At 40.1% G+C, this 922,746-nt stretch carries 787 protein-coding genes, 21 tRNA genes, 6 rRNA genes, 1 other RNA gene, 3 pseudogenes and 2 riboswitches (2 of these 820 cut by a window edge); of the genes and pseudogenes, 443 read left to right on the top strand and 375 right to left on the bottom strand.

Annotation, left to right across the window (positions count from 1 at the left end):
- From AAH582_RS21985 to AAH582_RS21945, 9 genes are all read right to left on the bottom strand, one after another.
- Window positions 1-1,877, bottom strand: partial view of an NADH-quinone oxidoreductase subunit 5 family protein gene (locus AAH582_RS21985; protein ID WP_343320606.1) — the 5' portion only. It extends 178 nt beyond the left edge of the window; 1,877 of the gene's 2,055 nt are visible here — the first part of the coding sequence; it begins with the start codon at window positions 1,875-1,877; its stop codon lies beyond the left edge, outside the window.
- A gap of 3 nt (window positions 1,878-1,880) precedes the next feature.
- Window positions 1,881-2,189: an NADH-quinone oxidoreductase subunit NuoK gene (nuoK, locus tag AAH582_RS21980; protein ID WP_343320604.1), complete on the bottom strand. Its 309-nt coding sequence runs from the start codon at window positions 2,187-2,189 to the stop codon at window positions 1,881-1,883.
- Window positions 2,186-2,731: an NADH-quinone oxidoreductase subunit J family protein gene (locus tag AAH582_RS21975; RefSeq protein ID WP_046672766.1), complete on the bottom strand. Its 546-nt coding sequence runs from the start codon at window positions 2,729-2,731 to the stop codon at window positions 2,186-2,188. The genes nuoK and AAH582_RS21975 overlap by 4 nt, the downstream gene beginning before the upstream one ends.
- Window positions 2,732-2,734: 3 nt before the next feature.
- Window positions 2,735-3,298, bottom strand: a complete 564-nt coding sequence (locus tag AAH582_RS21970; RefSeq protein WP_046672765.1) for a NuoI/complex I 23 kDa subunit family protein — start codon at window positions 3,296-3,298, stop codon at window positions 2,735-2,737.
- 3 nt (window positions 3,299-3,301) lie between these two features.
- Window positions 3,302-4,375, bottom strand: coding sequence for an NADH-quinone oxidoreductase subunit NuoH (gene nuoH, locus AAH582_RS21965; protein WP_343320601.1), 1,074 nt, complete (start codon window positions 4,373-4,375; stop codon window positions 3,302-3,304).
- Window positions 4,376-4,626: 251 nt separating this feature from the next.
- Window positions 4,627-5,913 carry a citrate synthase gene (locus AAH582_RS21960; protein ID WP_046672763.1) on the bottom strand — a complete coding sequence of 429 codons (1,287 nt, stop codon included), beginning with the start codon at window positions 5,911-5,913 and terminating at the stop codon, window positions 4,627-4,629.
- Between the two features lie 190 nt (window positions 5,914-6,103).
- Window positions 6,104-6,349, bottom strand: coding sequence for a hypothetical protein (locus tag AAH582_RS21955; RefSeq protein WP_046672762.1), 246 nt, complete (start codon window positions 6,347-6,349; stop codon window positions 6,104-6,106).
- A gap of 126 nt (window positions 6,350-6,475) precedes the next feature.
- Complete coding sequence (locus tag AAH582_RS21950; RefSeq protein WP_046672761.1) at window positions 6,476-7,483, bottom strand: SPFH domain-containing protein; 1,008 nt, start codon at window positions 7,481-7,483, stop codon at window positions 6,476-6,478.
- Window positions 7,484-7,488: 5 nt separating this feature from the next.
- Window positions 7,489-8,859: a hypothetical protein gene (locus AAH582_RS21945; RefSeq protein WP_343320597.1), complete on the bottom strand. Its 1,371-nt coding sequence runs from the start codon at window positions 8,857-8,859 to the stop codon at window positions 7,489-7,491.
- Between the two features lie 335 nt (window positions 8,860-9,194).
- On the opposite strand from AAH582_RS21945, the gene AAH582_RS21940 reads away from it, so the two are divergent.
- From AAH582_RS21940 to AAH582_RS21930, 3 genes are all read left to right on the top strand, one after another.
- Window positions 9,195-9,557, top strand: a complete 363-nt coding sequence (locus AAH582_RS21940) for a BlaI/MecI/CopY family transcriptional regulator (RefSeq protein ID WP_046672759.1) — start codon at window positions 9,195-9,197, stop codon at window positions 9,555-9,557.
- A gap of 4 nt (window positions 9,558-9,561) precedes the next feature.
- Window positions 9,562-11,772, top strand: a complete 2,211-nt coding sequence (locus AAH582_RS21935; RefSeq protein ID WP_343320594.1) for a M56 family metallopeptidase — start codon at window positions 9,562-9,564, stop codon at window positions 11,770-11,772.
- A gap of 102 nt (window positions 11,773-11,874) precedes the next feature.
- The gene (locus AAH582_RS21930; RefSeq protein WP_343320592.1) at window positions 11,875-12,069 is read left to right on the top strand and encodes a hypothetical protein; all 195 of its coding nucleotides are present in this window, start codon (window positions 11,875-11,877) and stop codon (window positions 12,067-12,069) included.
- 110 nt (window positions 12,070-12,179) lie between these two features.
- Here AAH582_RS21930 and pth read toward each other — a convergent pair whose 3' ends face one another.
- The 3 genes from pth to AAH582_RS21915 form a co-directional block, all read right to left on the bottom strand.
- A complete protein-coding gene (gene pth, locus AAH582_RS21925) occupies window positions 12,180-12,743 on the bottom strand; it encodes an aminoacyl-tRNA hydrolase (protein WP_075994222.1) in 564 nt (187 codons plus the stop codon).
- An 80-nt stretch (window positions 12,744-12,823) separates the two neighbouring features.
- On the bottom strand, window positions 12,824-13,420 hold the full coding sequence (locus AAH582_RS21920) for a 50S ribosomal protein L25/general stress protein Ctc (RefSeq protein ID WP_343320588.1): 597 nt from the start codon (window positions 13,418-13,420) through the stop codon (window positions 12,824-12,826).
- A 520-nt stretch (window positions 13,421-13,940) separates the two neighbouring features.
- Window positions 13,941-14,897: a ribose-phosphate pyrophosphokinase gene (locus AAH582_RS21915; RefSeq protein WP_046672755.1), complete on the bottom strand. Its 957-nt coding sequence runs from the start codon at window positions 14,895-14,897 to the stop codon at window positions 13,941-13,943.
- A gap of 811 nt (window positions 14,898-15,708) precedes the next feature.
- On the opposite strand from AAH582_RS21915, the gene AAH582_RS21910 reads away from it, so the two are divergent.
- The 11 genes from AAH582_RS21910 (at window position 15,709) to AAH582_RS21860 (ending at window position 32,127) form a co-directional block, all read left to right on the top strand.
- Entirely contained in the window at window positions 15,709-18,723 is a 3,015-nt protein-coding gene (locus tag AAH582_RS21910; RefSeq protein ID WP_046672754.1) for a glycosyltransferase family 117 protein, read from the top strand.
- Between the two features lie 149 nt (window positions 18,724-18,872).
- Window positions 18,873-20,273, top strand: a complete 1,401-nt coding sequence (locus AAH582_RS21905) for an APC family permease (protein WP_343320584.1) — start codon at window positions 18,873-18,875, stop codon at window positions 20,271-20,273.
- Between the two features lie 246 nt (window positions 20,274-20,519).
- Window positions 20,520-21,086, top strand: coding sequence for a bifunctional pyr operon transcriptional regulator/uracil phosphoribosyltransferase PyrR (pyrR, locus tag AAH582_RS21900; protein ID WP_046672753.1), 567 nt, complete (start codon window positions 20,520-20,522; stop codon window positions 21,084-21,086).
- Between the two features lie 96 nt (window positions 21,087-21,182).
- Entirely contained in the window at window positions 21,183-22,121 is a 939-nt protein-coding gene (locus tag AAH582_RS21895) for an aspartate carbamoyltransferase catalytic subunit (RefSeq protein WP_046672752.1), read from the top strand.
- 381 nt (window positions 22,122-22,502) lie between these two features.
- Window positions 22,503-25,541: a tetratricopeptide repeat protein gene (locus AAH582_RS21890; protein ID WP_343320581.1), complete on the top strand. Its 3,039-nt coding sequence runs from the start codon at window positions 22,503-22,505 to the stop codon at window positions 25,539-25,541.
- 6 nt (window positions 25,542-25,547) lie between these two features.
- Window positions 25,548-27,290: a TonB-dependent receptor gene (locus AAH582_RS21885; protein ID WP_046672750.1), complete on the top strand. Its 1,743-nt coding sequence runs from the start codon at window positions 25,548-25,550 to the stop codon at window positions 27,288-27,290.
- Window positions 27,291-27,330: 40 nt separating this feature from the next.
- Window positions 27,331-28,776, top strand: coding sequence for a hypothetical protein (locus AAH582_RS21880; protein WP_343320577.1), 1,446 nt, complete (start codon window positions 27,331-27,333; stop codon window positions 28,774-28,776).
- 31 nt (window positions 28,777-28,807) lie between these two features.
- On the top strand, window positions 28,808-29,515 hold the full coding sequence (locus AAH582_RS21875) for a MotA/TolQ/ExbB proton channel family protein (protein WP_046672749.1): 708 nt from the start codon (window positions 28,808-28,810) through the stop codon (window positions 29,513-29,515).
- Entirely contained in the window at window positions 29,515-29,925 is a 411-nt protein-coding gene (locus AAH582_RS21870; protein WP_046672748.1) for an ExbD/TolR family protein, read from the top strand. Before AAH582_RS21875 ends, AAH582_RS21870 begins: the two co-directional genes overlap by 1 nt.
- 58 nt (window positions 29,926-29,983) lie before the next feature.
- Window positions 29,984-30,811, top strand: a complete 828-nt coding sequence (locus AAH582_RS21865) for an energy transducer TonB (RefSeq protein WP_046672747.1) — start codon at window positions 29,984-29,986, stop codon at window positions 30,809-30,811.
- A gap of 11 nt (window positions 30,812-30,822) precedes the next feature.
- Window positions 30,823-32,127, top strand: coding sequence for a bifunctional folylpolyglutamate synthase/dihydrofolate synthase (locus tag AAH582_RS21860; protein WP_343320573.1), 1,305 nt, complete (start codon window positions 30,823-30,825; stop codon window positions 32,125-32,127).
- A 113-nt stretch (window positions 32,128-32,240) separates the two neighbouring features.
- On the opposite strand, the gene AAH582_RS21855 is transcribed toward AAH582_RS21860, so the two are convergent.
- Both AAH582_RS21855 and AAH582_RS21850 read right to left on the bottom strand, forming a co-directional pair.
- A complete protein-coding gene (locus tag AAH582_RS21855) occupies window positions 32,241-33,260 on the bottom strand; it encodes an asparaginase (RefSeq protein WP_046672745.1) in 1,020 nt (339 codons plus the stop codon).
- Window positions 33,261-33,272: 12 nt separating this feature from the next.
- Complete coding sequence (locus tag AAH582_RS21850) at window positions 33,273-34,040, bottom strand: TatD family hydrolase (protein WP_312742619.1); 768 nt, start codon at window positions 34,038-34,040, stop codon at window positions 33,273-33,275.
- A 363-nt stretch (window positions 34,041-34,403) separates the two neighbouring features.
- On the opposite strand from AAH582_RS21850, the gene AAH582_RS21845 reads away from it, so the two are divergent.
- From AAH582_RS21845 to AAH582_RS21835, 3 genes are read left to right on the top strand one after another with little or no spacing between them, the layout of a single operon-like run.
- Window positions 34,404-35,798, top strand: coding sequence for a TolC family protein (locus AAH582_RS21845; protein WP_231585215.1), 1,395 nt, complete (start codon window positions 34,404-34,406; stop codon window positions 35,796-35,798).
- Window position 35,799: 1 nt separating this feature from the next.
- A complete protein-coding gene (locus AAH582_RS21840) occupies window positions 35,800-36,756 on the top strand; it encodes an HlyD family secretion protein (protein WP_046672743.1) in 957 nt (318 codons plus the stop codon).
- A gap of 11 nt (window positions 36,757-36,767) precedes the next feature.
- Complete coding sequence (locus AAH582_RS21835; RefSeq protein WP_343320569.1) at window positions 36,768-37,940, top strand: ABC transporter permease; 1,173 nt, start codon at window positions 36,768-36,770, stop codon at window positions 37,938-37,940.
- Window positions 37,941-38,019: 79 nt separating this feature from the next.
- Here AAH582_RS21835 and AAH582_RS21830 read toward each other — a convergent pair whose 3' ends face one another.
- The 3 genes from AAH582_RS21830 to AAH582_RS21820 form a co-directional block, all read right to left on the bottom strand.
- Window positions 38,020-39,042 carry an FKBP-type peptidyl-prolyl cis-trans isomerase gene (locus tag AAH582_RS21830; protein ID WP_046672741.1) on the bottom strand — a complete coding sequence of 341 codons (1,023 nt, stop codon included), beginning with the start codon at window positions 39,040-39,042 and terminating at the stop codon, window positions 38,020-38,022.
- Window positions 39,043-39,065: 23 nt separating this feature from the next.
- On the bottom strand, window positions 39,066-40,076 hold the full coding sequence (locus tag AAH582_RS21825) for a DHH family phosphoesterase (RefSeq protein ID WP_046672740.1): 1,011 nt from the start codon (window positions 40,074-40,076) through the stop codon (window positions 39,066-39,068).
- A 118-nt stretch (window positions 40,077-40,194) separates the two neighbouring features.
- Window positions 40,195-42,834: a hypothetical protein gene (locus tag AAH582_RS21820; protein WP_343320566.1), complete on the bottom strand. Its 2,640-nt coding sequence runs from the start codon at window positions 42,832-42,834 to the stop codon at window positions 40,195-40,197.
- Between the two features lie 411 nt (window positions 42,835-43,245).
- On the opposite strand from AAH582_RS21820, the gene AAH582_RS21815 reads away from it, so the two are divergent.
- The 5 genes from AAH582_RS21815 to AAH582_RS21795 all read left to right on the top strand — a co-directional run bounded on the left by AAH582_RS21815 (window position 43,246) and on the right by AAH582_RS21795 (window position 49,676).
- Window positions 43,246-43,635: a DUF423 domain-containing protein gene (locus AAH582_RS21815; RefSeq protein ID WP_046672738.1), complete on the top strand. Its 390-nt coding sequence runs from the start codon at window positions 43,246-43,248 to the stop codon at window positions 43,633-43,635.
- Window positions 43,636-43,875: 240 nt separating this feature from the next.
- Window positions 43,876-46,359 (top strand): replication restart helicase PriA, encoded by a 2,484-nt coding sequence (gene priA / locus AAH582_RS21810; protein WP_343320563.1) that lies wholly within the window; start codon window positions 43,876-43,878, stop codon window positions 46,357-46,359.
- Between the two features lie 235 nt (window positions 46,360-46,594).
- Entirely contained in the window at window positions 46,595-47,251 is a 657-nt protein-coding gene (locus AAH582_RS21805; protein WP_046672736.1) for a protein-L-isoaspartate(D-aspartate) O-methyltransferase, read from the top strand.
- A gap of 131 nt (window positions 47,252-47,382) precedes the next feature.
- Window positions 47,383-49,206, top strand: a complete 1,824-nt coding sequence (locus AAH582_RS21800; protein ID WP_343320560.1) for a MutS-related protein — start codon at window positions 47,383-47,385, stop codon at window positions 49,204-49,206.
- A 68-nt stretch (window positions 49,207-49,274) separates the two neighbouring features.
- A complete protein-coding gene (locus tag AAH582_RS21795; RefSeq protein WP_046672735.1) occupies window positions 49,275-49,676 on the top strand; it encodes an acyl-CoA thioesterase in 402 nt (133 codons plus the stop codon).
- Window positions 49,677-49,761: 85 nt separating this feature from the next.
- Here AAH582_RS21795 and AAH582_RS21790 read toward each other — a convergent pair whose 3' ends face one another.
- A complete protein-coding gene (locus AAH582_RS21790; RefSeq protein ID WP_046672734.1) occupies window positions 49,762-50,136 on the bottom strand; it encodes a DUF779 domain-containing protein in 375 nt (124 codons plus the stop codon).
- A gap of 121 nt (window positions 50,137-50,257) precedes the next feature.
- Complete coding sequence (locus AAH582_RS21785; protein ID WP_046672733.1) at window positions 50,258-51,760, bottom strand: aldehyde dehydrogenase family protein; 1,503 nt, start codon at window positions 51,758-51,760, stop codon at window positions 50,258-50,260.
- A 175-nt stretch (window positions 51,761-51,935) separates the two neighbouring features.
- Between AAH582_RS21785 and AAH582_RS21780 the strand changes: the two genes are divergently transcribed.
- Complete coding sequence (locus tag AAH582_RS21780; RefSeq protein ID WP_046672732.1) at window positions 51,936-52,838, top strand: AraC family transcriptional regulator; 903 nt, start codon at window positions 51,936-51,938, stop codon at window positions 52,836-52,838.
- A 1-nt stretch (window position 52,839) separates the two neighbouring features.
- Here the strand turns inward: AAH582_RS21780 and smpB are convergent, their stop codons facing one another.
- On the bottom strand, window positions 52,840-53,295 hold the full coding sequence (smpB, locus tag AAH582_RS21775; protein WP_046672731.1) for an SsrA-binding protein SmpB: 456 nt from the start codon (window positions 53,293-53,295) through the stop codon (window positions 52,840-52,842).
- 410 nt (window positions 53,296-53,705) lie between these two features.
- Between smpB and spt the strand changes: the two genes are divergently transcribed.
- The 12 genes from spt (at window position 53,706) to AAH582_RS21715 (ending at window position 65,793) form a co-directional block, all read left to right on the top strand.
- The gene (spt, locus tag AAH582_RS21770; protein WP_046672730.1) at window positions 53,706-54,905 is read left to right on the top strand and encodes a serine palmitoyltransferase; all 1,200 of its coding nucleotides are present in this window, start codon (window positions 53,706-53,708) and stop codon (window positions 54,903-54,905) included.
- An 11-nt stretch (window positions 54,906-54,916) separates the two neighbouring features.
- The gene (locus AAH582_RS21765) at window positions 54,917-56,038 is read left to right on the top strand and encodes a hypothetical protein (protein WP_046672729.1); all 1,122 of its coding nucleotides are present in this window, start codon (window positions 54,917-54,919) and stop codon (window positions 56,036-56,038) included.
- Entirely contained in the window at window positions 56,035-57,027 is a 993-nt protein-coding gene (locus AAH582_RS21760; protein ID WP_343320551.1) for an NAD-dependent epimerase/dehydratase family protein, read from the top strand. The genes AAH582_RS21765 and AAH582_RS21760 overlap by 4 nt, the downstream gene beginning before the upstream one ends.
- 9 nt (window positions 57,028-57,036) lie before the next feature.
- Window positions 57,037-57,729, top strand: a complete 693-nt coding sequence (locus AAH582_RS21755) for a CDP-alcohol phosphatidyltransferase family protein (RefSeq protein ID WP_046672727.1) — start codon at window positions 57,037-57,039, stop codon at window positions 57,727-57,729.
- 2 nt (window positions 57,730-57,731) lie between these two features.
- On the top strand, window positions 57,732-58,130 hold the full coding sequence (locus AAH582_RS21750) for a GtrA family protein (RefSeq protein ID WP_046672726.1): 399 nt from the start codon (window positions 57,732-57,734) through the stop codon (window positions 58,128-58,130).
- A 947-nt stretch (window positions 58,131-59,077) separates the two neighbouring features.
- The gene (locus tag AAH582_RS21745; protein ID WP_343320548.1) at window positions 59,078-59,254 is read left to right on the top strand and encodes a hypothetical protein; all 177 of its coding nucleotides are present in this window, start codon (window positions 59,078-59,080) and stop codon (window positions 59,252-59,254) included.
- A gap of 214 nt (window positions 59,255-59,468) precedes the next feature.
- Window positions 59,469-60,998 (top strand): 16S ribosomal RNA (locus tag AAH582_RS21740).
- Window positions 60,999-61,120: 122 nt separating this feature from the next.
- Window positions 61,121-61,194, top strand: a tRNA-Ile gene (locus tag AAH582_RS21735).
- An 11-nt stretch (window positions 61,195-61,205) separates the two neighbouring features.
- Window positions 61,206-61,279, top strand: a tRNA-Ala gene (locus AAH582_RS21730).
- A gap of 231 nt (window positions 61,280-61,510) precedes the next feature.
- Window positions 61,511-64,389, top strand: a 23S ribosomal RNA gene (locus tag AAH582_RS21725).
- Between the two features lie 156 nt (window positions 64,390-64,545).
- Window positions 64,546-64,657: ribosomal RNA gene (rrf, locus tag AAH582_RS21720) — 5S ribosomal RNA — on the top strand.
- The 16S, 23S and 5S rRNA genes sit together here with 2 tRNA genes alongside, the layout of an rRNA operon.
- A 194-nt stretch (window positions 64,658-64,851) precedes the next feature.
- On the top strand, window positions 64,852-65,793 hold the full coding sequence (locus AAH582_RS21715) for a TIGR01212 family radical SAM protein (protein ID WP_046671592.1): 942 nt from the start codon (window positions 64,852-64,854) through the stop codon (window positions 65,791-65,793).
- Between the two features lie 149 nt (window positions 65,794-65,942).
- Here AAH582_RS21715 and AAH582_RS21710 read toward each other — a convergent pair whose 3' ends face one another.
- A complete protein-coding gene (locus AAH582_RS21710; protein WP_046671593.1) occupies window positions 65,943-66,410 on the bottom strand; it encodes a nucleoside triphosphate pyrophosphohydrolase family protein in 468 nt (155 codons plus the stop codon).
- A 94-nt stretch (window positions 66,411-66,504) separates the two neighbouring features.
- Window positions 66,505-67,998, bottom strand: a complete 1,494-nt coding sequence (locus tag AAH582_RS21705; protein ID WP_343320544.1) for a pseudouridine synthase — start codon at window positions 67,996-67,998, stop codon at window positions 66,505-66,507.
- Window positions 67,999-68,241: 243 nt separating this feature from the next.
- Here AAH582_RS21705 and AAH582_RS21700 point away from each other — a divergent pair, with 243 nt between their 5' ends.
- On the top strand, window positions 68,242-69,054 hold the full coding sequence (locus tag AAH582_RS21700) for a lytic transglycosylase domain-containing protein (RefSeq protein ID WP_343320542.1): 813 nt from the start codon (window positions 68,242-68,244) through the stop codon (window positions 69,052-69,054).
- A 93-nt stretch (window positions 69,055-69,147) separates the two neighbouring features.
- Here AAH582_RS21700 and AAH582_RS21695 read toward each other — a convergent pair whose 3' ends face one another.
- Both AAH582_RS21695 and AAH582_RS21690 read right to left on the bottom strand, forming a co-directional pair.
- Window positions 69,148-69,801, bottom strand: coding sequence for a LolA family protein (locus AAH582_RS21695; RefSeq protein ID WP_046671596.1), 654 nt, complete (start codon window positions 69,799-69,801; stop codon window positions 69,148-69,150).
- A gap of 1 nt (window position 69,802) precedes the next feature.
- The gene (locus tag AAH582_RS21690) at window positions 69,803-72,538 is read right to left on the bottom strand and encodes an FtsK/SpoIIIE family DNA translocase (RefSeq protein ID WP_343320539.1); all 2,736 of its coding nucleotides are present in this window, start codon (window positions 72,536-72,538) and stop codon (window positions 69,803-69,805) included.
- A 275-nt stretch (window positions 72,539-72,813) separates the two neighbouring features.
- Here AAH582_RS21690 and AAH582_RS21685 point away from each other — a divergent pair, with 275 nt between their 5' ends.
- Window positions 72,814-73,323 (top strand): GNAT family N-acetyltransferase, encoded by a 510-nt coding sequence (locus tag AAH582_RS21685; protein ID WP_343320537.1) that lies wholly within the window; start codon window positions 72,814-72,816, stop codon window positions 73,321-73,323.
- 123 nt (window positions 73,324-73,446) lie between these two features.
- Here AAH582_RS21685 and tyrS read toward each other — a convergent pair whose 3' ends face one another.
- The gene (gene tyrS, locus AAH582_RS21680) at window positions 73,447-74,730 is read right to left on the bottom strand and encodes a tyrosine--tRNA ligase (RefSeq protein WP_046671943.1); all 1,284 of its coding nucleotides are present in this window, start codon (window positions 74,728-74,730) and stop codon (window positions 73,447-73,449) included.
- 103 nt (window positions 74,731-74,833) lie between these two features.
- Between tyrS and AAH582_RS21675 the strand changes: the two genes are divergently transcribed.
- Window positions 74,834-75,517 (top strand): ACP phosphodiesterase, encoded by a 684-nt coding sequence (locus AAH582_RS21675; RefSeq protein ID WP_046671944.1) that lies wholly within the window; start codon window positions 74,834-74,836, stop codon window positions 75,515-75,517.
- An 80-nt stretch (window positions 75,518-75,597) separates the two neighbouring features.
- Complete coding sequence (locus AAH582_RS21670) at window positions 75,598-77,292, top strand: amino acid permease (RefSeq protein WP_046671945.1); 1,695 nt, start codon at window positions 75,598-75,600, stop codon at window positions 77,290-77,292.
- Window positions 77,293-77,378: 86 nt separating this feature from the next.
- On the opposite strand, the gene rlmF is transcribed toward AAH582_RS21670, so the two are convergent.
- Together rlmF and AAH582_RS21660 are read right to left on the bottom strand one after the other, a co-directional pair.
- Entirely contained in the window at window positions 77,379-78,290 is a 912-nt protein-coding gene (gene rlmF, locus AAH582_RS21665) for a 23S rRNA (adenine(1618)-N(6))-methyltransferase RlmF (RefSeq protein ID WP_046671946.1), read from the bottom strand.
- Between the two features lie 77 nt (window positions 78,291-78,367).
- Entirely contained in the window at window positions 78,368-80,314 is a 1,947-nt protein-coding gene (locus AAH582_RS21660) for a KUP/HAK/KT family potassium transporter (RefSeq protein ID WP_046671947.1), read from the bottom strand.
- 259 nt (window positions 80,315-80,573) lie between these two features.
- On the opposite strand from AAH582_RS21660, the gene AAH582_RS21655 reads away from it, so the two are divergent.
- Window positions 80,574-81,008, top strand: a complete 435-nt coding sequence (locus tag AAH582_RS21655; RefSeq protein ID WP_343320532.1) for a T9SS type A sorting domain-containing protein — start codon at window positions 80,574-80,576, stop codon at window positions 81,006-81,008.
- A 120-nt stretch (window positions 81,009-81,128) separates the two neighbouring features.
- Here AAH582_RS21655 and ispG read toward each other — a convergent pair whose 3' ends face one another.
- Both ispG and AAH582_RS21645 read right to left on the bottom strand, forming a co-directional pair.
- A complete protein-coding gene (ispG, locus tag AAH582_RS21650) occupies window positions 81,129-83,144 on the bottom strand; it encodes a (E)-4-hydroxy-3-methylbut-2-enyl-diphosphate synthase (RefSeq protein WP_343320530.1) in 2,016 nt (671 codons plus the stop codon).
- Window positions 83,145-83,189: 45 nt separating this feature from the next.
- Complete coding sequence (locus AAH582_RS21645) at window positions 83,190-84,137, bottom strand: LiaI-LiaF-like domain-containing protein (RefSeq protein ID WP_343320528.1); 948 nt, start codon at window positions 84,135-84,137, stop codon at window positions 83,190-83,192.
- A gap of 246 nt (window positions 84,138-84,383) precedes the next feature.
- Between AAH582_RS21645 and AAH582_RS21640 the strand changes: the two genes are divergently transcribed.
- From AAH582_RS21640 to AAH582_RS21630, 3 genes are all read left to right on the top strand, one after another.
- On the top strand, window positions 84,384-85,118 hold the full coding sequence (locus AAH582_RS21640; protein WP_046671950.1) for an MlaE family ABC transporter permease: 735 nt from the start codon (window positions 84,384-84,386) through the stop codon (window positions 85,116-85,118).
- 9 nt (window positions 85,119-85,127) lie between these two features.
- The gene (locus tag AAH582_RS21635; protein ID WP_343320525.1) at window positions 85,128-85,886 is read left to right on the top strand and encodes an ABC transporter ATP-binding protein; all 759 of its coding nucleotides are present in this window, start codon (window positions 85,128-85,130) and stop codon (window positions 85,884-85,886) included.
- Window positions 85,887-85,993: 107 nt separating this feature from the next.
- On the top strand, window positions 85,994-86,899 hold the full coding sequence (locus AAH582_RS21630; RefSeq protein ID WP_343320523.1) for a class I SAM-dependent methyltransferase: 906 nt from the start codon (window positions 85,994-85,996) through the stop codon (window positions 86,897-86,899).
- A gap of 78 nt (window positions 86,900-86,977) precedes the next feature.
- Here the strand turns inward: AAH582_RS21630 and AAH582_RS21625 are convergent, their stop codons facing one another.
- The 3 genes from AAH582_RS21625 to AAH582_RS21615 form a co-directional block, all read right to left on the bottom strand.
- Window positions 86,978-88,756: a hypothetical protein gene (locus AAH582_RS21625; protein WP_343320521.1), complete on the bottom strand. Its 1,779-nt coding sequence runs from the start codon at window positions 88,754-88,756 to the stop codon at window positions 86,978-86,980.
- Between the two features lie 83 nt (window positions 88,757-88,839).
- Window positions 88,840-89,682: a formyltetrahydrofolate deformylase gene (purU, locus tag AAH582_RS21620; RefSeq protein ID WP_046671954.1), complete on the bottom strand. Its 843-nt coding sequence runs from the start codon at window positions 89,680-89,682 to the stop codon at window positions 88,840-88,842.
- A gap of 37 nt (window positions 89,683-89,719) precedes the next feature.
- A complete protein-coding gene (locus tag AAH582_RS21615) occupies window positions 89,720-91,573 on the bottom strand; it encodes a DNA topoisomerase IV subunit B (protein ID WP_046671955.1) in 1,854 nt (617 codons plus the stop codon).
- Window positions 91,574-91,740: 167 nt separating this feature from the next.
- Here AAH582_RS21615 and AAH582_RS21610 point away from each other — a divergent pair, with 167 nt between their 5' ends.
- Together AAH582_RS21610 and AAH582_RS21605 are read left to right on the top strand one after the other, a co-directional pair.
- Window positions 91,741-92,895, top strand: coding sequence for an SPFH domain-containing protein (locus AAH582_RS21610; protein WP_343320518.1), 1,155 nt, complete (start codon window positions 91,741-91,743; stop codon window positions 92,893-92,895).
- Between the two features lie 23 nt (window positions 92,896-92,918).
- Window positions 92,919-94,028: a zinc finger domain-containing protein gene (locus AAH582_RS21605; protein ID WP_343320516.1), complete on the top strand. Its 1,110-nt coding sequence runs from the start codon at window positions 92,919-92,921 to the stop codon at window positions 94,026-94,028.
- A gap of 69 nt (window positions 94,029-94,097) precedes the next feature.
- Here AAH582_RS21605 and AAH582_RS21600 read toward each other — a convergent pair whose 3' ends face one another.
- The 4 genes from AAH582_RS21600 to AAH582_RS21585 all read right to left on the bottom strand — a co-directional run bounded on the left by AAH582_RS21600 (window position 94,098) and on the right by AAH582_RS21585 (window position 97,726).
- Complete coding sequence (locus AAH582_RS21600; RefSeq protein WP_343320514.1) at window positions 94,098-95,093, bottom strand: hypothetical protein; 996 nt, start codon at window positions 95,091-95,093, stop codon at window positions 94,098-94,100.
- Window positions 95,094-95,127: 34 nt separating this feature from the next.
- Window positions 95,128-96,237 (bottom strand): hypothetical protein, encoded by a 1,110-nt coding sequence (locus AAH582_RS21595; RefSeq protein ID WP_046671959.1) that lies wholly within the window; start codon window positions 96,235-96,237, stop codon window positions 95,128-95,130.
- 10 nt (window positions 96,238-96,247) lie between these two features.
- Window positions 96,248-96,994 (bottom strand): hypothetical protein, encoded by a 747-nt coding sequence (locus tag AAH582_RS21590; protein WP_343320511.1) that lies wholly within the window; start codon window positions 96,992-96,994, stop codon window positions 96,248-96,250.
- 234 nt (window positions 96,995-97,228) lie between these two features.
- A complete protein-coding gene (locus AAH582_RS21585; protein ID WP_046671961.1) occupies window positions 97,229-97,726 on the bottom strand; it encodes a cupin domain-containing protein in 498 nt (165 codons plus the stop codon).
- Window positions 97,727-97,922: 196 nt separating this feature from the next.
- Between AAH582_RS21585 and AAH582_RS21580 the strand changes: the two genes are divergently transcribed.
- From AAH582_RS21580 to atpG, 8 genes are all read left to right on the top strand, one after another.
- Window positions 97,923-100,148 (top strand): helix-turn-helix domain-containing protein, encoded by a 2,226-nt coding sequence (locus tag AAH582_RS21580; RefSeq protein WP_343320507.1) that lies wholly within the window; start codon window positions 97,923-97,925, stop codon window positions 100,146-100,148.
- Between the two features lie 83 nt (window positions 100,149-100,231).
- Window positions 100,232-100,447: an AtpZ/AtpI family protein gene (locus AAH582_RS24900; RefSeq protein ID WP_070563162.1), complete on the top strand. Its 216-nt coding sequence runs from the start codon at window positions 100,232-100,234 to the stop codon at window positions 100,445-100,447.
- 488 nt (window positions 100,448-100,935) lie between these two features.
- Window positions 100,936-102,132: a F0F1 ATP synthase subunit A gene (atpB, locus tag AAH582_RS21575; protein WP_343320505.1), complete on the top strand. Its 1,197-nt coding sequence runs from the start codon at window positions 100,936-100,938 to the stop codon at window positions 102,130-102,132.
- A gap of 34 nt (window positions 102,133-102,166) precedes the next feature.
- Window positions 102,167-102,355: an ATP synthase F0 subunit C gene (gene atpE, locus AAH582_RS21570; RefSeq protein ID WP_021188666.1), complete on the top strand. Its 189-nt coding sequence runs from the start codon at window positions 102,167-102,169 to the stop codon at window positions 102,353-102,355.
- 96 nt (window positions 102,356-102,451) lie between these two features.
- Window positions 102,452-102,952, top strand: coding sequence for a F0F1 ATP synthase subunit B (locus tag AAH582_RS21565; RefSeq protein WP_046671966.1), 501 nt, complete (start codon window positions 102,452-102,454; stop codon window positions 102,950-102,952).
- A gap of 29 nt (window positions 102,953-102,981) precedes the next feature.
- Entirely contained in the window at window positions 102,982-103,524 is a 543-nt protein-coding gene (gene atpH, locus AAH582_RS21560; RefSeq protein WP_046671967.1) for an ATP synthase F1 subunit delta, read from the top strand.
- Window positions 103,525-103,578: 54 nt separating this feature from the next.
- On the top strand, window positions 103,579-105,153 hold the full coding sequence (atpA, locus tag AAH582_RS21555) for a F0F1 ATP synthase subunit alpha (protein WP_046671968.1): 1,575 nt from the start codon (window positions 103,579-103,581) through the stop codon (window positions 105,151-105,153).
- A gap of 77 nt (window positions 105,154-105,230) precedes the next feature.
- Window positions 105,231-106,130 carry an ATP synthase F1 subunit gamma gene (gene atpG / locus AAH582_RS21550; RefSeq protein WP_046671969.1) on the top strand — a complete coding sequence of 300 codons (900 nt, stop codon included), beginning with the start codon at window positions 105,231-105,233 and terminating at the stop codon, window positions 106,128-106,130.
- A gap of 69 nt (window positions 106,131-106,199) precedes the next feature.
- Here the strand turns inward: atpG and AAH582_RS21545 are convergent, their stop codons facing one another.
- Window positions 106,200-107,246, bottom strand: coding sequence for a 3-oxoacyl-ACP synthase III family protein (locus tag AAH582_RS21545; protein WP_343320498.1), 1,047 nt, complete (start codon window positions 107,244-107,246; stop codon window positions 106,200-106,202).
- Window positions 107,247-107,324: 78 nt separating this feature from the next.
- Between AAH582_RS21545 and AAH582_RS21540 the strand changes: the two genes are divergently transcribed.
- The 3 genes from AAH582_RS21540 (at window position 107,325) to AAH582_RS21530 (ending at window position 111,023) form a co-directional block, all read left to right on the top strand.
- The gene (locus AAH582_RS21540; RefSeq protein WP_046671971.1) at window positions 107,325-107,606 is read left to right on the top strand and encodes an ATP-dependent Clp protease adaptor ClpS; all 282 of its coding nucleotides are present in this window, start codon (window positions 107,325-107,327) and stop codon (window positions 107,604-107,606) included.
- 98 nt (window positions 107,607-107,704) lie between these two features.
- Entirely contained in the window at window positions 107,705-110,146 is a 2,442-nt protein-coding gene (locus AAH582_RS21535; protein ID WP_343320497.1) for a TonB-dependent receptor domain-containing protein, read from the top strand.
- 67 nt (window positions 110,147-110,213) lie between these two features.
- Window positions 110,214-111,023, top strand: coding sequence for a 3-keto-disaccharide hydrolase (locus tag AAH582_RS21530; protein ID WP_084823045.1), 810 nt, complete (start codon window positions 110,214-110,216; stop codon window positions 111,021-111,023).
- A gap of 32 nt (window positions 111,024-111,055) precedes the next feature.
- Here AAH582_RS21530 and AAH582_RS21525 read toward each other — a convergent pair whose 3' ends face one another.
- The gene (locus tag AAH582_RS21525) at window positions 111,056-111,760 is read right to left on the bottom strand and encodes a YjjG family noncanonical pyrimidine nucleotidase (protein ID WP_046671973.1); all 705 of its coding nucleotides are present in this window, start codon (window positions 111,758-111,760) and stop codon (window positions 111,056-111,058) included.
- A 211-nt stretch (window positions 111,761-111,971) separates the two neighbouring features.
- Between AAH582_RS21525 and AAH582_RS21520 the strand changes: the two genes are divergently transcribed.
- From AAH582_RS21520 to AAH582_RS21495, 6 genes are all read left to right on the top strand, one after another.
- The gene (locus AAH582_RS21520) at window positions 111,972-112,847 is read left to right on the top strand and encodes a sensor histidine kinase (protein WP_088162930.1); all 876 of its coding nucleotides are present in this window, start codon (window positions 111,972-111,974) and stop codon (window positions 112,845-112,847) included.
- Complete coding sequence (locus tag AAH582_RS21515; protein ID WP_070563139.1) at window positions 112,837-113,544, top strand: response regulator transcription factor; 708 nt, start codon at window positions 112,837-112,839, stop codon at window positions 113,542-113,544. The genes AAH582_RS21520 and AAH582_RS21515 overlap by 11 nt, the downstream gene beginning before the upstream one ends.
- Before the next feature lie 12 nt (window positions 113,545-113,556).
- A complete protein-coding gene (locus AAH582_RS21510) occupies window positions 113,557-114,075 on the top strand; it encodes a hypothetical protein (protein WP_231585185.1) in 519 nt (172 codons plus the stop codon).
- Complete coding sequence (gene hemE, locus AAH582_RS21505; protein ID WP_046671977.1) at window positions 114,075-115,112, top strand: uroporphyrinogen decarboxylase; 1,038 nt, start codon at window positions 114,075-114,077, stop codon at window positions 115,110-115,112. Before AAH582_RS21510 ends, hemE begins: the two co-directional genes overlap by 1 nt.
- Window positions 115,113-115,282: 170 nt before the next feature.
- On the top strand, window positions 115,283-115,822 hold the full coding sequence (gene hemJ, locus AAH582_RS21500) for a protoporphyrinogen oxidase HemJ (RefSeq protein WP_343320496.1): 540 nt from the start codon (window positions 115,283-115,285) through the stop codon (window positions 115,820-115,822).
- Between the two features lie 75 nt (window positions 115,823-115,897).
- Window positions 115,898-116,779, top strand: coding sequence for a DUF4476 domain-containing protein (locus AAH582_RS21495; RefSeq protein ID WP_343320495.1), 882 nt, complete (start codon window positions 115,898-115,900; stop codon window positions 116,777-116,779).
- Between the two features lie 22 nt (window positions 116,780-116,801).
- Here AAH582_RS21495 and AAH582_RS21490 read toward each other — a convergent pair whose 3' ends face one another.
- The 5 genes from AAH582_RS21490 to AAH582_RS21470 all read right to left on the bottom strand — a co-directional run bounded on the left by AAH582_RS21490 (window position 116,802) and on the right by AAH582_RS21470 (window position 122,105).
- Window positions 116,802-118,235 carry an NAD-dependent succinate-semialdehyde dehydrogenase gene (locus tag AAH582_RS21490; RefSeq protein WP_343320494.1) on the bottom strand — a complete coding sequence of 478 codons (1,434 nt, stop codon included), beginning with the start codon at window positions 118,233-118,235 and terminating at the stop codon, window positions 116,802-116,804.
- Window positions 118,236-118,312: 77 nt separating this feature from the next.
- Complete coding sequence (locus AAH582_RS21485; RefSeq protein ID WP_343320493.1) at window positions 118,313-118,708, bottom strand: thiol-disulfide oxidoreductase DCC family protein; 396 nt, start codon at window positions 118,706-118,708, stop codon at window positions 118,313-118,315.
- Window positions 118,709-118,855: 147 nt separating this feature from the next.
- A complete protein-coding gene (locus AAH582_RS21480; protein ID WP_343320492.1) occupies window positions 118,856-120,070 on the bottom strand; it encodes a bifunctional 3,4-dihydroxy-2-butanone-4-phosphate synthase/GTP cyclohydrolase II in 1,215 nt (404 codons plus the stop codon).
- A gap of 70 nt (window positions 120,071-120,140) precedes the next feature.
- Entirely contained in the window at window positions 120,141-121,625 is a 1,485-nt protein-coding gene (locus AAH582_RS21475) for an LptF/LptG family permease (protein ID WP_343320491.1), read from the bottom strand.
- A 102-nt stretch (window positions 121,626-121,727) separates the two neighbouring features.
- Window positions 121,728-122,105 carry an START-like domain-containing protein gene (locus tag AAH582_RS21470; RefSeq protein WP_070563117.1) on the bottom strand — a complete coding sequence of 126 codons (378 nt, stop codon included), beginning with the start codon at window positions 122,103-122,105 and terminating at the stop codon, window positions 121,728-121,730.
- Between the two features lie 66 nt (window positions 122,106-122,171).
- Between AAH582_RS21470 and AAH582_RS21465 the strand changes: the two genes are divergently transcribed.
- The 3 genes from AAH582_RS21465 to AAH582_RS21455 all read left to right on the top strand — a co-directional run bounded on the left by AAH582_RS21465 (window position 122,172) and on the right by AAH582_RS21455 (window position 124,664).
- Window positions 122,172-122,245: transfer RNA gene (locus AAH582_RS21465), tRNA-Met, on the top strand.
- A 293-nt stretch (window positions 122,246-122,538) separates the two neighbouring features.
- Window positions 122,539-122,612 (top strand) — tRNA-Met (locus AAH582_RS21460).
- A 135-nt stretch (window positions 122,613-122,747) separates the two neighbouring features.
- The gene (locus AAH582_RS21455; protein WP_070563114.1) at window positions 122,748-124,664 is read left to right on the top strand and encodes a peptide-N-glycosidase F-related protein; all 1,917 of its coding nucleotides are present in this window, start codon (window positions 122,748-122,750) and stop codon (window positions 124,662-124,664) included.
- A 94-nt stretch (window positions 124,665-124,758) separates the two neighbouring features.
- Here the strand turns inward: AAH582_RS21455 and AAH582_RS21450 are convergent, their stop codons facing one another.
- From AAH582_RS21450 to AAH582_RS21440, 3 genes are all read right to left on the bottom strand, one after another.
- The gene (locus tag AAH582_RS21450) at window positions 124,759-126,438 is read right to left on the bottom strand and encodes a hypothetical protein (RefSeq protein WP_343320490.1); all 1,680 of its coding nucleotides are present in this window, start codon (window positions 126,436-126,438) and stop codon (window positions 124,759-124,761) included.
- A 1-nt stretch (window position 126,439) separates the two neighbouring features.
- Window positions 126,440-127,216: an ABC transporter ATP-binding protein gene (locus AAH582_RS21445; RefSeq protein ID WP_070563110.1), complete on the bottom strand. Its 777-nt coding sequence runs from the start codon at window positions 127,214-127,216 to the stop codon at window positions 126,440-126,442.
- Between the two features lie 158 nt (window positions 127,217-127,374).
- The gene (locus AAH582_RS21440; RefSeq protein ID WP_070563107.1) at window positions 127,375-127,758 is read right to left on the bottom strand and encodes a hypothetical protein; all 384 of its coding nucleotides are present in this window, start codon (window positions 127,756-127,758) and stop codon (window positions 127,375-127,377) included.
- Between the two features lie 195 nt (window positions 127,759-127,953).
- Between AAH582_RS21440 and AAH582_RS21435 the strand changes: the two genes are divergently transcribed.
- A complete protein-coding gene (locus tag AAH582_RS21435; protein ID WP_286753106.1) occupies window positions 127,954-128,214 on the top strand; it encodes a hypothetical protein in 261 nt (86 codons plus the stop codon).
- On the opposite strand, the gene AAH582_RS21430 is transcribed toward AAH582_RS21435, so the two are convergent.
- From AAH582_RS21430 to rplM, 6 genes are all read right to left on the bottom strand, one after another.
- Entirely contained in the window at window positions 128,211-129,032 is an 822-nt protein-coding gene (locus AAH582_RS21430) for a helix-turn-helix domain-containing protein (RefSeq protein ID WP_343320489.1), read from the bottom strand. The genes AAH582_RS21435 and AAH582_RS21430 overlap by 4 nt on opposite strands.
- Window positions 129,033-129,171: 139 nt before the next feature.
- On the bottom strand, window positions 129,172-130,035 hold the full coding sequence (locus tag AAH582_RS21425; RefSeq protein WP_115049397.1) for an SDR family oxidoreductase: 864 nt from the start codon (window positions 130,033-130,035) through the stop codon (window positions 129,172-129,174).
- 188 nt (window positions 130,036-130,223) lie between these two features.
- Window positions 130,224-131,060 (bottom strand): translation elongation factor Ts, encoded by an 837-nt coding sequence (gene tsf, locus AAH582_RS21420; protein ID WP_070563096.1) that lies wholly within the window; start codon window positions 131,058-131,060, stop codon window positions 130,224-130,226.
- 195 nt (window positions 131,061-131,255) lie between these two features.
- Entirely contained in the window at window positions 131,256-132,053 is a 798-nt protein-coding gene (gene rpsB, locus AAH582_RS21415) for a 30S ribosomal protein S2 (RefSeq protein WP_070563093.1), read from the bottom strand.
- A gap of 18 nt (window positions 132,054-132,071) precedes the next feature.
- A complete protein-coding gene (gene rpsI, locus AAH582_RS21410) occupies window positions 132,072-132,458 on the bottom strand; it encodes a 30S ribosomal protein S9 (RefSeq protein WP_070563091.1) in 387 nt (128 codons plus the stop codon).
- 11 nt (window positions 132,459-132,469) lie between these two features.
- Window positions 132,470-132,913: a 50S ribosomal protein L13 gene (rplM, locus tag AAH582_RS21405; protein ID WP_046671993.1), complete on the bottom strand. Its 444-nt coding sequence runs from the start codon at window positions 132,911-132,913 to the stop codon at window positions 132,470-132,472.
- 235 nt (window positions 132,914-133,148) lie between these two features.
- Between rplM and AAH582_RS21400 the strand changes: the two genes are divergently transcribed.
- From AAH582_RS21400 to AAH582_RS21380, 5 genes are all read left to right on the top strand, one after another.
- Window positions 133,149-134,870, top strand: a complete 1,722-nt coding sequence (locus AAH582_RS21400) for a tetratricopeptide repeat protein (protein ID WP_286753107.1) — start codon at window positions 133,149-133,151, stop codon at window positions 134,868-134,870.
- On the top strand, window positions 134,860-135,663 hold the full coding sequence (locus AAH582_RS21395; protein ID WP_070563085.1) for a DUF4292 domain-containing protein: 804 nt from the start codon (window positions 134,860-134,862) through the stop codon (window positions 135,661-135,663). Before AAH582_RS21400 ends, AAH582_RS21395 begins: the two co-directional genes overlap by 11 nt.
- Before the next feature lie 108 nt (window positions 135,664-135,771).
- A complete protein-coding gene (locus AAH582_RS21390) occupies window positions 135,772-137,076 on the top strand; it encodes a murein hydrolase activator EnvC family protein (RefSeq protein ID WP_286770024.1) in 1,305 nt (434 codons plus the stop codon).
- A 93-nt stretch (window positions 137,077-137,169) separates the two neighbouring features.
- Window positions 137,170-137,367: a twin-arginine translocase TatA/TatE family subunit gene (gene tatA / locus AAH582_RS21385; RefSeq protein WP_046671996.1), complete on the top strand. Its 198-nt coding sequence runs from the start codon at window positions 137,170-137,172 to the stop codon at window positions 137,365-137,367.
- A 183-nt stretch (window positions 137,368-137,550) separates the two neighbouring features.
- The gene (locus AAH582_RS21380) at window positions 137,551-139,017 is read left to right on the top strand and encodes a LysM peptidoglycan-binding domain-containing protein (protein ID WP_343320483.1); all 1,467 of its coding nucleotides are present in this window, start codon (window positions 137,551-137,553) and stop codon (window positions 139,015-139,017) included.
- A 9-nt stretch (window positions 139,018-139,026) separates the two neighbouring features.
- Here the strand turns inward: AAH582_RS21380 and AAH582_RS21375 are convergent, their stop codons facing one another.
- Window positions 139,027-139,539: a phosphoribosyltransferase family protein gene (locus AAH582_RS21375; protein WP_046671998.1), complete on the bottom strand. Its 513-nt coding sequence runs from the start codon at window positions 139,537-139,539 to the stop codon at window positions 139,027-139,029.
- Window positions 139,540-139,644: 105 nt separating this feature from the next.
- Window positions 139,645-140,226 (bottom strand): C40 family peptidase, encoded by a 582-nt coding sequence (locus AAH582_RS21370; RefSeq protein WP_343320481.1) that lies wholly within the window; start codon window positions 140,224-140,226, stop codon window positions 139,645-139,647.
- Window positions 140,227-140,762: 536 nt separating this feature from the next.
- Here AAH582_RS21370 and thrA point away from each other — a divergent pair.
- The 5 genes from thrA to AAH582_RS21345 all read left to right on the top strand — a co-directional run bounded on the left by thrA (window position 140,763) and on the right by AAH582_RS21345 (window position 148,349).
- Window positions 140,763-143,210: a bifunctional aspartate kinase/homoserine dehydrogenase I gene (gene thrA, locus AAH582_RS21365; protein ID WP_343320479.1), complete on the top strand. Its 2,448-nt coding sequence runs from the start codon at window positions 140,763-140,765 to the stop codon at window positions 143,208-143,210.
- Between the two features lie 87 nt (window positions 143,211-143,297).
- Window positions 143,298-144,236 (top strand): homoserine kinase, encoded by a 939-nt coding sequence (locus AAH582_RS21360; protein ID WP_046672011.1) that lies wholly within the window; start codon window positions 143,298-143,300, stop codon window positions 144,234-144,236.
- Window positions 144,237-144,388: 152 nt separating this feature from the next.
- Window positions 144,389-145,696 carry a threonine synthase gene (gene thrC, locus AAH582_RS21355; protein ID WP_046672001.1) on the top strand — a complete coding sequence of 436 codons (1,308 nt, stop codon included), beginning with the start codon at window positions 144,389-144,391 and terminating at the stop codon, window positions 145,694-145,696.
- A gap of 203 nt (window positions 145,697-145,899) precedes the next feature.
- Window positions 145,900-147,087 carry a class I SAM-dependent rRNA methyltransferase gene (locus AAH582_RS21350; protein ID WP_046672002.1) on the top strand — a complete coding sequence of 396 codons (1,188 nt, stop codon included), beginning with the start codon at window positions 145,900-145,902 and terminating at the stop codon, window positions 147,085-147,087.
- 65 nt (window positions 147,088-147,152) lie between these two features.
- Window positions 147,153-148,349, top strand: a complete 1,197-nt coding sequence (locus AAH582_RS21345) for an MFS transporter (protein WP_343320476.1) — start codon at window positions 147,153-147,155, stop codon at window positions 148,347-148,349.
- A 66-nt stretch (window positions 148,350-148,415) separates the two neighbouring features.
- On the opposite strand, the gene AAH582_RS21340 is transcribed toward AAH582_RS21345, so the two are convergent.
- The 7 genes from AAH582_RS21340 to AAH582_RS21310 all read right to left on the bottom strand — a co-directional run bounded on the left by AAH582_RS21340 (window position 148,416) and on the right by AAH582_RS21310 (window position 154,240).
- Complete coding sequence (locus AAH582_RS21340; RefSeq protein WP_046672004.1) at window positions 148,416-149,177, bottom strand: SGNH/GDSL hydrolase family protein; 762 nt, start codon at window positions 149,175-149,177, stop codon at window positions 148,416-148,418.
- Window positions 149,178-149,211: 34 nt separating this feature from the next.
- Complete coding sequence (locus AAH582_RS21335) at window positions 149,212-150,399, bottom strand: aspartate aminotransferase family protein (protein WP_343320473.1); 1,188 nt, start codon at window positions 150,397-150,399, stop codon at window positions 149,212-149,214.
- 61 nt (window positions 150,400-150,460) lie between these two features.
- A complete protein-coding gene (locus AAH582_RS21330) occupies window positions 150,461-150,880 on the bottom strand; it encodes a hypothetical protein (RefSeq protein WP_231585177.1) in 420 nt (139 codons plus the stop codon).
- Window positions 150,880-151,836 (bottom strand): hypothetical protein, encoded by a 957-nt coding sequence (locus AAH582_RS21325; protein ID WP_343320470.1) that lies wholly within the window; start codon window positions 151,834-151,836, stop codon window positions 150,880-150,882. The genes AAH582_RS21330 and AAH582_RS21325 overlap by 1 nt, the downstream gene beginning before the upstream one ends.
- Before the next feature lie 33 nt (window positions 151,837-151,869).
- Window positions 151,870-152,415, bottom strand: a complete 546-nt coding sequence (locus tag AAH582_RS21320) for an RNA polymerase sigma factor (RefSeq protein ID WP_046671841.1) — start codon at window positions 152,413-152,415, stop codon at window positions 151,870-151,872.
- A gap of 21 nt (window positions 152,416-152,436) precedes the next feature.
- Complete coding sequence (locus AAH582_RS21315) at window positions 152,437-153,390, bottom strand: transketolase family protein (protein WP_046671842.1); 954 nt, start codon at window positions 153,388-153,390, stop codon at window positions 152,437-152,439.
- A gap of 1 nt (window position 153,391) precedes the next feature.
- Entirely contained in the window at window positions 153,392-154,240 is an 849-nt protein-coding gene (locus tag AAH582_RS21310; protein WP_046671843.1) for a transketolase, read from the bottom strand.
- Between the two features lie 170 nt (window positions 154,241-154,410).
- Between AAH582_RS21310 and AAH582_RS21305 the strand changes: the two genes are divergently transcribed.
- Complete coding sequence (locus AAH582_RS21305; protein ID WP_343320467.1) at window positions 154,411-156,828, top strand: glycoside hydrolase family 3 N-terminal domain-containing protein; 2,418 nt, start codon at window positions 154,411-154,413, stop codon at window positions 156,826-156,828.
- A 122-nt stretch (window positions 156,829-156,950) separates the two neighbouring features.
- Here the strand turns inward: AAH582_RS21305 and AAH582_RS21300 are convergent, their stop codons facing one another.
- The 4 genes from AAH582_RS21300 to AAH582_RS21285 form a co-directional block, all read right to left on the bottom strand.
- Complete coding sequence (locus tag AAH582_RS21300; RefSeq protein ID WP_070563046.1) at window positions 156,951-157,505, bottom strand: NifU family protein; 555 nt, start codon at window positions 157,503-157,505, stop codon at window positions 156,951-156,953.
- Window positions 157,506-157,577: 72 nt separating this feature from the next.
- The gene (purB, locus tag AAH582_RS21295) at window positions 157,578-158,927 is read right to left on the bottom strand and encodes an adenylosuccinate lyase (RefSeq protein ID WP_343320465.1); all 1,350 of its coding nucleotides are present in this window, start codon (window positions 158,925-158,927) and stop codon (window positions 157,578-157,580) included.
- A gap of 125 nt (window positions 158,928-159,052) precedes the next feature.
- Window positions 159,053-159,277 (bottom strand): hypothetical protein, encoded by a 225-nt coding sequence (locus AAH582_RS21290; protein WP_046671847.1) that lies wholly within the window; start codon window positions 159,275-159,277, stop codon window positions 159,053-159,055.
- Window positions 159,278-159,424: 147 nt separating this feature from the next.
- Entirely contained in the window at window positions 159,425-159,649 is a 225-nt protein-coding gene (locus AAH582_RS21285; RefSeq protein ID WP_046671848.1) for a PG1828 family lipoprotein, read from the bottom strand.
- Window positions 159,650-159,977: 328 nt separating this feature from the next.
- Here AAH582_RS21285 and AAH582_RS21280 point away from each other — a divergent pair, with 328 nt between their 5' ends.
- Window positions 159,978-161,327 carry an acyl-CoA dehydrogenase family protein gene (locus AAH582_RS21280; RefSeq protein WP_197083955.1) on the top strand — a complete coding sequence of 450 codons (1,350 nt, stop codon included), beginning with the start codon at window positions 159,978-159,980 and terminating at the stop codon, window positions 161,325-161,327.
- A 115-nt stretch (window positions 161,328-161,442) separates the two neighbouring features.
- On the opposite strand, the gene AAH582_RS21275 is transcribed toward AAH582_RS21280, so the two are convergent.
- From AAH582_RS21275 to rplS, 5 genes are all read right to left on the bottom strand, one after another.
- Window positions 161,443-162,228, bottom strand: a complete 786-nt coding sequence (locus tag AAH582_RS21275; protein ID WP_046671850.1) for an META domain-containing protein — start codon at window positions 162,226-162,228, stop codon at window positions 161,443-161,445.
- Window positions 162,229-162,346: 118 nt separating this feature from the next.
- Complete coding sequence (gene yidC, locus AAH582_RS21270) at window positions 162,347-164,173, bottom strand: membrane protein insertase YidC (protein WP_343320460.1); 1,827 nt, start codon at window positions 164,171-164,173, stop codon at window positions 162,347-162,349.
- A gap of 39 nt (window positions 164,174-164,212) precedes the next feature.
- Window positions 164,213-165,823: a CTP synthase gene (locus tag AAH582_RS21265; RefSeq protein ID WP_046671852.1), complete on the bottom strand. Its 1,611-nt coding sequence runs from the start codon at window positions 165,821-165,823 to the stop codon at window positions 164,213-164,215.
- 123 nt (window positions 165,824-165,946) lie between these two features.
- Window positions 165,947-167,032: a carbohydrate-binding family 9-like protein gene (locus AAH582_RS21260; protein ID WP_343320456.1), complete on the bottom strand. Its 1,086-nt coding sequence runs from the start codon at window positions 167,030-167,032 to the stop codon at window positions 165,947-165,949.
- 294 nt (window positions 167,033-167,326) lie between these two features.
- Window positions 167,327-167,674: a 50S ribosomal protein L19 gene (rplS, locus tag AAH582_RS21255; protein WP_046671854.1), complete on the bottom strand. Its 348-nt coding sequence runs from the start codon at window positions 167,672-167,674 to the stop codon at window positions 167,327-167,329.
- Between the two features lie 342 nt (window positions 167,675-168,016).
- Here rplS and AAH582_RS21250 point away from each other — a divergent pair.
- A tRNA-Pro gene (locus AAH582_RS21250) sits at window positions 168,017-168,090 on the top strand.
- A gap of 45 nt (window positions 168,091-168,135) precedes the next feature.
- Here AAH582_RS21250 and AAH582_RS21245 read toward each other — a convergent pair.
- Window positions 168,136-170,511 (bottom strand): ABC transporter permease, encoded by a 2,376-nt coding sequence (locus AAH582_RS21245; protein ID WP_343320453.1) that lies wholly within the window; start codon window positions 170,509-170,511, stop codon window positions 168,136-168,138.
- Window positions 170,512-170,950: 439 nt separating this feature from the next.
- On the opposite strand from AAH582_RS21245, the gene AAH582_RS21240 reads away from it, so the two are divergent.
- From AAH582_RS21240 to AAH582_RS21230, 3 genes are all read left to right on the top strand, one after another.
- Window positions 170,951-171,024 (top strand) — tRNA-Pro (locus AAH582_RS21240).
- 332 nt (window positions 171,025-171,356) lie between these two features.
- Window positions 171,357-171,430: transfer RNA gene (locus AAH582_RS21235), tRNA-Pro, on the top strand.
- A 167-nt stretch (window positions 171,431-171,597) separates the two neighbouring features.
- Window positions 171,598-172,578, top strand: a complete 981-nt coding sequence (locus AAH582_RS21230) for a 3-keto-disaccharide hydrolase (protein WP_046671856.1) — start codon at window positions 171,598-171,600, stop codon at window positions 172,576-172,578.
- Between the two features lie 40 nt (window positions 172,579-172,618).
- On the opposite strand, the gene AAH582_RS21225 is transcribed toward AAH582_RS21230, so the two are convergent.
- Both AAH582_RS21225 and AAH582_RS21220 read right to left on the bottom strand, forming a co-directional pair.
- Window positions 172,619-172,912, bottom strand: a complete 294-nt coding sequence (locus AAH582_RS21225; RefSeq protein ID WP_046671857.1) for a Smr/MutS family protein — start codon at window positions 172,910-172,912, stop codon at window positions 172,619-172,621.
- Between the two features lie 45 nt (window positions 172,913-172,957).
- The gene (locus AAH582_RS21220; RefSeq protein ID WP_046671858.1) at window positions 172,958-173,377 is read right to left on the bottom strand and encodes a hypothetical protein; all 420 of its coding nucleotides are present in this window, start codon (window positions 173,375-173,377) and stop codon (window positions 172,958-172,960) included.
- Between the two features lie 228 nt (window positions 173,378-173,605).
- On the opposite strand from AAH582_RS21220, the gene AAH582_RS21215 reads away from it, so the two are divergent.
- Window positions 173,606-174,352, top strand: coding sequence for a copper homeostasis protein CutC (locus tag AAH582_RS21215; protein WP_046671859.1), 747 nt, complete (start codon window positions 173,606-173,608; stop codon window positions 174,350-174,352).
- Window positions 174,353-174,385: 33 nt separating this feature from the next.
- Here AAH582_RS21215 and AAH582_RS21210 read toward each other — a convergent pair whose 3' ends face one another.
- Together AAH582_RS21210 and AAH582_RS21205 are read right to left on the bottom strand one after the other, a co-directional pair.
- Window positions 174,386-174,565 (bottom strand): hypothetical protein, encoded by a 180-nt coding sequence (locus AAH582_RS21210; protein ID WP_046671880.1) that lies wholly within the window; start codon window positions 174,563-174,565, stop codon window positions 174,386-174,388.
- Between the two features lie 33 nt (window positions 174,566-174,598).
- A tRNA-Cys gene (locus tag AAH582_RS21205) sits at window positions 174,599-174,669 on the bottom strand.
- A 449-nt stretch (window positions 174,670-175,118) separates the two neighbouring features.
- Here AAH582_RS21205 and AAH582_RS21200 point away from each other — a divergent pair.
- The 3 genes from AAH582_RS21200 to AAH582_RS21190 all read left to right on the top strand — a co-directional run bounded on the left by AAH582_RS21200 (window position 175,119) and on the right by AAH582_RS21190 (window position 177,756).
- Window positions 175,119-175,748 carry a porin family protein gene (locus AAH582_RS21200; RefSeq protein WP_343320451.1) on the top strand — a complete coding sequence of 210 codons (630 nt, stop codon included), beginning with the start codon at window positions 175,119-175,121 and terminating at the stop codon, window positions 175,746-175,748.
- Window positions 175,749-175,864: 116 nt separating this feature from the next.
- Window positions 175,865-177,001, top strand: a complete 1,137-nt coding sequence (locus AAH582_RS21195; protein ID WP_343320449.1) for an AI-2E family transporter — start codon at window positions 175,865-175,867, stop codon at window positions 176,999-177,001.
- Between the two features lie 263 nt (window positions 177,002-177,264).
- Window positions 177,265-177,756, top strand: a complete 492-nt coding sequence (locus AAH582_RS21190; protein ID WP_343322370.1) for an outer membrane beta-barrel protein — start codon at window positions 177,265-177,267, stop codon at window positions 177,754-177,756.
- 10 nt (window positions 177,757-177,766) lie between these two features.
- Here AAH582_RS21190 and rpsJ read toward each other — a convergent pair whose 3' ends face one another.
- The 4 genes from rpsJ to rpsL all read right to left on the bottom strand — a co-directional run bounded on the left by rpsJ (window position 177,767) and on the right by rpsL (window position 181,309).
- Window positions 177,767-178,072 carry a 30S ribosomal protein S10 gene (gene rpsJ, locus AAH582_RS21185; protein ID WP_028070501.1) on the bottom strand — a complete coding sequence of 102 codons (306 nt, stop codon included), beginning with the start codon at window positions 178,070-178,072 and terminating at the stop codon, window positions 177,767-177,769.
- Between the two features lie 78 nt (window positions 178,073-178,150).
- Window positions 178,151-180,274 (bottom strand): elongation factor G, encoded by a 2,124-nt coding sequence (fusA, locus tag AAH582_RS21180; RefSeq protein WP_313418732.1) that lies wholly within the window; start codon window positions 180,272-180,274, stop codon window positions 178,151-178,153.
- Between the two features lie 134 nt (window positions 180,275-180,408).
- The gene (gene rpsG / locus AAH582_RS21175; protein WP_343320443.1) at window positions 180,409-180,876 is read right to left on the bottom strand and encodes a 30S ribosomal protein S7; all 468 of its coding nucleotides are present in this window, start codon (window positions 180,874-180,876) and stop codon (window positions 180,409-180,411) included.
- Between the two features lie 19 nt (window positions 180,877-180,895).
- Window positions 180,896-181,309: a 30S ribosomal protein S12 gene (rpsL, locus tag AAH582_RS21170; protein WP_002993550.1), complete on the bottom strand. Its 414-nt coding sequence runs from the start codon at window positions 181,307-181,309 to the stop codon at window positions 180,896-180,898.
- A gap of 586 nt (window positions 181,310-181,895) precedes the next feature.
- Between rpsL and AAH582_RS21165 the strand changes: the two genes are divergently transcribed.
- Entirely contained in the window at window positions 181,896-182,312 is a 417-nt protein-coding gene (locus tag AAH582_RS21165; protein WP_231585178.1) for a GntP family permease, read from the top strand.
- A gap of 121 nt (window positions 182,313-182,433) precedes the next feature.
- Here the strand turns inward: AAH582_RS21165 and rnr are convergent, their stop codons facing one another.
- The 3 genes from rnr to fsa form a co-directional block, all read right to left on the bottom strand.
- Entirely contained in the window at window positions 182,434-184,566 is a 2,133-nt protein-coding gene (gene rnr / locus AAH582_RS21160) for a ribonuclease R (protein WP_286753130.1), read from the bottom strand.
- A gap of 257 nt (window positions 184,567-184,823) precedes the next feature.
- On the bottom strand, window positions 184,824-185,252 hold the full coding sequence (locus AAH582_RS21155) for a Fur family transcriptional regulator (RefSeq protein ID WP_343320419.1): 429 nt from the start codon (window positions 185,250-185,252) through the stop codon (window positions 184,824-184,826).
- A 266-nt stretch (window positions 185,253-185,518) separates the two neighbouring features.
- A complete protein-coding gene (gene fsa / locus AAH582_RS21150) occupies window positions 185,519-186,178 on the bottom strand; it encodes a fructose-6-phosphate aldolase (protein WP_046671866.1) in 660 nt (219 codons plus the stop codon).
- A 181-nt stretch (window positions 186,179-186,359) separates the two neighbouring features.
- On the opposite strand from fsa, the gene AAH582_RS21145 reads away from it, so the two are divergent.
- On the top strand, window positions 186,360-187,580 hold the full coding sequence (locus AAH582_RS21145) for an MFS transporter (protein ID WP_343320417.1): 1,221 nt from the start codon (window positions 186,360-186,362) through the stop codon (window positions 187,578-187,580).
- Here AAH582_RS21145 and AAH582_RS21140 read toward each other — a convergent pair.
- The 7 genes from AAH582_RS21140 to AAH582_RS21110 form a co-directional block, all read right to left on the bottom strand.
- Complete coding sequence (locus AAH582_RS21140; protein ID WP_343320415.1) at window positions 187,566-188,009, bottom strand: retropepsin-like aspartic protease; 444 nt, start codon at window positions 188,007-188,009, stop codon at window positions 187,566-187,568. The genes AAH582_RS21145 and AAH582_RS21140 overlap by 15 nt on opposite strands.
- 325 nt (window positions 188,010-188,334) lie before the next feature.
- On the bottom strand, window positions 188,335-189,273 hold the full coding sequence (locus AAH582_RS21135; RefSeq protein WP_343320413.1) for a malate dehydrogenase: 939 nt from the start codon (window positions 189,271-189,273) through the stop codon (window positions 188,335-188,337).
- Between the two features lie 373 nt (window positions 189,274-189,646).
- Entirely contained in the window at window positions 189,647-191,971 is a 2,325-nt protein-coding gene (locus tag AAH582_RS21130; RefSeq protein WP_236585988.1) for a BamA/TamA family outer membrane protein, read from the bottom strand.
- A complete protein-coding gene (locus tag AAH582_RS21125; RefSeq protein ID WP_343320410.1) occupies window positions 191,943-197,228 on the bottom strand; it encodes a translocation/assembly module TamB domain-containing protein in 5,286 nt (1,761 codons plus the stop codon). The genes AAH582_RS21130 and AAH582_RS21125 overlap by 29 nt, the downstream gene beginning before the upstream one ends.
- Before the next feature lie 377 nt (window positions 197,229-197,605).
- Complete coding sequence (locus AAH582_RS21120) at window positions 197,606-197,980, bottom strand: DoxX family protein (protein ID WP_046671871.1); 375 nt, start codon at window positions 197,978-197,980, stop codon at window positions 197,606-197,608.
- A 19-nt stretch (window positions 197,981-197,999) separates the two neighbouring features.
- Window positions 198,000-198,302 (bottom strand): DUF4342 domain-containing protein, encoded by a 303-nt coding sequence (locus tag AAH582_RS21115; protein WP_343320408.1) that lies wholly within the window; start codon window positions 198,300-198,302, stop codon window positions 198,000-198,002.
- A 486-nt stretch (window positions 198,303-198,788) separates the two neighbouring features.
- Window positions 198,789-201,425, bottom strand: a complete 2,637-nt coding sequence (locus tag AAH582_RS21110; protein ID WP_343320406.1) for a valine--tRNA ligase — start codon at window positions 201,423-201,425, stop codon at window positions 198,789-198,791.
- Between the two features lie 287 nt (window positions 201,426-201,712).
- Between AAH582_RS21110 and AAH582_RS21105 the strand changes: the two genes are divergently transcribed.
- Entirely contained in the window at window positions 201,713-203,593 is a 1,881-nt protein-coding gene (locus tag AAH582_RS21105) for an LTA synthase family protein (protein WP_046671874.1), read from the top strand.
- Between the two features lie 4 nt (window positions 203,594-203,597).
- Window positions 203,598-205,523 carry an LTA synthase family protein gene (locus AAH582_RS21100; protein ID WP_046671875.1) on the top strand — a complete coding sequence of 642 codons (1,926 nt, stop codon included), beginning with the start codon at window positions 203,598-203,600 and terminating at the stop codon, window positions 205,521-205,523.
- Window positions 205,524-205,534: 11 nt separating this feature from the next.
- Here AAH582_RS21100 and AAH582_RS21095 read toward each other — a convergent pair whose 3' ends face one another.
- The 4 genes from AAH582_RS21095 to AAH582_RS21080 all read right to left on the bottom strand — a co-directional run bounded on the left by AAH582_RS21095 (window position 205,535) and on the right by AAH582_RS21080 (window position 212,452).
- A complete protein-coding gene (locus tag AAH582_RS21095) occupies window positions 205,535-206,605 on the bottom strand; it encodes a hypothetical protein (RefSeq protein WP_343320402.1) in 1,071 nt (356 codons plus the stop codon).
- A 344-nt stretch (window positions 206,606-206,949) separates the two neighbouring features.
- The gene (gene odhB, locus AAH582_RS21090; RefSeq protein ID WP_343320400.1) at window positions 206,950-208,191 is read right to left on the bottom strand and encodes a 2-oxoglutarate dehydrogenase complex dihydrolipoyllysine-residue succinyltransferase; all 1,242 of its coding nucleotides are present in this window, start codon (window positions 208,189-208,191) and stop codon (window positions 206,950-206,952) included.
- Between the two features lie 63 nt (window positions 208,192-208,254).
- Window positions 208,255-210,996: a 2-oxoglutarate dehydrogenase E1 component gene (locus AAH582_RS21085; RefSeq protein ID WP_343320398.1), complete on the bottom strand. Its 2,742-nt coding sequence runs from the start codon at window positions 210,994-210,996 to the stop codon at window positions 208,255-208,257.
- A gap of 181 nt (window positions 210,997-211,177) precedes the next feature.
- A complete protein-coding gene (locus AAH582_RS21080; RefSeq protein WP_046672438.1) occupies window positions 211,178-212,452 on the bottom strand; it encodes a deoxyribodipyrimidine photo-lyase in 1,275 nt (424 codons plus the stop codon).
- 464 nt (window positions 212,453-212,916) lie between these two features.
- On the opposite strand from AAH582_RS21080, the gene AAH582_RS21075 reads away from it, so the two are divergent.
- The 3 genes from AAH582_RS21075 to AAH582_RS21065 all read left to right on the top strand — a co-directional run bounded on the left by AAH582_RS21075 (window position 212,917) and on the right by AAH582_RS21065 (window position 216,170).
- Entirely contained in the window at window positions 212,917-213,786 is an 870-nt protein-coding gene (locus tag AAH582_RS21075) for a hypothetical protein (protein WP_046672437.1), read from the top strand.
- Window positions 213,787-213,918: 132 nt separating this feature from the next.
- Complete coding sequence (locus tag AAH582_RS21070) at window positions 213,919-215,757, top strand: UbiD family decarboxylase (protein WP_343320395.1); 1,839 nt, start codon at window positions 213,919-213,921, stop codon at window positions 215,755-215,757.
- Window positions 215,758-215,834: 77 nt separating this feature from the next.
- Complete coding sequence (locus tag AAH582_RS21065; protein WP_343320393.1) at window positions 215,835-216,170, top strand: HopJ type III effector protein; 336 nt, start codon at window positions 215,835-215,837, stop codon at window positions 216,168-216,170.
- Window positions 216,171-216,373: 203 nt separating this feature from the next.
- Here the strand turns inward: AAH582_RS21065 and AAH582_RS21060 are convergent, their stop codons facing one another.
- Window positions 216,374-216,835, bottom strand: coding sequence for a VOC family protein (locus tag AAH582_RS21060; RefSeq protein ID WP_046672434.1), 462 nt, complete (start codon window positions 216,833-216,835; stop codon window positions 216,374-216,376).
- Window positions 216,836-217,011: 176 nt separating this feature from the next.
- On the bottom strand, window positions 217,012-217,587 hold the full coding sequence (locus AAH582_RS21055; protein WP_046672433.1) for a Crp/Fnr family transcriptional regulator: 576 nt from the start codon (window positions 217,585-217,587) through the stop codon (window positions 217,012-217,014).
- 235 nt (window positions 217,588-217,822) lie between these two features.
- Between AAH582_RS21055 and asnB the strand changes: the two genes are divergently transcribed.
- The 3 genes from asnB (at window position 217,823) to AAH582_RS21040 (ending at window position 222,363) form a co-directional block, all read left to right on the top strand.
- The gene (gene asnB, locus AAH582_RS21050; RefSeq protein WP_046672432.1) at window positions 217,823-219,511 is read left to right on the top strand and encodes an asparagine synthase B; all 1,689 of its coding nucleotides are present in this window, start codon (window positions 217,823-217,825) and stop codon (window positions 219,509-219,511) included.
- Between the two features lie 312 nt (window positions 219,512-219,823).
- Window positions 219,824-221,392 carry a M20/M25/M40 family metallo-hydrolase gene (locus AAH582_RS21045; RefSeq protein ID WP_343320390.1) on the top strand — a complete coding sequence of 523 codons (1,569 nt, stop codon included), beginning with the start codon at window positions 219,824-219,826 and terminating at the stop codon, window positions 221,390-221,392.
- Window positions 221,392-222,363 carry a polysaccharide deacetylase family protein gene (locus AAH582_RS21040; RefSeq protein ID WP_343320388.1) on the top strand — a complete coding sequence of 324 codons (972 nt, stop codon included), beginning with the start codon at window positions 221,392-221,394 and terminating at the stop codon, window positions 222,361-222,363. Before AAH582_RS21045 ends, AAH582_RS21040 begins: the two co-directional genes overlap by 1 nt.
- Here AAH582_RS21040 and AAH582_RS21035 read toward each other — a convergent pair.
- From AAH582_RS21035 to AAH582_RS21025, 3 genes are all read right to left on the bottom strand, one after another.
- Complete coding sequence (locus AAH582_RS21035; RefSeq protein ID WP_343320387.1) at window positions 222,360-222,965, bottom strand: CDP-alcohol phosphatidyltransferase family protein; 606 nt, start codon at window positions 222,963-222,965, stop codon at window positions 222,360-222,362. The two genes, AAH582_RS21040 and AAH582_RS21035, sit on opposite strands and share 4 nt — an antisense overlap.
- A 118-nt stretch (window positions 222,966-223,083) precedes the next feature.
- Window positions 223,084-225,267, bottom strand: a complete 2,184-nt coding sequence (locus tag AAH582_RS21030) for a S9 family peptidase (RefSeq protein WP_343320385.1) — start codon at window positions 225,265-225,267, stop codon at window positions 223,084-223,086.
- Between the two features lie 269 nt (window positions 225,268-225,536).
- The gene (locus AAH582_RS21025) at window positions 225,537-226,265 is read right to left on the bottom strand and encodes a 3-keto-disaccharide hydrolase (RefSeq protein WP_343320383.1); all 729 of its coding nucleotides are present in this window, start codon (window positions 226,263-226,265) and stop codon (window positions 225,537-225,539) included.
- A gap of 72 nt (window positions 226,266-226,337) precedes the next feature.
- On the opposite strand from AAH582_RS21025, the gene AAH582_RS21020 reads away from it, so the two are divergent.
- From AAH582_RS21020 to AAH582_RS21010, 3 genes are all read left to right on the top strand, one after another.
- On the top strand, window positions 226,338-226,706 hold the full coding sequence (locus AAH582_RS21020) for a dihydroneopterin aldolase (RefSeq protein WP_046672427.1): 369 nt from the start codon (window positions 226,338-226,340) through the stop codon (window positions 226,704-226,706).
- Between the two features lie 78 nt (window positions 226,707-226,784).
- Window positions 226,785-227,495 carry an AAA family ATPase gene (locus tag AAH582_RS21015; RefSeq protein ID WP_343320380.1) on the top strand — a complete coding sequence of 237 codons (711 nt, stop codon included), beginning with the start codon at window positions 226,785-226,787 and terminating at the stop codon, window positions 227,493-227,495.
- A 380-nt stretch (window positions 227,496-227,875) separates the two neighbouring features.
- On the top strand, window positions 227,876-228,319 hold the full coding sequence (locus AAH582_RS21010) for an Hsp20/alpha crystallin family protein (RefSeq protein WP_046672425.1): 444 nt from the start codon (window positions 227,876-227,878) through the stop codon (window positions 228,317-228,319).
- Between the two features lie 157 nt (window positions 228,320-228,476).
- Here the strand turns inward: AAH582_RS21010 and AAH582_RS21005 are convergent, their stop codons facing one another.
- Window positions 228,477-228,914 (bottom strand): acyl-CoA thioesterase, encoded by a 438-nt coding sequence (locus AAH582_RS21005; RefSeq protein ID WP_046672424.1) that lies wholly within the window; start codon window positions 228,912-228,914, stop codon window positions 228,477-228,479.
- Window positions 228,915-229,031: 117 nt separating this feature from the next.
- On the opposite strand from AAH582_RS21005, the gene AAH582_RS21000 reads away from it, so the two are divergent.
- From AAH582_RS21000 to AAH582_RS20985, 4 genes are all read left to right on the top strand, one after another.
- Entirely contained in the window at window positions 229,032-229,535 is a 504-nt protein-coding gene (locus tag AAH582_RS21000) for an RNA polymerase sigma factor (RefSeq protein ID WP_046672423.1), read from the top strand.
- On the top strand, window positions 229,525-230,166 hold the full coding sequence (locus tag AAH582_RS20995; protein WP_343320376.1) for a hypothetical protein: 642 nt from the start codon (window positions 229,525-229,527) through the stop codon (window positions 230,164-230,166). Before AAH582_RS21000 ends, AAH582_RS20995 begins: the two co-directional genes overlap by 11 nt.
- Window positions 230,167-230,371: 205 nt before the next feature.
- Entirely contained in the window at window positions 230,372-232,024 is a 1,653-nt protein-coding gene (locus tag AAH582_RS20990; RefSeq protein ID WP_053003524.1) for an ABC1 kinase family protein, read from the top strand.
- A gap of 77 nt (window positions 232,025-232,101) precedes the next feature.
- Window positions 232,102-232,887: an SDR family oxidoreductase gene (locus AAH582_RS20985; RefSeq protein WP_046672421.1), complete on the top strand. Its 786-nt coding sequence runs from the start codon at window positions 232,102-232,104 to the stop codon at window positions 232,885-232,887.
- Window positions 232,888-233,041: 154 nt separating this feature from the next.
- On the opposite strand, the gene AAH582_RS20980 is transcribed toward AAH582_RS20985, so the two are convergent.
- On the bottom strand, window positions 233,042-233,635 hold the full coding sequence (locus AAH582_RS20980) for a YceI family protein (protein ID WP_343320373.1): 594 nt from the start codon (window positions 233,633-233,635) through the stop codon (window positions 233,042-233,044).
- 104 nt (window positions 233,636-233,739) lie between these two features.
- On the bottom strand, window positions 233,740-234,327 hold the full coding sequence (locus AAH582_RS20975) for a Crp/Fnr family transcriptional regulator (protein WP_046672419.1): 588 nt from the start codon (window positions 234,325-234,327) through the stop codon (window positions 233,740-233,742).
- Window positions 234,328-234,573: 246 nt separating this feature from the next.
- Here AAH582_RS20975 and AAH582_RS20970 point away from each other — a divergent pair, with 246 nt between their 5' ends.
- Complete coding sequence (locus AAH582_RS20970; protein ID WP_343320370.1) at window positions 234,574-235,113, top strand: GNAT family N-acetyltransferase; 540 nt, start codon at window positions 234,574-234,576, stop codon at window positions 235,111-235,113.
- Between the two features lie 7 nt (window positions 235,114-235,120).
- Here the strand turns inward: AAH582_RS20970 and AAH582_RS20965 are convergent, their stop codons facing one another.
- The 7 genes from AAH582_RS20965 to AAH582_RS20935 all read right to left on the bottom strand — a co-directional run bounded on the left by AAH582_RS20965 (window position 235,121) and on the right by AAH582_RS20935 (window position 244,506).
- Window positions 235,121-235,522, bottom strand: a complete 402-nt coding sequence (locus tag AAH582_RS20965) for a DUF1634 domain-containing protein (RefSeq protein WP_046672417.1) — start codon at window positions 235,520-235,522, stop codon at window positions 235,121-235,123.
- A 78-nt stretch (window positions 235,523-235,600) separates the two neighbouring features.
- A complete protein-coding gene (locus AAH582_RS20960; RefSeq protein WP_046672416.1) occupies window positions 235,601-236,434 on the bottom strand; it encodes a sulfite exporter TauE/SafE family protein in 834 nt (277 codons plus the stop codon).
- Between the two features lie 229 nt (window positions 236,435-236,663).
- Entirely contained in the window at window positions 236,664-239,771 is a 3,108-nt protein-coding gene (locus AAH582_RS20955; protein ID WP_201638576.1) for an efflux RND transporter permease subunit, read from the bottom strand.
- Between the two features lie 21 nt (window positions 239,772-239,792).
- Window positions 239,793-240,854, bottom strand: coding sequence for an efflux RND transporter periplasmic adaptor subunit (locus tag AAH582_RS20950; RefSeq protein ID WP_343320365.1), 1,062 nt, complete (start codon window positions 240,852-240,854; stop codon window positions 239,793-239,795).
- A 19-nt stretch (window positions 240,855-240,873) separates the two neighbouring features.
- Complete coding sequence (locus AAH582_RS20945) at window positions 240,874-242,208, bottom strand: TolC family protein (protein WP_343320363.1); 1,335 nt, start codon at window positions 242,206-242,208, stop codon at window positions 240,874-240,876.
- A 175-nt stretch (window positions 242,209-242,383) separates the two neighbouring features.
- Window positions 242,384-243,763: a HAMP domain-containing sensor histidine kinase gene (locus tag AAH582_RS20940; RefSeq protein WP_343320361.1), complete on the bottom strand. Its 1,380-nt coding sequence runs from the start codon at window positions 243,761-243,763 to the stop codon at window positions 242,384-242,386.
- The gene (locus AAH582_RS20935) at window positions 243,760-244,506 is read right to left on the bottom strand and encodes a response regulator transcription factor (protein ID WP_343320359.1); all 747 of its coding nucleotides are present in this window, start codon (window positions 244,504-244,506) and stop codon (window positions 243,760-243,762) included. Before AAH582_RS20935 ends, AAH582_RS20940 begins: the two co-directional genes overlap by 4 nt.
- A 100-nt stretch (window positions 244,507-244,606) precedes the next feature.
- Between AAH582_RS20935 and AAH582_RS20930 the strand changes: the two genes are divergently transcribed.
- Window positions 244,607-247,120, top strand: coding sequence for a phosphocholine-specific phospholipase C (locus tag AAH582_RS20930; RefSeq protein ID WP_343320357.1), 2,514 nt, complete (start codon window positions 244,607-244,609; stop codon window positions 247,118-247,120).
- Window positions 247,121-247,217: 97 nt separating this feature from the next.
- Here AAH582_RS20930 and bioD read toward each other — a convergent pair whose 3' ends face one another.
- Genes bioD through bioB form a run of 6 tightly spaced genes read right to left on the bottom strand, consistent with a single transcriptional unit; the run spans window position 247,218 to window position 252,917 of the window.
- Window positions 247,218-247,850 (bottom strand): dethiobiotin synthase, encoded by a 633-nt coding sequence (gene bioD, locus AAH582_RS20925; RefSeq protein WP_343320355.1) that lies wholly within the window; start codon window positions 247,848-247,850, stop codon window positions 247,218-247,220.
- Window positions 247,843-248,655, bottom strand: coding sequence for a malonyl-ACP O-methyltransferase BioC (bioC, locus tag AAH582_RS20920; RefSeq protein WP_197083970.1), 813 nt, complete (start codon window positions 248,653-248,655; stop codon window positions 247,843-247,845). Before bioC ends, bioD begins: the two co-directional genes overlap by 8 nt.
- A gap of 5 nt (window positions 248,656-248,660) precedes the next feature.
- Complete coding sequence (locus AAH582_RS20915) at window positions 248,661-249,359, bottom strand: DUF452 family protein (protein ID WP_343320352.1); 699 nt, start codon at window positions 249,357-249,359, stop codon at window positions 248,661-248,663.
- Complete coding sequence (locus AAH582_RS20910; protein WP_343320350.1) at window positions 249,356-250,516, bottom strand: 8-amino-7-oxononanoate synthase; 1,161 nt, start codon at window positions 250,514-250,516, stop codon at window positions 249,356-249,358. Before AAH582_RS20910 ends, AAH582_RS20915 begins: the two co-directional genes overlap by 4 nt.
- Complete coding sequence (bioA, locus tag AAH582_RS20905) at window positions 250,513-251,829, bottom strand: adenosylmethionine--8-amino-7-oxononanoate transaminase (protein WP_343320349.1); 1,317 nt, start codon at window positions 251,827-251,829, stop codon at window positions 250,513-250,515. The genes AAH582_RS20910 and bioA overlap by 4 nt, the downstream gene beginning before the upstream one ends.
- Before the next feature lie 8 nt (window positions 251,830-251,837).
- Window positions 251,838-252,917 (bottom strand): biotin synthase BioB, encoded by a 1,080-nt coding sequence (bioB, locus tag AAH582_RS20900; protein WP_343320347.1) that lies wholly within the window; start codon window positions 252,915-252,917, stop codon window positions 251,838-251,840.
- Between the two features lie 142 nt (window positions 252,918-253,059).
- Between bioB and AAH582_RS20895 the strand changes: the two genes are divergently transcribed.
- Window positions 253,060-254,544, top strand: a complete 1,485-nt coding sequence (locus AAH582_RS20895) for a PLP-dependent aminotransferase family protein (RefSeq protein ID WP_343320345.1) — start codon at window positions 253,060-253,062, stop codon at window positions 254,542-254,544.
- Between the two features lie 520 nt (window positions 254,545-255,064).
- Here AAH582_RS20895 and AAH582_RS20890 read toward each other — a convergent pair.
- The 3 genes from AAH582_RS20890 to AAH582_RS20880 all read right to left on the bottom strand — a co-directional run bounded on the left by AAH582_RS20890 (window position 255,065) and on the right by AAH582_RS20880 (window position 259,052).
- Entirely contained in the window at window positions 255,065-257,035 is a 1,971-nt protein-coding gene (locus AAH582_RS20890; RefSeq protein ID WP_343320342.1) for a hypothetical protein, read from the bottom strand.
- 180 nt (window positions 257,036-257,215) lie between these two features.
- A complete protein-coding gene (locus AAH582_RS20885) occupies window positions 257,216-258,487 on the bottom strand; it encodes an energy transducer TonB (protein WP_343320339.1) in 1,272 nt (423 codons plus the stop codon).
- Entirely contained in the window at window positions 258,474-259,052 is a 579-nt protein-coding gene (locus AAH582_RS20880) for an RNA polymerase sigma factor (RefSeq protein WP_046672406.1), read from the bottom strand. Before AAH582_RS20880 ends, AAH582_RS20885 begins: the two co-directional genes overlap by 14 nt.
- 80 nt (window positions 259,053-259,132) lie before the next feature.
- Between AAH582_RS20880 and AAH582_RS20875 the strand changes: the two genes are divergently transcribed.
- Genes AAH582_RS20875 through AAH582_RS20865 form a run of 3 tightly spaced genes read left to right on the top strand, consistent with a single transcriptional unit; the run spans window position 259,133 to window position 261,640 of the window.
- Window positions 259,133-260,995: a vWA domain-containing protein gene (locus AAH582_RS20875; protein WP_343320336.1), complete on the top strand. Its 1,863-nt coding sequence runs from the start codon at window positions 259,133-259,135 to the stop codon at window positions 260,993-260,995.
- Between the two features lie 16 nt (window positions 260,996-261,011).
- Window positions 261,012-261,173, top strand: a complete 162-nt coding sequence (locus AAH582_RS20870; protein WP_156167535.1) for a hypothetical protein — start codon at window positions 261,012-261,014, stop codon at window positions 261,171-261,173.
- A gap of 56 nt (window positions 261,174-261,229) precedes the next feature.
- Window positions 261,230-261,640 carry a hypothetical protein gene (locus AAH582_RS20865; RefSeq protein ID WP_343320332.1) on the top strand — a complete coding sequence of 137 codons (411 nt, stop codon included), beginning with the start codon at window positions 261,230-261,232 and terminating at the stop codon, window positions 261,638-261,640.
- 739 nt (window positions 261,641-262,379) lie between these two features.
- On the opposite strand, the gene AAH582_RS20860 is transcribed toward AAH582_RS20865, so the two are convergent.
- On the bottom strand, window positions 262,380-262,874 hold the full coding sequence (locus tag AAH582_RS20860) for a hypothetical protein (RefSeq protein WP_046672404.1): 495 nt from the start codon (window positions 262,872-262,874) through the stop codon (window positions 262,380-262,382).
- A gap of 174 nt (window positions 262,875-263,048) precedes the next feature.
- On the opposite strand from AAH582_RS20860, the gene AAH582_RS20855 reads away from it, so the two are divergent.
- Window positions 263,049-264,104 carry a fatty acid desaturase gene (locus AAH582_RS20855; protein WP_343320329.1) on the top strand — a complete coding sequence of 352 codons (1,056 nt, stop codon included), beginning with the start codon at window positions 263,049-263,051 and terminating at the stop codon, window positions 264,102-264,104.
- Between the two features lie 10 nt (window positions 264,105-264,114).
- On the opposite strand, the gene AAH582_RS20850 is transcribed toward AAH582_RS20855, so the two are convergent.
- Both AAH582_RS20850 and AAH582_RS20845 read right to left on the bottom strand, forming a co-directional pair.
- The gene (locus AAH582_RS20850; RefSeq protein WP_046672402.1) at window positions 264,115-264,588 is read right to left on the bottom strand and encodes a helix-turn-helix domain-containing protein; all 474 of its coding nucleotides are present in this window, start codon (window positions 264,586-264,588) and stop codon (window positions 264,115-264,117) included.
- Window positions 264,589-265,031: 443 nt separating this feature from the next.
- A complete protein-coding gene (locus tag AAH582_RS20845) occupies window positions 265,032-265,214 on the bottom strand; it encodes a hypothetical protein (RefSeq protein ID WP_046672401.1) in 183 nt (60 codons plus the stop codon).
- A 263-nt stretch (window positions 265,215-265,477) separates the two neighbouring features.
- Here AAH582_RS20845 and AAH582_RS20840 point away from each other — a divergent pair, with 263 nt between their 5' ends.
- Window positions 265,478-266,365 carry a sugar phosphate isomerase/epimerase family protein gene (locus AAH582_RS20840; protein WP_286769967.1) on the top strand — a complete coding sequence of 296 codons (888 nt, stop codon included), beginning with the start codon at window positions 265,478-265,480 and terminating at the stop codon, window positions 266,363-266,365.
- A gap of 117 nt (window positions 266,366-266,482) precedes the next feature.
- Window positions 266,483-267,301, top strand: coding sequence for a universal stress protein (locus tag AAH582_RS20835; RefSeq protein ID WP_070565812.1), 819 nt, complete (start codon window positions 266,483-266,485; stop codon window positions 267,299-267,301).
- A 60-nt stretch (window positions 267,302-267,361) separates the two neighbouring features.
- On the opposite strand, the gene AAH582_RS20830 is transcribed toward AAH582_RS20835, so the two are convergent.
- Complete coding sequence (locus tag AAH582_RS20830) at window positions 267,362-267,805, bottom strand: hypothetical protein (protein WP_343320320.1); 444 nt, start codon at window positions 267,803-267,805, stop codon at window positions 267,362-267,364.
- Window positions 267,806-267,889: 84 nt separating this feature from the next.
- Window positions 267,890-268,393: a GNAT family N-acetyltransferase gene (locus tag AAH582_RS20825; RefSeq protein WP_343320318.1), complete on the bottom strand. Its 504-nt coding sequence runs from the start codon at window positions 268,391-268,393 to the stop codon at window positions 267,890-267,892.
- 562 nt (window positions 268,394-268,955) lie between these two features.
- Here AAH582_RS20825 and AAH582_RS20820 point away from each other — a divergent pair.
- Together AAH582_RS20820 and AAH582_RS20815 are read left to right on the top strand one after the other, a co-directional pair.
- Window positions 268,956-270,149 carry a DUF5009 domain-containing protein gene (locus AAH582_RS20820; RefSeq protein WP_343320316.1) on the top strand — a complete coding sequence of 398 codons (1,194 nt, stop codon included), beginning with the start codon at window positions 268,956-268,958 and terminating at the stop codon, window positions 270,147-270,149.
- Between the two features lie 86 nt (window positions 270,150-270,235).
- Complete coding sequence (locus tag AAH582_RS20815) at window positions 270,236-271,267, top strand: glycoside hydrolase family 18 protein (RefSeq protein WP_343320314.1); 1,032 nt, start codon at window positions 270,236-270,238, stop codon at window positions 271,265-271,267.
- Window positions 271,268-271,420: 153 nt separating this feature from the next.
- Here the strand turns inward: AAH582_RS20815 and AAH582_RS20810 are convergent, their stop codons facing one another.
- The 5 genes from AAH582_RS20810 to AAH582_RS20790 are packed head-to-tail and all read right to left on the bottom strand — an operon-like array spanning window position 271,421 to window position 274,288.
- Complete coding sequence (locus AAH582_RS20810; RefSeq protein WP_343320313.1) at window positions 271,421-271,816, bottom strand: hypothetical protein; 396 nt, start codon at window positions 271,814-271,816, stop codon at window positions 271,421-271,423.
- A gap of 2 nt (window positions 271,817-271,818) precedes the next feature.
- Window positions 271,819-272,592, bottom strand: a complete 774-nt coding sequence (locus tag AAH582_RS20805) for a helix-turn-helix domain-containing protein (RefSeq protein ID WP_343320311.1) — start codon at window positions 272,590-272,592, stop codon at window positions 271,819-271,821.
- A 23-nt stretch (window positions 272,593-272,615) separates the two neighbouring features.
- Complete coding sequence (locus tag AAH582_RS20800; RefSeq protein ID WP_343320309.1) at window positions 272,616-273,044, bottom strand: hypothetical protein; 429 nt, start codon at window positions 273,042-273,044, stop codon at window positions 272,616-272,618.
- Window positions 273,031-273,609, bottom strand: a complete 579-nt coding sequence (locus tag AAH582_RS20795) for a DUF4468 domain-containing protein (RefSeq protein WP_343320308.1) — start codon at window positions 273,607-273,609, stop codon at window positions 273,031-273,033. Before AAH582_RS20795 ends, AAH582_RS20800 begins: the two co-directional genes overlap by 14 nt.
- 4 nt (window positions 273,610-273,613) lie before the next feature.
- Window positions 273,614-274,288, bottom strand: coding sequence for a LexA family transcriptional regulator (locus AAH582_RS20790; protein ID WP_343320306.1), 675 nt, complete (start codon window positions 274,286-274,288; stop codon window positions 273,614-273,616).
- 181 nt (window positions 274,289-274,469) lie between these two features.
- Between AAH582_RS20790 and AAH582_RS20785 the strand changes: the two genes are divergently transcribed.
- The 21 genes from AAH582_RS20785 to AAH582_RS20685 all read left to right on the top strand — a co-directional run bounded on the left by AAH582_RS20785 (window position 274,470) and on the right by AAH582_RS20685 (window position 287,030).
- Complete coding sequence (locus AAH582_RS20785; RefSeq protein WP_343320305.1) at window positions 274,470-275,033, top strand: response regulator transcription factor; 564 nt, start codon at window positions 274,470-274,472, stop codon at window positions 275,031-275,033.
- 5 nt (window positions 275,034-275,038) lie between these two features.
- Entirely contained in the window at window positions 275,039-275,281 is a 243-nt protein-coding gene (locus tag AAH582_RS20780; RefSeq protein WP_343320304.1) for a hypothetical protein, read from the top strand.
- Between the two features lies 1 nt (window position 275,282).
- Window positions 275,283-275,582: a hypothetical protein gene (locus AAH582_RS20775; protein WP_343320302.1), complete on the top strand. Its 300-nt coding sequence runs from the start codon at window positions 275,283-275,285 to the stop codon at window positions 275,580-275,582.
- 82 nt (window positions 275,583-275,664) lie between these two features.
- The gene (locus AAH582_RS20770) at window positions 275,665-275,949 is read left to right on the top strand and encodes a hypothetical protein (RefSeq protein ID WP_343320299.1); all 285 of its coding nucleotides are present in this window, start codon (window positions 275,665-275,667) and stop codon (window positions 275,947-275,949) included.
- Between the two features lie 5 nt (window positions 275,950-275,954).
- Complete coding sequence (locus AAH582_RS20765) at window positions 275,955-277,952, top strand: AAA family ATPase (protein ID WP_343320296.1); 1,998 nt, start codon at window positions 275,955-275,957, stop codon at window positions 277,950-277,952.
- Entirely contained in the window at window positions 277,952-278,176 is a 225-nt protein-coding gene (locus AAH582_RS20760) for a hypothetical protein (protein ID WP_343320293.1), read from the top strand. The genes AAH582_RS20765 and AAH582_RS20760 overlap by 1 nt, the downstream gene beginning before the upstream one ends.
- A gap of 19 nt (window positions 278,177-278,195) precedes the next feature.
- Window positions 278,196-279,113, top strand: a complete 918-nt coding sequence (locus AAH582_RS20755) for a recombinase RecT (RefSeq protein ID WP_343320292.1) — start codon at window positions 278,196-278,198, stop codon at window positions 279,111-279,113.
- Window positions 279,113-279,835: an MBL fold metallo-hydrolase gene (locus tag AAH582_RS20750; RefSeq protein WP_343320289.1), complete on the top strand. Its 723-nt coding sequence runs from the start codon at window positions 279,113-279,115 to the stop codon at window positions 279,833-279,835. Before AAH582_RS20755 ends, AAH582_RS20750 begins: the two co-directional genes overlap by 1 nt.
- A 2-nt stretch (window positions 279,836-279,837) precedes the next feature.
- Complete coding sequence (locus AAH582_RS20745) at window positions 279,838-280,053, top strand: hypothetical protein (RefSeq protein WP_343320286.1); 216 nt, start codon at window positions 279,838-279,840, stop codon at window positions 280,051-280,053.
- A gap of 6 nt (window positions 280,054-280,059) precedes the next feature.
- Window positions 280,060-280,452 carry a hypothetical protein gene (locus AAH582_RS20740; protein WP_343320283.1) on the top strand — a complete coding sequence of 131 codons (393 nt, stop codon included), beginning with the start codon at window positions 280,060-280,062 and terminating at the stop codon, window positions 280,450-280,452.
- 34 nt (window positions 280,453-280,486) lie between these two features.
- Window positions 280,487-280,795 (top strand): hypothetical protein, encoded by a 309-nt coding sequence (locus AAH582_RS20735; RefSeq protein ID WP_343320280.1) that lies wholly within the window; start codon window positions 280,487-280,489, stop codon window positions 280,793-280,795.
- A 109-nt stretch (window positions 280,796-280,904) separates the two neighbouring features.
- Window positions 280,905-281,651, top strand: a complete 747-nt coding sequence (locus AAH582_RS20730) for a hypothetical protein (protein WP_343320277.1) — start codon at window positions 280,905-280,907, stop codon at window positions 281,649-281,651.
- On the top strand, window positions 281,620-282,567 hold the full coding sequence (locus AAH582_RS20725; RefSeq protein WP_343320274.1) for a hypothetical protein: 948 nt from the start codon (window positions 281,620-281,622) through the stop codon (window positions 282,565-282,567). Before AAH582_RS20730 ends, AAH582_RS20725 begins: the two co-directional genes overlap by 32 nt.
- Before the next feature lie 2 nt (window positions 282,568-282,569).
- Entirely contained in the window at window positions 282,570-282,869 is a 300-nt protein-coding gene (locus AAH582_RS20720; RefSeq protein ID WP_343320271.1) for a hypothetical protein, read from the top strand.
- A gap of 3 nt (window positions 282,870-282,872) precedes the next feature.
- Window positions 282,873-283,076: a hypothetical protein gene (locus AAH582_RS20715; protein WP_343320268.1), complete on the top strand. Its 204-nt coding sequence runs from the start codon at window positions 282,873-282,875 to the stop codon at window positions 283,074-283,076.
- Complete coding sequence (locus AAH582_RS20710) at window positions 283,069-283,266, top strand: hypothetical protein (RefSeq protein ID WP_343320265.1); 198 nt, start codon at window positions 283,069-283,071, stop codon at window positions 283,264-283,266. Before AAH582_RS20715 ends, AAH582_RS20710 begins: the two co-directional genes overlap by 8 nt.
- 11 nt (window positions 283,267-283,277) lie before the next feature.
- Window positions 283,278-283,619, top strand: a complete 342-nt coding sequence (locus tag AAH582_RS20705; RefSeq protein ID WP_343320261.1) for a hypothetical protein — start codon at window positions 283,278-283,280, stop codon at window positions 283,617-283,619.
- Window positions 283,620-283,650: 31 nt separating this feature from the next.
- Window positions 283,651-284,739 carry a DNA polymerase III subunit beta gene (gene dnaN, locus AAH582_RS20700; protein WP_343320259.1) on the top strand — a complete coding sequence of 363 codons (1,089 nt, stop codon included), beginning with the start codon at window positions 283,651-283,653 and terminating at the stop codon, window positions 284,737-284,739.
- Window positions 284,740-284,749: 10 nt separating this feature from the next.
- On the top strand, window positions 284,750-285,301 hold the full coding sequence (locus AAH582_RS20695) for a hypothetical protein (protein WP_343320256.1): 552 nt from the start codon (window positions 284,750-284,752) through the stop codon (window positions 285,299-285,301).
- A gap of 79 nt (window positions 285,302-285,380) precedes the next feature.
- The gene (locus AAH582_RS20690; RefSeq protein WP_343320253.1) at window positions 285,381-285,740 is read left to right on the top strand and encodes a PcfK-like family protein; all 360 of its coding nucleotides are present in this window, start codon (window positions 285,381-285,383) and stop codon (window positions 285,738-285,740) included.
- 3 nt (window positions 285,741-285,743) lie between these two features.
- A complete protein-coding gene (locus tag AAH582_RS20685) occupies window positions 285,744-287,030 on the top strand; it encodes a PcfJ domain-containing protein (RefSeq protein ID WP_343320250.1) in 1,287 nt (428 codons plus the stop codon).
- 34 nt (window positions 287,031-287,064) lie between these two features.
- Here the strand turns inward: AAH582_RS20685 and AAH582_RS20680 are convergent, their stop codons facing one another.
- Entirely contained in the window at window positions 287,065-287,682 is a 618-nt protein-coding gene (locus AAH582_RS20680; RefSeq protein ID WP_343320247.1) for a hypothetical protein, read from the bottom strand.
- A 129-nt stretch (window positions 287,683-287,811) separates the two neighbouring features.
- On the opposite strand from AAH582_RS20680, the gene AAH582_RS20675 reads away from it, so the two are divergent.
- The 4 genes from AAH582_RS20675 (at window position 287,812) to AAH582_RS20660 (ending at window position 290,252) form a co-directional block, all read left to right on the top strand.
- Window positions 287,812-288,261 (top strand): hypothetical protein, encoded by a 450-nt coding sequence (locus AAH582_RS20675; RefSeq protein WP_343320245.1) that lies wholly within the window; start codon window positions 287,812-287,814, stop codon window positions 288,259-288,261.
- Window positions 288,262-288,494: 233 nt separating this feature from the next.
- Window positions 288,495-288,586, top strand: a tRNA-OTHER gene (locus AAH582_RS20670).
- Window positions 288,587-288,868: 282 nt separating this feature from the next.
- A tRNA-Phe gene (locus tag AAH582_RS20665) sits at window positions 288,869-288,940 on the top strand.
- Between the two features lie 253 nt (window positions 288,941-289,193).
- Window positions 289,194-290,252 carry a nucleoid-associated protein gene (locus AAH582_RS20660; protein ID WP_343320243.1) on the top strand — a complete coding sequence of 353 codons (1,059 nt, stop codon included), beginning with the start codon at window positions 289,194-289,196 and terminating at the stop codon, window positions 290,250-290,252.
- Between the two features lie 18 nt (window positions 290,253-290,270).
- On the opposite strand, the gene AAH582_RS20655 is transcribed toward AAH582_RS20660, so the two are convergent.
- Window positions 290,271-290,540 (bottom strand): hypothetical protein, encoded by a 270-nt coding sequence (locus tag AAH582_RS20655; protein ID WP_343320241.1) that lies wholly within the window; start codon window positions 290,538-290,540, stop codon window positions 290,271-290,273.
- A gap of 28 nt (window positions 290,541-290,568) precedes the next feature.
- Window positions 290,569-290,763 (bottom strand): hypothetical protein, encoded by a 195-nt coding sequence (locus AAH582_RS20650; RefSeq protein ID WP_343320239.1) that lies wholly within the window; start codon window positions 290,761-290,763, stop codon window positions 290,569-290,571.
- Window positions 290,764-291,211: 448 nt separating this feature from the next.
- Between AAH582_RS20650 and AAH582_RS20645 the strand changes: the two genes are divergently transcribed.
- Window positions 291,212-291,397 carry a hypothetical protein gene (locus AAH582_RS20645; protein WP_343320237.1) on the top strand — a complete coding sequence of 62 codons (186 nt, stop codon included), beginning with the start codon at window positions 291,212-291,214 and terminating at the stop codon, window positions 291,395-291,397.
- Between the two features lie 98 nt (window positions 291,398-291,495).
- Here AAH582_RS20645 and AAH582_RS20640 read toward each other — a convergent pair whose 3' ends face one another.
- The gene (locus tag AAH582_RS20640) at window positions 291,496-291,750 is read right to left on the bottom strand and encodes a hypothetical protein (RefSeq protein ID WP_343320235.1); all 255 of its coding nucleotides are present in this window, start codon (window positions 291,748-291,750) and stop codon (window positions 291,496-291,498) included.
- Window positions 291,751-292,006: 256 nt separating this feature from the next.
- Between AAH582_RS20640 and AAH582_RS20635 the strand changes: the two genes are divergently transcribed.
- From AAH582_RS20635 to AAH582_RS20530, 22 genes are all read left to right on the top strand, one after another.
- Window positions 292,007-292,810, top strand: a complete 804-nt coding sequence (locus tag AAH582_RS20635) for a terminase small subunit (protein ID WP_343320232.1) — start codon at window positions 292,007-292,009, stop codon at window positions 292,808-292,810.
- 76 nt (window positions 292,811-292,886) lie between these two features.
- Complete coding sequence (locus tag AAH582_RS20630) at window positions 292,887-294,287, top strand: hypothetical protein (protein ID WP_343320229.1); 1,401 nt, start codon at window positions 292,887-292,889, stop codon at window positions 294,285-294,287.
- 53 nt (window positions 294,288-294,340) lie between these two features.
- The gene (locus AAH582_RS20625; RefSeq protein ID WP_343320226.1) at window positions 294,341-296,134 is read left to right on the top strand and encodes a hypothetical protein; all 1,794 of its coding nucleotides are present in this window, start codon (window positions 294,341-294,343) and stop codon (window positions 296,132-296,134) included.
- Entirely contained in the window at window positions 296,124-297,494 is a 1,371-nt protein-coding gene (locus tag AAH582_RS20620) for a hypothetical protein (RefSeq protein WP_343320223.1), read from the top strand. Before AAH582_RS20625 ends, AAH582_RS20620 begins: the two co-directional genes overlap by 11 nt.
- Window positions 297,495-297,659: 165 nt before the next feature.
- The gene (locus AAH582_RS20615; RefSeq protein WP_343320220.1) at window positions 297,660-298,136 is read left to right on the top strand and encodes a hypothetical protein; all 477 of its coding nucleotides are present in this window, start codon (window positions 297,660-297,662) and stop codon (window positions 298,134-298,136) included.
- A complete protein-coding gene (locus AAH582_RS20610; protein ID WP_343320216.1) occupies window positions 298,136-298,306 on the top strand; it encodes a hypothetical protein in 171 nt (56 codons plus the stop codon). The genes AAH582_RS20615 and AAH582_RS20610 overlap by 1 nt, the downstream gene beginning before the upstream one ends.
- A 9-nt stretch (window positions 298,307-298,315) precedes the next feature.
- A complete protein-coding gene (locus AAH582_RS20605; protein WP_343320213.1) occupies window positions 298,316-299,200 on the top strand; it encodes a hypothetical protein in 885 nt (294 codons plus the stop codon).
- Window positions 299,201-299,225: 25 nt separating this feature from the next.
- Window positions 299,226-300,251 carry a hypothetical protein gene (locus tag AAH582_RS20600; RefSeq protein ID WP_343320209.1) on the top strand — a complete coding sequence of 342 codons (1,026 nt, stop codon included), beginning with the start codon at window positions 299,226-299,228 and terminating at the stop codon, window positions 300,249-300,251.
- A gap of 80 nt (window positions 300,252-300,331) precedes the next feature.
- On the top strand, window positions 300,332-301,393 hold the full coding sequence (locus AAH582_RS20595; RefSeq protein ID WP_343320207.1) for a hypothetical protein: 1,062 nt from the start codon (window positions 300,332-300,334) through the stop codon (window positions 301,391-301,393).
- Window positions 301,390-301,974 carry a hypothetical protein gene (locus AAH582_RS20590; RefSeq protein ID WP_343320204.1) on the top strand — a complete coding sequence of 195 codons (585 nt, stop codon included), beginning with the start codon at window positions 301,390-301,392 and terminating at the stop codon, window positions 301,972-301,974. The genes AAH582_RS20595 and AAH582_RS20590 overlap by 4 nt, the downstream gene beginning before the upstream one ends.
- Window positions 301,971-302,540: a hypothetical protein gene (locus tag AAH582_RS20585; RefSeq protein ID WP_343320201.1), complete on the top strand. Its 570-nt coding sequence runs from the start codon at window positions 301,971-301,973 to the stop codon at window positions 302,538-302,540. The genes AAH582_RS20590 and AAH582_RS20585 overlap by 4 nt, the downstream gene beginning before the upstream one ends.
- Window positions 302,541-302,874: 334 nt before the next feature.
- A complete protein-coding gene (locus AAH582_RS20580; RefSeq protein ID WP_343320198.1) occupies window positions 302,875-303,399 on the top strand; it encodes a hypothetical protein in 525 nt (174 codons plus the stop codon).
- A 164-nt stretch (window positions 303,400-303,563) separates the two neighbouring features.
- Window positions 303,564-307,346, top strand: a complete 3,783-nt coding sequence (locus AAH582_RS20575) for a hypothetical protein (RefSeq protein ID WP_343320194.1) — start codon at window positions 303,564-303,566, stop codon at window positions 307,344-307,346.
- The gene (locus AAH582_RS20570) at window positions 307,346-310,027 is read left to right on the top strand and encodes an Ig-like domain-containing protein (RefSeq protein WP_343320191.1); all 2,682 of its coding nucleotides are present in this window, start codon (window positions 307,346-307,348) and stop codon (window positions 310,025-310,027) included. The genes AAH582_RS20575 and AAH582_RS20570 overlap by 1 nt, the downstream gene beginning before the upstream one ends.
- A 4-nt stretch (window positions 310,028-310,031) precedes the next feature.
- Window positions 310,032-310,940 carry a hypothetical protein gene (locus AAH582_RS20565; RefSeq protein WP_343320187.1) on the top strand — a complete coding sequence of 303 codons (909 nt, stop codon included), beginning with the start codon at window positions 310,032-310,034 and terminating at the stop codon, window positions 310,938-310,940.
- Window positions 310,941-310,946: 6 nt separating this feature from the next.
- Complete coding sequence (locus AAH582_RS20560; RefSeq protein WP_343320184.1) at window positions 310,947-318,014, top strand: hypothetical protein; 7,068 nt, start codon at window positions 310,947-310,949, stop codon at window positions 318,012-318,014.
- A 1-nt stretch (window position 318,015) separates the two neighbouring features.
- Window positions 318,016-318,501 (top strand): hypothetical protein, encoded by a 486-nt coding sequence (locus AAH582_RS20555; protein ID WP_343320181.1) that lies wholly within the window; start codon window positions 318,016-318,018, stop codon window positions 318,499-318,501.
- Between the two features lie 56 nt (window positions 318,502-318,557).
- On the top strand, window positions 318,558-319,109 hold the full coding sequence (locus AAH582_RS20550) for a hypothetical protein (protein ID WP_343320177.1): 552 nt from the start codon (window positions 318,558-318,560) through the stop codon (window positions 319,107-319,109).
- A gap of 75 nt (window positions 319,110-319,184) precedes the next feature.
- Window positions 319,185-319,736 carry an N-acetylmuramoyl-L-alanine amidase gene (locus tag AAH582_RS20545; RefSeq protein ID WP_343320173.1) on the top strand — a complete coding sequence of 184 codons (552 nt, stop codon included), beginning with the start codon at window positions 319,185-319,187 and terminating at the stop codon, window positions 319,734-319,736.
- The gene (locus AAH582_RS20540; protein ID WP_343320171.1) at window positions 319,726-320,274 is read left to right on the top strand and encodes a hypothetical protein; all 549 of its coding nucleotides are present in this window, start codon (window positions 319,726-319,728) and stop codon (window positions 320,272-320,274) included. Before AAH582_RS20545 ends, AAH582_RS20540 begins: the two co-directional genes overlap by 11 nt.
- Window positions 320,231-320,755 carry a hypothetical protein gene (locus tag AAH582_RS20535; RefSeq protein WP_343320168.1) on the top strand — a complete coding sequence of 175 codons (525 nt, stop codon included), beginning with the start codon at window positions 320,231-320,233 and terminating at the stop codon, window positions 320,753-320,755. Before AAH582_RS20540 ends, AAH582_RS20535 begins: the two co-directional genes overlap by 44 nt.
- Before the next feature lie 30 nt (window positions 320,756-320,785).
- A complete protein-coding gene (locus AAH582_RS20530; protein WP_343320167.1) occupies window positions 320,786-321,337 on the top strand; it encodes a hypothetical protein in 552 nt (183 codons plus the stop codon).
- A gap of 64 nt (window positions 321,338-321,401) precedes the next feature.
- Here the strand turns inward: AAH582_RS20530 and AAH582_RS20525 are convergent, their stop codons facing one another.
- The 5 genes from AAH582_RS20525 to AAH582_RS20505 all read right to left on the bottom strand — a co-directional run bounded on the left by AAH582_RS20525 (window position 321,402) and on the right by AAH582_RS20505 (window position 327,310).
- Window positions 321,402-321,863, bottom strand: a complete 462-nt coding sequence (locus AAH582_RS20525) for a hypothetical protein (RefSeq protein WP_343320165.1) — start codon at window positions 321,861-321,863, stop codon at window positions 321,402-321,404.
- A 48-nt stretch (window positions 321,864-321,911) separates the two neighbouring features.
- A complete protein-coding gene (locus AAH582_RS20520) occupies window positions 321,912-323,105 on the bottom strand; it encodes a tyrosine-type recombinase/integrase (RefSeq protein WP_343320162.1) in 1,194 nt (397 codons plus the stop codon).
- Between the two features lie 104 nt (window positions 323,106-323,209).
- Window positions 323,210-323,577, bottom strand: a transfer-messenger RNA (tmRNA) gene (gene ssrA / locus AAH582_RS20515).
- Between the two features lie 325 nt (window positions 323,578-323,902).
- The gene (locus AAH582_RS20510; RefSeq protein WP_046672395.1) at window positions 323,903-325,933 is read right to left on the bottom strand and encodes a M3 family metallopeptidase; all 2,031 of its coding nucleotides are present in this window, start codon (window positions 325,931-325,933) and stop codon (window positions 323,903-323,905) included.
- Between the two features lie 171 nt (window positions 325,934-326,104).
- A complete protein-coding gene (locus AAH582_RS20505; protein ID WP_236560274.1) occupies window positions 326,105-327,310 on the bottom strand; it encodes a pyridoxal phosphate-dependent aminotransferase in 1,206 nt (401 codons plus the stop codon).
- 267 nt (window positions 327,311-327,577) lie between these two features.
- On the opposite strand from AAH582_RS20505, the gene AAH582_RS20500 reads away from it, so the two are divergent.
- The 4 genes from AAH582_RS20500 to AAH582_RS20485 all read left to right on the top strand — a co-directional run bounded on the left by AAH582_RS20500 (window position 327,578) and on the right by AAH582_RS20485 (window position 332,085).
- Window positions 327,578-328,567: a cation diffusion facilitator family transporter gene (locus AAH582_RS20500; RefSeq protein WP_046672393.1), complete on the top strand. Its 990-nt coding sequence runs from the start codon at window positions 327,578-327,580 to the stop codon at window positions 328,565-328,567.
- A gap of 146 nt (window positions 328,568-328,713) precedes the next feature.
- Window positions 328,714-330,504, top strand: coding sequence for a translation elongation factor 4 (gene lepA / locus AAH582_RS20495; RefSeq protein WP_046672392.1), 1,791 nt, complete (start codon window positions 328,714-328,716; stop codon window positions 330,502-330,504).
- A 64-nt stretch (window positions 330,505-330,568) separates the two neighbouring features.
- Window positions 330,569-331,456: a bifunctional 5,10-methylenetetrahydrofolate dehydrogenase/5,10-methenyltetrahydrofolate cyclohydrolase gene (locus AAH582_RS20490; protein WP_046672391.1), complete on the top strand. Its 888-nt coding sequence runs from the start codon at window positions 330,569-330,571 to the stop codon at window positions 331,454-331,456.
- Window positions 331,457-331,542: 86 nt separating this feature from the next.
- Window positions 331,543-332,085, top strand: coding sequence for a hypothetical protein (locus AAH582_RS20485; RefSeq protein ID WP_309366023.1), 543 nt, complete (start codon window positions 331,543-331,545; stop codon window positions 332,083-332,085).
- A 95-nt stretch (window positions 332,086-332,180) separates the two neighbouring features.
- On the opposite strand, the gene AAH582_RS20480 is transcribed toward AAH582_RS20485, so the two are convergent.
- Window positions 332,181-333,050, bottom strand: a complete 870-nt coding sequence (locus AAH582_RS20480; protein ID WP_046672389.1) for a serine hydrolase — start codon at window positions 333,048-333,050, stop codon at window positions 332,181-332,183.
- 156 nt (window positions 333,051-333,206) lie between these two features.
- Between AAH582_RS20480 and AAH582_RS20475 the strand changes: the two genes are divergently transcribed.
- Complete coding sequence (locus AAH582_RS20475) at window positions 333,207-333,749, top strand: DUF1543 domain-containing protein (RefSeq protein WP_046672388.1); 543 nt, start codon at window positions 333,207-333,209, stop codon at window positions 333,747-333,749.
- Window positions 333,750-333,824: 75 nt separating this feature from the next.
- On the opposite strand, the gene AAH582_RS20470 is transcribed toward AAH582_RS20475, so the two are convergent.
- The 6 genes from AAH582_RS20470 to AAH582_RS20445 all read right to left on the bottom strand — a co-directional run bounded on the left by AAH582_RS20470 (window position 333,825) and on the right by AAH582_RS20445 (window position 339,888).
- A complete protein-coding gene (locus AAH582_RS20470) occupies window positions 333,825-335,300 on the bottom strand; it encodes an amino acid permease (protein ID WP_046672387.1) in 1,476 nt (491 codons plus the stop codon).
- 132 nt (window positions 335,301-335,432) lie between these two features.
- A complete protein-coding gene (locus AAH582_RS20465) occupies window positions 335,433-336,080 on the bottom strand; it encodes an NAD(P)-dependent oxidoreductase (RefSeq protein WP_313156623.1) in 648 nt (215 codons plus the stop codon).
- Window positions 336,081-336,087: 7 nt separating this feature from the next.
- Window positions 336,088-336,501, bottom strand: coding sequence for an RrF2 family transcriptional regulator (locus AAH582_RS20460; protein WP_112375580.1), 414 nt, complete (start codon window positions 336,499-336,501; stop codon window positions 336,088-336,090).
- A gap of 115 nt (window positions 336,502-336,616) precedes the next feature.
- Window positions 336,617-337,303, bottom strand: a complete 687-nt coding sequence (locus tag AAH582_RS20455) for a hypothetical protein (RefSeq protein ID WP_053003519.1) — start codon at window positions 337,301-337,303, stop codon at window positions 336,617-336,619.
- A gap of 121 nt (window positions 337,304-337,424) precedes the next feature.
- A complete protein-coding gene (locus AAH582_RS20450; RefSeq protein WP_343320131.1) occupies window positions 337,425-339,371 on the bottom strand; it encodes a M1 family metallopeptidase in 1,947 nt (648 codons plus the stop codon).
- Window positions 339,372-339,540: 169 nt separating this feature from the next.
- A complete protein-coding gene (locus tag AAH582_RS20445) occupies window positions 339,541-339,888 on the bottom strand; it encodes an ArsC family reductase (RefSeq protein ID WP_070566141.1) in 348 nt (115 codons plus the stop codon).
- Window positions 339,889-340,216: 328 nt separating this feature from the next.
- Between AAH582_RS20445 and fbaA the strand changes: the two genes are divergently transcribed.
- The 3 genes from fbaA to AAH582_RS20430 all read left to right on the top strand — a co-directional run bounded on the left by fbaA (window position 340,217) and on the right by AAH582_RS20430 (window position 343,032).
- On the top strand, window positions 340,217-341,296 hold the full coding sequence (gene fbaA / locus AAH582_RS20440) for a class II fructose-bisphosphate aldolase (protein WP_343320125.1): 1,080 nt from the start codon (window positions 340,217-340,219) through the stop codon (window positions 341,294-341,296).
- A 158-nt stretch (window positions 341,297-341,454) separates the two neighbouring features.
- On the top strand, window positions 341,455-342,129 hold the full coding sequence (locus tag AAH582_RS20435) for a head GIN domain-containing protein (RefSeq protein WP_343320122.1): 675 nt from the start codon (window positions 341,455-341,457) through the stop codon (window positions 342,127-342,129).
- A 234-nt stretch (window positions 342,130-342,363) separates the two neighbouring features.
- Window positions 342,364-343,032 carry a sterol desaturase family protein gene (locus AAH582_RS20430; RefSeq protein ID WP_343320120.1) on the top strand — a complete coding sequence of 223 codons (669 nt, stop codon included), beginning with the start codon at window positions 342,364-342,366 and terminating at the stop codon, window positions 343,030-343,032.
- A gap of 72 nt (window positions 343,033-343,104) precedes the next feature.
- On the opposite strand, the gene AAH582_RS20425 is transcribed toward AAH582_RS20430, so the two are convergent.
- A complete protein-coding gene (locus AAH582_RS20425; protein ID WP_343320118.1) occupies window positions 343,105-343,518 on the bottom strand; it encodes a group III truncated hemoglobin in 414 nt (137 codons plus the stop codon).
- Window positions 343,519-343,685: 167 nt separating this feature from the next.
- Between AAH582_RS20425 and AAH582_RS20420 the strand changes: the two genes are divergently transcribed.
- Window positions 343,686-344,252, top strand: coding sequence for a hypothetical protein (locus AAH582_RS20420; protein WP_343320114.1), 567 nt, complete (start codon window positions 343,686-343,688; stop codon window positions 344,250-344,252).
- A 191-nt stretch (window positions 344,253-344,443) separates the two neighbouring features.
- On the opposite strand, the gene AAH582_RS20415 is transcribed toward AAH582_RS20420, so the two are convergent.
- Both AAH582_RS20415 and AAH582_RS20410 read right to left on the bottom strand, forming a co-directional pair.
- Window positions 344,444-344,980: an ExbD/TolR family protein gene (locus AAH582_RS20415; protein ID WP_046672443.1), complete on the bottom strand. Its 537-nt coding sequence runs from the start codon at window positions 344,978-344,980 to the stop codon at window positions 344,444-344,446.
- 386 nt (window positions 344,981-345,366) lie between these two features.
- Complete coding sequence (locus AAH582_RS20410) at window positions 345,367-345,909, bottom strand: hypothetical protein (RefSeq protein WP_343320108.1); 543 nt, start codon at window positions 345,907-345,909, stop codon at window positions 345,367-345,369.
- A 173-nt stretch (window positions 345,910-346,082) separates the two neighbouring features.
- On the opposite strand from AAH582_RS20410, the gene AAH582_RS20405 reads away from it, so the two are divergent.
- On the top strand, window positions 346,083-346,973 hold the full coding sequence (locus AAH582_RS20405; protein ID WP_343320107.1) for a winged helix-turn-helix domain-containing protein: 891 nt from the start codon (window positions 346,083-346,085) through the stop codon (window positions 346,971-346,973).
- Between the two features lie 63 nt (window positions 346,974-347,036).
- Here AAH582_RS20405 and AAH582_RS20400 read toward each other — a convergent pair.
- The 6 genes from AAH582_RS20400 to AAH582_RS20375 all read right to left on the bottom strand — a co-directional run bounded on the left by AAH582_RS20400 (window position 347,037) and on the right by AAH582_RS20375 (window position 350,229).
- Window positions 347,037-347,121, bottom strand: a tRNA-Ser gene (locus tag AAH582_RS20400).
- A gap of 274 nt (window positions 347,122-347,395) precedes the next feature.
- Window positions 347,396-347,992 (bottom strand): hypothetical protein, encoded by a 597-nt coding sequence (locus tag AAH582_RS20395; protein WP_343320105.1) that lies wholly within the window; start codon window positions 347,990-347,992, stop codon window positions 347,396-347,398.
- On the bottom strand, window positions 347,979-348,473 hold the full coding sequence (locus AAH582_RS20390) for an RNA polymerase sigma factor (protein ID WP_046672375.1): 495 nt from the start codon (window positions 348,471-348,473) through the stop codon (window positions 347,979-347,981). Before AAH582_RS20390 ends, AAH582_RS20395 begins: the two co-directional genes overlap by 14 nt.
- A 4-nt stretch (window positions 348,474-348,477) precedes the next feature.
- Entirely contained in the window at window positions 348,478-348,855 is a 378-nt protein-coding gene (locus AAH582_RS20385; protein WP_343320102.1) for a hypothetical protein, read from the bottom strand.
- Window positions 348,856-349,164: 309 nt separating this feature from the next.
- Window positions 349,165-349,249 (bottom strand) — tRNA-Ser (locus AAH582_RS20380).
- A 95-nt stretch (window positions 349,250-349,344) separates the two neighbouring features.
- The gene (locus AAH582_RS20375; protein ID WP_343320100.1) at window positions 349,345-350,229 is read right to left on the bottom strand and encodes a bestrophin family protein; all 885 of its coding nucleotides are present in this window, start codon (window positions 350,227-350,229) and stop codon (window positions 349,345-349,347) included.
- A 67-nt stretch (window positions 350,230-350,296) separates the two neighbouring features.
- On the opposite strand from AAH582_RS20375, the gene AAH582_RS20370 reads away from it, so the two are divergent.
- From AAH582_RS20370 to trxA (AAH582_RS20360), 3 genes are read left to right on the top strand one after another with little or no spacing between them, the layout of a single operon-like run.
- Window positions 350,297-351,145, top strand: coding sequence for a glycoside hydrolase family 25 protein (locus tag AAH582_RS20370; RefSeq protein ID WP_312746083.1), 849 nt, complete (start codon window positions 350,297-350,299; stop codon window positions 351,143-351,145).
- An 8-nt stretch (window positions 351,146-351,153) separates the two neighbouring features.
- A complete protein-coding gene (locus AAH582_RS20365) occupies window positions 351,154-351,882 on the top strand; it encodes a rhodanese-like domain-containing protein (RefSeq protein ID WP_343320096.1) in 729 nt (242 codons plus the stop codon).
- Window positions 351,882-352,178: a thioredoxin gene (gene trxA / locus AAH582_RS20360; RefSeq protein WP_046672371.1), complete on the top strand. Its 297-nt coding sequence runs from the start codon at window positions 351,882-351,884 to the stop codon at window positions 352,176-352,178. The genes AAH582_RS20365 and trxA (AAH582_RS20360) overlap by 1 nt, the downstream gene beginning before the upstream one ends.
- Before the next feature lie 90 nt (window positions 352,179-352,268).
- Here the strand turns inward: trxA (AAH582_RS20360) and AAH582_RS20355 are convergent, their stop codons facing one another.
- The 3 genes from AAH582_RS20355 to mqnC form a co-directional block, all read right to left on the bottom strand.
- Complete coding sequence (locus AAH582_RS20355) at window positions 352,269-352,430, bottom strand: hypothetical protein (RefSeq protein WP_167450446.1); 162 nt, start codon at window positions 352,428-352,430, stop codon at window positions 352,269-352,271.
- Between the two features lie 153 nt (window positions 352,431-352,583).
- A complete protein-coding gene (gene scpB / locus AAH582_RS20350; RefSeq protein WP_046672370.1) occupies window positions 352,584-353,144 on the bottom strand; it encodes an SMC-Scp complex subunit ScpB in 561 nt (186 codons plus the stop codon).
- A 9-nt stretch (window positions 353,145-353,153) separates the two neighbouring features.
- The gene (gene mqnC / locus AAH582_RS20345; RefSeq protein WP_343320090.1) at window positions 353,154-354,278 is read right to left on the bottom strand and encodes a cyclic dehypoxanthinyl futalosine synthase; all 1,125 of its coding nucleotides are present in this window, start codon (window positions 354,276-354,278) and stop codon (window positions 353,154-353,156) included.
- Window positions 354,279-354,781: 503 nt separating this feature from the next.
- On the opposite strand from mqnC, the gene AAH582_RS20340 reads away from it, so the two are divergent.
- From AAH582_RS20340 to AAH582_RS20305, 8 genes are all read left to right on the top strand, one after another.
- On the top strand, window positions 354,782-358,012 hold the full coding sequence (locus tag AAH582_RS20340; protein ID WP_084823073.1) for a SusC/RagA family TonB-linked outer membrane protein: 3,231 nt from the start codon (window positions 354,782-354,784) through the stop codon (window positions 358,010-358,012).
- Between the two features lie 32 nt (window positions 358,013-358,044).
- Window positions 358,045-359,760, top strand: coding sequence for a RagB/SusD family nutrient uptake outer membrane protein (locus AAH582_RS20335; RefSeq protein ID WP_070566116.1), 1,716 nt, complete (start codon window positions 358,045-358,047; stop codon window positions 359,758-359,760).
- 144 nt (window positions 359,761-359,904) lie between these two features.
- Window positions 359,905-361,224 (top strand): D-alanyl-D-alanine carboxypeptidase, encoded by a 1,320-nt coding sequence (locus tag AAH582_RS20330; protein WP_343320078.1) that lies wholly within the window; start codon window positions 359,905-359,907, stop codon window positions 361,222-361,224.
- A 10-nt stretch (window positions 361,225-361,234) separates the two neighbouring features.
- Entirely contained in the window at window positions 361,235-362,533 is a 1,299-nt protein-coding gene (locus tag AAH582_RS20325; protein ID WP_046672366.1) for an MFS transporter, read from the top strand.
- Window positions 362,534-362,553: 20 nt separating this feature from the next.
- A complete protein-coding gene (locus AAH582_RS20320; protein ID WP_070566110.1) occupies window positions 362,554-363,282 on the top strand; it encodes a (Fe-S)-binding protein in 729 nt (242 codons plus the stop codon).
- A 22-nt stretch (window positions 363,283-363,304) separates the two neighbouring features.
- Window positions 363,305-364,195, top strand: coding sequence for a TIM barrel protein (locus AAH582_RS20315; RefSeq protein WP_046672364.1), 891 nt, complete (start codon window positions 363,305-363,307; stop codon window positions 364,193-364,195).
- A 270-nt stretch (window positions 364,196-364,465) separates the two neighbouring features.
- Entirely contained in the window at window positions 364,466-366,040 is a 1,575-nt protein-coding gene (locus AAH582_RS20310; RefSeq protein WP_343320070.1) for a peptide MFS transporter, read from the top strand.
- Window positions 366,041-366,123: 83 nt separating this feature from the next.
- Entirely contained in the window at window positions 366,124-367,713 is a 1,590-nt protein-coding gene (locus AAH582_RS20305; protein WP_046671780.1) for a peptide MFS transporter, read from the top strand.
- Window positions 367,714-367,789: 76 nt separating this feature from the next.
- On the opposite strand, the gene AAH582_RS20300 is transcribed toward AAH582_RS20305, so the two are convergent.
- Both AAH582_RS20300 and AAH582_RS20295 read right to left on the bottom strand, forming a co-directional pair.
- Window positions 367,790-369,082 carry a hemolysin family protein gene (locus AAH582_RS20300; RefSeq protein WP_343320068.1) on the bottom strand — a complete coding sequence of 431 codons (1,293 nt, stop codon included), beginning with the start codon at window positions 369,080-369,082 and terminating at the stop codon, window positions 367,790-367,792.
- Between the two features lie 145 nt (window positions 369,083-369,227).
- Entirely contained in the window at window positions 369,228-370,574 is a 1,347-nt protein-coding gene (locus tag AAH582_RS20295) for a Gfo/Idh/MocA family protein (RefSeq protein WP_046671778.1), read from the bottom strand.
- Between the two features lie 230 nt (window positions 370,575-370,804).
- Between AAH582_RS20295 and AAH582_RS20290 the strand changes: the two genes are divergently transcribed.
- Both AAH582_RS20290 and AAH582_RS20285 read left to right on the top strand, forming a co-directional pair.
- The gene (locus AAH582_RS20290) at window positions 370,805-371,911 is read left to right on the top strand and encodes a phosphotransferase enzyme family protein (RefSeq protein WP_343320064.1); all 1,107 of its coding nucleotides are present in this window, start codon (window positions 370,805-370,807) and stop codon (window positions 371,909-371,911) included.
- A gap of 80 nt (window positions 371,912-371,991) precedes the next feature.
- Entirely contained in the window at window positions 371,992-372,636 is a 645-nt protein-coding gene (locus AAH582_RS20285) for a carbohydrate-binding family 9-like protein (protein WP_343320060.1), read from the top strand.
- A 24-nt stretch (window positions 372,637-372,660) separates the two neighbouring features.
- On the opposite strand, the gene AAH582_RS20280 is transcribed toward AAH582_RS20285, so the two are convergent.
- On the bottom strand, window positions 372,661-372,999 hold the full coding sequence (locus tag AAH582_RS20280) for a DUF2853 family protein (RefSeq protein WP_046671775.1): 339 nt from the start codon (window positions 372,997-372,999) through the stop codon (window positions 372,661-372,663).
- Between the two features lie 225 nt (window positions 373,000-373,224).
- On the opposite strand from AAH582_RS20280, the gene AAH582_RS20275 reads away from it, so the two are divergent.
- The 8 genes from AAH582_RS20275 (at window position 373,225) to AAH582_RS20240 (ending at window position 381,615) form a co-directional block, all read left to right on the top strand.
- Complete coding sequence (locus AAH582_RS20275) at window positions 373,225-373,473, top strand: type B 50S ribosomal protein L31 (RefSeq protein ID WP_046671774.1); 249 nt, start codon at window positions 373,225-373,227, stop codon at window positions 373,471-373,473.
- Between the two features lie 78 nt (window positions 373,474-373,551).
- Complete coding sequence (locus AAH582_RS20270) at window positions 373,552-374,718, top strand: putative sugar nucleotidyl transferase (RefSeq protein WP_343320049.1); 1,167 nt, start codon at window positions 373,552-373,554, stop codon at window positions 374,716-374,718.
- Between the two features lie 11 nt (window positions 374,719-374,729).
- Window positions 374,730-375,497: a triose-phosphate isomerase gene (tpiA, locus tag AAH582_RS20265; RefSeq protein WP_046671773.1), complete on the top strand. Its 768-nt coding sequence runs from the start codon at window positions 374,730-374,732 to the stop codon at window positions 375,495-375,497.
- A gap of 9 nt (window positions 375,498-375,506) precedes the next feature.
- Window positions 375,507-376,346 (top strand): 50S ribosomal protein L11 methyltransferase, encoded by an 840-nt coding sequence (gene prmA / locus AAH582_RS20260; RefSeq protein ID WP_046671772.1) that lies wholly within the window; start codon window positions 375,507-375,509, stop codon window positions 376,344-376,346.
- 7 nt (window positions 376,347-376,353) lie between these two features.
- Window positions 376,354-377,724 carry a Mur ligase domain-containing protein gene (locus tag AAH582_RS20255; protein WP_046671771.1) on the top strand — a complete coding sequence of 457 codons (1,371 nt, stop codon included), beginning with the start codon at window positions 376,354-376,356 and terminating at the stop codon, window positions 377,722-377,724.
- A gap of 66 nt (window positions 377,725-377,790) precedes the next feature.
- The gene (locus AAH582_RS20250; RefSeq protein WP_046671770.1) at window positions 377,791-378,120 is read left to right on the top strand and encodes a helix-turn-helix domain-containing protein; all 330 of its coding nucleotides are present in this window, start codon (window positions 377,791-377,793) and stop codon (window positions 378,118-378,120) included.
- Window positions 378,121-378,258: 138 nt separating this feature from the next.
- Complete coding sequence (locus AAH582_RS20245) at window positions 378,259-380,031, top strand: peptide MFS transporter (RefSeq protein WP_343320038.1); 1,773 nt, start codon at window positions 378,259-378,261, stop codon at window positions 380,029-380,031.
- 54 nt (window positions 380,032-380,085) lie between these two features.
- Window positions 380,086-381,615 (top strand): peptide MFS transporter, encoded by a 1,530-nt coding sequence (locus AAH582_RS20240; protein WP_046671769.1) that lies wholly within the window; start codon window positions 380,086-380,088, stop codon window positions 381,613-381,615.
- A gap of 78 nt (window positions 381,616-381,693) precedes the next feature.
- Here AAH582_RS20240 and AAH582_RS20235 read toward each other — a convergent pair whose 3' ends face one another.
- Window positions 381,694-382,686 (bottom strand): acyl-ACP desaturase, encoded by a 993-nt coding sequence (locus tag AAH582_RS20235; protein WP_046671768.1) that lies wholly within the window; start codon window positions 382,684-382,686, stop codon window positions 381,694-381,696.
- Between the two features lie 189 nt (window positions 382,687-382,875).
- Here AAH582_RS20235 and AAH582_RS20230 point away from each other — a divergent pair, with 189 nt between their 5' ends.
- Window positions 382,876-384,099, top strand: coding sequence for a cysteine desulfurase (locus AAH582_RS20230; protein WP_343320030.1), 1,224 nt, complete (start codon window positions 382,876-382,878; stop codon window positions 384,097-384,099).
- 12 nt (window positions 384,100-384,111) lie between these two features.
- On the top strand, window positions 384,112-384,531 hold the full coding sequence (locus AAH582_RS20225; RefSeq protein WP_046671766.1) for a SufE family protein: 420 nt from the start codon (window positions 384,112-384,114) through the stop codon (window positions 384,529-384,531).
- Window positions 384,532-384,608: 77 nt separating this feature from the next.
- Here AAH582_RS20225 and AAH582_RS20220 read toward each other — a convergent pair whose 3' ends face one another.
- The 4 genes from AAH582_RS20220 to AAH582_RS20205 all read right to left on the bottom strand — a co-directional run bounded on the left by AAH582_RS20220 (window position 384,609) and on the right by AAH582_RS20205 (window position 387,365).
- Window positions 384,609-385,430 (bottom strand): VOC family protein, encoded by an 822-nt coding sequence (locus AAH582_RS20220; protein ID WP_343320023.1) that lies wholly within the window; start codon window positions 385,428-385,430, stop codon window positions 384,609-384,611.
- Between the two features lie 23 nt (window positions 385,431-385,453).
- Complete coding sequence (locus tag AAH582_RS20215) at window positions 385,454-386,383, bottom strand: DUF1801 domain-containing protein (protein WP_343320019.1); 930 nt, start codon at window positions 386,381-386,383, stop codon at window positions 385,454-385,456.
- Window positions 386,384-386,391: 8 nt separating this feature from the next.
- Window positions 386,392-386,820: a DUF1801 domain-containing protein gene (locus AAH582_RS20210; protein ID WP_343320016.1), complete on the bottom strand. Its 429-nt coding sequence runs from the start codon at window positions 386,818-386,820 to the stop codon at window positions 386,392-386,394.
- A gap of 92 nt (window positions 386,821-386,912) precedes the next feature.
- The gene (locus AAH582_RS20205; protein WP_046671763.1) at window positions 386,913-387,365 is read right to left on the bottom strand and encodes an SRPBCC domain-containing protein; all 453 of its coding nucleotides are present in this window, start codon (window positions 387,363-387,365) and stop codon (window positions 386,913-386,915) included.
- Window positions 387,366-387,748: 383 nt separating this feature from the next.
- Here AAH582_RS20205 and AAH582_RS20200 point away from each other — a divergent pair, with 383 nt between their 5' ends.
- A complete protein-coding gene (locus tag AAH582_RS20200; protein WP_343320011.1) occupies window positions 387,749-389,851 on the top strand; it encodes an alpha-L-fucosidase in 2,103 nt (700 codons plus the stop codon).
- A gap of 736 nt (window positions 389,852-390,587) precedes the next feature.
- On the opposite strand, the gene AAH582_RS20195 is transcribed toward AAH582_RS20200, so the two are convergent.
- Window positions 390,588-390,660, bottom strand: a tRNA-Lys gene (locus AAH582_RS20195).
- Window positions 390,661-390,926: 266 nt separating this feature from the next.
- Window positions 390,927-391,880: an acetyl-CoA carboxylase carboxyltransferase subunit alpha gene (locus AAH582_RS20190; protein WP_046671762.1), complete on the bottom strand. Its 954-nt coding sequence runs from the start codon at window positions 391,878-391,880 to the stop codon at window positions 390,927-390,929.
- Window positions 391,881-392,040: 160 nt separating this feature from the next.
- On the opposite strand from AAH582_RS20190, the gene AAH582_RS20185 reads away from it, so the two are divergent.
- From AAH582_RS20185 to AAH582_RS20170, 4 genes and pseudogenes are all read left to right on the top strand, one after another.
- Window positions 392,041-394,227, top strand: a complete 2,187-nt coding sequence (locus tag AAH582_RS20185) for a glucoamylase family protein (RefSeq protein ID WP_343320005.1) — start codon at window positions 392,041-392,043, stop codon at window positions 394,225-394,227.
- 97 nt (window positions 394,228-394,324) lie between these two features.
- A complete protein-coding gene (locus AAH582_RS20180; protein ID WP_046671760.1) occupies window positions 394,325-394,846 on the top strand; it encodes an OmpA family protein in 522 nt (173 codons plus the stop codon).
- A gap of 201 nt (window positions 394,847-395,047) precedes the next feature.
- Window positions 395,048-396,376: a chromate efflux transporter gene (chrA, locus tag AAH582_RS20175; protein ID WP_343320002.1), complete on the top strand. Its 1,329-nt coding sequence runs from the start codon at window positions 395,048-395,050 to the stop codon at window positions 396,374-396,376.
- A gap of 341 nt (window positions 396,377-396,717) precedes the next feature.
- A pseudogene (locus AAH582_RS20170) lies at window positions 396,718-396,972 on the top strand (IS66 family transposase); the annotation flags it as partial.
- Between the two features lie 80 nt (window positions 396,973-397,052).
- Here AAH582_RS20170 and AAH582_RS20165 read toward each other — a convergent pair.
- The 7 genes from AAH582_RS20165 to AAH582_RS20135 all read right to left on the bottom strand — a co-directional run bounded on the left by AAH582_RS20165 (window position 397,053) and on the right by AAH582_RS20135 (window position 404,458).
- Window positions 397,053-397,385 carry a DNA-directed RNA polymerase subunit alpha C-terminal domain-containing protein gene (locus AAH582_RS20165; protein WP_343319999.1) on the bottom strand — a complete coding sequence of 111 codons (333 nt, stop codon included), beginning with the start codon at window positions 397,383-397,385 and terminating at the stop codon, window positions 397,053-397,055.
- A gap of 265 nt (window positions 397,386-397,650) precedes the next feature.
- Entirely contained in the window at window positions 397,651-399,414 is a 1,764-nt protein-coding gene (locus tag AAH582_RS20160) for a hypothetical protein (RefSeq protein WP_343319995.1), read from the bottom strand.
- A gap of 251 nt (window positions 399,415-399,665) precedes the next feature.
- Window positions 399,666-400,343, bottom strand: a complete 678-nt coding sequence (locus AAH582_RS20155; protein WP_343319992.1) for an ABC transporter ATP-binding protein — start codon at window positions 400,341-400,343, stop codon at window positions 399,666-399,668.
- A 370-nt stretch (window positions 400,344-400,713) separates the two neighbouring features.
- Window positions 400,714-401,964, bottom strand: coding sequence for an O-antigen ligase family protein (locus AAH582_RS20150; RefSeq protein ID WP_343322369.1), 1,251 nt, complete (start codon window positions 401,962-401,964; stop codon window positions 400,714-400,716).
- Between the two features lie 636 nt (window positions 401,965-402,600).
- Window positions 402,601-403,014: a DUF1573 domain-containing protein gene (locus tag AAH582_RS20145; RefSeq protein ID WP_343319990.1), complete on the bottom strand. Its 414-nt coding sequence runs from the start codon at window positions 403,012-403,014 to the stop codon at window positions 402,601-402,603.
- Window positions 403,015-403,063: 49 nt separating this feature from the next.
- Window positions 403,064-403,672, bottom strand: a complete 609-nt coding sequence (locus AAH582_RS20140; RefSeq protein WP_343319988.1) for a bacteriocin fulvocin C-related protein — start codon at window positions 403,670-403,672, stop codon at window positions 403,064-403,066.
- 291 nt (window positions 403,673-403,963) lie between these two features.
- Window positions 403,964-404,458 carry a hypothetical protein gene (locus AAH582_RS20135; RefSeq protein WP_343319985.1) on the bottom strand — a complete coding sequence of 165 codons (495 nt, stop codon included), beginning with the start codon at window positions 404,456-404,458 and terminating at the stop codon, window positions 403,964-403,966.
- Window positions 404,459-404,907: 449 nt separating this feature from the next.
- On the opposite strand from AAH582_RS20135, the gene AAH582_RS20130 reads away from it, so the two are divergent.
- The 3 genes from AAH582_RS20130 (at window position 404,908) to AAH582_RS20120 (ending at window position 406,059) form a co-directional block, all read left to right on the top strand.
- Window positions 404,908-405,039, top strand: a complete 132-nt coding sequence (locus tag AAH582_RS20130) for a hypothetical protein (protein WP_343319983.1) — start codon at window positions 404,908-404,910, stop codon at window positions 405,037-405,039.
- Window positions 405,040-405,092: 53 nt separating this feature from the next.
- Window positions 405,093-405,314, top strand: a complete 222-nt coding sequence (locus AAH582_RS20125; RefSeq protein WP_343319981.1) for a hypothetical protein — start codon at window positions 405,093-405,095, stop codon at window positions 405,312-405,314.
- A gap of 151 nt (window positions 405,315-405,465) precedes the next feature.
- Window positions 405,466-406,059, top strand: coding sequence for a hypothetical protein (locus AAH582_RS20120; RefSeq protein WP_343319979.1), 594 nt, complete (start codon window positions 405,466-405,468; stop codon window positions 406,057-406,059).
- Here the strand turns inward: AAH582_RS20120 and AAH582_RS20115 are convergent.
- From AAH582_RS20115 to AAH582_RS20095, 5 genes are all read right to left on the bottom strand, one after another.
- Window positions 405,989-406,972 carry an ISAon1 family transposase gene (locus AAH582_RS20115; RefSeq protein ID WP_343319977.1) on the bottom strand — a complete coding sequence of 328 codons (984 nt, stop codon included), beginning with the start codon at window positions 406,970-406,972 and terminating at the stop codon, window positions 405,989-405,991. The genes AAH582_RS20120 and AAH582_RS20115 overlap by 71 nt on opposite strands.
- Window positions 406,965-407,318, bottom strand: coding sequence for an ISAon1 family transposase N-terminal region protein (locus AAH582_RS20110; RefSeq protein ID WP_070569066.1), 354 nt, complete (start codon window positions 407,316-407,318; stop codon window positions 406,965-406,967). The genes AAH582_RS20115 and AAH582_RS20110 overlap by 8 nt, the downstream gene beginning before the upstream one ends.
- Before the next feature lie 193 nt (window positions 407,319-407,511).
- Window positions 407,512-407,596, bottom strand: a tRNA-Leu gene (locus AAH582_RS20105).
- Between the two features lie 5 nt (window positions 407,597-407,601).
- A tRNA-Gly gene (locus AAH582_RS20100) sits at window positions 407,602-407,674 on the bottom strand.
- Window positions 407,675-407,786: 112 nt separating this feature from the next.
- Complete coding sequence (locus AAH582_RS20095; RefSeq protein ID WP_286753194.1) at window positions 407,787-408,275, bottom strand: regulatory protein RecX; 489 nt, start codon at window positions 408,273-408,275, stop codon at window positions 407,787-407,789.
- 77 nt (window positions 408,276-408,352) lie between these two features.
- Between AAH582_RS20095 and AAH582_RS20090 the strand changes: the two genes are divergently transcribed.
- A complete protein-coding gene (locus AAH582_RS20090) occupies window positions 408,353-410,794 on the top strand; it encodes a bifunctional UDP-N-acetylmuramoyl-tripeptide:D-alanyl-D-alanine ligase/alanine racemase (RefSeq protein ID WP_343319970.1) in 2,442 nt (813 codons plus the stop codon).
- Between the two features lie 44 nt (window positions 410,795-410,838).
- Window positions 410,839-411,438 carry a DUF502 domain-containing protein gene (locus AAH582_RS20085; protein ID WP_046671757.1) on the top strand — a complete coding sequence of 200 codons (600 nt, stop codon included), beginning with the start codon at window positions 410,839-410,841 and terminating at the stop codon, window positions 411,436-411,438.
- 163 nt (window positions 411,439-411,601) lie between these two features.
- Here AAH582_RS20085 and AAH582_RS20080 read toward each other — a convergent pair whose 3' ends face one another.
- Entirely contained in the window at window positions 411,602-412,501 is a 900-nt protein-coding gene (locus tag AAH582_RS20080; protein ID WP_046671756.1) for a pirin family protein, read from the bottom strand.
- Window positions 412,502-412,546: 45 nt separating this feature from the next.
- Here AAH582_RS20080 and AAH582_RS20075 point away from each other — a divergent pair, with 45 nt between their 5' ends.
- Complete coding sequence (locus tag AAH582_RS20075; protein WP_343319967.1) at window positions 412,547-413,146, top strand: hypothetical protein; 600 nt, start codon at window positions 412,547-412,549, stop codon at window positions 413,144-413,146.
- On the opposite strand, the gene AAH582_RS20070 is transcribed toward AAH582_RS20075, so the two are convergent.
- Window positions 413,143-413,925 carry a Cof-type HAD-IIB family hydrolase gene (locus tag AAH582_RS20070; RefSeq protein WP_046671754.1) on the bottom strand — a complete coding sequence of 261 codons (783 nt, stop codon included), beginning with the start codon at window positions 413,923-413,925 and terminating at the stop codon, window positions 413,143-413,145. The two genes, AAH582_RS20075 and AAH582_RS20070, sit on opposite strands and share 4 nt — an antisense overlap.
- 730 nt (window positions 413,926-414,655) lie before the next feature.
- Here AAH582_RS20070 and dnaE point away from each other — a divergent pair.
- On the top strand, window positions 414,656-419,074 hold the full coding sequence (dnaE, locus tag AAH582_RS20065) for a DNA polymerase III subunit alpha (protein WP_343319964.1): 4,419 nt from the start codon (window positions 414,656-414,658) through the stop codon (window positions 419,072-419,074).
- A gap of 124 nt (window positions 419,075-419,198) precedes the next feature.
- Complete coding sequence (gene trxA / locus AAH582_RS20060; RefSeq protein WP_046671752.1) at window positions 419,199-419,519, top strand: thioredoxin; 321 nt, start codon at window positions 419,199-419,201, stop codon at window positions 419,517-419,519.
- 578 nt (window positions 419,520-420,097) lie between these two features.
- On the opposite strand, the gene rplI is transcribed toward trxA (AAH582_RS20060), so the two are convergent.
- The 7 genes from rplI to AAH582_RS20025 all read right to left on the bottom strand — a co-directional run bounded on the left by rplI (window position 420,098) and on the right by AAH582_RS20025 (window position 426,291).
- Window positions 420,098-420,541: a 50S ribosomal protein L9 gene (rplI, locus tag AAH582_RS20055; RefSeq protein WP_046671751.1), complete on the bottom strand. Its 444-nt coding sequence runs from the start codon at window positions 420,539-420,541 to the stop codon at window positions 420,098-420,100.
- Window positions 420,542-420,556: 15 nt separating this feature from the next.
- Window positions 420,557-420,820 carry a 30S ribosomal protein S18 gene (gene rpsR, locus AAH582_RS20050; protein ID WP_028071347.1) on the bottom strand — a complete coding sequence of 88 codons (264 nt, stop codon included), beginning with the start codon at window positions 420,818-420,820 and terminating at the stop codon, window positions 420,557-420,559.
- Complete coding sequence (rpsF, locus tag AAH582_RS20045; protein WP_046671750.1) at window positions 420,820-421,188, bottom strand: 30S ribosomal protein S6; 369 nt, start codon at window positions 421,186-421,188, stop codon at window positions 420,820-420,822. Before rpsF ends, rpsR begins: the two co-directional genes overlap by 1 nt.
- A gap of 148 nt (window positions 421,189-421,336) precedes the next feature.
- Window positions 421,337-422,215 carry a 4-hydroxy-tetrahydrodipicolinate synthase gene (gene dapA / locus AAH582_RS20040; protein WP_046671749.1) on the bottom strand — a complete coding sequence of 293 codons (879 nt, stop codon included), beginning with the start codon at window positions 422,213-422,215 and terminating at the stop codon, window positions 421,337-421,339.
- A gap of 37 nt (window positions 422,216-422,252) precedes the next feature.
- Entirely contained in the window at window positions 422,253-424,277 is a 2,025-nt protein-coding gene (gene ligA / locus AAH582_RS20035) for an NAD-dependent DNA ligase LigA (RefSeq protein ID WP_046671748.1), read from the bottom strand.
- Window positions 424,278-424,396: 119 nt separating this feature from the next.
- Window positions 424,397-425,428 (bottom strand): glycosyltransferase family 2 protein, encoded by a 1,032-nt coding sequence (locus AAH582_RS20030; RefSeq protein ID WP_046671747.1) that lies wholly within the window; start codon window positions 425,426-425,428, stop codon window positions 424,397-424,399.
- Window positions 425,425-426,291 carry a lysophospholipid acyltransferase family protein gene (locus tag AAH582_RS20025; RefSeq protein WP_046671746.1) on the bottom strand — a complete coding sequence of 289 codons (867 nt, stop codon included), beginning with the start codon at window positions 426,289-426,291 and terminating at the stop codon, window positions 425,425-425,427. The genes AAH582_RS20030 and AAH582_RS20025 overlap by 4 nt, the downstream gene beginning before the upstream one ends.
- Window positions 426,292-426,378: 87 nt before the next feature.
- On the opposite strand from AAH582_RS20025, the gene AAH582_RS20020 reads away from it, so the two are divergent.
- Both AAH582_RS20020 and AAH582_RS20015 read left to right on the top strand, forming a co-directional pair.
- Entirely contained in the window at window positions 426,379-426,990 is a 612-nt protein-coding gene (locus AAH582_RS20020; protein WP_070566052.1) for a WbqC family protein, read from the top strand.
- A 63-nt stretch (window positions 426,991-427,053) separates the two neighbouring features.
- On the top strand, window positions 427,054-427,740 hold the full coding sequence (locus AAH582_RS20015; RefSeq protein WP_343319952.1) for a hypothetical protein: 687 nt from the start codon (window positions 427,054-427,056) through the stop codon (window positions 427,738-427,740).
- Window positions 427,741-427,742: 2 nt separating this feature from the next.
- On the opposite strand, the gene AAH582_RS20010 is transcribed toward AAH582_RS20015, so the two are convergent.
- Together AAH582_RS20010 and AAH582_RS20005 are read right to left on the bottom strand one after the other, a co-directional pair.
- Entirely contained in the window at window positions 427,743-428,747 is a 1,005-nt protein-coding gene (locus AAH582_RS20010; RefSeq protein ID WP_343319949.1) for a YihY/virulence factor BrkB family protein, read from the bottom strand.
- A gap of 36 nt (window positions 428,748-428,783) precedes the next feature.
- Window positions 428,784-430,550: an AMP-dependent synthetase/ligase gene (locus tag AAH582_RS20005; protein ID WP_343319948.1), complete on the bottom strand. Its 1,767-nt coding sequence runs from the start codon at window positions 430,548-430,550 to the stop codon at window positions 428,784-428,786.
- Window positions 430,551-430,811: 261 nt separating this feature from the next.
- Here AAH582_RS20005 and AAH582_RS20000 point away from each other — a divergent pair, with 261 nt between their 5' ends.
- Window positions 430,812-431,312, top strand: a complete 501-nt coding sequence (locus AAH582_RS20000) for a hypothetical protein (protein WP_046671741.1) — start codon at window positions 430,812-430,814, stop codon at window positions 431,310-431,312.
- Window positions 431,313-431,363: 51 nt separating this feature from the next.
- On the opposite strand, the gene AAH582_RS19995 is transcribed toward AAH582_RS20000, so the two are convergent.
- Complete coding sequence (locus tag AAH582_RS19995; RefSeq protein ID WP_343319946.1) at window positions 431,364-433,109, bottom strand: M61 family metallopeptidase; 1,746 nt, start codon at window positions 433,107-433,109, stop codon at window positions 431,364-431,366.
- Window positions 433,110-433,445: 336 nt separating this feature from the next.
- On the opposite strand from AAH582_RS19995, the gene AAH582_RS19990 reads away from it, so the two are divergent.
- Both AAH582_RS19990 and AAH582_RS19985 read left to right on the top strand, forming a co-directional pair.
- On the top strand, window positions 433,446-434,312 hold the full coding sequence (locus tag AAH582_RS19990; RefSeq protein ID WP_046671579.1) for an N-acetylglucosamine kinase: 867 nt from the start codon (window positions 433,446-433,448) through the stop codon (window positions 434,310-434,312).
- 11 nt (window positions 434,313-434,323) lie between these two features.
- Complete coding sequence (locus AAH582_RS19985; protein WP_046671580.1) at window positions 434,324-434,848, top strand: glutathione peroxidase; 525 nt, start codon at window positions 434,324-434,326, stop codon at window positions 434,846-434,848.
- Between the two features lie 172 nt (window positions 434,849-435,020).
- Here the strand turns inward: AAH582_RS19985 and AAH582_RS19980 are convergent, their stop codons facing one another.
- A complete protein-coding gene (locus tag AAH582_RS19980) occupies window positions 435,021-436,157 on the bottom strand; it encodes a serine hydrolase domain-containing protein (protein WP_046671838.1) in 1,137 nt (378 codons plus the stop codon).
- Between the two features lie 225 nt (window positions 436,158-436,382).
- Between AAH582_RS19980 and AAH582_RS19975 the strand changes: the two genes are divergently transcribed.
- Window positions 436,383-438,899: a TonB-dependent receptor gene (locus AAH582_RS19975; RefSeq protein WP_343319942.1), complete on the top strand. Its 2,517-nt coding sequence runs from the start codon at window positions 436,383-436,385 to the stop codon at window positions 438,897-438,899.
- Window positions 438,900-438,980: 81 nt separating this feature from the next.
- On the opposite strand, the gene AAH582_RS19970 is transcribed toward AAH582_RS19975, so the two are convergent.
- Window positions 438,981-439,892 carry a LysR family transcriptional regulator gene (locus AAH582_RS19970; protein ID WP_343319940.1) on the bottom strand — a complete coding sequence of 304 codons (912 nt, stop codon included), beginning with the start codon at window positions 439,890-439,892 and terminating at the stop codon, window positions 438,981-438,983.
- Window positions 439,893-440,032: 140 nt separating this feature from the next.
- On the opposite strand from AAH582_RS19970, the gene AAH582_RS19965 reads away from it, so the two are divergent.
- On the top strand, window positions 440,033-440,746 hold the full coding sequence (locus tag AAH582_RS19965) for a class I SAM-dependent methyltransferase (protein ID WP_343319938.1): 714 nt from the start codon (window positions 440,033-440,035) through the stop codon (window positions 440,744-440,746).
- Between the two features lie 296 nt (window positions 440,747-441,042).
- On the opposite strand, the gene AAH582_RS19960 is transcribed toward AAH582_RS19965, so the two are convergent.
- Genes AAH582_RS19960 through AAH582_RS19950 form a run of 3 tightly spaced genes read right to left on the bottom strand, consistent with a single transcriptional unit; the run spans window position 441,043 to window position 443,526 of the window.
- A complete protein-coding gene (locus AAH582_RS19960) occupies window positions 441,043-441,498 on the bottom strand; it encodes an NUDIX domain-containing protein (RefSeq protein WP_046671830.1) in 456 nt (151 codons plus the stop codon).
- A 38-nt stretch (window positions 441,499-441,536) separates the two neighbouring features.
- Complete coding sequence (locus AAH582_RS19955; RefSeq protein WP_046671829.1) at window positions 441,537-442,283, bottom strand: hypothetical protein; 747 nt, start codon at window positions 442,281-442,283, stop codon at window positions 441,537-441,539.
- A gap of 52 nt (window positions 442,284-442,335) precedes the next feature.
- Window positions 442,336-443,526, bottom strand: a complete 1,191-nt coding sequence (locus AAH582_RS19950) for a DEAD/DEAH box helicase (protein ID WP_343319932.1) — start codon at window positions 443,524-443,526, stop codon at window positions 442,336-442,338.
- 227 nt (window positions 443,527-443,753) lie between these two features.
- Between AAH582_RS19950 and AAH582_RS19945 the strand changes: the two genes are divergently transcribed.
- Entirely contained in the window at window positions 443,754-446,168 is a 2,415-nt protein-coding gene (locus AAH582_RS19945) for an alpha-ketoacid dehydrogenase subunit alpha/beta (protein WP_343319930.1), read from the top strand.
- Between the two features lie 57 nt (window positions 446,169-446,225).
- On the opposite strand, the gene AAH582_RS19940 is transcribed toward AAH582_RS19945, so the two are convergent.
- From AAH582_RS19940 to AAH582_RS19920, 5 genes are all read right to left on the bottom strand, one after another.
- Window positions 446,226-447,080 carry an ROK family protein gene (locus AAH582_RS19940; protein WP_046671827.1) on the bottom strand — a complete coding sequence of 285 codons (855 nt, stop codon included), beginning with the start codon at window positions 447,078-447,080 and terminating at the stop codon, window positions 446,226-446,228.
- Window positions 447,067-448,173 carry a chorismate synthase gene (aroC, locus tag AAH582_RS19935; protein WP_046671826.1) on the bottom strand — a complete coding sequence of 369 codons (1,107 nt, stop codon included), beginning with the start codon at window positions 448,171-448,173 and terminating at the stop codon, window positions 447,067-447,069. Before aroC ends, AAH582_RS19940 begins: the two co-directional genes overlap by 14 nt.
- 203 nt (window positions 448,174-448,376) lie before the next feature.
- Window positions 448,377-449,627: a 3-phosphoshikimate 1-carboxyvinyltransferase gene (gene aroA / locus AAH582_RS19930; protein WP_343319928.1), complete on the bottom strand. Its 1,251-nt coding sequence runs from the start codon at window positions 449,625-449,627 to the stop codon at window positions 448,377-448,379.
- Window positions 449,627-450,739, bottom strand: a complete 1,113-nt coding sequence (locus tag AAH582_RS19925) for a chorismate mutase (protein ID WP_343319926.1) — start codon at window positions 450,737-450,739, stop codon at window positions 449,627-449,629. The genes aroA and AAH582_RS19925 overlap by 1 nt, the downstream gene beginning before the upstream one ends.
- 46 nt (window positions 450,740-450,785) lie before the next feature.
- Entirely contained in the window at window positions 450,786-451,610 is an 825-nt protein-coding gene (locus AAH582_RS19920; RefSeq protein ID WP_046671823.1) for a prephenate dehydratase, read from the bottom strand.
- Window positions 451,611-452,168: 558 nt separating this feature from the next.
- Here AAH582_RS19920 and AAH582_RS19915 point away from each other — a divergent pair.
- Genes AAH582_RS19915 through AAH582_RS19900 form a run of 4 tightly spaced genes read left to right on the top strand, consistent with a single transcriptional unit; the run spans window position 452,169 to window position 454,991 of the window.
- Entirely contained in the window at window positions 452,169-452,645 is a 477-nt protein-coding gene (locus AAH582_RS19915) for a thermonuclease family protein (RefSeq protein WP_343319924.1), read from the top strand.
- 14 nt (window positions 452,646-452,659) lie between these two features.
- Complete coding sequence (locus tag AAH582_RS19910) at window positions 452,660-453,526, top strand: EamA family transporter (protein WP_343319922.1); 867 nt, start codon at window positions 452,660-452,662, stop codon at window positions 453,524-453,526.
- Window positions 453,523-454,140, top strand: a complete 618-nt coding sequence (locus AAH582_RS19905) for an IMPACT family protein (protein WP_343319920.1) — start codon at window positions 453,523-453,525, stop codon at window positions 454,138-454,140. The genes AAH582_RS19910 and AAH582_RS19905 overlap by 4 nt, the downstream gene beginning before the upstream one ends.
- On the top strand, window positions 454,137-454,991 hold the full coding sequence (locus AAH582_RS19900; protein WP_343319918.1) for a nucleoside phosphorylase: 855 nt from the start codon (window positions 454,137-454,139) through the stop codon (window positions 454,989-454,991). Before AAH582_RS19905 ends, AAH582_RS19900 begins: the two co-directional genes overlap by 4 nt.
- Window positions 454,992-455,094: 103 nt before the next feature.
- On the opposite strand, the gene rodA is transcribed toward AAH582_RS19900, so the two are convergent.
- The 11 genes from rodA to AAH582_RS19845 form a co-directional block, all read right to left on the bottom strand.
- Complete coding sequence (rodA, locus tag AAH582_RS19895; RefSeq protein WP_046671819.1) at window positions 455,095-456,360, bottom strand: rod shape-determining protein RodA; 1,266 nt, start codon at window positions 456,358-456,360, stop codon at window positions 455,095-455,097.
- Window positions 456,353-458,335 carry a penicillin-binding protein 2 gene (gene mrdA, locus AAH582_RS19890; RefSeq protein ID WP_046671818.1) on the bottom strand — a complete coding sequence of 661 codons (1,983 nt, stop codon included), beginning with the start codon at window positions 458,333-458,335 and terminating at the stop codon, window positions 456,353-456,355. Before mrdA ends, rodA begins: the two co-directional genes overlap by 8 nt.
- 27 nt (window positions 458,336-458,362) lie before the next feature.
- Entirely contained in the window at window positions 458,363-458,881 is a 519-nt protein-coding gene (locus AAH582_RS19885; RefSeq protein WP_046671817.1) for a hypothetical protein, read from the bottom strand.
- Window positions 458,874-459,716 (bottom strand): rod shape-determining protein MreC, encoded by an 843-nt coding sequence (gene mreC / locus AAH582_RS19880; RefSeq protein WP_075993981.1) that lies wholly within the window; start codon window positions 459,714-459,716, stop codon window positions 458,874-458,876. Before mreC ends, AAH582_RS19885 begins: the two co-directional genes overlap by 8 nt.
- A gap of 91 nt (window positions 459,717-459,807) precedes the next feature.
- The gene (locus AAH582_RS19875) at window positions 459,808-460,833 is read right to left on the bottom strand and encodes a rod shape-determining protein (protein ID WP_046671815.1); all 1,026 of its coding nucleotides are present in this window, start codon (window positions 460,831-460,833) and stop codon (window positions 459,808-459,810) included.
- A 465-nt stretch (window positions 460,834-461,298) separates the two neighbouring features.
- The gene (locus AAH582_RS19870; protein WP_046671814.1) at window positions 461,299-462,609 is read right to left on the bottom strand and encodes an NAD(P)/FAD-dependent oxidoreductase; all 1,311 of its coding nucleotides are present in this window, start codon (window positions 462,607-462,609) and stop codon (window positions 461,299-461,301) included.
- A 253-nt stretch (window positions 462,610-462,862) separates the two neighbouring features.
- Window positions 462,863-463,195, bottom strand: a complete 333-nt coding sequence (locus AAH582_RS19865; protein ID WP_343319908.1) for a 2Fe-2S iron-sulfur cluster-binding protein — start codon at window positions 463,193-463,195, stop codon at window positions 462,863-462,865.
- Between the two features lie 2 nt (window positions 463,196-463,197).
- Window positions 463,198-464,202 carry an NAD(P)/FAD-dependent oxidoreductase gene (locus tag AAH582_RS19860; protein WP_343319905.1) on the bottom strand — a complete coding sequence of 335 codons (1,005 nt, stop codon included), beginning with the start codon at window positions 464,200-464,202 and terminating at the stop codon, window positions 463,198-463,200.
- Between the two features lie 2 nt (window positions 464,203-464,204).
- Window positions 464,205-464,642, bottom strand: a complete 438-nt coding sequence (locus AAH582_RS19855) for a MarR family winged helix-turn-helix transcriptional regulator (protein WP_046671811.1) — start codon at window positions 464,640-464,642, stop codon at window positions 464,205-464,207.
- A 115-nt stretch (window positions 464,643-464,757) separates the two neighbouring features.
- Window positions 464,758-467,739 carry a protein translocase subunit SecDF gene (secDF, locus tag AAH582_RS19850; protein WP_046671810.1) on the bottom strand — a complete coding sequence of 994 codons (2,982 nt, stop codon included), beginning with the start codon at window positions 467,737-467,739 and terminating at the stop codon, window positions 464,758-464,760.
- A gap of 259 nt (window positions 467,740-467,998) precedes the next feature.
- Entirely contained in the window at window positions 467,999-468,472 is a 474-nt protein-coding gene (locus AAH582_RS19845) for a hypothetical protein (RefSeq protein ID WP_046671809.1), read from the bottom strand.
- Between the two features lie 225 nt (window positions 468,473-468,697).
- Between AAH582_RS19845 and guaB the strand changes: the two genes are divergently transcribed.
- From guaB to AAH582_RS19820, 5 genes are all read left to right on the top strand, one after another.
- On the top strand, window positions 468,698-470,173 hold the full coding sequence (gene guaB / locus AAH582_RS19840; RefSeq protein ID WP_046671808.1) for an IMP dehydrogenase: 1,476 nt from the start codon (window positions 468,698-468,700) through the stop codon (window positions 470,171-470,173).
- A gap of 143 nt (window positions 470,174-470,316) precedes the next feature.
- Window positions 470,317-472,596, top strand: coding sequence for an ATP-dependent helicase (locus tag AAH582_RS19835; protein WP_046671807.1), 2,280 nt, complete (start codon window positions 470,317-470,319; stop codon window positions 472,594-472,596).
- A gap of 53 nt (window positions 472,597-472,649) precedes the next feature.
- On the top strand, window positions 472,650-473,477 hold the full coding sequence (locus tag AAH582_RS19830; RefSeq protein WP_046671806.1) for a DUF4290 domain-containing protein: 828 nt from the start codon (window positions 472,650-472,652) through the stop codon (window positions 473,475-473,477).
- A 211-nt stretch (window positions 473,478-473,688) separates the two neighbouring features.
- Entirely contained in the window at window positions 473,689-475,014 is a 1,326-nt protein-coding gene (murA, locus tag AAH582_RS19825) for a UDP-N-acetylglucosamine 1-carboxyvinyltransferase (protein WP_046671805.1), read from the top strand.
- 127 nt (window positions 475,015-475,141) lie between these two features.
- Window positions 475,142-476,074, top strand: a complete 933-nt coding sequence (locus AAH582_RS19820; RefSeq protein WP_046671804.1) for a hypothetical protein — start codon at window positions 475,142-475,144, stop codon at window positions 476,072-476,074.
- 82 nt (window positions 476,075-476,156) lie between these two features.
- On the opposite strand, the gene AAH582_RS19815 is transcribed toward AAH582_RS19820, so the two are convergent.
- Window positions 476,157-476,561 (bottom strand): DUF5606 family protein, encoded by a 405-nt coding sequence (locus AAH582_RS19815; RefSeq protein ID WP_046671803.1) that lies wholly within the window; start codon window positions 476,559-476,561, stop codon window positions 476,157-476,159.
- Between the two features lie 26 nt (window positions 476,562-476,587).
- Window positions 476,588-477,046, bottom strand: a complete 459-nt coding sequence (locus AAH582_RS19810; RefSeq protein ID WP_046671802.1) for a peptidylprolyl isomerase — start codon at window positions 477,044-477,046, stop codon at window positions 476,588-476,590.
- 164 nt (window positions 477,047-477,210) lie between these two features.
- On the opposite strand from AAH582_RS19810, the gene radC reads away from it, so the two are divergent.
- Window positions 477,211-477,909 (top strand): RadC family protein, encoded by a 699-nt coding sequence (radC, locus tag AAH582_RS19805; protein WP_046671801.1) that lies wholly within the window; start codon window positions 477,211-477,213, stop codon window positions 477,907-477,909.
- 17 nt (window positions 477,910-477,926) lie between these two features.
- Window positions 477,927-478,676, top strand: coding sequence for a class I SAM-dependent methyltransferase (locus AAH582_RS19800; RefSeq protein ID WP_343319895.1), 750 nt, complete (start codon window positions 477,927-477,929; stop codon window positions 478,674-478,676).
- Here AAH582_RS19800 and AAH582_RS19795 read toward each other — a convergent pair whose 3' ends face one another.
- From AAH582_RS19795 to AAH582_RS19785, 3 genes are read right to left on the bottom strand one after another with little or no spacing between them, the layout of a single operon-like run.
- On the bottom strand, window positions 478,677-480,221 hold the full coding sequence (locus AAH582_RS19795; RefSeq protein ID WP_343319893.1) for an MFS transporter: 1,545 nt from the start codon (window positions 480,219-480,221) through the stop codon (window positions 478,677-478,679). It lies immediately after the preceding gene.
- 2 nt (window positions 480,222-480,223) lie between these two features.
- Window positions 480,224-481,285, bottom strand: a complete 1,062-nt coding sequence (locus AAH582_RS19790) for an HlyD family secretion protein (protein WP_343319891.1) — start codon at window positions 481,283-481,285, stop codon at window positions 480,224-480,226.
- Window positions 481,286-481,331: 46 nt separating this feature from the next.
- Window positions 481,332-481,778: a MarR family winged helix-turn-helix transcriptional regulator gene (locus tag AAH582_RS19785; RefSeq protein WP_343319889.1), complete on the bottom strand. Its 447-nt coding sequence runs from the start codon at window positions 481,776-481,778 to the stop codon at window positions 481,332-481,334.
- A 129-nt stretch (window positions 481,779-481,907) separates the two neighbouring features.
- Here AAH582_RS19785 and AAH582_RS19780 point away from each other — a divergent pair, with 129 nt between their 5' ends.
- Window positions 481,908-482,393: a hypothetical protein gene (locus AAH582_RS19780; RefSeq protein ID WP_343319887.1), complete on the top strand. Its 486-nt coding sequence runs from the start codon at window positions 481,908-481,910 to the stop codon at window positions 482,391-482,393.
- 111 nt (window positions 482,394-482,504) lie between these two features.
- Entirely contained in the window at window positions 482,505-483,014 is a 510-nt protein-coding gene (locus AAH582_RS19775) for a hypothetical protein (protein WP_343319885.1), read from the top strand.
- Window positions 483,015-483,085: 71 nt separating this feature from the next.
- Here AAH582_RS19775 and AAH582_RS19770 read toward each other — a convergent pair whose 3' ends face one another.
- From AAH582_RS19770 to AAH582_RS19755, 4 genes are all read right to left on the bottom strand, one after another.
- Window positions 483,086-486,400 (bottom strand): DEAD/DEAH box helicase, encoded by a 3,315-nt coding sequence (locus AAH582_RS19770; RefSeq protein ID WP_343319884.1) that lies wholly within the window; start codon window positions 486,398-486,400, stop codon window positions 483,086-483,088.
- 9 nt (window positions 486,401-486,409) lie between these two features.
- Window positions 486,410-488,479, bottom strand: coding sequence for a TonB-dependent receptor (locus AAH582_RS19765; RefSeq protein ID WP_343319882.1), 2,070 nt, complete (start codon window positions 488,477-488,479; stop codon window positions 486,410-486,412).
- A gap of 18 nt (window positions 488,480-488,497) precedes the next feature.
- Window positions 488,498-489,295: a hypothetical protein gene (locus tag AAH582_RS19760; protein WP_343319880.1), complete on the bottom strand. Its 798-nt coding sequence runs from the start codon at window positions 489,293-489,295 to the stop codon at window positions 488,498-488,500.
- 107 nt (window positions 489,296-489,402) lie between these two features.
- Window positions 489,403-490,713 (bottom strand): BamA/TamA family outer membrane protein, encoded by a 1,311-nt coding sequence (locus AAH582_RS19755; protein ID WP_053003481.1) that lies wholly within the window; start codon window positions 490,711-490,713, stop codon window positions 489,403-489,405.
- 196 nt (window positions 490,714-490,909) lie between these two features.
- Between AAH582_RS19755 and AAH582_RS19750 the strand changes: the two genes are divergently transcribed.
- Complete coding sequence (locus AAH582_RS19750) at window positions 490,910-492,790, top strand: M1 family metallopeptidase (protein WP_343319877.1); 1,881 nt, start codon at window positions 490,910-490,912, stop codon at window positions 492,788-492,790.
- 121 nt (window positions 492,791-492,911) lie between these two features.
- On the opposite strand, the gene AAH582_RS19745 is transcribed toward AAH582_RS19750, so the two are convergent.
- From AAH582_RS19745 to AAH582_RS19725, 5 genes are all read right to left on the bottom strand, one after another.
- Window positions 492,912-493,523 carry an alpha-ketoglutarate-dependent dioxygenase AlkB family protein gene (locus AAH582_RS19745; RefSeq protein ID WP_046671790.1) on the bottom strand — a complete coding sequence of 204 codons (612 nt, stop codon included), beginning with the start codon at window positions 493,521-493,523 and terminating at the stop codon, window positions 492,912-492,914.
- 22 nt (window positions 493,524-493,545) lie between these two features.
- Complete coding sequence (locus AAH582_RS19740; RefSeq protein ID WP_343319874.1) at window positions 493,546-494,382, bottom strand: bifunctional transcriptional activator/DNA repair enzyme AdaA; 837 nt, start codon at window positions 494,380-494,382, stop codon at window positions 493,546-493,548.
- Between the two features lie 67 nt (window positions 494,383-494,449).
- Complete coding sequence (locus AAH582_RS19735; RefSeq protein WP_112375641.1) at window positions 494,450-494,749, bottom strand: SelT/SelW/SelH family protein; 300 nt, start codon at window positions 494,747-494,749, stop codon at window positions 494,450-494,452.
- A gap of 224 nt (window positions 494,750-494,973) precedes the next feature.
- Window positions 494,974-495,831 carry a 4,5-DOPA dioxygenase extradiol gene (gene ygiD, locus AAH582_RS19730; RefSeq protein WP_197083953.1) on the bottom strand — a complete coding sequence of 286 codons (858 nt, stop codon included), beginning with the start codon at window positions 495,829-495,831 and terminating at the stop codon, window positions 494,974-494,976.
- 137 nt (window positions 495,832-495,968) lie between these two features.
- A complete protein-coding gene (locus AAH582_RS19725; RefSeq protein ID WP_046671787.1) occupies window positions 495,969-496,802 on the bottom strand; it encodes a helix-turn-helix transcriptional regulator in 834 nt (277 codons plus the stop codon).
- Between the two features lie 946 nt (window positions 496,803-497,748).
- Between AAH582_RS19725 and AAH582_RS19720 the strand changes: the two genes are divergently transcribed.
- From AAH582_RS19720 to AAH582_RS19695, 6 genes are all read left to right on the top strand, one after another.
- Window positions 497,749-499,277 (top strand): 16S ribosomal RNA (locus AAH582_RS19720).
- 121 nt (window positions 499,278-499,398) lie between these two features.
- Window positions 499,399-499,472: transfer RNA gene (locus AAH582_RS19715), tRNA-Ile, on the top strand.
- Between the two features lie 11 nt (window positions 499,473-499,483).
- Window positions 499,484-499,557, top strand: a tRNA-Ala gene (locus AAH582_RS19710).
- Between the two features lie 230 nt (window positions 499,558-499,787).
- Window positions 499,788-502,668, top strand: a 23S ribosomal RNA gene (locus tag AAH582_RS19705).
- 118 nt (window positions 502,669-502,786) lie between these two features.
- Window positions 502,787-502,898, top strand: a 5S ribosomal RNA gene (gene rrf / locus AAH582_RS19700).
- A gap of 352 nt (window positions 502,899-503,250) precedes the next feature.
- Window positions 503,251-507,117, top strand: coding sequence for a TIM-barrel domain-containing protein (locus AAH582_RS19695; RefSeq protein WP_343319868.1), 3,867 nt, complete (start codon window positions 503,251-503,253; stop codon window positions 507,115-507,117).
- Between the two features lie 77 nt (window positions 507,118-507,194).
- Here the strand turns inward: AAH582_RS19695 and AAH582_RS19690 are convergent, their stop codons facing one another.
- The 3 genes from AAH582_RS19690 to AAH582_RS19680 form a co-directional block, all read right to left on the bottom strand.
- On the bottom strand, window positions 507,195-508,073 hold the full coding sequence (locus AAH582_RS19690; protein ID WP_046672112.1) for a pirin family protein: 879 nt from the start codon (window positions 508,071-508,073) through the stop codon (window positions 507,195-507,197).
- A 130-nt stretch (window positions 508,074-508,203) separates the two neighbouring features.
- A complete protein-coding gene (locus tag AAH582_RS19685; protein ID WP_286768392.1) occupies window positions 508,204-508,518 on the bottom strand; it encodes a hypothetical protein in 315 nt (104 codons plus the stop codon).
- A gap of 118 nt (window positions 508,519-508,636) precedes the next feature.
- Window positions 508,637-509,059 (bottom strand): OsmC family protein, encoded by a 423-nt coding sequence (locus AAH582_RS19680; protein WP_197083963.1) that lies wholly within the window; start codon window positions 509,057-509,059, stop codon window positions 508,637-508,639.
- Window positions 509,060-509,320: 261 nt separating this feature from the next.
- Here AAH582_RS19680 and AAH582_RS19675 point away from each other — a divergent pair, with 261 nt between their 5' ends.
- Together AAH582_RS19675 and AAH582_RS19670 are read left to right on the top strand one after the other, a co-directional pair.
- Complete coding sequence (locus tag AAH582_RS19675) at window positions 509,321-510,040, top strand: outer membrane beta-barrel protein (RefSeq protein ID WP_146753117.1); 720 nt, start codon at window positions 509,321-509,323, stop codon at window positions 510,038-510,040.
- Window positions 510,033-510,611 carry a TMEM175 family protein gene (locus AAH582_RS19670; protein WP_046672115.1) on the top strand — a complete coding sequence of 193 codons (579 nt, stop codon included), beginning with the start codon at window positions 510,033-510,035 and terminating at the stop codon, window positions 510,609-510,611. Before AAH582_RS19675 ends, AAH582_RS19670 begins: the two co-directional genes overlap by 8 nt.
- On the opposite strand, the gene AAH582_RS19665 is transcribed toward AAH582_RS19670, so the two are convergent.
- The 3 genes from AAH582_RS19665 to AAH582_RS19655 all read right to left on the bottom strand — a co-directional run bounded on the left by AAH582_RS19665 (window position 510,605) and on the right by AAH582_RS19655 (window position 513,370).
- Window positions 510,605-511,165: an AAA family ATPase gene (locus tag AAH582_RS19665; protein WP_046672116.1), complete on the bottom strand. Its 561-nt coding sequence runs from the start codon at window positions 511,163-511,165 to the stop codon at window positions 510,605-510,607. The two genes, AAH582_RS19670 and AAH582_RS19665, sit on opposite strands and share 7 nt — an antisense overlap.
- A 97-nt stretch (window positions 511,166-511,262) precedes the next feature.
- The gene (locus tag AAH582_RS19660; protein ID WP_343319862.1) at window positions 511,263-512,351 is read right to left on the bottom strand and encodes a DUF6688 domain-containing protein; all 1,089 of its coding nucleotides are present in this window, start codon (window positions 512,349-512,351) and stop codon (window positions 511,263-511,265) included.
- 200 nt (window positions 512,352-512,551) lie between these two features.
- Window positions 512,552-513,370, bottom strand: a complete 819-nt coding sequence (locus AAH582_RS19655) for a hypothetical protein (protein ID WP_046672118.1) — start codon at window positions 513,368-513,370, stop codon at window positions 512,552-512,554.
- A gap of 200 nt (window positions 513,371-513,570) precedes the next feature.
- On the opposite strand from AAH582_RS19655, the gene AAH582_RS19650 reads away from it, so the two are divergent.
- Entirely contained in the window at window positions 513,571-514,104 is a 534-nt protein-coding gene (locus AAH582_RS19650; RefSeq protein WP_156167523.1) for a hypothetical protein, read from the top strand.
- A 4-nt stretch (window positions 514,105-514,108) separates the two neighbouring features.
- Window positions 514,109-514,642, top strand: a complete 534-nt coding sequence (locus AAH582_RS19645; protein ID WP_343319860.1) for an STM3941 family protein — start codon at window positions 514,109-514,111, stop codon at window positions 514,640-514,642.
- 8 nt (window positions 514,643-514,650) lie between these two features.
- On the opposite strand, the gene AAH582_RS19640 is transcribed toward AAH582_RS19645, so the two are convergent.
- Genes AAH582_RS19640 through AAH582_RS19630 form a run of 3 tightly spaced genes read right to left on the bottom strand, consistent with a single transcriptional unit; the run spans window position 514,651 to window position 516,800 of the window.
- Window positions 514,651-515,892: an RNA polymerase sigma factor gene (locus AAH582_RS19640; RefSeq protein WP_343319858.1), complete on the bottom strand. Its 1,242-nt coding sequence runs from the start codon at window positions 515,890-515,892 to the stop codon at window positions 514,651-514,653.
- Window positions 515,893-515,943: 51 nt separating this feature from the next.
- Window positions 515,944-516,282: a YciI family protein gene (locus tag AAH582_RS19635; protein ID WP_046672122.1), complete on the bottom strand. Its 339-nt coding sequence runs from the start codon at window positions 516,280-516,282 to the stop codon at window positions 515,944-515,946.
- 41 nt (window positions 516,283-516,323) lie between these two features.
- Entirely contained in the window at window positions 516,324-516,800 is a 477-nt protein-coding gene (locus tag AAH582_RS19630; protein WP_046672123.1) for a carboxymuconolactone decarboxylase family protein, read from the bottom strand.
- 224 nt (window positions 516,801-517,024) lie between these two features.
- Here AAH582_RS19630 and AAH582_RS19625 point away from each other — a divergent pair, with 224 nt between their 5' ends.
- From AAH582_RS19625 to AAH582_RS19615, 3 genes are all read left to right on the top strand, one after another.
- Window positions 517,025-517,729 (top strand): MgtC/SapB family protein, encoded by a 705-nt coding sequence (locus AAH582_RS19625; RefSeq protein WP_343319855.1) that lies wholly within the window; start codon window positions 517,025-517,027, stop codon window positions 517,727-517,729.
- 73 nt (window positions 517,730-517,802) lie between these two features.
- Complete coding sequence (gene mgtA / locus AAH582_RS19620; protein ID WP_343319853.1) at window positions 517,803-520,502, top strand: magnesium-translocating P-type ATPase; 2,700 nt, start codon at window positions 517,803-517,805, stop codon at window positions 520,500-520,502.
- A gap of 68 nt (window positions 520,503-520,570) precedes the next feature.
- Window positions 520,571-522,325: a DUF885 domain-containing protein gene (locus AAH582_RS19615; protein WP_343319851.1), complete on the top strand. Its 1,755-nt coding sequence runs from the start codon at window positions 520,571-520,573 to the stop codon at window positions 522,323-522,325.
- Window positions 522,326-522,387: 62 nt separating this feature from the next.
- Here the strand turns inward: AAH582_RS19615 and AAH582_RS19610 are convergent, their stop codons facing one another.
- Complete coding sequence (locus AAH582_RS19610) at window positions 522,388-523,377, bottom strand: GlxA family transcriptional regulator (RefSeq protein WP_046672125.1); 990 nt, start codon at window positions 523,375-523,377, stop codon at window positions 522,388-522,390.
- Between the two features lie 135 nt (window positions 523,378-523,512).
- On the opposite strand from AAH582_RS19610, the gene AAH582_RS19605 reads away from it, so the two are divergent.
- The 6 genes from AAH582_RS19605 (at window position 523,513) to AAH582_RS19580 (ending at window position 530,365) form a co-directional block, all read left to right on the top strand.
- Entirely contained in the window at window positions 523,513-523,935 is a 423-nt protein-coding gene (locus AAH582_RS19605) for an SRPBCC family protein (RefSeq protein WP_343319848.1), read from the top strand.
- A gap of 62 nt (window positions 523,936-523,997) precedes the next feature.
- Complete coding sequence (locus AAH582_RS19600) at window positions 523,998-524,420, top strand: DoxX family protein (RefSeq protein WP_286753250.1); 423 nt, start codon at window positions 523,998-524,000, stop codon at window positions 524,418-524,420.
- 94 nt (window positions 524,421-524,514) lie between these two features.
- The gene (locus AAH582_RS19595) at window positions 524,515-524,964 is read left to right on the top strand and encodes an SRPBCC family protein (RefSeq protein ID WP_046672128.1); all 450 of its coding nucleotides are present in this window, start codon (window positions 524,515-524,517) and stop codon (window positions 524,962-524,964) included.
- A gap of 12 nt (window positions 524,965-524,976) precedes the next feature.
- On the top strand, window positions 524,977-525,375 hold the full coding sequence (locus AAH582_RS19590; protein WP_112375658.1) for a glyoxalase: 399 nt from the start codon (window positions 524,977-524,979) through the stop codon (window positions 525,373-525,375).
- Between the two features lie 468 nt (window positions 525,376-525,843).
- A complete protein-coding gene (locus tag AAH582_RS19585) occupies window positions 525,844-526,728 on the top strand; it encodes an ABC transporter ATP-binding protein (RefSeq protein WP_343319843.1) in 885 nt (294 codons plus the stop codon).
- Window positions 526,721-530,365 carry a M1 family aminopeptidase gene (locus AAH582_RS19580; protein ID WP_343319841.1) on the top strand — a complete coding sequence of 1,215 codons (3,645 nt, stop codon included), beginning with the start codon at window positions 526,721-526,723 and terminating at the stop codon, window positions 530,363-530,365. Before AAH582_RS19585 ends, AAH582_RS19580 begins: the two co-directional genes overlap by 8 nt.
- Window positions 530,366-530,415: 50 nt before the next feature.
- Here the strand turns inward: AAH582_RS19580 and AAH582_RS19575 are convergent.
- Window positions 530,416-530,489, bottom strand: a tRNA-Ile gene (locus AAH582_RS19575).
- 89 nt (window positions 530,490-530,578) lie between these two features.
- Here AAH582_RS19575 and AAH582_RS19570 point away from each other — a divergent pair.
- The 8 genes from AAH582_RS19570 to AAH582_RS19535 all read left to right on the top strand — a co-directional run bounded on the left by AAH582_RS19570 (window position 530,579) and on the right by AAH582_RS19535 (window position 538,245).
- Window positions 530,579-531,211, top strand: coding sequence for an HAD family hydrolase (locus AAH582_RS19570; RefSeq protein ID WP_343319839.1), 633 nt, complete (start codon window positions 530,579-530,581; stop codon window positions 531,209-531,211).
- Between the two features lie 92 nt (window positions 531,212-531,303).
- Window positions 531,304-531,498, top strand: coding sequence for a 30S ribosomal protein S21 (rpsU, locus tag AAH582_RS19565; RefSeq protein WP_046672133.1), 195 nt, complete (start codon window positions 531,304-531,306; stop codon window positions 531,496-531,498).
- 101 nt (window positions 531,499-531,599) lie between these two features.
- Window positions 531,600-532,481: a tyrosine-type recombinase/integrase gene (locus tag AAH582_RS19560; RefSeq protein WP_046672134.1), complete on the top strand. Its 882-nt coding sequence runs from the start codon at window positions 531,600-531,602 to the stop codon at window positions 532,479-532,481.
- A gap of 14 nt (window positions 532,482-532,495) precedes the next feature.
- Window positions 532,496-532,858 carry a ribosome hibernation-promoting factor, HPF/YfiA family gene (hpf, locus tag AAH582_RS19555; RefSeq protein WP_046672135.1) on the top strand — a complete coding sequence of 121 codons (363 nt, stop codon included), beginning with the start codon at window positions 532,496-532,498 and terminating at the stop codon, window positions 532,856-532,858.
- 244 nt (window positions 532,859-533,102) lie between these two features.
- On the top strand, window positions 533,103-533,477 hold the full coding sequence (locus AAH582_RS19550; protein ID WP_046672136.1) for a DUF6686 family protein: 375 nt from the start codon (window positions 533,103-533,105) through the stop codon (window positions 533,475-533,477).
- Window positions 533,478-533,850: 373 nt separating this feature from the next.
- Complete coding sequence (locus AAH582_RS19545) at window positions 533,851-534,378, top strand: ferritin (protein ID WP_046672137.1); 528 nt, start codon at window positions 533,851-533,853, stop codon at window positions 534,376-534,378.
- Between the two features lie 220 nt (window positions 534,379-534,598).
- The gene (locus AAH582_RS19540) at window positions 534,599-537,277 is read left to right on the top strand and encodes a TonB-dependent receptor (RefSeq protein WP_231585191.1); all 2,679 of its coding nucleotides are present in this window, start codon (window positions 534,599-534,601) and stop codon (window positions 537,275-537,277) included.
- Window positions 537,274-538,245, top strand: coding sequence for an NAD(P)H-quinone oxidoreductase (locus AAH582_RS19535; RefSeq protein ID WP_343319831.1), 972 nt, complete (start codon window positions 537,274-537,276; stop codon window positions 538,243-538,245). Before AAH582_RS19540 ends, AAH582_RS19535 begins: the two co-directional genes overlap by 4 nt.
- Here the strand turns inward: AAH582_RS19535 and AAH582_RS19530 are convergent.
- Window positions 538,234-539,097, bottom strand: coding sequence for an AraC family transcriptional regulator (locus AAH582_RS19530; RefSeq protein WP_343319829.1), 864 nt, complete (start codon window positions 539,095-539,097; stop codon window positions 538,234-538,236). The genes AAH582_RS19535 and AAH582_RS19530 overlap by 12 nt on opposite strands.
- Window positions 539,098-539,241: 144 nt before the next feature.
- Here AAH582_RS19530 and fucP point away from each other — a divergent pair, with 144 nt between their 5' ends.
- From fucP to AAH582_RS19490, 8 genes are all read left to right on the top strand, one after another.
- Window positions 539,242-540,507, top strand: a complete 1,266-nt coding sequence (fucP, locus tag AAH582_RS19525) for an L-fucose:H+ symporter permease (RefSeq protein WP_343319827.1) — start codon at window positions 539,242-539,244, stop codon at window positions 540,505-540,507.
- Between the two features lie 10 nt (window positions 540,508-540,517).
- Window positions 540,518-540,850 carry an L-rhamnose mutarotase gene (locus AAH582_RS19520; protein ID WP_343319825.1) on the top strand — a complete coding sequence of 111 codons (333 nt, stop codon included), beginning with the start codon at window positions 540,518-540,520 and terminating at the stop codon, window positions 540,848-540,850.
- Window positions 540,851-540,852: 2 nt separating this feature from the next.
- Window positions 540,853-542,511 carry a UxaA family hydrolase gene (locus AAH582_RS19515; RefSeq protein ID WP_046672142.1) on the top strand — a complete coding sequence of 553 codons (1,659 nt, stop codon included), beginning with the start codon at window positions 540,853-540,855 and terminating at the stop codon, window positions 542,509-542,511.
- A gap of 49 nt (window positions 542,512-542,560) precedes the next feature.
- Entirely contained in the window at window positions 542,561-543,874 is a 1,314-nt protein-coding gene (locus AAH582_RS19510) for an alpha-L-fucosidase (protein WP_343319823.1), read from the top strand.
- A 2-nt stretch (window positions 543,875-543,876) separates the two neighbouring features.
- Window positions 543,877-544,641: an SDR family NAD(P)-dependent oxidoreductase gene (locus AAH582_RS19505; protein WP_046672143.1), complete on the top strand. Its 765-nt coding sequence runs from the start codon at window positions 543,877-543,879 to the stop codon at window positions 544,639-544,641.
- A gap of 41 nt (window positions 544,642-544,682) precedes the next feature.
- Complete coding sequence (locus tag AAH582_RS19500) at window positions 544,683-545,540, top strand: fumarylacetoacetate hydrolase family protein (RefSeq protein WP_046672144.1); 858 nt, start codon at window positions 544,683-544,685, stop codon at window positions 545,538-545,540.
- Window positions 545,541-545,565: 25 nt separating this feature from the next.
- Complete coding sequence (locus AAH582_RS19495; protein WP_343319819.1) at window positions 545,566-546,393, top strand: amidohydrolase family protein; 828 nt, start codon at window positions 545,566-545,568, stop codon at window positions 546,391-546,393.
- Window positions 546,394-546,575: 182 nt separating this feature from the next.
- The gene (locus AAH582_RS19490) at window positions 546,576-547,367 is read left to right on the top strand and encodes an SDR family oxidoreductase (RefSeq protein ID WP_120336224.1); all 792 of its coding nucleotides are present in this window, start codon (window positions 546,576-546,578) and stop codon (window positions 547,365-547,367) included.
- A 241-nt stretch (window positions 547,368-547,608) separates the two neighbouring features.
- Here AAH582_RS19490 and AAH582_RS19485 read toward each other — a convergent pair.
- Together AAH582_RS19485 and AAH582_RS19480 are read right to left on the bottom strand one after the other, a co-directional pair.
- Window positions 547,609-547,681, bottom strand: a tRNA-Phe gene (locus AAH582_RS19485).
- 42 nt (window positions 547,682-547,723) lie between these two features.
- Window positions 547,724-547,796, bottom strand: a tRNA-Phe gene (locus AAH582_RS19480).
- A 188-nt stretch (window positions 547,797-547,984) separates the two neighbouring features.
- Here AAH582_RS19480 and mnmA point away from each other — a divergent pair.
- The 3 genes from mnmA to AAH582_RS19465 all read left to right on the top strand — a co-directional run bounded on the left by mnmA (window position 547,985) and on the right by AAH582_RS19465 (window position 550,914).
- Window positions 547,985-549,076: a tRNA 2-thiouridine(34) synthase MnmA gene (gene mnmA, locus AAH582_RS19475; protein ID WP_046672147.1), complete on the top strand. Its 1,092-nt coding sequence runs from the start codon at window positions 547,985-547,987 to the stop codon at window positions 549,074-549,076.
- 184 nt (window positions 549,077-549,260) lie between these two features.
- Window positions 549,261-550,325, top strand: a complete 1,065-nt coding sequence (locus tag AAH582_RS19470; protein WP_343319811.1) for a PA0069 family radical SAM protein — start codon at window positions 549,261-549,263, stop codon at window positions 550,323-550,325.
- Between the two features lie 46 nt (window positions 550,326-550,371).
- Window positions 550,372-550,914 carry a GNAT family N-acetyltransferase gene (locus tag AAH582_RS19465; protein WP_343319809.1) on the top strand — a complete coding sequence of 181 codons (543 nt, stop codon included), beginning with the start codon at window positions 550,372-550,374 and terminating at the stop codon, window positions 550,912-550,914.
- Window positions 550,915-550,984: 70 nt separating this feature from the next.
- On the opposite strand, the gene AAH582_RS19460 is transcribed toward AAH582_RS19465, so the two are convergent.
- The 4 genes from AAH582_RS19460 to AAH582_RS19450 all read right to left on the bottom strand — a co-directional run bounded on the left by AAH582_RS19460 (window position 550,985) and on the right by AAH582_RS19450 (window position 555,300).
- Window positions 550,985-552,403, bottom strand: coding sequence for an amino acid permease (locus AAH582_RS19460; protein WP_046672150.1), 1,419 nt, complete (start codon window positions 552,401-552,403; stop codon window positions 550,985-550,987).
- Window positions 552,404-552,790: 387 nt separating this feature from the next.
- Complete coding sequence (locus AAH582_RS24895; protein WP_376779944.1) at window positions 552,791-552,916, bottom strand: hypothetical protein; 126 nt, start codon at window positions 552,914-552,916, stop codon at window positions 552,791-552,793.
- A gap of 42 nt (window positions 552,917-552,958) precedes the next feature.
- Entirely contained in the window at window positions 552,959-555,061 is a 2,103-nt protein-coding gene (feoB, locus tag AAH582_RS19455; RefSeq protein WP_343319806.1) for a ferrous iron transport protein B, read from the bottom strand.
- The gene (locus tag AAH582_RS19450) at window positions 555,061-555,300 is read right to left on the bottom strand and encodes a FeoA family protein (protein WP_046672175.1); all 240 of its coding nucleotides are present in this window, start codon (window positions 555,298-555,300) and stop codon (window positions 555,061-555,063) included. The genes feoB and AAH582_RS19450 overlap by 1 nt, the downstream gene beginning before the upstream one ends.
- Window positions 555,301-555,428: 128 nt before the next feature.
- On the opposite strand from AAH582_RS19450, the gene AAH582_RS19445 reads away from it, so the two are divergent.
- Window positions 555,429-555,878 (top strand): MarR family winged helix-turn-helix transcriptional regulator, encoded by a 450-nt coding sequence (locus AAH582_RS19445; RefSeq protein ID WP_046672152.1) that lies wholly within the window; start codon window positions 555,429-555,431, stop codon window positions 555,876-555,878.
- A gap of 5 nt (window positions 555,879-555,883) precedes the next feature.
- Here AAH582_RS19445 and AAH582_RS19440 read toward each other — a convergent pair whose 3' ends face one another.
- Both AAH582_RS19440 and AAH582_RS19435 read right to left on the bottom strand, forming a co-directional pair.
- On the bottom strand, window positions 555,884-556,693 hold the full coding sequence (locus tag AAH582_RS19440) for a ZIP family metal transporter (RefSeq protein WP_046672153.1): 810 nt from the start codon (window positions 556,691-556,693) through the stop codon (window positions 555,884-555,886).
- Complete coding sequence (locus tag AAH582_RS19435) at window positions 556,693-557,274, bottom strand: phosphatase PAP2 family protein (protein ID WP_343319799.1); 582 nt, start codon at window positions 557,272-557,274, stop codon at window positions 556,693-556,695. The genes AAH582_RS19440 and AAH582_RS19435 overlap by 1 nt, the downstream gene beginning before the upstream one ends.
- Before the next feature lie 200 nt (window positions 557,275-557,474).
- Here AAH582_RS19435 and glmM point away from each other — a divergent pair, with 200 nt between their 5' ends.
- Window positions 557,475-558,857, top strand: coding sequence for a phosphoglucosamine mutase (glmM, locus tag AAH582_RS19430; protein ID WP_046672155.1), 1,383 nt, complete (start codon window positions 557,475-557,477; stop codon window positions 558,855-558,857).
- A gap of 88 nt (window positions 558,858-558,945) precedes the next feature.
- Window positions 558,946-561,021 carry a Na+/H+ antiporter gene (locus tag AAH582_RS19425; RefSeq protein ID WP_343319798.1) on the top strand — a complete coding sequence of 692 codons (2,076 nt, stop codon included), beginning with the start codon at window positions 558,946-558,948 and terminating at the stop codon, window positions 561,019-561,021.
- Between the two features lie 100 nt (window positions 561,022-561,121).
- On the opposite strand, the gene AAH582_RS19420 is transcribed toward AAH582_RS19425, so the two are convergent.
- The 4 genes from AAH582_RS19420 to AAH582_RS19405 form a co-directional block, all read right to left on the bottom strand.
- On the bottom strand, window positions 561,122-562,144 hold the full coding sequence (locus AAH582_RS19420) for a WD40/YVTN/BNR-like repeat-containing protein (RefSeq protein ID WP_343319796.1): 1,023 nt from the start codon (window positions 562,142-562,144) through the stop codon (window positions 561,122-561,124).
- A 13-nt stretch (window positions 562,145-562,157) separates the two neighbouring features.
- The gene (locus AAH582_RS19415; RefSeq protein WP_070563707.1) at window positions 562,158-562,631 is read right to left on the bottom strand and encodes a hypothetical protein; all 474 of its coding nucleotides are present in this window, start codon (window positions 562,629-562,631) and stop codon (window positions 562,158-562,160) included.
- Between the two features lies 1 nt (window position 562,632).
- Entirely contained in the window at window positions 562,633-563,121 is a 489-nt protein-coding gene (locus AAH582_RS19410) for a hypothetical protein (protein WP_343319792.1), read from the bottom strand.
- Window positions 563,122-563,217: 96 nt separating this feature from the next.
- Window positions 563,218-564,240, bottom strand: coding sequence for a LacI family DNA-binding transcriptional regulator (locus AAH582_RS19405; protein WP_343319790.1), 1,023 nt, complete (start codon window positions 564,238-564,240; stop codon window positions 563,218-563,220).
- Window positions 564,241-564,363: 123 nt separating this feature from the next.
- On the opposite strand from AAH582_RS19405, the gene AAH582_RS19400 reads away from it, so the two are divergent.
- The 8 genes from AAH582_RS19400 (at window position 564,364) to dctA (ending at window position 577,061) form a co-directional block, all read left to right on the top strand.
- Window positions 564,364-565,848 (top strand): xylulokinase, encoded by a 1,485-nt coding sequence (locus AAH582_RS19400; RefSeq protein ID WP_046672159.1) that lies wholly within the window; start codon window positions 564,364-564,366, stop codon window positions 565,846-565,848.
- A gap of 1 nt (window position 565,849) precedes the next feature.
- Complete coding sequence (gene xylA / locus AAH582_RS19395) at window positions 565,850-567,178, top strand: xylose isomerase (RefSeq protein WP_343319788.1); 1,329 nt, start codon at window positions 565,850-565,852, stop codon at window positions 567,176-567,178.
- A 51-nt stretch (window positions 567,179-567,229) separates the two neighbouring features.
- Entirely contained in the window at window positions 567,230-568,906 is a 1,677-nt protein-coding gene (locus tag AAH582_RS19390; RefSeq protein WP_046672161.1) for a sodium/sugar symporter, read from the top strand.
- A 121-nt stretch (window positions 568,907-569,027) separates the two neighbouring features.
- A complete protein-coding gene (locus AAH582_RS19385; protein ID WP_343319785.1) occupies window positions 569,028-570,983 on the top strand; it encodes a gamma-glutamyltransferase family protein in 1,956 nt (651 codons plus the stop codon).
- Between the two features lie 87 nt (window positions 570,984-571,070).
- Complete coding sequence (locus AAH582_RS19380; RefSeq protein WP_046672163.1) at window positions 571,071-571,673, top strand: 2'-5' RNA ligase family protein; 603 nt, start codon at window positions 571,071-571,073, stop codon at window positions 571,671-571,673.
- 84 nt (window positions 571,674-571,757) lie between these two features.
- Window positions 571,758-573,635, top strand: coding sequence for an Nramp family divalent metal transporter (locus AAH582_RS19375; protein WP_343319784.1), 1,878 nt, complete (start codon window positions 571,758-571,760; stop codon window positions 573,633-573,635).
- A 120-nt stretch (window positions 573,636-573,755) separates the two neighbouring features.
- A complete protein-coding gene (locus AAH582_RS19370; protein WP_343319782.1) occupies window positions 573,756-575,666 on the top strand; it encodes an amidophosphoribosyltransferase in 1,911 nt (636 codons plus the stop codon).
- A 132-nt stretch (window positions 575,667-575,798) separates the two neighbouring features.
- Window positions 575,799-577,061, top strand: a complete 1,263-nt coding sequence (dctA, locus tag AAH582_RS19365) for a C4-dicarboxylate transporter DctA (RefSeq protein WP_046672166.1) — start codon at window positions 575,799-575,801, stop codon at window positions 577,059-577,061.
- A 206-nt stretch (window positions 577,062-577,267) separates the two neighbouring features.
- Here dctA and lon read toward each other — a convergent pair whose 3' ends face one another.
- Window positions 577,268-579,745: an endopeptidase La gene (lon, locus tag AAH582_RS19360; RefSeq protein ID WP_343319780.1), complete on the bottom strand. Its 2,478-nt coding sequence runs from the start codon at window positions 579,743-579,745 to the stop codon at window positions 577,268-577,270.
- A gap of 343 nt (window positions 579,746-580,088) precedes the next feature.
- On the opposite strand from lon, the gene AAH582_RS19355 reads away from it, so the two are divergent.
- Together AAH582_RS19355 and AAH582_RS19350 are read left to right on the top strand one after the other, a co-directional pair.
- On the top strand, window positions 580,089-580,754 hold the full coding sequence (locus AAH582_RS19355) for a tetratricopeptide repeat protein (RefSeq protein WP_343319778.1): 666 nt from the start codon (window positions 580,089-580,091) through the stop codon (window positions 580,752-580,754).
- Window positions 580,755-580,944: 190 nt separating this feature from the next.
- A complete protein-coding gene (locus tag AAH582_RS19350; RefSeq protein WP_046672169.1) occupies window positions 580,945-581,499 on the top strand; it encodes a ferritin in 555 nt (184 codons plus the stop codon).
- A 92-nt stretch (window positions 581,500-581,591) separates the two neighbouring features.
- Here the strand turns inward: AAH582_RS19350 and AAH582_RS19345 are convergent, their stop codons facing one another.
- From AAH582_RS19345 to gpmI, 4 genes are all read right to left on the bottom strand, one after another.
- Entirely contained in the window at window positions 581,592-583,886 is a 2,295-nt protein-coding gene (locus AAH582_RS19345) for a TonB-dependent receptor (RefSeq protein ID WP_343319775.1), read from the bottom strand.
- A 161-nt stretch (window positions 583,887-584,047) separates the two neighbouring features.
- Window positions 584,048-584,362 carry a hypothetical protein gene (locus AAH582_RS19340; RefSeq protein WP_343319773.1) on the bottom strand — a complete coding sequence of 105 codons (315 nt, stop codon included), beginning with the start codon at window positions 584,360-584,362 and terminating at the stop codon, window positions 584,048-584,050.
- Window positions 584,363-584,573: 211 nt separating this feature from the next.
- Entirely contained in the window at window positions 584,574-585,161 is a 588-nt protein-coding gene (locus AAH582_RS19335; protein ID WP_343319772.1) for a hypothetical protein, read from the bottom strand.
- Window positions 585,142-586,674 (bottom strand): 2,3-bisphosphoglycerate-independent phosphoglycerate mutase, encoded by a 1,533-nt coding sequence (gene gpmI, locus AAH582_RS19330; protein ID WP_343319770.1) that lies wholly within the window; start codon window positions 586,672-586,674, stop codon window positions 585,142-585,144. The genes AAH582_RS19335 and gpmI overlap by 20 nt, the downstream gene beginning before the upstream one ends.
- Window positions 586,675-586,846: 172 nt before the next feature.
- Here gpmI and AAH582_RS19325 point away from each other — a divergent pair, with 172 nt between their 5' ends.
- From AAH582_RS19325 to AAH582_RS19310, 4 genes are all read left to right on the top strand, one after another.
- Complete coding sequence (locus tag AAH582_RS19325; RefSeq protein ID WP_197084082.1) at window positions 586,847-587,305, top strand: DUF4783 domain-containing protein; 459 nt, start codon at window positions 586,847-586,849, stop codon at window positions 587,303-587,305.
- Window positions 587,306-587,381: 76 nt separating this feature from the next.
- Window positions 587,382-588,239, top strand: a complete 858-nt coding sequence (gene nadC / locus AAH582_RS19320) for a carboxylating nicotinate-nucleotide diphosphorylase (RefSeq protein ID WP_343319767.1) — start codon at window positions 587,382-587,384, stop codon at window positions 588,237-588,239.
- Window positions 588,240-588,254: 15 nt separating this feature from the next.
- Window positions 588,255-588,905 (top strand): glycerol-3-phosphate 1-O-acyltransferase PlsY, encoded by a 651-nt coding sequence (gene plsY / locus AAH582_RS19315; protein ID WP_046674998.1) that lies wholly within the window; start codon window positions 588,255-588,257, stop codon window positions 588,903-588,905.
- Window positions 588,906-589,031: 126 nt separating this feature from the next.
- Window positions 589,032-589,844, top strand: coding sequence for a M48 family metallopeptidase (locus AAH582_RS19310; protein WP_046674999.1), 813 nt, complete (start codon window positions 589,032-589,034; stop codon window positions 589,842-589,844).
- A 79-nt stretch (window positions 589,845-589,923) separates the two neighbouring features.
- On the opposite strand, the gene AAH582_RS19305 is transcribed toward AAH582_RS19310, so the two are convergent.
- Complete coding sequence (locus AAH582_RS19305; RefSeq protein WP_343319765.1) at window positions 589,924-590,400, bottom strand: hypothetical protein; 477 nt, start codon at window positions 590,398-590,400, stop codon at window positions 589,924-589,926.
- A 465-nt stretch (window positions 590,401-590,865) separates the two neighbouring features.
- On the opposite strand from AAH582_RS19305, the gene AAH582_RS19300 reads away from it, so the two are divergent.
- The 7 genes from AAH582_RS19300 to AAH582_RS19270 all read left to right on the top strand — a co-directional run bounded on the left by AAH582_RS19300 (window position 590,866) and on the right by AAH582_RS19270 (window position 604,982).
- Complete coding sequence (locus AAH582_RS19300; protein WP_343319763.1) at window positions 590,866-594,084, top strand: TonB-dependent receptor; 3,219 nt, start codon at window positions 590,866-590,868, stop codon at window positions 594,082-594,084.
- A 408-nt stretch (window positions 594,085-594,492) separates the two neighbouring features.
- The gene (locus tag AAH582_RS19295; protein ID WP_343319761.1) at window positions 594,493-595,632 is read left to right on the top strand and encodes a glycoside hydrolase family 88/105 protein; all 1,140 of its coding nucleotides are present in this window, start codon (window positions 594,493-594,495) and stop codon (window positions 595,630-595,632) included.
- A 6-nt stretch (window positions 595,633-595,638) separates the two neighbouring features.
- Window positions 595,639-597,774: a TIM-barrel domain-containing protein gene (locus AAH582_RS19290; protein WP_343319759.1), complete on the top strand. Its 2,136-nt coding sequence runs from the start codon at window positions 595,639-595,641 to the stop codon at window positions 597,772-597,774.
- A gap of 204 nt (window positions 597,775-597,978) precedes the next feature.
- A complete protein-coding gene (locus AAH582_RS19285) occupies window positions 597,979-601,077 on the top strand; it encodes a SusC/RagA family TonB-linked outer membrane protein (RefSeq protein ID WP_343319757.1) in 3,099 nt (1,032 codons plus the stop codon).
- Window positions 601,078-601,135: 58 nt separating this feature from the next.
- On the top strand, window positions 601,136-602,698 hold the full coding sequence (locus tag AAH582_RS19280) for a RagB/SusD family nutrient uptake outer membrane protein (RefSeq protein WP_343319755.1): 1,563 nt from the start codon (window positions 601,136-601,138) through the stop codon (window positions 602,696-602,698).
- 24 nt (window positions 602,699-602,722) lie between these two features.
- Window positions 602,723-603,490: a hypothetical protein gene (locus AAH582_RS19275; protein WP_343319753.1), complete on the top strand. Its 768-nt coding sequence runs from the start codon at window positions 602,723-602,725 to the stop codon at window positions 603,488-603,490.
- A 28-nt stretch (window positions 603,491-603,518) separates the two neighbouring features.
- On the top strand, window positions 603,519-604,982 hold the full coding sequence (locus tag AAH582_RS19270) for a polysaccharide lyase 6 family protein (RefSeq protein ID WP_343319751.1): 1,464 nt from the start codon (window positions 603,519-603,521) through the stop codon (window positions 604,980-604,982).
- A 422-nt stretch (window positions 604,983-605,404) separates the two neighbouring features.
- Here the strand turns inward: AAH582_RS19270 and AAH582_RS19265 are convergent, their stop codons facing one another.
- On the bottom strand, window positions 605,405-606,283 hold the full coding sequence (locus tag AAH582_RS19265; RefSeq protein ID WP_343319749.1) for a DKNYY domain-containing protein: 879 nt from the start codon (window positions 606,281-606,283) through the stop codon (window positions 605,405-605,407).
- A gap of 196 nt (window positions 606,284-606,479) precedes the next feature.
- On the opposite strand from AAH582_RS19265, the gene AAH582_RS19260 reads away from it, so the two are divergent.
- From AAH582_RS19260 to AAH582_RS19200, 13 genes are all read left to right on the top strand, one after another.
- Window positions 606,480-606,785, top strand: a complete 306-nt coding sequence (locus AAH582_RS19260; RefSeq protein WP_046675008.1) for a hypothetical protein — start codon at window positions 606,480-606,482, stop codon at window positions 606,783-606,785.
- A gap of 276 nt (window positions 606,786-607,061) precedes the next feature.
- Entirely contained in the window at window positions 607,062-610,253 is a 3,192-nt protein-coding gene (locus AAH582_RS19255; RefSeq protein WP_343319747.1) for a SusC/RagA family TonB-linked outer membrane protein, read from the top strand.
- A 13-nt stretch (window positions 610,254-610,266) separates the two neighbouring features.
- Entirely contained in the window at window positions 610,267-612,165 is a 1,899-nt protein-coding gene (locus AAH582_RS19250) for a RagB/SusD family nutrient uptake outer membrane protein (protein WP_343319745.1), read from the top strand.
- 25 nt (window positions 612,166-612,190) lie between these two features.
- On the top strand, window positions 612,191-613,378 hold the full coding sequence (locus AAH582_RS19245) for a DUF5000 domain-containing lipoprotein (RefSeq protein ID WP_046675010.1): 1,188 nt from the start codon (window positions 612,191-612,193) through the stop codon (window positions 613,376-613,378).
- A gap of 21 nt (window positions 613,379-613,399) precedes the next feature.
- Window positions 613,400-614,578 (top strand): DUF4998 domain-containing protein, encoded by a 1,179-nt coding sequence (locus tag AAH582_RS19240; RefSeq protein WP_343319743.1) that lies wholly within the window; start codon window positions 613,400-613,402, stop codon window positions 614,576-614,578.
- An 11-nt stretch (window positions 614,579-614,589) separates the two neighbouring features.
- Complete coding sequence (locus AAH582_RS19235) at window positions 614,590-616,611, top strand: alpha-galactosidase (RefSeq protein ID WP_343319741.1); 2,022 nt, start codon at window positions 614,590-614,592, stop codon at window positions 616,609-616,611.
- A 13-nt stretch (window positions 616,612-616,624) separates the two neighbouring features.
- Complete coding sequence (locus AAH582_RS19230) at window positions 616,625-617,665, top strand: GntR family transcriptional regulator (protein ID WP_046675013.1); 1,041 nt, start codon at window positions 616,625-616,627, stop codon at window positions 617,663-617,665.
- 16 nt (window positions 617,666-617,681) lie between these two features.
- Window positions 617,682-619,277: a solute:sodium symporter family transporter gene (locus tag AAH582_RS19225; RefSeq protein WP_343319738.1), complete on the top strand. Its 1,596-nt coding sequence runs from the start codon at window positions 617,682-617,684 to the stop codon at window positions 619,275-619,277.
- A gap of 34 nt (window positions 619,278-619,311) precedes the next feature.
- On the top strand, window positions 619,312-621,540 hold the full coding sequence (locus AAH582_RS19220) for a glycoside hydrolase family 95 protein (protein ID WP_343319737.1): 2,229 nt from the start codon (window positions 619,312-619,314) through the stop codon (window positions 621,538-621,540).
- Between the two features lie 12 nt (window positions 621,541-621,552).
- Window positions 621,553-623,751, top strand: a complete 2,199-nt coding sequence (locus AAH582_RS19215) for an alpha-galactosidase (protein WP_343319735.1) — start codon at window positions 621,553-621,555, stop codon at window positions 623,749-623,751.
- Window positions 623,752-623,849: 98 nt separating this feature from the next.
- Window positions 623,850-625,832 carry a sialate O-acetylesterase gene (locus tag AAH582_RS19210; RefSeq protein ID WP_343319733.1) on the top strand — a complete coding sequence of 661 codons (1,983 nt, stop codon included), beginning with the start codon at window positions 623,850-623,852 and terminating at the stop codon, window positions 625,830-625,832.
- Window positions 625,833-626,010: 178 nt separating this feature from the next.
- Window positions 626,011-629,181, top strand: a complete 3,171-nt coding sequence (locus tag AAH582_RS19205; protein WP_343319731.1) for a SusC/RagA family TonB-linked outer membrane protein — start codon at window positions 626,011-626,013, stop codon at window positions 629,179-629,181.
- 5 nt (window positions 629,182-629,186) lie between these two features.
- Complete coding sequence (locus tag AAH582_RS19200; protein ID WP_343319729.1) at window positions 629,187-630,704, top strand: RagB/SusD family nutrient uptake outer membrane protein; 1,518 nt, start codon at window positions 629,187-629,189, stop codon at window positions 630,702-630,704.
- A 100-nt stretch (window positions 630,705-630,804) separates the two neighbouring features.
- On the opposite strand, the gene AAH582_RS19195 is transcribed toward AAH582_RS19200, so the two are convergent.
- Window positions 630,805-631,068, bottom strand: coding sequence for a hypothetical protein (locus tag AAH582_RS19195; protein ID WP_046675016.1), 264 nt, complete (start codon window positions 631,066-631,068; stop codon window positions 630,805-630,807).
- A gap of 66 nt (window positions 631,069-631,134) precedes the next feature.
- Window positions 631,135-631,228, bottom strand: a riboswitch (SAM-I-IV-variant riboswitch).
- A gap of 210 nt (window positions 631,229-631,438) precedes the next feature.
- Here AAH582_RS19195 and AAH582_RS19190 point away from each other — a divergent pair.
- The 4 genes from AAH582_RS19190 to AAH582_RS19175 all read left to right on the top strand — a co-directional run bounded on the left by AAH582_RS19190 (window position 631,439) and on the right by AAH582_RS19175 (window position 636,388).
- A complete protein-coding gene (locus tag AAH582_RS19190; protein ID WP_046675017.1) occupies window positions 631,439-632,209 on the top strand; it encodes a DUF3050 domain-containing protein in 771 nt (256 codons plus the stop codon).
- Window positions 632,210-632,472: 263 nt separating this feature from the next.
- Window positions 632,473-633,750, top strand: a complete 1,278-nt coding sequence (locus AAH582_RS19185; RefSeq protein WP_343319726.1) for a TolC family protein — start codon at window positions 632,473-632,475, stop codon at window positions 633,748-633,750.
- Window positions 633,750-634,811 (top strand): HlyD family secretion protein, encoded by a 1,062-nt coding sequence (locus AAH582_RS19180; RefSeq protein ID WP_343319724.1) that lies wholly within the window; start codon window positions 633,750-633,752, stop codon window positions 634,809-634,811. Before AAH582_RS19185 ends, AAH582_RS19180 begins: the two co-directional genes overlap by 1 nt.
- Complete coding sequence (locus tag AAH582_RS19175) at window positions 634,811-636,388, top strand: hypothetical protein (RefSeq protein WP_343319722.1); 1,578 nt, start codon at window positions 634,811-634,813, stop codon at window positions 636,386-636,388. The genes AAH582_RS19180 and AAH582_RS19175 overlap by 1 nt, the downstream gene beginning before the upstream one ends.
- On the opposite strand, the gene AAH582_RS19170 is transcribed toward AAH582_RS19175, so the two are convergent.
- From AAH582_RS19170 to AAH582_RS19140, 7 genes are all read right to left on the bottom strand, one after another.
- Entirely contained in the window at window positions 636,385-637,701 is a 1,317-nt protein-coding gene (locus AAH582_RS19170; protein ID WP_343319720.1) for a TolC family protein, read from the bottom strand. The genes AAH582_RS19175 and AAH582_RS19170 overlap by 4 nt on opposite strands.
- 251 nt (window positions 637,702-637,952) lie before the next feature.
- Entirely contained in the window at window positions 637,953-641,051 is a 3,099-nt protein-coding gene (locus tag AAH582_RS19165; protein ID WP_343319718.1) for an efflux RND transporter permease subunit, read from the bottom strand.
- 35 nt (window positions 641,052-641,086) lie between these two features.
- The gene (locus tag AAH582_RS19160) at window positions 641,087-642,187 is read right to left on the bottom strand and encodes an efflux RND transporter periplasmic adaptor subunit (protein ID WP_343319716.1); all 1,101 of its coding nucleotides are present in this window, start codon (window positions 642,185-642,187) and stop codon (window positions 641,087-641,089) included.
- 113 nt (window positions 642,188-642,300) lie between these two features.
- Window positions 642,301-643,677 carry a HAMP domain-containing sensor histidine kinase gene (locus tag AAH582_RS19155; RefSeq protein WP_343319715.1) on the bottom strand — a complete coding sequence of 459 codons (1,377 nt, stop codon included), beginning with the start codon at window positions 643,675-643,677 and terminating at the stop codon, window positions 642,301-642,303.
- Entirely contained in the window at window positions 643,677-644,357 is a 681-nt protein-coding gene (locus AAH582_RS19150; RefSeq protein ID WP_286842251.1) for a response regulator transcription factor, read from the bottom strand. Before AAH582_RS19150 ends, AAH582_RS19155 begins: the two co-directional genes overlap by 1 nt.
- Before the next feature lie 152 nt (window positions 644,358-644,509).
- Window positions 644,510-645,796 (bottom strand): sensor histidine kinase, encoded by a 1,287-nt coding sequence (locus AAH582_RS19145; protein ID WP_343319712.1) that lies wholly within the window; start codon window positions 645,794-645,796, stop codon window positions 644,510-644,512.
- A gap of 9 nt (window positions 645,797-645,805) precedes the next feature.
- Window positions 645,806-646,480, bottom strand: a complete 675-nt coding sequence (locus AAH582_RS19140; protein WP_046675026.1) for a response regulator transcription factor — start codon at window positions 646,478-646,480, stop codon at window positions 645,806-645,808.
- A gap of 162 nt (window positions 646,481-646,642) precedes the next feature.
- On the opposite strand from AAH582_RS19140, the gene AAH582_RS19135 reads away from it, so the two are divergent.
- Window positions 646,643-647,167: a DinB family protein gene (locus AAH582_RS19135; RefSeq protein ID WP_046675027.1), complete on the top strand. Its 525-nt coding sequence runs from the start codon at window positions 646,643-646,645 to the stop codon at window positions 647,165-647,167.
- Window positions 647,168-647,289: 122 nt separating this feature from the next.
- Here AAH582_RS19135 and AAH582_RS19130 read toward each other — a convergent pair whose 3' ends face one another.
- Window positions 647,290-648,039, bottom strand: a complete 750-nt coding sequence (locus tag AAH582_RS19130) for a hypothetical protein (protein WP_343319709.1) — start codon at window positions 648,037-648,039, stop codon at window positions 647,290-647,292.
- A gap of 231 nt (window positions 648,040-648,270) precedes the next feature.
- On the opposite strand from AAH582_RS19130, the gene AAH582_RS19125 reads away from it, so the two are divergent.
- Complete coding sequence (locus AAH582_RS19125) at window positions 648,271-649,392, top strand: serine hydrolase domain-containing protein (protein WP_343319707.1); 1,122 nt, start codon at window positions 648,271-648,273, stop codon at window positions 649,390-649,392.
- Between the two features lie 106 nt (window positions 649,393-649,498).
- On the opposite strand, the gene AAH582_RS19120 is transcribed toward AAH582_RS19125, so the two are convergent.
- The 4 genes from AAH582_RS19120 to AAH582_RS19105 all read right to left on the bottom strand — a co-directional run bounded on the left by AAH582_RS19120 (window position 649,499) and on the right by AAH582_RS19105 (window position 653,958).
- The gene (locus tag AAH582_RS19120; protein ID WP_046675029.1) at window positions 649,499-650,395 is read right to left on the bottom strand and encodes a 3-hydroxyacyl-CoA dehydrogenase; all 897 of its coding nucleotides are present in this window, start codon (window positions 650,393-650,395) and stop codon (window positions 649,499-649,501) included.
- 64 nt (window positions 650,396-650,459) lie between these two features.
- On the bottom strand, window positions 650,460-652,400 hold the full coding sequence (locus tag AAH582_RS19115) for an oleate hydratase (RefSeq protein ID WP_343319704.1): 1,941 nt from the start codon (window positions 652,398-652,400) through the stop codon (window positions 650,460-650,462).
- A 96-nt stretch (window positions 652,401-652,496) separates the two neighbouring features.
- On the bottom strand, window positions 652,497-653,393 hold the full coding sequence (locus AAH582_RS19110; protein ID WP_343319702.1) for a helix-turn-helix domain-containing protein: 897 nt from the start codon (window positions 653,391-653,393) through the stop codon (window positions 652,497-652,499).
- Window positions 653,394-653,457: 64 nt separating this feature from the next.
- The gene (locus tag AAH582_RS19105) at window positions 653,458-653,958 is read right to left on the bottom strand and encodes a GNAT family N-acetyltransferase (RefSeq protein WP_343319700.1); all 501 of its coding nucleotides are present in this window, start codon (window positions 653,956-653,958) and stop codon (window positions 653,458-653,460) included.
- A gap of 216 nt (window positions 653,959-654,174) precedes the next feature.
- Here AAH582_RS19105 and AAH582_RS19100 point away from each other — a divergent pair, with 216 nt between their 5' ends.
- Window positions 654,175-654,627, top strand: coding sequence for an acetyltransferase (locus AAH582_RS19100; protein ID WP_343319698.1), 453 nt, complete (start codon window positions 654,175-654,177; stop codon window positions 654,625-654,627).
- A gap of 22 nt (window positions 654,628-654,649) precedes the next feature.
- The gene (locus tag AAH582_RS19095; protein WP_046675033.1) at window positions 654,650-655,102 is read left to right on the top strand and encodes a VOC family protein; all 453 of its coding nucleotides are present in this window, start codon (window positions 654,650-654,652) and stop codon (window positions 655,100-655,102) included.
- Between the two features lie 16 nt (window positions 655,103-655,118).
- Here the strand turns inward: AAH582_RS19095 and AAH582_RS19090 are convergent, their stop codons facing one another.
- The 5 genes from AAH582_RS19090 to AAH582_RS19070 form a co-directional block, all read right to left on the bottom strand.
- Window positions 655,119-655,658: a GNAT family N-acetyltransferase gene (locus AAH582_RS19090; RefSeq protein WP_343319694.1), complete on the bottom strand. Its 540-nt coding sequence runs from the start codon at window positions 655,656-655,658 to the stop codon at window positions 655,119-655,121.
- Between the two features lie 3 nt (window positions 655,659-655,661).
- The gene (locus AAH582_RS19085) at window positions 655,662-656,024 is read right to left on the bottom strand and encodes a DUF4180 domain-containing protein (protein ID WP_046675035.1); all 363 of its coding nucleotides are present in this window, start codon (window positions 656,022-656,024) and stop codon (window positions 655,662-655,664) included.
- A gap of 113 nt (window positions 656,025-656,137) precedes the next feature.
- On the bottom strand, window positions 656,138-657,061 hold the full coding sequence (locus AAH582_RS19080; RefSeq protein WP_343319693.1) for a Dyp-type peroxidase: 924 nt from the start codon (window positions 657,059-657,061) through the stop codon (window positions 656,138-656,140).
- A 73-nt stretch (window positions 657,062-657,134) separates the two neighbouring features.
- A complete protein-coding gene (locus AAH582_RS19075) occupies window positions 657,135-657,956 on the bottom strand; it encodes an alpha/beta fold hydrolase (protein ID WP_343319690.1) in 822 nt (273 codons plus the stop codon).
- Window positions 657,937-658,722, bottom strand: a complete 786-nt coding sequence (locus AAH582_RS19070; protein ID WP_343319687.1) for a methyltransferase domain-containing protein — start codon at window positions 658,720-658,722, stop codon at window positions 657,937-657,939. Before AAH582_RS19070 ends, AAH582_RS19075 begins: the two co-directional genes overlap by 20 nt.
- Before the next feature lie 497 nt (window positions 658,723-659,219).
- Between AAH582_RS19070 and AAH582_RS19065 the strand changes: the two genes are divergently transcribed.
- Window positions 659,220-660,053, top strand: coding sequence for a hypothetical protein (locus tag AAH582_RS19065; RefSeq protein WP_343319685.1), 834 nt, complete (start codon window positions 659,220-659,222; stop codon window positions 660,051-660,053).
- A 174-nt stretch (window positions 660,054-660,227) separates the two neighbouring features.
- Window positions 660,228-661,268, top strand: a complete 1,041-nt coding sequence (locus AAH582_RS19060; protein WP_286753330.1) for a linear amide C-N hydrolase — start codon at window positions 660,228-660,230, stop codon at window positions 661,266-661,268.
- An 84-nt stretch (window positions 661,269-661,352) separates the two neighbouring features.
- Here the strand turns inward: AAH582_RS19060 and AAH582_RS19055 are convergent, their stop codons facing one another.
- Genes AAH582_RS19055 through AAH582_RS19045 form a run of 3 tightly spaced genes read right to left on the bottom strand, consistent with a single transcriptional unit; the run spans window position 661,353 to window position 667,161 of the window.
- Entirely contained in the window at window positions 661,353-662,450 is a 1,098-nt protein-coding gene (locus AAH582_RS19055; protein WP_286842222.1) for an efflux RND transporter periplasmic adaptor subunit, read from the bottom strand.
- A gap of 21 nt (window positions 662,451-662,471) precedes the next feature.
- Window positions 662,472-665,762 (bottom strand): efflux RND transporter permease subunit, encoded by a 3,291-nt coding sequence (locus AAH582_RS19050; RefSeq protein ID WP_343319683.1) that lies wholly within the window; start codon window positions 665,760-665,762, stop codon window positions 662,472-662,474.
- Between the two features lie 10 nt (window positions 665,763-665,772).
- Window positions 665,773-667,161 carry a TolC family protein gene (locus AAH582_RS19045; RefSeq protein ID WP_343319681.1) on the bottom strand — a complete coding sequence of 463 codons (1,389 nt, stop codon included), beginning with the start codon at window positions 667,159-667,161 and terminating at the stop codon, window positions 665,773-665,775.
- Between the two features lie 171 nt (window positions 667,162-667,332).
- Between AAH582_RS19045 and AAH582_RS19040 the strand changes: the two genes are divergently transcribed.
- Both AAH582_RS19040 and AAH582_RS19035 read left to right on the top strand, forming a co-directional pair.
- On the top strand, window positions 667,333-668,343 hold the full coding sequence (locus tag AAH582_RS19040; RefSeq protein ID WP_046675044.1) for a sensor histidine kinase: 1,011 nt from the start codon (window positions 667,333-667,335) through the stop codon (window positions 668,341-668,343).
- A gap of 3 nt (window positions 668,344-668,346) precedes the next feature.
- Window positions 668,347-669,042, top strand: a complete 696-nt coding sequence (locus tag AAH582_RS19035; RefSeq protein WP_046675045.1) for a LytR/AlgR family response regulator transcription factor — start codon at window positions 668,347-668,349, stop codon at window positions 669,040-669,042.
- Between the two features lie 83 nt (window positions 669,043-669,125).
- Here AAH582_RS19035 and AAH582_RS19030 read toward each other — a convergent pair whose 3' ends face one another.
- Complete coding sequence (locus AAH582_RS19030; protein ID WP_286753334.1) at window positions 669,126-669,602, bottom strand: OsmC family protein; 477 nt, start codon at window positions 669,600-669,602, stop codon at window positions 669,126-669,128.
- Window positions 669,603-669,984: 382 nt separating this feature from the next.
- Between AAH582_RS19030 and lpdA the strand changes: the two genes are divergently transcribed.
- Window positions 669,985-671,388 (top strand): dihydrolipoyl dehydrogenase, encoded by a 1,404-nt coding sequence (lpdA, locus tag AAH582_RS19025; protein WP_343319677.1) that lies wholly within the window; start codon window positions 669,985-669,987, stop codon window positions 671,386-671,388.
- A gap of 173 nt (window positions 671,389-671,561) precedes the next feature.
- Entirely contained in the window at window positions 671,562-672,131 is a 570-nt protein-coding gene (locus AAH582_RS19020; protein WP_286753336.1) for a Crp/Fnr family transcriptional regulator, read from the top strand.
- A gap of 37 nt (window positions 672,132-672,168) precedes the next feature.
- Here the strand turns inward: AAH582_RS19020 and AAH582_RS19015 are convergent, their stop codons facing one another.
- On the bottom strand, window positions 672,169-673,065 hold the full coding sequence (locus tag AAH582_RS19015; protein ID WP_046675049.1) for a LysR family transcriptional regulator: 897 nt from the start codon (window positions 673,063-673,065) through the stop codon (window positions 672,169-672,171).
- Between the two features lie 97 nt (window positions 673,066-673,162).
- Here AAH582_RS19015 and AAH582_RS19010 point away from each other — a divergent pair, with 97 nt between their 5' ends.
- Window positions 673,163-673,774, top strand: a complete 612-nt coding sequence (locus AAH582_RS19010; protein WP_286753337.1) for an NAD(P)H-dependent oxidoreductase — start codon at window positions 673,163-673,165, stop codon at window positions 673,772-673,774.
- A gap of 80 nt (window positions 673,775-673,854) precedes the next feature.
- Window positions 673,855-674,145 (top strand): putative quinol monooxygenase, encoded by a 291-nt coding sequence (locus tag AAH582_RS19005; protein WP_046675493.1) that lies wholly within the window; start codon window positions 673,855-673,857, stop codon window positions 674,143-674,145.
- Between the two features lie 143 nt (window positions 674,146-674,288).
- Here the strand turns inward: AAH582_RS19005 and AAH582_RS19000 are convergent, their stop codons facing one another.
- The 5 genes from AAH582_RS19000 to AAH582_RS18980 all read right to left on the bottom strand — a co-directional run bounded on the left by AAH582_RS19000 (window position 674,289) and on the right by AAH582_RS18980 (window position 677,343).
- Window positions 674,289-674,612: a hypothetical protein gene (locus tag AAH582_RS19000; RefSeq protein ID WP_343319671.1), complete on the bottom strand. Its 324-nt coding sequence runs from the start codon at window positions 674,610-674,612 to the stop codon at window positions 674,289-674,291.
- A gap of 95 nt (window positions 674,613-674,707) precedes the next feature.
- On the bottom strand, window positions 674,708-675,439 hold the full coding sequence (locus AAH582_RS18995; protein ID WP_343319670.1) for a type 1 glutamine amidotransferase: 732 nt from the start codon (window positions 675,437-675,439) through the stop codon (window positions 674,708-674,710).
- An 11-nt stretch (window positions 675,440-675,450) separates the two neighbouring features.
- Entirely contained in the window at window positions 675,451-676,182 is a 732-nt protein-coding gene (locus AAH582_RS18990) for a YggS family pyridoxal phosphate-dependent enzyme (protein ID WP_343319669.1), read from the bottom strand.
- A 1-nt stretch (window position 676,183) separates the two neighbouring features.
- On the bottom strand, window positions 676,184-676,720 hold the full coding sequence (locus AAH582_RS18985) for a GNAT family N-acetyltransferase (RefSeq protein ID WP_343319668.1): 537 nt from the start codon (window positions 676,718-676,720) through the stop codon (window positions 676,184-676,186).
- Complete coding sequence (locus AAH582_RS18980; RefSeq protein ID WP_046675055.1) at window positions 676,717-677,343, bottom strand: FMN-binding negative transcriptional regulator; 627 nt, start codon at window positions 677,341-677,343, stop codon at window positions 676,717-676,719. The genes AAH582_RS18985 and AAH582_RS18980 overlap by 4 nt, the downstream gene beginning before the upstream one ends.
- Window positions 677,344-677,495: 152 nt before the next feature.
- Here AAH582_RS18980 and AAH582_RS18975 point away from each other — a divergent pair, with 152 nt between their 5' ends.
- Entirely contained in the window at window positions 677,496-677,990 is a 495-nt protein-coding gene (locus tag AAH582_RS18975) for a GNAT family N-acetyltransferase (protein ID WP_201638847.1), read from the top strand.
- A 102-nt stretch (window positions 677,991-678,092) separates the two neighbouring features.
- Here the strand turns inward: AAH582_RS18975 and AAH582_RS18970 are convergent, their stop codons facing one another.
- A complete protein-coding gene (locus AAH582_RS18970; RefSeq protein ID WP_112375832.1) occupies window positions 678,093-679,913 on the bottom strand; it encodes a mechanosensitive ion channel family protein in 1,821 nt (606 codons plus the stop codon).
- 272 nt (window positions 679,914-680,185) lie between these two features.
- Between AAH582_RS18970 and AAH582_RS18965 the strand changes: the two genes are divergently transcribed.
- Entirely contained in the window at window positions 680,186-682,654 is a 2,469-nt protein-coding gene (locus tag AAH582_RS18965) for a glutaminase domain-containing protein (RefSeq protein WP_430459048.1), read from the top strand.
- 276 nt (window positions 682,655-682,930) lie between these two features.
- Here the strand turns inward: AAH582_RS18965 and AAH582_RS18960 are convergent, their stop codons facing one another.
- Both AAH582_RS18960 and AAH582_RS18955 read right to left on the bottom strand, forming a co-directional pair.
- Entirely contained in the window at window positions 682,931-684,850 is a 1,920-nt protein-coding gene (locus AAH582_RS18960; RefSeq protein ID WP_343319651.1) for a sensor histidine kinase, read from the bottom strand.
- Entirely contained in the window at window positions 684,847-685,590 is a 744-nt protein-coding gene (locus AAH582_RS18955; RefSeq protein ID WP_343319648.1) for a LytR/AlgR family response regulator transcription factor, read from the bottom strand. The genes AAH582_RS18960 and AAH582_RS18955 overlap by 4 nt, the downstream gene beginning before the upstream one ends.
- Window positions 685,591-685,777: 187 nt before the next feature.
- Here AAH582_RS18955 and AAH582_RS18950 point away from each other — a divergent pair, with 187 nt between their 5' ends.
- The 4 genes from AAH582_RS18950 (at window position 685,778) to AAH582_RS18935 (ending at window position 688,079) form a co-directional block, all read left to right on the top strand.
- Complete coding sequence (locus tag AAH582_RS18950) at window positions 685,778-686,431, top strand: Pr6Pr family membrane protein (RefSeq protein ID WP_343319645.1); 654 nt, start codon at window positions 685,778-685,780, stop codon at window positions 686,429-686,431.
- Between the two features lie 71 nt (window positions 686,432-686,502).
- The gene (locus AAH582_RS18945) at window positions 686,503-687,024 is read left to right on the top strand and encodes a hypothetical protein (RefSeq protein ID WP_046675058.1); all 522 of its coding nucleotides are present in this window, start codon (window positions 686,503-686,505) and stop codon (window positions 687,022-687,024) included.
- Window positions 687,025-687,152: 128 nt separating this feature from the next.
- Window positions 687,153-687,560, top strand: a complete 408-nt coding sequence (locus AAH582_RS18940) for a VOC family protein (RefSeq protein WP_343319642.1) — start codon at window positions 687,153-687,155, stop codon at window positions 687,558-687,560.
- Window positions 687,561-687,815: 255 nt separating this feature from the next.
- Window positions 687,816-688,079, top strand: a complete 264-nt coding sequence (locus AAH582_RS18935) for a hypothetical protein (protein WP_046675060.1) — start codon at window positions 687,816-687,818, stop codon at window positions 688,077-688,079.
- Between the two features lie 81 nt (window positions 688,080-688,160).
- Here AAH582_RS18935 and AAH582_RS18930 read toward each other — a convergent pair whose 3' ends face one another.
- Window positions 688,161-688,784: an HPP family protein gene (locus AAH582_RS18930; protein ID WP_343319637.1), complete on the bottom strand. Its 624-nt coding sequence runs from the start codon at window positions 688,782-688,784 to the stop codon at window positions 688,161-688,163.
- A gap of 382 nt (window positions 688,785-689,166) precedes the next feature.
- Here AAH582_RS18930 and AAH582_RS18925 point away from each other — a divergent pair, with 382 nt between their 5' ends.
- Complete coding sequence (locus AAH582_RS18925) at window positions 689,167-689,625, top strand: VOC family protein (RefSeq protein WP_201638853.1); 459 nt, start codon at window positions 689,167-689,169, stop codon at window positions 689,623-689,625.
- Window positions 689,626-689,627: 2 nt separating this feature from the next.
- Here the strand turns inward: AAH582_RS18925 and AAH582_RS18920 are convergent, their stop codons facing one another.
- The 4 genes from AAH582_RS18920 to AAH582_RS18905 all read right to left on the bottom strand — a co-directional run bounded on the left by AAH582_RS18920 (window position 689,628) and on the right by AAH582_RS18905 (window position 692,530).
- Window positions 689,628-689,960, bottom strand: coding sequence for a winged helix-turn-helix transcriptional regulator (locus AAH582_RS18920; protein ID WP_343319631.1), 333 nt, complete (start codon window positions 689,958-689,960; stop codon window positions 689,628-689,630).
- A gap of 93 nt (window positions 689,961-690,053) precedes the next feature.
- Window positions 690,054-691,217, bottom strand: coding sequence for a PepSY-associated TM helix domain-containing protein (locus AAH582_RS18915; protein ID WP_343319628.1), 1,164 nt, complete (start codon window positions 691,215-691,217; stop codon window positions 690,054-690,056).
- Window positions 691,218-691,302: 85 nt separating this feature from the next.
- A complete protein-coding gene (locus AAH582_RS18910) occupies window positions 691,303-691,782 on the bottom strand; it encodes a hypothetical protein (protein WP_046675066.1) in 480 nt (159 codons plus the stop codon).
- 172 nt (window positions 691,783-691,954) lie between these two features.
- Window positions 691,955-692,530: a GNAT family N-acetyltransferase gene (locus AAH582_RS18905; protein WP_197084085.1), complete on the bottom strand. Its 576-nt coding sequence runs from the start codon at window positions 692,528-692,530 to the stop codon at window positions 691,955-691,957.
- Between the two features lie 366 nt (window positions 692,531-692,896).
- On the opposite strand from AAH582_RS18905, the gene AAH582_RS18900 reads away from it, so the two are divergent.
- Window positions 692,897-694,426, top strand: coding sequence for a DUF2931 family protein (locus AAH582_RS18900; RefSeq protein WP_343319623.1), 1,530 nt, complete (start codon window positions 692,897-692,899; stop codon window positions 694,424-694,426).
- 15 nt (window positions 694,427-694,441) lie between these two features.
- On the opposite strand, the gene AAH582_RS18895 is transcribed toward AAH582_RS18900, so the two are convergent.
- The gene (locus AAH582_RS18895; protein WP_343319620.1) at window positions 694,442-694,933 is read right to left on the bottom strand and encodes a GNAT family N-acetyltransferase; all 492 of its coding nucleotides are present in this window, start codon (window positions 694,931-694,933) and stop codon (window positions 694,442-694,444) included.
- A 278-nt stretch (window positions 694,934-695,211) separates the two neighbouring features.
- On the opposite strand from AAH582_RS18895, the gene AAH582_RS18890 reads away from it, so the two are divergent.
- Entirely contained in the window at window positions 695,212-696,939 is a 1,728-nt protein-coding gene (locus tag AAH582_RS18890) for a tetratricopeptide repeat protein (RefSeq protein WP_343319617.1), read from the top strand.
- Window positions 696,940-697,073: 134 nt separating this feature from the next.
- On the opposite strand, the gene AAH582_RS18885 is transcribed toward AAH582_RS18890, so the two are convergent.
- Window positions 697,074-697,757 carry a YceI family protein gene (locus AAH582_RS18885; protein ID WP_046675071.1) on the bottom strand — a complete coding sequence of 228 codons (684 nt, stop codon included), beginning with the start codon at window positions 697,755-697,757 and terminating at the stop codon, window positions 697,074-697,076.
- A gap of 313 nt (window positions 697,758-698,070) precedes the next feature.
- Here AAH582_RS18885 and AAH582_RS18880 point away from each other — a divergent pair, with 313 nt between their 5' ends.
- From AAH582_RS18880 to AAH582_RS18870, 3 genes are all read left to right on the top strand, one after another.
- A complete protein-coding gene (locus AAH582_RS18880) occupies window positions 698,071-698,454 on the top strand; it encodes a winged helix-turn-helix transcriptional regulator (RefSeq protein ID WP_046675072.1) in 384 nt (127 codons plus the stop codon).
- A 158-nt stretch (window positions 698,455-698,612) separates the two neighbouring features.
- Window positions 698,613-699,959 carry an acid phosphatase gene (gene acpA, locus AAH582_RS18875; RefSeq protein ID WP_343319614.1) on the top strand — a complete coding sequence of 449 codons (1,347 nt, stop codon included), beginning with the start codon at window positions 698,613-698,615 and terminating at the stop codon, window positions 699,957-699,959.
- A gap of 34 nt (window positions 699,960-699,993) precedes the next feature.
- On the top strand, window positions 699,994-701,826 hold the full coding sequence (locus AAH582_RS18870) for a cytochrome-c peroxidase (RefSeq protein WP_343319612.1): 1,833 nt from the start codon (window positions 699,994-699,996) through the stop codon (window positions 701,824-701,826).
- A gap of 98 nt (window positions 701,827-701,924) precedes the next feature.
- Here the strand turns inward: AAH582_RS18870 and AAH582_RS18865 are convergent, their stop codons facing one another.
- Window positions 701,925-702,431 carry a GNAT family N-acetyltransferase gene (locus AAH582_RS18865; RefSeq protein ID WP_343319609.1) on the bottom strand — a complete coding sequence of 169 codons (507 nt, stop codon included), beginning with the start codon at window positions 702,429-702,431 and terminating at the stop codon, window positions 701,925-701,927.
- Between the two features lie 304 nt (window positions 702,432-702,735).
- A complete protein-coding gene (locus AAH582_RS18860) occupies window positions 702,736-703,095 on the bottom strand; it encodes a response regulator (RefSeq protein ID WP_046675074.1) in 360 nt (119 codons plus the stop codon).
- Window positions 703,096-703,305: 210 nt separating this feature from the next.
- Between AAH582_RS18860 and AAH582_RS18855 the strand changes: the two genes are divergently transcribed.
- On the top strand, window positions 703,306-704,097 hold the full coding sequence (locus AAH582_RS18855; protein ID WP_343319605.1) for an NIPSNAP family protein: 792 nt from the start codon (window positions 703,306-703,308) through the stop codon (window positions 704,095-704,097).
- A gap of 13 nt (window positions 704,098-704,110) precedes the next feature.
- Here the strand turns inward: AAH582_RS18855 and AAH582_RS18850 are convergent, their stop codons facing one another.
- The 4 genes from AAH582_RS18850 to AAH582_RS18835 form a co-directional block, all read right to left on the bottom strand.
- On the bottom strand, window positions 704,111-704,512 hold the full coding sequence (locus tag AAH582_RS18850; RefSeq protein WP_112375845.1) for a hypothetical protein: 402 nt from the start codon (window positions 704,510-704,512) through the stop codon (window positions 704,111-704,113).
- A 190-nt stretch (window positions 704,513-704,702) separates the two neighbouring features.
- Window positions 704,703-705,497: a helix-turn-helix domain-containing protein gene (locus AAH582_RS18845; protein ID WP_343319602.1), complete on the bottom strand. Its 795-nt coding sequence runs from the start codon at window positions 705,495-705,497 to the stop codon at window positions 704,703-704,705.
- An 80-nt stretch (window positions 705,498-705,577) separates the two neighbouring features.
- Complete coding sequence (locus tag AAH582_RS18840) at window positions 705,578-706,135, bottom strand: hypothetical protein (RefSeq protein ID WP_046675076.1); 558 nt, start codon at window positions 706,133-706,135, stop codon at window positions 705,578-705,580.
- 167 nt (window positions 706,136-706,302) lie between these two features.
- The gene (locus AAH582_RS18835) at window positions 706,303-707,841 is read right to left on the bottom strand and encodes an ArnT family glycosyltransferase (protein ID WP_343319599.1); all 1,539 of its coding nucleotides are present in this window, start codon (window positions 707,839-707,841) and stop codon (window positions 706,303-706,305) included.
- A gap of 232 nt (window positions 707,842-708,073) precedes the next feature.
- On the opposite strand from AAH582_RS18835, the gene AAH582_RS18830 reads away from it, so the two are divergent.
- The 3 genes from AAH582_RS18830 to AAH582_RS18820 all read left to right on the top strand — a co-directional run bounded on the left by AAH582_RS18830 (window position 708,074) and on the right by AAH582_RS18820 (window position 711,930).
- Window positions 708,074-709,000, top strand: coding sequence for a 2-hydroxyacid dehydrogenase (locus AAH582_RS18830; RefSeq protein WP_343319597.1), 927 nt, complete (start codon window positions 708,074-708,076; stop codon window positions 708,998-709,000).
- A gap of 151 nt (window positions 709,001-709,151) precedes the next feature.
- Complete coding sequence (locus AAH582_RS18825) at window positions 709,152-711,221, top strand: M48 family metallopeptidase (RefSeq protein WP_343319595.1); 2,070 nt, start codon at window positions 709,152-709,154, stop codon at window positions 711,219-711,221.
- A gap of 118 nt (window positions 711,222-711,339) precedes the next feature.
- Window positions 711,340-711,930, top strand: coding sequence for a dihydrofolate reductase family protein (locus AAH582_RS18820; protein ID WP_343319593.1), 591 nt, complete (start codon window positions 711,340-711,342; stop codon window positions 711,928-711,930).
- A gap of 51 nt (window positions 711,931-711,981) precedes the next feature.
- Here the strand turns inward: AAH582_RS18820 and AAH582_RS18815 are convergent, their stop codons facing one another.
- Complete coding sequence (locus AAH582_RS18815) at window positions 711,982-712,479, bottom strand: DinB family protein (protein ID WP_046675081.1); 498 nt, start codon at window positions 712,477-712,479, stop codon at window positions 711,982-711,984.
- A 364-nt stretch (window positions 712,480-712,843) separates the two neighbouring features.
- Here AAH582_RS18815 and AAH582_RS18810 point away from each other — a divergent pair, with 364 nt between their 5' ends.
- Window positions 712,844-713,416 (top strand): hypothetical protein, encoded by a 573-nt coding sequence (locus AAH582_RS18810; RefSeq protein WP_343319590.1) that lies wholly within the window; start codon window positions 712,844-712,846, stop codon window positions 713,414-713,416.
- 136 nt (window positions 713,417-713,552) lie between these two features.
- A complete protein-coding gene (locus tag AAH582_RS18805; protein WP_343319588.1) occupies window positions 713,553-719,552 on the top strand; it encodes an alpha-2-macroglobulin family protein in 6,000 nt (1,999 codons plus the stop codon).
- 77 nt (window positions 719,553-719,629) lie between these two features.
- Here AAH582_RS18805 and AAH582_RS18800 read toward each other — a convergent pair whose 3' ends face one another.
- The 5 genes from AAH582_RS18800 to AAH582_RS18780 all read right to left on the bottom strand — a co-directional run bounded on the left by AAH582_RS18800 (window position 719,630) and on the right by AAH582_RS18780 (window position 726,284).
- Entirely contained in the window at window positions 719,630-721,066 is a 1,437-nt protein-coding gene (locus tag AAH582_RS18800; protein ID WP_070566915.1) for a TolC family protein, read from the bottom strand.
- The gene (locus tag AAH582_RS18795) at window positions 721,059-724,220 is read right to left on the bottom strand and encodes an efflux RND transporter permease subunit (protein ID WP_343319586.1); all 3,162 of its coding nucleotides are present in this window, start codon (window positions 724,218-724,220) and stop codon (window positions 721,059-721,061) included. Before AAH582_RS18795 ends, AAH582_RS18800 begins: the two co-directional genes overlap by 8 nt.
- A 16-nt stretch (window positions 724,221-724,236) precedes the next feature.
- Window positions 724,237-725,322, bottom strand: coding sequence for an efflux RND transporter periplasmic adaptor subunit (locus AAH582_RS18790; protein WP_046675087.1), 1,086 nt, complete (start codon window positions 725,320-725,322; stop codon window positions 724,237-724,239).
- 105 nt (window positions 725,323-725,427) lie between these two features.
- Window positions 725,428-725,850, bottom strand: a complete 423-nt coding sequence (locus AAH582_RS18785) for a hypothetical protein (RefSeq protein ID WP_046675088.1) — start codon at window positions 725,848-725,850, stop codon at window positions 725,428-725,430.
- Window positions 725,851-726,059: 209 nt separating this feature from the next.
- Window positions 726,060-726,284, bottom strand: a complete 225-nt coding sequence (locus AAH582_RS18780) for a YdeI/OmpD-associated family protein (RefSeq protein WP_053003798.1) — start codon at window positions 726,282-726,284, stop codon at window positions 726,060-726,062.
- A gap of 218 nt (window positions 726,285-726,502) precedes the next feature.
- Between AAH582_RS18780 and AAH582_RS18775 the strand changes: the two genes are divergently transcribed.
- The 7 genes from AAH582_RS18775 (at window position 726,503) to AAH582_RS18745 (ending at window position 732,528) form a co-directional block, all read left to right on the top strand.
- Window positions 726,503-727,528 (top strand): NAD(P)-dependent alcohol dehydrogenase, encoded by a 1,026-nt coding sequence (locus AAH582_RS18775; RefSeq protein ID WP_070566904.1) that lies wholly within the window; start codon window positions 726,503-726,505, stop codon window positions 727,526-727,528.
- A 227-nt stretch (window positions 727,529-727,755) separates the two neighbouring features.
- Complete coding sequence (locus AAH582_RS18770) at window positions 727,756-728,607, top strand: universal stress protein (protein WP_343319582.1); 852 nt, start codon at window positions 727,756-727,758, stop codon at window positions 728,605-728,607.
- Between the two features lie 197 nt (window positions 728,608-728,804).
- Entirely contained in the window at window positions 728,805-729,617 is an 813-nt protein-coding gene (locus AAH582_RS18765) for a glycoside hydrolase family 16 protein (RefSeq protein WP_343319580.1), read from the top strand.
- A 48-nt stretch (window positions 729,618-729,665) separates the two neighbouring features.
- Window positions 729,666-730,400 (top strand): YoaK family protein, encoded by a 735-nt coding sequence (locus tag AAH582_RS18760; protein WP_046675092.1) that lies wholly within the window; start codon window positions 729,666-729,668, stop codon window positions 730,398-730,400.
- A gap of 32 nt (window positions 730,401-730,432) precedes the next feature.
- Window positions 730,433-731,272: a helix-turn-helix domain-containing protein gene (locus AAH582_RS18755; RefSeq protein ID WP_343319577.1), complete on the top strand. Its 840-nt coding sequence runs from the start codon at window positions 730,433-730,435 to the stop codon at window positions 731,270-731,272.
- Between the two features lie 67 nt (window positions 731,273-731,339).
- Entirely contained in the window at window positions 731,340-731,954 is a 615-nt protein-coding gene (locus AAH582_RS18750) for a DUF417 family protein (RefSeq protein ID WP_046675093.1), read from the top strand.
- A 166-nt stretch (window positions 731,955-732,120) separates the two neighbouring features.
- Window positions 732,121-732,528: a hypothetical protein gene (locus AAH582_RS18745; RefSeq protein ID WP_139145018.1), complete on the top strand. Its 408-nt coding sequence runs from the start codon at window positions 732,121-732,123 to the stop codon at window positions 732,526-732,528.
- Between the two features lie 58 nt (window positions 732,529-732,586).
- On the opposite strand, the gene AAH582_RS18740 is transcribed toward AAH582_RS18745, so the two are convergent.
- The 3 genes from AAH582_RS18740 to AAH582_RS18730 form a co-directional block, all read right to left on the bottom strand.
- A complete protein-coding gene (locus AAH582_RS18740) occupies window positions 732,587-732,763 on the bottom strand; it encodes a DUF6496 domain-containing protein (RefSeq protein WP_167450483.1) in 177 nt (58 codons plus the stop codon).
- A 110-nt stretch (window positions 732,764-732,873) separates the two neighbouring features.
- Window positions 732,874-733,134 (bottom strand): hypothetical protein, encoded by a 261-nt coding sequence (locus AAH582_RS18735; protein ID WP_343319571.1) that lies wholly within the window; start codon window positions 733,132-733,134, stop codon window positions 732,874-732,876.
- A 172-nt stretch (window positions 733,135-733,306) separates the two neighbouring features.
- Window positions 733,307-734,680, bottom strand: coding sequence for a glycoside hydrolase family 2 protein (locus AAH582_RS18730; RefSeq protein ID WP_343319569.1), 1,374 nt, complete (start codon window positions 734,678-734,680; stop codon window positions 733,307-733,309).
- A gap of 53 nt (window positions 734,681-734,733) precedes the next feature.
- Between AAH582_RS18730 and AAH582_RS18725 the strand changes: the two genes are divergently transcribed.
- A complete protein-coding gene (locus tag AAH582_RS18725) occupies window positions 734,734-734,967 on the top strand; it encodes a hypothetical protein (RefSeq protein ID WP_343319567.1) in 234 nt (77 codons plus the stop codon).
- 6 nt (window positions 734,968-734,973) lie between these two features.
- Here AAH582_RS18725 and AAH582_RS18720 read toward each other — a convergent pair whose 3' ends face one another.
- The 3 genes from AAH582_RS18720 to folE all read right to left on the bottom strand — a co-directional run bounded on the left by AAH582_RS18720 (window position 734,974) and on the right by folE (window position 739,247).
- Complete coding sequence (locus tag AAH582_RS18720; RefSeq protein WP_343319565.1) at window positions 734,974-737,013, bottom strand: M13 family metallopeptidase; 2,040 nt, start codon at window positions 737,011-737,013, stop codon at window positions 734,974-734,976.
- A 488-nt stretch (window positions 737,014-737,501) separates the two neighbouring features.
- Entirely contained in the window at window positions 737,502-738,509 is a 1,008-nt protein-coding gene (locus AAH582_RS18715) for a CobW family GTP-binding protein (RefSeq protein WP_343319563.1), read from the bottom strand.
- 66 nt (window positions 738,510-738,575) lie between these two features.
- Complete coding sequence (folE, locus tag AAH582_RS18710) at window positions 738,576-739,247, bottom strand: GTP cyclohydrolase I FolE (protein WP_046675096.1); 672 nt, start codon at window positions 739,245-739,247, stop codon at window positions 738,576-738,578.
- A gap of 161 nt (window positions 739,248-739,408) precedes the next feature.
- On the opposite strand from folE, the gene AAH582_RS18705 reads away from it, so the two are divergent.
- Window positions 739,409-739,897: a hypothetical protein gene (locus tag AAH582_RS18705; protein ID WP_343319560.1), complete on the top strand. Its 489-nt coding sequence runs from the start codon at window positions 739,409-739,411 to the stop codon at window positions 739,895-739,897.
- Window positions 739,898-739,904: 7 nt separating this feature from the next.
- Here AAH582_RS18705 and AAH582_RS18700 read toward each other — a convergent pair whose 3' ends face one another.
- Window positions 739,905-740,342 carry a helix-turn-helix domain-containing protein gene (locus AAH582_RS18700; protein WP_343319558.1) on the bottom strand — a complete coding sequence of 146 codons (438 nt, stop codon included), beginning with the start codon at window positions 740,340-740,342 and terminating at the stop codon, window positions 739,905-739,907.
- Between the two features lie 75 nt (window positions 740,343-740,417).
- On the opposite strand from AAH582_RS18700, the gene AAH582_RS18695 reads away from it, so the two are divergent.
- The gene (locus tag AAH582_RS18695) at window positions 740,418-741,110 is read left to right on the top strand and encodes a CPBP family intramembrane glutamic endopeptidase (RefSeq protein ID WP_286895257.1); all 693 of its coding nucleotides are present in this window, start codon (window positions 740,418-740,420) and stop codon (window positions 741,108-741,110) included.
- Window positions 741,111-741,181: 71 nt separating this feature from the next.
- On the opposite strand, the gene AAH582_RS18690 is transcribed toward AAH582_RS18695, so the two are convergent.
- A complete protein-coding gene (locus tag AAH582_RS18690; protein WP_343319555.1) occupies window positions 741,182-742,474 on the bottom strand; it encodes a TIGR00341 family protein in 1,293 nt (430 codons plus the stop codon).
- Between the two features lie 396 nt (window positions 742,475-742,870).
- Here AAH582_RS18690 and AAH582_RS18685 point away from each other — a divergent pair, with 396 nt between their 5' ends.
- Both AAH582_RS18685 and AAH582_RS18680 read left to right on the top strand, forming a co-directional pair.
- A complete protein-coding gene (locus tag AAH582_RS18685) occupies window positions 742,871-743,839 on the top strand; it encodes an ROK family protein (protein WP_046675099.1) in 969 nt (322 codons plus the stop codon).
- Window positions 743,840-744,078: 239 nt separating this feature from the next.
- A complete protein-coding gene (locus AAH582_RS18680) occupies window positions 744,079-744,462 on the top strand; it encodes a hypothetical protein (protein WP_046675100.1) in 384 nt (127 codons plus the stop codon).
- 133 nt (window positions 744,463-744,595) lie between these two features.
- Here AAH582_RS18680 and AAH582_RS18675 read toward each other — a convergent pair.
- From AAH582_RS18675 to AAH582_RS18660, 4 genes are all read right to left on the bottom strand, one after another.
- Window positions 744,596-744,677: transfer RNA gene (locus AAH582_RS18675), tRNA-Leu, on the bottom strand.
- 194 nt (window positions 744,678-744,871) lie between these two features.
- Window positions 744,872-745,930 (bottom strand): hypothetical protein, encoded by a 1,059-nt coding sequence (locus AAH582_RS18670; protein ID WP_343319552.1) that lies wholly within the window; start codon window positions 745,928-745,930, stop codon window positions 744,872-744,874.
- 179 nt (window positions 745,931-746,109) lie between these two features.
- Window positions 746,110-746,553 carry a hypothetical protein gene (locus tag AAH582_RS18665; protein ID WP_343319551.1) on the bottom strand — a complete coding sequence of 148 codons (444 nt, stop codon included), beginning with the start codon at window positions 746,551-746,553 and terminating at the stop codon, window positions 746,110-746,112.
- A gap of 124 nt (window positions 746,554-746,677) precedes the next feature.
- A complete protein-coding gene (locus AAH582_RS18660) occupies window positions 746,678-747,688 on the bottom strand; it encodes a preprotein translocase subunit SecD (protein WP_343319549.1) in 1,011 nt (336 codons plus the stop codon).
- Between the two features lie 439 nt (window positions 747,689-748,127).
- On the opposite strand from AAH582_RS18660, the gene AAH582_RS18655 reads away from it, so the two are divergent.
- From AAH582_RS18655 to AAH582_RS18645, 3 genes are all read left to right on the top strand, one after another.
- A complete protein-coding gene (locus AAH582_RS18655; RefSeq protein ID WP_156167694.1) occupies window positions 748,128-748,439 on the top strand; it encodes a hypothetical protein in 312 nt (103 codons plus the stop codon).
- 295 nt (window positions 748,440-748,734) lie between these two features.
- Window positions 748,735-749,301, top strand: a complete 567-nt coding sequence (locus tag AAH582_RS18650; protein WP_112375870.1) for an RNA polymerase sigma factor — start codon at window positions 748,735-748,737, stop codon at window positions 749,299-749,301.
- 2 nt (window positions 749,302-749,303) lie between these two features.
- On the top strand, window positions 749,304-750,140 hold the full coding sequence (locus AAH582_RS18645) for an anti-sigma factor (protein WP_343319546.1): 837 nt from the start codon (window positions 749,304-749,306) through the stop codon (window positions 750,138-750,140).
- A gap of 65 nt (window positions 750,141-750,205) precedes the next feature.
- On the opposite strand, the gene AAH582_RS18640 is transcribed toward AAH582_RS18645, so the two are convergent.
- Both AAH582_RS18640 and AAH582_RS18635 read right to left on the bottom strand, forming a co-directional pair.
- On the bottom strand, window positions 750,206-751,039 hold the full coding sequence (locus tag AAH582_RS18640) for a ferritin-like domain-containing protein (protein ID WP_046675104.1): 834 nt from the start codon (window positions 751,037-751,039) through the stop codon (window positions 750,206-750,208).
- 21 nt (window positions 751,040-751,060) lie between these two features.
- Window positions 751,061-751,783: a ferritin-like domain-containing protein gene (locus AAH582_RS18635; RefSeq protein WP_046675105.1), complete on the bottom strand. Its 723-nt coding sequence runs from the start codon at window positions 751,781-751,783 to the stop codon at window positions 751,061-751,063.
- 442 nt (window positions 751,784-752,225) lie between these two features.
- Here AAH582_RS18635 and AAH582_RS18630 point away from each other — a divergent pair, with 442 nt between their 5' ends.
- Window positions 752,226-755,039 carry a PAS domain S-box protein gene (locus AAH582_RS18630; RefSeq protein ID WP_343319543.1) on the top strand — a complete coding sequence of 938 codons (2,814 nt, stop codon included), beginning with the start codon at window positions 752,226-752,228 and terminating at the stop codon, window positions 755,037-755,039.
- 227 nt (window positions 755,040-755,266) lie between these two features.
- On the top strand, window positions 755,267-756,001 hold the full coding sequence (locus AAH582_RS18625; protein WP_343319541.1) for an SDR family NAD(P)-dependent oxidoreductase: 735 nt from the start codon (window positions 755,267-755,269) through the stop codon (window positions 755,999-756,001).
- 175 nt (window positions 756,002-756,176) lie between these two features.
- On the opposite strand, the gene AAH582_RS18620 is transcribed toward AAH582_RS18625, so the two are convergent.
- Together AAH582_RS18620 and AAH582_RS18615 are read right to left on the bottom strand one after the other, a co-directional pair.
- Window positions 756,177-757,256 carry a fatty acid desaturase gene (locus AAH582_RS18620; protein ID WP_236560257.1) on the bottom strand — a complete coding sequence of 360 codons (1,080 nt, stop codon included), beginning with the start codon at window positions 757,254-757,256 and terminating at the stop codon, window positions 756,177-756,179.
- A 266-nt stretch (window positions 757,257-757,522) separates the two neighbouring features.
- Window positions 757,523-758,929 (bottom strand): hypothetical protein, encoded by a 1,407-nt coding sequence (locus tag AAH582_RS18615; RefSeq protein WP_343319538.1) that lies wholly within the window; start codon window positions 758,927-758,929, stop codon window positions 757,523-757,525.
- Window positions 758,930-759,054: 125 nt separating this feature from the next.
- Here AAH582_RS18615 and AAH582_RS18610 point away from each other — a divergent pair, with 125 nt between their 5' ends.
- Complete coding sequence (locus AAH582_RS18610; RefSeq protein WP_070566861.1) at window positions 759,055-760,353, top strand: hypothetical protein; 1,299 nt, start codon at window positions 759,055-759,057, stop codon at window positions 760,351-760,353.
- 20 nt (window positions 760,354-760,373) lie between these two features.
- Window positions 760,374-761,471: a TlpA disulfide reductase family protein gene (locus AAH582_RS18605; protein ID WP_172462472.1), complete on the top strand. Its 1,098-nt coding sequence runs from the start codon at window positions 760,374-760,376 to the stop codon at window positions 761,469-761,471.
- A gap of 89 nt (window positions 761,472-761,560) precedes the next feature.
- Here AAH582_RS18605 and AAH582_RS18600 read toward each other — a convergent pair whose 3' ends face one another.
- The 4 genes from AAH582_RS18600 to AAH582_RS18585 all read right to left on the bottom strand — a co-directional run bounded on the left by AAH582_RS18600 (window position 761,561) and on the right by AAH582_RS18585 (window position 768,596).
- Entirely contained in the window at window positions 761,561-762,709 is a 1,149-nt protein-coding gene (locus AAH582_RS18600) for an efflux RND transporter periplasmic adaptor subunit (RefSeq protein WP_343319533.1), read from the bottom strand.
- 2 nt (window positions 762,710-762,711) lie between these two features.
- A complete protein-coding gene (locus AAH582_RS18595) occupies window positions 762,712-767,055 on the bottom strand; it encodes a CusA/CzcA family heavy metal efflux RND transporter (protein WP_343319531.1) in 4,344 nt (1,447 codons plus the stop codon).
- Window positions 767,056-767,227: 172 nt separating this feature from the next.
- Window positions 767,228-767,623: a hypothetical protein gene (locus AAH582_RS18590; protein WP_343319529.1), complete on the bottom strand. Its 396-nt coding sequence runs from the start codon at window positions 767,621-767,623 to the stop codon at window positions 767,228-767,230.
- A gap of 124 nt (window positions 767,624-767,747) precedes the next feature.
- The gene (locus tag AAH582_RS18585) at window positions 767,748-768,596 is read right to left on the bottom strand and encodes an NAD-dependent epimerase/dehydratase family protein (protein ID WP_343319527.1); all 849 of its coding nucleotides are present in this window, start codon (window positions 768,594-768,596) and stop codon (window positions 767,748-767,750) included.
- Between the two features lie 268 nt (window positions 768,597-768,864).
- Between AAH582_RS18585 and AAH582_RS18580 the strand changes: the two genes are divergently transcribed.
- The gene (locus AAH582_RS18580) at window positions 768,865-769,245 is read left to right on the top strand and encodes a YidH family protein (protein ID WP_343319525.1); all 381 of its coding nucleotides are present in this window, start codon (window positions 768,865-768,867) and stop codon (window positions 769,243-769,245) included.
- A gap of 100 nt (window positions 769,246-769,345) precedes the next feature.
- On the opposite strand, the gene AAH582_RS18575 is transcribed toward AAH582_RS18580, so the two are convergent.
- The 4 genes from AAH582_RS18575 to AAH582_RS18560 all read right to left on the bottom strand — a co-directional run bounded on the left by AAH582_RS18575 (window position 769,346) and on the right by AAH582_RS18560 (window position 772,232).
- Window positions 769,346-769,897 carry an MFS transporter gene (locus AAH582_RS18575; protein ID WP_343322368.1) on the bottom strand — a complete coding sequence of 184 codons (552 nt, stop codon included), beginning with the start codon at window positions 769,895-769,897 and terminating at the stop codon, window positions 769,346-769,348.
- Entirely contained in the window at window positions 769,869-770,528 is a 660-nt protein-coding gene (locus AAH582_RS18570) for an MFS transporter (protein ID WP_343319523.1), read from the bottom strand. The genes AAH582_RS18575 and AAH582_RS18570 overlap by 29 nt, the downstream gene beginning before the upstream one ends.
- Window positions 770,529-770,746: 218 nt before the next feature.
- The gene (locus AAH582_RS18565; protein WP_343319521.1) at window positions 770,747-771,823 is read right to left on the bottom strand and encodes a DKNYY domain-containing protein; all 1,077 of its coding nucleotides are present in this window, start codon (window positions 771,821-771,823) and stop codon (window positions 770,747-770,749) included.
- 31 nt (window positions 771,824-771,854) lie between these two features.
- Window positions 771,855-772,232 (bottom strand): nuclear transport factor 2 family protein, encoded by a 378-nt coding sequence (locus AAH582_RS18560; protein WP_343319519.1) that lies wholly within the window; start codon window positions 772,230-772,232, stop codon window positions 771,855-771,857.
- Between the two features lie 863 nt (window positions 772,233-773,095).
- On the opposite strand from AAH582_RS18560, the gene AAH582_RS18555 reads away from it, so the two are divergent.
- The 7 genes from AAH582_RS18555 to AAH582_RS18525 all read left to right on the top strand — a co-directional run bounded on the left by AAH582_RS18555 (window position 773,096) and on the right by AAH582_RS18525 (window position 782,158).
- A complete protein-coding gene (locus tag AAH582_RS18555; protein WP_156167695.1) occupies window positions 773,096-773,938 on the top strand; it encodes a helix-turn-helix transcriptional regulator in 843 nt (280 codons plus the stop codon).
- Window positions 773,939-774,376: 438 nt separating this feature from the next.
- Window positions 774,377-774,502, top strand: coding sequence for a hypothetical protein (locus tag AAH582_RS18550; protein WP_262506884.1), 126 nt, complete (start codon window positions 774,377-774,379; stop codon window positions 774,500-774,502).
- A 32-nt stretch (window positions 774,503-774,534) separates the two neighbouring features.
- Window positions 774,535-776,199 carry a hypothetical protein gene (locus tag AAH582_RS18545; protein ID WP_046675118.1) on the top strand — a complete coding sequence of 555 codons (1,665 nt, stop codon included), beginning with the start codon at window positions 774,535-774,537 and terminating at the stop codon, window positions 776,197-776,199.
- Between the two features lie 199 nt (window positions 776,200-776,398).
- A complete protein-coding gene (locus tag AAH582_RS18540) occupies window positions 776,399-776,581 on the top strand; it encodes a hypothetical protein (protein ID WP_046675119.1) in 183 nt (60 codons plus the stop codon).
- A gap of 103 nt (window positions 776,582-776,684) precedes the next feature.
- Window positions 776,685-777,857: a helix-turn-helix domain-containing protein gene (locus AAH582_RS18535; protein ID WP_343319514.1), complete on the top strand. Its 1,173-nt coding sequence runs from the start codon at window positions 776,685-776,687 to the stop codon at window positions 777,855-777,857.
- Window positions 777,858-778,104: 247 nt separating this feature from the next.
- Window positions 778,105-780,909: a TonB-dependent receptor gene (locus tag AAH582_RS18530; RefSeq protein WP_343319511.1), complete on the top strand. Its 2,805-nt coding sequence runs from the start codon at window positions 778,105-778,107 to the stop codon at window positions 780,907-780,909.
- A gap of 10 nt (window positions 780,910-780,919) precedes the next feature.
- Window positions 780,920-782,158, top strand: coding sequence for a Ca2+-dependent phosphoinositide-specific phospholipase C (locus AAH582_RS18525; protein WP_343319509.1), 1,239 nt, complete (start codon window positions 780,920-780,922; stop codon window positions 782,156-782,158).
- Between the two features lie 177 nt (window positions 782,159-782,335).
- Here AAH582_RS18525 and AAH582_RS18520 read toward each other — a convergent pair whose 3' ends face one another.
- The 4 genes from AAH582_RS18520 to AAH582_RS18505 all read right to left on the bottom strand — a co-directional run bounded on the left by AAH582_RS18520 (window position 782,336) and on the right by AAH582_RS18505 (window position 784,666).
- Window positions 782,336-783,136 carry a 3-keto-disaccharide hydrolase gene (locus AAH582_RS18520; protein ID WP_343319507.1) on the bottom strand — a complete coding sequence of 267 codons (801 nt, stop codon included), beginning with the start codon at window positions 783,134-783,136 and terminating at the stop codon, window positions 782,336-782,338.
- Between the two features lie 153 nt (window positions 783,137-783,289).
- Window positions 783,290-783,961 (bottom strand): hypothetical protein, encoded by a 672-nt coding sequence (locus AAH582_RS18515; RefSeq protein ID WP_343319505.1) that lies wholly within the window; start codon window positions 783,959-783,961, stop codon window positions 783,290-783,292.
- A gap of 133 nt (window positions 783,962-784,094) precedes the next feature.
- Entirely contained in the window at window positions 784,095-784,457 is a 363-nt protein-coding gene (locus AAH582_RS18510; protein WP_343319503.1) for a VOC family protein, read from the bottom strand.
- A gap of 5 nt (window positions 784,458-784,462) precedes the next feature.
- Window positions 784,463-784,666, bottom strand: a complete 204-nt coding sequence (locus AAH582_RS18505; protein ID WP_046675125.1) for a hypothetical protein — start codon at window positions 784,664-784,666, stop codon at window positions 784,463-784,465.
- A 194-nt stretch (window positions 784,667-784,860) separates the two neighbouring features.
- Between AAH582_RS18505 and AAH582_RS18500 the strand changes: the two genes are divergently transcribed.
- Together AAH582_RS18500 and AAH582_RS18495 are read left to right on the top strand one after the other, a co-directional pair.
- Window positions 784,861-785,166: a hypothetical protein gene (locus AAH582_RS18500; RefSeq protein ID WP_343319500.1), complete on the top strand. Its 306-nt coding sequence runs from the start codon at window positions 784,861-784,863 to the stop codon at window positions 785,164-785,166.
- Between the two features lie 23 nt (window positions 785,167-785,189).
- On the top strand, window positions 785,190-786,878 hold the full coding sequence (locus AAH582_RS18495; protein ID WP_343319498.1) for a hypothetical protein: 1,689 nt from the start codon (window positions 785,190-785,192) through the stop codon (window positions 786,876-786,878).
- A 92-nt stretch (window positions 786,879-786,970) separates the two neighbouring features.
- Here the strand turns inward: AAH582_RS18495 and AAH582_RS18490 are convergent, their stop codons facing one another.
- Window positions 786,971-787,237: a hypothetical protein gene (locus AAH582_RS18490; protein ID WP_139145015.1), complete on the bottom strand. Its 267-nt coding sequence runs from the start codon at window positions 787,235-787,237 to the stop codon at window positions 786,971-786,973.
- A gap of 61 nt (window positions 787,238-787,298) precedes the next feature.
- Window positions 787,299-788,207, bottom strand: a complete 909-nt coding sequence (locus AAH582_RS18485) for a diacylglycerol/lipid kinase family protein (RefSeq protein ID WP_343319495.1) — start codon at window positions 788,205-788,207, stop codon at window positions 787,299-787,301.
- Window positions 788,208-788,258: 51 nt separating this feature from the next.
- On the opposite strand from AAH582_RS18485, the gene surE reads away from it, so the two are divergent.
- Window positions 788,259-788,987 carry a 5'/3'-nucleotidase SurE gene (gene surE / locus AAH582_RS18480; protein WP_343319493.1) on the top strand — a complete coding sequence of 243 codons (729 nt, stop codon included), beginning with the start codon at window positions 788,259-788,261 and terminating at the stop codon, window positions 788,985-788,987.
- Between the two features lie 182 nt (window positions 788,988-789,169).
- Here the strand turns inward: surE and AAH582_RS18475 are convergent, their stop codons facing one another.
- Together AAH582_RS18475 and AAH582_RS18470 are read right to left on the bottom strand one after the other, a co-directional pair.
- Entirely contained in the window at window positions 789,170-790,339 is a 1,170-nt protein-coding gene (locus AAH582_RS18475) for a GAF domain-containing sensor histidine kinase (RefSeq protein WP_343319491.1), read from the bottom strand.
- Between the two features lie 35 nt (window positions 790,340-790,374).
- On the bottom strand, window positions 790,375-790,554 hold the full coding sequence (locus AAH582_RS18470) for a lmo0937 family membrane protein (protein ID WP_046675131.1): 180 nt from the start codon (window positions 790,552-790,554) through the stop codon (window positions 790,375-790,377).
- 238 nt (window positions 790,555-790,792) lie between these two features.
- Here AAH582_RS18470 and AAH582_RS18465 point away from each other — a divergent pair, with 238 nt between their 5' ends.
- Complete coding sequence (locus AAH582_RS18465) at window positions 790,793-791,134, top strand: DUF4377 domain-containing protein (RefSeq protein ID WP_084823232.1); 342 nt, start codon at window positions 790,793-790,795, stop codon at window positions 791,132-791,134.
- A gap of 210 nt (window positions 791,135-791,344) precedes the next feature.
- On the opposite strand, the gene AAH582_RS18460 is transcribed toward AAH582_RS18465, so the two are convergent.
- Window positions 791,345-791,983 (bottom strand): isochorismatase family protein, encoded by a 639-nt coding sequence (locus AAH582_RS18460; RefSeq protein ID WP_112375887.1) that lies wholly within the window; start codon window positions 791,981-791,983, stop codon window positions 791,345-791,347.
- A gap of 514 nt (window positions 791,984-792,497) precedes the next feature.
- On the opposite strand from AAH582_RS18460, the gene AAH582_RS18455 reads away from it, so the two are divergent.
- The 6 genes from AAH582_RS18455 (at window position 792,498) to AAH582_RS18430 (ending at window position 805,311) form a co-directional block, all read left to right on the top strand.
- Window positions 792,498-794,744: a TonB-dependent receptor gene (locus tag AAH582_RS18455; protein ID WP_343319487.1), complete on the top strand. Its 2,247-nt coding sequence runs from the start codon at window positions 792,498-792,500 to the stop codon at window positions 794,742-794,744.
- A gap of 210 nt (window positions 794,745-794,954) precedes the next feature.
- The gene (locus tag AAH582_RS18450; protein ID WP_343319485.1) at window positions 794,955-797,525 is read left to right on the top strand and encodes a Kelch repeat-containing protein; all 2,571 of its coding nucleotides are present in this window, start codon (window positions 794,955-794,957) and stop codon (window positions 797,523-797,525) included.
- Between the two features lie 150 nt (window positions 797,526-797,675).
- Entirely contained in the window at window positions 797,676-798,737 is a 1,062-nt protein-coding gene (locus AAH582_RS18445; RefSeq protein ID WP_156167697.1) for a LamG domain-containing protein, read from the top strand.
- Between the two features lie 36 nt (window positions 798,738-798,773).
- Entirely contained in the window at window positions 798,774-801,746 is a 2,973-nt protein-coding gene (locus AAH582_RS18440; protein WP_343319482.1) for a SusC/RagA family TonB-linked outer membrane protein, read from the top strand.
- Window positions 801,747-801,756: 10 nt separating this feature from the next.
- A complete protein-coding gene (locus AAH582_RS18435) occupies window positions 801,757-803,409 on the top strand; it encodes a RagB/SusD family nutrient uptake outer membrane protein (RefSeq protein ID WP_343319480.1) in 1,653 nt (550 codons plus the stop codon).
- Between the two features lie 12 nt (window positions 803,410-803,421).
- Window positions 803,422-805,311: a hypothetical protein gene (locus AAH582_RS18430; RefSeq protein WP_343319478.1), complete on the top strand. Its 1,890-nt coding sequence runs from the start codon at window positions 803,422-803,424 to the stop codon at window positions 805,309-805,311.
- 211 nt (window positions 805,312-805,522) lie between these two features.
- Here the strand turns inward: AAH582_RS18430 and AAH582_RS18425 are convergent, their stop codons facing one another.
- The 4 genes from AAH582_RS18425 to AAH582_RS18410 form a co-directional block, all read right to left on the bottom strand.
- Complete coding sequence (locus AAH582_RS18425; RefSeq protein ID WP_046675136.1) at window positions 805,523-806,335, bottom strand: helix-turn-helix domain-containing protein; 813 nt, start codon at window positions 806,333-806,335, stop codon at window positions 805,523-805,525.
- A gap of 92 nt (window positions 806,336-806,427) precedes the next feature.
- The gene (locus AAH582_RS18420; RefSeq protein ID WP_343319476.1) at window positions 806,428-807,447 is read right to left on the bottom strand and encodes an SDR family NAD(P)-dependent oxidoreductase; all 1,020 of its coding nucleotides are present in this window, start codon (window positions 807,445-807,447) and stop codon (window positions 806,428-806,430) included.
- A gap of 178 nt (window positions 807,448-807,625) precedes the next feature.
- Window positions 807,626-808,132, bottom strand: a complete 507-nt coding sequence (locus tag AAH582_RS18415) for an STM3941 family protein (RefSeq protein WP_336829322.1) — start codon at window positions 808,130-808,132, stop codon at window positions 807,626-807,628.
- A 201-nt stretch (window positions 808,133-808,333) separates the two neighbouring features.
- Window positions 808,334-810,796: an outer membrane beta-barrel protein gene (locus tag AAH582_RS18410; RefSeq protein WP_343319472.1), complete on the bottom strand. Its 2,463-nt coding sequence runs from the start codon at window positions 810,794-810,796 to the stop codon at window positions 808,334-808,336.
- A 275-nt stretch (window positions 810,797-811,071) separates the two neighbouring features.
- Between AAH582_RS18410 and AAH582_RS18405 the strand changes: the two genes are divergently transcribed.
- The 5 genes from AAH582_RS18405 (at window position 811,072) to AAH582_RS18385 (ending at window position 815,311) form a co-directional block, all read left to right on the top strand.
- The gene (locus AAH582_RS18405) at window positions 811,072-811,713 is read left to right on the top strand and encodes a MarR family winged helix-turn-helix transcriptional regulator (RefSeq protein WP_286832193.1); all 642 of its coding nucleotides are present in this window, start codon (window positions 811,072-811,074) and stop codon (window positions 811,711-811,713) included.
- A gap of 112 nt (window positions 811,714-811,825) precedes the next feature.
- Window positions 811,826-813,304 carry a phytoene desaturase family protein gene (locus AAH582_RS18400; protein WP_343319470.1) on the top strand — a complete coding sequence of 493 codons (1,479 nt, stop codon included), beginning with the start codon at window positions 811,826-811,828 and terminating at the stop codon, window positions 813,302-813,304.
- 4 nt (window positions 813,305-813,308) lie between these two features.
- Window positions 813,309-814,145 carry a phytoene/squalene synthase family protein gene (locus AAH582_RS18395; protein WP_312745091.1) on the top strand — a complete coding sequence of 279 codons (837 nt, stop codon included), beginning with the start codon at window positions 813,309-813,311 and terminating at the stop codon, window positions 814,143-814,145.
- Between the two features lie 9 nt (window positions 814,146-814,154).
- Window positions 814,155-814,613, top strand: coding sequence for a beta-carotene hydroxylase (locus tag AAH582_RS18390; RefSeq protein ID WP_343319467.1), 459 nt, complete (start codon window positions 814,155-814,157; stop codon window positions 814,611-814,613).
- Window positions 814,610-815,311, top strand: a complete 702-nt coding sequence (locus tag AAH582_RS18385) for a lycopene cyclase domain-containing protein (RefSeq protein WP_343319466.1) — start codon at window positions 814,610-814,612, stop codon at window positions 815,309-815,311. The genes AAH582_RS18390 and AAH582_RS18385 overlap by 4 nt, the downstream gene beginning before the upstream one ends.
- Before the next feature lie 68 nt (window positions 815,312-815,379).
- Here AAH582_RS18385 and AAH582_RS18380 read toward each other — a convergent pair whose 3' ends face one another.
- The 3 genes from AAH582_RS18380 to AAH582_RS18370 all read right to left on the bottom strand — a co-directional run bounded on the left by AAH582_RS18380 (window position 815,380) and on the right by AAH582_RS18370 (window position 817,338).
- On the bottom strand, window positions 815,380-816,318 hold the full coding sequence (locus tag AAH582_RS18380) for a proline dehydrogenase family protein (RefSeq protein WP_343319464.1): 939 nt from the start codon (window positions 816,316-816,318) through the stop codon (window positions 815,380-815,382).
- 50 nt (window positions 816,319-816,368) lie between these two features.
- Window positions 816,369-816,701, bottom strand: a complete 333-nt coding sequence (locus AAH582_RS18375) for a hypothetical protein (RefSeq protein ID WP_343319462.1) — start codon at window positions 816,699-816,701, stop codon at window positions 816,369-816,371.
- Between the two features lie 76 nt (window positions 816,702-816,777).
- On the bottom strand, window positions 816,778-817,338 hold the full coding sequence (locus AAH582_RS18370; protein ID WP_343319460.1) for a Crp/Fnr family transcriptional regulator: 561 nt from the start codon (window positions 817,336-817,338) through the stop codon (window positions 816,778-816,780).
- 101 nt (window positions 817,339-817,439) lie between these two features.
- Between AAH582_RS18370 and AAH582_RS24890 the strand changes: the two are divergent.
- Together AAH582_RS24890 and AAH582_RS18365 are read left to right on the top strand one after the other, a co-directional pair.
- A pseudogene (locus AAH582_RS24890) lies at window positions 817,440-817,669 on the top strand (DUF6984 family protein).
- A 69-nt stretch (window positions 817,670-817,738) separates the two neighbouring features.
- Window positions 817,739-818,206: an SMI1/KNR4 family protein gene (locus AAH582_RS18365; RefSeq protein WP_343319458.1), complete on the top strand. Its 468-nt coding sequence runs from the start codon at window positions 817,739-817,741 to the stop codon at window positions 818,204-818,206.
- 77 nt (window positions 818,207-818,283) lie between these two features.
- On the opposite strand, the gene AAH582_RS18360 is transcribed toward AAH582_RS18365, so the two are convergent.
- The gene (locus AAH582_RS18360) at window positions 818,284-819,378 is read right to left on the bottom strand and encodes a hypothetical protein (protein WP_343319456.1); all 1,095 of its coding nucleotides are present in this window, start codon (window positions 819,376-819,378) and stop codon (window positions 818,284-818,286) included.
- Window positions 819,379-819,926: 548 nt separating this feature from the next.
- Between AAH582_RS18360 and AAH582_RS18355 the strand changes: the two genes are divergently transcribed.
- From AAH582_RS18355 to AAH582_RS18340, 4 genes are all read left to right on the top strand, one after another.
- A complete protein-coding gene (locus AAH582_RS18355; protein ID WP_343319454.1) occupies window positions 819,927-820,958 on the top strand; it encodes a hypothetical protein in 1,032 nt (343 codons plus the stop codon).
- 168 nt (window positions 820,959-821,126) lie between these two features.
- Window positions 821,127-822,200: an ATP-binding protein gene (locus AAH582_RS18350; protein ID WP_343319452.1), complete on the top strand. Its 1,074-nt coding sequence runs from the start codon at window positions 821,127-821,129 to the stop codon at window positions 822,198-822,200.
- Window positions 822,201-822,215: 15 nt separating this feature from the next.
- On the top strand, window positions 822,216-823,145 hold the full coding sequence (locus tag AAH582_RS18345; protein ID WP_343319450.1) for a helix-turn-helix domain-containing protein: 930 nt from the start codon (window positions 822,216-822,218) through the stop codon (window positions 823,143-823,145).
- 76 nt (window positions 823,146-823,221) lie between these two features.
- Complete coding sequence (locus AAH582_RS18340) at window positions 823,222-823,803, top strand: NAD(P)H-dependent oxidoreductase (RefSeq protein ID WP_046675161.1); 582 nt, start codon at window positions 823,222-823,224, stop codon at window positions 823,801-823,803.
- Window positions 823,804-823,897: 94 nt separating this feature from the next.
- Here the strand turns inward: AAH582_RS18340 and AAH582_RS18335 are convergent, their stop codons facing one another.
- Both AAH582_RS18335 and AAH582_RS18330 read right to left on the bottom strand, forming a co-directional pair.
- Complete coding sequence (locus AAH582_RS18335; RefSeq protein WP_343319447.1) at window positions 823,898-826,096, bottom strand: hypothetical protein; 2,199 nt, start codon at window positions 826,094-826,096, stop codon at window positions 823,898-823,900.
- Window positions 826,097-826,359: 263 nt separating this feature from the next.
- On the bottom strand, window positions 826,360-826,878 hold the full coding sequence (locus AAH582_RS18330) for a ferritin-like domain-containing protein (RefSeq protein ID WP_112375903.1): 519 nt from the start codon (window positions 826,876-826,878) through the stop codon (window positions 826,360-826,362).
- 305 nt (window positions 826,879-827,183) lie between these two features.
- Between AAH582_RS18330 and AAH582_RS18325 the strand changes: the two genes are divergently transcribed.
- From AAH582_RS18325 to epsC, 19 genes are all read left to right on the top strand, one after another.
- Window positions 827,184-829,682 (top strand): Kelch repeat-containing protein, encoded by a 2,499-nt coding sequence (locus AAH582_RS18325; protein ID WP_343319442.1) that lies wholly within the window; start codon window positions 827,184-827,186, stop codon window positions 829,680-829,682.
- A gap of 248 nt (window positions 829,683-829,930) precedes the next feature.
- Window positions 829,931-833,044, top strand: coding sequence for a SusC/RagA family TonB-linked outer membrane protein (locus tag AAH582_RS18320; RefSeq protein WP_343319440.1), 3,114 nt, complete (start codon window positions 829,931-829,933; stop codon window positions 833,042-833,044).
- 11 nt (window positions 833,045-833,055) lie between these two features.
- Window positions 833,056-834,726, top strand: coding sequence for a RagB/SusD family nutrient uptake outer membrane protein (locus AAH582_RS18315; protein WP_343319438.1), 1,671 nt, complete (start codon window positions 833,056-833,058; stop codon window positions 834,724-834,726).
- A gap of 16 nt (window positions 834,727-834,742) precedes the next feature.
- Window positions 834,743-835,687, top strand: a complete 945-nt coding sequence (locus AAH582_RS18310) for a BT_3987 domain-containing protein (RefSeq protein WP_343319437.1) — start codon at window positions 834,743-834,745, stop codon at window positions 835,685-835,687.
- Window positions 835,688-835,705: 18 nt separating this feature from the next.
- Window positions 835,706-837,154 (top strand): alpha-L-fucosidase, encoded by a 1,449-nt coding sequence (locus tag AAH582_RS18305; protein WP_343319436.1) that lies wholly within the window; start codon window positions 835,706-835,708, stop codon window positions 837,152-837,154.
- 86 nt (window positions 837,155-837,240) lie between these two features.
- Window positions 837,241-840,822: a glycoside hydrolase family 2 TIM barrel-domain containing protein gene (locus AAH582_RS18300; protein WP_343319434.1), complete on the top strand. Its 3,582-nt coding sequence runs from the start codon at window positions 837,241-837,243 to the stop codon at window positions 840,820-840,822.
- 446 nt (window positions 840,823-841,268) lie between these two features.
- Window positions 841,269-841,820 (top strand): putative glycolipid-binding domain-containing protein, encoded by a 552-nt coding sequence (locus tag AAH582_RS18295; RefSeq protein WP_343319432.1) that lies wholly within the window; start codon window positions 841,269-841,271, stop codon window positions 841,818-841,820.
- Between the two features lie 142 nt (window positions 841,821-841,962).
- Window positions 841,963-842,301, top strand: coding sequence for a hypothetical protein (locus tag AAH582_RS18290; protein WP_343319429.1), 339 nt, complete (start codon window positions 841,963-841,965; stop codon window positions 842,299-842,301).
- Window positions 842,302-842,777: 476 nt separating this feature from the next.
- Window positions 842,778-845,807: a SusC/RagA family TonB-linked outer membrane protein gene (locus AAH582_RS18285; RefSeq protein WP_343319427.1), complete on the top strand. Its 3,030-nt coding sequence runs from the start codon at window positions 842,778-842,780 to the stop codon at window positions 845,805-845,807.
- A 5-nt stretch (window positions 845,808-845,812) separates the two neighbouring features.
- The gene (locus tag AAH582_RS18280) at window positions 845,813-847,150 is read left to right on the top strand and encodes a RagB/SusD family nutrient uptake outer membrane protein (RefSeq protein ID WP_343319425.1); all 1,338 of its coding nucleotides are present in this window, start codon (window positions 845,813-845,815) and stop codon (window positions 847,148-847,150) included.
- Between the two features lie 13 nt (window positions 847,151-847,163).
- Window positions 847,164-848,501 carry a hypothetical protein gene (locus tag AAH582_RS18275; protein WP_343319423.1) on the top strand — a complete coding sequence of 446 codons (1,338 nt, stop codon included), beginning with the start codon at window positions 847,164-847,166 and terminating at the stop codon, window positions 848,499-848,501.
- 20 nt (window positions 848,502-848,521) lie between these two features.
- Window positions 848,522-850,129, top strand: a complete 1,608-nt coding sequence (locus AAH582_RS18270) for a hypothetical protein (RefSeq protein ID WP_343319422.1) — start codon at window positions 848,522-848,524, stop codon at window positions 850,127-850,129.
- On the top strand, window positions 850,122-850,733 hold the full coding sequence (locus tag AAH582_RS18265; RefSeq protein WP_343319420.1) for a c-type cytochrome: 612 nt from the start codon (window positions 850,122-850,124) through the stop codon (window positions 850,731-850,733). Before AAH582_RS18270 ends, AAH582_RS18265 begins: the two co-directional genes overlap by 8 nt.
- 6 nt (window positions 850,734-850,739) lie before the next feature.
- A complete protein-coding gene (soxC, locus tag AAH582_RS18260; protein WP_343319418.1) occupies window positions 850,740-851,996 on the top strand; it encodes a sulfite dehydrogenase in 1,257 nt (418 codons plus the stop codon).
- Between the two features lie 45 nt (window positions 851,997-852,041).
- Window positions 852,042-852,950: an epimerase gene (locus AAH582_RS18255; protein ID WP_343319416.1), complete on the top strand. Its 909-nt coding sequence runs from the start codon at window positions 852,042-852,044 to the stop codon at window positions 852,948-852,950.
- Between the two features lie 155 nt (window positions 852,951-853,105).
- A riboswitch (SAM-I-IV-variant riboswitch) is annotated at window positions 853,106-853,199 on the top strand.
- Window positions 853,200-853,233: 34 nt separating this feature from the next.
- Complete coding sequence (locus tag AAH582_RS18250) at window positions 853,234-853,497, top strand: hypothetical protein (protein ID WP_046675169.1); 264 nt, start codon at window positions 853,234-853,236, stop codon at window positions 853,495-853,497.
- A 186-nt stretch (window positions 853,498-853,683) separates the two neighbouring features.
- Window positions 853,684-854,607 (top strand): family 2A encapsulin nanocompartment shell protein, encoded by a 924-nt coding sequence (locus AAH582_RS18245; protein WP_046675170.1) that lies wholly within the window; start codon window positions 853,684-853,686, stop codon window positions 854,605-854,607.
- A gap of 23 nt (window positions 854,608-854,630) precedes the next feature.
- Entirely contained in the window at window positions 854,631-856,349 is a 1,719-nt protein-coding gene (locus AAH582_RS18240; protein ID WP_343319412.1) for a family 2A encapsulin nanocompartment cargo protein cysteine desulfurase, read from the top strand.
- Between the two features lie 79 nt (window positions 856,350-856,428).
- Entirely contained in the window at window positions 856,429-857,238 is an 810-nt protein-coding gene (gene epsC / locus AAH582_RS18235) for a serine O-acetyltransferase EpsC (RefSeq protein WP_343319410.1), read from the top strand.
- Between the two features lie 262 nt (window positions 857,239-857,500).
- Here epsC and AAH582_RS18230 read toward each other — a convergent pair whose 3' ends face one another.
- On the bottom strand, window positions 857,501-857,962 hold the full coding sequence (locus AAH582_RS18230; RefSeq protein WP_343319407.1) for a VOC family protein: 462 nt from the start codon (window positions 857,960-857,962) through the stop codon (window positions 857,501-857,503).
- Window positions 857,963-858,509: 547 nt separating this feature from the next.
- On the opposite strand from AAH582_RS18230, the gene AAH582_RS18225 reads away from it, so the two are divergent.
- The 3 genes from AAH582_RS18225 (at window position 858,510) to AAH582_RS18215 (ending at window position 860,784) form a co-directional block, all read left to right on the top strand.
- Window positions 858,510-859,703 carry an RHS repeat domain-containing protein gene (locus tag AAH582_RS18225; RefSeq protein WP_343319405.1) on the top strand — a complete coding sequence of 398 codons (1,194 nt, stop codon included), beginning with the start codon at window positions 858,510-858,512 and terminating at the stop codon, window positions 859,701-859,703.
- Window positions 859,700-860,173, top strand: a complete 474-nt coding sequence (locus AAH582_RS18220; protein ID WP_343319404.1) for a hypothetical protein — start codon at window positions 859,700-859,702, stop codon at window positions 860,171-860,173. The genes AAH582_RS18225 and AAH582_RS18220 overlap by 4 nt, the downstream gene beginning before the upstream one ends.
- A 182-nt stretch (window positions 860,174-860,355) precedes the next feature.
- The gene (locus AAH582_RS18215; protein WP_343319402.1) at window positions 860,356-860,784 is read left to right on the top strand and encodes a hypothetical protein; all 429 of its coding nucleotides are present in this window, start codon (window positions 860,356-860,358) and stop codon (window positions 860,782-860,784) included.
- Window positions 860,785-860,847: 63 nt separating this feature from the next.
- Here AAH582_RS18215 and AAH582_RS18210 read toward each other — a convergent pair.
- A pseudogene (locus AAH582_RS18210) lies at window positions 860,848-861,132 on the bottom strand (helix-turn-helix domain-containing protein); the annotation flags it as partial.
- 33 nt (window positions 861,133-861,165) lie between these two features.
- On the opposite strand from AAH582_RS18210, the gene AAH582_RS18205 reads away from it, so the two are divergent.
- Complete coding sequence (locus AAH582_RS18205) at window positions 861,166-861,615, top strand: right-handed parallel beta-helix repeat-containing protein (protein ID WP_430459047.1); 450 nt, start codon at window positions 861,166-861,168, stop codon at window positions 861,613-861,615.
- A 75-nt stretch (window positions 861,616-861,690) separates the two neighbouring features.
- Here AAH582_RS18205 and AAH582_RS18200 read toward each other — a convergent pair whose 3' ends face one another.
- Window positions 861,691-862,587, bottom strand: a complete 897-nt coding sequence (locus tag AAH582_RS18200) for a helix-turn-helix domain-containing protein (RefSeq protein ID WP_343319398.1) — start codon at window positions 862,585-862,587, stop codon at window positions 861,691-861,693.
- Between the two features lie 194 nt (window positions 862,588-862,781).
- Between AAH582_RS18200 and AAH582_RS18195 the strand changes: the two genes are divergently transcribed.
- The 5 genes from AAH582_RS18195 (at window position 862,782) to AAH582_RS18175 (ending at window position 866,210) form a co-directional block, all read left to right on the top strand.
- Complete coding sequence (locus AAH582_RS18195) at window positions 862,782-863,348, top strand: sugar O-acetyltransferase (protein WP_343319396.1); 567 nt, start codon at window positions 862,782-862,784, stop codon at window positions 863,346-863,348.
- A 5-nt stretch (window positions 863,349-863,353) separates the two neighbouring features.
- Window positions 863,354-864,406 carry an alpha/beta hydrolase gene (locus AAH582_RS18190; RefSeq protein WP_343319395.1) on the top strand — a complete coding sequence of 351 codons (1,053 nt, stop codon included), beginning with the start codon at window positions 863,354-863,356 and terminating at the stop codon, window positions 864,404-864,406.
- Between the two features lie 187 nt (window positions 864,407-864,593).
- A complete protein-coding gene (locus tag AAH582_RS18185; protein WP_343319393.1) occupies window positions 864,594-865,010 on the top strand; it encodes a cupin domain-containing protein in 417 nt (138 codons plus the stop codon).
- An 84-nt stretch (window positions 865,011-865,094) separates the two neighbouring features.
- Window positions 865,095-865,748 carry a carboxymuconolactone decarboxylase family protein gene (locus AAH582_RS18180; protein WP_343319391.1) on the top strand — a complete coding sequence of 218 codons (654 nt, stop codon included), beginning with the start codon at window positions 865,095-865,097 and terminating at the stop codon, window positions 865,746-865,748.
- A gap of 21 nt (window positions 865,749-865,769) precedes the next feature.
- Entirely contained in the window at window positions 865,770-866,210 is a 441-nt protein-coding gene (locus AAH582_RS18175) for a putative quinol monooxygenase (RefSeq protein ID WP_343319389.1), read from the top strand.
- Window positions 866,211-866,312: 102 nt separating this feature from the next.
- On the opposite strand, the gene AAH582_RS18170 is transcribed toward AAH582_RS18175, so the two are convergent.
- Window positions 866,313-867,110 (bottom strand): hypothetical protein, encoded by a 798-nt coding sequence (locus tag AAH582_RS18170; protein WP_343319387.1) that lies wholly within the window; start codon window positions 867,108-867,110, stop codon window positions 866,313-866,315.
- A 109-nt stretch (window positions 867,111-867,219) separates the two neighbouring features.
- Between AAH582_RS18170 and AAH582_RS18165 the strand changes: the two genes are divergently transcribed.
- Window positions 867,220-867,549: a hypothetical protein gene (locus tag AAH582_RS18165; protein WP_343319385.1), complete on the top strand. Its 330-nt coding sequence runs from the start codon at window positions 867,220-867,222 to the stop codon at window positions 867,547-867,549.
- A gap of 277 nt (window positions 867,550-867,826) precedes the next feature.
- Window positions 867,827-869,248 carry a serine hydrolase gene (locus AAH582_RS18160; protein ID WP_343319383.1) on the top strand — a complete coding sequence of 474 codons (1,422 nt, stop codon included), beginning with the start codon at window positions 867,827-867,829 and terminating at the stop codon, window positions 869,246-869,248.
- A 45-nt stretch (window positions 869,249-869,293) separates the two neighbouring features.
- On the opposite strand, the gene AAH582_RS18155 is transcribed toward AAH582_RS18160, so the two are convergent.
- The gene (locus AAH582_RS18155; protein ID WP_343319381.1) at window positions 869,294-869,755 is read right to left on the bottom strand and encodes a VOC family protein; all 462 of its coding nucleotides are present in this window, start codon (window positions 869,753-869,755) and stop codon (window positions 869,294-869,296) included.
- A 236-nt stretch (window positions 869,756-869,991) separates the two neighbouring features.
- A complete protein-coding gene (locus tag AAH582_RS18150) occupies window positions 869,992-870,759 on the bottom strand; it encodes a KilA-N domain-containing protein (protein ID WP_343322367.1) in 768 nt (255 codons plus the stop codon).
- Between the two features lie 356 nt (window positions 870,760-871,115).
- Between AAH582_RS18150 and AAH582_RS18145 the strand changes: the two genes are divergently transcribed.
- Together AAH582_RS18145 and AAH582_RS18140 are read left to right on the top strand one after the other, a co-directional pair.
- Window positions 871,116-871,658, top strand: coding sequence for a cysteine hydrolase family protein (locus tag AAH582_RS18145; RefSeq protein WP_343319379.1), 543 nt, complete (start codon window positions 871,116-871,118; stop codon window positions 871,656-871,658).
- Between the two features lie 13 nt (window positions 871,659-871,671).
- Window positions 871,672-872,316: a hypothetical protein gene (locus tag AAH582_RS18140; RefSeq protein WP_343319377.1), complete on the top strand. Its 645-nt coding sequence runs from the start codon at window positions 871,672-871,674 to the stop codon at window positions 872,314-872,316.
- 275 nt (window positions 872,317-872,591) lie between these two features.
- On the opposite strand, the gene AAH582_RS18135 is transcribed toward AAH582_RS18140, so the two are convergent.
- Complete coding sequence (locus AAH582_RS18135) at window positions 872,592-872,837, bottom strand: hypothetical protein (RefSeq protein WP_343319375.1); 246 nt, start codon at window positions 872,835-872,837, stop codon at window positions 872,592-872,594.
- Window positions 872,838-872,979: 142 nt separating this feature from the next.
- The gene (locus AAH582_RS18130) at window positions 872,980-873,582 is read right to left on the bottom strand and encodes a hypothetical protein (RefSeq protein ID WP_343319373.1); all 603 of its coding nucleotides are present in this window, start codon (window positions 873,580-873,582) and stop codon (window positions 872,980-872,982) included.
- Between the two features lie 90 nt (window positions 873,583-873,672).
- Between AAH582_RS18130 and AAH582_RS18125 the strand changes: the two genes are divergently transcribed.
- Both AAH582_RS18125 and AAH582_RS18120 read left to right on the top strand, forming a co-directional pair.
- The gene (locus tag AAH582_RS18125; RefSeq protein ID WP_343319371.1) at window positions 873,673-874,038 is read left to right on the top strand and encodes a hypothetical protein; all 366 of its coding nucleotides are present in this window, start codon (window positions 873,673-873,675) and stop codon (window positions 874,036-874,038) included.
- 247 nt (window positions 874,039-874,285) lie between these two features.
- A complete protein-coding gene (locus tag AAH582_RS18120; RefSeq protein WP_343319369.1) occupies window positions 874,286-874,795 on the top strand; it encodes a hypothetical protein in 510 nt (169 codons plus the stop codon).
- A gap of 168 nt (window positions 874,796-874,963) precedes the next feature.
- Here the strand turns inward: AAH582_RS18120 and AAH582_RS18115 are convergent, their stop codons facing one another.
- On the bottom strand, window positions 874,964-875,512 hold the full coding sequence (locus AAH582_RS18115; RefSeq protein WP_343319368.1) for a hypothetical protein: 549 nt from the start codon (window positions 875,510-875,512) through the stop codon (window positions 874,964-874,966).
- A 399-nt stretch (window positions 875,513-875,911) separates the two neighbouring features.
- On the opposite strand from AAH582_RS18115, the gene AAH582_RS18110 reads away from it, so the two are divergent.
- Complete coding sequence (locus AAH582_RS18110; protein WP_343319366.1) at window positions 875,912-876,211, top strand: hypothetical protein; 300 nt, start codon at window positions 875,912-875,914, stop codon at window positions 876,209-876,211.
- A 7-nt stretch (window positions 876,212-876,218) separates the two neighbouring features.
- On the opposite strand, the gene AAH582_RS18105 is transcribed toward AAH582_RS18110, so the two are convergent.
- From AAH582_RS18105 to AAH582_RS18090, 4 genes are read right to left on the bottom strand one after another with little or no spacing between them, the layout of a single operon-like run.
- On the bottom strand, window positions 876,219-877,226 hold the full coding sequence (locus AAH582_RS18105) for an AlbA family DNA-binding domain-containing protein (protein WP_343319363.1): 1,008 nt from the start codon (window positions 877,224-877,226) through the stop codon (window positions 876,219-876,221).
- A gap of 15 nt (window positions 877,227-877,241) precedes the next feature.
- The gene (locus AAH582_RS18100; protein ID WP_343319362.1) at window positions 877,242-877,907 is read right to left on the bottom strand and encodes an HNH endonuclease; all 666 of its coding nucleotides are present in this window, start codon (window positions 877,905-877,907) and stop codon (window positions 877,242-877,244) included.
- A gap of 1 nt (window position 877,908) precedes the next feature.
- Window positions 877,909-878,991: an HNH endonuclease gene (locus AAH582_RS18095; RefSeq protein WP_343319360.1), complete on the bottom strand. Its 1,083-nt coding sequence runs from the start codon at window positions 878,989-878,991 to the stop codon at window positions 877,909-877,911.
- A 4-nt stretch (window positions 878,992-878,995) separates the two neighbouring features.
- A complete protein-coding gene (locus AAH582_RS18090) occupies window positions 878,996-880,138 on the bottom strand; it encodes a DUF3800 domain-containing protein (protein ID WP_343319358.1) in 1,143 nt (380 codons plus the stop codon).
- A gap of 578 nt (window positions 880,139-880,716) precedes the next feature.
- Here AAH582_RS18090 and AAH582_RS18085 point away from each other — a divergent pair.
- From AAH582_RS18085 to AAH582_RS18075, 3 genes are read left to right on the top strand one after another with little or no spacing between them, the layout of a single operon-like run.
- Window positions 880,717-881,715, top strand: a complete 999-nt coding sequence (locus tag AAH582_RS18085; RefSeq protein WP_343319356.1) for a pentapeptide repeat-containing protein — start codon at window positions 880,717-880,719, stop codon at window positions 881,713-881,715.
- A gap of 3 nt (window positions 881,716-881,718) precedes the next feature.
- On the top strand, window positions 881,719-882,345 hold the full coding sequence (locus AAH582_RS18080; RefSeq protein WP_343319354.1) for a nucleotidyltransferase domain-containing protein: 627 nt from the start codon (window positions 881,719-881,721) through the stop codon (window positions 882,343-882,345).
- Complete coding sequence (locus AAH582_RS18075) at window positions 882,329-882,619, top strand: hypothetical protein (RefSeq protein WP_343319352.1); 291 nt, start codon at window positions 882,329-882,331, stop codon at window positions 882,617-882,619. Before AAH582_RS18080 ends, AAH582_RS18075 begins: the two co-directional genes overlap by 17 nt.
- Window positions 882,620-882,667: 48 nt before the next feature.
- Here AAH582_RS18075 and AAH582_RS18070 read toward each other — a convergent pair whose 3' ends face one another.
- The 5 genes from AAH582_RS18070 to AAH582_RS18050 all read right to left on the bottom strand — a co-directional run bounded on the left by AAH582_RS18070 (window position 882,668) and on the right by AAH582_RS18050 (window position 885,962).
- A complete protein-coding gene (locus tag AAH582_RS18070) occupies window positions 882,668-883,096 on the bottom strand; it encodes a hypothetical protein (protein ID WP_343319350.1) in 429 nt (142 codons plus the stop codon).
- A 73-nt stretch (window positions 883,097-883,169) separates the two neighbouring features.
- The gene (locus AAH582_RS18065; RefSeq protein WP_343319348.1) at window positions 883,170-884,102 is read right to left on the bottom strand and encodes a hypothetical protein; all 933 of its coding nucleotides are present in this window, start codon (window positions 884,100-884,102) and stop codon (window positions 883,170-883,172) included.
- A 6-nt stretch (window positions 884,103-884,108) separates the two neighbouring features.
- Window positions 884,109-884,771, bottom strand: a complete 663-nt coding sequence (locus AAH582_RS18060; RefSeq protein ID WP_343319346.1) for a hypothetical protein — start codon at window positions 884,769-884,771, stop codon at window positions 884,109-884,111.
- A 94-nt stretch (window positions 884,772-884,865) separates the two neighbouring features.
- On the bottom strand, window positions 884,866-885,540 hold the full coding sequence (locus AAH582_RS18055; RefSeq protein ID WP_343319345.1) for a hypothetical protein: 675 nt from the start codon (window positions 885,538-885,540) through the stop codon (window positions 884,866-884,868).
- A 59-nt stretch (window positions 885,541-885,599) separates the two neighbouring features.
- A complete protein-coding gene (locus tag AAH582_RS18050; protein WP_343319343.1) occupies window positions 885,600-885,962 on the bottom strand; it encodes a hypothetical protein in 363 nt (120 codons plus the stop codon).
- Window positions 885,963-886,559: 597 nt separating this feature from the next.
- On the opposite strand from AAH582_RS18050, the gene AAH582_RS18045 reads away from it, so the two are divergent.
- From AAH582_RS18045 to AAH582_RS18030, 4 genes are all read left to right on the top strand, one after another.
- A complete protein-coding gene (locus tag AAH582_RS18045) occupies window positions 886,560-886,928 on the top strand; it encodes a hypothetical protein (protein ID WP_343319341.1) in 369 nt (122 codons plus the stop codon).
- Window positions 886,929-887,103: 175 nt separating this feature from the next.
- Window positions 887,104-888,474 (top strand): TlpA family protein disulfide reductase, encoded by a 1,371-nt coding sequence (locus AAH582_RS18040; protein WP_343319339.1) that lies wholly within the window; start codon window positions 887,104-887,106, stop codon window positions 888,472-888,474.
- Between the two features lie 12 nt (window positions 888,475-888,486).
- On the top strand, window positions 888,487-891,663 hold the full coding sequence (locus AAH582_RS18035; RefSeq protein ID WP_343319337.1) for a SusC/RagA family TonB-linked outer membrane protein: 3,177 nt from the start codon (window positions 888,487-888,489) through the stop codon (window positions 891,661-891,663).
- A gap of 3 nt (window positions 891,664-891,666) precedes the next feature.
- Window positions 891,667-893,025 carry a RagB/SusD family nutrient uptake outer membrane protein gene (locus AAH582_RS18030; RefSeq protein WP_343319335.1) on the top strand — a complete coding sequence of 453 codons (1,359 nt, stop codon included), beginning with the start codon at window positions 891,667-891,669 and terminating at the stop codon, window positions 893,023-893,025.
- 68 nt (window positions 893,026-893,093) lie between these two features.
- On the opposite strand, the gene AAH582_RS18025 is transcribed toward AAH582_RS18030, so the two are convergent.
- From AAH582_RS18025 to AAH582_RS18015, 3 genes are all read right to left on the bottom strand, one after another.
- Window positions 893,094-893,435 carry a hypothetical protein gene (locus AAH582_RS18025; protein WP_343319333.1) on the bottom strand — a complete coding sequence of 114 codons (342 nt, stop codon included), beginning with the start codon at window positions 893,433-893,435 and terminating at the stop codon, window positions 893,094-893,096.
- Between the two features lie 160 nt (window positions 893,436-893,595).
- Entirely contained in the window at window positions 893,596-894,168 is a 573-nt protein-coding gene (locus AAH582_RS18020) for a MauE/DoxX family redox-associated membrane protein (RefSeq protein ID WP_343319331.1), read from the bottom strand.
- Window positions 894,169-894,276: 108 nt separating this feature from the next.
- Window positions 894,277-895,299, bottom strand: coding sequence for a helix-turn-helix domain-containing protein (locus tag AAH582_RS18015; protein ID WP_343319329.1), 1,023 nt, complete (start codon window positions 895,297-895,299; stop codon window positions 894,277-894,279).
- Between the two features lie 528 nt (window positions 895,300-895,827).
- Between AAH582_RS18015 and AAH582_RS18010 the strand changes: the two genes are divergently transcribed.
- The 3 genes from AAH582_RS18010 (at window position 895,828) to AAH582_RS18000 (ending at window position 898,777) form a co-directional block, all read left to right on the top strand.
- Window positions 895,828-896,808, top strand: coding sequence for a hypothetical protein (locus tag AAH582_RS18010; protein WP_343319327.1), 981 nt, complete (start codon window positions 895,828-895,830; stop codon window positions 896,806-896,808).
- Between the two features lie 113 nt (window positions 896,809-896,921).
- A complete protein-coding gene (locus AAH582_RS18005) occupies window positions 896,922-897,953 on the top strand; it encodes a hypothetical protein (protein WP_343319324.1) in 1,032 nt (343 codons plus the stop codon).
- A gap of 2 nt (window positions 897,954-897,955) precedes the next feature.
- Window positions 897,956-898,777, top strand: coding sequence for a LytR/AlgR family response regulator transcription factor (locus tag AAH582_RS18000; RefSeq protein ID WP_046675213.1), 822 nt, complete (start codon window positions 897,956-897,958; stop codon window positions 898,775-898,777).
- A 277-nt stretch (window positions 898,778-899,054) separates the two neighbouring features.
- Here the strand turns inward: AAH582_RS18000 and AAH582_RS17995 are convergent, their stop codons facing one another.
- The gene (locus tag AAH582_RS17995; protein ID WP_343319322.1) at window positions 899,055-899,516 is read right to left on the bottom strand and encodes a PA2169 family four-helix-bundle protein; all 462 of its coding nucleotides are present in this window, start codon (window positions 899,514-899,516) and stop codon (window positions 899,055-899,057) included.
- A gap of 306 nt (window positions 899,517-899,822) precedes the next feature.
- Between AAH582_RS17995 and AAH582_RS17990 the strand changes: the two genes are divergently transcribed.
- A complete protein-coding gene (locus tag AAH582_RS17990) occupies window positions 899,823-900,806 on the top strand; it encodes a YihY/virulence factor BrkB family protein (protein ID WP_046675548.1) in 984 nt (327 codons plus the stop codon).
- Between the two features lie 96 nt (window positions 900,807-900,902).
- Window positions 900,903-901,088, top strand: coding sequence for a CsbD family protein (locus AAH582_RS17985; protein ID WP_046675215.1), 186 nt, complete (start codon window positions 900,903-900,905; stop codon window positions 901,086-901,088).
- 165 nt (window positions 901,089-901,253) lie between these two features.
- On the opposite strand, the gene AAH582_RS17980 is transcribed toward AAH582_RS17985, so the two are convergent.
- The 3 genes from AAH582_RS17980 to AAH582_RS17970 all read right to left on the bottom strand — a co-directional run bounded on the left by AAH582_RS17980 (window position 901,254) and on the right by AAH582_RS17970 (window position 902,769).
- The gene (locus AAH582_RS17980; RefSeq protein WP_156167705.1) at window positions 901,254-901,412 is read right to left on the bottom strand and encodes a hypothetical protein; all 159 of its coding nucleotides are present in this window, start codon (window positions 901,410-901,412) and stop codon (window positions 901,254-901,256) included.
- A 400-nt stretch (window positions 901,413-901,812) separates the two neighbouring features.
- The gene (locus tag AAH582_RS17975; RefSeq protein ID WP_046675219.1) at window positions 901,813-902,541 is read right to left on the bottom strand and encodes a PRC-barrel domain-containing protein; all 729 of its coding nucleotides are present in this window, start codon (window positions 902,539-902,541) and stop codon (window positions 901,813-901,815) included.
- 45 nt (window positions 902,542-902,586) lie between these two features.
- The gene (locus AAH582_RS17970) at window positions 902,587-902,769 is read right to left on the bottom strand and encodes a hypothetical protein (RefSeq protein WP_046675220.1); all 183 of its coding nucleotides are present in this window, start codon (window positions 902,767-902,769) and stop codon (window positions 902,587-902,589) included.
- Between the two features lie 595 nt (window positions 902,770-903,364).
- On the opposite strand from AAH582_RS17970, the gene AAH582_RS17965 reads away from it, so the two are divergent.
- Entirely contained in the window at window positions 903,365-904,846 is a 1,482-nt protein-coding gene (locus AAH582_RS17965) for a TlpA family protein disulfide reductase (RefSeq protein WP_343319310.1), read from the top strand.
- Between the two features lie 337 nt (window positions 904,847-905,183).
- Window positions 905,184-907,433, top strand: a complete 2,250-nt coding sequence (locus tag AAH582_RS17960) for an alpha-L-fucosidase (protein ID WP_343319308.1) — start codon at window positions 905,184-905,186, stop codon at window positions 907,431-907,433.
- A gap of 185 nt (window positions 907,434-907,618) precedes the next feature.
- Here the strand turns inward: AAH582_RS17960 and AAH582_RS17955 are convergent, their stop codons facing one another.
- Window positions 907,619-907,969 (bottom strand): lipocalin-like domain-containing protein, encoded by a 351-nt coding sequence (locus AAH582_RS17955; RefSeq protein WP_046675222.1) that lies wholly within the window; start codon window positions 907,967-907,969, stop codon window positions 907,619-907,621.
- Between the two features lie 393 nt (window positions 907,970-908,362).
- On the opposite strand from AAH582_RS17955, the gene AAH582_RS17950 reads away from it, so the two are divergent.
- From AAH582_RS17950 to AAH582_RS17940, 3 genes are read left to right on the top strand one after another with little or no spacing between them, the layout of a single operon-like run.
- Window positions 908,363-911,539 (top strand): SusC/RagA family TonB-linked outer membrane protein, encoded by a 3,177-nt coding sequence (locus AAH582_RS17950; protein ID WP_343319305.1) that lies wholly within the window; start codon window positions 908,363-908,365, stop codon window positions 911,537-911,539.
- Between the two features lie 16 nt (window positions 911,540-911,555).
- Window positions 911,556-913,424, top strand: a complete 1,869-nt coding sequence (locus tag AAH582_RS17945; protein WP_343319302.1) for a RagB/SusD family nutrient uptake outer membrane protein — start codon at window positions 911,556-911,558, stop codon at window positions 913,422-913,424.
- A 31-nt stretch (window positions 913,425-913,455) separates the two neighbouring features.
- Window positions 913,456-914,007, top strand: coding sequence for a DUF5018-related domain-containing protein (locus AAH582_RS17940; protein WP_343319300.1), 552 nt, complete (start codon window positions 913,456-913,458; stop codon window positions 914,005-914,007).
- Between the two features lie 70 nt (window positions 914,008-914,077).
- Here the strand turns inward: AAH582_RS17940 and AAH582_RS17935 are convergent, their stop codons facing one another.
- A complete protein-coding gene (locus AAH582_RS17935) occupies window positions 914,078-914,956 on the bottom strand; it encodes an AraC family transcriptional regulator (RefSeq protein ID WP_343319297.1) in 879 nt (292 codons plus the stop codon).
- Between the two features lie 216 nt (window positions 914,957-915,172).
- On the opposite strand from AAH582_RS17935, the gene AAH582_RS17930 reads away from it, so the two are divergent.
- The 4 genes from AAH582_RS17930 to AAH582_RS17915 all read left to right on the top strand — a co-directional run.
- Window positions 915,173-918,142 (top strand): glycoside hydrolase family 2 protein, encoded by a 2,970-nt coding sequence (locus AAH582_RS17930; protein ID WP_343319294.1) that lies wholly within the window; start codon window positions 915,173-915,175, stop codon window positions 918,140-918,142.
- A 100-nt stretch (window positions 918,143-918,242) separates the two neighbouring features.
- On the top strand, window positions 918,243-918,950 hold the full coding sequence (locus AAH582_RS17925; RefSeq protein ID WP_343319291.1) for an RraA family protein: 708 nt from the start codon (window positions 918,243-918,245) through the stop codon (window positions 918,948-918,950).
- On the top strand, window positions 918,937-921,843 hold the full coding sequence (locus tag AAH582_RS17920) for a glycoside hydrolase family 2 TIM barrel-domain containing protein (protein WP_343319287.1): 2,907 nt from the start codon (window positions 918,937-918,939) through the stop codon (window positions 921,841-921,843). The genes AAH582_RS17925 and AAH582_RS17920 overlap by 14 nt, the downstream gene beginning before the upstream one ends.
- A 13-nt stretch (window positions 921,844-921,856) precedes the next feature.
- Window positions 921,857-922,746: the 5' portion of a mandelate racemase/muconate lactonizing enzyme family protein gene (locus AAH582_RS17915; protein ID WP_046675228.1), read on the top strand. The gene runs 277 nt beyond the window's last position; only the first 890 of its 1,167 coding nucleotides appear in the window; the start codon lies at window positions 921,857-921,859; the stop codon falls past the right edge of the window.

The following is a 922,746-nucleotide window of genomic DNA, read 5'->3' as shown; positions in this document are numbered from 1 at the left end:
GAGAGGGATAAGACGATAAACTGAATGAAAGAAACGAAAGCGTCAACGATATGACGGTCAAACCAATAACAGAACTGCGCTAATTTTAATGTGCCATTTACAAAGACTGCTTGGTAAAATTCATTGATATAACCCTGGTTGAAAGCGGCTTTTAATGCCTGGCTAGCGGGGTTTAACGGGTATTTATTTTGTACATACCATTTCCAGCCGATGATCCAGCCAATAACCGAACCAAGGAGCAGTATTGCCGGGATAATAAGGTGTGCACTATGGCTTGGTGCAAAAGCATATTCATCCAATAAAAGGCCGTCCATCAACCAGGAATCATGATAAGAAAACGGATTGAATGAGAATACCGGGAATAGACAGAATAGTCCCAAAACAAACATGGGGATCAACATGGTCTTTGGGGCTTCATGTAGTGGATGATCCAGTAGTTTGCCCTGAAGCTGTTTCAACAGTCTGAACTCTCCAAAAAAGGCTTTAAAGAGCAAACGACCGATGTAGAAAGCCGTTAAAATACTTACTAGAATTAAAATCGCAGGAATGATAAGGTATAAGTTACCTTTTGAAAGAGCCCATTCAAACGAAGAGATAACAATACTATCTTTGGATAAATAACCTGAAGTCAATGGGAAGCCTGCAAGTGCTAGCGAAGCTATACACATCAGCACGAAGGTTTTTGGCATATAGTGACGTAGTCCTCCCATATTCCGTAAATCCTGCGGATCAAAGTCCAATTGGCTATGTGCTTTGAGATGGGCCATTTCATGAATGACAGCTCCTGCCGAAAGAAATAATAGACACTTAAAGAAGGCATGCGTAGTCAGATGAAATAAAGCAGCATCCCATGTTCCAATGCCAATGCCAACCATCATAAAACCAAGCTGCGATATGGTCGAAAAAGCAAGAATACGTTTGATGTCGTATTGGCCAAGCGCGAAGTATGCGGCCGAAGCAGCGGTTATTGTACCAATGATGGCAATAAATAATAAGGCAGATTCATTAAATAATGGAAATACAGTTGCCAGCAGGAATACACCGGCAGCAACCATGGTCGCAGCGTGAATCAACGAGGATACCGATGTAGGACCTTCCATGGCGTCAGGAAGCCATACATGTAATGGAAATTGTGCAGATTTAGCCATAGCTGCCAAGAAGAAGGCTAAGCCTGCAATCGTAAGCCAAATCTGAGGTAAGCTATTGACTGGAGATATCCATAATCCTTGGGCGATTGTGGATTGATAAATTAAGCCATTGTCCCCAAAGAGATCGATTAAATTGAGGGTTTTGAACTGTGTAAATAGGATCGCAAGCCCAATTAAAAACCCGAGGTCGCCGATACGATTGACCAAAAATGCTTTTTTATTGGCTTGTACAGCTGTTTCACGTGTGAACCAGAAACCGATGAGGAGATACGATGCGAAACCGACCAATTCCCAAAAAACATACATCAATAAGAGGCTATCCATAATAACCAATCCCAACATCGCAAAACAGAATAAGCTGAGATACATCCAATAACGGTGAATACCTGAATCGCCATGCATATAGGCTCTGGAGTATATATGTACGGGTAGGGCAATGGTCGGTACCAAAAAAAGCATCAACGTGCTCAAATTGTTCAGCAGGATACCAACTTTAAATGCTGTTTCACCAACGGTGAACCAGCTTACTTGAATTGATACTGCCGGATTATTCCATATAGAGAACCAGGTCAATCCACCAGCGATAAAGCTGAGGATGATAGCTGCGAGGGAAACTAGACCCGACTGGTCGCGTTTACCTGCTATTGCTTGATATAGGAATGCCACAAATGGCGCTGCCAAGGTAAGCAGTGCGGTCAGAAGGGGCGATATGTGAACAAATTGATCCAATGCTTACTTGTCTTTTAATTGGTTGATCTCATCCGGATTAATGGTTTTGTAATGTCTGTAGCCATTTAATACAATAGCCAATCCAACGGCAACTGCAGCCGCTGCGAGAACGATGGCAAACAGGGCAAAAATTTGCCCACCATAACTGACCTTGTCGTATTTTCCAAAAGCAACAAAGTTCAGAATGGCGGCGTTGATCATCAACTCAATACCGACCAAAATCATAATTGCATTTTTCTTGGAAAGAACGGTATAGAGGCCAATGCAAAAGATGCAGGCACTGACAACTAAAAAATGCGTCAGCGTAATCATATTGTACGCTCCTTTCTCGATAGATGTGAGGCTCCGATTAAGGCCATCATCAAAAACACGGATATAATTTCAAATGGTAAAACGTAAAAGGTCATAAAACGTAACCCAATCTGATGAATGTTATTATCTGATGCGATAATCATGGTCCTATTTTCCTGGGCTTTTAAGATCCACCATGTTGGAGGAGCCTGTTGCCATTCAACAATGCCGTATAGCATAAGCAATAGGAAGCCAAGCACGATGGGAATCGTCTGCCACTTAGGCATGGTTAAGAATGTACCGCTGCTATCCTGAAGGTCTTTCAGGAGTTCTTTGTTGGAGAGCATAAAGGCAAATAACATCAATATGAGCACGCCTCCAACATACACCATAATTTGTGTGATAGCTACAAAATCGGCTAAAGCAAATAAGTAGAGTCCTGCCATAGCAAATAACACAATAAAAAACAGGAACAATGCACGCGCAATATTTTTAAGATTGACCAGTAAAAGTGCTGAACCGATTGCTAGGGTAGCAAAGGCGTAGAATAAAATAGTTTCCATCTTTTATTTTTGCTTTGCTGCCTCCTTTTCAGCTTGAAACTTGGTCCACTCTGCTTTGCGCTGTGCGACCTCACTATCGGTCATATCTGAAAAACCATAGATAAGATCGGTCAGTTTTTGAGAACTGCGGTCATATTCATTGGTCATGGTAATACATTCCGTCGGACATACCACAGTACAAAGTCCACAGTACATACATTTGGCCATATCAATATTGAATTTGGCCGGATATAGTCTTTTTACACTTCCATCGGAAGTTTTTCCAATCGCTTCCGGTGATTTGATGGCTTCGATTTCGATGCAGTCGACAGGACAAGCCTTTGCGCATAGATCACATACAATACAGTCCTCGATATCGACTTGCAATTGATAGCGGGCAACTTCGGGGATTGGCATTTTTTCACGCGGGTATTGTACGGTGACAATACCTTCTTGTTGATCAAAGTAATTGTCTTTCTTGATATTCAATTCTGTTCGCGAACGTCGGGCACCAAACAAGTGCTTAACAGTCAAAGATAAACCCTTGATTGCCGTACGAAATGCATGCGAAGCTGTTTTAAATATCATATCCTATGCTATAACTAAAATTCGCCAAATTGCAGAGATGGCCATACAAAGAAAAGCCAGCGGTGTCAATACTTTCCAACATAAACTCATCAGCTGGTCTGCACGTAACCGTGGTAATGTCCATCGAATCCACATTTGGATACCAACAATAAATAATGATTTGGCTAATGTCCAAAATATTCCCCACACTAAACCCGTGGTCCAATCGGCCAAACGTATTGCACCTATGTTTGGTAATGGTGTATTCCAAGCGCCTAAGAAGAGAACAACTCCCAACATCGATACCAAAAACATCATGGCATACTCTGCCAAAAAGATAAAGGCAAATTGTATGCCCCCATATTCTGTATGGAAACCGCCAACTAACTCAGATTCGGCTTCCGGGATATCAAAGGGTGCACGATTACACTCGGCAAGGGTAGCAATAAAGAATATGATGTAGGTAATAATCAAATGTGGGGCCTGAAAGATGTTCCAGGCGAAAAGGCCTCCGATCTCATTGACTTCCCAAAAACCAAAGAATTTAATGCTTCCATGAGTTAGAATTCCTTGTCCAATGGCGATTTCATTCAAATTTAGGGTTTGGGTTAGCATCACTACAGCAATCAGCGAAAGGCCTACCGGTATTTCATAGGACACCATCTGTGCAATGGCACGCATGGAACCCAATAAAGAATATTTGTTGTTAGATCCCCAACCTGCCATTAAAATGCCCAAAGCATCAATGGAGATGATGGCCATAATAAAGAACAAGTCTGTATGTGTATCCGCCGGGATAAAATCTTTGGCCCAGGGAATAACGGCAAAACCTGTAAATACAGCAACGAAAATAACGATAGGAGCAACTCTAAAGAGTATTTTATCGGCCGATGAGGGGGTGATTAATTCTTTTTGTAATAATTTGAGAATGTCGGCAATCGTTTGGAGACTGCCATACTTTCCTGTTTCCATCGGTCCTAGACGATCTTGTACAAATCCCGCGATCTTACGCTCGGCATATACTGCAAATAAGGTAAAGGCTGCTATAAAAGTGAAAATAGCAATGGGAACCAAGATATGTAGTATTGTTTCTAACAAGTCTTATTTATAATGATTTTTAATAAGAGACCAATGAATACGCAAACTTAACGAAAAACAGGGAATTTAGATAAGGAAAAATTAAAATATACTTAACAAGTAGATTATCGTGACAATAACGTAACGACGAGGCATCCTATAGTGTTCGGGCGGATGGTTTCGGACAGCTGTAAAGTCCTCCATGTTAGTTCGGATAAAAATATAAAAGCATCCCCGAGGGATGCTTTTTAAGGATATAAATCGAAATCGGATTAACGATTTGAAAATTCAACGTAGTCGCGTTCTGTGTGGCCAACGTATACTTGTCTAGGACGACCGATAGGCTCTTTGTTTTCACGCATTTCTTTCCATTGTGCAATCCATCCTGGTAGACGGCCTAAAGCAAATAATACGGTAAACATATCTGCTTTGAAACCTAATGCACGGTAGATGATACCTGAATAAAAGTCAACATTCGGATAAAGTTTTCTGTCGATGAAGTATTGGTCATTCAATGCTGCTTCTTCGAGTCTTTTAGCGATATCCAATACCGGATCTTGAACGCCTAATTTTTCCAAGATGTCGTCACATGCTTTTTTGATGATCTTAGCGCGAGGGTCGAAGTTTTTGTAAACGCGGTGACCGAATCCCATCAGACGGAAAGGGTCGTTTTTGTCTTTTGCTTTAGCAAGATATTTTTCAGCATCACCACCATCATTTTTAATGGCTTCTAACATCTCGATTACAGCTTGGTTTGCACCACCATGTAATGGTCCCCATAATGCATTGATACCCGATGCAACAGATGCATAAAGGTTTGCATTGGATGAACCAACGATGCGAACAGTAGATGTCGAACAGTTTTGCTCATGATCAGCATGTAAAATCAACAATTTGTGCATGGCATCAATCACCACAGGATCGAATGTTTTTTCATCATTCACTTCTCCAAACAGCATGTTTAAGAAGTTGTCAATGTAACCAAGGTTGTTTTTTGGATAAACGACAGGATGACCCAACGATTTCTTTTGAATCCAGGAAACGATCGTAGGCATTTTTGCCAAAAGATTGATGATCGTTTGATCCTCTTCTTCGTCAGTTAAGTTTGGATTTAAAGATTCTGGGTAAAATGCCGATAATGCGCCTACTAAACACGAAAGCTGGCCCATTGGGTGAGATTTGGATGGGAATCCAGCGAAGAAGTTTTTCATGTCTTCGTGAATCATCATTTGCTTTTTGATGTCAGCTCTGAATTTCTCCAATACCTCTTTTTTAGGAAGTTCTCCATAAATCAACAAATAAGCAACTTCCAAGAAAGTCGATTTCTCCGCCAATTGTTCAATTGGATATCCTCTATATCTCAATATGCCTTTTTCACCGTCAAGGAAAGTAATCGCACTTTTCGTTGCACCTGTATTTTTGTATCCTGGGTCTAACGTAATAAATCCGCTTAGATCTCTTAATTTGGAAATATCAACTGCTTTTTCATTTTCAGTACCGACAATGACCGGAAGGTCATACGAAGTGCCGTCTAAATTTATAGATGCTTTATCTGACATGTTTATATATTATCTTATATCTGATTTGTTATGCTAATCTCACAAATTTAACTATTTGATATTTAAAATTGAAAGTTCTTTTGGAATTAAAATGACATGACTGCGTCATTTTGGATAATATTCACGAATTATTTACTTAAATAAGCAAATAATTTATTCAAATTTAACATTATCTTATTCTGCAAAAATATCAATCTATTTTTCGTTGCGCAACCTTTCCTTTGTCTTCGTAGTTGCCGTGTTTGCCCGATCCGAAAAAAGGTAGTATGACAAAACAAACCAGAATAATGGACGTTAGTGTCAAAATTCCTGTAGTCCACAATATTTTGCTGAAGTTTTCCGCCTCCAATAGCTTAATGCCCCAAAGTCCCAAAAGGAAATAGGTGGCAACGAAAAGGATCACCAGTGTGAATAATATGCCGAATATATATTTCATAGCTGAATTAATTTATGGGTTGTGAATGGATTGACCTCAGTATATTGAGCTGAATCGTACCGATTTACATTTTAAAAGGTCTCATGGGATAGCTATCACTTTTAAGGTTGAATCTCCCGTAATACACTAGATTTTATTGAGAATCTGTTTTTTTAATGTGTCGAATTCTTCTTGGGTAATGATATTCTCACGAAGCAGCAGCTGCAGCTTTTGGAGTTTCTCGACAAAGTCACCCTCTTGCTGAATATGATCTTTGATCTCCTCTTTTTGAAGGTCGAATTGCTTTCCGAGTTCCATACCGACTCCCAGTTGTGCACCTACACCTGCAATTCCGCCTTCATTTTTAGCTGCGTCGCGTAGTGCCCGTAATTTTTCTAATTCAACATAGCTCAGACCTGCCTGTAGTGCTGCTTGATTTTGTGTGCTTAAATCGGCGATTTCTCCAATTCTTCGTTGTGTATTGGCATCAAATTGAGTTCCTAGGATTTTGAAATCCGTAATGTCGAGGCCAAGATCATTAAAGTCTTGTGTAACCGCGGTCTTGATGTCGTTGGAAAGTAATCCCAGTTGACTGTCAATCTCATTGTAACCCAGTTTCTTTTGTGCAATCTGCGCAATAATTTGTTGGGGGATCCGATTATTGATGATGTCTTGAATATCAGCTGTGCTAACCGTATTTTGATTAGCCACAATGTTTTTATAGAAATGTACCGGTTCCTTGATGAGGTAAGAGAACGTACCATTCAAGCCAATTTCTATCGGTAAATTGTAATGGGGGTCGATATATTTAATAGGTGTTCCCGTTCCCCAAGATTGATTGACAATAGCGGCTGTACGGAAAAAGTAAATGTAGAGCTTATGTTCTGATTCAAAGTTTTGCCGCAAACGTGCTAAAGTAGTAAAGAATGGATGGTTGTCCGTTTTCAGATTGTATGTACCTGCCTCGGTCAGCAAGTTTTCACCTTTTCCTTCGTAGACGAGGATGCAGCCCTGCCCTGGAGCAAGGATCAGTTTACTGGAATTTTTGATCTCATTCCTTTCAGATGGAAATTTATACCATAATAAGCGGGGATCCTGGTTTTTCCACTCAATGACCTCAGAAAGCTGGTTGTTAAAAAGATTAAATAGTCCCATAGTGTTTAATTTAGTGTGTCGAATTTGGGGTTATACCCTTCAAACTTGTTGATTTGTTTGCCATTATTATCAAAATAATAATAGTTGCTCGCGTCTTTTACAATAAAACCATCCTTTAACAGGCATCCATTTCCATAAATGGACTTCAGGTCTGTGCTGATCGTTTTTTGTATGGCCCCCGTTGCTATATCCAGCAACTGGATCTGTATGGGATCGTCCTCAGCAGGTGTTGGTTTATACGCAATGAGAAGTGTTTTGTCATTTTGAGCAACCACTACGGGCTGGAAGTAAAGTCTGCCCGGTGTAAAGTCTTTGAAACTGATCAGACGGGCTCCTTTAAATTGCCATGGATTTATCAAGACCTTTTTGTATGGATCGCGGTCGGTAAAAATACCTGATCCGCCGTAATCCTTATCCCAGGAAAAGCGGGGGCTATCTTTTGGAAACCCATATTGATATTGGTAACTGTACTGGATCAACTGGATTTTTTCTTCTGGATAATAACTGGATTTGCTTGAAAAGGTAAAATCCGTTTTTGTTGTTGGGTTGGGCAGCTTTTTCCTTCTTTCATCGTACAGCTGTTTATCGGGAATAGATTTGTTAATTAAGGGGTAATAAGCTAGGTTTTGTCCTTCATTGTTGACAATTTGATAGGCAGAGCCATAGTCTTCGTATTTAAATTCAACTTTAGCGATGCCCGTGCTTAAAGATGGAGCATCTTTTACATAGTTCTCTAGGACACTTTTATAAGTGAGCGTATTTCTGTCTAGCTGATAAATGTATTTGGATTTGACGATGATATAAAGATGCTGATCTTCAAATACCTGAAGTTTGACGTCGCTGCTCGACAGTTCGACGGGAGTTTCCATCAAAGTCTTAACCCATTCTTTCTTACCTGTTTTTGGATCGAAGAGCCCAATATACACCTTATTGTCCTTGCCTTCGTCCATTCGACCCCTGAAGGTTCCGACATTACCGACGACGACGATATGTGGCGTATTATCTTTATCCAAAAATAGCGTGTTGCTTGCGTAATTCCATTCCAGCGGTTGGGCTTCTTCTTTTTTCTCTGCTGTATTGGAAGTGCTGTAAGTTGAATAATTAGGCGCTGGCTTTTTGGAAAATAGAGCACTTAGGGCTCCAATGACAAACATCAGCGCAATAAAGCCCACAACAGCAAATAATACAATCCGTATGGCTTTATATTGATCTTGGTTGTTGCGTGGGTAGTTATAGTTGTGGTTGATATTGATATCATCACTATCCAGAAAAAATTCAGTTCCACAGCTGTCGCATTTGTAATAATCGGGGCGTAATGTGGTAATTTTTATACTGCCACAATGCGGACATTTGATCGCTTTGATATTTTTAGCCATTTATCTTTCTTGTATTTGTGTTAAACCATCTCCTTTTGGAGTGAACGGTGCGACTGATTGCTATCAATTTTACACAGTGAATATCCTGTTCTTTCCATTGATGAAGCGATTTATGAATGAATTTAGAATTAAAATAAACGTATAACAAATTTTTTGCCAGCTAACTTATATTCGTCGGATTTGAGTTTAAATGCGCAGGAAATGAGCTATTTCTTTTTTTTAAGGGGTTACAAAATCCCTATTTGCGTGAAGATCACAAAGGGGATAAAAAATGTTTTTGGTATTTACGAATTATTCGTAGATTAGTGGTAGATTAGAAAAAGGAAGATAAAGATATGGAAAAATTAACAGCACAGGAAGAGCAGGCAATGCAATCGATTTGGAGCCTCAATGGAGGTTTTATAAAAGAGATCTTGGATAATGTAAAAGGTGAGAAGATGCCTTATACGACTTTGGCTTCGACAGTAAAGAATCTGGAGCGCAAGGCTTTTGTGAAGGCAGTACGCTATGCCAATGCCAAACGCTATGAGCCGATGGTGAGTGAGGAAGATTATAAGGCTAAGTTTATGAATTCCTTTGTGGGCGATTATTTCAAAAATTCCTATAAGGAAATGGTTTCCTTTTTTGTACAGGAAGAAAAACTGACCGCCGATGAGTTAAAGGAGATTATGGACATGATTAAGCATAATAAATCTTAATAGCATGGAAAGTCTACTAACCTATATTATACAAGTCAATCTGTTGTTGGGTATTATCTATCTGGGATATATTGGACTATTGAAAGGCTTGACATTCTATTTTTTAAATAGAGCCTACTTTTTAGTGGGAGGGCTATTTGCTTTTCTGTATCCATTTTTGGATTTAAAGTCTTTGTTTGTACAGCGTGGATTGAATATAGGGGTGGTAGGCGAGCAGATTTCGCTTTATATGATGGAACCGGAGGTTCAACGTCAGCTGACGTTAGGAAGGTTGGTGGAAATCGTTTTTGTGGCCGGTGCCGTTTTATTGTTCTTAAAATTTGTATTCCAATTAGTGAGTTTATTACGGATCCATCTGAATTCGACGTCCGATCAATGGCGGACGTACCTATTCCGGAATGTCCTGATTCCTATTGTTCCATTTTCGTTTTTGAATAAAATCTATGTTAACAAAGACCAGCATCTGGATGCTGAGCTAAAAGATATTTTTAAGCATGAGGATATTCATGTGAAAGGCCTTCACAGCTTGGATATTTTATTGTTTGAAATGATATTGGTGTGTTGTTGGTACAATCCTTTCGTCTGGCTCATGCGCAGGGCCATTCGCCAAAATTTGGAGTTCTTGACTGATCAACAGGTTCTCGATAAAGGAATTGACAAGCAGACGTACCAATACAGCCTATTGAATGTGTCCAAAAAGGGCACTTCAGTAGGATTGAGCAATCAATTTAATTTTAAACTTTTAAAACGTCGTATTATGATGATGAACAAGAAGCGATCATCGAAAATAGAGCTTAGTAAATACGCCTTTCTTTTACCCATATTTTTGTTGACGGGAGCAGCATTTACAGTGAGTAAAGCGGAGGGTAGTATTGAGGGGGTAGTTGAGAAGGCAAATGAAACTGTACTGCCTATTCCGTTGCCAACAGTTGATTTAAGATCTCAGACAGATCAATCAAATATGAAGGCTGCTTCGTTAACGGATACTTTGGCTAAAGCAAATCAAGTGGAGACAAAAGATTTTAAGGAAATCAAGAGATCCGCTATTGATTTCTCTAAAGATCAAAAGTATTTTGTGGATAATAAATTGGTCTCTAAAGCGGAGTTTTTGGCTATTCCTGAAGGAAAACTGGCAAAGTACTGGTTTTCGAATGATAGTGATCTGATCAAGTATCGGACGAAGTCTTCAATCGATATTGCTGGCGGAGCAATTTTGGCCAATACTGTCGAGATGCAACAACATTCGGATATAGCGCAAAAGAAATTACGCTGTGTTATGAATGGTATTGTGCAGGAAAAAACTTTTACTGTAGATGATATCGATCCAAATGCTATAGCGTCAGTCTCGGTATTACAAGGTAAGGCTGCTATTGATAAGTATGGTGAGGATGTTGGAAAAGATGGCATCCTTGAAGTGAAATTGAAAGAAGGAGCTCATATTGGTAAAGACGCGACTAGATTGAAAGGAAATACTATTGGGATAGAGGTTCGTGCCAATGCAGACCCTAGAAGTGAACCGCTTTATATTGTGGAAGGAAAGGAAGTTAATTCAACCATTATGTCTGCCATTCCGGGGACGGAAATCCAATCGATTGATGTGATTAAAAATAATGCTGCATCAATATATGGTGAAAAAGGGAAGAACGGAGTTATTCTTGTTAAGTTGAAGAAAAACGGTTCACCAAAGATCACAAATCAGACCCTTACTTTTACTTATGATAAAAAAGAAGATGCAGGTAACGTTGACAAGATGAAGGTGAATGGAAACCTCTCGGAAGTTGTTGTAATGGGTTATAAAAAAGAAGATGCGAACGAACCCGAGCTCAAGGGCCGAGCGCAGGGAATCCCTGGAAATATCATCGGATTGACAGATGATGGATCTGGAAAAGTCGCTGCCCGTAATATTAAATTTCGCGGAGTTCATGGAGCTAAGGGCAATCCACTATTTGTTGTCGACGGAGAAATTGCCGCAGACAAAAAAATCAAAGATTTGGATCCGAATACAATTGATAACATTACGATCTTAAAAGATCAAAATGCTACTGCACTATATGGTGATCAGGCGGATAATGGCGTCATCATTGTGAACACCAAGTCTTATGTAAAGGAACACCCTGAAATATCTTCTGATGTAAAGGACCGTCTATCGGGAAAAGTGAGAAAAGTAATTAAGACTGAGTTGGGGAAGGAACAAGGTGAAGCGATTAAGAAATAGACAAGGTCGATACAATAAAAGTACAAGACTTACACAAGAAAAAGCCGATATATTCGGCTTTTTCTGTTTATGGAGTTGTTTTTTTGTAAAAACGAAAGGGGTATGACAACATTATCATTTCAAATAGAATCTCCTGAAGTAAAAAAGATTAAAGCGGTACTAAAAGCACTAGGTGGTACGAAAATAAAAATTGAGTCTGACGATGAATTTTCAAAATTAAATGATCGCGTGAAAGAAGCTAGGGCTGAGAAGGAAAGAGGCGAAAGCAATCAGGTATTTAAAATATTTTGGCGGTGAAATTTGGAGTAGGGCGATCAATGAGAAAGACCGCCTTATTTATGAAATTTTTGAAGAAGAGATTTCTGTCGTTGTGATCTAGGCACTGGGACATTATAACGACAAGTAGCTTATTTTGTATTCAGATTTGTCATCGTCAGCTCGATGCCGATATTGACAAAACTCTGGATCATTTTTACAGAATGGTCAATTAAAGCCGGTAGTTCAGCTTGTTCCTCTTTGTCAAAAGGACCTAGTACATAATCTACTTGTCTACCTTTTGGGTAATTATCGCCAATACCGAAACGTAAGCGCGGATAAACCTGTCCGCCACAAAGCTGTTCTATGGATTTAAGTCCGTTATGACCGGCGCTGCTTCCTTTGGGTTTCATGCGTAGCGAGCCAAATGGAATGGCCAGATCATCTACAATCACCAATACATTCTGAATTGGAACTTTGCATTGTTGCATGTAGTAGTTGACGGCCTTGCCACTTAAGTTCATGTAAGTTGTAGGTTTAATCACAGTAACATTGTGCCCCCGTTGCTTAAATTCGCTATAGTAGGCCAACTTGAGCAAGGAGAAACTGGCGCCAGCCTGTTTAACCAGCTCGTCGGCAACCATAAAACCAATATTATGTCGTGTATCGGCATATTCACTGCCAATGTTGCCTAATCCAACGATAAGATAATTCATGCTGCAAAAATAGAAATTTAATAAACAAAAAAAGCACCGAATTTCGGTGCTTTCTGTAGTATTTTAAAATCTTGCTCAGATTATTTTTTACCACCTTTAGATGCTTTAGCAGCTTCTTGTTCAGCTTGACGCAATGCACGAGACATGATTACTGATACGATTGTATCATCAGCATTGTTCAATACTTTTGCGTTTTCCAATTGAATTTGACCTACACGAACTGATTTACCAACTTCTAAAGATTCCATTGGTACGGCAATTTCTTGTGGCAAGTTTGCAGGTAATGCTTTTACGCGTAAATTACGTAATTTTTGAACTAATTTACCCCCCATTTTAACACCTGGAGAAGTTCCAGTTAATTTGATAGGGATATTTAATGATACTTCTTTATCATCAAATAATTCTAAAAAGTCAACGTGTGTAACTAAATCAGTTAATGGGTGGAATTGTGCGTCTTGAACGATAGCTCTTCTAGTTTGACCGTCAATGTTTAATTCAACAATGATTACGTCTGCAGTGTAAAGAACTGGTTTCAAATCAGCTGCGGATACAGAAAGAGCTGTTTGCTCTGTACCACCGTAAAGTACTGCTGGTACTAAACCTTGGTAACGCAATTCTTTTGCATCTCTTTTCCCTACGTTCTGTCTTACAGAACCGCTAATAGCAATTGATTTCATCTTTTAATTTTTTATAAATTTGAGGTGCAAAGATAATCTAATTTCTGATATTATCAAAAAAATACCACCGCTATTCGTTCGGGAACAGGCACTTATTCCATGTTTTCGATTTTCCATGTTCATGACTAAGCCTGTTCATGGCGACTTGTTTACCCTAATGTATGACCAAATTGATACCACTTCCTATATTAAAACTGAAATAAGACTCTTTTAACAGGGGCATAACAGCGGGTTAACAGGGATTTACCCCTGTTAACCCCCTGCTAACCCCCTGTTATATCCCTGTAAATCTCCTATCGTTATAACAGTTGATGGCAACCAATTGCTAACTTACTCTATTTGATAAAAATGGACTTTTCGACTGTGATTAAAAGATAAGTGCCACGCGAAGAGTGTTTTTAAATCTTTGTTATTTTTTTGAAAGGGCGGAGGTTGGTTGTGCAATATAAAAAAGACCTTGGCCGTTGAGCTGAATGCTTTCTGTACCAAGGTCCAATATCTAGAATCTAAAACGCAAAGATTATTCTACTTCAAATAAATCAGAGATTGAAGAGTGTTGATTTACACTTGTGATTGCTTTTGCAAATAAATCAGCCGTTGATAATACTTTGATTTTGGTCGATTGTTTTGCTTTTTCCGGATCTAATTGAATGGTATCGGTTACGATCATTTCTGACAATACGGAGTTTTCAATTGTTTCATATGCCTTTCCGGACAACACCGCATGTGTACAAACTGCTCTGACAGATTTTGCGCCATTTTCCATGATTAAGGCTGCAGCTTTTGAAAGTGTGCCTGCTGTATCACAGATGTCATCGATCAAAACAACGTCTTGACCTGTTACATCGCCGATAATAGACATTGATTCGATTTCATTTGCGCGTTTACGACGTTTGTCACAGATAATAACTTCTGCATTGAAAAATTTAGCAAAGGTACGCGCTCTGTATGAACCGCCCATATCTGGAGAAGCAATCGTTAGATTCGGAAGTTTTAACGATTTGATGTAGGGAACAAAAATGATAGAACCATCCAAATGATCAACAGGAATATCGAAAAAACCTTGGATTTGTGCTGCGTGAAGGTCCATCGTCATGATGCGGTGAATGCCAGCTGCAGTCAATAGGTTGGCAATCATTTTTGCGCCGATAGCAACTCTTGGTTTGTCTTTACGATCTTGTCTTGCGAAACCAAAGTAAGGGACTACCGCTGTGATATAATGTGCTGAAGCTCTCTTCGCTGCATCTGTCATCAACAATAATTCAAAAAGATTGTCAGTAGGCTGGTTGGTAGATTGGATGATGAATACATCGCTTCCGCGAACTGATTCATTGTAGAATGGTTGAATCTCACCATCGCTAAAACGCGATAATGTTTTGTCTCCTAGTGGTTTCCCGTAAGATTGTGCGATTTTTTCGGCTAGTTCTGTAGTGCCAGAACCTGCAAATAGTTTAACCGTGTTGAATTGCAAAGGCATGGTTTTGTATATTTATGTTGGGTTATTGTATTGTCGTTTATTCAATATTTTTATTCCCTTACTATTTTTTAAAGTTAAACATTAAAAAAAATGGATTGTTTTCACAATCCATATACTCTTAACTTTAAAAGTTGTCCGACCTGGATTCGAACCAAGACAAACAGAACCAAAAACTGTCGTACTACCCTTATACTATCGGACAATGTCTCTAAAAAGTCAACGTTTCCGTCTTTTTCTTTTTGACGACGCAAAGATAGAGATTTGTTTTAAAAATCAAAATGTAAATTTAAAAAAATCTAAACCCTTTTATAAATAATAAGCCTTGCATATAACGCAGAAAAGGCTTGCATTTGCAAGCCTTTTCTATTGTTTGTTGTCCGACCTGGATTCGAACCAAGACAAACAGAACCAAAAACTGTCGTACTACCCTTATACTATCGGACAAACAATTCAAAAATGTTCGTTATCGTGATGATGTCGTTCACATTTGATGATGCAAATATACGGACTATTCTTATTTCTGCAAATAAAAATGTGTTGTAAAGTGTATTGGAGCTGATTTTCAAATAAATAATTTTTGTTTGCTCCTGAAAATTCAGTGTGCTAACCTTTTTTTCGGTAAGGAGATCCCGTCAACAGGTTGTAAAGTGTACAAGTGCACTTGGACGTGCTTTCTTTGTCGCCAATATTAGATCGCGTAATGAAATTTTTTCAATTAATATGTGTTAAAAAATCAGAATAAAGTTCATTTCTTATTAACTTATCCTTATTTTCGAGCCGTATTAATAATACTTTTTACAGTTATCATTTTATGAACTATACTAAAATCAACAATCTTTTAGGATGGATATGTGCGCTAATTGCAACTGTAGCGTATGTCATGACTGCCGAACGATCGACGAGCTGGTGGGACTGTGGCGAGTTTATCGCTTCAGCCTTTAAACTTCAAATTGTGCACCAGCCAGGAGCACCTTTATTCTTAATGATTCAAAATATATTCTCAAACCTTGCCGGTGGGGATGTTACACGAATTGCTTTCTGGATGAATGTAGGATCGGCGGTATGTAGTGGTCTGACCATTTTGTTTTTATTTTGGACAATTACAGCTTTAGCAAAGAAAATCGTTGTAAAGGGTGTTGATGGATCGTATACATCAACCGATTTAATCAAAATATTTGGCTCGGGCGCTGTTGGTGCATTGGCCTATGCCTTTACGGATACATTTTGGTTCTCAGCGGTAGAGTCCGAAGTCTATGCCATGTCTTCTTTATGTACAGCCGTCGTATTTTGGGGTATTCTAAAATGGGAAAATCATGCCGATGAAGCCGGTTCGGACCGTTGGTTGATCTTTATCGCCTATGTGATGGGACTTTCTATTGGAGTGCACTTATTAAACCTGTTGGTGATCCCGGCGATTGCTTTGGTGATTTATTTTAAACGTTCAAAAACTGTGACATCTTCGGGGGCGATCAAAGCCTTCTTAATTGGTGTAGTTGTTTTGGCGCTGATCTTATGGGGAATCATTCAATATACCGTTAAAGCGGCAGCCTATTTTGATCTGTTCTTTGTGAATAGTCTGGGAATGGGCTTCGGTACTGGATTTAACTTATTCATGATTTTAGCGGTGGCTCTTTTCGTATATGGGATCTGGTATTCAATCAAAAAGGTCAAACCGATGTTAAATCTGATTTTAATCAGTGCAGCATTTATCATTTTTGGTTACAGCTCTTTTGCCATGATTATGGTACGTGCCAAAGCAAATCCGACGTTAAATAACAGTGATCCGGATAATGCATTTTCTTTTGTAAGCTACCTTGGCCGTGAGCAATATGCAAGTGAGCCTCTTTTAAACGGACCTACATTTGATGCGCAGGTAGTGGATGCCGAGCCGACCTACACGTACAGAAAAGATAAGGATAAGTATACAAAAGTGGAGAACGGCATGGATTATAAATACGATAAAACGATGTTTTTCCCGCGTGTCTACAGTTCACGGGATCAGGGACATATTGAATATTATCGTGATTACTTAAAAATTCCGGAAGGACAGTCGCCGACTTTTGGCGATAACCTGAAATTCTTTTTCAGTTATCAGATCGGACATATGTACGGCCGTTATTTCTTGTGGAATTTTGCCGGTCGTCAGAATGACCAACAAGGTCAGGGTTCGTTTACGGAGGGTAATTGGATCTCAGGTGCTAAACCTGTAGACCAAATGCATGTCGGTGGACAAAATGCCATTCCAGATTCATTGAAGACTGATCCTTCGAATAACAAATATTATTTCTTGCCTTTGATCATTGGTTTAATTGGTGCATTCTGGCATTTTGGAAAGAGACAACGTGATGCGGGAATTGTGGGGCTGTTGTTTTTCTTTACAGGATTAGCAATTGTTTTATATCTAAATCAAAGTCCACTTCAACCACGTGAACGTGACTATGCGTATGCAGGTTCTTTTTATGCCTTTGCGATCTGGATCGGGCTTGGGGTTTTCGCTATCGCGGATTATTTAAGCAAAAAAGTGGATGGTAAAGTAGCGGCCGGTGCTGCTACAGTAGCTTGTTTATTGGGTGCTCCGGTATTGTTGGGCTTCCAAAACTGGGATGATCACGATCGTTCGGAGAAAACAACTGCACGTGATTTAGCGAAAAACTATTTAGCATCTTGTGCACCGAATGCGATTTTATTTACTTACGGTGATAATGATACCTATCCTTTGTGGTATGTACAGGAAGTTGAAAATTATCGTCCAGATGTGCGTGTCGTAAACTTAAGTTTGTTGAGTTCGGACTGGTATATGCGCCAGATGAAGCAAAAAGTGAATCAGGCCGAAGGTTTACCGATCAATATCGATGATGAAAAGTTCAAAAAAGGCGTTCGCGAAGTGCTTTATTATCAGGATATGAAGGTTCCCGGGCATGTGGATCTGGACTTGATCATGCAGATTTTATTGTCTGACGACCAGAAGAACAAATTGGAATTGAGAGGTGGTAAGTTTGAAAACTTCTTGCCAACCAAAAACTTTAGCCTTCCGGTGAATAAAGAATCTGTTCTGAAAAATAATGTCGTTCCTAAAGCTTGGCAAGAATCTATTGTCGATACCATGAGCTGGACCTACAATAGAAATTATATCTCTAGAGCAGAATTATCAATCTTAAACGTATTGTTGAATAACGATTGGAAACGTCCAATTTATTTTGCGGCAACAGTTCCAAATGATAACTACCTTGGTTTAGATAAATATCTGGTCCAAGAGGGCTTTGCACTGCGTTTAATGCCGATTGCAACTCCTGCCGGGGCGGAAGGTACATTGGTTGATACACAGTCTGCTTATAAAGACATTACTACGAAATACCAATGGGGTAATATGGCACATGCTTCGTACCTGGATCCTGAATCTTACCGCATGATTACCATGATTACAAATACCGTAATGGGTGGTACAGCGACACAGTTGATGATGGAAGGTCATAAGGATGAGGCGCGTAAAGTCGCTGTTGAAACGTATGAGAAAATGCCAAAACGTGTTTATTTGATGCGCGATATTTTAGGCTATATTCCAATTGTCAATGTGTTGTATGAAACTGGTGAAACAAAGCGTGCGAATGAGATCGTAAACCGCAATTTGAAGTTTATGACCCAAAATATGCGTTGGTACCAAGATATTGCCCAAACGAAACCTGAGCTTGAATATTCCAATATTGGAACGGCTTTACGTGCTTTGGGAGCCTATAAGAGTATTTTAGCCTCTACTTCGGAAAAACAATTACTACAGCAAGTGACCGATTTAGAAAAATCGTATAAACAACAGTATGGTGTTGAGTAACAATTAGAGACATCATCTTACCCAAAGGAGCTGCCCTTTACTACAGGCATTCGAAAAGGAGAAATACTTTTTGATGCGATGTAGGAAAGGGCAGCTTTTTTTTGATTATTTTTTCTTAGCTTAACGCCATATAAAACCAAGCTTAAGTTATGATGAAACGTCAATTAAAATTGTGGGATGCAGTAATGCTGGTCATGGGGTCGATGATCGGAAGCGGTATTTTTATTGTATCGAGTGATATGATGCGGCAGCTGGGATCCGGATATTGGTTGGCAATAGTTTGGTTATTGACCGCATTGGCCACTGTTGCGGCGGCAATCTGCTATGGCGAATTGTCGTCGATGTATCCGAAGGCTGGTGGACAATATACTTATCTGACAGAAATATTTGGGAAGCCAATCGGCTTTTTATATGGCTGGAGCTTATTTACAGTCATTCAAACGGGGACTATAGCGGCTGTAGCTGTTGCTTTTGGCAAGTTTACGGCCTATCTCATCCCTCAGCTAAATGATGCAGCACCGTTATTTCAGCGTGGAGAGTTTAAGATTACCTGGATACAGATTGTTGCTATGGCTGTTATTATACTCCTTACCTTCATCAATACGAGAGGGATTAAGAGTGGAAAAGCTGTTCAATCTTTCTTTACCTCAGCAAAAATTATTGCCTTGATTTTACTGATTTTAGGTGGTTTGCTCTTGATTAAGGAAAATCATTTTTCAGAAAATATGGCTTATGGCTGGGATTCCTTCCAGAATTTAAAAGGTGCTGGCTGGTCGCAGATCTCGGGCGGCGTATTGATGGGGGCTTTGGCAGCGGCCATGGTCGGTTCGGTATTTAGCAGTGTGGCCTGGGAAAATGTCACGTTTGTTTCCGGGGAAATTGTCAATCCACAGCGTAATGTCGTTCGGGCATTGGTCATCGGGACGAGCTTGGTGATGCTGCTCTATATAAGTTGCAATTACATTTACCTTGCGGCTTTAAATCGAGAAGAAATTGCTTTTGCAGCCAATGATCGGGTAGCTATTGCGGCCGCTGAAAAAATATTAGGGCATAGCGGTACGATAGCGATGGCGATCTTGGTTATGATCTCGACCTTTGGTTGTGTGAACGGACTTGCACTGTCTGGAGCGCGTGTCTTTCAGACCATGGCAAAAGATGGACTGTTTCTGAAACAGGCAATTCCCAATAACAAATATGATGTGCCTGCGCGATCATTATGGCTTCAGGGAATCTGGGCTTCGTTACTTTGTCTAAGCGGACAATATGGCAACTTGCTGGATATGATATCTTTTGTTATTGTTATATTTTATATGATTACAGTGTTGGGGGTTATTATTCAGCGTGTACGAAGACCCGATTTGGAACGCTCCTATAAAACCTTCCTTTTTCCGATTACACCAATCTTGTACCTGTTGATCGGTACGGTCTTTTGTGTATTATTAATTATCTATAAGCCACAATACACCTGGCCCGGCTTTATCCTTGTATTAATCGGTGTACCGGTATATTTTTTCGCACGGAATAATAAACCTACCCAGCTCGACGAATAATCTCCATGTATAACATTTCGATGCTATGGAATTTGCTGTAAACGGTTGAAAAAGTGTATTGTATAGGACTGTAAAACCTGGTAATATACTCGGATAATAGCTTTGTAAATTTCCTTAAAACGAAGATATTCTTTGTTTAAATCACTTTTTGTTATTGTGCCAGTTGGATGCAACTATTGAAATTAATTGCCGTTCATAGCTTCATTTTTGTTAAAAAAAGTGTAGCTTTGCTCAAACATTCCCATAATGAAACAGTCGATTTTATTAGACGGACCAAAATTTCAAATCACAATTCAAAGACTATGTCGTCAATTGATTGAGAATCATGGTGATTTTTCAAACGCTGTCGTCATAGGTATTCAACCCCGAGGAACTTTCTTAGCGAGACGTATCGTCAAAGAGCTTGAACAAATGATCGGAAAAGAGATTTTAGTTGGCGATTTGGATATTACCTTTTATCGCGATGACTTCCGTACGAAAGGAAATACTGGTCCACTCTTAGCAAATAGCACAAATATCAATTTTATTGTAGAAGGTAAAGAGGTCATTTTTATAGATGATGTCTTATGGACAGGTCGTACTATTCGTGCGGCAATGGATGCTGTACAGGCATTTGGCCGTGCAAGAAGAATAGAATTGCTTGTTTTGGTCGATCGCCGCTTCTCTAGACAGATTCCTATTCAGCCTGATTATATCGGAATACAGGTAGATTCTATTGATTCACAAAAAGTAATTGTTAACTGGAAAGAGTCAGAGGATCAGGATAGTATTATCTTGATTACGGAAAAAAAGACGTCAGCTAGCGATTCATAGCGGTGTTATGACCATATAGCTGAAGGTTATAGGTAACCTTTGGAAACAGGCACTTTCAATAAAAAATGATTAGTAAATATTTGAATATACTATAAAATGTCATCTGTAGCAGAACAATTAAGTACCCGCCATTTATTGGGGATCAAAGATCTAAATGAGAACGATATCCAATTGATCCTGGATACAGCAAGTAATTTCAAAGAGGTATTAAATAGACCGATCAAAAAGGTTCCTTCATTACGGGATATTACGATTGCCAACGTGTTTTTTGAAAATTCTACACGTACACGCTTGTCGTTTGAGCTAGCTGAAAAGAGGCTTTCTGCGGATATCGTGAATTTTGCAGCATCCTCCTCTTCCGTAAGTAAAGGCGAGACACTCATCGATACGGTGAACAATATTCTGGCCATGAAGGTTGATATGATTGTAATGCGACATCCCTATGCCGGGGCTGGGGTATTTCTAAGTAAACATGTTGATGCACAGATTGTCAATGCAGGTGACGGAGCACATGAACACCCTACACAAGCTTTGCTTGATTCATTTTCAATTCGTGAACGCTATGGCGATGTCGCTGGTCGTAAAGTAGCTATTGTTGGGGATATCACACATTCACGCGTTGCCTTGTCGAATATCTTATGTCTTCAAAAGCAAGGTGCTGAAGTGATGGTTTGTGGTCCGACCACATTAATTCCTAAACATATTACATCATTGGGTGTAAAGGTAGAGCATGATTTGAGAAAAGCGCTGAACTGGTGCGATGTTGCAAATATGTTACGGATTCAATTGGAGCGTCAGGATATTGCCTATTTCCCTTCCTTAAGAGAATATTCCATGCTATATGGATTGAATAAAGAGATTTTGGATTCTTTAGAGAAGCCAATTACAATTATGCACCCCGGACCAATCAATCGAGGGGTCGAAATCACATCGGATGTCGCGGACAGCGAACATTCAATTATTTTGGATCAGGTTGAAAATGGTGTTGCTGTGCGCATGGCTGTCTTGTATCTACTAGCAGGGCAACGCGGATAGTTGAAATTGGTTTCGCTCTGCGTTAATGCACGTGTGAGACTAAATAACACTGTTTTCTAATGTAACAATAGTATGCCTGACTTTATTTTTTGTCGGGCATATTTTTTGTGCAAAATTTCCGTTATAATACAGGATTATTCACAGATGTTAATAACTTTTGTGTAAAATAGCTCAATTAAAGTATAATTTAGTAAAATGAATAAAACTATCTCCCTAAGAAGTGGAGATTTGAATTGATTTTCAATAAATTTGGGGCTATCTTAAAGCCTTTCATGGCTGAGAAGCTTTTGATAAATTCGCCGGTTAAAGCAAATTTATCGCGGGTTGGAGGGAGATTCATTTACATTTGCAGATAAATAACATATTAAGGTTTCACATATTATGTATAAGAAGATTTACCAGGTGGGAGTTGCATTAACCGTTATGGCGACGCCAGCATTAGCGCAACAGACAGAATGGCAACAAATCAACAAGGCGTACAAAACAGGAATGGAATTGTATGAACGCGGAAAATTTAGTTCTGCTTCAGCCCAATTTGACCGTGTTGAAGCTTTGCGGACAAAATCCAACTTGCAATTGGACGAAACAGAGGAACTGTCTTTGTTGAAAGAGAACGTACGGTATTATCAAGCAGTTTGCGCACTGGAATTGGGCGAATCCGATGCCGAGAACCGTTTTCTGAAATACATTAAAGATTTCCCTGTCAGTGCAAATGCTAAAGCAGCTTATTTTCAAATCGGTAAATCCTATTATGCTAAAAAAGATTATGTTAAGGCCTTAGAGTGGTTTAACAAGATCGATAGCAAAAATTTAGCAGGTAAAGAAAATGTAGAATATCGCTTTAAATATGGATATGCTTCCTTTATGACAAAGGATTATAAAACGGCGAAACCATTATTTGAAGGATTGAAAGATCAAAAAACTGAATTTCAGGAAGCTTCCATCTATTACTACGCTTATTTATCGTATCTCGACGCAGAATATAAAACAGCATTGAACGAATTTGAACGTTTGAATGGATCCAAACAATTCGAAAATAGTTACCCCTATTATATCACTGCTTTGTATTTCTTGGATAAACGCTACGACGATGTATTGGATTATGCATTGCCAATTTTGTCGCGAACAAAACAAGAAAATGAAACAGAGATGTTCCGCATTATAGCGGCAACATACTTTATCAAAGGTGATTTAAAAACATCAAAAGAGTATTACGATAAATTCCAGGCACAAGATCAAGGTAAGACGCAGAATAATCAGGATAGCTACCAAATTGGTTACATTGCCTACAAATTGAAGGATTACGATAAAGCGATCGCAGAGTTGGAAAAAATGACCGAGCCTGACGCTTATTATCAGTCTGCGATGATTACCCTAGGTGATGCTTTCTTGAAGAAAGGCAATAAGCAATCTGCGCGTAATGCATTTTTCCGGGCTTCGAAATTGGATTTTGATCCGGCAATGCAAGAAGAGGGCTTATTCAACTATGCTAAGCTTTCGTATGAGTTGGAATTCCACCAAGTGGCTTTGGCTTCTACACAAGAATACTTGAAAACGTATCCAAAATCGAAACGTTTGGAGGAAGCGAAAACTTTACTTGCTGAAGTATTGTTGAGTACAAAAAACTACCGCGAAGCAGTTGATATTTTGGAATCTATCCCTAAACGTGGAAAAGAAGCAAACGCAGCTTATCAAAAGGTAACCTACTACAGAGGTTTGGAATATTATAACGAGCGTGCTTTTGAAAATGCAATTTCCCTATTCATGCGCTCCGAAGAGTTTCGTTATGACGAGGAAATTTACGCTTTAGCCACCTATTGGAAAGCGGAAGCCATGTACGAAGTTCGTAAATATGGTGAAGCGGTTACAAATTTCAATAAATTCTTACGTTTATCAGGAGCTAGCAAAACGGATGTGTATGGCTATGCCAATTATGCGTTAGCCTATGCGGCTTTCCGTAATGGTAACTACAGCACGGCGGCAAATTACTTCGAACGTTTCTTAGCGTCCGGTGGTTCGAAAGGAATTGAAATGAATACACGTAATGATGCAATTGCACGCTTAGGTGATTCTTATTTCTCTTCGAAAAACTACGGTAGAGCATTAACAGAATACAATAAATTAATTTCCTCTAAAGCTCCTAGTCAGGATTACGCGTTATTCCAGCGTGGTATTATTCAAGGATTACAAGGGGATAATAATGGTAAAATTTCAACATTGAATGCTGTTATTGCGCAATTCCCGAGTTCTAATTATGCCGACGATATTGCTTTTGAGATTCCTTATACACGTTTCTTGATGGGAGAAAGTGATCAGGCAATTGCAGGCCTTCAAACAATGGTTGAAAAATACCCGCGCAGTAGTTATGTGCCACGTGCTTTGGTGACGATCGGTTTAGTTCAGTATAATCAAGATAACAATGATGCTGCATTGGCAACCTTCCAACGTGTAGTTGATCAATATGCATCAACAGATGAAGCAAGACAGGCCATGCGTTCCATTGAGAACATCTATTTGGACAAAGGCGATGCAACAGGATATATCAAATATGCAACGGGAACAAATTTAGGTGACGTTTCGAAATCTGAACAAGATTCACGTTCATTCTCGACTGCGACGACTTTATTCTCAAGAGGTAATTATCAAGGGGCGGTGGAAGCTGTAAATGCATATTTCGACAAATTCCCGAAACCAAATCAAGAGAAATATGCACGTTTTGTTCGTGCTGAAAGTAACGCAGCTCTGGGTAATACAGAAGATGCATTACATGATTACAATATTATCTTGAATGACTGGACGTCTCCTTATACAGAACGCACGTTGATTTCGGTTTCCAATTTATATTTGAAACAAAAGAAATATAACGAAGCGACACAGTTGTTGAAAAAACTGGAGCTTACTTCTGAGTATAAGGCTAACTATGGTTTCGCAATCAATAACTTAATGGTCTCTTATTTCCAGATTGGGGATTATAAAGAAGCATTAAATTATACCAATGCTGTCAAGAATTACGAGAAGTCTTCGGAAGAGGAGATCGCAAATGCTTTCTTGTATGCAGGTAAATGTTATGTGAAGCAGAATAAGAAAACTGAAGCCATGAAAGAATTCAGTTTAGCAGCATTGAAGAGCCGTACCGTCTTCGGTGCAGAAGCAAAATACAATGTTGCCCTACTGCAATTGGAAAATAGACAATACGATGCTTGTATTAAGACAGCTATGGATCTATCTGATAATTTCTCTTCGTACGAATATTGGGTAGCGAAAAGTTTTATCACTATGGCAGATGCTTATGCAGGTAAGGGGGATACCTTCCAAGCAAAAGCTACACTTGAATCGATTGTGGATAACTATGATGCGAAAGATGATATTTTGCCAGCAGCAAAAGAACGTCTAAATAAATTGAACAACAAAAAGAAATAGGATACAATGAAGAAGTTGCAAAATAGAAACGTGAAGAAATATACTTTAGCAGCGCTTTTGATGGGCGTGGGATTGAATTCTTTTGCACAGGAAACAGGCAAGAAGAATGATCCTGAAAAACCGGTCACTATCGATTCTTTTGATGTTGTTCGTGATTATAAACCAATTCTTGCGGATGCTGTAAAAATCCGCCGCAGTCCGGATATGACCAACAAACGGGAATACCAACCCAAATTGTCCTACAACAATATTTTGGACAAGAAATTGGATATCAATACGGGTTTGAAACAATTGAATGTACAGGAGATTCCTTTTGCGCAACCTTTCGAGCATAGTAGCAACTATGTCAAATTTGGTATCGGTAACTATAACAGTATATTGGGAGAGGCTTATTTAGCTTCTGAGCAGTTTGAAAACACACGGTTTGGCTTATTTGCAAAACATTTGAGCCAAAAGGGTAATATTGATGGACAGAAGTTCAGTACACAGGATATCGGTATCTTTGGTCGCCGTGTATTGGATGCGGTAACCGTTAAAGGTACCATCGGATACAATCGATATGGAACGAATTTCTATGGTCAGACTTTTGATCAATCGGGAACAACTTTATTGAATACGACTCCGGATAAACAGACCTTTACAGATATCTATTTGAATGGCGAGCTGTCAAGTAATGTGGATCCGAAGAATGAGCAAGCATTAAGCTATTCCGCAAAAGTTGATGGCTATTTGTTTAAAGATGCCTACAAAGCCAAAGAAAATTCGATCGCATTATCCGGTTATTTGAATAAGCGTTTAAGTGCATTCAATGTTGGGGCAAATTTAAGCGTAACAATGAATAACGTGAAAGATAGCGCTGAGGTGAAAAATCATTTGGCGGTTATCAATCCATATATTCGTTTTAAGGGCGACAATTATAACGTAACCTTGGGCGCGAATTTAACTTCTGAATTTGGCGATAGCTCAAGATTCAATATTTTCCCATCAGTAGAGGCTGATTTTGCTTTGGCTCCTGAATACATCTCTTTGTTTGCCGGGATTAATGGTGGCGTAAAACAAGCTTCTTTCCGTAGTTTCGCTAAAGAGAATCCGTATTTGGCTCCTAACGCTAAAATGATCAACTCGATTGAGAAAATGAATGTTTATGCGGGTTTAAAAGGAAATGCCGGTGCAACATTTGGTTATAAAGTAAAGGTATTCTACAAGCAGATTGAAGGACTGCCTTTATTTAAAAATAGTGCATTTGGTGATAGTCAAAATGGTTATGTGCCTTGGGCTTTTGATGTTGTTTATGATGGCGTGATCAATAAGGCTAAACATATGGGATTGGAAGGAGAAATCAATGTACGTCTTTCACAACTGGTTAATCTGGGCGGAAAAGTGTATATAGACGATTATAAATTGAGTGATGAGGAAGAAGCATGGGGATTGCCAAAATTCCGTATGCAGGCGAACGCACGCTTCAATATTTCGGATAAATTTTTCGTAGATGCTGAACTTTCTACACAAGGCAATACCTATGCATATATCTATGATTATAACACAGATGGTAGCCGTATTGCCAACAGCGGGCATAAGGCAACAATAGGTTCATTTGCTGATCTTAATGCAGGCGCAGAATACCGAATCAAAAAACAATTTGGTATTTTCGTCAAAGCAAATAATATTTTTGGGAAAGAATACGAACGTTATATGTATTACCCAAGATTGGGCTTTAATGTAATTGGTGGTCTTAATTATTCGTTTTAACGAATTAAGATTATAAATTTGCATCTTAAAATAATGCGCGATGAATCTAGGCAAAAACATCAATAGTTTATTAAAACGTTATGCGGAAGTATACGTGCCCGGAATAGGTGTGTTCAAACGAATTCATTCTCCGGCTCAGTTCGATAAACAAAATAATGTGTTTTTGCCACCAATTTCTTATGTTGAGCTGGACTACTCTGCTCAACATGGATTTAATATTGTTCATTATATCCAACAACAGGAAAACTTGGGCCTCAATCAGGCGCAACAGATCTTATCGGAAACTGTTGAGAACCTGCGGGCTGATTTGGGGCAATTTGGACAAGTCAAATTGGATGATCTTGGCTTATTGATTAGTTATGGCACAAGTTTAGTCTTCAAACCCTTGGATCTATCGGGATTCGACTTCCAGCCCGTTACAAATCTTGTTGCACCAAAAATTGAAACCGTTGTTTCGTCTTTGGAAGAAGCCAAAGAAGAACTTACGAACTTAGCTATTGAAGATGCCCCTGTTGTTGAAGAAGATCCTGTGGTGGAAGCTGATGATAACGTAGAGCCTGTCGAGGAGTCTATTTCGGATACGGCAGATCGAGATGAAACGATTGGGGTTGAAGAGGCGAAAGAAGAAGCTGAAACAGCACACGAGCCAGTCGTTGTAACGGATTCTGTAGTGAATGAGACTGTACAGGAAACTGAATTGGCAAATGATCTTGATGATGATGAAACCGAAGAGTCGCCATTAGCAAAAGGGGAAGCGGAGGAGCTTGAACCTGCAGATGCAGCTTTGATAGCTGATAGCAATCAATCGGTTACTCCAAAGGAAGAAATCGCTTCAAAAAAAGAAATCGGTGCTATTGCGTCGGCTAATGCCAACTCAACCTACGCACCAAATATCTATGAGGAAGAGCCGCGCAGTTCAAATGCGATCTGGTATTGGATGACTGGAATTATTGTACTGGCAATGGTTGCTGTTGCGGTCGTATACACCAATCCTGCATTAAAGGAATCTTTATTCGGGTCGACCAAACCTGTTGTAAAAGCGGCAGATACCCTTGTTCAACAAAAGCCGATCATGCCTGCCGATACCTTGTCTAATACGCAAGCCGATAGTCTTCGGAAAATCGATTCTTTGGCTAAGCGAAATGTAGCCGATTCTGTTAAAAATGCAGCTGCTGTACCAGCGACCAATGCGGCAGCAAAATCTCCGGTTCTGGAAGCAAATCCTGTGATCAAAGAGTCTATTCCTGTTGCACAACCGCGGTACCAGGTGGTCATTGGATCCGCAAAAACTATGGCAAGTGCCGAGCAGGAGGCACAACGTCTTCGTGCATTGGGCTATAAAACAGCACGCGCTGTTGAAGGGAAAAATAAAAAAGATAGAAAGAAAATCATCTTAAATACCTACATGACAAACGAGGAAGCACAGCTTGCTAAGAAGTCGGTACTCAATAAGATTAAGGATGCTTGGGTAGAAAAGATCTTATAAAAGTTAAAACTATATAAAACTATTAATAATTATGTCATTAGTACAAGATACAGCACGGGCTGCTGTGGATTCGTTTAATCAAGCTGCACAACAACCATTACCTGCTGCTGCGCCTACAGAAAACATGAGTTTGATCGATATGATGATCAAAGGGGGATGGATTATGGTTCCAATCCTATTGTTGTTCTTTATTGGATTGGTTATCTTTTTTGAGCGTTATTTGACGATTCGTCGTGCTGCAAAATATGACAACAGCTTAATGTCACAAGTAAAGGCAAATGTGTTGTCCGGGAATCTGGATTCGGCATTAGCTGTAGTTCGTTCAAGTAACTCAGCTTTGGGACGTATGTTGCAAAAAGGCTTGTTGCGTGTCGGCAGACCGATCAAAGATATTGAAGGAGCGATCGAAAACGTGGGTAAATTGGAAGTTGCCAAGTTAGAAAAGAACATCAATATTTTGGGTATTATTGCTGGTATTGCCCCTATGCTTGGTTTCGTAGGTACGATCTTTGGAGTAATTAAGATTTTCCACGACGTTGAATTAGCTGGTGGTATTGATATTGCTTCTGTATCTGGGGGACTATATGTAAAAATGGTATCGTCTGCATCAGGTCTTGCGGTGGGTATCTTAGCTTATTTGGGCTACCATATCCTGAATATGATGGTGGAACGATTGATTTTACGGATGGAAACGGATGCAGTAGAATTTATTGATTTATTGGATGAACCCGGAAGATAATGAACTTACGAAGTAGAAAAAATAAACCATCTGCAGAAGTACATACTTCAGCGCTGAATGACATCATGTTTTTCCTGATGTTATTCTTCCTGTTGGCTTCTGCAGTTTCTAATCCGCAAGTGGTGAAGCTATTGTTGCCAAAGTCAAGTGCGGGAGAACAATCTGTTGCTAAAAAGACCGTTACGGTATCGATTACAAAAGATTTGGGCTATTTTATTGATAAAACACCCGTTCCAATTGAAGGATTGGAGGCTGCAATTCAATCCCAAATGGCTGCAGGCGAGGAAGTGACAATTATGCTCTATGTCGATAATACGGTTCCCATTCAAAATGTTATTTCTGTTATGGATGTAGCGAATCGATTGAAGATTAAAGTGGTATTGGCAACAGAACCCAAAAAAGATAAGTAAGAATAATTAAACTTTTTGAAAGTTTATTGTTCATATGTTAATATAGGAGATTAATGCGATGAGATATCATCTTCAACATGAAGAAAATAATTTCCCCAAAGCGTTGGGGATATCGACTCTAGTCATGGCATCGTTGCTCTTGATTGGTTTTTTTGTTGTTTTTAAGGCACAGGCTCCGGATGAATATGGAATGGGGGGAATGATCGTTAATTATGGAACATCACCCGAAGGTATGGGGGATGACTATATGAGCGTTGAGGAACCTTCTGTAGATCCCAATGCGAATAATGAACGCCCAGACCGTATCGATCCTGTCGAAACACCTACCCCAACTCCAACGCAGCAAGTTGCGGAGAAGGCAGTCGCTACCCAGGATCTGGAAGATGCTCCTGCAGTAACAAAAACTGAAAAAAAGGTAGTATCAAAGGCGCCTGAAACCACCAAAGAAGTGAAAGAAGTGGCTCCTCAGGCAAACGCTAAAGCACTTTTTAAAGGGAATAAAAACAATGGTAAAGGAGCTGGTGATGGTACAGGGACAACACCTGGAAATCAGGGGTCCAAACTAGGTGATCCTTTAGCAAGTAATTATGGCGAAGGGGGATCTGGAAACGGTAACATGATGTTGTCTATTGAAAATCGAAGCTTTACACAACGACCAAGTATCGACGATAATGGACAGCAAGCAGGAAAGGTTGCTGTGGAGTTTAGAGTCAATAAGCAAGGGGTTATCACCTATGCGCGTGCTGGTGTAAAAGGAACGACGATCACCGATCCATCGTTATTGGAGAAATGTGAGCGCGCTGTACGTGGCGCTAGGCTAAACCAATTGCCGAATGCTCCCGACTCACAGACGGGACGGATTGTGTTCAATTTTAGATTAAGATAAAAATCATTCACATGAATGCTTATAATGAGGCAATCGAGTATCTGTATACTCGATTGCCTATGTTTACAAGGGATGGCGCCTCTGCCTTCAAAAAAGACCTTGACAATACCATCAAACTTTGCGCTGCGTTGGACAACCCACAGCGAAAATTCAAAACGTTACATATTGCTGGCACAAACGGAAAGGGATCTACCTCCCATATGTTGGCCGCTATTTTGGCCGAAGCAGGCTATAAGACCGGCCTCTATACTTCACCACATTTACTGGATTTCAGAGAACGTATTCGTGTCAATGGAAAGTTATGTGAGCAAGAATTTGTTGTCGATTTTGTCAATACCCATCGCGAGCTTATAGAAGAAGTCAGTCCATCCTTTTTCGAAATTACTGTAGCCATGGCTTTTGATTATTTCGAGAAGAATAAGGTTGATATCGCTGTCATTGAAGTCGGCCTTGGCGGGCGTTTGGATAGCACCAATATTATTCAGCCTTTGCTGTCCGTAATTACCAATATCGGTTTTGATCACATGAATCTTCTCGGTAATACACTGGCAGAAATTGCTGCGGAGAAGGCGGGAATTATCAAAAGAGATACTCCTGTCGTTATTTCGGAATATGCCGAAGAAACGGCTGCTGTGTTTGTGGATAAAGCAGCAATCGAGCATGCACCGATACAATTCGCTTCTGACAAGTATGAGACCAAGATGCTGGCCGTCGATCAAGATTATTTAACGGTGCAGGCCATTGATCCTAGCGGTCAACAAGCAACATATCAGCTCGATCTTAAAGGCTCTTATCAGGTGAAAAATCTTGCCGGCGTGTTATTAGCTGTGGATGAGTTGCGTCAACTGGGCTTTGAGATCAGTGATCAACATATTCATCACGCGGTGAAAAACGTGCAAGCAAGTACAGGAATTCAAGGGCGGTGGCAACAATTGTCTAAGGATCCATTTATCATCTGTGATACAGGGCATAACGAGGACGGAATTCATGAAGTGCTCAAAAATTTGGCGACAACAGTTTATGATAAATTGCACTTTGTGATAGGGGCAATGCGTGATAAGGATTTATCCCATATGTTGCCTTATCTACCGAAAGATGCGACCTACTATTTCTCCGCTCCGGATATGCCGCGTGCAATGCCAGCGGATGAGTTGCGGAAAGAAGCTTTGGAATTTGGTCTAGTTGGACTCGATTATCCATCCGTGGAAGCCGCGTTTGATGCAGCAAAAGAGGCGTATCAGCAAGGTAACCTAATTTTTGTTGGCGGAAGCAATTTTGTTGTTGCGGAAGTGCTGGCTAGTTTGACGCATGAATAGGAATATCACCTTTTCTCGCAAATAAATCTGCGGGAGGAATTCATAGAAATTGATCATAAAAAGGGAGCTGCATGACGTGCAGCTCCCTTTTTATACTTTTGTATCGTTGGTCATTAGTCATTGATTGTCAATTCACCACGAATATCCTTTTCAATCCAATAGGCGACTTCTTTTTGATCTTCTAACTCACCTTGAAGATACATCAATTTAGTTACTGCCGCTTCAAATGTAAGGTCGTAGCCATTGAGCACGCCGATAGATTTAAGTCCTTGTGAAGTCTCATAACGACCTAATTCAACAGACCCTACTTTACATTGTGAAATGTTGAGGATATTTTTACCTTGTTCAATGGCTTCCTTCAATAGATCCAGAAACCAAGTGTCGGTGGTTGTATTGCCCGATCCGAATGTTTCCATAACTATGGAGCGGACATCGGAATCCAGGACTGCTTTGATAGTTTGCGCAGAGATTCCCGGAAATAATTTTAATACAGCTACCCTGTTGTCCAGTTTGGTATGTAGGATAAATTCTTTATCAATATTATTTAATAAAGCATCTGTATTGTATTTAAGGTGAATCCCAGCTTCGACCAATACGGGATAGTTTGGCGATCTAAAGGCCTCAAATTTGGCCGAATTGTATTTAAATGAGCGATTGCCGCGGAATAATTTATTGTCGAAAAGAATACATACCTCTTGGATAATGGAGATGCCATCCTGCTTCGCCGAAGCGATTTCCAACGCTGTCATCATATTTTCCCTGGCGTCCGTTCGGATCTCACCGATAGGTAGCTGAGAGCCGGATAAAATGACCGGTTTTTGAAGTCCTTCCAACATAAAGCTCAGTACGGAGGCCGTAAAAGCCATTGTATCGGAACCATGTAGAATAACAAAACCGTCGTAATTCGCATAGTTATCCTTAATAATTTGTGCCATTTCAATCCATATTTCAGGCTTCATGTTGGATGAATCGATAATAGGTTCGAAAGAGTGCACGGTCAGCTTATAGTCTAAGCGACTTAAATCAGGGAGATTACGTTTGATCAATTCAAAGTCGAAAGGAACGAATGTTCCTGTTTCATCTTTAACCATTCCAATGGTCCCACCTGTGTAGATAATAAAGATATTATGCATTGAGTTTTGAAATTATATACCAAATATACGTTTTGAATTTTCTGTTGTGATTTCGGCTACCTTCTCGACGGAAATCTGATGCAGGTCAGCTACTTTTTGAGCGACGTAAACCAAATAGCTGCTCTCATTTTCTTTACCGCGGAAAGGGACAGGTGCCAGATAGGGTGCATCGGTCTCAAGAACGATATGCTTCAAGTCTATTTCTTTAACCACTTGATCTAAGCCCGCTTTTTTAAAGGTAACGACTCCGCCAATACCAAGGGCGAATCCTAAATCGATCGCCTGATGGGCCTGCTCCAGGCTGCCCGTAAAGCAGTGCAGAACGCCAAACAGTCTGTCGTCGTGGAGTTCTTCCAATAATTCGAACAATTCAGTAAAGGCTTCCCGGCAATGGATATCGATTGGTAAATTTAATTCTTTAGCCCATTGAACCTGAGTTCGAAAGGCATCTTTTTGAATTTCAAGCGTGCTTTTATCCCAATAAAGATCCAGCCCGATCTCACCTATGGCATGGACTTTGTGTGTTTCCAAGCTCTTTCGGATGGTTTCTAACTCTTCCACATAGTTTTCCTTTACGTCGCAGGGATGTAATCCAAGCATGGGAAAACAATGGTCTGGATAAGCTGCTACGGTATCAAATACAGGTTTTATGGAAGCGCTATTCACATTCGGCAAAAAAAGGCGTTGTATGCCATTATCAAAGCAACGTTGTAGATGTTCTTGCAGTTTTTCGGTTCCTGCATGGTAATAAATGTGTGTATGTGTATCTGTAAGCAACATAGTTTTCTGCGTGGAAGCAGTGGGTTAGGGTAAAAACTTGTTTTTATTATTATCGAATAAAGTGGTAGACTTAATTACCAAAATTTCAATTCGATCTCCAAAGATAACTTATTAATTAGCAAAAATGAAAATTAATACAGGATTCCTTCGATTGAGATGAATTCCTTTTTCGTATCTTGGAAAACGCCATTAGGAGGAGGACCGCCCCTTCATGCCATGAGGACAGTAGTAACGATTATTATTGCCCCTTGGAAAGATAGGTCGTAATAAAAAGAGTCAGAAGTCAAACATACCGTAAGATTTACTGTTAAACAGATAAAAGAGGCGGTTGTTGTCCTATTTTTATAAGAATAAATGAATCATATGATGAATAAGAGGTTATGCCTGGGTTTGTTGACTTTGGCGTCGGTTATGTTTATAAACAAACTACATGCGCAATCATTGATTGACCCATCGGTAAAAGACATTATTCAAAAAGCCTTTCAGACAAATAAAGAATTGAAATTGAAGGCTTACGAAGTCGATAAAGCACGTCTGGAAGCTGATGGTGTTAAAGCAAATCGGTTGCCGCACGTCTCCGCACTCGGGCTATACGGTTATGTACATAGCAATGGGAGTATTGATATTCCTACAGTTAATATTCCTTTGTTGAACCTAGGCCTGTTTGAAGGAGCAACAGGATTTAGTATGCATGGGCAAGCTGCTTATGCGGGAGTGTCTGTAAAGCAGATTATCTTTTCCGGATTACAGATTCCGAATGGAATAAAAGCATTGCAGGAGAAAGCTGCGGCTCAACAATATTTAGAATCGGCCAGTCGAGAGACACTCTCAAAGGATATTATAGCATCTTTTGATCAGTTGATGCTGTTGGATGAGGTGGATAAATTAATTGTAGATTCTGAAAAGCGATTAAAGAAAGAGCAGGAAAAGGTGAATAAAGCAATTCAAAATGGACTTGCAATACCTTATGATCGAGATAAATTGAAATTGGCATTACTGGAATTGGAAGAGAAAAAGGTAGAACTTTCTGGCAATCGGGATTTGTTGTGCCAAAAGATCGAACAAGAAACAGGCGTGTCTTTTCAGGAGGTTGGTGGAATTCATTATGGACTTAAACCTATATTTTTGTCAGAGCTACCACGTGATGTCGAACAAAGATCCGAATTGAAAGCACTAGATGCTTCTTCAAAAGCGTATGAATATCTGTATAAAAAAGAGAAGGGGGGAGCTCTTCCTGCTGTCTTTGCCTTTGGATCTGCAAACTATCTGAATGTCTTCAATTCCAAACTCACGGTGAAAGACCAACCCCTGTTTGGTACAGTCAATTTGCCACTTAATTCCATCAAGGGAAGTCCAAATGTCATGGTCGGCGTAGGGGTTAAATGGGATCTCTATACTGGTGGGGAACATCACAATAAGATTAAGCAAGTCAAACTCGATCAACATATCAATACAACCAAGCGGGAAGATACGCAGGAAAAGTTAAATCTATTATTGAGCAAGAATACAGTCACCTATACGACTGGCAACCAAAAGTTGAAAGTAGGGGAACAGCAGTTGAAAGTTGCCGAAAATAACCTTTCTATGGCTGTTAAACAGTATCAAGCCGGCTTAATAGATGTTACGGAGTTATTGGCTGCTGAAAACGATTGGTACAAAGTTAATTTGGGTTATTTTAACAATGTATTGCAGCAACGTACTGCTGCGGTCGAATTACTACATACATCAGGAAAATTATTACAAACTATACATGAGTAACATGAAGAATTTATATGGGATATTATCGCTGTTTATTTTTGTTTCTTGTACAAATCAAGTGAAAGAGAAGCCTATTGAAGGTAAGGTGGAGCGTGAGCAAGTGACGGTCGTGACAAAGGTCCCGGGAAAAATTGCGAAGCTTCTGGTTGAAGAAGGGGACTTTGTGCATGCGGGTGATACCTTGGCTATTTTGAGTATTCCCGAAGTGGATGCTAAAGAAGAACAGGCAAAAGGGGCACTACAGTCTGCTGATGCACAATATAACATGGCAGTCCGGGGCGCTACAAAAGGACAACTCGTGCAATTGCAGGCGAAGGTAGATGGACTTAAGGAACAATATGAATTTGCGAAAAAATCTATAGGTCGGTTGGATGCCCTTCTGCAGGACAGTCTTATTCCACAACAAAAGTACGACGAGACCTACGCCAAATATCAGGGAGCCAAAAATCAATATCTTGCAGCACAGGCTGAATTAGCTGAAGCAAGGGGTGGGGCTAGACAGGAACAGCAGATTATGGCCTTGGGGCAAAAAGAACGTGCACTTGGAGCGATCTCTGAAGTCAATGTTGCTGCGCAGGAGAAATATGTCATTGCTCCACAGGACATGAGTGTGGAGACGATTAATCTGAAAGTCGGTGAATTGGCGATGGCTGGTTATCCCATTATAAATGGTTTCCTCGATCGATCGACCTATTTTAGATTCACATTGCCCGAAAATAAAATGGGAAAACTTCAAAAAGGAGAGGCCGTGGAAGTAGAAATTCCTTACTTGAATCATAAAAAGGTTAAAGCGAAGGTGATTAGTATTAAAGCCTTAAATTCGTATGCAAGCATCGCCTCAGCTTATCCTGATTTCGATCCGCAACAGGCTGTATTTGAATTGAAGGTTATCCCTGAAGATGCTGCCGGTAGCAAAGATTTGTTAACAAAAACGCTTGTGGTTCTCCATGCGAATTAAAGAGCTTGACTGTGAAAAAATTTTTAGAATTGATCCAACGGGAGTTTAAGCTCTTTTTCAATAATAAAGTGCTATTGATGCTTTTTCTAGGGGCGCCGGTATTATACGGTGTCTTGGTGGGACACGTTTATCAACAAGGTAAGGTAACGCAGATGCCGATCGTTGTGGTTGATGAGGATAATAGCCCCTTAAGCAGTTCATTTATTGATATGCTTTCCGATAATGAGAGTATTGACGTTGCCCGTGTATTACCGTCCTTATTTGATTCAAAAGATATTGCCATGCAATATGAGGCAACAACGATTGTGCATATTCCCAAGGGTTTTGCATCTGGAGTACAACAGGGACGTTTGCCCGAAATGACTGTTTTCGTAGATGGTGCCAATACATTGACCTCCAATACCGCCATGATGGCTGTTAATGTTTGTGCCTCGACGTTGAAAGCGGGCATACAGATTCAGGCGCAAATGAAACGTGGTGTTCCCGCAAAGATTGCTGCACAGCAGTACGAACCTTTTAAGACAACTTTTGTTAAGCAAAATATCCGAAGTGGAAATTACCTGTATTTTATGCTGCCGGGAGTGCTAATTACCGTGCTGCAGCAGGTCTTGCTCTTAGGTTTGGCTTTGTCTTTTTCCTCCGAATTTGAAAGTAATACATTTCCAGAACTTGTACGTAAAATCGGTAATCCGATTGGACTTATTCTTGTTAAGATATTACCTTATGTTTTGATGTCTGTTGGTATTCTGGTTTTATATTGGGGTTTTGGTCAGTATTACCGTATGCCTTTACAGGCCGAATTTGGTCGCTTTGTCCTGTGTACTTTTGTCTTTTTGCTCGCCGTATGTTTTATCGGTGTACTCGTCAGTATTGTACTGCCTTCGCAGTTGAAATCGACTGAAGTGCTTATGGTCATTGCGACGCCAGCATTTATCTTGAGTGGCTTTACCTGGCCGTCGAGTCTAATGCCAGGATGGATACAGGCAATAGCAAATGTAATCCCATCGACCCATTATCTACGAATTTTTAGGTTAATGTTTATTCAGCATGCTGAAAATTACCATACCGATAAGGCCCTGATCGCATTAACCATCATCATGATCATCAGTTTTATATTGGCCGTAGTAATACTGTGGCTAAAAATACGGAAGATCAAAAAAGAAGATAAAAAGGTTAACGCATAACCAATAAAAACAGGAATAACAAAAAAGCGGTTTCATTTTGATGAAACCGCTTTTTTGTTAACTGAAATTTACAGTCAAATTATTTTTTTGCTGCTGGAGCTTTCGTTGCAGGAGCTGTTGCCGCTGGAGCAGTAGTTCCAGTAGGCGCTACCATGCCTGGAGTTGTTGCTGTAGGAGCAGGAACTTTTCCAGGTTTAATATCCAATACTTCTACTTCAAATACTAAAGGAGCATATGGAGGGATAACACCTGAAGGGCGATCGCCATAAGCCAAAGATGAAGGAATGACTAAAGTTGCTTTTGTACCTTTGTTAAACAATTGGAAAGCTTCAGTCCATCCTGGGATCACACCATCAACACCTAATTGGAACTTTAATGCCTCATAAGGACGTTGAGGATTGAAAACTTTCTCTTTTTTAGCTACATCTGGAAGGTTTGTATCAAATACTTTTCCTGTAGTTAATGAACCTACATAGTTCACATGAATAGAATCACCTACTTTTGCATTTGTTCCTGTTCCAGGTTTCGTGATTACGTATTGAAGACCTGAAGCTGTTTTTGTTGTTTTTAAGTTTTTATCCTTGATGTATTTTTCAAGTTTAGCTGGTTCAGCAGCTTTGTGTTTGTTCAATTCTTCTTCAAAATATTTCTGAACTTGTTCGCCCAATTGTTGGTCAGTTAATTTTCCTTTTTTGAAGTGTTTTTTGACTTTGATCGAATAAACAATGAATTTATCTGCAAACTCTGGTTTTGGTTGGTGTGTTTTAGCAGCCATAGAATCCAAGTTAATTTTGAATACCAAGCTATCGCCTTCACCTACGTATTTGAATAGACCAGTAGGGTCACCTGGATTTTTTGCGATGATACTATCTGGATATAATTGAACGATTTGAGGGACTCCCATGTCATACGTACTTTGCATTGTAGAATCTCTGTCCGTTTTCACAACCATGTCGAGTGCTAATAAATCGCCTGATACTGCTTTTTCTTTTGCATTATCGTCTACGATTTTATACTCAAGACCACCTTCAGCCTTTTTGAATTTTTGGCATGACGTCATCAAAAGACCGGCAGCCGCGAAAAATAGAATTGCTTTCTTCATTTTCTAATGTATGTTACGATATCTTATTTTGTTAATATTTCTTTATAATTTGGTAAAACCGATTTGAATTTTGCAATCACTGCTTCGAGGCTTTCTTTCGAATTACCGCCTGAAGCGTTAAGATGCCCACCCCCATTGAAATACAATTTACAGATCTCATTGCAAGGAACTTCTCCAATCGAACGCAAAGATAGTTTAATTTGTTCATTTCTGTCAATAATTAAAGCAGCCAATCGAATTCCTTTGATCGAAAGTGCATAATTGACCAATCCTTCGGTATCGCCGGTGATAACTTCAAACTGCGTGAGATCCGCTTTGGTGACATGGATAATAGCGGTGTTATATTCATGGATAACCTCTAGACGATTCAGTAGACAGAACCCTAAGAATTTCAGGCGGCTTTCAGACGAACTATTATAAATCTCTTCGTGAATAGCCCAGTTTTGTGCGCCGCAATCAATGAGTGATGCAATGATGCGGTGAATTTCAGCAGTGGTCGAACGGAAGCGGAAAGAGCCCGTATCGGTCATAATACCGGTATATAGGCATGTCGCCATGTCTGCACTGATATGGTCTGGATCTTGCATCTCATGGACCAAGAAGCGATAGATCAATTGTGCAGTCGCTGCTGCAGATGGATCCCAAAATGCGTAGTCTTCAAAGCCTTCCGGATCTAAATGGTGATCAATCATGCATTTGATTCCCTTCGCTTGACGAATAGGTTCACCCATTTCGTGAATACGGGCAAGACCATTGAAATCCAAGCAGAAAATTAATTCAGCTGCGTCAATCTGTTGATTGTGCAGGTCAATATCCTGTGTATAAATTTGTACATTTTCCAAGCCAGGTAGCCAATCCAAAAAAGCAGGAAAGTCTGATGGTACAATGAGATTTACCTGGTGTCCTTTCGAGGTCAACCAAAAGTACAATCCTAAAGATGAACCCAAAGCGTCCCCATCTGGTTTGTAGTGCGTTGTAATTACAATACGTTTTGGTTCAGCCAATAACTCTTTTAATTCTTCCGATTTCAGCATAGTCATATTAAGTCTGCAAACCTACTATAAAAAAATTAGATTAGACAAATTTTTTATAAAGATCTTTTTGCATCTTATCGCGTTTGGTGTTGATTTTAAAAAATTGATTTTCAGGTTTTTAAAACTTATATACATAGATCTTGAAATCCCGCTTCATGCAGATTAAATAATTGGCATTGTCGCCATAGTTAATCGGTCCATAATAGAATTTTGAAAAACCTTCTACAGGGAATCCTTCCTGAACCAGGCCATCAGATCCGAAGACATAAATCATGCGATTGTCGGTTCCTACGCCTATGATATCAGATTTACCTATTCGTTTAAAAAACAACGGTCTGTTACTGGCCTCTTCGATGAATTTATATTCAAAGTAGGAAGAAGAGTCTCTTGAACTATAGGCATTCAGTTTGTTGTTGGCTAGAATAACAAAGTCCCTGTCTGCTCCACCGCTAATATCTTCAAAATTAAAGAATGCATCTTTGCCCCAGTCTCCCAGTTTTATTTTTTTGGTTTCGCCTTCGAAAGGAATTTTGAATACACTACCTTTATTGTTTGCCAAGTAAATGAAGGAGTTCTTTTCATCCGACGCCGCAACTAAACCAATTGGATTTTTAACACTTTCCCCATCGGTATCCAATGTTTTTTTATGGATGACCTTACCATTTTGATCAAAGAAATAGACGGAAGCAGTGCTTGTACCAGCAATAATATAATTGGTCTGTCCCAGGCTGGTTGTTTTTAAATCGAATAAAATTCGCCCGTCCACACTATTATTTTCAAAGCCCTCCACTTTTTTGCCTTCGAGGGTATAGGCAAGAATGCGGTCTGTTGCCGGAATATAAATACGTTGCTCTTTATTGAAGGTGGCGATTGTAGCCCCATAAGTTGCCGAGTATGGCAATTCAACTGAAAAACCGGTTCGGTTTTTACCATCTGGCATAAAACGATATAAGCGGTTTTTTGTAACGGCGACAATACTGAGATCCTGTAACTGAATTGGCTCGCCCAAAATTTCACCTTGGAAGAGATTCTGCCAAAGTTCTTTTCCATCTGGCGAAAATGCATGTACCGTATGATCTTGTTCTTGGATCAGGATAAACTTATTCTTCCCATCTTGATCGAAAATCCAAGGTTTATTGATAAGTCGGTTCTCCAGTTGAGCTGTCCATTCTGGTTTGCCCCCTAGTCTCGTATCACTCTTAAAGAGTGCATATAAACTGGACGAAAATGTGCCTTGGTTGCCACTTAGCTGATAGGACCATGAATAGAAATTTTGAAAGCCATATTCATCCTCATCTTTAAAGTTCTTTGCAAAATCAGCTTTTAAGTTATCCAGAATATTGCTTTTACCAGCCTTAGGTTCTAAATAGAACGTTATGTTACTGCGGCTGTTCTGCAATGCTGCATGATTTTTGAAAATTGCAGTACCCGAAAGAAATTGCTTTTCCCGGAAAGATTCACGATAATCTCGCAAGATACCTGTTCGGCTAGCGACAACCATGATATTGTCTACAATAGTGAAATAGGGTCGCGTAAAGCTCTTGAAAGGTTCTCCAAATAATGCATGTAAAAGATTCGAATATTTAAATTGATAGATCGAATCCCCTACAGCAGTACTGAATTTCTTAAGATTATCGGCAAATTGTGTGGAATCCGAAATGCTAATCAAACCAATCGCATCCTGATTGTCCAGCTCCGCGAGTGCAAATTCATCGTTGAAAATTGGCGCAATAATACTGTCAAATGATACTTTGCTATCCTCTTCAAAGTTTTTTATACTTTTCGTCAATCGAGCGTCTTCTTTTTGTTGTACTAACAATGCTTTTAATCCGCTGCGGAAACTATGGGGATCAGAGATACTAAAGTCTATATAAGATGCTGCATTTTTAGGGAGATAGTTCCCCAGAGCTTGCACTTGAGCCGTCTGTGTGGCAAATAACTGTAAGTAGCTATTTTTGCTCGGCGCGAGATCTGTTTCACCCTTAAAGATAAAAGCATCCTTTTTGAAATTCATGTTCCAGGACGTTTGGCCCTTCAGCGAATCGATCAGGTTGAGATAGGTACCAAATTTGGATTTCATCAATATTCGAGCAATTTGCGACAGTTGCTCATTGAAAAAATAGAGACTAAGTGGTGTGTTTTTATTATTATGGTTTACGAAGAACTCGATTTGTTTGGTACTTATTTTCTTAACCTGTTTATCAAAGATCTGGGAAAGCACCTGCTTAGAGTAGCTGGCGAAAATGATTTCGTGGGAATAGGCACAATAAAGTGTACTATCCTTAGTACCTTGATTAAGCCCATAAAATCGTTGGCCTAAGGTGTCAAAGGGTTGTATCTTGTAGTTTTTACCGACGTTTCCAAGCAATGTTGCCAGCGCGTTATTATCAATGCTTTGACCAACCTGAACGCTATATAGCGGAGTAATCTGATCTTTTTCCTGATGAAAAGACAGTAATACTTGCTGCCCCGCTACAAGAGGTGCTAACTGTTCGCTACGTAATAATTCGTCCTTAAGACGTTCCAAATTACTGAAATTGCGTTGGCCAATAATAGCTTTAAAGAGCTCATAGTCGTTAAAGATCGTATCTACCGTCTGATCATTGGCAAAGGAGGCAATGGCTAATGTATTTTCAGGAAGATATTGTAAAGCTTTAGAATCTTGTTTATTGTTTTTATTGAAGTCTCCAAAAAGATAGATCGTGGCCGCGATGACCGCGATGAATAATATAACAGTGATGATGATTGTTTTTTTCATCCTTTTTATTTTTTTCAATGCCTGATAACAACTCGAATAAATCGTCACTAACCCGCTGGTCGATACGATTAAAAATGCAGTTTTAGCAGAACAACTATTTATGAGGTACTCATTTTCTTGTCAGCAGATAAGTACACTAAACTTGTTTTTTAAATGGTGATGAAGTTATCATGCGGCAAATGTTTAGCAAGGATATACAAATCTTGAACCTCGTTCAAGATCTTGGTGAGCTGCACGATGCTCATGATGATTCATACGTAAAACAAACCTAATAAAAATATATGGGAAGAGATAGAAAATCGTTGCTATAATGCGCCTTTGTAATAGAAATTTAACAAAAAATTCCTTATTTTGCTCTGTTTTTAATACATTTATCGCTAGAAACTCATTTTCAGCATTCACTTTAACATAATGAATAAGAAAATCATTTTAGCCGCTTCGTTGTTGGGAGCATTAGCTGTAATATTAGGTGCCTTTGGCGCTCATGGTCTAGAAGGAAAGGTAAGTACATATCATATTGAAACTTGGAAAACTGCAAATCAGTATCATTTCTATCATACCTTCGCCCTGTTATTTTTATCTACTTTTTCGCGGGCAAAGACGTACTCAATTAAAGTATCATTTATTGCTTTCCTCATTGGTATACTTTTTTTCTCAGGATCGTTGTATGTCTTAAGTGTGCGAGAAATAACCGGCTTTGGCAATCCGTCTATTTTAGGACCTATCACGCCTTTGGGAGGATTGTCTTTGATCGTTGGCTGGGTTGCACTATTTATAGCAGCGCTAAAAAATAAATCGTAATCCTATTTAATTGCCTATGTCCATACGAAATCATATTCGTATTTAATCATAACAGAGCCTTCTTGAATAAATTCAGGAAGGCTTTTTTAGGTTACAGTGGATTGATCTGCGATCTCTTGGCTTTTACACTCCGATGTCGCTTTGGCGCCATATGATTGTAGACGGTTTTATGCATCGCCGGAGTCGTTTGACCTCTATTCCTGAAGGTTTTTTTGTACTTTTATACCATAATTTGAATTTATGTCCAATCCACAATCTACGATTTTTAGTGAAAGAGATACGCTGTTTGTTGATGTGGTCCTACCACTAGCATTGGCAAGAACATATACGTATCGTATTCCGGTTGACTGGAATGATCGTGTGCAGGTCGGTTTACGAGTCATCGTGCAATTTGGACGGAATAAGATCTATTCTGCGGTTGTCAAGTCCATTAGCCAGGAAGCACCAAAGCACTATGAAGCAAAGTATATTTTGGACATCATTGATGAAAAACCCATTGTCAATTTAGCTCAGTTTAAACTGTGGGACTGGCTAGCCGATTATTACATGTGTAGTTTGGGCGAAGTCATGCAGGCAGCGCTGCCCTCGGCATTGAAGCTGGCCAGTGAGACCAAAGTCGTTTCATCGATTGGGGAAGAATTTGACCGTTCTACACTTTCAGATAAGGAGTATCTTATCATCGAAGCTTTGGAGGTGGCGGGAGAACTTAAAGTCAATGATATTGTGAAATTGCTGGGACAAAAAACAGTCTTCCCTATATTGAAGCAATTATTTGACAAAGGGATTGTTTTGATTTCTGAAGAGATTACAGAACGGTATAAGCCTAAGACCAAAGCATTTTTGCGTTTTGCACCCGACTTTCGAAATGAAGATGCAAAAAGAGAATTGTTGGACAGTTTAAACCGTGCACCAAAACAACAAGATGCGGTATTGGCATTTATGCAGCTGGTCAAAAAAACGGAGGAAATTACGCGACCCATGTTGACGGAGGCCTCGGGCTGTGGTAACGGTGCAATTACGGCTTTGATTGACAAAGGTGTTTTTGAAATAAAGGAAAAGGTTGTATCCCGGTTTCAGGGGGAAGATATCGAACTGGATGCCAATTTTCAATTTAATGAAAATCAGCAAAGGGCTTATACCGAAATACAAGCGTCGTTTGAGGAGAAGGACGTTACGCTGTTGCATGGTGTGACTGCTTCGGGAAAAACGCAGATTTATATACGCCTTATCGAACAAGCAATCGCTGCGGGAAAATCAGCCCTCTATCTACTGCCTGAGATTGCGCTGACAGCGCAGATTACAGCGCGCTTAAAGTTGCATTTCGGTGATAAACTGGGGGTGTACCACTCTAAGTTTAATGATAATGAACGTGCCGAGGTGTGGCATAAAGTAATGAAAAATGAATTTCAGGTTGTGATTGGGGCTCGTTCTTCCGTCTTTCTGCCATTTCAGGATTTAGGGATTATCATTGTTGATGAAGAGCATGAAAGCTCCTATAAACAGTTTGACCCAGCTCCACGTTACCATGCCCGCGATACGGCCATTTACCTCGGATTTCTACATCAGACCAAAGTGCTGTTGGGATCCGCGACGCCTTCTTTGGAAAGCTATTACAATGCCAAAGCTAAGAAGTATGGTTTTGTGCAACTGCTTGAGCGTTATGGCAACGCACAATTGCCAAGTATTGAGTTGGTGAATATTCCCGAAGAAGGAAGAAAGGAAAATATGTTTTCTTATTTTTCGGGTACCTTGTTAAAGGCAATCGAAGAAGCTGTAAAAAATAAAGAGCAGGTTATATTATTTCAAAACAGACGTGGTCACACGACAATGATCCAGTGTAATACCTGTGGATTTGTTGCAAAATGTGTCAATTGTGATGTCAGCTTAACCTATCACAAGAGCTCTAATATGATGCATTGCCATTATTGTGGTCATGTTGAGCCTCCACTTCGTGTTTGTCCAGCCTGTGGAATGCCCCATATCGAAAGTAAAGGCTTCGGTACAGAACGGGTAGAGGAAGAACTTGAAATCCTGATGCCCGAAATCCGCATCGGTCGCTTGGATCTGGATTCCACAAAAGGCAAATATGGTTTCGACAAAATTATCACGGCTTTTGATGAGCATGAATTTGATGTTCTTATAGGGACACAAATGGTCGCTAAGGGGCTCGATTTCGGAAGAGTAAGCCTTATCGGTGTTGTCAATGCAGATACGATCATTAACTTTCCGGATTTCCGTTCGTATGAACGATCATTTTCGTTATTTTCCCAGGTAGCAGGACGCGCAGGTCGACGTGAAGCCGGCGGAAAAGTGATCATCCAAAGCTATACCACGAATCATCGGGTGTTAGAACAGGTGGTCAATAACGACTACGAGGGCATGTTTATGACGGAAATTACAGAACGGAAAAACTACCTTTATCCGCCTTTCTACCGTCTCATTCGGATTGATATTAAACATACGGATTTTCAGAAATGCTATGATTCGGCCAATCGTTTTGCCTCGGCGCTGCGGCAACAGTTGGGTGCAAGGGTATTGGGACCTGAGCCGCCCTTAGTTTCACGGGTGCGGAATAATTTTATCCAGACCATTACCCTGAAGATTGAACGAACAAATATTAGTATTGCAAAGGTCAAGGAATTGATCCGTTCGGTTCATCTCGATTTTGAAATCGATAAAACCAATGCTGGTGTACGCGTTCAGGTCGATGTAGATCCCTATTAGTGACAGCTATTGCCCGCATTAACTTGTAAAAACGAGCGTTCTTTGTCAACTTAAATCACATGCGCTTATCGTTTTCTTCGCGGCCAAATTCAAGAGGTCAACGGAGGTTGAGCCTAAGGGAAAGATGATTCGGAAAATAAAGCAAATAAACTTGAAAATACGTACAGTGTTGGTATTGAATTATTTGTGATTAATTCTGTTTAATGTGCCTTTTAAAAGGTAAATTTGAAACATCATGGCGTACAAGTTTATTGATAATTATCGGGAGAAAGGTGCTCGTAAGAAATTGGTTGAACATCTAAAAAGCCGGGGCATTGCGGACCAGAAAGTATTAGATGCGATTGGCAAGGTACCACGTCACTATTTTTTTGATGAAACATTCTGGAATCAGGCCTATCGGGATATTGCTTTTCCAATCGGTGACGGACAAACAATCTCACAGCCTTATACCGTCGCCTATCAGTCGGAACTGCTCCACGTGAAAAAGGGAGATAAAGTACTGGAAATTGGTACGGGATCGGGGTACCAAACCTGTATCTTGTTGGAACTTGGCGCAGAGGTGTATACTATCGAGCGTCAGGAAAACCTATATCAACGAACCATTCAAGTGTTGCCCTACATGGGCTATAAACCAAATTTCTTTTTAGGTGATGGCTCTAAGGGAATCGAAGAGCACGCCCCTTATGACAAGATTATTGTCACTGCAGGTGCGCCTTTCGTGCCAGAGGTTATGTTAAAGCAGTTGAAAATGGGCGGAATTTTTGTGATCCCTGTAGGAGACGAAAAATCGCAAAAGATGATGACGATCATTCGGGTAGGTGAAAATGATTTTGACCGTATCGAATTGGATACGTTTCGTTTTGTGCCTTTGGTGGGTGATCAAGCTTGGTAGGAGATCCATTCAACCAGTTCCGATGGCCTCCCCCAAAATCTGCGAGTGACAATCGAGCCTTTGTTTCATGAGCAGATGCAAAATAGCCATGATTAAATTGAAATGAACGTGAAAGAATAAATATTCACCTTATGACTCCAACTGCAATACGATATGACCAGAAGCATCGCGAAACTGCTTCAACTGTGGTCAAATTAAATAAACAAGTCAACACGCTCAGCTTGTTGCGGCTATTTGTGATACTCGGTGGCGGAGCATTGTTATTTTATACCTTTCAACTGGAAAGCCTTCCGCTGGTTTTTTTCTGCTTTTTTGGACTACTGTTCCTATTTGCCTATCTCGTGCGGAAGCAGAGCCAGTTAGAGCTTCAGAAGAACTATTTTGAAGCTTATTTGAAAGTTTTGGCAAATGAACAGGCCCTGGCAGAAGGGAAACTAAACATGTATGACCATGGTGAGCATTTTGAAAACGGAGCTCATCCTTATAGCTCCGATATGGATATCTTTGGCACATACTCCTTATTCGCGCAGATAAATCGGGCAACGACCAAACAGGGGATTGATCTTTTGGCTTCTTGGCTTGATGCGCCTCTCCAAAGCAATCAAATTCAACGCAATCAAGAAGCATCCCAGGAACTCGAAAATGAATCCGAATGGATATGGGATTTTCAGGCAAAGCTCTTGGCCAATCTGAACCATAAATTGGATATCAAGGCATTTTTGACAAATTACTTTCAAGACCGAAATTTTCAATTCGGAAATGCTTTTATGCGATTTTATATCAAAGCAGGCCCTGTTTTATTTTTGGTCGCTTTAGCCGGCAGCTTTTTCGTGCCAAAATTGGCTGGAGTGGCAACCTTGATAGGACTATTTCATATTCTTTGGGCATTGGCCAAAGCAGGAAGTGTGAGTATGTTCTCCTCGCGAATAGACAAAATTGGTGGCGTGCTGGGATCATATGCAGATGCGATTCAATCGATCGAAGACCACGCATGGAAGTCTATTGCTATGCAGGAGATCGCCGGAGAGCTAAAACAAAACCAGGGAACAGCATCGATTTCCTTTGCCTTTAAAAAACTCGCTGGTCTTATTAACAATTTGGACGCACGGAATAATGTCTTTGTTGGGCTATTTCTAAACTTATTTCTGCTTTGGGACTTTAGACAAGTATTGGCTATTGTTGATTGGAAGAATAAATACGAAAACGAGATTCTGAATTCATTCGATACCTTAGCTAAGGTGGAGGCTGTCACAAGCCTTGCCATTTGGAAGAGAAACTATTCGTCCTATAGTTATCCAGTAATTTTGGATAATCCGCTGGAAAATAAGATTGACGCGCAAGGGTTATATCATCCACTGATTCCAAGCAATCAGGTCGTCGCCAATGATTACAGTAGTATAGATCATCGTGTTGCTTTGGTAACAGGTTCAAACATGGCTGGAAAGAGTACATTTCTGCGGACAGTGGGTATTAATGCAATTTTGGCTTATGCCGGAGCTGCGGTTGCAGCGGCATCTTTTCGGCTTCCGATTTACAAACTAATATCTTATATGCGCATCAAGGATAACCTGAATGAAAGTACGTCGACATTTAAAGCTGAACTGAATCGGATGAAATTTATATTGGATACAGTTTCAGCACATAGCGATAGCTTTTTTCTAATCGATGAGATGCTTCGTGGGACAAATTCGATCGACAAATATCTTGGCTCCCGTGCAATCATAAAGAAACTGGTTCGATTGGACGGTAAGGGTATGGTGGCTACACACGACTTACAACTGTCCAGTTTACAAGAGGAATTCCCGGGAGATATCAAAAATTATCATTTTGACATTCGTGTTGATGCGGGGCAGATGCTGTTTGATTATAAGCTGAAGATAGGAGAATGTAAAATATTCAATGCGTCGCTCTTATTGAAAGGTATAGGGGTGGATATCGACGAAAATATGGAATAAAAATGACGGAACTGGAGCTAGATTGGTTTACATTTGTCTCCTCTTAAATCCACTAAATAAAACAATAAATGACTTTACAAGAACGTATTGATTTATCAGAAACACATGTTTGCACGACCGTGTTTCCGTTTTTGACAAATCATCACGATACTTTATTCGGCGGCAAGGCGATGTCCATTATGGACGAAGTATCGTTTATGGCTGCGACACGATTTTGCCGCAAAACGTTGGTGACTGTATCGACAGACCGTATCGACTTCAATAAGGCAATTCCTTCCGGAAGTATTATAGAAGCTATCGCAAGGGTTCAAAATGTAGGCCGGACCAGCTTGAAGGTGAAGGTCGAGATATTTTTGGAACATATGTACAAGGAGGGAAGAGAATTGGCCATTGAGGGTGTTTTTACATTTGTTGCCCTCGATGAAAACAGACAGCCAATTCCAGTCCTTGAAGGCTTGGATATTGAATAAAATTTTAGCTTCCGAATGCGGAAACTCAAGGGAGGTTTTTTTAAAATTATAACATGGAAAAGGGTCGCATCTGCGACCCTTTTTGTTATTCGTTTCTCTTGATTGGGCTGAGGTCGTTAAGCTCTTCGGCTGTAAATAAACGATAATGAACTTTGAAAGTTTTACCCAGTGGCGTTTCCAATGAGAATCCCCCCGGACCAAATCCATCCAGCACATCGAGTGTGAAATGCGCATGTTTCCAATATTCAAAGAGATCACGATCCACCCAAAACTCATATCCTTCGGCTAATCCGATCATGGCGTCATTTGTCCTAGGAAAATAACCTCCTTCCTCAAAACACTGAGGCTGTGTACCCTCGCAGCAGCCTCCGGCCTGATAAAACATTAATTTACCATGCTTCGCTTCAAGTTCATGAATGAGCTCCCTGGCTTTTTCAGTGATGTCTAGTCTATTTATCATGGTGAAATCCGTTTATCTGTTTTAGCGTTGACGAATAGGAAATTCAGCGGAAGGGGTAGCATTTGCTCCCCCCTAAATTCGGGCATCTAGCTGTTCGAAAAGTGTACCCGGTGCGCTGCAGTTAAAAGAAACCAAGTTTTTCTTTACTGTAGGAAATCAACATATTTTTAGCCTGTCTGTAATGGGCAAGCATCATTTTATGGTTTTCCCGTCCAATTCCTGATTGTTTGTATCCGCCAAATGGAGCACCCGCTGGGTAGGAGTGGTACTGATTTACCCAAACACGTCCTGCTTGTATGGCACGTGGGATCTGATAAAGCTGATGTGCATCTCGAGTCCATACACCTGCTCCGAGACCATACATGGTATCGTTGGCGATGGCAATTGCTTCTTGTTCATCTTTGAACGTGGTGACTGCAAGCACCGGGCCGAAGATTTCTTCCTGGAAAATACGCATGCTATTATTGCCTTTGAATAGGGTAGGTTTGATGTAGTAGCCTTCTTCAAAACCAGCACCGACATTGTTTTCATCACCGCCGGTCAATACTTCGGCCCCTTCTTCTTTGCCAAGTTTAATATAGGACATAATTTTGTCCTTCTGGATCTTCGATGCCTGAGCACCCATCATTGTTGTTGGGTCTAATGGATCGCCCACTTTGATCTGATTAACCCGATCGACCACTTTAGCGATAAATTTTTCATAAATGTCCTCCTGGATCAGTAAACGAGAAGGACAGGTGCAAATTTCGCCCTGATTGAGCGCGAATAATACGGCTCCTTCCACTGCTTTGTCCAAAAAAGCGTCGTCTGCATCCATAACCGAACTAAAGAAAATATTGGGCGATTTTCCACCCAATTCTAGGGTTACCGGAATGATATTTTCAGTCGCATATTGCATGACCAGACGTCCAGTTGCTGTGGAACCAGTGAATGCTGCTTTGGAAACCTTTGGGTTTGTGACCAAAGAACGACCAAGTTCTGCGCCGAAACCGTTGACGATATTGACTACTCCGGCAGGAATCAGATCACCGATAATTTCCATAAGAACAAGAATGGATGTGGGTGTACTTTCAGCAGGTTTTAACACGACAGTGTTCCCTGCGGCAAGGGCCGGAGCTAGTTTCCATACGGCCATTAGAATCGGGAAATTCCATGGAATAATCTGTGCAACAACTCCGATTGGTTCGTGTACAATCAGTGACACTGTATTGCTGTCCAATTCGCTTATGGACCCCTCTTCAGCGCGGATTACACCAGCAAAATACCTGAAATGGTCGATTGCCAATGGGATATCGGCATTTAATGTTTCACGTACCGCTTTTCCGTTGTCTATCGTTTCAACGGCGGCGATATATTCTAAATTAGCTTCAATGCGGTCAGCAATTTTATTGAGGATGATACTTCGTTCTGTAGCCGAGGTTTGTCCCCAAGTTTCAAAAGCTTTAGCGGCGGTGTCGACAGCGAGATCCAGATCTTCTTTTGTTGAATGGGCAACTTGAGTAAACACTTTTCCATCTACCGGCGAAATATTATCGAAGTATTTTCCTTGAATTGGTGCGACAAATTTACCACCAATGTAGTTGTCATATCGTTCTTTGAACGATGGCCTTTTGATTGCGCTCATATGGTTTATTTATTAATTATTTTTAATCCCTTCTTATCAAAGTTAGCCAGCAATTATTCAATGGTGTAGCAGAATTGATCCAAAACATAGCACAATTGTGGCACATAACTTTCGATCATAGTTTATTTTATTTATTATATTTGATTGACTGCCAATTATATTTAATTGTTGCACTATGGAAAATAGGACGCTGATTCATACATTGCCATTTTCGCGGAAGGGGGAGCTCAGCACATTAGTGGAGAACCGACGCGCATTTACGTTAGATAGCTTGGAGCTTAATATCTACGAAACATATCGGATATCGCAGCATGTGCCTTTATGTTTTGATGATTTGGTTATGATTAATATGATCCAGGGTAAAAAGATCATGCATTTGGAGAATGTAAAGGCTTTTGACTATCTGCCCGGTCAGATGATGGTGTTACCTGCATCGGTGGCTATGCATATTGATTTTCCAGAAGCGACCCTCGACCAGCCCACGCAGTGTACCGCTTTAACAATTCATAGAGAGAAGATAGCAGCAGTCTTGGACTATCTAAATGAGTTTTATCCAAAAGAACATGTCAATCAATGGCGGCTTGATCCGGAGTTTTTTCACCTGTACAATTCGACTGAGCTTGCCGATCTGGTGAACAAGTTGTTTCAGATCATTATTAGTGAAAATCCGTTGAAAGATGTGCTTGCAGATCTGACCTTTAAAGAGCTTACGATTCGGCTACTTCAGTCACAGTCGATGATGGCGTTAAAAATTGGGAAGTCGCCCAACAAAGTACTGTTACACGTGCAGGAATTTATTCAGAAACATATTACCGAGAAAATTTCAATTGGTCTATTGGAGCGGACTGCTCACATGAGCAAAGCGAGCCTTACGCGGATGTTTAACCGTGAACTTGGACTAAGTCCAATGGAGTACGTGATCCAACAGCGTATCGAGAAGGCAAAAAAGATGCTTTTACTCACCCGTAATGTAAAGGAGTCGTGCTATGGGGCTGGATTTAATGATGTCAACTACTTTGTTCGGCTTTTTAAAAGCAGGGTAGGCATGACGCCAGGCGCATTTGTCCTGGCGCGTTAACCTAAAATTTCATCACGCGATCAAGCTCACGTTTAACATCTCTTTCTTTGATGTTTTCTCGTTTGTCAAAATCTTTTTTACCCTGTGCCAAGGCAATTTCAACTTTGGCAAACCCCCGGGCACTGATAAAGATGCGTAGGGGTACAATGGTAAAACCACGTTCTTCCCCTTTCTCTTTCAGTTTTTTTAATTCTCTTTTTGTCAATAGCAGTTGACGGTCGCGTTTTGCTTCATGGTTATAGAAAGATCCCATGGAATATTCGGCAATGTGCATGTTACGGATGTATAATCCGTCCTCAAAAAAACTACAGAAACTATCGTTAATATTTGCCTTTCCTTCGCGTATGGATTTTATTTCTGTACCCAATAATCGAATTCCTGCAATGTACTTGTCCAGTAAGTGGTATTCAAAAGAAGCTTTTTTATTTTTTATATTGATATCTGAAGATAAAGCCATATATTGTTGTATATTAGTAAGTCTATACCATTGCTATTGCAATGAACCTAAATGTAACTAATTATAGGATAATTTAAAGTTCGCAAATATAATTATTAAAATTGTCTTATTTTAAAGTAGAATTGTGTGGGCAGATGTTAGCGGAGTATTAAAATAAAATTAACGGTTTTGGGCGATGTGTTAAAAATATGACTAAATTTAAGTGAAAGTCAGATTATGTTTTCGTATGTTTGCAACGTTTTTTGGAATTATTGTGAATATATACAACGTAGAATTTCAACTTACATTGTGGATATAGCAGATTTTTAGTCGGAGACCGAGTTTTTTATATAAAAGTCCAATTCGATAATTTTGTTTGTTACAATAACATCTAAAAGTTAGAAATAGTTTTAGAAATACCTTTTTATCGCATGAGTAAAGGAAAGTTAGGCGAAAAAATATCGCAATTTAAGATTGTTGAGGAGTTGAAAGCTAAGGGCTTATATGCCTATTTTAGACCTATTCAATCAAAACAAGATACCGAAGTAAAAATCGATGGTAGACGTGTATTGATGTTTGGTTCTAACTCTTATTTAGGGTTAACGACTGATACACGTATTATAAAGGCAGCGCAGGATGCTTTGGAAAAGTATGGTACTGGATGTGCTGGATCTCGTTTCTTAAACGGTACGTTGGATATTCACGTGGAACTGGAAGAAAAATTATCTGCTTATGTAGGTAAAGAAGCCGCTATTCTGTTTAGTACAGGATTCCAATCAAATCTAGGGCCTTTGTCATGTCTAATGGGACGTAATGATTATATTTTGTTGGATGAGCGTGACCACGCATCAATTATTGATGGTAGCCGTTTGTCTTTTTCCAAAGTAATCAAATACGGTCATAACAATATGGAGGACTTACGTGCTAAGTTATCACGCCTACCTGAGGATAGTGCGAAGTTAATTTGTACGGACGGTATCTTTAGTATGGAGGGTGATATTGTTAATTTGCCTGAACTTACATCGATTGCCAATGAGTTTGATGCTGCTGTAATGGTCGACGACGCACACAGTTTAGGTGTTATTGGGCACAAAGGAGCTGGTACAGCTTCTCATTTTGGGCTTAATGATGATGTAGACTTGATTATGGGTACATTTAGTAAATCGTTAGCTTCTTTAGGTGGATTTGTGGCCGGTGATGCAGATGTGATTGATTTCTTAAAACATAATGCACGCTCTGTGATGTTCAGTGCTTCAATGACTCCCGCTTCGGTGGCTTCAACATTGAAAGCTTTGGAAATTATTCAAAACGAGCCAGAGCATATTGAAAAATTATGGAAAAATACAGATTATGCCAAAGCTCAATTGCTGGATCATGGATTTGATTTGGGTGCTACGGAAAGTCCTATTTTACCAATCTTTATTCGTAGCAATGAAAAAACGTTCTGGGTAACTAAAATGCTTCAAGATGATGGCGTATTTGTTAATCCAGTTGTTTCTCCAGCAGTTCCTGCGGAAGAGTCTTTGATTCGTTTTTCATTGATGGCGACACATACTTATGACCAAATCGACGAGGCTATTGAGAAGATGGTTAAAGTATTCAAACAAGCTGAAGTTGAAACATTAATATAAAATCTAATCGTATGATTCAGATTATACCCGTTGAAACAAAGAAACAAAGACGGCTGTTTATAGATTTCCCTCATAGTCTCTATGAGGGAAATCCTAATTATGTACCTGCCTTATTTCTTGAACAAAACGACTTGCTTTCCCCTGACAAGCATCCTTTTTATAAACATTCCCAAGCACAACCTTTTCTAGCTTATCGTAACGATAAGATTGTCGGTCGTATATGCGCCATCTGGAACAACAACCATAATGCCTTTAATCATGTGAATGAAGGGCAGTGGGGGTTTTTCGATTGTATAGATGATCAAGAAGTCGCAAACGCGTTATTTGATACTGCAGAGAAATGGGTTAAAGCTAAAGGTGGGGATACGATCGTTGGGCCGATCAATTTATCAACTAATGATACCGTTGGTTTATTGGTTGACGGATTTGATAAACCTCCGGTGGCCATGATGCCCTACAATTCACCTTATTATATCGACTTGATTACCAATTCAGGTTATGGACATAAAGTGGATTTGAGAGCTTATTTGGTCATGGAAAAGTCTGCGGATAAACGTTCTGTATTGCTTTTAGATAGGTTGGAAGAGCGTTTGAAAAGATCTGGCATTACATTGCGTCAATTTAATGTGAAGGATTTTAAAAACGAAGCAGCAAAAGTTCGTGACATTTATAATAGAGCATGGGATAAAAATTCGGGTTTTGTTCCGATGACAGAGGACGAATTTAATTATACGGCCAAAGATCTAAAAATGATTCTCGATCCACGTTTTGCTATCGTTGCGGAGAAAGATGGTGAGCTTGTTGGCTTCGGTCTAGGGATACCTGATATCAATCAGATCCTTATCAAAGTGAAGCGAGGACGTCTACTTCCTACGGGTATTTTTAAATTGTTATTTGGAAAGAAAAAAATCAACTTGCTTCGTGTACTCATGTTAGGGGTATTGGAAGACTACCGTAAACTTGGTATTGAAGCATGTCTGTATGGCCGAATTATAAAAGAATCAAAAGATTCTAATATCAAGGGGGCCGAATGTTCGTGGATGTTGGAGCATAATTACATGATGAACCACGCTATTGAACAAATGAATGGAGAATTGTACAAACGTTATCGTTTGTATCAAAAATCATTATGATAGAAAAAGTATTAATCACCGGAGCGAGTGGTTTTGTAGGCTATCATTTGACAAGAGCAGCGAAAGAGGCGGGGATGGAAGTTCATGCCGCGGTGAGGAAGTCAAGTGATGTTTCAGAAATTCGCTCCGTTGTAGATAAATTTGTTTATCCGGATTTCTCTGATGAAGAGTCTATCAGCGAATTACTGGAAGCGGAAAACTATACCTATGTTGTTCATGCTGCGGCAATGACTCGTGCCAAGCACGAAGAAGATCTCGAAAAGGTCAACGTTGGTTATACAAAAAACTTGGCATCTGCTTGTTTTTCTTTAAAAACTCCCATCAAAAGATTTGTTTTCGTTAGTAGTCTTGCGGCAATCGGTCCTGTTAGCTACGATGCTAACCTTATCGATGAGAGCAATTCCTATCGCCCTGTTACGGCCTATGGTCGTAGTAAACGGAAAGCGGAGCTCGCCTTGGATGATTTTAGAGATCAGCCACTAACGATTTTGCGCCCCACTGCAGTATACGGCCCTCGTGAAAAGGATATTTTTATTGTTTTTAAAACAATGAACGGCGGCTTGGATGCCTATGTTGGCCGCTCTCCTCAAAAGCTTAGCTTTATTTATGTTGCTGACCTGGTGCAGGCGATCATTCATGCCTGTCGTTTTGATCAAGGAGGAAAGCAGGTGTATAACCTCAGTGATGGGCAGGTGTATGGCCGTTATGAGTTGGCTAGATTTTTCAAAGAGTTTAGCCAAAAGAAAATGATTCGTATGCATATTCCTTTTGGTGTCGTGAAGACTATCGCGGTTATTTTTGAACGTTTGTATAAAAAATCTAAAGCAATACCTGTGCTATATCCGGAGCGACTGAATGAACTTACAGCTGAAAACTGGGGCTGTGATATCTCGGCGGCTCAACGTCAGCTACAATACCAACCTAAATATGATTTGAAGAAAGGCTTAATGGAGGCATTGGCTTGGTATAAAGAAAATAAATGGCTATAATCGCAGATAATGAGTGAGTTAAAAATAAATAAAAAACTTTTTCAGGATAGAAAGAGAACAAATATCTTAAGTGAACCCGAACAAAAACTTATTTCGTACCTCGTACCTCGAATTCCAAATTGGATTACCTCGGATGGACTTACGGCAATTGGATTTTTAGGCTCCTTAATGATATTGGGGAGTTTTATCTTGGCTGAATATGTTGATATTCGCTATTTGCTTCTAGGGATCCCTGGTTTCTTTGTGCAGTGGTTTGGTGATTCATTAGATGGTCGTATCGCATTCTACCGCAATAAATCCCGTCGCTGGTACGGTTTCGCGCTGGATATTGTAATGGATTGGATTAGTACGGTTTTTATAGGATTGGGGTATGTGCTGTATACCGTGGGTGATTTTAAGTATCTGGGATTTACATTGGTTGCATTATATGGCTGGGCAATGATCATATCTCAGCTCAGGTATAGAATTACCGATAAGTATACGATAGACGCCGGAATTTTGGGACCTACTGAAATTCGGGTGATTATTTCATTGGTTATGCTATTGGAAGTTTTAATGCCTGGATCGATTAACTGGTGTGTACTGGTAATTTGTATCGCTCTCTTTATAATTAATACAAATGATACACGCCTACTTCTTAAATTAGGCGATGAAAAAGATAAAGCGGATAAACTGAAAAAACAGCAGGAGGAGGTTATTTAACGATGTCTTCAAAAGTTATTACTTTTTTAAAAGCTCAACTTTCCGCCTTTTTAGGCGGATTGTTTGATTTTGGAGTATACTCTGCTTGTTATAAGCTACTTCATATCAGTGCTCCTTTTTCTAATGCGATTAGTGGTAGCCTTGGTGCTGTTGTTAATTTTTTGATCAATCGATACTGGTCCTTTGGTAGCACGCAAAAGTCCGTGGGAAGTCAGTTATGGAAATTTGTGATTGTCGTCTGTGGTAGTATTACATTGAAGTCTACAGGAATTCATTTTCTGGTCGATGTATATCATGTAAACTTTTTGTTTTCGAAACTAGTTGTTGAGTTGCTTGTTTCTTTGGGTTTCAACTATACGCTTCAGCGTTTTTGGGTTTTTAAAGCTGAAGAGAAATCGTAATTTCCTTATTTTTTACGAATCAGCTTTAGCTGTTTTCAGTTCCATTTCTTTTTCTGTTTCTTTCGATTTCTCGTGCTCTTATGTTACCAAGATTTGTTTTGATAGGATGTTAGTCGAGCTGTTGGTTTAGGTTAAAAGAGCTTTTTAACAGCCTATAGTTGCGCTATTCCTGCAAGTTGCTGTTATTGATCGATCTGTAAGGGTAATTCAGCTTTGACGCTAGGTTGCATGACGAGCTGCAATATATTACTCATTGTATAGCTGTCGTGTTTATTTCGCTTTTGTTTACTTCTTCTTTAAACTAGATTTTACCTAGTATTAAGTTAGCTTTTGGTTAGGGTTTGTTTAGCCAGAACCTATACTATACCTAAACTAAACCTAACTAAACCCTAAACTAACCCTAAGTAAACAGGCAGAAAAGTATAGCTGCAAAAGAAGGTATCCCGGAGCCCTGTGTTCTGCCATTGTTCTGGCCTTATCAATAGCCGGCACGCCGTCTTCAATTGGGCAAAAGCAGAGCGAAGAATGCCCTGTGCATCTTTCAGGCCTAACAATGCCACCTTTACTGTTCACGATACCGTTTCGCTATCCCCGGGAAGTGGGAACGCAGCAGGGTTGGCCCGGTTTCCGCGGTACGATCCAATTTCCAGTACCATTCCTTTTTCCCCAGGGAAGCCTGTACCGAAGCCCGGTTCCCGGTATGTACGCAGCACGCCGCGGTTCCCGGCAATGTCCAGGTTAGATCCCGGTTCCTGCCCTATTCTGACCCGGAACCGGCGTTCCCAGCCTTCCGATCACCTGTTTTACAAAAAGAATCTCGCACCCTTACAGGCAGTTAAGGGAAAAATGAAATAAATAAGAACAAAAGGCTTGGAAGTTTGTTAACAATCTCCCTATCTTTGCACCACTCCGCAAGGGAGGGACGGTTACCGCGAAAGCAGGGAGCCATGAAAAAAGAAGGGTTTAAGTGGATTGGGCAGGATTTAAAATCCCGCTGGGTTTATTTTAAACGCGGAAATCTGAAAAAGAGAAAAGAAAAAAAACTTCAGAAAGTTTTTGGAAGTTCAGAAAAGATTTCTACCTTTGCAGTCCCAACGGAAACGAAGGGAAAAACAAAACGATAAAGAGGGGCGCAATGCCTGTCGGAATATAGCGGATACGGAAGTTGAAGCGACAAAAGTTCTTTAAGAAAACACAATCATGTAAGCGTGACGAGTAGACAGACGAAAGTCGAAAGTCATGAACAAATTCAAGTAATTGTTCAATTCGATCCAAGATCAGAGATATAAAAAAAGAATTCTGATTATTATAAATAGTTGGAATCAAAAACTTCATTTTACAATGGAGAGTTTGATCCTGGCTCAGGATGAACGCTAGCGGCAGGCCTAATACATGCAAGTCGGACGGGATCCATCGGAGAGCTTGCTCGAAGATGGTGAGAGTGGCGCACGGGTGCGTAACGCGTGAGCAACCTACCTCTATCAGGGGGATAGCCTCTCGAAAGAGAGATTAACACCGCATAACATCAACAGTTCGCATGTTCGGTTGATTAAATATTTATAGGATAGAGATGGGCTCGCGTGACATTAGCTAGTTGGTAGGGTAACGGCTTACCAAGGCGACGATGTCTAGGGGCTCTGAGAGGAGAATCCCCCACACTGGTACTGAGACACGGACCAGACTCCTACGGGAGGCAGCAGTAAGGAATATTGGTCAATGGGCGGAAGCCTGAACCAGCCATGCCGCGTGCAGGATGACTGCCCTATGGGTTGTAAACTGCTTTTGTCCAGGAATAAACCTAAATACGTGTATTTAGCTGAATGTACTGGAAGAATAAGGATCGGCTAACTCCGTGCCAGCAGCCGCGGTAATACGGAGGATCCGAGCGTTATCCGGATTTATTGGGTTTAAAGGGTGCGTAGGCGGCCTGTTAAGTCAGGGGTGAAATACGGTGGCTCAACCATCGCAGTGCCCTTGATACTGATGGGCTTGAATCCATTTGAAGTGGGCGGAATAAGACAAGTAGCGGTGAAATGCATAGATATGTCTTAGAACTCCGATTGCGAAGGCAGCTCACTAAGCTGGTATTGACGCTGATGCACGAAAGCGTGGGGATCGAACAGGATTAGATACCCTGGTAGTCCACGCCCTAAACGATGATAACTCGATGTTGGCGATAGACAGCCAGCGTCCCAGCGAAAGCGTTAAGTTATCCACCTGGGGAGTACGCCCGCAAGGGTGAAACTCAAAGGAATTGACGGGGGCCCGCACAAGCGGAGGAGCATGTGGTTTAATTCGATGATACGCGAGGAACCTTACCCGGGCTTGAAAGTTAGTGAAGGGTGCAGAGACGCACCCGTCCTTCGGGACACGAAACTAGGTGCTGCATGGCTGTCGTCAGCTCGTGCCGTGAGGTGTTGGGTTAAGTCCCGCAACGAGCGCAACCCCTATGTTTAGTTGCCAGCATGTAATGGTGGGGACTCTAAACAGACTGCCTGTGCAAACAGCGAGGAAGGTGGGGACGACGTCAAGTCATCATGGCCCTTACGTCCGGGGCTACACACGTGCTACAATGGATGGTACAGCGGGCAGCTACATAGCAATATGATGCTAATCTCTAAAAGCCATTCACAGTTCGGATTGGGGTCTGCAACTCGACCCCATGAAGTTGGATTCGCTAGTAATCGCGTATCAGCAATGACGCGGTGAATACGTTCCCGGGCCTTGTACACACCGCCCGTCAAGCCATGAAAGTTGGGGGTACCTAAAGCATGTTACCGCAAGGAGCGTGTTAGGGTAAAACCGATAATTGGGGCTAAGTCGTAACAAGGTAGCCGTACCGGAAGGTGCGGCTGGAATACCTCCTTTCTAGAGTATCGCAGATCGGTGCTCGTCACGTTACATATGATTGCAAAAGAAGAAAAACATCAGAAGAAAGTGCCCGCCCCGAAAGGAGCAGGACCGAGAGAGACAGATGAACAAGATAAGCTAGTCCCGTAGCTCAGTTGGTTAGAGCACTACACTGATAATGTAGGGGTCAGCAGTTCAAATCTGCTCGGGACTACGAAAAAGTAAGGGGAATTAGCTCAGCTGGCTAGAGCACCTGCCTTGCACGCAGGGGGTCAACGGTTCGAATCCGTTATTCTCCACATCTCCGGGAGGGACATCGACAGATGCTCCGAGGAAACAAACCGGAAAAAGAGTTCTTTGACATATTGAAAGAGAAAAAAAATTACAAGAGAAGACAACAGTATAGAGACAATACGTGTATGTGTCTGATGTAGAGAGGAGACCCTCGGTGAATGCCGAACGAATCTCTGCGTAGCATATGAGTATATATATCAAAAGCAGCCGCATAGTAGCAAAAGGCTATGCCGGTGAAGAAAGTAAATAAGGGCACACGGGGGATGCCTAGGCTCTCAGAGGCGAAGAAGGACGTGATAAGCTGCGATAAGCTACGGGGATTGGCAAATGCGAAGTGATCCGTAGATTTCCGAATGGGGCAACCTGACTATTTGAAGAATAGTCGTATAAAACGCGAACGCGCTGAACTGAAACATCTAAGTAGGCGTAGGAGAAGAAAATAACAATGATTTCCCAAGTAGTGGCGAGCGAACGGGAAAGAGCCCAAACCGATCATGTTACGGCATGGTCGGGGTTGTAGGACCACGACATTGTACAGCGCTATGAACTGGAAGCAGGTGGGAAACTGCGCAATAAGGGTGAGAGCCCCGTACAGGTAAAGAATGTTGACATAGTGGTATCCTGAGTACCGCGGGACCGGAGAAATCCTGTGGGAATCCACCAGCACCATCTGGTAAGGCTAAATACTCCTGAGAGACCGATAGTGAACCAGTACCGTGAGGGAAAGGTGAAAAGAACCCCGAACAGGGGAGTGAAAAGAACCTGAAACCGTGTGCTTACAAGCGGTTGGAGCAGGCAGGTCCTGTGACAGCGTGCCTTTTGCATAATGAGCCTACGAGTTACTCTTGTCTGGCAAGGTTAAGTCCTTCAGGGACGCAGCCGAAGCGAAAGCGAGTCTTAATAGGGCGCATAGTCAGATGAGGTAGACGCGAAACCTTGTGATCTACCCTTGGGCAGGTTGAAGTTGCAGTAACATGTAATGGAGGACCGAACCGATAAACGTTGAAAAGTTTCCGGATGACCTGAGGGTAGGGGTGAAAGGCCAATCAAACTGGGAAATAGCTCGTACTCCCGAAATGTTTTTAGGAACAGCGTCGGCGTAGAGTTTGATAGAGGTAGAGCTACCGATTGGGTGCGGGGAGTCAAATCCTACCAAATCCAGACGAACTCCGAATGCTATCAAATATAGCCGGCAGTGAGGCTTTGGGTGCTAAGGTCCAAGGCCGAGAGGGAAAGAACCCAGACCATCAGCTAAGGTCCCCAAATCCGTTCTAAGTTGAACTAACGAGGTCCGGTTGCCCAGACAGCTAGGATGTTGGCTTGGAAGCAGCCATTCATTTAAAGAGTGCGTAACAGCTCACTAGTCGAGCGGCCGGGCGTGGATAATAAACGGGCATCAAGAACGGTACCGAAGCTATGGATTTGCACTGAAAGATGTGCATCTGGTAGGGGAGCATTCCATCGCCGGGGAAGCACAGTGGCAATGCTGTGTGGAGGTTATGGAAAAGCAAATGTAGGCATAAGTAACGATAAGGCGGGTGAGAAACCCGCCCACCGAAAGACCAAGGTTTCCTGATCAACGTTAATCGGATCAGGGTCAGTCGGGACCTAAGGCGCACCCGAAGGGGGCAAGCCGATGGACAACTGGTTAATATTCCAGTACTCTTCATAACTGCGATGTGGTGACGGAGTAGTGACACTGCCGCGAACTGACGGAATAGTTCGTTGAAAGGCGTAGGTATTGGAGTTGTAGGCAAATCCGCAACTCTAGCTGAAACCCAATAGTACAGCAAAGCTCCGGTGGCGCTGATAGAGCAGGTAAACAGACTTCCAAGAAAACCCGCTAAGCTTCAGGTTATGAAGACCCGTACCGCAAACCGACACAGGTGGTCGAGGAGAGAATCCTAAGGTGCTCGAGTGAGTCATGGCTAAGGAACTCGGCAAAATGGCCCTGTAACTTCGGGAGAAGGGGCGCTGTCTCGAAAGAGCAGCCGCAGTGAAAAGGCCCAGGCGACTGTTTAACAAAAACATATGGCTTTGCAAAATCGCAAGATGAAGTATAAGGCCTGACACCTGCCCGGTGCTGGAAGGTTAAGAGGGGATGTCATCGCAAGAGAAGCATTGAATCGAAGCCCCAGTAAACGGCGGCCGTAACTATAACGGTCCTAAGGTAGCGAAATTCCTTGTCGGGTAAGTTCCGACCTGCACGAATGGTGTAACGATCTGGGCGCTGTCTCAGCCATGAGCTCGGTGAAATTGTGGTATCGGTGAAGACGCCGATTACCCGCAACGGGACGGAAAGACCCCATGCACCTTCACTATAGCTTAACATTGAGATTGGGTACAGGATGTGTAGGATAGGCGGGAGATGTTGAAGTGGCTTCGCCAGGAGTCATGGAATCAACCTTGAAATACCGCCCTTTCTGTATTCGGTTTCTAACTCCTTAATGAGGAGGACATTGTTTGGTGGGTAGTTTGACTGGGGTGGTCGCCTCCAAAAAGGTAACGGAGGCTTTCAAAGGTAAGCTCAGTACGCTTGGTAACCGTACGCGGAGTGCAATGGCATAAGCTTGCTTGACTGTGAGACCGACAAGTCGAACAGGGTCGAAAGACGGACATAGTGATCCGGTGGTTCTGTATGGAAGGGCCATCGCTCAAAGGATAAAAGGTACGCTGGGGATAACAGGCTGATCTCCCCCAAGAGCTCATATCGACGGGGAGGTTTGGCACCTCGATGTCGGCTCGTCACATCCTGGGCTGGAGAAGGTCCCAAGGGTTGGGCTGTTCGCCCATTAAAGTGGCACGCGAGCTGGGTTCAGAACGTCGCGAGACAGTTCGGTCCCTATCTGTTGTGGGCGTTGGAAGTTTGAGTGGATCTGACCTTAGTACGAGAGGACCGGGTTGGACAGACCTCTGGTGAACCTGTTATGCCGCCAGGTGTACGGCAGGGTAGCTACGTCTGGAATAGATAAGCGCTGAAAGCATCTAAGTGCGAAACTAGCCACGAGATGAGACTTCCTTATAGGGTCGTAGAAGATGACTACGTTGATAGGCCATAGGTGTAAAGGTTGAGAGACCAAAGCCAAGTGGTACTAATAGCCCGAAGCTTTCTCAAGCAGATAACACTGTTGTCTTCCTCTTTAATTTTTAGAAACAAAACAGAAACGAAACTCTTTCAATAGATATGTCATTTAGATATGAACATAGGGATTATTTCGGACCTTACAGGCTCCTGATACTCTTATCCCTGATCTCAGATCTAAAAAAATATTTAGGTGCCTATATCGGCGGTGTCTACCTCTTCCCATTCCGAACAGAGCAGTCAAGCCCGCCAGAGCCGATGGTATTGCCGTAACAGGTGGGAGAGTAGGTCGGTGCCTTTTTTTACACGGAAGCCCTTGCTGGAAACAGTCAAGGGCTTCTTTCGTTTAGATACATGCCTATCTATTACTGTAAAAATAGTGTTTATCCTTACAACTGATATCTTTTACAATGACACAACAATGGGTGATGTCATAGTGCTTTGTTCCTGAGTAATAATACAATTATGATTTTTATTGAGTAACTTTGCAGCGCAATGGGTACATTATTGGATAACGGAATTAAACCGTATAATCATTACGGGGCTTATTTAAAGCAAAAGTATAACGGACAGAAAGTGTTTAAAGTGATTGTGGATGGTAATTTTACTTGTCCCAATCGTGATGGTAGTAAGGGCTATGGTGGTTGTACGTACTGTAATGTGGATTCTTTTACACCGGATACTGCGCGTAAAATCCCTTCGATACGGGAGCAGGTGGAGTCGGGCATTGAAAGAGCACGTAATAGCTATGGCGCCGAGAAATTTATCATTTATTTCCAGCCAAATACAAATACATATGCGCCGACTCATCTACTGAAAATGATGTATGATGAGGCTTTAAGTATTGACCCCGAAAATACCTTAGGTCTTTCTGTGGGTACACGTCCTGATTGTTTGGATTTTGAAAAGATAGCATTGTTGGAGTCTTATACAGATCGTTACGATGTGGATTTGGAAATGGGTATGGAATCTATTTACAACGATACATTGGAGCAGATCAATAGAGGCTGTTCTCACGACGAATTTGTTCAGGTGATGGACATGCTGAAGGATACTCCGTTGGAGCTTTGTGTGCATACCATCTTTGGCTTCCCATGGGAATCTGAAGAAATGATGTTGAAATATGCAGATGAAATCAACCGCTTCCCACAGATCAAATTTGTGAAGTTGCATCACCTACATATAGTAGAGGGATCTATTATGGGTGTTAAGTTCAAACGTGAGCCCTTTGAACTTTTCTCGATGGAAGGTTATACCGAATTCTTAGCAAAGTTTATTCCTCGATTGCGTCCTGATCTGATCATTCAACGTATTTTCGGGATTGCAGATAAAGAATTGTTAATTGCTCCGAATTGGGGCTTACCGAAATCAGGTATTCAAACATATATCGATAAGGGATTGGAAGCACGTCAGGTTGTGCAGGGAAGTCTTTTTTAGTCGTCCCTAATATTTTATACTCTTTTGATAGATCATTGTATGCTATCGCGTTTAACGAATATATTCCGCGCTATAAAAACAGCAAAGGCTTCTCTAATGAAGCCTTTGCTGTTTACCTACAAAAAATAGGGTAAGATTTCCTCTTTTATTTAGCCCTCAACAATTGTTTTTAAATCGGCTGGAGAGTAATTGATAGATTTTAACGTTTTATTGTCGGCTGTTCTGAATACCAAAAATTTGCCATCAACTTCTTTGTAATAGGATTCTACACCTTTTAATTTATAGTGCTCCTGTGTAGCGATAGCTTCCGCCTCGTCTTTACATGCCTTGCTCATATTGGAACGTTGAACTTCATCAAAAAGAGCTGAAAATTTATCTTTTAAACCAAATTCCAATACCGCTCCAGCGAGTACATATTGAATGTCACATAGCGCATCTGCAATCTCGACCAAATCTTTATCCTGGATGGCCTCTTCTAGTTCTTTTAATTCTTCGGCGATCAAGGATACCCTTAAGGCACATCTTTGTTCAGACGGAATAGTAGGCGTGTCTAGGATTGGATGTTGGAATGTTTTATGGAATTCCGCAACGGATGAAAGTGTTTTCGGATCAGTCATATTCTTTGTTTTATTATTTGAAAGAGCAAATATAAAAAATAAAGGACGGTTAACTGAATGACCGTCCTTTATTTTTATTTATCTGCTTAAGCGATTAAATCAGGTGCTTTAATTGCACGATTTCACGCTCCTCTAAATATCTCCAACGGCCACGTGGAAGGTCTTTTTTCGTTAAGTTTGCATAAACCACACGGTCTAATTTAACAACTTCATATCCTAGTGATTCAAAAATACGACGCACGATGCGATTTTTCCCCGAGTGGATTTGGATACCGACTTCACGTTTTGATCCACCTTGAACATAGCTCAAGTCATCAGGTTTGATTACACCATCTTCTAATTCGATACCAAAGCTGATTTTGTTGAAATCACCTTGTGTAAGGCTTTTGTTTAACTCGACATTATAGATTTTGCTGATGCTGTTGCGCGGGTGTGAAAGTTTTTCAGCAAGGCTACCATCATTTGTCATCAAAAGTAGTCCCGTTGTGTTTCTGTCAAGACGACCAACAGGATAGATTCTTTCTTTTGTCGCTTTAGAAACAAGTTCCATTACGGTATGACGCTCCTGCGGATCATCTGTAGTCGTGATATAATCTTTTGGCTTGTTCAATAAAACATAAACATTTTTTTCACGTTTTAAACGTTCGTTGTTGTAACGGATTTCATCTGTTGCTGGATCTACCTTAGTACCCAATTCCGTAACAGGTTCTCCATTTACCCAAATAACACCAGCAGTGATAAGCTCATCCGCTTTACGTCTTGAACAGATACCAGCATTGGCGATGTAACGGTTTAAACGAACTAAGCCATCATCCTCTGCATCCTCTGCTTTTTTCTTTGGACGTTTAATATATTGTTTATCACCAAAGTTTTTGTTGTCATCAAAATTTCTACTTCTTTCGCCGTCAAACTTTCTGTTAGAAGGTCTTGAAGAGTCATTTCTGTCTGAACGTTTGAAACTGTCTCTTTTATCAAAAGAACGCTCTGATCTATCGAATGATCTTGGGCTGTCATTTCTGTCTGAACGTTTGAAGTTATCTTTTTTATCGAAAGAACGCTCTGAACGGTCAAAAGATCTTGAGGAATCATTTCTATCTGTACGTTTGAAACTATCTCTTTTATCAAAAGAACGCTCTGAACGGTCAAAAGATCTTGCGGAGTCATTTCTGTCTGTACGTTTGAAACTATCTCTTTTATCAAAAGAACGCTCTGAACGGTCAAAGGATCTTGAAGAATCGTTTCTATCGGAACGTTTGAAGTTATCTTTTTTGTCAAAAGATCTTGAAGAATCATTTTTATCAAATGAGCGGCCCCCTCTACCAAATGATTTTTCTGAATTATCTTTTGAACGGAAGGAATTGTTATCTCCTCGGAAGGAAGGTTTGTCTGAGAATTTTTTAGATCCGAATGATCTGTTCTCACGATTATCATCTTTTCTGAAAGAGCCTCTTTCAGATTGGTCATTCGACCCATATGATTTTTTTCCGAAACTATTGTTCTTATCGCCTCTAGATTTGAAACTATCTGAGTTGCCTCGTGACTTTCTGGAGTTGTCATCACGACTGTTCCTTTTATTGCTGAATGGCATTGTGTTTTGCTAAAATGTGAACCACAAAGTTAGGTATAATTTTGGGTTTTGCGAAAAAATCCTTATCTTTTTGTCTTTTCTTGAATTTAGTGCGTTTTTGCGCCCAAAAAAGCCGCTTCAAGTTGTCTAGAATGTAACTATTTGTTTTTTAAATAAATAGTGTTTATCTTTGTACCCTTGAATTTGAACCAAGCTATTTTTTGATCGATTGCAGTCGTGGATAGGATAGCATTAAGGGAGTGAATGATAAGAAAGAAAGTTTTATGTAGTAGTCTGATTTTGTTTGCTTTATTGCTGTCAAAGTTATACTCAACCCCACACAACAATGCTTCAAACGGCGATAAGATCGTTGAACCGAAGCGCGTAGTAGTTCCCGCTCATCATGGGGATGAAGAAGAAAAAAAAGAAAAAAGCAATTCGTTTGAATCGTATATGAATTCATTGACATTTGCCGAAGATTCATTACCGATGGATCGTCCGCTTGTGGAAAGTAAATTGCGTAAATTTTTCAGTCGATTCTCGTTTAAAAAAACAGGATCGTACGATATGCACAAAAAGGCAGAGACCTATTTGCCTATGATTGCAAAGATCCTTAAATCACATGGTATTCCGGAAGATTTCAAGTACATTCCATTGGTGGAAAGTGGCCTTAGTAAAGCTGTTGTTTCATCGAAGGGGGCTGGTGGCTATTGGCAATTTATGCCTGCAACAGCCCGTTTGTATGGATTAAAAGTCAATGGTACGGTAGATGACCGAAAGGATCTTGTTAAATCTACGCATGCTGCAGCGAGATACCTCAAATACCTCTATGGCCAATTTGGTAACTGGACCTTGGTTGCTGCGGCGTATAATGTCGGTGATGGTAGTTTAAGAGGTTCTATAAGAAGACAAAAAAAGGACGACTATTTTGCCTTGAAATTGAATAATGAAACGGGGTCGTATGTGTACAAACTTGTTTCAATGAAGGAAATTATCGAACATCCACAGAAGCATGGCTATTCACGTTATGCCAATAAAGAAAGTGAGACGTTGGATAAGGAACCGAACATGCTGTAAAATGGAGTACTTCACAATAAAAAGGGCTTTCCACTAGTGGAAAGCCCTTTTTATTGTGCGGTCTTCAATCAGACCTGTAGCGTTGCTCTATTTTTACCTCAGATCGACGACGTCGAAACCTTTATAATCATTTTTGTTGAATACGAATAGACTACCGGAAAGCGCCTTATTACCTTCCTGTGAAGTTAATGTATAGGTGTAGCGATTACCACTTTTATCAAATACGGTGGTATCATAGATCAGACTGCTTGCTTTGTTGATGCGCAGCTTGATCTTTGAATAGTTTTTTTTGCTATCAAGTGGACTTAATTCAACAACACTTAAGCTAAGCCCCTTTACCTTTTCTGTATTAGTCAAGGTATATTTAAAACCGGTGGTATAGAAGCTGAATATATTTGTTGGATTGATCTCGTTGGTCGAATTGCTTGCTTCTGAGATTTCAACTTCTTTTTCGGCCTTCATGATATTCCACTGTGTCTTGGAATCCGATATCAATACTTGATTTTTGGTATTGACCTGGTACTTGTTGTTACTCTTGTCCAGGTATATTGTTCCGGCATCAGTATGCGAGCCGCCATTAGCTTGTTTAATGTTTAATGAGAAATTGGCCTGTATTGTTTTGTATGCATTGTACTTTTGGCTTACTTTTGTCAGTAACGCCTTGGCAGCAGCGTCATTTTGTGCATAACTGTTTTGGCTGTATGCCATGATTAGCAGACCTACAATAAACCATACTTGTTTTTTCATCTTAGTTGTCCTTTCTTAACGTCTCCAAAAATTGTTCTAATGAATACTCATCTGGATAAAGCACTTCGCGGGCTTTACTTCCTTCAAATGGACCTACAATTCCTGCAGCTTCCAATTGATCGATGATTCGTCCTGCTCTGTTATAACCCAATTTTAATTTACGTTGGATTAATGACGTAGAGCCTTGCTGATGCATGACAATCAATCGGGCAGCTTCTTCAAACAACTGATCGCGGTCTTTGGGATCAAAATCTACACTACCAGAACCATCTCCGTTTTCGTCTACGTATTCCGGAAGCATAAATGCCGAAGGATAGCCTCGTTGCGCACCGATGTAATCGGAAATTTGTTCAACCTCAGGCGTATCCACAAAAGCACATTGAATACGTATCAAATCACTTCCAGTCGCTAGAAGCATGTCACCTCGACCGATCAACTGATCTGCACCGCCTGTATCTAGAATGGTCCGTGAATCGACTTTCGACAACACACGGAATGCCAGACGTGCAGGGAAGTTGGCCTTTATTGTACCGGTAATGATATTGACGGAAGGACGTTGGGTTGCAATAACCAAGTGAATTCCTACCGCACGGGCTAATTGTGCCAATCGTGCAATCGGTGTTTCGACCTCTTTTCCTGCTGTCATCATCAAGTCGGCAAACTCATCAACAATAAGAACGATATATGGTAAGAATCGATGACCCTCCTCAGGGTTTAATCTGCGATTGATAAATTTTGCATTATATTCCTTTAAATTCCTTACCTGCGCATTTTTTAACAAATCATAACGTTGATCCATTTCTATACACAGGGAATTTAAGGTGTTGATTACCTTCTTCGTATCGGTAATAATGGCATCTCCATCGTCAGGCAATTTTGCGAGGAAGTGGCGTTCAACTTTTTTGAATAGGGAAAGTTCAACCTTCTTAGGGTCAACAAGGACAAATTTTAATTCGGCCGGATGTTTTTTATACAGTAAGGATGTCAGAATCGCGTTGATACCTACTGATTTACCTTGCCCAGTAGCCCCAGCGACCAGAAGGTGAGGCATTTTAGCTAAATCGGCAATATACACTTCGTTGGAAATTGTTTTACCTAAAGCAATTGGGAGATCCATGTCTGTTTTCTGAAACTTCTCCGTAGCAAGTACCGATCGCATAGATACCATTTCGGGACTGGAGTTTGGTACCTCAATACCGATCGTTCCCTTTCCGGGCATAGGCGCAATAATCCGTATACCCAATGCCGCAAGACTTAAGGCAATGTCATCTTCCAGATTTTTGATTTTTGAAATCCGTACACCTGGTTTTGGTATAATTTCATACAAAGTCACTGTTGGACCTATCGTTGCCTTGATACTTTCGATCTCGATGCTATAGTTTCTCAGCGTATCAACAATCCTGTTTTTGTTTGCTTCGAGTTCCTGTTGATTGATGGTAATTTTACCACCACCATAGTCCTTTAATAAATCCAATGCTGGATGTTGGTAGCCAGAAAGATCCAATTTGGGGTCATACTGCCCGAATTGGGCCACTAGGTCACTGGCGGTAATTTCTTTTTCCTCTTTGATATCTTCGACCACCAGACCGGGTACTGCATCAGTTTCAATGGCTGCTTCTGGCTCTTGTTGAGGTTCTGCTTCGATTTTCGGTGCTTGATATTCCCGGATTAGGGGTAAGTCCTCCGCATCAAATTCTTCATTCGGCTGATCAATTGTAAAACTGATTGACGGTGTGCTTTCTGTGCGTTCCATCGGACTGTCATCGAAGGAGAGCACCACTTTGTCTTTCGGATCAATTTGTACCTCAGGTACAGGGTGATGGGTAAAAGCAGGGCGCTGAAGTTCTTCCTGTATGTCTTTTTCACGAGCAGATTGAAATCGCTCATTGATTGATGTTGGCCGTTGAAAAGATTCTCGCACCGACTGGATGGAATCATCTTCAATATGAATTTTGTTTCTTAGATTGTGTGGCGCATATTCATCTACATCCTCTTCCTCCATATCTTCGGAGAATGACTTGGATTTTCTATTACTGAACAGGACAAATTTAAAATCGAGGTTGTAAAGTAAGATTAATGTTGTCAGGTAGGCAAAAGCCAGGATACAGCCGACGCCGACAATGCCAACTTGTGCTTCTAGTAATTTATTGGTCCAAAAGCCAAATTTGCCCTCGAGCATATGCGGTGTATTAGCCATAAATCCGTGCAGGAAGCCTAACGTCACCGAGATAAAAACGATAGCAACAAAAGAATAGACTACAGTACGGTACAATGGAAGCAATGATTTCTTGAACAACAAGCGATATCCTAATATGAATAATACGGGGATAAAAAGAAAAGATGCGACGCCAAACCATTCGTACATGAATTGATTGGCAAGCAATGCGCCAAATTTCCCTAGTTTATTGTCGACAACGGGTAGATCAACAGCTTCATCATGAATTTCTTCTGCAGATCGAAATAATGTCGACCATCCACCATTTGTTTTTGCAATATAACTTTGATCGTCTTCCCACGTGAATAAGTAGGAGACGAAAGCTGTTGCAAATGCCAATGAAAGTAAGATCAATAAAATCCCTAATATCTTGACAGCTTTTTGCTGTGCATCAGAATAATCTCTTGGTACACTGTTTTTTTGACTTTTTTCTTTTTTAAATGTTGTCGATTCCTTTTGGGGGGCACGTTTGCCGGAAACTGAATTCCCTGTCTGCCTAAATGTATTTCCTTTATTTGACATTGAAAAGCTCACAATTATACTGCTTACAAACTTAGTTATTTTGATAGTATTTTAAAGATGCTGATAGCCTATTATTTTAAGTTTGTCGTTTTTTATGAATGAATAAATTTAGATGTAGCTAAAAAGCTTGATAGGTATAATGACTAGCAAATACTATGCCCTGCAAATAGGTTTGATCAAAGAATGTAGATATCTGTAGAGATTGCTGCTGTTTTGGGATATTCGTTGGAGTTGCTGTAAAATATGTAGTTTTATAAATAAAAATAACAGATAGGATGAACAAGTTTGAAATACGAAAAGCGACATTAGCTGATAAAGGACGGATTTGGGAAATTATACAACAAGCAATTGCCCTCAGGAAAGAACAAGGTAGCCGACAATGGCAAGATGGTTATCCGAATGAAGATGTGGTGCAGTCGGATATTGATAAGGGCTATGGGCATGTCGTTGAAGTTGAACGTAGGACTGTAGGTTACGTTGCTATTATTTTTGATGTCGAACCTGCGTATAATGATATTGAAGGAAAATGGTTAAGTGATGGTCCTTATGTGGGTATACACCGACTGGCCTCGGCGCAGGATCCACATATAAAAGGTGTGGGGACGGCTATTATGTCCGGAGTGGAGGAGATCGCCGTTGACCACGGCGTTTATAGTATCAAGGTGGATACTAATTTTGACAATGGAGGTATGTTGCATGTGTTTGAAAAGTTGGGGTACCACTATTGTGGGGAGGTACATTTTAGAGGCGCATCACGTAAGGCATTTGAAAAACTATTAAAATAACCGAACCGATTTCTTCAACGGAGGAAGAAGAGCTTTGGATAAACATAAAAAAGTCCCTTTTGATTTGTTCAAAAGGGACTTTTTTATGTTTATGGATTAATTAAATCTGAATACTGCTGATTATTAATCTGCGATAATCAAGTAGTAATTCTTTTTACCGCGTTGTGCAACAATGTATTTATTGTTTACAAGGTGATTTTCCGTAATTGACTCTTCAATATCAGTTGCTTTTTCTCGATTGATAGAAACGCCACCGCCCTGAAGCATTTTGCGGGCTTCCCCTTTGGAAGGGAATACCTGTGTCTGAACAGCTAGTAAATCAAGAATATTGATGCCTGCTTCGAGGTCCGCTTTAGCGACCTGAAACTGAGGAATGCCTTCAAATACCTCTAGAACAGCCTCGTGATCTAAGTTGTTCAAGAATTCTAAAGAGCCATTTCCAAAAAGAAATTCAGAAGTTTTGATCGCAGTTTCATAGGCTTCTTCGGAGTGGGTACGAATGGTGATATCTTTTGCCAATGCCTTTTGAACTAAACGTAAGTGTGGCGCTGCATCATGTTCTGCAATAATGGACTCTATTTCGTTCTGAGGTTTGAGTGTAAAAATTTTGATCCAGTTTTTGGCATCATCATCTGATGTATTCAACCAAAATTGGTAATATTTATACGGAGAGGTTTTCTTTGGATCTAACCATACGGCACCAGATTCGGTCTTGCCAAACTTCTGACCATCGGCTTTTTTGATTAATTGTGTGGTGATGGCATAGGCTGTTCCCTGATCTTGGCGACGAATCATTTCGCTTCCTGTTACAATATTACCCCATTGATCGGAGCCACCCATTTGAACTTTACAGTTGTGGTGCTTCCAAAGGTAGTAGAAGTCATAACCTTGAATCAATTGATAGGTAAACTCTGTAAATGAAAGACCGTTGTCGCCTTCCAGACGTTTTTTTACAGAATCTTTTGCCATCATATAGTTAACGGTAATCATTTTACCGATATCACGAATAAAATCCAGAAATTTAAAGTCTTTGAACCAGTCGTAATTATTAACCATTTGGGCATCATTTTCACCTTCTCCAAACTCAAGAAATTTGCCTAACTGTTTTTTCAGACAAGCTACATTATGCTGTAGCGTAGCTTCGTCCAACAAGTTACGCTCTGCAGATTTGAAAGAAGGGTCTCCGATCATTCCTGTCGCTCCGCCAACCAGAGCAACTGGTTTGTGGCCCGCATTTTGGAAATGGATCAACGTCATGATTTGCGTCAAGTGTCCTACGTGTAGAGAGTCGCCTGTGGGATCAAAGCCGATATAACCAGCGACTTTTTCTTTATTCAGTAAGTCCTCAGTGCCTGGCATAATATCTTGCAACATGCCTCTCCAACGTAATTCTTCTACAAAGCTCATTGTTAAATGGATTTAATTTTTTAATTTACAAGATGCAAAGATAGGAGATTAAGCGTATATTGAGCGAATAATTTCCTATAAAAGCACACGCTAATAAGCTGGTATGAATTTTTTATCACATTTCTATTTTGAGCGGTTTGCAACCAATCCCGAACGTATGGTGGGTGGATTGTTACCCGATCTATTAAAAAATGCGGATAAATCCTTTATGCTAAAACCGCGTCAGTATGAAGATGAGCTCTTGGACAATCCCTTACTGGAGCAATTGTATATAGGTTGGAATCGTCATATCGAGGTCGATCGCCTGTTTCACAATTCACCTTACTTTTTTCATCATACACATCAACTAAAACTAAAAATCCAGTCTAGTTTAGCTGGACTCCCCATACGACCGTCTTTTATGGCTCATATTGCGTTGGAGCTATTGCTGGATCATATCCTAACACAAAATAAAGCGGTCTCCATCGATAAATTCTATGCTGCGCTAATGCATGTCAATGATGATGCTGTTCGGAAGTTTTTGAAAATTAATCAACTGAATGATATTCCTAAGTTTGAAAAGTTCTATCATCAATTTATTGAGTGGAAGTATATTTATGACTATGCACAGGTGGAAAAAATTGCGGGCGCCCTTTTCAATATTTGTAAGCGATTGTGGCAATTTGAAGTTTCGGCGGAGCAAAGACAGCTTTTGACAGAACAGCTGATATCCTATTTACATACGCAGATGACCGATTATCAGGAAATTTACCAGTATATTCACTATGAGCTGGTGGACTTTAATTAGTCCAACAGAAAATACCAATAGTATAAGACCTTGAAAATATTTATTTTCGCATAATTTTAAGTATCAAAAACTAAATTTACATGTCACATAGACTTTTTCGGAAGAAAAGTGTTGATCAGATTCTGCATGACACCCAAAAAGAGGGGGGGACAGGCCTTGCAAAGGTATTGGGGGTAACAGATCTGGTTTCGTTGGGTATCGCCGCTATTGTAGGGGCTGGAATCTTCAGCACAATTGGATTGGCGAGTTATGAAGGTGGGCCAGCGGTATCACTTCTCTTCGTTTTTACGGCTTTTGCCTGTGTTTTTACGGCATTGGCCTATGCTCAATTTGCCAGTACAGTTCCTGTTTCGGGCTCAGCATATACATACGCTTATGTGGCCTTTGGCGAGTTGTTTGCATGGATTATAGGTTGGGCATTGGTCTTGGAGTATGCTGTTTCCAATACGGTTATTGCTATTTCCTGGTCACAGTATTTTGTCTCTATGCTGGAAGGTTTTGGACTTCACATACCGGCTTGGTTGTCCATGGCACCAGGCTATGCGTATGATGCTGTAGAGAAGATGAACCAACATGGTGCGGCGGCCTTGACCGCAATCGACCAGCATGGTCTGGATGCTTTTAATAGTGCACCGCGAATAGGGGGAATGCCTATTATTTTCGATTTACCAGCAGGAATTATTACATTTTTGGTTACTTGGTTGGTCTATATCGGAATCAAAGAGTCGCAGAAAGCGAGTATGATCATGGTTATGATCAAGGTAGCGATTATCTTGGCCGTAATTTTTGGGGGTATCTTTTTCGTCAAACCTGAAAATTGGACACCTTTTGCGCCGAACGGCCTCAAAGGTGTACTTGGGAGTGTGGCCGCGGTTTTCTTTGCATTTATCGGATTCGATTCGATCTCCACAACTGCCGAAGAGTGTAAAAACCCACAGCGCGATCTGCCTAAGGCCATGATTTATTGTCTATTGATTTGTACAGTGTTGTATGTCGCTATTACCTTGGTCTTGACGGGTATGGTTAATTACACCGAATTAAATGTGAAGGATCCGCTTGCTTTCGTGTTTAAATATGTGGGCTTTGACCATATGGCCGGAATTATATCGGTGACCTCTGTGATTGCCATCACCAGTGCCTTGCTGGTGTATCAATTGGCGCAACCAAGAATCTGGATGACGATGAGTCGGGATGGTTTGTTGTGGAAAAAATTTGCGACCATCCACCCAAAATATAAAACACCTTCATTTGCGACTATTGTAACGGGTTTGGTGGTTGCTATCCCTTCGTTATTTTTTAAAATGGATTTCTTTGTGGATCTAACGAGCGTCGGTACCTTTTTTGCCTTCATCCTTGTGTGTGCTGGTGTATTGTATATGGATTATTCGGGCTTATCGGCAAAATCCAAATTTAAAGTTCCTTACATCAACGGTAAGTATTTGGTTGGTGCAGGGCTACTGATTGCTATTGTGTTTATTTTTAGCTATGCGCAGGAGACGGTAGAGGAGTGGAAATCGCTTACCATCCTTGAAATTCTAGAACATAAAATGTTGGTCATTATATTTTGGTTAACGTGGCTTGGATTGGGTATTTATAGCTTTAAAATGAACTTTTCTCTATTGCCTGTCGTTGGTATCCTGATCAATCTGTATTTAATGACTGAACTGGGGGCAAGTAACTGGATAATATTTGTGATCTGGCTTGTGATTGGATTGGCTGTATATTTTATGTATGGCTATAAGCATTCGAAATTAAATAAACAGCCACAAGTATAGTTAGGAGAGATCTTGTACAATAATGGATCAAAGAAAAGGAGCTATCTGATAAAAGATAGCTCCTTTTCTTTGAATATCATGACGTCTTAGAATCTCCACAAAAGGATTCGGCTTACCTTATTGCCTTGTTCCATGCGGATCACTTCGCTCTCTTTTACGTCTATTTTCTTTAGTTTGTGCTGTAGAAAGCGAATGTCTTCACGGTGGGCAACTAATGTTGTGAACCATTTTACTTGATCTTTGTGAAATTGGCTTTCAAAGATCATGCGTGACAAGAACGCTTTTTCACCACCATCACACCACAACTCGCTTCCTTGTCCAGAAAATGCCTGTGTGACAGGTTTTTCGTTTATTTTAGCGTCTTTAATACCTGTGGTCTTACGGATAGATTGCTGTAGAGCCTCGGTTTGAGAGCTAAAAAATGGGGGATTACAGATCACCACATCATATTTCTCACCTGGAAGAATAATATCTTTGAATATGGCTTTCGGGTTATTTTGAAGACGGATTTGTATGCTCTTTTTTAAGCTCATATTTGTCCGTGTGATCTCGATCGCATTTTTGTATGCGCTCTTGATAATTTCAGATCCGACAAAGCTCCATCCATACTCCTGATGTCCTATGATGGGGTAGATACAATTTGCACCAACACCGATGTCGAGGACATGTATATTTCCGCCTTTTGGAATTTCACCATTATTGTCCCTTGCAAGAACGTCTGCGATATAATGAATATAATCTGCCCGGCCCGGAATAGGGGGGCAAAGATTCTCTTTGGGGATATCCCAGTGTTGAATGTGGTAATATTTTTTTAGAAGTGCCTTGTTTAACGTTTTAACAGCATCGGGATTGTTAAAATCGATCGATTTTACTTTATATGCATTTTCTATAACAAAATCTTTGAGCGAAGGTTCCACTTTGCTCAATTCTTCAAAATTGTAGTTATCGAGATGTCTATTTCTAGGATGTAATTTCTTTTTTGGATTAGCGTCTGCCATGATGTATTATTTGCAACAAAAGTAATGCAATTCTATTGAATAAAAAAGGTGATGCCTGAGCATCACCTTGAGGAGTCTTAATCTTTCCGTATGAGATGGACCTCTGAAGTCTGTGGAAAATTGAGCGGAACCCGTTCAATTGTAACAAAGCTGGAATCTAAACCGAAACCTTTTTCTTCGGACAAACTCATTTTTTTGAGGTAACCATAGATGTCCATAATTACTTTTTCTATCCATGTCATCTGATTGGTTTTGGAGAGTACTTTTTCCAAAACAACAAACTTAAAGTCACCGGGAATATTGTGTTTACGTAGGGTGTCGTATTGACTGGTGATGTCAATTTCACCTTTTTTCACCATTTCCTCAACTACTTTTCTGAATAGTAGACTGATGCGCTGTTCCTCTCTAAAGCCAAGTTTAAAATCAACCCGTATTAATTTACCTGGGATAAGCTGATCGATTGAATATTCTTTTGTATGTGGATGATCCATCACATCAACGTGGACCAGCCAATATACATCCGCACGCTTTGGCTTTTTATTAATAATTGAATAAATAATTTTAGCCTCTATCTCGGATTTGAAATTTGCACTTGTCAGATAAACCAAATGTGATGCATAAGGGGGGACCGATTTGTCCTCACTCAATTCGGAGATAATAGGGTAGTATTTATTGATGTTAATGAAGTTAACAAAACGATTTTTAATTTTTCGCGCCGTGTACCAGCAATACATTGTTATATATAGCGCAGTTGCAAGCAGAAGGGTCAGCCAACCACCATGGGCTATTTTGACACCATTTCCTATTAAGAAAGTTAGTTCAATAACAAAATAAGCAATCAAAAATACCGCAATTAGTACACGGTTGACTTTTTTCATGGCGAGGAAGTATCCCATCAAGATCGTGGTCATCAATACCGTTAAATTGATCGCAAGACCATAGGCTGCATCCATTCGACTTGATTCTTCAAAAACCCAGATGACAATCATACAACCGACCCATAAAATTAAATTGATGGATGGTACATACAACTGTCCCTTATGTTCACTGGGGTAACGGATAGCCACTTTAGGCCATATATTTAACCGTACTGCTTCCGAAATTAGGGTATAAGATCCGGATATCATGGCTTGACTGGCGATGACCGCTGCAATCGTCGCAATGGCGATACCGTAACCGATAAACCAATCGGGCATGATGGAGTAGAACGGATTTTCACCTCCAAGGACACGTCCTTCCTGTGTCAATAACCAAGCTCCTTGTCCGAAATAATTTAGTATAAGTGTGATTTTTACGTAGATCCAGCTGATGCGGATATTGTTTTTACCACAGTGTCCCATATCCGAATACAATGCTTCGGCACCTGTAGTACACAAGAATACAGCACCGATCAGTAATAGTGAATGGGGGTAGGTAATCAAAATATGGAAAGCATAATAGGGGTTTATTGCTTTCATTACTTCTGGTGCAAGGTGAAGATGAGATAAACCGATTACACCAATGATTGTAAACCAGATGGTCATCAATGGGCCAAAAACCTTTCCTACTACAGATGTTCCAAATCGTTGAATAATAAACAATAGCGAGATAATCGTAACTACGATAGGTACTGTAGGTAATCCTGGGAATTTGAGATCCAAACCTTCAATAGCCGAGGATATTGTGATGGCAGGGGTGATCATTCCGTCTGCTAATAAGGTCGCTGCACCGATCATCGCCGGGAAAATTAACCAAGGAGCACGCTTGCGTACCAAGGAATAAAGGGATAGGATACCGCCTTCACCTTTATTGTCCGCCCGGAGTGTAATCCAAACATACTTTACTGTTGTCTGAAGGGTCAGTGTCCAAAAAACACAGGATAGTCCGCCCAAGACTAAGTCTTTTTGAATGGCTCCTTGTCCCATGATTGCTTTGAAAACATACAATGGAGAAGTTCCGATATCTCCAAAAACGATTCCTAAACTGATCAATAATCCGGCGAAACTCACCTTATTGATACTGTTGTGATGACTGTTGTCTGCCATTTATCAATTATTTTATTTCAAAATATACTGCAAAAATATACTTTTTGCCTGTACTTTAAGTAGGTACATTTCCTGCGCCAAATTTTAGCATTTACTTTGACATGCGCAAGAGCTGTTAAAATTTGTTAAAAGAAACTTAGAATGAATCTATTTGCTGAAAAACTTTTAAACAAAATACTAACTTTGTTGTTGATAATTCAAATAGTTAGCGTTATATTTGATTAAACCGTAACCAGTATTTGAAGTCTAATTTAACACTATGGGGAGAAATCTACTTAAAGCAGCTTGTTTAACACTTATATCCGCACTACCATGGTGCAACGGAGTGGCTCGGGTGTATGCAAAGTCTCCTTATGACCATACTATTTCGCAACATATTTGGAACGGCGGTGAGGCATTCGGAGAAGATAATAACATCAAGGAGACAGAGAAACTTATCAATAATGTAAAGGTTTTCTACAATCCGATTGCGGAACAGATAAATCTTTCTTTTAAATTGGCAAAATCGTCGAGTGTGTCTATCAAAGTAATGGATGCATTGGGCAATGAGATTCTCCAATTAATGAATGGTAATCTAGATTCAGGAATTCAAAACCTTTCCTTTGAGCATGGCGGAAAATTAACGACAGGGTTTTATTTTGTACGGGTAGTTGCTGGTTCTGAAACTGTGGTGAAAAGATTTTCTGTTCGATAAGAATGTAACATATTATGATAAAAAGGTAACTTGTAAGGTAAGTTTACACATATACATAAAACAGCAAAGGGAATCATTTGATTCCCTTTGCTGTTTTATGTATGGCTTGATCTGTTAATTTTAGTCTTGTTGTATTTCTTCGATCCACAGACCATCATCTTGAATGATCTTGATCAATTCATCTAAGGCATGGGCTGAACTCACATTTTTCTTAACCACCTGCTGACCTCTATATAATGTCACTTTATCAGGGCCCGCTCCAACATAACCATAGTCTGCATCTGCCATTTCTCCAGGGCCATTAACAATACAGCCCATGATTCCAATTTTTAAGCCTTTTAAGTGATTGGTACGGCTTCGGATCATCTGCGTGGTTTCTTGGAGATCAAATAAGGTTCTGCCACAGCTTGGACAGGAAATATATTCTGTCTTGGATATTCTGGATCGTGTCGCCTGTAAAATTCCGAACGAAAGTGAGGCGATATTTTCCAATGCCGTTGCCGGAGAGTCAATCCAGATTCCTGAACCTAAACCATCGATTAATAATGCGCCTAGATCTGTAGAAGCATACAGCTGTATTTTTGATATCGGTTCCTCGGGATTCATAAAATCACCAATGGGCCCTGAGAAATCTTCCGCTAAATAAGAACGCTTGATAATGACAGGATTGTCGATGCCGATTTCCTGCAGATTTCGAAAAAACTGTCTTTGATCTGCCATACCGTGCAAGTAATTGGTTTCTAGTATAAATACGACAGTTTTGTCTAGCTGTAAGGATTCAAACAATGGGGTTAATAGGTCCGAATTAGAGATTTTGACCATATTCAGGACTTTATCCCTATTGTCTGTATCTGACTTGACGAATTCCTCTAAGGTAAAGAGGGGATGAATATTGGTTTGATCGGTAAGTTTTGACCAAGTATTATAGTTATATACTTGCTTCAGATTTGCCGGCATCGTAAAGGATGGTAAACTGTCTGCGAGATAAACAAAGTCTACAGACTGCTCACCCATGTGGTATTTATCTAATAGAATATCATAGCGATAACCTACTTTGGTAAGGATCTGAGCGTCTTTCAGATTTTCCTTAGAAATGTCGACCACAATCCTTGGGACCAAAGAGCCACCGATGAAAGTATTTACTTCTTGGCTGGCATAAGGAATATGAGGTGTCTCCGGAGAGAGCTGAACAATCTCTTGTTTGGGCTGACTCGCGATGTTTGCCTTTCTTTTGCTATATCTATTGACAAGTGCTATAGCAACTGGAGCTTCCCGTTCAGGCTCTTCGGTTAACGATACACGTACCGTATCGCCCAGTCCATCTTCCAAAAGCGTTCCGATACCAACGGCAGATTTTACACGACCATCTTCACCGTCTCCAGCTTCAGTTACGCCGAGATGTAGGGGATAATTCATGTTTTCGGAAACCATTTTTTCGACCAGCAATCGATAGGCTTTAACCATGACCTGCGGATTGGACGATTTCATGGAGATACAGAGATTGTAGAAACTCAGATCTTCACACATCCGGATAAACTCCATGGCAGATTCGACCATCCCTTCCGGGGTGTCACCATAATGACTCATGATCCTATCCGAAAGCGAGCCGTGGTTGGTACCAATACGCATGGCGGTACCATTTTCCTTACAGATATTTACGAGCGGAGTGAATTTTTGATAGATGCGATCTAACTCGCGCTTGTATTCAGCATCGGTATAAGATAGCTGATCAAATTTCTTCTTGTCTGCATAGTTACCGGGATTGACCCTTACTTTCTCGACGATACGCGCAGCGACCTCGGCAGCATTTGGTGTAAAATGAATATCAGCGACTAAAGGGACCTTATAGCCTCTTCTGCGAAGTTCATTTTTTATGTTAGCTAAATTTTGTGCTTCTTTAATACTTGGAGCGGTAATACGAACGTATTCGCAGCCCGCCTCTACCATTCGAATGGTCTGCTCAACTGAGCCCATCGTATTCATTGTATCTACCGTAGTCATACTTTGAATACGAATGGGATTATCGCCACCCATGGGAATATCACCGATCTGAATTTCCCTTGTTTTCCATCTCGAATAATCTACCTTGGAATTGCAATAGATTCCAGGTAATGTCAACATATTACTTGTGTCCATATCTAACACAAAGTTAGCTTTTCTTGACTAAAAATTGGGTGTCAATTAATATCTTCTAATTTTTATTGACGCGATGCCACCGTTGATGTCGAAATCGAATTTTTGAGCAGCAGAGTCGTAATTTGTCGATTTTACTTCGCCTTCACTTTTTAGGAAATCACCCTCATAATCTGTCGAGGATAATGCATTGTCACTTGTAATACGGCAGGCCGCATTTTTTGGGATGGAGATTTCAATAGAGGAGGCTCCGGCATCCATGGAAATTTTAGTTGTTGCCAGCGGTTGACCTAATTTTAACTTTAGGCTAGTCGCTCCAGCATCAATGTCCAATGTTTCTATCTTGTAGGGTGAAAGATCTAACCTGGCATCAATTGCACCTACATCAAAATTCAGATTCCATAGGATGTTGGGGTTTAAAGCGATAAACGTATTGTTGTTTTTGCTGTTAAACCCCTTGTTTTTGAATTTTCCCTTTAGGTTGATATCTAATTTGTCTGCAGATTCTCCATGTACAGTTATGCCCAGTAGATATTCTTTTGATGTGTTAAATGCCGAGAAGATTTCTGAAGTAGTGCTGCTATCATTTCTTAATGAAGTTGCCCCCAAATCGAGGTTTAAAGTAGCACTATGGATTTTATCGTCTAGCGGGACGTTTAATTTTTCTGTTGTATAATTTGTTTTATCGTTGGGATCGTCTACATTGATGTTGACGCCTTTACTTTTTAAAAGCTGTGTTAAAAGTGGTTCCTTTGGTGTAGACAGCCCTATGTAAGTCAAAAAGCCTAAAATTACGACGGTAGAACCGATGGCGACAAACTGTCCAATCTGTTGGTCTTTGGGTACCAGCATACGAATTCCGGCAAGGACAATAAACAGCGGCCAGTATCTAAAAATACCTGCCCAGTTGAAAGAAATCGTGTCGAGCTGTGATAATAATAAGACAACTCCTATAAAGAGAATGGTGATACCAGTTGTTATTCTTCGTGTATTCATAACTAATTCCGTTTGTTAATATATCTCAAAAGTAAGTCGCTTTGGGAGATACCGTATGAATGTTTAGGCTATTATACATAAAAAATCGGTAAATGTGACTAATTGATCGGTAAGTAATTTCGTTTTTCGTATACTTTTTGGGTTTTTGCTTGTTTATATATTTGCTGGAATTAATTACCTTTAATGGATAGCTTGGCTCAGTATAGCCGTTGAATTGGCGTATTACATTGAAATTAAATAGATTATATGATCTTTCATCACATTGGTGCATACCTCATACTCCTGAAATCAGTTTTTAAAAGACCGGAGAAAGGTCGAATTTATTGGAAGGAAACCGTATTGGCAATGACCGATATTGGTATAGGATCTCTTGGGCTTATCGTTATTATTTCCACCTTCATTGGAGCTGTTATGACGATGCAAATTGCCTTTCAGATGGTTTCCGACTTGATCCCAAATTCTATTATAGGTTCGATCAACCGGGATTCAAATATTTTGGAATTGGGGCCAACGATTTCGGGATTGGTCTTAATGGGGAAAATTGGGTCGTCTATATCTTCACAGATTGGATCCATGCGTGTTACAGAGCAGATTGATGCTTTGGAAATTATGGGGATCAATGCTCCTGGTTATTTGATATTACCCAAGATATTGGCGGGTATCACCATGATTCCGATGTTGGTTATTATTTCCATCGTGTGCGCCTTGGTGGGTGGTTTGTTAGGTGGATCCCTTTCGGGAGCTGTGACACAGGCGGATTATATTTTAGGAATTCAAGATGGCTTCAACGGTTTTACGGTCACTGTTGCCCTTGTTAAAGCTGTTGTTTTTGGGTTTATTATTACCTCGATATCAGCTTATAAAGGGTATAATGTGAAGGGGGGAGCTTTGGAAGTGGGGCAAGCTAGTACGGAAGCAGTTGTCGTTGGCTGTATAACTATTCTTGCGGCGGATTATGTGATAACCGCATTAATGCTTTAAAAAGATTTTATGATTCAAATCGAAGATATTAACAAGTCGTTTGGGGACAACCATGTGCTGAAAGGTATCAGTGCAAATTTCGAACCTGGAAAGGTGAGTTTGATTATTGGAGGATCGGGTTCGGGAAAGAGTACTTTATTGAAATGTATCGTGGGCCTGCACCAACCGGAAAAAGGAAAGGTGATTTTTGATGGCAAGGATTTTACTCGGATGAATTTTGAAGAGCGTGTTCCTATTCGAAAAGAAATAGGGATGCTTTTTCAAAATTCAGCCCTGTTTGATTCGATGACCGTCGAACAGAATATTATGTTTTCGTTGGACATGTTTACGGAGATGTCCAAATCGGAGAAATTAGACCGGGCAAATCATTGTCTGGAACAGGTTAATCTGGAGGGAAGAAATAAATTGTTCCCTGCGGAGCTTTCGGGAGGGATGAAAAAGCGGGTTGGAATTGCACGTGCAATTAGTATGAACCCCAAATACCTTTTTTGTGATGAACCCAATTCGGGATTGGATCCAGAAACATCGATTGTTATTGATGAATTGGTGTTAAAAATTACGCAAGAGTTGAAATGTACGACAGTCGTTGTTACACATGATATGAATTCAGTGATGGGAATCGGTGAGTATATTTTGTTTCTCTATAAGGGCGAGAAATTCTGGGAAGGTTCCAATAAGGATATGATGCGATCGGATGTGGCGGAATTGAACAATTTTGTTTTTGCAAGCCCATTAATGAAAAGTGCAAAGGCTTCTATGGGTCAATAACGGTTGAGAACAGGGTCTTATTGCGCGTAATTTTATGTGTTTGATCTGCGTTAGCATCATGCAGATTTCTTTTATATTGAAATTTAGCTTAGTTTTGTCGGAAAATTTTGATTTTGGCAGCAACACATATACAACTATTGACCCCACAGCATTGGAAGGACTATGAACTCATTGACTGTGGTGATTTTGAAAAACTGGAGCGTTTTGGTGATTTAATTTTAATCAGGCCAGAACCTCAGGCTGTATGGCCTAAGGCAATGAGTGATGCGGAGTGGAATAAGCGTTATCATATCAAATTCAAAGGTCGTTCGGCTACTTCTGGAGAATGGTTGAAGAAAAATCCAAAGATCCAAGACCGTTGGCATATCGAATATAAAAATGAGGATGTGGCCATCAAATTTAGATTGGGCCTGACATCTTTTAAACACGTTGGTATATTTCCGGAGCAGGCTGTAAATTGGGACTATATTTCGGAATCTGTTCGTTCATTTAAGACGGAGAAACCGAAGGTTCTAAATCTTTTTGCATATACTGGTGGAGCATCTTTAATAGCGAAAGCTGCAGGTGCGGATACAACTCACGTAGATTCAATTAAACAGGTGGTTACCTGGGCGAATGAAAACATGGAAATTTCCAATTTGGATAACATTCGTTGGGTAGTTGAAGATGCTTTGAAGTTTGTAAAACGTGAGCTGAAAAGAGGCAATACCTATAATGGGATTATTTTGGACCCCCCGGCGTACGGGCATGGACCGAAGGGCGAGAAATGGAAATTGGAAGACCATATTATGGAAATGATGACTGAGGTCGTTCAACTACTGGATCCTAAAGAACATTTCTTGATTTTAAATACGTATTCATTAGGTTTTTCCTCTGTTATTGTTGAAAATTTAATTAAGACGGCTTTTCCAAAAGTGGAGAACTTAGAAATAGGCGAGTTGTTTTTACAGGCAACTGCAGGACCAAAACTTCCACTTGGCGTATTTGGTAAATTCCGTAAAATAGCGAAGTAAGGCTTATCAAAAGATTCCTCATAACATACGGGGCGCTTGTTTAAGCGCCCCGTGTTTGTTTAAAGTTATATTAGGGGGTTATATAGGTATGTTTTTTAAACGTAGTGATGCCAATTCAAGTTGTCTGGGTATCGCTGTGCTGATGTCGTGTGGAATAAGTGATAAGTGCTGGGTAAGTTCGTTGTAATAAGCTATTCCAGCTTGTAATTGTGCTTTGAATTTGGCTACATATTTTATTTTTTTATCGTTCATGATATTTTTATTGTCGGTGACATATTTTTGAATATGATCGATATAAAGGTTGAGTTCATTAATCATAACAAAGGGTCTGTTGTCATTTTCGAAAACTGAAATACGGCCATAGATGTGGTCGATCATTTCCCGCAAAGAATATTGTTTTTTGAACCAGACAAGATTTGGGCCTGGGCAGATGGATACAGCTGTTTGTTCTTTGTTCTTTTGGATATTATACTTGAGATAGGCGGGTGCTGCGAGTCCTTCACAAAGACAGGTTTTTTCTGTAATAGCGTCAAAGGCTTTATCGTATTCTGCAGCGGACAGGTTTTGTTTTTGCAGTTCCTGGATTTTTTGATGTTGATAGGCACGTGATGCGGTGCAGATCGGTTTATCCCCAAACGCTGTGTTCGAAATAAGGTATTCTTTTTTACACGGGCTACCGGGGCGACCTTTTTTTATACGATCCAATCGTAGGTACTCCGCGCTACTTTGTCTAAAGTTGTTAAAGGGAATTCCCAATGGAGATGCTCCGCTACAGTAGAAATCTTCTTGCTCGGCGGTTTCCAATGCTTTCAGGGTTTCTTGATCTACTGTGGTTGCTTCAGGGACCATCAGGAATGGGGATCCCCATCCTACAGCATCGAATCCATAATAGTCTAGCAAGAACTGATGTTCTGAAGCGGTTCCCACACCGCCTTGAACTGTATATTTGATGATGGGAGGAGTCGTTACTGAGCGCTCCTGGGAAGACCAGTGTTCGTGATAAATCTCGAAAAGTTCGGTTTTCAAACTTTCTTTTTTCTCTTTAAATTCTTGAAGGATTGGTCCCAGAAGGAAACCATCGGTTGCGAAAGCGTGACCGCCACAGTTCAAACCGGATTCTATTCTGAATTCGGACACCCAAACACCGCGCTTAGCGAGATATTTTGCCTGGATGAGTGCCGATCGAAAGTCACTTACTTTCAAAACGACCTTTTTGTCAAAACGACCTTCACTATTCGGGAAGAAAGCCGGTAATTCAGCGAGGTAAGCATATAGGTGTGGATTCATTCCTGCGGAAAGGATAAGCGAGGAATGTAAAGTGGAATTTGCGAAACCACGTAAGGCTGCTGAAGCATCAGAATAACGCTGATCCAATAGGTTGCCATCCTGGTAATTCATTTTATCTACTTTGGACATAATATTAACATCGATATCTCCCGCTTTGACGTAATTGATCAATAGATCTTGCAGTTCGGTTTTAATCGCGCGATTGGTTTCAATTTCCATTGCATGATAAATCGGTTTTGAAGGATGTGAATCGGGTAAGAGCTGAAAATATTTGGTAAGTTCCGAATTTTCGGTAAAGGGTTGACGCTTCAAGGCGGCGACTTGCTTATTCACTACAAACTGTACAAGATTGAGATAGGCCGTAATTCTTTTTGCCCGGTAATCTTCTTCGGTTTTGGCGATCGGGCGATCGGGGATTTGATATTGTCCGCAGTAATAGCGGCGCATGCGCTCGATGAGTTCATCGTCAACAATAGACATTACGGTAGAAATGCCGTATTGTCCGACCTTAAGTGCTGAGTCGATGGAGAAAGCTAAGCCTAATACGGGGATATGAAAAGTATGCGTCATTCTTAAATATTTCTTTTACGAAATAATGGAGAATAACGCTAAAAAAAAGTAATGATTGTTTTATCGGGAAATGATTGTAATCATTATTCAAATACAATGGTTTTATAATCATTACGCATCACACGATCTTCGCTAAGCAGACGAATTGCTCGGCTTAAAACAGCCTTCTCTATTTCTTTTCCGGCAGTAATCATATCTTTTACAGTATAGGTGTGATTGACATGCCGTATATCCTGTACGATTATGGGGCCTTCATCGAGTTGGTCGGTAACGAAATGCGCTGTGGCACCGATGATCTTAACACCTCTTGCATGCGCCTGCTTGTACGGATTGGCACCAATAAAAGCAGGGAGAAATGAGTGGTGTATGTTGACCAGTTTATTTTCAAAGGTACTGACAAACTGAGGAGATAAGATCCGCATGAACTTCGCCAGAATGATGTAATCGAAATTATAGTTTTGGATTTGTGCGATCAGTTGTTTCTCGAATGTTTCCTTTGTCAGGTTTTCATGTGAGATACAATGAAATGGGATATCAAACTTTTCCGTAAAGGCGCGTAGTGATTCATAATTACCAATTACGGCCTGCACTTCCGCTCCCCATGTTTCGAAGTGTTGTCGTACCAGGATATCGGCAAGGCAGTGATGCTCTTTGGTTACGAGGACGACGATTTTTTTGCGGTTATTGGGGTTTATCTGTATCTGAGCGGACGGAGGAAGTACTTCGGTAAGGGAATCGGAAAGCTGTTTTTGCTCAGGCACGAGACCGTTACACACGACACGCACGAAAAATTTGTTGGCTTCTTCATCCACATATTCGCGCATGGTGACAATATTGAGTTGATATTTTGCCAGCGTATTTGAAATGTTGGCAACTAATCCAACGGCATCTTGACATTGGATCAGAATTAAGGTTTGGTTGTGCATGAAAGGTGGTTGTAGGTTGGTAAAAAAGCGGGTTATTTTAACCCGCTTTTTTTGTTAGTTCTTCTTCAAGGTCAACTTCAACACGTAGATTTTCGACAATATGCTTTTGTCGGTCTGGTGTGTTTTTGCCCATGTAATATTCTAATAGTTGTTGAATCTTATTGTCTTTGGACAAGATAACCGGGTCAAGACGGATATCTTTTCCGATAAACAATCCAAATTCGGAAGGTGATATCTCACCTAAACCTTTGAATCGGGTAATTTCAGGTTTAGCGCCTAATTTTGCGATTGCTTTTTGTCGTTCTTCGTCGGAATAGCAATAGATCGTTTCCTTTTTATTGCGGACACGGAAAAGCGGTGTCTGTAAGATGGAAACGTGGCCAGCTTTGACAAGGTCTGGAAAAAACTGTAAGAAAAATGTCAATAACAACAGACGGATGTGCATGCCGTCGACGTCGGCATCGGTAGCGATTACGATATTGTTATAGCGTAGTCCATCGAGGCCGTCTTCAATATTAAGCGCATGTTGCAAGAGGTTAAATTCTTCGTTTTCATAAACAATCTTTTTGGACATACCGTAGGAATTTAGCGGTTTTCCTTTTAGACTGAATACGGCCTGAGTTTGTACATCGCGCGATTTGGTAATGGAACCGGATGCAGAATCCCCTTCGGTGATAAACAGGGTTGTTTCTTGGTTACGTTCATTTTTATCGCTGAAGTGCACCTTGCAGTCACGTAGTTTACGGTTGTGCAAAGAGGCTTTCTTCGCTCTTTCGTTGGCTAGTTTTTTAATGCCGGCGATATCCTTACGTTCACGCTCAGACTGTAGGATACGTTTTTGAAGGGCATCTGCTGTAGCTGGATTTTTATGCAAGTAATCATCCAATGCTTTTTTGACAAAGTCATTAATGAATCCTCTTACCGTGGGTCCATCAGGGCCCACGCTCTGTGAGCCTAGTTTGGTTTTGGTTTGAGATTCAAAAACAGGCTCCTGCACTTTGATGGCGATGGCGCCAATGATCGAGGAGCGAATATCCGATGCATCAAATTCTTTTTTATAGAACTCGCGGATTGTTTTGACTAGTGCTTCACGGAAGGCTGCCTGGTGTGTTCCACCTTGCGTGGTATGCTGACCGTTGACAAAAGAATAATATTCTTCTCCATATTGCTGGCCGTGAGTCATCGCGATTTCAATATCATCCCCCCGTAAGTGGATAATTGGGTAGCGCATGGATTCGGCATCAATATTTCGTTCCAACAGATCTTTTAGTCCGTGCTCAGAAACAAATTTTTGGCCATTGAAGTTGATCGTAAGACCTGAATTTAGAAAAACATAGTTCCAGATCATATTCTCCACAAATTCGGGACGGTATTTGTAATTTCTGAAAATAGAATCGTCTGGATAGAATGTTACAGCTGTACCATTCCGTTGCGTGGTATCTTTTTGTTCATCATTGACTAATTCTCCTTTGGAGAATTGGGCAATGCGTGTTATATTTTGACGGTATGACTGGACGGTGAACTGGCTGGACAGTGCATTCACCGCTTTGGTACCGACACCATTTAAACCGACGGACTTTTGGAAAGCCTTACTATCATATTTACCACCCGTATTGATTTTAGAAACAACATCAACCACGGAACCAATTGGAATTCCACGGCCATAATCGCGTACCGAAACTTTATTTTCGTTTACCGTGATATCAATGGTTTTACCTGCACCCATAACAAACTCATCAATCGAGTTGTCAACGACCTCCTTCAATAAAACATAAATACCATCATCATAGGCCGAACCGTCCCCCAACTTTCCAATGTACATTCCCGGACGGAGGCGGATATGCTCTTTCCAATCCAGGGACCTAATGCTGTCTTCGTTATATGTACTCATAAATTTTTGTAGAACTTAGCTAACAAAAGTAAAAAAAATAAACTACGATAAGTAGTTTAAAAGGCTAAATTTTTTAGATATCGTCAGTTTGTGAGCTGGCGAAGAAAATTGTTGGTTTGCAGGGAAATGTTTACATTTAGTGTAAGTAATTGTAAAGAGAATAATTTATGGGATTATTTGATAAAATCAGGAATGAATTTGTCGATATTATCGAATGGGTCGATAATAGTACAGATACAATTGTATGGAAATTTCCCCGGTATCAGAATGAAATAAAGATGGGGGCGCAATTGACTGTGCGGGAAGGGCAGGCTGCGGTATTTTTGAATGAAGGCGTGGTTGCGGATGTCTTTCAGCCTGGTCGTTACGAACTGACGACCCAGAATATGCCGATCATGACAACCCTCAGAGGTTGGAAATATGGGTTCAATAGTCCATTCAAAGCCGATGTTTATTTTGTCAACCTTCGGCAATTTGTCAATCAGAAATGGGGAACTAAAAATCCGATTATGTTGCGGGATCCTGAATTTGGTCCTATTCGACTTCGGGCTTTCGGTAATTTCTCTTTTCAGGTGAAGGATGTTACTGTTTTTATGAAACAGCTTGTTGCGACGACGCCTGTATTTACAGTTGAAGATATCACAGAGCAGCTTCGAAACATTGCGGTATCGCGGGGGATGGACGCTATTGCTGAGTCGAAGATACCGGCCTTGGATCTTGCATCCAACTATGATGAAGTTTCGGCCTTGATACAGCAAAAAATTGGGGTTGATTTTGATGAGTTGGGTTTGAGCTTAACGAAGTTCTTAATTGAAAATATTTCATTCCCAGAAGAAGTCGAGAAAGCCCTTGATAAGCGGAGCAGTATGGGGGTCGTTGGTAATCTGGGGGCCTATGCCCAATTCCAAGCGGCAAATTCAATGGAGAAAGCTGCTGAGAATCCCAGTAGTGGCGGGATTGTAGGTGCTGGATTTGGTGCTGGGCTGGGAGCAGGAATGGTTGGTCAAATGGGTAATGTATTTCAGCAAAATAGTTTTGATGGGAATAATCCTACTGGTACGGGATCAGCTGCTGCGGCTTCGTCTGCAGGGGCCGTTGGACCGCCTCCATTGCCCAAAGCGGTCGCTTATTACCTGGCCGTTAAAGGTAAACAGGAAGGGCCCTTTGATTCGGAACAGCTGCGCGCTCTGATAAAAGAGGGGACGATGACACTTGCTACCTTGGTCTGGAAAGAGGGACTTGAAAACTGGATTGAGGCTGAAAAGGTAGGTGAATTAAAGGATCTGTTTTCGCAGAATCCGCCACCGATACCAGGAGTTTAGGGTAAAATGCATTACCGAGTTTTATGAGTTTTGAAGAAAAAACCTCCGAAATAGAGCAGGGGTTAAAATGTCAGGGCTGTGGTGCTATTTTGACTTATCAGCCCGGTACGTCCTATTTAGCGTGTTCCTATTGTGGAACCAGGAATGAAATAGCGGATCAGCTACCGGAAGATGGGCATATTGAATCTACAGATTATAAAGTTTTTGGACAAGCAATGGAGGGGCTCGCCGATGAGCGCTATAGCTATTTGGCTGAAGTTGTGCATTGTAGTAACTGTGGTGCAAACTCGCGTTTGAATCCACATATTACAGCCGATTTATGTGCATTTTGTGCATCACCTTTGGTGATTGATCATCAGCAAAAGCGTATAGTAAAACCACATGGCCTCGTCCCATTTTCCGTTGATTATAGAAGCGCTTTTGGGCTATTGACACAATGGGCCGGAAAGATATGGTTCGCTCCAAATGACTTTAAGCGAATTTTTAATTCCAGAAACGATCGTTTAAAAGGGGTCTATGTACCTTTTTGGTCTTATGATGCAGATATACATTCTGATTACGTAGGGTCACGTGGGGAGTATTATTATGTGACGCGTACAAGACGCAATTCGGATGGTGAGACTGAAGAATATGAAGAAAGACGCACAAATTGGTATCCGGCTTCAGGAAGTATCTATAGCCAATTTAAGGATATTGTTATATCGGGATCAACATCTCTTCCCGAAAAGTTTTCTGATAAAATTGGACCTTGGAATTTGGGTTACCTAAAACCTTTCAATGAGCACTATTTAAGTGGCTTTATCGCTGAAACTTTTAGTGTGGATCATGTAAAAGCGGCGGAGACTGCCCGGGCTATAATGGATCGGGAAATCGAACGTGAGGTTGAGCATGACATCGGTGGTGACACACAGGATATTGATTCTATTGATAGCGATTTTAAATCCATTCGATTGAAGTATATTCTTTTACCTGTGTGGTTATCTGCCTATCAGTATAAAGGAAAAAGTTATCAGATCATGGTCAATGCATTTAACGGTAAAGTTTATGGACAACGACCTTATAGCTTTTGGAAAATAGCTTTTTTGGTATTGGCGATCCTTATTGTTTTGTATCTATTGAGTTTTATGGAATAAGAAAAAGGTTATAAAAAAAAGCACTGTCTTTTTTACTGAGACAGCGCTTTTTTATGCTAATTGTCTTAACTATTTGTTTAATGAAAGTAAGAACCCAATGGTGAAATTGGCGTCCCAATCAAATACGAAGGTGTCGCAATTGGTTGCATCTTTAATTGCTTTATAGATGTTGACACCGCTCTTTGTTTTTACTTTATCTGCTTTGTAGGATGCTGGATCGTTCAAAACGGTAAAACGCTCTTCACCTTGACGTGTCTGTGATGCTAGTTCAAAAGGAACCCCACCTATAATAAAACAAACTTCTCTTTTATTTGCCGGAATCTTCTCGCCTAGTTTTTTTACTTCTGTATAGACCGCGTTATCTTTAAGGTCTTTTTCATAATATTTCGCACCAGGTGCTTCTACCGATTTTGTGTCACCGTCGATCCAGGAGATTTTGGTATTGCCGGAGCCAATATCAACAACAAATGAATTGTCTTCATAAGCTTTCGGCAGGACTGATTTTAGTGCCAATTTTCCTTCTTGTTCTGCTGTAACCAAATTGACCACAAAGCCCATTTTTCTAAGTTCACTGCTGATGACAGCTGTTTTAGGTTCTTTTTGGGCTCCTGAGCTAATGACAAAATGGATGTTTTTGGATTTGACGCCTTTATCGAGCATCATGCCTATATAATCTTTTAATCCCTTACGGATGTCTTCTGTATTTGCCAATCCTTCGTATGCAAATGACTTTCCAAAGTCTTTGGAAATGATTTCCCAGCGATTTTCTTTGTCCATATTGACGACAAAGGAATTGAAACCAGAAGCGCCAACTTCGACGACACCTTTGTATTCGCCATCGACTGGTTTTTCGGGTTGATAGTTAAATGAGCGCGTCGTTTCGGAGCCGGATGATGGCGTGATCGCATGGCTGTTATTGCTTGTTGAATCCGTTGTTTGGACTCTCGAATTAGCATCAAATTTGCCCGATTGAATGGCCCAATAACCGATTGCGAGAATAGGTAAGGCGATGATAATTGCTTTAATTGGCCATCTTAATCTTGCCCATGTTGATTTTTCTTCCATAATGTTTGTATAGTAAGTTTGATTTCAGTTAATATTAGTCGAGTAATGTAAATCCTTTGTCTACTTTTTCTTCGGGTTTGAGTTCATAGCTGGCATCGGCCATTTGCGTTACGTTCAATACATTTAGATTACGTTCGTCAACTTTGCGGATAAACTCTTCCAATTCACCTTGAGTTGGCGTACCACCCACTGTGATGTTATTGTTTTGATCCAGGAAATCCAGATTGGATCGGATAGAGGCAATATTTTGACTAATGGCACCTGTTGCTGCGTTCATGGCCTCTTGAAATGCCCAGCCATCTTTGATATTGAACACATCGGCTAGGCCATCGGTGGCATTTTTCATCTTTTGAGTGGCTTCTAGCTTCTTAGAAATAATGGAAATGCTGCTATCCAAGGTGCTGACATAGATACGTGCTGCACTTTCATTATCTTTTAAGACTTCCAAAACTTTTGCAAATTGATTGGCATATTGTACATAACTGCGCGCATTTTGCTCTTCAGATTCACCTTCTTTTCCTAAGAGAAATGCTTTGGTCCGAGTTTCTTTGGCATCTCTTGCATAAGCATTTGCCTTCTCTGCATTATTTTTGCTCGTTTCTTCCTTTGATTTTTCGTCGAGACTAGCCGCTTCTGCGGTGAAACGTTTCGCATAGGTATATTTTTCTTCTGCTGTTTTTTGAGCAGTTTCACCGCTTTGAATCATGTCGATGCGGACACCATCCACATTGCTGATTTTCTCCTTTACACGCTTCAGGGTATCTTTCGCATCTCTTGATAACAGTTGTAAAGTTTCTATGGGGTTATTTCTAATAATGGATTTTTCACCTTTAAAAAGTAGAACTGTACCCAGTCGGTGCAATAGTGCAATTATTTTTGGCGCTAGCAATAACAAGGTAATCAGGATTATACTGAATAGCACAAAAAGTATACTTTTTCCGGCATATTCCAACATAATCGGTAAGTACTTGAAAAAAGCAAAGGCTCCGCCAAGTAAAAGTGCCCAAAAGAAGATTGACGAGGCCGTCTTCTTTGCTTCTGGTGATTTTAATTGTGCGGGCAAATGATCGCCCAGTACTTGAAATATCGGAAGTTGCGTCTTTATTTCAGCGGGAATATTAACATACTGATCTTTTCTTTCCATTGATTTATTTTTATGTTATTGATTGATTAATCATACGCAATGCAGTGTTGATTTCGTTTACCACTTCATCAACGGCCGCGTTGCCGATGTTTATTTTTTGTTCGATATCTTTAATCTTTGGCTCGTACTTTTCATTAATTTGTGCCAAAGCGAGTTGTTTTTTCTGTAGATCATCTTGCAATCTGGTGATATTCTCCGTTATTGTTTTGATTTCAGTGTTCAGATTTGCAATCTCCATGGTTCGGTCTTGCTCAGTCTTTTTCTTTTCAGCCTGTTTTTGTTCCGATTCTTTGGCAATGGTTTCTTTCAATTTATTAGCATAATTTGTGCCAGTTGCTACCAGTTTATCCTTGGTTAACGAACTGTCTACAAATTTCAGTGAAGTATAGGCCGCTTTTAATGTGTTTTCCTCTACTTTTCCCATGGCGGCAGCAGCATTCCATACTTCGAAAAAATCGACACCCTGCTCGTTGAGTTTTTCAAGAATGGCATAGACCTTTAATTTCATTTCTTTGAGGTCGGTTGTTCCGTCATTGGCTGTTAGGGGGATTGGGGGAGGTGTTTTTCCAGTTGTAGCCTGGGCCGTGGGCAATGGATATGCCGGTGGTACATGGGGTCTTTCTGGAGCAGCGTTAGTAGCTGGTGCGGGAGGGGCTTGTGCCGGTGGCGTTTGCTGCGGCTGATCGTCCTCAAAAATTAATTTTTTTAGACTGTTTAATATACTGGATCCTCTTTTAGTATCGTCGTTACTCATCATATCATAGTTGATTATATCTCTACTAAAATAATAAAAATTAATATTCTCTTCTAATGAATTGCGCTACGGAACACGTGAAATGGATTTGGGCGATATGAGCTGAGATGAAGCGATGACATACCAGCGAGGGGAGCGGTGCATCAGCTGTTATCGCGCTTTAGGTTGGGGTGGTAAAACAAAGATTCCCAATTGTTGATTGGGAATCTTTGTTTTGATGATAATGGTCCTGTTGGACTATCTGCCAAAATCATCTTGTACGCGAACAATATCGTCTTCATCCGAAGGGTTGTTGGCATCTGTGTGTTGCCAGATCTCGGCTAAAATACCGAAGCCATCCAATCCAATTAAACGGTGACGTTGCCCTTGGCGTAATCTAATTGTTTCGCCTTCTTTTAATGTTGAAACAACCGATTCCTCATCTGTATCAGAAACCATAACGCCAACGTTACCTTGGATAACACGCCAGATTTCGGCACGGCGGTGGTGATATTGCCATGAAAGTCTTTTCTCTGGTGCAACAATTAAAATTTTTGGACTTAGTTTTCCTGAAATTCTTAATTCTTGTACATCCATTCCACCGAAGTATTCATCGGCAAATTCTTGTGCTTGGGATTCGTCGATCACGAAAAATCCTCCCCACGGGCGTGCAGCATCTGATTTATCAATACGAAAACCTTTGGATGTCAGCATTTCCTGTACTTTTTCAAACAATGCGATTTTATCTATAGCCATATTAAAAATTCTAAAAATTTGATATTCCTTAATTGAGTTGCTAAATATAAAAAAAATCCATTAATATTTTAAGTTAACCGTTTTAGCTTTATCTAGATACGTTATAATTGAGCTGTTCTAGCTGTCGTAAGCTATTATGTGCCGCGTGAAGTTAAAAATGAAATTGCTAATTTTGTGCTCAATCTAATTTCAGGATATGTCAAACTTTCAAGTCGATCGGGAAAATACTGCATTTATGCAGGCTGTTGCTTTTGTTAACCAAACGAACCAGAACGTATTTATTACAGGAAAGGCGGGTACAGGAAAAACGACGTTCTTGAAGTATATCCGTGAGCATAGCTACAAAAAGATGGCTATTACGGCACCTACGGGCGTTGCGGCAATGAATGCGGGCGGAACAACTTTACATTCTTTATTTTGGCTTCCTTTTGGGACTTTTATTGAAGATTATGAGTTACGCTGGGACGAACAGGATAGTCATATCTACAATAAATCACGTTTATTCAGCACGATTAAACTGACCAAGCAACGCAGGGCCATTTTACAGGAACTTGAGCTTTTGGTGATTGATGAGGTTTCGATGGTCCGTGCAGATACATTGGATGCGATTAATGTGATCCTGCAATCTGTTCGTCGCGATATGCGGCCTTTTGGTGGGTTGCAGGTGCTGTTCATTGGTGATTTGTACCAGTTGCCGCCAGTTGTGAAAGATGCTGAATGGAATGTTTTACGGGATCATTATTCTTCTGTTTTCTTTTTTAATGCTAAAGTATTGAGGGATAATCCGCTGGTGATGTTAGAGCTTAATAAAATCTATCGTCAACAAGATGAAGGTTTTATTTCCATTTTGAATGCGATAAGAAATAATCAGTGTACAAGTGACATGCTCACGACCTTAAACAGTTACTATCAACAGGACTTTGTTCCAAATGAAGAGGAGCAGTATATTACATTGACCTCCCATAATCGAAATGCGGATGAAATAAATGGAGCCAAGCTGGCATCATTATCGGGTAAAATGTTAAATCTTAAAGCAGTTGTAAAGGACGATTTTGCGCAGGGCTCCTATCCTGCGGAAGAAACGTTGTCCTTAAAGATAGGGGCTCAGGTGATGTTTATTCGAAACGATTCCGGTGATGAACGTAAATATTACAATGGAAAGATCGGTACGGTAAAGGACATCGATACGGTACAGGGAACAGTAACGGTTACATTTCCTGATGGGTCGGAATCTGTAACGGTAAAAAGGGAGACCTGGGAGAATATTCGGTACAATTACGATAAGGGGCAAGATCAGATTAAGGAGGAGATATTGGGTACATTTTCGCAATTTCCACTTCGATTGGCTTGGGCTATCACTATCCATAAAAGTCAGGGGTTGACCTTTCAAAAAGCAATCATTGATGCTGGTACCTCTTTTGCCGCGGGGCAGGTCTACGTTGCATTGAGTCGTTTAACGAGTTTAGATGGGCTAGTCTTAAAATCCATTATCCCTTCTTACGCCATCCGTACCGATTACCAGGTTGTCGAATTTGCACAGCGTGCTCAGGGGCAGGCTGACGTCAATGAGATTTTAGAGCAATGTCAACGGAATTATCTTGGCCAGATTTTAATGCACGGTTTCCGTTGGGACGGACTATTGGCCGAGACTTCGGAGTTACTGAAATCACTGGAAGAGCGTAATATTGACGGAAAGGAACAAGCCGTATTATTTTTCCAACAATTGGTCAAGCACCTTCAGACCCAAGAGAAAGTTGCCCATAAGTTTATTGTTGTATTGTATGATTTGTTGCGGGATAAAAACGCGATCGATTATGACGTCATCTGTGAACGTTCTACTGCTGCGGTCAATTGGTTTTTACCGAAAATGGATGTAGATCTGATTGAGGCTTTAACCAAACATATTGAGGAGTACCAGTTACGAAAACGTACGAAGAAATATATTGACGAGTTAAAAGCACTATTGCTTGATTACAAGCGAAAACGCGAGCAGTTGCAACATTGTTTACTTATTGCTGATACGCTTTCAAAACGGGAAGATTTTCAAACAGCGATGCTCGATGTTGCTGCAAGTGTGAAGACCAAAGAAAAAGATGAATTGGCTGCGCAAAGTGCAGATGAAGAAGGACCGAAGAAGTTGGATACAAAGGAAATTTCCTTAGAAATGTTTAAGGATGGTATGAGCATTGCTGATATAGCGGTTAAGCGCGGGATGGTCGCTGGTACGATATATGGACATTTAATTAACTTTGTTGGTACGGAAGTGGAAGCAACAGAGTTGATCGAGCAGGAAAAGTTGGATCGTATTCTTGGTGTTATTCGTGCGAATCCGGATAAATCCTCTTCAGAACTTAAGATGCTTTTGGGCGTGGATATTGATTATCCGGATATTAAAATTGGACAAAAAGTTTTGGGATTGTAGGCAATAAAAATTTATAGCGTATATTTGTAACAAATTGTGTGATATAGTTTGTTGAAAGCCCATTGATAACCTTAAGATTGCTTATGGAAGACAAGAAAGATCCTAACAAGTGGCTTGTGCTGACGACTATTTCAACCCAGATGGTTTTTACCATTTACGTATTTTATTTATTAGGGGATTGGCTGGACGGTAAGTTTCATGCGGAGAACCAACTATGGATGAAGATCTGTACCCTTGGCGGGATTGGAATTTCTCTATATCAAGTCATTAGACAAGTGAATCGATTAAACGATAGATGATAGTATATATAAAGCAGACCCTTATTTTATTTTTTGTTGCGGTTTTGATTTTTGCCGTTCATTTCTTTTTGTTAAAATCTTTTGATGGTATACATTCCTTGGAGGATCTACATTTTCCATTGTATGAAATTTATATTTTTCAACTGATATTATCCGTGATCATCATGGTGGGGATAAGTTACTGTTCGCAGAAATTTCCACAGTATGTTGGTTTTGTTTTCTTGGGATTATTGACTTTAAAGTTTGTCTTAAATTATGTATACATTCATAATGGGTTGGCAAAACCGCAGGCTGATATTTTAAAATATAACTATTTGATCGTTGTCGTTTTATTCCTTTTTTACGATGTTATATTTGCTTACAAGGCTTTAAACAAATCCTAAGGAAGAAAACGATGGTTTTTTCAAAAAAATGTAATATTAAAGTAGCTTTTGTGCTTTATATATAGTATTTTCGCAAAAAATTTTAAATAACATAATAGTAGTATCGTGAGTCTTAAAAGAACACTTCAATTTTTAGCAGTTATTCTGTTTGCAGTTGCGCCATTTTTAACAAAGGCGAATGAGGATGCACACGGAGAAAAATCGCAGGCTGAGGAAATCAATAGCCATATTGAGCATCACTTACAAGATGATTATTATTTTAGCTTCTTTTCGGATGAAGAGACAGGTAAACATTATGGTTTTTCATTGCCTGTTATTTTGATCGATAATGGCTTGAAAGTTTTTATGGCTTCGGCATTCGACCACGGTAATAAAGTTGCTGAGGTTGATGGTCAGTATTATGCATTATACCACGGGAAAATTTATAAGACTGATGCTACAGGTAATTTGATTGGTCATGAGTATCGTAAAAATGCTGATGGTAGTTATATTATGACGATAAATGAAGATGGGAAAGAAGAGAAAAAGGAATTTGAAACTTCTTATGTGATTGGTTCTCATGAGCTTCATGAAGCTGTCGATTTCCATCCATCTGTAGCGATACCTTTAGATTTCTCGATCACTAAGAGTGTTGTCGGTTTGTTTTTGGCTGCATTTTTAATGTTTTGGGCATTTATTAGCTTGGCTAAAACCTATAAAAAAGGTGCTAATAATTTGCCTAAGGGCGTTGGGCGTGTGTTGGAGCCTTTGGTTATCTATGTGCGTGATGAGATGGCTATTCCAAACATTGGCCATCGTTACAAGGAATTCATGCCTTATTTATTGTCTGTATTCTTTTTGATCTGGATTTTAAACTTGGTTGGTTTGACGCCACTAGGGTTTAACGTTACAGGAAACATTACAGTAACTTTATGTTTGGCACTTTTTACATTCTTAATTGTAAATATCAAAGCAAACGCAAACTACTGGAAGCATATTTTTTGGATGCCAGGCGTTCCGGTTCCATTTAAATTTGTTTTAGCACCAATTGAGGTATTGGGATTGTTTACAAAACCATTCTCTTTGATGGTACGTTTGTTTGCAAATATTACAGCTGGTCACACTGTCGTAATGGGACTGATTGCAATTGTTTATTTATTGCAACACCAATTGACAGTAGTGGGTAGTATCGGTGTTTCCATGTTCTTGACAATCTTCTTGATGGTTATCGAACTATTGGTGGCATTTTTACAAGCATTTATTTTTACGATGTTGTCATCCTTATTTATCGGTATGGCTGTTGAAGAACATCACGATCATTAATTAGTAAATTTTTTAATTATTCAAATCATACATTATGTACAATTTAATTGGAGCCGGTTTAATCGTTATCGGTGCAGGTTTAGGTTTAGGTAAAATTGGTGGTTCTGCAATGGAAGCTATCGCTCGTCAACCAGAAGCAGCATCTAAAATCCAAACTGCAATGATTATCATTGGTGCCTTACTTGAAGGTTTAGCATTCGGTGCTTTATTATTAGGTAAATAGTCACAACGGTTTAATGGTATAACCTGTAACGGTTGGTTGCAGGTTATATTATTCCTGAATCTTAAAAAATAAGAATTATCATTATATAGTATAACAATGGATAAATTAATACATTCGTTTTCGTACGGTTTGTTTTTTTGGATGGTCATCGTCCTTGTGGTTATTATCTTTTTATTAGGTAAATTCGCATGGAAACCAATTGTTGATGCCCTAGACGAACGTGAAAAAGGTATTGCAAGTGCTTTGGAGGCTGCTGAAAAAGCTAAATTAGAAATGGCTCGTTTAACAAATGAAAACGAACAATTACTAAAAGAAGCTCGCGCAGAACGCGATGTTATCCTTAAGGAAGCAAAAGAACTTAAAGATAAGATTGTAGCTGAGGCAAAAACTCAGGCACAGGCTGAAGGCGCAAAATTGATTGCACAAGCAAAAATCGAGATCAACGAACAAAAGAACAAAGCTTTGGCTGAGGTTAAGTCTCAAGTTTCTTCTTTGTCTTTGGATATTGCTCGTAAAGTGTTAAACAAAGAATTTGAGGACCAAGGAAAGCAAGAAGCTCTAGTAGCAGATTTGCTTAATGACGTTAAATTGAACTAATCCGGTCACTCAAATTACGAAATAGAATTATGTCAGTATTTAAAGTAGCATCAAGATACGCTAAGTCATTAATTGACTTGGCTAGCGAGCAAGGCTCACTGGAAACAATCAAAGCGGATATGGATTCATTCGCAGCTGTTTTAAAATCCAGTACAGAATTGCAAGCTGTTTTTGCCAATCCTATTGTTCCTTTGGACAAGAAGAAAAACATATTGGATGCGCTATTTAAAGATAAGATCAATCCAAATATCTTAGCATTCTTTAAGATCATGATCAACAAAGGTCGTGGCGAGATTGTATATGCCACTGCTCAAGAATTTATTCGTGAGTATAACGAGGTAAAAGGAATTGTCAAAGCTACAGTTACATCTGCAGCACCGCTTTCTGAAGCTAATTTGGCAGCGATGAAAGATGTACTTGCGAAAGAAACCAACGCTCAAGTGATATTGATCAATAAAGTTGATCATAGTTTGATCGGTGGATTTGTAGTCAATATCGGTGATCGCCAAATTGATGCAAGTATTGCTGGTAAGTTGAATAAATTGGAAAGATATTTGAATCAGAATAACTAGTTTGTTCTGATACTTGAAGTAAAATAAATCAAAAAACCCCTTATAATAATTAAAATGATAGAGGTAAGACCAGATGAAGTTTCGGCAATTCTAAGAGAGCAATTGTCGGGCTTTAAATCAGAAGCCGAACTAGAGGAAGTGGGTACCGTACTTGCTGTAGGTGACGGTATTGCTCGTATTTACGGCTTAACTAAAGTTCAGTCCGGTGAGTTGGTTGAATTTGATAACGGATTACAAGGTATTGTATTAAACTTAGAAGAAGACAACGTTGGTGTTGTACTTTTAGGTCCTTCTGATGAGATCAAAGAAGGAGATACCATTAAACGTACCAACCGTATTGCATCCATCAAAGTTGGTGAAGGCTTGTTGGGACGTGTTGTAAACACTTTAGGTCAACCAATCGATGGTAAAGGCCCTATTCCAGGTGATTTGTATGAAATGCCGATCGAGCGTAAAGCTCCTGGTGTTATCTACCGTCAGCCGGTAACTGAACCATTACAAACAGGTATCAAAGCGATCGATGCGATGATTCCAGTAGGTCGTGGTCAACGTGAGTTGGTTATTGGTGACCGTCAAACAGGTAAAACAGCTGTTTGTATCGATACAATCTTGAACCAAAAAGAATTCTATGATGCAGGAGAACCTGTATTTTGTATCTACGTTGCCGTAGGTCAAAAGAATTCTACAGTTGCGAATATCGTGCGTACATTGGAGGAAAGAGGTGCTATGGCTTATACAGTAGTTGTGGCTGCATCTGCTGCTGATCCAGCTCCACTTCAGTTCTATGCACCAATGTCAGGTGCTGCTATCGGCGAGTTTTTCCGTGATACAGGCCGTCCAGCACTGATCGTTTATGATGATTTGTCTAAACAAGCTGTAGCTTACCGTGAGGTTTCTTTATTGTTACGTCGTCCACCGGGCCGCGAAGCATATCCAGGTGACGTATTTTATCTACACAGCCGTTTGTTGGAGCGTGCAGCGAAAATCAACTCTTCAGATGATATCGCACGCAATATGAACGATCTCCCTGAGTCGATCAAACACTTGGTGAAAGGTGGTGGTTCATTAACCGCGCTTCCGATCATCGAAACTCAAGCTGGTGACGTTTCTGCATATATCCCAACGAACGTAATTTCAATTACAGATGGTCAGATCTTCTTGGAGTCTAACTTGTTTAACGCGGGTATTCGTCCAGCGATCAACGTAGGTATCTCTGTATCTCGTGTAGGTGGTAATGCGCAGATCAAACCGATGAAAAAAGTATCTGGTACATTAAAGTTAGATCAAGCTCAGTACCGTGAATTGGAAGCTTTTGCGAAATTCGGTTCTGATCTAGATGCTGCTACTAAATCTGTCTTGGATAAAGGTGTTCGTAACGTTGAGATCTTGAAACAAGGTCAATATTCTCCGGTTTCTGTAGAGAAACAAGTTGCGATTATTTATATCGGAACAAAAGGTTTATTGCGCAATGTTCCTGTAAATAAGGTGAGAGAATTTGAAGAAGAATTCTTAACACATTTGGAACAACGTCATCCAGAAGTATTGTCAGCTTTTAAAGCTAATAAGTTCTCCGATGAATTAACTGCAGTGTTAGAAACAGTAGCTAAGGATTTAGCATCAAAATATTAATAGTAATGAGTATTTGGTATTGAGTCTATTGACGAGGCTCAATACTCAATACTAGGTACTTAATACTTAAAACAAATATGGCAAATTTAAAAGAAGTAAGAAACCGGATTACCTCGGTATCATCAACACAGCAGATCACGAAAGCTATGAAAATGGTTTCGGCTGCTAAATTGAAGCGCGCTACTAACGCTATCTTACAATTGCGCCCATATGCGAATAAATTAAGAGACATTTTGGCGGATGTTTCTGCGAGTGTTGAGGGAAGTAACTCTCCTTTTACAGTAGATCGTGAGCCAAATAAGGTATTGATCGTTGTTGTTTCTTCTAATAGAGGTTTAGCTGGAGCATTCAACGCAAATGTTATCAAAGCGACTAATAACTTGATCTTTAACAAATATGCCGAGCAACATGCAAAGGGTAATTTGAGTATCATTGGTATTGGTAAAAAGGGTTATGACTTCTACTCGAAACGTAACTTCAATGTGGTAGCTAACCACTCTGATTTGTTTTCTGAGTTAAATTTTGGTTCTGTATCTGTGGTGACTGAATTTATCATGGAACAATTCAAAGAAGGTAATTTTGATCGTGTTGAAGTGGTTTATAATCAATTCAAAAATGCAGCAGTTCAAGAATTGACTGCAGAGCAGATTTTACCATTATTACCTGCGGAGGAAAACAAACAACATACGCATAAAGCAAAAATAGAAGCTGAGGTGGATTATATCATCGAGCCTTCCAAAGAGAAGATTATCGAGGAATTGATACCTAAAGCAATTAAGATTCAATTATACAAGGCTGTTTTAGACTCGAATGCTTCTGAGCATGGAGCACGTATGACAGCAATGGATAAAGCTACAGAGAATGCTGGTGACTTAATCAAATCACTTAAGCTATCTTACAACCAGGCACGTCAAGCTGCAATTACAACAGAATTGACGGAGATCGTATCCGGTGCAGCAGCATTATCAAACGGATAATTTTTATTCGGAAATACATAGAAAAAGCGCTGATCATTTGATTAGCGCTTTTTCTATGTATACTATTTTCTACCATCGAATTAAGGCTGAGCCCCAGGTAAACCCTGCTCCAAAAGCCGCCAAGCATACAAGATCACCGTCTTTAATCTTTCCTTCTTCCCAAGCCTCGCAGAGTGCTATCGGTATAGAGGCTGCAGTTGTATTACCATATTTCTGAATATTGTTGAATACCTGATCCTCCCCTAATCCAAGTGTTTTCTGTACAAATTGCGAAATGCGAAGATTGGCCTGATGTGGAATCAATAAGTCTATATCACTGGTTTTTAAATTATTTTTTGCCAGCGCTTCATGAATGACTTCCGGAAATTTGACAACAGCTTTTTTGAAGACGGCCTGCCCATCCATATTTGGAAATGCAGTCCCATCGTCGAGCATCTCCTTGGTCATCAATAGTCCACCCAACTCCTGGTCCGGCCAATCAGGCATTTTATCCAACCAAATACCACTGGATGCTCCGGGGTAGTACATAGCCAGCTTTTCGGCATCGGCTCCGTCTGAATGTAAGTGTGTGCTCAGGATGCCTTTGCCATTTTCGGTTGTGGGCTGCACAACCACAGCTCCGGCACCATCACCGAAAATAACAGAAACGGATCGTCCTCTAGTCGAAAAGTCAAGTGCAAAAGAGTGTTTCTCGGAACCAACTACGAGCACATTTTTATACATCCCTGTTTTGACAAATTGATCGGCAATAGAAAGCGCATAGATAAAACCCGAGCATTGGTTTCTAATATCCAGGGCTCCGACTTCTTTCATTTCCATTTCCCGCTGAAGCAGAACGGCACAGCCTGGAAAATAGTAATCTGGTGATAGGGTGGCAAAAATGATGAAGTCGACGTCTTCAGGTGTGATATGAGCTCGTTCGATGGCTATTTTAGCTGCTTCGACACCCATGGTGGTGGTAGTTTCGCCAATTCGGTCTGCATATCTACGTTCTTTTATACCGGTTCGCTCCTGAATCCATTCGTCACTGGTATCCATAAAGCGTGTTAGGTCATTATTGGTATATACGTTTTTTGGAACATAATAGCCAATTCCTGCTATTTTTGACTGTAACATAATAAATTCCTCTAATTGATTGTATTCTTCCCTTTTATATTATCGTTAATTTAGAAAAAAATATTCTATTTTTGCAGCATGGGTACCCAAACTGCTGAAGAAACCTTTACGTTAGAAGAGATATTAGCCTCTGTGAAAGAGTCTAATCGACTCATTTTATGGAATGATGAAACCAATACGTTTGAACATGTGATTCATTGTCTCATCTATCATTTACAATATACCGAGAAGCAAGCTGAGAAGATTGCCTGGAAAGTACACACTGAAGGGAAATGTGCTGTATTAGAAGGTACTTATACAGAGATGGAGATTTATCGTAAAATCCTGAAAGCCGAGGGATTGACCGTTTCTGTGGAATAATTTGCCATTCTTTTGTTACCGTAATAATATGGTTACGCTTCAATTTTGTCTGTAAGTTTTAGTTTTCTTTGCAGTATAACTATAAACTAAGCTGAAGCATGTTTTTTTACGCTAAATCGTTTAAATCTTTCTTATTCATATTCTTTTTACCTGTTGTCCTTTTTGCTCAGACCGGTCAAATCAAAGCTATTTTAGTCGATAGCGAAACTTCCAAACCTATTTCATCAGCTAGTGTCGCACTCTTGGACGCCAATAGTAACGTCTTGATTAAGGGAGGACAGTCTGTATCCCAAGGATTTCTTTTATTGTCAGATATTAAACCTGGTAAATATAATGTCCGTATCACTTATGTTGGCTACGAGACACATACTATTGATAGTATAGAGGTCTTAGGGGGTAAAAGTAAGGACTTAGGCCGAATTGCTTTGAAACCTACAGGTAATATGTTGAACGAAGTTGTTATTGAAGGACGAGCTCCAGCCATGCAAATTGGTATAGACCGTAAAACCTTCAATGTAGGCGAGAGTTTGGTCAGCGCGGGTGGAACAGCGACCGATGTGCTTGCGAATGTTCCCACTTTGCAAGTTGATCAGGATGGATCGGTCAGTTTGCGGGGATCAAGTAGTGTGAAGATTTTAATCGATGGCCGGGAGTCTGCTTTAGCAGGAAATGATGTAACTTCTTTGCTTCAGAGTCTACCTGCCAATTCGATTGAAAAAGTTGAAGTGATCACGAACCCTTCGTCGAAATATGACGCGGAGGGACAAACAGGAATTATCAATATCGTTTTAAAGAAGAATATTAGGACGGGACTAAATGGCTCTGTAAATACATCTGCAGGGTCCTATGATAACTATATGGCGGGATTGACCTTGAATTATAGAGATAAGAAGTTTAACTATTTTGGGTCCTATAATTTCAACAAGCGCAATATGGTTGGTAGTGGGGAAACGGACAATACCTTTTTTGGTGATACGACACGCAATTATAGCAAATCCGAATCGTCAAGGAAGGGCAACAGCCATACGGTAAAAGCCGGATTTGATTATAATATGTCAGATCGCACTTCATTGAGTTTTTCGGGTAATTTAAGTATACGTGATAATAAGCGAATAGAGGACTTGAATTATGAGTTCTTTAAGCGATCGCAGATGACGGGAACGAGCGTTCGAAATTCAACACAATTTGAAGACGATCTTGGTTATGAATTAAATGCTGATTTTAGACATCAATTTAAGCGAGAAGGAGAGGAGTTGACGGGGAATGCAAGTTATGGGAGAGACAAGGAAGACGGTACAAATGATTTTTCTCAAAATTATACCGATGGACGGAGCGCCACCTCTCGGAAGAACGTCACTTCTGAGGATGGCAAGAATATCAACCTTCAATTGGATTATGTTTTACCTTTCTCTGAAGTAAGCAAATTCGAGGCGGGTTACCGATCTCAAATCAGAAAGTCATTTGATACCCAGTTTTCCAGATCACTCGATTCGATTGGCAACTATGTGCCAGATTATAGGATCAGCAACGATTTTGATTTCACGAGTACAGTTCATGCGATCTATGCGAATTATCAAAATAAATTAACGGATAAAGTCGGTTATCAAATCGGACTGCGGGGAGAACAATTTGAACTCAAGTCCACCTATTTCTCTAAGGATCCAGCTGCTGTGGAACCGGAATCCAATGCTAAACAGAAGTTTTTTAGGTTATATCCAACCCTGTTTTTAACCTATGATGTTGGTGAAAATGGAGATAAAGTTCAATTTAGCTACTCGCGCCGTGTTCAACGCGCTCGTGGTTGGCAAGTTAACCCATTTTTAAATGTATCTGACGATTTGAATTATCGTCAGGGAAATCCAAATCTGAAACCGGAAGATGTACACAGTTTGGAAATGAGCTTTGCCAAAACCTTCGGTAAAGTAAACCTGATATCTTCGGCTTATTTCAATCACGCCAGTGAGGTTATTCAGCCGTTTGTGTACAAAATCGAGGATGGAAGAACATATAGTAGATGGGAAAATATGACCAGTCGTAATCTTTCGGGTTTTGAGTTTATCTCGAAAGTCAACGCAACGAAGGATTTTGACTTTACATTTAATCTCAATTTGATCCACATTCAGTATAACGCAAACCCAGACTACGATATTACAGAACGAAAGGATTTTGCTTATAATGCTAATCTGACTGCTAATTATCGTTTTACACCAACGTTTTCTGCACAGATGAGAGGCGAGTATAATTCTTCCCGTGTAATGGCTCAGGGACAGATGAATGCAATGAAAGGTATGGATCTAGCCTTGAAAAAAGATGTGTTGAAGAAGAAAGCTTCAATTATGTTGAATGTGAGAGATGTATTTAATTCGCGAAAAATGAATGGTGTGACGGAGACGGCTCAACTTATATCCAATTTTGAGCACCGTTGGATGAAGCGGATGGTAACTTTATCCCTTTCCTATCGGTTTGGTAGCCAAGATTTAAACAAATCAAAGAAGAAAGTGTCAAATACAAATGAAATGGGCGGTGGAGAGGAATATTAAAAAATATTCCTCTTTATACACTCAAATGCTTAAATTTAATTTTAAAACAAACCTAAAACTAAAAAGAATGAAGTTATTAAAAACAGTTCTTGCGGTATCGGTGATTGCATTTTCAGCACATCTTAATACTGCCGTAGCACAAGCAAAAAAGGAGGTTCCTGCTTACAAAATCTTAGATTTACCCCGTGTAGACATCAAAAAATTTAAAAAGAATAAAGCCGGAGCCTATGTTATTTTTGATGGTACTTCGCTGGAAGGCTGGAGAGGATATGATAAGACCGTAGTCCCAAAAAGATGGGTAATCAATGAGGGCGCGATCAAATTTGATAGCCAAGCCAATGTTGGTAAAGAAGAAGGTGGAGACCTGGTTTTTGCTCATGATTTCAAGAATTTCGAATTGGAGTTGGAATGGAAAGTTGCTAAAGGAGCAAATTCGGGTATCTTCTTTCTAGCGAAGGAAGTTGAAGGACAGCCGATTTATATCTCGTCTCCAGAGTGCCAAGTCTTGGACAATGAAAATCATCCTGATGCTAAAATGGGTGTAGATGGGAACCGTAAATCGACTTCATTGTACGATATGATTCCTGCCAAACCACAGAATGGTAAACCCTATGGCGAGTGGAATAAGGTTAAGATCAGAGTAAACAATGGCAAGGTGGAGCATTTTCAAAATGGTGTAAAGGTCGTTGAATATACATTATGGGATAAGTCGTGGATTGATTTATTGCAAAAGAGTAAATTCAGTGCGGAAAAATGGCCTTTGGCTTTTGAATTGTTGAGCCATGTCGGTGGAGATAGCAAATCGGGACTTATCGGTCTTCAGGATCATGGAAATGATGTCTGGTTTAAGAATATTACCGTTAAGGTTCTAAAATAGAAAAAGCAGCTCAAAGCTGCTTTTTCTATTTTCTACAGTATTGACTGTAATTCTTTTAAGTCGATAATCATATGTGCTACATCATCCGGTTTTTCAACAACATTTGGGTTAAAGAAAATGGCGTCCATGCCTACATTTGCGGCTCCACGGATGTCGGCATCAAGGTTATCTCCAATCATCAGTGATTGCTGCGCTCGCGCTTGAGCAGTTGTCATTGCGAACTCAAATATTCGGGGGTCCGGTTTGTTTACGCCGATGACTTCTGAAATAAAAATATGTTTGAAATATTTGTTGAGGTTGCTCTTTTCCAGTTTGGTCTCACAGGCCTCTTTGAAACCATTAGATATCAAGTGAAGATTGTATTTGTTGCTCAAATAAGCTAAGGTTTCATGTGCATGGGGAAATAGATTTGTTTTTTGGGGACAGATAGCGAGATACTCCAGTTCAAATTCTTCGGGAAACAACTCCGGCTCTACACCTAGATCAGTGAAGGTATCGGCAAAGCGTGCTTTCCTGAGTTCTGGTTTTGAAATCTTTCCGTGATGATAGAGCCCCCAAAGTCGATGATTGTTAACCGTATAAGTTTCTATAAAACGGGTGGATGACTCTTGATTAAACAAGTGATCAAACTTGTATTTAAAATATAGCTCGTGCAGACTTTCTTCAGCATTTTTATCAAAATCCCATATTGTATGATCAAGATCGAAGAAAATGTCTTTTTTATCATGATTAAACATATGCAAAATTAAAACAAATTAACCTGAAGTTCCAAGTCCGTTGGGTTATCTTGTGATGAAATTAACGGTTACTTTTATCGATATCGGGTCTACGATCGTTTATATGACTGTTTGGTGATTTTAGTCTTATTGCGAATCGGTTAATTTTCTTCTTTGTGTCATAATCCTTCGGATATTTCCGAATACATGGGTGAATACCTATTTTTGTCACATGAAGAAAGCGCTGTTACTCTTTTATTTCCTATTGTTCTATGCGGTTATGCAACTGATATGGTGGGGGGTGATGTTTATTCGTTTTGATCCGAGCAAAAAGAACATGATCATAGGAGAGGGAATATTCTTTTTGATTATTTTCTTGTGGGGTGCCTGGCGATTGAAGCGACTGGTTGAAAGGGAACAGAAACTGCTGCAGCAACAGCAGAACTTTCTTTTGGCGATCACGCATGAGCTTAAATCACCGTTGGCTTCTGTCAAATTGTATATTCAAACTATTTTGAGACGTGATCTTGACAAGGAGCAACAACAAACGTTCTTGAGAAACTCGCTGAAGGATATTGAGCGTTTGGATGATTTGGTTGAAAATGTATTAATGACAACCAAGTTGGACAGCCGTAATTACAGTATGCCGAAAGAGGATTTTAATTTTACTGCTTTGGTAGAACAGGTTGTGGATAGGCTTCAGAAGAATTCCTGTAGTTCACAAGTACTGAAACCTTATCTGGAGGCGGATATCATTATTCATGCAGATAAGTTTGCGATCAGTAATGTGGTCACTAATCTGATAGAAAATGCGATTAAGTATTCACCGGCATGTGCTATGGTGGACGTGAAATTATATACGGAGAATAATAAAATAATTTTTTCTGTTGCTGACCATGGTATCGGTATCAGTGATGAAGAGAAAAAACTTATCTTTAATAAGTTTTATCGCGTGGGAAGTGAGGCAACACGAAAAACCAAAGGTACAGGTTTGGGGTTATATATCGTGAAAACCGTATTGCAGAAGCACGACGCGACCATAAAAGTTAAAGATAACACTCCTAAAGGGAGTATTTTTGAAGTAACATTTGAAAGAAATGCAAAGTAAACAAAGAATATTACTTGTCGAAGATGAAGAACACTTGTTAGAAGCTATCAAGTTGAATCTCGAAATGGAAGGTTACCGTGTTACTACGGCTACCGATGGAAAAAAAGCACTAAAAGTCTTCAAGGAGGAACGTTTCAACTTGGTGGTTTTGGACGTGATGATTCCCGAAATTGATGGATTCCAAGTAGCTGAAACTATTCGACTGCAAAACACTGAAGTTCCTATCATGTTTTTAACTGCGAAAAATAGCAGTGAGGATCGAATTACGGGTCTTAAGAAAGGGGCGGATGATTATTTGGTAAAACCTTTCAACTTAGAAGAATTGATTCTTCGTGTTGGAAATTTGGTGCGTCGTGGCATGAAACCAGACGATTTGAAAGAACTGAATTCTTATCAAATCGGTGATAAAACGATCTATTTTAATTCATACGAGCTACATCATGCGGATGGTACGATTACTTCTTTGACAAAGAAGGAAACCATGTTGTTGAAACTGTTGATTGAACGACGTAATGAGGCTGTATCGCGGGAGCAAATATTGGAGACCGTATGGAATTACGATGTTTACCCATCGACACGTACCATCGACAATTTTATCTTAACCTTCCGAAAATATTTCGAACCAGATCAAAAGCATCCGATTTATTTCCATTCTATCAGGGGGGTTGGTTATAAGTTTACCGACAATAACGCATAGAGATAGAAAGAGATGATGACAATCAGGGCTAGAATAGCCGTTATTTTTATTGCTGCATTATTTTTGGGTTATGGCTTGTACCAAGGACATTATCAAACTGCTGTGCTAATAGCAGGAGGAATAGGCTACTTGATTTGGAGTCATTTTAGGGAAGGGTCCGTTTTTTTGGCAACGCAGGCTTTTCATAGACAAGATTATGAGAAGACAAAAAACTTGCTAGCTGAGATCAAGAACCCAGATGCGCTCCGTAAAGGCAGACGCAATTTCTATGAATTTATGATGGGAAATATTGCGCTTAAAGAGGAACGCGTCGATGAAGCTGAGTATCATTTTCAGCTCGCTTCTCGTCTGCCTTGGAAAAAAGATAATGAAAAGGGGATGGTTATGATTAATCTGGCAAATATAGCGTTGCGAAAGTTGGATTATGAAAGAGCGAGAGCCTATACAGATGTTGCCAATAAGTTACATCTGACGGCTAGACAGAACAGCATTATTACAAAAATAGAAAACGAAATTTCAAAACATTTATAGTGAGTACTACTTTACAAAACGACTTATTGATTAGAGCTGCATTCTCGCAGCAAACGGAAAGACCTCCTGTGTGGATGATGCGTCAAGCTGGACGCTTTATGAAGGAATATTGGGATATCAAGAATAAATATTCCTTTTTGGAGATGTGCAAAACACCAGAAATTGCTGCGGATGTCACTATGCTCCCCGTAGATTTGCTAGGCATTGATGCCGCTATTTTATTTTCTGATATTTTAGTTACAGCAGAAGCTATGGGAGGGGATCTGTCCTTTGAGCAAGGTGTCGGTCCTCGTTTTTCTAATCCTGTTCGCTCTGTAAAGGATGCTGAAGCTTTGTCTATCAACTGTTTGGATAAATTGCAGTATGTTGCTGATGCAATCAAGGTCATTCAACAACGTCTTGACAGCCGTATCCCTTTGATTGGTTTTGCGGGCGCGCCATTTACAATTTTAAGTTATTTGGTTGAAGGTGGATCTTCAAAAGATTTTAAGTTAACAAAGTTGATGTTGAATAATCAACCTGAGCTGGCCCACCTGATCCTTCAAAAGATTGCGGATGTAACGGTTGAATATCTTAACATGCAGATCGCAGCTGGAGTAAATGCAATTCAATTATTTGATAGCTGGGCCTTGGCATTATCATGGAATGATTACCGTGACTTTTCACATTATTATAATAAACAGATTATTGCTAAATTGAACCGTAAGGATATTCCGGTCATTTCCTTTTGCAAAGGATCTTCAGTTTTTGCACCAATGATGGTCGAAGCGCAACCTGATGTTGTTTCTATCGATTGGAATGCAGATTTAAAAAATATTAAACAATCCTTGCCGCAAGGTATTGCTGTTCAAGGAAATTTGGATCCATTTGTTTTGTATGCAGATAAACCTGTTATCAAAAAGAAGATTATCGAACTATTTGAGCGTATGAGAGGTGAAAATGGTTTTATCTTTAACTTGGGTCATGGTATTATGCCCGATATTCCTTTTGATAATGTAAAATATGCCATTGAGGTGGTAAAGGAATTTAGCTATTAACTGCTTGCTATTTAAAACGAAAAAAGACCTGCCTTTGGCGGGTCTTTTTTCGTTTTAAAATAGTCTAATTCAGTAGGTTTGATAGTATACTTTTGTGTATTGGATGTAAGATTTGTTCAATCGGCAATTGAATATATTGATTGCTACTAACTTTTCTTATTTTTGTAACTATGGTCTATTTGTATGCGAAAGCGATTCATATTATCTTTGTAGTTTGTTGGATGGCTGGATTGTTCTATATTGTTCGACTATTCATCTACCATACAGAAGCACAATCTAAGTCGACAGAAGAGTACGGGATTTTGCATAGGCAATTTACCTTAATGGAAAGTAAATTGTGGTGGATCATCACAACACCTGCCATGTACCTCACTATTGTCGCAGCTCTCGTTATGCTCTATATTAATCCCGGTTTGCTTATGATGGGCTGGATGCATGTTAAGCTTACGTTTGTATTAGGATTAATTCTTTATCATTTCTCCTGCCAGCGGATCATGTTCCAATTACAGGGTGAGTCGTCTAGGTGGTCGTCAACAAAATTGAGACTATGGAATGAACTTGCGACAGTTTTATTATTCGCGATCGTTTTTACTGTTGTCTTAAAATCGGCACTGAACTGGATATTTGGCGTTTTGGGGCTCTTAATTTTAGCTATCGCTTTAATGATGGCCGTAAAACTTTATAGAAAGTACCGGAACAAGAAAGTATAACAAAATGTTAAATTCTCTGATTTCTTAATCCTTTTTTATGCGGTGTAGTCGAAGGAATATAAATTGAATTGGATTATGTACAGAAAAATTCTCGTGGTGGTCTTGTTGCTTAGTGTTGCAACGGCTGGCTTTGGTCAGCGTTACAGGCCTTTTGGTGGAGCATTAAATATCTACTCTACAGATGTTCCCTTTTTTCTTTATATCAACAACATTTTGTACAACAATAGGGCTTCAACGGATATTCGAGTATCCAATCTGAAGAGTCGGCGTTATGATCTGCGTATCGTATTTGCTGATCGGCAGCGGCGCACACTGAGTGGTAGCGGCGTGCAACTTGTCAATAGAAATGGACAATACATGAATGTTGTGTTTTCTGTCAGTAGCAGACGGGGAAATAGGGGCATTATCTTGGAATCCATGAGTCCTGTTGATCGTTATAACAATGGTAGTTATGGAGAGAATTTACTGTATGATGATCCGGATAGCTATAATGAAGAACAATATCATGATCCATATAGGCGTTCAGAAATTCGTAAAGATTTACCAAATAATAATCGGGACAGATATAATAATGATCGATATAAACAGTCAGGAAACCCTAACGTTTATCGTGACGACGTAGCCAATCAACGCGGATATGATGACAATGACGATAATGTGCGGTCCGATGACGGTGGAATGAATAAGACAAACTCCAATCGATTGAATGACCTGTTGAATCAGAAGGAAAACGATCAGGATAGACTGGCAGTAGCTGCTCAGGAGTTAAAAAGTATGCGCCTAAGTGTGACTGAAATTGTTGATTTAATGGAACTTTTTATAAGAGATGATAATAAACTGGCCTTTGCCAAATATGCATATCCAACCTGTGTGGATAAACAGAATTATCAGAAAGTAGGAGAGGCCTTATCGTTCAGCTCAACACGGGAAAAGCTAGTTGATTTTTTAAAAAAATAAAAGGAGCATTTTGCTCCTTTTTTTATTCACCGCCGAAGCAGATATATTTTAATTCCATATACTCATCCAACCCGTGTTTAGATCCTTCACGGCCTACACCAGATTGTTTTACTCCACCAAAAGGAGCTGCTGCATTTGAAATAAGACCTGTATTGACACCAACCATACCAGCGTCTAGTAGTTCAGCGACACGAAGACAGCGATTTATATTTGCACTATAAAAATAAGAGGCTAAGCCAAATTCAGTCATATTGGCCATTGCTATTCCATCTGCTTCTGTTTTGAAACTGAAAAGGGCGCAAATCGGACCAAAAGTCTCCTCGCGAAATATAAGCGCTTCTTTTGGGACGTTGGCCAGTACGGTTGGCTGGAAAAATAGATCTTTGATGACCTTTCCTCCAGTAGCCAATTCGGCACCATGATTTAAGGCGTCTTGAACATGATGCTGAACTTTTTCTAGACCTTTTGCATTGATTAAGGGGCCTACCTGAATACCTTTGTCGAGCCCATTGCCAACTTTCAATTTACTGACAGCATGGCTAAGTTTCATCGAAAACTCATCATAGACATCTTCTTGAATTAGAAACCTGTTGATGGAAACACAAGTTTGCCCTGAGTTTCTAAATTTTCCAGCAATAGCTCCATCAACAGCAGCATCAATATCGGCATCGTTAAAAACCAAAAAAGGTGCATTACCACCGAGTTCCATGGATACCTTTTTTATATTTGAAGCAGATTGTTCTAGTAGCGTTTTTCCAACTTCAGTAGAACCTGTGAAGGAAAGTTTTCTTACCAAACCATTCGTCGCTAATTCTTTTCCGATACCAGCACTGTCTTTTCCTGTAATAACGTTAAACACGCCTTTCGGGACACCTGCTTCTTCAGCGAGTTTAGCCAATGCGATAGCAGAAATAGGGGTTTGTGAGGCAGGCTTAAGTACGACGGTACAACCAGCAACCATAGCAGGGGCTACTTTTCGGGTAATCATCGCTAAGGGAAAATTCCAAGGAGTAATGGCGGCTACAACACCGATGCCTTGCCTAATAGTAAGCATTCTAGTTCCTTTTTTATGGGAAGGTATCGTTTCACCATAGGCCCGCTTTCCTTCTTCTGAAAACCACTCAACAAAGGAGCTACCATAGTCAACCTCGACTTTGGATTCGCTTAGTGGTTTGCCACTTTCTAAGGTCATGATTTCCGCAAGATCGTCTTTATGCTGTTGAATAAGGTCGTACCACTTGCGGGTGATGTTGCATCGTTCCAATACAGATGTATTTTTCCAACTTTCCCAGGCATTGTTAGCAGCATCTATTGCTTTAGTACAATCTGCCACTTTTAAATCTGGCAATGAAGCAATAACTTTTCCTGTAGCGGGATTTATAACGTCAAAGGTGTGTTTTGACTTAATAAATTTCCCATTGATATAGGCGCTGTCAATTAAAAGTGTATTTTTCATCGATGTAAATTTAATGGTCACAAGTATAATTAGAAGATTTCCGAGCCAAATGTCACTTCAAAATGATTGTAGTTTATTTAAATAAACCTTTCTCGTTCAGTTTTTGAAGGTATCGTACAAAACTCATTTTTTCCAAACCAACGATAGCGGTTTTTAGCGAAATAATCATAAAGCGCATCTCTCCAACCGCGAGGTAAAATTTTTAGTAAATAACATGTCATGTAAGGGAAACCCAATTGCTCACATATTTTAAGAACAGCTTCGCTTTTGACAAAGCTACCTGTTGGAGAGAGGTAAACGATGGAATCAATGTTTTGGGGAATATTTACTAGCGCGGTTCTGGCAAATTCAGATTGCAGCGAACTAAATAAGAATTTTTTTTTACGATCTATCCTTAATAGTATTTGAACAAAGCGATTACAGACCAAGCAATCACCATCGAAAAAGATGATATGTTTCCCTTGTTGTTCCATATAATAAAGTTACTTCTAATTGTTGAAAGTACTGCCATTACAAGATCATAAAAAAGGAGCGATTATATTACCACGCAACGTTATGTTTGCTATGATGCCAAAAAAAGCGGTGTTTTTTTGGAACACCGCTTTTTCGTAATTTTCTTTTTATAGATTTTTCATGATCGTATGTCCCATACGATCCCTCTTTGTTTTTAGATATTCCTCGTTGAAGGGATTTGCAGTAATTTCAATGGGCACATTTTCTACAATTTCAAGTCCATAGCCCACTAAACCAGCACGTTTGGTTGGATTATTTGACATAAGACGCATTTTTGTGACACCAAGATTTCGAAGAATCTGTGCTCCGACACCATAGTCTCTTAAATCTGCTTTAAATCCTAATTGTACATTGGCATCTACCGTGTCCAAGCCATTTTCTTGTAACTTGTAAGCATGTAGCTTATTGATCAGTCCAATACCGCGACCTTCTTGATTCATATAGACAATAACACCTTTCCCCTCTTGCTGGATCATTTCCATTGCTTTGTGCAATTGAGGACCACAGTCACAACGGCAAGAACCAAAAATATCACCCGTAACACAAGAGCTGTGCACCCGCACCAAAATAGGCTCATCTTCATTCCACTCGCCTTTGTAAAGCGCTAAATGTTGTTCGCCAGTGTCTTTTTGTGTAAAGGCTTTCATCTTAAAATCACCAAATTGCGTTGGCATATTAACAGTGACTTCTTCATTGATTAAAGAATCGTGCTTAAGACGGTATTCAATTAGATCTTCAATACTAACGATCTTTAAATCAAATTTTTTAGCAACCTCTATTAGTTCTGGAAGTCTGGCCATTTCACCATCTTCTTTTAGAATTTCAACCAATACACCCGCTGGTTCAAATCCTGCTAATCGAGCAAGATCAACGGTAGCTTCAGTGTGTCCTGTGCGACGTAATACGCCACCATCTTTTGCTATTAGCGGGAAAATATGTCCTGGTCTACCTAATTCTTCATAATGAATATTAGGATCAATCATTGCTTTAATTGTTTTCGAGCGGTCTGACGCAGAAATTCCGGTTGTACAACCGTATCCCTGTAAGTCAATGGAAACTGTAAAGTTTGTTTCATATACTGCTGTATTCTGTCCCACCATTAGATCCAGATGTAATGCATCTGCTCTTTCTTTTGTAATTGGGGCACACACTAGTCCACGACCATGAGTCGCCATAAAGTTGATGATTTCGGGAGTTGCATTGCGGGCAGCTGTGACAAAGTCTCCTTCATTTTCGCGATCTTCGTCATCCACGACGATTACTACTTTTCCTGCTTGTATATCAGCGATCGCTTCTTCGATCGTGTTTAATTTGAAATCCATTATTGATATATTGTAATTGGTACAAAGTTAGTGTAGAATCTAAATTTATTTATAATAGCGTTGTCACAATCTAATGTGATTCTTTCAATTTATTCTTTTTTGCAAGCTTTTCCTTAATCCATTTCCAAGCGGCTTCTACTTTTAATTTATATTGATCAATATCAAATAACGCGGAATCTGTCGTTGACTTGTATGTTAGAAAAGCGGCCAATGGTGTTAAGACAATAATGGCCATCCACATGCCAACGGCTGATGATATGGCACCATCTTTAGCTGTTTTTTCTGCTACTGTAGAGATAATGTGATAGATCAGAAAGAAAATGATGGCCATCACCACAGGAAGACCAAGTCCACCTTTTCTGATAATGGCTCCTAGTGGAGCTCCAATTGCAAATAGTAAGAGACAGGAGACAGCTAGGGTAAACTTGCGATGCCATTCAATACGATAACGGATATCTTTCGATTTGTAATCTTTAAATTCAAGTGTACGGCCGTTTAGATCTTCCTTTAAATAATTCAACTGGTTCAGCGCATTCATAGTGATTTGTGCTCGTTGTTCTTGTGGAACGAGATCGGTAAGCAAATTTTTAAAAGGTTTGATCTTAGCCTCTTTGACCTTTGGCTGTCCGGGTTGATTCACACTAAAATATTTCGAATAGATATTATATCGGGTGTCTAATGTACGGACGATTGCCTTTCCCATGCTGTCTATCTTGATATGATTGGAATCGATGTACATGTCTAACTGTTTCAGGTTTAACATGGCATGGTGGCTTTTGAAGAGATTTTCATCCGTTTTACCCTGTTGAAAACTTCCCATATCAAACTTTTGCTCTGTTTCCTTAAACTTAAACCGCGTAAATTGCTGGCGTGGATCGTAGGTTTTGGAGTTTTTAGTCCGTGCTTCCTCGTAACGGATACCATCCTTAAGTTTAAGGATCATATAATTGTTGTCAGTAGAGTTATAGATATACCCTTCTTTGGCCATAAGTACATTATTGGCTGTATTACCGCCACGATGATCATAGATCATCAAGTCATAGAGAATTGTTCCCGCTTTGTTTTTTCCTCTAGCGCGGATTGAGTAACCTGGAATGGTGTTGTTAAAGATTCCGGGTTTGATGAGGAAATCTGCCTTTTTATTACGTACATCAGTAAGTAGCGTACCCATTTTTAGGTTCACTACGGGGAGAATATAATCGGAGAACAGAAAAGAACTTGTTGCGAAAATTGCAACGAGTATAAATAGCGGGGTCATTGCTTTACGTAAAGATACGCCTGCAGCCTTGATTGCAACTAATTCATAGCTTTCACCCAGATTTCCGAAAGTCATAATGGAGGAAAGGAGCATGGATAAAGGCATTGCCATTTGGATTTGAACAACGCATTGATATCCAATTAGCTCCATGATGGTATACCATTCAAATCCTTTTCCAATCAAATCATCAATGTACTTGAATAGGAAAAGCATCAATAAGACAAACATCACAATAAAGAATGTGACAATAAATGGTTTTATGAAAGCTTGAAGAATAAGTAAATGAACCTTTTTCATCCGTGACGCAAAGCAAATTGATGCCTTTACATTAAGGCATCTCCCAACTAAGAAGCTCCTGCTGGAGCCCCTAGTGGAAATATATTGCAAAGATAGGCTTTTTTATGCACCTATAACACTTTGAAGATAGACTATTGAATTTTTCCAAATTAACTTTCTATTTTCAAGGTCTTCTTCTTTAGCGTAATCTGTTATCTTAAGAGCAACATCATTCGTTAGCTCGTCTTGATCGATCTCCAGATCGAAATAATAGGGATCATCATCTAGCCATTTAAAGCGTACAGATTTATTTTCTTTTGATGCTACAATTTTTGCTCGGTGAGGTTCATCATCCCAAATGAAAGTATAAACGGTGTCTTTATAGTTTACATCATCTGCAAACCATTGTGCCAATTCGTTTGGTTCTTGCAAATACGGAAATAAAATTCTAGGTGAAGAGTTGATGATATATTCTAGTTGGAATTTTATTTTATCTGCCATAAAAATGTTTTTTTAAATTTTAGTTTGTTTAAATCAAAAATAAGCTATATTTGCATTCCCAAAAATGGCGGGGTAGCTCAGATGGTTAGAGCGTTGGATTCATAACCCAAAGGTCGGCAGTTCGATTCTGCTCCCCGCTACAAATCTCTTCCAAAATTGCTTTTTATTGCATCAACTTATTATTTGTAATAATACATATTTATTTTGTTATTGCAAGTTTTTTTGTAAAAAGTTGCTCCCGTTTTTTAATAAACATGTTGTTTTTTGGGCTGTCAATTTTTTTAAGTTCATTTTCTATTTTTCAGTGCTAAATTTATTGAGTTAAAAATGAGTTTGTTGTGTTTAATACAAGTTTTAAATAGGCCAGAATCAGTAAAAAAATAAAAAAATCTTTTGAATTGACATACGAAGTGGTATATTTGCATACCGAAACGGCGGGGTAGCTCAGATGGTTAGAGCGTTGGATTCATAACCCAAAGGTCGGCAGTTCGATTCTGCTCCCCGCTACTAAAAGCATCAATCTTAACAAGATTGATGCTTTTTTTATGATTGCATGTATTTCCTTTTTATCGCATTTCCTTTTTTTCGCTGCTGGCAAGATTACATCTATCTTTGTATTGTTTTATGGATAATATTTAAATAATGAATATAAGACCTATACTAACCCTATTTTGCTTTTTTATCTGCCATCATGTTTTTGCACAACAAGGCACAAAAAGCCACGTCGTTACACATCAACGGAAAACCATTCTATGTGATGCACAGAAAGGCGAGAATTCTTACCCGGCTTGGGGAGTATTTCCAAAAGAAAATTATCCTATACGAAAGGTTACTATGTTTGTTACGCTGGGGAGCCCGGATAGTTTGCGCACGGCGCATTGGGACTATTTGGATCACATCGTATTACGTCGTAAAGGAGGGAAAAATGGACCAGCACTAAATTATGAATTAGGAAGAATGCTTACGCCATATGGTAGTATTTACAATAAGGGATGGAGTTGGAAGTGGCAGGTCGATGTAACTGATTTTGCTCCTTTCTTAAGGGATAGCGTGGAAATTGTCTATACTCACTCTGGTTTTGAGGACAAGACTGTGGGATGGGCACTTACCGTAGATTTTGAAATTTTATCAGGTCCACCAGTTGTTACCCCATTGGGAATAACAACGCTGTGGAATAAAGCCTATAAATATGGGGATGTCAACGAAAAGATAGCAGAAAATCTACTGCCAATAACATATACCTCGAGTGCGGGAGCAGCATTGAGCCGAATACGCATTCAGCATACAGGGCATGGTATGGATAAACCACGTGGCTGTAGCGAATTCTGTAGCCGGTGGCGCGAACTAACCTTCGATGGAAAGACTGTGGACAAACGTGATATGTGGAAGAAATGTGGGGGTAATCCACTTTATCCACAAGGCGGGACCTGGGTACATGACCGCGCATATTGGTGTCCTGGAGATTTACAGCAGCCTGATTTTATTGATGTATTTACTAAAGTTGGTACCCATCAAATTGCCTTACAGATGGAACCTTATACAGCGACTGATAATGTGCAGGCTGTCGAAAATATATCCGCTTACTTGTTTCAATATTCTGCCCCTAAGCAAAAAGTTGATGTTGCCGTTGAGTCAATAATGGTTCCAAGTGATGAACAGCGTTTTTCTCGATTAAATCCGGCGAGTGTTGGCCCAAGGATCTCTTTCAGAAATTTAGGTGCTGAGCCGATTCGTACCCTAGAAATTGTTTATGGCACGAAGGGATTCCCTGCCAGAACTTTTCATTGGAAAGGTAATCTTTCTTTTAATCAGGTTGCAGAAGTTATACTGCCTGGAGAGATACAAGAAAGAGATCAGGAGAATGTATTTACGGTATCACTTCTAAAACCGAATGGCAAGTCGGATGCGTGGCCTATAGACAATAAGGCGGAAAGCGTCTTTAACGCGCTGCAGCTATTTCCCACTGATTTTGTTTTGGAGTTTATGACCAATAATAAACCGGCGGATAATCGTATATTTCTAATTAATGCAAAGCAGGATACGGTCTTTCGCAAAAATGGCGCCCAACTGGCTGCGGCAACGATGTATAGAGATACTTTACACCTTAATGAGGGAAACCACTCACTCTCTTTGGCCGATACCGCAGGTAACGGACTGCAGTTTTGGGCACAACCTGAAAATGGTGATGGCCATTTACGAATCTTCGATTTGAAAGGAAACCTTATTCATGCTTTTGAAAGCGATTGTGGAAATGGCGAAATGTTTAGTTTCCATGCTAAACGTGGATTTGAGACGGGTCTAAGTTCAACGCAATATGCCTTCTCGCTTTATCCAAGGTCGGTTGTGGATAAGACTCAACTAAGCGTAGTCTCCAATGAACCGAGTGAGATGACTGTGCTTTTTATGGTTGATGGCGTTTTGTGGCAAAAACACGAATACAAATCCATTCAACAGGCTGTGCTGAATTATGATGTGAGTCATTTACCATCAGGAAGAATAATCGTAGAAGTTTTGATGGATGGTATTAGCCAGTTTAAAGGACGAATAAATAAAAGATAACCGGATAAAGAAAAGCGTGAAGATATTTTGTGCTTAGATTTTGAAGAATTTGATAAAAAAAGCTCCATTATGGAGCTTTTTTTCATCTGTTTAATCAATTGTCGTCGTAAGCTAAGCCTTTCCAGTCTTCTCGCTGTAAGTACTTCAGCATTACAAAGAAGATGAACCATGCAAGTCCAGCTAAGATCCAAATTAGTGTTTCATAGTGGAAAATGATTTTATGTAAGTATCCCAAAATACCCAATAGACCTAATATCAGTAGATTAGTTATTGCTTTTGAATTGGATTGACTAGCCTTCGAAAACGGATAGCTTTTGACAATAAAAAGCATAATCAGAATACTTTCGATACCGCCAATAGCGGAAGATAATAGCAGATCATTAATAGAACTGAGACCAAATAGTGGTACACAGATAGAAAGAAACAGAATGTTGAACGGTAAAACATATTTGATAAGACATGCTTTAAGAACTCCAGTCATCAGTTGTCCTGGTTTTTGTATGGGAGTCACATGGTAGACCCAGGCCGCTTTATATTTATTACTTTGCGTAATAAGCTGGAAAACGGTTAGTATGGTTAATAACGAAAGATAAAACATAATTATATACAAGCCTGAATCACGAAGCTTCGCTATTTTGCCAGCTATTGGGAGATCGTCTCCTGTACGTAGAAATAAAAAAACGAAATAAATAGGTAGATAAGCCAACGAAGGATATAGCTGTTGCTTAAATTCTCTCGTTTTAGAACTTATCAGCCATACAATGCTAAATCCTGCCTCTTCAACGGGGGATGAGCAAACCTTCGAGGAAATTCTTTTATATAAAGGTAATTGGGATGGATTATTTCGAGTTAATTGTGAAGCTTCACCAGGAAGGCTATCGGCGGTTGCAAGTGCAGCTATTTTCGCATTAAATCCACGTGAAAATAGCTTAGTACAAGCGTAAATACCAGCAAGAGGAGTTAGTATTCCTAATGTTGATAAGACGACCATATGTACACTGTGGCTGCCAAAGAGTAATGGTTGAAATGATGCAATCCATGTACTTGGGAATATCCAAAGAAATCTGAGTTGTTCCATCGTTAAATGAGATTCTACAATAGATTGAATCAAATTAGGGCCAACATAATAGGATAGGAAAAGAACCAGTGAGAGACCGATCTGTATATAAGTAATTACATCTTTAAACTTTTGTATGGGGAGATATTTGATGCTAATCAGATAAAATCCGTTGACAAATATCAGCGCGATCAATGTGCTTAGTATAAGCTGCAGACATAAAAGAAGGACGGAGACGATATCCCAATTGAAAGATACATAAATAAGCACAGGTAAGGTTAACGCAATTACTTGATTAAAAAGCTTGATTGAAATAAAAGTTATTCGGGAAATAGCTAAAGTCTTATCATTAACTGGTCTGGGCATAATGATATACTGATCCCGAGTATCTAATAGTATGGGCGAAAAATCGGACACCAGTGTAATACTTAACATGCTAATGAAACTGAGTAGCATGATCGAAATGGCTAAGTACCTATCTGGAATCGACAAAATAATGACCATGAATATCAGGCCAAAGATGAGATACAATAAGAATTGTAAAATCGATGACGACGAAGATGATTTTCCCGAGCTACGTTTGCGAAAGCTAATAGGCTTTCGATTATCTAGGATTATTTTGGTTTGTAAGATGATCTTAAACTGTTCATAATTGATGCCTAAGCCTTTCCAAACCCCACGAAAAAGAAGGATAAATTTTAAGATAAATTTTTCCATGTTATTGAATTGCTGTAATGATATTGGAAGCGTCCAATGCGCTGCTGCCCGTATTGGTTAATTTAGCAAATATATGCTCCAATGATTCGTTAGGATCTGTTTTTAGTTCCTCAATCGTACCATCCGCAATGATGCTCCCCTGGTTTATCAGTAAGATTCGATCAGATACTTTTTCAACAACGTCCATCATATGTGAACAATAGAAAATTGTTTTCCCTTCTTTTGCAAGTAATGAGATAAGTTCTTTAACAAAGATAACAGCATTAGCATCGAGTCCAGATAATGGTTCATCCAGCACGATAATTTGTGGGTTATGAATAATTCCTGAAATTAAAAGTACTTTTTGACGCATTCCTTTGGAGAAGGTATCCATCCTATTATTTACATTAGATTCAAGGCCAAACGCCGCTAACAGTTTTAAGGAACGTTCCTGAATGACTTTATCTTCCATTCCATAGAGTTTACCTACAAAATCCAGGTATTCCATGGGAGTCAGTACATCATATAATTCTGCGTTTTCGGGAACATATCCCAATAATGCTTTTACTGCAAGTGGATCTTTTTGAATATTGATGCCATTTATTTCTACAGTGCCTGTGAAGTCCTCGATAAGTCCTGTTAATATTTTAACAGTAGTGGATTTGCCGGCACCATTTGGGCCAATATATCCGATAACTTGACCTGGGAATATGTCGAGGTTGATTCCTTTCAATATTTCTTTTTCTCCGTATGATTTTTTTAGGTCAACAATCCGGATGAGAGGTAATATACTTTCCATATCATTATAATCTTCAAAGTAAACTTACATAAAAAATTGGAGTTATAGTTTCCAATTGAAAAGTATATGATTCCTAATTTTGAGAAGAAAGTCTTTATTTTAATCCATGGAAAAGGGACCTTCCGGTCCCTTCAAAAACTATGTTATTTTCGGAAAAACTATCTATCGTTTTTAGGATATCCCTCTTCATCGAGATCATCTCTCAAATCTTCTTCGTTCTCGGCTAATTTCTTGTCCAAAGGAGATAAACGTTCATGATCAAAAGTCTCGATTCGCATGTTAGCATTATCTAGATCTTCCTCTTTGAGTTCATCTTGTGTTGCATACTCATCTCCGACAAAAGGATTAGAGTCATCGTATGTTGAATCATCATCAATTGCACCTTCAGCTACTGTATCGTAGTCAGCCGGGTGATCGTAGTCTGGATCGTTGTCATCGACATCCATTTCATAACTGTCAAGTTCTTCATTAAAAGCAAGGTCCTGCTCTTTATCTGGATAGTCTTCTTCGACTTTCCCATTTTTACTTTCTTTTTTCGACATAATCCTGCTAATTTTTATTTATCTGTAAAACAGTTCCCGTAAAAAAAAGTTTTTGATTTATCTGTGAAAGCGAATGTTCCAGTGCCACTAGGAGGTCAGGAATGTGAAGATTCTTTTGGAAAGATAAAATCCAAAAAATGGTTAAAGCAGTAAAACAATATAATTATATGTTTGTTTTATTTTAAAATAGGAATTATGATCTTCAAGCGTTTAAATTATCAGACTTTACAGAGTTTACGCCTACAAGGCTACAATATTTTATTGACCATTGGTCGGGCTGAAGATGAGAACCCAATTTATTTCCCAATGAAATTGGAATCTTTTAATTCCAGTGGCTCAAATTTTGACAGTCATGATGCAGGGACCTTTCAAGGAAAGAAGATTCTTATTTTGGATGAAGCCATTCAACGCTCTTTAAATCACGATCTTAATGGTGTAATCCAACTCGACAATTAAGCACTATTTTTAGCTCTTTTATAAGAGCTGGGTGTAATATTTCTTTTCTTCTTATAGAAATTGGTTAGGTGACTTTCATCATTAAATCCGAGTTCTTCTACAATTTGTTTCATCGTGTATCTATTGGATGCTAGTCGCTCCTCAATTAGTTTAATACGAATATCGTCTATATACACTTTGTAGCTTTTTGAATATCTTTTTTTAAAAAAGGCCCCAAAATAATTTGCTGAAATTTGGAACTGATCTGCAATCGACTTGATTTGTAATTTATCCGGGAAATAGATATTTTGCTGTATGTATTGCTCGATCTCTTGAGACATTTCATAAGACTCGTTAATGCGTAGCTCTAGGTCCTTCAATATATTTTCGACTAAAGCGAAAAGCGACATGGTTTGGTGGAATATAAAAATTGATGCCGCTTCATCTTCACTCTCATATTGTTGAATTAGCGAGATTACCCGCTCGATCAGTTTTTTATTTTCCTTTTTAAGGGATAGGCTCTTATTTAACAATGTCTTCGAGTTAAAGATATCAACCGGGTTGTGAGTAAGTCTAAAATTTTGTTGTATAAAGTGCAGATCTTTAAAGTAGGAGTTGGAGAAATAGAGTACAAATGCAGTTGTATCTTTTTTTGTCTCAAGTGTTTCGAAATCTTTATTCAAAAAAAGTAAATTCTCTTTGGAAAATTTTAAATTATTCCCTTTCGATACGAGTGTGCCTTCGGCTATATAAACTAACGCAAAATCAAAACCCGTTTTATTGAGTTCTAATTTTTCTTTATGCTTGATTTTTTGAGATTCGAAAGATAAATTCATCATATGTACAGAGTCTATTGGAATAATCGCTACAAACCTAAGAAAAATGGATTAAAGACCTTGCTATTTCCTCTTTTAAACCGGCATGTAATACAGTTGCGTATTCACCATAAAATAAATCATTCGTTATTTTAAACGATTATCAGGTGCTTTTTGCATTTCTGGTCATCTGTTCAATAGCATCCCATTGATCTTCAGGAATAATATCCAATCCATTGAACTCACCTGCTCCCTTAAGCCACTCGCCGCCATCTATCGTGATAACATCACCGTTGATATAACTGGCGTAATCGGATACCAGATAGGCCGCGAGGTTGGCCAATTCCTCCAGTTTGCCCAAGCGGCCCAAGGGGATACGTTTGGTAGGCGAGAGAAGTTCGCCTAATTCACCTGGAAGTAGCCGTTCCATGGCACCTGAAGTTTGGAATGGACCCGGAGCTATAGCATTGAGTCTTATCCCTTTTTTTCCCCATTCAACGGCTAACGATCGAGTTAATGCAAGAACTCCGGCTTTAGCTGTTGCAGAAGGAACAACGTAGCCAGAACCCGTCCAAGCATAGGTTGTGACGATACTTAGTATAGCTTTATTATGTTCGTTGGCCTCAATCCAACGCTTGCCCAGTGCTAGGGTATAGTTTATACTACCTTGGAGAACGATACCAATAACAGATTCGAAGGCGCGGTGGCTTAAACGTTCGGTAGGGGAGATAAAATTTCCGGCAGCATTGTTTATGAGTATATCTATCCCGCCAAAATGTTCATATCCAAAGGAAACGACGCGCTCGACATCCTCATAATTTCGGACATCTCCAGCTACTGCAAGACATTTCGCCTGATATTTTTCCGACAATTCGTTCGCTGTATGCTGTATAACATCATCTTTACGGCTCGTGATCAGGCAAGAGGCGCCAAGCTCGAGAAAGTAATCTGTCATGGCTTTTCCGAGGCCTGTACCACCACCCGTAATCAAAATTCGTTTTCCTTTTAACGCGTTTTCCTTTAACATACCCATATGCTGTCCAGTTTTTATGTATCCTTAAGTTACACAAATTTGGGATAAAATAAAAGCCAAGGCCAGCGGTGAAAAATAGTTCGGGAATAAATGAAAGAAGAGATATAAACAAAAACAGGAGCCATTCGAAGAATAGCTCCTGTTTTAAAAATTTCCAATTCTGGTAATAGAATGAATTATGCTTATGCGCCCAATTGTACGCGTTTGAAAGCAGTTACAGTTAATCCTTTGGAAACTGAATCTAAGAATTGAGCGATGTTTTTAGAAGAATCTTTTACGAATTCTTGGTTTAACAAAGTTGTGTCTTTGAAGAATTTATTCAATTTACCTTGAGCGATTTTCTCAGCCATTTCAGCAGGTTTACCTTCAGCAATGATTTGCTCTTTAGCAATAGCGATTTCACGCTCGATTGTGTTTTGATCAACACCATCTTTGTCAATTGCGATAGGGTTCATTGCGGCAATTTGCATTGCTACATCTTTACCTGCTTCTTCAGCACCAGCAGCATCAGCAGAAAGACCTACTAATACACCTAAACGGTAGTTACCGTGAATATAAGCGATAACCTTTTCAGCAGTGATAGTTTCGTATTTAGAAACGTCAATTTTCTCGCCAATTACACCAGTTTGCTCGATTAATAAATCAGCGATGTTTTTGCCATCAAGTTCCAAACCTTTTAATTCTTCCAAAGAAGCAGGTTTACTGTTTAATGCAACGTCTGCAATTTTTTCAGCGAAAGCAACGAAGTCTGCGTTTTTAGCTACGAAGTCAGTTTCACAGTTAACTTCAACTACGATACCTGATTTACCATCAGCAGTAGCTTTAGCGATGATAACACCTTCGTTAGAGTCGCGATCTTGACGGCTAGCAGCTACTTTAGCGCCTTTTTTACGCAAGTAATCAACAGCAGCTTCAAAGTCACCATTAGACTCAACTAAAGCTTTTTTACAATCCATCATACCAGCGCCAGTTTGTTGACGCAATTTGTTCACATCTGATGCAGAAATTTGTACTGACATGTTTATTTCTTTTTATTATTATTTACGACTGAAATTTGTACAATATTAACTTAAAACATGTTAAGCTAATATGAAGTTTAACATTTCTTGATAAACGAGTATTGTTAAACCAAAAAACCGGACAGAGAGGCTAGTTCAAGAAAAGTAAACTTTTCCAGAAACTAACGCTACGCCATCCGGTTTGGAATAAAAATATTATTCTCCGTCTTTCGCTTTGCGAGGACGTTTAGCTTCTGAAGCATCACTATTATCAACTTTTGCTTTAGCAGCAGCAGCATCTTTTTCAGCTTCTTCTTCTTTGTCGCGTTTGCGCTCGTCCAAACCTTCTTGGATTGCTTGACCAATGATACCGGCGATTAAGCTAATAGATTTGCTAGCGTCATCATTTGCTGGGATTGGGAAATCAATGTTTGAAGGATCAGAGTTTGTATCTACCATTGCAAAAGTAGGGATGTTCAATTTCATTGCTTCAGAAACAGCGATGTGTTCTTTTTTCACATCGATGATGAATAAAGCAGCTGGTAAACGGTTCAAATCAGCGATACCTCCTAAAAGGTTTTCTAATTTGATACGCTCACGTTGAATCATCAACTTCTCTTTTTTAGACAATACATCATATGTACCATCTTTTTGCATTTTGTCAATGTTAGACATTTTTTTGATAGACTTACGAACTGTAGCGAAGTTTGTAAGCATACCACCTAACCAACGCTCAGTTACAAAAGGCATATTAACCTCTTTTGCTTGTTGTGCGATGATCTCTTTTGCTTGTTTTTTCGTAGCGACGAATAAAACTTTGCGACCTGATTTTACGATTTGTTTGATAGCTGAAGCAGCTTCTTCTAATTTCGTAAGAGTTTTGTTCAAGTCAATGATGTGGATACCGTTGCGTTCCATGAAAATGTACTTAGCCATTTTCGGATCCCATTTACGTGTAAGGTGACCAAAGTGCACACCTGCATCCAATAAATCTTGATAAGTAGTTCTTGCCATTTTTTGATCCTCCTTTGATTAACGTTTACTGAATTGGAATCTTCTACGAGCTTTACGACGTCCTGGTTTCTTACGTTCAACCATGCGGTCATCACGTGTTACTAAACCTTTAGCGCGTAATGCAGGTTTAACTTCTGGGTTAAGCTCAACCAAAGCTTTTGCGATCGCTAAGCGAACAGCTTCTGCTTGACCTTTAACACCACCTCCGTTAACGTTTACTTTTACATCAAAGTTTGCTAATTCACCAGCTACGTTCAATGACTGTGTAGCGATGTATTGCAAAGGTAATGTTGGGAAATACTCTTTGTAGTCTTTACCGTTTATGATAATGTTTCCGCTACCAGCAGTTAAGTAAATGCGGGCAACAGCAGTTTTTCTTCTTCCTGAAGTGTTAGTTGTTGACATGACGATTCTCCTTAAAATTTAACTGGTTTTGGATTTTGTGCTTCATGCTTGTGCTCAGTACCAGCATAAACGTAAAGGTTTTTAAACAATTGACGACCTAAACGGTTTTTAGGAAGCATACCACGAACAGCTTTTTCAATAATGCGTTCAGGAAATTTAGCCATTAACTCTTTAGGAGAAACGAAACGTTGACCACCTGGGTATCCAGTGTAGCGTACGTAAACTTTGTCGCCTAATTTGTTTCCTGTCAATTTAATTTTGTCTGCATTGATAACAATCACGTTATCTCCACAGTCTACGTGTGGGGTGAATGTAGGCTTATGCTTACCACGAATTACTTTCGCGATGTTGCTCGCCAAACGCCCCAAAATCTCTCCTTCAGCGTCAACAACGATCCACTCTTTGTTAACGGTGTTCTTGTTGGCAGAGACAGTTTTGTAACTTAACGTATTCACTTGCTTTTGTTTAAATAATTTATTAAAAAATTTTTCTTCCCCTTATCTCAAGGGTCTGCAAAGGTACATCTATTATTCTATATTTTAAAATCTATTTTGCTTATTTTGTTGAAAACGAGTTGAATTTCAAGCGAGCCCCACTAATCTCAATATTTTTACAACTTCCTCGAATGAATATTGTTACATTAGTTAGTATATTGCAGGAAGAATTTTTAAATTATTATAGCGGAAGTAGATGAGATTGAATTTTTTAGATAAACGATTTTTTTTAAGTTTTATTGGTTTACTCCTAGTAGCACTGGGCTCATTAAAGGCACAATCTTCGGATAATAAGCCTAAACCTTACGATGCACGACTCAAAAACGTACAGGAAATATTGAAGCAAGGAAAAATTGGCCCCGGGATGGATTCTTTGGATGCTATAATCGCAGATTACCCACAAGCCGATGACATCTATTTTACAAAGGCAATTCTTCTTGCGCAGATGAGAAATCAAGATGGAGCGATCGAAGCTATAAAAGAAGCGCTGAATATTCAGTCGAAGCCGGAATATCTAAGTTTTGCTGTAGATGCATTTAAAAGTAAAAACGACGCGGATAGTGCTTTAATCTATCTCGATAAGTTGATAGATCGAGATGACAATAATACTGCCTCACTAAAACGGGAGCGTATCATGCTCCTTTTCAATGGTGGGTACAAGGATGTGGCTTTGGAGTATTTCTATAAAACCAAAGAGATCGCTGTCGCTTCTGATACATTGGACATGGTTGGCAGTGTGTTGTTAAATGATGCCGGTAATTATAAGGCTGTCATTGATCTTTTGAAGCCCTGGGCAGACAAAGGGACTTCGCTGGCTCAAGTGTATGGACAATTAGCGCAAGCCTATAATCTTTCCAAAAACTCGAAGCTTGCATTGGACTACATTAATAAAGGAATTCAGACGACAAAAGAGGATTTTCTTTATTTCGATTTGGCTGATCTCTATCGATTTGATAAAAAGCTGAAATTATCTTTCGATGCACTTAAGCAAGGATTTCAATCTAAGAAAGTTGATTTTGCAGATAAGAATCGGATTATAATGACCTTGTTGAATCCGAAAGGTCCCTATACAAAAGACCAACTTTTGGAATTGGTGAATATCTTGGTTGAAGTTCATCCACGTATTGCCGAAAGCCATATGGCAAAGGGACAAGTGTTATGGTTGAGAGACGATAAGTCCGCTGCTCAAAGTTCACTAGCGGTAGCCGTGAGTATGAACCCCTACCAGATCGATGCTTGGCGGATGCTGATGAGTTTGGATATGGACAAAGGTGAATTTGATCAAGCCATTGCACATGGTGGGGAAGCGTTACACTATGTGGCCAATAATGCGACCATACTCTATTTTACGAGTATGGCCTATTTGATGAAAAAAGACATGGAAAATAGCCGAAAGTTTATGGAGGCTGCACTTAATAATGCACAGGATGAATCGCCTTTTCTACAAGCAAATATTTATGGGGGATTAGGTGATATTTATAATTCACTTCAGATGTATAAAGCCTCTGACGCGGCTTACATCGAAGCTATTCGATTGGATAGTACAAATGTGACGGCGATGAACAATTTAGCATACTATTTGTCGTTAAGAAAAGAACGACTTGATGAAGCTACAAAGTATGCCGCAATGGCGACGAAATTGCAGCCCAATAATGGAACTTTTGAAGATACCTATGCTTGGGTACTTTTTGCAAATGGAAAATATGATGACGCACTAGTATGGATTCAAAAAGCGTTAAAAAATACAAATCCGCAAACGGCGGTATTACTGGAACACTATGGCGACATTTTGATTAAGTTAGGGAAAACAACGGATGCCGTTAAGCAGTGGAACCTCGCTTTAGAAAAGGGAGCTGATACGGAGGAGGGTAAGCTGAAATTGAAAAAGAAGATTGAGACTAAAAGCTATGTGGAATAAAATTGTTTGGGTTAGTGCTGTTGTGTTGCTGCTTTCTTCTTGTAGTTCTAAGAAGAAACTACTAAAAGGTGCTGACCTTAAAGCTGAAAACGAGTTGACCATAAAAGATAATACAAGGGAGGCGAAAAAGAATAGCTTACGTGATCTTTTTTTGACCAATTTGAATTATTCTACTTTTTCTGGAAAAGCGAAGATGCGTCTCGATCTTGGGAAGGACAATTATGATGTCACTTCTACTATTCGAATAGAGAAAGATAAAAGGATCTGGATTTCCATTTCTGCTACACTGGGTATAGAGGTTGCCCGGGTATTGATCACTCCAGACAGTGTACAAATTTTAAATAAGTTTCAGAGCGAATATATGGTTAAGCCATTTGACTACCTATATCGTTTTGCCAGTCCGGATTTAACTTTCGGAAATCTACAGGATTTGTTGCTAGCCAATCTTTCGGTGAATCTATTGTCCGATATTGATCAGGTTAATTTTAAACAGGACTCGATGTCTGTCCAGTTGGATGGCAAACTGAATGAACTAGATTTTTTATATAAGTTAAATAATAACAATAGGCCTTATCAGTTTAGATTAGCGCAACTTTCAAAAAAACAATTGCTGGAGGCCAATTACGGTGAATATGCCATGGCCTCTGGACAAGAATTTCCGATGCTTTTAAAAATGATCATTTCTGATGGTCGTCAAGAGATAAAAACAGAGATAAATTTTAACAAAGTGACTTTTAATGAACCAGTCGAAATGCCTTTTTCAGTATCGTCACGTTACAAAGTAATCCGATGAGAAGCTGTCTATTTCCTTTAGATTTATTACTTTCGCAATTAGTTTGCTAAAGTATGGGGTGAATTAATAGGATAGAAAGATGGCAAACACAAAAAAATAGTACTGTAAATGAACTTTAAAAAGACAATACTTGGTATAGCTGCTTTCCTATTCATGATTGGGATTTCATCGGCGCAGACTAGGGCTGAACTTGAAAAACAGCGTGAGAAACTCAATCGTGAAATTGCTGAATTACAGAATACGGTCAAAGAGATTGCAAAGGAAAAATCACTTACTCAACAACAAGTGACAGCATTGAGTAAGCAGATTAATTTGCGCGAGCAGAAGATAAATACCATTACTTCGGAAGTAGCTGTAATTAACAAACATATCAATGCCAATACCGCTGCCGTAAATAAGTTAAAGGCCGAATTGGAGAAGATGAAACGTGACTATGAGAAGATGGTGATGTTTGCGTTCAGAAACCGGAATGCCTATAATAAATTGATGTTTATTTTTGCATCCAAGGATTTTAATCAGGGGTTCCGACGGGTTAAGTACTTACAACAGTTTAACGATTCTAGAAAGCTGAAAGCTGCTGATATCGAAAATACAAAGAAACAGATTGAACAAAAAATTGCTCAATTGCAGGCGGACCGAAACAAACAGGTTGCCTTGATGAAAGAGCAGGAAAATGAGAAAAAAACCATATCTCAACAGCGATCTGTTTATTCTGGACAATTGAGTGAATTGATTGTTACAGAGCGCGGCGTGAAGAAAGATATTACCCAAAAGCAAAAAGAGGAGCGTCGTATTAATGCGGCCATCAAGGAGATCATTAGAAGAGAAATTGAGGCTGAACGTCGACGAGCTGAGGCGGCGCGTCGTGCTGCGGAAGCTGCTGCTGAACGGAATCGCAAAGCGAATGAGTCCACATCAACTACAAAGGGTAAGAACAATACAAAAACGAGTACTTCGAAGATGTCAGAATCTGAGGTGCTCCGTAGTACACCAGAAGCAGTTAAACTTTCAAATGACTTCAGATCTAACCGCGGTAGTTTACCTTGGCCTGTTTCCAATGCGAAGATCATGCAAGATTTTGGAGGGGAAAGTGTCGGAAGAAATGTCAATGTGGAACATATATCCGTGAAAATACAAACTTCTAGTGGTGCGGCTGTGAAAGCTGTTTTCGCAGGAGAGGTAAGTAGTGTTTTAACAATGTATGGTCAACGTATCATAATGATTAAACATGGTGAGTACTATACTGTCTACAATAATATGGGAAGTGTAAGTGTTTCTAAAGGGCAAAAAGTAAGCACGGGTCAAACTATAGGAACGGCGGATGTGGACTCCGATACAGGTGTGCCAATGGTTGACTTCTCTGTTTATCAAGGGTCAACACCACTGAATCCGATGTCATGGTTGGCGAGATAAGAAATAATTACTATATTTAATAATTATCATTACATTTGTAAATAGAGAGAGAAGTTTTAGTTTAAAAGAATTGAAAAACAAGAAATTATAGTTATGTCAACATCATTATTAATCATGGGAATCGGGGGGCAAGAGTTAATTGTCATTGTAGTAATATTGTTACTATTATTTGGTGGCAAGAAGATTCCTGAATTGATGCGCGGATTGGGTAAAGGAGTGAAGGAATTTAAAGAAGGCCAAAAAGATGAGTCTTCACCTGAAAAAAAATCTGAAGTAGAAGATAACAAATAAGGGAGGTTTTGATCCCATATAGCATGGATACGATTTTGTGAGGAACAAAATCGTATTTTGTTTTATACGCGACCTATAGCGAAATAGGACGAAAACCATTTTATACTAAAATCCATTTCTAATCGTTTAGATTATTGTTGATTTTTCAGCAGATGAATCAAACTCGGATTTAACAGTAAATTTATGATCGGAAAACAGACGTTAATTTCAATACTAGGAGGGGTATGCTATGTACTACCACTCATGGCCCAAGAAAGCGCTGTAGAAGGTATGAAAGAAGCTGCCCATACCTTCTTTCAAAAAAGCATCGAAAAAGAAAAACAAGAGATTTACCAGTACCTGGACAGTATAAAATCTTCCGGAAGTAACCGACAGCATGATGCTGAAATTACAGATGAAGATATACAGCTTGTACGGAAATTAAAGGCAATAGAACGTGAGGTTCCATTAGACTACTCACCACGAGTGAAAGATCTGATTGCCAAATACACGTCGGATAATTATAATCCCTATATGTGTAGGATGATGGGACTAGGACAATACTATTTCCCATTGTTTGATAAAATCATGGATGAAGTAGGAGTGCCGCGGGAACTCAAATATCTAAGTGTAGTCGAATCATCATTAAATCCACGTGATATCTCTAGTGCCGGAGCAACAGGATTATGGCAATTGATGTATTATGAAGCCAAAACTTATCATCTTACGGTGGACAGTTATACCGACCAACGTATGGATCCGATCGCTTCGAGCTATGCTATTGCAAAAATCCTAAAAGAAGCTTATGATGAATATGGCGATTGGCTGTTAGCGATAGCATCCTATAATGGCGGTAAAGGAGCGGTTAGCCGTGCGATCCAACGCTCGGGAAAAGAGAATGCTACTTTTTGGGATATCGCACCATATCTGACACAACAGACCCAAAACTATATCCCTAAGTTTATCGCAATGACCTATGCGATGAAATATGCAGAAGAAAATGACATCAGTGCTGCGGATACCGAACTTTCACTAAGAACTCAGGCATTGGATATCAATAAGCGAATTTCATTGAACCAGATAGCGGATGCTTTACAGGTGTCCAAAGAGACATTACGCGCGCTGAATCCTAGTTTTAAAAGAAATGTATTAAATGGTACTGAAGAGTCTCCATTGCGATTAGTTTTACCTGTATTCGATAAAAAGATTGCCGCAGAGGAATTGTATGCAGCGCTCAATACGCCAATATCTTCGGTAAATCCTAGTCAGGCAGAAAATCTAAGTGAGCCTCTACAAAATGGGAAATATAAAGTGAAAGTCGGTGAGACATTCGCTTCCATTGCTGACAAGTTTGAAGTAACCGTACAGGATATAAAATCTTGGAATAACCTGCGTGGAAATCAAATTGTCCCGGGACAAAACTTATTGATAAAAAAGGAGGATGATTTCGTTAATGCGAAGTTAGCTCGTAATACAGAAAGGTCTTCAAAGAAGAGTCAACAGCGGACTGCTAATGCTTCGCGTACCGCTTACTATGTCGTGAAGAAAGGTGATACATTATCTGAGATCGCAGATAAAAATGGTACATCAATCGGTCGACTTAAAAGTGAAAATGATTTAAATGGAAGTCGGATAAAGCCGGGGATGAAATTGAAAGTATCAAAAAAATAACAGCATGGTTTAAATTAACCATGCTGCATCTTCTTCTTTGTCAAATTCTTCAAGAGTAACGGTAACGTGTTCTCTTAATATCGTCGAAAGCTTCGTACCATAGTAGTCACTAAATATAGGGAACTTATGGTGGCTTCTATCAATTAATACAGCCGTCCTCATTTTCTTCAATGGAACGTTCAAAAATACCCCCAATCCGTAAGCTAAGGCTCTACCACTATTCAACACATCATCAACCAAGATAATCGTCTTGTCTTTTGCAATATCAACGGGTATGTCTGTACTTGCACTCAACGATCTGCTCGTTTTCTTCATGGTAACTTTAATCAGCAGGATCTCCTTCGTTGAAATCTCCCGTAAAATCGCTTGAAGGCGTTGTGCAAATACATAACCCCGGTCAGCAATTCCTACTAATACAAGTGTATCATCTTCAAAATTGTCTTCTAAAATTTGATAGGCAATCCGAATAGATTTTTGTTTTATTTGTTCTTTATTTAAGATGAGTGTTTTCTTTGAAGACATAATAGTATTCCAATGATTATAGGGTAAAAATAGGATATTATATTGTATAAAAAAAGTCCAAAACGAGTTAAACGCTTTGGACTTTCCTAGATCGAATCAATCTTATTAATTCAATTTATTATCTTTTTCCGCTTTTAATATTTCTGCTGTAAGCGATCTATTATCCTCTGGCAAGCGGCCGCCATTGTAATAATAACGTCGCCAGTACGGTTCATCTAAATTGCTAATCATAACTCCCTTACTGGACGAGGCATGTGCAAACTTATTATCACCGATATAAACACCTACATGGGTAATACTTTTACTTCTAATTTTGAAGAATACCAAATCACCTGCTTTTAGCTCATTTTTTTCGACAGTTTTGACTTGAGAATATTGATTTCTGCTATTATATCCTAACGAAGTGTTAAATACTTTGTCGTATAATTCATAAGAAAATTTAGAACAATCAATGCCTGTTTTTGAATCTCCTCCTAGGCGGTAGGGAGTACCCAACCATTCGTAAACAAATTGATAAAGTTTAGTATTTGTTGTTGCTGAGACTGCAACTCCCATGATTTGTGAAAAGTATTCTTTTGCTAGATTATCAGGATCTGATTCTGGTTTGGAGTTTCTGTTGGTTTGTGCCTGCGACACTAGACATAAGCCGATAAATAGCATTGACGCTATAAATTTCTTTGTTTTCATTAAATCGCTTTTTTGTACAACATTTAACTTTTAAAAATTTAACACTGTCATCTATTTTGGACAGCACTGTTGCGAATATAATACAATATCAGTTTAGGGTCAAATTTATTTTAAGGTATTTAACGAAATTTTAACAATTTTAACATCTTCATAACGCCCATTTGGGCATATTGTACTTTAATAATTCTGTCAACGATCAACTACAGTACCTCGACTACCTGTTCGCGTAAAAAACGGTCTTCTAATGTCAGAATGCCACTTGATTACATGTCTCATTGTGAATCTTAAAAAAAATATTAATTTTCTTTGGTAAAGTGATAATATTTGTTCTATATTTACAAAACATAAGCAAAAGCAATGAACACAAATACAATTATTACATCGATTATTATTACCACCGGGATAAAACTCAGGAGGAAGTAGTTTCGTTGTATATAATTGTAGACACAATATTTAGAAGCGCTTTCCTCGACAAAGGAAAGCGCTTCTTTTTTTAGCACAAAAATCATCAATCTAAACAAACAGTATAAAACAGTATGAAAGTTTTAAAATTTGGAGGCACATCGGTCGGTACGGTAGAAAGTCTAAAGGCGGTCTTAAGCATTGTAAAAAAATCTTACGATGCAAAGGAAAAACCATTGGTTGTGTTGTCGGCTATGTCAGGGGTAACAAACTTACTTACCCAACTGGCGGAGGACGCTGCCGAAGGAAAGTCCTTTTCGGATGGTCTAAAGTCCTTGGAAGATAAGCATTTTACGGTTGTCAAAGAACTCTTGGCTGTGAAATATCAAAATCCTGTATTTACAAAGCTAAAGTTGTTTTTTAATGAGATAGAAGATCTCCTCCAAGGAATTTTTGCACTAAAGGAGCTGAGCAATCAAAGTAAAGATTTGATCCTTAGCTACGGTGAGCGTTGCTCAAATTATATGGTATCAAAGGTGATGGAACAATATATTCCCGAGTCTCTATTTGTAGATGCATCCCATTATGTGAAAACTGATTCAAATTTTGGTAATGCACATTTAAATGAAATGCTAACGGAGCAATTGGTGAAATCATTGTACATCACGCATGGTGATAAACTACTGTTTGTCACCGGTTTTATCGGAAGCAATGAAAATGGACGTATTACCACCTTGGGAAGGGGTGGATCAGATTATACCGCAGCGATCTTCGGGTCGATACTGGACGCAACAGCCATTGAAATTTGGACAGATGTGAATGGGATGTTAACTGCCGATCCACGTATTGTGAAGAAAGCGTTTTCCTTGCCTGTATTATCATACACAGAGGCAATGGAGTTATCTTACTTCGGTGCTAAGGTGATTTATCCTCCAACGATGATTCCGGCTTTCTTAAAGAAAATACCGATTGTTATTCGGAATACTTTTGAACCTGATTTTTCAGGGACTGTGATTCAATTCGATAGCGGAAAAACGGCACTGCCAATCAAGGGGATTTCTTCGATCTCGGATATTTCCGTCATCAACCTGAGTGGATCAGGGATGATCGGTAAATCGGGTTTTAGCGGGCGGCTTTTCACGTTATTGGCGAGAGAGCAGATCAATGTTGTGCTAATCACCCAATCATCTTCCGAACACAGCATCACATTTGCTGTCAATCCATCGGATGCCAAACGCGCTATACAATTGATCGAAGTGGAGTTTGAGCTTGAAATCCAGGCAAATAAACTGGTCGTTCCTGCGATCGAAGAAAAACTGTCTGTCTTAGCCATCGTTGGCGAAAATATGAAAAAAACTCCTGGCATGTCCGGTCGGTTATTTGCAGCGCTGGGACGCAACGGTATCAACGTCCGTGCTATTGCACAGGGCTCATCTGAATACAATATATCGGTAATTATTGGTAAGGAAGATTTAGCGAAGGCACTTAATGCCGTACACGACGCATTTTTCGCAGAGCTAAAGAAAACGCTGCATGTATTTAATATCGGCACCGGTAACATTGGCGCAACTTTATTTAAACAATTGGAAAATCAACATGACTTCCTATTGGATAAAAATGATATCGAAATTAAAGTTGTTGGAATTTCCAATAGCCGTAAAATGCTTTTCAATACCGAAGGTGTTGATTTAAATAATTGGTCCGATGAACTTGCTAAAAATGGAACTGAATCAGACCTGGCATTGTTTATAGAGCGAATGAAGGCGCTGAATTTGCCGAATTGTGTATTTATCGATAATACAGCAAGCAAATTACCGGCAACCTACTACGAAGATATCTTTAAATCAAATATTTCAATCGTCACCTGCAATAAAATTGCGAATTCAGGTAAATACGAGCAATATAAAACACTCCGTGATACTGCTCATCGACATGGTGTAGATTTCTTTTATGAAACAAATGTAGGTGCGGGATTGCCTATCGTCAGGGTGCTCAAAGACTTGATGCTTAGCGGTGACCGTATCCTGAAGATAGAGGCTATACTTTCAGGGACAATCTCGTATATTTTCAACAATTTTAAAGCAGATGCTTCTTTTTATGATGTTGTCAAACAGGCTCAGGAACTCGGATACACCGAGCCAGATCCAAGGGATGATTTGGGTGGAATAGATTTTATGCGTAAAATGCTCATCCTGGCAAGAGATGCGGGATATGCTGTTGAGGCCGAAGATGTAGACCTCGGTGCAATATTACCGCCAGCATGTTTGAAAGCCGATACAGTAGATTCTTTTTATACAGAATTGCAACAGGAAAATGAATATTTCGAAGCAATGAAGAAGAAAGCAGCCAATGAAAATAAAGTAATCCGCTACATCGGGAAATTGGAAAATGGAAAGGTATCCATTGCGATTCAGTTTGTTGATGAAAACCATCCTTTTTATGCTTTATCAGGCAGCGATAACATTATATCGTTTACAACAGAGCGTTATAAAGAACGTCCCCTTGTCGTAAAAGGTCCTGGTGCGGGAGCTGAGGTGACAGCTGCCGGTGTATTTGCAGATTTGGTAAATGTCGGAGCATAAAAACTATTCAAGGAAAATAAAAATTACGTGATGGCCAATAATTTAAATGTGGAGTATCTGAAAGATAAGGTGATAAATTTAGACAGCATGCTGTCGGAAGTTCGTGTTTTTGCGCCCGCAACTGTCGCAAATATGATCTGTGGTTTTGATATATTGGGATTTGCTGTTGAGCAACCCGGTGATGAGGTGGTTATGCGACGTACGCAACAACCTGGAGTAACGATTCGGGAAATAACTGGTGACGATGGAAGACTACCACTCGACCCTGGCAAGAATACCGTATCTGCCTGTGTGCAATATCTATTACAAGCCCTGAATATCTCATCAAAGGTAGGCGTCGAAATCGAATTGCATAAACATATGCCAATTGGATCTGGACTAGGTTCCAGTGCAGCAAGCACCGTAGCTGGGCTTTTTGCCATCAATACCATGCTCGGAAACCCTTTGACAAAAGAAGAATTATTACCATTTTGTGTTGAAGGCGAGCGTTTGGCTTGCGGTACAGGCCACGCCGATAATGTTGCCCCAGCGCTTTATGGAGGCATCACATTAATCCGGGGAAATGAACCTTTGGATGTTATTTCCATCCCTTCCCCAAAAGAACTCGTAGCAGCAGTGGTTTTTCCACAGGTCGATGTTCCCACACGTGACGCAAGACAACTCATAAAGGATAAAGTGCTGTTGAAAGACGCCGTGACACAATGGGGAAATATCGCGGGATTGGTCGCTGCATTGTTCAAAGAAGATTACGATCTCATTGCACGAAGCATGAAAGATATCCTCATTGAACCAACACGTGCAATTTTAATTCCCCAGTTTTATGAAATGAAGGAGATTGCCTTGAAAAATGGTGCGTTGAGTTTTGGTATTTCTGGCTCAGGCCCCTCTGTCGTTGCAATAACACGGGACGAAAAGATAGCAAAGGATATTGCCGACAAAATTCAGACCCATCTCAAAGAAAATGAAATTGACAGTTTTGGCTATGTTTCCCGTGTCAATGTCGAGGGACCTAGGGTATTAGATTAAAAATTATTTACGGACAGAAACGAGGTTTATAAATCTCAGGTCAATTGATAATTGGCTCAGAAAAGATAAAATGAAATATCCGCATTCTAAAGTGAATACGAATGAAAATAACAGGATATTTTATATGGCCTTGACAAAAAAAATATTTACAGATGAAATTTTATAGTACAAATAATAAAACATTAGAAGTCTCCTTTAAAGATGCGGTCTTCAATTCTCTTCCTGCAGACAAAGGATTATATATGCCTGAAGAGATTCCACAATTGGACCCGCTATTCATTAAGAATATTCAACAGTATTCCTTGCAGGAGATTGCTTTCGAAGTAGCTTCTACATTATTGGGAAATGATATTCCCAAAGACGATTTAAAACAGATTGTGAACGACGCCATCAATTTTGATGCTCCTGTAAGATTCTTGACCGACAGCACGGCTGTGCTCGAACTATTTCATGGGCCGTCTTATGCTTTTAAAGATTTCGGAGCTCGGTTTATGAGTAGGGTTATGGGCTATTTTTCAAAGACTGACGATAAATTACTGGACGTGCTTGTTGCGACGTCAGGCGATACAGGAGGAGCTGTTGCATTGGGCTTTTTGGGCGTAGAAGGAACACGTGTAACGATCTTATATCCTAAAGGTAAAGTCTCGGAAGTTCAGGAACTACAATTGACCACCAATGGACAAAATATTCGTGCTATTGAAGTTGAAGGAACTTTTGACGATTGTCAGGCATTAGTAAAACAAGCTTTTAATGATGCAGAACTCAATGCTGTATTGCGTTTGACCTCCGCTAATTCAATCAATATAGCACGGCTGATCCCACAGACATTTTATTATTTTTATGCCTATGCCCAGTTGAAGTCACAAGGAATCAATGAGGTCGTGTTTACAGTGCCGAGTGGTAATTTTGGTAATATTGGGGCTGGTTTATTGGCCTATAAAATGGGACTTCCAGTGAAGCATTTTGTAGCTGCAACAAACGTTAATGATACCGTTCCTCGATTCCTTTCTTCCGGTAAATATGAACCACTGCCTTCTGTTCAAACCTTAAGCAACGCCATGGATGTTGGGAATCCAAGCAACTGGGTGCGTATACAGGATCTTTTTGGCGGAAATGTGGATGAATTAAAAAATATGCTCTCTTCTTATACATTTACAGATGAAGAAACAAAAGAAGGAATGCAAAAATTATATGAAGAATCAAACTATATCGCCTGTCCACATACAGCAATCGCCTGGCTTGGCGCTCGGGCTTATGCAAATGAACATCCAGGTCATTACGCTTCGGTTTTCTTATCCACGGCACATCCCTGCAAATTCCCTGACGCAATAGCAGCAGATGTATTTGGAAAAATAGTGTTGCCTGCCGGTGCAGAAAGATTGCAAGGAAAAGAAAAATTAGCGGAACCTTTAAAAGTTGATTTTGAAGCCTTCAAAAAATATTTAATCAACCATAACTAAACGTTGAGGGCTCCTTTGCAATGCCCCTAGAAAGTGTCCAACTTTTTGCGAGCATTGAGGAGCCCTTTTTATCTTCATTTAGAAGTAAGCAAAGTTTTTGTGTTGAAAGTATTTTTGGAAATATGTTCTGTATTGAGAATCTTGGATTGTTTTATCCGAAAAGTTTCGTCAGGATGTCGAATTAATACGTTAATTTTGCAACAATGAAATCAGTTTATTTGAATAAGGGTAAGGATAAAGCTGCCTGGCAATTGCATCCTTGGGTATTTTCTGGAGCAATTAAATCATTGTCCGATAAGATTGAAGATGGCGAAGTTGTTGGCGTTTACAATGCTGAACGTGAATTTATTGCCTATGGTCTATTTCACAATAGCTCGCGTGTAGCCATTCGTTTATTGGAATGGAACCCTCAAGCCCAGATTAATGAAAATTGGTGGCGTGCCCGCGTTCAGAAGGCTGTAGCAGCAAGACAGCATTTGTTGCAAGAAGGTGTCACCAATACGGTTCGTTTAATCTTTGCTGAAGCAGATTTTCTTCCTGGACTTATTGCAGACAAATACGCGGATTTTATATCCATTCAGGTCCATTCAGTTGGGGTGGAAAAAGTCAAATCAGTTATTATCGATGAATTGAATGCTTTGCTGCAACCCAAAGGAATTTATGAGCGTAGTGATCTGAAATCTCGCGAACATGAAGGTTTACCTGATACCAATGGGCTTTTATTTGGAGAACTTCCATCTGAATTTATCGACGTTATCGAAAATGGCATTCATTATAAGGTGAACATTATTGATGGACAAAAATCGGGATTTTATTGCGACCAACGTGAAAATCGCCAGCTGACGGCCAATTACGTTTCAAATAAACGCGTCCTAGATTGTTTTTGCTATTCCGGTGGTTTTACGTTAAATAGCTTGAAAAATGGGGCTGCAGAAGTCATATCTGTAGATAGTTCTGCATTGGCTATCGAAACGCTGGAAAAAAATATTGCTGAAAATGGTTTTGATCCTAGTCGGCATAAAGCAATATTGTCTGATGTAAACAAGCAACTGCGTAAATTCATCGATGAAGAGGAAAAATTTGACCTGATTGTCTTAGATCCACCGAAATATGCTCCCTCTCGATCCGCATTGGAAAGAGCATCTAGGGCGTATAAAGACTTGAATCGCCGCGGATTGATGTTGTTAAATAGTGGTGGTTTATTAGCGACATTTTCTTGTTCAGGTGCGATGGATATGGATACGTTCAAGCAAGTGCTCGCTTGGGCTGCACTGGATGCTGGTAAGGAAATTCAGTTTATTAGACAATTTCATCAACCTGAAGATCATCCTGTGCGGGCTTCGTTCCCAGAAGGCGAATATCTGAAAGGATTGTTGGTGCGCGTATTATAATTATTATATGAAGATAGTTTAGGTTGGTTTGTTAAAATCAACCTTTTTAATTTTTGAACGACGTCATGATACAAGAGAAGACGAGTAGACCTATTTTTTCTATTTTGTTTGCCGTGAGCATGGTGCATCTTTTGAACGATATGATTCAGGGCGTAATACCGGCAACCTATCCCTTGCTCAAAGAAGAGCATCATCTAAGCTTTTCTCAGGTTGGGATGATTACAATGGTTTATCAGATAGCAGCTTCAATATTCCAGCCTGTTGTAGGCTCATTTACGGACAAACATCCTGTGCCATATTCTCAGATCATTGGGATGTCTTTTTCCCTTCTCGGTATGCTTTTGTTTTCGAAAGCACATAGTTATGAATGGATCTTATTTTCTGTTTTTCTGGTAGGGATTGGTTCTTCAATCTTTCACCCTGAATCTTCTCGTGTGGCTTATATGGCATCGGGAGGAAGAAGAAGTATGGCACAATCTATTTTTCAGATTGGAGGAAATGCAGGGACCGCAATGGCCCCAATCATTGTCGCTTTTTTGGTATTACCGAGAGGGCAGCAGGCGATCGCCTGGATGTGCTTATTTACGATTCTCGGCCAATTTATATCTTATTATATTGGTAGTTGGTATAAAAAGAGGCTTCGGAGCTTTGCCAAATCAACGAAGAAAACAATACGCGTGCCTGATCTACCCAATAGCCGAATCGTCGCGACCGTTATTATACTCCTCTTACTGATTGTTTCAAAATACTTCTATATAGCAAGTATTACAAACTATTTCCAGTTTTATACCATCAAGAAATTTGGGATTAATGAAGTGGAAGCACAAGTCAATCTATTTTATTTTCTGATAGCTGTTGCGGTGGGAACATTACTGGGGGGAGTATTCGGCGATCGATTTGGTCGCAAATATGTTATCTGGTTCTCCGTCTTGGGCGTTGCACCATTTGCATTAGCATTACCCTATGTCGGACTTACGATGACGGGAATACTAATCGTAATTATTGGATTGATTTTATCATCCGCTTTTCCAGCAATTATTGTTTATGCACAAGAACTATTGCCTAAGAAGTTGGGCATGGTTTCAGGTTTATTTTACGGCTTTGCATTTGGAATGGGAGGGATTGGATCCGCTGTACTTGGCTGGCAGGCAGATCATACGTCCATCGCGTTTATTTATCACCTATGTTCCTACCTGCCATTGATGGGTATTGTGGCTTATTTTCTTCCTAACCTACAAAAAACACCTTACAAAGAAATTTAGATTTGGCATATAGGCGCATATTAAACAAGAAAGAGCGGGTTTCAATAAAATATCCGCTCTTTTTTGTTATTTGATGCAGTCCATCCAGGCTGAGGCCATCATCTGTGCGCCGGCAAGGGTAGGGTGAACACCATCTGCTGCCCAGTAGGCACCAGGAGCATTCTTTTGGGCATTGTCGAATATTTTTTGATAGGGTATTAGAATTGCGCCAAATTCTTTGGCGATCTCACGAGCGGATTCTTGATAAGCCAAAAATTTTGGATACCACGCTTCAGTAATGTGACCTACCCCTTTTACGGCAAAAGGTTCTCCAATGATCAGTTTGACATTTGGAAGCTGTTTCATTGTCTCCTGTAGTAACTGTTGGTACTGGGATTTATACTCTTCAACCGTTGTCTGCGCTCCACGGTCGATTGTCCGCCAAAAGTCATTTACACCAATCAAAATACTCAATACAGTGGGTTTAATAGCCAGCGTATCCTCCTGCCAACGCTTTTGAAGATCGGGTACACGATTTCCACTAATACCTGTGTTATATACCTTTAATTTTTTTGTCGAATATTTATTTAAGAGCTGGCTGGCAGCCAATAAAGCATAACCACGTCCTAGCGCTGCGGTGTCATTGGCATTTCTATTGTTTCTATCACGTCCTACATCCGTAATGGAATCGCCCTGAAATAAAATGATGTCGTCGTTATTTAAACTGATTTTTGAGGAACTGGCGGTGGATTCGTGCGCGAATACATCGTTTCCCAGTATATTGGCACCAGTCAATAGACCGGAACCAATAATGCTTTTTTTGATAAATGATCTGCGGTTTGTGTTCATTATTAGGTTTTTGTTATGTTTAAAGTTACATACTTTAAGCATACTTTTCCAAACCTTTTATAATGATGTTACACGCTTTTTCAATTTCCAGATCTGTAATAGTCAATGGAGGAGCGACACGCAGTGCTGTTTCACAATGCAGATACCAGTCGATCATAACCCCGTTTTCAGCACAATACTTACTCACGTTGTAAACCTGATCAAAGGAATCCAATTGCAGACACATCATAAGACCTAATCCTCGAATTTCTTTAATTGCAGGGTGTCGGAGTTTTTCTTTAAATAAAAGCGATTTTCGCTCGACCTGTTCTACCAATTTTTCTTCCTTGATAACAGCCAGTGAAGCCCGTGCTGCGGCACAACTTACGGGGTGGCCCCCAAAAGTCGTGATGTGCCCAAGCATGGGATTATCCTTAATAACATCCATCACTTCTTTGGCTGCAACAAAGGCGCCTAGGGGCATGCCACCACCGATCCCTTTGGCAAGCATCAAGATGTCTGGAACAATAGCAAAATGTTCAAAGGCAAAAAGACGACCTGTGCGACCAAAACCTGTTTGAATTTCATCAAAGATGAGTAAAGTACCAGTTTCACTACAGCGTTTTCTAACAGCCTGCATGTAAGTGATATCCGGGACCCGGACACCAGCTTCCCCCTGAATAGCTTCGAGGATGACAGCAGCAGTTTGTTCCGTAATCTTTGTTAGATCGTCCAGGTCATTAAACTCGATAAAATCTATTTCGGGGAGGAGAGGAGCATACGCTTTACGGTACGCATCGTTTCCGATCAGACTGAGCGCGCCTTGTGTACTGCCGTGGTACGCCTTTTTTGCAGCGATAATTTGCCTGCGACCGGTATATTTCTTTGCTATTTTCATAGATCCCTCTACGGCTTCCGTTCCACTGTTGGTGAGGTAAACCGATTGAAAATTAGTGGGAAGTTCTGCTAATAATTCTGTAGCAAATTGTACCTGTGGGGCCTGCACAAATTCACCATAAACGGTGACATGTAGGTACTGGTCCAATTGTGATTTTATAGCTTCCAAAACCTTCGGATGACGATGGCCTATATTGCTGACATTGAAGCCGGAGACCAAATCCATGTATTCCTCTCCATTTGGGCCATAAAGGTAGACACCTTCGGCCTTAACTACTTCAACCAATCTAGGTGAGCTAGATGTTTGAGCAGTATTCATTAAAAATAATTCTCTGTTGCTTAACATGATCTTACAAATGTCCGAAAATAAAAAAGAAGTCTTCAAGACTTCTTTTTTATTTTCGGGATTATTTTCTTCTATTCTGCAGGGATTTGTATAGATGTTCCCTGAATTCCTGCTCCACCTCAAAAAATTGCGATGCCCGCGCATTGCCAATAACTTTGGCAAATTTGGCCCGGTATTCTTTTTTGATCTCCACTTCTTTAGCATCATACTGTAAGACGTCTCTGGAGCCACCTCTAAAACTATTTTTTGGAGCACCATTCAATTTTTCTTTCCTGATATCCCAAAGTGTTTGGCTGTACTCATTATAGAGCGGGAAGAATTGCTGAGCCTCTCTCGGAGTTAAATCCAGTTCTTTAGTAATGTAAGCTATTTTTTCATTTTCTATAGCTTGAAATCGATTTTTGTCTTGCGCAAAGCCCAAGGCAATAGAAAATATACTAAAGAACAATGTTATCCATATGTATTTTTTATTGAACATCATTATAAGGTATAATTTAGATAATCTTCTATTTCTTGTTTAGATATATTACTTCCAAATCCCTTAGTAGGGAGATTTGCTTCGTCAGTATACTGGGCCATATAGATCATATCGTCACCAGAAGCTGACTCCGCAAGGTAATTAATGATTTCCTGCTTGGGAATTTCTGACAAATGCTGGCTTAACTGCTTTTCTGCAACAGATTCTACAGGAGTCGTATTTTGCTGTTGATATTGATAACCCCAATATCCGCCTACACTCAACATAGCCGCAAAGGATGCCGCAACCGCATAACGAGCGTACCATTTTTTAGGTTTCCCAATCTGACGGATCGGTGTATTATCCTTTTCAAGCATTTGAACACGATCAATGATGCTGTCCGAAAGAATCTCAAAATAATGTTGTGGTACAGCAAAACCCGCAGTCACAACCGTTTCTTTTAATTTTTCTTCAGCAATACGAGCAAAAATTGTCGATTCAACTATTTCTTCGTAGCCGACAGGAGCTGTAAAACCGTCTGTTGGAACTGTTTCCTTCAATTTCTCTTCAGCTAAATGGGCGAAGATGGAGTCTTCAAGGGTTTGATTATAAGCAGAAGGCATGGTAAAGCCATCCGATGCAATCGTTTCTTTTAATTTGTCTTCTAAAATTCGGTTGAAGATAGTTGAAGATAGTTCGGAAGCATAATTTTCAGGAATTTCAAAGCCGTCTGTAGTAACCTGATTTTTTAAACTATCTTCCGCAACTTTACACATTATGGCGTCAGATAAGCTATTAAAATATCCTTCTGGAACCTCAAAGATGGATTCTTCCTTGCATTCAACCAATTTGACTTGCGTAATTATTTTTGATTCTAAATCACTGAAATAATTTTCAGGTAAGCCAAATGGATTTTCACGCAACGATGCTGGAAGATTTGTAGGCTCCAGCCCATCATGATATGTGCCATTTTCCTTCATAGTATCTGTTAGAACCTAATTTCGCTAAAAGGTTTAATCGTTGTTGTTAAAAAATGCCTCTATTTTTTTGACAGCTAAATGATAAGAGGCTTTAAGCGCTCCGACACTTGTTCCGAGTACTTCTGAAATTTCTTCGTATTTCATGTCTTCAAAATATTTCATATTGAAGACCAATTTTTGCTTTTCTGGCAAAGTCAACAAAGCCTGTTGTAATTTCATTTGAGCTTTATCACCATTAAAATAATTGCCATCAGCAAGCGTTTCTGCCAAATAAGCAGTCGTGTCGTCATCCAACGACACGTTCTGCTTTTGCTTTTTCTTATTTAAGAAGGTAATACATTCATTTGTTGCGATACGATAAAGCCAAGTGTATAATTGTGAGTCTTCACGGAAATTCCCAAGGTTTTTCCATACTTTGACAAAGATATCTTGAACAACATCGTCCGCATCGTCATGATCGATGACCATTCTTCGCACATGCCAATAAATCTTCTGTTGATATTTCTTCAACAATAAACGGAAAGCTTCTTCTCGCGTACTCTCTTCGGCGAATTTTGCTATAATTAAAGCGTCATCCATATATTGACTTGCGTAGTTTTGTTATTTTCTTTTGATTACTTTTTGAACCGCAGCCACAATAGCCGCAGCATTCAAACCGTATTTTTCCATCAATTGAGCAGGAGTACCTGATTCTCCAAAACTATCATTTACTGCAACGTACTCTTGTGGAGTAGGTAACTCTCTTGTTAACACTTGAGCAACGCTATCACCCAAACCGCCAAGACGGTTATGCTCTTCCGCCGTTACAACACATTTGGTTTTCGCAACAGATTTTAAAATAGCTTCTTCATCCAAAGGTTTAATGGTATGGATATTGATAATTTCAGCGTTGATACCTAACTCAGCTAATTTTTCACCAGCTTGGATAGCTTCCCATACTAAATGACCTGTAGCAATGATCGTAACATCCGTTCCTTCATTTAATAATACCGCCTTACCAATCACAAATTCTTGATCAGCAGGAGTGAAGTTAGGAACTACGGGACGGCCAAAACGCAAATAAACTGGTCCCTCATATTTTGCTGCTGCAATTGTAGCGGCTTTTGTTTGATTGAAATCACAAGGATTGATCACTGTCATTCCTGGCAACATTTTCATCAAGCCGATATCTTCTAATATTTGGTGAGTTGCACCATCTTCACCTAAGGTTAGGCCAGCATGCGACGCTGCAATTTTTACATTTTTGTCCGAGTATGCAATCGATTGGCGAATCTGATCATAAACACGTCCTGTTGAGAAATTTGCGAATGTACCTGTGAATGGTATTTTACCACCGATCGTAAGTCCGGCAGCAATCCCCATCATATTAGCTTCCGCGATACCGATTTGGAAAAAACGTTCTGGAAATTCTTTGATAAAATCGTTCATTTTTAACGAACCGATTAAATCAGCACATAATGCAACTACATTCTCATCTTGCTTTCCTGCTTCTAGTAACCCCGCACCAAATCCTGAACGTGTATCTTTTGACTCTGTATAAGTATATTTTTTCATTCTAGTAATCTCCTAAAGTTTCTGTAAGCTGATTCAATGCCGACGCCAATTGTTCGTCATTTGGAGCAACACCATGCCATTTATGAGAACCCATCATAAAATCAACACCGTTACCCATTTCAGTATGCATCAGAATAATGACTGGTTTACCTTTTCCTGTGCGTGATTTAGCTTCTGCTAAACCTGCAACAACAGCATTCATGTCATTGCCTTTAGCAATTTCCATCACATCCCAGCCAAATGCTTCCCATTTTGCACGAAGATCCCCAAGAGATAATACTTGATCTGTAGATCCGTCAATTTGTGCTTTGTTATAGTCAACAGTAGCAATTAAATTGTCGATTTTATTGTGTGGTGCGTACATTGCAGCTTCCCAAACTTGGCCTTCCTGCAATTCGCCATCACCCATTAATACATAAACTAGATTATTGTCTTTATTCAATTTTTTTGCCTGTGCGGCTCCAATTGCAACAGATAATCCTTGGCCCAATGATCCCGATGCAATACGAATACCTGGAAGACCTTCGTGGGTTGTTGGGTGACCTTGAAGTCTGGAATTGATTTTTCTGAACGTTGCTAATTCGCTCACTTCAAAATATCCCGCATGTGCCAATGTACTGTAAAATACAGGAGAGATGTGTCCATTGGACAGGAAGAATAAATCTTCTCCTTTTCCATCCATGTCAAAGGAAGGATTGCGTTTCATTGCATTGAAATAAAGCGCCACAAAGTAGTCTGTACAACCTAACGAACCACCTGGGTGTCCTGATTGACAAGCGTGTACCATACGTACGATATCACGTCTTACCTGTGATGCAATTTGTTCTAGTTTGTTAATATCTGCACTCATTTTTTTTGTTGGTTTCACAATTGGTCGTAAAGTTAACTATTTTTAAGCTAGATGCTTGTTAAAAAATGAATTTATATTGACTTATTCCAGATTGACGATGTGTTTCATCCGCGGATTTTTATTTTTTTTGTACCTTGCTTCACTTTATAAAACCAACAATTTTCAGCATAATGCTTAATCAACTCAAAAGCTGCCTAATTATTTCAGCGCTCTCAACCCTTTATTTGCATTCTTCTGCCCAGCACATCAACATTTACCATAAGGATTGGATTGACTTTAACAAAAATGGAAAAAAGGATATTTATGAAGACCGCAATCAGAAAATAGCCAGTCGTGTGGAGGACCTGTTGCGTCAAATGACTGTTCAAGAAAAGGCCAATCAGACTGTCACACTTTACGGTTATGGGCGGGTTTTGAAGGATGAACAGCCCACTGCCGCTTGGGACAAAGAGATTTGGAAATACGGCTTGGCCAATATGGACGAAATGTTGAATAGCTTAGCTTATAATAAGTCGGCAAAAAGTTCATTTTCGTATCCCTTCAGCCGCCACGCTCAAGCCTTAAATAATGTTCAACAATGGTTTGTGGAAAATACACGACTTGGTATTCCGGTTGATTTTACCAACGAAGGAATTCATGGACTCAACCATGATCGGGCTACCTCCTTGCCGGCACCAATCAATATTGGAAGTACATGGAATACTGCGCTGGTACGCAAAGCTGGTGATATAATTGGTAGGGAAGCCAAGTATCTTGGCTATACAAATGTTTATACCCCTATTCTTGACGTTTCTAGAGATCCGCGCTGGGGAAGAGTGGTTGAAACCTATGGGGAAGATCCGTTTCATATTGCCGAAATGGGGAAACAAGTTGTGTTAGGGATTCAAAAAAATGGTGTCGCCTCCACGTTGAAACATTATGCGGTCTATTCTGTGCCCAAAGGAGGAAGAGATGGCAATGCACGAACGGATCCGCATGTTGGCTTTCGTGAGATGCATTCGCTTCACCTCTATCCATTTAAAAGGGTCATAAAGGAAGCCAAACCTTTAGGAATTATGAGTAGTTATAATGATTATGATGGCGTGCCTGTATCTGCCAGTAGTTATTTTTTGCAGGACTTACTCCGCAAAGAATATGGGTTTGAAGGGTATGTGGTGTCCGACAGTGAGGCTCTAGAGTTTATTTACAATAAACACCATGTTGCTGCAAACTATAAAGAGGCTATTAAACAGGCACTGGAGGCGGGTTTGAATGTGCGGACGAATTTTGATCCGCCAAGTACATATCTAACACCGTTAATGGAACTAATAGAGGAAGGGGGGCTGGATACCAAAATATTGGATCAGCGGGTTCGCGAAGTCCTGACCGTGAAATTTAAACTGGGTTTATTTGATCATCCATTGAGAGAAGATATAGCTGTAGCCGATAAAAAGGTGCATACGCCCGCAGATGAAGAAGTTTCGTTTCAAATGAATAGAGAGTCTATTGTTCTTTTGAAAAATGAACAGCATCTACTTCCAATAGACGTGAATAAATACAAACGAATTTTGGTTACGGGACCAATGGCAGAAGCAACAAATTATACGACAAGTCGCTATGGACCTTCCAATAATCCGATCACAACCATCAAAGATGGGATTATAAATTATGGAAAAACAAAGGCACTTCGGGTTGATTATACCAAAGGTGTAGATGTCGTGGATAAAAACTGGCCTGAGAGTGAGATTATTCCAACAGACTTGTCCGGCGAGGAGCTGGAAAAGATGGCCGAAGGTGTTCGTCTCGGTAACGAATCTGATCTGATCATAGCAGTAATGGGCGAATCAGAGCGAGAAGTCGGTGAAAGTCGGTCGCGATCAGATCTAAATTTGCCAGGCAAGCAACGCGACTATTTAATAAAATTGAAAGAAACAGGCAAACCTATTGTGCTGGTACTTGTCAATGGTCGCCCACTTACTGTCAATTGGGAAAATAAGTATCTACCTGCAATTGTGGAGAGTTGGTTTCTTAGTAATCAGTCGGGAAATGTTCTTGCCGAAATGCTGTTTGGAGGGTATAGCCCTAGTGGAAAATTGCCCATTTCATTTCCAAAGTCTGTAGGACAGGTTGAAATGAATTTTCCGACCAAGCCCGCTGCACAGGCGGGGCAACCCGGGGTCGGACCCAATGGGTGGGGAAATAGTAGGGTTGTTGGCTTTTTATACCCTTTTGGATATGGATTAAGCTACACAGATTTTAGTTTTTCAAATTTACAACTCACGAAGAAACAGATCAGACCATCAGATTCCCTCACAGTTACGGTTGATGTTGAAAACATAGGAAAGAGGAAGGGAGCCGAAGTTGTTCAGCTGTATATCAAAGATGTGCTGTCTTCAGTAACAACTTATGAAATGGATTTACGTGGGTTTGAAAAAATTGAACTTAATCCAGGGGAAAAAAGGACCATACGGTTTACCATACTACCGGCCCACCTGGAACTTTTGGATCAGCACAATAACTGGACAGTTGAACCCGGCAAATTTGAACTATTTATCGGTAATTCTTCTGTCAATCTTCCGCTTAAGGATTCATTTGAAGTGGTCAATTAGGTTTAAAATTGCCAGACCACATAGATGACGGATGGCAGTCCTTTCTTAGGACTAGGGGATAAAAAAAGGATTCAGCAAAACCTATTTGCTGAATCCTTTTTTATTGTATCAAATAGCTGTGATTACATGGCCTCTGCCACTACTTCAGTCACTTCTGGAACCATGCGTTTCAACAATCCCTCAATTCCTGCTTTTAATGTGATCGTCGAAGATGGACAACCACTGCAAGAACCTTTTAGTTCAACTGTCACAATACCTTCGTTGAAGGATTTATAATGGATTGCTCCACCATCTTGTTCAACAGCAGGTCTCACATAATCATGTAATACTTGTTGTATCTTCACTTCAGTTTCAGTCCCTTCAAAATTAACCTCTGTATCGTGGTGTACCGTTTTTACAGCAAGTTCAGACTCTACAGCACCTTTTACAAAGTCTTTTAGCAAAGCTTCAATGTCTTCCCATTCCGCATCTTCAGTTTTGGTAATGGTCACGAAGTTACTTGCAAAAAATACCCCATTGACAAAGTTAAATTTGAATAATTCAAGTGCAAACGGTGAATCTTGTGCTGCTTCTTTATTTGGATAATCTACACTACCGTTGATCAACAATTTGTTGACCAAGAACTTCATTGTAGAAGGATTGGGTGTAGACTCTGTATATACGTTAATCGTAGCCATGTATTATCTATTTTTATTCCAAGCAAATATAGGTCAAAAGAAGCTTTCTTAAGGTCATCTATAAGTAAAAGCTTATAAAGTAATACCTGTGTAGTTCGAAGGACTGATTGCTTTTAGTTCCGCCTTAACTTCCGCTGATACATTTAGATTATCGACAAATGTCGCTATCGTTTCTTTCGTAACATGTGTGTTGGTACGTGTTAGGTCTTTTAAAGCTTCATACGGCTTAGGATAGCCTTCCCTTCTTAATATAGTTTGTAGTGCTTCTGCAACAACAGCCCAATTATTTTCCAGGTCATTGGCCAACGCCTGTTCGTTTAAGATCAATTTGCGTAACCCTCTCAAAGTTGATTTAATAGCAATTAGGGTATGTGCAAATGGAACACCAATATTACGTAATACCGTAGAATCTGTTAAATCCCGTTGAAGACGGGAAACAGGTAACTTCGCTGAAAGGTGCTCGAAAATTGCATTTGCAATACCTAAATTTCCTTCTGCATTTTCAAAGTCAATCGGGTTGACTTTATGTGGCATAGCCGAAGAACCGATTTGACCGGCAGTAATTTTTTGTTTAAAATATTCCATCGAAATATATGTCCAAATGTCACGGCATAAATCGATGACAATATTGTTGATCCGTTTTAAGGCGTCACAACTTGCCGCAAAGTTATCGTAGTGCTCAATTTGCGTGGTCGTTTGTGAACGGTCTAAGCCCAAGATATTGTTGACGAAATTATTTCCAAAATCGATCCAATTTGTCGCTGGATATGCAACGTGATGTGCATTAAAATTACCAGTCGCACCACCAAATTTAGCTGAATACGGTACTTGATGTAATAGTTGCAATTGACGTTCAATACGTTCAATGAAAACATAGAACTCTTTGCCCAAACGAGTTGGAGATGCTGGCTGTCCATGGGTACGTGCCAACATCGGGATTTCTGACCACGAAGTTGCCAAAGATTTCAATTCATGAAGCAATTCTTCGATTGCAGGTGTATAACTCTCTTTAATTGCTTCTTTCCAGGAAAGTGGAATGGCTGTATTATTGATATCTTGTGAAGTCAAACCAAAATGAATGAATTCAAGGTAGTCCTGTAATCCTAATTTTTCAAATTGATCTTTTAGAAAATACTCAACAGCTTTAACATCATGGTTCGTAACTTTCTCTGTGTTTTTGATCCAAATGGCATCTTCTTCAGAAAAATTCCTATAGATATCCCGTAATTTTTCATTTAGTGTTTTGTCAAACTGTTGCAATTGAGCGATACCAGACTCGCTTAATGCAATAAAATATTCGACTTCTACGCGTACACGATATTTGATTAAAGCAAATTCGGAAAAAAATGCTGAAAGTTCATTAGTATTATTGTAATAGCGTCCGTCAATAGGCGTAACTGCTGTTAAAGATGATAAAGCCATAGATTGAATGATTTTTGGCAAAGGTAAAAAAATGCTTGGAGCTTAGCAATTTAATTGGTGTAGATATAAAAAAAGCCTCCTTGTTGAAGGAAGCTTTCTATACGGTGTAAATTCTTTTCAGAGAATTAGTGAGCAGCTTTAGTTGAATCAACTTTAGCAGCAGCTGAATCTACAGCAGATTTTGCTGAATCTACAGCAGTTTTTGCTGAATCCAATTGAGTGTTAGCTGAATCTAAAGCAACGTTAGCTGAATCAGTAGCAGCGTCAGTTTTTTTAGCAGTTTCACCACATGATGCGAAAGCCAATGTTAAAGCTAAACCTAAGAAACCGAATTTGAATGCGTTTTTCATTTTATTAAAATTAAAATATTTTTAAATCTTGTTATTTAGGAGTTAATACCATTAAACAAAAAAGGTAACCCCGGTATTTCTTTTTTTGAAAAAAAAAGAAAGGCCTTTCGTAAAAAAGGCCTTCCAAAAGCTCTATTCAGTCCTAAATTATTTTTTAGTAGCAGCTGAATCAACTTTAGCAGCAGCTGAATCAACTTTAGCAGCAGCTGAATCAACTTTAGTAGCAGCTGAATCTAATGTGTTAGCAGCTGAATCAACTAAAGCAGAAGCTGAATCTGCAGCACCTTCAGCTTTTTTCTCTGAATTGTTACAAGATGCGAAAGCTACAGTTAAAGCTAAACCTAAGAAACCGAATTTTAATGCGTTTTTCATTTTCTAATTTTCTAATTTAAATTGAAATAATTTTCTTTTTCATCTCTTAATACACGTAACCAAAAAAGGTAACCCAAAAAATAATATTTTTTTGAAAATATTATTAACAGGCTGTTTTTAAGTGTTTTATAGTTGTGTATTTTATTCGAAACTTCCCTGATTCCAATATTTTATTGATAAGATATCGTGCGATATAAGGTAAGTTGCTGTCCATTCGTTTATTTACCGGAGAATTCCATATTTGTCAATTTGTATCATGCCGTTTCCAAACAATTTTCGATTATTTTTCTTATTTTAAGAAGTAAACACTTAAAAAGAAATTGCAATTATGTTTGATAAAGTAAAGAATATAATGGATTTGGCAAAATCAATAGACTTTGGCAAATTGGAGGAAATATCGAAGAAAGTGGATTTGGGAGCAGTAATGGATGCCGTATCAAAAATGGATGATAAGCAGCTGCATGGTTTAATGAAAATGCTGAGTGCGGGAAAAGAAAAAAAGGAATTACCGCCTATTAATGGTGATTTCTATGCTATGGATAGTAAATTAAACGATTCAGACCGCGCATTGCAATTGAAGGTGAGGGAATTTATGGAGACCGAAGTCAAGCCAATTGTCAATAAATATTGGTTAAGAGATGAATTTCCGTTTGAAATTATACCGAAACTAGCCGCTTTAAATATTTGTGGCTATACCTATGATGGGTATGGCTGTATGGGGGGGAGTTCTTTAATGGAAGGAATCATAGCGGCCGAGATAGCTCGTGTCGACGCATCTGTTGCAACCTTCTTTGGTGTACAGAGTGGTTTGGCCATGGGATCGATTTATATTTGTGGATCCGAAGAACAAAAACAGGAGTGGTTGCCCAACATGCAGAAAATGCAAGTGATTGGTGCTTTTGGTCTAACCGAACCCGAAGTAGGGTCGGGAGCAGCGGGCGGATTGACCACAACCTGTAAGAAGACCGCCGAAGGCTGGGTGTTAAATGGTCAGAAAAAATGGATCGGGAACTCCACCTTTTCGGATATCACCATTATTTGGGCTAGGGATCTTGATGATGGAGAGGTTAAAGGTTTTATCGTACGAAAAGATAACCCAGGTTTTTCCGTAGAAAAAATTAAAGATAAAATGGCTTTGCGTATTGTACAGAATGGTCTTATTACCTTATCGAATTGTATCGTTCCAGAAAGTGATCGCCTGCAACATGCAAGTTCCTTTAAAGATACGGGAAAGGTTCTTCAGATGACGCGAGCAGGTGTCGCTTGGATGGCTGTAGGATGTGCGCGGGGTGCCTATGAAAATGCCTTGGATTATACACGTAAAAGAAAGCAATTTGGTAAACCAATCGCTTCTTTTCAGCTTATTCAAAATCACCTGGTTGAAATGTTGTCCAATTTAACGGCCATGCAAACGCTTGTCTTCAGATTATCTGAATTACAGGATAAGGGTGAGCTAAGAGATGAACATGCCTCGTTGGCCAAAGTCTTCTGTTCTTTACGTACGAGAGATATTGTTTCCAAGGCTCGAGAGGTTATGGGCGGAAACGGTATTCTGTTGGAATATAATGTCGCACGGTTTTTGGCCGATGCTGAAGCAATTTATTCCTATGAGGGAACAAAGGAAATCAATTCACTCATTGTTGGCAGAAGTATAACTGGATTCAGTGCCTTTGTTTAGGGGGGATCTGGCTGGTCTTTCCAATCCTGTCGCCAAATATCGCTTAATACATAAAAAGGGCCTTGTTTCGTAACAACGCCCTTTTTACTTCATTTGGAGCAAAAAACTAATTTTTTTATTTCCGTTTGAATCGCATAATAGCAATATCTCCCATGATAAATGTCAACGTATTCTCGCTTATGCTAAAGGTATTTACCTTTTCTAAGGTCGAAAAGAAGGTTGCTTCACCATTACCTTCGCAGGCCATTTTTGTCGACATAATGGGGCCAAAATTAATGGTGTTTCCATTCGTTTTAAATGTCATATTGTAGTTATTGCAGCTGCTATTTCCGTTTACTTTACCACTGGATGCATCAAATATCATGGTTGGTTTACGATTGGGATATAGGCCGTCGAAAGCGATCCGTGGGCCGGATATATAATCAAGCTCCCAAGTTCCGCTAAGTTGTTGCTTATTCTCCTGAATCAACTTAAATTTTGCCAGGGGAGCCATTTTCGCTTTGTTCAGACTAAGAATACCATCCTTAACGGTATAATTATCTGCAGCAATCAGGTTTTTGGATAGGGCTTGTTCAATAGACATATCCGGACAGGCCATCATCGTAGACATACCCTGAGCAAATTTAACCTTTCCATTCTTTGATAAAGTCAATTCCCCACCGATGCCATTACATCCTCCACTTGCACTATAACTTTTTTCGTCCAGCTGGAGGTAAGGCATTTTGCCATTGATCTGATCCGCTACAGGCTGTCCATTGATTTCGATCAATTGCCATTTTTTTCCAATTACTGACGATTGGCTACTGTCTGCCTTCTGCTCATTCGCGTTCTTCTTGATTACGGAGCAACTTCCAAGACCAACGCTTAAGATGGCCAATATGGCGATGTTTTTAAAGTTCATATTTTAAATTTTAACCTATTAACACCTTTTTTAACGTTTGGTTTGACAAAGTGCTACAAAAGTTCACAAACAAAAAAGGCTTCCAATTTGGAAGCCTTCTTTATCAGTAGAATAAATCTTACGATTTGTTTTTATTTTGTTGTGCTTGCTGTTGTGCACGCATCATTTCTTCCATTTTTGTTTGGAAGCTCGATTTTTTATCTGCTTTAGGATTCTTTTTATTTTCCTCCAATTTAGCCAAGATTTTTTCATCATTCACCATGGTGCGAATAACCAACTGAGTCAAGAACGTAAATAACGCACTTAAGAAATAGTAGTAGTTCAAACCTGCCGGGAAGCTATTCAAAACAAAGAAGAAAATCAAAGGCATGATATAGCCCATATATTTCATTTGCCCTGTAGCGCCAGATGTAGCGTTGTTATACCAAGTCGTTAACAATGTTGTTAATGTCATCAAGATACACATCAAAGAGATGTGGTTGAATGATCCAAAAATAGGGGCAAATGTAAATAGCGTATCATAGGTTGACATGTCCTTCATAAAGAGGAAGCTCTGTCCTCTCAATTCAAATAAATTTGGAAAGAAGTAGAAGAACGCAATGGTAAATGGCATCTGTAAGACAAGCGGAAGACATCCACCAAGTGGATTCACGCCAACCTGTTTGTACAGTTTCATTTGCTCCTGTTGCATCAACATTTGATTGTCTTCACCTACTTTTGCTTTGATTTCATCCAGCTGCGGTTTTAATACGCGCATTTTCGCCATAGAGACATAAGACTTGTAGGTCATTGGCGAAAGAATCAATTTCAACATCAATGTCAATAAAAGGATAACGATACCATAGCTCATATGGAAACCATCCAGGAAGTTAAATACAGGTACTGTAATCCATTGGTTGATCCAACGCATAGGTCCCCAACCCATATTGATAATCGATTGATAGTCATTTCCCTCGGCTTTCAATACATTGTATTGATTTGGTCCAAAGAAGAAGTTTAGGGAATAATTATTGTCCTTATGATTATCAAATGCTAATTCCGCGTTTGTGTTGTAGAATTTGACAATGTCGGTTTCTGACGCATGTTTTACATCCACTTTTGCATTGACAAAACCATCTTTAGTGCTTAGGATACTAGAGAAGTAATGCTGCTTGAATGCAATCCATTGTACTTTTTTCTCCAATGCTTCATCTGCATCTTTTGATTCGGAAAGGTGATCTACTTTATTATCTTCTTTATAATACAGTGTAGATTTCTGTCTTTCAGATTCTATGTTTTGCTCTTTCTGTCTCAGCGTAGTGTTCCAGTTCAGGGTCAACGTTTTTTGACTCTGCGGAATTAAATTCTGTATTCCTTTTGTGTTAATGTCCAGTCCAACATTATAGCCTTTTCCAGCAATCGAGTATACATATTCAATATATTGATCGGCACTGTAATTTAGTCGGAATTTCACAGACTGTTTACCTTCAGCAGAAACTTGGATATCCGAAGACTCTGTACTGAAATATAAATCATTTGTTGATACATTTTGACCAGCTGCATTAAACTGAAAACCGAACTTGTTGTCCTCACCATCAAAAAGCATTAATGGTTTTCCATTGAAATTCTTCTCGCCTTTTAGTTCTACGGATTGAACCTTGGCGCCTTTTGTACTGATTTTGGCAATGATTTTCTCGTTTTCAATCGTAATGACTTTCTCCGTTCCAAATTTTGTCGCGCCAAAAGGCTTTTTCAGTTCTGCCGAATCAGCAATCACTGCTGTTTGTGCTGCTTTGGCTTTAGCGGTAGAGTCACTTTCGGCAGGCAGTCCTTTTTCGGTACGCGCTTTAGCTTCTTGCCTCGCTTTTTCTTGTTTGATTTCTGATTCTGAAGGCTTCATCAGGTAAAAAGAACCAGTGATGATAGCAAACATCAGGACCAAACCAATTAGGGTATTTCTATCCATTTTTAATAATTAAACTTAATTAATCGTATCCTTCTATTACTACTTTGATTTTTTGTTGGCCAAAGCAGCGGCTACAAAGCTAACAAAAAGTGGGTGAGGATTTGCAACAGTTGACTTTAATTCTGGATGAAATTGTCCGGCAACGAAAAATGGATGGTTTTTCAATTCGACAATTTCAACTAATCCAGTCTCCGGATTGAATCCTGAAGCAATCATTCCAGCTGCTTCATATTGTTTTAAATAGTCATTGTTAAATTCATAACGGTGACGGTGTCTTTCAGAAATTTTTGTTTTACCATAGATGGCAAAGGCCTTAGTTCCTTTTTTAATTTCACAGTCGTAAGCCCCTAAACGCATTGTACCGCCCATATTGGTGATATTTTTTTGTTCTTCCATCAAATTGATGACCGGATTGCTCGTGGTGGCATCCATCTCGAAACTATTAGCGTCTTTCAGACCCAATACGTTTCTTCCGAACTCGATGACCGAACATTGCATACCTAAGCAAATGCCAAAGAACGGAATATTGTTCTCACGTACATATTGAATAGCATTTAACTTACCGTCCAAACCGCGTTCGCCGAATCCTGGAGCAACCAAAACACCGTCCATGCCTTTTAACTTTTCAGCGACATTTTCCTTGGTAACACTTTCAGCTGCAATATAACTTACTTTTACTTTACATTCATTTGTCGCACCTGCATGGATAAATCCTTCGATAATGGATTTGTAAGCATCTGGTAGTTCAACATATTTTCCGACTAAGGCAATATTAACTTCACTAGTTGGGTTTTTGAGCTTGCCAAGGAAGTTCTTCCAATTTTCTAGATCAGGCTCATTTTTGTTGGAAAGTTTTAGTTTGGTTAATGCTGTTTTATCAAGATTCTCCTTCAGCATCAATAAAGGCACATCATAAATTGTTGATGCATCGATAGACTCTACGACGGCGTTGATGTTGACATTACAGAATTGCGCTAATTTTTTACGGATTTCCTGTGATAATTTATGTTCAGTACGGCATACTAGAATATCAGGTTGAACACCGTATTCCAATAATGTTTTTACTGAATGTTGCGTAGGTTTAGTTTTAAGCTCACCAGCAGCAGCCAGATAAGGGACTAAAGTCAAATGGATAACCAGCGAATTATTGGCTCCTAATTCCCAGCGAAGTTGTCTTACAGCTTCCACAAATGGTAAGGATTCAATATCACCCACGGTTCCACCCAATTCAGTGATGATAATATCATATTCACCAGACTCACCCAAGAGTTGCATTCTGCGTTTTATCTCATCTGTGATATGAGGAATGACTTGAACGGTTTTTCCTAAATAGGCACCTTCACGTTCTTGTTGGATAACGTGTTGATAGATGCGTCCTGTCGTGACGTTATTTGCTTGTGAGGTAGGGACGTTCAGGAAGCGCTCGTAATGACCTAAGTCAAGGTCTGTTTCAGCACCATCTTCCGTAACATAACATTCTCCATGCTCATATGGATTTAATGTTCCTGGGTCGATGTTAATGTAAGGGTCGAATTTTTGAATGGTAACTTTATAGCCACGCGCTTGGAGAAGTTTAGCAAGGGAGGCAGCAATAATACCTTTCCCCAACGACGAAGTAACGCCGCCCGTAACAAAAATATATTTAGTCATAACAATTAAAGGATTTTCAATTTTATGTGGTCAAAATGACCAATAATAGTTGCTTTATGTACGGGATACAAAGATAGCAATTTTTATTCAAAATCAGAATTGAAGATCGCTCGAATAATTAAATTAAAAATAGATGTTACCTTGGCTATCGATTGTTGTCTTTAGTGTAGGCTGTGCTTTTGACTTAATTTCAATACGATAGAAATTAGTGCTATTTGAAAATACAATCTCATAATTTTTGTGCTCATTTATAATTTCAGGATATAATTTGCTTAACTCCTGAATTGACGTTGCATAGCGTTTTTTATCGTTTCTATAGATCTGTTGCAGGTAAAAGATATTCCAGGTAACTTTTTCGAGCGCGAGGAATTGCTCATCGATAGGTTGATGGTTTGTATCGTTAACAAATTTTATATGTCCCCATCGCTCAGGGTAATGCATATTAACGAGGCCGATTGGAGACCATACCCAGTTCTCTTCCGCGAGCGTCTTACCCCTGTTGTCTTTTCTCTTGCTATAGATAGTTTCGGTATTGTCATAATGCCACTGAACGCGTGAGAAGTTTATCTTCCAGGTTTCATTTGCTTTGATCTGATTTCCTTCGCCAAAGTATTTTAGACTTTTTACAGGTATTTTCATTTCCACAGTCCAAAATTCATCCTTGTCTTGTGGATTGTTGATGGACCCGGCATGATAGACTGCAGTTTCAATATCTTTTGTGTCCCAATTTAGATTAGCCCTACCGCCAAAGCGATAAGGTTTAGTCATCAAAAGATCCATAACTGTATTTAATGCATTTATTTCAATCTCTATATATTCCGGAGAGAATAGATTTGGCTTGAGAAAGATCTCAAAATCATTGTCATGATAGATGATTGTATCTTTCTGTCTTAAATATCCTTTGATATGAGGTTCTTGAAGCTTGGCAAAAAGATAAAGATTTTCTTTATCCCAAAGCATCTTGACTTGCGTCTTAAAAGTAGGAACAGGCTTATTTAATCCCTCAATATCCTTAAAAGAGTCTGTCCATGGCGCTTTTGACCAGGAAGCCTCATCGTCCTTTCCGTCAATCGTGATTGCATCTGTTGCTGGGTGTACATAATAGGTTTCAGGGCGCGACTGTAACTGAAGAAATTCATTCAGATTCCGTTGTGCAAAAGTAAAGGTCGAATAGCTTATAAAAGCAAGGATAAAAGCTATAATTCTCATCAAGATACAGTTTGATTTTTAACGGCAGCAAAGTGAAGATGGAACAAAATTAGGATTTTTTTACTATTGTGATCATCTACGATTCTACCTTTCAGATACGAAGCTAAAAGTAAGTAAAATGTTTTAGCGCGGCAAAGAGGAGGGGGTGATTTTAGGAAACAATATATAATTGTCCTAAATTTATTACAGAAGCAGTGGTTTGTATGACCTGCGTTTTGGAAGCTACGGGCGATAGGGCATAAAAAAAGGCTTTGAATGATTTCAAAGCCTTTTTTTATGCCGTGGTAGTCGTAATTAGATTCTTTTCGATTTAATACGAGCAGCTTTACCAGTAAGGCCGCGTAAATAGAATAATTTCGCGCGACGAACTTTACCGTAGCTGTTTACTTCAATTTTTTCAATGTTTGGTGAGTTTACAGGGAAAATACGTTCAACACCTACACCGTTTGAGATTTTACGAACGGTAAAAGTAGCGTTAGCACCTTCGCTGTTTAATTGAATTACTACACCTTGGTACACCTGTACACGCTCCTTATTTCCTTCGCGAATTTTATAATGAACGCTGATGGTATCTCCAGCTTTGAAAGCGGGAATTTCATTCTTTACTACCGCTTGTTCTTCTACAAATTTTACTAAATCCATGATTTCGAGTAATTATTAACGATTTATATCCTGTAAAAATCGGAATGCAATATTACGACTTATTTTCTGAATATAAAAATACTTTTTTAAAAAACTATTGACTGATATTCAAATCGGATGCAAAGATATGAAAATGAAACGGATAATCTAAAGATATTTTGAATATTCCTTTGTAGGCTATGTGGAGTGGTTTTTTGATTGCTAAATACAACGGAATATATTCTTTTGATAAAAATATTCTGCAATCAATCAGTCGTTTAGTGATTAATTTTCTATAGGGTGTTGACAAAGTCAAAAAATGATTCGATATTTGTGCCACACAAAACAAAGGTGATACCTTTTCGGGGTGTAGCGTAGCCCGGTATCGCGCCACATTTGGGATGTGGAGGTCGTAGGTTCGAATCCTGCCACCCCGACTTAAAAGCTCTAACGAAAGTTAGAGCTTTTTTTGTATCTACTTTTTATTCGTCCCGTAAGCTGTTTATCGGATTAGCTATCGCTGTGCGGATAGCTTGCCAGCTTACCGTAATTAATGCGATACCTATTGTTACTAGTCCCGCCAGCACAAACATCCACCATTGGATTTCGATGCGGTAAGCAAAATCTTCCAACCATTTGTTCATGGTTAGCCAGGCGATGGGGGAGGCAATTATCAAGGCAACTAATACGGGCTTTATAAAATCTCTCGACAGTAATGTAGTAACGCCCGACACCGAAGCACCAAGTACCTTACGGATTCCGATCTCTTTGTTTCGTTTAGCGGCCGTAAAGGAGGCTAAACCATATAGGCCTAGACAAGCAATAAATATGGCTAATCCTGAAAAAAGACCAAGTATACGTTGTTGCCGAAGATCGGTTTTATACAGTGTATCGAATTTTTGGTCCAAAAAACTGTATTCGAACGGATATAATGGGGCTGCTTGCGCAAATGCGGTTTTAATAGTTTTTAACGCTGCTGGAAAATCTTTTGTATTTAACCGGATAAGGGCTACTCTAAGATCAGTAGAAGGTGAAATCACGAGCGCGTCCATGTTTTCTTTTAGGGAAAGGAAATTAAAGTCGTCTACTACACCAATGATTGTCCTGGGGGATTGATCCCTGATTGTATTTTTTATCCATTTGCCAATGGCCTGTTCGGGGGTAAATCCAAGCATTGATGCCGCGGTACGATTAACTAACACAGCACTAGTGGAGTCGGTTGGATGTTGTGTTGAAAAGTTTCGGCCTGCAATTATTTTGAGTTTCAGTGTATTTACATAGTCAAAATCAGTGAATTCTGTCCTTGATTTCCACTTCTCACCGTTTTTTCCTTCGACCTCGAACGTGTGGCCATCGAAGAAACCGCCAGGTTCGCCGGACATAAAGGAGACCGATGCGATGTCGCTGCTCTTGGATAATTCGTTCTTGAATGTGCGAAGGTTGTTATACAGTTCTTCATTGTCTATTGGAACGACAACAGTCTGTTGGTCATCATAACCAAGCCCCAGTTCTTTTACATATTTCATCTGTTTAGTGATAATAAGGGTGCCGATGATCAGTAAAATAGAGATGCTGAATTGGAACACCACTAAAATATGGCGGAACAGGACGCCGCCTTTGCCTAAACGTAATTTACCTTTTAATGCCTGTATAGGGGAGAAGGTTGAAAGGTATAATGCAGGGTAACTTCCAGCTACTATGCCTACTATAAAGATAACCGCAATTAAAAAAATATAGATCGCCCAAGAATTCCATGGGACTGTCAAGGTGTAGCCCAGTAACTGATTATAAATAGGCATGAATAATTGCAATAGGCACATGGCGAGTGTGCAGGATATGGTGGTTAATAAAATGGATTCTCCTATAAACTGTCCCATTAATTGCAGACGCTGTGCGCCAAGTACCTTTCTTAAACCAACTTCCTTCGATCGGTCAACAGCACGTATTGTTGAGAGATTCATAAAATTGATGCAGGCGATAACCAATATAAGTATGGCGATGGATAGAAAAATGTAAATGACCTTTTTATCGCCATGTTTTGCACTGTCAAATGCGCTATGGGATTCCAGGTAGACGTCTTGTAGCGGTGTTAGTGCAAGATCAAAATGAATACCCATGTTTGTAGAAACTGCTTTCATGTGTCGGTTCATGAAATCGGGGAACTGATTTTCCAAATGCTTAGCATCTTTATGTTTGTCAAGTAAGAGGTAAGTAAATAAATTGTTGTTTTGCCAAGCTTTAAAGGGTTCGGTATCGAGGTAATTGGATAAGGGGATAATGAGATCAAAATCCAGATGTGAATTGACCGGAAGATCTTTAGCGATCCCAGTAACAGTTAATTGTTTATTTTTATCAAGCTGCAGTATTTTACCGATCGGATTTTCATTTCCAAAATATTTCTTCGCAGTTGTTTCCGTGAGCACAACACTTGTTGGATTTTTTAAAACAGTCGTTGGATTCCCTTTGATCAGCGGAAAACTAAATAGTTCAAAGAAATCGTCATCTGCAATAAAGAGTTTCTTTTCATTAAATGCAATGTTGCCAACAGAGAATAAGCCATTGGCAGGCATTACCCGTACGGCTTTTTTGATATCATCGGGATAATCGGTTAATAAGGCCGTGGCATAGGGGGCAGATAAATAAGGGGCACGGTCCTTGGTGTTGTCAAAACCACGCATGACCCGATAGATGTGGTCTCCTTGGCTGTGAAACCTGTCAAAGCTAAACTGATTGGCGATAAATAGAAATATCATCGCGCAGACGGTGATGCCTATTGTTAAGCCAAGGATATTGATAAAGGAAAAAACCTTGTTCTTAATAAGATTTCTCCAGGCGATTTGGAAATAGTTCTTTATCATACTTTTCGTTATAAGTGTTCATTTTGACCTTATCGTAATCCATCCTGTTTTAGGATAGTCTGAGTACTATAAAAAAATGAATGTTCAAGGGGGCGGTTTCAAAAAAGCTGCCAAAGGGTTAACGTGTTTTTAATCAGTAGATTGTGTTCTTTTCTTTTGTGATTTAAGTGTTTGGATTCGAACACTTCATGTTCATATCCGAACATGCTCGGATTAAGGTTGAGCGGTTAAAACGATATTATTTGTAGGTGAGTGCTTCCTCGAAGTAGCCAATATTGGGAATAGCATTGGATTCTGATGTATAGGGAGAGCGATGTGTAATACACAAAGGCTATGTCGCAATGTAACAACTTGTTAGTTTTATTTTATGTTTTTCATTTGCAAATAATTTGTAAGAACCGTATATTTGTGCCACACAAAAACAAAGGTGATACCTTTTCGGGGTGTAGCGTAGCCCGGTATCGCGCCACATTTGGGATGTGGAGGTCGTAGGTTCGAATCCTGCCACCCCGACTAGAAAAGCTCTGACGAAAGTTAGGGCTTTTTTTGTTTCATAGCAGGGTGAGCACCTGCGACTTTTAAGATACTAAGAGGTTCGACCTGTAGGAGACTCAGCCAAGACCAATCAATCCCGCTATTTTAGCTAGCTAAGTGTTAACTTCTCTTTTCAGGCTGGTCAAACTGGTTCTTATACTTATTTTAGATCGAAAAGGACACGTGTTTTTAATGCTTTGTAAATTATTTTGCAATAAATCAATCTGTTAGATTCTTTGTGAAGAATATTTTTGAAAAAAATATATTTTTAATGTACTTTTGTGCCACACAAAACAAAGGTGATACCTTTTCGGGGTGTAGCGTAGCCCGGTATCGCGCCACATTTGGGATGTGGAGGTCGTAGGTTCGAATCCTGCCACCCCGACTAGAAAAGCTCTGACGAAAGTTAGGGCTTTTTTTGTTTCAGGGTAGGGACCGACCTGCGACCCGGTACATTCTTTGTGTTTTTTAACATTATATCCTTGTAAACCCGCTGTTAAACAGTTAAATTGCTTGAAATTTATTATCAACTAGAATATAAACATAAATAATATGAACAGAAAAGCGGCATTTCTTTTAGGAATTTTGGCCTCTTGTGCATTACCGCAAGTTACATTTGCTAACCATTCCACTGGAGAATCTATTTATTATCAACAGGACGTAGAAGGCAAAGAGCTGATTGGCCGATGGGATATCGAAGTAGATATTAATGGTACTCCTGCACCATCGTGGCTTGAGGTGAAATTGTCGGGTTATAGAACTTTAGTCGGTCATTATGTGAGTACTTCCGGAAGTGCCCGCCCAGTTTCTCAGGTGTTTTATGAGAAAGGGAAGTTCAAATTTGCCATCCCACCGCAATGGGAAGGTGGAAAGATGAACCTGAGCGTGGAAGGCGAGATCGTTAATGGTGTATTGCAAGGGACGATAACAGAACCTGATGGAAAAACATATCGCTTTAAAGGTGTTCGTGCTCCAGAGCTGAAACGAACAGCTGCAGTAAAATGGGGTAAACCTATTCAACTTTTCAATGGCAAGGATCTGACCGGATGGAAAGCTACTGGTAAAACGAATCAATGGGTGGTGAAAAACGGTATCCTGACCAGTCCGCAATCGGGTTCTAATTTGGTCTCTGAGCAAAAATTTGAAGATTTTAAATTACATGTTGAATTTAAAATTCCAGCGGGAAGCAACAGTGGTGTCTACTTGAGAGGCCGATATGAGGTTCAGATAGAGGATAGTCCTAAAGACGCACATCCTAATGCAGTACTTTTTGCGGGGGTATACGGCTTCTTGGCTGCAAATGAAATGGTCAACAAGGGGGCCGGAGAATGGCAAACCTATGATATTACGTTAGTGGGCCGTCTTGTCACAGTTGTGGCAAACGGTAAGACGGTGATCAGTAACCAAGAGATTCCCGGTATAACCGGTGGTGCATTAGATAGCAAAGAGGCAGAGCCGGGGCCAATTTATTTCCAAGGGGATCACGGTCCAGTGGAATTCCGAAAAGTAATTATTACTCCAGCTATTAAATAGCATAACATTATGCGAAGGCTATCTGAAAAGGTAGCCTTTTTTAAATCCCTATGACAACGACTACAATGTCTTCATTCTGGTAAGAAGTATAATATCGTTCAATGGCACCCTGAGCCTTGTACTCTTGCAACTCTTCAAAAACCAATTTTTTTAACATTCCTTTTCCCTTGCCGTGAATAAACTTTATTTCGTTCATTTCCCAATAAATAGCTGCGTCTAGGTTAGAACGCATAAAATCCATGGATTCCTGTAAGAGCTCCTCTGGTGAATAGTCTTCCCAATCTTCAAGGAAGGCGTCGGTGTGTAAGTCAACGATAGCTGGTGGTTTGCGCATTTCTCCATATTTTACAATGCTGCAAAAGTAGAATAAAAGAGCGACTTAATAGGTCAAGTCGCCAACGAAATAAATCGCATGGGCAAATTTTTCATGCCATTTTTTGATAATAGCTGCAATTTCATATTCTTCCTCATCAGCATGGTTGAGCATAAGTAACTCGACCGATTGGAGGAGCTGTTTGAGATCTAGAAAATAACCATCGAAATCCCGGAACGCAGACACTGTGTCCCGGATAAGCAACATGGCATCATGTCGAAGTGTAATCATATCATGACGTGAAGATATTCGGTCCAGCAGCCATTCCTTTTGGAAATTGGAATCAATATGTCTATTGCAAGCCTGATTAAAAAGCAATTCAAATTCAACAATTTGGTGCTTAAGGTCATATATAGTCTTTTGGAGCTCTTCAAAAGTACTGATGATCTTTTCTTGGGTCTCCATGTTTTTTGATATAATTGCCATGATATTTTACTTAATAATGTATACGCTTGGTTTTTAGTTATTTAAATAAAAGCATGTAAGGTATATACAAATAGGTCAGCCGAATGTTTTATCGGTCTAAAATTCGGTCGTGATCTGAATAAACGTTGTAGAGCCTTGTACTGATCTTATCGAAAGGAAGAGAGTAGGTTATTTGCTTTTTTTTTACGTTATTCGCGTAAATGAAAAATAGCTTAAAGATATAATATAATGAAGGAAAAGGCAATTGGAAATTACCAATTAGAGATCTGTTCAAATTCCGTAGCATCAGCAATTGAAGCCGAACAAGGGGGGGCGACACGAGTAGAGTTCTGTCAAAATCTGGAAAATGGAGGGACTACACCTTCGTTTGGTCAGTTGCAGCTAGTGCGAGGGTTGGTGAGTATTGGTATTCATGCGCTTATCAGGCCACGTGGTGGTGATTTCCTGTATACAGAGACCGAGATCTTGGAAATGATAGCAGACATTCAGTTGTGCAAAGAATTGGGAATAGATGGTGTTGTAATCGGTATTCTGAGCGCAGATGGTACAGTCGATAAAGTGAATACCCTAAGATTGGTGGAGGCTGCGCGTCCCATGCACGTTACCTTTCATCGAGCCTTTGACCGTGTGAAAGATCCTTTTCAGGCCTTAGAAGATGTTATTGAACTGGGGATAGACCGTATTTTGACATCTGGCCTGCAAAATTCTGCTTTAGCTGGAGTTCCGTTACTCAAACAGTTGGTTCAACAAGCTGATGGGCGTATTGTGATTATGCCTGGTGCAGGTGTAGATGCAGCAAATATAGCTCATATTTTAGCACAAACTGGTGCAGTTGCAATACATAGCTCGGCGAAAGAGTTACATGTTTCAAAGATGATGTTTAACCAGACTCAGGTCAATGGAATGGATGAGGCACAGTGGATGAGCTCAAAAGAAAAAGTCCACCAAATGGTGGACCTATTAAAAAGCCTTTAAAGTAGTACTTTAAAGGCTATTAAATTCTTCTTACTATTTAGCTTCTGAAGCTAATTGATTTAAGATAGCATCGTTTTTAACGATTTGGTTGCTAGCTTTCATTTTTGATCTAGAACCTAACTCAACGTTAGTTCCTAATTTCAAAAACTGAACTTCAACACGTGAAACAGTTTTATTTCTTCTATCTTTTCTTTTTAAACGTGTAACTCCCATTTTGATAATATTTTTATTGTTTAAAATAAAACGAGGTCGGAAGCGGATTCGAACCGCTGTAGGAGGTTTTGCAGACCTCAGCCTAGCCACTCGGCCATCCGACCCTATTTTTTTTCCTTTTGAAGGTCTGCAAAAATAAAACTTATAATTGGAATTAAAAAATCTTTATGATAAAACTTTTTCGTTTTTAAGCATCCGACTGAAAACCAAGCTGGTATTTTACATTGACAGATCCTTTGGGAATTTCCAGCACGGATGTATTGTGTAGTTTTCGACATTGGAAAATGAGCTTATTTTGTGATGAGATATTTCGGAAGACATCAGCTCCTTTAAATCTTTGCTGATGAGGCCGTAGCGTAGATGAACTCCATTTACTGTATCTTTTATTGGACAATGTCCAATGGTCTGCCGTCAGATTTTTATCGTGTTTTACTTTGGCAATTAATGATTTATGGATTTTGGAATAGATATTGCAAATGGGAATGTAATAAATCTCATACAGGAAATTATGAGATGAAGTGATAAAAGAAGAAAGTAAATTAAATTAGGAAACATGAAAAAACTATTATTATCTGCAGCAATTTTATTTGGTTCATTAGGAGCTTTTGCACAAGGTGGATTGGGATACGGACTACGTGCGGGTGTAAACATTCCTAAATATTCATTTGAAAATGGAAGTTCTGAATCCAATACAGGATTTTTTGTAACAGGTTATTTGGATGCTCCTATTTCTCCAAACTTTTCCATCCAACCTGGATTGTCATTACAGAATAAAGGTGGAAAATATTCCGCAACAGTCAATAGTGCGACAGGTGAGTTAAAGCAGAGTATAATGTCTTTGGATATCCCTGTTAACTTAGTGGCTAAATTGCCTACGGGTGGATCAGGTAATTTCTTTATCGGAGCTGGACCTTATGTTGGATTTGCGCTTAGTGGTAAGAATAAATTTGAAGCAAGCTCAAATAACTCCAGCGCAAAAAGTGAATGGGATGTGGAGTTTGGTAGTGGCTCTGGAAAGGATTTAAAACGTACGGATTTCGGCGTTAACTTCCTTGCAGGTTATCAATTAACGAATGGTTTTCAGATCAATGCTGGTTATGGTTTAGGTTTAACCAACTTAGCACCTAACAGCGGTTCGATCAAAAACCGTGTTTGGTCTGTAGGCATCGGCTTCGGACTATAAGAAATATAAGTACTTAAACTTATTATGAGGAAAGAGTCCCTGCATTTGTGGGGACTTTTTTATTGCATTAAACTTAAGTCGTCCGAAATTGTTATTTTTATTCAAAAGATTGCTGCATGAAAAGATTTCTCCCTTTACCCTTTTATGTTAAGTTGGCCTGCGTACTCATCAGTATCCTTTTATTGGGGTATTTGGCTAAAATAGGTGATACCATACTTATTCCCATGATTTTGGGCCTGTTGTTTTCGTTGTTGCTGATTCCGCTCAGTAATTTTTTGGAGCGGAAGCTGCGGTTTCCAAGGACACTTGCCGGTATCATAAGTGTTATTTTATTTTTCGGTGTGCTAGGTTATGGGCTTTTTCTATTGGCTTCTCAGCTTACGCTTCTTAAGGAGGATTTCCCGGCCTTTAAGCAACAGATTATGGACGGTGTGGGCAATTTACAGACCTGGGTGAGCCAACAGTTCGGAATTCAGCATAAAGATCAGATTGATTTTATCAATAAAACAGCCTCAAAATCCGTTGATTCGGGAACTTTGTTTTTAGGAACTGCATTGGTTTCCCTTTCATCGATGTTTATTCTGTTTGTCTTTACCTTTCTTTACACATTCTTCCTACTAATATATAGGGGACATATTGTCAAGTTTCTTTTATTTGTCAACCGCGTAGAGGACCGGCCTATTGTTCTGGACGTCGTTCAACAGGTTCAGTATGTCGTCAAAAAATATCTGATTGGCCTACTGATCCAAATGAGCTTGGTTTCCCTTTTGGTCTTTATTGTCCTTTCCTTGATTGGGGTAAAATATAGTTTGCTTTTGGCATTGATCACTGGCGTATTCAATGTGCTGCCTTATGTTGGTATTTTCTCCTCAATGCTTATCATTGCCATTCTGACGTTTGCTACATCCTCTTTTACCCATGTTGTCTTGGTGATCATAGCCCTTATTGTTGTGCATATGATAGACAGTAATTTTATCGTGCCGAAGATTGTTGGTTCTAAGGTTAAAGTTAATTCGCTGTTTGCTATGCTCTCCATCATCATTGGTGAAATGATCTGGGGAATTTCGGGCATGTTTCTGGCCATTCCAATTCTGGCTATCGTTAAGATTGTGATGGACAGGATCAAAGAACTTAAACCATGGGGCTTTCTTTTAGGGGAAGAAGATAGTAAAGATGAGGTGTATAAGGATTTATTTGGTACGTTAAATCCTCTTGAAAAGAAGATTATAGAGGAAAATGAGCAGAAGTCGTAGTTTTCCTAGAATTGAAAGTGTAACAGAAAGGTATGATCATTTTGAAGTCTAATACTGAAATTTGAACTAACTTCAGATTGTATAGTGAGGCCAAATCTTCGGGATAAGGTTCGGATATTCCAGTAAGAATGCATTGACAAGGCCATACCGTAACCTACAAATTTCTAGATTTCGACTTGGCGAAAGGATGACTTCCACATCTTGAGGATCTCAGTTTGAATTATGTTGTCAAAATATGCTGGGTTATTTAATACAATTTAAGTATCCAACCTGGGGGTTCTTTACAAGGGAAAGGAAATAAAATTAACGTCAAGGACTTGGCGGAGGTAACTGGTGGCAGTTTAGGAATAGAAGACTCAAAAAGTCAGTTGATGTATATTGAAGTTCCGGTCAATTTTGTATACAGCATACCAACGGGTAATTCTGGTAGTGTTTTCTTAGGGGCAGGTCCTTATGCTGGTGTTGGTATACATGCTAAAGCTACTCGAAGTAATGAGAGCGATAGTGGTAGTTTTAACGATGCTGGTCTTAAAACCTTTGATGCTGGTTTAAACTTTTTAGCAGGATTCAAACTGACAAACGGTTTCTTGATTAATGGTGGGTACGGTTTAGGATTGACGAATATAGTAAAAGGAGCCGAGGATAGTTCTGCTAGAATCGCGTTTTTTCAATTGGAATCGGTTATCAGCTATAATCTGGGGCTAAAATATAAAAAGGGGCTTTTCTTGCGAAAGGCCCCTTCTTTTTTTCAGTGATTGAAATCTATCACACTTTGATTTCTACTTCAACACCTGAAGGTAATTCAAGTTTCATCAATGCGTCAACAGTTTTAGCGTTTGATGAATAGATATCCAACAATCTTTTGTAAGCACATAATTGGAATTGCTCACGTGCTTTTTTGTTAACGTGTGGTGAACGTAATACCGTGTAGATTTTTTTCTCAGTAGGCAATGGAATAGGACCACTAACAACTGCACCTGTAGGTTTTACTGTTTTTACGATTTTTTCAGCTGATTTGTCAACCAAATTGTAATCGTAAGATTTCAATTTAATTCTGATTCTTTGGCTCATAGTATATGATATTATTTAAAAATGACCGCTGATTAGAGCTATTAACAACCAGCGGTCGGTTTATTTTTGAGTTCTATATTATTCTACAGAACCTTTGATTTTACCTTTTGATTTTGCAATCACCTCATCAGCAACGTTACGAGGAGCTTCAGCATAGTGATCAAATTCCATTGTAGACGTTGCACGGCCTGAAGTGATTGTACGTAATTGCGTTACGTAACCGAACATCTCAGAAAGTGGAACCAATGCTTTGATTACTTGTGCACCGTTACGTGAATCCAAACCTTGCATTTGACCACGACGACGGTTTAAGTCACCCATTACATCACCCATGTTTTCTTCTGGAGTCAACACTTCTACTTTCATGATTGGCTCCATTAATACTGGAGAACATTTTGGTAATGCTTCACGGTATGCCATTTTAGCTGCCAATTCGAAAGATAACGAATCTGAATCGACTGCGTGGAATGAACCGTCGATCAAACGAACTTTCATTCCTGAAAGCGGATAACCAGCCAATACACCATTATTTAATGATGCCTCAAATCCTTTTTGAACTGAAGGAATGTATTCTTTCGGAATAGCACCACCCACAATTTCGTTTACGAATTGAAGAGCAGATTTTGTTGTATCGTAATCAGCATCGATAGGAGAGATAACAACTTTGATATCCGCGAATTTACCACGACCACCTGATTGTTTTTTGTATACCTCACGGTGCTCAGTAGAACCATTGATAGACTCTTTGTATGCTACTTGTGGCGCACCTTGGTTAACCTCAACTTTGAATTCGCGTTTCAAACGGTCGATTAGGATTTCAAGGTGAAGCTCACCCATACCTGAGATAACAGTTTGACCAGTCTCTTCATCAGATTTAACAACGAATGTAGGATCCTCTTCAGCCAATTTACCAAGACCAATACCTAATCTATCCACGTCAGCTTGAGTTTTAGGCTCAATCGCTAAACCAATTACTGGCTCAGGGAAAGTCATGGACTCTAATACGATAGGCGCTTTTTCGTCACAAAGTGTGTCACCAGTTTTGATGTCTTTGAAACCAACAACAGCACCGATATCACCAGCCTCGATGAAAGGGATAGGGTTTTGTTTGTTCGCGTGCATTTGGAAGATACGAGAGATACGCTCTTTGTTTCCTGAACGTGTGTTCAATACATAAGAACCTGCATCTAATTTACCAGAGTAAGCACGGATGAAACATAAACGACCTACGAATGGGTCTGTCGCAATTTTAAAACCTAAAGCTGCGAAAGGCTCGCTAACAGATGGTTTACGCTCGATTTCTTCACCAGTATCAGGGTTAGTACCTTTTACAGCCTCTACATCTAGAGGTGAAGGCAATAATTCCATTACTAGGTCTAACATGGTTTGAACACCTTTGTTTTTGAAAGATGAACCACAAACCATAGGAACGATGGAGTTATCCAATACAGCAGCACGTAATGCATTTAAGATTTCGCGCTCAGTCAATGAATCTGGATCTTCGAAGAATTTCTCCATCAAAGACTCATCGTAACCAGCTACTGCTTCCAATAATTTCTCACGGTATTCAGCAACCTCATCCAACATATCATCAGGAATAGGCACTTCAGTGAAGGTCATCCCTTTATCATGCTCGTTCCAAACGATACCACGGTTGTTGATCAAGTCAACCACACCTTTGAATGTATCTTCAGCACCGATAGGTAATTGTAAAGCTACAGCATCAGAACCTAACATGTCTTTTACTTGTTTTACAACTTTCAAGAAGTCAGCTCCTGAACGGTCCATTTTATTTACGAAACCAATACGAGGTACTTTGTAACCGTCAGCTAAACGCCAGTTTGTTTCAGATTGAGGCTCAACACCATCAACCGCAGAGAATAAGAAAACTAATCCGTCTAGTACACGTAACGAACGGTTTACCTCAACCGTGAAATCCACGTGTCCAGGAGTATCGATTACGTTTACTTGGTATTTGTTGTTACGGTAGTTCCAAAATACGGTTGTAGCAGCAGAAGTGATTGTGATACCACGCTCAGCTTCTTGCTCCATCCAGTCCATTGTAGAAGCACCTTCGTGAACTTCACCAATTTTGTGGTTTACACCTGAGTAATAAAGGATACGCTCAGTTGTTGTAGTTTTACCAGCATCGATGTGAGCAGCGATACCGATATTTCTAGTGAATTTTAAATCTCTTGCCATAATATTTTTAAGCAACTGGCCATGCATGGCCTTATGTGTTTAAATGTAATGTTAAATAAGTACACCGACCTTGATAAAGGATTGTTCTTTTATCGGAGGTCGGTGTAATCATATTTTTTTGAATGTCTTCAAAATTAGAATCTGAAGTGTGAGAACGCTTTGTTAGCTTCCGCCATTTTGTGCGTATCTTCTTTCTTCTTAACAGCAGCACCTTCACCTTTAGAAGCTGAAATGATTTCTCCTGCTAATTTCTCGAACATTGTTTTTTCACCACGTTTACGAGCGTACGAAATTAACCATTTCATACCCAAAGCGATTTTACGATCTGGACGAACTTCCATAGGAACTTGGAAGTTAGCACCACCCACACGGCGTGATTTAACTTCAACAGCAGGCATAACGTTGTTTAAAGCTTTTTTCCAAGCTTCAAGACCGCTTTCTTGTGTTTTTTGTTCTACTAATTCTACTGCATCGTAAAAAATAGCATAAGCGATAGATTTTTTACCATCTACCATCATATTGTTTACGAAACGTGTTACCTGAACGTCATTAAACTTTGGATCAGGTAAAATGATTCTCTTTTTCGGTTTTGACTTTCTCATTTTTCTTTCCTCCGTTTAATTATTTCTTTTTACCTTTTGCTGGAGCTGCAGCTGCTTGTCCTGGTTTAGGACGCTTAGTTCCGTATTTAGAACGACGTTGGTTACGACCTGCTACACCTGAAGTATCTAATGCACCACGGATGATGTGGTAACGTACACCTGGTAAATCCTTAACACGACCACCACGAATCAATACGATCGAGTGCTCTTGTAAATTGTGACCTTCTCCAGGGATGTAAGCGTTGACCTCTTTTCCGTTTGTTAAACGTACACGAGCTACTTTACGCATTGCTGAGTTTGGTTTTTTAGGGGTAGTAGTATATACACGTGTACATACACCTCTTCGCTGTGGACATGAGTCCAACGCTGGTGACTTACTCTTATCAACCAGAGCTACTCTACCTTTTCTAACTAATTGTTGAATAGTAGGCATTTACCTGTTTTTGTTTATAAATTTTGTACCTTAAATATTTTAAGTTCGCAAAGATACTGATTCTCTTTTGAATATGAAATAGTTAGTGTATAAAATTTAGATTATTTTTTGAATTGGCGCTGCTCTTTTCTGGAATATACCCATGCCCTTCTTTATTACCTCTTCATGCTTCTTTATTATCTCACTATCCTAATGACCTGGTCGCCCTCTCCGGGATTTTTAGCCTGTAGTCCAACATCTTCATCATTTGTACGCTTCCACTATCAAACTAATTTGTCAGCCACTTATGCTGTCATATGTTGCCAAAATTGAAGAGATAACTCCTTATGCTTGGTTGTACAAAAATATAGACGATTTTAGGGGGGGGCGAATAGCCGCTCAATGGGGTGAATAGGTTTTTTCTTATATCTGCCGTAAGCTGTTCTTTCTCTGTGGAATATTCTTTAAAAACAGCCTTTTTTCAAAATTTCTCTTCTACTGGTTTCTGAGTATATTGCCTGCTTTGCCTGTTTTTGCGTTCTGTTTGGCAAAGCGTTTGATAAAAACGTATAAATATTTAGTAGAAACAAATTAATGTATTCAAGTTATGAAAATCAAAATGAAATTAATGTATGCAGTGGTATTGGCCTTGGTCACTTTCGCTTTTGTTGGATGTTCAAAGGACAAAGATGAACCCATCCAAACAGGTGGCAGCATTGATGCAGCTATTGGTACGTATAAAGGTAAAATTAAGATTATTGGTGGGGCCGAAGTCTTTAATCAAATATTGGTGGTTAGCAAGGTTAGCGATAATAAAGTTAAAGTTAGCGCTCAAAATACCGATCTTAAGCTTCCAGTAAGAGAAATTCAGGTTTCGAATAACTATAATATTTCGATTCAAGCTCTTCCAAATGAACCTCAAGGTCAATTTATTTTTACCTTTGAAAATAAAGGGCTGACTTTTTTAGCAGAAAGAACTGAAGCAGGACAGTTGGAATATTCTTTTGACGGAACGAAACAATAACTTTTTGTTTCTTATTCAAATGAAAAAGCGGTATTGAATTTAGTCAATACCGCTTTTTCATGTCTTAAATCCGATTGGGTACGTTTAATAAGCTCGTTGGACCAGTTATGGTAGTTTTATATTAAGACAATAACGTAAAATCAATCTGCCGTTTATCCAGATCCACTTTCTTTACGCGGATTTGAACCTCATCACCCAACTGGAATTTCTTTTTTTTCCTTTGACCAATGATCGCATAGTTCTTTTCATCAAGTACGTAAAAGTCATCGGTGATATCCCGCAGCCTGACCATACCCTCACATTTATTCTCTTCAATCTCTACATACATACCCCATTCTGTAACACCTGAAACAATACCTGTATATTCAGTGCCAATCTGATCCTGCAAGTATTCTGCCTGTTTGTATTTGATCGATGCACGTTCGGCCTCAGCCGCTTTTTTCTCCATTTGGGAAGAATGCTCGGCCATTTTCTCATAATGTTCCGCATTGATTTTGGTACCTCCCTCCAAATAGAATTGCAAAAGACGGTGTACCATTACATCGGGATAACGACGGATAGGGGAGGTGAAATGGGTATAATAATCAAATGCCAATCCGTAGTGACTCGTCTTCTTTGTCGTATAGATCGCCTTGGCCATCGAACGTACAGCAAGCGAAGTCAGCATGTTTTGTTCTTTGCTGCCTTCTATTTTGGTCATCAACGCATTTAAAGATTTAGCCGTTTCCTTGTCCGTTTTGATGGTCAATTTATGACCAAAACGCGCCGCAAATTGAGAGAACGTCGTCAGCGTCTCCGGATTAGGCACATCGTGAAACCGGTATACAAACGTAAGCTTGTTTTTTCCGCGCCCTTGCTTACCGATAAACTCGGCAACCTTACGGTTAGCCAATAACATAAAATCTTCAATCAGCTTGTGCGCATCCTTACGCACTTTGGTATAGACCCCGGTAGGCTTGCCATTTTCATCCAAGGTGAACTTGACTTCCTCACTTTCAAAGGCAATTGCCCCATTTTTAAATTTACGCTCCCGAAGAATATAAGCCAGTTCATTTAATTTCAGGATCTCCTCACTGAAATCGCCCGATTTCGTTTCAATCACCTCCTGTGCTTCTTCATAACTGAAACGGCGGTCGGAATGGATGATCGTGCGGCCAAACCATTGATGGTGTACATTGGCTTTTTCGTCTAATTCAAAAACAGCCGAAAAGCATAGCTTATCTTCATGTGGACGTAAGGAACAAACTCCGTTAGAAAGACGCTCCGGAAGCATCGGGATAACACGGTCCACCAAATAGACCGATGTACCACGGTTAAATGCTTCTTTGTCCAATTCTGTATCGGGTATCACAAAATGCGAAACATCGGCAATGTGAACACCGATTTCATAGTTGCCATTCTCTAATTTTTGAAAGGAGATGGCGTCATCGAAATCTTTTGCATCCGCGGGGTCAATGGTAAAGGTCGTCACGTTTCTAAAGTCGCGTCGCTTGGCTATTTCCTCCTTGCTTATTTTTTCCGAAATCTGATTCGCTTCATCCTCTACTTTTTTAGGGAACTCCAATGGGAAACCATAGTCGGCCAAAATAGCGTTCATCTCGGTGTTATTTTCCCCTTTGGTGCCCAAGACATGTTTGACCGTTCCAACAGGATTTTTGCTCCCGCTAGGCCAGTCAATAATCGACACGACCACTTTTTCTTTGTCCTTGGCTCCATTCAAATTGTCCAAAGGAATAAAAATGTCGTGTAGCATCTTGCGGTCATCCGCAATAAAAAAAGCAAAATTGTTGGAGATGCTGATCGTTCCCGTGAAATCAGTCTTGGCCCTTTGCAGAATTTCAACGACTTCACCCTCTTTTTTGCGGCCGCCTTTTCTTTTTTCGAAGGTATGAACCTTTACAATATCGCCGTGGAGTGCCTGTCTAAGTTTCCGTGGAGCGATATAAATATCATTTTCAAATTCGTCATCAGGAATTACATAGGCAGAACCATCGGCGGTCATATCTACTTTCCCAGTGACATACACTTTGAGTTGCTTCAAATTAAATTTGCCTCTGTCCACCTCAATAAAAAGCCCATTCCTTACATTATCATGTAATATATCGGCGATAGCGACTTTTGAGTCGTTATCCGTGAGGTTCAATTTAGAAGAAACTTGTTTATAGTTGAGCGGCTTATTACCCGATTTTTCGAAGATATCGATAATCAGCTGTGTTAACACCTCTTTATATGGATTTTCTTTTCTTGTTTTCATTCACTTATTATTTATTATTATTCATATACATCGGTCTTCGACAGGCCAATAGATCCTTTGACTGGCTAGGATAATGGATTTCGAAAAACCAGTCTTTACCGCAGATCATGAGTAAGCCATACATCAAGATCGATGCCAATACAAGGTACGAAAAAAACAGCAGTTGACACGACAATAAGAGCTAAACGAAGCACCTTCCGATAGCCAATGTATAGACAGTTTAGCCGAAAAATAATTTTGGATTGGTACAGCCTGATTTACTTTTTGCAATGATTGCACACACCAAGTGCATTTACAGCAATCGCTTCGAGACTAAAGCCTGCTGGGATCGATACTTTCGGTAAGGTCATATCGTCCAGACAGTATACAGAATTGCATACCCGGCAAATGAAATGCACATGTTGATCATGATGATCGTGTTCTGAACAGTTTGTCGAACACATGGCATAAGTCGCCGTACCATGTAGATCAAAGATTTTATGGATAATCCCTTTCTCTTCAAAGCTGGCCAATACGCGGTATAATGTGACCCTGTCTATATCCTTGCCCAGTAATTTCTCCAGTTCTGGCTGCGAAATTGCCGAATCTTTTCGCGAAATGATTTCCAGCACCTTCAACCGGGGTTGGGTAACTTTTAAACTATTTCGTTTGAGAATTTCTGGATATACAGTGTTGGAATCTTCCATGGATTTCTTCGTTAAGCCTTAGATCAAATACAAACTAAGAGAAATTTACGTTTATTTGCAAGTTTAAAAACGATCAGACGGATTTATTCATCGTATTTTTTCCCTTTAAATAGACCAGTAAGGAACAGAAACTGACTGTTTCATTTCTCAGAGATCATTTTTATAGTACAAAAATACGGAATCTCTTAAAAATAAGAAAACCGATAAGTTTAAGATTAGTGTCATCTTACCTATCGGTTTTCGTTATTATATGAAATATAGGAATCTTATTTGCCCGCAGCTTTCGCGTGATCAGCTAAGAATGTCGCTAGACCACTGTCTGTCAAAGGGTGTTTCAATAAAGCCAAGATCGCTGATAAAGGACCTGTCATGACATCCGCGCCGATTTTAGCACATCCCAAAATGTGTGCACTGTGACGTACAGAAGCTGCTAAAATTTGTGTAGGGTAGTTGTAGTTATCATAGATTAAACGAATATCTTCGATCAACGCTAATCCATCTGTAGAGATATCATCCAAACGACCGATAAAAGGAGATACATAGGTTGCCCCAGCTTTTGCAGCCAATAGTGCTTGACCGGCTGTAAATACCAATGTACAATTTGTTTTAATGCCTTTTTTGCTGAAATATTTAATTGCTTTTACGCCATCTTTGATCATAGGGACTTTTACAACAATCTTGCTGTCAAGAGCCGCTAAAGCTTCTCCCTCTTTGATCATTTCTTCATAAGTTGTAGAAATAACTTCAGCACTGACATCGCCATCAACGATTGCACAGATCGCTTTATAATGGTTGATTACGTTTTCATCACCGCTAATACCTTCTTTAGCCATTAAACTTGGATTGGTTGTTACCCCGTCTAATACGCCTAAGTCTTGGGCTTCTTTGATTTGCTCTAGGTTCGCTGTGTCAATAAAAAATTTCATTGTATATGTTATTGAATGATAATTATTTGATTATTCTAATGTTCAAAATAATGACGCAAAGTTATTGATTATATTCCAGTATTGAAGCATTGATTTTCACCTATTGTATCTTTATTTTAGCAAAAAGGAATCTCTTCTCCTAATTTTTTGTTATACTTTTAATATACTATTATCTTTACGTATGCAGGTTTTTCGTTCTCTCCATTATAGAAATTTCCGTTTACATGTTATAGGACAAGCAATTTCCCTTATGGGAACCTGGATGCAGCGAATAGCCATCAGTTGGTTGGTCTATGAATTGACAGGATCTGTGTTTTGGCTTGGTTTTGTTCAGTTTATCTCCCTATTGCCCTCTTTGGTCCTGTCTCCATTTATCGGCAGTTTTGTCGATAAGCACAAAAAATATAAATTGGTTCTGATGACCCAAATTGGTTTGATGATACAAGCTGGAATCCTGACCTTGGTCGTTTATCTGAAATGGGAGAGTGTCTTATGGCTTTCCATCTTGGGTCTTATACAAGGGGTTATTAATTCCTTCGATGTTTTGGGACGTCAATCGCTGATGATGTATCTGGTTGGTGACCGTAAAGATCTGCCGAATGCCATAGCCCTGAATTCAACAATTTTCAATGGTGCCCGAATGTTGGGACCTGCAATAGGAGGTATTTTACTGAGTACATACGGTGAACTCGTCTGTTTTGCCCTAAATTTTATCAGTTTTGTTCCTGTCATTATTACATTGTTGTTGATGCAGGTCGATGAAACGCATGTTCAACTGAGCAAGGGAAGCAATTGGGAAGGCTTGGTCGAAGGCTTTCGTTACCTCAAACGCTCACCGCATATTGCTTCACTGATTATTATCATGACATTTTCCAGCTTGATTGTTATTCCGTATACCTCGTTGCTGCCTGCCATAGCAAAAGAAATGTTTCATGGCGATGAGCGTACGTTCTCCTGGTTTGAAAGTGCCGCCGGCTTGGGTGCAATGATTGGTGCATTTAATATGGCTCGTTTAAAATCGGGTACCAATTTGCGCTATCAGGTGATGGGCGCTGCCGCGCTTATGGGAGTTGCATTATTGTTTTTGGCACATTCGAGTATGCTGCAGATGGCATTGGTCTATGTGATGTTGGTATCTTTTGCCATGATGATGCAAAACTCAAGTATCAATACCTATATTCAGACACATGCCATACCGATCTATCGCGCCCGGGCGATCTCGTATTACGTTATGGCTTTTCAGGGAATATTTCCCATTGGAACGTTGATGATAGGTTCATTAGCGAGTTACTGTGGGCTTCGAACGACACTATACATCATGGGTGGACTGGGTATATTGATTGCAATCGTGTACTATGGCTATCTCCGGCTCCATATCCACAAACGTCTATTTAAGTTTTAATTTCCGGGTTCTTAATTTTAAGCTGCGCTTGGCATAATTAATGACGGCGCCATAGTCTGCAAAAATATCTCCGCCCAATACGCCGATCACCGGTTCAAGATCCATTTGCTGATAAGCATAGTTGATCGAGCTTAAATCCAATACCGCCGTATTTAAGTTTTTTATCCGCCATTCACCTATGGTCAGACTCGGGATTGTCATGTTGAAACTCTCCATCGAATTGGTGCCAAGTCCTGTTGATAATGTTTCTGAGGGCTCAAGCTGTAATTGGTCTTCCAAAAGATGGTCCAACAGCGTTTTATCAAATACTGTTTTAGAGGCGCCGGTATCAATTACCATCTTGAACGAACGGCTGTATAATTCTACATCAACTAAAATGTGTGTGCCCTGGCCCTGCAGATCCAGCAATTGAAATGGTACTGTTGTCATATAGCCAAACATAACCAAAAATTCCCAAAAAAAGGAAATTCAAATGCCTCAGGGGCCGCTTAAAATGACAAGGGCTTCGCTTATAATATAACTATAAGACTCACGGTTGCGTGGTGGACTGGGCTGTGCTCTGTGGCCAATCTATTGTCAATTGAAAGCGTCTACGTGCTACGGCGATGATAAAAAGATGGTTTGCGAAAGTAAAATCAAGCCCCTTAAGAATAGAATAGCTTAAAAATGACGCTGTAGGGGGACCCTATAAAATCGCCTAAAAAAAGGGACAGTCCATTTGGAATGCCCCTTTTATCTTCATATTGTTGATGAGCTACAGCGCTTTTATTTCTTTTAGTACATTGTTCATTGTACGCACTGCTTCTGCACTTTTACTGAATTTTTCTTTGTCCTCTTCATCCAGCTGAAGGGGGACGATCCGATCCCATCCTTTTTTATTGATGATAACCGGTACGCCAAGATTAATATCTTCTTGGCCGAATTCACCTTCCAGATAGACGGATGCGGTAAATAACTTGTTTTGATCACGCACGATACTTTCGACGACCGCGGCTGTTGCGGCTCCTGGAGCATACCAGGCTGAGGTCCCGATTAGACTGGTTAGGGTTGCGCCACCAACCATCGTTTTGTGTACAATTTCGTCCTGCTCTTCCGGGGTAAGGAAATCAGTGACTGGAATACTGTTCCACGTGGAGTGCTTGATAAGTGGAATCATCGTTGTATCTCCGTGGCCGCCAATGACAATGGCATTGAGATCGGCCGCAGAAGCATTCAGTTTTTCGCTCAGTTGATATTTGAATCGGGCTGAATCCAATGGGCCACCCATTCCAATGATTCTATTTTTTGGTAATCCACTTGATTTAAGTGCCAGGTAAGTCATGGTATCCATGGGATTCGAAACAATGACAATGATAATATCCGGAGAATATTTTACCAGGTTCTCCACCACCGACTTGACGATATTCGCATTTGTGCCAATTAATTCTTCGCGTGTCATTCCGGGTTTACGCGGAATTCCCGAGGTAATGACGGCAACGGTAGAACCTGCAGTGGACAGATAGTCATTGGTTACTCCCTTTATTTTTGATTCAAAACCCAACAAGGCGGCAGTCTGTGCCATATCTTGCGCTTTACCTTCCGCAAATCCTTCTTTAATATCCAATAATACAATCTCTTCGGCGACATTTCGACGGATTAAATTGTCCGCTGTAGTTGCTCCTACAGCTCCGGCACCAACAATAGTTACTTTCATATGTAAATTATTTGTTTATTCATGAGCTAATTTCCGCTTAAGAATTCATGCTGCCTTCGGCGGTTTTCTATGCCGTATAAAATATCCAGTCTCTCTTCACGAATGCGCGTATTTTTTACATGGATATTTCATGTGCATTGATGTGGATTAATAAATAATTCTTGAATTTAATCAATTATTGTCAGTAAATCAATGTATTTCGTGGGAATAACTTGTTTTTTGACATAATCGATAAGAGGGCAAATGCCATTGAACAAATAATGCACAATGATAGCGTCCAAAGGGTATGATTCTGATGGAATGCCCCCCAAGAAAACAGGCCTGAAATTCGTTCAAGCCTGTTTTTTTTATCGTGTAAATCAAATTTTAAATCCTAGAATGGATAACCGATGGCTAAATTAAACATCAAATTATCCTTTCTCCATTTTGAACTTCCAAAGTCGATATCCTTAAATACCCAACGTTCTCCTTTGGGAAGATACGGGATGCGGAAAGGTATTGACATATCCGTACGTATGATTAGAAAAGTAAAGTCAAAGCGTAATCCAGCGCCACCGCCAACAGCTAATTCATTCAAAAAGTTTTTGCTGAACTTACCGCCGGGCTTGTTGACGTCATCCCGTTGCAACCACACATTCCCCGCATCAATGAACGCTGCCCAATGAACAAAGCCCGCTAATTTGGCTCTATATTCGGTATTCAGCTCTAATTTGATGTCACCGGTTTGATCTGCATAGAAAAGCCCATTGCTTAATTTTTCAGGGGCAACTGTTCCTGGGCCAATTGCACGAGCACCAAAAGCACGGATACTGTTAGGTCCACCCACATAATATTGTTTTAAATAGGGGAGTGACCGCGAGTTGCCATACGAATAACTTAAGCCCAAACTGACCCGCGAGGCAAGCTGCGAATTCTCCGACAATTTGAGATAATGTCTTCCATCGCCACTGATCTTGATGTATTGGGAAAAATACGCATCGAACAATTTGAAGGTTTTCCCTTTATTGAAATCTGCTCCCTTTATTAATCCGAGTATATTCCCCGAGAGGTCCAAGTTGCCTTTGAAATAAAAGGTATTTTTCAAATGCTGCTTCATCGTGTTTTGAAACGTGAAATTGTAATTTGGGCCAATCGTAAATTGTGGATCTATTGCATGCCTTAACGCCGGAATGGTATCCATTTGTTTTTGGTAGTTTTCTGAAATCCCTTTAGGCTGAACATAGGTAATCTCCATTAGAGCAAGATCGTGCTGCTTCTCCTCAGACTCCTGCCAAATATAACCGTAATCCAATGCGATGGAATTTAAGGTATATGCTTTGCGGCGATTTAAAAACTCATACCGCCCTTTGACGTAAGTCTTGGGGATAAAACGTCGTGTCGGTGAAATCCGTCCAAAAGGGGACAATATCCGTGGAAAGGTCAGTGTAGCCTCCATACCATAGCGGTAATAACTCGAATTGAGGTCAGCCGATCCACCGGTCTGGGTTTCATAACCACCGAATACATTAAAACTCAACTGCTCCGCGCCTTTAAATGCGTTGCGTAAAGTCCAGTTGACATTCACCTCGGTACCATTGTATACTGAGGCCATTTTTCCTAAAAGTTCCACACGGAGTGATTTTTTAGGCAATGGCGTTAAGTAGTAATAGACATCCAGTGCATTGGGGACTTCTTTGCTGTCCACGAAGTTGTTTTTGACAAATTTCCAGCTATTGAGATTCACCAGGTGGCTGATGGTCTGGTTATGCGCATTCCGGTTGTAGACGTCACCGGGATGGAAGAAGATATGATTTGCGATAACAGGCTTTCGATAAAGATGCTGGCGGTCTATAAAATAGTAACTGCTATCATATAGTTCCGCGTTGCGGGTGGATCGCTGATAACCGGAGCTTGTTTCCGTGTAGTTCGGGAAAATGTAGATTTTATTGATCTTGGACGGTACCCTTGCCTGTGCCGGTGTCTCCTTTTTCACCGTAACATACATATCGACTTTGTTGTTCCGATGCGAACTGTCTACCTGAACTAGGATGTAATCGGGACTGAAATAATAATACCCTCTATTTTTGAGGTCATTGTCGATGCGGTCGCGCTCATTGAGGATAACATCTAAACTGTAATTCTTACCCACTTGCAAGAGGCTTTTATCGGAGCTCGAACGGATATCTTTACCCAACTGTGTTGTGCTGTCGATGTCGAATTGAACAGATCTGATTCGGTAGATCAGATTAGGCTTGGCTGTATAATTAATGGTTGCTTTTTTGTCTTCAACTAAGGTGTCCGATTTCACTTCCGCATTGAAGAATCCGAAATTCTCCAGACGATTGCGCAATAGGTTTTCATTATATTCGCGATTGACGTCGCTCAATAGTACTGGTTCTTCACCGATCTTCTTGAGGAATTTTTTAATGATGTTATTCCCCGCAGAGTCCCCGGCCATATTGTTGAAATAGAGCTTGAATGGTACGCCGGCCAAGCGTTTGTTGGGCTTTGGCATCAGTGCAGCTTCTAAATGAGTCGCAATCTTTTCCTTATTTTCTTTGGAAATCGTGTCCGAATCGACTATCACATTGCCCTTGACATATAAGCTTTCCCCTTCTTTTAGATTCTTGGTGGAAGAGCAGGATGCTATAAATGCAGCGCATGAAACTATTCCCACAATATACTTTAGTTTAGTTTGCATGGTAATTCCTTTCCTCATCTTCATTTTTTATAGCTGTCGTTCTGATGGTATCTATAGTTGATTTTGGACTATCGCTTTTCGGCGTACGTTTCGTTGAGTCCAGCTGTTGCTTACGTCTCTCTTTTTCTCTTTCCTCCATACGCTTTCTGTATTCAGGACTATGGGTCATCAAACTATCTCGGATGACGGTGCGTACACTGTCGCGATAGACTGAATCGGTTTCCATACGTTCTACATCGAAACGTTTTCTGAAACCCTTACTATTGGTGTCGTAATACTCTTTGAGTTTTTTCGAACTCATCCAGATCTCCTTAAATCGGTTGTAATCCATATTGATGATAAATCCGATACCCGTTTCTACATATTGACCTTGGAGTGTAACCTGATATTGATTTTTACGATATACCCGCGCAAAATAGCGGCCATCTTGCGAAAGTTGATAATCCAATTGGATATCACCAGCAATGTTGTTGGCCGTTTCTCCCGGACGTGTATTTCCTTCAACTTCAAAATTAGAGCCAACAGTAATTTTTAGGCGGTCATTTAAAAGCATTTTAGACACACCGATATTCAGATCTGTTCGGGTCTGGCCTGCTCCAGTTGCGTAATCTTCTTCCGAAGTTAAGTTGAAATCCAGCTCTACTCCGCTGATAAGCTCGGAGGCAAGGCGGTTCAATTGACCGCTCAGGAATGAACTGATGCTATTTCTGACAATGGCTTCCGTACCCCCGCCACCGGATAAACTCTCAAATGGATTGGTCGACATAAAGCGTCCCAAAACGATGAGTGAAAAGACCTGTTTGTTCAGTTCAGATGGATTTTCACGCAAGGTGGTCAAGGCATTGTTGACTTTGCTAATCACATCTTGCGAAACAACCGAGTTGTTTTCGTCCAAGTCGATATCAAAATTTAGTTGCGGTTGGAACAGTTTGTCTGTGATCTTCAGTAAGACATTGAAAGGAATCCGCTGCTTGTACAAATTAGCGTTTTCCGACCCCAGCTGCGTCGCTACAAGTTCGAGGGTCGGTGCTTTGGTTGTGTATGCTGCCGTGATATTAAGCTGCGCATCCAGGGGATCTCCATTCCAAGTGATCGTACTTCCTTTTCGGAATGTAAAATCTTTTTTTACGGGACCAAAACTGAAGGAGTAACTTCCTTTGTCTACGGTAAATGTACCCGACAAGGTAATTTTGCTACTTGCATCAATACCTGCGTTCAGTTCCGCTTCACCCTGGATATTCAGTGCATCCTGTGAACCAGCATCCAAGAGGATCTTAAATTTAGCATCCTTATCGGTTTGCAGATTCAGATCTACGTCGATTCCCGTCAATCGGGTAACAGTCATAGAATCTAATTTTGCAAATACATTGGCTCTTGTTGTATCACTCTTATCAACGAATTCGACAACCCCTTTCCGGTCGGCCATCCCGGGATCCTCATTTGGCATGACAAAGGTAAAGTCCGTATCATCTAACACCTTGATTGTGCCATCAACGATAGGCTTATCGAGGTTTCCACGAATGCGTAGGTTAGACGTGAGGTACATTTTACCATAAAACATGTCGTTGTCGCTCTGTGTTGAATTGAGCACCTCAAAATTGTCTGTATTGACATTGAGGTTGAAATCAAAATCAGTATACGTTTTGGTTTCTATGGACCCCGTTACTTTGGCAATATTTCCTTTTTTGTCTTCCAATGCAAATTTTGGGAAAGTAATGCCTCTTTCATCCAAGTGGATAGTTTCATCTTTAGCTTTGAAAAGTGCATTCAACATAGCAATATTGAACTGGGCATCTTTAAACTTAACATCTCCGTTAATGCGAGGTTTTGATGGCGATCCTGTTATTTTTAACTGGCCTTCAAGATTTCCCTTCGAGTCCTTTAGATACCCCAGACTGAATGCCTGCACGGTCTGCATCGAGAGTGGCGCAATATCCAAGGTGAAATCAAGGCTTGATTCTCCTTTAGGAGGACTGATAAAATCACCACTTAATACGACATTATTGCCATTTTCACTGATACTAATATTCGCGTTATAGGTGTTTTCTTTTTGATTATTCACTTGTATGTTGACGTTACCAACGGTATCTTTCCCAATATAGAATTTATCAACGACAAGGTCGGAGACAAATACAGGGCTGCTCTCCAGGCGTGATATCGTTGCCTGGCCATTAATGCCACCGCCAAGATCTATCGTTTCACTTTCAAGCATTCTACTTAAGGTTTCAATGCGGAAATTCTTAAATGCAATGTTGAGCGGCGAATTGAGTACACTGTCCTGCGATGATATACTCAGTTCCTGTCCTTTATTACTCAAAATAAAATCATTGGCCTGAATACCCGTGCTCCCAAATTTGAGTACGTTTTTTGGATTTATCGTCCACTTGTCGTAGTTCAGCATTAAGCCGTCCTGAAGGAGGCTAAAAACGAATGCACCATTATCAACGCGCATATTGGCGCCCAAATGATATTGCTCTTTCTCTTTCTTATCTTTTATCCAGAGGCCAAAATCCAAATTGTTTTGGATGACTTTACCACTGAATACGGTATTCACCAGTTCGATATTGCTTACCTTGATTTTATTGATCAATGCCGAGTAATACAGTGTACTGTCGAGGGTGTTGATATCTAGGGTAACGTTATTTATTTCAGTGCCATTATAGATTATTTTCGGTGCATCCAGCTTGGCGAGAATCGTTTTTGATTGACTGTTGAACATACCATCCAACGTGATATCCGACATCTCTGTCAGTTCTGGCAAGAAATCTTTGATAAACTTAGTTCGGGTCAATTGGGCCGAAAACTCGATGTTCTGCGGCTCGTATTTGGGCACTTTAACAGCTTTTCCCGGCTGGTAGTATACCTGTAGGATATCTTGAATAGCATTCTGCAACTCTAAAATTTTGTATTTTCCGACCAAATGGGCGTTTAAAAAGTCCGATTTTAATAGCAGTAAATTGCGACTTGTGTCGGCCTTTGCAACAAGGGAAATACTGTCTAAAGAGTAATATGCATCATTGTAAAGAATGGATGAATTGGTAATATGTGCCTCTCCGTTCAAAAAATTTGGATCGGCTGAACTGAAATTTCCGACGAGTTTACCGTGGTATTTGAACTCGTCATCCATCAACTTTAAATTTTTAAGATTAATGGTATCTACCATCAGCTCAAAATCCACCTGTGGGTACTTGGATTTCATATTGGCTGTCGCATTTAACCTCAATTGGATGTTTGGATCAGGGCTAACAACAGCGGCTTTTATGTCCCCTTTGTCTGCCGTAAGATTCATATCAATATTTTGGTAGCGATAGCCCATGGCGTCCATCCGGTTTACTTTGCCATCAAAGTTGGCGACAAGCTTCTTGGGATCGGTTCCATGGCCCTTAATTTTCCCCTCAAATGAAAGTATACCTAAGGTACTGTCCATTTTCATGATTTTACCAATGTCAAAATCACGAATACTCACATAAGCATCGTAGGTCGTGTCGCGGCCTATCATGCCCACCTTACCATTAAACTTGGCCGTTCCCTTTTCGGTTACCAGCGAAAGATTGGTGTTAAAGGCATTCATTCCACCTTTAAAAGTTCCGGTGAGTCCGATCGTATTGGGCAATTCTATTCCGCTCGGCAACATTTTTTTTGAAACCAGCTTTTCGATATCCGAGCGCCCGGTAGTCAATTTCTTTAAATTAAGATCCATGGACATTTTATCGACATTGGGAAGTCCCTTTAAATGTAGACTTGCAACGACGCGCGTATTGGACAGGGTCTGAAAATCAATTGCCGGAATATTAAGGTCATTTAGCTTACCGACAACGCGACCATCAATCGTAAATTTTTTATCCATCAGTGGTTTCATCACCTGCATAGTATCCAAAAATGGAGCAAAATAGTAGATGTCACGCATATCCACGCGGCTCTTTTTGATCGTTGCATTGACGTAGATCAGTTCCGGTTTTTTAGCGATAATATCCAAAGAGGGATAAGTTATTTTTAAGTAATCACGCAGCAGGGTGCGTGGCGTCTCTGCATATAGATTTTTGATCTCCGCGCCGGTATTTGTATACTTAAAATCCCCCCTCAATTGCTTGATCACAAACCCCGATTGATCGGCGGCTACAAGCTCTTTGAGTGATCCACTGATGGAATCGGCACTGTAGTAAAGATCATTTAAACTGGTTTTCATCCCAGGGATCTTAATGTTGAAGTAATCAAAGCCTTTCATACGGGCCTGATTATCGTCTCTATACGCTAAACTTGTCTTATTGATTTGGATTTCTTTGGCAGAGACAACCCAGTTTATTTTGGTGGTATCCGCGGTGTTTTTCGCTGCTGCGTTTACTTTTTTCGGGATCTTTCCAAAGAGCACAGTATTGTCTGAACCGTCAAGATTGATCGTCTGAATATCGACAAGCTCTTTGTTAAGGTCGATCTTGTTAATGTCCGCATGAAGGTTTTTGATATAAAACTTGGTATTCAACAGGCTGGATTGATCCTCGTACCGCACTAAGATGTTGGTCAGATCAGCCAGTTGTATACCAATCTCAGGGAGCAGGGTGGTTGTTTGTGCGGTTTTATCGGTGATACCAAAATCTTTCACCGAAGGTGCAGTGCCCTCAACCACCGGCCGCCATTGTTTCACTGTGGCGCTCAGACCATCTATCTTCACTTTAGGTAGATTGAAGGCCATGTTTTTTGTAAGGTCGAACTTCTTGATGTTGGTATTTAGGCTGTTCAGATAAACGTCGGCGCTTGTTCCGATAACATCATCGGCATAAACAATATGAAATTTGTCAAATTTGACTTTATCGAGGTTAAATAAGAGGGCGGAGCTACTATCCGCAGTCGGTTTGCTTTCTTTTTGAGAGGCGAACGCTTTGACAATATAATCAAAGTTAAACGAACTGTCGGGGAGTGTCCGGTGAATTTTTGCGGTAATACCTTCTGCTTCAAGGCGCTGTATTTCAACTGTGTTTTTAAGCAGTTTGAGCATATTGATATCAACAGTTATGCTTTTTCCCGCAACTAAGGTATCTTTACTTTGGTCTGCTAGATAGATGTCCTCCAACACCAGTTTTTTAGGAAAATCAATATTAATGTAGCCAATTTTAACGGGAGTACCAATCTTGTTTTCCACATATTGCGTTACTTTTCCGGCAATATAATTCTGAACGGATGGTAATCTGATTAGAAATACGATTAGAATAGCCAGCGCAAGGATGACTCCAATAATCCACAATATTGTTTTGAAAGCAATTCGGGTAAATCTGTTCAACGTATAATTTGATTTAAGTATCTATTAATAAAAATTAAAACGGAAAAAAGTTTGCTAAGTTTTCATATATTAACATATATCGCCACTATTTCAGCAAACTAAGATAAATTTGCCTGTAAATGCAAGCCCAATTTATGTATTATACCTACTAGCAAATAGTAGACTATTCTTCATTTCCCTTATATATAGTCATTTTATCTGGGGAATGTTAAAAAAACACATCAAATAATTGACCAAACCATTCTAGCCGTACAAAGTTTTTTGTTTTTTAATTTTATGTTAATAAAAGCATTGAATACCTATTAATTTGTCAAAAAAATAGGTATTTAATAGCCGCCGTATCTTGCTGAATGTTCATCACTGGAAGAACGAGGTGATTATTCCATCAGTTTTTTATACTTGCCCCAGTTTTCAAATACTACCCATAACCATATAATGAAGAGTACAGCCCAAATAATTAATCCCTGTTGGCTATAAAAAATCATATTGTGGGTAAAAATGCCAATGAGTATCGGGAAGATGACCAATGCCCCCAGCGTTCTTGTTTTTGGGAAAATGAACAACAAGCCGCCCAGAAGTTCGATGATTCCAACCAGTGGCATTAACCATTTTATTGTGGCAAAAGCCTCAAATACTTTTTTCATGTCCATATCCATAGGTGGCGTAGGCATATAATGAAAAAGCTTATCTAGCCCCGCATTGATGAAAAGCAAGGCAAATAAAATGCAAAGTATATTTTTAAAAATCTTCATAACGGTCAATTTTAGTTCATTATTTTACTGTTATCGTTGTTGGCGGATCAGTACGGTTATCCTCTTCATTTTTTTCTTCCTTGTTTGTATTTCGTTCTACAGTGATGGTACATTCTGTAAGCAATGCTGCGACAGCACCAATTGCTGCAAAAACAGGTGCTAAGATCAAGCCTATTGCGCCGATAGTCACCGGAAAACTCATGATTTCTTTACCATGTTTGTCCGCAATGCTGATTTTGCTCACATTGCCCTCGGCAATGATTTCCTTGATTTTCTGTAAAAGGTTTTCACCGTTAATCTGAAATGTTTCTTTGAATCCCATAATGCTATAATTTAAGTTCGCTCTTATAAAGTTATTCATTTTTTTACAGGAATCCGTATAAAGTTAATTGCATTGTTTGTTGCTGAGCAATTATAAAGTGCACTGTTTAAAACGGGAGAACTTCCTGTTGCATTTTTGCTTTACAAGTTTATATCGTGCATCCTTAACATATAGGTTACCTGTGAATGGCGAACCGAAATTCTCTTGATCCGCCTGTTTAGCATTTCGCAGAAACCGGATTTTCGATGTGTAAAAGCTAGAGCTGACTTCGTCATTTACACGGTTATTTAACGTAAATGATACGGATATAGGACGGAGCTTATTCGGTTGCGACCGAATAAGCTCCGAAGAAGTACCGAACAAGCACCGAAGAAGCACCGAAGAAGCACCGAAGGATCTCCGAACTTAATCATCTTGAAACATAAAAAAAGTCCCGCGCAGGGCACGGGACTTTTTACAAAATTTATTAGCTCTATAGCATAGATCTTAACCCAATGCTGTTAAGCTTTCTTGAAGAATTTTAATCTTAGCTTCTGCGTCCGCTTTTTTGCTTTTTTCGTTTTCGACAATTTCAGGTTTTGCATTTTGGACAAACCGTTCATTGGACAGTTTTTTGTCTACTGAAACTAAGAAGCCCGTCAAGTATGCTAACTCTTTTTCAATACGCTCACGTTCAGCATCTGCATCAATATTGTTCTCCAAAGTAACATAACATTCGTCTTTGCCAGCAAGGAAACTTGCGGCTCCGGCTACTTTCTCAGAAACAAAAGTTACGCCTTCCAAGTTTGCAATTTTGGTAATGATGTCAATATATTGTGCTAAATTGATATCTGATTGTTGATTGATAGCCAATGGCAATGCTACTTTAGGGGAGATACCTTTAGAATTGCGGATATTACGAACTTCCGAAATAATTTGTTGTGCGACAGCGAAATCTTTGATAAGCTGCTCGTCAAAAGCATTCGCCGTCGGATAAGCGGCTACGATAATGCAATCTTTCTCGTCTTTCACACCGAACAGTTCGTCATGCCACAATTCTTCTGTCAAGAAAGGCATGAAAGGGTGTACTAAAGTGAGTATACGTTGGAAAAAAGATTTTACTGTCTCTAAGGTTTCGCTAGAAATAGGGGAGCCATAAGCTGGTTTTACTAATTCAAGGTACCAAGCACAGAAGTCATCCCATACCAATTTGTAGGTTGTCATCAATGCATCTGATAAACGATAGTGTTTGAAGTTTTCTTCGATATCGACCAAGGCTTGATTTAACCTTGCCTCAAACCAAGATGCTGAAATCTTATCTGAATCTGAAGCCGGAGTAGCTGTAATTTCCCAGCCTTTAACCAAGCGGAAGGCATTCCAGATCTTATTGGCAAAATTACGGCCCTGTACACAAAGTTCTACATCAAAAGGAAGGTCATTACCTGCTGGAGCAGTCAATAACATACCCATTCGCGTTGCATCTGCACCATATTCGTTCATCAAATCTATCGGATCAGGAGAGTTGCCCAGTGATTTAGACATTTTGCGTCCCAGTTTGTCGCGTACTATACCTGTGAAATAAACGTTTTCAAAAGGCAATTGTCCACGGAATTCATATCCTGAAACGATCATGCGTGCTACCCAAAAGAAAATGATATCTGGGGCAGTGACTAAATCTTGCGTAGGGTAATAGTAGTTAATTTCTGCATTTTCTGGTTCGTTGATGCCATTGAATACCGAAATTGGCCATAGCCAAGCTGAAAACCATGTGTCAAGCACATCCTCATCTTGACGTAGATCTGTCAATTGAAGGGCTGTATTACCTGATTTTTCTTGCGCTAGAACAAGGGCTTCTTCAACCGTTTGTGCAACCACAAAGTCTTCGTTTCCGTCGCCATAGAAATACGCCGGTATCTGATGTCCCCACCACAATTGTCTTGAAATGTTCCAATCGGTAACATTCTCCATCCAGTTGCGGTAGATATTTTTGAATTTTGTCGGATGAAATTTAATGGTATCATCCATCACATTATCCAATGCTGGTTTTGCAAGATCTTCCATCTTAAGGAACCATTGATTGGAGATTTTTGGCTCAATAACAGCACCTGTTCGCTCTGAAGTTCCAACATTATTGGTGTAGTTTTCCACTTGCTCCAATAACCCTTTTTCCTCAAGCTCTTTCTCGATTTCTTTACGGACTTTAAAACGGTCCATACCCGCGTAATGCAGGCCATTGTCGTTTAGTTTCGCTTCGTCGGTAAAGATGTCGACAAATTCCAGGTTGTGCTTTTTACCTAGTGCATAGTCGTTCACATCGTGTGCTGGAGTAACTTTAAGGCATCCAGTACCAAACTCCAAATCGACATATTCATCTTCGATGATGTTCACCTTTCTGCCAACGATTGGAACGATGACTTGCTTTCCTTTTAACCAGGTATAGCGTTCATCATTGGGATTGATACACACGGCTGTGTCACCAAAGATGGTTTCAGGACGGGTAGTCGCCACAACAATGTATTGATCTGTTCCATCAACCTGATATTTCAAGTGGTATAATTTGCCGTTTTTCTCTTTATAAATAACCTCTTCGTCTGAGATATTTGTTTTTGCTTCAGGATCCCAGTTGACCATGCGGTAACCACGATAGATTAATCCTTTATGGTATAGATCGACGAATACACGGATAACAGATTGGTATAATTCTGGATCCATGGTAAAACGTGTACGATCCCAGTCACAGGAAGCGCCAAGTTTTTCGAGTTGTTTTAGAATAATACCACCGTATTTTTCCTTCCATTCCCAAGCATGTTTTAAGAAATCTTCACGAGATAAAGATCGTTTATCAATTCCTTGTTCTTTCAACATAGCGACGACCTTAGCTTCAGTGGCAATGGAGGCGTGATCGGTCCCCGGTACCCAACAAGCGTTTTTTCCTTGCATACGTGCCCGGCGAATCAAAACGTCTTGAATGGTATTATTCAGCATATGCCCCATGTGCAATACTCCCGTGACATTCGGAGGGGGCATCACAATCGTGTAAGGTTCACGTTCGTCCGGGGTGGAACGGAAAAATCCATTCGCTTTCCAATAGCTGTACCATTTTTCTTCAGCTTCTTTTGGATTGTAAGTTTTCGCTATGCTCATTTTAAATTTTTGTATTCAAACTTTTAAGGAACACAAAAGTAAGGAATTCTATGTTATTTTCCTTAGTAATCCATTGATCTTGTTCTCAAACAAAAAGAAGTTATGATTAATGGCTAAGCAATACGTTTAATGAGGATCCTCCTAAGCAGAAGAGGCGGTTATTGCAGTGAGGTAAAGCATAACGCAGGATTTATACTTTTTTAATCTTTTCTTCATATTACTAAGTAATTAGCCCGTATTTCATGTAAATTAATGTAAATTTGCCTGTTTTATTTTTACACGAAGGGATGCAACGATTTGCTAATGAGCTTAGAGCTTTAACACAGTATTTTCTGTTCTGGTTAATTATCTGTTTTATAGATAGATTGATTTTTGTTATTGCTTTTTTTGAAAAGATAGGTTTTTCTAATTTCACAGAAATTTTCAGGATTTATTACCATGGTCTGAATCTGGATTTTTCTGCAGTCTCCTATATCTGTGCATTACCATTTCTGGTGTATTGCCTATTAAGTTTCTTTCCAAAACTGAAACCCAAAAGACAGATCCTCGATATTTATACCATTATCGTCCTGGTATTGTTCTTTGTGACAAGTTTTATCAATGTCAATATTTATCGGGAGTGGGGCGACAAGATTTCTAAACGTGCCATTGATGCATTTTTTGCTTCGCCTTCGGGTGCCGTCGCTTCGGCTGAATCCACGCCGGTGTTTCTCCCCATCGTTGGGATGTTGATCGGTATATTCTGCGGTTATTTTCTGTACCGTTGGATGTTTAAAAAAGTCTCTTTTTTCAATCTCAAGTCTCCTGTCAGTAATTTTCTCAAACTGGCAATTGGAGTATTTGTACTCTTCACGTTTATCCGTGGTGGTTACGGAAGAGCAACGTTAAACCCTAGTAAAGCCTATTATTCCGAGGAAACATTTTACAACCACGCAGCAGTCAATACACAATGGTCGCTTTTGCGGGATTTTTTTGCTAAAAGTACCAAGCTTAAAAATCCCTATACTTATTATGGTGATCAGAAGGACATTCAGGACAAGCTACGGCCCGCCTTTCAAAGTCAGCCTGATTCTGCTGTTGAGGTCCTGTCAACCACTCGTCCAAATGTTGTTATTATTATGCTGGAAAGCTTTGTTGGCGATCTCATTCAGTCTCTCGGAGGGGAAAAGGGAATTACGCCACACATGGAAGAATTGATTAAGGGTGGTATTTTGTTTGACCATATTTATTCTGCAGCTGATCGGTCCGACAAAGGCATGGTAGCGGTGTTGAGCGGTTTTCCGGCGCAGGGGCCCGAGAGTATTATCAAATATATCGACAAGCATGAAAATATGCCTGCCATTGGACAGGAGTTCGATCATGCCGGCTACGAAACATCATTTTATCACGGTGGTCAGAGCGAGTTTTACAATTTTAAATCGTATATGCTGACACACGGGATATCTAGGGTGGTGGATAATGCCAATTTTGGCTTAGATGCGGAACGTGCCTCATGGGGTGTCTATGACCATGTCGTCTTTAATCAGATGATCAAGGATTTTAAAAAAGAAAAACAACCTTTCTTTTCGACGATCTTTACTTTAATTAATCACGAACCATTTGAATTAAAACACGGCTATAAATTTGGGAATGCTACCAATGCAGATAAATTCCGAAGTACGGCAAATTATACAGATTCAGCTGTTTTTGATTTTATTAATAAAGCCAAAAAGGAAGCTTGGTATAAAAATACCCTTTTCGTTATAGTGGCTGACCATGGACATCGCCTTCCTTCAGAAAAATGGGAGCTGTTTCACCCCAATCGCTTTCATATTCCGCTGATCTTTTTCGGCGATGTGATCAAACCTGAATATCGCGGCAAAATATTCAATAGAATCGGTAACCAAACGGATCTGGCGGCAACTTTATTGACACAATTGAAGCTTCCGACAGATCATTATCACTGGAGCCGTGATCTGTTTAATCCCACAACACCACAAATAGCATTCTATAATTCTAAAGACGCCTTCGGTGTAATTACACCAAAACAAGCCGTTTCATTTGATAACGTTGGAAGGATCATTAACTATAGAGCCAATAAGGAATATCCGGTTGGCAAAACGGATAGCTTATTGAATATTGCCAAAGCGTACTATCAAGACGTATACCGTGAATTTTTAAAATATTAGGGCTATGAAATTAAAAGGAGTATTTGCACCTTATTTTGCTGTCGCAATTCGTTTTGTCTTTCTTCTGCTCATCTACGCACTATTGCGATTGGGTTTTTATGGCATAAATGCTTCCTTATTCCCCCATGTCGATGCCGGTAAGCTTCTGGTTATGTTTGCCGGTGGCGTACGCTTTGACATTGTGGCACTCCTCTATTTAAATATCCTGTATATTGTTATGCAGACTATTCCAGGACCATTTAAATTGAATAAACCCTATCAAAATGTTGCGAAATGGATCTTCATCGTGACCAATTCAATTGGCATAGCGTTAAATTTGATTGATTTTGCCTACTACCCATTTACCCTCAAAAGGACCACTGGAACGGTAATTGACCAGTTCTCCAATGAATCTAACTTGATCAAGCTGACCTTTGATTTCTGTTTGGATTATTGGTATCTCATTATACTATTGGTGCTGATTGTCTATGGGTTGATTAAATCCTATAAACTTATTCAGATTGAAAAAAACTCGAAATATAGCTGGAAGTCATTTTTGATCCAATTGCCTTTGTTTTTACTGACAGCCTTCCTTTTTATTGGTGGAGTGCGTGGCGGTTGGGCGCATAGCACCCGTCCCATAACATTGAGCAATGCGGGTGATTATGTAGAGACACCGGAAGAAATGAATATTGTGCTCAATACGCCATTCAGTATATTGAAAACATTAAAGGCCGTGAGCCTCAAACCCGTTCATTATTTTTCCGAAACAGAGCTTGAACAGTTATACAATCCCATTCATGTACCGCAATCAGACAAGCCCTTTACAAAGAAAAATGTCGTTGTTCTGATTTTGGAGAGTTTTGCAAAAGAACATTTTGGAGAATTGAATAAAGATATCCAAGGTGGAAAATACAAAGGTTATACGCCTTTTTTGGATTCCTTGATACGCAATGCTTACACCTTTACAGATACTTATGCCAATGGCCGTAAATCAATTGATGCGCTACCGTCGGTCATTACGGGCATTCCTTCGATAGGTGAGCCTTTTGTGCTTTCCATCTATTCTGGAAATGAAACCACCAGCTTGGCGAAGCTCTTAGGGAAAAAGGGATATGAGACTGCTTTTTTTCATGGCGCACCAAATGGGAGCATGGGCTTCTCTGCCTATATGAAATTGGCAGGTATCCAACATTATTTTGGCAAAAATGAGTATAACAATGATGCTGATTTCGACGGGATATGGGGAATCTGGGATGAACCATTTTTGCAATTTGTAGCAAACAAGATCAATACCTTTCATCAGCCATTTTTTGCTAGTTTCTTCTCTTTATCATCACATCATCCATTTAAGGTGCCTGAAAAGTATCAGGGGAAATTCCCTAAGGGACCTTTGCCCGTGCAGGAGCCTATTGGATATACCGATAATGCCTTGCGTGAATTTTTTGCTACAGCGTCCAAAATGCCTTGGTACAAGAATACCGTATTTGTTATCTGTGCCGACCATGCTACTGTAAGCTACCTGCCGGAATATCAAACCACAGCAGGAGCATTTGAAATCCCTATTATATTTTATGCACCTGGTGATAATCTGGTGGGCAAAGCGGATAAATTGGTGCAGCAAATAGATATCATGCCGACAGTGCTGAATTATCTGCACTATGATGAGCCTTATTTCGCCTTTGGTTCAGATGCCTTTAAACCGGGCAAGGATAATTTTGTGCTCAATAATAATTCAGGGAGCTACAACCTCTATTATAAAGATTATATGATGTCTTATGATGGACTGAAAGTGACCTCATTTTATGATCTTAAGAAGGACCGCTTGATGAAACAGGACCTGTTAAAACAGCATCCAGCGGTATTGGATACGATGGAAACCAAGATGAAAGCTTTTATCCAGCAATATAACAATCGTATGATTGAAAACAAGCTGACCTATAAAAAATAATAGCCGGTTTTCTACCTGCTTAATCTAGCGCGAATGCTTCTATCGATAATAAGTAAAACCAAATCATAGACGAGATAGATCAAGGGTAAGGTGAAGATGACCAACAGGATAAAACCACGGGATTTTTCGTCAAAGACTCCATTGACAAAATAGTTGGCCAGACTGGACCAAAACCAAATGAAGAAGTAGAAAGAGCTTGGAATGACTAGATTCCCGATCAGCAGTGCATATCGGTATTTGCCAGTTTTGTATTTTAGATAAATATACCGGATATGTAGGTATAGCAAAAATAATGATCCGATCAGCGCAAGTACATCTGGACTTATCCAAAGAATTACTTTCGCTAACAAGGAGGTTTTTAAGACAACTTCAATATGAAAACGCTCTTTCTTTTCTACCTGATCAATTCTCCAGTGAACAATGGAATCTGTCTGTAATTTGGCGGTTCCTAGATCCTGTGTAAGTACCTCCATCTTCCCATCGAGGTGCAGATACAGTTCAATCGGGCCAAAGGACGACCAGTATCTGGAGGGGAATAAGAGATAATCAATTTTGTATCTGGTCCGAATATCCCGTCGGTCATAGCCCATATAAGCGCTGTATTGAACCTGAATGCTGTTATCACCTTTGTGAAGCTTCGCGGTAAAATAAAAGGCATCATTCAGCGAAATACGCTTCCATTCATCGCTGTCGTAACTGAGCTCATAATAGCCATCCTTTAAACGTAAAAAGGGGAATTTTGAACCGGGTTGATCCATTTTTTTTCCTTCAATTTCGTTCTGATTGACAAGGACGCGATCCAGTCCGTTCATATTTAAAGCAAGGAATACAAGCGGCAATTCAATTGCCTCTTCTGTATGGATGTTATAGACAATGCTGAAGTGACTGCGATAGTCCGCATGATCATCCGAAGTGTCCGCCAAAAGACGAATGTCAATACGTTCGCTGGTAACGCTCACTTTCCCTGCGGGAACGAGCTGTCCTGTTATGCTATGGGGGCTCATTGGATTTGCCATGTTGGCAAACAAGGTCATTACAGCAAGTAATAGATATACAATTGTTATTAGAATTTTATACTTCATTTGCTTGTTATGTCTGCTTAATATCAAGTTCCATATTCAGATGCCGACCTTTACATGATAGCGGTGGTTACATATTAGGATATCCTTGATCTTTAACAAGATGAAAGTAAAAATTAAAATGGAGAAATTAAAAAGCTGATTTATATTCGTCTATCTCCGATTCATATTCGTTAAGTATATTGCTTCATTCCGATGTAAATAAAACTTTCATAATTTCGCTGTTACCAACAGTAATGGAAACGAACTGAAGGTGCCTCCAGGCCAAGGATAGGAGACACTTTGAGAAAGAAAAAGACCTATGCCGCAAAGCATAGGTCTTTTTATATTTCCAATTTTATGGCGGATTAAACACCCAACAATAAACGAGCTGGATCTTCCAATAATTGTTTTACACGAACCAAGAAGCTTACTGATTCACGACCATCGATGATACGGTGATCATAAGAAAGCGCAATGTACATCATTGGACGGATCACCACTTGGCCATTTTCAGCAATAGGACGTTGGATGATGTTGTGCATACCCAGGATTGCAGATTGTGGTGCATTGATGATCGGTGTAGACATCATTGATCCGAATACACCACCGTTGGTAATCGTAAATGTACCACCAGTCATCTCGTCAATCGTTAATTTGTTGTCACGGGCTTTACCTGCCAATGTAGCAATTGCTTTTTCAATTTGCTCCAATGACATGGCATCAGCATTACGGATAACCGGAACAACCAAACCTTTAGGTGCAGAAACTGCGATTGAAACGTCTGCAAAATCAGAATATACAATCTCGTTATCTTCGATACGGGCATTTACGGCCGGCCATTCAGCCAATGCAGTTGTTACTGCTTTTGTAAAGAATGACATAAAGCCAAGACCGATTCCAAATTTCTCTTTAAAGGTGTCTTTATATTTAGCACGTAGATCCATGATCGGCTGCATATTGACTTCATTGAATGTTGTCAACATAGCCGTTTCATTTTTAACGGCAACTAGGCGTTTCGCGATTGTTTTACGTAATGAAGATAATTTCTCACGACGTTCGTTTCTTGCACCCGCTACCGGAGCAACTGTCGCAGCAGGAGCAGGAGCAGGTTTTGCTCCTGCTGCAGCAGCTTTAGCAACAGGTTGAGCTTTTTCAGCATCTTCTTTTGTGATGCGACCTTCTTTACCTGTTCCTTTTATTGTAGCAGGATCAATTCCTTTTTCTCTTAAGATTTTTGCAGCAGCAGGAGAAGCTGTACCAGCAGCATAGCTATCTGGATCTTCATCTTTTGCAGCGGCAGCCGCAACTGGAGCTGCATTTGACGCTTCTGCAGCAGGGGCAGCAGCTGGAGCTGAACCACCGGCAGGAGCAGCGCCTTCTTCAATTGTACAAACAACGGCACCGATTTCTAAAGTATCACCTTCTTGTGCAATGATTCTTAAGATACCCGCTTTTTCAGCTGGTAATTCAAACGTTGCTTTGTCTGATTCCAGTTCGGCGATGTTTTCATCCATCTCCACATAATCGCCATCTTGTTTCAACCATTGTGATAAGGTTACCTCCGTGATTGATTCACCTACGGTTGGTACTTTAATTTCTAAGCTCATATATAATGTTCTTTATTGACAATTGCGTCCTATAGCTAAGACGCAATTGATTTTAAATTGTTTTTATTCGAATGATTTATTTAAGATTTCTGCTTGCTGTGCAACGTGTTGTTTCATGTAACCCGTAGCTGTACTTCCACTTTCTTTACGGGCAACAAAACCTGTAAATGCAATCTCAGTACCCATGAGTTTACGGCAGTAATAAGACCATGCGCCCATGTTCTCATTTTCTTCCTGAACCCAAACAAATTCTTTTGCCTTGTTGTATTTTTTACGGATTGCTTTCAATTGCTCTGTAGGAATTGGGAATAATTGCTCCAATCTCACGATAGCGATATCTTTGCGTTTATCCGCTTCTTGTTTCTCTAATAGGTCGTAGTAAACTTTACCCGAACAGAATAACACGCGTTTAACGTCTTTCGCCGCAACATTTGCATCATCGATTACCTCTTGGAAAGCAGCTTCTGTAAAATCTTTTAATGGTGATACCACTTTAGGGTGGCGCAACAATGATTTTGGCGTAAATACAACCAATGGTTTACGGAACTCACGTACCAGTTGACGACGTAACAGGTGGAAATAGTTAGCCGGAGTAGTACAGTTTGCTAAGATCATATTTTCATCTGCACATAACTCTAAGAATCTTTCGATACGCGCTGAAGAGTGTTCAGGACCTTGACCTTCCATACCGTGAGGAAGCATCATCACTAAACCGTTAGAACGTTTCCATTTTGTCTCTGCACTCGATAGATATTGATCGACGATGATTTGAGCACCGTTGTAGAAATCTCCAAATTGAGCTTCCCAGATTGTCAACGAATTTGGATTAGAAGATGCATAACCATATTCAAATCCCAAAACAGCATATTCGGAAAGTAATGAATTGTAGATAGAGAATTTATCACCACCTTTAATATTCGCTAAAGGAACGTATTTCTCTTCCGAATCTTCAAGTGTCAATACCGCATGACGGTGCGAGAATGTACCACGTTGTACATCTTGACCCGAGATACGTACACGGTTACCTTGATCCAATAAAGTCGCGTAAGCCATCAATTCGCCCATTGCCCAATCGTATGAATCAGCAGTGATCATTTTGGCGCGATCTTCAAATAAACGTGTAATCTTACGGAAGAATTTTTTATCCGAAGGTAAGGTCGTGATTTCTTTCGCTAATTTTAAGAATAAATCCTTTGCAACTTTCGTTTTATCCGAGGTTGTTAATACTTCACCTTTTTTAGCGGGACGCAATCCTTCCCATGCTCCTTTAAACATCGGAATTTCTTCAGTCAATACCTCAACTGTTTTAGCTTCCTCAAATTTAGTTTGTAATTCAGCCTTAAATTCCTTCTCGATATTTTTTGAATACGCCTCGTCAATACTTCCTTCCGTAATTAATTTTTTAGCGTAAACTTCTTTTGGGTTTGGATGTTTTTCGATGATTTTATACAACAATGGTTGCGTGAATTTTGGTTCATCTGCCTCGTTGTGTCCAAATCTTCTATAACATAATAGATCGATAAATACGTCTGTTTTATATTTTTGACGGTATTCAACAGCTAAATTAATCGCATAAACTACCGCTTCAGCATCATCACCGTTCACATGGAACACGGGTGAAGAAGTGATTTTTGCCACGTCTGTACAGTATGTTCCAGAGCGAGCATCCTTATAGTTCGTTGTAAAACCGATTTGGTTGTTGATCACAATATGTACCGTACCACCAGTTTTGTAGCCATCTAATTTCGACATTTGGGTTACTTCGTATACTACACCTTGTCCAGCAATCGCTGCGTCACCATGAATAATGATCGGTGCAATTTTAGACGAGTCACCTTCGTATTTGAAGTCAATCTTAGAACGAACCATGCCTTCAACGATTGGATCTACAGTTTCCAAATGCGAAGGGTTCGGTGCCAAACTTAAATGGACAGATTTGCCATCGTTCGTTTTAACCTCAGAAGAAAAGCCCAAGTGGTATTTTACGTCACCACCAAAGTTTACTTCAGGATCATCAGCGTAGGTTTTACCTTCAAATTCAGAGAATACTGATTTGTAAGATTTACCCATGATATTAGTCAAGACATTCAGACGGCCACGGTGAGCCATACCGATAACGAATTCCTGGATACCGATTTCTGCACCTTTTTCAATGACCGAATCTAATGCTGGGATTAAACTTTCTGCACCTTCCAACGAGAAACGTTTTTGACCTAAAAACTTAGTGCCTAAAAAGTTTTCGAATACAACGGCGTGGTTTAATTTGTTTAAAATTCTCTTTTTGGTCTCCAACGAAAATTTTGGCATGTTACGATCCGCTTCCATGCGGTCCTGTAACCATTTAATTTTCTCTGGATTACGGATATATTTGAATTCTGCACCAATAGAACGGCAATAAGTATCCTCCACCAATTGACGGATGTCTTTCAATGTTGCTGGACCTAAACCGACTTCAACACCTGCATTAAAAACGGTGTTCATGTCTGCTTCTGCAAGACCAAACGTTTCCAATTCCTTTCCAGGATAGTATTTACGTCTTTCACGAACAGGGTTAGTGTGTGTGAATAGGTGGCCACGGTCGCGGTAGCCATTGATCATGTTCAGCACATTGATTTCTTTCAATACGTGCTCGGGAGTAGCCTCGCCTACTGAACTTGTTGTTCCGCCAGCATTTTGACCGAAATCAAAACCTTCAAAGAATTTTTGCCATCCGAAATCTACCGATTGGGGATCTTGCTTGTACGATTGATATAAGCCATCGACATAAGCCGAATCAGCATTACTCAAATATGTCAGATTGTCCATTTACAATTAAAACTATGAAATTTGTCAAAGTTATGAATAAAAAAAGAGTTTCTAATACTGAAATTGAATAATTTAATCAATAAACCTATCCAATTCTTAACATTTTTAGCATGATTTAAAAAGGGCTTCCAACGTCCTACAAATTTATTTTCTATTGGAATTATTTATTTCTGCCGAAGATTTATTTAACGAGTATTTCGTCCAATTTTGGAAGTCCATTTGGGAAATGAGTTTTGATCAATTTTTGCCAGTCCAGCGCTTTATTGTCTTTTTCGCTTGTCCCAACTCCGGCAATATGAGACCATTGTCCATAAACAGTTGCCGGAGAATAGTCTAATAGGTGCTCCTCGTACCAGGAAGCGCCACGAAGCCAGTTGACCTGGTACTCATGAACTAAATAGCTAGCTGCGATTAAGCGTGCTTGATAAGGGATATAGCCGGTCTTCTGTAACTGGATCATCACACTGTTTATAAAATCATGTTCCGTGTGGCCCGATTTCCATTTTTCAAATAATTCTTCATTCCCGTCTAAGGTCGGATGATCCTGAGGGGAGCTGTTCTTGGTGCCTTGTGGCTTAAAGAATATATTCGGATATTTTTTAAGCATAAACCTAAAATAATCGCGCCAGAGCAGAATGTCGACAATCTTTTCAAATCGTTTGTCTTTCTTACCTTCACCCAGTTTTTTGATATTGTTATAAAGTAAAATAGGTGACAAGGCACCTGACGCTATAAAAGGCCCTAGAATCAAAGGGTCCTGGTCCGTTTCAGGATAGGTTGACAATAACGCATGCATAATACTGAGCGCAGTGTCTTCGCCGCCGAGAATATAGATGTCATCAACAGATTTGATCTCTTCCTCTGAATAGCCCAAATCTTTTAATGAAGGAATTTTGGTGTCCTCAAGATGGGGCGGGGTAAGAAAATTGGTCGGAAATGGGATGGGTTGCCGCACCAGGCTTTCCCGCTCAACTTTTTTCTTGAAAATAGAAAAACCATTGGGTATATCTTTAATAGGGAAAGGAAGATCTTCCTTATGGTAGAGGGTGTGACCGATGAAATGGCGCAAATTTATTTTGCTGCTCCAAAGCTCACTTTCTACTTTCTCCGAAATAGAAGTTTCCCGAAGTGCCACCTCGCGGTGATGATACACTTCGTTGACTTGGTATTTTTGGGCTATTCTTGGGATAATATCTTCAGGTTTGCCGACATAAGTCAACAAGTCGCTACCATGGCTCTTTAATTTTTCTTTTAAAGCGGTCACGGCTTCAATGACAAAAGCCGCTCGCAGGACACCTGTATTTAAAGTGCCAAATTGATTGCGGTCGAAATATCGGGGGTCAAAACAGTATACCGGGATGATGAATGAACTTTTTTCAGAAGCTTGATAAAATACTTCATTGTCATGAAGTCTTAAATCATTGCGAAACCAGATCATTGTAGCCCTTTTGTCCATAGAGGTGAAGATAAATACTTTTTAGTGCAGCCTATTTTCAGAAGATTTACAAATATATAAGGATATTGTGTTCTTGAAAGTATTTATGCGCGAATTGACAAAAAAAGGACAATGGCGGTACTTGTTTGGATGGTTTACGCTATTTTGGTTAGGAAAAAATAAAAATAGTGTTAAACTTATTTGATGTTTCTCTGTTCTAAAATCAGGGAATTATGATATTTGTAAGTTATTTCCGTTACTCTTGAAACAATCCGAGTAACATACTAAAAGCGTAAGAAAAACATGGAAAAGATAGCTGCATCACCAATGGAACCGTCCTAGGGATTTTATTCGTTTTAGCGATTAAAGGGTAATATATAAAATACAGCGTACTAGGAAGGAACGATCCTATTTAATGGCTCACGATCGTGAGAACGAATCATTAAATCGTGGTAGTTTCAAAGCCAAAAATATAGAGAATTCGAATGAAAAAGGTTTTAATCAGCGGGCTAAATACCTATTTGGGACGACGGGCATCCTGTTATTTGCAATCCAAAGATTTTGATGTGACTGGATTAGTGCGCAACTTATCCCTTTTTAATAAAATAGTAAAGGAAAAGGTGACGGCAAAGCTTTTTGAATTGGATCTGTTGCGAAAAGGCGAAGCTTTTGAGAATTTTCAGATTGCTGAACTCAATTTTGGAATTTATTTTACGCAGGTTCCCTCACTTGACAATGATATACAGCTTCAGCTTGAATTGCTTGGTCTACGCAATTTTGTGGAAATTTGTAGACGTGCCGGAAATAACCGCGTCATTTATGTCGCGAGGCTAATGGATGAACATTTTTTGGAGCCTGTGCGTGATCTGCTGGAAAATTTACGCGTCCAATATACCATTGTGATTAAAAGTAGCGTCATCGGGAAGGAGAGTGTCTTGAACCGCATATTTGCGAAACTTGCCAAACGGCAGACCATATTTTATTGGAACTGGGTGGCTTCCCTGAAGTTTCGCCCCCTGCCTTTGCTCGATGTTTACCGCTGGCTACGAGAAATGCCTTGGGAAAATAATTTTATATCAGAAGTTATTTACCTCGGTGGCAATGAGGAAATGACATTTAGAGGCTTATTTTACCATTTCCTGAAGTGCACTTCCGAAGGCCAAAAGAGAGAAATAGGCGTCAATAAATTCTTTGCTAAGCTCTTGTTGACAAGGTTGAATGATATCAATAAAGAAGATATTGATGAATTTAGGCGAGTACTTTATTATGAGAAAAATGTAGATAATTCGACTTGGCAGCGCGTACAGGCATTTGAATTTACACCCTTGAAATCCTATGTCTGCATGGATACCTAGGTAATGGTTGAGGTTGTTATACTGATGATAAGGGAGCGAGATCCAAGATCGCTAAAGGTTTTTTCTTTATATCCTGTTTAATAAATTATTCTGTTAAATTTGTGGATTAACGTGTTGAAGCAGATTTAATATATGGGATACAATAGTTTAGAAGCATGTGTTGCGGATCTTGAAAAACATGGTCATTTAATCCGGATCAAAGAAGAGGTCGATCCCTATCTGGAAATGGCCGCCATCCATATGCGGGTGTTTGATGAGGAAGGGCCCGCCTTATTTTTTGAAAATATCAAAGGTTCGGAATTTCCGGCTGTATCTAATTTGTTTGGAACGCTGGAACGCTCGAAGTTTATGTTTCGGGATTCGTTAGACCACCTGAAGAAGTTGGTGGATGTTAAGATGAATCCTGCTGCAGTACTTAAAAATCCTTTTCAATATATTGGTTCCTCGATGACAGCCCTTGGGGCTTTACCCTGGAAAAAAAAATCGGGGGCTCCCATACTTCATGGTAAAACATCGATTAGTAAACTTCCGCAGATCGTCAACTGGCCTATGGACGGCGGTGCTTTTGTGACGATGCCGCAGGTATATACAGAAGATGTTGCCAAACCCGGTATTATGCAGGCCAATCTGGGGATGTATCGGATTCAGCTTTCCGGGAATGATTATCTGCCTGATCAGGAGATTGGTTTACATTATCAGTTGCATCGTGGTATAGGAATCCATCAAACTAAGGCAAATGCGCTCGGTAAACCTTTAAAGGTGAGTATTTTTGTCGGCGGACCGCCAGCACATCCCTTGTCTGCTGTAATGCCGCTACCGGAAGGACTCTCTGAGATGATCTTTGCCGGGGCATTAGGAAATAGAAGGTTCCGTTATTTTTATGATGATGAAGGTTTTTGTATCTCGGCAGATGCAGACTTTGTGATTACCGGTACTGTTTATCCCAACGAAAATAAACCGGAAGGTCCTTTTGGTGACCATATCGGATACTATAGTTTAACTCACCCGTTTCCCTTGATGAAGGTGCATAATGTGTACCATAAGAAAAATCCAATTTGGTCTTTTACCGTTGTGGGGCGGCCGCCGCAGGAAGACACCAGTTTTGGTGCCTTAATCCACGAAATTACGGGGGCGGCCATTCCAAAGGAGATTTCAGGTCTCCATGCAGTTAATGCCGTTGATGCCGCTGGTGTACATCCCTTACTTTTTGCAATAGGGTCTGAACGGTATACGCCTTATCAGCGAGTGGATCGACCGCAGGAAATTTTAACGATAGCCAATCAGATACTGGGTAAAAATCAGCTCAGCCTTGCTAAATATTTGTTTATCTCAGCAAATGAAGATAATCCGCAATTGGATATTTATGATATTCCGGCTTTTTTGGGTCATATCCTTGAACGGATAGACCTTACTCGAGATGTTCATTTTCAGACCAATACGACTATCGATACCTTGGATTATTCTGGCGATGGATTAAATGCCGGTTCCAAGGTGGTTTTTGCTGCCGCTGGTACAAAGAAAAGAGAATTGGGCCGTGAATTGCCGGCTGGTTTTGAACTACCCCGACCTTTCAATCAGGCAAAATTTGTTATGCCCGGTATTATTGCCATCGATGGTCAGGCATTCTCTACCTATGAGAATGAGCCGAAGATAATGGCCGAATGGTGCCGCGCTGCTGCAGGACTCGCCTGGGAAGGTTTCCCGTTGATCGTCTTATGTGATGATGCTCACTTCACCGCCGCTACCGTCAATAATTTTGTTTGGACAACGTTTACCAGAAGTAATCCTGCGTTTGATATTTATGGAATACATAGTTTTACAACATTTAAACATTGGGGTTGTAAAGGACCGCTAATTATTGATGCGCGGACAAAACCCCATCATGCGCCGGCGCTGATTAAAGACGAAACGGTGGAAAGGCGTGTGGATCAACTTGCTGCAAAAGGAGGGTCACTACACGGAATTATTTAAGAGTGCTAATTCCTGTTCATTCAGGTTTATGGTTGAAAAATTAATTTAGAATAGATTTTAAAAGGTTTAATATCAAGATGACTACAACAGAATTATTGGATAAATCAAAAGGAAGCGAATTACAGTTTCAGGAAGTATTGGCGCATATTGCCGATCAGTACAGCTATAGTCCCAGTGCATTTCAAAATGGGACGCTGAAAAATTCGAAAGAAGAAAATCAAGGTAGTGCAAAAGTTTTCTATTTTGCACAGTTAAATAATCTTTCGCAGGAGGATACATTGCGCCTTTTTGCCGAACATTATCAAAATGTACTCGATAATCCAGACGGAGATGGCCATCAGAACATTCGTCAATTTAGGACAAATGGTTGGGATGGGATCCTGTTTGAGGAAGAAGTACTGGTGAAAAAATAATAAATTTAACCTGGTAGCGGTAAAAACCTGAGATGCCCAGGAAAACATCTTGTTGTGGCAGTTTTGAAAAGACAACATTGAAATGGCCATTCCACAGGGTAGCATCGGTGCTACACGATAACGAAACCACGGGAATAAAAAGGGCAGTAACAATAGATTACTGCCCTTTCTTTTTCAACTATTTTGTCAACTAAGCAGTTGGCTTAAGCGTTACTTTCGCAATCCTGTTCTTTGTTTCCACCAAAATAAACCATCCAGCAAATGCCGAATTGATCCTGAAAAGCGCTGTATAGTTCGGCAAAAAATGTTTCGCCGAGTGGCATTTCAACGACCTTTGCATTGGTGCTCAGGGCATCGTACAAAGCTTTCGCTTCGGTGGTGCTTTCGCACATCAGCATGACATAGCTGTTGTTTCCTTGGATATATTGTTGTCCAAAAGCAGGTACGACATCAGCTCCCATCAGCATGCTATCGCCGTTGATCGAAATTGCTGTATGACAGATTTTGTTTTTTGCTTCGTCTGGAACAGGTGGCATCTGTGGGTCGGCAGGGATATCTCCATAACGCATGAAGCCAGGATTTTTTGTATTGAAGACTTTTTCATAAAAGTTGAATGCTTCTTCACAGTTTCCGTCGAAATTTAGATAAGCGTGTAATTTTGCCATGATTTCTAATTTTTGAATATAATGATTACTTCTTTTAACTCTTTTCTCAATTTTTCCTTCCTATAAGACTATATAAATAGCTTGGAAGCACATTGGTAAAATTAAGCTGAAGTTTTCTTAAAAATCTTGCCTTAAGGCAAGATTTAAAAAAGTAGTCCTTTGGGCGTTACCACGGTTTAGTTTCCGTGGACAATTTCTTTCCGGATGCGGCTTAGGGAAGTGTCGGTGATGCCCAGGTAGGAAGCAATATGCTTGAGTGGTGCCTGCTGTATCAATATTGGTTTTTCTTTAATCAAGCGCAAATAGCGGGTAGTAGCAGGTTCGGTAATCATAGCAATAGCCCTATTTTTACTGTGAACAAGTTCCTTGGCCATCCAAGAACGCCCCCATTCCCTAAATTCAGGAATCTGATGAAAAAGTTCCTGAAAATCTTCAAACTTTATTTTCCAGAGACGGGTTTCCATGAGTGCCTGGATATTTTCCACCGTTGGATGGCGTTGAAAAAAAGAGGCGACTTCAATGACAACATCATTGTCCGTACAGAAGCCTATGGTAACTTCATTGCCTTCATAATCGTGTAAAAAGGAGCGTGTAAGTCCATACTCAATCAAGTAATAAGCATTTGAAACCTGTCCTTTGGTCAATATAAAATCGCCCTTTTTGACGGTTATGGCTTCATGTTTTTCTGTAATTGCAGTTAATTCCTGTGGAGTCAGTGCAAGTTCACTGTAGAAGGTTCTAATTAGATCCATGTCCTGGTTATTTGATTACGATGTTAATTTAACGATTAATCTGCAGATCAATTGTTAATAGATTGTGTGATTATTGTAAACAAATAAGTGTTTCATTGATAATTTTGTTTGTTTTGAAAAGTATTTTTGATAAAAATATAATAAATATTAAAAATTATTATGAATTTAGTTTTTAATTGTTTTACTTTGTGTCAATAACATAATGTAAAAACGAAATATTTAAAATTTTCATAATATGTGTGGAATTATTGGCGCTTTTGAATTAAAGCAACCTGCAAGCTCATTGAGATCTCAAGTATTAGAAATGTCAAAACGTATTCGCCACCGTGGTCCGGACTGGTCGGGTATATTCACCGGTGAGAAAGCTTTATTGGCACACGAGCGGTTAGCTATTGTTGACCCTAAATCTGGAAGTCAACCATTGTACAGTCCGGACGGTAAAGTTGTACTAGCAGTTAATGGCGAGATCTATAACCACCATGAATTAAGAAATAGCCTTCCTGATTATGAGTTCTCGACACAAAGTGACTCTGAAGTTGTGTTGGCATTATATTTAGCGAAAGGTCCCTCATTTGTGGATGAATTAAATGGTATTTTTGGTTTTGCACTCTATGATTCACGTGATGATTCCTTTTTTGTCGCACGTGACCATATGGGAATTATCCCCTTATATTATGGTGAAGATGAACAGGGGCAATTGTTCGTTGCATCCGAATTAAAATCACTGGAAGGTTTCTGTACGACGATTGAACAATTTCCTCCGGGGCATTACTTGTATAGCAAAACGGGGAAAGCTCCGCAGCGCTGGTATCAACGTGATTGGGAAAGTTACGATGTTGTAAAAGACAACGAGACCGATATCGCTGTTTTGCGCAAAGGTTTGGAAGATGCAGTGCATCGTCAATTAATGTCAGATGTACCTTACGGTGTACTGCTGTCTGGTGGATTGGATTCATCGGTTATTGCTGCGGTAACGAAGAAGTTTGCATCCAAACGTATCGAAAGTGACGACAAAGAAGATGCCTGGTATCCTCAACTGCATTCATTTGCGGTGGGATTGAAGGGAGCACCGGATTTAATTGCGGCACAGAAAGCAGCAGATCATATCGGAACAATACACCACGAGATCAACTTTACCATCCAAGAAGGATTGGATGCGATCCGTGACGTGATCTACCACTTGGAGACTTATGACGTCACGACGGTACGTGCTTCTACACCGATGTATTTATTAGCTCGTGTAATCAAATCAATGGGCATTAAAATGGTATTGTCGGGTGAGGGGTCAGACGAACTCTTTGGTGGGTATCTTTATTTTCATAAAGCGCCAAATGCACAGGAATTTCACGAGGAAACTGTACGTAAGCTGAAAAAGCTTTACCTGTACGACTGTCTGCGGGCAAATAAATCACTTGCAGCATGGGGTGTTGAAGGGCGTGTACCTTTCCTAGATAAAGAATTTATGGACATTGCGATGCGTATCAACCCTTCCGATAAAATGATTCGCGAAGGAAGGATGGAGAAATGGGTTGTACGTAAGGCATTTGAAGACTATCTGCCAGAAAGCATCGCATGGCGCCAGAAAGAGCAATTTTCTGACGGTGTAGGCTATAGCTGGATCGATACCTTGAAAGAACAGGCTGAAAGTAAAGTTTCTGATCAGGAGTTTGCCGAGGCTTCAACGCGCTTCCCGATAAACACCCCGAAAAACAAAGAAGAGTTTCTATATCGGACAATTTTCGAATCGCATTTTCCTTCAACAGCGGCAGCACAAACTGTTCCATCGGTAAAATCTGTCGCATGCAGTACGCCGGAAGCCTTAGCTTGGGATGCTTCTTTCCAGAATCTGAATGATCCATCGGGTCGGGCTGTGGCCTCGGTTCACCAAGAGAGCTACGAAAAATCCAAAGTGGAAGCCGTGTAACTAATCAACCCTCATATCTATATTTGGTAAAGCCTGGAAAGTTTCTTTTCAGGCTTTTTATGTTTTCTTTTCAACTAAATAAGGGTATATTATTTAATTGATTAAAAATGAATGTGTGTTTTTAAATATTCTTTAGTAATTTTCGGAAAAACCAATCACAGGAAACTTTGGGTTTCTAAATTAACTAAGGTGACCGGAGCACTGTCTTTTTCTGGAGCTTCTTTGAGAGCTAGTGGAATATAGCAACACGTAGTTTGCGCTCGTAGTGTTAGCGTATTAACAGAGAATTATACAATAAATAAAGATATATACATGAAGGTAGATTTAATGAAACAGCGTGGAATGAAATCTTTAGGGCTGGCACTTCTATTGCTGAGCGCTCCAGCTATTTTTGCTCAAAATAAAGAAGCGATGGTTTCATCAATTGTGCAGGAGGCAAATGCAAATTCACAATTGGAGAAGTATGCGTTTGAGCTTGTCGATATGATTGGCCCCCGTCTTGTCGGGAGTCCACAAATGCAACAGGCGCATGATTGGGTTGTCAAAAATTATAATGCGCTTGGCGCACAGGCTCGCAACGAGCCCTATGGTGAATGGCGTTCCTGGGAACGAGGAACTTCTCAGGTGACGATGACCTATCCCCGCATAAAATCTTTGGAAGGTACACAGTTGGCGTTCAGTCCCGTGACCAAGGAGAAAGGGGTTGAAGCCGAGGTTGTGGTAATGCCTTTATTTAGCTCCCCGTCTGATTTTCAGTCTTGGCTTAAGACAGTCAAAGGCAAGATCGTATTGATTGGAATGAATCCGCTTTCTGGACGGTCAGATGCCAACTGGAAGGAGTCAGCTTCTCCGAAAAGTTATGAAAAATATCAAGCCTTAAAAAATGATCAGTTGAAAAAATGGGAGAGTAGTATGTCCTATACGGGAAGCACGCGTCGGACATTGCCATTGGCTTTGGAGAATGCTGGTGCCGTTGGTGTCATCGATTCCTATTGGACGGAATTGCCCGGTATTACACGGATTTTTGATGCGAAGTCCAAACAAATTCCGGTATTTAACGTCGGTCTGGAAGATTATGGTCTGTTATACCGCATGGCAGAACATGGGGTCAAACCTCGGGTTTCGCTACAGGGAAATTCAAAAGAGCTTGGAATATCAAAGACCTATAATAGTATCGCGGAGATCAAGGGAAAGGAAAAACCGGGCGAGTATGTTGTGCTTTCGGCGCATCTAGATTCGTGGGACGGTGCTTCGGGAGCGACAGACAATGCGACAGGAGTAATTACCATGATGGAGGCTGTCCGCATTTTAAGGAAGGTTTACCCGGATAATAAAAGAACGATTTTGGTCGGTAACTGGGGAAGTGAGGAGCAGGGGCTGAATGGCTCTTCAGCTTTTGTCGAAGATCATCCCGAGATCGCTAAAAATATACAGGTGGTATGGAATCAGGATAACGGCACAGGGCGAATTGTCCGGATAGGAGGCAGTGGTTTTGAAAAATCTTACGAATATATAAGCCGCTGGGTGCAATATTTGCCTGAAGAGTTTCGTAATGAAATCCAAACCAGTTTTCCAGGCATGCCGGGGACAGGGGGGAGTGACCACTCTTCTTTCGTTCAGAAAGGAATTCCGGCCTTTGGGCTCTCTTCCACATCCTGGGACTATGGTAAGGTGACCTGGCATACCAATCGGGATACCTATGATAAGATTGTGTTTGATGAAGTAAAACAAAACGCCATTATCGTTGCGATTTTGACTTACCTTGCCTGTGAAGAGCCTACGTTGGTCTCCCGCGATAAGATCACATTGCCAATTGATAAAGATGGCAAGCCGACGGTATGGCCAACAAATCTACAGTCTAAAAGAACGAGTGGCAACTGATGATGAAACAGCTCATTTTTGTTGGTCTATTTTTGGTGTGCGCCCTACTCTCTCATGGACAGGTTTCATTTGCCAATTTAGAAAACTATAGAACCGAGTGGTTGATTCTCCGTGAAAATAATAATTCTCTGGTGGGGATCCGTAGTTTCACGACAAATACTGTAAAATATTATTTAACGGTAGATCCTACTACACTGCAAACGCGTGTAGTAGGAGATCGATCGGTCAGCGTTCTGTACAACGATGCGGCTCAGGTTACAAAAAGTCTAAGTGGTTCGGTATACGAAAGCTGTTTTTCTTTAGTCAGAAAAACTGAAAACAACTTACAGGATGCGGGGCTGAATTTTAGGCTTCCCAAAGAGGCTGGTATTAATTTGACGATTGATCTATGTCCTTCACACAAACCTTTGGACAGGGCTATTTTTGAAGATCTTCTCGCTGCGTTTAAGGGGATAGATCGCAGCCTGCCACTGGCCGTTTCTGTTTCGGGTAAATGGATGCTAAATCATGCCGCAGATCTGGCATGGCTAAAGTCATTGGATGCAAAGGGAGTAAAGATTACCTGGGTCAATCATACGTATGACCATGTTTTTACTAGTAATCCTTTAACATCCAATTTTTTGCTTTCCAAAAATACGAATCTAGGTTATGAAGTGTTGGAGAATGAAAAATTGATGCTGAAAAACGGTCTTCTGCCTTCGGTATTTTTTCGTTGTCCGGGCTTAGTTTCCGATCGGCGTATCATTGAGCAACTATTGTCCTATGGTCTTATTGCGGTAGGCTCGGATGCCTGGTTGGCAAAAGGGCAGCAGGCCAAAAACGGAAGTATTGTCCTGATTCATGGTAATGGGAATGAGGAAGTTGGGGTGCAGGATTTTATCCGATTGCTTCGGACAGAATCTCAGGCCATAAAAACAAAACACTGGACACTGTATAGTTTATCCGAAGGCTTGGATCAGGAGTCACATTAACTATTGAACAACTTGTTTTTTCGGATTGTCTTTCCTTTGCGTAGCTGGATAGCGTGGTAGATACTTGGGATATCGTTAGACCAGTTTCTGAGCGTCAGGATAATAGCAATAATTTCCAGACGTGTGAGCAGGCCTAGCCAGATTGTCAACTGAAATAAGATTGTCGACTGGCAATGAAGCAATAGTTCGACCAGAAACGCAAATAAAAACAGCGTCCAGACCTTCGCGCCAATGGAGTGTGTTGCAATTTCTTTTTTAAATTTTACAAAGCTAATGATGTAGGTTACTATCTCTGATCCGACCAGGATCAAGATTAATGTTGCATGATCCTTAAAAAATTGGGGACAGCTCAAGTAGCTTGCCCATGTAATACAGGTGAAAAACAGGAGATCAACACTGGAATCCCAGCGGCGTAAGAGCGCTGTGGAGACCGCTAGCCTACGGGCGATAATGCCGTCAAATATGTCGCTCAACAATCCGATTACAAGAAATGAAATTGCATACCATTTAAAATGGTCCACTTTGAGCCAGTAAAAGAGCAATAGCAACAGGCCTAAGACAAGGCGCAGTATGATCAGGGCAAAAGGAATGTTCTTTTTCAAAGCCTGTGGATAATCGGTTAAAGCGTTGCTATTAAAGATACGTATTGTACAGTATAAAACCAAAAAGGCACCTTTCCTATTGAAAGATGCCTTTTTGGTTTTTCTTGTTTTCCCGACTTTATGATGGGTTTTTGAGGTGCTGATTGAAGTAGTCCGCAATTTTTTCGTACATATGAATACGGTCTTTTCCCATTACATTGTGTTCATGAGTCGGGTATAGAAAATAATCTACTTGCTTTCCGGCTTTAATACAGGCTTCTAAAAACTCCATGCTGTTTTGTTGTACAACGACAGGGTCTTGTGCGCCGTGAATAATCAATAGTCTTCCTTTCAGTTGATCGGCTTTATTGAGGAGTGATGTCAATTTATAACCTTCCGGATTTTCTTGCGGCGTGTCCATGTAGCGTTCGCCGTACATCACCTCATAAAATTTCCAGTCGATTACCGGACCTCCAGCTACTGCAGCCTTGAAGATATCGTTATGATGCAGCATGAAGGAAGTTGTCATAAAACCACCGAAGCTCCACCCGAAAATACCCATGCGCTGTTGGTCAACAAAAGATTTTGATTTAAGGAACTCTATTCCTTTCATCTGGTCGGCCATTTCATTTTGACCGAGGTTGCGATGCGTAGCTGTATAGAAATCCCGGCCTCTGTAATTCGTGCCGCGATTATCCATCGTGAAGACGATATAGCCCTGTTGCGCCATATACATATCAAAATATCCAGCGCCTCCTAGCCATTTGTTGGAAACAAGCTGCGAATGTGATCCGCCGTATAAATAATACATGACCGGATATTTCTTAGCTGGATCAAAGTCGTTGGGATAAATGATACGTCCTGTCAATGGGTATTTCCCATCTGCGGATGTCAACTGTACAAATTCGATTTTAGGATCATTTATTTTTCCGGAAAAAGGGTTTTCTGCATTGACTAAGGTAGTTTCTTTAGCAGATTTAACTTCTTTGACCTGAACTTTATTTGGTGTTTTTAAATTACTATATTGATCGTAGATATACTTGCCATCGCTACTTAGTGCAGCATGATGCGTGCCCGATTCATTTGTTAATTGAACCGTTTTCCCTGATTTTAGGTCGACCTCAAATAATTGGCGATCTAAACCGTTGTTGGTGACTCCTGTATAGCTTACTTTGCTGCCATCAGCCGAAAAGTCGAGCAATGCCTCCATAACGATGTCTTTATAGCCGAGTTTTTTGATCAGATTACCTTCCGTGTTGTAGAGGTAAAGTTGATTATAACCATCTCTATCGGATTGATAAAGGAATTGATCCGGTTTGTTTGGTAAGAATGTCAATGGGTTTTCAGGTTCAACCCAGGTTGTCGCAGTTTCTTCAAACAGGGTTTTGACCAAAGAACCGTTTTCTGCATTATATTTGTTGACTTTAAGATCATTTTGCCCACGGTTAAGTACTCCGACGTAGATGTATTTACCAGAAGGATCCCAGGTAACCATGGTCAAATACTGCTCTGAATGCTCACCGGTTTGGAGGGTTACCTTTTGTCCCGTGGTGGTGTTGTAAACGATCAACGAAACTTCTTCAGATTTTTGACCTGTCATTGGATATTTTATCCATTTGATATCCGCAATTTTGGAACTCCATTGCGGTAATGGATAATTGGCGACCATCGTTTCGTCTTTGTGATAGTACAGCAGTTTGTCATTTTGATTGTTCCACCACATTCCTTTCTTGATGCCAAATTCCTGGCGATGGGTGTAATCACTACCATTGACAATTCCTTTGTCGTTATCGTTGGTGACGGAAGTAATTTTGCCGTCTTTGTCAACAATTGCAATGTTATTGTCTATTAAGTAGGCGATTTTTGAAAAATCAGAACATACCTCGCGATTAGCTCCCTTGTTGTCATTGCCGATAAAGCTTTCAATATTTTTTGATTTGATATTGTAAGTCACCGTGTAAGTTTTATCTTTTCCATCGACTTGGAGTAATAGCGCGTTTCCATCACGCCATTTATAGTCGTAAGGAAACATCCGCAGATTGAATGTTTCGCCCGGAATAGCCGTTTTCAATGCTGCTTCGAGGTCTGCTTTAGAGGCTAGATTAGTTTCGCTCCAGTTGTTGGAAGCGCTTTTTGATAATAGATTCTGGTACGATTTATCGAGATAGGAGAGGTTGTTTGATTTTGGGATCCACGATGCTCCGGCTATTGATGTTGGTGCGTAAGTTCGGGGTCCAAATACTGTTTCTTCTAAATTGAGGTTGCGTTGTGCATAGCTGCTGATGGAGCTCGACAACAAGAAGAATAGCGCAATTCTTTTCATTAAACTGTAATATTGTGTGAATGTTTATACACAACGTCATACGTGAGCCCATTCCAGTGGTTATTTTGCGCTTCATTAGTCCAATAATCACATGAGGCTTCTAAACCTGTTGCGATAGGAAATTAAAGGCGCAAATAGCTCATTACATTCCGTTTGTTTTTAAATTTTATAGGGCTAAATTAGGGAAATAGCCCTATAAAACCTAGTACAGAATTGTTGCATTTCTAACTTAAATTGTTTGCTATAAACCGCTACGTCTTGCCGCTGAGCTATAGTTTACGTAGCCAGATGTTTCTGAACTGGACCAAATCACCATGATCCTGCAATACAATTGGACCTGGTCCGTGGCTTATTTGCTTTGGTAGTCCGATGTATTCGGTTGTGCCATCGATTTGGGTATTGTTTTGTACAATGACGCCGTTATGTAGGACCGTTACTGTTCCTTTAGCGGTCAAGATTCCATCCTTATTGAACTGAGGTGCTTTATAAATAATATCGTACACATGCCATTTGTCTGGAGCAATTACCTGCGCCAGGGGTGGGCGCTGTTTGTAAATACTGCCTGCTCCGCCGTTGACATAGGTTGGGTTGTTATTGTTGTCCAATACCTGAATTTCATAAAGCCCTTGGAGGAAAATTCCGCTATTGCCTCTTCCTTGGCCCTCGCCTTTGATTACTTCGGGGCTTTTCCATTCAATATGCAATTGAAAATCGCTAAAGTGTTCGTTGGTCTCAATGGCTCCAGCCCCCGGTTTTACTTCAAGTACGTTGTTGGCCACTGTCCAATTGGCTTTGCCTTTTTCACTTTTCCATTGCCTAAGATCCTTGCCGTCAAAAAGGACAATGGCATCGCTTGGTACACCCTGATTGATTGTTACTGTCGGTGGTACCGGACTATAATATTCGGTGTCGCTTGGTTTCATATTTGTTTGGGCCTGTAATACAGTGGCGCCAAATAAGAGTGTTGTTGCTATCGCTGAGGATAAAGAAAAGTTCATCTGTTGGGTTTTTGGTATGGTTAAATATACAAATAATCCCACTTGTTTGGAACAATTTCAGTAGGTTTGTGCATGGCAACCATTTTACAGACAGTATCGCTGAAAGAAGCCCGGTTCTATGCACCAATAGGTTACTATGAAGAAGAACAGGTGCTAGGCAATGAATTTTTTGTTTCTATTGACGTATGTTTTCCCTTTTTGAATGCCGAGACAGAGGATTTAAACAATACGCTCAATTACGAAGAACTTTACCAGATTACAGCCGGTGTCATGCTACCTAAACGTAAGCTACTGGAATCTGCGGCTTCAGAAATACTCGAACAGATTCGGGAAAGAGTATCCCATGCTCTGACGATCGAAGTGGTGATACGCAAATCGAACCCTCCCTTTGGTGGGGACCTTTCCTGCTCCCAAGTTAGCCTTAAATATTTCAAGGATTAAAACGAAACTGGATCAGCGCAATATCAACTGAAAGAATTAGTTTTGCCAATCGTTATCTGATAGTCTTAAATTAATAGTATGAATATTTACGATCTTGTCATAGCCGATAAGGAAAGGATTGCTTTGGAGGATGTTTTCTTGGAAGAGGACAGCCGTCAAAAGCTGCATCAGCTGATTAAAGAGCATCGTTATATTAAAGAGCTTTCGCAATATGGTCTGCCGGTGAGCAATAAGATTTTACTGCACGGTTATTCGGGTTGCGGAAAAACAACAACGGCGAAAGCGCTGGCTACAGCGCTTGAAAAACCAATTTATGTGTTGAATTTGAGCAACCTCATTTCTTCTCGCATTGGCGAAACCTCGCAGCACATCAAACAGGTCTTTGATAAAGCAGGGCGTGAAAAAGCAGTTCTGTTTTTAGATGAATTCGATCAGATCGGAAAGGCGCGGATTAGTGAAGAAAAGGATGTTGGTGAAATGCGCCGTCTCGTGAACACCATTATACAGCTGATCGATTATTTTCCTGCTGAAGCGGTATTGATTGCAGCAACGAATCATCCTGAAATATTGGATACAGCCATTATCCGGCGGTTTCAGCTTCGTTTGGCTTTTGAGTTGCCGACCATAGTACAACTGGATGCCTATTATGATAAACTATTTGAGCCATTTCCACATTATGCTGATGTCGTACCGCGACGCTATGGGATCTCCTATGCAGAGGCTAAGGACTATATTTACGGTGCTGTCAAATCCTTATTTATTGCGTCGTTGGAACAAAATCAACCTTAATGTTTTTTGAACGCTCTATTTGAGATGCTCAGTAAAAATAACAACGTTTCATAAAAGCCTTTCTCTTATACGGTACGCTGCTAATTGAATGCTCCGTTTCAGCTCCTAATAAAAAAATGACAATTTCTGATAAACTGTTTTGTCTCCTATACGTTAGTCTGTGTATAGGGACAATTTGGGATAGGCAGGGGGCCGCCGATGACAAATTGATCGCTAAGTAGTTAAAAATAGTTTGTTTTTAAGACAAAATGACATCAATTTTTATTTTTAAATGACATTTTGTCTTTTAAAGCCTGCTGGTACGTAAATTGAATAATTCTCTTCAAATAGTTTGGAACAAAAAAGCTTAACAATAAAACAAAAAATTAGGAGGACAAAAAATGGCATTAATTAAATTCCCTACAAAAAGTTTAAACACCGATGCAGTAAATCCATTTGTAAACACTGTATTCGACAACTTATTCAATGATAATTTCATCTCCGATCGTTTGGTGTCCCGTGTACCTGCGGTCAATATATCAGAATCTGAAAAATCATTTAAAATTGAAATGGCAGCGCCTGGATTGGATAAATCGGATTTTAAGATCAATGTTGATAAAAATCTAATTACCATTTCAGCTGAGAAAAAAGAGGAAAGTGTGAGTGAAGAAAAATTATACAGCAAAAAAGAATTCAATTATTCTTCGTTCTCAAGATCATTTACATTGCCAGAGACCGTAGATTATAGCAATATCGAGGCTGCCTATGAAGGTGGTATATTAATTTTGACTGTTGGCAAGAAAGAAGATGCAATCATTGCAAAACGTCTGATTGAAGTTAAATAATCCAGCAGCATACAAGAAATAGTTCATTTTGGGAATGACCAAAGGTGAGCAAAAGACAATAGTTTTTAGGTTTAGTTTATGTTTTAATCCCTCGGAGTTCCGTTTGTGTTCCGAGGGATTTTTCTTTTGTCAGGATGGTCCTGACGCGATGAAAAGACTATTCAGTTTCCGCATAGTTTTCAGATCGGGGAATTTTGGCGAGATAAGGCTCCATCTCTTCCGGTAACTTCGTTAATTTCCGCTTTTGAAGGTCGAGCCAGGCTCCATCGACGTTGACGGTACAGCACAAAACGCCGTCATTACGAAAAACTTGGTGTATAAATGAAAAACGACTATTTGTTTTGTTGTATTTCGTCAGTTCTACTTTTACCTGTACATATTCATCCAGATGCACTTCTTTAAAATAGATGAGTTCTTCCCGAAATAAAATTGGACCGATATGAAATTCGGCAAATTTATCCAGTGAAAAGCCCATTTTGTTCAACATGTTACTGCGGGCCTGTGCGCAGATATCAGCGTAAGCAGAATGCCGCATATGTCTATTTGCATCGATCTGCGCCCATATAATCTGACCTTGATAAAATATATTCTCCATAATCTTCAGCGATTAGCCTCTTTTTTCATAACAATTTACATATTTTTAAATAAAGCTGTAACACTTTGTTTGTTTGCTATACTTATTACCTAAATATATTTAAAGAAAAATCGCAAGGTGAACCCATCAGAAATAGAATTTCTTCGACTGATTGACGAGAATAAAGGTATTCTCGTTAAGGTGAGCCGCATGTATATGGATGACCATGAGGGACGGCAAGATCTGTATCAGGAGATTGTCTATCAGCTGTGGAAATCCTATGCGACATTTAAGCAACAGAGTAAATTTTCAACATGGATGTACCGTGTTGCCCTCAATACCGCAATGGTATTTTTAAAAAAAGAAAAGAAACATCAGATTTTTGAGGCGTTAGAGGAGCGGCATGATTTTGCAGAAGAAACTTACGACACCGATAAAGATGAGCAACTGAAAGTCTTTTATCAGGCTGTTCAAGAGCTTAACGCCATTGAAAAAGCCTTGATATTTTTGTTTTTGGAAGGTCAGAGTCATCGCGAGATTGCAGAAAATCTGGGTATATCGGAAGTCAATGCCCGCGTAAAATTAAACCGCACGAAGGAGCGAATTCAACAAATCATTAAAAAATACACGTATGAATTTTGATGAGTTAAAAAAATCTTGGCAGGAACAGCCTACGGACGAGGATTTACAGAATCCAAATCTCAAATACTATAAGGAGGTCGGCAATATCATGGGTAAGCTGCGCAAGAATATCAAACGTGAGTTTATTTCTTGGGCCGTGTGTATGGGCTTTCTGTTTTTGGTGCCTATTTTGCCGATGTATAAGATTGAAGGTTATGCTGCATTTGCGTATTACTTTTTTATCGTACAGATATCCTTATCCAGTCTTTTATATTACCGGAGGTTCTTTTATTTGGTAAAGAGTACAAAAAAGATCGAGTTGTTGGCTTCTAAAGAACACTTGCTCAAGTTGTATTACGATTTGAAGTATGCCGTAGAGACCTATCGGATTGCGGCCTATGTGATGATTCCGCAAGCTTTATTTCTTTATCTTATTATGATTGCACAGAATAGGACTACCATCTGGTTTGATCGATTATACCATTTCAAGGAAACTTTCCAACAAGACCCTAACTTTATTATGTGGATGATCCTTTCCGCAATTACTTCCATTGTTCTTGTTGTTGGTCTGACAGAATTTATGATTCGTGCTTATTATAGCAATTATATTACACAGATAAAGGAAAAGCTTGATCAAATGGAAGCCGAATAATTTACAGCCAACTTGCATGTATTTTATGCTGTTGAAGACTTGATTTTCCTGTCAAAATGACCAGAACTAAAATAGGTAAGGTTTTTGTTTCATCTCCTTCTGATTAGTTTTTTTAGTCCATATGGAATATCCGCTTCATTTTATAGGTGTTTGCTTTTTGGGGCATGGATATTTCGTATATTGTCATTGAAAACCGTTGTCCGTTATGTTTAATCCGACAAAGAAGTTACAGCGCAGTTCCCAGATCTTAAGTATATTGGCCAAATATGGTTTTAAAGATGCGATCGCTCGATTGCCCTGGAAGGGATCCCGATCTGCTGTAGAACATGCTATTGACGTCGATAATATCAGTGTTTATGCCCGTATTCGCATGGCTCTTGAGGAGCTCGGTCCTGCTTTTATCAAGCTTGGACAATCGGCTTCAACGCGGGAGGGGTTGTTGCCCCAAGATCTCGTAGATGAACTTAAGCGCCTTGAGGATAATGTTCCCCCCTTTGAAGTGGATATTAAATCGTATCTCAAGGAAGAACTTGAGCTGGATATTGATGTACATTTCCAGGAGATTGCTGCCGAACCTTTTGCTGCGGCCTCTATTGCACAGGTATATCGTGCGACCTTAAAAGATGGAACCCAAGTCGTGTTAAAAGTGCGCCGTCCCGGCATCGATGAGGTTATGCGCTGTGATCTGGCACTCATGCGTGATATTGCCAAAATTCTAACCATGTATAATGATGTGCTGGAAAATCTTAATCTTTCGCTGATTGTTGAATCTTTTGCAATGACCCTGCAGGAAGAGATGTCTTTAGTGATTGAGCGGCATAACATCGATCGCTTCGCAAAGAACTTTAAAGGGAATAAATTGATTAAGACACCGCGGGTTTATCCTGAACTCTCCTCAGACCGTGTTCTATGTATGGAATATCTTGATGGTTTCAAGGTAACCGATGCCGATGAAATTAAGCGCCGGGGAATGGATGTCCAGACACTGGTAAAAAATGGGATCAATTTGTACCTCGAGCAAGTGATTATCCATGGTTTCTTCCATGGCGATCCTCATCCCGGGAATATGATGGTAATGCCCGATGGACGGATCGCTTTTTTGGATTTTGGTAATATGGGTAAATTATTAGGTATAGACCGTAGGCAGCTTGAAGAGTTTATTCAATCGGCTATTTCCGAAGATGCAGTGCGGCTTGCGGATGTGATTGAAGACGTTGCTGTGGTTAGTCATATTCCGGATCGTAATCAGTTTGAACGGTCGCTCTACGAGATCTTTGATATGATCGATAATGTATCGCTCGGAGACCTAAGTTTAGATGTACTGTTCAATAAACTTTGGAAAATTATTGGCGACAATCGTTTGTATTTTCCAGAATATATTTATCAGTTGATGCGCGGTATATCGTTGATGGAAGGTATTGGACGCCAATTGTATCCCGATCTCAATATTATGGAGAGTATCAAACCCTTTGCTCGAAGGATTATGATGGAGCGGCTCTCTCCAGAGGCAATCTTCAAAAAAGGGAAACACAAAGTTGAATCTTTTGCGCGCGATGTTGAAAAACTCCCTGAAGATATGCGGGCCCTTGTGCGCTTATTTCGAACAGGAAATTTTACGCTCAACCATCGATTGATCAGTGCCCGATCCTTTAATACGATTCTACGCAAAGGTGTGAATCGTATTGTCATCGGAATTATGTTTATGTCACTCAATTTACTGGGTGGGATGATTATTGTCGCACGCGTAGAACCACAGTGGTGGGGAATTCCCATTTTTGCTTGGATATGCCTTGGCTCAGCATGGGTCTTTGCCATATATTTATTTGTTGCTATGATCCGAGCAAAGGACAACGATTAACCGGGGTTAGAACGCATTTTCAGCCACGATGATTGGCTATGCATACATACACGCTATAAAATAAAAAATAAAAAGATATGGAAATCAATCTAAATGGGAAAAAAGCCCTGATCGGAGCGAGCTCTGCTGGTATAGGAGCAGGTATTGCCCAAGTGCTTGCCTCATGTGGCGTATCTGTAACATTAGCTTCCCGACATGAGGAAAAGCTACAACGTACCTGTGAAGGTCTGGATACTTCCAAAGGACAGGTACACCAATATATCCTGGTGGATTATAACGATCACGAAGCATACAAAAAACAGATCGAACATTACTTTGAGTCGAATAAGGTGGATATTTTAATCAACAATTCGAATGGGCCACAAGCAGGAACCATAGACCAAAAAAATCTGGCGGATTACCAGCATGCTTTTGAACTATTATTTCAAAATCACTGTTACACGACCTCATGTGCGCTGCCTTATATGTTGGCAAATCGATACGGACGTATTATTAATGTGTCTTCTTCAACTGTGAAAGAACCGGTATCTAATTTAGTGTTGTCTAATACGATCCGAACAGCATTGCTTAGCTGGAGTAAATCGCTGGCAACGGATGTCGCTAAAGAAGGGGTGACGGTCAATAGCATCTTGACAGGCCTTTTTGATACGGATCGTATCCAGTCGCTAACCAATCTTGACGCTCAACGTATGGGTATATCCTACGAGGAAGCGCTGCAATTGCGGTTAAAACAGGTTCCTGCGCAGCGTCTGGGTAAACCTGAAGAATACGGTTATCTCGTCGCTTTCCTTTGCTCCGAATATGCAAGTTATCTGACTGGAGCCAATATTCCTCTGGACGGCGGGATGTTAAAAGGCTTATAAAAAATAAGCTGCTCAATAACGTCAGGTCAAAGCCCTTTATTTGAGCATTCCATAGCTGGATTGCTGTAGCCAGAGCTTGGTATAAAATTGCATAAAAAGGGGTGTCCAATTTTTTTGGACACCCCTTTATGTTAGTGTGATTTATTATTTTCAATTAGTTCAACACCAATTCGGTATTGACAATGATGTCGACATCAGAAGCAACCGCTTCTACGCCCGAAGGTAATTTATCATTGTATTTCATGCCGAAATCCTGACGGTTAATTTTTGTTTTAGCTGTAAATCCAGCACGTGTTTTTCCCCAAGGATCCGTAATGATTCCGCCGTTTTGCGTCACCTCGAAAGTTACTTTTTTCGTTACATCACGAATCGTCAGATCCGCTATCATCACATATTTTCCTTTTACTTTCGCATTTTTAAAACTGATAGACTTTAATGTCATTTTAGGGAATTTTTCCGCAGCAAAAAAATCATCGGTCTTCAAGTGGTTGTCACGCGCAGCAATGCGTGTATTAATGCTATTGACGTCGATAGCGAAATTAACTTTGGCATTATTGAAACTTGTTCCTGTTGGGGTTTCAACTGTTCCTTCTACCTTTGTAAATTCACCATCAACAAAGCTGATACCAAGGTGTTTTACATCAAATCTCGCATTGGTATGTGCAGGGTCCGCAGACCATTTTACTTGTGCCACAGCAACATTAACCATTAATACCGCCGCTGCCAGAATTTGGAAAAATTTATTCATCTTATTTTCTTTTTTATTTATCTAACCGTCAAAAGTTCAAATTGTTTGTTTGAACAAGCTTCTGCAAAGGTGGGATAAACAGACAAAGAAAAAATTGATGTAGGTCAAGAATTTCGATTCGGCTTTAAGATCTGTCTTTTTAGGCGGCTAAGAAACTCCTGCGTAACACCAAGATAGGACGCTAATTGCATATTGGAGATCCTCGGATAGATTTTAGGGTACCTTTTGATAAAATCCAGATAGCGTTCCTGTGCTGTGAAACCTATGCTCGAGATAATACGGTGCTGCGATGCGATTTGCGCACGTTGTGCCATAATCCTGGAGAGTTTCTCGAAGATGGGATGATCTTCGTAAAGTTTGTCCTTAGCCTTTTTTGACAGGGTCAGGACGACGGAGTTTTCCAGGGCCTGAATGTTTTGGAGGGCCGGCTCCTGATAATTGAAGCTGGCAATATCACCGATCCACCAATCTTCAATTGCAAACTGTAGGATATGTTCAATCCCATCGGCGGTGACATAGAATGATTTAAATAAACCGCTGATCACGTATGCTTCATGGTGGCATACCTCGCCTGCCCGGAGAAAGTATTCTTTTTTCTTTATTTTCCGTACCTGATAACGTGAGACGATGTCATTTAGTTCTTCCTCAGTGACATCAATACGCTGTTTTACAAATTCCTTGAATTGTTCCATTTGGCTGTAAAATACGAATTTTTTGCCATGCTAATTGAATAAGTCGTCCAATTCCTATCAATTCTAAGGTAAAATAATCTGCCTATAGACTATTTTCTGTCATTAATGTTGTGGAGATGACGATGCTATCTACATCTTGGTGTAATATTTGACCGGATATTCGCATAATTCGGATAGTTTGATCAATAATTGGTATCTTTTGTCAGATTTAAAATATTTGAATTGCTATAACTATAAAAGTGTCTCATGAAGTTTGTCGCCCCCAACACCCTTGAAAATGATAAGGTCGTATTACGCATCATCGAACCAACGGATTTTGATACGCTGTATCAGGTTGCCAAAGATCCCCTGATCTGGGAACAGCATCCCAACAAAGATCGCTGGAAGGAAGAGGTTTTTCAGGGATTTTTTGAAGGGGCCTTGGAAAGTAAGGCTGCTTATTTGATCCTGGATAAGGAAAGTGGAGCCTGCATTGGGAGCACCCGGTACTATGGACTTGATGAGGCGGAAAAATCTATTTTTGTTGGATATACGTTTTATGCCCGTGCGTATTGGGGGGCAGGAATTAATCCCTTGGTCAAAGAGATGATGTTTGACTTTGCCTTCAACTTTGTGGATCGGATCTGTCTGCATGTGGGGGCAGAAAACTATCGTTCTCAGAAAGCCGTGGAGCGTTTGGGCGCTATTAAAGTGGCCGAAAAGATGGTCAGCTACGTAAATGAGCCTGAACGTAAAAATTTTGAATACGCGTTGGAAAAATCCGCTTGGCGGCGGATCAAGAGATAAAGCTTTATTATCCCTTGACGCCACTCAGTATACTGCCGATAATGACGGTTAATACAATCAATGTAATGATGATATAAAGTCTGTCTTTTTCGATTACAAAGCCAAATAACGAACCGATCACCCGTACAATAGGTGTGCAAATCAATAAAAGAACACCCAACTGTATAACTTGGGGAATATTTCGGCTAAAGGCCCCTGAAATAATTCCAGTAATTGTTGTATTGGAATTCCCTTCACCGACAAAATCTCGATAATTCGGTACGGTGTCCTGTCCATGAACAATCAGGTAGAAGATACCGCCGAGAATAAGAATAGAGGACGCCAATATAACGCCTATTCGTAAAATTTGTCCTACCAACAGTGAGATGTCCTTGTCTCCCCAATAGTGTTTCGAAAATACTTGTTTCATTTTGAGTAATTAGGTCCTTCATTGTCTAGTGGAAGGACGTTACAAACTTAAAATCCTAAATCTGGTAAGCTACCGTTTTTAGAATTTATGCTGGAATCCGTTGAAGATCATTTCCAAGGCCACCAAAGTAATGGCGACGGCGAAAATAATACGTAAAGTCTTTGGGTTCATGCGCTTTAAGAGTTTGGATCCTGTAATGGCACCGCATAATACGCCTAGTATAACCGGAAAAGCAATACCTGGATCCATATATCCCCTTTGTAAATAGACCACTGCAGAAGCAGCTGCGGTGACACCGATCATAAAGTTACTCGTTGTCGTACTGACTTTAAATGGAATTTTCATCATGCTGTCCATCGCGAGTACTTTAAGGGAACCGGAACCGATTCCTAGTAATCCGGAAAGTATTCCTGCAACCCCCATCAAAGAGAAGCCGCCGACAACGTTGGTCAGCTTATACGGGATCAATTTTCCATCAGCAGGGTAGGTGCTATTCAGTTTCAATTTTTCAGCCAAAGCAGAACCGCCGGATAGCGCATGTTCGTTTTTCTTCCGTATAGTCATTGCTGCGGAGAAGATCAGTACAACACCAAAAATGATTGCAATGGTGTTCGTCGGCATGTAAATGGCGATGACAGCTCCGATAACAGCACCAATCGTGGTCGCTATTTCTAAAAACATTCCAAGCCGGATGTTGGTGATGCCTTCTTTGACATAGGCTGTGGCTGCACCAGATGATGTCGCTATGGAAGCCAACAAGGCCGCTCCGATGGCATAACGGATATCGACATGAAACAGAAGAGTCAATAAAGGGATGACAACGACCCCTCCGCCTAAGCCTGTCAGGGATCCTAAGAGCCCTGCTACAAAAGCACCCAGGAGAAGGATGATTGTAAAGGTGAGAATAGTCATAAATATGTGTTTGTTTGTGTGATCCAAAAAACAGCAGCTGCTTAATGGAAGGTAATTTGTTGTAAACTTAAGGGCTTTTTATTGCTTTTAAAACTTTAAACCTGGAATAGATACAAATGTTACATCAAAAATATTATCGAAAAATGATACTGCCTGTCGCTTCACAGCGTGAGGCAGTACCGATGACCTTTACTGGTCTAAGTATATAGTATATAAAATATGGACAATATTATTCAGCTATTGTTTGTTGTACTTTCTCTTTTCTGTTGAAGATATCGTAGATGATTGGGAACACCAACAATGTCAATATCGTCGCTGAGATTAATCCGCCAATGATGACGATCGCCAAAGGTTTCTGTGATTCCGAACCTATACCGGTCGATAATGCAGCCGGCAATAGCCCGATGGAAGCCATGAGTGCCGTCATGACCACAGGTCGTGTTCGCGATTTTACACCTTTATAAATCGATTGGTCATTGGGTAGGCCTTCCTTCTTATTCTGGTGGAATTCTGAGATCAGGATGACGCCGTTCTGAATACATATCCCGAATAATGCGATCATACCTACCCCTGCCGAGATTCCAAAATTCATACCCGTCACGTGCAAGGCGATAATTCCACCGATCAGTGCAAAAGGAACGTTGGCCAACACGAGCAGCGAATCCTTGATATTTCCGAATAGAATAAACAATAGAAAGAAGATGACGATCAAACTGATCGGTACAACCTGTGCTAGGCGGTGTGTAGCACGCTGCTGATTTTCAAATTGTCCAGTCCAGCCAATAGAATATCCTTCCGGAAGCTTAATTTTACTTACTTTTTGTTGTGCTTCTGCTATGGTGCTTCCTAAGTCACGGTCGCGGATGGAAAATTTGATGCCGATATAACGTTTGATGTTGTCGCGATAGATAAAAGCAGCACCATTATCTTTTTCAATGGTCGCGATACTTTTCAACGGGATTAATGTGCCATCGCCACATGGAACCATCAGCTGTGCAATATCTTTTTCTGTTTTCCGATATTCGGGCGCATAACGCAGGCGAATGTTGAATTTGCGCTCACCATCGTACAAAATGGAAGCGGTTTTTCCGCCAAAGGCCATTTCCAGTACCGCTTGTGCATCTGCCGGCAGAACATTGAACGCCGCCATACGGGTCCGATCCAATACCACACTAACTTCAGGTTGGCCGATATTTAAGATGATACCAGGTTCTTTAATACCTTGAATACCTTTGACCTGTGCATAAACTTCTTTCGCCAGGCGGTCTAAGGTCGCGAGGTTATCGCCAAAGATCTTGATGCCGTTTTCGGCCTTGAAACCAGCAACGGCTTCGGCAACATTATCCGAAATAGGCTGCGAATAGTTATAGGTGATCCCCTGGAATTGTTTGAGTTTATGGTCCATCTCTTCAATCAGCTGATCCATCGTGATTTTACGCGTCCATTCCTCTTTAGGTTTTAGGGCCACAGCAAACTGAACAAAGCCAAACCCATTGGGGTCGGTACCATCGTTGCTTCGTCCAGTTTGGGAAAGTACGCCGGTGACCTCAGGAAAAGTTTCTAAAGTACCCTTTAACAGTTTGGTTGTTTTAACCGATTCACGTAACGAAGTACTCATGGGCATCTCGGCAGTAACCCAAAGGGAACCTTCATTTAATGTCGGTAAAAACTCTGTCCCTAAAAATTTTGCAGAAAACAAGATTGCAGCTAGTAAAGTAATTGCAACGATCATACTCAGACGCTTGTTTCGGAATGTAAATCCAAAACCTTTGGCGACGATTCTATTCCAGAATTCAACAAATGGATTGTGGCGTTCTTTCACATTTTTATTGAGCAGAATATGCGATAAAGCCGGAACGAGTGTTAAGGTAAACAGTAATGCACCCAGCAAAGCAAAACCCAGGGTAAAGGCTAGTGGCGAAAACATCTTTCCTTCTACTTTTTGGAAGGAGAATATGGGCATCAAGGAGGTGATGATAATCAGCTTGGAGAAAAAGATTGCTTTTCCCAAGCCTGTTCCTGTCTGTTTGATCCAGCCGGCTTTGGCCATTTTGTTGAATTTCTCCATACCCAGCTTATGAGCCTGGTGATCCAACATGACAAATATCCCTTCCACCATGACCACGGCACCGTCGATGATAATACCAAAGTCTACTGCACCCAAAGACAACAGGTTGGCGCTCATACCAGCTAGTTTAAGACATAGAAAAGCAAAAAGTAAGGCGAGGGGTATAATGATAGAAACGATGACCGTCGTGCGCCAGTCTGCCATAAAGAGCAATACCATCAAGGTGACGAGGACAATACCTTCAATCAAGTTGTGCATAACGGTATGGGTCGTGAAATCCATGAGATTGTCACGGTCATAGAAGGTTTGCATTTTGACATCTTTGGGAAGGATTTTGTTGTTGAGCTCGTCTATTTTCGCTTTTACAGCGGTCAAAACCTCTCTTGGATTTTCGCCTTTCCGCATCACGATGGTTCCTGCTACCACATCATCATTCTTACCAAAACCAGCTTGGCCCACCCGAGGCATTGCGCTTTCTCTGACCTCGGCTACATTTTTAACAAAGACCGGATTTCCCTTTTGGTTGATTACCGTGATGTTTTCGATATCATTGATCGAGTTGACCAAACCAATACCGCGTACGACGTAGGACTGGCCACTTTTTTCGATGACATCTCCACCGACGTTTAGGTTACTTTTGCTGACAGCATCAAATACCTGTAACGGGGTCAGATTAAATTTGTCAAGTTTGATGGGGTCAGTACTTATTTCGTAAACCAAATCCTGTCCACCAAAAACGTTGATATCGGCTACACCGGGGACACCACGTAAAGCGCGGTCAATGACCCAGGTCTGTAAAGTAAGGAGGTCGCGTGAATTGCGTTGGTCGCTATGTAATGTATAACGGAAGATTTCGCCTGTAGGGCCATAAGGAGGCTGTACTTCAGGATCAACATTGTCTGGCAGGCTCACAGACCGCATGAGGTTGTTGACCTGATTGCGGGCAAAAGTGTCGTCGACACCATCATCAAAGATGATTTTAACAATAGAAAGGCCAAACATGGTCGTGCTCCGTATGCTGGTTCTCTTTTGGACTGGACTCATGCCCAGTTCGATTGGTGTTGTTACGAAACGTTCGACTTCCTCCGCACTCCTTCCGTTCCACTGGGTAATGATGGTTATTTGTGTATTGGTCACATCGGGAAATGCCTCAATGGGCATGCTTTTAAAGCTAATGAAACCAGCAATAGCCAAAATACCGACCCAAATAAAGGTAAACGCTTTATTTTTAATGGAAAAGGCGATGATATTTTTAATGAATTTGTTCATTCGTGTAAATGCTAAGACCGATTAATTATTCAATGCTCTATAGATCAAAAGTTTATTGTTGACAACAACTTTTTCACCTTCCTGTAGCCCCGTAGCCATGTAAGTTGTTCCTTCGTTTTGTTTGATAGGCAGTATTTCGCGAATCTTAATATCATTTTGGGATTTATAGATCAATACGAAATATTTGTTTTGATCGAAAATGACCGCATCAGAAGGAACTGCGAGCGCTTCCGTATTGGAGCGATGCAACACTTTAATGGTCGCTTTACTATCCGGAATAAGTAAACCATCCTTATTGTCTAGCACCACGCGTGCCTGCATTGAATTCGTTTGGGGATCGATGATCTTAAAGATTTTATCAATACTGCCCTGGAATTTTTTGTCCGGGTAGCTCAGGGTAGACACAATAGCCGGCATGCCCATACTAATTTTGTCGATATCCGTTTCGTTGACGTTAAGAATTGCCCATACATCTTTTGTATTGGCCACATCAAAGATGTTGTCGCTGCGGTCACTACGCAACTGCATGTCCTTATTGATGTTCTTTTGGACGATGTAGCCATCGATTGGAGATACGACCGAATAAATATTACCTGTACGCACATTGTAGATCTGACTGACGGCCTCTGAACGACGTAGTTGCTCTTTGGCTTTGGTTAATTGCCCCTTTGCTTCCAGCATGTCTTTGTCTGTACTCAGTTTACCATTATACATGTCTTCGGCCACACGGTAGTTTTTCTCGGCGAGTAACACATCGGTTCTGGCATCCGAAAGATCCTTTTGTATACCGGCAACTTCTGTACTTCTGATTGTTGCCAATACCTGACCTTTATGGACATAATCACCCAGAGAAACATTAACGGAGACCACGTTCCCCCCAACGAGCGGGAAAATATCAATGTAATTGTTTTGATCGGCCGATATCTTTCCAAAGAAGTTGAGTTCTTCGGTCACATTTTCTTTTTTTACCGAAGCAAAACTTGTCGATTTAAGCATCGTCTCACTAATTTCGAAACCTTTGACAATGGCTGCATTATCTGTTTCTTTATGATTTTGGCAAGAGTAAAGTAGTACTATTGCCACAGTGGCTATAAGAAGTTTGTTAGTTGACATGAGTTGAATTGAATATAGAAGTTTGAGCCAGGTAGTTTAATTGTTCGGCGTTGAGAATAATTTCCTTTTTCATATCGTATAGCTTAAGAATAGATATGCGATAGCTGTCCATAAAATCCGTGAACTCAACTAAAGAAATATTCCCTTTTTTAAAATTATTGAATATGCCATCATAGACCACAGCGATGTTATGCAGGTCGTCTGATGTAATGGTGAAATATTGGTTATACTGATTTTCCCAGGACTGATAGTTTGAACGGATCTGTGATTCCAGCAGCTGCCGTTGGACTTCAATATTTTTCTTTGCCTCTTCTTCGGCGTATTTCGCTTTGATCACATTTCCTTTATTTTGTTTCCACAACGGGATCGGAATGGCGGCTGTGACATTGAGCTCATTGCGGAATACCCCTCCATTTTGGCTGTACGAAAGACCAAGGTTAATATCCGGTGTGTTTAAAGACTGTTGCCATCTGGTAAATAACTGTGCGCTTTCCGAGGTCTTTAAGGCAAATTGATAATCGGCATTGTTTTCCAAGGCCAATTGGTAGATGTTGTCCAAAGCCATTGTTGGCTTTACGGCAAGTTCCTGATCTGCTTCTTGATCTGTTAACTTTGGTAATACATCTTCCTGACTGGAAATAAGCACACGTAATTGCTGCTGTAGATTGATACTATTATTAATTGCTGTCGTTTTTTCATTGTTGAGATCAATGGCCATTGTTTGAAGGCGAACCTGATCTTTTAAAGAAACGTTTCCTTTTTTTCCTTGCTCTTTATAAGCGGCGAGCAGATTATTGAGGTAATCCAACTGAATTTTAATATCGGCCAACTTATGTTGCTCAAAGTAAAGGGAGTAGAAGGTTGTACGCAGCTGCGCACGAAGACTTGCCAGTAATTGACTGAATTGCAACTTAGCAAGTTCAACATTTGATTTAGCGAATTCAACTTCATTCTTCTTTTTTCCACCGAGATAAATCAATTGGGATACGCTTGCTTCCTTGGATTGACCAATATGAAATGTTTTTTTGTTCTGTGGATCGTAGGCGTTGGCAGACAGTTGCAACTGTGGCAGATCCCATATTTTGGCTTGTATGACGTCTGCCTCGGCTTGACTGATGTCATATTGTTGTGCGAGCAAGGAGAGGTTACTTTTGATAAAGGCTTCTTCGCATTCCTGCAGTGTCATCTGTTGTCCCAAGATCTCACTTTGCTTAGTCCCAAATGTACTTTCATGAATGCTCGTATAAACTGCCTGTGGTGGTTTTTGTTGAGCAAAAGCCATGCTATTGCAAAGCAATAAAAATATAAGGGGTGTCTTTGTCATGTGTTTCAAAACTTATGTAACAAAATAACTGGTCGAAGATTAAAGACCCCTTAATAAATGCTTAAAAAAAGCTTAAAAAAGCATGTTTTTCAGATCGGCGGATAGCTATGAATAGGTATAATAATATATGCGTTTATTGTCCATCGACTTGATATTGTCTGTCGCAATTAAGCAACTATACTTCCCGGTTCGGAAACAATTTAAATAGTAATACAAAAGTATGCGTAGATTGTTTTAAATCTGCCTGATATGCTATTGTTGCTTGATGCGATTGCATGATACGCTGAACGATACGTAACCCTAGGCCTGATCCTGTTGTTTCACTTGCGTTTTCACCGCGGCTGAATGCATCGAAAATCCGCTTTTGGTCGATTGTACTCAAGGCCGGGCCAGTATTGCTGACAAGTACTTTAAGTTCCCACGTTGATTCTACAATCATTACTTTTACCTCCGTGGTATCGGAATAAAGCGCGGCATTTTTAAATAAATTCACAAAAGCGATTTCAATCAATTGAGCAGAACAGAAAATACTCAGTTTGGGATCTTCGGTTCCACCAATTGAAAAGTCCAGTTGTAGGTCGGGGAACACCTTGGCTACCTTTTCATAAGCCGTAAAGATAATTTCATCAATTCTTTCCTCCGCATAAGTCATTTTCAAACGCTCAGAGTCGAATTTTGAAAGTAACATCAACGAATCGGTTACCTCCGAAAGATGTAAGGTTTCTTTGGATATATTACGCAATACCTGCCTTACTTCTTCGCTCAACTGATTCTGATGATAAAGGTTCTCCAGCTGGAAGGACATTCGGGCCAGCGGTGTTCGCAACTCATGAGAGGCGCTGGAATTAAATTCTTTCTGCGATTCGAAAGCAGCCGAAAGCCGTAGCAGCATGGTGTTAAATGCTCGGGTTAGTACAGCAATCTCATCTGTTTTACCGGTATACTCGACAGGTTTGGTCAGTTTGCTGGCATTGATCTGGGTGATATTATCTTTTAATTTATCGAGTGGGATCAATAAACGTTGGATAAGATTATAACTGAATATCCAGACCAGCACAGCGCTCAGTACAAATAATATGGTCAGGACGAGCGCCAGATGGTCCATTTTTTCATTCCCGGAGTAATCCTGTGCTTTTACGATAATATAATAAGGTAAACCGTTGATGCGATAATATTTGGCCAGCGTTTCGTATTGGTCCTGATCGTAGAAAATCTGTTTTTCCTGATTTAGCCGATTGACAATCGAGGCATTCCAGGTAATGGTCTGATCCTTTACGGTGCTGAAGACCAGTTGTTTGTTTTTGTCAAGGATGATCACATCTTCATAGAAGAGGCCATCTTCGTCATCGTGGAAATAGTTTTTGTAAGACTGACGGTTGAAATAAGGATTACTGGCGATGTAATGGGAGATATTGTCCAATTTATCAATCAGTCGCTGGCGAAATTGATCTTTCCGAAAATCGAAACTAGCATAGTAGATAATCAACATCGCCATACCGAAAAGGACGGAGAATGCAATGCTAAAGCTAATCGCTATCTTCTTTTTTAAATTCATTTTTCTGCCGATAGGTAATAACCAAATCCAGGTCTTGTATGGATTAGTTTATTTTCAAAGTTTTTATCAATTTTCTTTCGTAAAAAGTTGATGTAAACTTCAATTGTATTCTGTGTTGTTTGAAATTGGTTTTGCCATACTTCCTCCGAAATATGTTGCTTGGATAAGGTGCGGCCCTTTGCCTGCGCTAAGATAAGCAGCAGTTGAAATTCTTTTTGAGTAAGATTAATTTCTTCATTTGCACGTAGTACACGGGCCTCATCAGGATAAATGATCAGATCATCGATTACCCATGTTTTTGTTTCATTGCTTTCGCTATGTTGTTGTCGACGCAGTAGGGAATAGATCCGCATCAGCAATTCATCCAAGACGAAGGGTTTAACCAAATAGTCATCCGCGGCTCGGAGAAATGCCTCCTTTTTATCATCTATATCGTCGTATGCCGAAAGAATAATAATTGGCGTGAGGGCATCATGGCTTCTTATCTTTTTACAGATCTCCAATCCATTGATTTTGGGCACGTTGATGTCCAGTAAATAGAAACCATATTTCTTTTGGTGTGTTTTGGCCAAAAACTCAATTCCATCAAAGGCTTGATCACAGGTAAAACCCTGGCTTAACAGAAAAGAGCGAATCTCCTTAGAGAGTACCTTGTCGTCTTCGAGCAGCAAAATATCCACCATATGTTTGTCTATTGTCTTTTTGTAAAAATAAACAAATTTTTGTGATCCTATCAAGCACATGTTTTCCTGTGTTTTAATTTAGTAACATAAGATTTACACGAAGAAATATGAAACAAAAAGAAATCTAAGTAGATTCAAATCGAAATTATAAATAAGTATTATGGAAAGCAGAAGAGAATTCCTCCGAAAGACCCTACTATTTTCGGGAGCAGCAGGTATAGCCAGCTTTATGCCCACATCGATCCAGAAAGCCTTTGCGATAGACCCTGCCCCAGGAAGCAGCTTTTTAGATGCCGAGCACATCGTCATCCTGATGCAGGAGAACCGCTCCTTTGATCATACGCTAGGTAGTCTTTCGGGAGTTCGGGGGTTTAATGATCCCCGTTCGATACGTTTACCAAACGGTTTACCCGTTTGGTATCAAACGGATAAAGCGGGAAAAACTTATGCTCCTTTTCGATTAAATCTGAAAGAAAGTAAAGTGACCTGGATGGGTTCGCTTCCACATAGTCGAGCAAGCCAGGTGGATGCCTTTAACCAAGGACGTTACGATCATTGGCTGTTATCGAAGCAATCAGGGAATAAACAATATGCGGCGATGCCACTGACATTGGGATACTTTACACGGGAAGATCTACCTTTTCATTATGCCTTAGCAGATGCTTTCACAGTATGTGATCAGAATTTTTGCTCGGGGATGACAAGCACGACGCCTAACCGTTCCTTTTTCTGGACGGGTAAGATTACAGAGATGAAAGATGGTCTGCAAAAAGTGAATATTCGGAACGATGATTTTGGCTATGGTAAAATGACCTGGGCAACTTTTCCGGAATTGCTTGAAAAGAATGGCATTAACTGGCGTTTCTATCAAAATGAGACCAGCTGTGGCGGAGGGTTTTCCGGGCAGGAAAGGGCGTGGTTATCCAATTTTGGGTGTAATCTATTGGAGTTTTTTCAGGCTTATCAAGTTAAATTTAAGGAGAACTATATCAGGAGCCTGGAAACACAGGTTCGGGATTTGCCCATGCAGATTTCTAAGTTGGAAGAGAAGTCACCTTCTTCCGAGGAACAAGCAGAAAAGATACGCGCTGATATTCGCAAAAAAAGTGATGCACTGGAGCGAGCTGAGACCGAACTAAAGGAATTCAATGCAAACAATTATAACAAGCTAAGTGATTTTACGAAATCATTAAATGAGCGGGCGTTTACGGTAAACAAGGGGGATAACAATTACAGATCGCTTGATACCTTACGTTTTAAGACACAGGGAAAAAAAAGCACGCTGGAAGTCCCTAAAGGAGATATTCTTTATCAATTTCGGAAAGACGTTGATACCGGGAAACTGCCTGCCGTATCCTGGTTGGCCGGTCCGCAGAATTTTTCGGACCACCCGAGTGCGCCCTGGTATGGAGCTTGGTATGTATCTGAAGTCTTAGATATCTTAACGAAGAACCCCGAAGTTTGGAAAAAAACAATTTTTATCATTACCTATGATGAAAACGATGGTTACTACGACCATGTTAAACCTTTTCTGGTGCCAGATTTAAAGAAGAAAGATACAGGTGCATGTTCTCCTGAGATCGATACGGAGGTGGAGATGGTTCGTTTAGAAAATGAGCTAAAACAGGGGATTCCTAAAAAACAGGCACGCGAAGGCGCTGTGGGTTTAGGTTTTCGTGTTCCCATGTATATTGCGTCGCCTTGGTCACGAGGTGGTAAGGTCTGCTCTCAGGTATTTGACCATACCTCTACTTTGCAATTTTTGGAATCTTTCTTTAACAAAAAGCTGAACAAAAATCTGCATTTGGAAAACATCAGTGCATGGCGTAGAACAATCTGTGGTGATTTAACAAGCGCCTTTACACCTTTTACGCAGCAAAAGGAACAACTTCCTTTTCTTGATCGGAATCAATATATCGAAACGATATACAATGCGCAGTTCAAAGATGATCCACAAGGCTTTGTTGAGGTCAAAGATCCTGATCTTGCGACTAAAAACGGATGGATCCCGGGATTTGACCGAATACAGGAGCGGGGGATTCGTAAATCCCTGCAATTGCCTTATGCACATGATGCGGTGGGCTATGTGAAAGATGGACAGTTTCATCTGGCGATGACTGTAGACAACAAGTTTTTCGGAAAAAAGACTTCCGGTACAGCTTTCAACGTGTATAGTCCGTTGGAATATCGTGATGAACAGGGGCAAAGTGAAACCTACCGTAATTGGAATTTTGCGGTGAAGGCCGGTGATCGTTTGACATATCAGTGGGATCTGGCACGATTTGCAGGAGACCGCTATGCTTTTGAATTACATGGTCCAAATGGTTTTTATCGAAAATTTTCTGGACAAAAAGGAGCTGCAGCGCTGGCGGCTACCGTTTCTCCCGAACTCAAAGCGCTGACACAGGCGACAACAGGGAAATTGCAGTTGAAACTCAGGAACGATAGTAACCAGCGGTTAACCGTAGTTGTCGAGAGCCTTAGTTATGGAAAATACACCGCAACGAAAGAAATCGCTCCCGCTGAAGAAGTTCCGTTGATCCTCGATGTTGAAAGGCAAGGGAATTGGTATGATATTGCTGTACGACTCAAGGAAGACAGCAGCTTCCTCATTCAGCTCGCAGGGCGATTGGAAACAGGTGTCGAGTGTACAACTGATCCATTATTAGCATAACATATACCTGTTTCCGCAGGAATGGCGGCCAATTCTTTTTGACTGGTCTACCTGCTGTTGCGCTATCGGTCTAACAATCGTATCCGGTTGACCTTATTTACAAGCGGACAAATAAGGTCTCCGGATGGTGTTTTTCTATATAATGACGAAGATATAACTCCGTATCAGAACTTATGGTGCGGTCTTTATGAACGGGGAACGTGTTGTAAACCAGGATGTGTAGATTGATCTTGCGCTTGGCGATCGCTTCCAGACTTAGTAAGGTATGATTGATACTCCCTAATTTTCCGGATGTGACAAAAATAAGAGGATATTGCATTTCTTGGATGTAATCAATAATCAGATAATCTTCTTTTAATGGAACCATCAATCCACCTGCGCCCTCAATAAGCACAGCATCGTAGCGATGGCTTAATGTCAAGCTTGCCTGTCTGATCTTGTTAAAGTCAATTTCACGACTATCTAGGCGCGCTGCCAGATGAGGGGAGGCCGGGTAGCTGAAAATCTCCGGCATGGTGATTTTCTGATGATCTTCCTCCGTTAATGGGATTTCCATGAGTTGGCGATGCAGGACGATATCTTCAGAAATAGCTGTATTTCCAGTTTGCACCAGCTTTTGAGTAATGGTACGTATACCATTTGTATTCCATTGTTTCGCAAGGAGGCCGGTAGCATAACTTTTTCCAATCCCGGTATCTATGCCGGAAACAAAATAGATGTTTTCATTCATTGTGATGTTGCTTTAGTAGGTTGTCCGACTGTTGGTAATAGGTGTGTTCAGCTGTTGTTTTCTTTGCAATAATATAGATGGGGTGGTAGGTTAGCGATACGCCTTTTTCTGTCCCGTAACGAGCAGTATACTGATCGCAGAAAGCCCGGAGTGTGCCTTTTGTCCACCGGTGATTTTTTATTCCCGTCACTCCTGTTTGCTTCAGGTGGAGCAGAACTTGTAAAGGGCTTTCAAAGTACAATTGTAAATGTTCTTCTTGTGCAACGAGGATCGTATAATTCAATGCTAAAAGTTCGGCAATAAGTTCGGATTTAGATTGATATGTTAGTCCAACATGTGCAGTAGCATTGATCTCGTGCATATTGTCATGACCAAAAGTACTGAAGGCAAGGATACCCGAGTTCGGAAGCGATACATAACAGTTCTCAAAGAAAGCGCGGGGATTGTTGAACCACTGAATCGTAGAGCAGGAAGCGATTAGATTGATATCTTTTGGAAAAGCATAGGTTTCTGCATCAGCACAGCTGAACGTGTGCGGCGAGGTCAAAATATCCATTACTTCGGGCATCATTGCTGGACAGATATCATTTAAAACCATTTTTTGAGGTTTGAGATGCTCTAGCATCAACCGCGAAAAAAGTCCTGTGCCGCAGCCAATTTCCAATACTTTTTGCGGTCTGAGCGGTATGTACTCCTGCATCAAGCTGATCATTTTTTTTGCTATTTCGTACTGAGCAGTCGCTGCCGACTGATAGTTCGGCGCAGCTTTAGAAAAACGGGCCATAATCCTTTGTTTGTCCATCATGATGATCATTTTAAAAGGTGCTTAAATAATTGTTCGGGATAATGCGTAGCGTCAATTATCGTATATGCGGTATCGGACCAGGCACGTTTTTGATTTTCTACGTGGAAGATTCGGTCTTCTTTACCGATATATGCCTGATGCCATTGAAATGCTGTTGCTGATTTGGTACTTGCGATTTTTTCAATGGCGATGAGCTCTGTGCGAAGGTCTTCGATGTCCCGTTGAGGAGCTTTGTCAAGAAAGTTGTTGAAAAGGTCCTTGGAACCACACATGCGGAATCTGAATTTTTCCAGTGTTTTATCGCTCAGCGTATCCAATGTTCCTTTGAATAACTGGGCTGGAATTCCTTTTTCGTCATCTATTGGAAATGGTGTTCCATTGATTGCGGTACACGTACTGATGGGGTAATTGCTGTTTTGGAGTTCGGGCAGTACCATTGCTGCTGCCCATACCCCCATAGACCAGGCGAAAACCTCAATTTCCCAGTATCCTGCGAGCAGACGTTCGTCCAACAGTAAATCCGTATAGCTATAGGCAACAATAAGATCTTTGCCCACAGGAGAGTAGTGCAAAAAAGGCTGTTCATCCATGCCCCAGCCTGCAAAAAATAAAAGCAGTTTTTCGTTGGATTTTGGGTGAAGATACTGCCTTGGAAAATTATCGGCGGAAGTGACCCGTTTGGGAGAGATTCTTTTAAGTATCATAAGCTTGCTGCGAGTTGTTTGATCATGGCCGAGGTCATTGTTGCTGTTAATGAAAGCCGGATTCTTGAAGTTCCTGCTGGTACTGTCGGCGGACGTATGGGAAGTACGTAAAATCCCTTTCGCTGCAGGTCTTCTGCTTTCAGTATCGTTTCCTTATTATCACCGATAATGACTGGTAGAATATGGCTCTCTGACGGACAATTAAAGCCTTTGGCAATTATTTGCTGTTTAAGTAATAGGCTATTTTTGTGCAGCTGTTGGCGCCGGTCAGTGAAGTCGCTTAAGCGTTCCAGAATAAACGCGGTCCATAAAAGGTTGATCGGTGGTAGCGCGGTTGTAAAAACTAGCGTACGAGCCTTATTGATCAAATAATTCCGGATGGGTTCTTTACAGAGCAGGTAGCCACCAAGCGATGCTAGCGCTTTTCCGAAGGTGCCTGTCAGGAAATCAATTTCGGTAATACACTGCTGTTCTTCTGCGCAGCCAAGCCCCCGTATTCCGCGTACCCCTACGGCGTGCGCTTCATCGACATAGAGTAAGGTGTTGGGGTAACGCTGTTTTAGACTGACCAGATAGTGGAGGTCAGTGCAATCACCATCCATACTAAAAATACTTTCTGTGACGATGATGATGCGTGTGAAGCGATGGGCATATTTTGCCAATAATTGCGTTAAGTGGGTGTAATCGGAATGGCGGTACCTGTAGCAGGCCGCATTGGACAGCCGGATGCCATCAATTAGGCTTGCGTGGATACCCTTATCGGCGAGAATTAGTGTCTGTGTATCACACACTGCAGGAAGTATGCCTACATTCATATGATAGCCACTGTTAAAGACCAATGCACTCTCTGTGCCAAACATACGGCACAGCGTTGTTTCCAATTGCGTATAGCCTGCATGGTTTCCTGTGAATAGACGCGAAGAGGAGGCACTGAATACTGCATTATCCTTTGTCACCGAGTTTAGGAATTCTTGACGAAGTATCTGATCTGTCGCTAGGCCAAGATAATCGTTAGACGAGAGGTTATGATGCTCTTTTTCATGCTTCTGTCCTATGTTGCCCTGCTGTGTGATAAGGGGGAGTTTTCGTATATTCCCTTGTTTTTCAAGGGTAAGTAATTCATCTTCAATGCGCTGGATTAAACTGTTTTCACTCATTGGATTGTGCTGATTACGGCTAGTAATGCCTGTGTTAACTTGTGTAGCTCGCCTTCGTTTATGATAAAAGGGGGCATGATATAAATCAGTTTTCCGAATGGCCTTACCCAAATTCCTTCTTCGATAAACCGCTGTTGTATGCGGGATAGATCGACGGAGTTTTTCATCTCGATAACTGCAATTGCGCCTAAAATTCTGAGCTCGTCAACTTGGGGCAGCGCTGTTGCAGCGCTAAGTTCCCGCCTCAATTGTTGCTCGATTAACGTTACTTTCGCTTGCCAGTCCGTTGCCAATAGTAATTTGATAGAAGCGTGGGCTACAGCGCAAGCCAAGGGGTTGGCCATAAAAGTTGGCCCATGCATAAATGTACCCGGTTTACCGTTAGAGATTGTAGTTGCAACGTGATCTGAAGTGATCACGGCTGATAGCGTCATATAACCTCCGGTCAAAGCTTTACCGATACACATGATATCGGGCACTATGCCGGCATGTTCCCAGGCAAAGAGCTTACCCGTACGCCCAAATCCGGTAGCGATTTCATCAAAGATTAATAGCAGTTGATTTTCTTTGCAAAGATGTGCTGCCTGACGCAAGTACTCCGGATGATAAAAACGCATACCACCGGCTCCCTGGACGATAGGTTCGAGGATGAGAGCGGCCAGTTCGTCCTTATGCGAGCAGATCAGGTCTGCTAAGGGTTGAATATCATTGGCATCCCATTCCTGATCAAATCCTATTTTTGGGGCAGGGGCAAAATAGCGTTTGGGTAAAGCATGGTCAAAGATGCGGTGCATGCCAGTAATGGGGTCACAGACCGACATCGCGTTCCAGGTATCGCCATGGTATCCCGAACGAATCGTGACAAAGTTTGTTTTATTGGTCTTTTTTTGTGATACCCAGTATTGAGTAGCCATTTTAAGCGCAACTTCCACTGCAACAGAACCCGAATCGGCATAAAATATTTTGTTGAGTGTAGCAGGGGTGATATCAAGCAGTGTTTTACCGAGGGCAATTGCTGGTTCGTGTGTAAGTCCGCCAAACATCATGTGTGACATGCTGCTGAGCTGTGCTGTGACCGCAGCGTTCAGGACGGGGTGATTGTAGCCATGGATGGCGCACCACCAAGAGGACATACCATCGATAAGCTGCTGCCCATTTTCCAACTCGATTATACAGCCATCTGCCCGTTTAACCTTGTAGGCAGGTAAGGGATTAGTCATGGTTGTATACGGATGCCATAAATGCGCTCTGTCAAAATCATCGATAAGGTCTTGTTGGTTGATTTCTTTTCCTTCCATTATGGTTTGCTGCATAGGGTTTGTTATTTGTCTTGCTGTTTAGCGATGTTACGCTGGATTTTATGTTCTGGTCTTGACCATCTTGGTCTTTCACCAAGATCATGGTAATGCGCCATCTCCGTTGCGATGGTTTCGGGTTGATTTTTTTTCTCGAAAGGCTGCTGTGCCACTAACCCCAGTGTTTTAAACATATCCATATCTTCGTTGATAGCGGGATTGGGCGTGGTGAGGAGTTTGTCGCCCGAGAAAATCGAATTGGCTCCTGCGAAAAAGCATAAAGCTTGTCCCTCTGTACTCATGTTGGTACGCCCTGCAGAAAGGCGAACCTGTGTGGTGGGTAATAAAATTCGGGCTGTAGCGACCATGCGTACCATTTCCCATATCGAAACTGCTTCCATGACCTCCATTGGAGTACCGGGTACAGGAACGAGTGCATTGATCGGTACCGATTCGGGTTGTGGAATGAGCGAAGCAAGCGTGACCAACATCGCTGCACGGTCGGCGATACTTTCTCCCATCCCAATAATACCACCGCTACATACCGTTATGTTGGTTTTACGTACATTTTCGATCGTTTGCAGGCGATCATCATAGCTTCTGGTCGAGATAATTTCCTTATAGTAGTCGGCAGAGGAGTCGAGGTTGTGGTTGTAGGCGTATAGTCCGGCTTCTGAAAGACGATGTGCCTGGTTTTCGGTCAGCATACCTAGTGTGCAACAGACTTCCATATCAAGTCTATTCAATGTGCGGACCATCTCCAGTACATGATCAAACTCAGGACCATCTTTAACATTACGCCAAGCGGCCCCCATACAGATTCGTGAGCTACCGCCCGCTTTGGCCGCCAGTGCCTGCTCCTTTACCTGCTCTAGGCTCATTAGGCCTTCCGCTTTTACATTCGTATGGTAACGTGCGGCCTGTGGACAATAGGCACAGTCTTCGGGACAGCCACCTGTTTTTATTGAGATCAATGTGGACACTTGTACTTTGTTGGGGTCGTGATATTTCCGATGTATCGATGCCGCTTCATAAAGAAGATCCATTATTGGTTTGTTGTATAAAGCAACAACGTCGTCCTGCGTCCATTGTGGTTTTGTTTCCATATTATTGCTAATTTTTACGCTAAAGTCAGGTCTATTTTGCTTAATGACCATCGGGATTGGGTAATTCAACGCGATTATTTTTTCTTGATGATTGCAAAGATTATAGTTTAAATGATAACTTTGGTAGTCCGAAATAAACATAATGAGTAGTCCGGTTAGTATAGGTTTTCATTCCATTATTAAAATAGATCGCCGTAAAGAAGATGCCATCTATCTGCAGATTGTTTATCAATTTATTAATGCCGTCAAACGTAATCTATTGGAAGATGGCGATCTGTTGCCCGGAAGTCGGAAGATTGCTGATGAACTAAATGTGCACCGAAAAACCATTGTAGCTGCTTTAGCGGAATTGCAGGAACAGGGCTGGGTGAAAATTTTACCTAATCGCGGGACTTTTGTGAAAAATCCCGAGCGTATCGGTACCTCCAGGTCTGCAGTTAAGGCATTTAGACAGCCGCCTGATTTTGCACCTTACTTTTTTAGAAAGGAACTCATCTTAGATATGCCTATTTCAGAGGTTCCCGAAAGGTACTATTTTACGGATGGAACACCGGATTATAATGTCATTGGAACGGAGGAACTGGTGCGTTTTTATGCATCCATGGTGAAACGGAAAAAGAAAAGTGATGATTTTCCGACGACGACTGAAGGGAATTTGTTTTTTAGGGACCAGTTAAGCTATTATCTGAATTTAACAAGAGGGTTTCATCTTTCCCGGAATTTCTTGTTGCCGATTGCCAGCCGCGAGCAGATTTTTTCAATTTTATCCCGATTATTGATCCGACCCGGTGATATTGTGCTGGTGGAAAATTTAAGTTATTTTTTACCTAACATGATCTTTAGTCAAGCTGGGGCTAAGCTAAAAACCATTCCTGTAGATGCAGAGGGGATGATTGTCGCTAAGATTGGAGAGCAATTTAGACCCGGAGAAATCAGGTGTGTTTACCTCAATACCAGATGTCAGTATCCAACGACGGTTAACCTTTCCGAGCGGAGGAAAATTCAGCTGTTAGCGTTGGCCGAGCAGTATAACTTTATCATTATTGAGGATGATGTGGATTTTGAGTCTTCTTTTTTTAAGGAGAAAGGCGAATCACTTTTCCGGAAAAATGGCGGCAACCACGTGATTTATACAGGTGCTTTCGGTAGTTTCTTTGATCCTGGTTTCCAAATGAACTTTTTGATCGCACCACAGGATCTGTTGGATGAAGGTAAAAAGTATTTGAATATCTTCGGAAAACCGAATTTTATGATCGAGAAAACATTGGGTGAAATTATCCATCAGGGTGATATCTTTCGGTATCAGCGTAAATTTCAGAAAACAGTTGCTGAGCGAAAAGAATTGTTTGCCCAATTGCTGTTACGGCATTTTGGAGATCAGATCCGGTTTGAAATCCCGTCCTCTGGACTTGCCTTTTGGATACAGTTTTATCGGGTCGTTTCGCTGACAGCCTTGCAAGAAAAAGTACGGTTGCTAGGACTCTTGTTGCCGAGTAATTGCCTTTATCAAAATAAAACCGTTACAGCATTGCGGTTGGGGTTTGCCCATCTTGATGAACAAAGTATGGAGGCGGCAATTTCTTTGTTGCGTGCTGCTTATGCCGATTTGGTCAGAAATATCGACTAGCTGCTTTGCAGATATGGGTCAATTTGTTTTTGGCTTCTTGAGGTAATCCACAGCAATCCACAAAGTATGGGTGCTGCCATTGTTTGCTTTTGGTAGGGGCATGGCTAGATCCAATATTATTTTTCTCATGTGTGTTATTTGCTTTAAACCTGTTACTTGCGTTCCCGTAAAAATAGGAGCTGGGTTAGCTCAACGGCGGATCGTCAGGATAACATAAAGATAGAGAAATAATAAGGTTTGGCCAAATTGGTGAACTACGGAACAAAGAAAAAGCCCAGCAAAGAATGTCTGGGCTTTGAGATTATATAAGGGGAATAATACTTGCTAAAAAAGTGAAGACCTAGTCTTCATCGGTGATAATATCATCACCATCTAATTCGAAACCTTCACCAAGGAAGGTATTCTCTAGTTCGAATAAATCTGAATCTTTAATCATTTTACTGTTTTTTGATATTCAAAGTTATTACCCTTATTTAAGCTAATCGTCAATATAAAATGAAGTTTGTGTTAAGTGATATCGTTATATTTTTTTGAGTACAACATCTAATTTTTCTGCCTGGATGATCCGACTGAAAAACTCTTTTAAATCAAAATACTCTTCCGGCATAAACAGGGGTTTGTTTAATTGTGTTGCAGATTCGATGATCAAAACGTCCGGTGTTGTATTGTTGATTTTGAAAATGTATCGGGCCGCACGTTCAGGAAGTGCCATACTGATATTTTTTAACTTTCCTTCCGTTGGATAAGCATAGCCTTTTGGTAGTTTGATTTCAATGTAGCACTCCTCTTGGACTAAAGAACCAAAGTCGATTGGATAATTCCGCTCCGTTAGGTTGAAGGGGTTCTTGGACATTTTGGTGTCAATATAAGGATTGAATAGAAGTTGGTCATTTTGTAGGGTTGCAAAATTCTTGATCTCAATTTCAAACTCCTCCGTCAGTGGTTTATCAAGGGATTCTCGATTCGATACTTTAAAACTGTTGATTTTGATGCGATTGTTTTCTTCATCTATTTTTTCGTAGAATTCTTCTTCAGAATTACTTCCTTGAAGGCGTTCACGCATTTTCGACGCACCATAACCGTTACGTGAGGTAATCCATTTTCCTTTTAATGCACCATTTTCTGACAGTTCACCGTAGAAAAAATTACTGTACGTAGAGGAAAGGCTTGCCTCGAGTTTCACCCAGTCAGATTCACCTTCGAGGGGAATTGATCTTCCCTGAAAGTTGACACATTTCATCGGAATATTTCCAAACATCTCATAAGGAGAGGTCGCATCCAGCAGGTAGTAGTTTTCACCTATTTTTACCCGTGCAATGACGTGGTTGAACTCTGATATCGCTGGTGCATAGAGCCCTGCATAGCCATTCTCGCGTGTCGATAAAATAACAGGGATGGCATCTAGCTTCGCATATCGTAAAGCATTGACCAGTCCGAGGTTAATATCGGCGCTATTGCCTGTTCTTTTTTCGATGGCTTCTTTGATGTTTTTTGCGTAGATCGAATGGTGGTTGTTCCATTTTATTTGTTTCTGAAAATAAGTATACAACCGTACTGCTTTTTCTAGGTCATCTTTTGAATCCTGCAATACAGGTTCAATGAATTCTTTCAATGCCGTTTTTCGTTTTACCTGTCCACCAAAACTTTCGTCCTGTATGAGTTTATCTCGGACGTTTTCCCAGGTGAGCGAGAAGTCTTTTGTCGGTCCCATTGGAACGCTATATCTGCCGAGTTCGAAGAAGATAATTGATCTGAAATTTTTGGAAGAGGTCATGTAATCTTCCGTGTGGAAAGCCGGGATATTTTCCATTGTGTAGGTAGTTTTACTACCTAGGACTTCGCCAACTTCAGAATTTAGGCCTGTGTTGTAATTTTCTACCTTCCTGTCGCTGACAGCAAGTCCACCTTTTAAATTGGCTTTATAATGGCAGATCTCGGGAATACGCGTGACGTATTGGCTATAAAGTTTCGGAAGATCTTCCTGAAATTCCCAAGCATTTAGATTAAAGATAAATGGGGATTCCGTACGGTAGCGGTATTCGATGATTGTACCTTCCTGAACTTGTGGTATAGCCGCTTTCGTTACCGCATAGTTTTCTGAGGAGTTTTCGTTAAAAATATTCGCTTTGGTCATCTCTGTTTCCACGACCTTATCACCGACAAGGTGATAGGACGCCCCCTTGATGTCCATTAGGACTTCCCGGTCGTTGCCATTTTTATACAGTGGAATGCTGAAGTTTGCATAGCTATAGGCTTCTTTATTTAAAATTTTAATGCGAACATGTTTGAAAAATTCAACGACTAAACCTTTATTCTTGTTGTAACTTACTTCGGCTGAACCGTATTCACGTAAGACAAAGGCATTTGCTGCCGTATCTATTTTGTCAACAGTAGTGGCAAAATCTTCCTTTTTTATTTTACCGAACGAAAAATCTTGTGCTTGTAGGGATATACCACTAAGCAGGAGAAGGCCAGTGAAAAAACTTTTCATAAAAAATGACTGTTTGGTTAAGAATTATAACACTAAAGTATGAAATAATTTTAAATCCAAATCCTTATAAATTAAATTGGTTGAAAAGATTAATGGATCAATCCATTTCGATTGCTTATTTGTCCCGATAGCGAGATAAACTTGTGTTGCAGTCTGATGAGGTATGCAAAGATCGCGGACTTACAAAGTGAATTCGAAGCTTAACGTGACATAGCGGTAGTCTTCCCCTTTCCATTTTGGTCCCGAAAGTAGGATCTCTTTGGCTCTGGCGTCGAGGTAATCATTTGCACTTTGGAGAACGCTGATATTTGTTGGGAGTCCGTCTTTATCGATATAGAAGCTTAAACGGACAGTGCCTTCATAACGGCTTTTAGTTGTTTTTTTCTTGATATAGTTATTGAACGATCTCCAGCCCCAGATGGGTTCGGCACTTTTTGACTTGCGTGAAGACATCGTTGTGACGACGACTTCATCAAGTGAGGCACCGGAAGGTTGCAGTTTGATCGTCGTATTTTTGCTGCGGCGCATATTCAATGCAACAGAATTGTAGCCCAGAGCCATGATGTCGACGAGTGAATCCATCGTACTGGGTTGGATGGTTGCTTGGCCCAGTGCGTCGGTATTCGTCGCAAACTTGCTATTGGGTTGGATGATTGTCACTCCCGAAATAGGCAAGCCTGTCTCTTTGTCCCGAATAGTAAGTTGTAGCGGTGTACCTTGTTGTTGTGGCATCGAAATACCCGGAGCTCTGCCTGCAAGCGTATTGTTTAAACTTGAGGTCCCCCGGATCATAATTGTTTGGGAAGCATCTTTTTTCTTGGCCATTGGCGCATAACCGATAACAATTGTACTGTCTGTAGGTCTTAATCCAAATACGGGGCGATCATTATTGAGACTTCCCTTCATTTCTTCCAATGATTTTACACGCAGGGAGGGTTCCCGCGATAAAACGGTTACCTCTTCCAGCGAATGCTGTTCATGCAGTCTTGATCTGTTATTATCGGCTAATTGTGGCGAATGATCTCGAGATTCTATTTTTGATGCGATATCAGCTAAAGGAGTGCTGGAATCTGCTGCTGTAACCCCTGTTTTGGGCTTTTCCTGCGTAATACTTACTTCAGCGGTACGTTTCGCTTCGGGTGAATTGTTGTCCTGTTGACGGTAAAGGAGTAGACCAACCCCCAACACGATCACTGCCGCTGCGGCGATGGTAAGTCTCTTCCAGTCAAAGACCTTTAATTTAGCGGTATTATCTTTTTGAACACGTTGTGCAATTTGGTTGTTGATTGTTGTAAGTACGGTTTTATTCTGATCCATTTCCATACCCATAAGAATATCGGCCAGCATGGGGTCACGCTGTGCCTCACGTTCAAGCGCGTACATCTCCGTAGGAGATAATTCGCCCTTAACGTATTTCTTTAAGTATGCTATGTCGTAATTACTGTTGCTCATTCCAAGCCTCCATGCAGTTTTTTAAATTCCGTTTCCCATTCTGTATATAGCTCTTTACTTCGTTCAAGCTATAACCGGTAGATTCGCTAATCTCTTTGTAACATTTTTCCTCCAAAAAGAAGAGTCTGACCGACTGCTGCTGTTTGACTGGCAACTTTTCCAGACAGCCTTCCATGGCTGTTAGCTGTTCTTCTTTTTCATCATATTGTTCATACTGATGCGCGTCTCCTGGAAATTTCACAAATTCATCCAAAGAAATTTGAGATTTGTTCTTTTGAGACCTTAAATACATCAGACAATGGTTCTTGCTTAATACATAAAGCCATCTTGGAAAGTCCTTGATTTCTTGCTTGTTGACTTTATATATTAATTCTTCAAAGATATTCATGACAGCATCTTTGCTCAATTCGGAATCTTGGAGATACCGTAAACAAACATAGTATACCATCTCGGTATGTCGCTGGTATAGATCACCCAATACCTGGAGCTCCATAGACTCCTGGTAGTGCAGCAAGAGCTCATGATCTTGTGCTGTATCTATTTTTGACGACTTGAATGCGAACATTTTATTGGTTAAAAATATTTTTTTTTTCTGGTTTATGGAAATTTAATATTTGTAGCATCCCTTGGCAAAAATGTAAAGATATGAGAGCAATACTTTTTGTAATAGGCTTGTTGTTGTCCTTAAGTGGATATGCCAAGCAAGGATATGAGGTGAGCGGTAAGGTTGTCGATGCGAATACGGGGACTGCGCTTGCGGGCGTACAGGTGAGCAATGTTGCTACAAAAGCGCTCGTGCAGACCGATGAGAAGGGGAACTATCGCATTCAAGTCCTTGACGGTAAAAATACCTTGATTTTTAGTTATATCGGATATCTTGAGCAACGGATAGCGGTCAACCATCGGTCAAGGGTTGATGTGGCTTTGGTGCAGCAAAACACTACACTGGATGAAGTTGTGGTGACCGGATATGAGCGCAGGGCGAAGCGTCAGACAGCACCGATGATGAATGTTAATGCAGCGTTGTCAGGGCAAGTATCGAGTTTGTATATTAGAGGGACGGGGTATGTGCCAAATCAGAACCAAGAATCTTATCAGAAAATAAAGGAAAACAAGTTTATCAATCCACATAAGGAACCTTTATCAACGTTTGCGGCCGATGTCGATGTTGCTTCCTATAGTAATGTACGTCGTTTTATCAATTCAGGAACACTACCTGAAAAAGATGCGGTACGGGTTGAAGAAATGATCAATTACTTTCAGTATCAAGTGGCCGGACCAAAAAATGGAGAACCTGTAAATATCGTCACCGAATTGACGAAGGCACCTTGGAATACTAAGCATCAGCTCATGCGCGTCACGTTGAAGGCAAAAGATATCCCTACGGCGGATCTTAAGGCTTCCAATCTGGTGTTTCTGATCGATGTGTCGGGATCAATGATGGGACCGGGACGTCTGCCTTTGGTGAAAGCATCGTTGAAGATGTTGGTTGATCAACTACGTGCTGTGGACCATGTCGCCATTGTGACCTATGCTGGATCGGCTGGAGTAAAACTGGAGAGTACGCCCGGTGATGAAAAGATGAAAATAAAATCGGCGATTGAGGAGCTTGAAGCCGGTGGAAGTACGGCTGGTGCTGCAGGAATTAAGAAGGCGTACGAAATTGCGAAACAACAATTTATCAAAGGTGGAAACAACCGTATTATTTTAGCTAGTGACGGCGATTTCAATGTTGGGGAAAGCAGTGACGAATCGATGGAAGAGCTAATTGCCAAAGAAAGTAAATCGGGGGTTTTCCTAACAGTACTGGGGTATGGCATGGGGAATCTGAAGGACGGTAAGATGGAAATCCTTGCAGACAAAGGGCATGGGAATTATGCGTATATCGACAACATTTCTGAAGCACGAAAAGCGATGGTGACCGAATTCGGGGGAACGTTGTTTACCGTTGCGAAAGATGTTAAGATCCAGGTTGAATTTAATCCCAGTTATGTGCAGGCATACCGTTTAGTGGGATACGAAAACCGCTTGTTGGAGGCTGAGGATTTCAATAATGATCAAAAGATGGGTGGTGATATGGGCGTGGGGCATGTGGTGACAGCCTTATATGAAATTGTACCCGTCGGCGTGGAGTCGGGGATGGTCGGAACGGTAGATCCCTTAAGATATCAGCAGCAAGCGGATCAGATAGTTGGGCGGAAAAATGCTGAACTGGCAACCGTTAAATTTCGGTATAAGGAGCCCGAAGGGGAGAAAAGCAAGTTGCAACAAAAGGTGATAGGAACTAGCGTTACAGAATTGAACCGTGTGAGTGAAGATTTGCGATTTGCCACTGCGGTAGCGGAACTTGGTCTATTACTCCGTGATTCTGATTTTAAGCAAAACGCTAATTTTGATCAGCTCATCGCGCGTGCAAAAGCTTCCAAAGGCGAAGATGAGGAAGGTTATCGTGCTGAATTTATCCGTATGGCAGAGAATGCACGGGATCTATCCCGTTCGAAAGAATAACTAAAAATAGCTAAAGATGAATTTTTCAGTAGCAGCAATCGAAATGCGGCTACTGGAAATAAGTTTAGTTTGTGGGGCAATAGGCAAAAAAGTAAATAAAATCTATATTTTTAGGTCATCAATAAAAGGAACGTATTTTGCTTCTGCTGATTTGCGCTATGTGATATTTGGTGAGTAAGTGTAATCTGAGCGATGTGTTGTTATTAGTATATGGAAATAAAAAATGTTAGATAAATGAAGAATTTTTTCTTGTGCTTTCTTTTGGCTATTGGTATTACAGTGCCATCGGTAGCCCAAAATGCGCGTTTTAATAAACAACAGACCATGGCTTATATTAATAAGCTATATAAGGTAGCTTACCGTTATAAGGATACGAAAATTGACACGGTAACGGTAGATGGGAAGGTGTTAACAGTCTTTCTTTCCAGTGGCCAGCATTTTCGAAGTGATATTGCCAAATCAGATGTACTTGTCATTGCAAGAGTAAAATCCGGTTATCAAATTCGATTTAAGTCTTCGCCAAGCACGGATGAAATTTTATGGGCGATCCAAACGGAAGATGATGCTAAACGTCTGAAAAATGCGTTGGAGCATTTGGTTAAAATCGTAAAGACCGAAAAAAAGACAGATCCTTTTGGAAGTTAAATCCTAATGGGAGATCCGTTGGGTAATAGAATGTTCGGCAAGGTATGAGCTTGCCGAACTGAATAGAGAAAGTAGTAGGACTTGCACATGGATATGTGTTGAGGATTGCTGAGGGGGTAACCAAATGCCTACTAGATATAAAGACGATTAGCTTCATGGCCGGAATTGATGTGGCTGTCGAAACCATCGATTGTAAATCATATCGCTTATACGAAGTAAGCATATTAACATGAATTCGGTGTTAAAATGTTGTTATCTTATTGTGATTAAGTGTGTTGTGCGTTTGTTTTTGAATTATTTTATTTCTCCTGTTGATGAATTTATTTCCCGGAAGGACCTTAATCCTCTTTCTAGGTTTATATTTCTGAGATAGCTGCTATTCATGCTCCGATTAGTTCCGTCAGTTGCAACAAAACCTAGATATAGATGATATGTATCACTTTGGATTAGTTTCGGTATTTGAATAGATTCTTGTAGATCCATAATGTAATTTGAAGTAAAACACCCTGTGAAGCGTTTATTGGATTCTCAGGAATGAAGACTGCTCCCACTTTGCCCGAGGGAGGACATTTACACCCTGTGTTACATTCGCCATAGTATCAAATTAAATGTGTGGGGGTTTTAGTGTATTAGTTTTTTGGAGTGAAATCGCTTATTGGTGACTTCAAGGTTTGCACAAAAAAAGCAGACCTGATAAACGATCTGCTTTGACTGCTATGTAGGAGAAGTGGCTGCTACGTTAACATAGGAGTAAAATAAATATTGGGATCAGGGCCACCATAGAAAACATTATTGTCATGCGCTTTTGAAGATATAAGCTTATAGACAAGATTAATTCACTGTGCTCAAAGCTCTCTATTTTTCCGCCGTTCGCGAGTGAAGAAGGTCTGATTTCGACCACTTCTCCTTGCTCGTTCTCGATTTGCCAAGAAGTCATCCACCTATTTTTTGGGCTCCATGTGTATTTTTTATTGATCAGGCTAATGGTAGCCCTGCTAGTCCAGGCATTGTATTCGATGTCGCCGATCAGTTCATTGCGTTGATTGCGAATTTCGGTGTATGGATTGAAAAGGCCTTTATTTTTGAAGCAGTACTGATCGTTATGAATAGAGACATGAGCATCGAGATTCCAATCAATAGATGCTAAACTCCCAATAACTGCGTCATTGCGGTAAAGGATTGATTTAGTTCCGAGTAAATTATTTTTCCACTTGTAAATTAACTTCTTTTCCATAAGATTGGTCTTTATATGTTGATTTTAATTCATTAGTATCAGATCCGCTCGTTTTGTTACAGCCTTCGGGCATATTTTTTTGCCCTATTATAGCTTTTGGCATGGTTTCCCTGCACCTAACATGTTAGAGGTCTGCGAAAAAATCCTTATTTTTACCAATTAAATCACATCGAATTGACACATCAGGAAAAGTCGAGCCAGATTAGGAGGGAAATAAATCTTTCCTACCAGCAGCTTAAAGGAAGGTATCCCATCTTAAAAAGTCAGAACAGTATCGGAATGACCCTATTTGCACTTGCGATCCTTGCCATTGTCGTTGTATCGATAGCTTGGTCCCGCGCTATTGTTCCGACTTGGCTTATGATTGTCAGTAATGCGTTTTTTATGGGCGTATTGCATGAAATAGAGCATGATCTGATTCATTGGCTTTATTTTAAAAGGCAAAAGACCATTCATCATTTTATGCTTTTTAGTGTATGGATATTACGTCCATTGACTGTAAATCCTTGGATACGCAGGACCTTGCATCATCATCATCATAAATTTTCGGGTACATTACATGATGTTGAGGAACGTAGTGTTACGAATGGCGAGCAGTGGTCGATCAAACGTCTGTTAACAACCCCCGATGTTGTATTGGGTGGGCTCTTTCGACTGCATCGCATGTTTAATGATATGGACAGCGAGGTGAAAAATGGGACTCTGAAATTGGAGACTTCTTCAAAACTAAAACGGATTATGTTTTTGAGCATTGTTCCCGTGACGATTTTTGCACATGTGATTTTATATTTCTTCTTTGCAGACCTGTTAATTGGTTGGTTAAGTGAGGTTTTTGAGTTGAATTTGAGTTTTCCACACCATGTTAATAACATGTTGATAAGTCTGCATGGGATCATTTATGTTATTCTATTGCCAAATTTATTACGCCAGTTTTGTTTGCATTTTATTACATCAAACATGCATTATTTTGGTGATGTTGAGGCTGGAAATGTTATTGAGCAGACGCAGGTATTAACAGTTTGGTGGACTTTTCCGATGCAATTGTTTTGTTTCTTTTTCGGCTGGACACATAGCATCCATCATTTTGTCGTCAATGAGACATTTTACGTACGTCATATTGGCCGCAAGAAGGCACAAGAAATTTTGCGTAAGTATGGGGTTCGTTTTAATGATTTAGGAACGTTTAGAAGAGCAAACCGTTTTCGTGAGCTTTCCAACAAAGAAGTTTAGTCCTTTTTATTTACCTCTTTTTTCGATAGGTTTTATAGTTACCGTGCTGCTGATAGACCAGGGCTCCCTCTTCACAATAGTTGGATAGGTAAACAGAGAATTTGTTGCTTTGGCTCTTGTCAATACCTAAGTGGGCCAATACCTCCGAAACACGTCGTGCTGAGTGAAAAAAATCCGAATGATAGACGAGGTCATCCAGTTTTTTGCTTAGGCTGATTCTTTCTTGTGCATCAGGAGGTAGGGAATAAGGCGAATTAAAGACAATATCATGCTGAAAAAATACCGTCGGTTGAATTTGCAGGCTACGACATAAGGTTAAAAAGTTTGTGAGCGTTAAGTCTTTTCCCTTTTCTATACCATTGAGTGTTCCAGTTGAAATGCCCGTTAGATGGGACAGATCCCGCAGGGAATAATATAAGTCATTCCGTTTCGCGCGAAAGCGTACACCAATTGTTTCCAGTAATGCTTTATCTTCATCCGTCATACAACGAATTGAATGACAATTTGCGCAAAATATAGTTCATTATTTTGTTCAAAAATTTGTATTTATTATTTTTTGTTTTATATTTGTTATAACAGATGTTTTTAATCGGGAATGAGGTTTGTTTAATTTGCTAGACTCTACATCTCCGGCCTGTGTAAAATAACCATATAGTGAGTTATTATCTTATAGCACACAGGCGAAATGAAAAACGAAATAATTTTAATAGATATTGTCAATTTACCTGGCTTCGGTTTCCAAGAATCCGTCAAGTTCCGCCGGAGCCGTGGTAAGTTGTTCAGCACGTCAGCACGATGACCAATTCTGGTCAGATTCTACCAGATTGTGTATGACGACTCAAGTCGACTTACCCAGCTTCGGTTTCCAAGAATCCGTCAAGTTCCGCCGGAGCTGTGGTGAGTTGCATTGTTGCGACGAGTCGCTTGTTATTGTCCACTCATAAAGTAATAAATCAGATAAAATACAATCAATACACATACTGCAATAATCAGTGTGCGCTTGAGATTTCGACCGGCTGGTTCATCATCTTTTTCCTCTATGGCAACGTCAGGTAGTTTTTCTTCCTGTTTTTGATCGCTATGTTCGGGGGTATCATATTTATTTTCCATCACTCAAATTGTTTGTTATTGTAAATAGAACAGTTGCAAGTTGTAAATCGTTGAGTTGGGTATATTTTTATTCCTATAAAAAAGCATGTTATGGAGCGCTGAGCATGCGACGTGAATAAATAAAACGGTAAAGCATTGTGTTTTTTCGAGTATTTGCATACATTGCGGCTATAATTAACGCGACAAACCTAAACAACCTGTAAACCCGCGTTTACAAATAATTTTGCGTTAAACGAAGTCTATAATAAATAATTGAGCACTAAATGAAAAGAAGAACTCTTATTGGAACATTGGTAGCTGGATGTATGATGTTGGCTGTTAGTCCAACATTTGCACAACAGAAAGCTGCAAAAAAGGAAATTGGCCTACAGTTATATTCTGTACGTGAAGAAATCGGGAAAAACGCAAATTTCGACCAGATTCTGCAAAAGATATCAGCATTGGGTTATACAGGAGTAGAAGCCGCTGGATACAAAGATGGTAAATTATATAACTTGAGCCCACAAGAGTTTAAGGCAAAAGTTGAAAAAGCTGGAATGAAAGTGATTTCATCACATGCAACGAAAACGCTATCAGAGAAAGAGTTAAGCTCTGGTGATTTTACAGAATCCCTAAAATGGTGGGACGAATGTATTGCTACGCACAAAGCAGCGGGAATGAAATACATCGTTACGCCTTGGATGGATGTACCTAAAACACTTAAGGATCTGGAAACGCAATGTCGCTACCTGGATGCTGTGGGTGCGAAATGCCGTCAGCAAGGAATCATTTACGGATACCACAACCACTCGCATGAGTTTAGAAAAGTGGAAGATAAAGTGATGTACGATTATATGTTAGAGCATACAAATCCTGAAAATGTATTCTTCGAGATGGATGTCTATTGGGCGGTCATGGGGCAAGTTAGTCCGGTTGATTACTTCAATAAATATGCGGGCAGATTCAAGGCTTTGCACATTAAGGACCACCGCGAAATTGGCCAAAGTGGTATGGTCGGTTTCGATGCAATTTTTAACAATTCAAAAGTTGCTGGCCTGCAATATATTTTTGTTGAGCTGGAAGAAACACGTAACGATATTTATACCGGTTTACAACAAAGTATCGATTATCTGAAAAAAGCATCTTTTGTAAAGGCTAGCTACTTAAAATAGCCAAAAATCGGGAGAAAATTGACCCAGTTGAGACAATTTTCCGTTTGATAGATTTATTATTTTTCGTTAACTTGAATGTAATAAAAAGGGATTTTTTATTGATTTAAATTAGACCATATGAAACGGATTATTGTTGCCACAGACTACGCTGAAGAGGCCGAACACGCCTTAAAGTTTATTATGGAAGTATTTGCAGGAAAAGAATACGAACTCGTTTTATTTTCTCTTCAAAATCCTTCCATTCATGCGATGAACGCTCGACTTTCTCCCGATTCTATGTTCAAGATTTTTGAACATCAAAGTAAGGTTTTACGACGTAAAGCCGAGGCGATTACGGCCGAAAGTGGTGTTTTGACTATTCCTTATCTCGCTGCAGGTTTGTTTTATGATCAGATGACAAAATGCATCCAGGAGACGAATGCGGATTTGTTGGTGATGGGAATGGCCAAACGTTCCTTTGATCAGGACATGCTTGGTAATACAACCACGGCAGCAATCAGTAAATTAAAAATACCTATCCTTTCAGTTCCGCTGGGCGCAAAATTTACGGGGTTGGAACATATTCTTTTTGCCTGTGATATTGTTCGTGGTGTACAAAAGGAAATTCTTGAAAAAGTAAAGGACTTTGCCGCTGAATTTGGAGCAGTATTGGAGGTTCTCAATATTCGAAAAACTGTTGAGCAGCTGAATGAGGAAAAAGGAAAAGAAACACGTGAAACCATCAACGATGTGATGGGAATAGTAAGTTATTACTACAAAAATGTAACCTCCAATGAGGTCGTAAAAGCGATCCGGGACGAAGTAAAAGAGAGCAGTACGGATCTGCTGGTCATGATCCCCTATAAGTACGGTTTTTGGAGCTCATTGACCCATCGGAGTAAGACTCGTATGATGGCCTCGGGCCTGGATGTTCCTTTACTGACCATCTCGATCTAATTTTTTTTATTATAAAAGCCCAGGTGAAATGAGATCAGCTGGGCTTTATCTTGATTGTACTTATTGAAATAGAGGGAGTATCTTATCCCAAATTTGTTGGTAGGCTTTATTGTCCCGGACGATTCCCTTATCTTCATCATAATAATTAGGTGCATCAAAGCTCCCGCCTTTACGCCTTTCTATTGAAAAAATATTTAGAACTATTTTTGATCTTTTAGCTTGTAGAGGGCTGATTAGGAAGTTGAAAATTAATTTTTCTCCTTCTTTGTTGCTTAGAAAATTATTGTTTTCAAAATACGTACTGGTTTGAATAAATCCGGAAGATCGATCGAGCTGTACAATAAAATAACCGCCATCCTGAAGTACTTGAATTATCTTGCTGTATGCCGAATCACTTGCGATCGGGATAGTTTTGGTACGCTCTGGATTTTGTGCCAACAGGGGGCTGGAAAAGAAGAATACATAAGCAATCAGCATCAAGGAGAATTGGATTAAATGTTTCATATTACCAAATTAAAGATCTTATCTAGTGAATACTTTAATTTAACAATTTTATTTTTGATGACAGCTAATTAGATTGTCACGTTGTTATTTAATTCGTATACCTAATATTTTTAGACTACGTTCTTCCTGATCCAAGGTTGCGATATTGGGTAAGTTGGCCCATTCCTCGAAACCTATTTTTTTAAATAATGTAATACTAGGCAGATTATGTGCAAAGATAAATCCCAATAAGGTATGTACGCCTAAATCTGGAGCTTTATCAATGCAGTACTGGAGAATCTGTTTACCCAGGCCCCGGCCGCGTTGCTGTTCGTCCAAATAGATACTAATTTCTACTGTTGCATCATAAGCTGGACGACCATAGAAAGATTGAAAACTTACCCAGCCAAGCACCTGGCTATTTACATCTTCTATCATCCACAGGGGTCTTTTCGAAGCGTTGTGTTCGTCAAACCATTTTTGTCTACTGGCAACAGATACGGGACTAGTGTCTGCAGTGACCATGCGAGAAGCTATTGTAGAATTGTATATTTCTACGATGCGTGGTAAATCTTGTTGCGTGGCGTCACGAAATTTTAATTGATTCATGGTTTGTACTGTTTATTTGTTGGTTGGACGACGCTGATATTCTGTCCGAAGATAACCGGTGTTGCGAAGAACAGGCAGATAAAAAGAATGAATTTCATGTAGATCGGCTGTATCGTAAATTTGTTTTTGTCAAACTTAGATAAATTGCTTTTTATATGCAATACTATACAGATCATAAAGGTAACAATTCGAGTATGTATGCCATTTCTTTTTGTATGTTGATTGGCTCATAAGTTGTCGTTTATAAGAATCACTGCGGTAAATTGCATAATTTCTGTGTTTTATGAGTAAAATTTACACTAATTTGAATAAATATTTCACTATATAGTGTTATTTTTTTCTCATCTTAGATCATTCAAAGAAGCGGCATCAGTGTTATTGATGATAAATCTTTAGCGAAATAGCTTGTCTTTTCGTTATACAGGAATTTTTCTACGCGTGAATTTTTCACCAAGTTCCGGTCGCCATAAAATCACAAAAAAATTATCTAAGAAGGATCCAGGGAAGAGATCGGCTAAGCAGCTGCACTGTTAGCCACTTTTTTGAACATAACGAATCAATTATGAACGCATTGCAAGCTGTACCTACAATCCGAATCCGTTCAATGGATGTCATGCGTGGTTTCACGCTGTTCCTGATGTTATTTGTCAATGACTTGTTTATTCCAGGTGTACCTAAATGGCTGGTTCACTCGGAAGCAGATGAGGATGGAATGGGGTTGGCGGACTGGGTTTTCCCGGGATTTCTTTTTATGGTTGGAATGGCAGTGCCTTATGCTGTTGCGGCCAGGGAAAAGATAGGTTCATCGACAGCGGTCATTTTTGTTCATATGCTGATCAGAACATTAAGTTTATTGCTTATTGGGGTATTGATATTGAATGGCTCGCGAGTTGATCCACAGCTGACAGGAATGTCGCATTTGTTGTGGCTAGGATTGTTGTATGTATGCGTATTTCTGATTTGGAATTGCTATCCGAAAGATAGGCCATATGAGCCCATTTATAAAGGCTTGCGTGTCGTTGGTATCCTGGGAATTATTTATCTCGTATATATTTTCAAAGCGTCGGATGGAAAGGGGCTGGAAGTAGGATGGTGGGGGATTTTAGGGTTGATTGGTTGGGGATATTTTGCCGCGGCTTCTATTTTCTTGTTGAGTCGGGGTAGGATAATCGTTGTTGTATGTGGCTGGCTGATATTTTTTCTGCTCAATATTTTGGCTCGCACCGAATTAAAAATTGAACTTGCTGGCATTGGACGGTATCTGCATGTCCTATTATCCGGTAATATACCCTGTATTGTGTTAGCCGGAACACTTGTGGGAATGCTTATGAAATTATATGCGGCAACGCCGCGCATCTTGTTGCGTATCTTGTTTCTTCTTGCCACGATCTGGCTGGCTATGGGTTTTGTTTTGCGTTTTTGGTTTATTTTATCCAAAATCCATGGTACGCCGAGTTGGGCATTGGTTTGTTGCGGGATTAGCGTATTGCTTTTGATACTGCTTTATTATTTCATAGACGTGAAAGGCTACCAGCGGGGTATGCGGGTTTTTGAGGAGGCTGGAAAGAACTCATTAACGACCTATCTTGCTCCCGATCTAATCTACTTTATCTGCTGGGGTTTTCATCTTCCCCTTTTCTTCTATAAACAATCGGAGTATATGGGCTTAGCTATTGCCGGTTCATTGCTTTGGGCTTTTGCGATGTTGTGGTATGCGATCTTGCTGAAGAAGCTACCTATTTATCTGAAACTGTAGGTCGCCCATAAGCATCGAATGCGCATACTTTAACGACCATATTTTAGGACAATCAATATCATCTTGAAACAAAATAAACAGCTATTATGGAATCTAAATTGAAATCAATACTTAGCCAGACCTTCACTGTTCTGTTATTGACTTTATTATTGTACCCTAGTGTAAGCCGTGCACGAGCAAAAAACAAAAAAGTTGTTATCGCCTATGTCACCTCCTGGTCCCAAGTGATGCCCGATCCGACCTATCTGACGCATATCAATTATGCCTTTGCACATGTCAGCGATAGCTTTGACGGCCTGCGTATAGATAATGAATCTAGATTGAAAGCTATTACGGATCTCAAGAAATTGCATCCACATTTAAAGGTATTGTTGTCTATCGGTGGTTGGGGAAGTGGCCGATTTAGTGAAATGGCAGCTGATGAAATGAATCGACAGAAGTTTGCCAAAGACTGTTTACGTGTGGTGAAGGAGTTTAATCTTGATGGGATTGACATCGACTGGGAATATCCAACGAATTCTTCTGCGGGAATTTCGTCTTCTATAGCCGATACGGAAAATTTCACCTTGCTCATGCACGATATTCGCAAGGCTATCGGTAAGAAGAGACTGTTGACTTTAGCTTCTGTGGCGAGCGGTAAGTATATTGCTTTTGACAAGATTAAGAATGATGTGGATTTTGTGAATATCATGACTTATGATTCGGGTCATCCGCCGTACCATCATGCGAGTTTGCATCGTTCCGCTATGTCGGGCGGTACAACCTGTGTGGAGGCTGTGAAGGCGCATGTCGAAGGGGGGATGCCTGTAGAAAAATTGGTGCTGGGAATTCCATTCTATGGCCGGGGCAATAAAACTGATATCAAAGGTTTTATTGATTATAAAGATCTGCTTGCGTTGCAGGACTTTGAGCAGAAATGGGACGATGAAGCTAAAGCGCATTATCTTGTCAACGATAGAGGTGATTTTGTACTAACTTATGAAACGCCAGAGTCGATTGCATTTAAATGCGATTACGTACATAGGACGGGGCTGCTCGGTGCGATGTATTGGGAATACGCGGGAGATACAGCAGGTGGTGTTTTACGGGATGCGGTCTACAAAGGTATTATGCAATAAACAACAAAGCCGAACTTTAAGTTCGGCTTTGTTGTTTGTGGAGCTGGAGAGATTCGAACTCTCTCGCTGACCATGTAAGGGCTTTATATGATGATTAGAGGCATATTTCATAAACTAAAACTATCCTTTTTTGGTTGCGAATTTGGTTCCGCCTTACTTAAATAATTCCATTAATAGATCCTTTAATAGAGCAATTATTGAAATAACGATAGCTACAATGGAAAGTCCCAAAGACCATTTTGCATTTATTATCGCCCATTTCTTACTACTTCTATCAAGCTTTCTATCTTCATTATAATGGATGTAAGATTCATATTCCTTCAAAAACCCACCGGTGGCGGAAAAGTTAGCTCCGCTTTCTGTAATAAAATGGTCTGTATACCTTTTTCCCATGGGATTATTTACTTGTTGTATAAATTGTCTTTCTAACAATTCATTTGTTATGTTAAACTGCTCGACGCTATTTTTAAATTCTATATCTGATATGCTTTTCTTAGATCGTAGTTGCAACATTATGTTGTCAAGACGCTTTGCTTTCTCTTCTGTCATCGTTACATACTCTTTAATTTTTTGATCGTTTCTTCCAACTCCGTGATAAGTTTAGCTTTTACTTTATCGTCCTTTGAGCCGCGTAATCTTTCTACCTGGACAGATGGATGGATTATCGGTGTTGCTTCGGGATCTAAACCGAAAAGAAAGGCGGGGTTTGCCCCGACTTTGGTTATATATCCTTTTATTACATCGTAGGTCGGATTGGCCCCCATAGATTTTTCCAAATGGGAAATGGTTCCTTGTGTTGCGTCTACGAGTTGAGCAAGCTGTACTTGAGACAATCCGGCTTCCTCCCGGATCATTTTTAATTTTTCATTTATTCTCATGCTAAATATAATTCCACTGCTAGGATCCCAAACAGTATTGACAAATTCTTTAAAATCCTCTATATTTTCCAAAAGATCTTCTTCCTGGACTTTTCGTTGTTCATATAAAGTTCCCAGTTCTTCAGACGTCATATGAGGTTCGATCATATAGAGGTTTCCAATAGTTAGTCCAATGGATTTTGCAAAATAAATGAACAAACTTATGTTGTCATAGACTACCGAATACTTATGAGTTTTTGCTAATCGTTTTATTTCATCGATTACTTCATCAATTTTGAAATCAAACTTGGCTCTATGCTCTAGCATGTCAGCAAGCTTTTGATTTGTATAACCAGCAAAGCTGTATTCAAAGTCCTTTTGAATCCTTATGTTAAGATCAATCAACGTGAGGTAATTGTCTATCAGTTTTTCTGTGATTTCTTGCCAGTTATCAGTTTTATGATTCATATTTTTCAAATAGAAGGTTCGATTTACCAAGAAGTTCCATTTATATTAAAGGACTTACATTTAGAACTCTCAATATTTATGCTGATTTTGTCCACCTTTCCCGGAACCATGGGATCAGTAATTTCTAAAACATATTCTCCTTCTGGAACTTTAAATGTGAAACCAAATGATTCTGTTTGGTAAGAACAATCTTTCAACGCCTTATTATTTGATCGTCCTCCGACAGAACCATAATATGAATTGCTCTTATTTTTTAGATAAAATTGGTAATACTTACCATCGATATTTGAACCTACAAATAATGCTCCTTCACCAGTTTTATGCTGAATCTCCTTTGAATCAACGCGACCTTCTTCTTTAACTTCGGTTTTTGAACAGGAGGACATTAGACAAGCCGCTAAAAACGGATGAATAAACCACTTCCAAGCATTTGAAGGATTAAAATTCTTCATGTTTATTCTCCTCTATTAAGTACTTTTTCAATGATTGATATAGGTAGTTGAATTCAATTATCGCTTGTTGCTTTAACAGGGGCCATTGCTTCGCTGATTGTGATTTCCCGAATTTTCCCCACGTTGATGGGAAATCATCTTCAAAATTTGAACCGTCAGACATCTGTGCCATACCGCCTTTTAAATGGATTATTTTATCAAAGAGGATTTTGGTCTTTCCGTCCTTATTAAATATTGTAAGATAATATTTAAACTTGCCTCCATCAACTTTTGCAAAACTATTTTTATATACCAGAGATTGGGTTACACCATGAGCATTTATTTTGCTAGTTTCAGGATCATCAATGTCTATTACTGCATCTCCACTCTTATAGGTTCTATATATCCATTCTTTACTCTTTTTAAAGAGATCGTCTTTTGATTTCCCTGGAATCGTAATGACTGCATATAAATCACCACCATCAATAGTTAACGAGTCCGGTGTATATTTTAGTCGCATGCTGCTTGCCCAAGCCGAAGTGAAAAAAATAGCTATAAAAATGAATAAGAGGACTAGCTTTCTCATCTAATTAATAATTTGGTTTCTTCAATATTTCAGTAACAATACATAATTTCCGAATTTTTTCCTTCTTGATTGTAATTGGTGAATATTTTGGTCTATTACCGATCATATCGGTTTGATTGTCCGACCACAAAATAACTTCATCTTCGTTATCCCCAGTGAGTAATCTTTTATACATTTTGTAATCTGCCCATTCAATATAGTATATCTCTCCCCAAACAATTTCTGTAGTATCTTCTATTGGTCTGTTTACAGCCCAATCTCCATTCGCTATAGTAGGATACATTGAGTGGCCATAAGCCGGCAACGCAAAACTATTTTTATGCGCTCCAGGAATATTCAAATAACCTACTATTTTAACGTCGTTAGGATTACCATATACTTCTACTTCTCCGGCAGCAGCAGGAAAATTATACATAGGTATTTGATTTAGTTCGTCTTCTTTTTGTATGATAATATTGCTATCATTGGATTGATCAGGCTTATTAATATTGACTAATATATGATCTAAATGAGGTGTGAGCTTCAGTTTTACATTTTGTAAAATATTCGGGCTTACAATGTCCATGTTAAACCAGTTGACAAGCGTTTGACGGCTGACCCCAATCAGCTTAGCTGCGTCTTCTTGGCTTAAGCCACTTCCTTTGATCATTAATTTTAAATTTTTTCCGCTGATTTCCAAGGTTTTAGTATTTATTTTTTACAAAATGTAAATTATAATTTTACAAATTGTAAAGTGTTTGTATATTTGTATAACAATGTTACACGAAGATAATATTTATTACTGGCTTTACATATAATACCAATAATAAATACAAACATATTAATAATTGTAAAGGGTTAAAATCCCAAAATATGAGGATATGGGCAATAAAAGAATTTATGCAGGTATGATCGACAAAGGAGTCGAATTTATGAAAGATGACGACGGGGCTCTTTACTGCTCACATGATTGGCGCATACATCAATGGCCACATTTTCCTGAATATGTAAAAAAAAAGGTAGAAACCGAAATGCTTAATGATCCCATAGCCTTGGAAGAGCTAGCCAAAATGGATGGATTAACTCCGGAGTTGTACGATTATAAATTCTGTTGGTGTCGGTTCGGAGGATTAGATGATGGTCCTGACATAGATGCCGAAGGAAATGTATGTCAATCGGAGTATGTGGAATGTTCATTAAGAGGACAATGCAAAGCAGAGGGTAAGCTTTGTTTAGCGTTAAAATGCGCGAACGGCATCCTCACGAGGCGAGAAATGGAGGTATTGAAATATGTTAGGTTGGAAGATAAGTTAATTGCTGATAAGCTTAATATCAAAGTTGATACTGTTATCTCCCATCTTATAAATATTAGAGAAAAGACAGGTTTAACAAATAAGGCTCATTTAGCAGTATTTGCCAGCCAAAAGGGAATAATATTAAAGTAACACAAATGAACAACACGCAAATTACTAAAATGGCTGGGGAGGTCGTAGAATCTTGGCCCCAGAAGCTTTCTAAGATTGAGCCAAAAGGCAAAGCTTATGTTTCAGAAGAGGAAGCGAGGTCAGTGCAGGCAATTATTTACGGAAGGATGAAGAAAAAGTTTCCGGAAAGACAGTTCGTTACTCAAAAAGTGAAGCTTGTCGAAAATGGTGAAACGGTTCCTTACCTAGAAATAGAAAGAACAGCTTAGTATGGAGCAGGCCTTAATAGAAATGGCCATCCAAATTGCAAAGCTAAAGGAAGAAAACGAAAAGTTAAAGCTTCAATCTTCAAAACCAACACGCAAAAAGAAGATAGATCCGAATGCTGAAAGAATGGAAAGAGTTAACAGATGGGTTTCGGTGCAATATCAGAAAGGTTTTGATGAAGCAGTAAACAAAAGTAAAGACAGGCTTACGCAAATAAACGTCCATCGTCCAACATTTATTCCGATAAATAACTGCATGGATGTTTACGGCCAAGGAAACAAAATGGGAGACCCACGCAAATAGATCTCCCTAGTAACACAAATGAACGATCACGCAAATAATCGATCATAAGTAACACAAATGTTCACGCAAATAAACAAATGTTATGGCAAAGCTAAACAAAAATTTAGACGCAGCAAAGCATAAGGTTGCGCCGGGAGTGCAAAAATCCCTTTATCCTTTGGAGTATAATAAAAATAATCCAATGGAAGGCCTTAATGATTGGAACCAATATATCAGAGCCGAATTAACGAAAGCCAATCATAGCCCAGTTATCGTTGTTCTCATTGGTTTCAATTCCGAACATTGCGCTTCGGTACTTGCTGAAAGAGCAAAAAATATGGATAACCTTGTGACGACTGCGAATCAAATAATTAACAATAAAAAGTAATACAAATGAGTAACGCAAAAACACTTTTCATTAAATCATTGACCATTGTCAATTTTAAAGGTATTAAAAACAAGACAATCGCTTTCAATGATACTATCACTAATATTTTTGGTGATAATGCTACAGGAAAAACAACAATATCAGACGCCGTGCATTGGTTGTTTTTCGGTAAAGATTCTCAAGACCGTAAAGATTTTGATATCAAAAACACTGTTGATCAATCATTAAATCGACAAGATCATGAGGTTGAAGCAGTGGTTAATTTCAATGGTTCGGATATTGAATTAAAACGAGTTTTTCGAGAAAAATGGACTAAACCTAAAGGTTCTGAGGAAGCTGTATATACAGGTAATGAAACGAAATATTACTGGGATAAGGCACCAATTCCTCAAGGTGATTTTACTAAAAAGATATCCGGTCTAATTGACGAAAAGATTTTCAAATTAATCACTAATCCCGCGTACTTCAACTCGTTGAAATGGCAAGATCGTCGGAAAATTCTTTTCGATATTGCAGGAAACGTAACTGATAAAGAGGTGGCAGGCGATAATCCTAAATTTTTAGAAATATTGACTCAGCTTACTAATGGTAAGACTTTAGAGGAGTACAAAAAGCAAATTGCTCTTCAAAGAAAAAAGAAAAAGGATGATCTTGAGCAGATACCTACTCGAATCGATGAAGTAAATAAAGGTATTCCTTCCATGGGGGACTCGTCATTAATTCGTCGTCAAATCGATGAGAAAAATGCACGCATTACTTTTCTGGATACGCAAATGGCTGATAGGTCAAATTCAATGAATAGTGCTTACGAAGCGATCCGTGAGCACCAGGAAAAAATTTTCAATATCCAGTCAGAAATGACCAAAATTGAAAATAATTATAAACAACAATTGGAATCGGAAGACTCAGGTATAGAAAGTGAACGCAAACAAATTACAAGTGCGATTCGGGCTAAAGAGGCGGAGCTTGAACAACTTGAATCCCAAAATAAATTACGCCTATCGGAACTTGAAACTGTCAATCAAAAAATTGTTGAAAAAAGAACTCTTTGGAACTCCGTTAACGCCTCACGTCAAGCTGCAGCAGCAGAGGAGCTCGTGTTTGATAATCACTTTGATACGTGTCCTACTTGCAAGCGTTTATTTTCTGATGATGATATAGCCGCTAAAAAGGATGAACTTTTAGTCAACTTTAATAAGTCAAAAGCAGAGAAAGTAGCTTCATTCGCTAAAGAATTAGAACAAATTGTTGTGCAGGCCAATCTTCTCAAAGAAGAAAAAGAACGTTTAGAGTCTTCGGATAATTCAAACAAAGTTGCCGCTGTGAAACAAGAAGGGCTGGAATTATGTGCAAAACTAGAAGAGTTTGAAAATAAAGTGGCATCTCCTTCTCTAACCCTTGATCAGCATCTTAGCAACAATCCAGAATATCAAAAGCTTGAGGGAGATATAAAATCGTTGGAATCACAAGTTCCTCAAGCCCCAGTGGTCGATCTTACTGAGCAGCAAAATGAAAAGGCGGAACTTGAAAGGGAGGTTCGTGAATTGGAAAGGGAATTATCAAAAGAATTCATCATCAATCAAGCTAAAGAGCGTATTAAAGCTCTTGAGGCCGACGAAAAACGTCTAGCGGGAGAATTGGCTGCAGAAGAGGGAAAAGAATTTACGATTGAAGCATTTACGCGTAAAAAAATCGACACGGTAGAAGCTAGGATAAATGGTCTCTTCCAACACGTGACGTTCAAGATGTTCAACAAGCAAATTAACGGTGGTGAAGATGAAACATGCGAGACAATGTTAGGGGGAGTGCCATGGTCAGTTCTAAATACTGCTGGACGTATTAACGCTGGTCTTGATATTATTAACACTTTGTCAAAATATTATGGGGTCCACGCGCCGGTATTTATTGACAATGCTGAATCAATCACCAAGTTTATAGACGTGGAATCGCAGGCTGTGAGATTGGTAGTTTCTGAATCGGATAAAAACTTGAGGGTCGCATAATGGATGAGGAAAGAGTTGAAAAGGCCGCATTAGAAATGCTCCATGCCCTTGAGATTATTGTGGGATTAAAAGAAAGGAATCCAATCCCGTTCACTGATATCGAGAAAATACAAATTTGTTTGAACGCTATCAACAAAGCGACAGGGTCTTCTTACAGCATCTCAAGTACTGGGTTAGAATCAAAGAAAGTTCAGATCAATCAGTTTTTAAAATCAGTTAGATAACAATAAAAAGTAACACAAAATGAGTAGCAATCAATTAGCAAATGAAAATCAACAGCAGCAACAGGGGCAAGTGCCTCAGACGCAAAATAATGCTGCCGTTAAAAAATTTACTGAGGCAACCGTCGAAAAGGTTCTTCAAAGGGTAGCGGAGATTCAGGCTACAGGTGACCTGGTTTTGCCGGCTAACTATATTCCCGAAAATGCAGTTCGTTCGGCTTGGCTAAATCTTATTGAAGTAAAGGATCGCAATGATAGGCCGGCATTAGATGTCTGTACACCTGCAAGTATTTCTAATGCTTTCTTAGATATGGTAACCCAAGGGTTGTCTATCTCAAAAGGTCAGGGATCATTCATTGTTTACGGGAATCAATTGCAATTTGATCGCTCCTATATTGGAGATATCGCGATTGCCAAACGAACTGCAAATGTTAAGGAGGTAAATGCAGTAACAGTCTATCAAGACGACGAGTTTGTTTACGAGATTGATTCATCAACTGGTCGTAAAAAGGTTTTAAAGCACGACCAAAAATTGGCTAACATCGATAAAGATAAAATCGTGGGAGCTTACGCTGTCGTCAGCTATAATGATGGGTCATTCGATACAGAAATCATGACCATGGCTCAGATCAGAACAGCATGGGCTATGGGGGGATCTAAGGGTAATTCTAAAGCCCATAATAATTTTCCGGATCAGATGGCTGAGAAAACGGTGATCGGTCGTGCATTAAAAATTGAAGCTGGTTCTTCTGATGATAGCACTTTGTTGCAAGGTAGGCAAACCGATAAAGTTTCCGCCGATGTAAAACAAGAAATCAAGGAAAAAGCACATACTAATGTTGCAGATTTTGAGGATGCCGTTGTTGTTGTGGATACTGATACTGGTGAAATTAATACACCATCCACAGCTAATGTCCCATCAGAAGAATGTCCGATCTAATGAAGTTAAATATTCTAGGTAGTGGATCGGCAGGCAATAGTTATCTGATCCACAATGACGAGGAGGCTCTGCTCTTGGACGCAGGTGTAAAAATCAAGGCTGTGAAAGCAGCCTTGGACTTCAACATTAATAAAATTGTTGGCTGCCTAATAACCCATAGTCATATGGACCATGCTGGTTCAGCAAAAGATCTTTTGAAGGCTGGAATTGACGTTTATTGTTTGGAGGAAACTGCAAAGGCTGCAGGACTTGTTGGACATAGAGTTCACTTTCTTCACACTGGAGTAACTTACAATATTGGCCAATTCAAAGTAATTGCCTTCCCAGTTAACCACGATGTTCCATGTGTGTGTTTTCTGATACATCATGTTGAGACTGGGAAATTTTGCTTCGTAACGGATACTTATTACTGCCAACATTTATTTCCTGGTCTGAATAATATAATTGTGGAAGCAAATTATAGTGAAGATATCATTGACGAAAAGAATGATCCACATTTTCTCCGCAATAGAATATTGCAGTCGCATATGAGTATTGAGACGTGTGAAAAATTCCTGGATGCGCATGATTTAAGCGCTGTCAATAACATCGTTCTTATTCACTTGTCTGATAGGAATAGTCACGCGATAGAGTTTAAAAACCGAGTAAAAACAAAAACCGGATGCTCTGTCCATATCGCTGAAAAAGATATGGAGATCCATTTTGGGAAAACACCATTCTAATTATGGCGAATAACATCAAAAAAAGTCAAGATAAGATCCGTATTGGAGATGCCATTGACAGACTCAAAAAGCGACGTCAGTCAATTGATGGAGACATCAATATCTTGGAAAGGACATTTAAGGCAATGGATGACCCACATAACCCACACGATTTAGATTCTTATTGGTTTGGGGATTCCGGAGATATTGTAAAAAGAGTATTAGCTGATAATAAATAGAATATTATGAATACAGTAGCAACAATGAGCGACCTAATCAAACTTAGCACTTTGATTGGCCAAGCAATAGAACAACAGATCGACCAAGATAATCCAGATGAAGTATTGGGCAAATTAATGGAATTATGCGCGCTTCAATCTAATGCGACTTATGCTTATGCGTTGGCTGAACAAATGTATAATGCCAAGATTGGGGAATTGGTCCAGAAGCAGGAGCATGCGAAATTGACTGCTACCGATAAAAAAATGCTGTTCGCTATGCTTGCTAAAGAGGAAATCCATTATATGACGCTGAATGAACGATATATACGCAATTTATCCCATTCTATCGAGTCTCTTCGGTCAGTGCTCTCATGGAAGAAAACAGAGCTTACGCAGGCTGGCTATCAGACAACTTAATAGTAACACAAATAACACGCAAAAGGAGGTCAAAATGTTAGAAGGATTATTTGCTGGGAGCAATTACGATGCTCAGGTAGATTACAAAAGATTGAAATCGCAGGTCGATAGAATCTTTGCTCTTATGAGAGATGGTAAGTGGAGAACACTGACCGAGATAAAAGACGAGCTTGAGCTTAGGTATCCATTGGTGAGTTTTCCCGAGTCTTCTATTTCTGCTCAGCTCAGAAATTTAAGAAAGAAAACTGGAGGTGCCCATATTATAGAGAAGAAACGAAGGGGAAAGATATCCAACGGGATTTTCGAGTACCAATTAAAGGAAAGACAGACATTATTTAATTAGTATGGAAGGAAATCTAGGATTCACGTTTTATCCAAAGGACTGGTGGACATCCGATACCTATTTCATTCTATCGCCTTTTGAAAGATACGTCTATCTGGAACTCATATTTATGATGTATTCCAATGGTGGATTTGTATTAGACAATAAAGGCTTAGTGGAAGGTCGGTTGCGAACTACGATCAAGGATGAAATTTGGAGTAAGATTATCGATTTTCTTGTCAAAGACGGTGACAAGCTTACTCATCCAAGTGTCAATTCGAGATTACGTAAGGCAATTGCAAATAGGGAAAATGGGAAAAAAGGCGGAGCTCCTAAAGGTAATAGCAATGCTAAAAATGGAGAGGTAAAACAACCCAAACAACCCAAGAAAACAACCCAAAACAACCCACCTTTAGAAAGTGAAAGAGAAAGTGAAAGAGAAATAGAAAATAAAGAGAATACTCCTACGTCGTATTCCGATGATGATGATGAAAATTTTGATGTTGAAAAAGGTGAAGGGTATGGAAAAGGTAATGGGGTTGATCTTTCTTCATTGGGTAAGCAGCCAATTAAAAAATTAAAAGAAAAATTGGCCGGCGCGCAAAGTTGGTTTGACCAGGTTGGAATGAAAAATAAAATTCTTCCTCAAGAAGTCCCAGAGTGGTTTGAAAAATTTTGTACCCACTGCTTAGCACAGGGAGACGAGGAAGCGACCGAAAAAGATTTCAAACGACATTTCGCAAACTGGGTGGCGAAAATGAAGTCTTTGGGATTGGGATTAGAAATTCAAAGTGAAACACCAAAATCGGCGAAAGATGTTGCTGCCGATGTAATAATGGAAAATTATGAAAACGGAGCTTACAACGATCAATACTAATCAAACGCAATTGTCTAATGGACTTGCTTTGACGGTGGATATTTTTTCCTCGCCGACTGCTAGACAGGCTTCACGGTTGGAATTGGATAAAGTGGTGATTCCAGCATTGATAAAAGCCGTAAACGATTTGGGGTATAATTCCAAAGAGGAGAAAATGAAGCACATCTATTCGTCTGTCTCACTGGAAATAAAAAAAGCGACCCCGAATATTCGATTGTCGGAAATTCCTGTCGTGATCGAGAAGGGTGTTTTAGGTGATTATGGCGAATATCATGGTTTAAGTGTGGTAAGTGTCATAAAGTTTATAAAAGCGCATCTTGCGAGCCGTGAGAGGGTGGAATTGGCAAAAGAGATGATGGGAAGTCAACAAGAAGTTAAACTTCCTACTGAAAAAGAAATTTTGGACCGTGATTTAATTTTGCTAGAGCGTGCTTTCTCCGAGTTTAAAGCCAGTGGTAAATTCAATGATATTGGGAATTACCTGTACAAGGTTTTGGATGAAAAGTTCCACGTGATAAGTTTCTCGAATAAGAGAAGATGGGAATTTGTATACGATGCAATTCAAAATGCTTTGGCGGTAAAGGGGCGGCAAATGGCTGGTAAATCTTCGGATCGGGAGAGACACCTAAATGAGGTTAAAACTCTTAGGCTCTTTACTAATCCTCTGGAAGCATTGACAGAAGGGCAGGCTAAAATTCTAGAGCAGGTAGCTATTGATGGGGATATCGACGCGAAGGACGCTGAAAAGATGATCAAGGCTAAAGCTCTTTTCATCTATTTAGATCAAAATGGGCATTCACGGTTGAAAGCCCTGGTATTGGCAGAAGCACTGCGATTAGCGCTTAATCAATTCTTCGCGGATCTGGTTGAGATGGGAGCAGAAATCTCGGATTATGTTAACGAATCAAATATCTAGTCATGGGATTCAAACCGATCAGTGAAATGCAAGATCTTAAGGAATTCTTGGAACACTTTCTCCCAAAAGACCATAATCACCAGGACATAATATTTCTGACATACAGGTATGAATGGGAGACGGTAGGGATTAGGAGCAAGTATTCGTTTTTCAACAATAGGGAGGAAACGGAAAAGTTTGTTGAAGAATCCTGGAGAGCAAGAGATCTGGCTTGGGACAATATGGTGAGGGCGAGAGTAGGGACAACTTTCGATATCAAGAATAACCCGGAAAAATATAGGGGACAAACACAATTATTTTAAAAGATGAAAAAGACAATCAAATACAGTAGCGAGGATTATGACTCTTCTGTATACATGAAATTGACAGCAGACAATGAGATAACTGTTGGCGTTTCTGATGGCGAAGGCGAATTGGAGTATTATTTTAAATCGCCTGCGGAAGTTCAGGACTTTATTGATGAGCTTGAAAAATTATCAGTGAAATTAAAGAAGCGATTAAATGAGTAGAAAAAGTAATAAAGTTAGGCCAAGAGTAGAATTTGATCTTCCAGATGGTGGAAAAATTCGAGCTCAAGTACGAACGGACCCGGAGGGGGAAAGCTACTATTACGCGACAACAAAAAGCGTAAACGGCTTAAAGGGAGATAATCCTGAAGAGCTAATACAAAAATGTCAAGAACGACTTAAAAATCTATAAAACACGCAGAAATGAGTAGACAAATTTTATTTAACGCTATTGAGAAATGGGGGGTACCCGCTCAAATTGAAATGCTTCAGGAAGAAGCTACAGAGTTGGCCTTAGCTGCACGCAAACAACTCAGAAAAAACAGTGAAGAATCACTAGATCATTTGGCAGAAGAGATGGCTGATGTTAGCATACTTATGGAGCAGATGACATTGATCTTTCCTAACATTAGCGGTAGAGTTGCCAAACACAGGGTAGAAAAACTCGAAAGATTGGGAAAAAGGATAGAAGCGGATGACTTTGAAATGGATGTTCCTCAATCTAATAAAAATGGCATCCAGCTGGAGATAGAGTTTCCAGCATAAGAATTAATAGTAACACAATATATCACGCAAAATGAAATTTAAAGCAAAAACAAATGAGCTGAAGAAAGTTCTTCAGCAGGTAACATCTATTTTAATAGCGTTCCCAACTCGTCCTATCATCGCAAATGTTATGTTCACTTTAAGAGGGAATGAACTAGAACTTATATCTAGCGATTATCAGAACATAATGGTAACGTCGGTGGAAGTAGAAGGGGAAGAAGATGGTCAAGTCGTTTTCGACGGAAAGTTACTTCTGAACATTCTAAAATCGACTGTTGAGCCAATGGTTTCTATCGTAAAAAACAGTGACTCGATACAATTGATTTTGACAACAGGAGTTTACGATTTTCCAATTTTCGATCCAAAGGATTATCCAAAACTTCCTGAGATGGAAGTCGCGGATCCTATAGAGGTAAAATCAAGTATTTTGACCGAGGCCATAAAGAAAACCTTTCACACTATCTCCGATGATTCATCTACCGCGGTGGGTTTCCTTCTGATAAGAATTGAAGGGATGGTTATTAAGTTCGTTTCGACAATTGGACACATCGTTAGTGAGTTTGTTACTTCCATTTCTTCGGATAAATATGTCGATCTATTAGTTAGTAAGAAGTCCATTTCAGCGCTAAAACCACTATTGATTGGTGATACCATAAAGCTGATCTACAATAAAAATAAGGTTCTTTTTCAAACAGAAACGACGTCTTTCTATTGTGTGCTCGGTACTGGCGTTTTCGTTAACTATGTCCCCTTAATCCCACCGGATTTTAACGACTATTTAGTTGTTGACAGATCTCTGTTCCTGGGAACATTGAACCGACTTTTGGCTATGGCCAATGCGCAAAGTCGCCACATTAAGTTGCATGTTCAGGCTGATGATATGGAGATCGATTGTAAGGATAATGATTATAAGAGATCCGCCAGTGAGAAAATAGCCATCATCAATAATGGACCTAGTTTAACGATTGGATTTGATGCGAAGTATTTGATTGATATCCTTTCTGTCTATGACTCTGATTCGATAAAGTTCAAACTTGTGAGTGATGTACGGCCTGGAATTATACGCCCCGACGACAACGACGATTACACTGTGATTATTGCACCTTTAAATTTGCCATAATATCAAAGCCATGAAAGACGAAAAAGAAATATTAATGTACGATTCTGACGAAATTGTCACTTATCGTACAGATATCAAAGGTTGGGTGGGAAAAGATGGACGATATTATGGTGATGGAGAAGCCGCAGAACATATGGCCAGATGGTCTAATTGCACACATACCAAGTGTTCGTGCGGTAATATCATAATATCTAGATCCTATTCGGACTGTCAATCCTGCAGGGAGACAAAATGGGCCTTAAAATATGACAGTTATCCCATTGTTAAATGGGATGGAGAAACACCTTTAGCAATATTTAATGATGATGTTTACTTTTTTTCACTAGATGATATTCTTTCATATTGCGAAGACAACGCCTTAAATGTTGAGGATTTAAAACTTGTATTGTGTCAAGAGTCGAATTTTAGAGAAATAGATCTAGAGTATTTTGCTGATGAAACACATGAGGATTGGGAACCTAGCAAAAACCTAAAGGAACGTATTAAGGAATTTAATGAGTTTATCCGTTCTGAATCAACAAATACTTGGTTTCCTCTTAATGTGCGGGTAATTATTAAATAGAAGATTTTTTATAAAAAATCGGTATCCAAGTCAAATACAAATAAAGTAACACAGGTTTAATCACGCAAAATTTAAACACATGAACGCATCAAATAACGCAAAAAAAGCAGTAGAGAGCCACCTTCAACAGGTGGCTGCTAAAGATAATTTGTTTGCTGAGACATTAAAAAAGCCAAACAAGAATATTGAAGGTTGTATGAATTACATCATGTCCCAAGCCAAAAAGAGTGGGGCTAATATGATGACGGATGAGGAAGTTTTTCAGATGGCCATCCATTACTATGACGAAGATTCTATAAAGGATCCGGGAAAGGTTGCTGGAATCGTAAATCATTCCGGAGGAGATCCAAAGTCCGCTGCGCTCGCAACCGTGCCTTCGCCTGCTGCTAAAGCAAAGAAAAAAGATAAAGTTTCGTCTCACCAAACATCGTTATTCTAAATCATGAAACCACGTACTAAATTACATCATCAAGTCATAGGGTTGGCAGGCGATATTCCTGCCTTAACTAATGAACAAAGGTATTGGGCTTTTGAAAACTGTATAAAGCATGTCGGTTATAGAACCAAATCAAATAAAATTTCGTGCTTGAGTTGTGGGCATATTTTCCAAGGAGTGCAAATTGTACCAAAATTGGAATGTCCTTGTTGTAATCGTGAACTTACAATAGAAGACACACGAAAGAGAAAGGACATGCAAAGAAGTATGATGGCTATAATCACCACTCATAAGGGATTTCAGGTTAATAGATACTTTGAGATTTACTGTTATCACAAATCTGGAGAAGCGCCTAATTTCAATATTTGGGAAGTTTCTCAACAATGGATGAACGAAGACGGGAAAACAACCATCTTTGGAAAGCAAAGGAATCTTTCCTGGTATCATGATACATTTTCAGGGTATAATGAAATTAGAAATTGGGACAAATATAGAGGTAAATATGATCTGTATCCAGCTAAGGTATATCCCAAAATGAAAATTATCCCCATCTTAAAACGTAACGGATTTAAAAAGAATTTCCATGGTTTGAGCCCATATCAAATGTTTTATGGATTAATTAAAGATTGTAAAGCAGAAACTCTTATAAAAGCTAAACAATATAGTTTGCTCCGTGGAAGATTGGGAGAAAAAAAAATTGTCGTGGAACGTTTTTGGGATTCTATTAAAATAGCTATCCGTAATAATTACACAGTAAAAGATGCAGGTATGTGGCTGGATCAGCTCAGTTTACTTTCTCATCTTAGAAAAGATCTTAGAAGTCCTAAATACGTTTGTTCAGTTAATCTAATATTGGATCATCAAAGAACGATTAGAAAACATGAAGAAATCAGAAGGCGCGAAGCTCTAGAGGCCAAAAAGAGAGATATGGAAGAAAGTCAGAAAAAGTATGAGAAGGAAAAGAGTAAATACTTCGACTTAGTATTTGCATCTGGAGATATTACTATCGTTCCTCTCCGTTCTGTCTCGGAGTTTGTTGAAGAAGGAGACCGTTTTCATCATTGTGTTTTTTCTGGTGGTTATTATAGGAAGAAAGACTCTTTGGTCTTGTCTGCACGAATTAAAGGGAAACCTGTAGAAACTGTCGAAGTGGATCTTACTAATTTTAAAATCCTTCAATCTCGGGGATTACAAAACAAAGCAACTAATCATCATGATGCAATTGTAAATATATTGAATAGTAATATGTACCAGATTAAAAAGCGCCAACGGAAATTTGAGAAGAGAGTTTGATTTTGTTGCTCTTTCACAAATAGAGAGGGCAACATTATTTACTTTTTTCAAGGATAGGGAGATTCGATGTTATTTTGCTGTCTCGTGCAAATACGCTTTGCGAATATTTGTTTCCGTCTGTATCCATGAAAGTGAATGAGAATATTTGAGTCATAACTGCTGTCGAATTTGGAACAGTAATACTTCTGCATCTAATCGTTATAGAATCTCCAGCGAATGCATAAAAAAGGGGAACATAGTCCTTCATAAGAATAAAGTTGGTGTAATTGACAATAGTTATGTTTCTTGCATCATTTTTCTCTACAGTAAGTTCAAAACAATAGAAACCCGAACGAGGATGAAGGTATGGTTGTTTCGAGACTCTGATCCGCGGCATAATTTGCTTTTTGTAATTGCTTAGAGCTAGCTGATTTGCATTCTTTTGTTCCAGAAAGGTCTTTACAAGAAAATAGGCGGTAAAGAAAGTTACGATTACCATCGCCCAATCAGATACAGTTCCCCATACATTCGCATCGAATGGAACCTCATAGAGATCAATTTTTGGATACTTTTTTTTAAGGACTAACCAGTTATTTACGAAGGCTATTCCTGCAAAAAAGGAAATAATAGCTATAGCAAAGATTAAGATGATGTTTTGATATTTATTTTTCATTTTATTATGGCTAATTGCTAAAACTAAAGAATTTATTCGTTTTTATAAACTATTGTTTGATTAATGTAATTCAATTAAATTTTTATATTAATATATTTGTAATATATAATAATATATTTATATTTGAATATGGAGAAAGCGCTGATAATTGGTATAGATCCAGACGTCGACAAGAGCGGAGTTGCCATCTATAACAAAGTCACCAAGGGAATAGAATTATCAGTGCTTTCCTTCTTTTCGTTATTTGACCTGTTAAAATTAGAAAAATCAAAAATTCGTGAGGTAGTTGTGGAAGCTTCCTGGTTAATCAAGAAGTCAAACTTTCATAATGAAACCAAAGGAGCTCGGGTAGCTTCTCGTATTGGCTCTAAAACTGGAGCTAATCACGAGGTTGGTAGAAAAATCGTTGAGATGTGCGAAAGCTTGGATATAAAATGTATCTGTGTTCGCCCATTGAAAAAGAGATGGAAAGGCCGCGATGGCAAGATTACTCACGAAGAATTTAAGATGCTTACAAATATATCCCAAAGAACCAATCAGGAAATGCGTGATGCAGGTCTTTTGGTTTGGGGATATTAAGATGTATAGCAACTGTTCCCTACGTGTGGGGTGAGCGAACCAAAACGCAATATGGGGTGCCGCAAATGCTCGGCCAAGGATGGACACATCCTATTTCCCTGCGACAGTTGCTTCTTAAAATATAAAGCGGGCGGTTGGTTTCATTGGCATATTCGTTCTTTATACCGCCTTGCTTTAAAAAAATATCACTCCGCTTTATTGTGATGGATGTACGATAACAAATAAAAGGGACTGGGGAAGTCGTTTAGCGGTAAGGACACCATTGGTACTAGGATTGAAAAATCAATAACCCGTGGCAACACTGGTTCGAGTCCAGTCTTCTCCACGAGTCTCTTGGGTATTTGGCGGTGAATTGACATCGACAGAGACTTTCAAATTAAACAGTATCCAGAAAGAGTCTTTTCATAAAATAGGTTAATATATGGCTACCGAGGGGATCGCCCGGTCCCTCTCGGTTTTTAAGAAATTAAAAAACAGTATTCCCCACGGGTTGGGGTGAGTAAATAATGAAGCAAAAAGGGGGGAATAAATGCTTTCCCAAGGGCGCCAACGGGTTTTGTACAATTTGTCCCATTTCATCGTCCTTTTTCCCTGCGATACTGTTTTTGGAGGTATAGCTCAGTTGGTAGAGCAGTGGACTGAAAATCCATGCGCACTGGTTCGATCCCGGTTGCCTTCACAACCCTCATAGATAGCAGAGACGGTGCTAACCGAGTTGGGTTACATAGAGCTGGAGACGGTTGACTTCATGGACAGTAATAGAGATACGGACATGACCGGACGGGAATAACTCGGCAACGATGAGTTAGCCTAAGAGTGACAAATCGGAAAAACAATGGTTGGACTGTAAATCCATACCGAACGTTAGCACCTGACAGCCCGGAAAGACGGGCTTTTTAATTTAATAAAAGTAACACAAAAACGACACGCAAATGTTTTTTCACCAAGATTCAAGTTTTGAAGCTTTCTCTATCCACCGGGTGGGTAATAAGGCACAAGATGAATTCTACATTCTTTCGGATAACCCAGTTGATCTATCCAAGAACGAAGTTATTCCAGGCTTATTGATGCAATACTTTATGTCTCCTTTTTCAAAGGTCAATGAAGTATATCGCTTTTTCCATCCTAATGAAGAGCTGGAATTAAATGAAGTTTATTATTTCGCAAAACAGTTCTTTAATGGCCAATTGCAATTTCATGAGCTATCCCAGCAACTCGCAAAGTTCTTGTATGAAGTATCAAGCCACCCGAAGATCAAAGGAGGAGAATTTTATGTTGTCGCCCTGAAGAATATCCAATTAGAGGGTGAGGAGCTTGATGCGATCGGAATCTTCAAATCGGAGAATAAGGAAACATATTTGAAAGTTTATCCTGAGCATGGGGCATTCAATTTGGAGTATGAGCAGGAGGCGATTAATATTAATAAGCTGGATAAGGGTTGCATAATCGTAAATACTGAGGGAGATGAAGGGTATAAAGTCCTGGTCCTCGATCAGACAAATAAGCAGCAAGAGGCAGTCTACTGGAAAGATGAATTCCTGCAGCTCCGGATTCGTAATGACAACTATCACCAGACTGGAAATTATCTGAAAGTTGTGAAGGATTTTGTGCAGGGTGAATTGGACAACACTTTTGAATTGGAACGAGCAGATAAGATCGACCTTTTGAATCGATCAATGAAATACTTCAAGGAGAAAGAAACTTTTGTCCAGGAGGAATTTGAAGAGGAAGTGCTAGGAGATCCTCACGCAGTTGAGATTTTCCAGAATTTCAGATCTGGATTTGAAACGGAATTTGAAGCTCCTTTTGAAGAAACTTTCGAGATCGCGGAAAAGGCAGTTAAGAAAATGGAATCCTCATATAAATCAATTATTAAGTTGGATAAGAATTTTCATGTTCATATCCATGGAAAACGTGAGTACATAGAAAGAGGATATGATGAAGAGAAGGGTATGAATTATTATAAGTTATATTTTGAAAACGAATCATGATAAAGTTAGAGACCACCGTTATTGGTAGTCTCTAAAAACTTGTTCTTTTATCTCCTCATGTCTTTCCTCTATCAAAGAGACGGTGCGATCGTAAGCATCCTGAATCTTCTTGTCGGTAAAGAATGGATAAAGCTCACCATTAACTAAACCATGTACTGCGAAGTTCACCAAAAGCGATTTCAATTGTTCCCTTAATTCTTTGATCCTTGTATCATTTTGAGTTGCTTCATAAATCCTTTTTCCTGCAAGTTCGTAATCTATTTGGCGCTGCGTCTTGTACTTCTCCATATTTCAAATGTAATATTTCCCCACTAAATTAAAAAACGTCCATTTCACTATCCACTGGCTCTTCGTGCTCATTGATTTGTTCGATTCGATGAACATAAACCTTTACCTTTTCACCTTTGTGATTTGTACCAATAAAAACTCTCATACGTAGTCTGTCGGGGGCAGGTTCAAAAACGATACGGTTAGTGCCCTGCAAAATGTATTCTTTGCTAATTATTTCCATATCCAAAGATCTAAATGCGAATCAATATTAATTTACGGGATCCCGTAATTACGGGAAGCCATAGGATTAATTAGGACTTATAGGGGTATTAAACGACTAAATTATGGCATTATAGGGTATTTTATTGGCATAATTTTGGTAATATAGGGGGTAAATAAATAGATTTTTCGTCATTTTTAAAAACGGTGAACTATCCATTTGTAGAAAATTTTATATAAATATTTAAATTAGGTGCTACTTGTAAAGGCTTGATATATTGGTTAAAATGGGTTCAAAATTGTGGTTCACCTTATTTAGAACAAATATAAATTAACGGTTAGATGACACTTTTTAAGCACATAAGTGTTTAATTTGTGAACGCAAAACATCAAAACTGTCTCTAAATAAGGACAAGCTTATTAACAAAATCAAAATAGAAAGAGTTCTTTACAGTAAATAGAAAGGTTTTATGAAATCCAGATTCACACATATTGCTAAGATTTACGGTATTCCTTGTTATTTTAATGAAGACACAATGGAAGTGAAAGGTACTAATCTAATATATGACTGGTTAATAGATGCAAGAGTTTTTTTGGAAACTATTTTTCCTATTGATGAAGGCTTCAATATTGAAATAATATCTGAATTAAAATAAAAAAAGATCGAGGAGACAAACCCTCAATCTTCCTACGAATCCTGTAGCTGTTACTTTGGACGGTCACACTACGAATTCGATTGCTACTACCGACGAGGTTACTTTACTTCAACCTCGAAGCGGTAGTATCCGCCCTTAGGATGGTAAACTCTCTTACCGTTTTTGGTAATATAAGGTGTTATAATAACCTTATAGAGTTTTCCATTCTTTGTAATAAATTGCTCAGCCATACATAAGACCTCCTTCTTTATTGAATGTTTCAATCTTACTAAGATCGGGTGAATCCGGTTCAACTTAGCACTTAACCGAAATAGCTTTGTCGTACTATCCCATTTAAAATTTTTACGCCCCATTCTTCCTTTAAAATCTATGAGTATAGGTTATATATTTTCATAACTGACTTTATCTGGAGAAACATTAATAAATTGAAAGTCTTTCTATTTAAGAACAATTTTCTACAAATATATCTTTCACAATTTATTAAGTCAAGGTAAATTATATAAAAATTAAGTAGACTTTTCCACATTTTGGGTATAAAGTAATTTTAATATTAATGTATCAATAATATATATTAATATATTTGTAATCAATCGTCTTTGTTTATTTATTATGGCATTAACAGCAAAACAGATAAGATTCGTTGAGGAGTATTGTGTGGACTTTAATGCAACACAAGCGGCTATAAGAGCTGGCTATAGTGTTAAGACAGCTAGATCCATTGGATGTGAGAACCTTACCAAACCTGACATAGTAGAGGCAATTGCAAGGCGATTGGAATCCTTAGACCTAAATGCTGCTCAAGTATCCAAGTTGATGGCCGATATTGCTCAGTCCTCAATGAATGATTACTTTGTAATTGTCCAGAAAGAGAGACCAAAGCCTATTTTGCGGCCACTTCAAATTCAGATCGATAAGAAGAAAGAAGAGCTTTTAAGAGAAAATATGTTTGTTGCTCGTAAGGGGCTGGTAGGTGATGATCTGGCTAAATACCAAAAATCACTTGAACGCATGGAAGACGAAATTCTTCGGTTAGAAATTAAGTTGGAACGTGAGCCGGATGCGGAATACGAAGATTTTGAAATGGAAACATATGACGCTGTTGAACTCGATTTGGTTAAGCTTACTCAAGATAAAGAGCGAGGAAAGATCAAGTCTTTCCAATGGGGTGAGTTTGGTCCAAAAGTCGAAATGTTTGCAGCTGATAAGATGATTGTGAACATTGCTAACAAACTTGGATTCTTCACTAACCGAATTCAAAACTTAGATAAAAACGGTGAACCAACCGATCCAGCTACCCCAGATCCAATGGCTCCAGTAAACTTAACAGTTAATGTAATCGAAAGGAGGGTAGATGCCGACATTCAGCCAACCACAGCTGAAAGTTCTGTTCAGTCGGAAGCCGGTAACCCTTAATATGGCGGGCCAACGTGTTGGCAAGTCCCATATGATCGGTTTTAAATCCGGGTACTACGTAAAGAACTTTCCTAAGATGCGCGGCATGATTGCAGCCAATACTTACAAGCAGCTGTCCCAATCGACCTTAGTAGCTGTGCGTAAGGTTTGGAAGCAAGAATTTAATATTACTGAGTATGACAGGATTCGTAATCCAAATGGAGTCTATGTAATTAATAAAAAGCCGCCAGCACACTTTAAAATTAATGAGGCTTATGATCGATATGATGGTATTATTTCGTTTCGTAATGGGGCAATAATATATATTGCATCCTTGGATAATTATGCTGCACACGATGGCAAGGAATTAGGATGGGCAGAACTGGATGAGACAAAAGACACTAAAGAGGAAGCTTTAACCTCGGTAATATTGGGACGTATGTCGCAACCTGGACTTTATATTGATGAGCATGGAAATCTTGTTTATTTAGAAGAGGGGAGTGACACTTATGAACCATTCAACCCGGTATGCATAAACAGTTCTCCGGCAGTTGCTACTCCAGAGTGGCTAATCGACATGTTTCAGCTTCATGAGTTCGATGCTGAAATTCTGGAGAAGATCACTAGTTTCCCCGACTTCTTTTATAAAGAGATCGACGGGAAGGCCATAGTTATTTATTCGACCCACCACAATGCGCATAATCTACCGCGCAATTATATTGATAATCGTTTAAAGACACTTACAAAAGGCGATGCTTTAAAGTTTGTTTTTGGATATCCGTTTAGCCAAACAGGAGGTGAATTCTATGATGAGTTTGATCGACTGCAGCACGTACTCTCTACGCCGTACTTAGATAACAAGCCCGTTCATCTCACATTTGACTTCAATGTGCTGCCATATATGACTATGCTCTGCGCTCAGGTTGAGACAATGGCAAAATGGGTGGATTCTGAGCATAGATATTTCGATGACTTCAGTGAGGGTTTGAAGTTAATTCAAGTAAAGGAAATACGCTTTTTTCAAGAGTATTGCCTTAAATCACCGCAAAATGATGTTAAAGGAGTCGTGACTCAGTTTAAAGCAGATTACTCCGGTAAGGTGAATACTGTCTTTTATTATGGCGATGGCTCTGGACACAATCGAGTACCAGGAAAAGGCGAGTATCGTATATATGACGATGTTGAATTTGAACTTCACGGTCTTATTTTTAATGGATCTGATAGGACTATGAGACGAAATCCATCGGTATTGAAGCGGAGGAAGTTTATACAAGAGATCCTAAAAGGAGGGGTTCACCATGTTATTATAAGAGTTGATCCTAAGGGCTGCCCTGAGTTAATCAGGGATTTCCAATATCTAAAACTTGGCTCTGATGGTAAATTGAAGGAAGTTGTTAAGGATCCAGTAACTAAGCAAACCTATCAGAAATACGGACACACCACTGATGCCATGGAGTATTTTGTATGCGAACTATGCGAGGATATTTTTAATGCTTAAATATTAATATATCAATAATAATTAATAATATATTTGTTTAAAATATTGAAATTATGTTATTAACGGTCGAAGAAGGAAAGAAAATCATCACTGATGCAATCGAGAAAAAAACTACCCATCCTAATTACAAACGTGTTTGCGCTTTAGCGAAGCTGTATTCTCAGCTAGTTACAGGGGAGTCTATTGTTGACCTTCTTCACCGCTATGAACTTAGGGAAGATAAAGATGCCTTTAGACAGCGTGTTGAACTGACGATTGCTACCGTCGAGGCGCTTTCTAAGAGTGTTATGAATCCGTTTGAGAAAGTTCTGCGTACGGATCCTCTGGTTAAGCGTATAGAATCTTTGGATGAAAGTAATATCGATATTTTGACCGATAAGATAATGACCTTCTATTCCTCGGAAAATCAAAATTCAGGATTGGATTATTGGTTGCTGACTAGGTTCAAATCTTTGTCTTTTTTAGATCCCAATGCTTTTATCGTAATTGAATGGGATGCCTTCGATAACAACTATGAGCGTGCTTCGCCATACCCGTATGAGATACCGTCTTCTCAGGCTATCAATTTTTCATACGTCAACAATACGCTCAGTTGGCTATTGGATAAAAAACCAATTAAATATTTAGACGATGATGTGAAAACTAAAAAAGACGGCTTTAAATATACGCTATATGGCATTGGCCTCACTATTGCTTTTGAGCGCGTATCTGATAACTATATTCTTCAGAGCAACGAATTAAGCTGGAAAACAGAAGGAGGGGAACGTTATGCAGTTCGGCAGCATGAGACATTGTTGGACATTGTTCCGGCATTCCCGGTCGGGTACCTAGGTGATGAACGAACCAAGTCAGTGACCTATGTCAATCCATTTCACGCAGCTATTCCTTATTTTAAGAAATCTATCAATTTAGATTCAGAGGCCGACTTGAGCAAAACGTTACATGCTTTCCCTCAAAAGTTTCAGTATGTTCAGCCTTGTACAGGAACAGCATCGTCTCCATGTAGAGGGGGAGTGGATCATGACGGAAATACATGCCAGATGTGTAAAGGTACTGGTGTAGCCGTCCATACGTCTGCTCAGGATGCTGTTTACCTTCCAATTCCTAGGAATAAAGAGGATATGGTTGATATTGATAAACTGATGACCTATAAGGGGCCACAGATCGACATCCTTGAGTTTCAAGAAACGATTCTTGATAAGTGGGAACAGAAGATACATGCAACAGTTTTTAATACTCTATCGTTGATTAAAAAGACCACAGTTGCCACAGCTACCGAACGAGATCATGACATGGATAATGTTTATGATACACTACACCCGTTCGCTGAAAAAATATCGGCAGTTTGGTCTACTGTTGTGCAAATGATTGCAACTATTACAGAAACAGAAAGTGATGATTTGGTTATCGATATGCGATACCCAAATCAATTCAAGTTGAAAACTACAGCTCAGCTGATAGAGGACCTGAAATTTGCAAACGATTCCGGAGCGCCTTCCTTCGTTCGTACAAAGCTAAATAACGACATTGCTGAACAAACATTTATCGATCAGCCAGAGGAATACGCCAAATATCAAGTTAAGCAGTTGTTTTATCCCTTTCCGGGCAAAACCGAAAGCGAGATCTCTACATTAATCTCACTTGACCTGGTGCCATTTCGTGAGAAGATACTCTATGCGAATTTTGAGCGACTGTTTCGCAACGCAGAAAAGGAACATACTGGATTTTGGCAGTTTCAATTTGTGAAACAAGAAGACATTATTAATAAATATTTGGACGAGCTTGAAAAACAATTGAAGCCGGTATCTCCTGCACTTAATCTTAATCCTTTGAGAGATGACAAGTAGGGAAGTTCGTAGGCTGATTAAGCGTATCTCGGAGAAAGCTGATTGGATAGATAAGGCTGTACAGCAGCTAGAAGAGTTGATTGCTGACCAACAACATGATTTTGCTCAAGAGTTTCTTTTTGCCATGCTCGAACAATTAGAAGTTGAGGAGGGGAAAATCAGTTATTCCGAGAATAATCGCAAGATGATCCAGCGGTTGGACAAAATAATTGAACGAATAAAATCAAAGTCATTTATTGAGGTTATTCAGCGAATGGTGAGTAACGTCCAACATATTGTATCGGAAAATATAGTTTACTATGGCTCGATTACTTCGGATAAGAAATTATTCAAAGCTTCTAGTGATCAGGTTAAGGAGATTGTTTTCAATAGGCTCGGATTTGATAAGGATGGAAACCTCATTACCGATGGTTATATGCAGGGCTTATTTGATGCTCCAGAAGTGTCGCAGAAGCTTAAAGAATATGTGCATCAAGGCGCTGCAGCTAATTCGGGAGTTGAGTCATTCCGTAAAAGCTTGAGGACCCTAATTGAGGGTGACCCGGAAAAACTGGGTATATTCGAGCGCTTCTACCGAAATTATGCTTATGACACCTATTCTCAGATTGATAGGCTTCAATCGAAGTTGTTGTCTGAGGATCTTAAACTCAAGTATTTTATTTACAATGGCGGCTTAATAAAAACGTCTAGAACTTTTTGTATCCGGAAGAATGGTCGTGTTTTCACGACGGAGGAGGCTAAGACCTGGGCCGATGAACCTGATAATACTGCGAAGCCGCCCAATTATGATCCATTAGTCCATTGCGGAGGTTTTGGTTGTCGCCACACACCTGATTATATAACTGATGAAATGGCTTTCGTTTTGCGTCCAGACCTAAAACAGCAAGCTGATTATAAAGATGAGTATAAAAACGATAAAGGCGGGCTGGTGGAAGTTCATCCAGATCATGATCCAAAAGACCAGGAAGTGAATCTTGAAAAGGCTAAAGTGTTAGCCGACCATGGGTATAAAGTCAAGATTCGACCGGTGATCAATGAAAATAAGGTAAAGAATCCTGAATTTGAGGTTAATGGTCTCATTTCAGATCTCAAGGTATTGAAGTCCGGATCTAAGAACGGTTTTCAAAATGGGGCGTCGGATGTTATTAAAAAAGGTGGGGCTTCTGTTGTCTTTGATATCACAGATGCAGGCTATTCCAACAAAAGACTAAAGACACTTTTGCATTCTACGTTCGGTAAAGCAAAAAGATTCCACGGGATAAAGGATATTATCCTGATTAAAGGAGATAGGGCGGTAACTATTGCTAAAACTGAGATTGTAAACAATTGGGATTGGGTAAAGAGGTCAAGATTTAAATAAAAAACAAAGGCAGTTATCTCTAACTGCCTTTGCTATATGCTTGTTTCCTTATTCAGGACCCGCGCATCCATATCACAAATATACAAATTATTTTAAAATATTGATTCGTCAATAAAATATATTAATATATTTGTATAAAATATTGATGTATTAATATTTAAACTTATGGCACCAAAAACACCAGGGAGCAATGAGACTTCCGAGAACAAATCACAATCGACACTTGCGGACCAAAATCAGCAAGAAGTTTTGGCATCAAAGGAAGCTGAGATTACAGCTCTTAAAACCCAAATTGAAGTATTAGAGAATGATAAGTCGGAATTGTTAGCTCAAGTTGATGAGCTAGAAACTGATAAAAGTATTCTTGTTTCTCAAAATTCAACATTGTTGGAGGCCGTTAATAATGGGACAATTGAACTTGAGAAGTGCAAGGGCAATGTTGAACACTATAATAGATTACTGGAAAGTAAAGATGGTCTTCTCTTTGATCCAAAAGCCAACACAACTGAGGAAGAGAAAGACGAAGTTATTGCGGTAAAAAACGGCCTGGAGCGTCACTTTCCTCGCATGGCGTGGGATAGTTTGCCTGCGGATAAAGGAGGCTGGAAGATAAAAGTCGAAACTCCTAAAGAAGCTCAATAATGGCAGATAATAAAATTTTAATCAAACATGTTAGATCAGGACTTCAAAAAGAAGTTTCTGTTAAAGAATGGGAGACCATTCAATCTAATTCCATAGTTGCGAAGAGTTATGTTTTTGTCTCTCAGCAACCTCAGAAGCCTACAAAAACATCAACTGAAGAATCTAAATAATTCATTTCCATGAAAGGATTAGAAATATTACTGGCGGGCCTGCTGACTACCGTTTATAAAATGTCGGATGAACAAGTTGCTGCTCTTGTGCAAAAGGCAGATGGAGAGGGTTTCGATGCTCAATCTGAATTGGCTACTATCTTAGAATCTGATAAAAGCCGGATATCTACTTTGAAGACTGACGCTTTCAATGATGGCCATAAGAAAGGTAAGTCTGAGTCTTTAAAGGATTTGGAAAAGCAGATTAGAACAGACTTCAACTTAGAAGACGAATCCTTAAAAGGAATTGACCTAATTAAAGCCGTTCACGCGTTAGATCGTCAAGCGGGTAAAAATGGACTTACAGACGATGATATCAAAAAATCTTCGCTTTATATCCAGTTGCAAAAAAGGCTTGATGATGCATCCAAAGAGACCGAAACAAAGGTTTCAATGGCTCTAAAAGATGCTGAAACGAAATTTAATCGTGAACGTACACTTTCATCGGTCAAATCCAAAGCACTAGAACTATTTGAGGGTTTAAACCCTGTTTTACCTGAGGACAAGTCACGGGCGGCTAAGCAAAAAGAATGGTTGCTGAAAGACTTGGAAGGTTATGAATATGACTCTGCGGAGGATGGTTCATTTATTGTCAAAAAGGACGGAAAAGCTGTTGCTGATGATCATGGAAATCTTATAGATTTCGGTCAGTTAATCAAGACCACAGCATCCTCATATTTTGATTTTAAACAATCTGCTGCACGCGGATCCGAGGGAAACAAATCAGATGGTTCGGGTGGTTCTGCTTTCGTTCCTAAAAATGAAGCTGAATACTTGAAGTACATTTCAGATACGAGTGTTTCAGTCGAAGATAGGGGCGCAGTTAGAGACGCTTGGCAAAAGCAGCAAGCATAACTGTTTACTTGAAATTTAAATTAAAATGGCAGCTGGAGAATTTAATAAAACCGCGCTAACGGAGCTTCAACTCCGTGCAGAGGAAAAATGGCACGACAAAGTAAAAAGTCGTGACTACGATCCTAATATGGCAACTGCAAAAATTATCAAAGAGCAACAAACGGCCACGGTTACGGAAATTGAAGATGAATCTATTGATCGTCAAGTTTCTGTTAATTGGGTTGATTTCTGTCAAGATAACTCGGATGATACTGTGACTGACGATGACTCTTGTGATATCACTGCAACAGAGCCTGAAAGTAAGTCGCAACTTGAAGAAATCGACTTATTTGTCCAAGATTCTTTTAAAGTCAATGAAGAGAAATTCCGTGGGAACTTCATTAAAATGGAGGAAGCTGTTGCGATCGGTATCTTGGGTGTTGAGCGTAACTTAATTAACAAGTTGAATAAGAAATTAGCAGCTAAGTTGTTAACCTTTGGTGGAGTAAACCAATTCGCAGGCCCAAGTACTATCGGCACCAATGTCGGAGGATATACGGAGATCCCTGCTGGATCATTAACAGCCGAAGGTTTTTTCCCTTACTTACAGCAAGCGCGTGTAATGAATAAATTTAGTTCTTTATTGGTGCTTGATGGGGGGAATTTGTTCCAGGACAATTATAAGTCACAAAAATACCTTGGAAATGATAATGGTAAGGCCGCTGCTTCAATGTATGGAGATTTAAGCTATCGAAATGACTTGTTCGGTTTTGCTGCGAACTCCATGGAAAACGTGACGATTGTCGTTGATCCAGGATCAATCGCATTCGGTTCAAAATCTCGGTTCCCAGTTGAGCCTCGAAAAATCGACAATCCATCAATAACTCGTTACTCGGTCAATTCAAATTATATTCCTGGGCTGAAATATGATGTGACCTATAAAATGTCATGTATCAACGGGAAGATATGGCATGCGTGGAACTATAAAATCCGAACAGGATTGTGGTTAAATCCATTGCGATGCAATGAAAACATTACAGGTGTGCTTTTATTTAAGAAAAAGGTAGCCTAAAGAATATCGTTAGTATTAGGGGTAGTACTATGGTTGATTGGGGGAGGGCGGTGCCCTTCCCTTTTTTAATTTATAACAATATGGAATGTTTAGATAAGATTATTGGTATCTCCAATACGGATTGCGAATGCACGACTCAGGATATTAGTTCTGAAGATAAAAAAAGCAACTCTGGTATTTATTTGGATGAGGTGGAGGGGGGCCTAAAGCTTTCTGACCTCAATAATATCGATTGCGAAAATTTCGTCGAAAAAGCACGGAGGGCACGAAAACGAGCGACAGATCAATTTATTGAATCGATACTTGCACAATATGCTACGGAGGGCGGTTATTCGCAAAAGTATGAAAAATTTGATGGTCGGATAGGTAAAGTTGAACATCTCAGAACAATGACCAATATTCCTAAGTTCGCGGGGCTTCGTTTAAGGACTTCTTTGATTCGCGGTAGCTCAATCAAGATATCATCTATTGGTTTGCTTTGGGGTAGCGAAACTACTGTTAAATTATCAATTTACAGGTGTTATGATGATGCTGATGATTTAGAGTTTATCAAGGAGATAAACATCCAGACATTGGCCAATATTCAATCATTGCATAAGCTTGATGAGTTGTTGGAGCTTCCTTTGGCGGATGAGCGTAATCTCCCTATAGATTATTATTTTGTTTATGATACATCAGTTAGCGGATTCCCCCGGGATAACCAAGCAACGTGCACATGTGGCGGCATGGAGCGAATCTTAAAGTCATATATGTCGTTGGGCGGAGTCATTGCTGATAGTCTTGAAGGTATTAAGAATAGTGCTAGTTGGGTTAATGCTCACGGCATATATATGAATGCGAAAATAGACTGCACTTCAAAAGCAGCAGTCTGTAATTTGCTGGAACTGGATCACAGCAACACTATTGCACACGCTATTGCCTACAAAGCACAAGAGTTTTTAATCGAAGACGTAATGTCATCTGGCAATATGAATCGTATTACAATGCTTAGTAATGAGCATATGTGGGGTAAGCGTAACCATTTCCGAAAGGAATTCGATAATCGCATAATGTGGCTGGTACAGACTTATCCATTTGAGAAAGTGAATGATTGTGTTGAGTGTGATCAAAACAATATTATGTATAAAGGCATAATCAGATGAGCGAATTAAGTGATTTAATAACCAGGCTAGAAAAGCTGATAGATGAAATACCTGAAGAGGCTGAAAATATAGCAGTGGCGATGGCATTGAATCACAAAGCACTCGTTGTTAACCGTATTCAGTCGGAGGGAATCCCAGGGCAATCATATTCTGATAGAGGGGTGCCCGCCTATTTTTATGCCGGATTTTCATCAACAGCAGGAAAAAATAAGGGTAAAACTTATGATAGCAGCTATCCAAGGCTAAATGCTGGCTTCGACCGGATGATAGAGAAGAAACTTAAGAAAGGAGAATCAGTCAGCTGGAAAGATGTTCGGGAAGCTAATGGTCTCCAAACTAATCACGTGGATTTTACTTTTTCGGGACGTACTTTCCAAAACTTGAATGTTGTCTCTATCGAGCGAACTGGTTTCGTATCCAAAGCTTATTTAGGTGCGACAGATCCGGAAGTTGCTCAAAGGCTATTCTATGGATTTCAACAATATGGGGATTTTCTGCAGCCAACTGACGATGAAAAAGAAATATTGGCAGATGTGGCCAATGGTATGTTTACAGCATTGCTTGAAAAAATTAAATTATGAATGTATTAATCGGTAAAATTATAAAGGATCTATTATCTCCTTTACCATACTTTGACACTCCTGCGGGACTGGTACAAGTAATAAAGAAGTCGGATATCTCCGACAGTAAAGGCACGCCAAAAAAGTTTCCTGTAGAAGTTGATGTTTCTGAAGAGAATAATCTTAAAGCGTTGTATCCAACTGATAAAATGAAAGGTATGTTTTTCGTTGAAGACATGGGAGCTAAAGCAGAGGGGAATAATGATTGGACCTCGGATCTCATATTGGTTTGTTGGTTCTGTCCTAAAAAGATATCATCTAATCCGGAATCTGTTTCTGCTCACGCTGTGGCTGATATTACTAGCATATTTAAGCCATTTCATAATGAGGGGCCTATTTCAAGATTAAAAATAAATCTTGTAAGCATTCCCCAACGTGATGCCAGTATATTCTCAAAGTATAGTTTCGACGAACTTAAAACTCAATTCTTAATGCCGCCTTTTGATTTCTTTGCATTGAAACTTAAATGCTCGTATAGACTAAACCCTAACTGTTTAACACCTTTAAATCCTCCATCACCATGTTAGATTTTTTATTATCATTTGTTTTTTGGTCCATGGTAGCTTTTTGCTGCTCAATTGTTGGCCACGTGTTTTGTAATATCCTTTTATATGAGGATATCCTAAATTGGTATGGCCGGTTACTGGGCAAGTTACCTAGTTGGCTTGGGAAACCTCTTGGGCTTTGTTCGACCTGCTTCACGGGACAATTAACCTTTTGGTTTTTGCTATTTTGTGCTTTTAGGATTGCCAGTTTTAATAACTTATTTTTCTTCCCATATGCCATTTGTTTAGCTATTTATTTAGGTCGAAAATATTAATATAACAATATTTAGTATCAATATATTATTAATTTTATAGTATGAAATTGAAGCAACTTAATATCCAGGAAAAGTCATTCAAGGCGAACGGCAAAACCTACCATATAGAGGCTGGCGACCTTTCTATAGAAAGATGGAGTAAATATGAAGAGTTTACGCTGGAGCTCCAATATGGGGTTTCTCAGAGTGAAATGTTTAAAAATTGGAAGAAAGTAACGGAGCTGGCCAATGAGCTAAAGTTCGCCGATATCGCTGTAATGGCCAATAACATGCAAAATGGAATAATGGGGGTCTTCAATCGTCAGATTGTAGCATTAAAAATATGTGCCTTATTTATTAACGAAGAGAAGGAAGATCGAGGTGTGATTTCAGATGACATAATTGATCAAAAAATTGAAGATTGGCGCAAGGAGGGCTTTTCAGTTGGTCCTTTTTTTCAGTTGGCTCTCGGTTTTTCAAGTCTTATCAACTCGATATCAAGCATTATTACCCCGGAATCTTTAGCGATGATAGAAAGGCTGAATCAAACGGAAATACAGGCGTTCGATACATCAAAGGAGCGATAATCGAGAGAAAAAAGTATTGGATAGATATGTGGTCTGTAATGGCCGAAAATGGAGTGAAAGATTTTGATTCTATAAAAGCTACCCCTGGCACCGAGTTCTGGCGACTTTATGAATTGCTCCAGAAAAGATTAGAGAAGGAAAAGAATAAAATCAAACAATAGAACATGGCAACGGGAGAAGAATATAAAATACCATTTGCGAGTGATGTTTCTAATATCATCGCCGATCTGAGTAAAGTTGTTGAATCCGCTAAGGAGGTGCAGGCCCAAGCATCTAAAACTAGGGACCATATTTCGGAAATGAACAAGGAAATGGTTGCTGGTGCGGAAAAATCAAATAAAGCATTAGGTGATCAGGCACAAAATACTCTCGCTCTTAAAAAAGTAGCTGAAGAACGGGCTAAAGCCGAAAAGGTAATGGTTGGGGTTCTCGATGAAATTGCTAAAAAGCAGAAGGAAGGGGTTAAGCTTAACGATTCATCTGCGGCGGCTGTCAAGAATTACACAGAGCATCTTGAATATTTTAAAGAAGCGTTAAAAACTGCGACAGATCCAACACAGATAAAAGTCTTGGCTAAATCTATGGAACGTATGCGAGATAACATTATCTCCGCGTATGACAGAGCCAGCAAGGCGATTACTCCAATGAACGATAAGCTCAAAGAAGCTGGAGCATTGACGGACAAGTTATCTGATTCTATTATGGGGTCTTTTTCCAATGATGAACTTGATTCACTGGCTAAAGATCTGAATAATGCTTCTAACGAAATGGAACAACTTGGAGCAATGATAGATTTCGTCTCCAAGAAAATGGAAGGTTTAGATAAGGAATCTGAGTTATTTAAAACTCTGTCAGCAGACATCGAGGAAGCTAATACTATGCTTGGGAGGACATCTGAGGTTCTAGATGTCTCAAGTCTTTCAAGTGATCAATTAGTAGACAGATTAAAGTTCCTTCAAGATGCCCTAAATATTGAAGCTAATCCCCAGGAAATAGTTAAGCTAAATAAGGAGATCGAAGCTGTTGAGGTCCGTTTAAAACAAATCAAAAATGCAGGTAAAGAGGGCTTCGATGAATTAGGGAATAAAGTCATACCTGAGGCTGAAGAAAAAGTCAAATCCCTTGGTGCCCAATTGGAGGAAGTGGTTCAGCAGATGGCCAAGATGAAAGCGGAGGGTCTAGGTGATGGGAAGGAATATGATGAATTGATGAATAAAGCCGTTAAATTGAAACAGGCTATTTCCGGTGTAAAGGATGAATTAAAACAGGTTGCAAGTGAAACTCCCCGTCTTGATGGTTTGATCGAAGCAGGAACCTTAATCGCATCAGGGTTTAATATAGCTCAAGGAGCTATGGCCCTTTTTGGAGCGGAAAGTGAAACTGTAGAAAAAACCATTGCTAAGCTGACTGCAGGTATTTCTATTCTCCAAGGGCTTCAACAAATCCAGATTGAACTTAAAAATCGAGAGTCAGTTGCAAATAAGGCATTGACAGCGAGTCAGGCTCTGTATAACGTTGTTGTTGGCGCATCGACGGGGGCATTAAAAGTTTTTAGATTAGCACTCGCAGCGACAGGCATAGGCTTGATTGTTCTTGCAATAGGTTACCTAATTACGAATTGGGACAAGCTTACCGATTCCATTAGGATATCTAGTCCAGTGGCCCAAAAATTCGGTGACACTGTAGATAAGATTAAACAAGTGGCTATGGGCGTAGGTAATGCCGTTCTCCAATGGTTGATTTGGCCGCTTAAAACACTTTTTGTCCTGTTTACGGAAGGTGCTAGTGCGGCTGTTGATTCATTCCTTAATAGCATGAACATGGTTAAAAACTTCTCCCAAGGTTTTAATGATGAGCTGCAGCGCCAAACCTATAATCGTATCGAAAAGGAAAACCAAGTTTACACAGAAGCTGCTAATAGGCGTATCGAGATCCTAAAGGCTCAGGGCGGTAAAGAGCGCGATATTTTCAAGGAAGAGCTTAGGATAATCGATGATCGGAAGAAAGTCCTCGCGGAGTATGCGAAAGTTCATGCGAGAAATACCAAAGAGCAAATCCAAGAGTTGATCGAGTTAAATCAGAAGAGATCTGTATTGGCAATTGAGGAGCGTAATCGTTTGGCTGATGAGGCGAAGAAAGCTGCCGAGGATGCAAAAAAAGCCGCTGATAAGGCCAGAAGGGCCGCGGAAGAAGCTGAACGAAAACGTCAGGCTGAGTTGAAAAGAATAAGAGAGTTCAACAATCAAATCAAAGATCTTGAATTTGAAAAAAATGAGACCAGGATTCGGCAAATGCAAGATGGTGCTGAGAAGGAAAAGGAACTTGAAGAATCCCGTTACAAAAAAGAAGTTGACAGGCTAGCGAGAGAGTTGGCCGAGTTCGCAGGAACTGAAGAGGAAAAAAATACACTGATTACTTCTCAAAATGCTCTTAAAGAGCAATTATTAAGCGAACATCTTTCCAAAATGTGGGCCATTGATGTTTTGTATTTTGATAAGCTTGTCGAGAGCCAAAAGGAGCAGGATAAAATTCTCATGCGTATCAATAAAGAAGATAAGGAGCTTGAATTATCAGAGCTTGAGGATAAATATAGAAAGCTCGAAGAAGATTGGAAAAAGTCCTATGGTAATGAGAAAGATTTTACAGAGCAGAAAAATAAGGAAATTGCCAATATCAATCTGAAGTACTCTCTTCTTGAGTTGAAAGACCGGGAGGATATTGAAACTGCTAAAATTTCACTCATTAAGATCAAAGGTAAAACTGAGGAGGAAGAAGAGAAGATTCGTGAAAATCTCAAGTATAAAATCATGCGCGATGCCGCGCAAGAGAGACTTGAATTGCTAAGAAAAGTTGGTGGTAGGGAAAATGCTGTTGCAATAGCTCAGACTGAAGCGCTTATAGAGGAGTTGAATTTGAAACTTGGCAAATCCACTACTAAAAAGAAAACAAACGTTTTTCAGCTCTTAGGTTTGGATGTTAATGATGATGAAGCAAGAACTATAGTTGATTCATATAGAAATGTGTTTAATCAGATTACTGAGGCTTGGGAAGCTTCTATAAATAAAAGGATAGATGCGAAACAAAGAGAAATTGATGCGTTGAATGATCAAATTTCTGAGGTAGAAGATGCGTTGAACAAAGAATTAGACCTACAAAAGGATGGGTATGCCAATAACGTAACAGCAAAACAACAAGAGATTGACGCATTAAGAATGCAGAGGGAGGAAGAACTCCGTCAGAAAGCTGAACTTCAAAAGAAGGAAGCTGATATACAAAGGATGCAGTTGGTGGCAGACTCAATATCTCAAGTATCATCTATGATAACGGCATCAGCGAATATATTTAAAGCTTTTTCATCAATACCATTTATTGGAGTTCCACTTGCGATAGCCGCTATTGGTGCAATGTGGGGTGGTTTTGTAGCCTCAAAGACTATGGCTATGAAAAGTGTTGGTGAAGTACCTAAGTTCCGTGATGGTGGATCCTTCCTACTTAACGGCCCAAGTCACGAACAAGGTGGGCTTGGCGTTTATAACGAAAAAACTGGTAAGCGCGTTGCAGAGGTTGAAGGGGGCGAAGGGTTCTTTGCAATCAATAAGCTATCTACGCAAAAATATCTTCCATTTCTTCAAGCTATTAACGATGATGATCTGGGTAAAGTTGGCTCATTGATGGATGATCTTTTAGATGGTACTGGTGTTGCAATAGCTCCGGATATAGAAAAGACAACCCGGGTCCTAGTTTTATCAGGGCAAAAGCAAGAAAGGGATAATAGATATAAAGAAGCTCTTTTAGCTTTTGCTGAGTCAGAAGAGTTGAAAGATATCGCTAGATCAAATCGCATGCTTTTGGATATTGAAAGGAAGCGAAAGATTGTCACTGAAACCGATACCCATATTGTCGAACAACAGGGGAATATTACTCGGCGAATTAAAAAGAAGAAATAATGCAGTATAGATATTTTATCACAGGAAGATCGGGGAAAAGACAGGTTTTTCCCACGAATGATGGATCGCTAGATAAAGTTTTTGACAAAAAGTCTAATCGCTCTGATTTTGCCAGAACAATCAAAGGGAGCATTATATTGATTGGAGAAGATTTTAATTGGCTTTATGAACAGGAGCTGCTTGTTTATCGGTTTGATCCTTTGGAAATCGTCATTCAAAAGTATTGTGGGGGTAAATGGAATGATAACTGGTTCAATGGAGTGATTTCCCTAAATTCAGGAGAATGGGATCTCGATAATTGTAAAGTGGAGTTGTCTATTGATACCTCCGATAAATATGTATGTTACGAATCCGGAAAAGACACGACATTAAACATATTGAATAGTGTTTATCCAAAAGTAAATCTTATTACTGCCGAAGGCCGAATTGAAACTGAATCCTTTTCATCAAACAGGGGTGCTTGGGATCCATTTCCTGGAGAAAGCGATCCTGGATCTAAAGGTTGGGTAAGAATAAGAGAATATAGTATTTATTATAATAATGGAACTAATGGGGCTCAGCAATTTGCTGCTATTGAAGAGGACGAACATCACGAAATTACATGGGCAAGAGAAGTTAAAGATAGCGCTGTGGATTTGACTAGCGAGGGCTGGATATCATTAGGTTTCGGTAAATATGCCCGTAATCCCATAGTTTACGATGTAAAATACGAATACACAGATCGAAGTTATTTATTTACCTGTAAAGTTCTTGATAGGCCTATTGACAATGGCATGCTATTGAAAAATATTTTTGAACAGTTTCTATTGACAATTTGCAATGATTTAACATTAACTTCAGATTTTTTTCAGTGGAATCCTGAAAATGCCAGCACTATCAATTATGTAACCGGTTTGCCATCCAGAGTAACCAATTTGTTGGTCTTTCAAAAATCTGACGTGAAACGTCCGTTTGTTAGTGGAAATGCAAATAAGGGAGAGTTAACGCTGGCAGATCTGTTGGAGGATATTTGCAATATTTTTCAATTGGAATGGGAAATTACCGATGATAAAAAATTTAAAATAGAGCACGTTTCTTATAAATCAAGGAACAAGGGTATTGATACAACAGTTGGACAAAGCGCAGAGTTAAACAAGGCAAATCGACGATATAAATATGACTATGACGGTATCCCGAGAATGGAAACATTTTCTTTTATGGACGATACTTCGTATGGTGATTTTAAGGCGGCTCCAATAATATATACAAATTCTATCGCTGGAAAAGAAAAGGATGAAGATAAATATCCGATAAAAAACTTTAGTACGGATTTACTGCAATGTCTTGCTAATCCAGATGCTGATAGTAAAGTTGTGTCTGATGATGGTTTCGTTCTCATAGCTTGTTCTCAAGGGATGAGCCCATTTAGGGAAGCTTCTATTAGAGGGGGGAATACGATAAACAATCCTTTGGCTTGGTCGCAACTGCATCGGGATTACTGGAGGCATAACCGGTATATGCTTAACTTCAAAATGAATGGTCTAGCGACTCTGGCGTTGTCTGTTAAACCGATCAAAGTTCAGGAAAAAGTAAAGTATAAATTGTGCTGTGAGTCAGATTTTGATACCGATGGGCTTATTAGAACAGCACTGGGGGATGACGGCGTTTTGGAATCTGCATCATTTAACCTTTTCAAGGAAATTGTTGAACTGAAAATAGCTTTCCCCGCGGAAGGAAAACTGGAAGATAATATTCCTCCTCAAGCTGTTGATGATTTCGCTGAAACTTTTCAAAATACTCCTGTCGTTATTGATGTCCTTGACAATGACATTGACACGGATGGCGTGATTATTCCATCTACACTTAACATTACTTCGATGTATCCTGGAAGAGCTGTTGTAACTGATGATTTTAAAATCAGATACACCCCTGAAACAGGCTATGTCGGTGATGCTTTTGTGTTTTACAATGTGAAGGATAATTTTGGCGAGATATCAAATAATGCCAAGGTCACTATTACGGTTAAACAAGGAACTTCTTTACCCATTGCTAATGGGAATAATTTCATTATCGCTAAAAACCATCAATTAAGACCTGGTGCTGGATCAATTCAAAAAAATGATACAGCCTCAACGGAGATCACTGTTATTCCGGAAAACAAAACAACCTCACATGGTGGTTCTGTGGCTATCGAATCTAACGGTAATTTCACTTATATGCCGGCTAATGATTTTGTAGGAGAGGATACCTTTTCATATAAAATAAGAGATACCTACCTTAACGAAGCGACAGGTACGATAACAGTTAACGTATTCGAGTCAAGCACTATCTATATTTCTTTTCATAAAATCGACGATCGAAAGGAGGTGATAGGTAATTGTGATAATGGAATGCAGGCTTTTGGTCGCGAAACCTTATCGGATATTACTTTAAAGCTTTGGAGAGACAGTGCTCGTACACTACCGTTGGATGCGGAGGGATATAATCTGAAAATAAAAATCAAACAAAAGTTTACAGATTACTATGATTCCTCAAATAGCTATGAATTCGTATTTAATGCCGATATCAGCGAGGGGAGTGTTTATGAGTTGTACAAAGATTACACCACTCAGAGGAATTATTCCGGTTGTTATAACTATGACCATGAGAACTGGAAGATCGATATTTCGATCGAACCGGATTCCGCTTACATTATAATTTAAGTATATGTTATTATTCGATGAAATCCCGCAGCCTATTACCTGGTATGATGATATTGAAAAGCAAATTCGATTTCAACCAGGCTATGAAAATCATATGTTTGAACTATCGGTCCAAAATGATCGACTACTTCCTTTTCAAATTCGATTTTCACTTGACGAAACTATTAAGTCGTTTCACATTTATAACGAGAGCGGGGTAAAGGTTTCTGACTTATCGATAGCTCAGCTGAAGAAAGTTATTTTAAAAGATCTAGACTTTAATTACTATCTCTGGTTAGCTGACTATGGGATCAAGAAAAGTGACGGGGTTAACTTAGTTCTAGAATGTGGGAAGTGCTACTATCTGAAAATAGTCACTGGCCACTCAGAATATTTCTCTGAAATCTTTTCGCCTATCAGCGACATTAATAAATATCTAATGCTAGAATGGTCTGAGACAAATAATGTTGACCCAGTTTATTATTTAGGAGATTTTGGTTTTAGATTCCGCATTTTTGTTGATACCTTTATAACAAAAGGTTTACCATCTATCTCAATCGAAAGTGAAGAAGACGGACACGGGGAAATTGTCGATATTTCTCGGAAAGTTAACATCACATACGATATAGATTTTGGTATCATTCCAAATTTCGTGTATGAATCAATCGCTTTTATGGCTATTCATCGCGATGTTACCATCACTACCCCCAAAAACTTACGAGAAGGAAGTATCAAAAACATTTCCTTGGAAGAATCGCAGATCGATGGATTGGCTTATTGGCAATTGATTGTCAATTTTCAGCAAGGCCGATACTTCTATAACACTGCCTGTGGCCATGAGATACAGCCAGTGGATAATGAAGAATATATTATTGATCAAGGTGCTACCGGAGAATCGTTTGATGCTTTTATTGAACAGCAAGATTTATCGTAAGAAAATATGAGAAGAATTAAAGCGCGCGTTATTCGGAATATTGGTACCGAAGCCGCATGGTTGCAAGCTAATCCGGTCCTCGGCGACGGGGAGCAGGCTCTTGTTCGATTTGGAGGTAGAATTCGCAATAAAATCGGGAACGGGGTTTTGACGTTTTCGCAGCTTTCGTATCAAGATAATGATCTGAAGGTCTCTGTTGCTGGGCCTACTTTTCCATTTATTTCAGGAGAAGGACCGGCTCCGGCAGGTGTTTACATGGCAAATGGATCAGGTGTCTACAATGGCTCCTTAAACGTTGATGTTACAGGTAAAATTGTGATGCTAATTTGGGATGGTGTAAGTAAGCTTGAAAAGGTCGATACTGATTTACCGGTGACAACAGTTGTTAATGAACTAGGTCAGTCTACAACTATGGCCATAAGCCAAAAGGTTGTAACGGACTTGTCTGGTCGTGTAGATAACAAAGTTGAGAAGGTTTCGGGTAAATCTTTAATTGATGATGGTGCTATTCTTAAACTAAATGCCCTCCCTAGCAGTTCCGAGCTGAATTCTGCTTTAAATACAAAGGTTGATAAAGTTACAGGTAAATCACTTGTTGATGATACAGCAATTAGTAAATTGATTGCTCTTCCGACAGCTTTTGAACTATCTAATACCTTAGCGAACAAAGTGGACAAGGAGACCGGAAAAGGATTGTCTGCCAACGATTATACGGCTATTGACAAAGCTAAGGTTGACAAAGTCAAAACGGACCCTGCCGGTGATGCAAACAAGTTTTTAAACGAAAAAGGCGAATATAAGGAAGTTATTGTCCCAAAAGCTCCGGTACAGTCTGTTTCGGTAAATGGTCAAAATGTTCCTCCTGATGCAAACGGTAATATTGCAGTTCAAATTCCTGACGCGCCGGTTCAAGGAATAACCGTAAACGGCGAAGACGTTCCTCCGAATGAAGAAGGAATTATTGCTGTAGAGATCCCAGATGCGCCAGTTCAATCAATCTCATTAAATGGCGATAATATTCCCCCGGATTCGGCCGGCAATATTGATATCAATGTAAATACCAACGTCGAGCAGACGGTTAATCCTCTTTCCAACGATCCAGTGGCTTCGGCCGCTGTTGCCGCGGCTTTAAAGGAACAGACTGGCAAATTCGGGGCTTCAGTAGCTTTGAATTCTATCGGTGAAGGGGCAGATTTAAAATACTCTGTTTCACTTCTTGATGAAGAGGGAAATATACTTAATACTACCGATGAGTTTAGTGGCGGCGGAGGCGGCGACGGAGGATCCTCGACAACTAAAATCGTGTTGACGAAAGTCACCCAGAATCAGCTTATCAAAGAAGGTGATGAAGTCAAATTATCTTTCATCTTTGATCATAAGGATATTGCAAGTGACACAAGTACCGGACTGAACGGAAATGCAAAAATAACAATTGGTTCCGGAGCGTCAAGTATTGTATTTGACCGCGTTTTAACTGCCGGAAAATTGGATACAATTGATGTTACCAAATTTGTAAAAGTTGGCAGTAATTCAGTGCGTTTAAGAGTTGAAGTCGATACAGGAGAGTCTGTCCAAGTTAGTTCAGTTCTTTGGTCTGTCCAGGTTATAACATTGAAATTATCTTCATCTTTTGACTTTGCTACCTTGGTAAAGGTTGGCGGATCTGTGGCTGTTCCATTCAATTTAAATGGATCCGGGACAAAAACGGTTCGGGTTTTTCTTGATGGTGTTGAAATTGATACCAGGACAATTACTTCATCTTATGCCAACGGTTCATTTAATATCAGTGCTGTAGGCTTGGCTCCAGGATCCCATTCAGTTCAAATGGTCGCTGAAGTTGCAGTTACAACAGAGAAAATTTTAAAGAGCAATAGTATCTACTTTGATATAGCCGTTTACAACGAATCAACCAATAGTCTACCCATTATTGCCGCTAGGTTTGATTATGCGGACGGTACAATTATTGCGAAAAATTCAAGGCCATATATTACAGCTGGTCGTTTTGCGGATTATTCTGTTCGTTTTGCGGCTTACAATCCAGCGGCTCCAACTAACCTTGTGACTGTAAAAGTAGCTGGCACAGTGATATCGTCAATGACGACTTCGTTTATTCAAAGATCTGTATCGGCGAAGTCTGCTGTAGAAGGATCTCTTCAGGGACAGATACAAACCGGCAGTACAACATATACTTTCGGGGTGAACATCACAGATATAGGTATTGATCTAGAGGAGCCTACGGATGGTTTGAAGTTAAAACTAAGTGCAATCGGACGTACAAATAATGATACGAATAAAACGGAATGGTCTTTTAATGGGATCACAACCACTTTTACTGGTGTACAATTCGCCGGTGATGGTTGGCTTGAAAATGCCTTGCGTTTGGCCAATGGTGGAAAGGCCGAAATTAACTATAAGCCTCTAGATGGTTTATCAGCAACAGCCCCTAATAGTTTTGCTTTCACTGCAAAAATCAAGGTCTCCAGTGTAACAGATAATACTAAGCCTCTATTGAGCTGCATGGATGCAGGGGTTGGTTTTGTTATTTATCCTGAAAAGGTGCAAATGATCTCCAGGGGAAATTCGGAGGTTTCAATGGAAATTGCACCTGAGCAGGAATATAATATAGCGTTCGTTTCCTTCCCGGCTGCTGGCAGCAATTCTTCTGACTATGAGAAATTGAATGATAAAATGATGTATTTATACATCAATGGTTCCTTGAGCGGAATCGCTCAGCGAGGAATCACGGACATTATTTATCAAGAGACACCTAGAAACATAGTCGTAAGCAGTGAGGGCGCTACCATCGACTTGTATAATGTTAGATCCTACGGTAATTATCTGACAGATTCTCAAGTTTTAGATATCTCTACACTTGATCTCAACGATATAAATGAAATTGTAGAAAAATACAATTTCAATAACGTGATTGATTCTGAAGGGAATGTAACTGTTGATTCAGTTCCTAACGATATGCGCTATATTATTATCACTGGAGAGGCGCCTAACGGGATGGATATTGTCGAATATGCAGCAGCAATGAACGACAAGGACAGCAGATACAACGTTACTGAAATCCTCCATGTAAAAAAATCGCAACCGTCCTTAAATTGGCGATTGGCTGGTGGCTGTATTAGACTTCAGGGAACCTCATCTTTGGCATATCCTATTAAGAACAACCGGATCTATTTTAAAAATGCGCAGAAGCAACCTGGTGAATTGTGGTTAGGTTGTGATAAAGATGGTAATGGCGGTGTGCTCCAGACGGTTGTAAAATGGTCTTTCAAGACAGAAAATTCAAGGGGCAAAAAACCTGCTCCAGTTGATGTGTGGTGTTTGAAAGCAGATTTTGCAGAATCGTCTTCTTCTCACAATACCGGACTGGCGCGATTAATTAATGATATCCTGGTGAGCGCGGGAATCTTAACTCCAGCTCAAAAATATGTTGATCCATCTTTTGCGTACGATGTACGAACCACAGTGGATGGGGAACCCCAATATCTGTTTTCAAGAAAAACAAAAGATGAAGCCCCTAGATTCGTCGGTAAATTCAACATGAACAATGATAAGAGCTCGGAATCGGTGTTTGGCTTTTTGGATATTCCTGGATATCACCGGTCGGCCGATGGATTATCCGCTTCAGAATGGATTACGAACAAGTTCGGAGGGAAAAATCCAACTGAGTGTTGGGAATTTTTGAATAATGATTTCCCAATGGGGTCATATTTAAATGATGATTTCGATGCAAAAGAGTCCGATGGATCCCCTTCATGGATGCGAGTTTTTGAAGCTAGGTTTCCTGACGATAGTGCGATCAACGCTGAATATAAAGCAGGGACTAAAAAGCCTTTTTATTTAGAGCGTTTCGTTAAGTGGGTAAAAAGTACTCAGAACGATCCTGCAAAATTTAAAGCAGAATTGGCTGATTACGTCGACGTCGAACATTTATGTGCCTACTATAACGTTACAGATATTTTTGCTGCTGTCGATCAGCGTGTGAAAAACCAGATGCTTGCGTTTTACTATGATCCGGTGAAAGACAAAGTACTTGGTTATTTCATTTTGTACGATAATGATACAATCAATGGTGTACGGAATGATGGCCGTTTGAAATATGCCTGGGATATTGATCATAATACCTTGGATCCGGAGCTAACTGCCAGCGCAGGTAAAAACGTATACGCATTTGCTGGTCATGATTCTATTCTTTGGAAAAACTTACGGGATCAATTTGCTCCACAATTAGAAACTACGTATGGCAAAATGCGGTCATTTATGACTAACGAAGCAATTTTTAACATGTTTGACAAAGAGCAATCTGGAAAATTTGCTGAACGTATATACAATCTCGACGCCCAATACAAATACATAAAACCGAAAACTTTAGGTATTGATGTAATTGTAAATGGGGAAATTACAAACAATAAATACTCTTACTTAGAAGCTGCCCAGGGAAGCCGTAGCTCGCACCGTAAATGGTGGCTGATCAACCGTCTGGAATTGTTCGATGCAAAATATGGTACTGGTCAATATACGTTGACAGATATAACCTGGAAAGGTATCTCTGATGCAGGAGCGAAAATTACTGCATCTCCTACAAGGGACTTTTATTTTGAAGTTCGCCGAGAAGCAGCTATTATGAATAGAAGCTTCGTCGCAAAAGGAGCTTCATGGTCATACACTTATAATCAAACTGCCAACGTCGGTACGATTTTTCACTTGTATGGTGGTAAGTTTATGAGAACGTTGGATTTGTCTCAATGGGGAGGTTTCACAGATATGAATTTACCAACCTTGCCGGCACTTGAGGAGCTTATTTTAGGTTCTATGACCAAGACGTATACGTTGTCGGAGTTGGTGATCGCTACAAAGTTGCCAAAGTTGAAACTCCTTAACATTTCAAAATTTACGACGATTCCGACAATTGATCTGAGTGGTTGCCGTCTTTTGGAAGAATTTATTGGCCGAGGTTGTACATCTATGACCGATATTACGTTGGCACCAGGAGCAGCAATTAAAAAACTGACTTTACCTCAGAACTTAAGCAGTCTAAAATTGATTGGATTGCCCAATATTACAGCTAATAATATCCTGTTCCCAGACGGAAATAACGTGAAGACGCTTATCGTTGAAAACTGTCCGCTTATAGATTGGAAGGCGGTGAAAGCACTATGTCCAGTATTAACTCATATCAGAGTTACAGACGTAAATGAGACCGGAAACGGAACATTTTTGAATCAATTCCTATCAATGAAGGGGATAGACGAAAAAGGGAATACAACAGCATATCCTGCACTAATTGGAACTTACACGCTAACATCATACCCGGCTAATTACGATGTATTGGTCGCAGCTTTCCCTTTGTTAACTTTTAAGGAGCCGGCTTATACGGCCATTGCTATCAATATGGAAGTTGAGGCCGATAGCAACGTGACCAATTTAGATAATAATACGGGCTACGCGAGTGGAACAGCCTACGTACCCAACGGGCACATTAAAAAGATCCTGGATAAGCGATACCGATGTTTAGGTAAACAGACTGCCGACGGCAAAATGAATATCATTAAGCTTCATAATGATAACTCAAATTATTTTGCTGATGCCGCTAATATTGCCAACGCAACTCCGGCTGTACTTGATAGCAGCCAAGGGGATATATTTGTTTATGAACCGGAATTTTGGTATAAATCACTTTCCGATGGCGACAATACATACCTTATGGTATCTTCAAACACTGAGAAGCCAGCGAATCCGGATCCCTCCACATACATCACGCATAAATTGGCATATGATGCAAATGGATTGAACAACGCAGACCTAGCAACGGCTCCAAATCTTTCTTTGCTTAACGGATTTGGCTTTGGAAAAGGTCAATTGACTATTCAATCTTCAATTGTAAACGGTGATAATTTTAGATCACATAAAGTTGTTGTTACCGGATATAAAAAAGCCCTCATAAGTACGGTAACAATAAAAGACGAGAATACAGCGACAAGCGGTTTTATTGTCTTTACAGATAGTGCGGGGATAGTTCTAAGTACAACCTTTGTAAAGGGTAAAGTTAATTGGCAGCCAGTAAGAAAAATCATTGATATTCCGGCCAACGCACACACTATGTACTTTTCTCACAGAATGATTATGTACAGCATGGTAGACCCGTATGTAGTTTTAAGCAATTCAAATAACATATTTGATTTTGCTATAACGGATTGGAGTAAGCACGAGCCAGAACTAATAGGTGCTACACAGATCACTTCCAATAACGGGAAATTAGGTTCTTATGTCTCCGGATTAAAAGTAGTTAAAGGAGTTCCTGTAAGTCAAATAATGAGCAATTTCTTAAATCCTCGCGGGTTATATCCAATTTCCTATTTCCAACATAAAACGATGAGTATAATGTTCTTGCTGGCATATGGAACCGATAACATGGAACGGTTTGGTTATTCATCTCTTAATATGAACTATAATCTCTCTACTGTTGGCGTGACTGCTAAGCTAGGCATGAAAGACACAATAAAGGGGGCAAACGGATTCCCTGTATTAATCGAAAATGGGAAAGAAGTGGAAATATATACCAACAATTTGCTTGGTTACGAACAGGGGTATGTATTTGAAATGAAGGAGGCAATGACACCGCCAACTTACGTAAGCAGAAATAGCGACCAATTTGTTGCTAAGATGATGGAGGTTACAGTTAATAATGGTGGTGTTGAGGTGCCCTTCGCATTCCCAAAAGGGAATGATGTTGGAGAAAAAGCAATCTATAGAATCACCGACTTAGGGAAATTTGAAGTAATTCCAAGTGGCGTGTCAAGCACATATCGACACAGCAATACGTTAAACTATACAGAGTATTCAAGTGCTCAATCTACTGGCTCATTTATGTGCCGAGGCGCGGGCAGTGGAGCATTGGGGAAAAGTATCTTTGGGTTTGCTATTGTAATTTACGATGCGACAAATAGAATTATTACCGATAACGTCGCACTTTCCACGTCCCGGATCTGCTTCCCTCATTCAGATAGGATCGTAAAGAAAACTAGCGTATCAGAGTTTACTAACATCACAAATTTTAAATAAAATGGAAGTTCAAAAGAAATACTTCGGAGACGATGTTGCAAAAATTGAAATGTATGACCCAGTGAAGAACCACTGGGTCATTAGATGGGATCTTAAAAGTCAGGATGGAAGAGTCATTGGCCAAGAAAAGATTTTCATGTATAAGCCCTCTATTGAAGAGATTCGCGCACTTATTTTCTCATATTATAATGGACAATGCGATAAAGAGATTTTACAGGGCTTTACTTTTGAGGGGAAAACGGTTTGGTTGACAATGGAAAATCAAATCAATTACAAGGCAGCCCTTGATTTAGCGATTCATACCAATGGTGAATCATTGCCAGTAAATTTTAAATTCGGCACTGATGAATCACCCGAATATATAACATTCAGTACCATTGAGGAACTCCGTGCGTTCGTAATTGATATGATAAAATATATAGGAATAACCCAAGCGAAATTTTGGCAGATAAAATCTAATATAAACTTAGAGGAATATTCCGTTTAAAATATTGATATATCAATAAATAATAATAATATATTTGTATAATTAAAATTAAGATTATGGCATTATTAAACTGTCCTTCAGACTGCGAGGAAGCAACTCTTCCCGCGTTCGCTTTTGATACCTGTGCCCCTGAGGTGAATGAAAGCCAAATTTCAGAACTTTATTTTGCACCAGGAAATGCAAGCCCATTCACAGATGTTTCAAGCGCAACTGAATGGGCAACCCGGCTGGGAAATACTCCTTCTGCCGGCAAGGATATTCGTGTTCTTACTGGCATGGGATCTAAGCCAAAACCAACGGCAACTACTGTTGCTATTTCCGGTCGTAGAAAAAAGGTTACAAACCGTGTTCATACCTTAACTTTTAAGGTGGACGAAACTAATCAGGCCAACCATGATGCGTTGCGTGCACTCCAATGCGGAGGTCAGTATACTATCTGGTACGCAACTTCAGGAGGGCTCCTTTATGGGGGAAATTCTGGCGTAAAAAAAGTTTTTATTGATGCTGGTGACGTTCATGAAGAAGGAGATGATGCGATTATTACTCACGAATATACGTGTGAGTGGAATAATTTGCATTCCCCTGAGCGTGTCGTTTCTCCATTGTAATTGTTGATTACTCATTTTTTTACTTACCCCAATTTCTGTATTCAGGAGTTGGGGTTCTTTAATTTTTAACACTTTATGAAATTATTTCTAACAGCTGGTCATCATTTCGCAGATCCTGGGGCAGTCGCGAATGGATATCAGGAGAATTTTCTGAATATTGAAATTCGGGATCTTGTGCTTGCAGAATTAAAAAGAAAATTTCCCGGGATCGAAGTATGGACCGATTCGGATTCCAAAACATTAGCACAAGTCATTTTGGAGGTAAAAACACAGGCAACAGGCGATGATATTTGGATTGAATTTCATTTCGATTCCGCCGAACGTATAGCTGCTTCAGGCACTACGGCGCTAGTTGCTAATAATGCGCGAGAAAAATCAAGATTAATAGCTGCAGATCTAGCTTTAGTAGGCTCTCAAACATTAGCTATTCCAAATAGAGGGGTTAGAACCGAATCCGAATCCAACAGAGGCAAATTAGGGATGCTTCATACAGCTGCGTCTAGCGTGCTTCTAGAAGTTGGATTTGTTTCAAATATCGGAGACATGGCCAGTTTCCAAAAACAGAAACATTGTTTGGCCGAGGTTTATGCTAACAAAATTGCAAAGTATTTTAATTATGGAAAGTAATATGGAAAAGATAGTTGTAATAGTATGGATTGTTTTCGGACTTTATTGCGGAGTCCTATTTATGATCCTAGCCGACTTGTGGTCGGGGGTCAGAAAAGCTAGACAGAATGGTGTAATCCGGTCATCTTATGGGTTTCGACGGACTGTAGAAAAATTGACTAAATACTACAATTTACTTGTAGTAATGACCTTAATTGATGCTATGCAAATGTCAGCGATTTGGTATATGGAGGTTTATTATCAAAAATCTTTCATACTATTTCCTTTTATCACATTAGTCGGTGCCCTTGGCATTTCCCTCATAGAAGTTAAAAGTATCTACGAAAAAGCTGAAGACAAAGTTAAGTTGGATGAAGTCGGCAGTTTGGCTGGCAAGATCTGGGCCAATAAAGATGATATCCAGGAGATGGCTAAGGCTGTGGCAGAATATATGAAGACCACTACACCAACCAAAACAACGGTCAAAATTACTACAGAACAGAAAGGAGAGACAAATGAAGCAATGGCTAACACTGAGCCTGATATGTCTGCTAATTAGCAGCTGCGGGCTATTTAAGAAAACAACTAAGACCTCAAGTTCTAAAAAACAAATTGAAAAGGTTGAAGTCCAATATCAGAGCAATGAGGAAGTAAAGGTTGACGTCGGAGGTAAGGTATCTGTCAAATCTATTGAACAAAAGCAGATTCAAAAGGATATCGACGAGAACATGACCTTGACAGCTGATGAAATCGAAGTGAAGTCTGATGGATCGACTAAAGGCAAGGGGAATGCGAAGCTTGTAAACAGTCGTAGGGATAGATCTAAATCCGATCAAAAGAAGACTGTAGATAGCAATGATAGATACATTAGGCATATTGCCGTTACTAAAGAAAACAAAGCGCAGGAAAAGCAAGAAAAGAATTCTTTGGTCAAGAATACACAATCCCACTCGGAACCGAAAGGTTCAATGATGGTTTGGCTCGCACTAGGCGTCTTGGTGCTAGTTGTTGGTTTAATTTGGTTTTTAAGGCAGAAATAGGTATGATTGTATTTTAAAATTAGCCAATATATGTTTCCCAGTCTTCCAACAGATAATCTTTATAAATTTAGTTTCGTAGGTTGTCTATTTTTGATAATTTTTATTGTCTACACCAATACTAAAAAAGAAGAGTTATTAACTGATTCACGTGATAAGTTTATTATTGAACAATTAAAACGTAATAATGTTGTTAGTCTGCTCAGCTATGATGTAAGCTTAGTTAGAAAGGAAGCGTTGGATCTTATAGCAGATAGTTTAATAGAGAATAATGAAGGGATTCGCAAAGGAGACAGCTTATTAAATGTTCTAAAAGAACAGTCAAAAAAAGTTGAGGAATTAAGTGGTGATGGTAAAATCTTGACTGAAAATATAAACTCTGTTGAAAAAAAATTGGAGTCGTTTAGAAAAGATTCTAAATATTGGAATATCCTTATTATAGGATTGTTTAATATTATGGTTTTTTCTGGGATAGCTTGGTATCATAAAGTACAAAAATATCAAGATAGTATTTTAAAAAATGATGCAATTTTGAAAGAGAAAGAAGTTTCTAATACTTTGAAAAACGAATCTTCAACCGGGTAATTGTTGTAAATGGTATAAAAAGAATAGTAATGTTAAAAGGCCGAGGAAATAAATACTCGGCCTTTTAAATTGAACGATTCCACCTTATTTCGGAGTGTCGGATTTTATAGATGTACCTTTTAAAATTTTCGTCTGTAAGCAGGGTTTCGTTTTCTATTTTGTGACTAAAATCCATCGATGGGGCATGGAAATCAATACGACCGCAATACACCTCGTTTAAATAGACAAGCCAAATAAGTCTCTTTTCAGAAGATATTCTGACTATCTGCCGCTGTCCTTGGTGATAGAAAATTTCAGGCACATCTTCGTCGAATCGTAATATCAATGCATCAATGCATGATTCTCGGATATCCTCATCAAGTTGGCCATACACTAGCTTCCATATACTCTCTTCTTTCCGGAAAATATAAAAGCTAACACCATTTTTGTGGTACAAATAATAGTCACGCATACCAATACCTTTATCTTCTATGCTTATTCGGGCATATAGTACACGGTTACGGCAATGGACTTCAAGAGGTTTCATTCTACAATAATACTAATAATATTAGTATTATTAAAATTGATCATAATTCTAGAATGTTATCGTCTTTCCTTTCATTATTGTGTTATCAATAACCAATTCCCGTTTGTAAGCTTCAAAACCAGCTCTGTCTCGATGGCCTGTAAGCGTCATAACTTGATTATCATCGAAGCCAGCAGCAATAAGAGAAACAACCCGTGTATGTTTCCACGAATAAAGAGTATAATTCATATCAAGATTGTGCTTTACTTTAATCGGGCGATACCGATCTCTAAAATAATCGCTATGGACCATTTCCGGACCTGGTTTCCCACCTTTGCCGAAAACGAAATTATCTATTTTAGATTCTTCCAGCCCCATCTCCTTCATTAACAATAAGAGTTCGTCACAAATGGGGACAAAACGGAAACCCGTTTTTCCATCAATTTTTATTTGTCGAGCATTGAAATCTATTCTTTCTATTTTTAAATGACGGATCTCATTTGGGCGCATACAGCTGTAGAAGATCCAGCGTACATATCGGCTTAGTTCGATATCATTTTCTATCTCTTTCTTAATGAGATTAGCAACTGACTCTGTGTAATATTTGTTTTTTTCCGCTCGTGAATTTTTCAATTCTAAGAAATCAAAATCTATAGAATATTCGACCTCCTTATTCTTTCGCTTTTCCAATGAGAGAACTCGAGTAAAAAAAGTGGATAAGAAATTTAAGTAGTTATTGTAGGTTCTAGGGCTCCAGCTATAATCTTCAAAACTTTGATCAAGAAAATCAGTAATATGATCCTCATCTATCTTAGACAAGGGAATGCTTCTAAGATCACTCTTATCTACCCATTGGTTGAAAACTGAAAAATATGATTTATATTTTCTCATTGTTTCGGCCGAAAGGTTTTTCTTTACCCCATATTTGTTGAACTCCTCTTCTCCTTTTTTTATCGACCAAGGTTGTGTTTTATTCTTAGATTTTTCATCAGCAATCTCCTCCTCAACTTTTTTAAGTTGGCGATCGACGGTTATTTGTGGAAGAAACGGATTGAAGCCATTTTTTAACGCAAGCTCTACATCATCTCTTAGTTGCTGAATTTCTGTTTCCCTTTGAGCAAGATCTTTGGTGTAATTGATGCCATCCTTAACCTGAAATTTCTTGAATTTACCTGGGGCATCCGGAAGTTCAAAGAAATAGGCTACATGCCAATACTTTTTCCCGCGAACGATTGTTGGTAATTTATATGGTATGCTTGTCATAAATCTTTTCCTATTCTTCCGTGTTGCTTTTGGTTGCGATTTTGGTTGCGAAAAACCTTCAGAACCTAAAAGACCACTTTCAGCACTGCTGAACGTGGTCTTTCTAGTGGAGCTGGAGAGATTCGAACTCTCGTCCAGTCATGGTACTGTATACGCTTTCTACATGTTTAGCTTCTCTTTAATTGTCGAGCGAGGGAAGGTGAGTCGCTTACCTATACCGTACGCCGTAGTTGCTGTTTCTCACAAGTGCTTAGCAACATCACACTTGCCAGTTCTATTGTTCGATGCCCCGAATGTTAAACCAAAGAACAGGATCTAACGGGACAAATAGCTATGTTAAGTCTAACTTAAGCAGCTAAGGCGTAGTTTTCTTCGCCAGTTATAATTCTGAAAGTTCAGATTAAAGTGCTCTACTAACAACGCACTACATGCTTACATAACCGTCTCCATCCTGTCAATTCCGGTCAACCCCAATTATGTCTTACAAAGATACTAATTTTTTGCTAAATGGGCAAGATATACGCGATTCTTGTTTAATACCCTAGTTTTGAATGGAAAACAAATGACGCTTTTATAAAATTACTTAGGATCAGGTATGGCCAGTATAAGACCTATGGAATTCGTGAAATATTAATGTTGCTTGCAATTATACAGTGTGAAATAAAAGTTATTTAATCGGCTGAATGCTCGGTATTTTCACAGGGACTTTGATAGGCAAGGAAGTTCTTGGTATACCTATGTTTCCAATAAAAAAGCTGGATTTTACATCCAGCTTTTTTATGATTTAATCAATCCAATTATTTGATCAATCCAGCTCTTTTCAATAAAGGTTCTACCGAAGGTTCCTGTCCGCGGAAGCGTTTGTATAGCACCATTGGATGTTCGGTTCCACCTTTTGAAAGAATATTATCCTTGAATTTAGTCGCGATTTCCTTATTGAAAATACCGTTTTGTTTAAAGTAGTCAAATGCATCGGCATCCAGGACTTCGGCCCATTTATAGCTGTAATAGCCTGAAGAATAACCGCCATTGAAAATATGGGAGAAGGCCGTACTCATGGCATTTTCCTTGACATCGGGATAGAGTTTTGTTGAGGCAAACTGTTCGTCTTCGAATGCTTTCAGATCCGAGATCGAAGTTGGATCCTGTCCATGCCAGCCCATATCCAATAGCCCAAAGCTCAATTGGCGCATAGTCGCCATCCCCTCAAGAAAGGACGCGCTTTCGCGGATCTTTTCGACAAGTTCCATCGGGATCACTTCGCCAGTTTCATAGTGTTTTGCAAATAGCTCAAGGGCTTCTTTTTCATAGCACCAGTTTTCCATCACCTGACTCGGTAACTCGACAAAATCCCAATACACAGATGTTCCAGATAGTGTAGGATAAGTGCTGTCAGCGAGCATACCATGTAGGGCGTGTCCAAATTCGTGAAATAATGTTGTCACTTCCTGAAAGGTCAACAGCGAAGGTTTTGAAGCTGTAGGACGCGTAAAATTGCAAACAATAGAGACATGAGGACGTTCTTGTTTACCATCTTGAATGTACTGTGGTTTGAAAGAGGTCATCCATGCCCCATTTCTCTTGCCCTTACGCGGGAAGAAATCGGCATAGAAGATAGCCACTAATTCACCGTTGTCTTTACTGACTTCAAATGTTTGTACTTCTTCGTGGTAGGTATCTATTGTATCGACTTCTTTGAAGTTGATGCCAAACAAACGATGCGCTACTTCGAAAGCGCCTTGTAAGACATTTTCGAGTTTGAAATAAGGTTTGAGCTTTTCATCGTCCAGATTAAAGCGTTCTTGTTTCAGCTTTTCGGCATAATAGGCGCCATCCCATTTTTCCAGTTGGTCTATGCCATGCAAATTTTTTGCAAATTGGGATAATTCTGCAAATTCTTTTACCGCTGCTGGTTTCGCTTTTCCAAGCAGGTCGTTTAGAAATTCCTTGACTTTGCCTGGGTCTTGTGCCATACGTTCGGCAAGGACAAAGTCGGCATGGGTAGCGTAGCCTAATAATTTGGCCCGTTCGAAGCGAAGTTTTACAATTTTAAGGACATTGTCCACGTTGTTGTGCTCGTTATCTTGAAATCCTTTGCGGCCTGCCGCGAGGGTAATTTCTTTGCGAAGTTCCCGATTGTCGGCATACGTGACAAAAGGAAGGTAGCTTGGAAAATCCAGGGTAAAAAGCCAGCCTTCTTTTTCGTTAGCTTTAGCCAGAGCATGTGCAGCTTCTATGGCACCCTCTGGAAGTCCGGCAAGATCTTTTTCGTCTGTTACCAACAGCTGGTAGGCATTGGTTTCGGCGAGGACGTTCTCGCCGAATTTCAATTTTAAAAGCGATAGCTCGGCATCTATTTCGCGGAGTTTTCCTTTTTGTTCATCATTCAAAAGAGCTCCGTTGCGTACAAAATCCTTATAGGATTTTTCCAATAGAGTCGTTTGTTCTGCCGTCAATGTCAGTTGATCTTTCTGATCGTATACAGCCTTAACCCTTTTGAAAAGATCGAAATTTAAGGTGATATCATTTCCTAAAGCAGATAATTTTGGGGCTACATCCTGTGCGATTTTTTCAAGATCGGCGTTGGTTTCAGCGGAATGAAGGTTGAAAAAGATATTGGACAAGCGGTCTAGTGTTTGTCCTGAGTAAGACATCGCAGCGATCGTATTGTCGAACGTTGCCGTTTCGGGATTGTTGACGATTGCATCGACTTCATCTTTTGTCTGCTGAATAGCTTCATCAAATGCGGGAATATAATCTTCGTTTTTTATCTGTGAAAACGGAGCCGTGTCGTGCTGCGTTTTAAATTTCTCTGTTAAAATACTCATAGGAGTAAATGTAATAAATATTTATTTCAAGCGATAGCATCTACTTAAATTATGGAGCTGAGATGATATTTGACCGAATCGGCGTTTAAGCTGTGTCGAAAACGTATGGGGAATTGGCACTGCATAAAAAAAGAGCTCATAGGAGCTCTTTTTTTATATTGGGATAAGCGACTAGGCTAGTTTTCCTAGTGCTTCTTTGATTCTTTTTAAAGCTTCGATCAAACTTTCATCTGAAGCTGCATAGGACAAACGGATGTAGTTGTCGTTACCGAATGAATCTCCACCTACAGTGGCTACGTGACCAACATTCAATAAGTACAATGCCAAATCAGATGAGTTTTTAATGACATTACCATCTTGGTCTTTTTTACCAAAGAACGAAGAGATTTCAGGGAAGAAATAGAATGCACCCTCTGGTAGATTTGTTCTTACACCTGGGATTTCACTCAATAGATCGTATACCAATTGGCGACGACGAGCGAAAGCTTCTTTCATTTTGTTGACAGATTCTAATCCTTGTTCATAAGCGACGATACCCGCACGTTGAGAAATTGAACAGGTACCTGAGGTTGTCTGTCCTTGTAATTTATCATTTGCGGCGGCAATGGTTTTGTTAGCAGCGATATAACCTAAACGCCATCCCGTCATTGCAAATGCTTTTGAAAAGCCATTGATGATGATCACTCTATCTTTGATGCTTTCAAATTGTGCGATGGATTCGTGTTTATCTACAAAGTTGATATGTTCGTAGATCTCATCGGATAGGATAAATACCTGCGGATGTTTTTCGAAAACTTCAGCTAATGCAGCCAATTCATCTTTGCTGTAAACTGTTCCAGTAGGGTTGTTTGGCGAAGAGAACATGAACAATTTGGTTTTGGGTGTAATTGCCGCTTCCAATTGTGCTGGTGTAATCTTAAAGTTATTGTCTATCTCTGTATTGATAAATACCGATTTTCCTTCTGCTAAAACGACCATTTCGGAGTATGATACCCAATAAGGTGTTGGGATAATTACCTCATCACCGGGGTTGATCAAAGTCAAAATTACATTAGACAGGGATTGTTTTGCACCTGTAGAAACAACAATTTGAGAGATATCATAATCTAAATTGTTTTCTGTCTTCAACTTGTTTACAATTGCCTGGCGCAATTCTGGGTATCCCGGTACCGGCGAATAACGCGTCCAGTTTTCATCTAGGGCTTTCTTCGCTGCATCCTTTACATGCTCAGGGGTGTTGAAATCAGGTTCACCTACGCTAAGGCTAATTACATTAACGCCTTTTGCTGCTAATTCGCGGCCCAACTTGGTCATTTTAAGTGTAGCCGATTCGGACAAATTATTTATCCTGTCTGATAAGTATGATGATGTGCTCATGGTAAGACAAAGATATTACATACGTTGCAAATAATCTTCTTTATTTTTGAGAATTTACAAAGAAAAGTAGCTCTTTTATTGGGCTTTTTTAACAAAAGGGCTATTGAAGCGATTTAGCAAAGTTATTTAATTGATCCCGGACCTTGGATGTTCAAAACTAATCGTTCTGATTTGTCGTTATATCTTTACCTTTGCGCTCACAAAAACGTTGGCTAGTCCTCATTTCATCATTTGCTCATAAACGGTTTCATATAGAAGATAAGTATCATGTCAAGACAAAGAAGATTGGTTTTATTATCGCTTTTTACGGGAATAGGTCTGATGATTGTGAAGTTTTTTGCCTACTTCTTAACGGACTCCAGTGCAATCTTTACAGATGCGGCAGAGAGTATTGTTAATGTGATTGCTTCGGGTTTTGCATTTTATAGTATTTATCTTTCGGCACAGCCTAAGGATGAGAATCATCCTTACGGGCATGGTAAAGTGGAGTTCTTTTCGGTGTTTTTGGAAGGTGGACTTATTTTCATCGCTGGAGCCATTATCTTAGCCAAGGCTTGTTACAATCTTTTCTTTCCTGCAGCGTTAACACACCTCGAACAAGGGATTTATCTGATTGGTATTACATCTGTGCTAAATTTTGCTGTCGGATTCTATATCATGAAGCGCGGGCGTGCATTGGGCTCCATTACCTTGGTGGCAGATGGAAAACATCTGCAGGTCGATGCCTATAGTACGGTCGGATTGATACTGGGGTTATTGTTGATGAAACTGACAGGGTTCCTGTGGATCGATGTAGTCATCTCCATTGTATTGGGGCTTTTTATTCTCTTCAATGGTTATAAGCTACTTCGCCAATCGATCGGTGGATTGATGGATGAATCGGATACAGCACTCGTGCAGGATGTTGTTGAAATCTTGGAGCGCAATCGGAAAGATGAATGGATTGATGTCCATAATCTTCGTGTACAGCGCTATGGGAACGAACTCCATGTAGATTGCCATCTCACACTTCCCCGTTACCTTGACCTTACCCAGGTGCACGATGAAATTTCTGCTGTGGATAAGATTGTCAATAAGGAGATGTCGGTACGAACCGAATTTTTTGTTCATGCGGATCCTTGTCTTCCACAGTGCTGCCAGTATTGTCAGGTCAACAATTGCCCAATTCGTACGGAGCAATTTCGGGTAAGAATTTCTTGGGATACGGAAAATGTTACGCGGAATCAAAAACATTTTTTATATGCTATTGCCGAATAGGGAATACTGTTTCTTTCTCCTAATTAACAGGCATACGGTATAGTCTGATTTCTTCATGTATAGTAAACTAAAAAAAAGCTAGGTTATATAAATATATATAAAAAAAGGTATCTTTGCCTTTTAGCAAAAGAGTTTAAAAATCCTATATGAAGCACATTCGTAATTTCTGTATTATTGCGCATATTGACCATGGCAAAAGTACTTTGGCAGACCGCCTTTTAGAGTATACCAATACCATCAGTCAGCGTGAGGCACAGGCACAATTACTTGATAATATGGATTTGGAACGTGAACGTGGTATTACGATCAAGAGTCACGCCATCCAAATGAATTATAAAAGAGATGGTCAGGAATATATCTTGAACCTAATCGATACCCCGGGACACGTGGATTTTTCTTATGAGGTGTCGCGTTCAATTGCTGCCTGCGAGGGCGCTTTATTGATCGTTGATGCATCTCAAGGTATTCAGGCCCAAACGATTTCAAATTTATATCTGGCGTTGGAACATGATTTGGAAATTATCCCGATCCTCAACAAAATGGATCTTCCAGGTGCTATGCCAGAAGAAGTCAAAGATCAGATTGTGGATTTGATCGGTGGTGACCGTGATGCGATTATTCCTGCATCCGGTAAAACAGGTCTTGGGGTTCCGGATATTTTGGAAGCTATTGTAGACCGTATTCCACATCCGGTGGGTGATCCTGACGGACCTTTGCAAGCCTTGATTTTTGACTCTGTTTTCAACTCATTCCGTGGTATCATGGCTTATTTTAAAGTTGAAAATGGTGAAATCCGTAAAGGCGACCGCGTGAAATTTGTTGCCACTGGGAAAGAATATTTTGCCGATGAAATTGGTACGCTGAAGTTGAATCAAGTACCCAAAGAAGTCATTAAGACCGGTGATGTTGGTTATATTATCTCTGGAATTAAGGAGGCACGTGAAGTGAAAGTGGGGGATACCATTACGCATAAAGATCGTCCTTGTTCTGAGGCTATCCAAGGGTTTGAAGAGGTGAAACCGATGGTCTTTGCGGGTATTTATCCTGTAGATACGGAAGATTACGAGGAGTTGCGTGAATCTATGCACCGTTTGCAGCTGAACGATGCTTCTTTGGTGTTTGAACCAGAGTCATCAGCAGCCCTGGGTTTCGGCTTCCGTTGTGGGTTCTTGGGTATGCTTCACATGGAGATTATTCAGGAACGCCTCGAGCGCGAGTTTGATATGACGGTTATCACGACAGTTCCCAACGTATCTTATAAGGCCTATATGACCAAAGATAAAGAGGAAGTGATCGTACATAATCCTTCAGATCTACCGGATCCAAGTAAATTGGATTCAATCGAAGAGCCCTATATCAAAGCTAATATTATTACGAAATCGGATTTCGTAGGACCAATTATGTCTCTTTGTATCCAGAAACGTGGTACGATCATGAATCAGCATTATTTGACGTCAGATCGTGTTGAATTGGTTTTTGAAATGCCAATGGGAGAAATTGTATTTGACTTTTATGATAAGTTGAAAACAATCTCTAAAGGTTATGCTTCATTTGATTACCACCAGATTGGTTATCGCAAGTCAGACTTGGTCAAATTGGATATCCGATTGAACGATGAACCTGTAGATGCCCTGTCGTCGTTAATTCACAGAAGTAACGCCTATGATTTTGGTAAAAAGATCTGTGAAAAACTAAAAGAACTGTTACCACGTCAACAATTTGAAATTCGTATCCAAGCTTCAATCGGCGCAAAGATCATCGCACGTGAGACGATCTCCGCTTTACGTAAAGATGTCACGGCAAAATGTTATGGTGGTGACATCTCCCGGAAGCGTAAGCTTTTGGAGAAACAAAAGAAAGGTAAGAAACGCATGCGTCAGGTTGGGAACGTAGAGATTCCGCAATCTGCATTTATGGCGGTATTGAAATTAGATTAATCAAAATAACACTATAATAAAGGAGCTCTTGGGCTCCTTTTAAATACAATAAAATCTCCTAAACATGAATCTATTAGATGGTAAACTAGTTTCCGAAAAAATTAAAGAGCAAATTGCGTTAGATGCGGCTGAATTTACGACACAGACTGGCCGCAAACCTCATCTGGTTGCTATCCTTGTGGGGAATGATGGTGGTAGCGAAACCTATGTGGCCAGCAAAATGCGCAACTGTCAACTGGTCGGCTTTGAATCAACAAACATTCGTTATGATGAAAACATTACAGAGGATGAATTGATCGCTAAGGTCAAAGAAATCAATCAGGATGAGTCTATTGACGGTTTGATTGTTCAGCTGCCTTTACCAAAACATATTGATCCGGATAAAGTTACCGAAGCAATTGATTACCGCAAAGATGTGGATGGTTTCCACCCAATCAACCTCGGGCGCATGCAACGTAATCTTCCTTGTTTTATTCCAGCAACACCATATGGTATTATGCTGATGTTGGAGTATTATAAGATCGATACTGCAGGCAAGCACGCTGTAGTGGTTGGAAGAAGCAATATCGTAGGATCGCCAATGAGTATCTTACTGGCACGTAATTCCAATCCAGGTAATTGCACAGTGACATTAACACATAGTCGTACAAAAGATCTTAAAACGGAAGTTCTGAGAGGCGACATCGTTGTTGCAGCAATTGGTAAGAAAAATTTTGTTACGGCCGACATGGTTAAAGACGGTGCAGTAGTGATCGATGTGGGTATCAATAGAGAAACTTCTACAGCAACGAAATCTGGTTTTAAGTTATATGGGGATGTTGATTTTGAAAATGTTGCTCCTAAGGCCTCGTGGATTACACCTGTACCAGGGGGCGTAGGTTTGATGACGATTGTTGGTTTATTGAAAAATACGCTCGAAGCTGCGAAAGGAACGATCTATCCAAAGCAATAATTTTGTCTATTTGGCATAGAAGTTGTAAATTGATGTATGCGCGCTCTGATGAGCCGTTGAAAACTACACTCATAAATCAATTTATAATGAAAAAAATTGCACTTTTAGCAGTCGTAGCAGGAGCATTGGTTATGTCTTCTTGCAACAATTCGGAGAAAAAAGACACTACAGCGACAGATTCGGCACAAACAGTCGGTGAGCATGTAGATGCGGCGATCGCAGATTTAAAAAATGCGGAAGAAAATGCGCGTTTGAAAGCAGAACAAGCAAAAAAGGATCTGGATGAAGCTATCGCAAAAGGTGATAAAGCAGCTGAAGAAAAAGCTCGCGCTGCTTCTGAAGAAGCTAATACTGCCTGGGAAAAAACCAAGGATGCGCTACGTAACGCCGGTGAGGATGTAAAAGAGGGATTGAAAGATGCAAAAGATGCGACAGTGGATGCAACGAACACGGCTGTTGATAAAACAAAGGATGCTGCAAAAGATGTCGCTGACGGTACGAAGAAAGTTGCAAATGATGTTGCGACTGGAACGAAAGAGGCCGCTAAAGATGTAAAAGATGCTTCCAAAAAAGTAGGTGACGATATTAGCCGGAAAGCAAAAAATGTAGGTGAAGCGTTAAAGAATTAGTCGACGTATTTCATTTTAAAGATAGGGAAGGTGGGCACTTTTTTGAGTGCTCACCTTTTTTATATCATATCGTTATCATATTGACTTCAATAGGCTTATTGGTAATAATCCCATAACAGTTTGGAGAGCTTACGGGTAAGTATCTCTGCTTCATTTGTTTTACCCCAGCTTTTGTCCGTGTTGTTCTTGGTGAAAATACTGAAAACGTAGTCTCCTTTCGGCGCATTGACCAAAATGACCTCATTGCGTACGTCATCTAAAGAGCCTGTTTTTGAAGCTGTTTTGATAGTGGAAGGGATTTGCGATAGCCCTCTCTCGTCATAGAACATGTTGCCCATAAAACGATACATCTGATCGGAAGATTTTGAGGACACAACTTTGCCTTGCCGGATTAGTGTGACCAAGTCGGCCATTTCTTTTGGTGTAGTCTGGCCCCAACCATATTTTTCCCAATCCGGTTTCCGCCCTTCTGTCTGCGAGTTGACGCGTGTATGGGGCAGTTGAAGGCTACTCATTAATTGATTGATTGCGATACCTCCTCCTGCTAGCTTTTGATTCCAAATGCTGGTTACATTATCACTATACGATAGCATAAGTGCGACCAAGGTTTTCAGGTCAACTTGTGTACTATCCTTAAAGAACTGCATCAGTCCTGAGCCACCATAGCGTTGACTCGAACGGTAGAGTAGTTGCTGATCAAGTTGTAGTTCACCTTTTTCAATTTTATCAAAAATACCAACTAAAATGGGGATTTTGACAATGCTTGCTGTAGGAAAAATGCTGTCGCCCTGAATGTTGACTTCTTTATTTTTTTTAAGATGGTGTACATAAATGCCAACATCGCCTTGAAAACCCTGAATGAGCTGTTTTATCTGTGATTCGAGTTTTTTATCGGTAGCGGCATTTTGTCCAAAGGACAGTAATGATAAGAATAGTAACGTAAATGATAGGAATATTTTGTGCATTGTGAAGTTATAATGTATGTTAAATGTGGTGGATAATAGTTATTTTTATTTTTTATAGGGCTTAAGTTATGAAATATCCATGATTCGTACGCATAAACATCGCTGAAAAATAAACTGGATATTCTAGTATGGACATTGAAAGACTGGTTTTTGACTATGAAGTTATTTATGATTTTGATCGGTTGTAAGCCGAAAAATAGACGGACAGAACAGCATGACATTTTCTTTGGCATTGGGAACGAGCTCAAGGATTTTGTTGATCCCATTAAAGATTTTTGGCCTGAGGCTGATGGTAAAATCCATATTGATGCCTACCGTATTGTCCATAAGATCGGGGAATATGAAATTAAGGTTACTGAAAGGGGGAATGGACAGGCTGTTGATTCGGAAGTGAAATTGTTTTTTGTTAATTTAGGGGGATACAAACCGAATGAATTTGATGAGTTCCATTACAAAGAGCTTATTGTTGCATCGAGTTTGGCCAAGGCTACCGAAAAGGCAAAACGGACTGTTTTTTGGAAGCACCACAGTTCGGCACACATCGATGATAAATATGGTTTGGATGTTGATGATATTTATGAGATCGAAGATTTGCTATTACCTCGTGATAAAGAGCAGTATAGTATTCAAATTACCCCAAAGACCGGTTTGGAAGAAGATACCATTGCGAATGGCTATTTTAAACTGAGCGCGTTATAGAGGGAATGCGCTATTCGATTTCTTAAACATAAAAAAGGCTTCTCTATAAAGAAGCCTTTTTTATGTTTAACCAGCTTATTGTTGGTTCTGATGTTGTTTTCTAATGACACTATGTTTTTTGCCGTATACAAAATAAATCAATAAGCCTATACCAAGCCAGACGGCCAAACGCTCCCAGCTTTCTATTGGCAATGAAGCCATCATTAAAATACAGACCAAGATTCCCATGATCGGAACGAAAGGAACCAGTGGTGTTTTAAATGGGCGCTCCAAATTGGGGTCTGTTTTACGTAGTACTAAAATACCTACACATACGAGGGTGAAGGCAAATAGGGTACCGATACTTACCATATGGCCAAGGTCTGAAACTGGGACGAAACCTGCGAATATACTGACGAATACCATGAAAATAGCGTTTGTTTTCCAAGGAGTCTGTCTTTTGGATAAGTCTGAGAATATCTTTGGAAGCAAACCATCCTTACTCATCGAATAAAATACGCGGCTCTGACCAAGTAACATCACGAGAATAACTGAAGTGTATCCTGCAATAATCGTAATAATCAACGCTGTATTTAAGAAATGGTAGCCTGTTCTGGCAAAAGCTGTTGCAACTGGCTTAGCGTCCCCCTTAAACATCGTGTAATGTTCGATTCCGGTCATTACGTAGGAGAATAAAACATACAAAAGTGTACAGATTATTAATGAACCGATGATACCTATAGGCATACCTTTTTTTGGATTTTTTGCTTCTTGGGCAGCTGTACTTACCGCGTCAAAACCGATGAATGCAAAAAATACAACGCCTGCAGCACGCAACACACCGCTGATGCCAAAGTGGCCAAAGTCATCACTCTTTAGAAATGACCAGAAGCTTTGTTGCCCACTTTTTACAAGCTCCTCACCTGCATTTACAGGAATAAATGGATCGTGGTTTGCAGGATTGATAAAGCTCCAACCCAAGGCGATAAAAATCAATACGACGCCGACTTTTAGAATTACCAAAATATTGTTTACACGGGATGATTCCTGTGTGCCACGCATCAGCAATAGCGAGAGTAAACAAACAATAATGATCGCAGGTAAGTTAACCACGCCACCTTCCCAAGGGCCTTTGAGTAGGGTATCGGGGAGTTGGATGTGGAATATCATCAGGAGCTGGTTGAAATATTGGGACCAGCTGACGGCTACTGTAGCTCCTGCTAGTGCATATTCGAGGACGAGATCCCAGCCGATAATCCAGGCGACAAATTCACCCATTGTGGCATAGGAATACGTGTAAGCACTTCCTGCAACAGGAATCATAGAGGCAAATTCGGCATAACAAAGACCTGCGAACCCACAGCCTACTGCTGCGATAATGAAAGATAGGATAACAGCTGGCCCTGCATTTTCAGCAGCGGCAATTCCTGTTAGGGAGAAAAGTCCTGCCCCAATGATGGCCCCAACACCGAGGGCGATAAGGCCCGAGCTGGACAGTGTCCTCTTTAGCGTGTGTTCACCATTTTCATTTGCTTCAGCAATGAGTTGAGGAATCGATTTTTTAAATAGCATAGGATTAATTCTTTACGATTATTTAGCTTTTTAATTGTTTAATTAATGTCAAATATAAATGATCTCAATGAAAAAAGGGAAGATTGCTCCTCCCTTTTGTAATAAAATCTGAATCAAATGCTTGTTTGGGTACTAATATGCTGCTGTAAAGCGTTTATTGAGGAATTGTTTGTTCTCAATTTCGTCTACTATTGCTACAGCAAGATCCTCTACTGACAACCTAGATCGACCTTCTTGATCAAATACAGGAGCATCAAGGCCTGTACGGTATTTTCCTGTACGGGTTCCACCAGCATGGGAATTCATTTCTATAGCAGGACTAAACATGGTCCAGGTAAGTTGATCTTCTTTTTGGATGGTTTTCAGGTAATCTGCTGCAGCTAAAGCCCCAGGTTTAATTTCTTTGGGAAAATCCGGTGAATCGACAAGTCTATTTCCATCAATCAATAAACTTCCTGCACCACCAATAACAATGAAACGATTGATACCGGCATCCTTAACAGCCTGTTGGATTGCCAATGCACCTTTTGTAAAATCCTCATAAAGATTAGGGTTGGTCCATCCGGCATTGAAAGCCGAAACAACAACATCAACACCTTTTAGAGCAGAAACCAATTGATTATTATCATTGATATCTACTTGGAGTTTGGTTACTTTTTCACTCGATGGAATATTTTCGGTGTGGCGGGCGATCGCAACGACGTCATAGTTGCGGTCTACCAATTCTTTTACGAGATGAGATCCTACATATCCTGTGGATCCAATTACTGCTACTTTCATGTTTCCTTTAATTAAATGTTTTGCTAAAATCAGCTAGGGTTATCTTTTCCAAACGCTGTACAATATCAGTGTCGACTTCCTGATACAGATCCTGGAGTTTGGAGTTGATATTTTTGCCAACAACACAGGCCGGATTGGGATTGTTAAATTTCCCGCCGAAATCGCTTTGCTTGGTGCTGATATAAATATCAGCCAAGGTAATCGTTGGATTCTCGGGATTTATGCGAATACCGCCGCCCTTACCTTCTTTACTCGTGAGTAAAGATGCTGTTTTAAGAGATGCAATTTCTTTGCGAACCACACTTGCATTGACCTGAATGCTTGACGCAATATATTCAGAAGAAAGCCATTGATTTGCCTCCTCTAACTGTGCCAGAACCATAATGTGTAATGCTGTTGCGAACCTCAAGTTGTGTAACATCCTCTGCTGATTTTTCTAAATTATAACACAAAGTAACAGAAAAGGTTTTAAACTGAAATAAAAATTATTACAGTTTAAAACCTTCTGACAATCACGTGATAAAAGTGTTTGTTTTTTATTTTTTCTCGTTAAATTTTTTATAACTATCCATAATATAGACCTTCAAAGTTTCTTGGCTGCTGTTTTGGATAAATTTATAAGATGGTCTAAATCGTTCCTTAAACAAGGCTAGATCCGAACCATTGAGCGGAGTCAATTCTTTGATCAGGTTTTCTGTGAATTTTCGATCAACTGCTCTTTTTTCGAGTTCATCGACCAGAAGCTTATAGTTTGAACGGGCTTGTTTTCCCTCTTTGCTAAATATGCGGCTTGGAGAAATCCGTACTCCACCGCGATTTTGACTTGCGTCAGAATACTTTCCTAAAGTCTTCTCGCGCTGGATTTCAGCAGCAAGTCTGCTGTCTGTCATCCGTTCGACGACAACTTCACTCAGTTCGATAACATTATTCATTCTGTTCAAATAGATTCTGCGTAAGCTGGTATCATAAATGAAGACCGTATCCTGTTCGTATCCGACGGCCTTGATCAACAAGAGGTCGTTTATATTGGCGTCAATAGCAAAGGAGCCATCTCTATTGGTCTGTACTTCAACCTTGGTTCTTAAATTTTGGATCTGTGCAGCCTCGATTTTCTCACCGCTGACAAGTTCCATAATAATCCCCTTGGTTTTTTCCTGTGCAACAAGATGTCCACTCATTAGCGTAATAAGTAAGCAGCTTAGAATCGTTTGTAAGATTTTCATGCGAATAAATATAGTTATGTATTTTCAATCTATGAATGAACAGGATATTTGCTGTTTTGTTTACGCCGTACGTTCATGATTGTTCTCTAGCCAAAAATAACGAATAGATTTTGAAAATTTGCTAATTTGCTTTCCACGAATTATTGTCTGGATTCTTGTCTGGCATAACCATGTCTGGATCTAACTGTACGGATTGCAATGATTCTGTGGTCGGTATTTTAAATTGCCATACATCGTTTCTTTCCCAGATTTCCACCGGTAGTTTTTTTCGGATCTTCTTGCCCGATACGGTTGTCGCTTCAATAATAACTGGCATCGGTAATTTTTCGAGATTTTCCACAGTGACAAGTGCGCCAAATTTTGGCTCGTTGTTGACATAGGATACTGATTTTATACCTTGGTCCATTTGCCAGTTGTTGACAAACCACCCGCGCCAGAACCAGTTTAGGTTTTCTCCAGCACCGTTTTCAATGGCTTTGAAGAAATCCTCTGGAGTAGGGTGTTTGTAAGCCCATTCTTGGATATATTTTTTAAAGGCGTAATCGAAGCGCTCAGGACCGATGATTTCGTTTCGCAATAATTTCAGTCCATAAGCTGGCTTATAGTAGACCAAAGCCCCAATATTACGTTCTTTCATGTTTTGCGGTGTACTCATGATCGGTTCAAGATTACGGGCAGTAAAGATGTAGGATCTGCTCGCCTGATTACGGTAATATTCACCATTATTGAATTCCTTTGTAGCGAGTTCGTTAATAAATGTATTGAACCCTTCATCCATCCAGCCATGTTCACGTTCGTTGGATGCGACAATCATTGGGAACCAATTGTGACCAAACTCGTGGTTAGTAACCCCCCAAAGTGAACCTGCTTTGGCCCGATTGCCACAGAACGACAAGGCTGGGTACTCCATTCCACCAACATTGGAAGCTACATTCACAGCTACAGGGTAAGGATATTCAAACCAGCTTTTTGAATAGATTTCAATTGCGGCTTTTGTATATTCTGTCGAGCGTTCCCAGGCATTGTTACTATTACTTTCAATTGGATAGGCTGACAAAGCGAGGGATTTTTTTCCACTAGGCAGATTGATCTTCGCACCATCTACTATAAATGCCGTAGAGGAGGCCCAAGCAATGTCTTGCGCATTATTAAGTTGATATTTCCAGGTTAAGGTTTTCTTGTCGGGTCTGGAGTTTTTTGCGGTAACTTCTTCGGCGGAGCGGATGATTACGGTTTCATCGCTACGTTGTGCCTGTTGGTATCGTTTGAGTTGCTCAGCTGTAAATACTTCCTGTGGGTTTAACAATTCGCCACCCAAGACAACCATGTGGTTTGCTGGAGTAGTGATCTCAACCTGGTAATTTCCGAATTCACGATAGAACTCTCCTGGTCCTGTATAAGGAAGCGTATTCCAACCTCTAATGTCGTCATAGACACACAGTCTTGGGAACCATTGTGCAATGGCATAGATTTTTCCGTTTTTTGTATCAAGTATACCGGTACGATCAGCTCCATATTTAGGAACGGTGTATTGGTATTTAATCTTAAAAGTTATTTTTCCGCCCTTGCTCTTTAATGCCGTCGGAAGTCGAAGCTGCATGCGGGTATCGTCAATAATATGTTCGATCGTATTTCCGTTTACGTCCGTAACCGATTGTATCTGATATCCACCATCAAAAGTGGAGTTGCCATCACCGTAACGGCTGTCAGTCAAGGGGGAGATCAATTGACCACGGCCACGTTGTGAAAACATATTTTGATCTAACTGTAACCACAGATAGTTCATATTGTCCGGACTATTGTTACTATAAGTAATCTCAACAGCTCCTGTAATTTGATCATTTTGATCATTCAGGGAAGCCTGAATTTTATAATCGGCTGCATTTTGCCAGTAGGCAGGGCCCGGTTTTCCGGCTGCGGAACGATATTCGTTACCATTATTTTTAAAAAACAAGGGTGCAAAGGCCTCGGTATAGCTATAATTGGATGTTTTCTCCTGTGCAAAGGCCGGATAAGCATAGCTCAATGCAACAAGGCTTAAAGAAGCCAGTGCAATTCTTTTCATCATACGTTTACTTAAATTATGTTTATTTGCTCCAATATACAATGAAAAGTACATTGAGCCAAAAAAAACGAAAACGACGTCTTAAAAGTTAAGGGAAAAAGGGGGACTTTAAAGGTGTATTTGGTATAATTGGAGGCTTTTTAAGACCTCCATTCCAGGGAGCTTTCTGGAACTATTTTAAATTTGTTACGTACTCTGTTTCATTAAAACCAAGTAATATACCTTTATTGTATTCAATAACGGGACGTTTAATCATACTCGTGTTTTCCTGAAGCACCTTATTGGCGCTATTACTGTCTACGACTTGTTCTTGAGTTTCCGGAGATAGTTTTTTCCATGTAGTTCCCTTTTTATTCACTAGTGCCTGCCAGTCTACCTGTGTTTCCCATTCTTTTAATTTATCCTCACTGACACCTTCTTTTTTGAAGTCATGAAATTGAAAGGGGATATTGTTGTCTTCCAACCATGTAAGTGCTTTTTTTACTGTGTTACAATTTTTGATACCGTATACCTGTAGCATAATAGTGACAATTTGGTGAATCCAAATTTAATCAATCTCGACACAATATTTAAAATAATTCGTATTTCTGAATACATTCAAGATGCCTTATCTGTGATCCAATGATAATTGCGGATATCCTGTTGTTCATGGTATTGGGAAAAATAGGGACAAGTGGACTATTCTATTCAAAGGAATAATCAGAGGTTTATGATTTGTTAAGATTCTATATTCCCCATGGATTGATAGTGTATTTAGTACACTATAAAAATTAGGAAGTAATAATAATTTTTAATAATTTAGTAGCTTCAAGTATAATGAAAGATTAAAATAAATCAATAACAGAAATATGAGCCTAAAAGATTTTAAAGGTGTATTGACAGGAGATCAAGTACAAGAGTTGTTTGAGGTAGCGAAGAAACATAAGTTTGCTTTGCCTGCGGTAAACATTATCGGAACAAACTCTATCAATGCGGTTATGGAAACTGCGAAAGCAGTAAATTCTCCTGTAATTATTCAATTGTCAAATGGTGGAGCGCAATTCTACGCTGGTAAAACCTTGAACAACGATAATTTACAAGCTTGTGTATTGGGAGCGGTATCTGCAGCACAACATGTTCATTTATTAGCTGAGCATTATGGTGTAGCGGTTATTCTGCATACAGATCACGCAGCTAAGAAACTTTTACCTTGGATCGACGGTTTGTTGGACGCTGGCGAGAAATTCTTTGCGCAACACGGAAAACCATTGTTCTCTTCTCACATGTTGGATTTATCGGAAGAGCCAATTGAAGAAAATATTGAAATTTCAGCTAAATACTTAGCACGTATGAAACCACTTGGTATGACTGTAGAGATCGAGCTAGGTGTTACAGGTGGTGAAGAAGATGGTGTTGACAACTCGGATGTAGATAGTTCAAAACTGTATACTCAGCCGGAAGAGGTTGCCTATGCTTTTGAAGAACTGTCTAAAGTATCTGACAAATTTACAGTGGCAGCTGCATTTGGTAATGTTCATGGTGTTTACAAACCAGGTAATGTGAAGTTGCAACCAGTTATATTACACAATTCACAAGAATATATTCGTGAGAAATATAATCTTACTGCTGAAAAACCAGTAAACTTTGTATTCCACGGTGGTTCTGGTTCATCTCCTAAAGAAATTGCAGAAGCGATTTCATACGGTGCGATCAAAATGAACATTGATACCGATATGCAATGGGCGTTTTGGGATGGTGTGAGAGCCTATGAAGCGAAAAACCACGATTATTTGCAAGGTCAAATCGGTAATCCTGAAGGAGCTGATTCTCCAAATAAAAAATATTACGATCCACGCGTTTGGTTACGTAAAGGTGAAGAAACATTTGTTGCTCGTCTGAAAGAAGCGTTCGCTGATTTGAATGCAGTAGACGTTAATAGCAAACTATAAGTATAAGCTAAAAAAATAGATTATAAAGACGTCTTTAGTGCCCCCAAAAAGTTAGACACTTTATGGGGGCATTTTTTATGTCAAAATAGGTTAAAAATATTGTTTTTAATAGGAATTGGCTTATTTTTTGACGAACAATAATAAAAAGTCAAGTAAATATGAAATTTTTAGGAGTCAGTGTAATTCTTTTATTAATTGCCCAAATGGGGTTTGGGCAGGTGAAGCAAAATGTTGGCGATTTTTCCTCGGTGGTAGCGACAGACAAGATTCAGGTGGAGTTGATTAAGTCCGACGAGTCCTTGGTGACGTTTGAAGGACAGAATCACGAGAATGTTAAGGTGGTCAACACAAATGGATCCTTGGTTTTGAAAATGAATACGTTGAATATGCTGCAAGGTGGGAATATCTCTGTGAAGGTATATTATAAGGGTCTGAACAATGTGGAAGCAAAAAAAGGAGCCAAGGTATTTGCGACCACAAATAACCCAGTTGCTGCTGAACACCTGAAAGTATATGCTTCGGAAGGAGGCCTGGTTGATCTCTATACAGCGGTAAAAACAGCTGAGATCAAAGTGACCTCTGGTGCTACAATCGCTTTGTATGGAAAGGCAAACAAACAGGAGATCATTTCGAATTTTGGCGGCAAATATGAAGGAAAAGATTTTAAGACGAACACCACGGTGGTCACCGTTAATGGTGGTGGTAAAGCCGATGTTTATGTTACTGATTCCATCGAAACCAAAACGCGCGGCGGTGGTGTCATTGATGTTTATGGAAAACCGGAACATCGTGTAGAAAAGAAAATGGCGGGTGGAACAGTCAATTTTAAATAAGTGAACTGTCTTGGATTTGTCAATTTTCTGACGCTTAGATTTTAGATGATTGAAGCGAAAAAGAGTGAAATTTAGGGTAGGAGATGGAATAAAAAGGGTTTAACTTAACTGGGGTAATGACCGTCGTTTAACCTTTTTATTAAAAAGGTCAGTTATTTTGTTTTTCTCATCAGAAACCTTCTTCATTTGTGCTTAAAATATCTATTTTTGTAAGGGAATAATAAAAATAGTATTATGGCAAAGCGTAATTATGTTTCAAATTCTACAGAATCCACGCGCATGTTCAAGAATGACTTTTTAGAGTCTTTGACGAAGGTGCATTGGAGTGTACCTTTGATTTTCTATGTACCCGTGGTTGTGTTCTTTTCTTATAAAGCGCTAGTTTGGGGAGAGATTTCCTTCTTAACATACATGGGGTATTTTATTTTTGGTTTAGCTTTCTGGACAGCTTTTGAATATGCATTACATCGTTGGGTATTTCATTTTCACCCGACAACGGAATGGGGAAAGCGAATTGCTTTTATTTTCCATGGTGTGCATCATGATTACCCAAGAGACCGTATGCGTTTGGTGATGCCATTGTCAGCGAGTATTCCACTAGCTCTTTTGGTGTATCTTGGTTTTACATTGTTTTTTTCAAATGAGTTTATCTTAGCCTGCTTTTTCTCAGGTTTTATGGTGGGGTATTTGATCTATGACGAATGTCATTATGCGATGCATCATGCTAATTTTAAAAGCGGCATTTTCAAACGGATCAAGCAGCACCATATGTTGCATCATTATTCTGATCCCGAAAAAGGCTTTGGAGTAAGTTCTTCCTTATGGGATGAAATTTTACGCTCAGGTTTCGAAGAAAAGGAACCCAAAAAAGATTCTACTTCCTTAAAAGAAGAAAAAGCATAAATTGAATCACATCAACTAAAAAAGCCCTGGATAGTTTCCAAGGGCTTTTTTTATGGATTGAGATTTTTCTTTTTAGATCAATGGTTTCTTGTTGGGGTTGGCATGTAGATATTCCAGTTTGAACTGAAACATTTGGGCCATTTTCTGCGCACGCCATTTGGCCTCTTCGGCCTTTTGTCCACTGTATAAGCGATCTACAGTGGCTTCGAATAATTTGAGCCATTGACCAAAGTGTTGTGCATCAATGGGTAAATTGATATGGGGTGGAAAAGGGCTGCCGAAATAACTATGTTCATCCAGCAGGATAGTCTGCCAGAAACTATACATCTTTTCAAGATGTATAGCCCAATTGTCTTGGATTCGTTCTTTAAAAATAGGTCCGAGCAAAGTATCTTTACGTATCGTCGTATAGAATTGATCTACTAATACTTTAATGTCATCGAGTGTTTGAATATCCTGTTTCATCGGCGTATGATCTATGCTCATGAATAAAGGCCTATAGCTGGATCAAAAACTTTTTCATGATGTTTATCTGGATTAAATGTAGTGACATTTATAGAGAATCGCATCACTTGGATGTAAAGATGTCTCGTTGAAATTTTGTAATTCTCTTTTATTGTCAGTAAATTGACTCAATACTAAGGGAAAAACATATGGGAAAATACGTTCTTTTAATCCTATTATCGATGGGATTTTATGCTGTTGAGGCACAGGTTACAACAATTTCGATCAATAAGGAAAATTTTCAGTCTTCTGGTTTTCCATTTAAGGGGAAGCGTGTGTTACAAGTGGAACGCATTCAAACTCCAAAAGAAGATAATTATATTGTTTTTTCAAAAGAGGAGCGGGGTGCCGATCCCGACAAACTTTATGTACAACAATTTCAGCAGATCGATGGAATGTGGCAGCTTGTGGCTAATGAATTGATATCCGAAGAAGGGATCGTTACGTCGGTTTGGGAATCTCGAAAGGCATTTTTTGATGCGGATAGGGATGGTAAATTGGATGCATTATTTATCTATTCAAGGCATCCAAAGGATGACCTACAAAAGCAGCTTAGCTGTATTGGACTAGTTCTTTATAAGAATAAGTTTTACCGTCTCCGTGCAGAGGAAACAGATGGTTATAGTCAAACAACGTTTTCGGACAATTATGCGTCCCTACCAGTTGAGGTAAAAGAAAATGTGGAACGTTATTGGAATAATTTGGATAAAAGATAAATTTAGGGTACGCGTCTCGAATTTACCGAAAGATCGACGGATCATACGATCTTTCGGTAAACTTGTTATTGTTTATTTGATTAGATAGTAAGCATTCCTGCATTTTTTGACGACACTCATTGATTTTACCTATGAAAGGTCCGTTCAATGGGTTGTCTCAATGTATAGATAAGATGTCGTTCAAATCAATGTTACTGGAGTGCAGTGAGTAATTGCTTTTCTTCTTCGATTTGCGTTTTACTGATCACATAGCGTGCAATATGCTGGCCCTTCAATTGATCTATCGTCTGAATAACATCTTTTGTGCGCGCTTCTTTGCTAGGTTTGATCAATACAATCATATCCTTTGTGTTAGGCATGGAACTTATCGTTGCTTTTAACTGTGCAATAACGGCTGAAAGTCCTTTCTCGATATCTATCGGTACTTTTGAAGAGCTGATCGGCTTTTTGAAATCCCCATGATACCACATGAATTTGCCTTCGCCTAGAATAAGAGTTGCTGTGCGGTTTTCATCAATAAGCACCGAACTTTCTATAGCTGACTTACTTTTGTCTGGCATGGCAATATCCATTGCAGATGGTTTATTTAATGTTGTGGTCAACATAAAGAATGTAATGAGAAGAAATGCGAGGTCTACCATAGCTGTTAAATCTACTTTAGGAGCCATTTTTCTACTTCTTATTTTTTTCTTTCCCGTTTCTTGTGTTTTTTCATTTAATTCTGCCATGATCGTCATCTTTAGGTTAACACGTTGTTGTTACTCCTTATAATGATGTCAGAAAAGAATGGATTCCACAGTGTTTTTTTTAAAAAGCTGGAGTTTTTTTCGGATACTTTCTGTGTTTTTTTCTTAACTGTTGGTAATCAGTTTTTTTACCTGGTGTTTTTGTTTGTTCGTTGTTGATCAGATTTGTTTAATTCGCTTGTTATTTTTCCTTTCATCCAATTTAGGTTGGTTGCTAGGCTGTCGAAATTTATCGAGTTGGCTTGGTGACTTAATTTGATTAACAAGGTTACTTTCGTTGTGATTTTAATTTTTGTACAAATAGTTGTGTTTGCAAAAAAGCCCTTCAATGCTGAAAGGCTTTTCTTGTGGAGCGGTTGTTACGTTCTTCAGCAAGCGCCTTGGTTAGGTATGCGTTTATAAATTATTTTGTTATCTCTTTGTACATAGTCGCCCGCTACTATTGGATACGAATACTTAGGCGCGTACATGACACTACGGCCCCTTATCGTTATTTTGTCGTTTACTTTCAAGCTTCGCAATTGTTGAAATTCATTGGAATTTTCCAGGCCAAAACTGAGAATATAGTCTTCACGATTAATCCTAACCATCACTCCGAAACCTAACTGTGCCCCTAATGGAAGATAAAGCGAAGTTACAACTGCCTCAATGTTGGCAGAATTCTTTATTTGATTCTTTATTTTCGCCGCATTGTCAAGTACTTTTATACCTTCGGGAGATTCTTTCCATTTTTTGAACTTTATACCATTGGGGCTTGCTTCCCATTTATTCCTTTCGGCGTTCATTTCAGTAGGAGTGCGTGATTTCGGAGCCGATTTTTTTAAAGTTTCATTTTTGATTTCGCGATTGGCAAATGCCAAGCCGCTTGCTATCGCAAGCGGTAGGACCAATACATAGATAATTTTTTTCATATTTTTAAAAGTTTAATGAACATTCGATTTATCCCAGTAAATTAGATCCGTTCAAACTTGTTTTTCTCGCATCCCTTTTAGCGTGATGTGACAAAAATACGTTGATGATACTTATATGGCCGGCTCTAGATTGTAAATAGTAATGTAATCTTTGTAAATTAATTGTAAATCGTATGTTTGAAAGGCGAAATATTTTCCTTGGGAACCGGAAGTACTTGTATGGCGGGATAATGCTCTTGTTTATTGCAATGGCCTTTATCGCTTTTGATAGGACTGGTACAGACGATTTTGATCGTGCCAGGAGAGAGGTTTTGCTTAGGCGGATAGGCGATGAACTGCTTACACAGTCGGGCGACAGTAGATCAAGAGTGCTTCCGATTGAAAAGATCCAAGAAAATGAATATCAGATCAGGTTTGAGCATGAAATCACCTTTAAACCGGACTCACTTGTGAATGCTATTCAGCGCCTGTTGGTCAATGATCCTCTTGCCAGTGATTATGTTGTTAACGTCCTCAATTGTGGCAACTCAAGCGTAGCTTATGGATATGCTATTTCCAGTAATAAAAAAGATGATATTATTGCTTGCAGAGGAAGAGTGCAACCTAAAGGATGTTACATGGTTAACATTAAATTTAAACCTACCGGAATAAACACGGCAGCGAGTAGCCTTTTTTTGATTATTCTGTTGTTTTTAGTATTTGCTGGATTCATTTTTTTGAAAACGGATCGGAGGCGAAGTGCTGTGTTGTACGATCGAAATAACTCTGTTTTAGCCTTTGGGTCAGTTTTGTTTAATCCGCAGGAGCGAGAAATGGTCATTCATGACAACACGATTGATCTCACCGGAACAGAAACTCGTCTGTTGCATATTTTCGCCTTGTCACCTAACCAGACGATAGCACGAACCCGGCTGCAAAAAGAGATTTGGGAAGATGAGGGGGTTATTGTCGGGCGCAGTCTAGATATGTTTATATCAAAACTTAGAAAAAAATTGGAGTTTGATCCGACTATCAAAATTACGGTTATACGTGGTAAAGGATATAAACTTGAGGTAAGTTCTTAAGAAGTATGGGGATGAGTTGGACTAAAATGCAAAAAGCCTTTCAAAATTGAAAGGCTTTTTCTGCGGAGAGTGAGGGATTCGAACCCCCGAACCTGTGACAGTTAACGGTTTTCAAGACCGCCGCATTCGACCACTCTGCCAACTCTCCGCGACAAAAGTAGAAATTTTGGGTAGAATTACAAAACTTATTTTACATTTTTCTTTGTTTAAAAGTAGTTTTAGCACTCTTAAATAGAAATGTAATTGAATACCAGTTGGTTATTTTTAAGGGTTACCCTTCATGCCGATGTCATATTGGCGATAAAAAAAACGCCTTGGTAGGTATTTTCGCTTTAGGTGTGATCATAACCTTGTTTTAAAGAAATTGCAATTAAAAATGTAACTACGAAAGTATTTTTAAGGAGCAAACACGATCCGATTTTTCAATTCCCGAATTGTCGTTCTAGTTCTTGTAATTCAAAAATAACTTCGTTGATGGATCGATCAATTTTAGCGAGTTGTCTTTTGCCTAAATAAAAGTAGGAAAATAGCATCCAGCTGTAGGTTGGAAGGTAAGTGAGTAAATAATAGTTGAAACTGGCACCCACTAGGATTTCCCGAAGATAGATCGAGATTGCTATACAGAGAATTAAATGATAAATGGGCATATTCCAATGAATTCTTTTCTTTCTAAAGGAATCAAACTGTTGCCACTGTTGTAAATGCTCGGTAGGTAAAGCTACTTCATTGATCTTTTTGATTTTACCTACAGTGGTCATCATTAAGGATGCCTGTATAAAACAAAGGCAGGATACGATAAACATCGCTGTGTACAATGCCAGCGTTTTGTGTCTAAAATCAAGGAAATATGCTAGCGCAAGAATAATTAATCCTGTTACAAGCAATAACACAGCACCGGTTATTTCTTTCCTTATTAATTCCTGACGAAAGTCTTTGACCTTACCCAGGCGTTTTGGGGGCAAGATATGTTGTTTGCTATCCTGTTTCCAAAGATGTTGTAAATCGTTAAAGTCTTGCATATTTATGGAAAATTTCAGTTAATTCTTTTTTAATTCGATGGATTTTAACACGGAGATTATTCTCTGTAATTCCCGTAATTTCTGCTATTTGCTCATAAGGTTTTTCATCTAATACCAATGTGATCAGTACTCTATCCGCTTCTTTTAGTTTGCTGATACATTTATACAACAGATCAATCTGTTGTACTTTTTCATTCGTTGAATCCTCGGGTATATCGATGCAGTTTGAGTCAGTTATTTTTTTTACATGTTGATTCTTTTTTCGCATGCTCGTCAAGCAATTATTGATCGCTATTCTGTAGATCCAGGTGCTTAATTTTGCATCATTGCGAAAACCGTCGAGTTTTTTCCATACAGTAATGAAGGTCTCTTGGACTAAATCATCTGCATTATCTGGGTCTCCAGTATAACTGAGGCATAACTTGCGGATGGCCGGCGCATATTCTTTATAAATAATCTCAAAGTTTTCTTTGTTGGTCATCGGGTTATTTTAAAAATGTGTCTAGTTCAAAAAACCACATCGGCTGGTCATACATAATAAAATGCTTACTGTTGGTAGTGTGTAAAGTTAGCTTTTTTACATACTTGTATTGTTCGGAAAGCATATGCTGTGATTTTTTCAGCGCTTCGTATTTACTGCCTAACACGAAAATCGGTTTCTGTAAATACGCTCCACTACAGCAATATCCTGTGATAAGATTCATCGGTGTTTCTTTTCCATAGATGTTGACCTGAAAATCATATTTTTTTTGTGTATATGCCGATCCGTATATCATAAGTAAAAGTATTGAAATACTGACTTTGATGAAATAACATAAATAGTTCGGTAGATCGTTATTGATACGAAGAATAATAGTTTTCATAAAAATTGAATTTAAAATTAGTAATTATGGTTGTCTGGAATATTCCGCCTATTAGATGTTATGAAGTACAGATTATTACATAAAAAGTGAAAAAGAGTGCATGTGGACAGGAAGAGTTGCGTAAAATGTTGTTTTCTCGTAGTAACAATATGGTAATTCGAATGGTGTAGTGCTGTAAGAAAATTGATTTTTTGATAGGGAGAATAGCTGGTAAACCAGATTGAATGGGGATGTGTTGACAGCCCAGCCAGCTGGGCTTGAATCCAGCTATAAAGCAAAAAGCCTTTCAAAATTGAAAGGCTTTTTCTGCGGAGAGTGAGGGATTCGAACCCCCGAACCTGTGACAGTTAACGGTTTTCAAGACCGCCGCATTCGACCACTCTGCCAACTCTCCGCGACAAAAGTAGAAATTTCGAATAGATTTACAAAACTTATTTTCTATAGATAGTCTTAGCGTTTGAAAATGAGCTAGATTGTTTTTAAAAAAGACTATGCAGGGATAATCTCATGGCAGTGTTTCCTGATGTTGGCCGCAATTTTATCGATCGGTAAATCGTCTTGGTCGATACCAAATGGCTCTTCAATGGACTCACCAATTAATTCAAGAGATGCTAAAACATATAAGATAAATGGTACAGCAATCACAACAAAGTAACCTATGGAGAAAACGTAACCTACTGGAAGGGTCATGGTATAGAAGATAATGAACTTCTTGATAAATGCACTATATGCCAATGGTATTGGCGTATTCTTAATACGTTCACAAGCTCCACAAACATGTGTCATGGTAGTAATTTCCTCATTAAGGATAATAAGCTGATCGCCACTTATAGTTCCTTCTTTATATAGATCATTGATTTTGTGGAAGATCATGGTAGAAACTTGATTGGGGCCATGTTTTTTATTATCCAAAGCTTTTAACTCAGGGTGTTCGTTTTCGTCGAGCATAAACTTGGTGTAATCCGATCTTAAAAAATCGTATAGTGTCTCTGCGAATAGGGGGATTGCCTTTCTAAAAAAGCTACGGTTCACTTTGTCATCTACATCCAGCATGGCATTTAGTTTGTACGAAAAGGCTCTACTTATATTGGTCAACGTACCCCATTGTTTTCGGGCTTCCCACCAACGATCATAGGCTGTGTTTGTTCGGAATACCAGTAAAAGCGATATAACAAAACCGAGAAGATTGTGGACAATGGTTATGTTTTTGACCCAGCTTTTTTCATTTAATTTGAGGTATTCCAATTCAAGAAAGGCAATCATCCAGGAATAAAAAGCGATTAAAACAAGAAATGGCAGTAACTTTTTGAAGGTATCTGATTTATGCAACTTGAAAGTTGCCGAAAGCCAGTCTTTGGGGTTGTACACGATCATACACAAAAATATAAATTGTTGTGAAAATTTTGCGAGTTAATTGCTATTGCCGTAACTTCATCGTGCCATGGCACAACAGCGATTAAAAAGAAAGAAAACAAGCATAAAAGGAAGTCAAGCCCGAGGAACAAAGTGGATCTGGATGATAGCAGGAATGCTGGTGTTTTTCCTCTGTCTTGTAATGTGGCATTATCGAGCCGGAATTATATACTATTTTCGTGTGGCTACCTCCAAAGACAAGTCTCTGACGAAGGAGGCTAAATACGATATTCGAAATATTGAGATTATGAGCAAGCACGATGATAAGGTGTTTGGTATAGACGTGTCTACCTACCAGGAAGAAATAGATTGGCAAAAGGTAAGCACAATCAATGATCATTTTCCGATAGATTTTGTATTTATCAGGGCGACAATGGGTGAGAAAGGAATGGATAATAAGTTTAGTCGAAATTGGAGCAAAACGGCAAATAGGGCGGTTTTGAGAGGGGCTTATCATTATTTTAGACCCAATGAGAACTCGGTAAAGCAAGCGAAGAATTTTATTCGAAAAGTTAAATTACAGCCTGGCGATCTTCCACCGGTCTTGGATATTGAGGAGCATCCAAAACAACAATCTATGGATAGCTTGAAAGTTGGGCTAAAACGTTGGCTTGAAGAAGTCGAAGCTCACTACAAAGTAAAACCCATTCTTTACTCCGGAGATAAGTTTTATAGTGATTTTTTAGAAAAGGAGTTTGCCGCTTATACGCTATGGATTGCAAATTACAACTTTTGGGTTGAGAACCCCAAGGAGCATTGGGCTTTCTGGCAATTTTCTGAAAAAGGCTCTGTCAGAGGGATCCAGGGCAATGTGGACTTAAATATATACAATGGTAAAATTGAGGAATTGGAAAAGCTGCTTATTCCTTTTAAATAGTCAAATATATGCGTAGCGTTTTTATCACATTATGTGGGGTCTGTTTTGCACTGTTCAATGTTCAAGTGCAATTGCATGCAGCATCGAAGAAACATCAGGCCGAGATGTCGCAGCCCGCTTCAGATTTACCACGATTAACATTGAAGGAATTTAAAAAAATGCGCCGTGAAACAGCTATTCAAGTTCTTGATACGCGGCCTGGCGATATATTCCTGCAAGGATTTGTGCCGAGATCAATAAATATAGGCTTTAAAGGTCCTTTTGATCACTTTTTGGCACAAGTGTTTCCCAATAAAGCGCAAAAAATTTTATTGATTACAGAAGTAGATAGTCAGGATACGGTTTACAACCATTTATTAAAATTGGGTTATACTCATGTTATTGGAGTTTTGGATGGTGGCATCGAAACTTGGAAAAGTAACGAAGATGTAGTCTCATTGAGCAATATTAGTGCAGGAGAATTTAGGAAAAGATCAGGTCAAGGTCATATTGTGGATGTAAGAACAAATAAAGAATTTGGTAATGGACATATTGACAATGCAATGAATATTCCATTAACAGATTTCGTTAATTTTGGTTCTACACTTAAAAAAGACAATAAACAGCTGTATGTACACTGTCAATCAGGATATAGGAGTGCAGTGGCTGTATCTATTTTGAGTGCTAAAGGATTTAAACATATATGCAGTATCCAAGGTGGGTATAAGGCATTGCAAGAAGTAAAGGAGAATCAATAATGGCTACTTTTGACCAGATTATTCAATCAAATTCGCTGGTTTTGGTGGATTTTTTTGCGACGTGGTGCGGTCCATGCCAGACTATGGCGCCGATTTTACAGGATGTAAAGGAATTTTATCAGGAAGATCTATCCATCATTAAAATTGATGTAGATAAAAATCCCAAAATTGCTTCGATTTATAAGGTAAGTGGCGTGCCTACTTTTGTACTGTTCAAAAATGGACAGCAAATATGGCGACAAAGCGGCATGATTCCCAAGATGGAATTACATAAATTGATCGATCAGGCAAAGTAAAAAAAATAAGGCGTTCAATTTGATTGAACGCCTTATTTTTTTAATGATACTCTGGTGTTTTAATAGGTAGTGTTATATCGCACTAAAATATTAAAATTCATCGTCATCATCGAAGTCATCCAATCCTCCAATCGAGTCGATTTCAGGTAAATCGAAATCATCATCGAAATCATCATCATCGTCATCAGGACCGTTGAAAGATGCGAATTTTACTTCTTCAAGATCTTCGTTAGCTAAAGTTGCCGTGTTCATAAAATAATACTTTATTGTTTCTTATTCAATGTTGTAAAATTAGAGAAGAAAACTATTTTTTAAAACTTTTTTTAAAAAAATTATCAAGCTTTATTTTTCTGTTAATCAATATGTTGAATTGTATTTTGAAAATAAAAATTTATTTTATTTTATTTATTCATTTGTTTCGCCAATCGCATTGTCCTCGGTAACGATGTCTTTCAATTGTGGGAGATCTCTTACACCATTGATTCCGAAGTGATCCATGAACTGCTGGCTTGTTGCGTATAGTAGTGGTTTTCCGATACTATCTGCTTTTCCTGCAATTTTGATCAACTTCTTTTCCAGTAAACGTTGAATAGCGTAATCACAGCTGACACCTCTAATCTGCTCCACTTCTAATTTTGTTATCGGTTGTCTGTAAGCAATGATGGCGAGTGTTTCTAGCGCTGATTGACTTAATTTTCGCTTGTTATTATGATTTTGGAGCTGTTGTATCGATTCATGATAAACAGCTTTTGTCAAAAACTGATAGGCGTTGTTGATGTAACGTAATTCGAGTACATAATCTTCATCCTGGTACTTCGTTTCAATTTTTTTAATCAAGTCACGTAGTTCGTCTCTGGATACTTCGATGGCTAATGCTTCCTGCAAAATCTGTTTGATGTCGGCAAGATCTATTCCTTCCGCAGAAGCAAATATTATTGCTTCAATATTTCTTATGACGTCTTTCAATGTATCGTATTAATAGTTAATGACCTGTTCGACCATATGGGCTGGAAGCTCGCGGAACTCGTACTTTTGCGTACGTAATTGTGGGCTGAATCCAGCTTCCAAAATAGCTTCCTGTATTGATTTAGATGTGAATCTATGGGGTGCACCTGCTGCAGAGACGACATTTTCTTCGATCATGATGGAACCAAAGTCGTTTGCTCCGGCATGTAGACACAATTGGGCAGTACGTTTTCCGACAGTGAGCCAAGAAGCTTGTATGTTTTTGATGTTAGGAAGCATAATGCGGCTCAAGGCAATCATGCGGATATATTCTTCACTTGTTACGTTATTGGTAATACCGCGAAGTCTTTTCAATAAGGTGCCATCATCTTGGAAAGGCCAGGGAATGAATGCTATAAATCCATGAGATTCCTGAGGTTTTTCATCCTGTACTTCGCGAATCCACACCAAATGTTCAAAACGTTCTTCTATTGTTTCGATATGACCAAACATCATGGTGGCAGAAGTTGGTAAATTGATTTTATGGGCTGCCCGCATAACATCTAGCCATTCCTTACCACCGCATTTTCCCTTTGATATAAGACGTCTCACGCGATCATTGAGAATTTCAGCTCCGGCTCCAGGTAGAGAGTCCAGTCCAGCTTCTTTCAATTGTGTCAAAACTTCAATATGGCTCATGTTCTCCAACTTGGAAATATGCGCAATTTCAGGTGGGCCGAGTGAATGTAGTTTTAGTGTAGGGTAAAGCTCTTTTAATTGCTTATAAAGGTTTTTGTAAAACTCAATACCCAAATCCGGGTGATGGCCACCTTGCAGCAGCAGTTGATCTCCACCGTATTTAAAAGTTTCCTCTATTTTTTGTTTATAGCTTTCGATATCGGTAATGTAACTCTCTTCATGACCGGGACGGCGGAAAAAGTTGCAAAATTTGCAATTAGCAACACACACATTTGTGGTATTGACATTTCTGTCGATCTGCCAGGTTACCTTACCGTGAGGCACTTGTATCTTACGCAATTCATTGGCTACGAAAGTCAAATCAGCTGTAGGTGCGTTTTTATATAAAAAAACACCTTCTTCCTTTGATAGGAACTCAAATCGGAGCGCCCGTTCTAATAAATTACTTACATTCATTAACAACAAATATAAGCACCTTTTAGTTTATTTGGACCTATTTGTAGAATATTTGACATTGCACAATGAATTTTGGGTAAGGTTTTCGGTAATGAAAACAAAAGGATGTGCTTGTGTAACAATAGTATTGCAATTCGGCTTAGTGTATAAAATACAATAACTTGATTTATAGCACTTTGTGAATTAATTAAGATTTTTCCTTTTTTTTTACATTTATTATTCTTTACATTTATTTAACAGATTTTAACATTTCTGGAAAATAACCAAATTAAGTAAAAAATGAATAACCAAGGGGAATGAAACTGTCAACGATATCGCATTGTTGTCGTCAGACCTAAAAAAATGACCAAGAACTTAAATAAACCAATATCAGCTAAAACAACTAAAGAATAAACATAAATTTTTTAAACCACCTATTTAGTAAAATTATGATGAAAAAAACGGACAAAAATTGCTGTTTTGATCTCATATTGGGCCAAAAGTTCAATAAGAGGTTTCTGCTTATGAGTTCTCTTCTCATTGGGGGAGGAATGACCACTCATGGATTTGCCAGTGGATTAGTTAGCCATGGCAAAGTTGAAGTCGTTTCATTAATGAAAACAAAGAGTATACAGCAGACGCCTATCAAGGGTGTCGTGAAAGATGCTGCTACAGGTCAAGGTATTACTGGTGTATCTGTGAAGGTTAAGGGAAGTAGTAACGGGACGTCGACCGACGAGAATGGTGCGTTTACCATTCAAGGAAAGGTAGGGGATGTGTTGATTGTTAGTTACATTGGGTATAAAAGCACTGAAGTTACTGTTTCTTCAAAAGCTGATCTTGCCATTTCGTTGAGCGGTTCAGAAGATGCCTTGGAAGAGGTCGTTGTGACAGGTTATTCGGCACAGCGTAAGAAAGATTTAACAGGTGCGGTCGCTGTTGTCAATGTGAAGGAATTGAAGACCACACCGGCTGCGAGTGCTGTTGAGGCATTGCAAGGGCGAGCAACAGGGGTTCAGATCGTAGTGGACGGCGCTCCTGGTTCTACACCACAGATTAAAATTCGTGGCTATAGTACGATTAACAACAATGAACCTCTTTACATTATTGATGGAGTGCCTTATGAAGGAAAGTTAAGCTGGTTGAATCAAAATGATATTGAAACAATGCAGGTGTTAAAAGATGCATCAGCAGCTTCAATTTATGGTTCACGCGCAAACAACGGTGTCGTAATTATTACAACTAAAATTGGTAAAGAGGGAAAACCTCAATTTAACCTTGATTCTTACTATGGTGTACAAGTACCAAACAGCTCACGTTTTCCAAAAATGTTGTCTCCACAACAAACTTTGGATATAGAAAATAGATTAAATGGCACAAATAATGTGCTTCCGGACTATCTTATCGCTGGACCTAAAGTAGGCGGTAAAGATGTAATCACTGCAGCGGATATCGATATGTCAAAATATAAATACGATGCAAGCAGCCGTTCGGACTTCTATCAGATTACGAAAGCAAATAAGGCCGGAACGAACTGGTTTGATGCTTTGTCTCAAAATGCCCCCACACAATCACATCAGCTTAGTGTTTTAGGCGGCGGAGAGAACGCTTCATACGCGATTTCTGGTGGTTATCTGAAACAAAAAGGGACAATTATTCACACGGGGTTCGAAAAATACAATCTTCGTTCAAATACGCGTTTTTCGGCTTTCAACAATAAATTGCGTTTTGGGGAGAATATGCAATATAGCTTTACGGAGGGATTTGGTGTAGGTGTAAATACCAATGTTGCTGGTGATTATATCGGTGAAGGTAGTGCATTAGGTTTTGCATATCGTATACACAATATTATTCCAGTATATGATGAAGGTGGAAATTTTGCGGGATCCGTTGGTGGCCAATTTGGTAATGGTGAAAATCCGGTAGCTATTGCTTACCGTGCAAAAGACAATAGAAACAAGAGCAATATGTTTTTCGGTAACGTTTTCGGTGAATTTGATATTGTCTCAGGTTTGACCTTCCGAAGCAGCTTTGGTATGAAGTATGAGAATTACAATGGTGTTTCTTATACTTATCCAAATCCTGAATTTACAGAAGGAAGTTTTAATAATGGAATAAATGAATATTTTGGATTGAATAAAGAATGGACCTGGACAAATACATTAAATTACAAAGCGACATTTAATGACGAGCATACGTTAAGTATTCTTGCGGGTACAGAGGCAATTCAAAACCGTAATAGACAAATTTCAGGAAAAGGAAATGGCTTTTTCACGATGTCAAGTCTTGATTATCTCTATTTGGGTGCTGCATCTACAGGTCGTGTAAGTGATGGTTCGGGTGCAATTGGATCACTGTTTTCGATCTTTGGAAAAGTGGATTATTCGTTCAAAGATCGTTATATCTTAAGTGCAACTGTACGTCGCGATGGTTCTTCTAACTTTGGACCGAACAACAAGTATGGAACGTTCCCAGGGGCGAGTGCGGCTTGGCGTTTGTCGCAAGAAGAGTTCATGAAAGGTGTTTCATGGATTTCTGACCTAAAAATCAGAGCAGGTTATGGGGTAACGGGTAACCAACGTATTCCAGCTAACCAATATTTAAATCGTTATCAAGTTGCTATTAATTCTTCTTCTTATCCAATCGATGGAAGTTTAACATCGGGTATGTGGCAGAATGCGTATAATAATCCTGATGTAAAATGGGAACAAGTATCCGCATTGAACATTGGTTTGGACTTTACGCTTGCCCAAGGTGACTTTGATGGTTCTTTCGACTGGTATAACAAGAAAACGAAAGACATGTTATACCTGCTACCATTACCAGCGGTTGCCGCCGGTCGTGCGGGATCACCTTATGTAAATATTGGTGATATGCAAAACAAAGGGGTTGAGTTTTCATTGAATTACCATTATGGAAGACGTCAAGAAAGCCAATTTAAATTCGATCTGTCGGCTACAATATCGCGAAATGTGAACAAAGTTGTTGCCTTGGCGCCTTCTGTTACTCAACAGGTTTACGGTAGCTTTAGAAGTATGGAAACTTCTATCTTAAAACCAGGAGAGCCAATTGGTGCTTTTTATGGTTATAAGGTAATCGGTATCTATTCGGATGCAGATATGTCAAATGCAAGCGTGGCCAAATATGAGGATGGAAAATCGCGAGCAGGCGGACTTAAATTTGCGGATATTAACGGTGATGGAAAAATCGATGCCAGCGATCGTACGATCATAGGTAGTCCACATCCTGATTTTGTGTACTCATTCAATATCAATGCATCTTATAAAAATTTTGACTTTATGGCTTATTTCTATGGGTCAAAGGGTAACCAAAATTATGAGGCGACGCGTTATTTTACGGATTTTGGCGTATTTAGAGGCCAAAAAAGTGTACGTGTCTTAGACGCATGGGATGCCAAAACAAATCCTTCAAGCATGATTCCGTCGCAAGTGGTGGGGGCATCGGCGTACGAATATGCTTCTTCGAGCTATTACGTTCAGGATGCGAGCTTCTTAAAGTTGAAGAATCTGCAGGTTGGATATAATTTTGATACAAATAAGGTGTTCGGTAATAATACCGGTATCAAAAAATTGCGTGCCTATATTGGTGCAACAAATCTATTTACAATCACAAAATATCAAGGCCTAGACCCAGAAGTAAGTGCAACACCTTCAACATATTCTGCTTTGGGGGTAGACTTCGGAGTGTATCCACAAGCACGTCAGTATATGTTGGGTGTGAGTCTTGGTTTTTAAGGTTTAATGATTTAAGTTAAAATTTGATTGAAATGAAAAAAAGAAATATAATCGTCGTTCTCGGAATATCAATGGCTTTGCTATCTTCTTGTGGTAAATCTTTCCTGGAACGTATTCCACAGGGGGAGTTGTCTGACACGCAGGTTGCTAACTCAAAGGGTATTGAAGCTGAATTGATTGGTGCATACGGCATTTTAAATGGCAATGTCAATGGTACTTGGGGAAACTATTCTTCAGCACCTAGCCAGTGGTTGTTTGGAGAGGTTGCGGGGGATAACGCCCATAAAGGTTCTGAAGCTACCGATCAACCTAATATGAATATGATCGAGTTTCATACACCAAATAGTTCTAATGATAACCTGAGCCAGATGTGGGAGGTATACTATGAGGGTGTGCTCAGAGCAAATAATACGTTACGACTTTTGAATGCGGATCAGGCTGGTGCAAAAACAGTGACTGCGGACCGTGCAAAGCAAATTCAAGGTGAAGCCAGGTTATTGCGTGCACATTATTATTTTTACCTCTGGCGTGTTTTCAAAAACTTAGCCTACGTGGATGAGACTATGACGGTGGATGAGGCCAAGGTTAAACCTAATAAAGATGATGTATTGCCTAAGATCATCGACGATCTAAAATTTGCAGTGGATAATCTTCCTGCCACTAAGATCAACCAACAATCAGGCCGTATGGATAAAAATATCGCTAAGGCATATTTAGGTAAGGTTTATTTATACCAGAAAAAATATGCTGATGCATTGGCCTTGTTTAAAGACGTTATCGGTGCAAAGGATCTTCGTACGATGCCGTATCAAAATAACTTTGACGTACTTACAAAAGACGGCCCAGAGGCATTACTGGTGTCGAAACACGTGATTAACCCAGATGGATCTGGTGACAATGCCAATGTTGGCGATATGTTGTCTGGATTAAATGGAAGTAATCCTGTAGGTTGTTGTGGTTTCTATCAGCCGACTATTGATTTGGTCAATGCGTATAAAGTCGATGCAAATGGCTTACCATTGTTGGATGGTTCTTATCGCAATAATCCATATAAATCAGATTTCGGTTTGTCTGATGAGGCAAAGAAAACATACAAACTTGATGTGACGCTTCGTTTTGATCCACGGTTGGATTATACGGTTGGTCGTAGAGGTGTAAATTTCTATGATTATGGTGTCATGCCAGGCGATGCATGGATTCGTGAGGTGAGCTCGGGAGGACCATTTGTTGGTATAAAAACAATGATTCCGAAGAGTCTGCATGCGACACATACGGCGTCAGGAGCGGCATATATTACTGACTTGGATGTTAATATTATTCGTTTAGCTGATGTTGTTTTAATGGCAGCCGAATGTCAAGTTGAATTGGGCGACTTAGGTGCTGCGATGAATCTGGTAAATGCAGTTCGTGAACGTGCGGCAAAACTACCTCCTAAAACGACTGGCGATAATGTTGCGGCGGCAGTATATGTTGTTAAACCCTATACTTCTTTCCCAGACCAAAACTATGCGCGTAAAGCCGTTCGTTTTGAACGTCGTTTAGAATTGGCGATGGAAGGACATCGTTTCTATGACCTCGTGCGTTGGGGTGAGGCGAAAACTGTATTGGAAAGCTATGCAACGTTTGAAGGTGGTTTTATGTCCCGTTATAAAGGTTTAAACTATAAGCCACAAAATGATTACTTCCCAATTCCACAATCGCAGATTGACAGAAGTGGTGGAGCTCTGACACAAAATCAAGGGTATTAATTTTTGATAGTTTTAACAAGGAAAGGGGGAGGCGGATGTCTCCCCCTTTCCTTGTTAAGGGTTTGTGTCTGATCAAAGGATTTGTATCTGAATTTTGGCAATAGACGAAAGGGAGTTCATGCAGTTTTTTGTATGTTTGAACTGATGAAAAAAATTTTAAGTGCATTATTGCTGCTTTGGTTTCTGCCCGCTGCTACTTTTGTAGCTAAAGCTCAGAGCTTTGAGGATGTTTATCAGCTATTTCAAGAATCTAAAATATTAAATGATCATTTTGTTGGTTTTTCTTTATACGACCTCAATGCCAATAAATATGTCATGGACATAAACGGCAATAAGCATTTTACGCCGGCTTCCAATACGAAAATGTATACCACGTATGCTGCACTGGCACTGTTGGGCGATTCAATACCTGGTTTGGAGTATGTGGAACGCGGAGACTCGTTGCTTATCTGGGGGACTGGTGATCCGACCTTTCTGCATAATCGTTTAGATACCCGGGTAGTATACAACTTTTTGAAAAATACGAATAAACGCATTTTTGTTGTACCAGGAACAATGAAGAATAAGTTCTTTGCGCATGGTTGGGCTATGGAAGATTTTGAGGCTTACTATCAACCTGAAATCAGTACATTTCCTATTTATGGCAATGTGGTCACTTTTCGACAAAAAGGTTATAATTATCTATCGACCTCTCCAGCAAGTTTTCAAAATTCACTGGATTTTTTGCCGGAACCCAAGGTGGGCGATTTTGAACTTTCCCGGTCATTTCGTGCAAATTCCTTTTGGATGTCCAAGCACTCCATTCCCAGCGGTTATGTCAATGAAGTTCCATTTATCTATTCTGATAGCTTATTTACTAAATTATTGTCGGATAGTCTAGGTAAATCCGTCACCTTGCTATCTTACCAAAAACCAAGCAATACCAAGATACTCTATTCCGGCAGTACCAAAAATTTAATCCGTGAAATGATGTTGCCAAGTGATAATTTTATTGCTGAACAGTTTTTGATGATGTGTTCGTGGAAACAATTCAGTCAATTTGATACTTACTTGGTACGGGACTGGATGAAGAATAACGTTTATAAGTACTTTTCAGCTGAGGTCGCCTTATTTGATGGATCGGGCCTGTCGTCCTATAACAAGGTGACTCCGCAGAATAATGTAGATCTATTGGTCCTCTTGAAAAATAAGTTACCGGATGAGCAAGAGCGTTTCCGTCTTTTTCCGGCTGGAGGTGTCGATGGCACCCTAAAACGTACCTATAGCAAAGATCTCGGTGAACCGTTTGTTTTTGCTAAAACGGGAACGATTACATCTGTCTATAATCAGAGCGGTTATCTGATTACGCGGACAGGAAGGCGCTTGGCATTTTCTTTTATGAACAATAATTATATAGATGATCGAGCAAGTGTAATTCGTAAAGAAATGGCTAAAATAATTACTTATATTCGTCAAACTTATTAAGCCAATTTAAATGGAAGCAATTGTAAAAAACAATAAAAAATTGATTCGTTCTTGGGCCATGTTCGATTGGGCCAATTCTGCTTACAACCTTGTTATTACTTCCACGATATTCCCTGTTTATTATACCGCAATTACGACGACAAAAGAGCATGGTGATGTTGTTCGTTTCTTTGGGATTGAAGTCGTCAATACCGCACTTTCCAATTTTTCTTTGGCCTTTGCCTATTTGCTGATGTCTTTTTCTTTGCCCTTTATTTCTTCCTACGCTGATGCAAAGGGGAAAAAGAAACAGATTATGAAATTTTTCACCTATGTTGGAGCGGTTGCATGTATGTGCTTATTTTTCTTCAAGCTTGAAACGTTGGAAATTGGCATCATTTGTTTTGTGCTTGCAGCGATGGGGTATATTGGCGGTGTTTTGTTTAACAATTCTTATTTACCGCTTTTGGCGACTGTCGATCAACAAGATAAAGTGAGTGCGCAAGGTTTTGCTTATGGATATATTGGCTGTGTCACTTTACAGATTCTTTGTTTTATAGTGGTGCTTAAACCTGAATGGTTTGGTATTACAGATGCTTCACTACCGGCTCGTATATCGTTTCTAATGGTCGGATTGTGGTGGCTTGGGTTTTCAATGATCCCTTTTAAATACCTGCCTAAAATTGATGCGACCGAGAATAACACCGGTAAGAGTTTTGTACAGAATGTACGGGATGAATTCGGCCATGTTATCCAAAAGATCAAAGGTATTCCAGAAATAAAACAGTTTTTGCCGGCTTTTTTCTTTTATGCAATTGGTGTTCAGACCTTGATGATTGTAGCCTCTTCTTTTGGGGAGAAAATTTTGCATTTAGGCGCAGAAAGGTTGATTGCAACAATTCTTCTCATCCAGCTCGTGGCTATCTTAGGTGCATTTTTAATGTCTTATTTATCTACGCTTTTTGGAAATATTAAGGTGTTGATCGTTGTGGTGATGATCTGGATCGGCATCTGTATTGCAGCATTTTATTTATCTACTCCACTTCAGTTTTATATAATTGCTGCACTGGTCGGTTTAGTGATGGGCGGGATTCAGTCCTTATCACGTTCAACCTATTCTAAGTTAATTCCGACGGATATTAAAGATACGACGGCTTTCTTCTCTTTTTATGACGTTACAGAAAAAGTTGCTATTGTCATTGGATTATTCTCATTCGGGTTTATAGAACAGGTAACACATAATATTCGATATTCGGCATTGGTTCTTTCTTTATTTTTTGTAATTGGATTGTTACTTTTGGTCCGGATATTAGTATCCAATAAATCTTAATTTTATTGATTGAATTGCATATGAAAGTAGAACTTTTTGTTCCTTGTTTTATAGATCAGCTTTACCCTGAAACCGCTTTTAATACGGTTCGTTTATTAGAAAAAGTCGGTTGCGAGGTCGTCTATAATCCTGAGCAGACATGCTGTGGCCAGCCGGCCTATAATGCTGGATTTTGGGATGATGCGAAACAGGTCGGACGGAAGTTTTTAGGTGACTTCTCGGGAGATCATGTGATTATTTCTCCTTCGGCGTCCTGTACTGGTATGGTACGACATGCTTATAATGATTTATTCGCAAATTCGGCAGATTCCCATCAATGTCATAAAATACAACAACAGGTGATGGAAATCTCTGATTTTTTAGTAAACGTGCTAAAAAAAGAGTATTTTGGAGCTGAATTGGAGGGTGTTGCGGTGTACCATGATTCTTGCTCGGCTTTGCGAGAGTGCAAAATTAAAGAGGAACCACGGAAATTATTGAGTAAGGTCTTAGGTTTGGAGATGGTGGAGGTGAAAGATAGCGAGACATGTTGTGGGTTTGGGGGAAGTTTTGCCGTTAAATTCGAAGGAATATCCGCAGCAATGGCTGAGCAAAAAGTGCGCAATGCACTTGATCTGAATGCGGATTATATTATTTCCACTGATTCATCTTGTTTGCTACAGCTTCAATCTTATATCGATAAACATAAATTACCCATTCAGACGATGCACCTCGTTGATGTGTTGACCACTGGCTGGGGAAATATTTAAATAACACATTAAATCTAAACACATGAATTCAAGAAGAGATTTTCTTAAAAACCTTGCGCTAGCATCTGCTGGTATCGCATTAGCTCCCTCATTGGAGAGTTTTGCGGCAGCAAAGAAAGATTGGTTTGACATTTCCTTGGCTGAATGGTCATTGCATAAATCCTTGTTTAAGGGAGATTTGAACAATTTGGATTTTCCGGTATTGGCTGCCAAAAAATACGGTATCTATGGGGTAGAATATGTGAATCAGTTTTTTAAAGATAAGGCTAATGATAATAATTACCTTACTGAGCTAAATATGCGCGCGAAAGATAATGGTGTACGTAATGTACTTATTATGATTGATGGTGAAGGAAATCTCGGTGACGAAGATGAAACAAAGAGAAAACAAGCTGTGCAAAACCATTATAAGTGGATTTCTGCAGCTAATTTCTTAGGTTGTCATGCCATTCGTGTCAATGCGGCTGGAAAAGGAACGCCTGAGGAAGTGAGTAAGCGTGTTGTTGAAAGTTTAACAACACTATCTGATATCGGTAAAAAAGCGGGCATTAGCATTATTGTAGAAAACCATGGTGGTATCTCTTCGCATGGTGACTGGTTGGCCAATACATTAAAAGCAGTGGGTAGTAAATATTGTGGAAGTTTACCCGATCTTGGTAATTTCTATGAGTATGATCGTTACCAAGGTGTAACGGATTTAATGCCTTATGCGCATGGTGTGAGTGCCAAAACACATGATTTTGATGCCAATGGTAATGAAACGCAAATTGACTATGAGCGTATGTTGAAGATTGTTAAAAAGGCAAAATTCAAAGGTTATGTGGGGATTGAATATGAGGGAAGTAAGTTGAGTGAGGAAGAGGGTATTTTTGCTACTAAAAAATTATTGGAACGTTTGCGTCCTTTGATTTAAAATTTAACTATTCGAGTTCTGTCTATGGACAGAACTCGAATAGTTAAATAGGTTTTAATTGATGTGTTGCTCGGATGCAACAACTAAAAAAACTGAAGTCCATTTGTTAGAAACCTATTAAAATCTTCACTATCTTGCTTGAGTATATGAAGATGAGTGAATAACTACTTTCTTGGTGTAGAGGACCATCGGATTTTTCCATTTACTGATGGTATACTTTATAAATGGAAATCGCACTACCTTATTTTGAAAAATAACGACTAAAAAAACATGAATTTTGAAAAAAATGCTGTTCTTGAAACCCATTTGCAAAAAGTAGGGGCGGAACATGTATTGGTACAAGGGCATCCAGCCGGCTTGTTCGTATTATTCTTCACAGAGATGTGGGAGCGTTTTAGCTATTATGGTATGCGGGCGCTGTTGGTGAATTTTCTAGTTTCTACCATCGCCCAACAAGGATGGGGCTGGACCAACTCCGAATCTATGAAGCTTTACGGTTTGTACACCGGGATGGTATTTTTAACGCCCTTGTTCGGCGGGATTATAGCCGACCGTCTTACAGGATATAAAAAATCCATTATGGTGGGGGCTATAATTATGACTCTTGGGCATATCGCTATGGCTTTAGAGGGATTTAATAAAAGCTTTTTTTTGGTAGGGTTGGTGCTGATTGTTTTGGGAAATGGTCTGTTCAAACCCAATATTTCTTCGATGGTAGGAAAATTATATCCAGATAAAGGCGGTAAAAAGGATGCGGGGTATACCATTTTTTATATGGGTATCAATGGAGGGGCATTTTTGGGTATGATGCTATGCGGCTATATTGGTGAGAAGATCGGCTGGCATTATGGTTTTGGGCTTGCCGGAATATTTATGTTTTTGGGAATGTTGCAATTTTATTTTGCGCAGCCCATCTTCGGAAAGATTGGAAATACACCCGAGAAACAAGAAGAGCTAACCGATATTGCAGCGGGTCAAGAAGAAAATCCGCAACATATTGTGCGTGATCGATTGCTTGTAATAGCCATTTTTATGTTGTCAAGTATTGTCTTCCATTTAGCTTTTGAACAAGCGGGTGGCTCGATGACGATCTTTGCAAAAAATTATACACAGCGGGTATTGAGTGGTGACGTGGCGGTTTTATTTAAATGGTTCGACGCTACATTGACGGTTTTGCCGATTGTGGTAATTACTGGGGTACTGTTTGTTTTAGCGAAGAAAATCATACGCAAATACCCGATGATTATACTTTTTTCGAGCATTTCTTTTGTGATCATCTGGTCCTTGTGTCTTTGGAAGGTTTATCGGGAGTATTATGGTATGAATTCGGAAGTTACTGTATCCTGGTTTCCGATGTTAAATTCTTTCTTTATCATTACGCTGGCTACATCATTTAGTAAGATCTGGGAGAAAGTATGGAATCCTTCTGGTCCAATTAAGTTTGCAATGGGACTGACATTGGTTGGAGTTGGTTTTGCAGCACTATCTATTGGAAGCTCCGAGATTCCTACCGGTGCAAGGACGGCCTCTGTTAGTATGATATGGCTGGTATTGGCATACTTTTTTCATACAGTGGGCGAATTGTGTATTGGTCCGGTTGGACTTTCTTATGTCAGTAAACTATCGCCCAAAAAATTCCTGGGGTTATTGTTTGGTTTTTGGTTTTGTGCCAATGCCATAGCTAATTTTATAGGGGGCTTTATTGGGTCGTATATTGATAAGATTACTGAATCTCATTCGATGTCTTACTTCTTTGCTGTATTTACAGTGATCCCTATGGTGGCTGCTGTATTTCTTATTCTAGGCAACAAAAAAATAAAAAAGATGATGCATGGAATTGATTAATTCATAGAAAAATAGTGTATCTTCAAGCGATTTTTATCAAAATAAAAACAAAACCTGAGTTATAAAAAAATTATTGAAATTATATGAATCAAGAAAAAGATCAAGTTCTTGTAGCGCATCTTGCTAAGCAGGGGATCGATGACAAGATGGTAAATGGACATCCTGCCGGATTATTTGTCCTATTCTTTACAGAGATGTGGGAGCGGTTTAGCTATTACGGTATGCGGGCATTGTTGACCTTATTTTTAATAAGTTCCATTGCTGATGGAGGATGGGAATGGAGTAATGAACGGGCCATGAAACTTTACGGTTTGTATACTGGTTTCGTCTATTTGACACCATTGATCGGTGGAATGATAGCGGATAAGCTAACCGGTTTTAAAAAGGCAATTTTGATCGGTGCTTTGGTCATGACCTTGGGGCATTTGTCTATGGCATTTGAGGGCGTAAATTCAAATTTCTTTTATCTTGGTCTTGTCTTAATGATCCTAGGAAACGGGATGTTTAAACCTAATATTTCTTCCATGGTGGGAAATCTCTACCCAGATCAAAGTCCTAAAAAGGACGCTGGTTATACCATATTTTATATGGGAATCAATGCCGGATCATTTTTAGGAATGCTATTATGTGGTTACATTGGTGAGAAGATCGGTTGGCATTATGGATTCGGACTCGCTGGAGTGTTTATGTTCTTTGGTATGTTGCAATTCTATTTTGGACAAAAGATATTTGGTATCATCGGAGATTCTCCTAAAGCACTTCAGGCTTACCATGAAAAAAAGATCAAGAATCACGAAGAAGAGGAAGAGGTCATTCCAGCACATGTTGTCCGAGATAGATTGATCGTCGTCACCATATTCATGTTGGCTAGTGTAGTTTTCTTTCTGTCTTTTGAACAAGCAGGCGGATCCATGTCAATATTCGCAAAGGATTATACACAGAGGGTTCTGTCTGGAAGTTCGGCTGTGACATTTAAATGGATTGATACTATTTTGACCATTGTGCCAATTGTCATTGTGACGATCGTTTTAACGGCATTGGCTAGAAAGATATATAAACAATATCCGTTAACAATCTTATTTACTGGTATTTCGTTTGGTATAATTTGGTGTTTGGGACTTTGGAAAGTCTTTAGAGAAATAGGAATAACTGGATCAGAAGTCGGCGCTTCATGGTTTCAGATTTTGAATGCATTTTTTATCATTTCACTGGCATCGTCATTTAGTAAATTCTGGGAAAAAATATGGAATCCATCTGGTCCTGTTAAGTTTGCATTGGGCTTAATATTAGTGGGTATCGGATTTGCGGCACTGGCTTATGGGGCAAGCGAGATTCCTCAAGGTGCCAAGACAGCCTCGGTCAGTATGATTTGGCTTGTAATCGCCTATTTTTTCCATTCCGCAGGAGAGCTTTGTTTGTCTCCTGTTGGTTTGTCTTATGTCAGTAAGCTTTCTCCAAAGAAATTTTTGGGACTTCTTTTCGGTTGTTGGTTCTGTGCTTCGGCTATTGCCAATTTTATCGGTGGATTTTTAGGGTCATACATTGATCGCATTACAGAAGAACATTCGATGTCTTACTTCTTTATGATATTTGCAATAGTTCCGGGAGTTACTGCATTGTTGTTGATCATCTTTAACCCCTTATTGAAAAAAATGATGCACGGCATCAACTAAATTGTTGTAGAAGGTGAGCATATAAAAGCGGTTGGCTGATCAGTACTTCGATCAACCAACCGCTTTTTATATTCTTTTATTCCTCCACTTTCAAAAGTAGTTTATCGATGCGGTGCCCATCCATATCAAGCACTTCGAAAACCAGATTTTTAAATCGGACACGTTCGCCTTCTTCGGGCACGTGATCTAATCTTAGGAACACTAGGCCTCCTACGGTAGTTACATTGTTGATCCCATCTTCGTCTTCCTCAGAAAGACCGATTTCAAATTCATCCAAAAGGTCCTCGATCTGATATTGTCCGTCGACAACATAATCGCCGTTTTCCAATTGACGTATTGTCGGTCGGGCACTTAGGTCGCTTTCGGTGATGTTCCCTACCAAATCGCCAACGATATCCCGTAACGTAATGATTCCCTGTGGCGAACCATATTCATCAATGACAACCGCCTGATGTATACTGGAGGTGCGCAGGGTATTCATGATGCTATAAGATGAGCTAAATTCGTTCACAAATTTGATGGGTAACATAAGCATTCTTAGATCAAATGGTTCGTTTTGGAGGCATTGTCGTAGTAAGGACTTTACATGAACAACACCTTTAATATTGTCGAGTCCACCTTCACAGACCGGGTAGATGGAATGATCGTTGTCCAGTATGATCTTTCTGTTTTCTTCAAAAGAATCTTCCAGATCCAAAAAAACAATGTTTTTGCGGTGAGTCATTAGGTTGACCGCCTTTTTGTCCCCTAAACTCAATAGACGGTCGACGATATCGTGCTCAATACCTTCGATGACACCACTGTCGACACCTTCGTCTACTAGCGCCTTAATTTCTTCTTCCGTGACACTATTGCCGCTACTCTTGATATTGAGTATTTTGACAATAAACTCTGTCGACATACTGAGTAGCCATACAAATGGTCGTACGATTTTGCTGAGCAGGTTCATCGGGTAAGCGATTAGCATGGCATACTTCTCCGGAATAGCCATACCGATACGTTTGGGGACTAATTCACCAAGCACCAACGAAAAGTAGGTGATGATAAAGACGACAATGATTACAGCGAGCTGTTCGCTATAGGGGGCTATAATACTGGACTTATTAAATATGCCGACTAGATATGTGGAAATACTACCACCAGAAAAAAAACCGGTTAGAATGCCGATAAGGGTAATGCCTATTTGTACAGTGGATAGAAAGTTGTTGGGCGATTCTTTTAGGTTTAGCGCTATTTTGGCTGCAGCATTGTTTTTATCGCTTTCAGCCTGTAGCCTTGCCTTTCTGCTGGATACGATGGATATTTCTGATGCCGATAGTATTCCGTTTAGAATAATCAGGACTAAAATAATAATTGCTTCGGTAAGCATAATGAGTTGAAAAAGTTGTTTGCTAGTGCTAATTTACGGAAAAGACCAGCTAAAAAGTAGGATTATTATGATTATGTCAAGCATCCATAAAAAAAGCCGTATATCTTTCAATACGGCTTTTATAATAATAAGAATGTTTTTTCAATTACATTCCACTGTCATCTAGCATAAAAGTATTTTTCTTGGTTTTCCATTTTCCTTTTGTGAAATCAGGGAATTCCAACGTTTTATTTCCTTTTGCAATAGACTCGGTAGATAATGGGAATACAGCACTCATGGTTACTGAATCATATACGTCAATTGGCGTCTGTACCTTTTGTTTTACCGCCTGAATGAACGCATTGAATACAAACCAGTCCATGCCACCATGACCAGAACCGTTTGCTACCGCTTCATATTTTTGCCAGATTGGGTGATCGTATTTCTTTACCCATTCATCTGCAGAATCCCACGTGTGTGGTTTGGATTTACCCTCGATGTGAATACCTTTTGCAACATCCATCCAAATACCATCTGTTCCTTGTACGCGGAAGCCGATAGAGTAAGGTCTTGGCAAGTGTGTATCATGCGTTAATAACATGGTTTCTCCATTTGCACATTGTAACATCGTTTGTGTGATATCACCATTTTTGTAATTGATCTTACCGTTGGGGTGTCCTGGGGAAACTTTATTGACATAGGCTGCCAATCCACGGGCTTTACTTGAGTACGAAGTGATATGGGTGAATCTGTTGCCCTTGTTGATATCTGCAAATTGCATAATTGGACCTAAACCGTGGGTAGGATATAGATCACCATCTTGATCGATATTGAACTGTGTACGCCATTGTGCCTCAGAAATCGCTTTCGGGCCATATTCAACGCCATGGCCATAATACGCTTTTCCGTCATTGAATAATACTTCGCGTAAATCGTGTTGATAACCGCCTTCCAGGTGCAACAATTCACCAAATAGTCCTTGTCTGTGCATATTCAATACAGCAAGTACGTCACGACGGAATGCCACATTTTCTAGGGTCATGTAAGGCTTTCCGGTTTCTTCGGATACTTTCACAATATCCCAGTGATCTTGTAGCGTTAGACCTGCTATAACCTCGCAACCTACGTATAGTCCAGCTTTCATTGCGTCAATAGCTTGGTTTTTGTGGAATTGCCAAGGTGTTGCAATAATGACAGCATCTAATTTTTCATTGCTTAACATCTTTTTGTAAGCATCAACGCCACCAGTATATTCTTTTGGAAGTTTGGTGCCTTTTGCGTTGAATTGTTTGCGGCATTGTGCTAGAGATTCTTCTTGGGTGTCACAGACAGCCACAATTTCTAAATCATCTCTGTTTAGGGCAATTTGAACGTGATTACGTCCTCTAAGACCCACACCAATAAAACCGATTTTTATCTTGCCATTTGTTTGGGCAAATAATTCTGTACTTGAAAGGACACCGATTCCAGCTGTAGTGATGGCAGTCGATTTTATGAAATTTCTTCTATCCATTGTTTTGAGATATAAGGAGTTTGTATATTAGTTATTTACTTGTTTGAAAACAGTCTTTGAGACTGGGTACTATTAACAAATATATTATTTCATTTGGGATAAATGAAAGTGCAAACGTTTGCTTAATTTTATTAAATTTCATGCAAACGTTTGATTGAAATAAAAATTATCATTTATTAATTCAATTTGTGATATTGCAAGCACATTGATGATTTAAAAAACATAGTTTAATGTCTGATTTTAACCAATTAGTAGTAGAGAGCGCAGCAAAACAATTCACATTAGAAGGAGATATCATTTCAGTGCAACCGTTTGGTTCTGGTCATATCAATGATACCTATCGTGTAGTTACTACTGTAGATAGCGGTATATCGCATTTATTACAACGTATTAATCACCATGTTTTTCCGAACGTGGATGGATTAATGCATAATATTGAGATTGTCACCAAGCATCTTAGTAAGAAAGTTAAAGTCGCTGAAGGAAAAAGAATCAGCGATCATGTATTGACAATTGTTCCTACAAAAGCTGGGGAATTATATATAAAAGATAGTCAGGATAATTATTGGCGCATGTTTATCCTCATAGAGGATACGAAAAGCTACGATATTGTAGAGACAGAAGTCCAAGCAGCCGAGGGTGGCCGTGCTTTTGGATTGTTTCAAAAACAGCTGTCGGATTTAGATGCTTCGTTGATCGTTGAAGTACTTCCCAACTTTCATAATATAGAGTTTAGACTTGAAAATCTTCGAAAGGCAATCGCTAAAGATGTGTGCCAACGCGTAGTGTCCGTAAAGGACAAATTGGATTTTATCTTTAGTCGTGAAGGTCGAATGAAAACCATTCTTGAACTTGGTAGTAAGGGCGACCTACCGCTGCGTATTACCCATAATGATACCAAGTTTAATAATGTACTCTTAGACAGCCACGATAAGATGCAATGTGTGATCGACCTAGATACAGTCATGCCCGGTTATGTCGCATACGACTTTGGGGATGCGATTCGGACGATTATTAACCCCGTTGCCGAAGATGAAAAGGATGTTTCGAAAATTCTGTTAAATCTTGCTTTATATAAGGCCTATGCCGAGGGTTATTTGGAAGAAGCTAACGACTTCTTGACAACTTTGGAGAAAGAGACATTGGTAGATGGGGCCTTCTTATTGCCCTATATGCAAGGAGTACGTTTCTTAACGGACTATTTGGAAGGAGATCATTACTACAAGACTAAATATGAAGACCATAATCTGGTGCGTACAAACACGCAATTGAAATTGGTTGAAGAGATGGAAAAGAATGAAGCATTTATGCGGAAGGTAGTTTTTGATTGCATTTAACAATTTTATACCTTTAATCATATTGAGAAGCTTCCATCGCTTAGATGAAGCTTCTTTTTTCTTTAAAAAAATATATTCAAATGAAAAAACTAACCATATCGCCTATCGTAGCGGATCTGACAAATACACTTGATTATAACACCTTGTCGAAGCTCTTGAACAATTTTGAATCACATTCTTTGGAGTTTAACAATTGGAGCGAATCTTTTCCGTATAAACCTGAGGTACAATTTAAGATTGGCTACAGCCGGGAATATATTGTGTTGCAATATGATGTCGTCGAAGAACAACTTCGGGGTAATTATTCCGAAACAAATCAAAATGTATGGGAAGATAGCTGTGTGGAGTTCTTTATTTCTTTTGATGGACGCGAACATTATTATAACCTGGAATTTAATCTAATTGGAACAGGCTTGATCGGTTATGGTCCGGCCGAAAAGGCGAGTAGAAATCGATTGGATAGTACAACAATAGAACAGGTGCGTACTTACTCTTTAATTGAGCGTAATGGTTCCGATAAGCGATGGAGTATGATTGAGGTCATTCCATTTGCTGTATTTCAGTTTGACGATCTTATAGACCTGAAAGGTAAACGGATACATGGGAATTTTTACAAATGTGGTGATCATCTCAAACAACCACATTTTATATCTTGGAATAAAATAGAAAACCCAACTCCTAATTTCCATCTCCCTGAGTTTTTTGGAGAAATGGTCTTTGGTTAGGAGTTGAGTGAAAAAAGGTGATGCTTATTGGTAAACAGATTCTTTTTTGAATTTCTTTGCCAATAAAGCATATACTAATACACGGTATTTATTTTTATTGGATTTGCCAATAGCGGTAATCACTTCCTCTAGTGCCTTGTCTAAATCAGGGCCATCTTTTAGGCCTAATTTTTTGATCAAAAAGTTTTGTTTGACACGGTTAAGTTCTTCGGGATCTGATGCAGCAATGGTTTCCGAGTCTGCATTGTAAATGGAAGGTCCTATTCCTTTTGTTACTTTTGCAATAAATGCTTCATCTAATGATAAGCCTAGCTTTTTTGATTCTGCAACATATGCAGCAATTTTTTCATCTAATTTGCTCATAATTATGTAAGTGATTTAATTGTAGTAAGTTAAGTTAGGTAAAAAAGTCGATAAACAAAATTATTCTTTGGTTAGGATAAAGATTGTTACATTTGTGCCCTTGATAAGTGCTGTTAACTAAAATGTGGAAAATTTCAACTAATTATTCTTCGTAATTGTTGTAAGTTACATTTTTATAAGTTATCTTTGCACCTCAATAATTGAATATACGTAATCATAATAATAATGAAAAAAGATTTGCATCCTTCAAATTACAGATTAGTTGTATTTAAAGATATGTCAAATGACTATGCTTTTATTACAAAATCTTGTGTTGATACAAAAGAGACTATTACATGGGAAGACGGAAATGAGTATCCAGTTGTAAAATTAGAGATTTCTCATACATCACACCCTTTCTATACAGGTAAAATGAAATTGGTTGATACTGCTGGTCGTATCGACAAATTCCGTAACCGTTACAACAAAAAATAATTGTAGCAGATCTGTATATTACAATATTAAGAACTCGATAAATATAATTTGTCGGGTTTTTTTTGTTATTTTTAATTTGTGAAAATCTTCTTTACAGATTGCTTTGATTCGATCCAATTGTTGGATAAGCTTAGCTCCCCATTAACTACTTTTGATAGAAAGAGTCTTTATCCATTTACTTTCGTGAAATCTTGTTTGGACCTTCGGGTTGGTATACTGACTTTACGGGAGAAATGGCAAAAATTAGCTTTAAAATTTGATGTAGACTATATTACCACCCATGCGAATGAGGAGGGGCTTATATGGGTGTCTGAGAACGTTATTCCGTCAGTAGCCTTATTACAGCTTCTACAGCGCTTGCGTGTAGGAGAGGTCCTTGTACAGGACGGATACGTTTTAGCTTGTTGTTATACGCATAAGGACTCTTATCGTGTGCAAGAGGTTGATATATCTGTTGATCTATTAAAAGGGATAGAAGATCTGTTTTTGCTCACAGGAACTGAAATAACACATGATTTCAATCATATGGTACAAAGTGTTCAGTCGTCCAGTATATCTGGAACAAATCAATTGTTGGGTAATGATCTTTATGTAGCTGATCGTGTTAGCATGGAATGTGCTACGCTCAATACCCTACAAGGTCCCATATATATCGATGAAGATGTTACAATTATGGAGGGCGCGCATTTGCGTGGTCCATTATATCTTGGTAAAGGAGCCGTTGTAAAAATGGGCGCTACGATTTATGGGAATGTTTCGGTAGGGAAGCAGAGTGTTATTGGGGGAGAGATCGGGAATTCGGTCATTGGTGATTTTTCGGCCAAGGGGCATCATGGTTATCTAGGATGCTCGGTAATAGGAGATTGGTGTAATTTAGGAGCTGGTACCTCTAATTCCAATTTGAAGAATAACTTAAAGACTGTTTCAATTTACGATTATGCATTAGATAGTGTTCGGGATACAGGTCTTTTAAAATGCGGTGCCTTTATTGGAGACTATACTCGCCTTGGCATAAATTCGGCTTTAAATACAGGAACAGTAATTGGAATTGCAAGCATGCTAGCAGATACAAGTTTTTATGCTAAATTTGTACCGTCATTTGCTTGGGTGTTTGACGGAGGTGCTCAGACTTATGAATTTGATAAGTTTATGGCATATCTGGAGACGCTGTATACATCAAAAGGGGAAGAGCTCACGGAGCAGATTAAAGATAAATTGAATCAACTTAACAAAAAATATAATTAAATCGTAAAATCATGCGTAAAAAAATCGTAGCTGGTAATTGGAAAATGAATTTAGACTATCAATCAGGATTGAGCTTGTTTTCTGAAATTATCAATATGGCCAAAGATGAAGTGATTGGAAACCAGGAATTGGTTGTTTGTAGTCCATTTATTCATTTGTCAAGTCTTGGGCAACTGTCTAAAAATGTCGCGAATGTAAATATTGGTGCTCAGAACATTCACCAAGCGGAGTCGGGTGCTTATACAGGTGAGATTTCGGCTTCACAAGTAAAATCAGTAGGTGCTTCACATGTTATTTTAGGTCACTCTGAAAGACGTGCTTATTTTGGTGAAACTGATGCATTGTTGGCATCTAAAGTGGATATTGCATTAAAGCATGATTTGACACCAATATTCTGTATTGGAGAAACAAGAGAAGAACGCGAATCTGGAGCTTTCTTTGATGTGATTAAAACACAATTGACAGATGGATTGTTCCACTTGTCTAAAGAAGCTTTTGCAGCTGTGGTATTGGCATATGAGCCAGTTTGGGCAATCGGTACTGGCTTGACAGCTAGCCCTGAGCAAGCACAGGAGGTTCATCAATTTATTCGTGAGGTGCTAGCTGATCAATATGGTCAGGAGATTGCTGATAATACAAGTATTCTATATGGAGGGTCTTGTAATCCAGGTAATGCAAAAGATTTGTTTGCTCAAGCCGACATCGATGGTGGTTTGATTGGAGGTGCTTCTTTAAAATCGAGAGATTTTATTGATATCGCTAAAGTATTTAACGGCTAATTTTTAGAAATGAAATACGTAGAGGTTATCTTTCAAATGCGATCAGGTGAAGAATGGCAGAAGGATTTGTTGATATCTGATTTGGCTGATATTGGCTTTGATACTTTTGAGGATACCGAATCTGGATTTGCAGCTTATATTTCAGCTGCAAATCTTGACTTGCAAGCATTAGAAACGTTGATGCTTCAACCTTATGAAGGCCTAGAGGTCGATTATAAGATACAGGAAATAGAAAATCAGAATTGGAATAAATTGTGGGAAAGCAATTTCAACCCAATAGAGGTAGGAGGGCAATGCTATGTGCGTGCAACTTTTCATGAGGCCAAACCTGAGTTTCCCTATGAAATCATTATAGATCCGAAGATGTCTTTTGGCACCGGCCATCATCAAACAACTTCGATGATGCTTCAGTATATTTTGGAGAATGATTTTATGGGCAAGCAGGTTTTAGACATGGGCTGCGGTACAGGGATCCTGGCCATTTTGGCATCAAAAAAAGGCGCGAAAGCTGTATTGGCTGTGGATTATGATGAGATATGTGTTGAAAGTGTGATCGAAAATAGGGCACTCAATCATGTTGAGCATATCGAAGCGCTCTGTGGATCTTACGAAGTTTTGGCCGGTCGGGTCTTTGATGTGATTTTGGCAAATATTAACCGTAACATTCTTTTAGAACAATTACCTCAGTATGCCTTGAGCATTCGTACAGGGGGAGAGCTGTACCTAAGTGGTTTCTATGAGCAGGAAGATTTAGCAATCTTAAGCGATGCGGCGACCACATTAGGTTTTGAGTTTATCTCCAATAAAGTTTTAAATAATTGGTGTGCAGCCAAGTTTGTGAAGCGATAATTTAGCTATGCGGATTCATTTTATAGCAATAGGTGGTAGTGTGATGCATAACCTTGCTATTTCATTGGCAAAACAAGGGCATCAAGTGACCGGTTCTGACGATCAGATCGTCGAGCCCTCCCGTTCTCATTTGATTGAAGCAGGATTGCTTCCTAATCAATTGGGGTGGTTTGAAGAAAAAGTGACGGAGGATATTGATGCTGTGATTTTGGGTGCTCATGCTCAGGCTGATAATCCTGAATTAAAGCGGGCCCAGGAATTAGGTCTTAAAATTTATTCTTTTCCAGAATTTATACAAGAGCTTTCACAGGATAAAATCCGGGTGGTTATCGCTGGAAGTTACGGTAAGACAACCATAACGAGCATGGTGATGCATGTTATGCGATTTCTAGGAAAAGAATTTGACTATTTGGTAGGAGCTCAATTAAGAGGCTTTGATAAGTTGGTCGATATTACTAAGCATAATAAGATTATTATTATCGAAGGAGATGAATATGTTTCATCTAAGATTGATCCGAAGTCCAAATTTTTGTATTATAAACCGAATATAGCGTTAATTTCGGGTATTGTATGGAATGAGTTTAACTCGAAAATATCTCAAGAGGAATATATTAAACAATTTGAAGATTTTATTGATTCAATTCCGCCTAAAGGTACCTTAATTTATAATAAGGAAGATGTTGTGTTACAGAAGGTTCTTCAAGATACAAAAGATTGTAAGATCAATAGACATGGCTATAAGATTCCTGATTATACAATTAATAAGGGGGTGACTTACATCAATACACCGGATGGCGACGTTCCATTGCAAGTGTTTGGTAAGCACAACCTATCTAATATTGCTGGGGCGTATACGATCTGCGAATGGTTGGGGATCAAAAAGAAAGAGTTCTTTGAGGCCATAAAAAGTTTTAATACTTCGATTCGTTATTTGGAGTTTGTTGCAAGCTCGGAAGGATCTGTGGTTTATCAGGATTATGCCTGTAATGCGGATAAAGTGAAGTCGAGTATTCACGCCGTGAAAGAGCAATTTCCTAATCAGAAATTGGTTACAATTATCGAATTAAACTCGTATGATAGTTTAGATTCATCGTTTTTGTTACAATATGCAAACTCAATGAAAGAGTCGGATGTCTCTGTGGTCTACGTGAATATAAATTCCTGTAAAGAACTTAATAAAGATATCGAAAGTGTCCCCAATAATATTAAGGATAATTTTAATAACCCTGATTTAGAGGTTGTTGTGAGTTTGGATGGGCTCTATTCATTTTTAGATGGTGTCAAATCAAAAGGTTACAATTTACTTCTTATGAGTTTAAATAATTATAATGGGGTTAATTTGTCTGTGCTGGCTGATCGGTTTTTTCGAGATTTTTAGAGAAAAATTTATAATTTAATGTAAATTAAATTGTAATTTATTATTTTTGTTTAAAATATCTACCAGATGAATGCATTAGGAAAAAAAATCAGATTACTTAGACACCAAAAGGGGTGGAGTCAAGAGGATGTTGCAAAACGATTGGATATCTCAATCCCAGCATTTTCTAAAATTGAAACAGGGATTACAGATGTGAATTTGTCTCGCCTGAATCAAATCTCAAAATTATTCAATTTGACTGTTGTTCAACTTTTGTCTACTTCAGATTCTGAAGAAGATAAAGAGTATGTAAACGAGGTGAATGCTTTGACGCAAAAATTACAACAACGCGATAGCGAAGTAATTGAATTGCAGAAAAAGGTTATTGATCTTTATGAGCAATTGCACAAAAGATAAGGCATATTAAAATTGTTACCGAAAAGGCAATCCAAAAGGGTTGCCTTTTTTTGTTTATGCAACTTTATTTTGGTCAAAAGTGATTTTGTTTTTGTTTCTTTGTAAGTATTTTATAAAAAAAATAAAGGTTGATTATTTATGGGGAGATTAAACGGGGATATGATTACTAGCCCGTCGACTGATTTTTTTAAGTCAAATGTATTGGGACAGCGTTCGGGACTCTTTGTCCTTTTCTTTACTGAAATGTGGGAACGTTTTTCGTTCTACGGGATGCGTGTACTCTTAATGCAGTTTTTAACTGCTGCAGTTATTCAAGGTAGTCCTTTCTCGGGATGGTCCTGGACTGCACAACAAGCGGGAGCACTCTATGGAACCTATGCCATGATGCTCTATTTAACTCCTATTCTAGGAGGAATTATAGCGGATAAATATATTGGATCACGTAAAGCTGTGATCATCGGTTCGGCGATTATGACGCTGGGTCATGCTGCCATGGCCTTTGATACTTCCATTATGTTTTTTCTGGGTTTGATCTGTTTAGTTATTGGAACAGGTTTTTTCAAACCCAATATGCCTTCTATCTTGGGTGAAATGTATAAAGATCTACCAGAGAAAAAAGATGGAGCTTATACCATATTCTACATGGGGGTCAATGCTGGTGCTTTCTTTGGCATGATGCTATGTGGATATATTGCCGAAACTTATGGCTGGCATTGGGGATTCGGCTTAGCTGGTATCTTTATGCTTCTGGGAACACTGCAGTTTGTTTTCGCAAAACCGCTCATGGGAAATCTGGGTATTTTAACTAAGTCGACCTCAGGGGAACACCAAGTTATCGCTGAGGATACCGATACCAGAAATCCATTTACCATACGGGATTATGTATTGATCGCGATAGTTTCTATTATCGGTTTCGTATATGCTTTCAATGACCCTTTGTCTAAGAATGGTATTGTTGATGTGTTTTCTGGTTTGGATACACCGTTTCTTAGAGGTCAATATATTATGGTCATTGTGGCGTTAATTCTCTTCATATATCTTATTGTGACACGGATTTTGCGTTATGATAAGGTTGTAAGGGATCGGATGTTTGCGGTCGTGTTGCTAGCGTTTTTCTTGGTCTTCTTTTTTATGAGCTTTGAGCAGGGGGCAACTTCGTTGGTTCTTGTGGCTAGAGATAATATTGATAGATCACTTACTGGTGCTGCATTGACGACCTTTAATGTGGTAAATGGTTTATTGACGATTGTACCGCTTTCGATTATCTCTTGGGTTCTGATTAAATTGGCAAAAGTAACCTGGAACAAAATTGCCATTTCAAATATCGTATTGTTTATCTGTTTTGGGTTGATCTGGGGAGCAGTAATCTGGATGTTGTACAATGAATTCAATAAAGAAGCATCAGAAATTAAAGTCTCCTGGTTTTCGATCCTAAACTCATTTTTTATCATTGCACTTGCCTCCTCGGTATCCAAAATTTGGGAGTCCAAATATAACCCATCGGCAGCCTTTAAATATGGCTTTGGTTTGATTTTGGTTGCGATAGGATTTTTTATTATTGGGTTGGGATCTATGGGGATAAGCCAAGGGGCTAAAATCTCGATGGTATTTTTGGTGCTGACCTATTTGTTCCATACATTGGGCGAATTATTTATTTCACCTGTAGGTCTTTCTTACGTATCCAAATTGGTGCCGGCTCGCATGCTCGCATTTATGTTTGGAATATGGTATTTGGCGATTGCTATTGCACAGAAGGTTGCAGCGGTATTAGGAGGACAAGTGGAAACAATTCAAGAGGAACACTCCTTGAGTTATTTCTTCTTCTTATTTACAGCAATTCCTGCCTTAGCAGGCCTGTTAGTAATGCTGTTTAATCCATTGATTAAACGATTGATGCACGGAATTAAATAACAAATAGATAAGCTTCTTTTACGAAAGAAGCTTTTTTGATTAATATAAATTAGTATGGAGGTTAGTACAAGGGAATCGCTAGAAGAGATTCAAAATTTTGAGGGAAAGTACCCAAAGCAAATCTGGAGTTTGTTTTTTTCCGAGATGTGGGAAAGATTCTGTTTCTATGGTATGCGCGGTATGTTGGTGTTCTTTATGATCACACAACTCAACTTTGCTGAAAAGGATGCCAATTTACAGTATGGAGCGACGCAGGCATTTGTTTATGCGTTTACATTCATTGGTGGGCTGTTTGCAGACAAGATTCTTGGTTTTAGAAAGTCTTTATTTTGGGGTGGCTTATTGATGATCGTAGGAAGCTTATTTCTTGCAGCAGATCCACATGAATATTTCTTTTTTGGTTTATCATTTATCATTATAGGTACCGGCTTTTTTAAACCTAATATATCGACAATGGTCGGCGAACTGTATAAAAAAGGAGATGTTCGTCGTGATGGCGGTTTTTCCTTGTTTTATGCGGGAATAAATTTAGGTGCATTCTTAGGCGGGTATATCTGTGTTGCGATCGGTAAGGGGTATATGTTGACGTCAATTATTTCTGAGGGACATCGTTGGAATGTTGCTTTTGGTTTGGCGGCGGTAGGGATGTTGGTTAGTTTAGTGAATTTTCACTTTACCAAAAGGCATTTAGGACCAATAGGACTTCAGCCTGGGGATCCTGAAGCCATAGTAAAGACGAAAGCATTACCGAAATGGGTAGAATATGCGGTTTATATTGCTACCTTGATTTTTATCCCGATTATTCAGGTCATGGTATCAAAAACGCAGTATACAGACTATTTTATGTATACAATCGGCCCATTGACGCTGTTATATCTTTTTTATGAAATGTCTAAAGTGACTGCTGAAGAGCGGAATAAATTAATTGCCGCGCTGGTGTTTATCCTTTTCTCGATTATTTTTTGGGGAATATATGAGCAAAGTGGCGGTTCCTTAAGCATCTTTGCTGCTAAGCATTTGAATGACTCCTTATTGGGCGTTATGACGCTCGATCCAAATGGCGTTAACAATTCAGGTGGAGCATTATTTATTATTGCATTAGCACCTCTTTTTGGTCTTTTTTGGATTTGGCTGGGCAAACGTAAACTTGAGCCAAATACCATTATTAAATTTGGCCTTGGTTTTGTTTTCCTGGGATTAGGTTATTATGTCCTATTTGCTACGCGATTATTTGCTCACGATGGTATGACCTCATTGGACGTCTTTACCCTTGCACTGCTGGTTATTACCGTTGGGGAGCTTTGTCTATCACCAATTGGTCTTTCCATTATGACGAAACTGTCTCCGGCGAGATTGCAAGGTATCATGATGGGCATGTGGTTCTTGGCGAGTGCTTACGGTCAATATGTAGCAGGTTTGATTGGTGCTAGTATGGCCGAAGCTAAGGAAGGAAGTTCATTGGCGGATAAACTGGTGACTTATACGGAGAGTTATAAACAATTGGGCTTATATTCTTTGATTGCCGGTGTGGTGCTTATCGCCTTGTCGCCAGTTGTGCGTAAGTTGATGGGGAACGTGAAATAAGCGTTAACAATTTTAACATAGTAAGGTTATTCTTTCGATATAAAAAAAGCTTGATTATTAAATCAAGCTTTTTTTATATTAATAAATCCATTTGAATTTATAATCTTTTTCTGGAACCTTCATCCGATCAGCCAGTCTAGCCAAACGATCTGGCAGTTTTAGGAGATAATCTCTCGCTTTCTCTCCTTTATCATTCAGACCAGTGACTTGATCTATTTTCCATTCACTGTTCAGCTCTTTCAAGATATCGACGTAGTCCAAAGCAGTATATACTCCCAATCGTTGGGCTGCGTCCGAGAAATGTGCAAATGCTTCTCCTTGGGGTTCGCCTGCTTCTCTTAAGAATTGGGCCGGCATAACGATTTTTTTACGCATCATATCCTCAAATGCAACCATGACTTCACTCGGGTCTACAGTGATTGCTTTTGAAATAAAAGACATATAGGCTTTGGCATGACGTGCTTCATCAGATGCGATGACCCCACACATTTTTGCTAAAAGTTTATCGCCGCTTTTTTTGGAAAGCCCAGATACACGACGATGGGAAACGTTAGTCGCTAATTCCTGAAATGAAGTATAAATAAAATTTCGGTAAGGGTCTGCACCAGTACCAATATCAAAACCATCTTGAATAAGATATTGTGTAGACATTTCAAATTGGCGCATGTCTATTCTACCCGACAAATAAAGGTATTTGTTCAATAGGTCACCGTGACGGTTTTCTTCAGCCGTCCAAGCGCGTACCCATTTCATCCATCCACCTTGCTCGTTTTTGTCAACGTCTTCTACCATGGTCAACCATGACTCGTACGTTGGAAGGGCCTCTTCGGTGATGGTGTCTCCAACCAATACTGCGACCAAATCATAAGAGAGCTCTTTTGCACTTTCCTGCAACTCTTTTACTTCCTCAAAAAAAGTGTCCCTAGAAGAATCTGGAAGAAAATCGGCAGGTTGCCACATCTCTTCAACAGGCTTCAGGTATTCGCTCATCTCATTGAGCATGAACGGTTCCAAATAGGTCATCACTTCTTTACGTGAGCCTTCTGGTAAATTTAGAGGTAATTCTTGCATATCATTACAAAGGTACTAAATAGCATCAATAAATTATAAAAGCTAACTATAATTGTTTAAAATGCCAGAAATTACTTTTTTGGCTGAGAATACCTTAGAAAAGCGACATTGATAATGACATAAAAAACAGATTGACCGTCCTGTATTCGATAAAATACTATTAACTTTGTATAAATTATTTAGACGACGTTGGAAAAATTTAATATAGATAAAATACGTGCCGATTTCCCAATTCTGAAAAGAGAGGTGAATGGTAAACCACTGGTTTATTTGGATAACGGCGCGACAACACAGAAACCGAGTTCTGTTATCAATTCGATTGTACATTATTATGCAGATATGAATAGTAATGTGCATCGGGGCGTACATTATCTCAGTCAGATATCGACAGACGCTTTTGAGGTAACTCGAAGAAAAGTGCAAGCTTTCATCCATGCCGCGGACGATAAGGAAATCATAATCACCAAAGGGACGACGGAGGGGATTAATCTTATTGCAACTTGTTATGGTAGAGCTTTTATTCACGAAGGTGATGAGATTATTATCTCAGCCATGGAACACCATTCCAATATTGTGCCTTGGCAGATGCTCTGTGATGAAAAGGGCTGTAAAATTCGGGTCATTCCGATGAATGATAAAGGTGAGCTTGATATGGATGCCTACAGCAATTTGTTTAATGAGAAAACCAAATTAGTTGCTGTAACCTATGTTTCAAACTCCCTTGGGACAATCAATCCTGTGCGTGAAATGATTTCTATAGCTCATGGACATGGTGCTGTTGTTTTAGTTGATGCTGCACAGGCTGTTCAACATATACAGATTGATGTTCAAAAGCTTGACGTAGATTTTCTGGTATTTTCCGGACATAAAATGTATGGCCCTACAGGTGTGGGTGTGTTATATGGTAAAGAGGACTTATTGAACGCGATGCCACCTTATCAAGGTGGTGGAGATATGATTAAAGAGGTTACTTTTGAAAAAACGACCTATAATGAATTGCCTTTTAAATTTGAGGCCGGCACGCCTAATATTGAAGCCGGTATCTGTTTGAATGAGGCCATCGATTATATTAATTCAATAGGTCTGGAAAATATCGAGGCCTACGAACATGATTTGTTGCAGTACGCTACGGAGAAGTTGGCTGAAATTCCGGGCATGCGTTTTATTGGAACGGCCGAGCAGAAATGTTCCGTTATTTCATTTGTCATTGATGGCACGCATCCTTATGACGTTGGTGTGATCTTGGATAAATTAGGTATTGCTGTGCGTACAGGTCACCATTGTGCCCAGCCTGTCATGGATAGGTTCGGCATCCCAGGGACTATTCGTGCTTCTTTAGCCGTATATAATACAAAAGAGGAAATAGATATTTTGGTCGCAGGGATCCAACGCGCGGTCAATATGTTGGTTTAATAAAAAATAGGTATGACCATTAATGAAATACAGGATGAATTAATTGAGGATTTTGCTTTCTTTACGGATTGGATGGAAAAATATGAGTACATCATCCAGCTGGGAAAAGAAGTGCCTCTAATTGATGAACAATACAAAACAGATGAATATATCATCAAAGGCTGTCAGTCCAAAGTATGGCTTTTCCCAGAAATAAAGGATGGAAAAGTGTATTTTACGGCAGATAGCGATGCGATTATCACCAAAGGCTTGGTCAGTTTGATGGTTAAAGTGCTATCTGGACATTCCGCCAAGGAGATCGTTGATGCCGATTTATATTTTGTAGATCAAATAGGACTGAAAGAACATTTGTCACCAACCCGGGCAAATGGTTTGCTATCCATGATTAAGCAAATGAAATTATACGCATTGGCATTGCAAGTAAAAGCATAAAAAGGGGATTATTCATCCCCTTTTTCTTAATACTATTTTAAATAGCTGTTCCCCTAAGCTTGAGATTTATTTTGAAATTATCCAATGAGCTCCTGAATAATGATCTTTTTCATTCTCATGAGCGCTTCATTTGCCCCCGGTCGCTGTAATAATGTTGCAATTTGTTCGGGTACGATCTGCCAGCTTACACCGAATTCGTCTTGGCACCAGCCACACATGCTCTCTTTACCTTTCTTCGTGATATTATTCCAGAAATAATCGATTTCCTTTTGATCTTTACAGAGGATGGTGAGTGAAATACCTTCGCTAAAGGTGAACATTTGGGGAACTCCGCTATCCATTGCCATGAGTGTAAAATCCCGGACTATAAATTGGGTATGTTGGATTGATCCGATATATTCACCTTCGGTGTATTTCATGACCCCATTGCTTCGGAAATCCTGAAATAATTCCGCATAAAATGCTAACGCTTGTTCGCAATTTCCTTGTTGTTCTCCGCAATACATTAGCGTCGGTACAATTGCCTGTTGGTTAGTATCGCTCAGTTTACCGAGGTATAATTGCCAATTGACGCCAAACTTGTCGGCCAACCATCCGTAATAAGGGCTCCAAGGGTAGGAGTTTAAAGGCATTAAAGTGTTGCTGTCCACAGCAAGTGAATCCCAGATACGATCAACTTCCTCTTTGCTTTCGCAAATGACCATAAATGATATGGATGGGTTGGGTTTGAATATAGGACCTCCATTTATTCCAATAAATTTCACGCCATTTAGGACAGCTTCAACCACGATGGGAGAGCTGTTGCTAATATGGCTGCCGGGGAAGGTACCAGCGTAAAGATCAAAGGCTTCCTGTGCGTTTTGATCGAACCAAATGGATGGGATAATTGAATTATTCATCTTTTTTTTGTTTTAGCATTCACCTATTTGTATTTGTCGTTTAAGCCCTTTTTAGCGAGGACCAACGGTTTAATTTTTTCAATACGTGATTGTTTCGTTTTTTCTTGCTTCGCCTCATCAATGTACTCGATATATTCTTTCCGCCTTCCCGGTGTTAAAGCCTGGAAACTTTCCCCAAAGGTCGGATCTGCCTGCAGAGCTTCGAGTAATAGACCAGCAGGGGCCTTCGCAGGAGTCTTTGTAGGTTTAATTTCCTTGCCTTCATCGATTGTCTGGATAGATTCCTGAATATAAGCTTTAATCTTTTCGGGGTCCATCGCGTTGGCATCTTCAAAACGCCATTGGCGTAAGGCTTTAGTTTTTCCTTCGGAGGCACTGATGAGATGTTTATCCCGATCGACTAAGAATACACCATTATAAAACCAGAGGGAAAAGAAATTTTTAAAACCACCCCAACCGATGACATTTTTCCCTTTATGGGTATAGATATGGCTCCCCCATTTGAATTCCTTTTTTAAGGAAGTTTGCTGGATGATTTGCTGCATGAGTTCTTCAGCCTCCTGCCAGTTCCCTCGGCTTTGGTACCAATTAGGGCCTTGTTTGTCTTTAAGCTTATCAATATTGAAGTTGACTATATCGGTTATTATTTTAGTTGGAATCGGTTGATCCAAGGGAATTTGTATCGCGCCTTTTGTGGTTTTAAAATTTTTGAGTTCTGCAGCGAAGTGCTCTATAGCAGCAGGTCCTGGATAGAGGCCCAAATGGTTTTTATTCATCGCAAAATGGATGATATTGCCCTTGTATCTGAAGGTAGGCATTTGATAGGAGATGGTTTCATCGGCAGAAGGAGGGACTAGGCCAGCGATAAGCTGTCTCACCTTGAGCAGATATTCTTTTTTCTCCCCATCAAATTGATTGATATATTCGTCTATTGTTGCGATGCTCTTTGTCATAATTTGTGTTATTCTTTGATTCTCGTATACTTATTTTCAATAAACTGTATCGTTTCGGACATAAGCTGATGGAGTATTTCTATATTAATGTCGCTTAATCTCTTGATGTATATGCAGGCTTTGCCTATTTTAAATTTCCCGAGCTGATCGACTAAATGTCGATGCTCATCGGCACCGGTAAATACATAAAGGGAGATTGCTGATTTTCGGGGGCTAAATGCGATCAAAGGAGCATAGCCTTCGTGCCCACTTGCATAGGTATAATGATAGTTTCCAAATCCGATGATAGTTGGTCCGTACATTCTAGCTGGCTCACCCGTTGTGGTTTCCATTAATTGGATCAGTGTTGTACTATCGATTTGTTTTTGTGGGTCGTCAACTGTTTTTATAAAGTCTTGGACAGATGCTTCGGTATATGCCGTTTTATTTTTTGCCATATATAGTTGTTGTCTTTGACGGATATTCGGATAACCTTAATTGAATATATTGTATTTGAAGTAATTCGATGAGCAGCTATTTTTAGAGAGAACTATTTTTGGAACATAAAATCGAAAGCCCCAGTTCTCAAATTGATATCATATTCTAGATACGCTTTCATGCAAGCTAAAAAGTTGGCCCAACCCTCTGTTTGTCTCATCATTATTAAAATTCCATCTGCATCATTGTTCATCTCGTGTTCTGTAATCTTTATGACAGTCGCGTTTTCTCCGAATGTGGATAGTGCGATTTCTACCAGTTGATTGGGAAGCCCCCCACTCCAGTCAAAAGAGATATATGAATTGCGGCTGATGATTTTTCCTGTCACGGGAAAACTGTCAGGAAATTCTGGAAATGTCCATTCTACCGTTTTATCTGTCTCTAGACGTCCAGTCGAAGATTTTATAAAATAGTGATTCATTTTATTGGGATCTACAATAGCCTCAAAAACTTCGTTGATTGGTTTCTGAATTTGGATGCTGGCTTTGGCGGTTAGTTTTTCCATATTAATTTAAAGTTTTAGACAAATATTCAATAAATACTGATAGCTTGTATCTGGTTACGTTAAAAATATTGAAAAAGATCTTTTTGTGACCATGGACCAATCTAATTGTCCAAATCACTGTTTATTTATTATAAGATGTATAGATTATATAAACACCTTATTGAAGAATAGGTTTTCATTTTGGGGACCCGGATCAATATTTCCCCTAAAATGAACGAATTGTACACTTATAAAATGTAGTTTTGGCGTATTTTTGACTATAGTTAAAATTGATCCTGCATTCCTTCCGTTAGGTCTCGAGGAACTATAATCCAATAAATTTAGAAAGGGTATCCGTCTGAAATCTTTCAGGTTGTATTTGCCGTCTTCATAAAACCAACGTTATGTTTAAAATCAAGTGTTTTTTTCTTTTTATGTTTTCTTTAGGCGTTTTTTTTTCGAGCGCACAGACTAAAAATGTAAATGAAGGCAATGAGGCTTCAAATATGTTTAATGATGCGACAGCACGTGATAAAAATGCGATTGTTGAGGCGGAAACGGGTTGGTGGAAACAAGCCGCATTAACTCGTGAACAACGCCTGGAAAAATGGAGGGCAGCCTCATTTGGTATGTTTGTTCATTGGGGTGTTTATTCCCAATATGGAAATATTTGGAAAGGGAGGCCGGGAGGGGGCTATGCGGAGCATTTAATGCGTGTGATGAAAATCCCACGTAGTGAGTATCTTGATTCAGCACGTCGATTTAATCCCCTAAAGTTTAATGCGGAGGAATGGGTATTGTTGGCAAAAAATGCAGGGATGAAATATTTTATTATTACGGCTAAGCACCATGATGGCTTTGCGATGTTTCCTTCTGCATTTTCAAGTGACTACTCATTGTCAAGCACTGCATTTAAAAGCGACCCATTGGCGGAATTAGCAGCTGCCTGCCATAGACATGGACTTTTGTTTGGCTTCTATTATTCGCATGCTTTTGACTGGGAGCATCCGGATGCTCCCGGTAATGACTGGGATTACAGTAATCCAGGCGGAGATAAATTGTTGGGCGGCACAAATTGGTTTGACAAACATCCTGAATGGTTGACAAAGGCTCGGCATTACGTAGATCAAAAGGCGATTCCACAGATTGATGAACTTATTCAGCGCTATCATCCGGATTTGTTATGGTTTGATACACCGCATAAATTGCCACTGTCTGAAAACCTGAGAATTTTAAAGGCTATTCGAACAGCTGATCCGAATATCATAGTCAATGGTCGATTGGCACGTACTGAGGAAAAGAATTACGGCGATTACCTGAATACGGCAGATCGACCTGAGGAATATTATCCAGTTGCTTCTGGCGCTTATTGGGAGGCCATACCAACTACAAATGAATCCTATGGTTATTCGTCGACTGATAAGAGCCATAAACCGACAGCGCATTTTATCAAACTCTTAGCGAAGGCTAAGGCCATGGGGGGGAATATTCTAATGAATATTGGCCCCAAGGGTGACGGAAGCATCGACAGCGCTGATGTCGCTATTTTAAAGGGATTAGGTCGGTGGATGCGGGGGAATAGTGAAAGTGTCATTGATGTAGCACCATCTCGCTTACCCCGTCAGCCCTGGGGAGTCATTACTCAGCGTAAAAATACCCTGTATTTACACGTGTTTGAGCGCCCTCAACGGAATGATCTGATTGTCGGCGGATTGATTGCTAAGGTTAATTCGGTTTCGTTATTGTCGGGAGAAACTATCGGAAAATATAGGTCCGACAAAAATGGACTGCATATTCCTATAGATCAAATTGCTTCTGAGGAGGATGACCTGGTAGTAGTGGTGCAATTGAAGGATAGCATAGCTAATCCAATAAATCCTAATTTAATGTATGTGGATCATAATGTCAATAAAAATCGGCTACTGACCTTTTATGCAAAACAGATCGGGAATCCGATGAAGTTTGGGGACGGTAAAAAGAATCGCTATTATGTGACGGGCTGGACTAGGTTAAGTCAAGGGTTAAGATGGGACACCCATGTGTTAAATGGCGGACGCTTCAAGGTGGCTATACGGTATGTGAAAGATATTGTAGGTACAGGAGGGAAACTGAGCTTGAATTTAGGGGGGAAGAATATTGATTTTACAATAGATGCGTCTTCTTCCGTTGGTTTGCGTGAAAATCAGCTTGAATTAGGTACGGTGGCATTGCTAAAGGGCAAGCAAATCATTGAATTACGTGCCCATACTATAGCGGGAGCAGAAATGGTGAAGTTTTTGGAAGTCATATTGCTTCCGGATCACTATGCTGCCTCAATGGCACGATCAAAAAAGGATTGTTATTATCCTGCTGCAGATTTCGAGCAGCTCAGCATGGCAATCCAAAAGAAATATAAGTTTGAAAGCTATCAGAAACCCATATTGGCAGGCTACTCTTATGGGCAACGCTGGCCTATGGCTCGATTGCCCAAGCCTCGGCAGGTACTTTTCGCGGGGGGATTGCCTTAGGCTTCTGTCCAGATATCAATATTGCCAAACCACTCTGTAAGGGCAGTGGATTATCTTCCCATATCTTAAAGCCTGGAAAAAGTTATTACCTGGATCGTAGCGAAAAATTGGCCGCTCCGTTTTGGGTACTTAATGGTGTAAAAGATCAGACCTGTCCCTTTAACGCAACGGCAGATTTCCTTAAAGGGATATAAAATGTTCAATTGGTCAGCCTGCCCAAAGTAGGGCATGGTTTCTCGATTGCCGATAATTGGTTGCCTCAGTTCGGGATGGCTTTTCAAAAGTTGCTGATGGTGGACCCTTGAGAAGATCAATTTTTGGTAATTGCCACAATTTCTTGATGATAAGATGATAGAGATAAATATTAAAACTGAAATTTCCTAATACCAGCCTAAAGCTAAAAACAATTTACAATCAGTTTTTAGACAGTAATTAGTCAGTCATTATTCAGTTTATACTGAACCATCACTGAGCAAGCACTGAACGATCACTGAACAAGCACTGAACAATCATTGTGATAAGAACGAACTTCGTCCCTACTTGATCCTAATTTGTTGAAGCTAAAAATTAAAAAAGAAAAGGACCGCGCTTAGGTAACGAACGATCGTTATTGTGGAATAATAGAACATTTTGGATTGTAGATTAACATATTCCGATCAAACCCTACCGACACTTCCTTCAAATCCTGATATTCCTAAACAAAAAAAGCTAATCTTACGATTAGCTTTTCTTTTTGTGATCCCGCTGGGATTCGAACCCAGGACCCATACATTAAAAGTGTATTGCTCTACCAGCTGAGCTACGGAATCCTTTCTGTTTTTGAAAGTGATGCAAAGGTAGAAAAATAAGTTATTTGTGCAAAATGTTTTTATCTTTTTTGTTGATAAAAATTGTAACTATTTAAAAATTACTGAATTATTTTTTATTTAAAAAGCCTTTTAAAACACTTGCGGATAAGTTGGGTCAGTATAGAAGCAGTTTTTTAGAACGAGGATTCGTGTTTTAAGGTAGAATGGCCATAAAAAAAGTCAGCTAATTGCTGACTTTTTTTATGCTGTAGGGTTGTATTGATACATTATTCAGTTACCACACCCATTTTGCTAAACTTATCAATTCTTTCAGTAACTAATGTATCGCTATCTTTAGCCGTCAATTCTGCAAGATCTTTCAGCAACTGGCTTTTTAGATTAGCCGCTGCTGCCGCAGGATCCTGGTGAGCACCGCCTAGCGGTTCAGGGATAATACCATCAATCAATCCGTTGCCCAACATGTCTTCTGAAGTCAATTTTAATGCCTCAGCGGCTTTTTCTTTGTGATCCCAGCTTCTCCATAGGATGGAGGAACAAGATTCAGGTGATATGACCGAATACCAGGTATGTTCCATCATGTAAACTCTGTTTCCAACACCAATACCCAAAGCTCCACCTGAAGCTCCTTCACCGATAACAACGCAGATGATCGGAACTTTCAATACAGCCATTTCCATGAGGTTGCGCGCAATCGCTTCACCCTGTCCGCGTTCCTCAGCTTCAAGTCCTGGATAAGCACCCATCGTATCAATTAGAGTGATCACAGGCTTATTGAACTTTTCCGCCATTTTCATTAAGCGTAATGCCTTTCGGTAGCCTTCAGGATTGGCCATTCCAAAATTGTGATATTGACGCTCTTTGGTGTTTTTACCTTTTTGATGACCGATGATCATAACGGCATTACCATCGATAGAAGCCATACCGCCGACGATCGCTTTATCATCCTTAACGGTTCTATCACCATGCAACTCGATAAATTCGTCGCAGATAGCTTCTATATAATCATAAGTCTGAGGGCGATCTGGATGGCGTGACATTTGAACGTTCTGCCAACCTGTTAAATTGCCGTATATTTCTTTTTCAGTAGAAGCAAGCTTTTCTTCAAGCTCACGAACGGTTGCGCTCATGTCAACTTGAGTCTTTTCGGCAACTTGAGTTACCTTTTCAATTTGCAATTGCAAGTCTGCAATTGGCTTTTCAAAATCAAACGTGGTTTTCATATATCTATTTTATGAAAATATTCAGAGGGCTAATTTAGCGCATTTTTTCTGAAATTAAAATTAGGGAGGATAATATCATTGGAATTCCTTTGTTACATTTGCGTTATAATCGTACTGGTGGCTTAGTTTTTGATTGTAGGCCTGTGAAAAATGTTGACTTATGCTGAAAAAATATTTTTACTTTCTTTTGTTACTGATCTTACCTACTCTTGTTCGGTCAGAAAGTTATCCTGAGGTTTTATTTGACAATAGTGTTATCAACGGGAGTTATGCGAAGAGTATCACTCATTATACCGGTGAATCATGGATTCAAAACGTGAGCTATAGCCTTCCGGTTTCCGATAGTTTGTTTTTTACGCCAGGCAATTCGCTTTCTTTGCGGTACGTTTCTTCTCCTAATGGTAAATGGGAGGCAAGTATTTTAAACGACAAACAGAAATTTCCCTATTTAATTGCCAAGGATGATCATCTAACTTTTAAGCTTTTTATTCAAAGCAATACTGAAAAGGGACAATTGCCAAAAGTTACCTTACAACAAAACGACACGAAGACAAATGCTGTGGATATCGCAAATTATATCGATGATTTTGCTTATGATACCTGGCTTAATGTTTCCATTCCAGTCAATAAATTTGGAGGAATTTCATTAGGGAAGTCTGTTTCGGCTTTAATACTTGAACAGAATGGAACTGCCCTGCAGACAAATCAATTATTTATCGATCAAATTGAGTTTTTGCCCAAAAACTATCCAAAGGTAAGACTTTCATCAGCAGCTATCTTATCGAAGATCAGTTTCGTAGATAAACAAGTTGAGCTGGTTTGGCAATTGCCGCTGACACCAAGTATCCGCTATGTGAAAATCTACCGTTCGGAAGATAAACTCAATTTTCAGCCGATAGCAATTTTACCCATCTATGTACAGAAGTCGCTGGATAGGGTGAATGAATATAATAAATCTTATTATTACAAAATAGCCTGGGTAGATTATAATTATGTTGAATCTCCATTTTCTGAGGTTAGGGAGGTACAGACAAAAAAGGGGACGGATAAAGAGATGTTGAATTTTATCCGAAATGCTCATGTGAATTATTTTATAGACAACTATGATGTGAATAGTGGTATGTTTCTACCTGATCGAGGCAATAGACAGGCTATTGTATCAACAAATGAAACCGGCTATGCGATCTTGGGTTTGCTCGTGGCAGGAGAGAACAACTTGATCTCGCGACAAGCTCTTTTGGTCAGGTTAACACGGATTGTGAAATTTTTGAGTAGTGCACAACAACATCAAGGGGTCTTTACAGCGCTTTACGATGGCCGTTCAGGGGTACCTTATTATCGCGATTCAGTTCCAACGTACGATTTGCGCGGTACCTCCCATATTATGGAATCGCTTCTGATCGCCCGACAATATTTTTCTAAAGAGGATCCTGAGGAACAGGCCTTGAGGAATACTATTACGAAGCTCTGGGAACGCATAAACTGGAATTATTTTACGGACGCACAGAATCCTGATGTACTTTGGAATAAGTGGTCTCCAGTAGACAGTACAGCTAGATCGAGGCCTTTGGGGGGATTTAACGAGAGTCTGGGTACTTACTTGTTGGCGATGTCTTCACCTACCCACCCTTTAGCGATTTCAGCTTATATCAACGGATTTGCAACCAAACATAAAGGTAACGAATTGTATTTTGGGGATGACTTCAATGATTTGGCTCCTGAACTCAAAATGAAATTAGATGATTCTTTGGCGCGTTCAATAAGTGCAAACCCTTTAATTGGCGACACTGGAAATGCCGGAGTTTCGATCTACTCCGACGATAAAGTTATTTTTGCCAAGAATATTGCCGGCGGTAGTTTAAATGAATCGTTAATGGCTGTTTATCGTCCCTTTTTGATTATGGATCCGAAAGGAAAAGTGGATGACTTTGTCGATTACAAGAAATATTTGTCGAATTATATTTTGGCCTATAAACGTAGAGATAATGAAATGAGCATAGGGACGCGATTTACAGATATTTGGGGCGTCGAAAATGTGGAAGATACGTATCAGCGATATTTGGTGAATCCTGCGATAGCTATTGCAGCCTACCCATTTGAAAAGGAGATCGGTCTAAAAGCATTACGTAAGTTTTACGAAGAATACGCCGATGTGTTGTTCACGCAATATGGTTTCAGAAGCTGGATTGATATTAAAAACAACGATGTTTCTGAAAGCTATCGTGCGAGGAATCAGGCAACGATTGCCGTAATGATCGAGAATGCAAATTCAGGCATGATCTGGAAATTGTATGAGAATATTCCTGAGGTAAAAAAGACTTTAGAAAAAGTATATACCAAGAAATAGATTTGTTACGTTAGTTATGGCGTAGAAGGGATGTTATATTGGACTTTTTTCGCTATATTTACTTGCTTAAATCGATATTAAATACGTTAGAAACGACATGCTTAGAAAAATTAATTTGGGGATTTTAACCTTATGTGCAAGTTTATCGTTATTTTCCTGTAAACAACAAGCTATTGTAGTCAATCCGGGTGCTGTTGTAACAAAAGATGGAACTGATGATGGTTTGAAAAATGTAAAGAAGGATTTTAATGATGCGAAAAGAACTGATGAGGGGATTAAGTTTAGTATATCGTCCGATTTATTGTTTCCAACAAACTCTTCTTACCTATCTGAGAAGGCAAAAACTGAAGTTAGTAAATTAGCGTTGATCTTGAAAGAAAGTAATAATAAGATTAAAGTTGATGGGTATACTGATGCTACGGGTACTGTTGAGTATAATCAGTGGCTTTCCGATAAAAGAGCAGCTTCTGTTAAGAAGTTCTTAGTAGATTCAGGTGTTGCTGAATCGCGCATCACGGCAAAAGGTTTCGGTCAGTCAAATCCAGTTGGCGATAATAAAACTCCGGAAGGACGTCAAAAAAATAGAAGAGTGGAAGTTACTATTTTAGATAAAAAATAGTTTATCAGACCAATTTTTAATATAAAAAAGCGTGGTATTTAAGATATCCCGCTTTTTTTATGCAGTTATATCGCGGTTTTAAATCGTTGTATAGGGGCTCCCCAAACGAGATAATTTAAACAGGAGATATCGGAATGAGGCTCGCGCCGTGGAGATTGTTTTCGATAAAGTACGAGTCTAAGAGAAATAGCGTTGAAAAAGATGAATGTAGAAGACGAAGATCATAGACAGCAGCCAATTTTTCGGGAAGCCATGTGGTTTTGGTTTGTTTTAGGTTGGATAAGTTTTGGTGGAACAACTGGTCATGTGACCATTATGCACGATTTTTTGGTCGAAAAGAAAAGATGGGTAAGCAACAGGAAGTTTTTTCAGGCTCTCAATGCCTGTATGTTGTTGCCGGGACCTGAAGCGCACCAATTGACGATCTATTTAGGATGGAAGCTGCACGGATTAAAAGGAGGTGTGTTGGCGGGACTATTTTTTATTGTTCCTTCACTTCTCATTATATTTGGACTCAGTGCACTATATGCACACTATGGCAACAAAGCCTTGCTTATTGCTTTATTTTCGGGTTTAAAACCTGCAGTTCTAGCGATCATTATATTTGCAACCTTTCGGGTGGGGCAGAAATCTCTTGTCAGCATATGGCATTATATGGTCGCATTGGCTGCCTTTCTGCTATCGTATTTTGCTGAGGTTCCAATGCCCTGGATTATTGTGGGGGTGATCGCTTTCGGTCTACTACGCTATGCAATCTTGTCAAAAACTTCCAAAATAAATGCCCATCATGAAAAGGAAGATAAGCAGCTCGAATCGGCTTATTATATCAATACGCTCGAAAAACGGCCCTCCATATCTTACCGTCATATTTCTCTTCAGGTTCTGCTGTTTTTCTTCTTATGGTTGATTCCGCTGTCCATTTTACTGTTTTTTACCATCGATACGGAATTTTGGAAGACACTTTCTTTTTTGTTTACAAAGTCTGCTTATTTGACGATTGGAGGTTCTTATACAGTCATTCCCTATGTTGCGGCCCTTGTGACAGAGAAATTGTTTTGGCTTTCCAAGAGTCAGATGATAGATGGATTTGCGCTTGCAGAGACAACTCCGGGGCCTTTAGTGGTCGTTTTGGCCTATGTTGGTTTCATGGCAGGCTTCAATCATTTTCATCAGTCCTATTCCATGGCAGCACTAGGTTTGATCGCTACAGCATATTTTACCTTTTTGCCAAACTTTGCCTTGATTTTTGTTGGAGCACCACTGATCGAACGGACCCAAAAAAATGCATGTATACAATTTATTCTGTCTTTAGTAACTGCATCGGTCGTTGGTGTAATCGTTAATTTAGCTTGTTATTTAGGGTTAGGAATTCTTTTTCCAAGTAGGGTCAGTTCTTGGTATGCCATTGAGCCGATGGCTTTGGTCTGGTTGCTATTTTCACTTTTTCTTTTATTCAACTATAAAATAGGCATGTTGAAACTTATACTGTTAAGTTTGGCCTACGGCTTTCTCTTATTTTTATGGCGATAAAATAAAAATGTCCATCGACTGATGAGCGACGCAAGCAAGTTTATTAAAGATTGAAGGGAGTTCAGTGAATTTGATATAGCTATTAGAGATTACACACGTGCATAAACAAGAAAAGCTCATCGTTAGATGAGCTTTCTTGTACGGAACATGGGAATCTACTAGAACACCTAGAAGAAATTTTAACCGAAATTAGTGGTATAATATAGTTATGCATGGCAATTGAGATAATTTTTTTTCGAGCATTTGTTAATGTACATGTATAGCTTATTCAACTACTTTTTTTAATTTGTCTACATATTTATATTATATAAATATGTAGGGAATTAGTAAGTCTTCATAATCTGCTTATTGATAATAATCTTGTGGAAAATGCTATTCGTCCTGTCGCGCTAGGCCGTAAAAACTACCTTTTTGCAGGAAGCCATGAGGCAGCACAGCGGGCTGCAATGATATATTCTTTTTTTGCTATCTGTAAAAAACACAAGATAAATCCTTTTCAGTGGATAAAATATGCCCTGCAGAATATAGCTTCCATAAACCATAAAAAACTAAACGAGCTTTATCCCCAAAACTTCAAGAAATCAGAAGGTATGTAGTTCATAGGCCGGATACGAAAGGGCAGATATGCACGGGGCCTATAAGCAAGTGACATCTGGTACCACCAGAAGCATTAAGGCTACTTACCGATCTCAGCCACCAGTATCCTAATTTCTGCAAGCGCTTTTCTGCCAATTCTTTGAAATAGGGCAAGCTCGTTAAAGGAACTTGAAGAAAGAGCTGCGACAGTACTTATACCGTTCTTATAGAGAATATTTATTGTCCTGTTCCCTAGCTTACCTTTCAATTCCCAGAGATCTGCACCCCTGATATGGGACAATATGAAATCATTGTCTTGCAATAGCAGCCTTAGCTTCATGGATAGTCTGGTTAGCGAATCAAGATCCATTGAGCCAAGGTCAATCCTTTGTTTTTTTCCATTAATGAAAATATCTATTTCAAGCTCTTTCATCGGAATTGATGGTTATTTGTAAAGAATTGTTTAAATGTAGCAGTTTGTTTTTTTATACGTCCTGATAAATTTTTGCATAATTTCAGATTTTTGTACCATTTTCAGAAATTTCTTCTACCAACTATTATATTTCCTCGACATTTCGTTTTTAAGGATTGGTAAATCACCTATTTCAGAAATGGAAAATGAAATTTAAAATGTTTATTTGGCTAAAATAAATATGATACCTACGGTAAAAAAAGTCAACTGTTTGGATCTTTTTAATCTATTTTATATAGCTTTTCTCTAGCTGTTTGTTTTGTCTTGATAATAAGTCGACATATAAAGGTTTCGTATAATCACTTGGAGCATTCCCATGAGATGAAAACCGATCCGTATATATTGTTGCAAAAGGATCAATGTTTTTGAGTTTGTTATATACCTCAAAGCTAACTTCTCTATTTATTTCTTCATCATTTGTTGCATAAACCATTGTCAATTTATGATTTACTTTATTAGGATGTAAATCAAAATATGTTGAATTGACATTGTTTGGATTTATCAATCCACCCCCTGCAATAATTCCTGGAAACTTTTGTAAAGTTTGAAGTGAGAAATTAGTGGATGCACAATTTCCAATTATAAATATTTTTTCAGGATCTGTGGGATAATCTTTTTCTACGTTAGCTAATATTTCTTTGAATAGCTCCAATTTATGCTTTAGATCAATCCTTCCACCACAATCTGTCCACACTGCTATAAAGCCCAATTCATCCGCAATTGATTCTGTATCCAATAACCATCTTGATAAAGTATTCCTGTAATGCGCTTCCCAATTTCGAGTTTCGGTCTCCGAATCTATAAGTAAAATAAAAACAGGTGATTTTTTCGTATTAGATACTTCTTTAGGTACATGAACTGAATAATAATTATATCCTTGCCAAAAATTTGAGTAGTAGCTTTTTAAAAAAAATGGGGAAAATGAGCTATTACCAGATTTTGCATTGGCAATTGCCTTTTCCAATTGTATTAAGCCTGGAACCCTTAGACGATTCCAATATTCAACTTGGTCATCAAAATCATTACTGTCTCTTCTTACATCCATATAAAGTCTTCGAATGATACCATCAATATTTAATCGCTGTTCCACAGAACAGTTCTCGATTCCAGCATACATTTGTTTTAAGCTATCCAGATAATGATCAATATTTCCAATAAAAAAATCTTGTGAAAACTTTCTTTTGTCTACGAGCATTTCACACGTGTAGAGGCCTGATGGTAATCTGTATTTGGATAGATCGATCGTCATATTACCATTTTTTCGGTCAACAGATGACTCACCAGTAATCTTTAAAGAGTCATCTTTCGAACTAAGAATTTTAAATTTAGTTTTATCATTACTAAATGGTCCAGTATAGAGTTTTAAAGTATGACCTTTGTCAACCAAGCTCCTTCTGAGGAAATATTTAACATAACTATCAGCAAAAATTTTTTTTGATGTTTCTAGATTTGAAATATCAACTTCAAATTTCCATTGAGGAGGAATGTATTTTTTGTCTGATACCGAGAGTTTGACTAACAGAAAATTTTCCCCCTTTTTTAATGTAACTGGTAAAAAATCTTCCCTATAAAAATTTCGGCCTCTTTTCCATTCTATATTATAAATCTCTACTCCATTTAACCAAAATTTAGCACTTTGATATGCACTAATGTTTAGAGCAACTTGGCAATCACTTATACTGTTAATTGTTGTAGCCAAATAAGCGGTCATAGGGGGGGATATATCTATTGTTTCCTCTAAATCAAGTATATGAGATGAAATGTTTATAGGTTTAAAAAACTTGGAAGAATCTGTCCCTGATACCTTTCTTCCCAATAAATTAAAATCCTCTATATTCAAAATTTTATTTTCAGGATAGCCATACTGCTGAATTAAATCCTCATCAATCCTCTGTAAGGTGGGAAAGGTACTATCTGGTAAAAATGGGGCTATAATCATCCAGTTGTTTATTCGTATTAACGAATCTGAATCTTTGCTTAATGAGTTCATATCGATATTGTTTAAAATTTTCGATCTTGAACAGCTTGAAACGACAACAAAAAAAGAAAATATTATATTAAGGATAAGTTTCATCTTTACTAAAAAATATTATAAATAGTTGTAATGCTCTACTATAAAAACCTTTTGTCTATATAATTTATGTAGCTTAATAATTTAAATTTTTTTGATTATCCAATAATTACGATTATATCCCTGTTTGGTAGCGATAGTTCAGGTCAAATCAGACTGCTGAGACTCAATCATACATCAAAAGTTCCATATGGGACATAAAAAAACTCAAGATCTTTCTTATCATGAATTTGTTGACAGCAGCCATTTTGCAATAAGATGATCTGTGTTGCAATATTTAATAAGTGAGAGTAATTATGGTCCGATATGATAAATCCTTTCGTTTTCTTGAAGCGTTCTATCAATTCTGTAATAAAAACCATGTAAATTGGCTCAATACCGGTAAAGGGCTCGTCTAAAAGCAAAAAGTCGGTAGGTTGAGATATTAACAGCCAAACTTCGAGATAACGCAGTTCCCCACCAGATAATTGATAAACCTTTTTGTCCTCCAGCGATTGTATACGTTTATCCGCCATAAGCTCTTTTTTAATCTCTTTGTTATCGACTAAAAGGCCGATTAAGTTTTTTACTTTCTCTTCAGTAGGAAGGAAAGAAGATTGGGGTAAATAACCAATTTTTCCTGTTAAATAAGCTTTTTTAGTCCTTTTCCCATTGATTAGTATATAACTAAATTTGGCTTCTAAAGACCCAAATATAATCTTCAAGAACGTGGATTTTCCACTGCCATTTCTTCCAAGCAGGGCAATAATATCCCCTGTATGGCATTTCAAGTAGGCCCCATTGATATTTTGTTGGTTTTTATGATAACTGAATTGAACTGAATCTACATATAACTCTTTAACATCCATAGTATATTAGCAATTAAGTAAAAGACCATTAACAAAATAATATTAAATATGAAACCTATTAGGTATAAACGGATAAGGGAAATTCCTAGATTGAAATATAAATATTTTGTGCGTTCTCCGAAGAAATGAAAAATTAGGATTGTTATGGCGTAACCAAAGGTTGCAAAGAAAAAAGAAAATGCCGTTAAAAGCGGGAACCTAACATATTCAACTAAACCTGTGGCCAAAGCACCAAATAAAAGTGAAAGACTACAATTAATCCAAATAATTTTTCTTATAAAATAATAATATGGTTTAACTTTCATCTTTTTAATATTATGTTAGTCAGATTTGATGTATAGTCAGAAAAAACTATCTCAGATCACAATATTTAGAGATTAATAATCTCTTTTCTTTTTCTTTCGAATGGGATCGCATTCCCTTTTGGAGTTAATAATTGTACTCTCTCTTTTATTTTTTCTAAAGCCTTGTATTCTTTAGACTCATTATAAAAATGAGCTATTGCTGAATAGAAATCAATTTCATTTGGGAATGAACTTAATAAAAATTTATACTCTAATTCAGCAGCTCGGATATCATTCATTTTAATATTGGCATTCGCTAGTTGTAAATAGACATCCTTATGAGGATAGAGTAATTTTGCTTTTTTGAAATAGTTTATTGCTTTGACGTAATCTTTATTTTGCAAATAGCGAGTGCCAATATAGTATAAAAAATAACCATCATTACTAAGAACTGAAGTTAACTCCCTTAATTTAGCTAGTTGTAGGTGATCAGAATAAACTACCGAATCTCTCCAACTAATCAAGGCACAATACGTTCTTTGGACATTAAAAATAAGAATGATTGATGTTAATATAGAGATTGTTGATAATAATAGAGTCTTATTTTTTGTTAAAGTTGAAATAGCATTATTACTGACTGTTGAAAGATACGTATTCACTGTAAGCGCAAAAATCGCAACTATTATTGCTTTAAAGGGGATAAGTGAAAGTGGGTAAGATGTTAATCCGCCTAAGATTAAAATACAAAGCATTAAAAGAAGTTCAAATGCAAAAGTTCTTTTTTTTGGATCTATGGAGCTTTTAATAATTGAGTAAAGCATTTTAGTAACAATGAATAATAGTAGAAGAAAAATGGATAGACCTAATATGCCATCCTCCACCAATAAATGAAGTATATCATTAAATGCAAAACGAATATCACTAATAATCGATCCATACCTTTTGATATTCTCCAATGATTGAAAGTATTCATGTTGATGGTTTAAAAAACTATATGCAAAATTCCCTTCTCCTATTCCGAATAGAGGATTGTCTTTAATTATACCAGATGAAATTTTCCAAATTAATATTCTTCCGTTTGCCGAAACAGGTTTTAAGTTATAGAGATGAATGCCTATAGGAATTATTAGTATTAAAAACGGTACCAAAACCTTTTTAATAATTGGCCGATGTGTTTTCCTATATCGCACAATTAGAAAAATGATTGTGGAAAGTAATAGACTTATCCAGGTTCCTCTCGAAAAGCATATGAAAATTAAGAAAACTGCAAATAATTGGATAATTACTAAAAAAATGAAAGCAAATATTGACTTTTTTCTATAAAATAGTGTATACATAATAGAGAATGGCAGACACATCGTAAGTAATAGACTATATGGCGCGGGATTGAAAAATGCACCTGTCACGGGAAAATAAAAATGAAAGGAAGGAAAAAGTTTGAAATATTGTAATAGGCCATAAATCACCTGAGCAATAAATACGGTCAAAACCATAAATCTAAATATCTTAATTGAAATTGTATGATACCGAAATCCAACTCTAATGCCTATATAACAATAGATAATTGAAGCATTTATAAGAATGCTCTTCGGGTAACCTTCAATTGGGAATTGAAAAAAGCTATTAAGAGAGCGATAAAGAAAATAAAGTATAACTAAAATGTCTACATAATTAACTTGAATATTAGCATCTTGGCCGAAGATAAGAATCTTACCAATTAATAGAAATATTAACGAACTTACTAACATAAAAAGAAGATCCTTTGACCAAAATAATCCATCAGGCAAATTAGCACTCGCAATAAGGGATGGAATAAATACACTTATTAAAGAGAGTATAATTGTTAGAATTATTGTATTTTTTGATCTAGACGTATTCATATTATGAACATGATGTATTTCGTTCCTTGTTCCAATAGGCTAAATGGCAGAAATGAAAAAAGCTTTAAAACTAACTTAATGTCTATTTAATATTTACATTCTTGCTGTTCCGCTAATGTAGAATTCGTCGAATTTGTTTTTAGTATTGCTCCTAATAACTATTGGAACATTTATTTTATCATTGTCTTTCATGTCTTTACCTGCTTTCAAAGTAAGATTAATATCTGCTTTTTCTCCAGGTGACACTTTCTTTCTATTAATAATTACATTTGTACAATGACAACCAGCAGAAACGTTTTCAATTAAAAGAGTATCGTTTCCTATATTTGTCAATTGAGTAATGATTTCTTTACTTTCTCCTATTTTGATATTACCGATTTGAAGATCTTCTGCTAAAAATTTAATATCGGCATTAGACTTGCAAGAAATAATTGAAAGAAAAATCATGATCAGATAAGTGCTACCTAATATTCTACTGTGTTTTTTTAATAATGAAGGTGATTCCATAAAGTAAAATTTTTATTTGTTAGATGATTAGCCTAGTAAAAGGCTAAAATTATGTACAAAGACCATCACAATGCCATAGATATAGTGTACCACAAGCATAACTTTGGAAACCACATGCAGGTCCTCCACATTCAGTACCTGCACTACACCAATCGCTTTGGGTTGAACAGTCACAATCTTCTACACCAGCTCTTGTTGTGCTTTTAATATTAACATTCGTCGCTGCTTGTTTAAATTCATCAAATGTTTTAAAAGAGAATATGTAAGCTAGTTGCTCTTTTGAAAATAGTTTAATAGCCCTTTCGCCCCATCGTATGGTAAATTCAATAGCATCTTGATTTAGCTTACTTCCTCTAATATATAATTCTGGTTTTAGAAATGGTTTTAGTTCATTTATCAAATGAATTTGGTTCTCATCAAGCTCTAATTCCAATATAACTGAATTTAACCTATTTTCAACGAATGAAATTTTCTCTTCATTGGATAATTGGTCAGCAAAACTTGCCTTTCTTGCATCCGATGTTTTTAAGGACATCATAGCTTTAGTTAGGTTTGAGTTACTTTCATCAGTGGTTTGAATGGACTGGCTTTCTTTGCTGCATGAACCAAGAAATAATATGCAACATGAAAGCAAAGTAAATAAAGATAATTTGTTCATAATTGTATTTAAAAATTAATAATGAAATTTGTTTAAACAAAAATTATTAAATGATATATTAAATACTACAATTATTTTGATGTATTGTGATGTTAAATTATCAATATCAACTTGTTTACAATCTTTTTTTTGTAAAAGCCTTTTTTTTATTAATCAATAAGTGGTAATCATTACATGAAAGTAAAATGGCTGAAATTAGATAGTTTCTTATGTAATAATTTTGAATGAAAAGTAGTCTCGGTACTAAGAAAAGATGTAAAGGATATTTATCTATTAAAAAGTTAAATAGCCCTATTTTACAATAAAGCCCATTTTAGTTCTAAATTTTGCACGTAAACCAATCTCATTTGGATTTCTGAGATCCGAGCAATATTTCTTAAAAACTGATAAGATCTCCTGATGAAAATGCTTCCGTTGAATAGAAATGCCCTGATTGAAGTCTGTATCATCTATCCATGCTAGTACAGGTTCTTTTCTTATATGTATTACTGATCTGTTCTTAGTCTGTGCTTGATGCAATAATCCACATCTTATTTGCTTATAAAAAATCTTTGATTTTGGGTAATTCGTAAAAAATGAATTTAATTTTGGAGATCGACGAAAAAAATTATGAAATGATCTTATGCTTTGGCTTTGCGGAGTTTTATCTATTCCGTGATAGAACTGTTGTAATGTCTCTATGATCATGCAGTCTATGGCCATAATTGCAAATCCGGAAAATGTATTGGAGTTGCTTGCACCTGGTTTTTCAAGTACAGCAATTTGATCAAAATATCTTCCATTCATTCGATCTTCGAAGATAGCTATTGCTTTTTCCCAATCGTTTAGATTATTGTCCAGATCTAGTGCTTGCCAATCAGATACAGAATATTTTTAGGACTTATCAAAGTTTGGTTTTTCGCCATACAGGATTTTAAATAGGGTTGATATTCGCCAAATATATTAAAACTAAAGGGATAAATAATCGGAAAATAATCTTTAACAACTCCCCGATACCTTGTCAAAGGAACCCATATTTACCTTCCAAATTTGCTTCTGTAAATAATTAAAAACTGAGTTCCAAAAAGTTGCTACGGGCACTTTTTCTTAGGAGCATTCTGGCCCACACGTGTGGGCAGCAAAGATGTATTTTCGTATACGGCTGCGCCCGTATCCGAAAAACTCTTTGCCGTCCTTGAGGCCAGGGAATTTGCTCGGAACTCGCAAATTCTGGAAGACAGAAGAAAAGGAGGAACATGTCACGTAAACAAATCAAAAATCAAGAAGATGTATTAACCGATCCCATTATTGTAAGGCTGAACAAAGCCCTTTTCGAAAAGCTGGTCAAGTTACAGCAGGTAGTGGGGCAAAGTCCGTTGGACAGATAGTCCGTGATATTCTTGAGAACAGGAAAATCAATTTCATTGTAAAGGATAGGACCATGAACCCAATTATGGAAGAACTGTCCATGATCCGTAAGGAAATCAAAAGCATAGGTGTCAATATCAATCAGCAGACTCACAAATATCACATTGCCAAATCGGCTAAGGAAAGGCAATACCATGAAAACAAAACTGCTAAAATATATGCCCAATTGGAACCTGAAATCATACGGCTTTTGACCATCGTATCACAACTAGCAGACAGATGGTTGCACGGATAAAAATTGGGAAGAGTATGCGAGGCATTTTGCGTTATAACGAAAATAAGGTTGAACTAGGTACAGCCAAATTGCTACTTGCCAATGGCTTTTCGGCATTCTTAAAGCTACTTGTTGCGGAGGTCATATGACGGCTGGATATAGTAAAGGTAAAATGAACTATTATTTGTATTACCGTTGCGTAAATCACACTTCAATAAATATTCCCGGAAAACTCTTGCACGAAAGATATAATCTTTTGATTGAACATTTAAGTTTTAATCAGCAACAGGTTAATGAACTGATCGGCTATATTAAAGATGAATTGGCAAAAGTAACGAAAGTACGATCTATAGAATTGAAGAGTAAAAAATTGCAATTGAAAGAAACGGAGACAAAGCTTGAGAGACTTGAAGATAAAGTTTTGAACGATATAATTAATGGAGAAACTTATCAGAAAGGGTATAAAAGGTTTTCAATAGAACTAGCTAGGTTAAAATCCGAAATAACTGATCTGTCCGTTGATATTGTTGGAAAGGTTAAAAAGCAGATAGAATTAATTCCACAATTGTTGAATATACCTGAACTATTCAAACGTGCTACAATCAACGAAAAACATTCGATTTTAAATAGGGTGTTCAAAGAAGGACTGACCTTTGAAAATGGGGATCATACCGAAAGTTTGGGGGGTAAAGTTTTTAAGCATACAGTTTCATTACTCTATATAAGAAGAATGTGGTGTCTCTTACGCTACGAAAGACACTCCTGAAAGCTTTGAGCTTTGCATTGAAAGATTCTGCTGAAGCATTGGTGCTTCTGTTGTCGAAGTAGTGTAGGATATATTGATGATGTGCTGCAATGGATCTTGCTACGCTCTCAAAAGAGGCGATGCCCGCATTCTCAACCTGATTATGCCACAGTCCCAGTTTGGTAAATGCTATCTTTTTGTCCCTGCATTTATTGAATATGTCCCCCAGGGCAATTCCAAGGTCATAAGCCAGCTTTAGTTTGGGAAACCGCATGAACAACTGTTCAGCTCGGTGTTTCTGATTTTCGGACCATCGGCCTAGATGCTTGAACAAGAGGTGTCTGGATCTAGCCAGTAGCTGTTTGAGCTTGTCTCCATTAGGCAACAACTCGGGTTCATATGGGATTCCTCCCTTTCGCGATTCCATTATCTTCTTGCTTTCCGCATCCAATACTTCCCAACGATACCTGATACGGAGTTCCTGCACTGCATCGTAAGCTAACTTTTGGACATGGAACCGATCGACCATACGCCTGGCATTCCTGAAACATCTACGGATTGCCTTAGCCATGTTCGGTGACATATCCATGGTCACCTCCTTTACCTTATTCCTTGAACGTAAAGGTATTCGCTCAAGAACAGTCATGATATCCTCAGTCTTTGTGCCCCTGATAGTTGCCAAAATCGTCCCTTTACGCCCTTTTGCCGATTTACTGCTAACAATGGTATATAATTCACCGTTGCTAAAACTGGTCTCATCGATGCTCAAGCGTTCGGAGATATTCCCGGGGAAAAGAGTCCATCGCTCTGCATGTGGCTTTTGGCCCCAATCATGGAAGTCACTGAGATGGTTCTTGTATTGATCCTGAAGTTGCTTGCCGTCCATCTGGAAGAATAATCCTACCAATTGGGCACTTACAGGATAGTTATCCAAATATCTTCTTTAAAAAAAGCCCGAATTCAGTTGTCATTCGGGTACCTTCACGGACCAGGTTCCAATCTCTTGTGATAATCTGTCCCGTATCTAAGACTGTCCAGCGACGGCGGCGGATATGTAATGTAACTTTCTGACCTCTAATGGGAAAGTCGGAAATCTCTGTAGAAGGCATAAAGCCCTTTGACTCCAGCTTGCTGTTCTCATAGCCTGTTGGAGAAATATTAAGCTCGTCTAAATAAATGTGGAGTTGATTGTCAACCTGATCGACTTCTAAAATCTGAAAGTATTCTAAAAGCCCTTCGGGCATCAATAGCGATAGTAATTTACGTTCGGCGTCTTGCAAGGGATATCTGTATTAAAGATGCTAAACTAGGAAATTTTTGATATTCCCCCAAGAAGTCTGCTTGATCCCAAAATGGTACGTTTAGAACACCCACGCTCAATCCTATTTTCCATCATAACTATCTGGCTATGAACAAAAAAGGCTTGCTCTTTGTGGAGCAAGCCATAGAAGGAAATTCGTTAATCCCTTCTTGTACCTAGGGCGGGAATCGAACCCGCACTCCCTTAACGGGAACAGGATTTTAAGTCCTGCGTGTCTACCAGTTCCACCACCTAGGCAGGTGAGCGAAAAACGAGATTCGAACTCGCGACCCCAACCTTGGCAAGGTTGTGCTCTACCAGCTGAGCTATTTTCGCATTGGAATTTTATTTCAATTTTTAAAAGAACCTTGCGTTCCTTTTTGGTGATGCAAATATAGAGCGAAAATTCAATATTGCAAAATATTTATTTACTTTCTTTCTGTGTTTTTTATAACTCCTTTGAATTCAGTATAGAAAAAATTAAATCACTCTCAAATCCGCGAGATAGTGCAAACTGATAAACTTTGTTTTTAACCGCATAGCGGTCCTTGCCACTAATCTCACGGAGTTTTTTGTCAATGATGTGATTTAAGATTTGTTCATATTCATCGAGATCGATTTGCTTAAATGCAATTTTTATCAATTGTTCGGATACCCGTTTTGCCTTGAGTGCCTGCTTGATTTTTACTTTACCCCAGCCTTTCATGCGGAGCTTTCCGTTACAGTAGGCAATAGCAAAGCGTTCTTCATTTAAAAAATTATCGGCGATCAAATTGGCCAAAATATTTTCGACTTCTACTTCGTGTAGTCCCCAGCTGTAGAGCTTATCGCGTACTTCTTGCTGTGCGCGTTCTTGATAGACGCAATAGCTTTCCGCTTTCAACTGTGCCTGATGCTGCGTTAATATCTTCTTATTTCTTTTTTCCTCGTCAAACATATTGTCAAAATTTCAAAAATAATATGAAATAACTAAAAAAATGTTCAGTTTTGACACAATCAAAAAATATCAGGAGAATGTACAAAATATCGGAAATCGCCCAGATTTTACATCCCAATCGCACATTTATCACGGATCCCAATTCTTTTGTCCAGCATTTATTTTACGACAGCCGTAAAATTGTCCAAGCGGACAACGGGATTTTTTTTGCACTTCAGAAGAATAGAGATGGCCACCGTTATATTAGAGAAGCTTATGATAAGGGAGTTCGTAATTTTGTGCTTCAAATCGATAGTGCACAGGAAATGGAGTTTTTGGAGGCTAACATTCTTTGGGTAGCGGATAGCTTGGTCGCTATGCAGGAACTGGCAACTTTTCATCGGAAGAAATTCGATTACCCGGTCATTGGAATCACTGGTAGCAATGGTAAAACGATAGTGAAAGAATGGCTTTTTCAGCTGATGTCTCCTGAATATAAGATCTATAGAAGTCCCAAGAGTTATAACTCTCAGCTCGGTGTGGCACTTTCGTTATGGGGACTATCCGATCAGTATAATCTTGCGCTGATCGAAGCAGGAATTTCAGAGAAAGGAGAAATGCAGCGCCTTGAGCAGATGATAAAACCAACCATGGGACTATTGACCAACATTGGTGTGGCACATAAAGCCGGTTTTAAATCGAAGGAGGAAAAGATTTATGAAAAGCTCGAGTTGTTTAAACATGTTGAAACCATGATTTTTCCGAATACTTACCTTGAAAATGTTCAATTGCCTTATCGGCCACGAAAATTTTCCTGGGGGCTTGATGAGGGGCTTTCTTTGGAGGTGTATTCCATCAAACAGGTCAACGACCGATTTACTATGGTAACCTTCTATTATACCGGGCGCACCTTTGCTGTTGAAGTACCGTTTGTGGATAAAGGAAATGTTGAGAATGCCATAAATTGTGTAGCGGTGATGCTACGTTTTGGTTATGAAAATGAAGTGATCGCATCGAGGATTAAAGAGTTGCAGCCTGTGGCGATGCGTCTTGAGTTAAAAAAAGGAAAAAAGAATAGCTCCATTATCGATGACTCGTATAGTAATGATCTGGATGCACTACAAATAGCCCTGGAGTTTTTAAATCAACAGGGCCAGCATCCGTTCAAGATGTTGATATTATCGGATATTCCCGGTGTTACTATCGAAGATGAAAAAAGCTTGTCCAAGCTGAGACGTTTGCTTAGTGAGTATCGTTTGGATAAATTGATATTGATAGGTGAAGTGTTGCCTAAATTGGCTGCACAATTTGATGTGCCTTCCATTTCATATAGCGATACTGCTGCTTTTTTGGCCGATATAAGGTCGCTTTCTTTTGAAAATGCGACGGTATTACTGAAAGGAGGACGGGAGTTTCATTTTGAACGTATCAGTCAGCTTTTGGTCGCAAAATCACATGATACAGTGCTTGAAATCAATTTGAATGCACTGGAAAACAATCTAAATGTATACCGCCAGTTGTTGCCGAAGCATGTTAAGCTGATGACGATGGTCAAAGCTTTCTCTTACGGTAGTGGAAGTTTCGAGATAGCAAATCTTTTGCAATTTAATCGGGTGGATTATCTGACGGTCGCTTTTGCGGATGAGGGGGTGGATTTGCGCGGTGCGGGAATCACATTGCCTATTGTGGTAATGAGTCCGGATGAAAGTTCTTTTGAGTCCATCGTTCAGTACAACCTTGAACCGGAGATTTATAGCTTTAGAATATTGTTTTCCTTCTTGAATTTTCTGAAAACGAAACAGATAACTTTCTTTCCGATTCATATTAAGATAGATACTGGCATGCATCGGTTGGGTTTTATGCCTGACGAGGTCAATCGTTTAATAGCTGTGTTGCGTACGGAAGCGGTTTTAGAGGTTAAATCTGCCTTTTCCCATTTAGCGTCTGCAGGCAATGAAAAGGACCGGGAATTTACACAGCGACAAATTGATCTGCTGGATGAGTTTACGAAACGTCTGGAAAGTGGTCTAGGATATTCCTTTCTACGTCATATTGCAGCAACATCGGGTATTGAACTATGGCCGAATGCGTATTTTGATATGGTCAGGTTAGGGATAGGTCTCTATGGTATCGATATTGAGCGGCATGATTTACCCATTAGGGAGGCGAGTACCTTGAAAACTAATGTGACGCAGATTAAATACCTCCCGGCAAGTGAGACCGTAGGTTATAATAGGCACGGTGTTCTGTATAGAGATAGTAAGATCGCCACGATTAAAATTGGTTATGCGGACGGCTACGATAGGCGTTTTGGTAATGGTGTCGGTAAAATGTTGGTTAACGGTTTTTTAGTCCCTACTATAGGTGATATCTGTATGGATATGTGTATGCTGGATGTAACGGATGTGGAAGTTGGAGAGGAAGATGAAGTTATCGTGTACCCTGATATAAAGTCAGCAGCGAAGGCTATAGGAACGATCCCTTATGAACTGCTGACCAGTATTTCCCAACGCGTAAAAAGAGTATATTTTTATGAATAATAAAGGATATTCTGCATTTTTGAATAATATTTGATTTTCAATTCATGTTTAGCAAATTAATTAGAGGCTTTATTAATTATTTGATAAGAGGTATCCTGGTGGTGGTTCCTCTAGCTGGTGCTATTTTTTTAATAGTCTGGATTGTTGCATCAGTTGATTCGGCATTGAATCTAACTGAACATTTTTTGGAAGATGATAGAGGGCATCCCTTGTATATTCCGGGAATAGGTATTCTGACCGTTATTTTGGTGTTGGTTTTGGCAGGGCTTATTTTTACAAATTTTGTTACAGATCCAATTAAAGTGTGGATTAATCATCAGATCCAGCGGATTCCACTTTTAAATACATTATATTCTTCGATTAAAGATTTTACAGAGGCCTTTGTTGGTGACGCAAAGAAATTTAATGAACCTGTCTTGGTAACGGTGAATGAGTTTGGTCTGAAGAAGATAGGTTTCTTAACGCAACATGATTTAAAAAGCATTGGGCTTGAAGAAGAGGTTATGGTGTATTTTCCATATTCATATTCTTTTGCGGGACAGGTTGTCATTATCAGTGCAGACAAGGTGAAAAAATTAGATATGTCGCCAACAGATGCCATGAAATTGGTTGTGTCCGGTGGTGTGAGCGGGATAGCCCATTAGTACTTTTTTGCAACAGTTGACTTTAAGATTTATTTAATAAAAAGGCTGGAAATTGTCCACAATTTCCAGCCTTTTTGTTTTTGTCTGTTTTGTCCTTCCAATTGTAATCCCAATCCGGTAGATACATTGGCGATTAACCAGTTGAAGTGAAAAAATAGTGCTGCTAAGCTTTTTTCTGCCCTAAAGTTGGATTTACTGGCGGGATTGGAATATAGCCGTCATCTCCAGGAACCTTTGGAAATTCATGTTTTTCCCATTTTTCGCGCGCTATTTTTAATGTTTCAATGTCCGAAGCGACGAAGTTCCAGTCGATATAGCGTTGTTCAGGAAAAGGTTCGCCACCAAAAATGTAGACCGAGGTTCCAGCCTCCATTTTGAATTCACACAGTTTCGCATCTTTGGCAACTAAAATCTGCTTTGGACCGAATTCCTGACCTTCCGCATGAACAGTCCCATGCAGGATATATAATCCACTTTCGCCATATAGATGATCACCTAGTTTAATAGTTGCATCTTTTTCCGCTTTGATTTCAATAAGGTATAATGGGCTGTATACGGGGACCTCGGAACGGTGATCTTTAATTTCTCCTGCAATTAAGCGATAGGATACGCCATCTTCGGTCCAATGTGGAAGTTGCGGTTCTTCTATGTGAACAAAATTAGGCTCCATTTTTTCGAGTTCTTTTGGTAGGGCCACCCAAATCTGCAGTCCATGGAGGTCGTGCGGCGTCGATCGCAGTTGTTCCGGGGTTCGTTCGGAGTGTGTAACACCCTTACCTGCCGTCATCCAATTGACTGCTCCAGGTTTGATCTCAACGGCATTTCCTAAGCTGTCACGGTGCATAATGCTACCTTCGAATAGATAAGTCAATGTGGATAACCCGATATGCGGATGTGGTGCAATATCCATAAAGTGCGGTTCGGCAATGTTATCAGGTCCCATGTGGTCGATAAAGATAAAAGGGCCGACCATACGTTTCTGCCTGAAAGGAAGAAGTCGCCCAACTAAGAAATTGCCTATGTCAGCGGCTCTTTCTTCAATAACTATTGCAATATTTGACATAATGTTTCCTTATTTTTGTGTTTCTAATCTACAGCAATTTAAGAAATGTCAAGTATAATCAATCGTTTTTTGGGTAAAAAGAGTGTAAGAAATGAAGCGCTTTTGGCGCTGGCAGATAGGTTGTCTTTTAGGAACAGTCAGCTGGACAGTTTTTTGATCGATCACCTAATACAAAGTAACAAAATAGATCCAGCCGACTTTTTTGCTTTCCAAGAGCAGTTGCTTAAGCTTCATGTTGACCGATTGGAGTCGATGCAGGTGGAGCTTAGCTTGTTGAACCAATATTTACAATTGGCTGAACGTTTTCTTCCAGTAGGTTTTACCGTCAAATGGGAAAATAGGCTTCAGTCTCAGGAGGAGATGATGTTGCCGCCGCTCATTCTTTTTCCTGTGGTACAGCATGCTGTTGAGAATGGTTATAATACGATGTCTTCTCATCCTGTACGGATCCGATTATCGGGCTCATCCAAGTTGATTATGCTTGAAGTTAGCTATCGTGTGAACCATTATCTGGAAAGTCAATTTAGCAGTACACTGATACGTGATTTTAGACAGCGATTGGACTATCTTTTTCCGGAAAAACATAATTTGCTGATGAATAGCAACAGCAATACCTCTCGAATAACTTTAACTATCCAACTTTAGATGATATTGAAGTGTTTTAATGCATTCCAGATGCCATTTTCATCAACGCTGTCTGTTATATAATCTGCAATTTCCTTTACCTCGGGATTTGCATTACCCATAGCAATTCCAATATGGGTGTGCGCTAGCATGGTAATATCGTTTCCGCCGTCACCAAATGACATAGTTTCTTCCAAGGTAAAGTTGAAATGATCTAAAAAAACATCTATTCCAATTTTTTTGCTTTGCCCCATCGGATTGACATCCGCAAAAATGGGCGTCCATCTCGAAGCAACTGAATTTGGCATCACATTTTCCATGAATTCAGCTTCTTCTTCAGGATTGATGAAAACATTGACCTGCATAACGGAGTCCAGATCAAAATCCTTTTCGTAATCCCGAATAGGTGGTGTCGGCACATTGACCTGTTCGTACATTCGTTGTACCTCAGGTGTAACCTGGTTTAAGGAAATTTCCTTTTCGGACATAAATGAAAAAGTCAGGTCCTCACGCTTTTTAGCATAATCCAATAAGGAGCGAATGTCTTTTTGAGGGATGTTATTTTTATAAATGACTTCCTGTTCCTTTGTGACGCAATACCCGCCATTGAAGGTGATATATCCATCAAAATCGAGGTAACGAATATGCCCCAGCTGATTGTAGGATCTTCCTGTTGAAACAAATACCTTGATATTTTTTTCTTTTAATAATTGAAATGCCTGTTGAGTAGATTCGGGAACTTGATGCGTTTTGAAACTTAGCAAAGTTCCATCGATGTCAAAAAAGATCGCTTTAATCATGGATTTTTGGGTCAAAACCAAATATACTAAATACTTGGGATAGTGTAAGTATTACAATATTAAATTTGGGCTATTTTAACTCCTTTAGGGTTATCTGATATTTAATTGTATTGTGGGTAGAAATACACGGGTAAAGGGGCACCGACCTAATAAGTAGTGTGTTGCGGTTTGAGATGTATTATCTTTCAATGTAGTGTTGGGAGTAATATGTTAATTGTGCAGGCTTGTTGAATTTAGCCAGACGAGTATCGACATCGGTCCCTATGAAAATTTTTACCACACTTGGTAGAGACAAGTAAAGGTCAACCGTATAATTTAGTGAAAATAAAACCTGAAATAAAAGGGACTTAATGGGCAGGTAACAGGGGTTCATCCGAATGAGGTCCCTATAAAGTCCCTATTAGATACCTGTTAAAAGAGCTGTTAAATTGACGTTGGTATAAGTTTAGCTATTTCGAAATACATGATAAAAAAAGAGATGGAGGATTTTACAATTTGACCTGATATTGACCCTTTCGATATACATAAAAAAAGGAAGATTGAGGAGTTTATGCTGCTGTTTCTTATTAAAGAGGAACCAGCAGGCGGTATTGTGTCATGCTAGATTTTCTTTAGTGGATTTTCGCAAAAATCTGACATAATCTTCTCTAATAATTTCGTAAATTTCAAGTTCAAAAAAATGTAAATTGTCTTGCATTTAATGTGTTGTATTAAAGAGGTTTAGAATTTTATGTATATTATTTTCGATACGGAAACGACGGGTTTGCCTAAGCGTTGGGACGCACCAATTACCGATACGGACAATTGGCCTCGCTGTATTCAATTGGCTTGGCAGATTCATGATGAGATGGGAAATTTGGTCGAACATCACGATTTCTTGGTTAAGCCAGATGGATTTGATATACCCTATGACTCTGAAAAAATACACGGCATATCGACTGCATTGGCAGAAGAGCAGGGATTGCCGCTCCAGGAGGTCTTAGAGAAATTCAATGTGGCCTTGAATAAAGCCAAGTTTGTTGTTGGACAAAATCTTGGTTTTGATTTAAATATCATGGGCTGTGAATTTTACCGTTATGGTGTCACGTCCAATATGGCTAATATGCCTGTATTGGATACCTGTACGGAAGTAACAGCTGAACTTCTGAAAATCCCAGGCGGACGGGGCGGACGCTATAAGTTGCCTAACCTTACCGAGCTGCATTCTTATTTATTTGGAGTACCGTTTGCTGAGGCACATAATGCAACAGCCGACGTGGAAGCGACAACACGTTGTTTTCTGGAGCTTGTAAGAAGAGAAGTATTCACTGCCGAAGAACTTCAGGTCGATACGGGCTACTTTGTCGATTTTAAAACGAACAATCCTGGTCCTATACCCACTGCTGGACTGAAACATATCAACCTAAAAGCAGCTTCTGATGAAATTAGAAAACGGTCTCAGCCCGATGAAGTCAAGGTTGTTGTTGATGCGGACGCATTAGCAGCCTTAAAGGATGCCAAATTTGCCCATTTACATAACCACTCTCAGTTTTCGATCTTGCAGTCCACGATGTCATACGATAGGTTGGTTTCGGCAGCGGTCAAGGATAATATGCCTGCGGTTGCATTGACCGATCATGGAAATATGATGGGCGCCTTTGAATTTGTGTCTCGTGTTATTGGACATAACAAGGAGGTAGAAGCGCAGAATGCCGAGGCGATTGAAAATGGGCAGGAGCCTACTGGTCAACTTTTAAAACCAATTGTTGGTTGTGAATTTTTTGTTTGCGAAAACCACAAAGATAAGTCCCGAAAGGACAATGGGTATCAAATTGTATTATTGGCAAAGAATAAACGGGGGTACCATAACCTGGCTAAACTGGCTTCCTTTGCGTATACTGCTGGGTTCTATTATGTACCCCGTATTGATAAAGATCTTATCCTTCAATATAAGGAAGATGTTATTGCCCTGTCGGGTAACCTACAAGGGGAAGTACCTAATAAAATACTGAATATTGGTGAGAGCCAGGCCGAAGAGGCCCTGCTATGGTGGAAAGAGCAATTTGGAGATGATTTTTATCTTGAATTGATGCGCCATGGTCAGGAAGATGAAGATCGTGTGAATCAAACCCTGCTTAAATTTTCCCGCAAATATCAGGTCAAAGTTGTTGCAACCAATAATACGTATTACGAGAAGAAAGGCGATGCGCATGCGCATGATATTTTGCTCTGTGTGAAAGATGGTGAGAAGCTATCGACTCCAAAAGGTAGGGGACGTGGATTCCGTTTTGGTTTACCCAATCAGGAATATTATTTCAAATCTTCAGATGAAATGAAGGCCCTTTTTAAAGATCTACCCGAAGCAATTTTAAATATTCAGGAGATTGTCGATAAGGTAGAGATATTTAAGTTAAACCGCGATGTCCTTTTACCTAAATTTGATATTCCTGAGGAATTTCAAGTGGAAGCCGATCTGGAGGATGGTGGAAAACGTGGTGAAAATAAATACCTTGCTCATCTATGTTATGTTGGGGCAAAAAAACGTTATCAGGAAATTACGGACGATATTCGTGAACGTCTAGACTTTGAGTTGGCGACAATCGAGAAGACGGGATATCCCGGATACTTTCTGATCGTACAGGATTTTATTGCTGCTGCTCGTGATATGGGAGTTTCTGTTGGGCCTGGACGTGGGTCGGCTGCCGGTTCTGCTGTCGCTTATTGTCTTGGTATTACCAATATCGATCCGATCAAATATGATTTACTTTTTGAGCGTTTCCTAAATCCTGACCGTGTATCCATGCCCGATATCGATATTGACTTCGATGATGAGGGCCGTGGGCGCGTCATGCAATATGTAATCAATAAATATGGGGCCAGTCAAGTTGCCCAAATTATTACTTATGGTACTATGGCTGCCAAGTCATCCATTAAGGACACGGCGCGCGTATTGGATTTGCCTTTAGGTGATGCCAATGAAATTGCCAAGCTGATCCCAAATCTTAAATTATCTAAAATTTTTACCTTGGATGATGCGGGGTTAAAGGAAAAGCTAAGAACTGAAGAGATCGAAGCTGTGAATAGGCTAAAGTCTATTGCCGATGGAGCTGGGCTTGAGGCCGAAACGATCCGACAGGCTAGGGTTTTGGAAGGTTCTGTTCGGAATACAGGTATTCATGCCTGTGGTGTTATTATTACGCCAGACGATATTACTAATTTCGTTCCTGTTTCTTTGGCAAAAGACTCTGATCTGTATGTGACGCAGTTCGATAACCACGTGGTTGAAAGTGCCGGCTTGCTGAAAATGGACTTTTTGGGCTTAAAGACACTGACACTGATTAAAGATACGGTTGAAAATGTCAAATTAAGCCATGGTATTGTGCTTGATCCGGATCAATTTCCGATTGATGATGAGCTTACGTATGAGCTCTTTCAGCGTGGAGAAACCATAGGTGTGTTCCAGTATGAATCTCCTGGAATGCAGAAATACATGCGCGACCTTAAGCCGACGGTATTTGCCGATTTGATTGCGATGAATGCACTCTATCGTCCGGGGCCAATCGAATATATTCCAAGTTTTATTAAGCGTAAGCACGGTATAGACCCCATTGTTTACGATTTGGATGCTTGTGAGGAATACCTCAAGGAAACCTACGGTATTACAGTATACCAGGAGCAGGTTATGCTTTTGTCTCAAAAGTTAGCCGGATTCTCGAAAGGTGATGCCGATGTCTTGCGTAAGGCCATGGGTAAGAAGCAAAAGGCTGTGTTGGATAAGATGAAACCTAAGTTTGTTTCACAAGCAGAGGAGAAAGGGCATAATGCCAAAGTTCTGGAGAAGATCTGGACCGACTGGGAGGCTTTTGCGAGTTATGCATTTAATAAGTCCCACTCGACCTGTTATGCTTGGGTTGCTTATCAGACCGCTTATTTAAAAGCGCATTTTCCTGCGGAATACATGGCTGCGGTACTTTCCAATAACATGAATGATATCAAGCAGGTGACATTCTTTATGGAGGAATGTAAACGAATGGGCTTGCAGGTATTGGGGCCAGATGTGAATGAATCCTATTATAAGTTTACCGTAAATGAATCTGGAGCTATTCGTTTTGGAATAGGTGCGGTGAAAGGTGTTGGGGCAGGAGCGGTAGACGCTATCGTGCAAACACGGCAATCAGGATTGTATAAATCTGTTTTCGATATGGCTAAACGAATCGATCTTCGTGCGGTCAACAAGAAAGCTTTTGAGAGTCTGGCTTATGCTGGAGGCTTTGATAGTTTTGAGAATACGCACCGTGCACAATATTTTCATTCGGATGAAAATTCAACAGGAATGGAAAAGGCGATCCGATTTGGCCAGCGCTTTAAGGAAAATGAAAGTTCGGCCCAAGCGAGCTTGTTTGGTGTAGGAGGGGCTGCAGAATTGCCTGAGCCAGTTTTGGCGCCATGTCCGCAATGGGGATTGATTGAAAAGCTTAAATATGAAAAAGATGTTATCGGTATTTATCTGACCAGTCACCCCTTGGATACCTACCGGTTTGAGATTGAACATTTTTGTCAGAATTCGGTGTCAGATTTGGCCTTGATCAATAAGGTTAAGGCGGCAGAGGTCGATGAAGAGACTTTGCTTGAGTTTAATCGGATCAAGAACAAAGAATTGGTGATTGGCGGTATTATCGCATCGGCAAACCATCGATTGACGAAGACGGGTAAGCCTTTTGCGTCATTTATCATCGAGGATTATAGTGATTCTTATGATATGGCAGTTTTCGGTGAAGAATATGTCAAGTTGAAGGGATATTTGCAAGAGGGGTATTTTGTGCAATTACGGGGTTTGGTACAGGAGCGTTTCAGACAGGTTGGAAATTGGGGCTTTGAGCTGCGTAGTGTGCAGTTGCTTTCGGATCTTCGTGAGAAGATGGCGAAGAGTTTTACGATCAATATTCCTTTACCTAAGTTGAACGAAGCATTTCTTGATGGAATCAAGGATATACTGGCGCAAAATGAGATCGAGGGAGTTGTGCCAAATTGTCAATTGAAGTTTAAAATATGGGATCCCCAAGATGAAATATCTGTCGAAATGCCAGCTAAAAGTCTGAAAATAAACCTAACAAATGAATTTTTGGATTGTATAGATAAGTTTGAAGGGATAAATTACCGATTGAATTAGTTTGGATTAGAATTTGTGTAATTAAGATTACAAATACATTGGTAGTTGTTAGTATCTTTGTTTATTGATTTTAGCAATTAAATAGTATTATAGATATAACTTCGGTTTATAAAATTAAAAGATTATGGCATTAGAAATTACAGATAGCAACTTTGAAGAAGTTGTCTTAAAAGCAGACAAACCAGTATTAATCGATTTTTGGGCAGAGTGGTGTGGTCCTTGCCGTATGGTAGGTCCTGTGGTTGAAGAATTGGCTAAGGATTATGAAGGTAAAGCTGTTGTAGGAAAAGTGAATGTAGATGAAAATCCAGAGATTTCTGTTCGTTATGGCATTCGTAATATTCCAGCTTTATTGTTCTTTAAAAATGGAGAAATCGTTGATAAACAAATTGGAGCTGTTCCAAAATCAGTATTGAACGAGAAATTGGAAAAACAATTAGCATAATTTAGCTGAAAAATAAAAAAAAGCCTGAAATATTATATTTCAGGCTTTTTTTTGCTGTTAAATTTTATCTATTTGAATTTTATTTAGTGTTTTTTCTGATTTTTATCTTGATTTTTATTCTTTTTATGTTGTTTTTATGTTTTCGTTTATGTTTTACGTTGTTTTTCTGCTTTTGTTTAAACATTTTTGGTGTTATTGTGGTTTTTAGTGATTTATTGCCCTGTTTTTATGTTTATATTTTTGAAAATTTAAAATTATTTATGATTTTTTGATAAAAAATTCATTTTAATTTGTAAAAATGAATATTTTTTCCTTCTTTTGAGTATTGAAATTGAGTTTCGAAAAGGATTTGTTTCGGTTTAACTGGTTTCGATGTTATTTTTTTTGACTCGGTGGTTTTGGAGTTGTTTTTTTTAAAAAAATAGAGATTGATAAAGATTTTCCCTTTCAAATACCCTAGATTATGCCTCGCGTTGCTCTCCGTAACGCGAGTTTTTTTTGGGGGGTAAAGTAGGGGTAAAACAAAAGCGGCTATCCGAAAGGATAGCCGCTTTATATTATTGACTAAATAAACTGAATTATTCAGCAATTACTTCGAAAGGAACTTGAACTTTCACTTCTTTGTGTAAGTTTAAGTTAGCGATGTATTCACCTAATTCTTTAGGTTCTACTTCGAAAGTGATACGACGACGATCTACATCAAAACCTTTTGCTTTCAACGCATCAGCAATTTGAATGCTGTTTACTTTACCAAAGATTTTACCAGATTCACCTGCTTTAGCACCAATTGAAAGTTTGATAGCTTCCAATTTACCTGCTAATTCAGTAGCGTCCTTTTTGATTTTTTCTTGTTTGAACTGAGCTTGTTTGATGTTCTCAGCTAAAACTTTCTTTGCAGATTCAGTCGCTTGGATAGCAAATCCTTGCGGGATTAAGTAGTTACGACCGAAACCTGGTTTTACATTAACGATATCGTTTTGCTCACCTAAGCCTTTGATATCTTGTTTTAAAATTACTTCCATTCTCTATCGTCCTCCTTATTTAATTGCATCAGCTAAGTAAGGTAATAAGCCGATGTGACGAGCACGTTTAACAGCTTGAGCTACTTTACGTTGAAATTTCAAAGATGTACCAGTTAAACGACGAGGTAAGATTTTACCTTGATCATTTACAAATTTCATCAAGAAGTTAGCATCTTTATAATCGATATATTTGATACCATTCTTTTTGAAACGACAGTATTTTTTACGGTTGTCCTCTACTTTAGGAGCAGTTACGTATTGGATATTTTCGTTAGCCATTAGTTTGCGCCCTCCTCAGTTTTAGTTTCAGCTTTTTTGTTGAATGCACCGCTACGTTTTTTCTCGTTGTATGCTTTGGCATGTTTGTCTAAGCTTACAGTCAAGAAACGCATAATGCGCTCATCACGTTTGTATTCAACCTCTAATTTATTGATTAATTCACCTGGAGCCTTGAATTCAGTTAAGTGATAAAATCCAGTCGTTTTTTTCTGGATTGGATACGCTAATTTTTTCAAACCCCAATTGTCTTCAGCGACAATCTCGGCTCCGCCTTCTGTTAAGATGTTTTTGAATTTTGCGATTACTTCTTTCGCAGCATCATCAGAAAGCAACGGGGTAAGAACGATTACAGATTCGTACTGTTGCATTTTGTTAATTAATTTTGTTATTTAAAATTCCACTTTTGTGGAAGTGCAAAGGTAGTTATTATATTGTTATGTTGCAATGCTTTGAAATAAAAAAGTTTAGACCCTTTCCTGGAATCTAAACTTTTTCTCAAACGAATTCGACTATATCTTAGTTCAATTTCTTTAATTCTTCTTTGATAGCTGCCTGGATTTTTTCGCTAACAGGCACTAAAGGAAGTCTTAATTGATCTTTTCCAATCCCCAATTCCTGCAAAATGTATTTTACACCAGCTGGGTTTCCTTCAATAAAACATAGATCTGTGATGTTAAGAAGTTCATTGTGGATTGATCTAGCTTCGGCATAATTGCCTTCAGCACATAACTTCGCTAATGTGGCTACCTTTTTCGGTAACGCATTTCCGATCACTGAAATGATACCAGCAGCGCCAAGCGACATCATCGGCAAGGTAACCGGATCGTCTCCGGAAATCAATAGAAATTCTGCTGGTTTATCCCGTAGAATTTCGCTGAATTGTGCAAAATTGCCGGAAGCTTCTTTGATGGCTACGATATTCGAAAAATCATTGGCCAGTCGCAATGTTGTCTGTGCTGTTATATTGCTACCCGTACGTCCAGGTACATTGTATAAAATAACTGGAAGTGGAGAGGCGCTTGCAACAGCCTTATAATGCTGGTAAATGCCTTCTTGTGTTGGTTTGTTGTAGTAAGGAGATACCGATAGAATTGCGCAAAAACCTGTTGGATCAAAGTTTTTAATTTGCTCCACAATTTCGGCCGTATTATTTCCACCAATTCCAGCAACCAAGGGTAGTCTACCGTTCACGCGCTTGACAGTAAAATCCCAGATGCGCTTTCGTTCATCATTGGTTAAAGTGGCAACTTCTCCAGTTGTACCTAAAGAAACCAAATAATCCATACCTTCGTTGATTTGCAAGTCAATTAGCTGACCTAATGCTTCGAAATCAACAGATTCATCTGAGTTAAAAGGAGTGACTAATGCTACTCCTGCGCCGTGAAGCTCGTTCATCTTGTTTTTGTATTTATATAAATTTAATTAAAAAAACTTACTTGGGATTAATGAGTTCTAATAGTTCTTGATCATTAATCATCGGGATACCCAATTTTTCAGCCTTCGCTAGTTTGGACGGTCCCATTTTATCTCCTGCCACGAGGTAGCTTAGTTTGGCAGAAATAGAAGATAACATCTTTCCGCCGTTGCTTTCAATTACTGCTGCCAGCTCTTCACGTGAATGGTCTGCAAATACACCGGAAATCAGAAAAGTTTTCCCTTCAAGTGAATTGCTCGCCAGGATGATCTCCTTTTCCTCAATTTCGAAATTTAAGCCATAATTTCGCAGCGCGACAATCTGTTGTTGATGAATTGGATTGTCTAAATATTCTTTGACACTCTCCGCAATGCGACGTCCAATATCTTGTACTCCTTCGATTTCCTCTGTTGAGGCTTGCGCTAGTGCATCAATATTTTTGAAATGCTGGGCTAATTTTTTTGCAATCGTCTCGCCGACATGACGTATTCCAAGCGAAAATAAAACTTTTTCAAAAGGTTTTTCTTTGGATTTTTCAATGCCGTTGAGCATGTTATCGATTGATTTTTGACCGAAACGTTCCAGTTGTTGTAGATCATCCTGATGGTCTTTGAGACCATAGATGTCAACGATGTTGTGTAACAAACCTTTTTTGAAGAAAGTATCCACGGTCTCGTCTCCCATTCCTTCGATATCCATCATTTTTCGTCCGATAAAATGCTGCATTTTGCCAACAATTTGCGGCGGGCATCCGGTTTCATTCGGGCAGTAGTGTACTGCTTCCCCTTCTTGCCGTATAAGTGCTGCGCCGCATTCCGGACAGGAAGTCGGGTAGACAAAACTTGTCGATCCCGATAACCTTTTGTCGAGGTTTACCCCGATTATTTTAGGGATAATTTCGCCCCCTTTTTCCACAAAGACAGTGTCATGTTCGTGTAGATCGAGACGTGCGATTTCATTTGCATTGTGTAAGGACGCGCGCTTTACCGTTGTGCCTGCCAGTTGTACAGGTTGAAGGTTGGCAACAGGTGTAACGGCGCCGGTACGTCCAACTTGATAACTAATCGAGTTAAGAATGGTTTCTACACGCTCGGCTTTGAATTTATAGGATATTGCCCAACGTGGATTTTTGGCCGTAAAGCCAAGCTCTTCCTGTTGTGCATAATCATTTACTTTAATAACGATTCCATCAATTTCATATCCTAGGTTATGACGTTCGACATCCCAATAGTCAATAAATGCAAAAACATCGGTTAATGTGCTGCATTTTCTGCTATGCTCGCTGACGTGGAATCCCCAGTCTTTGACATGGTTTAAGCTATTCCAATGATCGTGAAATAGATTTGTTCTGTTGTCGCAGTACAAAAAGTAAAGGAAACAGTCCAATGGGCGTTTGGCAACTTCAGCAGAATCTTGAAGTTTAATGGTTCCAGAAGCGAAATTTCTTGGGTTGGCATAGGTTTGCTCTTCATTATCGGCTCGTTCCTTATTCAGTCGAAGAAAAGCTGATTTGTGCATAAATATTTCACCTCGTATTTCGAATTGATCTGGATAATCGCCTTCTTTGAGTTTGATCGGGATAGAACGAATTGTTTTCACATTGTTTGTGACAACATCGCCTTGTGTGCCATCACCGCGTGTAACGGCTTTACTTAGTAGGCCATTTTCATACGTCAGACTGATCGATAAACCATCAAATTTTAATTCACAAACATACTCAAACTGATCGCCGATGATTTTGCGGATCCGTTGGTCGAAGTCGAGTAGTTCCGCCTGACTGTACGTGTTGCCCAATGAAAGCATCGGCCAGCGGTGTTTTTCCGTTTGAAATCGGGAGGTAATATCCCCACCAATACGCTGTGTCGGGGAGTTGGGGTCGGCAAAGTTGGGATATTGAGCTTCCAGCGCTTCGAGTTCCTTTAATTTAAGGTCGAAGTCGTAGTCCGAAATAACACTGTTCGCCAATACATAGTATTGATAGTTATAATGGTTGAGCTCTGCCGTTAAGTCTTTTATCTTTTTTTCAATATCCATCACCAACATTTTGCAAAATTACAAATAAAAAGTACGTTTAAATAAAATAAATAAAGAATCTTGTTGTAATGACTGCTTTATTTTTAAAATGCGGTTTTCTGCATTTTGTGTTTTGGGAAAATAATATGCTATTTAAAATCCTCTGGATTTAGCTGTGAAAATTTATGTTTGTTATTTGTGTAAAAATCAATGATAATTGATTTTGTGTAATGCCCTTTTGTATTTTCTTTCGCCTTGTATTTTTTTCGTTTTTTAGCATTTTTGAAAATATTCAAGAAGAAATACTGATGCGCACGACTGATTGCCCAAGCATCCTTAGGTTTTCTGTCGATCAGAAACTTAGCAAGGGCAGCAAAGTCAAACCAAAGCCTGATGAAAATAATCCATATGGCTTTGCCTAACGGTAGGTTTTTTTGCAGCATGACCATATTATTCCTAAAATTGAGGTAAGTCTTTTTGGGATTACTTGCATTGAGGGTTCCTCCACCAACATGATAAACAACAGATTTAGGGCAATAGCCTATGCCGTAGCCCATTTTCTTTAATCGCCAACACAGGTCGATTTCCTCCATATGGGCAAAGAAATCTTCATCAAGGCCATCTGCTTCCTTCCAGGCTTTTGAGCGAATAAAAAGCGCAGCTCCAGATGCCCAAAAGATCTCGGATTCCTTATCGTACTGTCCCGCATCATCTTCTACTTCATGTAGGATTCTCCCTTTGCAGAAAGGAAAGCCAAAGTAATCCAGATAGCCACCGGCGGCTCCGGCATGTTCAAACTTCTGCTTGTCATGAAATGAACGGATTTTAGGCTGTGCTGCTGCGAGGGAAGGGTTTCTTTCCAAGTATTCAATCACGGGTTCAATCCAGTTTTGGCTCACTTCGACATCCGAATTGAGGAGTACATAGTAATCAGCATCTACACGCTGCAGTATTTTGTTATAACCTCCTGCGAAGCCATAGTTTTTATCATTTTCAAGTATAGTAATCGTCGGATAGTACTGTTTCACAAATGAAATTGAATCATCATCGGAGGCATTGTCTCCAATGACAAATTCGACATTCGGATACGAACTATTATATACGGATGGCAAAAATTTTTCTAGGAAAAATCGACCATTCCAATTGAGGATAACGACAGCTACTTTGGGTAATTTACTCATTTTCTACGTTTTCTTTTCCAGCGATTATGTGACCATAACCAATATTCTGGGTTTTCACGAATAAGCTGTTCAGCAAATTGATTGTGTATATCGGTAATTTCATGCTCGCCAAAGCCACTTGGATCTTCGATTAAAGTAACGAATTTACAGAAATACTGCCCTCTTTTGGGCTTTCTTCCGATATAACAATAGACCACAGGTGCTTTACTTATTCTAGAAAGTCTTTCGGCTCCTGTATAGACCAATGTTTCCTGATTTAGCCAATTAATAAAATAATCGGAATCCGAATACAGTGGTGTTTGATCGGCAACGAGTATACTGATATTGGGCTGGCCCTTCAACTTGACGATATGACGGAGTATTTGTTTCATTGGTACCATTTCAGCGCCAAACCGTCCCCGCATGTCATTGTACACCGTGTCAATGTCTTTGTTGTTGAGTGGTTTGTATACTATCAGTGTAGGGAAGTTTGTGATTAAACTCAAACGGTGAATACCAAGCTCCCAATTGGCATAATGTGAAGTCACCCCGATTACGTTTTTGCCTGCCTCGAGGTGTCTCGTCAATTCTTCTACATCTTCCAAAGTCATCTTTTTCTTGACTTCCTCAGCCGTAATCGTTTTCAATTTGATCGATTCGACAAGGAGATCCGGGAAAAAACGGTAAAACTTTTTGGCAATAACCAGGCGTTCTTTATCCGTTTTTTCTGGAAAAGCATTCTTTAAGTTTTGAAATACAATATTCTTCCTATATCCAATCATATAGTAGAGTATGTAATAAAGCCCATCGGAGATCAAATATAGAAACCAATAGGGGAGAAGAGAGATGATATAGATTAATGCGTTTAACGCTTTTTGTTTCATGCTATAGCTAAAATTCCCAGTGTTCTTTACAAATATCCTTAATTTAAGTTATTTTTGCGTCACTTATAACAAAAATCATCAGTTTTTATGGAATCGCAGTTATTACTTCCGGCATGTTATCTTCCACCAATATCTTATTTTCATACAATACAAGAGCATAATCTTCCTTTGTTCATCGAGAAATACGAGCATTTTCAAAAGCAGAGCTATCGTACGCGAGCACGCATTGCTTCAGCAAATGGTGTGCAGGATTTGATCGTGCCCATTCAACATGGCAATAAAGAACGAGTTCCCATGAAAGATATTCGGATAAGTTATGAATTTAACTGGCAACGTTTACACTGGTTAAGTATACAGACCGCTTACCGGAGTTCTGCATATTTTGAGTATTATGAAGATGATTTTATACGGTTTTACGAAGGTAAATATGACTATCTTGTCGATTTTAATGTGGCCCAGCTGGAGCTTATTCTAAAATCAATCAAACTTAAACGAACAATAGGGTTTACAGAAGCGTATGTGGCCGAGCCGTTAGAAGCGATCGATTTCCGCAACCTTATACATCCCAAAAAAGAAAGTATATGGCCTGATCCAAAAGAATATTATCAGGTTTTCTCTGATAAAAATGGATTTTACCCAGATTTGAGTATTATCGATTTGTTGTTCAACCAAGGGCCGCAATCAAAAAGTTATCTATAGTCGGACGATTTTTTGAACAAAATGCGTTTAATATTGTTGTTATTCAATATTGAACGCATTTAAATGAAACAATTCTTTTTTACTTTTCTCCTTCTTTCTTTGTGTTGGAGCTCTATACGGGCTCAGGGCGGCGTTGATACGATACATTATCGAAAAGTTTACTATTGGGGTACAACGGGAATGGGTTTTCCGATCGGGAAAACCAAAGATATACTTTCGCCAAAGTTTTCGGGTAGTATTGGTTTAGATATATCCCTGAAAAATTCAATGTTTTTTGTATCCCCCACGCTTTATACACTTTCATTTAAGTACAAACAACCCTTAATTGATCCCGATTTCGAATACCGCATAGAAGATGCCAATACGAATTTCTATACTTTTTCATTCTCGGGTGGGATCAGGAAACAGATGCGTAGACTGAATATCTACGGTTTTGCTGGGCCTGGCGTTGGTCTGGCGAGTGAGCCGAGAGCGCGTGTGCTGGCAGATCAAAAGCTCGTCAAGATGGAGAATAAAAATCACCTGAATTTCTCCAGTAAATTGGGGGCTGGCGCAGATTACAAATTTAATGGCTTCTTTTTAGGGATCGAGCTTGGTTATCTCCATAATTTTAGGAAGATACAGGATAGGCCTGTTAATATTTTTACCGTCATGATCGGTTTAAAATCCGATATCACGCAGATTGGAGACAAAGTCATTGACGTCATCGGTATAGACGGTTCCATCAGTGGTAAAAAAGACAAAAAATAAATTTATTGTTTTAAGACCTGAATGGTGTCTCCAACATGTGCTTCGGCGTCGCTTCCTGTTTTTTTAACTTTTTCCGTCTGTTCAACCGCTACCGCAAATGTGGAAGGTACAATGCCTGCACCAAATTTAATGGCATAAAACTTGGTGAATTCTGCCCCAAAATACAATATTGCAGCCGAATAGTAGATCCATAACAACATGACTATAATAGAGCCCGCAGCGCCGTAGAAACTTGCTGTGGAGGAAAGGTTCAGATAAATTGAAATGCCGTACCTGCCTAACATGAAAAGTGAACCCGTAAAAATGGCTCCGCCAAGCATGTCTCTGAATTTTACTTTGGCATCGGGAAGAAAGGAAAAGATAAAGCCAAATAAAATGACAATAACCGAAAATGTGATACCTGTATTGACCCATGAAATTAGTGCAATCGGAATGAAAGGGAAATAGGTCATGACTAAATTGGTTACGGCAACGATAACTCCGTTAATCATGAGCGAGGCAATAAGTAAAAAGCCCAAGGCGATCACGATGGAAAAAGAGATCAACCTGTTGATGATTAATTTTAGCCATCCCTTTTTTGGTTTAGGTTTTACTTTCCAGATATTGTTTATTGAATCTTGTATATCAACGAATAAGGTTGTGGAAGACAGGATCAATGTAACGATACCTATCGTGATCCCCATATTGGATTTATTCTCGAAAGTTATCTTTTGAAGATAAGACTGGATCTGCATAGTCACATCCTGTCCAAAAAGAACCATGACTTCCTCCAATACCTGATCCTGCGCCGAAGATCCACTTTGAAGATGTTCTCCATAGAAGAATCCGATACACCAGATCACAATCATAAGAAGTGGACCGATAGAGAAGACGGTATAATAAGCCAATGAAGCGCTCTTCTTCATACATTTGTCATCATTGAATCCGTTAAAGGCATCAACTAGGACATGCCAAATACTTTTCCAGTAAGCGAGTGTAAATAAATCTCGTAGTTTAACGTGCTTCATAAGTACGATAATCAGCTCCAATAATCGTGCAAATTGTTACTCTTGGTTTTGTTCCTGATACAATTTATCGATTACAGCTTCGTTCTCTTTTAAAATAATTTTTCGTTTTAAACTCAATTTTGGCGTCAATTGACCGTCGTTTATTGTCCATTCCTTTGGAAGAAGAATAAATTTCTTGACAATTTCCCAATGTCCAAAATTAGTAGATAATCGGTTAATTTCTTCTTGATATTTTTGGATTACTTCCGGATTTTTGATGATTTCTTCGTTTGAACCGCTGGAAATACCTTTTTGGTTTGCCCATTTGGACAGCACATCGAATGCAGGAACAATCAACGCTCCAGGAAATTTTCTATTTTCTCCGAAAACCATGACTTGTCCGATTAAGGTAGATTCCATGAGTTTGTTTTCAATGGATTGGGGCGCGATATATTTACCACCTGCTGTCTTAAACATTTCCTTTTTTCGATCGGTTATTTTAAGGAAACCATCGGATGTAATTTCTCCAATATCGCCTGTCTTGAAAAAACCATGATCGTCAAAAGCTTCTTTCGTGGCTTCTTCATTTTTATAATAACCTGTCGTGATGCTGGGACCTTTCACAAGGATTTCACCATCTGAAGCAATTTTAACTTCCAAATTTTTCAGTGGTTTGCCCACCGTCCCAAATTTCAATCCATGCGGTAGATAGGAGTTTACGGCAATAACAGGAGATGTTTCAGTCAGCCCATATCCCTCAAGTACTTTAAGTCCAGCAGCCCAGAATACACGTGCGAGTCGCTCTTGAAGAGCTGCACCACCTGACACGATAATTTTAATATTTCCGCCAAGAGCTTCTTGCCATTTGGAAAATATGAGTTTTCTAGCGATCGCAAGTTTGATATTGTAAAAAGGGCCATTATGTTCAGGTTCCTGAAATTTTAACCCTAGATCAACAGCCCAGAAGAAAATTTTCTTTTTTAATCCCATTAAGGCTTTCCCTTTTTCAATAATCTTATCGTATACTTTTTCCAGGACTCGGGGTACGGTGGTAAACACATCGGGTTTGACATCGTTGATGTCGGCGACAACATTGTCTAAGGTTTCCGAAAAATAGATCTGGATTCCTTTCGAATAGTACATATACACCACCATGCGTTCAAAAATATGGCATAAAGGAAGAAAGCTTAGTGCTGTTTTGAAATCTGACCGGATCAGGTGGTTGCAGGCCAAGACGTTGCTATACACGTTTTTGTGCGAGAGATAGACGCCTTTGGGACGTCCTGTTGTACCCGAGGTGTAGATTAAAGTTAACAGATCGTCTTCTGTGACTGCATCACGAAGCGGAGCTAGATCAGTTGAGTCATCTTTTGCTGTTTCGATGAATGTTTTTAGCTGGGTATAATCTTCAATGGCATCAAATGTATACAGTTGTGGGTGTATACCGTGCTCCCTGATCGCTTGTTCAATACGGTTTGTCAATTCGCTATTGCTGACAAAGAGTACATTGACATCCGAGTCATTGACGATAAACGAAAGGTCCTGTGCGGATAAAGTGGGATAGAGGGGAACAGTTGCGAGACCGATTTGATTGCAGGCAAAATCAACTAAATTCCATTCGGGGCGGTTGCCGGACATGATTCCGACCCGATCACCTTTTTTGAGACCTAGTTTCAGTAACGCCCTGCTTAAGGTGTCAATCGCGTCGGTGTACTCTTTGGTCGAATACGTCCTCCACTGGCCACTTCCATCTCGCCCTGCCACCATGATGTCCTTTGCGTATTTTTCTTTATATAAGGTTATAAAGTCAAAAATTCTGCCCATATCACTTGAATTTATTTGGTTACTACTACATGCTGTATTGACCTAAATATACAGAAATAAAGTTGGATAATTTGGGATTATTGTCATAACAAATTAAACATTGTTTCGTTATAGCTGTAATGGATATTTACCCTATAGAAAAGGTCCTTCGTAGGGGAAGTTCCGGTAAATAGTTTTATGTGCACTGCAATTATATTGCATATAAAAAGCAATTTATCTATGTTTGGGAAAATGTAAAGCAAAAAAAAGCGTACGATTTTTATGAAAAAAATATTTTTGGCTGTCGGTGGAATGCTGATGTTTGGAGCATTATCCAATCGAGCTATGGCTCAGTTGGACAATAGGGGTGCTATTGGTGGACGATTTGGGTCTGCTCAGGGAATTACGTATCGTCATACGCTTAACCCGGACCACGCATTGGAAGGTATTATGAGCATTCAGAGCAATTCTGACTTCCGTCGTTTCCGCGTTGTTGGCTTATATGAAATCTATAAACCATTAACTGGAGGATTCAATTGGTATTATGGTTTCGGTGGTAGCGTAGGCTCTTATAAAGAGAAAGACAAAATTATCGATGGTCAGCGCCATTCATTTGACTCACAGCTTAACCTGAGTATTGACGGTATCGTCGGTATTGAATATAATATTCCGCAGGCTCCGTTTCAAATCTCATTGGATGTAAAACCTTATTTCGATTTCCTAAACGAATCCAGTATCAAATTGTTTGATCCGATCGGTTTTTCAGTAAGATATAAATTTTAAAAAAGAAAAGCGGGATCTCCGCTTTTCTTTTTTAATGCTACTACTTCCGTGTTAAGCCATCCAGATTTTACCCAGCAATTCCTGTAGAAAGGTTTGTTCTTTGAGCGGACGGATTTCGTATATCTTTTTATTGCTCTTTCTGATCTGAACAGGGATTTCACGCACTAAACCATCTCGTGCCACCAGGAAGTTTAATGTTTCACCCTCTTTGGCATGTTGAACAATGAAATCAATTTCCTTGTCTTTCACGTCGAGCCTGTTATTATTAATTGCAATCAGTTCGTCTTTTACATTCAATCCGGAGTCATACGCACCAGAGCCTTTTTCCACTGTTGCTACCGAAATTAACCCGTCCACTTTGTTGGTCGTAATGCCGAGTGTCAATGTGTTGTTATCAATATTGGTATCCACAATTTCATAACCAACGAGATTAAAATAATCGTTATAATCCAGTTCTCCGTCCTGATGGGCAGCATTGAAAATGTCGTCCAATGATGTGCCTGCGATGCGTTCAGCAAGGCTTCTCAATTCATTTTCTTCAAATCCGCGATCAAGTTTTAGGTAGAACTCCTCATAAGCCTCACGGATAACATCATCCAATTTTAGTCTACCTTCTGTAGCAGCGATAATTTTAATATCCAACAATGCTGTCAGCATTGCCCCCTTGTTGTAATAGGAAATTCCTGAATTCATCGAATTTTCATCAGGCCTATAATATTTAATCCAGGTATCGAAACTTGAGGCTGCGGCAGACTGTATCGCATGCCCCGGCCGGTTCAATACAATATTGAAATCGTTAGCTAGCAAAGCGAGGTACTCTTTTTCATCATAAAATCCACAGCGTTTAATAATTAAATTATCATAATACGAAGTGAATCCTTCCATGATCCAGAGGCCTGTGGTATAGTTCTCGCCATCGTAATTAAACGGTCCTAAAGCTTTTGGACGTAAGCGCTTGACATTCCACAGGTGAAAATATTCATGTGCAACGAGACTCAAATAGTTTTTGTAGCTTGTCTCATTTAAATACGCATTCCTCGACGCTCCCAATACTGTTGAATTGAGATGTTCTAGGCCTCCACCTCCAGCTTGGTAATTGTGGGTAATAATGACGTATCGCTCATTGGGGTTCGAACCCCAGATGCGGGTTTCTTCTTCGACGATACGTGTGATATCTTTCGTCAGGCGTTCTTTATCATAACTTCCACCTCCGACCATGGCGCATTCATGCTCGACACCGGCCGCTTGAAATTTCCAGACATCCTGGTTACCGGCTTCGATGGGCGTATCGTATAATACGTCAAAATTTGGTGCATAAAACTTATGTTCTTCAATTTGTTCGAGCCCAGTTGATATACTTGCCCAAGAATCTTTTAGTGCAATGCTGACTGTCGAAGGATTGTCTATACGACCATCGATATGAAAGAAAGTTGCCGTAGGGACGATAAATGCATGGTCACTATCAAAAAAGTTGGTACGCACAGAAACTTCAAAACCGTATACAGCGTATATTACTTCGATTTGATCCAAAGATTCTGTGGGTATCCGCCAGGTGTTCTTTGAAATTTTCTGGTGGGCAACTGTATTGCCTGTTTTGTCAAATGATCGGAATCGTTCTACGTTTTTAGCATATTCACGAATTAAATAAGATCCAGGGGACCAGACCGGCATTTTTAGATCGACATAAGGCTGGTTGAGCTTTGCGATGCTCATTTTTACTTCAATATAATGAGCTTGTACTTCTGAAAATGATACCTCAAAATGTATTTCGGGTATATTGAAATGGTCACTGTCCATGAAAGATGATTTTAATATGAGCTTACAAAATTAAAAGTATCGTACGCTTAACCAAACAAAAAAATAGATTGTTGGTTCTACAATTATGAATCAGCTTGTTCCTGTCATCGTTCTTTTAGTAGAAAAAGAACGATGACAGGAACAAGCTGATAGTATCCTCCAATATACATAAATTTATTTAAGAAATGAGGCATAAATCGATGGCAAAATTGCTGATTTGGATGAAATGCCCGTTTTAATTGGTCTAGGGAGATGAAGCAAAAAATCTGTTTTTTATCAGAATTTTTGCTAAGTTTGATACAGTAGTTTATAGGGGGAAAATAATCAAGAATTTGTATGATTTTAGTTGTTGATAGCGGCTCTTCAAAGTCGGACTGGAAGTTGGAGTTGCCAGATAGTGCACCTATCTCATTCAGTACAAATGGACTCAATCCTTTTTTTGTGAATGAAAAGGAAATCACACGCGTTATTAAGGAGATACCCGAAATTATTCCCTATGCCGATGAAGTTACCGAGTTGTATTTTTTTGGTGCGGGATGCATTACGCCCGATCGTCGGGAAATGGTTTCAAATGCATTGACACCCTTGTTCGAAAACGCTTACATTTCTGTTGAGAACGATCTTTTTGGTAGTGCCTTAGCGACCTGTGGTAATAAAAAAGGGTATGTAGCGACATTAGGAACGGGGTCTGATTTGAGTTTTTTTGACGGGGAGGAGCTAATGCCCTCGCATAATGGAAATGGCTATGTATTAGGTGATGAGGGCTCAGGGGCATATTTTGGAAAAAATCTCGTCAGACTTTTCTTATATGGCCGTATGCCGAAAGATCTGAACGAAAAATTTGCGAACAAATACAGAATCAATAAAGAGATTGTCATCAAAAATGTTTATCAAAAAGAACGTCCAAATGCTTTCTTAGCATCTTTTGCGCCGTTCATGTCCGATAATATTACCCATCCTTTTATTATTGATCTGGTAAAGAGTGGATTTGAGGAATTTGTTCAAGCTTCAATTTTGACCTATCCCGACTATAATAAATATGCATGTCACTTTGTGGGGTCTATTGCGTATAGTTTTGATTTAATTTTGCGGGAAGTCTGTGAAGCACATCAGATACAGGTAGGGACCATTTTAAAATCTCCTATCAACGAGCTTTTTGATGCGGTATTGGAAAGAGAAAGTAATTCATTGTTAAGTCTTTAAACTAATTAAATATGATTATTGCAACTATTATGGTGTATATGTCAATGTTATTTGGCAATCCCAGCTTTTATGATTTTAAGTTTACGACACTTGAAGGGCAAGAAGTGAAAATGTCCGATTTCAAGGGAAAGAAAATATTGATCGTGAATACAGCCTCGAAATGTGGTTTTACAAAACAGTACAAAGATCTGGAGGAATTGCATAAAACCTTTGGTGATAAGCTCGTCATTATTGGCTTTCCGGCAAATAATTTTGGACAACAGGAACCTGGTTCAAATGCGCAGATTCAAGAGTTTTGTGAACAAAATTATGGTGTTGATTTTCTAATGGCCGAAAAGGTCGATGTAAAAGGAGATCAAATTTCACCCTTGTTTAAGTATTTGACCGCTCAGGAGAACCCAGATTTTAAAGGTGATATCAAATGGAACTTTGAAAAGTTTTTGATTGATGAGAACGGCAAACTTGTCCATCGTTTCCGTTCCGCGACGAATCCACTGGACCCGGCCATTGTAAACTGGGTGGAAAACAAGAAATAGTAAAAATAACAAAATAAAAAAGCTGCAAAATATGCAGCTTTTTTATTTTGTTATTGTCTAGTTGATCCGAAGGCCTCAGGCTTTGCCGTAAACCTCAGGGACAAGGTTCGATTTGATGGGTTTGGCTTTTGTTTATTTATTAAACTGTTACCTATTTGATGAAAGCCGTTGTCTATTCAATGTAAGCATCGTACAGGGCGCCAATGCAGTCTTTAAGCAAAGGGTTGAAATCATCGCTGTCGGGAATATTGCAGCCGTTTGTAATAACAATAAAGCCATATTTCTTTGCAGGGTTGAAAAATAGTGCGCTATAAAGCCCGTAAGCCGATCCCGTATGGCCTGTCAAAGTAATCCCCGGTATAATTTTAGAATTATTCATCAAAGCTAATCCATAACCCGATTCTTTATTTACAGCGGTCTGCATAATCTTCGCATACTTTTTAGGGATGATGTTTTTTCCCTGACTATGGCCGTAATTCATATGCATCATCATGTATTTAGCCAAATCTAAGGCCGATATTTTCATTCCACCTGTCGGAGAAAGCACAGGAGTGCTATAGCCCAAGATGTACTGATTGAGTTCCTCCCGACGTGGATTATAGGCACTGGGTTCTTCATGCGGTGTACCTTTAGCATCAAAGGAATATAAAGGAACAAATCTTCTTTGGTCCAAAGAGTCGATACAATAACCACCATATAGGTTGAGCGGTTTGAGGATATGGTTAACAATATAGCTGTCGACGCGTGTATTGGTCAGTTTCTCCAGAACAGCTCCTGCCATATTAAAATTGAGATTACAATATTGGTATTGTGTGCCTGGTTCATAAAGATTGTAGGAATCTTTCCAATTGGGGTTCTTGGATGGATTGATGACATCTAGATTGAAGTAACCGTTTTTATCATTGACACTGGAGGTATGGGAAAGGATCATCCGGACGGTGATTTTTTTGCCTGGAAAATTCGGATTTCTGATTGGGAAACCTATCAAATCCCCGAAGTCGTCGTCGAGTTTGCATCGGCCATCCGCTATTAATTGCATCAATGATGTTGCGGTGAATGACTTTGAAATCGAAGCAATCCGAAAGAGGTCATTTTCTCCGAGAGGGGTTTTGGATTCCAAGTTTTTGTAACCATAATTTTTGTGATACTCAATTTTATTGTTTTTGACGACGACCACACTGAGCCCTACGGCATTATAGCGACGCATAATTTCTGTAAGATCATGATCAACCTGTGTGTGCTGGCCCAGCAAAACTGTGGGAACGAATAGAAAAATAAAGACGGCGCGTAGGAGCTTATACTTTCTCATTGGATTGATTAGTTGGGATGTTAGTTCTGGTATAAATGTAAGGAAATACTGATGAATAATAGAAATAATTACAATGAATCCGTGCAGCATATCATAGTTGCTATACAGCTCAATCATGCTTTAGTAGCGCAACAAACTATTTTTATTTAAAACTATTCTAAACAATAAAATAATATCGTATGTTTGCGCCGACAAATAATTTTTACGAACTCACAATTTATTAACATGAAAAGAACTTTTCTAGGACTTGTTTTAAGTCTAGGATTGGTAGGAGCAATTCATTTGGACGCATCGGCGCAAAGTAAGGGGATACATGGCCGTGTTAAAACCAAAGATGGTGCACCAATTGAATCGGCTACAGTAACCATAGTTTCTTTAGGCAGGTCTACTTCGACTTCAGGTGATGGAAGCTTCCATTTCTCTAATCTTCCGGATGGAACCTATACTATTCGGATCAAAAGTATCGGAAATGGAGTCGAGGAGCGTACTATAGAGGTTAAAAATGGAAAGGCGACGGCCGTGAATGTTGCTTTGAATATTTCTGAATCTCAATTGGAACAAGTGGAAGTCGTGGGCTACAACTCGCACAATAGCAAAACAGTGAATGTGGGTAAAGCAGGGATTATCGACCGGGATTTGCCGCAGAGTGTACAAATTATAAACGAACAGGTAATTGCGGATCAACAGGTTAATCGCCTGAGCGACGCGCTAAAAAATGCAAACGGTGTCGCGATGGGAGCGAACCGTGGTGGGGTCAACGAAAATTTTTACGCAAGGGGCTATAGCTTAGGCGGGAATAATATATTTAAGAATGGCGCGCGAACCAATAATGGAGGTTCGATTGAGGCGAGCACCTTAGAATCTGTCGAGATTTTAAAAGGAAGTTCTGCTTTGTTGTATGGCGGTGTGTCTGGTGGGGCCGTTGTAAACCTAGTGACGAAAAAGCCTAAATTTTATTATGGAGGCGAAGCGTCAATGCGTGTAGGAAGTTATGACTTTTATAAACCAACAGTAGATGTGTATGGTCCAATCTCCAATAAGGTTGCATTCCGGGTTATCGGAACTTATGAAAAAGCGGGTAGCTTTAGGGATCAGGTCACATCAAAACGTACATATGTAAATCCTTCTGTTTTATATAAAATATCCGATAAAACTGATCTCAACTTTACATTCGATTACTTAAAAAGTGATTTTACGCCGGACTTTGGAATGGGGACCGTGGATGGTAAGTTGAATAATGAAGTTGGAAGAAACACTTTTATGAATGTGCCTTTTGCTTTCAACAGAACAAATACCTCAAACGGGCAGATCAATTTGAACCATAAGTTTAATGATTCATGGAATTTAAACGCAATAGCAAGTTACCAAACCTACGATCGTGATTACTATGGATCAGATCGGATTCAAGCGAATAAAAATGGAATTGCTCCACGGAATTTAACCCGATCCAAATCAAATGAGTTTACAGCCAATCAGCAATTGAATCTAACAGGAACTGTAAAAACAGGGGCGATCAAGCATAAGATCTTGGTGGGAGCAGATGCCGATCAGTCGCATTCAAATGCGTATGCCTATAAAATTGATGCCTCTAAAAATGTGGGCGGTGTATACGATTCTATTTATGTCTTTAATCCCTCGCAAACTGCGCAGCATTTGGCTTCGGGAAATGGACTTCGGACAGATATGCCACAAGCGGATTTATTGACCAAAACAACGACGGATATCTTCCGTTATGGCGTATTTTTTCAGGACCTAATAGAAGTTACTGAACAATTTAAAGTGTTGGCTGGTATTCGCTACACGTATCAGCGTACACCGAATTCGGAGAAGTATACTTATGCGACGAATCAATCGGAAGAGATTATTAATCTAGATGGTCAAAAAAATCCGATTGGAGCAAAAGTGGATAAAGCATGGTCGCCTAAATTTGGATTGATCTATCAGCCGATCCGCTCATCAAGTGTCTATGTCACTTATGCGAATAACTTTACATCGAATTCGGGATATGATGTGAATTACCAACCGATGGCTCCCTCCATCATCGATCAGTATGAGGCCGGTGTGAAAAATGACTTTTTCAGCGGTAGGTTATCCGCAAATGTTGCTTGGTATAGAATTAACAACAATCGCTTTGCCCAACAGTTATTGGTGCTTCCGAATGGAACAAGCAATAGCGATGCAAATATGAAAGAATTTTCTGGAAAGACGGCTTCAAGCGGATTGGAAGTTGATGTTACTGGAACCTTACTTCCAGGACTGAATGTAATTGCAGGTTATTCCTACAATTATATGCGTTATACCGAAACTAATCCGATTTCAAGTTATACAACCATCGTTGATGGTAAGGAGAAAGTGACTGAAATTTCTGGAAACGAAGAAAATGTACGTCTGGTAGGAACCACAGCACATACGGCTAATGGAACCGTGTTTTATACCATTCAAAATGGGACAGTTAAGGGACTGAAATTAGGTTTTTCCGCATTTTATACAGGTCGACGTAATGCAGGTTGGAATAATACTAAGATCAATGTACGCGATGGTCTCAATCGTCTGATCTCCGTTAGTCCATTTACGACCATAGATTTCTCCGCTGGTTATGCTTATAAAAACTGGAGTATTTTGGGTAAATTATCCAATATTACCAACGCGTTTAATTATTATATCCATGAAAACTATAGTGTGAATCCGATTCCACCGCGTAGTTTTATGGCAACATTGGCTTATAAATTCGAGAAGAGGTAATATTGCTCTTCGATCCATAAAAAAAGGAGTCAGCAACATGCTGACTCCTTTTTTTATGCTGGAATTTCAATAGATGCCCCTTTAGGACGCATTGAAATCAATATACTCTTTCTGGATACAGGCTATAAATTCGCCTAATGCACTGTTTTTACTTTTTATATTAGAGACCAGGATCACTTCTGTTTTGCTATCCATATCCTCAAGCTTCATGATTTTTAGGTTTAAATGCGGGTATTGTTTGATGGTGGAATAGGGGACGACTGCCAGGCCCAAACCTTGTGACACCAACTCAAGAATGGAAGACATCGAATTGCTCTGGTGTACAATCTTAGGTTCGAAGCCCATGCGATTACAGGTATTAATAACAAGCCGGTGATATTCGGAGGCGTATTTCTGATTGAAAGAAATGAAACTTTCATTAAAAAAGTTGATCGCATTAAATTCCACCTGTGAATGACCTACAATCACCATAGGGTCTTCGAAAAGAGGAGTGGTCAGCAATTCATTTGAATAAATTGGAGCGCGCATGATGCCTAGATCCAATTTTCCATTTTCCAACGCCAGCTTTTGCTTCTGTGTCGAAGTTTCAAAAAGACTAACCCGTAAGTATGGAAATTTGTGTTGAATTTGCTTCAATACTGTGGCAAGCATCTTTTTTGGTGTTGAACTGATATAGCCCAGTTTGAATTCTCCAGAGATATTGTTGTGAATCTGTTTGGTGATCGTTTTGCTGTGCTCTATGTTCTGCAGAATCTCTACCACTTCCTCCAAAAAGTATTTACCTGCTTCAGTTAGCTCGACGCGTTTGTTGGTCCGGAAGAAAAGAATAACACCCAATTCGTCTTCTAGATCTTTAATCTGCCGGCTTAATGGGGGCTGGGACATAAATAAGCGTTCTGCTGCTCGGCCAAAATGAAGCTCTTCGGCTACTGTTTTGAAATAAATGAGATGTCGGATTTCCATCGATACTTTTTTGGTATGAATTGATGACAAAATAAATATTTTTAATGAATTCCAGTTAGTCCTACCTTTAAATTATTAAAAATTAATGGATGAAATACGCCCGGCCAGACAGTCTACGATACTGCTGCGCAGGGGAATCTATCTGAACTCTAGAAAATAATAATTTACAGATGAACAAAGCTACACTACAGGAGATTGAAACACGGTTTGACAATGATGTCGAACGGTTCTCAAATTTAGAAACCGGTCAAGCAACCACATTGGATGCGGTATGGAACATGGAGCTAATTACGGACGCCATTGTCAGTCTTTATCCAGACGCTCAAAATATATTGGATATTGGATGTGGGGCTGGCAATTACGACGTAAAACTATTGCAAAAATTGGAGTCTAATCCAAATGTTAGTCTGTTGGACTTGAGCCAGCCCATGTTAAATAGGGCAAAGGAACGCGTTGGAAAATTGACCAACGGAGAGATTCATTTGATTAAAGGCGACTTTCGTACGGCTGCTTTGGAAGAAGACAAATTTGACGTCATCATCGCAACATCCGTTTTACATCATCTTCGAGATGATAAAGATTGGGAAAATGCGTTTGGCAAGCTGTTCCGCTTATTGAGAACCGGGGGAAGTGTGTGGATTTTTGATTTGATTGAGCAAAATAATGAACAGCTTCAAAAATTAATTTATAGAGAAAAATATGGTGAATACTTAACTAGCCTGAAGGATGAACAGTACCGTGATCATGTTTTTGACTATATTGAACACGAAGATACACCAAGATCGCTGATTTATCAACTCAACTTATTGACACAAGTTGGCTTTAAAAATGTTGATGTTTTACATAAAAACCTTTGTTTTGCTTCTTATATGGGATTCAAATAGGGGCTGGAAAAAAGTGTAAAATAAATAAGGCGATACGGGGAGTATCGCCATAAAATCACACTAACTATTAAAAAACCTATAGGACTAGGAATTTACAAATTCAATAAACCAATGTATGTCTCATCCCACGCTCCTCTACTTTTATTCCTCGTCACATGCGAGATGTCAAATAAATAATAAAATGTAATTATTAAGGTCAATACTTTAAAAAAATCAAGTATTTCCATTGGTTTACGTAAAGATATGTCTTTATTTTTTAAATACAAATAAAAATGATGAAAATTGAAAAATTATTATTATTTGACCGTTTTTAAGAATTCTTCCCAGGCGATCTGATCTGTTTTGAAGGTCAAATCTTCCGTTAACACCGATTCAATCGGTACCCATCGAAAAGACTGAAGCTTGTTATCTTCAGGTTTCTGATCAGGATCGAAGTCAAAGGCTTTGGTAGTCGTTCTGATCTGAATAGCTGAGGTATTCTTGACCTGATAGTAAATCGATATGATTTGGCTATCGTTAAAACTTGATTTCTCATAAAAGTCTGTGGTGTAAATATGTTTAACCACAGCAATGTCAAAAGCACATTCTTCCTGATACTCCCGGATCAAAGCATCCAATAAGCCTTCCCCGTATTCTAAGCCCCCACCAGGGAATTTGGTAAATGAAACATTTTCCGTTCTTTCGTCGCTGATCAATACCTCTTGATTTTCATTGATCAATATTCCGTACACTCTTACGTTAAATGGAAACATGGATTAATTATGTTTGTATATATTTTAGTTTCTGTCTTTTACAGTGGCATAAAACCATTGTCTACTGCAAATTCATCCAATCCGATATAAGAATAATGTCTCGGAAGAAACCAGCCAATTGCTTCCATGATGTTGGTGAATTCTTTTTCAGTCCTGAATTGGTTCGCAGCGATATTGAATGCCAAATCTTGTGAAGCATTTTCTTCATCTTTATAATTACGCGCAATGAGCATCACCTTTGCATTCTTTACGCCATAATAATCCAAAAATTCACGTAATTGGTTGCGGACAGCCTGTGGAAGAATGGTCTCGGCAGGTTGCCCCACTAATATTTCTTCATCTTGACCGATAATCGTTTGTTCATTTTTCTTTGAGAAAACACTATCATCTGTATAAAACTCTCCGTTTAAAAAGTAGTTAACTAAGTCGCCGTAGGTGAATACCCAGTCGGGGTTTTCATTTTGTGTATTGATAGCAATACCAAAACCTTTTGGCAACACGTAATCCTTCAGCCGATTTTTAATGACAAAGGCCTGAAAGTTCTGATCTTTCGGAACACTTTCGAGTTGAAAATAGGGGAACCCATCAGGACCAACAACCACTTCTGTTTCTGCTAATTTTAAGGTGCATTCAGCAATATTAGCCAGAAAAATATCACGCCACTCTTCATCCCGCTCTTCAAAGGGAACTTCCATCAGGCTATTTATTATAATCGTTTTTTCCAGGTCTCCCAAACGATTATCATTCGCATTGTTGCTATCGTCAAATAAATGTATTGTACTCATCTCGGATTGTGATTTTTTGATTTGCTGGTAAAAGTAAAAGAATATTTATTAATTAACGACGTTTTCTTGATTTCGAACCGCCTTTTCGTTGATTGTTTTGGCTGCTAGAACGCATTTTCTCCCAGCTCAATAAATAAGGATGTTGATCGTCAATTTTAATTTGCCGTTTTAAGGATAACTGTAATTTTATCCACTTTTCATTGTCCTCCGCATCGCAAAAGGTAAATGCTTTTCCCTCTGCTTCCGAACGACCTGTTCGACCGATTCGATGCGTATAGAGCTCGTCGGAATCCGGAATTTCGTAGTTGATGATAGCTTCTAGGTTCGGAAAATCTACCCCTCGAGCCAAAAGGTCCGTCGCAATTAATACACGTACCTCTTTTTGTCTGAATTTAGCAATAATCTCTTCTCGTTTTTGCTGTGCTATATCGCCATATAATGCCGAGCAAGAAATGCCATTTCGATCTAAATCTGTTGCGATGCGTTCGACAGCATGAACTGTTCGCGTGAAAACGATTACTTGCTGTGCAATACGGTTTTCAAGGAGATAACGCAGAAGGGTCTTTTTATCATTTTTATCAACATAGAGGACAGATTCTTCTATTTGATCCTTTTTGGCTGTTGTTTCTAAGTTGATCTCAACAGGGGTATTTAATCTTTTTCGAACAATTTTTTCGATTTCAGGGGTTTTCGTAGCTGAACTGAAAATGGTTTGTCTCTCAGCAGGCAATGTGCTGATGATTTTATTGATTTCTTTCGTGAAACCGAGATCTAACAATTGATCGAATTCATCGATCACCAGGATATCTATCGTTTTTAGATCGATAATGCCTTGTTCAATAAAATCCAGCAAACGTCCTGGAGTCGCAAGGACCATCTGGGCTTTCGGATAAACGTCGAGTTGACTTTCATAAGTTCCGCCACCATAGAAGCTGGCGATAGTCAACTCCATTCCATCGATAAGCGCCGATAAGCGCTGTTTGGTCTGTATACAAAGTTCGCGTGTAGGAAGGAGTATAAGGACCGATAAGTGATCTGGGATAATCTTGGTTCGTAAGCGCTGAATAATAGGGACGGCGAAAGCCTCCGTTTTTCCCGTGCCGGTTGGGGCAATAGCCAAACAGTCTCTACCTTCTAAAATGGCGGGGATAGCTATTTCTTGAATAGGTGTAAGCGAAGAAAGCTTTTGTTTTTCAAGATTAGCGATAAGGATTTTATCGAGTTTAAGTGCTGAAAAATTCAAAATAATGAATGTAAAACCCAAAAATAAAAATTAAAAAGGACAATGGTGTTTTTGCCTGCTGATTGGAATTAAAAATCTGTAAAAATTAGGATTTTTTGTCAAAAAGTACTAATTTGAGAAATTAGAATATTCTATTTCAAATCTGAATTATTGATTATCAATTTATTTGATAAACACCAATTATATAGAATAATATTTTTGTTAAATTTGTTGAAACAAAAAAGAATATGTTTGATACTGCATTTGACCAAAACAATGAATCTATTTCCACTTTGAGCTTTGACGAGTTCAAAAAGATTATTGTGAATGATTATCGAACTGCCTTAGAAAGTCGTTACGTGAGTTTATTGGGACGTAAAGAAGTGCTTACAGGTAAGGCTAAGTTTGGTATTTTTGGCGATGGAAAAGAATTGGCACAAATCGCGATGGCTAAAGTTTTCAGAAATGGGGACTGGCGGTCGGGATATTACCGTGACCAAACATTTATATTTGCTTCTGGCATCAGTGATGTCTACCATTTTTTCTCTCAATTATATGCCCATCCCGATGTTGAGGCAGATCCTTCTTCTGCAGGAAGGCAAATGAACTGCCATTTTGCCACGCGTGTTGTGGACGACCAAGGTAACTGGTTGGATCAAATGGTTCAGAAAAACTCGTTTTCAGATATTTCGACCACTGGCGGTCAGATGGCCAGATTGCTGGGCTTGGGCCTGGCTTCTAAGTTGTATAAACAGAATAGAAATTTAGACTATCTATCTTATTTTTCAAATAAAGGAAATGAAGTTGCATTCTGCACTATCGGAAATGCAGCTACTTCTGAAGGCGTATTTTTTGAAGTCATTAACGCCGTAGGAGTTCACCAGATTCCGACAGTGATTTCCATTTGGGATGATGGGTATGGGATATCTGTGCCTAATGAAATTCAAACAACAAAAGGAGATATCTCCGAAGTCCTCAAAGGTTTTCAGAAGGAAGATCTGACAAACGGAATCGAGATATTCAAAGTGAGAGGATGGGATTATGCGGGCTTATGTGAAACCTACGAACAGGCCGCTCGTATTGCTCGCGAGAAACATATTCCATGTTTGATTCATGTGACCGAGTTGACGCAACCTCAAGGGCATTCTTCTTCAGGTTCACACGAGCGGTATAAATCGCAAGAAAGACTGCAATGGGAGACTGACTTCGATTGTATCGCGAAAATGAAAGAATGGATCGTAAGTTCTGGTATTGCTACCACAGAAGAATTGGATCAATTGGATCAACATGCTAAAGACCATGTTCGTCAAGAACAAAAACGAGCTTGGGCCGATTATATTAAAACGTTGGGCATCGAAGCTCGGGAAGCTATTGATTTACTTCAGGGTATTCCAAATGAGCGGGCTGATTTTGCGTCAAAGAAATTGCAATCGATGGTTGAGCCTTCTTTGAAAGAAGTTTATGGCCAGGTTCGCAAGGTATTGCATGAGCTTAAAGGTCAGCATAGCGATGGGCGCCAGCAATTATTAAATTGGTACAAAGAGAAGCAGGAACTGAATGAGAAACGGTATAATTCAAAATTATTTACAGATGGTGTAGATTCACCTGCTCATGTGACGGTCGTACCTGCCGTCTACAGTGAAGAAGCTAAAGTGGTCGACGGACGTGAGGTCTTGAATCTATGTTTTGAACAGAACTTCCGACGTGACGAACGATTATTGGCGTTTGGGGAGGATGTCGGTAAGATTGGGGATGTGAACCAAGGTTTTGCGGGTTTACAAGAAAAGCTGGGTGTGCATCGTGTATTTGATACTGGTATTCGGGAGAATTCAATTATAGGAAAAGGACTAGGTTTGGCAATCCGTGGACTTCGCCCAATTGCTGAGATTCAATACCTGGATTACTTAATTTATGGCATTACAGTAGCAAGTGATGATTTGGCAAGTTTGAGTTATCGCACCTTTGCAGGTCAGAAAGCACCATTAATTATTCGTACACGTGGCCATCGATTGGAAGGTATATGGCATTCCGGATCGCCCATGTCGGTAATTTTAGGATCTTTGAGAGGTCTGCATGTATGTGTGCCGCGTAATATGACCCAGGCAGCAGGTATGTACAATACGTTGTTCCGCTCTGACGAACCTGCTATCGTTGTCGAATGTCTGAATGGGTATCGTCTAAAAGAGCGTCTACCAGAAAATGTTGGTGAATTTACGGTGCCAATCGGTTATGCCGAATGTGTGAAAGAGGGGCGGGATATCACGGTGGTATCCTATGGGTCAACTTTACGTGTTGTTGAAGAAGCGGCCGTGGAATTGGAACGTTTGGGGATATTCATCGAAATTATTGATGCACAAACATTGCAGCCTTTTGACAAAGGAAAACTTTGTGCCGAATCGCTTAAGAAAACAAATAAACTACTTATTGTGGATGAGGATGTGCCCGGTGGGGCTTCAGCTTTCATCTTACAAGAGATATTAGAGAAGCAAAATGGCTACTATCTATTGGATAGTCAGCCGAGAACACTGACTGCAAAAGCACATCGCCCGCCATATGGCTCCGATGGGGATTATTTCTCGAAGCCATCTTCTGATGATGTTGTCGAGACAGTGTATGCAATTATGCATGAAGCTAATCCAGAAAAATATCCATCTATGTTTTAATAGATGGATATCTTTTTGCTTTACTAAGCTAAATATTCCAACGGTTGGGATGATATCTTAATTGAATATACTCGCAGCGCCAATCATAGCGGCTTTTTCGCCAAGTATTGCTGTATAAATTTGAAATCTTTCAAATTCTTTTCGGTCACCAATGAAAATAGGTAGCGCCTTAGCAATATTGCCACCGACTATAAATATTTCAGCAGCATGTTTCTCTGCAAAGAACTGCATAAAATCAAAGAGATGTTTAGCATATTCATCTTTGATGATTTGAAATTCCTTAGTTTCCCGATGATGATCTAAAATATCTTTAAGTCCCGTAACATCTTTTCCTGCTACTTCTTTGAAACGTTTGATGAACCACCGTGTCACAAGAAATTCTTCGAAAATACAATCTTCGTAAGGGCTGTTCCATAGGGCGGCATCATAGGCTTTTTCACCTTGATTCCATACCGCAGATCCGAGTCCAGTACCCAACGTAATTCCTAATATCCGTTTGTTTGTTTGCAAGTTCTGTACGAATATTTCACCTTGTAGGAAGGCTGCTGCGTCATTGATAAAGTGGATAGACGTAGGCGGAAGTCCCAGCTCTTCAGCTAAAAGCGCTTTGACATCCATGTTGTACAGATTGTCATACTTGCTTTGTCCCTGTATCTTAGATATTCCATTTTCGTAGTCAAAGGGTCCCGGCATAGCAATGCCGATGAACTGAATAGGAGCCGGAGAGGTGGCTATGATATCGCGTATAGCTGACGCCCAGGTTTGTAAAATCGTTTTAGCATCTCCTTGAGAAAAAACGTGGTTTCTGGCCACGTTTTCTAAGTATATATTCCATTGTTTTGTGTCAATGATACAGGCAGAAATATGTGTGCCTCCAATATCAACACCTACGACATAATTATCTTGCAGCATGTTTGTAACTTTGATTTTTAAGTAGATGATCCGCGATTACAAGTGCTGCCATAGCTTCCACAATAATTACTGCTCTCGAAACAACACAAGGGTCATGTCTCCCCTTGCCACTTGCAATAGCAGGGTTGCCATGGATATCCACTGTTTCTTGATCTCTCATGATAGTGGCAACAGGCTTAAATGCTACTTTGAAAGTAATATCCATACCATTTGAAATCCCACCCTGAATCCCTCCAGAGAAGTTGGTATGTGTATGCACTCGATTTAAATCATGGTCATCTGCTACAAATATATCATTATGTTCGGAACCTCGCAACTCCGAACCTGCAAAACCTGAACCATATTCAAAACCATGTACCGCATTGATGCTCATCATTGCTTTAGCAAGGTCTGCATGGAGCTTATCAAAGACCGGTTCGCCTAATCCCACAGGCACATGTCTGATGACAGCCGAAATACGTCCGCCAACGGTGTCACCTGCTTTTCTGACCGAGTCGATAAACTCAACCATTTCATTGGCTGTCGCTGGATCTGCACAACGTGCAATGTTAGCCTCTCGCAATTCAAGCAGAGCTTTAAGGTCTTTGGTATCTACATTTGGCGCCTCAATAGTACCTACTCCCGAAACGTGGGCAAAGATTTCGATGCCAAATTGATTCAGAAAGCTTTTTGCTACAGCACCAGCAGCAACACGGGCAGCGGTTTCCCTCGCCGAGGACCGTCCACCACCACGATAGTCACGTATGCCATATTTCATCTGATAAGTGAAATCAGCATGGGAAGGTCTGAAGATATCTTTGATATGGGTGTAATCTTTCGAACGCTGGTCTTCATTTGGAATAACAATTGCTATTGGTGTTCCCGTTGATTTACCCTCGAATACGCCAGATAAGATCTGTGCAGTATCACTTTCTTTTCTTTGTGTCGTGATCTTAGATTGACCGGGTTTTCGTTTGTCGAGCTCAGACTGGATAAATTCCTCGTCTATTGTTATATTTGAAGGGCAACCATCAATAATTACACCTATAGCTTTGCCGTGTGATTCGCCGAAAGTGCTAATTCTGAATAAATCGCCAAATGAATTTCCTGCCATAAAAATTAAATTTCAATAAACTTAGATAAATTTGCCTTTAAATGCAATTCTAAAGCACCAGACTGAATACAAATTATGAGTCTGTAACTCGAAGATGGCCTAATAGATTACATCACAATTTTTGTCCCAAGCTAAAAGGCTATCTGGGAGATTGTATCATAAAACAGAGATTAATATTGATGTTAATCCCTGTTTTTGATATGTTAGTCAATTATAAAAGCTTGCGCTTGTAAATGTTTCCAAAAATCAGGATATGACTTTTCTACAACCTGAGGTTCAGCAATCTTGATTTGGTCAAAAACTAAAGCCAAAGGTGCGAATGCCATTGCCATGCGGTGATCCTCGTAAGTCTCGAAGGTCACATCTTCTGGTTGATATACACCTGCAGTTTTCAGATGGTATGTGTCACCATCTTCGATCAATTCAGCACCGAACTTCGCGATTTCGGTCTGCAATGCAGCAATACGGTCGGTCTCTTTAATCTTTAAGGTTTCTAGACCTGTAAAGGAAACATCACGTTTTAAAGCAGCTGCGACAACGACTACTGTTTGCGCAAGATCAGGGCATTCTTTAAAGTCGAACAAGGTTTTGTCTGAATTGATTTCTTTTTTAGTTAAATGCAATCCATCCGATTCAAAGTTCGAATAAACCCCAAAATGCTCCATAATGTCTGTGATGGCAATATCGCCCTGTAAACTATGTTGTCTTAGTCCAGGCAATACGATCGAGGCATCTGCATCAGCTAGTGCTACAATAGCATACCAATAGGATGCTGCGCTCCAATCTGGTTCGACATATATGGTTTGCTTTTCAAAAGCTTGCGGTGCAATTTTAATCGCATTCTCCGTCCATTCATGTTGGATCCCGACACTTTTAAGCATATCCAAAGTCATGGATACATAAGGTCTGGAAGTTAATTCGCCTTCAATCTCTAAGGTAAGTCCCTTTTTTAATGCCGGAGCAATTAATAGCAGGGCCGATATATATTGACTGCTGATATTTCCTTTAATCTTAACACGGTCTTTTCCTTGAAATAGTCCGCCTTCAATCTTCAAAGGAGGGTAACCCGCCTTTTTTTCATAATGGATTTCGGCGCCAATTTCTTTCATGGCATCGACCAATATCCCAATTGGACGCTGTTGCATGCGCTCGGTCCCTGTCAGGATAAAATTTCCTTTAACAAGGTTGAGGTAGGCTGTAAGGAAGCGCATAGCTGTTCCCGCAGGGCCTATGTCAATCGTATTATAACCGGGTTGCGGTTCTGATGCGATTTGCAACACGCGGTTAAGAGTAACCGTATCTGCAGCCTCAGAGAGATTGGCTATTTCAACTTGTCCTTTGCTCAGCGATTGGATAATAAGAGCACGGTTGCTCTCAGATTTTGAACCTGTGAGTTGGACCGTGCCCTGTATCTTTTTTGAAGGATGCGTCAGCGTGATGACTTGTTGATTCATTATGCTTCTGCTGTTGGTTGCTCTTGCGTATTCATGACCGCATTTTGTTTGCGGATAGATTCGTTGTGAATTAATTCGAGGAATTTTGTCGCAAATTCGCTGCCCAAAGAAAGCGCTTCCGCTAATTTTGTGCGTTTTTGAACAATCTCATCCCAACGGTTGACTTGCAAAATTGTTACGTTGTTATCGCGTTTGTACTCGCCTATTTTCTCCGCAATTTTCATGCGTTCACCGATTTTTTGGATGATCAAATCATCTAATTTGTCGATGTTGCTACGCAATTCTGCTAATTTGTCTTCAAAAGAAGGGTTGTCCGAAGCAGCTTTACGTAATGTCAAATGGTCGATCAACTCGGCCAATGCAGCTGGCGTTACTTGTTGTTTTGCGTCAGTCCAAGCGACAGATGGATCGATATGGGATTCGATAATCAATCCTTGCATATCCATATCCATTGCTTTTTGTGCGATGTACGGTAACAATTCGCGGTTTCCACAGATGTGACTTGGATCGTTGATGATCGGTAGGTTTGGACAAGCAGTTTTTAACTGAATCGCTAAATCCCACATTGGTTCATTACGGAATGCTGTTTTCTCGTACGAAGAGAAACCTCTATGGATAGCACCTAATTTTTTGATACCAGCACGGTTGATACGTTCCAATGCACCGATCCATAACGATAAATCGGGGTTTACAGGATTTTTAACAAATACTGGGATATCTACTCCTTGTAAAGCGTCAGCAATTTCTTGTACGGTAAATGGATTTGCCGTTGAACGTGCACCTACCCATAGTACGTCCACACCAGCAGCCAAAGCTTCTTCCACGTGTTTTGCTGTAGCAACTTCAGTAGCTGTTAATAAACCTGTTTCTTCTTTCGCTCTTTTCAACCACTCCAAACCAATTGAACCGATACCTTCAAATTCTCCCGGACGGGTACGTGGCTTCCAGATACCAGCGCGTAAAATATTTACTTTTCCGGTATTTGCCAACAAATGCGCTGTTGATACCAGCTGCTCTTCTGTTTCTGCGCTACAAGGACCCGCGATAATTAAAGGTTTGTCTCCTGTGTCCAACCAAGATTTTAAAGGAATGATGTCTAATGTATTTTTCATGTTAAGTTTGATTATCTATTTTAATATTGTCTGCGTAAATTATTAATTATAGTTTTTCGTTTTTGACATACTCGCCCATAATGTTGAAATTGACACTATGTTTGAGTACTTTACGTATAGCTGCTTCGTAGTCTGTTTGTTTTTTCCATTCTACGTCAACGAAAAAATCATATTCATTGCGTTTTCCGATTACCGGCATTGACTGAATCTTGCTCAAGTTGATATTCTGTTCAGCAAAACATTGTAAAATAGTCGCCAAAGATCCTACTGTATTTCCTGTTTGGAATGATAATGACGCTTTATTGGCATTTTTATGTTCGACAACCTCATTCGATAGTACGAGGAAACGCGTTGCGTTCTTTTTATTGGTTTCGATTCTCTTTTCTAATATTTCAAGACCATAGATTTCAGCGGCCAATGTCCCCGCAATTGCCGCAGTATCCGTCAATTTTCGCTCGGCAATCATTTTTGCAGTTGCAGCCGTATCAGATCCCTCGGTTATGCGTACGCCTTCAAGTTCAGAAAGAAATTCTTCGCATTGGCGAATAGCAATCGGATGCGATTCGATGTGTTTGATATCCTTTAATTTAACGCCCGGCAATACCATGAGATTCTGTTGGATGTTTAGGTAAACTTCCCCAGTAATATGGAACTTGTAATCTCTCAATAAATTATAATTCGGCAATAAGCTTCCCGCAATTGAATTTTCGATCGCCATAACGATATAGTCGACTTTTCTTTGCTTCAGCAATTCACAAGTTTTTTTAAATGAATCACATTCTACAATTTCAACTTCTCTTCCGAAAAATTTAAATGCGGCCTCTTCATGAAATGAAGCCTTTGCTCCCTGTATTGCAATTTTTAAACTCATTGTTTTTTGTTCGCTATGTTGTCTCCAAAAAAAAGAGTCCCGATCATTTGAACCGGGACTCTTCTTGTTTGTATTTTTTATGATTTATACACAATCTAATCCCGGCTCTTATTTTTAAAATAAAAGAAGTTAAAATAGAAATATGTATATGTTCTGTTCATCCTGTTGTTGTTTGACATTTCAAATGTACGAATGTTTTTGAAATATCAAAGAAAAAAATAATTTTTTATTGAAAATATCTGATTTATTTAATGAATTTTTTATGTTTTTTTGTGTGTTTTTTTATCTGTATTTTACTTGTTTATTTTTAATTTTTTTTCAATTTTTATTTTATTATAATATTGATTTTTAGTATTTTAATTATTTTTATTGTCATTATTTTTCTATAATAAGCTCTATTTTTGTGTTATTTTATGTGTAATAAATGGCTGTATTTTTACGTGTTTTTTAGCTATATTTTTATATTAAATTTAGGTGTTTTTAATGTTAATATTATCGTTTTTTTTAGCTGTTTTGTTAAAAAAGTATTTTACTACCTTTGGGCAAACGCTGGATTTTATGCTAAAACGAATTAATTTTTATGTGTGTGTAAGTGTGATCTGTTTGTTGTTGACAGGTTTCACTTTTAAAGGAGAGGAAAAGGACGCCAAAGTAAAGCGTGTTATTGATGGCGATACCTTTGTCATTGAAAATGGAACCCCAAAAGGGGATAAAGTTAGGTTGATAGGGGTGGATGCTCCGGAAACGAGACGTACTGCGCGGAAGGAAATCGGGTACTATGGTCAAGAAGCAAAGCAGTATTTAACGGCGATGTTAAACGGGAAAAGTGTGAAGTTGGTCTTTGATGTTGGAAAACGGGATCGGTATGGAAGACTTCTTGCCTATGTGTATGTTGGAAAGAGATTTATCAATCGGGATTTGGTTGAACAAGGGTATGCAGTATCCTATACGCTGGCACCAAATGTACAATATGCAGAATTATTTGTAAAATTGGAGCATCAGGCTCGTCAGGAGAAACGTGGCCTTTGGAGATAAATGAAATTTGAATCATGATTTTTGTTTTATTAAGTGTCATCTGCAGCGTCACTGTTGCTGTTTTATTAAAATTGGCAAAACAAAATGGAGTCGAAACCAAACAGGTTATCGTTTGGAATTACCCCATGGCAGTTGCACTGACCTATTTTGTATTACAACCAGATCTAAAATCGCTGGTATGGGATGCTATGCCGGTGACGTTGTATATGAGCCTGGCGATATTACTTCCTGGAATGTTTGTTTTTATTGCTTTGTCCATTCGCTATAGCGGTCTGGTCAAGACAGAGATTGCACAGCGCCTATCGTTGTTTATTCCTTTGCTTGCATCATTTTTCTTTTTTCATGAAAAAATGGAAGGACACAAGATGCTGGGAATAGCTCTTGGTTTATTGGCCATCCTCTGTTCTATTGGTTGGCAAAAGAATCTGTATGTTAGTTCGGCAGATAGTCGTTATAAAACGCTTTACCCGTTATTGGTATTTATCGGTATGGGCATAATTGATATCCTCTTCAAACAAGTCGCCTTGCATGTCGATATACCTTATATCAGTTCCCTATTTATTATCTTTGTGATGGCGATGTGTATTGCAATGGTGCTATTGCTGTATTTCCTTTTTGTGGAAAAACAACGTTTTTCAAGGCAAGCTATGGGCTATGGATTGGTTTTGGGTGTATTTAACTTCTGTAACGTCCTATTCTATATGAAAGCGCATCGTGCGCTACCAGAAAATCCATCAGTTGTATTTACGGGGATGAACATTGGCGTGATTTCATTGGGTGCATTAATCGGCGTCTTATTTTTTAAGGAAAGGCTATCGTTGTTGAATTATCTGGGTATAGCGCTTTCTATTGTTTCAGTTTTAATCATAGCATATCAATGAGTTTATTTGAAGATACTTACCGGACTATTGCTGCAAAATACGAGGGAATTTTTAGGGATAAGGGCAGTAAGTTTATTGCTTATGCTTTTCCTTTTAAATCCGAAGATCAATTAAAAGATCTAATTTTGGAAGTGAAGGCGATTCACCCGAAAGCGAGGCATCATTGTTGGGCCTATCGCCTCACACCTGATCGTGCGGTCTTTCGTGTGAATGATGATGGAGAACCTTCGGGGACTGCAGGACGGCCTATTTTAAACGTTCTCCTATCTTTGGATGTCACCAACGTTATCGTCATTGTCGTTCGTTATTTCGGTGGTACTTTGTTGGGGGTTCCAGGCTTGATTAATGCCTACAAATCGGCAACCCAAGATGCTTTGACCCAAGCCGAAATTATCGAGCGTACAGTGAATGACCATTATAGTATTACCTTTGATTACCTGCATATGAATGATATTATGCGGATCATAAAGGAAGAGGGCGTGGAAATTGAAAAGCAAGAGTTTGATAATCAGTGTTATTTGGAGTTTGAAGTCCGAAAAATGCAGGTCAATCGCATTGTGGATCGGTTTTCCAAAATAGAAGGTTGTCAGTTAAGCTATTTGTATACAATATGATCAACGCATCGGAATTGATTTTAAATGCAGATGGAAGTATATACCATCTGAATTTATTGCCGGAAGATCTGGCAGGTACAGTAATTACAGTTGGCGATCCAGACCGTGTAGCCAAAGTATCGAAGTACTTTGACCGTATCGAGCTCAAAAAAGGGAAGCGTGAGTTTATTACGCATACCGGCTATCTGGGAAATAAACGGTTGACGGTAATCTCAACAGGTATAGGTACTGATAATATTGACATTGTGTTGAATGAATTGGATGCGCTGGCAAATATTGATTTTGCCAATAGAACAGTAAAGTCGACGCTCAGCTCATTGCATATTGTACGCATTGGAACTTCTGGAGCAGTACAACAAGATGTCGAGATGGGAACTATTTTAGCCTCTGCTTATGGAGTAGGTCTTGATGCATTGATGAACTACTATCAGGGATCTTACGACGGCGAGGAACAGGCGCTTCAGGTAGAACTAGCCAAATATTTCTCCGCATTAAACCTAAACCCCTACGTTGCGAAAGCTGGTACAGGCCTTCTGGATCGAATTGCCTTTGATTTACCGAAGGGAGTTACGTTAACTGCGCCCGGATTTTATGCTCCGCAGGGAAGGACTGTCCGCTCCACGAACACGATTCCTAATTTTATAGATTTGATCAACTCCTTTCAATATAAAGGTCAGCGCTTCACCAACCTGGAAATGGAAACAGCTGGTATTTATGCGTTGGCTAACATGTTTGGACATCAAGCTTTATCCATCAATGCGATCTTGGCAAGTCGGGTAGATGGCCGGTTTTCTTCCGCACCTGAAGAAGTTGTTGATAAGACCATACAGCTCGTTTTGGAACGCATTTAACAATTTTTCTGCGTCATGCAGAGGCGATGATAGTCTTTCTCAATGATGCGGTAAAAGAGTTGAAAAGAATTAAATATTGATTCAAATAGAAAAGGAGTTGTTTTTAGACAACTCCTTTTCTATTTGAATCAAATTTAAGCATGATGAACAGTAAAATGGTGAAACTCCACAAGGATGAACCACCATAACTAATAAAAGGCAGCGGAATCCCGATAACCGGAACAATACCGATGGTCATACCGATATTGATAAATAAGTGAAAAAAGAGAATGGACGCTACACCGTATGCATATATCCTGGCGAAGGCTGAACGCTGTCGTTCGGCTATATGAATAATGCGAAGCAGTAGGGTGAGATAGATAAGTAATAAGGTAACCGATCCAACAAATCCCCATTCTTCTCCAACGGTGCAGAAAATAAAGTCCGTGCTCTGCTCAGGTACAAAGTTGTATTTTGTTTGCGTTCCCTGCAGGTAACCCTTGCCTAGGAGCTGCCCTGATCCAATTGCAATCTTCGACTGATTCAAATTATATCCTTTTCCTTTGGGGTCTTCCATTTTACCCAGGATAATGTCAATACGGTCACGTTGATGGGGCTGTAGCACATGCTCATATACCAGGTCCACACAGAGAATAAATACAGCGCAGGCTGCAAAAAGTATACTTAGATTGATAATGTATTTTCTTCTCTTGCGGTAGTTCCACATGACAAGGCCAATAAGCAATGCTAAAATCAAGATAAGTATCCAAGGATTAACCAATAAAGAAAGGACAAAAAGCAAAATGCAGAGCCCGCCAAATATAAGCAGTTCATTATTTACATAACCCTCGCGGTAGAATACGAAAATCAACGAAAAGAATGCAAGGGCAGATCCCGTATCAGGCTGTAACATAACCAAAAATACAGGAAACAAGACAATACCGGCTCCCATGGCCAGTGTTTGCATGGTCGGAGCTTTATTACTCTGAGAACTTAAAAAGTTAGCCAAGAGCAGGCAGGTTGAAAGTTTGGCAAATTCTGAAGGCTGTAAGCGGAAAAAACCCAGGTCAATCCAGGCTTGGTTTCCGCCGACATTTCGCCCTACCACGAGCACGATGACAAGCAATACAGCCGTTATACCATAAAATATCGGTGAGGCGGAACTGAAAAATTTCGCGTCTATGATCAGAATGGATACCCCTAGAATAATTGCGGAAACAAGATACAACGATTGTTTCCCATAATTGGTCCCTAAGGTAAAGAAATTGGGCATTTCAGGATTAAACACCGCTGCACGGATATTGAATAAGCCAATTAAGCATAGCGCAAGCCAAAGCGTGATGGTTAGCCAGTCTATCTTTCCAAAGAAACTCGTTTTTTGATTATTCATATCTTCTCTTTATCTCGCTATGGTGAACAATTGTTTCCTTTGGTTTTGTTAAAGCCGCCAGCTGGCGTTTTGATTTTAACGTGTCGGTTTTCGACTTGACTGAGTCTGTCTTTTTTACATCTTTAGTCTTTGGATCCACAACTTTTTTGGGTGCAGGAAGAAAATTCGCTTTATAAATGCGATCCTGAATATATTTTGGTGCAGTTATCGTGTCTTTGAGGTACTTCTCAACCATCATACTTGCGATAGGTCCTGCCCAGGTACCACCGTAACCCGCATTTTCAACAAAGACAGCAATGGCAATTTTGGGGTTCTCTCGCGGTGCAAAAGCAAAGAAAACGGCATGGTTTTCACCATGAGGGTTTTGCGCTGTACCTGTTTTTCCGCACATTTCAATGCCCGGGATACGATTGGCCCAAGCGGTACCTTCGGGTGTATTGACAGCATCACTCATCCCCTGGATGACAACAGGATAATACCGTTCATCCACTCCGGCACTGACTTTTTCGGTAAATTCCTTCTTGGCAATTTTCTGTGCACCAATACCTTTAATCAAATGAGGTCTGTAATAAAAGCCTTTGTTGGCAACGATAGCCATAATATTGGCCATTTGCAACGGTGTTATTCCCATTTCCCCTTGCCCAATAGATAAGGAGATATTGAAACTTGAACGCCATTTATCGTTACCGTATCGTTTGGTATAAAAATCCGATGTCGGTAGTAAACCCGGTTTTTCACCCGGTAGATCAATGCCTAGTTTATGACCAATTCCAAACTGTGTCACGGCATTACGCCATAGATCGTAGGCCTTAGGTCCCGAAAGCCCACGTCCATCGATCATCTTAGCATAGGTAAATCCATAATAGGTATTGCATGATACGGCTACAGAGCGCTGTAATGTGGTTGATCCATGATAGTGCGTACAGCCCATCCAGCCGCGTCCACCACCATAGCTGTATCCATGTGGGCAGAAAAATACCGTATTGCGGTCAATAACACCTGCCTGTTGCGCCGTCAATGCTGAAACAACCTTAAATACAGAGCCTGGGGGGTAAGAGGCTTGAATAGGGCGGTTAAAAAGTGGTTTGGTTTCGTCTTTCAATAATTTCATATAATTATTGCCGGACTGCCTGCCGACCATCATGTTGGGGTTGTAACTCGGGCTACTGACATAGGCCAAGATTTCACCCGTTGCAGGCTCAATGGCAACTATGGACCCCAATTTATTTTTCATGAGATTCTCCCCAAGAATCTGAAGGTCTTTATCCAAAGAGGAAACCAGTCCTTCCCCTGCAACAGCAAGTGTGTCGTATTTCCCCTCCATAAACACCCCTTTTGGACGGTTCAGGGCATCAACCATTAAGTTGTTGACACCGCGCTTCCCGCGAATAAGATCTTCATAAGAACGTTCTACTCCACTGCGACCAATGTAGTCACCACTGCGATAAAACCCATTGGAGCGTTCAATATCTTTATCATTTACCTCACTTACATAACCCAAAAATTGAGCTGCGATGCTGTCGGGATAACTTCTGATCGTTCTTTTTTGGACATAGAAGCCGCGAAATTGATATTGGTATTCCTGATATTGAGCCCATGTCCGTACAGAAAGCTGTTTTTCAAAAATAGATGCACGGTAAGGCGAGTGTACTCTTGCCTTTTCCATCCGTTTGATAAAGCCCTCCTTGTCAATGTCTATCAATTTGCAAAACAAAGCAGTGTCGATTTCTTTCACCTCACGTGGAGTAACCATGAGGTCATATACCGGTTCGTTCTGAACTAATACCTTTCCTTTTCGGTCCAAAATAACCCCTCTGGCCGGGTATACAATGACCTTGCGCATGACATTGCTGTTTGCGGAATGTATATAGGAATCGTCTATGATCTGTAAATAGAATAAGCGGGCCACCAAAGTCAATGTGATGGCAATAAAAATTCCCGAAACGACGTACTTACGCGCAAAAAAACTGTTCATAGAAATGAATTTCTATCCATCGATCTACTACAACCGATCTTTCTTTTTGTAGAATAATATGCTAAATAATAGCATGATAATTACTGTAAATATACAACTTAAAACGATACTCAATAAGGTGTATTGGATGTGCTGGAAGGAAAAAGATTCCAGTAGATACAAAAATGTATGATGAATCAATGTTCCGAAAAAGATGTAGGAAAAGAACCAGCGAATATTCATGAATCCCAGCATCGGGGTAAAGAAAGATTCGCGTTCTTCAACTTCGAGCGTAATTTTCATGAAGAAAATACGGAAGGCTGCTAAGGCAACACAGGCTGCGGTATTGACACCAAGGGTATCATAAAACGAATCTACAGTAAGTCCAGTTAGAAAGGCGATCAAATACACCAGGAAATTGGGTGTTCCTGTCGGAAGTAAAAAAATAAATAAAATATAAGGAAATGCAGCGACCAGATTGTAATAACCGATATTTTGAAATAGGAAAACTTGCATTCCTATCAAAACGATAAATCGAATAATATTAAATATTAAAATCCTAGCCATTGTCCTTTGTCGATTCTTCTAGTGTCTTTAATTCTTTGTTTAACAGGTCTTTTACAACGTAGACATGTTGCAAGTTGGAGAAATTGGTACTCAATAATAGTCTAAGATCCAAAAAAGCATCTCCTGAAGAAATCCCCGTCTGAATGACCGTTCCTACAAAAATTCCTTTTGGAAAATGTCCTGAATATCCTGAGGTGTACACTTTATCTCCTTTGTTGACTTTGATATGGTTTGGAATTTCCTTGACCATTGCCGCGCGGTAATCCATGCTATTGCCCCATACCAACGAGCCGAAGACCTCGGTGTGGCCTAATGTTACGGATATACGCGTATCGGGATGCAATAGGGATTGCACTGTCGAGAAGTTGGGGGAGACATTCAATACGATACCAACTACTCCGTTGGGAGCGATAACACCCATACCTCGCTCTATACCATCTTTACTGCCTTTATCGAGTGTGATCGTATTTGCCTTTTGGTGAATGCTATTGTTGATGACATTCGCAATAATAAATTCGTAACGCCCAAACTCACTGCTATCGATTGCCGGGACAGGACCGATCTTGATGCTGTCTGTTGATCGATAGGCTTGTAAGTCCTTTCTCAGTTGTGCATTTTCCTTCGCAAGTGCATCGTTGGTCTCCCCGAGGTGCAGGTAGCTTTTCCAGGAATTGACCTTTGCATACAGACCTCCGATGATACTATTTGAAGAATTTAAAACAGAATTACGTTGGAAAGAATTGTTGGTGATCACCAAAAATAACGAGAATCCAAAAAATAGGATAAACCAGAAGAATGCATTATATCGTCTCAGGAATAACCAAAGGTTTCTCATTTTTTAATGTGGGTATTTAATAAGCAAGCGATATAATAGTTTTGCATATTATATCGCTCTTTAATAAAATATTGTTATTAATTATCGAACGTTATGATTGCATCAAGAATTTAAATCGTCCAATATTTTTAAGTGCAATACCAGTTCCTCTTACAACAGCACGTAATGGATCTTCAGCAATATGCACTGGAAGTTTAGTTTTCGCTTGTATACGACGGTCCAAACCACGCAATAAGGCACCACCACCAGTAAGATAGATACCTGTTTGATAAATATCCGCTGATAATTCTGGTGGAGTGATTTCAAGTGCTTTTAAGATCGCTTCCTCAATTTTTGATATGGACTTATCCAGACAATGCGCTATTTCGGTATAAGAAACAGTAATTTGCTTAGGAACACCCGTCATCAAATCACGACCTTGAACGGCGAAATCTGCTGGTGGTTCCTGCAACTCAGGAAGAGCCGCACCAACTTCAATTTTGATTTTTTCGGCCGTACGTTCACCGATCATGATATTATGTTGTCTTCTGATGTATTGAACGATGTCTGAGTCGAAGTTATCACCTGCAACACGAATAGATTGGTCACACACAATACCCGATAAAGCGATGACAGCAATTTCAGTGGTACCACCACCGATATCGATAATCATATTACCCATTGGTTCTTCCACATCAATTCCGATGCCGACAGCAGCAGCCATGGGTTCATGAATTAAGTAGACTTCTTTCGCACCAGCAATTTCCGCTGAATCGCGTACAGCTCTTTTCTCTACTTCCGTAATACCGGAAGGAATACAAACAACCATACGTAGGGAAGGGAAAAACCAGCTCTTACCATTGTTTACCAATTTGACCATACCTCTGATCAAGTGTTCAGCTGCCGTAAAATCAGCGATTACTCCATCACGTAAAGGACGTACTGTCTTTATATTATCGTGTGTTTTACCCTCCATTTGCATGGCCTGGCGACCAATGGCGATCACTTTGTTTGTGGTGCGGTCAAATGCAACAATAGAAGGTTCATCCACTACTACTTTGTCATTATGAATTATTAGGGTATTTGCAGTACCCAAGTCAATCGCAACTTCTTGCGTAAACCAATTAAATAAGCCCATCTGCTAATCCTTAAGCTATTTTAAAATAATATGCAAACCTACACAAAAAAAATTAATCTTTTTGAGGTTATACATCAAAAAAAACTATATTCTGAAAGTAAATTCTATCTGGAAAAAACTGTCTTTAAATTTAACGAATATAATCTGTAATTCTTGCGTCCCGGCTGAAGTTATTTTTAATTGGACGCCGTGTTCAATAACCATTAAGCAGGTGTTTTTGAAATCATTGAGCACAAGGAGCAAGAATCCAAAAGTGAAAAGGTGGTTTTGACAACTAGCTAGAGACTCAAATGCTATGAAGAGCTGATAAGCGAAGCCGTCACAACGTTTTAGAAGCCTATCCAGTAGGTTAATATGGCGAAGAGAAACAGCTTCAGAAGGTTAATAAAGATAAAAGAAACAGCGGCATTATCGTTTGGGATAATGCCGCTGTAATATTGAACTATGCTGTTAAACTCCGATAGATTATTGGGCAGTTTCTGCTTGTTTTTCCTCTGGAGTTGGCTCATCATATTTGTGGAAGATCAAACGCACACCACTGTTTTTGGTGAAAAATTTAATCGACCAGTTGACGAATGTGATCAATTTATTTCTGAATCCATAGATGGACATCAAGTGGACAAACATCCATGTCATCCAGCCAAAGAATCCATTGAAATGGATTTTTCCCATGTCGACGACAGCTTTGTTACGACCTACCGTAGCCATGGATCCTTTATCAAAATAGTTGAATTTCTCTGTTGGTTGATTGGACATGGTTTGGAGAATGTGTTTTGCAACATATGCTCCCTGCTGTTGCGCTACCGGTGCAACGCCAGGTAAGCCACGAGGAAGATCATCTGTGATAAATGCCGAAACATCACCAATAGCATAGACCCCTGGCATATCAATAACACGGCATTGATCATCTGTCTGTATACGGTTACCACGTTGGATAATCTCCTTTTTGAAACCATTCGGATATTGCCCAGCTACACCTGCTCCCCAGATAACAGTTTTTGTTTCAATGCTTCTGCCATCGGCGAAAGTAATTGAATTGCCATCATATCCAGTTACCTGAACATTCAATAATACTTCTACACCCAAATCTTTGAGGTACTTTTCTGAATCTTTAGAAGATTTTTCAGATAAGTTAGCCAATACTTTTGGAAGTCCTTCTACCAGGTAAACCGACATCTCAGATTTTTTCAATTCTGGATAATCTTTCTCAAGAACATTGTTTTTGATTTCTGCGATTGCTCCCGAAAGTTCTACACCTGTTGGACCGCCCCCAACAATGACAAAATTCAAATTAGCTTTACGATCAGCAGGGTTTTCTATCCGTACCGCTTCTTCAAGGTTCTGTAAAACATAGCTTCGAATATTTAATGCTTCTTGTATGTTTTTCATCGGCAAAGCATATTTTGTGATTTGCTGATTTCCGAAGAAGTTCGTGGTAGCACCTGTCGCAACAATTAAATAATCGTAGTCAAAATCACCAACATCTGTTCTTACAATCTTAGCTTCATTGTCTACGCTTTTTACGTCAGCAAGTCTAAAATGAAAGTTGTCTTGGCCTTTGAACATTTTGCGAACAGGGAAGGAGATGGAGTCCGCTGAAAGAGTACCCGTGGCAACTTGGTACATCAATGGTTGAAAAGTATGAAAGTTATTTCTGTCCAGCAACAGAACTTCAACTTCCTTATTTTTAAGCTTTTTAGCAACTTCAATTCCTCCAAATCCAGCACCAATAATGATTACTCTTGGGAATTTTCTATTTGAACTATTGCTTGGCATATTTTTAATAGTTTGTTGTAAAAATTCGGTACAATCGAATTAAGCTGCAAATATCTTAAATTTTGGCTCAAAAAGCTAAAAAATATTTATTTATTATGCTGATATGTTGTGAATTTTATTGTAAAGAGGCTAATTCTTTCAATAATATGTTTTGTACTTGTTTGATTTTTAGCTCTTTATAGTGTACATTGTACCCTTTGAAAAAAAACGATGTATAGTATCATCATTGTGTATAAAATACACAATGATGATACTATTGTAGCGCGCCTTTGATCTTGATTTTCATGCCGTTGTTGTTATTCTGTAGATACAGCTGACAGGCAAGTCGACTTTGATCATCGGCGTCCGGAAGCGTGTCCAGCATGTCGAGTTCTTGATCACTCGCTTGGGGAAGTGTATGCAGGCCTTCGACAACTTCGACATGGCAGGTAGCGCACAGCGCCATACCACCGCAAGTGGCCAATATTTCATATTCGGATGCCTTTAAAATCTCCATGAGTGAAAGATTGATATCGGTCGGAACTTCCAGGATATTTTCGGCCCCATCCCGATCTATAACAGTGACTTGAATTAAATTATCGTCCATGGCTAGAAAGTATTTATACCGTTTACAGTGGTGTATTTGAATGTCAATTTTTGATCTGGATACACAAATTTGAACGCACTTTGGCACATTAGTGCAGCCTCATGGTATCCACAAAGGATGAGTTTCAGTTTACCTGGATAGGTGTTGATGTCCCCAATAGCATAGATCCGCTCGATATTGGTCGAGTAATCAAAAGTATTGACCGCTATCGCATTTTTATCGATATTTAATCCCCAATCTGCGATCGGACCAAGCTTCGGTGTAAGTCCATATAAAGGAATAAAATAGTCTGCATCTGTAGCAATGACTTCTTTTTCTTTATTTGTTGTTTCAACATGGGACAAATAGCCATTGCCATGGATATTGGTCAGATTGTGAGACAATAATAGGTTGACCTTACCCTGCTGGGCCAATTTGAATACTTTCTCCGCCGAGTCTGGGGCACCCCTGAAGGAGTCACTTCGGTGGATTAAAGTGACCTGTTGTGCAATATCTGCAAGATGGAAAGTCCAGTCGAGCGCGGAGTCACCGCCACCGGCAATGACGATTTTTTTATCCCGATATTTGGCGGGATCTTTAACCATATAATCGACCCCTTTTCCTTCAAAAAGATGAAGATTAGGGATTTCTGGCTTGCGCGGTTCAAAGCAACCTAATCCCCCGGCAATGACAATGACCTGTGTATGGACCATCGTATGATCATTGGTTTCTACGATAAAGGAACCATCCTCCTGTTTTGTTATATGTTCCACTCGCTCACCTAAGGTGAATGTGGGGTCAAAGGGTTTAATCTGTTCAAGCTGTTTATCGATCAATTCCTGCGCAGTGATACTTGGATAACCGGGAATGTCGTAGATAGGTTTATGGGGGTAGATCTCCGAAAGCTGACCGCCCACTTGGGGGAGTACATCAATCAAATGGCAACGCATTTTTAAAAGTCCAGCTTCAAAAACTGCGAATAGGCCAACAGGTCCTGCTCCGATGATACAGATATCCGTATTTATCATAGCTATTCTATATTTAAGTTGTTATATATTGTATTCAAAATCCTTGTAAAAGCTTCGAAATCTTCGTCTGCTAGATTTTCCCAGGCTTTCATGCGAATCTCTGTGACAAGCGGCGTGAGCGATGCTACTTTTAATTTTCCTTCTTCTGTCAAATGAAGGTAGAGACTTCGACGATCCGTTTCATCGGTGATCCGCTCGGCCAGATTTTTTTTAAGAAGGATATCAACGATACGTGTCAGTGTGGGCTGGTCTTTTCCGCAGCGCTTTGCCAGTTCTTTTTGCGAAAGTTGATCTGTTTCGTATAAAGCCTTTAAGATGGTCCATTGGTCTACAGTAATATCAAATCCTTTCTCCGCAAAAGAAGATTGGGCGAACTGTTTTACTTTCTTGGCCGTTTGGTCCAAGATGAAAGAGTAGCGGTCAAATTTTTCGTTTAGCATACAAATATTTAGTACAACAAATATATTTAAAATATTTAGTGTGACAAGTAATTTGAATGCAATAAAAAAGGGCGTTCGTTCGAACGCCCTTTTTTTATTTTATTAATATTAGCTATTATGGTCTTACGACTTCAGCTTTTTTAGCTGTATTACCTTCTGCTAAGTGTTTTCCTTTACGTAAGTCATATACCGAAGGTGCCGCTAAGATAATCGATGAATATGTACCTACGATAACACCGATTAAGATTGCGAATGAGAATCCACGGATAACTTCACCACCAAAGATAAACAATACAGCAAGAACAAACACGATTGTCAATGATGTGATGATTGTTCTACTTAAAGTAGAGTTGATCGCATGGTTTACGACATCGCCAAGATCTTCATTATGTGCATTTGGTTTCGATACGAATTCACGTAAACGGTCAAATACCACCACTGTATCATTCACCGAATAGGCAATTACAGTTAATATCGCCGCCACAAAGTGTTGGTCAATATCCAATGAGAATGGTACGATACCATCCAAAATAGAGAATAATCCCAATAAAATAATCGCATCGTGAATTGTTGCAATAGCTGCTCCAACCGAATATTCCCATTTGTGAAAACGGATTAAGATGTAGGCTGCAACAATGATGATAGAGAAAATTGCGGAACTTGTTGCTCTAGATTTGATGTCGGTCGCGATACTTGGTCCAACTTTTTGAGACGAAAGAATCTCATGTTTATTGGAAGCATCTACTTTCGATAGACCTTGGTTTAACTTGTCCAATACTTCTTTATCAGCAGCGTCCGAAGTTTCTTCAATATGGTAAGTTGTTGTAATACGCAATTGATTGGATGCACCAAAAACTTTTACCTCTGTCGTTTTCTTGAAGATATCATCCAAGTTTGTACGTACAGCTTCTAAGTCCACAGGTTTATCATAACGGACAGTATACGTACGACCACCTTGGAAATCCACACCTAAACTGAATCCTTTTGTGAAAATTGATGCCGCAGAAATTAACACCGCAACGATAGAAACCGCATAAAAGATCTTCCGTTTCTGAACGAATTTGAAGTTTGCGTTATGCAGGGTCTTTGCAGACCAAGGGAAAGAAACTTTGATTTTGAAATCTTTCGCCAACATCCATTCAAAGATAACGCGTGTAACTAAGATTGCAGTAAACAATGAAGTAATGATACCCACCATTAATGTTGTTGCGAAACCTAAAATTGGGCCGCTACCAAATAAGAAGAGGATAATACCAATTAAAAAGGTAGTGATCTGTGAATCGAGGATGGAAGGTAAAGCATGCTTGTAACCATCTGCAACAGCCTGACGGATCGATTTTCCTAAGCCCAGTTCTTCACGGATACGTTCATAAATCAAGACGTTCGCATCGACCGCTGTACCCATTGTTAATACGATACCCGCGATACCCGGTAAGGTGAGTACAGCATTTAAAGATGCCAATACCCCCATGATGATAAATACGTTTAATAATACGGCGATGTTTGCTACGATACCTGCCGTATTGTAGTAAGCGATCATAAAAATCATTACGACGATAATACCGATAACAGCAGAGTTTACACCGGCATCGATGGCAGCTTGACCTAAAGTAGGACCCACAACAGCTTCTTCAACAATTTTAGCAGTCGTTGGAAGACGACCTGCTTTCAATACGTTTGATAAATCTTTAGTGTCTTCTACTGTAAAAGATCCAGAGATCGATGAGCTACCATTTGGAATTTCACCGTTTACAGAAGGAGCCGAATAAACCACATTATCAAGAACGATAGCAATTGCATCTCTGTTTTGAGCGGCTTTTGCGGTAATTTTCTTCCATTGATGAGCACCTTCGCTGTTCATTTGCATACCAACTACGGGTTGATTTTTCTCATCAAAGTTAGCTGTTGCGTCAGTGATCACATCTCCTGTCAATACAGCACCATTGTCTTGTCCAGACCCTTTAATTGCATATAATGATAGTTGCTCAGGTGTTTTTTGCTCCGGTTTAACAGCCCATAAAAGCTTTAAGTTTCCTGGAAGAATTGATTTTACTTCAGGACGTTGTAGATAAGCATTTACTTTTGCCGTATCTTTTAATGAAGCAATACCAACCATGGAACCTGGCATAAGTGCCATTTGTTGATTTTCGCCCATATAAACTGCTGGGCGTAATACTTCAAATAATGGATTCTTCTGACCTAGGTTTACAGCAGCACTATCTTTTTTCGCATCTTTTTTACCACCGGTTAGGTTAGATAATAAATCATCTGATTTTTTGCTTGTATCTGCAGCTGCATTTGCCGTAGCTGCTGGCGCAGCTTTTAACGTTGAAGCTAAAGTTTTGTCGATATTTTCTAATATTGGATAAACTTCCTGATTCGTATAGGTTTCATAAAATTCCAATTTAGCTGAACCTTGTAATAGGTTACGAACACGGCTTTCATCTTTCACACCAGGTAATTCGATCAAAATACGGTTTGTACCTTGTTGAATTTGAATGTTTGGAGATGCAACGCCAAATTTGTCGATACGCGTACGGAGTACTTTGTAGGAATTTTGGATGGCATTGTCTGCTTCTTTTTGAAGGAACGATTCAACTTTTGAGTCTGAATCACCGGGTTTAATTAAAGAAGCATTGTCTTTTGTTGAAAAGAATGTTGAAAGTGGCGTTGTCGCACCGATGGATTTGTATTCTTCCATAAATAAAGCAACGACTGTTTTTGCACTCGTTTTACTTTTTGCCACTGCTTGTTCCAACGCTTTGTTGAATTTCTCATCTTTAGGGTTATTAGCCAAATTGCGGATCAATTCGTCTAATGAGATCTCCATGGTTACGTTCATACCACCTTTCAAATCCAAACCCAAAGCGAGTTCATTTGCTTTGGCTTCCCGATAGGTGTATTTTGCAAAACCTAAATTGTACACTACTTCACCTGCCATTGAGTCGAGATAGCTCTTCTCTTTTGCCAAGTCTCCTTTGGCAAAATTCTCAGCATCTCGCTCCACTTTGCGGGTCACCCAAGTAAATGATAGGGAGTATAGACACGCTAATGACACCACTATCACTAAAAGTTTAATCAGCCCTTTACCTTGCATCGTCTGTTATAATTGTATTAATTTTAATGTTAAATACTGTTTATGTAATTGATAATTAGTTCTCGTTTAATCACATTTTACCAAGAATGGCAAAGGTATAAAATTTTTGTAGAATGAAAAGTTTTATTTATGCCAATTAGGTCAACAGCATAAAAATAGGAGAATTGAAGAAAAAAAGAAATATTAATTGATTTTATTTATAAAAAAAGGCCCTGCTCGAGTAATGAGAGGACCTTTTGTTGCTGTTTAGTTGCTTATATTATCTCAATGTATATTTGATACCGAAAGAGAATGTAGATGCGTCAAAATCAGAACCATGATTTAACGTCCAGTTTGGTTTCCAATCAGCATGAAGACCGATAGGAGCCGATGGAATTTTAAACTCAAGACCCAACTGCGGTCTCAACCCTACATACGTAATGTTATCTCCAGCGTCAACAAATGTCAATTGTGCACCAACACCAGCATACCAGCCTAATCCAGGAGCTCCACGGAACGGTCTAGCATGTTGCCAGTCAGCACCTACAGCGACGACGTGGTCATCAAACATTACCTGCGCCTGACCATTGTTTGCGCCGCCCATAGATTGTTTGTATTGAATCCCCCAAAGGTCTCCAATTGATCCGTCGAAAACTACACCGATTGCAGCACGTTGTGGAGACTGAGCTTTTACTTCCTGTGCGCCAAATGCTAATGCTGCGACAGCAGCTAATGAGAGTAATGTCTTTTTCATAATTATCTTATCTTTATATTTTCATTAATTAAAATAACTTTTCATGTTACACAAAAGCAAATAGCTTGCCAAAAAATGATGGTGCCTATGCGCTACCCGTTATGAACGCTTAATTCATAACGGTTCTAATTTGTCTTCCGATTGTAATTTGTATCTTTTATTTTTTATTATTGCTTATTTTTCTTAAATTTGCCTGGCAAATAGAAAACCCAATACATATTTGCCATGCAATTAGATCCACAAAAATTCGTAGCAGAAGGTCTCACTTACGACGACGTCTTATTAATTCCAGCTTATTCTGAAATTTTACCCCGTGACGTTGATACGAGCACTTCGCTAACAAAAAAAATCAAATTAAATATTCCATTGGTTTCTGCAGCAATGGATACGGTAACCGGTGCTGATTTGGCGATTGCGATTGCACAAGCTGGCGGTATTGGTATGTTACATAAGAACATGACTATTGCAGAACAAGCTGCTGAAGTACGTAAAGTAAAACGCTCTGAGAGCGGTATGATTCAGGATCCAGTTACGTTATTGGCAACAGCAACGGTGGGTGATGCCTTCAATATTATGAAGGAGCACAAGATTGGTGGAATTCCTGTTGTTAACGAAAGGGGCCAATTGGTCGGTATTGTAACGAATCGTGATCTTCGTTTCCAAAAAGATATGAGCCGTCCCATCAATGAATTGATGACCAAGGAAAATCTTGTGGTTGCTCCTGAAGGAACGGATTTGGTGAAAGCAGAAGAAATTCTTCAAAACGAAAAAATCGAAAAACTTCCAGTAGTCAATGAAGAAGGTATTTTGAAAGGCTTGATTACCTTTAAAGATATACAAAAATATAAGCATTACCCCAATGCGGCCAAAGATAGCCATGGCCGTTTATTGGTGGGTGCTGCAGTAGGCGTTACACCCGATACCCTTGACCGCGTAGAGGCTTTGGTGAAAGCAGGTGTGGATGTGGTTACAATCGATACGGCACATGGGCATTCTAAAGGAGTAATCGATAAGTTGAAATTGGTGAAATCTCATTTCCCTGAGCTGCAGGTAATCGTTGGAAATATTGCGACAGGTGCAGCAGCAACAGCTTTGGCTGAGGCAGGTGCTGATGCTGTAAAAGTAGGTATCGGACCGGGCTCTATCTGTACAACCCGTATTATTGCTGGTGTCGGTGTTCCTCAGCTTTATGCCGTATATGAAGTTGCCAAAGCCCTTAAAGGAACTGGTGTGCCCTTGATCGCAGATGGAGGTATCAAACAGACAGGTGATATTGCAAAAGCAATCGCAGCTGGAGCAAGCACAATTATGGCTGGTTCTTTGTTCGCTGGCGTAGAAGAAGCTCCAGGCGAAACAATTATCTACGAAGGACGTAAGTTTAAATCTTACCGCGGTATGGGTTCGATCGAAGCCATGGAAAAAGGATCTAAAGATCGTTATTTCCAAGACGTAGAAGATGATATCAAAAAATTGGTTCCTGAAGGTATTGTGGGACGTGTTCCATATAAAGGTACATTGGCTGAGGTTGTTTATCAATACATTGGCGGATTACGCGCTTCTATGGGCTACTGTGGTGCTGCTACAATCGAAAGGTTACAGGAAGCACAATTTGTCCGTATTACAGGAGCAGGGCTGAGAGAGTCCCATCCACATAATATTTCCATTACGAAAGAAGCACCAAATTATAACAGCAGAGGCTAGATATTGCTTGGAGCATATAAAAACCGATAATCTTGATTATCGGTTTTTTTTGTGTAAAAATATTAGCAAAATAGCCTCAGTGATCAACAGGAAATTTGTACTTTTATACCCTATTCTCAGGTTTTAAAATTTAAGGAGTTAATTTGGATTATTTAGCGGGTTTAAACCCTTCACAACGAGGAGCCGTAGAGCAAACAGAAGGTCCTGTGATGATTGTTGCGGGAGCTGGTTCAGGAAAAACACGGGTAATTACCTATCGTGTCGCACACTTGATTCAAAAAGGTGTTGATCCATTCAATATCTTGGTATTGACATTTACCAACAAGGCAGCTAAAGAGATGCGCGCGCGTATCGTTTCTGTTGTTGGGAGCGAAGCGAAAAATATTTGGATGGGAACATTCCACTCGGTATTTGCAAAAATACTCCGTGTAGAAGCTGAACTGATCGGATATCCCAGGAACTTTACCATCTACGATACAGACGATACCAAAAGTTTATTACGTGCCATTTTAAAGGAAATGAATCTCGATGATAAGCTGTATAATGTCAATCATGTGTACGGACGTATTTCACAGGCAAAAAACAACCTGATCTCACCGCAGGAATATAATAAGAATGAAGCGATTTTGGCCGAAGATATTTCCAATGGACGTGGTCAACTGGGACAGATTTATATGACCTATGCACAGCGCTGTTACCGTGCAGGGGCAATGGATTTCGACGATCTGTTGTTTAAAACAAATGTCTTGTTAAATAAACATCCAGAGGTACTGCATAAGTACCAGCATCAATTTCGGTACCTAATGGTCGATGAGTACCAGGATACCAACTTCTCGCAATACCTTATTGTCAAACGCCTGGCAGCCGTCAATGAAAATATCTGTGTGGTTGGGGATGACGCACAGTCTATCTATGCATTTCGTGGGGCAAATATTCAGAATATCCTCAATTTCCAAAAGGATTATCCGGATGTGAAGATCTTTAAACTGGAGCAGAATTATCGATCTACGAAGATGATCGTGAATGCGGCCAATTCGGTGATTGCCAATAATCAGAATCAATTGGAGAAAAATGTTTTCTCGGATAATGAAGAGGGCGAAAAAATCAGGGTTTCACGTGCTTTCTCGGACAATGAGGAAGGTAAGATCGTGGCCGACCAAATCATTGAAGAGAAATCGTTAAAAGGGCTTAATTATAAGGATTTTGCTATTCTGTATCGTACCAATGCCCAGTCCAGGGCTATGGAGGAGGCCTTACGCAAAATCAATATCCCTTATAAAATTTATGGTGGTACTTCTTTCTATCAACGGAAAGAAATTAAAGATCTGATCGCGTATTTCAGACTAACCTTCAACCCGAATGATGAGGAAGCACTCAAGCGTGTGATCAATTACCCGCGTAGAGGGATAGGGGATACGACAATCGAGAAGATCATGATCGCTGCAGATCAGAATCAGTACCGTATATGGGATGTTGTTGCAAATGCAGCCCAGTTTCTAGACGGGCGTAGCGCAACGTCCGTCGGTGGTTTTGCACAGATGATACAGAGTTTTCAGGCCCTGGCCAAAAACAATAACGCATTTGATACCGCAATGCATATTGCGCAGCACTGCGGTATTCTGAAAGAATTGTACGAAGACAAATCGGTAGAGGGGTTGGCACGTTACGAAAATATCCAGGAACTCCTCAATGGTATCAAGGAATTTTCGGAACGGGAAGATATCGAAGAACGTGGACTTGATGTCTATATGCAGGATATCGCCCTGTTGACAAACGACGATAATGATAAAGATCCAAATGCGGATACTGTATCATTGATGACCATCCACTCTTCCAAAGGCTTGGAATTTCCGATTGTTTTTATTGTAGGCTTAGAAGAAAACCTATTTCCTTCCCAGTTGTCGTTGAATTCCAGGTCGGAACTGGAAGAGGAACGAAGACTTTTTTATGTTGCCGTTACGAGAGCTGAAAAAAAATTACTACTTTCGTATGCTACTTCGCGATATCGTTGGGGAACGCTGAATAATTGCGAACCCAGTCGCTTCTTGGATGAATTGAATCCGGCATGTCTTGCATTGGATTTTAAACCACGACAAACTTCTGCCTCAGCCGGAAGTTTTCAAGGCGAACGAATTGCATGGCAGCAAAAGGACAGTGATGATACGTTTTCTAAACCTAAGCCTAAGCCTATGGTTAAAACGACATCGATACTGCCGAAAGCCCACAAACCTACTGCGGGTTTTGCTCCTTCAGATACATCAAATCTTCAGGTCGGCATGGAAGTTGAACATGAACGCTTTGGATTTGGTAAAGTTGTTAATCTCGAAGGAAACAAAGGAGATATAAAAGCAACTATTTTCTTTAAGGAGTTGGGACAGAAACAATTGTTGCTTAAATTTGCAAAACTTAGAATAATTCAATAATAAAATACCAAAACGATATCTTGTTCGTTTAATTAGGTACTTATATTAGCTATATGAACTTTGACTACAACAGCACTAGACCAAAATTGATCCTTGCAGAATATGGTCGCAATGTGCAAAATATGGTAGATTACATCTGTACTTTACCCACAAAGGAAGAAAGAAATAAACATGCACAGATTGTAATCGATATGATGGGGGTATTGAACCCGCATTTGAGAGATGTGTCTGATTTTAAACATAAACTGTGGGATCACCTACAGATTATTTCTGATTTTAAATTGGATATCGATTCGCCTTATCCAATTGCTACAGCGAAAAGCGTGAAACACGAAGTTGAGCACCTAGGCTACCCGCAGCATTCCATTAGATTCAAGCACTATGGTTTTACCGTAGAGAAAATGATTGAAAAAGCGTTATTGGCCAATGACGAAGCCAAAAGAGAGCAGATGGTCATCGGTATCGCCAATTTTATGAAAATGGCTTACCTGACCTGGAATAAGGATTCTGTTTCAGACGAGTTGATCATTCAGGATCTAAAAGAGTTATCAGGTTATCAATTAACCTTACCAGAAGGTACGGTATTGACCAAGCTTGACTTTAAAACCCCGCCTCCGGGAAATCGCGTTAAAGGTCCGGCTAACAGTAATTCTGGCGGAAATAATAACAATAGCAATAACAATAATTCCGGTCACCAATCGAAGGGGGGAGGCAAGCCTCGTATGGCAAGTAACAATAACAATAATACGAAGCGCAATAATTACGGAAGCAACAACAACAGCTACGGAAGGGACAACAATAACAATAATAATTACGGAAGTAATAACAACAATAACAGAAACAGAAAACCTCAGGGTAATTATAATAATAAACGGGGCTAGTTCTTAAAGATTTGTTTAAAGAAGCAGGCAATTGCGAAGTGATTAACAGATTTCTTTACAATTGCCTTCTCTTTTTTAAGAACCGCACTACTTTAATCGCTAGCATGGTTCTTTGAGACTTTCATCTTTGTATAGTAGACGGAAGGCTAAATATCCCGAGGCAAATACAAGAACAGGGCTCTGATACTAAGAAGATATCACTTATATATAAATGAACGCATTTGAAATAATCGGTGGAAAACCGTTAAAGGGAGAGATTATTCCTCAAGGAGCAAAAAATGAGGCCTTACAGATCCTTTCTGCAGTTTTACTGACAGAAGAACCTATGACCATCAGTAATATCCCAGATATTAAGGATGTCAATAAGTTGATCGATCTATTGGCTGCTTTAGGTGTTAAAATTAATCGCATAGATAAGGACACATACGTTTTTGAGGCTAAAGACATAAATATAGACTATTTCCAGTCACCTGAATTTAAAGAAAAAGGCGGCGGATTGCGCGGCTCGATCATGATTGTCGGCCCTTTGTTGGCCCGATTTGGAAAGGCCGCTATTCCGAAACCTGGGGGGGATAAAATCGGACGTAGACGATTGGATACACACTTTTTAGGCTTTGAAAAATTGGGTGCTAAGTTTGTATACGATGCGACTACCCATTTTTTTAACGTTGACGCGACAGAGTTAAAGGGAAGTTATATCCTTTTGGACGAAGCTTCTGTGACGGGTACCGCGAATATCGTGATGGCTGCTGTATTGGCAAAAGGGACAACAACGATATACAATGCGGCTTGTGAGCCCTATTTGCAACAACTATGTAAGATGTTGAATCGCATGGGAGCAAAAATATCCGGTATTGGATCTAATTTGTTGACTATCGAGGGGGTAGAGCGTCTTGGCGGAACTTCGCACCGGATGTTGCCTGATATGATTGAAATAGGTTCTTTCATCGGACTTGCAGCAATGACCGGTTCAGAAATTACCATTAAGGATGTCTGTTTCGAAGAACTGGGTGTTATTCCATCTGTATTTTCACGCTTAGGTATCAAGTTTGAATTACGTGGTGATGATATTTTTATCCCGGCGCAAGAATCTTATGAAATCGATACATTTATCGATGGGTCTATCCTGACGATTTCGGATGCACCTTGGCCAGGTTTTACACCCGATTTATTAAGTATCGTACTTGTTGTGGCGACTCAGGCAAAAGGAAATGTATTGATCCACCAAAAAATGTTCGAGAGCCGTTTGTTTTTCGTCGACAAATTGATTGATATGGGCGCTCAGATCATTTTGTGCGATCCACACCGTGCAACCGTTATTGGACTGAATAAATCACACCACCTAAGAGGTATTGAAATGACTTCGCCAGATATTCGTGCCGGCGTGTCTTTATTAATTGCAGCGCTATCTGCCAAAGGAAAATCGGTGATCCACAATATCGAACAGATAGAGCGTGGCTATCAAGATATCGAAGAGCGCTTGCGTAAATTAGGAGCAGATATTAAACGTATCGATGCCGAACCAAAAGGACACTAAGTATAACAACTAGCCTGTCTGCTAGCACAAGATAATAAAAGCCCCGGATATAAATTCCGGGGCTTTTCTGTGATATCTGCGTCAAATAAGGTAAATTTGTCTATACTACATTTAAACAGCTATAGATATGGAAAAATATCTAAAAAAGTACGCCTTAGTTTTCCCGTTATTAGGCATAGTGCTTCTTTTTCACAATTGTCAATCCTCTACACCTAAAGAGGTTAAGCTACATGAAGAATCAAATACAACAACTGACATCCGCTCTGCTAAACGGATCAATGCTGCGGTAATCGTACAAAAAGTTACTTTTCCCAATATGCCTTTTGCTGAACTAATCAAGTTGATGAATCTGACCAAAGACAGTTCACCTGCTGCATTGTGGAAAGCCATATCCGCACTACCTCAAGCTGAACATATGAAGAAACATAACTTTGATATTGAACATCCCTTGCAGCGTATGGAGCTGATGCTTGTTCCTTTACGCAAAATGGAAATTAAATTTGATCAACAACAGGCAAAATCTAATGCGGAGGGGCTGACGTACCGATTGGAAAATTATGTAAATTATAACAAAGGTTCAGGCGAGGTTTTTATTGCAAATAGTGGCAATGAGGCTATCCATGTAGGAGTGAACTATCCGGAAGGGAAACTTAATGGATTGGCGAAAGTGCAGATACGCATAAATCCTAAAGAGTATATGATTGATAAGACCGGGAAAACAAAAGTAATTGCCGGAATTACCTGTCAGCAGGCTATTTACAATAAAATTGATACAATGGATAAGGCGCTCCCTAAATTTGTCGTTTGGAAGAGTCCACGGATTCCGAAAGGAATCAATTTGCTACATCCTTATGTGTTTGACGAAAACGAAGGAATTCTTGAAATTGATGCCTATCTCAACGCGGATGAAAATTCCCTATTGCGCTTTACGACCACTGCTGTTGTCGAAAAGCAATTTGAACCCAAAGAATTTGAGGTAACAAAAGCACATGTTAAGCTTGATGGGGCCAAGGATCAAAACAACATCGAAAAGAGTGTATTTGATGTGGTGTTTCATTAGAGAACCCCAAAAAAGGAAACACCATAAAAAAGGAGTTGATCATCTGATCAACTCCTTTTTTATTTGGGCGATATGTAAAAGTTTACATTAAAGGAGCTGGTGCTTCTTCTTCAAATAAAGGAAATTCCTTGATAATGTTGTACCATGTGATAACCTTTTTAATATCCGAAGAATAAACACGTGATTCATCATGGCCAGGAGCTACCTCACGGAAGAATTCTCTTAATGTAGCGCCATCAGATTTTGTATCCGGTAAAGCGATGCCTTTCTCCTTGATTGTTTCAAAAATATTCAATAGACGAATTTCTTCTTCTTCACCATAGATGGTGATATCTTCCAAAGTCGCCATTTTCGTAGAAGATAAACTTACTACAGTTTTAATTTTTGCCTGATCGAGGGTTTCTAAAATAAAACCACCTTTATTTTGTCCAACCAATTTGAACAATCCTGGTTTACCAGTTACGGATACTAATGCTCTTAAATTCATTTTAATACTATTTAAATCTCCAAGAATTAATCTTCGATAACTTCAATTGATAAAATACGGTCACCTTGTCTGATATCGTCAACGATGTCTACGTTTTCGATTACTTTTCCAAAACAAGTATGGTTACGATCTAAATGCGCAGTGTTGTTGCGGCTATGACAGATGAAAAATTGAGAACCACCTGTATTACGGCCTGCATGAGCCATAGACAATACACCTCTGTCGTGGTATTGGTTTTCACCTGTTAATTCACAGTCAATTTTATAACCAGGGCCACCTGTTCCAGGGATTCCAGCAGCACCTTCACGTGAATTTGGACATCCACCTTGAATAACGAAATCAGGGATCACACGGTGAAACGCTAGTCCATCATAATATCCTGATTTAGCAAGTTTGATAAAATTGGCTACTGTATTTGGAGCATCGGCTGTGTAGAACTCCACAGTCATGTCGCCTTTTTCTGTTTTAATAATTGCTTTACTCATATTCAAAAATTTTTATGAAATACAAAGATAACGTTTCAGAGTGAAATGTGAAGTAAATCCCGATGGCCAATTTTTTTTAATTGATAGATTGTGTATTTCTCAGGATATTAAGTAACTGTTTTTTTGTATATTTATGTACGCTAGCCAATTATAATTAACTGTAGATGTCAAATCCGTACAAATTAGTCATTCGGGAGTGGGCAGAGGCCGACCGTCCGAGAGAGAAGCTATTAAGCCAGGGACGTAGAGCGCTTACCGATGCAGAACTATTGGCTATCCTGATCGGCTCGGGATCTAAAAATGAAAGTGCTGTCGAACTATGCCGGCGCATATTGGCCGATGTCAAAAATAACCTGCACACCCTTTCGATGATGGAAGTCTCGGAACTCAGCCTATATAAAGGGATAGGCGAAGCAAAAGCCATTGCCATTCTTGCGGCATTGGAGCTCGCCCGCCGCAAAAACGACCAGCCCGCAGAAGAACGTAAGCTCGTAAATAGTAGCCGTTTCGTTTACAACTTGATGAAACCCATCCTGCAGGATCTGCCCCATGAAGAGTTTTGGACCCTGTATTTGAACACGGGGTATAAAATATTGGACAAACAGCTCATCGGCCGTGGGGGTAATGACTTTACGCCGGTCGATGTTCGGATTATATTACGATCCGCACTAAGCCTTAAAGCACATGCTATTATATTAGTTCATAACCATCCCTCGGGCACCTTATATCCCAGCAATGCTGACAAAATTCTGACGCAAAAAATTGTTGAAGCCTCTAAAATTATGGATATTAGAGTTGCCGATCATTTAATCTTTACCGATAACGGTTATTATAGTTTTAAAGATGAAGGGATAATCGACTAGTTACAGCAATTCTTAGTATGAACAAAAACAGTATTGATAGATTCACAGACAGGGTTGTCGATTATGAGAAATTTAGACCTTGTTATCCAAAAGAGATTATTCAGGTGCTTAAAGAACAGATAGGGCTGGATAAAAAGTGGCTGGTTGCCGATATCGGTAGTGGCACAGGGCTATCTACGCAACTTTTTCTCGAAAATGGAAATGACGTTTTTGCCGTTGAACCCAACCGGGAAATGCGTGAATCTTTGCTGCATCATTTTAAAACCTATCGGAATTTAATCGCGCTGAATGCCACCGCCGAAAATACATCCATTGAGTCTGGCTGTGTCGATCTTATTTTTGCCGGCCAATCCTTTCATTGGTTTGACCGGGATGCATGTAAAAGGGAGTTCGCTCGGATCCTCACCGAAAATGGACATATTGTGTTGGTCTGGAACCAGCGTGATCCGGACGACGCTTTTCAACAGGAATATGAAGATTTTCTGCTCAGTCATATACCAAGTTATCAATCTGTCAGTCACAAAAACATCAGTGATGATGATCTCAAACAATTTTTTGGGTTACGTCCAATGACCAAAATAACCTTGCCGAATCAACAGATATTGGATCTTCGGTCATTCTTGGGAAGAGTACGTTCATCATCCTATTTTCCAAAAGAGCAAGCTGAAAACAAAACGCTCTATGACGATCTCCATACCCTTTTCGAGAAGTACGCAATCTCTGAGCGTATCGTATTCAAGTATATTACCGAAATTTATATCAGTTAACTAAGAAATCGGAATTTGCAAAGCTTCTTTCGTCGCATTTTTTCTCTTCCAGTCGAAAACTCTTCGTATAGGAGAAGAATGAAACGGGAAGATTAAGATGAACAACGTTAGGATTACCCCAATAATAAAAAGCCCGGTATAGGTGTCGCGTAAGGATAGCAGCGAGGCTTGGACCTGCACCGATTTCATTATATTCACTCTTTGGAATACCAAGCTATTTGTTTTATCGATTATACCAGCAAGGTTATTGGCGTGAGTAACCTGTAGGTGGTAATACCAATTGGCAATGACGTTTGACCAGACTACAGGGACCAAAAATGAACGTGTAAGAATTAAAAATACTAAGCCAGAAAGGTAATATTTGCTTGGGATATTGCCGGCCATATATACGCCTATTCCAATGTAAGAGGTGATCACCCCCATTCCTCTTAATGTCAACGGGAGATAGAATAAAGCCGTGTTTGTCTGTTGATCGATAATCCTTGCAAAGAAAAAACAAGATAGGGCATAGCAGGCCGCCGAGAATGCCAAAATAAACTTGCATTTCTTTGTTATTTTGAAATATAAATAAGCGATTACTGCGCCAATCATATAACCAGGGATCACATAGGTATTTATTTCGGCGACTTCCAAAGGATTTGTACCAAGCGTAATTCCTAAAAGAGAGGAGTACAGCGAAGTTGAGCTATAAAAAATGCCAAAAATAAAAATTGTTCCAATGGAGATCGGTAGAATCCGTGTTGAAAAGGCTTCAAAATTTAAGAGTGATTTTCGGATTAATGCACTTCTGTTTATAAAGAGTATGAAAAAACAGAGTGATGCAATTCCGGTGACCAAAATAAATTTGGAATGAAACCAATTTTGTGTCAGGCCGTATGTGCTGAAATAAGCAAAATTCAATAAGGAAATACAAAGTAAAATACTTCCAAACCAGTCATATTGATACAGTGGGACCTTTTTAAAATCTGACGATTTCATACAGATAATGCAGATTAACAACGCTACCGCCAGTAATATATTTTGAAATAGAAAGACGGTTTCCCAATAGAAATGTGTTGCAAATAGAACAGATACATAGCTCGCCAAGGCTGGAATGATCATTGTCATGGGATAGTAGACCGCATATAATTGATAGCGTTCTCCACGCGGCATAAGAAAAGGGATCATTTCCCCAATGATCGCCATCGTAACGATGATCTTGGCACTTCCGATAAAAAATGTAGCCATACAGATGTTGACACCATTATTGGCATGTTCCAAAATCGCATTGGAAGCGAGGATAATGAAGATGGAAACGATTAATATCGTCTTTTTGGAAAATAATTTCAATAGCCTAAATATCAGCGGTATGGCACATACCATCCCAGCATAGTAACAATATGTAGCCATACTCAGATCTGCAGTGATACCGGCGTATCCATTCATGACATACGTGTTAATGGACGTTGGGATGCCATTATTGAAGGAAAATATAATATTGAGCACAAATAGGAAGAACAGTTCCCATCCTGAACCCAACCAATCTCTGAATATACGATCTTTCATGGTTATCTAACACGTATGATGGCATTCATACCTACGCGAAGCAGGGCGAGATCTTTTGGAGTATTGGATGCCGTAAAATTAATTCTAACCGGAATGCGCTGTTGCACCTTGACAAAGTTTCCCGTGGAGTTGTCTACTGGAACTGCAGAATACTTAGATCCTGTTGCTTCGGATATGGCGGCTACTTCACCTTCGAATGTCTTCCCAGCCAATGCATCAATTTCAATCTTGACTTTTGCCCCGAGGGCGATATTTTTTAATTGACTTTCGGTATAATTTGCGGTTATCCATTTCTGCTCATCACGGACAATATTGACCAATGGTGTACCATTTTGCACCAATTGGCCCTCTTCTATCGTCCGCCGTCCTAATACACCATCATAAGGCGCAGTGATAACCGTATACGAAAGGTTTAATTTGGCAAGATCAATCGCAGATTCGGCCTTTAGCAATGCGGCATCATTGACTGAAAGCTTCTGTTCAGACTCATGTGTATTGAGTTTGGACACACGCTTTTGTGCCAAAAGTGCTTTATATTTGGCCAACATGGCCTCATAATCTGCTTTTACCTGATCGAATTGATATTGTGTTACTGCTTCATCTTTCACCAGACTCTCGTAACGCTTATAATTCAATTCCATATTATCTAGCCGGGCTTTCATCTCATCAATATTGGCATTTGCTATCGTCGTGCTATTGCTGGCAATGGCAATTCCAGATTGGGATATTGTTTTACTGGCTTTGGCATCGGCTAGCGTGGCTAGCGCATTTTGTAATAAAATTCTGTACTCCGCATCATCAATAATGACGAGTGTATCGCCTTTGTGGACTTTTTGATGCTCATCAAATCGAACTGTTTTGATATAACCGCTGATACGCGAATTTATAGGAGTAATATGGGCGTCTACTTGGGCATCATCTGTATAAACAGATTCGTTGATGTGGAAAAAGACTAGGATACCCCATATAATGGTAACCACAATGACGACTGCAGATAGGATATTGATGACCCATATTTTCCGCCTTCGCTTTATCTCTTTCTCACTTAATGTTGAATTACTCATGACTCAATTACTTTTCTTCTTTTTTTGAAAATCAGGACTCCCGATACTATTGCTTCTCAATAATGGCGGTCAATTTTTCGAGAGTTTCTGTAATTTCCAATACTTTGTTTTCTGCTATCTCCTGTAGGATCACACGGTAAAGTTCTTGCTGGACAGGGTCTAACAATGTCCTATATTCGTCTCCCTTTACCGTTAATTCGATTAAATTATTTCGTCTGTCATTGGGATCGCTGACGCGCCTAACCAGGTCCCGTTTACACAGGTTATCAATCAGCGGAGTAACACTAGCTTTGTTTTTTTGTATCGCTGTAGCTATATCTTGCTGATTCATTTGCTCCTTTTTCCACAGTGCTGCCAATACTTGCAACATTTCGTAGGTGATATCCAATTGCTGTTCCTTTATTTTCTGGATATAGTATTGTTTTAAGCTCGTCCGTAAAGCAATGATACTGTCCACTAAGGGTTTTACTGGATTCATGGATTCGTTTTTCATAATACAAAGTTAAATATAAAACAGTTAAATATCAAACTAATTTGCTTTAGTTAAAAATGTGTTAAAGATGAGTGCTTTAGCGAGGGATGGCATTTTATTTGGGAGTACTTGAACGAAAGGAAAAAAGATATGTTAGGAGTTGAATTAATCTTCTTTAAACGTTGCCTACTGCCACTGCTGATTTTAGGAGGTGGGATTAGTACTGTAAGGGCGCAGCAAATGCATGCTTTTAATAACTTAGAAACCGATTATCATTTTGTATATCGGTGGTTAGATCCATTCTTCCCTTTAAGCCCTCAGGTAGATGCGATGAGCTTATACGTTGCACGAAGTGATAAAGAGCCTGAACAGCTGGAGAAAATAAAAACGTCAACGGGAAAACAGCGTTTTACGGGCAGGGTGAGTGAGCGGATATATGAAGGCTCGGAAGTAACTGCCAGCGCTGGAGAATCGTTTGAGAATATAACCTATAGGTCCACTAATTCACCCACGCGGTATCGTGTTGCAATTGATCGACGCATTAACGAGCGTTATAATGGAAAGCCTGTATTTATAGATGCGAAGGGGGTAAAATATATAATTGATTCGAAATTTAGAAAACAAGTTGTTGAATAATTCCTTGGCTAAGTTAAAAGTATGTTAAAAATGTTTTGTTCAAGAAATTAAATCAAAATATGGCATTTGTATTGTACTTTTATTTACAATTATTTAAATAACAATTGAGTTATGAAAGCAATAAATCGTTTCAAAAAAATCACAGCTGCATTAGCTTTGATCGCTGCAGTGGGATTGGGACAATCCTATGCACAAACGGCTCCCAAAAAAATGGAAAAGGAAGCCAAAAAGTCTGAACAAAAAGTAAAAGAAGTAAAGACTAAAGCCAACGAGGCCGAAACGAAAACGAAGGCAGCACCGGTGAAAGCTACAGCGAAGAAGGAAGCTGCAGTCAAAGAGAAGAAGGAAGCTGCAGTCAAGGAGCAGCCAGCGCAGACAAAAAAGATGGCTGACACAAAAACACTGCCAGCCGCACCGATGGAAGCGAAGGAAAAAGCCGTGAAAAAAGAAAGTGCTAAAGCTGAAAAAAAAGTTACTGCTGTTAAAAAAGATGCGGTAGCTGCAGCTGATAAAGCGACTAGTGAAAAATACAACGGCCATACCATCTATGTCGGTCCAAAAGGAGGAAGATACTATATCAACGGAAATGGTAACAAAACATACATTTCTGACAAAAAATAAAGAGCAGCTGTAAACGAATTATAGTAAAAAAAGGGAACATCGATTGATGTCCCTTTTTTGTTTTCAATAGTTTACCGTAACAAATTCATTAAATAGTTTTTGTCCAGATAAAAGGCATCTATACTTCCACCATCATCCAAAATACTGTTGCTAATCTCCTTTTTATGTTGCTGTAAGGTTTGAATTTTATCTTCGACTGTGTTAGGGCTGATTAATCGAACAGCGGTAACCGTCTTTTGTTGTCCCATACGATAGATCCTGTCGATTGCCTGTTGTTCAACAGCAGGATTCCACCAGGGGTCTACCAGGTATACAACATCCGCTGCGGTAAGATTAAGTCCCGTACCACCGGCTTTGAGACTGACCAGAAAAACGGGAATATCCTTGTCGGATTGAAAGTCACTAACCAATTTACCTCGATCTTTGGATTGGCCTGTGAGCATCAGCGAACGAATACCTTGTTTGTCCAAAGCCTCTTTAATCAGGTTGAGCATACTGACAAACTGGGAAAACACGATCATTTTGTGCAGGTCTTTTTTATGCTGAATCTGTTCGATAAGCATTTCGATTTTGGCAGAGTCTGCAGCAGTAGTCAGATCTTCATTTTGGAGAAGTTTGCTTGAATTACATATCTGGCGCAATTTTGTTAGGCCTTTTAGCACATGCATGGGGCTTTTCTTGATTTCATCGCCATCTTTAGCAGAGATAAAATCCCGAAACTCTTTTTCATAAAGATCATAAATTCGCCGTTGGGCAGTTTTCATCTCACAGTAGAGGACCAGTTCATTTTTCGCAGGAAGATCACGCAATACATCCTGCTTTGTCCTCCGGAGAATAAAAGGCTTTATTTTCTCTTTTAGCACTTTTTTTCGCTTGCGGTCGTGGAAAGCATCTATAGGAGTCGTATAGACATCTTTGAAATATTTTTTGCTTCCTAGTAGACCTGGCACAATAAAGGAAAGCTGTGCATAAAGATCCATCGTATTATTCTCGATAGGAGTTCCCGTTAAGATGATGCGATTTCTTGATTTTAACAAATTTACGGTCTTGTATCGCTGGGAATCCGGGTTTTTGATTTGCTGCGATTCATCTAAGATGACATAATTGAAGGTTATTCGCTTTAGGATATTGATATCCGTCAGCAGGTTGTGATAAGAAATTAAAACCAGGTCGTATTGTTCAAACTGCAGCCCTTTCTCTATTCTATTTGGACCATCTAAGACCAGCGTTTGGAACGATGGAAGAAATTGTTGGATTTCATGCCGCCAATTAAAAATTAAGGTCGTGGGAAGTACAAGTAATGTTGGTGCAGATTGTCCCTTTGCTTTTTGAGTAGCCAGAAAGGCTAATATCTGGATTGTTTTGCCAAGTCCCATGTCATCGGCAAGACAAGCGCCAAAGTTAAGCCCGTCCAAGAAATGTAGCCATTGTAAGCCCTGCTGCTGATAAGGACGTAAGTTTCCGACAAAAGTGGGCGGTACCTGGACTTCGGATAGCGAGGGAAAATGAGCGAGCTGCTTTCTCAAGGTGCTGAGCTCTGCCAACACGATGGGGTCTAGCTCCGCTTGTTCAAATAATTGATCGATCTCATTGAATTTGTATTTTGGAATTTCAATGAAATCATCAGCTATCGATTCGGCAGCATTAAAATAGGCCTCAAATTTATCGAGCCACTGTTGCGGTAAAATCCCCTGGGTGCCATCATCCAAGGTAATAAATTGCGAGCGGTTCCGTACCGCCTTTTCAAGTTTTTTTAGCGAGACACTTTTGGGGCCAAATGACACCTTTATATTGGCATTGAACCAATTTTGTCCACTGAGGACCTCCACATGTATTTTTCCTTTAAAACGACTTAATTTATTTCCACGTAGCGCATTAAATCCAATGATCTGTATCCCTTGATGCTGCCACTCCTCAAAAGCATCCAGAAACCAGTTGCTGTCCAGAAAGTATTTGCGGTGCAGATAAAAATGCTGAAAGCTTCCCTCATCCATTTGCTCCTGAAAATAGGGATGCTGTTTCAGTAACAGTGAAATAACTTTTGTTTCAGCTTCACGTTTCCGATCGACCAAAAATTGCGTACCCTTGCTGTCCGTGCCAAATATATTCCGCTTACTTAAAATGGGAATTTCGACCTCACCATAACGCATAACAGGAATAAGGTTGACAAAATCTTCCGATTCCTCCAAAAACAAAAGGGGCTGCATGTCCTGATAATACAGGTTTTCCTTCAACTGTGGCTTGCTTGCTTTTGGAATATCTTTAAAATTCAACTCCACGGAATGTGCGATCTGTTCCAAAAACAACCTGTTGAACTCTTCGAACTTACGTTGATGGATCAACAATTGTTCCCCCTTGTTGCCAAATAAACGGATCAACTTAAGGTGATGTTTATTCTCAATCAGAAAAAGTTGATTTTTGATGAGAATAAAATGGTCCAAAAGAACAACTAAATCCTGTAAACTGTAGGCGATGGTATGGATATGAATTTCTCCCTGAATGGCATAAAACGCACCTTTTTTTGTAATAAAGAGCTTAATATCACCTTTGTTTAGGCTTAATTGTACCCGCGATAATGTGGAGGCTGTAATATTTTCGGATTTCTCATAGTCATGCAGGTAAAAATCGAGATGTAAGGGGTTTTTTGCAATCGCCTTCAGGCTGGAGCTAATATCAATATCCTGTTGCACAGCTTGAGAAAATTGATAAACAGCTGTGTAAAATTGCATTTCCTCAATCGAGCTGCTTTGCCAGATATGAGACTGGCTCTCACTGGAAGAAACCGGGTTTTTTGGTACGCCGGATTTCGTCATGGGGGATTGACACAGGAGTATTTGTAGATTTTTGTAATACCGGTTGCGCGTTAACACCACAAAATGATGTTGCTGTTCGACTGTCGTCTTGGCCTTTGGGGCAAGAGATTCCTCCACGAGATCAAAGTCATCGATAGAGGTTAACTGTTTGTCTTTTAACAGAAACTCCAGCTTCCCCGCTTTGATCTGTGCGGAAAAGTAGTTTTCTAGGGATGATTCCTTCTCCAGCCCATACTGTGTCGCAACTTTCTTGAGAAGATGCTGATAGCGGTTGTGGTCAAAAAATGCCAGCCAGTTCTCCTGTGTAAATAATTTACTTAAAGCCGCCTTTTGATGACGACAGAATCCACTTTGTGGACAATTGCAAAAGACGGCTGTTGTGGGTGCCGTATAAATGATCATCACTTCAAAATCTGTGTAATTCTCCAGTACCTGAAAAGTTGCCTGATTGACCTCCATCTCCATCGCATTGACCTGGAAATGAGCCAGTGTCAGGTCCATCCAAGGAAAATAAGAATAGCGGCTCACCTTGGTGAAATCGATATCGGTCAATATGTACTGATGGAATTCCATGATCCTTGATTAAAAATTAAAACTCATTCCGCCATAATAATTACGTAATGGGGCAGGATTAAAATACCGTCCTCCAAAAGCATTGATATCGTTTCCAAGACTATATTTTTGATTGAGTAGATTGTCGGCCCCTACAAAAAATCTGATTTTATACTGTGAACAGACAGCTTTGCTCCAGGATAATTTGCCTTGCAAAAGATGATACCGTTTTGCATAAACAGTGTTTGCATCGTCCAGTGGTATTGCGGCTGTTAAATTGGAAAGAAGATCCAATTGGAATTCATTCGGGAAGAGTATATTCAACGAATTTACCCATACCGTTTTAGGGACCGCAGGGAGTTTATTGTCCTTATAGTTTTTGTCGCCTATCTGATAGGTTTTGAAACTGTAGTCGTTGAGGGAAAAATTACTGGTCAGTTGTAGGCTACGGACCATACCGGTCGCTTGAGGCCTGATCAAATAGACGAATAGCGATGCTTCCAGTCCCTTTTGGTTTATTTTACCCGCATTTTGAAAATATTCTGCACCATTGTCCCGTACCTGCCGGATAATAGCATTATTCATTTGATAGGTGTAGGCCGCTGCATCTAAAATAATCCGCCGATTCCACAAATGCCAACGCAGTCCCAGTTCGTGGTTTGTACCTGTTTCTGGCTTCAGCATCGTATTAATTGTATTGTCTGACGAGCGTACCTCAGCAACAGTTGGTGCAGAGAAACCTTTAGAAATCGAGGCTCTTAGTGCGAACATTGGTGTGATCAAATACGATAGAGCAGCTCGTGGCATCCATGTACTTCCGAAGTCAATGTTTTCTTTGTCCTCCTGTGGAACAGGGTAACGTTGCTGGTAGCTAATTTTATTCTCATTTAATCCGAGTGACAGCTCTACCTGAAGACGCTCCAGCCACTCCAGCTGGGTGCGTGCAAAAAATGATTGCTGACTGTTTTCCAATTTGTCCTTGGCCTGAGGATCGGTAGCGACACCTTGGGCGTTGTCATAATTGTCGATAGCATACCAACCCTTTTGCGCTTCCAATCCCAGTTGGACTTCATATTTTAAATCTCTGCTCAACAGATCTGCATAAGATAAATACAGGCGCGTTCCTAAGTTCTTTTCATCTCTTTTCTCGTAATTGGTGATGAAGGGATTTTTGATCTGATTGGATGAACCAAATACACTCGCGAATAAGGTCATCTTAGAACTGAGATGCGTCTGGTTGCTCAGTCCACCAAAGAATGTTTTATCGTAGATTGCTGCTTTTTGTTCAGCAGCACCAGGGTTTGGTCCGCCCTTTGGCCGGGCTTGCCTGCGGTCGCTTTCCATTTGCGCTGCGGTGAGCCCTCCCGGAGTTTGGTAACCGAGATCCGAATAGAGGCCCGTGAATTTTAATTCGGATGTTTTTGCGTATTGCCAATTGTAATTGAGCTGGATATTCTTTTTGTTTAAGGCTGAATTTTGGCGATAACCGTCACTTCTCGTCCAACTCTGATTGATGGCAAGTTGTTGCGTCTTGCTGACGGGTAATATTGCATTCAGCTGTTCCTGGAAAAGACCGTAGGAGCCTCCCGTTAATTGGAGATTGACTTGAGGTTGTGTAGATCGATCAAATCCTTTACTATATAAGGAGAGTACACCGCCTGAATTGGCCCCGTAGATCGATCCGTCCGGACCTTTAAATATATTGATTTGCTCGATTGCATAGGGATCGAGCACGTTAAGATAGGTGTTCCCGCCGGCGTCAGTAAGCGGAAAGTCATCCAGATAGATTTTGACATTGCGAACACCAAAAGGCGAGCGGATCATACTCCCACGGAGTGCAAGCCGGTAACTTCCAGGAGAACGTTCTTCCATCCGTAAACCTGGTACCCTGTTCATTGCCGAAACCAGAGAGGGCGACTGCTGGGATTGGATCGCTTGGCTGCTTAACACAGCCGCAGAAGATGTCAATCGCAGGAGCGGTTGTTTATTGAAGTAGGCCTTCACTTCGACTTGTTCTAGCCGATTAGTCGTAGTATCCACTTCTTGCGCATATAATTTGCTACATAAACCAAGGGTAGCAAGTAGGTAATATCTTTTCATCGTTCGGGTTAGTTCGGCTTAGTCTGCAAATTCTTGACTGAAATAAATTTCAAAAACCTGCTTTTTCATATTGTATTTTAAGCATTGAAAATTCGCATATACGGAGCTCGTCGGTACACAAAGACTGTTGGCCATGGCATCTTTTGAGATGTTTTTGTTCAGACATCCCTGCTGCAAATCAAAGTTTCTGTTCGTAGAAATATCGGTCACATTAAAGGAATTGTCGTCAATCAGGTAATTTGAATTGTTTAAACGAATATAATCCTCTTGATAAATCAGTTCGGAAGCCACGAGATAATCGAGGGTTCCAAAGCCGGATGAACAATCCAGATTCTGAAGGGTATTGACAACTTTTAATTCTTTATACAATGTGTTGAATGTATTGTTTTTACGATCCGATAGGATGATTTCGATGCGATGATTATCTTTATTGTACACAATATACCCAAGGTCATCGGCACCATTTTCAAAGATATTCCCTTTAGTGATCGCTAAAACAGCTAAGTTGGGATGCCCAAGAAAATAATCCTTCTGGTCCGCAGGTAGTGTCGTCGTTAACTTCTGATGAAGTTTATCGAAGAGACTTGCATCATTCATTTTCATTAACTGCTGCGCTTGTTCTTTTACCCTGCCTTCAAAACGTGGGCTATCGTAGCTCGACGTATCCGATGGGAGCGACGCGGAGGCAGGAAGGGCTACTTGTTCTTTCTTTTGGTCTTCACTTTTCGTTGATGTTGGTGTTGGCGTCTTTGCTTGATGACAGGAAACAAGACCTAAACATAATGGAATGTATAAAAAAAAGGTTTTTAAATTCATGATGAAGTATCGTCAATGCCTATGCAGTCACTCTTCATGCAGAGAAAGAGCAACAACATCGGCTAATTTAGTTATTTTATGGCAAAGAAAGCTGCCGTAGCCTGGAATTAGAACGCTTCATTCAGCCCCAAAAAGAAACCACGGGAACCATATTTTCCAAAGGCATAGTCCAAACATAGATTTGTGCGTGTTGCTTTGTTAAAGAGAACCCGTAATCCGGCACCACCCCCAGGTTGCCACCTTTCAAAAAGTTTGGTGCCCAGTTCGTCGCTGGCAGTCTGTAGGTTAAAAAAAGCAGCTCCGCTCAAAAAGCGATTCTTTAAAATTGGGAAGCGGTATTCTGTTTCAGCATAACCGAAAGAAATTCCTTTAAAATAACCGATGGTATAACCGCGGCCGCTTCTGACGGCTACGTCCCTTCCTGTTCCTGGAAGATCAAAATAGGGAAGTGTACCACCAAGTTTATAGGAACCCCAATACCAGAAGGCGAGTACATGAGCCGGATCGGACTGGGATAGACTAAAGTATTTGCGAAAGTCGGTGGTAAGCTGTACCGCACTCTTACTGCTGCCCAGCAATGTGGTGTTCCATCGCACACCGATATCCGAATAGATGCCCTTGTAAGGCCTGTTGGGATTGTCTCTGGTCATATATTGCATATTGAGCAGTAGGCCGTTGGAATTGTAACTGTCGGGCTCGAAGCCATGTTTTTCGGTGTAGATGGTATTGGGCGTAACGTTGCCATTGGGGCCGCTGCTGGTTATTTTCCGTCGTAAGTCAAACGCCAGTCCGGCCCCAACAAATAGCCCGTCGGCGATGCGTTTATAGACTTTTTCATTAAATGTAAATGCATTATATTTTGCGCCGTATTTCTTATGGTCGGGGTTGGCAAGAATCTCTTCATCGGCATTGTTCCATTTCCCATGGGGAGTCATGCCCAGCCCTGCGTCTAAAGCCACCATTTTGACAAGTGCAAAAGCACCCTGAAAATTTAGTTTGTTGTTCGGAGTAAATACATTGTGGCTGATATAGAAGACCATAATATTTTTCGTGGTGATCGAGGCGGATGTCGCTGCGATCGACATGGTCGTTGTTTTGGGATCACCCAGTACTTTCCCGGCGACAGCCTTGATTCCAATCTGGCCACCAATGGTTGGGTTGTAAGCAATGTTGGGCATTAAGGTGATGGGAGAACGTTTACTTGCATGTTCCTTTTTTCGTTTGGGATGTATTATTCTTCCGATGAGATCCGATATATCGTATTGACTGGCCAAGGCAGAGTCACGCTGCTGTTTGTACTGCGCAACAGAGTCTGCTTTCACATCAGTTTGGGCTGCAAGGAGTGTAGGGATTGAAATTAAAAGTATTCCTAAAAAAGCGTATCGGAAGAAATCGTTATAACGTAAAAGTTGATGCATACATTCGGGCTTATCTTAAAACTAAACGTAAAAAAAAATAAAATGTTTTCTCCGGCACTTGGAGCCTGTCTTTTTGATGGTTGAACAAATGCGAATAGGGTATTGTGTTGGAGAAGTTTATTTTTCTGGCGAAGCTGTAGAATTAAACTTGCAAATCACAGCAAATTTATCTTAGTTTGATTATTTAAACTAGGATATGATAGGACGCACTATATTGAATTACGGATTGACGTTGCTTTTATTGACGGGGGCTGCTCATGCACAAGAACTGTATACCCCAAGGAATATTCAGCAAGCGATCGCAAAGGGGACCCGTACCACAACGGGCACACCGGGAAAAAACTATTGGCAGAATTTTGGGAAGTATGATGTGCGGGTGCAATTGGATCCGGCTACAAAGACGGTGAGTGGAACAGAGACTATTCTGTACACAAACCATAGTCCCGATACATTGAATCGCTTGGCTATCCGATTTGTCAACAATGTGCACAAACCCAATGCGGTACGTGCGGCATACGCTTCGGACGATTACCTAACTTCGGGTCTAAAGATAAAGTCGTTTAAACTAAATGGTCAAGTTTACGACGTAAACAGCAAGGACTGGGGAACGGTGAAGTTAGGCGATTTTGGGCAGAAAATCCTTCCGGGAAGTACTGCAACGTTGGACATTAGCTGGGAATACCCTTTATCTGCCGAAAGCGACCGTGAAGGACTGCTGAATGCGTCTACCTTTTATTGTGCTTACGCGTATCCGCGTGTGTCTGTATACGACGATTACAATGGCTGGGATCTGCTGGAACATAATGGCCGACAAGAATTCTACAATGGTTTCAACGATTATCAATTTGAGATATCCGTTCCGAAGAACTTTGTTGTGTGGGCGACAGGTGAATTGACCAATGCCGCTGATGTACTGCAGAAACCTATTCTGGACCGTTTCGAAAAATCAAAAGTTAGCGATACCCCAATACATATCGCGACTGATGCTGAAATGAAATCGGGGAAGGTGACAGCGCAAGAAGCCTGGAATAAGTGGAAATTCAAAGCAAGCTATGTACCTGATTTTTGTTTCAGTGTGAGTGACAATTATATCTGGGATGGCGGGAGTGTAGATTTGGAAAGCAAGCGCGTGAGTGTGCAATCCAGCTATGTCGCCGGAACGCCAGATTTTGAACAATATATTGGCTGGCAACAATACTGCATTAACTGGTTTTCTAAAAATTGGCCTGGTGTCACCTATCCATACCCAACAATGACGGCCGTTCAGGGATTTGCAGATATGGAATATCCGATGATGATCAACGATTCGAGTGTTCCTGATAATCTTGTGGATGCACGGCAAACAGCAGACCATGAAATTGCACATACTTATTTTCCTTTTTACATGGGTATCAATGAGACGAGATACGGTTATATGGATGAAGGCTGGGCTACTGCATTGGAATTCTGGATCGGAAATGCAGAGATCGGTGCCGAAAAAAACAAAGAGCTTTTTAAGGATGCTCGCGTAAAGCGCTATATTTTTGACCCTTCTACAGAAGAAGATCAACCCCTGATTACGATGACCTCTCAGTTAAGTGGTTTAGGGTATGGTAATAATGCTTACATCAAGGCCGCGTTGTCTTATATTGCATTACGGGATTATCTGGGCGATGAACTGTTTAAAAAAGCATTACATCATTATATGGAGTTATGGCATGGAAAGCATCCTACGCCTTGGGACTTCTTTTACAGCATCAACGCCGGAGCTGGGCAAAATTTAAATTGGTATTGGAACAATTGGTATTTTACCAATAATTACATCGACCTTAAAGTGGATAGCTTTAAGCAACTCGGCGGTAAAAATACACTTACAATCACCAATGCAGGAGGATTTGCAATTCCGTTTGATGTGTTGATTACCTATGCGGATGGATCGGTGGAGACAAAACATCAAACTCCAGCAATTTGGCAACACAATGAAAAACAGACAAGCATGACTTGGAGTTCGACCAAAAAGGTGAAAAATATTACCTTGGACGGTGGTATTTTTATGGATTACACAGCTAAAGACAACAGCTGGAACGTTATAAAGTAACCCGATTGATCGTGTCAGCCTTTATGTTCTGAAAAGGTTGACACGATTGTTTACTGAATCCTGTTGTAGTCTGCGGAAAAATAGCTGTTCGTTGGTGTCAGCCTTGCCCCGCTACGAACGACTACAGCTGATCGATGCTTCGAAATGTCAGATTGATTCGTGCGCTGAATGCCTTCTTTGTCGGTGGAAGCCGATGCAGCCAATAGGTTTGTGTAACACCTTTCATCACCAATAAACTTCCATGCCCCAAGATGATGTCTATTTTTTCTTTGCTCGTTTTGTGTTTAAAAGCGAATTTCCGTTCAGCACCAAAGCTTAAAGAAGCAATTGCTCCATTTTTTTTGAGATCTTTTTCACCATCACTGTGCCAGGCCATTCCTTCGTCGCCATTGTGGTACAGATTCAACAGGCAGGAATTATAGGTTTCCTGTGTTTGCTCTTCGGCAATTTTTTTCAGTTCAAGAAGTTCCTGTGTCCAGGGAAGCGCCCTTTTAGTGGTGTTGGAATAACTATATTCGAAAGCCTGATCGCCATACCAAGCCACCTTTCGCTTGGTGACGATTTCATTTCCAAAAATAATGGCGCGATCATTTACCCATTCGATCGAGTCCATGAGTTTATCAAAATAGTGGTTTGCTTCCTGCGGAGACAGTATTTTGCCATAATAATTGACAGTCCCATCGTAAGGGAGTAGATTTCTATTGCCATCGAAGAGATTGTCGAAAAGTTCCATGTTATCGTATTGTGTGTGTTTACTAAATAGCGGTATGTAAAGTCTCCCATCCGATAATCGCTGTTTTCCGCATCGGATCCCATCGGTAGCCGCCAAATATTCCGCTGTTTTGTATCACCCGATGACAAGGGATAAGGTAAGCGATCGGATTGCTTCCGATAGCTGTACCGACAGCACGGGAGGCCTTGGGGTTTCCGATTTGAGAAGCGATGGCACCGTAGGTACTTAAGTTACCCATAGGGATTTTTAATAAAGCTTCCCAGACCTTCAATTGAAAATCAGTGCCTTTTAAATGCAATTTTACCTGACGGATGTCTTTGTCTTGTGGATTTAATGCTTTGAGTGCATTTTCGTGCATGCTATTTCCCTGTTGTAGGTATGTTGCGTTCGGAAACCGTTGCTGAAGAGAGTCAAAAGCTGTTAAGTTGTCATCCGCGTAGGCGATATGACAAATACCTTTAGAAGTGGATGCAATGAGCATTGTGCCGAATAAGCTCTGATAATAGGCGTAGGAAATCAATAGATTGGAGCCTTCATTTTTATATTCAGCGGGAGTCATCCCCTCAATATTGATGAATAGCTCATGAAGTCTACTGCTGCTGGAAAGGCCAAGCTGGAATGTTGTTTCAGCAATGTTATTTTCCTTGAGCAATGATTTTGCATGATTTATACTCACATACTGTAAGAATTTCTTGGGACTTGTACCTGCCCATGCGGTAAACATGCGTTGAAAATGAGCTTCACTCATGTAAACATGAGAAGCGATCTGACCCAATGTAGGCTGTGTCTTAAAGTTTTCCTGTAAGAAATGTATGGCCTTGGCGATACGTTGAAAATCTACTTCTTGTTGAATAGTCATGATTGTTCATTTAATTTATACAAAGTTGCTAATAAGAAGAAGTCTTTAAAATCCGATTTATGCTAAATTAAATGTTGGATGAAGGAGATTTGTCCGAATGACCCAAGGATTTATCTGGTGCAACTAGATCGCGGATCAGTTGTTTGAGTTCTTTTATTTCGGGGAATCGACCCGCTCTTTTTCGATCGAAAATCTCCTGATCCGCTACCCGTACGGTATAACGGCCTGCAATTTCGCTGGGGACCAGCATAACGCCATGGATTTCATCCGTGAACGAACTCAGCACCTCCTGCGCCATATAGGCGGCACGCAGCATCCAATTGCATTTTGGACAATATTCAATTTCAATAACAGGTTTTGTTGCCATGAGTTAAGTTAAAGTGCGTTGTTTTGTTTTAAACAAATTTATCGATCCTAGCGCTGCAATCAAAGCGCTTTTTGTCATGGAAATTTCGAGATCATTTCCAACTCGTTGGAGTATAGTGTAAAACCCGTCCATTTCATATAAAGGCCGCCTATTCCAATGGTCTTTTACTCGGTCAATGGAATGGGCGGCTCGTTTTGGATACACCCGATAGGTGTGCTGGAGGCTTACCCGATTTTCAAAGAAGTCATGGTCAGCGATCCAGCCACTGAATTGTCGTTGAAGAGAAACAGCTCGTCATTTTTCTCCTGTAAACCCAAGGTATAGATTAAAGGGAGGTAATGTTCAGGCGTCGGAATTGCCAAGTCAAACTCTTTGCCCTGTTTTCTGAAATCGATGAGCGCCTGATGATTGCCGTTCTGGATGAATTGCTTCATTTTTTCGTTGGCTATCGTGGCCCACTCATACGCATAGCCTGCCGTATCGAGTTTGTCCCAGGCGACCATCCGTAAATTGTGCACCATATTGCCACTCCCTATAATGAGCACCCCTTTTTTTCTTAGCGCGTTTAATTGCTGTGCAATCTCGTAATGGTATGCTGCAGGCTGTGTGTAATCGATGCTCATTTGAATAATTGGAACGTCTGCATCAGGATATAGATGTTTGACGACTGACCAGGAACCATGGTCCAACCCCCATTTGTCGTCGAGGTGAACATCCGCTTTGCTGACGACACGTTGCGTTTCCAAAGCGAGTGCTGGGCTTCCTGGAGCTGGATATTGGACATCAAAGAGTGCCTGAGGAAAGCCGCCAAAATCATGAATTGTGGCGGGGTGCTCCATCGCTGTGACAAATGTTCCACGTGTTTCCCAGTGTGCGGAAACAACAAGAATCGCCTTCGGTTTCTCGAAAGTTTGACCTATTTTTTTGAAGCCCTGCACAAATTCGTTGTCCTCTATGGCGTTCATGGGACTTCCATGTCCTAAAAATAAGACCGGAAATTTATCCGTTGCCTCTAGTTCCTCGGAAAATTTATAGAGTGAGTTTGCTTTATGTGCTACTCCAGCTAATGGTAATGTTGCCATAATTTTAATAAAATCCTTTCTACGCATTTGATATGATGTGACTGCGTCAATTTTTACTACAAAGGTAGGGGATGGGGCTGGCTAGGCGGTATAACTATCTTGTCAATCTGTTGTACTATTCGGAAATCTGTCGTACGCTATTCGGAAATAAGTTTTTGAATTTCATTTCTAAATTCCGAAGGCGTCATGCCGGCTTTCTTTTTGAAGACATTGGTAAAGTAAGCTTTGTCTTGGTAGCCGAGTTCAAAGCCGATTTCCGAGATCGTTTTAGTCGTTGTCAACAAGAGGTTTTTTGCTTCAATAAGTTTCCGTGTTTCGATGATCTCAGAAACGCTTTGTTGTAATATGCTCTGACAAATTAAATTTAGGTTTCTTGCGGACATAAAAAGCTTCTCTGCGTAAAAATTAACGCCTTCGGGACGGCGGTAGTTCTCTTCCAATATAGATAGAAAGCTTGTGAACGTTGTACTCTGGTTTTTTAATTGCTGTTGGCTGTCTGGAAATTGCCTTTTCCGTTCAGATTCAATCATGGTAAAGATAGTGCTCAATAGCTGTTTGATGACGGCATAATCTACGCTCGTTTGTAAGCATTCCTGCTGCATTAGTTCACATAAGATCGTCAATCTGCCGAAGCAATTGGGGCTGGCAAAGGTTAAGGTTGCATTTTCATGAAAGTGGGCGTAGAGCTGGAATGTCGTTTCGGGGATAAATTCACTTTTAAATCGAATGACCCAAAATTCAATACTACCGTTATGCAAAAGAGGTTTAACGCGGTGGGTTTTGCCCTGAGTGACAAAACTTATAAAAGGAGCGGTGTAGGTTGTTGTTTTAAAATCGATAAAATGCTCGAGCTTTCCTGTTACACCAATAATCAATTCCTCGAAATCATGTTGATGTATTTCGTTTTTGGATTGCTGTATGCGCAATGCCTCGTCGGCATCAACTTTATAAATTTTGAAAAGTCCGTTCAAAATAAGGAAGATTTTAATTTGCTATTTACGAATATACGGTTTCAATTACATATTGTTTGTCAAAGACTATTTGGCTTTTCATATTGATGTTTTGCTTGTTTCAGCGACAGTTTTGACAAAAGGGGAAGTCTGTTGTTACGTCGCTTAGGTTCAAATTGTATACTGATTTGTAATTAACACCATTATAGTACCGTTTTAACAGGGGGTTAATAGGGGTAGAACCCCTGATAAACCCCTGTTAACCCCCTGTTATCCCCCTGTAATACCCCTATTAATTATTAACAAAAGTTGAACGGAATTGATAATAGATCCGGTGCGAAGCCTGCCTGCATAATATTTATGATTAACGTGGGTTCTCAGAAGGCCCATTCCGGACTAGGATCAGCCATCCCAGCCTTCCGACCACCTTTTTTACAAAAAGAATCTCGCACCGTTACAGGCAGTTAAGGGGAAAATGAAATAAATAAGAACAAAAGGCTTGGAAGTTTGTTAACAATCTCCCTATCTTTGCACCACTCCGCAAGGGAGGGACGGTTGCTTCGCAGGAAGAAACCATGAAAAAAAGAAGGGTTTAAGGGAGTTTGGCAGGATTTAAAATCCCGCTGGGTTTATTTTAAACGCGGAAATCTGAAAAAGAGAAAAGAAAAAAACTTCAGAAAGTTTTTGGAAGTTCAGAAAAGATTTCTACCTTTGCAGTCCCAACGGAAACGAAGGGAAAAACGAAAAAGATAAAGAGGGGCGCAATGCCTGTCGGAATATAGCGGATACGGAAGTTGAAGCGGCAAAAGTTCTTTAAGAAAACACAATCATGTAAGCGTGACGAGTAGACAGACGAAAGTCGAAAGTCATGAACAAATTCAAGTAATTGTTCAATTCGATCCAAGATCAGAGATATAAAAAAAGAATTCTGATTATTATAAATAGTTGGAATCAAAAACTTCATTTTACAATGGAGAGTTTGATCTTGGCTCAGGATGAACGCTAGCGGCAGGCCTAATACATGCAAGTCGGACGGGATCCATCGGAGAGCTTGCTCGAAGATGGTGAGAGTGGCGCACGGGTGCGTAACGCGTGAGCAACCTACCTCTATCAGGGGGATAGCCTCTCGAAAGAGAGATTAACACCGCATAACATCAACAGTTCGCATGTTCGGTTGATTAAATATTTATAGGATAGAGATGGGCTCGCGTGACATTAGCTAGTTGGTAGGGTAACGGCTTACCAAGGCGACGATGTCTAGGGGCTCTGAGAGGAGAATCCCCCACACTGGTACTGAGACACGGACCAGACTCCTACGGGAGGCAGCAGTAAGGAATATTGGTCAATGGGCGGAAGCCTGAACCAGCCATGCCGCGTGCAGGATGACTGCCCTATGGGTTGTAAACTGCTTTTGTCCAGGAATAAACCTAAATACGTGTATTTAGCTGAATGTACTGGAAGAATAAGGATCGGCTAACTCCGTGCCAGCAGCCGCGGTAATACGGAGGATCCGAGCGTTATCCGGATTTATTGGGTTTAAAGGGTGCGTAGGCGGCCTGTTAAGTCAGGGGTGAAATACGGTGGCTCAACCATCGCAGTGCCCTTGATACTGATGGGCTTGAATCCATTTGAAGTGGGCGGAATAAGACAAGTAGCGGTGAAATGCATAGATATGTCTTAGAACTCCGATTGCGAAGGCAGCTCACTAAGCTGGTATTGACGCTGATGCACGAAAGCGTGGGGATCGAACAGGATTAGATACCCTGGTAGTCCACGCCCTAAACGATGATAACTCGATGTTGGCGATAGACAGCCAGCGTCCCAGCGAAAGCGTTAAGTTATCCACCTGGGGAGTACGCCCGCAAGGGTGAAACTCAAAGGAATTGACGGGGGCCCGCACAAGCGGAGGAGCATGTGGTTTAATTCGATGATACGCGAGGAACCTTACCCGGGCTTGAAAGTTAGTGAAGGGTGCAGAGACGCACCCGTCCTTCGGGACACGAAACTAGGTGCTGCATGGCTGTCGTCAGCTCGTGCCGTGAGGTGTTGGGTTAAGTCCCGCAACGAGCGCAACCCCTATGTTTAGTTGCCAGCATGTAATGGTGGGGACTCTAAACAGACTGCCTGTGCAAACAGCGAGGAAGGTGGGGACGACGTCAAGTCATCATGGCCCTTACGTCCGGGCTACACACGTGCTACAATGGATGGTACAGCGGGCAGCTACATAGCAATATGATGCTAATCTCTAAAAGCCATTCACAGTTCGGATTGGGGTCTGCAACTCGACCCCATGAAGTTGGATTCGCTAGTAATCGCGTATCAGCAATGACGCGGTGAATACGTTCCCGGGCCTTGTACACACCGCCCGTCAAGCCATGAAAGTTGGGGGTACCTAAAGCATGTTACCGCAAGGAGCGTGTTAGGGTAAAACCGATAATTGGGGCTAAGTCGTAACAAGGTAGCCGTACCGGAAGGTGCGGCTGGAATACCTCCTTTCTAGAGTATCGCAGATCGGTGCTCGTCACGTTACATATGATTGCAAGAAGAAAAAACATCAGAAGAAAGTGCCCGCCCCGAAAGGAGCAGGACCGAGAGAAAGAGATGAACAAGATAAGCTAGTCCCGTAGCTCAGTTGGTTAGAGCACTACACTGATAATGTAGGGGTCAGCAGTTCAAATCTGCTCGGGACTACGAAAAAGTAAGGGGAATTAGCTCAGCTGGCTAGAGCACCTGCCTTGCACGCAGGGGGTCAACGGTTCGAATCCGTTATTCTCCACATCTCCGGAGGGACATCGACAGATGCTCCGAAGAAACAAACCGGAAAAAGAGTTCTTTGACATATTGAAAGAGAAAAAAAATTACAAGAGAAGACAACAGTATAGAGACAATACGTGTATGTGTCTGATGTAGAGAGGAGACCCTCGGTGAATGCCGAACGAATCTCTGCGTAGCATATGAGTATATATATCAAAAGCAGCCGCATAGTAGCAAAAGGCTATGCCGGTGAAGAAAGTAAATAAGGGCACACGGGGGATGCCTAGGCTCTCAGAGGCGAAGAAGGACGTGATAAGCTGCGATAAGCTACGGGGATTGGCAAATGCGAAGTGATCCGTAGATTTCCGAATGGGGCAACCTGGCTATTTGAAGAATAGTCGTATAAAACGCGAACGCGCTGAACTGAAACATCTAAGTAGGCGTAGGAGAAGAAAATAACAATGATTTCCCAAGTAGTGGCGAGCGAACGGGAAAGAGCCCAAACCGATCATGTTACGGCATGGTCGGGGTTGTAGGACCACGACATTGTACAGCGCTATGAACTGGAAGCAGGTGGGAAACTGCGCAATAAGGGTGAGAGCCCCGTACAGGTAAAGAATGTTGACATAGTGGTATCCTGAGTACCGCGGGACCGGAGAAATCCTGTGGGAATCCACCAGCACCATCTGGTAAGGCTAAATACTCCTGAGAGACCGATAGTGAACCAGTACCGTGAGGGAAAGGTGAAAAGAACCCCGAACAGGGGAGTGAAAAGAACCTGAAACCGTGTGCTTACAAGCGGTTGGAGCAGGCAGGTCCTGTGACAGCGTGCCTTTTGCATAATGAGCCTACGAGTTACTCTTGTCTGGCAAGGTTAAGTCCTTCAGGGACGCAGCCGAAGCGAAAGCGAGTCTTAATAGGGCGCATAGTCAGATGAGGTAGACGCGAAACCTTGTGATCTACCCTTGGGCAGGTTGAAGTTGCAGTAACATGTAATGGAGGACCGAACCGATAAACGTTGAAAAGTTTCCGGATGACCTGAGGGTAGGGGTGAAAGGCCAATCAAACTGGGAAATAGCTCGTACTCCCCGAAATGTTTTTAGGAACAGCGTCGGCGTAGAGTTTGATAGAGGTAGAGCTACCGATTGGGTGCGGGGAGTCAAATCCTACCAAATCCAGACGAACTCCGAATGCTATCAAATATAGCCGGCAGTGAGGCTTTGGGTGCTAAGGTCCAAGGCCGAGAGGGAAAGAACCCAGACCATCAGCTAAGGTCCCCAAATCCGTTCTAAGTTGAACTAACGAGGTCCGGTTGCCCAGACAGCTAGGATGTTGGCTTGGAAGCAGCCATTCATTTAAAGAGTGCGTAACAGCTCACTAGTCGAGCGGCCTGGGCGTGGATAATAAACGGGCATCAAGAACGGTACCGAAGCTATGGATTTGTACTGAAAGATGTACATCTGGTAGGGGAGCATTCCATCGCCGGGGAAGCACAGTGGCAATGCTGTGTGGAGGTTATGGAAAAGCAAATGTAGGCATAAGTAACGATAAGGCGGGTGAGAAACCCGCCCACCGAAAGACCAAGGTTTCCTGATCAACGTTAATCGGATCAGGGTCAGTCGGGACCTAAGGCGCACCCGAAGGGGCAAGCCGATGGACAACTGGTTAATATTCCAGTACTCTTCATAACTGCGATGTGGTGACGGAGTAGTGACACTGCCGCGAACTGACGGAATAGTTCGTTGAAAGGCGTAGGTATTGGAGTTGTAGGCAAATCCGCAACTCTAGCTGAAACCCAATAGTACAGCAAAGCTCCGGTGGCGCTGATAGAGCAGGTAAACAGACTTCCAAGAAAACCCGCTAAGCTTCAGGTTATGAAGACCCGTACCGCAAACCGACACAGGTGGTCGAGGAGAGAATCCTAAGGTGCTCGAGTGAGTCATGGCTAAGGAACTCGGCAAAATGGCCCTGTAACTTCGGGAGAAGGGGCGCTGTCTCGAAAGAGCAGCCGCAGTGAAAAGGCCCAGGCGACTGTTTAACAAAAACATATGGCTTTGCAAAATCGCAAGATGAAGTATAAGGCCTGACACCTGCCCGGTGCTGGAAGGTTAAGAGGGGATGTCATCGCAAGAGAAGCATTGAATCGAAGCCCCAGTAAACGGCGGCCGTAACTATAACGGTCCTAAGGTAGCGAAATTCCTTGTCGGGTAAGTTCCGACCTGCACGAATGGTGTAACGATCTGGGCGCTGTCTCAGCCATGAGCTCGGTGAAATTGTGGTATCGGTGAAGACGCCGATTACCCGCAACGGGACGGAAAGACCCCATGCACCTTCACTATAGCTTAACATTGAGATTGGGTACAGGATGTGTAGGATAGGCGGGAGATGTTGAAGTGGCTTCGCCAGGAGTCATGGAATCAACCTTGAAATACCGCCCTTTCTGTATTCGGTTTCTAACTCCTTAATGAGGAGGACATTGTTTGGTGGGTAGTTTGACTGGGGTGGTCGCCTCCAAAAAGGTAACGGAGGCTTTCAAAGGTAAGCTCAGTACGCTTGGTAACCGTACGCGGAGTGCAATGGCATAAGCTTGCTTGACTGTGAGACCGACAAGTCGAACAGGGTCGAAAGACGGACATAGTGATCCGGTGGTTCTGTATGGAAGGGCCATCGCTCAAAGGATAAAAGGTACGCTGGGGATAACAGGCTGATCTCCCCCAAGAGCTCATATCGACGGGGAGGTTTGGCACCTCGATGTCGGCTCGTCACATCCTGGGGCTGGAGAAGGTCCCAAGGGTTGGGCTGTTCGCCCATTAAAGTGGCACGCGAGCTGGGTTCAGAACGTCGCGAGACAGTTCGGTCCCTATCTGTTGTGGGCGTTGGAAGTTTGAGTGGATCTGACCTTAGTACGAGAGGACCGGGTTGGACAGACCTCTGGTGAACCTGTTATGCCGCCAGGTGTACGGCAGGGTAGCTACGTCTGGAATAGATAAGCGCTGAAAGCATCTAAGTGCGAAACTAGCCACGAGATGAGACTTCCTTATAGGGTCGTAGGAGATGACTACGTTGATAGGCCATAGGTGTAAAGGTTGAGAGACCAAAGCCAAGTGGTACTAATAGCCCGAAGCTTTCTCAAGCAGATAACACTGTTGTCTTCCTCTTTAATTTTTAGAAACAAAACAGAAACGAAACTCTTTCAATAGATATGTCAGTTGGCCTGATGCTCCTAAAAGGAAGCAGACCAATAAAGATTTTTAGGTGCCTATATCGGCGGTGTCTACCTCTTCCCATTCCGAACAGAGTAGTCAAGCCCGCCAGAGCCGATGGTATTGCCGTAACAGGTGGGAGAGTAGGTCGGTGCCTTTTTTTACACGGAAGCCCTTGCTGGAAACAGTCAAGGGCTTCTTTCGTTTAGGTAACTCCCCGTACTTCCTGTACAATGCTATTGCATATCTTCCGTACCCCGACCGGCCCTGCCCCACAGTGGTATGGTGCACCACTATTAGCCATCCCTCCAGTTTTATGTGGCATTTATCATCATGGTCATTTCATAAGCCACATGAAAGTAAACATTCGATATTTGGTGAATAGCCTACAATAGCTCGGTTAGCCTGCAACATTATTATTGGACAATCGTTTGCATTCCTGAAACTCTTTTTTACTTCAATTTACTATTGTATTATTGTTAAGTTAATTTAATGCATTATAAATCATACGCATGAAGGTATCTTTTTGGAGCACAAAAGCACAAGTCAGTTTACTGATGGGATTGGCTTCTCCTTTTATTTTTCAACCCACTCGAGTTGAGGCTAAAGTAAGTACGATCAATTATTACAATACAATAGGTCGCGATCAAGTTAATCGTATTATCGCGATTCAAAAAATTAATCCGACTACAGTTGAGATTGTATACGATAATGGCCAACGTCTGACTTTAGATTTCTACGGTAATCATATTTTTAGGATGTTTCAGGATGTTCATGGTGGTATTATTCGTGACCCCGAAGCTAAACCCGATGCAAAAATATTGGTAGAGCAACCTCGGAAAACTGTCGCTGAGCTCGAAGTAAAGGATGAGGGTAATAAGGTCAGCATCTCCACCAACGATATTCTTTTTTCAATGGATAAACAGACTTCACAGTTTAGTATCCTTAATCGTAAAACCAATAAGATTGTAGTTGAAAGCTTAAAGCCGGTCGTTTTTGAGGACAAACAAGTAAGCCTTGAATTAAAGGAAAATGCGGATGAGTACTTTTTTGGTGGTGGCGTTCAAAATGGACGTTTTTCACATAAGGGAAAAGTAATTGCTATCGAAAATCAGAACAGCTGGACCGATGGCGGTGTTGCCTCTCCAACCCCTTATTACTGGTCAACCAAAGGGTATGGTTTTATGTGGCATACTTTTAAGAAGGGAAGTTACGCCTTTGGAGCCAAAACCGCTGGCACAGTCAAATTGGCCCACGATACGGATTATCTGGATGTCTTTTTTATGGTTGGTGACGGTATTGTGCCTTTGCTCAACGATTTCTACCAATTGACGGGTAACCCAATTCTTCTACCAAAATTTGGTTTGTACGAAGGACATCTTAATGCTTATAACCGCGATTTTTGGAAAGAAGATGAAAAGGGAATTCTTTTTGAAGATGGCAAACGCTATAAAGAAAGCCAAAAGGACAATGGCGGAATCAAAGAATCGCTGAATGGCGAGAAAAACAATTATCAATTTTCGGCTCGCGCAGTCATAGACCGTTATAAAGCCCATGACATGCCTTTGGGTTGGATTCTTCCCAATGATGGTTACGGTGCTGGATATGGTCAAACGGCATCTTTAGATGGAAATATCCAAAACCTGAAAGAGTTTGGCGATTATGCGCGTAAGAATGGTGTGGAAATCGGTTTATGGACACAGTCTGATCTCCATCCCAAAGACAGCATCAGTGCATTACTGCAACGTGATATAGTAAAAGAGGTACGGGATGCAGGTGTGAGAGTCCTAAAGACGGATGTGGCCTGGGTGGGCCCAGGATACTCCTTTGGTCTCAACGGGGTAGCTGATGTAGGGCATACCATGCCTTACTATGGCAACGACGCTCGTCCATTTATTATTTCATTGGATGGTTGGGCAGGTACGCAGCGCTATGCGGGTATCTGGTCGGGTGACCAAACTGGAGGTGTATGGGAGTATATTCGATTCCACATACCAACATATATCGGCTCGGGACTTTCGGGTCAGCCCAATATTACCTCTGATATGGACGGGATCTTTGGTGGTAAAAACTTCAAGGTCAATATCCGTGATTTTCAATGGAAGACTTGGACACCCATGGAACTCAATATGGATGGCTGGGGCTCGAACGAGAAATACCCACATGCTTTGGGCGAGCCGGCTACTTCGATCAATCGTCTATATTTGAAATTGAAATCTCAATTGGTTCCCTATAGCTATAGTGTGGCAAAACAAGCGGTAGATGGACTGCCCATCATTCGCGCGATGTTTTTAGAGCAAGCAAATGCTTATACGCTTGGAAAGGCAACGCAATACCAGTACCTCTATGGTCCAAATTTCCTGGTGGCACCGATTTATCAGGAAACACGTGTGGATGAGAAGGGAAATGATATTCGCAATGGTATTTACCTGCCGGATGGTGAATGGATTGATTATTTTACGGGTGAAAAATACCAGGGTGGCCGTATCATCAATAACTTTGATGTGCCTATTTGGAAGCTGCCTGTTTTCGTGAAAAATGGAGCCATTATTCCAGTGACAAACCCGAATAATAATGTGCTGGAAATCAAAAAGGATCAACGTATTTATGAGGTGTATCCTTATGGGAATTCCAATTTCCTGGAATATGATGATGATGGAAAAACCGAGGCTTATCGGTATGGTAAGGGAGTAACTACATCCCTAACTTCGCAGTTAAACAATAATAAAGTTGTTTTTACGATTGCTCCAACACAGGGCGAATTTGATGGATTTGAAAAAATGAAGTCTACCGAAATTCGTTTCAACGTTAGCAAAGCACCTAAGAAATTGACTGTAAAGGTCAATGGAAAAAATAATAAACTTAAAGAAGTGAACAGCTTAGACGCGTTCAATACTTCTGAAAACGTATATTTCTACGATGCACAGCCAAACCTGAATCAGTTTGCAACCAAGGGATCTGAATTTGAAAAAGTACCTTTGGTGAAAAATCCGATGTTGCTGGTACGACTAGCGAAACAGGATGTCTCATCGACTGCAATAGAAGTACAATTGGAGGGCTTCGAATATGCTCCAGCTGATAACTATCTGGTTCAGACCGGTGCTTTGACTTCGCCCAAAGCTGTTATCACAGATCAACATACACAAGCATATACCTTAACCCCATCCTGGGAAAAGGTTGCAAATGCTGATTATTATGAAATTGAATTCAATAATCTGATCTATTCGACCATCAAAGACAGTCAATTGCTATTCGAAGGATTGGCCGCGGAAACTGATTACCAGTTTAAAATTAGAGCTGTCAATAAATCGGGTGTTTCAGATTGGAGTACATTTGCAGCAAAGACAAAGGCAAATCCATTGGAATTTGCCATCGAAGGAATCAAAGCAGAGACTTCTGTGGATAACCAAGGCGGAAATGGTATCAATAAATTGTTCAATTATGATGAGGGGGATATGTGGCATACAAAATGGGGACAGGCAGCTGTTCCGTTTGATATGACCTTAGATCTAAAATCTGTTAATCAATTGGATAAGTTTGAGTATCTTCCAAGAACCGATGGCGGAAACGGCATCATTTTAAAAGGAAAAGTATTCTATAGCAACGATAAGGATACCTGGACGGAAGCTGGTAGTTTTGATTGGAAACGTGATGGCGAAATGAAACGTTTTGATTTTGGAACCCATCCGGTGGCCCGATTTATCAAAATTTCAGTTTCTGAAGCTGTTGGAGGTTTTGGTTCAGGAAGAGAATTATATGTGTTTAAAGTGCCAGGATCGTCAAGCTACCTACCAGGCGATATTAATAATGACCGATTGATCGATCATAATGATTTGACATCTTATATTAACTATACGGGATTGCGATTGGGTGATGGAGATTTTGAAGGTTATGTCAGCAATGGTGATGTCAATAAGAATAATTTGATTGACGCTTATGATATTTCCAATGTCGCTGTTGTTATCGAAGGTGGTGCAAAACCAGCAAAGGAAGAAAAAGTAGCTGGTAAACTAAAATTGGTTCCCTCAAAAACAAGCTTGAAGTCGGGAGACACCGTAGAGATCAGTATTAGCGGGGAGAATCTTAAAGCTGTCAATGCGCTTAGTTTTGCTCTTCCGTACAATCAGGGCGATTTTGAATATGTCGGTATTGAACCTGTACACCTGAAAGAGATGAACAATTATAGTAACGATCGTCTTCACACCAATGGAAGTAAAGCGCTGTATGCTACTTTTGTTAATCTTGGCAATAAGGAGACCTTGAATGGGTCTGAAGTTTTATTTAAGATTAAATTGAAAGCAAAACGCAATGTCAACTTCAATCTGAAAGCGATAGATGGTATTTTGGTTGATAAAAAGCTGAATTCCGTTACTTTCTAAAAATAATAAATAGCCTTAACAAAAAGGGGAGCCTCATAGGCTCCCCTTTTTGTTAATTGACGTCTAAGTGTATAAAATTAGTCCAATATCATACTGAGGTCCATCAGTAGGATTTCAGTATCTGCTGAGGTGACTTTCAGGTTAATTTCAGCGACATCCCAGATTCCAAAACCATCCCTGCTCTCCAATTCTTGTCCTTCGACGGTAACACTGCCTTTTATTACAAAAACATATACACCGTTTCCGGCCTTTTTGATCTGGTATTTTGTCTGGACGTCCTTGTCAAAATGCCCCATAGAAAACCAGGCATCCTGATGGATCCATACCCCCTCGTCTTCTGGATTGGGCGAAAGAATTTGTTGGAATTTATTCTGTCTTTGTGCGATATCTAATGTAATTTGATCGTAGCGCGGGCTCACATTCCGTTGATTAGGGTACACCCAAATCTGAAGAAACTTCACTACCTGATCGGTGTTTTTATTATATTCACTGTGTATGATGCCCGTTCCGGCACTCATGACCTGAATATCTCCTTTCCGGATAATGGCTTTGTTACCCATGCTGTCTTCGTGTTGCAAATCACCTTCCAAAGGAATACTGATGATTTCCATATTATCGTGCGGGTGTTTGCCAAAACCTCTTCCTTCAGCCACCATATCATCATTTAGTACCCGCAATACACCAAAGTGCATACGTTCGGGGTCGTGATAATTGGCGAAGCTAAACGTATGATTGCTTTCTAACCAGCCATGATTTGCATGACCGCGTGTAGCTGCTTTATGGAGAACGCTATGGTTTTCCAATTTGTCTGAATTATAATTTACATCTTCGGCATCCAGCGTTTCAAGCGGTTCTATCTCGTCAATATCATTCTTCAAGATATCAGCTGAAGATACTGTTGATGCAAATATTCCGGAACCCAAAAGGCCTTTTTTTATAAAGTTCTGTTTGTTCATGATCTTATTATTTAGTATCCAAAATTAGCCTATTAGCCACCAATTTCTATTGATCTAGTTCAATAAAGAAAGGGTTTTAGCGGATTTTAGTTGTTTCTCTAAGAAGCTGTTGCTTGTGGTCTAGGCATTATTAAACGGAACGTAAGTCTGGAAAAAGACTGTAGACTTCATTTTTTAGAAGCCCACTTCCACCGCCATAATGTTTGATCAGGCCAATCGGATAAGTGAGCCGTGAAAGGTGATCTGTTATTTCATGCTCTTCCTGAGGAGAGAGTCCCGAACTCAATAATAAAACATCTACAGGATTGTCTATCAGATGTCTCTTACAAGTACCCAAATCCTGTTGTATCGTTGCATTCCAGCTGGGTGTGCTTTCAATGATTCTCTTGAGCGTGAGGAGAATTTCTTCATTTTTACCCAATAGGAGAAAGTTTATGGTTTTCATGATGAATGCTATTTTTAAGTGTATGATTAGTATAATGATACACAAATTCGTTACACGCTAATGTTGATGAGTTGAAGCGCAACTTTTGTTTATCATTCGCTATCGTGATGCTTCCTTCTTAAGGATTTGCACGAATTACTGTATTAACAATGGCATTACCCTTTAAAATTTTTGAAATGGGGCATTCTTCGGCAATTTGTTGAAGTCGTTCTCGGGTATCCTCCGCTAAGATTTGTCCAAAAGCGATCTCGCGATCAAAATACGTAACCACCTGTCCTTTTTCAATCTTGAGATACATATTTGAACTGACAGAAATTTCTGGAATATCAAGTCCTTTTTTATCGATGTACATGCGTAGCGTAGCTAATGTACAAGATACAAGCGATGAAATCAGAAGGGTGTAGGGGTCAGGCCCAAGATCTCTTCCGCCAAGTTTTTCAGGTTCATCCGTAATAAATTCACCATTCCTCCAGTGGATGCTGGTCTTATATTTCTGCTCGGCAATATGACCGATGACAGGGTTTTCCAATATATATTTCATACGGATCATTCTTTTGTTTGTAATACAACAAAAATAAGCCTGAATTGATTCATTTTCATTGATGTAGTTCAATAAATATAGTCATTCTGTCTTATGATGTTTTTTTTTATAGCCGATCAAGCGGATGGATTTCAGCTGAAGAATAAACATTGCCGTTTCAGAAAAAATAAGGATTGGAGTAAGTTGAATCACATAAATTTTCTTACTTTTAACAATCGAACACGCTCATTTTTTTAAGGATTTTAATTTAATATTTCGGTTATGATGAAGAGATTTTTACTTGTCGGACTTTTTGCTGGTATAACCCATTTTATGGCTTTCTCGCAATCGCACGAACTACGAGTGGGTATTACTTCCGGTGTGTCCAACTTTACGGGATCGGGAGCCGAAGCGAAGAGTATGTTGAATGGATCTACGCAGCAGGACTATTATACCAATAATCCTTATGGAAAAAAATATGGAATCAATATCGGTGGTGCTTTAAACTACCGGTATGTTTTTGCCAACAACCTGATATTAGGTTTGGAGGGCGCCTATGAACGATTGCAGACAAAGATTGATTTGGAAGGCAACGAGTTTATGAATGGAAGCCGTGGTCAAACCCGTCTCAATCAACAATTTATCAATTTTAATCCTTTTGTTGGCTATCGTGTCTTTTTTGAACCGATGACAATGGATATACAGCTGGGTATGGATATTGCCAAAACGTTAAGCATTAAAGAAAATGGTAGCATTGAAGATAAGCAGGGTAATAAAACAAGTTTTGATCGTGACCGCGGCAAGATTATAGATTTGGATCTACGCCCTCGATTGCAGTTTAATGTAAATTATGATCGTTATACCGTATTTGCTGGATATTCATGGGGACTGAAGGATTACAACAGCGGGATGCTTGGCGCTGATCCCGGTACCGCACGATTAAATGTATTCCGCTTGGGTTTACAATATCAGTTATTAACCCCACTATTTAAAAATGACTAAGGGTCGAATAGAAGCATTCAGTGATGGCGTTCTAGCCATCATTATAACGATTATGGTACTTGAATTAAAAGTACCTGAAGGGGTTACTTTTGCAAGCCTCAAGCCTTTATTGCCCAAAATCATCTCTTATATCGTAAGTTTTATGTATGTGGGACTCTATTGGAACAACCACCATCACCTCTTTCAAATCGTTCGCAAAGTAAACGGCAAAGTACTTTGGAGCAATCTCCATTTATTGTTTTGGCTATCCTTAATGCCGGTTACCACCAATTGGATAGGTGAATCCCATTTTGGTCGAGATCCGATTATTGCTTACGGTGTTGTGTTGATTATGTGTTCTATTGCCTACCATATCGTGGAGTATTTTGTGATCCAGATTGAGGGCGAAGATTCTGCATTGAAAAAAGCGGTCAAATCGAAAACAAAAGAAAATATTTCTACCGCACTGTATTTTCTGGGAATAGGTCTGTCTTTTATCAATCCGTATATCAGTTTAGTGCTTTACGGAACGGTTGCTATCATGTGGATTATTCCCGACCGCCGTATTGAGAAAGAAATGCGGAATCAATAGTTTTGCTGATCCAGGACTTTCAGAATGAACTGCGCGCGATCAAATACGGTTGTTTTTGGAACCTCAATAGTTTCATAACCCAGTTTTGTATAGGTCTCTTTCATTATCTTGAAGGTATTTTCGGCCTCTTGCCAAGTTTGTTTCCGCTCGTTGTCATTCGCATAGATCTCTGCCCAAGGTGGTAAGATGAATACCTTTTTATGATAACGCTTCAATCTTGCTTGTCGCAGGCAATCTTCCCCGATTGCAAGACTTTCCATGGCAATATATGCTAATGTATCTGGAATCCCGCGGTCAAAAAACACATAGCGGGTTTGATCTTTACGCAACTGTTCCGAATAACCGCTGCAAGACGCCGCTAGCATGAGCTCGGCATAATGACGCTTATTCTTCCAGGGGAGGCCGTCGCCATTCATTTCCATTTGTTCTCGGATAATCCGCCGGGCATCCTCCGGTACAACACTAAATCCCAGTTGTTGTAATTCCTTTAATAGCGTTGTTTTACCGACACCAGGTCCTCCTGTCAGGACAATAAATTGAGCTGTTTGATCCATAATGTTTAAAAGGTAATAAGTTAGCAGATCATAAGTCCCAAGTTAGTCCAAACTTGGTTTCTCTGCCGAAAAAGGGCATTGCTGTTTTCAGAAAAGATCAGCTGTATTGCTTGGCAATTTTTTTTTCGGGTTCCACGTAGCACATATACAGGAAAAAAAGAAAAAAATATTCAAGGGGTTTCATCAGGACATAGGTCATATTTGATGCCCTAACAGAATTTATTTTGATCGAGATATTAAACCCATATTTATCATAGCAATATCTAACATAGCGGTGTAACACTGGCGATAGATCGCTTAATATTTCTTCGAATGCATTGGCAATTTGGAGTTGTCTATTGACGATAATGGTGTTACCATGTCTTTTGCCTAATCTCAATGGTTTTACAAGGGCGGGATCTCCTTTGGCTGCAACTGTACAGAGGTAATGTCCCTGATGATCCAAGATGGGAGGGTGCATTTTTTGTGAAAAAGCCCAAGTGGTTGTTTCTGTGAAAACTTTCACCATTGAATCCCGATCCTGCCCCAATAGGATGAGGATAATTGTTAGTAAGAGAAAGACCGGAACAAGTAAAATAAGCGCCCATATGGGGTAATTTAGCTTTGCCGAAAGTAGGTTATTGATCTTGTTGAGCGTGGCGTTGGCATAGCTTCTTGTCGAGGCGTAACCCCGTTCTTCAACGATGATTTTACGGATTAATCCTACACCCATGATCAAGCAGCATATTGGTGTGAAAATAAAGTATAAGGTTCCCTCGTTGCCAACATACATATCCAATGTGGACGTATCGTGGTGACTGACCTGAACGAGTACAAACACACTGATCATACTGCCTATCATTAACATAATCAGCATTAGAACAAGAGGAATAGGGGGGATTTTCCGTCCTTTGAGCCAAATCGCTATTGCTGAAATATTAAATGTTAGGAAATAAAACAGAAGCGATAAAATGTGTTTTCCACCGAAGGGAATATAGCAATCACCATCTACAGGATCTACGGCTTGATTATATTGACTTGAGTGGAATAATAGCCCTACTCCGGTTATCATTAACGAAATCAGGTAACCGATGATGATCGCATACTCAACAATTGTTATTTTCCGCTGTTGTTTTTTGACAACAGAACGAAGCAGATATAAAATTCCGAAAAGCGTAAGAATAATAAGAAGAAAAATGAAGATCATAATGGGATGAGCAGTTATAATTCTAAGACGAATATCGTCAAATCATTTTGTTTAATTCAGATGCAAAGCAGTCTTTTTTTTTGCAGTCTATGTGTATAGTGGCTTGAAACCAATATTATTGAAGTGTTTAATAGGTTGGAATTCAAGATTTCTTCAACAGTATATCGTTATAGGGCCGAATGTCTAGCAATTATCAGTGTTTAACCTTTGCCGAATAACCGGCTCCAAAAGCTCTTTTTTTTACTGCTTTGCGAACTATCTGTTGTGTCAAAATGTTTAGGGTCGGCATGGATTGTTTCTGTTTTGACATTTGGTAAGATCTCATTTTCAGGAATTCCATGACGATGTTCTATTTCCTGGATCTGTTTTAATGCCGTTGTCTGATATAAAAGTGGGCCTTCTTTGTCGCAGTTAAAGAGGTTGGAGTAACTTTTTGATTCATTCAGATCAAAAGGTTGTGGTTCGACAACTTCTGTTGCTTCCAAAAGACCAAGGTTACGATCTTTGGCATATTGCAGAGCATTGAGGAAAACAGCAATACGGTTATCAGAAAATAGCGTATCTAGTTCAGCCTTGATCGTTGGATTATTATGGTAGTCTACCAACAATTGCGCAACTTTTTCTGCTGGGATAAAGACACCCGAACAATAGTTTTCTACAAGCCTGTTTTCGATATTATTGGTCAGAAATTCATGTTGTACAAATTCATTCCACTGTTTGTAATAGCCGGATAAATGGTCATTTTTGGAGAAGGATAGGGCTCCACCGCGCACATAAAAGTATTTTTCGAAAAAACCTTGGACAACAGCAATGAAAAATCCATGGGTTTTGTCAAAATAATCATTTTTGTCGGTTTCCCGACCCGCATTTAAGGTGTCTTGGTACTTGGTTTTATAGAAGTCTTCTAGTTGGTGAACTGCAGAAACTTCCTCAATCTTTTCAGGATTTTTGAGCAAGTCAAAATACCAAGTTTCTATCTGCTGTTCTGAGATGGGGTGGTAACTAATATCATAACCCATAATGACTGTTTTTAATCGCTTATGTTGTAATTGCTAATATATTAAAAATTAACATTTTGTGCAATATGAATTGCTCGGCTATCGTGCTTTTTTCGCCTAAACAGACAGGTTGATGACAATTTTATACAGCGATATGGTGGGACAACATGTTTGCCTATTTCATGATAATTAATTACTTTGGTCACAAACAGAATTTATATATGAAGCACTTACTAGTTATTATTTTTATGTCGGCGAGCTTATTTTTTACAGCCTGTCAATCCCCAAGTCCAGAGACTTTTTTCGGAAAAGTTGTTTTAAACACAAATCTTGTAGCAGATTTTGCCCCTGAACGCTACGGCAAACAGCTCGAGCAGGAGACCGTAGAATTTGCAGATATGCCCTCCAGTAAGAAAGTAGGCGACGAAGCTCAAAAATCTGTCGGAATAAAAATTCAGGTGGTCGAAAAGGCTTTAAAGGATATTAAAGAACTGAATGTTTCTGATGCCGATGCCAAAGCATTGAAAGAGCAGTCTATTGCGTTATTTGAAAAAGTGTTGCCTGTTTATAAAAACGAATATACCGCTTATGCAAAGTTATGTGACGGTAAAGGTTCGGCTGAAGAAAAGCAGGCTTTACTCCAGAAGATCGAAAAAAACGATATGCCTTCCATTAACAGTGTGTTTGACAACGTATATGCTTTAGGAAAAGCTTATGCCGAAAAACATAACTTGAACGTTAACTGGGGGAATTAAGCCGATGGAGGAAACAAGCTTATACAGAAATAAACGGAAAACAATTCAGCTGTTGTCAATTTCGGGAGCTCTATGTTTGTTGCTTTTGGTCGTTTTATTGTTCAGTATCGGTTTATTTGATGGAGTATTTAAGGCAAAGCCGACAGTTTTCTCTGCCGGAGCACTGCTGGTACTCTTAATTTTATTGTTTTCCAGCCTACTGAGTCTTCGGGATAAAACGGCGCAAATTGTTTTGAACGATCGCTATTTTCTTGGAAAGACAACACCAGTATCAAAAGCTTTTGGCCGAGGCGACTGGCAGGATGTTAAAAGCATTGACTTACAAAAAGTCGGTGGTGATACCCTGGTCGTTTTAACACTGGGTCATCCTTCTAAATATAAAGAGCGGCTTTCGTCGCTGTTATGGAAAATGGCTTATCAAGAATCCACGCAAGAATTGTGTATTATGTATTCGTCCTCAACGATTGATTTGGAGCCCTCGGAGCTGTATCAGCTTTTTGTTTCTTATTGGAAAAGAGTAAAAGTAATCGATGCCTAGCAAACAAATTAGGTCATTGCAGACTTTATAGCATCAATCTTCTGTTGAATAACCTCTTTTTCCAATGTTATTTTGGCGAGGTTTTTTGCTTTATTGAAGTTTGCGATGGCTTTGTTTTTATCTAGATCCTGATAAAGTTCCCCGAGGAGGACAAAATAAAAGTGGTTGTCTTCTAGTTGTAAGGTTTTTACTTCGGCCAATGCAGCTTTAGGGCCTTTTACTTTATATAGGGCAAATATTCTATTTAATGCAGCTGCGGGGGAATAATTGACGACTAATAAACGGTCATACCACTGCAGGATTTCGGTCCATTTTTCTGGACTGTCTTCCTTTATACAATGGCATTGCGCAATTTTCGCCTCCAGATGATAAGATGTGAGTTCGTCGCCCGATGCGGCATTCTTCAGAAAATAAAGCCCCTGATGGATGAGTTCTTGATTCCAGCGTTCCTCATCCTGTTGCTCATACAAAATGAAATCACCTTCATTGGTCAGCCTTGCCTCGAAGCGGGAAGAATGGAAACAAATCAGCGCAATGAGCGCATTGGTCTTGGGTGTATTGGTTTTTTCATAAGATGAAAGCATGAGCGCAAGGCGTAACGCTTCAATACAGAGCTCCTTTCTTAAAATTTGATTTTGGGTTTTAGAATAATACCCTTCATTAAATAAGAGGTAAATAATATGGAGTACATTATCGAGGCGTTTGATAATTTCTGTTTCGGAAGGCAGTTCGAGTTCGATTTTTTCTGAACGTAGTTTTTCCTTTGCTCTGAATAGGCGCTTATTGATGGTTTCTTTGTTGGAAAGAAATGCTTCGGCAATTTCTTCTATACCAAAACCACAGAGGATTCTAAGGGCAAGACCAATTTGTGCCTCACTGGCAATTGCTGGCGTGCAGATGGCAAACAGCATTTTTAATTGGCTGTCTTTAATATTTTCCTGCGAGAAACTAAACTCGTCAAAGCTCTCCGCTTCTGGCTCCCGCTGCCGTACTGCAGGGATGATTTTATCTGTAAATATTTTATTTCTTCTAAACTGGGCCAAGGTCTTTTGTTTTGCAACCGTGTACAGCCAAGCCGTAGGATTTGCAGGAACGCCTTTGGTCTGCCAGGATTCTGTGGCAACTAAGAACGTTTCGCTGACGATATCTTCCGCTATTTCGATGTACTGGAGGCCAAAACTTTTACTGATGACAGCGACTATTTTGGTAAATTCTTGCTGGAAAAGCTGTTTTAGAAAATCTGGATCCATAAGTTTAAAATAGGATCGGCTATGTCGGTGTACAGCCGATCCTGTATATGATTAGTTGAGTAGTGCACGTATCTCTACACTTCCGTTAAATTCGAGAATAGGACAGCCATGGGCCAAGGTTGTGGCTTCGTCAAGATCCTCTGCTGCGACGACAATAAAACCGCCCAGTCTCTCCCGAATTTCCACAAAAGGTCCATCCGTAACGATACCGCCCGGCTTTAATACCTTTCCGGCAGGCTCAAGACGGGAGCCATGATCCTTCAGTTTACCTTGCGTATCGATGTCATGGATCCAGTCGAACCACCTTTTGTTCACAGCTTTTGCTTCTTCTTCTGTCAGTTGACTTTGCTCATTGGCCCCCTGACGAAATAATAAGATGAAATCTTTCATTTTTATGGTTTAATTTATCGTATAAATATACGTTTCGTTATTTATGAGGTTGGCTGTACTTTGTGCTGCCCAACTTTGTAGCTTCCTGCTTGTGTGCGGAAGGAAATATTGATCCTATTGTAGGAATTGATTGCTGTAATGGCCAAGGTCAGGTCAATAAGTTCTTCTTCCGAAAATATTGCAGTTGCTTTAGCATAAACCTCGTCCGATACATCGCCATGTGTAATTTTCGTCACGGCTTCGGCCCATTCCAGTGCAGCACGTTCACGTTCGCTATACAGCGGGGCTTCCCGCCAGGCATCCAATAAGAACAATCGTTGTGGTTGATCTCCGGTGGCCAGTAGATCTTTTGAATGCATATCCAGACAATAAGCACAGCCATTGATTTGTGATACACGGAAATAAATAAGATGCAAAAGCTCTTGTTCTATCGAGCACTTGCTCAGATATGCACCTATTCCAAACATCGATTTCATGGCGTTTTGCCCTTTTGCGAAAAAATTAATTCGTTGTTCCATTTTTTTATTGTTTTTAGTGTAACTGATTTACACCACAACAATGCTTGAAGTTAAAGAAATTGGACAGCTTGATCTGTAAATTTTATATTTAAATTGTAAGTGTCTGTATTATAGTTTTTTAATTTAAGTATTTCTCTAATAAAATTCTAATAATTTTCTAAAAGATCTCTAACGAATCATGGGGGGAGGAATGTGGACCTTTGCAGGCAAAGGAGGATAAAGAGATGAGTGTTTTTGAATTTACCATACGATTATTTGCTGCATTGCTTTTGGGCGCTGCTGTGGGCGTAGAGCGCCAATGGCGCCAGAAAAATGCGGGACTTCGGACGAATACCTTAGTTTCGTTGGGAGCAGCAGCTTTTGTGTTACTTTCCATAGAAATTGGCGGTGATGCTACCGGACGGATCGCTTCTTATGTGGTCAGTGGAATTGGTTTTCTTGGCGCTGGTGTAATTATGAAGGACGGTTTGAATGTGCATGGCCTGAACACGGCAGCGACAATTTGGTGTTCGGCGGCAGTAGGCGCACTCTCCGGGCTAGGTTTGTATGCCCAAGCATCTGTCGTTGCGCTGGCTATTATTTTGACACACCTGATCTTTCGTCCAATCGGACAAAAAATGGCCTTCTTGACTTTTAATAAATCGGCAGCATCCCAGACCGAATATCTACTGACCATAGGCTGTGGGATAGACATCGAAAATCATATTCGTGTTTTATTGATGCAGATGCTCGGCAGTAACGAAAAGCTATTGTTGTCTTCCCTTTCGAGTGACGATACCCTGACTACTAACACTGTTGTCATTAGGGCTATTGTTAGAGCCATCGGTCAGCAAGACAGTCTTATCGAACGGATGGCTAGCCGATTGACCATTGAAGAAAGAGTAACAAAAATAAGCTGGGAAATTATTGGTACCGAGTCGGATTTGTAATACGAATTGGATCGGTAATAAGAATGGGGTTTACGGAAATTAACATGAAACGGGCTATAGGGTTATGATTAAAATGAACAATAAAACAACAAGGAATCCATTGCACAATATGATCAGTTCCAATGGAATGAATGTAGGGACTGTGACCAAATTGCAGGGGGTGGCCAGTCAGGATGAAAAACTTGCCTGCGCGATGTTAGAAACGAGCAGAGAAGGGATTACAGATGAAATGGCTGCGGAGCGTCAACAGAAATTTGGTTTAAATGAGGTGAAACATCAAAAGGCCCCAAAGTGGTATGTGCAGCTATTGAAATCTTTTGCTAACCCCTTTATATATATTCTGTTATTGATTGCCACTGTTTCCTTTATTATCGATGTTGGGCTTCCGGAGGTCGGCGAACGGGATTATAAAACAGTTGTTGTGGTGTCCATTATGATTTTGGTCAGTGCACTGCTTCGTTTTGTACAGGAGTATCGAAGTAATGCCGCCGCAGAAAAATTAAAAAGTATGGTGAAAACTACGGCGACAGTATTGCGGAAATTTAAAGGCAAAAGAGAGATTCCTATTGTTGAGCTGGTGCCGGGAGATGTTGTATACCTTTCCGCAGGGGATATGATTCCTGCAGATTGCCGTATTATTCAGAGTAAGGATCTTTTTGTGAGTGAAAGTATGCTGACCGGAGAGGCGCTTCCTGTAGAGAAGAATTATTTGCCGATCCGGGATGCAGGGAATAAATCACCTATTGAACTTTGTAATATTTGTTTTATGGGGACCAATGTCGTTAGTGGATCGGCGACAGCCCTGATTGTAACGACAGGAAGCTACACCTATTTTGGAAGTATCAGCAAATCGATTACGGGCGAACGTCCCGAAACAAGTTTTGATAAGGGGATAAATAAGGTGAGTTTCTTATTGATCCGTTTTATGCTGGTCATGGTTCCGCTGATCTTCTTGATCAATGGGTTGATGAAAGGGAACTGGACGGAAGCGCTACTGTTTGCCATTGCTGTTGCTGTAGGTTTAACCCCCGAAATGCTGCCCATGATTGTCACCGCTAACCTGGCAAAGGGTGCTGTCAATATGAGCAAACGTAAAGTCATCGTCAAGCGGCTAAATTCCATCCAAAATATAGGTGCCATGGATATTCTGTGCACAGATAAAACAGGAACATTGACATTGGACAAGATCGTCATGGAAAAACATCTGAACGTCTACGGTGTCGAAGATGACGAGGTACTCAAATGGGCCTATCTCAATAGTTTTCATCAGACTGGTCTGAAGAATCTGATGGATAAGGCTGTGCTGGAACATGTCGAATTGCACGATTACTTGAAAGTGGAGGATCAATATTTGAAAATTGACGAGATTCCATTTGATTTTCAGCGGCGACGGATGTCTGTGGTCCTCAAACAGCATAATGGCAAACACCTATTGATCTGTAAAGGGGCCGTAGAGGAAATGCTTGAGTTATGTACACATGCTTTTGATCCGGGAGATGACCGTAGCCTGCATGTCGAAAATGACCGTACAGTACCGATGGACGATACGATGCGTAAAATTGTATTGAAAACATCAAGAAAGATGAACGAGGAGGGATTACGTGTTTTATTGGTTGCTATCCGAGAATTTGAAGGTAGTCACCCGTTGACCTATGCTGTTGCGGATGAAGCGAAATTGACGTTGACCGGATTTATTGGCTTTTTGGATCCGGCCAAACCCTCGTCACAGCCTGCGATTGAAGCCTTGCAGAAATTGGGGATTGCGATTAAAGTACTGACTGGAGACAATGAGATTATTACACGCAAAATCTGTCTGGATGTCGGCATTCCGGTGGATCGGATCGTCAATGGAAATGAATTAGATAGCATCACGGACAGCGAGCTAAATCAATGTGTTGATCGGGTGTCGGTATTTGCGAAATTAAGTCCGCTCCAAAAAGTTCGTGTTGTGAAGGCATTAAGGGAAAAGGGGCATACGGTTGGGTTTATGGGCGATGGCATCAATGACGCAGCGGCACTTAAGGAGGCTGATGTCGGTATCAGCGTGGATACGGCTGTCGATATCACCAAGGAAAGCGCAGATATCATTCTGTTGGAAAAGGACCTTATGGTGCTGCGAAAAGGGGTTATTTACGGGCGTCGAACTTTTGGCAATATCATTAAATATATCAAGATGACGGCGAGCAGCAATTTCGGCAATATGTTCAGTATGCTTGGTGCTAGCGCTTTTCTTCCATTTCTTCCAATGCTGCCCGTGCATCTGCTTATTCAGAATCTACTCTATGATATATCGCAGGTAGCTATTCCCTGGGACAGCATGGATGAGGAATTTATTGTCGAGCCAAAGAAATGGGACGCTGGCAGTGTCTCTAAGTTTATGTTATTTATTGGTCCCATAAGCTCACTGTTTGATTTTGCCACTTTTGCAGTATTGTTTTTCGTGTTCAAGGCCAATACCGTATCGGATCAAACACTCTTTCAGACTGGTTGGTTTGTGGAGGGATTGCTTTCACAAACATTGATTATCCATATGATAAGGACCAAGAAAATACCCTTTATTCAAAGCTGGGCTGCAGCACCGGTTGTGGCGTTGACGAGTTTGATGATGATTATCGGTGTTGTTTTGCCGTTTACACCATTTGCTGCTGCTTTAAAAATGGAGGCACTGCCCCTAACTTATTTTCCATGGCTTATCGGTATTTTGATCTGCTATTGTTTATTGACGCAGTGGGTGAAAAATTGGTTTATTCGGAAATTTCATACCTGGTTATAGTTGTAAATTATTGGAGTAAAATGCTGAAATTCATCAACAATAATGTTAATTTTAGGCAAAATACTCCAATGAAACTTATAACATATACCCTTGCTATCTTTGGATTGGGCCTAATGGCTTCCTGTGGATCGGGAACTCAGGACCGACAATCTACTGTTGATACTGCTGCGAATGAAAAATTTAAATCGTATGAGGACCGCTTTATTCTACAGCTTTGGAAGGAAAATCCGGAATGGGCTACCCAGGTCGGATTCCATCAGTATGATTCCTTGTTGACCATACCTGATGCTGATGCGCAAAAACTACGACTGGAGTTTTCGAAAAGACATTTGGACAGCCTTAAAAATTTTGATCTGAGTACGTTGAATCTTTCTCAGCAAACAGATTATCATCTGATTCAAAACTATCTTGAATCCAATATTTGGGCGATTGAAAAAGAGCGCGCGTATGAGTGGAACCCTTCTTCGTACAATGTTGGCGGGACGATCGCTTTTATGCTTGCCGAGAATTATGCGCCTTTATCGACCAGACTTAAAGCGATATATCATCGGTTGACGAAGATTCCGGCCTACTATGAGGCTGCGAAAGGACAGCTTAAAAATCCGGCCTCGGTCTTGACCGATTTGGCCATTCAGCAGAATTTGGGTGGTTTATCTGTTTTTGAAAACGACTTGCGTGATTCACTTAAAAAATCTGATCTGTCGGCTTCAGAAAAGGAAGCTATTCAGAAGGCCTCACAACAAGCTATTGCGGCGATCAATGGGTATGTTCAATTTTTAAAAGTGACACCTAACCCTTCGCCACGAAGTTTTAGATTAGGCAAGGAACTTTACGACAAAAAATTTGACTTTGACATCCAATCTGGTTCAACAGCTGAACAGATTTACCAGGCTGCTCTCGCAAGGAAAAGCTACTTGCACGGTGAGATGTATAAAATCAGCAAGGAGCTGTGGCCTAAATATTTTGGAAAATCGTCCTTGCCGTCCGATAGTTTGCTTGTCATCCGAAAAATGATCGACACCCTGTCTGTCAACCATGTTAAAGCGGAAGAGTTTCAATCGGCTATCGAAGCACAGATACCGAAGCTGGTTGCGTTTGTCAAACAAAAAGATTTATTGTACATTGATGATAGCAAACCGCTCGTGGTGCGTAAAGAGCCTGCTTACATGGCTGGTGTTGCAGGAGCTTCAATCAGTGCACCTGGTCCATATGATAAAGGCGGAAATACCTATTACAATGTGGGCAGTCTGACCGGTTGGACGAAAGAGGCAACGGAAAGTTACCTTCGGGAGTATAACCATTACATTTTACAGATACTCAATATCCACGAGGCTATTCCAGGCCATTATACCCAATTGGTGTATGCCAACCAATCGCCGAGTCTCATCAAGAGTATTTTAGGAAATGGTGCAATGATTGAGGGCTGGGCTGTCTATACCGAACAAATGATGCTCGAAAATGGTTACGGAGACAATGCCCCAGAAATGTGGTTAATGTGGTACAAATGGCATCTGCGTACTGTTTGCAATGCGATACTCGATTATAGCGTCCATGTGAAAAATATGAGTGAAAAAGACGCCATGCATTTGTTGGTTGATGAGGCGTTTCAACAACAGGCTGAAGCAGCCGGAAAATGGAAACGTGTGTCGGTGAGCAGCGTGCAGTTGACATCTTACTTTACGGGATATAAAGAAATTTATGATCTTAGGGAAGCTGTGAAGCAAAAAGAAGGAAAACAGTTTAATTTGAAGGCGTTCAATGAAAAATTCCTGAGCTTTGGCAATTCACCGGTGAAGTATATCCGGGAAATGATGTTAAAATAAAAGTAAGAAATCCGATCAATGATAAAGCCACTCTCCTGAGTGGCTTTATTGTTTATCAAGGCTTATTGCTCGATGGCGACATCGGCGGTCACCTTGGCAAATTTGTTTCGATAATCTATTGGTGTAAGGCCAGTAATTTTTCGGAAAATATCCCGAAAGGCTTTTGTATCTGTATAACCTACATCATACATGACCTCAGAGACGTTTTTTCGTGATGCTTCGAAGAACTTTTTTGCAGCTTCGATGCGTACGCGTTGCAGGTATTCAACAGGCGTGTTGTTGGTTGCTTCTTTGAATCTCCGTTCAAATGTTCGCCGCCCAATATTGACATGATTGGCCAGTTCTTCGACTGTAATTTTCTCCTCGTACTTCTTCTCGATATAGTCTTGAGCTTGTTGGATATCCAGATCAGCATGATTACGTTGGCCTCTGAATATGGCGAATTGCGATTGATTATCCCGGCTGATATCCAGTGCAAAATATTTGGCTATGAGTACGGCTGTTTCCCTATCGGCATACTTTTCCACTAAATAGAGGATCAGATTCCATAAACTGCTCGCGCCACCACTGCTGTAGATATTTTCATGTTCAGTGATCACGGCACCATCTTCAATTTCAATGTGGGGGTATTTTTCCTTGAACTCTTCGATATGTGCCCAGTGTGTCGAACATTTTTTTCCATCTAAAAGACCGGTCTCAGCGAGCAGGAAAGCACCCACACATAGACTGGCAAGACTAGCCCCTTTGTGGTACAGTTTTGTGAAATAAGGGATCGCTTCGGCATTATCACGTATTCCTTTTTCTATGTTGCCAAAAATAGGCGGTATAATAAGCAGATCTGTTTTCTGAACGTCCTGTAGTAGTCGGTTTGTCTTGATGGTATACTCCCCGCTATTGGCCGGGACGTAAGTCGTTAAACCTACATATTCGACTTCAAAAATAGGCTGTTTTCCAAAGGCCGTTAGAAATTCATTGGCCGTATGGAAGGTTCTGAACGCAGGGGTAATACCTTCGATCGTGCCGTATTCGGGAACAAAAACAGAGATTTGCATATCATTTTTGGTTTATGATATAAAGGTACAAATAGTTTTTGTCGTAATCTACCCCTAAAGTTGTCGTCTTTGCAACAGCCGCAATGTTGTGATCCTTTGCATCTTTGTTATATCAATATAAACAATAGAAAAACAATGGAAAGACAGACAAAAATTACAGTTGAAGCCGCGATTAACGCTCCTGTAGAAAAAGTATGGAAACTTTGGAACAATCCTGTGGATATCATGCAATGGAATACGGCAGATCCGAGCTGGCACTGCCCAAGTAGTGAAAATGACCTTCGTGTAGGTGGAACTTTTAAAAATAGAATGGAGGCGAAAGACGGAAGCTTTGGGTTTGACTTTGAAGGAACCTACCATACGGTAAATCTATATCGCGAAATTGCTTATACCATGGCTGATGGAAGAACTGTAAATACGCTTTTTTCGGAAGTGGAAGGGAAAACCAGTGTGATTACAGTTTTTGATGCGGAACAGGAAAATGATCCTGAATTGCAAAAATCGGGTTGGCAGGCTATTCTGAATAACTTCGTAAACTACGTAGAATCTGCGAACTAATATTTCCTGACCTCAAGGTGAATAAGAACTGAAATTATACACTTACACAAACGACTTATACAATGAAAAAGAACAAAATTGCTTTTTGGATAGCAACGGTATTTATAGTTCTCTGGGAAGGACTAATGCCACTTGGAACACTATTATTTGCTCCTCAATATATCAATGCGGGCACAAAACCGTTGGGATACCCCGACTATTTTGCTTATGCTTTAATCATCTGTAAGGTGTTGGGCGTTATTGCAATTGCTGTACCACAGGTTCCAGGTAAATTAAAAGAATGGGCTTATGCTGGATTGACATTTAACTTAATATTTGCTTTTATCAGTCATGCCTGTGTTGACAAAAATGCTGCATTTATGGCCATGCCTATTGTGATATTGGCGGTACTCGCTGTTTCTTACGTCTATCAGGGTAGAATAGCCCGCTTGAGCAGCAAAGATATGAGCAACACAGGAACGTATCACCAGACCTCAGTTGTTTAAGACCTTATCAGATTGGATTGTCCTAAAATAATGCCTAATAGAAAAAGTAAAACAAAAAACCAGCAGTAGTAATTTATTTATAAACGATATAGCTATGAAAACGAATCATGTTTCTTTACATCGAATTATTCAGGCGAGCCCTGAAAAAGTGTTCCGTGCTTTTGCAGACCCGATAGCACATGCCAGCTGGCTTCCTCCTTATGGTTTTCTGTGTACTGTACAACACATGGAATTTAAAGTCGGGGGAAGTTTCAAAATGACTTTTACCAATTTTAGTACAGGTCATAGTCATTCCTTCGGTGGTGAGTATCTAGAGATTGAACCAAATGGTTTTATCAAGTACGTAGACCGCTTTGATGACCCCAATTTACCAGGTGAAATGACTACGACTGTTTCTTTGCGTAAAGTGATCTGTGGCACTGAACTTCAGATTGAACAGACCGGAATTCCCGAGATTATTCCCGCGGAGATGTGTTATCTTGGGTGGCAAGAATCTTTGGAAAAAATGAAAAAGCTTGTTGAACCTGAAATACCGGACGCTTAATCAATTTAAATTATGCTAGTTGAGCAGATGGAACGCTTGCAAAGCGGAATATTCATTACATTCTCAGGAAACTGTAGGGCAGCACTTACCTTTTACCAGACTTGTTTCGGGGGCACTTTACATTTCGAGATGTTCGAAGAACCCCTTCAAGGCTATGTTGAAACTCCTGTGGTGAGTGCCGCTCTTATTTCCGAACGCATTGTCATCTATGGCTCCGATCTCGTACACAATGAAGGTCGGAAAGTGGGAAACTATGTAGCTGTATTTGTTCCCTGTCAGGACAATGCTGATCGCGAGGAATTAATCGGAAAACTTACATCCCAAAGGATCAAAAATAAATCTGGTGATACAGCACATAAATTTATTGAGGTAACTGATTTGTTCAATGTACGCTGGGTTTTGGGAATTTAGTTTCCTCTTTCAAATAGTTGCTTTTTTTATTAAAAAAAGCAAATTGTACTAAAATCAGTGTTATGATCTTTGTAGAAAATGAGTTTGCGCCATTAATCCGGAGGTATATGTGACAGATCCTATTTTTGCCTACTTAGGGGACAAACTCTCAGCACTGGGGATGCAGGTTGAATACGTTGATTTTCAGGTCAGCCGTAGCTTTGGTGGGTCTTTTCGTTGTAGTACCCAGCCATTATTGCGGAGTTTCCAGTAGACTTCTTCATTCTTTCTGATCCCTATCCAGATTTTTTGGTCCTGCTGGAGACGCACTTTTTCCAATGGATAATTAACTAGTAAAATACTGTTGCTTTGTCCATAGTCCTGTCTACAAAGAGTCTTTTATTTTCGTTTGTTTTTAACTTTTACTATATTGATGTAACATATCATTGTTTCGGTATACTAACATATTATTAACAGTTAAAATAAATTATGAATTTATCAATAGAGACCCTTAGTAAGACCTATTCTAATGGGGTAAAAGCTTTAGATGGCGTAAACTTAGAAATCAAGCCTGGGATGTTTGGTCTACTGGGGCCAAATGGTGCTGGCAAATCTTCTTTAATGCGGACGATTGCGACACTTCAGAAACCCGACAGTGGGCGTATTACTTTTGGTGATATTGATGTACTCAAAAATCAGCTCGATTTACGGAAAGTTTTGGGTTATTTACCACAGGAATTTGGTGTTTATCCCAATCTGTCGGCATCAGACCTGCTGCAATATTTTGCAAAATTGAAAGGAATTAAATCTAAAGTGGATCGGGATGCCATTATCAATCGTGTTCTTGAGGTAACCAATCTTTGGGACGTGCGCAATAAAAGTGTAAGTGGTTATTCGGGCGGTATGAAGCAACGTTTTGGTATAGCGCAATTGTTGCTGAATGATCCTAAGTTAATCATTGTTGATGAACCGACCGCAGGGCTTGACCCAGCGGAAAGACATCGTTTTTTAAATGTGCTACGCGAGATAGGTACCGATCATACCGTTATTTTTTCCACGCATATCGTGGATGATGTGCGTGAACTCTGCCATGAGTTGGCCATTCTGAATGGAGGAAAGATTCTTTTGAGGGGCACTCCAAAAGAATCCATCGATCAATTGGAAGGTAAAATCTGGGTACGTATCATCAGTCGGGACCAATTGGATGAGTATACACAAAAATATAACGTTATTTCAACCAATTACAATCAGGACAACACGCTCAATATTCGGGTGTACAGCGATGCGCGTCCTGATGAATCATTTGTGAACGCTCAAGGCCAATTGGAGGATGTCTATTTTGTAGCGCTAAAAAATGATCAACGCCATGTTTAGAGCCATTTTTAATTTTGAGTTTGCGCGTTGGTTTAAGAGTTCGGCCGTCTACATCTATATGGCACTCTTCTTTGCGCTTTCGTTGTTCATTATGCTGTCTTCACTCGGTATTTTTGACGGTATAACGGCAACGACTTCGTCCAATACCATGATGAATTCTCCTTGGGCAATTAACGGCATGGTCAACGGTATGTCGACTATTATCTATTTTTTGATACCGTCCATCGTTGGAGCCTGCGTCTACCGGGATTTTCAATATCAGGTGCATACGATACTTTTCAGTTACCCTTTCTCAAAAACGGATTATCTACTCGGTAAATTCTTTGGATCGGTGGCTGTTGTATTGGTTATTGTATTTGCTTCAACCCTGGGGATTATCGTTGCACAATTTGTGCCGGGCATTAATCAATCTTTATTAGGGCCGATTCAGGTTTGGGCTTATTTACAAACCTATCTTGTGCAGGTTATCCCCAATCTCATTATTTTTAGTGCAATTATCTTTGTGCTGGTAACATTGACACGAAACGTATACGTCGGTTTTGTTGCGGTGCTGATTCTTATTATTCTTCAGGTGCTGGTTCAGAATCTGGCAAACAACATGGACAACCGTTTTGTAGGGGCATTGATCGATCCTTTTGGGGATAGTGCCATCTCGTATTATACACAATACTGGTCTCCTGAAGAGAAGAATGTAAACAACCTGCCATTTACTGGAGCTGTTATTTATAACCGGTTAATATGGCTTGCGGTCGCAGCCCTGTTCATTGGCGGGTTTTATGTGTTGTTTTCTTTTTCACAACATTCGATTTCCTTTAAATCGTCGAAAAAAGGAGCCCGTTTAACCAAAAATAACTTTGATAGTGTCTTCAAAATCAATCTACCTAAAGTAAATTATGATTTTTCGACATTTCATTATTTAAGAACAATGTGGATGATGGCACGGTACGACTACCGATATATTGTCAAAAATCCGGTGTTTTTAATATTGACTTTGGTAGGGGTATTGTTCATTATCTTAATGGCAAGTACCATTGGTTCGATATTCGGAACGTCGACCTATCCCGTGACCTGGAAAATGCTGATGATCCCGGGGACTACATTTAAATTTTTCCTGTTGATCCTGACTTTTCTTTTTACGGGACTTCTTGTGCATCGCGGAAGCATTACGCGGATGGGGGGACTATTGGACACTACAGCGGTACCCAACTGGGCTATGATGGGATCGAAAATTGTTGCCATCCTTTTAATGCAATTGACCTTGCTGGCTGTGGTGATTGCAACCTGCATGGCTTTTCAAGTGTACCATCGTTATTATAATTTTGAAATCGGCCAATATGTGATGCACTTGATGGTATATGGTATGCTGTCAAATTTGGTCTGGCTGTTCATTTCACTGTTTGTCCATACACTTTTCAAAAATTACCTGGCTGGTTTTTTTGTGTTATTGACCTTATTTATTGGGTTGCCCTTTTTATCCATGGTCGGAGTAGAACAGGAGATCTATCAGTTTAACCAGGGACCGGATCTTGATTACTCGGATATGGATGGATTTGGTTACGTTCTGCCGTTTTTAACGTATCGGGTTTATTGGCTACTTTTTGCGGTGTTCTTTGCTGTTATAGCCCTGCTATTGTGGCGGAGAGGTAGTTTTTCAGGAATTAGCGAGCGTTGGCGTATTTTTAAGGCGAACTTGGGGCCGGTAACCACGGCGATACTCATTTTTGCCTTTGTGGGCTTTATCGGCATCGGTGCTGCAATATATTACGAAAATCATGTTAAAAATCCCTATTATACCAGTTTAGATCATGAAAAACAGGCTGTGGAATGGGAGAAGAAATATAAAAAGTACCAATACAGGCCGCAGCCCCGTGTCGTGGATGTCAAGTTTAATTTAGATATTTTTCCCGATAAGCGTAGTTTTAAAGCGAATGCGGCCTATGTGCTAAAAAACAAGACCAATACGCCTATAGATTCCATTTTCGTCAATTATAATGATTACGATTATACCTTTTCTTTAAGTGTGCCGAATAAATTGATTTCGGCCGACGATAAATATAATTTCAATATTTATAAACTCGAGAAGGCGATGGCTCCGGGCGATTCTATTGTATTGAAATTTAGCACGGCTAGTCCGGCCAACACCTGGATAAATGAAAAGTCTCCTGTGAAGGGCAATGGCACTTTTATCAACAATATGCTTTTTCCGAATATAGGCTATCTTGACCGTGGCGAGCTGGTAGATAATGATATTCGAAAGAAATACGGACTGCCACACCGGGATAGAATGGCTCCACAGACTGACAAAAGGGCCCTTCAGAATAACTATATATCCAATGATGCCGATTGGATCCGTTTTGAAGCTACGGTAAGTACAGCCAAAAATCAGCTGGCTATTGCCCCAGGCTATCTCACAAAAGAATGGGAAAAAGATGGTCGTAAGTACTACCAGTATAAAATGGATTCAGAAATCCTGAACTTTTTTGCTTTTAATTCTGCCGAATATGAAGTCAAAAAAGATAAGTGGAACGGGGTTAATTTAGAGATCTATTACCATAAGGGGCATACCTATAACCTGGATCGCATGATGGCTTCCAGTAAAGCTTCTTTGGCTTACTATACGAAAGAATACAGTGCTTATCCGCATCGACAATTGCGTATTATTGAATTTCCGCGCACAGCAGGAACTTTCGCACAGTCCTTTGCCAATACCATTCCTTTTTCGGAAGCAATCGGTTTTATTGCTGATGTCAATGAGAAGAAGGAAGATGCAGTCGATTATCCCTACGCGGTAACAGCCCATGAAATTGCACATCAGTGGTGGGCACATCAAGTGGTAGGAGCCAATGTGCAGGGGGCGACATTGATGTCCGAAAGTATGTCGGAATATTCATCGCTCAAGGTTTTGGAAAGAAGATATGGGAAAGGGCAGATGCGTAAGTTTCTCAAAGATGCGCTCGATGGCTATTTACAAGGGCGAAGTGCCGAAAAACTCGGTGAAAAGCCTTTGATGTATAATGAAAATCAAATGTATATTCATTACCAAAAGGGATCCTTGGTACTGTATGCCTTGAGCGATTATCTGGGCGAGGAGCTTTTTAACCGGACAGCTCAATCTTATTTACAACGGACAGTGTTTCAAAACCCACCGTATACAACGTCGTCGGAGTTTGTGGATAGTTTTAGACAGGCGACTCCAGATTCCTTACATTACCTGATTAAAGATATGTTTGAAACGATCACCCTATATAACAACAAAATAGAAAAAGTAAGTTCTAAGAAACTTAAGAATGGTAAATATCAGGTTGATATCCAATTTGAAGTTTCTAAATACCGCGTAGATGGCAATGGGAAAAAGAGTTACAATGACGAAGGTGGACAGCCACTGTCCTTTAAGAAATCAGATCGCGTGACCCTGAAATCATTGCCATTGGCAGACTATATTGAAGTCGGCGTTTTCTCGGATAAGAAAAGCAAAGACGGTAATAAACGTCAGGAGCTTTATCTAAAAAAGCATAAAATCGATCGAATCAACAATACGATGACGCTAGTTGTTGATCAAAAACCCGAACAGGTAGGCATAGATCCGTATAATAAATTAATTGATATTGAATCGGACGATAATCGAAAGGAAATATAGGGAAACCCCGATAATAAAAAATCCCCATCATGTGATGGGGATTTTTTTTGTGCTCCCACCTGGGCTCGAACCAGGGACCAAAAGATTATGAGTCTTCTACTCTAACCGACTGAGCTATAGGAGCAGGTCGTTTGTTTTGTCAATTTAAACAGTTGTTGTGCCGTTTTGACGATGCAATTATCGATATTTGTATCGATATTTCAAAATAATTCAATGGAAAAAATTAAAAATATTGTTCTTGATTATGGGAATGTGATCTTTATGATCGACTTTGTAAAATTGAAAACTGCTTTTACTCAGTTAGGTATAGAAAATGTGGATGCCGTATTCGGACATCATGGTCAAAGTGCACTTTTTGATAATTTTGATAAAGGAAAAATTGATTCTACGCAATTCCGTGAGGGAATAAGAGCATTAACCCAAAATCCAGCCCTGACGGACGCACAGATTGATACGGCCTGGAACAGTTTACTGCTTGGTGTGCCACAAGGTAATCATGAGATTCTAGTGCAGTTGAAAGATCGATACCGAACTTTTTTGTTAAGTAACAATAATGCAATTCATTATGCCTATTGTATGAATGATATACATGAGAAATATGGTGTTGCCGACAATGAAGGTTTTTTTGAAAAGACCTACTATTCCCATTTAGTGGGAATGCGCAAACCAGATCCGGAGATTTTTGAGTTGGTCATGCAAGAACAACAATTGGATCCGGCGGAGACTTTATTTATTGATGATAGTCCACAACATCTGGCGACAGCGAAACAATTGGGTTGGCATACGGCGTTGTGTACTAAGGAGAAACCATTAAAAGTGTTGTTGGAAGAATTTGGATTGTTATAAAAAAGTAATTTTGTTTTTCCGTTTTAAAAAGAAATAGCTTACCTTTGTCCCACTTTAAATTTAAAAGCGGCGAAAGGAGGTATATATAACGCATGATTATCGTAAATGTAAAAGAAGGAGAATCTTTAGATAGAGCATTGAAACGTTTCAAAAAGAAATTCGAAAAAACTGGAGTTTTAAGAGAGTTGCGTTCACGTCAAGCTTACGAAAAGAGATCTGTAACTCGTCGCATTCAAGTGAAAAAAGCGATTTACAAACAATCTTTGAATCAAGATGTAGCTAACTAATTGATTCGCTGATAATTTTAAAATATAAAGGGAAAAGCATTGCTTTTCCCTTTTTTTTGTGCTTTTAAGTTTGTAATTTAAGCTATATAGCGAGGGAAAATATGTTGGAAAAGGAGTTTATTCGGTTTTTGCAGATTGAGAAAAGGTATTCAGAACACACGGTTATTGCCTATAAGCATGAGCTGGAGATGTTTCAGTCTTTTTTGGATCGTGAGGGGCTGACTGTGCAGGATATTGTATACCGTGATTTGCGTCATTATTTCGCGCAAATGGTAGAGTCCGGAAAAAATGCAAGTTCAGTCAACCGGAGTATGTCTTCAATGCGAACTTATTTTAAATTTTTGCAGCGTGAGGAGTGTCTCGACAAGAATCCCATGACGCTTATTAAAGCGTTAAAAACTGCAAAAAAATTACCGGTTGTTGTTGAAAAGGAAAAGCTGGTCCGTTTGTTGGATCAGATGGGACAGGAGCAGGATGGATTTGAATCCTGCCGCGATTATATGGTGATGGAATTGTTGTTCGGTACCGGAATTCGGTTGGCAGAATTGTTGAAAATTAAGGAGCAGGATATCGATTTTTTTAATAAAAATATTCTTATATTAGGTAAAAGGAACAAAGAACGCCTGGTTCCGATCAATAATCTTTTATTGAAAGAATTGAAAAACTATTTGCAACAAAAGGCGACGCAATTTGTTGATACGAATAACAGCTTACTAATCGTTACGAAAGAAGGAAAGCCAGCATATGCCAAGCTGATCTATACTATTGTACATCGGCAATTGACGCTGATTTCTACGCAAGGTAAAAGAAGTCCTCATATTTTGAGGCATACTTTCGCAACGGCCCTATTGGATAATGGGGCGGATTTAAATGCAATTAAGGAGCTGCTGGGGCACGCGGGGCTTGCGGCAACGCAAGTGTACACGCATAACTCAGCAGAACGACTGAAGTCTATTTATAAACAAGCTCATCCAAAAGCTTAAAAAAAGGAGGAAAAATGAACATTACTGTGCAATCCATTCGATTTACTGCTGATCAAAAGCTAATCGAGTTTATCAAAAAGAAAACAGGAAAATTGGAGCAGTTTTTGGATTCCATTATTGGTGGCGAATGCTACCTGCGATTGGAAAATGTCGATGATGAGGCAAATAAAATTTCAGAAATTAAATTAAATATCCCGGGAAGCCAGCTTTTTGCGAAAGGGCAAGCGAAAAGCTTTGAGGAGGCGACAGATATTGCTGTAGAATCCTTGCGTAGACAGATTAACAAACATAAAACAAAGACGAAAAATACAGTGATCAATGGGCGTAATGAAGTTCTTGCCGTAACGGAAGAAGAAGAGGAAGAAGAATACGATTAATAACGATCAAAACATAGGAATACATACAGGAGGTCAGTAGCAACTGGCCTCCTTTTTTTGTTGTTATAGGTCAGAAAGAACCTTGGTTCGATTCATAAATTGACGCAGGGAAAATCATGAAGTTATATCCGCATCCTTTGTGAAAAGGCTTATTTATATTAAATCAAAATAATCTTCTATTTTACTTGGATTGATTATAAATAATATTTATTTTTGATCGATTTAAATGATAAGGGAAATAGAAATGTCAAAATTGGTTTGTCCGTTAGCACATGTTGAGGAAGTTTTTTCAACCATAGCAGGTACAGTTTATCAATGTAGCCGCAAAAATTGTTTCTGGTTGGAATATAATAATGAAACAACGTCTTTCTCGGTATCGGATTTTTTGAAATTTAAGAAACGTATCGATGGGATTGATGTTGAGCATATGCTTCATGATACTACACGCTCATCCGATTTTGAAATCATTATGCCTTTTCGTACAGAAAGATGTTTCATCTTAACTGTAGCGGATGTGCTCCAGTTGCGCGAATTATTAGATGGCGCTAAATTTATGATGGAATTGAATAGTGTTGTCAGAACTTGTTTGCAGGTTTCGCCATTTGCGGTTTTCGCTTAGGCAGTATATATAAACGAATTTAAAAAGCGGTGTACGTCAATGATGTACACCGCTTTTTGTTTTGTGGTGACCTTATTTAATTTTAATTTAAATAAGTCTCAATGGACTACCTTTTGTTTTTTCGTTGGCATTCCTGATTTTAAGTCCTTTCTGCCACTTATTGTTTTATTTGATGGCTTATTGAAAGTATCAATAGTGTGTATTTGTAATTGTATTGATTCTAAACAAGTTGCGGTTTGTTTGTCTAATTTAGACTGAATTTGTATTACATATTCTTGATACACATTTTGAATATCTGCTGTATCTTTGTGATGTAGTCAGGTGATCATGTGTTTCACTTGTTCATGTTTTAGAAATTAAACTTAAGGTAAATATGAAAGATTTATTGAAATTAAAATCTTCTTTGAAAGAAGAGATCGAAAATATATTGAATGCACAGATTAAAGTTGAAGCTCATTCTTCAGCATTATATTTGGCAATGTCTTCGTGGTGTGATGATCAGGGTTTGGAAAATGCTTCCGAGTTTTTTGCGAAACAATCCAATGAAGAGCGCGAGCACATGTTGAAGCTTTTCAATTATATTAACAACCGCGGTGGTCGTGCAATTTCTCCGGAAGTTACGGGTATCCCTCAAGATTTTGAATCATTCCGTGGTGTATTTGAGCAGACATTGGAACAAGAGATGTTTGTTACTGAACAATTCAATAATATTGCGGATAGATGTGCGAAAGAAAAAGACTACGTAACTTTTAACTTTGTTCAATGGTTCTTGGAAGAGCAAGTGGAGGAGGAGTTTGTTGCAAGACGCATCCTTGAATTATTCGATGTAATCGGTGAAGAGGGTACTGGCCGTTGGGAAATTGATAAGCACCTCGTTAAGGTTACCTTTGCGGGTGAATAATAATTTTTTCAAAAAAAATAAAAAACGAGCTGTCGGAACAGCTCGTTTTTTTTATATACAAAATCACAACTTTTTACGTTAATAGCTTAAGAATTCTTATATTGAATTGTATTATTGCAAAGTCTATTGGATGGAACTAAAGGACGGGAATATTATCCGGTTAGTACTTTTTTTAGCTATAACGAACTTGTTTTTTTTACCCAAAACCACTTTAGGGCAGGTGTCAAAAAAAGAGGTTTATGGCATTGTTGTCGATACAGCTGGAAGGCCCCTAAATGGTGTAAGTGTTCACCTGACGAGTTCCCGCGATACCTTGTTCTCATCAACTTCCGCAACAGGTTATTTTCATTTTAATCGTGTACTGGGCAATGATATTCGTATTAGCTGTAGCCAGCTGGGCCTTAGTATCTTGGAACGTAGTTATCCGTTGTACAATAGCACGACAGCTAAATTGGATGTTGGAAAATTGACCATGTTTCCCCATGTATCCCTTTTAAAAGAAGTTGTTGTACTAAAATATAAACCTATTGTCTATAAGCAGGATACTGTTCAATTTAATCTGGATGCTTTTCAATTTGATCGCCGTGCACTCTTAGAAGAGGCTCTTAAGGCACTACCCAATATTCAGGTCTCGCGGGATGGTTCTGTCTACGCCTTCGGTAAGCCCATATCCTCTGTTAAGGTGGATGGTAAAAAATTCTTTGGTGGCGATGTGCTCACCGCCACACGCAATCTTCCTGCAGATTTTGTGAAAAGCGTTCAAGTTATTGATTTTTATGGTGACGAGGCGACGGCAAAAGGAATTAAAAGTGCTGAATCCGAAAAAGTTCTGAATATTGTACTCAAAGATGATAAGAAGAAAATAACGTTTGGTCAAGCTACACTTGGCGGTGGTTCGGTAGATCGTTATTTGGGAAGTGCTGGACTGAATCGTTTCAATGACGGTAAAGAGTACTCTGTTATCGCGTCGGTCAATAATACCAATACCAACCTTTTTTCTTTCGGTTCGCCCAATGGCGGGGAGCGGGAGCGGGAAATGGGTGAGCTAGCGGATTTTGCGGACCCGACAGACGGCGTCAATAAAATCGGCTCTGTAGGTGGTAGTTTCTCTAGTCCGCTTTCTAAAACGGTAACAGCAAGCGGAAAATATAGCTTTACGCAACGTAATAATTATATCCAGGGAAATTCCTTATTACAATCGATATATGGGTATGGCAAAGCCGCGAATAATCTGATTAGTAATTTTGAAGATTACAAAATAAAATCAATCGATCGTATCCATAAAATGGACTGGGATTTTGATATGAAGCTGTCGCCCAAAGATCAGCTTAAAATATCGCCCAAACTATCTTGGACCAATTCGACCAGCAATACGTTAAAAGATAGAAGGATCCAAAATAATCGGTTAAGTAGTACGGGGAACTACGGCGCGGCCAATAGTACAGAAAGCCCTGCTGCGGCTTTAGATCTTTTTTACGTGCGAAGTTTTACTAAACCGGGGCGGAAAGTACTTTATACTTTGCATACGGATTTTAATTCCTTGGATAAAGATGAGGAAGTGCGCGATTTTAATAGAGCGATCGACAGCAGCTCGAACGTGCCAAAAATAACGGAAACTTACCTGAATCAAATGGTCCGTTCCAGCAATGAGAATAAAAATATCCAAAGTCGCTTGTCGTTGGTGGAGCCCGTTGATTTAGGTGGTACCTTGGAGATCAATTACGATTTCGATTATACCAAAATTGATGCCCGTCGCTCTACTTTTGACAATAACAATAATTTTAACAACGGGCCCATACTGGTGGATTCACTTAGTTTGAAGTACGACTATTCTTTCGCAAGCAATAAAGTCGGCATGATTTACCGCCAAGACTTAAGCGAAAAAGTAAAGGTAAACTTCGGTTTTGCAGTTCAGCCGTCCGAATTAACGGGAAGTTCAACAGATAAACTGATAAAAACCTCCTATTCAAATGTTAATCTCGTGCCCTCTGCTGGATTGAAATGGAAGTTTACCAAAGAAGAGGATCTTTCTATGGACTATTATGGACGTAATAACCAACCTAGTTTCTATCAGATACAGCCGGTGGTGGACAATACCAACACACAGAATATTGTGGTCGGAAATAAGGATTTGAAATCTGAATTTGCACATAGTATTGTTTCAAAGTATCGCAAATCCATCACGCGAAGGGGACAATATCTGGAAGCCAGTCTGGCTTTTAACTTAGTAAATGATAAGATTGTAGCCAACCGGACAATTGAACCTAATTCAACGATACAGAAAACGACTTATCGCAATACAGAAGGGTACTATGATATTAAGAGCTATTATTTGTTTACAGCTTCTTTATTGTCGGATAATTTGCAGATGAGCTTAAATGGCAATGCAGATTATTACAACAATATTTCGTACGTCAATGATAAAAAGAGCTTTGGTGGACACTTTTTGTTTACACAAGCCCTTCAATTCCGCTATACCTGGAGTGATATTTTTGAAGCGGAATTAAATGGCAACTATTCGTTGAACAGGGCCACATTTGACTGGCCTGTACAAGATAATATCACGGCGCATTCCGGAATCGTTGGTTTGGGATCTAAAGCTTATTTGGGCAAACATTTTACCATGGGACTTGAACTTTCTCAAAAATTTAATGCGGGTTATTCGAGCTCATGGAACAATATTAATCCAACGATAATCAACGCCTATATGGAATATACTTTTGGAAGGAATAACTTGGGTATGTTAAGATTTCAGGGATTCGATCTAATGAATCAGAATACTGGAATTTCACGTGCCGTGGTGGGAAATGATATTTTAGACGTTCGAAACAATCGTTTGGCTCGTTATTTTATGCTTTCGCTCAATATAAGATTACAGAAATATCCCAAAAAATCATGATGAAAGCTGTCATTATTACTGAACCGGGTGGACCGGAAGTTTTGAAAGTCCGCGATGTGGAAATGCCTCAGATCGGTGAACTGGAAGTTTTGGTCGAAGTAAAGGCTGCAGGTGTAAATAGACCTGATGTTTTTCAGCGTAAAGGGAACTATCCGGCACCTGCCGGGGTGGATGCGCGGATACCTGGATTAGAAATAGCAGGGGTTATTGTCGCAAAGGGAGCCGGGGTCGCTGACTGGAACATTGGTGATCGTGTATGTGCACTCGTAGCGGGTGGAGGTTATGCAAACTATACTAAGGTCTATCAGGGACATTGTTTACCTATTCCCGATCATTTAGATTTTGCGGAAGCAGCCTCGCTGCCTGAGACCGTTTTTACAGTATGGGACAATGTCTTTCGAAGAGGGAATTTGCAGGCCGGCGATCATTTTTTGGTACACGGTGGTGCTGGTGGGATTGGCAGTACGGCAATTCAATTAGCGGCCTTGTTCGGTGCAGCAGTATATACGACAGTCAGCTCATCTGAAAAGGCTAGCTTTTGTAAATCATTGGGAGCAACCAAAACAATAAATTATAAAACGGAGGATTTTCTGGAGGCGCTGAAGCCTTTGGGGGTTGATGTTATTTTAGACAGTATTGGTGGTTCATATTTTGAGAAAAATATCAACCTATTGAACCCCGATGGTCGTTTAGTATATATTAATGCGATGGAAAGCGCAATAGTCGAGTTAAACTTGCTCAAATTAATGCAGAAACGGATTGTTTTAACGGGAAGTACATTACGGGCGAGAGATCGTGAATTTAAACAAGTGTTACGGGATGATATCTGGTCTCAGGTATGGCCGAAACTTAGCGCTGGCGATTTCAAACCGACCTTATACCGGGTACTTCCTTTTGCGGAGGCTGCTGAAGCCCATCGATTGATGGAAGATTCAAGCTTATTGGGTAAAATCGTCTTAAGTTTTTGATCGCTGAAAGCTGAGCGGCGTGGTGCCGGTTACATTTTTGAAGTATTTATGGAAGCTTGAAAAGTTTTGAAAACCTGATTCAAAGCAGATCTGCTTCACCGTCTGTTTGTTTTCTATTAATAAATTGCAAGCGGTTTTCACGCGCATTTCGATCAGAAATTGAAAGAGCGTTTTTCCGATCTGTGATTTGAAATAACGGCAGAAGGAATTTGGGGTCATTCCCGTGAGAGAGGCAAGTTCTTGCAGGCGTATCTGGTCGCGATAATTTTCACCGATATATTGCATGGCAATCTGCATACGGTTGGCATCCTGATCTTGCAGCTGGATGGTAAAAGTGGGGCTCGTTAACAGATCATGTTGTTCTTCGGCCGAAATATACTGTAATATTTCTAATAAATGAATAATACGTGCGGTACCTGTTGCTGCCAAGATAGCGTCAATCAATTGCGCAGTTTTTAGTCGGCTGCACTCCAATAATGAAATGCCTCTTTTGGAGACGCGAATAAGGTCTTTGATGGATTTATTTTCAGGTAAATTAATAAAATCATTTCCCCAAAAGTTCTCTTTAAAATGAAGCACACGAATATCTGCGCTTTCTGCTTCTTCCTCTTGAAGATAAATTTCGTCAAATAACCAATAATGAGGTAGGTTTGAACCAACAAGGGTGATATCGCCCGATTCAAAGCGCCGTACACTATCGCCAATAAATTGGGTGCCTGAGCCTTTGGCGAAATAAATTAATTCCAGTTCTTCGTGGTAATGCCAAAGATTATGGTACTGAGGTGTATTGTCTCTACGCGCGTTGAACGAATGCTCAAGATTGCTATTTAAATGAAGCAGCTGTGCTTTCATAATTATGAAATATATGCAGTAAAGTTACATAATTCAGTTTAGCTATGGTAATATAGCTTAATAATTTGATAATATACTTGAATATTGTCTAGCATTTTTAAGCTTATTTTACATCAAATAACTACTTATAACCATTTGAAAAATATGACGAATAAAAAGAGTTACGCATTTGCCTTGATTTTGGTGACATCCTTGTTCTTTTTTTGGGGATTTATTCATAACCTAGATCCAATCTTAATTCCGCATTTGAGGAATGCATTTAGCTTATCCCATTTCCAGGCTTCCTTAGTCGATTCGGCTGTATTTATTGCATACTTTGTGATGGCGATTCCTGCGGGAATTATCATGAAAAGATATGGCTATAAAGCTGGTATCCTGATTGGATTGATCTTTTTTGCCATTGGCTGTTTTCTTTTTGTACCGGCGGCCAATACGATAAGTTATGTTTTCTTTTTGGGGGCATTGTTCGTTGTAGCTTGTGGTCTTACCATTCTGGAAACCGCTGCAAATCCGTATGTAGCGATTTTGGGTGATCCCGCTTCTTCGGCGCAACGGCTTAATTTTGCGCAGTCCTTTAATGGACTAGCAGCCTTTGTTGCTCCGATTTTTGGTGGAAAATTTATTTTATCACATGAACCCAAATCACAGGAGGAACTTGCGCAAATGGCTGAACAGGCAAAGATGGCGTATATTCAGTCGGAAACAGCTGCTGTGAAATTGCCTTATGTAGTATTGGGAATATTGATTTTATTGATCGCTGCCTTGTTTTTCTTTACCAAATTACCTGATATCAAAGATGCCGAGGAAGAGAGTAGAGCTGGTTTCTTTCACGCATTACGTCATAAAAATGTGCGTTGGGCCGTGGTAGCTCAGTTTTTCTATGTTGGAGCGCAAGTCTGTATTTTAAGCTTCCTGGTATTGTATGCAACAGAAGCTGCCGGCATATCGGGTAAGGATGGTGCCGATTATGCTGGGTTTGCGGGATTGGCTTTTATGTTGGGCCGGTTTATCGGTACGTTTTTTATGCGTTTTGTATCGGCATCTAAACTCCTGATCATCTATTCCGCTATAGCAATCGTTCTATCGCTATTTGTTATCTTCGGATCAGGTATTCAGACCTTGTATGCGTTGATCGGTATTGCATTCTTTATGTCTATTATGTTTCCGACAATATTCGCGTTTGGTGTACAAGGTATCGGTGCCGATACCAAATCTGCTTCCAGCTTGATCGTCATGTCTATTGTTGGTGGTGCTTTGTTACCTCCAATTTTGGGCTTTATCTCGGATAAAACAGGACATTTCCAGTATGGCTATTTTGTGCCATTGGTTTGTTTTATTGTTGTCTTGTTGTTTGCTTTCCAAAATAGAAATGTCAGTATTGCGGAAACCGAAAATCTTAAATCACATTAATTAGTTAGTAATGAAAAGATATGTCATGGCTTTAGATCTTGTGGACGATCCACAATTGATCAAGGAATATGAGGATTACCACCGTGAGGTGTGGCCGGAAATAAAACGTTCGATTCTGGATGCAGGTATTCTGCAGATGGAGATCTATCGTTTTGAAAATAGATTGTTTATGAACATGGAGGTGAGTGAAGACTTTTCATTTGAGAAAAAATCGGCTATGGATGCTGCCAATGAAAAAGTACAGGAATGGGAACAGCTGATGTGGAAATACCAGGCGGCCATTCCGGGGGCAAAGCCAGGTGAGAAATGGGTAATGATGACCAAAATATTTGAATTAGTATAATTATGGCTATACAGCGCTATTTACAGATCCATCCAATGGATAATGTCCTTGTTGCATTACAGGACTTGGCTGCGGGAACAACGATTGTTTTTGAAGGTAAGGAATTTACGTTAAAGCAGGCTGTTGCTGCCAAACATAAATTTACCATCCAGCCAATGGAACAAGATGCCGAAATACTGATGTACGGTGTTCTGGTTGGGAAATTGAACACACCCTTAACGGAAGGGGAACTCATTACCACTGAAAACTTGCGCCATGCGTCTGAAGATTTTAAAATGGGCAATCGCAAGACAGCCTGGACAAAACCTGATGTTTCTGCATTTAAAGATAAAACGTTCAATGGATTCCACCGTTCAAATGGGACTGTTGGAACGGCCAATTACTGGTTGGTTATTCCACTGGTTTTTTGCGAAAATAGAAATGTATTGACCCTGAAGGCTGCTTTTGAAGAAAAGTTGGGCTATAAAGTAAAAGCCAATAATTACGTGTCTGAGGTAGAAGATCTCATTAGCTTATATAAGTCTGGTGCTGATGTAAATGCGATTCTTAATCAGGATCTACTTGCTAATTCGACTTCCAGTGAGCAGGAACGCCTGTTCAAAAATGTCGATGGAATCAAGTTTTTAAACCATGAAATGGGCTGCGGCGGAACCCGCATGGATTCGGATGCCTTATGTGGCCTTTTGGCTGGTTATATCACCCATCCGAATGTGGCGGGGGCAACGGTATTGAGTTTAGGATGTCAGCATGCGCAGGCTTCCATTCTGAAGGCTGAAATTGAAAAGCGGAACCCGGGTTTTGATCGCCCGCTGTATATTTTCGAACAGCAGAAAGAAGGAACTGAAAAGGAGCTTATGCAAAAGGCTATTAAGGCAACTTTTGCGGGAATGATGCAAGCGGATAAAAATGAGCGCAAACCAGCTACATTGGACAAATTGTGTATAGGTCTGGAATGTGGTGGCTCGGACGGATTTTCGGGCATCTCGGCCAATCCGGCGCTCGGTTTTGTTTCAGATATTTTAGTGACTTTAGGCGGATCGGTGATTCTAGCGGAGTTTCCTGAATTATGTGGTGTGGAACAGGAGTTGAGTGACCGTTGTATCGATGAGCCAACGGCGGAGCGTTTTATGTCGCTGATGCGTACTTACAACGCAAAAGCTGAAGCTGATGGTTCGGGATTCTATATGAATCCTTCTCCAGGCAATATTCGTGATGGCTTAATTACTGACGCGATCAAATCTGCTGGGGCTGCCAAAAAAGGAGGAACCTCACCTGTTGCGGCAGTGATTGATTATCCTGAATTAGCGAATGGTCCTGGATTGAATCTATTGTGTACTCCTGGTAACGATGTGGAAAGTACAACTGCAGAAGTGGCAGCAGGTGCCAATATCGTCTTGTTTACGACGGGCTTGGGTACACCTACAGGTAATCCGATTACACCGGTTGTGAAACTTTCCACAAATACCAAGACTTTTGAGAAAATGCCTGATATCCTGGATTTGAACTGTGGTACCATTATCGAAGGTACAGAGACTATTGAGGAAGCCGCACACCGTATTTTGGATTATGTAATAGAAGTTGCTTCTGGTGAAGTGAAACCGAAGGCGGTGTTGTTGGGGCAAGACGATTTCATACCATGGCGTAGAGGTGTTTCTTTGTAGTTGGGTATAACGAGTTTATTGAATATCCATGACAACTAATCATTTACATATGAAACTTAAACATGTAATCTGTGGTTTAGCCTTGCTGATGGGATCAGTATCCGCGAGCTATAGCCAGCAACATTATCAACCAAGTCCCGAAAATCTGAAAAATAGGGAATGGTTTGAACAATCTCGGTTTGGTGTTTTTATCCATTGGGGGGTATATAGTGTGCTGGGGGATGGTGAATGGGTCATGAACAACCAGAATATCAGTTTGGATGAATATGCATTGCTGCCTAAATTTTTCAATCCAATTTCCTTTAATGCGAAAGAATGGGCGAAGTTATTTAAACAGGCAGGGGCAAAGTATATCACCTTTACGACCAGACATCATGATGGATTTTCGATGTGGAACAGCCAGGTTTCGGACTATAATGTGGTGAAGAAATCTCCCTTCAAACGCGATATTGTGAAAGAGTTGGTGGAAGCTTGCCATGCCGAAGGGATAAAAGTGATGTTCTACTATTCGCTTTTAGACTGGCACCGGGATGATTATCTACCTGTTGGTAAAACGGGTGGTGGCATTGCGGGGCGCGATTCAACAAAAGGGGATTGGAATCATTATGTCCAGTTTATGAAAAGCCAATTAACGGAGCTGTTGAGCAACTACGGTGAGATCGATGGGATCTGGTTTGATGGTCATTGGGACAAGCCCAATGAAGATTGGCATTTCAAAGAAATCTATGAATTGATTCATACGTTACAGCCACAATGCTTGGTAGGTAATAACCACCATCTGGCGCCATTTGAAGGTGAAGATTTTCAGATGTTCGAACGTGATTTACCCGGGGAGAATACTACTGGGTTCGGCACGAAAGCGCATGATGTTGGGAAACTACCGAAGGAAGTATGTGGAACAATTGCAGGATCGTGGGGATTTGAGCTGAAAGATCGGACACGAAAATCCTTTCAGGAAGTGCTGAAATACCTGGTCAAGGCAGCTGGTCATGGTTCCAATTTATTGCTCAATGTAGGTCCGATGCCAAACGGTGAGATTCAGGACTATCAACAGGAGCGCTTGAAAGAACTTGGAAAATGGCTATCGGTGTATGGTGAAACAATCTATGGAACAGCGGGTGGGGCGGTGTCACCAACAGACGATTATGCGTTGACAAAAAAAGGAAACCAAGTGTATCTACATGTGTTTAAAACGGATAAAAAGGAATTGTTGATTAATAACCTTCCTTATCAGGTGAAAAAAGTAAGCACATTTATCGGAAAGAAAGAGATTAAGTTTAGTTATAAGAACAATAGTCTACGCTTGGATTTGCCAACATCGACAGATGAAGCAGATTTGGTATTGACATTAACAATTAAATAACAATGGGAAAATTAGAACAAAAAGTAGCTGTAATTACCGGTGGTGGTAGTGGGATAGGCCGTGCGATCAGTCTGCAATTTGCTGCAGAAGGAGCAAAAGTTCATATTCTGGATTTGAATGAAGATGGCGGTAAGGCTGTAGTTGATGAGATCTTGGCTTTGGGTGGTCAGGCTGCATTTAATCGTTGTAATGTCACTGATCAACAAGAAATTACTGCTATAGCACAAAATATCGGAAAAATTGATATTTTAGTAAATAATGCTGGTATCGCTCATGTTGGTAATTTGGAAAATTGTCAATCAGAAGATTTTGAGCGTGTTTTTAATGTGAATGTTAAGGGAGCTTATAATGCATTGCATGCTATTGTGCCGATGATGAAGGCGCAGGGTTCGGGAGCAATCCTTAATCTAGCATCCATAGCTGCATGGGTTGGTATCACGGATCGTTTTGCGTATTCGATGAGCAAGGGGGCTATTTACGCGATGTCAATGTCTGTAGCACGGGATTACATGGCCTACGGTATTCGTTGCAATAGCATTTCGCCTGCACGTGTACATACGCCATTTGTCGATGGATTTATTGCGAAGAATTATCCTGGAAAAGAGGAAGAAATGTTTGAAAAACTATCAGCAAGCCAACCAATAGGCCGCATGGCGCAACCGGAGGAAATTGCCAAATTAGCACTTTTCCTGTGTAGTGACGATGCTGGATTTATTACTGGAAATGACTACCCTATTGATGGTGGTTTTATTAAATTGAATAATTAAAAAGCTAAAAATAAAATATCTATTATCTCAATACTATAAAAATGAAATTAATACGTTTTGGAGCTCAAGGCAAGGAGAAAATCGGTGTTCAGATCGATGGTGTAAATTACGATGTAAGCGCATTTGGTGGTGATTACAATGAACAATTCTTTGCAGAGAATGGTGTAGCCCGTTTAGAAGAATTTGTGAAGGCAAATGAAGGTAAGTTGATTGAAGTTCCTCAAGGCGAACGTATCGGAGCACCTTTTGCCCGCCCATCCAAAATTGTTTGTATTGGATTGAACTATTTAGACCATGCCAAGGAAACAAATGCACCAATTCCTGCTGAACCGATCATCTTTATGAAATCGACCACTTCGTTGGTAGGTCCATACGATAATGTGATGATTCCGAAAGATTCTGTAAAAACAGATTGGGAGGTGGAATTCTGTATCGTGATCGGTAAAAAAGCTTCTTATGTAGAAGAGCATGAGGCCTTAGATTATGTAGTTGGTTATGTGTTGCATAATGATGTTTCCGAACGTGAGTATCAGCTGGAACGTGGCGGTACTTGGGATAAAGGAAAAGGATGTGATACTTTTGCGCCCATGGGACCTTTCATGGCGACAAAAGAGGAAATCAAAGATATCAACAATGTACGTCTATGGTTAAAGGTAAACGGAAAGACGTACCAAGATGGTAATACCAAGGATTTAATCTTTTCGGTGGCGCATGTGGTATCCTATGTGTCTAAATTTATGACTTTGTTGCCAGGAGACGTGATATCAACAGGTACTCCGGCAGGGGTAGGCTTAGGATTTAACCCACCGATTTATTTGAAGCCTGGCGATGTGATCGAGTTAGGAGCTGATGGTCTTGGAGAGTCCCGTCAGACTATGGTAGCGTATTCAAAAAATTAATTGCTCATCAGGTTTTCTTTTCATTATGCGTATAGATACCCATCAGCATTTCTGGAAATTCGATCCAATTAGAGATAGTTGGATTACCGAAGAAATGCAAGTCATCAGACGTGATTTCACCCCTTTGGATATTCAATTTGTGCTTGAACGAAATGGATTTGGAGGGAGTGTTGCTGTTCAGGCGGATCAATCCAACGAAGAGACTGCTTATTTGGTTCAGCTGGCTAGCGATTATCCTTTTATTAAAGGCGTAGTGGGCTGGATTGATCTTCAAGCAGCGGATATTCGACAACAGTTGGATGGCTATCAATCAGCTACGGTCATCAAAGGATTTCGTCATATTGTTGAAGGAGAAGCTGACCCTGATTTTCTCATTCGCCCTGCGGTATTAAACGGGCTGAAGGCCTTAGCAGATTATGGTTATACGTATGATCTGCTCATCCGTCCACGACATTATGCGGCAACGTTGGATTGTGTGCAGCAAAATCCAAATCTTCAATTTGTATTGGATCATATTGCCAAACCGCCGATCAAGTCGAAAGCATTTGATGAGTGGGCGGCGTTTATCGATGCGCTATCTGCCTTTCCGAATGTCGTATGTAAAGTTTCGGGACTTGCAACAGAGGCCGATTGGGAAGGATGGAAACTTGATGATTTTAAGCAATATCTGGAGCATATCTTTGCACGTTTTGGAAAGGAGCGAATTATGTACGGGTCAGATTGGCCGGTATGTCTATTGGCGGCATCCTACGAAGAAAGCATTGCCATCGTTGAAGATAAATTAGGTCAATTTACAGCTGCAGAGAAGAACGCATTTTGGGCAGAAAACGCTATACGCGTATATAATCTATAAAAGGAAAAACTTCAGCATGTTATGAAAGGGAAAAATAACATGCTGGAGTTTTTTTATTGGCCATGAAGCTGGATAAATGGGCTTAATGACGTCAATATAAATTAATCAATAACCAGAGAACGAATTCATTGTTGCGAAATGTTAAGCACAATCAATGAAACAAACCATTCAATAAAAGTATTATGGATCTTCATTTAAGAGATAAAGTTGTTATTGTTACCGGCGGAGCAAAAGGAATCGGGCGGGCTGTAGTCCACGCGTTGGCTAAAGAACAGGCTATTCCTGTCATTGTTGGCCGTAAACAAGCCGATAATGAAAAAGTCAAGGAAGAAATAAAGCAATTTGGTGTGGATGCACTCTGTATTGAAGCAGAGTTGTCTAAGCCCGAAGATTGTGAAAGAGCCGTTCAAAAAACATTGGAAGTGTATGGGCGGATCGATGGTCTGGTGAATAATGCCGGACAAAATGATGGTGTTGGATTGGCATCGGGCAACTATGAAAAATTTGTTGCTTCGCTGCATAAGAATCTAATTCACTACTATCTGATGGCACATCACGCTTTGGATGCGTTGAAAGCATCTAAGGGCAGTATCGTGAATATTTCGTCCAAAACTGGTGAAACAGGGCAGGGCAATACCTCGGCTTATGCGGCATCCAATGGTGGACGTAATGCACTTACGCGCGAGTGGGCCGTAGAATTGTTGCCTTACTCGATTCGTGTAAATGCCATTATTGTGGCAGAATGTGCAACTCCCCAATACGACACCTGGATTCAAACCTTATCAAATCCGGAAGAGACATTGAAAAAAATTACGGACCGCATTCCATTGGAGCATCGCATGACCACAGCAGAGGAAATCGCCGATACAACAGTCTTTTTGCTGTCTAACAAATCAAGTCATACAACTGGCCAATTGATTCATGTGGACGGTGGCTATGTGCATCTTGATCGGTCGATTATCGCTGAATCGTAGCGGAAAAGCGATTGGGTTTTGGAAATTAAACTTGGGTGTTTTTTTTAATGACAACGCCGGTTCATTTCCAAAATCCATGATCTTTTTTTGATAATATCCCTCAATCAATGAAAATAACACCCATTGAACTCAGGCAGTAGGGGTATAATGAATTTTCTATACGGCGGAGATGTGGGGGATGTTATATAAAATACAGTTAGCTAAAGCAAAAAAAGCTTGTTCAATGAACAAGCTTTTTTTGTGGTGCCACCTGGGTTCGAACCAGGGACACAAGGATTTTCAGTCCTTTGCTCTACCAGCTGAGCTATGGCACCAGTTGACCTTTTATTTAAATCTGTGATCATCAGATTGAAGCGTGGTGCCACCTGGGTTCGAACCAGGGACACAAGGATTTTCAGTCCTTTGCTCTACCAGCTGAGCTATGGCACCGCTTTTTTGCTATGGGTTTGTTCCCCTATTGCGATGCAAATATAGTCCGATAATTTGAATTCTAAAACTTTTATGCAGATTATTTTCGTACTTTTTTCGAACGTGTTGATTTTGATCGAGATAAAATTACAAGAAACTAACATATAGGAAAAGGAATAAGCTGTATCTTTGCATTTCAATAATTAGAGATGAGTAAAAGAGGAAGAGTTTTAGTTGCAATGAGTGGAGGGGTAGATAGCTCCGTTGCTTCTGTCATGCTCCACGAACAAGGATATGAAGTTATCGGTATCACGATGAAGACATGGGATTATGCATCCGCAGGTGGCTCGTCGAAAGAAACCGGATGTTGTAGCCTTGATAGTATCAATGACGCTCGTACATTAGCCGTAAACTATGGTTTCCCTCATTATATATTAGATATACGTGATGAGTTTGGAGATTTTGTGATTGACAATTTTGTAGAAGAATATATTGCTGGGCGCACGCCTAACCCATGCGTGTTGTGTAATACCCACATTAAGTGGGAGGCTTTGATGAAACGCGCTGACAAATTGGATTGTGAGTTTATCGCTACCGGGCACTATGCTAATATTCGTATGCACGACAATGGTCGCTATGTGATATCAAAAGGTAAGGATGAAAACAAAGATCAATCGTACGTTTTATGGGGCGTGTCACAAGAAAATCTTGCCCGGACACAGTTTCCGTTGGGATCTTTCACGAAAAAGGAGATTCGTCAGATGGCTTTGGATATGGGACAGAAGGAATTGGCCAATAAGTCGGAGAGTTATGAAATCTGTTTCGTTCCTGACAACGACTACCGTGCGTTTTTGAGACATAAGGTGCCAACGTTGGATCAACAAATTGGTCCCGGTAACTTTATTCTTTCCGATGGTACTGTCGTCGGTAAACATATTGGTTACCCTTATTTCACCATCGGTCAGCGTAAAGGATTAGGTATTGCCTTGGGGAAACCGATGTTTGTGATTGAGATCCTTCCGGAAAGTAATACGGTCGTATTGGGTGAAGAACATGAACTTGAAAAGTCACATGCTTACGTTCGTAATGTGAACTTTGTGAAATATGCCGGTCTTGATCAACCGATGGAAGCAATTTCAAAGGTACGTTATAAAGACTCTGGTGCTTTGTCGACCATATCCCAAGAAGGCGATAAAGTCCGTATTGACTTTGTGCACAATGTAAAAGGTATTGCCCCTGGACAATCGGCCGTGTTCTATGAAGGAAATGATCTACTCGGTGGTGGTTTCTTAATGAAATAAATAGAAGCTGGCTGATTTCTAGCTAGGAATTTTAATCCCTATACTGTTGATGCAGTATAGGGATTTTTATTTGGTTTAAAATACGCTTTATTGGGATTTCAAACTAGAAGATATTTGCTCTCCCCTTTGTGAAAATTGAGAAATCTTAATTTGTTTTTACTAATAATTTTAGTAATTTTAACTTATGAATTCATCGGAATATTTCAAGGGCAGAGGGGCACAGATCAATCCCAATAACAAATTTTTTTCTAACCAATACGTGCAGGAACATGTGGAAGGGCTGGATGAGGAATTTTTGGGGACCGAGAAAACACAATTTATTCCGACACATCCGAAATCCATTATATCCAAATCAAATAGCCCGGATTTACGTTTTGAAAGATCCATTAATCCCTACCAGGGCTGTGAGCATGGGTGTATTTACTGTTACGCGCGCAATTCGCATGAATACTGGGGCTTTAGTGCTGGGTTGGATTTCGAGCGTAAGATCTTAGTCAAACACAATGCGGCTCAGCTTCTCGAACAGGAGTTTAGAAAATCGAGCTACCAACCCGATTTGATTATGCTTTCAGGCAATACAGACTGTTATCAACCGATTGAACGGAAGCTGGGTATCACACGCTCGCTATTAGAATTGATGGTCAAATACCAGCATCCGGTCTCCATCATCAGCAAAAATGTACTCATGCGGCGGGATTTTGATCTTTTGCGCGAGCTCGCGGCGCACAATCTGGTTTCCGTTGCCGTAACCATCAATTCGCTGCGTGAGGAAGTACGTCAGAAAATGGAACCTCGGACTGCTACAGCATCTGCCCGGTTGAAACTGATCGAGGGGTTGGCTGGGATAGGTGTTCCCGTTATGCTGATGATAGCGCCCATCGTTCCGGGTATCAACAGTGATGAGATTTCAGATCTGATTCGTTCGGGAGCAGATGCGGGAGCAATTACGGCCTCATATACCATCGTTCGGCTCAATGGACAGATCGGTGGTATCTTTAAAGATTGGCTCTATCAGAACTATCCTGATCGTGCTGAAAAGGTATTACATTGGATCGAAGCCTGTCATGGTGGAAAAATTAACGATACCGATTTTGGACGGAGGATAAAGGGGGATGGCCATATGGCCGAGAGTTTACAGCATTTATTTAAGCTTTCTGTCAAGAAATATATGAATAATGGGACGCTTCCATCCTTAAGAAGGGATCTTTTCCGCTTACCCGATGCGGGAACGCAGTTGGGCTTATTTTAGTTGTCAAATGGTAGCATTAAATTAAGCCATTTGTGTAATTTTAAACATGGAAATTAGAACAGAACGGCTCAAGCTTAGATCCGTAGAGAAAATAGATTTAGAAAAGATCCATTCCCTATTAATGTATCCTGAATCTGCATTATTTAATCCGAGTGGATTTCCGGATGGAATAGCCCATACAGAGCAAATGGTGGAAGCTTGGTCGGCGCAATTCAATGAATTGGATGCCAGAAAGGATTATACCTTTTATATAGAAACCCTTGAAGGGAAAGAGTTTATTGGTCTAATTAATATCAGTGTTGTCAAGCTGCGCTATCGAAATGCAGAAGTATGGTTTAAGCTTGTTCCGACAATGTGGAATAAGGGCTATGCAACAGAGGCATTGAACCGAATCTTGACATTTGGTTTCAAGGAACTTAATTTTCATAGAATTGAGGGCGGTTGTGCTGTTGGAAATATCGCTTCCGCTAAAGTAATGGAGAAAGTCGGCATGGTCAAAGAGGCTCGCAGACGGAAAATTTTGCCGTTAAAAGATGGTTGGAGCGACAATTATGAATTTGCTATTCTCGAGGAGGAATACCTGCATTAAATTTTAGTAAAAAAGCCTGATTCATGCAATGAATCAGGCTTTTTTATGGACAAGATCAAGGTTCTGTGAACTAAGATTTCTTTCTTTTGATCAATACATAACTCACATAGAGTAATATAAGCCAAGCAGGGATCAATTCTACCGGAAGTTTCATCCCTGTTATCCACATGATGCCAAGTACAGCGATCAAAAAGATCAGACAGATATAGTTACTTAGGGGATATAGAAAGGATGGAAACTTTGTCCGTAAGTGGGCATCGAGTTTATTTTTTCTGAAATACAAGTGTGTAATGGATATCATCACCCAGTTGATAATCAGTGAAGAAACCACCAGCGACATCAGGATCTCTAAGGCATTTTTAGGTGCTACATAGTTGATAAATACACAGATCGCCGCGAATAGTGCCGAGACTAAAATTGCGTTAATAGGCGCATGATTCTTGTTTAGTTTTGATAAAAAACGGGGTGCATTTCCCTGTTCTGCCAGTCCATATAACATTCTGCTATTGCTGTACACGCTGCTATTATAAACAGATAATGCAGCGGTAAGGACAATAAGATTTAGCGCATTTGCAATAATTTTTGTGAAATAAAAGGTCTTTCCAAAGATCGTAAATTCAAACCCATTGAGTTTGTCAAACACCAGCACAAAGGGACTTGTATCGGCGGTGATATTTGTCCACGGTGTCAAAGAGAAAAGAATAATCAATGCACCTACGTAAAAGATTAAGATCCGATAGATAACCTGGTTGGTCGCTTTGGGGATGTTCTTTTCGGGATGCTCGGCTTCGGCAGCAGTGATGCCCACCAACTCTAGACCACCGAAAGAAAACATGATCAATGCTATGGCGGAAAGAAGGCCTTCAAAACTTCCATCCGCTGTTTGGCTGAACCAACCTTTTGGGAAGAAACCACCATGTGAAGTCAGGTTGCTGAGACTTGCCTGCTCACCTCCAGTACCGCTTACCAATAAGTATGCACCAAAAACAATCATGGCAATGATTGCAACAACCTTGATAATGGAAAACCAAAATTCCGTCTCGCCATAAATTTTTACTGAGGCAAGATTAAGGGCGTTGATTGCAAAGAAGAAAAATAAACTTGATGCCCATAAAGGTATTTCGGGCCACCAAAATTGTACATAAACGCCTATCGCTGTGAGTTCGGCCATGCTGACTAAGATATACAGGACCCAATAGTTCCAGCCCGAAGCATAACCCGCAAAAGAACCCCAGTATTTATTGGCGAAGTAGCTAAAACTTCCTGAAACAGGTTCCTCAACAACCATCTCACCCAACTGGCGCATAATAAAAAAAGCAATAATTCCGGCGAAAGCATAGCCGAGGATAACGGCCGGCCCAGCCAATGTGGCAGCCTTCCCGATACCTAGAAATAAGCCCGTTCCGATTGCACCACCCAGGGCAATTAATTGAATATGTCTGTTTTGAAGTCCTCTTTTTAACTCCTCCTTATTGTTCTGTTTCTCCATGTGTATGGTTAATACGGTTACTAGTCTGTTTTAATTTGGTCCTCAGATACGGAAAAACCCATGAGGCTATTTGCTCCCGTCAAGGATCGTTTGAGCAAAATCAATGACGCCAGAAGAATTACCTGTTTATCGTAAAGCTTCCCAGCGAACGATTTGCCCTAAGCGCATAAAGTTAATAAAACACTTAGGTATTTCGTGCACATTCTGTTGCGGTTTTAATGCATTTCGGTGTTTTTTTTAACAATGGTGCGGGTCCATGTCTGACTCAGCAATAGAAAGCGCCGTAGTTTGGAAGTACGGCGCTTTATGAATTAGTAGCTAGTGTGATTTTTGGCCACTCTAACTAATAACGAAATCTTATTTGTAAATGCTACTCAAAAAGATAAATTAATTTGCTTTTTGCGTTTTTTCTACGCCGCAGTCGCATCCGCAGCCTTTCGAGCAGCTCGACTTGCCCTTTAGTGATTTTCGGACATTTTTAACGACATACCATACAGCCGCCAAAACGAGCATTCCTACGATGAGATATTGTACTGTTAAATTATCCATAGCTTTTTATTTTAAAAGTTGATAAGCAATTAAGGCACTGAAATAGGCCAAGCCTGTCATAAAACCAAGCTGTATCAAAGTCCATTTCCATGAGCCTGTTTCTCTTTTTACTGCCGCAATTGTACTCATACATTGCATCGCAAAAGCATAGAACAGTAATAAGGATACACCAGAAGCTAAATTGTAAGCCGGTAAACCGGTATTCCTGTTAATCTCGCTTTTCATTTTGCCCAATACCGTTGTTTTAGATGCTTCGTCTTCGATATCCACTTCGTCACCAAGGCTATATACAGTGGCCATTGTGCCTACAAAAACTTCACGGGCAGCAAACGAAGAAATAAGACCTATGCCCATCTTCCAGTCGTAGCCCAAGGGTTCAACAACAGGTTCAATAGCCATGCCAAGATAGCCAAGGAAAGAGTGTTCCAGGCGATAAGATGAAACTTCATGCTCCAAATCGCCATCGGACAGGTTGGGGTTATTTTTTGTTACATATTCTTCTGCCCGGCTAAATTTATCGTTCGGACCAAAACTACCCAATGCCCATAGGATAACGGAAATGGCCAAAATGATTTTACCTGCACCAAAGACAAAGCTTGACGCTTTTTCCCATACATTTAAGGCTACATTTTTCCAATCAGGCGTTTTGTAAGTGGGCAGTTCGAAGATTAAAAATGACTTATGTTTTGATTTGATGACTTTGGTCAGTACAATCGCGGATAGCAAGGCTGCAATTATTCCAAGTAGGTACATCACAAACAATACAATACCTTGTATTTGAAAGCCTCCTAATTTCGTGTCCGGTATCACCAGTCCGATCAGAACGATATAAATAGGGAGACGTGCTGAGCAGGTCATGAAAGGTGTTACCAGAATAGTGACCAGTCTTTCTTTGCTATTTTCGATATTACGTGCAGACATGACTGCAGGTACAGCGCAGGCTACTCCCGAAATCAATGGAATCACTGATTTTCCATTCAGACCAAAAGGACGAAGCCAGCGGTCCATCAAGAAAACTACGCGGCTCATATAGCCCGTTTCCTCCATGATCGAGATAAAGATGTATAAAATAACGATCTGCGGAATGAAAATTACAATTCCACCAATGCCTTTGATAATACCATTGCTGAGTAAGTCGGTCAATGGCCCTGCTGGCAATGCAGTTTGTGTATAAGCCGCGAGATCACCAAATAGGCCGTCGATGAAATCCATGGCTGGTCCGGACCAGGTGTAAATTGCCTGGAAGATTAAAAAGAGGATTCCAAAAAAGATGACATAGCCAAAGACGGGGTGAAGCAAGATGCTATCAATCGAATTGGTTTTGTTTTTATTAAAGGATTCATCCTTTGCATAGATTTCAGCAAGGCTGCTATCCAGGGATTTACTACGCAAAATGGCTTCGTCTTTTTGTAGTCTCTCGGCGCGTAGTTGATGTTTTTCACGGATTTGTTGAATCGCCTGATTTTTTTCTTTCGATAAAAAGGATACCTCGCCTTTGGCCAGGTATTGCCAGGTATGGTATTCCGTATCTAATGGAAAAAGACGTTTGGTTTCTTCTAATGCGGCATCAGCTTCCTTGGGTAGGCTGAATTTGCTAATATACATGGGCGGAACAGCATCAAAGTTTTTGATGAGCTGATCGACACCTTGTCCCGTACGTGCATTGGTTTCGTATACTTTTGTATTTAATAGCTGCTCAAGCTTTTGAACATCTATTGAAATTCCTTTTTCTTTGGCTTCATCGATCATATTGATGACAAAGATGGCCGGCAGACCGAGTTCCCGAGCTTGCTGATAAAGAATAATGGACCGCTTTAGGTTCGTAGGTTCAGCGACGACAACGACAAGATTTGGTCTAAAACTACTTTCTTTATTGACTAAAGTGTTGAAAACAACTTCTTCATCCAATGAACTTGGGAACAGGGTATATGTTCCCGGTAAATCAATAATACGATAAACTTTGTTATTGGCTTTTACTTGCCCCTCACGTTTTTCGACCGTAATACCGGGATAGTTTCCTACTTTCTGATTTAATTTTGTAATCCGGTTAAATAGAGATGTTTTACCCACATTTGGATTACCCAAAAGTGCAATAATCGGGTTATTCATTATTTCTGATCAATAAGGATGACTTTAGCTTCTGATTTGCGGATAGCAATTAAGGCGTTATTAGCACTAATATTTAGACAAATGGGGCCGTCCAAAGGCGCGATATGCTTCACTTCTACCTCAGTACCGGGTATAAACCCCAATTCGAAAAATTTAGCTGGAATTTCGTGCGAATCAAAATCTATAATTACCGCTTTTTCCCCTTTTTTTAGCTTATCTAAGCTAGTTCTATTACGCATCTGCCTGTTTTTTTGAATTCTCCAAATATACAGAATTTCTACCATTTAGAATGATTCTAATGTCATAGTTATGTATTTAGTAAAAAACAGCTATCTTTACTATTCAGAACGATTAATTATCAACCAGAATGAAGATTGAGGACGAAATCAAAGTAAGTAAATTCAGCAATGAATGGCATCGTTGTACGGTAAATATTCTATATACGTACAATTGGATTAACAATGAGCTTGAACAGCGAGCTGCCAAAGAAGGGATCACTTTGAAACAGTTTAATGTCTTGCGCATATTGAGGGGCCAATATCCTAAGCCTGCAACAAACAATCTGATTAAATCAAGAATGTTGAGTACTACCCCGGATATCTCGCGTATGATTGATCGCATGGTTTCCAAAGAATTGGTTTCACGTTGTCAATCGGGGGGGGATAAAAGAGCTGTGGATTTGGTTATCACCGAGAAGGGCTTGGAGATTCTTAAAAATCTAGATGACGAAATGCTGATGAAGGATCTTTTACCCAATCGAATTAGCGAAGAAGAGGCAATGACGTTAAGTGCGCTGTTGGATAAACTTCGCGGCTAAAGAAATTAATGCGCATGGTCATGATGTTCATGATCATGCGGTTGTTGGTGTTGATCGTGCCCATGGTCATGTTCTCCGACAAATAAGAAACTTCCCAGTGCAATAGCAACACCTGCTATCACAGCAATCATTTTCTTTTTATTGAATTTATGATGGTCAATGGAGCCCGATTCAAAAAGTATCGTCGTCGATATGTGCAAGAAGATACCAATAACGACGGCCATGATTTTATCAAAATATTGCTGGATATTCCCTACTTCACCTGCACTGATGGCTTTGCTTAGTAAAAAGCCAAAAGGGGTCATTGCCGCAAATAAAGCCAGTGTAATGAGGATGGTATTTTTCTTTAAATGTGTGCTTATTAGAATACTTCCCAACGCAAATGCCGCCGGAATGTGGTGGATGGATATACCTAATGCAAGTTCAGTCTGATGTGTTGCTGCAAGTGGCATTCCTTCAAGGAAAGCATGGAGACATAGACTGAACATAATACCGATGGGAAAACGATGGCTGTGATGGCCGTGATCATTGTCGGTATGGATATGGCCATGCTCGATCCCTTGGGAGAACTGCTCCAGGAAAAGTTGAAAAAGAAAACCGGCAAGGACGTAGATACCTAATACTTCAGGGGAAGTATTGTTGGATTGATAGACATGCGGAATCAGGTGAAGTACAGTAATAGAGAATAAATACGCTCCACTGAAAGAAAGGATGAGTTTAAGGAAACTGGTTCCTTTCTTTTGTACAAAAAATACAGCAATTCCACTTGCAAATGCAGGTATGAATAAAATTAAAATCAATAAAATTGAATTCATTATACGTGTTCAGTTTTAAAAAAGCTAGGCACAAAACGTTTGAATAAGTAGCCTGTTGCCAATCCAACCAGGATACCTAAGGCTGCACCACACAGGACATCAAACGGGTAATGGACACCAACATAAATTTGAGAGACTGAAATTAGGGTTGCCCAGGTAATACAAAGCCAAAGCGCATGTTTCCATCGTCTCCGGAAAAGTACAATCCAGAAAAAAGCCAGGGAAAAATGATTGGCCGCATGAGAGGAGGTGAAGCTGAAGCCCGAGCCACATCGCACACGGATGTTGACATTTTCTTTAAACTCCACGTCGTTACACGGTCTGATCCTTTTTACAGTCTTTTTGATCAAATGAGAGGATATACCATCGGAAATTCCGAAGGTAACCAAGGTCATGGCAACAATTAGGATCCCTGTTTTTCCATAGGTCTTAATGAAAAATATGATCAGAAATAAATACAAAGGTGCCCATGTGTATGGATTGCGTAATATCGGCAATAACCAATCAAACACGGGGTTACTCAAGCCTTGATTAATGGCTAGAAAAATCTCTTGATCGATGTGTACTAATTGTTGAATCATAAATGTTGCTGATGACAATGAAATTCCCAAACTTTAAAAACTCACTTTTCAAAAGTAAAAATAATTTCATTGCAAACGGTTGTTTCTTTTAAAAACAACTTTGTTGCAACAAATATACGTTAAATATTCATTAATTATAATTTTAATTCGATATTTTATTGCCATTGTGCTAAATTTACACGTTAATCAATTCAAAAGAAATGACTTTAATTAAATCAATATCAGGAATACGAGGTACGATCGGGGGGCGTGCTGGAGAGGCGCTTACCCCAATAGATATCGTTAAGTTTACAGCTGCTTATGGCAAAATAATTGTTAAGCAGAGTGGTATCAAAAAAATTGTTGTTGGAAGAGATGCGCGTGTTTCTGGTGAGATGGTAAGTAATTTGGTGATTGGAACCCTGCAAAGCATCGGTGTTGATGTGATTGACCTGGGTCTTTCAACAACGCCAACGGTAGAGATTGCCGTACCGATGGAAAAAGCAGCGGGTGGTATTATTTTGACTGCTTCACACAACCCAGGGCAATGGAATGCACTAAAGTTATTGAATGCAAAGGGCGAATTCATTTCAGATGCCGAAGGGCAAGAGGTGTTGGCACTTGGTGAATCTTTAGACTTTGATTTTTCCGAAGTGGAAGAACTGGGACAAGTTCATAAAGATTATTCTTACTTACAGAAACATGTAGACGCTGTGTTGGCGTTGGAATATGTGGATAAAGAAGCCATCAAAGCGGCTAATTTTAAAGTTGCTTTGGATGCCGTTAACAGTACTGGTGGTACATTTATACCAGCGTTGTTGGATGCGCTTGGCGTGCAGACAATCTATAAAATCCATTGTGAGCCGAATGGTCAATTTCCGCATAATCCAGAACCATTGAAAGAGAATTTGACGGATCTATCGGCTGCGGTTATTGAACACAAAGCTGATTTAGGGATTGCCGTAGATCCGGATGTAGATCGATTGGTCTTTATGATGGAGGATGGCGAGCTATTTGGTGAAGAATATACCCTAGTTGCCGTAGCGGACTATTTATTGCAGCATAAAAAAGGAAATACCGTTTCCAATTTATCTTCTACACGCGCACTACGTGATGTGACTAAAGCACATGGTGGCGAGTACTATGCGGCGGCTGTGGGCGAAGTCAACGTGGTTACAAAGATGAAAGAAGTCGATGCTGTCATCGGCGGAGAAGGAAATGGTGGTGTTATTTATCCAGCATCTCACTATGGTCGTGATGCGCTGGTGGGCGTAGCCATCTTCTTGACACATTTGGCTAAGCTTGGTAAAAAAGCCTCCGTATACCGTGCTTCTTTACCGCAATACTTTATGTCAAAAAACAAGATCACGCTGACTCCGGAATTGGACATTGACAACCTATTGGCCAAAATGGAGGAAAAATATAAGCATGAAGACCATTCGACAATCGATGGCTTGAAAATAGACTTTGAAAATGAATGGGTGCATTTGCGTAAATCGAATACCGAACCGATTATTCGGATTTACTCGGAGGGACCTACGCCTGAAGCTGCTGAGCAGATCGCGCAGCGGATTATCAGCGAAATTGAAGAAATAATTAAATAAAAACAAAAAGCTGCATACGCAGCTTTTTGTTTTAAGACTGATCGCAGCGAAAGCGTATTGTCTGAGCGATTACGAAGTTTTATAATGTATGATTAGAAAGATCATTTTAGGTACGTATTGTTTTCTTAGTTTAATCTTATTTGTTTTTCCGACAAATGCCCAGCAGCCTATGGACGAAATCAATGAGCTGTTAGATCGTTGGCACAAAACCTCGGGCGAGGTAAAGTATGGCCCGTTTTTGAATGTTATTGCTTCAGATGGCGTTATTTTGGGTACTGATCATGATGAAAGGTGGGATAAAGCACATGCCGAGAAGTTCACCGATCAATATTTCAATCCAAAAAATGCCTGGACCTACACCTATGATAAGCGGCATATCAGCTTTAATGCAGATAGTACGACAGCGTGGTTTGATGAATCTTTTAAGATCAATACCAAGTCTTTTCGTGGCGTGGGGGTATTAAGTAAGCTGGACAATGAATGGAAGCTTCGTCAATATAGCATGTCCATGTCGGCTCCCTATGCGGATGTAAAAGCGGCCGTAGGCGGAAAGGCAGGTCAGAAAATTCACAGTAATCTCTTATTGGTTATGGTGCTGTTTTTCTTTATGGCCATGTTATTTGTGCTGAGTCAACGCTTAAAAATCTCTTACCCCATTCTGCTGGTTATTGGCGGACTGGTGATTTCGCTGATTCCGGGCGCGCCGGTTATTAGTGTTGATCCCGATATCGTATTTATGGTGTTTTTGCCACCTTTGCTTTTCGAAGCAGCCTGGTATACCAATTGGGGGAATTTTCTAAAGTGGCGACGGTCTATTTTCATCATGGGCTTTGGTTTAGTCTTTTTCACATCATTGGCCATTGCCTACTTTTCGGTCAGTATTATTCCTGGGTTTACCTTAGCGCTGGGCTTTTTACTGGGTGGGATTATCTCTCCCCCAGATGCCGTGGCCGCGAGTTCTGTCCTGAAGGGGGTAAGTATTCCTAAACGGGGAATTGCAATATTGGAAGGAGAAAGCCTGGTCAATGATGCGGCCTCATTGACTGTCTTTAGATTTGCATCCATCGCGATTCTTACTGGTCAGTTCGTAATGAGCAATGCGACGACACAGTTTCTGATGTTATCGGTCATGGGCGTTGTCGTTGGTTTGGTCATCGGTCACATCCTCTATATCTTCTTACGTTATGTCGCGAAATCGTCCAGTATTTCAACACCCATTACCCTCATCGCGCCTTATTTAATGTATATTGTTGCAGAGCATTTTGAGTGGTCGGGGGTTTTGGCGGTGGTTAGTGGCGGATTGTTTCTTTCCTTCCGGGCAGGCGATTACCTCAACTACCATACACGCATCCAGACGAAGGAGGTTTGGGCGACAGTTGGCTTTCTATTAAATGGATTTGTCTTTATTTTAATTGGACTTGAACTTCCGGTGATCATCAATGGATTGGGCGAATACTCCATGGAGGAAGCTATTGATTATGCCTTGGCGATCTGTGTAATTGTTATTGTTTTGCGCTTAATCGCCGTTTATCTTTCGGCTTTTGTTCCCAGAATATTATTCAAACGGGTTCGCATCAAGGAAAAGAGTCCGGGGTGGAAACTGCCCCTGGTCGTTGGCTGGGCCGGGATGAGAGGCGTGGTTTCTTTGGCGTCAGCATTAGCGATTCCATTGACTTTATACGATGGAACGGCCTTCCCGCACCGAAATCTGATTTTGTTCATTACGTTTGTGGTTATTTTGGTAACACTCGTTTTTCAGGGGCTTACATTGCCTTTGTTGATTAAATTGATAAAAATTGAGGAAGTCGACGAGCAAGCTTCAATGGAAGAGCAAATTGATGAGATCCGTGTACGGCTTGGCAAAGAATCTATTGCATATCTGGATAAACATTATGCAAAAGAAATGCTGGAACATGAGACCATCGCTCGCGTCAAAGAGCAGATTATCCGGAGCGTAAATGCATCCGAACGAGCGAAAGAAGAGAATACGCGGGCACAGCTTTCGGCAGTTAGAGGCTTGTATAATAAAATTATGCTGGAACTTTTGGCGCTACGTCGTGACGGTCTGTACAAGATCAAAGAAAGTAAGGCTTATGACAGCGATGTCATTAAAGAGATCGAGTATTCGCTGGACTTGGAAGAATCGCGATTGTCGCGTAAGTAGTTATTTATAGGTGCGTAAATCTCGGTTTTGGACGACAAAACCCAGCGGCACAGTGCTGCAAAAAATAGTGTGTAGTGTTGCAGGAAATAGGGAATTTAGCTTATAATGCTAAATTCCCTATTTTTCCTTTATCGCCCACTAAAAATATCGCGCGACCTTTTTTTGCCTTTTGGACGGCATTGAAACTTTCCTTTCCGATAGGCGTCCAGTTTTTTCCGCCGTCATTCGATAGGTCTGTGCCCGAAGTGCCCGTGCAGATCAGCTGTTTTTTGGAAAGATAAATAATGGCCGACTTAAAGCCAGCGGGTGCTCTCTGTGGTGCAAACCATGTTTTGCCGCCATCGTTGGTTAGCAGGCTATTTTTGTCTTTGTTTTTATCCGCTTTGTAATCGCCACCGACGACAATACCCGTTTTTGATGTGTTAAATGCGACAGAAAAAGGGCCGGTACTATTGGTGCCCTGAATGATGGGGCAGCTGTAACGTTGCCATGTGTTACCCTGATCCTTGCTGCTGTAGATATTGGAAACTGTCCCACCTGTGGCAATCCAATATGTTCCGGTGTTATCGCAATATATTGATGTTCCACTGGCTGCAAAACCGGCCTCGCCATCGGTAATGGTAAAGTGCATATTCGCGGATATATCTTTCCAGGACCTTCCGAAATCGGTGCTTTTCAATAGCGGCATTTTTCCCTGAATGGCGTCGCCAAAGGCAATGCCGACCCCTTTTGATGTAAAAGCAAAACCGTCATAAAATATTTCGGGCCGCTTGTCATTGAATACTTCTTTCCAGCTTCGACCACCATCCTGTGTGCTTAAGATAATGGCAGGGGAACCGGCCGATATAATTAAGGCTTCATGCTCATCAAATGCTTCGATATCCCTAAAATCTGTTTTTTCGTAGCCAATTGGATTGACCCACTGCCAGTTTTTTCCAGCATCGGTGCTGAGCCCAACTGTTCCATTGCTTCCGCTTACCCATAGAGTTGTATCATCAACTACACTTAAACCTCTGTAGCTGCTATTTCGTTCTTGATTTACGATGTTAATTTTTGCTTGTTGAGCACTCAAATGGCTCAGGAGAAAGGTTTGGATAATAAGGGCAAGAAATAAAGGTTTCATGTGGTTATGCTTTTTATTTAAACAAATCTACTCGTCTTTTTGAAACTTTCCCCTGTTTTTTTAAGATTGTTTTGCGGAGCTGGAGAAATCCAACGGTCATTTTCCGTGGTGATTTAAAATAAGGGATACTCAATACGACCAACAGTGCGATGCAGGCCGAAGTTCCAAGTGCTCCACCGTAGCCGGTGAAAAATTTACTTGTATTAAGCAGAATCGTTGTAAAGATAATGCCGGCAAGGGCTAAACCAAAATAAGTTGATAACTGACTTTTTGATACCATACCTATAAATGATGCACCGATAAAAATCGGCGGAATATATTGTGCAAGATAGGGCGAAACACTTTGTGGGAAGAAATGAAGAAAACCTGCGACAAATAATGTCAGCAATGCTGATGAACGCACTGCTCCTTGGTGAAATTTGGTATTGACATAGTAGGTCGCTGTGCTCCCTATAACTCCAACGAGGTATAAAATGAATGTTTCCATATTACTTAAAAATGTATAACAGGAGGTAAGTCAGTGAAACACCCAGGAAGGCCAATGTTCCTAGTTTACCGCCGACACCATTTAATAAACTTTTCGATACGATCAGAAAGATCGCTGTAAAAATACTGGCTGCTAAAATGAAAGAGAACCCATGCGCCACCTGCGCATTGGACATCCCTACAAATGCGCCGCAATAAATTGCTGCCGGAAGGTGGGGTAGATAGCTTGAATTTTTGTTGATGTTGGGAATAAACGAGGCGATGGTGCCTGTCAGCGCAGCGCCCAATACAGGACCCAAACCGAAGATCTCATTGAAATAGTAGGATGCAATCGCTCCTATAGGTACCCAAATAGCAATTTTAATCGATTCATATTCATGCCTGTGATGATGAATGGGCGACTTGAGGTAACTGTATAAGATCAGTAAGGACAGTAGGCCGATAAAAGCCAATACAATATAAGAATGTGTGTTTTCTACAAAGATGGCCACTAAAAAAAGGGCCTGAATGACAAATAATAAACAGATGCTTATTATCCTAAATTTCTGCCGGGCTTGCATTTAAATAAATTTAGGCAAAGGTACTGATTATTTGTCTATTCTATTGGTAGATTTTCTTTTTATCAATATAGGGTCAAGAACAATCTGTTCGATTGCTTCGTATGGACTTTTTTGTTTGACCATTTTCAGAAAGAGCTTGGCACATTCTTCGCCCATTTTGTTGGCCTGCTGGTCGATACTTGACAGTGTGGGGGTGATAAAGGAAGAAAAGGTCTGGTTTGCAAAACCGATCACACCAGTTGTTGGAATAGCAATATTTGCAGTTTTTAATGCTTGTATTATCCCGACAGCTGTAAAGTCATCGCCACCAATAAAGGCGTCCGGTTGGATTGCAGATTTCAGAATCTGTTCGGTACCTTTTATGCCGGCTTCAATGGATAAGTCGCCGCGAATGATAAAGTCTTCCTGCAGGGGAATCTTCGCGTCTTTTAGGGCGGCTTCGAAACCATGGAAGCGATCCTGAAAAATCGCTATTTCTTTATCCGTTGTGATAAAGGCAATATTTTTGTAGCCCTGTTCAAGTAAATGCTGTGTTGCGAGGTAGCCTGCTTTAAAATCATCAAGTTTGACCACGGGAGCAGGAATATTTTTATGCGTACGGTCAAAAATAACCAGACATTTGCGCTGATTGATCACTTCCTGAAAATGCTGGGTTTCCTGCGTTTCCAGCGACAACGAAGCAATAATGCCATCCACCTGGGCTTCCAGTAAAGTCTTCACGCCATTAACTTCATCCTCAAAAGATTCATTCGATTGATAAAGCAATAGACTATAATTGTGTTTTTTTAACTCTTTTTCAATACTATGTACCGCCTCTGCAAAAAAATGAATTTGCATGGTCGGTACGATGACTCCAATTGTATTGGACTTGCCCGAGGAAAGGGAGGAAGCTAGCTTATTGACACTATAATTTAATTCCTTTGCTTTGTCAAGCACAAGCTTGCGTGTCGCCTCGCTGATCGTAGGCACATTGTTCAATGCGCGCGATACCGTAGAGACTGTCACTCCAAGCGCACGGGCAATATCGTAAATTGTCGTTTTTTTATTCACGCTCCAAAGTAAATAATTTTATTTAATATTTTGATAATTCAGAAACATATCCTACTTTTATGCAACCGGTTGCAATGTTTGTTTCCGCCTTTGTTTTAAAATAACCAGTTTCAATTAATTACCATGTATTTATTAGGTATAGACGTAGGTACTTCTTCCGTAAAGGTTTCGATTGTTGAGGCATCATCGCAACGCAAGGTTTGCTCGGTGCAATATCCGGACGTAGAAGCTCCCATTATAACGGTGGAGCCCAATTGGGCTGAACAAAACCCGCTCGATTGGTGGGACTACTTTAAACAGGCTTTATTGAAGGCAAATGCGTTAGGGTTATACGATCCCAAAGCGATTTCCGCCATTGGTATTGCCTATCAGATGCACGGCTTAGTTATCGTCGATAAAGATCAGAACGTGTTGCGAAATGCAATTATCTGGTGCGATAGCAGGGCTGTAGAAATAGGGAATGCTGCTTTCGATGAAATCGGAAGATCTTTTAATCTGAGCCATCACTTGAATTCTCCGGGGAATTTTACGGCGTCTAAGCTGGCTTGGGTGAAGGCTAATGAACCGGCGATCTATGAAAAAATAGATAAGATCATGCTGCCGGGCGATTTTATCGCCATGAAACTCTCGGGACAGGTAACAACTTCCATATCAGCCTTGTCTGAGGGAATATTTTGGGATTTCAAAAACAATAAGCTGTCGGATACCATCATGGATTATTATGGCTTTGAGGATCATCTTATTCCTGAGATCTTACCGGTGTTTTCGACGCATGGACAGATTAAAACAGCTGTTGCCGAGGAGCTTGGCCTCTCCGGCACGGTGACTATCAATTATAAAGCTGGTGATCAGCCCAACAATGCACTTTCCCTCAATGTCCTTCAACCTGGCGAAGTTGCCGCGACCGCGGGTACTTCAGGGGTTATCTATGGGGTGAGCGACCAGTTGATTGCAGACCGTGAATCGCGCGTCAATACATTTGCACACGTCAATTATCGCGAGGATGATATCCGTACAGGGGTTTTGCTCTGTATCAATGGGACCGGTATTATGAATAGTTGGGGCAGAAGGTTACTGGGGCGTGATTTATCCTATGAACAGATTAATGCGCTGGCCGGAGCATCACCTATTGGTAGCAAAGGATTGCAGGTTGTCCCATTCGGCAATGGCGCCGAACGCATGCTCAATAACCAAACAGTGGGGGCATCAATTACAGCGATAGATTTGAACAGACATGAGACAAGCGATATTTTACGCGCTATACAGGAAGGGATTGCCTATGCCTTCCGCTATGGCCTGGATATCATGCGTGAAAACAATTTGTATCCAAATATGATTCGTGCGGGGTATGCAAATTTATTCTTGAGCTCCGTTTTTAGGGAGTCATTTGTGGGGGCAACAAACGTTCCTGTGGAGATCTTCAATCACGACGGGAGTATTGGAGCCGCTCTTGGAGCCGGTATAGGGAGTGGCTATTATGCAGACTTTACAGAAGCATTTCGTTCGTTGAAGCCTGTGTATACTGTCGAACCGCAATTTGTAGCGCAATATGAGGAGCATTATCAGCAATGGAAGGAAGTATTAAACAAACAAATAAATAAAAAATAAGATGAATATTATCAAAGGGAAAAAGGAATTTTTCAAAGGCATTGGTCAAATTCAATTCGAAGGAAAAGACAGTACAAATCCATTGGCTTTCCGTTATTACAATCCAAAACAGCTTGTTGCTGGCAAGACCATGGAAGAGTATTTTAAGTTCGCCTGTTCGTATTGGCATTCGTTCAATGGTAACGGTTCGGATCCATTTGGCGGACCCACACATCAATTTCCGTGGGATGAAAGCAGTGATGTGATCACTAGGGCAAAAGATAAAATGGATGCAGCATTCGAATTTATCAGTAAAATAAACATTCCCTATTACTGCTTCCATGATGTCGATTTGGTTGACTATTCGGATAATGTTGTTGAAAATGAAAAACGCCTTTCCACGATTGTTGATTATGCGAAGGAAAAACAACAGGAAAGCGGAATAAAATTGCTTTGGGGTACAGCCAATCTTTTTAGCCATAAACGCTATATGAATGGTGCCGCAACGAATCCGGATTTTCATGTCCTTGCACACGGTGGTGCTCAGGTAAAGGCAGCATTGGACGCAACGATCGCACTCGGTGGTGAAAACTATGTGTTCTGGGGTGGAAGAGAAGGGTATATGAGCCTTTTAAACACCAACATGAAGCGTGAGCAGGAACATCTTGCACAGTTTTTACATATGGCGAAGGATTATGCCCGTAAAAATGGTTTTAAAGGAACTTTCTTTATTGAGCCTAAACCATGTGAGCCTACAAAACATCAATATGACTATGACGCGGCTACCGTGCTGGGCTTTCTACGTCAGTACAATCTTTTGGATGACTTTAAATTAAATTTAGAGGTAAATCATGCTACTTTGGCCGGACATACTTTTCAACACGAGTTACAGGTCGCTGTAGATGCAGGTAAATTGGGTTCGATTGATGCCAACCGCGGTGATTATCAAAATGGATGGGATACGGATCAATTTCCGAATGATATCAATGAATTGACCGAAGCCATGTTGATTATTTTAGAAGGTGGTGGATTCCAAGGTGGAGGTGTGAATTTTGATGCCAAAATCCGTCGGAATTCGACAGATCCCGAAGATTTGTTTTATGCACATATCGGTGGTATGGATATTTTTGCACGCGCACTTCTTACCGCAGCGCATATTCTCGAAGATTCGGATTATAAAAAAATACGGGCGGATCGCTATGCTTCTTTTGATAAAGGCCATGGCGCATCATTCGAAGAGCGGACCTTAACGTTGGAGAACTTAAGGGATTTAGCGGTAGAATTGGGAGAGCCCAAAACGATTAGTGGTAAGCAGGAGTATTTAGAAAATTTGGTCAATAGATATATATAGTTCTAAAAATATTTCTATATTAGGCGATCAAATTAAACCAATTACCAATACATGAATAATTATTTAAGCACAAAAGATTACATCGTTTTCCTGATATACTTTGTTATTGTGGCAGGTTACGGATTATGGGTGTATTATCGCAAAAAATCTGAATCTGTAGGTTCGAAAGACTATTTCTTGGCTGAGGGGTCTCTAACTTGGTGGGCTATTGGAGCCTCACTTATTGCATCCAATATTTCGGCCGAGCAATTTATCGGAATGAGCGGTTCCGGATTTAAGATGGGATTGGCCATTGCGACTTACGAGTGGATGGCTGCTATCACACTGATTGTGGTTGCGGTATTTTTTATCCCGGTATATTTAAAGAACAAGATCTTTACGATGCCACAGTTTCTCCATAAACGGTATAATGGAACTGTAGCGATGATCATGGCCGTTTTCTGGTTATTGTTGTATGTTGTCGTTAATTTGACATCCATCCTCTATTTGGGAGCCATTGCGGTCAGCAGCATTTCCGGTATCAGTCTGGAAGCCTGTATGTATGCCATTGCGATTTTTGCGGTGATCATTACATTGGGGGGGATGAAAGTAATCGGCTATACAGATATTATTCAGGTTTTCTTTCTGGTATTGGGTGGTTTGGCGACCACTTACCTGGCCTTGAACCTCGTTTCAGAGCACTATGGTGGCTCAGGAGTATTGGAAGGCTATCATTTGATGACCGAAAAAGCTTCCGACCACTTCCATATGATTCTGGATCGTAAAAACGAGAACTATCTCGATTTACCTGGGCTAACCGTATTGATCGGGGGGATGTGGATCGTTAATTTGAACTACTGGGGATGTAATCAATACATCACGCAACGCGCACTTGGAGCAGATTTGAAAACCGCGAGAAACGGTATCTTGTTTGCAGCATTTCTGAAGTTATTAATGCCTATTATTGTGGTGTTGCCAGGTATTGCAGCTTATGTCATGTGGAAAGATGGCCTGTTCCAGAATGAAATGATGCAACATGGAGAGGTAAATCCGGATCATGCTTACCCAGTTTTATTGAATTTATTGCCAGCTGGTTTGAAGGGACTGTCGTTTGCAGCCTTGACAGCGGCGGTGGTTGCTTCTTTGGCAGGTAAAGCAAACAGTATCGCAACAATCTTCTCCTTGGATATTTATAAAAAAGTATTTAATACAGAAGCATCGGACAAGAAATTGGTCAACATCGGCAAGCTAACTGTTGTGGTAGCCATGATTTTGGGCGTGCTGATTGCGCCACATTTGGGTATTGATAAAAAAGGTGGATTCCAATATATTCAGGAATATACAGGTTTTGTATCTCCAGGTATTTTTGCGATGTTCATTTTAGGATTCTTCTGGAAAAAAGCAACTTCAAATGCCGCTTTGTTTGCGACAATTGGAGGTTTTATTTTCTCCATCATCTTCAAAAAATTGCCGGATTGGGTCGATCTGTCATTCTTGTCATCGACAGGTTTCTCTGTTCCGAATCCAACAACAGGAGTGTACGAAATTCCATTTTTGGATAGAATGGGGTTTGTTTTCGTGATTTGTGTCATCGGTATGATTCTCATCAGTATTATCGACAATAAGCGTGGTGTCGTGCCAGCTGGATTGGAAGTTGATACCACGATGTTTAAACCACACCGGGCGTTTTTGGTTATCGCATTGATCGTAGCGCTATTGGTTACAGCCTTATATTCTATTTATTGGTAAACCAAGAGCAAATAAGATTTGAAAAACTCCTATCAATCTCGGTTGATAGGAGTTTTTTGTTTGTTTTAAAAATACCTATCTTGGTTTTACTAAAACCATTGCTTAACGAAAGATTGCTGCTATGAAAAGAAGAAGTACCCTGCTACTGACGACGCTATTTGGATTACTTACTACCGGTATGCCGATGCTGAGTTCCGCTCAGCGTACACAGAAACCACCTTTGCATGGAAAACATTGGATGGCTATTACGGGCAAACCCTTGGCGGCAACAGCGGGTGCCCAACTATTCCAACAAGGCGGAAATGCGGTGGACGCTGCCTGTGCCATGCTCGCAGCAACCTGTACGATGTGGGATGTTTTGAGTTGGGGCGGAGAGACGCAGGCCTTAATTTATCATCCGAAATTAAAGAAGGTTATTGCCATAAATGCCTTAGGGGTAGCACCCAGTGGAGCGACAGTCGATTTTTTTAGGTCAAAGGGCTATGAATTTCCACCTGAATATGGCCCCCTTGCTGCGGTTACTCCGGGTACGCCCGGCGGATTGTGCTATATGTTGGCTCATTATGGAACGAAAAGTCTTGCAGAGGTATTGGCTCCTGCTCTTGAAATGGCTGCGGGTTATCCCATTGATGCACAAACAGCAACAAGTATAGAGCGGGGTAAAGACCGCATTAAAGAATGGCCCTACAGTAAAAAGGTGTTTTTAGTACATGAGGGTAAATCCTGGGAAGCTCCCGAGGCGGGAGAGGTTTTTGTACAGCAGGATCTGCATAAGACCCTGTCCAAATTGGTAGAAGCCGAAAAGAAGGCCCTAGCAGCGGGAAAAGACAGGAAGACCGCAATCATGGCTGCCTACGACCGGTTTTATACCGGCGATATTGCAGATGAATTTGTCCGCGGCAGTAAGGAGCAAGGTGGCTTAATCACGAAAGCAGACTTGGCCAATTGGAAACCTATTGAGGAGGAACCATTGCACGTCAATTATAAGGGCGTTGACGTGTATAAATTACAAGAATGGACACAGGGTCCAGCCATGCTACAGAGTCTGCAGATGCTGAAAAACTTTGATCTAAAGACCATGGGATATAATTCCGCTTCTTATATTCATACACTCTATCAGGTTATGAACTTAGCCTTTGCCGATCGGGATTTTTATTACGGTGATCCCTACGGTAAACCGAAGACACCTATTCAAGGCCTATTACATGAGTCTTATGCTAAGGCGAGAGCTGCAACAATTGACCTTAAGCGAAATAACCCGAATGTACTTCCCGGAGATCCTTATCCCTATGAAGGAAAGCAGAATCCTTATCTTCCGTTACTTGAGCAGCGCAAGAAGGAGTTTACACCACATGCGGAGCTGAAAAACGATTTTGTTCCCAAACATGACGCGCGCTCAGGTTCGTCCCTAACGGAATTGCCAAAAACAGCTCTTTTGGCCTCTTTAGCGTTGGATAGTGCTTATGTTGACCGTTTATTGCGGGGAACCACAAGTGTTGAAGCGGCGGATGATGAAGGTTGGGTTGTTTCGATCACGCCGAGTGGAGGTTGGCTTCCTGCCTGTATTGCCGGGAATACCGGGGTGGGCATGAGTCAGCGCCTACAAAGTTTTGTCTTAGATTCGTTGATTAACCCGTTCAATGTGGTCGAGCCGGGCAAAAGACCGCGTGTAACGCTCACCCCTTCGATGGCTTTGAAAAACGGAAAACCTTACCTTTCTTTTGCCGTGCAGGGCGGAGATACTCAGGATCAGAATTTGCTGCAATTTTTCTTGAATATGGTCGAGTTTGGTATGACGCCACAACAAGCCAGCGAGGCGGCCAATATCAACAGTAATCAGCTTTGGCTATCGCTGGGAGGAACAAAGACCGATGATCGAAAACCGCGCTCAGGTAGCCTGCTATTGGACAAAAATACCGCTCCAGCAATTATTGAACAATTGAAGAAAATGGGGTATAGCATTCAGCTCGGCGATCGTACCAGTGGACCTATCAATGCGATTTATTTCGATCAGCAGCACCGTACACTTTGGGGCGGCAGTAGCAATAATGGGGAGGATTATGGCATCGGGTGGTAGAGTGTCATTAGCGTGCTGCTAGGCATTGGTTTTGTTATCTCCGTGGTATTTGTTATCTTACCTACTGATCTGAAACTGATTTTTGTTATGGAGGGCAGTGTTAATAAATATTCGTTTGTTTTTCAACCTGATGAAGCGGGTATTATTTTGGTAGACGGGTTGAAGCGGCGATTACGTGCATCGCTAGCCGAAGTATTCCCTGACAAAAACAAGGGCTGGTACCGGAGTTGTAATTCGAAGGCCCATGTGACCATATGCGCTTTAGAAGCGGACGAGCATAGGCTCGCCTCGGCCATTAATGTTTTGCAGGAGGCCTTGCGCTACGAACGCAGTCAGTATGTTTATTTTGATCATTTCTCCTCATTTACGGGTGGTGCCTTCTATATTGCACCGACGGTGCATGCGCGCAGTTACCTAAAGGACCGGGCGAGGAAGGTTGTTCAGACGCTAGCCGGGTTTGACTTGATTGAAATTAGTGACGAACCGCATATTTCGATTGGTCGGCAGTTGGAACCTGAGCGACTTGAGATCGCAAAAGAACGATTGCGGTCGGTCGATCTGAGCTTTATGTGTAAGGGGGTTCATGTACGGCAGTTTAAACCCGACCTAGGGCAGTACGAGGTCATCGATTTTATCCAATTTGGCAACCAATCAAAGGAAAATTCTGGCCAGTTGGTATTTAAATTCTAATTATATCGCGGTTTAATTGCCTAATAATGTAAAGCTTTTTATCTTTAAGGCTGACAATAGACGATATTGCACTTATAGTATTTTATGCATTACGACGAATCTCATCATAAATCCCTGTCTGATATCCATGAAAGTGTCGATGTCAATCAAGGGAAATCCAAATTTAAGAAGATACTAAGTTTCTTTGGGCCAGCCTACCTCATTAGCGTAGGATATATGGATCCGGGCAACTGGGCTACCGATCTCGCTGGAGGAAGCCAATTTGGCTATACCTTGATTTGGGTATTGTTGATGAGTAATATCATGGCGCTGGTGTTACAGAATTTATGTGCCCGTCTAGGTATTGTACGGGGGAAAGACCTTGCGCAGTGTAACAGAGAGACTTATCCCAAGCGGATGAATTTTGTGCTCTATGTCCTTGCTGAAATTGCAATTGCAGCCTGTGATCTGGCGGAGGTTTTGGGAATGGCAATCGGTCTTAACCTACTTTTTGGAATCGATTTGCTTTGGGGAGTCATGATCAGTTTTGCAGACACCTTCTTACTGCTCTATCTGCAGAAACTCGGGATGCGAAAAATGGAACTCTTTATCATTGGGCTGATCGCGCTTATTGGTATGTGTTTCATGGTAGAAATGTTTTTGGCGAAACCTGATTTTGCAGAGGTTGCCACTGGTTTTATACCGAGTATACCGAATAGCGCTGCATTATATATTGCCATAGGAATCATCGGTGCAACCGTCATGCCGCATAACCTGTATCTGCATTCGGCCCTGGTGCAAACGCGGAAAATTGACCGGAATGAGGTTTCTATCCGAAAATCGCTCAAGTACAACTTCTGGGATAGTGCCATCGCCTTAAACCTGGCATTTTTGGTGAACGCCGCGATTTTGATTCTTGCGGCATCTGTTTTTCATAAGAACGGCATGCATGACGTGGCCGAACTTGAAGATGCTTACCACCTATTGGGCAACCTTCTAGGGACGGAATGGGCTTCAAAATTGTTTGCTGTTGCCTTGATTCTTGCCGGACAGAGCTCAACGGTGACGGGAACCTTAGCCGGCCAGATTGTGATGGAGGGATACCTTCGCTTGCGGATTAGTCCGACCTTGCGGAGGATTATAACGCGGCTTTTGGCTATTATCCCGGCTGTATTGGTGATACTCATTTCGGGTGAAGGCCGTGTCGGACAGCTACTGATCTTTAGTCAGGTGATCTTGAGTATGCAGCTGGCTTTTGCTGTCATTCCATTGATCCACTTTGTAAGTGATAAAGTCAAGATGGGTGACTTTGCTATTAAGCCACTCACAAAAGTAGTGGCCTGGTTGATAGCGACCATTATTGCAGTGTTGAATCTTAAGCTGGTCTACGATGAAGTTGTTGGCTGGATTGGCGAAGCCAATAATATTGTAGTAACCGTATTGTTGGTTGTGGGAGCGATGGGCTTATTCGCCTTGCTTGTCATGACGGTATTATATCCCATTTTACTCAAATCGAAACCAACGGAGTTGGAGGTTCACCCACCATTTGAGGCATTGCATTTTGAAGATAAAGGCTCTTTTAAGAAAGTTGTGATTGCGTTGGATTTTTCGAATTCTGATCAGAAAGTGATCCAATATGCACTACAGCTTTCACATAAGGATACTACTTTTGTGGTTGTACATATTGTTGAAAGTGCATCGGTAAAATATACCGGAGATTCGACGGACGATTTTGAATCGCGTCAGGATTTGGAACGCCTGAAATTGTATGCAGACTTCCTCTTGTCGAAAGGTCATCAGACAGAATATGAATTAGGATACAATAACCGGATCAAGTGCATTGCTGAAATTTGTGAAAAATATAAAGCCGATCTCTTGGTTGTGGGAAGTCATGGACATAGTGGTGTGAAGGATTTTGTTTTTGGTGAGACGGTCAACAAGCTAAGGCATGCGGTGAAAGTACCTGTTTTTATCGCTCAATAGGTTCTCAGTGACTATCTCAAAGAGTCTCTGTCTATTCACTGTAATTTTATTGCGGAAAAAGTGAGCGGGGCGATCGCTAAGTGCTAAATAATTCTTATTTTTGCGACATCAAATCAAGATATGAGCGACGCTATTAAACACGAGTGCGGAATCGCACTAATTCGCCTGTTAAAACCCTTATCTTATTATCAGGAAAAATATGGTACGCCATTTTATGGCATCAACAAATTGTACCTATTAATGGAAAAACAGCACAACCGTGGACAAGACGGTGCTGGAATTGCAACCATTAAATTTGATGTTAAACCTGGAAATCGTTACATTTCGCGTTACAGAGCAATGGGCTCAACTGCTGTGGCAGACATATTCGAATATGTACAGAAAAAATTTGCTTCTGTTCAGAAGGCATTTCCAGAGGAGTCAAAAGATACGCAATGGTTAAAAGATAATGTAAGTTTTACGGGAGAAGTACTTTTAGGACATTTGCGCTATGGTACGCATGGAAAGAACAGTATCGAAAGCTGTCACCCATTTTTAAGACAAAACAATTGGATGTCTCGTAATTTGGTGGTAGCGGGTAACTTCAACATGACCAATGTGGACGAATTGTTGCAACAATTATATGAGTTGGGACAACATCCAAAAGAAAAAGCGGATACCGTTACCGTTTTGGAAAAAATTGGCCATTTCTTGGATGATGAGAACCAGGATCTTTTCGATCAGTTCAAAAAAGAAGGTCATTCTAATATTGAGATCAGCTCGCTGATTGCAAAAAATATTGATGTTGCCAAAATATTGAAGCGTTCGGCCAAAACTTGGGATGGTGGTTACACTATTGCGGGTATCTTTGGTCATGGTGATGCTTTTGTGATGCGCGACCCGGCAGGTATTCGTCCGGCGTTTTATTATCAGGATGAGGAGATCTTGGTGGTCGCATCAGAAAGACCTGTCATCCAAACGGCATTCAATATTCCTATTGGTGCTGTGAAGGAAATTAAACCAGGCCATGCCCTGATTGCCAAAAAAGATGGTACTGTATCCCAAGAGATGTTTAGACAGCCCGTAGAACAACGTTCTTGTTCTTTCGAACGAATTTACTTCTCACGTGGGTCGGATGCTGATATCTATCAAGAACGTAAAGAATTAGGACGATTACTGGTACCTCAGGTATTGGAGTCTGTCAAAAATAACATCAAAAACACCGTATTCTCCTTTATTCCAAATACAGCTGAAGTATCTTACTATGGCCTAATGGATGGTATCAATGCGTACGTTCGGGATTTTCAAAAAGAGACGCTATTAAATCGTTCAGAAAAGATTTCTGATGAGGAGTTAGATGAAATCTTGAGTATCAAACCTCGTTTTGAAAAACTCAATGTAAAGGATGCTAAACTGCGTACCTTCATTACACAAGATGCGGACCGTACCGATATGGTACAACACGTATACGATACAACTTACGGTATTGTAAAAGATCATGAAGATACCATCGTTGCCATTGATGATTCGATCGTTAGGGGAACAACGTTGAAACAAAGTATCTTGACGATCCTGGATCGTTTGAATCCGAAAAAAATTGTGATTGTTTCTTCTGCTCCGCAGATTCGTTACCCAGATTGTTACGGTATTGATATGTCACGTATGGGTGAGTTTGTCGCATTCGAAGCCGCAATTAATCTCCTCAAACAACGTGGTATGGCACATATTATTGATGAAGTTTATCAAAAATGTGTGTTGTCAATGACCCAAGATGTTAATGAGATCGAGAATTATGTTAAAGCGATCTACGCACCGTTTACGGATGAAGAGATCTCAGAAGAAATTGCTCGTATTGTAAGACCTCACCACCTAAAAGCAGAGCTTGAAGTAGTTTACCAAACATTGGATAATTTACACAAAGCTTGTCCGGATCATAAAGGTGATTGGTACTTCTCGGGTGATTATCCTACACCTGGAGGAAACAAGGTCGTCAACAAAGCGTATATGAACTGGATTGAGGGAAAAAATGTGAGAGCATATTTTAGTAATTAAGTTCAAAAAATATCATAGGAAGGGATGCATTTATGCATCCCTTTTTTTTATATTCGTAGGAATAATTTTGACGTCCTAAATTGAACAGCCAATTAAACGCAAAGGGAATTACTGTCCGTAAATATCGCTATCATGAAAAATATTTTTAAAAGCCTCTATTTTCAGGTTGTGTTGGGTATACTTGTGGGGATCCTCTGCGGAATCTATTATCCGGATTTTGCGGTTAAGTTAAAACCCTTGGGTGACGCTTTTATTAAACTGATCAAGATGGTTATTGCACCTTTGATTTTCAGTTCCATCGTGATCGGTATAGCTGGGATGCAGGATACGAAAAAAGTGGGAAAAATTGGTTTAACTTCTATTATCTATTTCGAGATTATGACCACGATCGCCTTGATTATCGGTCTGGTCTTTGTAAATTTAATACAGCCAGGTACCGGGATGAATGCCGATCCGGCCAGTCTTGATGTATCTTCGGTATCCCATTACATCTCAGAATCCAAGGAACCACATAGTTTTATGGACTTTATCATAGGGATTATTCCGGGCAATGTGATTGCCGCAGTAGCTTCGGACAATATGTTGCAGGTACTCGTTTTCGCGGTGTTGTTTGGGATAGGGATGACAAAAATCGGGCAGAAAGCTTCTGAGCCTGTCCTCCATGTATTACAGTCGTTTCTCAAGGTTCTTTTCTCTATTATCAAAATGATCATGTACCTGGCGCCCATCGGAGCAATGGGGGCAATGGGTTTTACGATCGGTAAGTTCGGGATCCAGGCCCTATCCAAATTGGGTATGCTGATGTTGAGTTTCTACCTAACCTGTTTTATTTTCGTGATCATCGTGATCGGAGCTGTATTGCATTTTTATCTCAAGGTCAATGTTTTTAAGTTTTTAAAATACATCAAGGAAGAAATTCTGATTGTATTGGGGACTTCCTCTTCAGAGTCTGCATTGCCGGGTATCATGCAGAAGATGGAAGATGCGGGCTGTGCCAAACCTGTTGTGGGTCTAGTTATTCCAACGGGGTATTCTTTCAATCTGGATGGAACAAGTATCTATCTGACCATGGCAGCGGTTTTTATATCGCAGGCCCTCAACATGCATCTCAGTTTGGAACAGGAAATTACCTTATTACTGGTGTTGCTATTGACGTCCAAAGGTGCCGCGGGTGTCACAGGAAGCGGTTTTGTTACCCTTGCCGCTACCTTGCCTGTGGTTGGTCATGTACCGGTGGAATCTGTCGCATTGATCTTTGGTGTGGATCGTTTTATGAGTGAAGCAAGGGCGATAACCAATTTGATCGGAAATTCAGCGGCAACGCTGGTCATTTCAAAATATGAAAATAGTTTGGACGAGGATCTTTTGCATGAAAAGCTGGGATCTAAACGATGATATCCACACTTAAAGGCGAATGATAAGAGAAGCTTACTTCAACTCAAAGAAGGTGTCCGGAAAGTCAGCTCAGACCGTTTAAGAATAGCTGATCAGATGAGGGGGTGCGTACCATCTGTAAGGGGAATCCCTATAAATTGTATAATAAAGGGGCTATCCCGAAAAAATGGATAGCCCCTTGTTGTTCAACACCTTTGGAGTATCTGTTAACTCTCTTTTTTTGTGTCTTCGATATTTTGCGTGAGGTCAATGGCGCCACTTACTTTTTCTTCCAGTAATGCGAGTTTGATGACCTGAGACATTTCAGTCACATAATGGAAGTCCATGTCTTTGATGTAATCTTCCTTGATCTCCAGGATATCTTTCTCGTTCGACTTACAAAGGATAATATCTTTAATGTTCGCGCGTTTTGCAGCAAGAATTTTCTCCTTAATACCGCCAACAGGCAATACCTTTCCACGCAACGTAATTTCACCTGTCATGGCTAGTTTCTCCTTCACTTTACGTTGGGTAAACAGCGATGTCAGTGCGGTGAGCATCGTTATACCAGCGGAAGGACCGTCTTTTGGAATGGCGCCTGCAGGAACGTGAATATGGATATCCCAATGGTCGAAAACACGATAGTTAATGCCGAAATCCGAAGCGTGGGCTTTCAGGTAGGCTAGTGCAATCGACGCAGATTCTTTCATGACATCACCCAAATTACCGGTCAGGCTCAAACGTCCTTTTCCTGGGCTCAGTGAAGATTCTATAAATAAGATATCACCACCTACGGAAGTCCAGGCCAAGCCCGTTACGACACCGGCAACATTGTTATTTTCGTAGATGTCCTTATCAAATATTGGAGCACCTAGGATATCGAGTAGATCTTGTTCGTTGATACTCGGACTGTAGTCCTTTTCCATGACGATACGTGTTGCAATACCACGTACGACGGAACCGATCTTTTTTTCTAATCCGCGGACGCCAGATTCACGTGTGTAATCCTCTATAATCTGTTCGATAATCTTCGCTTTTAACGAGACATCTTTGGATGCCATGCCATGCATTTCGCGTTGTTTTGGCAAAAGGTGTTTTTTCGCGATTTCGATTTTTTCCTCGATGGTATAGCCATTCACTTCGATAATTTCCATCCGATCCAAGAGCGCAGGTTGAATAGAACTCAAAGAATTGGCTGTCGCAATAAACATCACTTTGGAAAGGTCGAACTCCATTTCCACGTAATGATCATAGAAGTGCGTATTTTGTTCCGGATCTAACACCTCCAATAAGGCTGAAGAAGGATCTCCTTTAAAATCTGCACTCATTTTATCGATTTCGTCCAGAATAAAAACCGGATTTGCTGCCCCCGCTTTTTTCAAGGACTGAATGATACGGCCCGGCATTGCGCCGATATAGGTTTTGCGGTGTCCTCTGATTTCTGCTTCATCGCGTACACCACCCAAAGCCATACGGGTATATTTGCGTCCTAAAGCTTTGGCAATGGATCTTCCCAAGGAGGTTTTACCCACTCCCGGAGGGCCTACCAAACAAAGAATAGGTGCTTTCATATCATTTTTTAATTTCAATACCGCAAGGTATTCAATGATACGTTTTTTTACTTTCTCTAGTCCGTAGTGATCTTTATCGAGCACTTTTTGTGCTTTGTTTAGATCAAAATTGTCTTTTGTTGTTTCATTCCAAGGTAGATCTAGCAAAAGCTCCAGGTAATTGAGCTGTACCGAATAATCTGCAGCAGCAGGATTGATCCGCGATAGCTTTTCGAGTTCCTTTGTGAAATGTTTTTCTACATCAACATTCCATTTCTTTTTCTTACCCCGTTTTTTAAGCTCTTCCAGTTCAAGATCAGGGGTATTGCCACCAAGTTCTTCCTGAATAGTTTTAAGCTGTTGGTTCAGGAAATAGTCACGTTGTTGCTTGTCAAGGTCGACACGTACTTTATTCTGAATCTGGTGCTTTAATTCCAGCATCTGGATTTCAGTGGTCAACAGCTCCAGTAAAAGTTTGGCCCGGTTCTCCACTTTGGGTATCTGAAGCAGTTCTTGTTTTCTGATCATTTCGACATTGATATTTGACGAAATGAAGTTGATCAGAAACGAGGGGCTTTCAATATTTTTGATGGCTATACCAGCTTCACTCGGCAAGTTTGGCGACAGTTGAATAATCTGCAGCGCCATTTCTTTTAAGGTAGAAATTGTCGCCTTAAAGTGCTTGCTCATCTTCGGTTTCGCTTCGTTGAATTTCTCCACACGCGCCTTTAGATAAGGTTCGGTTTCGACAATTTCCAACAAGTTGAACCGCTGTTTTCCTTGGATAATGACGGTGGTATTACCATCAGGCATTTGGAGTACCTTAATGATATGAGCTACAGTGCCCACTTTATTTAGTTCTTCAAATCCTGGGTCCTCTACAGTCATATCCTTCTGAGAAACAACACCAATAGTTTTGCTGCCTTTATAGGCTTCTTTGACTAATTTGATGGATTTATCTCGACCTACGGTAATCGGAATGACAACACCGGGAAATAATACGGTATTACGTAAAGGCAAAATAGACAATGCTTCTGGAATTTCAGCATTCGCCATATTATCTTCATCCTCTTGTGTAAGTAAAGGGAAGAATTCGGTATCCTCTGCAACGATTGGAATTGCTTGACTGAAATCAAAAGTTTCGAATTTGCTCATAGTATTTATTTTGTGTATTTGGCAGTCGCTGACATGTTGACGGCTGACTTTCAAATTTTAAGCTTCTAGTATTGTTTCCCCTGTATTGCAAGCGGAGTGCCAATTGCTAAAAGTGAGCAAAATTACAAATCTATTTTCTAGAATAGGAAAAAAAGGCAGGTTAAATAAAATTTATCTGCCATTTGTTGGAGAAATAGGCATAATAATTGTAATATTGGAATGTGAAAGGGCACCGATGGCAGTTCTTGCGTTTAAAGAAATCAATCGGCGGTTTTTTTCAATAATGTAGAAACGATCACAAGTGATCATTAACGAGTGAATATAAAAACGTAACTATTTAGATATGAATTTAAAATCATTTAAATTGGGTTTGTTTACTGGGGTTTTTGCCTTAGTTGCTTTTAGCGCGAATGCACAACAACAACAACAACAAAAACAGGCTGAGCATAGCAACGCTAATGTGAGAATGGGGCAGAAAGCTCTTTTGGATGGTGATTTCAAGAATGCAGAATCATACTTGACAAAGGCCCTACCTCAGGAAGGGAAAGATCCGGATGTATTATACATGTTGGGGTATTCTCAATTTCAGAATGGTGACTATAAAAAATCAGCGGAGACTTTTGGGAAAGTAGTTGCATTGAACGGTAAAAATGCAAATGCTTTATACTTCAAAGCGAAAGCAACAAATAATCTTGCTACTCAATCCACCAATAAAACATCTGTTGCCAACAAAGAGCAGTTGTTAAAAGTTGCTATTGAGGATTATTCAAAAGCAATTGCCATTACGCCGACTGATTCGAAATTTTATCAAAATAGAGCAATCGCCAATCGCGACTTAGGTATCTTGATCGGAACAGCGGGTACGCCGAATTACAATAAGGCAATGGCAACTGACGCTTATAACAATGCAATCAAGGATTATGAAAAAGTGTTGAGCTTTGATGCATCGAAGAAAGATATTCAAACTGAAATCAAAAAAGCAAAAGTATATAGAGATAACTTGAAATAGTATCACTATAAAAAGAATAGAAAAGGGAATGCCAGCTGGTTTTCCCTTTTTTTTGTGCCTGTTAGAAATCTGTATGTTAGCAATGAGCTGCTTTTCATTTTTAAGGCGGTAATTTCAGCAGTCTTTGTTTGTAAATTTCAAACGAAATATGTGCTGATGCTGTTCTATTTCTAAATCAAATAAGTTAGATATGGAAACGAATCGATTGTCAAACGAAATGCAGCAAATTTTAATCAATCAGATGACAAAGGAAGCTGAGGCAGCACAGATTTATTTGGCGTTGGGGGTGTGGGCAGATGATCAGGGGTATGGTGGTATCGCCAATTTTCTGTATAGACATGCCCAGGAAGAGCGAAACCACATGACGAAGATTATGGGGTATATTTTGGAAAGAGGTGGCCGCCCGAGAATACAAGCTATCGCAGAGCCGCCAGCAGACCCGCAATCATTGACCGAATGCTTTAATCGCGTTTTTAAACACGAAGTAGATAATACGGAAGCGATCTATAACATTGTCAATTTGGCGTTGGCGGAAAAGGACTGGGCGACATGGAACTTTGCGCAGTGGTTTGTTAAGGAGCAGATCGAGGAAGAGAAGTTAGCATTGGAATTGATTGATAAATTGAAAATCGCCGGTGGTGACCGCGCATCAGATGAATCCTTGTTCGCGTTGGATTCCTCGTTGGAAGCGATGCCCGACGAAGTGGCTTTGGCAAGGGAAGCAACGGCAGATGATCCCAAATAATTGTAAAATAGAAGAAGGCAGGATCGTAGATCCTGCCTTCTTCTATTTTACTGTGTACTAATCTTAATCGACTCGTTTGTGCTAAGCTAAATTTACTTTATGCGCAATGGCATATACACACCGAAAGTGATATTTCTACCCATATTATAGACACCAAAGCTCGTGTCTTCTTGTGAAAGACGTCCTGGGCGCAATCGGCTCAGTGCATCGTAATAACGTTTGTTGGTCAAGTTTGACGCTGCTGCAAATACTTTGAGCTGTTGCGATCCGAGATGTAATGTTGTACCGATCCCTGCGTTCAATAAGGAATACGAGTTTGCTGGGGTTTCGAAGGTTTCATCAATGCGGTTCTGTTTGAGATAATTGTCCAGACCCACAGAAACGTAGAAAGCATTCAAGCCGCTAATCTTAGGCTCAAGCCGCAAGGTATTGTGTACAACACCAGCTGGAATCAATGCAAGCGGTCTGTTAAATGTATTGTTCTGTGCATGGGTATAGCTAAATGTATTATCCAGGTGTATCCAGTTCAACAAGTGAAAATTTAGGCTTCCTTCGACACCGTAAAGATTGGCGTTGACCTGGCCATAGCGGTATACGTCGTAGGTATGCGAATCGCCATCTTCACCCACCACAGTTTTGGTATCGCCTTTTGTTGTTGAGGCATAGATAAAGTTGTGGATATAATTTTCATAGATTCCGATACTTCCTGTGACGATGCTATGTCCAAACTCCAGCGTTGCATCCGCTTGGTAGCTTCGTTCAGGTTTCAGGTTTTCATTTCCCACTTCATAGCGGTAAGTCCCTTCGTGTACCCCGTTGGAGCCGAGTTCAGCGGGATTAGGGGCTCTGAAAGCCGAACCCGCATTTGCTTTGAAATTGAGGTCTTCGCTGAAAATATGGGTATAACCAAGCGCTCCGCTCACATTGCTGAAACTATTTTTAAAACCGGCGAACTGCTCTTCGTCTTCAATAAAGAGCTGTTTGCCTTTGTTGTTGACGTAGTCATAGCGTAATCCGACGTTAAAGGTATTTTCGCCCCAGGTTTTCTTTGCATAGCCAAAAGCGCCCAATTCCAACTGATCATAGGCTGGAATTAAGAATTCAACACCTTTATTTAAACTATGCTCCTGGCTAGCACTGATGCCAAATACATGTTGCCAGCCATTTTTTTCACTTAACGAATATTTTGCGTCAAGTGAATACGTATTCAGGTCAAAGAATAAGGAAGGCGTTGCTTCTTCGAGTTCCCGACGTTGATTTTTTTGATAGCCCAGATCAAGTTTTAAACTACCGGAACCGATGACAAAGTTATTGTTAAGAGCCAGTTTGTAATGACGGATGTCCTGCTTGGGGAAGTCCAAGGTACGGCTTTTTGAGTTGATGTAAAGCGGATCACCAGGTTCGGCATCGTAAAAGCCGATATTATTTTTCAGGTATGAGAAATTCAGGTGAGAGTAGCCCCATTGTTTGTTTAGCCCGAGCATACCACTGAAATTACTGTTGTTAAAACCACTATTTCCATATCGGCCTGCTGGCGTATTATACGAATAGGCATTTTGATAAGAACCACGGCCCCGCCATACAAAGCCATTTTCATTACCGGTAAGCATAACCGAACTATTGGTTAATCCGTTGTTGGTGGAGTAGCTGCTCAGTACTTCACCTTTAATTTGCCCTGCAGTAGGAACATTTGGTTCAAGCACATTGATTACACCGCCGATAGCATCAGAGCCGTACATTAAAGAGGCTGCACCACGTAAGACCTCCACGCGATCCGGTTGATTTTGATCGATCTCGATACCATGTTCATCACCCCATTGCTGTCCCATCTGTTTAACACCATCACTCACGGTGACGACTCGATTATAACCGAGTCCCCGTATAACAGGTTTTGAAATACCTTGTCCTGTTGTGATCTGGCTTAGCCCGGGAACTTGTCGGGCTAATGCATCAATCAGGTTCGTTGCATTTCCCTGCAGTTCATCTTTGGAAATGACAGCTACTGAAGTACTATTGCGACGGCTCTGTGAGGTAACCAATGTGCCCGTAACGACGACTTCATTGGTTTCAATAATACTTTCTGTTAGAGCGAAATCAAGGGAAAGATTTTCCGAAGTAAGATCAACGGCCTTGACAACGGACTGATAGCCCAAGAAACGGACTTCAACCAAATAGCGTCCACTTGAAGGAAGTGATTTGAAGCTGTAGTGACCTTGCTGGTCTGATGCGGTGCTCGAACGAAGCTGCTGCAGCGCTATTGTAGCGCCAGCAATAGGAAGATTCGTTTTTGCATCCGTTACTTTACCGCTGATTGTTGCGGCGAGAGCGGGAAATATGGAGAAATAAGTGGCAAGCATAAAAATGCAGCCTATAATTTTAAGTTTCATTTGTACGAATAATTTTTACGTATATAACATCAAGTAAAACAGCAGCCCAATAACTCATCGTATGAATTCTTGAGACTGTCGAGTTCTAAAAACTTGTATGAAGTCGTTTGTCGCAATAATGAGAAGAGTATATGAATGACATTATTGGACTTATGTAAAAATTAAGCGATGGGGGGACCACGATTGCCAGAAAGCAGTGATCGAATAATTTGATCTCCGGTGATAAACAGGCCAAATTCAACCTGCTGTGTCGGAAGTATTAATTCGTGCAGCGTAAAATGGAAAAGAATTTGTGGGTGTGAGTTTTGATCACAAATGGAGCACTTGGGATGATCCGTGTGGTGTTTTTTTGCAGGACTGTCTACGATACTGAGTGCAGTTTGCGTATGCGCATGGGTATACACAATGAACTGACCAATTAAGAAGGTCAATAAGAGCATTAATGCTGCGAATTTGTTCAATGAGATACCTTTCACGCTAAAACCACTATGTTTAAACCCACGTTTTCTCTTGAGTTATTTTGTTAATCAGCTCAAAGGTAAGGAAAATATAATACAAAGCAATTGTGTTGCATTTATTATTTTGAACCGATTATCGAAAGGATGTGATAGGGGATACCCGTCGGAACAAAAAAAAGTGTCTATCCGAAGATTGGATAGACACTTTGCATATGATCGATAAGGTTGTTTATTTTTTGGAAGGAATAAACTTGCCTTCAATTTCATATTGATTGGCATCCAAGCCTTGGACATCTTGCAGTTTGACAATTCGATAGAGCGAGTCGCTGTAATAGTCTAATGTTTCTTGACTATCGTATAAAGTATTTGTTATCTTTTTATCGATATGGATGTGTTTTACCTTTTCGTTTTTGTCAAACTCGATACGCAGTTTCTGTATCTGTAGTTCTTTCTTTTTAGCCGTAAATTCTGTTACACAGTCTACTGCTTTGACTTCATACAGTGATGGATCGAAGTTTTTACTAATGTCAGCGGCTTGAAAGGCGGAGAGTTCGTTTTTCCAATTGCCGATTTTTAGTTCGCGTGCTTCTTTCTCCCCATCTTTGTTGACAGATTTTAGAACCGAGGGGTTGAGTTGCTGAAGGCGGTTGACCTCGGCAGTAAAGAACGAATCAACAGAAAATATGTCTGAAGATTTTTGAGGACCTTTTGTCGCGGATGGAGATCCACAGCTCCAAAAAAGCAGCGCACTGCCCAGAAGAAGGAAAAGTGCGCTGCTACTATTTTTAAGTAAATTATTATTCTGATACCAATACATTTCCTGTCATTTCAACGGGGATATTGACGCCCAAAAGTTGTAAGACGGTTGGGGCAATATCACCTAATTTACCATCTGCTATTTTCTTATACTGATCGTCAATCAAGATACATGGAACCAAATTGGTTGTATGTGCCGTATTTGGCGATCCATCTTCATTGACCATAAACTCGGAGTTACCGTGGTCGGCCAAAATAATAAAGGAGTAACCATTTTTAAGGCCTGTCTCAACAACCGTTTTTGTACATTGATCAACAGTTTCCACTGCTTTTATAACAGCCTCAAAAACACCCGTGTGACCTACCATGTCAGGATTCGCAAAATTCAGGCAGATAAAATCGGGTTGAAGTGTTTCCATATCGTTGACGATAGCTTCAGTAATTCCTTGAGCAGACATCTCCGGTTGAAGATCGTAGGTCGCTACTTTTGGAGATGGAACCAACAGGCGGTTTTCACCTTCAAATTGCTGTTCACGACCTCCTGAAAAGAAAAATGTCACGTGCGGATATTTCTCTGTTTCGGCGATGCGCGTTTGCGTTTTATGATTTGCTTCCAACACTTCACCCAGGGTATTGGTCAAGTTATCTTTTTGGAAGACCACCCTGACATTATGGAATGTTTCATCGTAAGATGTCATGGTCACATAATATAGCTCTAATGGTTGTAGATCATATTCTGGAAAAGCCTTTTGTGTTAAAGCGATGGTAATCTCGCGGCCACGATCTGTTCTGAAGTTATAACAGAAGACCACATCACCTTCTTGGATTGTTGCTACCGGAGTACCGTTGGCGTCAACCAATGCGATTGGTTTCACAAACTCATCGGTTACACCTTCGTCGTATGATTTTTGGATCGATGCAACAAGGTCATTGGATTTTTCACCTTCCGCTTTTACTAAAAGATCGTATGCTAATTTTACACGTTCCCATCTGTTGTCGCGGTCCATGGCATAATATCGGCCGATTGCAGAGGCAAAAGTGCCCGTTGTCGTTTTTAAATAGTCTTGTAGGTCCCTGACATAGCCAATACCGGAGTTTGGATCTGTATCACGGCCATCTAAAAATGCATGTATAAATACCTGGTCACTTGTCAAGCCGGCCTGTTTTGCAGCATCACATAAGCCTTTTAAATGCTTTGTATGAGCGTGTACACCACCATCGGAAAGTAATCCGATAAGATGTACCTTTTTGTTATTTTCCAATGCATATTTAAAGGCATCTTGAATGATCGGATCCGAATTGAATACGCCGTCATTGACAGCTTTGTGAATACGTCCCAATTCTTGGTAGACGATTCTTCCGGCGCCAAGATTCATGTGACCAACCTCCGAGTTTCCCATTTGCCCCGCAGGTAATCCAACAGCTTCACCAGAAGCCTCTAAGCTCGAATTTGGATAAGCTTCTAATAAATGATCTAAAAATGGGGTGTTTGCAGCTTCAACTGCATTTGATTTATCATGTTTTCCATATCCTAGTCCGTCTAGGATCATGAGTGCAACTTTTTTCTTATTCATCGTATAACAAAGATAATCTTAATTTTAGAATCTATCAACGCATCTTAAAAAGTTCCCTTGTTAATCCCCAATAATTTTATAGGTTTGTGGCATAGTTTATGTTCGGTAAAAACCGGAGCTACCTAATGATTGATATGGATGATAGAAGCTGTTCTATAATATGTTGAGCTATATGAAATTTTTAAGCTATTGCGCATTTATACTTATTACTAGTCTTTTTGTACACACTGCGGCCTTGGGTCATTATTTAAGAGAAGTGAATAGGGAGGTAAAGGTCGTTTTACCAGGCGATGATGATTCTTTAGGAAGTATTTCGGAGGAACTGAAATCATATTTGAAAGAAGGCAATGCAAAAAATATGGCCAAGTATTTTGGTTCAAACTTAACCTTGTCTATTTTGGGGGAGAATGGGGTTTATACAAAATATCAGTCTGAAATCATGTTGGGTACATTTTTCAATCAGCACAAACCCAAAACTGTAAAATTAACGCAAGCCAGCAATGCCAACAATGGCTATCAATATTTTACATTTACATTATCAACGGAACAAGCCAACTACCGTGTCTTTATTAAGATCGGCGTAGGAAATAATAACCATTCGATTGAAGAGCTAAGAATCGACAAAAATTAAACCTGGTCCTAATTTTTTTATAAATCTATTTTTCGATTAAAGAATTATTCCACATCTTAGCCCAATAAATAGTATTATGGAGAAGGAAATCAAGGAATATTTGGCCCATTTTGTAAAACAGGCTGTCGCAGAAGATTTGGGTGATGGCGATCATACCTCACTTTCTACGATTGAAACTGGAGCACAAGGTGAAGCCAAATTGATTGTGAAGGATAATGGTGTTTTGGCCGGGATTGAAGTAGCACAGGCGATTATAGCTTATATTGACGATACGTTGACCTGTGAGGTATTTATCCAAGATGGAAGTCAGGTTAAAGTGGGTGATATTGCTTTTTATGTTAAAGGAAATATTCAAAGTATTTTGTTGGCCGAGCGTTTGGTGCTGAATGTTATGCAGCGTATGAGTGGCATTGCGACGACAACCCGAAAATATGTAGACCTTCTCAAAGGTACAGATACGAAAGTATTGGATACACGGAAAACGACACCATTGTTGCGTGTATTGGAGAAAGAAGCTGTTCGGATAGGCGGCGGCACCAATCATCGATTTGGCCTTTTTGATATGATTTTAATTAAGGACAATCATGTGGACTATAGTGGCGGTATTGTACCGGCTCTAAAGCGCGCAAATGATTACAGAAAAAGCCTAAATAAACCGATAGAAATAGAAATTGAAGTCCGAAATTTTGCGGAGCTTGATGAAGTTCTTAACTTTGGCGAAGTGGACCGGATCATGTTAGATAATTTTTCACCGCAAGATGTAGCCAAAGCTGTTCAGATTATTGACCATCGATTCAAGACAGAGGCCTCTGGGGGGATAACTTTTGACACGATTCGATCGTATGCGGAGGCCGGGGTAGATTATATTTCAGTAGGCGCTTTAACACATAGTGTAAAGAGCTTGGATCTTAGTCTGAAAGCCAAATTAATATAAGAACTAATTTAATTAATGATATCGATTTATTTAGTAACTGCAGTATTACTAGCTTATTTGTTTGGGTCCATACCTACAGCAGTATGGTTGGGACAGGCATTTTATGGCGTGGATGTGCGTGAGTATGGTAGCGGTAATGCTGGAGCAACTAACACCTTTCGCGTATTGGGCCCCAAAGCGGGATCGATCGTGATGTTTGTAGATATATTTAAAGGCTGGACAGCAACAAACCTGGCTTATTTAATCGAATTGGGGCAAAATACGAGCGATGTCCAATTTGTAAACTTTCAGTTGGCCTTAGGCGTTATTGCGGTATTAGGGCATTTATTTCCGGTATTTGCCGGATTTAGGGGCGGTAAAGGGGTAGCAACGCTTTGTGGGATGATCCTCGCCATTCATACACCTGCAGCCTTAGTATGTGTATCGGTGTTTATCATTATTTTGCTGACAACACATTATGTTTCGCTGGGGTCCATTTCAGCGGGATTTGCATTTCCCTTTAGTTTGGCCTTTATTTTTAAAACAACCATACCCTCTGTGCTGCTTTACGGCATAGCTATCTGTATTCTGTTGTTAATTACCCACCAAAAGAATATTGAGCGCTTGTTAAAGGGGCACGAATCCAAAATTTATCTCTTCAAGAAAAAGGCTAAGGAAAAAGAATAGGCACAATAATTGTATTTGCTAAGTACGATTTAAAAATTATTGTGAAATATCCATTTGGGAAGAGCGGAAACGCGATGAACATCGTTTGGATATTCCATATGACCATGGAAAGAAAAATATAGACATATGAACGGAATGTTAAAGTATTCGGCTATCGTATTAGCATGCGTAACACTGGCATCGGGGCTGTCAGGCTGTGCAACTTCAGCTGTTACCGGAAAAAAATATTTAAAATTAGTGAGTGCTGATCAGGTTAACCAGCAAGCAGCATTAGCTTATAAAGATTTTTTATCGAAGAATGGCGCTAAAGTGGTCACTGGAACTGCGGATGCGGCGATGGTAAAACGTGTTGGTAACAAGTTGGCAACAGCGGTTAATCAGTATTTGCAGAGTACAGGTCGCGCAAATCAATTTAACTTCAATTGGGAATTTAATTTGGTGAAGAGTGATGACGTGAATGCCTGGTGTATGCCTGGGGGTAAAGTTGCGGTATATACTGGAATATTACCAGTAACACGTACGGAAGCAGGTTTGGCAACCGTGATGGGACACGAGATAGCACATGCTATTGAAGAACATTCTGTGGCTCAGGCTTCGAATCAGATAGCGCTGCAATTGGGTGGACAGATTTTAGGTTCAGCTGCAGGCGTATCTGGAAACAGTACGCTTGGTGTTTTTAACAATCTTTATGGATTAGGAGGCAACTTGGCGCAACTGAAATTTTCGCGAAGCGACGAATCTGATGCGGATGCAGCAGGTTTGATCATTATGGCTTTGGCGGGTTACAATCCCAATGAAGCTGTAGATTTCTGGAAGCGTATGGCATCGGGTAGTCAAAAAGGGCAGCCAGAGTTTTTGAGTACCCACCCGAGTGATGAGCGACGGATTGCGGATATTCAGAAATTGATTCCAAACGCAATGAAATATTATAAAAAATAAGGAATCAATACGATAAAAAAAGCGGAGTATCCAAATGAATGAGATACTCCGCTTTTTTTTTACTTTATTTATGGCTGTATTATACCCCAGCAAAAGCGTCACTGATTCCGAGTACGACTCCAACGACCAATCCCATAAAATTGAACGCAATGGTAATAATGACCATGATTCCAATAAATTTATAGTGTTTTTTGAGCGCATCTAAGCATAATTCCAATTGGATGCTGTCACGGTTTGCTATTGCTTTTTTTGCTTTGGATCCAAAATTATACAGGAAATAGATGGGAAGGCAGAAGGAAGCAAGAAATAAAAGATAAAGTACACCAAAGGTGGATAAAGCTCCTGCTGTTACATATTCGTCGGCACCGAGTGATAATGCACTGGCACCGAAGATCAGGCTGACCATGGTTATGGCAGAAATGCCGATGAAAATAAAACAGACAATGGCCAGAAAGTTGGCCCATTTGGCCGCTGAAGCCAAGAAGGAGAGTCCTGCTGGAGACAGTTTAATGTCTGCAGGTTCTTGAAAAGAAGAATTTTGAATACCGTCTTCCATGAAGCATAAATTAATAGGTGTGCGAATTTCTGAAAAGTTCTCGGTTTTTGAAACATTTTTTATAGAAACCATCAGGCCTATAGAATCGTTTAGATTTTTTTGGTCAGAATAGGTTACAGTGGCTCAAATTTGACAAGGAACTGAGTTATTTAATAAAATTCTCGATTGACTGGAAATTAGCTAATTTTTTTTTAAAACTTAAATCTCAATTGGAAGAATGTTGTTACAAAAGAATTTTAGCGATTTGATGTGGAAAACTATTTTAGGTAGGTCCGTATAAGGGGATATGCTGGTTTAAAACATGTTATAACGTTTTTTTCGCTAATAAATTGTATGTTAATATAGTAATTTAGGACTGTATTTCATGAAGTATGTGTGGTTTAGTGTGTTAAGTTTATATTAAGTCCTTTGTAATTTAAAATCTCTTAGTAATTTTGCTTAACATTTTTTAACAAATCACATTATATGAAAAGATCTTTACTCTTTTTCGCTCTTGTTATGGCCAGCTATGGTGCTGTACAAGCTCAGGTTACGACAAGTAGCGTTACAGGTATTGTAAAAGAAGCAAACGGCAGTGTAACTTCGGGAGCAACAATTAAGGCAACGCACGTGCCGTCAGGAACTGTCTATTCTGGATCCTCGAATGCTGCAGGTCGTTTTAACCTACCAGCGATGCGTGTCGGTGGACCTTACAAAATTGAAGTAACCTATGTTGGACAAAATCCTATTGTTTATAATGATGTTTATATACAATTAGGTCAGCCTTATGTCTTAAATAGTACTTTTGGAAGTAATGAGACAGTTTTAGATGAGGTCACTGTAACTAGAACAGGCGGTTCTAAAAACTTGAAGACTGGTGCTGAAACTTCTATTTCAAGAAAACAGATGGAAAATTTACCAACTGTTTCTCGTTCAATTGAAGATTTTACTAGATTGACTCCGCAAGCTGATGTGAAAGGACAGTCTGTTTCAATTGGCGGTATGAATAATAGATTCAATCAGTTCACTATTGATGGAGCTGTTACAAATGATGTGTTTGGTCTTAATGCAAATGGTTTGAACGGTGGTGGTAGTGGTACAAATCCAATATCGTTAGATGCTATCGAACAGATGTCTGTTCAAGTTGCACCGTTCGATGTTCGCTCTAGTGGATTTGCTGGAGGTGGTATTTCGGCAGTAACAAAATCAGGTACAAATCAATTTCAGGGCTCGGTTTATCATTATTTTAGAAATCAGGATTTTACAGGAAAAACCCCAAAATCTTTGGTTAAAGATGGTGAAGAGAGAACTAAATTGGCAAACTTTTCTGAAAAAACATACGGTGTACGTTTGGGCGGGCCTATTGTAAAGGATAAGTTGTTTTTCTTTGTAAATTACGAACATACAAAAAATAATACGCCAGAAAATTATCCTGTAGGATCTTCAAGTTCAAATTTGTTAGAAGCTGATGCTCAACGTATCTATGATATCGCGTTAAGTAAATATAATTATGATGCGGGCTCTTACACTGATCTTGCAGATGAAAATACATCGAATAAAGTGATGACCCGCCTAGATTGGAATATTAATGAAAAAAATAAGCTTTCATTGCGGTACAACTATGTCGATGGGGTTGATGTGAGCAACACAAGAACACAATCTTCTTTGACTTTTGGTAATGGTGCAATATTAAAGGATTTTAAATCGAATACTTTAACTTTAGAATTAAGTAGTCGTATTAATAATTCATTGGCCAATAGTTTTATTGCAGGATATACTAGAGTAAGAGATGCTAGAAGTTATAAAGGACAATTGTTTCCAAATGTTCGAATTAATACAGCAAAAAATGGGACATATTATCTAGGTGTTGACCCATTCACTAATATTAATCAATTGGATCAAGATGTCTATACTTTGTCAAATAATTTAACATGGTATAAAGGGCTTCACACACTAACTTTTGGTACGCATAATGAGTTTTACAAAATGTATAATGCGTATACAGGGAATTCAAACGGGGCATTTGTATTTAGTGATTCCAAAGCCACTGATATAAACCCAGCTACAGGAAAAGCTTATACAGCAATCGAGAATTTTGAGCGTGGGATGGCCAACAGTATGCAATATGGATATAGTAATACCGATGATCCTCGTCAAGGTGCTAAATTTAATGCATTACAACTTGGGTTCTATGTTCAAGATGAGTATCAAATGCAAGACAATTTGAAAATTACGGCAGGTGTTCGGGTGGATATTCCTATCTATTTGGATAAACCAATGGAAAATACTGACTTTAACAACTCAATTTTGGCAAAGCAGTATAACGTAAAAACTAATCGTATGCCAAGCCCTGCATTGATGTTCTCTCCTCGAATTGGATTCAACTGGGATGTGAATAGAGATCGTTCAACCGTAGTACGTGGAGGAATGGGAATATTTACTTCTAGGGTTCCTTTTGTATGGGCTGCTGGAGCATTTACACAAAGCGGTGCACTATTAGGAGGAAATAACTTGGGTAATGGAACAGATGCTAATGTTCCTTTTATTAGCGACGTCAACAAATTGCCTAAATATAGCGGAGCAGTAACTCCATCAGGAAATATTACAGTACTTGATAAGAATTTGAAATTACCTCAAATCGCACGTTTCTCCGGTGGGGTAGATCAAGTATTACCATATGGAATTAAGGGGACATTAGAATTCCTTTACTCAAGGAATTTAAGTGCTTTTAATTTTAGAGATTTAAACTTAGAGCGCCCAATTGGAACGTTAGAAGGGGCTGATAATCGATTGGTTTATGATGCGAATAATAACAACCGCCGTGTATTAGATAACTATACGGAAGTTATTTATGTTAACAATGTTAACAAAGGTTATTCTTGGTCAACCACGGCCTCGCTATCTAAAAGCTTCTTGTTTGGTCTCGATGCATCTGTTGCCTATACCTATACTGCAGCTAAAGACTTAATTTCAGGTACTTCTTCTCAGAACCAATCAAATTGGTATAGAGTTGCTTCTGTAAATGGTTCTAATAACGTAACTCTTGCTCATAATCCATTCAGTACAGGAAGTCGTGTAATTGGATTCTTATCATTCTCGAAAGAATATCTTAAGCATTTAGGAACTTCTGTATCTCTTGTATACACCGGCCAATCTGGAGCAAGATTTTCTTATTTAGCTGGGGGTAACTTAACAGGTTATGCGACTTCATCAAGCAATCAGTACAATTTGATGTATATCCCTAAAGATCAGTCTGAAATAACTTTTATTCAAAATGGAACGCAGACTCCTCAAGATCAATGGTTAGCCTTGAATAACTTTATTGAAGGAAATGATTATTTAAAATCTCGTAGAGGTCAATATGCGGAAAGAAATGGGGCAAGAACACCGTTCTCTCATAAGTTTGATTTGAAAATCGTTCAAGATTTGTTTACCAACATCGGAAACACTAAAAACAAACTTCAACTTTCCGTTGATATTATGAATGTTGGTAATTTATTAAATGGTAATTGGGGTAAACAATATACTGGAGCAGGTAGCTTCTGGGATAATAGTTTTATTCCTGTTACTTTTGCAGGCTATGAAGGAACAACTAAGAAGCCAACGTATCGTTTAGGTAACTTAAATAATAATGTACCTTATTATGTGCAAGACATATATTCAAGATGGTCTGCACAAGTGGGAATTCGTTATATCTTCAACTAGCCCGAATACGTCTTTAGAAAAAGAGGTCGCTGTATTTAATATAGCGACCTTTTTTTGTTATCAACGAGGCTCCCTTCTTTTTGAATCCTATTATATTTTCTAATTGTAAATTGATTGCGCAACATCCAAATAGGTATTAAGTATCTCGAATAAATCGTTTGATAAAAACAAAAGATAATAATAATTTTTAATATTTATTTTTTAAAATTTTTTATCGATATAAGGAGTATTTTGAGATACGTTATTAGAATTATATATTTCATAATAGAATATTGTTATCAATCGCACCTAAATATTTCTCTATAAATAATGCCTACCAATCTTTCCACCTAAACGATCAAAAACTACCCCCTTAAAATAGACTGGCTTGCTGATATTTGGGTTATAACTTAATTATAAACCCAACTGATGATGAAGCAGTTCTGTATGTCCATACTCCTGGGGATTGGCGTCTGCATGTCTCTTTGTGCTTTCGCACAAAGCACAGACCTGGTCAATTGGCCAAAGCAGGCTGATCCCAGATTAATAGGTGATCTCGTCGCTCAACGTTTTGTGGCAAGTCCGCATAACAGTTTTAAACCGCCAGCTCCGCCCAGAAACATTACGTATCCCGAAGTCTGTGCCTGGTATGGGGCATTGAAATACGCCGAAGTGAGCAACAATAAGACCTTATTGGAACAATTGACCCAACGCTTTATGCCTTTGTTCGGCGCCGAAAAACACCTTGTTCCACGTCCTTGGCATGTGGACTTCTCCGTTTTTGGAACGGTGCCACTGGAACTCTATTTACAAACAAAAGACCAGCAATTCAAGACGATGGGAATGCGTTTTGCAAATGCGCAATGGACTATTCCGATTGACTCCTCGCAGGTGGTCAAAGACAGTTACCAGAAATTTCTCGATAAAGGTCTTACCTGGCAGACCCGCTACTGGATCGACGATATGTATATGATTACCATGATTCAATCCAAAGCTTTTCAGGTGACGGGAGATCAACAGTATATGGATCGGGCAGCACATGAAATGGTGGTCTACCTCGATACCATTCAAAAAGAAAATGGCCTTTTTTATCACGCACCTGATGCGCCTTTCTTTTGGGGGCGCGGCAATGGCTGGATGGCTGCGGGAATGAGCGAACTGCTCTCTTCATTAAAGAAGGACAATCCCAATAGGCCCAAAATATTGGCTTCATATCAAAAGATGATCACGAGCCTAAAGCAATATCAGCGACCAGATGGCCTTTGGGGGCAATTGATTGATAAACCTGAATCTTGGGTGGAAACTTCGGGTTCAGCCATGTTCACTTATGCGATTATCATGGGCATAAAAAATGGCTGGCTCGACGCAAAGGAGTATACGCCGATCGCACGCAAGGCATGGATTGCTTTGACAGGCTACATCAACAAAGACGGTGATATCAGCAATGTCTGTGAGGGTACCAACCGAAAAAATGATTACCAATATTACCTCGATCGACAACAGAAAACAGGGGATATGCATGGGCAGGCACCCATACTTTGGTGCGTGTATGCTTTACTAAAAAAATAATCAGCTATGATGAGATTATGGACAATTTTGCTGGTATTGTTTGCGATAAAGGCTCCAGCACAAAGCATTCGCTTTCAGGAACAATACCCTGGTGTATGGAAAGGTATATTTGGAAAGCCGGATACATATACTTTGCTCGGTGCAGCCGGAGCAAAGCCCCGAGCGGAAACGCTTGAACAGCTGCAGTCTGTTGACTTTCCCTTACCCAAGATGGATGTGCATGCCGAACTGATCGATGGCAAAACCTACCTACGGTTCCCACTGGGAAAAAACGAACAGATCTACGGATTGGGACTTAACTTTCAGACGGTACATCAGCGGGGCAAGATTCTTAACCTGCATGTCGACCATTACGGTGGTAAAGATAATGGGCGAACTCATGCACCCGTTCCGTTCTACGTCTCTTCCAGAGGTTATGGTGTATTGATCAATTCCGCTCAATATTTAACCTATTATGTTGGAACAGGCGTACGGAAAGATGCCAAAGTCCCCGCAGAAGTAAAAGACCGCAATACCGATAAAAGCTGGAATTCCCGACCTTACTCGGATGCTGTAGAGGTGTATGTGCCTACGGAAGGGGCCGAAGTGTATGTCTTTGCCGGTGTCAACGCGCTTGATGCAATAAAGCGCTATAACCTCTTTTGTGGTGGTGGTGCCTTGCCACCGAAGTGGGGGCTTGGTTTTACACAACGTGTGCAAAAGCTTTATACAGCGGCGGATGTTGTTAAAGAAGTAGCCGAATTTGAGGAACATGGCTTCCCACTTGATTTTATCGGGCTCGAACCGGGCTGGCAGTCCAAGGCTTATCCCTGTTCGTTTGAATGGGATAAAGGACGTTTTCCAAATCCGGCAGCCTTGGTAAAAACGCTGGCTGATAAAGGTGTTCGGCTAAACCTCTGGACTAATCCGTATGTCTCACCCGACGCTCCCTTTAGCAAATCTATTGAGCCTTTTACAGGATCTCATACGGTGTGGAATGGGACTGTTCCTGATTTAAATCATCCGGATGCAAAGCGTATCCTCGCAGACCAGCTGAGCCGATCACAAATCAATATCGGAATCAGCGGATATAAAATTGATGAGGTCGATGGTTACGATTACTACCTGTGGCCAGATATGGCCAAATTTCCCTCCGGGATCAGTGGAATTCAAATGCGGCAAACCTATGGCGTGCTTGCACAGAAATTGACCGACAGTCTCTACCGTCAGCAGAATAAACGAACGTTTGGACTTGTACGGGCATCCAATGCCGGCGCCAACAACATGCCCTATGTGATCTATAATGACTACTATAGCCATCAGGATTTTATTACCGCGCTGGTCAATAGTGGCTTTTGTGGCTTGCTGTGGACGCCAGAAGTTAGGGGTTCCAAGACGGGAGAAGAATGGTTGCGCCGTTTCCAGACGGTTGTGTTTTCACCAATGGCCATGATCAATGCCTGGTCCAGTGGAACAAAACCATGGTCTTTCCCGGAAGTGGCCGACAAAGTGAAATACTTTGCGCAACTGCGGATGGAATTGATGCCTTATCTCTACACTGAATTTGCAAAATACCATTTTGAAGGTACGCCCCCCTTCCGGGCCATGGCACTGGAAGATGGATTCCAGGGGCAGACAAATTTGACCGTGGGAAACCAAGACCTGGAAACGAACCCCTATTTGGAAGCGGTAAACAGGGAGGTAAAAGATCAATACATGTGTGGTGAATATCTATTGGTTGCTCCCTTGTTTACGGGAGAATCTACTAGAAAGGTGCTGCTGCCCAAGGGCAACTGGTACGATTTCTATTCGGGACGTTATGTCGGCAATGGAGAGGAAATCGTCGCCAAACCCGAAGACGATCGGATACCTGTGTATGTGAAAGATGGTGGCATCATCCCGATGACAACGGCAAGGCTTCATGCGCCCACAGTTGGTGAAAAAGTCAATTTGATCATTCGGCATTACGGCGAAAAGGAAGGGCTGTACAACCTATATGATGATGATGGCGTAAGTTTCGACTATGACAAGGGTGCTTATTCCTGGCGGCGGATACGTTTTAAAAGAAATGTGCTTGGCAAATTGGAAGGGGACATCTCAACGGCAAGCAAAAACAAACCAAATACGGTCGGTACTGTAGCATTTGAATTGATGGGGCAATGATGCTGTTTTAAACAGTAATCCCTGTTTTAAGCTTCTGAAAACCATTTTTTACCGCTAAAAAGACCAAAAAATACACTGTTTAACCTCGTGGATTCACTGATATTTGAGGTAACTGATTATAAAAAATAACCAATTTATTAAATGCATGGCCGAGTTATCGATCATCTTCTCATGATAGATAATCGCCATAAAAACTGATTTATTATGATAAAAAGTATCACAAAAATGGGGTGCTTTGTACTCTTCCTATTTCTAGCCTTGGGGAGTATAGGTTTACCGGTCTTTGCCCAACAAAACATACGGCTTTCAGGAAAGGTGACCAACAAAAAGGGAGATGCACTGCAGGGAGTCACTGTTCGTATCAAAGGGAAAAGCCAGGGCACAAGTACAGATGCTGCGGGGAAGTATCAGCTGGAGGTTGCCCCATCCAGCACCCTTGTCTTTAGTCAGGTGGGGATGAAAGAGCAGGAGCGCACTGTCGGTAACCAGCGGCAACTTGATGTCACGCTGGAAGATAGTGACAATGCGCTGGACGAGATTGTTGTCACGGGCTATGGTGGTGTCGCAAAGAAACGTGACCTCACGGGAGCCATCTCTTCCGTCAATGCCAAGAAAATCGAAGAACGCCAGCCTATTAACCTTTTTGATGCCTTACAAGGGCAGGCTGCCGGGGTGCTTATTGTCAATGACGGTGGTGGGGCACCCGGAGCGACAGGATCTATTCAAGTGCGGGGAACTTCGACTTTGAATGGTGGAAATGGCCCCTTATATCTGGTCGATGGGGTAATTAACCCTGATGGTGCAACCATAAATCCGACAGATATCGAGAATATCGAAGTGCTCAAAGATGCGGCTTCTGCATCCATTTATGGATCGCGTGCAGCCAATGGCGTTATCCTCATCACAACCAAGCGCGGATCAGAAGGAAAACCCATGGTTAATGTTAACTACAACCATCTTTTTGGACGTCTAGCTCATTACATCCCTGTAAGCAACTCTGCAGAAGTGAGGGCTTTCCGATATATCCAAGGCCTCAATACCAATACGGATTCCATCAACCCAAGTTTCAATTCCGATAACGATTTGCAAAGGCTCTTGTTGGGGAATCTGGCACAGAAGAGGGAAATTAAGGTGAGTGTTTCCGGTGGTCAGAAAAATCTCCGTTACTACAGCAGTTTGAATTATCTGGATGATAAATCGATCATCTTGAATAGTTACGCCAAACGTTTGCAGTCACGCATCAATGTGGAATATCAGTTTTCATCCAAGTTGAAGTATTCCAACAATATTTCCTTTTCCTGGCAGAAGGGCAATACAATTCCGATCGGCAATACGATAAGGGTTGTGATGGACCGTCCAGCCTATTCCTTGATTTACTATCCCGATGGTTCTTTAACAAGCTACATCGGTTCGAAACGTAATCCTGTAGCCAACGCTTTGTTTGAGAAAAATCTGGATGAAACCTATTCTGGGCAATTTAACAATCAGTTGGATTATCAGATCAGGGATGACTTAAAGTTCACAACCTTGTTCAATGCACGGTTGGACAATTTACAGAATACCCAATTCTCACCGCGTTTTCTTTCGGCAAATAAGGATCAGAATAGCGGAACAAATGAGTTTAATAAAACGTTTACCTGGGAGTTTCAATCCTATCTGAATTATAATAAAACTTTTGCGCAGGATCATAATGTCACAGCTTTATTGGGCTTCAGTTCGGATCGCAGACGTTATGATCGTTTTCACTCCGAATATATGAATAGCGTCAACGAGGAGGTTTTGGTGACCTTTCCGGATTACCTGACGCCTTCAAAAACCTATACCACGGCAACAGCTAATGCTTCTGCTTCTATTTTTAGCCGGATTGGCTACAATTACAAAGGACGCTATCTCGTTCAGGGATCCTATCGAAGGGATGGTTCATCGCGGTTCGGTGCGACAAATAAATGGGGAAACTTCCTCTCGGCATCTGCTGCATGGCGGTTTTCGGACGAGAATTTCATGAAATGGGCCAAGCCGGCATTGGTAGATGCTAAACTACGGTACAGTATCGGTCAACTTGGAAATGATAAAGTAGGCGATTATGAATCGTACACCAAAGTGGCCTTTGGCGGTTCGTATAACGGTGTCGGCGGAGCTGCATTGACCAGTACATTTGGCAATAATCGGATCAAGTGGGAAACAACCACCCAGAATAATGTGGGGCTAGATCTAACCTTCTTAAATGGTCGATTGGGATTTACGGCAGACTATTATGTTAAAACGACAACCGATTTATTGTATCCGCGAGAGCTTGCCAAAGAAACCGGTTATGCCAAAGTGAATGTCAATTTAGGAACAATCCGCAACCGCGGGATGGAATTTGTGATCAGCGGAAAACCAATAATGACGCGTGATTTCAGCTGGGAGGTGAATGGTAATATTTCCTTTGAACGGGGTAAGATTGTGAAGCTGGCAGATGGAATACCATTTTTTCCGGGTAATAAATGGTACGCGGAAGAAGGTGGCCGTATCGGAAATTTCTACGGCTGGCGCAATTTAGGGGTTTACGCCTGGGATGAATCTAACGCTTACAACGACAATTGGGAGAAATTGACACTTGTCCTAGACGATCAGGGGAAACCGATGTATCGTGATGGAAAAGCGGTATATACATTCAATGGTAACGATTATCAGGGAACAGTACACCAGCTTTATGCGCCAGATGGTAAACTCAAAGGGGGGGATGCTGAATGGCTGAACAACAAAAAGGATAGTTTGATCAATGACGAAGATCGCATGATCCTCGGCAACGCGACACCTGATTTCTATTTTGGTTTTATGCAGACCTTTAGATACAAAAGATTTACCCTAAATGTACTCTTTAATGGTTCCTTCGGCGGTGAAGTCTACAATGCCTTGCTGCAACGTCAAAATTACCCGACCAATACCGGGGCAGGTTCACCGGACATGGTCTATAACGTATGGCGCAAACCCGGGGATGTGGCCAAATACCCAAATTATGTGGAGCGAAACAACCGCGGAAATATGAAAACGAACCAGAATAGCCTCTATATCGAAGATGCGACATTTGTTCGTTTGTCAAGTGCACGGCTAGCCTACACCTTCGATCCGCAGTTGATCAATAGGTTGAAAATGAAAGGACTTACTGCCTTCGTTTATGGAAGCAACCTGTTGACGTGGACCAATTACCGGGGTTACGATCCTGAATTTAGTACAAACAATCCGCTGACACCGGGTGAGGACGATGGCCGTTACCCGAGGAGACGGGAGTTTGGATTTGGCTTAAACATCAATTTTTAGCATATATCTTTTAGGGTGAGTCCCGTCTGAAGGATGGGATAGATAAAATATTTTTGACATGAAAACAAAGATCTTAGCACTGTTACTGCTATCAGCTACGTTGGGAAGCTGTAACAAATTCTTGGAAGAGAAACCGCTGGCCGAAGTTGCACTGGATCAGCATTATAAAAACTTATACGATGTGCAGGCCGCAATTGCTGGAATGTATAGCGCCTTTCAGCTCGAAATGGTTGGTAAGGGTAATTATCAGGATAACAAAGACAATTACCTCGAAAAATACCTGTATTGGGGCGAGTATCGTGCCGATAACTTTGACCGGGCGATCAGCTATACCAAAGACTATGTGGACGAGATCGTATTAAATAGCCTTACGCCAACCAATCAATTTTCAGATTGGAGCGGGCTCTATACCGCCATCGGGCGTATCAATAACAATATCAAGTATATTCCAAAGGCAGCAGAACTGGATAGCCGTATCACTCCGGAGATGCTGAAGGATTATCTGGCGCAGTGTTATGCCCTTCGAGCCATGTGTTATTTCTATCTCGTCCGTGTGTGGGGCGATGCTCCGATATGGCTTGAACCCTATGAGGATGTGCAGCAGCCCGCTGCCAGTCCACGTGAACCGAAAGATAAGCTATTGAACGAGGTCATTATACCGGATCTGGAAAAAGCCTATTCCCTGGTCGATAAAGATGCGAAAAACCCCCTATGGACCATCGGAGGGGCAGGAATATGTGCGATCATGTCGGATGTATATATGTGGAAAAAGGATTATCAAAATGCGACAAAATGGATAACACGTCTTTTTTTGACAAAGTCTCCTACGGGTGTAGGTTATGCCGGAACCAATGAAAGCAACTTGCAGGATGGCGCAAGCTGGAAAACTATTTTTGTCAATCCAACTTCCAGTAAAGAAACGATTTGGAGCATCCATTGGGACTACTTAAAAAATGGCTGTGCCTGTATGCAGACCTCATGGTCGCCTAACAACAAGCAGATTGTCGTCGATGAAGGGGTGTGGGCAAGCTGGTTTCAGCCGCAGACGACCACTTCGCCGAGTCCTGATATCAGGCCACAGCAGACTTTAGATGTCTATTTTGGGTTGCCAAGCAACAAGCGAGATCGATTTATCAAGTGGTATCCCACGGATGCGAACCCAACCAAAGCTGATCCATGGCCTGTGACAAACCAGGCACTTCCAGTTTATTTAACCATGTACCGCCTGAGTGACATGTATCTTTTGTATGCTGAAGCGTTGAATGGCTTGGGTGATCGCGCCAATGCCCTGAAATATTTAAACTTTGTCCGCAAGCGTGCGCGCCTGCCACAATATGATGCAAATGATGCCACTATTGCGACAAGCTACCAGCTGGAAACGGCGATTTTGGAGGAGCGTCGTCTGGAACTTTTTGGTGAAGGTAAAAGGTGGTTTGATCTGGTGCGCACCGGACGTGTAAAGGACGTGATGGATCCCATCTTAAAACGTAGACAGGAAGAAGCGGGTAATTTGGAAAAACCTGGATTTTTAGATCCAACAAACAGAGTGTATTGGCCTATTCACCGGAATGTTCTAAACTCCAATAAATCATTGGTTCAAAATCCCGGATATACAGATTAATAGAAGAATTTAAATCAGAGCGTCATGAAAAGAATGTTTAAGACCAAATGGACCTATAGCGCTATCATCGTAGTAAGTCTATTAATGACAAGTTGTTCACTTTTCGATTTGGAACTGCAAAAAAATTACGATTACCAACATAAAACTTTAGATCCCAATATCGGGATAAGTGCACGAAAATTTTTGGAGAACCGATCTTACGAAACAGTGGAAAATCCAACAGATACGGTTTTCAAATGGATGCGGAAAGGCTTAGAATATGCTGGTATCCCTTTGGAAGAATTTGAAAAGACAGATCGAACCTTTATTTTTTTGCATAATGATGGCATAAAGACCTGGGATGTGAAAACGAAAAAAGTAACTGCAGGCCTCTTTTTTGACTTTCCAGTTGTGACCGGGGTGGACGGAACAGGCAAGCCAATGACGAGACCGGCGACAAAATGGGAAGACTACAGTAAAGAAGATGTCCGTAATTATTTCCTTTACCTTATGCTGGAAGGGAATTACAACTTTGATAAGCTGACCATTGAAAACACCAAAGCAAAGACCATGCTTCCTGCCAATACTGTTGCCAGTAAAAGTTCGCTGCTGGGCTACATGAATGAAGGTAAAGGTTTTGATCAGGAAGGGCTGATGGTCTTACGCCTGGTCAATAACAGTGATTTGGCGCCGATTCAAATTAACAATAAAACAACCAATCGGTCCGGGGGATACATTGTAACCAACGGCGTGGTTCATGTCTTTGGCAGCAAAGGAAATACCACCGTTTATCCATTTGCGGGAGCACTTTAACAAAAGAACCTTTTAAACAAATTTAAATATGATTAAAAAGAATTCAGTTATTGCTTCACTTCTGCTGCTATTGGCGGTAGGAACGAGCTGTGAGAAATCGCCCGCCGAAAAACTCACTTTAAACAGTATTGCCTGTGTGCAATGCCACACCATTCAGTCGGCAGCAGATCTTCAGGCATTGAGCTTACAGCCCGGAGACACGGTTATTATGAAGTCCGGGCAATGGACAGATCAGGAATTAACCTTCAGTGCGCAGGGAACAAAACAGCAACCCATTGTACTGATGGCAGAGCAGCGTGGAGCTGTTATCATGAAAGGTACCTCATCCGTTAGTATCACAGGACAGTGGCTTGTTGTGGACGGACTCGTATTCCAGGAAGGGTATACGACAGGCAAAAATGTGGTGGATTTTACTTCATCCTCTTCAAACTGTCGCCTTACCAATACATCGATTGTGGACTATAATCCGCCGGCAGCGACGACCGACTATCGTTGGGTATCGATCAATGGTTCCTACCATCGGGTCGACCACTGCTATTTAAAAGGAAAAATCCATCAAGGCCCGACCATGGTTGTATGGGGGACCAGTAAACCAATGAAACACCGCATCGATCATAACTTCTTTGGGGAGCGTGCTGCGGTACCTGACAATGGCGGTGAAACCATCCGCATTGGCACCAGCGACTGGTCGATGACCAGTGCGCTGACAACCATTGAAGATAATATCTTTCAGCGCTGTAACGGCGAAACGGAAATCATATCCAATAAGATGGGGGCCGATACGATCCGCAACAACTATTTTTATGAAAGTCAGGGAACCTTATGCCTGCGACATGGTAATGGATCTGCCGTTTATGGAAATTATTTTGTCGGTAATGGCAATAGTGCTGCCGGTGGTATTCGTATCATAGGTGAAGACCATTTGGTCTATAACAATTACTTCCAGAATATGGCCGGTACGGGGCAAAAAGCCGCGTTGGCGATTATGGACGGTGTACCAAATTCGCCCTTAAGCGGGTACTTTCAAGTCAAGCGGGTGAAAGTTGTGGCCAATACAATGATTAAATGTAAGCAGTCATTTGATATTGGTTCGGGAAAAGGCGGAAATAACCGGACATTGCCCCCAACGGATGGGCATATTGCAAATAATGTGGTGTCCCAATCGGCTCAATCAACGATGTTAACCTTTACCGATCAACCGGTCAATTTTGTTTATCAGGGAAACATTGTTTTCGATGTACCCACAAGTCAGCAGCTGCCGGCTGGATTTACCCGAGTTAATCCACAGTACACACTGACAACAGATGGCATCTATGAGCCATCAAACAGCAGCCCTGTATTGGGTGCCTTTGTGGGGAATTATCCATTTGCGGCAGCCGCAGATGCGGGAGCTCCTAAACTGGATACAAAACACCGCGATCTGCTGAAAGCCCAAAATATAGGGCCTGTATTTATGTCCGGTCTGGGGAGCAGTTTGGTCATTAATCCTTAAACGAATGTAAAGCATATTTTATGCGGGGAATAAACGATTTATTCCCCGTTTTCTTTGCCGTAAATATTGCTTGTATTTACAGCATATAATTATGAGATCAATGGAAACATACGGTTACCAACGTATACCTAAAAACAATTTTCAATCGGTTTTTAGACAGTAATCAGTCAGTGCTTATTCAGTCTTCACTGAGCAAGCACTGAACAATCACTGAACAATCACTGAACAAGCACTGAACAAGCACTGTCTAAAAGTAGAACCTGACCGCTATCTGATCATAGTTTGCCGCAGCTATATTATCTTTCAGCGGAATGGCTGATGTTCAATGAATTCTTGTTGCGCAACTGGATCTATTGTGGTCTTATTGAAAAGATTAAATCCAAGGCCGGAATGGTCGGCATGAATACCATTATTATATAAAATTAATCCATCTTTTCTCCACGATAAAACTTACTCCAGGCATCGCGTGCATAGCCATTGTCTACGTATTCAAAAGTAGAAGCACTTGCCCCTTTTAACTCCTGACCGCGATAGAAAACGGTCCACGCGTCTTTTGCATAACCTCCCGCAAGCGCTTTAAATGTAGATGGCGAGGCATCCTTAACTTTTACTCCTCGATAGTACACATTCCAGGCATCCCTGCCATAACCGTCATCGAGGTATTCAAAGGTTGAAACAGAAGCCTCTTCCACTTTCTGATTTCGGTAAAAAACAGACCAATCGTCCTTCGCATATTGCCCTCCGAGAGACTGCAAGGAAGTCGCTGTAGGCTTATCATTCTTTTCGCCCCGATAATAGCTTGACCAATTATCTTTTGCATAACCCCGACCGAGGTTTTCAAAGCTGGAGGAGTTGGCTCCTGCAATTTCTTTGCCCAAATAGTAGACTTTCCATGCGTCTTTGCTGTAACCATTTCCCAGCGTCTTGAAGGAAGAGGCTGTCACATTCGATAAGGATCTGCCATAAAAATAGACCTTCCAGGCATCACTAGCGTAACCGTCACCCAGTGACTGAAAAGTAGAAGGACTTGCATCGGCTACAGCTGCCCCCCGAAAATAGACTTTCCAGGTGTCTTTTGCATAACCATCACCTAAAAACTGAAAAGAACCGGCATTGGCATTGACAATTTCTTTACCACGATAGTAAATACGACCGCCAATTTTGGCATAGCCGTCTCCCAACTGGTCTTGATGGATATAGGCACCGTTATTTTCGTATTTGCTATTATCAACATAGACATCGCTGGCAGAGCCAAGCAGAAGAAGGGCGAGCATTGTTTTAAAAGAAATAGCTAGTATCATATCGCGTTCGGTCTAAAATGAAATGTAAGTATTCTTGCTAGTGTATGTTGTTGATGAGACTGCAATATAAGGGTAAAAGTTTAGTTGCATTATTGAAACAAATAAAAAATACGTATTCTGTCATACCGAGGTCAATGATCGGTGATGTAAGCCCTGTTATTTGGTAAAGCAGTATATTTTTTGTATATTGCTGGTTATGAGTTTTAAAGAAAAATTAGAGAACTGGCGCACGTCAATCAATCGCGCCGGTAGTGGTGAGGAATTGTATATTTTGCTTTTGAACTACAAAAAGTTTATCAACAAAAATTGGGTGGACGATTTTGGAGATCCAGGCAACTGGAAATCGGAATTAAATCAGGTCATCAGCAAAGTAAGAAACAAGGTGGATGTAACAGATATCAGCGCCTGCCAAGATTTATCGTCCTATCAGGACGATGCCCGGCAGACCGCACATTCACTCAATCATACGTTAAAATATCATCACTCATTGACAAAAGGGTAGGCTAGGCCTACCTTTTTTTGTGATCAAAATTTTCTAAATTATTGACGAAGCGGGATGTGTTATCAACCATGATAGTACATCCCGCTTTATTTTTTTTCGATTTCCGCCTAGTGACTAGCGGCTCAATAAGATAGCTAGCAGGATAAGAACCTACTATTTGAAAAAATATTTGTGGATGTCGGAAAATGTTTCTACTATTGTATAGTAGTATAGAATAGTATAGATTACTAGCCGCTGTACTACAAACAAATAACCAATCTATAAGAAGACCAATTTATGATCTACCACATGTATTACCAAATCTGTAAATGGCAGCGATGTAGTCTTGTCTTCCTTTTTCTTCTGTTAGCGGGCTTCGCAAATGCGCAGTCCAAATCATTTGAATTAAGAGGAGTTGTATTGGATAGCGTCGGACATTTACCTATTTCCAATGTTACAGTCGCTTTTGTGGGAAAAAGTACTGCTGTATCAACGGATGCTCAGGGACAGTTCCTGATCAAAGACGTGCACCTCAACGATCAGCTTGTCCTGACTTCGGTCGGATTCGACCGCAAGACTGTTCAGGTCACCAGCACCAATCGTATGACCATCTTTCTGTCCTCATCAAGTTCGAACCTGGATGAGGTGACCGTTGTCGCATACGGCACGCAAAAGAAAACGAGTATGGTCGCTTCGATCACCTCGATCAATCCAAAAGAAATTAAAGGCCCTACCTCCAATCTGACCACCATGCTGGCGGGTCGGGTAGCGGGTTTAATTGCGTATCAGCGCAGTGGTGAACCCGGCAACGACAATGCCTCGTTCTTTATTCGCGGTGTCGGGACCTTCGGCGCCGGAAAGAAAGACCCCCTGATCCTTATCGATGGGATGGAATCGAATACAACGGCTTTGGCGCGGCTTCAGCCCGATGATATTGCTGGTTTTTCGGTGCTGAAAGATGCGGCTGCTTCGGCATTGTATGGTGCCAGAGGTGCAAATGGTGTGGTGCTGGTCAATACCAAAAGTGGTATTGTCGGAAAAGCAAAATTTAATGCACGTTTTGAAAACTCGATTTCTACCAATACCCGAAACTTCCAATTTGCCGATAATATTACCTATATGAATTTGGCCAATGAAGCTGTTTTGACACGTAACCCGAGAGGAACATTACCGTATGACCAAAATAAAATCGATCATACCGCAAGGGGAGACGATCCCTTACTTTATCCAAACAATAACTGGATCGATCAATTGATTAAAGATTATACCAACAATCAGCGTTTCAATTTTAACGTCACCGGGGGCGGTAACCTCGCACAATATTATGTTGCGGGTACTTTTAACAATGACAGGGGAATTTTGAAATCGGAAAGTGGTAATAATTTTGATAATAATATTAACCTCAAAAATTATTCGATACGATCCAATATTACCTTAAATATTACGCCGACAACCATTGGAATTATCCGTACTTCCGCACAGTTTGACGATTATAAGGGCCCCATCGGTGGTTACGACGATTGGGGAAATTTGATCAATGGGGGGCAACGGGTATTCAAAGAAGCGATCTGGTCCAATCCCGTGATGTTTCCGGCAGTCTATCCAGCTTCTTACGCACCGTTTACAACCCATCCGCTCTTCGGAAATAACTTTATACCGACGACAAAGACCTTGTACAATAACCCCTATGCCAAGATGGTCAACGGCTTTCAGGAATACAATAGTTCGACAGTCAATGTGCAACTGGAGCTGAAACAGAACTTTGACTTTATCACAAAAGGCCTCTCAGCACGTCTAATGGCTTATACACAACGGTATTCGTATTTTTCGGTACGGCGAAGTTTTGAACCTTTCTACTATAATCTGCTGAAAATACCGGGTACAAACAATACGGTATTGAGTTTGCTGAATGAAAACCAGGGAACGGAATACCTCGACTACAGTCAAGGGGACCGGATACAGAATACAACGACCTATGGCGAGTTCGCAGTCAATTATAACCGGACCATTGGAAAGGATCACGACATCACGGGTATGCTCATCGGTATCATGCGCAATTATCAGACAGCAAACGGGGGCAATTTACAGGCTTCTCTGCCAGCGCGTAACATTGGTGTGTCTGGACGCGCAACGTATGCGTATAAAAATAAATACCTGTTTGAAGCAAACTTTGGTTACAACGGTTCCGAGCGCTTTTCCAAAGATAAACGATTTGGATTTTTCCCCTCTTTTGGGCTAGGCTGGAACCTCCAGGAAGAGCCGATGTTTGAGTTTATCACACCGGTGGTATCTCGTCTAAAATTGCGCGCAACCTATGGTTTGGTGGGTAACGATCAGATCGGTAATGAGCGTGATCGGTTTTTCTATTTATCGCAGGTCAATCCCAACGATCCTGGGAAAGGTTTCTCCTGGGGAAACCTTTGGGATTATAGCCGGCCAGGTTACTCCATATCACGTTATGCCAATCCCAATATTACCTGGGAGCGTGCCAAAACATTTGATGCTGGTTTTGACCTGAACCTTAAAAATGGATTGGGAGTTGTCTTTGATTATTATAACTCCAAGCGAAGTGATATCTTAATGGTACGCTCCACCATTCCGACGACTTCAGGTTTTCAGGCTGATATTCAATCCAATATGGGTAAAGCGGAGAGTAAGGGATTTGACCTGGCCTTGGATTATAACAAATCATTTGCAAACACCTGGTGGACGCAGTTGCGCGGCAACATGACTTATGCGACCAATCGTTTATTGACTAATGAGGAACCAAATTATCCAGCTAATTTATCTTACCTAACGCATTTGGGCTATCCGATTAAACAGCAATATGGATTGATCGCCGAACGCTTGTTTGTGGATGATATTGAAGCCGATAACTCGCCATTGCAAAATTTTGGTGGCGCATTGAAAACAATGGGCGGTGATATCAAATACCGTGACATTAACGGTGATGGCAAAATAACTGATCTGGACAAAGTGCCTATCGGTTTTCCTACCGATCCTGAAATTATCTACGGTATGGGATTCACGGTCGGCTTCAAAGGGTTTGATGTGAGTGCTTTCTTACAGGGTTCTGCACGCTCTTCTTTCTTTATCAATCCCGGAAATATCACGCCTTTCGCCATCAATGGCCCCTATCAAAATGGGCTGTTAAAACAGGTGGCCGATAGTCACTGGTCGGAAGATAATCAGGATATCCGTGCATTTTGGCCACGATTGACCGACGGATTCAATAACAACAACAATCAATTTTCGACCTGGTGGATGCGCAATGGTGCGTTCCTTCGCCTAAAATCTGTTGAATTGGGCTATACGGTACCAAAAAAAATCCTGGATCGCTGGAAGATGTCCAATATCCGCATTTATACCAATGCCCTGAACCTCGCGGTATGGAGCAAATTTAAAATGTGGGATCCTGAAATGGGTGGTGATGGTTTGGGTTACCCGGTTCAGGCGGTGTACAATATCGGTATCAATGTGGGATTATAAAAAACAATGTATCATGAAAAAATTAACTGTATTTAAAGCGATGATGGTGTCAGGTCTATTGTTTTTTCAATCCTGCAGCTATCTGGATGTTGTACCCGACAACGCCCCGACAATAGACAATGCCTTTACCATGCGCAGTGAAGCCATCAAATATTTGGCAACCTGCTACTCTTATTTGCCCAATGATGGCGAACCGACTATAAATCCCGCTTTTATGGCAGGCGATGAGTTTTGGTTGGATTACCCAACGCGGAGTATCAACGGGACAAACTGGAACATCGCCCGTGGCAATCAAAGTGTCACTAATCCTTATGTCAATTATTGGGACGGATATATGTTCAATGCCATTCGGGACTGCAATATCTTTTTGGAGAATATTCAAAATCCGGAAAAGGTACGCGATATGACGCAAGATGAACGTGACACCTGGGAGGGTGAAGTCCTGTTCTTAAAAGCGTATTACCACTTTATGCTGATGCGTCATTATGGCCCTATCCCCATTATGGATGTCAATGTACCGGTTACTGCCCCGATCGAAGAGACGCAGGTAAAACGTCAACCGATCGACCAAGTGGTTGATTATATTGTGAAGGTACTGGATGAAGCCACAAGTAAGCTGCCAAGTGCGGTGCAGTCGCCCGTAACCGATCTGGGACGTATTACCAAACCGATTGCCTTAGGTATCAAGGCAAAAGTCCTGTTATATGCAGCGAGTCCGTTATTTAATGGCAATGCAGACTATGCGACCTTTAAAAATGTGGACGGCACCTTATTTTTTAATCCGAGCTTTCAGGCAGAGAAGTGGCGTAAAGCAGCGCAGGCCGCAAAGGAAGCGATTGCCGCCTGTGAGGAGCTGGGAATGACATTGTACGAATTTCCAAAACCTGTACGTCCACTCTCCAATACCACCATGATTCAGATGAGCATCCGTAACGCTGTGACGGAAAAATGGAACCGCGAGATCATTTGGGGAAATCCAACATCAAGGACATGGCAGTTGCAGTACTCATCTATGGCCCACATCGACCCAAATAATGCCGGCAACAACAGCGTCAACGGTACCTTGGCCCCGACAATCAAAATCATTGAACAGTTTTATACGAAAAATGGGGTGCCGATGGATGAAGACAAAACCCTGGATTTTAGCAATAAAAATCAATTGCGTGCCGGAACGCATGACGAACGCTTCAACAACATCGAAAACTACCGAACAGCGCGTTTGCATTTTGACCGTGAAAATCGTTTCTACGCCAATGTAGGCTTCGATGGTGGGGTTTGGTACATGGAAAATAGCCCAAGTCAGACAGACGAAAATACCTGGACGACGCAGCTTCGCCTGGGCCTATTTGGCAGTGGGGTTTCTGTGCCGATCACAACTTATTATCCAAAAAAGCTGGTCAACTGGAAATTTGCCTTTAAAGATGGAAACAGCTCACATATCGAAGAGTATCCTTGGCCTATGCTGCGGCTTGCCGACCTGTATCTGATGTATGCCGAGGCCTTAAACGAAAGTGAGGGCCCTGCAGCCGATGTATTCCTCTATCTCGATAAAATTCGCAAGCGCGCCGGTCTGGAAGGGGTGAAAGAATCCTGGGCAAAATATGCATTCAATAGCGCCAAACCGACGACAAAAGAAGGACTCCGTGCAATCATACAACGTGAACGTAATATTGAGATGAGCTTTGAAGGTTCCCGCTTTTGGGATCTGCGGCGCTGGAAACTTGCTGCGCAGGAGCTCAACAAAAATATCACAGGCTGGGACCGCAATCAGGATAAGGATCATCCAGAACTTTTTTATCAGGAACAAACCTTCTATCAACAACGATTCGTGGCACCGAGAGACTATTTTTGGCCGATTAAAGAAAGCGATCTGTTGGTCAATCCAAATTTGGTACAAAATCCAGGTTGGTAATTAGCGTATTAAATTGAAGAAAATCATGAAAAAACGAATATATCGCAATAGTATCTATGTCATGGCCGGTTTGCTTTTTCTGCTACTCGGTTGTAAAGAGGAAAAAGGCTGGACCTTAATGGAGGACGACCAGACCAAACCTGGAACGGTACAGCATCCGTCGGTGGTCAATGGCTATGGACAGGCAACGATACATTACAGCCTTCCGGAAAATGACAATATACTCTATGTCAAAGCTGAATACGTGATGGCGAGTGGTGCCACCCGTGTCGTCAAATCGTCTACCTATACCAATGAAATCTTAATTGATGGGTTTCCGGATACCAAACCGCAAACCGTTAAACTGTATGCAGTGAGCAAAGCTGAGGTGGTGTCGGATCCCGTAGATGTGATTGTGGAACCGAAGACGCCGATCTTTAACCTGGTGTTTGGGGAGATGAAGGTAACGGCTGCCTTTGGCGGTATCCGCATTACCTCAACCAATAAGGAAAAAGGAAATGTGGTGATCGTACCGATGGTAGACTCACTCAACAATGGGGAGTACTTACCCCTGGACAATTATTATGGACAGGATTCCATTATCCTATATAATGTCCGTGGATTGAAATCCAAAGAAATGAAGTTCGCATTTTATGTCCGTGATCGCTGGTTAAATAAGTCCGATACGCTCTACACTTCGATTACACCATTGGAGGAAAATCTGTTTAACCGGCAATTGTTTACGCCATTACGTTTGCCGGGGGATGCGCAAATCCTCTATGGCTCCATGGACAATCTATGGGATGGCAATCTCAATACGAGCAAATGGCCAAGCTTTTATACGGTAGAGAATGCCGGGATACCACAATCGGTGACTTTCTCGATCGGGAGAGAAGCAAAACTAAGTCGTGTTGTAATCTTTCCGAGAAGGGAAAACGGATTCTACGATAAGGGCAATTTACGTGATTTTGAGATTTGGGGAAGCAATACGCCGAATCTGGATGGCTCTTGGGAGTCATGGACCAAATTGGCTACCTGTACAGTCCGTAAGCCATCGGGAACACCGTCGGGAACAAATACCAATGCCGATGAAGTATATGGTACTGCCGGATGGTCATTTGATCTACCGGAAGATGCTCCGAAATACAAGTACCTGCGCATTCGCAATCTGCGCAATTGGCGGGGAAGTTATTTTATGCAGATTAACCAGATTCAGGTTTGGGGCGTTTATTAATCAATTTAAAAAGCAAAAGTTATGAAAAGATATATCGTATTGCTGTCCTTATTTATCGTGGCGCTGTTGGCAGCTTGTTCCAAAATGGATGAGTTTACCGAGCACACGGATGGGAAAGCAATTATCTACCCGGCAAAGTTGGATTCGATTAGAGTTCGTTCGGGAAAATACCGTATCCAGGTAGAAGGGGTCTATAGGGCTTCCTCGGGTGTTTCTGAGCTACGTATCTATTGGAACAGTAAGCAGGATTCGATGAAAATACCGGTCAAACTGACGGGTAAGGTCGATACCGTACGTTATTTAATCGACAAACTGCCTGAAGGGCCCATAAATTTAGAAATTCGTAGTGTGGATGCCGCAGGACGCTTTTCTGTTCCGACCTATGTGGTGGGGAATGTGTATGGCGATCGTTATCGCGAAGGGCTTTACCAACGCGTGGTACTCGAACAGAATTTTATTGCTGGACAGCAACTGCAATTGGGTTTGCAAAATGTATCAGAAACCATGGGCTTTGATGGACTGCGTATAGCGTATAGAAATTGGGATGGTGGCACCACAGATACCGTCGTGCGCGCTAAAAATCAGGATGAAAAGATAGGTCTTCAACGCTATCTTCCGGGTGCCGAAGTTTCCTATCGCACGGTGTTCAGACCAGATAGTTCGGCGATTGATACCTTTATGGTCAAATCGACCAAATTGGCTATAAAAAGGGATAATATTACGCCTTGGTACCTGCAGAATTACAAAACACCATTTACAGCGACGGTCTATGACGGTAACCGCTGGGGAGTTTTGGACAATTGGATCACCAATGCCGCCATGAAAAACCACAACGGTTACGGTGGTTTTGGATCGGACGATGGCGGTGTAGTCAACATTGAAGCCGGCTGGGGGGCTCCGGCTATCGTAAATGGAAAAATAGAGCAAAAAGTAACCTTATTGCCCGGTAAATATCGTTTTTTTTGTAACTTATCCTGGACAAATTATGATCAACCGCCAGCAAAACTGGTTGTTAGCAAAGCAAACAGCGGCATTCCAGATCTTGAGCAGATTCAACAGGCAATGGCCCATGCTGATGTTAAATCAGATGGTGTTTATTTTGAAATCAAAGAAAAGGTGACGGTCAATATAGGGATGCTGGTCAATTTTCAACCCGACCATTACATGAAGATTAACGCGTTTCAAATCAATTTACAATAATATCAAGCAGAATGAAGACAGTTATTTTCGCACTAAGTTTTATGCTATGTACTTTCATGGTATCCGCGCAGCCTTTTCAGGTCAGGAAAAACGGGATAACATTAACGTACGATAAAGCGCATGGAACGTATTCCTTAAGTAAAGATCAAGTCGCCTATATACAACAAGCAAGTGCCTATTTGGCGCTTGCTAATGGACAAAAAATTAGTACGGATAAATTGACAGGGCCCCGCAGCGTGACCGAAAAGCCCATCCAGGACAATTTGGGCAAAGGTATGCAGTATACCATTTCGGTTAAGACCCAGCAGGGCATCACATTGCTGCAGCGTTTTTATTTCTACGACGGGATAGATGGTGTTATCCTGGAACTGGAAGTTAAGGGTAAAAATTTGGCTAGCAATGAACTTGTGCCTGTCTGGTCAAATGCTTCGGTTGGCGGCCTGGGAAAATCCTTGTATCAGCTGGCGGTTCCTTTTGATAACGATACCTTTATTTCCTATGAGAATAATGCTCTGGCGATGAATGGTAAGAGTAGCGCCGAGGTTGGTGTTGTGTACGATAAGGACAGCGGCAAAGGTCTTTTGATTGGTTCATTGGATCAATCTGTTTGGAAATCGGGCATTGCTATCCAGGGAGCACAGGGGCAATACAGTCACCTTGTTGTAAGGGCAGGTTTTACGGATGTGAATATCACACGTGATTCCATGGCGCATGGCGCCGTCAAAGGCGATGTGATCCGTTCCCCAAAATACCTGGTATCCTGTGACAAGGATTGGCGTACTGGACTGGAAAACTATGCCAAGATCCATCGGAAACTATCGCCGGCCTATGTGAAATCTTGGCAAGGAGCAACACCTGTTGGTTGGAACAGCTGGGGTGTAATCCAGGAAAAACTGAATTTTAAGAATGCTACGGGCACCGCAGACTATTTTGCCAAGGACATTCCTTATTTCCGCAACGCTGATGGTGAAGCCTTTATTGATTTGGATTCCTTTTGGGACAATATGACGCCGGGAGGGATGTCTGGAGATTATACACAATTGAAACAATTTGTACGTTATTGTGACTCCCTGGGACTTAAACCAGGTGTTTATTGGGCACCCTTCACGGATTGGGGGCATGGAAGTGGCCCCGACCGCAAAGCCGAGGGGAGCCAGTTTACCTTCGGACAGCTCTGGACCAAAACCCAAAAAGGCTACCACAATTTAGATGGCGGTCGGGCTCTTGATCCGACGCATCCCGGTACGTTGGCTCGTATGGATGTAATCTTAGGGAAATTGGTCGACTGTGGTTTCCGTATGATCAAAGTTGATTTTCTTTCTCACGCAGCAATCGAATCCACAGGTTTTTACGATCAAAAAATTCAGACGGGTATGCAGGCTTATGCTGTGGGGATGAAACATCTCGTCGACGTACTCCAAGGTAAAATGTTGATCTATGCTGCGATTTCACCTTCCTTGGCGACAGCTCAATTTGCACACATGCGCAGGATAGCCTGCGACGCCTGGAAGACGATCGACCAAACACAGTATACTTTAAATAGTGTGAGCTACGGTTGGTGGCAAACTTATCTTTATGATTTTATCGATGCCGACCATCTTGTCTTTCATGATGAAAGCCCAGAAGTGAATAAGGCCAGATTGCTTTCAGGTGTGGTAACGGGCACCATTATCCTTGGCGACGATCTCTCCAAGAAAGAAAACTGGCAGCCTAAGATGAATAACTATCTGCAGGATCCCGAAATTTTAAAAATTATAGCCGATGGTAAAAGCTTCCGTCCTGCAGGATTTGTCGAAGGAAAAGCGGCAAATACGTATTATTACAAAAAGATAGGAAAAACGCTGTATGTGGCGGTATTTAATTACCATACAGCCCCAGCAACGATAAATATAGATTTTAAACAGATTGGCCTGATGCCAAATACAACATATAAGGCCGTGGAGCTATTTGAAAAAACAGCGCAGGAATTTACTGCTAAAAATTCCATTGCCTTTGAGCAAGCAGGAGCAAAATTACTTAAGATTGCTCTTTAGTTAATAATAACATATGAAGATAACCAAAGAAGAACAGTTTAAAGCGTTGATCGATCGGATCAAACGATTGGAAGCTTTAAACGGGCTTTCGAAACATGAATGTATTGTGCAGGGCGTATTGGATGCCATTGACGCCAGTGAATTGGAGGTACATTCCAGTTTACCATCCGTCAATAACCTGATTCAATACCTCGGCTACGCTCGGGAAACTTTCGCCAAAGCTTACCGCGACCTGATCGCCCATGGCGTGGTGGAATCCAAAAATAGAAAAGGATATTTTGTCGTCAGCAATAACACCCAGTTGAAACAGAAAGTTGCCGTGTTGCTATATGCTTACGATACTTTTCAGGATACCTTGGTGTCTGAATTACGGGCCAATCTTCCGGAAGAAGTGACGGTCGATCTTTTTTTCCATCACAACAATATGGAAACCTTTGAGGATATCTTTAACCGAATACAAGGTCGCTATACAGTATATATTGTCGCGCCGATTGAAAATGCCGATTCTGAGCGTTTGTTACGCAACATTCCGGTATCAAAACTATTGATTATCGATCGGCTGATGGATCTGGGTGCAGAATATTCTTATGTCGCTCAGGAATTTGAAGAAGCGACTTACGCCGTGTTTCAAGAGCTCCATCCAAAGATCAAAAAGTATAAGGAAGTGATCTTCTATTTTAGGGAGAATACAGCCGAACCCAATGAAATCAAAAATGCTTTCTTACGCTTTCTGAAAGACTATAAGCTAAAAGGACGTATCGAAAAGCAATACCATGTGGGCGATCTAAAAAAGGGGAAACTGTATTTTACCATTCATAATCCGGAGCTCTATCAGATGTTAAAAGAGGTGCTTCAAAAGGGCTGGATTTTGGGTGAGGATCTGGGGATTTTATCCCATAATGATGATGTCATTAAGGAGATTATCAGCGGTGGTATCACGACCTTTTCGACGAGTTTTGCACGGATTGGTTCCGAAGCCGCCAAGTTTGTGCTCGAAAGAACAGTGATTCGGGAAGTGGTGCCGACAACGTTGGCGGATCGAGGCTCGGTATAAAAAAGGAAGTTTTACGATGATAATTTTTAGTTTTTGTCTTTTTACTGGCTTGGTTGCGTTATGGTCTTTATGGAAATTTAAGACCACCTATTCCACCACGCTTAATGGTTTCTTTCTGGCCGGAAAGAGCAATAGCTTTTGGATGGTAGGTTCGGCCTTGCTGTTGACAAACTTGAGCGCCAACCAGTTTATAGGTGAAAACGAATCGGTTTATATCAATAATCTTTCAGTCATCGGCTGGGGCGTTAGTTCGGTTGTGGCCATGCTTTTGGTGTCGGAATTTCTGCTGCCTATTTATTTTAAGCATGGCTTTCGGACGGTTCCGGATTTCTTGGCACTGCGATTTGACAGCAAAACAAAAATGCTGGTTTCGATCCTCATCTTAATTGGTTATATCGTCAATTTGCTGCCTCCTGTATTGTACGGTGGAGCCTTGAGCCTGGCGACCATGTTTGATGTTCCGGCGCTTTTGCATATTACGTACTGGCAGAGCATCTGGCTGCTGGTATGGGCCTTAGGCGTGATCGGTAGTTTATACAGTATTTTGGGTGGTCTCAAGCTGATCTCCTTATCGGATTTAAGTTTGGGTTTATGTCTGTTTTTACTTGCGGTGCTCATTCCTGTCTTTGCGCTTTGGCACCTGGGGGCTGGGGATGTCTGGTCTGGCCTGGCGCAGCTACTGCATGAAAAAAAGGAACACCTTAATGCGGTTGGCGGAAAGCATGATGCGGTACCATTTTCGACCTTATTTACCGGGATGCTGCTGATCAATTTCTACTACTGGGGGATGGAACCCTATATTGCACAGCAGGCCCTAAGTGCTAAGAATTTAAAGGAGGCCCAAAAAGGGATGACCTTGGCTGCGGGTGGTAAGCTCCTTATGCCCTTGCTGATCAATCTGCCGGGGCTTTTGGCGGTGCATCTGTTGCCGCACGTACAGCCTACGGCTTCTGTTTTTCCGAAACTTATTGTTTTAATTTTCCCCGATATCCTGATCGGTTTTTCCTTGGCCTTGGTCTTTGGTGCGGCGATGACAACGTACACCGCCGGGCTGCAAAGCTGCGGCAGTTTATTTATTTTTAATATTTACAAACCCTATCTGGCTTATAAAAAGAGACCATACAGTGAAAAGGAATTGGTGCGAAAAGGGAAATTGTTCGAATTGATCATTTCAATTTCAGCAATGTTTATTGCCCCTTTTATCCTTTTTGCCCACGATGGATTTTATACCTATTTGCAGACCGTATCGGGTTTATTTAATATGCCCATTTTCACCATTATGATCTTGGGGATCTTATCCCGCCGTGTGACACCGCGCATGGCACAAATTGGGCTGTTTTTGTACATGTTCAGTTATTTTTTTCTGGTGTTTGTCTGGAAAACAGAATTGCATTATCTCCATCTATTCGCTGTGCTTTTTTTGCTGATTTCACTGCTTATCTGGGGAGGAAGTAAATTGAGCCAACCTGATTATCGGTCAACGTATCAATTTGAATTTTCCGGCCAGCATAAAGAAGCCTATTGGAAAGGCCGCTATGGCGTGGGGGCAATGCTGATTGTCCTGATGATTGTTATCTATCTTATTTTTTCACCCTTGGGCATTGCTCAATAAAATCGTATAAACCGCTATGTTGATGCACACAAAAATGAAATACGTTCTCTTAATACTTTTGACCATTTGTTTTGGCACTTCCTACGCCCAACGGTATTATCTATGGGATGATCGACCTGCAAAAGATTGGATGACCGAAGCTTATCCGATCGGAAATGGACGAATAGGAGCCATGATCTTTGGCGGTGTACAGCAAGAACATATTCAATTTAATGAAAATAGCCTTTGGACAGGTGATGAACAGGAAACAGGGGCCTACCAGGCTTTTGGTGATCTTTTTGTTCGCTTTGAACAAGGGGGCGATTCATCGTATTCTTCTTACAGCCGAAAGTTAAACTTAGATAAAGGGCTGCATGAAATAGCCTATCAGCAGGATGGACAGCAGATCAACCGGCGCTATTTTGCCAGCCAGCCCGACCAGGTTATGGTATTTGAGTATACAAACAGTAAAAAAGGTGAATTCAATGCCCAGATTGTACTTCAGGATGCACATGGGCAGGCGGTAGAGGTGGCGGATGGTAAGCTTGCATTTCAGGGAATGCTCGACAATGGTATGCGCTATGCCGCACAGGTACGTGTGCAGGTCGTAGGTGGTTCACTTTCCAGAACAACAGATGAAAAAGGTCGGGCTGTCCTTAGCGTAAAATCTGCCGATCGCCTTGTTCTGCTGCTGAGTGCCGCAACTGATTATGCTAATACTCGGGCCACCAAATGGAAGTCGGCCGATGAACCGATGAAGGTCAATGAACGTAATCTGCAGCAAGCGGAAAAATATGGCGTAAATAAGCTGTTGGCACGGCACCTTGCAGACTATACAGCGCTGTTTAACCGGGTGGCGCTTGATCTCGACCATAGCCAGCTGGACAGTAAGCAAACAACAAAAGCGCTGTTGGAGGCCTATAAAAAACAGCCGATCCCAGCTCTTGAAGCACTGGTCTACCAATATGGACGTTATCTCCTGATCAGTTCTTCCCGAAAAGGCGGTTTGCCTGCAAACCTGCAGGGATTGTGGAACAACAGCAACAATCCACCATGGCGCTCCGATTACCATTCCAATATCAATGTGCAGATGAATTATTGGCCTGCGGAAGTGGCCAATCTGAGTGAGTCGGCCTGGCCTTACCTCGATTATATCAATAGCATGCGTGCCGTGAAAAAAATAAATACACAAAAGGAATTTCCGGGCGTCAGGGGCTGGACTGTAAAGACCGAAAATAATATTTTTGGTGGGGAGAGCTTTCTTTGGAATACGCCGGGAAGTGCCTGGTATGCGCAGGCACTGTGGGAACATTATGCCTTTAACAAAGACGAGAAATACCTACGCGAATTTGCGTATCCGATTTTAAAAGAAATAAGTGAGTTTTGGGATGATCGTCTGGTTCGAAGAGCAGACGGAACTGTGGTGGCGCCAAAAGGCTGGTCGCCGGAACATGGTCCGACCGAGGATGCCGTGAGTTATGACCACCAAATTATTTACGATCTCTTTAGCAACTACATCCAGGCAAGCACAATTTTGAAGTTGGACGCCGATTACCGTAAACATATCACGGCACTTCGCGATGCGCTGCTCAAACCCAAAATCGGCAAATGGGGACAGCTGCAGGAGTGGGAAACGGATCGGGATGATCCACAGGATAAGCATCGCCATGTGTCCCATCTCTTTGGTCTTTATCCCGGTAACCAATTCTCTGTTTTAAAAACACCGGAACTGGCCAAAGCTGCACGAGTTACCCTCACCGCGCGTGGCGACGAATCCACGGGTTGGTCTATGGCCTGGAAGGTGGCTTTTTGGGCCCGCTTGCAGGATGGGAATCACGCCTATAAAATCCTGACCAATTTCATTAACCTCGTTGGCGGCGATGGTATTGATTACAACAATGGCGGTGGCGTTTATGCCAATCTTTTATGTGCCCATCCACCCTTTCAGATCGATGGTAACCTGGGCTATGTGGCTGCTGTGAGTGAACTATTGCTGCAATCGCAAACGGATGTGCTGGAATTACTTCCTGCACTGCCTGATCGCTGGTCGGCCGGGACGGTCAAGGGGCTCAAAGCCCGGGGCAATATACACATTGAAATGATGGAATGGAATAACGGCAGCATTACGCAGCTCAGCCTTTCTTCGCCGCAAGATCAAACGATTCAGGTATTGAGTCCTTCCCAATTGGCAGGTCTAAGCCCACAGCAGGAAATCAATGGTAAATACCTTTACAAGATTCAATTGAAAGCAAACAAAATAGTCAAGTTCGTAAACAAATCCTAAATCTATTTATATATGCCAACCCATCATTTTAAACATGTTGTACTCGGGCTTTTGATGACCCAGGGGCTTGTCCATCTGGAGGCACAGGCGCAGTCCAAACAGATTCCTATTGAAACCAGATCGAATGCCCTCGTGTTGGAGTACGATTCCACGAAAACACTGAAAATGCTCTATTACGGTGAAAAATTGAGTGATTCAAAAGAGTACTCGACCATTGCAAGCGGTTATAGGCAATTGACAGATTATAGTGGCCTCTCCAACGCAGCTTATACCCCTTCAGGTTCAAAAAACCTACTGGAACCGGCCATCAGTGTCGTTCATGCCGATGGTAACCGCTCCCTGGACCTACGCTATGAAAAGCATGCGGTGAAAAACGTTGATGCGAATGTCAAACAGCTTGATATTACCCTAAAAGATCTGGTATACGATATTTATGTCGTTTTACACTACAAATCGTTTTTGAATGAGGATATCATTGAACAGTGGGCAACCATCCAAAATAAGGAAAAGAAAGTCGTCACGCTGGAAAAATTTGCTTCGGCCAACCTCACCCTGCGCTCCAACGCGTATTGGCTACGGCAGTACCATGGCGACTGGGCAAAAGAAATGCAGGTGGACGAGGCTCCGTTAACACATGGCATTAAAGTGCTGGACAGTAAGCTCGGAACACGGGCGAATTTATTCCAGCCACCTTCCTTTATGGTGTCACTGGGTAAGGCTGCATCCGAAGATGAAGGAACAGTATTGATGGCAAGCCTGGGGTATAGTGGAAATTTTAAGGTGGATTTTGAAGTGGATTACCTCAATAACCTACGTATCATCGCCGGAATAAATAACTATGCTTCCAATGTAAAATTAGCCAGCAACCAGGAGTTTACAACACCCAAGTTGATTTATACCTTATCGACAAAGGGAAAAGGCACCGCCTCCCGAAATCTGCACAATTGGGCCCGTAAATATCAGCTGCTGGATGGAAATGGCGAACGCCTGACTTTACTCAACAATTGGGAGGCGACCTACTTTGATTTTAATGAACAAAAATTAAAAGGTTTACTCCAGGATACCAAGAAACTAGGCGTAGATCTATTTTTATTGGATGACGGCTGGTTTGGAAATAAATATCCGCGTAACAGCGATCACTCCAGTCTGGGAGACTGGCAACCAAACCGGACAAAACTGCCCAATGGTATCGCGACACTCGTGGAAGAAGCAACCAAGCAGGGGGTTAAATTCGGTATCTGGGTAGAACCTGAAATGGTTAGCCCCAAATCCGAACTCTATGAACAACATCCGGATTGGGTTGTCAAACAGCCACAGCGGGAAGAACATTACTTCCGCAATCAGTTGATCCTGGATCTGACAAACCCCAAGGTGCAGGATTTTGTTTTTAATATACTGGATGATCTTTTTACCAAGAATCCATCTTTGGCATATATCAAATGGGACTGCAATGCGGTTATTTACAATGCGCATTCTGCATTTTTAAAGGATCAGGGGGCATTCTATATCTCGTATGTGGAAGGACTGTATAAAGTCCTTGAACGTATACGTTCGAAATATCCGAAAGTGCCGATGATGTTATGTTCGGGCGGGGGTGGTCGTGTGGACTATGCGGCACTTCGGTACTTTACCGAATTTTGGCCTTCGGACAATACAGACCCTTTGGAGCGTATTTTTATGCAGTACGAGTATTCGTACTTTTTCCCGGCAATCAGCACTTCAAACCATGTGACTGACTGGGGAAAACAGTCCCTCAAATTCCGCACGGATGTAGCCATGATGGGCAAACTGGGGTTTGATATTGTGGTGAGCCACCTGAAAGAACAGGATCTGTTATTCTGCCAGCAGGCGGTAAAGAATTACGACGCGCTTAAAGGGACAATATGGCACGGAGAGCAGTATCGTCTGGCCGATCCACGTGAAGGTGACTTTGCCGCCCTTAGCTACGTGAATAGCCAAAAAACAGAAGCTGTCGTCTTCAACTACCTGGTCAATAACCGCTATGGTATCGGAACAACCGATCCTGTCCGTCTAAAAGGACTGGATGCCCAAAAGCAATATCGGGTGGAGGAAATCAACTTGTATCCGGGAACCAAGTCGAGCTTAGGCCAGGGACAAACCTATTCGGGCGACTACCTGATGAAAGTTGGCGTAAATCCAGACCTGAATAGCAACCGTCCCAGTGTTTTACTGAAAATATCGGCACTTTAAAAAAAATAAGGGTGGCATATCCGAAGCGCTGACTCCAACAGTCTGGACTTCGGATGCGCCAAATGTATAAACCCAATGGAGCAACAAACTCAAAAATCATGATAAAACCTAAACAGTATAAACGGACTTTGTTGGCCCTGCTACTCAGCGTTGCCAGTGGATTTTCTGTCCTACAGGCCAAGGTACAGCTGCCTGCTTTTATTGGCGACAATATGGTACTACAGCAGAAAGAAAAGGTCAAGATCTGGGGAACTAGTACCGCAGCGGGCAAGGAGCTTAGCGTAAATACCAGCTGGAACAACAAGAGCTATCAGGTTGAGGTCGATCAGCAAGGAGGCTGGCAAGTCTATCTGGAGACGCCAAAATACGGTGGACCCTACCAAATTACCATCAACGATGGTGATCAATTGATTCTAAAGAATATTTTGATCGGTGAAGTCTGGTTTTGTTCAGGACAGTCAAATATGGAAATGCCCCTAGCGGGCTGGGGTAAGATCAATAACTTTGAGCAGGAAATCAAAGCAGCCAACTTTCCCAATATTCGTATTTTGCAGATTCCAAAAGCTACGGCCAATCAACCTACCACAGCAGTGAAGGTGGAGTCTGGTGGATGGAATCCGGTGACACCAGAATGTATTCCGGAGTTTTCGGCTACGGCCTATTTTTTTGCACGGGAAATCTACGAGAAAACAGGCATTCCCATTGGGCTGATCCACTCTTCCTGGGGCGGAACAATCATTGAAGCCTGGATGAGCCGGGAGGCACTTTCACCTTTTTCAACCTATACGGCGGCCATTGAGAAAATCCAACGTCCGGATGCACAGGAAATCTATGCGAAAGATCTGGCCGAATGGAATCGCGTCGCCGAACAGCAGGATCAGGTGAAGACAGCAATGCAGGGCGAGTGGTTTGCGCCACAATTGGATAAAAGCAGCTGGTCTACGATTACAATTCCGAGCTTTTTTGACAGTAACCTATTTCCAGGAATGGATGGTGTCGTTTATTTTGGCAAAGACGTTGAACTACCGGCACATTGGCAAGGTAAACCTCTTAAGTTGATTTTGGGAGCAATTGATGACAACGACATCACTTATGTCAATGGTACAAAGGTGGGCGAAACTGTCGGCTACGATCAGATTCGGAAATATACTGTTCCTGCAACAGCCAACAATGGCAGCCTATTGCATATTGCTGTTCGCGTATTTGACGGAGCCGGCGATGGCGGAATATATGGTGGTACGGAACAGCCACGACTGGAAGGACCAAATGGCGAACAGCTATCTCTCGTGGGGGACTGGAAATGCAAAGTGGGTTATGATCTGGCGAAGCTGCCCACAAAACCTAACGCCTTGGAAGGCCCTAATAGGCCTACTGTGCTCTACAATACCATGGTGAAGCCTTTTGTGGATTTTAAGATAAAAGGCGCCATTTGGTACCAGGGAGAAAGTAACGTGGATTCAAAAGACGCTCCCTATCAGCAACTGCTGCCCGCACTGATTCAGGACTGGCGCAAGCAATGGAACAATGAAAAGATGCCTTTTTATTTTGTTCAACTGGCCAACTTTAAGGCGAAAAGTTTAACACCGCAGCCTTCTTCCTGGGCGAGATTACGGGAAGCGCAGCGCCAAACACTCAAATTGCCTTATACAGGTATGGCTGTTATAACGGATATCGGCGATGCTCAGGATATTCACCCCAAAAATAAGCAGGATGTCGGTAGAAGGCTTGGCTGGATCGCAACAGCGCAGCTGTATGGCAAAAAAATCCCTTATTCGGGCCCGGTTCTCGCGCATTGGACGACAAAAGCTGGAAAAATGCAACTTAGCTTTAATCCCATGGGCAAAAAGCTTGTGCTGAAAGGAGCGGATAAACGCAATGCTAGCTTTACTATTGCTGGTGCCGATCAGGTCTTTTATCCTGCAGAAGTCAAACAGGTCGGAAATAAGTTGATCGTATCTGCCAAAGAAGTACCGTCACCCGTCGCAGTGCGTTACGGATGGGCCGATAACCCGGATTTGGTACTCTATAACGATGCTGGATTACCCGCTTCTCCGTTCCGTACCGATAGCTGGGATAAATAACCGATGTAAACCATCCCCCTTATGAACCATAATTGGAGAGCCTATCGTATACGTAAGAAGTAATTAGAAAATATCGCGTCTAAACGAATTATGATTATGCAATTTTTTGCATGATAAGGGATCTCTTTGTCCCTAAAATATCCATCAAGAACTATTTTATACATAACTACAGTAAACAATGAAAACAAAAAAGACAAGACAGTGGCCCGAAAAACGGGTGTCATTTGTTCCAGAAGTCAGTATTATGGCACTTTGTCTTTCGATTGCGGTACCAACTGCGGGGTCTGCAAAATCGTTATGGACAACAGCTGGCCGATTACCGGAGAACACACCGCATGCGGCATATAATAAATTAGGCATGTTCCAGCATGCTGTGAAAGGAAAGGTAAAGGATAGCGATGGAAAACCGATTGAAGGCGTTACAGTAAGGGTTAAAAATTCGGCCGTAGAAACAAAAACAAACGGGTTGGGCGACTATGAATTCAAGTCCGTCAATGTCGGAGCCGTCCTGCTGTTTTCATCCGTGGGTTTTGAAACAAGGGAGGTCGTTTTCAATGGCAACGGCCAACAATTGGATGTTGTGCTAAATAACTCATCTTCAAGTTTAGAGGAAGTCGTTGTCGTTGGTTACGGTACGCAAAAGAAAGTAAACCTAACAGGTGCCGTGGCTACAGTGAGCGGCAAAGATATGATCAAACGGCCCGTTGTCAATACAGCTTCCATGCTGCAGGGCGCAATACCGGGCGTACAAATCAACCAGGGCTCGGGAGAACCAGGCAATGAAGGTGTATCCATCCGCATTCGTGGCAAGGGAACTTTTAGTGGTGCCGGATCGGATCCTTTGGTGTTGATCGACGGTGTACAAGGCAAATTTTCGGATGTCAATCCCAATGATATCGAAAATGTCAGTGTACTTAAGGATGCGGCATCTGCAGCGATTTATGGATCCCGCGCGGCAAATGGTGTTATTTTGATCACCACAAAACAGGGGAAATCAGGGAAAACAACCGTGCAGTATGACGGTAATGTGGGTATCTATAAGCCTACGAAAATGTTTGATCTGATCACTAATTCGGCGCAGTATATGGAATTATACAATGAAGCGCGTAAGAATTCCAATCTCAACGATGGCCTATATCCCGCCGATGTGATCGCTGCCTATCGCAATAGCAACGATCCTGTAAAATATCCAAATACGGACTGGTTGGGGCTTATTTTCCAAACTAAACCGACCTACACGCATAATCTTGGTATCCAGGGCGGAAACGAGAAGACAACCTTTAATGTTGGTTTGGGCTACGTCAATCAGGATGGAATGATCAAAGGTTTTAACTACGACCGTTATTCCGCCCGGCTCAATCTGACGACCAAAATCTCGGACGGGATTAAATTCGGAACAAATATCTTGCTCAAAACAGGACATACCGAATCTATTCCGGGTGGATCCAAAGACTTGTTCCTGTCGGCCATGTCGCAGGCACCAACCTATGGCCCATTTTTGCCGGATGGTAGCGGGCGATATACGTACAAAGCTTACGACTGGGAGTACAACAATAAAAATCCTATGGCCGTATTGGATCGGAAATTCACCTACAATACCGATGATTATGCGGCTAATTTGCAGGCCTGGATGGAAGTACAACTGTTTAAAGGTCTTTCCTGGTACACCAAAGGTGCCTATAACTTCAATATGGACAAGTACAAGGATTATAAATCGACCTTGGATGAATATTACTACCACACGGGTACGCTGGGAACAACATTGGATCTTGGCAAGGGCCTTACAGATCAGGATCAGCAAACCATTTACACCAATTTATTTACTTACCTGAACTACGATCGTGCGTTTGGGGACCACCACCTCAAAGCGCAGGCCGGATATAGCATTGAAAAAAGTAAGTATACCTACCTCCAGGGCTTCAGACAGAATTTTGTCGATGATACCCTAACGGAATTAAATGCCGGTGGATCGGATATTCAACGGGCAAACGGAACAGCCAACCAATGGGCATTGATTTCTTATTTCGGCCGATTGAACTATGATTACCAAGGAAAATACCTCTTAGAAGCCAATATGCGTTACGATGGTAGTTCCAAGTTTTACGGTAAAAACCGTTGGGCAGCATTCCCTTCTTTCTCTGCCGGCTGGCGTGTATCTGAGGAATCGTTTGTCAAGGAATTTGCTTCGGGTTGGCTGGATAATTTGAAGATCCGTGGATCCTGGGGCCAACTTGGAAATCAGAATACCGGTAACTATCCGTATCAACCCGTATTGGGACTTACCGGAAATTACTCTTTTGACAATAGTACGCTAAATTCCGGTGTTGCTCAACAGGGATTAAACAACCCGATTATCAAATGGGAAACAACAACGATGACCGATGTGGGGTTGGACTTAAGTCTGTTTAAAAATTTAGATATCACCTTTGACTGGTACAAAAAGAGAACGACTGATATCCTTAGGCAGTCACAGATTACTGCAATAGTTGGTTTGGGAGCACCTTACGTCAATGATGGAATTGTCGAGAATAAAGGTCTTGAATTGGGAATTACTTATCGTAATCAGATTACTACGGGAGCATTAGAAGGGTTACGCTATCAGCTAGGTGCAAACCTCGATCGTTTCAAAAACAAGCTGGTGAAATTTGGCGAACCGGAAATCGGGGGCTATACAGTCAAGAAAAACGGCTACGCGATGGACAGTTTTTATACCTACGAAGTCATGGGTATATTCCAATCGGAACAAGAAGTCGCTAGTTCGCCTAAGCAGTTTAATGACAATACATTGCCAGGAGATCTCAAGTACCGGGATGTCAATGGGGACGGAAAAATAGATGCGAACGACAGAACAATTATTGCGGGTGTAGATCCAAAGTTGAACTATAGTTTTAATCTAAGTGCAAGTTTTAAGGGCTTTGACTTTTCGGCCCTATTACAAGGGGTATATGGTGTCAAATCTTATGTTTCGGGCTGGGGTGTAACTCCTTTTGTACAGGGTAGCCCACCGACAAAAGATTGGTTAGACCGTTGGACACCTGAAAATCCTTCGACTACAATGCCCCGTATTTATTGGGGTTGGAGCGCTCCGGAGAAATTCAGTCGAGCTTCCAGCTATTTTATACAGGATGCTTCATACTTCCGGTTGAAAAACCTTGTATTGGGATACACTTTACCTGATGGGCTATTGAAAAAATATAAAATTGACCGCCTACGGGTTTATTTTTCGGGTGATAACCTTGTGACTGCAACCAAATTTAAGGGCCTGGATCCTGAGCGCTATGGAAATGGTGACCTCGTGCAATATCCGCAAAACAAGATTTATTCATTTGGTGTACAAGTTAATTTTTAAGTGCTATGAAAAAGAAATTTATAACAGCGTTGCTATTATCCGGACTATTTTTGGGTTCCTGTAACAGTGCCTTGGACCTCAATCCTTTGGATCAGATTGCTTCGGACAACTATTTTAGCAAAAAATCGGATTTTGATAATGCCTTGGCCGGTGTATACGCGTCGTTGCAGAGTGAGACGTTCTCTTATGGGATGCCTTTTCGGGACTGTCTGACCGACAATGGCTATAATCAGTTCAATTCAGGTAGCGTCAACGAAATCGTTGGCGGCAATTTAAATCCAACAACGGGTGGCTACGAAACCGGTATCTATAATGATGCATACGTAGCGATAGGCAGAGCAAATCGTTTGATCGAGAAATTACAAAGCTATGCAGGAGCAGACATAAACGATGCAGAGAAAAAGAAAATGGAAGCTGAAGCCCGCTTTATCCGTGCTTTCGTTTATTTCCAATTGTACAGTATCTACGGCGAAGTGCCGCTTGTATTGGTTTCATTGAATCTGGAGAATCAGCGTCAGCCAAAGGAAAGTGCAGAGAATATACTAAAACAGATTCGAGCTGATCTGGATTTTGGGATCGCCAACTTAGCGCCTAAACCTTATTTCAATAATGGGGGGCATGCGGCCGCCAGTTCAGCAAAAGCCTTGAAAGCACGGGTTTTATTGTTTGCGGCTTATGGTGACAAAGGAGTGCCCGATTTAGCAATTTTGAAAGAGGTAAAAGACTTATGTACCGATATCATGAAAGAGTATACCCTGAGTACGGCTTTTGAAAATGTCTTTCGCGATGCGACACAAAAGAATAATACCGAGATTATCTTTTCGGTCAATTTTCTGGCACCGAATAATACTGCCCCTTGGGACATGTACCTAGGCGATTGGATTGCTGCTTCGCCTTTACAAAACCTGGTGGATACCTATGAATGCAAAGATGGTTTGCCTTTTGGTGAATCACCGTTGACCGACCGAACCAACCTGTTCAAAGATAGGGATCCGCGCCTGAGCAAAACAATTTTTGTGGATCATCCTGATTTTGGCGGCGGTAAGATCCATACACCGTCCAATCCGCGGCCTACAGGTTATGGGGTGCTGAAATTTTTGGATCCGGCCAACCTACCTTTTGGTTTTTCAACATTGAGCCAACAGGATGCGGTTATACTGCGGTTTGGTGAGGTATTATTGATGTACGCCGAAGCACAAAATGAAATAGCCGGGCCTGATCAATCGGTTTATGATGCCATGAATACTTTGCGGAGTCGGGTTCAGATGCCAGGGTTCCCTGCCGGTTATACCAAGGAAAAGATGCGCGAGCGTATCCGCCACGAAAGAAGAGTCGAACTTGCTTTTGAAGGACTACGCCATTACGACCTGATTCGTTGGCATATCGCGGGTGACGTACTCAATGGGGTCAAAGACAGTAAAGTGCCCTATCATTTCGAAGATAAATTCTATCGCTGGCCATTACCACAAACAGAAATTGAAAAAAGCGCAGGGATACTGATTCAGAATCCAAACTATAAATAACAAGACTTTTTGCCTTCTTCTGATCGGCAATTTCCTAAACCAACCACAGCAGCGCGCACGAAATCTTTTCGATGCGCGCTATTTTTGGCGGTGATAACGATTACTGTAAAGGGATCAACACATTCTGTTCCAAGCGTACAGGGACATGCTTCACCGAGGTAAAACCGTCTTCCTTAGAAACGATGTTGGAAAGATCCAGTCCTCTTTTGGAGAACGTACTGATCAAAGCTGTTCTAAAGGTAGCTTTTGATGATCCCCAGCCTTGTCCTAAGATGGTGTCATTGTTAAGCTGTATGAGTTCATCCGTTGAATAATAACTGAATTTTTCCAGTAAGTGTTGGTAAAGATTTGTTGTAGTAGCCATACAATTTAAAAATTTAAAGGATTAAACCATAAACTGTATCCAGATCTTTGTGGGAAAATAATCGTTCTGCAACGTTTATTTTGGTCGAAACCCGTATTAATTTACCACCGCGGTGCCTGCACTCGGTTGGTATTGCATCATGCAATTCTGAATACTCTACAAATATAGTAGATTATTTTTTATTATAAAAAATATTTTTGTTTTTAAGGGTAAATGAGCGTTAAAATCAGTACAAGGGAGGTCAAAGTGGGGGCAGGTTGTTGTTTTTGATTTGGTTATGAAGCGGATAGCTGGACGGTAAATTTATCATGCTACTGTAATCTCATTTAAAATACTTTAAAAAATAAAGATAAGACGATACTTTTGCGCCATGAATAGAATTGCGGAAATTAATGAATACATTGCTGCCGAACGCGAGGTATTATTGCAACACCCTTTGTATCGTAAGATCAAAACGATCAAGAATCTACGTTCTTTTACAGAAGGGCATGTTTACGCTGTATGGGATTTTATGTCTTTACTAAAAGCTTTACAGATTAAATTGACCTGTACGACTTTACCCTGGTTTGCGAGCGAGCATCCATCAACACGCTATCTGATCAACGAAATTGTATTGGCAGAGGAGTCGGACGAATACATTGATGGCCGCCGTTTGAGCCATTTTGAAATGTATCTGGACGCCATGGATGCCATGGGTGCCGATCTTCATCTGGTCAATAAATTTATCGGTCATGCCAAAAAATCGAGCGACATATTCGATGTCATCGCGACGACGACATTGGATAAGCGGATCAAAGACTTTTTGAATTTTACATTCGAAGTGATTGCTGAAGGTGAGGTGCATAAAATTGCTGCCGCCTTTACGTTCGGGCGTGAAGATCTTATTCCGGGAATGTTTACCTCTATCTTGGAAGAAATTAAAACAAATTTCCCTACAGCCAATCTGGATAGCTTTATTTATTATTTCCAGCGTCATATTGATCTGGACGGCGACGAGCACGGACCTTTGGCCATGCAGATGATCACAGATCTTGCGAAGGACGATGACGTTAAATGGGCAGAAATGAAGGAGATCAGTAAAATCGCGCTACAAAAAAGAATACAATTGTGGAATGCAATAGAAGATTCTTTATACGGATAATCTGGTTTTATACCATCCCCGAAAGGCCTCTCAAATCAACATTTGAGAGGCTTTTTTTATAGGCTGTAAAAAGAGTGGCGCAAACCCTATTTGGCAGATATTGGTCTTTTGCTTGAATTGATGAAAAAATGTCTTTTTTCCGTAACATATTGGCGTTTGTGAAGAAATCCAAGTTGTAATAAGTGTCTAAGTTTGCAACGCAAAAAAATAATAGAGCACACGTGAACTTTTTTCCTCCCTATTGGGCAAAAGGAATACTAACTATGGGATTGTTAGTATTCACTATTTCGGACACCTTCGCCCTCGATTCTTTGCGTATGTCGCTGAAAGACATGATCGACAAAGCACTACAGAACAGTAAATACGTCGAGCAGTCCTATTTGCAGCTCAAAGAAAGTGAGGTGGCAGTCCAGCAGCAACGCATGGAACTGCTGCCCAAAATCTCCGCCAGAGCTTCTGCCAGTTATGCGAGTAATATGCCTGTTTATGATCAAGGCCTTTTAAATAAACCCGCCCAGCATGATATCATTCATTACTTGTACGATAGCGGTTTGGATTTTTATCTGAATCTCTACAATGGGCATCGCGATCTGATGAAAATTGAGTCCAAAAAATTGGAAAATGAGCTGGCCCGGATCGATTGGAAGAATGCTGCGGCGCAGACGAAATTGGAGGTTTGCAATCTTTTTTTGGATTTGGAACTGTCGTATAGTAATAAATCTTTAATCGAGCAGGATATTGCTGATCAACGGGTACAACTCCAGGAGATTGAACATCTGTATACGGCGGGTGTTGTCTTGCACAGTGACGTTTTGCGTATTTCGTTAGAACTTTCGAAACGGGAACTGTTGCTCGTTCAGATCGGTCATGATATTCAGGCTGCAAATCAGAAACTGCAGCTTATTGGAGGTATTACAGCGGAGATTATCCCCTTGAGCGAGCCTTTTAAAGTGGAAAACCCCAGTTATGAAACGCTTGTTGCCGAAGCACGAAGCCATGCTTTTTCCCTCCAAAAATCCGAACAGGAAGTTGTTTTGAAGAAATTATCAGTCAAACAGGCCCGATCAAATTATCTTCCTGAATTGGGGTTGACCAGCACATTTACCTTTGCCAATCCCCAGGTTTTCCTTTATCCCTATAACCCCAGCTGGTATAATCTGAGTATTACAGGGCTTAAATTAAACATACCAATATCAGCTATTTATCTCAATAGGAATGTGGTGCGCGGAGCACAAATAGCCCTGGACCGGCAACAGGTGAAACACCATCATGAGGAGGAAATTCTGGAAAATCAGTTGTTACAGGCGCTCTTGGATTATCAATTGGCGATCAAGCAGCAGGACGTCTGCCAAAACAATAAGGCACTGGCACTGGAAAATGCACGGATTATAAAGAACAGGTATTTTAAATCATCGGCGCTGATTACAGATCTTCTAGATGCGGATATGCAATACTTAAAAACACTTTTTGATCTTGAAACCGCACATATTGCGCTACAGAAACATTATTATTTTATCGAATTTTTGAAGGGTACTATCTAATGAAACCTAAATCACGCAGAACAGTTGTGGAAGCACAACTCACTCGAATCACCAACTGGTTGGCCGCAATTGTCTTGTTGGCATTATTGTTATGGGGCGCTAACACCTTATGGATGCGCGTGCGGTATACCTACACCAATGATGCGCAAGTAACACAGTACATCAATCCCATTGTTTCCCGCGTAGGAGGTTATGTGGTTTCCGTGCATTATCACGATCATCAATTGGTTAAACGAGGTGATACCCTATTGCTTATTGATAATAAGGAATATAAATATGAGGCGGATCAGGTAGCTGCATCCGTCAATAAGGAAGCAGCAGAGATCAATGTTCTTCATAGTCAAAAAGAAATCCTCCAGGCAGAGCATGAATCTTTGCGGACATCCATTGCTGCTGGTGAGGCACGTGTAACGAAACAACAATTGGAGTATGATCGATACAATTACCTGTTTCAAGAAAAGTCTGCAACAGCACAGCAACTGGAGGATGTAAAAGCGACTTTGGATGTCTACAAGAGTGAACTGGCTTCGTTAAAACATAAATTGCAGGCTTCACAGGAAAGGGTGCACGATGTGGACATGAAAAAAGGTGTCGTTGATGCCGAGCGCGTTCGTTTGACTGCAGCTGTTGGCCGCAAGCGGCTTGATGTTGGGTATACCGTTATTCGCGCACCCTACGATGGGCAGATTGGCAAACGCACCATTGAAAAAGGTCAAATGATAAGTGCTGGTGAAGTTTTGGGCTTTATCGTCAATAGAGAAACCCCAACCTGGGTGACGGCTAATTTTAAGGAAACGCAACTGCGCTATTTGCATCTTGGCAATAGGGTGGAGGTGGTGGCGGATGCCTATCCGGATCAGAAATTTTATGGCAAAATTATTTCCATCTCCCCGGCTACAGGATCAGCTTTCTCCCTTTTACCGCCAGATAATGCAACGGGCAACTTTGTGAAGATTGTACAACGCGTACCTGTTCGCATTGAGCTGGATAAGCAAAGGGGAGCTCAACAGCTTCTTTCGGGAATGAATGTAAATGTCTCGGTATCAAAAAAACAGCCATAGTGAAAGGTATTTTTAAGGAGTGGGTGCCGGAGTGGTTGATCAAGCTTATCCTGTTCAGCAGTTTAATGCCAAGTATGGTCTTATTTTTCCTGCCGGGGGCCAATACAAATGTCACTGCTGGATTTTATGGGGCGCAACCCAGTGACATCCAGTTTCTGATCATTTTGTTTTATGCAGGTTTTGTCGGATTCTACGTGTTGGAACGACGCTTTTTTTTATACTTTCCCATTAAGCAATACTATATTATCTTTCATCTGCTACAGCTATTGAATTGCTTTTTGATGTACAGTATCAGGGATATCAGCTGGGTATATGGACTGCGTTTTTTTCAAGGAATGTTGTTTGCTTCTGCCGTAAACTTATCGATCTCCATGATATTTTCCAGGTTGAAAAGTGATCGGGCCAAGGAAGTGAGTTACGCTGTCTTTTTCGGCTTACTATTATGTAGCTCGCCTTTTAATACATTCGTTACGGCTGAATTTATCGATTCATTCAATTTTGATCAGCTCTATCTATACGCTGCATTATCATTTGTACCGGGTTTATTGCTCATTATGCTAACGATGCGCTCCATACGGCATATACGTCCTTACCCCTTATTTTCATTAGACTGGGCAAGCTGTATTTTCTATAGCCTTGTGATCGTCAGTTTTGGCTATCTAATGGTGTATGGACAGGAAGTGTATTGGTTTAACGATCAGCAGCTACTTATTGTATTTGCGCTGGGGATGACGCTGCTTATTCTTTTTATTGTTCGACAAATGGTTCTCAAACGTGTTTATGTGCATTTAGCGATTTTTAAAAACAGAAATTTTCTCTTGGGACTGTTGATTTTGTATATGATGTATATCGAGCGCTTCTCCCTGACCATCTCAAATCAATATCTCGTACAGGTTATTCAACTTGATCCCATTCATTTGTCCTATATCCAATGGTTTAATATTGCTGGTATTGTCGCCGGTGTACTGGGCTCATTGTATTGGATGCTTGGGCAACGTCCCGTAAAATGGATTTGGATTCTGGGCTTCTGTTGCTTGCTGCTGTTTCACCAATGGATGTTTTTCTCCTTTGAGGGGCAGGGTAATGATGCGCATTTTTGGATACCATTAGTTTTACATGGACTCGGAGTTGGGCTTATTATGGTACCGACCATCTTATTTTGCATTACCAGTGTTAGTCCTCAATTGGGCGCTTCTGCAGCAGCGATCTGTCTCGCTATCCGGTACTTGGGCTACACGAGCAGTATCGGTTTACAGAATTTTTTCAAGTTGTTTGAACATGCCCAGCACCAGCAGGTGTTTAGGGACCAAACGGAAGTGGGCAATCCCTTATTTCGGGAGTACCTGCAGCAGGAATCTGTCAGCATTTTGCAGCATGGACTGCAGTATAAGGAACATACCGCGGCTTTAAAGCTCGTTGCTGAGCGGATCAAGATCCAATCTTTTGTGCGTTATGCCATGGATTATTATGAGATCATGTCCATGATCAGTATCAGCATACTTTTGCTGATACTGATCTCGCCTTCCTTGAAAAGCATGTATAAGAAACTAGGAAAAAATAGAATTTCTCCAGCTTAGATCTCCTGAATATCCCATATTCCAGCTGTACGTTGGAGTTCGACCAAGGCGATCGCATAGTTGTAACGGGCTTCATAATAGCTAAGCTGGGTTTCATTGTAGGTCCGTTGGGCATTTAAAACTTCCAGTAGGGATGTATCGCCTCTTTTATAGCTGTAAACCTTTCCTGCTAAAATTGCCTTTGCTTCCGATAGCATAGCGCTGTCAAATAGCTGTACCTGTTTTTGAGCGGCCTGGTAGGAGAGGAACGCTTGCGTAACTTCGATCTGAATGCGTAGGAGGACTTCCTGATAGGCAATCTCATCTTGATCGATCTTAAATTTTGCAGCTTTCAGATCACCTGTGTTAAAATTCGAGAACTTGAGCGGAATGGAGATGCCTGCATTTACAGCTGTAAACTGGGGCGTTGGGGCGGTTTCATTTCGCGCTTCACCATTATAGGTGACGCCGACTGAAAGCCCGAGATCTATTATCCGATTGGCTTGGGCCAATTGGAGCAGGCGTTTTGAAAGCTGTTTATTTTGCAGGGCAACTTTTAGATCGCTGCGGTCATTTTGGGCTACTCTAACCAGTTCATCTAAGTGGTAGGTACGGTCCAAATGGTTGAAAGCATCCAGGGATAACACCGTTGTCGTGACGGAGCTATCTGCCATAAACAGGGAGAGGTTTGCAAGGGCGGATTTCCAGGTAGCTTCTGTTGCCAGCAACGTATTGTGCATATTGGCGGCTTCCAGTTTAGATTGACGGAAATTAATTTCAGGGATGCTCCCCAATTGATACCGAATACTATCCGATATGGCCAATTGCCTAAGTTGCTGATAGGAATTTTGGTTTATTTTCAGCAGGAATGCCTGCTGCTTTGCTGTCAAAAATGCAAGTGTAGCGTCGGCACGTAAATTTCGGAAATAGTCTGCGAGCAGTAAACGGGTTACTTCGGCTTCATCTTTGGCCAGGTTTATCCGTGCTTTTCGTTTAGTCCCCAGCTCCAGTGTCCATGCAATTCCCGCATTATAGCCCCGGCCAAGCTGCTTTGTACGTTCACTATTATCAAAAATACCCATACTAAATTCAGGATCTGGAAATACCCTGGCGCTAATGATATTGGCTTCAGCAATGCTGAGGTTGAATTTTTCGGCGGCGTAGCCCAGATTATTTTTAGCGACTGTATGGATGAATTTTGAATAGTCGAGTTGCTGCCCTGTCACTTCTGACACGCTGCTATTCCTATCCTGAGCGATTGCTGTATGGTATAGCGCGAGTATAAAAAGAAAAAAGGTAAAGCTTTTCTTTGTTAAAATATGTTGCTTGTTCATGATCATCGACGTGTTTTGAATGTTCTGTTTTAATGATTCTTTTATTAAAGTACGAGGGCGCTCCTTGACATATGAAATAAGTAGCCCGGGCTATTCGTAAGCGCATTCCGTTTGGCCCCCTGCTTCCTGACTAGCGTGGACCTTCAGCGGATGTGATTGCTGTATAGGGTTGGTTGAAGCCTTTTTAATGTTCAGGTTGAATCCATTCGAAACAGCTTGCTTTCTGCTGTTTCGAATGGTTGAATTTGTATTTATTCTACAGGGGCTTTTTGTGTGGTGCTATTACGTTCTAAAAGATAATAGAGCGGGGGGAGCACAAATAGTGTCAGGATAGTCGAAAATAGCAGACCATAGACAATTACTGTTGCCAAGGGGCGCTGAACATCCGATCCGATCCCTGTTGCCAGCGAAGCCGGAAGCAAACCAAGTATGGCCACTGTGGCGGTCATCAAAACGGGACGAAAACGACTAAAAGCGCCTTGTGTTACAGCTTTATGTAGGGATAATCCATTTTTGCGTAATACATTCATCTGTGAAAGCATCAAGACACCGTTTTGTATGGCGACACCGAATAAGGCAATAAAACCGACTGCCGACGACACGTTGAGCGTCATGCCACGAACATGGAGCGCGAGCATTCCGCCAAAAAGTGCCAACGGTACGATGCCCATTAAAATACCTGCCTGTCTAAATGAACCAAATGTGCCGTACAACAAGATAAATATAATGGCCAATGTCAATGGGACGATAATGGCAAGCCGGCTGTAAGCGCGCTGCTGATTTTCAAATTGTCCGCCCCATTTTAACCTGATTTTATGTGGGTCATAGGATATATTCTTGGCAATGGCCTGCTGTGCTTCGGTGAGGAATGTCCCTAGATCGCGACCACGGACATTTAAACGAACCGTCAATTGGCGATTGTTGCGCTCGCGCGAAATCATACTTTCTCCCGTATTAAGTTTAATGGTTGCCACCTGAGCTAGTGGGATACGGTTTCCATTTTCGGGATACAGCATTAAGTTGCCAATTTTTTCGGGTGAATTCCTGTTTTCCTCCGGATATTGACAGGTAATATCATACACTTTGATTCCTTGATAGACCTGGGCAACGGCTTTTCCGCCGATAGCAATCTGAATTAGGTCGGTCACGTCAGCAATGTTCAATCCGTATTGTGCTATTTTATCGCGATCGGCGATAATTTGCAACTGGGGGAGTGGTGGCTCCTGATCAATGGCCAGATCGACGGCTCCCTTCACGTGTTGGAGCGTCGTGATAAGTTCCTCGGCGACCCTGCGGTTTTCTCTTAAATCATCACCGAATATTTTGACAACGAGCTCACTATGGGCGCCAGCGATTTTGTCCATGACACCGTCGATCATGGGTTGGGAAAAAGCAACATTGAATCCGGGCATTTTCGCATATGTTGCAGCAAGTTCATTGATCAGGTCTTCCTTGGTTTTGCCCCACTTCCATGTTGTGTAGGGTTTTAATCCCACACTAACTTCGAAATGAGAGGGCGTCCAGGCGTCGGTACCATCGTCATTACGTCCCGCCTGAACCATGACATAGGAGATCTCTTCGTATTGAAGTGTGCGAGCACGTAGGGTATCACTCATTTCTTTGGACTTTTCAACCGTGATGCCGGGGGGCAGCGAAACCTGAAGCCAGATTGAACCTTCATCCAATGTGGGAAGAAAGTCCTTGCCAACGGAGGCGGTGAGCAAACCTGTGGCCAGTAATACGATGACCAATGGAATAAAAACTCTTTTGGGAGCCCGCATAACCTTTTCTATCGCGGATTGATAAGCAACAGTCAATTTTGCCAACCATTTGATGTGGACTATTTTTTGGGGTTTGCGATAGATCAAATAGGCCAACCCGGGTATAAGTACAAGAGCGACAGCGAAGGCACCGAAGAGGGCATAGCCTACGGTATAGGCCATCGGCGTAAAAAGTTTCTTCTCGACACGTTCAAATGCAAATAAAGGAAGGTAGGCTGTAATAATAATCAGCGTCGCAAAGAATATGGGTTTGGCAACTTCAGCAATTTTCTGTGCGACGGTTTTTTCCTGCAGGAGACTTTCCGGTTCATCCTCCCTTTTTTTAAGAATGGTTTCGAGTATAACGATGGCGCCATCCACGATAATCCCAAAATCAATTGCCCCTAAGGAAAGCAAATTGGCGGGAATATGGGTGAAATGCATCAGAATAAAGGCAATCAGCAGGGACAATGGAATTGTGATGGCCACCAGGAGTGCGCCACGCCAGCTGCCCAGAAAAATAATGAGGACAAAAATAACCAGCATCATGCCTTCCAGGAGGGTTTTGGAAACAGTATGTAGTGTGTTGTCAACTAAGCTTGTTCTATCAAGCACAACATGTACTTTTACACCCTCAGGAAGAATGTTGTCATTTAGTTCGCGGACCGTTGCATTTACACCCGCCAAAACAGCAGAAGGATTCTCATTTTTTAATAGCAGGACAATCCCTTCGATGTTATCCGAGTAATTGGCCCCACGTTTATCCGAGTATCCTAGGGCACCTTTACGCGCTAGATTTCCAAGTTTGATCTGACCGATGTCACGCATATAGATGCGGTTCCCGTTGGTGGATTTTACGACGATGTTGCCCAAATCATCCAATGTCTTGACCAGACCGATGCCACGGATGACATACGATTGATCCCCACGGTTCATCACACTGCCACCGGCATTGGCATTATTGCTTTCGATCTTGGCGACAACTTCGGCAAGCGAAATTTCGTATTGATCAAGCTTTTTGGGATCCAGTTCCACCTGGAACTGTGTGGTAATTCCACCAAAATTGGTTACATCAGCAACGCCCGAAACTTGTTTAATTTTGGGAATAATGACAAAATTTTGGAGATCCGTCAACTGTCGTAAATCGTGGGTTTTACTTTCAAGAATATAACGGAAGATCTCACCTGTAGGTGAAGTCAGGGGGTCCAATCCAGGACTGGCACCATAGGGAAGGGCTAAATCAGCAAGACGCTCCTGTATGCGGGCTCTCGCCCAATAATCTTCAACACCATCTTTGAAGACAATCGTGACCATGGATAAGCCAAAAGTCGTTTTACTGCGCATCACTTCCATTCCGGGCAAACCATTGATGGCCTGCTCGATGGGGATGGTGATCTGTTGTTCCATTTCTTCGGCAGCCAAGCCCTGTACCTGGGTTACGATCTGTGACGATACATCAGCTATATCGGGATAGGCTTCAATCGAAAGTTGTCGCCAGGCATAATAACCGAAGAACCCGATCAATAGAAAGGATGCGGCGATCACCCATCTCTTTGCAATGATATGGCCAATGAATTGTTTAATATTCATGTGTTTCTATTTTAAAAGTTGAAAGCCTGAGCCTATTACAGGCTGGGTGTTAAATAAAAGGCACCTTCACCAACAATCTGTTCCTGCGGAAGCAGGCCGGTTAAAATCTGGATTGCATCACCTTCTGTTACCCCAGTGGTGACATAGCGCTTGACGAAGGTATTGGAGGATGTTTTGACCCAAACAAAACTCTTATCGTTAAATTGAAATACAGCTTTTGCCGGAATAAAAAGTGTCGAAGTCATACGCTGTTCGAATTCGGCATTGACATACATCCCTGGTTTTAATGTACGGTCGGTATTTTCGCATGCAATGAGGACTTCAATATTTCGGCTTGATTCGTCGACAAATTGATTGATATGAATAATTTTCCCCTGTATTTTTTTATCGGGGATAGCATCTGTACGAATGTCAACATGCGTAAGTTGATTGATGGCCGGCAGGTCTTTTTCTTTGATGTAGGCCGATACCCAGACCTTTGACAATTCAGCAATGCGGAGCAATGCTGGAGCGTCTTCTTTCGTGTATTGACCAAGGACAATTGAACTACTTAAAATTTCCCCATGAATAGGTGAACGGACGAGGAGAGGCTGGCCGAGAACAATATTGGTCAGGTTGCTGTCGAATATTTTTAATGCAGCCCTGGCATTTCCAAGGGCTGCGTCGCTCATTGCAAAATTTGTTTCCGCTTCTTCGAGTTCTTTTTTGGTGCCAACACCATGCGTGATTAAATCTTTTTGGCGCTTTAACATATGTTCAGCAAGCATATAGGCTTGTTTGGCATCGAGATAGGCCCTTTGCGCCTCAAAATAGTCGGATGAACTAATTGAAAATAAAGGCGTGTTGATGGCTACTTTTTGACCAAGAGTCGTATGCGACTTGATTATCCGTCCAGCAAAAGGTACGGGAATCTCCACATAGCTGCTGGGAATAATCTTCACTGTAGCAGCTGCATTTAGTTTCAGCGCATGTTGTGCATTGGTCGTCGTAACAAATTTGAGCTTCGATAACAGGGACGTATTTTCACTGACGGTCACGGTGTCTCCAGCTGCGCTGATGGTCGGCGATTGGCTGGGACCTTCGGAAGACTGGCTGTTGCACGCATGCAGCAACAGCAGAACAGGGATCCAATTCATGTATTTCAAGGATTGGGTCGAATAGTTGATTGTACGGTTAATCATACCGCAAAACTATCCACCTGCTCCCGATATGCCGGTTAGAGAGGCTTTAGAAAAAAATTAGAATTTTATTAGAATAGGGAGCGATGTGGGATATCAATGCTAAAAACACTTCCAATACCTTTTGTCGACCGGACACCGATCTCGCCTTGGTGAAGAAGGACAATTTTTCGGGTGAGTGAAAGACCAATACCATTTCCTTCGCTATAGTCTTTGTTGTTGCCGCGATAAAAAGGCGTAAATATTTGGGGAAGATCGACCGGGTCAATGCCTATTCCGTCATCTTTAAATTCGAGGTGAATCCTACTTTCATCCGATTTGATGGCGATTAGACATTTTTGATTGGACGAAAATTTACAGGCGTTTTCAATGAGATTGACAAAGGCGACCTGCAATAGATATTCATTTGCATTGATGGATAGGAGTTTTTCATCTTCAATCGCTGGATCGACGAAAACGTCAAGTTTATAATGTGGATTTAACTGAAGAACCTGTTGGCATGCATCAATTAGTATTTCGTCAATGCGTAAGGTCCTAAACGCTATTTCGGAACTGTCGTAACTTGCTTTGGCAAAATCAAGCAAACTATTAAATAGTTTCTTAAGCTTCTGGGCATCATTTAGTGTATTGTCGATGACTGTTTTATACTCCACTATACTACGGTCCTTATTGGCAGAAATCTCGAGCTCTGCAATCATTGCGGCCAATGGGGTTCTGAGTTCATGTGAGATATTGGAAACAAAATGCTTTTGGGCATCAAAGGAGTTCTCGAGGCGGTCGAGCATCGCATTGAATGTACTGGCCAACTCGGCAAGCTCGTCTTTATTTCCGCTACTCGTAAGCCGGGCATCTAAGCTTGTCGCAGAAATGGTTTTTACGCGTTGTGTCATTTCCAGGATAGGTTGAAAGACCTTTTTGGAAAAGAATATTCCTGCTGCATAGATCAGAAATATAGCCAAGATGAAAACCAGAAGAATAGTCGACAACAGACTGTTTAGTTTATTGTAGCCATATTGGTCATAGGCAGCTGCAGTAATGAGGTAAGTTTTGTTTTTATACGGAAAGGTCATGCCAATGACTTGCCATTTATCCTGATAGAATTTTATTTCCTTATTTTTTAGAATATTCTGCAGCATGGCTGGTGTCTCTTTGACAAAATCAATATCTACGGCATCATGATATAAGAGGTCAAAACGGGTGTCGTAAATTGCAACCTCGACTTCGTTGAGAATTTTGCGGTTGTTGTGGTAGATATCTTCTAAGGTCTTTTTGTCAACTTTTGCATTCAAAAAAAGGTTTGCTTTGGTGTAAGCTTCTTTTTTCAAAAGGGCGTAAAATTCTTTTTCCCGATTCTCCACCGCTGAGAAATAGATTGTGCTGGCGAATATCAGCAATATTGTCGCTGTAATCAGCGTGTATAATATAGAGATTCGGGTTCTGATTCGCATTAGTCTTGTTTTAACATAAAACCCATTCCAGATTTGGTATGGATATATTTTGTCGCAAAATCTTTGTCGATTTTTTTACGTAGATAGTTGATGTAGACATCAATGAAGTTCGTCCCGGTATCAAAATGAGTTTCCCACACTTTTTCTGCAATTTCTGTTCTCGAAAGCACGCGTTCGGGATGTTGTAATAAATAATGGAGTAGTTTGAACTCCTTGGGTGTCAAATGGATTTCGGTATTATTCCTTTTGACATTTTTGGTATGGAGGTTCATTTCCAGATCACCATAACGCAAGATTGTTCCCGTGAGGGTATCTTGTTTTTGATATCTTTTGAGCAGGACCCTGATGCGGGCGAGCAGTTCGCGCATTTCAAAAGGCTTGACCAGATAGTCATCCGCTCCGGCGTCAAAACCCTCAATTTTATCATCTGTAGTTCCTAATGCCGTTAACATGATAATGGGAACATCGGGTTTGATATGACGAATTTCCTTGCAGAGATCCAATCCATCCATCTTAGGGAGCACGATATCGGTTATGATAAGATCAAAGTCGTGTTGTAACGCCATTTTCTTCCCAGATATGCCGTCGTAGGCAATAGCTGTCTGAAATTCATTTTCATCAAGTCCGCGTTTGATCAATCCTGCGACACGTACGTCATCTTCGACTAGGAGAATCTTCATATAAGGAAAAATGTTAAGGGCTTCGACGCATCGAAGTTTACCTGTTACACCAAATCATGGGCTATCCATGCATCGTTCAAACAAAAGTATCAAACTAAACTAAATTTACACGGATATGCAAATAAAACTTTCCAGGGAATACTTTTGGAATTTTAAAAATGAATGGAAAAAATATGCTGATTATTTTCAAAATGATAATCGACAGTCCAGCCCTGATACCTGGCGATTTCAGTTATAATTGCCAGCCCTAAACCACTGCCTTGGCTGTTTTTTGAGAGCTTGGAAAATCTCTTGAAGAGAAGTTTTTTATCTAAGGCTGTTGAACCGGGGTTATGTACCCTTAAAGCTGCTTGAGTCAGGTTTATCGCAATGGTATCATTGGCATCACTGTAACGTATGGCGTTTAGGAGTAGGTTGTTGATCAGGATTTCGGTCAGGCTACTATTTCCTGTAAGCAGGACCGAAGGCTCTATATCTTGTAGCAGCAGTAGGTTTTTTAGCTCAAAGTGCTCTTGCATGACTTCAATACACTGTGAAACCAGCCTGTCCATAGGAATACTTTCTGAGTGATCGAATTGACTATTATCTATCTTGGCAAGCAGCAGCAGATTGCGGTTGATTCGGCTACTGCGCGAAAGCGCTTTATGCATATCTTCAAAAAGTTGGTACTGCTCATTGCTTAGATCCGGAGATTGCAATAAGATATCTAACTTATTTTTTAGGATAGCCAACGGTGTTTGCAATTCATGTGAAGCATTTTCGGTGAATTCCTTTTGTGATCGGTATACGGCCAGGTTTTGTTCGAGAAGCTTAGACAGGGATTGATTGAGTTCGTGGAATTCTATCGTATCCGTTTGCTGAAAGCTAATCTGTTGTTGACTATTGAGATTAAATGCCTTTAACTTTTCAACCGTATCGCGAAATGGTTTCCAGAGGCGAAGTGATATTCTTCGGGAAAGAATAAGTAATCCAATGACTAAGATAACAAAGAAAAATAGCGTCGTCGCCGCGATAGCGGCGATAGTCTCTACAGATTCTTCAATATTTGTTTGTACAGTAAAGCGATAGGATACACCGTTGATCTGAATAACAGAAGACAGGCATCTAAATCGGTCAATTGTCTTTGGTTCGACAAAACGCTGTGGTTTTTCAATGGTATAAACACTATCTTGTAATAAATCACCCGGCCTCACTTTCTGTATGTTCGTTTCAGGTTGTATGCTATTCCATAAAGCAATGCTGGCTTGGAGCCTATCTTCAGACAGCTGTAATCTGTTGAGTTCGTAAGCTGTTTTTTTGACAATAATTTCGTTATGTTCGTCCAGCTCACTTTTCCATATACCGTCGATCACAAAATAATAAACGGGAATACTGACACCAAGTACGATCAATACATAGAGTAGAAAGGGGGTCGTTATTTTGCGGAGTAGGGGTTTCATCTCATTGATTTAATTTTCCCACTTGTAACCCGTACCGTATACTGTCTTAATATAGGGTTGGCTTCCGGCGTCCTGCAATTTCTTCTTTAGATTTTTGACATGGGCATACACAAAGTCATGGTTGTCGAGCATATCAGCAATGTCGCCAGACAGGTGTTCGGCCAAGGTGCTTTTGGAAATCACTTTATTTTTGTTGCCGATAAAAAACATGAGTAGATCGAATTCTTTTTTCGTCAGTACAATGGGCAGCTCATTGACGATCACCGTTTTTGCGAGGAGATCAATCTGTATTTCATTTTGTACAACAATATTTGCGCTGTTGAATTGTTTGCGACGTATAAGCGAATAGATTCGTGCTGTAAGTTCAGATAAGTGAAAAGGCTTGGTTAGATAATCGTCGGCTCCCAATTGTAGTCCGTGTATTTTGTCGTCCAAGGCATTTTTTGCAGAAATGATGATCACACCATCTTGCTTTCGCTGCGCCTTTAATTCTTCCAGCAATTTTAAACCATTTCCATCTGGTAGACCGATGTCCAGTAAGATACAATCGTACTGGTATAGCTGAATTTTGTCCAGAGCATCCTGCAAAGTTGGCGCAAATTCGCATAAATAGTGTTGTTCACTAAGATATGTTGCGATGCTTTTGGCCAGCTCCAATTCGTCTTCTATGATCAAAATCTTCATATCGTAAAGATAGAATTTCAATTTAGTAGAAATTTAGAATTTATTTCGCAATGATCTATCAATTTTGATCATTTTTATTTCTTGCCATACGACAAGTGTAAGCTCTTTTAAAACGTGTAATTTTATTCTAAATCAGATGTTTAATATAAAAATCAAAACGAAATGGATACACCGAAATCATTAAAATTGGAAATCATCATTCCTGCTTATCGAATGCACAGTCAAATTTTTTTGAATGCGTTGGATGGCATTTCGGAAGAGGATGCATTAAAACGAATTGATGGCCAGACCAACCATATCGTATGGATGGCGGGTAATTTTGTGAATGTGCGCTATGCCATGGCGCATGTGCTTGGCCTTCAGGAAAACGATCCATACCATGATCTGTTTTTTATGGGAAAGACACTCGATGAAAGTTATCACTATCCCAGTGTGCAGGAATTAAAAGAAAATTTTAAAGCGATATCACCAAAGGTCTATGCTGCGTTGCTTCAAGTGGATGATGCGAAGCTGGCTGAAATCTTTACGATCAATATGAATATTCCTTTTATTGAGGAGAATAAATTGAATTTTATTGGCATGTGTGTCGGGAGGGAAGATTATCTTGCCGGACAGATTGCCTTGATGCGAAGATTACTGCACTATCCGGGTATGAAATATGACGTTGACGAAGAGATCAAGTATTAAAAATTAAACTCAAGATCGATCTCAATTGATGCGATCGATCTTGAGTTTGCTATGCATTAACACCATCGTATAGCTTGTATGAGCTGAAAGGTTAATGCGGTAAGCATGCCCGAAGATAAGAACTATTCACTCCCTTTTATCGTTAAGATAACACCCGAATATTTATCGTGGTCTTTACCGATATAGAGCAGATCGACTTTTTTTGTCGCAGCGTCCTGAAGCTGTTTTTTCAATAGATTAAAATCCATTTTTTCAGTTTTTTCCTGCCACTCGTCGGTCGATTGAGGCTTGAATGAAGCGATATTCTTCATGTCAAAGAGTGCCGAGGAGGTATCGAGCTGCTTTGACCGATGTATAAAAACCGTATCCCCTATGATTTTATCGATCTTGATCCAACCCGCTGGAAGTCCGTCGATGCTGTTGCCTTCCTGATCGGTAAAAAATGTTGCACCATAAAGCTGGCCGGCTTTTAATTGCTTCAACTGATCAATCATTTGGCCGACCTCTTTTTCCCGCTGTTGATTTCCCAATTTATTCTTGACGCCATAAATGACTGCCCAGATTAGAATTGCCGCAGCGACAATTAGGAAGCCCTTCCATAACTGGAAATAGGGGATGCTATACTGACTTTTGAACGATTTGATCTCCGCTTTTAATTCATCTGAATAATTGCGCGCGTGAATCAATTTACCCTGCTCGTCATACAGTCGAGAAAGTTTGACAAATCCACCACCGAAAGGTAAGCCAATAAACCGCCGGGCTGGGGTAATAATCTGTAAGGTGAAGGTTCTTGGCGCGTTTTCTTTTTTTAATGTTGTTGTAACACTTTTTTCTGCTAATACAAAGTCGTAGATACTGTAAATAAAAAACATAGTCTGTTGTGATTTTAATAAAAAACTGGCGGAAGGATCCTGTGCCAATTGGACTTCATGAGAAATGAAGCTTGAAAGCAAAAATAAAAGAAATAAATAAAAATGTACAAAAAAGAGCCAAGCATTGCCGTAAAATAGCGATTTTTGAAGATCAGCGAGCTGGACTTCACATTGACGGATGTACCTTTTTCGAGCTGCTAACAATATAAACCGAAATGTGCCTTAAAAAATATGAGGAACTTAAAATTGAGCTTTATTTTGATCTGTGTAACAAGTATGGTTATGGGACAAAAAATTGATAAGTCAAAATTGGATAACAGCATTGCAGGCTATTACAACGAACAGACTGCGCCAGGCGTCGCTTGTGCCATTAGTCAACATGGTGCTATCGTCTATCGCTATGCCATTGGGCAGGCTGATTTGACCGAAAAACGTGCGATTACAGCCAGTTCGCATTTTCGTTTGGCCTCTGTGAGCAAGCAAATAACTGCGCAGGCGATCTATGCTTTAGTGCTTCAAAAGCGTTTAAAACTGGAGGATCAATTGTCCCTTTTTTTTGAAGATCTCCCCATTGCGTTGAAAGATATTACGGTTGCCCAACTTCTGCAACATACATCGGGTATTTGGGATTATGAGGAATTGATACCAAAAGAAAGGAAAGACCAAGTGTCGGATAAAGATGTGCTGAAGTATGTCAGGCAGACTGATCGTTTGTATTTTCCTTCGGGAAGTCAATTTCGCTATAGCAATACGGGATATTGTCTATTGTCTCTAATTGTTGAAAGGGTGGCTAAACAGTCCTTTGCATCCTTTGTCAAAGGCCAATTGTTTGAACCCATAGGCATTATCAAGGGAATGGTTTATACACCCGGTGATACAGTGGAAGAGCGAGCATATGGTTATCATCCAGGGAAAAATTTCTATCTGTTTGCCGATCAGAGTGTGACCAGTGCGACACAGGGTGATGGCGGTGTTTACTTATCTGCCGATGAGTATCATGCATGGGCGAATTTTTTAATAAAAGACAGGTTACAACAGCCGGAACTGAAACAATTGTTAGCCCAAAACGCGATGCCGGTAAAGGATGGAATATCCTATCATTTGGGATGGTTTATACAGCATCTTGGCGATCATACAATCTTGTTTCATTCGGGTGAATCTACCGGATTTCACAATATGGTCTATATTGACGTTCAGAAAGATCTGGTGATTTCGTTTTTTAGTAACCGCGATGATTTTATGATCGGTGAAGCCTTCGACGCCATTCTTAAAACACTGGGCATCAATAAACCGGTATTGAATGAACAGCATCGCTCAACTTTTGCATGGCTGAATGCTGTTTATGCCAATTAGCAGAGGAGTCCATGTCCCATCCGTTAATCGCAGGCACTATAACGGACGTTAGAACCAAAAAATCGCCCAAGATGTATGTTGGGACGATTTGTTGCTTAAAGCCGACTTACTTTAAGAAGTCAGGCGATTGATACGTGGGGTTGGGGTAGGTATAGAACCCCTCTCCAGTAGCGACGCCTAATTTGTTTTTGTCTATAAAATGTTCTTTTAGATAGGCCACTGTTTTAATCTTTACAGGGTCATTTGTTGCCTCAGCACTCATTTTGTTGATATTATACGCTGTCGTGATTCCTACAATATCGAGTATCCCAAAGGGACCAGTTGGAGCTCCGGTGGCAACCATCCAGGTTTTGTCGATTGTCTCCGCATCAGCTACTTCGTTGACCAAAAGATCCGTTGCTGCGGAAAGTAAGGGAACAAGCAAGGAGTTTACAATATAACCAGGCTGTTCTTTATGCAGCGGGAGTGCAACCATGCCAATCGATTTTGCAAAATTTACAACCTGCTCAAATACCGCTTTGTCTGTCCCTGGATGGCCCATAATTTCGGCCGTATTGTGCTTCCAGATTTCGTTGGCAAAGTGCAATGCCAGGAACTTCTCGGGACGACCGGTCTCTTGGGCAAATTGACTTGGTAGTAAGGTTGAGGAGTTTGTGGCGAAAATGGTTTTCTCCGGTGCGACTTTGGCCAGCTCTTGGTAGAAGCCAATTTTAATAGCGGGGTTTTCGGGAACGGCTTCGATCAGAAGATCTGCTTTTGCTACAGCCGATGCAAGATCTGAACTATAGCTGAGTCTATCGAAAGTCGCAGCCAGTTGTTCTTTACTCGCCTGTAGATCTTTTTCGAATGCCTGCGCTAAAATATCAAATTTTGCGGCAGCTTTTTTTAATACATCGTCGCTGATGTCATACACGGTGACATGATAGCCATGAAAGGCTGTTTGGAAAGCGATTTGATAACCTAAAACGCCACTTCCAGCTATCGTTATATTTTTAAAGTCCATGATGTTATTGTTTTTTCAATTCGTAAAAACCTGCACCACGGAGCCATGGCGCAGGTTGTAATCCTTATCCTTTAATTCCTTTTAACCAATCTTTGAATTTGGTGATCTGTTCAGTCAAGAACGATTCATGTTCTTCCTGTTCCTCTGAACCGATCGGTAAGATATGTTCGAAGTAAGTACCTTTAAGTACTTTCCGCAACAAACCTTCACCCACAAACGGTTTGTCATCGTTTAATGTTTTGGCCGCTTTTAAAAGATGGCGGATATCATATTGTAACGGATTGATATCCGGAACCTGTTTGTTTAAATTTAACAGTTCGTACACGGCAATCCGTGCGGTACGTACCGAGCTTTCCATCGTAAAGACCACATCATTGTTGGTTTCAACAAACTGACCGATTAAGCCCAGGTTTTTACATCCCTCAGGTACCACTCTCGGACGGTCACCCTTTGCTCTTGGCATAAACATAGAGGTAATGTAGGGCATAAATGTCGTACGTACAATCGTATTGTTGATGACATCGTCCAGTTGATCGATAATGCCCAAATGGTAACATAGTTCAGCCAGAATTTCATCTCCGGTACATTGTGGCATTGGCTTTTTGATGTAATTTCCTTCTTTATCCATGAATAAGGCATATACCCACAAGACAAGAACATCATCCGGTTGGCCGGGGAAATGGGGTTGTCTATTACAGGTGAAACTCATCAGCCAATCGGAGTCGGTAATGGTAATAATACCGCCCGTAACGGTTTTTCCAGAATAAGGATCATTAACCGAATATTCTTTGAGTTTTTCGACCAACGCCGAAGGTCTACAGGTAAGGGTTGCAGATTCCCAGGCCGATTTTTCGATGTTACTGCAGAACTTTTCGGGTTTACCGAATATGGCTGATTTCGCGGCGAGATTTTTCCAGAGTTTCCAGCCTGCACTCTGACCGCTGCTGCTGTTGTCGATACCGATGATCGGCGCATTTTTGTTATCCCCGTAGAAAGTGTCTTCTGTCATTGATCCGGTGGTCACAATGACGAAATCTTCTTTTCCGACCGGTATTTTCACTTCTTTGCCATCTTGTTCTGTAATCAGGGCTTCCACAACTTTTCCATCGGTATTGCTTTGGATATCCAGGTCTTTGACCAACACATTGAATCGAATGTTTACACCTTTGCTTTGGAGTACTTTGCGCAAAGGGGTCACAAAGGTATCGTACTGGTTGTATTTTGGGAATACAAGTGATGAAAGATCGTTCAATCCATCGATCGCATGTAGAAAACGATGCATGTACAGTTTTAGTTCGAGTAAACTATGCCAGTTTTCGAAAGCAAACATGGTCCGCCAGAAAGTCCAGAAATTGCTGGCTAAAAATGACTCGCTGAAGTAGTCTTCGATGGTTAAATCATCTAAATCTTCTTTGTTTTTGAGCAGCAATCGAATGATGGCCAGTTGATCTAGCTTACCTAGGCCAAACTTACTGAAGTCTTTTATCTCACCCAGTTTATGAAGAAGCCTTGCTTTGGAATAGTTGGAGTCGTTGTCATTAATCAAACGGTACTCGTCCAGGACACTGTAGGGCGCAGGCATCTCCAATGCAGGAATGTCCTGAAACATGTCCCAAAGATTTTCGTAGGTCATATCCATTTCCCGGCCCCCGCGGATGACATAGCCGTCGGTTGCATTTCCGGTACCATCTAACGAGCCGCCTTCCACATGGAGCTGTTCAAGGAAGGTGATGTTTTCAGCAGGAACATGGCCATCCCGGATAAAATAGTAGGCTGCAGACATCCCTGCTATACCACTTCCGACGATGTAGATTTTACTGTCTTTATATGATTTTGGTGGAATACCTTTATTACGTTGATAGTTTCCGATCTGATCAGAAAAGGGCATCGATTTTTTCGGCGTATTACGTTGTTGTTCTTTGCTTGAATCAGGTTCATGATTTACATTTCCATATTCAGCAGATGCATTTAATACTTTGTCGAATTTTGAGGTGATTTCTTTCATGATTCTTATGTTTTTTAATTCTTGAGTAAAGTTACTAAGACCACCTTAATCATTTGTGCCCTCAAATTCGCTATTGTTCTACCGAATTTCCTCTATCTACATATTTTGTCGCTTTCGGTATTCAGATGGCGATAAGGTGGCGTATTTTTTGAAAAAACGACCAAATGCAGAGATGGAATTAAATCCGATTTCATAAGAAATTTCTGAGATTGTCTTTTCGGGATTCCCGAGCAGCACATAGGCTTCTTTAAGTACATGCTCATCAATAATTTCATGTGGCGTTTTACCTGATGCTCTTTTAACAACCTGAATAAGGTATTTGTTTGAAATAAATAACTGGTCGGCGTAATATTGTACCTCTTTGTATTGATTGCTATGTCGCTGCACCAGGTCTGTAAACTTATAGAACAGGTTGTTGGTCTCTTGCCCACTTTCCGTCGTACTGTGGTCCTTAGAGGCCAATTCGTCGGCGATCTCTAGCAGTAGGTTAAAGATAATCGTGCGGATAATATCTGCTGTAAAATGCGTTGTCCTTAAGGTAACTTCTTTAAGGTAGTCTATTAATTTTAATAGCTTGTCAATTTGTTTGTCTTGGTAGCTGACAATGGTAAAGGTCGAATTTTTGAAAAGCCCCAGTTGCTCAATAAAGAATGGATTGACAATATGTTTAAGCAGGAACGCTTTGTCAAAAAAGAGTAGCTTCATTCTAAAGTCGGGACTGACCTGCGAAAAGCGGATAATCGTTGTTGGAGCGGATACGAGGATATGATTTGTCGAGATATGGTATTCCTGATTGTCTACCTGAATATCAATTTCGCCCGCCGTACAGATACATATGGCATAATAATCAATACGAAAAGCGTTGCTCGGGTATTCAAAAATTGGATTTCCAGAAGAAATATAATAGGGGCGGTGGCAATTTACGCCAAAGAATGATAAGGTATCTTGAAGACTTTCGTGTGTATTACAAGTTGTTTTTACCTTAAACTTCATTGACTTCTTGTTCGGTTTGGGCATATACAGTTCCTATTGTTTTTAATATTCGAATGGGCTTTGTTTATTCGGATGCTGTCCGTTTGAGCAGCAGTTTTTCTGTGGCAATATCGTCTTCTATCCCAACGAAGAAACTTTTGAATCCGAATTTGCTCAGTAGTCGTCTCGATGCGGTGTTATCGGGATCAATAATACCAATCACATCTTTATCTGGATTTAATGTTGTGGCAAGGGCTAGCATCGACTCGCAAATCTGTGTTCCCAGCCCCTTTCCCCAATGTTCTTTGCGGAGCAAATAACCAATTTCGAATACTGTCGGATCTTTTTTATAGTTAACCAGTTTGCAGTCCCCCAAAAGTCTTTGTGTATCGGCCTCAATGACTTTAAAGTAGCCTAAATCAGGAGCCTGGTTGATCGCGAGAATCGAATCGAATTTTCTGCGGGCCTGTTCTTCAGTTAATCCTTTGCCGGTAATATATTTCATGACGTCATCCGCTTTCACCAGGTCGTGGAAAGCATCAAAATCTTCCAATAGGTATTTTTCAAATCGTAACGTATTGTGCATGGCTAATGTGTTTATTTACAAGATAAGGTTGTTTTCTCTTAAATCAAATTATCGGAACTTAAATCATCATCTTTCTGTCTTATTTAACTTTTTCATGATTTTAGTTCTCCAATTTAACTTACATTGCCTTTCTGTAAAGCGGACGGGAAGTTTTTATAAGAATGCTTTTCTGCTGCGATACCGTGTAAACACTTTTTTTAGAGCGAGATAATAGTTATGGAAATAAGAGCGGCAAGCGAAGCTGATTATGCAGCAATTCTGCACATTTGGGAAAATTCGGTTCGGGCGACACATGATTTTTTGAAGGAGGAGGATCTTCAGTTATATAAGAGGCTGATCCCAACCGAGTATTTACCACAATTAAAGGTATATGTCATAGATGACAACGGACAGCCTACAGCTTTTTTCGCTGTCTCCGACGATAATCTGGAAATGTTATTTGTAGATTCAGCATACAGGGGGAAAGGTCTCGGGACTGTGGCACTACAGCATGTACTGGATAAGCTCCAGGTGTATAAAGTTGATGTCAATGAGCAAAACCAGCAGGCGGTTGATTTTTATCTGAAGAAAGGGTACCAGCTTACTGGGCGATCAGCTGTAGATGGTATGGGGAAACCCTATCCGATCTTGCATTTACATCACGAGAGCGCTATTAATGGATTGAAATAATTTTAATAAAATGAAATAACTCATGATACAAGGTTTATACGAAACGCATATTCAGGTGCGGGATTTAGCTAAGTCTGTCGCATTTTATACGGAGGTACTGGGATTACGTGTGGCACATCGTGATCCGACACGTCCCATTGTTTTTCTATGGATTGGAACCGGGAAAGACTATATGTTGGGCCTGTGGCAGGAAGAAACAAACTTTCAACCCAGACATTTTGCTTTTAGCGCAAATAAAGCGGATATATTAAATTATGCCGTGGATTATCTGAAAAAACGGGATCTGACACCCTACAATTTTTTAAAAGATGGTATCGAAGCACCGATGGTCTTCGCATGGATGCCTGCATTGGCCATATACTTTAATGATCCGGATGGCAACCAATTGGAGTTTATCGCAGTTTTGGAAGGGGAGGGCAGGCCCGAATTGGGCGTGCTTTCTTATGCCGATTGGATCGATCGTACAGCAAAATAAGTCGCCCTTTCGCGACTTATTTTGCTGATTTCCACTCTTCGGCAAGGATAGCAAAGACCACATCATCTTCCCATTGACCGTTATGGAAATAGCTTTTTACAAAATGAGCTTCCTGACGAAATCCCAGACTTGTTAAGAGCTGCCTAGATGCCTTGTTTTCTGGAGCTACCGAGGCCGTGATCCGATGTTTATGATACTGACGGAACAGGGCCTCTATAACTGTTTTCAGTCCTTCTTTGGCATATCCCTGTTGCTGGAATTCTTTTTTTATCGTACAGCCCAATTCCACCTGCAGGTGTTCAGTACCAAAAAAATGAACGCCAATATCGCCGATTACAGCCTTTGCTATTTTGTCGGTCATAACGAGCTGAAACCAGGACTCTGGAAGATTGAACGTGTTTGGGTTTTTTGCTATAAATTCATCGACTTCTGCTAAAGAGTCTGGAATCCAGCCCTGGTATTTATTGGTTTCTTTATCTGAACGATACCCGAATATTGCCCGACTGTCTTCCGGCATGATGGGCCGAATCGCTAATCTTTCTGAATCAATGCGCATGGTTTAACGTTTTGAAAATCTGGCTATCGCTTCTTCACGCGTACCTACAAAATTGATTTTTTTTGATTTATTGCTTTCGTAGATAAAATCGTTTAAACTTTTGCTGTTGTATTTGGAGAAATCGCCAACGATGGCAATGTCAAAGCCGTACTGCGTATATTTTTGAAGTATTTCACCGGCAAGTTTTGTTTTAAGTTCGAAGAAATCGTCTGTGATGTTCTCTTGATAAATAATTGCTTTGTATGCTTCTTGCGCGCCACAGTCGACCATAATCTGTAGACCATCATCGAGATTATGGATAAATACGCCTGAACCTTTAACTTCAGCAATGTTTTCGTCACCTAGCTGAATAATAGTGATTTCCATTTTTTTTTGTTGTGTCGTTTGAAAAATATATTTGTGGGACCAGATTCCATGATCCATTGCACTTCGTTGGGATATGCTGTTGAAAATGATCCGAGATAGCGGATAAATAGGTTTTAACCTGCAAATTCTTTCAGCATATTGATTGTTGGACAGAAGAACAGGGAGCCGGTATGTGCTGTACTAAAGTCTAGTATTCTATCGTAATTTCCTTCGGGTTCACCAATAAACATTCTGTTCAGCATCAATTGTACGGTACTGAATGTGCTGGCGTAAGCGATAAAGTAGGTTCCCATTTCATTTGTTGCGATTTGCCCAAAAGGCATATTGTCGCGAACAATCTTTAAATCGTCACCGACATTGGCCAGGGCCGAATGAGAATTGGCCGGTTTTTCATCGTCGCCCATCTCAATATCGTTTGCTTTGCTTCTGCCGATGACCTTTTCCTGATCGGCGACGGGTAAAGAACGCCAGGCATTCATGTCATGAATATATTTTTGTACAAATAAATAGCTTCCACCCTTATAGGCTGCATCCTCATCACCTACGATACCAAAGAAAGCACGATCCTCACCAAGGGGATTTTCCGTTCCGTCGACGAAGCCCAAGATACTTCGGCCATCCCAATATCTGAACCCATGAACTTCCTCCTTGCAATCCGCAACGGGACTTAATAAGGCTGCTATTTCGGTCGCCATGTCAATGCAATAGCTTTTTTCATAAGCGCGAATATGGAAATGTACATCGCCGGGGGTAGCCACAGCAATATGTTTTTGACCGATGATAGGTTCGAAAGGAACCAATTCCTTTGGCATAGGTTCGTTGAGTTCAAGCTTTTTCCAGGCATGGTGGCTTATGCCCAATACCACGCTTGCTTTCACAAGATTTGAACGTACCTGCGCCGAATTGTTGAGATTGACAACCAATGCACATAAGCGTTGGAAGACATCCTTGACGATCCCATTTTCGTGGAAATTCCATACCATAAACACCGTATTGTTGCTCGGTGTATCGATGACATTTTGGGCCTGATGATCCATAAGATAAGTTGTTGTGTGTTGTACAGCCTTGCTAAGCTACAAATAAAATCGGTTGTACGGATAGACTTTTTGATTACTCGAATGCGGTTTTTTGATATAGTTTGACGATTTCATCAATAACTAAATCCGGTTCGTCATAAAAGACATGATGCTCCGCATTTTGAGCCAAAAGATAACGTCTATTGTTTTTTTGATCTGCAAATTTTTTAAGGGCAGCAATAAATAAACTGCGATCGGGTTCTTCAAAAGGTGATTTTCCTGAGCCAATGACAGTCATAGGGACATTGATTTTTCCTGCAACCTCATGTAAAACAGCCGTTGACGCTTCGTAGTTTAAAACGAGGTGATAGAACCCTAGGCTTTCTTTTTTGATGTGATCAAGCTCACTGGCATATTCGCTCTTCAATGATTTGGATCGCTCCATGGTCATGAGATAAGGGGAGACAATATCGATCATTACTGTGCCAACAACCTGACCAGGATGGGTCGTTATAAATTTCATCGTATAGTTACCACCGAAGGAATGGGCAACAAAAAAGTACCGATCACGATAGCCCAATTGCTGCAAGGCAGTTTTAAGATCCTTTACTTCATTTGTCAAGCTAATGTTAACGGTGTCTATTTCACTTTTCCCAAAGCCCGCCCGGTCATAAGTAATTAATGGTGCGCCCAATTTGCTGGACAGGGGTTCCAATAGCTTTCTCCAAACGGAAGCATCATTTCCCGCTCCAGATTCAAAGACAATGGGGATACCTTTTCCTTCCATTAAAGTGAAATGAAGGTTGTGGTTACCTACATTGATCATGGTATCCCTGAGCTGTGCTTTTACGGCCAGCCCGGGGAGTGTCAGTAGGAGGAAAACGGATAAAAGGAGATTATACTTTAGCCCGTACATCGTTCATTTTAAGTGTCATGCTTGTCGCTTCTGTTTCGATCCATTGGCTGTATTCTGCGATAGCCTGTAAGCGAAGTTCGTCCGAGATATACCCTTCCGTAACCATTTGTCGCGACTGGGCGACTTTGTTCCAGATGGCCAGATTGGTATCAAAGTTAGCTTCTCCTTTTTTGTAGGTCTGATCGGCATTGATAACCTGAACCGAATGGAAACCTGCTTCCTGGAGCAATGCCGCGACCTCATCAGCAACACGATTGTTCATCCCTGCATCTGCTCTCCATTGCAGGAAAGTGCGGTAAAATGTGCGCATGCTTTCTGGCGGAGCGGGGGTCCATTCAATGGCGGTATGATTGTAGTCTAAAATAGAGATTTGTCCGCCAGGTTTTAACCAGGATTTAAATAAGCCTAATGCTCTGGGAATATCACTTAACCATTGCATGGTGCGCGCCGTTATAATCAGGTCGAACGGATGTTGAGGTTGATAATCAAAAATATTGCTGCAGACCAAGTTCAGATTTTTGGTGTTGCCGTATAGTTCATTGCCACTATCTATAAAGGACTGTGTATTATCGAGCCCGATTATGGTTCCGTCACCGATATAAGTCGCGACCTCATTCGTGAGTGTTCCGGTACCACAGCCCACATCCAAGATTTCCATGCCAGGAGACAGTAAGGGAATAATCGTTCTGTAATCGGAGGAAAGTGTTCTTCTTTCAAATATCTTATTTGCTTGTTGATCCTTTCTGTCGATAAATTTCTCTTTCATTGAATTGGGTTTAGTTGACTGTAAATATAGCTTTTGCCTTCCGGTTAAAAAAACTTCTATTCGTTTAATCGTTTTTGTCGCGCTAATCTGACCAACAGTTGAGAATATTCCTTGCTTTGTTTATGATTACGATCAATCGAATACCATATTTTCCATTAAGAAGGGTATAATAGTCTTTTTGCAAGGTATTAACAAGGGTTTAACAGGGGTTTTACCCCTGCTAAACCCCTGTTATACCCCTGTTAACCCCCTGTAATATCCCTGTTATTATCGGAACTGATGTTAAGCAATTTCAAACCTGTATCGGGCGATAAAAGAAGATCTTTTACTGCTTTATAAGGATCATTTTCTATTTTATAGCAACAGCGATACTTTGCGATTAATACCCTAATTAGGAAATTATTTTATGGCGGTTCGCTGTTTTTTTAATAATAGTTTTTTATATTGTTATACAACAGCACTGGTGCTGTGTAATTACACAAAGATATCCTGATATTATGCGAAAAGTATGTAAAGTTCTCCTGCTAATGTATTGTGCTGTTTTTCTTTCAGCCTGTTCTTCCAACTATCTCATGACGTTCAATGGGGAGAACGTAAAAAAAGATGAAGACAAGGGAACGTTTTCATTTAAAAATGATACGGTACAGATTGATTATTCCTTCGCCGACAGAGATGGTCGAATTTACCTTCGGATAGAAAATAAAATCGATAAACCGATTTTATGGGATCTTAAGAGTTCGGCTATGGTTATTAATGGTAAAACGCAAAGCTATTCTGCTGAACAAGCTGCTTTTAATGGAAAGATGAATGCTTCGGTTTCCGATATAAACGCCGGTAAATCCACTATATTCAACGAAACTTGGGTGAACGGTTATATCACGGGGTCGGTAAATTTGCCTAAAGATGTGGTACTTATCCCACCGCATGCCTATGTGGATGGGCATTATTTTGATTTTAAAAACGATGTTAAATCCATTGTACGATCAGCCCAAAAAGAAAAAGTGTATATGTATGATATGAGTGGCGAAAGTTTTGCGGTAAAACTTGCCCGATTTGAAGGTGCTGATTCACCTTACAGTTTACGTAGCTATTTGACTTATTCGATTTTAGAAGATGGTAAAGCTATTGTTAAAACTACGGAGCAAAAATTTTATGCAGCCCAGCTTTGGCAGACCGGTGCAGTAGCACTTAATAATATTCTAGAACTGTATAATAGGCGCGGAGACGTGTTGGCTGTTAAGGAAAAAAAAGGACAGGAGGCTATGATCGTTGGGGGTGCCTTAGCATTAACTGCAGCGGCCGCAGCAATTGACCCGAAAGTAACTGAATAGTACCCAAAGCCATCTACTACGGCTGTAGGTTATGCTCGTCTAAGCTGTAACCGGCATGATTTAATCCGGCACAGCTTAGACAAACAATAAGTTCGAATTATTGTTTAAGATATTAGATTCCTTTTGTCCTCAAAGGCAAAAAAGCTGTATCACTTATTAAAAAAATCTATACATATGAAGTATCTTGCACAATTTATGTTGATCGTCTTTCTTTTTGTTGCTAACGAAGGTCGATCCTGTACACGCGTTGTTTATAAAGGACCTAATCAGACCGTTATCACAGCTAGAAGTATGGACTGGAGAGACGATATCGCGGCCAATTTATGGGTATTTCCGCGCGGCGTAGCAAGAAGCGGGGAGGTAGGGCCGCAGTCATTGCAGTGGACTTCACAATATGGTAGTGTTGTTTCCAGTGCGTGGGACATTGCTACGGTCGATGGTTTAAATGAAAAGGGATTAGTGGCCAATGTACTCTGGCTTGTCGAATCTACTTATCCTAAATTTGATCCAGCAGGACCAAAAAAAGGTCTTGCAATCTCGGCTTGGGCCCAATATGTTTTGGATAATTTTGCGACCGTCAATGAAGCCGTATCTGCCTTAAAGGATGAACCATTTGTGATTGTAAGTGATTATATCCCGGGCACTACCAAATTTACGACGGTGCATTTATCGCTTTCAGATGCCACAGGCGATAACGCTATATTTGAATACATCAACGGGAAATTGGTTATTCATCACGATGCGGCTTATACCGTCATGACAAATTCTCCTGTCTTCGAAGATCAACTTGCGCTAAACAGGTATTGGCAAGGAATTCCGGGAACTATTATGCTTCCGGGAACAAACCGCGCTGCTGATCGTTTTGTGAGGGCTTCTTATTACATTAATGCGATTCCGCAGACCGATGATTTGCGGCTTTCTGTTGCGAGCGTTTTCAGTGTGATCAGAAACTGTTCCGTTCCATTTGGAATAAGTTCCGAAACGGAGCCCAATATTTCCTCTACGCGGTGGCGATCTGTAGCTGATCAGAAGAATAAAGTCTATTATTTTGAGAATGTATTGGTTCCGGGAACGTTGTGGGTGGATCTGGCTAAATTTGATTTAAAGAAAGGTGCTCCAACGATGAAGTTGGATATGAAGCAAGGGATGGCAATAAATGGCATTTCAAATACGCTGTTTAAGGCTGCCCAACCCTTTAAATTTATGGGTATTTAAATTAGAAAGACCGAATAAATTAGAAAGACCGAACCCAGTTGTAATGGGTTCGGTCTTTCTTTTGTTTAGGATGTAGGAGATGTCCTAGTTGACTGAGGTTCCGTCTATAATCTCTTCATCCGCTTTGCTGACCAATTTAGTATCTTGTTTTACGTCACCAAATATTTCGATCTGACCATCGATGCTGCGTCCTTTCTGTACAGGGATACGTTGGGTTTTGCCAGCAACGACAGCAATCACAAAACTTCCTTCGCCCGAAGTAAATACCGCTGATTTTGGCACAACGAAAGTACTGTCTTGCGATGTTAAAGGTAATTCGACCTCTGCAACCATGCCGGGCAATAGCTTGTTGTCGGTATTGTTAATATCAATTTCTACCCGTTCGGATCTTAATCTACTGTCCAAGGCACCCGATTTGCGTGCGATCTTACCGGAGAAGGTTTGTCCAGGCAATGATTTGACGGTAAATTGCAAGGGCTGGTTTTCAGCTAGAAAACCCGAATATTGTTCTGGAACAGCAACGGCTAACCGGAGTTTACGTTGTTGTTGAATGGTCATGATGGGCATTTCCGAACCACGGCCAGCTGGACCAACATAGGCGCCTTGATTGACATTTCTTGTTGCGATGACACCGTCGAAGGGTGCTCTGATTTCCAAATAATTCAAGAGGTTTTGTACTTCTGCATAGGCTGATTTAGCGGCTTGGTACTGGGCAAAATCAGCATTCTTTTTTGACTCAGCAACCTCAAGATCGAGTCTAGCCACAGTTCCTTCCACCTTGCTGGTTTCGAAGAGTCTATCGTAAGTGCTCTTTGTAGCCATATAAACTGCTTCTTGCGATTTGAGCCGCGATTTTGCAGCAGATAGCTGTGAACTCAATTCGGGAGCTTCCAAGACAGCCAACAACTGGCCTGCATGCACTTTACTGCCGATGTCCACATTGAGGCTTTTGACATAGCTGCTGACCTTGGCGTAAATTTCGACCTGCTGGAATCCCGTGATTTCCCCAGGGATCTGCATTTTATTGGTTAATTTCTGTTTGGAAGGTACAAATGTCTCCATTGCCGGAGCTGCAGCTTCGGGACTTTCTTTTTTGACATTTTCCTCGGCTGCCGAATGGCATCCTGTTAAGGATGCGATCAGGCCGGCGATAGATAATATTTTGAACAAATTATTTTTCATATTTTATAGATTATACTGCTTTTACGATAAGGGTTTTAATGCGGCAATATAGTGTTTACTTTCTTTGTCTTCAGGATCTAATGAGATCGATTGTGTACTGCTTTTTTCTTGCGCCCAAGCAAATATGAGCGGTAAGATGACGAGTACGGCAAATGTCGAAAATAGTAATCCGCCAATGACGGCTCTACCGAGTGGTGAAACTTGTTCACCACCTTCGCCATGGCCAATGGCCATAGGGAGCATGCCTACAATCATGGCCAAACTGGTCATGATAATGGGTCTAAGCCGTAAGGATGCTGCCTCACGAGCTGCAGCCAGCGCATCTCCATGATGCCGACGGATATGTTCGGCATTGGTGATGAGTAGAACAGCGTTCGCAATGGATACACCCACCGACATGATAATCCCCATGTAGGATTGTAAGTTGAGGGTAGATCCGGTTAACAACAATAGAAGTAATGACCCCAGCACCACCGCAGGAACTGTGGTGAGTACAACCATAGAAACTTTGAACGATTGGAAATTGGCTGATAGCATCAGGAATATAACGATAATGGCTACAGCCAAACCAGATTCAAGGCTGCTCATGGTTTCTTCCAATACTTTTCCGAGGCCTATTTGCTCCATGGATAATCCACGCGGGAGTTCACCAAGGGCTTTGATACTACGTTTTACATCTTTGGAGGCTGTTTTCAAATCGGTATGATCAATATTTGCTGTAACTGATACATAGGGCATCGCGCCCAAATTGTCATTTTCTCCATAAGTGAAGGACGGTGTGATGGTTGCAACGTCGCTCAGTATTGGCCGCGCCGAATTTTTCAATAAAGGGATTTCACCGATTTCTTTCTCATCTTTCATTTTATCGATGGGAACCTGAACTTGGACATTATACGAGAGTCCTGCTTTTTCATCGATCCAGGTGTTTTTTTCGGTATAACGCGAAGATGAGGTGGACGCGATGAGCGATCGTGTTACTTCGCTGAGATCGATACCCAATTGTGCAGCTCTAATGCGATCTATTTTAATATCGTACGAAGGATATTTAATGGATTGTGCTAATTGTACATCTCTAAAGTAAGGGATGGCTTTTAGTTCCTCGATCAATTTTCCGGCGTACTTTTCGTTGTTCTTTTTGTTTTTTCCTGCTATCCGAACTTCAATAGGGGTAGGCGACCCCTGGCTTAATACTTTATCCGTAAGTTCGATCGGTTCAAAGGATACCTGTACATCGGGAACTGCTGCTTTCAGGCGTTTTCGGTATTCATCACGGAAACTGTCCATATCATGATGGTAGTCTTTCAGTGCTATTTGGAAAACAGCTTCATGTGGACCGGCCATGAAAAGATAGATCGGCGATACTGAAAACTGCCCCGGGTGCTGACCGATATAGACAGAAGATATGCTGATATGTTCTTTGCCAACCAGTTTTTCCAGTTCGGCCAGCGCCAGTTTTGCTTTTTCTTCGGTGCGTTCGATACGTGTACCTTCAGCGGCACGAAGGCGCATTTGAAACTGGCTGGAGTTGACTTTCGGAAATACATCCTGGCCTATCGTGGAAAGTAAAATGACAACAAGACTTAGCGCTCCAAGCAGATAGATCACCGTAATGGTTTTCTTTCTTTTGAACAAGCGATCGATCATTTTCATGAATCTGTTTCTGAACCGTTCAAAAATACTGATCTTTCCATCGTTGTTAAAGTCGTCACGTTCCACCAATAGTTTCTTCTGATTCAAGGTATCCTGTTCGGATTCTACGGTCAGTCCAGATGCTGCAAACTGGGCTTCATCTGCATTTAAACCCTCGGATTTGGTCGCATGTGGAGCCTTATGGGCATGATCTTTCATAAACCAGTTTGCCATGATGGGAACGAATGTCTGCGAAAGAAGAAAGGATATGATCATCGAAAATCCAATGGACAGGGCCAAGGGAAGAAATAGCGAGCCCGGAATTCCCGTCATGGTAAATGCAGGTGCAAATACGGCTAATATACAGAGCAGGATCAATAATTTTGGTAAGGCGATCTCCTTACAGGCATCCCAGATAGCCAAGGCTTTGGGTTTACCCATATCCAGATGCTGGTGTATATTCTCGATCGTTACCGTACTTTCGTCGACCAAGATACCAATAGCCAGGGCTAGTCCGCTGAGGGACATGAGGTTGATGGTCTGCCCGAAGAGTTTCAGAAAGAGCACTCCGGATATCACGGATATCGGTATGGTCAGGATAACGATCAGCGCGGCTCTTCGATCACCTAAAAATAGGAGCACCATAAGTCCGGTCAGGATAGCTCCGATGGCACCTTCGGTAATCAAACTCTTTACCGAATTGATGACATAAACGGATTGATCAAATTCATACGATAACTTGACGTCGTCGGGCAAATTCTCCTGAATTTTTGGTAAAGCTGCTTTTAAGTTCTGGACGACTTCCCATGTGGAGGCATCGCCAGCTTTGGCAATACTGACGTATACGGAGCGCTTGCCGTTGACCAAGGCGTAGCCTGCAGTAACATCAGCTCCGTCCTTTACCGTAGCGATATCTCCAAGGTAAAGATTTTGTACCCCACCTTTAAAAAGCGGGATTTTTTCAAAATCTTTGACATCTTTAATGGTATTATTGGTCGGCGTAATGTAGTTTTTATCCTGAATACGCACGTTTCCTGCCGGGGCGGTTTGATTGTTTAGTCTCAACGCTTCTACGACTTGGTCGGGCGTCATATTGTGGCTCCGCATCAAATCAGGGTCAACGTTGACCTCAATTGTACGTGGACTTCCTCCAAAAGGAGGGGGCGACAATAAGCCGGGGATTGACGTAAACGATGCCCGGACATAGACGTTGGCCAGATCTTGCAGTTCATTATTAGATCGTTTGTTACTGCTCAATACCAGTTGACCTACAGGAAGTGACGAGGCATCAAAACGAATAATGAAAGGCGGTTGTGAGCCAGGAGGAAATGAGGCTTGGATCCGATTGGCCAAGGCACTTAGTTCGGCTGCAGCCTGTGCCATGTTGGTGTCTTCGTAATACGATACTTTCATTAAGGTCAGACCCTGAATATTCTTGGTCTCAATAGATTTGACCCCATTGGCAAAAAGAAGGATATTAACGTAGTTTTTAGCAAAATAAGATTCCATTTGATCTGGCGAATAGCCACCAAATGGATGGGCAATATAAATAACCGGAAGGTTCATTTTTGGCAGGATATCCACCTTGATCGATCGAACGGCACCTATGCCAAAGACAATAAGTCCCAATACGAGTACGAGGATGGATATCGGTTTGCGTAAGGCAAAACGTATTAAATTCATGTAATGTTATTTATAGTTCTTTGTTGAAAATATCAAAATCTCCCGCAGCTGCGGCTTTTAATAAAAGCGACTGCCAAAGGTTGATGTGGACGATCTCACGATCGGTCTCGGCTCTATTGAGTGTATAAAGGGTCTGTGTAACGTCGACAAGCGTAGCTAGGCCGTTTTTATACATCGTCATTTTTTGATTGTAAGCTTGCTGGGCTGCCGACACTTGTCGGGGAGCTTCTAAATCACTTTTTCGGGCCAATCGAATTTTAACATCAGCAGCATCCAGCTGTGCTGCCAATTGGGCTTCGGCGGTTTGGTATTCTTCTCTTAGGGCATCATTCGTAAAGCGCTGTGCACTGATTTTTTTATTAATGCGTGCAATAGAAGTCAGATTCCAGTTTATGCCCAATCCCAAGAGATAATTTTGCCTACTGGGACGAACGCCTTGCCAATAATTTGTGCTATAAGCTTGTAGATCCGTAATGTAGTCGCTCTTAAAACCTGATCCTCTTGTCTGAAAAACACCAAAGGCGCTTACAGTGGGAAGATATTCTTTGGTTGATAATTTTAATTGTTGTTCACCCAATTCAATTTTACTTTTATAAAATTGCAGAATAGGATTACTTTCAATCAAGTTGTCTGAAAGGGGAGTTAGCTGTACTGGTGTTTTCTGGACGAGCAAGGTATCTATTTGCAGGTTTTTTGCTGGTATTCCCATCAGTACTGTTAATTTGTTGTTTTGCTCTTTAACATTTTCGCTGGCCTGGTTGAGGCTGATCTTTGCACGTGAGACTTCGGCAGAAGCTAGCGTTGAATCTACGCCGGGCAATATGCCGTTTTTTACTTTCGTGGCAGCGATATTTAAAAATACCAGTGCACGGTCGAGGTTCATCTGTTGATTTTTTTCCAAGCGCTGACTCGCCAATAAATTGAGGTAAGCTGCAGCAATCTTGACTTTATGCTGGAACTGTTCCTGGCCGAGATCGGCCTGTAGTCGTTTGGTATCAGATTTGGCCAATTCGATCCGTTCTTTTTTTCGTCCAAAGGTGTAAATGTCCCAATTGACGTTGGCTAAGTAAAGCGCGCCAAATGCGGCATTCCAATTTTGTTCGGGAAGAGCGGCTCCTGAAGAAGCTACCCCTAGTCCGCCAAATCCATACAGTGGACCATTTTGTCCATTGACTGTTCCAAAGTCCTGTTGCGCTACGATGTTCAGATTGGGCCAAAAGTCGCGTTTGACTTGTTCATTGGTCTGCAGGGAAGACTGGAGATAATATTCCTTTGCCTTGATATTTCCATAATTTGCAAGACCCTGTTCTACGGCGTCGCGCAGTGTAAGCGTCTGAGCGAAGGAGGAGGATGTCGCAAGTGACACAGCCAATGACAGCACTAAATTCAATTTCAGCATAGGTTATCTATCATTTTATGGACACGAAGATAGCGATGAGCTAGGCTGTAAGGCCCCTTTTAAATGATCTATCGTGTTTAAAAGTGACCAATTTAATTCGTCATTTATTTTTCTGCTGTTATAAACTTAAAACTCTTACTTTGTAACAGAATTTTAACAAAAAAAAGGATTATGAGAAAGGTTTTGGAGAACAAGATGATACAGGAAGTCGTCCTATTGATCTTTTCGTTTATCCTCTTTACGTTGAACGACTGGATTTTGATCCTGAGTTGGAAGGGATTTTTGATGGGGGTGCTCTATTTCCTGATCCTTTATGCACATGCGCAACTAAATCGCTTTTTTCTATTGCCATTACTGCTTAAAAAGAATAAACCCCTGTTGTATATTCTGGCTTCGGTGGCAACGCTGCTGATTTTTGCACTGATATTAAAAGAGCTGACGGATAACGTCATTTACAAGAATTGTTTTCTCTACAAGAATCTGGTTCAGAAAACGTTCCATTATCAGTTTGGTGTATTGTTGGGATCCTTGATCTGCATATTGGGCAGTATTCAATTTATAGAATTTTACCGCTTCCAACGGGTGAAGACGCGACGTGAACTGCTTTCGAATCAGACGCAGTTATCGCATTTGAAAAAACAGCTCAATCCACATTTCCTATTCAATACGTTGAATACCATCTATGGCATTAATTTGAAGTATCCGGAACGCACATCCGAATTGATCATCAAAGTTTCCCAGCTGCTTCGTTATCAGATGGAGAGCAGTGATCGGGAATTTGTTGCGATGGATGATGAGATCGATTTTATCTCAAGTTATATCGAACTGGAGCGCGAACGATTAGGATACCGAACAAAAATTGAATTTGACTATCAAAAAGAGGAAGATATCAATTATCAGATAGCGCCAATGTTATTGATTACTTTTGTGGAAAATGCTTTTAAACACGGAACCTGCAGTATTGAAGATTGTTTTGTACATATTTCAATCAAGATTGAAAAAGGGAACTTATATTTGCATGTCCGAAATTCTGTTCCGGTCAAGAAAAGGAATGTGTTTTCAGCAAAAATAGGTTTGGAAAATACAGTGGCTCGATTGAAGCTTTTGTATCCTAATCGGTATAAACTAACGACAAATTCCAAGAAAGAAGAGTATGAGGTGTCATTGGTTATCAATCTTTAAACAATGAATAAAAAAAGCTGTATCGTGGTTGATGATGAACCTGCCGCGCATTATGTTCTGGTAAATTATATTGAAAGAAGTACTGATCTACAGTTAGTTGCTCAATGTTATAATGCTTTTGAGGCATTGGAGTTTCTTCGGGAGAACAAAGTAGATTTAATCTTCCTGGATATTGAAATGCCCGAAATTAATGGGATGGAGTTTTTGAAGATGCTGGATAATCCACCCAAAACGATTTTGACAACAGCCTATTCCGAATACGCATTGGAGAGTTATGACTATGGCGTTGTCGATTATTTATTAAAACCTATTTCATTCCCCCGTTTTTTTAAGGCTGTTCAACGTTTTTTGTCGTATAATACGGTCCTGTCACCTCAGGAAGAAGAACCCAAATCGATTAGTATACGCATGGATGGTCGTATTATTGAGGTTAAATTATCGCAGATTGATTTTATTCAGAGCTTTGGCAATTACGTAAAAATTGTTACCCCGGGACAAACTTTTTTAACAGCAAGCACCACCCAACAAATTCTCACACAGGTGCCAGCATCAAAGTTTGTCCGTATCCACAAATCCTACATTGCTTCGATCAATAAGGTGATCAAATATGAGCATGGCATGGTGCAGATCAATAATACGTCTTTACCTGTCGGTATAACTTTTCGTCGGGAATTGCAGGAGCGGTTAGCCAATAAATAGCGCCAAGCTATGAAGTAATTCGATCAGGTATCGCCGTTCTTGTCAATTCACAGCATATCATTTGAAGAAGAAAGTTTATTCATTTAGCTGGATGTGCTGATACTGACGTTGGGCTTGTGCAATACCGGAAAGTTGACTGAATTGGCAATAAAACAATATTCACTTGCTTTTTTGTGCAATTCAATGGCCTGTGCAATCATCGTAGAATCTTTTACCCGGACTGAAGGATTTAGCGTAACTTCTTTAAAATAGCCCTTTCCACTTTCTTCTTCAAGCATGATCGCCGTTGCGTGGTCTACATATTCTTCTACAATAATTTTATTGACGGAGCAGAAATGAAGGTACCATAACATATGGCAAGAGGATAGGGATGCAAGCAATAATTCTTCGGGATTGTGCTTGCTGGGGTCTCCCAGAAACGCTGGATCCGAAGAACCTTCAATCTCAGCTTTGCCGTCAATACGAATGCGGTGGCTTCTTTCGTAGTTTTTATAATGATCGGTTCCGCTGCCGCGATTTCCTGTCCACGCAATTGTGGCTGTGTAGTTATGTTGTTTCATTTGAAAATAATCGTTTGACGCTGTTGGTGCTAATCTGTAAGCAAGTTAAAGAATATCCCTTTATCCTCAACATAAGCGCAATGTCTTTTGGGTAGAATTGACTTTCACATTATGTTTTTTGATTTATTTTTTTTGTTTAAAATATACTGATTGGTATTTTATTCGTAAGTTTGTTGTGATTTTAATTAAATATATTGTTTGTGAATAATACCATGTTTTCTATTGTCTTTAAATATACCTTTTGGTATTTTATTTTGTACTATGATTGGCGTATATCGTGAAATTTTTATAGTAGCCTTTTGGATGGTGTCAACTATGCGGGGCGTATTTGTAAGACCTGTTTTGGTCGTGAATAATTCTGTTAACTAAAAATAGTTCGTATATGGAACAATATGATTTGGTTGTCATTGGGTCTGGCCCAGGCGGCTATGTAGCGGCGATTCGCAGTGCTCAATTGGGGTATAAAACTGCACTTTTAGAGAAATATGATACATTGGGTGGTACCTGTACCAATGTCGGCTGTATTCCCACAAAGGCAATTTTGGATAGTACACATCACTATCATGACGCGCAGCATCATTTTGCTGCACATGGGATTCAGGTAGCAGGGCTGTCGATAGACTTTGGTCGGCTGTATGAGCGTAAAGATAAAGTGGTTTTGCAAAATACGCAGGGGCTGAATTTCCTGATGAAAAAGAATAAGGTAACGGTGATCCACGGAACAGCTTCTTTCGTGAATAATTCTACTGTTGAGATCGCTACATCAGCTGGGGAACGACTATCCCTTGGTGCAAATAAATTCATTATTGCTACCGGCTCAAAGCCGGCGACAATTCCGGGAGTAACCATAGATAAAAAACGTATTATCAGCTCAACGGAGGCGTTATCTTTGCCTGAGAAGCCGGGTAAAATAGTTATCATCGGTGGTGGTGTTATTGGGGTAGAGATGGCATCCATATTCAACAGGATGGGCTGTGAGGTCACTATCATAGAATATGCCGATCGCCTCCTTGCCAATATGGATCATGAATTGGGGGATGCATTGAAAAAAATACTACTCCATGATGGCATTAAAATTCTGCTTAAACAGGCTGTCTACAAAACAGAAAATGAAGGCAGTTCGGCAAGCGTATTCTTTCGGGATAGCGATGGTCAGGAGCAGCAGTTACGGGCGGATTATGTTTTGGTTGCTGTCGGACGGAAAGCCTTTACAGCGGGGCTTGGGTTGGAGAATACAGCTGTTCAACTGGATGCCAGAGGTATGATCGTTACCAACGAGCAGCTACAGACGGCGGTTCCCCATATTTACGCTATTGGCGATGTGATCGGTGGAGCAATGCTGGCGCATAAAGCTGAAGAAGAAGCAATTTTTGTTGTTGAACATATAGACGGCCAAAAACCAAAGGTGCATTATGATCGCATTCCAAGTGTGGTTTATACCTGGCCTGAAGTCGCTTCAGTTGGTGCGACAGAAGAGGACCTCAACGCAAGGGGTGTAGCGTATACGGTTGGGAAATTCCCATTTTCCGCAAACGCCCGTGCCCGCGCGGGGATGGATACGCAAGGGTTTGTAAAGGTGTTAGCCGATCCTAAATATGGCGAATTATTGGGGGTTCATATCATTGGAGCACGTGCGGCCGATCTGATTGCTCAAGGTGTTTTGGGCTTGGAATATGAAATCACCGCCGATAGTATGTCAAGGGTGTCGTATGCACATCCTACTTATTCAGAAGTCTTGAAGGAAGCGCATACCATTGCTTCAGGGCGTCCATCTGTAAATATATAAGTATCCTATGCGCCTTTTCAGAGAAGGACAACACGTATTTCTTTCGAAAGAGCTCAATGTATTTCTTTCAGAAAAACTAAACAGGTTTCCGTCCAAGAAAAGGCGCTGCTGGTCTATTTTTTTGGATACAAAAATCAATTTATCTATGTTTGTTGTGTATCATCCTTTAATTTATGGACAAGCAGGTATTGTTAGACAGTATTCAGAAAGAGATCGACCTAACGGAAGATGAAATCGTACGCCTATTGGCTGTTGTGAAATCCAAAAAAGTGAAGAAGAAACAATATTTGCTGTTGGAGGGCGATCTGAGCAGGTATGCTATTTTTGTCGCTTCGGGTTGTCTAAGAAGTTATTGCGTGGATGAAGACGGCTTTCAATATATTCAACAGTTTGCTCCCGAGGGTTGGTGGATCGGCGATATGTATAGTTTGGTGACGGGAAAACCCGGAAGTTTATACATCGATGCGGTATTTGAATCTGAAGTATGGATGATTTCCAAAGTCGATCTGCATCGACTCTATCAGGAGATTCCGAAACTGAATGTCTATTTTCGGATACTTGCCGAAAATGCATTGGTTTATTATCAAAGTCGATCGATGGAGAATCTCCGTCTAGCTGCCAAAGAACGTTACGAAAAGTTCTGTACACGTTATCCTACATTGATCGACTGTCTTCCGCAGAAACAAGTTGCTGCATATATTGGCGTTACGCCCGAGTTTTTAAGTAAAATGCTCCACCAGTAAGGTAAATCGGGCCATCGGCAAGAAATAGCCCGGTGAACTACCATTTCTCTTTTAACAGCGTTTCCAACTGCCCAATTTCTTCCTGATACATGGTTTTCTTTCTAGTTCCGAAGTAAAGGATATTTTCGACAGGCGATGTCCCTTCCCAGATTAGTTTTATTTTCCCGGATGCAATTGCTTCAGCACATAGGAAGTCCGGAACAATCGAAAAGCCTGTATTGTTGCTCAAACAGCGTATGATGGAGCTAATATTGGGAACAATATAATTGGGGCTAAAGTCTGGATGTTCGCCAAAGTGTGTTGACCAGTAGTTTTTTAAATGATCCATATCGGCAGCCGTGCTATACCATAATTGTTTTTTAAGGAGTTGAGCTGCTTCTTTAATTTTATTGGCACTCAGCAGTGCTTCCAGTGTGGATGTATCCGTCTGACACCCTGCAATCAAGACAATACGTTCTTTTGAAAAAGCTTCATACTGTAGATTCTGTTGGTTTCCTTTTTGAGGCGTAATAATAAGGTCCAATAAACCATTATCAAGATCCTGTTGCATCTGCGGATATTCTCCAAATTTGATAATTAAATTGAAGGGGAGCTGGGCAATATGTTCTTCGAGGGTGTACTGAAAGGTCTCAAAACACATTCCGATACTGATCGTTATACGTTCGTCCAATGCCCGTTTGTGAAAATGCTGTTCACCAGTTTCTAGTTTTTTAAGCGGATCAATAACATAGTTATACAAGATTTTCCCCTTTTCGGTCGGCACCATTCTTCGCGCAGAGCGATCAAAAAGCTTGTGCCCCGTAAATGCTTCCAGGGAATTCAGATGTAAGCTTACCCCCGGCTGAGAAATAAATAATTCCTGTGCAGCTGCAGATAATGTTCCGGTTTCATAGATTGCCTTAAATGTACGAAGCCATTCTAAGTTCCATTTCATAGTTATTATTTTTATGATACAAATATACAATTTAAATTATTTGTATGATTCAAAAATATGATAGAAATTTGTGTTATCAATAATAAAAATTATAGAAATGAAAATATTTATTATCAATGGCGGACAGAAATTCGCACACTCGGGAGGTTCTTTTAATACTACGATAACAAATTGGACCGTTGAAACATTGGCTGAAAATGGATTTGAAACAAGGGTTACCAATATCAATGATGATTTTGATCCAATGGTTGAAGTTGAAAATTTTAAATGGGCAGACATTATCGTTTACCATTTTCCTGTATGGTGGTTTCAGGTTCCGAATCGTCTGAAACTTTATATCGATGAAGTCTTTACGGCCGGTCACAACAACGGTATCTATAAAAATGATGGTCGATCGCGTAAGAATCCGGCAATTAATTACGGCACCGGAGGTTTGATGCAAGGTAAAAAATACATGGTGACTTCGAGCTGGAATGCCCCTGAGACAGCATTTACAATGGAAAATGAGTTTTTTGATCAGCATTCAGTTGATGCCGGTGTTTTATTCGGTTTTCATAAGATGAATCAGTTTGCAGGATTGGAACACCTGGGAAGTTTCCATTTTCATGATATGGAAAAGGGGGCATCTCAAGAACGTGTCGACAATTACGAAAAGGAATATAAACAATATTTGGAAGAGGTGTTCCATTTGGAAACTACGTTGAACTAAAAATTTATTGATCGATAAATCGCTTTATCCATGGCGTTATTGCGATGAAAAGAGTAAATTACCAAAATAAAATCAATAACATGAAGGTATATTTAACCGCAATTTTAAAAGTAGTTCCTGCACATCGGGAAGAAGTATTGGCATTATTGTTAGAAATGGTCGAGGCAAGTAGGAAAGAAGAAGCGTGTATACAGTATGATCTGCACCAGGTAAACAGTGATGAAAATCAATTTATATTTTATGAAATCTGGGAAGATCAAGCGGGCTTGGATGCGCATAATCAACAACCTTATATTGTGGCATTTGGAAAAGTGGCTGGTGAAAAATTACAGGAAACGCCTCAAATTATAGCAATGAATAAGATTGCTTAATTTACCATGTGGTCTGTCCGGACCTTATTGAGAAGATAGCAAACAACATGTGTAGTGGATGATTTGTGTGGGCCTAGGATATGAACTATAATTGAAGTATTGGTGGTGCCAAAATCATTTGTGTTGCCTAGATAGAGCGTGCTCTATTCTGATTTGGTGACGCGAATGATTTTGTTGGTACCTTGCTGAACAGCGACGTCGACTTTATTTCGTTGCGTGTAGCTCTGTTGCAGGAGATTCAATTTTTTGGTCAGCTGACCATCTTGATTATCTAGCCAGAAGGTAGCAGCCATGATACCAATTTGCACTCTGTAACTGGAATCAGTTTCCGGAACAAGCTGCTCGATAGTCTGATGTTGATACCAGGTCAGTTTTTTGTTTTCTTTTTGGGAGACACAGCTGTACAGGAGAAATGCCAGAAGGGCGACATAGCCCATTTTTAGAAGTTTACTGCGTCTTAGGTCCATCAATAGTTCTTTGTGTTAATATCAAATCTACGATTTTTTATCCAACTAATGAATTACCTCTACGAATTTTTATGGCCTCATTTAAACAGTTATGCTCATTTATTGACCAGACTTCTCCTGTATGCACATTCAAGTAAATCTAAAAATGTATGAAGTTTATTGTTCATTTCGTTGTAATCATAAGCCTGAATTACGTCGGGTAATTGCACAAATTGGTGCAATTGGCTTTGGAGAAGGAGATCTTCTTCTGAAGCTATCAATAGCCGGACGACTTCAGTCGTGAGTTCCATATGGCATTGAAATCCGTAAACGAGATTTGTATAACGCACAATTTGCCTAGGGCAGCCGGCGCTACTTGCTAAGATTTCACTTTCAGGGGTAAGTCCAGGCATATCGTTGTGCCAATGTCCAACCGATAACGGGCTGCCAAAATGTGCTATTTTGGAGTCGTTTATTCCTGCCGCTGTAAGCGTGATGGGGAAAACCCCAATTTCTTTTTGCGGACTATGTTCGTACTTTGCCAATAGCGCTTCGCCAATCAGTTGTGCGCCCAGGCATATACCAACAACTGCCTTGCCTGCATCAATACATCGGCGGATAAAGGCGATTTCGGCCTTAGCGTCAAAATAAGGGTATTCGGACGGGGATGAATCTGGGCTTTGCGGTCCGCCCATAATGATCAATACATCGACGGAATCAATTTCGTCTGGCAGAAGGTCCTGTTGGTAGACCTGGGAAAAGGTGACCTCATGCTGTTGTTTTTCTGCCCAGGCTAAATAGGCTCCGGGTGCTTCAAAAACTTCGTGTTGTATAAAATGTATCCGCATTGGTTTTTATGTTATCGGTTTTCGTTCCAGTAATAATTATCTGGAGTAGGACGCTGTCCAAAAATTGCCGTTCCTACCCTGACAATCGTCGCGCCTTCCGCTATCGCTATTTCTAAATCCCCGCTCATGCCCATAGACAGTTCTTTCATCGATACATCAGGAATAGCTAGGGCTATAATTTGTTGTTGAATATGTTTAAGCAATTTGAAACAGGCTCGCACCTGTTCGGCCTCGGCACTCAATAGACCTATCGTCATCAATCCTTTAATCTTTAGTGTGTTTAATGTTGCTATTTGCTGAACCAGATCGATCACTTCCTCTGGAGCAGCGCCGTACTTGCTCTCTTCAAAGGAAGTATTCACCTGAATGAGCACTTCCATGGTTTTATCTTCTTTTAAAAGTCGTTGATGCAATTTTTCGGCAAGATCTATACGATCGATTGAATGGATGCAGGATACGTTGTATTTAAGCAGATCCTTGATTTTATTGGTTTGCAGGTGGCCAATAAAATGATTAACATGCGGAATAGTATTTAAATACTCAAATTTGTCTTTTAATTCCTGTACTTTATTTTCGGCAATTAAGGTTTGACCAGTTTGCAGTGCGATTTCGATACGTTCGGCAGGTACGGTTTTAGTCGCTAGCAATAATTTTACTTCGCGTGGGTCGCGCTGATTTGCTTTGCACGCTTTGTCGATACGCTGTTGTATAATGCGTATATTCTCTGTAATAAACTCATCCATGTTACGGTTGTATTGTTTTTTTCATCATAATATCGATTTGCTTATCGTCGCCCAGTTGAAATATATGCTTGTCGAATGCCACAAAGCCATTTTTCCGATAGAAATTGATCGCGCGGGAATTTTTTTCCCAAACACCAAGCCAGATGAATGAAACTGCTTTTTTTTGAGCTAAGGCTAGTGCTTTCTCGAACAATAGCTGCCCCACTTTTCTACCGTGAAATTCCTGTAGAACATAGATGCGTTCAATTTCCAATGCCTCTGGGTATTGGTTTTCGGTCTGCGCTTGCCCAGTATTTACTTTTAAGTAACCAATAACATTATTTTCCAACACGGCGAAGTAAAATTCAGACTCATCGTGGCAGAGCTCGGCCAATAATTTTTCTCTTGAAAATCCTTCAGTCAGGTAGGTTCTCATATTATCTTCAGTGTTTGTGTCTGAAAAGGTCTGGATAAATGTTTCTTTTCCAATTTGCTGCAGCAGGTCAATATCTGTTAGTTTTACTTTAGTGATTGCTATTTCGGTGTTATTTTTGTTCATTTTTTTTCATTATTTATTGATCTATTTTTCATTGCTGCGGCAATATTTCTTTCGAGCTCATTGTCGCTATTTTTCAGAAAATCGCGGATACGCTGTCTTTCTGTTTCACTTTTATTTTGACTTAATTTTTTTTGGCCCTGTAAATCCGTAACGACAAGTTCGAAGGCGGTGATACCTCGCATCATGCCACTTTTGAAGCGATCGGAGAGATTGTTCCATTGTGTTAGATAAGCTTCGTCGTAACTGAGGATCATTTGCTCTAAAGCCTTGTTTATTGCTTTTTCCTCCGTAAGGATAGATGCAAGACCATAGGCATGAACCGCAATGTAATCCCAGGTTGGTACACTTTCCTCCTTGTCGTAGTGTTGTGGCGAGATATAAGCATGTGGCTCGGAGAAAATAACCAATGACGGCGTATTTTCGATATAATTTGCCTGCTCGTTTGCGCGAGCGAAGTGTGATGTTAAAAGCAGCTGATCTTTATCCGTACGGATGTGGAAGGGGAGCTGTGTGGCTATTGGAATCCCCTCTTTAACCGATACGATGGTGGCAAAACTATATTTTTGCATAAATTCAACCTTTTCTGCGTAATCTTCGAACTGGAAATGTTTGGGTACATACATGCAAATAGCTATTTCTTGATATAAGTCAAAATTACGGTCAATGGGTGCAAATGAGCTAGTCCAAATTGAATAATGTAGCTGGTCCAGTGTTCATTTATTGCGCTTGCTTAAGTATATTTACGTTGAAAGATAAGCAAAAAAAGGCGCCAAAAATGGAGAAATATGAGCTAAGACGTTTAGAAATAGGAGAATGGCAGCAATACAAAAAGATAAGACTGGAGGCCTTATCTTCTGCTCCTGAGGTGTTCGGTAGCAATTATCAAAAGGAAGCGGCTTATAGTGATGCCGAGTGGATGGCCTTACTGGGCAATCCCAAGTGTGCGATATTCGGTTTGTATAACCAAGATTTATTGATTGGGCTGACCGGTGTCGTGTTGGATCGGGCGGATGAATCAAATGCGATTTTGATCGCGTCTTTCATTCAGGAAGGCCATAGAGGCCGGGGTTTATCCCGCTTGTTTTATGAAGCGCGTATAACATGGGCGCGTGAACAAGGCTGCCTCCGGATTACGGTATCTCATCGGGTTGGTAACGAAGCCTCGCGAGCTGCAAATCAATCGTTTAACTTTGAGTATACACATTCAAGGGATGTCGTTTGGCCTGATGGGGTCAAAGCAGAAGAGCTGATCTATGTTTTGAATCTTTAGTTAACCTGCTTCCCGCTGTTGATCAATTACTGCGTTCAGTCCGGTCTGAACGCAGCAATTGATCTATAAAATACAGCAAAATACAACGCATGGAAACAAGCTTTAAAGTTCGTTTTCGTGCGAATTGTTGGGTGCTTTTGGATTATATTGCTGGACATGATCAACCTTGGCAAATAGGTGTGGACCATTCATTTCAATTCCTGCCGCTAAAAAGTCATCGAGGATCAACTGAAAAATTTCAGATTTTGCCAGTTCAATTTCCGCGGATCTAGCGATGTAGACATTCAGTTCATATAAAACATAAAAGTCGTCTAATTTTTTTTGCAAGACGAATGGGGCAGGGTTAAGGTTGACTCTTTTTATTCGCGGCGGTATGTTCAGCAGCAATTCGTGTATACGTTGCCAAGGTTCTTCATAACCGACTGTCAATTCCACCTGAAAACAGATTCCCTCTTCAGAGAATGTCGAATAATTGACGGTATTTCCCGAAAGTACCGAGGAATTGGGAATGGTAATTTCTTCATTTTTTATCGTTCGAAGCCTGGTTACCAGTGGGGATTTTTCGATAACAACGCCCGTTTTGTCGGCGATAGTGATACGGTCTCCGATACGGAAAGGACGCATATAGGTGATCACAAGCCCCGCTATGATATTGGAAATCGCAGAAGATGACCCTAAAGAGAACAGGACACCAATAAATACGGATATTCCTTTAAATATATCTGAATTTGCGCCGGGTAAGTAAGGGAATATGAGCACCAGCGTGAAGGCTTGGAGCAGAAAGCGAACAATAGTAAAGGTTGGCATGGCAAAATCGCGATGAAAGCCATTGACCTCTAATTTGCCTTTGTCAATTTCGCTAAAAATATACTTTATGAATCGAACGGCATACCGCATGACAACGAGTATGACAAATACGGTAATCAGATTGGGAATATAATCCCAAATTGCCAAAACTGCAGTCTTCAGGGGCTTTGTAAAAAGTCCAATGAGATTGGATGCCCAGCTCTGTGTAAATGGAAAAACACTGAAGACAATCGGCAGCATGATAAAGGCAATGAGTACGATCAAGCCCCAACGTAAGATATTTATGGCATTAATAAACATCCGTGTTTTTTGTACAGAGGTGACAAGGACGTAATTTTTGATCTTAATGTCTTTGATCCGCTGTGTTCTTTCTGTCAATATACGTCGCGTACCATATTTTTTCAATTTGTTTATCAATAGAATCAATATCGAAAAAACGACTAGAATGAGAAATACAAGCCCAATACGGGTAAGAAGTTTTGTAATGCTGTTATCAGCACGTTCCGTTTTGATTGAATCCTGAATTCTTTTTAGGTAGTTTGCCGCAATCTCTTCTTTGCTTTTTCCTTCAAGAAGGGCATCGAGTTCTGTGACGGAAGTTATGACGAGATCTTTATAAACGATGTCGGCACTTATTTCGCTGTTTTCGATTTTAAAGGAATCTACTTTCACAAAATCGTCTTCATATAGATTATGGATTCTGCTGACCACATTGTAGGCGCGGTCTTTGGCTAATGATGATCCAAGTTTATTATAGATATAGAATAGCGTATCCTGAAATGGCGCGACCGCATATCTTTTTGTGTTTTTTTTGATGGAGTCTACTTTAACTTTCAGCTGCTGCTTCCGAAGATTATTTTCTTCGTCAAACTCATTCAGCTGCTGTTTTAAATTTTCTTTTTTGGGGCTATTTTGACTTTTAAGATCGGCAATTTCATGCTGAAGCTTTACCCGTTCAAGAGAATCATTAATTTGCTGTTGTCTAATTCCGTTCAGTAGGGAACTTAGATCCAATTCTTTTTTATTGACCGAATCTGTTTCTTGTGCATAAAGCGGTGCGCTCGTTGAAAATAGACAAGATATAGTCATTAAGAAATAAACGTAAATACTTCTCATCGTGTTATTGGTAAAATTGAATGCCGATGTTTACTAGGTTATTTTGCGCATAACGATCGGACAGGTTCTCAAAGATAATAATTATCTCGATTAGACGGCAGATCGTCAAATATGATATAAATTGAAGGTAAAATGATACGATGCGACAGCTGAATTTAACTTATTCCGACTTTCTTTGTTAAAACGATTGAGCATATGCTCAATACGAAAAACTGTATAGCTAATTTTATCTAAAAAATATGATTAAACCTTTTCAAAAATCTATTTATGCAATGAACAAACTTGGGAAGATAGGTCTCTGTGTTATTGTAGCCTGTGTTTCCACTGTTTTAGATGGACAAGCCCAAGAACGCAAAGCTCCGGCTTATCCATTGATTACACACAACCCCAATTTTAGTATATGGTCAATGACAGATCAGCTTCATGCATCGACAACAAAGCACTGGACAGACGCTGATCATTCGCTGTTGGGCTTAATTGATGTTGATGGTCATATTTATCGTTTTCTTGGCAAAGAGGAACCGAGTTATGCGATTATTTTACCGACTGCCGAAGATAAATCTTTTACGGTACAGTATACAGAATCAAAACCTCAAGGTGGATGGGAATCTTCCGCTTATAATACGGATACGTGGAAATCGGGACTTGCACCCATAGGTGATGACGAGAAGCAGGTAAAAACCCTTTGGAAATCGGACGATATCTGGGTGAGACGTGAGTTTTCCGTAGCGGATCCGAAGGGTATTAATGAGTTGTTTTTAAAACTCAATCACGATGATAATATAGACGTATTTTTGAATGGGAAGAAGGTTTACGAAAAAGTAGGTTGGACCAACAACTTTCAGTATATACCGATTGACAAGGCGAATTTGAAGGCTGGGCAAAATAATATTGCCATCCATTTGAAGAATAGTGCTGGCGGTCGTTATCTCGATTTTGGTTTGGTTGACAGGCTTAAAGAGCGTGGGGCACGGATTGAAGAAGCCGTGCAAAACGATGTAGAAATAACAGCGACGCGTACGGTTTATAACTTTCAGGCAGGTAAGGTTGATCTAAAATTAACCTTTACGTCGCCTTTGCTTATGGATGATCTGAATTTATTGGCTCGACCGGTAAGCTATATCACGTATAACGTCAAAGCAAACGATGGCAAGCAGCATGCGGTTAAAGTTTTTCTAAGTGCATCCACAAATATTGCGGTGTATAAACCTTCACAGGAGGTGATCGCCGAAAAATATGAGACTGCAAAATTGTCTGTACTAAAAACGGGAACCGTCGAACAGCCTATTCTGCAGAAAGGGGCCGATGATATGCGGATAGACTGGGGGTATTTTTATGTTGCTTCACCGAAGCGGCATAAAACGCAACAGTTTATTAGTCCGAGGGGCCGAGCTGTAGACGGCTTTAGAAAGGGAACAACGACATCGGTAAAAACTGTTAAGGGGACATCACTTGCGCTGAACACGGTCATTCCATTTGGCAATGTGGGGGCGAAAGCGGAGGAACGTTTTGTAGAGGTCGGGTACGATGAAATTTATGCGATTCAGTATTTCAAAAATAACCTGAGACCATGGTGGAACAACTCCGGTAAAGAAACGATGGAAAATCAGCTGACTTTGGCTGCAGATGAGTATCGTAAGGTACTCGATAAGTGCGTGGCATTCGACAAAACAGTGTATGCAGATGCGCTAAAATCGGGTGGAAAAGAGTATGCACACCTTAGCGTTCTCGCTTATCGTCAAAGTATTGCAGCACATACCTTGGTGAAAAGTCCACAAAACGAACTATTATGGCTTTCCAAAGAAAATAATAGTGGCGGATTCATCAATACGGTCGATGTCACTTATCCTTCAGCGCCATTGTATCTGATCTATAATCCGGAGTTGTTGAAAGGGATGTTAAGTGGAATATTTTATTTTAGTGAGAGCGGTAAATATCCCTATCCTTGGGCAGCGCACGATTTGGGTACGTATCCATTGGCCAATGGTCAAACCTATGGTGAACCTATGCCTGTGGAGGAATCGGGCAATATGATTATTTTAACTGCTGCAATCGCGAAAGTGCAAGGGAATGCTGACTATGCCAGGAAGCATTGGAAAACATTGACAACATGGGTAGATTATCTGGTTAAAGATGGTTTTGACCCTAAAACGCAGCTCTGTACAGATGATTTTGCCGGTCACCTTGCACGAAATGCCAATTTATCTGTTAAGGCTATCGTTGGTATTGCTTGTTATGCGCAGCTCGCGGAGGCCATTGGTGAAACTGCGATAGCAAAAAAATACCGTGCAATTGCCGAGGAAATGGTTCCGAAATGGATGGAAATGGCAGATGCCGGTGATCATTATGCACTGACATTTGATGATAAAAATACCTGGAGTCAAAAATATAATTTGATCTGGGACAAAGTATTGGGATTGAATCTGTTTCCGCAAAAAGTGTATGATACAGAAATTAAGTATTATCTGACCAAGCAAAATAGATTCGGCATACCATTGGATAGCCGTAAAGCATACACAAAAAATGACTGGATTCTTTGGACAGCATCATTTGCTCCATCCAGAGAAGCATTTGAAGCTTTGATAAAACCAGTCTATAATCATGCGATTCAAACGGAATCCCGTGTCCCATTAAATGATTTTTATGATTCGACTACGGGGATCCGCGAAAACTTCAAGGCGCGTAGTGTTGTTGGAGGGTTTTACATGAAACTTTTAGCGGATATCATGAAACAGAAATAAATGAGGAAAATGAGTAGGGGGCAGGAGCCGATAATGAAGTATTTAGTTTGTGTTTAGTTAATAAGACGGCGGGCAATTAAAGAATTGCTCGCCGTTTGTTTATAGGGTTATGCGTTTCAATATCTCGTATTTTACGGTATCGAAATTTGGCTCAACATGGTTCTTTTTTCTGATTTCTGTTGAAATACGTGTTGTCTTGCAAGTTCTGTATTGTTTTCCTGAAATTTTCACTGCAGTAGAACCTAGAAAGGACGTTAAATATTCCTTTGTTTGCCATTAATATGTCACTGGTATATGCAGGATGACTGTGGTACCAGCAGTTGGGTTTTTGGTGATCTGTACACTTGCTTTCTTGCCCAACAGCTGCATGCGTTCACGACTGATGGTTCCAGAGAGTGAACGATGGGTAATTTCAGGAATGTCTGGATTTACTTTACCACTATCTTTAATCGTCACCTGTAGGATATCTTCAGATAACGTAAACTGGATGTCGATACTGCCATCGCCCGTTTCGAGGTTTATGCCATGCAGAATCGCATTTTCAACATAGGGTTGTATGAGCATTGGTGGCAGCATGACCGCGCTTAAATCTTGATCTTCAGGTTGTGTGATATGGTAATGAAAAGCATCTTCAAAACGCATTTGCTGCAAGATCAAATAGTTTTCTAAGGTTTCCAGTTCCTCATTTAATGGAACAAGGTTTTCACGGCTTAATTCGAGATTGCTGCGTAGTAGCCGACTGAAACGATTTAAATATTTGATGGCATTTTCTTTTTTATCCAGGCGCATGAAGCTCTGTACAGCGGAAAGGGTATTGAAAATAAAGTGCGGTTCCATCTGTGTGCGCAACAACTGCTGCTGCAACAAGATCTTTTCTTTCTCTTGTATGGAACGGCGCTGGCGAAAACTGTAATATAGGAAGAAAAGTATGATGATCAATAAAATAACCGCTAGCGAGGATATGATCAGCCCTAAACGATTTTGTTGTAGCTGGAGTTTATTGATCTTGATATTTTCGTTCAGTATTCGAATAGATTGATCCTTCGCCTGGAGTTGATATAGGGCATTCATTTCTGCGATCGCCTGTGTATTCTCCGATTGGTAAATACCCCTTTGTAATTGTACAAGATGATTCAATACGTCTATTGCGGCTTTATTTTTTCCTTGCAATCGATAGACGGCTGCTAGACTGTTTTGAAATGTAATTTCGTTGTTGGGAAAGATTAATTTTGGAAACTGCGCTTTAAGTTTGCTGGCTTTTTGGATGAATTTTTCTCCCAAGGCCGGCTTATTTAATGAAACATAGATTGCGGCAACATTACTGTAGTCTACGAATAGATTGTTCATCAATATAGAGGACGCTGTTTGTTGGTGCAAACGTTCATCTATCGCTATTTTTAGCAACTCATAATGTAAAATGGAGTCCGGTTTTTTAGCCGTTTCATAGTATTGGATCTTCGAGTCATATAGAAAACTAATGTTGTATTTGTCTGGATTTTTAGCATGTAATTCTTCGAGTTGATGAAGGAAGGGGGCAATATCTTCTGCAGGTCGTTGTAAAGTATTCAGCGTCTGTATCATTTGTACCAATACGCGTTGCCGGTTAATATGTCCTTCAGGCAGTGAATCAACTAGGGGTAATACCGATCGATTCATTTTTTCTGCAAGGTTATACTGGAAGGAGCTCAAGTTGTTTTGGGCAGCGGACAGTAATATCGCTGATTTCGCTTCGGTTGACAATCCTGATGCGGTATCCGACAAAACAATCGTGGCGGCTTTGTTGTAATAATAGCCCGCTTCGCGTTGTTTTGCTTCTATGCTGCGAATATTTCCTATGCCATTGTAAATAAGTGCTTTGTATTTAGCGTTTCCGGTGGTGGGTTCAATGAGTTCGAGCGCCTGTTGAACAAAAAAAAGAGCCGAGTCTTGACCGCTCATGGCGTAGAGTCGTGCCAGGCAATATTTTACACGGGTAGCGAGCATCGTGTCTTTTCTTACGGTGGCATGCTGGTCTAACTTTAACCAGGCATGTTTAATGGAATCTCCATTTGCTGCATTTAACTTTTGGTCTTCGAGCGTTTTAATCTCTGCGGCAATAGCATCATGATCGGGCGACAGTGCGTCATTCTTTCGAGCGCAAGCGATCGAAAACAAAGGCAGTAGCAGCCAAGGGAAAATGCGGTTCAGTATGCTCATTTTTCAGGGAAAAGCTGATTTAAGATCGAGTTTTTTCTGCGTGATGAAATTGGAATTTCCTCTTTGTTTTTTAAGACAATATACTCGGAACGATTGACACCAGAAATATGCGAACGATTGACAAGATACGATTGATGGGTGCGTAAAAAATAGGGCGGTGGCAATAATTCTTCATAATATTTGAGGGGTTTAGAAATTAACTCTTTGGTACCATCATTTAAAAAGAAAAAAGTATAGGGACCGTCTCCTTTGCAGTACACGATGTTGTGAACGGGGACGATACGTACATGGTGTATGGAAGACAAGGCGATGCTTTCGGGAAGTTCGCTGGCGTGTAAAGCTTCTTGCGCCATTGATAAACGCTGCATCCATTGGGGATTGTTTTCGCTTTTACGCCGATAACGTTCTAATGCTTCGTTTAATTCGGTTTGGTCGACCGGCTTTAAGAGATAATCCAAAGCACCATATTTGATGGCTTTAATTGCAAAATGATTGTAGGCCGTAATGAAAATAATATTCTGTGGAATAGCGATTAGCTTTTTTAGGATGTCAAATGCTGTACCATCACGGAGTTGAATATCCATGAGTATAACGTCTGGTTGTTTCTCTTCAATCAATTTTACAGCATTTGTCACCGTATCACTCCAGCCAACAAGTTCAACATCAGTTTCCTGTTGGATTAAATAGCTGATTTCTTTGCGTACCGCGGGTTCATCCTCGATAATGGCTATTCTGATCATTTATCAATACTTTATAGCCTATAAAAATAATAATTGTAAGTAAGGAAACTGAATCCATTTACAATTCGTTGCAATTATTTACAATCTGGATTTAAGATTCGAGTAGGGGTGAATTGGATTTGATCATTTAAAATTCCAAATAGCAGTTGAAATTTTTATCTTTAGTATGGTAAAAGCCGATAGGACTATGGAGAATCAAAAATCATTAAAATCAGTTTTTGCTGGTAGCCTTGGTATGATTACCTTGTTTGCAATTGTTGGACAGTTTATCTTAAGTGCTCATACCTCCAAGCTTGACAGGGTCGACTATATTATTCAGTTTTTTAGTTATTTTACGATTCTGAGTAATGTAATGGTTATGTTATGCTGTTTTTTTACTATTTGCTGGTCAAAAAGTCGAATGGGCCTATTTTTTACTAGACCCGAAACAATTACTGCCGTAACATTATATATTCTTATTGTCGGAATTATCTATAATACCATACTTCGCTTTCTGTCGCATCCGCAGGGTTTATCAATGGTGGTTGACGAATTATTGCATGTGCTCGCTCCTTTGAGTTTTTTCCTTTTTTGGTGGCGTTTTTTGGACAAGGGAACAATCCGGTGGAGTCATATTTTTTATTGGTTGATCTTCCCATTAGTCTATCTTTTTTATACGTTGTGGCATGGTTCGTTTTCTGGATTTTATCCCTATCCTTTTGTCAATGTTTCCGAATTGGGGATGGACAGGGTTATTTTGAACAGCTTTGGAGTAACGTTGGTTTTCATCGTCATTGGTGCATTGCTCATTGTATTGGGAAGGTGGCAAAACAAACAGCGTTCTCAGCGGATTAAAAAATAAGAAAACTCAAAGCTCTTCGATATTGTTATATCACAAAACAGCGTTTATTTTTTACTTTAATTGAATTGAAAATGGCTATACGATTTTTTATCTGTGTCTCTTTGGTATTATGTGGGATTTGTTGTTTTGGTCAAGTGGATGTTGATAAAATGAGAGCCGAGTACGCGACTGCTGTTCAAAACAAGAAGCTCTGTGAAACGAATCTGAAACTATTGGAAAAAGCTGCCAATTCCGCCACGGAAAAGGGGTATCTTGCTGCTTATGAGATATTATGGGCAAAACATATGGGCAATCCATTTACAAAATTGGGGCAATTCAAGAAAGGAAAAAAGCTCCTCGAAGAAATGATCATGAAATACCCAGACAATATCGATTTACGTTTTATTCGTTGGAGCGTGCAGACGCACGCACCATCTTTTTTAAGCTATGGTAAAGATAGATTGCGTGATAAAGACTTCTTGGTCAAAAATTTACATAAATTGCCCAATCCAAAGGGCCGAGAAGTAATATATACCTATCTGAAAGAAGCGAATGGTTATCTAAAAGGCGAGCATGTGTTTTCGCAGGCCGAATTGAATGAGCTCTCCAAGTAACGAGCTTGCCAAACAAGATTTGGCTATTCCACCAGTTTATTGATGCTGAATAAAAATCTTCGCATAGGCCAAGTTTTTTATGGACGGAAATTTTCATCTTTGTTAGATCAGTAGCAATTAAACTTTAAATGATGAAACAGATATTTATAAATCTCGCAGTAGCAGATGTGAATAAGTCAATGGATTTTTATACACAATTGGGCTTTACGAACAATCCTCAGTTTTCGGATAAGCAAGGTAAATGTATGGTTTGGAGTGAGCATATTTTTGTTATGCTTTTATCTCCGGATAAGTTTAAAACATTTACGGAGAAACCGCTTGCAGATACAAAAAAACAGATCGCAGGACTATTTTCACTTGCTGTCTCTGGTCTGGATCGTGTGAACGAAATTGTTGATAAAGGACTGAAAGCTGGTGGTATAGAACCCACGCCAATGAAAGACTATGGTTTTATGCAACAGCGAAGTATTGAAGATTTTGATGGGCATACCTGGGAGATATTTTACATGGATATGAGCAAATTTCCAACCGCATAAAAATCACAACGGAATAATCGGTGAAAGCAAGGTCCCTGCAGTAATGTAAGGGACTTTTTCTTTTGATTTTAACGTAGCGAAGCAAGTGTATGCCGACCATTGCCGCGGGCGATTTTTTATAGGAAGTACGAATATTAAATCATGGTAAGCGAATTATAGTTATGGCTTGTCAAAAACGGATGTGCACCCTACATTTGACGAAATGCTCGTTCGTGTTAGATAAGCGGATCAGTATTAGATCATAAAACTTGACATATGTTTAGAAATAGAAAGCTCAGCAAAAATCCGCTTCATTATGTTTATGCGATAATATGGATTCTTTTATTTGGTTCCATCGCTTATTACGTTTATTCAGGTGCCGCATTTAAACCGGAGAATGGTAAAATCCATTTGGTCGCCATACTTATTGCTTGGGTGGTGGAGTATTTGGGGCTTACAATTACGAGTTTACTATTCCTTCTGTATGGAATTTATCGGGCTATAATAACTGTTTTAGATGACGGGAAGAAGCGGTCATAAAAGGATAGCGTTTGGGCGTCTACCCAAAACGCTATCCTTTATTAGTTTTAGGTCGTATTATTCAATAGATCATAAAGACTTTTAATCAAGACTCGATGGGCTCCTGCTTGTTTCAAAACGGGTTTTTAAATGCTGTCTTCTTGAGCGGCGCAAACGTGATTTTTTTACAGGATAATGTCTCTTTTTCGTGATATTGTTAAAGATCAGAGCCACCAGGAATAAAATTATGCAACCCGATAGTACTGGACTTAATACATACCAATATCCCATCGATGAAATTTTTGTTCCGCTGCTGACGGCAATGAGTGCTGTTGCTCCACCAGGAGGGTGTAGCGTGCGTGTATGCTGCATACAAACAATGGACAAGGCCACGGCGAAGGGAGCGGTCAGCCAGATAATATCGGGAAGGAGCTGTGCAACGGTAACACCGGCGATTGCAGAAACAACATGCCCACCAATTAAGTTGCGGGGTTGGGCAAGTGGACTTTGTATGGCACCATAAACCAAAACCGAGGAAGCTCCGAAGGAGCCTATCAAAAAGATATTTTCCAGCGCAGGTAAATGAAGAGATTGGATATAAGCGATAATAAATATTCCTACAAAGGCGCCAATAAATGACCAAAAATGTTCCCAAGGATCGACTAACGTCTCTCTATAGATTACATATCTATAGATCCGTAATTGTCGGTGAAGATGCTGTTTCATTTTATTTGCAAATATATATAGACTAAGGGCTTTAAACTTTGCGCATTCTATCTCGATTTTTGAAGAATTTATAACATCCGATTTCTTATGTTGGATGTCACGATACTTTCGACAGTAAAGTCCATCGAAATGATGTCTAATGAATACCTCATATTTATAGACTCATGGTAGTTACAAAGCTTTTATTCCTTCTTCAGATCGAGAAATTTAATGGGCAAAAGTACATTAAAATAATAAAATCTATCTCCTGTAATTTAAAATCTCCCTCTGATACTGCTAGTTTTAACGTATACTCTTTTATGGCCACCAGCGCAACTTACAATTTTGTAAGTTGTTCCAGTCTCCAGAAAAACACATTAGTTTTGTTCAAAAAATATACTTTATGGAATTGAAAGATAATATTGTGGGTTTTCACCACCTGTCGATTAAGGCTCAGGATTTTGATAAGACAATTGGATTTTATGAAAATCTCGGTTTTATTATTGTGCATGAATGGTCATTACCCGAGTTTAATTTAGAACGTTGTGCTATGCTTTTTAATGCCTCTATTGGCTATTATTTGGAAATTTGTGATAAGAATGCTGCTATTCCAACGCAGGGAAGAAGGCGTATAGAAGGGGAGGAATATGTCGAGAATGCGCTACTTCATCTGTGTTTTACGGTAGAAGACGCCGAAGATGCCCGAATACAGGCTATCGCCCATGGTGCTCAAGATTTGAGTGATGGAGTATTTCAACTCATACTCAGTCAAGGTAAAAAAGATGTTTTTGTACGAAATAGCCTCGTTTACAGTCCGAATGGGGAAGTGATTGAGTTTTTGGAGCGTGTTGATTTTAGTTAAGGTTAGTCGTTGTTAAACCCAGAAAGCGCCGCCAATAGGGGTTTTAGTTTACGACTTTTATCGGTCAGCGAATAGATTGATGCTGTTTTACTTCGGTCTTTTTGAATGAGTCCGTCCAGCTGTAATTCTTTCAATTGTTTTGCAAGTGTACGATCGCTGACTTGGGGCAGGAGAATTTTGAATTCCGAGTAGGTCGTATCCTGCTCCAGGAGTTTGAATAGAATCGAAAGCTTCCATCGGCCACTGAATAATGCCAGCGTCTTGGAGGCGTTACAGAACTGTTGTAATGCTTTTTCATTGATTGCATTCGTCGAATTTTCTTTGCGGTCTTTCATAGCAGCTAATATCGATCATTTCTTCTATTATTATCTAGTCGTGTGTCTGATATAAGAATCCATTTGAATAAGTTTAAAAATAAGGATAATACGCTATGCTATGGTTTGAAGTTGAATTGCTTTCTTCTTTTGGCTTTTTGACGGTTTCTTCTTTCTTCTTTTGTTCAACCATATCCATATCCCTGTGATGGGGAGAGAAGCGGCCAGTGTAACGGCTAAGAATACAATAATTTTAGAAGGTAATCCAAATATCGACCCCATATGAATAGATTTCATCATACGTTGAGCCTGTTGCGCCAAAGGTAATTTTTCTAAAGGGTTATTTTTAAGTAGTTGTCCGGATTTGCTGTCAAAGAAAACCTGGTTGATCTGTAAAGTTGCATTTGAAAAATTTTCCTTAGTTAGTGCAAAAGCTAAGTCCTTCTTTTCGGGAAACGTGATAATTATATTTCCAGAGCTGGGATATAGGCTGTTTAGCTGCTGATAGATCGTATCCAGCACGAGGTAGTCTGAAAAAGCCTGATTGTTGATGTTGCTGATCTTCTCTTTTGTTGATTTTTGGGTTGAACCCAATACTTTATAGAATTGTTTATTGTACCAATCGAAACTCCAGGTCAATCCCGTCAAGGTAAAAATAATTAAAAACAAAGATGCGTAAAAACCGCCCACTGCGTGAAAATCCCAGATTTTTCTTTTGAGAGAGGCTGCCATTTTCATCGTTACACGTTGTTTGAGCATGGATTTATTTTTTGGCCACCAAAGGTAAATACCACTTAGGGCAAGAAAGAAAGCCGCTAGAGCTGAGATTCCAGTTAGGGTACTTCCGATTTTTTCGACGAGAAGAAAACGATGGATATCCAAAGTCTTTTGAAAAAAACGGTCACTCTGCCGACCTTTGGATAATAGTGCTCCTGTATAAGGATTTATATATGCATACCAGTATCCGGTCTTTTTTTGTCCATACTGAATACGGAAACTACGGGAAGGATCTGCTGGAATTTCGATGCGAAACAACTTCTTGTCCGGAAATATAGCTTCGGCTTTTTGGGAAATATGTGCAAGGGAAAGACGATTGCTTTGTACAGTTACCTGCTGTTCTTTCGGCCATAAAAGTGGGGTAAGCTCTTTTTCAAAGCTCAATAACATCCCTGTCACGCAAACGGTAAAAAAGATTATACCAAATAATAAGCCCAAATAAAGATGCAATTTTCTAAGTATATTTTTTAGGCTTTTTTGTTTAGCTCTTTTATTTGTCATAGATGCGCTGTCAATCGGATGAACAGCGCAAAAATACAGTATTATCAGTAATTATTCTAAATAAACGTAAAGTTTAATCGTACCGTTAATCGTCCCAATCCTCATTATCGTCGTAATACTCTTCTGGTCTTCTGTCAAGAGGTACATCTTTGACCACACGAATCGCAGCATTTCCTAAGTTGACATTCACGAGAAAAGAAGGCACATTCACAGAAAAGTTCCATCGGCCATTGGTCATATAAACATATCCGCCCCGATAAGGATCATAGAATGTTTTGTAATCGCTAAAGTACACATGATGTCTCATGTCGTAGTGATGTGCGCTAGCCCATCTGGGACGCCCATGATCATGTTCGTATGCATGTTTCCAGTATTTGCGATCTTGCTTATCGCGTTCGCGCACATATTTGTCGTACTCTTTTTCCCGTTTTCGAATGTATTTTTCCCGGTCCTTGTTGCCATGCCAGCCATGGTCACCATGTCCTCTGTGTTGTGCTTGTGTTAAAGCTGGCGTCGCCAGAACTAGGCTTAGACAGCCCACCGCAATTGAAATTAGCTTTTTCATTATTCCCAAATTTTCATAGTTATTTTCTAGAATACAAAATCCTTGCCAATTGATCAATGGTTATGTCTGATCTAATTGGTGTTGTCTGCCAGAGCTGCTTGGACTTCTTCTCAAAAGATACTGATTAGCGGGATAAGGCCTGAAATGGCGATAAATTAGATAAAAGCCGTATCTAATCAAGTTGAATATACATGTGATAATATTCGCCCCCTACTAAAGGAGTTTTTTTGCCGAGTTTGAAACCAATCCTTTCATAGAGTTTTTGTGCATTGGGATTCTCTAGGTCGACGAGCAGGCCAACTTTCTTAAAACCATTTTGCTTGGCATGTGTAATCGCATAATTTAAAAGTTCTGTTCCGATACCTTTGCCGCGTGCAATGGGAGCAACCGCAATTGAATCGATATAAAATTCGTCGCCAATTGTTTCGGCTTCTGGAATCAAATTATTATTGTACAGTTCCTTCATATGATCCAAAATAGGCTGTCTTAATTCAATAAACCGATCACCATCGTAACCGGTTAATGAGCCTAAAATATGTCCATTGTGGTCAATTGCGACAAACGTATGCTCATAACTATAGAGATTACCTTTTTGCTTGAAGAGCTGCGTTAAGAAATTTACAGCCTCGCTTCGATCTTCTTTTTTGATAAAGCGAAATATAATGTCTTCCATTGCCTGGAGCATAATTTCAGGGACATGATGTGCGTCACTTTCCTGGGCACTTCTAATGTTATGATGTATATCCATTTTTTTGAAGAATAAAAGCGAAGTTAGCAAACTTAAATGATTTTCGTCAAAGGGCTTTTGATCGTATTTTTTTTCGAAGAAATTTTACTATAACGAGCGATATCTCGCTGAAGAGGGGATAAAGTCGAGCGTTTATTGAATGTAATATGAAATGGCTCAATGTATCGATCCTGACGAAAACGGATAACAGTTAATTAAATACTTCTTGTGAAAAAAATATATTGTCCACGTTGGATCGAATAGTTGATCAATGTATTTGAATATTGATCGGCTTATATTCATAAGACATTTCTTGTTATTTTTGAATCGTGTTGTTGTCAGTTATACGGCTTTCGGCAGCTTTTTTTGGATTAAAAACAAATTATAATGATTTTAAGAGCGACAGTTTCTGCTTTTTTGGTTTCTATCATCAGCCTAATTGCGACCTTACTTGTACAGAATGCAGATCTAAATATGGTTTATGCCGCATTTTGCTGTTCGCCTTATTTTATTGTTATCGCTTTGGTTTATTTCCATTTTAATTTCTTTCGGAAGAAGTTAAAGGTCTTAGAGAAACCAAAATTCGCTTTTGAACTTGGCTACGGTTTTCTTTTTTATTGCTTATTTTCTTTATTGCTTCCGGTACTTCTTTTTTTATCAACCTTGGGTGATGAATACGAGCATCGGCTTTATGCAGATCTAGGGGGAGTGATTAAGGAAATGTTTCCCTTGATTTTAACACTCAGTATTTTCCTGACATTCTTTAGTAGCGTGATTATCACATGGGCAATAAAATCCTGGAAATATTTGGTTCCGACTTTGCTTGGATATCTTATTTTACTACCGATTATATTCGCGTTCTCAACGACAATACGTGAGTTTAATGACCTCAGGGAAGAACGCCTAACACAAGAAGATAATATCAGAGAAGGGCGCTATAAATGGTTCTGTGCGATGAGTAATCCAGCAGCTTATCCCGTCCAGTTATATAGTGGCCGTTTTATTTTTCCGAAAGATGAAGATTATGAATTTACATTTAGTGAAGGCAATATCGTAAATTATAACGCCGTGTGGGGACAAGCTGGAGGCGGTACATATGAGCAGGTGATGTCATTGCCTAAGGCATTAGACATTACTTGGTATTCCTTTGCTGAAGATGTTTTTTATCGCATGAACGGTCCGATTGATTATAGTAAATTGCGGAGGTTGTTCAGTACACCATACCAAGAAAAAGGAGCGATCAAAACTAATGATGAACATTATAATAAGATTATTTTGGGTTTTGCTCCTGGCGGTGTACTTGTGGTATGGGCCAGTGGGACAGGACGTCGTCAGGTCGAAATTGGTCGTTATCAAGCCGAAAAAGTAGTGATCCATGCTACGGATACATCCAAAGATAATGGAGCTTACGGTAATGTCTTTAATCAGGAATGGCGCGATCAAGTATTGTCCGATACATCGATTATTCCTTCGGATGTTCAACAAGCCATTGCAAATAAACCTATTCCCTATGGCTACTGGGATAAATTACGGCAACGTTATCCTGTACAGCCTAAATTTGTATTGTCTTCTGACATAAAAGCATTTGATGCGGACTTTGAATTTTATAATTCCGAACGTTTTGTCTTTGATGAGCGCCTTCGGGATATGGACATGGCATCTCGAGGTATTCCCAAAGATGTGTACATCAAATGGTATGATCAGCATAATAACCGATGTGCTGCGCGGTTTTTGTTTGATGAAACTGAGACATTTAAGAATTTCGCTTCATTTTTTAATGACAAAAAGGACGTTGGGGCTATGCTGGAGTTCAGTGTTGACACAAAGACTAACATAGCAACAGCGACATTAAGAACTGATAGTGAAAGTAAGCTGCTTTTGAAAACTGAGGTAATCGACTATGGGGAGCATTTCTAAAATTTGGAAGTGAATCTAAAGATCTTTTTTCATGGTATAATTTGGTATTTCGACTTCAGTTCTTATTTGTATCTGCTCAGCGATAACTTTAAATCCATTTGCCTCAAAAAAGGGTTTCGCGGTTTTACTTACATCAGCAGTCACCAAAGTTCTTTCTTGTCTTCTTGCTTCATCTTCCAATGTAGTATAAAGTTTTTGAGCAATCCCTTGGCGTTGAAAATCTTTATGGACATACATGACATCGACATAGTTTCCATGGTTGAGGGAAGCGAACCCAACCATTTTCTGATTTAGCATAGCTACAATAAAATACTGATCTTCGATTAGCCGATGCCAACGGCCATGATTATTGACGGACGATACCCATGCTGCAATTTGCTCGTTATTATAATCATCTGCGCATACAGTCGCAATAGTTTCAGAAAATAGGTTTAACATTTCTTGCAGATCTCGCAATACTCCTTTTCGGAGAGTCAATCCCATTGTTTTTGTTTGGATTTTGTTCATCTTTTGTGAAAAGTGTTGAATAAAAGGCTTGATATGCCAAACCTAATGGGTTGCAGTGGTATCAAAAGAAGGCGAAATTTTAATGAAAACGTGTAATTGTGTTAAAGTTATAAATATTATATTTATAACCGCAAGTCGGCGATCCGATTTACGAACAATAAGTCAGTATTAACCATTTTCTCGGAGGATTTTGCGTATTAATTTCACAGAATTGTTGAAATTAATTTATCGGTTATGCCAATAGGCAGACAGAACGTTGAAATTGACCTTTTTCAAGCATGAAGACCATATTTTATTTTTTTGTATTCGTTTCTTTGGTATTGTCAAGCAACTTTAATCATGTATGTGGGCAATCTGTAGTGGAAATAGCTGCAATTGAAAACCCTGTTGTCCAACTGGAAGCTGCTCTTCAGTTGCCTATTAGGTTTGATGGTGATACGATAAAATTGAAAAATGCCTTGGCGCCATTTTTGGAATTGGCAGACAAAAAAAGAAGTGTTGCTTTAAAATGGGCTTATTATATGCGTATGGCTGACGGTTTCTCAATTGCGTTTGATCGCATAAATTCATCATCTGAGCGCTATTATCGTTTGGCTGAGCAGTTGCTCCGTGTACATCCGGATCCTGAATTAGAAATGTTGGGTTGTGCCCGTGAAGGATATTACAACTTTATCTATAGACGGGTAAAGGAAGCATTTCCGTTCTTTTTACGAGCGAATGATTTAAAATCTAAAGTTACTGTCAAAAAAATCCCTTTGGTAGTCAAGCATTACCAATTTATGGCGAGTTTCTACAGCTACATTGGTGAACAGGCAAATGCTGTTGTTTATTTAAAGGAAGCGCTACCTTTTACAAAGTCTGCTTCACGGGAGCGTATCGATCTGATCAATTCCATTGCGGTATATCTGGCAAAGGACTCGCTCGATCACCAAGCTTTTACCTATTTGAATCACGCAATGGGTGAGGCTAAATTGGCGAAAGATTCGGTTTGGATTGGTATCATTTCGGGTAATCTAGCAGATCATGCATGGCGAAAAGGTGAAAAGGAAAAAGCTATTGCGTTAGTTAAGAAAAATATTGAGCTTTCTATGCGTTATAATGAGCGGAAAGATGCGATGCGTGCAAATCTCAATTTAGCAAATTGGTATATCGAACGAAAAGAGTGGAAATTGGCCGAGCAATATGTGATGACCTGTGAGCGTTTGATGGAAGATAAGCCCTATTTTTTAAAATATAAAGTAGAATTAGCAAAATCCAAGTCTAACATCATGCGGGGGTTAGGACGTGGAGGGGAGGAGCTTAAGCAATTGCATTTGTATCTGATGTTGAAAGATTCGTTGGAAAAAAGGATGAATGATAAAGAGATACAGAAAATGCTGTGGCAAAGGGAGTCTGAAAAATACAATCGGACTATACAGGCTACTGAAGAAAAACGGATTCGGACAAAACGGATGTATCAGTTTATAGGCATTGTTCTTATCTTGATTTTTGCCATAATTGTGTTGTTGGTCAATAAGTCGAAAATTAAAATTCAGATGCGGAATACTTTACTAGAAAAAGACCAACTTGCGCTTGCCTATGAAAAACAATTGCTAGATCAGGAGCTAATGATTTTACGAAACTCTTTGACTGAATTTACAGCCACCATCCGCCAGAATGATGTCGTTATCCAGCAACTTAGGCAGGAGGTGGCGACGATTTCCGAATCTGATCCGGCGTACATCACGCAGGTTACGGATAATTTGAATGCGCTTTTGCAGCAACACATTATGACAGATGAGCGGTGGCAAAAATTCAAACATGTTTTTAACAAAGTGTATCCAGCTTATCTGACACAAATGCGGCAAACTTATCCAAAGGTTACCGAGAATGATCTTAAGATATTAGCGCTGCTCAAATTGGATTTAAGTAATGCGAGTATGAGTGAATTGCTGTGTGTTTCGGTGGAAGCCGTTCGTAAGGCAAAACAACGGTTGAAGAAAAAATTAGAGCAAACCGAAAAGTAATGGAGATTCACATTTGATCCATGTCTTGAATAAAGATGATCTCGTATTTGGAGGCTATTTAAATCAAATAGATTAATCAAGTAGAGTTTACCCGATTAATCTATTTGCTAAGAGCGACGAAGCGCTATCGAAATCTATTTCGCATTTTTTGCAGTGACGTTAAGTTCAATGTCAACGTTTTGTGCGATCATCCAATCTTGAGGGTTACCTTCTGTACCGTATGTAAGACCCCAATCTTGTCTTTGGATCGTAAATTTAGAGTAGAATGTTACTTCATCACCATTGAAAGTGATTTTTGCAGGGAAAGTTACATTCACCGTTTTATCTTTGATGGTTAAGTTACCACTAACTGTATTTGTCGCATCAGCAACAACACTTTTTCCTTGCGCTGCATCGAATGGGCCAACTTTGGTGATTTCGAATTTTGCAGTTGGATATTTTGCTACGTCAAAGAAATCAGCACTTTTTAAATGTGCATCCAAATCTGATGATTTTTTACCACCAGATGTTGCAGGATCTACAGAAGCTGTATCTGTCAGAATAGAATTGACATCAATAGTGAAAGTACCACCAGTAACTGTATTATTTTCAGCTGAAAGTGTTCCTTCGCTTTTCAAAACACCATATCTTGGGTTTAAACCGCCTTTATGGTAACCAGTCCATTTTAATGAGCTTTTATCTGCTTCAACAGTGTAAGTCTGTCCTTTTTGTTCAGTTACTTCCTGAGCAGTTGTTGTTGTTGCTTTGTCGCCATTTGTATTTTGACAAGAAGCTAACAACAGGATAAGGGCTAAACCCGAGATTAATTGCTTTTTCATTTTTAATCGTTTTATTTTTTATATGTTTTTTACACTTTATATTTTTTGCCGCATCAACTGTGCCAATTTGCAGCTCCTGATGTTGTCGATACAAAGGTAGATGATAGATAGTTTATTTTTGGTATCAGTTTCCTTAAAGAAACTACTTTCCAAAAAGATAGTGGTCTGTAACTTTATAAATGCGTATTTTTGTAAGAATAAAGAAATCATGTCAGTGGCACCAAGCTTTGCTTGTGTGTTCATTTATCGTTGATCGCATAGGGGATAAGGAAGCCAGTGAGGGTAGAGCGTACATGAATAAAAAAATAATGTAATGAAAAAGGAAGCAACTTTAACGTCGTCAGGTGCATGCAAAACACGTGTGTTGGCCATTAACGATACCATGGAGATTTTGGCCGGAAAATGGAAATTTCATATTATAGGTACCTTATTGTTGGTTGAGAAATTACGTTTTATGGAACTGCTGCGCGAAGTTGAGGGGATAGGTGCGAAGATGTTGTCTAAAGAACTGCAGGATTTAGAAATGAACCAGCTGATCAGAAGAACAGTATTAAATACCAAACCTCTGACGGTGGAGTATGAATTGACCGAATGCGGAAAAACTTTGGGCCCAATCATCGATGAGATTACTAAATGGGGTATAACTTACCGAAGTAAGCTTTATACCAAGAATGGGGAACTGGAAGCAACGACCTAGTATGTAAACACGCCTTTACTTTTAGTGATAAGAGGGAGGATGCCTGTAAAGAACCTGATACGTTGGTAGCAAATCCCTTTGATTATAGGTTATGAAAACGATAATAATTGTAAGTTTGTTCTAGAAATTACAGTCTAACCTACTAAAAAGAAGACAGGATGCGGTTACAACACTTACTTTATTTGTCTCTTGGAGTTTTGAGTATCAGCAGTTGCGGAGTTACCAAAAACGCCCGACACCAAGAGATTCCCTTTGATGAAGGTATCAAAAAAATTAACCATGTGGTTGTTATTTATATGGAAAACCATAGTTTTGACAATCTTTATGGCGAATTCAAGGGAGCCAATGGCATAGCGAATGTCAGAAAGGGTGATTTTTTACAGGTAGACGAGAATGGTAAAGCCTACCAATACCTCCCCGAAATTCCACGTAACAATTCCTTTCCAACCAATCTACCCAATCAATTTTTTAATATAGACCAATATGTACCTTCGGATAAGGCGACGCCCGATGTTACACATCGGTTTTATCATAATCAATTGCAGATCAATGGTGGAAAGATGGATAAATTTGCACTCTATAATGATTCCAAAGGTTTAGCGATGGGCTATTACAATACAGAGAAGCTACCTTTGTATCCGTTTGCCAAAGCCTATACATTATGTGATAATTTCTTTCAGAGTGTATTCGGCGGATCCTATTTAAATCATATTTATATGATTTCCGCAGCTATTCCTGTTTGGCCTGATGCACCAAGCTCAATGGTTGCTAAACTCGATGCAAATGGAAAGATGATTAAAGATGGTGTAGTTACGCCAGATGGTTATGCAATCAATCATGTGCTTTCTCGCAACAAACCTTATCCCGCGAAATCTGATACTTCCAAATTATTACCTTCTCAGACTATGCCGACCATTGGCGATCGCTTGACAGCGAAAAATGTAAGTTGGGCTTGGTATTCAGAAGGCTGGGATGACGCTGTTGCCGGACGTAAAAATAATTTTGCCTACAATCATGAGCCTTTTTTATATTTTGCTAATTATGAGGATGGTAAGGAAGGACGACAACACATGAAGGATCAAAACGATTTTATCAAGGCCGCAAAAGAAGGAACGCTTCCTAGTGTATCTTTTGTTAAACCAGGTGGTGGCAATGATGAGCATCCTGGAAGTTCGGCAGTCTATTCATCAGAGCAACTTGCTGTTAATTTGATCAATGCTGTATTGGAGGGACCGAATGCAAAAGATGCGTTGGTGATTTTGACCTACGATGAATTTGGTGGCTTTTTTGACCATGTTAACCCACCCGTCGTTGACCGCTGGGGACCTGGTAGCCGAATCCCGGCAATTGTCATTGGACCATTTGCTAAGCGTGGTGTAGTGGATCATACGCCGTATGAGACAGTGAGCATCCTTTCATTTATAGAAAAACGCTGGGGAATAGAGCCTCTTGCTGAAAGGGATAAAAAAGCAAATCCCTTTAGAAATGCGCTCGTTTTCAAATAGTCGGTTTTTATATCGAGAGATAGGAAATTGAACTATGTGTAAAAAGGTTGTCGTTTTTATCTTATTGGTTGCAATAGTATTTACCCTCGGATTTACTACAGGGCAGCCTGTTTATACAAAACAAAAAGAAGGCAATGCCCGAGAGCATCTGATTCAGAAAGAAGTACTGGGTCAGATGCTTTCTTTTAAGACATATATCAAGGATACGCTGCTGGCCGAAGTACAGAAAGGTATGGTGGATACGCTACGTCTCAGAAGAGCCTTTTTGACGACAAGGCTACTTTTTAAAAAATTTGAATGGGCTTCGGAGTATTTTACTGCAGATCTATCCAGAAGGTTAAATGGACCTCCGGTGGAGGAAGTTGAAAATGCGGATTTGTTGGATCCCTCTTTGGCTAGAGGGGTGGAGCCTATTGGATTGCAGGTGATTGAAGAGCTTATCTATCCCACTTACGATAATAGCAATAGGCAAAAGCTAATTCGTGAAATCGAACATTTGATAACCAATACGGATTATTTGATTTCCTATTTTGAAGATCATCAATTGGAGGATTGGCGCATTTTGGATGCTTCGAAACTTGAAGTATTTCGGATTATATCTTTGGGGATTACCGGATTTGATAATGCACTTTCTCGAAATAGTATGATCGAGTCTTCTATGGCGTTAGGCAGCCTACAGCAAATTCTTTTGCAATATGAAGGTAGAAAAGAAACGCTACCATTGATGCTTAAAGGGGCGATCAAATATTTGCAACAACACGCGGAATTTGAATCGTTCGATAGAGCGCAATTCATTACCCAATTTGCCAACAACATCAGTACAGGGATAGCACAGTTGGAACGTAATCTGCCTGGCCCTAAAATCAGATACAATCGAATGCTTCGGCAAGACGTCAATACGATGTTTGATCTGAATGCATTTAATGTAGATGCCTTTAGCCCGGGACCAAAATTTCACTTCAGCAATGAAAAGGCCGTACTGGGAGAGAAATTATTTTATGATGTTGCTTTGTCAGGAACACATACCAGAAGTTGCGCTTCATGCCATCATCCGGACCTCGCATTTACAGATGGGTTGAACTTGCAAGTGGACATTCATGGTTCGGGACGTTTGCTCAAACGTAATACGCCTACTTTGCTCAATGCGGCCTTACAGTCCAACTACTTCTATGATATGCGTTCGTTGACGCTGGAAGATCAGATATACGATGTCATTGGTAATAAGCAGGAAATGGACGGCTCGGTAACTGATATCGTTCAATATGTCTCTTCGGATAAAATCTATCGATCATTATTTAATAAAGCATTCAATACAGCGGATGGCCCAATCTCAGCAGAGCAGGTAAGCAATGCAATTGCTTCCTATATTCGTGGCCTGACCAAAATCAATAGCCGATTTGATGATTATATGCGTGGGGATAAGAACGCATTGTCCAAATCGGAAGTGGATGGGTTTAATTTATTTATGGGCAAGGGAAAATGTGCGACCTGTCATTTCCTGCCTTTATTCAACGGTGTTACACCGCCCAAATTTATTCAGAGCGAAGTCGAAGTCCTAGGAGTTCCAAAATCCATGAAAGATTCTGTGCTGGATTCGGATTTAGGCTACTATGATATCATTGGTGTTGATTCTTATAAATATGCTTTTAAAATACCTTCTGTCCGGAATGTAAGGAAAACGGCTCCCTATATGCACAATGGGATCTATCGGACGTTGGATGAGGTCATGGAATTTTATAATAATGGGGGTGGGGCAGGATTGGGGATCAAATTATCCAATCAGACATTGTCAGATGAAAATTTGCATTTGAGTGAGAAGGAAATGAAAGATATTATTGCGTTTATGGAAAGTCTCGAAAGCCAATAAAATGACTACGATTCAATATACGCATTCAAGATGGAAAAGCTATTATTTTTACCCTATCTTGGTTTGCCGGGATTGATCAACAGTCAAGTTAGTTAGCCTTACTGACTATAATACATGGAGTAACCAGTCGTTCCGTCGAGCCATTGCACAAGTTCTTTATGACTATAATGAAAACCGGCTCTTTGGATAGCGGCTTTCGAAATCATATTTATTTCACGATGGCTTATCGTCAGTTTTCTTAATTGATTCTCGGTGGCCCACGCCATTCTTATTTTATACAAAAGACTCGATAGGCCTAATTTTCTGTATAGCGGCTGTATGAAGGACTGACCAAAGTAGGCCTCTTCTTTATTCAACAGCAGCATGCTGGTTATCCCAATCATTTTTTCATTTTCGAAAAGACCAAAAACAATGCGTGGGTATCTTATGCGTTCTGCCCAATCCAAGTCAGATAGTTCTATTTCAGGAGGAGTGCTCCGTCTAAAAAGTGTAGGTTCGGTTTGAATTGACTCGATACGCATCGCTTTGTAAAGTGGAGATTCGTTCTCTGCAAGCTGACGGATATGGAATGAACCTGATTGAAATGCTAAAACGGGCTCTGACATAACGTAATTAATGCTGTCTTAATGATTATTTCTAATACTAGTACGCGAAAGTATGTATTATTATTTATACTTCAAATGTGGTATAGCATTCCTTCTCAATTGCTGATTCCCGATGATTATGGCGCGACAACTACGACGATAATGCCTGCAATTGAGCAAGCCGCAATTGTATTAAAGCAACACATGATCCTATTCGTTTCAATGTGGCCTTATGCGCAATTAGGACATCAAAATATAAGTTTCACGAGTAGCATTTCCGTATTGGTGCTAAAATATGTAAAAGTGCTGAATTATAAGATTAGAACTACAGTAGTTCGGCTATTCTATTTTCTAAGTCTTCTAAATCAAAAGGCTTGGCGAGATAGCTGTCTGCTCCGGCTTGCTGGGCTAGTGTTTCGATATCGGTATTAGCGGATAGATAGATGACAGGGATATTGCAATATAGGGGATGATTTTTGAGCAACCGTGTGGCTTCTACACCGCCTATTTTGGGTATCCAGTTGTCCATCAAAATTAAATCAGGATGTACCTCTTCTACTTTTTCGATAATATCATGAGACGTTTCAGAGACCGCCATATTATAGCCATTTGTTTCGAGGATTATAGTACATATTTCAAGGACATGTTTATCATCGTCCAACATAAGTATTGTTTTGTTTGACATGTTGCAGCTTTAAAAAAGGTGGAGCTAAATTAAATAAAAAGCTATTGCGAGAATAAGGTTAAAATACCGATTCTAATAAGTATAAACCCGTATTTTCGATATATAAAGATGAAAAAGGGAGTTAATTTGCTGGGTTAGTCTAATTTTGAACTTTCAAAAATAGTATTATCTTTATTTTTTAATTAATATCCAATGTTGTCCTGAATTCTAATGAAAAAATACATTTTTATTCCCAATTGGCATTTCATATTGCCGCTATTATTTATCATGGCAGGAAATTGCCTGTTCGCTTTTGAGAAATCGAAACAAGCGTATTTTCAATTGAAAGTATATCATTATGAGAACGATGAGCAGGAGAAAGTCATCGATCAGTATCTTGAATCGGCGTATTTGCCGGCATTGCATAAATTGGGATTTAAAGAAATCGGCGTATTTAAGCCCTTAGAAAATGCAGTTGGCCAAGATCGGTTGGTTTATGTGTTCATCAGTGCTGCAGACTTCAGTTTGCTGGTTAATTTGGATCAGCGGCTTGCCAAAGATCAAAAATACCTGGAGGCTGGAAAGGTTTATATTGAGGCAGGTTATAGTAATCCTCCTTTCAAAAGGTTGGAGACAATATGGATGAAAGCATTTGAAGGAATGCCCAAATCGGCGCTTCCTAAATTATCTGCTGAAAAAAATAAACGCATTTATGAACTACGCAGTTATGAGGCGGCAACCGAGCAGCTTTCTGCAAATAAGATAGCGATGTTTAACAATGGAGAAATCGATATTTTCAAAAAACTGAATTTTAATGCTGTTTTTTATGGACAGGTGATTGCCGGTAGCACGATGCCCAACCTAATGTATCTGACAGCATTTGAAAGCATGGAGGATCGGAATATACATTGGAAAGATTTTGGGCCTTTATACAAACCAATGCAGGATTTACCGCAATATCAGAATAACGTTTCCAAGAGTATAAAAGTATTGTTATATCCCACTGCATATTCTGATATTTAGTGGTTGACCTTGTTTATCTTCTCCTAACAAACAAATTGAATTTTTTGCACCAGTCAAAAAAGCTGGCTAAAGCCTGTTTGTCCAATTTTTCAAAACTGTAAATCTTATGGGGATAGGGTAGGGCATTCGTATAAATGCCGGTATTTGCTAATATTAGCATCGGATTGCTGTTATTAATTTTGTCAAAATATTTGCCTAGGATGGTGTAGTGTGTTTTAAATAAGGATTCAACAGTTTCGTTATTAGGGACTAATGAAATGGTGTAATCGTAGTCATCATGTTGCATTTTTTCACAGTCGCATATCCTGTTTTTTCCTAAAGCAACTTCATTTCCACTGTCCCAAAGAAAATTTGCGACTTCAAAAAACAAATCGTTTTTGATATGCCCGACGGGCTCAGCGATAAAATATCTCATTCCTTTTCTCTTTTATTTGTGGTGTTCTTCTTGATATTTAATGGACTACAATCTCCTTTCTGTCGGATTTAGATAATCATTAAAGACGCTGTTCGAGTTGTCGCTAACGACGGGCTGAACCAAGCTTTCTAACACAAAGAAATACCAATTCGCTCTAGTTTAAAAGAGATAAAAAGTGGTAAATATTGGACTATTCAAGGTTTCTATTTCGAAAGGTAAGAGCTGTCATACCGGTTACTTTTGAAAATAGACGTGAAAAATATGGATAGTCATCATAACCTAGCTCTACTGCAATTTCTTTTACAGATTTATTTGAATGGTAGAGCAAACGTTTTGCTTCTAATACAATACGTTGCTGAATATGATAAGTAACGGGTTTTCCGGTTGTTTTTTTGAGACATTCATTGAGATAGGCCGTTGATATTTTCATTTTCTCTGCATATGCTCTAGGCTGTTTAATGTCAATAAAATCTTTATCTAACAGTGAACTGAACTGTTTGCTGATCAGTTCGAATCTAGACTGTGCATCACTTTTAGTTGATTGGATTAAATACTGCGAGATAATAAGTGCCGCGATGGTATTGCAGCTATCTTTCATTAGTGCAGTATATAGTTTTTCATGTCTTCTTTCGTTGATTTTTAAACAGGTGTCTACAGTCTGGGATAAGACCGCCATTGTATCCTGATCGATTTCGATGGGAGCAATCGTCGTAATATCTTTTAACGCGTTTACGTAGTCTGAGTTTAGGTTTTCTACACTGATCATTAAGACACTAAAAGCGCTGTAATCCATAGCTAAACCCCGATGTACTTGGTAAGGCTGGATGATCATTACGGCGGAGGAGCCTAATTGATAGCGCTGAAAATCTACCTCAAATATTCCATTTCCCTCTTCAAGAATAAAAAACAAGTAGAAATCATCACGATGTGCCTGACTTATCTTAGCTAACTCTAAATTTCTGACAGCATTCCTTTTTATAGCCATTCCCGAATTAAACTCATTAGGAAATGAATTTAATGGGATGGTATTATTTTTTTTTGAGGCTGACGGATTCACGCTCAAATTTAAACATTTGTCAAGATACTAATGATGTTTTTTCTATATCCGGGGTCTTTTTCTCGAAGTTCGAGAATATTGTGTTTTAAATCGATGTTGACATACCATTCCGCGTAATGATGTTTTTCATTTCCGTCGTCAAAGAAAACTTTAGCTTTAATATATTCTTCATCAAAATATTCCGGGTGCCCACTGACGATAAAGGCGGTCGATCCAATATTATCGTGCATTTTAAAGGATGTACCATCAATTTTAAAGAGGCTATTTAAGGCTTTGGTAAAATTGTCACTTAATTTGCCAATCGAATAGAAATTGATCCCTTCGCGATAAAACCTTTGTTTATCGACTTCGGTATCGACAATGCCCAATTTCATGTCGGGACGAAAGGCGATTGCCAAACCAACTATCTCTCTACCCCAAAGCCCCTTAGCTTGGACAATATGATGTTCGTCGTCATCTTTCCAGTATTTTGTGACGGTCAGCTGTAAATCTACAAAATCATCGTCTTCACTAACGTCAATCTGTCTCAAATTACTTTGTCCTTTCAAGAAATTCAAAAAGCGCATAATTATCCTGTTAATTTGGTGTTAAGCTCCATGGCGTAGTTATGATACCAGAAGATATACGATAAGTATCATTTGCGCTGGAAGCCTTTGGCTATTGAATTAAATATACTATTTTTTTAATAAAAAAATAGACTGGAATTAGCTTAATCGCTTAAAAAATGATTTATTTACAAAGGAAGTTTCTTCGCTGTTTTTTCTGATGCGATCTCTTTGGAGATACGTTCATTGATATTGATTTTTGCATGAATAAAAGTGAAGATTACTGTGCCATATTCCCTGGCGTAGCTATTTGTAATGGAGTCGGCCAATATTGATTTGCCGAAGAAAGGACTTGTTATTGCTAGTTCTCTTTCTCGTTCCCAGCGATCTTTAATTCGAATAACATTGCGGTATGGTTTATTCAAATCAAACCAATTGATGTAGTCAGCATTGAATGAAACAGCCTTAATTCCGCGTTTGGAATAGTAGTTTATGGCGCCGGCCTGCCCATAATTGTCGCAAAGTACCAGCGTATTTTCCGATCTAGGTATTTGGTCATAGAGGCTATCGACTTTGCGTGCAAGTTCCTGCCATCCCAACATATCCGCAAAATCTTGCGGGAGTGGATGCTCTTTGCCGTCTTCCCATGTTAACATACCATATTTCCTGTATTTATCAGGATGGTTCACAAAATATGCCGGATTTCTATTGGGAAATGCAATATTATAGACCGGAAGAAATAGGATCGCAGTTAAAGCGATCAAAATAGGCTTTAAAATCTGACCAGCTTTATTTTCCAAAAGTGATGAAATATAAACTGCGCCAAATGCAAAATATATAGGGTAAAGACCTATAGCATAATAGTCTTTCGCTCTTAAAAATAAGAAGATTCCGAGGGTGACAAAGAACGAATAGAAGAATAGGCGATATGCTTTAAATACAGGATATTTCAGCAGTGCATATAATCCAAAAATGAGGACGGGAAAGGTTCCGAAAAAAAACAAAAATTGAGAACGTATGAAGCTCCATCGGTTAACATGGACAAGTTGCGTATCTTGAAGTTCTTTGAAATGAACAAATACAGGAAAGTTATTTTTGTATTGCCATATTAGATTGGGAAGGATAATTAGTATGGCGATGAGTATTCCGTAATATAGCCTTTTTTCTGTAAATATTTTTCGCTCCGGAACCAATGCGACTGCGGGGATCAAGCCCAAGATGAGAAATACGATGTTATATTTATTTAGAAATCCAAGCGCAAAAACAATAGCCATATAAAATAACCACTTGGATTGTCTGTTGTTTAAGTATTTTATTATACAGTAATATATGGAGGTCCAACATAAGACATCAAATGAATTAGGTTGATATAAACCATTCAAACGGAATAGTACAGAAAACATAATACAACAGCTTCCGAAGAGCTGTGCAAATAGATTTCCTTTCAGCGATTCTATTGTTTTCCAAACGATAAGAATCGTTAAGGCTCCGAAAAGTGCAGGGAAAAACTTGATCCAAAAGACAGAATTGCCCAGTATTTTGATGAGATAGGAAATCCACGATGTTAATGGTGGTACGGAAAGGTAGCCCCAAGCTAAATGGTTTGCTTGATCTATATGTAAGAATTCATCGCGCTGCAATTCGTAGGTTGGGCTAATCAACTGGTATTGCATGATGAATTTAAAAATGATTAGGCTTATTAGGATAATTCGGTTTTTGAGTGCCATCTGAATCTGTGTTTATGGATGTCCTCCACCAATTTACGATTAAAATAGATTCTAAACTTTGTTTTTTAATAGAATCGATTGTTTCAGCTAATTTGGGCAGACAGCTAGCCCACTGTTTTGTCTAAATAAAGGAAATCATCACAAAATTTTTTGAAAACGTAGGACCAAGAATCCCCAAGAAAGCAAACGATAGATCGGCATAAAATGTTATTTTCGTGTAAACCAACAAAACATGAGTATAGCATTAATACTGAATAGGGCCAGGGCCGAGGAGTGGAAGGTCGAAATCAATAAATATTTACCTGAAATAAAGGTGGAGATCTTTCCTGAGATTGAAAATTATGATGCAGTCGAATTTGCGCTTTGTTGGAAACCTGAAGCAGATTATCACACTCATTTTCCAAACTTAAAAGTTATCCAGTCTGGGGGCGCCGGAATAGACCACCTTTTTCCCAAGAGTATTTCATCCCATCTCCGCATTTGTAGGATTATCGATCCCATGTTGAAAAGCGATATGTTTGAACATGTTTTGACTTGCTTGATGCATTCGATGAAGAAGTTTTCGGCTTATATAAACGAAAAAGAAAAGAAACATTGGCAGCCCTTGCTATACAAATCAATTGGTGAAACCAGGGTTACTATCTTAGGATTAGGCGAAATTGGTGGTTATGTGGCTGAAAGGTTGGTCCAATTGGGATTCAACGTAAATGGGTGGGCTAATTCACCTAAAAATCTTAAGGGAGTGAATTCGTTTACTGGAATGAAAAGACTTCGTTCTGCCCTTGAAGACACGGATTTTATGGTTAATATCCTACCATTGACCGATGCAACAAAGGGAATTCTAAGTTGTGATTTGTTCAATTTGTGCCCAAAAGAAACTGTACTCGTGAACGTTGGTCGAGGGGAACATCTCGTGGAAAGTGATTTGTTGGATGCAATTGATGGAAAGAAAATTGCCGAAGCATATCTGGATGTATTTCATCAAGAACCATTACCGCAAGATCATCCCTTTTGGGATTGCCCATCCATTGTGATAACCCCGCATGTTGCGAGTAGGACAAATATTGGCTCTTCCGTCTTACAAGTGGTGGATAACTATCGAAGAATGGTTGACGGGCGACCTTTGCTCAATGAGGTTTCTTTACAAAAAGGTTATTAGCAATTTAAGATGTACGTGGGTTTGCGGCATAATGCATTGATTGGTATTTTATCGGATAAGTTTGCAAAGTTGGTTTGCTGTAAACTTATAGGCAAGTGGATTTTATTTTTTAGATTTATATAGTCAATTATCCTTGCTTTATCAACAATTTATGAAGGTACAAGTATCTACAAACTTTAGGAAACACGCGCGTAAAACAATTTTATCTATTGTTGTGTTTGCGATTACTTACGTTATTCTACTGCTCTTGGCAATAGGTATTACTGTTGGTTTTACCATACTTGGAATAATGATTTTCACCGCCAAGCCCATGTTTTACACTGCAATTTTATGTTTGGGCTTACTCGCTACAGGTCTGACTATACTGTTCTTTTTATTAAAATTTGTTTTTGCGTCAACAAAAGTTGATACGGGACATCTTACGCAGATATATGAGCGAGACGAACCACAATTATTCGCACTCATTCATGAGGTCGTAAAAGAAGTTGATACCAGCTTTCCAAAGAAAGTTTTTCTATCGCATGAGGTCAATGCATCTGTATTCTATGACTCTAGTTTTTGGAGTATGTTTTTACCCATTAAGAAAAATCTTCAGATTGGTGTGGGGCTGGTGAATGCAGTTACTCAACAGGAATTAAAGGCTATTCTTGCACACGAGTTTGGACACTTCTCGCAAAAGAGCATGAAAGTGGGTAGCTATGTTTACCATGTTAATCAGATTATCTACAATATGCTGTATAAGAATGAATCGCTGGATAATATGTTTGATAAATGGGGCAACATCAGTGGATACACTGCGATTTTTATTGGCATATCAGTGTTTATTATCCAACAGATTCAGCATATTTTGAAGCATCTTTACGAATATGTAAATCTCAATTATTTGGCATTATCGAGAGAGATGGAATTTCATGCGGATGAGATTGCGGCACATGTTGCCGGTTCCCAGGCTTTGGCTGATTCGCTGCTGCGCTTGAGTTTTGCAAATCATGCACTAAATAATGTGCTTACCTTCTATGATAGCAAATTTTCTGAAAATATCCGTAGTCGCAATATTTATCCCGAGCATCGCTATGTCATGCTCCTGTTTGCGGAACGCAATAGATATCAAGTGCGAAATGGCTTTCCCCAGATCGAATTAGCGACTTTAAAAAAATATGATAAATCGAAATTAAATCTTGAAGATCAATGGTCATCTCATCCGTCGGATGAAGATCGGGTAAAGGCATTACAGCAGCTTAATATTGTCAAGAAAGAAATCAACAACGCACCTGCTATTGAATTGCTAGCTGATCGTGCTGCGGTAACAAACCAGATTTCGGACAAGTTGTTTGCGCAGGTACAGTATCAACATCCTCCTTCGCTGTTAGAAATAGCATCTTTCAGTGCGGATTTTGAAAATCGGATGAACAAGTATGCTGTTGATCAAAGATTCAATGATTTCTATGACTACAATCATCCTATACGAAAAGGTGAAACGCCAATTTTTCAGGATCAGCCAAAGCCGACTTTTGATGAATTATTTGCCGATAGTAGAGTTGACGCATTATATGAACTTAATAGCCTGAAAAATGATAAGTATGTCGTTGAAGCAATCGGCAAAGGCGAATTAAAGTTAAAGTCGTTTGACTACGATGGTATAAAATATCGTGCTGCGGATGCCTTCGAATTACTGGGGAAAATTGAGGACAATATTGTAGCTACGGAGCATAAAATTACCCTCTATAACCAACAGATCCACTCTTATTTTGCACGCTTAGCGGATAACCAGGGGATGTGTGAAGAGTTTGAACGGAGATATTATGATTTTGCTTTTTTCGATAAAAATTATGAAGAGGCACAAAAACTTTATGCTGACATGACGGAGAACACCCGGTTTATATTTCAGACTTTGCCTTTCGCAGATATTGAGGCTAGGTTGCGAGACGTCAAACCTATGGAAGGGGAGTTAAAAAAGAAACTGGCAACACTTATGGCACTTCCTGGAAGCAAAGACGAATTGGATGATACGTTGCTTACGTCATTGGACACATATATCAATAGGGAATTAATATATTTTAATGTAGATCGTTATAATGAGGATAATCTTCAAATTCTTTTTAATGCCATCTCGGTCTATAAAAAGTTATTGGATGATCAGCATTTCGCGAAGAAAAAGCACTATTTAGATTTTATGCTTATCCTTGAGGAGGGTAAGGGGCAGAAAAAAGAACTGTCGTAATTGCCCTTCTATATTGACGGTTTGTCCCCGCTGTACGTCGAATGAAATGGTTTAATTTTGAGAGACAGTAACCCAATTTTAAATTGGATTTGTTTTATTAAAAACTAAAGCTTTTGTTATGCGGAAATTAATAATGAAAATGTCTATTTCCATCGATGGATTTGTTGCGGGCATCCACGGTGAACTTGATTGGATGTTTAAAAGTGGCGACGATCATTCTAGCGCATGGGTTTTAAATATTTGTGAATCTGCCGGCATTCATCTAATGGGTCGAAAGACCTTTGAAGTAATGGCTTCCTATTGGCCTGCTTCGACAAATCCTTTTGCGGCAGCAATGAATGAAATCCCTAAAGCTGTCTTTACAAAAGAGGGCTATCATCCCAAAACAAAAGATTTCGCAGACAATACAAAGCTTCCTGCGAATTCCTCTTGGATGAATGCCCGGGTTTTTAATGCAGGTCTCATTGAAGGAATTCAAGAACTAAAAGCAGAATCTGGGAAGCCAATATTGGCGCATGGCGGAGCTGAATTTATGCGAAGTTTAATTGAAACCGGATTAATTGACGAGTATCATTTGATCACACATCCAATTGCATTGGGTACTGGGCTGCCCATCTTTGACGCTCTTTCCAAACCCTGTGAACTAAAGCTTATGCACGCGCAGGTTTTTCCAGGTGGTGTTGTCGCACATACCTATTGTCCGGCGTAGAATGAACATACGACATCTAGATGTCGTATGTTCATTCCAGCAGCTAGCTTTTTAGAAATTCAGTGAATCGGCAGAGGGGCCATAACTTGCTGGAAGGGGAATATCATTGAGTCTATAGTAAACACCTAATTGTGCCCTGTGATGTGTAATCTGGTTTAATGAGTGACGAATAGCACCGTATTTGCTCCAGCTTGCCAGTTCATGGCCGTCATTTTTAATGGTCCAGCTTGGAATTAAGTCTTCCTCCTTAGCTGTTTCTAAAGCCTTTTTTCCGGCTTCGTAATCTTCGTCTAATTTTTTTAAGAGATCATCCCGGGTCAATAGACTTGTTGGCACATAAGCACTTTTGGCAAAGTCAAGTTCTGAAGTCTTTAAAATGGTACTTGGCCATTCGAAAACTTCGACTAAGTGGGTTGCCAGACGCATCATTTTCATGCTTTTTTCATGTGGGACATATTCATTCTTGCCTTCAGGGAAAAGTGCAATAAAGTTTTTTGTAATTTGATACTCATTCGCTAATTCTTCTTTTAATTGTGGTAATGTTTCCATGTTTTTTTACTGTAATAATTTAAAATTCGATTAGTTATCCTACTAATAGCCTTTGCACTGGAATTGTTTTTTCGTTTAATATTTTTCTTTTCCTACTAAGGTTAAACAAAGATATAATCACAGGGTGACAGCTATGTGTCAGTATGAATTATCGATTTATGATAAAAATAAAATAGTGAAAGTTCTTATTATCTCATGTTGTTGAAAACTTGGACTGCAAAGGTTCGATATTTGTTTTTTTTATAACGTTTATTTACGCAAGCGCAGCAAATAATAAAGCAGGTCAAGCGAATTGTAAAAAGGGTGAAAATGAGCATATAGACTAAGTATATTTGATTGGTAATTAATTAAATAAAATAGAACTATGGGAAATAAGAAAGCAATATTCACTTTTGTAGGCCTGGTATTGGTTGCAGCAATTGGTATCGGTATATGGGCTTACCGTCTTTTGGGAAATATGGAGGCGGATCAGGAAAAAACAGAACAATTATCTTCCCGAATTTTAGCAGGTTTTGGCGATCATACCGCTATTTATAAATATCCAGTACAATTGTCCACAGTAGACTGGGGGAAGAGCTGTCTAATTCTTGAAAATGGCGGTGCCGGTGATTTGGGAATAACTTATAAGGAAAAATGGAACGAGGCATTGGGAACAGTAGATAATTATCCCGGTGATGCTGTCAAAGGCATTGTTATGATAGCGATGGACATGCAGGAAAAAGGTGAGTATGTTAATAAAATCGGCCAAAGAGATAAAGCTTATCAGCGCAATTATATCATTAGCTATGTAGATCTCGACAAGAAGGTAGTCATTGCCCGCGATACCCTATATGGTGAGGAGCCGCCTTTGGTGAATCGTTCCTCCGGTTCGGGAGCTGGTGACTTCCCCTCGGATACAGAAGTTGTAAATTCGGTCAAAAGTAGGTTAAAGTTATAATTTTTTTTTCTTCGTCTATGGAATTTTGATATTCTTCGCATCCCTGCACGAAAGTTGAAGTGCCGGATGAAAGAATCTAGTACTTGGCTTTAGGTAAATTTATCTATTTTAAAAGAATTTAGCCAGTATCTTAAACATGAAATGGAAATCAATTGTTGTATGCTTTTTAGCTGTTCTGTATTCCGTGGTCCTTTGTGGGCAATCGACCTTATTCAATAGTCCGCGTGGATCTTCTGACTATTATATTTATAAACTGAGCCCAGAAGTTTTAAGAAAAATTCACTTGGGAGAGAAGAAATTCGATGAAACTATGCTCAGCGATTTTTTTCTTAAGTATAAGGCCGGAAGTCCACAGCCGACTTTACCTCCTGGTGATTATGTCCAGGTCCGCGCCAGTGGAGCTGATCTCATCTATCAGGAATTGATTAGTGATAACCTATATGTCAAGATTATCCCAGCAGAAACTTTTGCGATTTGTCTATATGATTCTTTGGGAACGATTATAAAAGATGCGCAAGTAAAAGTGAAGGGACGTCGCATGTCATTCGATAAGAAGTTTCATTACTATAAAGTTGCCAATGCAAATAATGACGATATTGTCAGTATTGAACATAAGGGTGTCTATCATTACCTGAGTGTAGAGCGGAGTTGGCCTTACAAAGACAGGGTTCCATTATGGAAAGGGATCAAAAATAGCTTGCTTAGAACAAAGTTTAAGATTAAGAGGTTCTTTCATAAACAGGAAACTGAACAGACAGAAAGCTTTATGGTTTTTAACAAGCCAATGTATAAGCCAAATGAGCAGGTTAAATTTAAAGCTTATCTTGAGGAAGAAAAATGGAAACCTTACCGTGATTCTATTGCCGTACGTCTGACAGGTGGATATGGGTATGCCAAAGATACCGTTTTGACCCGACTTGCTCCCTATCGTCCGGGAATGTACACCTTTGCATTTGATTTGAAGGGTCTTGGCCTTATCCTTGATAAAGATTACGGGATCTCTTTGGAATCTACAAAAACCAAAGTCGTCTTGCATCAACAGTCTTTCCGATATGAAGATTATGAGTTAAAAAGCCTAAGTTTTAATATGACGTCCGAAAAGACGAAATATGCTAAAGGGGACAGTGTGCGACTGAAACTAAAAGCTTTAAATGAAAATGAAATGCCGATATATGATGGGAAAGTAGATTTGCGTGTTGTGACAAGTCCACTTTATACGCTTGATGTAAAAGCCAATAAGGTTAATTTTATTCCAGATACTTTATGGCAAACGAGCGTTTCGCTCGCAGATGTGGCGGAAAAGGAAATTGTATTACCCGATTCAATTTTTCCGGCTGACCTTGGTCTTACATTTCGGGCTATTGGCACTTATCTAAGTTCAGATAATGAAAGAATTGAACGAAGTCTCGACCTCAATATACTCAACAGCGAAAAAGAAATTCGTATTGCTGTAAAAGACGGGCATGCAGAGCTGAAGTATTTCGAAAAAGGTGTTGCGATGCCAACAACTGCTCAGCTAATGATATTAGGTGAACATCGCGAAATGCTGAAGACTGAAAATTTGAGTTTACCTAATTTGGTTTCTATACCCTGGCAGGCTGAAGAAATTGTTGTCAAGTCGAATGGGTTGAGTAAAAGTGTATATTTAGAGGATCAAGAACAGGCACAACTGAATTATCGGTTTTATCGAACTGCGGATTCGGTGATATTGCATGTCAATAATCCCGCTATGATTCCATTTTGGTATCGTGTCCATCGTGCTGGTCGTACGATTGCTTCGGGTTATCATACCACGTTAAATAGTAAATTTTTAGCCCGTGGAAAAGACGGGTATAGCATGGAAATCACCTATCTTTTTGGAGGAAAATCAAAAGTTATCCAGGAAGAATTACCCTATGTGGAGAAGAATTTAAATTTGGCAGTCAACACGGCGACGACAGTTTATCCGGGGCAGAAGGCTGACGTGGAACTTTCGGTTACGGATAAGAATGGTAAACCTTTGAAGGATGTTGATATTACGGCCTATGGTTTTACCTCAAAATTTAGGTCAGCAACCGCTCCAAATATTACTATGGGTGGTCTGATGCGAAGGGCAAGAGTCTCAAAAAATCTTAATTTTAGTTTGGATGATGATGAGAGGGCACATCAGGGAGCTCTTCAAAATTGGGCAAAATGGTCTAGAGAAATGCAGTTGGATACGATGGCTTTTTATCGGTTTTTATATCCCAAAGATTATTATCAGGAGTCTCTTCCTTTAGATGCTGTCAAGAGCCAGATTTCCCCTTATGTCGTTGTAAATGGTGTAGTGCAGGGGATACATTTAGTCTGGATAGACGGTGTACTGACTTATGCTAAACAAGACCAACAAAATAACAATACTATTTTTGAAGTTTCTGCGGGGCAGCATGATTTTAGATTTAGGACCAAGGATCGCGACATTCGTGTAAGTGGCTTTTATCTTGAAAAGGGGAAAAAGGTCATTGTTTCCTTTAATGCCTCACAGGATACGATTGGTTTTACCTACCCCGAAAAAGCATTCAGCAAAGGCCAGATTTTGGTTTACCAATTACCTAAAGAAGAACGTGGTAAGCTCTACACTAATGAATTGACTGAATTGAAGCGCCAGTTGATTACAGTAACCAACAATTTTGGAGCCTGGCAATTACCCAATAATAATGTGTTGATTGAGAGACCAGCATATATCCAGACAGCTGGAGATCTCTATTACCTCAATCCCGTAAGAAAAACCGTTTACGATAGTCGTTTGCGTACACAGGTTCCTGTACCACTGATGGTGGGACCATTTCCAAGGACAGAAATGTATAATGGTGTGTCCAAAATAGGTACGCTCATGGTTGACACAGCGAAAATTGGACGTTTTGAAATTGAGGGGGGCTATCAATATAGCATCTATAAAAATTATCAAAAGCAAAAAAGCTGGGATGGCAATCCTATGCGGATTGATCTGTATGATTTCAAGCCAAATTTAGATTTTCAGGAGAAGATATGGTCATTGGAGGATATCAAGTCAAACGTAGAACGTACTTTCAAAGAGATCATGCAAAATAGCACGGGACTAGCACAATTTGCTACGGTGAAGAAAGGAAAAAATGAGGCTATTTTTAAATTGAATTTAACTTTGGGCAATGATGTTGAACAGAAAGGCATTCGGCCTACATTGATCTTTATTGAACCGACGAATGTCGAAGAGAGAATGTATTTTCGACTGTTTTACGGTGGACATCGAACTTTTGGAGATCTTCCAGTCGGCGATGTTACTTTGCATATTGTAAAGGATGATTCAACTTCTTTTAGTTTGCCAATCAAACTCAAAGCCAATGGGATGAATTATCTCCGGCTGGATTCTATTCAATGGAGCAATGCATCCCAAGCGGCAAGATTGGCTTACAAACTTGTACGTGATGAAATTATTGTGCGTACCGTAGAAAATCCATTGCGGGATTCTATAAGCCATGGGCAAGAGATTGTTCCGCAGCTCTTAAAAATAGACCGGGAAGATTTTAGAACGAAGAGAAAGAATAATAAGGTCGCCAGGATCTTAGTTTATGATGGGGATACGCCATTAATTGGGGCTAAGGTGAGTGTTCCGGATACCAAAAAACGATATTTCACGAGCTTTGATGGTAGTGTGGAACTTGAGCTCTCCGATGAAAAAAATGCGGTACTTGAGATTGCTGCTTTAGGGTACAATACCGCTACGGTCAAAGTCTCCAGTGGCAAAGATTATTTCGTGGAATTAAAGCCAAGCGAAAATCAATTGGATGAAGTGGTTGTTGTGGGGTATGGCGTCCAAAAAAGGCAATCATTGACTGCGGCAGTGAAATCGATCAATGCTAGGATGGATGGGGTGACTACAGCTATGCTGCAGGGGGCTGTAGCAGGGATTCGTATTCGTGGCGCTGCTAGTCCGGCCCCCAATGAAAAACCATTGATTTTAGTGGACGGGGTCCCTTTTGAAGGTGATATTTCAAGTCTTGATCCATCGACTATCGCGTCATTGAATGTGATTAAAGATCAATCTATGCTGGGATTGTACGGTGCGCGGGCCGCCAATGGCGTGGTGATGGTTCAGATGAAAGCTGGAGCATCTGCGACATCGACAGGTGCTGTGGATATGCCCTATTTGGAATCTGGAAATACGATGCGCGTGAACTTCCGCGATGATGCATTCTGGCAGCCAAAGCTAACTACCGATGCTCAGGGAAAAGTTAATTTTGAAGCGACCTATCCGGATGATATTACCAATTGGCGAACATTCTTTATCGCTAAAGGAAGTAAAAATTTCGCCGACATAAAAGAGCTAAATGTCAAATCCTTTAAAGCTGTTTCGGCACATTTGGCGACTCCCCGATTTGCCATCAGAAGTGATCAGTTTACAGCCATGGGAAGGGTTGTTAATTATCTTAGCGACAGCTTGCAGCTCTTTCGTACCATCAACAATGGGCTGACAACGCAGGAGGCAACGTTGAAAATTGCGAAGTCCTATCGGGATCCTATATCAGTTATTGCCGCTCAGGGGGACAGTGTCCAACTTGCTTATTCGATCGAATTGTCAAATGGATATTTTGATGGTGAAAAACGTAGCATTCCGATTTTTGAAAAGGGGCTTGAACAACATGAAGGAGATTTTAAAGTACTCAACAGTACCGCAGAATATTTACTAAAAACTTCTCCAGCACTAGGCGAAATCACCTTGCATGCCGAAGCAAATTCGCTGGAATTTTTACAACGGGAAATTGAATCGATCGATCGTTATAAATTTCTATGCAATGAACAGATGGCTTCCAAATTGAGCGCATTACTTTCCAAAAAAGAGCTGACAAAATTGATCGGAAAGCCCTTTACAGAGGATAAGAAAATAAAGGATCTTTTGAAGGAGTTACAGAAAAACAAAAATTCCAATCAGGGCTGGGGTTGGTGGAACAAAAGTGAAACTGTGACCTGGATCAGCAACTATGTGATCGGGGTACTGTTGGATGCCCGAGAAGCCGGCTACCAGGTTGAGATAGATACGGAGATTTATGCAGAACGTGAAAAGACCATGTTGAAAAGCAGCTTGGCTTCGCTGGATGTTCTATTGGATAAAGATAAGCTTCACGGGGCCAAGGAGAATTTGTTTAGCTCCTTGATATATCTACTCCGGTTGGATCCTAAAGCTGATTACAAAGATTATTTCTTCGAAATCGACACAAAACTGAAAAGTAAAACCATTAAGGATAAACTGTTGAAATATCTATTGATTTCAAAACTGGGTCTTGAGGATTTACATGCTGCAGATACCGTTCTTAAATACGCGTCAAAGGCTGTCTTAGGTGGGCTGTATTGGACTTCTGGAACTACAACAGATCAGAAAGGCGGATTTTTTATGCGCCCAACGGAAACCAATACCGAGAATACATTGTTGGCTTATGGTGTCTTAAAATCAATTGGTGGTCATGATTCAGATTTAGAAAATATCCGTAATTACTTTTTCGCGCAGCGGCAGCAAAACCAATGGTATAATATCTACGAATCTTCCCGTATCATACGAAGTATTCTTCCTGATGTACTGAAAGAGGGTGAATCTTTCCAGGCACCGGTAATGGTCATCAATGGCAAACGCGTCACTGCATTTCCGTATACGCAAAGCTTTAAGTCGGATGAGCAGATTAAAGTGAGGAAAGAAGGGACGGGGCCGGCTTTTGTGACGGCTTATCAAAATTTTTGGAATCCCAATCCAGCTGTAGAAAAAGAAAAGGGCTTTGCCGTGGCAACGCGATTTAAGGACAATGGTGCTATGGTAGCGGCACTCAAGGAAGGGAAGCCTGTAAAACTTGAAGCATGCGTAACATTAACTGGTGAAGCTGAGTATGTGCAGATTGAAGTTCCGATTCCGGCGGGATGTTCTTATGAAACAAAAACCAATGGATACTATAGAATCGAGGCGCACCGAGAGCATTTCAAAGATCGTGTTGTCATTTTTTGCAACAAACTGGGGAAAGGTACACATACCTTTGAGATCGAACTTTTACCTCGTTATACCGGGACTTATACTGTCAACCCCGCGAAGGCTGAATTAATGTATTTCCCGACATATTATGGAAACGAGAAAATGAAAGAAATCGTGGTGGAGTAAGTGTATTGTTAAAATAAAAAGGGACTTATCACATGATAAGTCCCCAACATATAAAAACTAAAATTAAAAGTGCGCTATTAATGATCCCATCCGCCTCCTAGGGATCTGTATATCGCTACGCTTGCTTTGAGTTGGTTGACCTTCTTCTCAACGAGCTCAAATTTAGATTCCAGGGCATCGCGTTGCGTTAGCAGAACTTCCATATAATCTGCGCGAGCGTATTTAAAGAGGTCGTTGGAAATACCGATAGACTCATTTAATGCATCGACTTCCTTGGTCTTAATTTGTAGGCCATTCTCCAGATTTTTAATTTTGGAGAGCTGGTTTGCAACTTCAATATATGCAGCCAATATGGTCTGTTCATAATGGTAAACAGCCTGAACCTGTCGTGCATTGGCATTATAGTAAGCCGCCTTGATCGCTCGTTTGTTAATCAGGGGCGCAGTAAGTTCTCCAACGAGCGAAGCCAGAAATGATTCCGGCTTAACGAGATAAGTTGGATCAAAGGCCTGAAACCCTACACCAGCAGCAATATCCAAGGATGGGTAAAAGCGGGCTTTAGCCGATTTTATATCCAGTTTGGAAGCTGCAAGTTCATACTCCGCCTGCTTAATATCGGGTCTGTTTTCTAATAGCTCCGAGGGAATACCTGTGTAGACGGTTTGAGGAACAAGCTTGTCAAAAGAAGCTTGGTCTCTTTGAACCGGCTGCGGGAATCTTCCAACAAGGTAGTTTATTCTATTTTCTGTTTCTGTGATCTTCTGCTTGATATCATATTGCATACCTTGGGTTTTCAATATCTGGGCTTCGAATCTTTTGACCGCTAATTTATTGGATCGCGCATTTTTCTTCAGGTCATTCACGACAACAAGGGCGTCGTTTTGAATCTTTACATTCTCATTGATAACCAGGAGTTCGTTGTCCAGCGCCAGGAGTTCATAATAAGAATCTGCAATTTCAGCGATTAGGTGAGTCACCATAAAGTTTTTGCCTTCCACGCTGGCAAAATACCGTTGCAGCTGCGCTTTGGTCGCATTGTGAAGTTTACCCCAGATATCTGTTTCCCATTGTGCCTGTACACCAACTCCAAAATCAAATAGCGGTTCAGGCATTTCACGTCCGGGTTCGATTTCTGTATTCTTTTCCATCGCTCCAATGTTTGTGTAGCGACTTACTTTGTCGACCCCCGCGCCAACTTTTACGCCTACGGAAGGTAGATATTCACCTTTTTTGGCGCTTACCTCATTTTTGGCTATTTCAATTTCCTGAAGCATAATATGTAGCTCCTGGTTGTTTGCTAGTGCCTGACCGATCAATCCTTGTAAATTGGGATCGCTGAAATAGCTGTTCCATTTTATTTTTCCTGTATTTGCGGTGTCGCTGTCAGCATCGCCATATTTATAAGGAACGGTTCTATTTTCGGCACGTTGTTTTATTTCCAGTGGTTTGCAGGCTGCGAGACTGAGCAAGAAAAGTGCAAAACCTGTATAGTGATATAATCTATTCTTATTCATAATGTATCATGTCTTCGCTTAATGGTGATTCGTCTTCGGCTTGGATCATTTTTCTTCCGTCAGCCAATTTTGCAAAAATGTAGTAAAGTCCGGGAATGACAATAACGCCAAAGATTGTTCCGACAAGCATACCTCCCAGTGCTGAGGCACCTATGGTGTGGTTACCGATAGCTCCCGCGCCGCTGGCAAAGACAAGTGGTACAAGTCCCGCGATAAATGCAAATGAGGTCATGAGAATTGGTCTGAAACGCGCTCTTGAGCCCTCAATAGCTGCTTCCAATATGCTGTCGCCAGCTTGGCGCCTTTTCACGGCAAATTCTACGATAAGCACCGCATTTTTTCCCAATAGACCAATAATCATGATCAGCCCGACCTGTGCATAGATGTCATTTTCAAGACCCATTGCCTTTAATAAAAAGAATGATCCAAATACACCCACGGGTAGCGACAACAATACCGCAAATGGAATAATGAAGCTTTCGTACTGCGCAGCAAGTACAAGATATACGAAGACTAAGACAACCAAAAAGACATAAACGGCTTCGTTTCCGCGTTGAGCCTCATCATAGGACAAGCCCTCCCAGGCAACTTTATAGCCGTGCGGTAATGTTTGAACTGCGGTTTCGTTGATTGCCTGAATGGCGTCGGCTGTTGTATACCCATTTGCCGGAAGTCCACGGATGGCGGCCGAATTGTACATGTTGTAGCGCGTGATTTCATTTGGTCCCTGTGTTTTTTTTAAGGTCATAAAGGCCGAATAAGGAACCATCTGGTCATGATCGTTTTTGACGTAAAGGTTCATGATATCGGAAGGTAGCCTTCTAAATTCTGGTGAAGATTGTACATAGACCTTGAAGAATTGACCGAAACGGATAAAACCCTGCTCATAGGTACTACCGATAAGGATATTGAGGTTGTCCATGGCTTTACCAATGGAAACGCCTTTTTGCATGGCGGCGTTATTGTCAAATACCAATTCGTATTGCGGGTAATTGGCAGCGAAGAAAGTGAATACACCAGTTAACTCTTTGCGCTTTTTGAGATTAGCAATAAAAGCTTTATTGACTTTATCGAAATCTTGGTAATCGGTTGTCCTATTGAGGTCCAGCAGGCGCATGGAGAAACCTCCTGAAGAACCAAAACCCGGAACAGCCGGAGGTTCGAAGAATTCAACTGTTGCACCTAGATTTTTTGATTTTTCTTCAAGTTCTTCCATGATCTCTTTAACGGAGTGTTCACGTTCACCCCAGGTTTTGAGGTTGATAAGACAGGTTCCAGCATTCGATCCACGGCCTTCGGTCATGATTTCATAACCTGCCAGTGATGAGACGGATTCAACCCCATCTACCCCTTGACAGATCTTTTGGAGCTCTCTGGAAAGCTTATTGGTCTGTTCCAATGTTGATCCTGGAGGAGTCTGAATAATGGCATATATTGTACCTTGGTCCTCACTCGGTATAAAACCTCCTGGAAGCGTTTTGTTAATGACGAAAATTCCGACACAGAATGCTATTAAGATACCCCATGTAATCACTCTTCGGCTGGCAATTTTACGAAGTAAGGAGGCATATTTGCCCGTTATTTTATCAAAAGTACGGTTAAAAAGGTCGAGCGATTTAGTGAATACGTTTGATTTTTTTGGTTTACCATGGTTATTTTTAAGGAGCATCGCGGCAAGCACAGGAGTAAGGGTTAATGCGACTACTGCAGATATCACGATGGAACTCGCCATGGTAATTGAAAACTGACGGTAAAATGTTCCGACAGGGCCTGTCATAAATGAAATGGGGATAAAAACGGCCACCATAACAGCTGTAATAGCGATAATAGCACCTGCGATTTCGGCCATGACTTCTTTTACAGCACTGTACGGCGATATAGCACTTTCTTCCATTTTGGCATGTACTGCTTCAATGACCACAATGGCATTGTCTACGACAATCCCGATGGCAAGCACCAATGCAAACAAGGTCACTAAGTTGATCGACATACCGAACCATTGGATGACGAAGAATGTACCTATCAGCGAAACGGGCACGGCGATGATTGGAATCAAAGTCGAACGCCAATCGCCAAGGAAAATAAATACGACAATGGCAACTAAAATAAAAGCATCGCGTAGGGTGTGCATCACCTGTTCGATAGAAGCATCCAAGAATTGGGATACGTCATAACTGATTTTATAGTCTATACCTGGAGGAAAGTTACCTTTCATCTCAGCAAGTTTTGCCTTCACATCTTTAATAACGTCATTAGCATTACTACCATAATTCTGTTTCAACACAATTGAAGCCGAGGGATTACCGTCTAAATTGGAATAGATGTCAAAGAATTCACTTCCCAGTTCGACTTTAGCCACGTCTTTTAACTTGATGTTTTCACCGTCGCCGTTTGCGCGAACGATAATATTGTCGTATTCTTCAGGTGTATTGTATTGCCCTTTATAAGTTAGGACATATTCGAGGGATTGCGCTGCAATACCCGAGCTTTGTCCCAGTCGACCGGGACGGCCGATGATACTTTGTTCTCCTATCGCTTTCATCACTTCATCAACTGATAAGCTATAGGCACGCATACGATCGGGATTTAACCAGACGCGCATGGCATATCTACGGCTACCTAAGATTTGTGATTTGGCGATACCATGAATACGATTGATTTCAGGAATGATGTTTACCGTTGCATAGTTGTACAAGAACTTTTCATCCATGCTTTTATTTGTACTGTAAAGATTCACGTACATCAGCATACTGGGCTGAATGGGATTGACGACGACTCCTTCCTTTTGAACAAGTTCAGGCAATAGTGGCATGACTTGATCCACCCGGGTTTTGACCAGTACTACGGCATCGTTGGGATCCGTTCCGGGGTCAAATACGACGTTTACGGTCGCTTCACCGGCGCTGGTTGCATCGGTAGCGATATAGCGCATTCCCTGTACACCATTGATTGCATTCTCCAGTGTAATCAGGGAGGATTTTACAAGTACATCGGCACTTGCACCAGGATAGGCAATGGAGACCGCCACTGTAGTCGGTGCGATTTTTGGAAATTGCTCTGTAGGAAGCTGCTTTATGGCCAAACCTCCGATAAATAGGATGACAACCGATATGACAATAGCAAATACCGGTCGATGTATTACTTTTTTAAACATAATGCTGCTTTTTTAATTACTCTGCATATAAATCTAAGTTTGACATGACTTTCTCCGGAGTCTGATATTTGGATTCAATGGTCTGGTTTTCCTGTACCATGCGAAGTCCATTGAGCAGAATCTTTTCATCCTTGCCCAATCCGGAAGAAACAACATAGATATGCGGCAGTTCGGCAGCAACTTTTATTTCTCTTGCTTTTACTTTATTATCTTTTGTAATAACGTAAACATATTTTTTTTCAAGCTCCTCAAATGTTGCTTTCTGCGGTATCATAAGCGCATTGTTATAGGGCGATGTAATGACGATATTGCCTGTCTCACCATAACGCAGTAATCCCTTTGGATTCGGAAAAGTCGCTCTGTAGGCAATATTTCCAGTTTCATTATTGAAGTCTGATTCAATTGTTTCAACAATACCCTCATGACCGAATTCTTTTCCATTGGCCATGTTTAACCGTACATGCAGCGGGCCATTGTCTTGTTTTGCGTCCATTTGATTGAGGTATTCCACTTCGGGTACATTGAAATAAACCCACATTTTACTGTTATCGGACAATTCCGTGATCAACTCGCCTTCGTCGACAAGACTTCCTTTACGGACGTGAAGCTTACCAACGATTCCGGAAAACGGTGCTACGATGTCCGTAAATTTGAGATGAGTATTCATCGCGGCTAGCTCAGCTTTGGCTTTTTCATATTTTGCTTTTGCCATTTCAGTTTCCTGCGGAGCGACAATATCTTTTTCGGACAGATTTTTGGTGTTCTGATATTCGATTTCAGCATATTTTACCTCTGCTTTAGCACGATTAACATCGGACTCATAGAGGTTGGGCATGATTTTAAAGAGGGGTTGTCCTTTTTGTACAAATTGACCTTCATCGACAAATATCGATTGAATGTAGCCTTTTTCCTGCGCGCGCAATTCAATATGGTTGATCGAACGGATTTGGGCGACATAGTCTTTATTGACGATTGTATCTTTGACTAAAGGAGTTGTGACGTTGAAAACTGCAGCTTCTTTTTTGTCTTTTTTTTCTGACTGGCAGCTTGTAGATAGAATAATAAGGCACAGGCTTATATACATAAAGCTTCTCATGACCATGATAATAGTTTTTTAATTATTTCCGAAAAATTGAACAATAGTGTGACGTGCTTCCAAGTGATTTTGAAAGCTATTTTGATGTTTTTTTAAGAAATTATTAAAAAATCACAGCCTGAATACACTGTAATGGATATAGAGAGCGTTTTTTCGAGAAGTAAGCTGGTTGGAATTTGCAAGCGAAACTGCTGTGCGTGTATTTTGAAATTGAGGATGGATATACGATATTATATTCCCAAAATCATCCCCGGTAAGTGCAAATAAGTTAGGGCTATTGGAATCACTTCCCGCGTCATCATTTTCATTGTCATTTTCTGAAAAATATGCCCTTAATTTTTCATGCCGAGGACGTTTAGTTTTGCGAATAACTTTGGTGTCATAATCTTCGCTTTTTACTTGCTTGTTGAAGTGATTGACAGCGTGAAGATTGCAGGAGGGGATATTATTTGGTGTTGGCACATGATACCAGCCAAAACTGATAAGTATTGCGCAAACTACGCCGAACAGATATTGATGGAATTTTCCTTGCATCCTTGAAAGCAAATGTAATTAAACTTTAAAAATGATACAAGTGATTTGGGTATCGAAATTTTAAAGTTTATCTAGTATTGTTACAATTATTGAAAATTGACATTGCTGAAATGTAAAAAGGTCTGCGATGTTATTCTGAATACCTTTGCCTATCAAATTTATTCTTGTCGTTAATTTATAACTCTTTTCTAGGAGTTAATGCCCCTTTTTTAAAGGGTTTTAAGCGTTTTTTGATTATTTCTTAGCATCTGAATTGCTTTTTCTGCTCTTGTTTTTCTAGTTTGTTCCTGTTTAGCTGAGCCTACCCAATCACAATATCCCTGTTTGTATGATTTGGAGAGTGTTTCAAAAAAAGCATTGGCTTTTTCGTCCATATCCAACAATTGTTGGAGTTCCATAGGAACGCCTTCAATATGTTCACCTTTTTTTAGCATGTATTTTTATCATTTGATTCCCGATAAAAATACATAAATATCTTCGAGTTGCCGGCCTTTATTGCATGAATACTTTTGACTTGCCGTTAGGTAATACGATCAGGGGATTGCAATACTTTTTCTTGAAATAAGACTTACATGTTGCCGCTGTCTTTATATGTGTTGAAACATATATCGTTCTTATTTGTTCTTCTATTAGTCAACAAAAAAAATTCAATATGAAAGCAGTACGTTTTTTTGGGCATAAAGATGTCCGCGTTGTGAATGATCTTGTGAAGCCCGTTCCTAAGGGCGATGAAGTATTACTAAAAATTGGTGGTGCAGGTGTTTGTCATTCTGATCTCCACATTATAGATGAGGGGACCGTTGTAGGTACGGTATTTACCTTGGGACACGAAAATGCGGGCTGGATTGAAGAAGTTGGATCGGATGTAAAAGACTATAAAAAAGGAGACGCGGTACTGGTCTATGGCCCTTGGGGTTGTGGGCACTGTAAGCCCTGTCAGCAATCAAAGGAAAATTATTGTGATCACCAGTCTGAAATGGCCTATGGTGGTGGGCTAGGCCTTGATGGTGGGATGGCGGAATATATGCTTGTCCCTTCTTCGCGTTTACTGGTCCCAATTTATGACTTAGATCCAGTCATTGCTGCGCCATTAACGGATGCGGCACTTACTCCTTATTCGGCGATAAAACGTTCGATAGGCAAATTGACAGCGGATGAGTATGTGGTTGTGATCGGAGTTGGAGGTTTGGGCCATGTTGCCTTACAAATACTAAATGAAGTAAGTGCGAGTTCAATTATTGCCTGTGATGTCACCGAAGAAAAACTAGCCTTTGCTAAAGAACTGGGCGCAGCCTATGTGGTTAATTCGAAGGATGCAAATGCAGCCGAACAAATCAATAAGATTACGGGCATTAAAAAAGCTAAAGTAGTGATTGACTTTGTAGGCGCAACATCGACTATAGATCTAGGAACAAAGGTTGTTGGTTTGGATGGTGATCTGACAATTGTTGGATTAGGTGGGGGACACTACCAGTACAATATGTCGGGGCTTCCTTTTGGTGTGAGTATGACAAACCCATATTGGGGCTCGCGGGTTGAGCTTATGGAAGTTGTAGGTTTAGCTAGGCAAAGGAAGATTCATATTGAAATTGAGCAGTTTAAGCTTGATCAGGCTAACGAAGTTTATGATCGAATGCGCAATGGTAAGATCAAAGGAAGGGCTGTACTGATTCCTTAGTAAAAAAAAAGTCTATCTTTTTAGTAGTTTATTTTGGTTTTTATCTTTTTGATGCTTATCTTTGTTGTATCATAATTTAGGTTTATAATTGGTTATTTAAGGTTTTCATTCTCCCCGTTTGAAAACCTTTTTTTTAAAGTCTCTCTTTTGATTGATTATTAAAAACCTTCTGCCTTCTTTACTGTTGTAATACTAATAATCCGCGCTGATTTATCTGCAAAATATTTATGGACAAAACAATTCTCGTACTCACCGATTTTTCTGAAAACTCATGGACTGCTATTCGATATGCGGCGAATCTGGCTAAAAAATTTGATTGGACAGTAGAACTTCTGCATACTTATACCATCCCAATAAAAGACAGTGTCCATGCGAAAATGGAGAATATGTTTTTGAAGCCTCAGAAGGAAGAGGCTGAAAGCATGCTCAAGGACTGGCAGATACGTATCGACGATGAATTTCCTGATCTCCGCTGTAAAACCGCAAGTTTGGCTGGCAACTTGGAAAAAACGGTACTAAACTTACTACAAGAAAAGGAATATCATTTTATCGTCATGGGAGCTAAAGGTAAAGGTATGATACAGAAAGCTGTCTTGGGAAGCAATACCTTCGCCCTGATAAAAAAGAGTCCAATCGGTGTCTTGGCAGTACCCATCACTTTCCAAAAATTTAGGTTGCAAAATATCGGATTACTGAGCAATTTTAAAGCGTCCGAATATGATCTACTCGACAGTTTCACCTTACGTGTACCGGAGAAATTTAATCTCAGCCTGTTGCACGTAACACAAAAGTATATCTCTCCAAAACAAGAAGATATTGAAGACTGGAAACAAAAGCTATCCGCCCAATTTTCGTTTAATAAAATTGATTATGTGGAAAAAAATGCGGTCAATCGTTTAGATTACAATATGCCTATACCACGTTGTATCGACTACATGGTGGAAATTGAAGCTATTGATCTTTTACTTGTGTCGTACAGTCCTAAAAGTTTTTTCAAAAGTATATTTTCCCGAAATCTTACGAAAGCAATTTATCGCAACCTGACTGTACCTACCTTTTTTAAGCGTAATTTATATTAATTGTGGGTAATCTCCTCCTGCTTATCACTTTCCATTGGTTGATAGTACACGTTTTAGTAAAGGGAAAATGATTAAACTAAAGTTAGTAGCCGCGATTTTATAATTACTAACTGAGCTTTAAATTGCGTCTCCGAGGTGAGGTAATCTATTCATATTTTTCATTAGCTTTATCAATAATTGTATAAAATATAAACATAATGAGCCTTTGGATACTTCCTTTGATCGCAATACTTTCCGCAAGTCCCGATAGTACACATGTAGGAGAATATAAGTTTGCTGAAATGCCCAGTTGGAGTGATGAGTTCGATTACAATGGTCTTCCGGATGCAAAAAAATGGGCATATGATGTAGGCTCCTTGCATAATGGTTGGGGAAATCATGAACTTCAATACTATACAGATGCAAACAGGAAAAATGCAAGTGTGGCAAATGGTGTTTTACGTATTACTGCAATAAAAGAACAATATGAAGGGTTGAACTATACTTCTGCCAGGCTGGTGAGTAAAAACAAGGGCGATTTTCTATATGGTCGATTTGTAGTCCGAGCCAAGGTGCCGAAAGGGAAAGGTACGTGGGCAGCCGCTTGGATGTTACCGACAGATTGGGTTTACGGAGGATGGCCACATTCGGGAGAAATAGATATCATGGAGCATGTCGGTTATGACGAGAATTCAATACATATTACCGTTCATACAAAGGATTATAATCATTCTATCGGAACTCAAAAAGGAGTGATGAAACGAATTGATCAGGCAACATCGGAGTTTCATAATTATCGGATAGACTGGACCCCCGAGTATATTCGTGGTTTCGTGGATGATGTACAGATCTACAGTTTTCCAAATGAAGGAAAAGGCAATGGCGTGTGGCCATTTGATAAAAGATTTCATTTACTATTGAATCTGGCCGTTGGTGGAGATTGGGGCGGTGTGCAAGGCGTCGATAGCAGCGCATTTCCTGCAGAGATGGAGGTGGATTATGTCAGGGTATATGATTTGCTGAAACCTTAAATGAATCTTGTTTTCATCTATTTCTCTAATTTATAAAGATTAATTCAAATGTTTAGGCATCAAGGGAGAGGAAGGAATTATATTCATAATTTAAAGTTAGCCTCTATTTTATCTTGTGTTGCGGGTTTGGTCAATATTACAGGTGTTCTTGCCGTTAGCACTTTAACAACGAATGTCACAGGTCACTTCGCATTTTTTTCAGAACAGTTGATTTTAATGAATTATAAGATGGCTTTGATTTATCTGTTATACATTGCTTTCTTTTTAATGGGAGCTACCGTTTCAGGTTTTATTGTAGAATTAGCTTCAAAAAAGAAATCACATAACGCTTATATCATTCCAATTTGTATGGAGTCTATTATCTTAATTAATGTAGGACTGCTCCCAGCTTTATTTAAAGCAGGGCCAACGTTACCAACCATAATTTCATTTGCCCTGCTTTTTGCTATGGGACTTCAGAATGCCCTGGTAACGAAGGTGTCACAATCAGTTGTCAGAACGACGCATTTGACGGGATTGTTTACTGATCTTGGTATTGAAATCTCGCAGTTACTTTTTTATAGAGAAATTGCTGAAAAAGTGAAATTACACAAAAGTATCTTTCTTAAGTTGATGATTATTGGAGGCTTTTTTATTGGGGGAGTTATAGGCGGCTTTATGTTTCAATATTTTAAACTGAAAACATTATTGTTACCGGCTAGTATGCTTTTATTTGCCTTATGGTATGACCATATTCTACTTAAGTTTTATCATTTGAAGCGAAGCTTAAGACCGGATGAATAGGTTCGATTAAATTCATATTTTAGCTTAATAACATGAACTATTCCCATATCCTGTTTGAAAAATTAGTATTATCTGCCGGTAGATTCAACATTAGTGAACCATTGTACTGCATTCTTTTATTTGAGAAAGCGACGAGTTTTTCGGTTGATTTGGTGACATACCATGCGGATCCTAAAAGTGTTTTGTTTTTGTCTCCCTATCAGTTGTTTACGATGGATGTGGTGCAGAAAAGTACCTTTAGTGTGCTAAAATTTCACGGCGATTTCTATTGTATAGAATATCATAAAGATGAAGTTGCCTGTAATGGAATTCTATTCAACAACATCTACCAGCAACCTCATGTGTTGCTCTCAACAGCTATTTATCATGAGATATCAACTATCATGGAAAAAATAGATCTGCTCAAAATGTCGTCGGAATCCTATGATCAGTCATTGAGCAGAACCTATTTACAGCTGATTTTAGCGCTGGCGAGTAGACAAAAGCTACTTTTTAACGACCTACAAAAACCGTATTGGGCTCATAGAGATATTATTGATGACTTTGAGCAGTTTTTGGAAAAGAATTATAAAGCGCATAAAGAAGTTACCTTTTATGCAGCGAACTATGGTTTAAGTCCAGCCGTTTTTACGAAAAAAATAAAATTGAAATGGGGAAAATCCCCATCAAAGTTGATCCAGGAACGCCTCGTATTGGAAAGTAAAAGACAGCTCCATTTGACGGCCAAAAGTATTAAAGAAATAGCAGCCAATTTGCAGTACAAAGACGAGTTTTATTTCAGTAGATTTTTTAAGAAGATGGTAGGCGTATCTCCTAAGGTATTTCGGAAGCGGGTCGGTTTATCAATTGTTGCCGAAAAGTCTATGTTATAGATCTATTTGTCCATGTTGTGGATTTAAGCCATTGTTTAGTTTTGCATGGTATTAAACAAACTACGTTATGGAGAAAATAATAAAGCTATTGGCAAAGTCACAATATATCTTTACAAACTTTGCTAGAATTTCAATTTTTATTGTGATGGCATGGATTGGAGGATTAAAAGCATTTCAATATGAAGCTGATGGTATAGTTCCTTTTGTTATTAATAGTCCGGCAATGCGTTTTTTTTATCATAATACGGAAAAACGGGTGTTGGATAAAAACGGAGAGCTAATACCGGAATACCAGTTGTTTAAAAATCCGGAGGGTCGTGTCGTAAAGAAAAATATTGCATGGCACCAAGAAAATGGAACTTATATTTTTTCTTATATACTTGGCTTTGTAATTGTTTCAATTGGTCTGATGATATTTTTAGGTATCTGGTATCCTAAAATCGGAATTTTTGGGGCATTGTGTACCGTGCTTATGTCATTGGTTACACTTTCTTTTCTGATAACAACTCCAGAGGCGTTTGTGCCAAAGCTAGATGGAGATTTCCCGTCACCTAATTATGGTTTTCCTTATTTATCCGCGGCCGGTAGATTAGTCCTGAAAGATGTAATTATGCTTGCAGCAGCATTGATCATTGCAGCAGAAAGTGCCAGCCGTCTGATAAAAAAAACGAATATAAAATAGAGACAGATAGTTTTTGTATGTGAATTAGCAGCAGGTTGTTTGCTGGAGGCGATCACTACTCGGGGTAAATCCACCAACTTTTGGAAGGTATCTTTCATGCCAGCTGTATTTTGGCAGCATCTTTGTGTCTCGTCGTTAAACTATATTGAGTTATACCACGAACGATATGAAAATAATACGAACGACCCTTCCATTTCTTCTGTTTAGTTTCATCCTTTTAGTTGGATGCAACAATAATCAACAGATCAGGATGATTGATAAAGATGGTAACACACATTTGTTGACAAGAGAAGGTGATCGAAAAGGAGAATTGGGACTGCAGCGTATCATCGCTCGTGGCAATGATACAGTAATAACGATTGATGGTGCAGGTCATAAAATGATATGGACAGCTTCAGATGTGACCAATATTGATACAACAAAGATTCAATATTATCTCAAAAAAAGAAATGGAAGCAGTGTTCATATTTATACACCCGTAGATGTAAATCAAAATTTTATAGATGTCGAGGATAGTCAAAATGTTTTGTCAGATCCTTATGATGGTACAGACAAGAAAAAATCCCTACTGTAGATTGCCGCATGAAAAAGCATAATTTGGGCTAAAGAGAAAATCCTAGCAAGTTTACTTGCTAGGATTTTTTTTTGGGTACTTTGGCACCTTCTTTTTTTGCTTCGGAGAGGCCGATAGCAATCGCCTGTTTTCGTGATGTTACCTTTTTCCCGCTACCAGATTTTAATTTTCCTTCTTTCATTTCGTGCATCGTCTTTTCAACTTTCTCAGATGCTTTTTCTGAATATTTTGCCATAATAGTGTTACCCGTTGATCTGTTATTAAACACTTCTGCAAAAAGAACAGCTGTTTCAGTTGAATCGTTTGAAAATTCTTTGAGAGCGAAATAGCGAACATCTGTATCCGCTAATTCAATTCATTTCCAGCTTTAATCACGGCTTGGTTGACTGCTTTTATTCTTTCAAGATCCATTTTTTGTATTTTACGGTCGTAAGTCAATAGGCCATTGACTTCATGTTCCACATCGGTAGTTTGCGTATAAATAGCAACACTCAGTCCTTTGTATCGGAGCAATTGTTCGACATTGTCCATTAGGAATATATAACGGTCTGTGAGTGCCTCTATAGTGGGTTCGTAGGCATAGGCATTGTTTTCGACAGGCCACATGTGACCGCGGACAAATAAGCCTACGCCACCAAACTCTCCGAGGGAAGCTGCCCTTTTCGAATCAGGTTCTGAGGCACCCTTGGGGCCAACATAGATATGGGTGTCAACAAAATCTCCATTTCCGGGGTCACCATAAGCTTTTTGGTAAGATGGATTGTTGTTAAATCCCGAATTACCGTTCTAAACGTGAAGGGTCATATTGTTTGGTCCAGTCGGTAATATTGCGTACATCGAAAGCGCCCCAATTTTCGTTAAAAGGAACCCAGGCGATAATGCATGGCGAGTTGTAGTGGTCGTCAACGATGGCCTTGTATTCATCACGAAATGCTTTTCGATAAATCGTAGTATCTTCTTCGGGATACCAAAGGCAGGGCATATCTTGCCACACGAGCAGTCCCATTTTATCTGCCCAATAATAGAACCGTTGGGGTTCGGTTTTCATATGCTTACGAATAAGGTTATAACCAGCATTTTTGGTAAACTCGATATCATATTTGAGAGCTTCTTCCGTAGGTGCTGTTAGAATACCATCGGGCCAGTACCCCTGATCCAGGAGACCGAGCTGCATCACAAATTTGTCATTCAAGAGCGGCCTTACAATTCCGTTTACCTTACCAAGTTTAATATCACGCATACCAAAATAGCTCTTAACCTCGTCAATGATTTCTCCATTCTTCCCATGTATACTTAATTTTAAATCGTATAAAAAGGGGGAGTCAGGAGACCAAAGTTTTGGATTTTCTACCGGGATATTAAATTCCATGCCCGACTGAATTACCGTTTTTGAAATTTCTTTTCCCGCTGAAGAAACGATGGCCGTAACTTTTGCCTTCGCTGTGCTAGTGACCTGTATTTTTAGTTGTTTTTCTGCTACTTGAGGCAACAATTTGATTCCCTGTATATGGTTTTTGCTTACTGGTTCCATCCACACAGTTTGCCATATGCCAGAAGAAAATGTATAGTCGCCTCGAGGTCCATTTTTGCCCGAAGGATACTTACCGTCGTTCTTGTCATGCACTGCGACGACAATGTTATTTGGACCGGCCTTTAAAAACTCAGTGATGTTGATCCAGAAGGAGTCGTAGCCACCTGAATGAGTACCAGCTTTTCTACCATTTACAAATATAGTTGCATCGTGATCCACTGCACCAAAATGGAGTATAATATCTTTCCCTTTCCAATGATTAGGTAGCTCGAAATTTTTACGATACCACAGATTAATTTCCTGTTTGCGTTGTATTCCGGATAAATAGGACTCTGGACAATAGGGGACAAGAATGCTTTCTCGGCTGTGGTCAAAGGAAATGGGGACAGCAGGATTTAGTGCGTTCGGAGCATCCTTTCCACCTATATAATCCCATTTACCGTTGAGACATAGCCATTCATTCCTTTCCATTTGGGGACGTGGATATTCGGAAAGTGGGATTTCTGTTTGCTTGGCTATTGCTGTCCATGGGGTTGAAAGCTGTGGCTGTTGTGCCAAAGCATTAAGCCAACCGAAGAGCGATAGTGCCAGCACAAAAATTGAGGTTTTGGTTTTTATCATGGTATACTTCTTGGTTTTTCAGAATATGAATATAAGTATACTAAAATGATTTAGTGAATTATAAACGAAATGTTACTAGTGGGGCTTTCGATATTGGGGTTGGTTGGTTGGTTGGTTGGTTGGTTGGTTGGTTGGTTGGTTGGTTGGTTGGTTGGTTGGTTGGTTGGTTGGTTGGTTGGTTGGTTGGTTGGTTGGTTGGTTGGTTGGTTGGTTGGTTCACAAAAGAAATAGATATTGGATTAAAGAAAATAACAGGAGCTGCCTTTTTTGAGACAGCTCCCGTATAATGCTTATTACCAGATTTTAATTCTCTCTTCTGGACTTTTGTAAAGTTTGTCACCTTGTTTAACATCGAAAGCTTTATAAAAAGCGTCAACATTGATCAATGGACCAAAACTTCTGAAATATCCTGGAGAGTGTGGATCAGTTTTAACTTGGTTGACCATATATTTTTCACTGGATAGGGTTCTCCACACAGTTGCCCAGCTTAGGAAAAAACGTTGGTCTTGTGTGTATCCACTTATTTCACCTGGGTTTCCCTTATCTTTTAAATATAGTTGAAGTGCATCATAAGCAATGTTTACACCTCCTAAATCCGCGATATTTTCACCGTTTGTAAATGTTCCGTTGACGAAAGTGCCTTTTACAGGTTCATATTTATCGTATTGAGCTGCGAGTGTTTTTGTTGCTTTTTCAAAATTGGCTTTATCTTCTGGTGTCCACCAGTCGACCAAGTTTCCATCCGCATCAAATTGCGCTCCGGAATCGTCAAACCCATGGCTCATTTCGTGGCCAATTACAGCACCTATACCACCGAAATTAATCGCGGCGTCAGCTTGTGGATTGAAAAATGGAGGTTGGAGAATTGCTGCTGGAAACACGATCTCATTGTTTACAGGATTGTAATAGGCATTTACTGTTTGTGGAGTCATTCCCCATTCTGATTTGTCTACTGCTTTTCCGATTTTCGCCAAATCTCTTTCATATCGCCATGTGGTGATACTTTGCAAGTTAGCATACAGGTTTCCACCTTTGCTTTCCGATAGAATATTTAATTTAGAATAGTCCTTCCATTTGTCAGGATAGGCAACTTTTACGGTAAATTTATTTAGTTTTTCAAGCGCTTTAACTTTGGTGACAGAGGACATCCATGTTAAATCATTGATATGAAGTGCGAAACTTTTCTTTAAATAGTCAATTAATTCCACCATTTGCGCTTTGGCTTCTGCAGGAAAATATTTTTCAACATATAACTTCCCAAAAGCTTCACCTAAAGTGGAGTTGATCAGTTCAAATCCTCTTTTGTTTAGTGCTCTTTGCTCTTGCTGACCTCTTAAATATTTCCCATAAAAAGCAAATCGCATATCTCCCAGTTTTTCACTCAAATAAGAGGCACTTCCATTAATAAGATGAAATTTAAGGTAATCTTTAATGACAGGAAGGTTCTGGTTGCTGACCAATTTGTCAAAGTTCTTATAATAACCTAATTCTCCGATGATTACTTTTTCTGTATTGACGCCAACTTTTTTGAGGTACTCAGGTAGATTTACATTTTTGACTAGAGCAGATAGCTCAGCCATAGTCTGCGGGTTGTATTGTAATGTATTATCCCGGCTTTGTTCATTGGTCAGGTAGGTTTTTGCAATGCTTTTTTCGTAGTCAACAATCCCTTTTGCAGCAGTTTCGGCATTTTTATACCCCAATTCCTTTAACATGGAAGCTACATACTTTTGGTATTCCGCAATTGCTTCGGTATTTTTTTCATTTTCTTTTTGATAATAATCTCTTCCCAAACCTAAGGATGCTTCTCCTAAATAAACCGCGTTCATTTTAGAGTCTTTTAAATCAGCACCGACCCCCCAGCCGTAGAAATTATTCTCACCTTCTTTGGTTACGGAAGTTAAATAATTCTGAAGATCTTTTAGGTTCTTTATCGCATCGATTTTGCTTAGATTTCCCTGGATGGGCTTAATCCCATCGGCATTTCTCTTCTGCAAGTTCATATAGGAGGCGTACAAGTCCTGTATTTTTTTCCCTTCGCTTCCTTCTGGAAATTTATCTTTTAGAAGAGAGTTCAGAATTTTCATCGAGTTGTTGTCCGTATCTTCTGCCAATTTGTTGAAGCTTCCCCAAGTAGGTTTATCAGAAGGTATTTTGGCGGTTTTCATCCAGGTTCCGCTCACGTAGTTGTAAAAGTCATCCTGGGGACGTACAGATTTGTCCATTAAGCTCAGATCAAGTCCTTTGTCGGACCCTGTACCTGCTGTCTGTGCTTCTGCATGCTGAGTGTAAACTCCAGCCAAGAAAATTAGGGCAAGTGTTAATTTTTTCATTCTTGTTTTAATGTTGTATGATTTTCAATAATTCAATCTGGAGTACGCACAAATTAGGAGTAAAATAGGTCATGTTATTTGCTCCGTGTAATTCGATTTGTATCAGCCATGTCAATAATTAGCGGTGATTTTTTTTAAGCTAAAAAAATCATTTACACAAATGACGGAAAATTCTAATTCAGCAACAAGTAAATCTGTGCATAATCTATAATTTTATTATACATTGACCTATGATTTTTAATGCGATCTGTTAACTGCTACCTCAATAGAATCCAAATTTCTTTCCGAATGCAAGTATCGTATGCTGGTTCGGCAGGAAATGATTGCATTTCTTTGGAGCGCGGCTGAAATATAAATCTACATAAATTGATAGATTAATTAATCACCTTAAAGCTTCCACAGTGGAATTTAGAAAAGCCGTGCGCGAATTCACTATCGAGCGCAGCAATTCTAAGACATCGTACATCGATGATGGTATTTACCTCTTATTAATTGGAATGATTTTCCAGTAGTCTTGTGAGAAGGCGCTCTATATACAGACTGTCCAGTTCTTTCCCGATAAAAACCATCGTATTCAACTTTTTATCCTCCTGTTTCCATTGGCTGCCATAACTCATTTCGATACGAGAACCTACAGCTTGAATAATGATTTTTTTGTCGCTATCTTTTTTAAATGCGATTCCTTTTACCCTATAGATTCTGTTTGTATATTTTCCGACAAGCTTGCTCAAACCAAGGAATAAATTGACGAAATTAAACTCTTCGGCAAAGGTGTAGATTCGTGTCGAAATATCATTGAGATGTGATTTTCCGAAACTCGATTGACCTAATATTGTCGTCTTATTGGGGGACAGGTTTTTGAGAAAAGAAAACGTTTCTATTTTCTTTGTGTACACTATATCTTCAATTATTTCAAAAGGAAATTCCATTGTTCCTTTCGAATATAAAGTTTTTGCAAGTGGATTTAGGTTCGCTAAATAATTGTATAGCGAATCTAGATAAGTTGGGTGTACATCGTTGGTTTTATTAATGATGATGGCGTCAGCCGCCATAATTTGTCTGAGTACTTCATCTCTTTCCTTGATCTGATCTTCGACAAGAGCGGCATCTACGAGACAAATAATTTTTTTTAAAGGGAAGTAGTTATGGAATATCGGGTGCGTCGTAAAGGGCTCTATAATTGCAGTCGGTATGGCTAAACCAGTACATTCGATAACCAACTCGTCAAAACTATCTTGTTTTTTATAAAGTAATTCAAGCGAACTATAGAGCTCGTCATTTAGCGTACAGCAGAGACAGCCTTCCTGAAGTGGAACAAGTTGTCCGTAATTTTCAGTCAGTAACATGCTGTCAACGTTGAGTTGGCCGATTTCATTTTCGATAATAGCAAAACGTTTGTTCGGATATGATTTCATTAGGGCGTTTAGATAAGTAGTCTTTCCGGCACCTAAAAAGCCTGTCAGTATCGTGACAGGGCGAGCATGACTTTTATTCATTTTTTATGATTAAATATGCGATCTATAATTATCAGAAGTACATGGAAAATTATTCCATATGGTATCTTATTTCAATAAATTAAAGAAGTCATTTCTTTGACTTTCCGATGCGAATATCCCACTATACTCCATGGTAGTTGTACTACTGGTCGTATCTTTAACTCCCCGTGCTGATACACAGAGATGATCTGCGTCAATGAGCACAATAATATCATCCGTTTCTAAGGTCGATTTAAGTTCATTAAAAATCTGTAACGTAAGCCGTTCCTGTACCTGTGGGCGGTGTGCGTAATAATCTACTACACGATTTATCTTTGATAATCCGATTACTTTTTTCTTTGCTACATAACCAATGTGCGCTCGCCCCACAATTGGCAGAAAATGATGCTCGCAGGCTGAATTTACACGTATATTTTTCTCAACCAATAGTTTGTTGTAACCATATCGATTTTCGAATGTGGAAAGTTGGGGCTTATTGGCTGGATTGAGGCCATAGAACAATTCATTGATATACATTTTAGCCACACGATAGGGGGTTCCACTGAGACTATCATCCTGGAGGTCAAGGCCTAATTCATGCATGATATCCTGAAAAAGCTGCGCGATCTTTTTAATTTTCTCGCTGTCGGTTCGTGTAAATGCATCGTGTCGCATAGGTGTATCAATCGAAGTCATGATATGAAGATCGCCTAGATTTTCGATAGGGGAGGAGATGTCTCTTTTTAATGATGTGTTCATAAATAATTGTTTTGTTAGTGTACGCTGATTAGATATACGAAGGCTCCTGCAATTAGGAGTTGTTAACTTATTTTTATAAATATAGTGAAAAAATAGTAAATGCAATTTAGTTGCATGTGATGTTTTTTCACTATATTTGATTGTCACATCTTTAATAGGCTATGTTTAAGAAATTTACTCTTGTTTTTTTACTCATTTTTTTAGGTGGAGAGTGTTATTCAGTCTTGGCACAAACGGGGTTGGAATCTCAGCATCTAGCAGACCATAAGCCACTCATGAATGAAGTTTGGAAAACCTTTGATACCATGTTGTATAAAGTCAACAAGAAAAATGGGAAAACGATATACACGCCATTTTTTCCCAGTAACCTTGCAAAAATGGATGGCATGAAGGTGGAACTTCAGGGGTATATGGTGCCGCTCAAGGCAGGTCTTCGACATAACAGATTCCTATTGTCTGTTTTACCTGTTTTACAATGCATGTTTTGTGGGCAAAATGGAATTCCACCAATGGTAGAGATTACGTTGGCTAACAACGATAAAATTTGGTTGAAGGAGAACCCTATTACTTTAAAAGGATATGTCAAGCTTAACGAAAAAGACAGGACTCGGGTTGAAATTTTTATACAAGATGCATCTATCGTAAAGTAGTAGATTGTTAACTACGCCAAATGGTCCAAAGTATGATCCCATAAACCACAACAACCAAAGCAAGCAACAAAAACAGTTCAAAGCTTGTTTCCGGGAAACCACTTGATTGTGATAGAAAGGCGGCTATTAATAAAATACCAATCAATCCGATACCGATACTTAGTATGAGTTTTCGAGGTTTATTAAATGTATGATTGATTTGGTCAGGTTCAGCTGTATCTGAAATCTTGCTTTCCTCTTTCAGTACTGCTATATCCAGCTCAAGTTCCCTTGCTATAAGATTTAGGTTATAGGCCCTTGGAAGGACTTCAGCATTTTCAATACGCTGTACGGATCGCAGATTAAGCTTGACCAGATCAGCAAGTTGCTGTTGTGAGTAGCCTCGGTTTATACGTGCTTTTTTGATCAGAAGTGCAATTTTTTCTTTACTTGATTTATTGGTCATCTTACGGCATTTTGCGACGTATTCAAATGTCGTAAAATTAAATGATTTAAGGCTATAGCTTTGTAGAAAAAAAGTATGATTGCTATTGTTATTGAATTGTTGGTTTCTTGGTTTTTACTAAAACACTTCTGTCACCAGGACCTTAAGGTATTGGGCTTTTATGCGAAAGGCAAACCGTTATTTTTAAGTTTGGTTGTACCAATGTTTTATTTGGTTATCCTCTATTTAGGAATAGCCTATTTGGTAGAAAATCCTTATAAGTTTAACCCAGAGTATACACTTGGAGATTTTTTTCGAAGTCTTTATTATGTATCAAAAGCAGTTATATTTGAAGAATTGATCTTTAGAGGAGCTCTATTGTATATGCTAGTCAGTCGCTTTGGGAAGACAAAAGCTGCATTCATAACAGCCATAGCTTTTGGAGTTTATCACTGGTTTTCATATGGCATAATCGGACATGTGTTTGAAATGTCAAGAGTTTTTATGTCGACGGGTGTATTTGGTTATTTACTAGCACGTATATGTATAAAAACAGGTAAAATAATATTTCCAATTGCTTTGCATTTTGCTTATAATTTCACAACAATGGTCGTATTCTCAAAGGAAAAAAATATTGGATTGCAACTTTTGGTAAAAGCTCATGCCGTCGATCCGGTTAGACCTGAAGGAATATTTCCGCTGTTCATTGTCGTTATTTACTATGTAGGCTTTCCAGTATTGTGTTATATTTTCCTTAAATCGTTAAAAAACACGAATGGCTGGTCCTGATCTTTTAATTTTTCCATTACTTGCTTGTTGAGCAGATGCTATTAAAAATATATTTTCCGATGGATTGCCTACTATTGACTAATAATCGCTACACTATCTTTAGGAAAATGATTTTGCAACCATTGTTGTAATTTTTCGTGTTGCGCTAATGGAAGTGGGGTCTTGGTAGCGTATATAAATGCTACGATCCTGGCGACGCTATCGGCCTTTGCATAATGTTGTTGGACACCAATGCTATAGGAATTCAGTTCGGGGAATAATACAGCGATATCGCGATCAAGTTGCGGACTGGCCAACTGGTATTTCGCTAATTCATTGTTTAGGGCGCGTATCGTGAGATCCTTTTCACTTACAGCTGCTGTACGTCTGTCTATTTCGCTTAGAATACTCGATTTTAAATCTAAACTATCCTGATGAATGACAAGGTTAGTATTGGTAATACCAAATGATTCCATTACACGCTGTAAAGATTCTACCTCTTTGTCACTGAATTTTTTTGATAAAAAGGCAAGTTCAAGTTTCTTTGGATTACTATTCATCTCCAGCTTTTCATAGATAACGGTGTAACCTTTGTTGCTGAGTTCCTGTTGAACAAATTGGTTTACCTTGCTGGTGTATTTTTTTTCTTGCAGTAGATTGTATGCAAAATAGACACTTGGCAATACAAGAATAATCGTGATGATGGTAATACTTTGAGTAATTCTTTTTTCGCGTTTTTTATCGATATAATGAGTTTTGGGGTAACGCAAATATTTGACAATGATAAATGTAGCAATGCAGATAAAAACACAATTGATGATGTATAGAAATAAAGCACCCGCAAAATAACTGAGATTACCGATAGCTAATCCGTAGCCTGCAGTACAAAGTGGGGGCATCAAGGCTGTTGCTATGGCAACGCCAGGAATAGGATTACCTTTGTCTACCCTAGTAATAGCGATAACCCCTACTAAACCACCAAATAGTGCAATCATTACGTCATAGATATTGGGCGATGTACGCGCTAATAATTCGGATTGCGCTTCCTTGAAGGGGCTTAAAAGAAAATAAATATAAGAAACAACTAAGCTTATTAAAGTTGCTATCAATAGATTTTTTAATGATTTTTTTAAGAGGGGAAAATCAAATGTCCCCAACGCAAATCCAGCTCCAACAATCGGGCCCATTAATGGAGATATAAGCATAGCACCGATAATTACCGCTGTAGAATTTACATTTAGCCCTACAGATGCAACCACAATTGCACATGCTAGAATCCATGCATTATCACCGCGAAAAGAGATATTGCTCACAACATTTTCTAGAACAGCCTCCTTTCGGTCTTCTCCCTGATGTAGATCGAAAAATCTCAATATTTTATTCATTAGCGTATTAATATAGCGGCTCAGCAATTATTCAGCAATTATTAAGACGCTAAAATTATGCCGATTTTAGTCCTCTGTCGTAATTCTGCTATACAAAGTCTTTACGGACAAAAACACTCGTTAATAACGTGAAATCCATTTTTCATTTGGCTGAAATCCCGGGTGACCGGCAGATATCGTTGTCTGCTTTAGGTTGCTGATACTTTATTTTACCTCATATTTATCGGGTATTTAGCACATTTAAATTTTTTAAGTTAGGTTGATCTGGTGATCGGTAGATCGACTTTTCAAAGAGGATTAGCATGCTATTTATGGATAATTGTGAAGAAGATTTTGTTGATTCCTTATAAAATATTATCTTTTAGTAATTTTAGAACTTAGAAACACGGAAGAGAAATGTCATTAATAGATTTATCAAAACGCGTGGCGTTGGGAATAGATATCGGTGGAACCAATACAAAATTTGGTGTGGTCAATCATCGGGGTGAAGTACTTGAAAAAGGAAGCATAAAAACAGATGCTTATCAAACGGTGGAAGAGTTTATTGATGCGTTGTACGAGAAAGCTTATCCCTTAATTGAAGCATTTGGTGGTGAACAAAGCTTTGATGGAATTGGTGTCGGCGCGCCTGATGCTAATTATTACACTGGGACAATAGACCACGCTCCCAATCTCCCTTGGAAAGGTGTGATTCGATTTAGCGATTTAATGACGGCCAAATTTAAGATTCCCTGCACCATTACCAATGATGCAAATGCCGCTGCTTATGGTGAAATGCTTTTTGGTGCGGCACGCGGCATGAAAGATTTTATTATGATTACCTTAGGCACGGGAGTAGGAAGCGGCATAGTGGCCGGAGGGAAGCTTATTTATGGACACGATGGCTTTGCTGGCGAATTGGGCCATACCATTGTCAAACCAGGAGGACGAAAACATTGGAGTACGGGTTCTGAAGGAAGTTTAGAGGCTTATGCATCTGCTACAGGGATCACCATTACAGCCAAGAAAATGCGGGCCGAATTTCCGGAATCGATGTTGAATCAATTCCCTGAGGACGCGATCAATTCGAAGACAGTTCATGAATGTGCGCTCAAAGGGGATGCGATAGCCATTGAGGTATTTAGGTATACTGGGCAGAAACTAGGTGAAGCATTAGCAAATTTTGTGATGTTTTCTTCTCCTGAAGCAATTCTACTTTTTGGAGGAGTAATTAAGGCCGGTGATTTTATCTTAAAACCCGCGAAACTCCATATGGAAAGAAACCTTTTTCCTTTGTTTAGAAACAAAGTTAAACTGGTCTTTAGTGAATTGGAAGAGGCTGATGCTGCTATTCTTGGTGCAAGCGCATTGGTCTGGGAAAAATAATATATTGGTTTGTTCTCAAGGCAGAATTACCGCTTATCGGGACTGTTGTGTTTTGAGAACAACTTGGTTAAATCGTTAAAATACAACGGCACTTTCACAGAATACATATGATCTTGTTGTCGGGGATTTATGGAGAAATAACTGACCATTTAATTTATTATAGCGACTGTTATCTTTTTTTGAGAAGCTAAAGGCATAGTCTTTGCTAATAAGTTGTTTTAAACTTAACACTATTCCAAATGAAAAAGACCATTTTTCTCCTTCTGTTGCTGTGTACAGCTTTATTCTCAAAAGCAGATCAACTTCAGGCCTTGACACAAAAGCAAGCCGAAACGGCCGTTGCATACCTTAAAAAAGAACCCATCGTTATTTTATGGTGTAGCTGTTGTGATAATCAAATACCCAAAAAGATTACTGTTCAAGAAGTATATTTCAAGGCATATCCGGATGGAAAATATTATTCTGTGGTTGTAAAAGGACGGGATGAAAGTGGGGCCGAAGTAGAGGAATATGTAGACTTGGCTTATGTGTTCGTAAAAAAAGGTAAAAAAGCTAAAAGCTTAGGAAAAGTGTTGAAATATGAGTGTGACCCTTGTACAAAACCATTTGACTGGGCGGCTTAAATTCTTGACGCGACATATTATCGCTAATCTATTCTGTTTGCTTCAAGAAATTATACCCTCAATGGTGATAACTTAGCATCAAAAAGTACTGGTCAAAAAAAATCCCAAGCTGAAAGCTTGGGATATTGATAAGTGCGGAAGAAGGGACTCGAACCCCCACGCCTTGCGGCGCCAGATCCTAAGTCTGGTGCGGCTACCAATTACGCCACTTCCGCATTAGGATTTCTTATGATGTCGCAAATATAAAAACCAAAGTGCTATCTTGCAAATCGATAAGCGAGATTCCTCCTCCTAAATACGGATCATCCTGTTTATGAATGGAATATTTTTCAATAGGATCCTTGTTTCTTTAATCATGTGATCAGCAGACGGCTTGTTTATCCAATTTTTTGATGAAATGCTTGCTGTCCTAATCAAGTTTTGTTAAGGCCTTTGAATTTCGTAACAAAAATACATATTGAAAGAAGTCTGTTGTATGATTCGTTTCAGCAGGGATGATATTTTCGCCAAAAAGCCGTGATTTTACAGTTATTAAATCTTGAGAAGTAGCATAAGGTGAATGTGCTGCATTGAGTTTAAATAACGATATACTATTTGGTCGACTTAATTCTTTTAGATCCTGAATGCCTTTCACGAGCATAAGTGGGCCATCTGCATTTACCCAATCTACTTTTTCATCTGCAGGGGTTGGAAATTGAGGATTCTTTGGAAGATACATTTCACTAGCAATGGTATAACTAACAAAGCTAGATACTTTATAGCCGCTACTTTTCAAGCGTGTAGCAAAAGGATCATTGGTTGCATCCTTTCCTTTTTGTAAAACATGAAAAAAACCAAATAGTCCATATAGTTTTTGACCATCAATATGGTGATTTTTAATATAATTTTCCAAATTTAACAGCATAGCTGAATCCCTGGATACGTCAGATTTATCCGCTGTAAAGCTTTTGTCTATGCCAATAACAGTGATTTTTGCCGAATCGGCAAGGTGGCGGTTATAATCATAAATTTCGATCCATTTTTGATATAGCTCTAAACTAGACTGTTGCGGGATACGTTTGCGAATGGAGCGAACCACATCTTTCAGTAGGGCGTTATCTTTTAGCGGCTTGGATAAAAAGCTGTTTAGTTTGTTGGCATTTGTACTATCCATCTCAGCAATGTAATATTTAACACCAAGCTTTTTGTTCAAATAAAATAACAGCTCCTTGTCCAACTTTTGATTGTCTGCGTAGCCATGAATTTCCCCAAGTAAGAAAATATCCGAATTATAGAAACTATTATCGAATAGAGAATCTACAATACGATCCTTAATCTCCGTTTTATGAAGCTTGAGGTACGCTATATTTTCCGCGTTGGTATTTCCTATAAATATCCGATTGGAAATGAAAAAATAGAGGAATAATAGCCCAATAATAGCCAGTATAGAAAAAAATGTAATCTTAATAAATTTAAAAAACTTTTTCATAAATGAGGTTTTGGCAAAGGTATTATTTTTCAAGGAATGAACCAATAAGTATCCATGCATATAATTAAAATATATGTATTGGTGTTTTTAAAAATTGGGTCATTCTTTAATAGAATTGGTCGTTTTTCAATGACTATTTCCATAGGACGATTGTTGGCGCACAATGAACCGCTGCGGGCTTATTTTACAGTTTTTTGTACAATAACAGCGATTTTGTAGTTACCCCGTAGCGTTTGTGTCCCTTGTTCCTTGTTCGGGTAAGGGGCGATATCCTGTAATGAAATGGTATATCCGTTGGTGTTGGCAGTTCTTTGGTAACCTCTATCCTGTAGGTCTATTGTTGCGAGCTTTATTGTCGTGGGTTTAGTTGCTTTCTCTACGATCTCAATTTCTGCTACTGCAACTCCAGACCAGATACAGTTGACGCCTTCAGGGCAACGGCTATCTTCTGAAATACCCTTAAATTTGATCTTGATCGGATATTCTCGCAATGATTTTCTTTGCCCCTCAGCTAAGGATACACTTTCTCTCTCTGTTCTATTTCCAATATTTTCCTTTTGCGTTGCACAACCCGCTAGCGAACAGAATCCTAGCCCAATAATAAGCGTTTTATAATTCATCATCTTTACCGAAATAAAACTAGTATAAATGTTATCCAGTTATATAGTCATTACTACCAAAATTAAGCCATATTTAAGAAAACGTGCTAATCTTTCGACTCTTAATAGCGCTAAGCTCCTACTTGAATCATTGCTGTGGCTTTTGCGATTGTTGCTGTGATCCATTTTCATCATGATCTGGCTTTTCAGATTCTTCACAGAGCGAAAAAAATAGACTGGTAATTGACAGTTTTGATGGATCGAATTGTTCGTCTTTCAGAAGCAACAGATTCTGACGGATGTATTTATTTAAGTATCGATCGTCTTGCTCAGGATTGCCAGCAAAATAGGCCTCATTTTCCGATGCAAACTTACTTACATATCTATTGGTGACAGTATCCAAGACGTACTGTTCGAGGTCAGGATAAAATAGGGTATAATATGCGTTACTAAATATTGCTAGAGGGTCAATATAATTTGCCCGATCATAATCCTTCTTCATGGTCAATATTTCGTGCCAGTGTTCTTGATTTGAACCGTCTTGATTTTCTCTTAAAAAACCTCTTTCTCCACCGTAATTGGAGAGTCTGATTGCTAATTTATTCCCTTCAGCCAAATATAGGAGAGCGCTGAAATGTTGACGTGCACGTTGGGGTCTGTTATAAACAGCTATAAAATCATTGAATTTTTCTTCATTGCTATACTGAAAGACTTGATAAGTACTGTCATGTTCCATAAGCTGGTTTTGTACAATAAATTTAAGCGATTGAACCGGTTTGGATTCCTGATGAACAAAAGGGGGGCTGAAACAGTTTGCCTTGTCATTGAAAACCCGATGTGTACTGTCATTATCAAATTGTACATAGGTTTTACCTTCTTCAAAACCTGCCAAATTGATACAAGTACTGTCTGTGAAATTAGGCTTGTGACGCCCATATAGTTGAAATAAAGGGGCTTCATCTGGATAGAAAAGCAGGTAGTCTTTTTCAAAAACATAGGAGCCGAAAACAGATGTAGCATAACCATATAACAGAAATCTGCCATCTTCAAAAAGACAAATCCCGCTATTACCACCATACTGTCCACTGATGGTCTTTGCCTTATCTTTTCCGCTTGGAAAATAGTGCGTGACTTGCTGTGCTTTACTATTTGTTACCATAAGGATAAGACTAATTAAGCCTAGAATTTTTTTAATGAATGACGTGCTTTTACTTTCTTTCCGCATATCTTTTGTTATTTATCAAATTTAAACCATTGCAACACTGGTTCAATGGTGGTATTTACAATCCGTGCAGGCATTTTACGATTCGCCGAAACCAATAATGGGGCAAACTAACACATATTCATTCGCTTGGTAAATTAGTGGTTTTATCCGTCGTATTTTCAACTTACATTAACATTTTTTTCCACCTATTAGAACAAAATATACCCCTACTTAGACCGCTGGTTCGAATATCTTTGATTCTCGTCTGATGAACACTTCGCCTGCTTTGAATGTTCATGGAAATTTATGATGATTTTATTATAGCCAATAAGATAAATAGATGTCAACACTAACCCGTATAAATGCATATATGCATCTCAAAAAACATATTCGAATGAATGTAATTGCAGATCTTGATATGAGTATTTTCTATTTTAAGAAAAGACCTTTCATCGTGATGGATTTGTCAAATGAAAAGATATATTTCAATGATAGTGGATTAGAATGGTTGCGTTCAGAAAAACAAATAGTGCAGCCTGTTCAATGGACTCGGAGTAAGTATCTTCCCTCCAAAAATTGGGTGGGACTAGCTGTTAATAACCAAAGAGATGATTTGATTATCCAGTTAATTGATGAATTTTATCTGGCGACATGTGATATGCTATCGATAAATCCAATTTCTAAGGGAATTCGTCCGACAAAATAAAGCTTTAGACAGATTTTAATAGATTTAAATGTGATTCGTCCTCCCAGGCGGAATCAAATCATGAAAAACTAGCATTGAAAATTAGAAATACAAAAAAGAGTAAATTAGTACGATATGGTGGAAGCAACTCATGCATTGCGTATTAAAATATAAATAATAATGAGGATTAACAGAAAATAGGCTAACTCATATTAGGTATTTTAACCTGTTTTATAGGTACTTTAACTTGTTTTGTCTAAGCTGCTTTTTTTTTAAATTTTTAATTTTCATCTTTAGCGTATTATAAACGTAAAATTTGAGTCCATTACACAACCTTTCTGAAGAAACATTGATTCTTTTATTGAAAAAAAAGAATCAACAGGCTTTTAGTTATCTTTATGATCACTATGCCGATGCACTCTTTGGTGTGGTTTGTCGTATCGTGGTCTCAACGGAGCATGCGGAAGAAGTCATCCAAGATGTATTCGTCAAAATTTGGCGATATATCGATGTTTTCGATGCAGAAAAAGGCCGCCTTTATACCTGGATGATTAACATTGCCCGCAATACAGCCCTCGATCATCGAAAATCAAAAGCTATCGTAAACGAGCAGAAAAACCAACCGCTCTCAAATATCGTAAATAGGGAGGAAGAACAAGATCTAAGTCAGGGCGAACAACACACGAAAGCAGATTTTATTGGATTTAAAAATATTTTAGATAAATTGAAGCCGGAATGGCGAATCTTGATTGAGATGGCCTACTATGAAGGATATACACAACAAGAAATCGCTGAACAGCTTGATGTGCCGCTAGGAACAGTAAAAACACGTACCAGGGCAGCTTTTATACAATTACAACAATTACTAAAAGAGTACCGCTAGTTTTGGATATTAGAGCATACATATCGTCGGGGATTATTGAATCGTACGTTTTGGGACTTGCTTCTGAAGAGGAAGTGAGCATCTTGAATTGTATTCGAAAAAATAATAGCGAAGTGGAACAAGCCATCATCGAAGCAGAGATTGCACTCGAAGATTTGGCCGATAGCCAAGCGATAGAGATGCCTATGCAATTAAAACAGGATATATGGAATAAACTCATTGTAGAAAATCTAGTACCAAACGAAGATCATAAAATTGATGAAACATTAGTACCTTCTTCTACGGACCATAACGACGTAATTGTTATGGATACCGAAAAGAAAACGCTTGTTGCTCGATCATACAAGTGGACTATTGCTGCAAGCCTATTGTTAGCCGTTAGTATTGGTGCTAATATCTTCCTATATCAACGTAAACAAGATACAGCGAATAAGCTAAATCAGACGACGTCCTTACTTGATGCTGAGCAGGCAAAACTTGCTACCCTACAGGATAAATGGGCTCTCGTTCAAAATCCAGCAATAAAAACAATCCCTCTGAAGGGGGTAGAAACTAAACCCGATTACCTTGCTTTGGTATTCTGGGATCAAGTATCAAAGACGGTTTATCTGAGTATTGAGCACATGCCTGTTGCACCCAAAGGTAAGCAATATCAACTGTGGGCAATGGTCGATGGTAAACCTGTTAATGCCGGTGTTTTTCCACTTGACTTAAAAGGAGATACAGCAAGTAAGATGCTGGATATTCCAAAGGCCCAGGCTTTTGCTATTACCCTCGAAGATGAAGGCGGCAAAGATGTACCGACACTCACAGCATTATGTGTAATGGGGAGTATATAAAAAACAATGCCCTGATGGGATAAACCGATCAGGACATGCTAAAAACAGGTAAACTACGTCTTTTGTTAGGATTTTATAAAAAGACCTGCAATATTAAGTACAGCTTCTGCAGTTAGAGGTTCATCGAAAGACTGGGTTGCTGCATTGGTTGAAATTTTCCCCATGGCACCTGCCAATGTTGTAATATCCACTCCCGCTTGTGTTATATTATTTTCGCCTGCATATACCGGATCGACAACTGCGCCAATACCACTGTCATTACTTCCTGTAATCCAAGGTTTTTGATTGGCAGCTCCACCTCCGCGAGCACGACGCATTTGGCGGATATGAGAGGCATGTCGTGCCTCAACAGAATGGATCTGAAGCGCCGCAGTCAGTACAACACGATTGCCGAGTAAAATTCCCGCTTGCCCTTTATAAGCTCTTACCCCGGTGTCTTCAAATGCTTGTGCGATAGCTAAAAATGTGTCGTAGTCACTGAAAACATTGCCGAAAGTCCCCCCAGCGGTGAAATCAAAGGTTGGCTTTGAAACAGCTTTATTGCCTAATACCTGTTTAAGAAAATTCACATGTGCAATTTCATGGTCACGAATGGTGGTTATCGCACCGAGTGGTTTACCTGTGGGGATAAGACCTGCTTTGGCAACAGCCATAGTGTAGTATTCTGCTTCGAGATATTCCAAAGTCAACGCATAGTTGAGTACTCCATTGACATCTGTGGGAGCCGTAGCACCATAAGCTTTTTTAAAGAGCTCACCTATCATAAAGGGCAGGGCAGCCAAAGTTATTTTTTTGCTCATTGAAGCCAAACTTTTAATTGCTTCGCGACGAGGGCTGATGCGATCGCTGAATTCAGGATCTACAGCATTTATTTGTTCAAAAACGTTTAAGAGATTCATGATAATCAGTTTTTAGGTGAATTAATAAGTTGGTAGATCGCTCACATCAATCTTGGATTTAATAAATGGCGCTGCGGCACTAAGGACAACGCTTGGACTCTTTGCGACATCAAGACCATTTGAATCCACTACTTCCTGATTGGCAAAGCTACCATTGTCGATCATATCCCTGACCCAGGCGGCATGTCTAGCTTCAACAGACACGATCTTGCCAGCCAACAGTAAATAATTGACATCTTTTATTAACCATCCAGCACCATTGTAGGCCGAAACGCCAAGATCTTCAAATGTTTTTGCTGTTGCCAGTACCGTTTCGCGACTGCTGAAATTGATACCGCCTAAATTAAATTCAAGACTTGAAATGGCTTTGGCCCCTAGGGCTACCTTGAAAAACTCACGATGAGCAATTTCATGATCACGGATATCCGTAAAAAAAGTTTTTTCCATGTCCGTCATGCCACTATAGGGGTTGTTGACTAGCTGGATATAAAATGCAGCTTCAAGTTGTTCAAGTGCATAGGCATAATTTAGGATGGCAATGTCGCCGCTACCAAAGTACATGCCCTTACCACCGTTATCCATGCCATCATCGTGGTCTTTTTTGCAACTCGACATACCCAGGATGGCTAATGTAGCAGCACTGGCTCCTGCATATTTTAAAAAATCTCTTCGTCTGAGATCTCTTTTGTCCATGTCACTATTGGAGTTCAATAGTGTTTCGTTGTGGGAGGTTATCTTTTCCATAACAAAAGTCTTTTAGTTTATAATTTTTTTCTGTACTTATACCCATTTACGACTTTTTGGAAAGCTTGGATTTCATAAATTCTTTTTTTTTAAAATATATTTTTGGCATTGAAAAACCGATATAATCTTCTCCCTTTTGGGAACCGAAGGCAGCACGGCGCTTATTATCGGTGATCTTTTAATCTAATAGTTTGTTTTTTATTTAAAACTATTTTAACACAGCGGTGTTCATGATTATATTTTATCATGCTATTACCGCTGGTTTTCTACTTTTTACGATAGACTAAGAAAAGTTAAAACCAAATCGATATTAATTGGGCATTGGAATGATTCAAATCAATCGTTAAAGATTAGTGAAATATTATTTGTACGTTAGCGCATGCTATACATTTGGACCTATAAAGACTTCGAAGATAAAATTATTAACAATACAGGCTTTTGAATGAACGCTAAATTATCGCCAAAGAATGAATCAGATCGGATACGCGTGTTGCATGAATACGAAATTTTAAACACAGCAGCCGAGGAAGAGTTTGACCGCATTACGAAAATTGCATCACTAGTGTGCGGTACACCCATCTCATTGATTTCACTAGTGGATAAGGATATGCAGTGGTTTAAATCGCGGGTTGGCTTGGAGATAGACGAAACAACGCGCGATGTTTCTTTTTGCCAATATACGCTGGAAGAAGATCAGCTGATGGAAGTTGAGGACGCCAAAAAAGACGATCGCTTCAAATCGAATGAACTCGTTACCTTAGAACCAAACATTCGTTATTATGCTGGATTACCATTAATCGATCCCAACGGATATGCCTTAGGGGCCTTATGTGTTATTGATCGTGTTCCAAGGCAGCTCGATCAGCATCAAAAAGAGATCCTAACCCTTCTTCGGGATGAGGTTGTCGCGCTTATTGTCAACAGAAAAGAAAAAGAAAAGTATAAAGAAAGTGAACAAAAACTGAAAGCATTTTTCGATAACTCTCAGGGACTTATGTGTACGCATGATCTGAAGGGCAATTTTATAGCCGTCAATGAAGCTGGAGCCAAGACTTTGGGCTATACGCGGGAGGAGATTCAGTTACGATCACTTTTTGATATTGTCCCATCGGAGGGGCACAAGAATTTACAGGACTATCTGGGCGCAATTGTTCAACGCGGAACAATCAAAGGAGAAATGCGAACCTTGACACGCTCGGGTGAGACGCGTATCTGGATGTTTAATAATATTTTGCAGACCAATGGGAACAAAATACCCTATGTGATTGGCAATGCCGTGGATATTACGGAACAGCATTTTCTAGAAAAGGAACTGAAGCATGCCCAAGCAACATTGATGCGGACTGGAAGGGTAGCTAGAATTGGAGGCTGGGAATATACGCCTGCTGATGGGAAGATTGTTTGGTCCGAAATTACGCGAGAAATTCATGAAGTACCCGAAGACTATGAACCAGAGCTAACAACTGCGTTACAGTTCTATAAAGCGGGATCAAGTAGGAATAAAATACAGACTGCCATTGAACATGCACTCGCTACGGGAGAAGCTTGGGATTTGGAGCTTGAGATTGTCACCTTCGCTGGTCATGAACTGTGGATACGTGCATTGGGAAATGCTGATTTTGAAAATGACCATTGTGTTCGTTTATACGGTACCTTTCAGGATATTGATAAGCGTAAACGCATCGAAGCAGAGTCTTCGAATTCAAAAAAACTGCTTTCAGAAGTATTGGATGCAACCTCCGCTGTAGCTATTATCGCGACCGATACGACTGGTGTAGTCACATTGTTTAATACAGGAGCGGAAAACCTTTTGGGATACCGCAGTGAAGAGGTCATTGGGAAATTGGGGCTTGAACATTTTCATTTGAAAGAGGAGCTCGTGTTGAGAGCTAAGGAACTGGAAGTTGAATTAGGACGTTCGGTAGATAAACTTCGTTTCTTTGTAGATATGGCAGAGCTGCATGGTGCTGAACAGCGAGAGTGGACCTATTGTCGAAAAGATGGATCTAGATTGTATGTTTCCTTAGCCGTTACATTTATTCGGGATATTAACGAAAATGTTATCGGTTATCTTGCGATTGCAACTGATATTAGCAGGATTATTCATCAACGGGAAGAGCTGGAAAAGGCGAAATTAGTAGCTGAACAGGCAAGTGCAGCAAAATCACAATTTTTGGCAAATATGAGCCATGAGCTTCGTACACCTTTGAATGGGATTGTTGGCTTTACCGATTTGTTGCTTGGGACAGCACTTGAAGATACTCAACGGGAATATCTGAGTATCGTTGATCAATCAGCCAATTTATTGCTTGGAATTGTAAACGACATTCTAGATTTCTCTAAAATTGAGGCTGGCAAACTAGAACTGGACGTTGAACAGACGGATCTTCAGGACTTGGTTATTCAACTGACAAACTTTCTCAATATGCAGATCAAAGCCAAAAATTTAGAGTTTTATCTGAATATCGCGGCCGATGTGCCACATTATATTTGGGTTGATGCCCTCCGTATCAAGCAAGTATTGATGAATTTATTGAGCAACGCCACAAAATTTACCGAGAAGGGAACTATTGAACTCAGCATTACAGTAGAATCACATGATGCCACCCAGGCTGTTCTGTGCTTTAGCGTCAAAGATACAGGCATAGGTATCAAAGAGGACAATGTGGAACGGATATTTGATGCATTCACACAGGAAGATAACTCGATGACTAAACGTTATGGGGGAACTGGCCTTGGACTAACAATATCGAATAAATTGCTTAAAATGATGGGCAGTGAATTGAAATTGGAGAGTACCTTTGGTGCCGGTAGTCGTTTCTTTTTCACTATTAATGTTCCCGCCGTTTGGGAAATTAATGCGTGGGATGGATTAAAAAAAATAAAGGATGTACTAATTGTTGCAGAGGAAGAGTCGGAGCGAAATGATTTAGATCGGATGTTATCGTTAAAGAAGATTAATACCGTGCATGCAAAAACTGGATTTGAGGTATTACAGATATTAAAAAAGGGACATCATTTTGATGCAATTTTGATCAATAATCAATTGCCTATCATCAGTGGTATTGAAACGATACAGAATATTCGTGAAAAAAATTTCGATAACAATACTGAGCCGACCATTATTCCTATTTTTAGTTCGAATCAGCAGGATATAGAACAGCTATGTCATTCCGTGTCCATAAGTAGATGGTTAGTCAAACCCTTTACGCCGGAGGAGCTGTATACAGCTTTAGTAAAGGTGAACGTTTCTTAGTTTGAAGTAAGCTCTCAAAGTTGCATGAGCCGTATTTACGACCTAAGTTATCCATTTATGCACAGTTAATAGGTTCTCTTGATAGGGCGATGATGAAGTGTCTGATTTCCTTTGAATATGATTTTTTTGATTTCTAGCGTATCAAGAGCATGTTTATTATCGCAAGTTTCGGATTTTACAGCATTATCTTTCTGGATAGCTTTGTGTTGGATAATAAATAAAACACCATGCAAATTTTTAAAGATAAAGTCATCCTGATTACAGGGGCTAATAGAGGGATAGGAAAGTCACTGGTAAGTGCATTGCTCAATAACGGTGCAGGGAAGATATATGCAACCTGCCGGGATTTAAAAGATATGCCAGCATTCAACGATCATCGAATCGTACCGCTGCAACTAGACATTACCGATGTTAAACAAGTAGCAATGAGTGCGCTTGCAGCCCCAGATACTGAAATTCTGATTAACAATGCAGGAACCTTAAATCCAGGGAATATGCTACAAGGAGAAGTATTGGCGATGGAAAATGATCTGAAGGTAAATTATTTTGGAACAATAAACATGATGCGTGCATTTGCTCCAATTCTGATAAAGAATAGGCCATCTATCATGATCAACATTGTTTCGATTGCCGCCTATTCGCCTTTACCTTCTATTGCTGGGTACGCTGCTTCCAAAGCAGCACTTTATTCTGCTACACAATCGGTTCGAATTGAACTGGCTAAAAAGGATGTGACAGTATATGCTGTTAATCCGGGAGCAATTGATACCGATATGAACAAGGGAAGTGATTGGGATATGCCAGATCCAGATCGTATCGCAATAAAGATAGTAGAAAGTGTCGCAGCCGGAAACCTCGATATAGTCCCGGATGAAATGGGACAAGGTATGTATGCCGCATGGCGAGAAGAGCCTGCGAAATTATCAAAAATATTTTCTGATCTCTATCATCAAGAAAATTAGATGTTCACTATTGTTCGGCGCTATCGATGTTTATGAGTAGCGCCGAACAGTATGCTGACGATCAAAGAAGACGCTGTCTCCAAAGTCGATTTTACAATTCGGATCCAAATAAAATTTGAAACTTTATTACATTAAATGGAAAAGGACCAAGATCGCTTCGAAATGCAACGATTGACTATTCTTTTGATTTTAGGTATGGGATACGATATTGTTCATCAAATCTTTTCTTATCATCCCGATAGCTGCTGACGGCTCCAAATTTATGCATCATTTTAATATAGCACCATGCGAGATCTATCTGATAAGGCTTAAAGCCACTCCGCGCACTCTTTGGATATAAATGGTGGTTGTTGTGCCATTCGCCTGCTACAATGCCAGGCCATAACTGGTTTATGGATTTGTCTCTCTCATTGAAATCGATACCTTCACGTTGTTTGTCTTCACCTTTTGCATGCCCTTCATAGTTGAATGTGCGCACACCGACTGCCCAAAAGCCGGCGGCTCCAAAGAGTGTACAGGCAAGTGCGTGACCACCGATTAAATAAAAGGCGGCATACCAAAAAGCCCAGTTTAATATCCAGGATCCTATTGCATGAGAGGGATTGACATACGACCCCCACTTTTGATATTGCGCATAACTATTAGCTGTTACACCCGTGTGTCGCATAAGCAATTTGACGCGGTTATAGGAATTTTCCGTAAGGTTCTTAGCAATAGGCTGGTGATTTACATCGGCTAAAAAACAGTATAGAAAGCCAGCTTGGGCATTATAGGGATCACCCGGTTTATCGGATTTTGCGTGGTGAACATGATGTGAAATAACATATATTTCTTCGGGAATTACATTGATGGTCAAATTCTGCGTGAAAAAACGCCAGAAACCGTTGCGGAATTTAAATGCGCCGTGTGTCGCAAATCGATGATGCCATATCGTTCCATGGGTCCCCATAACGATCATACTGTACAGGAACGCGGCTAACACAGTCCACCAACTGAAATGGTAAACCAAAAAGATGATAAAAAAGGGGATGAGGCAAGCTACTTTTAACCAGCTAAAAAAGGGTAACCAATTTCGTTTATCCTTAAAAATATTAAGGCGTTTGAAGAATTCAGTGAAAATTTCTTTTTTGCTTGGCTTTACGAGATTTCCATCGGCGTCTTTCCATCCGTAGGTTGGAACTTGCAGAACATGGTCTAAAAAGGGCATTTGTGGTTGATGTAAATTATAATTTTTGCTAAAGGTATCATATTCCATGGTTAAAAAGTGTTAATGTTAAAAGTTTAACATATCCTTAAGATGTATCAAGCAATTCGAGAAGGATGAAATAGCTTGCTGGAAGCTATAATATTAATAAGCAAAGGCATCACGATTAATGCTTATTTTACCATAAAGTGATACGGAATTTAAAGGGAGTTTATAGCTATTCATCCGAATGAGGTCCCTATAAGGTCCGTATGAAGTCCCTATAAGGTCCCTGTTATTTTTAAAGTTTTAAGGGCCATATTCTAACACTTTTTATACTATTGTTCTTTAATGAATTTCATCTCAAACCCATTCTCTTTTCTTACGACTTGTTTCAGGTCAGGCGTAAATTGAAGTTCTATTCCAAGCCCCATTTTGAAGAGATCATTTCCAAGATAATCGAGCGCTACATTTTCTTGACTGGGGGCCTCTAAAATAAGCATACTGTCTTTCTGTACAAAGGTGAGCTTAAATGCGGGCGATATCTCGGCAGCATAGGTGCCCAAATAGCGCTCGATGTGTTCGATAGCCCGTTTTTTTACCTCATAAGGTTCTATGGCGGTAATATTTTCCATATTTTCTAAACGTGCCATCAATCCCCAGCCATAAAAATCATTGGATATTCCAATGAGCAATTGGTTTTCACCTTTTTTAAGTTTTAAGCGGGTATTCCCGTTCTGTACAGATATCCTTCCGTCGGGATACCTTTTCATATTCTGCCTAAAGATATTTTTGTCTGTGTAGGTAATCTGATCATTTAGGTAAAGCCATATTTCATCTGAGAATCCGAGCTGGAGATTAGCTAATGTAGGTTCTTGTGCTGTAATAATAGTTTTTAGCCATATTATCCGACGCTTTTCGGCACTACCGAAGCGTCTTGTAAGGTTTACCAATCCATACCGCTCGGTTGCTATTTTTTCCGTGAAGGCTTCGTCTTTCGGCAGGTCACGAAAAGTAGTTGGTTCTCGCCCTTCTTCCAAAGTCGTGGGTTGGGTTATCGACCAACTTCGGATATAATTGGCCTCATGTCGGGTCAGGTCCACACCTTCGGTTTGCGGTAGGTTCTCAATTTCATTAGGTTTAATCTCGATATTACTGATGTATGCATCGCCGTCGAAGGCAATGCTTCCAGTATTTTCTCGTCCCTCGAGTTTTGGTACGGTCAATCTCAAGCTGTTATTGACAAAAACCTGCATTTGCACACCTGATATGACGAGTTTAATATGATTCCATTCTTCTGTTTTAGCAGCCGCAGGTGCCTGATATTGGGGATAGATGTCCCACATGTTGACACCGTCTAAGATGGGACAGTACTGAATGCCTTCATTAGCGAATGGGTTGGCCATTTTAGGAACTCGGAGATAGACAATCTCCTGTTCTTTTTCATTTTTTCGATGAAAATAAATGGCGCTGGCGAACTCTGTTTTTGAAGGTATCACATCATACTCGATGGTTCCGTCTTTAAAAATTAAGTCTTTAATCACGACCGGACCAGATGCTGGAGCGATTTTCATTGCTTTACGACCTTTAAAGTTTAGAAAATCAACTTTTCCGTGCTGGAAGGACCATTGTTCTGCGTTTAATGGAATGCTCTTGCTTATTGATGCTTTGCTATTTTTTTCTTGAGTATAACTTTGTAATAGAATGACCCATATGAAGGCTAGTGTCAAAAATATCTTTTTCATGTTAATTAAATTTTTGATAAATTTAGCGGATAGACCTTATTTCAACTCGCTCAACCTTGCGGCAAGTTTATTCAAGTTTGTTCAAGCAGATTGTTTGTTTTTAAAATATTGATATATAATAAATTATGGTTAAGTTGAGTGATCCCGAATTGTTTCTGCATCTTAAGAATTCCATTGAAAATCAACTTGAATGGGGGGAAACAGCTCATTGGAGTACAGCTGATTTTGAAAAACTTTCGGACAAGATACAGGAGAAAACGGGAGTAATACTTAGTGTTTCTACGTTGAAGCGGATTTTTGGTAGGATTGATTACCAGAGCAAACCAGCCCTCACGACATTAAATACATTGGCGCGCTACGTTGATCATGAGGACTGGCGGGCTTTTCGGAATGCTTATGCACAGAAATATATACCGCAGGAGCAGGCATTGCATAAATCCGCTTTTGAACCAAAGGTGAAGAAAAGAAAACAGCACGGTCCTATATTTATTATCGCTATTTCATCTGTTTTCGTCCTTGTCTTGGTCGGACTTTTCGGTAATAGGTTTATTCCAAATAAGAAGCCTATTAATAATAGTGCCTTCCACTTCTCGTCCAAGACAATGCTAACAGAAGGCTTGCCAAATTCGGTCGTTTTTAATTACGATGCTTCTGCTGCAAATGAAAACGATTCGGTATTTATTGCACAAAGTTGGGACACCAGCCGTAAGATACAGGTGGATAGAAAGGGCAAACACCATTCTGCGATTTATTATTATCCAGGTTACTTTAGAGCTAAACTGATTATTGGGAATAAAATTGTTCGAGAACATGATATACAGATTAAAACCAATGGCTGGCTAGGATTAGTAGAAGCAGCCTCGGGAAAGGAGCCTTTGTATTTCAAAAAAACTGAAATCGTGTTACCCCATGAAACTGCCATTACTCAGGAATTATTGAATAGCTATAATGTCGACCTCCTCCCTGATGCTCCACTGGTAAGACTTTACAATCAAAAGGATATGACAGGAGTTATGACCGACAACTTTAGTTTTGAAACAGACATCAAAACAGGAGCGAGCAATAATGGTAATAATTGCCAGCGTGTGGAAGTACTCTTACAGGCTAAAAACGATATCATCATTGTACCTTTAGTAAATACAGCCTGTATCGGTGACATAGCTCTTACAGCTGGTGGCTTTTATACGGATAGCAAACAAGATGACCTCAGTGGATTTGGCTGCGATCTTTCCAAGTGGACCAAGCTTAAAATAGTTTGTAAAAATCAGCAGGTTAAATTTTGGATCAATGATAAACCTACATACACTACGATGATTAAAAATGCACCAACTGAAATAGTTGGTCTGCAATATCGTTTTAAAGGGGCAGGTTTTGTTAGAAATACCCGTTTAAGTGGGTCGGAGAGGAAGGATATTAGTTTTTGATAGGTAAACCAATTATGCATATGATGATACTAAAAAAGATATTTCCTTTTTTATTTTTCTTACCGCTAGCTTGCTTGGCTCAGCAAGAAAAAGGAAAGCCTTTCGAAATACAATTTGATATCTCGGGACTTTCCAATGGCGCAAAGCTTCAATTGAATAGCTTCCAGGAAGGTGGTCGGTCCTATGACGTCATACTTAAGGATGGAAAATGTGCCATAAAAGGAACTCTAGAGGAGCCTTCTTTATATGTACTAACGGCAAAGCCCAATTTGAGGGCAGTCATCTGGATTGAACCGGCTCGCATGAAGATATTAGGCGATAGTTTACATTTTTCGGATATAGCGGTGCTGAATTCCAGATCACAGGCTGATGCCATCCCAATCAATAGACAACTGGATCCCATGTGGAAAGGAGCAGCTGAGCTTGACCGAAAAATTGAAATTGAAACCGATTCGGTCCAACTGGTGGAGTTGAAAATAGCATCGGACCATTATTATCGGTCCATCAGACAGTTGAGAGTCCACAATATTTTTGATAAAACACCGTCTTATCCACTTATGCAGGAACTCTATTTCTTAAGGACATCATTGACAAGAGATTCCTTGCAGTTGGCTTTTGATAGGTTCCCTCAGAATATGAAAAAAAGTAGAACAGGACGGTTCTTAAAGGAATTTCTCCAAGCAAAGGAACTTAGAAGAGGGGATCTAGCTCCAGCTTTTATTGTCAAAGACCTTAATAATAATGATGTGAATTTGACTGATTTTCGGGGAAAGATTGTTGTTCTCGATTTTTGGGCTGCTTGGTGTGTGCCTTGTAGAAAAAGTAATAAGAAGCTACCGATGTTGTATGCTAAATATAAAAAACGAGGTCTAGAGATCCTATCTTTTAACCTAGACACAAATAGGGAGATTTGGAAGAAAGCAGCGGTCGAAGACGGCATATCCTGGACCAATGTGGGCGATCAGCAAGCGCTGAATAGCAAAACAGCAATTAACTATCGGGTGCAGGGATTACCAAAGGTTTATATCATTGATCGAAATGGTTTTATCATAGATACCGGAGGATCTGGGGTGGACCTAGAACGTACTATAGAAGAATCTCTCGATCCTTTGCTTTAAGATCCAGTATAAAAAATAGAGTAGGAGCAGAGGGGGAGGTTATGACCTTTCCTAAATGCAGGAAAGGTCTTTCTCCAATGACGTATGTTTTATTCTTCTGATGTGTTCTTTAGTTGCATTAAGAGCGTGTAGGCATTTTTGCTAACGATTTTCTTCCCTTCAAAATCGCGGTAATTCAATACCTTCACTAGTCCTTTTTGAGGCTCCTCAACTGCTATTTCCGCCAGGCGATAATTGCTGTTTCCTTCCGATATGAATACATAATTTTTTCCTTCAAAGTCTACGATACTTTCTTCAGGCAGAGCGTGCCCCAACGTAGCCGTTGTTTGTATTTCAGCATTCATGTATACACCAGGTATCATATTCTGATCATATTTGTCCAAATGACAATGCACATCTGTCATGCCGGAGGGATCGACATCTTTGCCGATCAAATGGATTTTTCCATTGTACTTTTTACTTGGGTTAGCATTGGAGTACGCCAATAGAAGCTGTCCAGGGCGAAGCTGTTCAAGATCCTTTTCATAGACTTTGAGGTTCAGATGGATATCCGTTGGATTGATCAATTCGAAGAGGATATCTGAAGGATTCACATATTTCCCGATGTTGACATTAACCTTGCTCACATAGCCATCTATAGTGCTGTATACGGGAGCACTTTTTCGAATATTTTCAGCAGAAACTGTACTGGGCTGAATATGTATGAGCTCTAGCTGTTTTGCAATGGCATTCATTATAATCTGTTGACTGTTCATTTCGGCCTGAGCTTGCTGCATTACTTTATCGCTACTCGCCTGATTCTGGTTGAGTTCCTTTTGACGTCTGAAGTCAAGCTGGGCAAAATGTAACTTTGATTGGGCCGAGAGATAATCTTGCTGAAGCTGCACAAACTGTGGATTTTCCACAACTGCTATAACATCTCCTTTTGAAACCTTCATACCAGGAAGCAGCTTGGTACTTTTTAAGTATCCTCCTAAAGGAATGCTTACCGACACGAAGTTTTGAGGCGGAACATCTATTTTTCCATTGACTTTTAAGATGTTGGTTATCGGTTCGTCCGCAAGCGTTACTATTTCTAAATGCACATTTCGCAACTGGGCATCTGTTAGCGAAACCAGGTTTTCGTCTTTGGGGCCTGGTGGCGTGGAGGCTGCACTTTCCATATTTCGATGGCAGGAAATACAGAGTACAGCCAACACATAAACCATATAGTGGGATAAAAGATTTTTCGTTTTCATTTTTATCGATTTATCATAATGTAATGAAGCAGAATGGCATTTTCATTGAGCTGCCACAACGCATCCGTATAATTACTTTTCAGTAGGATTGCTTGGTTGACCAAAGTGACAAATTCGAGATAATCTATGGCGCCGTTTGAGAATTTTTTCTGTACAGTTTCAAAGACTATTTCAGCATTCTTGAGTCCTTCGGTTTCATATTGATCGACAATATCGAGACTGGTCTGATAGCGTTGAGAAAGCTCTTGTACTCTTTTTTTAAGCTCAAATTGTGCATTTTGCAATTCGTCGCTGGCGATGGTTTCCGCTAGACGTGCAGTCTCGATCCGAGCTCTCTGTCCTTTGGAAAATACCGGTACGGCAACACCTAACTGTACAGAATGGAATCGCGGACTTGCGTCGTAGGTCCTGTTATCTGGACCGGTACCTTTAAAACTATTTAGATTATAGCCTAATAGCAACTCGGGGAGCAATTTAGATTTTTCAACCCTTGTTGCTTGTTCCGAGACTATTTTTTCTTGTTCCAATACCTTGAGCAAAGGATGATCGGCTATTGATAACTGACGAAATTCGATCTTTTCCATAGAACTTAGGGTGTAGGTCTCTTCCGTATTTAGCAGCCACTGGAATTGCAATTGAAGTCCCTTTATCTCATCACGTACCTGTCTCAATTGGATCGTGATAGCTGCTTTTTGATTCTTCGCGGTTACACTTTCAAGGGCATCACTTTCACCTGCTTTTTGACGTAGAATGGTTTTGTCGAGAAAGCTGCTATACAATGACAGTGCTTTAGTCAAAAGCTGTTCCTTTTGTTGCCAATACAGTATGTTGTAATAGGTAAGACTGACAGCCTTTTTAAGCTCAAACTCTTTGAGAGAGACTTGTAGTTGACTTCTTTTCCATTCTTCGGTATAGCGGGCCCGTTGCCTTTTGTAGACCGCAGGAAAACCAAAACGTTGACTGATACTGACCTTTGTATCCTGATAGGCGCTATTGATCTGGCCATAATCCAAACTGATATCCATCTGCGGAATATCGGCAGTGGATGACCCTATTAGCGCTTTGGCATAGGCAGCTCTTAGTTTTTCAATTTTTATGTTACGGTTGTTTTGGAGAGCGAGTTCAATAGATTGATCCAAAGTAACCACAGTCTGTGCTGTTGAATTGTTTGTTGTTAAAAAAATAAATGCAATCAAAAGAGGTGCAACATGTCGTCCTTTTAATTTATTGAGTTTAAATCCCCGTTCTATAGTTACATAAAGCAAAGGGAGAACGAATAATGTTAATAACGTTGCTATAAGCAGGCCACCAATGACAACAGTTGCCAATGGGCGTTGTACCTCAGCTCCAGCGCCATTGCTCAGTGCCATGGGGATAAACCCCAGTGAGGCAACCGATGCGGTCATCAAAACGGGGCGCAAACGATTTTCTCCGCCATCGACAACAATGCGTACAATATTGCGGATGCCACTTTTTTGAAGCCTGTTAAATTCGGAGATCAATACGATACCATTGAGGACAGCCACGCCAAATAAGGCTATAAATCCAACCCCGGCACTGATACTAAAAGGCATTCCCCTTAGTGCCAACAGGAAAACCCCACCTATAATCGATAATGGGATGGCACTATAGATCAATAAACTTTCTTTAACAGATTTAAACGCAAGGAATAGAAGTATAAAGATTAAGGCTAAAGCAATAGGGACAGCAATCAGGAGGCGTTGTTTGGCATTATTGAGATTTTCAAAAGAACCGCCATATTTGATGGAGTATCCTGTTGGAAGTTTGATTTCCTTATCAATTTTAGCTTGTAGTTCATGGACGATACTTTGTACGTCGCGGTCTTTGATATTAAATCCGACGACAATCCGGCGTTGTGCATTTTCACGTTGGATCTGATTTGGCCCTTGCTCAATGGCCACACGTGCCAATTGGGAAAGTGGAATTTGGTTGCCCGTAGGCGTGGGGATTAAAAGGTTACGGATATCGGTAATATTCTTTCGGTCCTTGGCGGCTAGGCGGACGACCATGTCAAAGCGTTTCTCTCCTTCGAATACCAGACCTGTACTCTGTCCAGCAAAAGCAGCATTTATGGTTCTATTTACGTCAGTAATGGAGAGTCGATGCTGGGCGATCATTGGACGGTTATAGGTTATGACGACTTGTGGAAGTCCGCCAATAGGTTCGACGTAAAGATTTTGGGCTCCTTGGACCGTTTCAATGATTTTACCTATTTGCTGTGCATGTAAGGCCAGAGAATCGAGGTTGTCTCCAAATATTTTGAGGACAACATCTTGCCGCGCCCCCGTCATCAGTTCGTTGAACCGCATTTGGACGGGGTACTGAAAGCCGGCCGTAATACCGGGTACATCCGTCAAGGCGATACTCATTTTTGAAGCAAGTTCTGGAAATGTATGGGCCGAAGTCCATTCTTTTTTGTCTTTTAGGATAACCATCATGTCTGATGCTTCCATTGGCATAGGATCGGTTGGCACCTCGCCGCTGCCAATTTTGGTGACTACTTTTTCGACCTCAGGAAATCTGCTTTTCAGAATATGGGCAGCCTTTTGAGTGCTTTCAATGGTCGTAGTCAGGTTACTGCCCGGAAGAACCCGCGTGTCGACTGCAAAATCTCCTTCTTCAAGTGAAGGAATAAATTCCCCGCCGAGGTGACTTAGTGTAACTACGGCAAGTATAAAAAGCGAGATAACCAATGCAAGAATAGTCTTTGGAAGTCGGAGTACTTTGAGTAATACATGGACATAAAATTTTTCAAGTCTTTTCATCAGCCGATCCGAAAGAGAAGGTTTGCTATTTCTCGCACGAAGTAATATTGAACTCATCATCGGTATATAGGTGAGCGATAAAAGGAACGCGCCTAATAAAGCAAATGCAACTGTTTCGGCCATGGGTTTGAACATTTTACCTTCGATTCCTTCCAATGTTAAGATGGGGAGGTAAACGATCAGGATAATGATCTGTCCAAAAACAGCACTGTTCATCATACGACCGGCTGATGCTGTCACCATATCATCCATTTCAGAAGCGGGCACCTTGAGCAATTCTTTGAATCGTTGCTGCTGCATAAGCTGATGCATCACAGACTCGACAATAATGACAGCCCCATCAATGATTAATCCGAAATCGAGTGCACCGAGACTCATCAGGTTACCACTCACTCCAAAGAGGTTCATCATGCAGATTGCAAATAGCATGGCTAAGGGAATGACGGAGGCCACGAGCAATCCAGCCCGTATATTGCCTAGGAAGAGTACTAGTACAAAGACGACAATTAATGCTCCTTCCAAGAGATTTGTCTGCACCGTACTGATGGCATTATTGACCATTTTGGTACGATCAAGAAAAGGTTCAATAAGGACACCTTTAGGCAATGTTTTTCGGATTTCCTCTACTTTGGCCTTTACATCTGCAATGACTTGGCTGCTATTGGCGCCTTTTAGCATCATCACGACGGCTCCAGCAACTTCACCATTGTCGTTGTAGGTCATCGCGCCATAGCGGGTTGCATAGCCAGGTTGTACTTGAGCAATGTCCCGAATGAAAATCGGTAGGTCGTTATGCTTACCCGCAATCGCAATATTTTGGATGTCGTCAATGTTGCCGACCAGTCCTTCGCTTCGGATATAAAGGACTGTTGGTCCTTTCTCAATGTATGCGCCGCCGGTGTTTTGGTTATTGGCATTTAGTGCGTCAAAGACATCGTTGATTGTAATCCCATAGGCATTGAGTCTGTCAGGGCTGACAGCGATCTCATATTGTTTCAGCTTTCCTCCGAAACTACTGACTTCAGCTACGCCTTTGACGCCTAGCAGCTGCCTTCTGACAATCCAATCTTGGATAGTACGCAGTTCGGTTACATTATACTTGTGCTCGTATCCCGGCTGGGGTCGAACGACATATTGATAAATTTCTCCAAGACCTGTAGAAATAGGGCCCAGCTGGGGAGAACCTATGCCTGGAGGAATTTCTTGCTGTACCTGTTGCAGACGTTCAGCGACTTGTTGCCGGGCCCAATAGACATCAATGTTGTCATCGAAGACAATGGTTACAAGGGATAGCCCAAATCGCGAAAAACTCCGGATTTCCTGTAATCCAGAAATATTACTGTTGACCTGTTCGATTGGAAAGGTGATTAATCGTTCAATATCCGTTGCACCAAAAGAAGGGGCAATAGTGATGACCTGCACCTGATTGTTGGTAATATCAGGTACAGCATCAATAGGAAGTTTGGTCACCTGATATGTGCCTATCCCGATTAATGCCAACATCAGTAGTGCTACAATGAGTTTGTTCTTTACAGAGAACTCAATGATTTTCGTAAGCATAATAAATAGATTCTGTTAAATCGTAAAATAATAGCGGAAGACTTCAGCCAAGCGTAGAATCGCAGCGATAAAAAAGGATGGAATTGTGACATGACAAAACTTAAACTTTTACTGACGTGAAAGTTATGGTCGGGTGGAAGTCTTCAACCGAAATAATAAGAAGTATGATGTATTAACAGAATTTGGGCGGCTGCCAAATGGAAGTTATGAATGTATCCTCTATAAACTGATCATTCCAAACAGCGGTATTGTTATTTTTTTCGGGTAAGGATCTATTTTTAATTTTGATAGCAGCAATTTGGGGGCACACAAAAACAGCGTTGTATGAGGTTGTATGCATCATAAAGGGAAGTTTTTGATCTTTCTCATAGTCATCGTCATGTGGGTGATTCTCTAGGTGGTACCCATTGTAGTGTACGTTCAGAAAATCGACGACAGAGAGGCTTGGATTTTTTACTTTGTGCTCAAAATAATGCTCAATCAACAACGGAAATCTCAATAATTGTGAAATTTCGGTTGCCGACGCGATGTAAATCGTCAAGAAGCATATAGCCAGCAGCTTTTTCATCCTAAACAAAGCTATAAAAAAATACCATCCACTGTCGATTACTTCCAAAAGTTTTTTGACTTTTTTTTTCGGGATTCCACATTTTTAACTGGAAAGGTACAGCGAACAACATCCAGCGAGCGATTTATGGAAGCTGATCGAGAAGAAATTCGAAAGTATACTTCGGTTTATATCCAAGTAATTGCATTGCTTTATCACTGCGGTACACTCTATCTATCGATGCAGGGAAACTCCAGCCTTTCTGTCGGTATATTTCAATTGCTTTTGGAACACGTGTAGCAATAACATTCAATGGATTGAATTTTAGTTCAATTAGATCTTCAATTTCAAAAGGTGAACCGCTCGAAATATTAAAAATCTGAAACGATGTGAAGTCGGTCTCAATACCGAGTCGAAGGGCTTCAGCGCCATCTCTTTGATCCAGTCCCCGATACAAACGATGGTTTAGCATGAGGTTATCGGGTTCTGGAAGAAATCTGCCAACTCGATAAACGCTGGTCATGAGCTGTTCTTTTTCGAAAAAGTCTCTACAGAGCTCTTCACAGGCCTGTTTAGTAATGTCATAAATATCACGGGGTTGTATTGTAAGTTCTTCTGTTACCCATACCGCTTTTTCCGAATCGACAAGAGCCTTTCCGTATATGGAGGTTGTAGAGGTAAAAAGAAAACGTTTTACTCCGTTCTTTACACAGGCATTTAACAGATTTAATGTTCCTGTTATATTGGTATCTATAAAACTTTGCCGGCTATAATTCAAATCCATATGTCTACCATGCAGTGCTGCCGTATGAACAATGGCATCATAATTACGTGCGAATTCAACCACTGCCTCAGTTTGCTGTATATCTAAAAAATGTTCGGTGGTGTCACTTGCTAATAAATCAATTCCTGTAACATTATGCCCTGCCCGACGGAGATTCCGAACTGTTATACTTCCCAATTTCCCCGAAGATCCTGTTACCAATATGCGCATATAGACAAAATAAAGCAAAATTTGCAGGTTTTGGTATTCCATTAATAAAAAAGAGCTGAAAGATGAAACATTAAAATATTAATCAAACTTTTCAACGTTCTGCAGCGTTTTATTGAAAAACAAATAAAATGATTGCTGAACCTTAAAAAATTGACTAACCTGTGAACGATATGTGCTAAAGCATAGTCACAGCCATAACAGGTTGCTTAAGGCTAGGTATAAATTTTATAATTCTTTTAACGTATTTGTTGATCAAAATTTATTTCGAATGACTAAAAATACCCCACAAAAGGTAAATGACCATCTTGCTAATGAACGAACTTTCCTTGCTTGGATCCGGACGAGCCTAGGGATTATGGGATTCGGTTTTGTGGTTGTTAAATTTTCATTATTTATTCGTCAGATTGAGCTCATTTTAAAAAAAGATGTAGTTGCAGGCTCACAGCATGAACATTCTGGCGCTGTTGGCGTTTCCATTGTAGTCATAGGTGCATTGACAGTTATTGTCGCTTTCTTTAAATATCGTAAAACGAACAAACAAATTGAAGCGGAAAACTTTACTCAAACTTCAAATAGCATCTCGATTGTGGCTGTGTTAATTTTTGTCATAGGTATTATTCTGAGCTGGTATCTTATCGATGGTCTTTAAGGAGAAAGCGTTAGATCTAGTTCGCGCTGGAATGATTATTCACGCTAACTAGATCTAAATTGACCGTGCATTCGCTATTTACGGGTACGGGCAAAATATATTATTGCGATGTACACTGCGCGACCGTTATTTGCTTTATTGCGCTACGTTTTTCTAGAAACTGTCGTAGGGCGATCATCAAAAAAGCAAGAAAACCAAAGCCCATCGTAAGCCATGGCGAAAATTCTACACCTTTCGAAACGATAATCCAGCCACCTACGGTAGTTCCCAAGGTTACCCCAAGATTGCCAAATGAAGTCGCTAGACTATTGGCAAATTCTAGCGCCTCGGGTGCAGAGGAAATCATATAGGTAGATGCGTTTAAGAAGCTAGGAGAATAAAGAAATCCCCACAAGGCAATCGTACAGACCGTGGCGAATAGATTGCCATCGGAAAAATACAGTAGTAAGGGGATAATAAGTGTACCCGATAAGAAAAAGGCCGTGGTAAACGTAATATTTCGGTTGAGCATTTTCCCTGCAACCCAGTTAGCAATGACTCCGATAATACCAAATACAAATAACATATAACTAACCATGGTACTGTCCATATTCTTTGCTTTGTTTAAATACTCGGCGAAGTAACTATAGGTAGAAAACCAAGCTGATACCATAAAGAAATTCATGGCGGTGCTGACCAAAAAGATGGGCTTGGTTAATATTTTCATTTGACTTCCATAGGTTTTTTTTTTCTTTCACGGGCAACGGAGGAATGGTAAGATAGATCGCCAATAGCGCGATTATACTGACAACTGCCTGTATTGTGAAAGAATATGTCCAGGAAGAGAGACTGGCAATGTAGGTGGCGAAGGGGACGGTTGTTACCATGGCTATCGCAACACCACTGAAAACAATACTCATAAGCTCATTTTCATTTTGTTTCCCCCCTTTTAAAATGGCGACAGACAATGCTGTTGCAATATAGACAGGTTGGAGAAAGGCCGGAAGAATTCTTACAATAAGCAGTAACCAAAAAGGAGGGGATAATGAAGAGACAATCGCTGTGACTAAGAAAATAGCGATGGCAGTTAACATGACTTTCTTGCGGTCGAATCCCGAAGCGAGTAATGTCATAAATGGCCCAGTTATCGCAATGATCAAAGCAAAAGCACTCAATAAATAACCTGCTTTATCGATACTGATATGATAATGATCGGCTAGTTGCGGTAAGATGCCAATAATGCCAAATTCTGTTGTGATTACTGCGAGAAAACCCAAAGCGCCTATATATGCGTATTTTTTCATAAATAAAAACTGTTGTGTATGATTAATTATACGAGCAAATGTAAAGGCAAATACTTGCTTCTGGGTGTCAAGCAGCTATTTGTGTGTTACTAACAAATTTGTAAGTAATGGAAAAAGAAATTGTTATATTGGTCGGCTTGTGGCGAACCCAAGGAAGGAAGAGAATGTTGTTTGATGTATAGCGCTTAAAGTCTGACTAATTGCTTCCATGATGGATTTTATACCTTATTTCCTGTAAGGCTACTAAACTTATTGCCAAGTTTGTCCTTATAAAAATCGCCTTCCTTCTTAAAGCTTCTTGCATCTACTTCTTCAAGCAACTGTTTTTTATAAAACACATTTTTTGTGTCTTTTCCAAAATCATTGCCCAAGGGTATAAATGTTTTTACATCGGCACCTGGGATTATTTCCTCATTATAGAACACGTGACTTTTGTCTTTTGAATAGGAGTTGCTTCCGTAAGAGTCAATTTCTTCATCAATAGGATATAATTTAAAAGAGGGGGCATCAACATGCGCATATTTAAAATCTTTTCCTCTGAATAGGATAGTTTTATTGTCGATATTGATATGGTCCTGATCAAGCACACGAATTTTGTGAATGGTGTTAAATGGCCTCTTTACAACAGCTAACCCCTGTTGAAATGGCGGATAATAAATCGTGTCATAAATTTTTATGTAATATTTGTTAATCGCTTCAACGTTTCCGGTATTGGCTAAAATTGCCTTAAAAGTACCGATATTAGGTGAAATATATACGGAGTCTTTATCCTTTAGAAAGTAATCGTTGATGAACGAAAAGGTGTTCCTGTCGACTTTTATGGGATCATTCGAATAGAAGTAATGATCCTTGTCGCGTGCCCAGTTTATATGACCCGCAACCGCTTCATATGTCTTCGGATCTGCGCCTTCGATAATATGGAAGCCCAGTACCTGATCAATATAATAAACGTGAAAACGATCTTTTGGAATCTGCTGGTCAACATAAAAGGAACTTTTGTCCACAAGTTTTTGGGGCATCCCACGAAAATAGACCGCATTTTTATCTTTGGCGATATCTTCTGACAGGACTTCAAACGATTTGGCGTCAGCCTGCATTTGTGAAATACCCAAGCTAAACCAATTTCCATTCTGACAATAAGCGATCTGCCCTTTCGAATCAATAAAATAGGAACCCGATTTTTGTTTATTGACGGGTTGGCCAATATTTCGACAAGAGATAAGAAAACAAGAAAAAATACAAGCTACAAAAAAAGCACGTTTTTTAATTTTTGTAATGCAGATATGTGCTAACATATTCTTTTTTTAATTAGTTATTACCAATTATTTATGAGGGTAATTGCATAAAACTTGCCCCAATAACCTTTAATGAGTTGTCAATGCGTTTCCAGGTTCTAAAATACCGGAATTTTCCTTCGAGTGGTGCCCCCATAACCTGACCTTTGGCCGTCATCGTAACGACTGAAAGTGCGGTATCTCCCACGAGCTTGATCGCATCGATTTCTGTTGTGGCTTGTTCAATAATCATTGCCTTTGACCTATGCGCATTTAGATCCATTTCTTTTGTTAGCATTTGGCCATCTGGCGCAATTGCTAACAGGCTATCGTACAGAAGGAGGTCAAGAGCATCTACATCACTTGCTAGCTGAGCCGCAAAAAGCTGATTCTCAGCTTCGACAATGTCTTCTTTTGTTATTTTGTCCATAGTTAAATCTGATGATTACCATCTTTGTTTTAAGTGTTTATTATTTTAAAAATACTAAATCATTGTTGAGCTTTCGCCATTTGACAATTTCTTTTTTGCGCGCTATGTTCCACGAGAACAGTAACTGTTTAAGTTCCTTATGACAATTTGAGATAATTAATTACACCTTCTTTTAGCTCCTTATTTATTTGGTGTAGGTAGCTTTTTAGCCAGATATTTTCATAGTCTGCACGCTGTTAGTACTATACGGAGAAAAGCGGCAAAAAAAAAAAGGTTACTGGTTCATGCTTCTCGTGTCGGTTGCAGTAATATAATTTTCAGGGGATATAGTTGTAGCTGTTTAGCTACATGGGTGATTGGTTATGGCATTATTTCTGTCTTCGAAATTTTTGGATAATGGGAGAGTTTTATTGAAGGTAGGGTCGAAAATATTTTAATTTATGATGTTCTTTTACAGCGCGTGTGTTACGTTACAATGGATTGTTTTATATTTTGAGTTACGAATTTGTAGCATGTTGTAGTCGATTTGTTGTCATTCTAGTGTGTTTTTGTGGTCAAATTGAAGCCTTTTAACCCTTGATTAAGTTTTGAATTTTTGGCTTATTTGTTTGAGAAAGATTTCAGCCATAAATCAACTGCCAATGAAAGGTTCCTGCCGAAAAGTAACAAGATACAGATGCTCAATTAGTTGTTGTACACCACTTATCGGTCGTTTACATTGATCAAAAGCTGTTATATGAATCTTATTTGAAATCAAGAAACTAATAATTAAAGGTCTTATCATGGTAAAGGGTTTATTTTTTAATCAAAAAATTTCTAGAGATATTACAAGGTCAGGATATATTCCAGTATATGCCATAAAGATGAAAAAAAAGCTCTTTTATTCGTTGGAAAAGACATATTTAAGTAAAGGATATGTTACGCCGTTATTGCATGTGACCTACCAATGGAGAACGAAAGGATTGTTAGGAAGTGGCGCCAAGGATATTCAATTAAGTCAAAATGGACAGGGAACTGAAATTGTTGAAGTGTTGAACACAATTGAAAGAGATCTTAAACATCGACAATATCATAGTATATTTTGGGGAAGCATGAGTGTCATCCTATTTCTTATGATTCTTACGTTAAGTTTCTTCTTCAGAATAAAATATAAAGCTCAGACAGATGAATGTATAAAACTAAGAATACGGAATGATGATTTAGAAAACCGACTAAATGCTGAGCTTGACTATCAAAAAGACGATCGGATGAAATTGCTTTCTCAAATACAAGTACTACAATCACAAAATGAACAGATGCAAAAGGCTGCTCTTTTTGATGCATTGCAGATCGAACGCAAAAATAAACTCCTTGATCATTTGAAGGTCGTACTCGTAGAAACTGAGGGCAATGAACATGCTGGTGTATTTGAACGGATGATAAAAGATGAACTGCGATTTGATGAAGTAACGGGACAACCTATTCGCGAATTTCAAACCATCAACCCTGATTTTTTTCTAAAGCTAAGAATGCTGTCTGAAAACAAGATCACTGCACTCGAATTAAAGCATTGCGCATACATGTACCTGCAGCACAGTACACTTGATATTGCGACTGCATTTCATATTGAACCCAAAAGTGTTCGTGTGACGAAGTATCGAATAAAACAAAAGCTGAAATTAGAAAAACAGGTGGATCTCGAAGCCTATTTGCAAAGTCTAGTTTAGACCGAGATGATAAGCTGTGATTTATTTTTTAGGGCACATTTTTTATTGCTTTCCGCTGAAGCCGATAGGTTGTTTATTTGGGTTAATTTGTTTGATTTTATGTTTTGTATTTTTCTTTACGTTTTTATCTATTTGTTTTATAGTTTGTTATATTCTGAGGTGGACTACGTTTGTATCGCATTATACCGTATTCTTCTGTTTTACTTGGTTGATTATTAGGTTGTTGTGTCTTGTGTGGTCAAATTGTAGTCACATTTGTGGTCAAAATGTAATCTTTGTTTTTAAATAATTTTCTTCTTCCGTGTGTAAGTTTGCGTAAATGTTGTTGGTAATGTTGTTTAGGTCATTTTTAGGCTTAACTCAATTAAGTATCGACTTAATTAAACCAAATTTTAAAAAAAAATGAAAAAAGAAAAGAAAATCTACGAAGCACCTACTATGGAGGTGCAAACAATTGAGCTGGAACAAGGGATTGCTGCCGGTTCGGGCGGTACGGGAACTCCAAATCCTGGTGTTGGCGATTGGGGAAATGGTTCTGGAGGCGAAGGAAACGGTGATTTATAAACTAACATCTATTTATTTAAATTAACAATTTTATGAAAATATCACGTTTAAAGCGTTTAAGTTGGAGCGTTACATCTATTGCCTTATTGTTGGGAAGTACAGTTACATTCTTTGGATGTTCTAAGGAAGACGGTCGTATTGATCAGACTGAGGAAGGGACAAAACTGGATGGTACGAAGCTGGTTCTCAAAGTATCGGGCATAGATGAGACACAGCAGACAGCATCTATCAAAGGTAAAGCCAGTACAAATTCGACCAATTTGAATGGTCCAAAACTGTTGGAGTTTCCAGAATTTGACGCATTGATTGAAGTAGATAATAATATTCCATTTAAGGCGGCCCAGTTTACAACCAAGGCCGCAGCAGCATCTGCACAAGGGGCACGTGCCGCCGCGATGGACAATGGCATTACTTATCGTTTATTCTTGTTTTCACAAGACGGCAGCCAATTGATATCATCTACCCAATTTACAACAGGTAGCCAAGGAGCAATTGATGTAACGCAAGGCCAAACCTATAAATGGGTAGCTTTATCTTACAATAATGGTGAAGATATCCCTAACATAAATACGGGCAATACAACCATTGCGCTTCCAGCGGGAAAAGATGTGTTGTATGCAATGGGTGAGGTTGCTGTACCCACGGGGAGTGCAAATGTGAATGTTCCGATCAACATTCTATTTAAACATAAATTTGCCCGCTTGGGGGTAGAACTAAATTCGATGGGGATGTTCGCTAATATGACGGGGGCTAAGGTAGAGATCGCAGGAATAAAAACTGCCACAATCGATGTTGTTAACGGTACACTTTCAAACTTAATTTCTGCCGATCAAGAAATAGCCTTTTCAAGTTTTGCGGATATTGACCCGGCTTACCAAGATGCAAAAATCGCTTATGTGTATACTGCGGACCCGGCAGCGGTGTCTGGTGGGATAAAAGTAAATGTTTCAAACTTGGCTTTGAAAATAGATGATAATTCAACGCGCCAATTCTCATCGACTCCAGCGAATTTTGCGTTCAATATTACACCAGTATTAGGAAACAGCCATCGTTTATTGGTCAATTTGTTAGAATCACCTTTAACTGTCGACGGGGTAAGATGGGCGAGACAGAATATTTATTATCAGGCAGGACATAATCCCTATCGTTTTCACCATACCTATGCGCATTCAAATGCCAGAAATACCTACTTTTCATTCAAAGGGCTAGTGCCAGATCGATTCGGGGTCAATAGTGATCCTTGTAACGAAGTTTACCCAAAAGGTGTGTGGCGCCAAGCCAGTGAAAGCGATTTTCGGAAGCTGACCGGCTTTTTGGGAATTGGTGGTCAGAGTCCTACATACGGGACAAGTAACGGTAGAGGTTATTTTGAATATAACGCAAGTGGAACAGCTGCACCATATCCAAATAACAAACTTCACTTTAACTTCAATGGAGGTAGTACCTCTTTCGCTGTGGTGAATGGTCTTGTACAGATCAATCTGGGCAATTTTGGAACACGCGCAGAAATCTGGACCGGTTCCTCGGGTATTAAAATTGGAGGACTACTTGGGTTGGGTGCCTGGTATTACCACGGTGAAAAAGGAATCTTCGGGAATAATAGTGCAGATCTGACAGCAAATCTACTCAACATATCTGTCATTGGTATAGATTTGATTGAGACACAGATGAAAAATGTGCGTTGTGTAAGGAATTAACATCGCGTTCTTATGATGATTAATGAGCTATTTAATTAGAATTTTGGATTTTCGTTTAAATAGCGATAAAAGCGACCTGTTTAACAGGTTGCTTTTTACAATCATAGTGACCTGTTATGTTCCCCTATCTTTAATTAAAAAAGCCCGATTGTGTACGCGATATGAGCGTAATGAATAGCCAGTTATAAAAACCAGTTTAATGAATGAAAATAATAAAGCTAGACCTCGATTTACAAAAGAAGTGAAGACGGACGTCATCAATGCAATTGTTAATGGCGAGTTGTGGCTTGAAGAAGCCATGGAAAAATATAATGTACAGGATAGGAGGACAGTCATTATCTGGCTAAGAAAATATTTGCGCGATAGTAATAAACTTACTTAATACTTTGTTATGTCAAATATTGAATAGGTAGCGGATAGCATATTTAACAATTTGATAATACCTGATTCTTAACTTCGCGAAACAGCTTAGTCAGATTAAGGACGTGAATTATATTATTATTGTAGGGGCCACCCAGGCATTATTGGCATTGGGTGTTTTATTAAAGAATAGAAAAAATAATGGACAGCATGATAATATTCTTTCTTACTTATTAGCCTCCATATTTTTGCATTTGGCAATCAGTTTTGCTCTGAATGTTTTTTGGCCCCATTCAAAAATCCACCAACAGTTTAATACATTTATTGCTTTAGCTTATCCAGGGTTACTATGGTGTTATGTGCGCTATCTTGGACATCGCGGGAAACCCATTGATGTTCTCCTTGCTATGCTTCCGTCTATAGGTGCTTCAATCGGTTATTTTTGGATTGCTGCTTATGTAATTAAGAATGCTGGGGAGCTACCGCCATTTATAAGAAAATACAATTCGACTTCAGGTTATGCATATACGATATTATATATTGCTTACCCTTTAAAGATTTTGGCTCAGATAAAGTCGATATCGGTGTTCTGGAAATTGGAAAAAGGGATGGTTAGGTTGGCTGCATTTTTACTCTTACTAATAGGTCTTGCATTTCTTATCATCACGATCTGGACTCAGCTGTTTGATGTAACCCCTTATTTTTCTTTTATCCATTTGTGGCTTCGCGTCGTTATCTATTTGATATTGTCGATTATCTGTATCTCGATTATTTATGTAAAAATAAGCTCTTTCCTCTATGTCCATGTTTATCAGCTGGAGGAAGCCAAGGAACAGCTATCTGTCAATAATGAGAAAGAACCGATCGGTGTCGAAAGTAAAAAACAGCGCTCTTTACCTGTGGAGGAAAATGAAAAGAATAGCAGCTTGGACTATGCAGGTATTTTGGCTAAGGTAGAGTATTTGATGTCCAATCATAAAGTTTTTTTGGATCCCGATCTGACATTGGAAAGTCTAGCGGCAAAAGCGGATGTATCGCGCCATCACCTTTCAGAAACCTTAAATCAATACAAAGAAAAGTCTTTTTATCAGTATATCAATGAATATAGGATTAAGGAGGTGGTGATGCTGATGGATAAGTGCAGAAAGAAAGGCGAAAGTATTCATATTCTCTCGTTAGCATTTCAGGCCGGCTTCCATTCCAAATCTTCATTTAATCAATATTTTAAAAGAGTCCAGGGTTGCACCCCATCGGCCTATCTCAAGGACGCAGCGCATTTCAATCTACTCAAGGCCTAATGGCTTACTGCAGCATTTCCGAGTTACGTTTACTTTTCTCTATGGAAAAGGCGTATTTCTACGTCGTTAACCCGGTGCCAATTTATCGATAACCTAAGCTTAATACAAAATTAATTTTTGTAAATAACATATATACAGTTTGTTGTGTTGTTTGTCGTAAGCGATAGGTACTTCTTTATCGAGGAAGACGATCTGTAGTTTATGAAACATCAATTTCGTATCAAATAACAAAAATTGATTACATGATATGAAAAGGACGTTACTCTTTTTGATTGTGTTGATGCCTTTTTTTATACAGGCACAACAAATTACGGGAACTGTTACTTCAACTATTGATGAAGTATTGCCCGGAGCAACAGTACAAGTTGGAACGCTGGCGGCACAAACCAATTTAGATGGTAAATTTACATTGATTTTAAAAGAAGAGGGACATATTAGGCTTTCTATTTTCTACACGGGCTATCAGGTGTTCACACTTGATACAGTAGTTTCCCAAGAAGGGATCCATTTAGGGAATATTAAATTGGTGCCTTCCAATAATAGTCTCGGTGAAGTTGTTGTTGTTGGTTCTTCTGCGGGTTCTCAAGTCAAAGCATTGAACATCAAGAAAGGGGCAAATGCCATTATGGAAGTGTTGGCGGCAGATGCCATTGGTAAATTGCCCGATCGAAATGCCGCCGAAGCTGTACAACGTATTCAAGGGGTCTCCATTGAGCGGGATCAAGGAGAAGGACGCTATGTTTCCGTACGGGGTACACCAACCCAGTGGAGCGCTTCGTTGTTAAATGGAAATAGACTTCCTTCAGCTAGTCTTGATTATGCTGATAGGAGAATTCAGATGGATATTTTCCCATCGGAAATGATTCAATATGTACAATTGTCAAAAGCTATTACTCCCGATATGGAAGGAGATGCTATTGGTGGATCCATCAATTTTATTACCAAAGCGGCCCCTCTTAAACGTACACTCAACATCAATGCCGCTAGTGGATATAATGGGCAATCTCAACGAGGTTCATACAATGGTTCTGTCCTTTTTGGAGATCGTATTGCCAAAGGTAAATTAGGGTACATTCTTTCTGCAGTAATCTGGGACCGAACAGCTGCCCAAGATCGATACAATCTAAACTATGATTTTGGAAACAGGGATAAGCACCAAGCTTTTTCCATTACAGATCTTCAACTGCGCGATTATATTGCCCATAGGCGTACTGTTGGGTTTAATGGAGGGCTGGAATATGCCTTCAACGAGAAACACAAAATTATGGTCAAGGGCTTATATAGTGAATATCTAGATGCTCAGCGTGTGCGGGAAAACTATTTCTATTTTAATACTAAGACAGCAACGATTACAACAAGGACGGCAGATTATCATACCAATCTGTATTCCGGAGAGCTGAGCGGGCAGTCTGTTTTTTCAGAAAAATTGGGCTTGGACTGGGCACTTAGTGTCGATCAATCTTCATTTAAATTTAAGGATCCCGACTACTACCCGATGGCTACTTTCTCCCAGAAGGTGTCCTACGAAGGCATGGCTACAGATGGAAAGAAATACTTGGCGATGGATTCACCCGACGGAGTAGGGGACAATATTGATCGAATCCTGCCACATCTTTCACCTTCCTCTCCAATTAGTGCAGAGGCTATGAAGTTGACACAAGTCGTCAATATTAGAAGTAAAAACGAGGAGAGCAACAAACGTGCTGGTGTCAATTTAAAATATACACCGAGCAATTCATTGACCGTTAAATTTGGTGGCAAATTTATTCACAAAGACAAGAAGGTAGAGAATCCGTATAGTATTTATGTGGCCGGTGTCTCAGGACCTGCTCCGAGCTTAGCTCGTTTAGGGACTGAATCCTATCCGTATCGTGGCGGTTTTTTGACGGAAATAGGATCACCTTATAACAATGTACTCATTGACCAGATTTCCATGGAATCCGTAAAGCAGCTTGCTTCACCAGCAGGAATTGCAGATAACAAGTTGTACCCCTTCCGAGTCGATTCCGCTACAAATGCCTCCGGAGCGGCCAACTATTACAGCGGAAGGGAAAATGTCTACGCTATTTATGGCTCCGCGGAGTACAAACTGACTGAGCAGTTTACCCTTATTGCTGGTTTACGAAACGAATATAACAAAGTCACTTTTTCGGGTAACAAAGTATCAACGCTTGCCGATAAATCTACGCATGTTGAAGCTATCAATCAGGACAATAGCTACAATGCCTTTCTGCCTATGGTACATGTAAAGATCAATGCAACAAAAAACGATATTATTAGACTTGCATTCACACGAAGTTTTGCGCGCCCTGATTTTGGAAATCTCAATCCAGGTACGGTCCAGGATGATATCAATCGTGTGATCACACGCGGAAATCCTAATTTGAAACCCACTTTTGCCAGCAACTTTGATCTAATGGTCGAACATTATTTCGGTGGAATAGGCATGGTTTCAGCAGGCGCTTTTTATAAAAAGCTTTCTAACCTGATTTATTCCAATCAGTCTACGCAAAATATCAATGGTATCATGTTCAATGTCAATGAACCGGATAACCTCAAAAATGCGTGGCTCGCAGGCTTCGAAGCCGGCATATCAAAGAGGTTTACCGAATTGCCCGGAATATGGAAAGGATTTGGAATCGATGCGAATTATACGTTTACAGATTCAAAAGCTACAGTTCCGCGCTTCGACAATGGAAAATTAATGGAAGATAAGAGTACGATTCCTAAACAGGCCAAACATCTTTTCAACATTTCTCTAATCTATGAAAACAGCAAATTTATGGCTCGTATTGCCGGGAATTATAAGGGGAAATATCTTGATGCAATACGTCAAATCGCCGGACCAGAACATTACCGATGGTATTCGAGTAATTTTTCAGTAGACTTTTCTTCTTCTTACGCTATTAACGCCAAGTTTAGGCTATTTGCCGAGTTAAACAATATTACTGGTGTCCCGGTACGCTATTACCATGGTGTATACGATCGTGCTGAGCAGGCTGAATGGTATTCTGTCCGTGGTCAAATTGGTATCAGTGCAAAACTTTTTTAAAATGACAACAATGATGAAATTGAAACAAATCACTTTAACCGCAATATCCCTGCTTATAATGGGTATTGGAACGAGCTTTGGTCAACAAACCGAACTGGCAGAGCTGGACCAACTAAAGATCAACCAGATTCAAGTCCTTGGGACACACAATAGCTACGCTAAACCCGTGGATCCTCGTCTTTCGGCTTATGCAGATCCTATTTTTTCAAAGATGATGGAAAAGATGTCAACGCTATTCCCTCCAGATAAACTTAATTCCTTTAAGGAGTTTCACCCTAATGCGATGTCCATGAGTGAAGGATTAAAGTACGACCATCCACCTTTCGATGTGCAACTTGATAGTGGAATCCGTAGTTTAGAAATGGATGTATATTATGACCCTACTGGACATCGCTTTGATAAACCTGCGGGCTATGAGCTACTCAATAAAATGGGGGTTTCGGATCTTGCTCCGTATCAAAAAGAGGATTTGGAAAAGCCTGGTTTCAAGATGCTTCATATTGCTGATTTTGATTTTCGATCACATTATGCGACATTCCGTGCTGGTCTTACAGCGCTACGGGAATGGTCTGAAAAGAATCCCGGACATCTCCCTATTTTTATTATGGTCGAGGCCAAAGACAAAGGGATTCCGATTTTTCCTAATAGTGCTGAAGTACTTCCATTTGATGATAAGGCTTTTGATCAGTTGGATGCTGAAGTTGTTGCGGTATTGGGAAGAGAAAAGCTTGTTACACCTGACGATGTACGTGGAAACTACAGCACTTTACGTGAGGCAATACGTTCTGGTCATTGGCCCACTGTTAAATCCGCTCGTGGTAAATTTATCTTCCTGCTGTTGCCGGCAACAGCAGGAATGAACCTTGAATCTGCGTATGTTAAAGATAGGCCTAATCTTGAGAAGCGTATCATGTTTGTCCAGTCGGAACCCAATGATAGTTTTGCTTCATTTATACTATTGGACAATGCTTTGGTTCGTCAGGAAGAAATTCGACGTTTGGTGAGGGAGGGGTATATCGTACGTAGTAGGTCTGATATTGAAACCTTTGAAGCAAAAATCAATGATTACAGTAGGGCTAATGCTGCTTTCAGCAGTGGAGCTCAGATCATTTCAACAGATTTTTTTCGACCTGGAAATGATTATAATACTTCTTACTATGTAAAGCTACCTAATGGTAAGGTGGCCCGTCGGAATCCGGTGAATAGCATGAAGAAAAAATCTAAGGATATGATATCTACAAAACGGTAGGTCTGTCGGTCGCTATTGCAAATACACTTGAATAAATGAACAGGTAAGGTCGTTCAGAAATTTTCTCAATGATCTTACTTGTTCACTCAAGCTTTTTCAGCAATTGAAATAATATACACGGTCGTTTTCTCTTCAAAAACGCTATTGTTGTACTTTTTTCCTTACGTTAGCCTCTTTTTACTTCTTTGGTTTAGGCAGCTCCTTAATCCATATATTCTTAAAATCTACGGGTTGACCTTCACTCTGTAAAGCGATAAATCCACTGCTGAGCAACTTACCATCGATCTTCATTTTGGGGTCATACCCATTGGCCGTTCCACCTCCAATCTGAGGTTTTGAATATTCTAGTACGGTATCTCCGTTAATGATGTGTTTGATTAACGAATCTCCCAATACAATCAATTCCCCTTTAACCCATTGATCACCATCATAGGTCTTCGAAGTAGAATTTAAACAATGTGAGGAAGCTATTTTGCCCTGATAGACCACATTGGTTCCAGGGGAACACATATTTCCTGTAGGACGGGGTTGACCATCGCTCAATCCTCCTAAAAGTTGCATTTCGACAGAAATAGGCCAGTCCTGTTCTTTCAACATTGTTCTGGGGTCCTGCGAATGAAACATCACGCCGCTGTTACGAAGCGTATAGGAGGGGGCACCTTTATGGAGCGCGCCTACAAATCGATATTCAAACTTTAAATGATAATAAGAAAAGGGTGTTTTATAATATAAATGGCCAAATTGATCATTAAAATCATCATACTGATCATATCTGACCTTAATTATTCCATCTTCGACTCTAAACGTATTTCCGTAGTTCACACCGACATCATGATGATGAATTTTAACAAACCAATCATTGATGTCTTTTCCGTCAAATAATGATTTCCAGCCAGTATTATCTCCCTGGCTTTTCATTCCTGCGCATCCTGAAAAAATAAGGCCGGTAGCTACTATGGAGTAAAGGATTCTTCGCATAACATTGATGTTTGGTTTAAAATTGGATAGCAAGATACGATATATTACACTAAATTTTACGATCTAGGAAATATCAGGGACAGTAGTAGCTCATTCCAATTAAGCGTTGGGTAGATAACAATAGGACAATTTAAACGAAGAATCAGTGTATATTTAAGCAAGTTTCGCGTCTCTTGTCAATTTACTTTTGTCAAGGTATAGCTCATTACTGAACAGGTCTGTCAATACTTTTTCAATCTCGATTTTATTGCATGTTGTAGGGTTTCGTCTCGATTTTAAATAATTTTCCGCTGTCATTTTTTTTGCTAATTGTCCTACCGTTTGCAATTCAAGCACCTTACCGGTTTTTTGTGCAAGCCAGAGTGCAAAATGCGCGAATACCAGGCCCGTTAGTCCAATTGGCCAATTAAAGTAAATACCAGCTAAGGAAGCAACATAAAAAATTGCGAGTATTAGCGTTAGCCAGAAAGGGGGGCGTAGGATGTCAAGTTTAAAGCCTAAATGTCTCTCTAGTTTTTTTACCCTTAACCGCCGACTATGTTTTGGGAAAATGTCCGTAAGTACAGTGTTTATCGTGATCGTTTTTGAATCGATTTGAGCTGTCGAAGCTATTGCCTCACGTAGCTTATAAAAAGCCTGTTGATTTGTACAGTCGCTCGAATGATCAAGTTGTATTTTATCCATGATATGATCGCAGAGCTCGCCAAACGTCGAGATATGCATAAGTTCTTTACTCCTAAACTTAATGTCAAATGATTTTTCGACTTTAACGAGCACATCGCCAATATCGTCTGGGTCTATATTTTGGAGTTCACAGTCTGTCATCACATTCGTTGTATGAATTCATTTTATTATACTAATATACTTAAAATGTTCATTTGTATACTCATGGTACTCCGCTTTGAAAAAATTAGAGCCTATTTATGAATAAAAAACGTTCAGCTGGAATGTCTACTCATTAAACCTTATTTGATTTGGAATAATCTGTTATTCCAAGTTTGTTTCCGGATGGATCGTTAAATTCAACTGCTAAACCTGTCATGATCTCAAATGGCTCGCTTAAAAATACGATCCCTTTTTCCTTAAGCCGTTCATATGTTGTCTTGACATCGGCAACGGTAAACCAAATCGTCGGTTTGGTATGTTGTACTGTACTAAGAATGATTGCAGGTTCATTGTCACCTATCTTGAAAGCCGTCATTCCCTTATCCGAAAAATCGAATTTAGTTTCTAGGCCAAGTAGATTTCCATAAAATTCCTTTGCCTTCTTGAGATTTTCTACGGGTAGAAAGAAATTGTCGTAATCCAATATTAAGCTCATTTTGTTCAGGATTTAATTTGCGATAGGTCAATACCAAATGCCGTCAATTGAGATGCTCCAAATTCAGTGATATAGAAATTTTTATCACTAGGATCTGCTTTTGCTAACCAGCCTTTTACAATCAGAGCCTCTAGTAAAAGTTGGCCGAGTTTTCCGCCGATATGTTCGTAACATAATTTTGCAGGCTTCATTTTATTGTTATTTTTCATTTTCGTCTCTTATATCAAGTTAATCGTTGATTTATAATTTCTTACCTGTAAAAGTATAAAACTTCAAGTGGAAGCTAAATGACCAAAATCATTGATTCAAGTGGCTATTTGACACAATTCAGCGAGCCAATCTTTGTGAGTAGAAAAACAAAATGTATGCAAATTTGGTATCTAGAGTAGGGATTTTATAATTTATGAGAAAAGAACAGGATAAAGAGCAGCAGGTAAAAAGTTTGTTTGGACGATTTAAAGGTGAATTAAGGGATCCTGCTTATGTAGACGTTGATTTTTTGGTTTTACTCGTGGACATCATCCGACCAAAGCATGTTCATATACTTTATCAGGTCGATATTCAATTTTTACTGGATTATCTCAATGCCGCACCGCAGGAGTTGGAAGGCTTTCAGCTTTATCTCAAAAGAATCTTGGCTGAAAAAGATTTTGATCAATTGATTTCTGATACTGGTATAATTAGTTATGCAGATTTTTTTATGAACTAAAAAAAAGAATCACCGAGCGGTATTTGCCTTTTCAACCACCAAAGTCTACTTTACAATATCTGTTAAATCAGGTTTTTTATAGACCTGGGGATGCGGACTGGGTTGCCGCGATTCCGCAACATCAGTTCGATGAGCTGTTTCGTGTATCTCAATTTGAAACGATTTACGATGACAAAACGGGTTTTGGAATGACCGAAATATTGTATGGGTTGGAACTGTTGGTTCAACGTATTACCGGGCGTGCAATGGAAACAGACGTAAACAAGATGGTACCCGAGTTTCAAAATTTTGATAGCCCATTTATTGCTATTATGCGGGAGTTTACCGAATTGAATGATCGTATTTTACAATCAGAATATAAGTTTATTTCCTCGGATGATCTTTCTTATAAACAAATCTTGGTACTTCATAAGCAATGCGAATCGTATATTGAAACGGCTTTCGATAATTCACATCGTTTTGGAATTTCCATCAAAGTGAATCAATCGCTCTTACGTATGCGGCAACAACTGGAAAGGATCCGAGAAATTTTGTCGTTTTTAGTCATCGATCATCCAGATGAAAAGAGGCAAAAGACGATTGCGCTGGGCACTACACTTATTGGTTATAATTCCCGGAAAAGCAATATTCGCAAATTGGTTGGACAGAGTACACAGCTTTTGGCCTACGAAATTACGCATCATACTGCACAGACCGGTGAGCATTATATTACCTCAAGTAAACAGGAATATTGGAAAATGTTCCGTTCAGCCTGTGGAGGAGGCCTCATTGTCGGCGTCATGTGCATCGTTAAATTATTGTTAGGTAAGATACACAGCAGTGAATTTGGTCATGCATTTCTTTACAGCATGAATTATGCGATTGGCTTTACGCTTATTTATCTCCTTGGTGCAACTTTGGCAACCAAACAGCCTGCGATGACAGCTTCTGCATTGGTGAACGCTATTGAGCAAGGGATTTCCGAACAGGGGGACAGCAAACATCGTTATTGGAAATTTGCTGAATTGTTTGCCCGATTATTTCGGTCTCAGTTTATTGCCTTTATTGGTAATGTTGTGATGGCTTTTCCGATGAGCCTTTTTCTTGTCTGGGTAATTCAACAATTGTTTCAGGTCAATATTGCGAGCGCCAAGTGGTTACATCTGGTCAATGATCTTAATCCAATAAAAACACCGCTGATCTTGCATGCGTCTATCGCCGGTATTTTTCTGTTTCTTTCCGGGATTATTGCCGGCAGTATTTCAAACCGAGACAAACACAACTCCGTGTACTACCGCATTCAAGAACATCCCCTATTGAAAAAAATATTCGGCCAGGCAAAAACAAACAAAATAGCTTCGTTTTATGAAAAAAAATGGGCTGGTATCGTATCCAATATTTGGTTTGGGATCTTTATGGGAACGACAGCCTCCGTTGGACTTTTTTTAGGTTTAAATCTAGATATAAGGCACATTACATTCGCCAGTGGGAATCTGGCATTGGGACTATTTGGTCATGGGATGCAGCTATCTACTGATATATGGATTTGGGGCATTTTAGGGATTGGTATCATAGGATTCTTTAATTTTATGGTCAGCTTTTCCCTTTCCTTACTGTTAGCGTTTCGCTCGAGGAACCTTCCATCAAAAGAATTGATTAAAATGGGAAAGGCGGTTTGGATCTATTTCAAAATAAATCCAAAACTATTTTTCTTTCCACCACAAAAAAAATAAAAATGGGAAGCTTCTTCCAGTGTTAGCTGAGCAATCTTGCTATTTTAAGGTCTGCGCAACACCTATACAGCTAGCAGAAGATGTGGCCCTATCTAGACATTGATATCACCCGAAAGATCAGGTTTATCTTCATCATCTTTTTCTTTCTGTTCGGCTTGCGCTTCCTCCCTGTCATGGGTACGATCATCTTTGATACCCGATTGATTGGTATTGGGATCTCTATCTTCTTTGGAAGTGCCCTCTTGTTGAGCTTCGGATAAGTCTGGGCTTGGCTCCCGTGGATCTGGGTTTGGAATGGCTGCGATGATAAGAACAAGCATGCCAACATGCGTTTCTTTGGTGTTTTTAGATCTGTTCATTTTAACGAGTTTTTTAAAAAAGAACATTTTTTGATCCATTATCGTTGGTTCAAATCATATTTTATTTATTGCCAGTGACAATTTCAACTATACCTTCGAGCGAGGTAAGCTTCAATTGTTGGCCGAAGTAACTCTTGTGCTCATCATCGATGTGTATTTCGTTGCCTTCCCATTCCATCGCCAATCGACTAGCCCGGATAGGTTTTATTTTAAATTCGACGTTGGTTCCATTCAATAGTCCATCGATATAGCTAATAAGTTCCTGGCGTTGATCGGCAGTGACAATGATGATATCAAATTGTCCATCTCCAGGGTCAGCGTCAGCAGCAAGAACTAGCCGCGGTCCCATACTTGATATATTCATGATCTCAACAAGTATGCAATCTTTTTCATAGTTATTTCCAGCCACTGTGAGTCTTAGTGTGGTAGCTCGGAATGTTTCTACCAGTTTGCGAAGCTGTCTTAGTGCGGTTTTGATTTCATCTTCTGCGCTCAGCTCTTCTGTATTTTTTTTATCCATTTTCTTCATCAGTAAAGGAAATACACCAAAGCCAATGGATTCAATAAAATACAACGGCTTTCTTTCTAGCTCCATAACCATTCCTACATCGAATTTTTTAAGTTGGCAATTTTTCCAGAGATCGATAGCTTTTTCAATGTTCAAAGGAATACCAAGAGAAATAGCAATATTGTTTGCAGTGCCTTGTGGGAGTATGGCGATTGGCCTTTTAAATCGTAGTTTTTTTTCCAATAGCGCCATAATTACCATTCTTATAGTCCCATCACCGCCAGCAAGGGCAATGATGTCTGTCTGCGGATCGATTTTTTTGACAGCATCTTTTTTGGTTACTACAATGCAATTGTGGCCAAGATCTTCAATCAATTGGCATAGTTCATCTTTGTCTCCGTTTGAGTCATCCCCAGCAGCAGGATTATGTACTAACCTTATGTTTTTGCCATGTTCTTTCATAAAAGCTGAACAAAGCCTGCTTGAGATTGGTTTTCATAGAAAAGGACAGTTATGAATATACTTATTACCAATGATGATGGCATTTATTCACCGGGGATTGCGGCACTGGCAAATGCGGCAAAAGAGTTTGGGACGGTAAAGATTGTTGCGCCCGATGTGGAGCAATCTTCTATGGGACATGCTATTACGCATTCCCGGCCCCTAAGCTACCGACGTGCACCGATTACTTTTGAGGATATTGAAGCGTTTAGGGTAAATGGCACTCCAGCAGACTGTGTGGCGTTGGGTCTACATATGTTTCCCGATACGCAGGTTGTAATTTCGGGTATTAACATGGGACCAAATTTAGGCAATTCCATGTGGCATTCCGGAACTTTGGCTGCGGCAAAGCAGGCGACACTGCTCGGTATTACCGGTATAGCATTGAGCACACCTGTCGGAAAGACCGAGCCAGACTTTGAAGGATTGTATCTGTGGACAATCGATGTGCTCAAGATTTTACTGAAAAATAAAGGCCCTGCCCTCTATAATGTGAATTTTCCAGCCAATCCGGAGGGGCTTTCCTGGACAAGACAATCAGTACGTTTATATGATGGCCGTGTGGTGCCCGGTGAGGATCCCATGGGAAGGAAAAATTATTGGATCACCGTGGTGCCGTTAGAACCTGCAGAAAAGGGCACGGACCGTTGGGCAGTAGAACACAATTTGGTCTCTATTACGCCTTTACGTCTTGATCTTACTGCACATGATGAACTTGCTGTTAGAGTAACCAGTGAATAGCCATAATAGGGAAGGCGTAATGATGTGTTCGGCTGGCAGGGGAGGATTTTCAGCACAGCACAAATTTAATAGCTTTCAAGCAGTCAAATTTGTTTAGTACCTGGCATAGTTGATAATGCTAAGCGTATTTTCCTATCGGATAGGTAACTCTAGCTTTAATCCTGAGATACAATTTAACAAACTTATAAAGTATCAATGGGAATGATCATTTTAAAAGTAATTTTACTGCCCTTCAAATCTACCACTATCTTTCCCTTGTGCATTTTCACTATTTCACGCGTAATAAACAATCCTAATCCAAGTCCTTTGCTATTGGTTCCTCTGACAAAAGGCTCAAATAGATCTGTAAAATCTAAAGATTCAGAATTCATGACTTCATTTGTGACACTAAAAATAAAATTTTCGTTTCGAATAAAGGCATTTATCTTTATATCTTCATTGGGATTGCCATGTTTTATTGCATTTCCAATCAAATTCGCGAAAACTCGGCCCACTTTGTGCTGATCACAATGTATTTTAGCTGAAAGATTGATATTGGCTAATAATTTCCTATGATGCAACAGCTCAAATTCTGCTAAGATTTGCCTTATCAGTGAATCCATACACTTTTGCTCAATCAATCTTATTCGTCTATTTTCAAAACGTATACTGCTGAAATCCAAAATGTCATCTATCATCCCTTTCATCCGGAAAGAGGCTTCTTCTATTTTCTTTAGTAAATTTTTATGGTTTTCGTCACTTATATTCTCCAAAAGATACTGCGATATCACCTTTACGATGCTGACTGGATTATTTAAATCATGAGCTAAGGAAGCTAAAACGAGTTCTCTGTTTTTGGAGTAATTAATCTCCTGTTCTAATTTTTTTCTCGTACTTCTATATTCAATTACAGATTTAAAGTCTATTGCAATCAAATCACCACAGACTGGGAGCAGCATTTCCAATTTACTTCGGTCAAAATGCACAGGTTCGGTGTTCATGAAACTCAGGTGTCCTACAATAGAATCACTATTGTTAATTATCGGGTAAGAAATATAACTTTTTAGACCGAATTCCTGAAGAAGGAGTGCCCATCGGCCGACAGAACATTGTTCGCTATCGGCAATGTAAATAGGTGAAAAACCCCTACGGATCTCCTGATATATTTTAACATAGGTTTCGCTATTTTTATTGACGATTGTCCGAGACTGATAATCGTAAACACACCAATTCCCCCATTTCAGGCCATCTTTCTTGCGTATCAAGCCATATCTCATTTTCGTGTGGCTGCATAATACCTCTAAAATTTTTTGACAGGAATCGAAATCGCTCCCCTTAGCATAGTGTTCATTTAATTGATTTGGGCTTATCATTATGTAGGTCGATTTGATAAATAATAGCAGTTGACTTATTGTTGAGATTGGTGTACTTCATAGTTGTTAAAACCCTTAATTGCACGAAATATAAACACTATCATCGCAAAAACTAAAAGTATATGAATAAAATCTTCAGTTATGAATCCGCCTAAAAAAGTGACCGCCCACATGATCACCATACCGATACCTGCCAAATATAATAGATCTTCCATATTAAATACGATTGTTTATTGAAGAACAATATTATCAGTGAATCGTTTCGTAATTTTATAATGCGATAGGAAAAGTTACTAAAAAGAAGCTGTGTTAAGTGAAGTCAAACGCTTTAAGAAGAATCATCAGGTTTGGAGATATTGAATACTGTTGTTCTAACCAATACTGAAGTGCGTAAAATAGGTATAGTAAAGAATACATATAATGGTTATATTAGTTATTATTAAAATTTCTTGTATGAAACGTATAAACCAATTACTCAAGGGGCTTCTTGCCGTCTTCACTTTATTCTTTTTTATCCAGTGTAGCAAAAATTCTGCTGAAAGCAATGAGAAAATAATGATTGTGGGACCGCAGTTGGTTGATTGCGAAGGTGTCAGCCCAATGAAGTGCATGCAGGTCAAGGCGAAAGAATCAGATAACTGGGAATATTTTTATGGGAATATCCAGGGATTTAACTATGAATCAGGATATGAATATGTGATCAAAGTAAAGGTAGAAGAGGTCAAAAACCCTCCTGCTGATGGTTCATCTCAGCAATATACACTGATAACTCAAGTGTCAAAAACAAAAAAGTAATTTGATTATATACTAAGAAAGTCCCTTTTTGAGAAATTGGGACTTTTTTATTTTCTTATCCAGACTGCCAAACGGAAAAGACCTTGATTCCTTTAGGAAAAGGGTAAAAGTGATGAAAACGGATGATACGCTTTTTTTAAACGGAAGGTAATCTACGGGATAAGCTTATGTAAAAGCGATCCCGCAGATGGTTAAACAAAATAAAAATACTTATTTGCTTTCTAGTGCGACTTCCTGTGCTTTATAATAGCTTTCTATTAAAGCTTGATAATTAGGCATCACCAAGGAAAGTGCATGTGCATATTTCGCAGCGTCGGTATGTTTCCAACTTTTTAATATTTCGCTAATTACAGCTGTGGTCGTAATGGGAATAACACCTGCCAACTGTAATCGAGAAATTGTTACTTGTGTTGATAATGGACTCATATCGCCTGAAGCATCAATGACCGCAAAAACTTCATAACCTTCCGAAATTGCTGAAATGGCAGGAAACGCCACACAAACACTTGTTAATACACCTGCAATAACCAATTTTTTCTTACCAGTAGCTTTAACAGCTTCAACAAATGCAGGAGTGTCCCATGCATTTACTTCACCAGTACGTCCGACATATTGTGCATGTGGGGCATTTTCGTGGATTTCTGGCATCAATGGACCATTCGGACCCTTTGGTTCTGAAGCAGTTGTAATAACAGGAATGTTTTCAATAGCGGCGACCTGTGAAAGAGCGACTACATTACTTCTCAATGTAGGTACTTCAATATCTTTTACTGTCTGGAATAGACCACTTTGGTGATCGATCAATAAAAATGCTACATCGTCCGCGTTGATTCTTGTTGTAAGTGCCATGACTTTAAGATTTAAAATGTTAATACTAATTTTTTATAATGTCAATGGTTCCGGTATTCATGAAATCTGACCTAGAGGAACCTGTTTTCTTTTGTTTGATAAAGTTAGGGACTGTTGAAGCAGCAAAAAATGGAGTACAACAAGCATAAAACATAATGTACATTAAGATTTATTGCTGCTATTATCATTCTGCATCCTAAAGGAATAATCGATGGAGTTATTCGATCGCTTATTATTCTAAATTTTTAGCTTTAAGTATTTCCCAACTTTACTATATTTGCCGCTAATAATAATTAGTCTAAATAGTAATTGTGTCTTTTTGCAGAGCAGTATTTCCAGGATAGCAAGGTTTGGAAATAGAAAGACATCAATATGCAGACAGGGCAAATGATTTTTTAAACACCTTAAATACGTGAAAAAAACAACAAGATCTTGGTTTATTACCCAGAATACAATATTGGCTAGTAGTCTATTGGTTTTAAGTTTTTCTATAATTCCAGCAATAAGTTTTTCCATGGAAAAACCGATGACTGTTAAGAAAAATGGTCATGGTCAAGAACCAGGGATAATTAAGGGCAAAGTGAAAAATTCAGTGGGGAAAGGTTTGTCCAATGTGTATATCAATATTGACGGGATAAATAGTACCAAGACTGATAATGAGGGGAATTTTATTTTTTCAAAGATTCCTAAAGGAATTCACTCCATGACCGTAAAGCATATTGGTTTTCAAGAAATCAGATCGCAGATCGCACTGGAAGGGGAAATTCTGGAGCTTCCGGACTTTGTCATGGAACAAACAAGTAATCATTTGAATGAAGTTGTTGTGACGGCGAGCAGATTGGCTGAAAGCATCGACGAAGTACCATCGTCAATTACCTATATCGGAGGTAAGACCTTAGAAGATCAGCGTCTGATAAATGACAACTTACCCAATATCCTAATGCAGAAAGTGCCAAGTATCTCTCCAAGTGAGGAAAGCCAAAACAACTTCATCGCTAAAATACGTGGTCGGAATTTTTTGGTACTTATCGATGGGATTCCTCAATCTACTCCTTTAAGAAATGGCGGAAGAGATATGAAGACGATTGATGCTAGCGCAATTGACCATATCGAAGTCATCAACGGTGCCTCTGCAATGTATGGAAATGGTGCCGCCGGTGGTATAATTAATTACATTACAAAGAAGCCAAAGATAAACAAGAGTTTTCATTCGTCAACCTCTTTAAATAATTCCCTAAGCTTGGTCAAACCAAGTGAAACATATGGGTATAATTTGGCACAAGTATTTTCGGGATCGCAAAACAAGTTTGATTATGTCGTGCAAGGAAAGATTGCGCGAACCGGCGTGGTCCGCAGCTCTGATGGTACCATTGTAAGTCCATTCTATGGTCTGGGCGAGACAAAAAGTTATAATACCTTGGCGAAGATCGGTTATCAGATTAACGATAATCATCGCATTGAATTGATGGGTAACTATTATAGAAGTGTTCAGGATAGTAAATACGTCGGCACTAAGGGGGAGTTTGGAAGTAAACCCGCTATTGGGATCCCTTCAGATACAGTGATTAATGGCGGAACACCTTACAATAAAGCTTTTCATGTAAAGTATGATGGCAACTTTGGTCGGACTTCAGCAAATATGAGTCTGTATTATGAAGATATGAACACGGTATTTGAAACCTACAACCAAACCTATTCAGATCATAAGGGAGCTAGACTAAATTTCAGTACGCCCTTTGATCTATCCAACAACAATAAAGTAACCTTAATTTATGGAGTAGATCTTTTAAAAGATCACACGGTTCAAAAAACGTTGAGCGATGGATTAGTGACACCCGATATGAACATGAAAAGTGGGGCTTTATATCTTCAAAGTAAATTTAATCTCGCCGATTACTGGATAGTGAAAGGTGGTGTGCGGTACGAAAACTTGGATTTTAAGGTAGGGGATCTGACAAAAGCAGGGAAAGTTACTCCGGGAGACAAGAGCAATTCAAATGCATTTGTATTCAATTTGGCAGGAAGGTATAATAAATTGAAATACCTACAGCCCTTTGCTTCATTTTCGCAAGGATATTCTATCGGCGATGTGGGGCTTGTATTGCGAAATGGAGTACCTTTGAGTCAAATCGATCCGAAGCCAGTAGTTGTCAATAACGTTGAGTTGGGTCTAAACGGGACCTATTCTATGTTGAGCTACCAATTGACAGGGTATTATAGCTCCTCCAAAAAAGGCAGTACATTCGCAGAAACGTCAACACCTGGTAATTATGAATTGATTCAAGTGCCGCAACGTATTTACGGTTTGGAGTTTGTTGTCGATATTACTCCTGTTGACTGGTTCAAGTTTGGTACTATACTCGGGTACATGGATGGTAGGCAAGATTTGAAAAATGAGGGAAAGTATAAGGATAAGTTGGACAACTCCATTATTTCGCCTTTTAAAATAAATATTAATGCCGATTTCAAATTGACAGATCGGTGGAACGTCTATCTCCAATATTTACATTTGGGTAAACGCGATGTTTTTCAACCTTCTGAATATAATTATGGCAAATACCCGATTTCGGGCTATGGGCTGATGGATTTCCAAACGCGCTATAAATTAAAGAATCTAGCTTTCATTTTTTCAGTTAATAATATCCTAAATAATGATTACTTCCCGCTGCACGCGGAGGTGAGAGGAGCCACCAATGAAGGCCGTTATTATGTAAAAGGAAGCGGGACAATAGCAAATTTAGGTATTCAATTGGATCTGTAATTATTTATCGTAATTTCTATATTGCAACTGGAATAAAATTCAAAAAATAGAATTGATTCGAAGGTATTATAAACTGTTCCCATTAGACGTATAAGAATTGGATTCATCTGTGTTAGGTGATATATATGAGTTTTCAGTTTTTGTTATTAGATTAGCATAACTGAATTATCGATTTCGATATTAATATTAATTTCTCTGACCATTTGCCACATGAAAGGGTGTTTTTCAAGGATTATAGACCATGGATTTTTCAACTATATTTTAGCGATTTGTTTCGCGCTTCTTTTTACGGAGACATGGGGAAATGGACTGAGAATAAAAGGAAACGCATATCCGATTAACAATCGATCAGCTGCAGCGATATCTTTCGGCCAAATCAAAGGATTGGAATCATTTAATAAAGGGACTTTTCAGCTGTCTTTTAACCTGGCGCTTGATGAAAAATCAAATCAAGGTGGAATATTTAAATTGAATTTTGTCAATTCAGAACAGGCCATTTCAATGAATCTCCGAAGTATTCGTGGCGATAAGATTGAATTTAGCCTTAATTTGGAAGGTTCAAGTAGTTTGGGACACCTTGTCTTTGATAAAAGTCAGCTTAAAATTCAACAGTGGTTTTCAGTAAACTTGCATATCGACCTGTCTAGGAAAAAATTATTGTGGAAAGTGTTGGATCAAAGCATCGTCCTCTCTGAAATCACGGGTTTGAAAGCCAATGCGGCTCCCCTCCAGCTAATCTTTGGAAAGAATGGTTATGCGATCGATGTAGCCGATTATACCATTAAAGATATTTATTTATCTGGTGGAGATGTACATTGCAGTATCCCATTGAAGGAACGGCAGGGAGATATTATTCATGATAGCCGTGGCAATGCCATTGGAAAAGTGCTGAATGCGAACTGGATGGCAACGGAATCCTTTTTCTGGGAAAAATGGAAGACGATAAAACTCAAATCTATTGGAGGTTATCAAATTGATCAGCGTGGTGGCCGGCTAATTGTTTTTTCACAGGACAGCCTTCGCACTATTGACCTGTATTCTGGCAAGGAATCAGTCCATCCAATGCCGCATAATCTTCCACTTCGGATTCAGTTAGGAAATAGCTTCCTTCACGATAATAAGCTTTACATCTATGAAGTCAATAATTTGCCTCAAGATAGCTGTTCCATTGTACGCATAGATCTGGATAACCCACAGCTTGTTTGCGTAAGCAAAAGGCAGTTACCGATGCAGCTCCACCACCATACGGGGCAGTTCCTGTCGGAAAAAGATTACCTTATTTTTGGAGGTTTTGGAAACGAACGTTATAATGGAAATTTTCTAAAGTTAAATATCCAAAATGGAACATGGGACACGCTGTCGGTTAAAGGTGATAAAATTCATCCCCGCTATTTTACTTCTTCTTTTCTCGATAGTTCCGATCATTTATACATTTTTGGCGGAATGGGAAATCCACAAGGAGATAACAATCTTGGGCGTAGCTATTATTATGATCTGTATCAATTTGATGTCAACCAGCAGTCGGTTAAAAAAATCTGGCAGCTTCAATGGGAAGAGAGAAACAAGATCCCTGTACGACAACTGGTTTATGATGGCAAACGGAACTTCTACAGCCTGATGTATTCCGAATACGAATCCAGTTCTTCTCTCCAGTTGTACCAATTTTCATTGGATAAACCGACCTATCAGCCTTTGGGCGATTCTATTCCGATTAGGTCCGATAAAATAAAAACCAATGCAAACCTTTTTCAATTTGAACCATTGAATAGGTTCTACGCTGTGACTGAGGTCTATGATAATGAAGAAGTGAGGTCAGAGATCACAATCTATAGATTAAGACTTCCTGTTTTAACAGCGAGTGATTGGAATAGTGAACAAGAATCAAAACGGATATCCTTTCTCCCTTGGATAATAGGTTGTGTGATTCTTATTCTAGGAGGATTATATTGGAAGTGGAAGAGAAAAATAGGTAATAAGGCTGTTTTAACACCCTTGTCATCCTATCAAATACCCAATGACCGTCCAGCCAATAAACCGCCTTCAGCCGAATTGGTTTTGACCAATGATTTTCTGTTTCCATCAGTAAATTGCGTCCATCTCTTTGGCGATTTTCAGGTTATTGATGCGAAAGGAGTGGATATTACACATCTTTTCAAAGGAAAAATAAAGCATTTATTGATATTACTCCTTTTACACAACCCCCAAAAAGGAATCAAATCTGAACTATTGAGCAGCTTGCTTTGGCCTGAGAAGGAACATGGTGCTGCCAAAAATATTCGAGGCGTTACGCTAAACCACCTTCGCAAATCTTTAGAATATCTGAATGGAATTAAATTGGTATATGCTCAATCCTATTATAAAATAGAATTAGACGGAACTTATATCGATAGTTATCACTTTAAATCCATTATGGAGAGCAATTCAATAAGTAATGAATTGTGGACAATCTTGAGCCGTGGACAATTTCTGTCCAAGGAAAGTGCTGATGGATTAGATATGCTTAAATCTCAAATGGAACAAGATATTTGCGATTTTCTAATGCGTCAGATTCAACATGCCATTGTTATAAATGAATTGAGGATGGCGTTGCAGCTCATCCATTTCCTTTATGAAACGGATCCAACTTCCACTGAAGCACTGAAGATCGAAATTAACATTTGGAAGAGAATCGGGGATATGGCCAAAGCTAAAAAGGCATATCAAAAATTTCAAAAGAGATATCATAAATGGATGGAGGTTAATTACAGTGTATCTTTCGAATCCCTTTTAGATCAGGATTAGTGCGTTTTTCTAACGATTAACCCTTAGATTAACCCCTAAATTAATCAGCCTGCATTAATATTGTTTTCGAATAAAGCCAATTAAGCTAAATCCAGTAAATCAATTTAGCAATGTGCATATTCTAATGATATTAAAATAACCAATCTGATTATGAAATGGATTAAAAACAAACTGCTTCTTATTTTTTGCGGTACGTTATTGTTTACCGCCTGTGTTCAGGAAAAGCAGGGGCCAATGGAGCTTGATCTTTCCTGCCTGAACAATTATCTGGATACCATGCAAGTTCTTTTGGATACCGCCAAAATAGGTGAAGTCGATGGAACTTATCCAAAAGCGAATGCCATTGAATTAGAACAGGCTTTAGGCCATCTCAAAGAGGGGATTTCCAAAGCAAAGGCCGGCTATTTTGTATTACCTTTTGAGGTAAATAGCTTTTGTATCGACGCTAGTAAAGCCATTCAAACATTTCGAAATTCCTATCAGGAAACATTATCGTCTGGTACTGTTGGTGAATTACAGGTATTTGGGATTGATAAAAAGGGATACATCGATTTTGGTGAGTCTAATTTGTTCAGCTCTTCCAGACAATTTACCGTAGAATCCTGGATCAAATATGACCCTGGTTTTTTTGAGTTTGCCATTGGAGATTTTGTCGCCACTTTTAGTCATGATGGTAAAGGTGTAAAACAAGGTTGGATGGTTAATTTTATGGGAAGTAACCTCCGTACGACGCTTGGAATGGGACCTCAGCAAGACCGTGTATTGGAGTGGGGCGCAGCCTATCCAACCAATTATGGGCAATGGAATCATCTTGTAGCTGTTTATGACGAATCCTTGGCCTCGGATCAGTTAAAGATGTATATCAATGGTAAATTATTATTCTCCAAATCTAACGATATCAAGGATCCAGCGGGTGTATTACAAAAATATCAGCCGAATAGCCGCAATCTTAAGATGTGGGCTTTTGTAGAGCCCGAGGACAATAATCGTGGTATGACGGGATATATAAAGAAATTTCGATTATGGAGTAGCGCTAAATCAGCTGTAGAAATAGACCAGTTGATGACTGCTGAAGTGTCTGGAACGGAATCGGATTTGATATGCGCTTGGGATTTCGTGAAGGTACCCGAAAACAGCCAATCGATCCCAGATAAAACCAATAAGTTCCATGCAAAAATCGTAGGCCAGCATAAATGGCACAAAATCAAATAAGGAGATCAATATAGTATCAATTTATAAAAGATAAGGATGAAAATTTATTATAAATCTATTTTCACTATGGCAGTGCTTATGCTGTTTTCCATTGTTGTTATTGGACAGCAGCGTCAAGTGAAAGGTCGAGTGAAAGACAAGTCTGGCACTCCTTTGACGGGAGTATCTATTTCAACTAATTCAAGATCGCTGGCTTCAAGTAAGTCTGATGGAACCTTTGATTTGAACCTTCAAGTGGGCAATTCGTTGACATTTACTTTATTGGGATATGAATCGGTTATTACGACTGTTCCTGCCAGTGGAAGTCTAGAAGTAACGATGATGAGTAAGGACGAAAACCTCGATGAAGTCGTTGTTTATGGTTATGGAAAAGTGCAAAAAAAGGATTTGACAGGCTCAATTGCCAATATTCAAAATTCGGAGTTGGTTCAAGCGCAAGCCACCAATGTAACCGAAGCGCTAAATGGTAGGGTAAGTGGAGTTTTGGTTACCAAAACCAACAATAGACCTGGAGCCGATATGAGTGTTCAAATCAGGGGAACGAATTCATTCAATTATTCCAACGAACCTCTTTATGTCATTGATGGTATTCCATCTTACTCAGGGATGAGACACTTAAATGCCGCAGATATTGAGTCTATCGATATTTTAAAGGATGCATCTTCATCTGCTATTTACGGTTCCAGAGGAGCTAATGGAGTGGTGATTATTACGACGAAGGCAGCGGGAAAAAAACAGGGTTTTCAATTAGAATACGCGGGCTCGCTCAATCTTAAAACACCAACTCGTATTCCTGATATGATCGGCAATATGGGTAACGGACTTGAATACGTAAATTATAAAATTGCGCTTTGGAAAAAGAAATATGGTGAAAGCTCATTAGGCCGCTCTGATTTCCTAACCACTGATGAAAAACGTCGTATTAAATATGGTGAATATTATGATTGGCTACGCGAAGTGACCTCAAATAGCTTAGGAAATACACAATACCTCAGTGCCAACGGACAATCCGAAAAGAGCAATTATGCTTTTTCTGCAGGGTATAATAATGACGAAGGACTGGTCGGTAACGAAAATTTTAAGCGTTACACGGTCAATATGGGGCTGCAGCATCGTATTTCAGAACGCTTCAAAGTCGGGATGAACAACTATTTTTCGTTTAATAGAACCAATCATGGGGCTGATGATGCACTTATCAATGCTTATTTCATCCCGCCGATCGCAAGTCCATATGACAAAGATGGGAACTATGCATTCGAAGTACAGCCCACATCAAGTAAAATAAACCCTTTTGTTCAAATAGAGAACAATAAGAAAGTTACAGAAGCGAACTTTATCAATCTAGCTGGATTTACGGAATTCAAGCCTTTACAGGAGCTCACCTTCAAATCGCAATTTGCGATCCAGCTGGATAATGATACATATGGGGAATGGATTGGTCGATATACGCAGGCCAAAAGCGGTGTCAATGCACCGGATGCCTTTCGTCGGGAAAGCAAAAATCTAAATTATGTTTGGGATAATACCTTAACCTATGATAAAAACTGGGCTGATATACATAAAATTAACGTCGTCGGTTTATTTAGTATGCAGAAAGAAACTCATCAGGGATCACAGATGCGTGGTGTAGGTATGCCTTTTGATTCAGATTGGCATGCAATCCAATCAGCAGACGAAATTACCGATGTTTCAAGTTACTATTGGGAGGCAGCCATGTTATCCTATATGATGCGCTTTAATTACGGGTATAAAGATCGTTACCTCTTGACACTGACAGGGCGTAGGGATGGAACCTCACGGTTAGCACCGCAGAATAGGTGGGGATTTATGCCTTCCGCCGCGATAGCTTGGCGTATATCCAACGAAGAGTTTATGAAAAGACAACACCTTTTTAACGATCTAAAACTACGGCTGAGCTGGGGAAAGAGTGGTAACAATAATATGGACTACAATGTGGTCAATAGCGTATTGGATCTTTCTAAATATGTGATCAATGGTAAAGGACAAAATGGTTATGGCATCGGCGGCACAAAGGGTAATCCTGCTCTCACTTGGGAGATGACTTCAGAATGGAACCTTGGATTGGATTTTGCGCTATTGAACAACCGTCTGTCTGGGACAATAGATATCTATGACCGGACGACCAAAGATTTAATTTTCAGACAATCCGTGGCTGGTATCAATGGTTTTACTTCTATTCTTCGTAATGTCGGAACAACGGGTAACCGAGGAATAGAGCTCAATCTGAAAAGTATCAACGTACAACATGGCAATTTCTCCTGGAAAACAAACGCAGTTTTTTCGCTGAATAGGAACCGTATCAAGGATATTTTTGGCGACGGTAAAGATGACCTGGCGAATAGGTGGTTTATTGGTCAACCTATTCGGGTTATCTACGATTTCGAACGTTTGGGAATCTGGCAAGAAGAAGAAAAGGACATGGCAACAAAATACGGGCAGGCCCCGGGGCATATCAAAGTTGCGGATCTCAATGGCGACGGTGTTTTGGACGAGCGTGACTACAAGGTCCTCGGCACGCCTTCTCCTGACTATACCTTTGGCTTAACAAATACCTTTAGCTACAAAAATTTTGATCTTACAGCCTATGTGTATGGACGAATTGGAGGTTTATATAACGATGATTTCACCTATACATTCACCGCTTGGGACAACGAGCACTGGAATAAATTGAATGTTGCCTATTGGACACCGGAAAACAGAAGTAACAGCTATCCACAGATCGGGGCGCAGTCCTATTATACCCAAGTATTGGGAAAAGTGAGCGGCACTTTTGTAAAAGTACAGAATATTACCTTAGGGTACACATTGCCTGCCGCGTTGGCTAAACGGTTAAAAAGTAAATCCTTTAGGGCTTATGCATCCGTTATTAATCCATTTACATTTACAAAGTACCTGGGGCCCGATCCAGAGATTATCGGCGAAAATCTTTACACTCAACTTTCCATCTATCCTCGCATATTTAATGTTGGGGTGAATGTTTCATTTTAATTATTACGACATGAAGAATATATTTAAAAATCAAATAAACCTTTTCGTGCTGGGCGTTTCGCTGCTGGTTGGTATGGTCGGTTGTTCCAGCTTTCTCGATGTCGATTCGCCTTCTGTAGTAACCGATAAATTTTACGATAGCAAAGAAGGTCAGCAAAAGTTGCTAGTCGACTTATATGTGAAGAGTAGAGCTGTTTTTAATACAGGTGAAATGCAATATTTCGGAACGGACCTCTACATGGCAATTACCGAAGGTGAATCGGAGCGGATGTTCAACGGTTATGATAAGACCTTCAATGGTACAGCGCCAGTTGTAGGCGGATATTGGAACAATTTATATAAGATTGTACAAGAGTCCAACATTCTGCTAACTCGAACAACTGCAGACATTGCTGGAACAGACTATCCAAAAATGGTAGCGAAAGGTAAATTCTTCCGTGCCCTTGCATATTATTATTTAGTGGAAACATTCGGGGACGTCCCACTTTATCTGGAAGAACAGAAAGAGGTGCTGAAAAGTGTGCACCGTGCCTCCGAAACGCAGATCTATAAACAATTGATTGAAGATCTGGAAAGTGCAAAAGGGACCCTTCCATTCGGAAATGCTGAGCTAGGAGAAGTAAATGACGCTGCAATTCGATTTTTGTTGGGGAAGCTTTATCTAACGCGGGCATATAAATCATATGCGGTGACGACAGATTTTAAAGATGCGGCACAAAATTTTATGAGTATCAGCCAATCGGGTCAATATCGCTTATTGGGATCATATGCGAGTGTGTATGACGAAAATAATCAAAATAATAGCGAAGTAATCTGGGCGATGCAATATGGCACGGACAAGAACTATGTTGGTGGGGGGAATCCACAGCAGCAGCTATTTGGCTTTAACATAACTGCATTGGAGCCTGACCTTTTTGTTCGTAATCAAGCTGACTATAGCGCTATGAGTAGGCAATATTGGGTTATACCGCGTGTTCATGAATATTTTGACAATCCCGATGTGGATACACGTTACGACGTAACCTTCAAACGTTCATTTATAGTGAATAATCCAGCAAGCAAAGATTTTGGCAAATTGGGGATCTATTTTCCACGCTGGAATGACCATTCGGGGAATGTTGTTGGAGCGTTACGTTTTTACCCCTTTAAAAATGGAAATGACTACAATTGGTATCCGCAGTCTACTGCATTGCCTGTACTGACCAATGCGATAGACCGGATGCCCATTATCCAAAAATTCAAAGATGCCAAAATGCCCTGGGGTGGGGCAGGTACACGAGAAGATGTTATATACCGTCTATCGGATGCATATTTATTAGCAGCAGAGGCCTATTTGGGCATGCATCAAAATCAAGAAGCACTCCATCTTGTCAATGAGCTCCGCAAACGCGCTGCGCTATCCGAGACTGCTTTCAACGATCAGCTCAAACTGTCGGCTCTTAGCTTGGATGTACTGCTCGATGAAAGAGCACGCGAACTTATGGGCGAGCACGATCGCTGGTTTGATCTAAAACGGACCGGTAAACTTATTGTGCGGGCGAAGGCCAACAATCCATTGGTTCAAAAATACAACAACCTAAACCCCATTCACCTATTGAGGCCTATTCCACAGGATGAAATCAATAAAACCGAAGGATTGACCCAAAATAATGGTTATAATTAAATTGAATGCTTTATGAAATACGCTATGATTACTGGAATAATGCTTGCCCTATGCAGTCTATTTTTGAGCTGCTCAAAATATAAAAGTCCCGATATCAATCAAGGTATGAATGATACCGTTCCACAACTATATGAAGAGCTTTACGAGCCCATTAAAGATAACGGGCAGTATAATTTATTAGAGATGACGGTAAAACCCAAACGATACTGGTCTGTCGTGGAGGTCCTTAACGTTGGTTCTAGAAACAATATTGGTGAAAGCAATGAAATACGAGGCTTACAGTATCATTTATTGGCGCAATCGCTCGCTGGGTTGACCAACCGTGCTGTACAGCAGGGAAAGAGCCAGATCGCTGTCTGGTTGCATGATCATGCGGGGCGGGAATCCTACAGCCTGTCTAAGCAGGCGTTGGGTGATCTTGGGGTTAGCGAACAAGGGATGCAAAGTGCCATTGAGCTGGCGCGGAATAATTATGGTCCGTCCGATGGGATCAAGTTGCAGATAAAAGATCTATTCGACGGTTATGTACTCACGGATGTAACAAATAATCCAGAAAGTAATATCGTGGCTTCAGTGGCTTCTTCCGTGTACAATGCGTTGATTGTTGATGTCCGCGACAAGGCCAAATATGATGCGGCCGGATATGCGATGAAATATGATGCGCGTAATAAATCCACGGCAGATGCCTGGAAAGAATTTAAAACGAAAGTTAGCAACAAAGCGTTGGTGGTTATGCCCGTACAGACTGGAGAATTGCGCGACTTCGCAATTGCCAACAACTTATTTGTCCTCAACATTAATAAGCAAAAAGAGAACGCAACTGCCGGCCAGAATTTACAGGTGTATGAGGAAATATTATCGTGGCTGGCGCCTGGCGCCCCAATCTATGGATGGGAGCAAGGCGTGGATGAGTCGGTATTCGTAAGCAGGGCATCTGCCAAGGGGCATGTCTGGGTCCCTAGCGATTGGACGTATAATATTACATTGACTTCATTGACATACAAACAGCGTCAGACAGGTGTATTGGCTAAGGTTGTCAATCCGCAGTTTATCGACTGGTCGAAGGATAAGAAATTCGTTGCTTATTATCTTTCGGATGGTGACAATGTACAGTGGATGATGAACGATTTTGTTTCTGATTACTATCAAAACAGCGATGCCGCGAACATGAAAATGGGGTTTGGTATTTCTGCGAGCAATCTTTTGCAAATGGCACCAAGTCAATTTAGTAACGTCTTTAATAAGCAGCATCGTGATTATGCTTTGATTGAAGCCCTTGGAGGTGGTTATCAATATGTTGATAATTTTGGGATCGAAGATAACCGTACCACACGTCTGGCCAATTTGGCCAAAGATGTTGCACAGCATATGCGGCAACATCGCATTAAAGTGCTTGGACTGATGGCTAAAGATGTGAAGTCGGCAGCTGCCAAAGAAGGGTATCAAGCATTTATTGATGCTAATGATCAGCTCGAGGGACTTGTTGTCTTACAATACAGTCCTTATGCAGGCGGAAAGGGAGATATTATTTGGTTGAAAAATAAACAAGGGTATGAGATTCCGGTCATTAGCATTCGCTATACGCTTTGGAATTTTGGAAATGTTAATCATGAACGGGAGGGAACCCCAGCTTATATTGCCCAAAAACTTACAGCAGACACCGAAAATAAGTTCTCCGTAATCGGGGTGCACGCATGGAGTAAGTTTAGAGATATAGGCAAAGGGGCAGATCCTATCGCGGAAAATACGAATGGAGAGTTGGACGGAGCTTCGGCGGCAAAACTTATGCGAAACCATTTGGGAATAGATTTCGAGACCGTCAACGTCCAGGAATTGATTTGGCGCATACGTATGAGCCACAATAAAGAGGAAACAGAACGATACTTGAAATCCTATTACTAAGCATGGATTTAACATACAGTCGATAAAACAATACATCTTCCGTTGAGTCATTCTGCCATTGCATGGGCTCGCGGCGGATGTATTGGAAGTCTGCACGATGATAGGTGGCCTTTGAGATAAGCTTGCGCTCGCTATGATTTGTATTCAACGTTTTCAAATGCTTAATATGTATCCGGAATGAAATTCGCTATTAGACCTATTCAACATTTTTTCAAAGTCGCGATGCTAGCAGATCGGTAGGCGTGTAACCAAAATGCTTTTTAAACGCATAGGAGAAATGTGAAAGATTTTCGAATCCTACCGCGTAACAAACTTCGATTGGTTTCATTCTTTTTTCAACAAATTGATAGTGTGCTAGCTCCAATCGTTTTTTTGTTAACCATCGCTGCGGTGTGAGGTTGAAAATCTTGCTAAAATCCCTTTTGAAGGTGGTTAAACTTCGTCCTGTCAGATAACCGAATTTTTCCAGCGATAAATTGAACATAAAGTTCTTTTCCATATAGCCTGCCAGGTCAATTTTGCCGGGTTCTTCAAAGTTAGCCAAAATAGGATCTATTTCTTTATCTATCGCCCGGAGGATACTGATTGCTTCCGTGATTTTCAGGGAGGCAATGTTCTCGGGCAGTTTCTGTAGTTCAAAATAAGGAATCAATGAGGAAAGACAGCTTTCCAGTAAAGGATGATTGTTAAAGCTGTATATCTTTTCCGATTTTCGAGCAGAAGGCTTTATGGTCAGATTTGCATAGAAATTTTTTAGCTTCTCACTCGTTAAGTGCATCACGACCGTTTTGTGAGGCTGTCCATCTTTTGGGTAGTTGATAATTGTTGCTAACTGATTTCTTGGTATTAGAAAAATATCACCTTCTTTAAAGAAGTAAGTAGCATCGGCTTGTACAATTTTTGTTTCACCGGAAATAAACCAGATTAACATATGGCACTCGAAACTGATATCCGATTTGAAGAACTTATCCTCATAACAGGATAGCTTAATATCATCTGTTATATATTTTGCTTTATACTCCATGATTCGAATTTTCTGTTCGGCTTTAAAGGCATTGTGATGAAATAAATATAAAAAATTAATAGCTAAATCTTTTATCGTAAGCCGTTTGGATATTAGTCTATATTGAACTTTACTCCGGTCATTTCTTCACTAAGGTGCCAAAGGCGTTTTGCTGAATCTTTATCCAATGAATATTGTTGGACACCGTTCTGATGCAGTTTTGTATGGGTTGGGATTAAAGGATCTGTTGGTAGCAACTCTGCGATATCGTTATCTTCCAGATATACACCGCCTATTTCATCTAATAACGGACTGGTCGCTGCAAAAACCGTAGTCGCAGCACCTTGTGGAATGGTCTTCAATGCAGCCATTATCGCTGGGTGTATATTTCCATTTTCATCTAAAAATCCTAACTTCCTCCATTGTTCCGGGTCTGCATTCCGTCCTAATTCTGTACCTCCGATCGAGCCTGGATGTAAAGAATACGCCCTTATATTAAAATCTTTGGCTCGGTTATCTAGCTCTAAAGTGAAAAGATTGCTTGCCGTTTTTGATTGACCATAAGCCTGAAGAGTTTCATATTCGCGATTTTCAAAATTTGGATCTTCAAAATTGAAGGAAGAATTATGGTGTCCAAGAGAAGATACATTGACAACTCGTGCAGCACCCGCCTGTTTTAATGCGGGCCACAGTCTAGCTGTAAGATGAAATTGCCCTAAATAATTTGTCGCTAGTTGCGATTCAATTCCACGTTGGTCACGCTGCAAAGGGACCCACATAATACCGGCATTGTTGATTAGTAAATGAAGTGGTCTGCCTGATAAAATGAATTTTCTAGCAAATCTGTCAATAGAAGATGGTTCAATCATATCCACTTCTTCGATTTCGATATTTATTATACCTGCTAAATTTACTTTTGCTTTTTCAACGTTTCTTGCAAGAACGATAACAGTTGCACCGGCAGAAGCGAGCGTTTTGGTAGTTTCAAGTCCGATTCCCGTATTACCTCCCGTTACAATTGCGATTTTATTGCTTAGATCAATTCCTTTAATGACGTCCTCTGAAGTAGATTTTGCTGTGAAGCCAGAACCGATTGGTTTCTGTAATGCTCCTTGATAATTGTTTGCTTTCATTTTAAAAATTTGATTTTGTTAAGACAAAGGTAGGAGGGATTTTGACGCAGGGTTTTGTTTAGACGTCCTAACTTACTTTGTTTAAAAGATCAATGAAAAATATAAGGCGAACAACTCATTCAATTGACTTGTACAGGTTTTGAACGATGTTGGGGAATCAATCTTTTTCTTTTTACTGTTAATGATACCGCTGATAATACTCTTCTATCAATTTTTTGAGCTCATTGAAGTCAAGCGACAACTGATCGACCGAAATGGCTATTCCATTTTCGAGCACATGTTGTTGTACTTGTGGAGCGAACTGCTGGATATAATTTTCGGGATTGTGTAGCTTCAAAAAAACAAAATGGACACCATGGGCCATCCCTGTTGAGACGGATTGAATCGCAGTCCATTTTACAGTCCCAACCTTTATTCCTACTGGTGTACCGTTATATCGAATACCATCTGCGTTTAATAGGAGGCCGGTTCGATCTTTATTAAATAGGGCCTTTATACCACCAATCAGACAATAACACCCTAAGCCTCCTAAGGTCAACATCAGTGCCCCATGGAAAATTCTTATTTTTTCGGCGACAAAGAAGATATAGTAGGCAAATGCCAAAGCCGCTATCGTCATCAGCAAACCAAACAGCGCTAATTTCAGACGCTTTTTATTATCAAATTCTATGATAGTCTCATTCATAATTCACTTTTTCTTCTATGTATTTATAGGACTAAATTAGAATAACTTTCCTCAAATTTTCAAGGGAATTCCAATTCGTGGTGAATCGTTTTAAATTCGCGGTATTTTAATGTCTATCTGTATTTAAACTATTTTCTAAACTCAATTATATCCAGCGCTATGCCTCCACGAATCATCTGTGATGATCAAAGTATTGATGGGTTAATCTATCCTCGAATCCTTTTCGAGCTTTTTGGTCTGTTTTGCTGAAAAGGTTTTTCCAAAATTGTAGCTGAAACTCAATTTTGCATAGCGCGACTTCAATTTATTCACTGTTTCAATGCTAATCACATTGCCTAAACTGGAAATAGGTGCTTTTTGTAAGTTGAAAATATCCTCAATCGTGAGGGATATATTTAACTTGTCCTGAAGCACTTGTTGCTGTAAACCCGTTGTGATATATCCCGTTGCGCCATATTGCATTTGAAAACTATTTCTTTTCGATGCATAAAAGCCGAGTATTTGAACAGTAGTCTTTGGCAGAATATAGATAAAAGTATTGATCGACCCACTAAAGTTGACAATCCCAGGTAACAAAATATCTTCTGTATTGTTCGATCTGAAAGTTGGGCGTTGTGCTGATAAATATGTACTGACATTCACGCTGCTTCCAAACTTGTTTTGCGACATGACATAACCTCCGATTTGGTTTAGATTATAATCATTATAATAGTTAAACTCTGGACTTCCAACCTCCTCATTATATCTGGAGATATATGTAAACATATTCTTCGAAGAGTTTCCATATAAAGAAAAGATCAGTGAGTGGTTGCTATTCCACTTATGTGAATATTGCAGATCTAGCCTATTCGCAAAATATGGCTTCAAATGCGTGTTACCGTTGGTGAAATAGATAGGATTATTGTTCACCGCAAATGGATTGAACATACTATACCCGGGACGTTCGATTCTTCTGTTCCCTGATAAAGCAATGCTGTTTTTAAGGTCTTTGAAATCATAACGTATATTAAAGTTGGGAAATAAATTAAGATAGTTGTTTTTAATTTGTTCGTCAGTTAAAACGGCTCGTAATTTATAGTCGAATGATTCTAATCGCAAGCCTAAATCGAAGGAGAAGTGTTTCAATTTACCATTCAGAGAAGAATAGGCTGCAAGTATATTTTCGTTATATTGAACCTTATTTTCACTATTTAATTCACCTGCATCGATAATTCCATCTGTGGCTAGATTCTTAAAGAAGCTTTCTGTATTTGCACGGGCATATTTTGCACCGAATTTTAGATCAATACCCTTTCCAATGTTTGTTTTGTAATCTGTATTGAATGTCCAGATTTCATATGGTCTGGAAGTAATAAAATTTCTGCTATCATTTTCTGAGGAATTTATTTCCGTGTTAGAAAAATCATATGCCTTTCTCCAGAATGAAGTGTTATTCTCATTCGAGTATTTCGCGTAATTCATACCGATCGAAAGCTTGCTTTTCGTTTTAAAATCTTTATCATAAATGAAATCGGCGATATGAAAATTATTGTCCAAAAACATGAAGTCCTGCTGTTTAAGCTGCCTTTGAAATTGATCTTCCCGATTATAGATCGTAGCATCTCTTTCATTAGGAAATTTGCCATAAAAGCTGGCGTACCAATAATTAAAAGAAAGTGTGCTCGTCGAATCAATATTATAAAGTGTATTGGTTTTCATGGAATGTGTTCTTTGGGATCTTTCGCTGGCCTGTTCTTGTCTATAGAGATAACTAGAATCGGGTAAGTAATAGTTTTTTATTAGATCGTTTCGTTTATGTAGGTTTTCACTATATGAAAAATTATAGCCCACTGAAATTTCAAACTTACTTTTTTTAAGATTTATATTGAGCGATTGGTCGGTCCCCCAAAGGGTGGAAACACTTGTACTTACCGACCCAAAGAACCCCAAATTGGAATTTTTCTTAAGTCTGATATCGAGCACACCTCCATCTCCGGCGGAATCATATGCAGCACCTGGACTTGTAAACACGTTAACGGACGAGACCTTATTGCTCGGTAGAGATTTCAGGTAGTTCAATAAATCTTGACCACCCAAATTGACTTTCCGACCATTGATCAATACAGTAGCTCCTTTTCCAAGCAATTGTAATTTGCCTTCCATTTCATCAACTGTTAATCCCGGAACCTGCTTGAGCAGTTCTGCTATATTTGTACTATTGCCTAGTATATTGTTTTCCGCATTAAATCTATACCCACCGGTAATAAGTTCTAGGGGAGGTTTTCTGGAAGAAACTGCAACCTCCTCAAGCTTATTGTCAATCTTATGAAGCTTTATAGTACCCAAATCTATATTGCTCCCGTTGGGTATTACAATTCTTTTTATCTGAAACTGAAAGCCCATATGATTGATTTTTAGGTAAAATGAACGCTGACTATGGATCAATTGGAAGTCCCCACTTTCATTTGTCACTACTGTTCTGACAGGATTGCTGCCACTTTGATGATCCAGTAAGGATATGGAAACTAAATGAACAGGTTCGTTAGTAATAGAATCAACTACTTTGCCCGTAACAGTAAAGGTTGAATCGATGAATGAAACGATCGTCGTGTTAGACGAAGCATGAGATATAGCGAAAAACAACAGGTATGGGAGAATTAGGGCAATTTTTTTTAACTCTTTCATGTATTTAAGGTTCTTGTGCAAAGCTTGATGACGATTGTTTGTGGTTAGTGACTATAGGTTAGTCGAGCTCACGGAAAAAATGTTGCACGTGTAATAATAAAAACGAACATAACTTTAGAACCTTGGTCTTGTTATAGTTAAAGCAAGTCTCTATCCTCGATGGGTTACAGTTTGCCACTATTAAGGCTATGATGTTGGTTTATTTTTATTCTAAAAAATATTATTTTTAAAATAATTAAAACAAATATGGTATATTTATGTTCTAAATAAAGTGTATGAAATATCAGCTTTTAAAAGAAATCATTGGATTAGTTGAAGAGTTTGAACAGGAAAACGTAGACGGAATCTATAGCACTGACGCAAATGGATTTAAACGTTGGATAGTAACAAAGGAAACCGATGTTCTCGAAGAACCCAATTGGGACGGTAAGGAAAATGGGCGTAGTCCGGAAAGTGTCATCAGCACGTTAATAGTGCATATGAATAGGTTCGCAAAAAGTTATTCAAAGGCTGCTATTTGGGAATCTGATTTTTCCACACAAGAGGAGTTTATCTATCTTATTACACTACGGTCCTTTGGTGAGATGACAAAAATGGAATTGATCAGAAGGAATATTCATGAAAAACCAGCCGGCATGGCCATTATAAACCGTTTGATCAAACAAGGTTGGATACGTCAACACGATTCAAAACTGGACCGCCGGAGTAAGTTGCTTTACATCACGGAAAATGGCTTGTCGGCATTGGACCGGCAAATGGGAAAAATACGTCATGCGACGCAGATTGTTTCAGGCGATTTGACCTACCACGAAAAAATAACATTGATAAGTTTATTGGATAAACTGAGCAAATTTCATCAATTAATCTATGATAGAAATATTGCACCGGAAAAATTGCTGGAGCAAGTGAAGTTATAATCCACATCGGGATGCGATAGAAATGACAAAAGGCAATAGGATGTGTACATTACTAGTTGCGGTGCCAATAAGTCGATTGGGAATTGCCCAAGTAGTTTAGCTAAAAAAACAAATGAAAAAGAAGGTAGCCGTTATTGGCGCAGGTTTTTCGGGTCTTTCAGCGGCAGCGTATCTTGCTAAAGCAGGGTACGATGTGCATGTTTTTGAGAAACATACGCAGCCCGGTGGAAGGGCGAGACAATTCAGTACGACAGAAGGATTTAAATTTGATATGGGACCGAGCTGGTACTGGATGCCCGATATCATTGAGTCCTTTTTTTCGGATTTTGGATGCAGCACAGCTGATTTTTTTGAGCTTGTATCGCTCAATCCTCAATTTGAAATGATATTTGACTCCGGACAAGTTCGTGTTCCGGAATCCTATCAGCAATTAAAACTATTATTTGAACAGATCGAACCTGGGGCTGGTATGCAGTTAGATCGATTTATGGAAGCTGCAAAATTTAAGTATGAAGTGGGGATGCGGGATTTCGTCAATAAACCCTGTCATAATTGGGGCGAATTTCTCTCTCCAAAAATTGCACTTAGCGCTTTTAAGCTAGATTTGCTTTCCAATTTCCGATCCTATGTTGCCAAATATTTTAATGACCAACGATTGCGGACATTAATGGAATTTCCGGTCATATTTCTGGGCGCCTCACCCAAGGATATTCCGGCATTATATAGCCTGATGAACTACGGCGGTTACGCACTTGGCACTCATTATCCGAAAGGAGGTTTTTTTCAATTAGTACTGGCGATGCAGCAAGTAGCCGAGAGGCAAGGTGTCACTTTTCATTTCGATCATAATGTTGATACATTAAAAATTGAAAAGAATAAGATCACTTCATTAGGTGTTAATGGCGTAGATTACGCATTTGATCTTGTGGTTGCATCCGCTGATTATCATCATATCGAAACACTACTTACCAAGGAGTTGAGAAACTATGATGAAGATTATTGGAAGAGTAGGACCTTTGCCCCTTCGAGTTTGATATATTATCTGGGGATGAAATCCTCCATCCCAAATCTAACACACCACACACTGTTCTTTGAGCATCCGTTGGACGATCATATTGACTGTATATATGGTGAAAAAAAATGGCCCCAAAATCCACTGTTCTATGTATGTTGTCCATCCAAAACGGATCCTCATGTGGCTCCCGCAGGCAGTGAGAACCTCTTCTTGTTGATGCCGTTGGCGACAGCTATCTCAGACGATGATGAAACACGTGAAAAATACCTAATTAAGATGTTAGAGCGTTTGGAAAAGCATACTGGTACAAAAAACCTATACGAGCAGATTACATACAAGAGAAGTTACTGTGTAAGCGACTTTATCAGCGATTACAATGCTTACGCTGGAAATGCTTATGGGCTAGCCAATACATTAAAACAGACAGCGGTATGGAAACCCAAGATTAGAAATAAGAAAGTCCATAATCTTTTTTATTCAGGTCAGCTGACAGTTCCTGGTCCCGGAGTACCTCCATCCATCTTATCGGGGAAAATTGTTGCCAAAGAAGCCATTGAATTATATCGTAAAACATAAGACCATGAAAAAGCTATTTGATGAACTCGCTTATGAAGTAAGCAAAAAAACAACTGAAAAGTATAGTACAAGTTTCTCGCTTGGTATATTGGCCCTCAAGCCAAGCATTAGGGCTAGTATTTATGCAATCTATGGCTACGTAAGGTTGGCTGATGAAATAGTCGATAGTTTTCATGGTTATGATAAGCAGCGACTTTTGGCGCGGTTGTACCTCGAGACTAACTGTGCTTTAGAGGAAGGTATCTCATTAAATCCGATATTACAGTCTTTTCAGGAGACGGTGCATAAGTATGCTATCGACATCGAGCTGATCCGACAATTTTTGCATAGCATGGAAATGGATCTGAATAAAGTCGACTATAATTCCGAACGTTATAAAGAATATATTTATGGTTCGGCTGAAGTGGTGGGGCTGATGTGTTTACAGGTTTTTACAGAAGGTAATAGACAGCGCTATGAGGAGTTAAAACCTTACGCCATGAAACTGGGTTCTGCATTTCAAAAAATAAACTTCTTGCGTGACCTCAAGGACGATTATCAGGTGCTTGGACGTACCTATTTTCCAAACCTGGATATGGCGGTGTTTGACAATGCACTCAAAAGCCAGATTGAGGATGAGATACACAGCGAATTTAAGGAAGCGCTTTTGGGAATCAAAAAATTGCCTGCATCGGCAAAATTTGGCGTTTATCTGGCTTATAAATATTATCTTTCACTATTTGCGAAGATTCGGAAAAAATCCTCCAAAGAAATTTTGGAAAGCAGGATTAGGATACCTAATGCACAAAAAGCCTACGTTGCTTTTAAAAGTTATCTACGTTACAAAGCTGCTTACTTATAAAATAGAGTTATGAATTTTATTACAGTATTGGTCACTTTTATTGCTATGGAGGGCGCCACCTGGCTTATCCATAAATACATTATGCACGGCTTTCTCTGGATGTTACATCGCGATCACCATGATCACAGCAATGCGGGGTTTCTGGAAAAGAATGATTATTTTTTTATCATTTTTGCCCTTCCCACGATCGCGTTGATGTATTTCGGGTCGTTAAAGGGGTACAATTATCTGTTTTATATTGGATTGGGAATTATGCTCTATGGTATGGCATATTTCTTTGTGCATGATATATTTATCCATCAACGTTTCAAATGGTTGAGTAAAACGAATAACCCTTACTTTTTAGCGCTTCGTCGCGCCCATAAACAACATCATAAACATTTAGGCAAAGAGGAGGGCGAGTGTTTTGGCTTTTTATATGTTCCAATGAAATACTTTAAAATGTATACTAACAATGAAAAAATATGATGCAATATACTTATTCGCTTATCTTATTTTTTACGGTCATAATCTGTTTTGTCGCATCCTTCGACAAGCGGCTTCGATTCGATCGTGAGTTCATCCCATTTTTAAAGGCATCAGCGCTTGTTGCTGTATTTTTTATAGCTTGGGATGTTTGGTTTACCAGTAAGGGAGTGTGGTGGTTTGACACAAGATATACCTTGGGACTGGCTATAGCAGGATTGCCATTGGAAGAATGGTTATTCTTTATCTTCATCCCTTTTTCATGTATTTTTACCTATTTCTGCATCGATAAATTTTTTAGATTACAATCGCTATCGGCCTTCAATAATATTGTTGTCTTTGTAAGTGTCATTATATGTGCTGTTGTTGCTCTTCGATATGCTGACAGAATCTATACCGTAGTTACCGCTGCTGTGACTATGGTGACATTGGTGCTTTTTCACTTTGTATTTCGGATACAATGGATTACGCAGGCCTCTTTAGTCTTCACTTTGCTGATGCTGGGCTTTTTACCTGTCAACGGCATACTAACCGGGACAGGATTGGAGTCCCCTATTGTTAATTACAATCCAATGGAATTTATGGGGATCAGGGTACTTACGATTCCGGTTGAAGATGCAGTGTACGGATACACTCAGTTTTTGTGGGTTCTTTACTTTTTCAAAAAGTTTCAAAGTATGCCCCTAAAATCCAATCTATAAAGTGGATGCATTTGGACAGCTTAAATAAGCTCAGAAATCCGCTGCTTTATTATTTACTTTATCGACTCTCACTTTGAATCAACAATATCTTGTAAGGCTCTAAATAAATTTAATGGATATTCGGCTAATCTGTTGCAAAGATAGAGATACCATTCATGACCATATACAAAATACAGCTTCGTAGGATAACCCTCAGCTTTTAATTTTACCAACTGCTCTGTTTGGATGCCAAATAAACTTTCAAACTCATAAGATTCCTTTTTAGGATTTAGTTGTTCAATTAGTTTTTTTACTTCCTGCTGAATTTCATGATGGTGTGTTGCAATGGAACATAAGTGGCCTTTCGAAAATAACCTTTCAACATAATATAGATACTGTTCATTAAGCTCCTCTCCCCGTGGTATGGATAAACCTTTGGCTGTTTCAAAAGCTCCTTTTACTATCCTAATACGCCCCCTTTCTTTGCACATGGCCTCAAAGTCATCTACCGTTCGATAGAGATATGCCTGTAGCGTAATGGAAAGATTGGAGAATTCTTTTGACGCTTTCTGATAGAGTTTTAAGATTCTATCTGTTCTTTCTGTCCCTTCGGCACTGATGATTACTTCCTTTCCCTTTGCTATTTCGCATATTTTGGAAAGGTTTTCATAACATAGGCCTTCTGAGATCTCTAGTCCAATATGTGAAAGGTCGAGCGAGACTGTTGAATTGAGGTCCTTTTGATTTATTACATGACAGATCTTTAGAAATTCATCTGTGGCTTTATCCGCTTCCTCAATAGATCGCGTACTTTCCCCCATATACTCCATCGAACACTTAAAACCTTCATTCGTTGAAATTCGTACCTTTTCTACGGTTTCGGTAAGGTTTTCACCGCCGATATAACGTTCGGCGGCTTTCTTCATGAATCGATAAAGTACCTCATTATTCAAAACATATGCTTTAGCATCTTCATTTAATGCAGCTTTCCTTAGTGCTGCAGCACCAGCTATTAGTAACTGTTCCATTTTGCAATTTTAAAATTAGCAACACAAAATACGTAAATTAAATTTTTTGCTTATTGTTTTACCCAATAAAAAGTTTTTGAAAAGATGCCTTTATGGGCCACAATTTTCAACTTTTTTCCCTGGAGGTACATTTCGCAATTACCTTTTTGGCCAGTATCATGGTTTTCCACAGTCCCCTTCCATTCATTTTTTTCAAAACGCACATTGTAGAGGGTTGGACGTCCTTTGGGATCGAGACCAGAAAATTTTCCGTTGCTGTAAGTGATGGTGATAATGAAGCCTTCCTCGGTTTTCCATTTACCTGCAAAATTATCATTGGAGGATTGAGCAAGACTCATTATTGCCATGAAGATGATGACAAGGGATGACAGTATTTTTTTCATATGTAATGATTTCATACTGCAAAGCAAATTAAAATAATCTGCAGTGTTTTTAATATATCTTAAAAAATGAAATCAGTTACCTGTTCGCGCGTATCACGCTTAGTGTTTGTTGGGTAATACCCAGATAGGAGGCAATATGTCCCAAGGAGGCTCTTAGCAATATGCCAGGATATTTGTCGAGCATATTTTTATAGCGTTGCTCGGCAGTTTGAAATTGTAATGCAAGAGTTTTTTCGGATAGCATACTAATCACTTGCAGCGATACCTGCAGCCGGAAGTCCTTAAAAGCAGGGATGCTATTACAGAGTTCGTCGAGTTTGCTATAGGGGATAACACGCAAACAAGCTTCTTCCAATACCTGTTTACCATAGGGGTGGGGGCGGTCAAAAAAAACACTTTCAAAAGATACCAGGAAATTATTCTCGTCGAAAAAATAATGAGTGATATCCTTTCCATCTAAATTATAAAAAGCGCGTAATAATCCTTTTTCAATAAAATAAACATTTTGATGGTGATTGTCTGGATGTGCCAGTACAGTACCTTTCGCAAAAATTTGTTTACTAAAAGCTCTGTCGATAGCATCGCATTCGGCGCTGTTCAATTTTATGTGTCTAAGTAGATAAGATAAGAGTTCCATTTACTTCAAATATAGAAAAATGCAACAGGCTGCCCATATTTCCTTTTCAAATTTAATTCGAATACTTTCCAAGCCCATCAGGTAGTAAAAACCTCGCTGAAATCAATCTGATTTCATTTCTGGTGCGGGATACACCCGAGGGTGAAAAGATTATAACTACCTTAGAAGATATATTTGTTGAGAAAATGGATGATAGTGGTATGGGAAGCCTTCAGGTATGTATCTTCTTATCTCAGTTATACTAGATACCGATGATAATTTTTATGAACTGGATATTTTCAAAGGGGATTTTTCGCTATTGATCAAACTGCCCGAAGTTCCTCCAGTCTGACGTCTATATTTTCAATAGTAAGAAATATTAGTTTGGTGCATTAATTAATAAAGTGTTAGAAAAATAACGATGTTGCTCGAATTATTACAAAATAAATGGAAAAGAGAAGGTATAAAAACATTTATACCAGTTAGGAATAACGAATTGATATCCTTTCAGAAGACCAATAATATTGTACTACCGCCTGACTTGATTAAATACTTTAATGTTTTAAATGGAACTGGATCTGAATATACGGATACCCTTTATGAATTTTATGCATTGAATAAGGTTAAAACTATAAATGAAGAATTTGAGAACTGGAAGGGAATACCGAATTATAGAGAATTATTAAATATAATTTCTTCTCCAGGAGAGCTGTATGTTTTTGCAAATTATCAGTTTAACCTATATGTTTATGCAATAAGACTTTATACGGAATTAAAAAAAGAAAACGAGGTCTACGTATTCTGTGGAGGGGACTATAAAATCATAGGTAATACATTTTCGAAATTTTTAGAAGAATATATCTATGATTCTGACCTGATAAGGATTTAAAAGCATTGTAAGAGTTTTGGTCTGATGTTAAAAAGAAGCTAAGTGAGTGTGAAGCCTGCCTGTAGTTGCACAATCTTTTATCCAAGCAGTAATCTCTCAAATTTTCCCACCAATTTCTTAAAATCAACAATAAACTTTGCCTTATCGAAAGAGAGTTCCTTATGTCTCCTGGCCTTGAAAAGGTGGTTGTTGCAAAAATAATCCCAGACTTTTGTAAGTTCTCCAACCTTCCGAAATTCGAGAAGAGCGTCGAATCGTTCATCTTGATAGCCCAGATCACCAGCTAAATTGTAAAAGTCTACAAAATAACCGAGCGTATCTACAGAAACAGCATCTACCTCAAAGCCGTCAATAATTTCCTTGGGAGAATATGTGGTCGACTTGATAGGAGGTAAGTCTTCCATACCGGACAACCATGCTTCTAAATTAGCAGGTACTTTAAAGCTATCTTCATTACTCTTCAACAAAGTCAGCAATTCTTCTATAGAAGAGGAGAGTAGCACTTTTCCATCCTGCGAGGTTAGCAGCTTATCATTTTCGTCGGTATCTTCATACCAGATGAAATATTTGCTCGAGGTTGAATCTAATGGCACATAGCTCAAAATCCAGATCATGTAGTCTTGACAATGTTCCAGAAACTTTTCGCTTTGGGTCAATATCTTGCTATAGGTAGTCCTCGTATTATCGATACCCTCTTGCAAAGAAAATGCTGGATTGGTCCTTTTATTGGTTAGTTTCGAAAGCGCAATTTGTAGCTCTAATGGACTGAAAGCATTTTTAAACCTCGATTTGAGTGTCATATAGATATTGAATGCAAATTTTGGCTTGTGAAAGTAATGGCGCGAGATTAATTTTTTCAATATCTCAAATAGTTCTGGATTTACTTTAGACCTTGATCCCCTCGTAATTTCTATTTTCCACCGATAGTTTTTAGTGGTTCCATCTTGATAAGTTACAGTGAATTTATAATAATCGGAAACTGAAAATTCGTTTTTCTGTTGTTTATAAGCACCATGAATATCGATCGTTTCTTTTAGGGCGATGTCATTTGATATAATTTTTTGAATGTCTTTTGAAGTAATGGCAGGAAGAATAGCTAGAAATTCAGGTTTAATAGCACTTTTAAAAAACAGGTTGAGGCACCCTTGGAAATATTTGTCGGTCTTACCCATTAAGAACGAAACTTCTCGTTCAGATATTTTTTTCTTTTTACAGATCTCATAGAACTTAGTAAGAGTTTCAAAATCAGTTCTTAAGATGTTTTGTCTATTGATATTCTCCGTTTTTGATACGGGATGTAGCTTGTCTATATCAATCGTTTCATAAGTTCTTGAATAGGCTTAACTGTTACTAACGAAAAATGGAATAAGGTCTTTTTTTCAGTGTCGTTTGGATAATTGAATATAATTAATTTTATTCAATTATTTCGTTGACAAAATTCAGACTGCAGTTTTTTTAATATGAATATTCTGCTGCTATATTAGAACATCGGTACCAATTGAAGCTTGCTGGGCAAATCTGGAAAGATTCCCAAGTCCTTTCCCTTTAATGATGGTCTATATATTAGGCTGAGAGGAGAAAAAACTCGGTTTTCAAAAAATGATGAATTGATTGACTAACTTAAGTAATAAATAAAAGTGATGAACTAGTTTGGGAGTGGCTGTGGTCGGAAAAGACATCTTTCCGCCCCTCCGATTTAAAGGAACAAAAATTCTTCTTTATGATATACACGAAACATAATCTTTGCTATTGCTTAACCCTTATGTTGTTTATGGGTATTGGGACTGTAGGAAAGGCTCAGGGACTACCATTCTATAACGTTGCACCCTTGGAAGACGACGATTATTTTACAAAAACTGTTTTTTCATTCAATCCTACTTTTATGAAAAGCAATAAAGTAATGCGTATTCTGCTTCAGAGCGAAGAGAAGATTGGGATGAAATATATTTACAATTTTAATCCAGACGGTATGATCGTAAGTATGACGAGCATACGATATAATAACGAAAACGTTGATACCGCTTTCTATACCAGATACTCTTATAATTTACATGGTCTCACCGATAAAAAAGCAAGAATAGATTATTCCAATGGCATTGTAAAAGTCAGTAGTTATCAATACAATAAAAATAACAAAGTTGATATCATCCGAACCTTCACATTGAATGCCCAAATGCCAAATAGGTCACACAACAATGACTGGCAGGGAGAGCAGGTTCGTGGAGTGGACAACATGATTTTAAAGGGTACGTTCCCGGACGAAAGCCTTTGGAAGAAAATGACGGCTAATAATGATTTTTCATCTTTGCAATATCGTTACTATACCGAAAATGAATTCGAGGCGGAAGAACGTACCGAATATTTCAATTTTAGTAAAAATAGTGGTAATTCAGATACTTGTTATCAAAAAAAGACATATTACTATCTAAAAGGACATCCGGCAGTGCTGTTTATACATCATGGCTGTGCGGTCAAGAAAACACCATCGGAATTATATCAATTCAAGGACGGACTTTTATTACAACTCAGCGATGCACCGGCTTCCCTTGATCCAAAAACCGAAAAGTATGTTTATGACCAAAACCGAAACCTGAAACTGATGGAAGATATTTGGAATGGACGAAAAGTAAGCGAGCTGGGAATGGTCTACGATGAAAAAGGTTTTTTGATCTCCATACAGCGGAAATCGGCTGCTACAAAGGCTGATTATTTTGAAGATCGCACTTTAAAGGTAACCTACAGTTTTTACTGATGCAATGGTTGCATTTCTATAATGGATGTAAATCTCCCCTCGAGCCTATTGCTGTTTAAAATGAATTTAAAAATTTTTAGATGGACCCAAATTACGGTTTTGAGCTTTAATACCGCAAAACAATATCTGTTTTTTTCTTGTTTTTATTCATAAGATATTTGATATTCTATGAATAAAAACAAGAAAATTAGTGACTTAACTCAACTCAACGAAGACCTGGAAAACTATTTTAGCAATACCATTATCCCGCAGTTATTCGTTGATGCTAACTTAATTTTAAGAAAGTTCACTCCACCGGCGATGAAGCAGTTTGATCTTAAATCCGAATTCATAGGAATGCCGCTAGAGGATATTAAAGAAAATTTTAGGTTCCCGACCTTTATCAGCAATATAAACACGGTGATAGCGACAGGTAAAATCTTGGAGAAAGAAATACAGACTACAGATTTAAAGTGGTACCAGATGAATATACTCCCTTATCATGTCCGTAATGAAAACCGGACGAATGGAGTCATTATTACATTTGTGGATATTACGCCAAGAGTAAAGGATCTTAAAGAACAAGAACGGCTTGTTCTGGAACATGAGTTGCTGCTCGATACAATAGCCCATGATATCAAAAATCCATTATTGGTGCTCAAACTTACATTTGGGTTAATGAAGGAATTTAAGGATAAAAATTCAGCGAAATTCTTGCCCTTAATGCAAAACCATGAGAAAAGTTTGGTCGAAATAAAAAAAATAATAGATGATCTGACTGAAAGTCGTTGGGAAAAGCAGAAGTATCAGGCATCAACTGAACTGATCGATCTTCCAAATATTCTAGAAGACGTGCGGTTGAGTTTAGCACCGCAGCTGATAGAGACCGATGCAATCATCCGACAGGATTTAAAAGTTTCGGAATTTACTTTCGTACGGCGTAAGTTGCGTAGTGTGCTCTATAATCTGACGAATAATGCGATTAAATATACACCAAAGTCACAGTCTCCGGAAATTCAAGTGCGATCTTTCAAGGAAGATGGCTATGTCGTTATTTCTGTAAAGGATAATGGGATAGGCATGGGGCCAGAAGTGCAGCAGACGATTTTTGAGAAATTTAAACGCGCAACCAAAATGGTCGATGGATCTGGCGTAGGTCTATATTTGGTCAATACGATTGTGACACAAGCTGGTGGGAAGATCGACTTAATAAGTGAGCCTGGGCATGGAACAGAAATAAAGATATTTTTGAAGCAAGATTAGGTTTGAGCTTCGGAAATGATTGATTTAATTGATCATGTTGAATTTGTTCGTAGATTAGAGGAGAAACACCAAAATAGCAGTAGCAAAAGATCAACAGTTTTAATATGGATGCCACAAATCATGAAAGCAGACGAACAGACATATCGTAGTTACAGGCTTTCCATTGCAAGCGAATTTGAAACGGTGTTTTCTCATTTTTATTTTGCAGAGAACAATTCAGCAACTGCCCTAACGAAAACATTGTTGCCGTCTTTTCAGACTATTATGGTGTTCAACTTTGGTACAATAGTCCGATTGGTTTCTGATGCCAAAAATGAAATCGAGGTGGACAAATGCATCGTACTAGGTCCCTTAAAATCTGCCTTTGAATATACACTTCTCCCCGGATCACAAATTTTAGTGGTTAATTTCAAGGGCGATGCGTTTTATCGTTTTTTTGGAAAGGCATTTCTTTCAGACCATTTGCCAATAAACCCAGATGAAGTTATGGGTGAAAATTGTTTTAGCTACCTGTGGCATCAGCTGAACGGTATGACAAGTGTATCAGACCGAGTAAACTGCATTCTCGATTTTTGCAGACCCTATTTAAAATCACAGCATAGCACCGCGGCTTTATTGGCTAATTTTAAAGACAGTTCACGCAATCCAGTCAAGACCATTGCCGAAGAAACCGGGCAAACTGAAAGAAATGTGCAATTGACGCAAAAAAAGCATTTTGGCTATAGCTCCAAAGAGCTTAGTCGATACCAGCGTTTTGTAAAAGCAATTGAACTGATACAGCATGTTCTTTTATCATCGAAAAAAGTGGACTGGTTTGAAATTATAGCTGAATGTGGATATTATGACCAAAGCCAGCTTATCCGGGATTTTAAGCATTTTATCAATCTTTCCCCAAGAAATTTTGTGCGATTTCAGCAAGATATCTGCCGGGCTTCAGGAGAATAGCCTTTTCGTTTTCTTACAATTTTTCCGTTTGCTTTCATGCTACTTTTGTTTTATTCAATTACTTAAAACAAAAAAAATGAAACATCTTATTATTTATGCCCATCCAAATACGGCAAGTTTAAATCACTTATTCAAGCAAACCATTGAAGAAACACTCCTGCAACAAAAGAACGAAGTTGTAGTCAGGGATCTGTATCAGCTTAATTTCGAACCTGTGCTGTCCCTTGAAGATATGGACGGACAACGCAGGGGCATCGTAAGCGAAGCAATTAGAAAGGAACAGCAACATATTGCCTGGGCTGAAGCTGTTACCTTTATTTATCCGATATGGTGGACAGGTATGCCGGCTATGATGAAAGGGTATATCGATAGGGTATTCAGCTACGGATTTGCCTATAGGTACGATAATGGAGTACAAAAAGGACTGTTGGCCGGTAAGACCGCCTACATTATCAATTCACATGGAAAATCCAAGGCTGAATATCAGGAAATAGAAATGGATAAGGCGCTAATACTGACCTCCGACAGAGGTATCTATACCTATTGTGGCTTCGATGTGAAGTGCCATTTATTCTTTGACCGTGCCGACCGTGCAGCAGCAGAAACAATAGAAGCATGGAAAATGGAAATCGTTGATGCTTATTCCTTGGTTCGATAAAGTCCTTTTACCAAGAAGTTAATTTCAGCTATATTAACTTCTTGGGAGGACGGAAGTGATCTTGGTCGGATATGCTATCAACTTTTTTGTTCATCTATTTTCTTGTTATTCTAACCATCCCAGCTCCGGCTAATTCGTAAAAACCAATACGACTTGAATGCACAGGTTTATATGATGATTTAACTTTTTGTTCTACGCTTATTTTGGTTAATACTTCCCTAGAAAAGCCTAAAAGCCTCATTTGTGCCCGGAACAGATCACTGCCCTCCAATCGGAAAGTGACTGAATCTTTGCCGGCTCGAAAGTTTAAAATTGGGTAATTTATAAAAACTATTCCACCCCAATTGCCCACTTTAAAATATTGTCGTGGTATGATACCAAAGGCCAGTCCGGCGCCATATACTTCCTGGCCGACTTCACCGCTTTTCTCCCAGCCATCATGTATGTCTTCAAGTGGAATCCATAGGTCTTTTTGTATCTCACCCGTTTTGGTTTTTTCGGCAATCATTTCTGTCGGAAGTAGCGGAGGGTAATAGTAGGCGAGTCGGCCCGCAGCATACTTGATAAATTCAGGGATCAATATTTTTAGCGATGGAAGAATAGCCATTCCTGCTGCCACCTCAAGATAATGATGCAGGGCAGCAAATACTTCCAGCTCTTCGTATGCCGCGGTATAGGGGGCATCTTTCAAGGGAAAAACAGAAAAAAAATAAGGAAAATTTTTGCCGTAACCATAATTGCAGTCCCACAATTGACAGTTTTTAAATATGCCGGCAAGGCAGCAATAGCTTAGTTTTAGGTAATGCTCATCGTCGGTCACCTTATACATCTCCAAAAAGGCCCCCGCAGCAAATGCCGTATTGTTGGCCTGATAAAATATATCAAAGGCCAGACCGTCTAAACTTTTAAGTGCTCTGCTTGCTTCCAGAAAAAATCGTTTTTCTTTGGTCAGCTGCCAGGCCAGGAGCATAACGTGTGCATATGATCCTGGGACATCTTTTTCACCGCCTTTACCCGGAGCCGTTTCGGGTTTTAATACCTCCAAGGTGGTTATCTTATAAAAGACAGGCCATTGATAGTTAAAATGTTTGGCAACCTTTATCGCATAATCTATCGAATCCAAAAATAGTTTTTCAGCCATCTTGTCGCCCCGCAATGCAAGCCTGGCGAGGTTTAACAAGGGGTGATGTAGATACCAGGAGTCCATTACCATCTCACTCTTTTGCTCTTCGGAATGATCCAAGTCATCTTTTAACGAAGGGTGCCACCTGACTAAACTCTTTATAGACTTATCATAAAATGAGGTGAGTCCATCAGAGAGTTCCTGCAACAAAGGGTGCTGCTCTCCGGTCCAGGTAAGATACTCATGCAATGGGAGTATGACGGCAAGCTGCACCATGATTTCTGCAGGCGTTTTGTAGTCGCCCACATAAGCATTCAGATAAGGACTGCCGTCTGTTTGTGTCCAGCAACCTTTGTTGTTCGAAATATTATCCAGGATCTTTTCAGCCGACTGCAGCCAATTATGTTGGCTGGCTTCAGGCTTAGGAAGGAGGAGGTATATTGATGCCAGTGAATCGAGGTAACTTTCAACGACCTCGACGTCACTTTCGGGAATCTTTTCATCGAGCTGTACAAAAGCATCCGAAATGATGTATTCTTTATTGGCAGGCAATGGTTTTTCAGCGTTTACAGGAAACTGGAACCCCAGTTCTGGCCATTCACCGCCGACAGTTTCCCGGAGTGATACTTCTGTTTCTTGGCAATAGGGAGACATGGCTGTGAGATTCTGAAAATAGAACACCGAACCGGCTTTTGGCTTTGTCATACTAAAATAAAGCTGTCCTGACCGGGATCCTACCTGTTTGGCATGTATTTTTCCCACTGTATTTTCAGTATTTCCACCTTTAGCCAAGGGAACAATATCGCGGGGCCAAAACGGGATAAGAAGCGGTAATTTCGTTCGCAAGGTCGTGGTATAACGAAAGGTGGCGCGCAGACTTTCGGGAAAGAAGACAATGATTCGATAATAGGCTAACCTAGTAGAAGCAGTGATAAGGATCTCATCGGGAGCTTCGGAGATCGTCACCTTTTCAAATCTGCTATTCATCCCAAAGGCCAGTCTAAAGGCTATGCTAGCGCCCGTTGGCCAGATAACCACGAGCCAAATCGAATCGCCTGCATTATGAATTTTGAGTCTGTATGTTTTTAGGTCTATTTCAAAAATAGACGTAGAATCTGCTATATCAGCCTGGACCGTTGCTGTCCAAGGAGTGACGGGATTTATCATCATGCTAATTTCTTAACTGTATAATGTGCTTGTCTCCTTATAGGAAGAGAAGCAAGGTAACAATCGTTTTAACAATTGATGTTTATGGTACAACTACGGTGAAAACGTGTTTGTCCTGTTTTTCAATTAGGCTGATGAAAGGAATAACTAAGCTTTGAAGAAAATAAAGTGATTGTGGCTAGGGATAGGATGTGTTTTGCCAAAGATACCTCAATGGACGATTGCACAGGTATAATAAATGCCCGGATTGCCGGGCATTTATTAACTTATGACGCTGACTCGTTTACTGACGAGACGGCTATTTCTGTGAGTAATGTATCGGTTTGCTTTTCCTCATCAAGTGTTTGTTGAAGCAATTGCTCGGCTTCAGTATGGTTCATTAATTTTGCAAATGTGACAAGGCAACCATAGCTGGCGATTTCATAATGTTCAACTTTTTGGGCTGCAGAAATGAGTGCGGCATCTAGTGCTGGATCGCCTTCAAAATTTTCGATGATTTCATCAGCTTCCTCCAGCAGACCTTCCATAGCTTTACATTTTTTCCCGCGGGCAGCAATGCCCAACGCTCCAAATACTTCTTTAAGCCGCTCGATCTGTCCTTCAGTTTGGCTGTGGTGCTCCTCAAATGCTTGTTTTAATTGTTCGTCTTCTGCGGCTTTGCTCATTTTCTTTAAACCTTTTAAAAGCTGTTTCTCCGCGCCTAAAATATCTTTTAATTCGTCTACAAATAACTCATGTAAATGCTCGTTTGGCATTTGTTGCTGATTTTGATTCGATTTTGCCATAATTCTTTTTAGAGATGGACATGAGTCAGATGAAGATCGTTTTTAAAAATTCTTAATTTTGATTTCCGTTTTGTCAATTCGGGAGTACAATTATTGGAAAAGGTCTAGAACGTTTTGCCGGGGATCAACTATTCCTAATTTTTTTCAGTGTGCTGGATCATCCGATGTAATTATTGTTGATTATTAAGTTTGACCCACTTCAACCGTTAATATTCTGTTGCCTGTTTTCCCTAAAATAAGAAATATATGTACATTTACGGTATTAACAGATAACCAATAGCTATTTAACAATACTGAATTTCTGCATGAAGTCAATTTTGATTTTTTTTATCAACCTACTGTGGTTATGTTGTTATCAACTTTCAGGTCAAGGTTTAAAATTTCAGGGTAGTGGTATCTTAATAGAAAAAAGGCCATCTCTTCATGTTTTTGAATATATAACACCTCAGTTTTCAGGTAATTTATCCATTGATTTTGAACTATCGTTTCAGGATCTCAGACATTTTGGGTATATATGCTATTATCAGGATGAAAACGAGCGGATGCCCATAAGTCTTATTTATAATAATTTAGGGAATGGACGGAGCCGGTTTACGCTAAATAAAGAAGGAGCCCTAAATCTGATAAGTTTGGAATTGGATCAGAACCAGTTAAAAAAAAATGTGTGGATTCCATTCAATTTAAAGTTCGATGCACTCCGGAAGAAGATATCTTTGACAATAGGGAAGGTTCGGGGTGAATCTAATTATAATTTTGCAGAACGAACGTTCTCGCCCAAACCGATTTTCGGACTGAATCCCAGTTCCGTTGATGTTCCTTCCTTTTCGCTCCGGGACCTTAAAATTTATAATACAAAAAAAGCCTTTTTCTTTGGATTTGATGAACACGAGGGTACAATTGTCCATGATCAAAAATCGGAAAAAGTAGGTGCCATTAAAAATCCAGTCTGGCTGATAAAAGATGCCTATCATTGGAAAAAACTACTGCAGTTTCAAACTCCCAACACCGCAGGTATCGCATATCATCCATCCAATGCTTTGTATTTCATTGCAAAGGATTCGCTCCGTAGATTCAGTCTAGAAGACGAAACTTTGATTGCCGAAGCGTATGCCAATACTTTTCCACTTAATAATTGGAGTCTGGGAATGATACTCCCAATGCAAGGCAATACGCTTGCGGCTTATGAAATAGCCTCCTCCAGTAAGGAACCGACCCTCACATATCTCCATCTAAACACAAAAAGATGGTCTCCTGCTCTTGTTGGTGGGATTGGACGGCAGATGCACCAGCATACACATTGGGCCGACAGTGCCGATTCTTCGCTGTATACATTTGGTGGTTATGGCAATCAGCAGTATTTTAACGAATTCTACCGGTTGAAGAGTCAAGGTTGGGAAAAACTTGATTTTACTGGAGAGCTTCCTACACCCAGATTTTATTCTTCCTGGGGGAAGATACCAGGAAGCAAAGAGATGCTGCTCTTTGGAGGGATAGGAAATGCTTCGGGCGACCAGACACTTGGGCGTACCTATTATTACGACTTTTTTAAAGTTGATTTAGCCAATAAGAAGATTCGGTCACTCGGAAAGATAGCATGGAAAAACAAGGATATGGTCTTTGCCAGAAACCTGATCTACATGAATGATAGCAATGTTTATGGCCTTTGCTATCCCGAATATGAACCAAACAGCTTTGCGCAGCTGGTGCAGTTTGACCTGAAACAAATGACCTACAAGATGGTCGGTGATAGCATTCCATTTCGTTCCGATATGATTACCACGAATCTCAATCTCTTCTACAATCCGGAACAAAAGAAGTTTATTGTCACGACTCAGGTCTTCGAGGATAGTGGGGGAGCAAAGATTTCCGTTTATTCATTAAATTATCCAGCCTACAGTCTAGAACAGCTTTTAGGTTCCATAAATTCTACAGGCCATTATAAGAAATGGATTATCCTTCTCAGTTTATTTGGAGCTATCGCTATCCTGTTGTATCTTAAATTCTGGTCTAAAAAGAAGGGCGCATCAGCGGTGAAAGTAAAGACTGCAAACGAGGCAAAGGCCTTCGCGGCGGAAGTGCCATTAACTTCTTTACCTGTTGTGACTGAGCGAACAGCAAATAGTATCTATTTTATTGGACATTTTGCAGCCTACGATTCCAAAGGACGTGTAATTACACACTTATTTAGCCAGCGTCTCAAAAATATTTTCTTGATTTTGGCAGCCTTTAAAGGCCGACAGGGGATTTCATCCACACAATTAAGTCAAATTCTTTGGCCCGGAAGGGACGAGTATTCCGTGAAGAACTTACGCGGCGTTACGCTAAATCAATTGCGAAAAGCAATTTCGGGAATAGACGGTATACAAATTATTTTTGAAGAGGGGCTCTTTAAGGTCCAGTGTCAAGACAATTTTTTCTGCGATCTTTTGGAAATAGATCAGTTGCTAAGGCAAGAGGGAAATAGTAGTAACGAAATTTTGCTTTTACAGCTATTGCATCGGGGAGAATTCCTTTTGGAATTCTCTGAGGAGTATACAAACATCTTGCTCAATGATTGGAAAGAAAATGTCCTGCAGCATTGGGTGCCTTATTGGGCAGCAGAAATTAAAAACAAAAGCACGAATCACATGACCGCTTTGAAGACTTTTCACGAGCTTTTCCCATTGGACGAGACGATTATTAGGTTGTACCTAAAATCATTGGCGGCCCATAACCTTTTCTCGGAATACCAAAAAACGCTGAACCGATTTAAAGAACTTTACCTGGCAACTTACCATCAACCCTATGACGGTAAGTTGAATTAGCTAATCTTCATTTCTGTGGCGGTTAATGCTTTTTTTTGTGGCATTAACCCACTATTAACCCATCATTAATCGTCAAAATAGTAGAATGCACTTAATTTCGGTGCTATCAAAACAGCGATTTGCACCGCTGCAAGATTTACCAATTATACATTCTAATATGACAAACAATGATCAAAAATTTACCTTTTTTGGATTACTCGATTAGCCATTTTAATCGGTTCTCATTTTCCAGAAGAAAAGTCTGTTTTATGGCAGCAATTCTTCTCGGAAGTTTTCATGGTCAGCAAAGCAGCGCCACCGAACTAAAGAATTATGTTAATAACATGCAGCAGGTTGTTATTCGTGGTAAAATTACCGACATGCAGCATAATAGCCTTGAAGGAGTTAGTATCTATTATGAAGGAAGCAGAAATGCTACCAAAAGCGATGCTAATGGAAATTTTCAGATTGAGGTCAATACTAAGGCCACCGGTGCTTTGCGTTTTACTTTAATAGGCTTTAAGGAGACACGGCTCAGCTTGAATGGCCAAGAAGTTTACACCGTTCAACTGGAACCGGAGACTAAAGTCCTCGACGAGATTGTGACGGTAGGTTATGCAAGGGAAAAGAAAATCAATCTGACCGGAGCGGTAGCATCTGTAGATGCGAAAGTCCTGGAAGATCGTCCATTGACCAATCTGGGGCGCGGTCTTCAGGGCGCTATCGGAAACCTTACCGTCGGTGTGGGCAATGGTGCTCCCGGCAATGGTAGTAGCTTTAATGTCCGTGGATTGACTTCCGTAAACGGCGGTGGTCCTTTAATACTGGTGGACGGTGCACAGGTCAATCCAAATATGATTAACCCGGCGGATGTCGAAAGTGTAACGGTACTTAAGGACGCCGCATCTGCTTCCATCTATGGTACGCAGGCTGCTTATGGGGTGATTTTGATCACAACGAAAAAAGGAAAAGATGGACCTGCAAAAGTTTCGGTCCAATCGAACGTGTCCGTTAACAGCCCACTTCGTGTTCCGCAATATGTAAATTCCTGGGAATTTGTCAACTTCCACAACGAGACCAATAAAAATTCTGGGGGGGGCGACTATTACGATCAAAACTATATGGATCACGTGTATGCCTACTTTACAGACCCAAGGCATAATCTACCAGTCTTTCTTGATCCCGGTAATCCCAATAAATACCTTTATGCTGGTAATACAGATTGGATTGCGGAGACACGAAAGAAAACTGCGCTGATGCAAAACCATAGCGTATCGCTGAGTGGAAAATCGGATAAGGTAAATTATTACGGTTCTGCAGGAGTACTGGATCAGGGCGGTTTTCTAAAACATTATGATGATCGGTACCAACGCTATAATCTCAATCTCAACCTAAGCGCGCAGCTAAACAATTGGCTTGAAGTCCGTCTGAAAACCAAATATAATCATGCTTTTCGAAATACCCCCTACGGGATGAATTCCTTTGGACTAGACGAAGGCTTTTATGGGGCAGATTTGCGGCCATTGATGCCCGTTTACCACCCGGATGGAACGTTTTCAGGACAAGGCAGCTGGACAAACATGGTCGCGCTTCAGGAAGTCTCCGGTACGCGTAAGCATAAGGAAAATGATGTCTGGGCTGGCGGTGGATTTACATTGACACCCTTGAAAAATTGGACGGTTAATATGGACTACAATTTCAATATGTATTCCATTAACAAAAAGTATCATGGCAAGGAAATCCTGGAATCGACCGCAAATCCGGATATCGTCACTGTCTATCCGCATACCACGCCCAGTCGGGTTCAATATACCAATGACGATAACTATTATCAAAATGTGCGCGCCTTTACAGATTATGCACTCAAGCTGGACAAACATCAGTTCAAATTTTTGGCAGGTTACGACTATGAAAAGAAAACTTACCGCTGGTTTAATGCGGAGCGTCTCAATCTGATCAGCAACGATCTGGCTTCGCTCGGACAGGCCATCGGTGAGAAATATAACAACAGTGGTGAAAGAGCCAATGCGACAATGGGATATTTTGGCCGGATCAACTACAACTACGACGACCGCTACCTGGTTGAATTAAATGGCCGATACGACGGTTCATCACGCTTTCCAACCAATAAGCGTTTTGTGTTTTTCCCATCCATATCCGGTGGCTGGCGTATTTCCAATGAAGCGTTTTTCAAGGGATTGAAAGCTACTGTGAATGAATTGAAAATCAGAGCTTCCTATGGTGACCTAGGCTCACAAAGTCAAGGTGGCGATTATCCGTATATACCTGTTATGTCTACCAATGGTGAAATGGGTTATATCGTTGATGGTAAACGGATAACGAGCGTGAATCCACCCGATCTGGTCAGTCCAAACCTCACTTGGGAAACCATCAGACAGTTTAACTTTGGATTGGACTTGGCAATCCTTAACAATCGTTTAACCGGTAGCTTTGACTGGTACCGCCGCAATACCCTTGATATGATTACGAGTGGTACGCCTGTTCCGGCTATCCTTGGTACCGGCGTGCCCCAATCGAATGCCGCAGATCTAAAGACGATCGGCTGGGAACTATCTTTAGGCTGGCGGGATCGGAAAGGAGATTTTTCCTATGGTCTGAGTGCTATCTTATCGGATAATAAGGGTACGATTACACGATACAATAATCCACAAGGAAGCATTTGGTCACATTATCCTGGCAAGGTTTGGGGTGAGATCTGGGGCTACGAAACCGAAGGACTTTTCCAGAGCGAAGCAGAGATCAAAGCACATGCCGATCAATCGAAGGTGTACGGCGGGACATGGCATCCGGGAGATGTCAAATATAAAGACTTGAATGGCGATGGTGAGATCTCAGAAGGCAAAGGCACACTGGCGGACCATGGTGACCTAAAAATAATCGGCTATAATGAGCCTCGTTATGCTTTTGGCTTTCGTGGTGACATGGCCTGGAAAAATTTTGATTTTGATTTCTTTTTTCAAGGTATTGGAAAGCGAGATGTTATGCCTGGGGGAAATCAATTTTGGGGTTTTACAAGCGAATGGAGTGTGCCATTTAAACACGCGTTGGACGCCTGGCGCGAAGACAATACCGATGCATACTTTCCCCGGTCAAGCTATGATAATGCCAATGGTAATAGAAAAACACAGACCCGCTATCTTCAAAACGCAGCCTATCTCAGGCTTAAAACGCTCAGTATAGGGTATTCGCTACCCAAACAACTGCTGGCCAAAGCCAAAATTGAACGGGTGAGAGTTTATGTTACGGCCGAAAACTTGTTTACGGTGACCAGTCTATTGAATATATATGATCCCGAACTGGTCGACTTTGGCAAACCACCCTTATTTAAATCTTTCTCATTCGGTATTAACTTAACCTTGTAAATCGAAAAATCATGAAATTCAATAATTTGATACTTTATTTTTCCATCATTTTTCTGATGGGTTCATGTAAGAATGAACTGGAGTTATATCCTGAGGATGCACTTTCAGACCCTTCGTTCTGGAAAACTGATCAGGATCTGGAACTGTATGCTTCCAGATTTTACACCAATCTGCCGGGAGCTATGGGCCCAGGGGCAGACAACCAGTCCGACTGGTATGTGAGCAACTCACCAAATGGTTATCTCTTTGGTACTACTGTAGTACCGACCTCAGGTGGCGGTTGGTCCAATGGCGATTGGTACAACATCAGGGCCTGCAATTATTTTTTGAGGAATTACAATAGAGCCAAGGGCAATCAGGCGAAGATCAACAAAAGTGTCGCCATGGTGCGATTTTTCCGCGCATGGGAATATTTCGGCAAGCTTAAAAATTTCGGGGAGCTGCCCTGGGTGAATACGGACTTGCAGATAGATGCAGAACAACTCTTTTCGGCGCGAGACTCGCGTCAGGTGATTGCCGATTCCATCGTTGCAGACCTGGATTTTGCTATTGCTAATCTACCTGCTGCCAAAGAGGTTAAGTCGGGCGAACTGCATAAGTATGCTGCCCTGGCATTTAAGTCACGCGTTTGCTTATACGAAGGAACCTATCGTAAATACCGGAATATAGCAGGCTGGGAGCAGCTTTTGCAAAAGTCTGCCGCTGCATCACAACAGATCATCGATTCCAAAAATTATGCAATATGGAATAATGGACAGCCTGCGACCGATTATACCAATCTTTTTTTGCAGGAAGACCTGAGCAAAAATGCCGAGTGTATTATGCCAAGAATTTATGTGCCCGAACTTTTGATGCACAACAATACACGCCAGCTGGAGGAGAGTTTCACAGGCTTGAGTAAGAGCGCAGTGGAATCTTACCTATGTAAAGATGGATTCCCGATCGCTTTAAGTCCGCAATATAAAGGTGATCAGCTACCCGTTACAGAACTGGAAAATCGAGACCCAAGATTGTTACAGACCATTGATAATCCGAAACTACCTTTTAAAAACCTCGAGAACGGTACCATACAATACCGGAAATTACCCATGATCGATCCGCAATATTGTACCACAGGGTATTATGTGATGAAATACCACTCACCAGATCCTGCGCAGTGGAATTTGGGGCTGTCCACATTGGATGTTTTTATTTTTCGCTATGCGGAGGTTCTCCTCAATCATGCTGAGGCCAAAGCCGAACTTGGTCAATGCACACAGGCTGTCTTGGATCAGACCATAAATCCGATTCGGGATCGGGTAGCTCTGGCCCATCTGAATGAAAATGTGGGTTTTCAGGATCCAAACTGGCCCGTTTACGGCTATGGTTTAGGAGCTCTACTTCAAGAGATCAGAAGAGAGCGTGCGGTAGAATTGGTCGGAGAAGGGTTCCGTTGGGATGACTTGGTGCGTTGGAAAGCAGGTAAACTTATTGAGAGTCCGAAAACAGTGTTGGGGATCCGAGTGACAGATGCGCTGAAAAGTCAATACGCAAGTTTTAATAAAGAACTTGATGCCAATGGCCTGATAAAAGTATATCCCCAATTGGCGCAACGGAAGTGGAACGACAAGATGTATTTAAGGCCACTGCCAATTGACCAGTTGACATTAAACGATAAACTAAAACAAAATCCCGGTTGGTAAAATTAAAATAACAGCAATGAAAACGATTATCTTATTCGCATGTCTGTCTTTTCTTCTTTTTTCCTGCAAAAAGGAGGAAAATAAGGGAAATGAAGTCTATATTACAGGAGCAGCAAATCCCGTTGATCTTAAAATAATTCTTAACGAGAATCCCGTAATAGCCTATTTCACGCTATCTATGGTAAGTCCATATCCCATTCCTGCAGAAAGTGGAATAAACAATGACGTTCAGGTAGACCTGAGTATCGACGAGGCAGCAGTCCAAGATTACAATGCAAAAAATGGAAAAAATTATAAACTCTTGCCGAGCAGCAGTTATCAATTGCCCAGCAAGGTGATGATCCCGGCCAATAAATATGTGTCCGATAAAATTCCACTTCGTATTACTGGGCTGGGCAAGATGCAACCCTTTGAAACCTATCTTCTGCCTGTTCATATTGCCGGTGTAACAGGTAGTGTAAAGGATAACAGCCATCAAACGCTGGTCTATGTTGTGACCGGCTCTCTGGATGCGCAGGCGATGCCATTATTATCAAGGGCTAAATGGACTGTAAAGGCGGTCTCATCGGAGGAACTTCATGGTGAAGGCGCAAACAACGGGCATGCTACTCACGCCCTGGATGGCGATCGAGGTACCTTTTGGCATACGCAATGGCAGGGTAACGAACCTCGCCCCCCGCATTTTATTACGCTCGATTTGGGAGAAAAGACCACGATCAAGGGCTTTTCTTATGTGACTCGGGATTTTGGCGCCAGCTGGCCTAAAGTAATGGAGATTGAGGTCAGTGACGATAATATCAGCTGGTCCAAAGCAGCCGTCTTCGATAATTTGCCAGCGAAGGGTGCGACCGAGTTCCGCTCTTTTTTTGCCAAGGAACAGCAGGCTAGGTACGTTAAAGTCAATATAAAAGAAGTGTATGGTGGCACCTCCACACACGTCGCAGAAATTAATCTTTTTTAAATTTAGTTACAATCGTTTATGAAGAAGCTATTAGGTAGTATGTTACTCGGATTGCAGTTGTGCAATTCAGCCGTGCAGGCACAAGAAATCAAACCCCATGGATTAACACCCAACAAGAGACAGGTCGACTGGTACAATCAGGAGATTATCGTATTTTTCCATTTCGGTCTCAACACCTTTGAGGAGTTTGTCAATGAAGGTGATGGTAAAGCAAGTACCGCATTATTTAATCCGACAGCACTGGACTGCGGGCAGTGGGCCAGTACATTGAAAGCAGCCGGAATCACCAATGGTATATTAACAGCAAAGCACGCCGACGGTTTCTGCCTATGGCCAAGTGCTTATACCGACTATAGTCTTAAAAATAGTCCCTGGAAAAATGGAAAGGGAGATGTGATACGAGAATTCACGGAAGCATTCAGCCGCCAGGGACTTAAATCCAGTATCTACCTCGGGCCACATGACAGGCACGAACATCTTCATCCCGAATATTCGATTGAAAAATATAAACAGTATTATGCCAATCAATTGGGCGAACTTATGGGCAATTACGGACCCATTTGGGAGACATGGTGGGATGGTGCGGGGGCTGATGAACTTACTACCCCGGTCTATAGCCATTGGGCGGCGACAGTAAGAAAGTTGCAGCCAAACTGTGTGATCTTTGGTACAAAAAACTCCTACCGTTTTGCTGATGTGAGGTGGGTAGGCAATGAATCGGGAAATGCCGGTGACCCATGCTGGTCTACCATCGATTCGCTCAGCATCCGCGATGAGTCCGCACATATTAAGCAGTTAAACGAGGGACAGCTCGGCGGAGATGCTTACATACCTGCCGAAACGGATGTATCCATCCGTCCGAGCTGGTTCTACCATCAGGAAGAAGATAAGCTGGTCAAGACGACCAAAGAACTTTGGGATATTTATTGCAGTTCCGTGGGTAGGAACAGCGTACTGTTGCTCAATCTTCCGCCCGACCGTAGGGGACAGCTTTCCCCGATTGACTCGACCAACATTGTGCGTTTGAGACAAGGAGTGGATGAGACATTTGCACATAACCTTTTAGCCGGGGCAAACATAAAAGCAAAAAATCCACGCAGTGAAAAATATACAGCTCAGCATCTGACAGATGGATCAAAAGAGACATTTTATGCTTCCAATGAGGGAAGTACAACCGACGAAATCACATTTCAAATGGGGGAGAAGAAAGCGTTTGATTGCTTGATGATCCAGGAAGTCATCGAGCTAGGCCATCGTACGACCGGTTGGGAAGTGGATTACTCCCAAGATGGAAAACGTTGGAATACCATCAAAGAAACCAAGGGAAAGCAATCGATCGGCCATAAATGGATCGTCCGTTTTTCGCCTGTTGAGGCCAAGTACGTTCGCCTGCGCATTACGAAAGGCGTAGCTCCTGCCGCTCTCCATACCTTCGGTGTCTACAAACAGTCGCAAATATTTAAATAGGTGTTATATTCGCAAGCATAGGGTCTACCGATCATTGGACTATTCTCATGATCGGGCCCTGTCTTGTTCATGCTAATTGAACAGTAATGACATTCCATCAGATACAAAAAATCATCTTTCTTTTTCTATGCACGCACTATCTTGCGATAAGCTATGGGCAACAATTGGATACAAGTAAGTATTATAAAATAATCAGTCCCCTTGGTTTGGCTTGGGACAATAAGCAAAGTGCCGAGAATAATAGCCCAATTTACCTCAACACACCCAAGGACAAAGATGAAGGACAGATCTGGAAGATCAGTCTGACGGACAATGGACTGTATACCATCACCAACCCTTTTGTAGGGAAAGCCATCGATAATAATGGGAGCAGCGATGAAACAAAAGCTGAGCTTATCCAATGGGATTACAATGGGAGTAACCTCAATCAACAATGGCGTTTTCAGGTAACAGGAACAGGTGGCGTGGTTATTTCGCATCCGGCAACAAAAATGGAAATTGCCGTACGTACTAAGGATACCGATGGCTCAAAGATAGGGCAACGCAAAAATGCGTATCAGGTCTGGAAGCTGGTCGCTGTTGAAACGGTGGTGCCGCAGAAAATTGTACGTGAGAAAAGCATGCTGGAATGGGAAAATGAACAGTTGTTTGCCGTCAACAAGGAAGAAGGACACGTCACATTTTATCCTTTTCCTTCGATCGGAAAACTGAAAGAAGATCCCTATTTTGAGTTTCCGTGGATTTTTCCTAAAAGCTCACGGGTACAAAGTCTAAATGGCAAGTGGAAGTTCAATTGGGTGAAAGAACCGAACCTGAGACCCATGAATTTCTACAAAGAAGGTTTTTCGACAGCAGCGTGGCAGGAAATCACCGTACCTTCCAATTGGGAGATGGAGGGATATGGCACCCCGATTTATACCAATATCACCTATCCATTTAAAAACGAACCTCCATTTATTCTGCCGCAAAAAGGCTATACCAATGAGCAGGAGATCAACCCGGTGGGGTCTTATAAACGGCAGTTTACCTTGGATGAAAACTGGGAAGGAAAGCGAATTTATGTTCATTTTGACGGCGTATATAGTGGTATGTATGTTTGGGTTAATGGGCATAAGGTGGGCTATAGCGAGGGAGCAAATAATGATGCGGAGTTTGAGATCAGCAAGTATGTCCGTAAAGGCACCAATACGATAGCCGTGCAGGTTTTTCGTTGGACCGATGCCAGTTATATTGAGGATCAAGATATGTTTCGGCTCAGCGGTATACACCGGGATGTCTATTTGGTCGCCAGACCGCAGGAACATATCCGTGATTGGCGGCTTTCTTCAAGGTTTTTAACGACAGATCTCAGCCGCGTCGAACTCAGTAGTCAAGCCATCTTTGCCCGCGATTCGTCCATTGCCCCAGCTGACCAGCAGCTTGTTCTCACGATGTTGGATGCGTCAGGTAAACTTGTTGCACGTGCCCAGGCAGGCCCTAAGGGCGATGCAGATAGCAAAGTCCTAGTTGTCGACAATCCCCACCTGTGGTCGGCGGAAGATCCCTATCTGTATACCTTGCTGTTAAGTACCCTGGATGCCAAAGGCAATGAGCAGGAAGTCCTCATGCAGAAATATGGTTTTAGGTCGATACAGATTGCGGGCGGACGTGTTCTTATTAATGGGAAAAAAGTATTCTTTAAAGGTGTCAATCGTCATGATATCCATCCCAGGTTTGGCAAAGCTGTGCCTGTCGAAACCATGTTGCAAGATGTCAGGATGATGAAGCAGAACAATATCAATACCATACGTACCAGTCATTATCCCAATAGTTCCAAAATGTATGCGATGTACGATTATTTTGGTTTGTACGTGATGGATGAAGCAGATCTGGAGAATCACGGTAACCATGGTATTGCGAACAATCCTGATTGGATTCCAGCATTCAATGATAGAATAAGACGCATGATACAACGCGATCGTAATCACCCTGCTGTTATTTTTTGGTCGCTGGGCAATGAAGGTAGTGATGGCGGAAACTTTCGTGCGGCAGCCAAAGTTGCTCGGGAACTTGATCCCGGACGTGTGATCCACTATGAGGGTAAAAACGAAATTGCGGATATTGATTCCCACATGTACCCGTCGCTCGAACGTATGGAGCAGTTTGATAAAGAAGGCGATCCACAGAAACCCTACTTTCTATGCGAATTCGCACATGCTATGGGCAATGCTGTAGGAAATTTGAAAGAATATTGGGATTACATCGAAAATAATTCCCAACGTCTGATCGGGGGCTGTATTTGGGATTGGGTAGATCAAGGACTGAACAAACCGGGCAGACCGGCCGATGAATATTACTATGGCGGTGACTTTGGAGATAAGCCAAACGATGGCGATTTTTCCAATAATGGTTTGACCACACCCGATCGGCGTGTAACGGCCAAATTATTGGAAGTTAAAAAGATCTACCAAAACGTAGCTATTAAGGGAATAGCCCCTGAGCAAGGTGCCTTCAGTATCCATAATAAATATAATTTTACCAATTTGAATGCTTTTCATTTAATCTGGCAACTGCTGGAGGAGGGAAAAGTGATTGCATCAGGCCAGGTTCCAGCACTCAACCTCAAGCCAGGTGATTCTGCGAAGATAACCTTGCCACTGGCAAAATATGTGCAGCAAGGCAAAGAATATCTGGTAAATTTCAGTCTTGAGCTGGCCACCGACAAGTCTTGGGCCACGAAAGGAGCAGTGCTTGCCACGGAGCAGATTCAATTACGGGCGCGTACTTATCCCAAGACGATTGCACTGACTGCTGTCGAACCAATTCGTTACGAAGCGCATGGCAACAATATCCATGTCATGGGGAACAGATTCCATGTTATTTTTAGCTCGGAGCGTGGTACAATGACCTCATTTCAATACGATGGTGTCGAAATGATTGAAGATCAACAAGGGCCTGCGCTCAATTGGTACCGTGCGATCAATAATGATAAATATACAGATCTCAATTATTATACAACCGAGTGGGAGAAAACGAAGTTTAGCTTTGCTTTTGATTCAGCAAAGCGTTCTATCCGTTTTGAATTGGGTAATAAATTTACTGTTCGGGCAGAGTCCACGTTTGATATTTCTACTGTAACAAGGTATACCCTCTACGGTAATGGTGTATTGGATATCGAAACCCAATTTTCTAAACCTATAGATGAGCAGCTTATTCGGCGACTTGGTTTGCGTATGCAGTTAACACCGAGCCTGAACCGTGCAAACTGGTATGGAAGAGGGCCATTTGAGAATTATCGTGACCGAAAAGACGCTTCGTTTATAGGTCTTTATCATGCCGATGTCGATGATTTTCTTGCCGAACATTATGTACGTAGCCAGAGCACTGGCAACCGCGAGGATCTTCGATGGCTGGAAGTTCATGACGGAGCTGGACACGGCTTTCGAGTCAAAAGTTTTGGGGATTTATCGTTTTCGCTTTTGCCTTTTACTGACCAGCAACTTTGGGAGTCGAAGCATGATTTTAGGTTAAAAGAGATCCGGCAAAACAAAGTCTACTTGAGCTTGGATTGTTTTCAGCAGGGATTAGGCAATGCGAGCTGTGGTCCTTTGCCTCTGGAGAGATATCGACTACCCAATAGCGCAACTTTAGGTTTTTCGTTTAGAATTGAACCTCTTAAATTGCCTTAAAATTGGCGTGGAAAAGCAATGGCTGAGATTGGGCATTGGCTACGCTCAGCTTTTATGAGAATACTTAAAACCCTCTCCTTTGAATAATATGCCAACAGGAGAGGGTTTTAAGTGTAAGGTTTTAATCCCTCTATTTTGGTTGATTGAACATATAACGCGCTATTTTCCACGCGCCATTTTCCCGTTTCATTAAGAAAAACTCGCGACTAATTTCTTCTGTTTTTTGTCCCGTGGCGTGGATCAGCTGCGTGCCATGTGATTGTGTGCGAACAAACGCAATATCGCCCGCCACGGTAATTTCTTCGATATCAAATTTTACATGGAGTTGTATAGCGCCCTTTTCTTCTTTATTGCTTTGCCAAATAAAAAGTTTTTTTAAAATGCCTTAATGCGCCACAAATTTTGATAAGGTCTCTGCGTAAATTAGCAATAAATAAATTTTAAAGATGAAAACATTAATTTGGAAGGGCATTATCTACAATTCCCTCGAATATTTTAAACTGACACAACAGGGAGGCTTTTTTATGGTCGATTCCAACATTATTGGGTATTATGAAGATAAAATCTATACCCTCGAATATCATTTGAAGATTGACGAGCATTGGAATGTTCAACGTCTTGATTTGGAATATGAAGTGAATGGCGTTAATAAAAGAATAAAAGGAAATAAAGTTAAAAATGACTGGGAAATAAATGGATCGATTAAAAACGATTTTCAGGGTATTGATTATATTGATATCTCCCTCACACCATTTACCAATACACTTCCGATCAATAATTTGAATCTCGAAGTCGGTGAGAGTACGGATATCAAAGTGCTCTATTTTGATATTCTAAACGACGGCATAAAACCAGTTCATCAGAACTATTCGAAAACGAACATGTTAACCTTTCAATACAAGAATGTTCCGAAAGATTTTGAGGCCGACCTTGAAGTAGATCATTTGGGTTTAGTGGTCGATTATCCGGGATTATTTACCAAGACAGCCGAAATTTAGCAAGCATCTTCCGGAGCTCCGAAGAACTTCCATTTATGGTCCCGGCGTTTGCACTCCAAGGAAAAGGTGAAATCGTGATGAAGTTTCTAAAAACAATATTCCTTTTAGTGCTGTCTTAGTTATATAACATAAACAGAGCACAATGAATTTTGATATGATTAAGTGTGAAGACCTCGGCCAGGCCATACATATACCAAACACGACGGACGACCATCACGAAGAAACTTGGTTTGTGAAATTTGGCGAGGAAATAATAGGTGTTGGACTTTTTCCAAAACAAAGCTCGAGCTGCGTTTTGGCAATCGTTGGCGATAGCTATGACGACAAGAAAATACTTGGCGATATTGATGCACATGATAAAGTGATCATTGAAGGATTGAATATCGCTTTTGAAGGCTACTTAAGATCCATCCGCGGTGATGTAGTCATCGGCGAAAAGAAAGTAGATGATTTCTCGCACAATAATCAAAAGTTGGATTAATACCCTATAAAAAAACTGCTCAACTGTTGAGGCAGTTTTTATTAACCTTTATACGTTTTTTAGTAGCTTCTAAGAGCTCTTTTATCTCTAACTGAATAATCTACATTTTGCCTCGAAAGCTGCGACATAGGTAATGATATTCAATGTGGTGGAACTGCATAGGCTCAACGATGTAAATAAAGTCTATTAAAATAGTAGTCTTTATGAAAAATATTTTTATATTAGCATCGTTTGTTTCAATTGGCGTTGGCAACGATAAAATCTAAACCATTAATAAAACGTATGAAAAATTTACATCAAACCCGATTTTCTTCTCTTCGAGCACGATTTGATTGTGTTAATCTCTATTGTATTTCCCACCGAATGCGTACCTAAAACGACAAAGGGAAGTTTACACCTCCCTTTGATTTAATAAGCAAATATCAAGTTCAATTGGCGTTGGCACTTGCAGTATTCACTATCAAACACCCAAAACTATGAAATATCGTAGAGTATTTTCGTACTCGCTTTCTATTTTTTTTATCTGGGCCTCTATCGCAGCAGTATGGGCACAAGAAACAAAACCGATTATCAATGCTTCTCTTTCGGGAACGGTAATTGATGCCACGACAAAAGAACCTATAGAAGGTGCTACCGTTCAGCTGGAAGCAGTAACACATAACGTGAAAACCGATCGAAAAGGAAAATTTTCCTTTGTAACAGGACAAAAATTGCCTTTTAAGCTAACCGTTACTTCGGTTGGGTATACAACTCAAAACCTTGTCATTGAAATGTCTCCGGCAATTATCGAATTAAATAGATCTACTGAAAGTCTGGATGAAGTCGTCGTTGTTGGGTATACAACTATAGCGAAAAAAAATCTTATTGGTGCCGTGGATCGGGTATCTCAACAAGCTGTAAAAGACATCCCAACAGGTAGTTTTGATGCACAGCTCCAAGGAAAGGTGGCTGGCATGCAGGTTGCGGCCAGTTCCGGAATACCAGGAGATGCATTGCACGTCCGTTTGCGGGGAGCAACCTCTATCAATGCAGACAATAATCCTTTGTATGTCATCGATGGTGTGTTTCTAAATTCAGAGAGCCTGCAAACGATCAATACAGGCGGGAAGGCAACGTCTCCTATTGCAGATCTGAGCCCTTCGGACATCGAACATGTTGAAGTGCTGAAAGACGCTGAAGCAACCGCTCTTTATGGATCACGGGGTGCTAACGGGGTGATTTTGATTACAACCAAACGGGGGAAAAATGCACAATCGGCAAAGATTGATATCAACCTTTACGCAGGAAAGGCAAAAGCCGCTAAACTATGGGAATTGACCTCGGGGCCCGAACACGCTGAACTGGTAAACGAGTATTTTAAAAATATTGGTCAGGCGCAACCATTTAGGCCTATTGCAGACGGGGGGAGAGGATTACCTGCTGAACAACAGACGTACGATAGGCTTTCGGAAGCTTTTCGGACAGCAGGAGTATATAATGCAGATCTATCTGTCTATGGTGGTAGTGATAATACCGCTTACTATTTGAGCGCTGGGTATAACAAACAGGAATCCATCTTGAAACCAATATCGTTTGATCGGGCTAATTTTCGCTTTAACATAGACCAGAAAATAAACAATAAACTTAAAATAGGATCGAGTAATGGTATCTCGAGGACGGGACGCAACCAAGGTCGTGCGGGGGATGGTCCTCAAGGAGGTATTTTACAGGCAGCTTTACATACGCCGACCTATCTATCGCCCTACAATGACCAAGGTGTTCTGGTGGGTAGAGCCGGATTTGACAATCTAACATTGTTATTGGATAATTATGATGTGGGATCAACAAGTTTGCGCTATATCGGAAATGTTTATGGTGAGTATCAGATTACACCAGCATTGAAGTTTCGTTCGACATTTAGTGTGGATTATAACAATTACAATGAACACGAGTACTGGAATAAATTGCTGATTGCTGGAAGTGGTGTAAATGGATTGGCCACTTCTGCAATTTCACAAGCAACAACCTGGATCAATGAACAAACATTGACCTACCGGAAAAGATTAGGCTCCCGCCATACCATTGGCGCATTGTTGGGAAATACCTTACAGGGTAGTTATTTTTCGCTCACCTCTGCAGAAGGTCGGGGCTTTGCAACAAATGACTTTAAACTAATCAATACCGCTGCTACAACAACAGGCAACCAAGACTGGGATCAATATAAGCTGGCATCCTTTTTTGGAAGGGTAGATTATGCCTTTGATGACAAATATTTAGTGGATCTCTCCTTACGTGCAGATGGGTCTTCAAAGTTTAATAAAGGATATCAATGGGGTTATTTTCCGGCAATCGGTGCTGCTTGGCGCTTAAGTAAAGAAAGCTTTTTACAAGATGTTGCTTTCTTAGATGACCTGAAGCTAAAAACCAGTTATGGTCTCACAGGAAATCAAAATGGCATCAATTCCTTTGCTTCAAGGCAATTGTGGTCGGGTGTGGGGTCCTCGTACCGAGGTGTTGCTGGAGTTTTTCCTCAACAATTAGCCAACCAACAGCTTAGCTGGGAGACGACATCCCAGTTTAACATCGGTCTGGATGCGGCTTTATTGAACAATAGATTAACTGCGGCACTAAACTACTATTACAAATATACCAAAGACGGATTATTGACGGAAGTTTTACCTGGGACCACAGGTTTTGGCAGTTTTACAAACAATGCTGTGGAGATCAGTAATAAGGGTTTTGAGTTGAGCGTGAGCTCGCTGAATATCCGAAACGATGTTTTTTCTTGGAGTACCTCCTTTAATATTGCCCGAAATATAAACAAGATCGAGAAATTAGCGACGCCTCAAAATTATGGTAGTAGAGATCTTATTCAATTCAGGGAAGGATATCCTATGTATTCTTTTTGGCTATACAAACAATTATATGTCGATCCACAAACAGGTGATGCGGTGTACGAAGATGTGGACGGTGATGGTCGTATAACAACTGGAGACAGGCAGATTTTGGGTAGCATCTGGCCAGATTATTTCGGGGGATTAAGTAATGATTTTTCCTATAAAAATTTTGATCTGACTACATTCTTTACATTCTCTATAGGTAACGAAATATACAATCACAATAGATTTTTTGGAGAGGCTGGCGGCGCCAGAGATGCTGCGCGGGTCATTTTTAAATCTAATCTCGACCGCTGGCAACAGCCTGGAGATATTACCGATGTTCCGCGTTCTGATGGCGTAAATAATAATAATTACAAAGATGGTGGTGGTAGATGGTTGGAAAATGGGTCCTATCTGAGATTTAGGACTTTAAGCTTAGGGTATAATTTCACCTCGAAGAGCTTAGGAAAATCGCCATTTTCAAAGTTGAGAATATATGTGCAGGCAACCAATTTATTCACGATTACGAAATACACAGGGCTTGACCCCGAATCGGCGGCGAACAGTGCAGCAAATCAACAAGGAATTGATTTGGGAACCCCGCCCCAGCCCAGAAGTTTCCAGCTAGGTGTTAATTTAACTTTATAAAGGTCATGAGAACAAAATTTATTTATATATTTTACCTCCTCTTATTTACAAACTGCTCTTCGTTCTTAGAGGTTGACCCCAAGTCCTCTATTTCAGGAGATGGTATCATCAAAGACGAAACATCCGCCAATGCGGCCATTAGTGGCGTGTATGATGCATTGAGAAGTTACTACAGTGTAAATTATCAGTCTATTGCCTATTTATCGGGCGATAATGTTCAATGGACAGGGTCACAGTCACAAATACAGGAGTTTATCAACCACAAAGTCAATCCAGAGAATGGAACAATAGCATCTACGTGGAATGGGATTTACACAACGATAAATCGTGCGAACAACGTCATTCGCGCAATTACGAATGATCAAGGCGATGGAATACCGACAGCCGTGAAGGATAAGGTTTTAGGACAAGCGTATGCCATTCGGGGATTGGCCTATTTTGATTTGGTGCGCGTCTGGGGTGGAGTTCCATTAATTAAGGAGCCAACAGACAAAGTAGGCGATAATATCGGCATCGCACGTAGTACAGTTGAACAGACGTATCAGCAAGTTCTTGATGACCTCAACTTGGCCGAAGGTCTTTTAAGCAGCACAACAGATCGATTTGCTTTTACCAAGAAAACCGTATGGGCTTTAAAGGCCCGTTACTATCTCTATCAGAAGAATTGGGAGAAAGCGAGAGATTATGCAACATTATTGATCGATGACCAATCCAATTATGAACTCATCGTTCCTTATTATGCCTTTTTTAAAAATGACGTTACCGGAACCAGAGAATCGGTATTCGAATTATTTTACAGCACCAACGAACCAAATCCGCACCGGGCTCAATGGCAACCGCAAACGAATGGAGGTACAAGGCAATGGGCTCCTAGTAACCCCCTGGTTACGTTATTGACAAATGCGAGTATAGCGGGTGCGAGGAGTGTATTAATTGCTAAGGATAACCAAAATCGTTGGTACGGTGATTTATATTACAGAAGTTCAGGTGCCGATCCGACTTATGTCATCCGAATTGCTGAGCTCTATCTTATTCGAGCTGAAGCCTATGCTGAATTAAACGACTATAATCTAGCCTTGGCAGATCTCAATAAAGTTAGAAAACGAGCTTTGCTTTCAGATAGTTCATTCACAACCAGTAAAAGCGAGCTCTTGTTGTGGATTGAGAATGAACGCCGTCTTGAATTCGCTTTTGAGGCGCATCGGTGGTTTGATTTGGTTCGGACAGGTCGAGCACAGCAGGTATTGGGAATAGGCGAATCATTCCGATTGTTGTTGCCCATCCCTTATAGTCAGATTCTCGCCGATCCGGCACTGAAACAAAATCCAGGTTATTCATCCTAAATATTGACGTCAGATGGCATTATATTTTAAAAAACACAAACCGGAGAAGTATCTTCTTCGTGTGAGCATACTCTTTATCTTGTTGCTCAGTCTGCCCTTGCAGCCAGAATTCTATAAAACGTTATTTACGATCAGCTGGCAATATTTTATTGCGGACGTATTCAAGTTAGTGACATTTTTGCCGCACTATTTCGGTGAACAGAATAGTATACAAGATTGGATATTGATCTTGATTATTGCATTAGTAGGAGCTGTTATTTGGCTGAAAAGAGACAATACCGACAATGATGTTAGGGAGCAGTTATACTATTATTATCTAAGAATATTTGTGCGCTTTAAGCTAGCTGCTATATTGTTTGTAGCCGGCTTTCTCAAACTGTTTCCCATATTTGTTCCTGAGCTATCCTTGAGTCATTTAAACACAGCATATGGTTATTTTGCGGATTGGAAGCACCTGCTGTTAAGTTTATCGGCAGCTCCAGCATATCTGGTTTTTTTGGGTATTGTTGAACTTGTTGCCGCGACACTTTTGCTTTTTCGGAAAACAGCTTTTCTGTCTGTCATTTTTGTTATACCCTTCTATGGAAATGCATTTTTGGCCGATTTGGCGTATCAAGGGTCCAGCTATTTTGTTTCTATTTATATTATCTTATTGACTTTGCCCATTTTTCTGTATGATGTACAACGTTTGGGATCACTGATTGTCTCTCTTAAAGAAACATTTCCCGCCGGGTGGAAATTGGATTGGAAAACAATAAGCTGGTCAAAATGGCGGATAGCACTCAAAGTAAGCTTCGTGTTCGTGTTTGTGTTATTGGTGGCAGTAAGGTCTTATTCGGTATACCAGCATCCGGATCAATCGCTACATTATCCAAACCAAGCTGGTCTGCCAGCTATCGAAGGTAAATATCTAGTGGATACTTTTATTTTTAATGGAGATACATTGGCGTTTTCACCAACTGACAGCGTAAGGTGGAAGGACGTCGTATTTGAGCGATGGAATACAATAAGTGTACGAAAAGTAAATACAGTTTTCAAGGATATAGCCCCCGCCGCCTTTCTCAAACGGGAAGATCAGCAAAAAGATTATGAATTCACCCAGACCGGAGACCGCCTCTATTATCGGTATACGATTAGCGGCGACACGATCGCGCTTAAAAATCCAAATAATAATTATCCGAATGATACCTATCGCTTTAAAGTAGAGCGGCCAGACAGCCTCCATGTGAATTTGGTCGGAGTTAATGCACACGGAAATACGGTGAAGGTCAATCTCCGTAAGGTAGATAAAAAATACTTACTATACGAAGTAAAGAAGATCGGACGCCAAGGACTTGGATACAAATTATAAACGTTTAAACTATTTTGAAGATGTCAATAAATAATCCGTCGTTAGGTAGTGCCCGGTGGACTGCCTTTCAGCTCATTGCATTTCGCGTCAGCTTTATTTTCTTTATTATAATATCTATACCTAATAATCCGCTATGGTACAAACAAGTATTTTCAATAGACTGGTTTAATTTGGATTATCGCGACCTGTATGATATCTGTCGGTTCGGTTCGGGTGTAAATTGGTTTGGCAGAACTACATTTGGCTACCGGTTAGAGGGGTATAGTATTTGGGTGAATACCTTATTTTTTTCCATCGTAGCCGCATTGATCTGGACATTTGTGCTACGATTACTCAAAAGAGAGCGATCGGAATACAACAGGCTGTTTTATTGGCTCAATGTTGTGGTACGCTATAGAGCTGGTCTGGGTATTATCGGCTTTGGATTTACAAAACTTTTTCCTGTACAGATGCCCTATCCCTCTTTGGGGATTTTGGATACCGACTACGGTGATTTAACTGCACAGAAGATCTTTTGGCTTTCGTTTGGAATCGTGCCCTGGTATCAGGTTTTTGCGGGTATACTCGAAGTGAGTGCAGGTACGATGCTTTTCTTTCGGAAAACGGTACCTATTGGCGCGGCATTGCTGGTAGGTGCTCTGGGCGCAATTGTTGTTGTGAATTTTGCTTACGATGGCGGGGTACATGTTTACAGTTCGTATTTCGTATTACTGAGCTTATTTTTACTTGTGCCATATTACAAACCTTTCTATACCTTATTTGTCAAAGAAATTGCCGCGAAGATCGAACTGTATTTGCCTAATTTTAAACCCAGTATTAACTTGGTTAGAATCGGCCTCAAAGCTCTCGTCTTATTTGTTTTTGTTGGCGTCTTTTTCTATCTGCAATACATCGATTTTCGGTATGATCCTTACAAACAGCCCTCATCGCCTGGAGTAAACGAGTTGCGGGGAACATTTAATGTAACGGAATTTAAGTTAAATGGAGAAACAAGACTTTTTAATCCGTACGATAGCATTCGTTGGCAGTCTGCAACGTTTGAAAAATGGTCCACGCTGACCTTTCGGGTCAATCGGCCTTTGCGATTGGACCTTTCAAATGGGGGCGGCGACCCGAAGCGGGATGTAAACCGAAGTTTTGAAATTTCAGGTGTGGCCGGAGGTCAGCGTGTTTTTCATTATTACGCCGATAAGGATAACAAAACATTGTACCTGGAGGATAAATTTAAGTTGATTCCCGATGAGCGGAATGTAACAGCGGGCGAAGGTGGCGATGGCGGCGTTCGAAACTATCTGAAAGAGCAAAAGCTATCTGCCGACACTCCAGCAATTTCCTTAACAGAATGGATTCCCGATTCGGTGAAATATAAATTTGCCCATGAGGTAAATGATGTGCATCCAAAAGCGCGGACGACACGCCGCATTCGGGAATTTGCTAAAGCAGATGAATTAGCGAGAAAAGAAATGAGACAGCGTTTCGTTCTTCATTATACGGTCTCTAATCAAGGCAATAGGATCATATTGAGCGGAATTGACGAAAATCGTGATTCGCTTTATGTGGTGCTAGATAAGGTTATAAAAGATTATAAGCTTACCCTGGGTAAATTGGTTGCTGGACAGTATGACTAAACATGGAGCTGTATATCTTTCGATTGGCGGCGCAGTAGCTTTCCTCGTATGTTGCGAAACGGGTGATAGCGTCCCATCTGCCACGAGCTTGCGGCAGCGTGAAACAGATTGGTCGGAGGGACTTGATGCGTACCAGGCAACATGGCCGGATAAGTTTGGGATAGGAAGTCCCGCAGATAAAAGTTTTATAGCCAAATGGGATATCGATGTCCGCCCCGACGGGAAAGGCTTGCCCAATGGTGAGGGAACCGCTAAAAATGGTGCTGTAGTATACCGACAAAAATGTGCCGGTTGCCATGGCGCCCATGGATATGAAGGGCCTGAAGATAAGCTGGTCACAGATTCAACGGGGAGCAATACCATTGGTAATTACTGGCCCTATGCGACAACAATCTTTGATTATGTGCGTCGTGCCATGCCATTTAACGCCCCGGGTTCACTAACAGATCAAGAGGTTTATGATATTACAGCTTATCTGTTGTACTTGAACGGAGTCATAAAAGAGGAGCATAAAATTACAGCAACAACTTTACCTCAAATAGAGATGCCCGCGCGGAAAAGATACGTGTTAGATGATCGCCAGGGAGGTCCGCAGGTTAGATAAAAGAATATGTCTGAAGGAAAAGAACATTTAAAACAGCTACGAAAGCTTGTCCGTTTGTTGACGGTGACAGTAGCTTTCTTTTTAGCAATTGCGGTAGGTCTTGTGACCTATCAGCATCTATCCAATCGGGTTGTAGAGCCTGATTTCGATTCCAAAATTACGGTCGATCCCAGCAAAGTACAGGGAAGGCCATCATCTGAAGTAGGCTATCGTTCTAAATTCGATAGCCCTAAGCGTATAGCTACTTACGCCACGGCTTCCCGTACGCCTTTGGAAGATCTGCAAGGCACAATTACGCCCTCCGATCTCCATTTTGAGAGACATCACGCCGGTATACCCGACATCGATCCCGAGCAGCATGAGTTACTTATCCACGGATTAGTAGAAAAGCCTATCCGATTAAAACTTTCGGACCTCAAGAAATATCCTTCCGTATCGCGAATCTGTTTTATTGAATGTTCCGGCAATTTTCGTTATGGAAAACGGGAAATGACGCCTGGAGAAGTCTGCGGTTTAACAAGCCAGAGTGAGTGGACAGGTGTATTGCTATCGACCGTACTGCGTGACTTAGGGGTTAAGCCCGAAGCCAAATGGCTGCTGGCGGAAGGTGCTGACGGTGCTTTGATGGCGCGCAGTGTACCCTTGCAAGAAGCACTGACCGAAGCGATCATTGCCTATGGCCAGAATGGAGAGGCTATTCGACCACAGCAAGGTTATCCAATGCGCCTGGTCATTCCAGGATTTGAAGGAAATACACAAATCAAATGGTTGCGGCGGATTGAAGTGACGGACAAACCTGTGATGACCAGGGAAGAAACATCAAAATACACCGAGAAAGTTAAAGGTGGAAAAATCCGGATGTTTAGTTTGGTAATGGATGCCAGATCTATTATTACCTTTCCTGCCTATCCGAAAAAAATTGAAGAAGGTTGGCAAGAACTACGGGGCATAGCGTGGAGCGGTCGTGGAAAGGTGGCAAAAGTATTGGTGAGTACAGATAATGGTAAGACATGGAATGAAGCACATTTACAGGGACCCGTACTGGAAAAAGCACATACTGCCTTTAAATTCATGTGGAACTGGGACGGGAAACCGACACGTGTGCTCAGTAAAGCAATTGATGAGACAGGGTATGTGCAACCTACATATCATCAACTGGTCAAGGCGCGGGAATCGAAGTCGGGCTATCATTTCAATCCCGTCGTTGGATGGGATATTGAGAAAACAGGGGAAGTCTACCTTGCGGATGTCGAGGGCATTTGATCTCTGCATTAAATTCAAGGGCTATTTTAAAGTGTATTTGACGATATGAGAAGAGTTGTACTTGCTGGAGGGACTGGCCATCTTGGAACAGCCCTAAAAAAGAAGTTTCTGGAAATGGGATGGGAAGTTTTGATTTTGTCCAGAAAACAGCCTAAGAAAGAGGACGGCGCACGTTATTTATTTTGGGACGGAGAGGATTTGGGTACATGGGGTAATGTACTGGAAAGTGCGGATACCGTGATCAACTTGAGTGGCGAAAGTATACGATGCCGCTTCACGCGAAAAAATAGGGCAATTTTGGAGGAATCCCGTCTTTTACCGACGAATGCTATAGGAAAAGCAATAGCAGCTTGTGATAGCCCCCCGAGGCTTTGGATAAACTTTTCCGGTATCTCTCTTTTTTCTGGATTAAATGAATTGCAGGATGAGACAAGTATAGCGGTTGGAGAGGGGTATCTAGCTCAACTCACCACCAGATGGGAAGCTGCTTTTTCAGCATTTGACCTGCCTGAGACACTTAAAGTGATACTCCGCGTCAGTCCAGTGTTATCAAAACAGCGGGGCATGCTGGCTGAATTACTTCCGCTGGCTAGATGGGGGCTGGGTGGTAAAATTTCTAACGGACGCCAATGTATGAGCTGGATCCATGAGCGCGACCTTGTGAGATTAGTGTTGTGGATAATTGAGCAGACACAACCACGGCTTATTTATCATGCATGTAGCCCCCGTCCCGTTACCAATGAAATATTCATGAAAGCGCTCAGAGCGAGTTCGGGAGCATCTTTTGGCTTGCCTATTCCAAGGACTTTTGCCCGTATCGGGTCGTTTTTTAAAGCGGTAGATTCAAGTATCCTTCTCCAGCCTGTTTCCGGGACAACTAAGTTTACCTTGGAAGATGGATTTGATTTTGAATTTGGGGAAATTGAATGCGCATTGAACGATTTGGTAAAATAACAAGACTTGTGTTGGCATTAATAGCCCCTGATGAATGATCAGGGTAAATCAGTTAACAAAATAGGAGGGATAGAAACAATAATTGACCCGGTAAAAATAAATAAAACTTTTATTTTCAAAAAGATAAGGGAATTTAAATAAAATCTACTAATTTTATAGAGTATTCAGAATTGCATCGCGCGATACCAACCGAGTAGACTTACCACGGTGGTTAATTAATATGGGTTTCGGCCAAAAAAACTGAATACAATTTATAGTTTAACCCTTTAAATTTTTAAATTGTATGGCAACAACAAAAAGTCTTTATGAACACTTATCTGAAACGCTTATTCATTATTCGATTAATGAATTAATCCAATTTAATAACGATACGGTGTCAGGCCGGGGGTGGGGATCATCCAAAACGATTTTTCGAGCCGCTCTGTTAAGCACCCTTTCCAAAAAGGGCCTTGATCTATCACATATTGTTTCGAGAGAAGACGGTTTTACATCAGTAAAACAAGTTGCCGTGCGATTGGAGGACAATAGGCTTGTGCCGATCGTATAAAAATTAAAATACTTATTACGACCTTTCTAATTAATTTATTAAACTAAATAATGAGGGGCAGACTGAAAAGTCTGCTCTAAATTAAGATAGAGTTTCTATCCTTCTTTTAAAAAGAGTCCACGATCGAATTTCCACTCTTTTTCAGGTGTTCTTAATCTATTCCAAATTTTATTAAACTTTTACAATATGAGTGAAAAACCAACACAACAGACCGCCTTGGGCGATGTCGCTGCACGACACCTGGCGATTGCCACCAGAACCGTTCCACAGCTTGAAAGTATCTCACCCCGATGGCTGGTTCATTTATTGCAATGGACACCTGTTGAATCGGGTGTGTTTCGATTAAACAAAGTCGTCGGCGAAGACAGTATTCAGGTAGACTGTTCCAGACGAGATGAGAGTGTTTTGCCACATACATTTGTTGATTATGACGAAAGTCCCCGGGAGTATAATCTAAATGCAGTCAATACACTGATAGATGTACATACACGGGTTTCTGATCTCTACAGCAAGCCCTATAACCAGATCAGTGAACAGTTACGATTGGCAATTGAGAAAATTAAAGAAAGGCAGGAGAGTGAGCTCATCAACAATGCCGATTACGGAATCTTGAGCAATGTGGCGGCCAAACAGATTATTAAGACCAGATCTGGAGCTCCTACACCCGATGACCTGGACGAATTGATCACAAAGGTTTGGAAGCAGCCTGGTTTTTTTCTGCTTCATCCACTCACCATTGCGGCCTTTGGACGCGAATGTACACGCCGTGGCGTCCCACCACCCACGGTATCACTTTTCGGTTCACAGTTTTTAACCTGGCGCGGCATCCCATTGATTCCCAGTGATAAAGTGCCTATTGTAAATGGGAAGACCAAAATTCTGTTGATCCGTACAGGAGAAGCACGTCAGGGGGTAATTGGTCTTTATCAACCTAATTTGCCGGGCGAACAGACACCGGGCCTATCCATCAAGTTTACCGGAATTAATGATAAAGCTATAGCTTCTTACCTGATATCTTTATATTGTTCGCTGGTCATTCTCGTAGACGATGCTGTGGCTGTATTGGACGATGTGGACATCACACAGTACCACAGCTACAATTATAAGTAGATCATTCCTTAAAAGATTTTACTATGTCTCATTTAGATATTGATTTCGAAAGATTTCTAACGGAAGAAGCAAATAAGTATTTTAAGGCAGTTCCGACTGAAAACCTTCTGTCTGGGGATCTTCCCCGAGAAGCAATCTATCCTGAAAAACCGGCTCCTGATCCTAAACTGAATACATTCAAATTGGAAGATCCCGCAATCGGTTTTCATGATCCAAATTTTCATAGAGAAAATGCGACTATCCCCCTAGCAGGAAATGGCAGGCAGCCTGGTATTTACAATCCAGTTCTTCCTCCTGCTACGGGCATTGGTATAGAGCCACAGGTCAATAAATTACCCTTTGAGGAAACGGCTGATAATCCACTTGATACACTACGAGGGACATTACAGCAATTAACAAGTTTTCAACATAGTACCCAGATACCACTGGGTGATAGTATAAATTCATTCTATTTCATAAAGTCAGGGGCTAAAGTTGAAAATACGTCTCCATTGCCTTACGATACGTTGAAATCCCATTTTGACGTTCAGTCAATTCGTCGCGATTTTCCTATTCTGCAGGAAACTGTTCGTGGAAGACCACTCGTTTGGTTGGACAATGCCGCGACGACTCAGAAACCACAAGTTGTTATCGACCGGATATCGCGCTTTTATCAGACTGAAAATTCCAATATACACCGCGCTGCACATGAACTTGCTGCCCGTGCTACAGATGCCTACGAAGAATCGCGAAATATCATTAAGAACTTTCTAAATGCCAGTTCACCCAATGAGATTATATTTACGCGTGGCACGACCGAATCCATCAACCTTGTTGCCAATAGTTGGGGAGATCAGCATTTAGGCCGAGATGATGAGATTATAATTAGCTATTTGGAACATCACGCCAATATAGTTCCCTGGCAGCAATTGAGTCAAAAGAAAGGTTTTAAGATCCGGGTAATCCCGGTTGACGAGCAGGGTAATCTGCTTTTTGATGAGTATAGCAAACTGCTCAGTTCCCGAACAAAATTAGTCTCTTTTACTCATGTCAGTAATGCGCTGGGTACAATAACACCGGCAAAAGCCATTATTGACGCAGCGCATCGGGTCGGGGCCAAAGTCCTATTGGACGGGGCGCAGTCGGTTTCCCATATTGCAATCGATCTTCAATACCTAAATCCCGATTTCTTTGTGTTTTCTGGACATAAAATATTTGGCCCGACAGGCATTGGCGTGCTCTATGGTAAAGAAGACATCCTAAACAATACCCAGCCTTACCAAAGCGGAGGAAACATGATCCGTGATGTATCTTTTGAAAAAACAGAATTTCATGCTGCCCCCAATCGTTTTGAAGCTGGTACGGGCAATATTGCCGATGCTGTTGGCCTGGGTGCTGCAATCCGATATGTGCAGGCTATCGGCATTGATAACATCTATCACTACGAGCATGATCTATTGGATTATGCGACCCGGTCGTTGAAACAGGTTGCTGGTGTTACTTTGATCGGTACAGCGAAAGAAAAAACCAGTGTACTTTCCTTTACCCTTTCTGGATACAGCAACAACGAAGTTGGCCAGGCATTGAATGAAGTCGGCATAGCCGTTCGGACAGGTCATCACTGTGCACAGCCGATCCTGAGGAGATTGGGGTATGAGTCGTCGGTAAGGCCCTCCCTTGCCTTCTACAATACACATCAGGAGATCGATCTCCTCGCGTTGACGGTGGAGAGATTGGCCAGTCGAAACAAACGATTTTACTAATTAAAAGTGTGGCAGCTGGCGGTTAGGGAGATCGTTTAGCTGCCGGCCTTTTTCAGGATATCAGTATAAAAAAGAAGAAATGGAAAAATTTTATAGCACTTTATTTGCCAGACAACAGGCTGCGCATGATATGCCCAGTAACGTTCGTATCTGGGAATGGGCAAGAGATGTATTTCGGCTTATGTTTCCAGAACGCAATTCGAAAAAGCTGCTTACGGTAGAAGCCGTTAAAGCAACTTTTACAATTTTGGAAAATGAGCTATATGATCTTTTGCTGAACAGTAAAGACTGTGTAGGCTGCGATCATCGCGAAATTGTCCAACGTTTTTTTGAAAACCTCCCGCACATCTATCATCTGATGCTTGAAGATGCTCAGGCTATGCTGGATGGCGATCCCGCGGCCAACAATCTAAGTGAGGTCATACGCACTTATCCGGGGTTTCTTGCGATTTGCATGTACCGCATGGCTCATCAGCTTTGGTTAGATCGGGTACCCTTATTTCCTCGTATTTTGACCGAGTATGCGCATGAACGTACAGGCATAGATATCCATCCGGGAGCGACCATTGGACGTCACTTTCATATTGATCATGGAACTGGCCTGGTTATTGGCGAAACAGCGGTTATCGGCGACCACGTTAAGTTGTATCAGGGGGTCACATTAGGAGCCCTTAGTGTTGACAAGGTATTGGCTGGTCAGCGAAGACATCCGATTATTGAAGATCACGTGATTATTTATGCGGGAGCAACCATATTGGGCGGGAATACGCGTATAGGACATCATTCAGTGATCGGGGGAAACGTCTGGATAACAAGCAGTGTACCGCCAGACACAACAGTATTCCATAAACCACAAATACAATTTATCCATTCAAAAGTTGATCGCTGAGACTTTTTTGTAAATCTATCCGATGTGATCGTCTATATGGATTTGCAGCGATAGGGTATACCATTGATTAATGTACTTTTAAAACAAAAAAGGTTTTCAAACGGGGAGATGAAAACCTTAAATAACCAATTATAAACCTAAAAATATTATGATAATTAAAGATACTCAGAAAGAATGATATATTTTTAAAAAAAACTACTTTTTTAGTAGTCTTTTTTGTGTTCGCGTTGCTACCATCTCCATTCGTAATCTTTGCTGCTGTTTAGAAATCGGCAATAATGATCTTTTTCATTCCCATCATTTTTTTGAATGCGCCAGGTCTTTTGTTGAGTTCTTCCCAATTTTCAGGAGAAACCTGCCAACTTAATCCGTATTTGTCTTTCAGCCATCCGCAAACGCTCTCCTGTCCTCCATCCGATGTAAGTGCTTCCCAATAGTAGTCTATTTCAGTCTGGTCTTTGCAAGGGATCATCAACGAAATAGCCTCGTTAAATTTGAATATCGGTCCGGCATTGATCCCGATAAAACGCATTCCCAAAATCTCAAACTCTACGGTAAGCACTTTCCCAGCGAAATCTTTCTGGAAATCAGCCAGTCCTTCAGTTTCTGAATTCGGGTAATACGTAATATTTATTATTTTTCCATCTTTGAAAACCGATAGGTAATATTCTGCGGCTTCCTTCGCATTGCTGTCAAACCAAAGGTTTGGAATAATCTTTTGCATAGCTTTATATTTTTTTGTAATTTTTTCCTTTTTCAGTATGAGCCTACAATTGATAATTCGCTATTCCATTCTATCTGGATTTTAATCATTTGCAGTCTTACAAATTTAAGAGATTTGTTCCTTGATCGACTTGGCATAGGGCAAGAAAGAGCTGTATATACTGACTAAGCAGTAAGAATTAATTTTTTCAGGGACAATTGCCCTCTTAGTTCGTTTACCCTCCGCACTATCTGGACGATTAAGTGAATAGGGCGATAGCTTTGTCATAGGTCGTATTTAGGATAGCACATACTTTACTGTTAAAGTTGGCGGTGATTTTATACGTAGGTTGGAAAAATTTAATAAACCTGTGGTTTAATTGGGAAATGGTTATAGTCGAACCCACTACTTCTAGGAGACTCTTTAAAGTCGTCTATTTGACCTCCCTCAATGTTCAGGCAGTCAAAAGTGGAAGGCCCAAAAGATGGTCTCCCTATAAACCAAGTTCCGTTGAGATATTTTTATAAAGCTTATTGATTAGGTTAAAGTGTAAAAAGCAGGTACAGATGTGGCATTCCTATATAATGCAGCTGGGGTTAAGCTTCAGAAAATATCGAAGATTGGAACGTCGCCTAATGCTATTACTACGATCAGGGATTATGTGGGGGGTATCGAATATAATAACGGTGCTATTGATATTATCCATAATTCGGAAGGCTATGCTCAGAAAAATGGGACGAATTATGTATACCATTATAATTTAACCGACCATCTTGGTAATGTACGGGCTACGCTTAAACGTGGTGCGACAACTATTGATGTGGCACAGCGTGATAATTATTATCCATTTGGAAAACGTAAGGTTGTAGCAGGCGGAAATAATAATTATCTTTATAATGGCAAAGAGATCCAAGGCGAGCTTGGAGATCAGTATGATTACGGAGCAAGGTTCTATGATGCTGAAATAGGAAGATGGAATGTAATAGATCCGCTGGCGGAGAAAGGCAGACGCTTGTCTCCTTATATGTACGGATTCAATAACCCGATTAGGTTTATAGATCCAGATGGCGCTTGGCCGTGGCCAGTATGGGTTCGAAGTTTCATTTCTACAGCAAGAGCAGGAAGCGATTTTTACGCTAAAAAATTTAGAGGTGATGGGCGAGGACCGTCAACCGCAGATTCGGGGCCTAACTTAACTGGAGCAACGTCAAGAACCAAATTCAACTTTGTATTCGATGGTGAAATGAGACAATATAGAGGTGCAAATATTAGCGCTGATGCTACTGTAAAATATGACAGTAATGGTAAGATTGAAGAGAAAAAAATAGCAAATCCATCTTTTGAAATTCATAATCGAGATAAAAATAGTAGGAAAGGTGCGTTTGAATTTTCTTATACGGCAAAAGATCCCTTGACACCTCAGTTTGCTACTCCGGCATTGGATATATGGGCTTATTTTGTAATGAAAGAATCTGGAGATAATTTGAATATTTCAGCTAGTTTTTACGGAGATGATTTCCCCTCAACAGAAGCATTTGTGGAAGATCAATCTGGAAATAGACTTTTTTTAGGTGCTAGTAAAGAGGAAGGGAATGTGTTGACTTTAATGGGTGGTGCAGACGTGAATATTTTTAATGTCAATATGAGTGTGAAGTTTGATAAGAATGGAAATTTTATTGGCGTGAGAAATGGAAAACAGACAATCCCAGTAGAAGAATGGAATAAAAAAATTCTCGAGCAATTTGATAGATTAACAAAATGAAAAATAAATTGATAATTGTGTGTTTCCTATTCCTTTTTATGTCGTGTAACAGTAATAAGTTTACAAAGCAAGAGCTTGTTATACCGAAATCATATAAAGGTGAAATTTGGATATTTTATGGTCAAGAATTTAATAGAGGCAAGTTTGAAAAAACGGATAATAAGATAGTATTTTATACGCCAGAGGATGGCATAATTTTCAGTAAATATGTTCCAGACGACATTATAGATTTGGTAGAAGTTGACGAAACAGGAAAAAGAATACAAAATAATGGGGTGAAGGATAATGGAAACAAGCAGGTGACAGTTGGTACTTTAGGAACGCTGGAATTACCAGATCAAAAAAAAATAACCTATTTAAGTTATTTTTCGGGTGATAAAAAATCAATGGATGACGTTTATCATAAAACTAACGATTACGACTATATTGTAAAAAAATATAAAGCTACTATAGAAGCTAAACAAAGGTAAATACGATTACGCGGCACGTTTTCGCGATGCTGAAATAGGAAGATGGAACGTGGTATCCGCTGGCGGAGGCAGCATTTGATCTATCTTCTTATCGTTATGGGATGTGCGGAAATCCTTTGGTCCAGCCCCATACGATGGTGAAAAATCTTATTCTGGTCGTCGAATTTTACAAGGTATTAATTATGGAACGAAAAAATAACAAAACATTGTTTAGTTTGATTTCTATATTGATGATATTGTTCGATGGCTGTAATGTTGTTGAGGATACTCTCAATACTAAAGAACTTGTGTCAAGTACTGGTGAAAAAGTTTATATAAATACACTTAATTGGGGTGTTACGGATGACAATCAATATACAGTCATCGCAAAGGATAAAAATAGACTTAAAACAAGATCCGATACGTTGAACACGATGAAGGGACTCTCCCTATTTGTATATAGGTTTCATCGAGATACGCTGTCTTTTTTTTATCTTAAATGGAAGGAAGTTAAAGTTTCGGATAGTTTACAATCTATAAAATTAGCTTACTATCCATTAGATAATAAGGAATATATGCGTTTACTTAATAAGGCTGGTAAAAAAGAAGATGGTTATAGTCTCGTTCCTTAATTGGCTTGTGATATGTAATATAAAACAACAACGCCCAATCCGATAAGATTGGGCGTTGTTGTTTTATTTGAGTATTGCCTGCATCTTGCTTTTGGCGAGGAATGCATCTAGTAAGGCAAATACGTGCTCCTTTTTATCCTCGCTGAGCTTTTCAATATCCTGAAACCTTTCCACTGTTCTACGGTCAAAGGCCATGTCGCTGGTCTCCCCGGCGAGATAATCCAGTGTGACACCAAAAGCCTTGGCAATCTTCTTTGCTGCATCGAGTGAGGGTACAGCTTCCCCACGTTCGTACTTGCCGATCATCTCGCGGGATACGCCGCTGTTGGTGGCCAGCTGTGACTGTGACCAGTCCTTTTCCTAGGTTTCGGTCAGTTTGAAATTCCACAAGGAGAAAGTGGAACCTATTATCACAATGTGTATATTTCCGACTGTAGCGAAATTTCATTCGACCGCTGTGAAGTCTTTAATGCGACACGCGGCGGTATACTCTGTATTCGGACAAATTACCTGTCTGTTGACAATTGCCGCTTTTACCAAAATCGCAGCATGTTTGACCTGTCCTTTGGCTATTCAATTACGACCACCGCTCGGAGTATAGGATTTACCTGTACCAACTCCAGTTTTATCGGCAATAATAGTTATGGTATCCATTGTATGGGGGGCGGCAGCAATTATATTATCACTGGCAATCGTATCTCAGATAAGAGTGAATACGGTATCGTATTTTACCATCTTGGAACCGATTTGGATCCGTTGCAAGTGATTGACGATATTGTACAGGAAACGAAAGTTCGAATAGATTATAAGGGCTTATTTATAAGGAAATAAATGAGCCCTTTTTTCGTCGACATAGAATGACCACTTTTCCTGCTGTACGTTTTACAGTTTGTGCTGTTAGATTTATCAATTTAAATTCCTATACTCATTCGGTGTAACTCCCGTTTTTTGTTTAAAAAGGCGCGTAAAATGCTGCTGATATTTAAAGCCTAGTTCACTGGCGATTTCGTTAATGCTTTTGGAATGGTCAAAGATTTTTTCTTTCGCTTCATCTATCAATTTAGCTTGTATGTAATCCAATGCTGTGCTTCCTGTTTCCTTTTTGATAAGGTCCCCGAAGTAATTCGGTGAAAGATGTAGCTGATCAGCGCAATAACTGACCGAGGGAAGTCCCAGTAAAAGTGTTTTGTCTGATTTGAAATAATCATTCAACAACTTCTCAAACCGTACCAGAATATCACTATTGACATTGCTTCTTGTTATAAACTGCCGGTCATAAAAACGCTGGCAATAATTTAGCAAAAGCTCAATATTGGAAACGATCAATGTTTTGCTATGCTTGTCGATATTCTGATCAATTTCTTCCGCTATTTTTTCAAAGCAATGCACAATGGTTTTGCGCTCCTTTTTGGATAAATGCAGTGCTTCGTTCACTTCATAAGAAAGAAAGGTATAGTCTTTTATATGCTTTCCCAGATTGGTTCCTTTTATAAAGTCGGGATGAAAGACAAGTCCATACCCGGATGGCTTTATGGCAACACCTTTACTGTCAATTCCATAAATCTGTCCGGGCGATACAAATACCAATGTTCCATCCTCATAGTCATAGGGCTGACACCCATACCGCATATCGCCACATTTAATATTTTTCAGAAATACAGCATAAATGCCCATATAACGCCGGAAATTTTGAACAGTTGGTATTTCATTGAAATTGACGACACTGACTAGCGGATGCAAGGTGTCTACCCCCATGCTGTCATTGTACTGCTTGACCGTATCATATCTATCGACCTGCTCCATAACATAATAAATTTGAACTCAAATCTACTAAACCTCAATCTGTTTTTTCCATGATCGGGCATAATCTGTAAAACTGGTAAATAAATCCGTATCCTGTATAAACAATCAACCTGGTTAAAAGAAGAAATTTGTATAAGCATGGTGGAGGTAAACTATACTCCATATGATGGTGCTTCTTAAAATTACTTTAATATATGGAATTAAACTCCACAGACATTTTTCAGCGGTTACGAAATGGAGAGATGATATTGTCCAATGATCCGCAAGCCTATAAGATGCTTGAAGCCGCACACGCGACAAAAGAGCTCCTCGTTCAGATGAACAACAGCGCTGATCCTACGGAAGTTAGAAGCTTTCTAAGCCAAATAACAGGCAGCGAGATCGATGAAAGCGTTACTGTTTTTACTCCGCTGTATATCAACTATGGTAAAAATACCCGTATAGGAAAAAATGTGTTTATCAATTTTGACTGTACGTTACTGGATTTAGGAGGCATTACAATTGAAGATAATGTACTCATTGCCCCGAAAGTTAATATCTTATCAGAAGGGCACCCCATAGCCGCAGCGGATCGGCAGTCTCTTGTCCCCGGACATGTCCATATCAAAAAGAATGCATGGATCGGTGCAAATGCAAGTATTCTGCCGGGCGTCACCATCGGCGTAAATGCGATAGTTGCAGCAGGAGCGGTCGTAACAAAAGATGTTCCTGATAATACGATTGTGGGAGGGGTACCGGCAAAAATTATTAAATCAATCTAAGATAAATGAAACAGATAGCCCTAACTATACTTATGATCATGGCCGTTTTTACACAGGCATTCAGCCAGACCAAATCAGGTAATAAATTGAGCAAAATGAAGACAGCAACAGAACACTATACCTTTGAGTTAAGTAATAAAGTAGTCCGTCAGAAAGTGAGTTTTAAAAACCGTTACGGGATAATATTGAGCGGAGATCTTTACCTTCCCAAAAAACAGGGCATTGAGCCATTGGCCGCAGTTGCCATTAGCGGCCCATTCGGAGCGGTAAAAGAGCAGTCTTCAGGATTGTATGCCAACCAAATGGCAGAACGTGGCTTTGCAGCTTTAGCATTTGACCCCTCTTTTACGGGAGAGAGTGGCGGGGAACCTCGCGCCGTTGCTTCGCCCGATATCAACACGGAAGATTTCAGTGCGGCAGTAGATTTCCTCGGGATACAGAAAAATATTGATCGAAGCAAAATTGGGATCATTGGTATCTGTGGATTTGGTGGCTTCGCGTTAAATGCGACTGCAATCGACAAAAGGGTAAAAGCCGTAGCGACGACCAGTATGTACGATATGACAAGGGTCATGTCGAAAGGTTATAATGATGCTGTTACACTAGAAGATCGTACAAAAACATTGGAACGATTGGGCGAGCAACGCTGGAAAGATGCGGAAGCAGGAAGCTTTCACTCCGGACCACTATTAAATCCCGAAAAACTGAAAGGCGATGAACCACAGTTTGTGAAAGATTATTACGATTACTATCGCACAGCAAGAGGGTTTCATGAGCGCTCACTTAATTCAACGGGAGCATGGAATGCAACGAATGCATTGTCGTTTATGAATATGCCCATATTAACCTATATCAAAGAGATATCGCCAAGGCCGCTTTTGATCATTGCAGGTGAAAAAGCGCACTCCCGTTATTTTAGCGAAGATGCTTTTAAAGCGGCATCTGAACCAAAGGAACTACTTATTATCCCGAATGCTGTCCATGTTGATTTATACGACAGAACTGGTGTAATTCCTTTCGGCAAGTTGGAAACATTCTTTAGGGAATATTTAAATTAAAAGATATGAGAAGATGCCTTTTGACAATCCTAGGGTGGATTTCCGTTCTGTGTAGCAGCTTTGCCCGCTGCATTGGGAACGGAGAATGTAACAGTTACTTTGAATGGACAAAATGAAACTTCTTATCCTAACAATTGTTGTACTGTTTACTTGTACACAGTCATTCAGTCAGATTAAATCAAATAAAATGGAGACAACAGTACCAAAAATCAGTGATTTCCCAACGGGAGATGAAAACACAGGCTTTGCACAATATTTTAGCGGAAAATCCTGGAATGCACCGCTCACATCCAACAAAGACCTCAATGTACCGATGAATAACATCACCTTTGCACCCGGTTGCCGTAATAATTGGCATAAGCACACAGGAGGTCAGATACTTATTTGTATAGGAGGGGTAGGGTATTATCAGGAGCGTGGAAAAAAATCCCGCCGATTAAATCCCGGAGATGTAGTTGAGATAGCGCCAAATGTAGAGCATTGGCATGGAGCTGCACCCGATAGCTGGTTTTCACATATCGGTGTGGCATGTAATCCGCAAATAAACGAGAACATCTGGCTTGAACCTGTTACTGATGGAGAATATAAGGTAGCGGTTAAGTAGCAGTTAGAATTCGATATTATGCACAAATTTAAATTCCTAAAATGGATATTGTTTTTTGCTATTATCCTCTTAAAAATAAATAAAATGAATGCACAAAATAGTGCGGATAGGTTGAATGCAATGCAGCAAAGCTTAGTTGTTATTTCAGCACTTACCGCTACAGGAGGTCTCGAAAACCTGAAAGTACAGTTAAACGCTGCTCTCGATGCGGGAGTTTCCATTAATGAAATCAAAGAAGCTTTGGTCCAACTATATGCCTACTGTGGTTTTCCAAGAAGCCTCAATGCCCTCAATATATTCAAAACCGTTTTGGAAGAAAGAAAAGCAAAAGGCATAACGGATAATATTGGAAAGGAAATCGTAGCGGAGAACAGCACAGCCGACAGATACGAACAGGGGCGAAAAGTGCTGGAGACATTGACGAAGACAGCACAGGCAAAACCTGCTCCCGGTTTCGGAGAGTTTGCACCACGTATAGATGCCTTCCTGAAAGAACATCTTTTTGCCGATATTTTCAATAGTGATGTGCTTAGCTATCAGCAAAGGGAACTGGTTACAATTTCTGCTTTAGCGGCAATGGCGGGAACAGAGGGACAGTTGCTGGCGCATATCGGAATGGGATCAAATACAGGCATTACAGTAGGACAGATAATGACACTGTTCGAAGTTATTGAAAAAACAGTAGGCAAGGAGCGGGCCGAAACCGCAAGAACTGTTATTTCTACAATAGAAAAGTGAGAACTATTAAACATTTATAATATGTATAAAAATATTTTTGAGTACCCTGTTTGGGTTAGATGTTCGTTGCAGGTTATACTGGCAACAGCAATGCTTTTTTGCATGATCCATACTGCCCAGGCTCAACAGCAGGACATAATGGTGCGCATTTCAGAAATCGAAATACATCCCCAGCATGTAGAACACTACAAGATCATACTGAAAGAAGAAGCGGAAGCATCCGTAAGGCTTGAACCGGGCGTAATTGCCATCTTCCCCATGTTCCAAAAAGATAATCCAACACAGGTAAGAATACTGGAAATGTACAAAGATCAGCAAGCCTATCAGTCCCATTTGAAAACCGAACACTTTCAAAAGCACAAGATCGGTACGCTTCACATGGTCAAAGCATTAAAGCTTGTGGACATGGAGGCATTGGATTTGAAAACCGCAACACAGCTATTTAGCAAACTGAAAGAATAGATCTTAATGATGAGGTAGGGGTGCGTATCAGTGCTTTAGTCAATAATTATACTTTCTAGTATGATGTCTACTCCCGCTATAGTCAATCATGATTTGGCAAAGTCAAGTCCTTTTTCCAAGAAAGTTATTGAGTTCTTTTTTTAGAGACCAAATCGAAAAACCATAAAACCCTAAATTTAAAATTCCTATTAATGCGATCATTCCCGTAAGCCCTTCGTCTTTATACATTTTGTATGCAATTACTGAAAAAACAGGGCATAACAGAAATAAGACAACGGCAATTACCAGAGATTTCTTGTTCAATTTTTGTTCTTCTACAATAACCGCGGTTTTTCTGTTTTTGAGTTCTTTCTGATAAGACGGAAATGATGAAAATTCTTTGTTGTCACTCATCACAAATCCCGTTCCTTGTCCTATTAAATCTTCAGTTGCCAAAAAATTTATGTCGGCGGGATTATCTGTTTCTATTGCGGTCAATTCATTTTCTAGTATGTGATAGAAATTGTTTAGCGAATTGTAGAATGCGGACAATTGAGTGATGTCAATTTCAAGCTTGTCATCGGTTTCAAATTGCGTTTTGATATAAGTGATAAAATCATCAAATAATGGAATTGTTTCTGGAAAATGCTTTTGTAAAAATATCCTGCTTTTCGACGAGTTTATATTTAAAGCCTGTTCGCTTATAGTAATACTGTCGGGATTGTATTCTGAAAATTGTTCAAATTTTTGTTGGTTGCGGGCTTCTTGATCCGCTAGAGACTTTTGCCAATCCTGAAAGTATTTTTTTAATATTGTTTTATTTATAAGTGCAATCCAAAAAAATGGCAAAGAATTGTTTGCCTCAAAGATGTATAAATTTCTATTGTTTTTTCTTAAATATAAATAACTTCTATAACCCATTTTTTGAATAAATTATTGCTTATCTCCTATGCCATTCTCCATACTAAAAGTACACAAAAACTTTTCTAGTGCAGCGTCAAATAGCGCGAATATCATGCAACCTTTTATCATGAATGCAAGAATCAATCCATCCTACCAGGAGGGATTTTCCGAATATGCTTGCCCGTTGACCTACTTTTGGTGGAGCTCAGCAACTCCTTCTACCTTTTCGGTATCTCCCAGCTACAGCTTACATAGCCCTTCTTTTCCTCAAATCGCGGCGCAAGCGAGCCTATTTTTATATATGCGCAACCTATCTGCCTGTGAAATTGTAGCATTGGAAATTGGATGCTTTCCGGGGAACGAATTATTGGGATATTATGAGAAAGGAGATACCCCATGTCCAATTAAATATTTTCTGTCCAATACTGTGAACCCTGATGATGGGGGTAGCATTTAGATTGGAAAAATTTAGCAACGATTGGATCGAACCAATATCTATGAAATACAAAGAGACGGGATAATTTTTCAATATCCCATTAAGTGGAGGTCATGTACCTATAGATTTTAAATATATTATTTACTGTATATCGCTGCATTCCAGCGCTCTCTTTATCACAATAGGCCTTTATTTTTGAATAGGGACAAATTTCTATAAAGTGTAAGTTATTCGATTTTGAACATGCTCTAAACATATTGTATATTTAATTTGTTTAACATGCCTGAAATACATAAAAATGAAAATTAAACTAAATTATAGGTTTTACAGTCTCCTTGTTTTATTTCTGTTCTCAGTGCTGCATCTACCTGCCCAGGCTATTCGCGCCGATTACGATTATTTTATGAAGGAGTTTCAAAGACTTTTTAATGAAAAAAAATCAGAAGAGATTTACGGGCAATCGTCCCCCACTTATCAATCTAAAATTTCAAAAGAAAAGTTTTCGCTGGGAATGCGGAAGTTTGTGGCAAATGTGGGAATAATGCAACATTTTTCTTTTGTTGATTCGACTACCAACGGATATAATTATACCATTCAATTTGAAAACTCCGAACAATTATTTTCTGTTCTGCTCGATAATGAGAAACAGGTCCTAAGGATGAATTTTAAGGAAATACCATTTTTAATAGAAGATAAGAATTTCAAAGTGGGGAGCGATAATCCATTAAATGACTCCATAGATTTGCTGATGGAAAAATTCGTCAGGCCGTATATTCAAAAGGGTGCTACCGCAGGTATTATGTTAGCGGTAATTGATGGAAAGCGGCAAAGAAAATATAGCTATGGGACTATAGCTAAGACAAGCAAGGAACTTCCAGACGCTTCCAAAAGTATTTTTGAGATTGGGTCAGTTACAAAAATTTTTACCTCACTTTTATTGGCAAAAGAAGTAGTTGATGGCAATATGCAATTAGCGGATCCGATCAGTAAATATCTGCCCGATTCTATTCCTGGTTTAGCATGGCGTGGTCATCCGATTACACTTGTGCAATTATCAAATCATACCGCCGGATTTCCTCGGCTCCCGGATAATATTTTTACGACTAATGCCGTAATGGCAGATCCATATAGTCATTATAAGGTTGATTCACTCTTCCATTTTCTGAAAAAGTATAAAGTTTCTTCTCAGACCGGAATTAAGTTTTCTTATTCAAATTTAGGCGCGGGTGTATTAGGTGTAGCATTAGAAAGACATAACAACAAAAGTTTTGGACAATTGGTCATTGACAATATTTGCTTGCCCTTGGGAATGAAAAATACATCATTAGAAGATGCCGGGGTCGTACAAGGATACAATGAAAAAGGAAGGCCAACGTCGTATTGGCACTTGGAATCTTTGGCGGGATCTGGTGCCATAAGATCTACATTGGATGATATGATTATTTTTATGAAGGCACAGTTAGGTTCAAAAAGTAAACTGAAAAAAGCCATTCATTTGACTCATCAGATCACTTTTGCCGATGACAATCAAATTATGGCACTGGGCTGGCGTATTAAAAAAGCAGGAAGTAAGAAGATATTTCATCATTCTGGAGGTACAGGTGGATTTAGGTCCTTTGTTGCATTTGACGATAAAACCCAAAAAGCAATTATTATTCTGTCTAATGCCGCCTTGGATGTCACTACTGTCGGATTTTCAATATTTGAAAATTGTTTATAGCATAACTATGCCCAATATAAATACATAAGCACCTTTTTGTTTTATTCAAAAATCCGCAATAATAATCTTTTTCATTCCCATCATTTTTTTGAATGCGCCGGGTCTTTTGTTGAGTTCTTCCCAATTTTCAGGAGAAACCTGCCAGCTTAATCCGTATTTGTCTTTCAGCCATCCACAAACGCTCTCCTGTCCTCCATCCGATGTAAGTGCTTCCCAATAGTAGTCTATTTCAGTCTGGTCTTTGCAGGGGATCATCAGTGAGATAGCCTCGTTAAATTTGAATTCCGGTCCGGCATTGATCCCGATAAGACGCATTTCCAAAATCTCAAATTCTACGGTAAGCACTTTTCCAGCGAAATCCTTCTGGAAATCAGCCAGACCTTCGCTTTCTGAATTCGGGTAATAAGTAATATTGATTATTTTTCCATCTTTGAAAACCGATAGGTAGTATTCTGCGGCTTCCTTCGCGTTGCTGTCAAACCAAAGGTTTGGAATTATCTTTTGCATAGCTTTATATTTTTTGGTTATTTTTTTCTTTTTCAGCATAGTCTACAATTGATAATCCACTATTCCATTATATCTGAATTTTGATCATTTGTAGTCTTACAAATCTAACAGATTTGTTCTTCGATCGACTTTGCATAGGATAAGAAATAGAATTGCTTATCTAACGCATTGATGATAAGATTTGTTTAAAACTCATCATATTTCCAGTTAGAGGAATGGATAAATAAGAAACCTTTCTATTTCAATTTTTTAACAGCCTTATTTTCTACAAGCGACTTCATTTGGGTTACCGCTACTTTGTTCAGTTGTATAAGTCTTTCATTTTGTGGTAGGCCTTGTTGGATCAGCAACGCATTTATACTTTCCATGTTGCTTAGCACGACCAACTGTTCTATAATTGCGTAGTCTCGAATATTGCCCTTTTTGTCAGGATTAGTATCTCTCCATTGTTTGGCTGTCATACCAAATAGTGCGACATTCAGTATATCGGCTTCGCTGGCATAAACGGAATTCGCTTGTTGCTTGGTAATTTCTGAAGGAATGAGGTTTTCCTTTATAGCATCAGTGTGAATGTGATAATTTACTTTGGCTAGTGTCCTTTGTAAGTCCCAGTTCAATTTCAAACGATCATTTTCTTCGTCTTTTAGACGCTGAAATTCTTTGATTAAGTAAATTTTAAAATGGGGGCTAATCCACATGCCGAATTCAAAAGCTATATCAGGATGCGCATATGTCCCCCCATATCTTCCTGCGGTCGCTTTTAAGCCAATAGCATTTGTCTTCTCAACCCAATCTTTAACACTGATTTTATAACTGTTAAGTCCGGCCCTCTTTTTAATTATGGCGAATTCGCCATAATTAAAAAGAGGGTTATAAATGCTTTCCCAAATACCCAGATATTCAACTGTGTTTCTGTTTCGAAGCCAATCAGAAATGAAAAAGTCTCCATCTTTAGCTTTTAGCATATCAGTAAGTGAAATAAACTCTTTGCCATTGTCGAGGATGATTGTTATTTCCTTTCCCTATACATTAATCTTTTTATTCTTTGCCATACATTTAGATTTGATAGTTATTCTTTGTCAGTTTGAGAAAACTAGACGGAATAATTGGCTATTACAGTTTTATTTTACGCGAGTAAATATACTAAAAAAAGTAGTAATTAATGAGCCGATGTATATTAAGATTCAGAATAAAAACTTTAAGAAAACCTTAAAATATCTGACTTTTAGGCTGTTTATTACAAGATATTGAATACATCAAAACGGCACATGCTTGTTTATTAGTTACGTGATATTGAATAATTGATGTTGAATAATGAACATTCTTTATATTTATCAATAATATAGAAGCTAGTTCACAAATGAAAGCCTTACTGATTATAGATATGCAACTGGGCAGTTTTAGGCCCTATACACTACGATATGATGCCAAAGGTGTCATTGATCGGATAAACAGACTTTCCGAGGTATTTAGAAAGAACGGAGATTTGGTCATTTTCATACAGCATGATGGGACAAAGGAAAACTGTTTTCTGCCGGGGACAGAAGATTGGTCGTTATTACCAGAGCTGATCAGTGGGCCCGCAGACATATCTGTCTCTAAAACAGCCAATGATTCGTTTTATCAAACAGAACTTCAATCATTATTAACCAGTAACGGAGTGACCGAACTGATCTTAACCGGATGTGCTACTGATTTTTGTGTGGATGCTACCCTAAAATCATCTTTGACGAAGGACTATTCTATTACTGTAGTTGCTGATGGACACACCACCGCCGATAGACCCATGATCCTATCTCAACAAGTGATTCAGTATTTTAATTGGCTATGGTCAGAAATGACGCCAACACAAGGTATGATCAAAGTTGAATCTTGTCATGCTATTTTAGGGACTTATATATGAGTAGATATACAATATGTGGTACACAAAAGAAAGAAAAATATCATTTTTTATTGCTTTAGCCTATGTCAGTATAGGTACTTTATCTGTATGTTCGATTTATCCTGACGATCCGTTTTATAACGAATGGTTTCTCGTAGGGCTTGTATTTACATTTCCGGTAACGATTGTAAGTTTTGGATATCGTTATGCCGAAGGGGATCTACTTTATCCCGTGTTTATCATTCAGGCAATTATGTTTGTGCTTACTTTTTTTATCCTGAGTCATCTATTAAAGGTAAAAAACAAATTAAAAATAGCTATTGAAAATGAGAATGAAAAAATTTTGATAGAAAGTTTGGATTTAAGGCAAAAGCAGAAAATTGGTGCCGATGATTATGATCTTCTTGAGAAAGCCCTTATAGGCACTTGGCATAGTAGGCACGAGGACCTCGTCAGTTTAATTTGGTTAAAAGGATTGGTTGACGATAGGTTTGTAGACCCCATTTTAAATATCGCTTTAAACCAAGAAGTATACAGACGGTATGATGATGAGCTGGAGCCAACGTTACGAAAATGTGTTCACGCATTAAAAATCATCGATTCTGAGAAGGCTAATATGGCTTTAAAGAAATTACAGGATTTGAATAACGACAATGTGAATTTTGCACTTGATATGTAAGACTGAACATAACTCAGTATCAGTATAAGCTTGTAGAAAATAGCAGAGTCTTCATCAGTTTATACTGTTCGGTAAATTCGTTCATTTGTCAGATGTTTCGGTCGTCCTAAAATTGGCTATAATGTGGTCATTCCGTTTTCTTTATTGATAGTCTTCATCATTCCATATCAACAGTTCGCAGATTCTTTCAATATTTAAATTGTTGTCCCGATTTATCCTCTCCAGTCTTACTTCGAAATTTTCTAATTCCTGTTTTACAACTTCAATTGCTTGCTTTAGAGATGAGATTTCAAATGAAACCAATACATCTTTGGTGTGGGGGCAAAGTGTTCGTCAAACTCTTCTACGGTAAAATCAAGCGTAATTATGTTCGTGTCCACATTTACTTTTGGTTGCGGATGTCCTGCATAAAAGCCATCTTTTCCATTTGCAAGTTTTTCCCAATAAGGATATTTGTCTGGTGTTGGAATGCCCTGATTGTTATATCCAATTTCTATTACAGGTATTAATTCTAGTGCCATTGTGTGTCTATTGGATCTTGTGTTATAAACCGACCGAAACCTAGCCAAGGTTGCGAGTCTTTTTAAGTAAATATAATAAAAAGTAAAAGCAAACAGTTTTTGGCGGATAAAATAGGAGAGAATGTCAATGAACGCTATCTTTTTAAGCTATCCAAGTATAGTCGCGTTTTATCACCTTCCATTTTCCATTTATTCTTTCTAGGATAAAATCATAACCCTGACCGCAAAGTCCCCCACATACGTAGTCTAACGATACAAATGCCTTTTTGTGATCATGCGACAAGATGGGCAAGTGAAATGTATATCTTGACATAAATTGCTCTGTCGTTTCTGTCTTTTTATGGTATGCAACGTTATATTTCTTTTTGATTTGTATTGGAATAAATACAGTATCCCTTCCTTTGACCTGATTGAGATAGCCTGTAGAGTCTTGCTGGCTATGGCCTACTAAGCCCAGCAATTTCTGGATCCTCAGACCGTCAGGCATAAAGTTTTTGTCGTAGGCATTATATAGCGAGTCTTTTATGAACCATTGGTGAATATAGGCTATTGGTTTATTAGTTTTAGCCACTTCATTTGAAATGGAGTTATAGTCAATTATAGCATCCAAAATTTCAGCATAATCATCTTCAACAATTGCATAGTCGAATGCTTGTTTTTGGATTTTGACTGGTACCTGTTTTTGATCATTGCTTTGACAAGCTAAAGCAAGAAATAAAACGGGTATTAAAAAGCGTACTTTCATAAATCAATCCAATGGTTTAAAAGATGATGCCAAAATGATTTCTTTTCCATAGTACAATTTACTAAATTCATACATCAGGTTTTTATTTTTATGATACAGTATTTAACAGACGATCAAATCAGAACAAGGCTTAGACTGGGAAAATCTGTAGAGCAGTGGCTGGATGATGTCCACGAAGATGATTATACCATTCTTAAATGGTTAAGTATTGATAAGGAAAACGATGAAAGTTTTTCTGTCGCCTATTTTGAATGCTTTGATGAGGGGAATGAAGATTTCATGGATATCTATGCGTTTTCATTTATTGATCCTGATGAACCTTTTGGCGTAATTCATACTTTTCCTTCAATCGTTGATGCGTTAGAATTTGCCACATTCAGCTACAAAGCATCTTCTCATAGATATATTTCCACGGGAATGATTCAGGAAGAATATAGGGATTATATTAATCGATAATTTTATCATCGTATTCAAGATCTATTGATTTAAGGAGGGAAGAAAGTAAGGAAGTTGTTCCAATATAATAGTGATGAAAGACCAAGATTTATTTATTAAGGAATTGATAAATTTTGGTTCCTATATGACGAGACCGATATTTTTAGGATAACAGCTCTTATGAGAACTTTCTGATTTTTATGACTTATGAAAGCAAATGATGGATCTTAATGTCAATGCAAAAAAATGATAAAAAATAAATAGAGAAATGAACTGTGGTAAATTGTATTTTCATCTTGAAAGGAAAGAGAGTCCTTATGAAGAAGAGTTGCCTCCCAATGAAGTTTGGGGTATAATTCAACTATGCTATGAATCTGATAACAAGGTTGAATATATTCTAGACTGGCAGTGGGATATTGTTGAAATTGTAGAATGGTTTGATGAAGTTAAAGATTTATCGGCTGTCAAAAATATAGATGTCTTAAATGATGAAAATAAATCCATTGCTGAATTAGAGGCTCTCGGTTATGAACGTTCGTTTTTCTTCAATGAAGATGAAATTTTTTCCTATTACGATGAGTTGGACAAGTGCTTTTCATGTTTTAAGTTTCATTTGAGAGGTACACCTACTCCAATGTATTATATAGGTCTAAATAATGGCAAAGGGGAAATATCGTATTATTCTAGTGAACAAGAAGTATATAAACGTTACTGTTTCAGTATGGAAAAATTTCTAAACAATACTAATAAGATATTGATGGATTTTCGTCAAACTTAGTCGGCTCATAGTAAATTTTAATGAAAGAAGAACTCTAAATTATAACCCACCGTGCAGAAGGAAAGAAGTTGCGTATAGATTAGAAGGGCTCAGTTATAAGATAATTGAGCCCTTCTTCTTTTACTTCGAATCCTCAGGTTTGTGCTTTTACATTTTAAAAACCGGTTACTACTTATGCTGCCAGCATCTTCCTCCACCTACAACGACACGTTTGCAGTAACCGCCTGATTTGTTTTTAGCACCGCAGACGGAGGATGTAGGTTTGGTGCTGCCACCAGTATTTCCACCGTTGCCACTGTCTGTATTTTTGTAGGAACCGTAGACTCCAGATCCTCTTGAATTTTGGGTGTCATAGGTTATTGTTGTTTGGTTGTAGCCGACATTACCGAATACCGTCTCTTTATTTTTTAAGATATAGGCATTAATAGTCTGTTGAGAAGCTAACGAAGTCTTAATGGATAGTTTTAGCTCGAAGCTAATCTTCTGGTCGAATTTGTATTCCCATTTTCCTGTTGTATGCTTTACAGTTTTTGTACTGTTAGATTTATCGGTATATGTGATATCACAGCTTGTACATTCTACTTCGTAGCTGAATTCATCGGTAGGTTGTTCTACAATTGGTTCTTGACTTTTACTGCAGCCGTTCAGCGATAAGAACGAGACAGATAGCAATAAATACTTGGCTAGCGTTTTTCTTTTCAATAGATTTCTAAACATAATACAGATTTTGAATTTTGTGTTTGTTGAGTGTTCTGGCAAATCTAAGCGAGAATATACAGCTATTTTTACGGTTTCCCATAGTTTTAAAAATCGAATGGATTTATTGATGAATTGATTAAAAAATGCAATATTAGTAAGTATGAAAAATTTGATTTATATATTGTTTTCTTTGTTTTTGTCAAATACGGTGAAAGGGCAGGACTACGGTAGGAACCTGGGAGCTGTAAGTGTAACTTATAACCATCAAAGTGGTAAGACATTTAAATATTCGGATGAACAAGTTGAAGTGTCAATTCCTAAAGAAAGCATTTCCGAGTTAATAGTACAACTACGAAATGTAACGAACGTTCCATTGTATTTCAACTGGTCCGAAAGTTATTTTTTGATAAATGAAGAATGATCTCCATTAACGATAATGCTAAGGAGAGCGCTATAGCATTTGGATTAGCTATTAAGGAAGTAAACTCCTTACCTCCAAATAGTAAAATTGTCCCCTCCTCCAAAGTAGAATTAAGAATTGGTTCTAAGAAGGGTATGTTTTGGGATTATCGCGACGCTAACAATTATTTTAAGGAGCATGGAAAACCACGCGAAGATAGATTAGTGTTAGTTTTTGAAAACGGAGATAAGAAATTGGAAAAATCTATAGCAATACAAGTCTACACTGGAAAAATTATAAAACAGCTAAAGAAATAAGATATAATCAAAAATCATCATCTTCAAGAAACCTAGCAATCAGTGATTCCCTATCGTTGGCTAATAAATCTTTCGTTTTGTGTAGATCAAGATTTTCATTTATCGGTATCAATGCTTCTCTAAAGCTCTGATTCAACTTTCGAAAATCAACTCGATATTCAGAAAATTTAGTTGGAAGGTTTTCTCCGGAAATAAATATTGTGATATTACATTGAAAATTTGGATTTCTTAAGTGCCATACATTAATAGCTAAAGTTAATTTGAGAGATGGATTGAGCCCGAAACATAATAATTTCGTTGGGTTTGGTTGAACAAAGCTATCGTTGTTTTCTTCAAATATTCCACCCGTAGTATTTATATATAATTGAATATCTTTCCCTGGGATTGAAGGAGAAAAATTGAAGAGTTTGAAATCAAAATGTAAAATTAAGTCGCCGTCTTTTTCGATAAAATATAATGGTTTTAGGTATCCCTCAATGGTTGGAAATTTAACTTGATTAAACATTGATTCAACAAGATAATGGGGGGCCGGGAGAGACTGTCCGTCTATTCTTATAGGATATTGATCATTATATTGATGAGGTTTGTTTTGGCTTTCTTGTACTTCGAAGATGTATACATATTGATCATTTTCTTCTAATACGATTACATTGACGCCAACTGGCATATAAGAAATAGATCTAATGATTTTATTTACAAGCTGATCTTTTTCATTGTAAACTTTATTTGGCTGTAAATCACCTTGTGCTATTTTTACTTTCTTGTCGCCTTTTGTTACTTCGGATTCACGTGGCGACCCCCAAATTAAAATTCCACCTTCTGAATTTAGGAAAGAAGCGATGGCTCGAATTATCTTTTTATTGAGGATATCGTCAAATGATTTTGTATTATCCTGTCCACTCTTAAATTCTAGATTAATAGATTCTTCTTTTTCTTGCTGAAAAAAAGCTTGTACGTCTGAATAAGTAAGATCATTCAGAGATTTACCGAAGTAATATGAACAATAATCAGTCATAGTTATAATATTAGCTTAAATTACTTTATTTCCTTTTCCCATATTGCAATCCATACAAGCTGTAATAAGGTTTTCATATGTGTCTTTGCCACCATCTGAGTAAGCAGTTTTATGGTCTAAAGACAATTTTGCACCATCTTGCGGCGTTCGGCCACAATATTGACAAGTATAGTTGTCCCTTTGAAATATTTCGAACCTCAATGATTTCGATATCGGAGATCTCTTCCTTTGAGTAGTATTTTTCCTTCTATTATTAAAAATATAATAGTTAAATTCTGCACACTCGCTAAAATGACCATAAAATCTATTTTTAAATTTATTTGTGTTTCTATAATCGTCCCATTCTCCATCTGTACTTGCTGTATCAATAGCAAAGGGTAGTGCAAATTCACTCTCCAAGAGATTTACTTCGGGACACATATGTTGATAATAAATATGGATATTCGACTTCTTCCAAATGTTGACAGGACTTTGAAGCGGAATGGCCTTTTCTTCGAAATCTTCGGGGATAATACCTTCTTTTATTAATGTCGTTATTTCAGAATTATGGTAATTCAAATACTTGAAATCTGCATAAAAATAGATAGTTAAAGCCCTCCTCGTGCAATAATTTGTAATTGGACACCTCAATGTTTGGCATTTTGATGTTTTGCTTTTCAAAAAATATTCTTCTTTATTCATACTAGGGTATATCTTCTATATTGATGACTTTATTGCTTTTTCCAATATTACAATCCATACATGCTGTTATAAGATTTTCATAGGTATCCTTTCCACCATCAGAATATGGAATTTTGTGATCTAGAGATAACTTAGCACCGTCCTTTGGCGTTCTTCCGCAATACCGGCAGGTAAATTTATCCCTTTGGTAGATCTCAAATTTTAAAGTTTTGGAAATAGGAGACCGTTTTCTTTTGGTATTACTGGATTCTTCCTTCTTGTCATTACCGTCATAGTAAAAACTAAATATTGGATTCTTCCTTTGATCAAAAGTACCATAAGTATGTTTCCATTTTTCCCATAAGTCGGATCGACTTTCGCATCTCCTCAGAGTATCTTTGTATCCATTAAGAATTATCTTATTCCAATCATTGTCTGAAAAGTAGCCTTCCAGAAATTCAATTCCGAATCTGTCATTGATGCCCCAAGAGTCTAGTTGTTTATAATCAAAAGGTGATTCTAAAAAATCGGGTGGACTATCGGAATAAAAGGAATTACAAGCTTCTAGGTATTTATCGTGACAAGCCTGCCACTCTGACTCAAATTGATCGTAGTCATAATCCATAAAACTTTCAGGCTGCCTACAAAATAAGGGTAACGGAAAATCTTTATAATACTTTTCTACTAGATTTTGTATCTCTTGGAAAAGCATTGGATAGATTTGCTGTTCCATGATATCTCTTTTTTTGGGGACGAAATAATAAAGAGACGCCAGCCAAAAAATGATCTGCTGTTCGATTGTTTTAAAATTAGTGTTCTTAAACCAGTTGAAAAGGGGAGGTTTTACCGCTACCGCTAAAGAATAATAATAAGTAAAACTGAATTTTGCTTTATTTATTAAATCATAAAATCCTTTTATATTAGTAAACTCCTCAACGGAAGTGATATAAAACGATATGTAGTTTGAGTTAACCGCCGTTCTGATAGCTTTCACATCCGATACTCTTGAGAGGAATTCGCTTCTATTTATTCTTGCTTTTCTATGTATGTAAGGATCAATAATTACTATATAATCATTAATATCCTCTATATGATCGGTATACATTGTGTTATGCCTCGAGGTTTTTAGTTAATGCTAATAAGGTCGAAAATTCTGAATCTTTTAGAATATCAAGTTTATTGTTTGTTGCTAACAGCAGTGAACGACGACAAACCTCAATACGTCTGAGAAGAGGTAGTACAATGGAGTTACCATGCCTGATGTATTTTTTTATGTCTTCGTGATTGGTTGGTACTTTATAACCTTCTCTACTACTTGCAATCAATATGCCTTTATCTCGCAAGCTTCCCACTAAATTGACAAATTGTTCCTTACTAAGATTGGACTCCCTATTTACGTTTAGGTGTTTTATAAACTCCTGAGAAGTAGTATAATGTTTATAATGATTGGACTCATGATAGCGGATTAAAAGCTTTAGAAAGTTTATGGCATCTTGTTTCTGTTGGCTTTCGGCGGATTCGGTATCTAGATAATTGAATATGTTCCTTAGGCTTAATTCTACAATAATTTTATTGTATTCGTCACCAATGTCATTTCCTAAGTATTCGTTCGGTGAATAGACCTTTGGAAAATGATTAATACTGATTATTTTGTTTTCAATAAGTTCGAGAAAATGTTGTGATGCTTCACTTTTTTTATGTTCGTCAAAAATATAGCCCAATGTTCCAGCTATTAAATCTGCAACTTGAACACCTAACTCTTTATTACTGTCTTTAATATAAAATTCAGATCCTGAAAATAGATTGCGAATATGATTATTGGAGACGTATTTCTTGAATTCTAGCATGAATTCGTTACCACCATGTTCATCTACAATTAATTCAAGCTTTGGGAATGTTTTATAGAGTTCTTTATATAGAATACCGTTTAAATACTTGTAAAAGGATTTCTTGTATTTAAAGCCTTCACCATAAAGCTTTCTTTTATCCACAATGACGGCATAGACGTTGAATTTAAGCTTTATTATTTCTTCTAAGACTTTTGTTCTTCTTGTATGATTATCTTTAATTTTTGAAGATTTTATTTCTCCTTTTTGGAAGTGTTTCTTTCTAATACTATCGACACCGAAATAAAAATCTGATAGATCATCTTTGTTAACAATTACACTAGCAATAATGAAGTGCGTGCTTTCTGAAGAAAATTTAAATGAATTATTGCCGAATTCATCAGCAAATGCTATTACGTTCTTCATAAAATTTAAAGGCTCATTGATATGTTACTAAATATAATGAAAAATCAGATAATTTGTAATCGCCGATATTCATTATATAATAGCTACAGAATTATTTATTAATCTTAAATTTCTTGATTATAGCCTTATTTTCAATACGGTTTACCAATAATTTTAAAAATAATAATCGATTATGTTAATTGTATAGAAATATAATTGTTCTTAAGGTTTTTTTTGTGTTTTGTTAAATTTAAATAAATAATTTGTTTTTAGTAGTTGAATTGATTTTTTTGAACTGATGATGCTACAGATAAATTCTAAACATTCTCTTTTGTCATGCCTTTCTACGGTTACTATATTTACTAAGCGTTCTCTTAATGGATATTCCACACAATACAACACCACTAATCCGCTGCAAAATACTCCTTTATGGTGCAGGGATTTAGAAGTTTAATTATATTGCGATGGTCTTTTAAATCATTCCGAAAAGCTGTAAGATGAAAAATGAATAATTTTATGCTTTGCTATTAGCTCATATATTTATCTTTACAAACTGAAAAGATAAACATTCTCTATATGTATTAACCATATTAATGCCCATGAGCTTTAAATCTATTATTAACATATTTACTAAAGAAATAGTAACGAAACTTGGCGAACTTGAAAGCGAAAAAAGAAAGAAAAAAGAAGAGGATAGAAAGGAAAAGGAACTTAGACTTAAACAAGTCGCTGAAAGTAAGTTACAACCTACAAATCGTGTAGAAGTAAAGGATATGATGTTTTTTTCTTCTGAAAAAGAAGATAACCTATATTTTGTTGAAGATCTAAAGTTCAAAAGGTATTTATTCATTCGTGGTGTGGCGACAAACTTTTTATTTAAAAATATTGATTTTTCTCAAGCTATATTTGAAGGTTGTTATTTAAAGGATTGTCGCTTCATAAATTGTAAATTTGAAGGAGCAAAGTTTAACAATTGTAATCTTCAAGGATCTTATTTTCAATTATGTAATTTTGATTATGCAACCTTTGAAAAGACATTTGTGGATGAAGAAATATTTGAATGTGCTCCACAAAGAAATAATTTAAGATATAAATTTGCAAGGTCACTTAAATTGAATTATGCATCGATAGGTGATCATATGAAGGCTTCCACCGCGGTAAATATAGAACTTAAAGCGACGAAACTGCATTTATATGATACATGGAGTTTGAGTGATGATTATCATAGATCAAAATATGGAGGTATTAGAAGAAGATCTGTACAGTTTTGGAAATGGATTAAAGTTTGTGTTTTAGATTTCATTTGGGGGAATGGTGAAAGTTTATGGAGGTTAGTAAGATTTAATTTGTTTATATTTACCTTTCTTACAATATATGATATATTTAAAAATTCTATACGTGATTTTTTTGATATTTTGAATATTTTTATTGTAAAAGTTCCTAGTAATTATTTTGGTGTGACGATAAAAAATACGGAAGGGGGGGATAATTATTTTAGTTATTATCCTCAGCTGCTGGTTTTGTTTTTAATAATTTTGAGATTGGTTTCAATGGGACTTTTAATGTCTATAATTATCAAAAAATATAATAGACGATAAGTGATGAATATATATATATTTGGTTCTGTAGTTAGAGGAGAAATTGACAAGTATTCTGACATTGATTTAATATTAATTTCCGATGAATCACTAGTAGATATTGATGTTAATAAATATTCTATATATACAAGTGATAGGATTAAGGAGTTGTATAAAGAAGGAAATCCATTTGCATGGCATCTATATTACGAATCCAAATTGGTTTATTCTTCAGATGAAGATTTTTTAACGAATTTGGGAAGGCCAGAGAAATATATCAATTGTAAATCAGATCTTTTAAAATTTAAACAGCTATTTAATGACAGTGTCGATTCTATTAAAGAAAATGATTTTTCGATAGTGTTTGATTTATCAATGATTTTCTTAGCAATCAGAAATTTTGCGACTTGTTTTACGTTAGGTTGTTATGAAAGGCCAATTTTTAGTCGACGATCTTTTGAAAAATTATCTGATTTTCCTTTAATATTGGATGAAAGGATTACGGATCTTTTAATGATGTCGCGAATAAGTTCGACAAGGGGGGTGAATTATAATATTGATGACGAATACTTATCTTTGTTTAAAGAGAATATCGATAAGATAGATAAGTGGTTTAATCAAATTTTGAGTTATTATGAAAGCAGAATTTAATAATAGAGTCGATTTACAAAGAGAGGTTATTAAAAATGTTAATAAAAATCAATTGAAAATGCAACTTACTGGATTGTCTAGATCTGCTATTGAAAGTTGGTTTCTCAACAATAATATCTCAAATGAAGTGCTGAAAAGCTGTTTAATAGATATTTCAGAAAGACTTTTTTTTATTGCAAATAAAAGTCAAGATCAGATTACTGAAGAATACAGGGACTTGCAATTAAATTTAAGGAGTAAAATTGAAGAGTTAAAACATATTCGCTTAACTTAAAGTTAAGCGAATATGTTTGGTGTTATTTGGTTCAGTAAATTTAGTTTATTAAAAAAGCAATAGTTGCTTAATTCTAATTCTCTTTAAATTATCAAATTCGGCAGGATTTGTTGAAATTAAATGAGCGAGATGACCTGTATAAGGGCATTTTATTTTGTAGGATGATTGCACCAATAATCCTTTTTTTTCGAAAGTCCGTTTATAACGGCAGGCAGCCTCAATAGGAATGCCCAGTGCTTGGCAATATGCTTTTTTTGTAGTTGTGAGATAGTTTAGCCCAAGAAAAAAAAGTTCTTCTTCTTTTAGCTCTTTTTTTAATGAATAAATGTTTTCCCCAGTGCAGCTCTCAATTACAGCGATAATGGTGTCCATTAACATTTTCTTGCTTAGGTGTTTTTTTGACGAAAATCGATGAGGAAAATTTAAGTCGTTCTTATTGTGATTTTGCCCGACCTTGTTTATTTTTCTATTTATCATTGTGCTTTTGTTTAATTCAGCACAATATGGATGGTGACTTTTGGGATTCCAGGGGGGATTTTGGGGATTGGCCTTACTTGTGCATCAATTTGTATATTGCTAATTCATCATCATCTTTAAATGAATTCATGCATCTCATAATCTTAAAAAGAGTCTGTTCTTTTTTTAATTCACCTTCTCCAAGCTCATCATAGATTAATTTGACACAGACGGCCACTTTCGTCTTCACGTTTCGTTTTAAATTTATTGTTTCCTCAGGAAATGAAAAATTTTTCTCTTGCACAAAGAAGCTCGTCAATAGTGCTGAGATTTTATTGAAATCCTCTTCTGATCTAAAAGCATAGTGCCAGCCGTCCGTTCGAGACATGCTATTAAAAGAATCACTGATAATTTTATATGTTTTTTTTTGAGCTTCTAGTATTTTAATAGAATCCTTTACCTGCCAACCTGGACTATGCTTATTGATTTCGTTCTTATTGTTTTTATATGACTCTTTGAAGACTTCAAAATTTCCTAGAGTAGTGTCAAGTGACTCGGCTTTATCCTCTGCTTTTTGATCTTCCTTTTTGTTATCTATAATAAATTGTAGGTCATCAATAATTGCGTCAATTGTTTTTAAAATAGAAGATGGAATACATAATTCATCTTCAAAATGAAAAATTATTTTGCATAAACATTCGAAGAAATACTTCCTTTCCTTATATTCTTTATGTAGATTTTTGTTTAAGGCAAACGCAGATAAATAGTCTCTAACAAATATTCGATTATCTGAATATAGAATAATCTTATGTAAAACAAAATAAAGCTTATTAAAAAAATCAAGTGTGTCGAAATTGTATTGGCGATGTCCTAGCACAGGGCTGGGCAATAACGACTCATATATATCAAGGTTGATTTCGTTATCTAAATACCATGAGATGTCTCGAACATTCATCGTATGCCCTGCGGTCAATTTTATAATTCCAGGTGACTTAGGTGTATATTTAATATACCATGATATTTCCATATACATTTAATAATTCCGAAGTTCAGACTTATATTTTAATAAAGTTTCATTGCAATATATTCCAAGATTTCTGAATGAGTTACTATATTCATATCTGTTAAATGTATTAGTATAGTTAATATTGAGCCCTCCTGGTACCATTTGTTCAATCTTTGTAATAAACCCAACAGATTGAAACCTCATAATAGCACTTAAAGGTGTTTGACCTAAATATCCGTTTCTGGTATAAGTCGGTAAAGGGGCCGATATAAGTAAATCATTTATAAAAATTATCTCGATCGCATCAACAATTTCTAATAATTGGTCTTTTGATAGTTTTTCTTCAATATAAGCTTTAAATAGGTTACCAATTAATTCAGCCTTTATTTCACTATTTAATTGATTGAGAACAATCAAGAGTTTTTCTGAGAGCATCTTGTTGTCTTTCATTAGAAATTTATTCTTTAATTCCTCTTCAATATCTTCTAATCCTGACAAGAATCTACCAATCTTCTTTAAAAGAAAATAATCACCGATTTTTTTTGAAACACCATATAGTTTAAAAACAGATCCTATTATCGGAATATCTTTTATTGATTCATTATCAATAACGTTATCTAATTCCAGTTCAAGAATATCTGTTATAAGTCCTTTAAGATTTTCGTCTTTAATTATGTCTAGCAATTTCATATTTATCTATTATGTCTATTTTATAAAACACCGATTCCAAAAGGACGATTCGTAATTGTAATTTTCGCTCAGATTTATCTAATATACTTTTCTATCACATGTCCTTTATTTCAATTAGCTTTGTTAAATCTGGCGTAAATGAATTATCCTGGATATCCTTGAAATTCTCTAAAACAAATGCACCTAAACGATCGTAGATTTTGCTTAACTTTTTTTCTATCTCTTTTATAATCTCGATAATCATTTCTTTTAGCGAATTGTTGAAGATTTTTAAATTATTTACGTATATAAGATTATCATGTATCGCAAATGACTCTCCGAAAATAGAAATCGCAATTGGATTCATCTCAAATTGAGAATTTCCACCGTGCGCAACATATTGATTTCTAAATGTCATTAATTGGTAATGTAAATCTCGTTGCTCATCGTTAAATACTTTCAATATTTGTTTTTCCTCTAATTTGATTTTCCTACCTTCAGCAGTTGTAAAGCACTTCGCATATGTAACTGCAATAAAAAAAGATAAGCTTCTGTTTACAATGTAATTGGTTGAATTACTGTGGTCTACTGTGTAATTAATAGTCTCAAGAATATTCTGTAGATCCTTTTGTATTAATCTATATCCGGAAAATTGATTAGCTATCGGATTATTTTTTAGTACATAATGGGGAGCAGCTTTATCAGAAATATTTTCATAATTGATAAACTTATTATTGCACGATCTTATTCGAATAAGATACTCTTCTGTTTTATAATATAAATCGTCCATTGAAGTTGGTAGAAACCAATATTTGCTATTCAGTTTTTAAGGCGGAGACCATTAACACCCTAACTGATTTTATTATATAAATCCGTTACCCTAATTTTTAATTTATTATAAAACGCTCTTTTCTGTTGTGTCAACTTTGTTTCTAGGGCTAAACAATCCTCGATTAATTCTAAAACTTCCGCCTTGGTCTTAAGTACAAATAGTGATGAGAAGTTAATATTTAATTTTTGACTCACCAACATTATAACATTCCAACCAACTATATGTTCAGCTCTTTCAATCCTACCTATCAAGGTGTTGTCGGTCTCACTAATAATACCTAAGTCAAGCTGGGAGTACTTGTGTTCTAGCCTCCTTAATTTGACAGTTAGTCCTAGTGTGATATTAATAATTTCTATTTCGATTTTTGAATAGTTGGTCATAAACCAAATGTTGATATATTCGAGAAGTTTATTCGATACATATTTGTATTGAATAAATGGAATTTGTATATTTGCTTAATATTCATTCAATTTTTGGATAGAATAGCATTTGACTAAAAGAGTCTCGATAGTGAATTCCGACAAATTACTAGTGAACGAGACGGTAGTCCAATGCCCATGTAGATATTTTTGTACTTTTGTGCAAGCTATAGCTCGTGGGCGACTATCGTAATTCCGTTTCACTAGGCCGTCGGAAGCCTGCTATACGGTTGATAGGAGCCCGCTATAGTTCTTAATAACCTCGAGAGACTCACTTTATAAAACTTAAATTAAGTGAGCTATGAATCAAAAAAAACAATCCACAAAAAACATTTTCAAATCTCCCGAGTAGTTTCGGTATGATTCAGCCAGCAATGATCTGGCTACATCAGCTATGGAATTCGAGATGCCCAATTATATACCGAGTCATATCCATTCACTAGAATTCTAGCTATCCCAATTAACCAATTTTATTACGGGCGGTTTATGGCCAAAAAGTAACCGATTCAGTCGGACAGGAATAGCTATGCCTTAAACTCGCCATTAAAAATCTAATGAATGAGATCTAATTACGCTCACCTAATCCTACTGGATTTGGTGATTTATGAGACCCATCGATCGGGATATGATCCTGTGAAAAATGTTCAAGACTTTTGGGATAAGTATCCTCTAAGTACAATCAAAGACTATATCGTTGTTTTACATCCCGATACGGTTGATAACGAAAAAATGAGAGATAATCCGCAATTGTCTGAATTTTCCGTCGAACTTCTCCGCGTCCTGATAGCTTATTTAATGATCCACATGACTCAATTGGATCTTGGTAAGGTATCTATTTCACTAGAGGTAAACAAAGAAACGATAGATACTTATAAAGCGATCTTCGATTTCTTCCATCGGGTATCCCAATCCAATACCAATTCCTAGTATCATGAAAAAGTTAAAATTACAATCCATTAGAAGTGCATTGCTATATATTCAAATACTAAAGATCACGGTACTTGTGATCTTATACTTCTTAGTTTTTCAATCCTATTTAATTTGTTTTTTAAAGGCATTGAAGAACATAAGAGCTTTTATTGTATTAGCTCTTATGTTTCATATGTTTAGTTTATCAGCTCAGACGCCTCGCAAGGATAGCGGGGCCGATGGGCTTTATATCAATGACCAGGTTTCCGAAGCCTTTTATAATGAGGTGCACCGTATGATTGATTGGTCTACCGGAAAGACCTATAACAGGTCCTTAGATAAAGATAGAAACAAACTTATTATACTGGATTTTTGGGCACACTGGTGTATGCCATGCCTTGGTTCCTTAAAAAATATGAACGAGCAGCTGCTCGGCAAGATAGATACTACGAAGGTTGCCATCATACCCGTCACCTATGAGGGAACCGCCGAAATTCAAGCTGTCCTTAACCGTTTTGCTTGGAAACATCAGTCTGTGATCAACGATTCGATCTTGTCCCGGTACTTTCTACACCAAGCTATCCCACACATGGTCTGGATCTATAAGGGAAAGGTAATAGCAATGCCGCGAGCAAATTACGCCACGTTGGAAAATATCAATATGTTGCTTGCTGGAAAAATGCCTTCCGTCTATAACGAGGCTGATATCAAGGTAATAGATCCTAATCAGCCTTTCTTTCAGGAGCATAACGCTCCAGCGGTCGTGCGCTATCAAAAGGATAGCTTTAAAGTTGGGGGCTACACCGAGGGCTATGCGCAGGTAACTTTTAAAACAGTAAAAACGCCTAATGGTTGGCTCTACTATGGTATCAATATTCCCATCGATCAATTGCTTGTATTTGCTTATCAGGATCTGTTGACTGACAGAATGGATCTATTAAAAGCGATAAAGTATGAGGTTGAACCTGAGCTGAAAAGTAAGCTTAAAATCGGACGCCCCAAAATGTATAATAATGACTTTGCTAAAGATTCGATCTATGGTGACTGGCTTAGAAAAAACAGTAGAACCGTTGAATTTCGCGCACCAAAGGGGATAGAAGCGAAGGAAGGTTTAAATCTGTTCCGGCAGTACTTAGCTGATTATGCGCTAGCTGAATATCAGCTTGAGATCAGTATTGATCAATCAAAACAATATAAAGTCCCAGTGTTAAAATGTATTGGTAAGCCGAAGGAGACAATAGCACTGCTAACAAAGAGAGTTAAGTATTCTGAACCTGCTTATCGTTATTTCAGTGGCCAATATGGAGAGCTTAAATGGTTAGATTTTGTGAGAACGGGATTGCCAAGGCTCCCCAATGGACTGTTTGATGATAATAGCATAGTCGATCAAACTAATTTGCCCAAAGAGCTGCTGGTCCATATGCAATTCCCGACGGATCTTATCGGTAAAGGATCGATGGAATATGTACAAAGGGAACTGAAGCGGTACAACCTAAAACTTGAAGTCGGTTACGAAAAAGTTCCGATCCTCCTGCTCAAGGAAGTTAAAAAACAAGCCAATTAATCTTTAAAACAAATGAAAACTATTTTTTATTTTTTTATACTGCTATCGCTTCCATTGCTAGCGAGTGCACAGCAAACCCGAAAGATTAGGGTAATCGACAGCAACGATAGGCCTATCCCAAATGTTAATATTCGAATGATACCACAAAATAAGGTGTTAAAGACTGATGACCTTGGTTATTTTTCTTTTGTACAGGATGGGCAAAAGCAGATTGAAGCCTCTGCAATTGGATACAATAGGCAAGTAGTCTCCCTGCTGTCAGATCCCGCAATTGCTGTGATTCGCCTGAAAGCCACGTCGGTACAGCTTGATGAAGCCATCGTCAACACAGGATATTATCGTACGGATAAAAGAAATTTGCCGGGCTCCTTTGTACAGATCGATCAAAAGTTGCTGCAGCGCAATCCCTCTCCAAACATTATAGAGCGGCTGGAGGGTATTACCAGTGGGCTTCAATTTGACCGAAGGACAAATTTTAATGAGAACACCAATAAGCCGTCACTGCGACTGCGGGGTGTAGTCTCAATTGAATCTAGTTCGGAACCCTTGATTATTTTGGATAATTTTCCTTATACAGGGGATCTAAACCAGATCAACCCCGATGATATCGAAAGTATAACGGTACTCAAAGATGCTTCTGCGGCAGCAATCTGGGGAGCTAAAGCTGGTAATGGGGTGATCGTACTGACATCCAAAAAAGGTATTAATAATACACCTTTGAAGCTAACCTTTTCGGCAAGCAGTATCTTAAAGGATAGACCTGATTTATTTTACAATAGAAACTATATCCCCTCCGCAGATCGTGTTGATCTTGAACAAAAGCTCTTTGATCGGGGTTTTTACAACCGGGCTAATCCGACTTTACTGCCTGGTGTAGCCGCGCTCAATTTTAAATATAAGGATGGTCTGATTGATCTGACCACACTGGAACAACAGAAAGAGATCTTGCGGAATAGGGATGTACGCGAGCAGGCTCAAGAACACCTTTACCGGATGTCCTGGCTGCAGCGCTATAACCTCCAACTCAAGGCTGGTGGATCAAATTTCAATTATATGCTTTCTGCGGGCTTCGATCAAAACAATCTTAATATCGTAGGGGATCGGGATAGACGTTACACATTGTCGTTGAATACGGAATATAACCTGCTCAAAAAACTGGTGCTCAATACCAATATCCGGTTAAATATGAACCAGTCCATCCATAATGGTTACTCATTGAGTGATCTAAACTATACCCGCAATCTAGACAGTTATACGACCTTTGTGGATGGTGATGGGACAGCGCTTCCCATTAATTACCGCTACCTCTCTTCCTATGTTGAAAGCGCCGAGAAGAATGGCTTGCTCGACTGGTCTTTTAGTCCTATAAAAGATCGAAACCAGCAGGATCTGAATTCGACAAATCGGAATTTATTGTTAGGGACAGGCCTTTCTTATGAGATTATCTCGGGATTGAACTTATCGCTCAAATATCAATTTCAGCAAGGAATCAACACAACTCGTAACCTATATAAAAAGGATAGTTATTTGGTGCGTGATCTGGTAAACAGATTCACGCAAGCGGATGGTACTTATGTCATTCCCTTAGGTGCCATATTGGATCAGAACAATGGGAGCGACCAGTCGTACAACTGGCGTGGCCAGCTAAATTACAGCCGTAGTTTTCTGAAAAGACATCAGATCAACGCGTTGGCAGGAGCAGAGCTCTCCGAGAATAAGACCATTGCTGAAGCTGGAAGCCGTCTCTATGGTTATAACAGCGACAACCTGAGCTATCAAACAAGCTTCGATTATACAAAATACTATCCTGTACGCCCAGAGGGCAGCGGCTTGATCCCAACCAATACGGCTACAACGCTGGAATTGACAAATCGATATATCTCTTACTACGGCAATCTGAATTATGTATTTGATAAGATGCATACACTTAGCCTTAGTACCCGATGGGATGCCTCCAATTTATTTGGAGTTAAAACAAACCAAAAAGGTGTACCGCTGTGGTCTATCGGCATCAATGAGGACCTCAAAAATTTCCTAAAGTTAACGCCAAACTGGATCTCTAGGCTCAACCTGCGGGCTAGTTATGGAGTGACAGGAAATGTGGTCAACAAAATCAGTGCTTTGCCAACGGCTTATGTGGCGACTTTCGTCTTCCCAAATTCATTGCCGAGCGCTACTTTATCCAGTGCTGGAAATCCCAGTTTAAAGTGGGAGCGGATCAATATCCTTAATCTGGGACTTGACTTTGCTGTACTGAACGGAAGAGTGCGCGGAACGATTGATTATTATTCAAAGGATGGAAATGATCTAATCGGCGAATCTTTTTTGGACCCAACGACGGGAATCTTTACGTCAAATGGTGTGTCAAATGTTGACAATCGGATCAACTATGCCAATATGATCACCAAGGGGCTAGATCTGAATTTAAGCGCAAACATCCTGCAGGGCAATTTTAGATGGGATGCTAACCTGTTGTGGAGCTATACGACCAACAAGGTGACCAACTACATGGCAAACAGTGCTGTCAAAACGAGCAGCTTTGTATCTTCCCCGAGACCGCGGGAAGGGCATTCGTTGGATGAAATATACGCGTACCCTTTTGGCGGACTGGACCCGGCTACTGGAATGTTACTTACACCGCGTGGAGACAAGGATTATACGGGGTATTTTAATAGCATCTCGATAGACGACCTTATTTTAATAGGGCGTAGTTTTCCGCCATATCAGGGAAGTATACGCAATACATTTGCATATAAAAGCTTTGGTCTGAGCTTTTTGGTCCAATGGAAAAATGGCTTCTATTTTAGAAGGAAATCCATTGACTATGCGAAGCTTTTTCAAAATAGCATTGGCAATATCGACTACCTCGATCGTTGGCAAAAACCGGGGGATGAAAACATAACGATAGTGCCAGCTTTACCGATTGATGTAAATGCCAATCGGGATAGTTATTATGCAAATGTAAGTCCATTGGTGGCCAAAGGCGACTTTATCAAGCTCTCTGATATTCGGTTGGACTATAACTTCGCATTCAAAAGCGTGAGGGGTGCCAATATGGGGTTATTTGTGCAGTACAATGGTGGGTTGATCCTATACCGTTCCAATAAATTTGGCATCGATCCGGATGCTGTCAATTCAAGTTATCCCATTCCTAATGCATATTCGATAGGTATTCACTTTAATTATTAAATCATGAAAAGACTTTTGAGTTTACTTTGTCTATTATTTTTATGGGGCTGTAACCCCAGTTTTTTGGATGTAAAGAACAACAAATCGCAGCTAGTACCATCGACTTTGACCGATTTCGAAATGCTGCTCAATAAGTACCCGGTTATGAATACATCCACGGGAAATGGTCTCGGTATTGCCAGTAGTGATGAAATCGCTGTGGATGATAATATTTGGCTGGCACTGAAAAAGCTACAGGATAAAAATGCCTATGTCTGGAGTAAGAATCTTTTTGAAGGTGAGGATGTGCCCGATTGGAACAATCCATATCAGACGGTTTTATATGCTAACCTTGTACTCGATGGATTGCAAAAATTGAAAGGCAAAGAGCAGGATGAAAGCACGCGACTTAAACTCGAAGGCTACGCCCTGTTTTTTAGGGCGAAATCATTTTTTACTTTGGCAATGCATTTTGCTGCTCCTTGGGGCGATACCGACAATGAAACATTTGGAATCCCCTTGCGACTGGATTATGATCCGACTTTAATTTCTAAAAGGGCGACCGTAACGCAGACTTATGCACAGATTGAACGTGATTTGTTGCAAGCACTGGATCAATTGCCTAAACAGGTGCCCGTATTATACCTGCCCGGTCGGGCATGTGCAATGATCATGCTTGCTCGCCTATATCTGGTCAAAAGTGATTTTGAGAAAGCCTTGACCTATGCCAGCATGGCGTTAAACGAAGGGTATTCATTATTGGACTATAATAGTATTAAACCTGGCGCCAGCTATACTTTCCCGGCAAGTGGAATAGGTAATAAGGAGTTTTTACTTTTTGAAAATGCTAATCAAGTTGAATATTTTTCCAAAACAAAATTGACTGTTCCGACTTCGTTTGTAGATCTGTTCGATGGTAATGATCTGCGTAAAAGTTATTTCTTTGCCAAAGTTGGTAACCTGTATCAATATAAAGGATCGTACCTTGGTTCTGCTGCACTCTTTACAGGAATAGCGCTCGACGAAGCTTATCTGATCAAGGCAGAGTGCTTAGTGCGTTTGGGGAAAGTCAATGATGGATTAAAGGCCCTTGGTGAGTTGCTTAAATACCGATATAAACCAGGTACAGCACCCGAATATAAAGATATGACGCAGGAGAAGGCTTTGGAACTCGTGCTGTTGGAACGGCGGAAAGAATTGTATCTAAGAGGACATCGCTGGTACGATCTAAGAAGGCTCAATCGGGAAGACCATCTTAAGACGGATCTAAAGCGGACGGTGAATGGGATAGAATACCTTCTTCCGGCAAGGGATAGGAGATACACTTTTCCTGTTCCTGATGAAGTCGTTATGAAATCTGATGTGCTGCAATTTGAACGGTAAAAAATAGGCTCCATCATAAATTTGATGGAGCCAATAATCAAAACATGATAAACAAAATTATGATGTATCTATTGTTCTGGTTTGTAGGTCAGATCACTTGTGATCTGAACGTTCGACAATTGTGATGCCTCATCTACTGTTAACCCTGATAGGTCGTGATTATCGGGGTTTTCAATAAAGCGGGCACAGCGCATGTCATCGGGAGTTGTGTTACATTGACCCGACAAGGTTGGATCTGTAATGGCACTTCCTAATACATCATCACTTGGATTGGATGCATTTGTTGTAATCTGATACCAAGACGATGATGTTTTTTTCTCAGCATTTTTAAAACTGTTAAATCCGATAAAGGATACCATTGCAATGGCCACAGCTACTGCGGCTTTTACATTAAATTTTAATGTTTTCATACATTTAGTGTATTCCTATTATTTATAATTGTGTTTTCTCTTTTTGATCGGCAATTGAAGCTTATCAGGGGCGAGAAGCCCTAAGTCTTTTGGCAGACGCGCCCTTCCGCCGAACCAGCCTAGGGTTCAGCTTCCGCTGTGGCAGATAGTGCTAATTTCTTTATGAACCTAACTTCGTCATCAATTTCCTCTGATGCGAAATCTTTATCTTTCTATCAAGCAGTAAGGCTACAATACATGCTATCGTGATCAGGCCATTGACCCAAAGATGTGCTTTCCAGCTGATCGGAAACTCGAGTATACAATCGCAGGGAATATTGCCCCAGGTATCGCGCAAGGCAAGGATCACATAGCCTGAAAAAACAAGCATCAGTATAAGGGTTAACCAGAATCCCAATCTTTTTGTCCCTTCAAAAATAAAGAGGATGCCTGTCGCCAATTCTACAGCTGGCAGGATATACGACAGCATAATCCCATACTGATCGGCAAAAGGCTGCCTGATCATGGATGCCCTGAATTCGGCGTAGGTGAATACCTTTTTCGACCCGACATAGATCCACAGACAGAGCAAGGCATAGGTCAATACCTGCAAGACAAATTCCTGGGGATGCTTTCTGCTATAAGAAACCGCTCCGGTGAATTTGCGCCCTAACCAGCTACGTGACCTCAGGCCTTGAACTATATTCGCTGCTGCAATTCCATCATGCTGTCTATATTTTCCGTTTTCTTTCATAGCCGTTTTTGTTAATTGTTTACCAAGTTTTATAAAGCTAAATTACAGCGATAAAATGCCGAGCGTTAAGCAGAAAACAAAGTATTGATTGGCAAAAAACCGGCTTGGCTAGGAGGAGGGCTCAGCAGAATTGTTTTCAGAAGATGGGTCATTGGCCGCATTTTCCTGCTGTTGCTTAAAGGTTAGCGGAGTAAGTCCCGTCTGGCTCTTGACAAATTTGTGCAGCTCATTGATACTGCTGAATCCACACTCTTCGGCAGTGGTAGCCAGCTTATCATTGCCCACAATAACGGAAGCAATAAGAGCCAGAAGCAGCTGGTTGCGGTAATCGTGAAATGTGCAATCATACTGTTTTTTATGTTCTTCGTTGATATGATCTCTGGATTTTAACAGTACTTCTGCTATATCCGATAATTTGGCCTTTGCCCCCTGATGCACAATCATGATTTCTAGTAAATTGCGTGCTTGGTCGATCGGCCTTTCCTGATGATCCGTATGCAGCTTAAATCGGCTCAGCTGGATCAGAAAGATCAGGTGTTTCAGCAGTGTATGCTCATTGTCCAAAATATGGGGATTGATCTTGCTGAAAAGCAGCCGCAGATGCCTTTTGGTCACCTCGTCCACAGCAAAGGTAGTGCTGGTATCCGACCGTGGTGACCGTTCCTTCTTGGCGCTCACCAGATGCTGTAAAAAACTAAAATGTCGATTGGAGGGCGGCCGAAAAAGTCCTGCATCCAAAATGAACCCGACCAGGATATGATGTCCACGGGGTACGGTAAAGCAGTATTCGCCCTTGGCCAGGTAAAGGTAAGCACCCCGCCCCTCAACATAGTCCATCACAAAGTTTTGTTCGGGATGGTATTGCTGCAGGGGGGAGCCGCTCAACAAAGGGTAGGTAAGATGCAGGTCGCCCTGTGCGGTATACACCGGGATCGTTTCTTGGCGCTCCATCCAAAATTCATAATAATAGAGATAGCCATAGCGGCCATCAAAAATCTGCTCGCTGATGCAGTTGGTAGGGGATACCCAGTGCCGCTCCTGCGCATTGCGAATGGGATAAGTCAGACGCTGTAGTGGGGAGGTGACTGGTTCATATTCCCGGGGTAGGGTAAAGTCATAGCTTCTTTTCATGTGATTGTTTTGTTATTAATTGGCCTGATTTAACTGTTTGTTTTACTGTATGTTGCTTTATAGAGGTCGGAGTCTACTAAAAAGCGAGAATAGCCGCAAAAAAAACTGTGGATCGGTCTGGGGAGTCGGTGAAAGGCTCTGGAGACCCGGTGAAATTTAAGCACTGGTCAAATTACCGGTTCACCCTGCCATAGAACCCATACGCCCAAAAATGCAGGTGAACTGTTGTATTTCTACCAAATTCGTCACTGTGATCATCAGGCTTTCCTGGCTCGAAAGCAAAGTGACCAAACGGGGCATGTTTGGTGCTGGACTGAAACAAAAAAAGACAATAGAATGGAACAGTTTTTTATGGAAATGCAGTTCTTGGCTGATCAGGCATTTTGTAAGTTTTCCAACACGGAAACAGTAAAACTACTGAGCAAGAGTAGCGAGGAAAAATGCAGCATTTACTACTTCTAATTAAATCGTAAAAGAACGAAGGGTGATCCGGACATCCTTCCTAATAGCCAATTTATTTGAATGACCATGCTTATCAGAGCTAAAAACAGGGGACTTGACCCCGATTTAACAACACATATCCTTGCGCTCAATTCGGATAGCTGGCACAGATCACTCAAAGCTGTGGCACTTTTATACCGGTGGCAACTGATCCCGCAAGATGGGGATTTGATCCGTTTGCTGCAGATGTGCCAGGACTGGTTCAACCAGCCGCGTTATCGCAGCGACGATCATTTATTTCAGCAGTTGGTTCACAACTGGCCTAGGTCTGATCGGCAGCCGCACATCTGGGCCTGCCTGCATATAGGTCCTTATGGGATGCTGCCTAGGATGTTGATGCGCCAGGGGCATAAGCTAGCCATACTGCTTCGCTCAGCTGTTTTTGAAGCACAGGCGGCGATTTACCGGCAACAGTTTAGATGCACTTTTGGGCGTGAGGCTACGGCGGCCGAACTGATCTTTGTCAAAGCTGACCAGGGCAATCCGCTGCGCAGACTCCGAGAAGCGCTCCAGCAGGGTTTTCATGTGATTTTTTTTGTCGATGGACAGCTTGACATCGGCCAATCTGCTAAAGGCTGGATCCCGGTCAGGCTGCACGGTGTGGAGTTATCTTTAAGAGCTGGTATTGCTGCATTGAGCTGCTGGTCGGGCGTTCCGATCACAGCAGCCATCCTCACATGCAGGCAGGAGCAGATGTCGCTTTATCTTGGAGAAGATCGCACTGTACATAATAAAGCCGATTACCAACCGATATTACAATCCGTAGTTGATCTTGTGCAGGAACTGGAACCGGAGGAGCTGATCCAATGGGAGTGCTTGCCAAGACTGTTTGATAGCGGCGCTGCGGATGGGCCGAATAAGCTGCCGAGGCGAAGTATCTGGCTGCCACTTGTCGTAGGCGAAAAAGAAATGCTCTTCGATTTGGCTACGGGACGTTCGGTTGTTATTGGAGCCCAGGAATTTGAACGGGCCTGCCGGCAATTTCAATTGTTGCGGTTATATGTTTAAACGCATTTTTTACTTGGAAAGGTTGTGTAAATCTTGTTTAATGTATAAATTGTCTCTTAAAATAATTTTTTTATAAAAACAGAAGTTTGTTTTGCTTGCTGCCTAAACTAATTATGATCAAAGAAAGGATTTTTAAACCATTGCCACGTCGTTTTCATGTTGTTTTTTGGACTGGCTATTTTACCTGGATCATGGCAGTCAATACCTATAAATTTGGCTGGTGGCATATCTTTATCGTTTTGGCTGTGGCTCCCCTGATGTTAGGCATCAGTTATGTAAACCGTGCCTGGCTACGCCGTATACTTTTTAGAAGATTCGCCCCGCTACGTTTGACGATCGTGCTCGGCTATTTTCTGCTGACGGCGGTGGCTGTTTTCTTGGTGCTGTATAAATTTCCGACTGAACTGAGCCGGCGGGTGCTACGCAATCCCAGGATGTTTAAAGCGATCGACTTTGTAATTGATGTGTTCACCTTCTACATCACTTTTGCTCTCAAAGGAATCCTCATTCTTGCCACCGAGATTTTTTATAACCTCAGTACGGGCATTTTTCGGCATTTGGGATGGATACGATACCAGTCACAGGAAAGTATAAAAGCACAGCTCTTTCGCAACTGGGCCGTTCATTTTATGGGAAATCTGACACAGAGCTTTATTCACCTGGCAAAGAAGAATCCCGCAATATTAACCCGAATGGATCTTTTTTTTGCGCTGGAAGTTTATGCCATGCGAAAGCTCAACTTTGAGAAAAATAGCCTGGGGAAACTGGACGATGAGCTTTTTTATCTACAGCAATTACTTCAGTTGTACAGGCAGCAGCAGATCAAACTGCAGCTGGAAATACAGGATCGGAGCAAGACAATCATTCCCCTGGTCCTGTTGAGCCTCTGCAAAAATATGGTTAAACATGGCGATTTCAGTGATTCTTCATTTGAAAGTATGATATATGTGTTTAGTGATACTGAAAAGGTATCGATAAGCTGCAGGAATAAAGTGTCCGCAAGGTCGGCCTGGATCTTTGAGGCGGGCGGAACAGGTTTAGAACAAATGACAAAATTACTTCACCTGCAATACGGTGAGGCGTTTTCCCTGATAAAAAAAGTAGACGACGGAATATTTTACTTGAACTTGGAAATAAAAACGTAAACATGGATACGATAAAAAAACTATTGAAACAAGAAGGGCGGCTTCGAAAAATCCGGGTCGCCATTGTTGACGATGATCCCGATATCGTTGATGATCTCAAAGGATACGTGGACTTGACGGATGGCGTTGAATGTGCATATACGACAACAAATCCAAAGGAAATCTTGGTCGCATTGCGCACGCTAAAACTGGATGTGCTGTTTTTGGACATTGAAATGCCCATCGTGGGTGGCCTTGATATTTTGGGGCAGCTTGCGGGTCTCAAACGCTGTAATCCGGGTATTGCCAATCTGCAGGTTGTGGTTTGCAGTACCAATAGAGAGGTTGGCGATAAAATGTACCATTATGAGGTGACGGATTATTTTCTTAAACCTTTTGAGCGAGAGCGTTATTATACAGCGATCAATAAGGTAAAGGACAGAATCAAAGGAATGGGCCTAAATGATCTCGATGATGACAATATCTGCTTTTTCTATGGGGAGCGCGGTGCAGCCAAGAAAAGACTGAATTATGATGAAATCCGCTATGTGGAAGCTAAGGACGAGCATACCTGGATATGGCTGGATGCTAAAAACTATATCGAGGTCAATGAGGCCTTTGGCGATATCGTCTCCTGGTTGCCCAAGTCGGGCTTTGCACAGGTGCACCGTAGTTTTGTGGTGTCGCTCAGGCATGTGATCGGGATTACAAACAAACATGTGCTGCTCCCCGATATTGAAATCAATCGGGGAGAGAAAGGGAAATACAAATATTTTTACCAATGGATTGACGCGAATACAATCAAAGGGAAATTCCGGCGTTATGGTATCGACCGTAGTTATTGACAACGGGATAGCAAAAATGTCGTTCGGCTGTAAGTTGTTGTACTAGGGGGCAGCTTGTGAACGGACGGCTATCTGATTCCACCTGCAAGCGTGGTGAGTGCACAGTGAGTCCACGTTGAGTCCACCTTTTAATAGTGCTTTCACTGTGCTTGCAGGGTTTTCACATATTGGCCGCAACTCGAAGCTGGTAATAAGCTTTCTATACTATATTTGCAAGAAGACCACTGAAAATTAAAATTTTCAGGATGTCAATAGCTTAAATTTGTGTATTCACATTCTACTTGCTGCCGTTACACAGGATTTTAATATTTTCATGGGCTTCGCGCTGCTGGCTGAGCTGTATTTGGATCAGGTTTTTGGCCCCAACGGATAGCTTGTTTTCCTCCGCTAGCGCTTTTTCATAAACTTCACGGAAAGCCGCCTCACCCCGCTCACATTGCTCCAACAAAGACTGCATATTGCCGCCCGATAATTTGGATTTGATCACCATCCACAGCCGGAAAAGTTCGCCGCTCAGTTTCGTCCGATCCGTGGCGTATTGACCGGCAAACTCAACCAGCGGACTGAGTTCAGTAATAAATTTTTCAGACTGCGCAGCGAGCTGGTTAAAAACAGCCTCCCGGGCACCTTCACCCTGCTCGTTGGCCAGATCAACCGCCAGCTTGTATCCTTCGATGCGGTCATTATTGATTTTAATAAGGTCATTTAAAATATTGGGGTCGTTCTGATTACTTTTCATCTTTTCGTTATACTATTTTTAATCTTTATGCTGTTTTAATCTTAAATGCTGTTTTTAAGAGGAACAAGGAAGATTAATCATTAGTTTGTCTTTATTTCTTTTATGATAATTTGTAGCGGCTTACTGCTTGATTTTAAGCAGACTTAATTCCAATTTGTACGCATAAGCTAGACTCCTGCCCAAGCGGAAAATGTATAATGTAGACTTTATTTTCTTAAAAAAACAAACGTTCTGTCCTATTTAAGAGTTTCTTTCTTGGAAAACAAGATAGATTTTGAACAATAACGATTAAAAAGCACGAGAGCAATGGATGTTAAAAAGGAAAAGAAAAGCAGACTACAGACCTATTGGACCATACTGAAAAATACAGTATCGGGATTTATTAATGAAGACTCCATGAAATATAGTGCTTCATTATCGTATTATACGGTTTTTTCCATTGGTCCCATATTGGTATTGATGATCGCACTAGCCGGTATATTTTATGGTGCCGAAGCCATTCAGGGAAAGGTTTTTGCCGAACTGAACGGTTTGGTGGGCAATAGCGCCGCCAAACAGATTGAAGAGGTCATTCAGAACCTCCAGCTGTCGGGCAAATCCAATATGGCGTTGGTGATCAGCTTGGTGACCCTGATTATCGGGGCAACTACGGTTTTCGGCGATATGCAAAACTCCATCAATAAAATATGGCATGTGCGCCCAAAACCAAAAAAGGGCTGGTTAAAACTGATTCAGGACCGACTGCTATCCTCCTCGCTCGTTATTGGACTGGGCTTCCTGTTGGTGGTCACCTTGATTGTTAATGGGATAATCTTGGCCTTGACAGGTCAGCTGCAGCGGTACTTTCCGGAAATAACGGTCGTGCTGATGAACCTGATCAATTTTGTCATCTCCTTTGTGGTTATCGTCGTCCTCTTTAGCGTGATCTTTAAAACCTTGCCCGATGTCAATATTCAATGGAAAACTGTTCGGGCGGGCGCGCTATTTACGGCTATATTATTTGTTATCGGTCGTTACCTGATCGGCATCTATTTAGAACGTTCGGCCACGCAGGATACCTACGGTGCGGCGGGTTCCTTTGTGCTCATCCTGCTGTGGGTATATTATACTGCAGCGATTCTCTATTTCGGTGCGATTTTTACGCGGGAGTATGCGACGGAAATGGAAATACCGATTGAACCTTCAGAATTCGCGGTGCATGTGGAGACGCAGGAAATCGAGCGAAATGTGGATGAAATTCCACCGGCACCACTTGATTCCGAGGAAAACACCATTGATAAAACAACGTAAAATTGTCGCGACTATTTTTTAACATTTGATAACATTTTTTTTTAAACGATTCCAGCTGCAGGCTGTTATATCTATAAAAAACGAAAGGAAATTATTATGAGCGAATTAACTTGGAAAGGTCGTTGGAACGAAATTAAAGGTAAGGTTAAACAGCAATATGCAGACCTTACAGATGATGATTTACTATATGCAGAAGGCAAAGAAGATGAGTTGGTGGGTAAACTTCAAAAGAAAACAGGTAAGACACAAGATGAGGTGAATAGCTGGTTGAACGGTTTGTAGAATAGTGTTTTCAGGGTAAAGGCGGATAGCAGCAATGCTATCCGCCTTTTTTATGTGCGTTTTCTGTATAACAATTTAAATCTCAATAGAAGCTATGTTCAGAAGAAATGTGCCTATTATATAGAAAATGGCTTTTATAAGCTGCCGTAGCCTAACCGCAAATGCTTACCACAGTAGCCAGGTCAGAATGGCTAGGAAGCCACCCCGGATAAGCAGTTCCTGTGTGAGCTCTTCACGATCCAGCTTATACCAGCTATATTTTTCATAATACTTTCGGATGGTTTGCCTGTTCTTTTCAATGACGATTTTATAGCTTGTTTTCATAACCGATTTATATTGATGTCATAGTACAACATGCAATTTTAATGCAGATTTAGGCGCAGGCAAGTGAATTTAGGTAGTTCATATGGTTCAATAGGTTATAAAATACCGGCTGAATGAGTATTTCTAACGCGATACTTTACCAAATACGTTTGGAAAATTTACAGGGGCATGTAATAGTTGTATTTTTCGGATCGAGTTGCAAGATTTGGGACATTTTCTCAAGATTTCGGGAAAGAGTTGTCATTTTTCGGACAATGTTGCAAGATTTCGGAAAGAGTTATATGTCTTGGCAAGAGCTATTGGTTGAGGCAACGTTACTGTATGCAAATAATCAGGCTTAGCTTGAATAGTTAAGCCTGATTGCTTCGCTCAGCATGAGTATTATCTTCGATATTGTTGTCTAAAGTTCGTTGTTATCGATTGTGCCGGGTTCATGTCCCCTGTTTTGGTCATAGCGCGCAGCTACCCTTCGCGTACGCTGCGTCTGATCCGAAGGAAGAGTTTCGGTCTGCTGTCCCCGGCTGTAGAACGTATCTTCACTAAAGTGATAATGCTGGTAAAATTCGGCTGGATCATAATTGTTGGCGCTCACGATAAAGCCCACATCACCGGTTCCTTCAAACACATGCCGGACGCTTAGTTCCGTCTCCGGATCGAGCTGATCAGGTTGGTAAGCCGGCAGTCGGATAGCCTGATCTTCGCTAATGGAGATGACCACGACTTCACCATCATCGGCAGGATTATACAAATAATCGGTGGCGGGTTCTTCCGTGGGAATTTCATCTACAGTAAAGATCACGCTATGATTGATGGGTTCGACGGGCGGGGTGGGGTAGGCTTCATCATTGCTCGCCTGAATCTTTGTGCCGTCGTAGAGCGACGCAAGGCCTATCGGCACCAATACTTTCTTATCGTCTTCCACAACAAATTCGGCATCATTGAGATCAACAATGATATAACGGACCTGTTGGCTTTCAGGATCAAAGAGCAGATCATCGACCCTGCCGATCAGCTGACCGGCCTCATTTTTAACTTTCCAGCCGCGGATATCAGGTTCGCCATCGACAATTTCAAAATCGCTTCCACCGAGTTCAATCAAATGATTATAGTTTTTTTCTTCTAATGCCATGTCTTCAAGTTTTTTGCGTTATCAATTCGTATGTGTGACAGTGATTTAAAGGGTATCCCGTTGCGGTGCGGTACTATTGATGCTTGTGTCGGGCGTAGATTCAGGTAGCCTGTCGTCGCTGTTGTAGCGGTTCACAAAATACAGTACCAATGCCAATGCAATCAATGAAAGCAGGATCCACAGCCACTTGGGCGCTCCGTTTCTAGGTTTTACTTCTAAATGTGCCATAAATTCTTTTTTCAAAAAGAACAACCCTTAAATGGCTTCGTTTGAAATTTTTTTTTCGGACGCTTTCCTCGCAAGGGCTCTCACTGTGCTGTTTTCATGAATTGCATCCCAACAGTGCAATGGAATAGTGAGGGGCGGAAACGGCCATGGCCACGACGAGGGCATTGGTAGATCAGGAGCCTAACAAGCAAGAGGAGCAGAATTGATTCGGGTGGATTGGTGGTGGATGACCGGACTCCTTTCGCAGCTTTTGGTCAGCCTTTAGAAAAAAGAAAAATAATTTAAACGATTTTCCGCTGATACTGTTCTTTGATCGGAAATGTATTAATTAGTTAAATAAACAGAGGTTAAAGGATTGTTTTTTGTAAAGGCTAGGTTCGTGGTTGACCTAGCCTTTTTATGTTGGCGGCTATTGTCTGATCATCCAAGAGCTGTCTCGCCTAAATTTTTAATCAGCAGATGGTTTTAAGTCCTCCAACGGTCACTGGTTTCCGTCGACTGAATATCCCCGTATAAAATAATCCTATTTGATAATTTATAAAAATTATTTAAATTTAAAGATAAAAAACCTGATGTACGTTATAAATACTGATTTATGCTCAAAAAAATTAATCTTGTCATCGTACTGTGCCTTGTATTGCTGAGTTATACTTTTGCACAGGGACAATCGCTATCGAGCGGCTTTGTATCTTTGGTTATTAAGCTAAAGGGTAATACGAATGTAAAAGAACTTGACTTGAGCATTCCTTTTATGAGTAATCCTTTCCAGCAGGATAAGCCACTGCCATTTACACAAGTAAATGATTCTACATGGATGGCATCGGCCTATTCCTTTGGCCCTTCGTCGGTTTATTTAAGGCTAAATGGCCAATACCTCGCTTTTTTGCTTGTACCAAAGCAAGTGGGCACATTAACTGTTGCGATGTCGAATGACGGAAACAGCAGCTTGCATTACCAGGGACCATTTAAGCAGGTGTTCGACAATTCGGCGAAGCAGGAGAAATTGCTGATGGGCCTGTTTCGCTATCCCGCGGATAAAAAAAATGAAAAAATACCCTTTAAATCGGCGAATGATTTTATGATATATCAGTTGGGTAAGGTAGACGAAATGACCAAAAAGCTGATTCCAGACTCAACTTCAGGATTTCTGAGGGAATACTATGCCAAAATTGTCGAAGGTTTTCGGATACCAAGTTTTCTTTTAAATTATGCGGATATTTACGAGCACAATAAAAAGGCAGGACTGGATTCTACGCAGTTTCCATTGGTGCCAAAGCGGGATATTTCGTTTTACAAGGAAATCCTTAGCCCCAGATATCAGGATACCCTGAGTCTATTTTCTGCTGCTTATGCTGCCATTCAGGCGACCATCCTGCAGGACTCGCTGTTGCATCTTCCGGATATTACCGAGGTTGGCCCCATAGCTTTCAGAGAGCAGCTGCAACAGCACCTGGCCCCCATTTTTAAACAGGATGGAACGCTGTTTTATGAGATGGCCACAGCCAGTGCTTTTGTCCAAAAAATGAATAAGGGCTATCAATTAAGCGTGCAAAATAAGTACGACATTACACATAGTTTTACCATAAAAGATCTGGTCGAATACCTTCTTTATCAGGACGAGCAAAATGCACTCCGAAAACAAAGGTCCATGGCAAAGGTCTCTATGTTTCCTTTTGTCGCCGATAAGGAAGATGTCCTTGAAGAACTGATCAAGCCCTATCGGGGAAAAGTCGTTGTGATCGATCTTTGGGCGACCTGGTGTGGCCCCTGCATCGCATCTTTTTCAGAAATGGAAAAGGTCAAGAATCAGTATAGCAATCGGGATGATGTCGTATTTGTATATGTGACGGATGAAAGCTCTGATCGCAAAAAATTTCAGGAATTTACAGATCTGCTCAAAGGCGATCACTATTACCTCTATAAAAAACAATTTGCAACAATCATCAAACAGTTTAATAACGCTATCCCAAGTTACCTCGTTTTCGATAAAACAGGTAACTTATCCGACCGTGCCACGGCTCCGGAGAATCAGGCTGTGGTCGCCAAATCCTGGATAGAAAAGGCCCTAAACAACTAAGGAAGAAGGTGTACATGCGGTGTATTCGACTCCGAATCTGTATAAAAAAGTGGCAACTATGGAAAGCTGATATCCGATGTGCCGTTGGAGACCTGTTTTTCGGTAACTTATCGGTGATTTGCTGTATTTTAAGTCGATAATGTACAATGATTGGTCGATAATCTTCTTTTTGCTTTTTTTTAAATCTTCTATTTTTACGCCGATTAATATATTTGTAAACAAAAGTTTACTAAAATTAAACATATGGTGCTCTTTGTGACATTAGTCTGTTTGATATATTTGTTTCCGGGAGGCATTGCCAAGTTTAGAGTGAACTTTTTTAGAATAGTAACGAATTATGAAAAGGAAATTGATGTTTGCGTTATGTGTGAGTAGTTTTTTTACACCTATCTATGCGCAGAAGCAAATGAAATCCAATGCACTGGTTTTTAAGAATACCTACGCTATTGATGCACAGGATAGTAAGAAAGACATTCTTGCCAAGGCAGTCCATATTATACCGACTGACAAGCAGTATGAGGCCTTAAAGGATGAATTCATCGCATTTATACACTTTGGTCCCAATACATTTACCAGAATGGAATGGGGCAGCGGAACAGAAGATCCAAAAATATTCGACCTCAAGCATCTCGATACCGACCAGTGGTGTGCTGCAATGAAAGCTGCCGGGATGAAAAAGGTGATCTTTACGGCCAAACATCACGATGGCTTCGTCCTTTGGCAAAGTCGCTACACAAAACATGGTATTATGTCGACGGGATTTCAGCAGGGACAGGGCGATATTTTAAGAGATCTTTCAAAATCCTGTAAAAAATATGGACTCAAATTGGGAGTTTATCTTTCTCCGGCAGATCTTTATCAGATTGAAAATGAGCAAGGGCTCTATGGGAATCAAAGTGTTTATACAGAGCGTACGATACCGGAAAAGGTGTCGGGGAGGCCCTTTAAAGATAAGCGTACTTTCCACTATAAAGTAGACGATTATAATGCCTATTTTCTGAATCAGCTTTTTGAATTACTGACTGAATATGGCCCGATCCATGAAGTATGGTTTGATGGCGCACATCCAAAAACAAAAGGTGGACAGAAATATAACTACGCAGCCTGGCGGGATTTAATTTCCAATTTGGCGCCGAAAGCGGTCGTTTTTGGTAAGGAGGACATTCGCTGGTGTGGGAATGAGGCTGGCAAGACACGCAGCACTGAGTGGAATGTGATCCCATTTGATGCGGATCCTGTCAAAATGGAAGGTTTCCGTGATCTGACGGATGAGGATCTGGGCAGTAGGGAAAAGTTATATAGCGCAAAATTTCTTCATTATCAGCAGGCCGAAACCAATACATCGATACGGGAAGGCTGGTTTTACCGCGATGATGTGTATCAAAAAGTGCGATCGGCAGACGATGTTTTCGATATTTACGAACGTTCAGTTGGCGGTAATTCCACATTCCTTTTAAATATTCCACCCAATCGGGAGGGGCGTTTCTCCGATGAAGATGTAAATGTGCTTCATGCTGTTGGCGAGCGGATTGAAGTGGGCTATAAAAACAATCTGCTGACCGGAAGTAATCTGGACAAATCCTTGTTGGACAATAATGATAAAACGAATAAAGCATTTCCTGCCGAAACAGGTGAGCTGATCGTTTCTTTTCCACATCCAGTTAAATTGAACCGCTTGGTGATTCAGGAAGCGGTGCACAGCAGTGGTGAACGTATTGAACAGCATGCGCTTGACATCTGGAAAGACGGAAAATGGCATCAGGTTGCAGCTGCTACTAATGTAGGGTACAAACGCATTTTGCGCTTCCCGGCACAAGAAACAGACCGCATTCGATTACGCGTATTGGCAAGTCGTGCAACACCGGTGCTGGCTAGTCTTGGTGCTTACTATGTACCTACACGACCACCGCAATTGGATATCGCTCGGGATATGGAGGGTAAAATCAGCATTTATCCCGCAAAAAGCGAATTTGGCTGGAAACCACATCATGAGGATATTCTCAAAAATCTCAATAACGCTTTTGAAATCTATTACACCGAAGATGGTACAATGCCTTCAGCAGCGTCCCGGAAATACAGCGGTGCATTTGAAAGTAAAGGTAAACACATTAAAGCGATCGCAATCGACATGGATGGCGCAAAAGGGGCCATAGCACAGAAAGAAATGGGAATTCCTAAACACGGCTGGAATCTGGTCGCTGCAAGCAGTACCCTCGATGGAAAAAATGGTCGTGAAGCTTTTGACGAGCGGGCCGATTCATACTGGCAATCGAAAGCCACTGGCCCGGTGCATGAGCTGGTCATCGATCTGGGGACGGCGTATTCAATCGCTGCATTCAGCTACACCCCACAGCGTAAAAATGCGGAAGGCATGATGCAATCAGGTAAACTTTCTGTAAGTCTGGATGGTACGCATTGGGAAGATGCGGGCAGCTTTGAGTTTGGCAATTTAATTAATGATCCCTCGACGCGTACCTATCGCTTAAAAAATGTAAAAAATGCACGTTTTGTCAAGGTAGAATCGACGGTCATTGCCGGGAAGTCGCAGTCACTGGCCATAGCAGAGCTTGATTTTTTTATACCATAATGATCGAGTCAATCGCCTTGGACCTGGAGCTATGCTTGATTTAGGGTGCAAAAAAATAGCCGTCATGCCTATACAGGCGTAGTTGAATGGACGATGGCTCAGGATAAAGTAGACAAAAGCCCGGTCATGGAAATCCATGCCGGGCTTTTCAATGCATTGCTCCCGATAGGAATTATTTTAAGCTGTTATTCCTGCACTTTTTCATATTCCAGCGTACCGGTTTTATCGCTGCTGATGACACGTTTCTTGTCGTCAAAGGATTCTACCTTAAATTTGATGGAGATGATGCTTATTTTAACGGTAAGTATTTTATTGTCTTCGGAAAGTTTCCATTTTCCATTACGGGAATCACCATTGTGGATACCCTGAAATTTTCCATCCTCCATAAACACCTGATAAGTGTCCTTCGGTGTAGACACAACGCCATCGACGTTTGTCTGTTTGACTAATTTCCATTTCCCGATAAGTTCTTTGGCGGTCTGGCTATAGCCTGCAAAGGAACAAAGGACCAAAATAAGTGTTACGAGTGTTTTCATGTTGTGTTTGATTGCGGTGTAAAGTATACCTTAAATGTAGTAAATATTGGCGCATTTCAGAGCGACATTTGTCTCATTAAAATTAAATTTGGGATAAATCGATGTTCATAAATTTATACTGAAAGCGAATAGCAAATAGGGACGAGAGTTACTGCTGTCTTTAGCTAATCAAAAGGCCACATCAATATCCTGTTGATGTGGCTTTTTGATTTCGTATTTTATTGAATAACTGAGTCTTAAATGGGGTAAAATAGTTTTAATAATTGATTTTCAAGTTTTAGTTTCTCCATTCAATCTGTAATAATTTTGGTTAATAATAGCGCTGTAAACCGAAGCGAATCCATGGTGCCGTCGTTTACCGATGCTGAATTATAAACTAACTTATTATTATTTATGAAAGAACTGTTGACCAATAAAAAGCCTAGGGATCGTATGGGCAATTTTGACCTGTTGAAGGCTGGAATGAGCGTAGGGATACTTGTCATGTCTATTTGCCATGGACAGGATTCATTTGCCAAGGGACGGCCCGAAAGTGAAAAAATATTTGCCATCCAATGGTCTTATAAAGGCGGATTGAACAGTAAGGCACAAGCGGTCCTGATCGAAGGCACCGTGCGGAATAAAAAAGGCGAACGACTGTCTGGTGTAACGATATTGTCTAAAGAGGATAGTAAAATCGGAACAAAAACTGACGATGAAGGCCACTTTTCCATCCGTGTAGCTGACCGCTCGACCTTGATTGTTCGCCATGTAAATTATAGAAATCTAGAAATCTCTGTTAACGGGACGCAAAAGAACGTAGAAATTGTCTTAGATGATAATGATATCGCCTTGGATCAGGTCGTTGTGGTTGGTTTTGGTACGACCAGTGTGAAGAAAAACTCTACTGCCATCGCTTCTTTTGATGCGAAAACAATTGAAAATTTGCCCTTTGGAGACATGGGATCGGCTTTGCAGGGAAGAATTCCCGGAGTGATTGTGCAGCAAGGCTCGGCCGAACCGGGGCAAAATGGTGCTAGTATTTCCATTCGTGGCAATGGCACACCGCTTTATGTAATTGATGGATTTATCTCTACACAACAGCAGTTTTTTAGCCTCAATAAAGCGGATATCAAATCGATGACGATTTTGAAAGATGCGGCCTCAACAGCAGTGTATGGGATGAATGCCGGAAATGGGGTTGTGCTGATTACCACCAAACAGGGCGATTCGGGTAAACTCAATGTCAACTATCAGGCAAACTTTGGCTTTAATACCCCTTCCTACCAAACCAAACGCATGGATGCCTATCAATATGCCACAGCGATCAACAACCTGAATCAGGCTTTGGGAATGGGAATTAACTCCTTCAAGACGACGGAAGAAATGGAGGATATCAAAAACAATCTCAGTAACTTTACCAACTGGGAAAAAGAGTTGACGCGTAGGTTTGTGCCGCAACAAGACCATACGCTTTCGCTGAACGGGGGTAGTGAAAAACTGCGTTTCTTTGGTAGCCTCAACGCCTTTAGTCAAGAGGGTATTTATAAAGCCAAATCACTAAATTATCACCGGTATACTTATCGGAGTAATGTGTCGAGCAACTTCGATAAAATCGGACTGAAACTCGATTTCAATGTCAATGGATACATCCGAAATGAGGATTATCCCCCGGCAAGTGCCTATACAATCTATAGTAGGCTACGTGATCGTAATCCTTTTGAAAAACCTTTTACATCCAGCGGCCAGATATCCAACCAGTTTGACAATCCAGCTTTGGCACTGTTGAGCCCCGGTTATATCAAGTTAAAGACGGTGTATAATCAACTATCGGGGGCACTCAACTGGAACGTCCCATGGGTCGAAGGATTGAGCCTCGGATTTAATGGGAATTTTAACATCGAATCTCAGGATCGTGTAGACTGGGTCGAAACGGCTACCTATTACGATGAACAGGGGAATGCCACAAAAGAAGATCCTACAAATATTAGTGTCGGACGTTCTTCTTACATGACCCAGAACTTTGACGTCAATTTCAGAGCCGATTATCGGCGGACATTTGGTGATGGTCACAATGTGGAAGCAACCCTGGTTCAAAACATGCGTCAGTATTATAGTAATGCCCTGAATGCGGGCTCCCGGGGCTTTTACACGACAGCGATCAAGCAGATCCAAAAAGGTGATGCAGAGTTGATCACAGCGAGCAATACCGAAGGCAAACAGGCGTGGATGGGTTATGTGGGTAAGTTTCACTATGATTATAAACAGCGTTATATTTTTGATTTTGCCGGACGTTATGACGGTTCCGACAATTTTATATCGACCAAAAGATGGGGTTTCTTCCCTTCATTTTCTGTTGGTTGGGCGCTGTCTGAGGAAAACTTCTTCAAAGATATAAAGGCCAAAAATGTCTTGACTTATTTGAAGCTGAGGGGCTCTTACGGGCAAATTGGTCTCAATGATGCGGATCACTGGGCATATGCTTATCTCGCCACCTACAACTACAATACAAATGGTTATGTGGTGGATGGGAAGTTGGTCAATACAGTTACTCCTGGTGCACAGCCAAGTATAAATATGACTTGGTATACGCGTTCGAAATACAATATAGGAGCAGATTTTGCCCTATTTGGAAATAAGGTCGATGGTGCATTGGACTATTTCTTTGAAAAGACCAAAGGTTATCTCGCCGCCGATAATTCCTATCGCTATACAGATCCAATCGGGTATACACTTCCGCTGGTGGTGACCGATGCCGAAGACCGGAAAGAAGGACTTGATGGTTTTATCAAATACAAAGACAAGATTGGCAACGTCGATTTTAACGCTGGATTTAACTTTACCTATTATAAATCGTTTGCCTTTAAAACTAATGAGGACAGTGTCACTTTGGCTAATCCGCGGATTCGTCAACAGGGTAATTACTATGGCTACGTGGGTACTGGTTATGTGGGGGCGCAGTTCTATACGAATCCACAGGATATTCTGAATAATCCCAAACGCGAAACTTCTACCGATCTTAGGCCTGGGGATCTCTGGTACCAAGATGTCAATGGCGATGGTAAGATTGATGGGCAGGATCAGGTGCGTTATGGACATAATTCGAGTCCCACTTTCGTTTACGGGGTAGATCTGGGCGTAAGTTACAAAGGCTTCAATGTGCAATCTACCATTCAGGGAACAGGGATGAAACAAAATTACTTCTCCAATGTGGCCATGGGTTCCGAAGGCGAACGACGCCTGGACTTTCAGTTTCAGAACGACAATTGGTCGCCATCTAATCCGAATGCGACGATGCCAAGACCCGGCAACGCGAGTTTGAACAATAACAATAACTATTCGTCCTCAGACTTCTGGGCCCGCAATACCTATTATGTTCGATTGAAATCTTTAACACTATCCTATGATTTCAAATATTCGATCATGAAGTCACAGCAATGGATGAACAACTTGACCCTTTTTGTCTCGGGTGTAAACTTGTTGGCATTTGGTCCATCAGTCAAATATGGTGATCCCGAATCCAACACTTTTGATGGCTACGCATATCCAATGATGCGAACTTACTCCGCGGGATTTTTATTGGGATTTTAATTAACAAAGAAAATTTATGAAAAAACGTTTGATAATAGGGATGCTGGGCATGACGGTGATGTTCTTCTCTTCCTGTAAAGAGTTTTTGGAAACGACACCATACGATAAGATTACTGGTGAGCAGACCTGGAATAGTGAAAATTTGACAACAGCTTATATTTATCAGGTATATGCTGACGTATTGGGAACCGATGCCTGGATGTCGGGCTATGCACATCCTTATTCGGCAAGGTCGGAAGGGACCACTAAAAATGTGATGGTGGGTACGCTAAACGGTGCCTTTTGGACAAAAGAAAGAGCCGAACTCATGCTAAAATCAGATAATTATGGCTGGTTAAATTATTCACTTTTGTGGCGTATCAATTCGGCAATAGCCAATATTGAAACAAGCACGACTTTCTCGAGTGAATTTAAAAATAGAAGTTTAGGGGAATTATATTTTTTAAGAGCTGCGCACTACTTTGTGTATGCTAAACTGTATGGCGGGCTGCAACTGATTGATAAAGTGTTGACACTGGATGATGATCTTCAGATTCCGAGAAGTTCAGCCAAGGAAACGTACGATTTTATGCTGGCTGATCTTCAAAAAGCAGCGGCGGCTCTTCCGGCAACAGCCGAAAGGGGACGAGCTACTGCCAAGGCTGCAAATGCCCTGATCATGCGGGTAGGCTTGCAGGCTGCTGCCTATGTAGATGGAGGGGCAGCAAATAGCGGGTATTATGACAAAGTGATCCAGTCGGGAGAGGCATTGGGGCTCAGCAATAGCGGGACGCAACTAAGTCCTTACTACAACATGTTTCGATCCTATGAAACTGCAGTTACGGCCACCGAGTTTATCCTGACCCGAGATCGTAACAAAACAAATACCTCTCTCTATGATGTGCCTATGCAATATCAGGGGCTTTGGTCCACGGGTAAGTTTTCGGCTTATGCCAAAGCTAACTTTCCAATCAATGTCACGATGAACTTTTGGGGGATGGATGGCGGTTCATGGCCAACGCAGGACCTGGTCGATGACTATCTGGTCTCGGATGTAGATGGACAGTTGAAATCATGGAATAATGCCAGTTATGTAACGACAGGTAAAAATGTAGACGAGAAAATGTATTTCTCCAACACGAAGAAAAGAGACCAACGCTTTTATGCAACGATACTCTATGATAGCTGTATGTATTTCAACAATCAGGTACGTGTGTTTTTTAGAAGGGACGGAAATGTGAGCAATGCCAATAGCAAAATTAATGAAGGTTCGGTACAAGAATATGGATACCAGTCCGGAAATACCGAAAATTATAATTCCAGTACGGGTTATGCGATGGTCAAGTATTTTTACGATAATATAGTGAGCTTACCTTCACCATCTGACCAAAAATTGGACTATGTATTTTCAGTGCTCCGTTATGGTGAGGCTTATCTCAATATGGCCGAAGCTTATCTCATGAAAGGGGACTTTGCCAATGCAAAAAAATACATGCTGCCAACCATGGTACGGCATGGTGGTTTTTCTGAAAGTAGTGTCAATCAGTATTTAAATACACTTTCGGGCAACAGCTGGGGAAATTCGCTTTTTGAAGCCTATAAAAGAGAACGCAATGTGGAGATGGTTTACGAAAATAACGATCGGTATTGGTCGCTGTTGCGTTGGGGAATGCGCACGTCGGGTGGTCTGCGTGATGGAGCTTATGTAGGTTCGGGATTTGTCATCCCTGAATTGCAGGGCGCTTTACGGGGTATTCGAATTTCGAGAGATGGTAAATCCTATTCTTTTTTTGAAGACAATAATGTCGTTGGGGAAGCTCGATTCTCTGCCAAAAGGTACTTGATGCCAATCAACGAAACATTCCGCTTGAAATCGGGTGTGAAGCAAAATCCGGGATGGGAATAAAAACTGGTATACAGATATAATGAAATTGATTATGCATAAAATAAATTACAAAATAGGGCGTATTTTACTCGGCGCACTGACGCTCATGGTGATGGGAAGTTGTTTGAAAAAGGGCTATGAAGAACTGCCAAATTCGCCGGACAACAAATTGACTGCAGTAAGTTATTCATACCGCTTTCTATATAATGATACCATACAGAAAGGAACTCCCATGCAGGAGATTGAGCCTGATCGGGTCTGTGAGGTCGTTTTTAAGAATACGGCGGTAGCTTTTGATACAAATGGACAAAAAGGATATACGTCTACGATTTCGTACGATATCAATTCTGTTAAGAAGGCAGGGCCTTCGGGATCCGTCACCAAGCAGATGTTATTCGATGAGTTTAAAAAACGAATTCAAAAAGATCAACTTGCTAATCTGTGGGTTACGATCACCGTGTCGGATGTTTCGGTGGTTTCGCCGCTCAATGGAGCTCCAGTATTGGGTAAGCCAGGCGATTTTTCACAGGATAGAATGTATCGGGTGACAGCAGCGAATGGTGACGTCCAAGATTATACGCTGAAAACAATAAAAGGTTTTTAAATAGGTGTTAGTTTCAGTAAATTGGTGGGAGAGGGCTGTACTTTTGTACAGCCTTCCTTGTTAGTTGTGGCTACAGATCCATCTCTTTACGAAACTCGCGTGGTGTTTTGTTCATAATGGATTTAAAAAACTTATTGAAGTTGGTCAGATTTTGATAACCACATTCGTAGCAAATCTCCGATATGCTGAGTGTCCGATCCATCAGCAGTTTACAGGCATGACCAATGCGCATTTCATTGACAAAACGAGAAAAGGGTTTCTGGGTATGCCGTTTAAAAAAGCGACAGAAAGCGTTGGGTGTCATATTGAGCATGTCGCTGGCAACTTGTAGATTAACCTCCTCCTTAAAGTTGCTCATCACGTAGAGGTAAACCTTATTGATGCGCTGGGTCTCCTGCTCACTGAAAGTGGGGCGATAACCGTCGGAAGCCAAATTTTCAAATTCGGCTGTTTCCTGTAGCAACTGAATTAGGTTGAGGAATTCGATTATTTTCGAAAATCCTTCTTTATCACTGAGTTTTTCCATTAAGCGTTGTGCCTTGTCGCGTGTTTCGCCATAAAAACGAAGTCCGCGCTGCGCCTTGCGGATAAATTGCTGCATGGCCTGGATGGTTTGATGTTCGTCGGTCAGACGAAGTAAGAAATCTGCCGGAAAATAGACAACGATGGCGCGGGCACGCAAATCATTATCCTGCTGTAGAAATAAATTGTCGTTGCGCCAGATATGGGGAATATTGGGACCCATCAAGACCAGGTCTCCTTCTGTAAAGGTCGCTACATTGTTGCCCACAATGCGCTTGCCGAAACTTTCCACGATCAGCACCAGCTCACAGAGCTCGTGAAAGTGCAACGGATTGCTCAAAAATTCCTGATCGACCAATTTAACATGGATTGTTTTTTCGCTAGGCGGAGTAAGCTCAATAAATTGGGGTTTGGATAATTTGTTCATACATAGCTAAATTGGTTACTGCAAAAATACAGTATTTACACATATATCAAACAATATTCACTTAATAATATTTCAATGTCTTCTATTAGGGTGTAAATAGTTTTAGTTTTTGTATAACCAGTTGTAGTATTGAAGTGTGGGAGCAGCTATCTTTGACAAAGAATGTAACAACGAAGTATGGCGTTCTAATCGGGTGGAATTACAACCTATTATGATATGAAAAAACTACAAAAACTGCTGTTGTTGGCCTTGTGTATAGTAATGGGGAGTTTGGCGATGGCGCAGCAGGCGGCTTATCAGTTGCCGGACAAAGTGACTGGTCTGAAAGCTCCTGTACAATCCTTAAATGGCCAATGGAATTTCAAATTTGATCGCAGTTCGGCCTGGGAAAATATTCAAGTTCCCGGGGAAGCTGTGATGCAGGGCTACGGTATTCAACACGACAATTCTTTTTTTTATAGCCGTAAATTCTTGGTACCCAGCAAGTATAAAGGCAAAAAGACAATCATCCGCTTTGACGGTGTGTATAGCTTCGCCAAACTTAGCATCAATGGTAAAGCGGTTACGAGCCATCAAGGTGGATTTACGCGTTGGGAAGTAGATATTACGCCCTATGTGATTTTTGGAAAGCAAAATGAAATCGAACTGGAGGTACAGGATCAGCTGGATGATATTTCGTACGCATCGGGCTATGCACATCATCCGATAGGTGGAATCTTGCGGGATGTCACCTTATTTGCAACAGCTGCACATTCGCTGACCGACTTTAATCTCGAAACGGCCTTTGATGCGTCGTATACGGACGCTCAGCTAAAATTGGATTTTGACGGTTTTCTAGCCAAAGGAGCTACGATTAGGTATACATTGACTGATCCGAACGGCAAAAGTATTGTCTTGGAACATCCTGAAAGACCAATTGTAGATGGTGCTAACAGCCATGTATTCCGTGTAGCTGCACCGCTAAAATGGGATGCCGAACATCCCAATCTTTATCGGTTGGATGTGGAAGTGAAAGAGCAGGGGAAGGCTACGTATGCCTTTCATAAATCGGTCGGTTTCCGTGAAGTAAAAGTGGTGAAAGACCAGCTGATGGTAAACGGCAAACCTGTCAAGCTACGTGGCGCCAATCGGCACGATATGCACCCGACCTTAGGACGCAGTGCTTCGGCCTATTACGATAGCCTGGATGTTCAATTGTTTAAAGAAGCAAATATCAATTTCATTCGTACTTCGCATTATCCGCCGACGGAGCGTTTCGTTGAATGTTGTAATCAATATGGTATCTATGTTGAAGTGGAGACCGCAATCTGTTTTGTGGATACCTACAGGCAAAAAAATTATGCACCTGGCGCTTCACAAAATGATCCGAAAAAGACGGACCAATACCTGAGCCAATCGCGCGAGATGGTTAATACTTTTAAAAGCCATCCGGCTGTACTTTTCTGGTCCATTGGTAATGAGTCGATCTACGGCGACAACTTTAAGCAAAGTCATGACTTTGTGAAGCGTGCAGATCCGACAAGACCTATTATTTGGAGTTATCCGGGCTCGCAAACTACCGAACCTAAGATTTATGAAATCCTGAGTATGCATTATCAGGACGTGTATGGCAACTTGACACAGTATGGCAAGACCACGCGTAACTTTGAGGGCCATGGCATTCCGGCTTTATTTGATGAATGGGCTCATCCAGCCTGTTATACCTATAAAACTTTACAGGATGATCCGAATATCCGTGAATTTTGGGGAATCTCCATGGACATGATGTGGGGTGGGTTGTTTCCAAAGCAGGGCGGCCTTGGCGGTGCAATATGGGGCTATGTGGACGAAGTATTTATGATTCCACAACAGCTCAAGAAAGGAACTGCTTTTTGGAAGGAATTTGCCCATACCGCCAAACCCGAAGATTTTCAGGGGCAGGCGATAGGCTACGGTGAGTGGGGGATCGTCGATGTTTGGCGACGCAAGAAACCTGAATTTTGGTCAACAAAAAAAGCACAGTCTACTGTATTGATCACCTTGAAAGGAAAGATTATACCTGATTTTGCCCGCTTTCAGCCGCTAACGATCCCCGTATATAATCGATTTGATCATACTTCGCTCCAGGAAATTAAACTGCAGTACACCTATGACGGAAAGACCTACACCTTAGGATTACCCGACATCGCACCGCATCAGAAAGGCTATATTCAACTGCCTGGTTTAGCCTGGCAGCAGGGGGAGCAACTGGCTTTGCGCTTTGTGGATGGCAAAGGGTTGATGCTGGATAGCTATCGTTATTTCTTGGGTGAGCATCCGGTTAAAATGCCTGAATCGACTCAGAATGGAGATATTCAGCTTGTTGAAGAGTCTGGTCTTTATCTGATCAGGGGAAAAAACTTCACCTTTCCGATTTCGAAAGCAACAGGCCTGATTGAAAATGCAACAATTGGTGGTAAGGTAGTGATTCAAAAAGGTCCTTTCTTAAATATGGACATCAACCTCAATCACCTGACTGGTGCAGAAGTACGCAAAAGTGCAAGTAAATACCTACTCGAAGATAGAAATTGGCAATTGAGCAAATTGGATGTGCATATCAAAGACAATTTGGCCCTGGTATCGATTGTGGGAAAAAATGGCAGTTTATCCATTCAGTTTGATCTAACTATCGACGGTAAAGGAGAAATGAAGACTTTATATCATACCCAAGGTGAGCCCAATGGCTACCTGCGTGAGATCGGCCTTAAGTATTATCTAAGCAACGAGCTCGATCGTATTGCCTGGAGCAGAAATGGTTATTGGAACGATTATCCCCAAGAATCATTTGCGGGCAATGAAGGAACAGCATGCTTGTCTTCTATGGATACGACGCCGTATGGTCAAGAGCCTAAGCAGCCCTGGTACATGGATACGCACAACTATTACTATTGGGCCGATAAAGGTGCACGTAGCCAGCATCCGCTAACGCAGCAGGCGAAGGGCATGAAAGAAAATATATACTACTATTCTTTGGGTAGTGGTGCAAAGAACCTGATGCATGTGGTTTCTCCACTGGGCGACAATGCGTGCCGTTTGGATCGCCTGGAAAATGAACAGCTGGTTCTGTATGTAAACAACAAATGGGATTATCCTGAAATTGCCTGGGGCAATTACTGCAAGACTTTGGAAGCGTCACCCTGCCAGGGATCTATCACATTAAAATTCTAATGGTATCACGATGTGGGCTTGGATTGATCAAATCATTTATCTGCGGCGCAAACACAATTCGGGTTCATTTTGTGGTAACATGATCTAATTTATATAAAAAATGAAAAAAAACTATCTGGTGGAATGGGCAAATGATGGGGAGCTTTTTGAGCTGATCCGTAAGGAACTTTTTACAGCTGTCATTGGGGACGTGATGGACAAAATGGGATTGTTCCATCAATTTCTGCCACCGAATATAAGGCCGTTAAAATCAGATTTGTTTTTAATTGGTCGGGCAATGACGGTATTGGAGGCCGATGTTTGCGGAAATGCTGAACAACAGTCGAAGAATCCTGTACTGGCTAAATCATTTGGATTTATGCTTGAAGCTTTGGATGATCTACGTCCGGGCGAGATTTATATTTGCAGTGGCTCTTCGCCTGACTATGCGCTTTGGGGGGAGATTATGAGTGCGCGGGCCAAAACATTGGGTGCACATGGGGCGATTGTCAATGGCTACTCAAGAGATACCGTGGGGATTTTGGCACTTGAATTTCCTTGTTTCTCGATGGGCTGTTATGCACAGGATCAGGCACCACGAGGAAAGGTTATTGACTGGCGTGTTCCCATCCATTTTGGGAATGTCCTGATCAAGGATGGCGATATGCTGATCGGCGATATTGATGGTGTCTGCGTGGTACCACGCGAACATGAACAGGAGGTTTTCGCTCGGGCATTTGAAAAAGCGAGAGCAGAAAAAGTCGTATTGAATAAGGTTATGGAAGGCATGGGTGCCAAAGAAGCATTTGAAAAATATGGAATTATGTAAATTCAAATTAAGCAAAGGAAGCTGGTTAGCGCTGTTGCTGGCCTGTTCGTCCCTGGGAAATCTGTCGGCACAACAGGCTGGACCATTTTTGACGCCCTTGCCCGACCAGTTGGCCACAAGTAAAACCAGCCGGATACTGTTAAATGGACAGTGGAGCTTCAGGATGGCCAATACGAAGCCCGTGGCCATTCAGGTACCGGGAGAATGGGAAATGCAAGGCCAGCATGTCGCTGCGGGTGAAACGGCAGTGTACGAGCGTTTGTTTGATGTACCCGACGATTGGGAAGGCAATCCAGTATACATTCGCTTTGACGGAGTCAGTTCACATGCGCTTGTCAAGGTAAACGATCAGGTAGTTGGTGAACATGAAGGTGGATTTGTAGCTTTTCAGGTCGACCTAACTGGAAAGGTCAACAAAGGAAAAAATAAACTGACTGTAGAAATTCAGGCCAATACCATCAGTGATATATTGTCTTGTGTGTCTCAGTACGCAGTGCATACTGTGGGTGGAATTTTGCGCAAAGCAACTTTGTTTACAGTGCCTAAGGTGCATATTTCGGATGCGGTGGTTGCAACTGATTTCGATTCAAAATATGTCCATGCAGCGCTTAAACTTGCGGGCTTGGTACAAAATAGTTCAAACCAGCAGCAGCAGGTTCAATTGCACTACGTACTCCGAGATGCTGACGGCAAGACAGTGCTTGAAAAATCCTCCGACAAGATTCAGCTTGGGGTAGGGTGCCATAAACAGATCGAAAGTCTATTAGCAGTAAAAAAACCGATGCACTGGTCGGCGGAGACACCTTACCTCTATGTGTTGGAAACGGCATTAATTGCGGATGGAAAGGCGATACAGACCAACAAGCAAAAGGTCGGATTTCGTGAAATTGAAGTCGTCAAAAATCAGTTGATGGTAAACGGCAAACCCGTCAAATTGAGAGGGGTCAATCGACATGAGGTACATCCGCTGAATGGTCGAGCATCTGATCCGGCAATAGATCGGCAGGATGTTGTTTTATTTAAACAGGCCAATGTCAATTACATCCGCACGTCGCACTACCCGCCATCGGAAGAATTTTTGAATGCGGCAGACGAGTTGGGAATGTATGTGGAGAGTGAAGCGGCTTTGAGCTGGATACAACATGGTGCATCACCGATTTGGCGAAAATGGGACTACAAAGACAAACGTTTTTTGCCCGTCATGTTGGGGGCAAACATCGATAATGTACTGAGCAACCGCAATCATCCGTCGATATTATTCTGGTCGCTGGGCAATGAGTCGCATTGGAGCCCGCTGTGGGCTGAAGTCAATACGCGTGTGAAGGCCTTGGATCCAACGCGTCCAACCAGTTTTCACGATCAGACCTGGGGTGGCTTTAATAATGGCGGAAGTAAAGCGGATATTGCCAATTACCACTATCCGGGTATCGATGGTCCTGCGGCTACCGATACCATGAAAAGGCCCACTTTATTTGGTGAATATGCCCATTTGTCGACCTACAACCGGCGTGAATTGCTGACCGACCCTGGTATCCGCGATGCTTATAATGCCCCCTTAGTAACTTTTGTTGATGCTATCTATAAGCATTCGGCCAACTTGGGTGGTGCTATATGGAGTGGAATCGATGATACCTTTCATCTGCCCGATGGACGTATCGTGGGTTATGGACCTTGGGGACCGATTGATGGATGGCGTAGGCCAAAACCAGAGTATTTTGGAATGAAAAAGGCTTATTCGCCTGTCAGGATCGGTACACCGCAATTGAAGAATGGTAAAGTGGTGGTCAATATTGAAAACAGATACGATTTTCTTTCCCTTGATCAGCTCAAACTTGTGGCCATTGTAGATGGTAAGGAGGTTCCTTTTAGGGCAGCGATTGGACCGCGGACGAGTAGCGAGGTCGTTTTACCGATCCAAGCGGATTATGGCTCATTGCGAATTATTGCCATGGACAATCAGCAAAACGAGGTTGAAAATGAGCTTTTTGAGAAAGTTGCCAAAAATCAGGAAAAGTTTTCGGCTACGGAATTACAGCTCAAACAAGATTCGGCGTATATTTATGTAAAGCAGGGAAATGTGAATTATACTTTCAGCCGAACCTATGGCAAATTGCTTGCTGTGCGCAAAGATGGTGAGCTTATTTTGACGAAGGGGCCGGCGTTAGCGCTCATCGAAGCAAATGCGGAAGATGGGGGCAAGCCAAATGTGGCGGGAGAGACCTATCAAAATAACATTGCGCCATTGAAACAGTACGAGCAGTATACCTTATTTGCGGATGCTGCAGAAGCCAGTCAGACAGGCGACAGTATAAGTGTTCACTTCGACCTGCGGTATCAGCAAGGCACCGGAAAACAAAAATTTGTTTTCCTTAAAAATGGCCTATTGCGGGTGGAGTATGAAATGGTTTATCAGCAGGGACAGGAAATGAATCTCTATCAAGCTGGTCTGATGCTAGAATTGCCTTTATCTTACGATAAGTTGGCATGGTCGCGAAATGGATCATTTTCCACTTATCCTGCCAATCATATCGGACGCAACGAGGGGGAGGCTGTATTGTATGCCCTACCGTTGTATGAAGTAGAAGAGCACGGTAAGCCACAAGCGAAAGATTGGAAAGACGATGCCAATATATTGGGTTCGAACGACTTTAGGTCGACAAAGGGAAATATTTACTGGGCAAGTTTGCATAGCCCTGCCGCAGCGGTAAAGGTATTGTCGAATGGACAGCAGCATGCAAGAGCCTGGAAACAGGATCAGCATATACAATGGTTGATAGCTGATTATTCGAATAATGGCTCGGAGCCTTTTTATGGATCGCCGCATAGCTATGGGCGCAAAAAGTTAAAAAAAGGCGATAAGTTAAGCGGACAGATTATTCTTAAGATAAATTAAAAATAGTAGAACAATGAAGATTATAGATGTTAAAGTCTGGCTGGTTGAAGGCGTAAAATATAATTGGACTTTAGTCAAGATTTACACTGATACGGGGCATACGGGTGTAGGCGAAGCGACCAACTGGCCTGGCAGCCCCATTGTGTATGAGGCCGCCAAGCACGTGGGGCAGCGTATTATTGGTCTGGATCCGATGAAAACAGATTTTATCTGGACCAAACTCTACCGCGACCTCAATTGGATTGGACCTTATGGTGCTAGCATGTGCGCCATTTCTGGTATTGATATGGCACTATTGGATTTGAAAGGTAAGGTGCTTGGTGTACCATGTTATGAACTGTTGGGCGGTGCATTCCGTAAAGAGATCCTGTTGTATGCCAATTATTGGTTTACTGGTGGTGGGCATAATCCCGAAGATTATGCGCGACAAGCACAAGCAGTCAAAGAAGCTGGTTTTACAGGCCTAAAGTTTGATCCATTTGCGCATACAAATTATCTGTATGGGGAAGATTTGGCCGCAAACCTGACCTTGACTGCCGAACAGCAGGATCTGGCGTTTGAGGTGAGTAAAGCGGTACGTGATGGCGTTGGACCCAATTTTGATATCATGATCGAGACACATGCCATGCTCAATTATCGTGTGGCCGTACAGATGGCGCAACGTCTTTCTGAACTGAATATTACTTGGTATGAGGAACCTGCGGGGCCAGAAAATGCAGACAACCTACGTGCGATGCGGGAGCGTATTCCGTCCAATGTGTCAATCTGTGTGGGCGAAAGACATTATACCCGTCATGGGATCCGACCGGTATTGGAAAAAAATATCTGTGACATTATGATGCCTGATATTACGCGTTGCGGTGGTCCTTCCGAAATGAAGCGTATGGCAACAATGATGGAAGC

This window comes from Sphingobacterium multivorum, from assembly GCF_039511225.1.
In the GTDB taxonomy this organism is placed as follows: domain Bacteria; phylum Bacteroidota; class Bacteroidia; order Sphingobacteriales; family Sphingobacteriaceae; genus Sphingobacterium.
This window is presented reverse-complemented; position numbering and strand designations above follow the sequence as displayed.

What these genes read in the sequence shown, in the direction of transcription:
- AAH582_RS18865 (WP_343319609.1), bottom strand. Translation starts at nt 702,431, where the DNA reads ATGTCAGAGCCCGTTTTAGCATTTCAATCAGGTTCATTCCATATCCGT.
- AAH582_RS21890 (WP_343320581.1), top strand. Translation starts at nt 22,503, where the DNA reads ATGTATAAGAAGATTTACCAGGTGGGAGTTGCATTAACCGTTATGGCG.
- AAH582_RS18415 (WP_336829322.1), bottom strand. Translation starts at nt 808,132, where the DNA reads ATGAATGAGACTATCATAGAATTTGATAATAAAAAGCGTCTGAAATTA.
- AAH582_RS18025 (WP_343319333.1), bottom strand. Translation starts at nt 893,435, where the DNA reads ATGAAAACATTAAAATTTAATGTAAAAGCCGCAGTAGCTGTGGCCATT.
- AAH582_RS17930 (WP_343319294.1), top strand. Translation starts at nt 915,173, where the DNA reads ATGAAAAAACTACAAAAACTGCTGTTGTTGGCCTTGTGTATAGTAATG.
- AAH582_RS19990 (WP_046671579.1), top strand. Translation starts at nt 433,446, where the DNA reads ATGATTTTAGTTGTTGATAGCGGCTCTTCAAAGTCGGACTGGAAGTTG.
- AAH582_RS19735 (WP_112375641.1), bottom strand. Translation starts at nt 494,749, where the DNA reads ATGGCAACAAAACCTGTTATTGAAATTGAATATTGTCCAAAATGCAAT.
- AAH582_RS19640 (WP_343319858.1), bottom strand. Translation starts at nt 515,892, where the DNA reads ATGGATCCAGATTTTCTAAAACAGCTTTTCCAGCAAGAATTTACCAAA.
- AAH582_RS17955 (WP_046675222.1), bottom strand. Translation starts at nt 907,969, where the DNA reads ATGAAAACACTCGTAACACTTATTTTGGTCCTTTGTTCCTTTGCAGGC.
- AAH582_RS19425 (WP_343319798.1), top strand. Translation starts at nt 558,946, where the DNA reads ATGATTAGAAAGATCATTTTAGGTACGTATTGTTTTCTTAGTTTAATC.
- AAH582_RS20610 (WP_343320216.1), top strand. Translation starts at nt 298,136, where the DNA reads ATGGCAGATAATAAAATTTTAATCAAACATGTTAGATCAGGACTTCAA.
- AAH582_RS20125 (WP_343319981.1), top strand. Translation starts at nt 405,093, where the DNA reads ATGAACCCAATTATGGAAGAACTGTCCATGATCCGTAAGGAAATCAAA.
- AAH582_RS21685 (WP_343320537.1), top strand. Translation starts at nt 72,814, where the DNA reads ATGAACAAGTTTGAAATACGAAAAGCGACATTAGCTGATAAAGGACGG.
- AAH582_RS18100 (WP_343319362.1), bottom strand. Translation starts at nt 877,907, where the DNA reads ATGAATAAAGAAGAATATTTTTTGAAAAGCAAAACATCAAAATGCCAA.
- AAH582_RS19795 (WP_343319893.1), bottom strand. Translation starts at nt 480,221, where the DNA reads ATGAAAGATCGTATATTCAGAGATTGGTTGGGTTCAGGATGGGAACTG.
- AAH582_RS18735 (WP_343319571.1), bottom strand. Translation starts at nt 733,134, where the DNA reads ATGTGGCCTGTCGAAAACAATGCCTATGCCTACGAACCCACTATAGAG.
- AAH582_RS18670 (WP_343319552.1), bottom strand. Translation starts at nt 745,930, where the DNA reads ATGAAAAAGTTTTTTAAATTTATTAAGATTACATTTTTTTCTATACTG.
- AAH582_RS18935 (WP_046675060.1), top strand. Translation starts at nt 687,816, where the DNA reads ATGTTTAGAAATAGAAAGCTCAGCAAAAATCCGCTTCATTATGTTTAT.
- AAH582_RS21115 (WP_343320408.1), bottom strand. Translation starts at nt 198,302, where the DNA reads ATGGGATTCAAAGAAACATTTCAGATTAACGGTGAAAACCTTTTACAG.
- AAH582_RS19875 (WP_046671815.1), bottom strand. Translation starts at nt 460,833, where the DNA reads ATGGGCTTATTTAATTGGTTTACGCAAGAAGTTGCGATTGACTTGGGT.
- AAH582_RS20295 (WP_046671778.1), bottom strand. Translation starts at nt 370,574, where the DNA reads ATGGATAGAAGAAATTTCATAAAATCGACTGCCATCACTACAGCTGGA.
- AAH582_RS20675 (WP_343320245.1), top strand. Translation starts at nt 287,812, where the DNA reads ATGGAGAAAGCGCTGATAATTGGTATAGATCCAGACGTCGACAAGAGC.
- AAH582_RS20405 (WP_343320107.1), top strand. Translation starts at nt 346,083, where the DNA reads ATGTTTGAAAGGCGAAATATTTTCCTTGGGAACCGGAAGTACTTGTAT.
- AAH582_RS21395 (WP_070563085.1), top strand. Translation starts at nt 134,860, where the DNA reads ATGTGGAATAAAATTGTTTGGGTTAGTGCTGTTGTGTTGCTGCTTTCT.
- AAH582_RS18190 (WP_343319395.1), top strand. Translation starts at nt 863,354, where the DNA reads ATGAAACAGATAGCCCTAACTATACTTATGATCATGGCCGTTTTTACA.
- AAH582_RS19495 (WP_343319819.1), top strand. Translation starts at nt 545,566, where the DNA reads ATGCGTATAGATACCCATCAGCATTTCTGGAAATTCGATCCAATTAGA.
- AAH582_RS18810 (WP_343319590.1), top strand. Translation starts at nt 712,844, where the DNA reads ATGGGAAATAAGAAAGCAATATTCACTTTTGTAGGCCTGGTATTGGTT.
- ygiD (WP_197083953.1), bottom strand. Translation starts at nt 495,831, where the DNA reads ATGGCAACATTACCATTAGCTGGAGTAGCACATAAAGCAAACTCACTC.
- AAH582_RS20430 (WP_343320120.1), top strand. Translation starts at nt 342,364, where the DNA reads ATGGCAAAGCGTAATTATGTTTCAAATTCTACAGAATCCACGCGCATG.
- AAH582_RS20325 (WP_046672366.1), top strand. Translation starts at nt 361,235, where the DNA reads ATGGAAGCAATTGTAAAAAACAATAAAAAATTGATTCGTTCTTGGGCC.
- AAH582_RS20315 (WP_046672364.1), top strand. Translation starts at nt 363,305, where the DNA reads ATGAATTCAAGAAGAGATTTTCTTAAAAACCTTGCGCTAGCATCTGCT.
- AAH582_RS19420 (WP_343319796.1), bottom strand. Translation starts at nt 562,144, where the DNA reads ATGAAACCTTTATTTCTTGCCCTTATTATCCAAACCTTTCTCCTGAGC.
- smpB (WP_046672731.1), bottom strand. Translation starts at nt 53,295, where the DNA reads ATGGCTTTATCTTCAGATATCAATATAAAAAATAAAAAAGCTTCTTTT.
- AAH582_RS21435 (WP_286753106.1), top strand. Translation starts at nt 127,954, where the DNA reads ATGATCTTCAAGCGTTTAAATTATCAGACTTTACAGAGTTTACGCCTA.
- AAH582_RS19740 (WP_343319874.1), bottom strand. Translation starts at nt 494,382, where the DNA reads ATGACTATTCAACAAGAAGTAGATTTTCAACGTATCGCCAAGGCCATA.
- AAH582_RS21335 (WP_343320473.1), bottom strand. Translation starts at nt 150,399, where the DNA reads ATGTTAAGCAACAGAGAATTATTTTTAATGAATACTGCTCAAACATCT.
- xylA (WP_343319788.1), top strand. Translation starts at nt 565,850, where the DNA reads ATGAATATTATCAAAGGGAAAAAGGAATTTTTCAAAGGCATTGGTCAA.
- AAH582_RS21485 (WP_343320493.1), bottom strand. Translation starts at nt 118,708, where the DNA reads ATGGAACAACAAGGGAAACATATCATCTTTTTCGATGGTGATTGCTTG.
- AAH582_RS18740 (WP_167450483.1), bottom strand. Translation starts at nt 732,763, where the DNA reads ATGGCAAAATATTCAGAAAAAGCATCTGAGAAAGTTGAAAAGACGATG.
- AAH582_RS18510 (WP_343319503.1), bottom strand. Translation starts at nt 784,457, where the DNA reads ATGAGCTTAATATTGGATTACGACAATTTCTTTCTACCCGTAGAAAAT.
- AAH582_RS18075 (WP_343319352.1), top strand. Translation starts at nt 882,329, where the DNA reads ATGAAAGCAGAATTTAATAATAGAGTCGATTTACAAAGAGAGGTTATT.
- AAH582_RS20235 (WP_046671768.1), bottom strand. Translation starts at nt 382,686, where the DNA reads ATGCAAGAATTACCTCTAAATTTACCAGAAGGCTCACGTAAAGAAGTG.
- AAH582_RS18505 (WP_046675125.1), bottom strand. Translation starts at nt 784,666, where the DNA reads ATGAAAAATAACAATAAAATGAAGCCTGCAAAATTATGTTACGAACAT.
- AAH582_RS19645 (WP_343319860.1), top strand. Translation starts at nt 514,109, where the DNA reads ATGGAGGAAACAAGCTTATACAGAAATAAACGGAAAACAATTCAGCTG.
- AAH582_RS20540 (WP_343320171.1), top strand. Translation starts at nt 319,726, where the DNA reads ATGGAAAGTAATATGGAAAAGATAGTTGTAATAGTATGGATTGTTTTC.
- AAH582_RS20000 (WP_046671741.1), top strand. Translation starts at nt 430,812, where the DNA reads ATGAAAAAAATATTTTTGGCTGTCGGTGGAATGCTGATGTTTGGAGCA.
- AAH582_RS20820 (WP_343320316.1), top strand. Translation starts at nt 268,956, where the DNA reads ATGAACGCATTGCAAGCTGTACCTACAATCCGAATCCGTTCAATGGAT.
- AAH582_RS20770 (WP_343320299.1), top strand. Translation starts at nt 275,665, where the DNA reads ATGGCAAAGCTAAACAAAAATTTAGACGCAGCAAAGCATAAGGTTGCG.
- AAH582_RS21100 (WP_046671875.1), top strand. Translation starts at nt 203,598, where the DNA reads ATGAAATTAAAAGGAGTATTTGCACCTTATTTTGCTGTCGCAATTCGT.
- acpA (WP_343319614.1), top strand. Translation starts at nt 698,613, where the DNA reads ATGCGGTTACAACACTTACTTTATTTGTCTCTTGGAGTTTTGAGTATC.
- AAH582_RS18560 (WP_343319519.1), bottom strand. Translation starts at nt 772,232, where the DNA reads ATGGACAAAATAACAAAAGAAGACATTGTCGAAGCTGAGAATCAGCTT.
- AAH582_RS20915 (WP_343320352.1), bottom strand. Translation starts at nt 249,359, where the DNA reads ATGATACTTAAAAGAATCTCTCCCAAACGGGTCACTTCCGCCGATAAT.
- AAH582_RS21085 (WP_343320398.1), bottom strand. Translation starts at nt 210,996, where the DNA reads ATGGACAATCTGACATATTTGAGTAATGCTGATTCGGCTTATGTCGAT.
- AAH582_RS20740 (WP_343320283.1), top strand. Translation starts at nt 280,060, where the DNA reads ATGAATACAGTAGCAACAATGAGCGACCTAATCAAACTTAGCACTTTG.
- AAH582_RS21110 (WP_343320406.1), bottom strand. Translation starts at nt 201,425, where the DNA reads ATGAGCATAGCGAAAACTTACAATCCAAAAGAAGCTGAAGAAAAATGG.
- AAH582_RS19180 (WP_343319724.1), top strand. Translation starts at nt 633,750, where the DNA reads ATGAAACCTAAATCACGCAGAACAGTTGTGGAAGCACAACTCACTCGA.
- AAH582_RS20075 (WP_343319967.1), top strand. Translation starts at nt 412,547, where the DNA reads ATGTCAAGTATAATCAATCGTTTTTTGGGTAAAAAGAGTGTAAGAAAT.
- AAH582_RS21430 (WP_343320489.1), bottom strand. Translation starts at nt 129,032, where the DNA reads ATGATGAATTTATCTTTCGAATCTCAAAAAATCAAGCATAAAGAAAAA.
- AAH582_RS20930 (WP_343320357.1), top strand. Translation starts at nt 244,607, where the DNA reads ATGGAAAGCAGAAGAGAATTCCTCCGAAAGACCCTACTATTTTCGGGA.
- AAH582_RS21755 (WP_046672727.1), top strand. Translation starts at nt 57,037, where the DNA reads ATGAGTGAGTTAAAAATAAATAAAAAACTTTTTCAGGATAGAAAGAGA.
- AAH582_RS21030 (WP_343320385.1), bottom strand. Translation starts at nt 225,267, where the DNA reads ATGAAAAGAATTGCGCTATTCTTCTTGTTGTCGAGCTCCATCAGCAGC.
- AAH582_RS18425 (WP_046675136.1), bottom strand. Translation starts at nt 806,335, where the DNA reads ATGGAGTATAAAGCAAAATATATAACAGATGATATTAAGCTATCCTGT.
- AAH582_RS20620 (WP_343320223.1), top strand. Translation starts at nt 296,124, where the DNA reads ATGACAAGTAGGGAAGTTCGTAGGCTGATTAAGCGTATCTCGGAGAAA.
- AAH582_RS20130 (WP_343319983.1), top strand. Translation starts at nt 404,908, where the DNA reads ATGTCACGTAAACAAATCAAAAATCAAGAAGATGTATTAACCGATCCC.
- AAH582_RS18585 (WP_343319527.1), bottom strand. Translation starts at nt 768,596, where the DNA reads ATGCGCATATTGGTAACAGGATCTTCGGGGAAATTGGGAAGTATAACA.
- AAH582_RS17925 (WP_343319291.1), top strand. Translation starts at nt 918,243, where the DNA reads ATGAAAAAAAACTATCTGGTGGAATGGGCAAATGATGGGGAGCTTTTT.
- AAH582_RS21020 (WP_046672427.1), top strand. Translation starts at nt 226,338, where the DNA reads ATGGCAACCATTTTACAGACAGTATCGCTGAAAGAAGCCCGGTTCTAT.
- AAH582_RS19580 (WP_343319841.1), top strand. Translation starts at nt 526,721, where the DNA reads ATGTTTAGAGCCATTTTTAATTTTGAGTTTGCGCGTTGGTTTAAGAGT.
- AAH582_RS19635 (WP_046672122.1), bottom strand. Translation starts at nt 516,282, where the DNA reads ATGAAAGATTTCATCTTATTATTTCGTCAGGGGGCCAATGAGCAAAGT.
- AAH582_RS19040 (WP_046675044.1), top strand. Translation starts at nt 667,333, where the DNA reads ATGAGAAAGGTTTTGGAGAACAAGATGATACAGGAAGTCGTCCTATTG.
- AAH582_RS20745 (WP_343320286.1), top strand. Translation starts at nt 279,838, where the DNA reads ATGGCGAATAACATCAAAAAAAGTCAAGATAAGATCCGTATTGGAGAT.
- AAH582_RS20815 (WP_343320314.1), top strand. Translation starts at nt 270,236, where the DNA reads ATGGAATCTAAATTGAAATCAATACTTAGCCAGACCTTCACTGTTCTG.
- AAH582_RS19195 (WP_046675016.1), bottom strand. Translation starts at nt 631,068, where the DNA reads ATGGCTACTACAACAAATCTTTACCAACACTTACTGGAAAAATTCAGT.
- rnr (WP_286753130.1), bottom strand. Translation starts at nt 184,566, where the DNA reads ATGAAAACAAGAAAAGAAAATCCATATAAAGAGGTGTTAACACAGCTG.
- AAH582_RS18320 (WP_343319440.1), top strand. Translation starts at nt 829,931, where the DNA reads ATGGCAGCAATTCTTCTCGGAAGTTTTCATGGTCAGCAAAGCAGCGCC.
- AAH582_RS18140 (WP_343319377.1), top strand. Translation starts at nt 871,672, where the DNA reads ATGTGGTACACAAAAGAAAGAAAAATATCATTTTTTATTGCTTTAGCC.
- AAH582_RS19400 (WP_046672159.1), top strand. Translation starts at nt 564,364, where the DNA reads ATGTATTTATTAGGTATAGACGTAGGTACTTCTTCCGTAAAGGTTTCG.
- AAH582_RS18770 (WP_343319582.1), top strand. Translation starts at nt 727,756, where the DNA reads ATGGACAAAACAATTCTCGTACTCACCGATTTTTCTGAAAACTCATGG.
- AAH582_RS18520 (WP_343319507.1), bottom strand. Translation starts at nt 783,136, where the DNA reads ATGCGAAGAATCCTTTACTCCATAGTAGCTACCGGCCTTATTTTTTCA.
- pth (WP_075994222.1), bottom strand. Translation starts at nt 12,743, where the DNA reads ATGAATTATCTTATCGTTGGATTAGGCAACATTGGCAGTGAATATGCC.
- AAH582_RS19205 (WP_343319731.1), top strand. Translation starts at nt 626,011, where the DNA reads ATGAAAACAAAAAAGACAAGACAGTGGCCCGAAAAACGGGTGTCATTT.
- AAH582_RS18200 (WP_343319398.1), bottom strand. Translation starts at nt 862,587, where the DNA reads ATGGAGCAGGTCGATAGATATGATACGGTCAAGCAGTACAATGACAGC.
- AAH582_RS18005 (WP_343319324.1), top strand. Translation starts at nt 896,922, where the DNA reads ATGATCAAAGAAAGGATTTTTAAACCATTGCCACGTCGTTTTCATGTT.
- AAH582_RS20715 (WP_343320268.1), top strand. Translation starts at nt 282,873, where the DNA reads ATGAAAAAGACAATCAAATACAGTAGCGAGGATTATGACTCTTCTGTA.
- AAH582_RS21345 (WP_343320476.1), top strand. Translation starts at nt 147,153, where the DNA reads ATGATACAAGAGAAGACGAGTAGACCTATTTTTTCTATTTTGTTTGCC.
- AAH582_RS21210 (WP_046671880.1), bottom strand. Translation starts at nt 174,565, where the DNA reads ATGGGAGTTACACGTTTAAAAAGAAAAGATAGAAGAAATAAAACTGTT.
- AAH582_RS18640 (WP_046675104.1), bottom strand. Translation starts at nt 751,039, where the DNA reads ATGAATCTCTTAAACGTTTTTGAACAAATAAATGCTGTAGATCCTGAA.
- AAH582_RS20580 (WP_343320198.1), top strand. Translation starts at nt 302,875, where the DNA reads ATGAAATTGAAGCAACTTAATATCCAGGAAAAGTCATTCAAGGCGAAC.
- AAH582_RS21840 (WP_046672743.1), top strand. Translation starts at nt 35,800, where the DNA reads ATGAAGAATTTATATGGGATATTATCGCTGTTTATTTTTGTTTCTTGT.
- AAH582_RS20695 (WP_343320256.1), top strand. Translation starts at nt 284,750, where the DNA reads ATGAAAGACGAAAAAGAAATATTAATGTACGATTCTGACGAAATTGTC.
- AAH582_RS18400 (WP_343319470.1), top strand. Translation starts at nt 811,826, where the DNA reads ATGAAAAAGAAGGTAGCCGTTATTGGCGCAGGTTTTTCGGGTCTTTCA.
- AAH582_RS18130 (WP_343319373.1), bottom strand. Translation starts at nt 873,582, where the DNA reads ATGAAAGTACGCTTTTTAATACCCGTTTTATTTCTTGCTTTAGCTTGT.
- AAH582_RS19675 (WP_146753117.1), top strand. Translation starts at nt 509,321, where the DNA reads ATGATGAAGAGATTTTTACTTGTCGGACTTTTTGCTGGTATAACCCAT.
- AAH582_RS20635 (WP_343320232.1), top strand. Translation starts at nt 292,007, where the DNA reads ATGGCATTAACAGCAAAACAGATAAGATTCGTTGAGGAGTATTGTGTG.
- AAH582_RS19515 (WP_046672142.1), top strand. Translation starts at nt 540,853, where the DNA reads ATGGCTATACAGCGCTATTTACAGATCCATCCAATGGATAATGTCCTT.
- AAH582_RS20795 (WP_343320308.1), bottom strand. Translation starts at nt 273,609, where the DNA reads ATGAGAAAGCTAGTCCTCTTATTCATTTTTATAGCTATTTTTTTCACT.
- AAH582_RS20870 (WP_156167535.1), top strand. Translation starts at nt 261,012, where the DNA reads ATGAATTTTTCAGTAGCAGCAATCGAAATGCGGCTACTGGAAATAAGT.
- AAH582_RS21795 (WP_046672735.1), top strand. Translation starts at nt 49,275, where the DNA reads ATGACTTTACAAGAACGTATTGATTTATCAGAAACACATGTTTGCACG.
- AAH582_RS21375 (WP_046671998.1), bottom strand. Translation starts at nt 139,539, where the DNA reads ATGTCTTCAAAGAAAACACTCATCTTAAATAAAGAACAAATAAAACAA.
- AAH582_RS19170 (WP_343319720.1), bottom strand. Translation starts at nt 637,701, where the DNA reads ATGAACAAGCAACATATTTTAACAAAGAAAAGCTTTACCTTTTTTCTT.
- AAH582_RS19440 (WP_046672153.1), bottom strand. Translation starts at nt 556,693, where the DNA reads ATGAATTCAATTTTATTGATTTTAATTTTATTCATACCTGCATTTGCA.
- AAH582_RS20320 (WP_070566110.1), top strand. Translation starts at nt 362,554, where the DNA reads ATGAAAGTAGAACTTTTTGTTCCTTGTTTTATAGATCAGCTTTACCCT.
- AAH582_RS19335 (WP_343319772.1), bottom strand. Translation starts at nt 585,161, where the DNA reads ATGTATTGGTATCAGAATAATAATTTACTTAAAAATAGTAGCAGCGCA.
- fusA (WP_313418732.1), bottom strand. Translation starts at nt 180,274, where the DNA reads ATGGCAAGAGATTTAAAATTCACTAGAAATATCGGTATCGCTGCTCAC.
- AAH582_RS18170 (WP_343319387.1), bottom strand. Translation starts at nt 867,110, where the DNA reads ATGGGTTATAGAAGTTATTTATATTTAAGAAAAAACAATAGAAATTTA.
- AAH582_RS20135 (WP_343319985.1), bottom strand. Translation starts at nt 404,458, where the DNA reads ATGAATGGAAGATATTTTGATCAAATTGCTGTACTTGAAAAACCAGGT.
- AAH582_RS18605 (WP_172462472.1), top strand. Translation starts at nt 760,374, where the DNA reads ATGATGATACTAAAAAAGATATTTCCTTTTTTATTTTTCTTACCGCTA.
- AAH582_RS19955 (WP_046671829.1), bottom strand. Translation starts at nt 442,283, where the DNA reads ATGAGTACAATACATTTATTTGACGATAGCAACAATGCGAATGATAAT.
- AAH582_RS19790 (WP_343319891.1), bottom strand. Translation starts at nt 481,285, where the DNA reads ATGAGTAATTCAACATTAAGTGAGAAAGAGATAAAGCGAAGGCGGAAA.
- AAH582_RS21790 (WP_046672734.1), bottom strand. Translation starts at nt 50,136, where the DNA reads ATGATAAATAGACTAGACATCACTGAAAAAGCCAGGGAGCTCATTCAT.
- AAH582_RS19610 (WP_046672125.1), bottom strand. Translation starts at nt 523,377, where the DNA reads ATGCAAATCTCTGTTTTTGTTCCCGAATACGGCACGATCGAAGGTATT.
- AAH582_RS19095 (WP_046675033.1), top strand. Translation starts at nt 654,650, where the DNA reads ATGATACAAGGTTTATACGAAACGCATATTCAGGTGCGGGATTTAGCT.
- AAH582_RS20025 (WP_046671746.1), bottom strand. Translation starts at nt 426,291, where the DNA reads ATGAAACAAAAAGCGTTAAACGCATTAATCTATATCATCTCTCTTCTC.
- AAH582_RS19285 (WP_343319757.1), top strand. Translation starts at nt 597,979, where the DNA reads ATGATAAAAAGTATCACAAAAATGGGGTGCTTTGTACTCTTCCTATTT.
- AAH582_RS18695 (WP_286895257.1), top strand. Translation starts at nt 740,418, where the DNA reads ATGATTGCTATTGTTATTGAATTGTTGGTTTCTTGGTTTTTACTAAAA.
- AAH582_RS20290 (WP_343320064.1), top strand. Translation starts at nt 370,805, where the DNA reads ATGTCTGATTTTAACCAATTAGTAGTAGAGAGCGCAGCAAAACAATTC.
- AAH582_RS20690 (WP_343320253.1), top strand. Translation starts at nt 285,381, where the DNA reads ATGAACGCATCAAATAACGCAAAAAAAGCAGTAGAGAGCCACCTTCAA.
- AAH582_RS18830 (WP_343319597.1), top strand. Translation starts at nt 708,074, where the DNA reads ATGAGTATAGCATTAATACTGAATAGGGCCAGGGCCGAGGAGTGGAAG.
- AAH582_RS21850 (WP_312742619.1), bottom strand. Translation starts at nt 34,040, where the DNA reads ATGTTGCTTACAGATACACATACACACATTTATTACCATGCAGGAACC.
- AAH582_RS18550 (WP_262506884.1), top strand. Translation starts at nt 774,377, where the DNA reads ATGGAGGTGCAAACAATTGAGCTGGAACAAGGGATTGCTGCCGGTTCG.
- AAH582_RS21145 (WP_343320417.1), top strand. Translation starts at nt 186,360, where the DNA reads ATGCAGGTTTTTCGTTCTCTCCATTATAGAAATTTCCGTTTACATGTT.
- AAH582_RS21075 (WP_046672437.1), top strand. Translation starts at nt 212,917, where the DNA reads ATGAAAAAGGTTTTAATCAGCGGGCTAAATACCTATTTGGGACGACGG.
- AAH582_RS18805 (WP_343319588.1), top strand. Translation starts at nt 713,553, where the DNA reads ATGAAATGGAAATCAATTGTTGTATGCTTTTTAGCTGTTCTGTATTCC.
- AAH582_RS18070 (WP_343319350.1), bottom strand. Translation starts at nt 883,096, where the DNA reads ATGATAAATAGAAAAATAAACAAGGTCGGGCAAAATCACAATAAGAAC.
- AAH582_RS18450 (WP_343319485.1), top strand. Translation starts at nt 794,955, where the DNA reads ATGAAAGGGTGTTTTTCAAGGATTATAGACCATGGATTTTTCAACTAT.
- AAH582_RS19980 (WP_046671838.1), bottom strand. Translation starts at nt 436,157, where the DNA reads ATGAGAAAGTATAAGCTCCTACGCGCCGTCTTTATTTTTCTATTCGTT.
- AAH582_RS20825 (WP_343320318.1), bottom strand. Translation starts at nt 268,393, where the DNA reads ATGAATCAATTAAAATTTCGTGACGCCACGCAACAAGATTTACCACGC.
- AAH582_RS17980 (WP_156167705.1), bottom strand. Translation starts at nt 901,412, where the DNA reads ATGAAAACAAGCTATAAAATCGTCATTGAAAAGAACAGGCAAACCATC.
- AAH582_RS20940 (WP_343320361.1), bottom strand. Translation starts at nt 243,763, where the DNA reads ATGAATTTAAAAAAGAAGATAGCGATTAGCTTTAGCATTGCATTCTCC.
- AAH582_RS20960 (WP_046672416.1), bottom strand. Translation starts at nt 236,434, where the DNA reads ATGACTATTCTCACCTTTACAATCATCCTTCTCCTGGGTGCTTTTGTA.
- AAH582_RS18010 (WP_343319327.1), top strand. Translation starts at nt 895,828, where the DNA reads ATGCTTATCAGAGCTAAAAACAGGGGACTTGACCCCGATTTAACAACA.
- AAH582_RS19460 (WP_046672150.1), bottom strand. Translation starts at nt 552,403, where the DNA reads ATGGAGAAACAGAACAATAAGGAGGAGTTAAAAAGAGGACTTCAAAAC.
- AAH582_RS20600 (WP_343320209.1), top strand. Translation starts at nt 299,226, where the DNA reads ATGGCAGCTGGAGAATTTAATAAAACCGCGCTAACGGAGCTTCAACTC.
- AAH582_RS21585 (WP_046671961.1), bottom strand. Translation starts at nt 97,726, where the DNA reads ATGGCTATAGATAAAATCGCATTGTTTGAAAAAGTACAGGAAATGCTG.
- fsa (WP_046671866.1), bottom strand. Translation starts at nt 186,178, where the DNA reads ATGAAATTTTTTATTGACACAGCGAACCTAGAGCAAATCAAAGAAGCC.
- AAH582_RS20765 (WP_343320296.1), top strand. Translation starts at nt 275,955, where the DNA reads ATGAGTAACGCAAAAACACTTTTCATTAAATCATTGACCATTGTCAAT.
- AAH582_RS20605 (WP_343320213.1), top strand. Translation starts at nt 298,316, where the DNA reads ATGAAAGGATTAGAAATATTACTGGCGGGCCTGCTGACTACCGTTTAT.
- AAH582_RS18950 (WP_343319645.1), top strand. Translation starts at nt 685,778, where the DNA reads ATGGAGAATCAAAAATCATTAAAATCAGTTTTTGCTGGTAGCCTTGGT.
- AAH582_RS20485 (WP_309366023.1), top strand. Translation starts at nt 331,543, where the DNA reads ATGAAAAAAATTGCACTTTTAGCAGTCGTAGCAGGAGCATTGGTTATG.
- AAH582_RS18525 (WP_343319509.1), top strand. Translation starts at nt 780,920, where the DNA reads ATGATGAAATTGAAACAAATCACTTTAACCGCAATATCCCTGCTTATA.
- AAH582_RS20735 (WP_343320280.1), top strand. Translation starts at nt 280,487, where the DNA reads ATGTTAGAAGGATTATTTGCTGGGAGCAATTACGATGCTCAGGTAGAT.
- AAH582_RS20560 (WP_343320184.1), top strand. Translation starts at nt 310,947, where the DNA reads ATGAGAAGAATTAAAGCGCGCGTTATTCGGAATATTGGTACCGAAGCC.
- AAH582_RS19020 (WP_286753336.1), top strand. Translation starts at nt 671,562, where the DNA reads ATGGACAAGCAGGTATTGTTAGACAGTATTCAGAAAGAGATCGACCTA.
- radC (WP_046671801.1), top strand. Translation starts at nt 477,211, where the DNA reads ATGTCAAATCCGTACAAATTAGTCATTCGGGAGTGGGCAGAGGCCGAC.
- AAH582_RS19030 (WP_286753334.1), bottom strand. Translation starts at nt 669,602, where the DNA reads ATGAAACAACATAACTACACAGCCACAATTGCGTGGACAGGAAATCGC.
- AAH582_RS18380 (WP_343319464.1), bottom strand. Translation starts at nt 816,318, where the DNA reads ATGGAACAGTTACTAATAGCTGGTGCTGCAGCACTAAGGAAAGCTGCA.
- rodA (WP_046671819.1), bottom strand. Translation starts at nt 456,360, where the DNA reads ATGAATAATCAAAAAACGAGTTTCTTTGGAAAGATAGACTGGCTAACC.
- AAH582_RS20880 (WP_046672406.1), bottom strand. Translation starts at nt 259,052, where the DNA reads ATGTTCGCATTCAAGTCGTCAAAAATAGATACAGCACAAGATCATGAG.
- AAH582_RS18215 (WP_343319402.1), top strand. Translation starts at nt 860,356, where the DNA reads ATGGAACGAAAAAATAACAAAACATTGTTTAGTTTGATTTCTATATTG.
- AAH582_RS19865 (WP_343319908.1), bottom strand. Translation starts at nt 463,195, where the DNA reads ATGGACGATAATTTAATTCAAGTCACTGTTATAGATCGGGATGGGGCC.
- AAH582_RS21095 (WP_343320402.1), bottom strand. Translation starts at nt 206,605, where the DNA reads ATGAAGTATAAAATTCTAATAACAATTGTATATCTATTACTTGCTGTA.
- AAH582_RS18910 (WP_046675066.1), bottom strand. Translation starts at nt 691,782, where the DNA reads ATGAAAAAGCTAATTTCAATTGCGGTGGGCTGTCTAAGCCTAGTTCTG.
- AAH582_RS18850 (WP_112375845.1), bottom strand. Translation starts at nt 704,512, where the DNA reads ATGAGATATTTTATCGCTGAGCCCGTCGGGCATATCAAAAACGATTTG.
- AAH582_RS18995 (WP_343319670.1), bottom strand. Translation starts at nt 675,439, where the DNA reads ATGCGGATACATTTTATACAACACGAAGTTTTTGAAGCACCCGGAGCC.
- AAH582_RS19000 (WP_343319671.1), bottom strand. Translation starts at nt 674,612, where the DNA reads ATGGACCTAAGACGCAGTAAACTTCTAAAAATGGGCTATGTCGCCCTT.
- AAH582_RS21060 (WP_046672434.1), bottom strand. Translation starts at nt 216,835, where the DNA reads ATGGCAAAATTACACGCTTATCTAAATTTCGACGGAAACTGTGAAGAA.
- AAH582_RS20800 (WP_343320309.1), bottom strand. Translation starts at nt 273,044, where the DNA reads ATGAAGAATTTTAATCCTTCAAATGCTTGGAAGTGGTTTATTCATCCG.
- AAH582_RS21225 (WP_046671857.1), bottom strand. Translation starts at nt 172,912, where the DNA reads ATGCGCAAACCACCAGCTATCGTTGACTTACACACCGACGCCTTCCTT.
- AAH582_RS20150 (WP_343322369.1), bottom strand. Translation starts at nt 401,964, where the DNA reads ATGTATACACTATTTTATAGAAAAAAGTCAATATTTGCTTTCATTTTT.
- AAH582_RS18720 (WP_343319565.1), bottom strand. Translation starts at nt 737,013, where the DNA reads ATGAAAAAATTAACACTTGCCCTAATTTTCTTGGCTGGAGTTTACACT.
- AAH582_RS20480 (WP_046672389.1), bottom strand. Translation starts at nt 333,050, where the DNA reads ATGCACAAAATATTCCTATCATTTACGTTACTATTCTTATCATTACTG.
- soxC (WP_343319418.1), top strand. Translation starts at nt 850,740, where the DNA reads ATGTCTGAAGGAAAAGAACATTTAAAACAGCTACGAAAGCTTGTCCGT.
- AAH582_RS20660 (WP_343320243.1), top strand. Translation starts at nt 289,194, where the DNA reads ATGTTTTTTCACCAAGATTCAAGTTTTGAAGCTTTCTCTATCCACCGG.
- AAH582_RS19660 (WP_343319862.1), bottom strand. Translation starts at nt 512,351, where the DNA reads ATGATCTTCATTTTTCTTCTTATTATTCTTACGCTTTTCGGAATTTTA.
- AAH582_RS19245 (WP_046675010.1), top strand. Translation starts at nt 612,191, where the DNA reads ATGAAAAAACGAATATATCGCAATAGTATCTATGTCATGGCCGGTTTG.
- AAH582_RS21380 (WP_343320483.1), top strand. Translation starts at nt 137,551, where the DNA reads ATGATCGGAAAACAGACGTTAATTTCAATACTAGGAGGGGTATGCTAT.
- AAH582_RS18610 (WP_070566861.1), top strand. Translation starts at nt 759,055, where the DNA reads ATGGTTAAGTTGAGTGATCCCGAATTGTTTCTGCATCTTAAGAATTCC.
- AAH582_RS17970 (WP_046675220.1), bottom strand. Translation starts at nt 902,769, where the DNA reads ATGGCACATTTAGAAGTAAAACCTAGAAACGGAGCGCCCAAGTGGCTG.
- AAH582_RS21615 (WP_046671955.1), bottom strand. Translation starts at nt 91,573, where the DNA reads ATGAGTACATATAACGAAGACAGCATTAGGTCCCTGGATTGGAAAGAG.
- AAH582_RS20680 (WP_343320247.1), bottom strand. Translation starts at nt 287,682, where the DNA reads ATGAAAAATAAATATCAAAACATCATCTTAATCTTTGCTATAGCTATT.
- mnmA (WP_046672147.1), top strand. Translation starts at nt 547,985, where the DNA reads ATGAGTAAAAGAGGAAGAGTTTTAGTTGCAATGAGTGGAGGGGTAGAT.
- AAH582_RS18365 (WP_343319458.1), top strand. Translation starts at nt 817,739, where the DNA reads ATGTTGCTCGAATTATTACAAAATAAATGGAAAAGAGAAGGTATAAAA.
- AAH582_RS18290 (WP_343319429.1), top strand. Translation starts at nt 841,963, where the DNA reads ATGAATTTTGATATGATTAAGTGTGAAGACCTCGGCCAGGCCATACAT.
- AAH582_RS18250 (WP_046675169.1), top strand. Translation starts at nt 853,234, where the DNA reads ATGGCAACAACAAAAAGTCTTTATGAACACTTATCTGAAACGCTTATT.
- AAH582_RS21800 (WP_343320560.1), top strand. Translation starts at nt 47,383, where the DNA reads ATGACTCCAACTGCAATACGATATGACCAGAAGCATCGCGAAACTGCT.
- AAH582_RS20570 (WP_343320191.1), top strand. Translation starts at nt 307,346, where the DNA reads ATGCAGTATAGATATTTTATCACAGGAAGATCGGGGAAAAGACAGGTT.
- AAH582_RS21310 (WP_046671843.1), bottom strand. Translation starts at nt 154,240, where the DNA reads ATGAGTGCAGATATTAACAAACTAGAACAAATTGCATCACAGGTAAGA.
- AAH582_RS19585 (WP_343319843.1), top strand. Translation starts at nt 525,844, where the DNA reads ATGAATTTATCAATAGAGACCCTTAGTAAGACCTATTCTAATGGGGTA.
- AAH582_RS19650 (WP_156167523.1), top strand. Translation starts at nt 513,571, where the DNA reads ATGAAGCACTTACTAGTTATTATTTTTATGTCGGCGAGCTTATTTTTT.
- AAH582_RS19260 (WP_046675008.1), top strand. Translation starts at nt 606,480, where the DNA reads ATGAGTTTTAAAGAAAAATTAGAGAACTGGCGCACGTCAATCAATCGC.
- AAH582_RS21215 (WP_046671859.1), top strand. Translation starts at nt 173,606, where the DNA reads ATGAAGGAAAAGGCAATTGGAAATTACCAATTAGAGATCTGTTCAAAT.
- AAH582_RS19910 (WP_343319922.1), top strand. Translation starts at nt 452,660, where the DNA reads ATGATTTTTGTTTTATTAAGTGTCATCTGCAGCGTCACTGTTGCTGTT.
- AAH582_RS18990 (WP_343319669.1), bottom strand. Translation starts at nt 676,182, where the DNA reads ATGGATGAGTTTATTACAGAGAATATACGCATTATACAACAGCGTATC.
- mrdA (WP_046671818.1), bottom strand. Translation starts at nt 458,335, where the DNA reads ATGAACAGTTTTTTTGCGCGTAAGTACGTCGTTTCGGGAATTTTTATT.
- AAH582_RS20685 (WP_343320250.1), top strand. Translation starts at nt 285,744, where the DNA reads ATGAAACCACGTACTAAATTACATCATCAAGTCATAGGGTTGGCAGGC.
- AAH582_RS18175 (WP_343319389.1), top strand. Translation starts at nt 865,770, where the DNA reads ATGTATAAAAATATTTTTGAGTACCCTGTTTGGGTTAGATGTTCGTTG.
- AAH582_RS18540 (WP_046675119.1), top strand. Translation starts at nt 776,399, where the DNA reads ATGAATGAAAATAATAAAGCTAGACCTCGATTTACAAAAGAAGTGAAG.
- AAH582_RS20775 (WP_343320302.1), top strand. Translation starts at nt 275,283, where the DNA reads ATGGAGCAGGCCTTAATAGAAATGGCCATCCAAATTGCAAAGCTAAAG.
- AAH582_RS19240 (WP_343319743.1), top strand. Translation starts at nt 613,400, where the DNA reads ATGAAAAGATATATCGTATTGCTGTCCTTATTTATCGTGGCGCTGTTG.
- AAH582_RS21870 (WP_046672748.1), top strand. Translation starts at nt 29,515, where the DNA reads ATGAACTTACGAAGTAGAAAAAATAAACCATCTGCAGAAGTACATACT.
- AAH582_RS20220 (WP_343320023.1), bottom strand. Translation starts at nt 385,430, where the DNA reads ATGAATAATTCAATTATCCCATCCATTTGGTTCGATCAAAACGCACAG.
- AAH582_RS18660 (WP_343319549.1), bottom strand. Translation starts at nt 747,688, where the DNA reads ATGGTAACAAATAGTAAAGCACAGCAAGTCACGCACTATTTTCCAAGC.
- AAH582_RS19225 (WP_343319738.1), top strand. Translation starts at nt 617,682, where the DNA reads ATGATAATTTTTAGTTTTTGTCTTTTTACTGGCTTGGTTGCGTTATGG.
- AAH582_RS21710 (WP_046671593.1), bottom strand. Translation starts at nt 66,410, where the DNA reads ATGACTGATCCGAAAACACTTTCATCCGTTGCGGAATTCCATAAAACA.
- AAH582_RS18690 (WP_343319555.1), bottom strand. Translation starts at nt 742,474, where the DNA reads ATGAATAAAATATTGAGATTTTTCGATCTACATCAGGGAGAAGACCGA.
- AAH582_RS20020 (WP_070566052.1), top strand. Translation starts at nt 426,379, where the DNA reads ATGGAATCGCAGTTATTACTTCCGGCATGTTATCTTCCACCAATATCT.
- tsf (WP_070563096.1), bottom strand. Translation starts at nt 131,060, where the DNA reads ATGTCAGTACAAATTTCTGCATCAGATGTGAACAAATTGCGTCAACAA.
- AAH582_RS20890 (WP_343320342.1), bottom strand. Translation starts at nt 257,035, where the DNA reads ATGAAAAGTTTTTTCACTGGCCTTCTCCTGCTTAGTGGTATATCCCTA.
- AAH582_RS20640 (WP_343320235.1), bottom strand. Translation starts at nt 291,750, where the DNA reads ATGGGGCGTAAAAATTTTAAATGGGATAGTACGACAAAGCTATTTCGG.
- AAH582_RS21525 (WP_046671973.1), bottom strand. Translation starts at nt 111,760, where the DNA reads ATGTTTAATCATGATAAAAAAGACATTTTCTTCGATCTTGATCATACA.
- atpA (WP_046671968.1), top strand. Translation starts at nt 103,579, where the DNA reads ATGATAGAGGTAAGACCAGATGAAGTTTCGGCAATTCTAAGAGAGCAA.
- AAH582_RS18145 (WP_343319379.1), top strand. Translation starts at nt 871,116, where the DNA reads ATGAAAGCCTTACTGATTATAGATATGCAACTGGGCAGTTTTAGGCCC.
- hemJ (WP_343320496.1), top strand. Translation starts at nt 115,283, where the DNA reads ATGGTCTATTTGTATGCGAAAGCGATTCATATTATCTTTGTAGTTTGT.
- AAH582_RS19760 (WP_343319880.1), bottom strand. Translation starts at nt 489,295, where the DNA reads ATGAATTTAAAAACCTTTTTTTTATACATTCCATTATGTTTAGGTCTT.
- AAH582_RS20865 (WP_343320332.1), top strand. Translation starts at nt 261,230, where the DNA reads ATGAAGAATTTTTTCTTGTGCTTTCTTTTGGCTATTGGTATTACAGTG.
- AAH582_RS21300 (WP_070563046.1), bottom strand. Translation starts at nt 157,505, where the DNA reads ATGGCTACGATTAACGTATATACAGAGTCTACACCCAATCCTTCTACA.
- AAH582_RS18465 (WP_084823232.1), top strand. Translation starts at nt 790,793, where the DNA reads ATGAAACGTATAAACCAATTACTCAAGGGGCTTCTTGCCGTCTTCACT.
- AAH582_RS18310 (WP_343319437.1), top strand. Translation starts at nt 834,743, where the DNA reads ATGAAAACGATTATCTTATTCGCATGTCTGTCTTTTCTTCTTTTTTCC.
- AAH582_RS19265 (WP_343319749.1), bottom strand. Translation starts at nt 606,283, where the DNA reads ATGATACTAGCTATTTCTTTTAAAACAATGCTCGCCCTTCTTCTGCTT.
- AAH582_RS19300 (WP_343319763.1), top strand. Translation starts at nt 590,866, where the DNA reads ATGAAAAGATCTTTACTCTTTTTCGCTCTTGTTATGGCCAGCTATGGT.
- AAH582_RS18435 (WP_343319480.1), top strand. Translation starts at nt 801,757, where the DNA reads ATGAAGAATATATTTAAAAATCAAATAAACCTTTTCGTGCTGGGCGTT.
- AAH582_RS21960 (WP_046672763.1), bottom strand. Translation starts at nt 5,913, where the DNA reads ATGTCAGATAAAGCATCTATAAATTTAGACGGCACTTCGTATGACCTT.
- AAH582_RS18045 (WP_343319341.1), top strand. Translation starts at nt 886,560, where the DNA reads ATGAGATCTAATTACGCTCACCTAATCCTACTGGATTTGGTGATTTAT.
- AAH582_RS18470 (WP_046675131.1), bottom strand. Translation starts at nt 790,554, where the DNA reads ATGGAAGATCTATTATATTTGGCAGGTATCGGTATGGTGATCATGTGG.
- dnaN (WP_343320259.1), top strand. Translation starts at nt 283,651, where the DNA reads ATGAAATTTAAAGCAAAAACAAATGAGCTGAAGAAAGTTCTTCAGCAG.
- asnB (WP_046672432.1), top strand. Translation starts at nt 217,823, where the DNA reads ATGTGTGGAATTATTGGCGCTTTTGAATTAAAGCAACCTGCAAGCTCA.
- AAH582_RS19380 (WP_046672163.1), top strand. Translation starts at nt 571,071, where the DNA reads ATGGAGGGCAGTGTTAATAAATATTCGTTTGTTTTTCAACCTGATGAA.
- trxA (WP_046671752.1), top strand. Translation starts at nt 419,199, where the DNA reads ATGGCATTAGAAATTACAGATAGCAACTTTGAAGAAGTTGTCTTAAAA.
- AAH582_RS19845 (WP_046671809.1), bottom strand. Translation starts at nt 468,472, where the DNA reads ATGAAAAAGACATTACTCTCATTAGCTGCTGTCGCAGCATTAGCATTT.
- AAH582_RS18315 (WP_343319438.1), top strand. Translation starts at nt 833,056, where the DNA reads ATGAAATTCAATAATTTGATACTTTATTTTTCCATCATTTTTCTGATG.
- AAH582_RS18155 (WP_343319381.1), bottom strand. Translation starts at nt 869,755, where the DNA reads ATGCAAAAGATAATTCCAAACCTTTGGTTTGACAGCAACGCGAAGGAA.
- AAH582_RS20455 (WP_053003519.1), bottom strand. Translation starts at nt 337,303, where the DNA reads ATGAAAATCTTACAAACGATTCTAAGCTGCTTACTTATTACGCTAATG.
- AAH582_RS18625 (WP_343319541.1), top strand. Translation starts at nt 755,267, where the DNA reads ATGCAAATTTTTAAAGATAAAGTCATCCTGATTACAGGGGCTAATAGA.
- rpsU (WP_046672133.1), top strand. Translation starts at nt 531,304, where the DNA reads ATGATTATCGTAAATGTAAAAGAAGGAGAATCTTTAGATAGAGCATTG.
- AAH582_RS18755 (WP_343319577.1), top strand. Translation starts at nt 730,433, where the DNA reads ATGAACTATTCCCATATCCTGTTTGAAAAATTAGTATTATCTGCCGGT.
- purB (WP_343320465.1), bottom strand. Translation starts at nt 158,927, where the DNA reads ATGGCTTTATCATCTTTAACAGCAGTTACGCCTATTGACGGACGCTAT.
- AAH582_RS20535 (WP_343320168.1), top strand. Translation starts at nt 320,231, where the DNA reads ATGAAGCAATGGCTAACACTGAGCCTGATATGTCTGCTAATTAGCAGC.
- AAH582_RS19325 (WP_197084082.1), top strand. Translation starts at nt 586,847, where the DNA reads ATGAAATTTTTAAGCTATTGCGCATTTATACTTATTACTAGTCTTTTT.
- AAH582_RS18565 (WP_343319521.1), bottom strand. Translation starts at nt 771,823, where the DNA reads ATGTTAGCACATATCTGCATTACAAAAATTAAAAAACGTGCTTTTTTT.
- AAH582_RS20525 (WP_343320165.1), bottom strand. Translation starts at nt 321,863, where the DNA reads ATGAAACCTCTTGAAGTCCATTGCCGTAACCGTGTACTATATGCCCGA.
- rpsB (WP_070563093.1), bottom strand. Translation starts at nt 132,053, where the DNA reads ATGGCAAGAACTACTTATCAAGATTTATTGGATGCAGGTGTGCACTTT.
- AAH582_RS20750 (WP_343320289.1), top strand. Translation starts at nt 279,113, where the DNA reads ATGAAGTTAAATATTCTAGGTAGTGGATCGGCAGGCAATAGTTATCTG.
- AAH582_RS20510 (WP_046672395.1), bottom strand. Translation starts at nt 325,933, where the DNA reads ATGAGTATTTTAACAGAGAAATTTAAAACGCAGCACGACACGGCTCCG.
- AAH582_RS19370 (WP_343319782.1), top strand. Translation starts at nt 573,756, where the DNA reads ATGAGCGACGCTATTAAACACGAGTGCGGAATCGCACTAATTCGCCTG.
- AAH582_RS21025 (WP_343320383.1), bottom strand. Translation starts at nt 226,265, where the DNA reads ATGAACTTTTCTTTATCCTCAGCGATAGCAACAACACTCTTATTTGGC.
- AAH582_RS19105 (WP_343319700.1), bottom strand. Translation starts at nt 653,958, where the DNA reads ATGCACAATACGTTACGATTTGAAAAATACCTATTGGAAGATTTTGAT.
- AAH582_RS20780 (WP_343320304.1), top strand. Translation starts at nt 275,039, where the DNA reads ATGAACAACACGCAAATTACTAAAATGGCTGGGGAGGTCGTAGAATCT.
- AAH582_RS18630 (WP_343319543.1), top strand. Translation starts at nt 752,226, where the DNA reads ATGAACGCTAAATTATCGCCAAAGAATGAATCAGATCGGATACGCGTG.
- AAH582_RS18930 (WP_343319637.1), bottom strand. Translation starts at nt 688,784, where the DNA reads ATGAAACAGCATCTTCACCGACAATTACGGATCTATAGATATGTAATC.
- AAH582_RS20830 (WP_343320320.1), bottom strand. Translation starts at nt 267,805, where the DNA reads ATGAAACATTTAATCCAATTCTCCTTGATGCTGATTGCTTATGTATTC.
- AAH582_RS18655 (WP_156167694.1), top strand. Translation starts at nt 748,128, where the DNA reads ATGAATGTAATTGCAGATCTTGATATGAGTATTTTCTATTTTAAGAAA.
- AAH582_RS20205 (WP_046671763.1), bottom strand. Translation starts at nt 387,365, where the DNA reads ATGGAAAAACTAACCGCCAAAGCCAGCATCCAAATTCAGAAACCAATC.
- AAH582_RS20520 (WP_343320162.1), bottom strand. Translation starts at nt 323,105, where the DNA reads ATGACAAGCATACCATATAAATTACCAACAATCGTTCGCGGGAAAAAG.
- AAH582_RS18870 (WP_343319612.1), top strand. Translation starts at nt 699,994, where the DNA reads ATGTGTAAAAAGGTTGTCGTTTTTATCTTATTGGTTGCAATAGTATTT.
- ispG (WP_343320530.1), bottom strand. Translation starts at nt 83,144, where the DNA reads ATGGACACAAGTAATATGTTGACATTACCTGGAATCTATTGCAATTCC.
- AAH582_RS21955 (WP_046672762.1), bottom strand. Translation starts at nt 6,349, where the DNA reads ATGAAATATATATTCGGCATATTATTCACACTGGTGATCCTTTTCGTT.
- bioB (WP_343320347.1), bottom strand. Translation starts at nt 252,917, where the DNA reads ATGGAAACAAAACCACAATGGACGCAGGACGACGTTGTTGCTTTATAC.
- AAH582_RS19140 (WP_046675026.1), bottom strand. Translation starts at nt 646,480, where the DNA reads ATGAAGATTTTGATCATAGAAGACGAATTGGAGCTGGCCAAAAGCATC.
- AAH582_RS20435 (WP_343320122.1), top strand. Translation starts at nt 341,455, where the DNA reads ATGAAATTTTTAGGAGTCAGTGTAATTCTTTTATTAATTGCCCAAATG.
- AAH582_RS19860 (WP_343319905.1), bottom strand. Translation starts at nt 464,202, where the DNA reads ATGATAAATACGGATATCTGTATCATCGGAGCAGGACCTGTTGGCCTA.
- AAH582_RS21930 (WP_343320592.1), top strand. Translation starts at nt 11,875, where the DNA reads ATGACAACATTATCATTTCAAATAGAATCTCCTGAAGTAAAAAAGATT.
- AAH582_RS20850 (WP_046672402.1), bottom strand. Translation starts at nt 264,588, where the DNA reads ATGACGGATGAAGATAAAGCATTACTGGAAACAATTGGTGTACGCTTT.
- AAH582_RS21660 (WP_046671947.1), bottom strand. Translation starts at nt 80,314, where the DNA reads ATGGCAGACAACAGTCATCACAACAGTATCAATAAGGTGAGTTTCGCC.
- fbaA (WP_343320125.1), top strand. Translation starts at nt 340,217, where the DNA reads ATGAGCCTAAAAGATTTTAAAGGTGTATTGACAGGAGATCAAGTACAA.
- AAH582_RS20965 (WP_046672417.1), bottom strand. Translation starts at nt 235,522, where the DNA reads ATGAAACAAGTATTTTCGAAACACTATTGGGGAGACAAGGACATCTCA.
- AAH582_RS20015 (WP_343319952.1), top strand. Translation starts at nt 427,054, where the DNA reads ATGAAACAATTCTTTTTTACTTTTCTCCTTCTTTCTTTGTGTTGGAGC.
- AAH582_RS21715 (WP_046671592.1), top strand. Translation starts at nt 64,852, where the DNA reads ATGGGTACATTATTGGATAACGGAATTAAACCGTATAATCATTACGGG.
- AAH582_RS18925 (WP_201638853.1), top strand. Translation starts at nt 689,167, where the DNA reads ATGGAATTGAAAGATAATATTGTGGGTTTTCACCACCTGTCGATTAAG.
- rpsI (WP_070563091.1), bottom strand. Translation starts at nt 132,458, where the DNA reads ATGTCAACAACTAACACTTCAGGAAGAAGAAAAACTGCTGTTGCCCGC.
- AAH582_RS18780 (WP_053003798.1), bottom strand. Translation starts at nt 726,284, where the DNA reads ATGCTAAAAAAAGGTGAACATATTGAAGGCGTTCCTATGGAACTCCAA.
- AAH582_RS21895 (WP_046672752.1), top strand. Translation starts at nt 21,183, where the DNA reads ATGTCATCTGTAGCAGAACAATTAAGTACCCGCCATTTATTGGGGATC.
- epsC (WP_343319410.1), top strand. Translation starts at nt 856,429, where the DNA reads ATGGAAAAATTTTATAGCACTTTATTTGCCAGACAACAGGCTGCGCAT.
- nadC (WP_343319767.1), top strand. Translation starts at nt 587,382, where the DNA reads ATGGAGAAGGAAATCAAGGAATATTTGGCCCATTTTGTAAAACAGGCT.
- AAH582_RS20460 (WP_112375580.1), bottom strand. Translation starts at nt 336,501, where the DNA reads ATGTTACACAACTTGAGGTTCGCAACAGCATTACACATTATGGTTCTG.
- AAH582_RS18530 (WP_343319511.1), top strand. Translation starts at nt 778,105, where the DNA reads ATGAAAAGGACGTTACTCTTTTTGATTGTGTTGATGCCTTTTTTTATA.
- AAH582_RS20470 (WP_046672387.1), bottom strand. Translation starts at nt 335,300, where the DNA reads ATGCTATTTAAAAAATCGATTCCTCAACTCATTGCTGAAGCAAATGAA.
- aroC (WP_046671826.1), bottom strand. Translation starts at nt 448,173, where the DNA reads ATGGCAGGAAATTCATTTGGCGATTTATTCAGAATTAGCACTTTCGGC.
- AAH582_RS20845 (WP_046672401.1), bottom strand. Translation starts at nt 265,214, where the DNA reads ATGGAAAATAAATATGATACCCCCGAACATAGCGATCAAAAACAGGAA.
- guaB (WP_046671808.1), top strand. Translation starts at nt 468,698, where the DNA reads ATGCAATTAGATCCACAAAAATTCGTAGCAGAAGGTCTCACTTACGAC.
- AAH582_RS21070 (WP_343320395.1), top strand. Translation starts at nt 213,919, where the DNA reads ATGGGATACAATAGTTTAGAAGCATGTGTTGCGGATCTTGAAAAACAT.
- AAH582_RS21935 (WP_343320594.1), top strand. Translation starts at nt 9,562, where the DNA reads ATGGAAAGTCTACTAACCTATATTATACAAGTCAATCTGTTGTTGGGT.
- AAH582_RS19415 (WP_070563707.1), bottom strand. Translation starts at nt 562,631, where the DNA reads ATGGAAACATTCATTTTATACCTCGTTGGAGTTATAGGGAGCACAGCG.
- mqnC (WP_343320090.1), bottom strand. Translation starts at nt 354,278, where the DNA reads ATGAATGTAAGTAATTTATTAGAACGGGCGCTCCGATTTGAGTTCCTA.
- AAH582_RS21880 (WP_343320577.1), top strand. Translation starts at nt 27,331, where the DNA reads ATGAATCTAGGCAAAAACATCAATAGTTTATTAAAACGTTATGCGGAA.
- AAH582_RS19535 (WP_343319831.1), top strand. Translation starts at nt 537,274, where the DNA reads ATGATGAAAGCTGTCATTATTACTGAACCGGGTGGACCGGAAGTTTTG.
- AAH582_RS19490 (WP_120336224.1), top strand. Translation starts at nt 546,576, where the DNA reads ATGGATCTTCATTTAAGAGATAAAGTTGTTATTGTTACCGGCGGAGCA.
- AAH582_RS21120 (WP_046671871.1), bottom strand. Translation starts at nt 197,980, where the DNA reads ATGAAGATTTTTAAAAATATACTTTGCATTTTATTTGCCTTGCTTTTC.
- AAH582_RS19685 (WP_286768392.1), bottom strand. Translation starts at nt 508,518, where the DNA reads ATGAAAACCATAAACTTTCTCCTATTGGGTAAAAATGAAGAAATTCTC.
- AAH582_RS19945 (WP_343319930.1), top strand. Translation starts at nt 443,754, where the DNA reads ATGTTTGATACTGCATTTGACCAAAACAATGAATCTATTTCCACTTTG.
- AAH582_RS18220 (WP_343319404.1), top strand. Translation starts at nt 859,700, where the DNA reads ATGAAAAATAAATTGATAATTGTGTGTTTCCTATTCCTTTTTATGTCG.
- AAH582_RS19995 (WP_343319946.1), bottom strand. Translation starts at nt 433,109, where the DNA reads ATGGACAGTGACCATTTCAATATACCCGAAATACATTTTGAGGTATCA.
- AAH582_RS19510 (WP_343319823.1), top strand. Translation starts at nt 542,561, where the DNA reads ATGAAACTTAAACATGTAATCTGTGGTTTAGCCTTGCTGATGGGATCA.
- AAH582_RS20450 (WP_343320131.1), bottom strand. Translation starts at nt 339,371, where the DNA reads ATGATGAAAAGAATTGCACTGGCTTCTTTAAGCCTTGTTGCATTGAGC.
- AAH582_RS18180 (WP_343319391.1), top strand. Translation starts at nt 865,095, where the DNA reads ATGAATGCACAAAATAGTGCGGATAGGTTGAATGCAATGCAGCAAAGC.
- AAH582_RS21875 (WP_046672749.1), top strand. Translation starts at nt 28,808, where the DNA reads ATGTCATTAGTACAAGATACAGCACGGGCTGCTGTGGATTCGTTTAAT.
- AAH582_RS20030 (WP_046671747.1), bottom strand. Translation starts at nt 425,428, where the DNA reads ATGAGTAAATTACCCAAAGTAGCTGTCGTTATCCTCAATTGGAATGGT.
- AAH582_RS18255 (WP_343319416.1), top strand. Translation starts at nt 852,042, where the DNA reads ATGAGAAGAGTTGTACTTGCTGGAGGGACTGGCCATCTTGGAACAGCC.
- AAH582_RS19190 (WP_046675017.1), top strand. Translation starts at nt 631,439, where the DNA reads ATGAATAGAATTGCGGAAATTAATGAATACATTGCTGCCGAACGCGAG.
- AAH582_RS18750 (WP_046675093.1), top strand. Translation starts at nt 731,340, where the DNA reads ATGGAGAAAATAATAAAGCTATTGGCAAAGTCACAATATATCTTTACA.
- AAH582_RS19010 (WP_286753337.1), top strand. Translation starts at nt 673,163, where the DNA reads ATGAAAATATTTATTATCAATGGCGGACAGAAATTCGCACACTCGGGA.
- AAH582_RS18065 (WP_343319348.1), bottom strand. Translation starts at nt 884,102, where the DNA reads ATGGAAATATCATGGTATATTAAATATACACCTAAGTCACCTGGAATT.
- AAH582_RS19695 (WP_343319868.1), top strand. Translation starts at nt 503,251, where the DNA reads ATGAAGGTATCTTTTTGGAGCACAAAAGCACAAGTCAGTTTACTGATG.
- AAH582_RS20180 (WP_046671760.1), top strand. Translation starts at nt 394,325, where the DNA reads ATGCTTAGAAAAATTAATTTGGGGATTTTAACCTTATGTGCAAGTTTA.
- folE (WP_046675096.1), bottom strand. Translation starts at nt 739,247, where the DNA reads ATGAACACATCATTAAAAAGAGACATCTCCTCCCCTATCGAAAATCTA.
- AAH582_RS19600 (WP_286753250.1), top strand. Translation starts at nt 523,998, where the DNA reads ATGAAAAAGAACAAAATTGCTTTTTGGATAGCAACGGTATTTATAGTT.
- AAH582_RS21605 (WP_343320516.1), top strand. Translation starts at nt 92,919, where the DNA reads ATGAGTTTTGAAGAAAAAACCTCCGAAATAGAGCAGGGGTTAAAATGT.
- AAH582_RS18915 (WP_343319628.1), bottom strand. Translation starts at nt 691,217, where the DNA reads ATGACAAATAAAAGAGCTAAACAAAAAAGCCTAAAAAATATACTTAGA.
- AAH582_RS19820 (WP_046671804.1), top strand. Translation starts at nt 475,142, where the DNA reads ATGGAAAAATATCTAAAAAAGTACGCCTTAGTTTTCCCGTTATTAGGC.
- AAH582_RS20080 (WP_046671756.1), bottom strand. Translation starts at nt 412,501, where the DNA reads ATGTCAAATATTGCAATAGTTATTGAAGAAAGAGCCGCTGACATAGGC.
- AAH582_RS21950 (WP_046672761.1), bottom strand. Translation starts at nt 7,483, where the DNA reads ATGGGACTATTTAATCTTTTTAACAACCAGCTTTCTGAGGTCATTGAG.
- AAH582_RS20710 (WP_343320265.1), top strand. Translation starts at nt 283,069, where the DNA reads ATGAGTAGAAAAAGTAATAAAGTTAGGCCAAGAGTAGAATTTGATCTT.
- AAH582_RS19680 (WP_197083963.1), bottom strand. Translation starts at nt 509,059, where the DNA reads ATGAAATATATATTGGAAAACCCTGTCATCGGTCATATTGCCGAGCAG.
- AAH582_RS18325 (WP_343319442.1), top strand. Translation starts at nt 827,184, where the DNA reads ATGAAGTCAATTTTGATTTTTTTTATCAACCTACTGTGGTTATGTTGT.
- feoB (WP_343319806.1), bottom strand. Translation starts at nt 555,061, where the DNA reads ATGAATAACCCGATTATTGCACTTTTGGGTAATCCAAATGTGGGTAAA.
- AAH582_RS20140 (WP_343319988.1), bottom strand. Translation starts at nt 403,672, where the DNA reads ATGAACAAATTATCTTTATTTACTTTGCTTTCATGTTGCATATTATTT.
- AAH582_RS21750 (WP_046672726.1), top strand. Translation starts at nt 57,732, where the DNA reads ATGTCTTCAAAAGTTATTACTTTTTTAAAAGCTCAACTTTCCGCCTTT.
- AAH582_RS19310 (WP_046674999.1), top strand. Translation starts at nt 589,032, where the DNA reads ATGAACGGAATGTTAAAGTATTCGGCTATCGTATTAGCATGCGTAACA.
- AAH582_RS21130 (WP_236585988.1), bottom strand. Translation starts at nt 191,971, where the DNA reads ATGAGGAAAGGAATTACCATGCAAACTAAACTAAAGTATATTGTGGGA.
- AAH582_RS19065 (WP_343319685.1), top strand. Translation starts at nt 659,220, where the DNA reads ATGCGAAAAGTATGTAAAGTTCTCCTGCTAATGTATTGTGCTGTTTTT.
- AAH582_RS19120 (WP_046675029.1), bottom strand. Translation starts at nt 650,395, where the DNA reads ATGGACTTTAAAAATATAACGATAGCTGGAAGTGGCGTTTTAGGTTAT.
- AAH582_RS20120 (WP_343319979.1), top strand. Translation starts at nt 405,466, where the DNA reads ATGAACTATTATTTGTATTACCGTTGCGTAAATCACACTTCAATAAAT.
- AAH582_RS19060 (WP_286753330.1), top strand. Translation starts at nt 660,228, where the DNA reads ATGAAGTATCTTGCACAATTTATGTTGATCGTCTTTCTTTTTGTTGCT.
- tatA (WP_046671996.1), top strand. Translation starts at nt 137,170, where the DNA reads ATGTCAACATCATTATTAATCATGGGAATCGGGGGGCAAGAGTTAATT.
- AAH582_RS18715 (WP_343319563.1), bottom strand. Translation starts at nt 738,509, where the DNA reads ATGAATAAAAGTCATGCTCGCCCTGTCACGATACTGACAGGCTTTTTA.
- AAH582_RS18940 (WP_343319642.1), top strand. Translation starts at nt 687,153, where the DNA reads ATGATGAAACAGATATTTATAAATCTCGCAGTAGCAGATGTGAATAAG.
- AAH582_RS18965 (WP_430459048.1), top strand. Translation starts at nt 680,186, where the DNA reads ATGAACAAACTTGGGAAGATAGGTCTCTGTGTTATTGTAGCCTGTGTT.
- AAH582_RS18095 (WP_343319360.1), bottom strand. Translation starts at nt 878,991, where the DNA reads ATGTATACCGATCATATAGAGGATATTAATGATTATATAGTAATTATT.
- AAH582_RS20310 (WP_343320070.1), top strand. Translation starts at nt 364,466, where the DNA reads ATGAATTTTGAAAAAAATGCTGTTCTTGAAACCCATTTGCAAAAAGTA.
- AAH582_RS18440 (WP_343319482.1), top strand. Translation starts at nt 798,774, where the DNA reads ATGAAAATTTATTATAAATCTATTTTCACTATGGCAGTGCTTATGCTG.
- AAH582_RS19080 (WP_343319693.1), bottom strand. Translation starts at nt 657,061, where the DNA reads ATGGATCATCAGGCCCAAAATGTCATCGATACACCGAGCAACAATACG.
- AAH582_RS20935 (WP_343320359.1), bottom strand. Translation starts at nt 244,506, where the DNA reads ATGTGCTTGATAGGATCACAAAAATTTGTTTATTTTTACAAAAAGACA.
- AAH582_RS18920 (WP_343319631.1), bottom strand. Translation starts at nt 689,960, where the DNA reads ATGAAAGACCGCAAAGAAAATTCGACGAATGCAATCAATGAAAAAGCA.
- AAH582_RS18700 (WP_343319558.1), bottom strand. Translation starts at nt 740,342, where the DNA reads ATGACCAATAAATCAAGTAAAGAAAAAATTGCACTTCTGATCAAAAAA.
- AAH582_RS19235 (WP_343319741.1), top strand. Translation starts at nt 614,590, where the DNA reads ATGAAGACAGTTATTTTCGCACTAAGTTTTATGCTATGTACTTTCATG.
- AAH582_RS17935 (WP_343319297.1), bottom strand. Translation starts at nt 914,956, where the DNA reads ATGAACAAATTATCCAAACCCCAATTTATTGAGCTTACTCCGCCTAGC.
- AAH582_RS18165 (WP_343319385.1), top strand. Translation starts at nt 867,220, where the DNA reads ATGAATGCAAGAATCAATCCATCCTACCAGGAGGGATTTTCCGAATAT.
- AAH582_RS18185 (WP_343319393.1), top strand. Translation starts at nt 864,594, where the DNA reads ATGGAGACAACAGTACCAAAAATCAGTGATTTCCCAACGGGAGATGAA.
- dapA (WP_046671749.1), bottom strand. Translation starts at nt 422,215, where the DNA reads ATGAACGAGCTTCACGGCGCAGGAGTAGCATTAGTCACTCCTTTTAAC.
- AAH582_RS21695 (WP_046671596.1), bottom strand. Translation starts at nt 69,801, where the DNA reads ATGAAAAAACAAGTATGGTTTATTGTAGGTCTGCTAATCATGGCATAC.
- AAH582_RS19345 (WP_343319775.1), bottom strand. Translation starts at nt 583,886, where the DNA reads ATGAAACTTAAAATTATAGGCTGCATTTTTATGCTTGCCACTTATTTC.
- AAH582_RS21610 (WP_343320518.1), top strand. Translation starts at nt 91,741, where the DNA reads ATGGGATTATTTGATAAAATCAGGAATGAATTTGTCGATATTATCGAA.
- AAH582_RS20550 (WP_343320177.1), top strand. Translation starts at nt 318,558, where the DNA reads ATGGCATTATTAAACTGTCCTTCAGACTGCGAGGAAGCAACTCTTCCC.
- AAH582_RS20475 (WP_046672388.1), top strand. Translation starts at nt 333,207, where the DNA reads ATGAAGTTATTTATGATTTTGATCGGTTGTAAGCCGAAAAATAGACGG.
- AAH582_RS19230 (WP_046675013.1), top strand. Translation starts at nt 616,625, where the DNA reads ATGAAGATAACCAAAGAAGAACAGTTTAAAGCGTTGATCGATCGGATC.
- AAH582_RS20330 (WP_343320078.1), top strand. Translation starts at nt 359,905, where the DNA reads ATGAAAAAAATTTTAAGTGCATTATTGCTGCTTTGGTTTCTGCCCGCT.
- AAH582_RS18035 (WP_343319337.1), top strand. Translation starts at nt 888,487, where the DNA reads ATGAAAACTATTTTTTATTTTTTTATACTGCTATCGCTTCCATTGCTA.
- AAH582_RS18840 (WP_046675076.1), bottom strand. Translation starts at nt 706,135, where the DNA reads ATGCGCTTTTTGAATTTCTTGAAAGGACAAAGTAATTTGAGACAGATT.
- AAH582_RS21010 (WP_046672425.1), top strand. Translation starts at nt 227,876, where the DNA reads ATGGCATTAATTAAATTCCCTACAAAAAGTTTAAACACCGATGCAGTA.
- AAH582_RS21510 (WP_231585185.1), top strand. Translation starts at nt 113,557, where the DNA reads ATGATGACAATCAGGGCTAGAATAGCCGTTATTTTTATTGCTGCATTA.
- AAH582_RS18375 (WP_343319462.1), bottom strand. Translation starts at nt 816,701, where the DNA reads ATGAAAAAAATACTGTCATCCCTTGTCATCATCTTCATGGCAATAATG.
- AAH582_RS19100 (WP_343319698.1), top strand. Translation starts at nt 654,175, where the DNA reads ATGGAAATAAGAGCGGCAAGCGAAGCTGATTATGCAGCAATTCTGCAC.
- AAH582_RS21105 (WP_046671874.1), top strand. Translation starts at nt 201,713, where the DNA reads ATGCAACGATTTGCTAATGAGCTTAGAGCTTTAACACAGTATTTTCTG.
- AAH582_RS21490 (WP_343320494.1), bottom strand. Translation starts at nt 118,235, where the DNA reads ATGAAAAATACACTTTTAATTGACAGCGCCTATATCAATGGGAAATTT.
- AAH582_RS18785 (WP_046675088.1), bottom strand. Translation starts at nt 725,850, where the DNA reads ATGCAAGGAAAATTCCATCAATATCTGTTCGGCGTAGTTTGCGCAATA.
- AAH582_RS17950 (WP_343319305.1), top strand. Translation starts at nt 908,363, where the DNA reads ATGAAAGAACTGTTGACCAATAAAAAGCCTAGGGATCGTATGGGCAAT.
- AAH582_RS20720 (WP_343320271.1), top strand. Translation starts at nt 282,570, where the DNA reads ATGGGATTCAAACCGATCAGTGAAATGCAAGATCTTAAGGAATTCTTG.
- AAH582_RS20335 (WP_070566116.1), top strand. Translation starts at nt 358,045, where the DNA reads ATGAAAAAAAGAAATATAATCGTCGTTCTCGGAATATCAATGGCTTTG.
- AAH582_RS18760 (WP_046675092.1), top strand. Translation starts at nt 729,666, where the DNA reads ATGTTTAGGCATCAAGGGAGAGGAAGGAATTATATTCATAATTTAAAG.
- AAH582_RS18545 (WP_046675118.1), top strand. Translation starts at nt 774,535, where the DNA reads ATGAAAATATCACGTTTAAAGCGTTTAAGTTGGAGCGTTACATCTATT.
- AAH582_RS20210 (WP_343320016.1), bottom strand. Translation starts at nt 386,820, where the DNA reads ATGGCAAAAAATAAAACGGCATATACCGAAGCATCTGTCCAAGACTTT.
- AAH582_RS20500 (WP_046672393.1), top strand. Translation starts at nt 327,578, where the DNA reads ATGTCAAGACAAAGAAGATTGGTTTTATTATCGCTTTTTACGGGAATA.
- AAH582_RS21290 (WP_046671847.1), bottom strand. Translation starts at nt 159,277, where the DNA reads ATGAAAAACGCATTCAAATTCGGTTTCTTAGGTTTAGCTTTAACATTG.
- lon (WP_343319780.1), bottom strand. Translation starts at nt 579,745, where the DNA reads ATGAGCAAATTCGAAACTTTTGATTTCAGTCAAGCAATTCCAATCGTT.
- AAH582_RS20875 (WP_343320336.1), top strand. Translation starts at nt 259,133, where the DNA reads ATGAGAGCAATACTTTTTGTAATAGGCTTGTTGTTGTCCTTAAGTGGA.
- AAH582_RS18265 (WP_343319420.1), top strand. Translation starts at nt 850,122, where the DNA reads ATGACTAAACATGGAGCTGTATATCTTTCGATTGGCGGCGCAGTAGCT.
- AAH582_RS18975 (WP_201638847.1), top strand. Translation starts at nt 677,496, where the DNA reads ATGGAGAAATATGAGCTAAGACGTTTAGAAATAGGAGAATGGCAGCAA.
- AAH582_RS21370 (WP_343320481.1), bottom strand. Translation starts at nt 140,226, where the DNA reads ATGAAAACAAAGAAATTTATAGCGTCAATGCTATTTATCGGCTTATGT.
- trxA (WP_046672371.1), top strand. Translation starts at nt 351,882, where the DNA reads ATGGCTACTTTTGACCAGATTATTCAATCAAATTCGCTGGTTTTGGTG.
- AAH582_RS17945 (WP_343319302.1), top strand. Translation starts at nt 911,556, where the DNA reads ATGAAAAAACGTTTGATAATAGGGATGCTGGGCATGACGGTGATGTTC.
- AAH582_RS20725 (WP_343320274.1), top strand. Translation starts at nt 281,620, where the DNA reads ATGAAAACGGAGCTTACAACGATCAATACTAATCAAACGCAATTGTCT.
- rplS (WP_046671854.1), bottom strand. Translation starts at nt 167,674, where the DNA reads ATGGATTTAGTAAAATTTGTAGAAGAACAAGCGGTAGTAAAGAATGAA.
- AAH582_RS19115 (WP_343319704.1), bottom strand. Translation starts at nt 652,400, where the DNA reads ATGAAAGAAATCACCTCAAAATTCGACAAAGTATTAAATGCATCTGCT.
- AAH582_RS21195 (WP_343320449.1), top strand. Translation starts at nt 175,865, where the DNA reads ATGAAAAGATTTCTCCCTTTACCCTTTTATGTTAAGTTGGCCTGCGTA.
- AAH582_RS19045 (WP_343319681.1), bottom strand. Translation starts at nt 667,161, where the DNA reads ATGCTGAAATTGAATTTAGTGCTGTCATTGGCTGTGTCACTTGCGACA.
- AAH582_RS20805 (WP_343320311.1), bottom strand. Translation starts at nt 272,592, where the DNA reads ATGAATCATAAAACTGATAACTGGCAAGAAATCACAGAAAAACTGATA.
- AAH582_RS19050 (WP_343319683.1), bottom strand. Translation starts at nt 665,762, where the DNA reads ATGAATTTAATACGTTTTGCCTTACGCAAACCGATATCCATCCTCGTA.
- AAH582_RS18905 (WP_197084085.1), bottom strand. Translation starts at nt 692,530, where the DNA reads ATGGATATACATCATAACATTAGAAGTGCCCAGGAAAGTGACGCACAT.
- AAH582_RS20365 (WP_343320096.1), top strand. Translation starts at nt 351,154, where the DNA reads ATGCGTAGCGTTTTTATCACATTATGTGGGGTCTGTTTTGCACTGTTC.
- AAH582_RS20200 (WP_343320011.1), top strand. Translation starts at nt 387,749, where the DNA reads ATGTTTAAAATCAAGTGTTTTTTTCTTTTTATGTTTTCTTTAGGCGTT.
- AAH582_RS19445 (WP_046672152.1), top strand. Translation starts at nt 555,429, where the DNA reads ATGAAGATTGAGGACGAAATCAAAGTAAGTAAATTCAGCAATGAATGG.
- AAH582_RS19905 (WP_343319920.1), top strand. Translation starts at nt 453,523, where the DNA reads ATGAGTTTATTTGAAGATACTTACCGGACTATTGCTGCAAAATACGAG.
- AAH582_RS20860 (WP_046672404.1), bottom strand. Translation starts at nt 262,874, where the DNA reads ATGGAAAAGAAGTTAATTTACAAGTGGAAAAATAATTTACTCGGAACT.
- atpG (WP_046671969.1), top strand. Translation starts at nt 105,231, where the DNA reads ATGGCAAATTTAAAAGAAGTAAGAAACCGGATTACCTCGGTATCATCA.
- AAH582_RS21005 (WP_046672424.1), bottom strand. Translation starts at nt 228,914, where the DNA reads ATGGAGAATATATTTTATCAAGGTCAGATTATATGGGCGCAGATCGAT.
- AAH582_RS19290 (WP_343319759.1), top strand. Translation starts at nt 595,639, where the DNA reads ATGATGAGATTATGGACAATTTTGCTGGTATTGTTTGCGATAAAGGCT.
- AAH582_RS19940 (WP_046671827.1), bottom strand. Translation starts at nt 447,080, where the DNA reads ATGCTGCAAGATAATTATGTCGTAGGTGTTGATATTGGAGGCACACAT.
- AAH582_RS21015 (WP_343320380.1), top strand. Translation starts at nt 226,785, where the DNA reads ATGAATATTTACGATCTTGTCATAGCCGATAAGGAAAGGATTGCTTTG.
- AAH582_RS21910 (WP_046672754.1), top strand. Translation starts at nt 15,709, where the DNA reads ATGAACTATACTAAAATCAACAATCTTTTAGGATGGATATGTGCGCTA.
- purU (WP_046671954.1), bottom strand. Translation starts at nt 89,682, where the DNA reads ATGCACAACCAAACCTTAATTCTGATCCAATGTCAAGATGCCGTTGGA.
- AAH582_RS19055 (WP_286842222.1), bottom strand. Translation starts at nt 662,450, where the DNA reads ATGAAAAATAATTTGTTCAAAATATTATCTATCGCCGGCCTGATCGCA.
- AAH582_RS18730 (WP_343319569.1), bottom strand. Translation starts at nt 734,680, where the DNA reads ATGATAAAAACCAAAACCTCAATTTTTGTGCTGGCACTATCGCTCTTC.
- AAH582_RS18575 (WP_343322368.1), bottom strand. Translation starts at nt 769,897, where the DNA reads ATGGTATCAGCTTGGTTTTCTACCTATAGTTACTTCGCCGAGTATTTA.
- AAH582_RS19150 (WP_286842251.1), bottom strand. Translation starts at nt 644,357, where the DNA reads ATGAAGATTCTCCTAGTCGAAGATGACGTACGTGTCGCAGGATTGATC.
- AAH582_RS19545 (WP_046672137.1), top strand. Translation starts at nt 533,851, where the DNA reads ATGAAAGATTTATTGAAATTAAAATCTTCTTTGAAAGAAGAGATCGAA.
- AAH582_RS20980 (WP_343320373.1), bottom strand. Translation starts at nt 233,635, where the DNA reads ATGAATAAATTTTTCCAAATTCTGGCAGCGGCGGTATTAATGGTTAAT.
- AAH582_RS20655 (WP_343320241.1), bottom strand. Translation starts at nt 290,540, where the DNA reads ATGGAGAAGTACAAGACGCAGCGCCAAATAGATTACGAACTTGCAGGA.
- AAH582_RS21540 (WP_046671971.1), top strand. Translation starts at nt 107,325, where the DNA reads ATGGGTACCCAAACTGCTGAAGAAACCTTTACGTTAGAAGAGATATTA.
- AAH582_RS20425 (WP_343320118.1), bottom strand. Translation starts at nt 343,518, where the DNA reads ATGAGCATAGATCATACGCCGATGAAACAGGATATTCAAACACTCGAT.
- mgtA (WP_343319853.1), top strand. Translation starts at nt 517,803, where the DNA reads ATGAACAATAAAACAACAAGGAATCCATTGCACAATATGATCAGTTCC.
- AAH582_RS19155 (WP_343319715.1), bottom strand. Translation starts at nt 643,677, where the DNA reads ATGCGAATCAGAACCCGAATCTCTATATTATACACGCTGATTACAGCG.
- AAH582_RS20385 (WP_343320102.1), bottom strand. Translation starts at nt 348,855, where the DNA reads ATGAAAACTATTATTCTTCGTATCAATAACGATCTACCGAACTATTTA.
- AAH582_RS18795 (WP_343319586.1), bottom strand. Translation starts at nt 724,220, where the DNA reads ATGTTTAAAAAAGTAATACATCGACCGGTATTTGCTATTGTCATATCG.
- AAH582_RS19920 (WP_046671823.1), bottom strand. Translation starts at nt 451,610, where the DNA reads ATGAGTTTAAAAATTGCAATACAGGGAGCAAAGGCTTCATTTCATGAA.
- thrA (WP_343320479.1), top strand. Translation starts at nt 140,763, where the DNA reads ATGAAAGTTTTAAAATTTGGAGGCACATCGGTCGGTACGGTAGAAAGT.
- AAH582_RS20955 (WP_201638576.1), bottom strand. Translation starts at nt 239,771, where the DNA reads ATGAACAAATTCATTAAAAATATCATCGCCTTTTCCATTAAAAATAAA.
- AAH582_RS20595 (WP_343320207.1), top strand. Translation starts at nt 300,332, where the DNA reads ATGGAATGTTTAGATAAGATTATTGGTATCTCCAATACGGATTGCGAA.
- AAH582_RS19270 (WP_343319751.1), top strand. Translation starts at nt 603,519, where the DNA reads ATGATTAAAAAGAATTCAGTTATTGCTTCACTTCTGCTGCTATTGGCG.
- atpH (WP_046671967.1), top strand. Translation starts at nt 102,982, where the DNA reads ATGTCAGTATTTAAAGTAGCATCAAGATACGCTAAGTCATTAATTGAC.
- AAH582_RS20305 (WP_046671780.1), top strand. Translation starts at nt 366,124, where the DNA reads ATGAATCAAGAAAAAGATCAAGTTCTTGTAGCGCATCTTGCTAAGCAG.
- AAH582_RS18055 (WP_343319345.1), bottom strand. Translation starts at nt 885,540, where the DNA reads ATGGACGATTTATATTATAAAACAGAAGAGTATCTTATTCGAATAAGA.
- AAH582_RS24900 (WP_070563162.1), top strand. Translation starts at nt 100,232, where the DNA reads ATGGAAGACAAGAAAGATCCTAACAAGTGGCTTGTGCTGACGACTATT.
- AAH582_RS19295 (WP_343319761.1), top strand. Translation starts at nt 594,493, where the DNA reads ATGATGAAGCAGTTCTGTATGTCCATACTCCTGGGGATTGGCGTCTGC.
- AAH582_RS18960 (WP_343319651.1), bottom strand. Translation starts at nt 684,850, where the DNA reads ATGAGCATACTGAACCGCATTTTCCCTTGGCTGCTACTGCCTTTGTTT.
- AAH582_RS20945 (WP_343320363.1), bottom strand. Translation starts at nt 242,208, where the DNA reads ATGACAAAGACACCCCTTATATTTTTATTGCTTTGCAATAGCATGGCT.
- aroA (WP_343319928.1), bottom strand. Translation starts at nt 449,627, where the DNA reads ATGAATCAACAAGTCATCACGCTGACGCATCCTTCAAAAAAGATACAG.
- AAH582_RS19085 (WP_046675035.1), bottom strand. Translation starts at nt 656,024, where the DNA reads ATGGAAATCACTATTATTCAGCTAGGTGACGAAAACATTGCTGAAGTT.
- AAH582_RS20165 (WP_343319999.1), bottom strand. Translation starts at nt 397,385, where the DNA reads ATGAAAGAGCTTGAAATAGATATTTTCATTAATGGAAAAAAACAAAGG.
- AAH582_RS17940 (WP_343319300.1), top strand. Translation starts at nt 913,456, where the DNA reads ATGCATAAAATAAATTACAAAATAGGGCGTATTTTACTCGGCGCACTG.
- AAH582_RS20215 (WP_343320019.1), bottom strand. Translation starts at nt 386,383, where the DNA reads ATGACAAAGAGCATCGCAACAATAGACGAATATATCAATCAATTTGAT.
- AAH582_RS18230 (WP_343319407.1), bottom strand. Translation starts at nt 857,962, where the DNA reads ATGCAAAAGATTATTCCAAACCTTTGGTTTGACAGCAATGCGAAGGAA.
- AAH582_RS20840 (WP_286769967.1), top strand. Translation starts at nt 265,478, where the DNA reads ATGAAAAGAAGAACTCTTATTGGAACATTGGTAGCTGGATGTATGATG.
- pyrR (WP_046672753.1), top strand. Translation starts at nt 20,520, where the DNA reads ATGAAACAGTCGATTTTATTAGACGGACCAAAATTTCAAATCACAATT.
- chrA (WP_343320002.1), top strand. Translation starts at nt 395,048, where the DNA reads ATGAATGTAGAAGACGAAGATCATAGACAGCAGCCAATTTTTCGGGAA.
- AAH582_RS21970 (WP_046672765.1), bottom strand. Translation starts at nt 3,298, where the DNA reads ATGATATTTAAAACAGCTTCGCATGCATTTCGTACGGCAATCAAGGGT.
- AAH582_RS21675 (WP_046671944.1), top strand. Translation starts at nt 74,834, where the DNA reads ATGAATTTTTTATCACATTTCTATTTTGAGCGGTTTGCAACCAATCCC.
- AAH582_RS21350 (WP_046672002.1), top strand. Translation starts at nt 145,900, where the DNA reads ATGAAATCAGTTTATTTGAATAAGGGTAAGGATAAAGCTGCCTGGCAA.
- rplI (WP_046671751.1), bottom strand. Translation starts at nt 420,541, where the DNA reads ATGGAAGTAATTTTAAAACAAGATATCAAAGGCTTAGGTGAGCAAAAC.
- AAH582_RS18020 (WP_343319331.1), bottom strand. Translation starts at nt 894,168, where the DNA reads ATGAAAGAAAACGGAAAATATAGACAGCATGATGGAATTGCAGCAGCG.
- AAH582_RS18385 (WP_343319466.1), top strand. Translation starts at nt 814,610, where the DNA reads ATGATGCAATATACTTATTCGCTTATCTTATTTTTTACGGTCATAATC.
- AAH582_RS18445 (WP_156167697.1), top strand. Translation starts at nt 797,676, where the DNA reads ATGAAATGGATTAAAAACAAACTGCTTCTTATTTTTTGCGGTACGTTA.
- murA (WP_046671805.1), top strand. Translation starts at nt 473,689, where the DNA reads ATGAACGCATTTGAAATAATCGGTGGAAAACCGTTAAAGGGAGAGATT.
- AAH582_RS19975 (WP_343319942.1), top strand. Translation starts at nt 436,383, where the DNA reads ATGAAAAGAACTTTTCTAGGACTTGTTTTAAGTCTAGGATTGGTAGGA.
- AAH582_RS20755 (WP_343320292.1), top strand. Translation starts at nt 278,196, where the DNA reads ATGAGTAGCAATCAATTAGCAAATGAAAATCAACAGCAGCAACAGGGG.
- AAH582_RS18900 (WP_343319623.1), top strand. Translation starts at nt 692,897, where the DNA reads ATGATTTTAAGAGCGACAGTTTCTGCTTTTTTGGTTTCTATCATCAGC.
- AAH582_RS21265 (WP_046671852.1), bottom strand. Translation starts at nt 165,823, where the DNA reads ATGACTAAATATATTTTTGTTACGGGCGGCGTTACTTCGTCGTTGGGG.
- AAH582_RS18945 (WP_046675058.1), top strand. Translation starts at nt 686,503, where the DNA reads ATGGCTATACGATTTTTTATCTGTGTCTCTTTGGTATTATGTGGGATT.
- AAH582_RS19665 (WP_046672116.1), bottom strand. Translation starts at nt 511,165, where the DNA reads ATGGATCAAACAGCTCAATTTATTGTCCTGACAGGAGGACCTGGTGTC.
- AAH582_RS18120 (WP_343319369.1), top strand. Translation starts at nt 874,286, where the DNA reads ATGAACTGTGGTAAATTGTATTTTCATCTTGAAAGGAAAGAGAGTCCT.
- AAH582_RS18855 (WP_343319605.1), top strand. Translation starts at nt 703,306, where the DNA reads ATGAAAAAATACATTTTTATTCCCAATTGGCATTTCATATTGCCGCTA.
- AAH582_RS18515 (WP_343319505.1), bottom strand. Translation starts at nt 783,961, where the DNA reads ATGACAGACTGTGAACTCCAAAATATAGACCCAGACGATATTGGCGAT.
- AAH582_RS20910 (WP_343320350.1), bottom strand. Translation starts at nt 250,516, where the DNA reads ATGAGTGAAAACAGTTTAATCCAGCGCATTGAAGATGAATTACTTACC.
- AAH582_RS20810 (WP_343320313.1), bottom strand. Translation starts at nt 271,816, where the DNA reads ATGACAGAAGAGAAAGCAAAGCGTCTTGACAACATAATGTTGCAACTA.
- AAH582_RS19275 (WP_343319753.1), top strand. Translation starts at nt 602,723, where the DNA reads ATGAAAAGAATGTTTAAGACCAAATGGACCTATAGCGCTATCATCGTA.
- AAH582_RS18600 (WP_343319533.1), bottom strand. Translation starts at nt 762,709, where the DNA reads ATGAAAACGAAAAATCTTTTATCCCACTATATGGTTTATGTGTTGGCT.
- AAH582_RS21340 (WP_046672004.1), bottom strand. Translation starts at nt 149,177, where the DNA reads ATGAACACAAACCGCAGATCATTTATCAAAAAAAGCATTATTGGTTCC.
- AAH582_RS19605 (WP_343319848.1), top strand. Translation starts at nt 523,513, where the DNA reads ATGGAAAGACAGACAAAAATTACAGTTGAAGCCGCGATTAACGCTCCT.
- AAH582_RS20645 (WP_343320237.1), top strand. Translation starts at nt 291,212, where the DNA reads ATGAAATCCAGATTCACACATATTGCTAAGATTTACGGTATTCCTTGT.
- AAH582_RS19210 (WP_343319733.1), top strand. Translation starts at nt 623,850, where the DNA reads ATGATAAAACCTAAACAGTATAAACGGACTTTGTTGGCCCTGCTACTC.
- AAH582_RS20545 (WP_343320173.1), top strand. Translation starts at nt 319,185, where the DNA reads ATGAAATTATTTCTAACAGCTGGTCATCATTTCGCAGATCCTGGGGCA.
- spt (WP_046672730.1), top strand. Translation starts at nt 53,706, where the DNA reads ATGAGTAAAGGAAAGTTAGGCGAAAAAATATCGCAATTTAAGATTGTT.
- AAH582_RS20760 (WP_343320293.1), top strand. Translation starts at nt 277,952, where the DNA reads ATGGATGAGGAAAGAGTTGAAAAGGCCGCATTAGAAATGCTCCATGCC.
- AAH582_RS19985 (WP_046671580.1), top strand. Translation starts at nt 434,324, where the DNA reads ATGATTATTGCAACTATTATGGTGTATATGTCAATGTTATTTGGCAAT.
- AAH582_RS21220 (WP_046671858.1), bottom strand. Translation starts at nt 173,377, where the DNA reads ATGGCAATTATATCAAAAAACATGGAGACCCAAGAAAAGATCATCAGT.
- dnaE (WP_343319964.1), top strand. Translation starts at nt 414,656, where the DNA reads ATGTATATTATTTTCGATACGGAAACGACGGGTTTGCCTAAGCGTTGG.
- AAH582_RS18370 (WP_343319460.1), bottom strand. Translation starts at nt 817,338, where the DNA reads ATGGAACTCTTATCTTATCTACTTAGACACATAAAATTGAACAGCGCC.
- AAH582_RS20240 (WP_046671769.1), top strand. Translation starts at nt 380,086, where the DNA reads ATGGAGGTTAGTACAAGGGAATCGCTAGAAGAGATTCAAAATTTTGAG.
- AAH582_RS18115 (WP_343319368.1), bottom strand. Translation starts at nt 875,512, where the DNA reads ATGTTTAGAAATCTATTGAAAAGAAAAACGCTAGCCAAGTATTTATTG.
- AAH582_RS21915 (WP_046672755.1), bottom strand. Translation starts at nt 14,897, where the DNA reads ATGCCTTTGCAATTCAACACGGTTAAACTATTTGCAGGTTCTGGCACT.
- AAH582_RS19505 (WP_046672143.1), top strand. Translation starts at nt 543,877, where the DNA reads ATGGGAAAATTAGAACAAAAAGTAGCTGTAATTACCGGTGGTGGTAGT.
- AAH582_RS20630 (WP_343320229.1), top strand. Translation starts at nt 292,887, where the DNA reads ATGCGCGGCATGATTGCAGCCAATACTTACAAGCAGCTGTCCCAATCG.
- AAH582_RS21655 (WP_343320532.1), top strand. Translation starts at nt 80,574, where the DNA reads ATGGGGAGAAATCTACTTAAAGCAGCTTGTTTAACACTTATATCCGCA.
- AAH582_RS20445 (WP_070566141.1), bottom strand. Translation starts at nt 339,888, where the DNA reads ATGCTACAGGTATACGGTATCAAAAATTGTAACACAGTAAAAAAAGCA.
- AAH582_RS21230 (WP_046671856.1), top strand. Translation starts at nt 171,598, where the DNA reads ATGAACAGAAAAGCGGCATTTCTTTTAGGAATTTTGGCCTCTTGTGCA.
- AAH582_RS21940 (WP_046672759.1), top strand. Translation starts at nt 9,195, where the DNA reads ATGGAAAAATTAACAGCACAGGAAGAGCAGGCAATGCAATCGATTTGG.
- AAH582_RS21330 (WP_231585177.1), bottom strand. Translation starts at nt 150,880, where the DNA reads ATGATGTTCAATAAAAAATACATATGGATAACATTGTTCTTTAGTATA.
- AAH582_RS20785 (WP_343320305.1), top strand. Translation starts at nt 274,470, where the DNA reads ATGGGCAATAAAAGAATTTATGCAGGTATGATCGACAAAGGAGTCGAA.
- AAH582_RS18135 (WP_343319375.1), bottom strand. Translation starts at nt 872,837, where the DNA reads ATGGCACTAGAATTAATACCTGTAATAGAAATTGGATATAACAATCAG.
- AAH582_RS19960 (WP_046671830.1), bottom strand. Translation starts at nt 441,498, where the DNA reads ATGTTTCCATTTAACGTAAGAGTGTACGGAATATTGATCAATGAAAAT.
- AAH582_RS18980 (WP_046675055.1), bottom strand. Translation starts at nt 677,343, where the DNA reads ATGTATGTACCCAAACATTTCCAGTTCGAAGATTACGCAGAAAAGGTT.
- AAH582_RS19595 (WP_046672128.1), top strand. Translation starts at nt 524,515, where the DNA reads ATGAAAACGAATCATGTTTCTTTACATCGAATTATTCAGGCGAGCCCT.
- AAH582_RS19590 (WP_112375658.1), top strand. Translation starts at nt 524,977, where the DNA reads ATGCTAGTTGAGCAGATGGAACGCTTGCAAAGCGGAATATTCATTACA.
- AAH582_RS21600 (WP_343320514.1), bottom strand. Translation starts at nt 95,093, where the DNA reads ATGGAAGAAAAATCAACATGGGCAAGATTAAGATGGCCAATTAAAGCA.
- AAH582_RS19220 (WP_343319737.1), top strand. Translation starts at nt 619,312, where the DNA reads ATGAAATACGTTCTCTTAATACTTTTGACCATTTGTTTTGGCACTTCC.
- AAH582_RS19855 (WP_046671811.1), bottom strand. Translation starts at nt 464,642, where the DNA reads ATGCTAAACGAAAAATTTGACCGCTACTCTTTCATCTTGGACCAAACG.
- rpsR (WP_028071347.1), bottom strand. Translation starts at nt 420,820, where the DNA reads ATGGCTAACGAAAATATCCAATACGTAACTGCTCCTAAAGTAGAGGAC.
- lpdA (WP_343319677.1), top strand. Translation starts at nt 669,985, where the DNA reads ATGGAACAATATGATTTGGTTGTCATTGGGTCTGGCCCAGGCGGCTAT.
- AAH582_RS21065 (WP_343320393.1), top strand. Translation starts at nt 215,835, where the DNA reads ATGACTACAACAGAATTATTGGATAAATCAAAAGGAAGCGAATTACAG.
- AAH582_RS18335 (WP_343319447.1), bottom strand. Translation starts at nt 826,096, where the DNA reads ATGATGATAAATCCCGTCACTCCTTGGACAGCAACGGTCCAGGCTGAT.
- AAH582_RS21545 (WP_343320498.1), bottom strand. Translation starts at nt 107,246, where the DNA reads ATGTTACAGTCAAAAATAGCAGGAATTGGCTATTATGTTCCAAAAAAC.
- AAH582_RS21820 (WP_343320566.1), bottom strand. Translation starts at nt 42,834, where the DNA reads ATGAAAAAAACAATCATCATCACTGTTATATTATTCATCGCGGTCATC.
- AAH582_RS17995 (WP_343319322.1), bottom strand. Translation starts at nt 899,516, where the DNA reads ATGAAAAGTAATCAGAACGACCCCAATATTTTAAATGACCTTATTAAA.
- AAH582_RS21155 (WP_343320419.1), bottom strand. Translation starts at nt 185,252, where the DNA reads ATGGAAGATTCCAACACTGTATATCCAGAAATTCTCAAACGAAATAGT.
- AAH582_RS19385 (WP_343319785.1), top strand. Translation starts at nt 569,028, where the DNA reads ATGAAAAGAAGAAGTACCCTGCTACTGACGACGCTATTTGGATTACTT.
- AAH582_RS21975 (WP_046672766.1), bottom strand. Translation starts at nt 2,731, where the DNA reads ATGGAAACTATTTTATTCTACGCCTTTGCTACCCTAGCAATCGGTTCA.
- AAH582_RS21315 (WP_046671842.1), bottom strand. Translation starts at nt 153,390, where the DNA reads ATGAAAAAATATACTTATACAGAGTCAAAAGATACACGTTCAGGATTT.
- AAH582_RS20255 (WP_046671771.1), top strand. Translation starts at nt 376,354, where the DNA reads ATGCGGATTCATTTTATAGCAATAGGTGGTAGTGTGATGCATAACCTT.
- AAH582_RS20390 (WP_046672375.1), bottom strand. Translation starts at nt 348,473, where the DNA reads ATGACCAACAAAGAAAACTTTGAGATTATTTATAAAGAATATGCGCCG.
- rlmF (WP_046671946.1), bottom strand. Translation starts at nt 78,290, where the DNA reads ATGGCAGACGCTAATCCAAAAAAGAAATTACATCCTAGAAATAGACAT.
- AAH582_RS18050 (WP_343319343.1), bottom strand. Translation starts at nt 885,962, where the DNA reads ATGACCAACTATTCAAAAATCGAAATAGAAATTATTAATATCACACTA.
- AAH582_RS20010 (WP_343319949.1), bottom strand. Translation starts at nt 428,747, where the DNA reads ATGAAGCACGTTAAACTACGAGATTTATTTACACTCGCTTACTGGAAA.
- AAH582_RS18330 (WP_112375903.1), bottom strand. Translation starts at nt 826,878, where the DNA reads ATGGCAAAATCGAATCAAAATCAGCAACAAATGCCAAACGAGCATTTA.
- ligA (WP_046671748.1), bottom strand. Translation starts at nt 424,277, where the DNA reads ATGTTGGTGATGGATATTGAAAAAAAGATAAAAGACTTAACGGCAGAG.
- AAH582_RS19255 (WP_343319747.1), top strand. Translation starts at nt 607,062, where the DNA reads ATGATCTACCACATGTATTACCAAATCTGTAAATGGCAGCGATGTAGT.
- AAH582_RS18275 (WP_343319423.1), top strand. Translation starts at nt 847,164, where the DNA reads ATGGCATTATATTTTAAAAAACACAAACCGGAGAAGTATCTTCTTCGT.
- AAH582_RS19070 (WP_343319687.1), bottom strand. Translation starts at nt 658,722, where the DNA reads ATGAAAGAGAAATTTATCGACAGAAAGGATCAACAAGCAAATAAGATA.
- AAH582_RS20280 (WP_046671775.1), bottom strand. Translation starts at nt 372,999, where the DNA reads ATGAGCAAATTAGATGAAAAAATTGCTGCATATGTTGCAGAATCAAAA.
- AAH582_RS19130 (WP_343319709.1), bottom strand. Translation starts at nt 648,039, where the DNA reads ATGTTTTTTATTTACAGTATCTACGACTTTGTATTAGCAGAAAAAAGT.
- AAH582_RS19090 (WP_343319694.1), bottom strand. Translation starts at nt 655,658, where the DNA reads ATGCGCATTGATTCAGAAAGATTAGCGATTCGGCCCATCATGCCGGAA.
- AAH582_RS21480 (WP_343320492.1), bottom strand. Translation starts at nt 120,070, where the DNA reads ATGGATTTCAAATTAAACACGATCGAAGAAGCGATCGCTGATATACAA.
- AAH582_RS18885 (WP_046675071.1), bottom strand. Translation starts at nt 697,757, where the DNA reads ATGAAAAAGCAATTAATCTCGGGTTTAGCCCTTATCCTGTTGTTAGCT.
- AAH582_RS19200 (WP_343319729.1), top strand. Translation starts at nt 629,187, where the DNA reads ATGAAAAAGAAATTTATAACAGCGTTGCTATTATCCGGACTATTTTTG.
- AAH582_RS21780 (WP_046672732.1), top strand. Translation starts at nt 51,936, where the DNA reads ATGGAAAATAGGACGCTGATTCATACATTGCCATTTTCGCGGAAGGGG.
- AAH582_RS21745 (WP_343320548.1), top strand. Translation starts at nt 59,078, where the DNA reads ATGAAAAAAGAAGGGTTTAAGTGGATTGGGCAGGATTTAAAATCCCGC.
- AAH582_RS21635 (WP_343320525.1), top strand. Translation starts at nt 85,128, where the DNA reads ATGATTCAAATCGAAGATATTAACAAGTCGTTTGGGGACAACCATGTG.
- AAH582_RS21805 (WP_046672736.1), top strand. Translation starts at nt 46,595, where the DNA reads ATGGCGTACAAGTTTATTGATAATTATCGGGAGAAAGGTGCTCGTAAG.
- AAH582_RS19530 (WP_343319829.1), bottom strand. Translation starts at nt 539,097, where the DNA reads ATGAAAGCACAGCTGCTTCATTTAAATAGCAATCTTGAGCATTCGTTC.
- AAH582_RS18615 (WP_343319538.1), bottom strand. Translation starts at nt 758,929, where the DNA reads ATGAAAAAGATATTTTTGACACTAGCCTTCATATGGGTCATTCTATTA.
- AAH582_RS18635 (WP_046675105.1), bottom strand. Translation starts at nt 751,783, where the DNA reads ATGGAAAAGATAACCTCCCACAACGAAACACTATTGAACTCCAATAGT.
- AAH582_RS17975 (WP_046675219.1), bottom strand. Translation starts at nt 902,541, where the DNA reads ATGGCATTAGAAGAAAAAAACTATAATCATTTGATTGAACTCGGTGGA.
- AAH582_RS21625 (WP_343320521.1), bottom strand. Translation starts at nt 88,756, where the DNA reads ATGACGCATACTTTTCATATCCCCGTATTAGGCTTAGCTTTCTCCATC.
- AAH582_RS20505 (WP_236560274.1), bottom strand. Translation starts at nt 327,310, where the DNA reads ATGAGCACATCATCATACTTATCAGACAGGATAAATAATTTGTCCGAA.
- AAH582_RS20575 (WP_343320194.1), top strand. Translation starts at nt 303,564, where the DNA reads ATGGCAACGGGAGAAGAATATAAAATACCATTTGCGAGTGATGTTTCT.
- AAH582_RS17920 (WP_343319287.1), top strand. Translation starts at nt 918,937, where the DNA reads ATGGAATTATGTAAATTCAAATTAAGCAAAGGAAGCTGGTTAGCGCTG.
- secDF (WP_046671810.1), bottom strand. Translation starts at nt 467,739, where the DNA reads ATGCAAGGTAAAGGGCTGATTAAACTTTTAGTGATAGTGGTGTCATTA.
- AAH582_RS20895 (WP_343320345.1), top strand. Translation starts at nt 253,060, where the DNA reads ATGAGTAGTCCGGTTAGTATAGGTTTTCATTCCATTATTAAAATAGAT.
- AAH582_RS18410 (WP_343319472.1), bottom strand. Translation starts at nt 810,796, where the DNA reads ATGAAAGAGTTAAAAAAAATTGCCCTAATTCTCCCATACCTGTTGTTT.
- AAH582_RS20835 (WP_070565812.1), top strand. Translation starts at nt 266,483, where the DNA reads ATGAAACGGATTATTGTTGCCACAGACTACGCTGAAGAGGCCGAACAC.
- AAH582_RS19375 (WP_343319784.1), top strand. Translation starts at nt 571,758, where the DNA reads ATGCATTACGACGAATCTCATCATAAATCCCTGTCTGATATCCATGAA.
- AAH582_RS21700 (WP_343320542.1), top strand. Translation starts at nt 68,242, where the DNA reads ATGATAAGAAAGAAAGTTTTATGTAGTAGTCTGATTTTGTTTGCTTTA.
- AAH582_RS21200 (WP_343320451.1), top strand. Translation starts at nt 175,119, where the DNA reads ATGAAAAAACTATTATTATCTGCAGCAATTTTATTTGGTTCATTAGGA.
- AAH582_RS18890 (WP_343319617.1), top strand. Translation starts at nt 695,212, where the DNA reads ATGAAGACCATATTTTATTTTTTTGTATTCGTTTCTTTGGTATTGTCA.
- AAH582_RS21905 (WP_343320584.1), top strand. Translation starts at nt 18,873, where the DNA reads ATGATGAAACGTCAATTAAAATTGTGGGATGCAGTAATGCTGGTCATG.
- AAH582_RS18360 (WP_343319456.1), bottom strand. Translation starts at nt 819,378, where the DNA reads ATGGGTAAGACCGACAAATATTTCCAAGGGTGCCTCAACCTGTTTTTT.
- odhB (WP_343320400.1), bottom strand. Translation starts at nt 208,191, where the DNA reads ATGAGCTTAGAAATTAAAGTACCAACCGTAGGTGAATCAATCACGGAG.
- AAH582_RS19500 (WP_046672144.1), top strand. Translation starts at nt 544,683, where the DNA reads ATGAAATTAATACGTTTTGGAGCTCAAGGCAAGGAGAAAATCGGTGTT.
- AAH582_RS21275 (WP_046671850.1), bottom strand. Translation starts at nt 162,228, where the DNA reads ATGAACTTTAAAAACATCGCCATATTGGCCATCTTAAGCGTTGGTCTT.
- AAH582_RS19075 (WP_343319690.1), bottom strand. Translation starts at nt 657,956, where the DNA reads ATGTACGGGCTAAAGTATAATCTCCTTTTATCCGTTTTCCTCCTACTG.
- AAH582_RS21475 (WP_343320491.1), bottom strand. Translation starts at nt 121,625, where the DNA reads ATGAAAAAGGTTCATTTACTTATTCTTCAAGCTTTCATAAAACCATTT.
- AAH582_RS21080 (WP_046672438.1), bottom strand. Translation starts at nt 212,452, where the DNA reads ATGGACAAAAGGGCTACAATGATCTGGTTTCGCAATGATTTAAGACTT.
- AAH582_RS20070 (WP_046671754.1), bottom strand. Translation starts at nt 413,925, where the DNA reads ATGATTAAAGCGATCTTTTTTGACATCGATGGAACTTTGCTAAGTTTC.
- AAH582_RS21440 (WP_070563107.1), bottom strand. Translation starts at nt 127,758, where the DNA reads ATGTCGAAAAAAGAAAGTAAAAATGGGAAAGTCGAAGAAGACTATCCA.
- AAH582_RS19745 (WP_046671790.1), bottom strand. Translation starts at nt 493,523, where the DNA reads ATGGAACTTTTCGACAATCTCTTCGATGGCAATAGAAATCTACTCCCT.
- AAH582_RS18395 (WP_312745091.1), top strand. Translation starts at nt 813,309, where the DNA reads ATGAAAAAGCTATTTGATGAACTCGCTTATGAAGTAAGCAAAAAAACA.
- bioA (WP_343320349.1), bottom strand. Translation starts at nt 251,829, where the DNA reads ATGCAGCAAACCATAATGGAAGGAAAAGAAATCAACCAACAAGACCTT.
- AAH582_RS21705 (WP_343320544.1), bottom strand. Translation starts at nt 67,998, where the DNA reads ATGCCATTCAGCAATAAAAGGAACAGTCGTGATGACAACTCCAGAAAG.
- AAH582_RS18775 (WP_070566904.1), top strand. Translation starts at nt 726,503, where the DNA reads ATGAAAGCAGTACGTTTTTTTGGGCATAAAGATGTCCGCGTTGTGAAT.
- AAH582_RS19350 (WP_046672169.1), top strand. Translation starts at nt 580,945, where the DNA reads ATGGAAACGAATCGATTGTCAAACGAAATGCAGCAAATTTTAATCAAT.
- AAH582_RS19670 (WP_046672115.1), top strand. Translation starts at nt 510,033, where the DNA reads ATGACTAAGGGTCGAATAGAAGCATTCAGTGATGGCGTTCTAGCCATC.
- AAH582_RS18300 (WP_343319434.1), top strand. Translation starts at nt 837,241, where the DNA reads ATGACATTCCATCAGATACAAAAAATCATCTTTCTTTTTCTATGCACG.
- AAH582_RS19770 (WP_343319884.1), bottom strand. Translation starts at nt 486,400, where the DNA reads ATGGAATTCCATCAGTACATATTGACCGATATCGATTTCACCAAGGTG.
- AAH582_RS18340 (WP_046675161.1), top strand. Translation starts at nt 823,222, where the DNA reads ATGAAACATCTTATTATTTATGCCCATCCAAATACGGCAAGTTTAAAT.
- AAH582_RS19965 (WP_343319938.1), top strand. Translation starts at nt 440,033, where the DNA reads ATGAACAAAGCTACACTACAGGAGATTGAAACACGGTTTGACAATGAT.
- AAH582_RS21445 (WP_070563110.1), bottom strand. Translation starts at nt 127,216, where the DNA reads ATGGAAAGTATATTACCTCTCATCCGGATTGTTGACCTAAAAAAATCA.
- AAH582_RS18490 (WP_139145015.1), bottom strand. Translation starts at nt 787,237, where the DNA reads ATGAACAGATCTAAAAACACCAAAGAAACGCATGTTGGCATGCTTGTT.
- thrC (WP_046672001.1), top strand. Translation starts at nt 144,389, where the DNA reads ATGAAATTTTATAGTACAAATAATAAAACATTAGAAGTCTCCTTTAAA.
- AAH582_RS19625 (WP_343319855.1), top strand. Translation starts at nt 517,025, where the DNA reads ATGAGTGTTTTTGAATTTACCATACGATTATTTGCTGCATTGCTTTTG.
- AAH582_RS21860 (WP_343320573.1), top strand. Translation starts at nt 30,823, where the DNA reads ATGAATGCTTATAATGAGGCAATCGAGTATCTGTATACTCGATTGCCT.
- AAH582_RS20005 (WP_343319948.1), bottom strand. Translation starts at nt 430,550, where the DNA reads ATGGGCAGAATTTTTGACTTTATAACCTTATATAAAGAAAAATACGCA.
- AAH582_RS20995 (WP_343320376.1), top strand. Translation starts at nt 229,525, where the DNA reads ATGAATTTTGATGAGTTAAAAAAATCTTGGCAGGAACAGCCTACGGAC.
- AAH582_RS18245 (WP_046675170.1), top strand. Translation starts at nt 853,684, where the DNA reads ATGAGTGAAAAACCAACACAACAGACCGCCTTGGGCGATGTCGCTGCA.
- AAH582_RS17985 (WP_046675215.1), top strand. Translation starts at nt 900,903, where the DNA reads ATGAGCGAATTAACTTGGAAAGGTCGTTGGAACGAAATTAAAGGTAAG.
- AAH582_RS20415 (WP_046672443.1), bottom strand. Translation starts at nt 344,980, where the DNA reads ATGGCAGAATTAAATGAAAAAACACAAGAAACGGGAAAGAAAAAAATA.
- AAH582_RS21390 (WP_286770024.1), top strand. Translation starts at nt 135,772, where the DNA reads ATGAACTTTAAAAAGACAATACTTGGTATAGCTGCTTTCCTATTCATG.
- AAH582_RS20245 (WP_343320038.1), top strand. Translation starts at nt 378,259, where the DNA reads ATGGGGAGATTAAACGGGGATATGATTACTAGCCCGTCGACTGATTTT.
- AAH582_RS20160 (WP_343319995.1), bottom strand. Translation starts at nt 399,414, where the DNA reads ATGAACTCATTAAGCAAAGATTCAGATTCGTTAATACGAATAAACAAC.
- AAH582_RS17965 (WP_343319310.1), top strand. Translation starts at nt 903,365, where the DNA reads ATGCTCAAAAAAATTAATCTTGTCATCGTACTGTGCCTTGTATTGCTG.
- AAH582_RS21595 (WP_046671959.1), bottom strand. Translation starts at nt 96,237, where the DNA reads ATGGAAAGAAAAGATCAGTATGTTAATATTCCCGCTGAAATAAAGACG.
- AAH582_RS21645 (WP_343320528.1), bottom strand. Translation starts at nt 84,137, where the DNA reads ATGAATACACGAAGAATAACAACTGGTATCACCATTCTCTTTATAGGA.
- AAH582_RS19925 (WP_343319926.1), bottom strand. Translation starts at nt 450,739, where the DNA reads ATGAAAAATACATTAGACATCATTCCTTTAAAATCTTGGTTGGACACA.
- AAH582_RS18455 (WP_343319487.1), top strand. Translation starts at nt 792,498, where the DNA reads ATGGAAAAACCGATGACTGTTAAGAAAAATGGTCATGGTCAAGAACCA.
- AAH582_RS20990 (WP_053003524.1), top strand. Translation starts at nt 230,372, where the DNA reads ATGTTTAATCCGACAAAGAAGTTACAGCGCAGTTCCCAGATCTTAAGT.
- AAH582_RS18595 (WP_343319531.1), bottom strand. Translation starts at nt 767,055, where the DNA reads ATGCTTACGAAAATCATTGAGTTCTCTGTAAAGAACAAACTCATTGTA.
- AAH582_RS20370 (WP_312746083.1), top strand. Translation starts at nt 350,297, where the DNA reads ATGGCACAACAGCGATTAAAAAGAAAGAAAACAAGCATAAAAGGAAGT.
- AAH582_RS21530 (WP_084823045.1), top strand. Translation starts at nt 110,214, where the DNA reads ATGAAGTTATTAAAAACAGTTCTTGCGGTATCGGTGATTGCATTTTCA.
- AAH582_RS18985 (WP_343319668.1), bottom strand. Translation starts at nt 676,720, where the DNA reads ATGAACAAAAATAACACCGAAATAGCAATCACTAAAGTAAAACTAACA.
- AAH582_RS20985 (WP_046672421.1), top strand. Translation starts at nt 232,102, where the DNA reads ATGGAAATCAATCTAAATGGGAAAAAAGCCCTGATCGGAGCGAGCTCT.
- AAH582_RS20420 (WP_343320114.1), top strand. Translation starts at nt 343,686, where the DNA reads ATGGGAAAATACGTTCTTTTAATCCTATTATCGATGGGATTTTATGCT.
- AAH582_RS20095 (WP_286753194.1), bottom strand. Translation starts at nt 408,275, where the DNA reads ATGTTTGACGAGGAAAAAAGAAATAAGAAGATATTAACGCAGCATCAG.
- AAH582_RS21285 (WP_046671848.1), bottom strand. Translation starts at nt 159,649, where the DNA reads ATGAAAAACGCATTAAAATTCGGTTTCTTAGGTTTAGCTTTAACTGTA.
- AAH582_RS21865 (WP_046672747.1), top strand. Translation starts at nt 29,984, where the DNA reads ATGAGATATCATCTTCAACATGAAGAAAATAATTTCCCCAAAGCGTTG.
- rpsL (WP_002993550.1), bottom strand. Translation starts at nt 181,309, where the DNA reads ATGCCTACTATTCAACAATTAGTTAGAAAAGGTAGAGTAGCTCTGGTT.
- AAH582_RS17990 (WP_046675548.1), top strand. Translation starts at nt 899,823, where the DNA reads ATGGATGTTAAAAAGGAAAAGAAAAGCAGACTACAGACCTATTGGACC.
- AAH582_RS21450 (WP_343320490.1), bottom strand. Translation starts at nt 126,438, where the DNA reads ATGGAAAAATTTATCTTAAAATTTATCCTTCTTTTTCGTGGGGTTTGG.
- AAH582_RS21825 (WP_046672740.1), bottom strand. Translation starts at nt 40,076, where the DNA reads ATGCTGAAATCGGAAGAATTAAAAGAGTTATTGGCTGAACCAAAACGT.
- AAH582_RS21845 (WP_231585215.1), top strand. Translation starts at nt 34,404, where the DNA reads ATGATGAATAAGAGGTTATGCCTGGGTTTGTTGACTTTGGCGTCGGTT.
- AAH582_RS19125 (WP_343319707.1), top strand. Translation starts at nt 648,271, where the DNA reads ATGAGGAACTTAAAATTGAGCTTTATTTTGATCTGTGTAACAAGTATG.
- AAH582_RS21920 (WP_343320588.1), bottom strand. Translation starts at nt 13,420, where the DNA reads ATGAAATCAATTGCTATTAGCGGTTCTGTAAGACAGAACGTAGGGAAA.
- AAH582_RS21495 (WP_343320495.1), top strand. Translation starts at nt 115,898, where the DNA reads ATGTACAGAAAAATTCTCGTGGTGGTCTTGTTGCTTAGTGTTGCAACG.
- AAH582_RS18195 (WP_343319396.1), top strand. Translation starts at nt 862,782, where the DNA reads ATGGAATTAAACTCCACAGACATTTTTCAGCGGTTACGAAATGGAGAG.
- AAH582_RS20090 (WP_343319970.1), top strand. Translation starts at nt 408,353, where the DNA reads ATGTACAAAATATCGGAAATCGCCCAGATTTTACATCCCAATCGCACA.
- yidC (WP_343320460.1), bottom strand. Translation starts at nt 164,173, where the DNA reads ATGGATAGAAATACCCTAATTGGTTTGGTCCTGATGTTTGCTATCATC.
- AAH582_RS19165 (WP_343319718.1), bottom strand. Translation starts at nt 641,051, where the DNA reads ATGAATATTAAACAATTCATTGGCCATATCATTGCAAAGAGATGGGTG.
- AAH582_RS21140 (WP_343320415.1), bottom strand. Translation starts at nt 188,009, where the DNA reads ATGACAACAGTACCATTTCAATTGCTGGATCTGCAGGGCCAGGGCACA.
- AAH582_RS18705 (WP_343319560.1), top strand. Translation starts at nt 739,409, where the DNA reads ATGTTTAAGAAATTTACTCTTGTTTTTTTACTCATTTTTTTAGGTGGA.
- AAH582_RS19185 (WP_343319726.1), top strand. Translation starts at nt 632,473, where the DNA reads ATGGGATTGTTAGTATTCACTATTTCGGACACCTTCGCCCTCGATTCT.
- AAH582_RS21515 (WP_070563139.1), top strand. Translation starts at nt 112,837, where the DNA reads ATGCAAAGTAAACAAAGAATATTACTTGTCGAAGATGAAGAACACTTG.
- AAH582_RS19815 (WP_046671803.1), bottom strand. Translation starts at nt 476,561, where the DNA reads ATGAATTTAAGAGCATTAGTATCCGTAACTGGTAAACCAGGATTGTTC.
- AAH582_RS18405 (WP_286832193.1), top strand. Translation starts at nt 811,072, where the DNA reads ATGAAATATCAGCTTTTAAAAGAAATCATTGGATTAGTTGAAGAGTTT.
- AAH582_RS18345 (WP_343319450.1), top strand. Translation starts at nt 822,216, where the DNA reads ATGATTGATTTAATTGATCATGTTGAATTTGTTCGTAGATTAGAGGAG.
- AAH582_RS18080 (WP_343319354.1), top strand. Translation starts at nt 881,719, where the DNA reads ATGAATATATATATATTTGGTTCTGTAGTTAGAGGAGAAATTGACAAG.
- AAH582_RS18125 (WP_343319371.1), top strand. Translation starts at nt 873,673, where the DNA reads ATGATACAGTATTTAACAGACGATCAAATCAGAACAAGGCTTAGACTG.
- AAH582_RS19160 (WP_343319716.1), bottom strand. Translation starts at nt 642,187, where the DNA reads ATGAATTGGATCCCTGTTCTGCTGTTGCTGCATGCGTGCAACAGCCAG.
- AAH582_RS18765 (WP_343319580.1), top strand. Translation starts at nt 728,805, where the DNA reads ATGAGCCTTTGGATACTTCCTTTGATCGCAATACTTTCCGCAAGTCCC.
- AAH582_RS18270 (WP_343319422.1), top strand. Translation starts at nt 848,522, where the DNA reads ATGTCAATAAATAATCCGTCGTTAGGTAGTGCCCGGTGGACTGCCTTT.
- AAH582_RS18860 (WP_046675074.1), bottom strand. Translation starts at nt 703,095, where the DNA reads ATGTCAAACAAAACAATACTTATGTTGGACGATGATAAACATGTCCTT.
- AAH582_RS19615 (WP_343319851.1), top strand. Translation starts at nt 520,571, where the DNA reads ATGAAACTTATAACATATACCCTTGCTATCTTTGGATTGGGCCTAATG.
- AAH582_RS19690 (WP_046672112.1), bottom strand. Translation starts at nt 508,073, where the DNA reads ATGAACAAACAGAACTTTATAAAAAAAGGCCTTTTGGGTTCCGGAATA.
- AAH582_RS18590 (WP_343319529.1), bottom strand. Translation starts at nt 767,623, where the DNA reads ATGAAAAAGCTGCTGGCTATATGCTTCTTGACGATTTACATCGCGTCG.
- surE (WP_343319493.1), top strand. Translation starts at nt 788,259, where the DNA reads ATGAATATACTTATTACCAATGATGATGGCATTTATTCACCGGGGATT.
- AAH582_RS21670 (WP_046671945.1), top strand. Translation starts at nt 75,598, where the DNA reads ATGTCACATAGACTTTTTCGGAAGAAAAGTGTTGATCAGATTCTGCAT.
- lepA (WP_046672392.1), top strand. Translation starts at nt 328,714, where the DNA reads ATGAAGCACATTCGTAATTTCTGTATTATTGCGCATATTGACCATGGC.
- AAH582_RS19870 (WP_046671814.1), bottom strand. Translation starts at nt 462,609, where the DNA reads ATGCCAAGCAATAGTTCAAATAGAAAATTCCCAAGAGTAATCATTATT.
- AAH582_RS19630 (WP_046672123.1), bottom strand. Translation starts at nt 516,800, where the DNA reads ATGGAACAACGAATTAATTTTTTCGCAAAAGGGCAAAACGCCATGAAA.
- AAH582_RS21040 (WP_343320388.1), top strand. Translation starts at nt 221,392, where the DNA reads ATGATGAAACAGCTCATTTTTGTTGGTCTATTTTTGGTGTGCGCCCTA.
- AAH582_RS21855 (WP_046672745.1), bottom strand. Translation starts at nt 33,260, where the DNA reads ATGCATAATATCTTTATTATCTACACAGGTGGGACCATTGGAATGGTT.
- AAH582_RS18955 (WP_343319648.1), bottom strand. Translation starts at nt 685,590, where the DNA reads ATGATCAGAATAGCCATTATCGAGGATGAACCCGCGGTACGCAAAGAA.
- AAH582_RS19885 (WP_046671817.1), bottom strand. Translation starts at nt 458,881, where the DNA reads ATGGCTAGGATTTTAATATTTAATATTATTCGATTTATCGTTTTGATA.
- AAH582_RS19110 (WP_343319702.1), bottom strand. Translation starts at nt 653,393, where the DNA reads ATGAAGTTTAAGGTAAAAACAACTTGTAATACACACGAAAGTCTTCAA.
- AAH582_RS19355 (WP_343319778.1), top strand. Translation starts at nt 580,089, where the DNA reads ATGAATTTAAAATCATTTAAATTGGGTTTGTTTACTGGGGTTTTTGCC.
- AAH582_RS20625 (WP_343320226.1), top strand. Translation starts at nt 294,341, where the DNA reads ATGTTATTAACGGTCGAAGAAGGAAAGAAAATCATCACTGATGCAATC.
- AAH582_RS21425 (WP_115049397.1), bottom strand. Translation starts at nt 130,035, where the DNA reads ATGTTAAAGGAAAACGCGTTAAAAGGAAAACGAATTTTGATTACGGGT.
- AAH582_RS18355 (WP_343319454.1), top strand. Translation starts at nt 819,927, where the DNA reads ATGATATACACGAAACATAATCTTTGCTATTGCTTAACCCTTATGTTG.
- AAH582_RS18350 (WP_343319452.1), top strand. Translation starts at nt 821,127, where the DNA reads ATGAATAAAAACAAGAAAATTAGTGACTTAACTCAACTCAACGAAGAC.
- AAH582_RS21830 (WP_046672741.1), bottom strand. Translation starts at nt 39,042, where the DNA reads ATGAAGAAAGCAATTCTATTTTTCGCGGCTGCCGGTCTTTTGATGACG.
- AAH582_RS19810 (WP_046671802.1), bottom strand. Translation starts at nt 477,046, where the DNA reads ATGAGTAAAGCAATTATTAAAACAGAAAAAGGCGACATGACTGTGGAG.
- AAH582_RS18030 (WP_343319335.1), top strand. Translation starts at nt 891,667, where the DNA reads ATGAAAAGACTTTTGAGTTTACTTTGTCTATTATTTTTATGGGGCTGT.
- AAH582_RS18970 (WP_112375832.1), bottom strand. Translation starts at nt 679,913, where the DNA reads ATGAGAAGTATTTACGTTTATTTCTTAATGACTATATCTTGTCTATTT.
- AAH582_RS21400 (WP_286753107.1), top strand. Translation starts at nt 133,149, where the DNA reads ATGAGATTGAATTTTTTAGATAAACGATTTTTTTTAAGTTTTATTGGT.
- AAH582_RS18570 (WP_343319523.1), bottom strand. Translation starts at nt 770,528, where the DNA reads ATGAAAAAATACGCATATATAGGCGCTTTGGGTTTTCTCGCAGTAATC.
- AAH582_RS18295 (WP_343319432.1), top strand. Translation starts at nt 841,269, where the DNA reads ATGAAAACATTAATTTGGAAGGGCATTATCTACAATTCCCTCGAATAT.
- AAH582_RS18895 (WP_343319620.1), bottom strand. Translation starts at nt 694,933, where the DNA reads ATGAACAAAATCCAAACAAAAACAATGGGATTGACTCTCCGAAAAGGA.
- AAH582_RS19145 (WP_343319712.1), bottom strand. Translation starts at nt 645,796, where the DNA reads ATGAAACCCCTACTCCGCAAAATAACGACCCCCTTTCTACTCTATGTA.
- AAH582_RS21690 (WP_343320539.1), bottom strand. Translation starts at nt 72,538, where the DNA reads ATGTCAAATAAAGGAAATACATTTAGGCAGACAGGGAATTCAGTTTCC.
- AAH582_RS20185 (WP_343320005.1), top strand. Translation starts at nt 392,041, where the DNA reads ATGCTGAAAAAATATTTTTACTTTCTTTTGTTACTGATCTTACCTACT.
- AAH582_RS18555 (WP_156167695.1), top strand. Translation starts at nt 773,096, where the DNA reads ATGAAAAAAAAGCTCTTTTATTCGTTGGAAAAGACATATTTAAGTAAA.
- hpf (WP_046672135.1), top strand. Translation starts at nt 532,496, where the DNA reads ATGAACATTACTGTGCAATCCATTCGATTTACTGCTGATCAAAAGCTA.
- AAH582_RS21765 (WP_046672729.1), top strand. Translation starts at nt 54,917, where the DNA reads ATGATTCAGATTATACCCGTTGAAACAAAGAAACAAAGACGGCTGTTT.
- AAH582_RS18665 (WP_343319551.1), bottom strand. Translation starts at nt 746,553, where the DNA reads ATGATGAATTATAAAACGCTTATTATTGGGCTAGGATTCTGTTCGCTA.
- AAH582_RS20585 (WP_343320201.1), top strand. Translation starts at nt 301,971, where the DNA reads ATGAATGTATTAATCGGTAAAATTATAAAGGATCTATTATCTCCTTTA.
- AAH582_RS18090 (WP_343319358.1), bottom strand. Translation starts at nt 880,138, where the DNA reads ATGAAGAACGTAATAGCATTTGCTGATGAATTCGGCAATAATTCATTT.
- AAH582_RS21360 (WP_046672011.1), top strand. Translation starts at nt 143,298, where the DNA reads ATGCTGTCGGAAGTTCGTGTTTTTGCGCCCGCAACTGTCGCAAATATG.
- AAH582_RS20395 (WP_343320105.1), bottom strand. Translation starts at nt 347,992, where the DNA reads ATGCAAGACTTTAACGATTTACAACATCTTTGGAAACAGGATAGCAAA.
- AAH582_RS19900 (WP_343319918.1), top strand. Translation starts at nt 454,137, where the DNA reads ATGATCAACGCATCGGAATTGATTTTAAATGCAGATGGAAGTATATAC.
- AAH582_RS18485 (WP_343319495.1), bottom strand. Translation starts at nt 788,207, where the DNA reads ATGAAAGAACATGGCAAAAACATAAGGTTAGTACATAATCCTGCTGCT.
- AAH582_RS18280 (WP_343319425.1), top strand. Translation starts at nt 845,813, where the DNA reads ATGAGAACAAAATTTATTTATATATTTTACCTCCTCTTATTTACAAAC.
- AAH582_RS19800 (WP_343319895.1), top strand. Translation starts at nt 477,927, where the DNA reads ATGAACAAAAACAGTATTGATAGATTCACAGACAGGGTTGTCGATTAT.
- AAH582_RS19135 (WP_046675027.1), top strand. Translation starts at nt 646,643, where the DNA reads ATGGATACACCGAAATCATTAAAATTGGAAATCATCATTCCTGCTTAT.
- tpiA (WP_046671773.1), top strand. Translation starts at nt 374,730, where the DNA reads ATGCGTAAAAAAATCGTAGCTGGTAATTGGAAAATGAATTTAGACTAT.
- prmA (WP_046671772.1), top strand. Translation starts at nt 375,507, where the DNA reads ATGAAATACGTAGAGGTTATCTTTCAAATGCGATCAGGTGAAGAATGG.
- nuoK (WP_343320604.1), bottom strand. Translation starts at nt 2,189, where the DNA reads ATGATTACGCTGACGCATTTTTTAGTTGTCAGTGCCTGCATCTTTTGC.
- AAH582_RS20615 (WP_343320220.1), top strand. Translation starts at nt 297,660, where the DNA reads ATGGCACCAAAAACACCAGGGAGCAATGAGACTTCCGAGAACAAATCA.
- AAH582_RS20190 (WP_046671762.1), bottom strand. Translation starts at nt 391,880, where the DNA reads ATGAAAACCACGTTTGATTTTGAAAAGCCAATTGCAGACTTGCAATTG.
- AAH582_RS21520 (WP_088162930.1), top strand. Translation starts at nt 111,972, where the DNA reads ATGAAGAAAGCGCTGTTACTCTTTTATTTCCTATTGTTCTATGCGGTT.
- AAH582_RS18580 (WP_343319525.1), top strand. Translation starts at nt 768,865, where the DNA reads ATGACTAAAAATACCCCACAAAAGGTAAATGACCATCTTGCTAATGAA.
- AAH582_RS20490 (WP_046672391.1), top strand. Translation starts at nt 330,569, where the DNA reads ATGAATCTATTAGATGGTAAACTAGTTTCCGAAAAAATTAAAGAGCAA.
- AAH582_RS20250 (WP_046671770.1), top strand. Translation starts at nt 377,791, where the DNA reads ATGAATGCATTAGGAAAAAAAATCAGATTACTTAGACACCAAAAGGGG.
- AAH582_RS21470 (WP_070563117.1), bottom strand. Translation starts at nt 122,105, where the DNA reads ATGGCAGATAAAATAAAATTCCAACTAGAATATATCATCAACTCTTCA.
- AAH582_RS19915 (WP_343319924.1), top strand. Translation starts at nt 452,169, where the DNA reads ATGCTAAAACGAATTAATTTTTATGTGTGTGTAAGTGTGATCTGTTTG.
- AAH582_RS18475 (WP_343319491.1), bottom strand. Translation starts at nt 790,339, where the DNA reads ATGATAAGCCCAAATCAATTAAATGAACACTATGCTAAGGGGAGCGAT.
- AAH582_RS19775 (WP_343319885.1), top strand. Translation starts at nt 482,505, where the DNA reads ATGAAAGCAATAAATCGTTTCAAAAAAATCACAGCTGCATTAGCTTTG.
- AAH582_RS18390 (WP_343319467.1), top strand. Translation starts at nt 814,155, where the DNA reads ATGAATTTTATTACAGTATTGGTCACTTTTATTGCTATGGAGGGCGCC.
- dctA (WP_046672166.1), top strand. Translation starts at nt 575,799, where the DNA reads ATGAAAAATATTTTTAAAAGCCTCTATTTTCAGGTTGTGTTGGGTATA.
- AAH582_RS19785 (WP_343319889.1), bottom strand. Translation starts at nt 481,778, where the DNA reads ATGAAAAACGAATCCATGAATCCAGTAAAACCCTTAGTGGACAGTATC.
- AAH582_RS18040 (WP_343319339.1), top strand. Translation starts at nt 887,104, where the DNA reads ATGTTTAGTTTATCAGCTCAGACGCCTCGCAAGGATAGCGGGGCCGAT.
- bioC (WP_197083970.1), bottom strand. Translation starts at nt 248,655, where the DNA reads ATGATGGACAAACAAAGGATTATGGCCCGTTTTTCTAAAGCTGCGCCG.
- AAH582_RS18000 (WP_046675213.1), top strand. Translation starts at nt 897,956, where the DNA reads ATGGATACGATAAAAAAACTATTGAAACAAGAAGGGCGGCTTCGAAAA.
- AAH582_RS21305 (WP_343320467.1), top strand. Translation starts at nt 154,411, where the DNA reads ATGCTTAATCAACTCAAAAGCTGCCTAATTATTTCAGCGCTCTCAACC.
- AAH582_RS19750 (WP_343319877.1), top strand. Translation starts at nt 490,910, where the DNA reads ATGATAGGACGCACTATATTGAATTACGGATTGACGTTGCTTTTATTG.
- AAH582_RS18060 (WP_343319346.1), bottom strand. Translation starts at nt 884,771, where the DNA reads ATGAAATTGCTAGACATAATTAAAGACGAAAATCTTAAAGGACTTATA.
- fucP (WP_343319827.1), top strand. Translation starts at nt 539,242, where the DNA reads ATGACGAATAAAAAGAGTTACGCATTTGCCTTGATTTTGGTGACATCC.
- rpsJ (WP_028070501.1), bottom strand. Translation starts at nt 178,072, where the DNA reads ATGAGCCAAAGAATCAGAATTAAATTGAAATCTTACGATTACAATTTG.
- AAH582_RS21565 (WP_046671966.1), top strand. Translation starts at nt 102,452, where the DNA reads ATGGATAAATTAATACATTCGTTTTCGTACGGTTTGTTTTTTTGGATG.
- AAH582_RS18685 (WP_046675099.1), top strand. Translation starts at nt 742,871, where the DNA reads ATGTCATTAATAGATTTATCAAAACGCGTGGCGTTGGGAATAGATATC.
- AAH582_RS21590 (WP_343320511.1), bottom strand. Translation starts at nt 96,994, where the DNA reads ATGATGAGTAACGACGATACTAAAAGAGGATCCAGTATATTAAACAGT.
- AAH582_RS21785 (WP_046672733.1), bottom strand. Translation starts at nt 51,760, where the DNA reads ATGAGCGCAATCAAAAGGCCATCGTTCAAAGAACGATATGACAACTAC.
- AAH582_RS19005 (WP_046675493.1), top strand. Translation starts at nt 673,855, where the DNA reads ATGAAGGTATATTTAACCGCAATTTTAAAAGTAGTTCCTGCACATCGG.
- AAH582_RS19390 (WP_046672161.1), top strand. Translation starts at nt 567,230, where the DNA reads ATGAATAATTATTTAAGCACAAAAGATTACATCGTTTTCCTGATATAC.
- AAH582_RS19215 (WP_343319735.1), top strand. Translation starts at nt 621,553, where the DNA reads ATGCCAACCCATCATTTTAAACATGTTGTACTCGGGCTTTTGATGACC.
- AAH582_RS19250 (WP_343319745.1), top strand. Translation starts at nt 610,267, where the DNA reads ATGAAAAAATTAACTGTATTTAAAGCGATGATGGTGTCAGGTCTATTG.
- AAH582_RS20590 (WP_343320204.1), top strand. Translation starts at nt 301,390, where the DNA reads ATGAGCGAATTAAGTGATTTAATAACCAGGCTAGAAAAGCTGATAGAT.
- AAH582_RS20355 (WP_167450446.1), bottom strand. Translation starts at nt 352,430, where the DNA reads ATGAACACGGCAACTTTAGCTAACGAAGATCTTGAAGAAGTAAAATTC.
- bioD (WP_343320355.1), bottom strand. Translation starts at nt 247,850, where the DNA reads ATGAATGAAAACATCTATTTTGTTTCCGGCATAGATACCGGGATTGGA.
- AAH582_RS21640 (WP_046671950.1), top strand. Translation starts at nt 84,384, where the DNA reads ATGATCTTTCATCACATTGGTGCATACCTCATACTCCTGAAATCAGTT.
- AAH582_RS18160 (WP_343319383.1), top strand. Translation starts at nt 867,827, where the DNA reads ATGAAAATTAAACTAAATTATAGGTTTTACAGTCTCCTTGTTTTATTT.
- AAH582_RS20275 (WP_046671774.1), top strand. Translation starts at nt 373,225, where the DNA reads ATGAAAAAAGATTTGCATCCTTCAAATTACAGATTAGTTGTATTTAAA.
- AAH582_RS21535 (WP_343320497.1), top strand. Translation starts at nt 107,705, where the DNA reads ATGTTTTTTTACGCTAAATCGTTTAAATCTTTCTTATTCATATTCTTT.
- AAH582_RS17960 (WP_343319308.1), top strand. Translation starts at nt 905,184, where the DNA reads ATGAAAAGGAAATTGATGTTTGCGTTATGTGTGAGTAGTTTTTTTACA.
- AAH582_RS18620 (WP_236560257.1), bottom strand. Translation starts at nt 757,256, where the DNA reads ATGGAATATGATACCTTTAGCAAAAATTATAATTTACATCAACCACAA.
- AAH582_RS18105 (WP_343319363.1), bottom strand. Translation starts at nt 877,226, where the DNA reads ATGACTGATTATTGTTCATATTACTTCGGTAAATCTCTGAATGATCTT.
- AAH582_RS21945 (WP_343320597.1), bottom strand. Translation starts at nt 8,859, where the DNA reads ATGGCTAAAAATATCAAAGCGATCAAATGTCCGCATTGTGGCAGTATA.
- AAH582_RS19450 (WP_046672175.1), bottom strand. Translation starts at nt 555,300, where the DNA reads ATGCGTAATAGAACTAGCTTAGATAAGCTAAAAAAAGGGGAAAAAGCG.
- AAH582_RS21245 (WP_343320453.1), bottom strand. Translation starts at nt 170,511, where the DNA reads ATGATAAAGAACTATTTCCAAATCGCCTGGAGAAATCTTATTAAGAAC.
- AAH582_RS21045 (WP_343320390.1), top strand. Translation starts at nt 219,824, where the DNA reads ATGAAGGTAGATTTAATGAAACAGCGTGGAATGAAATCTTTAGGGCTG.
- AAH582_RS18110 (WP_343319366.1), top strand. Translation starts at nt 875,912, where the DNA reads ATGATCTCCATTAACGATAATGCTAAGGAGAGCGCTATAGCATTTGGA.
- AAH582_RS18825 (WP_343319595.1), top strand. Translation starts at nt 709,152, where the DNA reads ATGAAGGTACAAGTATCTACAAACTTTAGGAAACACGCGCGTAAAACA.
- tyrS (WP_046671943.1), bottom strand. Translation starts at nt 74,730, where the DNA reads ATGAGCTTTGTAGAAGAATTACGTTGGAGAGGCATGTTGCAAGATATT.
- AAH582_RS20410 (WP_343320108.1), bottom strand. Translation starts at nt 345,909, where the DNA reads ATGAAAAAAATTATCTATGTATTGGTCCTACCGCTTGCGATAGCAAGC.
- AAH582_RS19830 (WP_046671806.1), top strand. Translation starts at nt 472,650, where the DNA reads ATGAACTTTGACTACAACAGCACTAGACCAAAATTGATCCTTGCAGAA.
- AAH582_RS18240 (WP_343319412.1), top strand. Translation starts at nt 854,631, where the DNA reads ATGTCTCATTTAGATATTGATTTCGAAAGATTTCTAACGGAAGAAGCA.
- AAH582_RS18745 (WP_139145018.1), top strand. Translation starts at nt 732,121, where the DNA reads ATGAAAATAATACGAACGACCCTTCCATTTCTTCTGTTTAGTTTCATC.
- AAH582_RS20465 (WP_313156623.1), bottom strand. Translation starts at nt 336,080, where the DNA reads ATGAAAGTAGCAGTAATTGGATCCACAGGATATGTAGGATCTCATCTC.
- AAH582_RS19465 (WP_343319809.1), top strand. Translation starts at nt 550,372, where the DNA reads ATGGAAATTAGAACAGAACGGCTCAAGCTTAGATCCGTAGAGAAAATA.
- AAH582_RS20885 (WP_343320339.1), bottom strand. Translation starts at nt 258,487, where the DNA reads ATGAGCAACAGTAATTACGACATAGCATACTTAAAGAAATACGTTAAG.
- AAH582_RS21280 (WP_197083955.1), top strand. Translation starts at nt 159,978, where the DNA reads ATGTTTGATAAAGTAAAGAATATAATGGATTTGGCAAAATCAATAGAC.
- AAH582_RS18305 (WP_343319436.1), top strand. Translation starts at nt 835,706, where the DNA reads ATGAAGAAGCTATTAGGTAGTATGTTACTCGGATTGCAGTTGTGCAAT.
- AAH582_RS19780 (WP_343319887.1), top strand. Translation starts at nt 481,908, where the DNA reads ATGTTAGGAGTTGAATTAATCTTCTTTAAACGTTGCCTACTGCCACTG.
- AAH582_RS19570 (WP_343319839.1), top strand. Translation starts at nt 530,579, where the DNA reads ATGGAAAAAATTAAAAATATTGTTCTTGATTATGGGAATGTGATCTTT.
- AAH582_RS21325 (WP_343320470.1), bottom strand. Translation starts at nt 151,836, where the DNA reads ATGAAGGAAAATGGCACATATCATGATGGGCTGGAGCCTACAAATCTT.
- AAH582_RS19280 (WP_343319755.1), top strand. Translation starts at nt 601,136, where the DNA reads ATGAAAACAAAGATCTTAGCACTGTTACTGCTATCAGCTACGTTGGGA.
- AAH582_RS21320 (WP_046671841.1), bottom strand. Translation starts at nt 152,415, where the DNA reads ATGGATGACGCTTTAATTATAGCAAAATTCGCCGAAGAGAGTACGCGA.
- AAH582_RS18790 (WP_046675087.1), bottom strand. Translation starts at nt 725,322, where the DNA reads ATGGTCATGAGAAGCTTTATGTATATAAGCCTGTGCCTTATTATTCTA.
- AAH582_RS21885 (WP_046672750.1), top strand. Translation starts at nt 25,548, where the DNA reads ATGAAGAAGTTGCAAAATAGAAACGTGAAGAAATATACTTTAGCAGCG.
- AAH582_RS18820 (WP_343319593.1), top strand. Translation starts at nt 711,340, where the DNA reads ATGCGGAAATTAATAATGAAAATGTCTATTTCCATCGATGGATTTGTT.
- gpmI (WP_343319770.1), bottom strand. Translation starts at nt 586,674, where the DNA reads ATGAATAAGAAAAAAGTTGCACTCATGATCCTAGACGGACTAGGATAT.
- AAH582_RS21055 (WP_046672433.1), bottom strand. Translation starts at nt 217,587, where the DNA reads ATGGATCTAATTAGAACCTTCTACAGTGAACTTGCACTGACTCCACAG.
- AAH582_RS19560 (WP_046672134.1), top strand. Translation starts at nt 531,600, where the DNA reads ATGTTGGAAAAGGAGTTTATTCGGTTTTTGCAGATTGAGAAAAGGTAT.
- AAH582_RS19755 (WP_053003481.1), bottom strand. Translation starts at nt 490,713, where the DNA reads ATGCATCAACTTTTACGTTATAACGATTTCTTCCGATACGCTTTTTTA.
- priA (WP_343320563.1), top strand. Translation starts at nt 43,876, where the DNA reads ATGTCCAATCCACAATCTACGATTTTTAGTGAAAGAGATACGCTGTTT.
- AAH582_RS21455 (WP_070563114.1), top strand. Translation starts at nt 122,748, where the DNA reads ATGAATATAAGACCTATACTAACCCTATTTTGCTTTTTTATCTGCCAT.
- AAH582_RS20530 (WP_343320167.1), top strand. Translation starts at nt 320,786, where the DNA reads ATGTTTCCCAGTCTTCCAACAGATAATCTTTATAAATTTAGTTTCGTA.
- AAH582_RS19520 (WP_343319825.1), top strand. Translation starts at nt 540,518, where the DNA reads ATGAAAAGATATGTCATGGCTTTAGATCTTGTGGACGATCCACAATTG.
- AAH582_RS21815 (WP_046672738.1), top strand. Translation starts at nt 43,246, where the DNA reads ATGAATAAGAAAATCATTTTAGCCGCTTCGTTGTTGGGAGCATTAGCT.
- AAH582_RS21165 (WP_231585178.1), top strand. Translation starts at nt 181,896, where the DNA reads ATGAAAATCAAAATGAAATTAATGTATGCAGTGGTATTGGCCTTGGTC.
- AAH582_RS18680 (WP_046675100.1), top strand. Translation starts at nt 744,079, where the DNA reads ATGAAAAAGACCATTTTTCTCCTTCTGTTGCTGTGTACAGCTTTATTC.
- AAH582_RS21135 (WP_343320413.1), bottom strand. Translation starts at nt 189,273, where the DNA reads ATGAAAGTAACTATTGTTGGTGCCGGAGCTGTAGGAGCAACTACAGCG.
- AAH582_RS19035 (WP_046675045.1), top strand. Translation starts at nt 668,347, where the DNA reads ATGAATAAAAAAAGCTGTATCGTGGTTGATGATGAACCTGCCGCGCAT.
- AAH582_RS18815 (WP_046675081.1), bottom strand. Translation starts at nt 712,479, where the DNA reads ATGGAAACATTACCACAATTAAAAGAAGAATTAGCGAATGAGTATCAA.
- AAH582_RS20705 (WP_343320261.1), top strand. Translation starts at nt 283,278, where the DNA reads ATGAGTAGACAAATTTTATTTAACGCTATTGAGAAATGGGGGGTACCC.
- AAH582_RS19435 (WP_343319799.1), bottom strand. Translation starts at nt 557,274, where the DNA reads ATGATTCAACAATTAGTACACATCGATCAAGAGATTTTTCTAGCCATT.
- AAH582_RS18800 (WP_070566915.1), bottom strand. Translation starts at nt 721,066, where the DNA reads ATGAATAAGAATAGATTATATCACTATACAGGTTTTGCACTTTTCTTG.
- AAH582_RS19655 (WP_046672118.1), bottom strand. Translation starts at nt 513,370, where the DNA reads ATGGGTTATGATATTAGTTACCACCCCATCTCAGAACAGCAGATAGAA.
- AAH582_RS20375 (WP_343320100.1), bottom strand. Translation starts at nt 350,229, where the DNA reads ATGATCGTGTACAACCCCAAAGACTGGCTTTCGGCAACTTTCAAGTTG.
- AAH582_RS20555 (WP_343320181.1), top strand. Translation starts at nt 318,016, where the DNA reads ATGGAAGTTCAAAAGAAATACTTCGGAGACGATGTTGCAAAAATTGAA.
- AAH582_RS20145 (WP_343319990.1), bottom strand. Translation starts at nt 403,014, where the DNA reads ATGGAATCACCTTCATTATTAAAAAAACACAGTAGAATATTAGGTAGC.
- AAH582_RS18880 (WP_046675072.1), top strand. Translation starts at nt 698,071, where the DNA reads ATGAAAAAGGAAGCAACTTTAACGTCGTCAGGTGCATGCAAAACACGT.
- AAH582_RS21760 (WP_343320551.1), top strand. Translation starts at nt 56,035, where the DNA reads ATGATAGAAAAAGTATTAATCACCGGAGCGAGTGGTTTTGTAGGCTAT.
- plsY (WP_046674998.1), top strand. Translation starts at nt 588,255, where the DNA reads ATGATATCGATTTATTTAGTAACTGCAGTATTACTAGCTTATTTGTTT.
- AAH582_RS20970 (WP_343320370.1), top strand. Translation starts at nt 234,574, where the DNA reads ATGAAGTTTGTCGCCCCCAACACCCTTGAAAATGATAAGGTCGTATTA.
- AAH582_RS19765 (WP_343319882.1), bottom strand. Translation starts at nt 488,479, where the DNA reads ATGAAAAGATATTACCTACTTGCTACCCTTGGTTTATGTAGCAAATTA.
- glmM (WP_046672155.1), top strand. Translation starts at nt 557,475, where the DNA reads ATGACTTTAATTAAATCAATATCAGGAATACGAGGTACGATCGGGGGG.
- AAH582_RS20285 (WP_343320060.1), top strand. Translation starts at nt 371,992, where the DNA reads ATGAAAAAACTAACCATATCGCCTATCGTAGCGGATCTGACAAATACA.
- AAH582_RS24895 (WP_376779944.1), bottom strand. Translation starts at nt 552,916, where the DNA reads ATGCTCGTTTTGGCGGCTGTATGGTATGTCGTTAAAAATGTCCGAAAA.
- AAH582_RS18285 (WP_343319427.1), top strand. Translation starts at nt 842,778, where the DNA reads ATGAAATATCGTAGAGTATTTTCGTACTCGCTTTCTATTTTTTTTATC.
- AAH582_RS18845 (WP_343319602.1), bottom strand. Translation starts at nt 705,497, where the DNA reads ATGGCTATAAAAAGGAATGCTGTCAGAAATTTAGAGTTAGCTAAGATA.
- AAH582_RS18460 (WP_112375887.1), bottom strand. Translation starts at nt 791,983, where the DNA reads ATGGCACTTACAACAAGAATCAACGCGGACGATGTAGCATTTTTATTG.
- AAH582_RS19470 (WP_343319811.1), top strand. Translation starts at nt 549,261, where the DNA reads ATGAATTCATCGGAATATTTCAAGGGCAGAGGGGCACAGATCAATCCC.
- rpsG (WP_343320443.1), bottom strand. Translation starts at nt 180,876, where the DNA reads ATGAGAAAGTCAAAACCGAAAAAGAGAATCATTTTACCTGATCCAAAG.
- atpE (WP_021188666.1), top strand. Translation starts at nt 102,167, where the DNA reads ATGTACAATTTAATTGGAGCCGGTTTAATCGTTATCGGTGCAGGTTTA.
- AAH582_RS18500 (WP_343319500.1), top strand. Translation starts at nt 784,861, where the DNA reads ATGAGAAAAGAACAGGATAAAGAGCAGCAGGTAAAAAGTTTGTTTGGA.
- AAH582_RS19305 (WP_343319765.1), bottom strand. Translation starts at nt 590,400, where the DNA reads ATGGAAGACGGTATTCAAAATTCTTCTTTTCAAGAACCTGCAGACATT.
- AAH582_RS18835 (WP_343319599.1), bottom strand. Translation starts at nt 707,841, where the DNA reads ATGGCACTCAAAAACCGAATTATCCTAATAAGCCTAATCATTTTTAAA.
- AAH582_RS18015 (WP_343319329.1), bottom strand. Translation starts at nt 895,299, where the DNA reads ATGAAAAGAAGCTATGACTTTACCCTACCCCGGGAATATGAACCAGTC.
- AAH582_RS20650 (WP_343320239.1), bottom strand. Translation starts at nt 290,763, where the DNA reads ATGGAAATAATTAGCAAAGAATACATTTTGCAGGGCACTAACCGTATC.
- AAH582_RS19015 (WP_046675049.1), bottom strand. Translation starts at nt 673,065, where the DNA reads ATGAAATGGAACTTAGAATGGCTTCGTACATTTAAGGCAATCTATGAA.
- AAH582_RS20565 (WP_343320187.1), top strand. Translation starts at nt 310,032, where the DNA reads ATGTTATTATTCGATGAAATCCCGCAGCCTATTACCTGGTATGATGAT.
- AAH582_RS20085 (WP_046671757.1), top strand. Translation starts at nt 410,839, where the DNA reads ATGTTTAGCAAATTAATTAGAGGCTTTATTAATTATTTGATAAGAGGT.
- AAH582_RS19550 (WP_046672136.1), top strand. Translation starts at nt 533,103, where the DNA reads ATGTCAAAATTGGTTTGTCCGTTAGCACATGTTGAGGAAGTTTTTTCA.
- AAH582_RS21580 (WP_343320507.1), top strand. Translation starts at nt 97,923, where the DNA reads ATGTCAAACTTTCAAGTCGATCGGGAAAATACTGCATTTATGCAGGCT.
- rpsF (WP_046671750.1), bottom strand. Translation starts at nt 421,188, where the DNA reads ATGCAACAGTACGAATCTGTAATCGTTCTTACCCCGTTGCTTTCTGAT.
- AAH582_RS18430 (WP_343319478.1), top strand. Translation starts at nt 803,422, where the DNA reads ATGAAATACGCTATGATTACTGGAATAATGCTTGCCCTATGCAGTCTA.
- AAH582_RS21260 (WP_343320456.1), bottom strand. Translation starts at nt 167,032, where the DNA reads ATGAGAATTATAGCTTTTATCCTTGCTTTTATAAGCTATTCGACCTTT.
- AAH582_RS20225 (WP_046671766.1), top strand. Translation starts at nt 384,112, where the DNA reads ATGACCATTAATGAAATACAGGATGAATTAATTGAGGATTTTGCTTTC.
- AAH582_RS20340 (WP_084823073.1), top strand. Translation starts at nt 354,782, where the DNA reads ATGAGTTCTCTTCTCATTGGGGGAGGAATGACCACTCATGGATTTGCC.
- AAH582_RS18085 (WP_343319356.1), top strand. Translation starts at nt 880,717, where the DNA reads ATGAGCTTTAAATCTATTATTAACATATTTACTAAAGAAATAGTAACG.
- mreC (WP_075993981.1), bottom strand. Translation starts at nt 459,716, where the DNA reads ATGAGAAACCTTTGGTTATTCCTGAGACGATATAATGCATTCTTCTGG.
- AAH582_RS20300 (WP_343320068.1), bottom strand. Translation starts at nt 369,082, where the DNA reads ATGCTTACCGAAGCAATTATTATTTTAGTCCTGATTATTCTAAACGGA.
- AAH582_RS20155 (WP_343319992.1), bottom strand. Translation starts at nt 400,343, where the DNA reads ATGGATGTTAAAGAGTTATATGTAGATTCAGTTCAATTCAGTTATCAT.
- AAH582_RS20975 (WP_046672419.1), bottom strand. Translation starts at nt 234,327, where the DNA reads ATGGAACAATTCAAGGAATTTGTAAAACAGCGTATTGATGTCACTGAG.
- AAH582_RS18420 (WP_343319476.1), bottom strand. Translation starts at nt 807,447, where the DNA reads ATGAAAGCAAACAATTATCAAGGAGCATTACAGAAACCAATCGGTTCT.
- AAH582_RS20730 (WP_343320277.1), top strand. Translation starts at nt 280,905, where the DNA reads ATGATGTATTCCAATGGTGGATTTGTATTAGACAATAAAGGCTTAGTG.